Annotated in this window: 820 protein-coding genes, 8 tRNA genes, 6 rRNA genes, 9 pseudogenes and 3 riboswitches (2 of these 846 running past the window's edge); of the genes and pseudogenes, 495 read left to right on the forward strand and 348 right to left on the reverse strand. The window is 72.4% G+C overall.

Annotated elements, in window-relative coordinates; all coding sequences use genetic code 11:
* The 5 genes in view from NI25_RS30140 to amaP are tightly spaced (at most 49 nt apart) and all read left to right on the forward strand, a layout consistent with a single transcriptional unit that may run on beyond the window.
* Positions 1-26, forward strand: the end of a protein-coding gene (locus NI25_RS30140) for an Asp23/Gls24 family envelope stress response protein (protein ID WP_061447160.1). The gene continues 457 nt to the left of window position 1, outside the view; the window shows 26 of its 483 coding nt (coding positions 458-483); the start codon falls outside the window, past its left edge; it ends in the stop codon at positions 24-26.
* A 49-nt stretch (positions 27-75) separates the two neighbouring features.
* A complete protein-coding gene (locus NI25_RS30145) occupies positions 76-261 on the forward strand; it encodes a hypothetical protein (protein WP_061445473.1) in 186 nt (61 codons plus the stop codon).
* Positions 258-641, forward strand: a complete 384-nt coding sequence (locus NI25_RS30150; RefSeq protein WP_061445474.1) for a hypothetical protein — start codon at positions 258-260, stop codon at positions 639-641. Before NI25_RS30145 ends, NI25_RS30150 begins: the two co-directional genes overlap by 4 nt.
* Positions 638-1,312, forward strand: a complete 675-nt coding sequence (locus NI25_RS30155; RefSeq protein ID WP_061445475.1) for a DUF6286 domain-containing protein — start codon at positions 638-640, stop codon at positions 1,310-1,312. Before NI25_RS30150 ends, NI25_RS30155 begins: the two co-directional genes overlap by 4 nt.
* On the forward strand, positions 1,309-1,896 hold the full coding sequence (gene amaP / locus NI25_RS30160; protein ID WP_061445476.1) for an alkaline shock response membrane anchor protein AmaP: 588 nt from the start codon (positions 1,309-1,311) through the stop codon (positions 1,894-1,896). Before NI25_RS30155 ends, amaP begins: the two co-directional genes overlap by 4 nt.
* Before the next feature lie 194 nt (positions 1,897-2,090).
* Here amaP and NI25_RS30165 read toward each other — a convergent pair whose 3' ends face one another.
* The 8 genes from NI25_RS30165 to NI25_RS30200 all read right to left on the reverse strand — a co-directional run bounded on the left by NI25_RS30165 (position 2,091) and on the right by NI25_RS30200 (position 10,132).
* Positions 2,091-2,846, reverse strand: coding sequence for an SDR family oxidoreductase (locus NI25_RS30165; RefSeq protein ID WP_061445477.1), 756 nt, complete (start codon positions 2,844-2,846; stop codon positions 2,091-2,093).
* A 4-nt stretch (positions 2,847-2,850) separates the two neighbouring features.
* Complete coding sequence (locus tag NI25_RS30170; RefSeq protein ID WP_061445478.1) at positions 2,851-4,638, reverse strand: glycoside hydrolase family 15 protein; 1,788 nt, start codon at positions 4,636-4,638, stop codon at positions 2,851-2,853.
* Between the two features lie 81 nt (positions 4,639-4,719).
* Positions 4,720-5,511, reverse strand: a complete 792-nt coding sequence (locus NI25_RS30175) for an SURF1 family protein (RefSeq protein WP_061445479.1) — start codon at positions 5,509-5,511, stop codon at positions 4,720-4,722.
* Positions 5,512-5,655: 144 nt separating this feature from the next.
* Positions 5,656-5,889, reverse strand: coding sequence for a hypothetical protein (locus NI25_RS30180; RefSeq protein WP_003976994.1), 234 nt, complete (start codon positions 5,887-5,889; stop codon positions 5,656-5,658).
* Between the two features lie 98 nt (positions 5,890-5,987).
* A complete protein-coding gene (locus tag NI25_RS30185; protein ID WP_061445480.1) occupies positions 5,988-6,980 on the reverse strand; it encodes a DEDDh family exonuclease in 993 nt (330 codons plus the stop codon).
* A 104-nt stretch (positions 6,981-7,084) separates the two neighbouring features.
* Positions 7,085-8,092, reverse strand: a complete 1,008-nt coding sequence (locus tag NI25_RS30190) for a CopD family protein (protein WP_061445481.1) — start codon at positions 8,090-8,092, stop codon at positions 7,085-7,087.
* Between the two features lie 44 nt (positions 8,093-8,136).
* Positions 8,137-8,445 (reverse strand): hypothetical protein, encoded by a 309-nt coding sequence (locus NI25_RS30195; protein WP_233520789.1) that lies wholly within the window; start codon positions 8,443-8,445, stop codon positions 8,137-8,139.
* A 148-nt stretch (positions 8,446-8,593) separates the two neighbouring features.
* Positions 8,594-10,132 carry a S8 family serine peptidase gene (locus NI25_RS30200; protein WP_061445482.1) on the reverse strand — a complete coding sequence of 513 codons (1,539 nt, stop codon included), beginning with the start codon at positions 10,130-10,132 and terminating at the stop codon, positions 8,594-8,596.
* Positions 10,133-10,474: 342 nt separating this feature from the next.
* Between NI25_RS30200 and NI25_RS30205 the strand changes: the two genes are divergently transcribed.
* From NI25_RS30205 to moaA, 3 genes are all read left to right on the forward strand, one after another.
* A complete protein-coding gene (locus NI25_RS30205) occupies positions 10,475-10,849 on the forward strand; it encodes a DUF485 domain-containing protein (protein ID WP_061445483.1) in 375 nt (124 codons plus the stop codon).
* Positions 10,846-12,480 (forward strand): cation acetate symporter, encoded by a 1,635-nt coding sequence (locus NI25_RS30210; protein WP_061445484.1) that lies wholly within the window; start codon positions 10,846-10,848, stop codon positions 12,478-12,480. The genes NI25_RS30205 and NI25_RS30210 overlap by 4 nt, the downstream gene beginning before the upstream one ends.
* Before the next feature lie 165 nt (positions 12,481-12,645).
* Positions 12,646-13,635: a GTP 3',8-cyclase MoaA gene (gene moaA / locus NI25_RS30215; protein ID WP_061445485.1), complete on the forward strand. Its 990-nt coding sequence runs from the start codon at positions 12,646-12,648 to the stop codon at positions 13,633-13,635.
* A 172-nt stretch (positions 13,636-13,807) separates the two neighbouring features.
* Here the strand turns inward: moaA and NI25_RS30220 are convergent, their stop codons facing one another.
* Complete coding sequence (locus tag NI25_RS30220; RefSeq protein WP_061445486.1) at positions 13,808-14,056, reverse strand: hypothetical protein; 249 nt, start codon at positions 14,054-14,056, stop codon at positions 13,808-13,810.
* A gap of 223 nt (positions 14,057-14,279) precedes the next feature.
* Positions 14,280-14,663 carry a DUF3099 domain-containing protein gene (locus NI25_RS30225; RefSeq protein WP_199561047.1) on the reverse strand — a complete coding sequence of 128 codons (384 nt, stop codon included), beginning with the start codon at positions 14,661-14,663 and terminating at the stop codon, positions 14,280-14,282.
* A gap of 262 nt (positions 14,664-14,925) precedes the next feature.
* On the opposite strand from NI25_RS30225, the gene NI25_RS30230 reads away from it, so the two are divergent.
* A complete protein-coding gene (locus NI25_RS30230; protein WP_061445488.1) occupies positions 14,926-15,207 on the forward strand; it encodes a GlsB/YeaQ/YmgE family stress response membrane protein in 282 nt (93 codons plus the stop codon).
* A gap of 79 nt (positions 15,208-15,286) precedes the next feature.
* Here the strand turns inward: NI25_RS30230 and tyrS are convergent, their stop codons facing one another.
* The 3 genes from tyrS to NI25_RS30245 form a co-directional block, all read right to left on the reverse strand.
* Positions 15,287-16,555, reverse strand: a complete 1,269-nt coding sequence (gene tyrS, locus NI25_RS30235; RefSeq protein WP_061445489.1) for a tyrosine--tRNA ligase — start codon at positions 16,553-16,555, stop codon at positions 15,287-15,289.
* 69 nt (positions 16,556-16,624) lie between these two features.
* Positions 16,625-18,022: a metallopeptidase TldD-related protein gene (locus tag NI25_RS30240; RefSeq protein ID WP_061445490.1), complete on the reverse strand. Its 1,398-nt coding sequence runs from the start codon at positions 18,020-18,022 to the stop codon at positions 16,625-16,627.
* Positions 18,019-19,542, reverse strand: coding sequence for a TldD/PmbA family protein (locus tag NI25_RS30245; protein ID WP_061445491.1), 1,524 nt, complete (start codon positions 19,540-19,542; stop codon positions 18,019-18,021). Before NI25_RS30245 ends, NI25_RS30240 begins: the two co-directional genes overlap by 4 nt.
* Positions 19,543-19,817: 275 nt before the next feature.
* On the opposite strand from NI25_RS30245, the gene fabG (NI25_RS30250) reads away from it, so the two are divergent.
* Together fabG (NI25_RS30250) and fabI are read left to right on the forward strand one after the other, a co-directional pair.
* Positions 19,818-20,522, forward strand: a complete 705-nt coding sequence (fabG, locus tag NI25_RS30250) for a 3-oxoacyl-[acyl-carrier-protein] reductase (RefSeq protein ID WP_061445492.1) — start codon at positions 19,818-19,820, stop codon at positions 20,520-20,522.
* A 5-nt stretch (positions 20,523-20,527) separates the two neighbouring features.
* Positions 20,528-21,295, forward strand: a complete 768-nt coding sequence (gene fabI, locus NI25_RS30255; RefSeq protein WP_031047682.1) for an enoyl-ACP reductase FabI — start codon at positions 20,528-20,530, stop codon at positions 21,293-21,295.
* A gap of 152 nt (positions 21,296-21,447) precedes the next feature.
* On the opposite strand, the gene NI25_RS30260 is transcribed toward fabI, so the two are convergent.
* On the reverse strand, positions 21,448-22,140 hold the full coding sequence (locus NI25_RS30260) for a FadR/GntR family transcriptional regulator (RefSeq protein WP_061445493.1): 693 nt from the start codon (positions 22,138-22,140) through the stop codon (positions 21,448-21,450).
* Between the two features lie 70 nt (positions 22,141-22,210).
* On the opposite strand from NI25_RS30260, the gene NI25_RS30265 reads away from it, so the two are divergent.
* The 4 genes from NI25_RS30265 (at position 22,211) to NI25_RS30280 (ending at position 24,769) form a co-directional block, all read left to right on the forward strand.
* Positions 22,211-23,554, forward strand: coding sequence for a CynX/NimT family MFS transporter (locus NI25_RS30265; protein ID WP_420710789.1), 1,344 nt, complete (start codon positions 22,211-22,213; stop codon positions 23,552-23,554).
* Positions 23,555-23,651: 97 nt separating this feature from the next.
* The gene (locus NI25_RS40555; RefSeq protein WP_037836969.1) at positions 23,652-23,768 is read left to right on the forward strand and encodes an SGM_5486 family transporter-associated protein; all 117 of its coding nucleotides are present in this window, start codon (positions 23,652-23,654) and stop codon (positions 23,766-23,768) included.
* Between the two features lie 183 nt (positions 23,769-23,951).
* A complete protein-coding gene (locus NI25_RS30275; RefSeq protein WP_061445495.1) occupies positions 23,952-24,158 on the forward strand; it encodes a hypothetical protein in 207 nt (68 codons plus the stop codon).
* A 92-nt stretch (positions 24,159-24,250) separates the two neighbouring features.
* The gene (locus NI25_RS30280; RefSeq protein ID WP_061445496.1) at positions 24,251-24,769 is read left to right on the forward strand and encodes a SixA phosphatase family protein; all 519 of its coding nucleotides are present in this window, start codon (positions 24,251-24,253) and stop codon (positions 24,767-24,769) included.
* A gap of 94 nt (positions 24,770-24,863) precedes the next feature.
* Here the strand turns inward: NI25_RS30280 and serB are convergent, their stop codons facing one another.
* Both serB and NI25_RS30290 read right to left on the reverse strand, forming a co-directional pair.
* Positions 24,864-26,108: a phosphoserine phosphatase SerB gene (gene serB, locus NI25_RS30285; protein WP_061445497.1), complete on the reverse strand. Its 1,245-nt coding sequence runs from the start codon at positions 26,106-26,108 to the stop codon at positions 24,864-24,866.
* Positions 26,109-26,377: 269 nt separating this feature from the next.
* Positions 26,378-28,492, reverse strand: a complete 2,115-nt coding sequence (locus NI25_RS30290) for a streptophobe family protein (RefSeq protein ID WP_061447161.1) — start codon at positions 28,490-28,492, stop codon at positions 26,378-26,380.
* A gap of 240 nt (positions 28,493-28,732) precedes the next feature.
* Between NI25_RS30290 and NI25_RS30295 the strand changes: the two genes are divergently transcribed.
* Positions 28,733-31,282, forward strand: a complete 2,550-nt coding sequence (locus tag NI25_RS30295) for an FHA domain-containing protein (protein ID WP_199561049.1) — start codon at positions 28,733-28,735, stop codon at positions 31,280-31,282.
* Positions 31,283-31,407: 125 nt separating this feature from the next.
* Here the strand turns inward: NI25_RS30295 and NI25_RS30300 are convergent, their stop codons facing one another.
* From NI25_RS30300 to NI25_RS30310, 3 genes are all read right to left on the reverse strand, one after another.
* Positions 31,408-32,127, reverse strand: coding sequence for a transglycosylase SLT domain-containing protein (locus NI25_RS30300; RefSeq protein ID WP_061445499.1), 720 nt, complete (start codon positions 32,125-32,127; stop codon positions 31,408-31,410).
* Positions 32,128-32,480: 353 nt separating this feature from the next.
* Positions 32,481-33,665 carry an S-adenosylmethionine:tRNA ribosyltransferase-isomerase gene (locus NI25_RS30305; RefSeq protein ID WP_061445500.1) on the reverse strand — a complete coding sequence of 395 codons (1,185 nt, stop codon included), beginning with the start codon at positions 33,663-33,665 and terminating at the stop codon, positions 32,481-32,483.
* A complete protein-coding gene (locus NI25_RS30310) occupies positions 33,665-34,360 on the reverse strand; it encodes an SDR family NAD(P)-dependent oxidoreductase (RefSeq protein ID WP_061445501.1) in 696 nt (231 codons plus the stop codon). The genes NI25_RS30305 and NI25_RS30310 overlap by 1 nt, the downstream gene beginning before the upstream one ends.
* A gap of 217 nt (positions 34,361-34,577) precedes the next feature.
* Here NI25_RS30310 and NI25_RS30315 point away from each other — a divergent pair, with 217 nt between their 5' ends.
* From NI25_RS30315 to chpE, 3 genes are all read left to right on the forward strand, one after another.
* Positions 34,578-35,723, forward strand: a complete 1,146-nt coding sequence (locus NI25_RS30315) for a GAF domain-containing sensor histidine kinase (RefSeq protein WP_061445502.1) — start codon at positions 34,578-34,580, stop codon at positions 35,721-35,723.
* Positions 35,716-36,357, forward strand: a complete 642-nt coding sequence (locus NI25_RS30320) for a response regulator (RefSeq protein WP_061445503.1) — start codon at positions 35,716-35,718, stop codon at positions 36,355-36,357. Before NI25_RS30315 ends, NI25_RS30320 begins: the two co-directional genes overlap by 8 nt.
* 184 nt (positions 36,358-36,541) lie before the next feature.
* Complete coding sequence (gene chpE, locus NI25_RS30325; protein WP_003977022.1) at positions 36,542-36,790, forward strand: chaplin ChpE; 249 nt, start codon at positions 36,542-36,544, stop codon at positions 36,788-36,790.
* Between the two features lie 183 nt (positions 36,791-36,973).
* Here chpE and NI25_RS30330 read toward each other — a convergent pair whose 3' ends face one another.
* A complete protein-coding gene (locus NI25_RS30330; RefSeq protein WP_061445504.1) occupies positions 36,974-37,759 on the reverse strand; it encodes a hypothetical protein in 786 nt (261 codons plus the stop codon).
* Between the two features lie 153 nt (positions 37,760-37,912).
* On the opposite strand from NI25_RS30330, the pseudogene NI25_RS30335 reads away from it, so the two are divergent.
* From NI25_RS30335 to NI25_RS30345, 3 genes and pseudogenes are all read left to right on the forward strand, one after another.
* Positions 37,913-38,443, forward strand: a pseudogene (locus NI25_RS30335) (ABC transporter ATP-binding protein); the annotation flags it as partial.
* Between the two features lie 321 nt (positions 38,444-38,764).
* Entirely contained in the window at positions 38,765-39,196 is a 432-nt protein-coding gene (locus NI25_RS30340) for an NfeD family protein (protein WP_061445506.1), read from the forward strand.
* A gap of 177 nt (positions 39,197-39,373) precedes the next feature.
* The gene (locus NI25_RS30345; RefSeq protein WP_061445507.1) at positions 39,374-40,333 is read left to right on the forward strand and encodes an SPFH domain-containing protein; all 960 of its coding nucleotides are present in this window, start codon (positions 39,374-39,376) and stop codon (positions 40,331-40,333) included.
* Positions 40,334-40,445: 112 nt separating this feature from the next.
* On the opposite strand, the gene NI25_RS30350 is transcribed toward NI25_RS30345, so the two are convergent.
* The 3 genes from NI25_RS30350 to NI25_RS30360 all read right to left on the reverse strand — a co-directional run bounded on the left by NI25_RS30350 (position 40,446) and on the right by NI25_RS30360 (position 42,538).
* On the reverse strand, positions 40,446-40,952 hold the full coding sequence (locus NI25_RS30350; protein WP_007388340.1) for an HNH endonuclease: 507 nt from the start codon (positions 40,950-40,952) through the stop codon (positions 40,446-40,448).
* A gap of 199 nt (positions 40,953-41,151) precedes the next feature.
* Entirely contained in the window at positions 41,152-41,691 is a 540-nt protein-coding gene (locus NI25_RS30355) for a YbhB/YbcL family Raf kinase inhibitor-like protein (protein WP_061445508.1), read from the reverse strand.
* A 64-nt stretch (positions 41,692-41,755) separates the two neighbouring features.
* Positions 41,756-42,538 carry a sporulation protein gene (locus NI25_RS30360; protein ID WP_061445509.1) on the reverse strand — a complete coding sequence of 261 codons (783 nt, stop codon included), beginning with the start codon at positions 42,536-42,538 and terminating at the stop codon, positions 41,756-41,758.
* A 147-nt stretch (positions 42,539-42,685) separates the two neighbouring features.
* On the opposite strand from NI25_RS30360, the gene NI25_RS30365 reads away from it, so the two are divergent.
* The 4 genes from NI25_RS30365 to rrf (NI25_RS30380) all read left to right on the forward strand — a co-directional run bounded on the left by NI25_RS30365 (position 42,686) and on the right by rrf (NI25_RS30380) (position 49,034).
* The gene (locus NI25_RS30365; protein WP_061445510.1) at positions 42,686-43,327 is read left to right on the forward strand and encodes a DNA-3-methyladenine glycosylase; all 642 of its coding nucleotides are present in this window, start codon (positions 42,686-42,688) and stop codon (positions 43,325-43,327) included.
* Between the two features lie 520 nt (positions 43,328-43,847).
* Positions 43,848-45,374: ribosomal RNA gene (locus tag NI25_RS30370) — 16S ribosomal RNA — on the forward strand.
* Positions 45,375-45,689: 315 nt separating this feature from the next.
* Positions 45,690-48,813: ribosomal RNA gene (locus tag NI25_RS30375) — 23S ribosomal RNA — on the forward strand.
* A gap of 104 nt (positions 48,814-48,917) precedes the next feature.
* Positions 48,918-49,034 (forward strand): 5S ribosomal RNA (gene rrf / locus NI25_RS30380).
* Together the 16S, 23S and 5S rRNA genes form the textbook arrangement of a ribosomal RNA operon.
* 120 nt (positions 49,035-49,154) lie before the next feature.
* Here the strand turns inward: rrf (NI25_RS30380) and NI25_RS39170 are convergent.
* Positions 49,155-50,198 (reverse strand): hypothetical protein, encoded by a 1,044-nt coding sequence (locus NI25_RS39170; protein WP_199561146.1) that lies wholly within the window; start codon positions 50,196-50,198, stop codon positions 49,155-49,157.
* Between the two features lie 108 nt (positions 50,199-50,306).
* Between NI25_RS39170 and NI25_RS39175 the strand changes: the two genes are divergently transcribed.
* Entirely contained in the window at positions 50,307-51,017 is a 711-nt protein-coding gene (locus NI25_RS39175; protein ID WP_228956519.1) for a tetratricopeptide repeat protein, read from the forward strand.
* A 66-nt stretch (positions 51,018-51,083) separates the two neighbouring features.
* On the opposite strand, the gene NI25_RS30395 is transcribed toward NI25_RS39175, so the two are convergent.
* On the reverse strand, positions 51,084-52,376 hold the full coding sequence (locus NI25_RS30395; RefSeq protein WP_061445512.1) for a DUF1015 domain-containing protein: 1,293 nt from the start codon (positions 52,374-52,376) through the stop codon (positions 51,084-51,086).
* 72 nt (positions 52,377-52,448) lie between these two features.
* On the opposite strand from NI25_RS30395, the gene NI25_RS30400 reads away from it, so the two are divergent.
* From NI25_RS30400 to NI25_RS30415, 4 genes are all read left to right on the forward strand, one after another.
* Positions 52,449-53,480 (forward strand): HAD hydrolase-like protein, encoded by a 1,032-nt coding sequence (locus NI25_RS30400; RefSeq protein ID WP_061445513.1) that lies wholly within the window; start codon positions 52,449-52,451, stop codon positions 53,478-53,480.
* Between the two features lie 121 nt (positions 53,481-53,601).
* Complete coding sequence (locus tag NI25_RS30405; RefSeq protein ID WP_061445514.1) at positions 53,602-54,648, forward strand: FecCD family ABC transporter permease; 1,047 nt, start codon at positions 53,602-53,604, stop codon at positions 54,646-54,648.
* Between the two features lie 32 nt (positions 54,649-54,680).
* Positions 54,681-55,718 (forward strand): FecCD family ABC transporter permease, encoded by a 1,038-nt coding sequence (locus NI25_RS30410; RefSeq protein ID WP_061447163.1) that lies wholly within the window; start codon positions 54,681-54,683, stop codon positions 55,716-55,718.
* On the forward strand, positions 55,715-56,590 hold the full coding sequence (locus NI25_RS30415; protein ID WP_107071899.1) for an ABC transporter ATP-binding protein: 876 nt from the start codon (positions 55,715-55,717) through the stop codon (positions 56,588-56,590). The genes NI25_RS30410 and NI25_RS30415 overlap by 4 nt, the downstream gene beginning before the upstream one ends.
* On the opposite strand, the gene NI25_RS30420 is transcribed toward NI25_RS30415, so the two are convergent.
* The gene (locus NI25_RS30420) at positions 56,574-56,921 is read right to left on the reverse strand and encodes an SCP2 sterol-binding domain-containing protein (RefSeq protein WP_061445516.1); all 348 of its coding nucleotides are present in this window, start codon (positions 56,919-56,921) and stop codon (positions 56,574-56,576) included. The two genes, NI25_RS30415 and NI25_RS30420, sit on opposite strands and share 17 nt — an antisense overlap.
* Positions 56,922-56,963: 42 nt before the next feature.
* Here NI25_RS30420 and NI25_RS30425 point away from each other — a divergent pair, with 42 nt between their 5' ends.
* The 5 genes from NI25_RS30425 (at position 56,964) to NI25_RS30445 (ending at position 62,562) form a co-directional block, all read left to right on the forward strand.
* Positions 56,964-57,287, forward strand: a complete 324-nt coding sequence (locus NI25_RS30425) for a hypothetical protein (RefSeq protein WP_061445517.1) — start codon at positions 56,964-56,966, stop codon at positions 57,285-57,287.
* Between the two features lie 7 nt (positions 57,288-57,294).
* On the forward strand, positions 57,295-58,110 hold the full coding sequence (locus NI25_RS30430; RefSeq protein WP_061445518.1) for a hemolysin: 816 nt from the start codon (positions 57,295-57,297) through the stop codon (positions 58,108-58,110).
* A complete protein-coding gene (locus NI25_RS30435) occupies positions 58,107-59,012 on the forward strand; it encodes an NAD kinase (RefSeq protein WP_061445519.1) in 906 nt (301 codons plus the stop codon). The genes NI25_RS30430 and NI25_RS30435 overlap by 4 nt, the downstream gene beginning before the upstream one ends.
* Before the next feature lie 351 nt (positions 59,013-59,363).
* A complete protein-coding gene (gene recN, locus NI25_RS30440) occupies positions 59,364-61,106 on the forward strand; it encodes a DNA repair protein RecN (RefSeq protein ID WP_199561050.1) in 1,743 nt (580 codons plus the stop codon).
* A gap of 307 nt (positions 61,107-61,413) precedes the next feature.
* Positions 61,414-62,562 (forward strand): glycosyltransferase family 4 protein, encoded by a 1,149-nt coding sequence (locus NI25_RS30445; protein ID WP_061445520.1) that lies wholly within the window; start codon positions 61,414-61,416, stop codon positions 62,560-62,562.
* Positions 62,563-62,584: 22 nt separating this feature from the next.
* On the opposite strand, the gene NI25_RS30450 is transcribed toward NI25_RS30445, so the two are convergent.
* Positions 62,585-64,231 (reverse strand): PucR family transcriptional regulator, encoded by a 1,647-nt coding sequence (locus NI25_RS30450; RefSeq protein WP_061445521.1) that lies wholly within the window; start codon positions 64,229-64,231, stop codon positions 62,585-62,587.
* A 79-nt stretch (positions 64,232-64,310) separates the two neighbouring features.
* Positions 64,311-66,113, reverse strand: a complete 1,803-nt coding sequence (locus NI25_RS30455; protein ID WP_078884776.1) for a glycoside hydrolase family 15 protein — start codon at positions 66,111-66,113, stop codon at positions 64,311-64,313.
* Between the two features lie 584 nt (positions 66,114-66,697).
* On the opposite strand from NI25_RS30455, the gene NI25_RS30460 reads away from it, so the two are divergent.
* The 12 genes from NI25_RS30460 (at position 66,698) to NI25_RS30515 (ending at position 80,734) form a co-directional block, all read left to right on the forward strand.
* The gene (locus tag NI25_RS30460; RefSeq protein ID WP_061445523.1) at positions 66,698-68,347 is read left to right on the forward strand and encodes a CTP synthase; all 1,650 of its coding nucleotides are present in this window, start codon (positions 66,698-66,700) and stop codon (positions 68,345-68,347) included.
* An 86-nt stretch (positions 68,348-68,433) separates the two neighbouring features.
* On the forward strand, positions 68,434-69,069 hold the full coding sequence (locus NI25_RS30465) for an NUDIX domain-containing protein (protein ID WP_061445524.1): 636 nt from the start codon (positions 68,434-68,436) through the stop codon (positions 69,067-69,069).
* Positions 69,070-69,516: 447 nt separating this feature from the next.
* The gene (locus tag NI25_RS30470; protein WP_061445525.1) at positions 69,517-71,544 is read left to right on the forward strand and encodes a tetratricopeptide repeat protein; all 2,028 of its coding nucleotides are present in this window, start codon (positions 69,517-69,519) and stop codon (positions 71,542-71,544) included.
* Positions 71,545-71,677: 133 nt separating this feature from the next.
* Entirely contained in the window at positions 71,678-72,802 is a 1,125-nt protein-coding gene (ald, locus tag NI25_RS30475) for an alanine dehydrogenase (protein WP_199561051.1), read from the forward strand.
* Positions 72,803-73,189: 387 nt separating this feature from the next.
* Positions 73,190-74,320, forward strand: a complete 1,131-nt coding sequence (locus tag NI25_RS30480; RefSeq protein WP_078884777.1) for a ParA family protein — start codon at positions 73,190-73,192, stop codon at positions 74,318-74,320.
* Positions 74,321-74,361: 41 nt separating this feature from the next.
* Positions 74,362-74,883 (forward strand): hypothetical protein, encoded by a 522-nt coding sequence (locus NI25_RS30485; protein ID WP_228955617.1) that lies wholly within the window; start codon positions 74,362-74,364, stop codon positions 74,881-74,883.
* 252 nt (positions 74,884-75,135) lie between these two features.
* A complete protein-coding gene (locus NI25_RS39830; RefSeq protein ID WP_324610077.1) occupies positions 75,136-76,377 on the forward strand; it encodes a segregation and condensation protein A in 1,242 nt (413 codons plus the stop codon).
* Positions 76,374-77,030, forward strand: coding sequence for an SMC-Scp complex subunit ScpB (gene scpB / locus NI25_RS30495; RefSeq protein WP_061445529.1), 657 nt, complete (start codon positions 76,374-76,376; stop codon positions 77,028-77,030). Before NI25_RS39830 ends, scpB begins: the two co-directional genes overlap by 4 nt.
* Positions 77,030-78,145 (forward strand): pseudouridine synthase, encoded by a 1,116-nt coding sequence (locus NI25_RS30500; protein WP_061445530.1) that lies wholly within the window; start codon positions 77,030-77,032, stop codon positions 78,143-78,145. Before scpB ends, NI25_RS30500 begins: the two co-directional genes overlap by 1 nt.
* A 93-nt stretch (positions 78,146-78,238) precedes the next feature.
* Positions 78,239-78,958, forward strand: coding sequence for an NUDIX hydrolase (locus NI25_RS30505; protein WP_061445531.1), 720 nt, complete (start codon positions 78,239-78,241; stop codon positions 78,956-78,958).
* Complete coding sequence (locus NI25_RS30510) at positions 78,955-79,977, forward strand: ADP-ribosylglycohydrolase family protein (RefSeq protein ID WP_061445532.1); 1,023 nt, start codon at positions 78,955-78,957, stop codon at positions 79,975-79,977. The genes NI25_RS30505 and NI25_RS30510 overlap by 4 nt, the downstream gene beginning before the upstream one ends.
* A gap of 4 nt (positions 79,978-79,981) precedes the next feature.
* Complete coding sequence (locus NI25_RS30515) at positions 79,982-80,734, forward strand: DNA polymerase beta superfamily protein (RefSeq protein WP_061445533.1); 753 nt, start codon at positions 79,982-79,984, stop codon at positions 80,732-80,734.
* Here NI25_RS30515 and NI25_RS30520 read toward each other — a convergent pair.
* Complete coding sequence (locus NI25_RS30520; protein ID WP_061445534.1) at positions 80,660-81,421, reverse strand: DNA polymerase beta superfamily protein; 762 nt, start codon at positions 81,419-81,421, stop codon at positions 80,660-80,662. The genes NI25_RS30515 and NI25_RS30520 overlap by 75 nt on opposite strands.
* A 22-nt stretch (positions 81,422-81,443) precedes the next feature.
* Positions 81,444-81,839, reverse strand: a complete 396-nt coding sequence (locus tag NI25_RS30525) for a Rieske (2Fe-2S) protein (protein WP_061445535.1) — start codon at positions 81,837-81,839, stop codon at positions 81,444-81,446.
* A 164-nt stretch (positions 81,840-82,003) separates the two neighbouring features.
* Here NI25_RS30525 and aroH point away from each other — a divergent pair, with 164 nt between their 5' ends.
* The 5 genes from aroH to der all read left to right on the forward strand — a co-directional run bounded on the left by aroH (position 82,004) and on the right by der (position 86,469).
* Complete coding sequence (gene aroH / locus NI25_RS30530; protein WP_061445536.1) at positions 82,004-82,366, forward strand: chorismate mutase; 363 nt, start codon at positions 82,004-82,006, stop codon at positions 82,364-82,366.
* The gene (locus NI25_RS30535; protein ID WP_061445537.1) at positions 82,363-83,448 is read left to right on the forward strand and encodes a prephenate dehydrogenase; all 1,086 of its coding nucleotides are present in this window, start codon (positions 82,363-82,365) and stop codon (positions 83,446-83,448) included. The genes aroH and NI25_RS30535 overlap by 4 nt, the downstream gene beginning before the upstream one ends.
* A 113-nt stretch (positions 83,449-83,561) precedes the next feature.
* On the forward strand, positions 83,562-84,257 hold the full coding sequence (gene cmk, locus NI25_RS30540) for a (d)CMP kinase (RefSeq protein ID WP_061445538.1): 696 nt from the start codon (positions 83,562-83,564) through the stop codon (positions 84,255-84,257).
* The gene (locus NI25_RS30545; protein ID WP_107071902.1) at positions 84,254-84,916 is read left to right on the forward strand and encodes a lysophospholipid acyltransferase family protein; all 663 of its coding nucleotides are present in this window, start codon (positions 84,254-84,256) and stop codon (positions 84,914-84,916) included. Before cmk ends, NI25_RS30545 begins: the two co-directional genes overlap by 4 nt.
* 74 nt (positions 84,917-84,990) lie before the next feature.
* A complete protein-coding gene (gene der / locus NI25_RS30550; protein WP_061445539.1) occupies positions 84,991-86,469 on the forward strand; it encodes a ribosome biogenesis GTPase Der in 1,479 nt (492 codons plus the stop codon).
* Between the two features lie 98 nt (positions 86,470-86,567).
* Here der and NI25_RS30555 read toward each other — a convergent pair whose 3' ends face one another.
* Both NI25_RS30555 and NI25_RS30560 read right to left on the reverse strand, forming a co-directional pair.
* Positions 86,568-86,861, reverse strand: a complete 294-nt coding sequence (locus NI25_RS30555) for a hypothetical protein (RefSeq protein ID WP_061445540.1) — start codon at positions 86,859-86,861, stop codon at positions 86,568-86,570.
* A gap of 73 nt (positions 86,862-86,934) precedes the next feature.
* On the reverse strand, positions 86,935-87,732 hold the full coding sequence (locus NI25_RS30560) for a hypothetical protein (RefSeq protein ID WP_061445541.1): 798 nt from the start codon (positions 87,730-87,732) through the stop codon (positions 86,935-86,937).
* Positions 87,733-88,139: 407 nt separating this feature from the next.
* Here NI25_RS30560 and NI25_RS30565 point away from each other — a divergent pair, with 407 nt between their 5' ends.
* Together NI25_RS30565 and NI25_RS30570 are read left to right on the forward strand one after the other, a co-directional pair.
* Positions 88,140-88,985, forward strand: coding sequence for a hypothetical protein (locus NI25_RS30565; protein WP_061445542.1), 846 nt, complete (start codon positions 88,140-88,142; stop codon positions 88,983-88,985).
* A 387-nt stretch (positions 88,986-89,372) separates the two neighbouring features.
* Positions 89,373-89,588 (forward strand): I78 family peptidase inhibitor, encoded by a 216-nt coding sequence (locus NI25_RS30570; protein ID WP_054103246.1) that lies wholly within the window; start codon positions 89,373-89,375, stop codon positions 89,586-89,588.
* Between the two features lie 29 nt (positions 89,589-89,617).
* Here NI25_RS30570 and NI25_RS30575 read toward each other — a convergent pair whose 3' ends face one another.
* Positions 89,618-90,637 carry a phosphatase PAP2 family protein gene (locus NI25_RS30575; RefSeq protein ID WP_061445543.1) on the reverse strand — a complete coding sequence of 340 codons (1,020 nt, stop codon included), beginning with the start codon at positions 90,635-90,637 and terminating at the stop codon, positions 89,618-89,620.
* A gap of 283 nt (positions 90,638-90,920) precedes the next feature.
* Positions 90,921-92,102 (reverse strand): mannosyltransferase family protein, encoded by a 1,182-nt coding sequence (locus NI25_RS30580; protein WP_061445544.1) that lies wholly within the window; start codon positions 92,100-92,102, stop codon positions 90,921-90,923.
* 257 nt (positions 92,103-92,359) lie between these two features.
* Here NI25_RS30580 and NI25_RS30585 point away from each other — a divergent pair, with 257 nt between their 5' ends.
* Entirely contained in the window at positions 92,360-93,964 is a 1,605-nt protein-coding gene (locus NI25_RS30585; RefSeq protein ID WP_061445545.1) for an MFS transporter, read from the forward strand.
* 150 nt (positions 93,965-94,114) lie between these two features.
* On the forward strand, positions 94,115-95,308 hold the full coding sequence (locus tag NI25_RS30590) for an acyl-CoA dehydrogenase family protein (protein WP_061445546.1): 1,194 nt from the start codon (positions 94,115-94,117) through the stop codon (positions 95,306-95,308).
* 59 nt (positions 95,309-95,367) lie between these two features.
* Here NI25_RS30590 and NI25_RS30595 read toward each other — a convergent pair whose 3' ends face one another.
* Positions 95,368-95,805, reverse strand: a complete 438-nt coding sequence (locus NI25_RS30595) for a cell division protein SepF (protein WP_061445547.1) — start codon at positions 95,803-95,805, stop codon at positions 95,368-95,370.
* 289 nt (positions 95,806-96,094) lie between these two features.
* Between NI25_RS30595 and NI25_RS30600 the strand changes: the two genes are divergently transcribed.
* From NI25_RS30600 to NI25_RS30610, 3 genes are all read left to right on the forward strand, one after another.
* Positions 96,095-97,294 carry a DUF5685 family protein gene (locus NI25_RS30600; protein WP_199561052.1) on the forward strand — a complete coding sequence of 400 codons (1,200 nt, stop codon included), beginning with the start codon at positions 96,095-96,097 and terminating at the stop codon, positions 97,292-97,294.
* A 320-nt stretch (positions 97,295-97,614) separates the two neighbouring features.
* Positions 97,615-98,523 (forward strand): S1 family peptidase, encoded by a 909-nt coding sequence (locus tag NI25_RS30605; RefSeq protein WP_061445549.1) that lies wholly within the window; start codon positions 97,615-97,617, stop codon positions 98,521-98,523.
* Positions 98,524-99,038: 515 nt separating this feature from the next.
* On the forward strand, positions 99,039-100,121 hold the full coding sequence (locus NI25_RS30610; protein WP_061445550.1) for a S1 family peptidase: 1,083 nt from the start codon (positions 99,039-99,041) through the stop codon (positions 100,119-100,121).
* Between the two features lie 89 nt (positions 100,122-100,210).
* On the opposite strand, the gene NI25_RS30615 is transcribed toward NI25_RS30610, so the two are convergent.
* Positions 100,211-101,290, reverse strand: a complete 1,080-nt coding sequence (locus NI25_RS30615) for a DUF3533 domain-containing protein (protein ID WP_061445551.1) — start codon at positions 101,288-101,290, stop codon at positions 100,211-100,213.
* Positions 101,291-101,463: 173 nt separating this feature from the next.
* On the opposite strand from NI25_RS30615, the gene NI25_RS30620 reads away from it, so the two are divergent.
* Positions 101,464-105,024 (forward strand): DNA polymerase III subunit alpha, encoded by a 3,561-nt coding sequence (locus NI25_RS30620; RefSeq protein WP_061445552.1) that lies wholly within the window; start codon positions 101,464-101,466, stop codon positions 105,022-105,024.
* On the forward strand, positions 105,021-105,989 hold the full coding sequence (locus tag NI25_RS30625) for a DNA polymerase Y family protein (RefSeq protein WP_061445553.1): 969 nt from the start codon (positions 105,021-105,023) through the stop codon (positions 105,987-105,989). The genes NI25_RS30620 and NI25_RS30625 overlap by 4 nt, the downstream gene beginning before the upstream one ends.
* Before the next feature lie 17 nt (positions 105,990-106,006).
* Here NI25_RS30625 and NI25_RS30630 read toward each other — a convergent pair whose 3' ends face one another.
* Positions 106,007-106,381 (reverse strand): cupin domain-containing protein, encoded by a 375-nt coding sequence (locus tag NI25_RS30630; RefSeq protein WP_061445554.1) that lies wholly within the window; start codon positions 106,379-106,381, stop codon positions 106,007-106,009.
* A gap of 100 nt (positions 106,382-106,481) precedes the next feature.
* Here NI25_RS30630 and NI25_RS30635 point away from each other — a divergent pair, with 100 nt between their 5' ends.
* The gene (locus NI25_RS30635) at positions 106,482-106,928 is read left to right on the forward strand and encodes a MarR family winged helix-turn-helix transcriptional regulator (RefSeq protein WP_061445555.1); all 447 of its coding nucleotides are present in this window, start codon (positions 106,482-106,484) and stop codon (positions 106,926-106,928) included.
* A 177-nt stretch (positions 106,929-107,105) separates the two neighbouring features.
* Positions 107,106-107,978, forward strand: a complete 873-nt coding sequence (locus NI25_RS30640) for an esterase/lipase family protein (protein WP_061445556.1) — start codon at positions 107,106-107,108, stop codon at positions 107,976-107,978.
* A gap of 87 nt (positions 107,979-108,065) precedes the next feature.
* On the opposite strand, the gene NI25_RS30645 is transcribed toward NI25_RS30640, so the two are convergent.
* Positions 108,066-109,103 (reverse strand): lytic polysaccharide monooxygenase auxiliary activity family 9 protein, encoded by a 1,038-nt coding sequence (locus tag NI25_RS30645; protein ID WP_061445557.1) that lies wholly within the window; start codon positions 109,101-109,103, stop codon positions 108,066-108,068.
* 178 nt (positions 109,104-109,281) lie between these two features.
* Here NI25_RS30645 and NI25_RS30650 point away from each other — a divergent pair, with 178 nt between their 5' ends.
* On the forward strand, positions 109,282-109,740 hold the full coding sequence (locus NI25_RS30650; RefSeq protein WP_061445558.1) for a GNAT family N-acetyltransferase: 459 nt from the start codon (positions 109,282-109,284) through the stop codon (positions 109,738-109,740).
* Between the two features lie 26 nt (positions 109,741-109,766).
* Here the strand turns inward: NI25_RS30650 and NI25_RS40560 are convergent, their stop codons facing one another.
* Positions 109,767-109,901, reverse strand: a complete 135-nt coding sequence (locus NI25_RS40560) for a hypothetical protein (RefSeq protein ID WP_061445559.1) — start codon at positions 109,899-109,901, stop codon at positions 109,767-109,769.
* Positions 109,902-110,052: 151 nt separating this feature from the next.
* Here NI25_RS40560 and NI25_RS30660 point away from each other — a divergent pair, with 151 nt between their 5' ends.
* On the forward strand, positions 110,053-110,670 hold the full coding sequence (locus NI25_RS30660) for a class I SAM-dependent methyltransferase (RefSeq protein WP_061445560.1): 618 nt from the start codon (positions 110,053-110,055) through the stop codon (positions 110,668-110,670).
* Between the two features lie 27 nt (positions 110,671-110,697).
* Here NI25_RS30660 and NI25_RS30665 read toward each other — a convergent pair whose 3' ends face one another.
* Entirely contained in the window at positions 110,698-111,198 is a 501-nt protein-coding gene (locus NI25_RS30665) for a DUF402 domain-containing protein (protein ID WP_061445561.1), read from the reverse strand.
* A complete protein-coding gene (locus NI25_RS30670) occupies positions 111,179-112,105 on the reverse strand; it encodes a GNAT family N-acetyltransferase (protein WP_061445562.1) in 927 nt (308 codons plus the stop codon). Before NI25_RS30670 ends, NI25_RS30665 begins: the two co-directional genes overlap by 20 nt.
* Before the next feature lie 71 nt (positions 112,106-112,176).
* Here NI25_RS30670 and NI25_RS30675 point away from each other — a divergent pair, with 71 nt between their 5' ends.
* Positions 112,177-112,542 carry a GntR family transcriptional regulator gene (locus tag NI25_RS30675; protein WP_061445563.1) on the forward strand — a complete coding sequence of 122 codons (366 nt, stop codon included), beginning with the start codon at positions 112,177-112,179 and terminating at the stop codon, positions 112,540-112,542.
* 78 nt (positions 112,543-112,620) lie between these two features.
* Here the strand turns inward: NI25_RS30675 and NI25_RS30680 are convergent, their stop codons facing one another.
* Together NI25_RS30680 and NI25_RS30685 are read right to left on the reverse strand one after the other, a co-directional pair.
* Positions 112,621-113,391, reverse strand: coding sequence for a DUF72 domain-containing protein (locus NI25_RS30680; protein WP_061445564.1), 771 nt, complete (start codon positions 113,389-113,391; stop codon positions 112,621-112,623).
* Positions 113,392-113,411: 20 nt separating this feature from the next.
* A complete protein-coding gene (locus NI25_RS30685; RefSeq protein ID WP_061445565.1) occupies positions 113,412-114,506 on the reverse strand; it encodes a DUF5925 domain-containing protein in 1,095 nt (364 codons plus the stop codon).
* A 216-nt stretch (positions 114,507-114,722) separates the two neighbouring features.
* Between NI25_RS30685 and NI25_RS30690 the strand changes: the two genes are divergently transcribed.
* The 4 genes from NI25_RS30690 (at position 114,723) to NI25_RS30705 (ending at position 117,477) form a co-directional block, all read left to right on the forward strand.
* Complete coding sequence (locus NI25_RS30690) at positions 114,723-115,529, forward strand: SGNH family lipase (protein WP_061445566.1); 807 nt, start codon at positions 114,723-114,725, stop codon at positions 115,527-115,529.
* 205 nt (positions 115,530-115,734) lie between these two features.
* Positions 115,735-116,277, forward strand: a complete 543-nt coding sequence (locus NI25_RS30695) for a sigma-70 family RNA polymerase sigma factor (RefSeq protein WP_061445567.1) — start codon at positions 115,735-115,737, stop codon at positions 116,275-116,277.
* Positions 116,274-117,092 (forward strand): anti-sigma factor, encoded by an 819-nt coding sequence (locus tag NI25_RS30700; protein ID WP_061445568.1) that lies wholly within the window; start codon positions 116,274-116,276, stop codon positions 117,090-117,092. The genes NI25_RS30695 and NI25_RS30700 overlap by 4 nt, the downstream gene beginning before the upstream one ends.
* A gap of 115 nt (positions 117,093-117,207) precedes the next feature.
* Complete coding sequence (locus NI25_RS30705; RefSeq protein WP_061445569.1) at positions 117,208-117,477, forward strand: hypothetical protein; 270 nt, start codon at positions 117,208-117,210, stop codon at positions 117,475-117,477.
* A gap of 213 nt (positions 117,478-117,690) precedes the next feature.
* Here the strand turns inward: NI25_RS30705 and NI25_RS30710 are convergent, their stop codons facing one another.
* Positions 117,691-118,530, reverse strand: coding sequence for an ABC transporter permease (locus NI25_RS30710; protein ID WP_061445570.1), 840 nt, complete (start codon positions 118,528-118,530; stop codon positions 117,691-117,693).
* Complete coding sequence (locus tag NI25_RS30715) at positions 118,527-119,540, reverse strand: ATP-binding cassette domain-containing protein (RefSeq protein WP_061445571.1); 1,014 nt, start codon at positions 119,538-119,540, stop codon at positions 118,527-118,529. Before NI25_RS30715 ends, NI25_RS30710 begins: the two co-directional genes overlap by 4 nt.
* 63 nt (positions 119,541-119,603) lie before the next feature.
* Here NI25_RS30715 and NI25_RS30720 point away from each other — a divergent pair, with 63 nt between their 5' ends.
* Positions 119,604-120,308, forward strand: coding sequence for a TetR/AcrR family transcriptional regulator (locus NI25_RS30720; protein WP_061445572.1), 705 nt, complete (start codon positions 119,604-119,606; stop codon positions 120,306-120,308).
* Positions 120,309-120,342: 34 nt separating this feature from the next.
* Here the strand turns inward: NI25_RS30720 and NI25_RS30725 are convergent, their stop codons facing one another.
* The 3 genes from NI25_RS30725 to hmgA are packed head-to-tail and all read right to left on the reverse strand — an operon-like array spanning position 120,343 to position 123,627.
* Positions 120,343-121,503, reverse strand: a complete 1,161-nt coding sequence (locus NI25_RS30725; protein ID WP_061445573.1) for a type ISP restriction/modification enzyme — start codon at positions 121,501-121,503, stop codon at positions 120,343-120,345.
* 22 nt (positions 121,504-121,525) lie between these two features.
* The gene (locus tag NI25_RS30730) at positions 121,526-122,275 is read right to left on the reverse strand and encodes a GntR family transcriptional regulator (RefSeq protein WP_061445574.1); all 750 of its coding nucleotides are present in this window, start codon (positions 122,273-122,275) and stop codon (positions 121,526-121,528) included.
* Positions 122,276-122,301: 26 nt separating this feature from the next.
* Positions 122,302-123,627 (reverse strand): homogentisate 1,2-dioxygenase, encoded by a 1,326-nt coding sequence (hmgA, locus tag NI25_RS30735; RefSeq protein ID WP_061445575.1) that lies wholly within the window; start codon positions 123,625-123,627, stop codon positions 122,302-122,304.
* A 193-nt stretch (positions 123,628-123,820) separates the two neighbouring features.
* On the opposite strand from hmgA, the gene NI25_RS30740 reads away from it, so the two are divergent.
* The 9 genes from NI25_RS30740 (at position 123,821) to NI25_RS30780 (ending at position 134,763) form a co-directional block, all read left to right on the forward strand.
* On the forward strand, positions 123,821-124,390 hold the full coding sequence (locus NI25_RS30740; protein ID WP_061445576.1) for a hypothetical protein: 570 nt from the start codon (positions 123,821-123,823) through the stop codon (positions 124,388-124,390).
* A 76-nt stretch (positions 124,391-124,466) separates the two neighbouring features.
* Complete coding sequence (locus tag NI25_RS30745) at positions 124,467-125,084, forward strand: TetR/AcrR family transcriptional regulator (protein ID WP_061445577.1); 618 nt, start codon at positions 124,467-124,469, stop codon at positions 125,082-125,084.
* 111 nt (positions 125,085-125,195) lie between these two features.
* Positions 125,196-127,439, forward strand: coding sequence for a molybdopterin-dependent oxidoreductase (locus NI25_RS30750; RefSeq protein WP_061445578.1), 2,244 nt, complete (start codon positions 125,196-125,198; stop codon positions 127,437-127,439).
* Positions 127,440-127,561: 122 nt separating this feature from the next.
* Positions 127,562-129,022, forward strand: a complete 1,461-nt coding sequence (locus tag NI25_RS30755) for a CitMHS family transporter (RefSeq protein ID WP_061445579.1) — start codon at positions 127,562-127,564, stop codon at positions 129,020-129,022.
* Positions 129,023-129,089: 67 nt separating this feature from the next.
* Positions 129,090-130,343: an MFS transporter gene (locus NI25_RS30760; RefSeq protein ID WP_061445580.1), complete on the forward strand. Its 1,254-nt coding sequence runs from the start codon at positions 129,090-129,092 to the stop codon at positions 130,341-130,343.
* Positions 130,340-130,549 carry a hypothetical protein gene (locus NI25_RS30765; protein WP_061445581.1) on the forward strand — a complete coding sequence of 70 codons (210 nt, stop codon included), beginning with the start codon at positions 130,340-130,342 and terminating at the stop codon, positions 130,547-130,549. The genes NI25_RS30760 and NI25_RS30765 overlap by 4 nt, the downstream gene beginning before the upstream one ends.
* 235 nt (positions 130,550-130,784) lie before the next feature.
* Positions 130,785-132,122: an ABC transporter ATP-binding protein gene (locus tag NI25_RS30770; RefSeq protein ID WP_061445582.1), complete on the forward strand. Its 1,338-nt coding sequence runs from the start codon at positions 130,785-130,787 to the stop codon at positions 132,120-132,122.
* A gap of 121 nt (positions 132,123-132,243) precedes the next feature.
* Positions 132,244-133,632, forward strand: coding sequence for an aldehyde dehydrogenase family protein (locus tag NI25_RS30775; RefSeq protein ID WP_061445583.1), 1,389 nt, complete (start codon positions 132,244-132,246; stop codon positions 133,630-133,632).
* A 33-nt stretch (positions 133,633-133,665) separates the two neighbouring features.
* A complete protein-coding gene (locus NI25_RS30780) occupies positions 133,666-134,763 on the forward strand; it encodes a zinc-binding dehydrogenase (protein ID WP_061445584.1) in 1,098 nt (365 codons plus the stop codon).
* A gap of 91 nt (positions 134,764-134,854) precedes the next feature.
* Here the strand turns inward: NI25_RS30780 and NI25_RS30785 are convergent, their stop codons facing one another.
* The 3 genes from NI25_RS30785 to NI25_RS30795 form a co-directional block, all read right to left on the reverse strand.
* A complete protein-coding gene (locus NI25_RS30785) occupies positions 134,855-135,829 on the reverse strand; it encodes a DMT family transporter (RefSeq protein WP_061445585.1) in 975 nt (324 codons plus the stop codon).
* A 163-nt stretch (positions 135,830-135,992) separates the two neighbouring features.
* Positions 135,993-136,712: an ArsR/SmtB family transcription factor gene (locus NI25_RS30790; protein ID WP_061445586.1), complete on the reverse strand. Its 720-nt coding sequence runs from the start codon at positions 136,710-136,712 to the stop codon at positions 135,993-135,995.
* Positions 136,713-136,758: 46 nt separating this feature from the next.
* A complete protein-coding gene (locus tag NI25_RS30795; protein WP_061445587.1) occupies positions 136,759-137,400 on the reverse strand; it encodes a TetR/AcrR family transcriptional regulator in 642 nt (213 codons plus the stop codon).
* A gap of 103 nt (positions 137,401-137,503) precedes the next feature.
* Between NI25_RS30795 and NI25_RS30800 the strand changes: the two genes are divergently transcribed.
* The 3 genes from NI25_RS30800 (at position 137,504) to NI25_RS30810 (ending at position 139,736) form a co-directional block, all read left to right on the forward strand.
* Positions 137,504-138,655 carry an acyl-CoA dehydrogenase family protein gene (locus tag NI25_RS30800; protein WP_061445588.1) on the forward strand — a complete coding sequence of 384 codons (1,152 nt, stop codon included), beginning with the start codon at positions 137,504-137,506 and terminating at the stop codon, positions 138,653-138,655.
* Positions 138,656-138,716: 61 nt separating this feature from the next.
* The gene (locus NI25_RS30805) at positions 138,717-139,031 is read left to right on the forward strand and encodes a YiaA/YiaB family inner membrane protein (RefSeq protein WP_061445589.1); all 315 of its coding nucleotides are present in this window, start codon (positions 138,717-138,719) and stop codon (positions 139,029-139,031) included.
* A 60-nt stretch (positions 139,032-139,091) separates the two neighbouring features.
* Positions 139,092-139,736, forward strand: coding sequence for a TetR/AcrR family transcriptional regulator (locus NI25_RS30810; protein ID WP_061445590.1), 645 nt, complete (start codon positions 139,092-139,094; stop codon positions 139,734-139,736).
* Here the strand turns inward: NI25_RS30810 and NI25_RS30815 are convergent.
* Positions 139,727-140,188, reverse strand: a complete 462-nt coding sequence (locus NI25_RS30815; RefSeq protein WP_061445591.1) for a MaoC family dehydratase — start codon at positions 140,186-140,188, stop codon at positions 139,727-139,729. The two genes, NI25_RS30810 and NI25_RS30815, sit on opposite strands and share 10 nt — an antisense overlap.
* A gap of 131 nt (positions 140,189-140,319) precedes the next feature.
* On the opposite strand from NI25_RS30815, the gene soxR reads away from it, so the two are divergent.
* Positions 140,320-140,847, forward strand: a complete 528-nt coding sequence (gene soxR / locus NI25_RS30820; RefSeq protein WP_061445592.1) for a redox-sensitive transcriptional activator SoxR — start codon at positions 140,320-140,322, stop codon at positions 140,845-140,847.
* Between the two features lie 28 nt (positions 140,848-140,875).
* Here the strand turns inward: soxR and NI25_RS30825 are convergent, their stop codons facing one another.
* Together NI25_RS30825 and NI25_RS30830 are read right to left on the reverse strand one after the other, a co-directional pair.
* Positions 140,876-141,637 carry a 3-keto-5-aminohexanoate cleavage protein gene (locus NI25_RS30825; protein ID WP_061445593.1) on the reverse strand — a complete coding sequence of 254 codons (762 nt, stop codon included), beginning with the start codon at positions 141,635-141,637 and terminating at the stop codon, positions 140,876-140,878.
* Positions 141,638-141,812: 175 nt separating this feature from the next.
* On the reverse strand, positions 141,813-142,415 hold the full coding sequence (locus tag NI25_RS30830) for a hypothetical protein (RefSeq protein ID WP_061445594.1): 603 nt from the start codon (positions 142,413-142,415) through the stop codon (positions 141,813-141,815).
* Positions 142,416-142,637: 222 nt separating this feature from the next.
* On the opposite strand from NI25_RS30830, the gene NI25_RS30835 reads away from it, so the two are divergent.
* Positions 142,638-145,445, forward strand: a complete 2,808-nt coding sequence (locus NI25_RS30835) for a penicillin acylase family protein (protein WP_061445595.1) — start codon at positions 142,638-142,640, stop codon at positions 145,443-145,445.
* Positions 145,446-145,665: 220 nt separating this feature from the next.
* Here NI25_RS30835 and NI25_RS30840 read toward each other — a convergent pair whose 3' ends face one another.
* Complete coding sequence (locus tag NI25_RS30840; protein ID WP_199561053.1) at positions 145,666-146,928, reverse strand: exo-beta-N-acetylmuramidase NamZ domain-containing protein; 1,263 nt, start codon at positions 146,926-146,928, stop codon at positions 145,666-145,668.
* Between the two features lie 178 nt (positions 146,929-147,106).
* Here NI25_RS30840 and NI25_RS30845 point away from each other — a divergent pair, with 178 nt between their 5' ends.
* Positions 147,107-147,877, forward strand: a complete 771-nt coding sequence (locus NI25_RS30845; protein WP_061445597.1) for an SDR family oxidoreductase — start codon at positions 147,107-147,109, stop codon at positions 147,875-147,877.
* A gap of 149 nt (positions 147,878-148,026) precedes the next feature.
* Entirely contained in the window at positions 148,027-148,620 is a 594-nt protein-coding gene (locus tag NI25_RS30850; protein ID WP_061445598.1) for a TetR/AcrR family transcriptional regulator, read from the forward strand.
* Here NI25_RS30850 and NI25_RS30855 read toward each other — a convergent pair.
* The 7 genes from NI25_RS30855 to NI25_RS30885 all read right to left on the reverse strand — a co-directional run bounded on the left by NI25_RS30855 (position 148,559) and on the right by NI25_RS30885 (position 154,305).
* Positions 148,559-149,491 (reverse strand): LysR family transcriptional regulator, encoded by a 933-nt coding sequence (locus tag NI25_RS30855; protein ID WP_061445599.1) that lies wholly within the window; start codon positions 149,489-149,491, stop codon positions 148,559-148,561. The genes NI25_RS30850 and NI25_RS30855 overlap by 62 nt on opposite strands.
* Positions 149,492-149,701: 210 nt before the next feature.
* Entirely contained in the window at positions 149,702-150,916 is a 1,215-nt protein-coding gene (locus tag NI25_RS30860) for an acyl-CoA dehydrogenase (protein ID WP_061445600.1), read from the reverse strand.
* A 5-nt stretch (positions 150,917-150,921) separates the two neighbouring features.
* On the reverse strand, positions 150,922-151,947 hold the full coding sequence (locus NI25_RS30865; RefSeq protein ID WP_061445601.1) for a phosphotransferase family protein: 1,026 nt from the start codon (positions 151,945-151,947) through the stop codon (positions 150,922-150,924).
* A 114-nt stretch (positions 151,948-152,061) separates the two neighbouring features.
* Positions 152,062-152,391, reverse strand: a complete 330-nt coding sequence (locus tag NI25_RS30870; protein ID WP_061445602.1) for a DUF202 domain-containing protein — start codon at positions 152,389-152,391, stop codon at positions 152,062-152,064.
* 2 nt (positions 152,392-152,393) lie between these two features.
* Positions 152,394-152,786: a YidH family protein gene (locus NI25_RS30875; protein WP_061445603.1), complete on the reverse strand. Its 393-nt coding sequence runs from the start codon at positions 152,784-152,786 to the stop codon at positions 152,394-152,396.
* Between the two features lie 32 nt (positions 152,787-152,818).
* A complete protein-coding gene (locus NI25_RS30880; RefSeq protein ID WP_061445604.1) occupies positions 152,819-153,334 on the reverse strand; it encodes an NUDIX hydrolase in 516 nt (171 codons plus the stop codon).
* Positions 153,335-153,399: 65 nt separating this feature from the next.
* Positions 153,400-154,305: a DMT family transporter gene (locus NI25_RS30885; RefSeq protein ID WP_061447167.1), complete on the reverse strand. Its 906-nt coding sequence runs from the start codon at positions 154,303-154,305 to the stop codon at positions 153,400-153,402.
* A 308-nt stretch (positions 154,306-154,613) separates the two neighbouring features.
* Here NI25_RS30885 and NI25_RS30890 point away from each other — a divergent pair, with 308 nt between their 5' ends.
* Together NI25_RS30890 and NI25_RS30895 are read left to right on the forward strand one after the other, a co-directional pair.
* Entirely contained in the window at positions 154,614-155,561 is a 948-nt protein-coding gene (locus NI25_RS30890) for a hypothetical protein (RefSeq protein WP_061445605.1), read from the forward strand.
* A 59-nt stretch (positions 155,562-155,620) separates the two neighbouring features.
* The gene (locus NI25_RS30895) at positions 155,621-157,159 is read left to right on the forward strand and encodes an APC family permease (protein ID WP_061445606.1); all 1,539 of its coding nucleotides are present in this window, start codon (positions 155,621-155,623) and stop codon (positions 157,157-157,159) included.
* A 104-nt stretch (positions 157,160-157,263) separates the two neighbouring features.
* On the opposite strand, the gene NI25_RS30900 is transcribed toward NI25_RS30895, so the two are convergent.
* The 4 genes from NI25_RS30900 to NI25_RS30915 all read right to left on the reverse strand — a co-directional run bounded on the left by NI25_RS30900 (position 157,264) and on the right by NI25_RS30915 (position 161,141).
* Complete coding sequence (locus NI25_RS30900) at positions 157,264-158,325, reverse strand: L-idonate 5-dehydrogenase (protein ID WP_061445607.1); 1,062 nt, start codon at positions 158,323-158,325, stop codon at positions 157,264-157,266.
* Positions 158,322-159,083, reverse strand: coding sequence for an SDR family oxidoreductase (locus NI25_RS30905; RefSeq protein ID WP_061445608.1), 762 nt, complete (start codon positions 159,081-159,083; stop codon positions 158,322-158,324). Before NI25_RS30905 ends, NI25_RS30900 begins: the two co-directional genes overlap by 4 nt.
* Before the next feature lie 39 nt (positions 159,084-159,122).
* Entirely contained in the window at positions 159,123-160,520 is a 1,398-nt protein-coding gene (locus NI25_RS30910) for a GntP family permease (protein ID WP_061445609.1), read from the reverse strand.
* A gap of 93 nt (positions 160,521-160,613) precedes the next feature.
* Positions 160,614-161,141 (reverse strand): gluconokinase, encoded by a 528-nt coding sequence (locus tag NI25_RS30915; RefSeq protein WP_104634654.1) that lies wholly within the window; start codon positions 161,139-161,141, stop codon positions 160,614-160,616.
* Between the two features lie 137 nt (positions 161,142-161,278).
* Here NI25_RS30915 and NI25_RS30920 point away from each other — a divergent pair, with 137 nt between their 5' ends.
* A complete protein-coding gene (locus tag NI25_RS30920; RefSeq protein ID WP_061445610.1) occupies positions 161,279-161,980 on the forward strand; it encodes a FadR/GntR family transcriptional regulator in 702 nt (233 codons plus the stop codon).
* Positions 161,981-162,008: 28 nt separating this feature from the next.
* On the opposite strand, the gene NI25_RS30925 is transcribed toward NI25_RS30920, so the two are convergent.
* Both NI25_RS30925 and NI25_RS30930 read right to left on the reverse strand, forming a co-directional pair.
* Positions 162,009-162,383 (reverse strand): YchJ family protein, encoded by a 375-nt coding sequence (locus tag NI25_RS30925; RefSeq protein WP_061445611.1) that lies wholly within the window; start codon positions 162,381-162,383, stop codon positions 162,009-162,011.
* 71 nt (positions 162,384-162,454) lie between these two features.
* A tRNA-Leu gene (locus NI25_RS30930) sits at positions 162,455-162,542 on the reverse strand.
* 149 nt (positions 162,543-162,691) lie between these two features.
* Here NI25_RS30930 and NI25_RS30935 point away from each other — a divergent pair.
* The 3 genes from NI25_RS30935 to NI25_RS40665 all read left to right on the forward strand — a co-directional run bounded on the left by NI25_RS30935 (position 162,692) and on the right by NI25_RS40665 (position 165,344).
* Complete coding sequence (locus tag NI25_RS30935) at positions 162,692-164,023, forward strand: M20/M25/M40 family metallo-hydrolase (protein WP_061445612.1); 1,332 nt, start codon at positions 162,692-162,694, stop codon at positions 164,021-164,023.
* A gap of 131 nt (positions 164,024-164,154) precedes the next feature.
* A complete protein-coding gene (gene chpH / locus NI25_RS30940) occupies positions 164,155-164,388 on the forward strand; it encodes a chaplin ChpH (RefSeq protein ID WP_019325258.1) in 234 nt (77 codons plus the stop codon).
* A 176-nt stretch (positions 164,389-164,564) separates the two neighbouring features.
* Positions 164,565-165,344 carry a chaplin gene (locus NI25_RS40665; RefSeq protein WP_061445613.1) on the forward strand — a complete coding sequence of 260 codons (780 nt, stop codon included), beginning with the start codon at positions 164,565-164,567 and terminating at the stop codon, positions 165,342-165,344.
* A gap of 96 nt (positions 165,345-165,440) precedes the next feature.
* Here the strand turns inward: NI25_RS40665 and NI25_RS30950 are convergent, their stop codons facing one another.
* Complete coding sequence (locus NI25_RS30950; RefSeq protein WP_003977152.1) at positions 165,441-165,629, reverse strand: DUF5703 family protein; 189 nt, start codon at positions 165,627-165,629, stop codon at positions 165,441-165,443.
* Positions 165,630-165,676: 47 nt separating this feature from the next.
* Here NI25_RS30950 and NI25_RS30955 point away from each other — a divergent pair, with 47 nt between their 5' ends.
* Positions 165,677-166,426: a hypothetical protein gene (locus NI25_RS30955; protein ID WP_061445614.1), complete on the forward strand. Its 750-nt coding sequence runs from the start codon at positions 165,677-165,679 to the stop codon at positions 166,424-166,426.
* Positions 166,427-166,594: 168 nt separating this feature from the next.
* On the opposite strand, the gene NI25_RS30960 is transcribed toward NI25_RS30955, so the two are convergent.
* Both NI25_RS30960 and NI25_RS30965 read right to left on the reverse strand, forming a co-directional pair.
* Complete coding sequence (locus tag NI25_RS30960; RefSeq protein ID WP_061445615.1) at positions 166,595-168,982, reverse strand: helix-hairpin-helix domain-containing protein; 2,388 nt, start codon at positions 168,980-168,982, stop codon at positions 166,595-166,597.
* A complete protein-coding gene (locus tag NI25_RS30965) occupies positions 168,979-169,965 on the reverse strand; it encodes an aldo/keto reductase (RefSeq protein WP_061445616.1) in 987 nt (328 codons plus the stop codon). The genes NI25_RS30960 and NI25_RS30965 overlap by 4 nt, the downstream gene beginning before the upstream one ends.
* 113 nt (positions 169,966-170,078) lie before the next feature.
* Between NI25_RS30965 and NI25_RS30970 the strand changes: the two genes are divergently transcribed.
* Positions 170,079-171,134: an LLM class F420-dependent oxidoreductase gene (locus tag NI25_RS30970; protein ID WP_061445617.1), complete on the forward strand. Its 1,056-nt coding sequence runs from the start codon at positions 170,079-170,081 to the stop codon at positions 171,132-171,134.
* A 236-nt stretch (positions 171,135-171,370) separates the two neighbouring features.
* Positions 171,371-172,159, forward strand: coding sequence for a hypothetical protein (locus tag NI25_RS30975; protein ID WP_061445618.1), 789 nt, complete (start codon positions 171,371-171,373; stop codon positions 172,157-172,159).
* Positions 172,160-172,176: 17 nt separating this feature from the next.
* Here NI25_RS30975 and corA read toward each other — a convergent pair whose 3' ends face one another.
* Positions 172,177-173,172 carry a magnesium/cobalt transporter CorA gene (gene corA, locus NI25_RS30980; RefSeq protein ID WP_061447168.1) on the reverse strand — a complete coding sequence of 332 codons (996 nt, stop codon included), beginning with the start codon at positions 173,170-173,172 and terminating at the stop codon, positions 172,177-172,179.
* A 60-nt stretch (positions 173,173-173,232) separates the two neighbouring features.
* Here corA and NI25_RS30985 point away from each other — a divergent pair, with 60 nt between their 5' ends.
* From NI25_RS30985 to mshC, 4 genes are all read left to right on the forward strand, one after another.
* Entirely contained in the window at positions 173,233-173,919 is a 687-nt protein-coding gene (locus tag NI25_RS30985) for a histidine phosphatase family protein (protein WP_061445619.1), read from the forward strand.
* A gap of 82 nt (positions 173,920-174,001) precedes the next feature.
* A complete protein-coding gene (locus tag NI25_RS30990) occupies positions 174,002-174,592 on the forward strand; it encodes a DUF3090 domain-containing protein (protein ID WP_061445620.1) in 591 nt (196 codons plus the stop codon).
* A complete protein-coding gene (locus NI25_RS30995) occupies positions 174,556-175,386 on the forward strand; it encodes an SCO1664 family protein (protein ID WP_061445621.1) in 831 nt (276 codons plus the stop codon). The genes NI25_RS30990 and NI25_RS30995 overlap by 37 nt, the downstream gene beginning before the upstream one ends.
* 102 nt (positions 175,387-175,488) lie before the next feature.
* Entirely contained in the window at positions 175,489-176,718 is a 1,230-nt protein-coding gene (mshC, locus tag NI25_RS31000; RefSeq protein WP_061445622.1) for a cysteine--1-D-myo-inosityl 2-amino-2-deoxy-alpha-D-glucopyranoside ligase, read from the forward strand.
* Between the two features lie 272 nt (positions 176,719-176,990).
* On the opposite strand, the gene parJ is transcribed toward mshC, so the two are convergent.
* From parJ to NI25_RS31025, 5 genes are all read right to left on the reverse strand, one after another.
* A complete protein-coding gene (parJ, locus tag NI25_RS31005) occupies positions 176,991-177,989 on the reverse strand; it encodes a filament polymerization regulator ParJ (protein ID WP_061445623.1) in 999 nt (332 codons plus the stop codon).
* A gap of 150 nt (positions 177,990-178,139) precedes the next feature.
* On the reverse strand, positions 178,140-179,756 hold the full coding sequence (locus NI25_RS31010) for a glycerol-3-phosphate dehydrogenase/oxidase (RefSeq protein ID WP_061445624.1): 1,617 nt from the start codon (positions 179,754-179,756) through the stop codon (positions 178,140-178,142).
* Between the two features lie 8 nt (positions 179,757-179,764).
* Entirely contained in the window at positions 179,765-181,324 is a 1,560-nt protein-coding gene (gene glpK, locus NI25_RS31015; protein WP_061445625.1) for a glycerol kinase GlpK, read from the reverse strand.
* 90 nt (positions 181,325-181,414) lie between these two features.
* A complete protein-coding gene (locus tag NI25_RS31020) occupies positions 181,415-182,209 on the reverse strand; it encodes an MIP/aquaporin family protein (protein WP_061445626.1) in 795 nt (264 codons plus the stop codon).
* A gap of 316 nt (positions 182,210-182,525) precedes the next feature.
* Positions 182,526-183,290: an IclR family transcriptional regulator gene (locus NI25_RS31025; protein WP_061445627.1), complete on the reverse strand. Its 765-nt coding sequence runs from the start codon at positions 183,288-183,290 to the stop codon at positions 182,526-182,528.
* A gap of 389 nt (positions 183,291-183,679) precedes the next feature.
* On the opposite strand from NI25_RS31025, the gene metH reads away from it, so the two are divergent.
* The 3 genes from metH (at position 183,680) to NI25_RS31040 (ending at position 190,069) form a co-directional block, all read left to right on the forward strand.
* A complete protein-coding gene (metH, locus tag NI25_RS31030) occupies positions 183,680-187,192 on the forward strand; it encodes a methionine synthase (RefSeq protein ID WP_061445628.1) in 3,513 nt (1,170 codons plus the stop codon).
* Between the two features lie 127 nt (positions 187,193-187,319).
* The gene (locus tag NI25_RS31035) at positions 187,320-188,021 is read left to right on the forward strand and encodes an HAD family hydrolase (RefSeq protein ID WP_061445629.1); all 702 of its coding nucleotides are present in this window, start codon (positions 187,320-187,322) and stop codon (positions 188,019-188,021) included.
* Positions 188,022-188,464: 443 nt separating this feature from the next.
* Positions 188,465-190,069, forward strand: coding sequence for an ABC transporter substrate-binding protein (locus NI25_RS31040; protein ID WP_061445630.1), 1,605 nt, complete (start codon positions 188,465-188,467; stop codon positions 190,067-190,069).
* A gap of 101 nt (positions 190,070-190,170) precedes the next feature.
* Here NI25_RS31040 and NI25_RS31045 read toward each other — a convergent pair whose 3' ends face one another.
* The gene (locus NI25_RS31045) at positions 190,171-190,842 is read right to left on the reverse strand and encodes a response regulator (RefSeq protein ID WP_003977171.1); all 672 of its coding nucleotides are present in this window, start codon (positions 190,840-190,842) and stop codon (positions 190,171-190,173) included.
* A gap of 26 nt (positions 190,843-190,868) precedes the next feature.
* Positions 190,869-191,867 (reverse strand): RecB family exonuclease, encoded by a 999-nt coding sequence (locus NI25_RS31050; RefSeq protein WP_061445631.1) that lies wholly within the window; start codon positions 191,865-191,867, stop codon positions 190,869-190,871.
* Between the two features lie 171 nt (positions 191,868-192,038).
* On the opposite strand from NI25_RS31050, the gene NI25_RS39835 reads away from it, so the two are divergent.
* From NI25_RS39835 to NI25_RS31065, 3 genes are all read left to right on the forward strand, one after another.
* Positions 192,039-193,976, forward strand: coding sequence for a site-2 protease family protein (locus tag NI25_RS39835; RefSeq protein WP_078884779.1), 1,938 nt, complete (start codon positions 192,039-192,041; stop codon positions 193,974-193,976).
* Between the two features lie 110 nt (positions 193,977-194,086).
* Positions 194,087-194,989 (forward strand): tRNA (adenine-N1)-methyltransferase, encoded by a 903-nt coding sequence (locus NI25_RS31060; protein WP_007447851.1) that lies wholly within the window; start codon positions 194,087-194,089, stop codon positions 194,987-194,989.
* A 221-nt stretch (positions 194,990-195,210) separates the two neighbouring features.
* Positions 195,211-195,801 (forward strand): hypothetical protein, encoded by a 591-nt coding sequence (locus tag NI25_RS31065; RefSeq protein WP_061445632.1) that lies wholly within the window; start codon positions 195,211-195,213, stop codon positions 195,799-195,801.
* Between the two features lie 73 nt (positions 195,802-195,874).
* On the opposite strand, the gene NI25_RS31070 is transcribed toward NI25_RS31065, so the two are convergent.
* Entirely contained in the window at positions 195,875-196,180 is a 306-nt protein-coding gene (locus NI25_RS31070) for a ferredoxin (RefSeq protein WP_061445633.1), read from the reverse strand.
* Between the two features lie 245 nt (positions 196,181-196,425).
* Between NI25_RS31070 and arc the strand changes: the two genes are divergently transcribed.
* The 6 genes from arc to prcA all read left to right on the forward strand — a co-directional run bounded on the left by arc (position 196,426) and on the right by prcA (position 202,627).
* Positions 196,426-198,192 carry a proteasome ATPase gene (arc, locus tag NI25_RS31075; RefSeq protein WP_061445634.1) on the forward strand — a complete coding sequence of 589 codons (1,767 nt, stop codon included), beginning with the start codon at positions 196,426-196,428 and terminating at the stop codon, positions 198,190-198,192.
* A gap of 232 nt (positions 198,193-198,424) precedes the next feature.
* Positions 198,425-199,936 (forward strand): depupylase/deamidase Dop, encoded by a 1,512-nt coding sequence (dop, locus tag NI25_RS31080; protein WP_346656427.1) that lies wholly within the window; start codon positions 198,425-198,427, stop codon positions 199,934-199,936.
* Between the two features lie 178 nt (positions 199,937-200,114).
* Positions 200,115-200,333, forward strand: a complete 219-nt coding sequence (locus NI25_RS31085; protein ID WP_053128307.1) for a ubiquitin-like protein Pup — start codon at positions 200,115-200,117, stop codon at positions 200,331-200,333.
* Positions 200,334-200,384: 51 nt separating this feature from the next.
* On the forward strand, positions 200,385-200,990 hold the full coding sequence (locus NI25_RS31090) for an endonuclease VII domain-containing protein (protein ID WP_061447170.1): 606 nt from the start codon (positions 200,385-200,387) through the stop codon (positions 200,988-200,990).
* Positions 200,942-201,787 carry a proteasome subunit beta gene (gene prcB / locus NI25_RS31095; protein ID WP_061445636.1) on the forward strand — a complete coding sequence of 282 codons (846 nt, stop codon included), beginning with the start codon at positions 200,942-200,944 and terminating at the stop codon, positions 201,785-201,787. Before NI25_RS31090 ends, prcB begins: the two co-directional genes overlap by 49 nt.
* Before the next feature lie 63 nt (positions 201,788-201,850).
* Entirely contained in the window at positions 201,851-202,627 is a 777-nt protein-coding gene (gene prcA / locus NI25_RS31100; protein WP_061445637.1) for a proteasome subunit alpha, read from the forward strand.
* Positions 202,628-202,636: 9 nt separating this feature from the next.
* On the opposite strand, the gene NI25_RS31105 is transcribed toward prcA, so the two are convergent.
* Entirely contained in the window at positions 202,637-203,647 is a 1,011-nt protein-coding gene (locus NI25_RS31105; RefSeq protein WP_061445638.1) for a LacI family DNA-binding transcriptional regulator, read from the reverse strand.
* Positions 203,648-203,752: 105 nt separating this feature from the next.
* Here NI25_RS31105 and NI25_RS31110 point away from each other — a divergent pair, with 105 nt between their 5' ends.
* From NI25_RS31110 to NI25_RS31185, 16 genes are all read left to right on the forward strand, one after another.
* Positions 203,753-205,012, forward strand: coding sequence for an MFS transporter (locus NI25_RS31110; RefSeq protein ID WP_061445639.1), 1,260 nt, complete (start codon positions 203,753-203,755; stop codon positions 205,010-205,012).
* A gap of 9 nt (positions 205,013-205,021) precedes the next feature.
* Positions 205,022-206,383: a Pup--protein ligase gene (gene pafA, locus NI25_RS31115; protein WP_061445640.1), complete on the forward strand. Its 1,362-nt coding sequence runs from the start codon at positions 205,022-205,024 to the stop codon at positions 206,381-206,383.
* 152 nt (positions 206,384-206,535) lie between these two features.
* Positions 206,536-207,534: an FKBP-type peptidyl-prolyl cis-trans isomerase gene (locus NI25_RS31120; protein ID WP_061445641.1), complete on the forward strand. Its 999-nt coding sequence runs from the start codon at positions 206,536-206,538 to the stop codon at positions 207,532-207,534.
* 58 nt (positions 207,535-207,592) lie between these two features.
* Positions 207,593-207,964 carry an FKBP-type peptidyl-prolyl cis-trans isomerase gene (locus tag NI25_RS31125; protein WP_061445642.1) on the forward strand — a complete coding sequence of 124 codons (372 nt, stop codon included), beginning with the start codon at positions 207,593-207,595 and terminating at the stop codon, positions 207,962-207,964.
* Between the two features lie 137 nt (positions 207,965-208,101).
* Complete coding sequence (locus NI25_RS31130) at positions 208,102-209,055, forward strand: helix-turn-helix transcriptional regulator (protein ID WP_061445643.1); 954 nt, start codon at positions 208,102-208,104, stop codon at positions 209,053-209,055.
* Positions 209,056-209,073: 18 nt separating this feature from the next.
* Positions 209,074-210,162 (forward strand): helix-turn-helix transcriptional regulator, encoded by a 1,089-nt coding sequence (locus NI25_RS31135; protein WP_078884781.1) that lies wholly within the window; start codon positions 209,074-209,076, stop codon positions 210,160-210,162.
* On the forward strand, positions 210,159-210,479 hold the full coding sequence (locus NI25_RS31140) for a hypothetical protein (protein WP_078884782.1): 321 nt from the start codon (positions 210,159-210,161) through the stop codon (positions 210,477-210,479). The genes NI25_RS31135 and NI25_RS31140 overlap by 4 nt, the downstream gene beginning before the upstream one ends.
* Positions 210,480-210,489: 10 nt before the next feature.
* Positions 210,490-210,684, forward strand: a complete 195-nt coding sequence (locus tag NI25_RS31145; protein ID WP_052837748.1) for a hypothetical protein — start codon at positions 210,490-210,492, stop codon at positions 210,682-210,684.
* Between the two features lie 278 nt (positions 210,685-210,962).
* A complete protein-coding gene (gene tatA, locus NI25_RS31150) occupies positions 210,963-211,250 on the forward strand; it encodes a Sec-independent protein translocase subunit TatA (protein ID WP_061445646.1) in 288 nt (95 codons plus the stop codon).
* A 47-nt stretch (positions 211,251-211,297) separates the two neighbouring features.
* Positions 211,298-212,248, forward strand: a complete 951-nt coding sequence (gene tatC / locus NI25_RS31155) for a twin-arginine translocase subunit TatC (protein ID WP_061445647.1) — start codon at positions 211,298-211,300, stop codon at positions 212,246-212,248.
* Between the two features lie 99 nt (positions 212,249-212,347).
* On the forward strand, positions 212,348-215,200 hold the full coding sequence (locus NI25_RS31160; RefSeq protein WP_061445648.1) for a DEAD/DEAH box helicase: 2,853 nt from the start codon (positions 212,348-212,350) through the stop codon (positions 215,198-215,200).
* A gap of 370 nt (positions 215,201-215,570) precedes the next feature.
* On the forward strand, positions 215,571-217,196 hold the full coding sequence (locus NI25_RS31165; RefSeq protein WP_061445649.1) for an ATP-binding protein: 1,626 nt from the start codon (positions 215,571-215,573) through the stop codon (positions 217,194-217,196).
* Positions 217,197-217,222: 26 nt separating this feature from the next.
* The gene (locus NI25_RS31170) at positions 217,223-217,600 is read left to right on the forward strand and encodes a roadblock/LC7 domain-containing protein (protein ID WP_167308645.1); all 378 of its coding nucleotides are present in this window, start codon (positions 217,223-217,225) and stop codon (positions 217,598-217,600) included.
* Complete coding sequence (locus NI25_RS31175) at positions 217,597-218,013, forward strand: DUF742 domain-containing protein (RefSeq protein ID WP_061445650.1); 417 nt, start codon at positions 217,597-217,599, stop codon at positions 218,011-218,013. The genes NI25_RS31170 and NI25_RS31175 overlap by 4 nt, the downstream gene beginning before the upstream one ends.
* The gene (locus NI25_RS31180) at positions 217,994-218,614 is read left to right on the forward strand and encodes a GTP-binding protein (protein WP_061445651.1); all 621 of its coding nucleotides are present in this window, start codon (positions 217,994-217,996) and stop codon (positions 218,612-218,614) included. The genes NI25_RS31175 and NI25_RS31180 overlap by 20 nt, the downstream gene beginning before the upstream one ends.
* Positions 218,615-218,682: 68 nt before the next feature.
* On the forward strand, positions 218,683-220,179 hold the full coding sequence (locus NI25_RS31185) for a cytochrome P450 (protein WP_061445652.1): 1,497 nt from the start codon (positions 218,683-218,685) through the stop codon (positions 220,177-220,179).
* Here the strand turns inward: NI25_RS31185 and NI25_RS31190 are convergent.
* Complete coding sequence (locus NI25_RS31190) at positions 220,173-221,147, reverse strand: RluA family pseudouridine synthase (protein ID WP_061445653.1); 975 nt, start codon at positions 221,145-221,147, stop codon at positions 220,173-220,175. The genes NI25_RS31185 and NI25_RS31190 overlap by 7 nt on opposite strands.
* Before the next feature lie 107 nt (positions 221,148-221,254).
* On the opposite strand from NI25_RS31190, the gene NI25_RS31195 reads away from it, so the two are divergent.
* Positions 221,255-221,836 carry a GNAT family N-acetyltransferase gene (locus NI25_RS31195; protein ID WP_061445654.1) on the forward strand — a complete coding sequence of 194 codons (582 nt, stop codon included), beginning with the start codon at positions 221,255-221,257 and terminating at the stop codon, positions 221,834-221,836.
* Between the two features lie 31 nt (positions 221,837-221,867).
* On the opposite strand, the gene NI25_RS31200 is transcribed toward NI25_RS31195, so the two are convergent.
* Complete coding sequence (locus NI25_RS31200; RefSeq protein WP_061445655.1) at positions 221,868-222,710, reverse strand: siderophore-interacting protein; 843 nt, start codon at positions 222,708-222,710, stop codon at positions 221,868-221,870.
* 106 nt (positions 222,711-222,816) lie between these two features.
* Positions 222,817-223,722, reverse strand: coding sequence for a 5'-3' exonuclease (locus NI25_RS31205; protein WP_107072138.1), 906 nt, complete (start codon positions 223,720-223,722; stop codon positions 222,817-222,819).
* Positions 223,723-223,917: 195 nt separating this feature from the next.
* Here NI25_RS31205 and NI25_RS31210 point away from each other — a divergent pair, with 195 nt between their 5' ends.
* From NI25_RS31210 to NI25_RS31225, 4 genes are all read left to right on the forward strand, one after another.
* The gene (locus NI25_RS31210) at positions 223,918-225,048 is read left to right on the forward strand and encodes a quaternary amine ABC transporter ATP-binding protein (protein WP_061445657.1); all 1,131 of its coding nucleotides are present in this window, start codon (positions 223,918-223,920) and stop codon (positions 225,046-225,048) included.
* On the forward strand, positions 225,041-227,656 hold the full coding sequence (locus NI25_RS31215; RefSeq protein ID WP_061445658.1) for an ABC transporter permease/substrate binding protein: 2,616 nt from the start codon (positions 225,041-225,043) through the stop codon (positions 227,654-227,656). The genes NI25_RS31210 and NI25_RS31215 overlap by 8 nt, the downstream gene beginning before the upstream one ends.
* Positions 227,657-228,057: 401 nt before the next feature.
* Entirely contained in the window at positions 228,058-228,627 is a 570-nt protein-coding gene (locus tag NI25_RS31220) for a helix-turn-helix domain-containing protein (protein WP_061445659.1), read from the forward strand.
* A 10-nt stretch (positions 228,628-228,637) separates the two neighbouring features.
* Positions 228,638-229,357 carry a helical backbone metal receptor gene (locus tag NI25_RS31225; RefSeq protein WP_061447171.1) on the forward strand — a complete coding sequence of 240 codons (720 nt, stop codon included), beginning with the start codon at positions 228,638-228,640 and terminating at the stop codon, positions 229,355-229,357.
* Here the strand turns inward: NI25_RS31225 and NI25_RS31230 are convergent.
* Positions 229,284-230,456, reverse strand: coding sequence for a TDT family transporter (locus NI25_RS31230; RefSeq protein WP_061445660.1), 1,173 nt, complete (start codon positions 230,454-230,456; stop codon positions 229,284-229,286). The genes NI25_RS31225 and NI25_RS31230 overlap by 74 nt on opposite strands.
* 70 nt (positions 230,457-230,526) lie before the next feature.
* On the opposite strand from NI25_RS31230, the gene NI25_RS31235 reads away from it, so the two are divergent.
* Positions 230,527-231,501 (forward strand): LysR family transcriptional regulator, encoded by a 975-nt coding sequence (locus NI25_RS31235; RefSeq protein WP_061445661.1) that lies wholly within the window; start codon positions 230,527-230,529, stop codon positions 231,499-231,501.
* A gap of 46 nt (positions 231,502-231,547) precedes the next feature.
* Here NI25_RS31235 and NI25_RS31240 read toward each other — a convergent pair whose 3' ends face one another.
* The gene (locus NI25_RS31240) at positions 231,548-232,240 is read right to left on the reverse strand and encodes a gamma-glutamyl-gamma-aminobutyrate hydrolase family protein (protein ID WP_061445662.1); all 693 of its coding nucleotides are present in this window, start codon (positions 232,238-232,240) and stop codon (positions 231,548-231,550) included.
* A gap of 91 nt (positions 232,241-232,331) precedes the next feature.
* Entirely contained in the window at positions 232,332-233,042 is a 711-nt protein-coding gene (locus NI25_RS31245) for a FadR/GntR family transcriptional regulator (protein WP_061445663.1), read from the reverse strand.
* 107 nt (positions 233,043-233,149) lie between these two features.
* Between NI25_RS31245 and glnA4 the strand changes: the two genes are divergently transcribed.
* From glnA4 to NI25_RS31265, 4 genes are read left to right on the forward strand one after another with little or no spacing between them, the layout of a single operon-like run.
* Positions 233,150-234,508, forward strand: coding sequence for a gamma-glutamylethanolamide synthetase GlnA4 (gene glnA4 / locus NI25_RS31250; protein WP_061445664.1), 1,359 nt, complete (start codon positions 233,150-233,152; stop codon positions 234,506-234,508).
* A gap of 8 nt (positions 234,509-234,516) precedes the next feature.
* Positions 234,517-235,920, forward strand: coding sequence for an aldehyde dehydrogenase family protein (locus NI25_RS31255; RefSeq protein WP_061445665.1), 1,404 nt, complete (start codon positions 234,517-234,519; stop codon positions 235,918-235,920).
* Positions 235,917-236,699, forward strand: coding sequence for a 3-oxoacyl-ACP reductase (locus tag NI25_RS31260; RefSeq protein WP_061445666.1), 783 nt, complete (start codon positions 235,917-235,919; stop codon positions 236,697-236,699). The genes NI25_RS31255 and NI25_RS31260 overlap by 4 nt, the downstream gene beginning before the upstream one ends.
* Before the next feature lie 37 nt (positions 236,700-236,736).
* Entirely contained in the window at positions 236,737-237,807 is a 1,071-nt protein-coding gene (locus tag NI25_RS31265; protein WP_061445667.1) for a DUF2510 domain-containing protein, read from the forward strand.
* Positions 237,808-237,834: 27 nt separating this feature from the next.
* Here the strand turns inward: NI25_RS31265 and NI25_RS31270 are convergent, their stop codons facing one another.
* Positions 237,835-239,043 (reverse strand): amino acid deaminase/aldolase, encoded by a 1,209-nt coding sequence (locus tag NI25_RS31270; RefSeq protein ID WP_061445668.1) that lies wholly within the window; start codon positions 239,041-239,043, stop codon positions 237,835-237,837.
* 732 nt (positions 239,044-239,775) lie between these two features.
* On the opposite strand from NI25_RS31270, the gene NI25_RS40380 reads away from it, so the two are divergent.
* Together NI25_RS40380 and mycP are read left to right on the forward strand one after the other, a co-directional pair.
* Complete coding sequence (locus NI25_RS40380; RefSeq protein WP_233520790.1) at positions 239,776-241,041, forward strand: hypothetical protein; 1,266 nt, start codon at positions 239,776-239,778, stop codon at positions 241,039-241,041.
* Positions 241,038-242,219: a type VII secretion-associated serine protease mycosin gene (gene mycP / locus NI25_RS31280; protein ID WP_061445669.1), complete on the forward strand. Its 1,182-nt coding sequence runs from the start codon at positions 241,038-241,040 to the stop codon at positions 242,217-242,219. The genes NI25_RS40380 and mycP overlap by 4 nt, the downstream gene beginning before the upstream one ends.
* Before the next feature lie 76 nt (positions 242,220-242,295).
* On the opposite strand, the gene NI25_RS31285 is transcribed toward mycP, so the two are convergent.
* Positions 242,296-243,255 carry a serine hydrolase gene (locus NI25_RS31285; protein WP_061445670.1) on the reverse strand — a complete coding sequence of 320 codons (960 nt, stop codon included), beginning with the start codon at positions 243,253-243,255 and terminating at the stop codon, positions 242,296-242,298.
* A 130-nt stretch (positions 243,256-243,385) separates the two neighbouring features.
* Here NI25_RS31285 and NI25_RS31290 point away from each other — a divergent pair, with 130 nt between their 5' ends.
* Positions 243,386-244,117, forward strand: coding sequence for an SseB family protein (locus tag NI25_RS31290; RefSeq protein ID WP_061445671.1), 732 nt, complete (start codon positions 243,386-243,388; stop codon positions 244,115-244,117).
* Between the two features lie 21 nt (positions 244,118-244,138).
* On the opposite strand, the gene NI25_RS31295 is transcribed toward NI25_RS31290, so the two are convergent.
* Positions 244,139-244,504 (reverse strand): DUF1844 domain-containing protein, encoded by a 366-nt coding sequence (locus NI25_RS31295; RefSeq protein WP_061445672.1) that lies wholly within the window; start codon positions 244,502-244,504, stop codon positions 244,139-244,141.
* A 384-nt stretch (positions 244,505-244,888) separates the two neighbouring features.
* On the opposite strand from NI25_RS31295, the gene infC reads away from it, so the two are divergent.
* The 9 genes from infC to NI25_RS31340 all read left to right on the forward strand — a co-directional run bounded on the left by infC (position 244,889) and on the right by NI25_RS31340 (position 254,826).
* Positions 244,889-245,533, forward strand: coding sequence for a translation initiation factor IF-3 (gene infC / locus NI25_RS31300; protein ID WP_107072140.1), 645 nt, complete (start codon positions 244,889-244,891; stop codon positions 245,531-245,533).
* Between the two features lie 113 nt (positions 245,534-245,646).
* Positions 245,647-245,841 carry a 50S ribosomal protein L35 gene (gene rpmI / locus NI25_RS31305; RefSeq protein WP_003977225.1) on the forward strand — a complete coding sequence of 65 codons (195 nt, stop codon included), beginning with the start codon at positions 245,647-245,649 and terminating at the stop codon, positions 245,839-245,841.
* A gap of 97 nt (positions 245,842-245,938) precedes the next feature.
* Positions 245,939-246,322: a 50S ribosomal protein L20 gene (gene rplT / locus NI25_RS31310; protein ID WP_003977226.1), complete on the forward strand. Its 384-nt coding sequence runs from the start codon at positions 245,939-245,941 to the stop codon at positions 246,320-246,322.
* A gap of 202 nt (positions 246,323-246,524) precedes the next feature.
* Entirely contained in the window at positions 246,525-247,373 is an 849-nt protein-coding gene (locus NI25_RS31315) for a TrmH family RNA methyltransferase (protein WP_061447174.1), read from the forward strand.
* A 50-nt stretch (positions 247,374-247,423) separates the two neighbouring features.
* Positions 247,424-248,572, forward strand: coding sequence for a sensor histidine kinase (locus NI25_RS31320; protein WP_061445673.1), 1,149 nt, complete (start codon positions 247,424-247,426; stop codon positions 248,570-248,572).
* A gap of 181 nt (positions 248,573-248,753) precedes the next feature.
* On the forward strand, positions 248,754-249,875 hold the full coding sequence (gene pheS / locus NI25_RS31325; protein ID WP_061445674.1) for a phenylalanine--tRNA ligase subunit alpha: 1,122 nt from the start codon (positions 248,754-248,756) through the stop codon (positions 249,873-249,875).
* The gene (pheT, locus tag NI25_RS31330) at positions 249,875-252,388 is read left to right on the forward strand and encodes a phenylalanine--tRNA ligase subunit beta (RefSeq protein ID WP_061445675.1); all 2,514 of its coding nucleotides are present in this window, start codon (positions 249,875-249,877) and stop codon (positions 252,386-252,388) included. Before pheS ends, pheT begins: the two co-directional genes overlap by 1 nt.
* A 446-nt stretch (positions 252,389-252,834) precedes the next feature.
* Positions 252,835-254,175, forward strand: coding sequence for a hypothetical protein (locus tag NI25_RS31335; RefSeq protein WP_061445676.1), 1,341 nt, complete (start codon positions 252,835-252,837; stop codon positions 254,173-254,175).
* Positions 254,176-254,283: 108 nt separating this feature from the next.
* Complete coding sequence (locus NI25_RS31340; RefSeq protein ID WP_061445677.1) at positions 254,284-254,826, forward strand: NUDIX domain-containing protein; 543 nt, start codon at positions 254,284-254,286, stop codon at positions 254,824-254,826.
* On the opposite strand, the gene NI25_RS31345 is transcribed toward NI25_RS31340, so the two are convergent.
* Positions 254,817-255,728, reverse strand: a complete 912-nt coding sequence (locus NI25_RS31345) for a 3-hydroxybutyryl-CoA dehydrogenase (protein WP_107071912.1) — start codon at positions 255,726-255,728, stop codon at positions 254,817-254,819. The genes NI25_RS31340 and NI25_RS31345 overlap by 10 nt on opposite strands.
* A gap of 137 nt (positions 255,729-255,865) precedes the next feature.
* On the opposite strand from NI25_RS31345, the gene NI25_RS31350 reads away from it, so the two are divergent.
* A complete protein-coding gene (locus NI25_RS31350) occupies positions 255,866-257,110 on the forward strand; it encodes a glycoside hydrolase family 10 protein (RefSeq protein ID WP_061445678.1) in 1,245 nt (414 codons plus the stop codon).
* Positions 257,111-257,141: 31 nt separating this feature from the next.
* Here the strand turns inward: NI25_RS31350 and NI25_RS31355 are convergent, their stop codons facing one another.
* Together NI25_RS31355 and NI25_RS31360 are read right to left on the reverse strand one after the other, a co-directional pair.
* Entirely contained in the window at positions 257,142-257,336 is a 195-nt protein-coding gene (locus tag NI25_RS31355; RefSeq protein WP_061445679.1) for a DUF1918 domain-containing protein, read from the reverse strand.
* 37 nt (positions 257,337-257,373) lie between these two features.
* Positions 257,374-258,300 carry a DMT family transporter gene (locus NI25_RS31360; protein WP_061445680.1) on the reverse strand — a complete coding sequence of 309 codons (927 nt, stop codon included), beginning with the start codon at positions 258,298-258,300 and terminating at the stop codon, positions 257,374-257,376.
* Between NI25_RS31360 and NI25_RS31365 the strand changes: the two genes are divergently transcribed.
* Complete coding sequence (locus tag NI25_RS31365) at positions 258,299-259,768, forward strand: PLP-dependent aminotransferase family protein (protein WP_061445681.1); 1,470 nt, start codon at positions 258,299-258,301, stop codon at positions 259,766-259,768. The genes NI25_RS31360 and NI25_RS31365 overlap by 2 nt on opposite strands.
* Positions 259,769-259,888: 120 nt before the next feature.
* Entirely contained in the window at positions 259,889-260,509 is a 621-nt protein-coding gene (locus NI25_RS31370) for a histidine phosphatase family protein (protein ID WP_061445682.1), read from the forward strand.
* Here NI25_RS31370 and NI25_RS31375 read toward each other — a convergent pair.
* On the reverse strand, positions 260,403-260,924 hold the full coding sequence (locus NI25_RS31375) for a DUF6314 family protein (RefSeq protein ID WP_233520791.1): 522 nt from the start codon (positions 260,922-260,924) through the stop codon (positions 260,403-260,405). The genes NI25_RS31370 and NI25_RS31375 overlap by 107 nt on opposite strands.
* 156 nt (positions 260,925-261,080) lie before the next feature.
* Between NI25_RS31375 and NI25_RS31380 the strand changes: the two genes are divergently transcribed.
* Both NI25_RS31380 and NI25_RS31385 read left to right on the forward strand, forming a co-directional pair.
* Positions 261,081-263,555, forward strand: coding sequence for an alpha-L-arabinofuranosidase C-terminal domain-containing protein (locus NI25_RS31380; RefSeq protein ID WP_061445683.1), 2,475 nt, complete (start codon positions 261,081-261,083; stop codon positions 263,553-263,555).
* A 260-nt stretch (positions 263,556-263,815) separates the two neighbouring features.
* Positions 263,816-264,340, forward strand: a complete 525-nt coding sequence (locus NI25_RS31385; protein ID WP_061445684.1) for an AAA family ATPase — start codon at positions 263,816-263,818, stop codon at positions 264,338-264,340.
* Between the two features lie 70 nt (positions 264,341-264,410).
* Here the strand turns inward: NI25_RS31385 and NI25_RS31390 are convergent, their stop codons facing one another.
* Complete coding sequence (locus NI25_RS31390) at positions 264,411-265,196, reverse strand: helix-turn-helix transcriptional regulator (protein WP_061445685.1); 786 nt, start codon at positions 265,194-265,196, stop codon at positions 264,411-264,413.
* Positions 265,197-265,227: 31 nt separating this feature from the next.
* Positions 265,228-266,931: an amidohydrolase gene (locus tag NI25_RS31395; protein WP_061445686.1), complete on the reverse strand. Its 1,704-nt coding sequence runs from the start codon at positions 266,929-266,931 to the stop codon at positions 265,228-265,230.
* A 178-nt stretch (positions 266,932-267,109) separates the two neighbouring features.
* On the opposite strand from NI25_RS31395, the gene argC reads away from it, so the two are divergent.
* The 5 genes from argC to NI25_RS31420 are packed head-to-tail and all read left to right on the forward strand — an operon-like array spanning position 267,110 to position 271,955.
* The gene (gene argC / locus NI25_RS31400) at positions 267,110-268,138 is read left to right on the forward strand and encodes an N-acetyl-gamma-glutamyl-phosphate reductase (protein ID WP_061445687.1); all 1,029 of its coding nucleotides are present in this window, start codon (positions 267,110-267,112) and stop codon (positions 268,136-268,138) included.
* On the forward strand, positions 268,135-269,286 hold the full coding sequence (gene argJ, locus NI25_RS31405) for a bifunctional glutamate N-acetyltransferase/amino-acid acetyltransferase ArgJ (protein ID WP_061445688.1): 1,152 nt from the start codon (positions 268,135-268,137) through the stop codon (positions 269,284-269,286). Before argC ends, argJ begins: the two co-directional genes overlap by 4 nt.
* Positions 269,283-270,203 carry an acetylglutamate kinase gene (gene argB, locus NI25_RS31410; RefSeq protein WP_061445689.1) on the forward strand — a complete coding sequence of 307 codons (921 nt, stop codon included), beginning with the start codon at positions 269,283-269,285 and terminating at the stop codon, positions 270,201-270,203. Before argJ ends, argB begins: the two co-directional genes overlap by 4 nt.
* Complete coding sequence (locus tag NI25_RS31415) at positions 270,200-271,408, forward strand: acetylornithine transaminase (RefSeq protein WP_061445690.1); 1,209 nt, start codon at positions 270,200-270,202, stop codon at positions 271,406-271,408. Before argB ends, NI25_RS31415 begins: the two co-directional genes overlap by 4 nt.
* A 7-nt stretch (positions 271,409-271,415) precedes the next feature.
* Positions 271,416-271,955: an arginine repressor gene (locus tag NI25_RS31420; RefSeq protein ID WP_061445691.1), complete on the forward strand. Its 540-nt coding sequence runs from the start codon at positions 271,416-271,418 to the stop codon at positions 271,953-271,955.
* A 139-nt stretch (positions 271,956-272,094) separates the two neighbouring features.
* Here NI25_RS31420 and NI25_RS31425 read toward each other — a convergent pair whose 3' ends face one another.
* The 5 genes from NI25_RS31425 to NI25_RS31445 all read right to left on the reverse strand — a co-directional run bounded on the left by NI25_RS31425 (position 272,095) and on the right by NI25_RS31445 (position 276,532).
* Positions 272,095-272,838, reverse strand: coding sequence for an FAD:protein FMN transferase (locus NI25_RS31425; RefSeq protein WP_061447176.1), 744 nt, complete (start codon positions 272,836-272,838; stop codon positions 272,095-272,097).
* A gap of 97 nt (positions 272,839-272,935) precedes the next feature.
* Complete coding sequence (locus NI25_RS31430) at positions 272,936-273,730, reverse strand: FMN-binding protein (protein WP_061445692.1); 795 nt, start codon at positions 273,728-273,730, stop codon at positions 272,936-272,938.
* A gap of 27 nt (positions 273,731-273,757) precedes the next feature.
* On the reverse strand, positions 273,758-275,140 hold the full coding sequence (locus tag NI25_RS31435; RefSeq protein WP_061445693.1) for a ferric reductase-like transmembrane domain-containing protein: 1,383 nt from the start codon (positions 275,138-275,140) through the stop codon (positions 273,758-273,760).
* An 87-nt stretch (positions 275,141-275,227) separates the two neighbouring features.
* Positions 275,228-275,941 carry a L,D-transpeptidase family protein gene (locus tag NI25_RS31440; RefSeq protein WP_061445694.1) on the reverse strand — a complete coding sequence of 238 codons (714 nt, stop codon included), beginning with the start codon at positions 275,939-275,941 and terminating at the stop codon, positions 275,228-275,230.
* Between the two features lie 3 nt (positions 275,942-275,944).
* Entirely contained in the window at positions 275,945-276,532 is a 588-nt protein-coding gene (locus NI25_RS31445) for a pyridoxamine 5'-phosphate oxidase family protein (RefSeq protein ID WP_061445695.1), read from the reverse strand.
* Between the two features lie 118 nt (positions 276,533-276,650).
* Between NI25_RS31445 and argH the strand changes: the two genes are divergently transcribed.
* From argH to NI25_RS31465, 4 genes are all read left to right on the forward strand, one after another.
* Positions 276,651-278,078, forward strand: coding sequence for an argininosuccinate lyase (gene argH / locus NI25_RS31450; RefSeq protein ID WP_061445696.1), 1,428 nt, complete (start codon positions 276,651-276,653; stop codon positions 278,076-278,078).
* A gap of 119 nt (positions 278,079-278,197) precedes the next feature.
* Positions 278,198-279,169 (forward strand): aldo/keto reductase, encoded by a 972-nt coding sequence (locus NI25_RS31455; RefSeq protein ID WP_061445697.1) that lies wholly within the window; start codon positions 278,198-278,200, stop codon positions 279,167-279,169.
* A 97-nt stretch (positions 279,170-279,266) separates the two neighbouring features.
* The gene (locus NI25_RS31460) at positions 279,267-279,818 is read left to right on the forward strand and encodes a TetR/AcrR family transcriptional regulator (RefSeq protein WP_199561054.1); all 552 of its coding nucleotides are present in this window, start codon (positions 279,267-279,269) and stop codon (positions 279,816-279,818) included.
* Positions 279,815-281,347 carry an MFS transporter gene (locus tag NI25_RS31465; protein WP_061445699.1) on the forward strand — a complete coding sequence of 511 codons (1,533 nt, stop codon included), beginning with the start codon at positions 279,815-279,817 and terminating at the stop codon, positions 281,345-281,347. Before NI25_RS31460 ends, NI25_RS31465 begins: the two co-directional genes overlap by 4 nt.
* A 79-nt stretch (positions 281,348-281,426) precedes the next feature.
* Here the strand turns inward: NI25_RS31465 and NI25_RS31470 are convergent.
* Positions 281,427-282,171 (reverse strand): annotated as a pseudogene (locus NI25_RS31470) (lysophospholipid acyltransferase family protein).
* A gap of 441 nt (positions 282,172-282,612) precedes the next feature.
* Here NI25_RS31470 and NI25_RS31475 point away from each other — a divergent pair.
* The 3 genes from NI25_RS31475 to NI25_RS31485 all read left to right on the forward strand — a co-directional run bounded on the left by NI25_RS31475 (position 282,613) and on the right by NI25_RS31485 (position 284,922).
* Positions 282,613-283,791, forward strand: a complete 1,179-nt coding sequence (locus NI25_RS31475) for a glycerophosphodiester phosphodiesterase (protein WP_061445701.1) — start codon at positions 282,613-282,615, stop codon at positions 283,789-283,791.
* 75 nt (positions 283,792-283,866) lie between these two features.
* Entirely contained in the window at positions 283,867-284,367 is a 501-nt protein-coding gene (locus NI25_RS31480) for a sigma-70 family RNA polymerase sigma factor (protein ID WP_061445702.1), read from the forward strand.
* Positions 284,368-284,424: 57 nt separating this feature from the next.
* On the forward strand, positions 284,425-284,922 hold the full coding sequence (locus tag NI25_RS31485; RefSeq protein ID WP_061445703.1) for a GNAT family N-acetyltransferase: 498 nt from the start codon (positions 284,425-284,427) through the stop codon (positions 284,920-284,922).
* Positions 284,923-285,199: 277 nt separating this feature from the next.
* On the opposite strand, the gene NI25_RS31490 is transcribed toward NI25_RS31485, so the two are convergent.
* Together NI25_RS31490 and NI25_RS31495 are read right to left on the reverse strand one after the other, a co-directional pair.
* Entirely contained in the window at positions 285,200-285,616 is a 417-nt protein-coding gene (locus NI25_RS31490; RefSeq protein ID WP_061445704.1) for a hypothetical protein, read from the reverse strand.
* A gap of 1 nt (position 285,617) precedes the next feature.
* Positions 285,618-285,977, reverse strand: a complete 360-nt coding sequence (locus NI25_RS31495; protein WP_061445705.1) for a hypothetical protein — start codon at positions 285,975-285,977, stop codon at positions 285,618-285,620.
* Between the two features lie 60 nt (positions 285,978-286,037).
* On the opposite strand from NI25_RS31495, the gene NI25_RS31500 reads away from it, so the two are divergent.
* The 9 genes from NI25_RS31500 to NI25_RS31540 all read left to right on the forward strand — a co-directional run bounded on the left by NI25_RS31500 (position 286,038) and on the right by NI25_RS31540 (position 298,289).
* Positions 286,038-286,688, forward strand: coding sequence for an HAD family hydrolase (locus NI25_RS31500; RefSeq protein WP_061445706.1), 651 nt, complete (start codon positions 286,038-286,040; stop codon positions 286,686-286,688).
* Positions 286,689-287,112: 424 nt separating this feature from the next.
* On the forward strand, positions 287,113-288,168 hold the full coding sequence (locus NI25_RS31505) for a methionine ABC transporter ATP-binding protein (RefSeq protein WP_061445707.1): 1,056 nt from the start codon (positions 287,113-287,115) through the stop codon (positions 288,166-288,168).
* Positions 288,165-288,902, forward strand: a complete 738-nt coding sequence (locus NI25_RS31510; RefSeq protein WP_061445708.1) for a methionine ABC transporter permease — start codon at positions 288,165-288,167, stop codon at positions 288,900-288,902. The genes NI25_RS31505 and NI25_RS31510 overlap by 4 nt, the downstream gene beginning before the upstream one ends.
* A gap of 71 nt (positions 288,903-288,973) precedes the next feature.
* Positions 288,974-289,801 (forward strand): MetQ/NlpA family ABC transporter substrate-binding protein, encoded by an 828-nt coding sequence (locus NI25_RS31515; protein ID WP_061445709.1) that lies wholly within the window; start codon positions 288,974-288,976, stop codon positions 289,799-289,801.
* A 159-nt stretch (positions 289,802-289,960) separates the two neighbouring features.
* Positions 289,961-290,599, forward strand: coding sequence for a GNAT family N-acetyltransferase (locus NI25_RS31520; protein ID WP_061445710.1), 639 nt, complete (start codon positions 289,961-289,963; stop codon positions 290,597-290,599).
* 112 nt (positions 290,600-290,711) lie between these two features.
* Positions 290,712-291,938, forward strand: coding sequence for a precorrin-6y C5,15-methyltransferase (decarboxylating) subunit CbiE (gene cbiE, locus NI25_RS31525; protein ID WP_061445711.1), 1,227 nt, complete (start codon positions 290,712-290,714; stop codon positions 291,936-291,938).
* 373 nt (positions 291,939-292,311) lie between these two features.
* Positions 292,312-296,046 carry a nicotinate-nucleotide--dimethylbenzimidazole phosphoribosyltransferase gene (cobT, locus tag NI25_RS31530; RefSeq protein ID WP_061445712.1) on the forward strand — a complete coding sequence of 1,245 codons (3,735 nt, stop codon included), beginning with the start codon at positions 292,312-292,314 and terminating at the stop codon, positions 296,044-296,046.
* Between the two features lie 190 nt (positions 296,047-296,236).
* A complete protein-coding gene (gene cobA, locus NI25_RS31535) occupies positions 296,237-297,469 on the forward strand; it encodes a uroporphyrinogen-III C-methyltransferase (RefSeq protein ID WP_061445713.1) in 1,233 nt (410 codons plus the stop codon).
* A 1-nt stretch (position 297,470) separates the two neighbouring features.
* A complete protein-coding gene (locus NI25_RS31540) occupies positions 297,471-298,289 on the forward strand; it encodes a TrmH family RNA methyltransferase (RefSeq protein ID WP_061445714.1) in 819 nt (272 codons plus the stop codon).
* 55 nt (positions 298,290-298,344) lie between these two features.
* On the opposite strand, the gene NI25_RS31545 is transcribed toward NI25_RS31540, so the two are convergent.
* Complete coding sequence (locus NI25_RS31545; protein WP_061445715.1) at positions 298,345-299,775, reverse strand: serine/threonine-protein kinase; 1,431 nt, start codon at positions 299,773-299,775, stop codon at positions 298,345-298,347.
* A 642-nt stretch (positions 299,776-300,417) separates the two neighbouring features.
* Between NI25_RS31545 and NI25_RS31550 the strand changes: the two genes are divergently transcribed.
* The 3 genes from NI25_RS31550 (at position 300,418) to NI25_RS31560 (ending at position 302,112) form a co-directional block, all read left to right on the forward strand.
* Positions 300,418-300,600, forward strand: coding sequence for a hypothetical protein (locus tag NI25_RS31550; RefSeq protein WP_061445716.1), 183 nt, complete (start codon positions 300,418-300,420; stop codon positions 300,598-300,600).
* A gap of 190 nt (positions 300,601-300,790) precedes the next feature.
* The gene (locus NI25_RS31555) at positions 300,791-301,726 is read left to right on the forward strand and encodes a phosphotransferase (protein ID WP_061447177.1); all 936 of its coding nucleotides are present in this window, start codon (positions 300,791-300,793) and stop codon (positions 301,724-301,726) included.
* A gap of 101 nt (positions 301,727-301,827) precedes the next feature.
* Positions 301,828-302,112 carry a zf-TFIIB domain-containing protein gene (locus NI25_RS31560; RefSeq protein ID WP_061445717.1) on the forward strand — a complete coding sequence of 95 codons (285 nt, stop codon included), beginning with the start codon at positions 301,828-301,830 and terminating at the stop codon, positions 302,110-302,112.
* Between the two features lie 112 nt (positions 302,113-302,224).
* Here NI25_RS31560 and NI25_RS31565 read toward each other — a convergent pair.
* From NI25_RS31565 to NI25_RS31585, 5 genes are all read right to left on the reverse strand, one after another.
* Positions 302,225-302,296 (reverse strand) — tRNA-Val (locus NI25_RS31565).
* A 25-nt stretch (positions 302,297-302,321) separates the two neighbouring features.
* A tRNA-Val gene (locus tag NI25_RS31570) sits at positions 302,322-302,393 on the reverse strand.
* Positions 302,394-302,429: 36 nt separating this feature from the next.
* Positions 302,430-302,501, reverse strand: a tRNA-Val gene (locus NI25_RS31575).
* 1 nt (position 302,502) lies between these two features.
* Positions 302,503-302,576, reverse strand: a tRNA-Cys gene (locus NI25_RS31580).
* A 38-nt stretch (positions 302,577-302,614) separates the two neighbouring features.
* Positions 302,615-302,687: transfer RNA gene (locus NI25_RS31585), tRNA-Gly, on the reverse strand.
* Positions 302,688-302,864: 177 nt separating this feature from the next.
* On the opposite strand from NI25_RS31585, the gene NI25_RS31590 reads away from it, so the two are divergent.
* The 3 genes from NI25_RS31590 to NI25_RS31600 are packed head-to-tail and all read left to right on the forward strand — an operon-like array spanning position 302,865 to position 305,623.
* Complete coding sequence (locus NI25_RS31590) at positions 302,865-303,929, forward strand: chorismate-binding protein (protein WP_061445718.1); 1,065 nt, start codon at positions 302,865-302,867, stop codon at positions 303,927-303,929.
* A complete protein-coding gene (locus NI25_RS31595) occupies positions 303,926-304,747 on the forward strand; it encodes an aminotransferase class IV (protein WP_061445719.1) in 822 nt (273 codons plus the stop codon). The genes NI25_RS31590 and NI25_RS31595 overlap by 4 nt, the downstream gene beginning before the upstream one ends.
* 51 nt (positions 304,748-304,798) lie before the next feature.
* A complete protein-coding gene (locus NI25_RS31600) occupies positions 304,799-305,623 on the forward strand; it encodes a GNAT family N-acetyltransferase (protein ID WP_061445720.1) in 825 nt (274 codons plus the stop codon).
* A gap of 81 nt (positions 305,624-305,704) precedes the next feature.
* Here the strand turns inward: NI25_RS31600 and NI25_RS31605 are convergent, their stop codons facing one another.
* Positions 305,705-306,229: a DsbA family protein gene (locus NI25_RS31605; protein ID WP_061445721.1), complete on the reverse strand. Its 525-nt coding sequence runs from the start codon at positions 306,227-306,229 to the stop codon at positions 305,705-305,707.
* A gap of 190 nt (positions 306,230-306,419) precedes the next feature.
* Between NI25_RS31605 and NI25_RS31610 the strand changes: the two genes are divergently transcribed.
* Together NI25_RS31610 and NI25_RS31615 are read left to right on the forward strand one after the other, a co-directional pair.
* Entirely contained in the window at positions 306,420-306,875 is a 456-nt protein-coding gene (locus NI25_RS31610; RefSeq protein WP_061445722.1) for a hypothetical protein, read from the forward strand.
* Between the two features lie 214 nt (positions 306,876-307,089).
* Entirely contained in the window at positions 307,090-307,269 is a 180-nt protein-coding gene (locus tag NI25_RS31615; protein ID WP_061445723.1) for a hypothetical protein, read from the forward strand.
* 85 nt (positions 307,270-307,354) lie between these two features.
* Here NI25_RS31615 and NI25_RS31620 read toward each other — a convergent pair whose 3' ends face one another.
* The gene (locus tag NI25_RS31620; protein ID WP_061445724.1) at positions 307,355-307,915 is read right to left on the reverse strand and encodes a CGNR zinc finger domain-containing protein; all 561 of its coding nucleotides are present in this window, start codon (positions 307,913-307,915) and stop codon (positions 307,355-307,357) included.
* Between the two features lie 289 nt (positions 307,916-308,204).
* Positions 308,205-308,618 carry an SsgA family sporulation/cell division regulator gene (locus tag NI25_RS31625; RefSeq protein WP_004002642.1) on the reverse strand — a complete coding sequence of 138 codons (414 nt, stop codon included), beginning with the start codon at positions 308,616-308,618 and terminating at the stop codon, positions 308,205-308,207.
* A 191-nt stretch (positions 308,619-308,809) separates the two neighbouring features.
* Here NI25_RS31625 and NI25_RS31630 point away from each other — a divergent pair, with 191 nt between their 5' ends.
* The 9 genes from NI25_RS31630 (at position 308,810) to NI25_RS31670 (ending at position 317,146) form a co-directional block, all read left to right on the forward strand.
* On the forward strand, positions 308,810-309,262 hold the full coding sequence (locus tag NI25_RS31630) for a TIGR02611 family protein (protein ID WP_061445725.1): 453 nt from the start codon (positions 308,810-308,812) through the stop codon (positions 309,260-309,262).
* A gap of 78 nt (positions 309,263-309,340) precedes the next feature.
* Positions 309,341-309,412 (forward strand) — tRNA-Val (locus NI25_RS31635).
* 448 nt (positions 309,413-309,860) lie between these two features.
* Entirely contained in the window at positions 309,861-311,162 is a 1,302-nt protein-coding gene (locus NI25_RS31640) for an ABC transporter substrate-binding protein (protein ID WP_061445726.1), read from the forward strand.
* Positions 311,162-312,160 (forward strand): carbohydrate ABC transporter permease, encoded by a 999-nt coding sequence (locus tag NI25_RS31645; RefSeq protein WP_061445727.1) that lies wholly within the window; start codon positions 311,162-311,164, stop codon positions 312,158-312,160. Before NI25_RS31640 ends, NI25_RS31645 begins: the two co-directional genes overlap by 1 nt.
* Positions 312,157-313,068 (forward strand): carbohydrate ABC transporter permease, encoded by a 912-nt coding sequence (locus NI25_RS31650; RefSeq protein WP_061445728.1) that lies wholly within the window; start codon positions 312,157-312,159, stop codon positions 313,066-313,068. The genes NI25_RS31645 and NI25_RS31650 overlap by 4 nt, the downstream gene beginning before the upstream one ends.
* A 12-nt stretch (positions 313,069-313,080) precedes the next feature.
* Entirely contained in the window at positions 313,081-313,680 is a 600-nt protein-coding gene (locus NI25_RS31655) for a hypothetical protein (protein ID WP_061445729.1), read from the forward strand.
* A 119-nt stretch (positions 313,681-313,799) separates the two neighbouring features.
* Positions 313,800-316,538, forward strand: a complete 2,739-nt coding sequence (locus NI25_RS31660) for a hypothetical protein (RefSeq protein ID WP_061445730.1) — start codon at positions 313,800-313,802, stop codon at positions 316,536-316,538.
* 38 nt (positions 316,539-316,576) lie between these two features.
* Entirely contained in the window at positions 316,577-317,035 is a 459-nt protein-coding gene (locus NI25_RS31665; protein ID WP_061445731.1) for an SRPBCC family protein, read from the forward strand.
* Positions 317,036-317,074: 39 nt separating this feature from the next.
* Positions 317,075-317,146, forward strand: a tRNA-Val gene (locus NI25_RS31670).
* Between the two features lie 142 nt (positions 317,147-317,288).
* Here NI25_RS31670 and NI25_RS31675 read toward each other — a convergent pair.
* Complete coding sequence (locus NI25_RS31675) at positions 317,289-318,014, reverse strand: 3'-5' exonuclease (protein WP_061445732.1); 726 nt, start codon at positions 318,012-318,014, stop codon at positions 317,289-317,291.
* A 171-nt stretch (positions 318,015-318,185) separates the two neighbouring features.
* Between NI25_RS31675 and NI25_RS31680 the strand changes: the two genes are divergently transcribed.
* The 4 genes from NI25_RS31680 (at position 318,186) to NI25_RS31695 (ending at position 322,729) form a co-directional block, all read left to right on the forward strand.
* On the forward strand, positions 318,186-318,752 hold the full coding sequence (locus tag NI25_RS31680) for a DUF4365 domain-containing protein (protein ID WP_061445733.1): 567 nt from the start codon (positions 318,186-318,188) through the stop codon (positions 318,750-318,752).
* Positions 318,749-320,023: a hypothetical protein gene (locus NI25_RS31685; RefSeq protein ID WP_061445734.1), complete on the forward strand. Its 1,275-nt coding sequence runs from the start codon at positions 318,749-318,751 to the stop codon at positions 320,021-320,023. The genes NI25_RS31680 and NI25_RS31685 overlap by 4 nt, the downstream gene beginning before the upstream one ends.
* Positions 320,024-320,115: 92 nt before the next feature.
* Positions 320,116-322,092 (forward strand): threonine--tRNA ligase, encoded by a 1,977-nt coding sequence (gene thrS / locus NI25_RS31690; RefSeq protein WP_061445735.1) that lies wholly within the window; start codon positions 320,116-320,118, stop codon positions 322,090-322,092.
* Positions 322,093-322,180: 88 nt separating this feature from the next.
* Entirely contained in the window at positions 322,181-322,729 is a 549-nt protein-coding gene (locus NI25_RS31695) for an HIT family protein (RefSeq protein ID WP_061445736.1), read from the forward strand.
* 129 nt (positions 322,730-322,858) lie between these two features.
* Here the strand turns inward: NI25_RS31695 and NI25_RS31700 are convergent, their stop codons facing one another.
* Together NI25_RS31700 and NI25_RS31705 are read right to left on the reverse strand one after the other, a co-directional pair.
* Positions 322,859-324,514, reverse strand: a complete 1,656-nt coding sequence (locus NI25_RS31700) for a hypothetical protein (RefSeq protein ID WP_061445737.1) — start codon at positions 324,512-324,514, stop codon at positions 322,859-322,861.
* A 321-nt stretch (positions 324,515-324,835) separates the two neighbouring features.
* Positions 324,836-327,034: an elongation factor G-like protein EF-G2 gene (locus NI25_RS31705; protein ID WP_061445738.1), complete on the reverse strand. Its 2,199-nt coding sequence runs from the start codon at positions 327,032-327,034 to the stop codon at positions 324,836-324,838.
* A 272-nt stretch (positions 327,035-327,306) separates the two neighbouring features.
* Here NI25_RS31705 and pgsA point away from each other — a divergent pair, with 272 nt between their 5' ends.
* The 15 genes from pgsA (at position 327,307) to relA (ending at position 342,568) form a co-directional block, all read left to right on the forward strand.
* Entirely contained in the window at positions 327,307-327,975 is a 669-nt protein-coding gene (pgsA, locus tag NI25_RS31710; RefSeq protein WP_061445739.1) for a phosphatidylinositol phosphate synthase, read from the forward strand.
* Positions 327,972-328,901: a phosphatidylinositol mannoside acyltransferase gene (locus NI25_RS31715; protein WP_061445740.1), complete on the forward strand. Its 930-nt coding sequence runs from the start codon at positions 327,972-327,974 to the stop codon at positions 328,899-328,901. Before pgsA ends, NI25_RS31715 begins: the two co-directional genes overlap by 4 nt.
* A complete protein-coding gene (locus tag NI25_RS31720; RefSeq protein ID WP_061445741.1) occupies positions 328,898-330,061 on the forward strand; it encodes a glycosyltransferase family 4 protein in 1,164 nt (387 codons plus the stop codon). The genes NI25_RS31715 and NI25_RS31720 overlap by 4 nt, the downstream gene beginning before the upstream one ends.
* 40 nt (positions 330,062-330,101) lie before the next feature.
* Complete coding sequence (locus NI25_RS31725; protein WP_061445742.1) at positions 330,102-330,644, forward strand: hypothetical protein; 543 nt, start codon at positions 330,102-330,104, stop codon at positions 330,642-330,644.
* A 149-nt stretch (positions 330,645-330,793) separates the two neighbouring features.
* Positions 330,794-331,705 carry a pyridoxal 5'-phosphate synthase lyase subunit PdxS gene (pdxS, locus tag NI25_RS31730; protein WP_061445743.1) on the forward strand — a complete coding sequence of 304 codons (912 nt, stop codon included), beginning with the start codon at positions 330,794-330,796 and terminating at the stop codon, positions 331,703-331,705.
* A gap of 12 nt (positions 331,706-331,717) precedes the next feature.
* The gene (gene pdxT / locus NI25_RS31735; RefSeq protein WP_061445744.1) at positions 331,718-332,326 is read left to right on the forward strand and encodes a pyridoxal 5'-phosphate synthase glutaminase subunit PdxT; all 609 of its coding nucleotides are present in this window, start codon (positions 331,718-331,720) and stop codon (positions 332,324-332,326) included.
* A 47-nt stretch (positions 332,327-332,373) separates the two neighbouring features.
* Complete coding sequence (locus NI25_RS31740; protein WP_061445745.1) at positions 332,374-333,126, forward strand: YebC/PmpR family DNA-binding transcriptional regulator; 753 nt, start codon at positions 332,374-332,376, stop codon at positions 333,124-333,126.
* Between the two features lie 108 nt (positions 333,127-333,234).
* Positions 333,235-333,801, forward strand: coding sequence for a crossover junction endodeoxyribonuclease RuvC (gene ruvC / locus NI25_RS31745; RefSeq protein ID WP_061445746.1), 567 nt, complete (start codon positions 333,235-333,237; stop codon positions 333,799-333,801).
* Positions 333,798-334,403, forward strand: coding sequence for a Holliday junction branch migration protein RuvA (gene ruvA / locus NI25_RS31750; RefSeq protein WP_061445747.1), 606 nt, complete (start codon positions 333,798-333,800; stop codon positions 334,401-334,403). The genes ruvC and ruvA overlap by 4 nt, the downstream gene beginning before the upstream one ends.
* 47 nt (positions 334,404-334,450) lie before the next feature.
* Positions 334,451-335,524, forward strand: coding sequence for a Holliday junction branch migration DNA helicase RuvB (gene ruvB, locus NI25_RS31755; RefSeq protein ID WP_061445748.1), 1,074 nt, complete (start codon positions 334,451-334,453; stop codon positions 335,522-335,524).
* Positions 335,525-335,699: 175 nt separating this feature from the next.
* Positions 335,700-336,212 (forward strand): preprotein translocase subunit YajC, encoded by a 513-nt coding sequence (gene yajC / locus NI25_RS31760; RefSeq protein ID WP_061445749.1) that lies wholly within the window; start codon positions 335,700-335,702, stop codon positions 336,210-336,212.
* 135 nt (positions 336,213-336,347) lie between these two features.
* A complete protein-coding gene (gene secD / locus NI25_RS31765) occupies positions 336,348-338,162 on the forward strand; it encodes a protein translocase subunit SecD (protein WP_061445750.1) in 1,815 nt (604 codons plus the stop codon).
* A 3-nt stretch (positions 338,163-338,165) separates the two neighbouring features.
* Positions 338,166-339,287 carry a protein translocase subunit SecF gene (secF, locus tag NI25_RS31770; protein WP_061445751.1) on the forward strand — a complete coding sequence of 374 codons (1,122 nt, stop codon included), beginning with the start codon at positions 338,166-338,168 and terminating at the stop codon, positions 339,285-339,287.
* Positions 339,284-339,832: an adenine phosphoribosyltransferase gene (locus tag NI25_RS31775; RefSeq protein WP_061445752.1), complete on the forward strand. Its 549-nt coding sequence runs from the start codon at positions 339,284-339,286 to the stop codon at positions 339,830-339,832. Before secF ends, NI25_RS31775 begins: the two co-directional genes overlap by 4 nt.
* A 192-nt stretch (positions 339,833-340,024) precedes the next feature.
* Positions 340,025-342,568: a GTP pyrophosphokinase gene (relA, locus tag NI25_RS31780; RefSeq protein ID WP_061445753.1), complete on the forward strand. Its 2,544-nt coding sequence runs from the start codon at positions 340,025-340,027 to the stop codon at positions 342,566-342,568.
* A gap of 79 nt (positions 342,569-342,647) precedes the next feature.
* Here relA and NI25_RS31785 read toward each other — a convergent pair whose 3' ends face one another.
* Together NI25_RS31785 and NI25_RS31790 are read right to left on the reverse strand one after the other, a co-directional pair.
* Positions 342,648-343,877, reverse strand: coding sequence for a DUF349 domain-containing protein (locus NI25_RS31785; RefSeq protein ID WP_061445754.1), 1,230 nt, complete (start codon positions 343,875-343,877; stop codon positions 342,648-342,650).
* 135 nt (positions 343,878-344,012) lie between these two features.
* Positions 344,013-344,846 carry a peptidylprolyl isomerase gene (locus tag NI25_RS31790; protein WP_061445755.1) on the reverse strand — a complete coding sequence of 278 codons (834 nt, stop codon included), beginning with the start codon at positions 344,844-344,846 and terminating at the stop codon, positions 344,013-344,015.
* Positions 344,847-345,029: 183 nt separating this feature from the next.
* Here NI25_RS31790 and NI25_RS31795 point away from each other — a divergent pair, with 183 nt between their 5' ends.
* The 5 genes from NI25_RS31795 (at position 345,030) to rpsD (ending at position 350,187) form a co-directional block, all read left to right on the forward strand.
* On the forward strand, positions 345,030-345,746 hold the full coding sequence (locus tag NI25_RS31795; protein ID WP_061445756.1) for an MBL fold metallo-hydrolase: 717 nt from the start codon (positions 345,030-345,032) through the stop codon (positions 345,744-345,746).
* Positions 345,747-345,757: 11 nt separating this feature from the next.
* On the forward strand, positions 345,758-347,020 hold the full coding sequence (gene hisS / locus NI25_RS31800; protein WP_061445757.1) for a histidine--tRNA ligase: 1,263 nt from the start codon (positions 345,758-345,760) through the stop codon (positions 347,018-347,020).
* Between the two features lie 193 nt (positions 347,021-347,213).
* Positions 347,214-347,876, forward strand: coding sequence for a vitamin K epoxide reductase family protein (locus NI25_RS31805; protein WP_061445758.1), 663 nt, complete (start codon positions 347,214-347,216; stop codon positions 347,874-347,876).
* Between the two features lie 44 nt (positions 347,877-347,920).
* The gene (locus NI25_RS31810; protein WP_061445759.1) at positions 347,921-349,276 is read left to right on the forward strand and encodes a replication-associated recombination protein A; all 1,356 of its coding nucleotides are present in this window, start codon (positions 347,921-347,923) and stop codon (positions 349,274-349,276) included.
* Between the two features lie 296 nt (positions 349,277-349,572).
* Positions 349,573-350,187 (forward strand): 30S ribosomal protein S4, encoded by a 615-nt coding sequence (gene rpsD, locus NI25_RS31815; protein WP_030185023.1) that lies wholly within the window; start codon positions 349,573-349,575, stop codon positions 350,185-350,187.
* A 31-nt stretch (positions 350,188-350,218) separates the two neighbouring features.
* On the opposite strand, the gene NI25_RS31820 is transcribed toward rpsD, so the two are convergent.
* Positions 350,219-352,414 (reverse strand): ATP-binding protein, encoded by a 2,196-nt coding sequence (locus NI25_RS31820; protein ID WP_061445760.1) that lies wholly within the window; start codon positions 352,412-352,414, stop codon positions 350,219-350,221.
* A gap of 166 nt (positions 352,415-352,580) precedes the next feature.
* On the opposite strand from NI25_RS31820, the gene NI25_RS31825 reads away from it, so the two are divergent.
* The 14 genes from NI25_RS31825 (at position 352,581) to nusB (ending at position 366,074) form a co-directional block, all read left to right on the forward strand.
* Positions 352,581-353,030 (forward strand): DUF948 domain-containing protein, encoded by a 450-nt coding sequence (locus NI25_RS31825; RefSeq protein ID WP_102930884.1) that lies wholly within the window; start codon positions 352,581-352,583, stop codon positions 353,028-353,030.
* 7 nt (positions 353,031-353,037) lie between these two features.
* Positions 353,038-353,400, forward strand: a complete 363-nt coding sequence (locus NI25_RS31830) for a hypothetical protein (protein WP_061445762.1) — start codon at positions 353,038-353,040, stop codon at positions 353,398-353,400.
* The gene (gene alaS / locus NI25_RS31835; protein ID WP_061445763.1) at positions 353,400-356,072 is read left to right on the forward strand and encodes an alanine--tRNA ligase; all 2,673 of its coding nucleotides are present in this window, start codon (positions 353,400-353,402) and stop codon (positions 356,070-356,072) included. The genes NI25_RS31830 and alaS overlap by 1 nt, the downstream gene beginning before the upstream one ends.
* A 35-nt stretch (positions 356,073-356,107) precedes the next feature.
* Positions 356,108-356,572 carry a Holliday junction resolvase RuvX gene (ruvX, locus tag NI25_RS31840; protein ID WP_061447178.1) on the forward strand — a complete coding sequence of 155 codons (465 nt, stop codon included), beginning with the start codon at positions 356,108-356,110 and terminating at the stop codon, positions 356,570-356,572.
* 128 nt (positions 356,573-356,700) lie between these two features.
* Positions 356,701-358,437, forward strand: coding sequence for an endolytic transglycosylase MltG (gene mltG, locus NI25_RS31845; protein ID WP_061445764.1), 1,737 nt, complete (start codon positions 356,701-356,703; stop codon positions 358,435-358,437).
* Positions 358,418-359,257 carry a shikimate dehydrogenase gene (locus tag NI25_RS31850; RefSeq protein WP_061445765.1) on the forward strand — a complete coding sequence of 280 codons (840 nt, stop codon included), beginning with the start codon at positions 358,418-358,420 and terminating at the stop codon, positions 359,255-359,257. The genes mltG (NI25_RS31845) and NI25_RS31850 overlap by 20 nt, the downstream gene beginning before the upstream one ends.
* 48 nt (positions 359,258-359,305) lie before the next feature.
* A complete protein-coding gene (locus NI25_RS31855) occupies positions 359,306-359,680 on the forward strand; it encodes a hypothetical protein (protein ID WP_061445766.1) in 375 nt (124 codons plus the stop codon).
* Positions 359,681-359,853: 173 nt separating this feature from the next.
* Entirely contained in the window at positions 359,854-361,038 is a 1,185-nt protein-coding gene (gene aroC, locus NI25_RS31860) for a chorismate synthase (protein ID WP_061445767.1), read from the forward strand.
* Positions 361,035-361,550, forward strand: a complete 516-nt coding sequence (locus tag NI25_RS31865) for a shikimate kinase (RefSeq protein ID WP_107071920.1) — start codon at positions 361,035-361,037, stop codon at positions 361,548-361,550. Before aroC ends, NI25_RS31865 begins: the two co-directional genes overlap by 4 nt.
* The gene (aroB, locus tag NI25_RS31870; RefSeq protein WP_061445768.1) at positions 361,547-362,638 is read left to right on the forward strand and encodes a 3-dehydroquinate synthase; all 1,092 of its coding nucleotides are present in this window, start codon (positions 361,547-361,549) and stop codon (positions 362,636-362,638) included. The genes NI25_RS31865 and aroB overlap by 4 nt, the downstream gene beginning before the upstream one ends.
* A 171-nt stretch (positions 362,639-362,809) precedes the next feature.
* Entirely contained in the window at positions 362,810-363,700 is an 891-nt protein-coding gene (locus tag NI25_RS31875) for a Pro-rich N-terminal domain-containing protein (RefSeq protein ID WP_061445769.1), read from the forward strand.
* A gap of 205 nt (positions 363,701-363,905) precedes the next feature.
* Entirely contained in the window at positions 363,906-365,012 is a 1,107-nt protein-coding gene (locus NI25_RS31880) for an aminopeptidase P family protein (RefSeq protein WP_061445770.1), read from the forward strand.
* A 64-nt stretch (positions 365,013-365,076) separates the two neighbouring features.
* Positions 365,077-365,643, forward strand: coding sequence for an elongation factor P (efp, locus tag NI25_RS31885; RefSeq protein WP_061445771.1), 567 nt, complete (start codon positions 365,077-365,079; stop codon positions 365,641-365,643).
* Between the two features lie 2 nt (positions 365,644-365,645).
* On the forward strand, positions 365,646-366,074 hold the full coding sequence (gene nusB / locus NI25_RS31890) for a transcription antitermination factor NusB (protein ID WP_061445772.1): 429 nt from the start codon (positions 365,646-365,648) through the stop codon (positions 366,072-366,074).
* Positions 366,075-366,178: 104 nt separating this feature from the next.
* Here the strand turns inward: nusB and bldD are convergent, their stop codons facing one another.
* Positions 366,179-366,682: a transcriptional regulator BldD gene (gene bldD / locus NI25_RS31895; protein ID WP_007447547.1), complete on the reverse strand. Its 504-nt coding sequence runs from the start codon at positions 366,680-366,682 to the stop codon at positions 366,179-366,181.
* A gap of 297 nt (positions 366,683-366,979) precedes the next feature.
* On the opposite strand from bldD, the gene pyrR reads away from it, so the two are divergent.
* The 14 genes from pyrR to NI25_RS31965 all read left to right on the forward strand — a co-directional run bounded on the left by pyrR (position 366,980) and on the right by NI25_RS31965 (position 383,582).
* Positions 366,980-367,561: a bifunctional pyr operon transcriptional regulator/uracil phosphoribosyltransferase PyrR gene (gene pyrR, locus NI25_RS31900; RefSeq protein ID WP_061445773.1), complete on the forward strand. Its 582-nt coding sequence runs from the start codon at positions 366,980-366,982 to the stop codon at positions 367,559-367,561.
* Between the two features lie 112 nt (positions 367,562-367,673).
* Entirely contained in the window at positions 367,674-368,654 is a 981-nt protein-coding gene (locus NI25_RS31905; protein ID WP_061445774.1) for an aspartate carbamoyltransferase catalytic subunit, read from the forward strand.
* 4 nt (positions 368,655-368,658) lie between these two features.
* Positions 368,659-369,945, forward strand: coding sequence for a dihydroorotase (locus NI25_RS31910; protein ID WP_061445775.1), 1,287 nt, complete (start codon positions 368,659-368,661; stop codon positions 369,943-369,945).
* Positions 369,942-370,517: a hypothetical protein gene (locus NI25_RS31915; protein ID WP_061445776.1), complete on the forward strand. Its 576-nt coding sequence runs from the start codon at positions 369,942-369,944 to the stop codon at positions 370,515-370,517. The genes NI25_RS31910 and NI25_RS31915 overlap by 4 nt, the downstream gene beginning before the upstream one ends.
* On the forward strand, positions 370,514-371,656 hold the full coding sequence (gene carA / locus NI25_RS31920) for a glutamine-hydrolyzing carbamoyl-phosphate synthase small subunit (protein ID WP_061445777.1): 1,143 nt from the start codon (positions 370,514-370,516) through the stop codon (positions 371,654-371,656). Before NI25_RS31915 ends, carA begins: the two co-directional genes overlap by 4 nt.
* A complete protein-coding gene (gene carB / locus NI25_RS31925; RefSeq protein ID WP_061445778.1) occupies positions 371,649-374,957 on the forward strand; it encodes a carbamoyl-phosphate synthase large subunit in 3,309 nt (1,102 codons plus the stop codon). Before carA ends, carB begins: the two co-directional genes overlap by 8 nt.
* Before the next feature lie 51 nt (positions 374,958-375,008).
* On the forward strand, positions 375,009-376,115 hold the full coding sequence (locus NI25_RS31930; protein ID WP_061445779.1) for a quinone-dependent dihydroorotate dehydrogenase: 1,107 nt from the start codon (positions 375,009-375,011) through the stop codon (positions 376,113-376,115).
* Positions 376,112-376,957 carry an orotidine-5'-phosphate decarboxylase gene (gene pyrF / locus NI25_RS31935; RefSeq protein WP_061445780.1) on the forward strand — a complete coding sequence of 282 codons (846 nt, stop codon included), beginning with the start codon at positions 376,112-376,114 and terminating at the stop codon, positions 376,955-376,957. Before NI25_RS31930 ends, pyrF begins: the two co-directional genes overlap by 4 nt.
* Before the next feature lie 223 nt (positions 376,958-377,180).
* Positions 377,181-377,504, forward strand: a complete 324-nt coding sequence (locus NI25_RS31940; RefSeq protein ID WP_003977346.1) for an integration host factor — start codon at positions 377,181-377,183, stop codon at positions 377,502-377,504.
* A 37-nt stretch (positions 377,505-377,541) separates the two neighbouring features.
* Positions 377,542-378,135, forward strand: coding sequence for a guanylate kinase (gmk, locus tag NI25_RS31945; protein WP_061445781.1), 594 nt, complete (start codon positions 377,542-377,544; stop codon positions 378,133-378,135).
* Positions 378,136-378,197: 62 nt separating this feature from the next.
* Complete coding sequence (gene rpoZ / locus NI25_RS31950) at positions 378,198-378,470, forward strand: DNA-directed RNA polymerase subunit omega (protein WP_003977348.1); 273 nt, start codon at positions 378,198-378,200, stop codon at positions 378,468-378,470.
* A 168-nt stretch (positions 378,471-378,638) separates the two neighbouring features.
* Positions 378,639-379,841 (forward strand): bifunctional phosphopantothenoylcysteine decarboxylase/phosphopantothenate--cysteine ligase CoaBC, encoded by a 1,203-nt coding sequence (coaBC, locus tag NI25_RS31955; protein WP_061445782.1) that lies wholly within the window; start codon positions 378,639-378,641, stop codon positions 379,839-379,841.
* 239 nt (positions 379,842-380,080) lie between these two features.
* On the forward strand, positions 380,081-381,289 hold the full coding sequence (gene metK, locus NI25_RS31960) for a methionine adenosyltransferase (RefSeq protein WP_059299511.1): 1,209 nt from the start codon (positions 380,081-380,083) through the stop codon (positions 381,287-381,289).
* Positions 381,290-381,431: 142 nt separating this feature from the next.
* The gene (locus tag NI25_RS31965) at positions 381,432-383,582 is read left to right on the forward strand and encodes a primosomal protein N' (RefSeq protein ID WP_061445783.1); all 2,151 of its coding nucleotides are present in this window, start codon (positions 381,432-381,434) and stop codon (positions 383,580-383,582) included.
* A 151-nt stretch (positions 383,583-383,733) separates the two neighbouring features.
* Here the strand turns inward: NI25_RS31965 and NI25_RS31970 are convergent, their stop codons facing one another.
* Complete coding sequence (locus tag NI25_RS31970; RefSeq protein WP_061445784.1) at positions 383,734-384,288, reverse strand: hypothetical protein; 555 nt, start codon at positions 384,286-384,288, stop codon at positions 383,734-383,736.
* Between the two features lie 304 nt (positions 384,289-384,592).
* Here NI25_RS31970 and fmt point away from each other — a divergent pair, with 304 nt between their 5' ends.
* Both fmt and NI25_RS31980 read left to right on the forward strand, forming a co-directional pair.
* Positions 384,593-385,525, forward strand: coding sequence for a methionyl-tRNA formyltransferase (gene fmt, locus NI25_RS31975; RefSeq protein ID WP_061445785.1), 933 nt, complete (start codon positions 384,593-384,595; stop codon positions 385,523-385,525).
* Positions 385,526-385,605: 80 nt separating this feature from the next.
* A complete protein-coding gene (locus NI25_RS31980) occupies positions 385,606-387,033 on the forward strand; it encodes an RsmB/NOP family class I SAM-dependent RNA methyltransferase (protein ID WP_061445786.1) in 1,428 nt (475 codons plus the stop codon).
* An 86-nt stretch (positions 387,034-387,119) separates the two neighbouring features.
* On the opposite strand, the gene NI25_RS31985 is transcribed toward NI25_RS31980, so the two are convergent.
* On the reverse strand, positions 387,120-387,416 hold the full coding sequence (locus tag NI25_RS31985) for a trypco2 family protein (RefSeq protein WP_199561056.1): 297 nt from the start codon (positions 387,414-387,416) through the stop codon (positions 387,120-387,122).
* A gap of 75 nt (positions 387,417-387,491) precedes the next feature.
* Here NI25_RS31985 and NI25_RS31990 point away from each other — a divergent pair, with 75 nt between their 5' ends.
* The 13 genes from NI25_RS31990 to NI25_RS32050 all read left to right on the forward strand — a co-directional run bounded on the left by NI25_RS31990 (position 387,492) and on the right by NI25_RS32050 (position 403,652).
* Positions 387,492-389,309, forward strand: coding sequence for a S1 family peptidase (locus NI25_RS31990; RefSeq protein ID WP_078884785.1), 1,818 nt, complete (start codon positions 387,492-387,494; stop codon positions 389,307-389,309).
* A gap of 49 nt (positions 389,310-389,358) precedes the next feature.
* Positions 389,359-391,902 (forward strand): tetratricopeptide repeat protein, encoded by a 2,544-nt coding sequence (locus NI25_RS31995; RefSeq protein ID WP_061447180.1) that lies wholly within the window; start codon positions 389,359-389,361, stop codon positions 391,900-391,902.
* 71 nt (positions 391,903-391,973) lie between these two features.
* Complete coding sequence (locus tag NI25_RS32000) at positions 391,974-393,455, forward strand: VWA domain-containing protein (RefSeq protein WP_061445788.1); 1,482 nt, start codon at positions 391,974-391,976, stop codon at positions 393,453-393,455.
* Complete coding sequence (locus tag NI25_RS32005) at positions 393,452-394,390, forward strand: hypothetical protein (protein WP_061445789.1); 939 nt, start codon at positions 393,452-393,454, stop codon at positions 394,388-394,390. The genes NI25_RS32000 and NI25_RS32005 overlap by 4 nt, the downstream gene beginning before the upstream one ends.
* Positions 394,387-395,595, forward strand: a complete 1,209-nt coding sequence (locus NI25_RS32010; RefSeq protein ID WP_061445790.1) for an ABC transporter substrate-binding protein — start codon at positions 394,387-394,389, stop codon at positions 395,593-395,595. The genes NI25_RS32005 and NI25_RS32010 overlap by 4 nt, the downstream gene beginning before the upstream one ends.
* 184 nt (positions 395,596-395,779) lie before the next feature.
* Positions 395,780-396,466 (forward strand): ribulose-phosphate 3-epimerase, encoded by a 687-nt coding sequence (gene rpe / locus NI25_RS32015; RefSeq protein WP_061445791.1) that lies wholly within the window; start codon positions 395,780-395,782, stop codon positions 396,464-396,466.
* A 77-nt stretch (positions 396,467-396,543) separates the two neighbouring features.
* Positions 396,544-397,587, forward strand: coding sequence for a sugar-binding transcriptional regulator (locus NI25_RS32020; protein ID WP_061445792.1), 1,044 nt, complete (start codon positions 396,544-396,546; stop codon positions 397,585-397,587).
* 40 nt (positions 397,588-397,627) lie between these two features.
* Positions 397,628-397,981: a barstar family protein gene (locus tag NI25_RS32025; protein ID WP_061445793.1), complete on the forward strand. Its 354-nt coding sequence runs from the start codon at positions 397,628-397,630 to the stop codon at positions 397,979-397,981.
* A 108-nt stretch (positions 397,982-398,089) separates the two neighbouring features.
* Positions 398,090-399,532: a GuaB1 family IMP dehydrogenase-related protein gene (locus tag NI25_RS32030; protein WP_061447181.1), complete on the forward strand. Its 1,443-nt coding sequence runs from the start codon at positions 398,090-398,092 to the stop codon at positions 399,530-399,532.
* A gap of 76 nt (positions 399,533-399,608) precedes the next feature.
* On the forward strand, positions 399,609-400,004 hold the full coding sequence (locus tag NI25_RS32035; RefSeq protein WP_061445794.1) for a hypothetical protein: 396 nt from the start codon (positions 399,609-399,611) through the stop codon (positions 400,002-400,004).
* 296 nt (positions 400,005-400,300) lie between these two features.
* Positions 400,301-401,788 carry an amino acid permease gene (locus tag NI25_RS32040; protein ID WP_061445795.1) on the forward strand — a complete coding sequence of 496 codons (1,488 nt, stop codon included), beginning with the start codon at positions 400,301-400,303 and terminating at the stop codon, positions 401,786-401,788.
* Positions 401,789-401,803: 15 nt separating this feature from the next.
* Complete coding sequence (locus NI25_RS32045; RefSeq protein WP_003977367.1) at positions 401,804-402,256, forward strand: Lrp/AsnC family transcriptional regulator; 453 nt, start codon at positions 401,804-401,806, stop codon at positions 402,254-402,256.
* Between the two features lie 142 nt (positions 402,257-402,398).
* Positions 402,399-403,652, forward strand: coding sequence for an MFS transporter (locus NI25_RS32050; RefSeq protein WP_061445796.1), 1,254 nt, complete (start codon positions 402,399-402,401; stop codon positions 403,650-403,652).
* On the opposite strand, the pseudogene NI25_RS40845 reads toward NI25_RS32050, so the two are convergent.
* Positions 403,603-404,235, reverse strand: a pseudogene (locus NI25_RS40845) (hypothetical protein); the annotation flags it as partial. The gene NI25_RS32050 and the pseudogene NI25_RS40845 sit on opposite strands and share 50 nt — an antisense overlap.
* A gap of 309 nt (positions 404,236-404,544) precedes the next feature.
* On the opposite strand from NI25_RS40845, the gene NI25_RS32060 reads away from it, so the two are divergent.
* Both NI25_RS32060 and NI25_RS32065 read left to right on the forward strand, forming a co-directional pair.
* Positions 404,545-405,333: a carbon-nitrogen hydrolase family protein gene (locus tag NI25_RS32060; RefSeq protein ID WP_061445797.1), complete on the forward strand. Its 789-nt coding sequence runs from the start codon at positions 404,545-404,547 to the stop codon at positions 405,331-405,333.
* A gap of 55 nt (positions 405,334-405,388) precedes the next feature.
* Entirely contained in the window at positions 405,389-407,086 is a 1,698-nt protein-coding gene (locus NI25_RS32065; RefSeq protein ID WP_061445798.1) for a flavin monoamine oxidase family protein, read from the forward strand.
* Positions 407,087-407,105: 19 nt separating this feature from the next.
* Here the strand turns inward: NI25_RS32065 and NI25_RS32070 are convergent, their stop codons facing one another.
* Complete coding sequence (locus tag NI25_RS32070) at positions 407,106-408,038, reverse strand: LLM class F420-dependent oxidoreductase (RefSeq protein ID WP_061445799.1); 933 nt, start codon at positions 408,036-408,038, stop codon at positions 407,106-407,108.
* A 127-nt stretch (positions 408,039-408,165) separates the two neighbouring features.
* Positions 408,166-408,861: a DUF5995 family protein gene (locus NI25_RS32075; RefSeq protein ID WP_061445800.1), complete on the reverse strand. Its 696-nt coding sequence runs from the start codon at positions 408,859-408,861 to the stop codon at positions 408,166-408,168.
* Between the two features lie 173 nt (positions 408,862-409,034).
* Between NI25_RS32075 and NI25_RS32080 the strand changes: the two genes are divergently transcribed.
* Entirely contained in the window at positions 409,035-410,168 is a 1,134-nt protein-coding gene (locus NI25_RS32080) for a glycoside hydrolase family 6 protein (RefSeq protein WP_061445801.1), read from the forward strand.
* Here NI25_RS32080 and NI25_RS32085 read toward each other — a convergent pair.
* Positions 410,150-411,574, reverse strand: coding sequence for a uracil-xanthine permease family protein (locus NI25_RS32085; RefSeq protein WP_061445802.1), 1,425 nt, complete (start codon positions 411,572-411,574; stop codon positions 410,150-410,152). The genes NI25_RS32080 and NI25_RS32085 overlap by 19 nt on opposite strands.
* A gap of 177 nt (positions 411,575-411,751) precedes the next feature.
* Between NI25_RS32085 and NI25_RS32090 the strand changes: the two genes are divergently transcribed.
* On the forward strand, positions 411,752-412,219 hold the full coding sequence (locus NI25_RS32090; protein WP_061445803.1) for an acyl-CoA thioesterase: 468 nt from the start codon (positions 411,752-411,754) through the stop codon (positions 412,217-412,219).
* On the opposite strand, the gene NI25_RS32095 is transcribed toward NI25_RS32090, so the two are convergent.
* Complete coding sequence (locus tag NI25_RS32095; RefSeq protein WP_061445804.1) at positions 412,179-413,390, reverse strand: MFS transporter; 1,212 nt, start codon at positions 413,388-413,390, stop codon at positions 412,179-412,181. The genes NI25_RS32090 and NI25_RS32095 overlap by 41 nt on opposite strands.
* A gap of 132 nt (positions 413,391-413,522) precedes the next feature.
* Between NI25_RS32095 and NI25_RS32100 the strand changes: the two genes are divergently transcribed.
* The gene (locus tag NI25_RS32100) at positions 413,523-414,722 is read left to right on the forward strand and encodes an ROK family transcriptional regulator (protein WP_061445805.1); all 1,200 of its coding nucleotides are present in this window, start codon (positions 413,523-413,525) and stop codon (positions 414,720-414,722) included.
* A gap of 74 nt (positions 414,723-414,796) precedes the next feature.
* Here NI25_RS32100 and NI25_RS32105 read toward each other — a convergent pair whose 3' ends face one another.
* The 3 genes from NI25_RS32105 to NI25_RS32115 form a co-directional block, all read right to left on the reverse strand.
* Entirely contained in the window at positions 414,797-415,231 is a 435-nt protein-coding gene (locus tag NI25_RS32105; RefSeq protein ID WP_228956095.1) for a hypothetical protein, read from the reverse strand.
* Positions 415,228-415,992, reverse strand: coding sequence for an SDR family oxidoreductase (locus NI25_RS32110; protein WP_061445806.1), 765 nt, complete (start codon positions 415,990-415,992; stop codon positions 415,228-415,230). Before NI25_RS32110 ends, NI25_RS32105 begins: the two co-directional genes overlap by 4 nt.
* Positions 415,993-416,155: 163 nt before the next feature.
* A complete protein-coding gene (locus NI25_RS32115) occupies positions 416,156-418,525 on the reverse strand; it encodes a chitinase C-terminal domain-containing protein (RefSeq protein ID WP_061445807.1) in 2,370 nt (789 codons plus the stop codon).
* A gap of 204 nt (positions 418,526-418,729) precedes the next feature.
* Positions 418,730-418,860: riboswitch (FMN riboswitch) on the forward strand.
* 155 nt (positions 418,861-419,015) lie between these two features.
* Here NI25_RS32115 and NI25_RS32120 point away from each other — a divergent pair.
* The 9 genes from NI25_RS32120 to NI25_RS32160 all read left to right on the forward strand — a co-directional run bounded on the left by NI25_RS32120 (position 419,016) and on the right by NI25_RS32160 (position 426,349).
* Complete coding sequence (locus NI25_RS32120) at positions 419,016-419,618, forward strand: riboflavin synthase (RefSeq protein ID WP_061445808.1); 603 nt, start codon at positions 419,016-419,018, stop codon at positions 419,616-419,618.
* Positions 419,615-420,259, forward strand: coding sequence for a nicotinamide mononucleotide transporter family protein (locus NI25_RS32125; RefSeq protein ID WP_061445809.1), 645 nt, complete (start codon positions 419,615-419,617; stop codon positions 420,257-420,259). Before NI25_RS32120 ends, NI25_RS32125 begins: the two co-directional genes overlap by 4 nt.
* A complete protein-coding gene (locus tag NI25_RS32130; protein WP_061445810.1) occupies positions 420,256-421,545 on the forward strand; it encodes a bifunctional 3,4-dihydroxy-2-butanone-4-phosphate synthase/GTP cyclohydrolase II in 1,290 nt (429 codons plus the stop codon). Before NI25_RS32125 ends, NI25_RS32130 begins: the two co-directional genes overlap by 4 nt.
* 21 nt (positions 421,546-421,566) lie before the next feature.
* The gene (ribH, locus tag NI25_RS32135; protein WP_052837924.1) at positions 421,567-422,052 is read left to right on the forward strand and encodes a 6,7-dimethyl-8-ribityllumazine synthase; all 486 of its coding nucleotides are present in this window, start codon (positions 421,567-421,569) and stop codon (positions 422,050-422,052) included.
* A gap of 33 nt (positions 422,053-422,085) precedes the next feature.
* Positions 422,086-422,358, forward strand: coding sequence for a phosphoribosyl-ATP diphosphatase (locus tag NI25_RS32140; protein WP_061445811.1), 273 nt, complete (start codon positions 422,086-422,088; stop codon positions 422,356-422,358).
* A 48-nt stretch (positions 422,359-422,406) separates the two neighbouring features.
* Positions 422,407-423,264, forward strand: a complete 858-nt coding sequence (gene hisG, locus NI25_RS32145) for an ATP phosphoribosyltransferase (protein ID WP_061445812.1) — start codon at positions 422,407-422,409, stop codon at positions 423,262-423,264.
* 39 nt (positions 423,265-423,303) lie between these two features.
* On the forward strand, positions 423,304-423,774 hold the full coding sequence (locus NI25_RS32150) for a PH domain-containing protein (protein ID WP_061445813.1): 471 nt from the start codon (positions 423,304-423,306) through the stop codon (positions 423,772-423,774).
* Positions 423,775-423,977: 203 nt separating this feature from the next.
* Positions 423,978-425,309, forward strand: a complete 1,332-nt coding sequence (locus NI25_RS32155; protein ID WP_061445814.1) for a hemolysin family protein — start codon at positions 423,978-423,980, stop codon at positions 425,307-425,309.
* Positions 425,306-426,349: a hemolysin family protein gene (locus tag NI25_RS32160; protein ID WP_061445815.1), complete on the forward strand. Its 1,044-nt coding sequence runs from the start codon at positions 425,306-425,308 to the stop codon at positions 426,347-426,349. The genes NI25_RS32155 and NI25_RS32160 overlap by 4 nt, the downstream gene beginning before the upstream one ends.
* Before the next feature lie 151 nt (positions 426,350-426,500).
* On the opposite strand, the gene NI25_RS32165 is transcribed toward NI25_RS32160, so the two are convergent.
* A complete protein-coding gene (locus tag NI25_RS32165; RefSeq protein WP_061445816.1) occupies positions 426,501-428,357 on the reverse strand; it encodes an AAA family ATPase in 1,857 nt (618 codons plus the stop codon).
* A 456-nt stretch (positions 428,358-428,813) separates the two neighbouring features.
* Positions 428,814-429,443: a uridine kinase family protein gene (locus NI25_RS32170; protein ID WP_233520792.1), complete on the reverse strand. Its 630-nt coding sequence runs from the start codon at positions 429,441-429,443 to the stop codon at positions 428,814-428,816.
* A gap of 196 nt (positions 429,444-429,639) precedes the next feature.
* On the opposite strand from NI25_RS32170, the gene NI25_RS32175 reads away from it, so the two are divergent.
* The 3 genes from NI25_RS32175 to NI25_RS32180 all read left to right on the forward strand — a co-directional run bounded on the left by NI25_RS32175 (position 429,640) and on the right by NI25_RS32180 (position 432,052).
* Positions 429,640-431,031, forward strand: a complete 1,392-nt coding sequence (locus NI25_RS32175) for a peptidase C39 family protein (RefSeq protein WP_061445817.1) — start codon at positions 429,640-429,642, stop codon at positions 431,029-431,031.
* A gap of 112 nt (positions 431,032-431,143) precedes the next feature.
* Positions 431,144-431,284 carry an SCO1431 family membrane protein gene (locus NI25_RS38950; RefSeq protein WP_107071923.1) on the forward strand — a complete coding sequence of 47 codons (141 nt, stop codon included), beginning with the start codon at positions 431,144-431,146 and terminating at the stop codon, positions 431,282-431,284.
* Positions 431,285-431,389: 105 nt separating this feature from the next.
* Positions 431,390-432,052, forward strand: coding sequence for a TetR/AcrR family transcriptional regulator (locus NI25_RS32180; RefSeq protein WP_061445818.1), 663 nt, complete (start codon positions 431,390-431,392; stop codon positions 432,050-432,052).
* Positions 432,053-432,137: 85 nt separating this feature from the next.
* Here the strand turns inward: NI25_RS32180 and NI25_RS32185 are convergent, their stop codons facing one another.
* Positions 432,138-433,382, reverse strand: a complete 1,245-nt coding sequence (locus tag NI25_RS32185; protein WP_061445819.1) for a glycoside hydrolase family 18 protein — start codon at positions 433,380-433,382, stop codon at positions 432,138-432,140.
* A gap of 368 nt (positions 433,383-433,750) precedes the next feature.
* Between NI25_RS32185 and NI25_RS32190 the strand changes: the two genes are divergently transcribed.
* Positions 433,751-434,923: an acyl-CoA dehydrogenase family protein gene (locus tag NI25_RS32190; protein WP_061445820.1), complete on the forward strand. Its 1,173-nt coding sequence runs from the start codon at positions 433,751-433,753 to the stop codon at positions 434,921-434,923.
* Here the strand turns inward: NI25_RS32190 and NI25_RS32195 are convergent.
* Positions 434,886-435,203 (reverse strand): hypothetical protein, encoded by a 318-nt coding sequence (locus NI25_RS32195; RefSeq protein WP_061445821.1) that lies wholly within the window; start codon positions 435,201-435,203, stop codon positions 434,886-434,888. The two genes, NI25_RS32190 and NI25_RS32195, sit on opposite strands and share 38 nt — an antisense overlap.
* Positions 435,204-435,372: 169 nt before the next feature.
* Positions 435,373-435,810 (reverse strand): hypothetical protein, encoded by a 438-nt coding sequence (locus tag NI25_RS32200; protein ID WP_061445822.1) that lies wholly within the window; start codon positions 435,808-435,810, stop codon positions 435,373-435,375.
* 266 nt (positions 435,811-436,076) lie between these two features.
* Between NI25_RS32200 and NI25_RS32205 the strand changes: the two genes are divergently transcribed.
* The 4 genes from NI25_RS32205 (at position 436,077) to fxsA (ending at position 440,257) form a co-directional block, all read left to right on the forward strand.
* Positions 436,077-436,517 (forward strand): Lrp/AsnC family transcriptional regulator, encoded by a 441-nt coding sequence (locus NI25_RS32205; protein ID WP_019983923.1) that lies wholly within the window; start codon positions 436,077-436,079, stop codon positions 436,515-436,517.
* Between the two features lie 89 nt (positions 436,518-436,606).
* Positions 436,607-438,211, forward strand: a complete 1,605-nt coding sequence (locus NI25_RS32210; RefSeq protein ID WP_061447183.1) for an amidohydrolase — start codon at positions 436,607-436,609, stop codon at positions 438,209-438,211.
* A 524-nt stretch (positions 438,212-438,735) separates the two neighbouring features.
* Entirely contained in the window at positions 438,736-439,614 is an 879-nt protein-coding gene (locus NI25_RS32215; RefSeq protein ID WP_061447184.1) for a polyprenol monophosphomannose synthase, read from the forward strand.
* A 67-nt stretch (positions 439,615-439,681) separates the two neighbouring features.
* Positions 439,682-440,257: an FxsA family membrane protein gene (gene fxsA / locus NI25_RS32220; RefSeq protein ID WP_061445823.1), complete on the forward strand. Its 576-nt coding sequence runs from the start codon at positions 439,682-439,684 to the stop codon at positions 440,255-440,257.
* A gap of 139 nt (positions 440,258-440,396) precedes the next feature.
* On the opposite strand, the gene NI25_RS32225 is transcribed toward fxsA, so the two are convergent.
* The 4 genes from NI25_RS32225 to NI25_RS32240 all read right to left on the reverse strand — a co-directional run bounded on the left by NI25_RS32225 (position 440,397) and on the right by NI25_RS32240 (position 443,911).
* Complete coding sequence (locus NI25_RS32225) at positions 440,397-440,771, reverse strand: RNA polymerase-binding protein RbpA (protein ID WP_003977404.1); 375 nt, start codon at positions 440,769-440,771, stop codon at positions 440,397-440,399.
* A 277-nt stretch (positions 440,772-441,048) separates the two neighbouring features.
* On the reverse strand, positions 441,049-442,404 hold the full coding sequence (locus NI25_RS32230; RefSeq protein WP_061445824.1) for an MFS transporter: 1,356 nt from the start codon (positions 442,402-442,404) through the stop codon (positions 441,049-441,051).
* 53 nt (positions 442,405-442,457) lie between these two features.
* Entirely contained in the window at positions 442,458-443,225 is a 768-nt protein-coding gene (locus NI25_RS32235; protein ID WP_061445825.1) for a glycerophosphodiester phosphodiesterase, read from the reverse strand.
* Positions 443,222-443,911: a YczE/YyaS/YitT family protein gene (locus tag NI25_RS32240; RefSeq protein ID WP_061445826.1), complete on the reverse strand. Its 690-nt coding sequence runs from the start codon at positions 443,909-443,911 to the stop codon at positions 443,222-443,224. The genes NI25_RS32235 and NI25_RS32240 overlap by 4 nt, the downstream gene beginning before the upstream one ends.
* 101 nt (positions 443,912-444,012) lie before the next feature.
* On the opposite strand from NI25_RS32240, the gene NI25_RS32245 reads away from it, so the two are divergent.
* A complete protein-coding gene (locus NI25_RS32245) occupies positions 444,013-445,515 on the forward strand; it encodes a PLP-dependent aminotransferase family protein (RefSeq protein ID WP_061445827.1) in 1,503 nt (500 codons plus the stop codon).
* A 110-nt stretch (positions 445,516-445,625) separates the two neighbouring features.
* Here NI25_RS32245 and NI25_RS32250 read toward each other — a convergent pair.
* Both NI25_RS32250 and NI25_RS32255 read right to left on the reverse strand, forming a co-directional pair.
* Positions 445,626-447,355, reverse strand: a pseudogene (locus tag NI25_RS32250) (hypothetical protein).
* A gap of 53 nt (positions 447,356-447,408) precedes the next feature.
* A complete protein-coding gene (locus NI25_RS32255; RefSeq protein ID WP_007447353.1) occupies positions 447,409-447,603 on the reverse strand; it encodes a hypothetical protein in 195 nt (64 codons plus the stop codon).
* A gap of 283 nt (positions 447,604-447,886) precedes the next feature.
* On the opposite strand from NI25_RS32255, the gene NI25_RS32260 reads away from it, so the two are divergent.
* Complete coding sequence (locus tag NI25_RS32260; protein ID WP_061445828.1) at positions 447,887-448,279, forward strand: ankyrin repeat domain-containing protein; 393 nt, start codon at positions 447,887-447,889, stop codon at positions 448,277-448,279.
* Between the two features lie 334 nt (positions 448,280-448,613).
* A complete protein-coding gene (locus tag NI25_RS32265; protein WP_061445829.1) occupies positions 448,614-450,032 on the forward strand; it encodes a hypothetical protein in 1,419 nt (472 codons plus the stop codon).
* A gap of 301 nt (positions 450,033-450,333) precedes the next feature.
* Here NI25_RS32265 and NI25_RS32270 read toward each other — a convergent pair whose 3' ends face one another.
* Positions 450,334-451,167, reverse strand: coding sequence for a putative hydro-lyase (locus NI25_RS32270; RefSeq protein ID WP_061445830.1), 834 nt, complete (start codon positions 451,165-451,167; stop codon positions 450,334-450,336).
* A complete protein-coding gene (locus NI25_RS32275) occupies positions 451,164-452,486 on the reverse strand; it encodes an MFS transporter (protein WP_061445831.1) in 1,323 nt (440 codons plus the stop codon). The genes NI25_RS32270 and NI25_RS32275 overlap by 4 nt, the downstream gene beginning before the upstream one ends.
* 140 nt (positions 452,487-452,626) lie before the next feature.
* On the opposite strand from NI25_RS32275, the gene NI25_RS32280 reads away from it, so the two are divergent.
* From NI25_RS32280 to NI25_RS32310, 7 genes are all read left to right on the forward strand, one after another.
* Positions 452,627-453,322, forward strand: coding sequence for a GntR family transcriptional regulator (locus NI25_RS32280; RefSeq protein WP_061445832.1), 696 nt, complete (start codon positions 452,627-452,629; stop codon positions 453,320-453,322).
* 92 nt (positions 453,323-453,414) lie between these two features.
* Positions 453,415-454,941, forward strand: a complete 1,527-nt coding sequence (locus tag NI25_RS32285; RefSeq protein WP_061445833.1) for a hypothetical protein — start codon at positions 453,415-453,417, stop codon at positions 454,939-454,941.
* Positions 454,942-455,029: 88 nt separating this feature from the next.
* Complete coding sequence (locus NI25_RS32290; RefSeq protein WP_061445834.1) at positions 455,030-455,911, forward strand: hypothetical protein; 882 nt, start codon at positions 455,030-455,032, stop codon at positions 455,909-455,911.
* Between the two features lie 80 nt (positions 455,912-455,991).
* Entirely contained in the window at positions 455,992-460,656 is a 4,665-nt protein-coding gene (locus tag NI25_RS32295; RefSeq protein ID WP_061445835.1) for a hypothetical protein, read from the forward strand.
* Between the two features lie 131 nt (positions 460,657-460,787).
* Entirely contained in the window at positions 460,788-461,774 is a 987-nt protein-coding gene (locus tag NI25_RS32300) for a hypothetical protein (RefSeq protein ID WP_061445836.1), read from the forward strand.
* A gap of 195 nt (positions 461,775-461,969) precedes the next feature.
* Positions 461,970-463,817, forward strand: a complete 1,848-nt coding sequence (locus NI25_RS32305; protein WP_061445837.1) for an HSP90 family protein — start codon at positions 461,970-461,972, stop codon at positions 463,815-463,817.
* Positions 463,818-463,819: 2 nt separating this feature from the next.
* Positions 463,820-466,909 carry a hypothetical protein gene (locus tag NI25_RS32310; protein WP_061445838.1) on the forward strand — a complete coding sequence of 1,030 codons (3,090 nt, stop codon included), beginning with the start codon at positions 463,820-463,822 and terminating at the stop codon, positions 466,907-466,909.
* Positions 466,910-466,965: 56 nt separating this feature from the next.
* On the opposite strand, the gene NI25_RS32315 is transcribed toward NI25_RS32310, so the two are convergent.
* On the reverse strand, positions 466,966-467,418 hold the full coding sequence (locus tag NI25_RS32315) for a hypothetical protein (RefSeq protein ID WP_383518601.1): 453 nt from the start codon (positions 467,416-467,418) through the stop codon (positions 466,966-466,968).
* 426 nt (positions 467,419-467,844) lie between these two features.
* On the opposite strand from NI25_RS32315, the gene NI25_RS32320 reads away from it, so the two are divergent.
* The 6 genes from NI25_RS32320 to NI25_RS32345 are packed head-to-tail and all read left to right on the forward strand — an operon-like array spanning position 467,845 to position 473,545.
* On the forward strand, positions 467,845-470,604 hold the full coding sequence (locus tag NI25_RS32320; protein WP_061445840.1) for a nitrate- and nitrite sensing domain-containing protein: 2,760 nt from the start codon (positions 467,845-467,847) through the stop codon (positions 470,602-470,604).
* Positions 470,601-471,035 carry a roadblock/LC7 domain-containing protein gene (locus NI25_RS32325; RefSeq protein WP_061445841.1) on the forward strand — a complete coding sequence of 145 codons (435 nt, stop codon included), beginning with the start codon at positions 470,601-470,603 and terminating at the stop codon, positions 471,033-471,035. The genes NI25_RS32320 and NI25_RS32325 overlap by 4 nt, the downstream gene beginning before the upstream one ends.
* A gap of 10 nt (positions 471,036-471,045) precedes the next feature.
* Positions 471,046-471,441: a DUF742 domain-containing protein gene (locus NI25_RS32330; protein ID WP_061445842.1), complete on the forward strand. Its 396-nt coding sequence runs from the start codon at positions 471,046-471,048 to the stop codon at positions 471,439-471,441.
* 49 nt (positions 471,442-471,490) lie between these two features.
* The gene (locus NI25_RS32335) at positions 471,491-472,096 is read left to right on the forward strand and encodes a GTP-binding protein (protein WP_061445843.1); all 606 of its coding nucleotides are present in this window, start codon (positions 471,491-471,493) and stop codon (positions 472,094-472,096) included.
* A 52-nt stretch (positions 472,097-472,148) separates the two neighbouring features.
* Positions 472,149-472,958 carry a M15 family metallopeptidase gene (locus tag NI25_RS32340; protein ID WP_061445844.1) on the forward strand — a complete coding sequence of 270 codons (810 nt, stop codon included), beginning with the start codon at positions 472,149-472,151 and terminating at the stop codon, positions 472,956-472,958.
* A 50-nt stretch (positions 472,959-473,008) separates the two neighbouring features.
* The gene (locus NI25_RS32345; RefSeq protein WP_061445845.1) at positions 473,009-473,545 is read left to right on the forward strand and encodes an NUDIX domain-containing protein; all 537 of its coding nucleotides are present in this window, start codon (positions 473,009-473,011) and stop codon (positions 473,543-473,545) included.
* On the opposite strand, the gene NI25_RS32350 is transcribed toward NI25_RS32345, so the two are convergent.
* Positions 473,536-475,914: a glycoside hydrolase family 31 protein gene (locus tag NI25_RS32350; RefSeq protein ID WP_061447185.1), complete on the reverse strand. Its 2,379-nt coding sequence runs from the start codon at positions 475,912-475,914 to the stop codon at positions 473,536-473,538. The two genes, NI25_RS32345 and NI25_RS32350, sit on opposite strands and share 10 nt — an antisense overlap.
* A 213-nt stretch (positions 475,915-476,127) precedes the next feature.
* Here NI25_RS32350 and NI25_RS32355 point away from each other — a divergent pair, with 213 nt between their 5' ends.
* Both NI25_RS32355 and NI25_RS32360 read left to right on the forward strand, forming a co-directional pair.
* Entirely contained in the window at positions 476,128-478,104 is a 1,977-nt protein-coding gene (locus tag NI25_RS32355) for an acetoacetate--CoA ligase (protein WP_061445846.1), read from the forward strand.
* 117 nt (positions 478,105-478,221) lie between these two features.
* Positions 478,222-479,124 (forward strand): hypothetical protein, encoded by a 903-nt coding sequence (locus NI25_RS32360; RefSeq protein WP_061445847.1) that lies wholly within the window; start codon positions 478,222-478,224, stop codon positions 479,122-479,124.
* 72 nt (positions 479,125-479,196) lie between these two features.
* Here NI25_RS32360 and ptsP read toward each other — a convergent pair whose 3' ends face one another.
* Positions 479,197-480,867 (reverse strand): phosphoenolpyruvate--protein phosphotransferase, encoded by a 1,671-nt coding sequence (gene ptsP / locus NI25_RS32365; RefSeq protein WP_061445848.1) that lies wholly within the window; start codon positions 480,865-480,867, stop codon positions 479,197-479,199.
* A gap of 86 nt (positions 480,868-480,953) precedes the next feature.
* Positions 480,954-481,403: a PTS sugar transporter subunit IIA gene (locus tag NI25_RS32370; protein WP_061445849.1), complete on the reverse strand. Its 450-nt coding sequence runs from the start codon at positions 481,401-481,403 to the stop codon at positions 480,954-480,956.
* Positions 481,404-481,955: 552 nt separating this feature from the next.
* Here NI25_RS32370 and NI25_RS32375 point away from each other — a divergent pair.
* The 13 genes from NI25_RS32375 (at position 481,956) to NI25_RS32435 (ending at position 497,379) form a co-directional block, all read left to right on the forward strand.
* A 16S ribosomal RNA gene (locus NI25_RS32375) occupies positions 481,956-483,482 on the forward strand.
* Positions 483,483-483,780: 298 nt separating this feature from the next.
* Positions 483,781-486,903 (forward strand): 23S ribosomal RNA (locus NI25_RS32380).
* 85 nt (positions 486,904-486,988) lie between these two features.
* Positions 486,989-487,105: ribosomal RNA gene (rrf, locus tag NI25_RS32385) — 5S ribosomal RNA — on the forward strand.
* Between the two features lie 109 nt (positions 487,106-487,214).
* Positions 487,215-487,823, forward strand: coding sequence for a CDP-alcohol phosphatidyltransferase family protein (locus tag NI25_RS32390; RefSeq protein WP_061445850.1), 609 nt, complete (start codon positions 487,215-487,217; stop codon positions 487,821-487,823).
* 112 nt (positions 487,824-487,935) lie between these two features.
* A complete protein-coding gene (locus tag NI25_RS32395; RefSeq protein ID WP_061445851.1) occupies positions 487,936-490,431 on the forward strand; it encodes a mannose-1-phosphate guanyltransferase in 2,496 nt (831 codons plus the stop codon).
* A gap of 111 nt (positions 490,432-490,542) precedes the next feature.
* Positions 490,543-491,448 carry a DUF881 domain-containing protein gene (locus tag NI25_RS32400; protein ID WP_107071925.1) on the forward strand — a complete coding sequence of 302 codons (906 nt, stop codon included), beginning with the start codon at positions 490,543-490,545 and terminating at the stop codon, positions 491,446-491,448.
* Complete coding sequence (locus NI25_RS32405) at positions 491,445-491,777, forward strand: small basic family protein (RefSeq protein ID WP_003977440.1); 333 nt, start codon at positions 491,445-491,447, stop codon at positions 491,775-491,777. The genes NI25_RS32400 and NI25_RS32405 overlap by 4 nt, the downstream gene beginning before the upstream one ends.
* Before the next feature lie 5 nt (positions 491,778-491,782).
* Entirely contained in the window at positions 491,783-492,640 is an 858-nt protein-coding gene (locus tag NI25_RS32410) for a DUF881 domain-containing protein (protein WP_061445853.1), read from the forward strand.
* A gap of 190 nt (positions 492,641-492,830) precedes the next feature.
* Complete coding sequence (locus NI25_RS32415; protein WP_107071926.1) at positions 492,831-493,640, forward strand: FHA domain-containing protein; 810 nt, start codon at positions 492,831-492,833, stop codon at positions 493,638-493,640.
* A 43-nt stretch (positions 493,641-493,683) separates the two neighbouring features.
* A complete protein-coding gene (locus NI25_RS32420) occupies positions 493,684-494,424 on the forward strand; it encodes a MerR family transcriptional regulator (RefSeq protein ID WP_061445855.1) in 741 nt (246 codons plus the stop codon).
* Between the two features lie 130 nt (positions 494,425-494,554).
* Positions 494,555-495,028, forward strand: a complete 474-nt coding sequence (locus NI25_RS32425) for a bifunctional nuclease family protein (protein ID WP_061445856.1) — start codon at positions 494,555-494,557, stop codon at positions 495,026-495,028.
* A 186-nt stretch (positions 495,029-495,214) separates the two neighbouring features.
* The gene (locus NI25_RS32430; RefSeq protein WP_199561057.1) at positions 495,215-495,901 is read left to right on the forward strand and encodes a MerR family transcriptional regulator; all 687 of its coding nucleotides are present in this window, start codon (positions 495,215-495,217) and stop codon (positions 495,899-495,901) included.
* Between the two features lie 71 nt (positions 495,902-495,972).
* The gene (locus tag NI25_RS32435; protein WP_061445858.1) at positions 495,973-497,379 is read left to right on the forward strand and encodes a DNA polymerase IV; all 1,407 of its coding nucleotides are present in this window, start codon (positions 495,973-495,975) and stop codon (positions 497,377-497,379) included.
* Positions 497,380-497,407: 28 nt separating this feature from the next.
* Here NI25_RS32435 and NI25_RS32440 read toward each other — a convergent pair whose 3' ends face one another.
* Entirely contained in the window at positions 497,408-497,785 is a 378-nt protein-coding gene (locus NI25_RS32440; protein WP_199561058.1) for a PRC-barrel domain-containing protein, read from the reverse strand.
* A 150-nt stretch (positions 497,786-497,935) separates the two neighbouring features.
* Positions 497,936-498,031: riboswitch (glycine riboswitch) on the forward strand.
* Positions 498,032-498,208: 177 nt separating this feature from the next.
* Here NI25_RS32440 and gcvP point away from each other — a divergent pair.
* Complete coding sequence (gcvP, locus tag NI25_RS32445; protein ID WP_061445860.1) at positions 498,209-501,094, forward strand: aminomethyl-transferring glycine dehydrogenase; 2,886 nt, start codon at positions 498,209-498,211, stop codon at positions 501,092-501,094.
* Between the two features lie 66 nt (positions 501,095-501,160).
* Here the strand turns inward: gcvP and NI25_RS32450 are convergent, their stop codons facing one another.
* The 5 genes from NI25_RS32450 to NI25_RS32470 form a co-directional block, all read right to left on the reverse strand.
* The gene (locus tag NI25_RS32450; protein ID WP_061445861.1) at positions 501,161-501,580 is read right to left on the reverse strand and encodes a TOBE domain-containing protein; all 420 of its coding nucleotides are present in this window, start codon (positions 501,578-501,580) and stop codon (positions 501,161-501,163) included.
* Between the two features lie 26 nt (positions 501,581-501,606).
* Entirely contained in the window at positions 501,607-502,710 is a 1,104-nt protein-coding gene (locus NI25_RS32455; protein WP_061445862.1) for an ABC transporter ATP-binding protein, read from the reverse strand.
* Entirely contained in the window at positions 502,707-503,480 is a 774-nt protein-coding gene (locus NI25_RS32460; protein WP_107072149.1) for an ABC transporter permease, read from the reverse strand. The genes NI25_RS32455 and NI25_RS32460 overlap by 4 nt, the downstream gene beginning before the upstream one ends.
* A gap of 83 nt (positions 503,481-503,563) precedes the next feature.
* On the reverse strand, positions 503,564-504,400 hold the full coding sequence (gene modA, locus NI25_RS32465; RefSeq protein WP_061445864.1) for a molybdate ABC transporter substrate-binding protein: 837 nt from the start codon (positions 504,398-504,400) through the stop codon (positions 503,564-503,566).
* 213 nt (positions 504,401-504,613) lie between these two features.
* Positions 504,614-505,009: a TOBE domain-containing protein gene (locus NI25_RS32470; protein WP_061445865.1), complete on the reverse strand. Its 396-nt coding sequence runs from the start codon at positions 505,007-505,009 to the stop codon at positions 504,614-504,616.
* Positions 505,010-505,169: 160 nt separating this feature from the next.
* Between NI25_RS32470 and NI25_RS32475 the strand changes: the two genes are divergently transcribed.
* Positions 505,170-505,736, forward strand: a complete 567-nt coding sequence (locus tag NI25_RS32475) for a DUF1707 SHOCT-like domain-containing protein (RefSeq protein WP_233520794.1) — start codon at positions 505,170-505,172, stop codon at positions 505,734-505,736.
* 9 nt (positions 505,737-505,745) lie between these two features.
* Here NI25_RS32475 and NI25_RS32480 read toward each other — a convergent pair whose 3' ends face one another.
* The 3 genes from NI25_RS32480 to NI25_RS32490 form a co-directional block, all read right to left on the reverse strand.
* Positions 505,746-506,810 (reverse strand): LacI family DNA-binding transcriptional regulator, encoded by a 1,065-nt coding sequence (locus NI25_RS32480; RefSeq protein WP_061447186.1) that lies wholly within the window; start codon positions 506,808-506,810, stop codon positions 505,746-505,748.
* Between the two features lie 232 nt (positions 506,811-507,042).
* A complete protein-coding gene (locus NI25_RS32485) occupies positions 507,043-507,249 on the reverse strand; it encodes a DUF5999 family protein (protein WP_061445867.1) in 207 nt (68 codons plus the stop codon).
* A 358-nt stretch (positions 507,250-507,607) separates the two neighbouring features.
* Positions 507,608-508,192, reverse strand: a complete 585-nt coding sequence (locus NI25_RS32490; RefSeq protein ID WP_061445868.1) for a hypothetical protein — start codon at positions 508,190-508,192, stop codon at positions 507,608-507,610.
* A 560-nt stretch (positions 508,193-508,752) separates the two neighbouring features.
* Between NI25_RS32490 and NI25_RS32495 the strand changes: the two genes are divergently transcribed.
* Together NI25_RS32495 and NI25_RS32500 are read left to right on the forward strand one after the other, a co-directional pair.
* Entirely contained in the window at positions 508,753-510,270 is a 1,518-nt protein-coding gene (locus tag NI25_RS32495) for a glutamate-cysteine ligase family protein (RefSeq protein ID WP_061445869.1), read from the forward strand.
* Between the two features lie 81 nt (positions 510,271-510,351).
* Positions 510,352-511,179, forward strand: a complete 828-nt coding sequence (locus NI25_RS32500) for a CPBP family intramembrane glutamic endopeptidase (RefSeq protein ID WP_061445870.1) — start codon at positions 510,352-510,354, stop codon at positions 511,177-511,179.
* Positions 511,180-511,203: 24 nt separating this feature from the next.
* On the opposite strand, the gene NI25_RS32505 is transcribed toward NI25_RS32500, so the two are convergent.
* From NI25_RS32505 to NI25_RS32515, 3 genes are all read right to left on the reverse strand, one after another.
* The gene (locus tag NI25_RS32505) at positions 511,204-512,013 is read right to left on the reverse strand and encodes a PhzF family phenazine biosynthesis protein (RefSeq protein WP_061445871.1); all 810 of its coding nucleotides are present in this window, start codon (positions 512,011-512,013) and stop codon (positions 511,204-511,206) included.
* 94 nt (positions 512,014-512,107) lie between these two features.
* On the reverse strand, positions 512,108-512,743 hold the full coding sequence (locus NI25_RS32510; RefSeq protein WP_061445872.1) for a response regulator: 636 nt from the start codon (positions 512,741-512,743) through the stop codon (positions 512,108-512,110).
* Positions 512,740-513,954 (reverse strand): sensor histidine kinase, encoded by a 1,215-nt coding sequence (locus NI25_RS32515; protein WP_061445873.1) that lies wholly within the window; start codon positions 513,952-513,954, stop codon positions 512,740-512,742. Before NI25_RS32515 ends, NI25_RS32510 begins: the two co-directional genes overlap by 4 nt.
* A 172-nt stretch (positions 513,955-514,126) precedes the next feature.
* Here NI25_RS32515 and NI25_RS32520 point away from each other — a divergent pair, with 172 nt between their 5' ends.
* The 3 genes from NI25_RS32520 to NI25_RS38070 all read left to right on the forward strand — a co-directional run bounded on the left by NI25_RS32520 (position 514,127) and on the right by NI25_RS38070 (position 516,707).
* Positions 514,127-515,218 carry an ABC transporter permease gene (locus tag NI25_RS32520; protein WP_061447187.1) on the forward strand — a complete coding sequence of 364 codons (1,092 nt, stop codon included), beginning with the start codon at positions 514,127-514,129 and terminating at the stop codon, positions 515,216-515,218.
* Positions 515,215-515,898, forward strand: a complete 684-nt coding sequence (locus tag NI25_RS32525) for an ABC transporter ATP-binding protein (protein WP_061445874.1) — start codon at positions 515,215-515,217, stop codon at positions 515,896-515,898. Before NI25_RS32520 ends, NI25_RS32525 begins: the two co-directional genes overlap by 4 nt.
* A gap of 137 nt (positions 515,899-516,035) precedes the next feature.
* Positions 516,036-516,707, forward strand: a complete 672-nt coding sequence (locus NI25_RS38070) for a PadR family transcriptional regulator (protein ID WP_078884918.1) — start codon at positions 516,036-516,038, stop codon at positions 516,705-516,707.
* A gap of 193 nt (positions 516,708-516,900) precedes the next feature.
* Here the strand turns inward: NI25_RS38070 and NI25_RS38955 are convergent, their stop codons facing one another.
* Positions 516,901-517,089 (reverse strand): hypothetical protein, encoded by a 189-nt coding sequence (locus tag NI25_RS38955; protein ID WP_162467732.1) that lies wholly within the window; start codon positions 517,087-517,089, stop codon positions 516,901-516,903.
* A gap of 199 nt (positions 517,090-517,288) precedes the next feature.
* On the opposite strand from NI25_RS38955, the gene NI25_RS32540 reads away from it, so the two are divergent.
* The 3 genes from NI25_RS32540 to NI25_RS32550 all read left to right on the forward strand — a co-directional run bounded on the left by NI25_RS32540 (position 517,289) and on the right by NI25_RS32550 (position 520,434).
* A complete protein-coding gene (locus NI25_RS32540) occupies positions 517,289-517,828 on the forward strand; it encodes a Clp protease N-terminal domain-containing protein (RefSeq protein WP_061447188.1) in 540 nt (179 codons plus the stop codon).
* 463 nt (positions 517,829-518,291) lie between these two features.
* Positions 518,292-519,296 (forward strand): EamA family transporter, encoded by a 1,005-nt coding sequence (locus tag NI25_RS32545; protein ID WP_061445876.1) that lies wholly within the window; start codon positions 518,292-518,294, stop codon positions 519,294-519,296.
* 187 nt (positions 519,297-519,483) lie between these two features.
* Entirely contained in the window at positions 519,484-520,434 is a 951-nt protein-coding gene (locus tag NI25_RS32550) for a DMT family transporter (RefSeq protein WP_061445877.1), read from the forward strand.
* Between the two features lie 46 nt (positions 520,435-520,480).
* Here the strand turns inward: NI25_RS32550 and NI25_RS32555 are convergent, their stop codons facing one another.
* Positions 520,481-521,167, reverse strand: a complete 687-nt coding sequence (locus NI25_RS32555; protein ID WP_061445878.1) for a pyridoxamine 5'-phosphate oxidase family protein — start codon at positions 521,165-521,167, stop codon at positions 520,481-520,483.
* A gap of 35 nt (positions 521,168-521,202) precedes the next feature.
* Here NI25_RS32555 and NI25_RS32560 point away from each other — a divergent pair, with 35 nt between their 5' ends.
* Positions 521,203-522,540, forward strand: coding sequence for an aminotransferase class I/II-fold pyridoxal phosphate-dependent enzyme (locus NI25_RS32560; RefSeq protein WP_061445879.1), 1,338 nt, complete (start codon positions 521,203-521,205; stop codon positions 522,538-522,540).
* Positions 522,541-522,553: 13 nt separating this feature from the next.
* On the opposite strand, the gene NI25_RS32565 is transcribed toward NI25_RS32560, so the two are convergent.
* A complete protein-coding gene (locus tag NI25_RS32565) occupies positions 522,554-523,558 on the reverse strand; it encodes a DMT family transporter (protein ID WP_061445880.1) in 1,005 nt (334 codons plus the stop codon).
* A gap of 74 nt (positions 523,559-523,632) precedes the next feature.
* On the opposite strand from NI25_RS32565, the gene NI25_RS32570 reads away from it, so the two are divergent.
* Entirely contained in the window at positions 523,633-524,544 is a 912-nt protein-coding gene (locus NI25_RS32570) for a LysR family transcriptional regulator (protein WP_061445881.1), read from the forward strand.
* Positions 524,545-524,572: 28 nt separating this feature from the next.
* On the opposite strand, the gene NI25_RS32575 is transcribed toward NI25_RS32570, so the two are convergent.
* Entirely contained in the window at positions 524,573-525,040 is a 468-nt protein-coding gene (locus NI25_RS32575; RefSeq protein WP_061445882.1) for a pyridoxamine 5'-phosphate oxidase family protein, read from the reverse strand.
* Positions 525,037-525,534: a Rieske (2Fe-2S) protein gene (locus tag NI25_RS32580; protein ID WP_061445883.1), complete on the reverse strand. Its 498-nt coding sequence runs from the start codon at positions 525,532-525,534 to the stop codon at positions 525,037-525,039. The genes NI25_RS32575 and NI25_RS32580 overlap by 4 nt, the downstream gene beginning before the upstream one ends.
* Positions 525,535-525,749: 215 nt before the next feature.
* Between NI25_RS32580 and NI25_RS32585 the strand changes: the two genes are divergently transcribed.
* Entirely contained in the window at positions 525,750-526,496 is a 747-nt protein-coding gene (locus NI25_RS32585) for a HipA family kinase (RefSeq protein ID WP_061445884.1), read from the forward strand.
* Between the two features lie 14 nt (positions 526,497-526,510).
* Complete coding sequence (locus NI25_RS32590) at positions 526,511-526,894, forward strand: DUF3037 domain-containing protein (protein WP_061445885.1); 384 nt, start codon at positions 526,511-526,513, stop codon at positions 526,892-526,894.
* A 54-nt stretch (positions 526,895-526,948) separates the two neighbouring features.
* On the opposite strand, the gene NI25_RS32595 is transcribed toward NI25_RS32590, so the two are convergent.
* The gene (locus NI25_RS32595; RefSeq protein WP_061445886.1) at positions 526,949-527,737 is read right to left on the reverse strand and encodes a hypothetical protein; all 789 of its coding nucleotides are present in this window, start codon (positions 527,735-527,737) and stop codon (positions 526,949-526,951) included.
* Positions 527,738-528,003: 266 nt separating this feature from the next.
* On the opposite strand from NI25_RS32595, the gene fabG (NI25_RS32600) reads away from it, so the two are divergent.
* The 3 genes from fabG (NI25_RS32600) to NI25_RS32610 all read left to right on the forward strand — a co-directional run bounded on the left by fabG (NI25_RS32600) (position 528,004) and on the right by NI25_RS32610 (position 531,365).
* Positions 528,004-528,765: a 3-oxoacyl-ACP reductase FabG gene (gene fabG / locus NI25_RS32600; RefSeq protein ID WP_061445887.1), complete on the forward strand. Its 762-nt coding sequence runs from the start codon at positions 528,004-528,006 to the stop codon at positions 528,763-528,765.
* Positions 528,766-528,808: 43 nt separating this feature from the next.
* On the forward strand, positions 528,809-529,570 hold the full coding sequence (locus NI25_RS32605) for an SDR family oxidoreductase (protein ID WP_061445888.1): 762 nt from the start codon (positions 528,809-528,811) through the stop codon (positions 529,568-529,570).
* A gap of 208 nt (positions 529,571-529,778) precedes the next feature.
* Positions 529,779-531,365 carry an ABC transporter substrate-binding protein gene (locus NI25_RS32610; protein WP_061445889.1) on the forward strand — a complete coding sequence of 529 codons (1,587 nt, stop codon included), beginning with the start codon at positions 529,779-529,781 and terminating at the stop codon, positions 531,363-531,365.
* Here the strand turns inward: NI25_RS32610 and NI25_RS32615 are convergent.
* Entirely contained in the window at positions 531,325-531,834 is a 510-nt protein-coding gene (locus tag NI25_RS32615; protein WP_061445890.1) for a nuclear transport factor 2 family protein, read from the reverse strand. The genes NI25_RS32610 and NI25_RS32615 overlap by 41 nt on opposite strands.
* Before the next feature lie 131 nt (positions 531,835-531,965).
* Between NI25_RS32615 and ung the strand changes: the two genes are divergently transcribed.
* Together ung and NI25_RS32625 are read left to right on the forward strand one after the other, a co-directional pair.
* Entirely contained in the window at positions 531,966-532,649 is a 684-nt protein-coding gene (gene ung / locus NI25_RS32620) for a uracil-DNA glycosylase (protein WP_061445891.1), read from the forward strand.
* A gap of 121 nt (positions 532,650-532,770) precedes the next feature.
* The gene (locus NI25_RS32625) at positions 532,771-533,328 is read left to right on the forward strand and encodes a hypothetical protein (RefSeq protein WP_061445892.1); all 558 of its coding nucleotides are present in this window, start codon (positions 532,771-532,773) and stop codon (positions 533,326-533,328) included.
* A 34-nt stretch (positions 533,329-533,362) separates the two neighbouring features.
* Here the strand turns inward: NI25_RS32625 and NI25_RS32630 are convergent, their stop codons facing one another.
* The 3 genes from NI25_RS32630 to NI25_RS32640 form a co-directional block, all read right to left on the reverse strand.
* Entirely contained in the window at positions 533,363-533,857 is a 495-nt protein-coding gene (locus tag NI25_RS32630; RefSeq protein ID WP_308189349.1) for a hypothetical protein, read from the reverse strand.
* A 112-nt stretch (positions 533,858-533,969) separates the two neighbouring features.
* Entirely contained in the window at positions 533,970-534,482 is a 513-nt protein-coding gene (locus NI25_RS32635; protein ID WP_061445894.1) for a DinB family protein, read from the reverse strand.
* Positions 534,483-534,524: 42 nt separating this feature from the next.
* On the reverse strand, positions 534,525-535,178 hold the full coding sequence (locus NI25_RS32640) for a TetR/AcrR family transcriptional regulator (protein ID WP_061447189.1): 654 nt from the start codon (positions 535,176-535,178) through the stop codon (positions 534,525-534,527).
* Between the two features lie 113 nt (positions 535,179-535,291).
* Between NI25_RS32640 and NI25_RS32645 the strand changes: the two genes are divergently transcribed.
* On the forward strand, positions 535,292-536,482 hold the full coding sequence (locus tag NI25_RS32645; protein WP_061445895.1) for an FAD-dependent monooxygenase: 1,191 nt from the start codon (positions 535,292-535,294) through the stop codon (positions 536,480-536,482).
* A gap of 13 nt (positions 536,483-536,495) precedes the next feature.
* Positions 536,496-537,401 carry a Gfo/Idh/MocA family protein gene (locus NI25_RS32650; RefSeq protein WP_061445896.1) on the forward strand — a complete coding sequence of 302 codons (906 nt, stop codon included), beginning with the start codon at positions 536,496-536,498 and terminating at the stop codon, positions 537,399-537,401.
* Here NI25_RS32650 and lnt (NI25_RS32655) read toward each other — a convergent pair.
* Positions 537,325-538,899, reverse strand: a complete 1,575-nt coding sequence (lnt, locus tag NI25_RS32655) for an apolipoprotein N-acyltransferase (RefSeq protein WP_061445897.1) — start codon at positions 538,897-538,899, stop codon at positions 537,325-537,327. The two genes, NI25_RS32650 and lnt (NI25_RS32655), sit on opposite strands and share 77 nt — an antisense overlap.
* 167 nt (positions 538,900-539,066) lie before the next feature.
* Here lnt (NI25_RS32655) and NI25_RS32660 point away from each other — a divergent pair, with 167 nt between their 5' ends.
* On the forward strand, positions 539,067-539,807 hold the full coding sequence (locus NI25_RS32660) for an SDR family oxidoreductase (RefSeq protein WP_061445898.1): 741 nt from the start codon (positions 539,067-539,069) through the stop codon (positions 539,805-539,807).
* Positions 539,808-539,837: 30 nt separating this feature from the next.
* Here NI25_RS32660 and NI25_RS32665 read toward each other — a convergent pair whose 3' ends face one another.
* On the reverse strand, positions 539,838-540,017 hold the full coding sequence (locus NI25_RS32665; protein WP_061445899.1) for a hypothetical protein: 180 nt from the start codon (positions 540,015-540,017) through the stop codon (positions 539,838-539,840).
* A gap of 204 nt (positions 540,018-540,221) precedes the next feature.
* Positions 540,222-541,082 (reverse strand): enoyl-CoA hydratase/isomerase family protein, encoded by an 861-nt coding sequence (locus NI25_RS32670; protein WP_061445900.1) that lies wholly within the window; start codon positions 541,080-541,082, stop codon positions 540,222-540,224.
* Between the two features lie 153 nt (positions 541,083-541,235).
* Between NI25_RS32670 and NI25_RS32675 the strand changes: the two genes are divergently transcribed.
* Positions 541,236-541,853: a TetR/AcrR family transcriptional regulator gene (locus tag NI25_RS32675; RefSeq protein ID WP_061445901.1), complete on the forward strand. Its 618-nt coding sequence runs from the start codon at positions 541,236-541,238 to the stop codon at positions 541,851-541,853.
* A gap of 104 nt (positions 541,854-541,957) precedes the next feature.
* Here NI25_RS32675 and NI25_RS32680 read toward each other — a convergent pair whose 3' ends face one another.
* The 5 genes from NI25_RS32680 to NI25_RS32700 all read right to left on the reverse strand — a co-directional run bounded on the left by NI25_RS32680 (position 541,958) and on the right by NI25_RS32700 (position 547,485).
* Positions 541,958-542,653 (reverse strand): response regulator transcription factor, encoded by a 696-nt coding sequence (locus NI25_RS32680; RefSeq protein WP_061445902.1) that lies wholly within the window; start codon positions 542,651-542,653, stop codon positions 541,958-541,960.
* Complete coding sequence (locus NI25_RS32685) at positions 542,650-543,903, reverse strand: sensor histidine kinase (RefSeq protein WP_061445903.1); 1,254 nt, start codon at positions 543,901-543,903, stop codon at positions 542,650-542,652. Before NI25_RS32685 ends, NI25_RS32680 begins: the two co-directional genes overlap by 4 nt.
* A gap of 95 nt (positions 543,904-543,998) precedes the next feature.
* Positions 543,999-546,248, reverse strand: coding sequence for an MMPL family transporter (locus NI25_RS32690; protein WP_061447190.1), 2,250 nt, complete (start codon positions 546,246-546,248; stop codon positions 543,999-544,001).
* Between the two features lie 231 nt (positions 546,249-546,479).
* Entirely contained in the window at positions 546,480-546,671 is a 192-nt protein-coding gene (locus tag NI25_RS32695) for a hypothetical protein (protein ID WP_061445904.1), read from the reverse strand.
* Between the two features lie 88 nt (positions 546,672-546,759).
* Positions 546,760-547,485, reverse strand: a complete 726-nt coding sequence (locus NI25_RS32700) for an SDR family NAD(P)-dependent oxidoreductase (protein WP_061445905.1) — start codon at positions 547,483-547,485, stop codon at positions 546,760-546,762.
* 141 nt (positions 547,486-547,626) lie between these two features.
* Here NI25_RS32700 and NI25_RS32705 point away from each other — a divergent pair, with 141 nt between their 5' ends.
* Positions 547,627-548,604 carry a helix-turn-helix domain-containing protein gene (locus NI25_RS32705; RefSeq protein ID WP_061445906.1) on the forward strand — a complete coding sequence of 326 codons (978 nt, stop codon included), beginning with the start codon at positions 547,627-547,629 and terminating at the stop codon, positions 548,602-548,604.
* A gap of 207 nt (positions 548,605-548,811) precedes the next feature.
* On the opposite strand, the gene NI25_RS32710 is transcribed toward NI25_RS32705, so the two are convergent.
* A complete protein-coding gene (locus tag NI25_RS32710; protein ID WP_061445907.1) occupies positions 548,812-549,687 on the reverse strand; it encodes an undecaprenyl-diphosphate phosphatase in 876 nt (291 codons plus the stop codon).
* A gap of 200 nt (positions 549,688-549,887) precedes the next feature.
* Positions 549,888-550,664: a TVP38/TMEM64 family protein gene (locus tag NI25_RS32715; RefSeq protein WP_061445908.1), complete on the reverse strand. Its 777-nt coding sequence runs from the start codon at positions 550,662-550,664 to the stop codon at positions 549,888-549,890.
* 49 nt (positions 550,665-550,713) lie between these two features.
* Here NI25_RS32715 and NI25_RS32720 point away from each other — a divergent pair, with 49 nt between their 5' ends.
* The 3 genes from NI25_RS32720 (at position 550,714) to NI25_RS32730 (ending at position 553,771) form a co-directional block, all read left to right on the forward strand.
* The gene (locus tag NI25_RS32720; RefSeq protein ID WP_061447191.1) at positions 550,714-551,436 is read left to right on the forward strand and encodes a DNA alkylation repair protein; all 723 of its coding nucleotides are present in this window, start codon (positions 550,714-550,716) and stop codon (positions 551,434-551,436) included.
* A gap of 273 nt (positions 551,437-551,709) precedes the next feature.
* A complete protein-coding gene (gene tuf / locus NI25_RS32725; protein WP_061445909.1) occupies positions 551,710-552,894 on the forward strand; it encodes an elongation factor Tu in 1,185 nt (394 codons plus the stop codon).
* A 31-nt stretch (positions 552,895-552,925) separates the two neighbouring features.
* On the forward strand, positions 552,926-553,771 hold the full coding sequence (locus NI25_RS32730; RefSeq protein WP_061445910.1) for a spermidine synthase: 846 nt from the start codon (positions 552,926-552,928) through the stop codon (positions 553,769-553,771).
* Between the two features lie 24 nt (positions 553,772-553,795).
* Here NI25_RS32730 and NI25_RS32735 read toward each other — a convergent pair whose 3' ends face one another.
* Together NI25_RS32735 and NI25_RS32740 are read right to left on the reverse strand one after the other, a co-directional pair.
* Positions 553,796-554,824 carry a hypothetical protein gene (locus NI25_RS32735; RefSeq protein ID WP_061445911.1) on the reverse strand — a complete coding sequence of 343 codons (1,029 nt, stop codon included), beginning with the start codon at positions 554,822-554,824 and terminating at the stop codon, positions 553,796-553,798.
* Positions 554,825-554,902: 78 nt separating this feature from the next.
* The gene (locus NI25_RS32740) at positions 554,903-555,868 is read right to left on the reverse strand and encodes a hypothetical protein (RefSeq protein ID WP_061445912.1); all 966 of its coding nucleotides are present in this window, start codon (positions 555,866-555,868) and stop codon (positions 554,903-554,905) included.
* An 84-nt stretch (positions 555,869-555,952) separates the two neighbouring features.
* Between NI25_RS32740 and NI25_RS32745 the strand changes: the two genes are divergently transcribed.
* Both NI25_RS32745 and NI25_RS32750 read left to right on the forward strand, forming a co-directional pair.
* Entirely contained in the window at positions 555,953-556,390 is a 438-nt protein-coding gene (locus tag NI25_RS32745; protein ID WP_061445913.1) for a DUF4442 domain-containing protein, read from the forward strand.
* A gap of 79 nt (positions 556,391-556,469) precedes the next feature.
* Positions 556,470-557,105: a DedA family protein gene (locus tag NI25_RS32750; protein ID WP_061445914.1), complete on the forward strand. Its 636-nt coding sequence runs from the start codon at positions 556,470-556,472 to the stop codon at positions 557,103-557,105.
* Between the two features lie 88 nt (positions 557,106-557,193).
* Here the strand turns inward: NI25_RS32750 and NI25_RS40575 are convergent, their stop codons facing one another.
* A complete protein-coding gene (locus NI25_RS40575; RefSeq protein WP_061445915.1) occupies positions 557,194-557,730 on the reverse strand; it encodes a gamma carbonic anhydrase family protein in 537 nt (178 codons plus the stop codon).
* 107 nt (positions 557,731-557,837) lie between these two features.
* On the opposite strand from NI25_RS40575, the gene NI25_RS32760 reads away from it, so the two are divergent.
* From NI25_RS32760 to NI25_RS32770, 3 genes are all read left to right on the forward strand, one after another.
* Positions 557,838-558,641 carry an acyltransferase gene (locus tag NI25_RS32760; protein ID WP_061445916.1) on the forward strand — a complete coding sequence of 268 codons (804 nt, stop codon included), beginning with the start codon at positions 557,838-557,840 and terminating at the stop codon, positions 558,639-558,641.
* A 132-nt stretch (positions 558,642-558,773) separates the two neighbouring features.
* Entirely contained in the window at positions 558,774-559,346 is a 573-nt protein-coding gene (locus NI25_RS32765) for a helix-turn-helix domain-containing protein (protein ID WP_061445917.1), read from the forward strand.
* A 43-nt stretch (positions 559,347-559,389) separates the two neighbouring features.
* Positions 559,390-559,947: a YbaK/EbsC family protein gene (locus tag NI25_RS32770; protein ID WP_061445918.1), complete on the forward strand. Its 558-nt coding sequence runs from the start codon at positions 559,390-559,392 to the stop codon at positions 559,945-559,947.
* 3 nt (positions 559,948-559,950) lie between these two features.
* Here the strand turns inward: NI25_RS32770 and NI25_RS32775 are convergent, their stop codons facing one another.
* The gene (locus tag NI25_RS32775) at positions 559,951-560,988 is read right to left on the reverse strand and encodes a cation diffusion facilitator family transporter (RefSeq protein ID WP_061445919.1); all 1,038 of its coding nucleotides are present in this window, start codon (positions 560,986-560,988) and stop codon (positions 559,951-559,953) included.
* A gap of 105 nt (positions 560,989-561,093) precedes the next feature.
* Between NI25_RS32775 and NI25_RS32780 the strand changes: the two genes are divergently transcribed.
* Positions 561,094-561,453 carry an ArsR/SmtB family transcription factor gene (locus NI25_RS32780; RefSeq protein WP_061445920.1) on the forward strand — a complete coding sequence of 120 codons (360 nt, stop codon included), beginning with the start codon at positions 561,094-561,096 and terminating at the stop codon, positions 561,451-561,453.
* A gap of 41 nt (positions 561,454-561,494) precedes the next feature.
* On the opposite strand, the gene NI25_RS32785 is transcribed toward NI25_RS32780, so the two are convergent.
* Positions 561,495-561,902: a CoA-binding protein gene (locus NI25_RS32785; RefSeq protein WP_061445921.1), complete on the reverse strand. Its 408-nt coding sequence runs from the start codon at positions 561,900-561,902 to the stop codon at positions 561,495-561,497.
* Between the two features lie 152 nt (positions 561,903-562,054).
* Here NI25_RS32785 and NI25_RS32790 point away from each other — a divergent pair, with 152 nt between their 5' ends.
* The gene (locus tag NI25_RS32790; RefSeq protein WP_061445922.1) at positions 562,055-562,777 is read left to right on the forward strand and encodes a hypothetical protein; all 723 of its coding nucleotides are present in this window, start codon (positions 562,055-562,057) and stop codon (positions 562,775-562,777) included.
* A 67-nt stretch (positions 562,778-562,844) separates the two neighbouring features.
* Positions 562,845-563,471: a YigZ family protein gene (locus tag NI25_RS32795; protein ID WP_061445923.1), complete on the forward strand. Its 627-nt coding sequence runs from the start codon at positions 562,845-562,847 to the stop codon at positions 563,469-563,471.
* A gap of 125 nt (positions 563,472-563,596) precedes the next feature.
* Here NI25_RS32795 and NI25_RS39550 read toward each other — a convergent pair whose 3' ends face one another.
* The 3 genes from NI25_RS39550 to NI25_RS32810 form a co-directional block, all read right to left on the reverse strand.
* Positions 563,597-568,600 carry an ATP-binding protein gene (locus tag NI25_RS39550; protein ID WP_061445924.1) on the reverse strand — a complete coding sequence of 1,668 codons (5,004 nt, stop codon included), beginning with the start codon at positions 568,598-568,600 and terminating at the stop codon, positions 563,597-563,599.
* A 185-nt stretch (positions 568,601-568,785) separates the two neighbouring features.
* Positions 568,786-569,721, reverse strand: a complete 936-nt coding sequence (locus NI25_RS32805) for an S-4TM family putative pore-forming effector (protein ID WP_061445925.1) — start codon at positions 569,719-569,721, stop codon at positions 568,786-568,788.
* A 129-nt stretch (positions 569,722-569,850) separates the two neighbouring features.
* Complete coding sequence (locus NI25_RS32810) at positions 569,851-570,780, reverse strand: MBL fold metallo-hydrolase (protein ID WP_233520795.1); 930 nt, start codon at positions 570,778-570,780, stop codon at positions 569,851-569,853.
* A gap of 209 nt (positions 570,781-570,989) precedes the next feature.
* Here NI25_RS32810 and NI25_RS32815 point away from each other — a divergent pair, with 209 nt between their 5' ends.
* From NI25_RS32815 to NI25_RS32835, 5 genes are all read left to right on the forward strand, one after another.
* Positions 570,990-571,196, forward strand: a complete 207-nt coding sequence (locus NI25_RS32815; protein WP_061445927.1) for a hypothetical protein — start codon at positions 570,990-570,992, stop codon at positions 571,194-571,196.
* Positions 571,183-572,574, forward strand: coding sequence for an Asp-tRNA(Asn)/Glu-tRNA(Gln) amidotransferase GatCAB subunit A (locus NI25_RS32820; RefSeq protein ID WP_061445928.1), 1,392 nt, complete (start codon positions 571,183-571,185; stop codon positions 572,572-572,574). The genes NI25_RS32815 and NI25_RS32820 overlap by 14 nt, the downstream gene beginning before the upstream one ends.
* Before the next feature lie 65 nt (positions 572,575-572,639).
* Positions 572,640-573,227, forward strand: a complete 588-nt coding sequence (locus NI25_RS32825) for a TetR/AcrR family transcriptional regulator (RefSeq protein WP_061445929.1) — start codon at positions 572,640-572,642, stop codon at positions 573,225-573,227.
* 90 nt (positions 573,228-573,317) lie between these two features.
* Positions 573,318-574,481 (forward strand): exonuclease SbcCD subunit D, encoded by a 1,164-nt coding sequence (locus NI25_RS32830; RefSeq protein WP_061445930.1) that lies wholly within the window; start codon positions 573,318-573,320, stop codon positions 574,479-574,481.
* The gene (locus tag NI25_RS32835; RefSeq protein ID WP_061445931.1) at positions 574,478-577,477 is read left to right on the forward strand and encodes an AAA family ATPase; all 3,000 of its coding nucleotides are present in this window, start codon (positions 574,478-574,480) and stop codon (positions 577,475-577,477) included. Before NI25_RS32830 ends, NI25_RS32835 begins: the two co-directional genes overlap by 4 nt.
* A gap of 30 nt (positions 577,478-577,507) precedes the next feature.
* Here the strand turns inward: NI25_RS32835 and NI25_RS32840 are convergent, their stop codons facing one another.
* On the reverse strand, positions 577,508-577,954 hold the full coding sequence (locus NI25_RS32840; protein ID WP_061445932.1) for an Lrp/AsnC family transcriptional regulator: 447 nt from the start codon (positions 577,952-577,954) through the stop codon (positions 577,508-577,510).
* Between the two features lie 194 nt (positions 577,955-578,148).
* Here NI25_RS32840 and NI25_RS32845 point away from each other — a divergent pair, with 194 nt between their 5' ends.
* From NI25_RS32845 to NI25_RS32855, 3 genes and pseudogenes are all read left to right on the forward strand, one after another.
* A complete protein-coding gene (locus NI25_RS32845) occupies positions 578,149-578,646 on the forward strand; it encodes a rhodanese-like domain-containing protein (RefSeq protein ID WP_061445933.1) in 498 nt (165 codons plus the stop codon).
* Positions 578,647-578,667: 21 nt separating this feature from the next.
* Positions 578,668-579,186 (forward strand): immunity 21 family protein, encoded by a 519-nt coding sequence (locus NI25_RS32850; protein ID WP_061445934.1) that lies wholly within the window; start codon positions 578,668-578,670, stop codon positions 579,184-579,186.
* A gap of 250 nt (positions 579,187-579,436) precedes the next feature.
* Positions 579,437-580,281: pseudogene (locus NI25_RS32855) on the forward strand (SDR family oxidoreductase).
* Between the two features lie 19 nt (positions 580,282-580,300).
* On the opposite strand, the gene NI25_RS32860 reads toward NI25_RS32855, so the two are convergent.
* Complete coding sequence (locus tag NI25_RS32860; protein WP_061445935.1) at positions 580,301-581,989, reverse strand: DUF885 domain-containing protein; 1,689 nt, start codon at positions 581,987-581,989, stop codon at positions 580,301-580,303.
* 78 nt (positions 581,990-582,067) lie between these two features.
* Positions 582,068-582,565, reverse strand: coding sequence for an Lrp/AsnC family transcriptional regulator (locus NI25_RS32865; RefSeq protein ID WP_061445936.1), 498 nt, complete (start codon positions 582,563-582,565; stop codon positions 582,068-582,070).
* 59 nt (positions 582,566-582,624) lie between these two features.
* Between NI25_RS32865 and NI25_RS32870 the strand changes: the two genes are divergently transcribed.
* Complete coding sequence (locus NI25_RS32870) at positions 582,625-583,848, forward strand: trans-sulfuration enzyme family protein (RefSeq protein ID WP_061445937.1); 1,224 nt, start codon at positions 582,625-582,627, stop codon at positions 583,846-583,848.
* 16 nt (positions 583,849-583,864) lie between these two features.
* On the opposite strand, the gene NI25_RS32875 is transcribed toward NI25_RS32870, so the two are convergent.
* The 5 genes from NI25_RS32875 to NI25_RS32895 all read right to left on the reverse strand — a co-directional run bounded on the left by NI25_RS32875 (position 583,865) and on the right by NI25_RS32895 (position 592,776).
* On the reverse strand, positions 583,865-585,178 hold the full coding sequence (locus NI25_RS32875) for a GNAT family N-acetyltransferase (RefSeq protein WP_061445938.1): 1,314 nt from the start codon (positions 585,176-585,178) through the stop codon (positions 583,865-583,867).
* A gap of 115 nt (positions 585,179-585,293) precedes the next feature.
* Positions 585,294-588,056, reverse strand: a complete 2,763-nt coding sequence (locus NI25_RS32880) for a DUF6493 family protein (protein WP_078884788.1) — start codon at positions 588,054-588,056, stop codon at positions 585,294-585,296.
* A complete protein-coding gene (locus tag NI25_RS32885; RefSeq protein ID WP_061445939.1) occupies positions 588,053-589,456 on the reverse strand; it encodes an SWIM zinc finger family protein in 1,404 nt (467 codons plus the stop codon). The genes NI25_RS32880 and NI25_RS32885 overlap by 4 nt, the downstream gene beginning before the upstream one ends.
* A 155-nt stretch (positions 589,457-589,611) precedes the next feature.
* Positions 589,612-591,198: an alkaline phosphatase D family protein gene (locus NI25_RS32890; RefSeq protein ID WP_061445940.1), complete on the reverse strand. Its 1,587-nt coding sequence runs from the start codon at positions 591,196-591,198 to the stop codon at positions 589,612-589,614.
* A 180-nt stretch (positions 591,199-591,378) separates the two neighbouring features.
* On the reverse strand, positions 591,379-592,776 hold the full coding sequence (locus tag NI25_RS32895) for a PLP-dependent aminotransferase family protein (protein WP_199561059.1): 1,398 nt from the start codon (positions 592,774-592,776) through the stop codon (positions 591,379-591,381).
* A gap of 148 nt (positions 592,777-592,924) precedes the next feature.
* On the opposite strand from NI25_RS32895, the gene NI25_RS32900 reads away from it, so the two are divergent.
* The 9 genes from NI25_RS32900 to NI25_RS32940 all read left to right on the forward strand — a co-directional run bounded on the left by NI25_RS32900 (position 592,925) and on the right by NI25_RS32940 (position 602,319).
* Positions 592,925-593,449, forward strand: coding sequence for a hypothetical protein (locus tag NI25_RS32900; protein WP_061445942.1), 525 nt, complete (start codon positions 592,925-592,927; stop codon positions 593,447-593,449).
* Positions 593,433-594,395 (forward strand): bifunctional lysylphosphatidylglycerol flippase/synthetase MprF, encoded by a 963-nt coding sequence (locus tag NI25_RS32905; protein ID WP_061445943.1) that lies wholly within the window; start codon positions 593,433-593,435, stop codon positions 594,393-594,395. The genes NI25_RS32900 and NI25_RS32905 overlap by 17 nt, the downstream gene beginning before the upstream one ends.
* An 82-nt stretch (positions 594,396-594,477) precedes the next feature.
* A complete protein-coding gene (locus tag NI25_RS32910) occupies positions 594,478-595,611 on the forward strand; it encodes an acyl-CoA dehydrogenase family protein (protein ID WP_061445944.1) in 1,134 nt (377 codons plus the stop codon).
* 339 nt (positions 595,612-595,950) lie between these two features.
* Positions 595,951-597,078, forward strand: a complete 1,128-nt coding sequence (locus NI25_RS32915) for an SDR family oxidoreductase (protein ID WP_061445945.1) — start codon at positions 595,951-595,953, stop codon at positions 597,076-597,078.
* A complete protein-coding gene (locus NI25_RS32920) occupies positions 597,078-598,607 on the forward strand; it encodes an aspartate aminotransferase family protein (protein ID WP_233520796.1) in 1,530 nt (509 codons plus the stop codon). The genes NI25_RS32915 and NI25_RS32920 overlap by 1 nt, the downstream gene beginning before the upstream one ends.
* 50 nt (positions 598,608-598,657) lie before the next feature.
* A complete protein-coding gene (locus NI25_RS32925; protein WP_061445946.1) occupies positions 598,658-599,125 on the forward strand; it encodes an aromatase/cyclase in 468 nt (155 codons plus the stop codon).
* Complete coding sequence (locus tag NI25_RS32930) at positions 599,097-599,699, forward strand: flavin reductase family protein (RefSeq protein ID WP_199561060.1); 603 nt, start codon at positions 599,097-599,099, stop codon at positions 599,697-599,699. The genes NI25_RS32925 and NI25_RS32930 overlap by 29 nt, the downstream gene beginning before the upstream one ends.
* On the forward strand, positions 599,696-601,018 hold the full coding sequence (locus NI25_RS32935; RefSeq protein WP_061445947.1) for an NAD(P)/FAD-dependent oxidoreductase: 1,323 nt from the start codon (positions 599,696-599,698) through the stop codon (positions 601,016-601,018). Before NI25_RS32930 ends, NI25_RS32935 begins: the two co-directional genes overlap by 4 nt.
* A gap of 56 nt (positions 601,019-601,074) precedes the next feature.
* Entirely contained in the window at positions 601,075-602,319 is a 1,245-nt protein-coding gene (locus NI25_RS32940; protein ID WP_061445948.1) for a wax ester/triacylglycerol synthase domain-containing protein, read from the forward strand.
* A gap of 66 nt (positions 602,320-602,385) precedes the next feature.
* On the opposite strand, the gene NI25_RS32945 is transcribed toward NI25_RS32940, so the two are convergent.
* The 6 genes from NI25_RS32945 to NI25_RS32970 form a co-directional block, all read right to left on the reverse strand.
* Entirely contained in the window at positions 602,386-603,282 is an 897-nt protein-coding gene (locus NI25_RS32945) for an SAM-dependent methyltransferase (RefSeq protein WP_061445949.1), read from the reverse strand.
* A 75-nt stretch (positions 603,283-603,357) separates the two neighbouring features.
* Positions 603,358-604,911 (reverse strand): ABC1 kinase family protein, encoded by a 1,554-nt coding sequence (locus NI25_RS32950; RefSeq protein ID WP_061445950.1) that lies wholly within the window; start codon positions 604,909-604,911, stop codon positions 603,358-603,360.
* A gap of 88 nt (positions 604,912-604,999) precedes the next feature.
* Positions 605,000-605,683, reverse strand: coding sequence for a hypothetical protein (locus NI25_RS32955; protein ID WP_061445951.1), 684 nt, complete (start codon positions 605,681-605,683; stop codon positions 605,000-605,002).
* A gap of 52 nt (positions 605,684-605,735) precedes the next feature.
* Positions 605,736-606,260 (reverse strand): RNA polymerase sigma factor, encoded by a 525-nt coding sequence (locus NI25_RS32960; RefSeq protein WP_267485732.1) that lies wholly within the window; start codon positions 606,258-606,260, stop codon positions 605,736-605,738.
* Positions 606,261-606,410: 150 nt separating this feature from the next.
* Positions 606,411-608,168: an NAD(P)/FAD-dependent oxidoreductase gene (locus tag NI25_RS32965; protein WP_061445953.1), complete on the reverse strand. Its 1,758-nt coding sequence runs from the start codon at positions 608,166-608,168 to the stop codon at positions 606,411-606,413.
* A 49-nt stretch (positions 608,169-608,217) separates the two neighbouring features.
* The gene (locus tag NI25_RS32970; protein ID WP_061445954.1) at positions 608,218-608,877 is read right to left on the reverse strand and encodes an HD domain-containing protein; all 660 of its coding nucleotides are present in this window, start codon (positions 608,875-608,877) and stop codon (positions 608,218-608,220) included.
* A gap of 252 nt (positions 608,878-609,129) precedes the next feature.
* On the opposite strand from NI25_RS32970, the gene NI25_RS32975 reads away from it, so the two are divergent.
* A complete protein-coding gene (locus NI25_RS32975; RefSeq protein ID WP_061445955.1) occupies positions 609,130-609,999 on the forward strand; it encodes an alpha/beta fold hydrolase in 870 nt (289 codons plus the stop codon).
* On the opposite strand, the gene NI25_RS32980 is transcribed toward NI25_RS32975, so the two are convergent.
* Complete coding sequence (locus NI25_RS32980) at positions 609,951-610,832, reverse strand: alpha/beta fold hydrolase (RefSeq protein WP_061445956.1); 882 nt, start codon at positions 610,830-610,832, stop codon at positions 609,951-609,953. The two genes, NI25_RS32975 and NI25_RS32980, sit on opposite strands and share 49 nt — an antisense overlap.
* Before the next feature lie 329 nt (positions 610,833-611,161).
* On the opposite strand from NI25_RS32980, the gene NI25_RS32985 reads away from it, so the two are divergent.
* The 4 genes from NI25_RS32985 to NI25_RS33005 are packed head-to-tail and all read left to right on the forward strand — an operon-like array spanning position 611,162 to position 618,040.
* Positions 611,162-611,914 (forward strand): TnsA-like heteromeric transposase endonuclease subunit, encoded by a 753-nt coding sequence (locus NI25_RS32985; protein ID WP_199561061.1) that lies wholly within the window; start codon positions 611,162-611,164, stop codon positions 611,912-611,914.
* Entirely contained in the window at positions 611,911-613,962 is a 2,052-nt protein-coding gene (locus NI25_RS32990) for a Mu transposase C-terminal domain-containing protein (protein ID WP_061445958.1), read from the forward strand. Before NI25_RS32985 ends, NI25_RS32990 begins: the two co-directional genes overlap by 4 nt.
* Positions 613,959-615,044, forward strand: a complete 1,086-nt coding sequence (locus tag NI25_RS32995; protein WP_061445959.1) for an ATP-binding protein — start codon at positions 613,959-613,961, stop codon at positions 615,042-615,044. The genes NI25_RS32990 and NI25_RS32995 overlap by 4 nt, the downstream gene beginning before the upstream one ends.
* Positions 615,041-618,040, forward strand: a complete 3,000-nt coding sequence (locus tag NI25_RS33005) for a TniQ family protein (RefSeq protein ID WP_078884790.1) — start codon at positions 615,041-615,043, stop codon at positions 618,038-618,040. Before NI25_RS32995 ends, NI25_RS33005 begins: the two co-directional genes overlap by 4 nt.
* Positions 618,041-618,758: 718 nt before the next feature.
* On the opposite strand, the gene NI25_RS33015 is transcribed toward NI25_RS33005, so the two are convergent.
* The 4 genes from NI25_RS33015 to NI25_RS33030 form a co-directional block, all read right to left on the reverse strand.
* Positions 618,759-619,853, reverse strand: a complete 1,095-nt coding sequence (locus NI25_RS33015) for a hypothetical protein (RefSeq protein ID WP_061445962.1) — start codon at positions 619,851-619,853, stop codon at positions 618,759-618,761.
* 114 nt (positions 619,854-619,967) lie between these two features.
* Positions 619,968-620,465 (reverse strand): DUF6420 family protein, encoded by a 498-nt coding sequence (locus NI25_RS33020; protein ID WP_061447195.1) that lies wholly within the window; start codon positions 620,463-620,465, stop codon positions 619,968-619,970.
* A gap of 44 nt (positions 620,466-620,509) precedes the next feature.
* Positions 620,510-621,334: a hypothetical protein gene (locus NI25_RS33025; RefSeq protein WP_061445963.1), complete on the reverse strand. Its 825-nt coding sequence runs from the start codon at positions 621,332-621,334 to the stop codon at positions 620,510-620,512.
* A gap of 554 nt (positions 621,335-621,888) precedes the next feature.
* Entirely contained in the window at positions 621,889-622,206 is a 318-nt protein-coding gene (locus NI25_RS33030) for a transposase (RefSeq protein ID WP_078884791.1), read from the reverse strand.
* Between the two features lie 182 nt (positions 622,207-622,388).
* Here NI25_RS33030 and NI25_RS38075 point away from each other — a divergent pair, with 182 nt between their 5' ends.
* From NI25_RS38075 to drmC, 7 genes are all read left to right on the forward strand, one after another.
* Positions 622,389-622,622 (forward strand): helix-turn-helix domain-containing protein, encoded by a 234-nt coding sequence (locus tag NI25_RS38075; protein ID WP_078884921.1) that lies wholly within the window; start codon positions 622,389-622,391, stop codon positions 622,620-622,622.
* Between the two features lie 444 nt (positions 622,623-623,066).
* On the forward strand, positions 623,067-623,564 hold the full coding sequence (locus NI25_RS33040) for a hypothetical protein (RefSeq protein ID WP_061445966.1): 498 nt from the start codon (positions 623,067-623,069) through the stop codon (positions 623,562-623,564).
* A gap of 343 nt (positions 623,565-623,907) precedes the next feature.
* Positions 623,908-627,201, forward strand: coding sequence for a DISARM system SNF2-like helicase DrmD (drmD, locus tag NI25_RS33045; RefSeq protein WP_233520862.1), 3,294 nt, complete (start codon positions 623,908-623,910; stop codon positions 627,199-627,201).
* Positions 627,201-631,277 carry an Eco57I restriction-modification methylase domain-containing protein gene (locus tag NI25_RS33050; protein WP_061445967.1) on the forward strand — a complete coding sequence of 1,359 codons (4,077 nt, stop codon included), beginning with the start codon at positions 627,201-627,203 and terminating at the stop codon, positions 631,275-631,277. The genes drmD and NI25_RS33050 overlap by 1 nt, the downstream gene beginning before the upstream one ends.
* A 67-nt stretch (positions 631,278-631,344) precedes the next feature.
* Positions 631,345-634,872, forward strand: coding sequence for a DISARM system helicase DrmA (drmA, locus tag NI25_RS33055; RefSeq protein ID WP_199561062.1), 3,528 nt, complete (start codon positions 631,345-631,347; stop codon positions 634,870-634,872).
* Entirely contained in the window at positions 634,869-636,740 is a 1,872-nt protein-coding gene (gene drmB, locus NI25_RS33060; protein WP_061445969.1) for a DUF1998 domain-containing protein, read from the forward strand. Before drmA ends, drmB begins: the two co-directional genes overlap by 4 nt.
* A complete protein-coding gene (gene drmC / locus NI25_RS33065; RefSeq protein ID WP_061445970.1) occupies positions 636,737-637,615 on the forward strand; it encodes a DISARM system phospholipase D-like protein DrmC in 879 nt (292 codons plus the stop codon). Before drmB ends, drmC begins: the two co-directional genes overlap by 4 nt.
* Positions 637,616-638,324: 709 nt before the next feature.
* On the opposite strand, the gene NI25_RS33070 is transcribed toward drmC, so the two are convergent.
* Together NI25_RS33070 and NI25_RS39325 are read right to left on the reverse strand one after the other, a co-directional pair.
* On the reverse strand, positions 638,325-638,696 hold the full coding sequence (locus NI25_RS33070) for a hypothetical protein (protein WP_061445971.1): 372 nt from the start codon (positions 638,694-638,696) through the stop codon (positions 638,325-638,327).
* 304 nt (positions 638,697-639,000) lie between these two features.
* Positions 639,001-639,249 (reverse strand): hypothetical protein, encoded by a 249-nt coding sequence (locus NI25_RS39325; RefSeq protein ID WP_148315170.1) that lies wholly within the window; start codon positions 639,247-639,249, stop codon positions 639,001-639,003.
* A gap of 183 nt (positions 639,250-639,432) precedes the next feature.
* Here NI25_RS39325 and NI25_RS33080 point away from each other — a divergent pair, with 183 nt between their 5' ends.
* Both NI25_RS33080 and NI25_RS33085 read left to right on the forward strand, forming a co-directional pair.
* Complete coding sequence (locus tag NI25_RS33080; RefSeq protein WP_061445973.1) at positions 639,433-640,329, forward strand: RNA polymerase sigma-70 factor; 897 nt, start codon at positions 639,433-639,435, stop codon at positions 640,327-640,329.
* A 178-nt stretch (positions 640,330-640,507) separates the two neighbouring features.
* On the forward strand, positions 640,508-641,269 hold the full coding sequence (locus NI25_RS33085) for a GntR family transcriptional regulator (protein ID WP_061445974.1): 762 nt from the start codon (positions 640,508-640,510) through the stop codon (positions 641,267-641,269).
* A 334-nt stretch (positions 641,270-641,603) separates the two neighbouring features.
* Here the strand turns inward: NI25_RS33085 and NI25_RS33090 are convergent, their stop codons facing one another.
* The 3 genes from NI25_RS33090 to NI25_RS33100 form a co-directional block, all read right to left on the reverse strand.
* Positions 641,604-642,758 (reverse strand): ROK family protein, encoded by a 1,155-nt coding sequence (locus tag NI25_RS33090; protein ID WP_061445975.1) that lies wholly within the window; start codon positions 642,756-642,758, stop codon positions 641,604-641,606.
* Between the two features lie 100 nt (positions 642,759-642,858).
* Positions 642,859-643,521 carry a response regulator transcription factor gene (locus tag NI25_RS33095; RefSeq protein ID WP_061445976.1) on the reverse strand — a complete coding sequence of 221 codons (663 nt, stop codon included), beginning with the start codon at positions 643,519-643,521 and terminating at the stop codon, positions 642,859-642,861.
* Between the two features lie 14 nt (positions 643,522-643,535).
* Positions 643,536-644,693 carry a sensor histidine kinase gene (locus NI25_RS33100; RefSeq protein ID WP_061445977.1) on the reverse strand — a complete coding sequence of 386 codons (1,158 nt, stop codon included), beginning with the start codon at positions 644,691-644,693 and terminating at the stop codon, positions 643,536-643,538.
* Positions 644,694-644,801: 108 nt separating this feature from the next.
* On the opposite strand from NI25_RS33100, the gene NI25_RS33105 reads away from it, so the two are divergent.
* The 3 genes from NI25_RS33105 (at position 644,802) to NI25_RS33115 (ending at position 646,960) form a co-directional block, all read left to right on the forward strand.
* Positions 644,802-645,722: an ABC transporter ATP-binding protein gene (locus tag NI25_RS33105; RefSeq protein ID WP_061445978.1), complete on the forward strand. Its 921-nt coding sequence runs from the start codon at positions 644,802-644,804 to the stop codon at positions 645,720-645,722.
* 2 nt (positions 645,723-645,724) lie between these two features.
* Positions 645,725-646,450, forward strand: coding sequence for an ABC transporter permease subunit (locus tag NI25_RS33110; protein ID WP_061445979.1), 726 nt, complete (start codon positions 645,725-645,727; stop codon positions 646,448-646,450).
* A gap of 69 nt (positions 646,451-646,519) precedes the next feature.
* Positions 646,520-646,960 carry a hypothetical protein gene (locus tag NI25_RS33115; protein ID WP_061445980.1) on the forward strand — a complete coding sequence of 147 codons (441 nt, stop codon included), beginning with the start codon at positions 646,520-646,522 and terminating at the stop codon, positions 646,958-646,960.
* A 9-nt stretch (positions 646,961-646,969) separates the two neighbouring features.
* Here the strand turns inward: NI25_RS33115 and mug are convergent, their stop codons facing one another.
* The 7 genes from mug to NI25_RS33150 all read right to left on the reverse strand — a co-directional run bounded on the left by mug (position 646,970) and on the right by NI25_RS33150 (position 653,801).
* Positions 646,970-647,527 (reverse strand): G/U mismatch-specific DNA glycosylase, encoded by a 558-nt coding sequence (gene mug, locus NI25_RS33120; protein ID WP_078884923.1) that lies wholly within the window; start codon positions 647,525-647,527, stop codon positions 646,970-646,972.
* Positions 647,524-648,966: an adenylosuccinate lyase gene (gene purB / locus NI25_RS33125; protein ID WP_061445982.1), complete on the reverse strand. Its 1,443-nt coding sequence runs from the start codon at positions 648,964-648,966 to the stop codon at positions 647,524-647,526. The genes mug and purB overlap by 4 nt, the downstream gene beginning before the upstream one ends.
* 86 nt (positions 648,967-649,052) lie before the next feature.
* A complete protein-coding gene (locus NI25_RS33130; protein ID WP_061445983.1) occupies positions 649,053-649,835 on the reverse strand; it encodes an SGNH/GDSL hydrolase family protein in 783 nt (260 codons plus the stop codon).
* A gap of 82 nt (positions 649,836-649,917) precedes the next feature.
* Positions 649,918-650,931, reverse strand: coding sequence for a hemolysin family protein (locus tag NI25_RS33135; RefSeq protein WP_061445984.1), 1,014 nt, complete (start codon positions 650,929-650,931; stop codon positions 649,918-649,920).
* The gene (locus tag NI25_RS33140; protein ID WP_061445985.1) at positions 650,928-652,322 is read right to left on the reverse strand and encodes a hemolysin family protein; all 1,395 of its coding nucleotides are present in this window, start codon (positions 652,320-652,322) and stop codon (positions 650,928-650,930) included. The genes NI25_RS33135 and NI25_RS33140 overlap by 4 nt, the downstream gene beginning before the upstream one ends.
* An 80-nt stretch (positions 652,323-652,402) precedes the next feature.
* Positions 652,403-652,828, reverse strand: coding sequence for a GNAT family N-acetyltransferase (locus NI25_RS33145; RefSeq protein ID WP_061445986.1), 426 nt, complete (start codon positions 652,826-652,828; stop codon positions 652,403-652,405).
* Between the two features lie 82 nt (positions 652,829-652,910).
* Complete coding sequence (locus NI25_RS33150) at positions 652,911-653,801, reverse strand: LLM class F420-dependent oxidoreductase (protein ID WP_061445987.1); 891 nt, start codon at positions 653,799-653,801, stop codon at positions 652,911-652,913.
* A gap of 138 nt (positions 653,802-653,939) precedes the next feature.
* Between NI25_RS33150 and NI25_RS33155 the strand changes: the two genes are divergently transcribed.
* Together NI25_RS33155 and NI25_RS33160 are read left to right on the forward strand one after the other, a co-directional pair.
* On the forward strand, positions 653,940-654,167 hold the full coding sequence (locus NI25_RS33155) for a toxin-antitoxin system, antitoxin component (protein ID WP_061445988.1): 228 nt from the start codon (positions 653,940-653,942) through the stop codon (positions 654,165-654,167).
* Positions 654,168-654,184: 17 nt separating this feature from the next.
* Positions 654,185-654,559, forward strand: coding sequence for a hypothetical protein (locus NI25_RS33160; protein WP_061445989.1), 375 nt, complete (start codon positions 654,185-654,187; stop codon positions 654,557-654,559).
* Here NI25_RS33160 and NI25_RS38080 read toward each other — a convergent pair.
* From NI25_RS38080 to bioB, 5 genes and pseudogenes are all read right to left on the reverse strand, one after another.
* A pseudogene (locus NI25_RS38080) lies at positions 654,498-654,743 on the reverse strand (PadR family transcriptional regulator); the annotation flags it as partial. The gene NI25_RS33160 and the pseudogene NI25_RS38080 overlap by 62 nt on opposite strands.
* Positions 654,744-654,755: 12 nt before the next feature.
* Positions 654,756-655,433, reverse strand: a complete 678-nt coding sequence (locus NI25_RS33165; protein WP_061445990.1) for a class I SAM-dependent methyltransferase — start codon at positions 655,431-655,433, stop codon at positions 654,756-654,758.
* A gap of 494 nt (positions 655,434-655,927) precedes the next feature.
* Complete coding sequence (gene bioD / locus NI25_RS33170; protein ID WP_061445991.1) at positions 655,928-656,644, reverse strand: dethiobiotin synthase; 717 nt, start codon at positions 656,642-656,644, stop codon at positions 655,928-655,930.
* Position 656,645: 1 nt separating this feature from the next.
* On the reverse strand, positions 656,646-657,932 hold the full coding sequence (locus NI25_RS33175) for an adenosylmethionine--8-amino-7-oxononanoate transaminase (protein WP_061445992.1): 1,287 nt from the start codon (positions 657,930-657,932) through the stop codon (positions 656,646-656,648).
* A complete protein-coding gene (gene bioB / locus NI25_RS33180) occupies positions 657,925-659,160 on the reverse strand; it encodes a biotin synthase BioB (protein ID WP_061445993.1) in 1,236 nt (411 codons plus the stop codon). Before bioB ends, NI25_RS33175 begins: the two co-directional genes overlap by 8 nt.
* 149 nt (positions 659,161-659,309) lie before the next feature.
* On the opposite strand from bioB, the gene NI25_RS33185 reads away from it, so the two are divergent.
* Complete coding sequence (locus tag NI25_RS33185; protein ID WP_061445994.1) at positions 659,310-660,437, forward strand: 8-amino-7-oxononanoate synthase; 1,128 nt, start codon at positions 659,310-659,312, stop codon at positions 660,435-660,437.
* 40 nt (positions 660,438-660,477) lie between these two features.
* Here the strand turns inward: NI25_RS33185 and NI25_RS33190 are convergent, their stop codons facing one another.
* Positions 660,478-660,705, reverse strand: a complete 228-nt coding sequence (locus NI25_RS33190) for a DUF397 domain-containing protein (protein WP_061447197.1) — start codon at positions 660,703-660,705, stop codon at positions 660,478-660,480.
* Positions 660,706-660,726: 21 nt separating this feature from the next.
* Positions 660,727-661,587: a helix-turn-helix domain-containing protein gene (locus tag NI25_RS33195; RefSeq protein WP_061445995.1), complete on the reverse strand. Its 861-nt coding sequence runs from the start codon at positions 661,585-661,587 to the stop codon at positions 660,727-660,729.
* A gap of 216 nt (positions 661,588-661,803) precedes the next feature.
* Between NI25_RS33195 and NI25_RS33200 the strand changes: the two genes are divergently transcribed.
* Positions 661,804-662,313 (forward strand): ATP-binding protein, encoded by a 510-nt coding sequence (locus NI25_RS33200; RefSeq protein WP_061445996.1) that lies wholly within the window; start codon positions 661,804-661,806, stop codon positions 662,311-662,313.
* Here the strand turns inward: NI25_RS33200 and NI25_RS33205 are convergent.
* Complete coding sequence (locus NI25_RS33205) at positions 662,284-662,757, reverse strand: C40 family peptidase (protein ID WP_061445997.1); 474 nt, start codon at positions 662,755-662,757, stop codon at positions 662,284-662,286. The genes NI25_RS33200 and NI25_RS33205 overlap by 30 nt on opposite strands.
* 3 nt (positions 662,758-662,760) lie before the next feature.
* Positions 662,761-662,983: riboswitch (cyclic di-AMP (ydaO/yuaA leader) on the reverse strand.
* Between the two features lie 563 nt (positions 662,984-663,546).
* On the opposite strand from NI25_RS33205, the gene NI25_RS33210 reads away from it, so the two are divergent.
* From NI25_RS33210 to NI25_RS33240, 7 genes are all read left to right on the forward strand, one after another.
* The gene (locus tag NI25_RS33210; protein ID WP_061445998.1) at positions 663,547-663,849 is read left to right on the forward strand and encodes an urease subunit gamma; all 303 of its coding nucleotides are present in this window, start codon (positions 663,547-663,549) and stop codon (positions 663,847-663,849) included.
* A 14-nt stretch (positions 663,850-663,863) separates the two neighbouring features.
* Positions 663,864-664,175: an urease subunit beta gene (locus NI25_RS33215; protein WP_061445999.1), complete on the forward strand. Its 312-nt coding sequence runs from the start codon at positions 663,864-663,866 to the stop codon at positions 664,173-664,175.
* Positions 664,168-665,889, forward strand: coding sequence for an urease subunit alpha (locus tag NI25_RS33220; RefSeq protein WP_061446000.1), 1,722 nt, complete (start codon positions 664,168-664,170; stop codon positions 665,887-665,889). Before NI25_RS33215 ends, NI25_RS33220 begins: the two co-directional genes overlap by 8 nt.
* Before the next feature lie 8 nt (positions 665,890-665,897).
* On the forward strand, positions 665,898-666,572 hold the full coding sequence (locus NI25_RS33225; RefSeq protein WP_061446001.1) for an urease accessory protein UreF: 675 nt from the start codon (positions 665,898-665,900) through the stop codon (positions 666,570-666,572).
* 167 nt (positions 666,573-666,739) lie between these two features.
* The gene (gene ureG, locus NI25_RS33230) at positions 666,740-667,417 is read left to right on the forward strand and encodes an urease accessory protein UreG (protein ID WP_061446002.1); all 678 of its coding nucleotides are present in this window, start codon (positions 666,740-666,742) and stop codon (positions 667,415-667,417) included.
* The gene (locus NI25_RS33235; protein ID WP_061447198.1) at positions 667,414-668,178 is read left to right on the forward strand and encodes an urease accessory protein UreD; all 765 of its coding nucleotides are present in this window, start codon (positions 667,414-667,416) and stop codon (positions 668,176-668,178) included. The genes ureG and NI25_RS33235 overlap by 4 nt, the downstream gene beginning before the upstream one ends.
* A gap of 141 nt (positions 668,179-668,319) precedes the next feature.
* The gene (locus NI25_RS33240; protein ID WP_061446003.1) at positions 668,320-669,939 is read left to right on the forward strand and encodes an alpha/beta hydrolase; all 1,620 of its coding nucleotides are present in this window, start codon (positions 668,320-668,322) and stop codon (positions 669,937-669,939) included.
* 62 nt (positions 669,940-670,001) lie between these two features.
* Here NI25_RS33240 and NI25_RS33245 read toward each other — a convergent pair whose 3' ends face one another.
* A complete protein-coding gene (locus NI25_RS33245; protein WP_107071930.1) occupies positions 670,002-671,027 on the reverse strand; it encodes an NAD-dependent epimerase/dehydratase family protein in 1,026 nt (341 codons plus the stop codon).
* Between the two features lie 81 nt (positions 671,028-671,108).
* The gene (locus tag NI25_RS33250; RefSeq protein ID WP_061446004.1) at positions 671,109-671,831 is read right to left on the reverse strand and encodes a lysophospholipid acyltransferase family protein; all 723 of its coding nucleotides are present in this window, start codon (positions 671,829-671,831) and stop codon (positions 671,109-671,111) included.
* 215 nt (positions 671,832-672,046) lie between these two features.
* Between NI25_RS33250 and NI25_RS33255 the strand changes: the two genes are divergently transcribed.
* Together NI25_RS33255 and NI25_RS33260 are read left to right on the forward strand one after the other, a co-directional pair.
* A complete protein-coding gene (locus tag NI25_RS33255) occupies positions 672,047-673,468 on the forward strand; it encodes a helix-turn-helix domain-containing protein (RefSeq protein ID WP_061446005.1) in 1,422 nt (473 codons plus the stop codon).
* 260 nt (positions 673,469-673,728) lie between these two features.
* Entirely contained in the window at positions 673,729-676,929 is a 3,201-nt protein-coding gene (locus NI25_RS33260; protein ID WP_061446006.1) for a M28 family peptidase, read from the forward strand.
* Between the two features lie 103 nt (positions 676,930-677,032).
* Here NI25_RS33260 and proP read toward each other — a convergent pair whose 3' ends face one another.
* Positions 677,033-678,547 (reverse strand): glycine betaine/L-proline transporter ProP, encoded by a 1,515-nt coding sequence (gene proP / locus NI25_RS33265; RefSeq protein ID WP_061447200.1) that lies wholly within the window; start codon positions 678,545-678,547, stop codon positions 677,033-677,035.
* A 141-nt stretch (positions 678,548-678,688) separates the two neighbouring features.
* Between proP and NI25_RS33270 the strand changes: the two genes are divergently transcribed.
* Positions 678,689-679,147 (forward strand): RpiB/LacA/LacB family sugar-phosphate isomerase, encoded by a 459-nt coding sequence (locus NI25_RS33270; protein WP_061446007.1) that lies wholly within the window; start codon positions 678,689-678,691, stop codon positions 679,145-679,147.
* A 15-nt stretch (positions 679,148-679,162) separates the two neighbouring features.
* On the opposite strand, the gene rocD is transcribed toward NI25_RS33270, so the two are convergent.
* The 3 genes from rocD to NI25_RS33285 form a co-directional block, all read right to left on the reverse strand.
* Positions 679,163-680,389, reverse strand: coding sequence for an ornithine--oxo-acid transaminase (rocD, locus tag NI25_RS33275; RefSeq protein ID WP_061446008.1), 1,227 nt, complete (start codon positions 680,387-680,389; stop codon positions 679,163-679,165).
* A complete protein-coding gene (gene ddaH, locus NI25_RS33280; RefSeq protein ID WP_061446009.1) occupies positions 680,386-681,234 on the reverse strand; it encodes a dimethylargininase in 849 nt (282 codons plus the stop codon). The genes rocD and ddaH overlap by 4 nt, the downstream gene beginning before the upstream one ends.
* A gap of 125 nt (positions 681,235-681,359) precedes the next feature.
* The gene (locus NI25_RS33285; protein WP_061446010.1) at positions 681,360-681,863 is read right to left on the reverse strand and encodes an Lrp/AsnC family transcriptional regulator; all 504 of its coding nucleotides are present in this window, start codon (positions 681,861-681,863) and stop codon (positions 681,360-681,362) included.
* A 77-nt stretch (positions 681,864-681,940) separates the two neighbouring features.
* Here NI25_RS33285 and NI25_RS33290 point away from each other — a divergent pair, with 77 nt between their 5' ends.
* Genes NI25_RS33290 through NI25_RS33305 form a run of 4 tightly spaced genes read left to right on the forward strand, consistent with a single transcriptional unit; the run spans position 681,941 to position 686,147 of the window.
* Positions 681,941-682,702 (forward strand): LytR/AlgR family response regulator transcription factor, encoded by a 762-nt coding sequence (locus NI25_RS33290; RefSeq protein WP_061447201.1) that lies wholly within the window; start codon positions 681,941-681,943, stop codon positions 682,700-682,702.
* A gap of 3 nt (positions 682,703-682,705) precedes the next feature.
* Positions 682,706-683,101 (forward strand): hypothetical protein, encoded by a 396-nt coding sequence (locus NI25_RS33295; RefSeq protein WP_061446011.1) that lies wholly within the window; start codon positions 682,706-682,708, stop codon positions 683,099-683,101.
* Positions 683,098-684,933 carry a cation acetate symporter gene (locus NI25_RS33300; protein WP_061446012.1) on the forward strand — a complete coding sequence of 612 codons (1,836 nt, stop codon included), beginning with the start codon at positions 683,098-683,100 and terminating at the stop codon, positions 684,931-684,933. Before NI25_RS33295 ends, NI25_RS33300 begins: the two co-directional genes overlap by 4 nt.
* Positions 684,934-684,941: 8 nt before the next feature.
* The gene (locus NI25_RS33305) at positions 684,942-686,147 is read left to right on the forward strand and encodes a sensor histidine kinase (protein ID WP_061447202.1); all 1,206 of its coding nucleotides are present in this window, start codon (positions 684,942-684,944) and stop codon (positions 686,145-686,147) included.
* 22 nt (positions 686,148-686,169) lie between these two features.
* Here the strand turns inward: NI25_RS33305 and NI25_RS38965 are convergent, their stop codons facing one another.
* The 5 genes from NI25_RS38965 to NI25_RS33325 form a co-directional block, all read right to left on the reverse strand.
* Positions 686,170-686,340 (reverse strand): hypothetical protein, encoded by a 171-nt coding sequence (locus NI25_RS38965; protein WP_164713058.1) that lies wholly within the window; start codon positions 686,338-686,340, stop codon positions 686,170-686,172.
* Positions 686,341-686,383: 43 nt separating this feature from the next.
* Positions 686,384-687,334 carry a cytochrome c oxidase assembly protein gene (locus tag NI25_RS33310; RefSeq protein ID WP_061446013.1) on the reverse strand — a complete coding sequence of 317 codons (951 nt, stop codon included), beginning with the start codon at positions 687,332-687,334 and terminating at the stop codon, positions 686,384-686,386.
* Positions 687,335-687,560: 226 nt separating this feature from the next.
* The gene (locus tag NI25_RS33315; protein WP_061446014.1) at positions 687,561-688,586 is read right to left on the reverse strand and encodes a 6-phosphofructokinase; all 1,026 of its coding nucleotides are present in this window, start codon (positions 688,584-688,586) and stop codon (positions 687,561-687,563) included.
* Between the two features lie 167 nt (positions 688,587-688,753).
* Positions 688,754-689,482, reverse strand: a complete 729-nt coding sequence (locus NI25_RS33320; RefSeq protein ID WP_061446015.1) for a type 1 glutamine amidotransferase — start codon at positions 689,480-689,482, stop codon at positions 688,754-688,756.
* A 23-nt stretch (positions 689,483-689,505) separates the two neighbouring features.
* Positions 689,506-690,744: a Mur ligase family protein gene (locus tag NI25_RS33325; protein WP_061446016.1), complete on the reverse strand. Its 1,239-nt coding sequence runs from the start codon at positions 690,742-690,744 to the stop codon at positions 689,506-689,508.
* Between the two features lie 179 nt (positions 690,745-690,923).
* Between NI25_RS33325 and def the strand changes: the two genes are divergently transcribed.
* The gene (def, locus tag NI25_RS33330; RefSeq protein ID WP_061446017.1) at positions 690,924-691,463 is read left to right on the forward strand and encodes a peptide deformylase; all 540 of its coding nucleotides are present in this window, start codon (positions 690,924-690,926) and stop codon (positions 691,461-691,463) included.
* Positions 691,464-691,506: 43 nt separating this feature from the next.
* Here def and NI25_RS33335 read toward each other — a convergent pair whose 3' ends face one another.
* A complete protein-coding gene (locus tag NI25_RS33335) occupies positions 691,507-692,163 on the reverse strand; it encodes a TetR family transcriptional regulator (RefSeq protein WP_061446018.1) in 657 nt (218 codons plus the stop codon).
* Positions 692,164-692,333: 170 nt separating this feature from the next.
* Between NI25_RS33335 and NI25_RS33340 the strand changes: the two genes are divergently transcribed.
* Entirely contained in the window at positions 692,334-693,560 is a 1,227-nt protein-coding gene (locus NI25_RS33340; protein WP_061446019.1) for an acyl-CoA dehydrogenase family protein, read from the forward strand.
* Here NI25_RS33340 and NI25_RS33345 read toward each other — a convergent pair.
* The 8 genes from NI25_RS33345 to NI25_RS33380 all read right to left on the reverse strand — a co-directional run bounded on the left by NI25_RS33345 (position 693,557) and on the right by NI25_RS33380 (position 701,439).
* Positions 693,557-694,090 carry a cupin domain-containing protein gene (locus NI25_RS33345; RefSeq protein WP_061446020.1) on the reverse strand — a complete coding sequence of 178 codons (534 nt, stop codon included), beginning with the start codon at positions 694,088-694,090 and terminating at the stop codon, positions 693,557-693,559. The genes NI25_RS33340 and NI25_RS33345 overlap by 4 nt on opposite strands.
* Complete coding sequence (locus NI25_RS33350) at positions 694,087-695,301, reverse strand: cytochrome P450 (RefSeq protein ID WP_061446021.1); 1,215 nt, start codon at positions 695,299-695,301, stop codon at positions 694,087-694,089. The genes NI25_RS33345 and NI25_RS33350 overlap by 4 nt, the downstream gene beginning before the upstream one ends.
* Entirely contained in the window at positions 695,298-696,422 is a 1,125-nt protein-coding gene (locus NI25_RS33355; RefSeq protein WP_061446022.1) for a 1,3,6,8-tetrahydroxynaphthalene synthase, read from the reverse strand. Before NI25_RS33355 ends, NI25_RS33350 begins: the two co-directional genes overlap by 4 nt.
* A gap of 164 nt (positions 696,423-696,586) precedes the next feature.
* Complete coding sequence (locus NI25_RS33360) at positions 696,587-696,823, reverse strand: DUF6213 family protein (protein WP_061446023.1); 237 nt, start codon at positions 696,821-696,823, stop codon at positions 696,587-696,589.
* 25 nt (positions 696,824-696,848) lie between these two features.
* Positions 696,849-698,234 (reverse strand): NADP-dependent succinic semialdehyde dehydrogenase, encoded by a 1,386-nt coding sequence (locus NI25_RS33365; RefSeq protein ID WP_061446024.1) that lies wholly within the window; start codon positions 698,232-698,234, stop codon positions 696,849-696,851.
* A gap of 107 nt (positions 698,235-698,341) precedes the next feature.
* Entirely contained in the window at positions 698,342-698,803 is a 462-nt protein-coding gene (locus tag NI25_RS33370) for an NUDIX domain-containing protein (protein ID WP_061446025.1), read from the reverse strand.
* Positions 698,800-700,338 carry an ATP-dependent DNA ligase gene (locus tag NI25_RS33375; RefSeq protein WP_061446026.1) on the reverse strand — a complete coding sequence of 513 codons (1,539 nt, stop codon included), beginning with the start codon at positions 700,336-700,338 and terminating at the stop codon, positions 698,800-698,802. Before NI25_RS33375 ends, NI25_RS33370 begins: the two co-directional genes overlap by 4 nt.
* 135 nt (positions 700,339-700,473) lie before the next feature.
* Positions 700,474-701,439, reverse strand: coding sequence for an NAD(P)/FAD-dependent oxidoreductase (locus NI25_RS33380; protein ID WP_061447203.1), 966 nt, complete (start codon positions 701,437-701,439; stop codon positions 700,474-700,476).
* A gap of 76 nt (positions 701,440-701,515) precedes the next feature.
* On the opposite strand from NI25_RS33380, the gene NI25_RS33385 reads away from it, so the two are divergent.
* From NI25_RS33385 to NI25_RS33410, 6 genes are all read left to right on the forward strand, one after another.
* Complete coding sequence (locus NI25_RS33385) at positions 701,516-702,091, forward strand: helix-turn-helix domain-containing protein (RefSeq protein ID WP_061446027.1); 576 nt, start codon at positions 701,516-701,518, stop codon at positions 702,089-702,091.
* A gap of 103 nt (positions 702,092-702,194) precedes the next feature.
* Entirely contained in the window at positions 702,195-703,157 is a 963-nt protein-coding gene (locus NI25_RS33390; RefSeq protein ID WP_061446028.1) for an NADPH:quinone oxidoreductase family protein, read from the forward strand.
* Between the two features lie 46 nt (positions 703,158-703,203).
* A complete protein-coding gene (locus NI25_RS33395) occupies positions 703,204-704,388 on the forward strand; it encodes an acyl-CoA dehydrogenase family protein (protein ID WP_061446029.1) in 1,185 nt (394 codons plus the stop codon).
* Positions 704,385-705,473 (forward strand): acyl-CoA dehydrogenase family protein, encoded by a 1,089-nt coding sequence (locus tag NI25_RS33400; RefSeq protein ID WP_061446030.1) that lies wholly within the window; start codon positions 704,385-704,387, stop codon positions 705,471-705,473. The genes NI25_RS33395 and NI25_RS33400 overlap by 4 nt, the downstream gene beginning before the upstream one ends.
* A gap of 166 nt (positions 705,474-705,639) precedes the next feature.
* A complete protein-coding gene (locus NI25_RS33405) occupies positions 705,640-706,503 on the forward strand; it encodes a phosphatidylinositol-specific phospholipase C/glycerophosphodiester phosphodiesterase family protein (RefSeq protein ID WP_061446031.1) in 864 nt (287 codons plus the stop codon).
* Positions 706,504-706,619: 116 nt separating this feature from the next.
* Positions 706,620-706,814: a hypothetical protein gene (locus NI25_RS33410; protein ID WP_061446032.1), complete on the forward strand. Its 195-nt coding sequence runs from the start codon at positions 706,620-706,622 to the stop codon at positions 706,812-706,814.
* Between the two features lie 22 nt (positions 706,815-706,836).
* On the opposite strand, the gene NI25_RS33415 is transcribed toward NI25_RS33410, so the two are convergent.
* The 6 genes from NI25_RS33415 to NI25_RS33440 form a co-directional block, all read right to left on the reverse strand.
* Positions 706,837-707,205, reverse strand: coding sequence for a DUF779 domain-containing protein (locus tag NI25_RS33415; RefSeq protein WP_061446033.1), 369 nt, complete (start codon positions 707,203-707,205; stop codon positions 706,837-706,839).
* Between the two features lie 181 nt (positions 707,206-707,386).
* Complete coding sequence (locus NI25_RS33420) at positions 707,387-707,803, reverse strand: luciferase family protein (RefSeq protein WP_061446034.1); 417 nt, start codon at positions 707,801-707,803, stop codon at positions 707,387-707,389.
* A gap of 143 nt (positions 707,804-707,946) precedes the next feature.
* On the reverse strand, positions 707,947-709,038 hold the full coding sequence (locus tag NI25_RS33425) for a lytic polysaccharide monooxygenase (RefSeq protein WP_061446035.1): 1,092 nt from the start codon (positions 709,036-709,038) through the stop codon (positions 707,947-707,949).
* A 148-nt stretch (positions 709,039-709,186) separates the two neighbouring features.
* Complete coding sequence (locus NI25_RS33430; RefSeq protein ID WP_061446036.1) at positions 709,187-710,356, reverse strand: GH12 family glycosyl hydrolase domain-containing protein; 1,170 nt, start codon at positions 710,354-710,356, stop codon at positions 709,187-709,189.
* A 214-nt stretch (positions 710,357-710,570) separates the two neighbouring features.
* Entirely contained in the window at positions 710,571-711,596 is a 1,026-nt protein-coding gene (locus NI25_RS33435; RefSeq protein WP_061446037.1) for a LacI family DNA-binding transcriptional regulator, read from the reverse strand.
* Positions 711,597-711,870: 274 nt separating this feature from the next.
* Complete coding sequence (locus NI25_RS33440) at positions 711,871-712,959, reverse strand: MerR family transcriptional regulator (RefSeq protein WP_061446038.1); 1,089 nt, start codon at positions 712,957-712,959, stop codon at positions 711,871-711,873.
* Between the two features lie 122 nt (positions 712,960-713,081).
* On the opposite strand from NI25_RS33440, the gene NI25_RS33445 reads away from it, so the two are divergent.
* Together NI25_RS33445 and NI25_RS33450 are read left to right on the forward strand one after the other, a co-directional pair.
* On the forward strand, positions 713,082-713,840 hold the full coding sequence (locus NI25_RS33445) for a YqjF family protein (protein ID WP_061446039.1): 759 nt from the start codon (positions 713,082-713,084) through the stop codon (positions 713,838-713,840).
* Between the two features lie 34 nt (positions 713,841-713,874).
* Positions 713,875-714,288: an SgcJ/EcaC family oxidoreductase gene (locus NI25_RS33450; protein ID WP_061446040.1), complete on the forward strand. Its 414-nt coding sequence runs from the start codon at positions 713,875-713,877 to the stop codon at positions 714,286-714,288.
* 36 nt (positions 714,289-714,324) lie between these two features.
* Here the strand turns inward: NI25_RS33450 and NI25_RS33455 are convergent, their stop codons facing one another.
* Positions 714,325-714,720, reverse strand: a complete 396-nt coding sequence (locus tag NI25_RS33455; protein ID WP_061446041.1) for a RidA family protein — start codon at positions 714,718-714,720, stop codon at positions 714,325-714,327.
* A gap of 144 nt (positions 714,721-714,864) precedes the next feature.
* On the opposite strand from NI25_RS33455, the gene NI25_RS33460 reads away from it, so the two are divergent.
* Entirely contained in the window at positions 714,865-715,839 is a 975-nt protein-coding gene (locus NI25_RS33460; RefSeq protein WP_061446042.1) for a helix-turn-helix transcriptional regulator, read from the forward strand.
* Positions 715,840-716,150: 311 nt separating this feature from the next.
* On the opposite strand, the gene NI25_RS33465 is transcribed toward NI25_RS33460, so the two are convergent.
* The 6 genes from NI25_RS33465 to xylB form a co-directional block, all read right to left on the reverse strand.
* Complete coding sequence (locus NI25_RS33465; RefSeq protein WP_199561063.1) at positions 716,151-717,005, reverse strand: FG-GAP repeat domain-containing protein; 855 nt, start codon at positions 717,003-717,005, stop codon at positions 716,151-716,153.
* 226 nt (positions 717,006-717,231) lie between these two features.
* Positions 717,232-718,755 (reverse strand): aldehyde dehydrogenase family protein, encoded by a 1,524-nt coding sequence (locus NI25_RS33470; protein ID WP_061446043.1) that lies wholly within the window; start codon positions 718,753-718,755, stop codon positions 717,232-717,234.
* Between the two features lie 138 nt (positions 718,756-718,893).
* Positions 718,894-720,189, reverse strand: coding sequence for a GAF domain-containing protein (locus tag NI25_RS33475; RefSeq protein ID WP_233520799.1), 1,296 nt, complete (start codon positions 720,187-720,189; stop codon positions 718,894-718,896).
* A 94-nt stretch (positions 720,190-720,283) separates the two neighbouring features.
* Positions 720,284-720,889 carry an N-acetylmuramoyl-L-alanine amidase gene (locus NI25_RS33480; RefSeq protein ID WP_061446045.1) on the reverse strand — a complete coding sequence of 202 codons (606 nt, stop codon included), beginning with the start codon at positions 720,887-720,889 and terminating at the stop codon, positions 720,284-720,286.
* 411 nt (positions 720,890-721,300) lie between these two features.
* On the reverse strand, positions 721,301-722,509 hold the full coding sequence (locus NI25_RS33485; RefSeq protein WP_061446046.1) for an ROK family transcriptional regulator: 1,209 nt from the start codon (positions 722,507-722,509) through the stop codon (positions 721,301-721,303).
* A gap of 258 nt (positions 722,510-722,767) precedes the next feature.
* On the reverse strand, positions 722,768-724,213 hold the full coding sequence (gene xylB / locus NI25_RS33490; RefSeq protein WP_061446047.1) for a xylulokinase: 1,446 nt from the start codon (positions 724,211-724,213) through the stop codon (positions 722,768-722,770).
* A 154-nt stretch (positions 724,214-724,367) separates the two neighbouring features.
* Here xylB and xylA point away from each other — a divergent pair, with 154 nt between their 5' ends.
* Complete coding sequence (gene xylA / locus NI25_RS33495; protein WP_061446048.1) at positions 724,368-725,531, forward strand: xylose isomerase; 1,164 nt, start codon at positions 724,368-724,370, stop codon at positions 725,529-725,531.
* A 162-nt stretch (positions 725,532-725,693) separates the two neighbouring features.
* Here the strand turns inward: xylA and NI25_RS33500 are convergent, their stop codons facing one another.
* Both NI25_RS33500 and NI25_RS33505 read right to left on the reverse strand, forming a co-directional pair.
* Positions 725,694-726,959 (reverse strand): hypothetical protein, encoded by a 1,266-nt coding sequence (locus NI25_RS33500; RefSeq protein ID WP_061446049.1) that lies wholly within the window; start codon positions 726,957-726,959, stop codon positions 725,694-725,696.
* Positions 726,956-729,919 carry a DEAD/DEAH box helicase gene (locus NI25_RS33505; protein WP_420710795.1) on the reverse strand — a complete coding sequence of 988 codons (2,964 nt, stop codon included), beginning with the start codon at positions 729,917-729,919 and terminating at the stop codon, positions 726,956-726,958. Before NI25_RS33505 ends, NI25_RS33500 begins: the two co-directional genes overlap by 4 nt.
* 173 nt (positions 729,920-730,092) lie before the next feature.
* Here NI25_RS33505 and NI25_RS33510 point away from each other — a divergent pair, with 173 nt between their 5' ends.
* A complete protein-coding gene (locus NI25_RS33510) occupies positions 730,093-730,275 on the forward strand; it encodes a hypothetical protein (RefSeq protein ID WP_061446050.1) in 183 nt (60 codons plus the stop codon).
* A gap of 66 nt (positions 730,276-730,341) precedes the next feature.
* On the opposite strand, the gene NI25_RS33515 is transcribed toward NI25_RS33510, so the two are convergent.
* Entirely contained in the window at positions 730,342-731,259 is a 918-nt protein-coding gene (locus tag NI25_RS33515) for a hypothetical protein (protein WP_061446051.1), read from the reverse strand.
* Positions 731,260-731,400: 141 nt separating this feature from the next.
* Entirely contained in the window at positions 731,401-731,709 is a 309-nt protein-coding gene (locus NI25_RS33520; protein ID WP_199561064.1) for a hypothetical protein, read from the reverse strand.
* A 93-nt stretch (positions 731,710-731,802) separates the two neighbouring features.
* Between NI25_RS33520 and NI25_RS33525 the strand changes: the two genes are divergently transcribed.
* Positions 731,803-732,702 carry an oxygenase MpaB family protein gene (locus tag NI25_RS33525; RefSeq protein ID WP_061446053.1) on the forward strand — a complete coding sequence of 300 codons (900 nt, stop codon included), beginning with the start codon at positions 731,803-731,805 and terminating at the stop codon, positions 732,700-732,702.
* Between the two features lie 109 nt (positions 732,703-732,811).
* Here the strand turns inward: NI25_RS33525 and NI25_RS33530 are convergent, their stop codons facing one another.
* Positions 732,812-733,411: a class I SAM-dependent methyltransferase gene (locus NI25_RS33530; protein WP_061446054.1), complete on the reverse strand. Its 600-nt coding sequence runs from the start codon at positions 733,409-733,411 to the stop codon at positions 732,812-732,814.
* Positions 733,412-733,914: 503 nt separating this feature from the next.
* On the opposite strand from NI25_RS33530, the pseudogene NI25_RS33535 reads away from it, so the two are divergent.
* A pseudogene (locus NI25_RS33535) lies at positions 733,915-734,319 on the forward strand (roadblock/LC7 domain-containing protein); the annotation flags it as partial.
* 125 nt (positions 734,320-734,444) lie between these two features.
* Entirely contained in the window at positions 734,445-734,795 is a 351-nt protein-coding gene (locus NI25_RS33540; protein ID WP_061446055.1) for a hypothetical protein, read from the forward strand.
* Positions 734,796-734,822: 27 nt separating this feature from the next.
* Here NI25_RS33540 and NI25_RS33545 read toward each other — a convergent pair whose 3' ends face one another.
* A complete protein-coding gene (locus NI25_RS33545; protein ID WP_061446056.1) occupies positions 734,823-735,251 on the reverse strand; it encodes a PPOX class F420-dependent oxidoreductase in 429 nt (142 codons plus the stop codon).
* A gap of 108 nt (positions 735,252-735,359) precedes the next feature.
* Between NI25_RS33545 and NI25_RS33550 the strand changes: the two genes are divergently transcribed.
* Positions 735,360-735,773 carry a roadblock/LC7 domain-containing protein gene (locus tag NI25_RS33550; protein WP_061446057.1) on the forward strand — a complete coding sequence of 138 codons (414 nt, stop codon included), beginning with the start codon at positions 735,360-735,362 and terminating at the stop codon, positions 735,771-735,773.
* Positions 735,774-735,909: 136 nt separating this feature from the next.
* Positions 735,910-736,932, forward strand: coding sequence for a DUF6397 family protein (locus NI25_RS33555; protein ID WP_061446058.1), 1,023 nt, complete (start codon positions 735,910-735,912; stop codon positions 736,930-736,932).
* 1 nt (position 736,933) lies between these two features.
* Here NI25_RS33555 and NI25_RS33560 read toward each other — a convergent pair whose 3' ends face one another.
* Positions 736,934-737,800 carry an acyl-CoA thioesterase gene (locus tag NI25_RS33560; RefSeq protein ID WP_061446059.1) on the reverse strand — a complete coding sequence of 289 codons (867 nt, stop codon included), beginning with the start codon at positions 737,798-737,800 and terminating at the stop codon, positions 736,934-736,936.
* A gap of 19 nt (positions 737,801-737,819) precedes the next feature.
* Positions 737,820-740,333: a DEAD/DEAH box helicase gene (locus NI25_RS33565; RefSeq protein ID WP_061446060.1), complete on the reverse strand. Its 2,514-nt coding sequence runs from the start codon at positions 740,331-740,333 to the stop codon at positions 737,820-737,822.
* A gap of 145 nt (positions 740,334-740,478) precedes the next feature.
* Here NI25_RS33565 and NI25_RS33570 point away from each other — a divergent pair, with 145 nt between their 5' ends.
* Positions 740,479-741,273, forward strand: a complete 795-nt coding sequence (locus tag NI25_RS33570; RefSeq protein ID WP_061446061.1) for a metal-dependent hydrolase — start codon at positions 740,479-740,481, stop codon at positions 741,271-741,273.
* A 20-nt stretch (positions 741,274-741,293) separates the two neighbouring features.
* Here the strand turns inward: NI25_RS33570 and NI25_RS33575 are convergent, their stop codons facing one another.
* From NI25_RS33575 to NI25_RS33590, 4 genes are all read right to left on the reverse strand, one after another.
* Positions 741,294-741,566 carry a type B 50S ribosomal protein L31 gene (locus tag NI25_RS33575; protein ID WP_061446062.1) on the reverse strand — a complete coding sequence of 91 codons (273 nt, stop codon included), beginning with the start codon at positions 741,564-741,566 and terminating at the stop codon, positions 741,294-741,296.
* A 63-nt stretch (positions 741,567-741,629) separates the two neighbouring features.
* Entirely contained in the window at positions 741,630-742,100 is a 471-nt protein-coding gene (locus tag NI25_RS33580) for a DUF5709 domain-containing protein (RefSeq protein WP_061446063.1), read from the reverse strand.
* 459 nt (positions 742,101-742,559) lie between these two features.
* Positions 742,560-744,341 carry an ABC transporter ATP-binding protein gene (locus NI25_RS33585; RefSeq protein ID WP_061446064.1) on the reverse strand — a complete coding sequence of 594 codons (1,782 nt, stop codon included), beginning with the start codon at positions 744,339-744,341 and terminating at the stop codon, positions 742,560-742,562.
* Positions 744,338-746,254: an ABC transporter transmembrane domain-containing protein gene (locus tag NI25_RS33590; RefSeq protein ID WP_061446065.1), complete on the reverse strand. Its 1,917-nt coding sequence runs from the start codon at positions 746,252-746,254 to the stop codon at positions 744,338-744,340. The genes NI25_RS33585 and NI25_RS33590 overlap by 4 nt, the downstream gene beginning before the upstream one ends.
* A gap of 251 nt (positions 746,255-746,505) precedes the next feature.
* Here NI25_RS33590 and NI25_RS33595 point away from each other — a divergent pair, with 251 nt between their 5' ends.
* Complete coding sequence (locus NI25_RS33595; RefSeq protein WP_061446066.1) at positions 746,506-747,264, forward strand: hypothetical protein; 759 nt, start codon at positions 746,506-746,508, stop codon at positions 747,262-747,264.
* Between the two features lie 23 nt (positions 747,265-747,287).
* Here NI25_RS33595 and NI25_RS33600 read toward each other — a convergent pair whose 3' ends face one another.
* Positions 747,288-747,752 (reverse strand): MarR family winged helix-turn-helix transcriptional regulator, encoded by a 465-nt coding sequence (locus tag NI25_RS33600; RefSeq protein WP_061446067.1) that lies wholly within the window; start codon positions 747,750-747,752, stop codon positions 747,288-747,290.
* Positions 747,753-747,902: 150 nt separating this feature from the next.
* Here NI25_RS33600 and NI25_RS33605 point away from each other — a divergent pair, with 150 nt between their 5' ends.
* Both NI25_RS33605 and mltG (NI25_RS33610) read left to right on the forward strand, forming a co-directional pair.
* Positions 747,903-749,705: an ABC transporter ATP-binding protein gene (locus tag NI25_RS33605; protein ID WP_061446068.1), complete on the forward strand. Its 1,803-nt coding sequence runs from the start codon at positions 747,903-747,905 to the stop codon at positions 749,703-749,705.
* Between the two features lie 223 nt (positions 749,706-749,928).
* Positions 749,929-750,684 carry an endolytic transglycosylase MltG gene (gene mltG, locus NI25_RS33610; RefSeq protein WP_061447205.1) on the forward strand — a complete coding sequence of 252 codons (756 nt, stop codon included), beginning with the start codon at positions 749,929-749,931 and terminating at the stop codon, positions 750,682-750,684.
* A gap of 12 nt (positions 750,685-750,696) precedes the next feature.
* On the opposite strand, the gene NI25_RS33615 is transcribed toward mltG (NI25_RS33610), so the two are convergent.
* Positions 750,697-751,776, reverse strand: a complete 1,080-nt coding sequence (locus tag NI25_RS33615) for an NAD(P)-binding domain-containing protein (RefSeq protein ID WP_061446069.1) — start codon at positions 751,774-751,776, stop codon at positions 750,697-750,699.
* 55 nt (positions 751,777-751,831) lie between these two features.
* On the opposite strand from NI25_RS33615, the gene NI25_RS33620 reads away from it, so the two are divergent.
* Entirely contained in the window at positions 751,832-752,254 is a 423-nt protein-coding gene (locus NI25_RS33620; RefSeq protein ID WP_030398716.1) for a secondary thiamine-phosphate synthase enzyme YjbQ, read from the forward strand.
* A gap of 28 nt (positions 752,255-752,282) precedes the next feature.
* On the opposite strand, the gene NI25_RS33625 is transcribed toward NI25_RS33620, so the two are convergent.
* From NI25_RS33625 to NI25_RS33640, 4 genes are read right to left on the reverse strand one after another with little or no spacing between them, the layout of a single operon-like run.
* Positions 752,283-752,606, reverse strand: coding sequence for a putative quinol monooxygenase (locus tag NI25_RS33625; protein ID WP_061446070.1), 324 nt, complete (start codon positions 752,604-752,606; stop codon positions 752,283-752,285).
* Between the two features lie 49 nt (positions 752,607-752,655).
* Positions 752,656-753,693 carry an NAD(P)-dependent alcohol dehydrogenase gene (locus NI25_RS33630; RefSeq protein ID WP_061446071.1) on the reverse strand — a complete coding sequence of 346 codons (1,038 nt, stop codon included), beginning with the start codon at positions 753,691-753,693 and terminating at the stop codon, positions 752,656-752,658.
* Entirely contained in the window at positions 753,690-754,490 is an 801-nt protein-coding gene (locus NI25_RS33635) for an iron-sulfur cluster assembly protein (protein WP_233520801.1), read from the reverse strand. Before NI25_RS33635 ends, NI25_RS33630 begins: the two co-directional genes overlap by 4 nt.
* A gap of 1 nt (position 754,491) precedes the next feature.
* On the reverse strand, positions 754,492-755,493 hold the full coding sequence (locus NI25_RS33640) for an amidohydrolase family protein (RefSeq protein WP_061446072.1): 1,002 nt from the start codon (positions 755,491-755,493) through the stop codon (positions 754,492-754,494).
* A gap of 169 nt (positions 755,494-755,662) precedes the next feature.
* Between NI25_RS33640 and NI25_RS33645 the strand changes: the two genes are divergently transcribed.
* Positions 755,663-757,159, forward strand: a complete 1,497-nt coding sequence (locus tag NI25_RS33645) for a GAF domain-containing protein (protein ID WP_061446073.1) — start codon at positions 755,663-755,665, stop codon at positions 757,157-757,159.
* Positions 757,160-757,191: 32 nt separating this feature from the next.
* Here the strand turns inward: NI25_RS33645 and NI25_RS33650 are convergent, their stop codons facing one another.
* The 3 genes from NI25_RS33650 to NI25_RS33660 are packed head-to-tail and all read right to left on the reverse strand — an operon-like array spanning position 757,192 to position 760,221.
* Complete coding sequence (locus NI25_RS33650) at positions 757,192-758,691, reverse strand: tripartite tricarboxylate transporter permease (RefSeq protein ID WP_061446074.1); 1,500 nt, start codon at positions 758,689-758,691, stop codon at positions 757,192-757,194.
* A 1-nt stretch (position 758,692) separates the two neighbouring features.
* The gene (locus NI25_RS33655; protein WP_061446075.1) at positions 758,693-759,238 is read right to left on the reverse strand and encodes a tripartite tricarboxylate transporter TctB family protein; all 546 of its coding nucleotides are present in this window, start codon (positions 759,236-759,238) and stop codon (positions 758,693-758,695) included.
* Positions 759,235-760,221 carry a Bug family tripartite tricarboxylate transporter substrate binding protein gene (locus NI25_RS33660; protein ID WP_061446076.1) on the reverse strand — a complete coding sequence of 329 codons (987 nt, stop codon included), beginning with the start codon at positions 760,219-760,221 and terminating at the stop codon, positions 759,235-759,237. The genes NI25_RS33655 and NI25_RS33660 overlap by 4 nt, the downstream gene beginning before the upstream one ends.
* Before the next feature lie 341 nt (positions 760,222-760,562).
* Here NI25_RS33660 and NI25_RS33665 point away from each other — a divergent pair, with 341 nt between their 5' ends.
* Together NI25_RS33665 and NI25_RS33670 are read left to right on the forward strand one after the other, a co-directional pair.
* Positions 760,563-762,209, forward strand: coding sequence for a sensor histidine kinase (locus NI25_RS33665; RefSeq protein ID WP_061446077.1), 1,647 nt, complete (start codon positions 760,563-760,565; stop codon positions 762,207-762,209).
* Positions 762,206-763,060 carry a response regulator gene (locus tag NI25_RS33670; RefSeq protein WP_078884794.1) on the forward strand — a complete coding sequence of 285 codons (855 nt, stop codon included), beginning with the start codon at positions 762,206-762,208 and terminating at the stop codon, positions 763,058-763,060. Before NI25_RS33665 ends, NI25_RS33670 begins: the two co-directional genes overlap by 4 nt.
* Here NI25_RS33670 and NI25_RS33675 read toward each other — a convergent pair.
* On the reverse strand, positions 763,023-763,613 hold the full coding sequence (locus NI25_RS33675; RefSeq protein WP_061446078.1) for a TetR/AcrR family transcriptional regulator: 591 nt from the start codon (positions 763,611-763,613) through the stop codon (positions 763,023-763,025). The two genes, NI25_RS33670 and NI25_RS33675, sit on opposite strands and share 38 nt — an antisense overlap.
* A 229-nt stretch (positions 763,614-763,842) precedes the next feature.
* On the opposite strand from NI25_RS33675, the gene NI25_RS33680 reads away from it, so the two are divergent.
* From NI25_RS33680 to NI25_RS33695, 4 genes are read left to right on the forward strand one after another with little or no spacing between them, the layout of a single operon-like run.
* Complete coding sequence (locus tag NI25_RS33680; RefSeq protein WP_061446079.1) at positions 763,843-764,448, forward strand: 2Fe-2S iron-sulfur cluster-binding protein; 606 nt, start codon at positions 763,843-763,845, stop codon at positions 764,446-764,448.
* Positions 764,445-765,437 carry an FAD binding domain-containing protein gene (locus NI25_RS33685; RefSeq protein ID WP_061446080.1) on the forward strand — a complete coding sequence of 331 codons (993 nt, stop codon included), beginning with the start codon at positions 764,445-764,447 and terminating at the stop codon, positions 765,435-765,437. The genes NI25_RS33680 and NI25_RS33685 overlap by 4 nt, the downstream gene beginning before the upstream one ends.
* Complete coding sequence (locus NI25_RS33690) at positions 765,434-767,584, forward strand: xanthine dehydrogenase family protein molybdopterin-binding subunit (RefSeq protein ID WP_061446081.1); 2,151 nt, start codon at positions 765,434-765,436, stop codon at positions 767,582-767,584. The genes NI25_RS33685 and NI25_RS33690 overlap by 4 nt, the downstream gene beginning before the upstream one ends.
* Positions 767,577-768,707, forward strand: coding sequence for an XdhC family protein (locus NI25_RS33695; protein WP_061446082.1), 1,131 nt, complete (start codon positions 767,577-767,579; stop codon positions 768,705-768,707). Before NI25_RS33690 ends, NI25_RS33695 begins: the two co-directional genes overlap by 8 nt.
* A 297-nt stretch (positions 768,708-769,004) precedes the next feature.
* Here NI25_RS33695 and NI25_RS33700 read toward each other — a convergent pair whose 3' ends face one another.
* The 4 genes from NI25_RS33700 to NI25_RS33715 all read right to left on the reverse strand — a co-directional run bounded on the left by NI25_RS33700 (position 769,005) and on the right by NI25_RS33715 (position 773,575).
* A complete protein-coding gene (locus NI25_RS33700) occupies positions 769,005-770,783 on the reverse strand; it encodes a glycoside hydrolase family 15 protein (RefSeq protein ID WP_061446083.1) in 1,779 nt (592 codons plus the stop codon).
* Between the two features lie 10 nt (positions 770,784-770,793).
* Positions 770,794-771,630 (reverse strand): polysaccharide deacetylase family protein, encoded by an 837-nt coding sequence (locus NI25_RS33705; RefSeq protein ID WP_061446084.1) that lies wholly within the window; start codon positions 771,628-771,630, stop codon positions 770,794-770,796.
* Between the two features lie 168 nt (positions 771,631-771,798).
* Positions 771,799-772,704: a DMT family transporter gene (locus tag NI25_RS33710; RefSeq protein ID WP_061446085.1), complete on the reverse strand. Its 906-nt coding sequence runs from the start codon at positions 772,702-772,704 to the stop codon at positions 771,799-771,801.
* A 16-nt stretch (positions 772,705-772,720) separates the two neighbouring features.
* The gene (locus NI25_RS33715; RefSeq protein WP_061446086.1) at positions 772,721-773,575 is read right to left on the reverse strand and encodes an SDR family NAD(P)-dependent oxidoreductase; all 855 of its coding nucleotides are present in this window, start codon (positions 773,573-773,575) and stop codon (positions 772,721-772,723) included.
* A 261-nt stretch (positions 773,576-773,836) separates the two neighbouring features.
* Here NI25_RS33715 and NI25_RS33720 point away from each other — a divergent pair, with 261 nt between their 5' ends.
* From NI25_RS33720 to NI25_RS33730, 3 genes are all read left to right on the forward strand, one after another.
* On the forward strand, positions 773,837-774,928 hold the full coding sequence (locus NI25_RS33720; protein ID WP_061447207.1) for an MGDG synthase family glycosyltransferase: 1,092 nt from the start codon (positions 773,837-773,839) through the stop codon (positions 774,926-774,928).
* Positions 774,929-775,022: 94 nt separating this feature from the next.
* Positions 775,023-775,436 carry a DUF2267 domain-containing protein gene (locus NI25_RS33725; protein ID WP_061446087.1) on the forward strand — a complete coding sequence of 138 codons (414 nt, stop codon included), beginning with the start codon at positions 775,023-775,025 and terminating at the stop codon, positions 775,434-775,436.
* 66 nt (positions 775,437-775,502) lie between these two features.
* Positions 775,503-775,997 (forward strand): DUF1360 domain-containing protein, encoded by a 495-nt coding sequence (locus NI25_RS33730; RefSeq protein WP_061446088.1) that lies wholly within the window; start codon positions 775,503-775,505, stop codon positions 775,995-775,997.
* Between the two features lie 130 nt (positions 775,998-776,127).
* On the opposite strand, the gene NI25_RS33735 is transcribed toward NI25_RS33730, so the two are convergent.
* Positions 776,128-776,526, reverse strand: coding sequence for a DUF5997 family protein (locus tag NI25_RS33735; RefSeq protein WP_061446089.1), 399 nt, complete (start codon positions 776,524-776,526; stop codon positions 776,128-776,130).
* A 58-nt stretch (positions 776,527-776,584) separates the two neighbouring features.
* On the opposite strand from NI25_RS33735, the gene NI25_RS33740 reads away from it, so the two are divergent.
* Positions 776,585-777,412 carry a LysR substrate-binding domain-containing protein gene (locus NI25_RS33740; RefSeq protein WP_061446090.1) on the forward strand — a complete coding sequence of 276 codons (828 nt, stop codon included), beginning with the start codon at positions 776,585-776,587 and terminating at the stop codon, positions 777,410-777,412.
* Positions 777,413-777,432: 20 nt separating this feature from the next.
* Here the strand turns inward: NI25_RS33740 and NI25_RS33745 are convergent, their stop codons facing one another.
* From NI25_RS33745 to NI25_RS33755, 3 genes are all read right to left on the reverse strand, one after another.
* Entirely contained in the window at positions 777,433-778,173 is a 741-nt protein-coding gene (locus NI25_RS33745) for a DUF4142 domain-containing protein (protein WP_061446091.1), read from the reverse strand.
* Between the two features lie 83 nt (positions 778,174-778,256).
* Positions 778,257-778,964, reverse strand: a complete 708-nt coding sequence (locus NI25_RS33750; RefSeq protein ID WP_061446092.1) for an HAD family hydrolase — start codon at positions 778,962-778,964, stop codon at positions 778,257-778,259.
* Positions 778,965-778,993: 29 nt separating this feature from the next.
* On the reverse strand, positions 778,994-779,470 hold the full coding sequence (locus NI25_RS33755) for an Lrp/AsnC family transcriptional regulator (RefSeq protein WP_061446093.1): 477 nt from the start codon (positions 779,468-779,470) through the stop codon (positions 778,994-778,996).
* 226 nt (positions 779,471-779,696) lie between these two features.
* Between NI25_RS33755 and NI25_RS33760 the strand changes: the two genes are divergently transcribed.
* Positions 779,697-781,187, forward strand: a complete 1,491-nt coding sequence (locus NI25_RS33760; RefSeq protein ID WP_061446094.1) for an FUSC family protein — start codon at positions 779,697-779,699, stop codon at positions 781,185-781,187.
* Positions 781,188-781,399: 212 nt separating this feature from the next.
* Positions 781,400-782,437 (forward strand): lactonase family protein, encoded by a 1,038-nt coding sequence (locus NI25_RS33765; RefSeq protein WP_061446095.1) that lies wholly within the window; start codon positions 781,400-781,402, stop codon positions 782,435-782,437.
* 299 nt (positions 782,438-782,736) lie between these two features.
* Here the strand turns inward: NI25_RS33765 and NI25_RS33770 are convergent, their stop codons facing one another.
* The 5 genes from NI25_RS33770 to NI25_RS33790 all read right to left on the reverse strand — a co-directional run bounded on the left by NI25_RS33770 (position 782,737) and on the right by NI25_RS33790 (position 788,480).
* A complete protein-coding gene (locus NI25_RS33770) occupies positions 782,737-783,663 on the reverse strand; it encodes a sirohydrochlorin chelatase (protein WP_061446096.1) in 927 nt (308 codons plus the stop codon).
* Between the two features lie 138 nt (positions 783,664-783,801).
* Positions 783,802-784,794, reverse strand: a complete 993-nt coding sequence (locus NI25_RS33775; protein ID WP_061446097.1) for an N-acetylglucosamine kinase — start codon at positions 784,792-784,794, stop codon at positions 783,802-783,804.
* Positions 784,791-785,468, reverse strand: coding sequence for a uracil-DNA glycosylase (locus tag NI25_RS33780; RefSeq protein WP_061446098.1), 678 nt, complete (start codon positions 785,466-785,468; stop codon positions 784,791-784,793). Before NI25_RS33780 ends, NI25_RS33775 begins: the two co-directional genes overlap by 4 nt.
* Before the next feature lie 70 nt (positions 785,469-785,538).
* Positions 785,539-786,624: a WD40/YVTN/BNR-like repeat-containing protein gene (locus NI25_RS33785; RefSeq protein WP_061447208.1), complete on the reverse strand. Its 1,086-nt coding sequence runs from the start codon at positions 786,622-786,624 to the stop codon at positions 785,539-785,541.
* A 152-nt stretch (positions 786,625-786,776) separates the two neighbouring features.
* The gene (locus tag NI25_RS33790) at positions 786,777-788,480 is read right to left on the reverse strand and encodes a DNA alkylation response protein (protein ID WP_061446099.1); all 1,704 of its coding nucleotides are present in this window, start codon (positions 788,478-788,480) and stop codon (positions 786,777-786,779) included.
* A gap of 103 nt (positions 788,481-788,583) precedes the next feature.
* On the opposite strand from NI25_RS33790, the gene NI25_RS33795 reads away from it, so the two are divergent.
* Complete coding sequence (locus tag NI25_RS33795) at positions 788,584-789,336, forward strand: PaaX family transcriptional regulator C-terminal domain-containing protein (RefSeq protein ID WP_061446100.1); 753 nt, start codon at positions 788,584-788,586, stop codon at positions 789,334-789,336.
* Between the two features lie 4 nt (positions 789,337-789,340).
* On the opposite strand, the gene NI25_RS33800 is transcribed toward NI25_RS33795, so the two are convergent.
* Entirely contained in the window at positions 789,341-790,141 is an 801-nt protein-coding gene (locus NI25_RS33800; protein WP_061446101.1) for a pectate lyase, read from the reverse strand.
* 211 nt (positions 790,142-790,352) lie between these two features.
* Positions 790,353-791,432 (reverse strand): NADH:flavin oxidoreductase/NADH oxidase, encoded by a 1,080-nt coding sequence (locus NI25_RS33805; RefSeq protein ID WP_061446102.1) that lies wholly within the window; start codon positions 791,430-791,432, stop codon positions 790,353-790,355.
* Positions 791,433-791,576: 144 nt separating this feature from the next.
* Between NI25_RS33805 and NI25_RS33810 the strand changes: the two genes are divergently transcribed.
* Both NI25_RS33810 and NI25_RS33815 read left to right on the forward strand, forming a co-directional pair.
* Entirely contained in the window at positions 791,577-791,939 is a 363-nt protein-coding gene (locus tag NI25_RS33810) for an ArsR/SmtB family transcription factor (protein ID WP_061446103.1), read from the forward strand.
* 172 nt (positions 791,940-792,111) lie between these two features.
* Positions 792,112-792,567 carry a DUF6214 family protein gene (locus NI25_RS33815; protein WP_061446104.1) on the forward strand — a complete coding sequence of 152 codons (456 nt, stop codon included), beginning with the start codon at positions 792,112-792,114 and terminating at the stop codon, positions 792,565-792,567.
* Positions 792,568-792,723: 156 nt separating this feature from the next.
* On the opposite strand, the gene NI25_RS33820 is transcribed toward NI25_RS33815, so the two are convergent.
* From NI25_RS33820 to NI25_RS33840, 5 genes are all read right to left on the reverse strand, one after another.
* The gene (locus NI25_RS33820; protein ID WP_061446105.1) at positions 792,724-793,461 is read right to left on the reverse strand and encodes a TetR/AcrR family transcriptional regulator; all 738 of its coding nucleotides are present in this window, start codon (positions 793,459-793,461) and stop codon (positions 792,724-792,726) included.
* Positions 793,462-793,606: 145 nt separating this feature from the next.
* On the reverse strand, positions 793,607-794,296 hold the full coding sequence (locus NI25_RS33825; protein ID WP_061446106.1) for an HAD family hydrolase: 690 nt from the start codon (positions 794,294-794,296) through the stop codon (positions 793,607-793,609).
* Between the two features lie 84 nt (positions 794,297-794,380).
* Positions 794,381-795,055, reverse strand: a complete 675-nt coding sequence (locus NI25_RS33830) for a phosphatase PAP2 family protein (protein ID WP_061446107.1) — start codon at positions 795,053-795,055, stop codon at positions 794,381-794,383.
* 45 nt (positions 795,056-795,100) lie between these two features.
* On the reverse strand, positions 795,101-796,036 hold the full coding sequence (locus NI25_RS33835; RefSeq protein ID WP_061446108.1) for a M56 family metallopeptidase: 936 nt from the start codon (positions 796,034-796,036) through the stop codon (positions 795,101-795,103).
* Positions 796,037-796,555: 519 nt separating this feature from the next.
* Positions 796,556-797,158: a DUF5134 domain-containing protein gene (locus tag NI25_RS33840; RefSeq protein WP_061446109.1), complete on the reverse strand. Its 603-nt coding sequence runs from the start codon at positions 797,156-797,158 to the stop codon at positions 796,556-796,558.
* Positions 797,159-797,358: 200 nt separating this feature from the next.
* On the opposite strand from NI25_RS33840, the gene NI25_RS33845 reads away from it, so the two are divergent.
* A complete protein-coding gene (locus tag NI25_RS33845) occupies positions 797,359-799,047 on the forward strand; it encodes an FUSC family protein (RefSeq protein WP_061446110.1) in 1,689 nt (562 codons plus the stop codon).
* The gene (locus tag NI25_RS33850; RefSeq protein ID WP_061446111.1) at positions 799,044-799,607 is read left to right on the forward strand and encodes a MarR family winged helix-turn-helix transcriptional regulator; all 564 of its coding nucleotides are present in this window, start codon (positions 799,044-799,046) and stop codon (positions 799,605-799,607) included. The genes NI25_RS33845 and NI25_RS33850 overlap by 4 nt, the downstream gene beginning before the upstream one ends.
* A gap of 41 nt (positions 799,608-799,648) precedes the next feature.
* On the opposite strand, the gene NI25_RS33855 is transcribed toward NI25_RS33850, so the two are convergent.
* Together NI25_RS33855 and NI25_RS33860 are read right to left on the reverse strand one after the other, a co-directional pair.
* Entirely contained in the window at positions 799,649-800,413 is a 765-nt protein-coding gene (locus NI25_RS33855) for a VOC family protein (RefSeq protein WP_061446112.1), read from the reverse strand.
* A 120-nt stretch (positions 800,414-800,533) separates the two neighbouring features.
* A complete protein-coding gene (locus NI25_RS33860; protein WP_061446113.1) occupies positions 800,534-800,926 on the reverse strand; it encodes a VOC family protein in 393 nt (130 codons plus the stop codon).
* A gap of 86 nt (positions 800,927-801,012) precedes the next feature.
* Here NI25_RS33860 and NI25_RS33865 point away from each other — a divergent pair, with 86 nt between their 5' ends.
* Positions 801,013-801,552 (forward strand): GNAT family N-acetyltransferase, encoded by a 540-nt coding sequence (locus tag NI25_RS33865; protein ID WP_061447209.1) that lies wholly within the window; start codon positions 801,013-801,015, stop codon positions 801,550-801,552.
* A gap of 33 nt (positions 801,553-801,585) precedes the next feature.
* Here the strand turns inward: NI25_RS33865 and NI25_RS33870 are convergent, their stop codons facing one another.
* A complete protein-coding gene (locus NI25_RS33870) occupies positions 801,586-802,269 on the reverse strand; it encodes a glycerophosphodiester phosphodiesterase (protein WP_061446114.1) in 684 nt (227 codons plus the stop codon).
* Between the two features lie 226 nt (positions 802,270-802,495).
* Between NI25_RS33870 and NI25_RS33875 the strand changes: the two genes are divergently transcribed.
* The 4 genes from NI25_RS33875 (at position 802,496) to NI25_RS33890 (ending at position 806,450) form a co-directional block, all read left to right on the forward strand.
* Positions 802,496-803,899 carry a DUF6421 family protein gene (locus tag NI25_RS33875; RefSeq protein WP_061446115.1) on the forward strand — a complete coding sequence of 468 codons (1,404 nt, stop codon included), beginning with the start codon at positions 802,496-802,498 and terminating at the stop codon, positions 803,897-803,899.
* A gap of 68 nt (positions 803,900-803,967) precedes the next feature.
* The gene (locus NI25_RS33880; RefSeq protein WP_061446116.1) at positions 803,968-804,714 is read left to right on the forward strand and encodes an SDR family NAD(P)-dependent oxidoreductase; all 747 of its coding nucleotides are present in this window, start codon (positions 803,968-803,970) and stop codon (positions 804,712-804,714) included.
* On the forward strand, positions 804,711-805,781 hold the full coding sequence (locus NI25_RS33885; RefSeq protein ID WP_061446117.1) for a threonine aldolase family protein: 1,071 nt from the start codon (positions 804,711-804,713) through the stop codon (positions 805,779-805,781). Before NI25_RS33880 ends, NI25_RS33885 begins: the two co-directional genes overlap by 4 nt.
* Positions 805,782-805,877: 96 nt before the next feature.
* Positions 805,878-806,450: a transglutaminase domain-containing protein gene (locus NI25_RS33890; RefSeq protein WP_061446118.1), complete on the forward strand. Its 573-nt coding sequence runs from the start codon at positions 805,878-805,880 to the stop codon at positions 806,448-806,450.
* 10 nt (positions 806,451-806,460) lie between these two features.
* Here the strand turns inward: NI25_RS33890 and NI25_RS33895 are convergent, their stop codons facing one another.
* Positions 806,461-807,189, reverse strand: coding sequence for a lysophospholipid acyltransferase family protein (locus NI25_RS33895; protein ID WP_061446119.1), 729 nt, complete (start codon positions 807,187-807,189; stop codon positions 806,461-806,463).
* A gap of 295 nt (positions 807,190-807,484) precedes the next feature.
* Here NI25_RS33895 and NI25_RS33900 point away from each other — a divergent pair, with 295 nt between their 5' ends.
* From NI25_RS33900 to NI25_RS33920, 5 genes are all read left to right on the forward strand, one after another.
* Positions 807,485-807,832, forward strand: coding sequence for a TlpA family protein disulfide reductase (locus NI25_RS33900; protein ID WP_061446120.1), 348 nt, complete (start codon positions 807,485-807,487; stop codon positions 807,830-807,832).
* A gap of 145 nt (positions 807,833-807,977) precedes the next feature.
* Positions 807,978-808,487 (forward strand): flavin reductase family protein, encoded by a 510-nt coding sequence (locus NI25_RS33905; protein ID WP_061446121.1) that lies wholly within the window; start codon positions 807,978-807,980, stop codon positions 808,485-808,487.
* 221 nt (positions 808,488-808,708) lie between these two features.
* Positions 808,709-809,497, forward strand: coding sequence for an electron transfer flavoprotein subunit beta/FixA family protein (locus tag NI25_RS33910; RefSeq protein ID WP_061446122.1), 789 nt, complete (start codon positions 808,709-808,711; stop codon positions 809,495-809,497).
* Positions 809,498-809,551: 54 nt separating this feature from the next.
* Positions 809,552-810,514 carry an electron transfer flavoprotein subunit alpha/FixB family protein gene (locus NI25_RS33915; protein WP_061446123.1) on the forward strand — a complete coding sequence of 321 codons (963 nt, stop codon included), beginning with the start codon at positions 809,552-809,554 and terminating at the stop codon, positions 810,512-810,514.
* Positions 810,515-810,680: 166 nt separating this feature from the next.
* Positions 810,681-811,979 carry a DUF6986 family protein gene (locus NI25_RS33920; protein ID WP_061446124.1) on the forward strand — a complete coding sequence of 433 codons (1,299 nt, stop codon included), beginning with the start codon at positions 810,681-810,683 and terminating at the stop codon, positions 811,977-811,979.
* Here NI25_RS33920 and NI25_RS33925 read toward each other — a convergent pair.
* Positions 811,960-812,835 carry a hypothetical protein gene (locus tag NI25_RS33925; protein WP_061446125.1) on the reverse strand — a complete coding sequence of 292 codons (876 nt, stop codon included), beginning with the start codon at positions 812,833-812,835 and terminating at the stop codon, positions 811,960-811,962. The two genes, NI25_RS33920 and NI25_RS33925, sit on opposite strands and share 20 nt — an antisense overlap.
* A 105-nt stretch (positions 812,836-812,940) precedes the next feature.
* Positions 812,941-814,017: a LacI family DNA-binding transcriptional regulator gene (locus NI25_RS33930; protein ID WP_061446126.1), complete on the reverse strand. Its 1,077-nt coding sequence runs from the start codon at positions 814,015-814,017 to the stop codon at positions 812,941-812,943.
* Positions 814,018-814,231: 214 nt separating this feature from the next.
* Here NI25_RS33930 and NI25_RS33935 point away from each other — a divergent pair, with 214 nt between their 5' ends.
* From NI25_RS33935 to NI25_RS33945, 3 genes are all read left to right on the forward strand, one after another.
* The gene (locus NI25_RS33935) at positions 814,232-815,185 is read left to right on the forward strand and encodes an ROK family protein (RefSeq protein ID WP_061446127.1); all 954 of its coding nucleotides are present in this window, start codon (positions 814,232-814,234) and stop codon (positions 815,183-815,185) included.
* Positions 815,186-815,779: 594 nt separating this feature from the next.
* On the forward strand, positions 815,780-815,974 hold the full coding sequence (locus NI25_RS33940; protein ID WP_061446128.1) for a hypothetical protein: 195 nt from the start codon (positions 815,780-815,782) through the stop codon (positions 815,972-815,974).
* 167 nt (positions 815,975-816,141) lie between these two features.
* Positions 816,142-817,185, forward strand: a complete 1,044-nt coding sequence (locus NI25_RS33945; RefSeq protein WP_061446129.1) for an NUDIX hydrolase — start codon at positions 816,142-816,144, stop codon at positions 817,183-817,185.
* Between the two features lie 67 nt (positions 817,186-817,252).
* On the opposite strand, the gene NI25_RS33950 is transcribed toward NI25_RS33945, so the two are convergent.
* On the reverse strand, positions 817,253-818,608 hold the full coding sequence (locus NI25_RS33950) for a dipeptidase (RefSeq protein WP_061446130.1): 1,356 nt from the start codon (positions 818,606-818,608) through the stop codon (positions 817,253-817,255).
* Between the two features lie 144 nt (positions 818,609-818,752).
* Between NI25_RS33950 and NI25_RS33955 the strand changes: the two genes are divergently transcribed.
* The 3 genes from NI25_RS33955 to NI25_RS33965 all read left to right on the forward strand — a co-directional run bounded on the left by NI25_RS33955 (position 818,753) and on the right by NI25_RS33965 (position 822,129).
* Entirely contained in the window at positions 818,753-820,048 is a 1,296-nt protein-coding gene (locus NI25_RS33955; protein WP_061446131.1) for a geranylgeranyl reductase family protein, read from the forward strand.
* A 171-nt stretch (positions 820,049-820,219) separates the two neighbouring features.
* Entirely contained in the window at positions 820,220-821,467 is a 1,248-nt protein-coding gene (locus tag NI25_RS33960) for a sensor histidine kinase (RefSeq protein ID WP_107071942.1), read from the forward strand.
* Positions 821,464-822,129 carry a response regulator transcription factor gene (locus NI25_RS33965; protein ID WP_061446133.1) on the forward strand — a complete coding sequence of 222 codons (666 nt, stop codon included), beginning with the start codon at positions 821,464-821,466 and terminating at the stop codon, positions 822,127-822,129. Before NI25_RS33960 ends, NI25_RS33965 begins: the two co-directional genes overlap by 4 nt.
* On the opposite strand, the gene NI25_RS33970 is transcribed toward NI25_RS33965, so the two are convergent.
* The gene (locus NI25_RS33970; protein ID WP_061446134.1) at positions 822,090-822,374 is read right to left on the reverse strand and encodes a DUF6332 family protein; all 285 of its coding nucleotides are present in this window, start codon (positions 822,372-822,374) and stop codon (positions 822,090-822,092) included. The two genes, NI25_RS33965 and NI25_RS33970, sit on opposite strands and share 40 nt — an antisense overlap.
* A 76-nt stretch (positions 822,375-822,450) precedes the next feature.
* On the opposite strand from NI25_RS33970, the gene NI25_RS33975 reads away from it, so the two are divergent.
* Complete coding sequence (locus tag NI25_RS33975) at positions 822,451-822,849, forward strand: MarR family winged helix-turn-helix transcriptional regulator (RefSeq protein ID WP_061446135.1); 399 nt, start codon at positions 822,451-822,453, stop codon at positions 822,847-822,849.
* A gap of 21 nt (positions 822,850-822,870) precedes the next feature.
* Here NI25_RS33975 and NI25_RS33980 read toward each other — a convergent pair whose 3' ends face one another.
* The 3 genes from NI25_RS33980 to NI25_RS33990 all read right to left on the reverse strand — a co-directional run bounded on the left by NI25_RS33980 (position 822,871) and on the right by NI25_RS33990 (position 825,951).
* Positions 822,871-823,611, reverse strand: coding sequence for a maleylpyruvate isomerase family mycothiol-dependent enzyme (locus NI25_RS33980; protein ID WP_061446136.1), 741 nt, complete (start codon positions 823,609-823,611; stop codon positions 822,871-822,873).
* Between the two features lie 64 nt (positions 823,612-823,675).
* Positions 823,676-824,848 (reverse strand): MFS transporter, encoded by a 1,173-nt coding sequence (locus NI25_RS33985; RefSeq protein WP_061446137.1) that lies wholly within the window; start codon positions 824,846-824,848, stop codon positions 823,676-823,678.
* An 80-nt stretch (positions 824,849-824,928) separates the two neighbouring features.
* The gene (locus tag NI25_RS33990; protein ID WP_061446138.1) at positions 824,929-825,951 is read right to left on the reverse strand and encodes a LacI family DNA-binding transcriptional regulator; all 1,023 of its coding nucleotides are present in this window, start codon (positions 825,949-825,951) and stop codon (positions 824,929-824,931) included.
* 276 nt (positions 825,952-826,227) lie between these two features.
* Here NI25_RS33990 and NI25_RS33995 point away from each other — a divergent pair, with 276 nt between their 5' ends.
* The 5 genes from NI25_RS33995 (at position 826,228) to NI25_RS40580 (ending at position 833,356) form a co-directional block, all read left to right on the forward strand.
* The gene (locus tag NI25_RS33995; protein ID WP_061446139.1) at positions 826,228-827,589 is read left to right on the forward strand and encodes an ABC transporter substrate-binding protein; all 1,362 of its coding nucleotides are present in this window, start codon (positions 826,228-826,230) and stop codon (positions 827,587-827,589) included.
* Positions 827,586-828,518, forward strand: a complete 933-nt coding sequence (locus NI25_RS34000; RefSeq protein ID WP_061446140.1) for a carbohydrate ABC transporter permease — start codon at positions 827,586-827,588, stop codon at positions 828,516-828,518. Before NI25_RS33995 ends, NI25_RS34000 begins: the two co-directional genes overlap by 4 nt.
* Positions 828,519-828,520: 2 nt before the next feature.
* Complete coding sequence (locus NI25_RS34005; RefSeq protein WP_199561065.1) at positions 828,521-829,402, forward strand: carbohydrate ABC transporter permease; 882 nt, start codon at positions 828,521-828,523, stop codon at positions 829,400-829,402.
* Positions 829,403-829,462: 60 nt separating this feature from the next.
* Positions 829,463-831,544 carry a glycoside hydrolase family 2 protein gene (locus NI25_RS34010; protein ID WP_061446142.1) on the forward strand — a complete coding sequence of 694 codons (2,082 nt, stop codon included), beginning with the start codon at positions 829,463-829,465 and terminating at the stop codon, positions 831,542-831,544.
* A 144-nt stretch (positions 831,545-831,688) separates the two neighbouring features.
* Complete coding sequence (locus tag NI25_RS40580) at positions 831,689-833,356, forward strand: sialidase family protein (RefSeq protein ID WP_061446143.1); 1,668 nt, start codon at positions 831,689-831,691, stop codon at positions 833,354-833,356.
* 59 nt (positions 833,357-833,415) lie between these two features.
* On the opposite strand, the gene NI25_RS34020 is transcribed toward NI25_RS40580, so the two are convergent.
* From NI25_RS34020 to NI25_RS34035, 4 genes are read right to left on the reverse strand one after another with little or no spacing between them, the layout of a single operon-like run.
* Positions 833,416-834,795, reverse strand: coding sequence for a GH1 family beta-glucosidase (locus NI25_RS34020; protein ID WP_061446144.1), 1,380 nt, complete (start codon positions 834,793-834,795; stop codon positions 833,416-833,418).
* Between the two features lie 39 nt (positions 834,796-834,834).
* Positions 834,835-835,662: a carbohydrate ABC transporter permease gene (locus tag NI25_RS34025; protein ID WP_061446145.1), complete on the reverse strand. Its 828-nt coding sequence runs from the start codon at positions 835,660-835,662 to the stop codon at positions 834,835-834,837.
* 5 nt (positions 835,663-835,667) lie between these two features.
* Positions 835,668-836,624 (reverse strand): carbohydrate ABC transporter permease, encoded by a 957-nt coding sequence (locus NI25_RS34030; protein ID WP_061447210.1) that lies wholly within the window; start codon positions 836,622-836,624, stop codon positions 835,668-835,670.
* A gap of 23 nt (positions 836,625-836,647) precedes the next feature.
* The gene (locus tag NI25_RS34035) at positions 836,648-837,934 is read right to left on the reverse strand and encodes an ABC transporter substrate-binding protein (RefSeq protein WP_061446146.1); all 1,287 of its coding nucleotides are present in this window, start codon (positions 837,932-837,934) and stop codon (positions 836,648-836,650) included.
* Between the two features lie 284 nt (positions 837,935-838,218).
* On the opposite strand from NI25_RS34035, the gene yicI reads away from it, so the two are divergent.
* On the forward strand, positions 838,219-840,489 hold the full coding sequence (gene yicI, locus NI25_RS34040) for an alpha-xylosidase (RefSeq protein ID WP_061446147.1): 2,271 nt from the start codon (positions 838,219-838,221) through the stop codon (positions 840,487-840,489).
* A gap of 10 nt (positions 840,490-840,499) precedes the next feature.
* On the opposite strand, the gene NI25_RS34045 is transcribed toward yicI, so the two are convergent.
* The 3 genes from NI25_RS34045 to NI25_RS34055 all read right to left on the reverse strand — a co-directional run bounded on the left by NI25_RS34045 (position 840,500) and on the right by NI25_RS34055 (position 843,494).
* The gene (locus NI25_RS34045; protein ID WP_061446148.1) at positions 840,500-841,702 is read right to left on the reverse strand and encodes a cysteine desulfurase-like protein; all 1,203 of its coding nucleotides are present in this window, start codon (positions 841,700-841,702) and stop codon (positions 840,500-840,502) included.
* Between the two features lie 116 nt (positions 841,703-841,818).
* Positions 841,819-842,880 carry a hypothetical protein gene (locus NI25_RS34050; protein ID WP_061446149.1) on the reverse strand — a complete coding sequence of 354 codons (1,062 nt, stop codon included), beginning with the start codon at positions 842,878-842,880 and terminating at the stop codon, positions 841,819-841,821.
* Positions 842,881-842,891: 11 nt separating this feature from the next.
* On the reverse strand, positions 842,892-843,494 hold the full coding sequence (locus NI25_RS34055) for a Dps family protein (RefSeq protein ID WP_061446150.1): 603 nt from the start codon (positions 843,492-843,494) through the stop codon (positions 842,892-842,894).
* Between the two features lie 224 nt (positions 843,495-843,718).
* Here NI25_RS34055 and NI25_RS34060 point away from each other — a divergent pair, with 224 nt between their 5' ends.
* Positions 843,719-844,834, forward strand: coding sequence for a Gfo/Idh/MocA family protein (locus NI25_RS34060; RefSeq protein ID WP_061446151.1), 1,116 nt, complete (start codon positions 843,719-843,721; stop codon positions 844,832-844,834).
* 127 nt (positions 844,835-844,961) lie between these two features.
* On the forward strand, positions 844,962-845,414 hold the full coding sequence (locus NI25_RS34065) for a phospholipase (protein WP_061446152.1): 453 nt from the start codon (positions 844,962-844,964) through the stop codon (positions 845,412-845,414).
* On the opposite strand, the gene NI25_RS34070 is transcribed toward NI25_RS34065, so the two are convergent.
* The 3 genes from NI25_RS34070 to NI25_RS34080 all read right to left on the reverse strand — a co-directional run bounded on the left by NI25_RS34070 (position 845,387) and on the right by NI25_RS34080 (position 848,853).
* A complete protein-coding gene (locus NI25_RS34070; RefSeq protein WP_061446153.1) occupies positions 845,387-846,031 on the reverse strand; it encodes a phosphatase PAP2 family protein in 645 nt (214 codons plus the stop codon). The genes NI25_RS34065 and NI25_RS34070 overlap by 28 nt on opposite strands.
* A 236-nt stretch (positions 846,032-846,267) precedes the next feature.
* Positions 846,268-848,532 carry a heavy metal translocating P-type ATPase gene (locus tag NI25_RS34075; RefSeq protein ID WP_061446154.1) on the reverse strand — a complete coding sequence of 755 codons (2,265 nt, stop codon included), beginning with the start codon at positions 848,530-848,532 and terminating at the stop codon, positions 846,268-846,270.
* Positions 848,533-848,619: 87 nt separating this feature from the next.
* The gene (locus NI25_RS34080) at positions 848,620-848,853 is read right to left on the reverse strand and encodes a heavy-metal-associated domain-containing protein (RefSeq protein WP_061446155.1); all 234 of its coding nucleotides are present in this window, start codon (positions 848,851-848,853) and stop codon (positions 848,620-848,622) included.
* Between the two features lie 189 nt (positions 848,854-849,042).
* On the opposite strand from NI25_RS34080, the gene NI25_RS34085 reads away from it, so the two are divergent.
* Positions 849,043-850,011 (forward strand): hypothetical protein, encoded by a 969-nt coding sequence (locus tag NI25_RS34085; protein ID WP_061446156.1) that lies wholly within the window; start codon positions 849,043-849,045, stop codon positions 850,009-850,011.
* Between the two features lie 26 nt (positions 850,012-850,037).
* Here the strand turns inward: NI25_RS34085 and NI25_RS34090 are convergent, their stop codons facing one another.
* The gene (locus NI25_RS34090; protein WP_061446157.1) at positions 850,038-850,817 is read right to left on the reverse strand and encodes a DeoR/GlpR family DNA-binding transcription regulator; all 780 of its coding nucleotides are present in this window, start codon (positions 850,815-850,817) and stop codon (positions 850,038-850,040) included.
* A 127-nt stretch (positions 850,818-850,944) separates the two neighbouring features.
* Here NI25_RS34090 and NI25_RS34095 point away from each other — a divergent pair, with 127 nt between their 5' ends.
* Together NI25_RS34095 and NI25_RS34100 are read left to right on the forward strand one after the other, a co-directional pair.
* A complete protein-coding gene (locus NI25_RS34095; RefSeq protein WP_061446158.1) occupies positions 850,945-851,826 on the forward strand; it encodes an SIS domain-containing protein in 882 nt (293 codons plus the stop codon).
* A gap of 33 nt (positions 851,827-851,859) precedes the next feature.
* Positions 851,860-852,744, forward strand: a complete 885-nt coding sequence (locus NI25_RS34100; protein WP_061446159.1) for a class II fructose-bisphosphate aldolase — start codon at positions 851,860-851,862, stop codon at positions 852,742-852,744.
* Here the strand turns inward: NI25_RS34100 and NI25_RS34105 are convergent.
* A complete protein-coding gene (locus NI25_RS34105) occupies positions 852,734-853,870 on the reverse strand; it encodes a methyltransferase (protein ID WP_061447211.1) in 1,137 nt (378 codons plus the stop codon). The two genes, NI25_RS34100 and NI25_RS34105, sit on opposite strands and share 11 nt — an antisense overlap.
* 187 nt (positions 853,871-854,057) lie before the next feature.
* On the opposite strand from NI25_RS34105, the gene NI25_RS34110 reads away from it, so the two are divergent.
* Together NI25_RS34110 and NI25_RS34115 are read left to right on the forward strand one after the other, a co-directional pair.
* The gene (locus NI25_RS34110; protein ID WP_061447212.1) at positions 854,058-854,708 is read left to right on the forward strand and encodes an alpha-ketoglutarate-dependent dioxygenase AlkB family protein; all 651 of its coding nucleotides are present in this window, start codon (positions 854,058-854,060) and stop codon (positions 854,706-854,708) included.
* 37 nt (positions 854,709-854,745) lie between these two features.
* Positions 854,746-855,984 (forward strand): ROK family protein, encoded by a 1,239-nt coding sequence (locus tag NI25_RS34115; RefSeq protein WP_061446160.1) that lies wholly within the window; start codon positions 854,746-854,748, stop codon positions 855,982-855,984.
* 13 nt (positions 855,985-855,997) lie between these two features.
* Here the strand turns inward: NI25_RS34115 and NI25_RS34120 are convergent, their stop codons facing one another.
* From NI25_RS34120 to NI25_RS34140, 5 genes are read right to left on the reverse strand one after another with little or no spacing between them, the layout of a single operon-like run.
* The gene (locus tag NI25_RS34120; RefSeq protein WP_061446161.1) at positions 855,998-856,396 is read right to left on the reverse strand and encodes a VOC family protein; all 399 of its coding nucleotides are present in this window, start codon (positions 856,394-856,396) and stop codon (positions 855,998-856,000) included.
* Entirely contained in the window at positions 856,390-856,788 is a 399-nt protein-coding gene (locus tag NI25_RS34125; protein WP_061446162.1) for a tautomerase family protein, read from the reverse strand. The genes NI25_RS34120 and NI25_RS34125 overlap by 7 nt, the downstream gene beginning before the upstream one ends.
* Before the next feature lie 50 nt (positions 856,789-856,838).
* Complete coding sequence (locus NI25_RS34130) at positions 856,839-857,747, reverse strand: phosphotriesterase family protein (RefSeq protein ID WP_061447213.1); 909 nt, start codon at positions 857,745-857,747, stop codon at positions 856,839-856,841.
* A complete protein-coding gene (locus NI25_RS34135; protein ID WP_061446163.1) occupies positions 857,744-858,331 on the reverse strand; it encodes a DUF4865 family protein in 588 nt (195 codons plus the stop codon). The genes NI25_RS34130 and NI25_RS34135 overlap by 4 nt, the downstream gene beginning before the upstream one ends.
* Positions 858,332-858,375: 44 nt before the next feature.
* Entirely contained in the window at positions 858,376-858,948 is a 573-nt protein-coding gene (locus NI25_RS34140; protein ID WP_233520802.1) for a TetR/AcrR family transcriptional regulator, read from the reverse strand.
* A gap of 203 nt (positions 858,949-859,151) precedes the next feature.
* Between NI25_RS34140 and NI25_RS34145 the strand changes: the two genes are divergently transcribed.
* The 3 genes and pseudogenes from NI25_RS34145 to NI25_RS34155 all read left to right on the forward strand — a co-directional run bounded on the left by NI25_RS34145 (position 859,152) and on the right by NI25_RS34155 (position 862,739).
* Complete coding sequence (locus NI25_RS34145) at positions 859,152-859,436, forward strand: SHOCT domain-containing protein (protein ID WP_061446165.1); 285 nt, start codon at positions 859,152-859,154, stop codon at positions 859,434-859,436.
* The gene (locus tag NI25_RS34150; protein ID WP_061446166.1) at positions 859,433-860,182 is read left to right on the forward strand and encodes an ABC transporter ATP-binding protein; all 750 of its coding nucleotides are present in this window, start codon (positions 859,433-859,435) and stop codon (positions 860,180-860,182) included. The genes NI25_RS34145 and NI25_RS34150 overlap by 4 nt, the downstream gene beginning before the upstream one ends.
* Positions 860,179-862,739 (forward strand): annotated as a pseudogene (locus NI25_RS34155) (ABC transporter permease). The gene NI25_RS34150 and the pseudogene NI25_RS34155 overlap by 4 nt, the downstream one beginning before the upstream one ends.
* A 351-nt stretch (positions 862,740-863,090) precedes the next feature.
* On the opposite strand, the gene NI25_RS34160 reads toward NI25_RS34155, so the two are convergent.
* Both NI25_RS34160 and NI25_RS34165 read right to left on the reverse strand, forming a co-directional pair.
* Positions 863,091-863,639 (reverse strand): ATP-binding protein, encoded by a 549-nt coding sequence (locus tag NI25_RS34160; protein WP_199561066.1) that lies wholly within the window; start codon positions 863,637-863,639, stop codon positions 863,091-863,093.
* 185 nt (positions 863,640-863,824) lie between these two features.
* On the reverse strand, positions 863,825-864,148 hold the full coding sequence (locus tag NI25_RS34165; RefSeq protein ID WP_007446867.1) for a hypothetical protein: 324 nt from the start codon (positions 864,146-864,148) through the stop codon (positions 863,825-863,827).
* Positions 864,149-864,506: 358 nt separating this feature from the next.
* Here NI25_RS34165 and NI25_RS34170 point away from each other — a divergent pair, with 358 nt between their 5' ends.
* The gene (locus NI25_RS34170) at positions 864,507-865,631 is read left to right on the forward strand and encodes a PLP-dependent cysteine synthase family protein (protein WP_061446168.1); all 1,125 of its coding nucleotides are present in this window, start codon (positions 864,507-864,509) and stop codon (positions 865,629-865,631) included.
* A 20-nt stretch (positions 865,632-865,651) separates the two neighbouring features.
* Here NI25_RS34170 and NI25_RS34175 read toward each other — a convergent pair whose 3' ends face one another.
* Entirely contained in the window at positions 865,652-866,125 is a 474-nt protein-coding gene (locus NI25_RS34175; RefSeq protein ID WP_061446169.1) for an SRPBCC family protein, read from the reverse strand.
* A gap of 230 nt (positions 866,126-866,355) precedes the next feature.
* Entirely contained in the window at positions 866,356-867,180 is an 825-nt protein-coding gene (locus NI25_RS34180) for a DeoR/GlpR family DNA-binding transcription regulator (RefSeq protein WP_061446170.1), read from the reverse strand.
* Between the two features lie 255 nt (positions 867,181-867,435).
* On the opposite strand from NI25_RS34180, the gene NI25_RS34185 reads away from it, so the two are divergent.
* A complete protein-coding gene (locus NI25_RS34185; protein ID WP_061446171.1) occupies positions 867,436-869,793 on the forward strand; it encodes a hypothetical protein in 2,358 nt (785 codons plus the stop codon).
* A 28-nt stretch (positions 869,794-869,821) separates the two neighbouring features.
* On the opposite strand, the gene NI25_RS34190 is transcribed toward NI25_RS34185, so the two are convergent.
* The 4 genes and pseudogenes from NI25_RS34190 to NI25_RS34200 all read right to left on the reverse strand — a co-directional run bounded on the left by NI25_RS34190 (position 869,822) and on the right by NI25_RS34200 (position 874,085).
* On the reverse strand, positions 869,822-872,263 hold the full coding sequence (locus NI25_RS34190) for a right-handed parallel beta-helix repeat-containing protein (protein ID WP_061446172.1): 2,442 nt from the start codon (positions 872,261-872,263) through the stop codon (positions 869,822-869,824).
* 108 nt (positions 872,264-872,371) lie between these two features.
* Positions 872,372-872,977, reverse strand: a complete 606-nt coding sequence (locus tag NI25_RS34195; RefSeq protein ID WP_061447214.1) for a hypothetical protein — start codon at positions 872,975-872,977, stop codon at positions 872,372-872,374.
* 388 nt (positions 872,978-873,365) lie between these two features.
* Positions 873,366-873,584, reverse strand: a pseudogene (locus tag NI25_RS38975) (MOSC domain-containing protein); the annotation flags it as partial.
* Positions 873,585-873,641: 57 nt separating this feature from the next.
* Positions 873,642-874,085, reverse strand: coding sequence for a DUF6643 family protein (locus NI25_RS34200; protein ID WP_061447215.1), 444 nt, complete (start codon positions 874,083-874,085; stop codon positions 873,642-873,644).
* A gap of 295 nt (positions 874,086-874,380) precedes the next feature.
* Between NI25_RS34200 and NI25_RS34205 the strand changes: the two genes are divergently transcribed.
* Positions 874,381-875,658, forward strand: a complete 1,278-nt coding sequence (locus NI25_RS34205) for a TerD family protein (protein WP_061446173.1) — start codon at positions 874,381-874,383, stop codon at positions 875,656-875,658.
* Positions 875,659-875,677: 19 nt separating this feature from the next.
* Here NI25_RS34205 and NI25_RS34210 read toward each other — a convergent pair whose 3' ends face one another.
* The gene (locus NI25_RS34210) at positions 875,678-876,913 is read right to left on the reverse strand and encodes a glycosyltransferase (protein ID WP_061446174.1); all 1,236 of its coding nucleotides are present in this window, start codon (positions 876,911-876,913) and stop codon (positions 875,678-875,680) included.
* Between the two features lie 39 nt (positions 876,914-876,952).
* On the opposite strand from NI25_RS34210, the gene NI25_RS34215 reads away from it, so the two are divergent.
* From NI25_RS34215 to NI25_RS34230, 4 genes are all read left to right on the forward strand, one after another.
* Positions 876,953-877,738, forward strand: coding sequence for a glutamate racemase (locus NI25_RS34215; RefSeq protein ID WP_061447216.1), 786 nt, complete (start codon positions 876,953-876,955; stop codon positions 877,736-877,738).
* 79 nt (positions 877,739-877,817) lie between these two features.
* Entirely contained in the window at positions 877,818-878,360 is a 543-nt protein-coding gene (locus NI25_RS34220) for a hypothetical protein (RefSeq protein WP_061446175.1), read from the forward strand.
* A 119-nt stretch (positions 878,361-878,479) separates the two neighbouring features.
* The gene (gene lnt / locus NI25_RS34225; RefSeq protein ID WP_061446176.1) at positions 878,480-880,093 is read left to right on the forward strand and encodes an apolipoprotein N-acyltransferase; all 1,614 of its coding nucleotides are present in this window, start codon (positions 878,480-878,482) and stop codon (positions 880,091-880,093) included.
* 69 nt (positions 880,094-880,162) lie between these two features.
* On the forward strand, positions 880,163-880,642 hold the full coding sequence (locus tag NI25_RS34230; protein WP_061446177.1) for an NUDIX hydrolase: 480 nt from the start codon (positions 880,163-880,165) through the stop codon (positions 880,640-880,642).
* 56 nt (positions 880,643-880,698) lie between these two features.
* Here the strand turns inward: NI25_RS34230 and NI25_RS34235 are convergent, their stop codons facing one another.
* The gene (locus NI25_RS34235) at positions 880,699-882,747 is read right to left on the reverse strand and encodes an NPCBM/NEW2 domain-containing protein (protein ID WP_061446178.1); all 2,049 of its coding nucleotides are present in this window, start codon (positions 882,745-882,747) and stop codon (positions 880,699-880,701) included.
* 251 nt (positions 882,748-882,998) lie between these two features.
* Between NI25_RS34235 and NI25_RS39190 the strand changes: the two genes are divergently transcribed.
* A complete protein-coding gene (locus NI25_RS39190) occupies positions 882,999-883,496 on the forward strand; it encodes a hypothetical protein (protein WP_061446179.1) in 498 nt (165 codons plus the stop codon).
* Complete coding sequence (locus NI25_RS34245; RefSeq protein ID WP_061446180.1) at positions 883,493-885,988, forward strand: M4 family metallopeptidase; 2,496 nt, start codon at positions 883,493-883,495, stop codon at positions 885,986-885,988. The genes NI25_RS39190 and NI25_RS34245 overlap by 4 nt, the downstream gene beginning before the upstream one ends.
* 283 nt (positions 885,989-886,271) lie before the next feature.
* Here the strand turns inward: NI25_RS34245 and NI25_RS34255 are convergent, their stop codons facing one another.
* Positions 886,272-887,189, reverse strand: coding sequence for a LysR family transcriptional regulator (locus tag NI25_RS34255; RefSeq protein WP_061446182.1), 918 nt, complete (start codon positions 887,187-887,189; stop codon positions 886,272-886,274).
* 71 nt (positions 887,190-887,260) lie between these two features.
* Between NI25_RS34255 and NI25_RS34260 the strand changes: the two genes are divergently transcribed.
* Positions 887,261-887,686, forward strand: coding sequence for a tautomerase family protein (locus tag NI25_RS34260; RefSeq protein WP_061446183.1), 426 nt, complete (start codon positions 887,261-887,263; stop codon positions 887,684-887,686).
* 21 nt (positions 887,687-887,707) lie between these two features.
* Here NI25_RS34260 and NI25_RS34265 read toward each other — a convergent pair whose 3' ends face one another.
* Positions 887,708-888,757 carry a LacI family DNA-binding transcriptional regulator gene (locus tag NI25_RS34265; RefSeq protein ID WP_199561067.1) on the reverse strand — a complete coding sequence of 350 codons (1,050 nt, stop codon included), beginning with the start codon at positions 888,755-888,757 and terminating at the stop codon, positions 887,708-887,710.
* Between the two features lie 138 nt (positions 888,758-888,895).
* Between NI25_RS34265 and NI25_RS34270 the strand changes: the two genes are divergently transcribed.
* The 4 genes from NI25_RS34270 to NI25_RS34285 are packed head-to-tail and all read left to right on the forward strand — an operon-like array spanning position 888,896 to position 894,360.
* Positions 888,896-890,200 (forward strand): ABC transporter substrate-binding protein, encoded by a 1,305-nt coding sequence (locus tag NI25_RS34270; protein WP_061446184.1) that lies wholly within the window; start codon positions 888,896-888,898, stop codon positions 890,198-890,200.
* Positions 890,201-890,210: 10 nt separating this feature from the next.
* Complete coding sequence (locus tag NI25_RS34275) at positions 890,211-891,167, forward strand: carbohydrate ABC transporter permease (protein WP_061446185.1); 957 nt, start codon at positions 890,211-890,213, stop codon at positions 891,165-891,167.
* Complete coding sequence (locus NI25_RS34280) at positions 891,164-891,982, forward strand: carbohydrate ABC transporter permease (RefSeq protein ID WP_061446186.1); 819 nt, start codon at positions 891,164-891,166, stop codon at positions 891,980-891,982. Before NI25_RS34275 ends, NI25_RS34280 begins: the two co-directional genes overlap by 4 nt.
* Positions 891,979-894,360 carry a glycoside hydrolase family 3 N-terminal domain-containing protein gene (locus tag NI25_RS34285; RefSeq protein ID WP_078884797.1) on the forward strand — a complete coding sequence of 794 codons (2,382 nt, stop codon included), beginning with the start codon at positions 891,979-891,981 and terminating at the stop codon, positions 894,358-894,360. Before NI25_RS34280 ends, NI25_RS34285 begins: the two co-directional genes overlap by 4 nt.
* 50 nt (positions 894,361-894,410) lie before the next feature.
* On the opposite strand, the gene NI25_RS34290 is transcribed toward NI25_RS34285, so the two are convergent.
* Together NI25_RS34290 and NI25_RS34295 are read right to left on the reverse strand one after the other, a co-directional pair.
* On the reverse strand, positions 894,411-894,983 hold the full coding sequence (locus tag NI25_RS34290) for a dihydrofolate reductase family protein (RefSeq protein WP_061446187.1): 573 nt from the start codon (positions 894,981-894,983) through the stop codon (positions 894,411-894,413).
* A gap of 64 nt (positions 894,984-895,047) precedes the next feature.
* A complete protein-coding gene (locus tag NI25_RS34295; RefSeq protein WP_061446188.1) occupies positions 895,048-896,706 on the reverse strand; it encodes a PucR family transcriptional regulator in 1,659 nt (552 codons plus the stop codon).
* 151 nt (positions 896,707-896,857) lie between these two features.
* On the opposite strand from NI25_RS34295, the gene NI25_RS34300 reads away from it, so the two are divergent.
* The 4 genes from NI25_RS34300 to NI25_RS34315 all read left to right on the forward strand — a co-directional run bounded on the left by NI25_RS34300 (position 896,858) and on the right by NI25_RS34315 (position 904,912).
* A complete protein-coding gene (locus tag NI25_RS34300; protein WP_061446189.1) occupies positions 896,858-898,126 on the forward strand; it encodes an aspartate aminotransferase family protein in 1,269 nt (422 codons plus the stop codon).
* Between the two features lie 67 nt (positions 898,127-898,193).
* Entirely contained in the window at positions 898,194-899,633 is a 1,440-nt protein-coding gene (locus tag NI25_RS34305) for an NAD-dependent succinate-semialdehyde dehydrogenase (RefSeq protein WP_061446190.1), read from the forward strand.
* A 58-nt stretch (positions 899,634-899,691) separates the two neighbouring features.
* Entirely contained in the window at positions 899,692-901,137 is a 1,446-nt protein-coding gene (gene argG, locus NI25_RS34310; protein ID WP_061446191.1) for an argininosuccinate synthase, read from the forward strand.
* A gap of 379 nt (positions 901,138-901,516) precedes the next feature.
* Positions 901,517-904,912, forward strand: a complete 3,396-nt coding sequence (locus NI25_RS34315; RefSeq protein ID WP_061446192.1) for a CARDB domain-containing protein — start codon at positions 901,517-901,519, stop codon at positions 904,910-904,912.
* Between the two features lie 21 nt (positions 904,913-904,933).
* On the opposite strand, the gene NI25_RS34320 is transcribed toward NI25_RS34315, so the two are convergent.
* The 5 genes from NI25_RS34320 to NI25_RS34340 form a co-directional block, all read right to left on the reverse strand.
* Positions 904,934-907,219, reverse strand: coding sequence for a PI-PLC domain-containing protein (locus tag NI25_RS34320; protein ID WP_061446193.1), 2,286 nt, complete (start codon positions 907,217-907,219; stop codon positions 904,934-904,936).
* A 96-nt stretch (positions 907,220-907,315) separates the two neighbouring features.
* On the reverse strand, positions 907,316-908,335 hold the full coding sequence (locus NI25_RS39845; protein ID WP_061446194.1) for an oligopeptide/dipeptide ABC transporter ATP-binding protein: 1,020 nt from the start codon (positions 908,333-908,335) through the stop codon (positions 907,316-907,318).
* Entirely contained in the window at positions 908,332-910,326 is a 1,995-nt protein-coding gene (locus NI25_RS34330; RefSeq protein WP_061446195.1) for a dipeptide/oligopeptide/nickel ABC transporter permease/ATP-binding protein, read from the reverse strand. The genes NI25_RS39845 and NI25_RS34330 overlap by 4 nt, the downstream gene beginning before the upstream one ends.
* Positions 910,326-911,276 carry an ABC transporter permease gene (locus NI25_RS34335; protein WP_061446196.1) on the reverse strand — a complete coding sequence of 317 codons (951 nt, stop codon included), beginning with the start codon at positions 911,274-911,276 and terminating at the stop codon, positions 910,326-910,328. Before NI25_RS34335 ends, NI25_RS34330 begins: the two co-directional genes overlap by 1 nt.
* Before the next feature lie 76 nt (positions 911,277-911,352).
* On the reverse strand, positions 911,353-912,906 hold the full coding sequence (locus NI25_RS34340; protein WP_061447219.1) for an ABC transporter substrate-binding protein: 1,554 nt from the start codon (positions 912,904-912,906) through the stop codon (positions 911,353-911,355).
* A 184-nt stretch (positions 912,907-913,090) separates the two neighbouring features.
* On the opposite strand from NI25_RS34340, the gene NI25_RS34345 reads away from it, so the two are divergent.
* A protein-coding gene (locus tag NI25_RS34345; protein WP_061446197.1) for a FadR/GntR family transcriptional regulator crosses the window boundary here: on the forward strand, positions 913,091-913,793 show its 5' portion. 50 nt of this gene lie beyond the right edge of the window; the window shows 703 of its 753 coding nt (coding positions 1-703); its start codon is at positions 913,091-913,093; its stop codon lies beyond the right edge, outside the window.

The following is a 913,793-nucleotide window of genomic DNA, read 5'->3' on the forward strand; positions in this document are numbered from 1 at the left end:
AGGAACCGGAGCCCCGGATCAAGTGAGGGGGACGCCGAGGGAAGAGGACCGAGCGGTGAGTGAGGGGAGCGCACCATGAGCATGGCCGTGGTCGGCATGATCGCCGGCATGGCACTGGGCTTCGCCGGCTACTTCGGCGGATTCGGCGCCTTCCTGCTGGTGGCGGCCCTGGGGGCCGTCGGGTTCGTCGCCGGCCGTCTCCTGGAGGGGGACATGGACCTCGGTGACTTCTTCCGCAGCCGCGACGACCGGCGGCGGTGACCGGCGTGAGCGACGGGGCCGGCGAGCTCCTGCAACCCCTGGCCCGCGTGGCGCCCGGCGAGCGCGGTGCCACCCGGATCGCCGACCGGGTCGTCGCCAAGGTCGCCGCCCGGGCGGCACGCGAGGCGATCGGCCCGCTGCACCCGGACGCGGCGCGCCCGTACGCCACCGTCGTCGTCCACCACGACACCGCCCGTGTCAGCGTCCACCTGGAACTCGACTATCCGTGCGACATCGGCGCCCGCTGCGCCCGGGTGCGTCACCAAGTCGTCCAGCGGGTACGCGCGTTCGTGGGCATGGCGGTGCCGGAGGTCGCCGTCCGGGTGGAACGGCTGCACCTGGCGGCGGAGTACGGCGCGAGGCACGGGAGGACGCGATGAGCGAGCCCCAGGGGGCCGGGACGGGAGAGGGCAGCACCCAGCGCCTGCCCGTCGTGGAACGCGGCGCGGGGACGGACACGGAACCGGGCCCGTACGAGTCCGGCGTCACGGACGCCCCCGCCAGCGGCCGGGCCGGCCGCTTCTGGTCCGCGCGCCGTGTCCCCGCCGGCATCGTCGCCCTCCTGCTCCTGTTCCTCACCGGGGCCTTCCTCTACGACGTCGCCGCCGTGCGCGCCGGCCGGTCCGCCCTCGGCTGGCGCCGGGACCTGGCCCGGCAGCTCGCCGAACGGCCCGTCGACGACACGTGGGTGCTGGTCGGCGCGGGAGTCGCCGCCGCCCTCGGGCTCTGGCTGCTCGTGCTGGCCCTCACCCCCGGGCTGCGCCGGCTGCTGCCGATGCGGCGCACCCACCCCGGCGTACGCGCCGGGCTGCACCGGAACGCCGCCGCCACCGTGCTGCGCGACCGGGCCATGGAGGTGTCCGGGGTGCAGTCGGCGCGGGTGCGGATGCGCCGCCGCAGGGCCCGCGTACGGGCGCTGTCGCACTTCCGGGAACTGGACGACGTACGGGCCGACCTGGACGGTGTGCTCGACGGCGCGGTGCGCGGCCTCGGCCTGGCCCGGCCGCCCGCCGTGTCGCTGCGGGTGAAGCGCCCCGGACGGAAGGGGTGAGCGCGGTGCTCAGGACGGTGAACCGGGTACTGACCGGACTGGCGGGCCTGGTCCTGCTCGTGCTCGGCGGCGCGGTGCTGGCCGTGGGGTTCGACGCGCCCGCGCCCTCCTGGTGGGTCCACCAGGGGCCGCACGACGTGCTGCTCAGCGACGCCGAACGCACCCGGTGGCGGGACGCCGGCTGGTGGTGGCCGGTCGTCATCGCCGCACTCGCCGTCCTGCTGCTGTTCGCCCTGTGGTGGCTGGTCGCGGTGGTACGCCGCCGCAGGCTCACCGAGGTTCTCGTCGACACCGGGGACGGCGAGGGCGCCACCCTGCGCGGCAAGGCGCTGGAGGAGGTCCTCGCCGGTGAGGCGGAGCGCGTGGACGGCGTAGAACGGGCCGGCGTGCGGCTCACCGGCCGCCGCGACGCCCCGGCGGCCCGGGTCCGGCTGCTCCTCGCCCCCCACGTGGACCCCGGCACCGCCCTGCACGACCTCACCACCCGGGCCCTGACCCACGCCCGCGACTCGGCGCACCTGCCGTCCCTCCCGGCCGAGGTCCAGCTCCGGGGCGTCAAGCACGGGGCCGAGCGGGTGAGCTGAGAACACCGGCGTCCGGAGCCCGGGGGCCACGACGCATCCGGCGCCCGAGAGGCCCCGCCGGGGGCGGGCGTTTGCGGCGGGTTCGCCGTCCGGTCCGGGACCCGAACCGGAGGGGACCGGAACCGGAGGGGGACCGGGCCGAGAGTGGCGCACCCCCGGCACCAGCCCCGGACCGGACAGGCTCCCCGTCCGCCCTAGAACCCGTGCCGCACGCCGCCGTCCACCGGGAGCATGACGCCCGTGACGTACGACGCCGCGGGGGAGAGCAGGAACGCGCACACGCGGCCGAACTCCTCCGGGGCGCCGTAGCGGCGCAGCGGGATACGGGACTCGGCGGCCGCCCTGGTCGCCTCCGGGTCGGCGGACAGCCCGTCCAGCTCGCGCACCCGGTCGGTGTCGACGCGCCCCGGCAGCAGGCCGACGACGCGGATGCCGCGCGGGCCCAGCTCGTCGGCGAGGGACTTGGCGAAGCCCGCGAGCCCGGGGCGCAGGCCGTTGGAGATGGTCAGGCCCGGGATCGGCTCGTGCACCGAGCCCGACAGCACGAACCCGATCACCCCGCCCTCCGCGAGCTCGGCCGCCGCCGTCCGGGCCAGCCGCGCCGCACCCAGGAACACCGACTCGAACGCCGCCTGCCACTGCTCGTCCGTGATGTCGGCGACGAACCCCGGCGGCGGCCCGCCCACACTGATCAGTACGCCGTCGAAACGGCCGAAGCGCTCACGGGCGGTCGCGATCAGCCGCCCGGCGGCCTCCGGGTCGGCGTTGTCGGCGGCCACCCCGACCGCGTCCGGCCCCAGTGCCGAGGCCGCCTCCGCGACGCTCTTCTCGTCCCGGCCCGTCACGACCACCTTCGCCCCGTCGGCGACCAGCTCGTGCGCGGCTGCGTTGCCCAGGCCCCGGGTGGCTCCCGTGACGACGTACACCCGGTCCTTCAGTCCAAGATCCATGGCCCTATCCTGCCTTCTCCTCCCCGAACAGGGCGAGGGCCGTGTTCACCAGGCCGACGTGGCTGAAGGCCTGCGGGAAGTTGCCGAGCTGACGTCCGGCCACCGGGTCGTACTCCTCGGCCAGCAGTCCCACGTCGTTGGCGAGCCCCACCAGACGCTCGAACAGCTCCCGCGCCTCCTTCGTCCGGCCGGTCGCGTGCAGGGCGTCCGCGTACCAGAACGAGCACACCAGGAACGTCCCCTCGCCGCCCGGCAGCCCGTCGACCCGGCGGCCCTCGGTGCTGTAGCGGCGCACCAGGCCGTCCCGGGTCAGCTCGGCGCCGATCGCGTCGACCGTGCCGACCACACGCGGGTCGTCCGGCGGCAGGAAGCCCACGCGCGGCACGAGCAGCAGCGAGGCGTCCAGCTCCCGCGAGCCGTAGTACTGGGTGAACGTGTTGCGCACGGGGTCGTAGCCCTTCTCGCACACCTCGCGGTGCACCTCGTCGCGCAGCGCCCGCCACCCGTCGAGGTCACCGCCGCCCAGTTCGGGATGGTTCTCCAGGGTGCGCACCGCCCGGTCCAGCGCCACCCACGTCATCACCTTCGAGTGCACGAACTGCCGGCGCCCGCCCCGCACCTCCCACAGTCCCTCGTCGGGCTCCCGCCACGCCGTGGCCAGGAACTCCATCAGCGCGCACTGCAGTTCCCACATCTGCGGCTGCGGCTGCATCCCCGCCAGCCGGGCCAGCGACAGGGAGTCCATGACCTCGCCGTACACGTCAAGCTGGAGCTGGTTCACCGCGTCGTTGCCGATGCGGACGGGCGTGGACTCGGCGAAGCCGGACAGCCACGGCAGCTCGAACTCGGGCAGCCGCCGCTCGCCCGCGACGCCGTACATGATCTGCAGGTCGGCAGGGTTGCCCGCGACCGCGCGCAGCAGCCAGTCGCGCCAGTCCTCGGCCTCCTCCAGGTATCCGGCCGACAGCAGGGCACCCAGGGTGAGCGTGGAGTCGCGCAGCCAGCAGAAGCGGTAGTCCCAGTTGCGCACCCCGCCCGGCTCCTCGGGCAGCGAGGTGCTGGGCGCGGCCACGATGCCGCCCGTGGGCTTGTAGGTGAGCGCCTTCAGCGTGATCAGGGAGCGGACCACGGCGTCCCGGTGCGGACCCTCGTAGCGGCAGCGCGCCGCCCACGCGCGCCAGTCCTCGACGCTGTGCTCCAGCGACACGTACGGGTCGATCAGCGGCGGGCGCGGTTCGTGCGAGGGGTGCCAGGTCAGCACGAACGCGACCTTCTCGCCCGCGGCCACGGTGAACTCCGCGTGCGTCCCGAGGTCCTCGCCCCAGGTGTGCACCTCCGGCTCGCTGCGCAGCCACGCCGAGTCCGGTCCGGCGACGGCCACCCGGTGCCCGTCGTCCCTGCGCACCCACGGGACGATCGAGCCGTAGTCGAAGCGCAGCCGCAGCACACTGCGCACGGTGACTTCGCCGCTCAGGCCCTCGACGATGCGCACGAGGTCGGGGGCGCGGTCGCGCTGGGGCATCAGGTCGGTGACGCGGACCGCACCGTCCTCGGTCTCCCACTCGGTGTCCAGGACGAGGGTGTCCGGCCGGTAGGCACGCCGCGTGCAGCGCTCGGCGCCCTTGGGGGCGATGCGCCAGTGGCCGTTGTCCTCGTCGCCGAGCAGCTTGGCGAAGCAGGCGGCCGAGTCGAAGCGGGGCAGGCAGAGCCAGTCCACGGAGCCGTCCGTGCCGACCAGGGCCGCGGTCTGCTGGTCGCCGATGAGCGCGTAGTCCTCGATGTCGGGGTGCACGGGTTGACCTCTTCCCGGCCGGAGCCGGAGCAATCGGATCCGCCCGCACGCTCCTTCCGCCCGCACGCTCCCTCCGCGCGGCTACACCGTCGCGGGTTCGGCCTCCGCCTCCCGCGCGTCCTCGCCGGCCTCCCGCTCGCGCTTCTCGCGGCGGACCAGGAACCACCAGCCGACGGGTACGGCCGCGGCGAACAGCCACCACTGGATCGCGTAGGCGTAGTTCAGCGCGGCGTTCTCGTTGCCGGGCCTGCCGATCGGCTTCGGGGAGTCGTCCTTCGGCTCCGGCGTCTTCAGGACGACGTAGCCGCCGAGCACCCGGGCGTCCAGGCGCTCGGCCTGCTGCTCGCTGTTGATGAGCATGATCTGCCGGTCCGGCAGGCCCTCAAGATCCTTGATCCCGCTCGCCTCGGTCGTCTCGTCGGGCATCAGCCGCCCGGTGACGGTGACCTCCCCCCGGGGCGGGGCGGGAATCTCGGGGAACTCCGTCTGGCTCGGGCCGTCCGCGGGGATCCAGCCCCGGTTCACGAGCATGACCTTGCCGTCGTCCAGCACGAACGGGGTCAGCACGTGGTAGCCGATGTTGTCGTCGCCGTCGGTGCGGCGGCGGACGACGACCTCGCGGTCCGTGTCGAAGCGGCCCTTCGCCGTGACGGTGCGGTACCGCTCACGCGTGGTGATCTTCTTGCCGGGCGCGGTCAGCGACTCCACGGGCACCGGCGACGCCTCGAGCGCACGCGCGACCAGGTCGTTCCGGGCGGTGCGCTCCTCGTAGCGGTGCATCTGCCAGAAGCCCAGCCGGATCATCGTGGGGATGAGCAGCACGGCGACCAGCGTGAGGATCACCCACTGGCGGGACAACAGGAAGCGGTACACGCATCGACGGTACCTTGACCGGGATCGGCCCTCGCGGGGAGGTCCCCGCGAGGGCCGCGGTCCCGCGTCGGCGGGGAGCACGTCCGGCTCCGAAGCCGCGGCGCGAGTGCGGCGACGGCTTCGCCCGGCGGTCACGCGAAGGGCTCACACCTTGTCGACGATCCCCGCCCTCCCCTCCGCGCGGGCGCAGTGGGCGCCGCAGAACCAGTGGCCGTCGACCTCGACGCCCTGGCCGATGATCTGCACCCGGCAGTGCTCGCAGATGGGCGCCATCCGGTGGATCGCGCAGGAGAAGCAGTCGAAGACGTGCACCGCGCCCTGGGCGTGGACCTCGAAGGTCATTCCGTAGTTGTTGCCGCAGACTTCACATGTCGCCATGCGCCACAGGGTGGGCCGTCCCCGCGGAGACGGGCGGGCGGGCGCCGGGCGAGTCGCCCGGAATCACCCGTCCGTACGGCTCCGCGGGACCGCGCGCCTCAGGACCCGGCGTCCGCGGGCTCGACGTCGGCGAGCAGCTGCCCGAACGCCGCCTCGTCCACCACCGGCGTGCCGAACTGCCGGGCCTTGACCACCTTCGAGGTGCCGGAGTCCGGGTCGTTGGTGACGAGCAGGCTGGTCAGCCGGGACAGGCTGGTCGCGACGTGCAGCCCCGCCTCGACGGCACGGTCCTCCAGCAGGTCCCGCTCGACGGAGGTGTCGCCCGAGAAGGCGACCCGCATGCCCTGCTTGAGCCTTTTGCCCTCTTCGTAACGGCCCGGGTTGGGATAGGGGCATGCGGGCCTTTTGCGCGACGGGCGCCAACTGCTCGGCCGGTAGCTTCCGTAGCTCGCCTGCTGTCCGATCCGGGGCGTGGGACGGTCCGACCACTCGGTCAGCGGCCGGCACTCATGCAGCGGCAGTCGCACGCCCCCCGCCGCCGCGGCCAGCAGGCTCGGCCGGAACGCCTCCGCCAGCACCCGCGCGTCGTCCAGCGCGTGGTGCGCCCGCTGCTGCACGACGCCGAAGTGCGCGGCCAGCGACTCCAGCTTGTGGTTGGGCAGCGGCAGGTCGAGCGCCTTGGACAGGGCGATGGTGCACAGCCGTTGCCGCACCGGTGCCTCGCGCTTCGCGCGCGCGTACTCGCGGGCGATCATCTGCCAGTCGAAGACGGCGTTGTGCGCGACGAGGACCCGGCCGTCCAGCCGGGCCGCGAACTCCTCCGCGACGTCGGGGAAGAGCGGCGCGTCACGGAGTACGTCGTCCGTCAGACCGTGTATCCACACCGGCCCCGGATCGCGCTGCGGATTGACCAGGGTGTACCAGTGGTCCTCGACCTCGCCGCGGGCGTCCAGCCGGTAGACGGCCGCCGAGATGATGCGGTCGTCGCGGGCCAGGCCGGTGGTCTCCACGTCGACGACCGCGTACCCCTGCGGATACGCGGCCGGCCACGCCGTGGCGGACGGCGCTGCGGTCGTGCGGTCTTCGAGCATGGTCAATGAGGATACGGGCCGGGACCGACACTCCGGTCCGGCAGGTGCCCCGTGCCGTCAAGTTCCGGACGCAGGGGAAGTGTTGCGGCATTCCTCGGGCGCACTCACCAGCGGATCGGCACCGGAAGCGCCGTCAGGAGCCCCGACACCGCGACCACCACGCCCAGCGCGACGACCTCCGCGCGCGCGGGGGAGCAGGCGGCCAGCGGGTCGGCGGCACGGCCCAGCCGGACCCTGGCCCACAGTGCGAGGGCGGCGACGGCGGCCACCAGCACCACCTTGGCGAGCAGGACGCGCCCGTACGCGGTCTCCGTGAGCTGGTCCAGGATCGTGCCGGCCGGCATCCGGCGCAGCGAACTGCACACGCCGGTCGCCGTGAGGGCCGCCAGCAGAACGGCGGCCACGCGCGCGTAGAGCCCCAGCAGGGCGGGCCCCGCCTCGGCGTCCCGCCAACGCCGCAGCACCCGCAGCGCGTAGAGCAGACCGCCCGCCCACAGTGAGGCGCACGTCAGATGGACGAGGGTCAGACCGGAGCCGAGCAGCGGGCTGTACTCGGTCGTGGGGTGCGCGCGCAGCGCGTCCGCGACGATCACGGCGGCCAGCGGCCATACCTGCAGCCCGGGCCGGCGGGAGGTCGCGCACAGCCAGGCCGCGAGGAACCCGTTGACCTCCACGAGCGCCAGCTTGCCGTCGCGGGAGGAGTAGAGGCCGCCGACGTCGATGTCGGCCGCGGAGCCCGGCACCAGGTTGCCCGTGGCCACGACCGATGCCAGCCCCAGGGCGGCGACGAAACCGGCGGCGGCCGCGTACGGCGCCCAGCTGCGCGGCCGGTCCGGGGGCGCGCCGGGCAGGGACCCGGCCAGCCGGTTGACGAAGAGTTCGCCGAGCGGCACGCTCAGCGCGGCGAAGAGCACCGTGCGCAGCAGGGCGATGCCGCCGGTGCCGGGCGCCTCGGCCTCCCCGGTGCCGTGCAGCGCGGGGGACGGGCCGAGCACGGGTATCAGCGCGCCGAGGACCACCAGCACGAGTACGGCCACGGCCCGGCCGGTTCCGGAGGGCCGCGAGTGCCGTCCGGTGCCGCTGATCGGGGACGGGGGTCGTATCGAGGTCACCCCAGGATCTTCACCAAGTCGTCAGATCCGGGCAAGTTCCGCCTTCACGAGCCGGGCGCCACGTCGGCCTCGGTCGCGTCCTGCGGGCGGGAAGCGGCCGACCACCACAGCCGCACCTCTTTGCCCGCGTCCTTGGGCCGCAGCTCCCACCCCTGAGCGAGGGCGACTTCGGCGACGTGCCGTCCGCCCACGCCGCGGCGGTCACGCAGCGGTGTCCCGCACCCCGCGGGCGGCCGCGCCTTCTTCGGTTCGCGTGGGACGGAGGCCCGCTCGGTCCACTCGCCCACCGCCTTCTCGACCCGTGCCCGGTAGTAGGCGGTGTCCCCCTCGTGCCGCAGCGCGGGCCACGTCACACCACGAACCCCACCTGGCGATGCCGCCGGGGACGGGGTCGGCGCACTTCAGGCAGCCGCGTTCGAAGCTCTCACCGACTGCCGCACGAGTGGGGCGGCGGACCGGTTCCACCCGGTCCGCCGCCCCCGCGTCACGCGCGCGTACCGGTTACCGGGTCACCGCGTCCAGTGCGTCGGCCATGCCCCAGCCGTAGAAGCCGTTGCGGTTCTTCGGGCCCTCGCACACCGCGTCGACCTTGCCGTCGCCGTCGATGTCGTACGGCTTGGTGCACGCCGTGGCGTCGGCCTGGGCGTACAGCAGGGCCTTGACCATCGCCGGGGAGGCGTGCGGGTGCGTCGACTTGATGAGGGCGGCGACACCCGCGACGTGCGGGGAGGCCATCGACGTACCGGCCATGTAGCCCCACTTGCCGCCGGGCAGCGTGCCCAGGATCAGTCCGCTGGTGGCGGGCGGCTCGGGCGTCTGGTAGGCCGTCGAGTCGCCGCCGGGCGCGGCGATGTCGATGACGCCCCGGCCGTAGTTGGAGAAGGACGACTTGAGGCCCTTCGCGCCGGTCGACGCGACCGTCACGACACCCGGCAGCTGGGTCGGGATGTCCAGGCACTTCGACGGGTCGACCGTCCGGTCACCGGGCGTGGTGTCGTTCGGCGAGGACGGGTCGGTGATCTCGTCGGAGGCCAGGTCGTAGTTCTCGTTGCCGGCCGCGGCGACGTTGACCGCGCCCTTCTTCTCCGCGTACCGCGCGGCCCGCGAGACGGCCTCGACGAGCGCCTTCTGGTCCGGGTCGTCCTTGCAGTTGAAGTACCACGGGTCGGTGTAATAGCTGTTGTTGGTCACGTCGGCGCCGTGCTCGGCGGCCCACATGAAGCCGCAGACCACGGCCTCGGTGTAGAAGAAGCCGTCGGGGTTGCCGACCTTGATGCCGGCCACCTTGACGCCGGGTGCCACGCCGGTCATGCCGACGCCGTTCTTGGCGGCGGCTATCTCCCCGGCCACGTGGGTGCCGTGCGGGCTCTCCGACGCGCTCGGACGCCAGGCGCCGTCGGTGGTGTCCGGCTTGCCCGCCACGCAGTTGACGGACGCCTGCCGGTCGAAGTTCGGGGCGATGTCCGGGTGGGTGTCGTCGACACCGGTGTCCAGGACGGCCACGGTCACCCTGCTGCTGCCCAGCGACTTCTCGTGCGCCTTGTCCGCCTTGATGGCGGGCAGGTCCCACTGCAGCGACTCCAGCGGGTCCTGGCCCTCGGCCTTCGCCGAGGTGGCCTTGGCGGCGGCCAGCTCCGCGCCGCTCAGCACCTGCGGCGCGCCCGTGTCGGTCGTGGCGGCCGAGGGCAGCGGCGCGGTGCGGGTGGCACCGGCCGACTGCACGCCGCGCACCTTGCGCACGCTCTTGGCGAAGTCCGGGTTGGCGGAGTGGACGACGATCACGCCGATCCGGTCGTACGACGCGACGATCGTGCCGCCCGCCCCGGCTATCGCGCGCCGCACGGTGGCCGAAGGGCGGTGCCCCGGGGAGACGTTGACGACGTAACTGAGCGAGGTCCCGTCGGTCGCCGCCGAGGGGGCGGACTCCACCGCGGGGGCGGCGGTGGCCGGGGTGCCCGGCAGGAACGCCAGCGACGCGGCCACGGCCAGGCCGGCCGGGATCGCGAGGGCGCGACGGTGACGCGGGTGGGGTGCGGTCATGCGTGGTGTCTCCAGTCCGTCGGGAAAGCTCGGAAAACGCGTGCGGAGCGCGGGCCCCCCGGGAAACGCGGATGATCCATGGGGTCTCCACATCATCGGCAAACGGCACCTGCCCGAGACACGGGTACGGCTCGGGCAGGTACATGACGTAGTGGTGCAGGGCGAAGTTATCCCCCGAAGCCGCTGGCCAGCAATGACCCGCTCAGAGTGACTTCGGAAAGTGCGGCGGGTGTTGAACCGGTCCCCACGGGGCGCCGTGTCGTTGGTCAGGGAGCCCGAGCACGATCAGGCCCCTGAGAACACCGAGGTCCAGCCGTCATGTCCGTCGTACGAGGAGACTCCGTGGCCACCGACGCACCGCCCCCCTCGAAAGAGGAGCCCCCCTCGCAAGAGGAACACCGACTCCCCTCCGCCGAGGAGTTCTCCGAAGTGCAGCAGAGCGCTGAGTTCGCCGAACTGCGCCGCTCCTTCCGCTCCTTCGCGTTCCCGCTGACCATCGCCTTCGTCGCCTGGTACCTGCTCTACGTGCTGCTGTCGAACTACGCCGGCGGCTTCATGGGCACCAAGCTCTTCGGCAACATCAACGTCGCGTTCGTCTTCGGCATCGCCCAGTTCGTCACCACGTTCCTCATCGCCTGGTGGTACTCGCGGCACGCCGCCGCGAAGCTCGACCCCAAGGCCGAGGCCATCAAGTCCCGGATGGAGGGCGGCGCATGAGCCCCGCACAGTCCGTTTTCGCCGCCGAGCTGGCCGCCAACGAGGCGAGCGAGCACCGGCCGCTCATCATCACGCTCTTCGCGGTCTTCGTCCTCGCCACGCTCGGCATCACCGTCTGGGCCGGCCGCCAGACCAAGGACGCGGCCGACTTCTACGCGGGCGGCCGCCAGTTCAGCGCCTTCCAGAACGGCCTCGCCGTCTCCGGCGACTACATGTCGGCGGCGTCCTTCCTCGGCATCGCCGGCGCCATCGCCCTCTTCGGCTACGACGGCTTCCTCTACTCCATCGGCTTCCTGGTCGCCTGGCTGGTCGCCCTGCTCCTGGTCGCCGAGCCGCTCAGGAACTCCGGCCGCTACACGATGGGCGACGTCCTCGCGTACCGCATGCGCCAGCGTCCGGTGCGCACCGCGGCCGGCACCTCCACGATCGTCGTCTCGATCTTCTACCTGCTGGCCCAGATGGCGGGCGCGGGCGTCCTCGTCTCGCTGCTGCTCGGCATCACCTCCGACGCGGGCAAGATCCTCATCGTCGCCCTCGTCGGCGTCCTGATGATCGTGTACGTCACCATCGGCGGCATGAAGGGCACCACCTGGGTCCAGATGGTCAAGGCCGTGCTGCTGATCGGCGGCACCATCCTGATCACCTTCCTGGTGCTGCTGAAGTTCGACTTCAACATCTCCGACCTGCTCGGCAAGGCCGCGGAGAACAGCGGGGCGGGCTCCGCCTTCCTGGAGCCCGGCCTCCAGTACGGCGCGACGGGCACCACCAAGCTCGACTTCATCTCCCTGGGCATCGCCCTGGTGCTCGGCACCGCCGGTCTGCCGCACATCCTGATCCGCTTCTACACGGTGCCCAACGCCAAGGCCGCCCGTAAGTCCGTGAACTGGGCGATCGGCATCATCGGTGCCTTCTACCTGATGACCATCGCCCTCGGCTTCGGCGCGGCGGCGCTCGTCGGCAAGGACGAGATCATCGCGTCCAACCCGTCCGGCAACACGGCGGCGCCCCTGCTCGCGCTGCACGTCGGCGGCGTCGACTCGGCCTGGGGCGCGATCCTGCTCGCCACGATCTCGGCGGTGGCCTTCGCCACCATCCTCGCCGTCGTCGCCGGCCTCACCCTCGCCTCGTCCTCGTCCTTCGCGCACGACATCTACGCCAACGTCATCCGCAAGGGCCAGGCCACCGAGAAGGAGGAGATGCGGGCGGCCCGCTGGGCGACCGTCTTCATCGGCATCGTCTCCATCGCGCTCGGCGCCCTCGCCCGCGACCTGAACGTGGCCGGCCTGGTCGCGCTGGCCTTCGCGGTCGCCGCGTCCGCCAACCTGCCGACGATCCTCTACAGCCTGTTCTGGAAGCGCTTCACCACCCAGGGCGCCCTGTGGTCGATCTACGGCGGTCTGATCGTCGCCGTCGGCCTGGTGCTGTTCTCGCCCGTCGTCTCCGGCGACCCGAAGGCGATGTTCCCCGACGTGGACTTCGCCTGGTTCCCGCTGAAGAACCCGGGCATCATCTCCATCCCGTTCGGCTTCCTGATGGGCTGGCTCGGCACGGTCCTGTCGAAGGAGGAGCCCGACAAGGCGAAGTACGCGGAGCTCGAGGTCCGGTCCCTGACCGGCACCGGAGCCCACTGACACCCCGCCCGACCGGCGACGACGCGGCCGCTCGTAGATCCCTACGACGCGGCCGCGTCCCGCGTCGTGGGTTCGGGCGGCTGTCGATGTCGGACCGGTCACGTAGGCTCGACGGTGTCGGCGGAGAGAAACGCTCCACCGATCCGCGTCGAGGGAGGGGGCCACGTGCTCATCGACACCTACGGCCGAGTGGCCACCGACCTGAGGGTCTCGCTCACCGACCGCTGCAATCTGCGCTGCACCTACTGCATGCCCGAAGAGGGCCTCCAGTGGCTCGCCAAGCCCGACCTGCTCACGGACGACGAGATCGTCCGCCTCATCGACATCGCGGTCACCTCCCTCGGCATCGAGGAGGTCCGCTTCACCGGCGGGGAACCGCTGCTCCGCCCCGGCCTGGTCGGCATCGTCGAGCGCGTCGCCGCCCTCACCCCGCGCCCCCAGATGTCGCTGACCACCAACGGCATCGGGCTCAAGCGCACGGCCGCGGCCCTGAAGGCGGCGGGCCTGGACCGGGTCAACGTCTCCCTGGACACCCTGCGCCCGGACGTCTTCAAGACCCTCACCCGGCGCAACCGCCACCAGGACGTCCTGGACGGCCTGGAAGCCGCCCGCGAAGCCGGACTCGCCCCGGTCAAGGTCAACAGCATCCTGATGCCGGGACTCAACGACGACGAGGCCCCCGACCTGCTCGCCTGGGCCGTCGAGCACGACTACGAACTGCGCTTCATCGAGCAGATGCCCCTGGACGCCCAGCACGGCTGGAAGCGCGAGGGCATGATCACCGCCGGTGACATCCTGACCTCCCTGCGCACCCGCTTCGAGCTGACCGCGGAGGGCGCGGGGGAACGCGGCTCGGCCCCCGCCGAACGCTGGCTGGTGGACGGCGGCCCGCACCGCGTCGGCGTCATCGCCTCCGTCACCCGCCCGTTCTGCTCGGCCTGCGACCGCACCCGGCTGACCGCCGACGGCCAGGTGCGCACCTGCCTGTTCGCCACCGAGGAGACCGACCTCCGCGCCGCCCTGCGCTCCGACGCCCCCGACGAGGAGATCGCCCGCATCTGGCGCCTGGCCATGTGGGGCAAGAAGGCGGGCGCGGGCCTGGACGACCCGACGTTCGTGCAGCCGGACCGCCCGATGTCGGCGATCGGGGGTTAGGGCCTGTCCGGCGGATCAGGTCGCAGCACCTCGTCGACGCTGGTGAGCGGGGTCTGGTGCGTGCAGCCGCAAGGCGGAGGAGGGCGTCGACGCGGAGCGTCGGCGACCGACGACAACGCCCCGGACGCGCGTGCCGGGCCCCGCGTCCGGGGCATGATCCGCCGGACAGGCCCTAGGCGGGACCTGCCCCGCCGGACCCGCCGGAGACCTCCCGGGTCTCCCACTCGGCGAGCGGGACGACGTCCTTCAGGAAGCCCCGCACCCCGAGGAACTGGGACAGGCTCTCCCGGTGCTCGTCGCACGCGATCCACGTCTTGCGGCGCTCCGGGGTGTGGAGCTTCGGGTTGTTCCAGGCCAGCACCCACAGGGCGGCGGTGCGGCAGCCCTTGGCGGAGCAGATCGGGGTGGTTTCGTCACTCACGGTTTCTTCTCACAGGTCCCCACACATGGCGACGCCGAGCAGCCACGGGGGGAGCTGCCCGGCGTCGGTCCGTCGCTCCGACGGGGGATGCGGAGCGCGTACGAAGTATGTCACGGCTCATCCTTCCCCGGGCCCGGAACAACACGAATTCATCTGAGCATTTCTTCGGCCTGGCGTGGAATCGACGCCGCCGAAGGAGGCGCCGCGGTCACGGTCGGCCGCGTTACTCACCGGCCGCGCGCGGCCCCGGATCGGCCGTGGCGCGCTCCGCGACGGATTCCGCCGTGCCGTTCCCGGCCCGTGGCGGCATGATCATCGGCGGGGTCGGCGCCGTCACGAACGTCGACGGCAAGGATGGCGCGTTCTCACGCCCCGCGTTGGCGATCACGACCGCGATGTACGGCAGCGCCGCCCCGAGGATCAGGGCCGCGATCGCGACGTGCCGTTCCACGTTCCACAGGCAGACCGCGAGGATCACCGACAGGGTACGGATCGACATCGAGATGACGTACCGGCGCTGCCGCCCGCGCACGTCCTCCTGGAGGCCCGTCCGGGCCCCGGTGATCCGGAACACCTCGGCATTGCCGCCGGCACTCTGCTTCCGCATCTGGTTCCACCATCCGCCCGCATCGGACTCTCCCCGCCCCGCTCTCGTCCGCGGCCGCTCGGGGACGCCGGTCCCGGACAACTCACCACGTTACGCCGCGTCCGCGCCGCCCACGAGACCGGGGCACCCCGGTCGGACCGCACCGCGTGCGCCGCCCCGCGCAGGCGCCGGTACCCCGTTCGGCCGTACGCGGCATGCGCCGTACGCGGTACGCCCCGACACTGGTGGCAATGCTCGCGTAGGGCCGGACGAGGAGGCAGCCATGGGCTGGTTGTGGGCGATCATCGTGGGATTCGTGCTCGGCTTGATCGCCAAGGCGATCATCCCCGGCAAGCAGCACATGCCGCTGTGGCTCACCACCATCTGCGGCATGATCGGCGCGATCATCGGCAACGCGATCGCCCGCGCGGCCGGCGTCGAGGCCACGGCCGGCATCGACTGGTGGCGGCACCTGTTCCAGCTGGTGGCGGCCATCATCGTGGTCGGCCTCGGCGACGCCGCCTACACGGCGGTACGCGGCAGCCGGCGACGCGAACGGGCCTGACCCCTCCGGTCCCCGTACGCCGAAGGGGCGGCCCCGGCAGCCATCGACCGCCGGGACCGCCCCTCACGCGTGCACCCGCTCAGGCGCCGGTGACCTCCACCGCGGCCAGGTTCTTCTTGCCGCGGCGCAGCACCAGCCAGCGCCCGTGCAGCAGGTCCTCCTTGGCGGGGACGGCGTCCTCGCCGGTGACCTTGGCGTTGTTCACGTAGGCGCCGCCCTCCTTCACCGTGCGGCGCGCGGCGGACTTGCTGGCCACCAGACCGACCTCGGCGAACAGGTCCACGACCGGGGCCGGCTCGGCGACCTGGACGTGCGGCAGCTCGGACAGGGCCGCCGCCAGCGTCCGCTCGTCCAGCTCGGCCAGGTCCCCCTGGCCGAAGAGGGCCTTGGAAGCGGCGATCACGGCGGCCGTCTGGCCGGCGCCGTGCACCAGCGTCGTCAGCTCCTCGGCCAGCGCGCGCTGCGCGGCACGCGCCTGCGGACGCTCCTCGGTCTGCCGCTCCAGCTCCTCCAGCTCCTCACGGGAGCGGAAGGACAGGATGCGCATGTACCTCGAGATGTCCCGGTCGTCCACGTTCAGCCAGAACTGGTAGAACGCGTACGGCGTCGTCATCTCCGGGTCCAGCCAGACGGCGCCGCCCTCGGTCTTGCCGAACTTGGTGCCGTCCGCCTTGGTCATCAGCGGCGTCGCGTAGGCGTGGACCGACGCGTCCGGCTCCAGCCGGTGCAGCAGGTCGAGGCCGGCCGTGAGGTTGCCCCACTGGTCGCTGCCGCCCTGCTGCATCGTGCAGCCGTACCTCCGGTAGAGCTGGAGGAAGTCCATCGCCTGGAGCAACTGGTAGCTGAACTCCGTGTAACTGATGCCCTCGGAGGACTCCAGCCGCCGGGCCACGGAGTCCTTGGTCAGCATCTTGTTGACCCGGAAGTGCTTGCCGATGTCCCGCAGGAACTCGATCGCCGACAGGCCCTCGGTCCAGTCCAGGTTGTTGACCATCACCGCGGCGTTCTCGCCCTCGAAGGACAGGAACGGCTCGATCTGGCCCCGCAGCCGCCGCACCCAGCCCGCGACGGTCTCCGGCGAGTTCAGCGTGCGCTCCGCGGTCGGGCGCGGGTCGCCGATCTGACCCGTGGCCCCGCCGACCAGCGCCAGCGGCCGGTGCCCGGCCTGCTGGAGCCGGCGCACGGTGAGCACCTGCACCAGGTGCCCCACGTGCAGGGACGGCGCGGTCGGGTCGAAACCGCAATAGAACGTGACGGGACCGTCCGCGAGCGCCTTGCGCAAAGCGTCCTCGTCGGTGGACTGGGCGAACAGCCCGCGCCACTTCAGCTCGTCGACGATGTCCGTCACGGTTCTCGTGTCTCCTACGTGCTCATGCGTGATGATCTTCAGGCAGTCGGGTGACGGCCGACTACGAGGTTATACGCCCTGACTGACAGAGCTCATGTTGAAATCGGGGACCCGCAGCGCGGGCATCGCGGCCCGGGTGAACCAGTCGCCCCACTCCCTGGGCAGCGTCTTCTCCGTGCGCCCCGCATCCGAGGCCCGCCCCAGCAGGTCCACCGGCGACTCGTTGAACCGGAAGTTGTTCACCTCGCCGACGACCTCGCCGTGCTCGACGAGGTAGACGCCGTCCCGGGTCAGCCCGGTCAGCAGCAGCGTCGCCGGATCCACCTCGCGGATGTACCAGAGGCAGGTCAGCAGCAGGCCGCGCTCCGTGCCCGCGACCATCTCGTCCAGGGACCGGTCCGGGTCGCCGCCGTCCAGGATCAGGTTGCCGATCGCGGGCGCCACCGGCAGCCCGGTCAGACCCGCGCTGTGCCGGGTGGTCGTCAGCCGGTGCAGCTCGCCGTCCCGGATCCAGTCGGTCGCCGCCACCGGCAGCCCGTTGTCGAACACCGACTGGTCGCCGCCCGAGGAGTGCGCGACCACGAACGGCGCGCTCTCCAGACCCGGCTCGTGCGGATCGCTGCGCAGCGTCAGCGGCAGCGCACCGAGCCGCTCGCCGACCCGGGTGCCGCCGCCCGGCTTGGAGAACACCGTGCGCCCCTCGACCGCGTCCCGTCCGGAGGCCGACCAGTACTGATAGATCAGCAGGTCCGCGACCGCGGTGGGCGGCAGCAGCGTCTCGTACCGCCCGGCGGGCAGCTCCACCCGCCGCCCGGCCCAGCCGAGCCGTACGGCCAGGTCGGCGTCGAGGGCCGCCGGGTCGACGTCCTTGAAGTCCCGCGTGGCCCGCCCCGCCCACGCCGACCGGGTACGGTCCGGCGACTTGGCGTTCAGCTCCAGCGTCCCGTTCGGCTGGTCGTGCCGCAGCCTGAGCCCCGTCGACGTACCGACGTACGTCGAGGTCATCTCGTGGTTCGCGAACCCGTACAGCTCCCGGCCGCCCGCACGCGCGCGTGCGAACGCCTCCCCGAGGGCCGGCGCGAAGTCGGCGAACACCGCCGAGGAGGTCTCGGCGGGCGCGTCGGTGAAGTCCGGCGACCCCGGCCCGCCCGGGACCAGCGGCTGCGCGTCCTCGGCCGGACCGGCACCCCGCGCGGCGGCCTCCGCTGCGCGCACCAGGGGCTCCAGCTCGTCCACGGTCACGGCCGACCGCGACACCACCCCGGACGCCGTGCCCTGCTGCCCGTCGACGGTGGCGACGACCGTCAGCGTGCGCCCGCGCGTGACGCCGTTGGTGGTGAGCGCGTTGCCCGCCCAGCGCAGGTTGGCGGTGGACTCCTCGTCGGCGATGACGACGCACCCGTCGGCCCGGGACAGCTCCAGCGCCCGCTCGACGATCTCGTGCGGCTTGTTGGTCGCGGCGCTCATCGACCCGCCTCCTGGGTGGTGTTCAGAATGTTGACTCCCTTGAAGAGGGCGGACGGGCAGCCGTGCGAGACGGCCGCGACCTGCCCCGGCTGGGCCTTGCCGCAGTTGAAGGCACCGCCCAGGACGTACGTCTGCGGGCCGCCGACGGCGGCCATGGACCCCCAGAAGTCGGTGGTCGTCGCCTGGTACGCCACGTCCCGCAGCTGGCCGGCGAGCCGCCCGTTCTCGATCCGGAAGAAGCGCTGACCGGTGAACTGGAAGTTGTAGCGCTGCATGTCGATGGACCAGGACCGGTCCCCGACGACGTAGATCCCGCGGTCGACGCCCCCGATCAGATCCTCCGTCGACAGCCCGCCCGGATCCGGCCGCAGCGACACGTTGGCCATGCGCTGCACCGGCACGTGCGCGGGGGAGTCGGCGTAGGCGCACCCGTTGGACCGCTCGAAACCGGTGAGCCTCGCGATCCGCCGGTCGAGCTGGTAGCCCACCAGCGTGCCGTCCTTCACCAGGTCCCAGGACTGGCCCGCGACGCCCTCGTCGTCGTACCCGACGGTCGCCAGGCCGTGCTCGGCGGTGCGGTCGCCGGTGACGTTCATCAGCTCGGAGCCGTAGCGCAGCTTGCCGAGCTGGTCGAAGGTGGCGAAGGAGGTGCCGGCGTAGGCCGCCTCGCAGCCGAGGGCACGGTCCAGCTCGGTGGCGTGCCCGATGGACTCGTGGATGGTCAGCCACAGGTTCGACGGGTCGACCACCAGGTCGTACAGCCCCGCCTCGACGCTCGGCGCGCGCATCTTCTCGGCCAGCAGCTCGGGCATCTCGGCCAGCTCGGCCTCCCAGTCCCAACCGGTCCCGGTCAGGTACTCCCAGCCCCGCCCGGCCGGCGGCGCCAGCGTGCGCATGGAGTCGAACTCGCCGCTGGAGTCGTCCACCGACACCGCGGTGAGCACCGGGTGCAGCCGCACCCGCTGCTGCGTCGTCACGGTCCCGGCGGTGTCGGCGTAGAACTTGTTCTCGTGCACGGTGAGCAGCGAGGCGTCCACGTGATCCACCCCGTCGGCCGCCAGCAGCCGCGCGCTCCAGTCGGCCAGCAGCGCCGCCTTCTCCGCGTCGGGCACACCGAAGGGGTCGATCTCGTACGCCGAGACCCAGGTCTTGTCGGCGTGCACGGGTTCGTCGGCCAGCTCGACCCTCTCGTCCGACCCGGCCGCCCTGATCACCTGCGCCGACAGCTTCGCCATCGCCACCGCCTGCGAGGCGACCCTGGCGGCGGCGTCCAGCGTGAGATCCACGCCGGACGCGAAGCCCCACGTGCCGCCGTGCACCACCCGCACCGCGTACCCGAGGTCGGTGGTGTCCGAGGATCCGGCGGGCCTGGCGTCCCTGAGCCGCCACGACGCGTTGCGCACCCGCTCCAGCCGGAAGTCGGCGTGCTCCGCGCCGAGGGCACGCGCACGGGCGAGCGCGGCGTCGGCGAGGGCGCGTAGGGGGAGTGCCGTGAAGGCTTCGTCGATGCTGTGAGGCACCTGCGTCTCTTTCTGTCGACGTGACCGGTCGTCTGCCGCGACACCGGGGGCTGCGCCGCATCATGTCGCGTCCGCGGTCCGGCGACCACACCTTTCCCGTCGTACCCGGGACCGGTTCTGTAGGGACCCGACAGACAGCCCCGTAAGCCACTGTGGGTGCCCGAGTCTTTGGGGGAGGCCGGGGACCGATAGATTTCCGAGGAAGCCGCCTGCCGTCGCCGTCCGCCGTACGGGTGACCGGACGGGTGGACGACCGCTAGGGAAAGGGTGATCCGTTGAGCCGCTCGGTTCTCGTCACCGGAGGAAACCGGGGCATCGGCCTCGCCATCGCCCGCGCCTTCGCCGACGCAGGCGACAAGGTCGCGATCACATACCGCTCGGGTGAGCCCCCGGAGGGCTTCCTGGCCGTCAAGTGCGACATCACCGACACCGAGCAGGTGGAGCAGGCCTACAAGGAGATCGAGGAGACGCACGGTCCCGTCGAGGTCCTGATCGCCAACGCCGGCGTCACCAAGGACCAGCTCCTGATGCGCATGTCGGAGGAGGACTTCACCTCCGTCCTCGAGACCAACCTCACCGGCACCTTCCGCGTCGTCAAGCGCGCCAACCGCGCCATGCTGCGTGCCAAGAAGGGCCGCGTCGTCCTCATCTCGTCGGTGGTCGGGCTCCTCGGCTCCGCCGGGCAGGCGAACTACGCCGCCTCCAAGGCCGGCCTGGTCGGCTTCGCGCGCTCCCTCGCCCGCGAGCTGGGGTCGCGCAACATCACCTTCAACGTCGTCGCGCCCGGCTTCGTCGACACCGACATGACCAAGGTGCTCACCGACGAGCAGCGGGCCAACATCGTGTCGCAGGTGCCGCTGGGGCGGTACGCGCGGCCGGAGGAGATCGCCGCGACGGTGCGGTTCCTCGCCTCGGACGACGCCTCGTACATCACTGGAGCCGTCATCCCCGTTGACGGCGGACTGGGAATGGGTCACTGATCACCATGAGCGGAATTCTCGAGGGCAAGCGCGTCCTGATCACCGGTGTGCTGATGGAGTCCTCCATCGCCTTCCACGCCGCGAAGCTGGCCCAGGAGCAGGGTGCCGAGATCATCCTGACCGCGTTCCCGCGGCCCACGCTGACCGAGCGCATCGCCAAGAAGCTGCCCAAGCCCACCAAGGTCATCGAGCTGGACGTCACCAACGACGAGCACCTCGCCCGGCTCGCGGACGTCGTCGGCGAGGAGCTGGGCGGTCTCGACGGCGTCGTGCACTCCATCGGCTTCGCCCCCCAGGACGCGCTCGGCGGCAACTTCCTGAACACGCCGTTCGAGTCGGTGGCCACCGCCATGCACGTCTCGGCGTACTCCCTGAAGTCGCTGACCATGGCCTGCCTGCCGCTGATGCAGAACGGCGGCTCGGTCGTCGGCCTCACCTTCGACGCGCAGTACGCCTGGCCGCAGTACGACTGGATGGGCCCGGCGAAGGCCGCGCTGGAGGCCACCAGCCGCTACATGGCCCGTGACCTCGGCAAGCAGAACATCCGCTGCAACCTGGTCTCGGCGGGCCCGATCGGCTCCATGGCCGCCAAGTCCATCCCGGGCTTCGCGGACCTCGCCTCCGTGTGGGACAGCCGTTCCCCGCTGGAGTGGGACCTGAAGGACCCGGAGCCGGCCGGCCGCGGCATCGTCGCCCTGCTGAGCGACTGGTTCCCCAAGACGACGGGCGAGATCGTCCACGTCGACGGCGGTCTGCACGCCATCGGCGCCTGACCGGCCGCCTCGCCGAGGGCCCGCGTCCCGTGTACGGGGTGCGGGCCCTCGCCCGTTCGCCGTTTCTTCCCCGTCCCCCGTCGCCGTCGCCGTCGCCGTCGCCGTCGCCCTCGCCGGAGCGGCGCCCGTGCCGCCCCCGGCCGGGGCGCGAGTCAGTCGTCCGAGGGCGGGCCGAACAGCCCCGGACGGCACACGAACGGATAGGCCGCCGCCTCCTCCGCCGCCGTCGCCGCGTCGCCCGCGCGGATCGCGTCCACCAGCCGGCCGTGGTCCATGTGTGACGCCGGTGTCATGCCCTCGCCCACGTCGCCCCGCAGCCAGTCCCGCAGCACCTCGCTGAGGTCCGCGTACATCGCGGTCAGCACGTCGTTGTGCGAGGCGGCCACGACCGCCAGGTGGAACGTGGCGTCCGCCGCCACGAACGCCTCCGCCTCGCCCGAGTCCCAGGCCTCCTCCCGGCGCAGCAGCAGGGCGTCGATCTGCTTCAGGTCCTTTTCCGTACGCCGCTCGGCGGCCAGGCGCGCGGCGGCCGACTCCAGCGTGGAACGCAGCTCGGCGATGTGCCGGGGTTCCGCGCCCGCGAAGCGGCGCTGCATGACGCCGGCCAGCTCGCTGGTCGCCACGACGTACGTGCCCGAGCCCTGGCGGATGTCCAGCAGCCCGTTGTGCGCGAGCGCGCGGACCGCCTCACGGACCGTGTTCCGGGCGACGCCGAGCTGCTCGACCAGTTCGGGTTCCGTGGGGATGCGGGAGCCGACCGGCCACTCGCCCGAGGCGATCTGCTGCCGCAGCGCGGCGATGACCTGCTCGGACAGGGCCGAACGGCGGGGATGGCTCAGTGGCATGGCTCACCTTCGCACACGAGCGGACGAGCGTGTGGACAACCAATCATCCCATGATTCTATGATGGGTCTCATGGCTAGTGACGAAACCCGGACCGAGACGCGTACGGAGGCGAGTACGGACGTGTGCGCCGAGACGCGCGCCGAGAGCAGGAAGCACGAGGTACCCGGCGAGGCGCCCGCCACGCGCGCGTGGACGACCCGGCTGCTCATCCTCGGTATCGTCCTGGCCGCGCTGAACCTGCGCCCCGCCATCACCAGCCTGGGCGCGCTCCTGGAAGAGGTCCGCGACGGACTCGGCATGAGCGGCAGCGTCGCCGGACTGCTCACGTCAGTGCCTCCGCTGTGCTTCGCCGTCTTCGGGGTCACCGCCCCCCGGCTGGCCCGGCGCTTCGGGCCCGGAGCGGTGGTCTGCGCCGGCATGGTCGCCATCACCGCCGGCCTGCTGATACGCCCGTACGCCGGGGGCACGGGCGGCTTCCTGGCCGCCACCGCCCTGGCACTGATGGGCATCGCGGTCAGCAACGTCCTGATGCCGGTCATCGTCAAGCGCTACTTCCCCGACCGCGTCGGTTCCATGACCGGCCTGTACTCGATGGCGCTCGCGTTCGGCACCTCCGTCGCCGCCGCGGCGACCGTGCCCGTGACGAACGCGCTGGGCGGCCACTGGCAGCCCGGTCTCGCGGTCTGGGCCGTGCTGCCGGCGCTGGCCGTCGTGCCGTGGCTCCCCTTCGTACGGAACCGGAAGACGCCGGCGGCCGACGGATCGTCCACGTCGCAGCCGCGGCGGGAGAGCGTGCGGCCCGCCGGCAAGCCGGTGGAACAGCCGCCGCTGAAGATCACCCGCAGCCGTACGGCCTGGGCGCTCGCCGTCTTCTTCGGCCTCCAGGCCACCGCCGCCTACATCACGATGGGATGGATGGCGCAGATCTTCCGTGACTCCGGCGTGTCCGCCGGCACCGCCGGGCTGCTGCTCGCCGTCATCATGGTGATGGGCGTGCCGCTCGCCTTCGTCATCCCGCGCGTGGCGACCCGCCTGCCCCACCAGGGCCCGATCGTGCTGGTCCTGGGCCTGTGCGGGCTCGCCGGATACGCCGGTCTGTACTTCGCCCCGGTCGGCGGCGCCTGGGCCTGGGCCCTGCTGCTCGGCGTCTCCAACTGCGCCTTCCCGCTCGCGCTGACCATGGTCGGCATGCGGGCCAGGACGGGAGCGGGCGTGGCCCAGCTGTCCGCCTTCGCGCAGAGCACCGGCTACCTGATCTCCATCCCGGGTCCCCTCCTGGTGGGCGTCCTCTACCAGCACAGCGGCGGCTGGGGACTGCCGATCGCGCTGATGAGCGCGCTGATGGTGCCGCAGATCGTGGTGGGCGTCCTGGCGGGGCGCGACCGCACGGTGGAGGACGAGGCGGGCCGCTGAGCCCGGCGGGCGGTGCCCCGCTCCCGGTGGCCGGTCCGCCGGGCCGGGCCGGTGGGTCGCCGGGAGCCGTCCACGCGGGGGATGCGAGACTTGCCGTATGCCAGTCCTCGATCCGAACCCCCAGCACGGCCAGAAGAAGATGCTGATCGTCTTCGGCTCCTTCCTCGCGATCTTCGTGATCATCGGCGTCATCGCGACCATCGCCTCTCCGTGACGCCGCCCTCACCGAGTGGAGGGTGGGGTTAACCCCCCGTCCCCTAGGGGGTGAGGGTCAGGGTCAAGTGGGTGGACCTCCGGATGGGTTGGGCCCCGCGGAGTCCGTAACTTCGAGATGTGCCCGCGACACGCGGGCCGCGGAGCACGGACCAGGGACGCCCGAAGACCAGCGGAGGCACTCATGTCGGCCCCTATTCAGACCCGGCCTCCCCAGGCGACCCGGGGCGGTGTCGACATCCGGCTGCCCTGGTGGGCCGTGGCCCTGCCCGTGCTGGCCTTCGTCTCGCTGCTCCTGCTCATCCTCAATCCCGCCGACGCCCACGCGGCCGCCGATCAGCCCGCGATAGCCCACCTGCTGGAGCGGGTGGAGCAGCTGACCGGACACTGAGCGCCGACCGCCGTCCGTCACGGGCCCAGCGTGGCGAATCCGCATGTCAACTACCAGAGCCCCGTGGCCTGTTTCATGCGAAGCTGGATGACATGAGCGTCGCAGAACCCCGCAGGATTGTTCTCTTCCGGCATGCGAAAGCCGACTGGCCACAGGTGAGCGACCACGAGCGGCCGCTCGCCGACCGGGGCCGCATGGACGCCGCGGAGGCCGGGCGTCGGCTCGCGGACACCGGAGTCCCCTTCGACCAGGCCCTGTGCTCCACCGCGGTGCGGACCCGGGAGACCTGGAAGCTCGCCGTCCAGGAGTTCCCGCACCGGCCGAAAACCGTCTATGAGGAGCGGATCTACGAGGCCTCGCCCGGCGAGCTGATCGCCGTGCTCAACGAGACCCCCGACGACCTGTCGAACGTGCTGATGATCGGCCACAACCCGGGCATGGAGGCACTGACCGAGATCCTGGCCGGCTCCGCCGAGGACGCGGTCCGCGAGCGGATCGACCGCCGGGGCTTCCCGACCGCCGCCTTCGCCGTCCTGACCTTCACGGGCTCCTGGAAGGACGTGGAGCCCGGCACGGCCACCCTGGTCGACTACTGGGCGCCGACCGACTGACCGCATCCGCGGCACGGGGCCCGGCACCCTGGCGGTCCGGGCCCTCGTCGCGCCGGGCGTCCGCCCGTGCCGCCGCCGTCCGGGCTCCCGGCCGTCAGAGCCGCTCGGGGGAGAGACCGAGGCCGTCGCCGAGCCCCTCGTCCAGCGTGTCCGCGGCTTCGACCTCCTCGCGGGTGATGCCCAGCAGATACAGCACCGTGTCCAGGAAGGGCACGTTCACCGCGGTGTGCGCGGCCTCGCGCACCACCGGCTTGGCGTTGAAGGCGACGCCGAGCCCGGCCGCGTTCAGCATGTCCAGGTCGTTGGCGCCGTCACCGATCGCCACGGTCTGCGACAGCGGTACCCCGGCCTCGGCGGCGAACCGGCGCAGCAGCCGCGCCTTGCCCGCCCGGTCCACGATCTCCCCGGTGACCCGGCCGGTCAGCCTGCCGTCGACGATCTCCAGCGTGTTGGCCTGGGCGAAGTCCAGCCCCAGCTGCTCCCGCAAGGCGTCGGTGACCTGGGTGAAACCGCCGGAGACGACACCCACCTGGTAGCCGAGCCGCTTCAGGGTGCGGATCAGGGTGCGGGCGCCCGGCGTCAGCCGCACCTCGGCGCGCACCTTGTCCACCACCGAGGCGTCAAGGCCCGCCAGCAGGGCCACGCGCGCGTGCAGCGACTGCTCGAAGTCCAGCTCCCCGCGCATCGCGGCCGCGGTCACCTCGGCGACCTTGTCCTCGCAGCCGGCGTGGGCGGCGAACAGCTCGATGACCTCGTCCTGGATCAGCGTCGAGTCCACGTCCATCACGACCAGGCGCTGCGCCCTCCGGTGCAGCCCCGCCGCGACCACCGCGATGTCCACGCCGAGTGCCGCGGCCTCGGTGGCCAGGGCCGTGCGCAGCGGTTCGGTCTCCACGCCGGAGACCGCGAACTCGACGGCGGTCACCGGGTACTTGGCGAGCCGGAAGATCCGGTCGATGTTGCTGCCGGACTCGGTGATCCGGGCCGCTATGGCGGCGGTCGCCTCCGCGGTGAGCGGGTGCCCCAGCACCGTGACCAGGGAGCGGCCGAAACCGCGCGGCCGGTTGTCGCCGATGCCGGAGATGATCTCCGCCTGCAGCTTCAGCGACTCCGCCCAGCTGTGGACGGTCGCCCGGAGGTCACCCTCCAGGCCGCGGGGCGGCTCGGTCACGAGCGCGCACAGCACGATCCGGCCACGGGTGACGACCTGCTCGATGTCGACGACGTCGACGGAGTAGGCGGCGAGGGTGTCGAACAGGCCGGCGGTGATGCCCGGCCGGTCCTTGCCGAAGATCTTGACGAGAAGCGTGGGAACGTCAGAGGTCTGCGTAGCGCTCATGGTGTTCCCACCGTATCCGGCACTGGGTGCCGCCCGCTCCCGAGGTCCGCCTGGCGGACAGCCGGCACGGGGAGGCGCGCGGTGCACACGGCAGGGGCGGCAGCGGGCTGCGGTCCCGCCGCCCCGGAGCCCCGATGCCCACTGCGCACCGTAGGGACGCCGAGGGCGCCGTGCGACCCGGCCTCCCGCGTTCTGCCCAGGTGGGCGGGGGCAGGTGCTCCGCGCTCCGGACGGTGCGGTGCGGCACGATGATTGCCGGCGGCCGCCCTTCACCGTCCGTCCCCGGGCCGTCCCGGCGGGACGGGAGGAGGAGGCGGTGGGGGCGGAGGACGCTCGCCCCAGGGCCGGGACGGGGGGCGTTCACCCGGCCTCGGCGGCCGTCGCGGCGTTCCCGGCGGCGGGGCGAGCGGCCCGGCCACCGTGGGAGCTCCGTACACGTCGTCGTCGGCCTGCCGATCCGCCCCGTCGTCCTCCTGCTGGTCGGCCTCACCGCGCTCCTGGCCCGCCCAATGGCCCCTCCGGTCGGCCGTGGCGGTCTCGTGCCCGGTCCACGGGTCTCTCCGGTCCGTCGTGGCGGTCTCGTGCCTGGTCCACGGGTCTCTCCGGTCCGTCGTGGCGGTCTCGCGCCCCGCCCAGGAGTCCTCCCCGCCCGTCGCGTCGGCCCCGCGCGCCGCCTCGTCGTCGTACGGCCCGGGACCGCAGACCCGACCGCCGACGCCGGGCGGCGGTGTCCCGGGCTGCGTATGGCCCGGCCCCGGCAACCGCCCCGCGTCAGGCGGGCGCGCGTCTTCGGGCTCCCACCCTCCCGGTGCCGTGCCGGGGCCAGCTCCCGCCTCCGCTCGGGACCAGACGTGGGGATGCGTGCCCGGGCCGGGCCGCCGGTACGGGGCACCCGACCGGTACGGCTCCGAGGGCGCCGCCACGGACGTCACACCGCCCCCACCACCCGCACCGCGACCCTCCGTCACCACTCCGGCACCGAGTGCCAACCCCGACGCCCGGGTCCCCGCCGCCCCGCTCACCCGCGCCAGCAGCGCCCCGAGGGACCCCGCGCCCGCACCCCACACGGCGCCCAGCAGCAGCGCCGCCCCGAGATGTCCGCGCAGGTCGATGCCCGCGCCGAAGGCGTCGATCCCGAGCACGGACAGGGAGGCGTCCACGGACACCTCCGTGAGCCACGACAGCAGCGGCAGCGTCAGCGCGCCGGTGACGCCCAGCCGCAGCGCACAGCGCCGAGCGAAGGCGAGGGACCGTGCCTCACCGTGACCCACCGGTGTCCGGACCGCCGTCAGCACCCCGGCCAGCAGCATCGTCAGCGCCGCGGCCACCCCGAGCAGCCACACCCGCCCGTCCAGTTCCGCCAGCCGCCCCAGCGTGACCGGCTCCCCGGTGCCGGACCCGAGCAGGTCGTCCAGGGGAGCCGGGAGGACGTCGACCAGCGCGCCGGTGGCCCGCCCGTCCCAGGGCACGAACAGGCCGACGGGAAGACCGAGCCAGGCCCCGTTCGGCGCACCCAGCAGTGCGGCCCCCGCGATCCGCCGAGGGTGGTCGTCGCCGATCGCCGCCCAGACCGCCGCCGCGCAACCGGCCGCCACCGCCGTCAGCGCCACCGTGACCACGGCGGACACGGCCGGCCGCACCACCCGGTGCACCGCCTCGCACCCGCGCGGCAGCGGAGTGCGGCGCGATGCCAGCAACGCGATCAGCAGCACTCCCGCGGACCAGACGAGACCGCCCAGCAGCGTCGGCGCGGTGTCGACGGTGAACCCGACGGCGGCCCGGGCGCCGACGAGGTCGCCGATCCGGTCGGGCAGCAGCCCGCCGATGTCGCCGCCCACGTCACCGAGCCCGGGAATCTCCGGCCCACCGTCACCGCCGTCACCCCCGCCGGGCAGGTCGTCGAGCCCGATCGAGGCGCCGTCGATCGTGATGACGTCGTGACCCGCCCAGGCCAGTCCGCCCGTCATCGCCACGAACAGCGCGACCACCGCGCCCGCGCGGGCGAGGAGTTCGGCGAGGGAGACGACGATCCCGGCCGCCCGCAGGGACCGCAGGAAGAAGAACGACAGGAACAGCGCGCCGACCAGGCTCACTCCCAGTGGCGTGATCTCGATGGCCGTGTGCGCCTCGGCCCCTTTCAGTCCGAACACGGACACATCACCGTCCGGGGTGACCGACCCACCCGCCCCGAGCGCCACGACCGCCGCGGTCATCGGCCCCAGCGAGCCCGCGGCGTCCGCGTCCAGCAGCCGCAGACCGAGCACCGCCGTGCCCGCCATGCCGATCAACGCCCAGCTCACGGAGGCGATCGCGGACAGCAGGACGTCGCCCCACGGCACACGGATGCCGTACCCCTCGGTTCCGACGCTCGTGGACGCGCTCATGGCAGACCCCCCGATCCGCTGCGCGGTCAGGTTGCCGCGCATGTCCCCCTCGCGTGGAATACCACTCTCCGGGCAGGTTTCAACCCCGTCAACGGGAACGGCCGATGGGTGCCTACGCAGTTTTCACAAGGCCCGACTTTCGGTCAGGGGGGCGAGCCTGAAATAGTTCCCCCCGATGTTCGACATCCCTAGACTCCCCGCGACGGGAGCACATCGGGGGACAACTCAGTGGGGCATGGAGTGCCGGAACTCGTACTGGAATCCAATGGACGGACCTGGACGCTCGATCCGTCCCGGTCATACGCGCTAGGACGCGATCCGCAGGGGGAGCTTGTTTTCGACGATGCCAGGGTTTCCTGGCGGCATGCCACGATCAGTTTCAACGGCCGCAGTTGGGTGGTCGAGGATCACGGCAGCACCAACGGCACGTTCGTACACGGACAGCGCGTCCAGCAGATGGAACTCGGCGCCGGCACGGTGCTGAACCTGGGCAACGCGACCGACGGGCCGCGCGTGAGCCTGAGCGGCGCGCAGGCCCCGGCCGGCACCCCGCAGTCCCAGCCGCAGCAGCAGCCTTACGCCGCGCAGGGCGCCAACGCGGGCTGGGCCCAGCAGGCGCCGCCGCAGCAGGTGCCGCAGCACGGGCACCCGCACCAGGCCCAGCAGGCCGGCTGGCAGCAGCCGCAGCAACCGCCGCAGCAGGCCGCGCCGCACTTCCCCCAGCAGCAGGGCTCCGGCGGCGCGGCGGGGGCGTCACCGGTCCACGGCGACCGCAGCCCGACCACGTTCCACCAGTTCTCGCTCGGTCGCGTGATGCGCATCGGACGTGCCCTGGAGAACGAGCTGGTCGTCTCCGACCTTCAGGTCAGCCGCCACCACGCGGAGTTCCACTCGACGCCCGACGGGCGCATGGAGATCCGCGACCTGGGCTCGCACAACGGCACGTACGTCAACGGTCTGCCGATCGCCAAGGGCGGCTCCCAGCTGCTCGGCCCGACCGACATCGTGGGCGTCGGCCACTCGACGTTCCGGATCGTCGGCGACCGGCTCGAGGAGTTCGTCGACACCGGTGAGGTGTCCTTCTCCGCCCGGCACCTGACCGTCACGGTCGACGGCGGCAAGCAGATCCTCAAGGACGTCTCCTTCGGCGTACCCGAGAAGTCGCTGATCGCGGTCATCGGTCCGTCGGGATCCGGCAAGTCGACCCTGCTCAAGGCGCTCACCGGCTACCGGCCGGCCGACCAGGGCGAGGTCCTGTACGACAACCGGAACCTGTACAAGCAGTTCGCCGAACTGCGCCAGCGCATCGGTCTGGTCCCGCAGGACGACATCCTGCACAAGGAGCTGACCGTCAAGAAGGCCCTCAAGTACGCGGCGAAGCTGCGCTTCCCGGCCGACACCACGGCCGCCGAACGCGACGCCCGCATAGACGAGGTGCTGCGCGAGCTCAAGCTGGACATCCACAAGGACAAGAAGGTCACGTCCCTGTCCGGCGGCCAGCGCAAGCGCGTGTCCGTCGCCCTGGAACTGCTCACCAAGCCGTCACTGATCTTCCTGGACGAGCCGACCTCCGGCCTCGACCCGGGCATGGACCGCGACGTCATGCAGCTGCTGCGCGGCCTCGCCGACGACGGCCGCACCGTCCTCGTCGTCACCCACTCGGTGGCCGAGCTGGCGACCTGCGACAAGCTGCTGGTGATGGCGCCGGGCGGCTCGGTGGCGTACTTCGGCCCGCCCGAGGAAGCGCTGAACTTCTTCGGCTACGACACCTGGGCCGACGTCTTCTCCGCCTTCGAGAACTACCGCGACTACGACTGGGCCGGCCGCTGGAAGGGCTCGCAGCACTACCAGATGTACGCCGCGGACCTGGACGCCGTCGCGCCGCAGTCCGTACAGGTGCCGTCGATGCAGGCGATGAAGCCGCCGAAGCCACAGGGCTGGATGTCCCAGTTCGTGACGCTGGTGCGGCGCTACGTCTCGGTGATCGCCTCCGACAAGGGCTTCCTGGCCCTGATGGTGATCCTGCCGGCCGTGCTGGGCGCGGTGAGCCTGCTCATCGACGCGGACAAGGGCCTGCTGCCCAACCCGGCGAACCCGCAGACCGGTCGGATCATCCCCAACGGCACCGCCACCACGGTCCTGCTGATCCTCGCGGTCGGCGCCTGTTTCGCCGGCGCCGCGAACTCGGTCCGTGAGCTGATCAAGGAACGCGTGATCTACGAGCGGGAGCGCGCGACCGGGCTGTCCCGGTCCGCGTACCTGATGTCCAAGGTCTTCGTGCTCGGTCTGATCACCGTGGGACAGGGCCTGCTGGTCGGCGTGATCGGCTTCGCCTCCCGCGAGATCCCCGAGGAGGGGTTGATCCTGGGCGGCGCGACACTCGTCGAGCTGTCCCTGCCGATCATGGCGCTGGGCTTCACCTCGATGATGTTCGGCCTGATCATCTCCTCGCTGGTGAAGACCGCCGAGAAGACCATGCCGCTGCTGGTGATGTTCGCGATCATCCAGGTCGTCTTCACCGGCTGCCTCTTCGCCCTGAACGGCGCGGTCGGCGTCAACCAGTTCTCCTATCTGATGCCCTCGCGCTGGGCGGTCGCCGCCGCCGGTGCCACGCTGGACTTCAACAAGATCAGCCCGCCCGAGAAGGGGGCCGAGGCCGACCCGCTGTGGGAGCACACCGTCGGCGCCTGGGGACTGGACATGGCCGCGCTGATCGCCCTCGGCGTGATCTGCGGCTTCTTCGTCGCCCGCTTCCTGCGCCGGCACGAGCCCGAGGTCATGCGCAAGTAGCCCGAAATCCGGCGGCGGGCCCGAAGGCCCCCGCACGCCCCGAAGGGCGGCACCCCGTCAGGAGGGTGCCGCCCTTCGGCGTACGGTGCGGCGTCGGCGACGTCGTGAAGAGGTCCGCGCCGACCTCAGTACGCGCTGTCGACGTTGTCCATGGTGCCGTACTTGTCCGCGGCGTAGTTGCACGCGGCGGCGATGTTGGCGACCGGGTCGTAGATGTTCCAGGAGGTACCGGGCACGTGGTACGCCTTGAACGTCGGCGGGATGACCTGGAGCAGGCCCTTCGACGGGATGCCGTTGATGGCGTTGATGTCCCAGTCGTTGATGGCCTTCGGGTTGCCGGAGGACTCCCGCATGATGTTGCGGTGGATGCCCTCGTAGGTACCGGGGATGTCGTGCTTGGCCATGATGGCCCGGGCCTCGCGGATCCAGCCGTCGAGGTTGTTCGGGTAGGACTTGGGCGCGGCCTTCTTGACCTCGGTTCGCTGGGCGGAGCGGCTGGTGGACTCCTTGGCCGCACGCTTGGCGGCGGCCTTCTCGGCGGCGGCCTTCTTCTCGGCGGTCGCCTTCTTCGCGGCCGCCTCCTGCTTGGCCTCGATCGCGGCGACCTTCTGGCTGGCGCCGGCGAGCTGGCCGGTGACGCCGGCGTGCACGTCCTGGATCTGCTTGGTGCTGTACGCCACCTTGGCCGTCGGAGCGGCCTCGCTCGTGGTCGTCGTCTGACCGCTGGCCGGGACGGCGGTGAGGGCGACGGCGGCGGCGCCCAGCGCGCCGACACCGGCGATCGCGGCCTTCTGGTTGCGGTTCAGGGAACGACTGCGACCACGGGGGAGGATGTTCTTGAGCATGGCGGGATAGACCTCTTCGAATAGCGCGGAGGTCGCTCTCGTCCGGTGGGGACAGTTGGTGCTTCCGGCACAAACGCCGCGGGGGAGAACCCACGGCGCTGAGCGACGAGAGCAATTCTTAGCGGCCGCAAAATCCGGAGGCAAAGGTGTGACGTACGATCCGGGATAGTGGATCAGGGAACGGCAAAGCGGGGCAGATTGGACCATCTGCCCCGCTCAAAACGGACGAGTCGTTCTCCTACTCCTCTTCGTACGTGACGTGCGCCCTATGCCCGGGCTCACATCGGCCCCCCACCTTTCTCACTTTTGGTTGCTGAAGCAATGCAATGTGTAAGGGGGTGTGCGACGCCCCGCTACGGCAGGAGGAGATGGACGTCCCCGAACTCGTGCCACAGGTACCGACCCCGCACCGCCGCCTCGTACCCGCGGTCGATCGCCGCCCGCCCCGCCACCGCTTCCAGCATCAGCAGATGCGAGGCCTCGGGCTCGTGCAGGCCCGTCAGCAGTCCCTCCACCACCCGCACCCCGCGCTCCGGAGTCACCACCAGATCGGTCCACCCCGCACGGGCCCGCACCACCCCGTCGGCGCCGGCCGCCGACTCCACCGCCCGCACGGCCGTCGTCCCCACGGCCACCACCCGCCCGTCACCGGCGCGCACGGCGTTGATCAGCCGCGCCGACGCCTCCGGCACGGCGAACCGCTCCGGATACGGGGGCTCGTGCGACTCCGCCGACGCCACCCCCGTGTGCAGCGTCACCGGCGCGAACTGCACCCCGCGGCTCACCAGCTCCGCCACCAGCCGCGCCGTGAAGGGCCGCGCCGCGCTCGGCATCTCCGCACTGCCCGTCCCGTCCGTGGCCGGCAGCGCGAACACCGTCTGGTAGACGGACAGCGGCTGGTCCCGGTCCGTATAGGAGTAGCGGATGGGCCGCCCGTGCTCCCGCAGCAGCGCGGGCACCGCCACCCCCGACACCCGCGCCCACCACAACCGCTCCCCGCGCGCACTCAGCGGTTCCTCCAGCACCAGCCGGGCCCCGCCCGGCAGCCGCACCTTCGTCCCCGCCAGACCACCGCACCCGCGCCCCTCCACTCCATGCGCACGCGCAGGGGAGACGCCTGTCGCCGCCCCGTGCGCCCGCGGGCCGCCCGTCGCGTCCGCACGTGCGCCGTCCGTTCCCTCCGCACGCGCGCGTGCGAGGCCCGCTACCTCCGCACGCGGACGCGTGGTGCCCCTCCCGTCCGGTTCCCGCAGCTCCACCGCCCAGCGGCCGTCGTCCCCGCGCGTGGAGAAGTGCACCACCACGCGCGCGTGCCCGACCCGGCCGTCCACGGCGGCGGCCAGCGTGGGCGAGGTGTTGACCACCAGCAGATCACCGGCCCGCAGCAGTCCCGGCAGCTCCCCGAACGCGTGGTGGGACACCTCGGTGCCGTGCGACACCAGCATCCGAACGCCGTCCCGGTCCAGGCCCGGCCCCCGCTGCTCCACCGGCACCCGGGCCGACAACTCCTCCGGGACCCTCACCGCCGGCGACGACATCACCGCGCCTCCAGCAGCGCCGGAGCCCCGTAGCGCCCACTCGCCGGCCGCTCGTCCAGCAGCCGCAGCAACGCCGGCACGACGCTCGCCGGATCCGGCCGCGGATCGTCGTCGTCCGGTACCGCCGCGGCGTACAGATCCGTGGCCATGTCCCCCGGATCGACCGCCCACACCCGCAGCCCCGGCTCCTCGGCACCGAGCACCGCCGCCAGCTGGTCCAGGGCCGCCTTCGACGCCCCGTAGCCGCCCCACGTCTCGTACGCCTCGGCGGCCGCGTCCGAGCTGACCGTCACCACCGCGCCCGCCGGAGCCGCCCGCAGCAGCGGCAGCGCCTCCCGGACCAGGCCCAGCGCGGCCACGACGTTCACCTCCAGGGCCCGCCGCAGGCCCTCCAGCGGCAGCTCCTCCAGCCGCACCAGCGGCTCGGCGCCCAGCGCGCTCGCATTGCTGACCAGCAGATCCACGCCGCCCAGCCGCCGGGCCTCGGCCACCAGCCCCGCCCGGTGCCAGGAGTCGGTGACGTCACCGGGCAACGCCGCCACGCGCGTGCCGTACGCCTCCAGCGCCGTCGCCGCCTCCTTGAGCACCTCGGGATTCCTGGCGTCCAGCACCAGGTCCCACCCCCGTGCCGCCAAGGCTTCGGCAAGCGCCCGGCCCAGTCCCTTCGACGCCCCCGTGATGATCGCAACCGGCATGGCACACGTCCCCTTCGTCGTCCCCGCCGCCCGTTCGGCCGGCGTGAGCCCAACGTAGGAACCCGGCGCCACCGGTCACCTCGGGCACGGGTCCCGGCCGGGGCGGGCCCTTCGCCCTAGGCCCGGCGGGCGGGACCCGGGACCTAGTCCCACCGCCCTAGGCGACGCCCGCCACCGGGCCGATCCGGCCCCCACCCCCCGCGGGTACCGTGAGGACATGAGCCACGGCCCCCGGTCCGGCCTCACCGCGGTGAGTTCCGCGCTGCTGGCCATGAGCAGGCACCTCGAGGTGCGCGACGTCCTCAAGACGATCGTCGCCTCGGCCCGCGAGCTGCTCGACGCGCAGTACGCCGCCCTCGGCGTCCCCGACGACCACGGCGGCTTCGCCCAGTTCGTGGTCGACGGCGTCAGCGACGAGCAGTGGAAGGCCATCGGCCCCCTGCCGCGCCAGCACGGCATCCTCGCCGCGATGCTCCACGAGGCCACCCCCGAGCGCCTCGGCGACGTCCGCAAGGACCCCCGCTTCGGGGGCTGGCCCTCCGCCCACCCGGACCTGGTCGACTTCCTCGGCCTGCCGATCCGCGACGGCGACGAGGTCATCGGTGCCCTCTTCCTGGCCAACAAGAACTGTCCCAAACCCACGGGCACCTGCGGCTTCACACAGGACGACGAGGAACTGCTCGGCATCCTCGCCCAGCACGCCGCGATCGCCCTCACCAACGCGCGTCTGTACGAGCGCAGCCGCGAGCTGACCATCGCCGAGGAGCGCTCCCGCCTCGCCCACGAACTGCACGACGCGGTCAGCCAGAAGCTGTTCTCACTGCGCCTGACCGCCCAGGCCGCCACCGCCCTGGTCGACCGGAACCCCGCGCGGGCCAAGGACGAGCTGCACCAGGTCGCCACGCTCGCCGCGGAGGCCGCCGACGAACTGCGCGCCGCCGTCGTCGAGCTGCGCCCCGCCGCCCTGGAGGAGGACGGCCTCGTCGCCACCCTGCGCACCCAGATCCAGGTCCTCGACCGTGCCCACTCCGCCCGCGTCACCTTCACCGGCCGCGGCGTCAAGGCCCTGCCCGCCGCCCAGGAGGAGGCGATGCTGCGCGTGGCCCAGGAGGCCCTGCACAACGCCCTGCGCCACTCCGGAGCGGAACACGTCGACGTGACCCTGCACCGGCGGGGCACAGGAACCGTCCTGCGCGTCACCGACGACGGCGGCGGCTTCGACCCCCGCACGGTGCGCCGCGCCGGACGCCACCTGGGCCTGGTCTCCATGCGGGACCGGGCGAACGGCACCGGCGGCCGGCTGACCGTGCGGTCCGCGCCCGGCGAGGGCACCACGATCGAGATGGAGGTTCCCGGTGGCTGACGCGATCAAGGTCCTGCTCGTCGACGACCACCAGGTGGTCCGCCGGGGACTGCGCACCTTCCTGGAGGTGCAGGACGACATCGAAGTGGTCGGCGAGGCCGCCGACGGCGCCGAGGGCGTCGACCGCGCCCAGGAGCTGAAACCCGACGTGATCCTCATGGACGTCAAGATGCCGGGCATGGACGGCGTCGACGCCCTGCGCAGACTCCGGGAACTGGACAACCACGCGCGCGTGCTGGTCGTCACCAGCTTCACCGAGCAGCGCACCGTCGTCCCCGCCCTGCGCGCGGGCGCCGCCGGATACGTCTACAAGGACGTCGACCCCGACGCGCTGGCCGGTGCCATCCGCTCCGTCCACGCCGGGCACATCCTGCTCCAGCCCGAGGTCGCGGGCGCCCTGCTGAGCCAGGAGGAGACCAGCTCCGGGCCGGGCCGAGCGGGTTCCCTCACGGAGCGGGAGCGCGAGGTGCTGGGCCTGATCGCGGACGGCCGCTCCAACCGGGAGATCGCGCGTGCGCTGATCCTCTCCGAGAAGACCGTGAAGACCCACGTCTCGAACATCCTCATGAAACTCGACCTCGCGGACCGCACCCAGGCGGCCCTGTGGGCCGTGCGCCACGGCGTGACCGGCTGAGCGACCGCCGACTGCCGTGACCGGGCCGCTCCTGTACGCGGCGGGGCGGCGGAGGGTTCCCCTCCGGTCGGAGATTCATACCGTCGTGGGAATGTCCCCCATATGGCGCATCCTTCGAGGGGTCCGGCCGTTCTTCAGGGCGCACCACGGCGACTGCCGCGGTGATCGCAAGGAGGGCTTGTAAGTGAAGAACCTGAAGAAGGCAGCGGCCGTGACGATGGTGGCCGGCGGGCTGATCGCCGCCGGCGCGGGCATGGCTTCCGCCACCGACGGCGGCGCCCACGCCCACGGCAAGGCCGTCGGCTCCCCGGGCGTCGCCTCCGGCAACCTGGTGCAGGCGCCGATCCACATCCCGGTCAACGCCGTCGGCAACAGCGTCAACGTCATCGGCGTCCTGAACCCGGCCTTCGGCAACCTGGGCGTCAACCACTGACGCAGGCCACCCCTCCCACCCGTGCCACCCCGCCAGCGGGCAGTCGCGTGCCGCCCGAGCAGCGGGCAGTCGTGCCGCTGGGGCGGCACGGGTGGGCGCTGCGGCACCTCGCCGGCGCCGAGCAGCGCATCCCCCCGCCCCACGCCCCCACTCACGCCGGGCCGCCGCCAAGACACGGCACCGTCACTCGGGCCGCTCCACCACAACGGAGTTGTACGCCGCGACCTGCGCCCGCCGAGCCACCCGCTCCACCGGCCTGAGCGCATCCCCCCGCGCGGCCATCTCGGACGCGCTCACCGCACCCCCGTGCCCGTTCTCGGACGCCAGCGACACCAGCATCCCCACCCGCTGCGCCAACTCCAGCACCCGCACCGCCCGCGGCGGGTACCCCGGCGCCAGCACCTCCCGCCCAGAGGACCGCTCCGCCCGCGCCCGGTACGCCGCGACCGCGGCCTCCGCCACCGGCCCCGACCCGGCGACGTCCAGCCGCGTCAGCACCTCCGTCGCGTCCCGCAGCGCCTCCGCCAGCTCCCGCTCCGCCTCCCCGAGCGAGGGCACGTCCGCCGGCGGCGCCTCCCGCACCGGCAGGCAGTGCCACACCACCTCGACGTGCACGTCACCCTCGGGCCCCGCCTCGTACACCTCCGGCACCAGCCCCAGCGCCGCCCCCTCGCAGATCACCGCCTCCTCGGCCTCCAGGGCCCGCGCGTTGAACTCCGGCGGCCCGCTCAGCCCCAGCGGATGCCCCGGCGCGGGCAGCGCGACCCGTAGCCCACTCGCCCCGAGCGCGCGAAGCCGCCCCAGTGCGAGCGTGAGACCGACCGGCGCGTCCTCACCCGGCAGCCCCTCCACCCGGTGCACGGCGTCGTCGCCCACGATCGCGACCGCGGCGTCGTCCGGCGAGACCATGTGGGCAATAAGGGCATTTCCCCAGGCGGCAAGGCGCCCTGCGCGTGGTTCCGAGAGCATGCCCCCACCCTAAGGAGCGGACCGATGGAACAGTGAAGCCGACCGGTGGCGTAGATTTCGTGGAGGGGCCTGCGCCCACCGGCGCCGCGGCCCGAGCCACAGGTGTACGCGACAGCCGAGACCGGCCACAATGCAAGGGGAGACAACGCGCTCATGAGCGATGTTCTGGAGCTTCAGGACGTATCCGTGGTCCGCGAGGGCCGGGCTCTGGTGGACCAGGTCTCCTGGTCGGTCAAGGAGGGCGAGCGCTGGGTCATCCTCGGCCCCAACGGCGCCGGCAAGACCACCCTCCTCAATGTCGCGTCCAGCTACCTCTACCCGAGCAACGGCACCGCCACCATCCTCGGCGAGACGCTCGGCAAGCCCGGCACCGACGTCTTCGAGCTGCGTCCGCGCATCGGCGTCGCCGGCATCGCCATGGCCGACAAGCTGCCCAAGCGCCAGACCGTCCTGCAGACCGTCCTGACCGCCGCGTACGGCATGACGGCCGGCTGGCAGGAGGAGTACGAGGACATCGACGAGCAGCGCGCCCGTGCCTTCCTCGACCGCCTCGGCATGACCGAGTACCTGGACCGCAGGTTCGGCACCCTCTCCGAGGGCGAGCGCAAGCGCACCCTGATCGCCCGCGCCCTGATGACCGACCCCGAACTGCTCCTCCTCGACGAGCCCGCCGCCGGCCTCGACCTCGGCGGCCGCGAAGACCTCGTCCGCCGCCTCGGACGGCTCGCCCGCGACCCCATCGCACCCTCCATGATCATGGTGACCCACCACGTCGAGGAGATCGCCCCCGGCTTCACCCACGTCCTGATGATCCGTCAGGGCAGGGTCCTGGCCGCCGGCCCCCTGGAGCTCGAACTCACCTCCCGCAACCTGTCCCACTGCTTCGGACTCCCGCTCATCGTCGAGCAGGCCGGGGACCGTTGGACCGCGAAGGGGCTCCCGCTGTCCTGACCCGCCCCCCGTGCGCCCTGTCCCCGACGTCCCCAACGGACCTACCATGACAGCGTGAACGACATCGACGCATGGGTGTGGTGGCTCGTCGCCGCGGCAGCGCTCGGAATCCCGCTCGTGGTGACCGCGATGCCGGAGTTCGGGATGTTCGCCGTCGGCGCGGTCGCCGCCGCCGTCACCTCAGGGCTGGGCGCGGACCTGGTCGTCCAGGTCCTCGTCTTCGTCATCGTCTCGGTCGCCCTCATCGCCGTCGTACGGCCCGTCGCCGCCCGGCACCGCGCCCAACAGCCCCAACTGGCCTCCGGCGTGGCCGCGCTGAAGGGCAGACAGGCCGTCGTCACCGAGCGCGTCGACGGCGCCGGCGGGCGCATCAAACTCGCCGGAGAGATCTGGTCGGCACGCGCCCTCGACACCGGGCGCGTCTTCGAGCCCGGCGAGGAAGTGGACGTGGTGGAGATCGACGGAGCCACGGCCGTCGTCATGTGACCCCGCCGTGCCACAAGTGGCCCGAACGACCCCCGAGGCGTGCGACGGTCTGTCAGACTCGACCAGCAAGATCCTCAACAGCCGTAAGATCAGCACTAGTCAGAGCCGGACAGCGGTCCGGTCGCCGATAGGATCTGCCGGAGCGCCGAGGCGGAGAAGGGGACGGGGACAACCACGATGGAACCGATCATCATCGTCCTGATCATCCTGGTGGTGTTGGTCTTCATCGCCCTGATCAAAACCATCCAGGTCATCCCACAGGCCAGCGCCGCCATCGTCGAGCGCTTCGGCCGCTACACGCGGACCCTCAACGCGGGCCTCAACATCGTGGTCCCGTTCATCGACACCATCCGCAACCGCATCGACCTGCGCGAACAGGTCGTCCCCTTCCCACCGCAGCCGGTCATCACCCAGGACAACCTGGTCGTCAACATCGACACCGTCATCTACTACCAGGTGACCGACGCCCGCGCCGCCACCTACGAGGTCGCCAGCTACATCCAGGCGATCGAGCAGCTCACCGTCACCACTCTGCGGAACATCATCGGCGGCATGGACCTGGAGCGGACCCTGACCTCCCGCGAGGAGATCAACGCGGCCCTGCGCGGGGTCCTCGACGAGGCCACCGGCAAGTGGGGCATCCGCGTCAACCGCGTCGAGCTCAAGGCCATCGAACCGCCCACCTCCATCCAGGACTCCATGGAGAAGCAGATGCGCGCCGACCGCGACAAGCGCGCCGCGATCCTCCAGGCCGAAGGTGTCCGGCAGTCCGAGATCCTGCGCGCCGAGGGTGAGAAGCAGTCCCAGATCCTGCGCGCCGAAGGTGAGGCCAAGGCCGCGGCCCTGCGCGCCGAGGGCGAGGCCCAGGCCGTCCGCACCGTCTTCGAGGCCATCCACGCCGGAGACCCGGACCAGAAGCTGCTCTCGTACCAGTACCTCCAGATGCTCCCGAAGATCGCCGAGGGCGACGCCAACAAGCTCTGGATCGTCCCCAGCGAAATCGGCGACGCCCTCAAGGGTCTCTCCGGCGCCATGGGCAACATCGGCGGCCTGGGCGGCGGTTCGGGCAGCGGAGGCGGCAACGGCGGCGCGAGCGTCCCCGCCCAGGAACGCCGCGAGAAGCCGTCGATCGACTGACGGTACTTCTGAGCGCCGGGCAATCCCCGCGTCCCGAGGGGGCGCGGGGGACTGCGCGACAAGCCACGACGAACCCGCAGTCAGCGACGCACAGCACCCCCACGGTGGGCACTCACGCCGCGTCCAGCACCAACCACTCCGGCAGCGCGGCGAAGTCGTCCCGGGCCAGCGCCAGCAACATCGCGTCCGCGGGAGTCGGCTCGAACGGCTCCCGGAGCAACGGCATCCCCGCCTGCTCCGGAGTCCGGTTCGCCTTCCGGTGATTGTCCTCCGCGCACGAGGCCACCGTGTTCAGCCACGTGTCCTGCCCGCCGTGCGACCGCGGCACCACGTGGTCGACGGTCGTCGCCCGCCGCCCGCAGTACGCGCACCGGTGCCGGTCCCGGACCAGCACGCCCCGCCTCGACCACGGAGCGCGTCTTCGGAACGGCACCCGTACGTATTGGCACAGCCTGATCACCCGCGGCGCGGGTATGTCGAGCGCGGCTCCGCGCATGCGCAGCGAGGGGTGGGCCTGTTCGACGACGGCCTTGTCCTGGAGCACCAGAACGACGGCTCGATTCAACGTCACCGTCGACAACGGCTCGAAGCTCGCGTTCAGCACCAGCGTGTCCCGCATACCAGCCCACCTCCCGTGCGCACCGGCCCACCCCCTGGCGGGCTGGGAACAACTCTGGCCGGGCACGCCGGGATGGACAACGCAATATCTGCTGCTCCGACGAGGGATACCCCCTCGCCACCCCCGGCAACAAAAATGCCCGCCCCTGATCCATTCCAAGACCGGGAGCGGGCAAACGTTCCATGAACGCTCGGAACACTCAGCTGTCCGCGGGCACCTCGTACTCCCCGATCAGCTGGGCACGCGCGATCGTGTGGAACCGCAGGTTGAAGCCGACGAAGGCGGGGGTGCCGTCCGCGTCCGGCCCGAGCTTCTCCTGGTCCACGGCGTACACCGTGAACACATACCGGTGCGGTCCGTCCCCGGCCGGCGGCGCGGCACCGCCGAACTCCTTGCTGCCGTAGTCGTTGCGCGCCTGTACGGCCCCCGCGGGCAGTCCCTCGAACGCGCCGCTGCCCGCGCCCGCCGGCAGCTCGGTCACCGAGGCCGGGAGGTCGAACACCACCCAGTGCCAGAATCCGCTGCCCGTCGGGGCGTCCGGGTCGTAGCAGGTCACGGCGAAGCTCTTGGTCTCGGCAGGGAAGCCCTCCCACCGCAGATGCGGCGAGGTGTTCCCGGCCGCGTAGACCTGAGCGTCCTTGAGCGTCCCGCCCTCCTGAACGTCCTCACTCGTGACGGTGAACGACGGCACGGGCGGGTGGAAGTCATGGGGGAGCGGACGCCGCTTCAGCTCGGTCACCTCGGTACCTCCTGATGTTCTGGTGCAGAGACGACCGAGCCTACGGGCTTCTCCCCTGGATCCCTCAGAACCAGTTGCGCTTGCTGCCGACCTCCGACAGCCACTGGTTGAGGTACGCCGTCCAGTCGGTGCCCTGGTAGTCGTTCAGCCCGACCTTGAAGGAACGGAACGTGTCGCTGCCCTCGCTGAACAGCCCGGGCTTCTTGTCCATCTCCAGCACGACGTCCATCGCCTGCGCGTCGGCGACGAAGCTCAGCTCGACCTGGTTCAGCCCGCGGTACTGCTGCGGCGGGAAGAACTCGATCTCCTGGTAGAAGGGGAGCTGCTGCCGCGTACCCCGGATGTGACCGCGCTCCATGTCCGCGCTCTTGAAACGGAAGCCCAGGCCGATGAACGCGTCCAGGATCGCCTTCTGCGCCGGCAGCGGGTGCACGTTGATCGGGTCCAGGTCACCGGAGTCCACGGCGCGCGCGATCTCCAGCTCCGTGGTGACGCCGATGTTCATCCCGCGCAGCGCCTGCCCGTCGATCATGGTGATCGGCGTCTCCCACGGAATCTCGAGGCCGAACGGCACCGCGTGCACCGCACCGGCCTTCAGCGCGAAGGCACCGCCGAGCCGCACCTTGGTGAACTCGATGTCCTGCTTGTACTCCTGGTCGCCGCTCTCCACCTCGACCTTGGCCTGGAGCCCGACCGACAGCCCCTCGATCTCCTGGTCGACGGACCCTCCCTGGATCCGCACCTCGCCCTGGACGACACCCCCCGGAACGACGTTGACCTCGCTCAGCACGGTCTCGACCGAAGCCCCGCCGGCCCCCAGGCTCGCGAGCAGCTTCTTGAACGCCATGTCTCTCCCTCTCCAGGCTTACGTGTGGATCCTCGATCCATACAAACGCGATCCGGCTGTGGCCGGTTCCGCGCCCCACACCCTGGCAAGGCGGACGCTCCGTGACCACCCCCGCGCACGGTCCCGGCTGCGTTACGCTCGGACGGCATGATCGCGAGCCCCGACCGTACGCCCCTGCCCAGGGACTTCTTCGACCGCCCCGTTCTCGAGGTGGCACCCGACCTCCTGGGCCGCATCCTGCTGCGCAACACCCCGGACGGTCCGATCGCCCTCCGCCTGACGGAGGTGGAGGCCTACGACGGTCAGAACGACCCCGGTTCCCACGCCTACCGAGGCCGCACCCCCCGCAACGAAGTGATGTTCGGCCCGCCCGGCCACGTGTACGTCTACTTCACCTACGGCATGTGGTTCTGCATGAACCTGGTGTGCGGTCCCGAGGGCCGGTCGAGCGCGGTTCTGCTCCGGGCCGGCGAGATCATCGAGGGCGCCGAGCTGGCCCGGGCCCGCCGACTCTCGGCCCGCAACGACAAGGAACTGGCCAAAGGCCCGGCCCGCCTCGCCACCGCCCTGGGCGTGGACCGCGCGCTGAACGGCACGGACGCGTGCACCTCCGAGGACACCCCGCTGCGCATCCTGACGGGCGCTGCCGTCCCCGGTGACCAGGTACGCAACGGTCCCCGGACGGGTGTGGCCGGCGAAGGCGGCGTCCATCCCTGGCGCTACTGGGTCGCCGACGACCCGACGGTCAGCCCGTACCGGGCACATGTCCCGAGGAAGCGCCGAAGTTGACTCTCCTTTGGGAGACGCGTAACGTAGCCCGAGCCGCTTGACCCGGGTACGGCAATCGCCTGCAGCCGGAAGCGGCCAACCCACTACCTACGACTTCCCTCAGCGGGAGCGAATTCGGCATGTCCGCATGCTCGAATTCGAACTCGCAGGACTCGATTATGAGTCCCCGGAGAAATCGGCTAACGTAGTGAATGTCGAAAGGCCGACGGGCGAAAGCCGGAAGCCGACGACAAAACCCGCCGACAGGGAATCGGATCGGAAAAGATCTGATAGAGTCGGAAACGTAAGACCGAAGGGAAGCGCCCGGAGGAAAGCCCGAGAGGGTGAGTACAAAGGAAGCGTCCGTTCCTTGAGAACTCAACAGCGTGCCAAAAGTCAACGCCAGATATGTTGATACCCCGACCTGATCGGTTCGATCGGGTTGAGGTTCCTTTGAAATACACAGCGAGGACGCTGTGAACGTCGGGATTATTCCTCCCGATGTTCCGCTCTCGTGGTGTCACCCGATTACGGGTAAACATTCACGGAGAGTTTGATCCTGGCTCAGGACGAACGCTGGCGGCGTGCTTAACACATGCAAGTCGAACGATGAACCACCTTCGGGTGGGGATTAGTGGCGAACGGGTGAGTAACACGTGGGCAATCTGCCCTGCACTCTGGGACAAGCCCTGGAAACGGGGTCTAATACCGGATACTGACCTGCCAAGGCATCTTGGCGGGTCGAAAGCTCCGGCGGTGCAGGATGAGCCCGCGGCCTATCAGCTTGTTGGTGAGGTAATGGCTCACCAAGGCGACGACGGGTAGCCGGCCTGAGAGGGCGACCGGCCACACTGGGACTGAGACACGGCCCAGACTCCTACGGGAGGCAGCAGTGGGGAATATTGCACAATGGGCGCAAGCCTGATGCAGCGACGCCGCGTGAGGGATGACGGCCTTCGGGTTGTAAACCTCTTTCAGCAGGGAAGAAGCGAAAGTGACGGTACCTGCAGAAGAAGCGCCGGCTAACTACGTGCCAGCAGCCGCGGTAATACGTAGGGCGCAAGCGTTGTCCGGAATTATTGGGCGTAAAGAGCTCGTAGGCGGCTTGTCGCGTCGGTTGTGAAAGCCCGGGGCTTAACCCCGGGTCTGCAGTCGATACGGGCAGGCTAGAGTTCGGTAGGGGAGATCGGAATTCCTGGTGTAGCGGTGAAATGCGCAGATATCAGGAGGAACACCGGTGGCGAAGGCGGATCTCTGGGCCGATACTGACGCTGAGGAGCGAAAGCGTGGGGAGCGAACAGGATTAGATACCCTGGTAGTCCACGCCGTAAACGGTGGGCACTAGGTGTGGGCAACATTCCACGTTGTCCGTGCCGCAGCTAACGCATTAAGTGCCCCGCCTGGGGAGTACGGCCGCAAGGCTAAAACTCAAAGGAATTGACGGGGGCCCGCACAAGCGGCGGAGCATGTGGCTTAATTCGACGCAACGCGAAGAACCTTACCAAGGCTTGACATACACCGGAAAGCATCAGAGATGGTGCCCCCCTTGTGGTCGGTGTACAGGTGGTGCATGGCTGTCGTCAGCTCGTGTCGTGAGATGTTGGGTTAAGTCCCGCAACGAGCGCAACCCTTGTCCCGTGTTGCCAGCAACTCTTCGGAGGTTGGGGACTCACGGGAGACCGCCGGGGTCAACTCGGAGGAAGGTGGGGACGACGTCAAGTCATCATGCCCCTTATGTCTTGGGCTGCACACGTGCTACAATGGCCGGTACAATGAGCTGCGATACCGCAAGGTGGAGCGAATCTCAAAAAGCCGGTCTCAGTTCGGATTGGGGTCTGCAACTCGACCCCATGAAGTCGGAGTCGCTAGTAATCGCAGATCAGCATTGCTGCGGTGAATACGTTCCCGGGCCTTGTACACACCGCCCGTCACGTCACGAAAGTCGGTAACACCCGAAGCCGGTGGCCCAACCCCTTGTGGGAGGGAGCTGTCGAAGGTGGGACTGGCGATTGGGACGAAGTCGTAACAAGGTAGCCGTACCGGAAGGTGCGGCTGGATCACCTCCTTTCTAAGGAGCACTTCTTACCGGTCTTCGGACTGGTCAGAGGCCAGGATGCGAGCGAACGTCTCGCACTGGTTGCTCATGGGTGGAACGTTGACTACTCGGTCGGGACCACGGGTCGGTGGCTGCTAGTACTGCTCTTCGGAGCGTGGAACGCACGATCACCGGACGGGTTACGGTCGGGCACGCTGTTGGGTGTCTGAGGGCACGGCCGTGAGGCTGGGTCTTCGGTTGCCGGCCCCAGTGCACTCGGGAGTTTTTCCCGGGGTGATGGGTGGTTGGTCGTTGTTTGAGAACTGCACAGTGGACGCGAGCATCTGTGGCCAAGTTTTTAAGGGCGCACGGTGGATGCCTTGGCACCAGGAACCGATGAAGGACGTGGGAGGCCACGATAGGCCCCGGGGAGTCGTCAACCAGGCTTTGATCCGGGGGTGTCCGAATGGGGAAACCCGGCAGTCGTCATGGGCTGTCACCCGCTGCTGAACACATAGGCAGTGTGGAGGGAACGCGGGGAAGTGAAACATCTCAGTACCCGCAGGAAGAGAAAACAACCGTGATTCCGGGAGTAGTGGCGAGCGAAACCGGATGAGGCTAAACCGTTCACGTGTGAGACCCGGCAGGGGTTGCGTGTGCGGGGTTGTGGGATCTCACTTCTGTTGTCTGCCGGCAACAGGGCGAGTCAGAAACCGTTGATGTAGGCGAAGGACATGCGAAAGGTCCGGCGTAGAGGGTAAGACCCCCGTAGTCGAAATGTCAGCGGCTTGCTTGTGAGACACCCAAGTAGCACGGGGCCCGAGAAATCCCGTGTGAATCTGGCGGGACCACCCGCTAAGCCTAAATATTCCCTGGTGACCGATAGCGGATAGTACCGTGAGGGAATGGTGAAAAGTACCGCGGGAGCGGAGTGAAATAGTACCTGAAACCGTGTGCCTACAAGCCGTGGGAGCGTCGGATACGTGCTTGCACGTGTCTCGTGACTGCGTGCCTTTTGAAGAATGAGCCTGCGAGTTTGCGGTGTGTTGCGAGGTTAACCCGGGTGGGGAAGCCGTAGCGAAAGCGAGTCCGAATAGGGCGTTTCAGTAGCACGCTCAAGACCCGAAGCGGAGTGATCTAGCCATGGGCAGGTTGAAGCGGCTGTAAGAGGTCGTGGAGGACCGAACCCACCAGGGTTGAAAACCTGGGGGATGACCTGTGGTTAGGGGTGAAAGGCCAATCAAACTCCGTGATAGCTGGTTCTCCCCGAAATGCATTTAGGTGCAGCGTCGTGTGTTTCTTGCCGGAGGTAGAGCACTGGATAGGCGATGGGCCCTACCGGGTTACTGACCTTAGCCAAACTCCGAATGCCGGTAAGTGAGAGCGCGGCAGTGAGACTGTGGGGGATAAGCTCCATGGTCGAGAGGGAAACAGCCCAGAGCATCGACTAAGGCCCCTAAGCGTACGCTAAGTGGGAAAGGATGTGGAGTCGCACAGACAACCAGGAGGTTGGCTTAGAAGCAGCCACCCTTGAAAGAGTGCGTAATAGCTCACTGGTCTAGTGATTCCGCGCCGACAATGTAGCGGGGCTCAAGCGTACCGCCGAAGTCGTGTCATTGCGATATGTACCCCCAACGGGGATCGTGATGGGTAGGGGAGCGTTGTCTGCCGGGTGAAGCAGCACCGGAAGGTAGTTGTGGACGGTTGACGAGTGAGAATGCAGGCATGAGTAGCGATACAAACGTGAGAAACGTTTGCGCCGATTGACTAAGGGTTCCTGGGTCAAGCTGATCTGCCCAGGGTAAGTCGGGACCTAAGGCGAGGCCGACAGGCGTAGTCGATGGATAACCGGTTGATATTCCGGTACCCGCTGTGAAGCGTCAAACATCGAGCATCGTGATGCTAAGGCCGTGAAACCGTCCGCTGCCGGCTTTGCCGTCAGTGGGAGTGGTGGAGCCGCCGACCCAAGCGGTTAGTAGGTGAGTGATGGGGTGACGCAGGAAGGTAGTCCATCCCGGGCGGTGGTTGTCCCGGGGTAAGGGTGTAGGCCGGTGTGTAGGTAAATCCGCACACCTTGTGGCTGAGACCTGATGCCGAGCCGATTGTGGTGAAGTGGATGATCCTATGCTGTCGAGAAAAGCCTCTAGCGAGTTTCATGGCGGCCCGTACCCTAAACCGACTCAGGTGGTCAGGTAGAGAATACCGAGGCGTTCGGGTGAACTATGGTTAAGGAACTCGGCAAAATGCCCCCGTAACTTCGGGAGAAGGGGGGCCACGCCTGGTGACGGAGTTTTCCTCCTGAGCTGGGGGTGGCCGCAGAGACCAGCGAGAAGCGACTGTTTACTAAAAACACAGGTCCGTGCGAAGCCGTAAGGCGATGTATACGGACTGACGCCTGCCCGGTGCTGGAACGTTAAGGGGACCGGTTAGCTCCATTTCGGTGGGGCGAAGCTGAGAACTTAAGCGCCAGTAAACGGCGGTGGTAACTATAACCATCCTAAGGTAGCGAAATTCCTTGTCGGGTAAGTTCCGACCTGCACGAATGGCGTAACGACTTCTCGACTGTCTCAACCATAGGCCCGGTGAAATTGCACTACGAGTAAAGATGCTCGTTTCGCGCAGCAGGACGGAAAGACCCCGGGACCTTTACTACAGTTTGATATTGGTGTTCGGTTCGGCTTGTGTAGGATAGCTGGGAGACTGTGAAGCTCGCACGCCAGTGTGGGTGGAGTCGTCGTTGAAATACCAGTCTGGTCGTGCTGGATGTCTAACCTGGGTCCGTGATCCGGATCAGGGACAGTGTCTGATGGGTAGTTTAACTGGGGCGGTTGCCTCCTAAAGAGTAACGGAGGCGCCCAAAGGTTCCCTCAGCCTGGTTGGCAATCAGGTGTTGAGTGTAAGTGCACAAGGGAGCTTGACTGTGAGACCGACGGGTCGAGCAGGGACGAAAGTCGGGACTAGTGATCCGGCGGTGGCTTGTGGAAGCGCCGTCGCTCAACGGATAAAAGGTACCCCGGGGATAACAGGCTGATCTTCCCCAAGAGTCCATATCGACGGGATGGTTTGGCACCTCGATGTCGGCTCGTCGCATCCTGGGGCTGGAGTCGGTCCCAAGGGTTGGGCTGTTCGCCCATTAAAGCGGTACGCGAGCTGGGTTTAGAACGTCGTGAGACAGTTCGGTCCCTATCCGCTGTGCGCGTAGGAGTCTTGAGAAGGGCTGTCCCTAGTACGAGAGGACCGGGACGGACGAACCTCTGGTGTGCCAGTTGTTCTGCCAAGGGCATGGCTGGTTGGCTACGTTCGGGAGGGATAACCGCTGAAAGCATCTAAGCGGGAAGCCTGCTTCGAGATGAGGACTCCCACCCACTTGATGGGGTAAGGCTCCCAGTAGACGACTGGGTTGATAGGCCGGATCTGGAAGCACCGTGAGGTGTGGAGGTGACCGGTACTAATAGGCCGAGGGCTTGTCCTCAGTTGCTCGCGTCCACTGTGTTAGTTCTGAGGCAACGACCGTTGCCGGCTTTGAGTAGAGCACACAATTAAAGAGTGTGCTTGTTCGCTCGAAACCATTAGGGTTTCGGTGGTCATAGCGTAGGGGAAACGCCCGGTTACATTTCGAACCCGGAAGCTAAGCCTTACAGCGCCGATGGTACTGCAGGGGGGACCCTGTGGGAGAGTAGGACGCCGCCGAACAATCTTTGGAAAGGACCCCTGGTCCCCAGCGTTCAGCTGGGACCAGGGGTCCTTTCGTTTTTCCAGGGCGCACCGGGTACCCGGCTGCGCGAGAATGACTTGCGGTACCGAAGACAGGAGTCACCGATGTCCACCAACTCTCCCGACGACCGACCGGAGCGCGACCAGCGGCGACGGGACAGTGGTGACCGCGGTGACCGTAGGGGTCAGCGCGGAGACCGGGGCGGGTTCCGTCGCGACGACCGTCGAGGTGATGACCGCGGTGGTCAGCGCGGCGGGTTCCGCCGGGACGACCGTGACCGTGGACCGCGTCGGGACGATCGCGATCGTGGTGGTGACCGGGGCTTCCGTCGTGACGACCGGGGTGGTGACCGTCCGTCCTTCCGGCGTGACGATCGCGGTGACCGCGGTGACCGTCCGTCCTTCCGCCGGGACGACCGTGACGACCGCCGGGACCGCCCCTCGTACCGCCGTGACGACCGCCGCGATGACCGGCGTGACGACCGCCGTGACGACCGGGGTGGCTTCGGCCGTCGTGACGACAGCCGGCGGGACGACGGCCGGCGTGACGACCGCGGTGGGCAGCGTGGCGGTTTCCGGCGCGACGACCGGCGCGACGACAACCGCGGTGGCGGTTACGGGCGTCGGGATGACCGCGATCGTGGTGGTGACCGGGGCTTCCGTCGTGACGACCGGGGTGGTGACCGTCCGTCCTTCCGGCGTGACGATCGCGGTGACCGGGGTGACCGTCCGTCCTTCCGCCGGGACGACCGTGACGACCGCCGGGACCGCGGCGACCGCCCCTCGTACCGCCGCGACGACCGGCGTGACGACCGCCGTGACGACCGGCGTGACGACCGGCGTGACGACCGGCGTGACGACCGGCGTGACGACCGGCGTGACGACCGGCGTGACGACCGGCGTGACGGTCGTCCCCCCTTCCGGCGCGACGACCGAGGTGACCGTGGTGACCGCGGTGGCTTCCGTCGGGACGACAACCGTGGTGACCGTGGCGGCTTCGGCCGCCGGGAGGACCGCCGCGACGACGGCCGTGGCGGCGACCGTGGTGGCTTCCGCGGGCGTGACGACCGCGGAGGACGTGGGCCCCGGCGCGACGACCGCGGTGGGCGGCCCGGCGGTTACCGGGGACGCGACGACCGGCACGGCGGCGGTGGGCGCTTCCGTGAGGAGCGGGACCGCGACCGGGACCGCGAGCCGATCAAGCGCCTGCCGATCCCCGAGGAGGTCACGGGCGACGAGATCGACAAGGACGTGCGTCAGGAGCTGCAGAGCCTGCCCAAGACGCTCGCCGAGGACGTCGCCAGGAACCTGGTGATGGTCGCGCGGCTGCTCGACGAGGACCCGGAGGCCGCGTACGGCTACTCCAGGGTGGCCCTGCGTCTGGCGTCCCGCGTGGCCGCCGTACGCGAGGCGGCCGGGTTCGCGGCGTACGCCAACCAGAAGTACGGCGAGGCGCTGGCGGAGTTCCGGGCGGCGCGGCGGATGACGGGGTCCGTGGAGCTGTGGCCGGTCATGGCGGACTGCGAGCGCGGGCTCGGGAGGCCGGAGAAGGCGCTGGACATGGCCGGTGCCCCCGAAGTGCACAAGCTGGACAAGGCCGGCCAGGTCGAGATGCGCCTCGTGGCGGCCGGTGCCCGGCGTGACATGGGGCAGCTGGACGCGGCCATCGTGACGCTGCAGAGCCCCGAGCTGGCCTCCCACTCCGTGCAGTCCTGGACCGCGAGGCTGCGGTACGCCTACGCCGACGCGCTGCTGGCCGCGGGCCGGGAGCGGGAGGCGCGGGAGTGGTTCGCGAAGGCGGTCGAGTCCGACCGGGACGGCAGCACGGACGCCTCCGACCGGCTCGCCGAGCTGGACGGCGTGGAGTTCATGGACGCCCTGAACGAGGACGAGGACCAGGGCGAGACCGACTCCGGCAGCGGCGTGGAGCGTGCTTCCGCCGAGGACGGCGACGAGGACTGACGCTCCGTAGACGAGAGGGGGCGGGCCCGTGCACGGGCCCGCCCCCTCTCCGCGTCGTGGGCCGGGTCAGGCGTCGAGCGTGCGGAGCACCAGGCCGGAGGCCGGTTTCGGCCCGAAGGACGTCGACTTGCGGGGCATGGTGACGCCCTGTCGGGCCAGCTCGCGGACGACGTCCTCGCGGACGGGGTGCATCAGCACCGCCGTACCGCCGTCGCGTTCGGCCTTCTCGACGGTGGCCGCCGTGTCGTGGATGTAGGAGATGTGGGCCGCCGAGTCGTCGGGGACGTGCCAGACGTGGGCGAGGAGCGTGGCGTGCAGGACGGTGGCGTCCAGGGTGCGCCAGGCCTCGGGCCGGTCGGTGGGAACCGTGCGGGCCAGCAGGCCCGGGTCCGGCCGGTCGACGAGGTGGAAGGTGCCGTCGCCGGCGAGGAGGAAGGCGTTGCCCGTGGCGGCGGCCTCCGCCAGGCTGTCCAGGGAGGCGTCCAGCGGTGTGTCCAGGCGGCGGACGCGGAAGTGCCCGTCCAGGGCGGCCACGGCGTCGGACACCGGGAGGCCGTGCAGCAGGCGGTGGATGGCGCGGACACGGAGCGGGTAGCGGGCCGTGTCGACCAGGAGGACGAGTCCGTGGTCCCAGGGGCCGGGGGAGGGGTGTTCCGCGCGGAGGGTGCGGTAGGTCGCCCAGCGGTGGTGGCCGTCGGCGATGAGCGCCTGGCGGTGGGACAGCTCGGTCCGGACCCGGGCCACGGTGTCCGGGTCGGTGACCGACCACAGGCGGTGGCAGAAGCCGTCCTCCGTGGTCGTGGCGAGGAGCGGCGGTTGTTCGGCCGTGTGCTCCACGAGGGCGGTGGTGGCCGGCGTTTCGCCGTCGCCGCGGTAGGTCAGCAGGAGCGGTTCGAGGTTGGCCCGGGTGGCCCGCATGAGCGCCGCGCGGTCGGCGACGACGTGGGGCATGACGTCCTCGTGCGGCAGGACCACCTGCTCCGCGGGGTCCGACACGCGCAGGGCGCCGATGATGCCGCGCTGCAGCATGCCTTCGTCGTCGCGCTGTTCGTAGACGTACAGGCCCGGTTCGGGGTCGGTGGTCAGGACGCCCTCCGCGGTCCAGCGCCGCAGGGTGCGGGCGGCCTGCTCGTTGCGTGCCGCGGGCGTGGCGGCCTGGGGGAGGATCAGCCGGACGATGTTGTACGGGTCGGCCGACTCGAGGTGGAGCAGGCCGTCGGGGCGGACCACCACGTCGTAGGGAGGGGAGGTCACGGCGGCCAGGCTGCCGACCCGGTCGGGGTCGTAGCGGAGGCCTCGGAACGGGGTGAGTTCCAGGCCCCGGCGCGCCGTTGCTTCCGGGTGACCTGCAGAGTTCATCCCGGCATCGTACGTGTGTCAGTGGCATGGGGGATGATCGGGGGAAAGGCGACCAACGAGGAGCGATGTGCGATGAGCCGGAGCGTCAGGACGAGGCCCGAGGGCAGTGGGCGGGGCCTGAACGAGGCCTATGACACGGCGCTGCTCGACCTGGACGGTGTGGTGTACGCCGGGGGGAACGCGATCGCGCACGCCGTGGAGTCCCTCGGTACCGCCCGGGACGCCGGCATGCGCCTGGCGTACGTCACCAACAACGCGCTCCGGACGCCCGACACGGTGGCCGCGCACCTGACGGAGCTGGGCATGGCGACGGACGCCGGCGACGTCATCACCTCGGCGCAGGCGGTGGCCCGGCTGATCTCCGAGCAGGTGCCCTCGGGGGCGCGGGTGCTGGTGATCGGCGGTGAGGGGCTGCGGGTGGCGCTGCGCGAGCGCGGTCTCGAGCCGGTGGAGTCGGCCGAGGACGATCCGGCGGCCGTCGTGCAGGGGTTCGGCGGCCCGGAGCTGCCGTGGGGCCGGTTCGCCGAGGCGTGCTACGCGATCGCGCGCGGTGTCCCCTGGTACGCCTCCAACACCGACCTGACCATTCCGAGCGCCCGGGGGATCGCCCCGGGCAACGGCGCGGCGGTGGAGGTCGTGCGGATCGCGACCGGCGCCGAGCCGCAGGTCGCTGGGAAGCCGTTGCCCCCCATGCACCGGGAGACGATCCTGCGGACCGGCGCCCGGCGCCCGTTGGTGGTGGGGGACCGGCTGGACACGGACATCGAGGGGGCGTTCAACGGGGAGGTCGACTCGCTGCTCGTCCTGACCGGCGTGACCGACGGGGCGCAGCTGCTGGCGGCGCCGCCGCAGCACCGGCCGACGTACGTCGACGCCGACCTGCGCGGGCTGCTCACCGGCCAGCCGGAGGTCACCGGCGGTGCGGACGACGGCTTCCGGTGCGGAGGCTGGACGGCGACGGCCGGCGAGGAGCGGCTGGAGCTGGCGGGCGACGGCTCCCCGCTGGACGGGCTGCGGGCACTGTGCGCGGCGGCCTGGACGGCGGGCGGTGAGCAGGGCTGCGCGCTGGACTCGGGGAAGGCGCTGGCGCGATTGGGGTTGTGAGCCGGAGTATCGGGGCAGGCGCCCGTTCGCGGGCCGGGGCGTGTCGCGTGCGGGTGGTCACGGCCGGGCCTCGCACGGCTCGGGATCGTGATCGATTAGCAGGGTAGGCTAACCTAACTGCGTGTTGGTCGACAGTCCCCCCGAACAGCGCGCGGAGACCGCTCCCGCGCCGCCCTCCAAGCGCCGCGTCCTGCGTGCAGCGGGGTTGCCCGTCTCCGTCGCGGTCCTGGTGTGCGTCGCGATGGCGAGCATCGCGATCGGCGCCAAGGACCTGTCCCTGGCGCAGGTCTGGCACGGCCTCTTCCACGACTCGGGCACGTACGGCGACGTCGTCGTCGGCGAGCGGCTGTCGCGGACCGTGCTCGGCCTGCTGGCCGGCGCCGCCCTGGGCCTGGCGGGAGCCGTGCTGCAGGCCCTCACCCGCAATCCGCTGGCCGACCCCGGGCTGCTCGGCATCAACGCCGGCGCCTCGGCGGCCGTCGTCACGGGCATCACCTTCTTCGGCGTCACCTCGCTGACCGGGTATGTGTGGTTCGCCTTCGCGGGTGCGGCGGGAGTCGGCGCCCTGGTCTGGTTCCTGGGCGGCAGCCGCGGCGCCACGCCGGTGCGGCTGGTGCTGGCCGGCACCGCGATCAGCGCCGCGCTCTTCGGCTACCTCCAGGCCGTGATGATCATGGACGACGCGGCGCTGGGCCGGATGCGCTTCTGGACGGTCGGTTCGCTCGCCTCGGCGACGACCGGCACCATCCGGGAAGTGCTGCCCTTCTTCGTGGTGGGCACCGTCCTCGCCCTCGCGCTCGCCCGGCCGCTCAACGCCATGGAGATGGGCGACGACACCGCCAAGGCCCTCGGCGCCAACCTGAACCGGACCCGGGCGCTGTCCATGCTCGCGGCGACCGTGCTGTGCGGCGCCGCGACCGCCGCCTGCGGACCGATCGTGTTCGTCGGGCTGATGATCCCGCACATCGTCCGCTCCTTCACCGGACCCGACATGCGCTGGATCCTGCCGTACGCGGCGATCCTGTCGCCGGTGCTGCTGCTCGGCGCGGACGTCCTCGGCCGGATCGTCGCACGGCCCTCGGAGCTCCAGGTCGGCATCGTCACGGCCGTCCTCGGCGGGCCGGTCTTCATCCTGCTCGTACGACGGCGGAGGACGGCCCAGCTGTGAAGAACGGGAACAAGAGGACCAACGGGAAGACCGTGAAGACCAGCCGCGCCGTGCGCAGCCCGGGCGGGCTGTCCTTCCGCCTGGACGTGCGGGCCACCGCCGTGGTCGCCCTGCTGCTGCTCCTCGCCCTCACCGCGAGCGTGCTGCTGATCGGCACCGGCGACTTCGACATACCGCCCGCCGACGTACTGAAGACCCTGGTCGGCCAGGGCAACGCCGGACAGGAGTTCATCGTCAACGAACTGCGGCTGCCACGGGTCCTGGTGGGGCTGCTGGTCGGCGGCGCCCTCGGTGTCGGCGGCGCGCTCTTCCAGGCCATCTCCCGCAACCCGCTCGGCAGCCCGGACGTACTGGGCCTCGGGCAGGGCGCGACGGCCGGCGCGCTCATCATGATCGTCCTGTTCTCCGGCAGTTCGGCCCAGGTCACCGTCGGCGCCCTCGTCGGCGGCCTGGCGACCGGTCTCGCCATCTACCTGCTCGCCTGGAAGCGGGGAGTGCACGGATACCGGCTGGTCCTGGTCGGCATCGGCGTCTCCGCGATCGTCACGGCGGTCAACGGCTACCTGATGACCCGGGCCGACATCGTCGACGCCTCCCGCGCCGTGGTCTGGATGACCGGCTCCCTCAACGGCCGCGACTGGGACCAGGTCTGGCCCCTGCTGGTTCTGTGCGCCGTGCTCGTCCCGCTCGTGCTCACCAACGGACGGGCGCTGCGGATGATGGAGATGGGCGACGACGTCTCGTACGCCCTGGGCGTGCGCGTGGAGCGGGTGCGGGCCCTGCTGATGGTGGCCGCCGTCCTGCTCACCGCCGCGGCCACCGCCGCCGCCGGACCGGTCAGCTTCGTCGCGCTCACCGCCCCGCAGCTCGCCCGGCGCCTGACCCGCTCGCCCGGCCCCAACCTGGTGCCGTCCCTGTGCATGGGCGCCGCCCTGCTGGTCGGCGCGGACTTCGTCTCGCAGCGGGCCTTCGGCGCCGACCAGCTGCCCGTGGGCGTCGTCACCGGCGTACTCGGCGGCGTCTACCTGCTGTGGCTGCTGGTCACCGAGCGCAAGGCGGGCCGGATATGAGCGCCGGCAGCGGCGACAGCAGCGGGACGAACAACCGAAGGAGCAACGTGAACCGTCTGACCGCCGAGAACGTCACCCTCGCCTACGACCAGCGGGTCATCGCGGAGAAGCTGTCGGTGGAGATACCCGACAACTCCTTCACGGTGATCGTCGGCCCCAACGCGTGCGGCAAGTCCACCCTGCTGCGGGCCCTGTCGCGGATGCTCAAGCCGAGCGACGGCCGGGTGCTGCTCGACGGGTCGGTCATCCAGTCGATGCCCGCCAAGCAGGTCGCGCGGACGCTCGGCCTGCTGCCGCAGTCGTCCATCGCGCCCGACGGCATCACCGTCGGCGACCTCGTCGGCCGCGGCCGCTACCCCCACCAGGGCATCCTGCGCCAGTGGTCGACCGAGGACGAGCGGGTCGTCCAGGAGTCGATGGCGCAGACCGGCATCGCCGAACTGGCCGACCGCTACGTCGACGAGCTCTCCGGCGGCCAGCGCCAGCGCGTGTGGATCGCCATGGCGCTCGCCCAGCAGACCCCGCTGCTGCTCCTGGACGAGCCGACGACCTACCTGGACATCCAGCACCAGATCGACGTCCTCGACCTGTGCGCGGAGCTGCACGAGGAGCAGGGCCGCACCCTCGTGGCCGTGCTGCACGACCTCAACCACGCCGCCCGCTACGCCACCCACCTCATCGCCCTGCGCGGCGGGGAGGTCATCGCCGAGGGAGCGCCGAAGGACATCGTCACCGCCGACCTGGTCGAGCGGGTCTTCGGGCTGCGCTGCCAGATCATCGACGACCCGGAGACGGGCACGCCGCTGGTCGTGCCGGCCGCGCGCAAGGGGCGTACGGCCCGGGAGAAGGCGGCCGTTACAGGAGCTTCCTGAGCCGGAACAGGTCGCGCAGGCCCGCTTCCAGCTTCACCCGGCCCGAGCCCCAGGCCCGGGCGAAGTTCAGTTCGCCCGCCACCAGGGCCACCAGGTCGTCGCCGGTCATCGCCAGCCTGATCTCGGCCTTCTCGCGCGGTGGCCCCTCGACGGTCTCGCGCACGTCGATGCGGCCGTCCGCCATGCGTCCGGCGAAGGTGACGTCCAGGTCGGTGATGTGGCAGCTCACCGAGCGGTCCAGCTCCGTGGCCGCCCGCACGTCCCCTTCGGCGCCGCGCATGTTGTCCGAAAGCTTGTCGAGTGCGGCACGGCACTCCTCAGTCGTCGCCATCGGGACCGACCGTACCCCAGCGCCGCGCGGTAGCGTCGGGGCATGAGCGACGCAGTACCGGAGCCGGACTCCGAGTCCGAGGAGGCGGAGCCCGCGGCGCACACCGACCCCGGGTACGAGCCGGCCGCCCCCGCCCCGCTGGACGTCCCCCGCGCCCCCACCGGGAACGCCGAGGTCGACGCCCGGCTGGCGCGGCTGGCCGACGCCGACCACCTGGCCACCGACGGACACGTCGAGGTGTACGAGGATGTACACCGGGGGCTGCGCGACGCGCTCACCGCGCTCGACGCCCGCCCGGGACCTCCGGAACCCCCGGGGCGCCCGGGACCCCCGTCGCCGTCATCACCGTACGACCGCAGGAGCTGAACCGAACGTGGCAGGAGCCGCACGCCGCCGTCTCGACGCGGAGCTGGTGCGCCGCAAGCTGGCGCGCTCGCGCGAGCACGCGAGCCAGCTGATCGCCGCCGGACGGGTCACCGTCGGCAAGACCGTCGCGACGAAGTCCGCCACGCAGGTCGAGACCGCCGCCGCGATCGTGGTGAGGGCCGACGACAGCGACCCCGACTACGTCTCGCGCGGCGGGCACAAGCTCGCCGGCGCCCTCGCGGCCTTCCTGCCGCAGGGCCTCGTCGTCGAGGGACGGCGGGCGCTGGACGCCGGCGCCTCCACCGGCGGCTTCACCGACGTACTGCTCCGGGCGGGCGCCGCGCACGTCGTCGCCGTCGACGTCGGATACGGACAACTCGCGTGGAGTCTCCGGCAGGATGAACGCGTCACCGTCAAGGACCGTACGAACGTACGCGAGTTGACGCCGGAAGCGATCGATGGGGAGCCCGTGGACCTTGTCGTGGGGGATCTGTCCTTCATCCCGCTCGGGCTGGTACTGCCCGCCCTGGTGCGGTGCACCCGGCCGGACGCCGACCTGGTGATGATGGTGAAGCCGCAGTTCGAGGTGGGCAAGGAGCGGCTGGGCAGCGGGGGAGTGGTACGCAGCGCGCAGCTGCGGGCCGAGGCGGTGCGGGGCGTCGCGCAGCGGGCCTGGGAGCTGGGGCTCGGGGCGAAGGGGGTCACCGCCAGTCCGCTGCCCGGTCCCTCCGGGAACGTCGAGTACTTTCTGTGGCTGCGGGCCGGAGCAGGGGAACTGGACCCGGCCGATGTTGACCGTGCAGTGGCGGAGGGGCCGCGTTGACACAGAACCGAGCGCGAACTGTTTTCCTGCTCGCCCACACCGGGCGCCCCGCTGCCGTACGCAGCGCGGAACTGGTGGTCAAAGGGCTGCTGCGGGCCGGGATCGGCGTCCGCGTCCTGGAGGCCGAGGCGCGCGACCTGCCGCTGCCGGGCGAGGTGGACCTGGTCGGCGAGGCCACTCCCCAGTGCCTGGACGGCTGTGAGCTGCTGATCGTGCTGGGCGGCGACGGCACGCTGCTGCGCGGAGCCGAGTTCGCCCGTGCGTCCGGGGTGCCGATGCTCGGCGTCAACCTCGGGCGGGTCGGCTTCCTCGCGGAGGCCGAACGGGACGACCTCGACAAGGTCGTCGACCGGGTGGTGAACCGGGCCTACGAGGTCGAGGAGCGGATGACCGTCGACGTCGTCGTGCACCGCAACGGCGACATCGTGCACACCGACTGGGCGCTGAACGAGGCGGCCGTGCAGAAGGCGGGCGCCGAGAAGCTGCTGGAAGTCGTGCTGGAGATCGACGGGCGGCCGGTGACCGGGTTCGGCTGCGACGGCATCGTGCTGTCGACGCCGACCGGGTCGACGGCGTACGCCTTCTCCGCCGGGGGGCCTGTGGTGTGGCCCGAGGTGGAAGCCCTGCTGATGGTGCCGATCAGCGCGCACGCGCTGTTCGCGAAGCCGCTGGTGACCTCGCCGGACTCGGTGCTCGCCGTCGAGGTGCTGCCGCACGTCCCTCCGGGGGTGCTGTGGTGCGACGGGCGGCGGACGGTGGAGCTGCCGCCCGGGGCGCGGGTGGAGGTGCGGCGGGGCGCGGTGCCGGTGCGGCTGGCTCGGTTGCACCACGCTTCGTTCACGGATCGGTTGGTCGCGAAGTTCGCGCTGCCGGTGTCCGGGTGGCGCGGGGCGCCGCACTAGGGTCTGTCCGGCGGATCACGCCCCGGACGCGGGGCCCGGCACGCGCGTCCGCGGCGTTGTCGTCGGTTGCCGACGCTCCGCGTCGACGCCCTCCTCCGCCTTGCGGCTGCACGCACCAGACCCCGCTCACCGGCGTCGACGAGGTGCCGTGCCTGTCCTGCGACCTGATCCGCCGGACAGGCCCCAGCGGTCTCGAAGGGGTGGTTCCGTTGTGGCCCGGCCGCGGGCAGTCCGTGGCCGGTCGCGCCCCGCGGCGCGGCCGCCGTCAGCACTGCCCCGCGCCCCTGGGCGGCATGCGCCGTCCCAGCGTGGCAAGGGCGGCCTGTGTGCGCTTACCGCCCTCGACCTCGTATGGTCGTGTCCGTGCTTGAGGAGATGCGGATACGGTCGCTCGGGGTCATCGACGACGCCGTGGTCGAGCTGTCGCCCGGGTTCACCGCTGTCACCGGTGAGACGGGTGCCGGCAAGACGATGGTGGTCACCAGCCTGGGCCTGCTGCTGGGCGGACGCGCGGACGCGGCGCTCGTGCGGATCGGGGCGAAGAGCGCGGTCGTCGAGGGGCGCATCGCCGTGCCCGACGACGCCGCTGCCGCCGTCCGGGCCGAGGAGGCCGGGGCCGAGCTGGACGACGGGGCGCTGCTGATCAGCCGTACCGTGTCCGCCGAGGGGCGCTCGCGGGCGCACCTGGGCGGACGGTCGGTGCCGGTGGGGATGCTCGCCGAGCTGGCCGACGAGCTGGTGGCCGTGCACGGGCAGACCGACCAGCAGGGGCTGCTCAAGCTGTCCCGGCAGCGGCAGGCGCTCGACCGGTACGCGGGCGACGCGGTCGCCGGGCCGCTCGCCAAGTACGCCGAGGCGTACCGGCGGCTGCGGGCCGTCGTCACGGAGCTGGACGAGATCACCACGCGTGCGCGGGAACGTGCCCAGGAGGCCGACCTGCTGCGCTACGGCCTCGACGAGATCGCCGCGGTCGAGCCGCGCGCCGGTGAGGACGTGGAGCTGGCGGGGGAGGCGGAGCGGCTCGGACACGCCGAGGCGCTCGCGTCGGCCGCCACGGCCGCTCACGCCGCCCTCGCGGGCAATCCGGAGGACCCCGAGGGCGTGGACGCCGCGACGCTGGTCGCGGGCGCGCAGCGGGCCCTGGACGCCGTACGGTCGCACGACCCGGCGCTGGCCGCGCTCGCCGAGCGGATCGGCGAGGTGGGCATCCTGCTGCGCGACGTGGCCGGGGAACTCGCCGGGTACGCCGACGACCTGGACGCCGACCCGCTGCGGTTGGCGGCGGTCGAGGAGCGGCGGGCCGCGCTCACCGCGCTGACCCGGAAGTACGGCGAGGACATCGCCGCCGTGCTCGGCTGGGCCGAGCAGGGCGCCGCGCGGCTCACCGAACTGGACGGCGACGACGAGCGGATCGGCGAGCTGACCGCCGAGCGGGACGCGCTGCGGGCGGAACTGGGCGGGCTCGCCCAGGCGCTGACCGACGCGCGGACCGAGGCCGCCGAGCGGTTCGCCGCCGCCGTGACCGCCGAGCTGGCCTCGCTCGCCATGCCCCACGCGCGCGTGTCGTTCGAGATCCGGCAGACCGAGGACCCGGAGGGCGTCGAGGTCGGCGGGCGCACGGTGGCCTACGGGCCGTCGGGCGCCGACGAGGTCGAGCTGCTGCTCGCCCCGCACCCCGGCGCGCCGCCGCGGCCCATCGCCAAGGGCGCGTCCGGCGGTGAGCTGTCGCGCGTGATGCTGGCCGTGGAGGTCGTCTTCGCGGGCACCGACCCGGTGCCGACGTACCTCTTCGACGAGGTCGACGCCGGGGTGGGCGGCAAGGCGGCGGTGGAGATCGGCCGGCGGCTGGCGCGGCTGGCGAAGAGCGCGCAGGTCGTGGTCGTCACGCACCTGCCGCAGGTGGCCGCGTTCGCCGACCGGCAGCTGCTCGTGGAGAAGACCAACGACGGCTCGGTGACGCGCTCCGGCGTGAAGGTCCTCGAGGGCGAGGAGCGGGTCCGGGAACTGTCCCGGATGCTCGCCGGCCAGGAGGACTCCGAGACGGCCCGCGCCCACGCGGAGGAACTGCTGGAGACGGCCCGGGCGGACCGGTAGGAGGACCGGGCGCCCGGCAGGGGCCGCCGGCGATCTGCCGGGACGACCCACGCTTCGCCGGGCGCCGGGACGTACGCCCCGCGGCGGGCCGGGGCGTACGCGTCGCCTTCACTCGTACGGCTGAAGCGGTTCCCCGTCGTTGTCCCCCCGTCGGTCCGGCCGCGACGGTCGTCGTTCCCGGAACACCCGTACGGCCTGGCATCCTTGACGCAGCGGCGCACCCGGATCCGCGCGGCGCGCCCCGTCCGCACCGTCCTTCTGTACGTTCTTCGTGACCGTCCCCCGCCGAACCAGGAGCCCCGGCCAGGTGACCCCCGTGAGCAGCCACTCACCGCACGGCCAGTCGGCGCTGCGCACCGTGCAGGTGCTGGGCGGCGGCAACGCCGGCAGCAGCACGCACGTGCGCTCGCTGGCCGCGGGGCTCGTCGCACGGGGCGTGAAAGTGACGGTGTGCGCCCCCTCTGATGCCGAGTACACCTACGACTTCACGGGCGCGGGAGCCGACCACGTGCCCGTGCCGCGCAGCAGCGACCCGGTCTCCGTGGCCGCGCTGCGGACGGTGTGCGCGGACGCCGACGTCGTGCACGCCCACGGACTGCACGCCTCCTTCCGGGCCGCGCTTGCCCTCGGCGGGCGGCGCGTGCGCACCCCGCTCGTCGTCACCTGGCACGACCGGGTGCATGCCGAGGGGGCCCGCGCCCAGCTGCTGCGCGTGCTGGAGCGGCGGGTGATGAAGGCCGCCACCGTGGTGCTCGGCGCCACCTCGGAGCTGGTCGACGGGGCCCGGCGCAGCGGCGCGCGGGACGCCCGGCTCGGCCCCGTCGCGCTTCCCGCCCGGCCGGACCCGCCGGCCGGAGCCGAGGACCCCGACCGGCAGCGCCCCAAGGTCCGGGCCGAACTCGGTGTCGTCGACCGCCCGTTGCTGGTCGCGGTCGGCTCCCTCGACCGGCACCGGGGGTACGACGTCCTGCTCGACGCCGCCCGTGTGTGGCGCCGCCTCGATCCGGCGCCGCTGGTCGTCGTCGCCGGGGAGGGGCCGCTGCGCGGGGAGTTGCAGGCGCGGATCGAGGGCGAAAGGCTGCCGGTGATGCTCGCCGGCAGCCGCGACGACGTGCCCGAACTGCTGGCGGCGGCCGACCTCGCGCTGCTGCCGAGCCGCCGGGAGCCGGGGCGTTCCGTTCTCGCCCAGGAGGCCCTTCACGCGCGCGTGCCGCTCGTCGCCAGTGACGTCGGCGGCATCCCCGAGCTGGTCGGCGACGCCGCCGAACGCGTGCCGCCGGGCGACGCGGTGGCGCTCGCCGATGCCGTGGTCCGCCTGCTCGCCGACCCCGAGCGGCGGGACGAGCTGCGGGAGCGGGGCGTCCGGCAGGCGGCCACCTGGCCCACCGAGGACGAGACCGTCGCCCAGGTCCTGAGCATCTACGACGAGTTGACGCAGCCCACGCCGTTGCTCTAGGGCCTGTCCCGGTGCCCCGCCGCTACGGGACGTGCCGGCGGGCGCGCAGGGCCAGGCTCAACGCCAGTACGGTCTGCGGGTCGTCGAGGTCCGTGCCCAGCAACTCCCCGATCCGCGCGAGCCGGTTGTAGAGGGTCTGCCGGTTGAGGTGGAGCTCGCGCGCCGTCTCCGCCTTGCGGCCGGCGTGCGCCAAGTAGGTCTGGAGGGTGGGCAGCAGGGGCGGTTTCGAACGGTCGTCGTGGTCACGCAGCGGGCCGATCGCCCGGTCCACGAACGCCGCGAGGTCCGGATGGTCGCGCAGCCGCCACAGCAGCAGATCGATGTCCAGGCGCCGGGCGTCGTACCAGGGCCGGTCAGTGAGGCCCTGCGCCGCCGTCGCCGTCTCCGCAGCGTGCCTCAGGCCCGCCGAGGCCGCCGCCCAGCCGCCGGACACACCGACCACCACGACCGGCGGCTGCGCCCCCGGCCGCCGCATCCCGGCCCGCTCCACGCCCGCCCGCAGCGCCGCCGCGACCCGGTCCGCGATCGTCACCCGCTCCGACTCCGAGCGCAGCCCCAGCAGCAGCGGGACCCGGCCCTCCACCGGCCGTACGCCCAGCAGCACCGGAACCCCCACGGACGCCAGCTCCTCGGCGACCGCGCGCGCCAGCACCGCCCAGCCGCCGCCCGCCGGGGACAGGGCGTCGCCGAGCCGCATCACCACCGGGAGCAGCGGTCCGGTGCCCGGTTTGAAGCCCAGGACGCGGGCCTGCGCCGGGGCGTCCGCCGCCGTGATCCGGCCCTCCGCGAGGTCGGTGAGGAAGTCGCCCCGCCCGCGCGCCGCCAGCTCCTCCTCCTGCCGCGCCTGCATCAGCACCACGGCGAGGATGCCGGCCGCCCGCTCCGCCGCCATCCGGTGCACCGGCGCCAGCGGTGACCGTACCGGCAGCAGCACGAGGCGGGCCCGCACCGACCCGGTGCCCGGCCCGCCGCCCGGCACGTCCACGAGGACCGAACCCGCCGGCGGCGGCGCGTCCTTGTGCGGCCCCCGCAGCCCTTCCCAGACCTGGAGAGGGTCGGCGCCCTCGGGGCCGGAACCGGCGGCGTACAGCAGGCGGCCGTCCGGGGTCTCCAGGAACACGGGGTTGCCGGCGAAGTCGGCCAGGATGCCGAGGACCTGGGGCACCCCACCGCCGCCCAGCAGGGCCTCGGTGCAGCGGCGGTGCACCTCCTCGGCCCGCTGGAGCAGCGCGTAGTGGCCGTTGACGATCTCGGTGTGGATCTCCTCGGTGACCGTCACGAACGGCACCTCGCGGTGCAGCTGCACCAGCGGCAGCCCGGCCGCGCGGGCGGTGTCCACGAGGGCCGCGGGCAGGCGGGCGAAGCGCGGGCCCAGCTCCACGACGAGGGCCGCGATGCCGCGCTCGGCCAGCGTGCGCACGAACGCCCGCTGCTCGGCGGGGCGGGTGCCCAGGCCGTACCCCGTGGTCAGCAGCAGTTCCCCGCCCTTGAGGAGCGAGGCGATGTTGGGCACCTCACCGGCGTGCACCCAGCGCACCGTGCGGTGCAGCCGGTCGGCGCCCGCGAGAACCTCCGGCAGACCACTGCGCAGCCCGGGCAGCTCCAGTGCCCGCCGCACCGTGATCCCGGCGCCCTGGGTGTCGAATCCGCTGTTCATGCCGCTGTCCATGAGCCGGACGCTACCCGGCGCGGCTCCCGCCGGGACATCCGTGTGCCCGCCCCGCGACCGGCGGCCGGTGCCCGCCCCCTCAGCCGCCGTACGCCCCGCTCGCCGTCAGCCTGAGCGCGGTGTCGATCAGCGGCACGTGGCTGAAGGCCTGCGGGAAGTTGCCGACCTGGCGCTGCAGGCGCGGGTCCCACTCCTCGGCCAGGAGACCGAGGTCGTTGCGCAGGGACAGCAGCTTCTCGAAGAGCTTCCTGGCCTCGTCCACCCGGCCGATCATCGCCAGGTCGTCCGCCATCCAGAACGAGCAGGCCAGGAAGGCGCCCTCGTCGCCGGGCAGGCCGTCGACGCCCTCGTCCTCGCCGTCCGTCGGGTAGCGCAGGATGAAGCCGTCCGAGGTGGACAGCTCGCGCTGGATGGCCTCGATGGTGCCGATGACCCGCTTGTCGTCCGGCGGCAGGAAGCCCATCTGCGGGATGAGCAGCAGGGAGGCGTCCAGCGCCTGGGAGCCGTAGGACTGTGTGAACGTGTTGCGTTCCTTGTCGTAGCCCTTCTCGCACACGTCCCGGTGGATGTCGTCGCGCAGCTGCTTCCAGCGCTCCAGGGGGCCGTCCGCGTCGCCGGACTCGATCAGCTTGATGGTGCGGTCGACCGCGACCCAGGCCATCACCTTGGAGTGCACGAAGTGGCGGCGCGGGCCGCGCACCTCCCAGATGCCCTCGTCCGGCTCGTTCCAGTGGTCCTCCAGGTAGCGGATCAGCTTGAGCTGGAGCACCGAGGCGTAGTCGTTGCGGGCCAGGCCGGTCATGTGGCCCAGGTGCAGGGCCTCGGTCACCTCGCCGTACACGTCGAGCTGGAGCTGGTGGGCCGCGCCGTTGCCGACCCGGACGGGGGTGGAGTTCTCGTAGCCCGGCAGCCAGTCCAGCTCCGCCTCGCCCAGCTCCCGCTCACCGGCGATGCCGTACATGATCTGCAGGTTCTCGGGGTCGCCCGCGACCGCGCGCAGCAGCCACTCGCGCCAGGCCCGGGCCTCCTCGCGGTAGCCGGTGCGCAGCAGCGACGACAGCGTGATCGCGGCGTCGCGCAGCCACGTGTAGCGGTAGTCCCAGTTGCGGACGCCGCCGATGTCCTCCGGCAGGGAGGTGGTGGGCGCGGCGACGATGCCGCCGGTGGGGGCGTACGTCAGAGCCTTCAGTGTGATCAGGGAGCGGACCACGGCCTCCCGGTAGGGGCCGTGGTACGTGCAGTGCTCGACCCAGTCCCGCCAGAAGTCCTCCGTGGCCACCAGCGACTGCTCGGGCTCCGGCAGCGCCGGCGGCTCCTTGTGCGAGGGCTCCCACGAGATGGTGAACGCGATCCGGTCACCCGGCGCCACCGTGAAGTCCGCGTACGTGGTCAGCGCCTTGCCGTAGGTCTCCGCCTCCGTGTCGAACCACACCGAGTCCGGGCCCGCGACGGCCACCGTGCGGCCCTCCTGCTTGCGCACCCAGGGCACCACCCGGCCGTAGCTGAACCGCATCCGCAGCTCCGAGCGCATCGGCACCCGGCCGGACACGCCCTCCACGATCCGGATCAGCTGCGGCGCACCGTCGCGCGGCGGCATGAAATCGATCACTCGGACGGTGCCGCGCGGGGTGTCCCACTCGGACTCCAGGATCAGCGAGTCGCCGCGGTAGGTCCGCCGGGCCGCGGTGGGCGGTTCGGCGCCGGGGGCGTAGGCGGGGCCGAGCCGCCAGAAGCCGTGCTCCCCGGTGCCCAGCAGGCCGGCGAAGATGGCATGCGAGTCGAAGCGGGGCAGGCACAGCCAGTCGACTGTGCCGTCCCGGCAGACCAGGGCAGCGGTCTGCATGTCTCCGATGAGTGCGTAGTCTTCGATGCGCCCGGCCACGTGCAACTCCAGTCGAACGGCCACGTCACCCCGCGTGGGGGCGGTCGCTAGTGCGGTCAGCGGTCAAGGGTGGGGTCAGGAATCGGGTCAGGGAATGTGGGTCGGGGATGTGTGCCCCGCGTGTCATGCCTCGTTGAGCCATGAAGCAAAGCAGCCGTTCGGCCGTGAAGCCAAACGTGGTGCCCCGGGGGACAATTGTTGCTCAACGAACGGACGAGCTCTCGTTGTTCCGGTGGTGACGGGCGAGGGGTGGTGCCGTGTCGCCGGGCTGGCTCGGCAGCGAACGTCCGAGCAGGATACGACGCACGTAGATGATCTGTGTGCCGCTCCGGGCAAGCCGGGTCCGCCGAACGGGTGACCGCGGGGTGAGGAAACGGTGACGTTCCCACCTGCGTGTCCGGACGTGCGCGGAGGGTGGCCGGAAGCCATCGCCCCGAGGCGCTGTTACGCTGGTAGCCCGTGGACCGGTGGGAGAAGAACCCCGGAACCGCAGCGACGGCGCCGCCGACGACTCCCGGTACGACCGGGGCGGAGGACGAACGCACCGCACCCCAGACCGCGACCACGGGAGCCCCCTCTTGGCCATGCCGCCCAAATCTTCGACGACCAAGCACATCTTCGTCACCGGGGGTGTCGCCTCCTCGCTGGGCAAGGGGCTGACCGCCTCCAGCCTCGGCATGCTGCTCAAGGCCCGGGGCCTGCGCGTCGTGATGCAGAAGCTCGACCCGTACCTGAACGTCGACCCCGGCACGATGAACCCCTTCCAGCACGGTGAGGTCTTCGTCACCAACGACGGCGCCGAGACCGACCTGGACATCGGGCACTACGAGCGCTTCCTCGACCGCGACCTGGACGGCACCGCCAACGTGACCACGGGCCAGGTGTACTCGGCCGTGATCGCCAAGGAGCGGCGCGGCGAGTACCTGGGCGACACCGTGCAGGTCATCCCGCACATCACCAACGAGATCAAGCACCGCATCCGCCGCATGGCGACGGACGAGGTCGACGTCGTGATCACCGAGGTCGGCGGCACCGTCGGCGACATCGAGTCGCTGCCGTTCCTGGAGACCGTCCGCCAGGTCCGGCACGAGGTCGGCCGCGACAACGTCTTCGTCGTCCACATCTCGCTCCTGCCCTACATCGGCCCGTCGGGCGAGCTGAAGACCAAGCCGACCCAGCACAGCGTCGCCGCCCTGCGCAACATCGGTATCCAGCCGGACGCGATCGTGCTGCGCTGCGACCGCGAGGTGCCGACCGCGATCAAGCGCAAGATCTCGCTGATGTGCGACGTCGACGAGGCGGCCGTGGTGGCCTGCCCCGACGCCCGCTCCATCTACGACATCCCCAAGGTCGTCCACGCCGAGGGCCTGGACGCCTACGTCGTCCGCAAGCTGGACCTGCCGTTCCGCGACGTGGACTGGACGACCTGGGACGACCTGCTCGACCGCGTGCACCAGCCCGAGCACGAGATCGTCATGGCCCTGGTCGGCAAGTACATCGACCTGCCCGACGCCTACCTCTCGGTCACCGAGGCCCTGCGCGCCGGCGGCTTCGCCAACCGGGCCCGCGTGAAGATCAAGTGGGTCACCTCCGACGACTGCAAGACCCCGGCCGGCGCCAAGGCGCAGCTCGGCGACGTCGACGCGATCTGCATCCCCGGCGGCTTCGGCGAGCGCGGCGTGACCGGCAAGGTCGGCGCGATCAAGTACGCCCGCGAGAACAAGATCCCGCTGCTCGGCCTCTGCCTGGGCCTGCAGTGCATCGTCGTGGAGGCCGCGCGCAACCTGGCCGACATCGCGGACGCCAACTCCACCGAGTTCGACCCGGCCACCGCCCACCCGGTCATCTCCACCATGGCCGAGCAGCTGGACATCGTGGCCGGCGAGGGCGACCTCGGCGGCACGATGCGGCTCGGCATGTACCCGGCCAAGCTGGCCGAGGGCTCCATCGTGCGCGAGGTCTACGACGGCAAGGAGTACGTCGAGGAGCGCCACCGCCACCGCTACGAGGTGAACAACGCCTACCGCGCGGAGCTGGAGAAGAAGGCCGGCATCGTCTTCTCGGGCACCTCCCCGGACGGGAAGCTCGTCGAGTACGTCGAGTACCCGCGCGACGTCCACCCCTACCTGGTCGCCACGCAGGCCCACCCGGAGCTGCGCTCGCGCCCGACCCGCCCGCACCCGCTCTTCGCCGGGCTGGTCAAGGCCGCGGTCGAGCGGAAGACGTCGAAGTAACACACCAGTTGTACGGTGGCCGGGGCGCGCGCACTCAGCGGCGCGGGCCCCGGCTTTCGCGTACGTCTGGAAGGGCAGGTCAGGCAATGACGGGCAGCACGATCAAGGACACTCCCGAAGAGTGGGAGATCCGGGGCAGCCAGACCCCCTTCCGGGGCAAGAAGACCTCGGTGCGCACGGACGACGTGGTCATGCCCGACGGCTCCGTGGTCTCCCGCGACTACCAGGTCCACCCCGGCTCGGTCGCGGTCCTCGCCCTGGACGAGGAGGGCCGGGTGCTGGTCATCAGGCAGTACCGGCACCCCGTGCGCGAGAGGCTGTGGGAGATCCCGGCCGGGCTGCTCGACGTCCCCGGCGAGAACCCGCTGCACGCCGCCCAGCGCGAACTGTACGAAGAGGCGCACGTCAAGGCCGAGGACTGGCGGGTGCTGACCGACGTCTACACCACGCCGGGCGGCTGCGACGAGGCCGTACGGATCTTCCTCGCCCGGGGGCTGTCCGAGGCCGTCGGCGAGCGCTTCGAGGTCGAGGACGAAGAGGCCGACATGGAGCTGACGCGGGTGCCCGTGGCGGACCTGGTCCGGGGCGTGCTCGCCGGGGAGCTGCACAACAACTGCCTGGTCGTGGGCGTGCTCTCGCTGGTCGCGGCGGAGCGGGGCGACGGCCTCGACGCGCTCCGTCCGGCCGAGGCGCCCTGGCCGGCGCGGCCCTTCGAGGCGTAAGCCCGTCCTGCGGGTCTGGTCGCGGGGAACCGCGGGCCCGTCGTCGCCGGTGAACGGAGGCGACGGGGCCCTTCCCGCGGGGGAGGCCGGACATGAGGGAGTCGGCGACCGAGGACGGCACCGCCGGAGAGGGGTGCCTCCCACGCCTTCGATGCGGTGGGGGAGAGGGCGCCGCCCCCGGCCGTCCGGCTTGCCGGGAGCCGGGGACGGCCGGTTCCGTCGCCCTGGCCGGAAGGGCGCCGGGGGGCGAGCCGTTCCCCGCCCCGACGCCGGGCACGGGCCCGCCCGCACTCCGGCCCCGGCCGATGTGACGATCGGTTGATCCGATCGGGGGATGTGCCCGCCGCGCTCCGCCGGGAACGTCGCAGAGCGTGAACTAGGCTCGGGAAACGCCCGAACCGGGCTTCCGGCGGGCACCGGCGTGCGGTGGGATCGGGAGTGTGGCCCGTGACGGATCAGGCGGTGGACACGGACGGCGCACGGCTGTCCCAGGACCCTGCTGAGGACAGCGGGTTCCTCGGCCGCACCCGGGAGCTGAAGGAACTGCGCGCCGACATCGAGCGCGCCGGCCTCGACACCCTCTCCGGCCGCAAGGCCCCCCGCGCGCGCGTGCTGCTCATCGCGGGCCGCCCCGGCTCGGGGCGCACCGCACTCGCCGAGGAACTGGCCGCACAGGTCGTGGACGCCTACCCCGACGGCGTCCTGCGGGCCAGGCTGAGCGAGCCGGACGGCACCCGCGTCCCCGTCGGGCGCCTCGCCCGGGACCTGCTCACCGAGCTGGACCGCACCGCCCCGCCCGGCGCCGACGAGGACGACCTCACCGAGGCCCTGCGCGCCGCGCTCGCCGATCGCAGGGTCCTGCTGCTGCTGGACGCCGTCGCCGATGCCGAGCAGGTCGACGCGCTGCTGCCGGACACCCCGGACTGCCTGGCCGTCGCCGTGGCCGAGGGTCCGCTCACCGGCATCGCGGACGTCCGGCCGTGCACGCTGGGCGGCCTGGACACCAAGTCGGCCGTGGAGCTGCTGTCCCGCCACACCGGCTCGGTCCGCATCACCGTCGACCCCCGGGCCGCCGAACAGCTGGTCGAGCTCTGCCAGGCCCAGCCCGCCGCCCTGACCCTGGCCGGCGGCTGGCTCGCGGCCCGTCCCCAGGCGGCCGTCGCCGACCTGGCCAAGCACCTCCACGCGGAGGCCGAGGAAGGCAGCGCGCTCGACCGCGTCTTCCGCCTCGTCCACGCCTCCCTGCCCGGCACCGCCGCCCGGATGCTGCGCCTGCTCTCCCTCGCCCCGGCCGGCCTGGTCGACCCGCACACCGCCTCCGCGCTCGCCGGCTGCTCGGTGAGCGGCGCCCGCACCACCCTGGACGACTTCGTCGCCCTCGGTCTGCTGCGCGCCGCCGACTCGCCGCTGCCCGAGTACGAGGTCCCCGGGTGCCTGCACGCGCGGCTGGCGCGCCTCGCCCGTAAGCACGAGCGGCCCGCCGAGCTGCAGCTGGCCCGCGCCCGCATGCTCGAGCGGACCGTGCGCCTGCTCCAGTCCTGCCGGGCGGTCACCGAGACCGACAGCCCGCAGGCCCGCGAGAAGCTCCTCGCCACACCGCGCGACCTGCGCTTCCCGCACCCCAGGGCCGCCGCCGACTGGCTGCGCGCCCGGCGCCCCGCCCTGCTGGCGGCGGCCCGCCTCGCGGTCGCCGACGGCGAGCTGGACACCCTCGCCCGCAGGCTCATGTCCCAGCTGGTGCGGGCCATGGTCGCGCACTTCGGCACCCAGGCGGCCGCCCCCGACCTGTACGGCGTCCACCGTCTCGTCCTCGACGTGGCCGAGCGCCGCGAGCTGCCCCGGGAGAAGGCGGCGGCCCTGCTGAACCTGGCCGACCTGGACGCCCGTACCGGCCGTACCGCCGAGGCTCTGGTGCGCTACCGGGCCGCGCTGGACGCCGGCCGCGAGGCGAACGACCCCTACGCCACCGGCCGCGCGATGGAATCCGTGGGCGGCGCCCACCTGGAGCTCGGGGACTACGACCGCGCCGCCGACTGGTTCGGCCGGGCCCTCGCACAGCGCCTCGCCCGGGACGAGCGCGCCGACGCCGCCCGGGTCTACGGCCGCATCGCCACCGCCCACACCTACGCCGGACGCTACGGCGAGGCGGTGCGGTCCTGGCGGGCCGCCATCGCCGGGTACCGCAGGACCGGCGACGTGGCCGCGCACGCGCGGGCGCTGTCCGAGCTGGCCCGGGTCCAGGAGTACGCCGGGCGCCCCGAGGAATCGCTGCGCACGTGTCAGGAGGCCGTCGACTGGGCCCGCCGGGCCGAGGACGACCGGCTCCAGGCCGCGCTGCACCTGCGGCTCGCCGACACCCTCGACCGGCTCGGCGACCCCACCGCGGCCGGGCTGCAGCGGAGCGCGGCCGAGCGCATGTTGAGGGAAGATCCCGCAGACGCCTGCGAAATCCGTAGCGCAGAGTCTGAAGATTAATGCTTTGAAAGGCTAGACAGAGGGAACACCTTCATTAGACTGGCTCTGCCGCACGTTCTCCTGCGGTCTCTCCCGGTGTGCCCGCGCTTGAGCGGGTATGCCTTGTAATAACCCATCCTCTGAGCCAAGGACCGTGATCGACGTGAAGGTCGGCATCCCCCGCGAGGTCAAGAACAACGAGTTCCGGGTGGCCATCACCCCCGCCGGCGTGCACGAGCTGGTGCGCCACGGTCACCAGGTCGTCGTCGAGCGCGACGCCGGCGTCGGCTCCTCCATTCCCGACGAGGAGTACGTGGCGGCCGGTGCGCGCATACTCGACACCGCCGACGAGGTCTGGGCCACCGCGGACCTGCTCCTGAAGGTCAAGGAGCCGATCGCGGAGGAGTACCACCGCCTGCGCAAGGACCAGACGCTCTTCACCTACCTCCACCTGGCCGCCTCCAAGGAGTGCACGGACGCGCTCGTCGAGTCCGGCACCACCGCCATCGCCTACGAGACGGTCGAGCTGCCCAACCGCGCGCTGCCGCTGCTGGCCCCGATGTCCGAGGTCGCGGGCCGGATCGCCCCGCAGGTCGGCGCCTACCACCTGATGGCCCCCAACGGCGGGCGCGGCGTGCTGCCCGGCGGCGTGCCCGGCGTGACCCCCGCCAAGGCCGTCGTCATCGGCGGTGGCGTCTCCGGCTGGAACGCCACCCAGATCGCCGTCGGCATGGGCTTCGACGTGACCCTGCTCGACCGCGACATCAACAAGCTGCGCGAGGCCGACAAGATCTTCGGCACCAAGGTCAAGGCCGTCATGTCCAACTCCTTCGAGCTGGAGAAGGCCGTCCTCGACGCCGACCTCGTCATCGGCGCCGTGCTCATCCCGGGCGCCAAGGCCCCGAAGCTGGTCACCAACGAGCTGGTCTCCCGCATGAAGCCGGGCAGTGTCCTTGTCGACATCGCGATCGACCAGGGCGGCTGCTTCGAGGACTCGCACCCGACCACGCACGCCGAGCCGACCTTCAAGGTCCACAACTCGGTCTTCTACTGCGTCGCCAACATGCCGGGTGCGGTGCCCAACACCTCCACCAACGCGCTGACCAACGCCACGCTGCCCTACATCGTCGAGCTGGCCGACCGCGGATGGGTCGAGGCGCTGCGCCGCGACCCCGCGCTGGCCAAGGGCCTCAACACGCATGACGGCAAGGTGGTTTACCGCGAGGTCGCCGAGGCGCACGGTCTGGAGTATGTCGACCCGGCGACTCTGCTCGCCTAAGTCATCAAACGGCAAAGGCGATACGTCAACAGGCGTCGTCAACCCCGCGCACCCGGCCGGACCTTGCCCGACAAGGTCCGGCCGGGTGTGTGTATGGTCACTTTGCGATTCTCGGTCAACTCGCCTCGAACGTAACGCTTCAACCGATTCGCGCACCGGTGAAACCTGCTGTGCGACGGCCGTACGCCCTTGACAGAGGGATGTTTCATTGCCGACACATCGGGCCGGGTCCGGCGGATTGTGTTGCTGCGGACGGCCGACACGCCATAGAGTCGCCGAACGTCGGCATGGTGCCACGCTGACCTGTCTAGAAGTTCCCTGGTCACCAAGGAGGTAAGACGACTTGTGAATGAGTCGACATTTACTCCCGGGGGTGGTCAACCAGGAATGCCGGCACGGACCAGCGGTCCCGGGCGTCTCGAGGCTGTCGGCTCCGTGGCTGTACGCACCTCCGCAGCCGACCACCACAGTCCGCAGGCAACTCGGACAGCACACATGAGTATGGATGGCCAACACGTGAACGCCATGGCCGGCGACGGAAGTGGCGCGCCACGCAACCACTTCGCCGACTACGACGAACTGCCCGAGGGGCACTTCTACGACCCGGACGCGGAGTACGAGCCGGATCCCGAGTACGCCGCCACGCTCGCGCCCGACGCGGCCCGGCAGCGCCGCGAGCGCATCGGCCCGACCGGGCGCCCGCTGCCGTACTTCCCGATCCCGGGTCCGCTGACCGAGCACGGTCCCGCCAAGATCATCGCGATGTGCAACCAGAAGGGCGGCGTGGGCAAGACCACGTCGACCATCAACCTGGGCGCCGCGCTCGCCGAGTACGGGCGCCGGGTGCTGCTCGTCGACTTCGACCCGCAGGGCGCGCTGTCGGTCGGCCTCGGCGTCAACCCGATGGAGCTCGACCTCACCGTCTACAACCTGCTCATGGAGCGGGGCATGGCGGCCGACGAGGTGCTGCTGAAGACCGCGGTCCCCAACATGGACCTGCTGCCCAGCAACATCGACCTGTCGGCGGCCGAGGTGCAGCTGGTGAGCGAGGTCGCGCGCGAGTCCACCCTCCAGCGGGCGCTCAAGCCGCTGATGGACGACTACGACTACATCGTCATCGACTGCCAGCCCTCGCTCGGCCTGCTCACGGTCAACGCGCTGACCGCCGCGCACAAGGTGATCGTGCCGCTGGAGTGCGAGTTCTTCGCGCTGCGCGGTGTCGCGCTGCTGACCGAGACGATCGAGAAGGTCCAGGAGCGGCTCAACCCCGACCTGGAGCTCGACGGCATCCTCGCCACGATGTACGACTCGCGCACGGTGCACAGCCGTGAGGTGCTCGCGCGGGTCGTCGAGGCGTTCGACGACCACGTCTACCACACGGTCATCGGGCGCACGGTCCGCTTCCCGGAGACCACGGTCGCCGGCGAGCCGATCACCACGTACGCGTCCAACTCCGTCGGTGCCGCCGCCTACCGCCAGCTCGCCAGGGAGGTGCTCGCCCGGTGTCACGCCGAGTGAGTCTGCCGGGGGCCGACGAACTCTTCCGTACGACAGGGGGAATGGCGCTTCAGGCGTCCACCCCGCGGCGACCGGCGGGCGGCGAGGCCCGGGTGCCGGCCCCGGCGGGGGAGAGCGACCAGGCCGCCGCCGAGGACGCACCGCAGTCGGTGCCCGCCCAGGGCGGTGACGGCGAGGGCGCGGAGCACGCCGCGGCGGACGCGGAGCCGGGCCCGGCGGGCGAGTCGCGCACCCGGGGCACGGAGCGCTCCGCGCGGGGCTCCGGACCGGGCGCGGGCGCGCAGGAAGGTTCTGCCTCCGCCGGCGCCGACCGGCCCCGCAAGCGCGGCCGGGCCGCCGCACGGCGCCCCAGCGGGCGTGAGCGCCACGACGAGAAGATCACCGTGTACGTCTCCGCCGAGGAGCTGATGGACCTGGAGCACGCCCGCCTGGTGCTCCGGGGCGAGCACGGCCTGGCCGTGGACCGTGGCCGCATCGTCCGCGAGGCGGTCGCCGTGGTCCTCGCCGACCTGGAGACCCGCGGGGACGCCAGCATCCTCGTACGACGGCTGCGCGGGCGGTAGCGGTAGCCTGCGGGGGCCATGACCTCGAACGACGCCCCCCACCCCGGCCGCACCCCGCGCGCCGGCCGCCGACGTGCGCTGGGCAGGGGGCCGGGGGAGCCGGCGGCTCCGCCGGTGACCGACGGGACGCCTACCGGTACCGGCACCTCGGGTGCGGACCCGGCCGAGCAGGACCCTTTGCCCGGGCCGGCCCCCGCGCCCTCCCGGGCACCGGGTGCGGAGGAGCGGGAACCCGGGACTTCGGGCCCAGGGGTGCACGGAACGCCCGGGGCGTCGTCCGGCCCGGGGGACTTCCCCCCGGACGGCGGTGAGGAGGCCTCCGGCGGGCGGGGCGAGGACGGCGGTGCAACGGCGGACGGGCCGGCCGGCGCGACCGGTGACGGCGAGGCGACCGGTGACGGCGGCGTGGCCGGTGACGGCGGTGTGGCTGGTGACGGCGGGGCGGCCGGTGACGGCGGCGTGGCTGGTGGCGGCGGGGCGGCCGGCGTCGGCGGCGTGGCTGGTGGCGGCGGCGCAGCCGGTGGCGGCGGGGCGGCCGGTGACGGCGGTGTGGCTGGTGGCGGCGGGGCGGCCGGTGACGGCGGTGTGGCTGGTGGCGGCGAGGCGGCCGGCGACGGCGGTGTGGCTGGTGGCGGCGGGGCGGCCGGTGACGGCGGTGTGGCTGGTGGCGGCGGGGCGGCCGGTGACGGTGTCTTCAAGGTGCGGCTCGCCAACTTCGAGGGGCCGTTCGACCTGCTCCTCCAGTTGATCTCCAAGCACAAGATGGACGTCACCGAGGTCGCCCTGTCGAAGGTGACCGACGAGTTCATGGCGCACATCCGGGCGATGGGGCCGGACTGGGACCTCGACCAGACCACCGAGTTCCTGGTGGTCGCGGCGACGCTGCTCGACCTCAAGGCGGCCCGCCTGCTGCCCGCCGCCGAGGTCGAGGACGAGGCCGACCTGGCCCTCCTCGAAGCCCGCGACCTGCTCTTCGCCCGCCTGCTCCAGTACCGCGCGTACAAGCAGATCGCGGAGATCTTCAACGACCGGCTGGCCGCCGAGGCCCGCCGCTACCCCCGTACCGTGGGCCTGGAAGCCCACCACGCCGAGCTGCTGCCCGAGGTCGTCATCAGCATCGGCCCCGAGGGGTTCGCCAGGCTCGCCGTGAAGGCGATGCAGCCCAAGCCCAAGCCGCAGGTGTACGTCGAGCACATCCACGCGCCCCTGGTCAGCGTGCAGGAGCAGGCCGGGATCGTCGTCGCGCGGCTGAGGGAACTGGGCGAAGCGAGCTTCCGCGTGCTGGTCCAGGACACCGAGGACACCCTGACCGTGGTCGCCCGCTTCCTGGCCCTCCTGGAGCTGTACCGGGAGAAGGCCGTCGAGCTGGACCAGGAAACCGCCCTCGGCGACCTGCTGGTGCGCTGGACCGGCGGCGACGGGGAGACGCAGCCGGTGGTGACCGACGAGTTCGACCGGCCGCCCGAGGCGCCGAAGGAGGAGCAGAAGGCGTGAGTGAAGCAACCACCGAGGCTCCGGACCAGCCGGACGGCGTCGCCGCCCTCGACCTCAAGCCCGCGCTGGAGGCCGTCCTCATGGTCGTCGACGAGCCCGCGACCGAGGAACAGCTGGCGAAGATACTGCGGCGGCCCCGGCGGCTGATCGCGGACGCGCTGCGCGAGCTGGCCGACGAGTACGCCGTCCAGGGCCGCGGCTTCGAGCTGCGCCTGGTCGCGGGCGGCTGGCGCTTCTACAGCCGGCCCGAGTACGCCGCCGCCGTCGAGGGCTTCGTCCTGGACGGCCAGCACGCCCGCCTCACCCAGGCCGCGCTCGAGACCCTCGCCGTCGTCGCCTACCGCCAGCCGGTCAGCCGCAGCCGCGTCTCCGCGGTGCGCGGCGTGAACTGCGACGGCGTGATGCGCACCCTCCTCCAGCGGGGCCTGGTCGAGGAGGCGGGCACGGAACCCGAAACAGGTGCGATCCTGTACGTGACGACGAACTACTTCCTGGAGCGGATGGGCCTGCGCGGCCTGGACGAGCTCCCGGAGCTCGCGCCCTTCCTCCCGGAGGCGGAGGCGATCGAGGCCGACACGCTGGAAGGGGTCCCGTCGTTCGATCCGGACGCCCCGGATTCTTCCGGGGACGCAGACGACAAGACGGAATTTTGATGCGAAGCAGCAGCGGCAGGAACAGCAGCGGAAACAACGGCGGGAGCCGTGGTGGCAACAGCGGCGGCCGCGGCGGGAGCAGCGGGGGCCGCGGCAACTACCGCGGCGCCGGCAACAACCGCGACGACAAGCAGGGCGGCCGTCCCAGGAAGCCGCGCCCGGAGGAGCGGCGCTACGACGTGGGCCCCGGCGCCACGAAGGACGGCCCCAAGTCCGGCCGGGGCAGCGCGGCCCGCGGCGGTGCCAAGGGCGGCCCGAAGCGGCCCCAGCAGCGCGGCCGCAGCGCGCCCGCCACGTCCCGCGAGTACGAGACGCGGGCCGAGGAGCGCAACCGCGAGCGGTACGCGGGCAAGAAGGACGTGAAGCTGCCCAAGACCTTCCCGGGCGCCGAGCAGGAGGGCGAGCGGCTGCAGAAGGTCCTCGCGCGCGCGGGCTACGGCTCCCGGCGCGCCTGCGAGGAGCTGATCGAGCAGGCCCGGGTCGAGATCAACGGCGAGATCGTGCTGGAACAGGGCCGCCGCGTGGACCCGGAGAAGGACGAGGTCAAGGTCGACGGACTGACCGTCGCCACGCAGTCGTACCAGTTCTTCTCGCTCAACAAGCCCGCCGGCGTCGTCTCCACCATGGAGGACCCCGAGGGCCGCCAGTGCCTCGGCGACTACGTCACCAACCGCGAGACCCGCCTCTTCCACGTCGGCCGGCTCGACACCGAGACCGAGGGCGTCATCCTGCTCACCAACCACGGCGAGCTGGCCCACCGCCTGACCCACCCCCGCTACGGCGTGAAGAAGACCTACCTCGCGCACATCGTGGGCCCGATCCCGCGCGACCTCGGCAAGCGCCTCAAGGACGGCATCCAGCTGGAGGACGGATACGCGCGCGCGGACCACTTCCGGGTCGTCGAGCAGACCGGCAAGAACTACCTGGTCGAGGTGACCCTGCACGAGGGCCGCAAGCACATCGTGCGCCGGATGCTGGCGGAGGCGGGCTTCCCCGTCGACAAGCTGGTGCGCACCGCCTTCGGCCCGATCACGCTGGGCGACCAGAAGTCGGGCTGGCTGCGCCGCCTGTCCAACACGGAGGTCGGAATGCTGATGCAGGAGGTCGACCTCTAAACCGCCCTCCGGGCCACCCCGGCCCGCACGAGGCTTGTGCCGACCGGCCACCCCCTTTTATAGTCGCAATGACTATTAAGGGGGTGGCCGGTCGTGCACGGCTACGACAAGCACGCTTTCGAACCCTTCGCCGTCACCGTCGACCTCGCCGTCCTCACGCTGCGCGCGGGCGCGCTGCACGTGCTGCTCGTCGAGCGGGGCCAGGAGCCGTACGCGGGCCGCTGGGCGCTGCCGGGCGGCTTCCTGCTGCCCGCGGAGTCGGCGGAGACGGCGGCCCGCCGCGAGCTGGCCGAGGAGACCGGCCTGGCGGACGTGACCGGGCTGCACCTGGAGCAGCTGCGGACCTACAGCGAGCCCGACCGCGACCCCCGCATGCGGGTCGTGTCCGTGGCCTTCGCCGCCCTGCTGCCGGACCCGCCCGAGCCGCACGGCGGCGGTGACGCGGCCGAGGCCCGCTGGGTGCCGTACGACGAGGCCCGCGGCCTCGCCTTCGACCACGACCGGATCCTGGCCGACGCCCGGGACCGGGTCGGCGCCAAGCTGGAGTACACCTGCCTGGCCACCGCCTTCTGCCCGGCCGAATTCACCCTCGGCGAGCTGCAGCAGGTCTACGAGACGGTGTGGGGCACGGCCCTGGACCGGCCCAACTTCCGTCGCAAGGTCCTCGCCACCCCCGGATTCGTCGAGCCCGTCCCGGGCGCCGCCCGCCTCACCGGAGGCCGCGGCAAGCCCGCCGCCGTGTACCGCGCAGGGGCGGCCGCCACCCTGCACCCACCGCTGCTCCGCACCCCTCGGGAAGGACGCCCCGCATGACCACGACCCCCGGCACCAAACGCGCCGCCACCGGAGCGCTCATCGGCCTCGCCCTCGGCGACGCGCTGGGCTTCCCCACCGAGTTCAACGACGTGCCGTCGATCCTCGCCAAGTGCGGCCCCTGGCGGGAGATGGAGCTGCCCCGGCCGGCCATCGTGACCGACGACACGCAGATGACGCTGGCGCTGGGGAAGGGCATGCGGACGGCGATGGACCGAGGGCTGCTCGGCCCGAAGCGCATGGAACGGCCGGTGCGCGAGGAGTTCGTCGACTGGTACCAGTCGCCGGAGAACAACCGGGCGCCGGGCAACACCTGCCTCAAGGCCTGTGCCCTTCTCAAGACCCCGGACCGCCCCTGGCAGGACGCCAGCCAGATCCACTCCAAGGGCTGCGGCGCCAACATGCGCGTCGCCCCCGTCGGCCTCGTCCCCGGCCTCAGCGACGAACAGCGGGCGGGCGCCGCCCAGTTGCAGTCCGCGCTCACCCACGGGCACCCCACCGCGCTCGCCGCCTCCGACCTCACCGCACACGCCGTACGACTGCTGGCGGAGGGCGCCGAGCCGACCGGCCTGGTCGGGCTGCTGCGCTCGTACGCCTACGACAACCGCACCCGGTACCACGAGCGCTGGCTCGGCGACCTGTGGAGCCGTGCCCAGGACCCGACGCCCGAGCACTTCATCGCACGCGGCTGGGACGAGTGCCTGGCGATACTCGACCGGCTCCAGGAGGCGGTACGCACCGTCTCGCCGGAGACCGACCCCTGCCTGGCCGTCGGCGAGGGCTGGATCGCCGAGGAGGCCATGGCGGCCGGGCTGCTCTGCTTCCTGCTCTTCGTCGACGAGCCGCTCACCGCCCTGCGGCGCGGCGCCTGCACCTCCGGCGACTCCGACTCCATCGCCTGCCTCGCGGGCGCCTTCGCGGGCGCGCACCTGGGCGCCGACGCCTGGCCCGCCGACTGGGCGGACCGCATCGAGTACCGGGGCGACCTGCTGGCCCTGGGAGCGCTCTGGGACGCTTGAGCCCATGATCGACGCCCCCGACATCGACCTGGCCCCGGTGGTGGCCGAACAGCCCTTCCCGGTGCTGTTCGCCACCGTCTCAGGTGCCCACCTCTACGGCTTCCCCTCCCGCGACTCCGACGTGGACCTGCGCGGCGTGCACCTGCTGCCCGCCGCCGACCTGGTCGGACTGCGCGAGCCGGAGGAGACGCGGTCGCGGATGTGGGACCGGGACGGCGTCGAGATGGACCTGGTCACGCACGACCTGCGCAAGTTCGTCCGGCTGATGCTCCGCCGCAACGGGTACGTGCTGGAGCAGCTGCTCTCCCCGCTGGTCGTGCACACCACCGAGGCTCACCGGGAACTGGCCGCCCTCGCGCCGGGCGTCCTCACCAGTCATCACGCCCACCACTACCGGGGATTCGCGGGCACCCAGTGGCGGCTGTTCGAGAAGACCGGCCGGCTGAAGCCGCTCCTGTACACCTTCCGGGTGCTGCTCACCGGCATCCACCTGATGCGCACCGGCGAGGTGCAGCCCCACCTGCCCACCCTCGTCGAGGAGATCGACACCGCTCCGGGGTACCTGCCCGAGCTGGTCGAGGCCAAGGCGGCGCGCGAGCATGGGGAGGCCCGCGTCGACCACGCGCGCGTGCGGGCCGACGTGGAGCGGCTGCACGCCGTGCTGGACGAGGCCCGGGCCGCCTCAGCGCTCCCCGACGCCCCGACCGGGTACGACGCCCTGCACGACCTCGTCGTACGGGTCCGGCTGGAGCGCTGAGGCTCGGCGGGCGCGGATCAGGAAGTCCTCCACGCGGCGCCGGTCCGGCTCCTCGGGGAGCGGGCTGTGCCGGGCCGCCTCCTCGCCCTCCCGCACCAGGCGGTTCATCCGCGCCTCCACCTCCGGCCACGGCACCTCGCCGCGCTTCACGGCGAGCAGCGACTCCCGCGCCTCGCCGACGTCGATCGTCAGGACGCCCGTGCGCAGCAGGTCGCGGGCGCTGGTCAGCAGCCTGAGCAGGTGCATCGCGTGCTTCCAGCGCGGGGCGCCGTGGGTGCGCACGTCGGCGTCCAGCTTGCGGCGCTGGCCGTGCGCGTAGCGCGTGAACGTCTCGTAGGCCCGGCGGGAGAGGAACGCCTCGCGGAGGGAGAGGAGTTCGCGGCCCGTGTCGTCCACCGACTCCACCAGCGGCGAGTGCAGGCACTCCAGGACGTTCGGGTTCGCGCGCAGGGCCAGTTCGCAAAAGCGCTCCAGCTCCCAGCTGAACTGCTCCTCCCCGGGGCCCTCCACATGTGTCGGCGGCTTCTCGAAGCGCCAGTACAGCGCGGTCGGCGCGAGGAAGACGCCCCGGCGGTCCGTGTCGCTGCCCTCCGTCGCCAGACCGAAGGCGCGCGAGCCCATGACACAGGAGTAGACCGTGTGGTCGCGGACCAGGGTCTCGGGGGTCTCGGAGGTCTCGGGGTGCATGGCCGGAGCGTACGCGGGCGGCTCACGCCAGGCGGATCGAATTTCCCTCCACCGTGATCCGCTTCCCGGGCAGCGGCTTGGTCGCCGGGCCCCGCACGACCGAGCCGTCGGCGACGGCGAACCTGCTGCCGTGGCACGCGCAGTCGATGGTGCCGTCGCGTACGTCCGACACGATGCAGCCCTGGTGGGTGCAGACCGCCGAGAACGCCTTGAACTCGCCCTTCTTCGGCTGGGTCACCACGATCTTCTCGTCGGCCAGGACCTTGCCGCCGGCGATCGGGACGTCGCCCGCCCGCGCCAGTTCCCGCCCCGGCGAGGAGGTCGAGGAGTCGTCGTCGCCTCCGCAGCCCGCGCAGAGCGCCGCCGCGCCCGCGCCCGTGCAGAGGAGGACCGTACGGCGGCTCGGGGTGTGGGTCATGTCGCGACTCCGGGGGAGAGGGTTTCCGGGCGGTGGGGCCAGCGTCTCAGGGGACGGGCGCCGCGGGCCGGTACGCGGCGGGCTGACTAGGCTGGACGGACCAAGAACCGATACACGCGTCAGCGGCATCGGCAGCGTCAGCAACGTCAGCAAGGAGCATCGCCGTGGCGGTACGAGCGGTCCGGGGCGCCGTCCAACTGGAACGGGACGAGGCCGGGCACATGGACGAGCAGGTCGCGGCCCTGCTGACCGCCCTCATGGAGCGCAACGGCCTGACGGTCGACGACCTGATCAGTCTGTGGTTCACCGCCACCCCCGACCTCCACAGCGACTTCCCGGCCGCCGCGGCCCGCGGGCTCGGCATCACCGACGTGCCGCTGATCTGCGCCCAGGAGCTGGACGTCGAGGGCGCCATGCCGCGCGTCGTGCGTGTCCTCGCCCACATCGAGTCCGACCGGCCCCGCGCCGAGATCGCCCACGTCTACCTCGGCGCCGCCGCGGCCCTGCGCAAGGACATCGCCCAGTGAGAACCGCACTCGTCATCGGCACCGGCCTGATCGGCACCTCGGCCGCCCTCGCCCTCACCGCGCGGGGCGTCACCGTCCACCTCGCCGACCACGACGCCGAGCAGGCCCGCACCGCCGCCGCGCTCGGCGCCGGCACCGACGAGACCCCGGACGGACCGGTCGACCTCGCGATCGTCGCCGCGCCGCCCGCCCTGGTGGCCGGCGTGCTCGCCGACGCCATGACCCGCGGCGTGGCCCGGGGCTACCTCGACGTCGCCAGCGTCAAGGGCGGACCCCGGCGGGAGCTGGAGGCACGCGGGCTCGACCTGTCGGCGTACCTCGGCACCCACCCCATGTCCGGCCGGGAGAAGTCCGGCCCGCTGGCCGCCACCGCCGACCTCTTCGAGGGGCGCCCCTGGGTGCTCACCCCGACCCGGGACACCGACACCGAGGTGCTGAACCTCGCCCTGGAGCTGGTCTCGCACTGCCGCGCGGTGCCGGTCGTGATGGACGCGGACGCCCACGACCGCGCCGTGGCCCTCGTCTCGCACATGCCCCACCTGGTCTCCAGCATGGTCGCCGCGCGCCTGGAGCACGCCGAGGAGGCCGCCGTACGGCTGTGCGGGCAGGGCATCCGCGACGTGACCCGGATCGCCGCCTCCGACCCCCGGATGTGGATCGACATCCTCTCCGCCAACCCGGGGCCGGTCGCCGACCTGCTCACCGACGTCGCCGCCGACCTGGAGGAGACGGTACGGGCCCTGCGCGCCCTGGAGTCCTCCGACGAGGACAAGCGCCGCGAGGGCGGCACCGGCATCGCCGAGGTGCTGCGGCGCGGCAACGCCGGACAGGTCCGGGTCCCCGGCAAGCACGGGTCGGCGCCGCGGGCCTACGAGACGGTGGCCGTCCTCATCGACGACCAGCCCGGCCAGCTGGCCCGCATCTTCGCGGACGCGGAACGGGCCGGGGTCAACGTCGAGGACGTACGCATCGAGCACGCGACCGGGCAGCAGGCGGGCCTGGTGCAGCTCATGGTGGAGCTGAAGGCGGCCGCCGTCCTCACGGCGGCCCTGAAGGAGCGGGGCTGGGCGATCCGGCAGTGAGCACGGGGCGCCGGACGCCTGTCGGAGGGGCCTCCCGCGCCCGGTAACCTTGTCCGGGACGCGCTCGCGTCCCGCACACCACCCACCGCACCGCACCAGGAAGGTGTCCCCTCGTGGAAAACGGCGCCGCCCCGACCGCCCCGGCCGTGATTGTCGCCATCGACGGCCCCTCCGGCACGGGCAAGTCGAGCACGTCGAAGGCCGTCGCCGCCCAGCTCGGCCTCAGCTACCTGGACACCGGTGCCCAGTACCGGGCGATCACCTGGTGGATGGTGAGCAACGGGATCGACACCGACGACCCGCACGCCGTCGCCGCCGCGGCCGGCAAGCCCGAGATCGTCTCCGGCACCGACCCGGCCGGCCCGACCATCACGGTCGACGGCGTGGACGTGGCCGGCCCGATCCGCACCCAGGAGGTCACCTCCAAGGTCAGCGCGGTCAGCGCCGTACCGGAGGTCCGCGCCCGGATCACCGAGCTGCAGCGCTCCATCGCCGCCTCCGCTCCGCTCGGCATCGTCGTCGAGGGCCGCGACATCGGCACCACCGTGCTCCCCGACGCCGACCTCAAGATCTTCCTCACCGCCTCGGCCGAGGCCCGCGCCGCCCGCCGCAGCGGCGAGCTGAAGGGCGCCGACGTCAACGCCACCCGCGAGGCCCTGATCAAGCGGGACGCGGCCGACTCCAGCCGCAAGACCTCCCCGCTGGCCAAGGCCGGCGACGCGGTCGAGGTGGACACCACCGCCCTCACCCTGCCGCAGGTCATCGAGTGCGTCGTCACCCTCGTCGAGGAGAAGCGGGCGGGGAAGTGACCGCGTCCCCCACAGCGCCCGTCCCCTCGGAGAAGGGCGCCGAGGTCGGCCGGCGCATCGGCGTCGGCCTGATGTACGGGCTGTGGAAGCCGCGCGTGCTCGGCGCCTGGCGGGTGCCCGCCACCGGCCCGGTGATCTACGCCGTCAACCACTCGCACAACATCGACGGCCCGATGGTCATGGGCGTGGCGCCCCGGCCGACGCACTTCCTGATCAAGAAGGAGGCGTTCGTCGGCCCGCTCGGACGCTTCCTGACCGGCATCGGCCAGCTGAAGGTGGACCGGCACTCCACCGACCGCACGGCCATAGGGCAGGCGCTCGGCGTACTGGCCGACGGCGGCGTGCTCGGTATCTTCCCGGAGGGCACCCGGGGCGAGGGCGACTTCGCCTCGCTGCGTGCCGGGCTCGCCTACTTCGCGGTGCGCAGCGGCGCCCCGATCGTCCCGGTCGCGGTGCTGGGAAGCACGGACCGTCCCGGACGGTTGATAAAGGCGCTGCCCCCGCTGCGTTCGCGGGTCGACGTCGTCTTCGGCGATCCCTTCGAAGCGGGCGACGGCAGCGGGCGGCGCACCCGCAAGGCGCTGGACGAGGCCACCGAGCGCATCCAGAAGCAGCTCACCGCGCACCTGGAAAACGCCAGGCGCCTCACCGGGCGCTGAGTGACACTTGAGTAGTGGATCACCCGGTACAGGGGTGTTCCACCGATCACCACGATGAACGAGGTACGGACTTCATGAACGACCACATCCACCCCGAGGGCTCGGGCGAGGAGCACGACCACGGGGCGCTCGGCGACGCCGAGTACGCGCAGTTCATGGAGCTGGCCGCCGAAGAGGGCTTCGACATCGAGGACGTGGAGGGCGCGATCGAGGAGGCCGGGCACGGCCCGCTGCCCGTCCTCGCCGTCGTCGGCCGTCCCAACGTCGGCAAGTCGACCCTCGTGAACCGCATCATCGGCCGCCGCGAGGCCGTCGTCGAGGACAAGCCCGGCGTCACCCGCGACCGCGTCACCTACGAGGCCGAGTGGGCGGGCCGCCGCTTCAAGGTCGTCGACACCGGCGGCTGGGAGCAGGACGTCCTCGGCATCGACGCCTCCGTGGCCGCCCAGGCCGAGTACGCCATCGAGGCCGCCGACGCGGTCGTCTTCGTCGTGGACGCCAAGGTCGGCGCCACCGACACCGACGAGGCGGTCGTCCGGCTGCTGCGCAAGGCCGGCAAGCCCGTCGTGCTGTGCGCCAACAAGGTCGACGGCCCCAGCGGCGAGGCCGACGCCTCCTACCTGTGGTCGCTGGGCCTGGGCGAGCCCCACCCGGTCTCCGCGCTGCACGGCCGCGGCACCGGCGACATGCTGGACCGGGTCCTGGAGGCCCTGCCCGAGGCCCCGGCGCAGACCTTCGGCACCGCCGTCGGCGGCCCGCGCCGCATCGCCCTGATCGGCCGCCCCAACGTCGGCAAGTCCTCGCTGCTGAACAAGGTGGCCGGCGAGGAGCGCGTCGTCGTCAACGAACTCGCCGGCACCACCCGCGACCCGGTGGACGAGCTGATCGAGCTGGGCGGTGTCACCTGGAAGTTCGTCGACACGGCCGGCATCCGCAAGCGCGTCCACCTCCAGCAGGGCGCCGACTACTACGCCTCGCTGCGCACCGCCGCCGCCGTCGAGAAGGCCGAGGTCGCCGTCGTCCTCATCGACGCCTCCGAGTCGATCTCGGTTCAGGACCAGCGGATCGTCACCATGGCCGTCGAGGCGGGCCGCGCGATCGTCGTCGCCTACAACAAGTGGGACACCCTCGACGAGGAGCGCCGCTACTACCTGGAGCGGGAGATCGAGACCGAGCTGGGCCAGGTGGCGTGGGCGCCGCGGGTCAACGTCTCGGCGCAGACCGGCCGGCACATGGAGAAGCTGGTCCCCGCGATCGAGACCGCCCTGGCGGGCTGGGAGACCCGGGTCCCGACGGGCCGGCTCAACGCCTTCCTCGGCGAGCTGGTCGCCGCCCACCCGCACCCGGTGCGGGGCGGCAAGCAGCCGCGCATCCTCTTCGGCACCCAGGCGGGCACCAAGCCCCCGCGGTTCGTGCTCTTCGCCTCCGGCTTCATCGAGGCGGGCTACCGGCGCTTCATCGAGCGCCGGCTGCGCGAGGAGTTCGGCTTCGAGGGGACGCCGATCCACATCTCCGTGCGGGTGCGCGAGAAGCGCGGCGCGAAGAAGAAGTAGCGCGTACGACTACGGCTGGAAGCAGCGCGTACGACCAAGGGAGAGGGCGCCCCGGCCGGGGCGCCCTCTCCCTTGGTCGTACGGCAGCTGTACGGCGGTCAGGTGCCGGACCGCGGGGCCGGTGGCAGTGCCGCCGGGACGTGGTGCGTGCCGCCGACGCGCTGCCACACCGACTGCTGGCCGACGCGGGCGCTCTGGGCCCCCGCGCTGTAGGCGCTGTAGGCGCCTCTGCCGCGCGGGATGCTCCGGAAGGCCGTGAATCCCAGTTCCTCCTCACCGCTGCGATCGCCAGGCAGGGATCGGAAGGACCGGACGTACTCGGCGTAGAGCGCGTCGTAGATCGGCGTGGCCGAGGGGCCGCCGTGGCGGTGGAAGGCGTCGTATGCGTACACGTATGTCCAAACGACCTCGCGCGGGAAGGGATGCGGCCCACGTGAGGGCCGTTCGGCGGCCGCGCGGCGAGGCTCAGGTTCCCGCCAGCGGCAGCGCGGCCGCGACCAGCTGTCCGTTCGCCGCCGCCTTGTCCAGCGCGTCCCGCAGCAGGTCCTCGCGCGGCTGCCGGCCGATCGACCCGACGGGCGCCGCGAACATCAGCACCTGCTGGTGCTTGTTGGCCGCCGTGCGCCAGCCCTCGGTGACCTGGAGCGGCTGGTGCGCCTGCCACCAGGCGACCGGCCGGCCGCCGTTCGTCCCGGGCTGGAGCACCGCGTGCAGCTGGCCCATCGCGAGCAGGACCGACCAGCCGTGCAGCACGGCCGGCGCGGTCGACAGCTCGGTGACCGGCATGAAGCCCTGCTCGATCAGCAGCGGCAGGAAGTCGTCGCCGGAGCCCACCGTGCCGGGCCGGGCGATGGGCGCGGTCGGCTCCACCACGAGGGCCGGGTGCAGCTCCCCGGCGATGAGGATCAGCCCGCTGGTCACCCCGAGCACGGCCTGCTCGGGCGCGGCCTTCTCGGGCGCGGCGGGAGCGGCCCCGGAGCGGGCCTGGTCGGCGCTGATGGACCGCACGGCCCCCTGCAGCTGCTCCTCGGTGACCTTGACGACCTGCGAGGGCAGGCAGCCGGCGTGGGCGAAGGCGAGCACGGCGGTCTCGTCCCCGATGAACAGGACGGTGCTGGTGCGCTCCTGCTCACAGTCGCCGGGAGTGCGGCAGGACGTGCAGTCGTAGCTGCCCGGGGCGGACTCCCCGGCCAGCAGGCGGTCGGCTTCTTCGTCGCCGATCTCGGCGCGTACGTCGTCGCTGACGTCGAGCATGCGCGGCACGGGTGGCTCCCTCGGGATGCGGTCGTGGCCGGACCGGGTGGCTCCCGGGCCGTGATCCGGGCGGGTCCCGGCTCATGCAAAGACAACGGGCGATCCGTGGCGGGAGTCACGCCCCGTGGCCGACGGAATCGAACCATGCGACCCGCACGATCCTCCGGGCGTCGCGACCGCAGCCGTGCCTCCAAGTGGGCTGCTGTGAGCACGGGTTGAGCCGACAGGACAGCTCTCGCCGACCTGCTCGTGAGTCGACAAATCATGAAATCAGCGAATGAACAGGGTGACTGGAAATGGTCGTTGCCGAGCGGTCGCCCCGGTCGTGACCACATCGCAATCGGACACGGACAACCAGAAGGCGGGGTTCCGGGTCTAACCGGACGACGACAAGCCCATGGGAGGAACCGCACCGCATGACGCCGCCGGCCCCGCCGGCCGCCCCGCTGCGCGCCGACTGCATCGGCGACTCCGCGGGCGGTCTGACCTTCGACGTCGCCGCGCGCGGAAACTCCGGGGCGGCCCTGCTCATCCTGCGCCGCCGCGGCGCCGACGACACCGTCGACGCCGCCGGGGACACGGTGAGCCTGCCGCTGGCCCCGGCGGCCGAGGGCCGGCTGCGTGCCGCGCTGCCCAGCAGCGTGTCCCTTCCCGAGGGCCGCTGGGACGCGTACGCCCGCCTCTCCGACGGCGAGCCGCGCCGCCTGGTGCCCGGCGTCACCGACCTGCGCTCCCTCGCCGACCGCACTCCCAGCGGGCTGCTCGGTCACGTCGCGGTCCGCATCCCGTACGCCACCCGGCAGGGCAACCTCACCGTCCGCAGCTGGCTGCGCGCCCCGCACGCCGAGGCGGTGGACCTGCACCTCGCCGGCGACGGCCTGACCGTACGCGGGCGGGTGTACGGCACCCAGCTCGTGCCCGGGGCCGACGCGGAGCTGCGCGCCCGGCCCGGCGACGGGGAAAGCGGCCGGGACGGCGGCGGCGTGCGCCGGGTGGAGGTCGTCGCCGAGCGGACCGAGTTCGCCTTCACGGTGCCCTACGACGGCCTGGCGCCGGGCGTATGGGACCTGTGGCTGCGGCCCGCCGGTGACCACGGCCCGGCGGTGCGCCTCGCGCGGCTGCTGGACGACGTCGCCGACAAGAACCCCGTCTTCACCTTCCCCCGGGCACGCGTACGGACGCCGTACGGCCCCGTGGAGGCCGGGCCGTACTACACCCGGGACAACGACCTGTCGCTGGCCGTCGCCGCGCTGGACGCCTGACACCGCCGGAAGCCGGACCGCGCGGGATGCGCGGGATGCGCGGGACGGGACCGTCCGCGTGTCCGATGTTCGATTCGTGTAAGCGATCCGCGAGCCCTTCCGCAGGGCGCGCGGAAGTGTGTTCGGGAGTGTTCGGGCGCGAAATGCGGAGTGCCGCCGCCCCGGCCGGTGCGCCTTTTCCGTTCGCCTATTCGACGGAGTGCGGCGACGCCCGAGAATTCACCTCGGTGGTCTGCGGTACTCGGGTAAAACCGTCCGTCCGTGTGAACGCGTTCCAACAAAACGCGCATCATGATCCTGTGACAGAAATGTGACCGTAGGTGCACCCGTGACCCGTGTTACCGGCGTGGGCTTCCCCGCTCCCGGGGCAGGGCATAGCGTGGCGGCATGGCACCGATTCCGACACCCCCGGCCGAACCCCAGGACAGTCCGGACACCTACGTGGGCCTCGATTCCGGCGCGGCCGAACGGCTGGCGCGGGAGCGGGGCTGGTCGACGGTGAGGTCCCTGGCGCCGGGCACGGTGATCACCATGGAGTACCGCGTGGGCCGCCTCAACTTCGAGGTGAAGGACGGCCGGGTCTCCCGGGCCTGGAAGGGCTGAGACCCGCCCCACGGGCCACGGCGGTACGCTCAGCCGCCCGACAGGGGGCGGGCTGCCGGGGCCGAGCTGCGCGGATGGCGGTCGGCGTGCGGCGGCCGACGGCTGCCGGCCGGGGTCACCGGCGAACGGTCCGAGCGGGCCGTGTGCGGGCCCGGCGCCAGGTGGGCCGGCGTGCGGGCGGTGCGCGGCGCGCCGACCGGCTCACGGGCCGGTGTCTCCGCCCGGCCGGAGCCCGGCGGCGTGACGGCCACGGGCGGGCCGACCGGCCGCCGTGCCGCCTTCTGCCGGCCGCGGCGGGCGTACCAGCGGTCGCGCAGGCCGAGGATCCACGCCTCGGCGCGCGTGATCAGCGGCTCGAACCACGGGAGCGCCAGCAGGATCAGCAGCCCGGCCGCCCAGCCCAGGAGCACGTCGCTGAGCCAGTGCGTGCCGAGGTAGACGGTGGACATGCCCACTCCGAGCGAGGTGACCGCGGACAGCGCGGACAGCCAGCGCCGGGCACGGTGCGTCGAGGCCAGGTAGGCGAGGATGCCCCAGGTCACGACGGCGTTCGCGGTGTGACCGCTCGGAAATATATCGCCGCCGAGCCACATCTCGTTGGCGCCGATCGTGGTCGCGTAGTGGGGTCCGAGGCGGCCCATGCCGTACTTGGCGGCGCCGACCGTGACGTTCAGCAGAAGCAGGGAGACCCCGAGGGCCAGCAGCGGGCGCAGGGTGTGCTGCCGCCAGGAGCGCCAGCCGAGCCAGGCCGCGACCATCACGGCGGTGGGTCCGCGCTGGCCGAGCACCACGTAGTAGTCGACGAACGCGTGGATCTCGGGCCACTGCTGGTAGGGCCGGAAGAACATGACCTGCCAGTCGAGCCGGACCAGCCACGAGGTGATCACCACGGCCCACACGATCGCGATGTAGAACGCGAGGGTTCCGGCGAACAGCGCGAACCTGTGCCGGGACATCTCCGGCGCGTCCAGGAGCTCCGGTCGTTCCGGCTCCCGGTCCAGTCTCGCGAACACCCGGTCCAGACGGGTGGGCTTCCGTTCGGTACGCACCCAATCGACGTTACAGCGAGTGAGGAGTGATCCCTGACGAATCAACGGCTTTGTGATGACGATGTGATGTGGGATTCCTCTCAGCGGGTGCCTTATTTCCGGGTAATCCGCAATCCGGTTCGGCTGCGGACTTCAATTCCTTTGATCTGCCCGGTCGGCGGTTTTATCGTGCTTATGAATGAGTTCACCGAATGCTGGTACGGAATTGTCCCGGCGGTCACCGGCGGCACCCCCGCCCGGCCGGGGCGGCCCCGTGCGCCGGTCAAGGGGGGCGGAGCGCCGGTCAGGGCGGGCCGGAGCCGTTCAGCCAGAACGCCCCGTACACGGCGGACACCGCCGCGACACCGCACACGACCGCCGCCGACCTGGCGGTGCACAGCCGGGCCAGGGCCACGGCCGGGGGGAACAGCAGCGGGAACGCGGGCAGCAGCAGCCGGGGCTTCGAGCCGAAGTAGCTCGACGCGCACAGGGCGAGCACGGTGACGATCCCCGCGTACACCAGCAGCGGGAGCGGCTGGCGCTGTCGTACGCACACCACGCACAGCCAGGCCAGCAGCGCGACCGCGACGATCAGCCCGGCGCCCGCCAGGGCCGCCGGGAACGACGTGAACTTCCCGGCGACGAAACGGGCGAAGGCCGCGCCCCCGTCGAAGCCGTTGCGCCAGCCGGCCTGCACGTCGAGATAGCCGAACGGGCCCTTGCCGGTGCGGTGGCCGACCCACAGGACGTAACCGGCGGCGCCCAGGGGCGCGAACAGCATGCCCAGCGCACGCCGGACGCCGAGCCCTGCGCCCGTACCGTCCTCGCGCCGGTCGCGCACGTACGCCGTGATCGCGGCCGCCCACACCGCCGCCGCCACCGCGAGCCCGACCGGGCGGGTCAGCCCGGCCAGCGCGGCCAGCGTCCCCGCCGTCACCCAGCGCCCCGTCAGCACCGCGTACAGCGACCAGGCGGCCAGTGCCGTGAACAGGGACTCGCTGTACGCCATCGACTGCACGATCCCGACCGGCAGCACGGCCCACAGCAGCACCGCGCAGACGCCGGCGCGGGGGCCGTACACGTGGTCCGCCACCGCGAAGATGCCCCAGGCCGCGGCGAGCGAGGCGAGCAGGCTCACGACGAAGCCCGCGTCCGCGTACGACAGCGGGGTGACGGCGGCGCCCAACCGCTCCAGCCAGGGCAGCAGTGGGAAGAACGCCAGGTTGGAGTGGACGTCGCCGTTCGGCAGCCGCACCTCGTAGCCGTATCCCAGCTCGGCGACCCCGGTGTACCAGAGGGAGTCCCAGCGGGCCGTCAGCAGCGTGTACGCGCTCTTGTCGCGCGCGGCGCTCCACAGGGCCAGGGCGAGCAGGCCCAGGGCGCGTACGGCCGCGTAGCCGAGGAGCGCCGGGGCGGCCCGGCGCAGGGCACCGGACGGGCCCGGGGCGCCGAGGCGGCCCGCGGTGCGCGTTTCAAGATCGGTCACGGACTCGATTATCTGCCGGGCGCGACGGTCGCCGTTCCGCCGGGCGGGCGGGACGGCGGCCGCAGTGGCGCACGCCACACGGGTGAGGCGGGATGTGTGAGGCCTGCCACGTGTGCACCGCACGGTCTGGCGTACTCTGGCGAATCACTCGCGTTCCGTTGCACGGCCCGGAGCCCCCGCTCCCCTCCGGCCGAGCCGCAGGGGAGTCCCCACCCCGCGGCCCGCCGGACGCGAGGGAACATCTTGGAGGTACGTACATGTCCGGGACGACCACGGCTGCCGCAGCGCCGCGCCGTCGGGCGGCCGGGGCCGGTGCCAACCGCTGGGTGGTCCTGGTCGTCCTCTGCGTCAGCCTGCTGCTCGTCGCCGTCGACGCGACCGTGCTGCACGTGGCGGTCCCCGCCGTCACCGAGGACCTCAGGCCCGGCGCCATCGAACTGCTCTGGATCGTCGACGTCTATCCGCTCGTCTGCGCCTCGCTGCTGATCCTCTTCGGCACGCTGGGCGACCGGGTGGGCCGCAGACGGGTCCTGCTGCTCGGCTACGCCCTCTTCGGCGTCGCCTCCGCGCTCGCGGCCCTCGCCGAGAGCGCCCAGGTGCTGATCGCGGCCCGTGCGCTGCTCGGCGTCGGCGGCGCCATGATCATGCCGGCGACGCTGTCGATCCTGCGGCAGGTCTTCCCCGACCGGCGGGAGCGGGCGCTGGCCATCGGCATCTGGAGCGCCGTGGCCGCGGTCGGCGCGGCGGTCGGACCGCTGCTCGGCGGCTTCCTGCTCGAGCACTTCTGGTGGGGCTCGGTCTTCCTCGTCAACATCCCGCTGATGCTGGTCAGCCTGCCGGTGGGGCGGCTGCTGCTGCCCGAGTCGAAGGGCGACGGCCGCGGGCCCTGGGACGTGGTCGGCGCGCTGATGGCGGCGGGCGGTCTGTTCGGCGTCGTCCTGGGGGTGAAGCGGCTGGGCGGCGGGGAGCCGGTGGCCAGTCTGCTCACCCTGCTGCCGCTGGTGGCGGGCGCGGCGCTGCTGGCGGGCTTCGTACGGCGGCAGCGACGGCGCACGCATCCGCTGGTGGACCTCGCGATGTTCCGGCGGCCCGCGTTCAGTACGTCGGTCGGGTGCATCGTGCTGGCCATGCTGGCCCTGGTGGGGCTCGAGCTGATCGCGGCGCAGTACCTGCAGCTGGTGCTCGGTCTTTCCCCGCTGGAGACCGGGCTGCGACTGCTGCCGCTGACCTTCGCGGCGATGGCGGCGGGGCTGGCGGGCGCCCGGTTGCTGCGGCGGTTCGGGCCGCGGCGGATGGTGTGCGCGGGATTCTGTCTGACCGCCTTCGCGGTGCTGCTGCTGACGGCGATGGGCCGCGCCGACAACTGCGCGCTGCTGCTGACCGGGTTCGTGCTGCTCGGCTTCGGTCTGGAGACGACGCTGTTCGGGGCGTACGAGTCGATGCTGAGCGAGGCGCCGCAGGAGCAGTCGGGAGGCGCGGCGGCGATCGGGGAGACCTCGTACCAGCTGGGCGCCGGGATCGGCATCGCCCTGCTGGGCAGCGTGATGAACGCGGCGTACGCGCCCGGGCTGACGGGAGGCGTGCAGGGCGTGCCGTCGTCGGCGTCGGTGGCGGCGGGGCATTCGCTGGGGGAGGCGTACGAGGTTGCCGCGCAGCTCGGGGGGCCGGCGGGGGTTGCGCTGCGGCGGGCCGCGGGGGACGCGTTCGTGCACGGGCTGCACGTGACGTTGGTGGTGAGTGCGGGGCTGTTGCTGCTCGGGGCGGTGATGGCGTTGCGGTTGCCGCGGGTGATGCAGTGCGAGGAGGTTTCGGTGCCGGCGCCTCGGGGGGCCGTGGAGTCCCAGTCCCGTGTCTCGGTGTGACCCCGTGGTCTCCCCGCCGGGTCATGGGCCGGGTTCCCCCCTCCTCGCCCGGGAGACGGGCATGGTGGACGTGCGGAGCGCCGCATCGTAACGTCGGCGACGACAGCCGTGACTAGCGGCGCTAGTTTTAACAGTTCCGGAGGGTGTCCCATGGCCGCGTCCCCCAAGTTGCCCGCGTTCGACCCCGCCGATCCCCTCGGCATCGACGACCTGCTCGAGCCGGAGGACCTGGCGATCCGGGACACCGTACGGGGCTGGGCGACCGACCGCGTGCTGCCGCACGTCGCGGACTGGTACGAGAAGGGCGAGCTGCCCGGGATCAGGGAGCTGGCGCGCGAGCTCGGCTCCATCGGCGCGCTCGGGATGTCCCTGGAGGGGTACGGCTGCGCCGGGGCCAGCGCCGTCCAGTACGGGCTGGCCTGTCTGGAGCTGGAGGCGGCCGACTCCGGCATCCGCTCCCTCGTCTCCGTGCAGGGCTCCCTCGCCATGTACGCCGTCCACCGTTTCGGCAGCGAGGAGCAGAAGCGGCAGTGGCTGCCGCGCATGGCCGCCGGTGAGGTCATCGGGTGCTTCGGGCTGACCGAGCCCGACCACGGGTCCGACCCGGCCGCCATGCGCACCCACGCCAAGCGGGACGCCGGTGGCGACTGGGTGCTCAACGGGCGCAAGATGTGGATCACCAACGGCTCGGTGGCCGGCGTCGCCGTCGTCTGGGCGCAGACCGAGGAGGGCGTCCGCGGCTTCGTCGTCCCGACCGACAGCGCCGGTTTCTCCGCGCCCGAGATCAAGCACAAGTGGTCCCTGCGGGCCAGCGTCACCAGCGAGCTGGTCATGGACGACGTACGGTTGCCCGCCGACGCGGTGCTGCCGGAGGTGACCGGGCTGCGCGGGCCGCTGAGCTGTCTGTCGCACGCCCGTTACGGGATCGTCTGGGGCTCGATGGGGGCGGCGCGCAGTTCCTTCGAGGCGGCCCTGGAGTACGCGAAGTCGCGGGAGCAGTTCGGGCGGGCCATCGGCGGGTTCCAGCTGACCCAGGCCAAGCTCGCCGACATGGCGGTCGAACTGCACAAGGGGATCCTGCTCGCCCACCATCTCGGGCGGCGCATGGACGCCGGTCGCCTGCGTCCCGAGCAGGTCAGCTTCGGCAAGCTCAACAACGTCCGCGAGGCCATCGACATCTGCCGTACGGCGCGTACGATCCTCGGCGCCAACGGGATCTCTCTCGAATACCCCGTGATGCGGCACGCGACGAACCTGGAATCGGTGCTCACCTACGAGGGCACCGTCGAGATGCACCAGCTGGTGCTGGGCAAGGCGCTCACCGGACTCGACGCCTTCCGGTAGGAAGCCGTACCGGTGGGAGCCCGGCGGGGTGGGGCGGGGCCGTGGTGCGCGGCCCCGCCTCAGCTCTGGTTGAAGAAACCGTCGGAACGGTGCGCGGCGGGCTCGCCGCTGATCACCTGGGTGTCGGCCGGGCTCAGCAGGAACACCCGGGTGGACACCCGCTCGATCGAACCGCGCAGGCCGAAGATGAGTCCGGCCGCGAAGTCGACGACGCGCTTGGCGTCCGTGCCCTCCATGGCCGTCAGGTTGACGATGACCGGGACGCCGTCCCGGAACAGCTCGCCGATGGCCCGTGCGTCCCGGAAACTGTCCGGGGTGACCGTCGCGATGCGGCGGCCCTTCTCCTCGGCCACGTCCGAGGCCACCTTGACCCGCGGGTCCGTGACCCAGGCGTCGCCGGTCTCGTTGCCCTCGGAGTAGTCGTCGTCGTAGTAGCGCTCGTCATCGTTGTCGTCGACGAGGCCGAGCCACGCACTCGCCTTGCGTACCGATCCCATGGACGCCTCCTCTCACAGCGGTCTTTCGTGCTTCCGCATCCCTATGGTCATCCATGATGCGGACGTCGCGCCAAGTGGATAGACGCCGCGCGGGGGGTTTGTGACGGTACTGGTGCACAGCGGATCCGTCGAGAGTCCTTGTGTCCCAAGGGTCGTTTCCCAAACGGATGCTGACTGTGAGTGAAATATGATTCTTCACGGCACACGGGTGAGGACGGGTGCGTACGGGTGATGGCGGGGGTCGGTACGATGCCGCAGCTCAGCGTCGTACCAACCACGGGGGAGCGTCGTGTTCGGAATCGTCAGGCCGTGCAGGCACCGGCTCGGGGAGAGCCTCGCGAGCCAGTGGATGGCTCATTTGTGCGGGTTGTGCCTCGCACTGCGCAAGGACCACGGACAGTTCGCACGGATCGTGACGAACTATGACGGGCTGCTCATATCGGTTTTGACGGAGGCTCAGGCGGAGCGCGGCGGTGCGGGTGCCGGGCGGCGCACCGCCGGACCCTGCCCGCTGCGCGGGATGCGCACCGCGTCCGTCGCGCACGGTGAGGGTGCCCGGCTCGCGGCGGCCGTCTCTCTCGTACTGGCCTCGGCCAAGGTGCGCGACCATGTCGCCGACGGCGACGGTCTGCTGGCCCGCCGGCCGGTGGCCCTCGCCGCCCGCCGGATCGCCGGCGGCTGGGACGCGGCCGGGGCTCGCGGCGGCAGCGCCGTCGGGTTCGACACCGCCGTGCTGGTCGACGCCGTGGACCGGCAGGGCGGCATCGAGGCGCTCGCCGGTCCCGGTACGCCGCTGCTCACCGTCACCGAGCCGACCGAGACCGCGACCGCCGCCGCCTTCGCGCACACCGCGCACCTCGCCGGACGGCCGGACAACGCCGCGCCGCTCGCCGAGGCCGGCCGGCTCTTCGGGAGGCTCGCCCACCTGCTGGACGCCGTGGAGGACCGGGAGGCCGACGCCGCGTCCGGTGCCTGGAACCCGCTCACCGCCACCGGGACGCCGCTCACCGAGGCCCGGCGGCTCGCCGACGACGCCGTGCACGGGGTGCGGCTGGCCCTGCGGGAGGCCGAGTTCACCGACGGGCGGCTGGTGCACCGGCTGCTCGTGCACGAGCTGGGCACCTCCGTGGACCGCGCGTTCGGTACCGTCTCGTGCGCCCATGGCAGCCATCCGTACGCCCCTCCCGGCAGTGCGCCGGGAGCCCCCGGTGCGCCCGGCGGCCCCGGTGGTCCGATGCCCCCGGAGCCGCCCCGCCGCGACCGGCGCGGGCTGCTCGCGGGCTGCGCCGTGTGGCTCGGGCTGGCCTGCACGTGCCAGATGTGCTGCGGCACGTACCACGACCCGTGGAGCGGTCAGCGCAAGGAAGGGGTCTGCTCCAACTGCGACTGCGGAAACTGCTGCGACTGCTGTGACTGCTGCAGCAACTGCTGCGGCGACGACGGGTGCGACTGCGGCTGTGACGGCTGCGACTGCGGTTGCAGCTGCTGAGGTCCCGTCAGTCACGTCGGCCCGGTGGGGGAAGGCCCGGCGCCATCCGGAGGGGCGACTTCCGGACACCCCCGCCGAGACGGCGGAAGATGAACCGCAGCGCAGGTCAACGGTTGGTGACGGAGGGTCGGGTAAAGGTCGTTCAAATCTTGACGGCCGAAAGGCACTCTTGCGCCGACCGGTCGTTCGGCCGAATACTCCAACCTCAGCGCTTGTCAGGGGCACGACGCTTCCGGAACCCGGAGGTCCGTCCCTGGCTGCGCCTCACGGGCCCCCAACCCCACAAGAGGGGCCCCCGACTTCCCCTGTGGAGGAACGAAGTGAGGATCAAGCGCACCAACCCCCGCAGCGGCATCACGAGACGGACTCGGCTGATCGCCGTATCCACCGGCCTCGTGGCCGCCGCCGCCATCGCGATCCCCAGCGCGAACGCGGCACCCACCCCGGCCACCTTCAGCGCCGCCGAACTGAACAGCGCCAGTGGCGCGGTGCTCAAGGCCGACGTCCCCGGCACCGCCTGGGCCGTCGACAGCAAGTCCGGCCGGGTGCTGCTCACCGTCGACAGCACCGTCTCCCAGGCCGAGATCGCGAAGATCAAGGAGCAGGCCGGCGACAAGGCCGGCGCGCTCACGATCAAGCGCACCCCCGGCACGTTCAACAAGCTCATCCAGGGCGGCGACGCCATCTACGCGAGCAGCTGGCGCTGCTCCCTCGGCTTCAACGTGCGCACCAGCAGCGGCGCCGAGTACTTCCTGACCGCCGGTCACTGCACCGACGGCGCCGGCACCTGGTGGTCCAACTCCGGGCACTCCACCGTTCTCGGCTCGACGGCCGGGTCCAGCTTCCCGGGCAACGACTACGGCATCGTCCGGTACACCAACACCTCGGTCAGCAAGCCCGGCACCGCGGGCGGCGTGGACATCACCCGCGCGGCCACGCCGAGCGTGGGCACCACCGTCATCCGTGACGGCTCCACCACCGGCACCCACAGCGGCCGGGTCACCGCCCTGAACGCCACCGTCAACTACGGCGGCGGCGACATCGTCGGCGGTCTGATCCAGACCACGGTCTGCGCCGAGCCCGGCGACTCCGGCGGTCCGCTCTACGGCAGCAACGGCACCGCGTACGGTCTGACCTCCGGCGGCAGCGGCAACTGCTCCTCCGGCGGTACGACGTTCTTCCAGCCGGTGACGGAGGCCCTGAACGCCTACGGCGTCAGCGTCTACTAGACCGCCCGGCGGCGTGACCCGGCCTGTCGCGGGTCACGCCCGAGCGCGGCCGGCCACGGCGAGCCCCCGTACACCGGAGCGACGGTGTGCGGGGGCTCAGTCCGTGCTGCCGGGGAGGACGACGCCGTTCTCGCAGGCGAACACCACGGCCAGGCGTGGTCCGGCGCGCGTCGGGCCGGACGGCCGTGACCGGCGGGTCCCCGGCAGCGCGTGAAGAAGTCATGTCCGAAGCCTCCGGGCGCGGTGATCTCCCCGTCGTCCGCCCACGGTCGAAACCCGGGCTCCCGCCGTGGGCGGAGGCCGCCGCCGCGCGCCCTCACCGGCGCACGCGCCGGGGCCCGCTCGCGACAGAGAGGTGAAGGCCTTGTGACCACACTGGAGTTGTCGTGCGCACGTCCTGAAGTCGACCTTGTGTACGGCCTGCGGGATCGGGAGAGTTAACGCTCGTCAACCAGCCTTCCGGTTCACGGGGTCCCCACAACCTCGTGGACCGACCCCCCACAGGAGGACGTGAGTTGAAGCACCGACGCATACCCAGGCGGCGGGTCGCCGTGGTAGGTGCGGGCATCACCGCACTGGTCGCGGCCGGGGTCACCTTCCAGACCGCGAACGCCAGCGAGGCCCCCACGGCCGCGGCGCCCGAGACCCTGTCGGTCACGGCGGCCGGAAAGCTCGCTTCCACGCTGCTCAGTGACCTCGGCACCGACGCGGCGGGCACGTACTACGACGCGCAGGCCAAGAGCCTGGTCGTCAACGTGCTCGACGAGAGCGCCGCGCAGACCGTCGAGGAGGCCGGCGCCAAGGCGAGAGTCGTCGAGAACTCGCTCGCCGACCTGAAGAGCGCGCGCACCACCCTCACCGAGGACGCGAGCATCCCGGGCACGTCCTGGGCGACCGACCCGACGACCAACAAGGTCGTCGTCACCGCCGACCGCACGGTCTCCGAGGCCGAACTGGCCAAGCTGACCAAGGTGGTCGACGGACTGGGCGCCAAGGCCGAGCTCAAGCGGACCAAGGGCGAGTACAAGCCCTTCGTCTCGGGCGGCGACGCCATCACCGGAGGCGGCGGGCGCTGCTCGCTCGGCTTCAACGTGACCAAGGGCGGCGAGCCGTACTTCATCACCGCGGGGCACTGCACCGAGTCCATCTCGACCTGGTCGGACTCCTCCGGGAACGTCATCGGCGAGAACGCGGCGTCCAGCTTCCCGGACAACGACTACGGCCTGGTCAAGTACACCGCCGACGTGGCCCACCCGAGCGAGGTGAACCTCTACAACGGCTCCTCGCAGGCCATCTCGGGCGCCGCCGAGGCCACCGTCGGCATGCAGGTGACCCGCAGCGGCTCCACCACCCAGGTGCACGACGGCACGGTCACCGGCCTGGACGCCACCGTGAACTACGGCAACGGCGACATCGTCAACGGCCTGATCCAGACCGACGTCTGCGCCGAGCCCGGCGACAGCGGCGGCTCGCTCTTCTCGGGCGACAAGGCCGTCGGTCTCACCTCCGGCGGCAGCGGCGACTGCACCTCGGGCGGCGAGACCTTCTTCCAGCCGGTGACGGAGGCCCTGTCGGCCACCGGTACGCAGATCGGCTGAGCCGCACCCGCACACCTGTGAAGTCCCGCCCCGCGCGCGAGGGGCGGGACTTCCGCGCGTGCGCCCGGGGCTCCGTGCCCGTACGGCGGTCAGCCGGCCGGCGCGGCCGACGTGGGCGGCAGTTCCTCCTCCGCCTGCCGTCCCCGGCGCGGCAGCACGGCCGCCAGCATCGTGATCACCGTCCCCAGGACCGCCCACGCCCACAGCACCAGGAGGGCGGCGGTCGTGTCGTTCCCCTTGAAGTAGGCGATCGAACGGGCCGCCCAGGTGCCCGCGCCCGGCGGCAGCGCCGGGCCGATCGCCCTCCAGAACGGCGGCAGCAGCGGCAGCGGGAAGGCGCCGCCCGCGCTCGGGTTGCCCGCGATCACCACCAGCAGGATCGCCAGACCGATGCCGACGATCCCGAAGACGCCCTGGAGGGCGAGCGTGGCGGCGCCCACCGCGAAGATGATCAGCGCGCCGAGCCCCCACAGGTCCAGCACACCGCCGGGCAGCGCGCCCAGGATCGGCCCGACGATCACCGCGCCGCCGAGCCCGCCGACGATCGCGACCAGCGCCATCACGATCAGCCGGATCGCCGCCCGGCGTGGGTTGGACGGCCGGGCGCCGGTGCTGATCGCCAGGATCGAGGCGCACAGATAGCCGCCGACGCACCAGCCCACGACCAGGTAGAAGGACGACAGCCCGTTGAAGTCGTGGGGCGAGGCCGGGGCCACGTCGACCACCCGGACCGTGCGCCCCTCGGCCTTCTCCACCTTGCCGACGATGTCCTCGACGGTGGTGGCGAGGACGGTCCCGCCGCCGGAGGCGACCAGCAGGGTGTCCCGTCCGCCCTCGGGGTTCACGATCAGGGCGCCGTCGATCTCCCGGTTCATGATCTGCCGCCGGGCGTCCGCCTCGTCGGGCACCGTGCGCGGGTCCAGCGGGGAGCCGGGCAGCCGCTCCAGCCGGTCGACCGCCTGTCCGGCGGCCGCGCCGGGCGCGGCCACCCCGAAGGGCACGTCCTTCGGTTTCGGGTCGTGCAGCGCCCCCACGTAGGAGGTGATGAACAGCAGCTGGAGCGCGATCACGCCGAGCACGAGCAGGGTGGCCCGCAGGGTGACGGCATCCTTCACCTCACCGAGGAAGGAGCCGCTGCGCGTGCGGGAGCCCGCCGGTGTGTGTGACATGTCCCCACAGTCCGGGTCGGGGGGTGTTTGCGCAGGTGGGACGCGGCCGAACGGGTGTCGTACACACATTCGAAGATGGGGGTATGGTGGGTGGAGTAGCTGGGAACAGACGTTCGATAATGGCGTTCGGGCCTACGTGGTCATGCGTCGGTTCATGAGTCGGGAGGTGCGTGATGCCGGGTTTCACGCATCTGCACACCGTCTCCGGGTTCTCCGCCCGCTACGGCGCCTCCCACCCGGAGCGGCTGGCCGAGCGCGCCTTCGAACGGGGCATGGACGCCCTCGCCCTCACCGACCGCGACACCCTCGCGGGCACGGTCCGCTTCGCCAAGGCCTGCGCGAGGTCGGGCGTCCGTCCGCTGTTCGGCGCGGAGCTGGCGGTCGGCGCCCCCGAGTCCGCGGCCGCCGACCGCACGGAGACCTCCGTACGCCGGGACCGGCGCCGCGCCCCCGTACGCGGCGGAGCCTTCGTCGACGAGTCGGCCCCCCGGGTGACCTTCCTCGCCCGCGACGGCGCCCGCGGCTGGGCCGACCTGTGCCGCCTCGTCTCCGCCGCCCACACGGCCGAGGGCACCCCGCTGCTGTCCTGGCCCGACAACCACGCCGACGGCCTGACCGTCCTGCTCGGCCCGGACTCCGACGTCGGCCGCGCCCTCGCCGCCGGCCGCCCCGACCGTGCGGCCAGGCTCCTCACCCCCTGGCGCGAGGTCTACGGCGACGCCCTGCGCCTGGAGGCCGTCTGGCACGGCCGCAAGGGCACCGGCCCCGGCTCCCTGCGGCTGGCCTCCCGCACCGTCGGCTTCGCCGCCGAGCAGGGCATCCGGCCGGTGCTCTCCAACGCCGTCCGCTACGCCGACCCCGGCCAGGGCGAGGTCGCCGACGTCCTGGACGCCGCGCGCCGCCTGGTCCCGATCGACGCCACCAGGGAACTGGACTCCGGCGAGGCCTGGCTCAAGGACGCCGGTGCCATGCGGGACGCCGCCGAGCGGATCGTCGAGTCCGCGGGCTTCCGCCGGGACACCGCCCACCGCCTGCTGGAGCAGACCCGGGCCACGGCCGCCGAGTGCCTGGTCGACCCCGAGGACGACCTCGGCATGGGCGCCGTCCACTTCCCCGAACCGCACCTGGTCGGTGCCGGCCGGCGCACCGCCCAGCGGGCGCTCGCCTCCCGGGCGGCGGCGGGCATGGTGCGGCGCGGCTACGACCGGCGCCGGGACCACCGGGAGTACTGGGAGCGGATGCACCACGAGCTGGACATCATCGCCCACCACGGCTTCGCCTCGTACTTCCTCACCGTCGCCCAGGTCGTGGACGACGTACGGCACATGGGCATCCGGGTCGCCGCGCGCGGCTCCGGCGCGGGTTCGCTCGTCAACCACCTCCTCGGCATCGCGCACGCCGACCCGGTCGAGCACGGGCTGCTGATGGAGCGGTTCCTGTCCAAGGAGCGGGTGGTCCTGCCCGACATCGACATCGACGTGGAGTCCGCGCGCCGGCTCGAGGTCTACCGCGCGATCATCGGCCGGTTCGGCACCGAGCGGGTCGCCACCGTCGCCATGCCGGAGACGTACCGGGTGCGCCACGCCATCCGCGACGTGGGCGCAGCCCTGTCCATGGACCCGGCCGAGATCGACCGGGTCGCCAAGTCCTTCCCGCACATCCGCGCCCGCGACGCCCGCGCGGCGCTGGACGAGCTGCCCGAGCTGCGGGAACTGGCGGGGGAGCGGGAGCGGTACGGCAAGCTCTGGGAGCTGGTCGAGGGCCTGGACGCCCTCCCGCGCGGTGTCGCCATGCACCCCTGCGGCGTCCTCCTCTCCGACGCCTCCCTGCTCTCCCGTACACCGGTCATGCCGACCAGCGGCGAGGGCTTCCCGATGGCCCAGTTCGACAAGGACGACGTGGAGGACCTCGGGCTGCTCAAGCTGGACGTGCTCGGTGTGCGGATGCAGTCGGCGATGGCGCACGCGGTCGCCGAGGTGGCGCGGGCGACGGGGGAGCGGGTCGACCTGGACGGCGTGCCGGAGGGCGACCCGGCGACGTACCGGATGATCCGCTCCGCCGAGACGCTGGGCTGTTTCCAGATCGAGTCGCCGGGCCAGCGGGACCTGGTGGGGCGGCTCCAGCCCTCGACCTTCCACGACCTCGTGGTCGACATCTCGCTCTTCAGGCCGGGACCGGTCGCCGCCGACATGGTGCGGCCGTTCATCGAGGCCCGGCACGGGCGGGCGCCGGTGCGCTACCCGCACGAGGACCTGGCGGAGCCGCTGGCGGGGACGTACGGGGTCGTCGTCTTCCACGAGCAGATCATCGACATCGTCGACATCATGACCGGCTGCGGACGCGGCGAGGCCGACCGGGTGCGGCGCGGTCTCTCCGACCCGGAGTCGCAGGGGCGGATCAGGGTGTGGTTCGCCCAGCACGCGACGGCGAACGGCTACGACGCGGAAACGATCCAGCGGACCTGGGAGATCGTCGAGGCCTTCGGCAGCTACGGCTTCTGCAAGGCGCACGCGGTCGCCTTCGCCGTGCCGACCTACCAGTCGGCATGGCTGAAGGCCCATCACCCGGCCGCCTTCTACGCGGGACTGCTCACCCACGACCCCGGCATGTACCCGAAGCGGCTGCTGCTGGCGGACGCGCGGCGGCGCGGGGTGCCGATCCTGCCGTTGGACGTGAACAAGTCCGGGGTCGCACACAGGATCGAACTGGTGTCTGAATCACGTTCGCGTACACGCGGGGCGAAGACCTGGGGCCTGCGCCTCGCCCTCTCCGACGTGCACGGCATCAGCGAGGCCGAGGCGGAACGCATCGCCGCCGGGCAGCCCTACGCCTCCCTGCTCGACTTCTGGGAACGGGCCCGTCCCAGCAGACCACTGGCCGGACGGCTCGCCCAGGTCGGCGCGCTGGACGCGTTCGGCGCCAACCGCCGCGACCTGCAACTGCACCTGACCGAACTGCACCGCGGCGCCCGGGGCGGTCGCGGCGACCAACTGCCCCTGGCCGGCGGCCGGAAGACCGCCTCCGCCGGGCTGCCCGACCTCACCTCGGCGGAGAAGCTCAGCGCCGAACTCGGCGTGCTCTCCATGGACGCCTCGCGCAACCTGATGGACGACCACCGCGCCTTCCTGCGCGAGCTGGGCGTGGTGTCGGCCAAGCGGCTGCGCGAGGCACGGCACGGGGAGACGGTGCTGGTCGCGGGCGCCAAGGCGGCCACCCAGACCCCGCCGATCCGCTCCGGCCGCCGCGTCATCTTCTCCACCCTGGACGACGGCTCGGGACTGGTAGACCTCGCCTTCTTCGACGACTCGCACGACGCCTGCGCGCACACCGTCTTCCACTCCTGGCTGCTGCTGGTGCGCGGGGTGGTGCAGCGGCGCGGCCCGCGCAGCCTCAGCGTCGTCGGCTCCGCCGCCTGGAACCTCGCCGACCTGCTGGAGGTGCGCCGGGAGGAGGGCCTGGAGGGCGTCGCCGCCCGGCTGGCCGGAACGGCGGGCGGGACTCGAGGAGCGGACGGGGGCGACGACCCCGAGGGCGGTCCGGCGCGCCGCCGTCTCGCCGGTTCGGACGGGCGGCCCGCGCCGGCCGGCTCGGCGGCCCAGGACCCGATGGAGCAGCGGACGATCCGCATGTCCACCGGGTACGAGATGCACCCCTGGGCCGATCTGCGCCCCGCGGGCGAAGGGCCCGCGGTCGGAAGGAAGTTGTGGCACCAGAGTCCGGGGAGTGCGGGATGACGATCCTCTGCGTACGTTTCCAGCTGCCGCCGATGTACGAGGCGGCCCTGCCCGAACTGCTCGGGCTCCTGGAGGAGTTCACGCCGGTAGTCGAGGCGTTGCCGCCCGACGGCGCGCTGGCCGACCTGCGCGGCGCCGAGCGGTACTTCGGGCGCGACGCCGTGGAACTGGCCTCGGTGATCCGGGTCCGCGCCCTCGCGCTGTACGGCGTCGACTGCGTGATCGGCGCCGGACCCGGCCCGATGCTGGCCCGCATGGCGCTGCGCGACGCCCGGCCGGGACTCACCCGCGCGGTGCCCGCCGGCGAGGAACGGGACTTCCTCGCCGGCAAGCCCGTCGTCGCGCTGCCCGGCGTCGGCACCGCGACCGCCCGCACGCTGTGCGAGTACGGCCTCGACACCCTCGGCCGGGTCGCCGCCGCGCCGCTGTCCACGCTCCAGCGCCTGGTCGGCGCGAAGGCCGGCCGCGAGCTGCACGAGAAGGCCCAGGGCGTCGACCGCGGCCGGGTCGTCCCCAACGGCGTCTCCCGGTCCCTGGCCGCCGACCGCCCCTTCGACCGCGACGAACTCGACCCCGACCGGCACCGCCGTGCCCTGCTCTCGGCCGCCGGGGAACTGGGTGCCCGGCTGCGCGCCGTGGGCAAGGTCTGCCGCACCCTCACCCTCACCGTCCGCTACGCAGACCGGTCGGCCACCACCCGCAGCCGCACCCTGTCCGAACCGACCGCGCACTCGGCGGCCCTGACCCGGACCGCGTACGACCTGTACGAGGCGCTCGGCCTCCAGCGCGCCCGGGTCCGCTCGGTCGCCCTGCGCGCGGAGAGCCTCACGGCGGCCGAACACGCCTCCCACCAGCTCACCTTCGACCCCGTGGACGAGAAGGTCCGCCGGATCGAGGAGGTCGCGGACCGGGCGCGGGCGAAGTTCGGGCCGCGGGCGGTGATGCCGGGGTCGCTGGCGGCGTGACCCCCTTCGCCCGCGGGTCAGTTGGCCCACGGGGGAGCGAGGCGGGTGCCGTCGGCCATCTCCGCCGTCAGGCCGACGGTGGTGGTGACCCAGGAGGTCGCGGTCCGGTCGGCGGGGTTCTCGACGGCGAAGGTCGCCCCGGCATTGACGATCACCGTGTCGCCCGCGGTGACGCGCTCGGTACGGCCGTCGAGGGTGATCAGCAGCTCGCCGGTGAGCAGGTGGAAGACCTCCTCCCGGCTGACGGTGTGCGCGGGCGCCTTCGTCCCCGCCGGGATCTCGCCCCGCCAGGCGCGCAGCTCCCTGCTGCCGGTGCGTGAGTTGGCGTACGAGACGAAACGGGCGCCGTGGATCTCGTGAGTGGTGCCATCGGACGAGCGGACGACGGGCATGACGGGCTCCTCTGGATAACTAGTCAAGTAGGTTGACCATCTCGGCGGCTTCTATGGTCAAGCTGCTTGACCAATACGTCAAGGGTGTTTCAATGCCCTCGTGCAGAACTCCGACGCCATGGCCCTGACCGCCGCCCTGCTCGCCGCAGCCGGCGAGCTCACGCAGCGCATCCATGAGGGGGTCGTCGCCCGTGGCTTCGAGGGTGTGCGGCCCGCGCACGGGTTCGCCTTCACCCGGCTGGCCCCGGACGGTGCGACCGTCACCGACCTGGCCGTGCACCTCGGGATGACCAAGCAGGCCGCCAGTCAGCTCGTGGAGGACCTGGTCCGCAGGGGGTACGTCGAGCGCCGGCCGCATCCCGGCGACGCGCGCGCCCGGCTGGTCGTGCTGACCGAGGCGGGATGGGCCTGTACGCGGGCCGCGGAGGAGGCGGCCGCCGAGGTCGTCGGCGCGTGGGCCGACGCGCTCGGCGAGGACGGGGTGCGGGTGCTGCGTGACGGCCTGCTGCGGGTGGCGCCGGGCGGGCCGATCCGGCCCGCCTGGTGAACCCGGCCCCCTCACCTGCGGCGTCGACGGCAGCGGTTACCACTGGAAGTTTTTACTGACGCGTAACTTCACACTTGCACTACTCGCCCGTAACTTGACGAGTGAACAGCATCCCGTGATCCGGATCACAGGGCGTCCTGCCGTCGCAACTCCCCACATCCGCAAGGAGTTCACCCGATGCTGCCCTGGAGCCGACTGCTCAGACCGCTGACCGCGCTGCTGCTGACCGCCGCGGTCGCCCTGTTCCCCGCCGTCACCGCCACCGCCGCTCCCGCCGCGGACGCGCGCCCCAGCTCCGGCTGGAACGACTTCACCTGCAAGCCCTCCGCCGCCCACCCCCGCCCCGTCGTCCTGGTCCACGGCACCTTCGGGAACTCGGTCGACAACTGGCTGGGTCTCGCGCCCTACCTGACGAACCGCGGCTACTGCGTCTTCTCCCTCGACTACGGCCAACTGCCCGGCGTCCCGCTCTTCCACGGACTCGGCCCGGTCGAGAAGTCGGCGGAGCAACTGGCCGCCTACGTCGACAAGGTGCTCACCGCGACCGGCGCCGCCGAGACCGACCTCGTCGGCCACTCGCAGGGCGGCATGATGCCCCGCTACTACCTCAGGTTCCTCGGCGGGGCGGACAAGGTGAACGCCCTGGTCGGCATCGCGCCCAGCAACCACGGCACCACGCTGTCCGGCCTCACTCGGCTGCTGCCCCACTTCCCCGGCGTCGAGGACCTGCTCAACGAGCACACCCCCGCCCTCGCCGACCAGGTCGTCGGCTCCGACGTCCTCACCGAGCTCAACGCGGGCGGCGACACCGTGCCCGGCGTGCGCTACACCGTCCTCGCCACGAAGTACGACGAGGTGGTCACGCCGTACCGCAGCCAGTTCCTCGACGGTCCCGGGGTGCGCAACGTCCTGCTGCAGGACCTGTGTCCGCTCGACCTCTCCGAGCACCTGGCGATCGGGCTGTTCGACCGGATCGCCTTCCACGAGGTGACCAACGCCCTGGACCCGGCGCACGCCACGCCCACCACCTGCGCCTCGGTATTCGGCTGACGGGCGCCCAGCGCCCCGGCGCACGTCACGCGGGGTCCGCCCGGCCTGAGCCGCCGGACGGACCCCGCGTTCCCCCGTGCTCCGGGTTCAGCGGCCGTGCCGGCCCCCGGTCGCGGCGCGTCGGCGGACCGACGCGAACAGGGTGGCCGCGCCGAGCGCCAGGGCGGCCGCGCCGCCGACGGCGAGGTACGGCGTGGTGCCGTCCCCGCCGGTCTCGGCGAGGTTCTCGGTACCCCCGCCGGCGGCCTTCACCCGGTTGGGTTCGGCGGCGGCGGCCTCCGGAGCCTCCTCCGGCGCGTCGGGGGTGGCCGCCGCCGGATCCGCCGGGTCCGTGGTGGTCTCCGCGTCCTGGTCGCCGTGACCGTGGTGCTCGATCGTCGACTTGTCGGCCGCCGCCGCGATCTGCTCCTCGGACGGCGCGGAGGCCTCGGGTGCCGGAGCGGCACCACCGGCCGTGTCGCCGTCGCTGCCGCCCTCGACGCCCCCGAACGTGACGTCCGAGCAGGAGTAGAACGCCTCGGGGCTGTCCGAGCGCTGCCACACCGCGTACAGCAGGTGCTTGCCGGACCGCTCGGGCAGCGTGCCGGAGAAGGTGTAGAAGCCGCCCGAGGCGACCGGGTCGGTGGCGGTCGCCACCGGGGCGGACAGGTCCAGGTCGCCCCAGCCGAGCGGCTGCGAGGGGTCGTAGCCGGGCTTGGTGACGTACACCTTGAAGGTGCCCTTGTGCGGGGCGGTCACACGGTACTTGAAGGTGTACGAGCCGCTGCTCACGCTGGTCGCGGGCCAGTCGGCGCGGGCCAGGTCCAGGCCCTTGAACGCCGGGTCGCCCGCGCTGCACAGCTTGCCGTCCGGGATCAACTCCCGGTGCTTGCCGGCGGCGTTGCCGATACGGACGCCGTTCCAGTCGTAGAGCGCCTGCGTGCCGCCCGCCGCGACCGCCGCCCTGCACGCGGCCGACTCGGGGTTCTCGGGCCCCTCGGCGTGGCACTGCGACACCCTGCTGACCGGGTCGCCCATCGAACCGTGCGCCGACGCGGGGGCGGCGGCCAGCGTGGTCAGGGCGAGCGGGGCGAGACCGGCGGCGGCGACGGCGGCGGCCCTGCGGGACGCGGACGGTGCGGGCATGCGGAACTCCTCGAAACGGTCACGGGGGACTGGGGAACTCGGGCCGGAACCCGTGGGGTTGATCAGCAAGCTAGCCCCAGGACACCGTGAAATCGCCTGCTGGAGGCGGGTGACGGAGATCCTTATGGTCGCGTTAAGGGAGTGCTCAGGCTGGCCTGAGGTAGTTACCGTTCCCGGCATGGAACGACAGCGAATCCGGCCGGCGGTCGCCTCGGACGTGCCGGCGGTCAAGACGGTGACCGACGCCGCCTACCGCCCCTACGTGGAGCGCATCGGGGTGGTGCCGCAGCCCATGGAGGCGGACCACGCGGCGAACGTGGCGGCGGGGAAGGTGTTCGTCACGGGCGGGCCGGGCGAGGACGTCGCGGGTCTCGTCGTCGTCGAGGCGCGGGCGGACCACCTCTTCCTCGACAGCATCGCCGTCCACCCCGACGCGCACGGCAGGGGCGTGGGGCGGCGACTGCTGCGGTTCGTGGACGCGCACGCGCGTGCGCTGGGCCTGCCCGAGGTCAGGCTCTACACGAACGCCATGATGTGGGAGAACCAGCAGATCTATCCGAAGTACGGCTACGAAGTCGTGGAGCGCCGCGTGGACGGGCCCTACGACCGCGTCCACTACCGCAAGCGGCTGCTCTGAGGCGTCTCATGGCACACCCTGCCCGGTCAGCTCTCCGGCCACCAGGTGCGCGCGATGTCCTTGCGGACCTCCGGGCGCCCGGAGGGGCGCTCGTCGGCCTCCTCGCGGACTCGGCGGGCGTCGGTCTTCTTCAGGGGCTTCTGCACGGTCAGACGGCGCATGGCTGCCTCCTTACGGATCCACCGGGTTCCGCGTTCTCACGGAGGTAGACCCTTTCCCCGAGACTCACTCATCGATGCATCCCTGTCAGTGGCGGTTGTCACGTTCCCGCGCCCCGACTCCGCTGTCAGTGGCGGGTGTCACCCTGGGCACATGAGCGAGAACAGTGACGAGGCGACCGCACCCCGTGTCGACTGGGACGCGCTGGCCGCCTCCTTCGACGACGAGCCGGACCACGGTCTGCGCGACGCGGGCGTACGACGGGCCTGGGCCGCCCGGCTGGCCTCCTGGCTGCCGGAGCGGCCCGGCGACGTGCTCGACCTGGGCTGCGGCACCGGCAGCCTGTCACTGCTCGCGGCCGAACGGGGGCACCGCGTCACCGGCGTCGACCTCTCCCCGGCCATGGTGGAGCGGGCCAGGGCCAAACTCGCCGGTCGTGACGCGGTGTTCCTGACCGGTGACGCGGCGGCACCGCCCGTGGGCGAGCAGCGCTTCGACGCCGTGCTCGTGCGGCACGTGCTGTGGACCCTGCCCGACCCCGGCCGGGCACTGCGGCACTGGCGGCAGTTGCTGCGCCCCGGTGGGCGGCTGGTCCTGGTCGAGGGCGTGTGGGGAAGCGTCGCCCCGGTCGGCATACCCGCCGGCCGGCTCACCGCCCTGCTCGCCCCGCTCGCCGGGCAGGCCCGCGTGGAGCGGCTCTCGGACGACCCGTCGCTGTGGGGCAGGGAGGTCACGGACGAGCGGTACGCGGTGGTGGCGACATACGGATGAGCCGGGTGCCGCGCTGTGCGAGATGCGCTATGCCAGGAGGCGGGTGAAGCCGTCCCCGCGGGCCAGTCGCTCCAGTTCGTCGAGTGCGGCCACGGCGGCGCCGGCGGCCCGGGGGTCCCGGTCCGCCAGCCCGCTCCCGGCGAACTCGTCCTCGTCGAGCCGCCGTACGTCCGTGCCGTCGGCGGAGCGCCACAGGTCCAGGTCGAGGTCCTCGACGACCAGCTCGGTGCCGGTCACCTCGGCGGGGCGGGTGACGTCGCAGTACCAGCCCTTCAGCGCACCGGCCGCCGTGCGGACCTCCTTGACCGAGTACCACCGGTCGCGCCAGTAGTACTCGGTGAAGACGTCGCCGGCCTCGAAGCGCACGAAGCCGAAGTCGCGCACGCCGTCACCGGCCCAGGGGGCGCGGACGGCGACGCGGATGCCGTCGTCGTGCAGCAGCGTCGCCGCGTACCGGATCCTCGTGCGGCCCGCCTTGACCAGTACGACGCTCACCTCGGCCGACGGCTCAGCCGAGTTCGCGGACATGACGCACCTCCGTCGCGCAGATCTCGTACCCGAGCCACTTGTTGATGGCGAGCATCGGGCCGTTGTCGGTGTCGTTGCCGGTGAGCGCCTCCGTGTACCCGGCCGCGCGGGCCCGGTGCAGCGAATCCGTCTTGGCGAGCTTGGCCAGGCCCCGGCCGCGCCGGTCGCGGACCGTGCCCGTCATCGCCGTCGAGTACCGGGTGCCGTCGGTGTAGGCGACGCTGAAGGCGGCCGGCCGGCCGTCCACGACCGCGACGGTGGTCAGTTCACGGTTGAGCAGCGGATGCCGCCAGGTCTCCGCCAGCCAGGTCTCGTAGTCCGTGAACGCGATGTCGACGTCGCCCGGTTCGTCCGCGACCGTCTCCGCGTCCAGTTCGAACATGGGCCGGGGGTCGTCCGCGAAGTCGGCCGCGGTGCGCAGTTCGACGCCCGGGGGAGGGGACCACAGCGGTGGCAGCACGGCCTTCGACAGGTCCAGCCGGAGGAAGTGCGCGGCACGCCGCCGTTCGTAGCCGTGGCGCTCGGCGAAGGCCAGGTTGGCGGGCCCGTCCAGCGCCCAGGCGTACAGCTTGGTCGCGCCCTCGCCGGTCAGGTACTCCTCGGACGTACGCACCAGCAGACCGCCGGCACCGCGCCGCTCCCGCTCCGGGTGGACGTAGATGTTCAGGAAGGCCTGACCGGGCACCGGACTGTCGTGCACCAGCCCGATCTGGGCCGTGCCGATCACCTCCCCGTCCTCCTCCGCGACCAGGGAGCGGCTCCGGGCGTCCGGGTGGGTGTGGACGAGCCGGTGGACGACGGCTTCGGGCGTCCACAGGATGAACGGCAGGGCGCGATGGCGGACATGGGTGAAGGCCGCGAGGTCGGCCGGGTCGTCGGGACGCAGATCGCGTACGAGAACGGTCATGAGGGCGCACGCTACGGCGGCCGGGCGGTCCGGTGCCTCTGATTTTCCCGGGGGTACGGGACAATCGGAGGGTGACCTTGAAGATCCGTATCGACGACGGCACGCCGCCCTACGAGCAGGTGCGCGCGCAGATCTCCGAACAGGCGCGGTCGGGCGCCCTGCCGGTCGGTTACCGGCTGCCCACCGTCCGCGGACTGGCCGAGACCCTCGGGCTCGCCGCGAACACGGTCGCCAAGGCGTACCGGGCGCTGGAGGCGGACGGGGTGATCGAGACGCGGGGGCGCAACGGAACGTTCGTCGCTGCGGCGGGCTCTGCGGCGGAGCGGGAGGTTGCCGAGGCGGCGCGCGGGTATGCCGAGCGGGCCCGGCGGCTCGGGGTGTCGGAGGAGGAGGCGCTCGGGGCCGTGCGGGACGCCCTGCGGGCGGTTTACGGGTGAGCGCCGCCCGGGTGTGTCGCTTTCCGGCTGCGGGGTCGTCGTGGCTGGTCGCGCCCACGCGGCGGAGCCGCACATGTCTCAGCCCCGCGCCCCTTCGGGGGGCGTCCGGGTGACCGTCAGGCTTGACGCGCGCGCCGATTGTGCGAACGTCGCGGCGTCCTGTACGGCCGCCGCGTTCGGGTCGTTGTTGAAGTAGGCGTAGACGTCGCTCGTGCCCGGCCAGGTCGACGTGATGCGGGTGAGCCACGTCGACAGTGACCGGCGGCCGTAGTGCGGCCATGCCGCGGCCCGGCCCTCGTGGAAGCGGACGTAGCCCCAGTCGGTGGTGCGCCAGAGGGGCGTGGCCGGGCGGGCTCGGACGTCCGCCCAGCACAGGGCAGCGTGCCGGGAGACCAGGACCTCGTGGACCTCGGGTGTCCACCACGACGCGTGCCGGGGTTCCACCGCGACCCGGGTGCCGGGCGGGAAACAGGCGAGGCAGGTGTCCAGGAGTGCCGGGTCGGCGCGCAGGGTCGGCGGCAGTTGCAGCAGGACGGGGCCGAGGCGGTCGCCCAGACCGGCCGCGTGGGTCATCAGGCGGTCGACCGGTTCCGCCGGGTCGCGCAGGCGTTTGATGTGCGTCAGATAGCGGCTCGCCTTGACCGCGACCGTGAAGTCCGGCGGCAGCCGCTCGCGCCACGCCGCGAAGGTCTCCCGGGCGGGCAGGCGGTAGAAGGCGTTGTTGATCTCGACCGTCGCGAAGGCGGCCGCGTAGTGGTCCAGCCAGCGCCGGACCGGCAGACCGGGCGGGTAGAAGGCGTCCCGCCAGTCCCGGTACTGCCAGCCCGACGTGCCGACGAACAGGGGCATGCCCCCATCAAAGCACCGCGTTACAGATACAGCCCGGCGTCCGCTCCCGCGCGCGGCTCCGGCAGCGCGGTCGGCGAGGTGCCCCGCCGCAGCGCGAACAGCTCCGCCAGCGTCGCGCCCTCGCGCCCGACGCCTTCCTCGGTGCCGAGCCAGTCCACCGCCTCCCGGCGGGTGAGCGGACCGACCTCGATACGGGCCAGGCAGCGGCCGGGGCGGACGACGGCGGGGTGCAGGCGCTCGAGGTCCTCGTTGGTCGTGACGCCCACCAGGACGTTGCGGCCCTGGCCGAGGAGCCCGTCGGTGAGGTTCAGCAGCCGGGAGAGTGCCTGGCCCGCCGTGTGCTTGGCCTCGCCGCGGATCAGTTCGTCGCAGTCCTCCAGCAACAGCAGCCGCCAGCGGCCCTTGCCCGCCGCGTCCTCCTCGCCGATGGCGATGTCCATCAGATAGCCGACGTCGGAGAAGAGCCGCTCCGGGTCGAGGACGCAGTCCACCTGGCACCAGTCCCGCCAGGAGCGGGCCAGTGTGCGCAGCGCGGAGGTCTTGCCGGTGCCCGGCGGGCCGTGCAGGAGCAGCAGCCGGCCCGCGATGTCCTCGGGCGTCGTCTTCATCAGACCGTCCATCGCCTCCGCGACCGGCGCCGTGTAGTTGGCCCGGACCTCGTCCCAGGTGCCCGCGGCGATCTGACGGGTGGTGCGGTGCGGGCCGCGCCGCGGGGATACGTACCAGAAGCCCATCGTCACGTTCTCCGGCTGCGGTTCGGGCTCGTCCGCCGCCCCGTCCGTCGCCTGGCCCAGTACCTTCTCGGCGAGGTCGGCGCTGGTCGCCGTCACCGTGACGTCTGCGCCGCGGTTCCAGCGCGAGACGAGCAGGGTCCAGCCCTCGCCCTCCGCCAGGGTGGCGCTGCGGTCGTCGTCGCGGGCGATCCGCAGGACGCGTGCGCCGGGCGGCAGCAGCGTGGCACCGGACCGTACGCGGTCGATGTTCGCCGCGTGCGAGTACGGCTGCTCACCCGTGGCGAAACGGCCGAGGAACAGCGCGTCGACGACGTCGGACGGGGAGTCGCTGTCGTCCACGTTGAGCCGGATCGGCAGGACTTCGTGCGGGTTCACGGACATGCCGCCATGATCCGGCACCCGGCCCCCGCCCGCACCCGCTTTCCCGGGCATGCGCGTCGCCCCGGCCTCGACGTGCCGCCCCCGGTCTCCACTCTCACCCCCTCTGATTTCGTCCGAAGTTGAACGAGTGTCAGCCAATTTTTGGCATGGACACTTCCTATCAACGCGCGTAGCCGCTACCACGGTTGTGGCAGCAATCCTGCTAAGGGAGGTTCCATGAGACGTTCCCGACTTGTCGGCTTCCTGAGTTCACTCCTCCTCGCCGCCGGCGCCGCCCTCACCGGGGCCGCGACCGCCCAGGCGGCCCAACCCGCCGCAGCCGACGGCTATGTGGCCCTCGGCGACTCCTACTCCTCCGGGGTCGGAGCGGGCAGCTACATCGGCTCCAGCGGCGACTGCAAGCGCAGTACGAAGTCCCACCCGTACCTGTGGGCGGCCGCCCACTCACCCTCCACGTTCGACTTCACCGCCTGCTCCGGCGCCCGTACGGGTGATGTTCTCGCCGGACAGCTCGGACCGCTCAGCTCCGCCACCGGCCTCGTCTCCATCAGTATCGGCGGCAACGACGCGGGCTTCGCCGACGTCATGACGACGTGTGTGCTCCAGTCCGAGAGCTCCTGTCTGTCGAGGATCGCCACCGCCGAGGCCTACGTCGACTCGACGCTGCCCGGCAAGCTCGACGGCGTCTACTCGGCGATCGGCGACAAGGCCCCGAACGCCCACGTCGTCGTCATCGGCTACCCGCGCTTCTACAAGCTCGGCACCAGCTGCATCGGCCTGTCCGAGACCAAGCGGAAGGCGATCAACGACGCCTCCGACCACCTCAACACCGTCATCGCCCAGCGCGTCGCCGCCCACGGCTTCACCTTCGGCGACGTCCGCACCACCTTCACCGGCCACGAGCTGTGTTCCGGCAGCCCCTGGCTGCACAGCGTCAACTGGCTGAACATCGGCGAGTCGTACCACCCCACCGCGGCCGGCCAGTCCGGTGGCTACCTGCCGGTCCTCAACGGCGCCGCCTGACCGGAGCGGAAGGAGAAGGAGAAGCGGAGCCGGAGTTCCCCGCTCGCGGGGTCTCCGGCTCTGCCGCACCCTCCGACGGAACCAATCCGGCCCGGTGACTGGCGTTTTCGGGCCGCCGGTCCGTAACCCCTGCCGAGGGCGCGCGCGACGCGTGCCCGCGACGACGTCGGCGGACCGGGGGCGAGGTCCGCGGAAAGGGGGACCGGTGGAGGCGGACGAGCTGCTGACGCTCGTGGCGGACGGCGACCAGAAGGCCTTCGAGGAGCTGTACGGACTGGTGTCGGGTCCGGTGTTCGGACTCGTGCGGCGGGTGGTGCGCGACCCCTCCCAGTCGGAGGAGGTCACGCAGGAGGTGCTGCTCGAACTGTGGCGGTCCGCCGCGCGGTTCGACCCGGACCGGGGAAGCGCGCTGTCGTGGATCCTCACCGTCGCCCACCGCCGCGCCGTCGACCGGGTGCGCAGCGCCCGCGCGGCCGGCGAACGCGACCGGCGCGAGGCGCGCCGCGCCCACCACCCCGCCTACGACCAGGTCTCGGAAGAGGTCGAGGCCGGACTCGAACGCGAGTGGGTGCGCCGCTGCCTGGACCGGCTGACCGCCCTGCAGCGCCAGTCGGTCACCCTCGCCTACTACGACGGCTACACCTACCGGGAGGTGGCCGAGCGCCTCCGCCTCCCGCTGGGCACGGTGAAGACGAGAATGAGAGACGGGCTGGGCCGTCTGCGCGACTGCCTGGGCGGTGCCGCGTGAGTCCCGCCCGCCGACTGCCGTGCCGCCGCCGCGGCGCCCTCCACTCGCTCGCGGCCCCCTACGCCCTGGACGCCCTGGACGGCGCCGAACGGGTCCGTTTCGAACGGCACCTGGAGGGCTGCGAGCGCTGCGCCGCCGAGGTGCGGGCACTGTCCGAGGACGCCGTCCGGCTGGCCTGGTCCACGGCCGCCCCCGCGCCGCCCGCCCTGCGCGAACGGGTCCTGGCCGCCGTACGCACCGCCGCGCAGGAGCCCGCGCCCTCGGCCGGGCCCGCCCTGCGGCTGCCCGCCCACGTGTGGGGCGGCCGGCCGCGGGCCGGGCGCTCCCGCCGGTCCGGGGCGCGCCCGCTGCTCGTGCCGTTCACCACGGCGACGGCCGCCGCCGCGCTCGTGGTCGCCTCCCTCTTCGCCGTCCAGGCGGACCGCACCCAGGGCGAGCTGGACTCCGCACGGGAGAGGGCGCGTGACATCGCCCACGTTCTCGCGGCCCCGGACGCCCGCGCCACCAGGGGAGCGGACGAGAGGGGCCGCGGTGTCGCGGTGGTGGCCTCCGCTTCCGAGGGGCGCGCGGTGGTCACCCTGAGCGGGTACGGCGAGCCGCCGGGCGACCGCGTGCGCCAGCTGTGGCTGATGCGCCCCGGCGCCGAGCCGCGCTCCCTCGGGCTCCTCGACGGCGACACGCCCCTGGTGGCGTCCGGCCTGAGCCGCTCGGCCACGTCACTCGCGGTGACGGTCGAACCCGCCAGGGGGTCGGCCAGGCCGACGAGTGAGCCGGTTGTCCAACTCGCCCTGGAATCTGTCGGATTCGGAGAGTAATCGTCAACCCCCTTACGGGGAAGGTGAATCCTGTGACCGCGATACACGCATGCCGTACCGGGGCGATAGGGTTACCCTGCCCGGGCCGGGTGGACTCGTACGGGTGGGGAGTGACATGGAACAGATAACAGTGCGCAGCAGGGCAAGGGTCCCTGCGATCACCTGCGGCAGCAGCGCGAGCAGTTCGCGCCTCGACCGTCATCTCGCGGTACTCGGAGGGCCCGCCCTCCCGCCCCGGGAGACCGTGGAGGCGACGTCGCTGATGCGTGAGCTGACCGCGCGTGAGCCCGCGCACAAGCCCAGCAACAGGGGCGCCCGGGTACGCCGCGTCTCGCTGTTCGCGCCGCTGCGCCGACTGCGCCGTTCGCTGTTCGGCGGCAACTGAGGCCCGCGCGCCGGTGGTCACACCTCCCGGCGCGGCGCCGCCGCACTCGTCCGTCATCCCCACGGCACGCAGCGGCGCCCCGGTGTGCTCCCCGAGCGCGGACCGTCCCCGATGGACCCGACCCCCTGCGTCCGTCCCGTACGCCTTCTCGCCCTCCCGTGCCGCGTCCGCGTCCCGCCGTCTCCCCACCGGCGGTGACGCGCCCCGGCTCGTTCAGCGGCCCCCGTGCGCGTACCGGCGCACGGCCAGCGGGACGAACACCGCGAGCAGCACCGCGCACCAGGCCAGCGACCCGGCCACGGGATGTGACACCGGCCAGGCGGCCCCGTCCGGCACGGGCGCGTTGCCGAACAGGTCCCGCAGCGCCGTGGTCACCGCGCTGATCGGGTTCCACTCCGCCGCCGTGCGCAGCCAGCCCGGCAGTCCGTCGGTCGGGATGTAGGCGTTGGACAGCAGCGGAAGGATGAAGGTGGCGCCGCCCAGTTGACCGGCGGCCTCCTCGTTGCGGGTGAGCAGCCCCAGGAAGATCCCGATCCACGTCGTCGCGAACCGGAACAGCATCAGCAGCCCCACCGCGCCCACCGCGCCGAGCGCACCGCCCTCCACCCGCCAGCCCACCGCGAGCCCGACCAGCAGCACGGGCACCGTCCCGGCGGCCGTGACCAGCACGTCGGCGACCGACTGTCCGAGCGGCACGGCGGCCCGGCTCACCGGCAGCGTGCGCAGACGGTCCGTCACGCCCCGGTGGGTGTCCTGGGCGGCCTGGAACATCCCGGTCATGATCCCGTTCGCGGCCGTGGCGACCAGCAGGCCCGGCACCAGGAACGCCCGGTACTCCTCGCCCGGCATCGCCAGCGCGCTGCCGAAGACGTAGCCGAAGAAGAGCAGCATCGTGATCGGCATGGTCTGGGTCAGGATCAGCAGCCCCGGGTTGTTCCGTACCCGCCGCAACTGACGGCCCAGCATGGCCGCCCCGTCGTACGCCAGACCGTACGCCGAGCCGTGAACCGAGCCGTGAGCCGAGTCGTACGGCCCCGTCGTCAGCGTGCTCATGCCACCAGCTCCTCGCCGTCGTTGTCGCCATTGCCATTGCCATTGCCATTGCCATTGCCATGGCCGTTGCCGCTGCTGCCGCCGCCGTCGGTCAGGCGGAGGAAGACGTCGTCGAGGGTCGGCGGCCGCAGGCTCGCGTCCACCAGGGGCACGCCCGCCGCGTCGAGTTCGCGCACCAGGCGGGGGAGGGTCAGCGTCGGATCGGCGCTGACGGCGCCGGCGGTGCGCCGCTCGCGGTCCAGCACCGGCTCGGCACCGGTGAGCCGGTCCAGGACCGCGGCCGCCTGTGCCAGCGCGTCCGCGTCCGCGACGACGGCCTCCGCGTACGCGCCCACCAGTGCCTTGAGTTCGGCAGGTGATCCGGTGTGTGCGACCCGGCCCCGGTCCACGAGCGCGATGTCGTCCGCCAGGCGGTCGGCCTCGTCCAGGTACTGCGTGGTCAGCAGCACGGTGGTGCCGTCCGCCTTCAGGGCGCGTACGGCGTCCCAGATCCGGTTGCGGCTGGCCGGGTCGAGACCGGTCGTCGGCTCGTCCAGGAACAGCACGTCGGGCCGGCGCACCAGGCTCGCGGCCAGGTCGAGACGGCGCCGCATGCCGCCGGACAGGGTGGCGGCGGGCCGGTCGGCGGCCTCGGCCAGGCCGAAGCGGTCCAGCAGTTCGTCGGCGCGCGCCGACGCGTCCCGCACCCGGTGCAGCCGGGCGAACAGCCGCAGGTTCTGGCGTCCGGTGAGGTCGCCGTCCACCGACGCGTACTGCCCGGTCACCCCGATCCGGCGACGCACCGCCGACGCCTCGCGCACCAGGTCGCAACCGGCGACCCTGGCCGACCCCGCGTCCGGTAGCAGCAGGGTCGTCAGCAGCCGGACCGCCGTGGTCTTGCCCGCCCCGTTCGGTCCGAGCAGCCCGCACACGGTGCCCTCGGGCACCGCGAGGTCCAGGCCCCGTAGCGCGTGCACGGTGCCGAAGCGCTTCTCCAGACCCTCACTAAGTACAGCGTACGTAGTAGTCATGCGTCGACCATAGCGCACTACGTACGCTGTACGTAACTAGGATGGTGTCCGAGGTGATGCACGATGGCGGGCCGAGCGGCCGTACCCGAAGTGATCTGGTCGCGCCCCGAGCGCACCGGCCGGGGGCCCAGACCGGCGTACTCCCGCGCCGACATCGCCGCCGCCGCGGTGAAGATCGCCGACGCCGAGGGCCTGGACGCGGTCTCGATGCGCCGCGTCGCGGGCGAGCTGGGCTGCGGCACCATGTCGCTCTACAACTACGTCCCCCGCAAGGAGGACCTGTACGAGCTGATGATGGACGCGGTCAGCGGCGAGCACGAGTTGTGGGAGCCCAGCGGCGACTGGCGCGCGGACATGATCCGGGTGGCCCACCAGACCCGCGAGCTGATGCACCGCCACACCTGGCTGCCCCGGCTGATGTCACCCGTCTACGGCTTCAGCCCCAACGCGCTGCGCTACCTGGAGCACTGCCTGGCCTGCCTCGACCCCTTCGAGGGGCCCTACGGCACCAAGATGGAGCTGGTGGCGATGGTGAACGGCGTGGTGACGACCTGCGTCGGCAACGAGATCGCCACCGCCGAGCGCACCCGCTCGCTGCCCTGGTCCGAGGAGCAGGAGAACGCGGCACGCATCGCCTACCTCGGCCGGCAGGTCGCGAGCGGCGCCTATCCGCGGCTGGCGGCGTCCTTCGCGGAGGACGCGGGGCCGATCGACCTGGAGGGCGTCTTCGAGCGGGCGCTGACGCGGGTGCTGGACGGGTTCGCCTGACCCGGGGCGACCCGGGCCCCGACTCCGCCGGGGGTCACAGCAGCGCCAGCTGCCCCTCCGGCCCCTCCTCCCGTTCGTCCAGGACCGAGGCCGGCCGACGGGCCGCCGCGGGAACCGGCAGTACGCCCGCCTCGCGCAGCTCGGTGGCGCTGATCCCGTCCGTGACCGTCAACTCCCGGCACATGTCCCGCACTTCGGCCGACAGTGCGAGCACCGTGATCAGCTCCAGCAGCTCGGAGGTCCAGGTCTGCGGCCAGCCGGCCGGGCGGATCGCGGTGAGCGTGCCGGGCTCGCCCTCCGCCGTGCGGGCCGCGAACCACTGCTCGAGCACCCGGACCCCGCCCACCTCGAAGTCCCAGGCACCGGGCGGCACCGGGGAGATGCGGCCCTCGTCCAGGAAGAGGGCCTCCTCGTCCCGGTCGTAGCGCAGGGTCAGCGGGCGCGGTGGCAGCGGGGCGCGGACGTAGGGGCGGCGGCCGCCGGGCAGCTTGGGGCGCTCTCCGTCGCGACGCATCAGCCACAGGGCGCGCCGGCCCAGTTCGACACCGCGCTCCCACAGCTCCGGGTCCGTGGTGAGCGGGACGGCCGAACCCGGCCGCACGGCCGCCACCGACCAGGCGAGCACGTCCAGCGGGCCGGGGCGCAGGCCGAGGCGGGCGGCCAGATGGCCGAGGAGGCCCGGGGCGAGGTTGGGCTCCGCGCCGCCGGGACGGCGGTACAGCGGCCGGATCCGGGCGGGCCCGAACAGCGGCGGCAGCGAGGTCGCGAGCAGCATCGGCGGTCCGGCGGCCTCGGGGATCTCCACGACGAACACCTGCCGTTCGTCCGCCACCCGCCACAACTCCAAACGGGCCGCGTCGATCAGCCGGTGGTCGGGGATCAGCCACTGCTCGTCGAACGGCGCCCGCAGCACCCGGACCGGCTCGGGACAGGGCCCCGAGGCGCGCGCCAGCCGCTCGGTGCCCCCGGCGCCGCCCGGCAGCCGCCCCACCGCCGAGTACGGCGTGCGCGAGCGGGTCGGCTCGAACAGGGTCGCGCGGTCGGGTCCCCCGGCCTTCAGCAGGGTGTCCCAACGGGCCTTCAGGGACCCCGCGTCGGGAGCCGCCGGCCACCCCCGGCCGAGCCGCGGCGGTGCGACGGACCACGGCATGAGGTCCGCCAGCGGCGGAGCGTCGTCGTGCGTCACGCCCGGCATCGTACGACGGGGTGCCGCGGCCTCACGTGGCGTCCAGGGTGACCGTGAAGGAGAAGCGGTCGCCCCGGTAGTGGATGACCGCCACGTCGAGGACCCGGCCGTCGGTGTCGTAGGTGATGCCCGTGTAGTGCAGGATCGGGCTGAGCAGCGGGACTTCGAGCAGCCGCGCCGTCTCCGGGTCCGCGAGCCGGGCCTCCACGGTGTCCGTGATCCGGCTGATGTCCGTGCCCACCACGTCCCGCAGCACCTTGGTCATCGGCCACCGGGCGAGGTCGTCCAGGTCGATGCGGCCCGCCAGTTCGGGACGGACGTAGTTGCGGGCGTGGTTGGTCGGCTCGCCCGTCTTCTCGTCGCAGCGCAGCCGGTGGTACGTCGCCACCTCCGCAAGCTCGGGGAAGAACTCGGCGAGTTCGGGGGGCACGGCGGCGGTGCCGTGGTCCAGCAGTTCGGCCTTCATGCCGGACTGCTGGGCCACGATCGCGTCCACCGAGCCGAGCAGCCGCACCGGGGCGCCCCGGCGGGCGTGCGGCTCGATGAACGTGCCCCGCCGCCGGTGCCGGGTGATCAGCCCCTCGTCCTCCAGCTCCTTCAGCGCCTGCCGCATGGTCAGCACGCTCACCCCGTAGTGCCCGGCCAGCTGCTCCTCGGTGGGCAGGCGCAGCGGGTCCCGGGGCGAGCGGCCGAGTATCGAGGCGCGCAGCGACTGCGACACCTGGTACCAGAGCGGCAGCTTGCGGTTCAGGACGATGGAGTCCGGGGCGAAGGAGGTCACGGGCCATCCGTACCGGTAGGGAATGCTCAGTGCAAGGGGCGGAAGTGCCGCTCCAGGCCCTGCCAGACGTCGTCGTAGCGGGGCTGCAGGTGCTCGGCGCGGGCCGCGTGCGGGGTGAGGGTCACCGGCCACCGGGTCTCGAACATGAACGCCAGCCCGTCGTCGATCCGCTGCGGCTTAAGCTCGGCCGCGCTCGCCCGGTCGAAGGTCTCCCGGTCCGGGCCGTGCGCCGACATCATGTTGTGCAGCGAACCGCCGCCCGGCACGAAGCCCTCCGCCTTCGCGTCGTAGGCGCCCTCGATCAGGCCCATGTACTCGCTCATCACGTTCCGGTGGAAGTACGGCGGCCGGAAGGTGTCCTCGCCCACCAGCCAGCGCGGCGCGAAGACGACGAAGTCCACGCCGGCCAGGCCCGGGGTGTCCGACGGGGAGGTGAGCACCGTGAAGATCGACGGGTCCGGGTGGTCGTACGAGATGGTGCCGAGGACGTTGAAGCGGCGCAGGTCGTAGACGTACGGCACGTGGTTGCCGTGCCAGGCGACGACGTCGAGCGGGGAGTGGTCGTACTCGGCGGTCCAGAGGTTGCCGCAGAACTTGTTGACCACCTCCACCGGGCCGGAGGCGCTCTCGTCGTCCTCGTACGCCGCGACCGGCGCCCGGAAGTCCCGGGCGTTGGCCAGGCCGTTGGCGCCGATCGGACCGAGGTCGGGGAGCCGGAACGGGGCGCCGTAGTTCTCGCAGACGTACCCGCGGGCGTCCCCGTCCAGCAGCTCCACGCGGAAGCGGACCCCGCGCGGGATCAGCGCGACGTGGCCCGGCTCGGCGTGCAGCAGCCCGAACTCGGTGCGCAGCAGCAGGCCGCCGCGCTCCGGGACGATCAGCAGCTCGCCGTCGGCGTCGCTGAACACGCGCTCCATGGAGGCCGTCGCGTGGTACAGGTGCACGGCCATGCCGGTGCGCTGGGTCGCGTCGCCGTTGCCGCCGAGCGTCCACAGCCCCGCGACGAAGTCCGTGGCGGGTCCGGGCGCCGGCAGCGGGTTCCACCGCAGGCGGTTCGGGTCCGGCACCGCCTGGTTGAAGGGCGCCGTGCGGATCGTTCCGTTGCCGGAACGGGTGAACGCCGGGTGCGCGGCCGACGGGCGGATCCGGTACAGCCACGAGCGCCGGTTGTGCGCCCTCGGCTCCGTGAACGCCGTGCCGCTCAGCTGCTCCGCGTACAGGCCCAGCGGCGCCCGCTGCGGCGAGTTCCGGCCCTCGGGCAGTGCGCCCGCCACGGCCTCCGAGCTGTGCTCGTTGCCGAAACCGGACAGATAGGCCAGCCCCTCCGCGGTCTTCCGCGCGTCCCCGCTCATCGCTCGCTCCCTCGCAACCCGAATCCTCGCGACCCGATTCCTATGGCACACCGTAGGATTGCGGTTTCCCGCGCGCAAGAGGGCGCAAGAGGACTACCCCGCTCCGTTCCTCCCCGGCCGTCCGCCGTGAGGATGACCGGAACCAGACCCCCGGGGGATCCGGAGTGTCGGACCCGTGTTCTAGTCTCCCGTCATGTCGTGGACGCGGGGAGTGCTCGCCGTGCTCGCGGTCTGTGTCCTGCTGTTGACGGGATCGGCGGGCTGCGGCGCCGGTGACGAGGGTGAACCGGAGGCCGGGGATTCGGCCACGCCGGTGGGCAGGCTGCTCGACACCACCGACGAGGAGGGCCGGCGCTACCGCGAGGTGGACGCCGAGCAAGCCCCCGAGGCCGGGATCGAGGTGCAGCCCGAGGCCGACGCCAGCTGGGACGTGCGGCTGACCGTCCGCGACTTCCGGTTCTCGCCGGAGGGCACGGAGGCCAAGGCGGTGGCCGGCCGCGGCGTCGCCCGTCTCTTCCTCGACGGCGACCACCTCACCAGCCTGCGCGGACCCCGCTACCGGCTCGCCGCCGACCTGGTGCCGCGCGGCACGCACCAGCTCACCGTCCGCCTGTACGCCGACGACGACACCGTCTGGGCCGTCGACGGCGAGCCCGTGGAGAGCACGGCGGACATCACGGCCTCGGAGGCGGAGCCGACCGGGGCGACGCAGCCGGAGGACATCGAGGGCCGGACGGTCACCGAACCGGCGACGGACCGGTGAGTGCCGCCCGCGCCCGGCACGGCTCCCCCCGCTGTGGCGGAGGCCGCGGTTCACCCGACCGGTCCCGCAGGGCATCATGAGGACCGTGTCCCACGCGACCCCGCTCCGCCGCGCCCCCGTGCAGCGGCGCAGCGCCGAACGGCTGACCCGGATCCTCGACGCCTGCGCCGACCTCCTAGACGAGGTCGGGTACGACGCCCTCAGCACCCGGGCCGTGGCGCTGCGCGCGGACGTCCCCATCGGCTCGGTCTACCGCTTCTTCGGCAACAAGCGGCAGATGGCCGACGCCCTGGCCCAGCGCAACCTGGAGCGCTACGCGGAGCGCGTGACCGAACGGCTGACCGAGACGGAGGACGACGGCTGGCGCGGCGCGCTGGACGCGGTGCTCGACGAGTACCTGGCGATGAAGCGGACCGCGCCCGGCTTCTCCCTGATCGACTTCGGCAACCAGATCCCCGTCGGCGACCGCCACGCCGTGCCCAACCACCGCGTCGCCGAGCGGCTCACCGAACTGCTCTCCGGCTACCTGGGCCGCCGGCCCGACGACGACCTGCGCCGCGTCTTCCTGGTCGCCGTGGAAACCGCCGACGCCCTCGTCCAGCTCGCCTTCCGGGTCGCACCGGACGGGGACGAGAAGATCATCGAGGAGGCCCGGGAACTGCTGCGGGCGTATCTCGGGCGCGTGCTCGACTGACGGGAGGCGGCGCCCGGCGGCGTCCGTGCGTCCGGTCGGCCCCTCCCCAACATGCCTACCGGTCGGTATGCTCACCCGGGACGAGCGCCACCGCCCCCTACGGGAGGACCCGTGTCCCGCACCGCCCTGCGTATCTGCCCCCTGTGCGAGGCCACCTGCGGCCTGGCCCTCACCGTCGACGGGAGCACGGTCACCGCGGCCCGAGGCGACCGCGACGACGTGTTCAGCCGGGGCTTCATCTGCCCCAAGGGTGCCTCCTTCGGGGCCGTCGACTCCGACCCCGACCGGCTGCGCACCCCCCTGGTCCGCAGGGACGGGGTCCTGCGCGAGGCCACCTGGGAGGAGGCGTTCGACGCGGTGGCCGCCGGCGTCCGGCCGGTCGTCGAGCGGTACGGACCGCACGCCGTCGGCGTGGTCCTCGGCAACCCGAACGTCCACACCATGGCCGGCGCGCTCTATCCGAACGTCCTGCTGGGCGCTCTCGGGACCCGCAGCCTCTTCACCGCGTCCACGCTCGACCAGATGCCCAAGCACGTCTCCAGCGGGCTGCTCTTCGGCGACGCCAACGCCATCCCCGTGCCCGACCTCGACCGCACCGACCACCTCCTGCTGATCGGCGCCAACCCGCTGGAGTCCAACGGCAGCCTGTGCACCGCCCCCGACTTCCCCGGCCGCCTCAAGGCGCTCAGGGCCCGCGGCGGCACCCTCACCGTCGTCGACCCCCGCCGCACCCGCACCGCGAAGCTCGCCGACCGGCACGTGGCGATCCGCCCCGGCACGGACGCACTGCTGCTGGCCGCGATGGCCCACGTGCTGTACGAGGAGGACCTGGTCGACCTCGGCGCGCTCACCCCGCACGTCACGGGCATCGGCGAAGTCCGCGACGCCGTACGGGACTTCACCCCCGAGTCCGTCGCCGCCGTCTGCGACGTGGACGCCGACGTGACGCGCGCCCTCGCCCGCGAACTCGCCGCCGCCCCCACCGCCGCCGTGTACGGCCGCATCGGCAGCTGCACCGTCCCGCACGGCACCCTCGCCAGCTGGCTCGTGGACGTCCTCAACATCCTCACCGGCAACCTCGACCGGCCCGGCGGCGCCCTCTTCCCGCAGGCCGCCACCGACCGGACCCCGCGCCCGGCCGGACCCGGCCGCGGGTTCGCGCTCGGCCGCTGGCACTCCCGGGTGAGCGGACATCCCGAGGCCAAGGGCGAACTGCCCCTGTCCGCCCTCGCCGAGGAGATCGACACCGCCACCGACGCGGGCGAACCCGTCCGCGCGCTGCTCACGATCGCCGCCAACCCCGTGCTCTCCGCGCCCGACGGCGACCGTCTCGACAAGGCGCTGGACTCCCTCGACTTCATGGTGAGCGTCGACCCCTACCTCAACGAGACCTCCCGCCACGCCCATGTCGTCCTGCCGCCGCCCCCGCCCGCCCAGAGCCCGCACCACGACTTCGCCTTCAACACCCTCGCCGTGCGCAACCAGGTCCGCTACACCCGCCCCGCGGTCCCGCTGGAGCCCGGCAGGATGGCCGAGACGGAGATCCTCGCCCGCCTGACCCTGGCCGTCACCGGCGCGCACGGCGCCGACCCCGCCGCCGTCGACGCCACGGTGATCGAGCAGACCCTCGCCAAGGCCGTGCGCGAGCCGCACTCACCGGTGCACGGCCGCGACCCCGGCGACCTCACCGCCCTGCTCACCGGCGAGAACGGCCCCGAGCGGCGCCTCGACCTGATGCTCCGCCTCGGCCCCTACGGCGACGGCTTCGGCGCCCGGCCGGACGGACTGACCCTCGCCCGCCTCCTCGCCCACCCCCACGGCATCGACCTCGGCCCGCTGCGCCCGCGCCTGCCCCAGCCGCTGAAGACCCGCAGCGGCAAGATCGAGCTGCTGCCGGAGCCGATCGCCGCCGACCTGCCGCGCCTCGTGCGGGCCCGCGCCGAACGGCCCGCCGGGCTCGTCCTCGTCGGCCGCCGCCACCTGCGCTCCAACAACAGCTGGATGCACAACATCCCGGCGCTCACCGGCGGTTCCAACCGCTGCACCCTGCACCTCCACCCCGAGGACGCCGCACGGCTCGGCGTGCGCTCCGGGCAGCCGGTACGCGTGAAGGGCGCGGGGGGAGCGGTGACCGCGCCCGCCGAGGTCACCGACACCGTGCGCCCCGGCGTGGTCAGCCTCCCGCACGGCTGGGGCCACGACCGGCCCGGCACCCGCCAGACCCACGCCGCCGGCGATCCCGGCGTCAACGTCAACCAGCTCCTCGACGGCGGCACGCTCGACCCGCTCTCGGGCAACGCCGTCCTCAACGGCGTACCCGTCGAGCTGACCCCGCTGACCGGTGCACGGCTGTGACCTGGAGTTTTGCGCTTATTGCTCGCATGTCAACGTCTTGTTAACGCTCCGGCGCGCCACCTAACGTCGCTCGCACCGCCTGCCCGGTGGGATGTTCAAGGGCGAACGTTAGGTACTCACTCATGCTGACCATCCTCGGCTTCGCCATGATCGCGACCTTCCTGGTCCTGATCATGATGAAGAAGATGTCGCCGATCGCGGCGCTCGTGCTGATACCCGCGCTGTTCTGCGTGTTCGTCGGCAAGGGCGCCCATCTGGGCGACTACGTCATCGACGGCGTGTCCAGCCTCGCCCCCACCGCGGCGATGCTCATGTTCGCGATCGTCTACTTCGGTGTGATGATCGACGTCGGGCTCTTCGACCCGATCGTCCGGGCCATCCTGAAGTTCTGCAAGGCCGACCCGATGCGCATCGTCGTCGGCACGGCGCTGCTCGCCGCGATCGTCTCCCTGGACGGCGACGGCTCCACCACCTTCATGATCACGGTCTCGGCGATGTATCCGCTGTACAAGCGGCTCAAGATGAGCCTGGTCGTGATGACCGGCGTCGCCGCCATGGCCAACGGCGTGATGAACACGCTGCCCTGGGGCGGCCCCACCGCGCGCGCCGCCACCGCGCTGAAGGTGGACGCCACCGACATCTTCGTCCCGATGATCCCGGCCCTGGCCGTCGGACTGGTCGCGGTGGTCGTCCTGGCGTACGTGCTGGGTCTGCGTGAGCGCAGGCGGATCGGCACGCTGTCGCTGGACGAGGCACTGGTGCGGGAGCGGGAGCAGGAGAGCGAGACGGTGCTGGTCGGTGCGGGTGCGGCCGCCGGGGCGTCCGGTGCGCGTGCCGGTGGCGGCGCCGGCGGGACTCGCGGTGCGGCGGGCGGCTCCGGCGCGGCGGCCGACCGGGGCGCCGAGTCCGCCGCCGAGTCCGCCGCCGAGTCCGGCGACGACTTCAAGGGCCTCGACCCGAACCGGCCCACCCTGCGCCCCAAGCTGTACTGGTTCAACGCGCTGCTCACGGTCGCGCTGCTCACCGCCATGATCACGGAGCTGCTGCCGATCCCCGTGCTCTTCCTGATCGGTGCCGCGCTCGCGCTCACGGTCAACTTCCCGCACATCCCCGACCAGAAGGCCCGCATCGCCGCCCACGCCGACAACGTCCTCAACGTCTCCGGCATGGTCTTCGCCGCCGCCGTCTTCACCGGTGTCCTCACCGGCACCGGCATGGTCGACCACATGGCCAACTGGCTCGTGGACACCATCCCCGACGGCATGGGCCCGCAGATGGGCCTGGTCACCGGCCTGCTGAGCCTGCCGCTCACCTACTTCATGTCGAACGACGGCTTCTACTTCGGCGTCCTGCCGGTGCTCGCCGAGGCCGGCCAGGCGCACGGCGTGTCGTCGCTGGAGATCGCCCGCGCCTCGATCGTCGGCCAGCCGCTGCACATGTCCAGCCCGCTCGTCCCGGCCGTGTACGTCCTGGTCGGCATGGCCAAGGTCGAGTTCGGCGACCACACCCGGTTCGTGGTGAAGTGGGCCGTCCTGACGAGCCTGGTGATTCTCGCGGCGGGCATTCTGTTCGGCATCATCTGACCGTCGGTGATCACGGGACGGCGAGGATTCACCCGACCGTCCGGGATCATCGGGAAGGGACACGATCATGGCGCCCGGTGGGAACCGCGGCTGGCTGCTCCGCCTCGTCATCGCCTTCGGCTTCGCGCAGGGGGCGGTGTCGATGGCCCGGCCCGCCGTCTCCTACCGGGCCCTCGCGCTGGGCGCCGACGAACGGGCCGTCGGCGTCATCGCCGGTGTGTACGCGCTGCTGCCGCTGTTCGCCGCCGTTCCGCTGGGCCGGCGCACCGACCACGGCCGCTGCGCGCCCCTGCTGCCCGTCGGGGTGGTGCTCATCGCCGGGGGCTGTGCGCTGAGCGGCGTCGCCGGGTCGCTGTGGGCGATGGCCCTGTGGAGCGGCGTCATGGGCCTCGGGCACCTCTGCTTCGTCATCGGCGCCCAGTCCCTCGTCGCCCGCCAGTCCGCGCCGCACGAACAGGACCGCAACTTCGGCCACTTCACCATCGGCGCCTCGCTCGGCCAGCTGATCGGCCCGATCGCCGCGGGCGCGCTGATCGGCGGCCCCGACATGGCCGGCAGCAGCGCGCTCGCCCTCGTGGTGGCGGGCGCGGGCGCGGCGGTCGCCGTCACGTCCCTGTGGCGCATAGAGCACCCGACGGCGGGCACCTCGCGCAAGGCGCCCGGCCCGCGCGTTCCCGTGGGGAGCATCCTGCGGGCCCGCGGTGTGCCCGCGGGCATCCTGATCAGCCTCTCCGTGCTTTCCGCGACCGACATCCTCACCGCGTACCTGCCGGTGGTCGGCGAGCACCGGGGCATCTCCCCGGCCGTGATCGGCGTACTGCTCAGCCTGCGGGCCGCCGCCACGATCGCCTGCCGGCTCGTGCTGACGCCCCTGCTGCGGCTGCTCGGCCGCACGGTGCTGCTCACGACGACGTGCCTGCTGGCCGCGCTGCTGTGCGCCGGGGTCGCGCTGCCGGTGCCGGTGTGGGCGCTCGCGCTGATGCTGGTCGTCCTCGGCTTCTGTCTGGGCGTCGGTCAGCCGCTGTCCATGACGACGGTCGTGCAGGCGGCCCCCGACGAGGCGCGCTCCACGGCTCTCGCGCTGCGGCTGACCGGCAACCGCCTCGGCCAGGTCGCCGCACCCGCCGCCGCGGGTCTGATCGCGGGCGTCGCGGGCGTGGCCGCGCCGTTCGTGATGCTGGGCGCCCTGCTCCTGCTCTCCTCGGGCGTCGCCCTGCGGGCCCCTTCGGTGGACACGGCCGGCCAGCGCTCCCCGGCGGTCGGGCATGATGTCCCGGACCGGGCCGCCGACGGCCGCCCGTGCCGGCAAACGAAGGGATGAACGTGGTCCTGATCATTCTGTCCGTCCTCCTGCTCCTCGTCGTCGGCGGCTGCGCCTGCGTCGCGTGGGCCGCCCGCGGCGGCCCACCGTGGACGCGCGCGGTGGCGACGGCGACCCTGGCGGCCGGCGAACTGGTGCGCGCCTCCGGCCGGTCCGGCGGCAACCGCGGCCGGGGCGGCGACCCGGACGGCTCGTCGGACGGCTGATCCGGGGGCCGAACCGGCAGCCGACCCGCTGTGATCACCCCGTGAGACGCCCCGAGCCCTGAATCCGGTCGTCCGCTTTCTCACCAGATGGACGTTCGCGCCGAGTTGTGGTCCGGTGTCTTCCCCCGGCCGGGCACGGTCCGTTAACTTCCGTGACTCACACGCCCCGTACGACCCGCACGTGGGCGTCCGACCGCGGAGCACCAGCGCTCAGTGAGCCCCCGGGGGCACCTCCATGACACGCGCCATCTCCCTGCACGACGTGAGCAAGGCCTACGCGCGAGGCGTCCGCGTGGTGGACCGGCTGTCGCTGGACATCGCGCCGGGCGAGTTCCTCGTCCTGCTCGGTCCCTCCGGCTGCGGCAAGTCGACCGTGCTGCGCATGATCGCCGGGCTCGAGGAGATCACCGAGGGACGGCTGACGCTGGACGGCGCCTACGCCAACGACCTGCTCCCGGCCGAACGGCGCATGGCGATGGTCTTCCAGAACTTCGCCCTGTACCCCAACATGACCACCCGCGGGAACATCGGCTTCCCGCTGCGCGTCGAGGACCCGCAGACCGACCACACCCCGCGCGTGGACGCCACCGCCCGGATGCTGGGCATCGAGGACCTGCTCGACCGCTTCCCCGCCCAGCTCTCCGGCGGCGAACGCCAGCGGGTCGCCATGGGACGGGCCATCTCCCGCCACCCCACCGTCTTCCTGATGGACGAGCCGCTGTCCAACCTCGACGCCAAGCTCCGCAACCACCTGCGCGCCGAGATCACCCGGCTGACCCGGGAGCTGGGCGTCACCACGGTCTACGTCACCCACGACCAGTCCGAGGCCATGTCGCTGGGCGACCGGGTCGCCGTCCTGCGCGGCGGCGTCCTCCAGCAGGTGGACACCCCGCGCGCCGTTTACGCCCTGCCCCGCAACGTCTTCGTGGCCGCCTTCATCGGCATCCCGCGCATCAACCTCCTGCGCGGCCTCGTGCGCGCCCCGCTGGACGGGGCGATGACCATCAGCCTGGGCAAGCAGTTCCTGCGCCTGCCCGAACCGCTCTCCCTGGACCACCAGTTGCTCCGCGTCCAGCAGGGCCGCGAGGTGATCGTGGGTCTGCGCTCGGAGGCCGTCCGGATCGCGAAGCCCTCGTCCGCCCGCCCCGGCGAGGTACTGCTCACCGGGCTCGTGGAGCACGTCGAGTTCCAGGGCCACGAGGTCCTGGTGCACTTCAACACGGGTTCGCAGCCGGCCGTCGTGCCCGACCTGGAGGCCCCGCGCCTCGCGAGCCGCCCGGTCAGGCGCCGCCGCCGCGACGGCACGGTCCTGGACCGGCTGCGGGAGCGGGCGGGTGCCCTGCGCGCCGGGCCGGTGGTCGTCATGGACGAACCGGAGGAGCCCGAACCCGCGGTCGCCGCCCCCGACGGCCGTCTGCCCGGCGACCTGATCGTCCGGACCACCCCCGACATCGACCTGCGCCACGGCATGCAGGTGCCCCTCCTCGTCGACCTCGCCCACCTGTTCGTCTTCGACCAGCACGGCGACCGCATCTGCCCGGCCCCGGCACGACTTCCCGAACTGGAAGAGTGACCCCGCCCCGGCCGCGCAGTCCCGGAGGGTGAGCCGCGCCACCATCGTGGGAGCCTCTGGTGCCGTAAAACTATCGGCGCTAGTTTGGGGCTGACGACGAGGCCCGCCCGGAAGGAACGCGATGAAGGCACACGACGGCATGTACATCGACGGAGCCTGGCGTCCCGCCGACGGCCGGGACACGATCGACGTCGTGAACCCGGCCGACGAGCAGGTGATCGGCCGCGTCCCCGCGGGCAACGCCCTGGACGTCGACACCGCCGTACGGGCCGCCCGCGCCGCCCTGCCCGGCTGGGCCGCCACCCCGCCCGCCGAACGCGCCGCACGTCTGGGCGCCCTGCGGGACGTCCTGGTGGAGCGCAAGGACGAGATCGCCGAGACGGTCACCGCCGAACTGGGCTCCCCGCCGAAGCTCTCGCAGGCGGTGCACGCCGCCGTCCCCGTCGCGGTCGCCGGTTCCTACGCCGAGCTGGCGGCGACGTACGCCTTCGAGGAGAAGGTCGGCACGTCCGTCGTCCACCACGAGCCGGTCGGCGTGGTCGGCGCCATCACCCCCTGGAACTACCCGCTCCACCAGATCGTCGCGAAGGTCGCCCCCGCGCTCGCGGCCGGCTGCACGATCGTGCTCAAGCCCGCCGAGGACACACCGCTCACCGCCCAGCTCTTCGCCGAGGCGGTGCACGAGGCGGGCGTCCCGGCCGGTGTCTTCAACCTGGTCACCGGACTCGGTCCGGTCGCGGGCCAGGCGCTCGCCGAACACCCCGGCGTCGACCTGGTCTCCTTCACCGGCTCCACCGCCGTCGGCCGCCGCATCGGCGCCACCGCGGGCGCCGCCGTCAAGCGGGTCGCCCTCGAACTGGGCGGCAAGTCCGCCAACGTCATCCTCCCGAGCGCCGACCTCGCCAAGGCCGTCAGCGTCGGCGTCGCCAACGTCATGTCCAACTCCGGCCAGACGTGCAGCGCCTGGACCCGCATGCTCGTCCACCGCGACCAGTACGACGAGGCCGTCTCGCTCGCCGCCGAGGCCGCCGCGAAGTACGGCGACCGGATCGGCCCCCTCGTCAACGCCAAGCAGCGGGAGCGGGTGCGCGGTTACATCGAGAAGGGCGTCGCCGAGGGTGCGCGCCTGGTCGCGGGCGGCCCCGAAGCCCCGCGCGAGCAGGGGTACTTCGTCAGCCCGACGGTCTTCGCCGATGTGACCGAGGAGATGACCATCGCCCAGGAGGAGATCTTCGGACCGGTCCTGACCATCCTCCGCTACGAGGACGAGGACGACGCCCTGCGCATCGCCAACGGCACGGTCTACGGCCTCGCCGGCGCCGTCTGGGCCGGGGACGAGGCCGAGGCGGTCGCCTTCGCCCGGCGGATGGACACCGGGCAGGTCGACATCAACGGCGGCCGGTTCAACCCGCTGGCCCCCTTCGGCGGCTACAAGCAGTCGGGCGTGGGCCGCGAACTGGGCGCCCACGGCCTCACCGAGTACCTCCAGACCAAGTCCCTCCAGTTCTAGCCCGCTTCCAGCCCGCAGGAGAGTCCTCACCTCATGGCCGTCCGTACCGCAGTCCGTGCCGCCGTCGTACCCGCCGTAGGCGCCCCGCTGGAGGTCACCGGGATCGAGCTGCCCGAGCCCGGCCCGGGGCAGGTCCGGGTGAAGCTGGCCGCCGCCGGCGTCTGCCACTCCGACCTGTCCCTGTCCAACGGCACCATGCGGGTGCCGCTGCCCGCCGTCCTCGGTCACGAGGGCGCCGGCACCGTCGTGGCGGTCGGTGAGGACGTCACCCACGTGGCCCCCGGCGACGACGTGGTCCTCAACTGGGCCCCGTCCTGCGGCGCCTGCCACGCCTGCTTGCTGGGCGAGGTGTGGCTGTGCGCCAACGCCCTGGCCGGCGCCGCCGACGTACACGCCCACCGCGCCGACGACGGCACCGACCTGCACCCCGGACTGAACGTCGCCGCGTTCGCCGAGGAGACGGTCGTGTCCGCGTCCTGCCTCCTGCCCGCCCCCGAGGGCATCCCCCTCACCGAGGCCGCGCTGCTCGGCTGCGCGGTCCTCACCGGCTACGGCGCCGTCCACCATTCGGCGAAGGTCCGCGAGGGCGAGACGGTCGCGGTCTTCGGCGTCGGGGGAGTCGGCCTCGCCACCCTCCAGGCGGCCAGGATCGCGGGCGCCTCGAAGATCGTCGCCGTCGACGTGTCCCCGGAGAAGGAGGAGCTGGCCCGCACCGCCGGCGCCACCGACTACCTCCTCGCCTCCGACACCACCGCCCGCGAGATCCGCGCCCTCACCGGCAAGCAGGGCGTCGACGTCGCCGTGGAGTGCGTGGGCCGCGCGACCACCATCCGCACCGCGTGGGAGTCCACCCGGCGCGGCGGTCGCACCACGGTCGTCGGCATCGGCGGCAAGGATCAGCAGGTCACCTTCAACGCCCTGGAGATCTTCCACTGGGGCCGCACCCTCTCCGGCTGCGTCTACGGCAACGCCGACCCCGCCCGCGACCTCCCGGTCCTCGCCGCGCACGCCCGCGCCGGCCGCCTGGACCTCGGCGCCCTGGTCACCGAGCGCATCGCCCTCGACGGCATCCCGGCAGCCTTCGAGAACATGCTCGCGGGCAAGGGCGGACGAGCGCTGGTGGTCTTCTGACCCGTCTTCTGCCCCCTGCCGAGAAGGCGGGGGCGTGGCGCGGGACGCACGACGCGGCGCGGACGCACGACGCGGCGCGGGCGGGCGGGTGCTACGCCCGCCCCGCGTCCTCGCGCCGCGGTTCCGTCGCGGGCTCGGCACGTTCCGCGGCCGCGGCCGGGCGCCTGCGCGAGCGGGACACCGCCACGCCCGCCAGGCACAGCGCGCCGCCCGCCAGCGTGAGCAGCCCCGGCACCTCGCCCAGCGCCAGCCACGACATCAGCACGACCAGGGCGGGCACGGCGTACGTGGTCGCGCCCATGCGGCCGGCGGTCGTACGGGCCAGCGCGTACGCCCACGTGGTGAACGCCAGCGCCGTCGGGAACACGCCCAGGTAGACCATGTTGAGCGTCGCGGAGACGGGCGCGTCGGCCGCCTCCGCCACCAACTGTCCCGTGAACGGCAGGCAGAGCACCGCCCCGACCAGGCAGCCGAACGTCGTCACCTGAAGGGCGCTCGCGCGGGCCAGCGCGGGCTTCTGCGCGACCACCCCGCCCGCGTACGCCACCGCGGCCAGCAGGCACAGCACCACCCCGAGCAGCGAGGAACCTCCCTCGCCCGACATGGACAGGCCCACGGTCACCGCACCGGCGAACGACACCGCCATCCCGGTCAGCAGCCGCGGCGGCAGCGCGTCGCCCAGCAGCCGGGCGCCGAGCAGCGCGATGAGGATCGGCCCGACGTTCACGACCAGGGCGGCCGTACCGGCGTCCACCTGCTGCTCGCCCCAGTTCAGGGCGACCATGTAGAAGCCGAACCACAGCAGGCCCGATATCGCGATCCCGCGCCAGGCCGAGCGCGGCGGCAGTCCCTCGCGGCGCACGAGGCAGATCGCTCCGAGCGTCAAGGCGCCCGCCAGCAGCCGGCCGAGTGCCAGCGCGCCGGGTGAGTACGCCTCGCCCGCGCTGCGGATGGAGACGAAGGCGGAGGCCCACAGCACGACGGTGACGGTGGCCGCGCCGGCCGCGAGCAGTTCGGGGCGACGGTGCCAGGGGGCGGGAGAAGACGTGCGGGTGGTGCTCATCATGCTCCTGAGGCTAGGCAGCGGGAGTCGCTCCCGCTGGCGGATTTCGGACCGTGAGCCGGTGCGTACGTGCCGGCTCACGGTCCGGGCGGTGCCGACGCCGGTCTGATGCGACGGGCCGGCGTGGGGTCTGGTGCGCGTGGTCGCGTCGGACGGGGGGCCGCGCTCAGCGCAGCGCCCCCGCGTCGATGCCCAGCAGTTCGGACAGCGCCCGCTCACCCTCCGGTGTCACCTTCACCGCCCGTTCCGAGCCGATGCGCAGGCACCAGCCCGTGTCCAGGGCGTGCCGGCACAGGGCCGCGCCCGCCACGCCCGCGAGGTGCGGACGGCGTTCCGTCCAGTCGAGGCAGGCCCGGGCCAGCGGCCGGCGACCGGTGGGCCGCAGCGGGATTCCGGCGGCCTCGAACCAGCCGAGCCCCGCGTCCGTGAGCGCGAACCCCGTGTCCTGGCGCAGCAGCCCGCGCCCGGTCAGCGCGTCGGTCACCGCGATGCCCAGCCGCCCCGCGAGATGGTCGTAGCAGGTGCGCCCCCGGGCCATCGCGGACCCGGCGCTCGACGCCCTGAGGGTGCGCGGGCGCCGGGCGGCGGCCTCGGGCGCGACCTGGGCCGCCAGGTCCTCCACGAGCTGCGCGATCCGGTCGTCGGCCAGCCGCACGTACCGGTGCCGCCCCTGCCGTTCCTCGGCGAGCAGGCCGCCCGCCACGAGCTTGCCCAGGTGCTCGCTGACCGTCGACGCGGCGACCCCGGCGTGCCGGGCCAGCTCACCGGCGGTCCACGCCCGCCCGTCCAGCAGGGCCAGCAGACAGGCGGCCCGCGTCTCGTCGGCGATCAGCCCGGCCAGCCGGGCGAGGCCGGGTGCCTCGGTGTTCCTGTCCCTCGCGGTCATGCGTCCAGGATGCGTCACGCACGTTTCGGCGAGCGCCGAACCGTCCTCAGGCGTCCTGCGCGACCTGCGCGTACTGCTGCGCCAGCCCGTCCAGCAGCGCCGTCAGGCCGGTTTCGAAGGCCCGCTCGTCGATCTTCTCCTGCTGCTCGGCCAGGAGGTGGGCCTGCTGGAGGTGCGGGTAGTCGGCGGGGTCGTAGGCACCGGCGTCGGTCACGAAGCCGCCGGCGAAGGAACCGAGCGCCGAGCCCATGATGAAGTACCGCATCAGCGCGCCGATGGACGTGGCCTGCGCCGGGGGCCAGCCCGCGCGGACCATCGCGCCGTAGACGGCGTCCGCGAGGTGCAGCGCGGCCGGGCGGCGGCCGGGCCCGTGGGCCAGCACCGGGACGATGTTGGGGTGGTCGCGCAGGGCCGATCGGTAGGAGACGGCCCAGTCGTGCAGCGCGGTCCGCCACTCCCGCCCGTCCTCGAACATCGACAGGTCGACCTGCGCGCTCACGGAGTCGGCGACGGCCTCGAGGATCTCGTCCTTGGTGCGGAAGTGGTTGTAGAGCGAGGGCCCGCTGACGCCCAGTTCCGCGGCGAGCCGGCGCGTGGAGACGGCCGCGAGGCCCTCCGCGTCCACCAGCGCGCGGGCCGTCTCGACGATCCGGTCGGAGCTGAGCAGGGGCTTGCGCGGTCGGGCCATGGCGCACATAGTAGGGCTGCGAACAGAAACTAGCAGTGCTAATTTAAATGTACGGCTTTCAATGTACCGCTTCCAAGATCTCTTTCCTGTGGGGTGACTCGGCATGAACCTGGAGCTCAGCGAGGAGCAGAGCGCCGTACGGCGGCTCGCCCGGGACTTCGTGGCGCGGGAGATCACCCCCCATGTCGTCGCGTGGGACCGCGCCGAGGAGGTGGACCGGGGCATCGTGAAGAAGCTCGGAGAGGTCGGCTTCCTCGGCCTCACCATCGACGAGGAGTACGGCGGCAGCGGCGGCGACCACCTCTCCTACTGCCTGGTCACGGAGGAGCTGGGGCGCGGCGACAGCTCCGTGCGCGGGATCGTCTCTGTCTCTCTCGGCCTGGTCGCCAAGACTGTCGCGGCCTGGGGCAGCGAGGAGCAGAAGCGGCGCTGGCTGCCCGGCCTCACCTCCGGCGAGTACGTCGGCTGCTTCGGCCTGACCGAGCCCGGCACCGGGTCGGACGCCGGTAACCTCACCACCCGCGCGGTGCGCGACGGCGACGGCTACGTCATCAACGGCACCAAGACGTTCATCACCAACGGCACCTGGGCCGACGTGGTCCTGCTCTTCGCCCGCTCCACGGACGCCCCCGGCCACAAGGGCGTCTCCGCCTTCCTCGTCCCTGCCGACACGCCCGGCCTGACCCGCCGCACCATCCACGGCAAGCTCGGGCTGCGTGGCCAGGCGACCGCCGAACTGGTCCTGGAGGACGTCCGCGTCCCCGCCTCCGCGATGCTCGCCCCCGAGGGCAAGGGCTTCTCGGTCGCCATGTCGGCCCTCGCCAAGGGGCGGATGTCGGTCGCGGCCGGCTGTGTCGGCATAGCCCAGGCCGCGCTGGACGCGGCCGTGAAGTACGCGGGGGAGCGCGAGCAGTTCGGCAGGACCATCGCCCACCACCAGCTGGTGCAGGAGCTGATCAGCGACATCGCCCTCGACGTGGACGCGGCCCGGCTGCTGACCTGGCGGGTCGCCGACCTGATCGACCGGGGGCAGCCCTTCACCGTCGAGTCCTCCAAGGCGAAGCTCTTCGCCTCCGAGGCCGCCGTCCGTGCCGCCAACAACGCCCTGCAGGTCTTCGGCGGCTACGGCTACATCGACGAGTACCCGGCCGGCAAACTGCTGCGCGACGCCCGTGTGATGACCCTCTACGAGGGCACCAGCCAGATCCAGAAGCTCGTCATCGGGCGTGCGCTGACCGGGGTCTCGGCGTTCTGAGTACCCGACCTGAGTATCCCGGCGGATGTGGCCGGTGCCACGTCCGCCGACCCTTGTCCCCATGAATGACACACCGGTCAAGCAGCAGAGCACGGCGGCCTTCTACGGGCAGGCCGTCGCCTCGTTCGCGGTGGCCATGGCCGCCACCGCCATCGGCATCTACCAGCTCCAGGCCGACGCCTGGGTGCGGGCCTTCCTCGCCATCGCCGTCCTGTACCTGGTCACCTCCGCCTTCACACTGGCCAAGATCATCCGGGACCGGCAGGAGGTCGGCCAGATCGTCAGCCGGGTGGACCAGGCACGGCTCGACAAGATCCTCGTCGAGCACGACCCCTTCCAGAAGCCGGGCGGCACCCCCGCGGGCCAGCGCCCCTAAGCGGCCGCTCACCTTCGGCGGTATGGTGGTGCTCCTGTCACCGAGAGGGGCGAACACGCGATGAGTACGGCGGCCGAGACGACGGGCGGCGACATCGAGCCGTGGGAAGAGGTCACGCCTGACGCGGCCCGGCGGCTCCTGGTCGCCGCCGTGGAGGCGTTCGCCGAACGCGGGTACCACGCGACCACGACCCGCGACATCGCCGGACGGGCCGGTATGAGCCCGGCCGCGCTCTACATCCACTACAAGACCAAGGAAGAGCTGCTCCACCGCATCAGCCGCATCGGTCACACCCGGGCGGTGGCCATCCTGCGCTCCGCGGCCCAGGGCGAGGGCGGCGCGGCCGAACGGCTCGCCGACGCCGTGAGCTCCTTCGTCCGCTGGCACGCCGGACGGCGTACGACCGCGCGGGTCGTGCAGTACGAGCTGGACGCGCTCGGTCCCGAGGCCCGGGAGGAGATCCTCACGCTGCGCCGCCAGTGCGACGCCGCGGTGCGCGGGATCATCGACGACGGCGTGGCGACGGGCGAGTTCGACGTGCCGGACGTCAAGGGCACCACGCTGGCCGTGCTGTCGCTCTGCATCGACGTGGCCCGCTGGTTCAACGTGAACGGCCCCCGGACACCCGACGAGGTCGGCGCGCTCTACGCCGACCTCGTGCTGCGGATGGTGGGGGCCGAACCTGCGGGGGCGGCTCAGAGGTAGTAGCGGGAGACCGACTCGGCGACGCACACCGGCTTGTCGCCGCCCTCGCGCTCCACGGTGAAGGCGACGCTCACCTGGACTCCGCCCGTGACGTCCTCGACACCGGTGATCGTGGCCGTGGCGCGCAGCCGCGAGCCGACCGGCACGGGGGAGGGGAAGCGGACCTTGTTGGTGCCGTAGTTGACGCCCATCTTCACGCCCTCGACCCGGATCAGCTGCGGTCCGAAGAGCGGGAGCAGCGACAGGGTCAGATAGCCGTGCGCGATCGTGCTGCCGAACGGCCCCGCGGCCGCCTTCTCCGGGTCCACGTGGATCCACTGGTGGTCCCCGGTCGCCTCGGCGAACAGGTCGATCCGCTTCTGGTCGACCTCCACCCAGTCGGTGTACCCGAGTTGCTCGCCCACCGCCGCCCTCACCTCGTCGGCGGACGCGAAGATCCTCGGCTCTGCCATGTCCCGGCCTCCCAAGTCGTACTGGTCCCAGCGAGTCTGTGTCAGTCTAAGCGACTGCTTAGCATGGTGGTCCTCGCAGTCCGTGTCAACGAGCCCGCCGGACGAGTGGCCGGGTCGGTAGGGTTCGAGGGGTGCCCCAGATTCCAGAGAAGCTCCAAGAGCTCACGGTCGGCCAGCTCGCCGCACGCAGTGGTGCCGCCGTCTCCGCCCTGCACTTCTACGAGTCCAAGGGCTTGATCCACAGCCGGCGCACCTCGGGCAACCAGCGCCGTTTCAGCCGTGACACGCTGCGCCGGGTGGCCTTCGTCCGCGCGGCGCAGCGGGTCGGCATCCCGCTGGCCACGATCCGCGAGGCGCTCGCCGAACTGCCGGAGGGGCGCACGCCCACCGCGGACGACTGGGCCCGGCTCTCCGAGTCCTGGCGCTCCGAGCTGGACGAGCGCATCAAACAGCTCAACCGGCTGCGGGACCACCTCACCGACTGCATCGGCTGCGGCTGCCTGTCCCTGGAGACCTGCGTCCTGTCCAACCCCGACGACGCCTTCGGCGAACGCCGCGCCGGCTCCCGGCTGCTCGTGGAGCGGCGCGGTTCCGCCGCCAAGGGCGGCCGGCGGCCGAGCGGCGCCCGGGAGCCGGAAGTGCCGTGCTGCGGCGACTGACCGCGCGGTGACCCGGCCCGGCCTGCCGTCAGCCGCCGTCGCGGCCGGAGGTGCACTCCGCGTCGCGGCGGGCCGAGGTCCACTCCCTCAGCGCCGCGGTGACCAGTTCGGCGTTCGAGGCGGCCCGGCTGCCGTCCGGCAGGAACAGGGTGTCCTCCAGACCGATCCGGGTCGCCAGGCCCAGCCGGCCGGCCAGCCGCAGCACCGGCCACGCCCCGCCGTCCTCGCCGTGGAGCAGGACGGGGCGGCCGTGAGCCGTGCCGAGCCCGGTCAGCAGGGCCCGCGCCGAGCCGCGCGCGGTCGCCGGGTCGTTGTCCGTGACCTCCGCGAGGACCCGCAGCACCTTCGGCGCGAGCGGTGAGCGCAGGAACCGGTCCGCCCCGTCCGTGCCGGACCAGACGCCCGCCTCCACGGCCACCCCGCGTTCGAGCAGCGCGGCGGCCGTCTCCTCGGCGCCCGGCTCGTGCCAGTTGACCGACGCATGGTCGGGCAGCACCGTCCAGCTTCGGATCCGCGCCACCCGGGCCGCCGGATCGGGTTCGGCCCAGGCGCCCGTCGTGACCCCGACCGGCACACGGGCCGGCAGCCGCGCCCGAACCGCCTCCAGCGTCGCCGCGAGCACACGCGGCGACAACGTGTCCCGCCCGCACGGTGTCTTCGGGTGGACATGGACGTCCGTGGCCCCGGCGGCGACCGCTTCGGCCGCCGAGTCCGCGACCGCCTCCGGCGACAGCGGCACCACCGCGCCGTCGGCGCTGCCCCGCGCCCCGTTCGCACACAACTGCACCATTCCCCCATGTTGCCGGGCGCCACTGACAACGCCGTCGGGGCTGCCTCCCGCGCCCATCGGGCAGTGGGGGAGTGCCCGCCGGGCCCCGCGGCGCGGGCGCCATGGGCCGAACGACGCCCCCGGGTGCCGTACGGCCACCGGGAGTGCGGCATCCCCGGCGCACTCCCGCGGCCGGCTACGCCGACATCAGCAACCGGCCCCGGCGGGCGGCCGCCCGCGCGTCCGGAGTGAGGACGGGACGCGGCACGAGGATGCCGCAGTCCGTGCAGACCGGACCCGTCGAGGGCTCGTGGTCCAGGCCGTACTTCCACACGAGGCGCTCCCCGTCGCACACCGGGCACACCGACCCCGGCTCACGCTCCAGCGCGGAGATCAGCCGGCGCAGCACCTCCGCCAGCGGCCCGTCGGGGTGGACCCGGGGGTCGTCGCACCAGGCCACCCCGAACCCGCCCCAGGTCAGCCGGTGCCAGTCGTCCACGCTGCCCGGCCTGCGCAGCCCGTCGTGCTTCTCCTTCCTGCGCCGCTCCGCGAACCCGACCTCGTAGGCCAGCCACACCGAGCGCGCCTCCTCCAGCTCCTCCAGTGCGGCCACGAGCCGCGCTGGGTCGGGGGAGCGGTCCTCGGGACCGAACCCGGCCCGGGAGCAGAGATGGTCCCAGGTCGCCCTGTGCCCATAAGGGGCAAAACGTTCAAGGCACTTGCGCAGCGAATAGCGCCGCAGCGCCAGGTCGCACCGTGGATCGCGGACCTGTCTCGCCAGACTTCGGAAACCGGCCATCGCCCTGCACCTCCGTCACACCTGCACCTGTACTTCGCTCACTTCGGCGTCGTCGTACGGACGTCGCCGAATAGACGTATCGACAACCGATTCGGCTCCATCCGATTTCCGATGCCCCCCATAAGCCGATCCACCCGCTCCAAAAAAGTGACGCATGTTCACCTTCCCAGTCGGGGATACCGGCGGTAACGTCCCGCCACACCCCCGTCGGGAGGAGCTGCCATGCCACGGCGCACCCCACGCAACGCCCTCGACAGACTGAGAACTCCCCGCGGCCTCCACGGGTTCCTGAAGACCGCATCCGTATGCGCCCTCATTGCCGGAGCTTTGTCACCGCTTTCCCCGGCGATGGCCGCCGGGACCGGATCCACCGAGGTCACGGCCGTCGAGGCCGCCGCCAACGACCACTGCGGCGGCCAGTGTTCCGACATCCTGCCGCCCGGCCAGAACGGCAACGCCACCCTCGCCCAGATCCTCCTCAACCAGGCGTTCGGCACCCAGCCCGCGCATGCCGAGGACCAGCTCGGCCCCTACGCCGGCCTCGCCACCGGCTACCGGGGCCTCACCAACGACAAGATCAACACCTTCTTCAACGACGCCTCCTTCGGCGTCCCGGACGGCCAGGTCGCCTCCACCGTCCGCCCCGCCGGACGCGACGACGTGACCATCGTCCGCGACAAGAAGACCGGCGTGCCGCACATCACCGGCACCACCCGCTACGGCACCGAGTTCGGCGCCGGCTACGCGGCAGCACAGGACCGGCTGTGGCTCATGGACCTCTTCCGGCACGTCGGACGCGGCCAGTTGACCCCCTTCGCCGGCGGCGCCCCCGCCAACCAGGGCCTGGAGCAGCAGTTCTGGCGCAGCGCCCCCTACACCGAGGCCGACCTGGAGGCGCAGATCGAGAGCGCCGCCGCCAAGGCCGGAGAGCGCGGCGAACGCGCGCTGGCCGACGTCGACGCCTACGTCGCCGGGGTCAACGCCTACATCGACGCCTCCGACAAGGGCCGCTACTTCCCCGGCGAGTACGTCCTGACCGGCCACAAGGACGCCATCACCAACGCCGGCACCATCGAGCACTTCAAGCGCACCGACCTGATCGCGCTGGCCTCCGTCATCGGCTCCCTCTTCGGCGCCGGCGGCGGCGGCGAGGTCAACAACGCGCTCTCGCTCCTCGCCGCCCAGGAGAAGTACGGCGTCGCCGAGGGCACGAAGGTCTGGGAGTCCTTCCGCCAGCGCAACGACCCCGAGGCCGTCCTCACCCAGCACGACGGCAGCTTCCCGTACCTGCCCGCCCCGGACGACCCGCAGGGCCGCGCCCTGCCCGACGCCGGGTCGGTCGAGGCGGAACCGCTGGTGTACGACCGTACGGGCAGCGCCGGCGCGGCGAGTGCGACCGGAGCCTCCGCCAAGGCGGCGGACACCGCCGTGACCTCGGCGCGGCGGGGCATGTCCAACGCCCTCGTCGTCAGCGGCGAGCACACCGCGAGCGGCCACCCCGTCGCCGTCTTCGGACCGCAGACCGGCTACTTCGCCCCGCAACTGCTCATGCTCCAGGAGATCCAGGGTCCCGGCATCAGCGCCCGCGGCGCCTCCTTCGCGGGCCTGAGCATGTACGTCGAACTCGGCCGCGGCCAGGACTACGCCTGGAGCGCGACCACCTCCGGCCAGGACATCATCGACACCTACGCGGTCGAGCTGTGCCAGGACGACTACCACTACCTCTACCGCGGCACCTGCACGCCCATGGAGAAGGTCGAGCGGCACAACGCCTGGAAACCGACCGTCGCCGACTCCACCGCGGCCGGTTCCTACACGATGCGCGTCTGGCGCACCAAGTACGGCCCCGTCGAGTCCCGCGCCACGGTGGACGGCAAGAAGGTCGCCTACACCACCCTGCGCTCCTCCTACCTCCACGAGGCCGACTCCATCATCGGCTTCCAGATGCTGAACGACCCGGACTACCTCGACAGCCCCGAGCGATTCCAGAGCGCCGTCCAGCACATCAACTACACGTTCAACTGGTTCTACGCCGACTCCGAGCACACCGCGTACTACAACAGCGGCGACAACCCGGTGCGCGCGGACGGCGTCGACGCCGAGTTCCCGGTGTGGGCCCGGCAGGCGTACGAGTGGCGGGGCTGGGACCCGGCCGCCAACACCGCCCGGTACACCGGCGCGTCCGCCCACCCGCAGTCGGTCGACCAGGACTACTACATCTCCTGGAACAACAAGCAGGCCGAGGACTACCCGGCCGCCTCCTGGGGCAACGGCTCCGTCCACCGCGGCGACCTTCTCGACGACCGCGTGAAGAAGCTGGTCGCCGAAGGCGGCGTCACCCGCACCGCGCTGGTCAAGGCCATGGCCGAGGCGGCCCTGGCCGACCTGCGCGCCGAGGACGTCCTGCCCGACCTGCTGAAGGTGGTCGAGTCCGCGCCGGTGACCGACCCGGCGGCGAAGACGGCCGTGGACCGGCTCAAGGCGTGGCTGTCCGCAGGCGGCCTGCGCACGGAGAGCTCGGCGGGCTCCAAGAAGTACGCGCACGCCGACGCGATCCGCACCCTGGACGCCTGGTGGCCGCTGCTGGTGAAGGCCGAGTTCGAACCCGGCCTGGGCGCCGAGCTCTACACCGCCTTCACCCGCAACCTGCCCGTCGACGAGTCCCCGTCCGCCGCACACGGCCCGACCGGCGCCCACGCCGGCAGCGCCTTCCAGTACGGCTGGTGGAGCTATGTCGACAAGGACATCCGGGCCGTGCTCGGCGAGTCCGTCGAGGGCCCGCTCGCGCACACGTACTGCGGGGGCGGCGACCTCGCCGCCTGCCGGGACACCCTGGTCTCCACCCTGAAGGAGGCGGCGGGCCGCACGGCCGCCCAGGTCTATCCCGGCGACGACAACTGCTCGGCCGGAGACCAGTGGTGCGCCGACTCGGTGATCCACCGCACCCTCGGCGGCATCAAGCACGGCGGCATCGGCTGGCAGAACCGGCCGACCTACCAGCAGGTCGTGGAGTTCAACAGTCACCGGTAGCGACGGGGTGACCCCACCCGGCCGGACAGGGGTTGCGCGTCGCGAGAGCCAAGCACGCGCGACCCCCATGGCCCACCGGCAACCGGGCGGGTTCCGTCCCGGCTGGTGCTGAGAGCGTCAGTCTCCATCACTCGCAGAGTGGCTGAGCCGCTTGGGCCGGGAATCCCTCACTGCGGCGCGGGAGGGTTCAAGTCCCGCCGGTGACCGGCCTGCCCGGCGCCTACTTGTAGAGCAGGTACTGGCGGCGGGTCCTGCGGAACGCCGCCAGTTCCCTCTCCCAGCCGTCCACCACCTCGTCGGTGTCCGCGCCCGCGTCGATCATCGTGCGCACCCGCGTGGACCCGGTGAGCTTGTCGATCCAGTTGTCCGACCGCCAGGCGAAGCCCTCCCAGGTCCGCTTGGCGGTCACCAGGAGGGCGATGCCGGTGCGCACCGGGTCGAAGGCGGCCCGGTCGTGCACATGGAGCTGCACGCCACCGACGGTCTTGCCCGCGAACTTGGAGAAGGTGGGCGCGAAGTACGCCTCCCTGAACCGCACACCCGGCAGACCGGCCTCGTTCGCGGCGGCGGCCCAGCGCCCGTCGATCCCCTCGGCGCCCAGCAGTTCGAACGGGCGGGTCGTGCCGCGTCCCTCGGAGAGGTTCGTCCCCTCGAACAGACAGGTCCCCGAGTACACCAGCGCGCACTCCGGCGTCGGCATGTTCGGGCTCGGCGGCACCCAGGGCAGCCCGGAGGCGTCGTAGAACTCCGAGCGTTTCCAGCCGGTCATCGTCACCGTCTCCAGCGGCACCGGCGACTTGAGGAACTCGCCGTTGAACAGCAGCGCCAGCTCGGCGACCGTCATGCCGTGCGCCTGCGCGATCGGCTGCCGCCCGACGAAGGTGGCGAACTCCTTGTGCAGGACGGGCCCGAGGGCCGCCCGCCCGGTCACCGGGTTCGGCCGGTCCAGGACCACGAACCGCTTCCCCGCGAGCGAGGCAGCCTCCATGCAGTCGAACAGCGTCCAGATGTACGTGTAGAAGCGCGCACCCACGTCCTGGATGTCGAAGACGACGGTGTCCACGCCGGACGCCGTGAACACGTCCGCGAGCGGCTGCCCGCTCTTGAGGTACGTGTCGTAGACCGGCAGCCCGGTCGCGGGGTCGTCGTAGCGGCCCTCGGAGCCGCCCGCCTGCGCCGTGCCGCGGAAGCCGTGCTCGGGGCCGAAGACGGCGGTCAGGTTCACGCGGTCGTCGGCGTGCATGACGTCGACGATGTGGCGCACGTCCCGGGTGATGCCGGTCGGGTTGGTGACGATGCCGACCCTCTGCCCGTCGAGCGGGGCGTAACCGCCGTCCACGAGGCGCTCGAAGCCGGTGCGCAGGGGGCGGCCCCCGTGCCCCGCGGGTGCCGCGTGTGCCGTGCCCGCCGACACGGCGGCGGTGGTGGTGCCGGCCGCGACGGCGGCCGTCGTGGCGAGCAGGTTGCGTCTGGACAGCGTCATGCGGTGACCTCCGTGATCGCGGCGGGTGTCATGCGCACGCACGCTAACCCGCGCTCGGGCCGCAGGGAATGGAGTAGACCGCGGTTCGCCTCTTCCGCCGTACATACCGACTGGTTAGTCTGTCGCTGCAAGAGGGAGCGAGCAGTGCCCGAGCCGTGTCGCGTGTCGAAGGAGACCGATGGTGGAAGCCGTGCAGGATGCCGGAGTCGTCGTCACCGGGGCGGGAGGCGGCATCGGGGCCGCGCTGGCCCGCCGCTTCGCCGCCGAGGGGGCCCGGGTCGTCGTCAACGACCTGGACGCCGACCGGGCGAAGGCCGTCGCCGACGAGATCGGCGGCGTCGCGGTCCCCGGCGACGCCTCCGCGATCGTCACCGAGGCCCGCGACGCGCTGGGCGGCACGGTCGACGTGTACTGCGCCAACGCGGGCGTCGGATGCGGCGGTTCGGAGGCGGCGGAGGAGTCCGTCTGGGCACTCGCCTGGGACGTCAACGTCATGGCCCACGTCCGCGCGGCCCACGCCCTGCTCCCCGACTGGCTGGAGCGCGGCAGCGGCCGCTTCGTCTCCACCGTCTCCGCCGCCGGACTGCTCACCATGATCGGCGCCGCCCCGTACAGCGTCACCAAGCACGGCGCCTACGCCTTCGCCGAGTGGCTGTCCCTGACCTACCGCCACCGCGGGATCAAGGTCCACGCCATCTGCCCGCAGGGCGTGCGCACCGACATGCTGGCCGCCACCGGCAGCGCCGGCGACCTGGTGCTCCGGCCCACCGCGATCGAACCGCGGGACGTCGCCGACGCCCTGTTCCAGGGCATCGAGGAGGACCGCTTCCTGATCCTGCCGCACCCCGAGGTCGCCGGGTACTACCAGGCGCGGGCCGCCGACCCCGACCGCTGGATGCGCGGCATGAACCGGGTCCAGCGGCAGTGGGAGGAAGCGACGGCCGGGTGACGGCCCGCCCTGCGCCCGCCCCGTGCCGGGCGCCCTGCCCGACGTGCCGAAGCCGGAAAGTGGGAAGATCCTCCGTCGGGAACCGCGTTCCCCTACGCGGCAGGACCCGACAGTGAACGGACAGTGAAACGGAAAGGCAGGTGACGGCAGTGCCCAGGACCACGGACGGGGACGGCACTCCGGTGCCGCAGCGGCTCCTGGCCGCCGCCACCCGGCTCTTCGCCGAGCAGGGCTACGACCGCACCTCGGTACAGGAGATCGTCGAGGCGGCAGGCGTCACCAAGGGGGCGCTGTACCACTACTTCGGCTCCAAGGACGACCTCCTGCACGAGGTGTACGCGCGCGTGCTGCGCCTCCAGCAGGAACGCCTGGACGCCTTCGCGGACGCCGACGAGCCGGTCGAGAAGCGGGTGCGGGACGCGGCGGCCGACGTCGTCGTCACCACCATCGAGAACCTCGACGACGCGTCGATCTTCTTCCGCTCCATGCACCAGCTGAGCCCGGAGAAGAACAAGCAGGTGCGCGCCGAGCGCCGGCGCTACCACGAGCGCTTCCGGGCGCTCATCGAGGAGGGGCAGCGGACCGGCGTCTTCACCAAGGAGGCCCCGGCCGACCTGGTGGTGGACTACCACTTCGGCTCCATCCACCACCTGTCCACCTGGTACCGCCCCGACGGCCCGCTCAGCCCGCAGGAGGTCGCCGACCATCTGGCGGACCTGCTGCTGCGGGCGCTGCGTCCGTGAGGCGCCCGGTGAGGTGATCGGCCAGGGCCGCGGCCGCGGGATTGCGCGGCCGCGGCCCGCGCCCGGCCAGCACCACGGTCCGGCCCGGCTCCGGCTGCCGGATCTCCACACACGGCAGCCCGGCGCGCTCACCGATCCGGCGCGGCACGAACGCCACGCCGGTCCCGGCCCGCACCAGGTCGACCAGCAGCCCGATCTGGGTCACGTCACAGGTGATGCGGCGCTCCAGACCGCAGTGGGCCGCGAGCCGCCGTACGGCCGTCTCCAGGCCGGTGCCCGCGCGGAAGTCGACGAACGGCTCCCCGGCGAGGTCCCTGACCAGCGTCCGCCCCGCCGCGGCGAGGGGATGGCCCACAGCGGTGATGAGCACCAGCTCCTCCTCCCAGGACGCGTACGGGGTGAGCCCCTCGGCCAACGCGCCCGCGTCCGGCACGAGATACGCGAGATCCAGCTCCCCCGCGCGCAGCGCGTCGGACAGCTCACCGACCGGCGCGTCCCGCACCGACACCTGGACGCCGGGGAACCGGCGGTGGAACGTGGCCAGTTCGGCGGGCAGGTCGACGCAGGTGAGCGTCTGAATGGTGCCGATGGCCACCCGTCCGGTGGCCAGCCCCGTCACCGCCGCGACGGCCTGCCGGGCGTCCTCGGCGCCGGCCAGCAGCGCACGGGCCCGCGGCAGCAGGGCGCGGCCCGCCTCGGTCAGCACGACCCGGCGGCCGGTGCGGTCGAACAGGTCGGCGCCCAGTTCCCGTTCCAGGTTGCGGACCGAGGTGCTGAGCGCCGACTGCACGATCAGTTCGCGGCGCGCGGCGGCGGTGAAGCCGCCTTCGGTGACGACCGCCATGAAGTGGCGGAGCTGACGGATCTCCATCCGCCCACTCTAGGAAGAGCCGATCGATTCTGGAGATGGGTCCCAGCGAAACCATCTGTTGGACCGCTGCCCGGTCCGCGAGCCAGCCTGAGGGCATGACTCGCAGACCCTCGCCCTGGCCCCGTCTCGTCGCCTTCCTCCGTGCCCTCGCGCGCGCCGACCACCACTACTCGGGCGGCTATTGACGGCTGCCGACCGGTCCGCCAGGGGTCAGAGGTACTTCTTGATCTCCCGGCGGGCCAGCGAACGCTGGTGCACCTCGTCCGGGCCGTCGGCGATCATCAGCGTCCGCGCACCCGCGTACAGCTCGGCCAGCGGGAAGTCCTGGCTCACGCCGCCCGCACCGTGCAACTGGATCGCCCGGTCGATGATGTCGACCACCGCGCGGGGCGTGGCGATCTTGATGGCCTGGATCTCGGTGTGCGCACCCCGGTTGCCGACGGTGTCCATCAGCCAGGCGGTCTTCAGCACCAGCAGCCGCAACTGCTCGACGGTGACCCGGGCGTCCGCGATCCAGTTGTGGACCACGCCCTGCTGGGCCAGCGCCTTGCCGAAGGCCTCGCGGGACACCGCGCGGCGGCACATCAGCTCGATCGCCCGCTCCGCCATGCCGATCAACCGCATGCAGTGGTGGATCCGGCCGGGGCCGAGCCGGGCCTGGGCGATGGCGAAGCCGCCGCCCTCCTCGCCGATCAGGTTGGACACCGGCACGCGCGCGTGGTCGAAGGTCACCTCGGCGTGGCCGCCGTGGTAGTGGTCCTCGTAGCCGAAGACCTGCATCGCCCGGTTGACCGTCACCCCGGGCGTGTCGCGCGGGACCAGCACCATCGACTGCTGGCGGCGGATGTCCTCGCCGTCGGGGTCGGTCTTGCCCATCACGATGAAGATCCTGCAGTCGGGGTTCATCGCCCCCGAGATGTACCACTTGCGGCCCGTGACGACGTACTCGTCGCCGTCCCGCTCGATGTGCGTGGTGATGTTCGTGGCGTCGGAGGAGGCCACGTCCGGCTCGGTCATCGCGAACGCCGAGCGGATCTCTCCATCGAGCAGCGGCTGAAGCCACTGCTTCTTCTGCGCCTCGTCGGCGAACTGGGCCAGTACCTCCATGTTCCCGGTGTCCGGCGCGGCGCAGTTCGTCGCGGTCGGCGCCAGCTGCGGGCTGCGGCCGGTGATCTCGGCGAGCGGGGCGTACTGCAGATTGGTGAGGCCGGCGCCGTGCTCGGCGTCGGGGAGGAACAGGTTCCACAGCCCCTGGCGGCGGGCCTCGGCCTTGAGGTCCTCCACGACCTGCGGGGTCTCCCACGGGGAGGCGAGCCGGGCGCGCTGCTCGTGGGCGACCTGCTCGGCCGGGTAGACGTACTCGTCCATGAAGGCGAGCAGCCTGGCGCGGAGTTCCTCGGTGCGTGCGTCGTACGCGAAGTCCATGGGGGTCAGCCCTTCTGAAGGGTGGTCAGGCCGTGCTCGATGAAGACGGGGACGAGGTCGCCGATGCGGTCGAAGCCGCGGCCGACCGTCTGGCCCAGCGTGTAGCGGTAGTGGATGCCCTCCAGGATCACGGCGAGCTTGAACCACGCGAACGCCGTGTACCAGGCGACCGTGGTGACGTCGCGGCCCGAGCGGGCGGCATACCGCTCGATCAGTTCGGCGGGCGCGGGGTGGCCGGCGGCCTGGGCGGTGGTGGAGACGGGGGAGTCGGGCATGCCGAGCGGGCTGCTGTACATCACCAGCAGGCCGAGGTCGGTCAGCGGGTCGCCGAGCGTGGACATCTCCCAGTCGAGGACGGCCCGGATCTCGTCGCCCTCGCCGCCGATCAGGACGTTGTCGAGGCGGTAGTCGCCGTGCACGACCGTGGGGGCGGGGGAGCGGGGCAGCTCCCGGCCGAGGGTGGCGTGCAGTTCGTCGATGCCGGCCAGGTCGCGGTTGCGGGAGGCGTCGAGCTGCTTGGCCCAGCGGCGCAGCTGGCGGTCCAGGAAGCCCTCGGGGCGCCCGAAGTCCGCGAGGCCCACCTCGGCGGGGTCCACCGCGTGCAGCCCGACCAGCGTGTCGACCAGGTTCAGCACCGCGGCGCGGGTGCGCTCCGGGCCGAGGGGCGCGAGCTGCTCGGCGGTGCGGTACGGGGTGCCGTCCACGAACTCCATCACGTAGAACGGCGCCCCCAGCACCTCGTCGTCCTCGCACAGCAGCACCGGGCGCGGCACGGGCACGTCCGTCGGGTGCAGTGCGCTGATGACGCGGTGCTCGCGCCGCATGTCGTGTGCGGTGGCCAGGACGTGGCCGAGCGGAGGGCGTCGTACGACCCAGCGGGCGGTACCGTCCGACACGGCGTAGGTGAGGTTCGACCGTCCGCCCTCGATCAGTCGGCCGGACAGCGGCCCGGTCACCAGGCCGGGCCGCTCGCGGTCGAGCAGGACGCGCAACCGGTCGAGATCGAGTCCGGGCGGGTGGTCGGGGCTCATCGGCTCTCCCTGGGGCAGGTGAACGGTACCACCACATGATGCCGACCGGTCGGTATGTCGTCCAGTGGGCGGACGGAACGTGATCGGCGTTACGGGCGGGTCGGGCGCGGCTCCTCAGAGGACCAGGACCGCCCCGCAGGCGGCGAGGGCGAGCGTGCACAGAGCTGCGGCGGCGGCATGCGGCGCGGTGAGCGTACGGGGTCGGTTCGCAGCGGCCAGGGTGCGGATACGGCCGTGGGCGATGCGGAGGAAGGCCAGCCAGAGAGCGCAGCACAGGCCGGCGGCCAGCACCGAGGAGCCCGTCGCGCCTCCGTGCAGCGCGGCCTTCACGGCGAGTACGGCGACGACCGTGCCGGACAGGGTGGTGCGCCGCCAGGCGAGCCGGGTGCGTTCGGGCTGGAGTCCGGGGTCGCGGTCCGCGGGGTCCGCGTCGGCGCCGCTCACCCTCAGCCCTCCCAGCCGACGAGGACCACGACGACCATGACGACCGCGACCACGGCCACGACCAGGCTGAGCAGCGCCGGGAAGCGGGAGACGGGGAGGTCCTCGCCATGGCGCATGGCGCGTTCGCAGCGAGCCCAGTGGTTCACGGCCCGCAGTGAGCACAGCACCCCGGCGGCGAGCAGCGCGAGCGCGAGCCCGACCCGCCAGCCCCACCGCAGGTCGGGCAGGAACTGGTCCACCGCGAACCCGCCGCCGATCAGTGCGAGGGCGGTACGCAGCCAGGCCAGGAACGTACGCTCGTTGGCCAGCGAGAACCGGTAGTCGGGGGTCTTCCCTTCCCGCCGCACCTCCCCGGGCACGAACCACAACCGAACACTCCGCACGAAATCACTCACCAGGGGACCCTATCCGCCGGCCCCCGGACCACTCACCCCCGCCGAGCCCGCAGCCGCGCATACGCCGCCATCCCGTCGGGCACGAACTCCCACACCCCTTTCCCGACCCGCTCCTCCAACTCCTCCTCGGAGAGGAACCCGTACCACGCCACCTCCTCCACCTGAGGAGACACCGGCCCCGCCACCCGCACCTCGTACACCGCCGACCACCACGACCGTCCCGCCCCGTCGTCGTACAGGAACTTGAACAGGAACTGCGGCCGCGGCAGCCCGCTCACCCCCAGTTCCTCCTCCGCCTCCCGCAGCGCCGCGTCGTCGTAGGGCTCGCCCGCGCCCACCACCCCGCCGACGAACATGTCGTACAGCGCGGGGAACACCAGCTTCGAAGCCGTCCGGCGGTGGACGAACACCCGTCCCTCGGGGTCGCGCGCCCACACGAACACGCACCGGTGCCGCAGCCCCCGGTCGTACACGTCGCCCCGCCGGGCCCGTCCGACCACGCGGTCGTTCTCGTCGACGACGTCGAGGATCTCGTCAGCAGAATTCATCCGCCCATCCAAACAGCCCGCCCGTCCAAGGAGCCCGCCCGGCCCCCGCCGTGCCGCCGTGCCCCTCAGCCGCGATCCAGCGCCGGTTCCCGCCCGCTCTCGCCCGTCCCCGCGCCCGTCCCCTGAGGCATCGCCGGGTGCAGGCCCAGCAGGACGATGCCCGCCACGATCGCCGCGAGGCCGCCCGCCTCCCACGCGAGCGCCCCGGCATCGGTGTGCAGCCGGTCGCCGAGGAACCCGACCCCGCAGGCGATCCCGGCGAGCGGCTGGGCCGCCGTCAGCGCGGGCAGCGACCGACGCAGGGGCGCCGTCTCGAAGGCGCTCTGAACCAGGAGCAGGCCGGTGATGCCGAGCACCACCACGGCGTACGGCTGCCAGCCCGTCAGCAGTTCCGCCAGACCCCCCGAGGTGAAGCGCCGGCCGCTGACCCTGGTCAACGCGTCCTGCACCCCGTACACCAGGCCGGCGGCCAGCGCCAGCAGCGCGGGACCCCAGGTCAGCCGCAGGCGGCCGGCGCACAGCGTGAGCACGAGGGCCAGAGCCAGCATGACGCCGACGATCAGCCAGTGCCGTACCGGGTCGGTCACCGCACTGCCGCCGCGCGGCTCGCCCGCGAGGATGAACGCGCTCACCCCGCCCGCGAGCAGGGCGAGGCCGGCCCAGCCCTGGCGCCCCAGCGGCTGCCGGGTCTGGGCGCGGGACAGCGCGAGGGCGAAAAGGAGATTCGTGGCCAGGAGCGGTTCGACGAGGGTCAGTTCCCCGCCGCCCAGCGCGATCGCGCCGAGGACGAGACCGGCCACCATCAGTGCCGTGCCGGCCAGCCAGCGCGGCACCCGCACGAGGTCGAGCAGGAGGCGGGGCGAGAGGAAGTCGCCCAGCGGAGCGCGCTCGGCCGCGTTCTGCTGGAGGACGAAACCGAGACCCAGACAGCACGCGGCGCACACGGCGAGGACCAGAACCAGAACCGACACGCTGCGTACCTCGATCGTCAGTCGGGTCACGGGGGCGTCGGGGACGACTCTAGTGCGGGTGGCCGCCGGGTGCCGGACGGGCGGCGCATTCGGGGTGCGGCCCGGCGGCGGGCCCCGGGAGCGCGGAGGCGGCGGGTGCCGCCGCACAAGTTCCCCTCCAGTCACGCGAGTTGACGCGTGTAACGCCACGATTCCTCTTGACGTCAAGCCTTGGCTGCCGGTTTGCTGTGCGTGATCAGTCCATGGCAGTCCGGTCATGGCAGCCCGGCTACGACGACCTACCGCGTCGCGTGAGGAAGTTTCCCGCGGTGTCCCCACCTCCGCCTCCCCTCGGCCGCGGCCGCAAACGCGCGGCCCAGGCCTTCGACGAGGCTCTCGACGACACCGAACTCATCACCGCGCGGGCGGCGTTGGCCCAGGGGCGCTGGCAGTCCGTCCGCTCCCTGCTGGTCCACACGGGTGACGACTGGGACCGCCGGGGGCACCGGGTTTCCGTCCTGGCCCAGGAGCCCCACTGCGCCTCCTGGTCCCGCGAGTGGCTGCTCGCCGACCCCGGCTCCGCCGACGCCTCGGTGCTGCTCGCCCACGCCCTGGTCCACCGTGCCCTGCGGGGCAAGGAGAAGCCCGCGCGGGTCCGCGAGGCGTGCCGGGACGCCGCAGCCCTCGTGCCGGCCGACCCCACGCCCTGGCTCGGGCTGCTCGTGCTGGAGCGCTCGCTGGGCGCCGACGAGGACGTCGTCCGCGCCTTCGACGAGGTGCGCGGGCGGTACGCCGACCACCACCACGCCCACCACCTGATGGCGGCCCGGCTCGCCGAGCGCGGCGGCGACGGTCCGGACCCGCTGCACGAGGTGTACGACTTCGCCAACTGGGCCGCCGAGCAGGCACCCGCCGACTCCCCGCTGGCCATCCTCCCGGTCGTCGCGCATGCCGAGCGCTACCGCGTGCTGGCCGCCGCCGGACACGAGTCCCCCGACCCGGCGGCCTCGGGCCACTGGGTCGGCCGGCGCGCCCGGCTGGTGATGAAGGCGGCCTTCGACTGGTGGCTGGAGTGGGAGCAGGACGGCCACCCGCGCCGGCTGATCGACCTCAACTTCCTCGCCCACGCCAAGTCCTGCGAGGGCCGCGGGGCCGAGGCCGCCGCCCTGTTCCACCGCATCGGCGAGCACGCCACGCCGGCCCCGTGGTCGTACCCGGACCGCGACCCGCTCTCCGCCTTCCGCGCCGCCCGTGCCGGCGCGCTCGGCACGACCTGATCGCCCGACGAACCCGAAGCACACCACCCACGAGAAACACGAGAGAAGGACGTCCTGCGATGACCACGGGCAGTTCGAGCACGAGCAGATCCGCGAGCGGTGGCGCCATCAGCACCTTCAAGGGCGAGGAGCGCGCCCTGCGTGCCGACCGGCTGGGCACGGGAGGGCTGCTCCTGTCCGTGCTCGCCGCCACCGCCCCGCTGATGGTGGTCGCGGGCGTCATGCCCACCACCTTCGCGGTCATGGGCATCGTCGGACAGCCACTCCTCTTCGTGGTGCTCGGCGTGGTGCTGATCCTCTTCAGCCTCGGCTACGCCGAGATGAGCCGGCACGTCCACAACGCGGGCGCCTTCTACGCCTACATCTCCCGGGGCCTGGGCGGCACCGCCGGCGCGGGCGCCGCCCTGGTCGCGCTGGTCGCCTACAACGCCCTCCAGGTCGGCATCTACGGCATCTTCGGCTTCGAGGTCTCCGGACTGCTGTCCACGTACGCCGACCTCGACGTGGCCTGGTGGATCCCGGCCCTTCTGGCGGTCCTCGCGGTCGGCACGCTGGGCTGGCTGAAGATCGACGTCAACGCGCGCGTGCTGGGCGTCCTGCTGCTCATCGAGGTCGTCCTGGTGGTGGTGTTCGACATCGCCGCCGTCGCCGACCCGGGGGCCCAGGGCCTGTCGCTGTACGCCTTCAACCCCGACACCCTGACCGGCGCCGGGGTCGGCACCGCCCTCTGCTTCTGCATCGCGGCCTTCCTCGGCTTCGAGCAGGCGCCGGTGTACGCCGAGGAGACCAGCCGCCCGCACGTGCTCGTTCCGCGTGTCATGTTCCTGGCGGTCGCGGGGGTCGCCGTCTTCTTCGCGCTCAGCAGCTGGGCCCTGACCGTGGCCACCGGACCCGACGACATCGTCGGCACCGCGCAGGAACAGAGCGCCGGACTGCTGTTCTTCCTGACCGAGTCGCGGCTCGGCGACACCTTCACCGACGTGCTCCACGTCCTGTTCGTCACCGGCATGTTCGCCGCGCTGCTCAGCTTCCACAACGTCGTCGCCCGGTACGCCTTCGCCATGGGCCGCGAGGGTCTGCTGCCCGCCGCCTTCGGACGCACCAGCGGCACCAGCGGCGCGCCCGGCACCGGCTCGCTGCTCCAGACCGCCGTCTCCGCGGTCGTCGTCGTCGGCTTCGCGGTCGCCGACGACAAGCCCAACGGCGACCCGACCGAGCCCGTGCTCCACCTGTTCACCTGGGGCGGCAACATCGGTGCCCTCGGCGTGATCGTGCTGATGGCAGCCGCCTCGTTCTCCGTGGTGGCCTTCTTCGTCCGGCGCGGCGCCGCCGGGGCGCAGGGCGTACGCCTGGTCACCTCCACCGTCGCGGGCCTGGCCCTGCTGGTGATCGCCGGTTACACCGTCAAGGACTTCGACGTCCTCGTCGGCGCGGGACCCGACTCCGCCCTGAGCTGGGTGCTGCCCGGCATCATCGGCCTCGCCGCCGTCGCCGGAGTGGTCCAGGGCCTGATCCTGCGCTCCCGCGCCCCCGAACGGCACGCCCGCATCGGCCAGGGCAACGAGGCCTTCCAGCTGGACAAGGCCGCGTCCTCCTGACTGCGGGAGGACCCTGGAACAGACAGCGGGACGGCTCCTGACCATGCCTCGGGCCCCGGCGGCTCAGCCGGCCGGGGCCCGGGGCACGCGGGGGTACGTCCGGCTCAGCCGGCCGGGTCCGCGCCGAAGTCCAGCAGCACCTTGCAGGACCGGCTCCGGTCCGCCGCCAGCTCGAACGCCGACGCCGCGTCCCGTACCGGCACCACCGCGCTGACCAGCGCGTCGAACGCGGGCTCGGCCGCGAGCAGGCGCAGCGCGTCGTCGAACTCGCCGTCGAAGCGGAACGCTCCGCGCAGCTCGATCTCCCGGCTCACCACCAGGTTCCCCGCGAAGGGACTGTGCCCCGGCGGCAGCATGCCGAGCTGCACGACCACGCCGCCGCGCCGCACCAGCCGCAGACAGGTGTCGAGACCCGCGGCAACCCCGGATGCCTCGATCGCCGTGTCCACTTCCGCCGGCCATCCGGAGTCGCCGGGGTCGTCGGCCCGCACGAGGGTGTCGGCGCCGGCGGCCCGCGCGTACTCCAGGGCCGCGGGCAGCAGGTCCGTCACCGTCACGCGGGCCGCGCCCGCCGCCTTCGCCGCCGCCACCACCAGGGCGCCGATCGGCCCGGCGCCGGTGACCAGCACATGCCGCCCGGCCACTTCCCCGGCCCGGCGCACGGCGTGCAGGGCCACGGACAGCGGCTCGGCGAGCGCGCCCCGGCGCGGGTCCAGGCCGGCCGGGAGGGGGCGCAACTGCTCGGCGGGGACCACGATCCGCGCCGCGAAGCCGCCCTGGACGTGCGGGAAGCGGGCCGCGCTGCCCAGGTACCGGGTGTCCCGGCAGACGTTGCGCCGCCCGTCCGCGCACTCCGGGCACACCCCGCAGGGAGTCGCCGGGTGCACGGCGACGGACGCACCGGTCGCCGGCCCCGCCGTGTCCGGGGAGCCGTACGCCACGACCGTCCCGACCACCTCGTGCCCGAGCAGCATCGGCTCCCGCAGACGGAAGTCGCCGACGCCGCCGTGCCGCCAGTAGTGCAGGTCGGAGCCGCAGACACCGCCGTAGCGCACGGCGACCAGCGCCTCGCCCCGACCGGGCCGGGGAACGGGCACGTCCTCGACCCGCAGGTCGCCCGCACCGTGGATCACACAGCCCGGCGCGGAGGCCTCTCCGGCGCTCACAGGACGCTCGTCATTCCGCCGTCGACGTACAGGATCTGCCCGCCGACGAAGTCCGCGGCGGGCGAGGCGAGGAACAGCAGCCCGCCCACCAGGTCCTCCGTGCGCCCCCACCGGCCGGCCGGAGTGCGCCCGCGCACCCAGGCGCTGAACTTCTCGTCCTCGACCAGCGGCCGGGTCAGCTCGGTCTCGATGTAGCCGGGGCCGAGCCCGTTGACCTGGACGCCGTACGGGCCCCAGTCGGCGCACATGCCCTTGGTGAGCATCTTGAGCGCGCCCTTGGTGGCGGCGTAGGGCGCGATGCCCGGGCGGACCACCTCGCTCTGCAGCGAGCAGATGTTGACGATCTTGCCGTGGCCGCGCTCCGTCATCCGGCGCGCCGCCTCCCGGCCCACCAGGAAGGCGCTGGTGAGATTGGTGTCCAGGACGCGGTGCCAGTCGGCGTCCGCGAACTCCAGCAGAGGCGCTCGCAACTGCATCCCGGCGTTGTTGACCAGGATGTCGAGCGGGCCCACCCGCTCCTCGACCTCCGCGATCCCGGCGGTGACGGACGGTCCGTCGGTCACGTCGAACACCGCCGTGTGGACCTCGCCGGGGAGCCCGGCGGCGGCCTTCGCGAGGCGGTCGCCGTCGCGTCCGTTGAGGACCACCCGGCAGCCGGCCTCCGCGAGGCCCCGGGCCAGCGCCAGCCCGATGCCCCGGCTGGAGCCGGTCACCAGGGCGGTGCGCCCGCCGATGTCGAAGAGGGGGTGAGCCGTCATCGTCGTACTCCTGATCCTTCCGGTTGGTGCGGGGTGCGGCTATATGACCAGGGACAACAGCAGCACCAGGGCACCGGCGACCACGGAGATGATCGTCTCCATGACGGACCAGGTCTTGATGGTCTGGCCGACGTTCAGCCCGAAGTACTCCTTCACCAGCCAGAAGCCGGCGTCGTTGACGTGGCTGAAGAACAGCGAGCCGGCGCCGATGGCCAGGACCAGCAGGGCGGCGTGCGTGGTCGACATGTCGGCCGCGAGCGGAGCGACCAGACCGGCCGCCGAGACGGTCGCCACCGTCGCCGAACCGGTCGCGAGCCGGATCGCCACCGCGATCAGCCAGGCCAGCAGCAGCGCCGGGATGGACCAGTCCTTGGAGATCTCCAGGATCATCTGGCCCACGCCGGAGTCGATCAGCGTCTGCTTGAAGCCGCCGCCCGCGCCGACGATCAGGAGGATGCCGGCGATGGGGGCGAGACCCTTCTCGACCAGGCCGGAGAGACGGTCCTTGCCGAACCCGGCGGGACGCAGCAGGGTGAAGATGCCGACGATCACGGAGACCAGGAGGGCGATCAGCGGGTTGCCGATGACGTCGAAGGTGCGCTGCACCACGTTCTCCGGGTCGTCCACGATGATGTCGACGAGCGCCTTCAGCAGCATCAGCACGACCGGCAGCAGGATCGTGGACAGCGTGGCACCGAAACCGGGACGCTTGTCCAGCGTCTCGGAGGCGCGCTGCGGGATCATGCGGTCGGGGGCCGGGACGTCCACCCAGCGGGCCGCGTACTTCGAGAAGACCGGACCGGCGATGATCACCGTCGGGATCGCGATCAGCACGCCCAGCGCCAGGGTCACACCGAGATTGGCGTCCACCGCGTCGATGGCGACCAGCGGGCCGGGGTGCGGCGGGACCAGACCGTGCATCACGGACAGACCGGCCAGGGCCGGGATGCCGATCCTCATCAGCGAGTAGTTGCCGCGCTTGGCGACCATCAGGACGACCGGGATCAGCAGGACGATGCCGACCTCGAAGAACAGCGGCAGTCCGATGACCGAGGCGATCAGCACCATCGTCCACGGCATCGAACGGGGCGTGGCCTTGGCGAGGATGGTGTCCACGATCTGGTCGGCGCCGCCGGAGTCGGCGAGCATCTTGCCGAGGATCGCACCGAGGGCGATCAGGACGCCGACGCCCGCGACGGTGGAGCCGAGTCCGGCGGTGAAGCTGGTGATGACCTTGTCCAGCGGCGCGCCGGCGAACGCGCCGAGCGCCAGCGACCCGATGGTCAGCGACAGGAAGGCGTGCAGCTTGAACTTGGTGATGAGCAGGACGATGACGGCGATGCCCAGGAGCACGGCGATGCCCAGCTGGGCGTGGCCCGCCGAGGTGATCGGCTCGACGGGGTCCGCTGCCAGCATCTCGACGCTGAGTCTGGTCACGGTGGTTCCCTTGCGGTGATGGGGACTGGGGGGAGTTCGGGGCCGTGCGCGCCGAGGGCGGCAGGACCCCGGGGGAAGTGGGGGGTGCGGGGGTTACCGGACCGGCTCGGGGAGGTCCTTCAGGGCGTCGACCGCCCGTTCGGTGATCTCCTCGGGGGTGCCGGCGACGTCCACCGCGACTCCCGCCTCGTCCGGCTGCAGCGGCTGGAGCGTGGCGAACTGGGAGTCGAGCAGGGCCGTCGGCATGAAGTGGCCCTGCCGGTGCGACATCCGGTCCTCGATCAGCTCACGGCTGCCCGTGAGATGCACGAAGACGACACCGGGAGCGGCGGCCCGCAGCCGGTCGCGGTACGACCGCTTCAGCGCCGAACTGCTCACCACCCCACCGAGCCCGGCACGCCCGTGCGCCCAGCCGCCGATGGCGTCCAGCCAGGGCCAGCGGTCCTCGTCGGTGAGCGGGGTGCCGGCCGTCATCTTGGCGATGTTGGCCGGTGGGTGGAAGTCGTCGCCCTCGGCGTAGGGAACGCCGAGGCGGGCCGCGAGCAGGGGACCGATGGTGGTCTTCCCGGTGCCCGCGACGCCCATGACCACGACCACGTGGGGGGTGTGCAGTTGCTGCATCGCACTCTCGCTGTCTGCTGTCTTCGTCGACACCTGATGTTCGACGCAACTGAAACTCATTAGTACGACAACTTCAAGAGTCTGTGACATATAAGTCTGACTTTTTGTTCCCGTGACCTGCCCCGTACGCTGAGTGCATGAGCACACCGGGCCGGGGGCTGCACGGCCGCGTACTGGACACCCTCGGCCCCGCGATCACAGCGGGCGAATACCCCGCGGGCAGCGTGTTGCGCACGGACGAACTCGCCCAGCGTTTCGAGGTGTCGCGCTCCGTGATGCGGGAGGCGGTGCGGGTGCTGGAGTCCATGCACCTCGTCGAGTCGCGCCGCCGCGTGGGCGTCACCGTCCTCGCCGAGTGCGAGTGGAACGTCTACGACCCGCAGGTCATCCGCTGGCGCCTGGCCGGCTCCGAGCGCCCCCGGCAGCTGCGCTCCCTGACCGTGCTCAGATCGGCCGTCGAACCGGTCGCGGCGGGGCTGGCGGCCCGGCTCGCCACGCCGGAGCAGTGCGCCGAGCTGACCGAGTGCGCGCTCGGCATGGTCGCCAACTCACGCGGTCACCGGCTGGAGGAGTATCTCTTCCACGACGTGGCCTTCCACCGCGTCATCCTCACCGCCTCGGGCAACGAGATGTTCGCCCGCCTCGGCGGCGTCGTCGCCGAGGTCCTGGCCGGCCGCACGCACCACGACGTGATGTTCGAGGACCCCGACCCCGCCGCCGTCACCCTGCACGTCCAGGTCGCCGAGGCGGTCCGCGCCCGTGACGCCGAGCGCGCGGAGCGGCTGACCCGGGAGATCACCGAGGGCGCGCTGCAGGAGCTGGACATCCTGGCGCCCTGAGCGCCGCCGGTGCCGGGAGGAGGTGTCCTCAGTCGAGGAACTCCCCGTCCGCGTACACCCACGCCCCGTCCACCCGCTCGAACCGGCTCCGCTCGTGCAGCGAGCCGCCGCGGTAGGACGCCCGGAACGTCACGGTGCCGGTGGCGTGGAAGGCGGAGCCGTCGACCGTCTCCAGGATCTCCAGACCGGTCCACCGCATACCCGGGTCCAGGTCCAGCCGCGCGGGCCGGGTCCGCGGGTGCCAGGTGCGCAGCAGATAGCCCGCGTCGCCCTTCACGAAGGCGCTGTAGCGGGAGCGCATCAGGGCCTCGGCGGTCGGGGCGGCGGCGGTCCCGGCGTGGAAACGGCCGCAGCACTTCTCGTACGGCTGGGACCGCCCGCAGGGGCAGGCGGGGGTGGTCATGGCGACAACTCCAGGTGGTCGCGGCGACTGTCGGGAAAAGCAGAAAACCCCTGCTCGGCAGGGGTTTCAGCTGGTGTCCGAGGGGGGACTTGAACCCCCACGCCCGATAAAGGGCACTAGCACCTCAAGCTAGCGCGTCTGCCATTCCGCCACCCGGACAAGGTGTCTGTCGCGCGGGGAGTTCCCCCTGGCGACGACGTAAACATTACCAGGCTTTCCGGGGTGGCCGATCACCCCCTCCTTGGGCCCGGACGGCTCAGGGAGGAGGATGAGGGGGACCCACCAGCAGTGACAGCGGGAGGAACCACGTGAGCGACTCGGGCACGGGCACGGCCAGGAGCGTCACCGGCGAGGACGAGGTCGTCGACCTCTGCCGCGAGCTGATCCGGATCGACACCAGCAACTACGGCGACCACTCGGGGCCGGGCGAGCGCAAGGCCGCCGAGTACGTCGCCGAGAAGCTCGCCGAGGTGGGACTCGAACCGAAGATCTTCGAGTCCCACCCCGGCCGCGCCTCCACGGTGGCCCGGATCGAGGGCGAGGACCCGTCCCGGCCGGCGCTGCTCATCCACGGCCACACCGACGTCGTCCCGGCCAACGCGGACGACTGGACCCACCACCCCTTCTCCGGGGAGGTCGCCGACGGGTGCGTGTGGGGGCGCGGCGCCGTCGACATGAAGGACATGGACGCGATGACCCTCGCGGTCGTCCGCGACCGGCTCCGCAGTGGCCGCAAGCCCCCGCGGGACATCGTGCTGGCGTTCCTCGCCGACGAGGAGGCCGGCGGCACGTACGGCGCCCGGCACCTCGTCGACCACCACCCCGATCTCTTCGAGGGCGTCACCGAGGCGATCAGCGAGGTCGGCGGCTTCTCCTTCACCGTGAACGAGCAGCGCCGCCTGTACCTGATCCAGACGGCCGAGAAGGGCATCCACTGGATGAAGCTGACGGTGGCCGGCACCGCGGGGCACGGATCGATGATCCACCGCGACAACGCCATCACCGAGCTGTCCGAGGCCGTCGCGCGCCTGGGCCGGCACAAGTTCCCCGTCCGCGTCACCAAGACGACCCGGGCCTTCCTCGACGAACTGGGCGACGCGCTCGGCATCGAGCTGGACCCGGAGGACATGGACGGGACGATCGCCAGGCTCGGCGGCATCGCCAAGCTCATCGGCGCGACCCTGAGCAACACCGCCAACCCGACCCAGCTGGGCGCGGGCTACAAGGTCAACGTCATCCCCGGCGAGGCCACCGCGCACATCGACGGGCGCTATCTGCCCGGGTACGAGGAGGAGTTCCTCGCCGACCTCGACCGCATCCTCGGGCCGCACGTGCGGCGCGAGGACGTGCACGCCAACAAGGCCGTCGAGACCACCTTCGACGGAGCGCTGGTCGACGCGATGCAGTCCGCGCTGGTGGCCGAGGACCCGGCCGCCAAGGCGATCCCGTACATGCTCTCCGGCGGCACGGACGCCAAGTCCTTCGACGACCTGGGCATCCGGGGCTTCGGCTTCGCGCCGCTCAAGCTGCCGCCGGAGCTGGACTTCGCGGGCATGTTCCACGGCGTCGACGAGCGGGTGCCGGTGGAGGGGCTCCAGTTCGGAGTGCGGGTGCTCGACCGCTTCATCGACGCGTCCTGAATCGCCCGTGTGTACGGGGGGCGACCGGGACGAGTGAATGCGCTCATAAGCTCGTAGCCTCATTACTCCCTCCTCGTTACAGGTGATGCGATCGGCAATTTTGGGATCGCGTTTGCCAACTAGGAGGAACAATGCTCAAGAAGGTCGTCGCCGCTGCGGCTGCCACCGGTGGTCTGGTTCTCGCGGGCGCGGGCATGGCCGTCGCCGACTCCGGTGCCCAGGGTGCCGCCGTGCACTCGCCCGGCGTCCTTTCCGGCAACGTCGTTCAGGTTCCCGTGCACGTCCCGGTGAACGTCTGCGGCAACACGATCTCCGTGATCGGTCTGCTGAACCCCGCCTTCGGCAACGTCTGCGTCAACAAGTGACGTTGCGCCTCGCCCCGTGAGGATCTGATTCCGCCGGCCCCGGAGTGCACGCCATGCGCTCCGGGGCCGACGGCCTTTCGGGGGACATTCGAGGCGAGGGGACGACGACAGCGCCGGAATTCCGGCACGCTCGCATTCTCGGTACCACGGGACCAGACAAGGCAGGGATTCAGGAAATGCGACAGGTCACCCGCAAGGGCCTGATGACGATGGCGGCGGCCACCGGCGTGATCGCCGCCGCGGGCGGCAGCGCCCACGCGGACTCGGGCGCGCACGGCTCGAGTTCGGGCTCGCCCGGCGTACTCTCCGGCAACACGGTGCAGGCCCCGGTGCACGTGCCGGTGAACGTCTGCGGCAACACGGTGGACGTGGTCGGCGTCCTCAACCCGGCGATGGGCAACTCGTGCGCCAACAAGGGCGGCGGTGCCCACGGCGGACACGGCGACTCCGACTCCGGCGGATACGGCGACTCCGGGAGCCATCACGGGTCGCACGGCGGCTCGCACGACGGCGGGGGCTCTCACGCCGGCGGCCACGCCACGGACTCGCCGGGCGTCGGCTCCGGCAACCACGTCGAAGTGCCGATCGACGTGCCGGTGAACGTGTGCGGCAACAGCATCGACGTGATCGGCGCCCTCAACCCGGCCTTCGGCAACGACTGCGACAACGGGGGCGGAGGCGGGGACCACTCGACGCCGCCCGGCGACCACGAGACGCCTCCCGAGAAGCCGGACAACCCCGACACCCCGGACAACCCCTCAGGTTCGGACGGCGATACGCCGGGCGACTCCACGGACGACAACCAGCCGGGCACCCAGACCGTCGCCCAGCCGGGAGGCGACGCGGCGCTCGCCGAGACCGGCAGCGACCTGCCGCTGGGCCTCGCCCTGCCGGTGGGCGCCGGCGCGCTGCTCGCGGGCACCGTGCTCTACCGCAAGGCACGCGCCTCGGCGTGAGACGGGCACACCGGCACACGCAGCGGGCTCCGCACCGGCGGGGCCCGCTCCGTGTCCGCCTCCGTCACTCGCGCCCGGCCGGGCCGGAACCCGGGATCACCAGGTGGCACGCACCTGGCGGATGATCCGCCGCCGCAACCGCACCTTGCGGCTGCCGTCACGCAGCAGGGTCAGGCGGTACAACTCCCAGTGTCCGTACTCGGCATGGTCCGTCAGCTGACGTGCAGCCTCCTTGCGGGTCACCCCGCGCGGCAGGTACACATCGACAAATTCGTATTCCGGCATCGAATCTATTGTGCGGGCTGGGGCCCGGTACGGATAGCGTCTGCACTATGTCTGATGCTGCGCAGCCCACCGCTGCCGAGGTACGCGCCGCCGCCGAGGCGGTCAAGACCGCGCTCGACCGCCACCTGGCCGCGGTCGAACGCCGGTCGGGAGAGGAAGACCCGGCCGTCTACGACGCGTTCAACGAGCTGGCCGCGGCCGCGGAGGCGTACGACGAACTGCTCTACGACCGGTACGACGAGGTCACGCCCTTCGAGATCCCCGGCGAGGACACGCTGCCGTCGTACACGGGGCCCGAGGAACCCAGCGCCCTGAGCGTCCTGATCCGCCGGGACTACGCCGTCGCCGAGCCGCAGCGCCTGATGGCCCAGGCCCGACGGGTCGAGGCGGCGGACGAGGAGGGGTCGGGCGCGGAGACCGCGGACACGGTGCACGGGGCGCTCGGCCTCCTGTTCGGCGAGTTCGAGCCGGACGAGATCGCGTCCCGGCACAAGGAGTTCGGGCTGGAGGAGGGCGACTCCACGCTCTGGGTGACGGCCGCGGACGAAACCGCCGAACCGGGGGAGTGGCTGGAGGCCCCCTTCGAACAGGTCGATCCCCAGCGCGTGGTCTGCCGCTTCGACGTCAGCGCGGTCTTCGACGAGGAGTTCGACGACGACCTCGACGACGGCGACGAGGGCGAAGGCGACGGCGATCTGCCGGAGCTGGACGAGGATCTCGACACGGACCTGGACACGGACCTGGACACGGACCTGGACGAGGACGGTGAACCGGCACGCCTGGAGGCGGACCGCTGAGTTCCGGGGCCATGGCCCGGAGCCGGGGCTCCGTGCCATGGCCCGAAGCCGTCCCGGGCCACGTGCCGTGCCCTGGGACGGCCCTGGCCACGGCCGCGGGCCGTGGCCGTCCGGCTCCGTGCGGCGACCGGGCGGGTGACAGGAAACGGTGCCCGCGGCCGGGCGTGGTCAGCCGGCGACCGGGACCTGGGGTGTGAGCAGGACCGGCAGCCTGGTCGTGCGGGGTTTGGCCGGGACCTCCGCCACGGCACGGGGGAGGGCCTGCTCCACGCCGTGCACCACGGACAGGTGCCGGGCGGCACGGCCGAACGCCGTGTAGATCCAGGGGCGGCTGAGGGCCTGCACGGCGTCGCCGGGCAGGACCACGACCACGGCGGGCCAGCGGCCGCCCAGCGCCTGGTGTGCGGTCAGCGCCCAGCCGTGCCGCACGGACCCTTCCACCCGGTCCCTGGGCACGACCACGGTCTCGCCCGCGCACGACAGGTGCAGCCCGTCGGCGTCGGCCTTCACCACCCGGCCCGGCAGCACCCGGCCCGGCGCGGGGGAGTGGACGACCCGGTCACCGGGGTCGAATCCGCCGAAGCGGCCGGGGCCGGGGTTGAGGCGCTCCTTGAGCGCGGCGTTGAGCGCGCGCGTGCCCGCCGCGCCACCGTGGCCCGGCGTGATCACCTGGGTCTCCTCGGCCGGAACGCCGATCGCGCGCGGCACCGAGTCCGCGACGAGCTGGACGGTCCGGTGGACGGCCTCGCCCGCGTCCCGCACCGGCACGATCACGATCTCCTTGCCGGGCGCCTCCACCTGGCCCAGCTCGCCGATGCCGACGCCGGAGACCAGTTCGCCGAGCGGCCCGGGGTCCGGGAGCCGCGAGGCGACCTGGGGACAGACGCGGGCCGCCAGCAGGTCCGCGAAGACCCGCCCGGGGCCCACGGACCAGAGCGCCGCCGGGTCACCGGCCAGCACCAGCCGGGCCCCGTCCGGCAGCGACTCCGCGAGCAGGGCGCCCGCCTCCACGTCGAGCTGGGGTGCGTCGGGGACGACGAGCAGATCGAGGTCCAGCGCCCCGTCGGCGTCCCGCCCCGGCCCCTCGGCGCCGGTCAGCAGTCCGGTCACGGTGACGACGGCCGGAGGGGCCGCCCCCGGGGAGCCCGAGTCGGCCGACGGGGCGCCCAGCAGGGCGGCGAAGCGGTCGCGGCCGAGCGGGCCGGGCGCGGCGGCCCAGGCCCGCAGGCCCAGCGCGTGCGCCGCGCGCAGCAGGGCGGCGGGCTCGGCCAGGGACGCCTCGCCGCCGGTGTGCAGGACCAGCCCGTGGCCCGCGACGGCACGGATCAGATCGGCGGCGGAGCCCTGCGCGGAGGCGGCGGCCTGCTCCCAGTCCGCGGCGGAGCCGTCCTGCTTGGGCGCCGAGTTGACCAGCCGGGCCAGACCGTCGGCGAGGCTCTCCTCGGCGAGCGCGTACCGCTCGAGGCCGATCAGCACCCGGACGGGACGCTCCTCGCCCTCCTCGCTTTCCCCGCCCTCCGCGTCCGTGCCCTCCGCACCGCTCGCCGTGCGCCGGGGTCGGGCGCCGGGCTCCTCCAGCGCGTCCTGGAAGGCGAGCGCCTCGCCCTCTGCGAGCGTGCTCTGCACGGCCGCGTCGGGGTCCGGAACGCCCCGCTGGGCCAGCGTGGCGGTGAGCCGCGGCAGCTCCAGCGCGGTGTGCCCGGCCAGGGCCGCCTGCTCCAGCAGCCACACCGTGACGGCACGGCCGCGCCGTTCGTCGTCCGGACCGCAGTCCGCGCCGAGCAGGGCCCGGGCGAACCCGTCGGCCTGCTCCGGCCGCACTCCGCCGACCCGGAGCAACAGCCAGGGGTCGGCGCGCAGCGCGTCCTGCGCGCCCTCGCCGAGAAGCGCGGCGGTCTGCGGCGCCAGCGCCTCGGGGGCGCCGCCCTCGGCCAGCACACGACGCACCGACTGCACCGTCTCCGGAGCCGGACCCGTGGGCCCGGCATGTGCGGCGGGCGGCTCGGCGGGCTCAGGACGGGCCCGTCGTACCGGCTCCGGGGCGGGGCGGCGCGCGGGCTCGGGGGCGCCGAAGACCGTGGCCGCCGGCTTCTCGCCGCTCTCCACGGCGCGTACGGCGGCGAGCAGATCGGCCGCCGTGCCGCTCAGCTTGCCCCCGGCGTCGATCGGCCCCTGCTTCTCCGCCTTCCGCCGCTCGATCCGCTCCCGCTCGGCCCGCTGCGCGGCCAGCTCGGCCTCGGCCTCGGACACCTGCGCGGCCGCCTCGGCCCCGTCCGCGGCATCGGGCCCTTGCCCGGCGGGCTCGTCCGGCCGCACCGCGAGGGCGGCCCCCGCATCGGCCGCGGTGTCCGGATCGGCGGCGTCCGGCGCCGACACCTCCGCCGTGCCGGCGGCGTCCGGCGCGGGCGCCTCCGCCGTGCCGGTGCCGTCCGACGTGGGCGCCTCCGCCGTGCCGGTGCCGTCCGGCGTGGGCGCCTCCGCCGTGCCCGGGGACTCCGGCCCGGTGTCCACGGCGTCCGTGGCGTCCTTCGAGGCGGGCTCGGGCTCCGTGCTCACAGCGTGCTCCAGTCGTGATCGGGATAGCGGTGCACGGGCGCCGACACGTCGTCGAGCGCCCGGCAGATCTCGTCAGGAAGACTAAGGGTCTCCACTGACAGCGCCGCCGTGAGCTGCTGCGCGGTGCGCGGGCCGATGATCGGCGCGACCACCCCGGGCCGGTCGCGCACCCAGGCGAGCGCGACCTGGAGCGGGGTCACCGCGAGCCCGTCCGCGGCCGTCGCCACCGCGTCGACGATGTGCCCGGCCGTCTCGTCGAGGTAGGGCTCGACGAACGGGGCCATGTGGTCCGAGGCGCCCCGCGAGTCCGGGGGAGTGGCGTCCTTGCGGTACTTGCCCGTGAGCACCCCCCGGCCCAGCGGGGACGAGGGGAGCAGGCCGATGCCCAGGTCCAGGGCGGCCGGCAGCACCTCCCGCTCGACGCCCCGCTGGAGCAGCGAGTACTCCATCTGGGTGCTCGCCACCCGGTTGCGCACCCCCGGCGCCGCCAGCTGCCAGGTCGCCGCCTTGGCCAGCTGCCAGCCGCAGAAGTTCGAGACCCCCGCGTACCGCGCCCGGCCGCTGCTCACCGCCACGTCCAGGGCGTGCAGCGTCTCCTCCAGCGGCGTGTGCGGGTCGAAGGCGTGCAGGTGCCACACGTCGACGTGGTCCGTGCCCAGGCGGGCCAGCGAGGCGTCCAGCGCGGAGAGCAGATGGGCGCGCGAACCGTCGAACCGGCGGTCGGGATCCGGAACGCTGCCCGCCTTGGTCGAGATCACCAGGTCCCGGCGCGGTACCAGGCCCTCCATCAGACGCCCGAGCAGGTACTCGGACTCCCCGTCGCCGTACACGTCGGCCGTGTCGACGAGCGTCCCGCCCGCTTCCCAGAAGGTCTTCAAGAGGTCCGCGGCGTCATGCTCGTCCGTGTCCCGGCCCCAGGTCAGGGTGCCGAGACCGATGCGGGACACGCGCAGGCCGGTGCGGCCGAGATGCCTCTGCTCCATGAACGCCGACACTACTGGCCGCGGCATGCCCTGTGGGGGCCTGTGGACAACCGATTTCCGCGCGCTAAGGTCGGGGCACCAGCCACGTTACTGATCGGTAAGGGGAATCGGCCATGCAGCTCGGGATCAACCTCGGCTACTGGGGTGCCGGAATGGACGCGGACAACCTGGCCGTCGCCCAGGAGGCCGACCGGCTCGGATACGCCGTGTGCTGGGCCGCCGAGGCCTACGGCTCCGACGCGGCCACCGTGCTCACCTGGGTCGCCGCCCAGACCGAACGCATCGACGTGGGCTCGGCCATCTTCCAGATCCCCGCCCGCCAGCCCGCCATGACCGCGATGACCGCCGCCACCCTGGACTCGCTGTCCAAGGGCCGCTTCCGCCTCGGCCTCGGCGTGTCGGGACCGCAGGTCTCCGAGGGCTGGTACGGCGTCAAGTTCGACAAGCCGCTCGCCCGCACCCGTGAGTACGTCGAGATCGTGCGCAAGGCGATGACCCGGGAACGGCTGTCCTACGAGGGACGGCACTGGACGCTGCCGCTGCCCGGCGGCCCCGGCAAGCCGATCAAGCTGACCGTGCACCCGCAGCGCGAGCACATCCCGCTCTACATCGCCGCCATCGGCCCGAAGAACCTGGAGCAGACCGGCGAGATCGCCGACGGCGCCCTGCTCATCTTCCCCTCCGCCGACCACCTGGAGGAGACCGCCGTCAGGCACCTGCGCGCCGGACGCGAGAGGGCCGGCAAGACCCTCGACGGGTTCGACGTCTGCCCGACCCTGCCGCTCGCCCTCGGCGACGACGAGGACGTGCCCGCCCTCGCCGACACTTTCCGCCCGTACACCGCGCTCTACGTCGGCGGCATGGGCAGCCGCAAGCAGAACTTCTACAACCAGCTCGCCCAGCGCATGGGCTACGAGCGGGAGGCCGCCGAGATCCAGGACAAGTACCTGTCCGGCGACAAGCAGGGCGCCGCCGAAGCCGTACCCCACGAGCTGATCGACCAGACGACCCTGCTCGGCTCCGTCGACCGCATCGCCGACCGCATGAAGGCCTACGCCGCGGCCGGCGTCACCACCCTGACCCTCGCCCCCGCGGGCTTCACCCTGGACGAGCGGATCGCCGCCCTGCGCGCCGGCACCGAGGCCCTGGAGCGCGCCGGACTGGCGTAACGGAGCGGGAAAGATTCTGCGGCCGTGGTGGGGGCTCGGGGGTCTTCCCCGCCACGGCCGTCACGAGGAACAACGCGCCCACGCGCGCGGGGTTACGCCTCCGCGCTTGCCCGGTCGTCCTTCTTTCGGCGCAGTTGCGCGCCGCACCTGTTGCCGTGTCCCCTCGCCCGCACTTGACTCGGCTTCGCGGAGTGTGCGGAACCTGCGGACCACGCAGCGGCAGAGAGGTGCCCCCGATGCTTTCGGCCAAGAGCCTTTTCCAGGAGATCCTCGACAACGACGAGGCGTTTCGCCTCTTCTGCTCCATCGCGGCCAGCGGCGAGTCCCAGGGCGGCTGGGAGAACGCGCGCATCGCGGCGCTGGTGCCGGAGAGCGAACGCGCCCTCGCCCCCAAGATCACCCGGCACGGCGCGGACGAGGACAAGCACGGCCGGATCTTCAACGCCCTGCTGAAGAAGCGCGGCCTCGAGCCCGTCGACGTACCGCCCGAGACGGACTACACGATGCTCCTGGAGCGGCACGGCATCGGCCTCGCCCACGAGAAGCTCAAGGCCGACCAGCCCCTCACCGTGCGGGACGTCATCACCTACCTCGCCCACAGCAGGGTCACCGAGCAGCGTGCCGCCGAACAGATGGCGATGCTCCTCAAGTACTTCGCCGACCATCCCGACCTGGGCCGGGCGGTCCGGATGATCTCCGCCGACGAGGACAACCACCTCGCCTACTCCCACGAGGAACTGCTCCGCTACGCCGCCGCGGGGCACGGCCCGTACATCCGGCGCACCCTGCGCGAGTGCGCGCACGCCGAGATCCGCGTCCACCGCGACGTCAGCCTCGCCGTGATGGCCCGCATGGGGCGCATCCTCGGCTGGTCGCGCGCCAGGTCGGCGCTGCTCGCGGCGGGCATCCACGCCATGTACGTCGCCGAGCGGGCGGCCGGCTGGCGGCGCATGGTGAGCCTGCGGGCGCCCGAACGACGCGACGCGCTCGGCGGACCCGCCACCGCGGCCCCCGAGGTCGCCTGACCGGCACAGGCCGGGCCCTACAGCCAGCCCCGGCGTTTGAACTGCCGGTACAGCAGCACCTCCAGGACCGCCATCAGCGCGATCACCGCCGGGTAGCCCCACAGCCAGTGCAGCTCCGGCATGTGGTCGAAGTTCATGCCGTAGATCCCCGCGAGCATCGTGGGGACCGCCGCCATGGCCGCCCACGCGGAGATCTTCCGCATGTCGTCGTTCTGCCGGACACTCGTCTGCGCCAGGTGTGCCGACAGGATGTCCGACACCAGCCGGTCCAGGCTCTCCACCGACTCGTTCACGCGCGTGAGGTGGTCGCTCACGTCCCGGAAGAAGGGCCGCGCCTTGTCGTTCACGAACGGCACCGTGCCGCCGTAGGCGCCCGTGCCGGCCAGCCGGGCCAGCGGCGGCGCGAGCGGGCCCGTCGCCCGGCGGAACTCCAGCACCTGCCGCTTGAAGGTGTAGATCCGCGACGCGGTGTGCCGGGAACCGCCGCCCTCCGGCGAGAAGACCTCCGCCTCCAGCTCCTCCAGGTCGGTCTGCAGCTCGACCGCCACGTCCAGGTAATGGTCGACGGTGGCGTCCGCTATCGCGTACAGCACCGCGGTGGGTCCCTTGCCGAGCAGTTCCGGTTCGTGCTCAAGCCGCTGCCGCACGGCCTTCAGCGGGGAGCCCCCGCCGTGCCGGACGACCACCGCGAACGCGTCGCCCAGGAAGATCATGAGCTCGCCGGTGGAGACGGCGTCGCTGTCCGGCTCGTACACCACCGGCTTCAGGACGGCGAAGAGCGAGTCGTCGTACACCTCCAGCTTGGGCCGCTGATGCGCCTTGAGCGCGTCCTCCACCGCCAGCGGATGGAGCGCGAACTCCTGGCTGACCAGGTCGAACTCCTCCTCCGTCGGCTCGTGCAGCCCGATCCACACGAAACCGCCCGCCCCCCGCGCCGCACCGAGCGCGTCGGAGAGGTCCTCGGGCCCGTCCGTGCGGTGCCCGTCCCGGTAGATGGCACAGTCGACGATCACCGAACCCATTCTCCCCTCGCCCGGGCGCACCGCGCCGCGCCGTACGCCTACCCTGGCCGCATGCCCACGCTGATCCTGGTTAGGCACGGACGCTCCACCGCCAACACCGAGGGGCTGCTCGCCGGCTGGACGCCCGGCGTCGCCCTCGACGAACGCGGTGCCGCGCAGGCCGCCGCGCTCCCCGGGCGGCTCGCCGGCCTGCCGCTCTCCGAAATCGTCACCAGCCCCCTGCAACGCTGCCGGGAGACCCTCCGGCCACTGCTCGACGCCCGGCCCGAACTGCGGGCGCACACCGACGAACGGATCGGGGAGTGCCACTACGGCGACTGGTCCGGCCGCAAGCTCGCCGAGCTCAAGGACGAGCCCCTGATGGAGGTCGTCCAGGCGCACCCCTCCGCTGCGGCCTTCCCCGGCGGCGAGTCGATGCGCGCCATGCAGACCCGCGCCGCCGAGGCCGTACGCGAGTGGAACGCGCGCGTGGAGCGCGACCACGGACCCGACGCCGTCTACCTCATGTGCTCCCACGGCGACATCATCAAGTCCCTCGTCGCCGAGGCCCTCGGGCTCCACCTCGACCTCTTCCAGCGGATCTCCGTCGAGCCCTGCTCCGTCACCGCGATCCGCTACACCCGGCTGCGCCCGTTCCTCGTCCGTCTCGGCGACACCGGCGACTTCGCCTCACTCGCCCCGCGCGAGCAGCCGTCCGGTGACGAAGCGCCGGTCGGGGGTGGTGCGGGCGCACCGTGATCGTCCGCCGCAGTAGGGTGAACCGGTCGCGGCAGCACTGCCCCCGATCTTCCGCTTTCCCCGACTCCCATGGAGACAGGACGTGTCCCGTCAGGTGTTCCTCTACGACCAACCGGAACGTTTCGTGGCCGGCACGGTCGGGCTGCCCGGGCGCCGTACGTTCTTCCTCCAGGCCTCCGCCGGCTCCCGGGTGACCAGCGTGGCCCTGGAGAAGACCCAGGTCGCCGCCCTCGCCGAGCGCATGGACGAGCTTCTGGACGAAGTCGTACGGCGCAGCGGCGGCAGCACCGCCGTTCCCGCCACCGCACCCGCCGGGCCCGCCGACACCGCCCCCCTCGACACCCCCGTCGAGGAGGAGTTCCGCGTCGGCACCATGGCGCTGGCCTGGGACGGCGAGGACCAGCGCATGATCGTCGAGGCGCAGGCCCTCGTGGAGCTGGACGCCGAGTCCGAGGAGGACCTGGCGGAGGCCGAGGAACGGCTCCTCCAGGACGAGGAGAACGGCCCGCCGATGCTGCGGGTCCGCCTCACCGGCGCGCAGGCCAGGGCCTTCGCCAAGCGCGCCCTCGACGTCGTCAACGCCGGGCGGCCGCCGTGCCCGCTGTGCAGCCTCCCGCTCGACCCGGAAGGACACGTATGTCCGCGCCAGAACGGATACCGCCGCGGAGCGTGACCACCGACGCGGCGGCGGCCGAACTGCTCGCCCTGGGCGAACTGACCGTACGCGGACGCATCCGTGACGCGTCCAACGCGGCGCTGTACTGCACGGTGACGCACGAGGGACGCGAGGCGGCCTGCGTCTACAAACCGGTCGCCGGGGAGCGCCCGCTGTGGGACTTCCCCGACGGCACCCTCGCCCAGCGCGAGGTCGCCGCCTACGAGGTCTCCGAGGCCACCGGCTGGGGCCTGGTCCCGCCCACCGTGCTGCGCGACGGCCCGTACGGCGAGGGCATGGTCCAGCTGTGGATCGAGGCCGTCCCGGACGCGGAACTGCTCGCCCTGGTCGACGAGGAGGAACCGGGACCCGGCTGGAAGGGCATCGCCCTGGCCGAGGTCGGCGAGGGCCGCACCGCCCTGCTCGTCCACGCCGACGACGAACGGCTGCGCCGGCTCGCCGTACTCGACGCCGTGATCAACAACGCCGACCGCAAGGGCGGCCACCTGCTGCCCGCGGCGGGGGAGCGGCTGTACGGCATCGACCACGGGGTCACCTTCAACGCCGAGAACAAGCTGCGCACCCTCCTGTGGGGCTGGGCGGGCGACCCGCTCACCGCGGAGGCCCTGGCGGTCCTCGACGCCCTCAGGGAGGCGCTGAAGGACGGCGGCACCCTGGCGACCCGGCTCGCCCCGCTCATCACCGGCGCCGAACTCCACGCCACGCGCGCGCGGGTCGACGCCCTGCTGGCGTCCGGGAAGCACCCGGAACCCAGCGGCGAGTGGCCGGCCATCCCGTGGCCGCCGGTGTAGCCACCCGATGCCACGCCGGCCGGTGATGCGCAAGAGCGCCTCACCGGCCATCCGGCCCGGTCCGGTTCGTGTACGGAACATCCGTCCGGTTAGGCTCATGACATGCATGCCTGGCCCGCTTCCGAGGTCCCCGCCCTGCCTGGTCAGGGCCGCGACCTGAGGATCCACGACACCGCGACCGGCGGCCTGGTCACCCTCGACCCCGGTCCCGTCGCCCGTATCTACGTCTGCGGCATCACGCCGTACGACGCCACCCACATGGGGCACGCGGCGACCTACAACGCGTTCGACCTCGTGCAGCGCGTGTGGCTCGACACCAAGCGGCAGGTCCACTACGTCCAGAACGTCACCGACGTGGACGATCCGCTCCTGGAGCGGGCCGTGCGCGACGGGGTCGACTGGACCGCCCTCGCCGAGCAGGAGACCGCCCTCTTCCGCGAGGACATGACGGCGCTGCGGATGCTCCCGCCCCGGCACTACATAGGCGCCGTCGAGGCCATACCCGGCATCGTCCCGCTCGTCGAGCGGCTGCGCGACGCGGGAGCGGCCTACGAGCTCGAGGGCGACATCTACTTCTCCGTGGAGGCGGACCCGCACTTCGGCGGCGTCTCCCACCTCGACGCCTCCGCGATGCGGCTGCTCTCCGCCGAGCGCGGCGGCGACCCCGACCGGCCCGGCAAGAAGAACCCGCTCGACCCGATGCTGTGGATGGCGGCGCGTGAGGGCGAGCCCAGCTGGGACGGCGGCACGCTCGGCCGCGGACGCCCCGGCTGGCACATCGAGTGCGTCGCCATCGCCCTCGACCACCTCGGCATGGGCTTCGACGTCCAGGGCGGCGGCTCCGACCTCGCCTTCCCGCACCACGAGATGGGCGCCTCGCACGCCCAGGCCCTCACCGGCGAGTTCCCGATGGCCAAGGCGTATGTGCACGCCGGCATGGTCGGTCTCGACGGCGAGAAGATGTCCAAGTCGAAGGGCAATCTGGTCTTCGTCTCCCAGCTGCGTCGCGAGGGCGTCGACCCGGCCGCCATCAGGCTCGCGCTCCTCGCCCACCACTACCGCTCCGACTGGGAGTGGACCGACCAGGTGCTCCAGGACGCCCTCGCCCGCCTGGACCGCTGGCGCGCCGCCGTCTCCCGCCCCGACGGCCCGCCCGCCGAGGCCCTGGTGGAGGAGATCCGCGAGGCCCTCGCCAACGACCTGGACTCCCCGGCCGCCCTGGAAGCGGTCGACCGCTGGGCAGCCCTCCAGCAGGAGACGGGCGGCACGGACATCGGCGCCCCGGGCGTGGTCTCCCGAGCGGTGGACGCCCTGCTGGGCGTAGCGCTGTAGAACTGAACCCCGGACAACCGCCACGCGCCCGCCCCAGCCCCGGACAGCCGCCATGCGCCCGCCCCGGCTGCGGGCAGTCGCCGTGCCGCCCGGCTGCGGGCAGTCGTGCCGCTGGGGCGGCACGGGTGGGCGCTGGGGGTACCTCCCAGGCCGTTCAGGCACTGGGGGAGGCGCCCGGCAAGTGCCGGCCCACATCTCCCGCGGTAACCCGCACCGAAACGACTGGAGGGGCGCTCCCACCAGGGAAGCGCCCCTCAGCAATGCACCAGGGCTCAGTCCTCCGACGACTCCTCGTCGTCCCCACTCGGCTTCGGCGGCCGAGACGGCCGGTTCCGCCCACTCGGGTTGTCCCGCAGGAACGGCGTACCGGCCGGGCCCTCGCCCCCGTCCGCCGTGGCGTGCCCGCCAGGACCCCCGGGCCCCGTCCCGGACCCGTCCCTGCGCCGCAGATACCGCTCGAACTCCCGCGCGATCGCCTCGCCCGACGCCTCCGGCAGCTCCGCCGTGTCCCGGGCCTCCTCCAGCGACTGCACGTACTCGGCGACCTCGGTGTCCTCGGCGGCCAGCTGATCCACGCCCACCTGCCAGGCACGCGCGTCCTCGGGCAGCTCCCCCAGCGGGACCCGCACGCCGATCAGGTCCTCCAGCCGGTTCAGCAGCGCCAGCGTGGCCTTCGGGTTCGGCGGCTGCGACACGTAGTGCGGCACCGCCGCCCACAGCGACACGGCCGGCACGCCCGCGTGCGTGCACGCCTCCTGGAGGATGCCGACGATGCCCGTGGGCCCCTCGTACTTCGTCTCCTCCAGGTCCATGCGCCGGGCCAGGTCCGCGTCCGACGTGGTGCCGCTGATCGGGACCGGTCGGGTGTGCGGGGTGTCGCCCAGCAGGGCGCCCAGCACGACCACCATCTCGACACCCAGCTCGTGGGCGAAGCCCAGCAGCTCGTTGCAGAACGAGCGCCAGCGCATGGACGGCTCGATGCCCCGCACGAGCACGAGGTCGCGCGGTTTGTCACCGCCGACCCGGACCACCGAAAGCCTCGTCGTCGGCCAGGTGACCTTGCGGACACCGTCCTCGATGAACACCGTGGGACGGTTGACCTGGAAGTCGTAGTAGTCCTCGGCGTCCAGCGCCGCGAACACCTCGCCCTTCCACTCCCTGTCGAGATGCGCGACCGCGGTGGAGGCGGCGTCACCGGCATCGTTCCAGCCCTCGAACGCGGCCACCATGACCGGGTCGACCAGCTCGGGAACCCCCTCGAGCTCGATCACCCAGCGCCTCCTTCCGACGTGCCCTCGCGTACCCCCCAACCTTACGGCGTGCCGAGGGGCCGCCCGCAGCCCCTTTGCACGGGGCAGTGAACCGATCACTGCCCCGTACCCGGCGGGCGGACACCCCCCGTCGGTCGTTGAAAGGGGTCCCTACTTCTTGTCGAGCACGTCCTGGACCTGCGCGCGGACCTCGTCCGTGGCCAGGCCGCGGATCGTCAGCGTCGTTCGGCGGCGCAGCACGTCGTCCGCCGTCTCGGCCCACTCGTTGTCCCGGGCCCACACGACCTGCGCCCAGATCTCCGGGGCGTCCGGGTGGACACGCTGCGCCAGCTCCGGGCTCTCGTTGGCGAGCCGGGCGATGTCGAAGGCGAGCGAACCGTAGTGCGTGGCCAGGTGCCTGGCGGTGTCGGCGGCCATGCGCGGGCCGGGCGCCGAACCGTCCACCAGCAGCCGGTGGGCCACCGCCCGCGGGTTGGCGACGCCGGGCAGCGGCAGCTTCTTCGGCAGCGACGCGATCGGCTCGAAGTCGTCGCCCAGCGGGTGGCCCGGCAGCGCCTCCAGCTTCTTCATCACCGTACGGCCGATGTGGCGGAAGGTGGTCCACTTGCCGCCCGCGACGGACAGCATGCCGCCCCGGCCCTCGGTCACGACCGTCTCCCGCTTGGCCTTCGCCGTGTCACCGGGGCCGCCCGGCAGCACGCGCAGGCCCGCGAAGGAGTACGTGATGAGGTCCCGGTCGAGCTGCTGGTCGCGGATGGAGAACGCGGCCTCGTCGAGTATCTGGGCCACGTCCTTGTCGTTGACCGCGACATCCGCCGGGTCGCCCTCGAACTCCTCGTCGGTCGTGCCGAGCAGCAGCATGTCCTCCCAGGGGAGGGCGAAGGTGATCCGGTACTTGTCGATCGGAGTGGCCAGGGCCGCCCGCCACGGCGCGGTGCGCTTGAGCACCAGGTGCGCGCCCTTGGACAGGCGGATGGACGGCGCCGCGTTCGGGTCCTCCATGCGGCGCAGGTGGTCCACCCACGGGCCGGTCGCGTTGAGCACCAGGCGGGCGTTCACCCCGAACTCGTCGCCGGACAGCCGGTCCTTCAGCTCGGCGCCCGTCACCCGGCCGTTGGTGAAGCGCAGCCCCGTCACCTCGGCGTGGTTGAGGACCACCGCGCCGGACTCGACCGCCGCGCGGACGGTCATCAGCGCCATCCGGGCGTCGTTCATCTGGTCGTCGCCGTACACGGCCACGGCCTTCAGGTTGTCGGTGCGCAGCTCGGGCACGTCCTGCGCGGCCTTGGCCGGGGAGAGCAGGTGGCCGACGCCGTCGCCGAAGGCGGACAGCGCCGAGTACGCGAAGACACCGGCCCCGAGCTTCGCCGCGCCGTGCGGCCCGCCCTTGTACACGGGGAGGTAGAAGGTGAGCGGGTTCGCCAGGTGGGGGGCCACCTGGCGGGAGACCGCACGACGCTCGAAGTGGTTCTCCGCCACCAGCTTCACCGCGCCGGTCTGCAGGTAGCGCAGACCGCCGTGGAGCAGCTTGGAGGAGGCGGAGGAGGTGGCGCCGGCGAAGTCGCCGGCGTCGACCACGGCCACCCTGAGGCCGGACTGCGCGGCGTGCCAGGCGGTGGAGATGCCCAGGATGCCGCCGCCGATCACGAGAAGGTCGTACGACGCCTTGGAAAGCTGCTCCCGGGTCTCGGCCCGGCTCGGGTTCGAGCCGGAGGCCGGGTGCGTACCCAGGGCAGGCACGGACTGCAGGGTGGACTGCGTGGTCATGGTGGTTCTTACTCCTCGTCCTCGAGCCAGCCCATGGTCCGCTCGACGGCCTTGAGCCAGCTCTTGTACTCACGGTCGCGGGTGTCCGCGTCCATGCGGGGGGTCCACTCGGCGGCCCGCCGCCAGTTGGCGCGCAGGTCGTCGGTGCTGTTCCAGAAGCCGACGGCGAGACCGGCGGCGTAGGCGGCGCCGAGGCAGGTGGTCTCGGCGACCATCGGGCGCACCACAGGGGCGTCCACGAAGTCGGCGAGGGTCTGCATCAGCAGGTTGTTGGAGGTCATGCCGCCGTCGACCTTGAGGGCGGTCAGCTCCACCCCGGAGTCCTTCGTCATGGCGTCCGCGATCTCCCGCGTCTGCCAGGCGGTGGCCTCCAGGACGGCGCGCGCGAGGTGCGCCTTGGTGACGTACCGGGTGAGGCCCGCGATCACACCGCGGGCGTCGGAGCGCCAGTACGGGGCGAACAGGCCGGAGAAGGCCGGCACGAAGTAGGCGCCGCCGTTGTCCTCGACCGTCAGGGCGAGGGTCTCGATCTCGGCGGCGGTGGAGATCAGGCCCATCTGGTCGCGCATCCACTGCACCAGCGAACCGGTGACGGCGATCGAGCCCTCCAGGGCGTAGACCGTGTCCTGGTCGCCGATCTTGTAGCCGACGGTGGTGAGCAGGCCCGAGTAGGAGTTGATCAGCTTGTCACCGGTGTTCATCACCATGAAGGTGCCGGTGCCGTACGTCGACTTGGTCTCGCCCTCGGAGAAACAGGTCTGGCCGAACAGGGCCGCCTGCTGGTCGCCGAGCGCCGAGGCCACCGGGATGCCGCCGAGCAGCTCGCCGAGGCGGCCGCCGGTGATCTCGCCGTACACCTCGGCGGAGGAACGGATCTCCGGGAGCATCTGCATCGGCACGCCGATCGACTCGGCGATCCTCTCGTCCCACGCCATGGTGTGCAGGTTCATCAGCATGGTGCGCGAGGCGTTGGTGACGTCGGTGACGTGCTTGCCGCCGTTCACCCCGCCGGTCAGGTTCCAGATGACCCAGGTGTCCATGGTGCCGAAGAGCAGGTCGCCCGCCTCGGCGCGCTCGCGCAGACCGTCGACGTTGTCGAGCAGCCAGCGGGCCTTGGGACCGGCGAAGTAGGAGGCCAGGGGAAGGCCGGTCTCGCGGCGGAAGCGGTCCTGGCCGACGTTGCGGCCGAGCTCCTTGCACAGGGCGTCGGTGCGGGTGTCCTGCCAGACGATGGCGTTGTGGACCGGCTCACCGGTGTTCTTGTCCCAGACGAGGGTGGTCTCGCGCTGGTTGGTGATGCCGATGGCCTTGATGTCGTCACGGGTGATGCCGGCCTTCTCGACCGCTCCGGCGACGACCTCCTGGACGTTGGTCCAGATCTCGGCGGCGTCGTGCTCGACCCAGCCGGGCTTGGGGAAGATCTGCTCGTGCTCCTTCTGGTCGACGGCGACGATGCGCCCGTCGCGGTCGAAGACGATGCAGCGCGAGGAGGTCGTGCCCTGGTCGATCGCGGCGATGAACGGCCCGTGGCCGTGCGAGGCGATTCCGGCGGTGTGGGCGTCGGTCACTGTGTGCTCCTGGGGTTCCGTGGTGGATGGCGGTGGCCGGTGCGTACGGCGCGTGGTCTGCGGCTCGATGATCGCCGAGCGGGGGCCCGCTCAGGCGAACGCGACGTTGTAGACACCTCCGGCGATCGCACCGCCGATCAGCGGACCGACGACCGGGATCCAGGCGTAGGACCAGTCGGAGCCGCCCTTGTTGGGCAGGGGCAGCAGTGCGTGGACGATGCGCGGGCCGAGGTCGCGGACCGGGTTGATCGCGTATCCCGTGGGGCCGCCGAGCGACAGACCGATCGAGACGACCACGAACCCGGTGATCAGGGCGCCCAGGATGCCGAGGCCGTTGCCCTCGTCGTTCAGGCCCTGGGTGAGGATGGCGAGCAGCAGCACGAAGGTGCCGATGATCTCGGTGGCGAGGTTCTGGACCGTGTGCCGGATCTCGGGGCCGGTGGAGAAGATGCCCAGGACGGGGCCGGCGCCCTTCTCCTGCGCCTCGACGGACTTGGCCGTCGTGTCCTGTGCGCCGGGACCGCCGACGATCTCCCGGTCGGTGAGGTGGGCCTGGAACTGGCCGTAGTAGGCGATCCAGACCAGGACCGCGCCGATCATCGCGCCGAGGAGCTGGCCCGCGAAGTAGGTCGGCGTGTTGCTCCAGTCACCGTCCTTGATCGCGATGCCGACCGTCACGGCCGGGTTGAGGTGCGCGCCGGAGAGCGGACCCGATATGTACGCGGCCGTCATGACGGCGAAGCCCCACCCGAAGGCGATGGCGAGCCAGCCGGCGTTGCGTGCCTTGGAGGCCTTGAGCGTCACGGCGGCACACACGCCGCCGCCGAGCAGGATGAGCAGGGCGGTACCGATGGTCTCGCCGATGAAGATGTCGGAGCTGGACACCCGCGACTCCTTTGTCCTTCGTCCAGGGGAAGCCGAACCCCCGGGTCCCTCCGGGTGTTCCGGCGCCCTCGGTGTGAGAGCGATGGCGGCCCTTGGCACTGTGCACACTCTAACGCGTATTGCCGGTAGGTGTTCGACAATGCCGACCGATGGACGCGAGTCTCGTTCGACGTCAGGCGTGCGTCAAGAGCTGTGTTATCGAAAGCACGATCGTTATTGATCGTCGTGTGCTATCGATCTCCGGACGGCCGGTCCTGCGGACACGCAAAGGGCCGGAACACCCTCGGTGTCCCGGCCCGCCCCGCCCGTGTGCGTCCTAGAACCGCCCGGCGCCCAGGTCCCGTGAGACCGCGCGGGCGCAGTCCCGTACCGCCGCTACCAGCTCGGGCCGCAGCTCGCCCTCCCGGCACAGCCGCTCCACGGCCCCCGTGATGCCGACCGCGCCGACCGGCATCCGCCTGCGGTCGTGGATGGGGGCGGCGATGGACGCGATGCCCTCCCAGGTCTCCTCCACGTCGGCCGCGTAGCCACGCGCGCGCGTGATGTCCAGGACGTGCTCGAAGCGGTCCGGCTCGCAGATGGTGCGGTCCGTGAACGCCTTGCGGTCGGCCTCCAGCGCCTCGCTGTGCGCCACCGGGTCGTACGCCGACAGCACCTTGCCCAGCGCCGTCGAGTGCAGGGGCTGCATGGCCCCGATCTCCAGGACCTGCCGGCTGTCGTCGGGCCGGAAGACGTGGTGCACGATCAGGACGCCCTGCTGGTGCAGGACGCCGAGGTGGACGCTCTCGCCGCTGGAGCGGGCCAGGTCGTCGGTCCACACCAGGGCGCGGGCCCGCAGCTCGTGCACGTCCAGATAGGTCGTGCCCAGACGCAGCAGCTCGGCGCCCAGCTGGTAGCGCCCGGAGGCGTCGTCCTGCTCGACGAAGCCCTCCTGCTGGAGGGTGCGCAGGATGCCGTGCGCGGTGCCTTTGGCCAGACCCAGCGACGAGGCGATGTCCGACAGGCCGAGCCGCCGCTCGCCGCCCGCGAGCAGGCGCAGCATCGCGGCCGCCCGCTCGAGCGACTGGATGTTCCGTGCCATCGACGTACTGCCTCCGTCCCCTTCGACTGCCGACCTCGGCGTCGCTGACGTCGTTCGGCAATGCCGAACACTACCGGTCCATGCCGACCTCCCGCTAATGGTCGGCGGGCAACTGTTGCACTCCGGCCACCCGCCGATGGCCGCGGCCGCCCTCCGGCAAGCGCGTGCACCGGACGCGCGCCGCCGCCGTCGCAGCCCCCCGGGCGACGGCGGACTCGTCCGTTCGGCCGGTATTCGCCCCGCCATCCTCGTCCGTCTCGTGGACGCCCTGACCATCCGCCCCCGGACCCGGCTACCCTGGCGGCGTGCGTACTCCCCGGGGACGTCCACGACGGACGGGACCGGGCAGACGCAAAGCCGACAGCCGTCGCATCCTAGGGAGCCCTTTCATGGCCTCGTCGCCATCCACCCCGCCCGCCGACACCCGCACCCGCGTGTCCGCCCTCCGAGAGGCCCTCGCCACCCGTGTGGTGGTCGCCGACGGCGCCATGGGCACCATGCTCCAGGCCCAGAACCCCACGCTGGACGACTTCCAGCAGCTGGAGGGGTGCAACGAGGTCCTGAACGTGACCCGGCCGGACATCGTGCGCTCGGTGCACGAGGAGTACTTCGCGGCCGGCGTCGACTGCGTCGGCACGAACACCTTCGGCGCCAACCACTCCGCCCTCGGCGAGTACGACATCCCCGAGCGCGTCCAGGAACTGTCCGAGGCCGGCGCCCGCGTCGCCCGCGAGGTCGCGGACGAATTCGCGGCCAGGGACGGACGGCAGCGCTGGGTCCTGGGCTCCATCGGGCCCGGCACCAAGCTCCCCACCCTGGGCCACGCCCCCTACACCGTGCTGCGCGACGCCTATCAGCGCAACGCCGAGGGCCTGGTCGCCGGCGGCGCCGACGCCCTGCTCGTGGAGACCACCCAGGACCTGCTGCAGACCAAGGCCTCCGTGCTCGGCGCCCGGCGCGCCCTCGACGCCCTCGGCCTCGACCTGCCCGTCATCGTCTCCGTCACCGTCGAGACCACCGGCACCATGCTCCTCGGCTCCGAGATCGGCGCCGCGCTCACCGCGCTGGAGCCGCTCGGCATCGACATGATCGGCATGAACTGCGCGACCGGCCCGGCGGAGATGAGCGAGCACCTGCGCTACCTCGCCCGTCACGCCCGGATCCCGCTGACCTGCATGCCCAACGCCGGTCTGCCCGTCCTCGGCAAGGACGGCGCCCACTACCCGCTGACCGCGCCCGAGCTGGCCGACGCCCACGAGACCTTCGTCCGCGAATACGGCCTGTCGCTGGTCGGCGGCTGCTGCGGCACCACCCCCGAGCACCTGCGCCAGGTCGTCGAGCGGGTCCGCGGCAGCGAACCCACCGAGCGCCACCCGCGCCCGGAGCCCGGCGCCGCCTCCCTCTACCAGACCGTGCCCTTCCGCCAGGACACCTCGTACCTGGCCATCGGGGAGCGCACGAACGCCAACGGCTCCAAGAAGTTCCGCGAGGCCATGCTGGAGGGCCGCTGGGACGACTGTGTGGAGATGGCCCGGGACCAGATCCGCGAGGGCGCGCACATGCTCGACCTGTGCGTGGACTACGTCGGCCGGGACGGCGTCGCCGACATGGAGGAGCTGGCCGGCCGGTTCGCCACCGCCTCGACGCTGCCGATCGTGCTGGACTCCACCGAGGTCGACGTGATCCGGGCGGGTCTGGAGAAGCTCGGCGGCCGCGCGGTGATCAACTCCGTGAACTACGAGGACGGTGCCGGACCCGAGTCCCGCTTCGCCCGCGTCACCCGGCTGGCCCGGGAGCACGGGGCCGCGCTGATCGCGCTGACCATCGACGAGGAGGGCCAGGCCCGCACCGCCGAGAAGAAGGTCGAGATCGCCGAACGGCTCATCGACGACCTCACCGGCAACTGGGGCATCCGTGAGTCCGACATCCTCGTCGACTGCCTGACCTTCACGATCTGCACCGGTCAGGAGGAGTCCCGCAAGGACGGCCTGGCCACCATCGAGGGCATCCGGGAGCTGAAGAAGCGCCACCCGGACGTGCAGACCACGCTCGGCCTGTCGAACATCTCCTTCGGCCTCAACCCGGCCGCCCGCATCCTGCTGAACTCCGTCTTCCTCGACGAGTGCGTGAAGGCGGGCCTGGACTCGGCGATCGTGCACGCGTCGAAGATCCTTCCGATCGCCCGTTTCGACGAGGAGCAGGTCACCACCGCCCTCGACCTCATCTACGACCGCCGCCGCGAGGGCTACGACCCGCTCCAGAAGCTCATGCAGCTCTTCGAGGGCGCCACGGCCAAGTCCCTGAAGGCGTCCAAGGCCGAGGAACTGGCCGCCCTCCCGCTGGAGGAGCGCCTCAAGCGCCGCATCATCGACGGCGAGAAGAACGGCCTCGAACAGGACCTGGACGACGCCCTCCGGGAGCGTCCGGCGCTCGACATCGTCAACGACACGCTGCTCGACGGCATGAAGGTCGTCGGCGAACTGTTCGGCTCCGGCCAGATGCAGCTGCCGTTCGTGCTCCAGTCCGCCGAGGTCATGAAGACCGCGGTGGCCCACCTGGAGCCGCACATGGAGAAGACCGACGACGACGGCAAGGGCACCATCGTGCTGGCCACGGTCCGCGGCGACGTCCACGACATCGGCAAGAACCTCGTCGACATCATCCTGTCCAACAACGGCTACACCGTCGTCAACCTCGGCATCAAGCAGCCCGTGTCCGCGATCCTGGAGGCGGCCGACGAGCACAAGGCCGACGTCATCGGCATGTCCGGCCTCCTGGTCAAGTCCACGGTGATCATGAAGGAGAACCTGGAGGAGCTCAACCAGCGGGGGCTGGCCGCCGACTACCCGGTCATCCTCGGCGGCGCCGCCCTCACCAGGGCCTACGTCGAACAGGACCTGCACGAGGTCTACGACGGCGAGGTCCGCTACGCCCGCGACGCCTTCGAGGGCCTGCGCCTGATGGACGCCCTGATCGGCATCAAGCGCGGCGTTCCCGGCGCCAAGCTGCCCGAGCTGAAGCAGCGCCGGGTGCGGGCGGCCACGGTCGAGATCGAGGACCGTCCGGAAGAGGGCAGCGTCCGCTCCGACGTCGCCACCGACAACCCCGTGCCCGAGCCGCCGTTCCGCGGCACCCGCGTGGTCAAGGGCATCCAGCTCAAGGAGTACGCGTCCTGGCTCGACGAGGGCGCGCTCTTCAAGGGCCAGTGGGGTCTCAAGCAGGCCCGCACCGGCGAGGGGCCCTCCTACGAGGAACTCGTCGAGAGCGAGGGCCGGCCCCGGCTGCGGGGGCTGCTGGACCGGCTCCAGACGGAGAACCTGCTGGAGGCGGCCGTGGTCTACGGCTACTTCCCCTGCGTGTCCAAGGACGACGACCTGATCGTCCTGGACGACGACGGCAACGAGCGCACCCGCTTCACCTTCCCGCGCCAGCGCCGCGGCCGGCGCCTGTGCCTGGCCGACTTCTTCCGCCCGGAGGAGTCCGGCGAGGTCGACGTGGTCGGTTTCCAGGTCGTCACCGTCGGCTCCCGCATCGGCGAGGAGACGGCCCGGATGTTCGAGGCCAACGCCTACCGGGACTACCTCGAGCTGCACGGACTGTCCGTCCAGCTCGCCGAGGCCCTCGCCGAGTACTGGCACGCACGCGTGCGCTCCGAACTGGGCTTCGCCGGGGAGGACCCGGCCGACATGGAGGACATGTTCGCCCTGAAGTACCGGGGGGCCCGCTTCTCCCTCGGCTACGGCGCCTGCCCCGACCTGGAGGACCGCGCCAAGATCGCCGCCCTCCTCGAGCCCGAGCGCATCGGCGTCCACCTCTCCGAGGAGTTCCAGCTCCACCCCGAGCAGTCCACCGACGCCATCGTCATCCACCACCCGGAGGCGAAGTACTTCAACGCCCGCTAGGCGCTCCGCACCCGCCCCGTCGGCCACACCGGGCGTTCGCGTCCCGCACGACGTACACTGGTCGGTCCACTGCAGGCCGGCTCCCTTCGTGGGAGCCGGCCTGATCGTCCCTCAAGGAGGTACGTGGATGACCAGTACGGTCCCCGCGCTCGGAACCCGTACGGCCGAAGGGTCCGCCCTGCAAGCCGTGCTCCTCGACATGGACGGCACCCTGGTGGACACCGAGGGCTTCTGGTGGGACGTCGAGACGGAGGTCTTCGCCTCCCTGGGCCACACCCTGGACGACTCCTGGCGCCACGTCGTGGTCGGCGGCCCCATGACCCGCAGCGCGGGGTTCCTGATCGAGGCCACCGGCGCCGACATCACCCTGGCCGAACTCAGCGTCCTGCTCAACGACGGGTTCGAGGAGCGCATCGGCCGTGACCTGCCGCTCATGCCCGGCGCCGCCCGGCTGCTCGCCGAGCTCTCCGCGCACGAGATCCCCACGGCCCTGGTCTCCGCCTCGCACCGGCGCATCATCGACCGCGTCCTGAAATCCCTCGGCCCCCACCACTTCGACCTCACCGTCGCCGGCGACGAGGTGCCGCGCACCAAGCCCCACCCCGACCCCTACCTGGCCGCCGCGGCCGGACTCGGCGCCGACCCGGCCCGCTGCGCCGTCGTCGAGGACACCGCGACCGGGGTCGCCGCCGCGGAGGCCGCCGGCTGCCACGTCGTGGCCGTGCCCTCGGTCGCTCCCATCACCCCGGCCGCCCGGCGCACCGTGGTCGCCTCCCTGGAAGAGGTCGATCTGACATTTCTGCGCGGCCTGATGACACAAATGCGCTAGCCCTTCACCGAGCGTGCAGCGGCGTTAAGCGGCCATTTCCGAGAAGGCCCGCCCCGGGCGGTCCCACCGCTGTTCCCGGGCTATTTCCCCCGCCTCGGATGGCCGAATTCCGGCACCGGCGACCGAAGACCAACTGTGACGTTCGCCACGCCGACAGGGGTCGACAGGCGTGCGCAGGTGTGCCACGTCCGGCTTGGCGAACGTTGTCGGGGAGCCTTTGTGTCCTGATTGGTGAAACCCTGCACTAATCCTTCCACTGTCGGGTTTTCGGTGTGTCCACACCCGGTTTCGCTCCGTGATGAGCCCTCAACTCCGGTGGCTGCGAACCCCCGTGCGGGCGCGGACTAATCTCGTCGCCAGAACATCGGCCACTACCCCCGTGATCCGCCGCGACACCCCTGCATGCCGGATACACGGACCGACAGCTCTGGAGAAACTCGAGCATGAACCGCAAGACTTTGGTGCTGCCGGCCGTCGTCGGCCTGCTCGCGCCGGTGCTCGCCGCCTGCGGAGGATCGGACAGCGGCAGCGGCGACGGGGACGCGATCGTCGTCGGCACCACGGACGGGTTCAGCGTCTCGAAGGAGATCACCGCGCCCTTCGACCCGGCGTACGCCTACGACGTCGGCGCCTGGAACATCATGCGCCAGACCTCGCAGACGCTGATGGTGCTGCCCCGTGGTGACGGCGAACCCGTGCCCGAGGCTGCCCAGCAGTGCGGATTCACCGACACCGGCAACGAGCGCTACGCCTGCACCCTGCGAGACGGCCTGGAGTTCGCCAACGGTGACCCGGTCACCGCCGAGGACGTGAAGTACTCCATCGAGCGAGTCCGCAAGATCAACGCCGACACCGAGGTGGCCTCCCTCCTCTCCACGGTCGACACCGTCGAGACGAAGGGCGACCGCGAGGTCATCTTCCACCTCAACACCGCCGACGCCACCTTCCCGTTCAAGCTGTCGACACCGGTCGCCGGCATCGTCAACCCGAAGGACTACCAGAAGGACAAGCTGCGCGACGGCTTCGAGCTGACCGGCTCGGGCCCGTACACGATGAAGGCCGAGGTCAAGGGCGACCAGATGACCAAGGCGGTGTTCACCAAGAACCCCAACTACAAGGGGAGCCTCAAGGTGAACAACGACAAGGTCGAACTCGTGTCCTTCGCCGACGCCGACGCCATGGGCGACGCCATCGACAAGGGGGACATCGACGTGATGACCCGCGCGATGACGCCGGAACAGATCCAGAGCCTGTCCAAGGCCACGGACGGCGACGTCGACCTGGTCGAGGTGGCCGGTCTCGAGATCCGCTACCTCGCCTTCAACACGGACGCCGCCACGGTCAAGGACAAGGCCGTCCGCACCGCCATGGCCCAGCTCATCAACCGCAGCGAACTCGTCTCCGCGGTCTACGGGTCCCAGGCCGAACCGCTGTACTCGATGGTTCCGGCCGGCATCACCGGCCACTCCAACTCGTTCTTCAACAAGTACGGCGACCCCAGCGTCGCCAAGGCGAAGGCGATGCTGGAGGACGCGGACATCACCACGCCGGTCAAGCTGACGCTGCACTACACGACGGACCACTACGGCGCGGCGACCAAGCCGGAGTTCGAGCACCTCCAGAAGCAGCTGAACGACAGCGGTCTGTTCGACGTCGACATCAAGGGCACGCCCTGGGAGAAGTTCCACAAGGCGGAGCGCAACCGGGAGTACGACGTCTTCGGCATGGGCTGGTTCCCCGACTTCCCGGACGCCGACAGCTTTGTCGCGCCGTTCCTCGACAAGGGCAACACCCTCAACATCCCGTACTCCAACTCGCAGATCATCAACGACCTGATCCCCGCCTCCCGCGGCGAGGCCGACCGGCTCTCCGCGGTGGACGACCTCACCGAGATCCAGGACATCACCGCCAAGGACGTCCCGCTGATCCCGCTCTGGCAGGGCAAGCAGTACGTCGCCACCCGCGACGACGTCACCGGCACGGCCTACGTCCTCAACTCCTCCTCCTCCCTCCAGCTCTGGGAGCTGGGGCGGGGCGTGAGCGGCTGACGCCGGCACACACAAGCCCGAAGGGCGCCCTCCTCCGATCGGAGGAGGGCGCCCTTCGGGCTTGTTCACGTGCCTCGCCAGAGGCTGTGCGGCGGGTCCGCCTACTGCGCGCCGGGACGGACCAGACCGCTCTCGTACGCGTACACCGCGGCCTGCACCCGGTCCCGCAGACCCAGCTTGGTCAGCACATGGCCCACGTGCGTCTTGACGGTCGTCTCACTGACGAACAGGTCCGCGGCGATCTCCGCGTTCGACAGCCCGCGCGCCACCAGCTTCAGCACCTCGACCTCACGGTCCGTCAGCGTGTGCAGGGTGTCCGGCACCGGCTCGTCACCGGACGGCAGATGCGTGGCGTACTTGTCGAGCAGCCGACGGGTGATGCTCGGCGCGAGCATCGCCTCGCCGTTCGCCACCACACGGATCGCCTGCACCAGCTCGTTGGCCGGGGCGTCCTTCAGCAGGAAGCCGCTGGCGCCCGCCTTCAGCGCCTCCACCACGTACTCGTCCAGGTCGAATGTCGTCAGCACCAGCACCTTCGCCGGGCCGTCCCGCTCGGGCCCGGTGATCTGCCGGGTCGCCTCCACACCGTCCATCCGCGGCATGCGGATGTCCATCAGGACCACGTCGGGCTGCAGCGCCCGCACCTGGTCGAGGGCCTGGAGGCCGTCTCCGGCCTCGCCGACGACCGCGAGATCCTGCTCCGCCTCCAGAATCATCCGGAAGCCCGTGCGCAGCAGCGGCTGGTCGTCGACCAGTAGGACGCGGATGGCCACGTAAGTCTCCTTCGGTGGGACAGGCCCTAGTCCGGCCCCATTCTGCCCTGCTCGGCCCCGCCGGAGTCGGCCGCCCTCACCGGCAGCGGGTAGGGCGGGGGAGTGCCGCCGAACTCCGGGCAGTGCGCCTGGTGGTCGCACCAGCCGCACAGCTTCGTGGGCCGCGGCCGCCAGTCGCCCGTCTCGGTCGCCAGCCGGATCGCCTCCCACAGCGCCAGCAGCTTGCGCTCGACCCGCTCCAGGTCGGCCGGGACCGGGTCGTACGTGAGCACGTCACCACTGCCGAGATACACCAGCTGCAGGCGCCGCGGGACGACCTTCTTCAGCCGCCACACCACCAGCGCGTAGAACTTCATCTGGAACAGCGCGCCCTCCGCGTACTGCGGACGGGGCGCCTTGCCCGTCTTGTAGTCGACGATCCGCACCTCGCCGGTGGGGGCCACGTCGACCCGGTCGATGATGCCGCGCAGCCGCAGCCCCGAGTCCAGCTCGGCCTCCACGAACAGCTCGCGCTCGGCGGGCTCCAGCCGGCTCGGATCCTCCAGGGTGAACCAGCGCTCGACGAGCCGCTCCGCCTCCGACAGCCACTGCGCCAGCCGTTCACCCTCCGGATCGTCCGCGAACAGCTCACCGACCTCCGGCCTGCTCTCCCGCAGCCGGTCCCACTGGCCCGGCACCAGCGCCTTGGCCCGCGGCGCCGTCCGCTCGGCCGCCGGCGCGTCGAAGAGCCGCTCCAGCACCGCGTGCACCAGGGTGCCCCTGGTCGCCGCCTCGCTGGGCTTCTCCGGCAGCCGGTCGATGACCCGGAACCGGTACAGCAGCGGGCACTGCATGAAGTCACCGGCCCGCGAGGGCGAGAGCGAGGCGGGCGGTATCGCCACCGGCGCGGGCGGGACGTCGTCGGCCGGCGCGCCCGACGCCACGGCCGCCGGCTCCACCATCACGCCCGGCTGATCCGCCACTGCCGCCGCCGGCCGGGCGGATCCGCCGGCGTCCTCCGCGACATCCTCGGTACTCGTCTCCATGCCCACAGACCTTACGGCCGGACACTGACAGCGACCCAGCCCGGCGCCGTGACCCGTGGGACGGAAGGCAAGCACAGGGGTGCCGGGGCTGAACGGGCCGGGACGGACGCATACCATCGAGACGAGACCCTCCCGTCCGCAGGCGGGAGACGCTTCGAACGAGGGGACATCGTGGACGTGAGCGGCGGGAGCGGGCAGCCGCGGTCCGGCAACGACGAGTCGGCCGAGCCCCGGGCACATCCCACGGCCCCGGCCGCCGACCCCCCCGACACCACACGGCCGGAACCCACGGACGCCACGGTCACCGGCCCCACAGCCACGGACCCCGGCGCACCGGACCACAAGACGTCGGAAGCCGGAACACCGCGCCCCGGCTCACCGGGCCCCGGCGCACCGACGCCCACCGAACGGGGAGAGACCCCCGGCGGACCCGGGGAGACCTCCGCCGCCCCGGGACAGACCCACGCCCACCCGGCGCGCACCCCCGCCGAAGCCTCCACCCCGCGCGACCAGCCCGACGGGAACACCCCGGACACCGCGCCCGGAGCCCCGGACCCCGGAGCCCGCTCCACCGAGGGCACCGACCCGGCCGCCCCCCACACCGAGGACACGCCCCCCGGCGCCGCCCCGACCCCCCAGCGCCCGACCCGCCCGGACAGCCCCGGCGAGTCAGCCCCGGCCGCCGGACACGGCACGGCAGAGGAACCGCCGGAGCCGCCGGCCTCCGGCGACGACGCGGCCGCCCGCCCTCCGGCAGGCGCGTCCGCCGGTGGCGAGAGCGGCGCCGGTGCCCGGTCGAAACGGCCCTCGGACCACGGCCACACCCCCGATCCCTCGCCCGAGCCCGCCGCCCCGGCCGCGGACCACCGGCGCCCCCCGCACGGCACCGGCACCCCCCACCACCGCACCGAAGCACACACCCCCGGCGCGGGCGGGCCCGGGCGGCCGCCGCAGCGCCGACCGGAACCCGGAGGCGGACTGCTCATGGGCCGGCCCTTCGGCGTGCCCGTGTACGTCGCCCCGAGCTGGTTCCTGGTCGCCGCCCTGATCACCTGGGTGTTCGGCGGCCAGCTCGACCGCGTGCTGCCCGAGCTCGGCGCCGCCCGCTACCTCGTCTCCCTCTTCTTCGCCGTCGCCTTCTACGCCTCCGTACTCGTCCACGAACTCGCCCACACCGTCGCCGCCCTCCGCTTCAAGCTCCCCGTGCGCCGCATCCAGCTCCAGTTCTTCGGCGGCGTCTCCGAGATCGAGAAGGAAGCCGAAACCCCCGGCCGCGAGTTCATGCTGGCCTTCGTCGGCCCCCTGCTCTCCCTCGTCCTGTCCGGCGTCTTCTACGCCGCCCTCCTGCCCGTCGAACCCGACAGCGTCCCCGGCGTCCTCCTGGCCGGACTGATGGCCTCCAACCTCATCGTCGCCGTCTTCAACCTGCTGCCCGGCCTCCCCCTCGACGGCGGCCGCATGCTCCGCGCCGTCGTCTGGAAGATCACCGGCAAGCCGATGAGCGGCACCGTCGCCGCCGCCTGGGTCGGCCGCGCCCTCGCCATCGCCGTACTGATCGGCCTGCCGCTGGCCACCCAGTCCCTCGGCAGCAACGCCGCCGACGACGTGGGCATGGACACCGTCCTGGACGCCCTGCTCGCCGCCATCCTCGCCGCCATCATCTGGACCGGCGCCGGAAACAGCCTCCGCATGGCCCGCCTGCGCGAACACCTCCCCGAACTGCGCGCCCGCGCCCTCACCCGGCGCGCCGTCCCCGTCCAGGCCGGCACCCCCCTCTCCGAGGCCCTGCGCCGCGCCAACGCCTCGGGCGCCCGCGCCCTGGTCGTCGTCGACGCCGACGGCACCCCCGCCGCACTGGTCCGCGAGGCCGCCATCGTCGGCGTACCCGAGCACCGCCGCCCCTGGGTGGCCGTCAGCACCCTCGCCCAGGACCTCACCGACGGCATGCGCGTCTCCGCCGAACTGTCCGGTGAAGAACTCCTCGACGCCCTGCGCGCCAACCCCGCCACCGAGTACCTCGTAGTCGAGGAGACCGGCGAAATCTACGGCGTCCTGTCCGCCGCCGACGTGGAACGCGCCTTCGTCAAGGCCATGGCAAGGCCCAGCTGAGCCCGCCCGAAGCGGCACGGGCAGCGGCACGAGGAACCCGCCGCGGCCCGCACGACCACCCGCACCCTCCGCCGGTAAAGCCACCGGCAGGAAACCGGTAGGCTGGTCACATGTCCGAACCGACCGGTGCCGCCCGCAGGCGCGGGCCCTTCAAGGTCGGGGACCAGGTTCAGCTGACCGACCCCAAGGGCCGCCACTACACGTTCACGCTCGAGGCCGGGAAGAACTTCCACACCCACAAGGGTTCCTTCCCCCACGACGAACTGATCGGTGCTCCCGAGGGCAGCGTTGTCCGCACCACCGGGAACGTCGCCTACCTCGCGCTGCGCCCCCTGCTCCCCGACTACGTCCTGTCCATGCCCCGCGGGGCAGCCGTCGTCTACCCGAAGGACGCGGGGCAGATCCTCGCCTTCGCCGACATCTTCCCCGGCGCACGCGTCGTCGAAGCGGGCGTGGGCTCCGGCTCCCTCAGCAGCTTCCTGCTGCGCGCCATCGGCGACCAGGGCATGCTGCACTCCTACGAGCGCCGCGAGGACTTCGCCGAGATCGCCCAGCAGAACGTGCAGCGCTACTTCGGCGGCCCGCACCCCGCCTGGCAGCTCACCGTCGGCGACCTCCAGGACAACCTGTCCGACACCGACGTCGACCGCGTCATCCTCGACATGCTCGCCCCCTGGGAGTGCCTGGACGTCGTCAAGAAGGCGCTCGTGCCCGGCGGCATCCTGTGCTGCTACGTCGCCACCACCACCCAGCTCGCCCGGACCGTGGAGTCCATCCGCGAGATCGGCTGCTTCAACGAGCCGACCTCCTGGGAGACCATGATCCGCAACTGGCACGTCGAGGGCCTCGCCGTCCGCCCCGACCACCGCATGATCGGCCACACCGGCTTCCTCCTCACCGCCCGCCGGCTCGCCGACGGCGTCGAGCCGCCCATGCGCCGCCGCCGCCCCGCCAAGGGCGCCTACGGCGAGGACTACGACGGCCCCAACGCCGGCGGAGGCTCCGGCCGCTGAACCGGCCCCGCGCCGCACACAACGAACCGACGCCGTGGTGGAGTTCCGGCAGTGTCCCGGAACTCCACCACGGCGTCGCCGCGTTGGCCGTCACCGCCCGACGCGGGCAGCGACCCGGCGGAAAACGGAACCAGTACCCACCCCGCCGTTCCCCCGCACTGTGACGTGTGGCACGATGCTGGCCACCCCCACCGGCACAGCCCTCACAGGAGACACTCCTCGTGCAGCACCCCGCCGTTCCGGATCTCTCGCACACGCACACCCGGCCGATCCACTGGGTCGCCACCGCCACGGCCGTCGCCGGCGTGGTCGCCCTGTCCTCGGTCCTCCAGCCCGACGCCGCAACAGCGGCCCAGCCCGGCGGCCACACCGCCGCGGCCGGATCCGAGAGCGCGCCCGCGCACATCGCCCCGCCCGACCCCGCCACCGTGACCTTCCCCCTGGAATGCGGCCCCGTCGAAGCCGTCGTGCGGAAGAAGGCCACCGGCGACCTCGACGGCGACGGCCGGCCCGAGACCGTGGCCTCCGTGCACTGCGACGCCCCCATGGGCACCCCGCCCGACGGCGTGTACGTCATCACGCGGAACGCCGACGGCGGCAAGCCCCGCGTCGTCGCCACCCTCGTCGACCCCAAGGACCGCCACACGGCCACCGAACTCTCGGTGCGCGACGGGGCCGTCCGCGCCACGCTCCTCGGCTACTCCTCGCCCGACGTGCCCAGTTGCTGCCCCGACGTCACCGACCACGTGAAGTGGCAGTGGAAGAACGGCGCGTTCGTCAGCGACACGCCCTCACAGGCACGCACCGTCTGACCGGTGCCCCCGGACGGACGGTGTGACACACCAGACAGCGGTCACGGAACGTGCGCGCCAAGTCACAATTCGGTCACTCTGTGTCCGGGCCGTAGACCTCGGCCCTGTCCGAAACGCGACGCACGTGAATGCACTCGCCCGGACACTCCTTCGCCGAGTCCACCACGTCCGTGAGAAGCGGCAGCGGCACGGGCGTTGCCGCCCCGGGAGCCTGCAGCAGCTCGTCGTCGGCGCCCTTCACGTAGGCCAGACCGTCGATGTCCAGCTCGAACACCTCGGGCGCGTACTGGGCGCAGATACCGTCACCGGTACACAGGTCCTGGTCGATCCAGACTTCCAGGGCCTCACCGTCGACAACGGCCTCCTGCTGCACGCTCATCTCTCCTGCCGTTTCCTGTGCCCAGCCGTTCGGGAATCCGGCCAGCTCTGACGGGTGTTGAACACTTCGACCCTACCTCCGCCGGGGTTCCCCCCACGTTCCGTGGGTATTCCCCTGGCGTGAGGGAGAGCGCAAGGGTGAAGATCGGACACACCCCTACCGTCTTTGTGATCTAGGGGTTTCAATCGACACCCACCCAGGTAGGGTCTGGAAGCGTCCAGCTCCCCTTGGAGGAGGTGAGGACCGTGGCAGCCCACGACGACGACATGAACCGCGGCATCCGCCCGGGACGCGGGTCCGAGGACCCGGCCGGGCAGGTGGCCTACCTTGAGCAGGAGATCGCCGTCCTGCGACGCAAGCTCGCCGAATCTCCGCGACACACGAGAATTCTCGAAGAGCGGATCGTCGAACTGCAGACCAATCTGGCCGGCGTGTCCGCACAGAACGAGCGACTCGCCGGCACCCTCCGCGAGGCCCGCGACCAGATCGTGGCCCTCAAGGAGGAAGTCGACCGGCTGGCCCAGCCGCCGGCCGGCTTCGGCGTCTTCTTGCAGGCCAACGAGGACGGCACCGCCGACATCTTCACCGGCGGCCGCAAACTCAGGGTGAACGTCAGCCCGAGCGTCGAGCTCGACGAGCTCCGACGCGGCCAGGAAGTGATGCTCAACGAAGCACTCAACGTGGTCGAGGCCATGGAGTACGAGAGCGTCGGAGACATCGTCACCCTCAAGGAGATCCTCGAGGACGGCGAGCGCGCCCTGGTACTCGGCCACACCGACGAGGAGAGGGTCGTACGGCTCGCCGAGCCCCTGCTCGGCCTGACCATCCGCCCCGGCGACGCCCTCCTGCTCGAACCCCGCTCCGGCTACGTCTACGAGGTCGTCCCCAAGAGCGAGGTCGAGGAACTCGTCCTCGAAGAGGTCCCCGACATCGGCTACGAGCAGATCGGTGGCCTCGGAGGACAGATCGAGATGATCCGCGACGCGGTCGAGCTCCCCTATCTCTACCCCGACCTGTTCAAGGAGCACGAGCTGCGTCCCCCCAAGGGCGTCCTGCTCTACGGACCCCCCGGATGCGGCAAGACGCTCATCGCCAAGGCCGTCGCCAACTCGCTGGCCAAGAAGGTCGCCGAGGTCACCGGCCAGGCCGCCGGCAAGAGCTTCTTCCTCAACATCAAGGGCCCCGAGCTCCTCAACAAATACGTCGGCGAGACCGAGCGGCAAATCCGCCTCGTCTTCCAGCGAGCCCGCGAGAAGGCCAGCGAGGGCACCCCCGTCATCGTCTTCTTCGACGAGATGGAATCCCTCTTCCGCACCCGCGGCTCCGGCGTGAGCTCGGACGTGGAGAACACCATCGTCCCCCAGCTCCTCGCCGAGATCGACGGCGTGGAAGGCCTGCAGAACGTGGTCGTCATCGGCGCCTCCAACCGCGAGGACATGATCGACCCCGCCATCCTGCGGCCAGGCCGCCTCGACGTGAAAATCAAGATCGAACGTCCGGACGCGGAAGCGGCCAAGGACATCTTCGGCAAGTACCTCACCGAACGCCTCCCCCTCCACGCCGACGACCTCGCGGAACACGAGAAGGACAAGGCGGCCACCGTCCAGAGCATGATCCAGACGGCGGTGGAACAGATGTACGCCGAATCCGAGGAGAACCGCTTCCTGGAAGTCACCTACGCCAACGGCGACAAGGAAGTCCTCTACTTCAAGGACTTCAATTCCGGCGCCATGATCGAGAACATCGTGGGCCGCGCCAAGAAAATGGCGATCAAGGACTTCCTCGACAAGAACCAGAAGGGTCTCCGCGTCTCCCACCTCCTCCAGGCCTGCGTGGACGAGTTCAAGGAGAACGAGGACCTGCCCAACACCACCAACCCCGATGACTGGGCCCGCATCTCCGGAAAGAAGGGCGAACGGATCGTGTACATCCGTACGCTCGTCACCGGAAAGCAGGGCGCGGACACCGGACGCTCCATCGACACGGTGGCGAACACCGGTCAGTACCTGTAAAAGGCGGGGCGGCTGCGGGTCCCCACAGTGGGTACCCGCAGCCGACTCTTTTCCGGAGCCCCGGCTGGAGCAAGGCAATGACGCAAATGATCTCCCCGCCAGCGCAAAGGCGTTCTAGGCTCTTCACTACCGCCGAGTCGCGCAGTGCGGGGACGGGCACCGCACACGCATCGGAGCGCCAGCGGTACTTGAGCGGCGCCCACTACGGGCGCCGCCGGGCAAGGAGGGCCGCATGACCGTACGGCGAGTAATGGGCATCGAGACGGAGTACGGAATCTCCGTCCCCGGCCACCCGAACGCCAATGCCATGCTCACCTCGTCCCAGATCGTCAACGCCTACGCGGCGGCGATGCACCGGGCCCGCCGGGCCCGCTGGGACTTCGAGGAGGAGAACCCGCTGCGGGACGCGCGAGGCTTCGACCTCGCCCGCGAGGCCGCCGACTCCAGCCAGCTCACCGACGAGGACATCGGCCTCGCCAACGTCATCCTCACCAACGGAGCACGGCTCTACGTCGACCACGCCCACCCCGAATACAGCGCTCCGGAAGTCACCAACCCCCGCGACGCGGTCCTCTGGGACAAGGCCGGCGAACGGATCATGGCCGAAGCCGCCGAGCGCGCCGCGGCACTGCCCGGTGCCCAGCCCATCCACCTCTACAAGAACAACACCGACAACAAGGGCGCCTCCTACGGCACGCACGAGAACTACCTGATGAAGCGGGAAACCGCCTTCTCGGACATCGTGCGCCACCTGACGCCCTTCTTCGTCTCCCGCCAGGTCTTCACCGGCGCCGGCCGCGTCGGCATCGGCCAGGACGGCCACGAACACGGCTTCCAGCTCAGCCAGCGCGCCGACTACTTCGAGGTCGAGGTCGGCCTGGAGACGACACTCAAGCGGCCCATCATCAACACCCGCGACGAACCGCACGCCGACGCCGAGAAATGGCGCCGCCTGCACGTGATCATCGGCGACGCGAACCTGTCGGAGATCTCGACCTACCTCAAACTGGGCACGACGGCTCTGGTCCTCTCCATGATCGAGGACGGCTTCATCGCCGTCGACCTCGCCGTCGACCAGCCCGTACGCACCCTCCACCAGGTCTCGCACGACCCGACCCTCAAGCACCTCGTCACGCTGCGCAGCGGCCGCACACTCACCGCCGTACAGCTCCAGATGGAGTACTACGAGCTGGCGCGCAAATACGTCGAGGAACGGTACGGCGCGGACGCCGACGACCAGACCAAGGACGTCCTCGGCCGCTGGGAGGACACCCTCAACCGGCTCGAGAACGACCCCATGAGCCTCGCCGGCGAGCTGGACTGGGTCGCCAAGCGAGAACTCATGGAGGGCTACCGCCGCCGCGACAACGTCGACTGGGACGCCGCCCGGCTGCACCTCGTCGACCTCCAGTACGCCGACGTACGGCCCGACAAGGGCCTCTACAACCGTCTGGTGGACCGCGGCCGCATCAAGCGCCTGCTGGACGAGAACGAGGTCGAGCGGGCCCGCACGAAGCCCCCGGAGGACACCCGCGCCTACTTCCGCGGACGCTGCCTGGAGCAGTACGCGGACGACGTGGCGGCGGCCTCCTGGGACTCCGTGATCTTCGATCTGCCGGGCCGCGACTCGCTCCAGCGGGTTCCAACCCTGGAACCGCTTCGCGGAACGCGTAATCACGTCAAGGAGCTCCTGGACCGCTGCCGCACCGCGGACGACCTGGTCAGGGTCCTGTCCGGCGGGTGAGCGGACCGAGCGGGCACCGGGGAGTAGACGGCCGGACAGGGTGGAATACCCAAGGTCCGGGAACCATGGAGATGGTCCCCGTACGTTGAGGAAAGTGCGGGGCCGATGTCGGACCGGGCTTGTAGGGTCTGATCTTGACCGAGCAACTGTGTCGGGCGAACCGAGCGGGGTGAGGGTTATGGCGACCAAGGACACCGGCGGCGGGCAGCAGAAGGCCACGCGGTCCACCGAGGAGGTCGAGGAGCAGGCGCAGGACGCGCAGGCCTCCGAGGACCTCAAGGAACGCCAGGAAAAGCTGAACGACGACGTGGACTCCGTCCTGGACGAAATCGACGACGTACTCGAGGAGAACGCCGAGGATTTCGTGCGCTCCTTTGTGCAAAAGGGCGGTCAGTGAAGGCTTAGTGGCCGCTTTCCCTTCGAAGTGAAGGTGACGGGGGAGTTCGGGGTGGTTGGGTCAGCGGGCGGGAAACAGTGCACGGGATGCAAGCGAAATCTGCCCGTGTCCGAGTTCGCCCGGGACAAGAACCGTGGTGACGGGCTTCAGGTGCGGTGTCGGGAGTGTGTGGCGGAGTACAGCGCCGCGCACTACCGGCGCCGCCGCGAGGCCATGGGGCTTGCTGTCCGCGAGAAAGTCGACGTTCCAGCGGGGCACAAGCTCTGTCGGGCCTGCGGCGACGTCAAGCCGCACAGTGAGTGGCACCGCAACGGGTCCGCTTCCGACGGCCTGGTGACCCGCTGCAAGGCATGCCGCGCCATCCAAGGGCGGGCGGGCCGCCTGAAGCGGCACTACGGCCTCTCCGAAGCCGAGCGCGATCGGTTGATCGCCGACCAGGGCGGCGTCTGCTGCATATGTCTTGCCGCTCCCGCCGCACATGTGGATCACTGCCACGAGACGGGTAGGGTCCGTGGCGTACTGTGCTTCAGCTGCAACGCTGCGCTGGGGCAGTTCAAGGATCGGCCCGATGCCATAAGGCGGGCTGCCGCTTACGTGGAAGGAATCGCGTGGAAGCCAACACTCGTAGCACCGGGCGTCTACCAGCTGCCTTCCTGACGCCCGGGTCCTCCTCCTTCATGGACTTCCTCGGTGAGCACCAGCCGGAGATGCTCCCGGGCAACCGGCAGCTCCCGCCGGTGCAGGGCGTCGTCGAGGCACCGCACGGCACCACGATCGTGGCGGTGACGTTCCCCGGCGGTGTCGTCCTCGCCGGTGACCGGCGGGCCACCATGGGCAACGTGATCGCCCAGCGGGACATCGAGAAGGTCTTCCCGGCCGACGAGTACTCCGCGGTCGGCATCGCCGGCACGGCCGGCCTGGCCGTGGAGATGGTGAAGCTGTTCCAGCTCGAGCTGGAGCACTTCGAGAAGGTCGAGGGCGCGCAGCTGTCCCTGGAGGGCAAGGCGAACCGCCTGTCGACGATGATCCGGTCCAACCTGGGCATGGCGATGCAGGGGCTGGCCGTGGTGCCGCTGTTCGCCGGGTACGACGTGGACCGGGGCCGGGGCCGCATCTTCTCGTACGACGTGACGGGCGGCCGGTCCGAGGAGCGGAACTACGCGACGACGGGTTCGGGCTCGGTCTTCGCGCGCGGTGCGATGAAGAAGCTGTTCCGTGACGACCTGACCGAGGAGCAGGCCACGACGCTCGTGGTGCAGGCGCTGTACGACGCGGCTGACGACGACTCGGCGACCGGTGGTCCCGATGTCGCCCGCCGGATCTATCCGATCATCACTGTGATCACCGAGGACGGTTTCCGCCGGCTCGGCGAGGACGAGTCCGCGGAGCTGGCCCGTTCGGTGCTCGAGCGGCGGCTCGAGCAGCCCGACGGGCCGCGGGCCGCGCTGCTGTAGCGGGAGCGGATCCTCGTGTTGTCAGGTGGTCCAGTGATTTCGACAGGAAGGGACGGATAACCGGTGTCGACGCCGTTCTATGTATCTCCTCAGCAGGCGATGGCCGACCGGGCGGAGTACGCCCGCAAGGGCATCGCGCGTGGCCGCAGCCTGGTGGTGCTGCAGTACGCCGACGGCATCGTGTTCGTCGGTGAGAATCCGTCCCGTGCGCTGCACAAGTTCAGCGAGATCTACGACCGGATCGGCTTCGCGGCCGCCGGCAAGTACAACGAGTACGAGAACCTGCGGATCGGCGGTGTGCGCTACGCCGACCTGCGTGGTTACACCTATGACCGTGACGACGTGACGGCACGCGGTCTGGCCAACGTGTACGCCCAGACGCTGGGCACGATCTTCTCCAGCCAGGCCGAGAAGCCGTACGAGGTGGAGCTGGTCGTCGCGGAGGTCGGGGACAGTCCGGAGAACGACCAGATCTACCGGTTGCCGCACGACGGTTCGATCGTGGACGAGCACGGCTCGGTGGCGGTCGGGGGCAACGCGGAGCAGATCAGCGGGTATCTGGACCAGCGGCACCGGGACGGCATGACGCTGGCCGAGGCGCTGAAGCTGGCGGTGCAGGCGCTGTCCCGCGACACCAACGGGACCGAGCGGGAGATTCCGGCGGAGCGGCTGGAGGTCGCGGTGCTGGACCGGACGCGTCCGCAGCAGCGCAAGTTCAAGCGTCTCGTGGGTGGCCAGTTGTCGCGGCTGCTGGAGTCCGGCGCGGGTGCGGGTGAAGCGTCGGCGCGGAGCGGGTCCGAGACCGCCACCGACTCCGAGTCGGGGGCGGGGGAGGAGTAGTCGCCCGCTTCACCGCGGCGGGGCCGTTGATCCCCGTACCACCAGGCTGACCGGCAGGTCCCCCTCCTCGGGGGGCCTGCCTTCCAGTACCGCCAGCAGGGCTCGCATGCCTCGTTCGCCGAAGGCTTCCGCGTCGAGGCGGACGGTGGTGAGTTCGGGGTCGATGGCGGTGGCGAGGCCGAGGTCGTCGAGGCCGGTGACGGAGAGGTCGTCGGGGACGCGGAGTCCGGCGCGGCGGATGGCCTTGTAGGCGCCGGCCGCCAGTTTGTCGTCGTCGCAGACGAGTGCCGTGGGCCGGGGCCCGGGTGCGGCGAGGGCGGCTTCCGTGGCTCTCAGGGCGCCCTCGATCGAGATGGGCGCCCTGATCGTGCGCAGTTGGGTGCCGGGGGCGGCGTCGAGCCGCGAGGCCAGTTCGCGGGCGCGTACCTCGAAGGTCCAGGAGGGGATGTCGGCCGCGAGGTGGAGGAAGCTGCGGTGGCCCAGGGCCAGCAGGTGCTCGGTGACCTGGCGGATGCCGTCGGCGATGTCGAGGTTGACCGTGGCGGCGCCGAGGCTGCCCTCGGGGTCGCTGTCGAGCATGACCAGGGGGAGCTGGTCGCCGCGGATGGCGGTGAGGGCGTCGGCGGCCATGGAGGAGGCGATGACGCCGTCGAGTGCGGCCTGTGCGGAGGCGAAGGGGTCGCGGGCGGGGCCGACGCCTTCGGGTGAGGGGTAGAGGACGACACCGAAGCCGTGTTGGGCGGCGACGCGTGCGGCGCCCGTGTAGACCTCGGCGAAGAACTCCGTGGTGAGGGCGGGGACGACGAGCAGGACGGTGCGGGTGCGGCCGAGGCGGAGGTTGCGGGCGGCGAGGTTGGGGCGGTAGCCCAGTTCCGAGGCGGCCGCGCGCACTCGTTGGGCCGTCGGTTCGGAGACCCGGCCGCGCCATTTGTCGCCGAGGACCAGGGAGACGGCTGCCTGGGAGACGCCGGCGGCCTGGGCGACGTCCCGGCTCGTGGGGCGGGTGCTGCCTCGTGCCACCGTTCGCCTGCGCTTTCGTCTGGACTGCTGAACAGGCGACATGGTACGTATGGCAGCGGAAGTTATACGTAAAACGTCTCTGACCGAGGATGGGTGAGGTGCGTCGTGGTCGCCGGGTATCTGGACATTCTCCGGGCGCGGCATGCCGTACGGCTGCTGGCCGGCACGCTGGTCGGACGGTTGCCCAACGCGACCGCGGCGATCGCGATCGTGCTGTTCGTGCGGGCCGAGGGTGGTTCGTACAGCCTGGCGGGGGCGCTGGCGGCGGTGTACGGCGTCGCGAACGCCGTGGGGCAGCCGGTGCTGGGGCGGCTGGTGGACCTGCACGGGCAGCCGCGGGTGCAGTTGCCGGCCGCGGTGCTCTCGGCGCTGGCGATGGCCGTGTTCGCCTTCGCGGGCACCGGGGCGGCCGTGCTCGCGTATGCGGCCGTGGGGGCGGCGGGGCTGTTCACGCCGCCGCTGGAGGGCGGGCTGCGGGCGTTGTGGCCGAGTGTGCTGGGTGAGGAGGACCAGGTGCACACGGCGTACGCGATGGACGCCGTGGCGCAGGAGGTCATGTTCACCGTCGGGCCGCTGCTGGTGACGGTGTGCGTGTCGCTGTGGTCGCCGCAGGCGGCCCTGCTGGTGCTGAACGGCCTCGGTGTGCTGGGCGCGCTGTCTGTGGTCGTGTCGCCGCCTTCGCGGGCGTGGCGGTCGGCGCCGCGCGAGGCGCACTGGCTGGGCGCGTTGCGTTCGGGCGGGTTGCTGGCACTGCTGGGGGCCTTCCTGTTCATCGGGATGGCGCTCGGGTCGATCACGGTGGCTTCGGTGCCGTACGCCGACGAGCACGGTGGCGACGCCGTGTACGGGTGGCTGATGGCCGCGCTGGGGCTGGGTGCGCTGGTCGGCGGTGTGGTGTACGGGGCGCGGCGGTGGGCGGGTGAGCCGGCGCGGCGGTTGCGGGTGCTGGTGGCCCTGCTGGCGGTCTGTTATCTGCCGTTGATGCTGATGCCGGGCGCGGTGGCCATGGTGCTGCTGACGGTCGTGGCGGGGGTGTTCCTGGCGCCGTGCATCGCGTGTGCGTTCGTCCTCGTGGATGTGCACGCGCCGCGGGGGACGGTGACGGAGGCGTTCTCGTGGCTGGTGACGACGTTCACGGTGGGTGCCTCGGTGGGTACGGGTCTGGCGGGGCCGGTCGTGGAGTACGGCGGGGCGCTGTGGGGTTTCGCGGTGCCGGGGGCGGCGGGGTGTGTCTCGCTGCTGGTGCTGGCCTGCACCGGGCGGGTCCTCGCAGCTCCGGTGCGGGGAGCGGTGGTTGCGGCTTCATCGGAAAATGATCCAAACCGTGCCGTCGAACCCCGTTTCAGTTCGGGTCATCAGGCGTAATGTTCAGTCATGGACCGCCGCATTTTCGGGCTGGAGAACGAGTACGGCGTCACGTGCACGTTCAGGGGACAGCGCCGCCTGTCGCCTGACGAGGTGGCGCGGTACCTCTTCCGCCGTGTCGTGTCATGGGGCCGCAGCAGCAACGTCTTTCTGCGCAATGGCGCCCGCCTGTATCTCGACGTGGGATCACATCCGGAATACGCGACACCCGAGTGTGACAACGTGACCGAACTCGTCACCCACGACAAGGCGGGCGAGCGCATTCTCGAAGGACTCCTGGTGGACGCCGAACGACGCCTGCACGAGGAGGGAATCGCGGGCGACGTCTACCTCTTCAAGAACAACACCGACTCCGCGGGCAACTCGTACGGTTGTCACGAGAATTATCTCGTGGCCCGGCACGGGGAGTTTTCGCGGCTGGCGGACATCCTGATTCCGTTCCTGGTGACGAGGCAGCTGCTCTGCGGTGCCGGCAAGGTGCTGCAGACGCCGCGCGGTGCGGTGTACTGCGTCAGCCAGCGGGCGGAGCACATCTGGGAGGGTGTCTCCTCGGCGACGACCCGGTCCCGGCCGATCATCAACACGCGTGACGAGCCGCACGCCGACGCGGAGCGCTACCGGCGGCTGCACGTCATCGTGGGCGACTCGAACATGTCCGAGACGACGATGCTGCTCAAGGTCGGTGCGACCGACCTGGTGCTGCGCATGATCGAGGCGGGCACGGTGATGCGGGACCTGACCCTGGAGAACCCGATCCGGGCGATCCGCGAGGTCAGCCACGACATCACCGGGCGGCGCAAGGTGCGCCTGGCCAGTGGCCGGGAGGCGTCCGCGCTGGAGGTGCAGCGGGAGTACTACGAGAAGGCCGTCGACTTCGTCGACCGCCGCGGTATCCGGACCGGCACGGTGGAGCGGGTGCTGGAGCTGTGGGGCCGCACGCTGGAGGCGATCGAGGCGGAGGACCTGGACCGTATCGACACCGAGATCGACTGGGTCATGAAGTACAAGCTCCTGGAGCGGTACCGGGCCAAGCACAACATGACCATGTCGCATCCGCGGGTCGCGCAGATAGACCTCGCCTACCACGACATCCACCGTCGTCGTGGTCTGTACTACCTGCTCGAGAAGAAGGGCCAGGCCGCCCGGGTCGCCAACGACTTGAAGATCTTCGAGGGCAAGTCCGTCCCGCCGCAGACCACTCGGGCCCGGCTGCGCGGGGACTTCATCCGGCGGGCTCAGGAGCAGCGCCGGGACTTCACGGTCGACTGGGTCCATCTCAAGCTCAACGACCAGGCGCAGCGCACCGTGTTGTGCAAGGACCCGTTCCGTTCGGTGGACGACCGGGTGGAGAAGCTGATCGCCGGGATGTGACCCGGACGGGGTGAGAGTCCCGGCTTTCCGCGCGAAAGGGCGGAACGCCACACGGGCACCGTACGTTAGCCGTACGGTGCCCTTCTCACGCCGTAGAGTTGCGCGCACGCCAGCCATCAGGACCGACCCGACACCGATACGAGGCCCCCACCGTGCGCCGACGCTCCCTTCTCATCGCCGTCCCCGCGGGACTGGTCACGCTCGCCGCCTGCGGTGACGACTCCGGCTCATCGAGCGACGCGAGTGACAGCGCCTCGCCGCAGGCCTCGGCCACCTCCGCGCCGCCGCCGAAGATCGTCGACGGTCCGCTGCCGGCGATCACCGCGGGGACGAAGTTCGGCGAGAAGCCGACCGTGGCCAAGGGCAGCGGCGAGCCCTCCAAGGACCTCGCGGTCAAGACGGTCGTCGCGGGCGGCGGCAAGGCCGTCGCGGAGAACGACTTCATCGCGGCGGACTACCTGGGCCAGATCTGGCAGAGCGCGAAGGTCTTCGACAACTCCTACGACCGCAAGACCCCGCTCATCATCCAGCTCGCCCAGGGCAGCATCATCGACGGCTGGCGGTACGCGCTCACCGGCAAGAAGACCGGCAGCCGCGTCGAGTTCTCCGTGCCGCCCACCTGGGGTTACGGGGAGCAGGGCAATGAGCAGGCGGGCATCAAGGGCGACGACACGCTGGTGTTCGTGGTCGACGTCAAGGACACCTTCAACGCCAGGAGCAGCGCCCGTGGCAAGAAGGTCCCGCAGGACGACGCGGCACTGCCGAAGGTCGGTACGAACACCGACGGCAAGGCGCCCTCCATCGAGGTGCCGAAGGCCGACGCGCCGAAGAAGCTCGTGGCGGAGTACGTCCTGGAGGGGGACGGCGCCGAGGTCGGTGCCCAGGACAGTGTGCTCGTGCAGTACAAGGGCGTGCTGTGGGACGGCGGCAAGGAGTTCGACTCCACGTACGCCCGCAAGCAGCTGACGTCGTTCTCGCTGCAGCAGGTCGTCAAGGGCTGGGCGCAGGGGCTCACCGGCAAGAAGGTCGGCAGCCGCGTCCTCATCGTCATCCCGCCGGACCTGGGCTACGGGGACAACCCGCCGGAGGGCAGCGGCATCGAGAAGGACTCCACGCTCGTCTTCTCCGTGGACATCCTCGCGAAGATGTGACGTCCGGGGATGTAAGACTTGGATGTTGCCTTTCCGCAGACAAGCAGGAGCTGAACACGTGAGCATCGACAAGCCCGAGGTCGACTTCCCGGGCGGCGAGCCCCCGGCGGACCTCGAGATCAAGGACATCTGGGAGGGTGACGGCCCGGTTGCCGAGGCCGGTCAGACCGTGACCGTCCACTACGTGGGCGTGACCTTCAGCACGGGCGAGGAGTTCGACGCCAGCTGGAACCGCGGTACGCCGTTCCGCTTCCCGCTCGGTGGCGGCCGCGTCATCAAGGGCTGGGACCAGGGCGTGCAGGGCATGAAGGTCGGCGGCCGCCGCCAGCTGACCATCCCGGCGCACCTCGCCTACGGCGACCAGAGCCCCACCCCGGCGATCCCGCCCGGCTCGACGCTGATCTTCGTGGTCGATCTGCTCGGAGTCTGATCGAAGTCCGAGCGGACGGCGATCAGAGCCGGTCACCTGGGGTCCATGCCTGTCCGGGCATGGGCCCTCGGCTTTTGCCGCGCCGCCGCGGGGCGGTACGGTCATCCGTCGTAAGCACCATAGGGAGAAGGGCGTCGATGGCCATTGCCAAGGCCGAGCGGCTGATGAACCTGGCGCTGTGTCTGCTCGGGACACGGAGGCCACTCAGCAAGCGCGAGCTGCGCGAGTCCGTCGAGGCCTATCTCGAAGCGGGCTCCGACGACTCCTTCAACCGCATGTTCGAGCGCGACAAGGACGATCTGCGCGAACTCGGACTGGTCATCGAGACCGTGGAGAGCCTCGACGGCGAGATCGGCTACCTGGCCCGCCGGGACAGCAACCGGCTGCCGCCCATCACCCTGGACGCCGAGGAGGCCGCCGCCCTCGGGCTGGCCGCGAAGGTGTGGCAGCAGGCCCGGCTCGCCGGTGCCGCGAGCGGCGCGCTGCAGAAGCTGCGGGCGGCCGGGCTGCCCGAGGACGTCGACCCGTACGAGGCGCACGGTGCGCTGGAGCCCCGTATTCCGGTGCACGAGGCGGCCTTCGAGCCGTTGATGCTGGCCTGCCGCGACCGCCGGCCGGTCGTCTTCGACTACCGCAAGGCGAACGCCGCCCAGCCCGAGTCCCGGCACGTGGAGCCGTGGGCGCTGGAGTGCTGGCGCGGCCACTGGTACCTGGCGGGTTTCGACCGCGACCGGGGTGCCGAGCGGGTGTTCCGGTTGTCGCGGATCACGGGGAAGGTGCGCTCGCGCGGCGCCCGGTTCACCGCACCGGTGCCGGACGTCGTCACCGTACGGGAGACGGTCGCGAGCTGGGCGGGGGAGACCGCCGACCGTTCCGCGCTGATCCGGCTGCGCACGGGCGCGGGCTACCCCCTTCGGGCGAAGGCCACCGGGGTGCGGGAACTCGGTGACGGCTGGGACGAGTTGGAGATTCCGTACGGGCACGGCCTGGACGCCTGGCTGGTGGAGTTCGGGCCGGACGTGGTGGTGCTGGAGCCGGCGGAGTTGCGTGCGGACGTGGTGGACCGGCTGCGTGCCGTCGCCAAGGGCTGAGGGGGAGCGGACAACACAGTGGCAGGCAAACCGGTCAGGCCCGTGAACGCCATCGACCAGACACGTCGGATGCTGTCCCTGGTGACGTATCTGCGCGAGCGCCCCGGGGCCCGCATCGAGGACGTGGCGCGGGCGTTCGGCATCACCGAGGACGAGCTGGTCTCCGACCTCGACGTGCTGCCCATGTGCGGCACCAGCTTCCGCGGCGGCGACCTCCTCGACATCGACACCGACGGCGAGCGCATCTGGTGGCACAATCCCGCCGCGCTCGGCGCGGACGCGGCCGAGCCGCTGCGGCTGGCCGCCGACGAGGCCACCGCGCTGCTGGTCGCCGCCCGGGCCGTCGCGACCCTGCCCGGGCTGCGCGAGAGCGACCGGCAGGCGCTGCTGCGGGCGACCGCCAAGGTGGAGACCTCGGCCGGCGAGGCCGCCGGTGCCAGCTCGCGCCTGTCCGTCACCTTCGAGTCCGAGGGCGGTGTCTTCGCCGACGTCGACCGGGCCATCTCGGAGCGCCGCCGGCTGTGGATCCGCTACTACTCGCCGGCCCGCGACGAGGTCACCGAGCGGGAGATCGACCCCATCCGGCTGGTCAGCGTCGGGCACACCTACGTGGAGGCGTGGTGCCGCCGCTCGGAGGCCCGGCGCACCTTCCGGCTGGACCGGGTGGCCGAGATCCGCATCCTGGACGAGCCGTCCGCGCCGCCGGAGGTGGAACTGCGGGACCTGTCGGAGGGGCTGGTGCAGCCGGCCGCCGAGGATCCCGAGGTGGTCGTGGAGGTCGGCCCGGGCGGGCGCTGGGTGGCCGAGTACTACCCGCACGACAGCGCGGATGAACTTCCCGACGGCGGCCTGCGTATCACCCTGCGCACCCCCGACCCGGCCTCCCTGCGGAGGCTGGCGCTGCGGCTCGGACGCGACGGGCGGATCGTCTCCCCGTCCGCGCTCGCCGACAGCGCCCGGCAGGCCGCCCGCGAGGCGCTGGCCGCGTACGACGGCGTGGAGGCGGCCGGGGAACACGGCGACGCCGGGACGGTCACCGGGGCCGGTGCGCGCGGGGGCGCCGGCGCGGTCGACGGGCGGCACGACAGGCAGGAGCGAGCACTGTGAGCGACCCCCTGGGACCGACGGGACCAGCAGGGCCGTCCGGACAGTCCGGGCCGGGCATGACGGCGGCGACCGCGTTCGCCGGCATGAGACGCGTGTCACCGGTCGTCTTCAAGGCCGGCTGCCCGGAGTGCCGGGGCCGGTTCGAACTCGCCGCGAGCGCCCTGCGCCTGGCCATCGGCGCCACGAGCCGCACCACGTTCTACTCGTTCACCTGCCCCGACTGCGGGTCGGCCGTGCGCAAGCCGGCGGGGGAGCGGGTCGTGGAGCTGCTCACCGGCGGCGGGGTCAGGACGCTGCGGCTGCACTCCACCGTCTAGTCTCGACCTCATGTTCTGGCCGATGTTCGCGGTTGCCGTGGGTTTCCTGGGTCTTGCCGTCCTCGCGGTGTTCGCCGTGAAGGTGTTCGTGGAGGCCGAGCGCCTCGGCCGGCAGGTGACGGACTCCGCCCGCCGCATCAGCCGTGCCGCGGAGGACCTGGAGCGGGCGACCGAGAGCGCCGCCCGTGCCGTGGACGCCTTGTGACCGTGTGAACTCGACCGCGGGCCGGAGCCGGTGCCGCGACGGGCGGGTGTGAGTTATGTTTTGGGACACTTCGCCCTGTCACCTCACGGGTTTCGGACGGTACGCTGCTGGTCGCGGCCAGGAAAACGAGGCCCGGCCGCGGACGGGAGTACGCACGGGGATTGCCTCGCGTTCACCCCTGAGCGTTACGATCGCTGCACAACACGATCGATCGGACACCTGTCCGACCGGTCGGACAGCACCCCCACCCAGCCGCCTCGGTGAGAAGGTAAAGACTTATGTTCGGAAGGCTCGGCGCCCCCGAGATCATTCTCATCCTCGTCGTCATCATCCTGCTGTTCGGCGCGAAGAAGCTTCCGGACATGGCGCGGTCGCTCGGCAAGTCGGCGCGCATCCTCAAGAGCGAGGCCAAGGCGATGAAGAGCGAGGGCAAGTCCGACGAGGCCGCCCCCGCCGACCCGCCGAACCCGGAGCAGTCCGCGGCGCAGCGCACCATCCAGGCCGCCCCCGGCGACGTGACCAGCTCCCGGCCGGTCTCCGAGCCGACGGACACGACCAAGCGCTGACGCAGGGCCGGTGACCTCCGGCCCGCCGCACGAGATGGGAACGTGGGTTGCTGAAGTCTGCCCGCAACAAGGAGAAGGATCCCGAGGGGCGGATGCCGCTCGCGGAGCACCTTCGTGAGCTCCGCAACCGGCTCGCGAAGGCGCTGCTGGCCATCGTCGTCGTCACCGTGGCCGCCGCCTTCTTCTATCAGGAGATCATCAACCTCCTCACCGAGCCGATCCTCGAGTCGATCGGCTGTGACAAGTCGTTCGCGGAGCTGGCCCGGTCGGAGGCCGGCTCGGAGCCGTGCGCGCAGATCACCATCAACGGTCTGCTCGGCCCCTTCACCCTGGCGCTGAAGGTGTCCCTGACGGCCGGTGTCGTGCTGGCCTCGCCGGTCTGGCTCTACCAGCTGTGGGCGTTCGTCGCCCCCGGCCTGCACCGGAACGAGAAGAAGTACGCCTACGCGTTCGTCGCCACCGGCGCTCCGCTGTTCCTCATCGGCGCCTACTTCGCCTACGCGGTGCTGCCCACCTCGGCGAAGGTGCTGATCGAGTTCACCCCGAGCGACGTCGACAACCTGCTGCCGCTGGACGAGCTGCTCGACCTCGTCACGCGCATGGTGCTCGTCTTCGGTCTCTCCTTCGAGCTGCCGCTGCTGCTGGTGATGCTCAACTTCACCGGCGTCCTGACCGGCCGACGGATGCTGGGCTGGTGGCGCGCGATGATCATGGGGATCACGCTCTTCGCGGCCATCGCCACGCCCAGCACGGATCCCCTGACCATGCTCATGCTGGCCGGACCGATCTGGGTGCTGTACTTCGGCGCGGTCGTCGTCGCGCTGCTGAACGACCGCCGCAAGGCCCGTCGCGAGGCCCTGGAGCCCGACGACGACGAGGCGTCCGAGCTGGACCTGACGCCCGAGGACATCGGCGAGGTCGAGGCCGTGACCACCGCCCGCGCCCTGCCCGAGCAGGCCACGACGGACCGGGTCAACGGGTACGACGACGTGACCTGAGGGACGCCGGGGCGGTGACGGCAGGCTTCGCCGCCCCACGACGCCTCCCACGGGCCCCCACCGCGGCCCCGCAGTCCCCCCACACGGCCGATCCGGATAATGATCGTCCTGTTGTCAGTGCGGCCCGGTACGCTCGAAAGCACGATGACAGAGGATCTCTCACCGGCCGAGCGGTACGCGGCAGCCCGTCAGCGCGCTGTCGAGCAGGCCACCGCGCTCGCCACCTTCCGCGAGATGTACGACTTCGGCCTCGACCCCTTCCAGATCGAGGCCTGTCAGGCGCTCGAGGCGGGCAAGGGCGTGCTGGTGGCCGCGCCCACCGGCTCCGGCAAGACGATCGTCGGCGAGTTCGCCGTCCACCTCGCCCTCCAGCAGGGCCGCAAGTGCTTCTACACGACGCCCATCAAGGCGCTGTCCAACCAGAAGTACGCCGACCTGTGCCGCCGCTACGGCGCGGACAAGGTGGGGCTGCTCACCGGCGACAACAGCGTGAACTCGGAGGCACCGGTGGTCGTCATGACCACCGAGGTCCTGCGGAACATGCTGTACGCGGGCTCGCAGACCCTTCTCGGCCTCGGGTACGTGGTCATGGACGAGGTGCACTACCTCTCCGACCGCTTCCGCGGAGCCGTGTGGGAGGAGGTGATCATCCACCTGCCCGAGTCCGTGACCCTGGTGTCACTGTCGGCGACCGTGTCCAACGCGGAGGAGTTCGGCGACTGGCTCGACACCGTGCGCGGCGACACCCAGGTGATCGTCTCGGAGCACCGGCCCGTGCCGCTGTTCCAGCACGTGCTGGCCGGCCGCCGCATGTACGACCTGTTCGAGGAGGCCGAGGGCCACAAGAAGGCCGTCAACCCCGACCTGACGCGCATGGCGCGCCTGGAGGCGAGCCGCCCGTCCTACCAGGACCGCAGGCGCGGCCGCGCCATGAAGGAGGCCGACCGGGAGCGGGAGCGCAGACAGCGCTCGCGCGTCTGGACGCCGAGCCGGCCCGAGGTCATCGAGCGGCTGGACTCCGAAGGGCTGCTGCCCGCGATCACGTTCATCTTCAGCCGGGCCGGCTGCGAGGCCGCCGTCCAGCAGTGCCTGTACGCGGGCCTGAGGCTCAACGACGAGGGCGCCCGGGAGCAGGTCCGGGCCCTGGTCCAGGAGCGCACCGCCTCCATCCCGCGCGAGGACCTGCACGTCCTGGGCTACTACGAGTGGCTGGAAGGACTGGAGCGCGGCATCGCCGCCCACCACGCGGGCATGCTGCCGACCTTCAAGGAGGTCGTCGAGGAGCTGTTCGTCCGCGGTCTGGTCAAGGCCGTCTTCGCGACCGAGACCCTCGCCCTCGGCATCAACATGCCCGCCCGCTCGGTCGTCCTCGAGAAGCTCGTCAAGTGGAACGGCGAGCAGCACGCCGACATCACCCCCGGGGAGTTCACCCAGCTCACCGGCCGGGCCGGCCGGCGCGGCATCGATGTCGAGGGGCACGCCGTGGTGCTGTGGCAGCGCGGCATGAACCCCGAACACCTCGCGGGACTGGCCGGCACACGCACGTACCCGCTGCGCTCCAGCTTCAAGCCGTCGTACAACATGGCGGTCAACCTGGTCGAGCAGTTCGGCCGGCACCGCTCGCGGGAGCTGCTGGAGACGTCCTTCGCGCAGTTCCAGGCCGACAAGTCGGTCGTCGGCATCTCCCGTCAGGTGCAGCGCAACGAGGAGGGCCTGGAGGGCTACAAGGCCTCCATGACCTGCCACCTCGGCGACTTCGACGAGTACGCCCGGCTGCGCCGCGAGCTGAAGGACCGCGAGCAGGAGCTGGCCCGGCAGGGCGCCAACCAGCGGCGTGCCGAGGCCGCCGTGGCGCTGGAGAAGCTCAAGCCGGGCGACGTCATCCACGTCCCCACGGGCAAGTACGCGGGCCTCGCCCTCGTCCTCGACCCGGGGCTGCCGGCCGGGCGCTCCAACGGTCACCGCGGCTTCGACCACCACGACGGGCCCCGCCCGCTGGTGCTGACCGCCGAGCGGCAGGTCAAGCGCCTGGCCTCGATCGACTTCCCGGTGCCCGTCGAGGCGCTGGACCGGATGCGGATCCCGAAGACCTTCAACGCGCGCTCGCCGCAGTCCCGCCGAGACCTCGCCTCCGCGCTGCGCACCAAGGCCGGGCACATCCCGCCGGAGCGGGCCCGCAAGAAGCGCTCCCAGGCGGCCGACGACCGGGAGATCGCCCGGCTGCGCAAGGCGATCCGCGCGCACCCCTGCCACGGGTGCCAGGACCGCGAGGACCACGCCCGCTGGGCCGAGCGCTACCACCGGCTGCTGCGCGACACCTCGCAGCTGGAGCGCCGGATCGAGGGCCGGACCAACACCATCGCCCGCACCTTCGACCGGATCGTCGCCCTGCTGACCGAGCTGGACTACCTGCGCGGCGACGAGGTCACCGAGCACGGCAAGCGCCTCGCGCGGCTCTACGGCGAGCTGGACCTGCTCGCCAGCGAGTGCCTGCGCGAGGGCGTCTGGGAGGGGCTGTCCCCGGCCGAGCTGGCCGCCTGCGTCTCCGCGCTGGTCTACGAGTCCCGGGCCGCCGACGAGGCGATGGCGCCGAAGGTGCCCTCGGGCAAGGCGAAGGCCGCGCTCGGCGAGACGGTCCGGATCTGGGGCCGGCTCGACGCCTTGGAGGAGGACTTCCGGATCAGCCAGACCGAAGGCGTGGGCCAGCGCGAGCCCGACCTCGGCTTCGCCTGGGCGGCGTACATGTGGGCGTCCGGCAAGGGGCTCGACGAGGTGCTGCGCGAGGCGGAGATGCCGGCCGGTGACTTCGTGCGCTGGTGCAAGCAGGTCATCGACGTCCTCGGCCAGATCGCGGCCGCCGCGCCCGGCGCGGGCTCCACCGTCCCGAAGAACGCGCGCAAGGCCGTCGACGAGCTGCTGCGCGGAGTGGTCGCCTACTCGTCCGTGGGCTGACCCCGGCCCCGGCACCTCACAGGCCCGGCGGGAGACCCCGCCGGGCCCGCGTGCGTTCCGGGGCGTCCGGCGCGTCGCTCTCCCTCATCACGGTGAGTAGTTTTCGTACACCCTGAAGCCGCCACTCCGTGTGTTCGAACGATTCCCCGGCGTGCAAATGGGTCCGACCATACTCCAGTCCCCATGCCCGTTTCAGGTGCTTGCCGAATATGACACGGCGATGATCCGACCGGACTAAGCTCGCCCGCAGCGCACCGAGTTGGGGTGTAATCGCGCGCTTGTTCCCAATGCGCCGAAGATCCCGACAACTCCCAGACATACCCCGCCGCAAGCATCCCCATCCCCGCCTATTCGTTTTCAGAGGGCCTACATGGTGAGTGTTGATTCCCCTCCAGGTCACCGCGAACTTCCCTACGCGCGCGTGCTGTTGCTGCCGGTCATACTGATGGCCGCGGCCACCGGGGCCGCCGTCGCCCTCGTGACGGAACGGGCCCGGCCCGCCGTCGGCCTGTGCGGCGGCCTCGCCGTCCTCCTGGTGCTCGCCGCGGCCGCCGAAGCCGTACGCCGCGGCCGGATGCTGCGGACCCAGCAGGCCGAACACGCCCGTCACACCGCGTATCTGGAACACCGCGCCGCGGGCCACCACGAGGAGATGGTCCGGCTCGGCGCCGAAGTCATTCCGAACGTCCTGCACTTCATGCGCCGGGGTGCCACACCCCGCGAGGTGATGAACCGCCTCGGCGAGATCGACCCCTCCTACCCCGAACTCGGCGAGCCCCAGCGCGAGCTGATCCGCATGGTCTGCGAGATCGTCGACCACGAGGACTCCATGCGCGAGTCCGCCGAGCGTTCCTTCGTCGACATCGCCCGCCGCGTCCAGGCGATCGTCCACCAGCAGCAGAAGGAGCTGCGCGAGATGGAGGAGGACCACGGGCGCAACCCCGAGGTCTTCGACGACCTCCTGCGCATCGACCACGGCACCTCCCTGATCGGCCGCCTCGCCGACTCCATCTCCGTCATCGGCGGCGGCCGGCCCGGACGCCAGTGGCCCGAGCCGGTCGCCCTCTACAGCGTGCTGCGCGGTGCCATGTCCCGGATCCTGGAGTACCGCAGGATCAACCTGGCCTCCATCGCCAAGGTGAACATCAAGGGCACCGCGGTCGAACCGGTCATCCACGCCGCGGCCGAGCTCCTCGACAACGCCACCCGCTACTCGCCGCCCGCCGCCAAGGTGCACGTCACCGCGACCGAGGTGCAGAGCGGTGTGTGCATCGAGATCGAGGACGCCGGCGTCAGCCTCAGCGAGGAGTCCCGCGCCCGCATCGAGGGCCTGCTCGAACAGGCCAAACGCGGCACCGACGTGCAGGACCTCGCCCAGCACCCGCGCCTGGGCCTGTCGGTGGTCGGACGGCTGTGCACGCAGTTCGGCATGGACGTCTCGCTGCGCGCCTCCGCGTACGGCGGCGTCCGCGCCATCCTCATCGTGCCCAGCAAGATGATGACCACCGAGCCGGGCGTCGGCCTCGCCCACGGCATCGGTGCCACCTCCATCCCCACACCCGGCCCCGACGCCCTGCCCGGACCGCAGCGCAAGCCCAAGAAGCGCCGCCCCACCAGCCCGCGCATCCCCGCCACCGTCTCCCTGGAGGACGACGTCCCCGAGGTGACCGAGTGGACGGCGGGCGGCCTGCCGCAGCGCCGCAGCCGGGTCAAGATGCCGCTCAGCCAGCGCCTCGCCGAACAGGCGGCCTGGGAGCGGGAGGACGCCGAACGCGAGGCCCGCCAGGCGGCGGAGCGCGCCCGCAAGGGCATCCCGGCGCCCGCGGAGCCGGAGTCCGAGCAGGACAAGGACCAGGGCGGCCTCCCGCCGGGCCACTTCATCGGCGCCTTCTGGGAGGGCCTCAAGCAGCACCCGGGCACCACCCGGGCGCACCAGCAGTCCAGCAGCAGCGAGCCGGCCCACGCCCCGGCAGACGACGAGGGGAACCTCAAGTGATCGAGCAGCAAGGCAAGTTCGACTGGATGCTCCGGGATCTCTACGACGGCGTCCCGGGCATCGAGATGATCGTGGTGCTCTCCGCCGACGGCCTGCGCATCGCCCGCTACTCCGGCGACCCCGACGCCGCCGACCGCGTCGCCGCAGCCTGCGCCGGACTCCAGAGCCTCGCGAGCGCCGTCAGCCAGGAGATCCCCACCAGCGACGGCGACATGAAGATGGTGCTCATCGAGATGAACGGCGGCTACTTCTACCTGATGGCCGCAGGCCCCAACGCCTACCTCGCCGTGCTCTCCGACGTCCGCTGCGAACCCGGCCGGATGGGCCTGAGCATGGCCGACCTGGTCGCCCGGATCGGCCCCCACCTCACCAGTCCCGCACGGCGCAACGGGCAGACCGTATGACTCCTCCCCAGCGCCAGAGGCGATCCCCCGGGCCGGACCGGCCCGCCGCGCCCGCCCCCGGCGGTGCACCGGCCAAGGACGGCGAACTGCGCAACCCCGAGCGGCTCTTCGTCATCGGCGGCGAAGGGGGCGGCGAACGTGCCGACATCGACCTCGTCACCCTGATCGTGGCCCGCGCCGACCCCCCGGTGTCCGCCACACCCGAACAGGCCGCCCTGCTGCGGCTGTGCGCGGCCCCCCTGTCCACGGCCGAGCTGTCGGCCTACCTGAGCCTGCCGTTCAGCGTGGTGACCGTGCTGCTCACCGACCTGCTGGCGAAGGAGCTGGTGCAGGCCCGCGCCCCGATCGTCCGCCAGAAGGTCGCCGACCGAAACCTCCTCGAAGCGGTGATGCATGGACTTCAAAAGCTCTGACACGATCCCGGGCCCGCGCACCGAGGACCGGCTGCCCCACACCGCCGAGGCCGCCGTGAAGATCGTCATCGTGGGCGGCTTCGGGGTCGGCAAGACCACCATGGTCGGCTCGGTCAGCGAGATCAGACCGCTGACCACCGAGGAGACGATGACCCAGGCCGGCATCGGCGTCGACGACAACTACGGCTCGGCCTCCAAGACGGCCACCACCGTCGCCATGGACTTCGGCCGGATCAGCATCACCGACGAACTGGTGCTGTACCTCTTCGGCACACCCGGCCAGGAACGCTTCTGGTTCCTGTGGAACGGCCTCTTCGAAGGCGCACTCGGCGCGGTCGTCCTCGTCGACACCCGCCGCCTGGAGGTCAGCTTCGACGTCATGGGACGCCTGGAGGAGCGCGGCGTGCCCTTCGTGGTCGCCGTCAACACCTTCCCCGACGCGCCCCGTTACCCCATGGCGGAGCTGCGCACCGCGCTCGACCTGCCCGAGGAGATCCCCATCCTCGACTGCGACGTGCGGCGCCGGGCCTCCAGCCGGGACGTCCTGATGACCCTGATGCGCTTCCTGCACGCCCTCGCCATGAAGGGCGCGCTGACCTGACCCGCGCGCCCCGCCGACCCCCTCCACTCATTCGACGTGATCCACACCTTCTGCTGCGGAGCGAGACTGTGACGCCTGAACGCCACGCCCCGACCGGAACGGGCGAACCCCTGCTCGAACCCCCGCCCGGCTGCCCCGCGCACGGCCTCGGGCCGGGCGGACTGCACCGGCTGCACGAGGCCGACGACCTGCAGGAGCTCTACGAGAAGCTGCGCGAGCAGCACGGGCCGGTGGCGCCCGCGCTGCTCCACGACGACGTACCCATGTGGGTGGTCCTCGGGCACGCCGAGAACCTGCACATGGTCAGCACCCCCTCCCAGTTCTGCCGCGACAGCCGGATCTGGACCCCGCTCAACGAGGGCATGGTCAAGCCCGACCACCCGCTGATGCCGCACATCGCCTGGCAGCCCATCTGCTCCCACGCCGAGGGCGAGGAGCACAAGCGGCTGCGCGGCGCGGTCACCAGCGCCATGTCCGACCTCGACTTCCGGGAGCTGCGCCGGCACATCAAGCGCTACACCCAGCGCGTCGTCAACCGGTTCTGCGAGGAGGGCCGGGCCGACCTGGTCGGCCAGTTCGCCGAACACCTGCCGATGGGCGTGATGTGCCATCTCCTGGGCATGCCCGAGGAGTACAGCGACCGGCTGGTGGAGGCCGCCCGCGACACCCTCAAGGGCACCGAGACGGCGATCGCCAGCCACGCCTACGTCATGGAGGCGCTGGGCCGGCTCACCGCCGCCCGCCGGGCCGCCCCGGCCGACGACATCGCCGGGCGCCTCGTCACCCACCCGGCAGGACTCACCGACGACGAGGTCCGCGAACACCTGCGGGTGGTCCTGCTGGCCGCCTACGAGGCGACCGTCAACCTGATCTCGAACGTGCTGCGCGTGGTCCTCACCGATCCCGGCTTCCGTGCCCAGCTCAGCGGCGGGCAGATGACGGTGCCCCAGGCGGTCGAGCAGTCGCTGTGGGACGAGCCGCCGTTCAGCACCGTCTTCGCCTACTTCGCCAAGCAGGAGACGGAACTCGGCGGCCAGCGCATCCGCGCCGGCGACGGCCTGCTGCTCGGCATCGCGCCGGGCAACGTCGATCCGCGCATCCGCCCGGACCTGAGCGCGGACATGATGGGCAACCGCGCCCACCTCGCCTTCGGCGGCGGTCCGCACGAGTGCCCCGGGCAGGACATCGGGCGGGCCATCGCCGACGCCGGCATCGACGCGCTGCTGATGCGGCTGCCCGACGTCCGGCTCGACTGCGACGAGGACGAATTGCGGTGGCGGTCCTCCATCGCGTCGCGGCACCTGGTGGAACTGCCGGTGCGGTTCGAACCCAGGGCACAGCAGGACATCAGGCAGCAGCCGAGCCACGCACCCGTCCCGGAACGGCGCGCCCCCTGGCACGTCGGCATGCCGAAGCCGGAACAGCGCCCGCAGCCGCCGCTGCCGTCGCACCCGCCGCAGCCCGTGTCGGTGACGGCCGCCGAGCCCCAGCGGGTACCGACCGCGGAACAGCAGCCTCCCCGCGGCGCCTGGCAGCGTTTCCTGCGGTGGTGGCGCGGCTACTGACGGCCGTCCCGGTCCCCGTACGCCGCCCAGTCCTCGTACGCCGTCCAGGCGCCGAGCGACCGGCCGCTGCGGAAGCGGTGCTCGCGCCCCGTGACCGGATCGGTGAACGCCAGTTCCCGCGCGAGCAGTTGCAGCGGGCGCCGGAAGTCACCGGCCGGCACGGGGGCGGCCACCTCGGGGTAGAGGGGGTCGCCGAGAATCGGCAGGCCGAGCGCGCTCATGTGCACGCGCAGTTGGTGGGTCTGACCGGTGCCGGGCACCAGCCGGTAGCGGGCGAGCCCCCGTTCCGGCCGGCGGCCGAGCAGCTCGACGCGGGTCACGGCGTTCGGCTCGCCGTCCGCCTCCCGGGCGGCGAGCACCCCGCGCTCCTTGAGGATCCGGCTGCGGACCGTCCGGGGGAGGGCGAGCGAGGGGTCGTACGGGGCGACGGCCTCGTACTCCTTGCCCACCCGCCGGTCGGCGAACAGCCTCTGGTAGGCGCCGCGTTCCTCCGGGCGCACGGTGAACAGCACCAGCCCCGCCGTGAGCCGGTCCAGGCGGTGCGCGGCGCCGAGTTCCGGAACGCCCAGCTCCCGGCGCAGCCGGGCCAGCGCGGTCTGCGTGACGTGGCCGCCGCGCGGTGTGGTGGCCAGGAAGTGCGGCTTGTCCGCGACGACGACGTGCTCGTCGCGGTACACGATCTCCAGCGGGAAGGGCACCGGCACCTCGGCGGGCGGCTCGCGGTGGAACCACACGAACATGCCGGGCTCGTACGGCGTGTCGCCCGCCACGGGGCGCCCGTCCGCGCCGACGAACGCCCCGGCGTCGAACATGCCCTCGACCACGCCGGCGCCCGCGCCCGACAGCCGCTCGACGAGGTGGTCCCGCACCGTGGACCACGTCCCGTCCGCGGGCAGGCGCACCCGCACCGCGTCGATGCCGTCGCGCTGCGGCAGGGGCGAGGGCGGGGGAGGGGTACGGCGTCTCATCACCGTCAGCGTACGGGGCGGTGACCTGCGGCGGCGGGTCGAGGCGGAAGTCATGGTCCGGGAAAACCGCTGGGCCTGGGTCCGCCGCTGTTGGCAGGATGCCGCCCATGCCCTACCTGACCCGCCCGGTCCTCCCCGCCGGCACCCTGTCCCGCACCCCGCAGCCCACGATCCCCACCGGCGACGGGCTGCTGCTGCGCCCGTGGCGCGCCGAGGACGCGCCCGCCGTGCACGCGGCCTTCCAGGACCCGGTGATGCACCAGTGGCACATCCGCGCCGCCGACTCCGAGGAGGAGGTACGGGGCTGGATCGCCGAGTGGCGGCAGGCCTGGCAGCGGGAGCGCGACATCCAGTGGGCGGTCGCCGACGCGGCCGACGACCGGCTGCTCGGCCGGGTCGCGCTGCGGCAGGTGCTGCTCGGCGACGGAGTGGCGGAGGTCGCCTACTGGACGACGGCGGGCGCCCGCGGCCGGGGCGTCGCCGCGCGGGCCACCCGCACCCTCGCCCGCTGGGCCCTGGACGAGATCGGCTTCCAGCGCCTGGAGCTCTCCCACGCGGTGGCCAACGAGGCCTCGTGCCGCGTGGCGCAGAAGGCCGGCTTCGCCCTGGAGGGCACCAAGCGCAGCGCACTGCTCCACCCCGACGGCTGGCACGACATGCACCTGCACGCACGCGTGCGCGGCGATTGAGGGCACGAGCGCGGAGGGAGGAGAGGGGACGTTACGCCGCTTCCCGGCCCTCCTGTTCCGCCTCGATCCGGGCGTTCCACTCACGCTTGGAGGCCTGCCAGCCGTCCTCGTTGTGGCCGAGCCGCCAGTAGCCGGAGATGGACAGGTCCTCTCGGGGGATCTCGCGCTCCACCCGCAGGTACCGGCGCAGTTCCTTCACGCAGGCCGCCTCGCCGTGGACGAAGGCGTGCAGGCGGCCCTCCGGGAACTCCAGCGCGCGTACCGCCTCGACCAGGGCCTGCCCGACCGGACGCCCCGCGCGGTGCAGCCAGACGACCTCCACGTCGGAGTCGATCTTCTGCTCCTCCTCCGGCCCCTCGACCTCCACGAAGGCGAACGCGCGGGTGCCGTCCGGCAGCGCCTCCAGGGAGCGGGCGATCGCGGGCAGCGCGCTCTCGTCACCGGCGAGCAGGTGCCAGTCGGCGGCCGGGTCCGGGGCGTAGGCACCGCCCGGGCCCATGAAGTGGATCCGCTCGCCCGGCCGCGCCCGCTTGGCCCAGGGCCCGGCGAGACCCTCGTCGCCGTGGACGACGAAGTCCAGCGTCATCTCGCGGTGCTCGGCGTCCCAGTGGCGCACGGTGTACGTCCGGGTCACCGGCCACTGCTCACGCGGGAACTCCTCGCGGATCCGCTCCATGTCGAAGGGCTCCGGGTACGTCGCGCCCCCGGAGGGGAACAGCAGCTTCACGTAGTGGTCGGTACAGGTGTCCGCCGAGAACTCGGCCAGTCCCTCGCCGCCGAGCACCACGCGCTGCATGTGCGGGGTCAGCCGCTCGGTGCGGACGACCTGCGCCGTGTGCGGCTTGCGCGGTTTGCGTGCCGGACGGTCTGCCATGACGGCCTCCCAGTTCCCTGCAGTGCGATTGGCTGAGTTAGGTATGCCTAAGCTAGCATCCCGGCCCGGTTCGTCGCTCGGGAAACGGGTGCCCACCGGGCCCGGTTCAGGCGGTGAGCGTGGTCAGCAGCCGCTGCAGTGACCCGCCGAGCCCCCAGCGGGCGGCCAGCGCGTCCAGCGCCTCGGCGTCGCGCGGGCCGTGCGGCAGCGCCGTGCCGGTGTCCGGCAGCGGCACGTCGTCCGCCACCCGTACGACCTTCGGGGCGACGTCGAGGTACGGCCCGGCCTCGGTGAGCCGCTTGCGCTGCGTGGGCGTGAGCTTCGCCTTGGGGTCGTCGACGGCGGCCCGGATCCCGGCCAGGTCCCCGAACTCGGCCAGCAGTTTGGCCGCCGTCTTCTCCCCGACGCCGGGCACACCGGGCAGGCCGTCGCTCGGGTCGCCCCGCAGCAGCGCCAGGTCGGCGTAGCCGCTGCCGTCGACGCCGTACTTCTCGCGCAGCGCGGCCTCGTCGACGAGGTTGAGCGTTCCGACGCCCTTGACCGGGTAGAGCACGCGCACGCCGCGGGCGTCGTCGACGAGCTGGTAGAGGTCGCGGTCGCCGGTGACGATGTCGACCGGACCCGTGGCCCGGGCCGTGTAGGTGCCGATGACGTCGTCCGCCTCGTACCCGGCCACGCCGACGCGGGCGATGCCGAGCGCGTCCAGGACGGCTTCGATGACCGGCACCTGCGGGGACAGGGTGTCGGGCACCTCCTCCTCGTCGGGGCCCGCCGGGCGCTCCTGGGCCACCCGGTGCGCCTTGTAGGAGGGGATCAGCTCCACCCGCCAGTGCGGGCGCCAGTCGGCGTCCATGCAGGCGACCAGGTGGTCGGGGCGGTGGTCCTTCACCAGGCGGTCGATGAAGTCCAGCAGCCCGCGCACGGCGTTCACCGGCGTGCCGTCGGGCGCCTTCACCGAGTCCGGCACGCCGAAGTAGGCGCGGAAGTAGAGGGAGGCGGTGTCGAGAAGCATCAGTCGTCCGGTCACGCCTCGCAATCATGCCGCAGGCCGTATGGGCGGACCGGGGAGGGCGTGTGAACTGGCTCACTTAAATGTTTGGCGCATAAGCATCGGGGCAGGCGCGCACCCGGGCCGAAGCTGGTTGATGCATTCAACTGTTAGGGGAGCTTTGGGCCCCTGCCCCTGCCCCCGAGCCAAGAGGTAAGCGTGTCAGCCAGACTAGAGGCCGAGAACCTGTACAAGGTCTTCGGCAGGAAACCGGACCAGGCCGTCGAGCGACTGCGCCAGGGGGACGTCCGGAAGGACCAGGGAGACGCCCGCAAGGACCAGGGAGACGTCCGGGAGGAGCTGCGCGCCGACGGCACCACCGCCGCCGTCATCGACGCGTCCTTCACGGTGGAGCCCGGCGAGATCTTCGTGGTCATGGGTCTGTCCGGATCGGGCAAGTCCACGCTGCTGCGCATGCTCAACGGTCTGTCGGAGCCGACCGCCGGGCACGTCCGCTTCGGGGGCCAGGACCTCACCGAGCTCAGCGACCGCGAGCTGCGCGAGGTCCGTTCCAAGAAGATCAGCATGGTCTTCCAGCACTTCGCGCTCTTCCCCCACCGCAGCGTCCGTGACAACGCTGCCTACGGTCTTGAAGTGCAGGGCGTGCCCCGCGCCGAGCGCGAACGCCGCGCCGACGAGGCGCTCGCCCTGTGCGGCCTGGCCGGCTGGGAGAAGTCCTGGCCGGACGAGCTGTCGGGAGGCATGCAGCAGCGCGTCGGCCTGGCCCGCGCGCTGGCCACCGACGCCGACCTGCTGCTGATGGACGAGTCCTTCAGCGCCCTCGACCCGCTGATCCGCCGCGACATGCAGGACCAGCTGCTCGACCTGCAGAAGACGCTGAAGAAGACCATCGTCTTCATCACCCACGACCTCAACGAGGCCATGCGCCTGGGCGACCGCATCGCCGTCATGCGGGACGGCCGGATCGTGCAGATAGGCAGCGCGCAGGACATCCTGATACGTCCCGCCAACGACTACGTCGCCTCCTTCACCAAGGACGTCGACCGCTCCCGCGTCCTGACCGCCGCCGCCGTCATGGAGACCGACGTGCGCGGCGACGAGGCCGACTGCGACTGCGAGACCGCCACGCCCGACACGCCGTTCTCGGAGCTGTGCGCCATCAGCGCCCGCGTGCCCCACTCGGTGGCCGTCGTCGACGGCGACCGCCGGCTCGTCGGCGTCGTCCCGGCCCAGCGCCTCATCGGCTTCCTCGGCGACGAGGACGTCGAACCCGGCGTCTGCCAGTCCCCGCGGGACAAGGGCGGCAAGAAGGTGATCAGCCGTGCCTAGGATCCCCCTCGGCGACTGGGTCAACAGCAGCGTCGACTGGCTGCTCGACAACGTCTCCTGGCTCTTCACCTTCCTCAAGGACATCTTCACCGGCGCCTACGACGGCATCAACGCCGTCCTCCAGGCCCCCGAGCCGCTGCTGCTCGCCGGTATCTTCGCCGTGATCGCCTTCTGGCTGCGCGGCACCTTCGCGGGCATCCTCTCCTTCGCCGGGTTCGCCTTCATCGACTCCCTCGAACTGTGGGAGAACGCGATGGTCACCCTGGCGCTCCTGCTGGTCGCCACGATCATCGCCCTGGTCGTGGCGGTGCCGGTGGGTATCTGGGCGGCCCGCTCGGACCGCGTGAGCGCGTTCGTGCGGCCGATCCTGGACTTCATGCAGACGCTGCCCGCGATGATCTACCTGATCCCCGCGATCCTGTTCTTCGGGACCGGTTCCGCCCCGGGCATCGTGGCCACCCTGATCTTCGCGCTCGCCCCCGGCGTCCGCATGACCGAGCTCGGCATCCGCCAGGTCGACAAGGAACTGGTCGAGGCCGCCGAGGCGTTCGGCACCACGCCCCGCAACACCCTGCTGCGCGTCCAGCTCCCGCTGGCGCTGCCCACGGTGATGGCGGGCGTCAACCAGGTCATCATGCTCGGCCTGTCCATGGCCGCGATCGCCGGCATGGTCGGCACCGGCGGCCTCGGCGGCGACGTCATGGAGTCCATCGGCCAGCTCAACGTCGGCCTCGGCGCCGAGGCCGGTCTCGCCATCGTCATCCTGGCGATCTACCTGGACCGCATGACCAGCGCGCTGGGCACGCACGTCTCCCCGCTGGGCCGCCGTGCCGCCGCCAAGGCACGCGCCGCCAAGGGCCTGAAGATCTGGTCCTACCGCCCCCAGCCGCAGGTCGCCGTGATCGGCATCGTCGTCCTCGGCCTGGTGGCCGGCGGCATGGGCCTGTTCGGCGGCACCACCGACGACACCGCCACCGCCGCCGGGGGCAAGAAGGTCGGGGAGGGCAAGAAGGTCTCCATCGGCTACATCCCCTGGGACGAGGGCGTCGCCTCCACCTACCTGTGGAAGGAGATCCTGGAGCAGCGCGGCTTCGAGGTCGAGGCCAAGCAGTTCGAGGCCGGCCCGCTCTACACCGCGCTGGCCCAGGGCAACATCGACTTCCAGACCGACTCGTGGCTGCCCACGACCCACGAGCAGTACTGGAAGAAGTACGGCAAGCAGCTCGAGGACCTCGGCTCCTGGTACGACCAGACCTCGCTGGAACTGACCGTCCCGTCGTACATGAAGGACATCAACTCCCTCGAGGACCTCAAGGGCAAGGCCGACCTCTTCGGCGGCAAGATCACCGGCATCGAGCCCAGCGCCGGCGAGATGAACCTGCTCAAGAGCAAGATCCTCAAGGAGTACGGTCTCGACGGCCAGTACAAGGTCGTCGACAGCTCCACGCCGGCGATGCTGGCCGAGCTGAAGCGGGCCTACAGCAAGAAGGAACCGATCGTCGTCACCCTGTGGTCCCCGCACTGGGCGTACAACGACTACGACCTGAAGAAGCTGAAGGACCCCAAGGGCGCCTGGGGCAAGGGCGACGGCGTGCACTCGCTGTCCCGCAAGGGCTTCTCGGACGACAACCCCGTCGTGGCCAAGTGGCTGAAGGACTTCTCCATGACGGAGAAGCAGCTCACCAGCCTCGAGGCCGAGATCAACAAGGCCGGCAAGGGGCAGCAGCAGGAGGCCGTCCGCACCTGGCTCAAGGCCAACCCGGGCATCGTCGACAAGCTCGCCCCGGTCGAGAACGGCTCCGGCGGCACCCCCGCCGAGGCCAAGCAGCCGCTCGACGTGGCCTGGTTCCCGTGGGAGGAGGACGTCGCCGTCACCTACCTGTGGAAGAACGTCCTCGAGCGCCGCGGCTACAAGATGAACCTGAAGCAGATGGACGTCGGCCCGGTCTACACCGGCCTGGCCTCCGGCGGCATCGACCTCAACTTCGACGCCTGGCTGCCGCACGCCCAGAGCAACTACTGGAACAAGCACAAGGACAACCTCGTCGACCTGGGCACCTGGTACGAGCCGACCTCCCTGGAGATCGCCGTCCCCTCGTACGTGAAGGACGTCAAGTCCCTCGCGGACCTCAAGGGCAAGGCCGACCTCTTCGACGGGAAGATCATCGGCATCGAGCCCGGCACCGGACAGATGCAGCTGGTCAAGAATGACGTCATGCCGGCCTACGGCCTGGAGGACGAGTACAAGGTCGTCGACGGCTCCACGCCGGCCATGCTGGCCGAGCTCAAGCGCGCCCTCGCCAAGAAGGAGCCGGTCGCGGTCACCCTGTGGTCGCCGCACTGGGCCTACAGCGACTACGACCTGACCAAGCTGAAGGACCCCAAGAAGGCCTTCGGCGAGGGCAACACGATCCGCACCATCTCCAGCAAGAAGTTCCCCGAGCAGTACCCGCAGCTCACGAAGTGGATCAAGAACTTCAAGATGAGCGAGGACGAGCTGGGCAGCCTGGAGGCCGAGATCAAGGACCGCGGTCAGGGCCACGAGGAGGAAGCCGTCGCGGCCTGGCTGAAGGAGCACCCGGACATGGTCGGCCGGATGACCCCGTAGCGGCGTCACTCCGTGTCGGTCACCCCGAGGGGCGGGCCCGGCGGCGTCTCCCGCGAGGCGCACCGCCGGACCCGCCCCTCGGGTCGTTCGCGGTCCGGACACGGTAGGGATTCGGCCAACCACGGAGCGCCAAGCCCCGGCCTGAGCAGGGCCGCGCCGGGACGGGAGGGGCAGGCGGGAACACGAAAGGCCGCCCACGCCTTGAACCGGTAGGGTGCGCGGACCGGTCCGCGGGTGGCGAGAACTGTGAGGTCGCGGCCACCGCACCGTGACATCGATGTGACGGCCGCATGAAACGGTTTGCCGAACATGCGTAGGGTGCAGAGAACCCATCAGGGGAACGGCACCCCGCGCGGGGCACGTCGACGGCACGAGGACGGGTGAAGGAGGGAGCCGGAGCGATGGGCGACCACAAAGATCAGCACCTCCGGGTGGGCGCGGCCGTACGGCGGCGGCGCCGTGACCTCGAACTCACCCTCGCCGTGGTGTCCGAGCGCAGCGGCCTGTCCGTGCCCTTCCTGAGCCAGATCGAGAACGACCGGGCGCGGCCCAGCCAGACGTCACTGGAGAAGGTGGCCGACGCCCTGCGCACCACCGCCGTGGAACTGCTCGCCGCGGCGGACCCCGCGTGCAGCGTCGACGTGGTCCGCGCCGAGGACCCCGACCCCGACCTGGCACCCAAGGTCCGCTCGCTGGTGCGCGGACACCACCAGATGCACGCCTCCGAGTACACCGGCGACCACGACGCCGGCCGGGAACTGCAGTACCGCAACGACCAGTTGATGTTCGTCGCCGAGGGTGCCGTGGAGATCGAGGCCGAGGGGCGCGCCTACCGGCTCGGACGGGGCGACACGCTGTACCTCACCGGCGGGGTGCGGCACCGCTGGCGGGCCACGGTGCCCGACACCCGGCTGATCGTCGTAGCCGTCGCCGAGCACATCGAGGCGGTCCGGGAAGGCCCCCGCAGGTGAGGGCGTGCGCGTGAGGGTCGTCTCCCTGGTGCCCTCGCTGACCGAGGCGGTGGCCCGCACCGTCCCCGGGGCGCTGGTGGGCGCCACCGACTGGTGCACGCACCCGGCCGGCCTGGACGTCGCACGCGTCGGCGGCACCAAGAACCCGAAGACCGACCGGATCCTCTCCCTCGCCCCCGACCTGGTGATCGCCAACGAGGAGGAGAACCGCGCCCCCGACGTCGACGCCCTGCGCGCCGGAGGCGTCGAGGTGCTGGTGACCGAGGTGCGCACCGTCCCGCAGGCCTTCACCGAACTGGAGCGGACGCTCACCGCCTGCGGGGCGCCCTCCCGGCCCCGCTGGCTCGACGAGGCGGAGGCCGCCTGGGCGGACCCATCCGTCGCCGAGCGGCGTGCCACGGCCGTCGTACCGATCTGGCGCAGGCCCTGGATGGTGCTGGGCCGCGACACCTTCGCCGGGGACGTCCTGGCCCGCCTGGGCGTCGACCACCTGTACGCCACGCACGCCGAGCGCTACCCGAAGGTTCCGGTGGACGAACTGCGGGCGGCCCGCCCGGACGTCGTGGTCCTGCCGGACGAGCCGTACCGCTTCACCGCCGACGACGGACCGGAGGCCTTCCCCGGCCTGCCCTGCGCCCTCGTCGACGGGCGGTACCTCACGTGGTACGGGCCGTCACTGGCCGAGGCGCCCCGGGCCCTGGCCGCGGCCCTGCGAGCAGCGCACCGCTGAGCAGGCCCCGCGCGGTGTGCACGGCGGCCACGGCCCAGGCGGCCACGAGGAGGACGTACAGGGCGAGGGTGAGACCGTCGTAGACGACCAGACGCGTCTCCCGGGCCAGTGCCTCGGCGCCGGTGACGCAGGTGCCCACCGGGAAGGTGAACGACCACCACGTCATCGAGAAGCCCATGCCCGCCCGGCGGGCCCGGACGACGTGCGCGGCGGCGAGGGCCAGCCACATCACCGCGAAGCCCATCACGGGCACCCCGTACAGCACGGCGAAGACCGGGAAGCCCTCGGCGTACGGTCCCGGCACGACGCCCGGCGCCACGTCCGCGAACTTTCCGACGGCGGTCGTCGACTGGCCGAGCGGCCCCAGGACCAGAAACAGCGACGGGGTGAGCGCGAGCGACAGCGGTCCGCCGGTGAGGAGCCGGCCGAAGACCACCGGCAGCGTCACCAGCGTCGCGAACAGGCTCACCCCGAACATCGCGACACAGGCGAGCAGCAGCGTCTCGCGGGGCTGTCCCGGCGGCAGGTGCGGCACCAGCAGCGGTCCGACGGCCGCGGACACCATCGGCGCCACCAGCGGCAGCAGCCACACCGGGCTGGCCTGCCCCGGCTCGATCCGGTGGCGCACGGCCATCAGGTACGGCACGGCGACCGCCGCCGCGAGCCCGATCGCCGTGCCGGCGGCGAACAGCACGGTGTCCAGGGCGACCGCGGCCGCGAGGCCGATCCAGTCGCGGCCGAGCGTCAGGGTGCCGCCGCCGACCGCCAGCAGGGCCATCGACAGGCAGCCGTAGAACGGGGCCGCGGCCGGGTCGAGGAGATGGGCGCGGGCCTGGTCGCGGTGGTGGAGCCAGTGCAGGGACCGGGCGGCCAGCAGTACCACCAGCAGGACGAGGGACAGGGCCCAGATGGCGGTGCACAGCGAACGCAGGCCGGGCACGTCACCGGGCAGCGCGGCTCCCGCCGTGCCGACGATGGAGGTGCCCATGACGCAGGCGTACCAGTTGGGCCCGAGATGCCGGACGGCCGGGACCCGCCGCACGGCCGGGCCGACGGCGGGCGAGGGGGAGGGGGAGCGGGGCTGGGCTGCGGTGACCATGGCTCCACCGTCCCGGCCGGCGAAAGCCCTGACCAGGGACCATGTCTCTATGAGGGCATAAGCTGGGGTTATGAGCAGGGGTGCGGACAGTGGTGCGGGCGGCGGCACGGGTGGCGCCGGGGACGGGCAGGGCGGCCGGGGGCGGTCCGCGGCGGGCTCGCTGGCGCACCGGGTGCCGGACCTCGGGGCGCTGGAGCTGTTGCTGGCGGTGGCCCGCCTGGGCAGCCTCGGCGGGGCCGCGCGCGAACTGGGCATCACCCAGCCGGCCGCGAGCAGCCGCATCCGCTCGATGGAACGGCAGTTGGGCGTCGCCCTGGTGGACCGCTCGCCACGCGGTTCCCGGCTCACCGACGCGGGTGCCCTGGTCACGGACTGGGCGCGGCGGATCGTCGAGGCCGCGGAGGCGTTCGACGCGGGTGCGCAGGCGCTGCGGGACCGGCGGGACTCGCGGCTGCGGGTCGCGGCGAGCATGACGATCGCCGAGTACCTGCTGCCGGGCTGGCTGGTCGCGCTGCGCGCCCAGTTGCCGGACACCGCGGTGTCGCTGCTCGCGGGCAACTCGGCGGCGGTCGCCGAGCGTCTGCTGGCCGACGACGCCGACCTCGGCTTCGTGGAGGGGGTGAGCGTGCCGACGGGCCTCGACTCCGCGGTCATCGGTCACGACCGGCTCATCGTCGTGACCGCGCCGGGCCACCCCTGGGCCCGCCGCAGGCGCCCACTGGCGGCCGCGGAGCTGGCGTCGACCCCCCTGATCCTGCGGGAGAAGGGCTCGGGCACCCGGCAGGTCCTGGACGCGGCGCTGGGCGGTCTGGCCCGCCCCCTGATCGAGCTGTCGTCGACCACGGCGGTGAAGGCGGCCGCGGTCGGCGGCGCCGGACCCTCCGTCCTCAGCGAACTCGCCGTCGGCGAGGAGCTGACCACCCGGCGCCTGGTGAGCGTCCCCGTGGCGGACGTCGTCCTGGCCCGCGACCTGCGAGCGGTCTGGCCCACGGGCCACCGCCCCACGGGCCCGGCCCGCCGACTCCTCTCCCTGACCCGGGCGTAGACGCGCCGCTCCGCCCGGTGCGCCGGGCATGCCGGCGCGAGCCGCCTCAGCCCGCCCGTGCCGCGTCCACGAGGGCTCTCATGACGCGGTCGTCGTCGCCCATCTCGGGGTGCCACTGGACGCCGAGGACCCAGCCGGGGGCGGCCGGCAGTTCCAGGGCCTCCACGGTGCCGTCCGCGGCGTGGGCCGAGGCGAGCAGGCCCGTGCCGAGCCGGTCGACCGCCTGGTGGTGATACGTGGGGACGAACGTCTCCTCGGGCACCACACCCGCGTACAGCGTTCCCGGCACCGGCTTGACCGGATGGCCGCCGAACACGCCCACCACTTCGGCGTGCCCCTCGATGTGCTGGACCAGGGTGCCGCCCAGGGCGACGTTGAGCAGCTGCATGCCCCGGCAGACGCCCAGCAGCGGGACGTGTGCGGCCAGGGCCGCCTCGATGAGAGCCAGCTCCCAGGTGTCCCTGGCCCGGGCGGGAGGGCCGGTGCGCGGGCCGGGCTCGGCTCCGTAGCGGACCGGCTCCACGTCCGGGCCGCCCGCGATCACCAGGCCGTCGACGCGGGCGACGGCCGCGGCGGCGTGCTCGGGCTCGTCGGGCGGGAGCATCGCGGCCAGACCGCCCGCCCGCCGCACCAGCCGCGGGTACCCGGCGGGCAACAGCGCCGCCTCCAGCTCCCACACGCCCCAGCGCGCCCCGGACTCCAGATACGTGCTGACACCGATCAGCGGCCTGTCCGCCATCCACCCTCCAGAAGATCGGACCAGGTAATGGGCTGCGTCCACACCTTTGACGTCCACACCTTTGCCGCAGCGCGCCGCCACGGCAAGGCGTTCACGTCAGAAACCCGCGCAGCAGCGCCGCCGTCCCCGCACAGTGCTCCCGGGCGATCTCCCGCGCCCCGTCCGCGTCCCCGTCGAGCACCGCCTCCACCAGCGCGCCGTGCTGACGCTGGGAGTGCTCCAGGTTGCGCACCAGCAGCGGGATGCAGTCCAGCAGGTCGTTGAGGGTGGCGCGGACCGCCGCGTACTGCGCCGCCAGGGCAGGTGAGCCGCACAGCTCCGCGAGGGTGAGGTGCAGCATCGTGTCCAGCCGCCGGTACTGCGCAAGCGGTGCCTCGCGCGTCCCGGCCAGCGCCTCCCGCAACCGGTCCGCCTGCGCGTCCGTCAGCCCGTGCGCCGCGCACAGCCCGGCCGCGCCCACCTCCAGCACCTCCCGGAACCGCAGCACGTCCTCGATGTCCACCCCGGTCACCCGGCGCCGCAGCTCGTCCTCGCCGGCCGCGTCCGCCCGCGGCAGCACGAACGTTCCGCCGTAGCGCCCCCGCCGTGCCTCCACCAGCCCCTGGTCCTGGAGCACCCGCAGCACCTCGCGCAGCGTCACCCGGCTGACCCCCAGCCGCTCCGCCAGCTCCCGCTCGGCCGGCAGCCGCTCGCCCCCCGCCACCAGGCCCAGCCGCACGACCTGGAGGATCTGCTCCAGCGCCTCCTCGAAGCCGTTCCCGGCCCGCACCGGCCGCAGCACCGGCGCCAGCCGGTCCGTCACGCTCCCGCCCCTCCCGCCGGATTCCTCCCGCACGCGGCCGCGCCCCCTTCCCAACCAAAGGTTCCCGGCAATACCTTATGGCTCCCGGCCAGAAGGAGGCTCTCCCCGTGGCAGACCGCACACCCCCGCTCGGGGTCGAGGAACTGCACGCCCTCGTCGCCGCCGGTGACATCGACACCGTCGTCCTGGCCTTCCCCGACATGCAGGGCCGCCTCCAGGGCAAGCGGTTCGCCGCCCGCTTCTTCCTCGACGAGGTCCTGGCCCACGGCACCGAGGGCTGCAACTACCTCCTCGCCGTCGACGCCGACATGAACACCGTCGACGGCTACGCCATGTCCTCCTGGGACCGCGGCTACGGCGACTTCGCCATGCACGCCGACCCCGCCACCCTGCGCCGGCTGCCCTGGAACGAGGGCACCGCGATGGCCGTCGCCGACCTCGCCTGGGAGGACGGCTCCCCGGTGCTCGCCGCGCCCCGCCAGATCCTGCGCCGCCAGCTGGAACGGCTCGCGGAACACGGATACACCGCACAGGTCGGCACCGAGCTGGAGTTCATCGTCTTCCGGGACACCTACGAACACGCCTGGGACGCGAACTACCGCGGCCTGACCCCGGCCAACCAGTACAACGTCGACTACTCCGTCCTCGGCACCGGCCGCGTCGAACCCCTGCTGCGCCGCATCCGCAACGAGATGGCCGGCGCCGGCCTCACCGTCGAGTCCGCCAAGGGCGAGTGCAACCCCGGCCAGCACGAGATCGCCTTCCGCTACGACGAGGCCCTGGTCACCTGCGACCAGCACGCCGTCTACAAGACCGGCGCCAAGGAGATCGCCGCCCAGGAGGGCATGTCCCTCACCTTCATGGCCAAGTACAACGAGCGCGAGGGCAACTCCTGCCACATCCACCTCTCGCTCGCCGACGCCGACGGCCGCAACGCGATGGCCGACGGATCCGGCATGTCCGAGGTCATGCGGCACTTCCTCGCCGGGCAACTGGTGGCGCTGCGCGAGTTCTCCCTGCTCTACGCCCCGCACATCAACTCCTACAAGCGCTTCCAGCCCGGCTCCTTCGCCCCCACCGCCGTCGCCTGGGGCCACGACAACCGCACCTGCGCCCTGCGCGTCGTCGGCCACGGCCGCTCGCTGCGCTTCGAGAACCGCCTGCCCGGCGGCGACGTCAACCCGTACCTCGCGGTGGCCGGCATGGTCGCGGCGGGACTGCACGGCATCGAACAGGGGCTGGAACCGCCCGAGCCCTGCCCCGGCAACGCCTACGCCGCCGACTTCGCACACGTCCCCACCACCCTGCGCGAGGCCGCCGAACTCTGGGAGAACAGCACCCTCGCCAAGGCCGCCTTCGGGGACGAGGTCGTCGCCCACTACCGCAACATGGCGCGCGTCGAACTGGACGCGTTCGACGCCGCCGTCACCGACTGGGAACTGCGCCGCTCCTTCGAACGCATGTGAGGCACCGGTTGTCCGAGGAACTCCCCGACGAACTGCGGGTACTGAACCCCGCCACCGAAGAGGTCGTCGCCACCGTCCCCGCCGCCACCGCGGCCGACGTGGACGCCGCCGTCACCCGCGCCGCCCGGGCCCAGACCGCCTGGGCCGCCCTCGCCCCCGGCGGCCGGGCCCGGCTGCTGCGCCGCTTCGCCGCCGGCGTCGACGCGCACCTGGAGGAGCTGGCCCGCCTGGAGGTCCGCGAGGCCGGGCACCTCCTCGGCAACGCCCGTTGGGAGGCCGGCAACGTCCGCGACCTGCTCGACTACGCCGCCGGGGGAGTGGAGCGGCTCACCGGACGCCAGATCCCGGTCGCCGGCGGCCTGGACGTCACGCTCCTCGAACCACTCGGCGTCGTCGGCGTCATCGCCCCCTGGAACTTCCCGATGCCGATCGCGGCCTGGGCCACGGCACCGGCGCTCGCGGCGGGCAACGCCGTCCTCCTCAAGCCGGCCGAGACGACCCCGCTCACCGCGCTGCGCCTGGCCGAGATCGCCCTGGCGGCGGGCCTTCCCGAGGGTCTGTTCCAGGTGCTGCCCGGGCACGGGCCGGTCGCGGGCGACGCGCTCGTCGAGCACCCGGGCGTCGCCAAGATCGTCTTCACCGGGTCCACGGCCGTGGGCCGGCGGGTGGCCGCCAAGGGCGCCGCCCTCCTCAAGCCCGTCACCCTCGAACTCGGCGGCAAGAGCCCCAACATCGTCTTCGCCGACGCCGACATCGAGGCCGCCGCGGCCGCCACACCCATGTCCTTCCTGGACAACGCGGGCCAGGACTGCTGCGCCCGCACCCGCATCCTCGTCCAGCGGTCCGTGTACGACCGCTTCCTCGCCCTGCTCGCCCCCGCGATCGAGGCCGTCCGCGTCGGCGACCCGGCCGACGAGACCACAGAGATGGGCCCGCTGATCTCCCGCGCCCAGCTCGACCGCGTCCGCTCCCACGTCCCCGAGGGCGCCGACGGCATCCGCGGCAAGGCACCCGAGGGCGGCCCCGGCTTCTGGTTCCCGCCGACCGTCCTCACCGGAGTCGACGCGCAGGCGCGCGTGGCCGTCGAGGAGGTCTTCGGGCCCGTCGCCGTCGTCCTGCCCTTCGAGGACGAGGCCGACGCGATCCGCCTGGCCAACGCCACCGACTACGGCCTGTCCGGCTCGCTGTGGACCCGGGACGTCGGCCGCGCCCTGCGCGTGTCGGGCGCGGTGCGCGCCGGGAACCTGTCCGTCAACTCCCACGCCAGCGTCCGCTACTGGACGCCCTTCGGCGGCTTCAAGCAGTCCGGTCTCGGCCGCGAGCTGGGCCCGGACGCGCTGACCGCGTTCACCGAGACCAAGAACGTCTTCATCAGCACCACCTCGTCGAGCACGGAGGACCCCGCACAGTGAGCGAAGACATCGTCTGCCGCAGGCTCGTCGGCCGTACCGCCGTCGTCACCGGAGCCGGCAGCGGCATCGGCCTCGCCTCCGCCCGCAGGCTCGCCTCCGAGGGGGCCCGCGTCGTCTGCGGCGACGTGGACGAGACCCGGGGCAAGGCCGCGGCCGAGGACACCGGCGGCATCTTCGTCAAGGCCGACGTCACCGATCCCGAGCAGGTCGAGGCGCTGTTCGCGGCGGCGTACGACACCTACGGCAGCGTCGACGTCGCGTTCAACAACGCCGGTATCTCGCCGCCCGACGACGACTCCATCCTGGAGACCGGCCTGGAGGCGTGGAAGCGCGTCCAGGAGGTCAACCTCACCTCCGTCTACCTGTGCTGCAAGGCCGCCATCCCCTACATGCGGCGCCAGGGCCGGGGGTCCGTCATCAACACCGCGTCCTTCGTGGCCCGGATGGGGGCGGCCACCTCGCAGATCTCGTACACCGCCTCCAAGGGCGGTGTCCTCGCCATGTCCCGGGAGCTGGGCGTGCAGTTCGCCCGGGAGGGCATCCGCGTCAACGCGCTGTGCCCGGGACCCGTCAACACCCCGCTCCTCCAGGAGCTGTTCGCCAAGGACCCGGAACGGGCCGCCCGCCGCCTCGTCCACATCCCCCTCGGCCGGTTCGCCGAGGCCGAGGAGATCGCCGCCGCCGTAGCCTTCCTGGCCAGCGACGACTCCTCCTTCGTCAACGCCACCGACTTCCTGGTGGACGGCGGGATCTCGGGGGCGTACGTCACACCGCTGTAGAACCCCGCGCATGGCGTCCTACAGTGCCGGGATGAGCATGACGCCGCCGCCCGGCTGGTACCGCGACCCGTCGGCCCCGCACCTGGAGCGCTGGTGGGACGGCACGGCCTGGACGGAGCACCGCCGCGTCCCCGAACCCGCCGGCTACGGGCCGGCGGCGGGCGGGGCCCCGGGGCCGGAGCGGCAGTCCGCGCCGATGCATCACCAGGCACAGTACGGCCAGGCACAGTACGGCCAGGCACAGTACGGCCAGGCAGAGCCCGGCCGGGAGACGAACGTACCGCTGTCCGCCGGCGCCGGACCGGACGGGGGCGGACCGGGGGCGGGCACCGGCGGTCGTGGGAAGGCCGTCGCCGTGACCGCCGCCGCGGCCGTCCTGGTCGCGGCGATCGTCACCGGCGTGTTCGTCCTGGGAGAGGACGACGGCGGCACCCCGCGGCCCCAGACCCCGCCGGCCACGGCTTCGGTCACCGGTCCCTCCCCGGTGAACGACCCGCCCTCCCCCTCACCGACCGCCTCCGGACCCGCCGCCGACGACCCTGCCGTGGTCGAGGACCAGCTCAACGGCGTGACCTTCCCGCTGCCGGAGGGCTGGGTGCGGCCGCAGCACATCGCCGAGGACGACGTCATGATGACCACGGACGGCACCTACGACTGCCCGGCCGACGGCAGCGTGTGCCGGCACGGCCTCGTCATCTCCCGCACCGTCACGGCCAACGCCGAGTCCTCGCCGAAGGTCCTCGCGCGGCAGGACATCGAGGACGCGGCCGACGACGCGTACGACCGCGACCTGATCGGCAACAAGCCCTTCGGCGGCATCGAGTCCCACGAGGAGGTGGCGTCCGGACCCGTCGCGGTCGCCGGACGCGCCGGGTACTACGTGCGCTGGCGGGTGACGACCGCCAAGGGGCCCGGCGGCTACGTGCAGTCGATGGTGTTCCCCTCCACCGTCGGCACCGAGTCCCCGGTCCTCGTCCGCTACGTCTTCGACGCCGGCGAGGACGGGCCGCCCCTGGCCGTCATGGACGAGATCACCAAGGGCATCCGGCCCGTCGGCGACGCGGACACCGGCGGCGGCGTGGGCAGCGGCCTGGGCCCGACGGACTGACCCCGCACCGGGGAGCACGCCGGAGGATCAGAGAAAGGTGTGCCCCTCGCCCCGGTACGTCGGCACCGTCGCCGTCACCGTGTCCCCCTCCACCAGGTGCAGCGCGTCGAACCGCTCGCACAGCTCCCCCGCCTTGGCGTGCCGGAACCACACCTTGTCGCCGATGAGCAGGTCGTCGGCGGGCGAGCCCAGCAGCGGCGTCTGGACCTCGCCGGCGCCCTCCTGGGGGTCGTAGCGCAGCCCCTCGGGCAGATACGGCACCGGCAGCCGGTCGGCGCCGGCCGCGCCGGAGGCCGGATATCCGCCCCCGAGCACGGTCACGGCCCCGACGCCGGGCCGCCGTACGACGGGCTGCGCGAACAGCGCCGCGGGACGGCCGCGGAACGACGTGTAGTTGTCGAACAGCCGCGGCACGTACAGGCCGGACCCGGCGGCGATCTCGGTGACCGCGTCCTCCGCGGCGGTGTGCTGCACGCTGCCCGTGCCGCCGCCGTTGACGAACTCCAGGCCGGGCACCACGGCCCGGACCGCCCGCACCACCGCGGCCCGGCGCTCGGCGAGTTCCCGCCGCGCGGCGGCCTGCATCAGCCGCACGGCACGCGACCGGAACGGATGCCCCGCGACCGCGTCCCCGACGCCGGCCACATGACCCTCGTACGCCATGATGCCGACGACCTCGAACCCGGGCCGACGGGCCACCGCGCGGGCCAGGCCGGCGACCTCGGAGGGGGAGTGCAGCGGCGAGCGCCGCGCCCCCACCCGCACCCGGCCCCCGAACAGCCGCAGCGAGGTGTCCAACTCCAGGCACACCCGCACGACTTCCCGGCCGCCGTCGCCGTCGCGCGCGGCGTCGACGAGGTCCAGCTGCGCCGAGTCGTCGATCATCACGGTCACGGCGGAGGCGAGCTTCGGGTCGGCGGTCAGCTCCGCGTACCCGGCGCGGTCCGCCGACGGATAGGCGAGCAGGACGTCCTCGAAACCGGAGCGCGCCAGCCACAGGGACTCGGCCAGCGTGAACGACATGACGCCCGCGAAACCGTCCCTGGCCAGGGCCCGTTCCAGCAGCGCACGACAGCGTACGGACTTGCTCGCGACCCGGATCGGCTTGCCGCCGGCGCGGCGGACCAGGTCCTCCGCGTTGGCGTCGAAGGCCTCCAGGTCCACGATCGCCACGGGGGCGTCCAGATGGGCGGTGGCCCGGTCGTAGCGGGCCCGGTCGGCGGCGCGTGCGGTCATGGACGCAGCCTGCCAGACAGGATTACCGCAGGGTAGGGGGACGATCCGGGCCAATGCCACGGGCGCGTGGACTGGTTCCCCCTCCGGCCGGGTCACGCCGTAGAGTGACGCGCACGCACGACGGGCCCGGACCCGGCGGCAGGGCGCCGCAGCCCGTGCCGGGATGGCGGCCCTGCCGTGCGGGTATGCGTGCCCGGGACGGATCGGTTCCGCACCGGGCCGGGGCAGGAGACCACACCACCGGCCCGCGTCGGAGAAACGGCCCGGGCCCGAGGAAACGGGGGGTGCATGAGCACGGAAGCGCGCCGCGCCTCCCTCCCCCCGCACCCCGACACCCCACCCCGCCCTGCCACCCCGCCGCCTCCCGGAACGCCTCCCCGCCCTCAGACGCCGCCGAGCCCGGAGCCTCCACCCCGCCCTGCCACCCCGCCGCGCACCGAGACACCGGCCGGCCCCGGGGTCCCGTCGCGCGCCGAGACGCCGTCGCGTCCCGACACGCCGCCGTCTCCCGAGCCCCGCCCCCGGCCCGGGACGCCGCCCCGCCCCGGTGCGCGGCCGGGGGCGGGCCCCGCGGCGGTGGCCGGTGCCTGCGTCCCTCCCGCCGTCCCGTCCAGCCCGCAGACACCGCCGGGCGCGGGCCCCGCGCCGCGCCCGGGGGAGCGCGGCGGCGGGTCCGCTGCCGCGCGGGGGGAGTCGCGAGGGCCCGGCGGAGCGTCCTCCTCCGCCACTCCGATGCAGCGCACGGATGGTTCCGACGGGGCCGTCCCCCCGGACGACGGACGGGCCGGGATCCCCGGCGACTCCGAGGGCTCCGGTGCCCGGACCCGCTACCCGCGCTTCCGGCTCGGTGCCTCCCGGTCCGGTGACTCCCGGACGGAGGACCCCGCGCCACCCCGAGCCTCCGCCCGCTTCCCCGACACCGCGCCGACCGTCGGCCGTGAGGTCCCGCGCGGCGGCGGGGTACCGCAGACGCCGCCCCACCGTCCCGGTGCCCCCGCCGAGACACCGAACGAGACCACCGCCCGCCTGCGCCCGATCCCCGCGGACCCGGCGGAGGACGCGACACCGGAACCGGCGGCCGGGACACCGCTCCCCGCCCCACGACCGGCCCCCGCCACCCCCGACCCCGCCCTTTCCTGGAGCACCCCGGACGCCCCGGCGTTCCCGAACGGCGCGCGCCCCCGGATCTCCTTCGGCGTGCCCGAGGGATACGACGGACCGGCCCGGCCCCGTCCGCTCGGCGGTCGCCCGAGGCCGCAGGCCCTCGCCGCCGCCGTCTGCCTCGTGCTCGGCGTGGGACTGCTCACCGGAGCCGTCACCGGCAGCTGGCTCGCCGGGGACTCCGGTGACGACGGCGCGCGCAGCGCGTACGCCGAGGCCGGGGAGCTGTGGCACAGCGTGCCCGTAGACCAGCTTTTCCCGCCCACAGTCCAGGGCAAGGGCGCGGGCCCCGGCGGAGCCGACCGCACCTGGACCCGGGTCGCCGTGGCTCCGGACGGCGACTGCGCCGGCGCCTTCGACCGGCTCCTCGCCAAGGTGCTCGACCCGGTCGGCTGCTCCCGCCTGCTGCGCGCCACGTACACCGACGCCACCCAGAGCTACGTCACCACCGTCGGCCTGCTCTTCACCAAGGCCGACGCCGCCGCCATGACCTCGCTGGCGGGCCGCTTCGAGAAGGAGGGCCTCGGCCGCCGGACCGACCTCATGCCCCTGCCGTACGCGGCGAAGGACACGGTCGCCGAGGGCTTCGGCCCCCCGCAGCGGGCCTCATGGACCGTTTCCGTGCTCACCGACGCCCCCGTCGTCGTCTACGCCGTCTCCGGCTGGGCCGACGACCGCACCGTCGACGAACCCGAACCCGCCGAGGAGGCCATCGAGTCGGGTGCCACGTCGGCCCCCGCCCAGGCCGGCCTCGGCCACGAGGCGCAGGGCCTCGCCGACCGCGTCGAACGCGCCCTGCGCAAGAACGTCGGCGCCCCCACGGAGCACCCGTCGTGACCCCCGCAGACATCCGCCGCGGGAGCGGGGCGCTGAGCCTCCTCCTCGCCGCCGCGCTCGCCCTCGTCCCGGCGTCCCCCGCGCACGCCGACGGCATCCGCGCCCAGCAGTGGGCCCTGGGTGCCCTCCACACCCAGGAGGCGTGGCGCACCACCAAGGGCGCGGGCATCACCGTCGCCGTCCTGGACACCGGCGTCGAGGCCGACCATCCGGACCTGGCCGGCAACGTGCTCACCGGCAAGGACCTGGTCGGCTTCGGGGCGAGCGAGGGCGACCGCTCCTGGGCCCGGCACGGCACCGCCATGGCCGGGATCATCGCCGGTCACGGGCACGGCCCCGGCAACGCCGAGGGCGTCATGGGCATCGCCCCCGAGGCCAAGATCCTGCCCGTGCGCGTGATCCTGGAGGACGGCGACCCCTCCCGCGCCAAGGCCCGCAAGACCCGCGGCAACGCCCTGGCCGAGGGCATCCGCTGGGCCGCCGACCACGGCGCCGACATCATCAACCTCTCCCTCGGCGACGACTCCGCCTCCGCCCACCCCGAGCCCGCCGAGGACGAGGCCATCCAGTACGCCCTGAAGAAGGGCGTGGTCGTCGTCGCCTCGGCGGGCAACGGCGGCGAGCTGGGCGACCACGTCTCCTACCCGGCCGCCTATCCGGGCGTGATCGCCGCGACCGCCGTCGACCGCTACGGCACCCGGGCCTCCTTCTCCACCCGCCGCTGGTACGCCACGGTCAGCGCCCCCGGCGTCGACGTGATCATCGCCGACCCCGACCACCGCTACTACGAGGGCTGGGGCACCAGTGCCGCCTCCGCCTTCGTCTCCGGGGCGGCCGCCCTGGTGAAGGCGGCCCACCCCGACCTCACCCCGGCCCAGGTCAAGTCCCTCCTGGAGGACACCGCCCGCAACGCCCCGGCCGAGGGACGCGACGACTCCCGCGGTTTCGGCTTCGTCGACCCGGTCGCCGCCATGAAGGCCGCCGGACGGCTGAAGCCCGAGGGTCTCAGGGCGGCGGCGTACGGCGACGAGTACTTCGGCCCGGGACCCGACGCCCCCGACTCCGACGACGACACCTCGGCCTGGGCCGCCCCGCTGGCCGGCGGCGCGGGCGGCGTCCTGGTGGTGGCGGCCGTGGTCCTGTGGCGAGGCCGCCGCGAACACCCCGACGACCTCTGATCACCCGGAGCCGCCACCCAGGGGTCCTCACCCGGAGCGCCCACGAGGGATGTTCACCCTCACCCCGGAGCAGCCACTAGGGGCCCTCGGAGCTCTCGTCCGTGAACACGCCCACCGCCGCCCGCGCCGCCGCCTCGGTCAGCGCGATCCCCTCCGCCTGCGTGCCGCTGCCCCGCGACACCACCGCCACCAGGTAGCCGTGGCCACCGGACTCGACCCGCCCGATGCTGTTGACCACCCACAGCCCGGTGGTGCTGCGGCGCAGCCAGCCGTTCTTCAGCGCCCACCCGCTACCGCCCGTCCCGCCGGACCCGTCGGCCGCCGCCGACACGCCCCACCGCTGACCGGCGGCGATCCGCTCCATCAGCTCCCGTACGTAAGCCCGTGAGGCCGCGGTCAGCTCCGAGCCGTCGGCGACGAACACCTGGCGCAACAGCGTGACCTGGTCGGCCGCCGTGGTCCGCGTCAGTCCCCACAGCGGGCCGTCGCCGCCCGTCGTCCCCGTCAGGCCGAAGCGCGCGTTCGCGGCGTCGAGTCCGCCGGCCGTCCCGATCGCCCGCCACAGCGCCGACGCCGACTCGTTGTCGCTGTTCTCGATCATCGCGGCGGCGTACGTCTTCTCCGCGGCCGTCAGAGAGCGCCCCGCGTCCTGGGCCTGGAGCAGCAACGCCGCCAGAATGTCGACCTTCACGATGCTCGCCGTGTCGTAGGCGCCCGTGCCGTACGCGGCGCTCCCGCCGGAGTCCGGGTCCAGCACCGCCACCGACACCTCTGCGCCGTCCGCCACCGTCACCGACGCCATGGCGGCCGCCAGCCGCGCGTCACCGTCCTCCGCCGGCCCGGCCGTCTCCACCGCTTCCTCCCCGCCCGAGGGTGCCGAGGACGCCGACGATACGGCGCCGCCCGCGCCCGGGCGTGCGTGGCCCTGCCAGTACACCGCGCCGGCGGCCGTGGCGCCGACGACGGCGCACGCGATCAGGGCGGGCCGTGTCCGGGAGGGCCGCCGCCGTGCCCGCCGGGCTCTGGAGGATGCCATGGCGGCGATCGTCCAGGCGGTTGCTGTGCGGAGCGTGGGCCGGAGGTGAAAACCGGGTCAGAGATGAGTCAGAGATCCCTGAGAGGCCGGTGGGAAGCGCCGTGCCCGCGCCCCGATAGGGTCGGGAACCGTGGCGAACAAGAACATCCCCGACTCCGCCTTCTCCGACGACGACGGCACCGCCGACCCCCGGCTGAGCGCCGCGCTCGCCGCCTGGGCCGAGGACCGCACCGCCGTGGCGCCGGTCCTCGAGGCGCTCAAGGGCGCCCGGCTGCTGGTACCCGTCGTCGCCGTACTCGGTGAGGTGGAGGAGGACGAGAACGGGCTGCGCCGGGAGAAGACCAGCGACATGGCCGTACCGACCCTGAAGGCCGGCGACCGCACCGCGCTCCCCGCGTTCACGTCCACCGCGTCGCTCGCCCGCTGGGACCCCGCCGCCCGCCCCGTCGCCGTACCCGTGCACCAGGCACTGGAGGCCGCCGCGCACGAGAAGGCGGACACCGTCGTCCTGGACCTGGCGGGGCCGGTGGCGTTCGAGCTGACCGGGCAGGTCCTGCTGGCGCTGGCCGAGGGGCGTACGACGACCGACCCGCTCGCCGACCCTGCCGTGGCCGGGGCCGTGCGCGCCGCCCTCGCCGACGAGCCCGCCGTGCTCCGCGCCCACCTCGGGCCGGGACGGGCCGACGGCACCCTGGCGCTGGTCCTCGACCCGGACGCCGACGCGGCGAAGGCGGCCCGCGCGGTCGCCGAGCGGCTGGCCGCCGACGACACACTGAGGGCCCGCCTGGTGCGCGGCCTCGACCTGGCACTGCTGCCGGCCGGGGCGACGCCGCCGGGCGAGCCCTTGTACGTGCGGGGGTAGCCGCGGGTCAGCGGGCGGCGGTCAGCCGTAGACCGCGCCCGTGTACTTCTCGCCCGGGCCCTGGCCCGGCTCGTCCGGGACGAGCGAGGCCTCGCGGAAGGCCAGCTGGAGCGACTTGAGGCCGTCGCGCAGCGGGGCCGCGTGGAACGAGCTGATCTCGGTCGCGGTCGCGTCCAGCAGGCCGGCCAGTGCGTGGACCAGCTTGCGGGCCTCGTCCAGGTCCTTGTGGTCCTCGCCCTCCTCGGTCAGGCCCAGCTTCACGGCGGCGGCGCTCATCAGGTTGACGGCGACCGTCACGATCACCTCGACCGCCGGGACCTCGGCGATGTCGCGGGTCATGGCGTCGAAGTCGGGATTCGCCGAGGATTCGGGAGGGGTCTCACTCATGCCGCACACGATAGGCGCAGCGGGGGAGCGGGCCCCACCCGGACTCGGTTAGCCCTTCCCCCGCCGAGCTGCTAACCTTGTGTAACGACCGGTCGGACACGTACGCCCACGGCGGCGAATCCGGCCCACAAGTGGAGGCTTCGAACTCCCACCTGGCCGTCCTCAGGACGGCGGGTCACCGGTCAGGCGGTCCCGTCCCAGCGGCGGTGACCAGCCCGAAATCGCGCCCCGCGGTCATCGCGGCGGTGCTCCGGTAGCAGTTCGAGGAGCTCCGCCTGTGATCGTCCGGGGCATTTTTTGTGCGCCGGCGCGGTTAGGTCTATCGAACACAGACGTTACGCGGCTGTCCGCCAGACCGTCGCGTGGTGCTACCGAGGAGGATCCATCAGCGCCGAGCCCCGCATCAACGACCGGATTCGCGTTCCCGAGGTGCGACTTGTCGGTCCCAGCGGCGAGCAGGTCGGGATTGTCCCGCTTGCCAAGGCCCTGGAGCTTGCGCAGGAGTACGACCTCGACCTCGTCGAGGTCGCGGCGAACGCCCGTCCGCCCGTGTGCAAGCTCATGGACTACGGGAAGTTCAAGTACGAGTCGGCCATGAAGGCCCGTGAGGCGCGCAAGAACCAGGCGCACACGGTCATCAAGGAGATGAAGCTCCGGCCGAAGATCGACCCGCACGACTATGACACCAAGAAGGGTCACGTCGTCCGGTTCCTCAAGCAGGGCGACAAGGTCAAGATCACGATCATGTTCCGTGGTCGCGAGCAGTCCCGGCCGGAGCTCGGCTACCGACTGCTGCAGCGTCTCGCGGAGGACGTCCAGGACCTCGGCTTCGTGGAGTCGAACCCGAAGCAGGACGGCCGGAACATGATCATGGTCCTCGGTCCGCACAAGAAGAAGACCGAGGCGATGGCCGAGGCCCGCCAGGCGCAGGAAGCGCGCAAGGCGGACGCGAAGGCGAACCCCGGCAAGTCGCAGAACGCCGCGGAGGCCGAAGCCGAGGCCCCGGCCGAGGCGCCCGCCGAAGCGTGACCCCGGGGGGCCGCCAGTCCCCAGGACACAACCGATACAAGAGCGACGCTCCACACCGTGCCCGGTTTCACGACCGGGCACCGGAGCGCCACCGACGAGGAGAGAACGGCGCTATGCCGAAGAACAAGTCGCACAGCGGTGCCAGCAAGCGCTTCAAGATCACCGGCTCCGGCAAGGTGCTCCGTGAGCGCGCCGGCAAGCGCCACCTGCTCGAGCACAAGTCGTCCCGCGTGACGCGTCGCCTCACCGGCAACGCCGAGATGGCCCCGGGCGACGCCGCGAAGATCAAGAAGCTTCTCGGCAAGTGACGTACGGGCGCCACTGAGCGCCGTACGGCAGGACCGGGACCCAATCGATACCGGGCCGCGTGAGGACCACCGCGGCCCCGCTACAAGGAGTTAACAAGTGGCACGCGTCAAGCGGGCAGTCAACGCCCACAAGAAGCGCCGGGCGATCCTCGAGCAGGCCTCCGGCTACCGCGGTCAGCGTTCGCGCCTGTACCGCAAGGCCAAGGAGCAGGTCACCCACTCGCTGGTCTACAACTACAACGACCGCAAGAAGCGCAAGGGTGACTTCCGCCAGCTGTGGATCCAGCGCATCAACGCCGCTGCCCGCGCCAACGGCATCACGTACAACCGCTTCATCCAGGGCCTGAAGGCCGCCAACGTCGAGGTCGACCGCAAGATCCTCGCCGAGCTGGCCGTCAACGACCCGAACGCCTTCGCCGCGCTCGTCGAGGTCGCGCAGAAGGCGCTGCCGAGCGATGTGAACGCGCCGAAGGCGGCGTGACGCTGCGCCGGCTTGAGCCGTAGTTGAAGGGACCCGCAGGCTGTGAGCCTGCGGGTCCCTTCGGTTGCCGCCCGGTACTGTCCGTTCCCGGCTGCGGGTTCGTGGTGGCTGGTCGCGCAGTTCCCGGCGCCCCTGGGGCGTTGCTCTTTGCGGCGAGACAGCCGCACCCCGCGTTGAGACATTTGTGAAGGTGATGGAACACATGGCGCCCGCCGCCCCCGAGCTGATCTCCCCCCGTTCCCCCCGTGTCGCCGCCGCGCGGCGGCTCGGGAAGCGGAACTTCCGGGGGAAGGAGCGGTTGTTCCTGGCCGAGGGGCCGCAGGCCGTGCGGGAGGCCGCCGGGTACGGGGAGACGCTGGTCGAGCTGTTCGCCACCGTCGAGGCCGCCGAGCGGTACGCCGACATCGTCGGGGCCGCCCGTGAGGTGGGCGCGCGGGTGCATCTCGCCGACGACGCGGTGATCCAGGACATCTCCACCACCGTCACGCCGCAGGGTCTGGTCGGGGTCTGCCGGTTCCTGGACACGCCGTTCGAGGAGATCCTCGCCGCGCGGCCCAAGCTGGTCGCCGTCCTCGCGCACGTCCGGGACCCCGGCAACGCCGGGACCGTGCTGCGCTGTGCCGACGCCGCCGGCGCCGAGGCGGTCGTGCTCACCGACGCCTCCGTCGACCTGTACAACCCCAAGGCCGTACGCGCCTCCGTCGGCTCCCTGTTCCACCTGCCGGTCGCCGTCGGCGTACCGGTCGAGCGGGCCGTCGCCGGGCTGCGGGACGCCGGGGTCCGGGTCCTGGCCGCCGACGGTGCGGGCGAGCACGACCTCGACGCCGAGCTGGACGCCGGCACCATGGGCGGGCCCACCGCCTGGGTGTTCGGCAACGAGGCCTGGGGGCTCCCGGAGGAGACCCGCGCCCTCACCGACGCCGTGCTGCGCGTCCCGATCCACGGGAAGGCCGAGAGTCTGAACCTGGCGACCGCCGCCGCCGTATGTCTCTACGCGTCGGCGCGTGCACAGCGCGCCGCCGGAGGGTGCCGCTCCGTCACCACGAGCTAGTAGGGTGACCAGCTCAGGGCCCCTGCGCGGTTGAGAGGTGGGGTACGGGGATGAGCGTCGGCACGAGCAGCGCACCGGGAGCAGGGGGCGCGCCGCGTCCGCCCGCGCCCCGTGCTCCCGGCGATCTCGCCGCTCCCGCCGGCCTCGGCGTCGATCCGGACCAGCTGCCCGACGGACTGGTCGTCGCGGACGAGCACGGGCGGGTGGTCTGCTTCAACGCCGCCGCCGCCCGTATTACCGCCACCCCGGCCGCCGAAGCCCTCGGACGGCCCTTGGAGAGCGCGCTGCCCCTGGAGGACCTGGAGGGGCGGCGCTGGTGGCAGCTCACCGACCCCTACGGCGGCCTCGCCATCCGCGTCCGCCAGCCCGAGCGCAACCTCCTGCTCCCCGGTGGCCGCGAGGTCCTGGTCACCGCCCGCTACGTGCGCACCGAGCCCCTCGGCCCCGTCCACCGCGTCGTCGTCACCCTGCGCGACACCGAGGCCCGCCGCCGTACCGAGCGCAGCCATGCCGAGCTGATCGCCACCGTCGCCCACGAACTGCGCTCCCCCCTCACCTCCGTCAAGGGCTTCACGGCCACGCTGCTGGCCAAGTGGGAGAGGTTCACCGACGACCAGAAGCGGCTGATGCTGGAGACCGTCGACGCCGACGCCGACCGGGTCACCCGGCTCATCGCCGAACTGCTCGACATCTCACGCATCGACTCCGGCCGGCTCGAGGTGCGCCGCCAGCCCGTCGACATCGGTGCCGCCGTGGGCCGGCACATCCAGGCGTACGTCGCCGCGGGCCAGGAGGCCGACCGTTTCCTGCTCCGGCTCGCGCAGCCGCTGCCCGACCTGTGGGCCGACCCCGACAAGGTCGACCAGGTGCTCAGCAACCTGCTGGAAAATGCGGTGCGGCACGGCGAGGGAACCGTCACCATTGACATCACGCCCACGGCGTCGCCCCGCGAGGGGGAGGACACCGGCACGTCGGTCACGGTGAGCGACGAGGGGGCGGGCATCCCGGAGGAGTCCATGAACCGCGTCTTCACCCGCTTCTGGCGGGGCAGCAAGCGCGGCGGCACCGGCCTCGGGCTGTACATCGTCAAGGGCATCGTCGAGGCCCACGGCGGCACCATCACGGTCGGCCGCGCCCCCGGCGGCGGCGCCGAGTTCCGATTTACGCTGCCCGTGGCGGCACCGGCGTACCTCAGCTGACAAGCACCTGAGACGGCCGACGGCCCCCACGGGCGTCATCAGCGTTCCACAGCCCCGTTAGACTCGGTCTTTGGCACCTTTGCGTCCAGATCCGCAGACGAAGCGTCGACGAAGCGTCTCCGCGCCGTCTGGGGACCGTAGACGGGGCGTCCCAGCCAGCCAATCGGAAGCACGGGAAGAGATGTCGGCACCGAATAAGTCGTACGACCCTGTCGAGGTCGAGGCGTTGAAACCGGAAGAGATCGAGCGCATGCGGGACGAGGCGCTCGCCGCCTTCGCCGCCGCGGACTCCCTCGACGCGCTCCAGGAGGCCAAGGTCGCCCACACCGGCGGCACCTCCCCGCTGGCACTGGCCAACCGCGAGATCGGCGCCCTGCCCCCGCAGGCCAAGGCCGAGGCCGGCAAGCGCGTCGGCATGGCCCGCGGCGCCGTGAACAAGGCGCTGGCCGCCCGCCAGGCCGAGCTGGAGGCCGAGCGCGACGCACGTGTCCTGGTCGAGGAGGCCGTGGACGTCACGCTGCCCTACGACCGCGTACCGGCCGGCGCCCGCCACCCGCTCACCACGCTCTCCGAGCGCATCGAGGACATCTTCGTCGCCATGGGCTACGAGGTCGCCGAGGGCCCCGAGGTCGAGACCGAGTGGTTCAACTTCGACGCCCTCAACATCGGACCGGACCACCCGGCCCGCGGCGAGGCCGACACCTTCTTCGTGGCCGGTCCCGAGGGCGGCTCCGAGTCCGGCGTCGTGCTGCGCACCCACACCTCGCCCGTGCAGATCCGCTCCGCGCTCTCGCGCGAGCTGCCGGTCTACGTGATCTGCCCCGGCCGCGTGTACCGCACCGACGAGCTGGACGCCACGCACACCCCCGTCTTCCACCAGGTCGAGCTGCTCGCCATCGACGAGGGCCTGACCATGGCGGACCTCAAGGGCACCCTGGACCACATGGTCCAGTCGCTGTTCGGCGCGGAGATGAAGACCCGGCTCAGGCCGAACTTCTTCCCCTTCACCGAGCCGTCCGCCGAGATGGACATGCTCTGCTACGTCTGCAAGGGCGCGTCCGTCGGCAACCCCGACCGGCCCTGCCGCACCTGCTCCAGCGAGGGCTGGATCGAGCTCGGCGGCTGCGGCATGGTCAACCCGCGGGTGCTCACCGCCTGCGGCGTCGACCCCGAGAAGTACAGCGGCTTCGCCTTCGGGTTCGGCATCGAGCGGATGCTGATGTTCCGCCACAACGTCGAGGACATGCGAGACATGGTCGAGGGTGACGTCCGGTTCACTCGGCCGTTCGGGATGGAGATCTGATGCGGGTCCCGCTTTCCTGGCTGCGGGAGTACGTCGACCTGCCGGCCACCGAGACCGGCCGCGACGTGCAGGCCAAGCTGATTTCGGCCGGCCTCGAGGTCGAGACCGTCGAGCACCTGGGTGCCGACCTCAAGGGCCCCCTCGTCGTCGGCCAGGTGCTGACCATCGAGGAGCTGGAGGGCTTCAAGAAGCCGATCCGGTTCTGCACCGTGGACGTCGGCCGGGCCAACGGCACCGGTGAGCCGCAGGAGATCGTCTGCGGCGCCCGCAACTTCGCCGTCGGCGACAAGGTCGTCGTGGTCCTGCCCGGCGCCACCCTGCCCGGCGGCTTCTCGATCAGCGCCCGCAAGACCTACGGCAAGGTCTCCCACGGCATGATCTGCTCCAGCGACGAGCTGGGCATGGGCGACGACGGCACCCACGGCATCATCGTGCTGCCGCCGGAGACCGAGGTCGGCAAGGACGCCATCGACCTGCTCGAGCTGGTCGACGAGGTGCTGGACATCGCCGTCACCGCCAACCGCGGCGACTGCCTGTCCATCCGCGGCGTCGCCCGCGAGGCCGCCATCGCCTACGGCCTGCCGCTGCGCGACCCGGCGCTGCTCGACGTGCCCGCGCCGAACGCCTACGGCTACCCGGTGAAGGTCGCCGACCCCACCGGCTGCGACCGCTTCACCGCCCGCACCGTGACCGGCCTCAGCCCCGAGGCCCGCTCCCCGATCTGGCTCCAGCGCCGGCTCCAGAAGGTCGGCATGCGCCCGATCTCGCTCGCCGTCGACGTCACCAACTACGTGATGATGGAGCTGGGCCAGCCCCTGCACGCCTACGACCGCTCACTGGTCCAGGGCACCATCGGCGTGCGCCGGGCCGAGGAGGGCGAGAAGATCGTCACCCTCGACGGAGTCGAGCGGAAGCTGCACGCCGAGGACCTGGTCATCACCGACGACCGCGGCCCCATCGGCCTCGCGGGCGTCATGGGCGGCGCCGACACGGAGATCGCCGACCACGGCGACGCCGAGAAGGCGACGAGCGACGTGGTCATCGAGGCCGCCCACTTCGACCAGGTGGCCATCGCGCGCACCGCCCGCCGCCACAAGCTGTCCTCGGAGGCGTCCCGCCGCTTCGAGCGCGGCGTCGACCCGCAGGCCGCCGCCGCTGCCGCGCAGCGCACCGTCGACCTCCTCGTGCTGCTCGCGGGCGGCACCGCCGAGTCCGGCGTCACCGAGATCAGCGCGCCGCCCGTGCCGCACACGATCACCGTGGCGGCCGACCACCCGGACAAGGTCGCGGGCGTGACCTACGGCCGCGAGACCGTCGTACGCCGCCTCCAGGAGGTCGGCTGCGACGTGTACGGGCAGGACGAGCTGATCGTCACGGTCCCGTCCTGGCGGCCCGACCTCGACGACATCAACGACCTGGCCGAAGAGGTCATCCGCCTGGAGGGCTACGAGAACCTGCCCTCCACGCTGCCCCGGCCCCCGGCCGGCCGCGGCCTGACCGCCCGCCAGCGGCTGCACCGCCGCGTCGGGCGGGCCCTGGCCGGTGCCGGGTACGTCGAGGCGCTGAACTACCCGTTCGTCGGCGAGCAGGTCTTCGACCAGCTCGGCCTGGAGGCCGACGACCCGGCCCGCCGTGTCGTCAAGCTGGTCAACCCGCTCAGCGACGAGGAGCCCGCGCTGCGGACCACGCTGCTGCCCGGCCTGCTGGGCGCGCTGCGCCGCAACGACGGCCGGGGCGCGCACGACCTGGCGCTCTTCGAGACCGGCCTGGTCTTCCACCCGCGCGACGAGCAGCGCATCGCCGCCAACCTGCCGGTGGACCGGCGCCCGAGCGCGGACGACCTCGCCGCGCTGGACGCCGCGCTGCCCGACCAGCCCCGGCACGTCGCCGTGGTCCTGGCCGGTGCCCGCGAGCAGGCCGGCTGGTGGGGCAAGGGCCGCCCGGCCGACTGGGCCGACGCCGTGGAGGCCGCCCGCACGGTCGCCCGCGAGGCCGGCGCCGAACTGGGCGTCCGCAAGGGCCAGTACGGGCCGTGGCACCCGGGCCGCTGCGCCGAGCTGTCCGTCACCGTGGACGGCGAGGAGCGCGTGATCGGGCATGCGGGCGAACTGCACCCGCGGGTGCTCAAGGCGCTCGGTCTGCCCGCGCGGACCTGTGCGATGGAGCTGGACCTCGACGCGGTGGAGCGGGTCGGCGACGACACCCCGCAGGCGCCGGGCATCTCGACCTTCCCGGTCGCGACGCAGGATGTCGCCCTGGTCGTCGAGGAGTTCGTCCCGGCGTCCGAGGTCGAGGCCGCGCTGCGCGAGGGCGCGGGAGAACTGCTGGAGTCCATCCGGCTGTTCGACGTGTACGACAACGCGGAGCAGCTGGGCGAGGGGCGCAAGTCGCTGGCGTACGCGCTGCGCTTCCGCGCCGGGGACCGGACGCTGACGGTCGACGAGGCGTCGGCCGCCCGCGACGCGGCGGTCGCCCTCGCGGGCGAGCGGGTCGGAGCGGTACTGCGTAGTTAGGGTTCGCCCGAGGGGCGCGGGGTTACTGCCGGTTCGGCGGCTGCGGGTGCGTCGTCGCTCGCGCGGTTCCCCGCGCCCCTCGAGGGACGTCAGCGCGACGCGCCTTGCTTTTTCAGGGGCGCGGGGGACCTGCGCGCCCCGCCGCATCGCAGCCGCCGACGCACCCGCACACCGAACGGCGATTGGCCGCAGCGTGAAGCCGGCGGAGCCGTCCGCCCCGCCACGGAGTGTCGGGCAGGCAGCCGGGCGGACGGCGTGGATACGGGCCGCCGCACTGTACGAGGGGGAGCCGGCGGCCCGGCCGGCCTCTTTCGAGGCCCTTCAGTCAACCGGTCCGGAACTCTGCGCGACAGCGTGCACACGCTGCGGATGCGCGCACTCCGTTCACACCCCGTGTGAAGACCGACGCACTACGCTGTCGGGACCGATGCACCGGGGGGCCACCCATGCAGCCCAACACCCTGCTAGACGCGATCCTCGACGAGGCCGGGATCTCCCACGCGGGACTGGCCGCACACGTCAACCAGGCGGGGCGGGCGCGCGGGCTCGCACTGAGGTACGAACACACCGCCGTCGCACGGTGGTTGAAGGGCCAGCGGCCACGCGGCCAGGTGCCCGACCTGATCTGCGAGGTCCTCGCGGCCCGGCTGCACCGCCCCGTCACCCTCGACGACATCGGCCTCGGCGTGCCCGGCGAACCCGCCGCCCCGCACACCGGCTCGCTGTCCGGGTTCGTGGAGCGCGCCACCGCCCTGTGGCGCTCCGACCAGCAGCAGCGCCCGCACATCCTCGGTGCCCCGGCCCTCACCGGCACGCCGGCCGTGATGCCGGTGTGGGAGTGGGAGAACCCGCCCGAGGACACCGACGTCTCCCGCGGCGGACGGCACCGGGTCACCGCGGCCGACCTGGAAATGGTGCGCTGCGCCCGCACACACTACGAGCAGATGTACCGCAAGGCCGGCGGCATCGCGACCCGCGCCCGCATCGTCGGCTTCCTCAACTCCGAGGCCGCGCCCTTGCTGCGCGGAAGCTACACCGACGCCACGGGACGGCAGTTGCACCGGGCCACCGGAGGGCTGGTGGCCGTCGCCGGGATCTGCGCGTACGACTCCGACGCGCACGGCCTCGCACAGCGCTACTTCCACCAGGCGCTCCGGCTCGCCAAAGCCAGCGGCGACCGGGGGCTCGGCGCCTACGTCATCGCGCTGCTGGTCAACCAGGCGCTGTTCATGCGGGAGTACCGGCAGGCCGTCGCCTTCGCCGAGGCCGCGCTGCGCGCCGCCGGCCGGCACATCACCCCGGCGCTCGCCTCCGACCTGTACGCGATGCAGGCGAAGGCGTACGCGCACCTGGGTGACGGCAGCGGCGCGCTGTCCTGCATCCGCCGGGCCGAGCAGGCCGCCGAGCGCATCCGGCGCGGGTACGAGCCCGACGAGACCGGCTACGTCCAGCCCGGCCTGGTCAACGTCCAGGTGGCCGAGGCGCTGCTGAGCCTCGGCGAACTCGCGGCGGCCGGAGAGCACGCGGCGGCGGCCGTCGACACCCCGGCGCACGACCGGGGACGCGTGCACCGGCTCGCCATGCTCAGCACGATCGAGCTGCGCCAGGGGCACGCCGACAAGGCGGTGGCCACCGCCGTACGGATGGCGGAACAGGCCCGGGGCATGGAGTCCCAGCGGCTGCGCGACCGGCTGCGGGCCGTGCGCGAGCACCTGGTGAACAGCGGGTGCGCGGGCACGGCCGAGGCCGCCGAACTCATCGACGGGGCGCTGCGCGTCCCGCTGTGACCACCTGCCCTGCGCCCGCCCCTGCGCCGTGAGCGGCCGTCGTACGCCTGCTGCCGGAACGCCGGCTGCTGCGATATTGCCACCTACTCAAAGAAAGGTGGCAGAACCGTGCAGTGGACGAAAGAGAGCGAACAGAATGTGTACTCGAATCGCTGGTTCAGCGTGAATCTGGCCGACGTCGCGCTCCCGGACGGCCGGCACCTCGACCACTTCCTGATCCGGATGCGCCCCGTCGCCGCGGCCACCGTCGTGAACGAGGCGGACGAGGTCCTGCTGCTGTGGCGGCACCGATTCATCACCGACAGCTGGGGCTGGGAACTCGCGGCCGGCGTCGTCGAGGACGGCGAGGATCTCGCGGCGGCCGCGGCCAGGGAACTGGAGGAGGAGACCGGCTGGCGGCCCGGACCGCTGCACCGCCTGATGAGCGTGGAGCCCTCCAACGGCCTCACCGACGCCCGGCACCACATCTACTGGACCGACGAGGGCACGTACGTCGGACCCCCCGTGGACGACTTCGAGTCGGAGCGCCGGGAGTGGGTGCCCCTCAAGCTCGTACCCGACCTCGTCGCCCGCGGGGAGGTCCCGGCCGCCGGCATGGCGGCCGCGTTACTCCTGCTGCACCACCTCAGGCTCGGGCGCGATCAGCCGTAGGCGTAGAAGCCCGAGCCGCTCTTGCGGCCGAGGCGGCCCGCGTCGACCATGCGCTGGAGCAGCGGGGGAGCGGCGTACAACGGCTCCTTGTACTCCTCGTACATCGAGTACGCCACCGAGGCGACCGTGTCCAGGCCGATCAGGTCGGCCAGCTTCAGCGGGCCCATCGGGTGGGCGCAGCCCATCTCCATGCCGTTGTCGATGTCCTCGCGGCTGGCGATGCCCGACTCGAACATCCGGATCGCGGAGAGCAGGTACGGGATCAGCAGCGCGTTGACCACGAAGCCGGAGCGGTCCTGGGCGCGGATCGCGTGCTTGCCCAGCACCTTCTCGGTGAACAGCTGGGCCCGGCTGAGCGTGCCCTCGGAGGTGGTGAGCGCCGGGATCAGCTCGACGAGCTGCTGCACCGGGGCCGGGTTGAAGAAGTGGATGCCGATGACGTGGTCGGGCCGCGAGGTGGCGACCGCCAGTTTCACCAGCGGGATCGAGGAGGTGTTGGAGGCCAGGATCGCGTCCGGCCGGGTCACGACCTGATCGAGCACCTGGAAGATCTCGGTCTTGACCTGCTCGTTCTCGACGACGGCCTCGATCACCAGATCACGGTCGGCGAACTCGCCGAGGTCGGTGGTGAAGCTGAGGCGCGCCTGCGTCGCGTCCCGCTCCTCCTCGGTGATCTTGCCGCGCTCGGCCGCCTTGGACAGCGAGTTGTACAGCCGCGTGCGGCCGATCTCCAGAGCCTCGCCGGTGGTCTCGGCGACCACCACCTCCAGACCGGAGCGGGCGCACACCTCGGCGATGCCCGCCCCCATCTGACCGCAGCCCACCACGCCGACGCGTGCGATATCTCCCGAGATGCCGGTCACATCGTCCCTTTCGCTGACTCCACGGCTGGCAGCAGGCATGCCGGGGTCCCCGTCGCCTGCTCCGATCGAGCACGTTACCCCCGAATGGTCACGGATCCGTCTCCCGGGTCGGGCATGCTGAGGCCCCGTACACGATCCGTGACGACGCGGATCCACAGCGTTCAGGAGGTTGACCCATGGGCGGTGTCTCGCGCCGTGCCTTCACGGTGGCGGCGTTGTCGGCGTTCACACTGGCGCCGGGGCCGTCGGCCGCGGCCTCGGCGCCGGCGAAGCCGGAGCCCTCGCGCAGCGCCGCCGCCGGGATGCGGGGGATGTGGCTGGCCACCGTGGCCAACCACGACTGGCCCACGCGCGCGGGGCTGCGCGCCGCCGAGCAGCGCGCGGAGCTGATCGCGCACCTCGACAACGCGGTACGGCACCGCCTCAACACCGTGATGTTCCAGGTGCGGCCGGCGGCCGACGCGCTGTGGCCCTCGCCGTACGAGCCGTGGTCGCAGTACCTGTCCGGCAGCCAGGGCCGCGACCCCGGCTGGGACCCGCTGGGCACGGCCGTGAAGGAGGCCCACGCCCGCGGCCTGCAACTGCACGCCTGGTTCAACCCGTACCGCGTCGCCGTCCACGACGACCCCGCCCGGCTCGTCTCCTCCCACCCCGCACGCAAGAACCCCGGCTGGGTGGTGCCGTACGGCGGGCAGCTCTACTACAACCCCGGGCTGCCCGAGGTCCGGGCCTTCGTGCAGGACGCCATGATGGACGCGGTGGCGAGGTACGAGGTCGACGGGGTCCACTTCGACGACTACTTCTACCCCTATCCGGTGGCGGGCCGGAGCTTCGCCGACGACGGGGCCTTCAGCACCTTCGGCGCCGGCTTCGCCACGAAGGCCGACTGGCGGCGGGACAACATCGACCGCCTGGTGCGCGAGACGGCGGCCCGCGTCAAACAGATCCGGCCGGCCGCCCGCTTCGGCGTCAGCCCCTTCGGCGTGTGGCGCAACGCCGCCACCGACGAGCGCGGCTCGGACACCCGGGCGGGCGTGCAGACGTACGACGACCTGTACGCGGACACCCGCAAGTGGGTGCGCGAGGGCTGGCTCGACTACGTGGTGCCGCAGCTGTACTGGCACATCGGCATGGACGGCGCCGACTACGCGAAGCTGCTTCCCTGGTGGGCCGGAGTGGCCAAGGACAGCCGCACCCAGCTGTACGTGGGCGAGGCGCTGTACAAGTCCGGGGACCCGTCCCAGCCCGCCGCCTGGCGGGACCCGGCCGAACTCTCCCGCCACCTCACGCTGGCCGCGCGGTACCCAGAGGTCCGCGGGCACGTCTACTTCTCCGCGAAGGACGTCGCCGACGACCCCGGCGGCGCGATGGCGCGGCTCGCCGCCGACCACTACACGCGTCCGGCCGCCGTCCCGCGCTGAGTCGCCGCCGAGCGGACCGCGCTCACAGGCCTCAGAGCTGGACCTCCCTGTGCCGGATCTCCGAGTCGGGACCGGGCGAGCACACGGCCTCGTGCCCGTCCTCGAACCGGACCCGGTACGGGGGACTGCCGTCCCGGCCCATGACTTCGACGATCTCCGCGACCTTGTCGTGCTCACCGACCACCCGGCCGTGCTGGACCAACCGGTCGCCCTTGACTGCATGCATCCGTGAGGCCTCCTCACCTGTGCCGCCGGGCAGGGCCCTAACCCCGGGCCCGCTGGGTGACCGCGATGCACACCAGTACGGCCGCGGCCGTCAGCGGAGCGGCCACCGGCAGGTGCTCGCCCAGGAGAAGTACCGACCACACCAGTGTGAGCAGCGGCTGAGCCAGCTGCAACTGGCTGGCCTTCGGGATGCCGATCGCCGCCATGCCCCGGTACCAGACGACCAGACCGAGGAACTGCGACCCGATCGCCACCCACAGCAGCCCGGTCACACTGTGCGCCGTCAGATGCACCGGCTCGTACGACAGCGCCACCGCCGCCATCGGCGCCGCCAGCGGCAGGCACAGCACCAGCGCCCAGCCGATGACCTGCCAGCCCGGCATCACCCGGGCCAGCCGGCCGCCCTCCGTGTAACCGGCGGCGCACACCAGCAGCGCCGCGAAGAGGTAGGCGTCGGCCGAGGTCAACGCGCCGCCGCTCTGCTGCACCGTGAAGGCGATCACGGCCGCCGCACCCGCCAGGGCCGCGACCCAGAAGGTGCGCGAGGGACGCGTGCCGACGCGCAGGGCGGAGAACAGGGCGGTGGTGAGCGGGAGCAGACCCACCACGACGGCGGCGTGCGCGGTGGTCGAGGTCTGCAACGCGAGGGTGGTCAGCAGGGGGAAGCCCAGCACGACCCCGGCACCCACCACCGCGAGGCCGAGCCAGTGCCGCCGCTCGGGCGGTGCCACCCTCAGGACCAGCAGACAGGCCCCGGCGACCGCGGCGGCCAGGATGCTGCGCACGGCGATCAGGGACCAGGGGCCGAAGCCCTCCAGACCCCAGGCGGTGGCGGGGAAGGTGAGGGAGAAGGCGACGACACCGAGGGCGGCCTGGACGGTGCCGAGGGACCCGCCGCCGGTGTCCCCGCTCGTGACGCCGACTGCTATCCGGGATGACGTGATAGCGCTACTCTGTGCTCTCATGCAAGAGCGTAGCAGCGTCGCTGAGCTGGTGACCGTGTTGCGGCGGGAGCTCGACCGCTACTCGCCCGGAGGAAAGCTCCCGTCCAGCCGGGCCCTCGTGGACCGGTTCCGGGTGAGCCCGGTGACGGTCTCCCGCGCCCTGGCCCAGTTGGCCGCCGAGGGCCTGGTGGTCACCCGGCCCGGCGCGGGTGCCTTCCGGGCCCGGCCGCGCCCCTCGGCCGCACCCGCCGGGGACACCTCCTGGCAGGAGGTCGCACTCAGCGCCGACGGTGCCGCCGACCTGGTACCGCGCTCCGTGGACGCCTCCGGGGTGCTGGTCTCGCTGGCCGCGCCACCGCCCGGTGTCGTGGAGTTCAACGGCGGCTACCTGCACCCGTCGCTGCAGCCGGAGCGGGCGATGGCGGCGGCGCTGGCGCGGGCCGGACGGCGGCCCGGCGCCTGGGGACGGCCGCCCGTGGAAGGGCTGCCGGAGCTGCGGGAGTGGTTCGCGCGGGGCATCGGCGGGGCCATCACGGCGGCCGAGGTGCTGATCACCGCGGGCGGCCAGTCCGCGCTGGCCACCGCCCTGCGCGCCCTCGCCCCGCCGGGCACCCCCGTCCTCGTCGAGTCCCCGACCTACCCCGGCATGCTGGCCATCGCACGGGCGGCCGGCCTGCGTCCGGTACCCGTCCCCGTGGACGCCGACGGTGTACGGCCCGCCCTGCTCGCCGACGCCTTCCGCGCCACCGGCGCCCGCGTCTTCGTCTGCCAGCCCCTGTTCCAGAATCCGACCGGCGCCGTGCTCGCCCCCGAGCGGCGCGGCGAGGTGCTGCGCATCGCGCGGGCGGCCGGCGCCTTCGTCGTGGAGGACGACTTCGTACGGCGGCTCGTGCACGAGGACGCGGGCCCGCTGCCCGCCCCGCTGGCCGCCGACGACCCGGACGGCGTCGTCGTCCACGTCTGCTCGCTCACCAAGGCGACCTCGCCCAGCTTCCGGGTCAGTGCCCTGGCCGCACACGGCCCGGTCCTGGACCGGCTGCGCGCCATCCAGGTAGTCGACACCTTCTTCGTGCCCCGGCCCCTCCAGGAGGCGGCGCTGGAACTCGTCGGCTCGCCCGCCTGGCCGCGTCATCTGCGGGCCGTGTCCGCCGAGTTGAAGGCCCGGCGGGACGCGCTGACCTCCGCGCTGCGGCTGCGGCTCCCCGAGATCTCCCTGGCCCACGTCCCCTCCGGCGGCTACCACCTGTGGACCCGGCTGCCCGAGGGCGTTGGGGGCACCTCCCAGGCTTTCGGCTCCGGGGGAGAGGCCGCCCTGACCGCGGCCGCCCTGCGCGCGGGCGTCGCGATCACCCCCGGCCGCCCGTACTTCAGCGCCGAACCCCCGGCCGCCCATGTCCGGCTGAGCTTCGCCGCGGTCGCGAACGTCGGGGAGATCGCGGAAGGGGTACGCCGCCTGCGCACGGCCTGGCTGGAGGTGCGGGGCCGCTGACGCGCAGGCGCACCAGGGTGCCGCGCCGCCGGGCGAGCAGCCGGTGAGCCGGGGCGCACCCAGGGTGACCCACAGGTAACACCCCTTGACCTGGGCACCCTCGCGCTCCACCATCACCGCATGGCGCTTCGGGTCACGTTCGTCGCGGCCGCACGCAGCTCACCGCTGCTCGCGGAACGCTTCGACGACGACCGGCCGCTCGACCAGGCCGGATGGGACGAGGTGCTGCGCGCGGCGGGCGACCTCCGGCCGCTCGCCGCGGCCGAGTTGCGCTACTGCTCGCCCACGCCCCGCAGTCGCGCCACCGGTGACGCCCTCGGCTGTGCGCCGCTGCTCCAACTGGCCCTGCGCGACTGCGACATGGGCCGGTGGCGCGGTCTGACGCTCGGTGAGGCCATGGCCCGCGAGCCGGCGGCCGTGGACGCCTGGCTCGCCGACCCGCGCTCGGCCCCGCACGGCGGGGAGTCGCTGCTGGGCTTCATCACCCGGGTCGGCGGCTGGCTCGACACCCGTCCCGGCGAGGACGGCGACCGCATCGTGGCCGTCGCCGAACCCTCCGTGATCCGCGCGGCGCTGGTCTACGCGCTGAAGGCGCCGCCCGGAACGTACTGGAACCTGGACGTGCGTCCGCTCTCTACGACCACCGTGACGGGCCGCGCGGGCCGCTGGAACCTCCGCTTCGAGGGCGCACCGGACCAGGGCGCTGTCCGCCCGGTGTTTCGCGAAGGTAATCCGTCGTGAGCAGCAGGTCCTTGGCCGGGCCGCCCACCCGCCACACCGTTTGCCAGCGGTCCGGGTCCCGGACGGTGAACTCGCCGCGGTAGAGGTCGGCGGCGCACGGGTGGTCGGCCACGTGGTGTCCCGAGGTCAGGTCCAGGCCGTGGAAGGGGCGGCCGTCCGCGAAGCGCACGTCCGCACGGGCCGGTCCGTCCCCCGGCTCGTAGCGCAGCGTCCGCTCGGCGGGCCGGGACACGCCCTGCCAGGTGAAGACGCCCGACTCGCGGCTGATCAGCCCGCCGGCGTCGAGCGCGTCGAAGGACGTGACCCCCTCGAACCGGCCCTCCAGGCCGTTCGCCAGGTCCCGCACCGACCGCTCGGTGCGCCAGCGCCCCGCGAGAAACGCCAGTACGTCGGGCACCGGCCACAACTCGCCCATTTCCCCTCGCCTTCCCGCTCCGGCCCACTGGTTGCCGCGCGACCCATTGACGCGCACGGCCCCCCTCCCTATCTTGCCGTTCGAAGTGCTGACCAACGTCCGATATTTCGAACAACCTGAACGGTCCGAACGATTCATTCGAGCCGCGGAGTATCCATGTCACGCACCCGCTGGAGACTCGGTCTCAGCGTCACCGCCCTCCTGACGGCATCCGCCCTGCTGCCGTCCCCGGCACACGCGGAGGCCGCCGCCGACTACACCATCACCGTCGACCCGGCCGACCGGGGCCCCGCGATCGACGACACGATGTACGGCGTCTTCTACGAGGACATCAACCGGGCCGCCGACGGCGGCCTGTACGCCGAACTCGTGCAGAACCGCTCCTTCGAGTACTCCACCGCCGACAACGCCTCCTACACCCCGCTCACCGCCTGGACCGCCGACGGCACCGCCCGGGTCGTGGACGACGACGGCCGCCTCAACGAGCGCAACCGCAACTACCTCTCGCTGGGCGCCGGTTCAGCCGTCACCAACGCGGGCTACAACACCGGCATCCGCGTCGAGAAGGGCAAGAAGTACGACTTCTCGCTCTGGGCCCGCGCCGGGAGCGGGACCACCCTCACCGTCACCCTCCGGGACGCCGCGGGCACCCTCGCGAAGGTGCGCGAGGTGGCCGCCGAGGGGAAGTGGCGCAAGTACACCGCCACCTTCACCGCGACCCGCACCAGCAACCGCGGCCGCCTCGCCGTCGCCACCACCGCCCCCGCCGCCCTCGACATGGTGTCCCTCTTCCCCCGCGACACCTACAAGCACCAGCCGAACGGCCTGCGCAAGGACCTCGCCGAGAAGATCGAGGCCCTCGAGCCCGGATTCCTGCGCTTCCCCGGCGGCTGCCTGGTCAACACCGGCTCCATGGAGGACTACAGCGCGGACTCCGGCTGGCAGCGCCAGCGCTCCTACCAGTGGAAGGACACCGTCGGGCCCGTCGAGGAACGCGCCACCAACGCCAACTTCTGGGGCTACAACCAGAGCTACGGCCTCGGCTACTACGAGTACTTCCGCTTCGCCGAGGACATCGGCGCCATGCCGCTGCCCGTCGTCCCCGCCCTGGTCACCGGCTGCGGTCAGAACAAGGCCGTCGACGACGACGCGCTGCTGAAGCGGCACATCCAGGACACCCTGGACCTCATCGAGTTCGCCAACGGCCCCCGCACCAGCGAATGGGGCAAGAAGCGCGCCGAGATGGGCCACCCCGAGCCCTTCCACCTCACCCACCTCGAAGTCGGCAACGAGGAGAACCTCCCCAAGGAGTTCTTCGCCCGCTTCGAGCGGTTCCGCGCCGCCATCGAGGCCGCGTACCCCGACGTCACCGTCGTCTCCAACTCCGGCCCCGACGACTCCGGCACCACCTTCGACACCGCCTGGCAGCTCAACCGCGACGCCGGCGTCGACATGGTCGACGAGCACTACTACAACAGCCCGCAGTGGTTCCTGCAGAACAACGACCGCTACGACTCCTACGACAGGAACGGCCCCAAGGTCTTCCTCGGCGAGTACGCCTCCCAGGGCAACGCCTGGAAGAACGCCCTCGCCGAGGCCGCGTTCATGACCGGCCTGGAACGCAACGCCGACGTCGTCAAGCTCGCCTCCTACGCCCCGCTGCTCGCCAACGAGGACTACGTGCAGTGGAACCCGGACCTGATCTGGTTCAACAACCACGCGTCCTGGGGCTCGGCCAACTACGAGGTCCAGAAGCTGTTCATGAACAACACCGGCGACCGCGTCGTCCCCTCCGAGGCGACCGGCACGCCCGCCGTCAGCGGCCCAGTCACCGGTGCCGTCGGCCTGTCGACCTGGGCCACCAGCGCGGTGTACGACGACGTGAAGGTGACCTCGGCCGACGGCAGGACGCTCCTGTCCGACGACTTCTCCGGCGACGCCTCGCAGTGGACCCACTCGGGTGCCGGCAGCTGGACCGTGCAGGACGGCCAGTACGTCCAGACGGACACGGCCGCCGAGAACACCATGGTCACGGCGGGCGACCCGGCCTGGCACGACTACGACCTGCACGTGAAGGCCACCAAGAAGTCCGGCAAGGAGGGCTTCCTCGTCGCCTTCGGCGTCAAGGACACCGGCAACTACTACTGGTGGAACCTGGGCGGCTGGAACAACACCCAGTCCGCCGTGGAGCAGGCCTCCGACGGCGGCAAGTCGACGCTCCTGTCCAAGGCCGGATCGATCGAGACGGGCCGCGCCTACGACATCGACGTCAAGGTCCGGGGCCGCCAGGTCACCCTGTACCTCGACGGTGAGGAGTGGGGCAGCTTCACCGACGACAAGCCGGCCGAGCCCTTCCGCCAGATCGTCACGCGCGACGACCGCACCGGCGAGCTGATCGTCAAGGTCGTCAACGCCCAGGACACGGCCGCCCGCACCGCCGTCGACCTCGGCGGCGCCAAGGTCGCGCCCAGGGCCCGCGTCACCACGCTGGCCGCCGACCAGGACGCGGTCAACACCGAGACGGACGCGCCGGTGACCCCGGTGACCTCGACCTTCTCGGGGGTGGCGAGCGAGTTCACGTACACGTTCCCGGCGAACTCGGTGACGTTCCTGCGGATCAGACAGCGTTAGGGCCGGTCCGGCGGATCAGGTCGCAGGACAGGCACGGCACCTCGTCGACGCTGGTGAGCGGGGTCTGGTGCGTGCAGCCGCAAGGCGGAGGAGGGCGTCGACGCGGAGCGTCGGCAACCGACGACAACGCCGCGGGCGCGCGTGCCGGGCCCCGCGTCCGGGGCATGATCCGCCGGACAGGCCCCAGCCCGGCAGCGCCCGCCCCGGACCGGCGACGAAACCGCCCCACGGCGTCGCCGGTCCGGTTAGCGTGGGGACGCATGATCGTATGGCTCAACGGCACCCACGGTGCGGGCAAGACGACGACCGCCGTGCTCGTGCAGCGGCTGCTCCCGGACTCCCGGGTGTTCGACGCCGAGAAGATCGGCGAGGCACTCATGGACATCACGCCGGGGCTGCCCGAGACGGACAACTTCCAGCACTGGCCGCCGTGGCGGCCACTCGTCGTCGAGACCGCCCGCCGGGTGCTCGACTACGCCGGCGGCACCCTGGTGATGCCGATGACGGTGCTGGTCGAGGAGTACTGGCGGGAGATCGCGGGCGGCCTCGCCGCGCACGGGATCCCCGTGCGGCACTTCGTCCTCCACGCCGACCGGGAGACCCTGCGCGGGCGCATCGCGGGTGACACCGTACTGGGGCCCGACTCGCCGTTCCGGCTCCGGTACCTCGAGCCGTACGCCGAGGCCGCCCGCACCTGGCTGCACGCCGAAGCCGAGGTCGTCGACACCGCACACCTCACACCCGACCAGGCCGCGCTGCGCGTCGCGGAGGCCGTCAAGGGCTGAGACCGCGCAAGCGTGACCCCGCCCGGGCGTGCCCGGGCGGGGCGCTTGCGCCGGAGGGCCGGGGCCGGCGTCAGGCGGAGGGGCCGATTCCCAGGGCGGCGGCCCGGGCGGCGGCCGCCGCCCGGTTGGGGAGGTCCAGCTTGGCGAGGATGTGCTCGACGTGCGTCCCCACGGTGCGCGGTGTGATGTACAGCCGCTCGGCGATCTCCCGGTTGGTGCGGCCCGCCGCCACTTCCGCCAGCACCTGGGCCTCCCGGGGCGAGAGCTTGCCGGACCGCGCGTCCGGGCTGTGGCCCCGTCCGGCACGCGCGGCCGGGACGGCGGGCCCGGGCGGGGAGCCCGCGCCGGAGCCGACGGCCGCGGCGAGCGCCTCGGTGAGCAGGACGACCACGGCGCGCACCGGGTCGGGCGCGCGCCGCGGCCGGCGGGTGCTGACGTTCAGCATGCCCACGTACCGCCCGTCGGGGCCGAACAGGCACTGGGCCACACCGCCCTCGATGCCCAGGGGGGACAGCACCTCCCGGAAACCCGGGGAGGCCGCCAGGAGCTGCCGGGGCACGTCCGTGAGCCAGAGCCCTCCCCGGGCCGGGCCGTGCAGCACGGGAAACACCGGATCGTCGTGGAGGCGGGTCTCGATGTACGCGGTGGCGTCGTCCGGGTAGCTCCCGGCGAGGGTGGTGTGGCGCCGGCGCACCGGGTCCCACCGGGTCAGGGAGGCGTGGTCGTACTCCATGACCTCCGACAAGGCCGTCAGGACCGCGTCCGGCCCGGCCGCGCCGCGCGTGACGCTGTTGGCGGCCGCACGGACGTGGACGGCCGCGTCCAGGACGTCCGCCGTGCTCCGCTCCGCTGCCATCCTCCCAGCATGATCATGTGCCGGGGCGGGGTCAATCGCGGAGGGCGTCGTGGACGACCCGCCCGTCCACGACGGTGAGCAGGACGGGCATCTCCGGTATGTCGTGGGGGTCGGCGGTGAGCAGATCCCCGTCGAGCACGCAGAGGTCGGCGACCTTGCCGGGCTCCAGCGAGCCCTTCCAGTCGTCGGCGAAGTCCTGCCACGCCGCGTCGATCGTGTACGTGCGGATGGCCTCCGCCAGGCCGATGCGCTGCTCGGGTCCGCTGACCCGGCCGGCGGCCTTCGACTCCCGCAGCACCATGGTGGCGACGCCCTGACGCCAGTCCGGGAACGTGACGGGTGCGTCGGATCCGCTGGCGACCCTCACCCCGGCGTCGAGGGCGGCGCGGTACGGCCACGCGTACGCGGCTCTTCCGGGGCCGACGAAGGCCTCCTCCATGTCCGCGACGGTCCACTTGATGGTGGGGTTCATGTTCACCCCGAAACCGTGCGCGGCCAGCACCTCCATGCTGTGCGCGGTGAGGAAGTCGCCGTGGATGACGTAGTGGCGGGGGTCGGGCCGCGGATGCCCGGCCACGGCCGCGGCGAAGGAGTCGGCGACGGTGTCGATGGCCCGGTCGCCGGTCACGTGCACGCCCAGCTGGTGCCCGGCGGCGTGGGCGTGCCGGATCATGGCACCGATCTCGGCGACCCGCTCGGCGTCGGTCTCGCCGCCGACGCACAGCGAGCCGCAGCCGCCGCCGACGTAGGGCTCGTGCATCCACGCCGTCCGGTTGGGGACGATGCCGTCGGCGAAGATCTTGACCCCGAGGATCGCGAGGCGGCGCGGATCGGTGCCGCGGGACTCGTCGAGGGCGTCGAGGGCCCGGGCGAACTCCTCGGCGGTGCTCGCCATTCCGGTGGGCAGGAGCAGAACGCCGACACGGGCGGTCAGCTCGCCGTCGGCCAGCAGCCGGCGGTAGACGTCGAGGGTCTCGGCGCCGAGCGCGCCGCGCATGATGCCGGCGCCGCCGGGGCCGAGCCCGGGTTCGGTGTAGCTGGTCACGCCGAGCCGGGCGAGCGTGGCCAGGGTCGACCTGACGGCGTCGGTCCGCTCCCGCCGGCCGAGCGGCGGCAGCGCGTTCTGGACGAGGGCCTGGGCTCCCTCCTGGAGCAGCCCGGTCGGCTCCCCGGCCCCGTCCACGACGACGGCCCCGCCCGGCGGCGCGACGGTGCGGCGGTCGATGCCGACGAGCTCCAGGGCTTTGGAGTTGACCCAGGTCGCGTGCCCGGAGAAGGAGTACAGGGCGACGGGGCGGTCCGGGCTCACGGCGTCGAGGTCGTGGCGCGAGGGCAGCCTCGACGGATCGCGGACGCACTCGTCGAGGTAGCCGGTGTCCCAGCCGTGCCCGGTGATCCACTCGCCCTCCGGGGTCCGCCCGACGGCCTCCCGCACCGCCGCGGCCACGTCCGCCAGGGACGAGACGGCGGGATGGCCGACGTCGAGGGAGAGCGGCGGCGTCGCCATGCCGAAGGCGCAGCCGTGCAGGTGGGAGTCGTTGATGCCGGGAAGGAGGGTCGCCCCGCGCAGATCGACCACGCGCGTGCCGGGCCCGGCCAGCGGCGCCACGTCGTCCCTCGATCCGACGGCGCTGATGATCCCTCCGGTCACCGCCAGGGCCGAGGCGACGGAGAACTCCGCGTCGACCGTCACCACTCGCCCGCCGACGAACACCAGATCCGCGTACGCGTCCACAGAAGGTCCTTTCACCACCGGGCGCGCCAGGACGCCCGGAAACGATCTCCCGAGGACTATGGCCGCGCCGTCGGCCCCGGCACATCGGTCATCCCACCGATACGCGCACGCGCCGGGGCGGGATTGCATAAACGTGCAAGGAAACGTATAGTCATGCCATCCAGGAGGAGGGTTTCCCATGGCGGTACGTGCGGCGGTGGCCGGAGCGAGCGGGTATGCGGGCGGTGAGCTGCTGCGCCTGCTCCTGACCCACCCCGAGGTGGAGATCGGCGCCCTGACCGGCAACTCCAACGCGGGTCAGCGGCTCGGCGCGCTGCAGCCGCACCTGCTGCCGCTGGCCGACCGGGTGCTGGAGCCGACCACGGCGGACGTCCTCGCGGGGCACGACGTCGTCTTCCTCGCGCTGCCGCACGGGCAGTCCGCCGCCGTCGCCGAGCAGCTCGGCCCGGAGGTCCTCGTCGTCGACATGGGCGCCGACTTCCGGCTCAAGGACGCGGCCGACTGGGAGACGTTCTACGGCTCCCCGCACGCCGGCACCTGGCCCTACGGCCTCCCCGAACTTCCGGGCGCCCGCGCCGCGCTGGAGGGGTCCAAGCGCATCGCGGTGCCCGGTTGCTACCCCACGGCCGTCTCCCTGGCCCTCTTCCCCGCCTACGCCGCCTCACTGGCCGAGCCCGAAGCGGTGATCGTCGCCGCCTCCGGGACGTCCGGCGCGGGCAAGGCGGCCAAGCCGCACCTGCTGGGCAGCGAGGTCATGGGCTCCATGTCGCCGTACGGCGTCGGCGGCGGCCACCGGCACACCCCCGAGATGATCCAGAACCTCGGCGCGGTCGCCGGCGAGCCGGTCACCGTCTCCTTCACGCCGACCCTCGCGCCGATGCCGCGCGGCATCCTCGCCACCTGCACCGCGAAGGCCAAGCCCGGCGTCACCGCCGAGTCGGTCCGGGCCGCCTACGAGAAGGCCTTCGCCGACGAGCCCTTCGTGCACCTGCTGCCCGAGGGACAGTGGCCCGCGACCGCCTCCGTGTACGGCTCCAACGCCGTCCAGGTGCAGGTCGCGTACGACGCCGCCGCGGGCCGGATCATCGCCATCGGCGCCATCGACAACCTGGCCAAGGGCACCGCGGGCGGTGCCGTCCAGAGCATGAACATCGCCCTCGGTCTCGACGAGACCACCGGACTGACGACGATCGGAGTTGCGCCGTGAGTGTGACGGCAGCAAAGGGATTCACGGCGGCGGGCATCGCCGCCGGGATCAAGGAGAGTGGCAACCCCGACCTGGCCCTCGTGGTCAACACCGGCCCCCGACGCTCCGCCGCGGGCGTCTTCACCTCCAACCGCGTCAAGGCCGCGCCGGTCCTGTGGTCGGAGCAGGTCCTCAAGAGCGGTGAGCTGACCGCCGTCGTGCTCAACTCCGGCGGCGCCAACGCCTGCACCGGGCCCAAGGGCTTCCAGGACACCCACGCCACCGCCGAGAAGGCCGCCGACGTGCTCGGGACGGGCGCGGGCGAGGTCGCCGTCTGCTCCACCGGGCTCATCGGCGTACTGCTCCCCATGGACAAGCTGCTCCCGGGCGTGGAGACGGCCGCCGGTCAGCTCTCCGAGCACGGCGGCGAGAAGGCCGCCATCGCCATCAAGACCACCGACACCGTGCACAAGACGTCCGTCGTGACGAAGGACGGCTGGACCGTCGGCGGCATGGCCAAGGGCGCGGGCATGCTCGCCCCCGGGCTCGCCACCATGCTCGTCGTGATCACCACCGACGCCGACCTGGAGACCGAGGCACTGGACCGCGCCCTGCGCGCCGCCACCCGGGTCACCTTCGACCGGGTCGACTCCGACGGCTGCATGTCCACCAACGACACCGTGCTGCTGCTCGCCTCCGGCGCCTCCGGCGTCACCCCCGAGTACGACGCCTTCGCCGAGGCCGTCCGCGCCGTCTGCGACGACCTCGGACAGCAGCTGATCCGCGACGCCGAGGGCGCCAGCAAGGACATCAGGATCGAGGTCGTGAACGCCGCGACCGAGGACGAGGCCGTCCAGGTGGGCCGCACCATCGCCCGCAACAACCTGCTCAAGTGCGCCATCCACGGCGAGGACCCCAACTGGGGCCGCGTGCTCTCCGCCATCGGCACCACGTCCGCCGCATTCGAGCCCGACCGGCTCAACGTGGCCATCAACGGCGTCTGGGTCTGCAAGAACGGCGGCGTCGGCGAGGACCGCGACCTGGTCGACATGCGCTACCGCGAGGTGCACATCGTCGCCGACCTCGCCGCGGGCGACGCCACCGCCACCATCTGGACCAACGACCTCACCGCCGACTACGTCCACGAGAACAGCGCGTACTCCTCATGAGCAACGGAACGAGCAACGCACCCACGCGGAAGCACACCGCGCTCCCCAAGGCCCAGATCCTCATCGAGGCGCTGCCCTGGCTCACCCGGCACCACGGCAGGACCGTCGTCATCAAGTTCGGCGGCAACGCCATGATCGACGAGGACCTCAAGGCCGCCTTCGCCCAGGACGTCGTCTTCCTGCGGCACGCCGGCCTCAAGCCCGTCGTCGTGCACGGCGGCGGTCCGCAGATCAGCGCCGCCCTCGACAAGCACGGCATCGTCAGCGAGTTCAAGGCCGGACTGCGCGTCACCACCGAGGACGCCATGGACGTCGTACGGATGGTGCTCGCCGGACAGGTGCAGCGCGAGCTGGTCGGGCTGCTCAACCAGCACGGACCGCTCGCCGTCGGCCTCACCGGCGAGGACGCCCACACCCTCACCGCCACCAAGCACCAGCCCGAGATCGACGGCGAGCTCGTCGACATCGGCCGGGTCGGCGAGATCACCGAGATCGACACCGGTGCCATCGAGGCACTCCTGGCCGACGGCCGCATCCCGGTCGTCTCGTCGATCGCCCGTTCCCAGGACGACCACCATGTCTACAACGTCAATGCTGATACGGCGGCTGCGGCACTCGCTGCGGCGCTCGGCGCCGAGACTCTCATGGTCCTCACCGACGTCGAGGGCCTCTACGAGGACTGGCCGGACTCCGACGAGGTGATCAGCCGTCTCACCGCGTCCGAGCTGGAAAAACTGCTGCCCGACCTGTCCAGCGGCATGGTGCCGAAGATGGAGGGCTGCCTGCACGCCGTGCGCAACGGCGTCACCACCGCCCGCGTCATCGACGGCCGGGTCCAGCACTCGATCCTGCTGGAGATCTTCACCGACGAGGGGATCGGCACGATGGTCGTGCCGGACGAAGAGGGGGAGTCGTGAGCAACGCGGAGCTGACCGAGCGGTGGCAGGGCACGCTCATGAACAACTACGGCACGCCGCGCCTGCCGCTGGTGCGCGGTGAGGGTGCCCGGCTGTGGGACGCCGACGGCACGGAGTACCTCGACTTCGTCGGCGGCATCGCGGTCAACGCGCTCGGCCACGCCCACCCCGCGGTGGTCGACGCCGTGAGCCGGCAGATCGCCTCCCTCGGCCACGTCTCCAACCTCTTCATCGCCGAACCGCCCGTCGCCCTCGCCGAACGGCTCCTCCAGCACTTCGGCCGCGACGGCAAGGTCTACTTCTGCAACTCCGGGGCCGAGGCCAACGAGGGCGCCTTCAAGATCGGGCGGCTGACCGGGCGGCCGCACATGGTCGCCACCGAGGGCGGATTCCACGGCCGCACCATGGGCGCCCTGGCGCTGACCGGCCAGCCCGGCAAGCAGGAACCGTTCCTGCCGCTGCCCGGCGACGTCACGCACGTGCCGTACGGCGACCCGCAGGCGCTGGCCGCCGCGGTCACCGAGGAGACGGCGCTGGTGGTCATCGAGCCGATCCAGGGCGAGAACGGCGTCGTCGTCCCGCCCCCCGGCTACCTGAAGGCGGCCCGCGCCATCACCGCCGCCACCGGTGCGCTGCTCGTCCTCGACGAGGTGCAGACCGGCATCGGCCGGACCGGACACTGGTTCGAGTACCAGGCCCACGAGGGCGTCCTGCCGGACGTCGTCACCCTCGCCAAGGGCCTCGGCGGCGGGCTGCCGCTCGGCGCGACGGTCGCCTTCGGCCGCGCCGCCGACCTGCTCCAGCCCGGCCACCACGGCACGACCTTCGGCGGCAACCCGGTCGCCTGCGCCGCCGGACTCGCCGTCCTCGACACCATCGCCGGCGAGGGACTGCTGGACAACGTCAAGCGGCAGAGCGAGAAACTCCGGGGCGGCGTCGAAGCCCTCGGCCACCGGCTGGTCGCCCATGTCCGGGGCGCCGGACTCCTCCTGGGTATCGTGCTCACCGAGCCGCTCGCCGCCCGGGTGCAGCAGGCGGCTCAGGACGCCGGAATCCTGGTGAACGCGCCCGCCCCCGATGTCGTACGGCTGATGCCCGCGCTGAACCTCGGCGACGACGTGGTGGACGCGTTCCTCGGGGCGCTGCCCGGCATTCTTGACCAGGCCGCCGAGACGGCCCACGGGGACGGACGATCCGGAGAATGAGACGACGATGAGTCACGCGCAGGAGCACGAGCAGACGGCCGGGCCCGCCCTGCCGCAGACCCGCACCGCACGCCACCGCCGGATCGTGGACATCCTCAACCGGCAGGCGGTCCGCTCGCAGAGCCAGCTGGCGAAGCTGCTCGCTGACGACGGGCTCACCGTCACCCAGGCGACGCTCTCCCGGGACCTGGACGAGCTGAACGCGGTCAAGATCCGCAACACCGACGGCGACCTCATCTACGCGGTGCCCAGCGAGGGCGGTTTCCGCACCCCGCGGGCGCCGCTCGGGGAGTCGGCCAAGGAGGAGCGGATGCGGCGGCTCTCCGCGGAGCTGCTGATCTCCGCGGAGGCGTCCGCGAACCTCGTGGTCCTGCGCACCCCTCCGGGGGCGGCGCAGTTCCTCGCCTCGGCCATCGACCAGGCGGAACTGCACGACATCCTGGGGACGATCGCGGGTGACGACACGCTGATGCTGATCAGCCGGGACCCGACGGGCGGGCAGGCCCTGGCGGACCACTTGCTGCGCCTGGCCCAGAACGGGGGCTGAGCTCCGCCGACTGCGGGTGGTCGGTGGCCGGCCGCGCAGTTCCCCACGCCCCCGCGGCCGAGGACAGTCGTGCCGCTGGGGCGGCACGGGTGGGCGCGGGCGGCACCCCGCGGACGCGGGCCAGTGCCACGCCGGTACCTCAGCCCAAACGAGCCGCCAGCCCTCCCGTGCACCGCACCTCGTCTCCCGCCGTGATCAGCAGCCCCTCGACGCCGGGCAGTGACTCCAGCCACCGCAACCCGTCCCGCGCCCCCATCGCGAAGGCCGCCGTCGCCCAGCAGTCCGCCCACGTCAGCCGGGGCGCCACCACCGTCACGGACAGCAGGTCGGTCACCGCCGAGCGTCCGGTGCGGGGATCGACGACGTGCGCGCCCCGCTCGGCGGAGCCGGACGTCGCCACGGCCAGCTCCGCCGTCCCCGCCGCCGAGACGACCGCCGCGAGGCCGCCCGGCCGCAGCGGGTCCGACACCCCGACCCGCCACGGACGTGCCGCACCCGGCGTCCCGAGCAGCTGCACGTCCCCGCCCCCGTTGACGCTGACACCGCTCGCACCGGGGACCAGCGCCGCGATCCGCCGCGCCGCACGCTCCACGGCCCAGCCCTTGACGATGCCGGTCGGATCGAGCCGGCCCCCGTACCGCGTGCTGAACCAGCCGTCGCTCACCCGCTCCGCCTCCGCCGCCAGCTCCAGCACCTCGGCGACCTCCGGCGCACAGGCCCCGACGGTCAGTTCGCCGCGCGCCAGCCGCGAGATCTCGCTGCCGTCCCGGTACGTGCTGAACACCTCGTCGGCCCGGTGCAGTCCGGCGACCGCCTCGTCCAGCGCCGCCCGTACCGACGCGGGTTTCCCGCCGCGGACGTCGAAGGAGAAGACGGTCCCCATCGCCTCCTCCACGTGACGCACCACGGCGGGAGCCTGTGCGGACCCGGACTCGGACCCGGCCCCGGCCCCGGACTCCGGCTCGGCCTCGGTCACGGCGTCAGCCACCGGCCCGGTCCAGTGCCGACTGGAGGGACTGTTTGTACCCCGCGCTGGTGTAGGTGGCCCCCGACACCGCGTCGATGTCGGCGCTGCCCGCGGCGACGGCGGCCCGGTCGAGCTTCGGTACGGCGTCGGCCGTAATGCGGTCGCTGCGGCCGCCCTTGGGCGCCTGGAGGGTCTCGACGTCGGTGATCTTCCCGCCGCTGACCGTCACCCGGACCTGCACGGGGCCGTACTGGGTCTGCGCCGCGTCACCGGTGAGCACCTGCGTGCCCTGCCCGGCTCCGGCGCCCTCTTCGGCGGCTCCGGCTCCGGCTCCCGCTCCGGCTTCGGCGCCGGACCCGGCCGCCGCGGCCGCCTTGTCGAGGGCCGACTGGAGGGACTTCACGTACCCGGCGCTGGTGTAGGTGGCTCCCGAGACCGCGTCGATGTCGGCGCTGCCGGCCGCGACCGCCGCCCGGTTCAGCCTGGGCACCGCGTCCGCGGTGACCCGGTCGCTCTGCCCGCCCTTGGGCGCCTGAACGGCCTCGGCCTTCGTGATCTTCCCGTCGCTCACGGTGAGCCGGACCTGCACGGGACCGTACTGCGTAGCGGCCGCGTCACCCGTGACGGTGCCGGCCCCGGCGCCCCGGCCGCCCTGCGGCGACTGTGCGGCCGCGGGCGGCGCCGCGCCGCCCGCCGCCGAGGCGGAGCCCGGATCGGACGCCGGTTTCAGTGACAGCAGCAGCACGATCCCGGACACGGTGGCGGCCCCGGCGAGCACGGCACGCCGAACGGGGTGGCTTTTCCTCATGGGTCCTGGACTCCTGATGACCGTCGCTCACATCTCGAACGACTCGTGGTGGATACGGCGGGCGGGGACCCCCGCGCCGCGCAGTGCCTCGTACACCGACTGGGCGAAGCCGGGCGGCCCGCACAGGAAGACGTCGTGGCGCTCGACGTCCGGGATCTTCCGGGCCAGGGTCTCCGCGGAGATGTCCGGGCGTTCCCCGTCCGGGCTGTTGACCGCGTACATCAGCCGGGCACCGCGCTCGTCGGCGATGCCGGCCAGTTCGTCCCAGAGCGCCAGGTCCTGGGTGCTGTTGGCCCGGTAGAGCAGCGTGATGTCGCCGGAGGCACCGGGCAGCGTCTCGAACAGCGCCCGCATCGGCGTGATCCCCACCCCGCCCGCCACCAGCAGCACCTTGCCGCGGCTGCGGCGCTGTGCGGTCAGGGCGCCGTACGGCCCCTCCGCCCACACCCGGGTGCCCGGCTCCAGCTCGCGCAGCCGGGCGCTGTGGTCGCCGATCGCCTTCACGGTGATCCGGAGCAGGTCCGGGCGCGGCGCCGCCGACAGCGAGTACGGGTGGGAGCTGAACCGCATCCCCGGCGCGAGGAACCGCCAGCGGAAGAACTGCCCGGCCTGCGCACCCATCCGGTGCAGGCGGCGCCCGCCGATCAGCACCGACACGATGCCGGGCGTCTCCTCGATCACCGCCTCTACCCGCATCCGGTGCCGCAGATTGAGGCGCAGGGGGGTCAGCACCCGGTACCAGAGCACCAGGGCGGTCACCGAGCCGTACAGCGCGTACCAGACGGTGCCGGCGAGCGGCTCGACGGCGAAGTCGTTGCCGGTGGTCAACTGGTGCCAGAAGGTCAGGAACACCGCCGCGTAGGTGAGCAGGTGCACGTGGTACCAGGCGTCGTACGGGATGCGGCGGCGCACGGGGCCGACGGACAGCAGCCCGATGACGACCAGCAGGCCGGTGCCGACGGCGGCCTTGCCCATGTCCGGAAGCCGGTTCACGGAGTCGACCGTCTGCGTGACGATGTCGCCGAGGCCCTTGCCGGCCTGCGCCGCGTAGCCCCACATGATCAGGAAGACGTGGGCGAGGACCAGGCAGAGGGTGTAGCGGCCGGTCATGGCGTGCCAGCGGGCGACCCGGTCGGACCCGACCCGCCGCTCCAGCGCCGGCACCCGGGCCATCTGCAGCACCACCAGCGCCATCAGGTACCCGGCGAGCAGACCGGTGATCCGGCCCGCGCCGAGGATCCTGCCGGTGTCGTCGGAGATGGCGGGCGTGTTGCGCCACCACAGCCACAACACGCCCGCCGCGCCCGCCCACACGGCGAGCAGCAGGGGGACGGCGGGGGAGCGGCGCGGACGGATGCGCCGCATCGTCTGACGGCGGGCGGCACGGCCGCCGGCGAGCGTGGTGGTCACGGTTCCTCCGTGGGGACTTGACCCTTGGCCCACAGATACGCGCCGTGCCGGTCGAGCGTTCAGCCGTGCCGGCCGTGCCCTCCGGATTCAGTAGCGGGTGATCGCCGTCGCCCCGCCCGAGGTCCCGATCGCGAGGTGCGGCCGCTGCGCCGGCCGTGCCCACCGAAGGATCCGCCGCATGGCGTCCTCGGGCACCGACACGCAGCCCGCCGTCGCCCCGCGCCCGTCGACGTGCAGGAAGATGCCCGCGCCGCGGCCGCGCACGGGGCGGTCGTAGTTGAAGCCGACGACCAGGGCGTACGCGTACTGGGTGCGGTACGCGATCAGGTGCTCGGCCTCGGCGGCGCGGCAGTCGGCGGGGCGCGGCTCGGTCCAGCGGTTGTAGGAGCGGGAGGCGTTGTCCTGGCACCACCAGGAGTCCTGCCGGACCGGGCGGTACCGGTACGCCGTCCCGCGCGGTGCCGCCTCGATGCCGAAGGCGTACGGCAGGCCGTACAGCCCGGTCGGCGTGGTGTTCGTTCCCTGGACGCGCGTGGCCCCTTCGGTGAGTCCGCCGGAGCCGAAGCGGGCGGGCGCGGAACCGGCCGCCACCCAGCGGCCGTCGCCGCCGCGGTCCCACCAGGTGACGGTGCCCGTGGTCGATCCGGTGTCCGGCGCGACCGCGGTGATCAGCTGGGTGCCGCCGCCGGTGTCCGCCATCCGGGCCGGCAGCGGCCGGGAGGCGGACCCGTCGGCGGGGCCGGCACCGGGGGTGAGGAGGGAGGCGGAGACGAGGACGGCGACGAGGACACCGGGGCGCATGGCTCAGACGCTAGACGGGGGCAGGGGAAGCGGCAGCCCGGGGAGACCGTCAATGCTGTGGGCGATGTGCTCCTTCTTGGTGAAGTACGCGCTGAGCGAGGCGTCGTCCTCACGGGCGAACCGTTTGCCGTGCAGGTCCCGGTCGCTCTCGTAGGCCATGAAGGGGACGGCGTAGCCGCAGGTGTCGCGGATCAGCTCGGCGTGCACGACGATGACGGCGCGCAGACCGTGCACGGTGGTGTCGATGTCCGGGAAGTGGGTGAGCAGTTCCGGGAAGCGGGGGTCGTCGCGGAAGACCGGCTCGCCGCGGCCGTGGACCCGCACGATGTTCGGGGGGCCCTGGAAGGCGCACCACATCAGGGTGATGCGCCCGTTCTCCCGCAGGTGTGCGATGGTCTCCGCGTTGGAACCCGCGAAGTCGAGGTAGGCCACGGTGAGTTCGTCGAGCACCGCGAAGCAGCCGGTGAGGCCCTTGGGGGACAGGTTGACCGTGCCGTCGCCGGCCAGGGGAGCGGTGGCGGTGAAGAAGAGAGGCTGCGCCTCGATGAAGGTGCGGAGTCTGCCGTCTATGCGCTCGTAAGTCTTTCCCATGTCTAACGATTATGGGGTGCGGGGCGGGGCGGGCGCCGCCGAGCCGCGAGATTGACGAATCATGCATGGTTCTGCATACTCATGCAGGACAGTGATCGTACGGTGAGGAGCGACCCAAGTGAGCAGCAACAGCGGTGACGTCCGGCTCTGGGGCGGCCGTTTCGCCGACGGTCCCGCCGAGGCCCTGGCCAAGCTGTCCGCGTCCGTCCACTTCGACTGGCGGCTCGCGCCCTACGACATCGCCGGTTCGCGTGCCCACGCGCGCGTGCTGCACAAGGCGGGGCTGCTCACCGAGGACGAGCTGACCCGGATGATCGCCGGGCTGGACCGGCTGGAGGCGGACGTCGCCGACGGCTCCTTCACCGGCACCATCGCCGACGAGGACGTCCACACCGCCCTGGAGCGGGGCCTGCTGGAGCGCCTCGGCCCCGACCTCGGCGGCAAGCTGCGCGCCGGCCGCTCCCGCAACGACCAGGTGGCGACCCTCTTCCGGATGTACCTGCGGGACCACGCCCGTACCGTCGGCGGTCTGATCGCCGATCTCCAGGACGCGCTGATCGGCCTCGCCGAGGCCCACCCGGACGTGGCCATGCCCGGCCGCACGCACCTCCAGCACGCCCAGCCGGTGCTCTTCGCCCACCACGTCCTCGCCCACGCCCAGGCGCTCGGCCGGGACGCGGAGCGGCTGCGCCAGTGGGACGAGCGCACGGCCGTCTCCCCGTACGGCTCGGGCGCGCTCGCGGGCAGCAGCCTCGGCCTGGACCCGGAGGCCGTCGCCCGTGACCTCGGTTTCCAGCACGGCAGCGCCGGCAACTCCATCGACGGCACCGCCTCCCGGGACTTCGTCGCCGAGTTCGCCTTCATCACCGCGATGATCGGCGTCAACGTCTCCCGCATCGCCGAGGAGATCATCATCTGGAACACGAAGGAGTTCTCCTTCGTCACCCTCCACGACGCCTTCTCCACCGGCTCCTCGATCATGCCGCAGAAGAAGAATCCCGACATCGCCGAGCTGGCCCGCGGCAAGTCCGGGCGGCTCATCGGCAACCTGACCGGCCTGATGGCGACCCTCAAGGCCCTCCCGCTCGCCTACAACCGCGACCTCCAGGAGGACAAGGAGCCGGTCTTCGACTCCATCGACCAGCTGGAGATCCTGCTCCCCGCCTTCACCGGCATGATGGCCACCCTCACCGTGCACCGCGAGCGGATGGAGGAGCTGGCCCCGGCCGGGTTCTCGCTCGCCACCGACATCGCCGAGTGGCTGGTCAAGCAGGGCGTGCCGTTCCGCGTCGCGCACGAGGTGGCCGGCGAGTGCGTCAAGGTCGCCGAGGCCGACGGCAAGGAGCTGGACGAGCTGACCGACGAGCAGTTCGCCAAGATCTCCGAGCACCTCACCCCCGAGGTGCGCACCGTCCTGAACGTCCCCGGCGCCCTCGCCTCCCGCAGCGGGCGCGGCGGTACGGCGCCCAGCGCGGTCGCCGTGCAGCTCGCCGAGGTGAAGGCGGACGTGGCGGCCCAGCACGCCTGGGCGGACGCCGAGAAGTAGCAGCACCGCAGCATCAGCCGGTGTGCCCGGAGGGCATCGCGGTTACGTTGGTCAACAGCTCGGCAGCCCAGCCGCCGAGCGGCGCAACAGCTTCAGCAGCCGACCGAACGGAGCCCGCGATGCCCTTCGCCCGCCTGGCCGCGGCGACCACCCCCACCTGCCACATCGGACTGGGTCTCGCCGCCGTCGGCCGTCCCGGCTACATCAACCTCGGCCGCGACCGGGACCTGCCGGCCGACCGCACGGTCGAGGCGCTGCGCGAACGCACCCACGACCTCCTCGACGCCGCCTACGCGCAGGGCGTGCGCTACTTCGACGCGGCCCGCTCCTACGGACGCTCCGAGGAGTTCCTCGCCGACTGGCTCCGGGACCGTCCCGACGTCGACGACGTCGTCGTCGGCAGCAAGTGGGGGTACACCTACACCGCCGACTGGTCGACCGACGCCGAGAAGCACGAGGTCAAGGACCACGGTGTCGCCACGTACGACCGCCAGCGCGCCGAGACCGACGCCCTGCTCGGCGACCGGCTCGACCTCTACCAGATCCACTCGCTCACCCCGGACAGCCCGGCCCTCACCGACAAGGACCTGCACGCCAGGCTCGCCGAGGCCGCCGCGCAGGGCAGCACCATCGGCTTCTCCACCAGCGGCCCCGCCCAGGCCGACGCCATCCGCGCCGCGCTCGCCGTGACCGTCGACGGCGAGCCCCTCTTCCGTACCGTCCAGTCGACGTACAACGCGCTGGAGACCTCCGCGGGTCCCGCGCTGGCGGAGGCGCACGAGGCCGGGCTCACCGTGATCGTCAAGGAGGGCATGGCCAACGGCCGCCTCGCGGACCAGTACGCGCCCTCCGTCCTCAAGGCCGTCGCGGAGGAGACGGCGCTGGGCTGCGACGCGGTCGCCCTCGCCCTGATCCTGCGCCAGCCCTGGGCCGGCGTCGTGCTGTCCGGCGCCGCGACCGTGAACCAGCTGGGCTCCAACCTGCACGCCGCCGTGGTCGACCTGGACGGCGACCAGGTGGCACGCCTCGGCACCCTCGTCGAGCCCCCGGACGCCTACTGGGAGCGCCGCGGACAGCTGCCCTGGCACTGAGACCGCCGGCCTCTCCGTATGCGTGACCGACCGCCAGTGGTGAGTCACGCATGCCCTGTGTGAGACAAAGGTGTCTCATGTGGGTTATCGTTGTCTCATGGCCGTCGATCGTGAACAGGTACTGCGCAGCGCCGCGGCCCTGCTGACCCGGAAATCCACCGCGACCATGGACGAGGTCGCCAGGGCCGCCGGGATCAGCCGGGCCACGCTGCACCGGCACTTCGCCGGGCGCGACGCCCTCGTGCGGGCGCTCGAGTCGCTGGGCATCGCCGAGTGCGAGGCCGCCCTGGAGGCGGCCCGCACCGACGAGGGACCGGCGGCCGACGCGGTGCGCCGGCTGGTGCGCGCGATGGAACCCTCCACCGCCCTGCTCGCCTTCCTCTACACGGAGAACCAGCTCTTCGAGGGCGACGAGCAGAACGAGGGCTGGGCCCGCATCGACGCCGGGCTCACCGAGCTGTTCCGCAGAGGCCAGGAGAGCGGCGAGTTCCGCATCGACCTCACGCCCGCCTGGCTCACCGAGGCGCTGTACGGCCTGCTGGCCTCCGGCGCCTGGGCCGTGGCCGAGGGCCGCGTGGCCCGCAACGACTTCACCCACATGATCGTCGAGCTGCTGCTCGGCGGCGCGCTCCGGAGAGAGGAACCATGAACCGCACCCTGCAGCCGGCCCACCCGGCCGAGGCGGTGAAGCGCCCCGGCCGCTGGCTGGCGCTGTCCGTCCTGGTGCTGGCCGTGCTGCTGGTGGCCGTCGACGCGACCGTCCTCGGTCTCGCGACCCCCTACATCAGCGAGGACCTCGCGCCCTCCGGCACCCAGCTGCTCTGGATCGGCGACGTCTACTCCTTCGTCATCGCCGGTCTGCTCGTCTCCATGGGCAGCCTCGGCGACCGCGTCGGACGCAAACGGATCCTGCTCGTCGGCGCCACCGCGTTCGGCGCGATCTCCGTCCTCAACGCCTACGCGCACACGCCCGAGGTGATGATCCTCGCCCGGGCCCTGCTCGGCGTCGCGGGCGCGACCCTGATGCCCGCCACCCTCGCCCTGATCCGCAACCTGTTCCACGACCCGCGCGAACGCAGCCTCGCCGTCGGCATCTGGGGCGCGGCCGCGTCCGCCGGAGCGGCGGTCGGCCCGGTCGTCGGCGGGTTCCTGCTGGAGCACTTCTGGTGGGGCTCCGTCTTCCTGATCAACCTGCCCGTGATGGCCGTCCTGGTCGTCGTCGGCGTGAAACTGCTGCCCGAGTCCCGCAACCCGAACCCGGGCCCCTGGGACCTGGCCAGCGTCGCCCTGTCGCTGATCGGGATGGTCGGCGTCGTGTACGCGGTCAAGGAGACCGCCGCCCACGGGTTCGCCTGGGCCACGCTCGCCGCGGGTCTGCTGGGCGCCGCCGCGCTCTACGGCTTCGTCCGCCGCCAGCTGACCATGCCGGTCCCGCTGCTCGACATGCGGCTGTTCCGCAACCGCGGCTTCAGCGGCGCGGTCCTGGCCGACCTGCTGACCATCCTGGGCCTGTCGGGGCTGGTGTTCTTCCTCTCCCAGTACCTGCAACTCGTCCAGGGCAGGCGGCCCTTCGAGGCGGGCCTGGCCGAACTGCCCGCCGCCGTCGGCGCGGTGGTCGCGGGCCTGATCGCCGGCCGTGCGGCGCGGCGCTTCTCCGTCCGTGCCGTGGTCTCCGGCGGACTCGCCGCCGTCGGCCTGGCGCTCGCCGCGCTGACCGTCATCGGACAGCACACCGGCTACCCGCTGCTCGGCACTGCCCTGCTGGTCGTCGGCCTCGGCGCGGGCTTCGCGTTCACCGTCACCGCCGACGTGATCCTCTCCAGCGTCCCCGGGGAACAGGCGGGCGCCGCCTCCGCGGTCTCCGAGACGGCGTACGAACTCGGCGCCGCCCTCGGCATCGCGGTGCTCGGCTCCATCGTGACCGGTGTCTACCGCGACTTCACCGGCCCCGCGGGCACCCCGGACGCGGCCCACGAGTCGCTGGGCGGCGCGGTGGAGGCGGCGGCCCGGCTCCCCGCCCCCACCGCCGAGACGCTGCTCGACTCCGCCCGCCAGGCCTTCGTCGACGGCCTGACCCTCGCGGCGGGCGTCGGTGCGGCGGTGCTCCTGGCCGCCGCCGCGGCGGCCTGGTTCCTGCTGCGGGGCCAGCGCCTGGAGGACGGGGCGGAACACCCGTAACGGCAGCACCGCGCACCAACGCGATACGGCGGACCGCTCACCGAGCGGTCCGCCGTATCGCGTACGCGGTTTCGCGGAACTACGCCGCCTTCGCCTTGCTCGCGTACATGTCCACGTACTCCTGACCGGACAGCCGCATGACCTCGGCCATCACCGAGTCGGTCACCGCCCGCAGGACGTAGCGGTCGCGGTCCATGCCCTCGTAGCGGGAGAACTCCATCGCCTCGCCGAAGCGGACCGTGACCCTGCCCGGCCGGGGCAGGCCCGCGCCGCCCGGCTGGAGCTTGTCGGTGCCGATGACGGCGAACGGGACGACCGGGGCGCCCGTCATCAGCGTCAGCCGGGCGATGCCGGTGCGACCGCGGTAGAGGCGGCCGTCGGGGGAGCGGGTGCCCTCCGGGTAGATGCCGAAGACGTGGCCCTCCTCCAGGATGCGGCGGCCGGTCATCAGCGCCGCCACCCCGCCCCGGCCACCGTCCCGGTCGACCGGGACCATGCCGACCCCGGTGAAGAACCAGGCCATCAGCCGCCCCTTGAGGCCCTTGCCGGTGACGTACTCGTCCTTGCCGATGAAGAAGACCTGCCGGTCGCAGGTCAGCGGCATGATCACCGAGTCGATGAAGGTGAGGTGGTTGCCGGCCAGGATCACCGGACCGTCGCCGGGGATGTTCTCCACACCCTCCACCCGTGTGCGGAACATCAGGCGCATGATCGGACCGAGCACTGCCTTGATGAACACGAAGCGGGACAACGGGTCCTCCGGTGTCGGGGATGCGGTATGAGTCTGTGCAGGTGAGGACATTACTCGCGGTCCGGGGGGTCACGCACCTCGGGTTGTCCGGGGGCCGCGCGGGGTTGACGCGCGTTCACCTGCGGAGCCGGGGCGTCGCGCGCGGCCGCGACCCCGCCCGGATGTGAGGCAGGTCGCGCCCGCGAAGAGCCCGGGCGAGGTTCCGTGGTGCGGACACGGCCCGGATCCAAGCACACGCGACGCGCACACCGCGTGAGGCGCGCCGCCCGGGCGAAACCACCGGACGTGTGCTTCCCGGCCACCGGGCCTGTGCTTCCCGGCCACCGGGACGTGGTGCTTCCCGCCTACCCCGGCACGCCGGCGGCACACCGGCCGTCCGTCCCCGCTACGGCATCGCCCGCACCCGCGACACGACACCTCCGCGCACCCGCGTGTTCCGGCCGCGGTCTCCCGCTCGTCATGTACGCGCCCCTACGATCGGCCCGCACGGGACGGTCGACGACAGGAGGGCCCCATGGGAACGCAGAGGTCGGACGAGCAGGCGGGCGGCACCACCGGACGGCGGGCGCTCCTCGGCGCGGCGGTGCTCGGCGCGGGCGGGGCCGTCCTCGGGCTGCCCGGCGCGGCGAGAGCCGCCGACGCCCGGCACGGCGGGGGACGCGGCGGCGGGCTTAAGAGCCTGCCCGTACCCACGGTCATCGGCCACCGCGGCGCCAGCGGCTACCGCCCCGAGCACACCTTCGGCTCCTACGAGCTGGCCCTCGACCTGGGCGCCGACATCGTCGAGGCCGGCGACCTGGTCCCCACCAAGGACGGTCACCTCGTCTGCCGGCACGAGCCGGAGATCGGCGGCACCACCGACGTCGCCGACCACCCCGAATTCGCCGACCGCAAGCGCACCAAGTCGCTCGACGGCGTCCCGGTCACCGGCTGGTTCACCGAGGACTTCACGCTCGCCGAACTCAAGACGCTCCGCGCCACCGAGCGCGTCCCGGCCAACCGGCCGCACAACACGCTGTACGACGGGCGCTGGGAGATCCCCACCTTCGAGGAGGTGCTGCGCTGGCAGGACGAGCAGACCCGCAAGCGCGGCAAGCAGGTGTGGATCTACCCCGAGCTCAAGCACCCCACCTACTTCCGCAAGCTGGGCCTGGGCACGGAGGAGCGCCTGGCGCGGCTGCTGCGCGCGTACGGCAAGGACCGGAAGAACTCGCCCGTCATCATCCAGTCCTTCGAACCCACCAGCATCCAGCGGATGAACAAGCTGGTCCGCAACCCCCTCGCCGTCCTGCTGTCCGGCGCGGACAGCCGTCCCTGGGACTTCGTCGAGACCGGCGACCCGCGCACCACCGCCGACCTCATCACGCCCGAGGGCCTGAAGGAGATCGCCTCCTACGCCCAGGGCATCGGCCCCACCCTCGACCTGGTCATCCCCAAGGACTCCGCGGGCCGTCTCACCGAGCCGACGACGCTCGTCCGCGACGCGCACCGGGCGGGTCTGATCCTGCACCCGTACACCATGCGCAACGAGAATCCCTTCCTGCCCGCGGAGTTCCGCAAGGGCGGCGACCCCGACGCCTACGGCGACGTCTTCGGCGCCTTCCGGACCTACTTCGCCACCGGCATCGACGGCGTCTTCACGGACAACCCGGACACGGGGGTGCTGGCCCGCGAGGACTTCGTCAACGGCTGAGCGGGCGACCCCGGTTGGGGTGAAGCTCCGGCCGCCCGGGCAACCCGCGGCCCGGGCGGCCGCGTCGACGTGCATATGACGCACGACCTGGTCACCTCCCTGCGCCCCCTCCTCACCGCCGAGGCCTCGGCCGAGGCATATGCCTCCGGGGCCGAACCCGGCGACCTGGAACAGGCGGTCTGGCTGCGCCTGCTCGAACGCCTGGAGTCCGAGGGGCCGCCCTCGGACCCGCACCGCTGGCTGCGCAGTGCCGTGCGCACCGAGGCCCGCCGCACCCGCCGCAGGGTCCGCAACGAGCGGCCGTACGGGACCGAACCCGCCGGTGTCGCCGAGGACGCCCACGAGCCCGAGCGGCTCGCGCTCACCGCGGCCCGGCACCGAGCGCTGCGGGACGCCGTGCGCCGGCTGCCGGGCCGCTGTCCCCGGCTGATGGAGGCCCTGTTGTCGCCCAAGGACCTCACATACCGGGAGATCGCGGGGGAGTTGGGTATCTCACAGGGCAGTCTTGGTCCGGAACGCTCCCGATGTCTGGGATGTCTGCGGCGATTGCTGACGCCGGAGGTTGCGGCGGGCTGAGGACGGGGATAGGAGTGGGGGACCACAGGTGATCAGGTGAGCGGGAGGCATGCGCACATGGGCATGAGCGTGACCATCTCGGCGGCGACCGAACAGGATGCCGAGCAGATCTTCCGGCTGCAGTACCTCTGCTTCCAGAGCGAGGCGGCGCTGTACGCCAACTACCGCATCGACCCGCTCGTCCAGACCCTGGACTCCGTGCGCGAGGAGGTCGCCGCCGACTGCGTCTTCGTGGCGCGGCTCGGCGACGAGGTCGTCGGCTCGGTACGGGGGCGGGTGACCGAGGGCGGGGCGGCGTCCATCGGCAAACTCTGCGTCCACCCCCGTCTCCAGGGGCACGGCATCGGGGCCCGGCTGCTGCGGGCCGCGGAGTCCGCCCTGGCCGAGGAGCGCGGCGCCAAGCGCTTCCGGCTGCACACCGGGCACCGCAGCGAGAGCAATCTGCGGCTGTACCGCAGGGTCGGTTACGAGACGGTGGGGACCGCCGAGGGCGCCGACGGCGTACCCATGATCGTCCTGGAGAAGCCGGCGGAGACGTACGCGACCACGGCCTGAGCGACCGCCGGTGCCCCGACGACCGTCGGGCCCGTCCGGCGGAACATGCCGCAGACGCGGGGTCCGGCACGCTCTCCCGCACTGCCCGCAGGGCGTGGGAGTGCCCCAGCGGCGTCGTCGTCGGTTGTCAACTCCCCCTCGCTCGGCGCCGCTCGCGCGAGGGGACCCCACCGCGTCGCCGCCCTCCTCCGCCTTGCGGCTGCGCGCACCAGACCCCGGCACACCGGCGCCGCCGAGGTACCGCGTCCTACCTGCGGCCTGAACCGCCGGACAGGCCCTACGCGGTGCGGGCCCGGCGCAGCCAGTACAGGGCCGACAGCGGCAGCAGCACCGGAATGAAGAGGTACCCCATCCCGTAGTCCGACCACACGGTCGCGTCCGGGAAGGCGGACGGTTCCACCAGCGTCCAGGTGCCGACCGTCAGCACGCCCACCAGCTCGGCGGCGCAGCACACCAGCGCCGCCCTGCGGGCCGTCTCGCCGCCGCGCACCAGGGTGTACGTGATGAACCCGTAGACGACGCCCGCGACGGCCGACAGCGAGTAGGCGAGCGGCGCCCGGTCCAGCTCGGTGGCGATCTGGTACACCGACCGCGACACCGCGCCGACGACCATCACGCCGTACAGCCACACCAGCAGGATGCCGGGCCCGCTGATCAGGCGCCGACCGGTCTGCCTCTCCTCCGTGGCCACCACGTCAGCCTCCCCAGATGTCATACAGCCGGACCTCGAGGACGGCGAGGACGACACCGCCGGCGGCCACCGTCACCGAACCCCAGCGGGTGCGCTCGGCCAGCGACATGAACCCCGCCGCCGGTACGCAGGCGAAGGCGCCGAGCAGATACGCCACGAAAATCGTCGTGCCCTGCTCCGGTTCCTCGCCGCGCGCCAGCTGCACGACCCCGACCACCAGCTGGACCAGCGCCAGCGCCGAGACCACGGCCATGCCGATGAAGTGCCAGTCCTTCGTCGGCTGGTCACGGTAGGCGGCCCAGCCGCACCAGGCGGCGAGCAGCAGGGCGGCGACGCCGGTCACCAGCGTCAGGACGTCAAGCATGGCAGCGAGCCTATTACGGCCGAAACGGGCCGAGGTCCCCGGCCCCGTAGGGTCGGGGGCATGAAGCTCCACGCACAGGCCCTCCTGTTCGACAACGACGGCACCCTCGTCTCCACCCTGGACTCGGTGCGCCGCTGCTGGACGCGCTGGGCCGTCGAGTACGGGATCACCGCCGAGCGGTTCGGGCAGGTGGAACTGCACGGGCGGCCGGCCGCCGAGATAGCCGCCGACCTGCTGCCCACCGCGAGGGTCGCCGAGGCCGTCGCACGGATCGAACAACTGGAGGTCGAGGACGTGCCGGGCGGGGGCGTGCACCTGCTGCCCGGTACCCGCGAGTTCCTCGACGCGCTCCCGGCCGACCGCTGGGCCGTCGTCACCTCCGCCACCCGGCGCCTCGCCGAGGCCCGCCTCGACGCCGTCGGCATCCTCCCCAAGACTCTCGTGGCGGCCGACGACATCACCCGCGGCAAGCCCGACCCCGAGCCCTACCTGCTCGGCGCCCGCGCCCTGGGCGTCGACCCGGCCGCCTGCGTGGTCTTCGAGGACGCCCCCGCCGGACTGCGGGCGGGCCGCGCGGCCGGCATGCGGACCGTGGCGTTGGCCACAACCCACCCGGCCGGCGAACTCGACGCCGACCTGGTCGTCGAGGACCTCTCGGCCCTGTCCGCACTGGTCACCGACGCGGGAATCGAGATCTCCGTACGGGACTGAACCGCGCCCTGGCGACCGGCTAGCGTCCACCGCTGTCCACCATGCGGACAGCGGTGTCCGCTCACAGGAGCCGGTCTGCTTTACTGATCGGCATGAGCACCACGAGCGACCGCACCCCTGCGACCGAGGCGACCACGACGCCCGGTGCTCGTTGTATGTGCCTGCGAATGTGCGCCTTCTAGAGGGCCCCCGCACCACCTGAGCCTCGCGCCCCGAAGCGAGCGCCCGCTCCCGTCCGCCCGCGCCCCGAGCGCACGCGGCCGAGCCACGCCCCGCGCACACGTTTCTCCCCGGTCCCACCGCCATGGCGCACCGCCACCGCGAGAACCGTGCCGCGTTCCGAGGGCTCCGAGAACCCGAAGAACAACGCCCCGTGCCCGGCGCACACCACCGCGCCGCGCACTCGACAGTGACGGAAACCCACGTGATCACCACATCGGGCCTCACCAAGGTCTATCGTTCACGCGGCCGTGAGGTCACCGCCCTGGACGGCGTCGACCTGCACGTCCGCGAGGGCGAGGTGTACGGCGTCATCGGCCAGTCCGGCGCCGGCAAGTCCTCGCTCATCCGCTGCGTCAACCTCCTGGAGCGCCCCACCGCCGGCACGGTCACCGTCGCCGGCCAGGACCTCACGGCGCTGGCCGGGCGCGGCCCCCGCGCGGGCCGGGAACTGCGGCAGGCGCGCAGCCGTATCGGCATGGTCTTCCAGCACTTCAACCTGCTCTCCTCACGGACCGTCCAGGACAACGTCGAACTGCCGCTGGAGATCCTCGGCAAGTCCGGGAAGGAACGTTCCCGCAAGGCGCTGGAACTGCTCGACCTCGTCGGACTCGCCGACAAGGCCAAGGCCTACCCCGCCCAGCTCTCCGGCGGCCAGAAGCAGCGCGTCGGCATCGCCCGCGCCCTGGCCGGCGACCCCAAGGTCCTGCTCTCCGACGAGGCCACCAGCGCCCTCGACCCGGAGACCACCCGCTCCATCCTCCAGCTGCTGCGCGACCTGAACCGGCAGCTCGGACTGACCGTCCTGCTCATCACGCACGAGATGGACGTCGTCAAGAGCGTCTGCGACTCGGCCGCCCTCATGGACCGGGGCCGCATCGTCGAGTCCGGCACGGTCGGCGAACTCCTCGCCACCCCGGGCTCCGAACTGGCCGCCGCGCTCTTCCCGGTCGGCGGCGAGGCCTCCGGCGACGACCGCACCGTGCTCGACGTCACCTTCCACGGCGAGGCCGCCACCCAGCCGGTCATCTCCCAGCTCTCGCGCACCTACAACATCGACATATCGATCCTCGGTGCCGCCATCGACACCGTCGGCGGCCTCCAGGTCGGCCGGATGCGCATCGAACTGCCCGGCCGCTACGAGGACAACGTCGTGCCCGTCGGCTTCCTGCGCGAACAGGGCCTGCAGATCGACGTGGTGGACGAGAGGCCCGACGAACCGGCCGCTTTGGCCCCGCTGGTGAAGGAAGGTGCCAAGTGACCTGGTCGCAGATGCAGCCGCTGCTGGAACAGGCCTCCTGGGAGACCCTGATCATGGTCGGCTGGTCCACCCTGATCGCCGTCGTCCTCGGGCTCCCGCTCGGCGTGCTCCTCGTCCTCACCGACCGCGGCGGACTGCTGCAGAACGTCCTGGTGAACAAGGTCATCGGGCAGGTCGTGAACATCGGCCGCTCGATGCCGTTCATCATCCTCATGGTCGCGCTGATGAGCTTCACCCGCTGGGTCACCGGCACCACCATCGGCAGCGAGGCCGCGATCGTGCCGCTCGCCATCGGCGGCATCCCGTTCTTCGCGCGGCTCGTCGAGACCGCCGTGCGCGAGGTCGACGGAGGGCTCGTCGAGGCCGTCCAGTCCATGGGCGGCAACACCTGGACCGTCGTACGCAAGGTGCTGGTCCCGGAGGCGCTCCCCTCTCTGATCGCCTCCACCACGACCACGGTCATCGCCCTCATCGGCTACTCCGCCATGGCCGGCACCGTCGGCGGCGGAGGCCTCGGCGACCTCGCCGTCCGCTACGGCTACCAGCGCTTCGAGCCCGGCTTCATGTGGATCACCGTCGCCCTCCTCGCCGTCGCGATCTCGCTGATCCAGTTCGCCGGCGACTACGCGGCCCGCACCCTGCACCGCCGCGGCGGACGCGGCGGCGCGGGGCCCAGGCTCCGGCTCCTCAAGACCAAGGAGCCCGCGGCGGCCGACGTGAGCAAGGTCGCGTAGCCCGAATCCCCTCAAGACTCCCCGTCCGCCACCCGGAACGGGGTCGCACCACCTCAGGAAAGGCACTTTTCGTGCGTAACACCGCCAAGATCACCACCGCCGTCCTCGCCGCCGGAGCCCTCACCCTCGGCCTCAGCGCCTGCGGCTCCGACAAGGACTCCGCCTCCGACACCTCCGGCCCGCTGGTCGTCGCCGCGAGCCCCACCCCGCACGCCGAGATCCTCGACTACGTCAAGGACAACCTGGCGAAGAAGGCGGGCCTCGACCTCGAGGTCAAGGAGTTCACCGACTACGTCACGCCGAACACGGCGACGGAGGACGGCTCCGTGGGGGCCAACTACTTCCAGACCCAGCCCTACCTCGACGACTTCAACAAGAAGAACGGCACCCACATCGTGTCCGTCGTCGACGTGCACCTGGAACCCCTGGGCCTCTACTCCCACAAGGTGAAGAAGGCCGACGACCTGAAGAGCGGTGCGACCGTCGCCGTCCCCAACGACACCGTCAACGAGGGCCGCGCCCTGCAGTTGCTCGCCGCCAACGGGATCATCACCCTCAAGGACGGCGTCGGGACCGCGGCGACTCCCGCGGACATCACCAAGAACCCGAAGAACCTCGAGTTCAAGGAGCTGGAGGCGGCCCAGACCCCGCGCTCCCTGGACGACGTGGACGCGGCGGTCGTCAACGGCAACTACGCCATCGAGGCCGACCTGAAGCCGGCCGAGGACGCCCTCGTCCTGGAGAGCGCCAAGGGCAACCCGAACAGCAACCTCCTCGCCGTGAAGGAGGGCCACGAGGACGACCCGCGCGTCAAGAAGCTCGCGAAGCTCCTCAACTCGCCCGAGGTGAAGAAGTTCATCGAGGACACGTACGACGGCGCTGTCCTGCCCTCGTTCTGACCCCGCTCCCGGCCCGCTCCCCGGGCCGGAACCCCGCGTCACCCACCGGGTCCGCTCCGTGCCTACGGGGCGGACCCGGTGGTGTGGTTGAGTGCTTTCATGCTGCATGCTGGGCAGTTCGAGCAGGCCCTGACGGTTACACAGGTTACGGAGCGGCGCATGACGAGCACCTTCCCCAACATCTCCATCAGCACGGAGCGGTTGGTGCTGCGCCCCCTCGACGAGGACGACGTCCCCGCGCTGGCCGCGATGATGAACGACGAGCAGGTCGCCGCCTGGACCCACGCCCCCCAGCCCTTCACCGAGGACAACGCCGCCACCTGGATCGGCGAGTACGCCCCCGCCGAGCGCACCGCGGGCCGGGGGCTCGACCTCGCCGTCACCGAGTTCCTCACCCAGCGACTGGTCGGCGTCATCCGGCTGACCAAGACCAACTGGCACGTACGGGCCACCGAACTCTCGTACATAATCGCCCCCTGGGCCCGGGGTGAGGGGTACGCGTCCGAGGCGGCGCTCGCCACCGCACAGTGGCTGTTCGGCGACCAGAAGTTCGAACGCGTCGAGCTGCGCACCGCGGCCGACAACACCGCTTCCCAGCAGGTCGCCCAGAAGATCGGCTGCATCAGCGAGGGTGTCCTGCGCGGCGCCTGCATAGCACGGGTGCGCACCGACGACGGCGTCTGGACGGACGTCCGCACCGACTTCATCGTGTGGAGCCTGCTGCCGGAGGACCTGGAGGGCACCACCGGACAGCTGACCGACACCGACGGTTTCACCACCTTCACGGACTGGAACTGATACACGGGGCCCCGCGCCACCTCCGAGCCCGGGCCGCATTGGGTAACCTCTCGGGGCGCGCCCGCGACGGCTCCGCGACCACCACCTGCGAAAACCCTGGAGACTGACGACGATGGCCGACCGGGTCACGGTGATCGGCTGGGACGGTTCGCCGCTGACCGCCGCGGCACGCTCCGCACTGGGTGCCGCCACGCTGGTGGCCGGCGCTCCGCACCACCTGGCACTTCCCGAGGTACCGCCCACCGCCGAACGCATCCGCCTCGGCAGCGTCGCCCTCGCCGCCCGCCGCCTCGCCGCCCATCGCGGTACGACCGTCGTACTGGCAGACGGCGACCCCGGCTTCTTCGGCGTCGTACGCACCCTGCGGGCCCCCGAGTTCGGCCTGGAGGTCGAGGTCGTCCCTGCCGTCTCCTCCGTGGCCGCCGCCTTCGCGCGCGCCGGGATGCCCTGGGACGACGCCCACGTGGTCGTCGCCCACCCCCGCACCCTGCGCCGCGCGGTGAACGTGTGCCGTGCCCACACCAAGGTCGCCGTCCTCACCTCACCGGGCGCTGGGCCGGCCGAACTCGGGCTGCTGATGGAGGGCGTCCACCGCACCTTCGTCATCTGCGAGGAACTCGGCACCACCCGCGAACGGGTCACCGTCGTCACCTCCGACAAGGCCGCCGACCACACCTGGCGCGACCCGAACGTGGTCATCGTGGCCGGCGGAAGCACCGGCCCCGCCACCGCGGGCGACGGCGCCGGCTGGATCGCCGGCCGCGACCCCGCCACCGGACCGCGCGGCTGGTCCCTGCCGGCCGCGGCGTACGGCGGCGACCTGGGCGAGGGCGAGACCGACCTGCTCCGCACCGCCCAACTCGCCCGCCTCGGACCGCGTCTGGGCGACCTCGTGTGGGACATCGGCTGCGGCAGCGGCGCCTTCGCCACCGAGGCCGCCCGCGCCGGCGCCGCCGTCATCGCCGTCGACCGGGACCGGGACGCCTGCGCCCGCACCGAGGCCACCGCACGGAGCTTCGGCGTCCAGCTCCAGACCGTGCACGGCAACGCCCCGCACATCCTGGAGAACCTCCCCGAACCGGACGTCGTCCGGGTCGGCGGCGGGGGAGCGGCCGTGGTCTCCGCGGTCGCCGACCGCCGCCCGCAGCGCATCGTCGCGCACGCCGCGACCCGTGACGCGGCCGAACTCGTCGGCAGGGACCTGACGGAGCACGGCTATCGCGTCGAGTGCGCCCTGGTGCAGTCCGTCGGACTCGACACCCGGGCCTGGACGGAGACCGAGCGGAGCGTCGCGTTCCTGCTCAGCGGAGAGATCGTGCGGCGCGAATCACCCCGCTGAGGACCGGCGGCGACCGCGCCCCGTGATCGGTTGTTCATACTGCGCGGGGTAGGCTGGCGGATTGTTGTACCGCGTGCGGACACCCGGCAGTTCGTCGGGCGATGTCCGTAAAAACCCGTACCTTCGGGGGTGGGTGTGGTACGGCAGAACCGGAGGACGCGCAACGTGGCGCAGTCCACAGCGGGCCGTCGCGGATCAAGCTGTCGTGGCGGGGGAACGACCGCGACAATGCCACTGAATGGCTTTGTCGTCTTTTCCGGCGGGTCGTTCGTGCCGCTGGGCACGCACGCTCGTTCTTCACTACGGGGCGGTCGGTGCGCCGTCCCGGGTGAGCTGGTCGTAGAAGCACTAACCGATGGGCGAGGGGTTACGCATGACCGACACCGGCCAGATCCCGGGCGAGGGGCTGCCGGAGAACGCAGGCATGGTGGAGCAGCCGGGCGTCCCCGCACCCGGCGCGTACACCTACCTCTCCGAGGCCACCGCCGAGGACGAGGACCTGTTGTTGCTGCCGGGAGCCCAGAGTGCCTGGGGCAACGAGGTCGCGCCGCCGGCGCCGGAGCCGGTCGTCGAGACCGTGCACCAGCCCGGCCCGCACGAGATGTCCGGCCGAGACAGCGGCTCGGTCGACCTCGGCGGAGTCCGCCTGCCCGAACCGGCCCAGGACACCGCGTCCGCCCCCGCCCCACCGCGCAGGCCCCTGCACCTCGGTCCGCCGATCCCGGACACCTCCGCCAGCCCGGTCCGCTCACTCGCCGACCGGGGGCCCGCCGACGCGCCGGTACGGCATCCCGGACCGCCGACCGCGGGGCCCGAGTACCTCGATGTCCCGCAGGCCGCCGTGGCGACCCCGCAGGCGGCGGCGCCCTGGGGGGCACAGCAGGTGCCGCAGGCTCCGGAGACGCCGGTGGACACCGGGGCGGGGCATGCGGAAACGGTTGTTCCGGTACCGGAGCAGCAGCCGGCCGAGCCGGTGGGCGCCGCCCAGGCGCTCGTGACCCGCGTGGCGACGGAGGCCGTGGCGGCGACCGGCGGGACGCGCGCAGACGCCGGGGAGCCCGGCGAAGCACAGGAGGCACCGGCGACGGAGACGGCACCCAACGACGCGGCCCAGCCGACCGGTTCCGCGGAGGAAGCGGTACAGGTCCCCGAAGCGGCTCAAGGGACAGCCACCGCAGAGCCCGTGACCGAGCCCGCCCAGGCGGCTCCGGACACCGCGGGCGGGCAGGAGGCGGCTGCGGTTCAGGAGCCCCGAGAGGCGGCTGCGGTCCAGGAGATCCAGGATGCCGCCGCGGTTCAGGGGGCGCCGGAGACGCCCGCTGTTCAGGAAGTCCCGGAGGCCCCCGCGCAGTCGGCTCCGGAAGAAGCGTCGGCGGAGGGCGCGGCGGAGGCACCGGCCGAAGTGCGGGACGAGGCACCGGCCGAAGCGCCGGCACCGGCCCCGGCAGGAGCACCGCAGGCACTCGGCGAACAGCCGGTGGCACACGCCCCCGTGGCCGATGCCCCATCCGCCGACACCCCGCAGGCCGCCGCGCCGCAGGATTCCTCGACCGCCGAGGTGCCCGAGCCCGGACGCGGCGACGCCCAGGCACCCGACGCGCCCATGGCCGTCGCGGAGCCCGAGGCGTCCGCGCCCGAAGCGTCCGCGCCCGAGGCCGCCGACCCCGAGCCGTCTCCGGCCCCCGAGCAGCCCGCCCCGGTCCAGCCGGAGCCCGCGCAGCCGGTGCAGCCGGAGGCACAGGGCGCCCCGGGTGAAGCGCCGCGGCCGCAGCCGGACGTCCACCCCGAGCCGCAGGTCGCCGCCCCGCACCCGTCCCCGGGAACCGATCCGGAACCGCAGCCCGCCGAGACCCCCGCGCCGCAGGCGGTCCAGGGCCCGCAGTCCCTCATGGACGCCGACGTGCCGCAGGAGCAGGAGCAGGAAGCCGTCCCGGCCGACGGCGCGGCGGAGCCCGCTGAGGCCGACGCGCCCGCCACCGGCTCCACCGCCGCGCAGCAGCCCGTGCCCGCACCGGTCCCCGACGCCCAGGAACCGCACCTCGCCCAGCCCGTGGGCCAATTCGTCCCCGTCGACGGCGGCCAGGTGCCCACGACCCCGCACCTCGCGCCCACACCGCCCGAGGCGGTCCTGGTCCCGCCGGAGGCGGCCCCGGCGCCGGAGCCCGTCGCCGCGGTCCCGGCGGCCGAGGACGCCCCGGCGGCGGTACCGGCGCCCCGCGAGGCCGACCCCGAACTCGTCGCCCAGAGCGTCGACGACCTGGACACCCGCGACGCCGGCGAGGACGACCACGCGGCGGAAGCGGCCGAAGCGACCGCCGAGCCGGCCGAGGCGACCGCGGCGCCCGACGCGGCGGCGGAAGCACGGCAGCCCGCCGGCCCGGCGGCCCCCGCCTACGACGACGCCGAGCGCGAGGCCGTACTGAAGGTCATGCGCGAGCGCCGCGACATCCGCAACGGCTTCCGCAGCGACCCCATCCCGCACGAGGTCCTGCTCCGGGTCCTGGAGGCCGCGCACACCGCGCCCTCCGTCGGCCACTCGCAGCCCTGGGACTTCGTCGTCATCCGCTCCGCCGACACCCGCCGCGCCATGCACGAACTGGCGATGCGTCAGCGCGACGCGTACGCCAAGTCGCTGCCCAAGGGCCGGGCCAAGCAGTTCAAGGAACTGAAGATCGAGGCGATCCTCGACACCCCGGTCAACATCGTCGTCACCGCCGACCCGACCCGCGGCGGCCGCCACACCCTCGGCCGGCACACGCAGCCGCAGATGGCGCCGTACTCCTCCGCGCTCGCCGTCGAGAACCTCTGGCTCGCCGCCCGGGCCGAGGGCCTCGGTGTCGGCTGGGTCAGCTTCTTCGACGAGCGCGAGATGGTCCGGGCCCTCGGTCTGCCCGAGCATCTGGACATCGTCGCGTACCTGTGCGTCGGCTACGTCGACGAGTTCCCGGACGAGCCCGAGCTGATGCAGGCCGGCTGGTCCAAGCGCCGGCCGCTGTCCTGGGTGGTCCACGAGGAGACGTACGGCCGTCGCGCCCTGCCCGGCGAGGCGCCGCACGACCTGCTCGCCGAGACCGTCGCGCAGATCCGCCCGCTGGACGCCAAGGCACTCGGCGAGGCCTGGGAGCGGCAGAAGCGGATGACCAAGCCGGCCGGCGCGCTCGGCATGCTGGAGATCATCTCCGCGCAGCTGTCCGGACTGTCCCGGCAGTGCCCGCCGCCCATCCCGGAGCCCGCGGCCGTCGCGGTCTTCGCCGGTGACCACGGCGTGCACGCCCAGGGCGTCACCCCCTGGCCGCAGGAGGTCACGGCCCAGATGGTGGCCAACTTCCTGGGCGGGGGGGCCGTCTGCAACGCCTTCGCCACCCAGGTCGGCGCCGAGGTGTGCGTCGTGGACGTCGGTGTCGCCACCGACCTGCCCGCCACGCCGGGCCTGCTGCCGCGCAAGGTGCGCGCGGGCACGTCCGACATGACCACCGGCGCCGCGATGACCCGCGAGGAGGCCAAGCAGGCCATCGAGGTCGGCATCGAGACCGCCCGCGACCTGGTGGCGGCCGGCAACAAGGCGCTGCTGACCGGCGAGATGGGCATCGCGAACACCACCGCGTCCGCCGCGCTCATCTCCGTGTTCACGGGCGCCGACCCGGCCGAGGTCACCGGCCGCGGCACCGGCATCAACGACGAGACGCTGGTCCGCAAGACCGAGGTCGTCCGCCGTGCCCTCGAACTCCACCAGCCGGACCCGGCCGACCCGATCGGCGTGCTCGCGGCGATCGGCGGCTTCGAGCACGCGGCCATGGTCGGCCTGCTGCTCGGCGGCGCCTCCCTGCGCACCCCGGTGATCCTGGACGGCGTCAGCGCCGGTGCCGCCGCCCTGGTGGCCCGCGCGATCGCCCCGGAGGTGCTCGCCGCCTGCATCGCCGGTCACCGCAGCGCCGAGCCCGGCCACGTCGCCGCGCTCAACAAGCTGGGCCTGCGCCCGCTGGTCGACCTTGACCTCCGGCTCGGCGAGGGCACCGGCGCACTGCTCGCCCTCCCGATGGTGCAGAGCACCGCGCGGGCCATGCACGAGGTGGCGACGTTCGACTCGGCGGGCGTCACCGAAAAGTAGCGGCCGCACGACGCGGGGTCCGGGAGCACGGTGCCGGGCCCCGCGGAGGCTCCCGTGCCCGCAGTCCCGTCCGCCGGCCGTCCAGCCACCGGACCAGCGGTCCACCCACCGGACCAACCGAGCCCCCACGGGCCGCCCCGCCGTAAAATCCGCACGTCAGCGCCACCGCCGCAAGAGGAGCCGTCCCCTCATGGCCGAACACCCCGCCTACCCCGTAGGCCTCCGCCTCACCGGCCGTCGCGTGGTCGTCCTCGGCGGCGGGCAGGTCGCCCAGCGCCGCCTGCCCGCCCTCATCGCCGCCGGCGCCGACATCCGCCTCGTCTCCCCGGAGGCGACCCCGTCCGTCGAAGCCATGGCGGACGCGGGGGAGATCACCTGGGAGCGGCGCCCCTACGCGGAAGGGGACCTCGCGGACGCCTGGTACGCCCTGATCGCCACCAGCGACACCGGGGCCAACAACGCGGCCTCCGCCGAGGCCGAGCGGCACCGCGTCTGGTGCGTCCGCTCCGACGACGCGGACCTGGCCACGGCCTGGACCCCGGCGACCGGACACAGCGAGGGCGTCACCGTCGCCGTACTCACCACCGACGCACGCCACCGCGACCCCCGCCACACCGCCGCCATCCGCGACGCCGTGGTGGAGGGCCTGCGCGACGGCACCCTCGTCGCCCCGCACCGGCGCACCCGCACGCCCGGCGTCGCCCTGGTCGGCGGCGGTCCCGGCGACCCGGACCTGATCACCGTCCGCGGCCGCCGCCTGCTCGCCGAGGCCGACGTCGTCATCGCCGACCGGCTCGGCCCCCGCGACCTCCTCGCCGAACTGCCGCCGCACGTCGAGGTCATCGACGCCGCCAAGATCCCGTACGGCCGCTACATGGCCCAGGAGGCCATCAACAACGCGCTGATCGAACACGCCAAGCAGGGCAAGTCGGTCGTACGGCTCAAGGGCGGCGACCCGTTCGTCTTCGGCCGGGGCATGGAGGAGGCGCAGGCGCTGGCCGAGGCGGGCATCGCGTGCACCGTCGTCCCCGGCATCTCCAGCACCATCTCGGTCCCCGGCGCGGCCGGCATCCCGGTCACCCACCGGGGCGTCGCCCACGAGTTCACCGTGGTCAGCGGACACGTCGCCCCCGACGACGAGCGCTCCCTGGTCGACTGGCCGTCCCTGGCCAAGCTCACCGGCACGCTCGTGATCCTCATGGGCGTGGACAAGATCGGCAGGATCGCCGAGACCCTCGTCGCGCACGGCAAGTCCCCCGGCACCCCGGTCGCCCTCGTCCAGGAGGGCACCACGGCCGCCCAGCGCCGGGTGGACGCGACCCTCGCCACCGTCGCCGAGGTGGCCGTCGCCGAGGAGGTCAGGCCGCCCGCCGTCATCGTCGTCGGCGAGGTCGTCGCCGTCGGCCCGCACGGGACGGTCTGACGTGGCCGAACTCATCACGATCGACGACCCCGACGACCCGCGGCTGCACGACTACACGGGCCTGACCGACGTCGAGCTGCGCCGCCGCCGCGAGCCCGCCGAGGGCCTGTTCATCGCCGAGGGCGAGAAGGTCATCAGGAGGGCCGGCGAGGCGGGCTACACGATGCGCTCCATGCTGCTGTCCGCCAAGTGGGTCGACACCATGCGCGACATCATCGACGAGGCCCCGGCCCCGGTGTACGTCGTCGACCCCGCGCTCGCCGAACGGGTCACCGGGTACCACGTGCACCGCGGCGCGCTCGCCTCGATGCAGCGCAAGGCGCTGCCCACGGCCGCCGGTCTCCTGACCACCGCCCGGCGCGTCGTCGTCATGGAGTCCGTCAACGACCACACCAACATCGGCGCGATCTTCCGGTCCGCCGCCGCCCTCGGCATGGACGCGGTCCTGCTCTCCCCGGACTGCGCGGACCCGCTGTACCGGCGCAGCGTCAAGGTCTCGATGGGCGCGGTCTTCTCCGTGCCGTACGCCCGTCTCGACGTCTGGCCGGCCGGGCTGGCGGAGGTCCGCGAGGCGGGCTTCACGCTCCTCGCCCTCACCCCCGACGAGCAGGCCGAGTCCCTCGACGCGGTCGCCCCGCACCGGATGGACCGGGTGGCCCTGATGCTGGGTGCCGAGGGCAGCGGCCTGTCCCGGCGGGCCCTCGCGGGGTCCGACACGTGGGTCCGCATCCCGATGTCCCACGGCGTCGACTCCCTGAACGTGGGCGCGGCGGCCGCGGTCGCCTTCTACGCGGTGACGGCGGGACGCCCCTCGGCGTAGACCGCCCGCGGCGCCCGGTGTCGGCGCCCGGAGCCGGCGTCTCAGACGGGGCGTCTCAGACTCGGGGTGCCCGCCGCCCCGACAGGTCGCCGGGCGGATCCACCCGCTCCTGCTGGGCGGCCCGCACACCGCCCCGGTCGTCGCCGAGCCCGCGCGAGGGCCCCTGGCAGCCCTGAGCCGCGGCGATGCCCAGCGCGACCAGCAGCGTCACCACCACGAACACGAACAGGCGCTGCCGCAGCAGCCGCGGATTGGCGGGCCGCCGCCAGCCGGTCCCCGTCGTCCGGGGCGCCGTGCGGCCGGCACCGCTGCGGGGTGCGGTCCGGCCACCGTCGTTGCGGGAGGCGTTCCGGCCGGTGGTGTCGCGGGACGGCGTGGGCCTGGACCCGGACCGCGCCCCCGTGCCGCCGCCCCGCGACGGCGTGCCGCCGCGCGAGGCGCCTCCGCCGCGCACGGGCGTTCCACCCCGCGAGGGAACGGGACCTCGGGGCGCGGACCCCCGCGATCCCGACGCGCCGCGCGGCGCGGGAGTGCCCGGCGCGCCCGCCCGGCCCTGAGGACGCCGCTGGGCACGCTCCGGATAGGTGTCGGCGAGCCGGCCCGTGGGCACGTCGGCCTCACCGCTGCGCGGTGCGAGCGGCCGTACGTCGGCCACGCCCTGGGCCTCCCGGGCAGCGATCTCCTTGAGCCGCAGCGACAGCTCCAGGGTGCTGGGGCGCTCCTCGGGGTCCTTGGCCAGGCACGCCCGCACCAGCGGTCCGAGCGCGTCCGGGACCCCGTGCAGCTGGGCCTCCTCGTGCACCACGCGGTACAGCATCACCTCGGAACTGCCGTGCCCGAAGGGCGAGTCGCCCATCGACGCGTACGCCAGCGTCGCACCGAGCGAGAACACGTCCGTCGCCGGCGTGACCGCGGCCCCGCGCACCTGCTCCGGCGCGAGGAAGCCGGGGGAGCCGACCGCGGTGCCGACGTGCGTGAGCGTGGAGGCACCGGTGGCCCAGGCGATGCCGAAGTCGATGATCCGCGGCCCCTTCGGGGACAGCAGGATGTTGGACGGCTTCAGGTCGCGGTGCACCACACCGGCCTCGTGCACGGCGACCAGGCCCTCGGACAGCGCCGCGCCCACGGCCGCGACGTCGGCCGCGCCGAGCGGGCCGCCGTCGACGACCTTGTCGTGCAGGGAGGGGCCGGGCACGTACTGCGTGGCGAACCAGGGACGGTCCGCCTCCAGGTCCGCGGCGACCAGCCGGGCGGTGCAGCCGCCCCGGATGCGCCGGGCCGCCGAGACCTCACGCGCGAACCGCGACCGGAACTCCTGGTCCTCGGCCAGGTCCGGCCGGATGACCTTCAGCGCGACCCGCTGCCCCTTCTTGTCGGAGCCCAGGTAGACCACGCCCATTCCACCCGCGCCGAGCCGCCTGTGAAGCCTGAACGAGCCGACGACGCGCGGGTCCTCGCGCCTCAGGCGCATCATCGCCATGTTCATCCCCGCTGCCCGGTCCCTGTGACGTGCCACAGCTTACGTTTCCACGGCCGCCCGTGCGCAGAGGCCGCGCCCTCTCGGGACAACGGATTGTCAGTGCCCCGCGCGAGAGTTGAGGCCCGGTCAGCGCTCGCGCGGACGGAACGGCCGCGCCGCGTCCATGATCCCAACCGGCTGCGGGGACGGGGGGATTGGACCGGGCGACGGCGTCCGGGCGGGCGCGGCGGAGGCGGGCGGCGAGACGCCGCGCGCCCGTGCCGGGGCGGCCGGCGGAGCGGGACCCGGGGCGGGGACGGAGGTGTGCCGGGAGGCGGTCGAAGTGAGCGAAGTCACCGGGCGGCCCGGAGATACCCGGACACGACGGACACCCCGTCCGGGAAGACCCCGAGACCCGGAAGCCGGTCTCCACCCAGGGGAGTACGCGGCAGGTCGTGGCTCATCCTCCGGGAGGCCCGGCAATCGGTACGAGGGCATGACGTCGGACGATCGCCCGACGCATAGATTTGAGGTCAAGCGGCGGGTGCAGCACTCGTCCCCCGAGGTCAGACACCCGCCGCTGCGGCGAGAAGCACACGTGACAAGGAAATCGCGAGAAGCGGATCGCGACGACGACATCGCGACAACGAAACGGTCAGGAGAGGGACCATGGCCCAGACGGCTCCGCGGACACTGGTCCGCACCCGGGAAAGCCGCCGTCACGGCCGTCGCCACCCCGCGGTGGCGACGCTCATGGCCCTTCCCCTGGCGGTCCTGCTCCTCCTCGTCTTCGACGGGTGGGAGACAGTGGCCACACAGGCGTCGTCCGTGGGTGTGGTGCTGGGGCGCTGAGCGGCGACCCCAGGCCCGGAAGAGCGGTCCGGGCGGGGACACCCATCCATGAAACCCCGTGGGGACGGGGGTGCGGCGGACGGCAAAATGCCGGCGCAGCTGGGGAGCTGCGCCGGCATTGCTTTTCCGCCCCCGCCTCGCACCGGGCGGGAAGCACGGCGGCACACTCCTCCTGCGTACCCTCACCCACGTGACCACGGACGCCCCCGCCCTCCTCCCCGCACTCGAGGCCCGCGCCAGGGCAACGGCCCACGCCCGCACCCCGGCCTGTCCCTGCGGCGCGGCCACCCTCGCCGACCGCCCCGACGCCACCGTCGTCCGGCACGCCGGCACCGTCGCCAAGGCCCACGCCGCGGACGCCGACCCCGCCGAGCTGGCCCTCCGTGTCACGGCCGCCGCCCGCCTCCCCGGCGTACTCCTGCCCCCGCTCGCCCCGGCCCCCGTCGTCCTGCACGGGCGGCCCGTCACGTACTGGCCCTACGGCGCACCCGTGGACCCGGACGACCCGGACGCGGCGCCGTGGGAGGCCGCGGCCACCCTCCTCGCCCGCCTCCACCGCACCGCGGCCCCCCTCGCCGTACCGCCCATGCGCGGACCCGCGAAGGCGGCCCTGGCCGTGGCCCGCCTCCGGGACACCGCCCCCGGCCACCCCGCCACCGCGCCCGTACGGGCGGCCTGGGCGGCGCTCCCCGCCTGGGCGCGCGGCGCGGCCGCCATGCCGGACACCACCACCCTCTGCCACGGCGACCTCCACCTCGGCCAGCTCGTACGCCACCCCGCCCCCGACGGCCCCTGGCTGCTGATCGACATCGACGACCTCGGCACCGGCGTCCCGGCCTGGGACCTGGCCCGCCCCGCCGCCTGGTACGCCTGCGGGCTGCTCCCGCCCGAGGAGTGGCACCGTTTCCTGACCGCCTACCGCGCCCGCGGCGGACCGGCCGTCCCGGCCGACGGCGACCCCTGGCCCGCCCTGGACGTCCCGGCCCGCGCCCTCACCGCCCAGACCGCCGCCAGGGCCGTCACCAAGGCGGTCCTGGCGGACCGGCCCCTGGACGAGGTGGAGTGCGCCCTCGTCGACGCCTGCGCGCGCATGGCGCCGGCCCGGTCCGACGCCTCGTACGGCTGAGGCGAAGTTCCGGGCAGTAGGGTGCAACCGACCCGCGGCGGGACAGAGTCTGTCCTGGCGATACGCGAAGCAGGACCGACCGGCGAGGAGTTGAGCCGAGCATGCAGTGCCCCAAGTGCCATGCACCGATGCACACCTACAACCGCAACGGCGTTCAGATCGAGCAGTGCAGCGGCTGCCGCGGCATCTTCCTCGACTACGGCGAGCTGGAGTCGCTGACCCGCCTGGAGGCCCAGTGGTCCCAGCCCGCGCCGCCGGCACCGCCCGCCGCACCGCAGGCCTACCCGGCGGCCCAGGCGCCCGCCTGGGGCGCCCCGCACGGCGGCCACGGTCACTACGGCCACCACCGTCAGAAGAGCTTCGGACGCATGCTCTTCTCCAGCTGATCCTCCGGCCGATCCGCCGAGCGCGGGCCCGTGCGGACGGGCCCGCACCGGAGGCACCCGGCTACGCCGAAGCCCCCGGCCGTTCGTGACGGCCGGGGGCTTCGTTTCCGTGTGGACGATACTGGGATTGAACCAGTGACCTCTTCCGTGTCAGGGAAGCGCTCTCCCGCTGAGCTAATCGTCCTGGAAGCACCAGGTGCGGTACTGCGTGCGCGATACTGGGATTGAACCAGTGACCTCTTCCGTGTCAGGGAAGCGCTCTCCCGCTGAGCTAATCGCGCGGGGATCCTTGCGGACCGGTGATCCTTGCGGATCAGTGGACGATACTGGGATTGAACCAGTGACCTCTTCCGTGTCAGGGAAGCGCTCTCCCGCTGAGCTAATCGTCCTTGGAGGTGGAGACGGGATTTGAACCCGTGTAGACGGCTTTGCAGGCCGTTGCCTCGCCTCTCGGCCACTCCACCAGGAGTGTAGGAGGCCCGGGAGGCCCCCTGTTCCTGCGAGCGGACGACGAGGCTCGAACTCGCGACCTCAACCTTGGCAAGGTTGCGCTCTACCAACTGAGCTACGTCCGCCTGTCGGTTCGGTCCGCTTGCGCGTCCCGGCGACGTGATGAACTCTAGCGGATTCCGGGGCCAGCACAAAAACGCGTTTGTGCAGCGTGCTGCGGTGCGTCCGCTCGCGGACCTGGTCAGGGCACCCGGAAGGACACGTTCGGGTCACCTCGGGGCCACCCGCCTAGACTCGACAGCGTGCTCGACCTCCCTCCCCTCGCCCGCTTCGGGGACCGTCTCGCGACCGGTCTCCTCGACGTCACGAGCGATCCCGCCGCCCTCGGCTCCGAGGGATTCTGGGCCGTCTGCGCCGACTTCGAAGGCCGCCTGACCTGCGCGCGCTTCGCGGACGTACGCGAGGAGCCGGTGCCCGCGCCCACGCCGGGAGCGTGGCGGGGCCCCGCCGCCGGCGACTGGACGTCCTCCCTCGACCGCGCCGCGTACACGGCGGCCGTACGGCGCATCCGCGCGCACATAGCCGCCGGCGAGGTCTACCAGGCCAACCTCTGCCGGGTACTGACGGCGCCGATCGGCCCCGACGCCGACGTGGACGCGCTCACCGCCTTGCTGGCCCGCGGGAACCCGGCGCCGTACGCCGGAACGATCCGGCTGCCGGAGCACGGCGTCGAGACGGCCACCGCGTCGCCCGAGCTGTTCCTGCGCCGGGACGGCCGGACGGTCGAGTCCGGCCCGATCAAGGGCACCGGGCGGACCGAGGCCGACCTGCTGGAGAAGGACTACGCCGAGAACGTCATGATCGTGGACCTGGTCCGCAACGACCTGGGGCGGGTCTGCGCCACGGGCACGGTCTCGGTGCCCGACCTGTGCGTCCTGGAGAAGCACCCGGGACTGGTCCACCTGGTGTCCACGGTGCGCGGCGAGCTGCGCGCGGATGCCGGCTGGCCCGAGCTGCTCGACGCCGCCTTCCCACCCGGTTCCGTCACCGGCGCGCCCAAGGCGAGCGCCCTGCGGATCATCGAAGCGCTGGAGACCGTGCCCCGGGGTCCGTACTGCGGCGGTATCGGCTGGGTCGACGCCGACCGGGGCACCGGCGAGCTGGCCGTCGGCATCCGCACCTTCTGGATCGACCGGGCCGCCGGCGCTCCCGCCGCGCGGCTGTGCTTCGGCACCGGCGCCGGCATCACCTGGGGATCCGACCCGGAGGGCGAGTGGCGGGAGACCGAACTGAAGGCGTCCCGGCTGCTCGCGGTAGCGTCTGGGGCGTACGAGGTGAACGTGAGTGGAGAGGCGCTGGCGACGTGAAGATCTGGCTCGACGGCGGGTTGCAGGACATCGACACCGCCCGTGTCTCCGTGTTCGACCACGGGCTGACCGTGGGCGACGGCATCTTCGAGACGGTCAAGGCGGTGGACGGCAGGCCGTTCGCGCTGACCCGGCACCTGGACCGGCTGACCCGGTCGGCCCGGGGCCTCGGCCTGCCCGACCCCGACCTCGACGAGGTGCGCCGCGCCTGCGCGGCCGTCGTCGAGGCCAACCCCATGCCGCTCGGCCGGCTGCGCATCACCTACACCGGCGGCCACGGCCCCCTCGGCTCGGACCGCGGCGAGCACGGCACGACGCTCGTCGTCGCCCTCGGCGAGACCGGCCGCCGGCCGGACTCCACCGCCGTGGTCACGGTGCCCTGGACCCGTAATGAACGCGGCGCGCTCACCGGCCTGAAGACCACCTCGTACGCCGAGAACGTCGTCGCCCTCGCCCGGGCCCGCGAACGGGGCGCCACCGAGGCGCTGTTCGGCAACACGGTGGGACAGCTCTGCGAGGGCACCGGGTCCAACGTCTTCGTCGTGCTCGACGGCGAGATCCACACCCCGCCGCTCGCCTCCGGCTGCCTCGCCGGGATCACCCGGGCCCTGACGGTCGAGTGGACGGGTGCCCGCGAGACCGACCTCCCGCTGGACGTCCTGGACCGCGCCGACGAGGTGTTCCTCACCTCCACGCTGCGGGACGTACAGGCCGTGCACCGCGTCGACGACCGCGAACTGCCGGGCGCCCCGGGGCCGGTGACCGCCAAGGCCATGCGCGTCTTCGAGGAGCGGTCCGGGGACGACCTGGACCCGTAGGGCCGCGAAATCCGGCTGCCGTTCCCGTCCCCGGTGGGTAGAACTGCCGTGATGACAACGACCCTGCGGCCGACCGAGCCGCTCCAGCGCGCCGCCGACGGGACCCGTTCGCGCCACTACCAGGTGTGTGTGAACAGCCGCCCCGTCGGTGAGCTGCACCTCGGCACCTCACGCGACCTCGGCGACTCGGTGGCCGTGATCCGCAAGCTGCGCGTCGACGAACCGGACCGCCGGCGCGGCCGCGGCACGGTGGCCGCGCTCGCGGCGGAGGAGGTGGCACGCGGCTGGGGCTGCCGGCTGATGGAGGCGAGCGTCGCCGGTGACGCCGAGGCGGGCACGCGGCTCGCGGACGCGCTCGGCTACGTCCTGCGCAACCGCACGATGACCAAGCCGCTCGGCGACACGCCGCCCGGCCTGCCCGAGGGCAGCCGGGCCCGGCCCATGACACCGGAGGACTTCACCGTCTGGCAGGCGTACGAAGCGGAGCAGTACGCCCGGACCTGGATGGAGCGGGGCGTGCCCGAGGCCGCCGCGCACGCGAAGGCCCGCCGCGACCACGAAGTGCTGCTGCCGCGCGGGCTGGACACCGAGAACATGCTGTTCAGCGTGTTGGAGCACGAGGGCGAGCGGGTCGGGATCCTGTGGCTGGCACTCCGGGAGGACCGCGCCTTCGTCTTCGACGTCGAGGCCGAGTCGGCCCACCGCGGCCGGGGACACGGCCGTACCCTGATGCTGCTGGCCGAGGCCCAGGCGATCGCCGCCGGCCGCCCGCTGATCGGCCTCAACGTCTTCGCGGGGAACACCCCGGCCGAGCGGCTCTACGAGTCGCTCGGCTATCGGACCACGCGGTACAGCTACAGCAAACCGCTGCTGTGACGGGGGCGGCCGGTCCCGGCCGCTCCCGCCCCGTCCTCAGGCCCGCTGCCGGAAGTTCCCGGCCCGCCGTCCGGAACCTTCTCAGCTCCGCTGCTCGGCCAGGAGCCGGTCGGCGATCTCCTCGACACGTTCGCGCAGCCCTTCCTGGCTTTTGCCGCCGTCGAGGCGCTCGCCGCCGATCACGTACGTGGGGGTGCCCGTCACGCCGATCGCCTTGCCCTCGGCCTGGTCGGCGTCGACGATCAGGATGTGCCGGCCGTCGACGAGCGCCGTGTCGAACTCCTCCGCGTCCAGTCCCAGTTCCCGCGCCACCTCGACCAGGAGGGGTTCTCCCTTGCGGTCCAGCTCCGCGACCCGGCCCAGGACGGCTTCGGCGTACTGCCATCCCATGCCCTGGGCGACGGCCTCCTCGGCGGCCTGCGCGGCGGCGAAGGCGTGCTTGTGCTTCTCCAGCGGGAAGTGCCGCAGCCGCACCTCCAGACGGTCGCCGTAGCGGGCGCGCAGGGCACGGAGGTCGTCCAGGGCGGTGTGGCAGTCCGGGCACTGGAGCTCGCACCAGACGTCGAGGACGGGCGCGGCGGGACGGTCGGGGGAGGAGTCGCTCATGCCCCCATCCTCCCAGTCCGCGGCGCGCCGCCCCAACCGGCGTCGTACGGCGCCCACCGGCACCTGCGGAGGAGCCGACCCCGAGATCTCCCTGATCTCGGGCGCACGGCATGGCCCCACGGCGGTCGGACGGTGCAGGATGGAAGGGACGAAGTACTCATGCCCGACCGAGCCCAGCCTGGAGGACCGGATGATTGCCGAGACCGTCTGCTCCGCGGTGTCCGCGGCGGGCCTGGGCATCGCGGCGGTCACCGCGTACCGCAGGCGTTTCCTCACCGCCGCCCGTGTCGCCGCCTACTCGCTGGTCCCGATCGGCCTGGTGATGACCGGAGTCGTCCAGTGGCTGGCCGACACGGCCTTCAGCCCGGTGGCCTGGGCCGGCTTCGGAGTGCTGGGCGTGGCCTGGGTGCTCTTCATGACGACACGCGCCGTGGAGCGCCGCCGCGGCGGCACCCGCAAGGAGCGCAAGGCGGCCCGGGCCGCCGCACAGCGCGACGCGGTGGCCCCGGGGGCCTCCGCTCCTTCGCTCGGCTCGGGCGGCTCCCGTCCGGCCGCCGAGCCCGCGCCCCGGCCCGCGAAGGCGTCCCGGGGAGGTGACGACGACTTCAGCGACATCGAGGCCATCCTCAAGAAGCACGGGATATGACCGCGAGATCCGCGAGGCCCTGGACGGGGACGTCCGGCGCCCGGGACGCGTCGTCCCGCGCCCGAGGCTGAGGCGGTACAGCGGTCCGAGGCCGACAGCGCGTGCTCCGGAATGATCACGATGCGACCGGAGATCGCGACATTCAACGAACTCCCGGTCTCGGCGGGCGTGTTGATCGCGTGGACGGCGCCCGCTGCGTCATCATCGCGGCGAGATGCCGGACACCACTCAGCTGGATTCCCAGCTGGACACGAGACAGAGCGAAACCGCGCGGACGCAGGACGAACCACGCGGCTGCCTCTTCGCCCTTTCCCAGCCACCGCTCATGATCTTCCTAGCGGTGATCGGGTGTCTGCTGCTCATGGCTTCGTTGCACGATCTGCTGTTGCTGTGAGCCGTACCCGCGCTCCCCGGCGCCACCCGCCGGGGGCCGCGTCGCCGTCCGCGCATCCGCGGCCGCGGAAGTCCCGAGGCCGGCGTCAGCCCGCCGCCTCCTTGCGCCGGGCCCGGTACGCGGCCACGTGCAAGCGGTTTCCGCAGGTGCGGCTGTCGCAGTACCGCCGCGAGCGGTTCCGGGAGAGGTCGACGAAGGCGCGCCGGCAGTCCGGGGCCTCGCAGCGCCGCAGCCGCTCCTGCTCCCCGGCGACCACGAAGAACGCCAGCGCCATCCCGCAGTCCGCGGTCAGATGGTCCGCTACGGAGGCGCCGGGCGCGAAGTAGTGGATGTGCCAGTCGTAGCCGTCGTGGTCGGTCAGGCGCGGTGTGGTGCCGGCGGCCGCGACCAGGTCGTTGATCAGTCCGGCCGCCGTCCGCGCGTCGGGGGCGGCGAAGACCGCCGCGAACCGTGCGCGGATCCTGCGCACCGCCGTGAGGTCGACGTCCGAGAGCACGCCGACGTCGCTGATTTCGTGCGTTCCCACGAATTCCTGGAGGGACGCGACGTCCGGCAGTCCGTCCGGGGCCGACTCGTCCTCCGGCACGGTGTTCACCAGATCCACCACGGTGTCGAGCGCGCACCGGGTGTCGTGGGTGATCAGCACGTTTCGCTCCCTGGCCTGGGGGTCGGGCGGGCGCCCGCCGATGCTGGCCGATGGTAGTGGCTCGCGCGGCGGGCCAACCGGTCACGATCCGGTCCCGGCCGCCGATTGCCCCGAAGACTGCCCCTACAACGACGGCCGGTCCGCCTTCGTTCCCGGCGCCGCGCACGCGACGGCGCCGCCCCCGCGGTGGTCCGCGGCGGCGACGCCGGTGTGTGCCGTATGCGGTTGTCCGGGCCCGTGCCGTCACCCCGAGTCGACGGCGACGGGCGGCTTCACGCGGGGCCCCGCCCTAGCTTTCCGCCAGGATGTGCGAGAGCTCCTGATCGAGATCGAAGTGCCGGTGTTCCGTGCCGGGGGGCACGGCGGCGTCTGTGCGCTTCAGGAAGGACTCCAGGGCCCGCGCCGGGGCCTCGAGCAGTGCCTCGCCCTCCGGGGAGCTGAGAGCGATGCACACGACGCCCTGGCCGTGACTGCGCGACGGCCAGACGCGGACGTCGCCGGTCCCGGTGGGACGGTGGAGACCTTCGGCGAGGAGGTCGCGGGCGAACACCCACTCGACGGTCTCCTCGGCTCCGGTGTGGAAGGTGGCGTGCACGGCGTAGGGGTCGGCCGTGTCGTACCGCAGGCCTGCGGGGACAGGCAGGGAGGACTCGCTCGACACAACGAGGCGCAGGTGCAGCTCGCAGCTGACCGTGGTGTTCATAAGCGCCAGGGCCTTTCGCTCAGTGTGCGCTCGGGGATTCGCACGTCGGCGAAATCGACATGCCACCTACGGTGCCGTTGTAAACCCCTCTGAGTGTTTTGCGTGCGTTTACGTAACTCTTCCGGCCGAGAGATCGTTCGGGTCGTGCGCCCATTCCGGTGACAGGTTTCGCTCCGGTAGTGTTTGGCCGTATGAACACGGGGAGTGACAAGCCCGGCGAGGCTGTCGTGGCGGAAGACCGTACGGGGACGGACGAGGCCGGGGTGCAGCGCGCGCTCGGCTCGCGTGCGCCGGAATTCGTCAAGGCGCGCCGTGCGCTGCACCTGAGCTGGCAGGTCGGCGTCTTCATCGTCGGCCTCGCGGTCGTGGTGGCCGGCGTCGCCATGCTGGTGCTGCCCGGACCGGGCTGGGTCGTGATCTTCGGCGGCATGGCGATCTGGGCGACCGAGTTCGTCTGGGCCCAGCTGGTGCTGCGCTGGACCAAGCGCAAGGTCACCGAGGCGGCGCAGCGTGCCCTCGATCCGAAGGTGCGGCGCCGGAACATCATCCTGACCGCGACGGGTGTGGTGATCATCGCCGTGCTGGCCGGGGTCTACCTGTGGAAGTTCGGCCTCGAGATGCCCTGGAACATCAAGGACCAGTGATCGCCCGCGGGGGTGCGCCGTCGTGGCCCCCGCTGGTCACGGGCGCCTCTGACATGGGGTAATGTTCTTCCTGCGTCCGGGCGATTAGCTCAGTGGGAGAGCGCTTCGTTCACACCGAAGAGGTCACTGGTTCGAACCCAGTATCGCCCACCGGATCATCAGGCGGCCCCGTTCACGAAGGTGAGCGGGGCCGCCTTCGTGTGCCGTACCTACGGGCGCGTGGGCCGGTGAGCGGGTGCCCGCCTCAGGGGCCGTGCGTCCTGGTGCGGCGACGCGCGGAGGTGTGTCCCGCCCGGGCGGTACGGTCCCGGCCCCGGGCCTTCCGCTTCCGCCCGCCTTCATCCAACCGTGACCTTCCGCGCCGCCCGCCCCGGCGGGCCCGCGGGCGTTCGGCCCGTCGGCCGCACCGCGCCGACCTGGCTGTTCTCACGGCCGTCGGCCGGGAGGCCGCGAGCGGGCGCCGTCGCCGACGCGCGGCGGTGCCCGTGAATTCCTGTCCGAATCATTGACGCGCCCCCGGGCCCTCCGTACCTTGTGCCAGCAAGCGCTTACTTGAAACGATTCATGAGGCGGACGCGACGTCGCGAGGAGGCTCGTCATGCAGCAGAGCGGGAATGCGGAGCGGCAGGCCGGGAGGCGGACGATCCTCAAAGCGGCGGGAGCCTCGCTGGCCGTCGCGGGACTGGGCGCCACGGCCACCGCGTGCGGCGGCGGCAGCGGTTCGGGGGACGGAACGGTGACGATCCGTTACTCCTGGTGGGGTGCCGAGGACCGGGCCGAACGCATCAACAAGACCATCGCGCTCTTCGAGAAGAAGTATCCGAAGATCAAGGTCAAGACCGACTTCCAGCCGTACACCGACTTCTGGAAGAAGTTCAACACCCAGGCCTCCGGGGGCAATCCGCCGGACGTCTTCCAGAATGCCATCGGATTTCTGCGCAAATACGATGCCAAGAATGTGCTGCTCGACCTGAGCGGACAGGTCGAGGCGGGCAACCTCTCCATGGACGGATTCCGCGCGGGCCTGGAGAAGTTCGGCGAAATCGACGGCAAACTCCTCGGTGTGCCCGTCGGTTCCAACTCGATGGCCCTGGTCATCGACAAGCCCGTCTACACCCGGGCCGGTATCAAGCCCGAACAGGGCTGGACGTGGGACGACTTCGACGAGGCGATGACGAAGGTCCGCGACAGGACCGGACGGGCCGGCGACAGCGGCATGTACGGCGTCATGTACCTCTACGACCTGTACCTGCGTCAGAACGGCAAGGCCTTCTTCACCGAGGACGGACTCGGCTTCACCGAGGCCGACCTGACCACCTGGTGGACCAGGGCGGAGAAGGGCGTGAAGTCCGGACTGTTCGCCGACCCCAAGAAGGTCGCCCAGATCAAGCCCAAGTCGGCGCTCTCCGCCGAACTCGCCGGCAGCGAGTTCACGTGGGACAACTTCACCGTCCGCTACACCTCCGAGGGCAAGAGCGAGTACGGCCTCGCGCCGATCCCGACCACCGACGGCAAGCGGACCGGCCAGTACCTGGGCTCCCTGATGCTCAGCGCCTACAAGCGCACGCAGCACCCGAAGGAGGTCGCCCGGTTCATCGACTTCATGGTCCACGATCCCGAGGTCGCCAAGATCATGGGCTACGACCGCGGCGTCCCGACGACGCAGACCCAGTACGACGCCTACCGGCCGACCGACCCCGTCAACAAGGCCATCGCCGCCTACGAGGAGTCGCTCGTCGAGGCCGGCGTCCTGGAGCGGATCACCCCGCACCCGAACGGCGCCGACATCTGTGAGGCCGCGTTCCTGCGCATCGCCGAGGAGATGGCGCTCGGCTCGCGGTCCGTCGAGGAGGCCGTCAAGCAGTTCTTCACCGAGTCGAAGACGGCTCTCGCCGGCTGATGGGAAGCGCCGTGACACACGCCCCCGCGACGGAGGCCCGGACGGACACCGGGCCGCGCCACGGTCCGGAGAAGGCCCCTCGCCCCGCCGGGCCGAAGCAGCGGGGCCGCCGGGAGAACCTGGCCGGATACCTCTTCATGTCCCCGTGGATCGCCGGCTTCCTGCTGCTGACCGCCGGACCGATGGCCGCCTCGCTCTACTTCGCGTTCACCGACTACAACCTGTTCGACGCGCCCCGGTGGATCGGCCTGGACAACTTCTCCGAGATGTTCGGCGACCCGCGCTGGCGCCACTCGGTCAGGATCACGCTCTGGTACGTCGTCGTCGGCACGCCGATCAAGCTGATCGCGGCGCTCGGCGTCGCCCTGCTGCTGGCCCAGAAACGGCGCGGCCAGGCCTTCTACCGGGCCGCGTTCTACGCCCCGTCGCTGATCGGCGCGAGCGTGTCCGTCGCCATCGTGTGGAAGGCGATCTTCTCGGACGACGCGGTCGTCGACCGCACCCAGCAGCTCTTCGGGATCGACGCCGGCGGCTGGACCGGCGACCCGGAGCTGATCATCTACAGCCTGGTGGCGCTCACCGTCTGGCAGTTCGGCGCCCCGATGGTCATCTTCCTGGCCGGTCTGAAGCAGGTCCCGCGCGAGCTGTACGAGGCGGCCGACGTGGACGGCGCGGGGAAGCTGCGGCAGTTCTGGAACATCACCCTGCCGATGATTTCCCCGGTCCTCTTCTTCAACGTCCTGCTGGAGACCATCCACTCCTTCCAGATCTTCAGCTCGGCCTACATCGTCGGCGGCGGCGCCGGAGGCAACGCCTGCGGCCCGGCCGACGGCACGATGGTCTACACCTGCTACCTGTACGTCCAGGGCTTCGAGAACAGCCGCATGGGCCTGGCCTCCGCCATGGCGTGGATGCTGCTGGTCGCGGTCGCCCTGGTCACCGCGGTGCTGTTCTGGTCCCAGAAGCGCTGGGTGCACTACGAGGAGGGCGGCCGATGAGCGCGCAGGCCACCGACGTCACACCCGTCACCGACGCCCCACCGCCCCGGTCCACCAGGGCGGCCGTGCTCCGGCGCGGGCTGCCCGGGTCGCTCGCCTGGCACCTCGGCTCGCTGGCGATCCTCGCCGTGATCCTCTACCCGGTGCTCTGGGTGATCGGCGGCTCGTTCAAGGAGAGCGGCGACATCGTCGGCAGCCTGGACCTCTTCCCGGGCGACCCGATCACGGACAACTACACGAGTCTCGCCGACGGCATCGCGGACATCTCGATCTCCACGTTCTTCGTCAACTCGCTCTTCCTCGCCGTCGGCTCCGTGATCGGGATCGTGGTCTCCTGCTCGCTGACCGCCTACGCCTTCGCGAAGATCAGGTTCGCCGGCCGCAACCTGCTCTTCACCCTGATGATCGGCACGCTGCTGCTGCCGTACCACGTGCTGCTCATCCCGCAGTACGTGCTGTTCCGCAACCTGGACATGATCAACACGTACACCCCGCTCCTGCTGGGGAAGTACCTGGCCACCGAGGCGTTCTTCGTGTTCCTGATGGTGCAGTTCATGCGGAACCTGCCCAGAGAGCTGGACGAGGCCGCCCGGCTCGACGGCTGCGGGCACTTCCGCATCTACTGGTCGATCGTGCTTCCGCTGTGCCGGCCGGCGCTGATCACCAGTGCGATCTTCACCTTCATCAACTCCTGGAACGACTTCATGGGCCCGCTGATCTACCTCAACGAGCCCGGCAAGTACACGATCTCCCTCGGTCTGAAGATGTTCGTGGACCAGGAGGGCCTGGCGAACTACGGCGGCATGATCGCCATGTCGCTCGTCGCCCTGCTGCCCGTCCTCGCCTTCTTCCTGGCCTTCCAGCGCTATCTGATCGACGGCATGGCGACGTCCGGCCTGAAGGGCTGAGGTGGGGCTGCCATGACCGAAGCGCGTGCCAAGGCCCGTACCCGGCCGGGGGAGTCCCGGTTCGCCCAGGGCTTCGCCCTGTTCGCCGAATGCCTGCTCACCGGCGTGTGGATCGCGGTGGCCGCGCTGCCGCTGGTCACCTACCCCGCCGCCTTCGCGGCCGGCGCCCGGCACCTCGGGCGCCGGATGGCCCACGAGCGGGGCGGCTGGCGGGAGTTCGCCGCCGACTTCCGGGCGGCGGTGCGCCGCGGCTGGCTCGTCGGGGTCGCCGGGTGGGCCGCCCTCGCGGTGGTCTGGATCGACGTACGCGCCGTACGGGACGGCCTGCCCGGCGGACCGCTGGTCGGCGCCGTCGGCGTCCTCGCCCTCATCGGCGCGGCCGTCGCGGGACTGCGTGCGGCGGCGGACTGGCGGCCGGGTGCCTCGTGGCGGTCGCTGCTCGCCCGCGCGGGGCGGCGCACCGTGCTCGACCCGGCCGGTTCCTTCCTCCTCGTCGGCGGACTGGCCGTCGTGGTCTGCTCCGCCTGGTTCAGCGCTCCGCTGGCGGTCGCCGTCCTGGGCGCCGTCGCCGCGGCGGCCCTCGCGGTGGAGGAACGCCACCGCCGCCGCTGATCCCGGGGCGGTCACGTGCCGAAGCGGCCGCCCCTCCCCACCAGGGCCGGTGCTCGGGCGCCGCTCCTCGGGCTGTCATGCCCTTGACACCCTGCACACCCGCACGGAAAGGAAAGGCCATGTCCCCCATCCCCCGCAGGTCCCTCCTCAAGGCAGCCGCCGTCGCAGGCGCCGCCGCCCAGTTCAGCTGGGCGTTGGGCGCGAAGAGCGCGCAGGCCGCGCCCGCCGCCGCACCGGTCGCCGACGACGGCCCCGTCGCCCTGAGCTGGCTGGAGGACGGCGGCCTCGGCGCCGCCCCCGGCTCCACCGTCGGCGTCCCCTGGCCCAGGGGGACCTTCCGGGAGGACCAGGCGTTCGCCGTCACGGACGCGGACGGCAAGGCCGTACCCGTGCAGTCCTGGCCGCTCGCGTACTGGCCCGACGGCTCCCTCAAGTGGACCGCCCACGCCGTCGGTTCCGGAAACGGCGACCTCACCCTGACCGCCGGCACCCCCGCCGCCCCCGCCGAGAAGGTCACCGTCGACCGGCACGGCGGCACCATCGACATATCGACCGGCGTCATCACCGCGAGAATCGGGACGTCCGGCTCGACCCTGATCAAGTCGGTCACCCGCGGCTCCACCGAGATCGCCAGGAACGGCCGCCTGGTTCTGCTCCGCCAGCCCGAGATCGAGGACGGCGACCAGGGCACGGTGAAGTACGAACGCTTCGACGGCGCCGTCGACGAGGTGAAGGTCGAACAGGAGGGCCCCGTCCGCGCCGTCGTCCGCATCGACGGCACGCACCGCAAGGGCCGCCGCGGCCGGCTCCCCTTCTCCATCCGCCTCTACTTCTACGCGGGCGCCGACTCCTTCCGCATGGTGCACACCATCACGTTCGACGGGCAGCAGGAGCCGGGCAGGGCGAGCGGCGACTTCGTCCGCGGCCTCGGCGTCCGCTTCACCGTCCCGATGCGCGACGAGGCCTACGACCGCCACATCCGCGTCGGCGGCGAGGGCACCGGCCTGCTCCGCGAGGCGGTCAAGGGCATCACCGGACTGCGCCGCGACCCGGGGGCCGCGGTCCAGGCGGCCCAGTTCGCCGGCGAGAAGCTGCCCGACCCCGCCACGTGGGACCAGCGCGTCACCACCCGGCTGCAGTACATCCCGGAGTGGGGCGACTACACCCTCTCCCAGCTCTCCGCCGACGGCTTCACCCTGCGCAAGCGCACCAAGAAGGGCCACGGCTGGATCGGCGCCGGCGGCGGACGGCGCGCCTCCGGCTTCGGCTACGTCGGCGGTGCGAGCGGCGGCCTCTCCTTCGGCCTGCGCGACTTCTGGGAGAAGTACCCCGCCCAGCTCGACATCCGCGACGCCCAGACCGACGAGGCCGAGGTCACCCTCTGGCTCTGGTCGCCCGAGGCCCAGCCCATGGACCTGCGCTTCTACCACGACGGCATGGGCCAGGACACCTTCCCCGAACAGCTCGAAGGCCTCAACATCACCTACGAGGACTACGAACCCGGCTTCGGCACCCCCTACGGAATCGCCCGCACCTCGGAACTCCTCTTCTGGGCCAACGCCGCCACCCCGAGCGCCGAGAAGCTCGCCGAACAGGTCGAGGCGGTCCGCGTCCTGCCGCAACTGGCGGCCCCGCCGAAGCAGCTCATCAAGGCCAAGGTCTTCGGCCCCGGCCTCTACTCCGAGCCCGACCGCTCCACCCCCGCCAAGGCCAGGATCGAGGACCACCTCGACTTCCTCTTCACCTACTACAAGGACCAGGTGGAGCAGCGCCGCTGGTACGGCTTCTGGGACTACGGCGACATCATGCACACCTACGACGCCGCCCGGCACACCTGGCGGTACGACATCGGCGGCTACGCCTGGGACAACTCCGAACTCTCCCCGGACCTCTGGCTCTGGTACGCCTACCTGCGCTCCGGCCGCGCCGACATCTTCCGCTTCGCCGAGGCCATGACCCGGCACACCGGCGAGGTCGACGTCTACCACCTCGGCGAATGGGCCGGCCTGGGCACCCGCCACGGCGTCCAGCACTACGCCGACAGCGCCAAGCAGCAGCGCATCGCCAACACCACCTACCGGCGCTTCTACTACTTCCTCACCGCCGACGAACGCGTCGGCGACCTCATGCGCGCCAACGTCGACTCCGACGAGACCTTCCTCGCCCTCGACCCGCTCCGCAAGATCCGCACCGAGCCCTACACCCCCGACCGCAACGCCCTCTCGATCGGCTTCGGCACCGACTGGAGCGGCCTGGTCTCGGCCTGGCTCACCGAGTGGGAGCGCAAGGGCCCGCAGTGGGAGAAGGCCCGCGACCGCGTCCTGTCCACCATGGAGACGATCGCCGCCCAGCCCAACGGCTTCGTCCAGGGCAGCGGCCTGTACGACCTGGACACCGGGAAGTTCGCCGTCGCCGACACCCCGAAGGTCGAGGTCTCCCACCTGTCGGCCGTCTTCGGCCTGAACGAACTGTGCGCCGAACTGATCGACCTCGTCGACATGCCGGAGTTCGAGGAGGCGTACTACGACTACTGCCGCTACTTCAACGCGAGCAAGACCGAACAGGCCGAGCGCTACGGCTCCCACTTCGGCAGCCTCATCCTCTTCCAGGGCCACTCGCGCCTCGACGCCTACGCCGCCGTGCGGACCGGCGACGACAAGCTCGCCACGCGCGCGTGGCAGAAGTTCTACGACTCCGACGGCTACAAGGAGTCGGCGCCCTGGAAGACGGAGAAGCTGAGCGGTCCCGCCGCCCTGGTCCCGGGCAGCGAGGCGAACTGGGTCTCCACCAACGACACCGCGCTCTACGGCCTCGCCGCCATCGAGAACCTCGCACTCCTGGGGGACCGGATGCCGTAGCCGGCCCCTGACCGGCGCGGGCGCGGCACACTGCACGGGTGGACTGGAACCATTACCGCTTCCGCAGCCGGTGGGCCCTGCCGGCGCCCGCCCCCGACGTCTACCGGGCCCTGGAACGGATCGAGGACTACCCCCGCTGGTGGCCACAGGTGCGCGAGGTCACCCGGCGCGACGACACCAGCGGCGTCCTGCGGGTCCGCTCCCTCCTCCCGTACGACCTGACGACGGTGCTGCGGGAGGGGCGGCGGGACCCCGCCGCGGGGGTGCTGGAGGTCGCAATGAGCGGCGACATGGAGGGCTGGGCACGCTGGACCGTGGCTTCGCGCGGCTACGGCACCGTCGTCCGCTACGACCAGGAGGTCGTCGTCGGCAAGCCCCTGCTGCGCCGCCTCGCGGTGCCGGGAAGGCCCCTGTTCCGGGTCAACCACCGCCTCATGATGCGGGCCGGACGGCGGGGCCTCGCCGCCCACCTTTCAGGGGGCCGGCAAGCGGTTTGATGGAAACGCCGAGCGCACTGTATTGTTCAGTGCGTTCCCGGGCGATTAGCTCAGTGGGAGAGCGCTTCGTTCACACCGAAGAGGTCACTGGTTCGAACCCAGTATCGCCCACGCTCGCGAGAGCGACGTGTGTCCGCAGATTACGCGGACCACGTCGCTCTCTTCGTTTCTGCGCGGCTTCGCCGCGCGTTGTGGTGGCTCCGCCCCCCCCGCACCCCCGTCGCAGCGTCGTCCCGGGCCGGAGAGGAAAAGGTCACGCAGCCGCCGGCAGCTCCGGTCGCAGCGGCCAGGCCGGGTCCACCGCCTCCTCCGTGCCGTTGAGCGCGAACCACGCCTGCAGCCCGCGCGCCTGACCTGCGTGCCACACCGCCTGAAGGGTGTGCAGCTCGGCGGGGGACAGGCGCTCGAGCCGCGCCTGGAAACGGCGCCCCACAGCCCGTACGACCTCCAGTGCCGCCTGCGCGTCGGCCGCCGCGTCGTGCGCGCCCTGCAACTCCACGCCGTAGTGCGCGCACAGGTCGGTGAGGGTGCGGCGGCCCTTGCGGTAACGGTCCAGGTGCTTGTCCAGCACCCGTGGGTCCAGCACGTGCAGCGACGTCCGCTCCAGCCAGCGGCCGAGCGACGAGGCGCGGTGCCGGCGCAACTCCCGGTCCAGCAGGGTGAGGTCGAACGGCGCGTTCATCACCACCAGCGGCCGCCCGGCGCGGGCCTGTTCGGTCAGCGCCTCGGCTATCTCGTACATCACCGGCGCCGGCCACCGCCCGTGCCGCTCCACATGCTCCTGGGTCAGTCCGTGCACCGCCGTCGCCGCCTCGGGCACCGGCACACCCGGGTTCACCAGCCACCGGGTCACCCGCGGCCGCAGTCCCGGCGCGTCCTGGACGACGAGGGCCGCCGACACGATCCGGTCGGTCTCGGTGTCCACACCCGTGGTCTCCGTGTCGAAGGCGGCCAGCGGCCCCTCGAACCAGCTCGTCATAGGGCACTCAACTCCTCGTCCCGGCACGGCAGCTGACGCGCCGTCCCTTGTCCCGGTTCGGTGATACCCGGGCTGTTTGCGACGTACGCCGGAAGGACACAACAGGAGTACGGGTCTTTGCAGTTCACAGACCCGCAGCGGGGATTCACCAGTTCTGGAAGGCTGTTGGTCATGGCCATTGCGCAGCCCGAACGGGGCGGGCTGCTTCCGGAGCGCACTGCGCCCCCACGCGGCTCCCTCGCCACCACCGCCTGCATGGAGACCCTGCAGGTCGGCTACCTCCACGCCGTCGCCGCCGCCGCGGGCTGCTCGCTCTCCCAGCCCTTCCCGGACAACGGCATCGACTGGCACGTCAGCCACAGCGCTCCCGGGCACACCGTCGACGACGAGGTCACCATCAAGGTGCAGCTCAAGGCGACCTACCAGCTCCCGCCGGACCCTCCCGGCCGCTTCTTCTCCTTCACCCTGGACAACGACCACCTGGCCAAGCTCGCCCGCACCCCGGTGTCGGTGCACAAGATCCTGGTCGTGATGATCGTCCCCCGCTCCCGGGACCAGTGGCTGCGCGCCGGCCACGACCGGCTCGACCTCAGGCACTGCTGCTATTGGACCAACCTCGCCGGCCATCCGGTCACCGGACGGCGGCGCACCACCGTGCGGATACCGACCGCGCGGATCTTCGACGACCGAGCGCTGTGCGAGATCATGACGCGGGTCGGGACGGGAGGGAAACCATGACGCACCGCCCGGCCGGCGAACCCCCGCGGTCCGTCCAGCCCCTGCGTTCGGTACGGCCGCACCCGGCCGACACCCCCGACGACGTCACCCCGGACGGTCTCCCGTCCCAGCCCGGCATCGTCGACCCGACCGTGCTGACCGCCCTGCTCCACCGGCACGGCTGGCGGCGCCGCGGCGGCGCCCCGGGCCGCTACGGCCGCTGGACCCCGCCCGGCCCGGCCGCCGGCGCCACCAGCCTCCTGGTACCGGTCAGCCGCGCCTTCCCCGACAGCGACGACCTCCTCGCCGAGGCGCTGCACGCCCTGTCCCGCAGCGGCACGCCCTCCGCCCGCGAGATCCTTCTCTCCCTCGCCGTCCCCAGCGACGAGATCCGCTGGGAACGCGACATCCCGACCGGGCCCGCCGACACCGCCTCCTGGACCGCGGAGGAACAGCTGCGCTCCGCCGCCCGGCGGATGCTCCTCGCGGGCGCGCTCGCCACGCGCGCCCGTGCGGGCTACTACGGCGCCCGGCACCGGCACGCCGCGGACGCGGCCCTGGAGAACGTCCTGGTGGGACCCGCCCCCGGTGGCCGCCTGCTCACGGCCTTCCTCCCCGTCGACACCGGCCGCCCCCTCGCCGCACGCCTCCACCAGGCCCTGTACGCCGCGCGTGAGGCCGTCGACTACCGGCGGGCCACCGGTGGCACCGAGGCCTTCGACTCGGCCGTCGCGGCGGGAGTCAGCCACGAACTGACCGAGTCGCTCGTCGCCCTGGTCCGGGGCACCGAGGGCGCCCGGATAGCGGTCGGCTGGGCACCGGCCGCGGGCGTCCCCGAGGGCTGCGGCGCCCACGCCGAACCCGTCGAGTTCTCGCCCGGCGACCTGCCCGCCCTGCGCGAGGCCGCCGCCCGCTATCTGCGCGCGGAGCCCTCCGTCCCGGTGCGGATCACCGGCACCGTCGTCCGCATGCGCCGGCCCGGACCACGCGGGCCGGGCACCGTACGGCTGCGGGTGCTGGCCGGGGCCGAGGTGCCGCACGTGCGCGTCGCGCTCGACGAGGAGGCCTACCGGATCGCCGGGCACGCCCACCTCGTCGGGCTGCCGGTGCGGGTGCTCGGCCGGCTGGAGAGCCGGGGCGGGTTCCGCCGGCTCACCGGAGCCTGCGAGATCACGCCCGTACAGGTCGACGAGGCGGAGCGGGACCGGCTGCTCAAGGCCGTGCAGGAGCACGTGGAGGTCGCGGCCTTCCTCGAGGAGGCCTGCGGCGACGGAGGCGAGAGCCGGTACTGATTTCGCGGTGGGCGGGCCCGGGTCGGTACGATCGCCCTCATGCGTGCGCTCCGGTATGGCGCCGCAGCCCCGCCTTCAGTCAGGAGAGACCGGTGTCAGACGTCCGTGTGATCATCCAACGCGATTCGGAGCAGGAAGAACGCGTGGTGACGACGGGCACTACGGCCGCCGAGCTCTTCGCCGGCCAGCGCTCGATCATCGCGGCGCGGGTGGCCGGCGAGCTCAAGGACCTCGCCTACGAGGTCAAGGACGGCGAGACCGTCGAGGGCGTCGAGATCTCCTCCGAGGACGGCCTGAACATCCTGCGCCACTCCACCGCGCACGTCATGGCCCAGGCCGTGCAGGAGCTGTTCCCGGAGGCCAAGCTGGGCATCGGGCCGCCCGTCAAGGACGGCTTCTACTACGACTTCGACGTGGAGAAGCCCTTCCACCCCGATGACCTCAAGGCCATCGAGAAGAAGATGCAGGAGATCCAGAAGCGCGGTCAGCGCTTCTCCCGTCGCGTGGTCACCGACGACGCCGCCCGCGAAGAGCTCGCCGACGAGCCGTACAAGCTGGAGCTCATCGGCCTCAAGGGCTCCGCGTCCCACGACGACGGGGCGGACGTCGAGGTCGGTTCCGGCGAGCTGACGATCTACGACAACCTGGACGCCAAGACCGGCGAGCTGTGCTGGAAGGACCTCTGCCGAGGCCCCCACCTGCCCACCACCCGCAACATCCCGGCGTTCAAGCTCATGCGCAACGCCGCCGCCTACTGGCGCGGCAGCGAGAAGAACCCGATGCTCCAGCGCATCTACGGCACCGCCTGGCCCACCAAGGAGGAGCTGAAGGCGCACCTGGAGTTCCTCGCCGAGGCCGAGAAGCGCGACCACCGCAAGCTCGGCAGCGAGCTGGACCTGTTCTCCATCCCGGAGCAGATCGGTTCGGGACTGGCCGTCTTCCACCCCAAGGGCGGCATCGTCCGCCGGGTCATGGAGGACTACTCGCGGCGCCGCCACGAGGAGGAGGGCTACGAGTTCGTCTACACCCCGCACGCGACGAAGGGGAAGCTCTTCGAGACCTCGGGCCACCTGGACTGGTACGCCGACGGCATGTACCCGCCCATGCAGCTCGACGAGGGCGTGGACTACTACCTCAAGCCCATGAACTGCCCGATGCACAACCTGATCTTCGACGCGCGGGGACGGTCCTACCGTGAACTGCCCCTGCGCCTGTTCGAGTTCGGCACCGTGTACCGGTACGAGAAGTCGGGCGTCGTGCACGGCCTGACCCGGGCCCGGGGCTTCACCCAGGACGACGCGCACATCTACTGCACCCGCGAGCAGATGTCGGAGGAGCTGGACAAGACCCTCACCTTCGTCCTCAACCTGCTGCGCGACTACGGCCTCACCGACTTCTACCTGGAGCTGTCCACCAAGGACCCGGAGAAGTTCGTCGGCACCGACGAGGCCTGGGAAGAGGCCACCGAGACGCTGCGCCAGGTCGCCGAGAAGCAGAACCTGGAGCTGGTGGCCGACCCGGGCGGCGCCGCCTTCTACGGCCCGAAGATCTCCGTCCAGGCCAAGGACGCCATCGGCCGAACCTGGCAGATGTCGACCATCCAGCTCGACTTCAACCTGCCGGAGCGCTTCGACCTGGAATACACGGCCGCGGACGGCACCAAGACCCGCCCGGTCATGATCCACCGCGCGCTGTTCGGCTCCATCGAGCGGTTCTTCGCGGTGCTCCTGGAGCACTACGCGGGTGCCTTCCCGGCGTGGCTGGCGCCGGTGCAGGCGGTCGGTATCCCGATCGGCGACGCCCACGTCGAGTACCTGGAGAAGTTCGCCGCCGCCGCCAGGAGGAAGGGGCTGCGTGTCGAGGTCGACTCCTCCTCCGACCGGATGCAGAAGAAGATCCGCAACGCCCAGAAGCAGAAGGTGCCCTTCATGGTCATCGCGGGCGACGAGGACATGGCGAACGGCGCGGTCTCCTTCCGGTACCGCGACGGCTCCCAGGAGAACGGCATCCCCGTGGACGAGGCCATCGCGAAGATCGCGAAGGTCGTCGAGGAGCGGGTGCAGGTCTGACCGCCCGGTCCGCCGGCGTGCGACGGGCCCCCGGGGAGATCCCGGGGGCCTTTCCCGGCCGCCACGGGCGACGCCATATGCTGCACGCATGACGAGTGAGCCGGAGCAGCAGCTGGGAGTGGGGACGCCGGACGCTTTCCAGCGTCTGTGGACGCCCCACCGGATGGCCTACATCCAGGGCGAGAACAAGCCGAGCGGCCCCGGAGCCGACGACGGCTGCCCCTTCTGCTCGATCCCGGCCAAGTCCGACGAGGACGGTCTGATCATCCGGCGCGGCGAGCACGTGTACGCGGTGTTGAACCTCTACCCGTACAACGGCGGCCACCTGATGACCGTGCCCTACCGCCACGTCGCCGACTACACCGAGCTGAACGCCGTGGAGACCGCGGAGCTGGCCGAGCTGACCAAGCAGGCGATGACGGCCCTGCGCACCGCGTCGGGCGCCCACGGCTTCAACATCGGCATGAACCAGGGCACCGTGGCCGGCGCGGGCATCGCCGCCCACCTCCACCAGCACGTCGTCCCTCGCTGGGGCGGCGACACGAACTTCATGCCGGTGGTGGGCCACACGAAGGTGCTGCCGCAGCTCTTGGGGGACACCCGCAAGATGCTGGCGGAGGCCTGGCCGACGGCTTAGCGCTCGGCCGGGGGGCGGACCAACCAGCCCGTCCGGCGTTTGAGGACGAGGCCGTTCAGGCCGAAGCGGGGTCTGGGGGCGCAGCCCCCAGGGACGCCCGCTCCGAACCCCGGCCCAACCGCCGGAGGCCTACGCGTCGTAGACGTCCGCCTTCTTGGGCACCGCCTCCTGCACCGCCCCGCTCAGGCCGCCCGCGCGGGCACCGAACTTCTCCGTGTCCACGCCGTTCTCCTTCAGCACCTTGATCGCCGCCGAGTGCACCGCACGCAGCACCGGTGTGGCCGCGCGCAGCGCGTCGTCGGCCATGAAGCGGTGCCGCCACGGCCGGTCCGCCCAGGCGTGCCGCACGCCGAAGGGCTCCGGCAGCGTGAGCTTGCCGCCCAGCCAGTACAGCAGCGGGGGATACCAGGTCAGCGGGGCCCGCGCGGCCAGCCGTACCACCTCGTCGGTGTCGACCAGCGGCAGCTTGACCGTGCGGGTCTCCCAGAACTTGACCGACTTCTGGACCGTCTTCTCCTTGGCGGCGGGCTTGCTGGTGAACAGGGAGTGCACCGGCCCCAGGGCATGCCCGGTGACCTCGATGCGCAGCGTCTCGTGCAGCACCGTCACGGTGATCAGCATGGAGATGACCAGCTGGCCGTCCCACAGGGTCCACTGCACGCCCAGGTAGTGCCGGTCGCCCGCGCCGAACTGCTGCTTGTCGCAGATCTCCTGTATGGCGTGCTGCTTGACCTGGTACGCATCGACGTCCGTGCCCTCGGGCCGGGACACCGCGTCGGCGTTCTCACCGATCGGGGTCACGATCCAGTGGCGTACGGTCGGCTTGGGGAAGCCGCCGGTGTGCAGCGGGCCGCGCTCCAGCATGCGCAGCCGGTCGTGGATGGCCTTGATGACGTCCCAGCTGCGGAACGGGTTGATCTCCCGGTCCGGGTCGGCGGGGACCAGCTCCTCGGCGAGCTGCCAGTTGCCCCAGCGGGTGCCCATGCCGAGGATGCCCTTGGGCCCGGCGTAGAAGACGGAGTTGGACTGCTGCTCGGCGCTGAGCCGGGCCAGGGACTGCCGTAGTTCCTCGGCGGCCGTCTCGCCGGGGCTGCTCGGCACCGCCTCGGGGACTTTGGCGCCCACCCCGGCACCGGACAGGAGGCCGCTCCAGCGTTCCCGGAGGTCGCGCGCCGTGCGCTCGCAGATGCGCTTGGCCCAGAACCAGCCGATCACCGGGGCGACGACACAGGCGCGCGCGTACCAGGCCCAGAAGCCGCCGAAGGGCATCTTGAGCAGGAAGAGCACGGCGAGGACGGCCATCGCGAGCAGGACCGTGGTGGCGAGCGCGCCGGCCCGCTTGTCCTCGCGCCGGGCGACGGTGGTGCGGATCTGGAAGACCAGGAGCCAGACCAGCAGTCCGGGCAGGAACAGCAGTCCGCACAGCACCATGACGGCGCTCAGCCAGTTGTCCCGGTCCCTGCGTATGCGGTGCGCCGCGAGGCTGTGCTCCACGACCACCTGGGGCTGGGTGCCGAAGGACTGGATGAGCGGGGCCCGCTTGGGGCCCAGCATCCGGTCGATGATGGCGCGGGAGTAGGCCTCGCCGAGATTGGGCCGGAACAGCTTGATGCGTGGCTTGCTCACGGACGACTTGTGCCACTCGCTGTTGGCCTTGAGTATCTCCTCGGCCTCGCTGTCCCGGTAGGCGGCCGAGGCCAGCGCGAACGTGGCCGTCTGGCCGCCGTCGTCCGTGCGCGGCACCTGCGGTCCGAAGAAGTCCGCGTAACCGCCGTCAACGGTCATTCCCGCCCCCGATCGCCACCACTGTCGCTCCTGCGGCCTTCCCGACTTCCCTGCCCCGCACACCTGTTGATCTGGTCATCAGCGTATCCGCCGGCGGCGTCGTGCGTCACGGGACGGCCAAAGGAGCCCCCACACGCGCGGGTTGACCGCCGGGCGCGCGGTCGCGCGCCGGGGGGTCTCCGGAGCGGGGGAGCCCGGGCCTCCGGTGCGGGGGAGCCCGGGCCTCCGGTGCGGGGGAGCCCGGGCCTCCGGTGCGGCGGAACTCCACCGAGGGCCCGGGCTCCGCACCCGCCGGGGCGCCGCGCCGGAGGACCGGGTTCGCTAGGACGCCGCCCGCACCTCCTCGCGCAGCCGCTCCGCGACCTGGGCCGGCATCGGTTCGTGCCGGGCGTAGCGGCGGTCGAAGCGGGCGGTGCCGTGCGAGAGGGAGCGCAGGTCCACGGCGTAGCGGCCGATCTCGATCTCGGGCACCTCGGCCCTGATCAGGGTCCGGCCGCCGCTGGTCTGCTCGGTGCCGAGCACCCTGCCGCGCCGCCCGGACAGGTCGCTCATCACCGCGCCCACGTAGTCGTCGCCGACCAGCACGCTCACCTCGGCGACCGGCTCCAGCAGGTGGATCTTCGCATCGGCCGCGGCCTCCCGGAGCGCCAGCGCGCCCGCGGTCTGGAACGCGGCGTCGGAGGAGTCCACCGAGTGCGCCTTGCCGTCCAGCAGTGTGACCCGCACGTCGATCAGCGGGTGGCCCGCGGCGACGCCCTTGGCGGCCTGCGCGCGTACGCCCTTCTCGACGGACGGGATGAACTGCCGGGGCACGGCGCCGCCGACGACCTTGTCCACGAACTCGATGCCCGAGCCGCCCGGCAGCGGCTCCACCTCGATCTCGCAGACGGCGTACTGCCCGTGCCCGCCGGACTGCTTGACGTGCCGCCCGCGCCCGGCCGCCCGGCCGCCGAACGTCTCGCGCAGGGCGACCCGGTGGGGTACGACGTCGACCTGGACGCCGTAGCGGCTGCGCAGCCGTTCCAGCGCCACGTCGGCATGGGCCTCGCCCAGGCACCACAGGACCACCTGGTGGGTGTCCCGGTTGTGTTCCAGGCGCATCGTCGGGTCCTCGGCGACCAGCCGGGCCAGCCCCTGGGAGAGCTTGTCCTCGTCGGGTTTGCTGTGCGCCTGGATGGCGAGCGGCAGCAGCGGGTCCGGCATCTCCCAGGGCGCCATCAGCAGCGGGTCGTCCTTGTCCGAGAGCGTGTCCCCGGTCTCCGCGCGGGACAGCTTGGCCACGCAGGCGAGGTCGCCCGCGATCACGTGCGTGACCGGCCGCTGCTGCTTGCCGAACGGGGTCGACAGGGCACCGATCCGTTCGTCGACGTCGTGGTCCTCGTGCCCGCGGTCGGTCATCCCGTGTCCGGACACGTGCACCGTCTGGTCGGCGCGCAGGGTGCCGGAGAAGACGCGGACCATCGAGATCCGGCCGACGTACGGGTCCGAGGACGTCTTGACGACCTCCGCGACCAGCGACTCCCCGGGATCGCACATCCGCAGTTCACGCCCCGCGCCCTCGGGCGTCGTGACCCGGGGCGCCGCGCGTTCCAGGGGTGTCGGGAAGCCGCGTGTGATCAGTTCCAGGAGCTCGACCGTGCCCAGTCCCTGCCGGGCGCCGTCGGCGGCGGGTGCGGCGGCCAGCACGGGGAAGAACACTCCGCGTGCGACGGCGCGCTCCAAATCCTCGACGAGCGTCTTGACGTCGACCTGTTCGCCGCCGAGATAGCGCTCCATGAGCGTCTCGTCCTCGCTCTCCGAGATGATCCCCTCGATCAGGAGGGAACGGGCCTCGTCGAGCTGCGGCAGCTCCGCCTCACCCGGCTCCGACGCCACACGCTCGCCCGACGCGTAGTCGAAGAGCTTGCGCGACAGCAGGCCCACGAGCCCCGTCACGGGCGCGTGCCCGTCGGGGGCGGGCGGGCCGTGCAGCGGCAGGTACAGCGGCAGTACGGCGTCGGGGTCGTCGCCGCCGAAGGCCTCCGCGCAGGTCCGCGTCATCTCCTCGAAGTCCGCGCGGGCGGCCTCCAGGTGCGTGATCACGATGGCGCGCGGCATGCCGACGGCGGCGCACTCCTCCCAGACCATGCGGGTCGCGCCGTCCACGCCGTCGGAGGCCGAGACGACGAACAGGGCCGCGTCCGCCGCGCGCAGACCGGCCCTCAGCTCACCGACGAAGTCGGCGTACCCGGGAGTGTCCAGGAGGTTGATCTTGATGCCGTCCCATTCGACCGGCACCAGGGAGAGCTGCACGGAGCGCTGCCGGCGGTGCTCCATGTCGTCGTAGTCCGAGACGCAGCCGCCGTCCTCCACGCGGCCGGCCCGGTTCACCGCTCCCGTCGTCAGCGCGAGAGCTTCCACCAAAGTCGTCTTGCCCGATCCGGAGTGGCCGACCAGCACCACGTTCCGTACGGACGCGGGGTGGTCGGCCGCCGTTGCCCTTCCGGCGGCTCCGGGATGGGTGTGTGCCTTGTCGCCCATGTCCTTGCCTCCCGTGCACGGTGAGGTCACTGTGGGCGCGGACACGCGGGACCGCGTGCACTGGCGGCTCCGGCGACGCCCGCGGTCCTTCGAGCTTTCCACTCCCGTCACGCCCCGTCCATACGAAGGGCCCGATCCCGGAGCCGGCCGGCTGCTCACCGGCGGCTCCGGGCGCCCGGCCACCGCCCACGCGCGCGCGTGACTACGATGGGCCAGCCGGCGGCCAGCAGGGGCCGCGGCGCCACACCGACCGTCGGGAAGGCCAGAAGGCCATGCTGAACAAGTACGCGCGTGCATTTTTCACGCGTGTCCTCACACCGTTCGCCGCGTTTCTCATCCGCCGGGGCGTCAGCCCGGACACGGTCACGCTGATCGGCACCGCCGGTGTGGTCGCGGGTGCGCTGGTCTTCTACCCCAGGGGCGAGTTCTTCTGGGGCACGGTGGTGATCACGCTCTTCGTCTTCTCCGACCTCGTCGACGGCAACATGGCCCGCCAGCTGGGCCGCTCCAGCCGCTGGGGCGCCTTCCTGGACTCCACCCTCGACCGGGTCGCCGACGGCGCGATCTTCGGCGGCCTCGCCCTCTGGTACGCGGGGTCGGGTGACGACAACGTGCTCTGCGCGGTGTCGATCTTCTGCCTGGCCAGCGGCCAGGTGGTGTCGTACACCAAGGCGCGCGGCGAGGCGATCGGCCTGCCGGTGGCCGTCAACGGACTGGTCGAGCGCGCCGAGCGCCTCGTCGTCTCGCTGGTCGCCGCCGGATTCGCCGGGCTGCACAAGTTCGGTGTGCCCGGCATCCAGTACCTGCTGCCGATCGCCCTGTGGATCGTCGCCGTCGGCAGCCTCGTCACGCTGGTCCAGCGCGTCGTCACGGTGCGCCGGGAGGCCGCCGAGGCGGACGCCGCCGCGCAGGAGAGCCAGGGCACCGAGGCGGCCAAGTGAGCGCTCGGGACCGGCTGACCGACGGTCTGTACGGCGCCGGCTGGAGCACCGTGAAGAAGCTCCCCGAGCCCGCCGCCGTGCGCCTCGGACGCACCATCGGCGACCTCGCCTGGAAACAGCGCGGCACGGGAGTGCGCCGTCTGGAGAGCAACTACGCGCGCGTGGTGCCCGGCGCGAGCCCCGAGCGGCTCGCCGCGCTCTCGCGCGCGGGCATGCGCTCGTACCTGCGCTACTGGATGGAGTCCTTCCGGCTTCCCGCGTGGAGCACCGAGCGGATCAAGGGCGGCTTCGCGCCCAAGGACCTGCACCACCTCACCGACGGCATGGCCGCCGGCAAGGGCGTGATACTCGCCCTGCCCCACCTGGCCAACTGGGACCTGGCGGGCGCCTGGGTCACCACGAAGCTCGGCATCCCGTTCACCACCGTCGCCGAGCGCCTCAAGCCGGAGACGCTGTACGACCGCTTCGTCGCCTACCGCGAGGGTCTCGGCATGGAGGTCCTGCCGCACAGCGGCGGCAGCGCCTTCGGCACGCTGGCCCGGCGGCTGCGCGACGGCGGCCTGGTCTGCCTCGTCGCCGACCGCGACCTGTCCGCCTCCGGCGTGGAGGTCGACTTCTTCGGCGAGACGGCCCGGATGCCCGCCGGCCCCGCCCTGCTCGCCCAGCAGACGGGCGCGCTGCTGCTGCCGGTGACGCTCTGGTACGACGACTCACCCGTGATGCGGGGCCGGGTGCACCCGCCGGTCGAGGTGCCCGGGTCAGGCACCCGGGCCGAAAAGACGTCTGTCATGACACAGGCGCTGGCCGACGCCTTCGCCACGGGGATCGCCGACCACCCGGAGGACTGGCACATGTTGCAGCGTTTGTGGCTCAAGGATCTCGACCCGGCCAAGGCGCCCGGGGCCCGCGAGCGGGGCGACCGGTGAGGATCGGCATCGTCTGCCCGTACTCCTGGGACGTGCCGGGCGGCGTCCAGTTCCACATCCGGGACCTCGCCGAGTACTTCATCCGGCTCGGCCACGAGGTGTCCGTCCTCGCCCCGGCCGACGACGACACGCCGCTGCCCCCGTACGTCGTCTCCGCGGGCCGCGCGGTGCCGGTGCCGTACAACGGCTCGGTGGCCCGGCTGAACTTCGGGTTCCTGTCGGCGGCGCGGGTGCGGCGCTGGCTGCACGAGGGCGCCTTCGACGTCATCCACATCCACGAGCCGACCTCGCCCTCGCTGGGCCTGCTGACCTGCTGGGCGGCGCAGGGCCCGATCGTGGCCACCTTCCACACCTCCAACCCGCGCTCCCGCGCGATGATCGCCGCGTACGCGATCCTCCAGGCCGCCCTGGAGAAGATCAGCGCGCGGATCGCCGTGAGCGAGTACGCCCGGCGCACGCTCGTCGAGCACCTGGGCGGCGACGCGGTCGTCATCCCCAACGGCGTCGACGTCGACTTCTTCGCCGACGCCGAGCCCAGGCCCGAGTGGCAGGGCGACACCATCGGCTTCATAGGGCGCATCGACGAGCCCCGCAAGGGTCTGCCCGTGCTCATGCGGGCGCTGCCCGCGATTCTCGCCGCCCGCCCGCAGACCCGGCTCCTGGTCGCGGGCCGCGGGGACGAGGAGGAGGCCGTCGAGAGCCTGCCGAAGGAACTGCGCTCCCGCGTGGAGTTCCTCGGCATGATCAGCGACGAGGACAAGGCCCGCTTCCTGCGCAGCGTCGACCTGTACGTGGCACCCAACACCGGCGGCGAGAGCTTCGGCATCATCCTCGTCGAGGCCATGTCGGCCGGCGCCCCCGTCCTCGCCTCCGACCTGGACGCCTTTGCCCAGGTCCTCGATCAGGGCGCGGCCGGCGAGCTCTTCCCCAACGAGGACGCCGACGCCCTGGCCGAGGCGGCCGTACGCCTGCTGGGCGACCCGGAGCGGCGTGCCGCCCTGCGGGAGCGGGGCAGCGCCCACGTACGGCGCTTCGACTGGTCCACCGTCGGCGCGGACATCCTGTCCGTCTACGAGACGGTCACCGCGGGAGCGGCGGCGGTGGCGACGGACGACCGGGCGACGGGTCTGCGGGCCCGCTTCGGCCTGGCGAGGGACTGAACCGCCGGGGCCGTCCCGCCCACGGATAGGCTTGCGGCCCGTGACCGCAACCCTCATCTGGATCCTGGTCGTCCTCGTCGCCGTCGGCCTGTACCTGAGCTGGACGGCGGGCCGCCTGGACCGGCTGCACGCCCGGATCGACGCCGCCCGGGCCGCCCTGGACGCGCAGTTGCTGCGCAGGGCGTCCGTGGCCCAGGAACTCGCCACCTCCGGCGTGCTCGACCCGGCCGCCTCCATGGTCCTCTACGAGGCCGCGCACGCCGCCCGGCAGGCCGAGGAGGAGCTGCGGGAGGTCGCCGAGAGCGAGCTGAGCCAGGCCCTGCGCGCCGTGTTCGCCGACGCGCAGCAGGTGGACGCGCTGCGTGAGGCGCCCGGGGGAGAGGCGGCCGCCCACGAACTGGCCGAGTCCGTGCGGCGGGTGCCGATGGCCCGGCGTTTCCACAACGACGCGGTGGGGGCCGCCCGCAGGCTGCGCGAGCACCGCAAGGTCCGCTGGTTCCGTCTCGCCGGGCACGCGCCCTTCCCGCTGGCCTTCGAGATGGACGACGAGCCGCCGGCCGCCCTGGTCGAGCGGGCGGCGTAGTACGGGGTCCACCGGGAAGCGCTGGGAAGCACTGGGAAGCGCCGGGAAGGGAAAACGATCCACCGCCTTCCCATTGGCCCTTGCTGTGGCCTGCTCGCCTCACGTTTCCTCGTTGCTGCAGAAACCCCCTTCCCCTCAGCGAGGTACCCGTGTCCAGCACGCTCTCCGAAAACCAGGCACCCGAGACCGGCACCGCCCGCGTGAAGCGCGGCATGGCCGAGCAGCTCAAGGGCGGCGTCATCATGGACGTCGTCACGCCGGAGCAGGCGAAGATCGCCGAGGACGCGGGCGCCGTGGCCGTCATGGCGCTGGAGCGGGTCCCGGCCGACATCCGCAAGGACGGCGGCGTGGCCCGGATGTCCGACCCGGACATGATCGAGGGCATCATCAACGCCGTCTCCATCCCGGTGATGGCCAAGTCCCGCATCGGCCACTTCGTGGAGGCCCAGGTCCTGCAGTCCCTCGGCGTCGACTACATCGACGAGTCCGAGGTCCTCACCCCGGCCGACGAGGTCAACCACAGCGACAAGTTCGCCTTCACCACCCCCTTCGTCTGCGGCGCCACCAACCTCGGCGAGGCCCTGCGCCGGATCGCCGAGGGCGCCGCGATGATCCGCTCCAAGGGCGAGGCCGGCACCGGCAACGTCGTCGAGGCCGTCCGGCACCTGCGCCAGATCAAGAACGAGATCGCCCGCCTGCGCGGCTGTGACAACAACGAGCTGTACGCCGCCGCCAAGGAGCTGCGCGCCCCGTACGAGCTGGTGAAGGAGGTCTCCGAGCTGGGCAGGCTGCCCGTCGTCCTCTTCTCCGCCGGCGGTGTCGCCACCCCGGCCGACGCCGCGCTCATGCGCCAGCTCGGCGCCGAGGGCGTCTTCGTCGGCTCCGGCATCTTCAAGTCCGGCGACCCGGCCAAGCGCGCCGCCGCGATCGTGAAGGCCACCACCTTCTACGACGACCCGAAGATCATCGCGGACGCGTCCCGCAACCTCGGCGAGGCCATGGTCGGCATCAACTGCGACACCCTCCCCGAGACCGAGCGCTACGCCAACCGCGGCTGGTAAGGCACCCGATCCATGAGTGACACCCCCGTCATCGGCGTCCTGGCCCTCCAGGGCGACGTACGGGAGCACCTCGTCGCCCTGGCCGTGGCCGACGCCGTGGCCAGGCCGGTGAGGCGCCCCGAAGAACTCGCCGAGGTGGACGGCCTCGTCCTCCCCGGCGGAGAGTCCACCACCATCTCCAAGCTCGCCGTCCTCTTCGGCGTGATGGAGCCCCTCCGCGCGCGCGTGCGGGACGGCATGCCCGTCTACGGCACCTGCGCCGGCATGATCATGCTGGCCGACAAGATCCTCGACCCGCGCTCCGGACAGGAGACGGTCGGCGGCATCGACATGATCGTGCGCCGCAACGCCTTCGGCCGGCAGAACGAGTCCTTCGAGGCCGCCGTCGACGTCAAGGGCGTCGAGGGCGATCCCGTGGAGGGCGTCTTCATCCGCGCCCCCTGGGTCGAGTCCGTGGGCGCGGCCGCCGAGGTGCTCGCCGAGCACGACGGCCACATCGTCGCCGTCCGCCAGGGCAACGCGCTGGCCACGTCGTTCCATCCGGAGCTGACCGGCGACCACCGCGTGCACCGGTTCTTCGCCGACATGGTGCGCGCGAACCGGGCGGCGGAGTCCTTGTAGGATTCCTCCGTTCGCACAAAGACGGGTTACGCGAAGGAGACAGGCAGATGTCCGGCCACTCTAAATGGGCCACGACGAAGCACAAGAAGGCCGTCATCGATGCCAAGCGCGGCAAGCTCTTCGCGAAGCTGATCAAGAACATCGAGGTCGCGGCCCGCATGGGTGGTGCCGACGTCGACGGCAACCCGACGCTGTACGACGCCATCCAGAAGGCGAAGAAGCAGTCGGTCCCGAACAAGAACATCGACTCCGCGGTCAAGCGCGGTGCGGGCCTCGAGGCCGGCGGCGCCGACTACGAGACGATCATGTACGAGGGCTACGGCCCCAACGGCGTCGCGGTCCTCATCGAGTGCCTCACCGACAACCGCAACCGTGCCGCCTCCGACGTCCGCGTCGCCATGACCCGCAACGGCGGCTCCATGGCCGACCCGGGCTCGGTGTCGTACCTGTTCAACCGCAAGGGCGTCGTGATCGTGCCCAAGGGCGAGCTGAGCGAGGACGACGTCCTCGGCGCCGTCCTGGACGCGGGTGCGGAGGAGGTCAACGACCTCGGCGAGTCCTTCGAGGTGCTCAGCGAGGCCACCGACCTGGTCGCGGTCCGCACCGCCCTCCAGGAGGCCGGCATCGACTACGAGTCCGCCGACGCCAACTTCGTCCCGACCATGCAGGTCGAGCTGGACGAGGAGGGCGCCCGGAAGATCTTCCGGCTCATCGACGCCCTCGAGGACAGCGACGACGTGCAGAACGTCTTCGCCAACTTCGACGTGAGCGACGAGGTCATGGAGAAGGTCGACGCGTAAGGCGTCCCCTGCTCAGCGGGCCGACGGGGACACACCCCGTCGGCCCGTCGCCTTGTCGGTGGCACCCGATAGCCTGCACAAACAGGTGATCGACGAGAGGGGCCCGCGTTGCGCGTGCTGGGGGTGGACCCGGGGCTGACCCGTTGCGGGGTCGGTGTCGTGGAGGGCGTCGCGGGCCGGCCGCTCACCATGGTCGGCGTCGGCGTCGTCCGCACGCCCGCGGACGCCGACCTCGGTCACCGCCTCGTCGCCGTCGAGCAGGGCATCGAGCGGTGGCTGGACGAGCACCGGCCGGAGTTCGTCGCCGTGGAGCGCGTCTTCAGCCAGCACAACGTCCGCACCGTCATGGGCACCGCCCAGGCCAGCGCCGTCGCGATCCTGTGCGCCTCCCGGCGCGGCATCCCCGTAGCCCTGCACACGCCCAGCGAGGTCAAGGCCGCCGTCACCGGCAGCGGCCGCGCCGACAAGGCCCAGGTCGGTGCCATGGTCACCCGCCTGCTCCGGCTCGCCGCCCCGCCCAAGCCCGCCGACGCCGCCGACGCCCTCGCGCTCGCCATCTGCCACATCTGGCGCGCCCCCGCGCAGAACCGGCTCCAGCAGGCCGTGGCCCTGCACACCGCCCAGGGCGTCCGCCGCCCGCAGACCCCCCACCCGTCGAAAGGCCGCCCCGCATGATCGCCTTCGTCAGCGGCACCGTCGCCGCCCTCGCCCCCGACGCCGCGGTGGTCGAGGTCGGCGGCGTCGGCATGGCCGTCCAGTGCACGCCGAACACGCTGTCCACCCTGCGGCTCGGCAAGCCCGCCAAGCTCGCCACCTCGCTCGTCGTGCGCGAGGACTCGCTCACCCTCTACGGCTTCGCCGACGACGACGAGCGCCAGGTCTTCGAGCTGCTCCAGACGGCCAGCGGCGTCGGCCCCCGCCTCGCGCAGGCCATGCTCGCCGTGCACCAGCCCGACGCCCTGCGCAGAGCGGTCTCCACCGGCGACGAGAAGGCGCTCACCGCCGTCCCCGGCATCGGCAAGAAGGGTGCCCAGAAGCTGCTCCTCGAGCTGAAGGACCGGCTCGGCGAACCGATCGGCGCCCCCGCCGTCGGCGCACCGGTCAGCACCGGCTGGCGCGACCAGCTGCACGCCGCCCTGATCGGCCTCGGGTACGCCACCCGCGAAGCCGACGAGGCCGTCGCCGCCGTCGCGCCGCAGGCGGAGTCCGCCGAGGGCACCCCGCAGGTGGGCGTGCTGCTGAAGGCCGCCCTGCAGACGCTGAACCGCGCCCGCTGACCACGCCCGCCACCACCGACCCGGTGCGCCACGGCAAGGAGAACGAAGTGAACTGGGACGACACGACCGACGCGGAGGCCGCCGCCGAGCGGCTGGTGGGCGCTGTCGCCGACGGCGAGGACCAGGCCGTGGAGGCCGCCCTGCGCCCCAAGGACCTGGGCGAGTTCATCGGCCAGGAGAAGGTGCGCGAACAGCTCGACCTGGTGCTGCGCGCCGCACGCGCGCGGGGGGCCACCGCCGACCACGTGCTGCTCTCCGGCGCCCCCGGCCTCGGCAAGACCACCCTCTCGATGATCATCGCGGCCGAGATGGAAGCCCCCATCCGCATCACCTCGGGCCCCGCCATCCAGCACGCCGGCGACCTCGCGGCGATCCTCTCCTCCCTCCAGGAGGGCGAGGTCCTCTTCCTCGACGAGATCCACCGCATGTCGCGGCCCGCCGAAGAGATGCTCTACATGGCGATGGAGGACTTCCGCGTCGACGTCGTCGTCGGCAAGGGCCCCGGCGCCACCGCCATCCCCCTGGAGCTGCCGCCGTTCACCCTGGTCGGCGCCACCACGCGCGCGGGCCTGCTGCCGCCCCCGCTGCGCGACCGCTTCGGCTTCACCGCCCACATGGAGTTCTACGGGCCGGCCGAACTGGAACGCGTGATCCACCGCTCGGCCGGCCTGCTCGACGTCGAGATCGACCCCACCGGCGCCGCCGAGATCGCCGGCCGCTCCCGCGGCACCCCCCGCATCGCCAACCGCCTGCTGCGCCGGGTCCGCGACTACGCCCAGGTCAAGGCCGACGGCCTGATCACCCAGGAGATCGCCGCGGCCGCCCTCGCCGTCTACGAGGTCGACGCCCGGGGCCTGGACCGCCTCGACCGGGGCGTGCTGGAGGCCCTCCTCAAGCTGTTCGGCGGCGGCCCGGTCGGCCTGTCCACGCTGGCCGTCGCCGTGGGGGAGGAGCGTGAGACAGTGGAAGAGGTCGCCGAACCCTTCCTCGTACGGGAGGGACTGCTCGCCCGCACCCCTCGCGGGCGGGTGGCCACTCCGGCCGCATGGGCACATCTCGGCCTCACCCCGCCGCGTTCACAGAGTTCAGGAAACGGACAACAGGACTTGTTCGGGGCGTGACGACCCGCTCACGCGAGGCACATTCGCCGGAGCAGGAACCCCGGTGCCATGCTGGGCGTTGTTCCATGCGCGCGGACTCGCCTAGACTCCGCCGATGCCGCCCTTGTCGGCGGTGTACACACCCCCAACCATCAGGCCGCTCACCATCGCGGTCGTGTGAAGGAAGTACCGACCCGTGAGTCTCGTGACCCTCCTCCCGTTCATCGTGCTCATCGGGGCCATGTTCCTGATGACGCGGTCGGCGAAGAAGAAGCAGCAGCAGGCCGCCGACATGCGGAACCAGATGCAGCCCGGTTCCGGCGTCCGCACCATCGGGGGCATGTACGCCACGGTCAAGGAGGTCAACGACGACACGGTCCTCCTCGACGCCGGCCCCGGAGTCGAGCTGCTCTTCGCGAAGAACAGCATCGGCGCCGTCCTCACCGACGACGAGTACAACCGCATCGTCCACGGCATCGAGCACGACCTGAAGTCCGACGCGGACGTCGTCCCCGACGACGCCTCCTCCCTCACCGAGACCGACGCCCCCGCCGACGCCTCCTCCGACGAGAAGTCCGTCGACCTCGGCAAGAAGGCCGAAGAGCCTGCCGACGAGACGGCCGACGAGCCGACGGCCGACGCCGCGCCCGCCGAGGCGAAGACGGACGAGAAGGCGAAGAAGTCCGACGGCGGTTCCGAGGCGAAGTAAGCCGTGCCCCGGGGTGCGCGGGACGGGTTCCCGCGCACCCCGCGTGACGCGCGGCTCGCACGGATCCGGACACCATGTGATGGCCGCCGGTGACGCCTTCTGGGCGCCAAGCGGCCCGAGAGGGAGTACACAAAGGTGGTAGCACCTAAAAAGGGAAAGAATGCGAGCGCTCAGAGTAAGCCCGGGCGCTCGCTGGCCCTGATCCTGATCGCCATCGTGGCGCTCACCGGGGGCATGTTCGCCTCCGGACACACGACTCCGCGTCTCGGCATCGACCTGGCAGGCGGCACGAGCATCACGCTCCGGGCCGTCCCGGAGGCCGGCCAGGAGTCCGCGATCAACAAGACCAACATGGACACCGCGGTCGAGATCATGAACCGCCGTGTCAACGGTCTGGGCGTTTCCGAAGCCGAGGTCCAGACCCAGGGCGACCGGAACATCATCGTCAACATCCCCAAGGGGACGAACTCGAAGGAAGCCCGGGAGCAGGTCGGCACCACCGCCAAGCTGTACTTCCGTCCGGTCGTCGCCACTGAGCTCTCCGGCGCCAACGCGACCGGCAGCCCCTCGCCGAGCGAGACCGGCGGCGCCTCGGACAAGGCGACCGACAAGGCCACGGACAAGGCGACCGAGAAGGCCACCGACGGCGACAAGGCCACCGACGGCGACAAGCCCGCCAGCGGCACGCCGTCCGACCCCGCGTCGGCCAGCGCCACCACCCAGGGCCGCGCCGCGAGCGACGCCCTCAAGGCCGACCCCAGCCCGTCCGCGAAGAGCTCCGACGGCGCTTCCCCGTCCCCGAGCGCCAGCGCCTCCGGCGACGACGCGGCCGCCAAGGTGCAGCAGCAGTACGCGGCCCTGGACTGCACCGACGCCAACGCCCGCGCCAAGGCCGGCAAGGGCGCCAAGCCGGGCGACTCGACGGTGGCCTGCGGCCAGAACGCGCAGGGCCAGTGGCAGAAGTACATCCTCGGCCCCGCCGCGGTCGACGGCACCGAGGTCGACAAGGCCGACGCCGTCTACAACACGCAGACCGCCGCCGGCTGGACCGTGACGATGAAGTTCACGGACAAGGGCAGCAAGAAGTTCGCGGACATCACCGGTCAGCTTGCCCAGAAGCAGTCCCCGCAGAACCAGTTCGCCATCGTCCTGGACAACGAGGTCGTCTCCGACCCGTACGTCAGCCAGAGGCTCACCGGCGGCAACGCGGAGATCTCCGGCAGCTTCGACCAGGAGGAGGCCCAGAGCCTCGCCAACATGCTGTCCTACGGCGCGCTGCCGCTGACCTTCAAGGAGGACAGCGTCACCACCGTGACCGCCGCGCTCGGCGGCGAGCAGCTCCAGGCCGGTCTGATCGCGGGCGCGATCGGCCTCGCCCTGGTCATCCTCTACCTGCTGTTCTACTACCGCGGTCTGTCGTTCATCGCCGTCGCCTCGCTGATGGTCTCGGCGGGCCTCACCTACGTGATCATGTCGCTGCTCGGCCCGACCATCGGCTTCGCGCTGAACCTGCCGGCCGTGTGCGGTGCCATCGTCGCCATCGGCATCACGGCGGACTCGTTCATCGTGTACTTCGAACGCGTCCGCGACGAGATCCGGGAAGGCCGCACGCTGCGTCCCGCGGTCGAGCGGGCCTGGCCCCGCGCCCGGCGCACCATCCTCGTCTCGGACTTCGTGTCCTTCCTCGCCGCCGCGGTGCTCTTCATCGTCACCGTCGGCAAGGTGCAGGGCTTCGCGTTCACGCTCGGTCTGACGACCCTGCTCGACGTGGTCGTGGTGTTCCTCTTCACCAAGCCGCTGCTGACGCTGATGGCCCGGCGCAGGTTCTTCTCGAGCGGTCACAAGTGGTCCGGCCTCGACCCGAAGGCCCTGGGTGCCAAGCCCCCGCTGCGCCGCACCCGCCGTCCGTCCCGTCCTGCCGCCGGCCCTGTCGACCCGAAGGAGGCGTGAGAGATGTCGAAGCTCGGCACACTCGGCGCCCGACTGCACCACGGCGAGGTCGGCTACGACTTCGTCAAGAACCGCAAGATCTGGTACGGCATCTCGATCCTCATCACCATCACGGCCATCGTCGGCCTGGCGGTGCGCGGACTGCACATGGGCATCGAGTTCCAGGGCGGCGCGGTCTTCACCACCCCGAAGAACATGAGCGCCTCGGTCGCCCAGACCGAGACCTGGGCGGAGGACGCCTCCGGCCACGACGCCATCGTGCAGAAGCTCGGTGACGGCAGCCTCCGCATCCAGATCGCGGGCACCGACACCCGGCAGTCGGACCAGATCAAGGAAGACCTCTCCGGGAAGCTGGACGTCCCGGCGGAGAAGATCAACGCCGACCTGGTCGGTCCCAGCTGGGGCGACCAGATCGCGAACAAGGCCTGGCAGGGCCTCGGGATCTTCATGGTCCTCGTGGTGATCTACCTGGCGATCGCGTTCGAGTGGCGGATGGCACTGGCCGCCTTCGTCGCCCTGATCCACGACATCACCATCACGGTCGGCATCTACGCCCTCGTGGGCTTCGAGGTCACACCGGGCACGGTGATCGGTCTGCTGACGATCCTCGGTTACTCGCTCTACGACACGGTCGTCGTCTTCGACAGCCTCAAGGAGCAGACGAAGGACATCACGAAGCAGACCCGCTGGACCTACGCGGAGATCGCCAACCGCTCGATCAACAGCACCCTGGTCCGCTCCATCAACACCACGGTGGTCGCGCTGCTGCCGGTGGCGGGCCTGCTGTTCATCGGCGGCGGTGTCCTCGGCGCCGGCATGCTCAACGACATCTCGCTGTCGCTGTTCGTCGGCCTCGCCGCGGGCGCCTACTCGTCGATCTTCATCGCCACGCCGCTCGTCGCCGACCTCAAGGAGGCCGAGCCGCAGATGAAGGCCCTCAAGAAGCGGGTCCTCGCCAAGCGTGCCCAAGGGGCGGCCAAGGGCGAGCAGGCACCGGCCGCCGCGGACGAGGCACCGTACGCGGACGACGAGAGCGACGACACGGCACCCGCGGTCGTCGGCCCCCGCAACCAGCCCACCTCCCGCGGCAGGGGACGCGGCCGGCCCTCGGGGAAGCGCCGATGACCGGGACGACCGGCCTCACGGAGCTGCTGCTCAGCCGCATCCGGGACGTGGCCGACTACCCGGAGCCGGGTGTGGTGTTCAAGGACATCACCCCGCTGCTGGCGGACCCGGCGGCCTTCACCGCCCTGACCGACGCCCTCGCCGGGGTCGCCGGGGAGACCGGTGCCACCAAGGTCGTCGGCCTGGAGGCCCGCGGCTTCATCCTGGGCGCGCCGGTGGCCCTGCGGGCGGGACTCGGCTTCATCCCCGTACGCAAGGCGGGCAAGCTCCCCGGAGCCACGCTCAGCCAGGCCTACGACCTGGAGTACGGCTCCGCCGAGATCGAGGTGCACGCCGAGGACCTGAGCGCGGGCGACCGCGTGCTGGTCGTCGACGACGTCCTCGCCACCGGCGGCACCGCCGAGGCCTCGCTGGAGCTGATCCGCCGGGCCGGTGCCGAGGTCGCGGGCCTCGCCGTCCTGATGGAGCTGGGCTTCCTCGGCGGACGGGCCCGGCTGGAGCCGGCCCTGGCCGGGGCACCGCTGAAGGCGCTGCTCACGGTCTGAACCGCGCACACCGCACGTCGGAGGCGGGCCCGGAGGAATCCGGCGCCCGCCTCAGGCGTTGCAGACACTGACGGCCCTCACAGACGTCACAGGCCCTCACATCGGCCAGAAGGCGATCCCCGAGGGCAGGATCGCTACCATGGGGTATCCGGAGCCTGACCGGGGGACCCGGATCGCGCACGAGGAGTCCTCTTGCCAGACGAGGCCCAGCCACTGACCGCCGCAAAGCCCGAGTCCGCCTCGGCGTCCGCGGCGAAGCCCGCGCCGAGCGCGCCCCAGGCGAAGAACGACACGCGCGGGCCGATCCAGCACGCCGCGTCCGCGCCGGTCGACAAGCCCGCGGAGCAGCAGCCGCGCCCCAAGCCGCTGCCGTCCGAGCGCCCGCAGAACGCGCCCGTGGTCCGCACCCCCGCCGGGCAGCCCACCCGCTCCGGCTCCTCCAACCGCGTCCGCGCCCGCCTCGCCCGCCTCGGCGTGCAGCGCGCCAACCCGTACAACCCGGTCCTGGAGCCGCTGCTGCGCATAGTGCGCGGCAACGACCCCAAGATCGAGACGGCGACCCTGCGCCAGATCGAGCGCGCCTACCAGGTCGCCGAACGCTGGCACCGCGGCCAGAAGCGCAAGAGCGGCGACCCGTACATCACGCACCCGCTCGCCGTCACCACCATCCTCGCCGAGCTCGGCATGGACCCGGCCACGCTGATGGCCGGGCTGCTGCACGACACCGTCGAGGACACCGAGTACGGCCTGGAGGACCTGCGCCGCGACTTCGGCGACGTGGTCACCCTGCTCGTCGACGGCGTCACCAAGCTGGACAAGGTCAAGTTCGGCGAGGCCGCGCAGGCCGAGACCGTGCGCAAGATGGTCGTCGCCATGGCCAAGGACCCGCGCGTCCTGGTCATCAAGCTCGCCGACCGCCTGCACAACATGCGCACCATGCGGTACCTCAAGCGCGAGAAGCAGGAGAAGAAGGCGCGCGAGACCCTGGAGATCTACGCGCCGCTCGCCCACCGGCTGGGCATGAACACCATCAAGTGGGAGCTGGAGGACCTGGCCTTCGCGATCCTCTACCCCAAGATGTACGACGAGATCGTCCGCCTGGTCGCCGAGCGCGCCCCCAAGCGCGACGAGTACCTCGCCGTCGTCACCGACGAGGTCCAGCAGGACCTGCGTTCGGCCCGCATCAAGGCGACCGTCACCGGCCGACCCAAGCACTACTACAGCGTCTACCAGAAGATGATCGTCCGCGGCCGGGACTTCGCGGAGATCTACGACCTGGTGGGCATCCGCGTCCTGGTGGACACCGTCCGCGACTGCTACGCGGCGCTCGGCACGGTCCACGCCCGCTGGAACCCGGTTCCGGGGCGGTTCAAGGACTACATCGCGATGCCCAAGTTCAACATGTACCAGTCGCTGCACACGACGGTCATCGGGCCCGGCGGCAAGCCGGTCGAGCTGCAGATCCGCACCTTCGACATGCACCGCCGCGCGGAGTACGGCATCGCCGCGCACTGGAAGTACAAGCAGGAGGCCGTCGCCGGTGCCTCCAAGGTGCGCACCGACGCACCCAAGGCGTCCGGCAAGAGCAAGGACGACCACCTCAACGACATGGCGTGGCTGCGCCAGTTGCTCGACTGGCAGAAGGAGACGGAGGACCCCGGCGAGTTCCTGGAGTCCCTGCGCTTCGACCTGTCCCGCAACGAGGTCTTCGTCTTCACCCCCAAGGGCGACGTCATAGCGCTCCCCGCCGGCGCCACCCCCGTGGACTTCGCCTACGCCGTCCACACCGAGGTCGGCCACCGCACCATAGGGGCGCGGGTCAACGGACGGCTGGTGCCGCTGGAGTCCACCCTGGACAACGGCGACCTGGTGGAGGTCTTCACCTCCAAGGCGGCCGGCGCGGGACCCTCCCGCGACTGGCTGGGCTTCGTGAAGTCGCCGCGCGCCCGCAACAAGATCCGCGCCTGGTTCTCCAAGGAGCGCCGGGACGAGGCGATCGAGCAGGGCAAGGACGCCATCGTCCGCGCGATGCGCAAGCAGAACCTGCCGATCCAGCGCATCCTCACCGGCGACTCGCTGGTCACGCTCGCGCACGAGATGCGCTACTCGGACATCTCCGCGCTCTACGCGGCGATCGGCGAGGGCCATGTCTCCGCGCCGAACATCGTGCAGAAGCTCGTCCAGGCGCTCGGCGGCGAGGAGGCCGCCACCGAGGAGATCGACGAGTCGGTTCCGCCGTCCCGGGGCCGTGGCCGCAAGCGCCGGGCGAACGCCGACCCGGGCGTGGTCGTCAAGGGCGTCGAGGACGTGTGGGTCAAGCTGGCCCGCTGCTGCACGCCCGTCCCCGGCGACCCGATCATCGGCTTCGTCACCCGCGGCAGCGGCGTCTCCGTCCACCGCAGCGACTGCGTGAACGTCGACTCGCTGTCCCGGGAACCCGAGCGCATCCTCGAGGTCGAGTGGGCGCCCACGCAGTCCTCGGTCTTCCTGGTCGCCATCCAGGTGGAGGCCCTGGACCGCTCCCGGCTCCTGTCGGACGTCACCCGGGTGCTGTCCGACCAGCACGTCAACATCCTCTCGGCGGCCGTCCAGACCTCCCGCGACCGGGTCGCCACCTCCCGGTTCACCTTCGAGATGGGCGACCCGAAGCACCTGGGCCACGTCCTGAAGGCCGTACGCGGCGTCGAGGGCGTCTACGACGTGTACCGGGTGACTTCGGCGCGCAGGCCGTCGTAGCGGGCCGCGCAGGCGCACACACGAGAGGGGCTTCCGTACGCACCGTACGGAAGCCCCTCTCGTATGTGGTCCGCGGCCGTCAGCCGCCGAACTCGTGCAGCCCCTTGAGCGCCTGGTCGAGGAGTGCCTGGCGGCCCTCCAGCTCGCGGGCGAGCTTGTCGGCCTTGGCGTCGTTGCCCTGGCTGCGCGCCTGCTCGATCTGGGAGCGCAGCTTGTCCACGGCGGCCTGGAGCTGACCGGTCAGGCCCTCGGCACGCGCGCGTGCCTCCGGGTTGGTCCGGCGCCACTCGGCCTCCTCGGCCTCCTGGAGCGCCCGCTCGACCGCGTGCATCCGCCCCTCGACCTTGGGCCGGGCGTCGCGCGGCACGTGGCCGATGGCCTCCCAGCGCTCGTTCACCGAACGGAAAGCGGCGCGGGCCGCCTTCAGATCGGTGACCGGGACGAGCTTCTCGGCCTCCTCGGCCAGCTCCTCCTTGAGCTTCAGGTTCTCCGCCTGCTCGGCGTCCCGCTCGGCGAAGACCGAGCTGCGGGCCGCGAAGAACACGTCCTGGGCGCCGCGGAAGCGATTCCACAGGTCGTCCTCGTGCTCGCGCTGGGCGCGGCCGGCGGCCTTCCACTCGGACATCAGGTCGCGGTAGCGCGCGGCCGTCGGACCCCAGTCCGTCGAGTTCGACAGGGCCTCGGCCTCGGAGACCAGCCGCTCCTTGGTCCGGCGGGCCTCCTCGCGCTGCGCGTCGAGCTGCGCGAAGTGCTGCTTGCGGCGCTTGGAGAACGCCGAGCGCGCGTGCGAGAAGCGGTGCCACAGCTCGTCGTCGGACTTGCGGTCCAGGCGCGGCAGGCCCTTCCAGGTGTCCACCAGCGACCGCAGCCGCTCACCGGCGGCCCGCCACTGGTCCGAGCGCGCCAGTTCCTCCGCCTCGGCGACCAGGGCCTCCTTGGCGCTGCGCGCCTCGTCGGACTGCTTGGCCCGCTGGGCCTTGCGCTCCTCGCGGCGGGTCTCCACGAGCGCGACGAGCTTGTCCAGCCGGGCCCGCAGCGCGTCCAGGTCGCCGACCGCGTGGTGCGCGTCCACCTGCTCGCGCAGGTGGTCGACGGCGGTCTGGGCGTCCTTGGCCGACAGGTCGGTGGTCTTCACGCGCTTCTCGAGGAGGCCGATCTCGACAACCAGGCCTTCGTACTTGCGTTCGAAGTAGGCCAGCGCCTCCTCGGGGGAGCCTGCCTGCCAGGATCCGACGACCTTTTCGCCGTCGGCCGTACGCACGTACACGGTCCCCGTCTCGTCGACGCGGCCCCACGGGTCGCTGCTCACAGCGCCTCCTCCACATGATGCCTGCGGAGGGCTTCGCTACCCCCGGGCATCGTCCACAGTTTCGTCACGGCCAACATAGGCGACCGGCGGGGGGCCTGTCCGCATCCCGCACGACCGAACTTTCGCTGATGAGCGTCAGGATGTGGTGACCGTGGCCTTGTCGATCACGACCGTCGCGTTGGGGGCGGTGTTGCCCGTCGTCGGGTCCGCGGGCTGGGCTCCGGCGGAGGCGATCTTCTTCAGGACCGCCATGCCCTCCTTCGAGACGGTGCCGAACGGCGTGTAGCTCGGAGGCAGCTGGCTGTCCTGGTACACGAGGAAGAACTGGCTGCCGCCGGAGTCCGGCTGCCCGGTGTTGGCCATCGCCACCGTGCCCGCCGGGTACGTGTTGTCCTTGAGGCTCTCGTCCTTCAGGTTCTCGTCCGGGATGTTGTAGCCGGGACCGCCGTTGCCCTTGGCGGTGGGGTCGCCGCACTGGAGGACGTAGATGCCCTCGGTGGTGAGCCGGTGGCACTTGGTGTGGTCGAAGTAGCCCTTGCCCGCCAGGAAGTCGAACGAGTTGACGGTGTGCGGTGCCGCCTTCGCCTTCAGTGCGATGTCTATGTCACCGCACGTGGTCTCCAGCTTCATCGTGTACTTCGCCGACTTGTCGATGGTCAGCGCAGGTTCCTTCTTCCAGGTCTGCGTCTTGACCTTGCCCTCGGCCGGCTTGTCGCACGGGTCCGGAGCCTTGCTGGTCGCCGAGGCGCTCGGAGTGACCTCCGCGCTCGCGTTCGTCTTGCTGTCGTCGTCCCCCAGGACCACGCCGGTCGTGTACAGCGCGACGCTGCCGATCAGGATCACGCCCAGCACGGACGCGATCGCGGCGTTGCGCATGCGCGCCTTGCGTCGCGCGGACGTACGTCGCTGCTGCTGCCGCAAGAACTTCTCCCGGGCGAGCTGACGCCGCCGCTGCTCCTGGCTGACCACCGGGTTCTCTCCTCATGCGTCTTCGTGTGCCGACCGGTACGCGTGGGTGCGATGAGCCGACCGTGGGCGTGTAGCCCCGTACCGTATATGGGTTCGCTGAGGAATCGGCACCGCCGGTAGGCTCTGACCATGGGCGCGACCGGTTCGCAAGCCCACCCGTACCGACCCAAACGAAGGACGATCGTGCTCATTGCCGGGTTCCCCGCCGGTGCCTGGGGAACGAACTGTTACCTCGTCGCCCCCGCCGCCGGTGAGGAGTGCGTGATCATCGACCCGGGCCACCAGGCGGCCCCCGGAGTCGAGGACGCGATCCGCAAGCATCGGCTCAAGCCCGTCGCCGTCGTCCTCACCCACGGCCACATCGACCACGTCGCCTCGGTCGTCCCGGTGTGCGGCGCCCACGACGTGCCGGCCTGGATCCACCCCGAGGACCGCTACATGATGAGCGACCCCGAGAAGGGCATCGGCCGCACCATCGGCATGCCGCTCATGGGCGAGCTGACCGTCGGGGAGCCGGACGACGTCAAGGAGCTGACCGACGGCGCGCAGCTCGAGCTGGCGGGTCTGAAGCTGTCGGTCGCGCACGCGCCGGGCCATACCAAGGGGTCGGTGACCTTTGGCCTGCCCGAGTCGGCGGACATCCCGCCGGTGATGTTCTCGGGCGACCTGCTGTTCGCCGGCTCCATCGGACGCACCGACTTCCCCGGTGGCTCCATGGACGACATGCTCGAGTCCCTGGCACGCGTGTGCCTGCCGCTCGACGACTCGACCGTGGTGCTGTCCGGACACGGCCCCCAGACGACCATCGGCCAGGAGCGCGCCACCAACCCGTACTTGCGGCAAGTGGCCGCAGGCCGCCAAGGGAACAGCGCTCCGAACGCGCCCCGACGAGGAATGTGACGAGACCTTCCGTGAGCACCTTCAAGGCCCCCAAGGGCACGTACGACCTGCTGCCGCCCGACTCCGCCAAGTTCCTGGCCGTCCGCGAGGCGATCGCCGCCCCGCTGCGCAACTCCGGCTACGGCTACATCGAGACGCCCGGCTTCGAGAACGTCGAGCTGTTCGCCCGCGGCGTCGGCGAGTCGACCGACATCGTGACCAAGGAGATGTACGTCTTCGAGACCAAGGGCGGCGACCGCCTCGCCCTGCGCCCGGAGACCACCGCCCCCGTACTGCGCGCGGTCCTGGAGGCCAACCTGCACAAGGCGGGCAACCTGCCGGTGAAGGTCTGGTACTCGGGCTCGCAGTACCGCTACGAGCGCCCCCAGAAGGGCCGTTACCGCCACTTCTCCCAGGTCGGCGCCGAGGCGATCGGTGCCGAGGACCCGGCCCTGGACGCCGAACTGATCATCCTGGCCGACCAGTCGTACCGCGCCCTCGGCCTGCAGAACTTCCGCATCCTGCTCAACTCCCTGGGCGACAAGGAGTGCCGTCCCGTCTACCGGGCCGCGCTCCAGGACTTCCTGCGCGGTCTCGACCTGGACGAGGAGACGCTGCGCCGCGCCGAGATCAACCCGCTGCGCGTCCTGGACGACAAGCGCCCGGACGTGCAGAAGCAGCTCACCGACGCCCCGCTGCTGCGCGACTACCTGTGCGACGCCTGCAAGGCGTACCACGAGGAGGTGCGCGAGCTGATCACGGCGGCGGGCGTGGTCTTCGAGGACGACCCGAAGCTGGTGCGCGGCCTGGACTACTACACGCGCACGACCTTCGAGTTCGTCCACGACGGCCTGGGCTCCCAGTCCGCGGTGGGCGGCGGCGGCCGCTACGACGGACTGTCCGAGATGATCGGCGGCCCCTCCCTGCCCTCGGTCGGCTGGGCCCTCGGCGTCGACCGCACCGTCCTCGCCCTGGAGGCGGAGGGCATCGAACTGGACATCCCGTCCGCCACCTCCGTCTTCGCCGTCCCGCTCGGCGAGGAGGCCCGCCGGGTCCTGTTCGCCAAGGTCACCGAGCTGCGCAAGAACGGCGTCGCCGCCGACTTCTCCTACGGCGGCAAGGGCCTCAAGGCCGCGATGAAGGCGGCCAACCGCTCGGGCGCCCGCTACGCCCTGGTGCTGGGCGAGCGCGACCTGGCCGAGGGCGTCGTCCAGCTCAAGGACATGGAGTCCGGCGAGCAGACCGCGATCGGCGTCAACGAGATCGTGGCGGAGCTGGAGTCGAGGCTCGGCTGACCCGCGCCACCCTTCCGGGGCACGCGTTTTCGCTCGCGCGTGCCCCTGGGGAACGGAGGGTGGCCAAAACGCGCCGCTCCGGAGTGATCGCCGATCCGTTCATAGGCTCATCGAACGGTGCCCCTACAGGGTCGTGCGGCACAATGGCCCCTGCCCGAAGCAGGTCCCACTCCCCAGTGACGGAATCGGCGTGATGAGCAAGACGACAGTGAAGGACGTCTCCACCGTGGCAGAGTCCGCGCCGGACGGCAGCACCCGCACCCCGCGCACCGAGGGCGGCAGCCGCGCCCTCGCCCTGCTGCTGGTGATCACGGGCGCGGCCGGACTGCTCGCCGCCTGGGTCATCACGATCGACAAGCAGAAGATCCTCGAGGCCAAGGTCGCCGGCACCACCTTCACGCCCGGCTGCAGCCTCAACCCGGTCGTCTCCTGCGGCAACATCATGGAGAGCGACCAGGCCTCCGCCTTCGGCTTCCCCAACCCGATGCTCGGCCTCGTCGCCTACGGCATCGTCATCTGCGTCGGCATGAGCCTGCTCGCCCGCGCCACCTTCCCGCGCTGGTACTGGCTCACCTTCAACGCCGGCTGTCTGTTCGGCGTCGGTTTCGTCTCCTGGCTGCAGTTCGAGTCCCTGTACCGGATCAACTCGCTGTGCCTGTGGTGCTGCCTGGCCTGGGTCGCCACGATCCTGATGTTCTGGTACGTGACCTCCTTCAACGTCCGCAAGGGCTTCCTGCCCGCGCCGAACTGGCTGCGCGGCTTCTTCGGCGAGTTCACCTGGGTCCTGCCGGTGCTGCACATCGGCATCATCGGCATGATGATCCTCACCCGCTGGTGGGACTTCTGGACCAGCTGACAGCCCCCGTCGCGTTGTCAGTCCGTTGATTTAGGGTTCAAGGCGTGGAGCCCGATCTGTTCACCGCCGCAGCCGAAGAACGCCAGGAGAAGGACCCGACCGGCAGCCCCCTCGCCGTGCGGATGCGCCCGCGCACCCTCGACGAGGTCGTCGGCCAGCAGCACCTGCTCAAGCCCGGATCCCCCCTGCGCCGCCTGGTCGGCGAGGGCGCGTCCGGCCCGGCGGGGCCGTCCTCGGTCATCCTCTGGGGCCCGCCGGGCACCGGCAAGACCACCCTGGCGTACGTCGTCTCCAAGGCCACCAACAAGCGGTTCGTGGAGCTGTCGGCGATCACCGCGGGCGTCAAGGAGGTCCGCGCGGTCATCGACGGCGCCCGCCGCGCCGTCGGCGGGTACGGCAAGGAGACCGTCCTCTTCCTCGACGAGATCCACCGCTTCAGCAAGGCCCAGCAGGACTCCCTGCTCCCGGCCGTCGAGAACCGCTGGGTCACCCTGATCGCCGCCACCACCGAGAACCCGTACTTCTCGGTGATCTCCCCCCTGCTCTCCCGCTCCCTCCTGCTCACCCTCGAACCCCTCACCGACGACGACGTCCGGGGCCTGCTGCGCCGCGCCCTGACCGACGAGCGGGGCCTCAAGGGCGCCCTCACCCTCCCCGGGGACACCGAGGAGCACCTGCTGCGCATCGCCGGCGGGGACGCCCGGCGCGCGCTGACCGCGCTCGAGGCCGCCGCCGGGGCCGCGCTCGACAAGGGCGAGGCGGAGATCGGCCTGACCACGCTGGAGGAGACGGTCGACCGGGCCGCGGTGAAGTACGACCGCGACGGCGACCAGCACTACGACGTCGCCAGCGCCCTGATCAAGTCCATCCGCGGCTCCGACGTCGACGCCGCCCTGCACTACCTGGCCCGGATGATCGAGGCCGGCGAGGACCCCCGCTTCATCGCCCGGCGCCTGATGATCTCCGCCAGCGAGGACATCGGCCTCGCCGATCCGAACGCGCTGCAGATCGCCGTCGCCGCCGCCCAGGCCGTCGCGATGATCGGCTTCCCGGAGGCCTCCCTCACCCTCAGCCACGCCACCATCGCCCTGGCCCTGGCCCCCAAGTCCAACGCGGCGACCACCGCCATCGGCGCCGCCCTGGACGACGTGCGCAAGGGCCACGCCGGGCCGGTCCCCGCCCACCTGCGCGACAGCCACTACAAGGGCGCCGGCAAGCTGGGGCACGGGCAGGGGTACGTGTACCCGCACGACCTGCCCGAGGGCATCGCCGCCCAGCAGTACGCCCCGGACGGGCTCAAGGACCGCACGTACTACACGCCGACCCGGCACGGCGCCGAGGCCCGGTACGCGGACGCCGTGGAGTGGACCCGCGGGCACCTCGGTCGCAAGCCGTCCTGAGCAGCCTGTAGAATCGCCCGGAGTGCCGAGTCCCGTGCCGTCAGAACGGGACAACCGGCCGGAACCCTCCGGGGTTCCAGGAGCGTCGCGCACCGTCGATCGGTGTCGCGGGCAGCCCACCACCACCCGGTTTCCGGGAGCGGTCGGTGGGCCACTCGCGTGCTGCACGTATGTGCCCAGACCAGGGGAGCGGCTGCCCGACAGGTCCGTCAGCGGACCCGGCGGGTTTCCCCGGCTGCGGATTGCGACCTCCCACAACCCTGACAAGCCGGAAATCTAGAGAAGAGACACACACAGTGGCGAACCAGTCCCGCCCCAAGGTCAAGAAGTCGCGTGCCCTCGGCATCGCGCTGACCCCGAAGGCCGTCAAGTACTTCGAGGCCCGCCCCTACCCGCCGGGCGAGCACGGCCGCGGCCGCAAGCAGAACTCGGACTACAAGGTCCGTCTGCTCGAGAAGCAGCGTCTGCGCGCGCAGTACGACCTCAGCGAGCGCCAGCTCGTCCGCGCCTACGAGCGTGCCTCCAAGACCAACATGAAGACCGGCGAGGCCCTGGTCATCGAGCTCGAGCGCCGTCTCGACGCGCTGGTCCTGCGTTCGGGCATCGCCCGCACGATCTACCAGGCCCGCCAGATGGTCGTCCACGGCCACATCCAGGTCAACGGCCAGAAGGTCGACAAGCCGTCCTTCCGCGTCCGCCCGGACGACGTGGTGCAGGTGCGCGAGCGCTCCAAGGAGAAGACGCTCTTCACCATCGCCCGCGAGGGTGGCTTCGCCCCCGACGGCGAGACCCCGCGCTACCTCCAGGTGAACCTCAAGGCCCTGGCGTTCCGCCTGGACCGCGAGCCGAACCGCAAGGAGATCCCGGTGATCTGCGACGAGCAGCTCGTCGTCGAGTACTACGCCCGCTGATCCCAGCCCCGGCGCAGTACACCCGCGGTACTCAGCCCGCCGTCTCCCCGCCCTTCCCGGTGGGCGAGGCGGCGGGCTTCGCCGTCCCCGCCCGGGCACCCGCCGCGGACCGGCCGTCGGCGGCCGTGCGCGGCGCCGGCAGCGAGGCCGGCACCCCGGGACGGCGCAGCGCCCGCGCCACCGCCTCCCGGCGGCCGAGCCGTGCCCCGTGCCGTACGCACTGCTCGTACCGTTCGTCGCCCAGCTGTTCCCGGGCCGCCGCCTCGCACAGCTCGTGCGGCGCGTTGTAGTGCGCCGACCCGAACAGCGGGAGCCCCACCGACGGCCACATCCGCCCCGCCGCGCCCTGCAGCACCGCCGCCTCCGCCGCGTCGCCCTCCGCCACCGTGACCAGGGCGAGGAGCTCCACCGCCAGCACCGAGCCCAGCTGGTCGCGGAAGCGGTGCGCCCCGCCCAGACAGTCGGCCAGCAGTTCGCGGGCGCGCAACGGGTCGCCGTCGCTCCAGGCCGCGTAGGCCAGGACGTACAAGGCGTAGCCACGGGCCCAGCGCTCGCCGTGGTCCTCGCACACCTGGCGCACGTCCTCGCACAGGCGCACCGCGTCCGGCAGATCGCCCCGGAACGCCCGGGCCATCGCCAGCTCCACCTGGCCCATCAGCACGTTGCTGTTCAGCTCGCCGATCTCCCGGTAGCGGTGCAGCGCGGAGCGCAGCAGCGTCTCCGCGCGCGGAAGGTCGTCCCGCACCAGTGCCAGGCAGCCGGTGCGGTGCTCCGCGTACGCCACCGCGGTCGGGTTCCCCGAGCGCTCCGCCTCCTCGCGGCACTCCTGGAGCGCCCCGATCGCGCGCACGGTGTCGCCCTGGAGGATCGCCACGTACGCGAGCACCCACAGCGCCTTCAGCCGGGACTGCTCGCCCGCCGTCGGCTCCGCGTCCAGCCGCACCGCCTGCTCCAGCCAGTGCCGCCCCTCCGACAGCCGCCCGCAGCCGACCCAGTGGAACCACAGGGCCCCCGCCAGATACTGACCCAGGTGCGCGCCGTCCGGCTCGCCCAGGCAGTGCTCCAGGGCGCTGCGCAGATTCGGCAGCTCGGTGTCCACCCGCGCGGCGACCTCGGCCTGGCGCGGCGAGAACCACTCCAGCTCGCACCAGGTCGCCAGGCCCACGTACCAGTCCCGGTGCCGCCGCCGCAGCCGGTCCGCGTCACCGGCCGCCGCCAGCCAGTCGGCGCCGTAGGCCCGCACCGTGTCGAGCATCCGGTAGCGCACCCCGGCCGGGGACTCCTCGCGGGTCAGCACGGACTGGGCGAGCAGCGCGGACAGCACGTCGAGCACCTCGTCGGCAGGCAGTCCGTCCCCGCTGCACACGTACTCGGCGGCCTCCAGGTCGAACGGCCCGGCGAACACCGACAGCCGCGCCCACAGCAGTCGTTCCGGCGGCGTGCACAGCTCGTGGCTCCAGCCGATCGCCGTACGCAGCGTGCGGTGCCGGGGCAGCGCGGTGCGGTCCCCGCCCGCCAGCAGCCGGAACCGGTCGTCGAGCCGGCGCAGCACCTGCCCCGGCGACAGCGCGCCCAGGCGCCCCGCCGCCAGCTCGATCGCCAGCGGAATCCCGTCCAGACGCCGGCACAGCTCGCGCACCTCCCGCTGGTCCGCGTCCGGGTCGGCGTCGTAGCCGCAGGTGACGTGGAGCTGCCCGGCCCGGACCGTCAGCAGCTCCACGGCCTCCTCCGTGCCCAGCGGCGCCAGCGGCACCAGCCGCTCCCCGGCCGCGTCCAGGGGTCTGCGCCCCACGGCCAGCACCTGGAGCCCCGGAGCGCGGCCCAGCAGGTCGGTCACCAGCGACGCGCAGGCGTCCACCAGGTGCTCGACCCCGTCGAGGATCAACAGCAGTTCCCGCTCGGCCAGGTGCGCCAGCAGAGTCTCGCGCGGCAGCCGGGTCGTGTGATCGGTCAGGCCCAGCGCCTCCACGACCGCGTAGTCGACGAACTCCTCGTCGCGCACCGGCGCCAGCTCCACCCGCCACACCCCGTCCCGGGGCGAGCGACGCGCGGCCGCCCGTGCGGCCAGCCGGGACTTGCCGACACCGCCGGTCCCGGTGACCGTCACCAGCCGGGCCGAGTCCAGGGCCCCGGCCAGTTCCGCGAGTTCGGTCGCTCTGCCCACGAAGGTGTCGAGCTCCAGCGGTAGATTGCCGTGCGGGATGCCGTCGCGCCGAAGGTCTCGCATGAAACACGGAGCGTACTGAACCGTATTCACTCCGTACAATCGCTTCGCGCGACTCGGCCGGACCGCGCCGCGCGCGACGGGGAATCGGGTACGGAGCCCCGCGCCCGGCGCGATAGGCTCGGTGCACGACTTTCCCGATGTTCAAGGCACGTCTTTCAGGGAGCGGGTGCACACAGTGTCCGGTGGCGAGGTGGCCGGGATCCTGGTGGCCGTCTTCTGGGCGATCCTGGTCTCCTTCCTCGCCGTGGCACTGGCGAGGCTGGCCCAGACGCTCAGGACGACCACCAAACTCGTGGCGGACGTGACCGACCAGGCCGTCCCGCTGCTGGCCGACGCCTCGGCGGCGGTGCGCAGTGCGCAGACCCAGATCGACCGGGTCGACGCGATCGCCTCCGACGTCCAGGAGGTCACCTCGAACGCCTCCGCGCTGTCCACCACCGTGGCCTCCACCTTCGGCGGCCCGCTGGTCAAGGTCGCGGCGTTCGGGTACGGCGTCCGCCGGGCACTCGGCGGTCGCAAGGAGGACATGTCCGCCCCGGCCGACCGGGCGCGGCGCACCGTGATCGTGGGACGCACGCTCCCGGCCGCGCGGCGGACGAAGCGGAAGAAGGGCTGACCGAGGGATGTTCCGCCGTACGTTCTGGTTCGGCACCGGCGTGGCCGCCGGTGTGTGGGCCACCACCAAGGTCAACCGGAAGCTCAAGCAGCTCACCCCCGACAGCCTCGCCGCCACCGCGGCGAACAAGGCGCTCGACGTGGGCGTCCGGGTCAGGGACCGCGCGGTGGGCTTCGCGCTCGACGTCCGCGACAACATGGCCCAGCGGGAGGCCGAACTGGACGACGCGCTGGGCCTGAACGCCCCCGTCGAACCGGAACTCCCCGCCCCCCGGCGTCGCTACGCCATCGAGAACAGCAACGGCAGCAACCCGAAGTACGTCGTCGACGACAGGACGACCTACTCGTACAACCGGAATGAGGACCACTGATGGAGTCGGCCGAGATTCGTCGCCGCTGGTTGAGCTTCTTCGAGGAGCGCGGTCACACCGTCGTCCCTTCGGCGTCGCTCATCGCGGACGACCCGACTCTGCTCCTCGTCCCGGCCGGCATGGTGCCCTTCAAGCCCTACTTCCTGGGTGAGGTCAAGCCGCCCTTCGACCGCGCCACCAGCGTGCAGAAGTGCGTGCGCACGCCGGACATCGAAGAGGTCGGCAAGACCACCCGGCACGGCACGTTCTTCCAGATGTGCGGCAACTTCTCCTTCGGCGACTACTTCAAGGAAGGCGCCATCAAGTACGCCTGGGAGCTGCTCACCAGCGCCCAGGACAAGGGCGGTTACGGCCTCGACCCCGAGCGTCTGTGGATCACCGTCTACCAGGACGACGACGAGGCCGAGCGCATCTGGCACGACGTCGTGGGCGTCCCCTCCGAGCGCATCCAGCGCCTCGGCAAGAAGGACAACTACTGGTCCATGGGCGTCCCCGGCCCCTGCGGCCCCTGCTCCGAGATCAACTACGACCGCGGCCCCGAGTTCGGCGCCGAGGGCGGCCCCGCCGTCAACGACGAGCGGTACGTGGAGATCTGGAACCTCGTCTTCATGCAGTACGAGCGGGGCGAGGGCATCGGCAAGGAGGAGTTCGAGATCCTCGGCGAGCTGCCGAGCAAGAACATCGACACCGGCCTGGGCCTGGAGCGTCTCGCCATGATTCTGCAGGGCGTGCAGAACATGTACGAGATCGACACCTCCATGGCCGTCATCAAGAAGGCCACCGAACTGACCGGTGTGGCCTACGGCGACGCCCAGGCCTCGGACGTCTCCCTGCGCGTGGTCACCGACCACATGCGCACCTCCGTGATGCTCATCGGCGACGGCGTCACCCCCGGCAACGAGGGCCGCGGCTACGTGCTGCGCCGCATCATGCGCCGCGCCATCCGCAACATGCGCCTCCTCGGCGCCACCGGTCCGGTCGTCAAGGACCTGATCGACGTCGTGATCGGCATGATGGGGCAGCAGTACCCCGAGCTGATCACCGACCGCGAGCGGATCGAGAAGGTCGCCCTCGCCGAGGAGAACGCCTTCCTCAAGACGCTGAAGGCCGGCACCAACATCCTCGACACCGCCGTGAGCGACACCAAGGCCGCCGGCGGCACCGTGCTCGCCGGTGACAAGGCGTTCCTGCTCCACGACACCTGGGGCTTCCCGATCGACCTCACCCTGGAGATGGCCGCCGAGCAGGGGCTGTCCGTGGACGAGGACGGCTTCCGCCGCCTGATGAAGGAACAGCGGGAGCGCGCCAAGGCCGACGCCCAGGCCAAGAAGACCGGCCACGCCGGTGCCGGTGCCTACCGGGAGATCGCCGACAAGGCCGGCGCCACCGACTTCGTCGGCTACACCGACACCGAGAGCGAGTCCACGATCGTCGGCATCCTCGTCGACGGCGCCTCCTCCCCGGCCGCCACCGAGGGCGACGAGGTCGAGATCGTGCTGGACCGCACCCCGTTCTACGCCGAGGGCGGCGGCCAGATCGGCGACACCGGCAGGATCCGGGTCGACACCGGCGCCGTGATCGAGGTCCGCGACTGCCAGAAGCCGGTGCCGGGCGTCTACGTCCACAAGGGCGTCGTCCAGGTCGGCGAGGTCACCGTCGGTGCCAAGGCCCAGGCCTCCATCGACGACCGCCGCCGCAAGGCCATCGCCCGTGCCCACTCGGCCACCCACCTCACCCACCAGGCCCTGCGCGACGCCCTCGGCCCGACGGCCGCGCAGGCCGGCTCCGAGAACCAGCCCGGCCGCTTCCGCTTCGACTTCGGCTCTCCGTCCGCCGTGCCGACGGCCGTGATGACCGACGTCGAGCAGAAGATCAACGAGGTGCTCGCCCGCGACCTCGACGTGCGCGCCGACGTCATGGGCATCGACGAGGCCAAGAAGCAGGGCGCCATCGCCGAGTTCGGCGAGAAGTACGGCGAGCGCGTGCGCGTGGTGACCATCGGCGACTTCTCCAAGGAGCTGTGCGGCGGCACCCACGTGCACAACACCGCCCAGCTCGGACTGGTCAAGCTGCTCGGCGAGTCCTCCATCGGCTCCGGCGTGCGCCGCATCGAGGCCCTGGTCGGCGTCGACGCCTACAACTTCCTCGCCCGCGAGCACACGGTCGTCGCCCAGCTCCAGGAGCTGATCAAGGGCCGCCCGGAGGAGCTGCCGGAGAAGGTCTCCGCGATGCTCGGCAAGCTGAAGGACGCCGAGAAGGAGATCGAGAAGTTCCGCGCCGAGAAGGTCCTCCAGGCGGCCGGCTCGCTCGCCGACTCCGCCAAGGACGTGCGCGGCGTGGCCCTCGTGACCGGCCAGGTCCCCGACGGCACCACCGCCGACGACCTGCGCAAGCTCGTCCTCGACGTGCGCGGCCGCATCCAGGGCGGCCGGGCCGCGGTCGTGGCCCTGTTCACCACGGTGAACGGCAAGCCCCTCACGGTCATCGCCACCAACGAGGCCGCCCGCGAACGCGGCCTCAAGGCCGGTGACCTGGTGCGCACCGCCGCCAAGACCCTCGGCGGCGGCGGTGGCGGCAAGCCGGACGTCGCCCAGGGCGGCGGCCAGAACCCGGCCGCCATCGGCGACGCCGTCGACGCCGTCGAGCGCCTCGTGGCGGACTCGGCCAAGTGAGCACCCCCGAGAACGACCAGGCGGACGGCCCGGCGATGCGCAGGGGCCGCCGCCTGGCGATCGACGTCGGCGACGCCCGTATCGGGGTCGCGTCCTGCGACCCCGACGGCATCCTCGCCACCCCGGTGGAGACCGTCCCCGGCCGCGACGTTCCGGCGGCACACCGGCGCCTGCGGCAGCTGGTCGGGGAGTACGAGCCCATCGAGGTCGTCGTCGGCCTCCCTCGCTCCCTCAAGGGGGGCGAGGGCCCGGCCGCGGCCAAGGTCAGGCGGTTCACGCAGGAGCTGGCCAAGGGCATCGCGCCCGTCCCGGTCCGGCTGGTGGACGAACGCATGACGACGGTCACCGCCGGTCAGGGGCTGCGCGCCTCGGGGGTGAAGTCCAAGAAGGGCCGGTCGGTCATCGACCAGGCCGCCGCTGTGATCATCCTCCAGCAGGCACTCGAATCCGAACGGGTGTCAGGCAGGCCACCCGGCGAGGGCGTCGAAGTGGTCATCTGATCGCGATACGGTAACGTTCCGCGCGATGCGGAGGCATTCGAACAGCCACCGCACAGCAAGAGGCGGAACGGAAGCGGGCCCTTCGGCACAGGCCACGTCCCCCGTCGCCTCGCGGCTCTAGGGGATCGATGACTGAGTATGGCCGGGGCCCAGGCTCCGAACCGTGGCATCCCGAGGACCCGTTGTACGGGGACGGTGGATGGGGCGGACAGCAGGCCCACGCGGGTCAGCAGTCCCCCTACGGCGGCCAGCCGCAGCAGTATCCGGAGCAGCAGGCGCAGCAGGGCTACGGCGACTGGGGCAACGCCGGCCAGCCGTCGTACGGCGGCGGACAGCACTCGTACGACCAGTACGGCCACCAGCACCCCGAGCCGCAGTACGACCAGTACGGCCACCAGTACGACCAGCACCAGTACGGTCAGCAGCAGTACGACCAGCAGTACGCGCCCCAGGCCCAGCCGCAGCAGGGCTACGACGACGGCGGCTGGGGCGGCGGAGCGCAGCCCCAGGCGCACTACCCGGCCGACCCGTCCGACCCCTACGGACAGCAGGCCGGCGCCTACGGTGCCGAACAGCCCGACCTGTACGTCACCCCCGAGGCCTACCCGCCGCCGGAGCCGCCCACCCGCCGGCGCGCCGAGCCCGAGCCGCAGCGCACCGACTGGGACCCCGGGCCGGACGAGGGGGAGCACGCCTTCTTCGCGGGCGGCGACGGCGACGACGAGGCGGACGACGGCCGCGAAGACCCCCGGGACCGCAGGAGCCGGGGCGGCGGCAAGCCGAAGAAGCGCCGCAGCGGGTGCGCCTGCCTCGTGGTCTGCCTGGTGCTCGGCGGCGGCGTGGCCGGTATCGGGTATTTCGGCTACCAGTTTTACCAGGATCGTTTCGGCGCGGCCCCGGACTTCGCGGGCGACGGCAACGGCGAGCAGGTCACCGTCACCATTCCCAAGGGCGCGGGCGGCTCCACGATCGGCCAGGAGCTCAAACGGCAGGGCGTGGTGAAGAGCGTCGACGCCTTCATCGCCGCCCAGCAGAGCAACCCCCGCGGCAAGAGCATCCAGGACGGCGTGTACACGCTGCAGAAGGAGATGTCGGCCGAGAGCGCGGTCGAACTCCTGCTCAGTCCGAAGAGCCGCAGCAACCTGATCATCGCCGAGGGCAAGCGCAACGCCGCCGTCTACGAACTCATCGACAAGCGCCTCGGAGTGAAGGCGGGCACCACCGCCCAGGTGGCCAAGTCCGAGTACAAGAACCTCGGCCTGCCCGAGTGGGCGCTGAACCACAAGGACGTCAAGGACCCCCTGGAGGGCTTCCTCTACCCGTCCAGCTACTCGGCCGCCAAGGGGCAGAAGCCCGAGGACGTGCTGAAGCAGATGGTGGCACGGGCCAACGAGCAGTACGAGAAGATCGGCCTGGAGGAGAAGGCGGAGGGCCTCGGTCTCAAGGGCCCGTGGGAGCTGCTCACCACCGCGAGCCTGGTGCAGGCGGAGGGCAAGACGCACGAGGACTTCCGCAAGATGGCCGAGGTCATCTACAACCGGCTCAAGGAGTCCAACACCGAGACGAACCAGAAGCTCCAGTTCGACTCGACGTTCAACTACCTGATGAAGCAGAGCAAGATCCACATCAGCGAGTCCGAGATCAACAGCAACCCGGACCCGTACAACACGTACTACCACCGCGGCCTGCCGCCCGGCCCCATCGGCAACCCCGGCGCGGAGGCCCTGCAGGCGGCGCTCAACCCCACCGACGACGGCTGGATCTACTTCGTGGCCACCGACGGTGTGGAGAAGACCGAGTTCGCCAAGACCCACGACGAGTTCCTGAAGCTGAAGGACAAATTCGATGCCGCCTCGGGCAACTGACCGGCGCCGGGCCGCCGTTCTCGGCTCTCCGATCGCCCACTCCCTCTCCCCGGTGCTGCACCGTGCCGCCTACGCGGAGCTGGGCCTCGCGGACTGGACGTACGACCGCTTCGACGTCGACGAGGCCGCCCTGCCCGGCTTCTTCGCGGAGCTGGGCCCCGAGTGGGCGGGGCTGTCGCTGACCATGCCGCTCAAACGGGCGGTGATCCCGCTGCTCGACACGATCAGCGAGACCGCGGCCTCCGTCGACGCGGTGAACACCGTCGTGTTCGGCGAGGACGGCCGGAAGACCGGTGACAACACCGACATCCCCGGCATCGTCGCCGCCCTGCGCGAGCACGGCATCGAGAAGGTCGAGACCGCCGCGATCCTCGGTGCCGGCGCCACCGCGTCCTCCGCCCTGGCCGCGCTCGCCCGCGTCTGCACCGGTGAGATCTCCGTCTACGTCCGCAGTGAGGCGCGCGCCGCCGAGATGCGGGGCTGGGCTCAGCGGCTCGACGTCGACGTACGCCTCGCCGACTGGTCGGACGCCGAGGAGGCACTGCGTGCCCCGCTGGTCGTGGCCACCACCCCGGCCGGCGCCACCGACGCGCTCGCCGCCGCCGTCCCCGAGATGCCGGCCACCCTCTTCGACGTGCTCTACGACCCCTGGCCCACCGCGCTCGCGGCCCGGTGGTCGGCGTACGGCGGTGCCGTCGTCAGCGGCCTCGACCTGCTGCTCCACCAGGCGGTGCTCCAGGTGGAGCAGATGACCGGCCGTGCTCCGGCGCCGCTGGCCGCCATGCGAAAGGCGGGGGAGCAGGCGCTCGCGGACCGCTAGTATCCGTCCGGTTGCGCAGGGGGCGGAACCGGAGGGGGAAGACGATCCATGTACACAGGCGTGCCGCTGGCCTCCGCCAAGAGTCAGGTGTTCGAGGCCGTCCTGGGTTTCCTGCCCGACTGGGTGCAGATCACGGTGCTCGCCCTGATCGTGCTCGCCGTCGTCGCGAGCTGGGTGGTCAAGGCGAAGCGCGGGATCGCCCGGCGGCGCGCGCGGCGCGCGGCACAGGCACTGCCCGGGACGGATCCGTACGGCGGCCAGGGCACCGGCGCCGACCACCTGGGACCCTACGCGCCGCCCCGCCCGGAGGCGCGCGGCGCCGACTTCCTCGGCCCCTACGCTCCGGCGCGGCGGCAGGAGAGCGGCGCGGACTTCCTCGGCTCCTACGCTCCCTCGCCCCAGCACGGCAACCCTCCCGCCTGACGCCGCCGGAGTCCGCCCGTCCGTCCGGCAAATGGACCGGCGACCTGGTCCTGCGCCCGGACGTGGGAGGATCGGAGGCGGCGGACCGGGGCCGCGCACCCGGTCGGACCGTCGCGTACGCGAAGCAGACGTGTACGCGGGGCATACCGGGGCGCGAGCACTGAGGAGCACCGTTGAGCAGGTTGCGCTGGCTGACCGCGGGGGAGTCCCACGGTCCCGCACTCGTCGCGACGCTGGAGGGACTGCCCGCCGGCGTGCCGATCACGACCGGCATGGTGGCGGACCACCTGGCGAGGCGGCGGCTCGGCCACGGTCGCGGTGCGCGGATGAAGTTCGAGCGCGACGAGGTCACCTTCCTCGGCGGCGTCCGGCACGGTCTGACGATGGGTTCTCCGGTCGCGGTCATGGTGGGCAACACCGAGTGGCCCAAGTGGGAACAGGTGATGGCGGCCGACCCGGTCGATCCGGAGGTGCTGGCCGGCCTTGCGCGCAACGCCCCGCTGACCCGTCCGCGCCCCGGCCACGCGGACCTCGCCGGGATGCAGAAGTACGGCTTCGACGAGGCCCGTCCGGTTCTGGAGCGTGCCTCGGCGCGTGAGACGGCGGCCCGGGTGGCGCTGGGCGCGGTGGCCCGGTCGTACCTGAAGGAGACGACGGGGGTCGAGATCGTCAGCCACGTCGTCGAGCTGGCGTCGGCGAAGGCGCCGCAGGGTGTGTACCCGACGCCGGACGACGTCGAGCGGCTGGACGCCGACCCGGTGCGCTGCCTGGACGCGGAGGCGTCGGAGGCGATGGTCGCCGAGATCGACCAGGCCCACAAGGACGGCGACACCCTCGGCGGCGTCGTCGAGGTCCTGGCCTACGGCGTGCCGGTCGGTCTCGGTTCGCACGTCCACTGGGACCGCAAGCTCGACGCGCGGCTCGCGGGTGCCCTCATGGGCATCCAGGCGATCAAGGGCGTCGAGATCGGCGACGGTTTCGAGCTGGCCCGCGTGCCCGGTTCCCGGGCGCACGACGAGATCGTGAGCACGCCTGAGGGTGTCCGGCGGGTCTCCGGCCGTTCCGGTGGTACCGAGGGCGGCCTCACCACCGGTGAGCTGCTGCGGGTGCGTGCCGCGATGAAGCCGATCGCGACCGTGCCGCGCGCTCTGCAGACCGTGGACGTGAGTACCGGGGAGGCCGCGCAGGCGCATCACCAGCGTTCCGACGTGTCCGCGGTGCCGGCCGCCGGGATCGTGGCCGAGGCGATGGTGGCGCTGGTCCTCGCCGACGCGGTGGCGGAGAAGTTCGGCGGCGACAGCGTGACCGAGACCCGCCGCAACGTCCAGTCGTACCTCGACAACCTGGCCATCCGGTGAGCGCCCCGCTGATCGTCCTGGCCGGACCGATGGGAGTCGGCAAGTCCACCGTCGGGCAACTGCTCGCCGAGCGGCTCGGCACGGGCTTCCGGGACACGGACGAGGACATCGTCACCGCTCAGGGACGGGCCATCGCCGAGATCTTCGTCGACGAGGGCGAGGCCGCCTTCCGGGCCCTGGAGAAGGACGCCGTGCGCCGTGCGCTCGCCGAGCACGACGGCGTGCTCGCCCTCGGCGGCGGCGCGGTCCTCGATGCCGGCACGCGGGCGCTGCTCGCCGGACAGCGGGTCGTCTACCTCTCGATGGACGTCGAGGAGGCCGTCAAGCGCACCGGCCTGAACGCGGCGCGCCCGCTGCTCGCGGTCAACCCGCGCAAGCAGTGGCGCGAGCTGATGGAGGCCCGTCGGCACCTCTACGAGGAGGTCGCCACGGTCGTCGTGGCCACGGACGGCCGCACCCCCGAAGAAGTCGCGGAAGCCGCCCTGGATGCACTGGAGTTGAAGGAAGCATGAGCGAGGAAGTCACCCGGATCCAGGTCGGCGGCACCGCGGGTTCCGATCCGTACGAGGTCCTGGTGGGCCGTCGGCTCCTGGGGGAGCTGGGCGGTCTGATCGGTGCCGGGGCGAAGCGGGTCGCGGTGATCCATCCCGAGGCGCTCGCCGAGACCGGTGACGCGCTGCGCGCCGATCTCGCCGGGCAGGGCTACGAGGCGATCGCCATCCAGGTGCCCAACGCGGAGGAGGCCAAGACGGCCGAGGTCGCCGCGTACTGCTGGAAGGCGCTGGGCCAGTCCGGCTTCACCCGTACCGATGTCGTGGTCGGCGTCGGCGGCGGGGCCAGTACCGACCTGGCCGGATTCGTGGCCGCCACCTGGCTGCGCGGGGTGCGCTGGATCGCCGTGCCCACCACCGTGCTGGCCATGGTGGACGCCGCGGTGGGCGGCAAGACCGGTATCAACACCGCCGAGGGCAAGAACCTCGTCGGCGCCTTCCACCCGCCCGCCGGTGTCCTGTGCGACCTGGCCGCCCTGGACTCCCTCCCGGTCAACGACTACGTCTCCGGCCTCGCCGAGGTCATCAAGGCGGGCTTCATCGCCGACCCGGCGATCCTGGACCTGATCGAGTCCGACCCGCAGGCCGCGCGCACCCCCGCCGGAGTGCACACCGCCGAGCTGATCGTGCGTTCCATCAGGGTCAAGGCCGAGGTCGTCTCGTCCGACCTCAAGGAGGCGGGCCTGCGGGAGATCCTCAACTACGGCCACACCCTCGGCCACGCCATCGAGAAGAACGAGCGCTACAAGTGGCGTCACGGCGCCGCCGTCTCCGTGGGCATGCACTTCGCCGCCGAACTGGGCCGCCTCGCGGGCCGGCTGGACGACGCCACCGCCGACCGCCACCGCACCATCCTCGAGGCCGTCGGCCTGCCGCTGCACTACCGCTACGACCAGTGGCCCAAGCTGGTCGAGAACATGAAGGTCGACAAGAAGTCCCGCGGCGACCTGCTGCGCTTCATCGTCCTGGACGGTCTCGCCAAGCCCACCGTGCTGGAGGGTCCCGACCCCGCCGTCCTCCTCGCCGCCTACGGCGAGGTGGGTGAGTAGTACCCGCGTGTGCCCTTCCGTCCGATTCGCCCTGCCGGACGGGCACTTCGCGCCGCCCCCGGCCGTTCACCAAACGACGGCCGGGGGCGGTACCGTTCGGTAGCAGGACGGCGGACCCCCTTCCCGCCGCCAGCGCCCATCGCCTGCCTGTACGAGACGGAGTGGCACCGGATGCAGCACCCAGTGGGTTCTCCGCTGCCGCCGCCCCACCAGCCGGGGCACGGACCCGCCCTCGGCTGGTCCCCGGCCGCACACCACCCTGGCTCCCCCCAGGGACCCGCCCCCATACCGCCCCAGGCGCCGGGATACCCCGTGGCACCGCGCCAGGCCCCGCACCCGGCTCCCGGCCCGGCCCCGCACCAGCCGGCCCCCGGCTCGGGACCGCACCCGTCGGCTCCCGCCCCGCCCGCGCCGGAGACCACCGGACATGTGTCGCTGCCCCCCGGCGGCCCGGTGGCCGTGCCCAGCGTGCCGCCCGCCACGGCCGCCGCGCCCGACCCCACCACGACCACCCTCGCGGTGCTGCTCATCGGCCCGGCGGGCGCGGGCAAGACCAGCGTGGCCAAGTACTGGGCCGACCACCGCAGGGTCCCGACCGCGCACATCAGCCTCGACGACGTCCGCGAATGGGTCCGCTCCGGTTTCGCCGACCCCCAGACCGGGTGGAACGAACACTCGGAGGCGCAGTACCGCCTCGCCCGCCGCACCTGCGGCTTCTCCGCGCGAAACTTCCTCGCCAACGGCATCTCCTGCATCCTCGACGACGCGGTCTTCCCGGACCGCCCGGTCGTCGGCCTCGGCGGCTGGAAGCGCCACGTCGGACCCGGCCTGCTCCCGGTCGTCCTCCTGCCCGGCCTGGACATCGTCCTGGAGCGCAACGCCGAACGCAGCGGCAACCGGCGCCTCACCGACGAGGAGGTCGCCCGCATCCACGGCCGCATGGCCGGCTGGTACGGCTCCGGCCTCCCCATCATCGACAACTCCCAACTCGACATCCCGGAAACCGCCCACCTCCTCGACGAGGTCCTCTCCCGCTCCATAGCGAGCCCCCCGAACTGGTAGACACCCGCAGAGGGAAGCGCCCCTCAAGGGGCGCGGCGCCGTATCGACATGCGGCTCCGCCGCAGGGGCGCGACCAGCCCCCACCGGCGGCAGGCCGCCACACGGCCAAAGGCCCCGTCCCTCCAGGCGCACCCCGCGTCCCCGGCCCCCGCCCACTCGGCCCACCCAAGCGGCACACCCACCGGCGGAGCCATACGCTCGGCTCATGTCAGAGGTCTACGCGGCCCGCCGGACGCGCCTACGGGAACGCTGCAACGCGGGCGGCAGCGCGGCGGCGCTCGTCTCCCGGCCCGCCAACGTGCGCTATCTCGCGGGCGCGGCCCCGCACGGCGCCGTACTGCTGCTCGGCAGGACCGAGGACCTGCTGGTCTGCTCGGGCCCGCCGGACGACCGGCCGGCCGTGGGCCGGCCCGACGAGTCGCTCCAGGTCCGTGCCCTGCCCGGCCCGGGCGGTGATCCGGCCGTCACGGCCACCGGCCTCGCAGCGGACCAGGGTGCCGAGTCCCTCGCCACGGAGGAGCACCACCTCACCGTGGTCCGGCACCGGGCCATGTCCTCCGTCGCCCCCGGCCTGCGCCTGACGGACCTCGGCCAGGCCGTGGAGCAGCTCCGGGTCGTCAAGGACGAGGAGGAGATCTCCTGCCTGCGCATCGGCGCGGAGATCGCCGACCAGGCCCTCGGCGAGCTCCTGGAGTCCATCCTGGTCGGCCGCACCGAGCGGCACCTCGCCCTGGAACTGGAACGCCGCCTCGTCGACCACGGCGCCGACGGCCCCGCCTTCCCCACCTCCGTGGGCACCGGCCCCAACTCGGGGCGCCGCGGTCACCGTCCCACCGACCGGAGGGTCGAGGAGGGCGACTTCCTCTCCGTCTGCCTCGGCGCGACGTACCGCGGATACCGCTGCGAGATCGGCCGTACGTTCGTCATCGGCACCTCGCCGGCCGACTGGCAGATCGAGTTGTACGACCTCGTCTTCTCCGCGCAGCGGGCCGGACGTGAGGCCCTCGTACCCGGTGCGGCCTGCCGTGATGTGGACCGCGCCGCCCGCCAGGCACTGGACTCGGCGGGCTACGCGGAGAACCTCCCGGCACTCACCGGTCACGGTGTCGGACTCGAAATCGACGAGGACCCGCAGTTGGCCCCCGCGGCCATGGGTAAACTGGACGCTTGTGTGCCGGTCACCGTCGAACCGGGGGTCCACCTCCCGGGCCGGGGCGGGGTCCGGATCGATGACACGCTCGTCGTGCGCCCCGAGGCGGACGGCGGACCCGAGCTACTCACCATCACGACCAAGGAGCTGCTCGCGCTCTAGCCTCGCGCTGTGCGCGCAACCCCGAGGTCGTCCACGTCAGTCCAGTCCAGGAGATTCCCAAACCGTGGCTTCCACGAACGACCTCAAGAACGGCCTGGTGCTCAAGCTCGAAGGCGGCCAGCTCTGGTCCGTCGTCGAGTTCCAGCACGTCAAGCCCGGCAAGGGCCCGGCCTTCGTGCGCACCAAGCTCAAGAACGTGCTCTCCGGCAAGACCGTCGACAAGACCTTCAACGCCGGGGTCAAGGTCGAGACGGCCACCGTCGACAAGCGTGACATGCAGTTCTCGTACATGGACGGCGAGTACTTCGTCTTCATGGACATGCAGACGTACGACCAGCTGCACATCGACAAGAAGGTCGTAGGCGACGCCGCCAACTTCCTCGTCGAGGGCTTCGAGGCCACCGTGGCGCAGCACGAGGGCGAGGTGCTCTTCGTCGAGCTGCCGGCCGCCGTCGAGCTGACCATCCAGGAGACCGAGCCGGGCGTCCAGGGCGACCGCTCGACCGGCGGCACCAAGCCGGCCATCCTGGAGACCGGTCACCAGATCAACGTCCCGCTCTTCATCACCACCGGTGAGAAGATCAAGGTCGACACCCGTACGAGCGACTACCTCGGCCGGGTGAACAGCTAACCGTGGCTGCTCGCAACACGGCCCGCAAGCGCGCCTTCCAGATCCTCTTCGAGGGCGATCAGCGCGGCGCCGACGTCCTGACGGTGCTCGCCGACTGGGTCCGGCACTCCCGGTCCGACACCCGGCAGCCGCCGGTGAGCGAGTACACGATGGAGCTGGTCGAGGGCTACGCCGAGCGCGCGCAGCGCATCGACGAGCTGATCGCCCAGTACTCGGTCGACTGGACGCTCGACCGGATGCCGGTCGTCGACCGCAACATCCTGCGCCTGGGCGCGTACGAGCTGATCTGGGTCGACGAGACTCCGGACGCCGTCGTCCTGGACGAGATGGTGCAGCTGGCGAAGGAGTTCTCCACGGACGACTCGCCCGCGTTCGTCAACGGCCTGCTCGGCCGGCTGAAGGACCTGAAGTCCTCGCTGCGCCGGGACTAGCTTCGCGCGTGTCGCCCGTACCCCATGCAAGAAACCGCCGGGGTGGCCGGAACCGAATGGTTCCGGCCACCCCGGCGGCACGTTTCTGCTGAGACGGGCGAGAGTCAGAGTTCCTCGTGGGACGCCACCGCGCGACGCGCGTCCGCGTCCAGGACGCCCCAGCTGATCAGCTGCTCGGTGAGGACCGAGGGCGACTGGTCGTAGATGACGGCGAGCGTGCGCAGGTCGTCCTGGCGGATCGAGAGCACCTTGCCGTTGTAGTCACCGCGCTGCGACTGGATCGTCGCCGCGTAGCGCTGGAGCGGGCCCGCCTTCTCGGCCGGCACGGTGGCCAGCCGCTCCAGGTCCAGGACCAGCTTCGGCGGCGGCTCGGCGGCACCGCCGGGGGTGGTGCCCGGCAGCAGCTCCTGAACGGGAACGCCGTAGAAATCCGCCAGCTCGGCGAGGCGCTGCACGGTCACGGCACGGTCGCCGCGCTCGTACGAGCCGACCACCACGGCCTTCCAGCGGCCCTGGGACTTCTCCTCGACACCGTGGAGGGAAAGGCCCTGCTGGGTGCGGATGGCCCGGAGCTTGGCCCCGAGCTGTTTGGCGTATTCGCTGGACATATGGCTCCCCGGACAAGGTGTCGACGCGGCAGGCTCTGTTGTCGGCCGCGCGGCTGGTAACTCACTGTGAGGTTACGCAGCGTTACTCTGCCGCGTCAAGCCGAATGGTCCGCACCGACTCTTCCGTGGTATTCGCCTTCCGTTGCTCCGAACGGGTGGCCCGAGTGCGGCAGAAGGGTGACGGGGGAGTGTCAGGGGGGCCGTCGGGCCGGTTCTGTGGGCCTGGTACCGTAGGTGGCGCAATTCCGACGTCCTTTAAGGTCCGTCCCGTGAGGCGGAGAAGGGGGTCCGTTTCGTATGGACAAGCAGCAGGATCAGCGGTCCGAGGCCCGGCCCGTTCTGGAGGGGCCCGACATCGCGCGGGTGCTCACCCGCATCGCCCACGAGATCGTCGAACGCGCCAAGGGCGCCGACGACGTGGTGCTCCTCGGCATCCCGACCCGCGGCGTCTTCCTCGCCCGGCGGCTCGCCGACAAGCTGGAGCAGATCACCGAGCGCAAGATGCCGGTCGGCTCGCTCGACATCACCATGTACCGCGACGACCTGCGCATGCATCCGCCGCGCGCCCTGGCCCGCACCGAGATCCCCGGTGACGGCATCGACGGCCGCCTCGTCGTCCTCGTCGACGACGTGCTCTTCTCCGGCCGCACCATCCGCGCCGCCCTCGACGCGCTGAACGACATCGGCCGCCCGCGCGCGGTGCAGCTCGCCGTCCTCGTCGACCGCGGCCACCGGGAACTGCCCATCCGCGCCGACTACGTCGGCAAGAACCTCCCGACGTCGCTGCGGGAGACGGTCAAGGTCCAGCTCGCCGAGGAGGACGGTCGCGACACCGTGCTGCTCGGTGCCAAGCCGGACACCCCGGGCGCCCACCCGTAACACCCCGCGTACGCGCCCGCCCGTGCCGTGCGCCCGCTCGGCGCGCCCTCGCGCGCCCGGCCGCCCGAATTATCCCGCTCTTCCGCATGAATCGCCCTACGGAGCCTGACAGATGCAGCGTCATCTCATCTCGGCCGCCGACCTCACCCGCGACGACGCCGTCCTGATCCTCGACACCGCCGAGGAGATGGCCCGGGTCGCGGACCGGCCGATCAAGAAACTGCCCACCCTGCGCGGCCGTACCGTCGTCAACCTCTTCTTCGAGGACTCCACCCGGACCCGGATCTCCTTCGAGGCCGCCGAGAAGCGCCTGTCCGCGGACGTCATCAACTTCACCGCCAAGGGCTCCAGCGTCTCCAAGGGCGAGTCCCTCAAGGACACCGCCCAGACCCTGGAGGCCATGGGCGTCGACGCCGTCGTCATCCGGCACGGCGCCTCCGGCGCCCCGTACCGCCTGGCCACCTCCGGCTGGATCGACGCCCACGTCATCAACGCCGGCGACGGCACCCACCAGCACCCCACCCAGGCCCTCCTGGACGCCTTCACCATGCGCCGCCGCCTGGTCGGCCCCGACGCCGGCCTCGGCAAGGACCTCGACGGCCGCCGCGTCACCCTCGTCGGCGACATCCTGCACAGCCGCGTCGCCCGCTCCAACGTCGACCTGCTGCACACCCTCGGCGCCGAGGTCACCCTCGTCGCCCCGCCCACCCTGCTCCCGGTCGGCGTCGAGACCTGGCCCTGCGAGGTCTCCTACGACCTCGACTCGACGCTGACCAAGTCCGACGCGGTGATGCTGCTGCGCGTGCAGCGCGAGCGCATGAACGCCGCGTTCTTCCCCACCGAGCGCGAGTACTCCCGCCGCTACGGTCTCGACGGCGACCGCATGGCGAAGATGCCCGACCACGCCATCGTGATGCACCCCGGCCCGATGGTCCGCGGCATGGAGATCACCGCCGAGGTCGCCGACTCCGGCCGCTGCACCGTCGTCGAGCAGGTCACCAACGGCGTCTCCGTCCGGATGGCCGTCCTCTACCTGCTGCTCGGCGGCGCCGAGCCCGCCGTCACCCACGCCCGACCCACCGAGGAGAAGTAAGACGATGAGCAAGACCCTGATCCGCGGTGCGAAGGTGCTCGGCGGCGAGCCGCAGGACGTGCTGATCGACGGTACGACGATCGCCGAGGTGGGCACCGGACTGTCCGCCGAGGGAGCCGAGGTGGTCGAGGCCGGCGGCAAGGTGCTGCTGCCCGGCCTGGTCGACCTCCACACCCACCTGCGCGAGCCCGGCCGCGAGGACTCCGAGACGGTCCTGACCGGCACCCGCGCGGCGGCGAGCGGCGGCTACACCAACGTCTTCGCCATGGCCAACACCTTCCCGGTCGCCGACACCGCCGGCGTCGTCGAGCAGGTCTGGCGGCTCGGCCAGGAGTCCGGCTACTGCGACGTGCAGCCCATCGGCGCCGTCACGGTCGGCCTGGAGGGCGCCAAGCTCGCCGAGCTGGGCGCGATGCACGAGTCCGCGGCCGGCGTCACCGTCTTCTCCGACGACGGCAAGTGCGTCCACGACGCCGTGATCATGCGCCGTGCCCTGGAGTACGTGAAGGCCTTCGACGGCGTCGTCGCCCAGCACGCCCAGGAGCCCCGGCTCACCGAGGGCGCCCAGATGAACGAGGGCGTGGTCTCCGCCGAGCTGGGTCTCGGCGGCTGGCCCGCCGTCGCCGAGGAGTCGATCATCGCCCGGGACGTGCTGCTGGCCGAGCACGTCGGCTCCCGCGTCCACATCTGCCACCTGTCGACCGCCGGATCCGTCGAGATCGTCCGCTGGGCCAAGTCCCGCGGCATCGACGTCACCGCCGAGGTCACCCCGCACCACCTCCTCCTCACCGACGAGCTGGTCCGGTCCTACGACCCGGTCTACAAGGTCAACCCGCCGCTGCGCACCGAGCGTGACGTCCTGGCCCTGCGCGAGGCGCTCGCCGACGGCACGATCGACATCGTCGCCACCGACCACGCCCCGCACCCGCACGAGGACAAGGACTGCGAGTGGGCCGCCGCCGCCATGGGCATGGTGGGCCTGGAGACCGCGCTGTCGGTGGTGCAGGAGACCATGGTGGACACGGGCCTGCTGGACTGGGCCGGCGTCGCCGAGCGCATGTCCTTCAAGCCCGCCAAGATCGGACAGGCCACCGGACACGGCCGTCCCGTCTCGGCTGGTGAGCCCGCCAACCTCACCCTGGTCGACACGGAATACCGTGGCCGGGTGGACCCCGCGGGCTTCGCCTCGCGCAGCCGCAACACCCCCTACGAGGGCCGTGAGCTGCCGGGCCGTGTGACGCACACGTGGCTGCGGGGCAAGGCCACGCTCGTCGACGGGAAGCTCACGTGACATCTGTAGCACCGGTAATCCTGCTGGCCGCCGAGAAGGAATCGGCGGAAGTGACCGACTGGGCCGCCCGCGTCGGCTGGGTCGTCGGCCTCGGCCTGTTCGTCGCGCTCGTCTACTGGCTGATGCGCGAGGGCTGGAAGTGGCGCGGCACGCTCCAGAGCGACCTCCCGGAGCTGCCCGGCGCGCCGGACGACCCGGGCGCGGCGAAACTGGTGCTGAGCGGCCGCTACCACGGCTCCACCACCGCCGGGCAGTGGCTCGACCGCATCGTGGCGCACGGCCTGGGCACCCGCAGCCGGGTCGAGCTCACGCTGACGGACGCGGGACTGGACGTCGTACGGCCCGGCGCCGCGGACTTCTTCGTCCCCGTCGCCGCGCTGCGCGAGGCCCGGCTCGACAAGGGCATCGCCGGCAAGGTCCTCACCGAGGGCGGCCTGCTGGTCGTCACCTGGGCCCACGGCGGCAAACTGATCGACTCCGGCTTCCGCTCCGACCACGCGGCCGAGCACAACGAGTGGGTCGACACCCTGAACGACATGATCAACAAGACGGAAACGGAAGGCGCACGATGACGACCTCCACCAGGGGAGCCCACCGGACTCCCGCCGTACTCGTCCTGGAGGACGGCCGGGTCTTCCGCGGCCGCGCCTACGGGGCCGTGGGGGCGACCTTCGGCGAAGCCGTGTTCTCCACCGGCATGACCGGCTACCAGGAGACCCTCACCGACCCGTCGTACCACCGCCAGGTCGTCGTGATGACCGCCCCGCACATCGGGAACACCGGCATCAACGACGAGGACATGGAGTCCAAGAAGATCTGGGTCTCCGGGTACGTGGTGCGCGACCCCGCGCGCGTGCCCTCCAACTGGCGCTCGACGCGCACCCTCGACGAGGAGCTGGCCGCCCAGGGCGTCGTCGGCATCTCCGGCATCGACACCCGCGCCCTCACCCGCCACCTGCGCGAACGCGGCGCCATGCGCGTCGGCATCTTCTCCGGCAACGCGCTGCCCGACGAGGGCACCATGCTCGCCGAGGTCCGCCAGGCCCCCGAGATGAGCGGCGCCGACCTCTCCGCCGAGGTCGCCACCACCGAGGCGTACGTCGTCCCGGCGATCGGCGAGAAGAAGTTCACCGTCGCCGCCGTCGACCTCGGCATCAAGGGCATGACCCCGCACCGCATGGCCGAGCGCGGCATCGAGGTGCACGTCCTGCCCGCCACGGCCACCGTCGAGGACGTCTACGCCGTCAACCCGGACGGCGTGTTCTTCTCCAACGGCCCCGGCGACCCGTCCACCGCCGACCACCCCGTCTCGGTCATGCGGGGCGTCCTGGAGCGCGGCACCCCGCTCTTCGGCATCTGCTTCGGCAACCAGATCCTGGGCCGCGCCCTCGGCTTCGGCACCTTCAAGCTGAAGTACGGCCACCGCGGCATCAACCAGCCCGTGCAGGACCGCACGACCGGCAAGGTCGAGGTCACCGCGCACAACCACGGATTCGCCGTCGACGCCCCGCTCGACCAGGTCTCCGACACCCCCTACGGCCGCGCCGAGGTCTCCCACGTCTGCCTCAACGACAACGTGGTGGAGGGCCTCCAGCTCCTCGACCGGCCGGCCTTCAGCGTCCAGTACCACCCCGAAGCGGCCGCCGGCCCGCACGACGCCGCCTACCTGTTCGACCGCTTCGTTTCCCTGATGGAGGGCCAGCGTGCCTAAGCGCACCGATATCCAGTCCGTCCTGGTCATCGGCTCCGGCCCGATCGTCATCGGCCAGGCCGCGGAGTTCGACTACTCCGGCACCCAGGCGTGCCGGGTCCTGAAGTCCGAGGGCCTCAGGGTCATCCTCGTGAACTCCAACCCTGCGACGATCATGACCGACCCGGAGATCGCCGACGCCACCTACGTCGAGCCGATCACCCCCGAGTTCGTCGAGAAGATCATCGCCAAGGAGCGCCCCGACGCCCTCCTGCCCACCCTGGGCGGCCAGACGGCCCTGAACACGGCCATCTCGCTGCACGGCAACGGCGTCCTGGAGAAGTACGGCGTCGAGCTGATCGGCGCCAACGTCGAGGCCATCAACAAGGGCGAGGACCGCGACCTGTTCAAGGAGGTCGTCGAGGAGGTCCGCAGGAAGATCGGCCACGGCGAGTCCGCCCGGTCCTACATCTGCCACTCCATGGACGACGTCATGAAGGGCGTCGAGGAGCTCGGCGGCTACCCCGTCGTCGTCCGCCCCTCCTTCACCATGGGCGGCGCCGGCTCCGGCTTCGCCCACGACGAGGAGGAGCTGCGCCGCATCGCCGGCCAGGGCCTCACCCTCTCGCCGACCACCGAGGTGCTCCTGGAGGAGTCCATCCTCGGCTGGAAGGAGTACGAGCTGGAGCTGATGCGCGACAAGAACGACAACGTCGTGGTCGTCTGCTCCATCGAGAACTTCGACCCCATGGGCGTGCACACCGGCGACTCGATCACCGTCGCGCCCGCGATGACGCTGACCGACCGCGAGTACCAGGTGCTGCGCGACGTCGGCATCGCCATCATCCGCGAGGTCGGCGTCGACACCGGCGGCTGCAACATCCAGTTCGCGGTGAACCCCGAGGACGGCCGGGTCATCGTCATCGAGATGAACCCGCGCGTGTCGCGCTCCTCGGCGCTCGCCTCCAAGGCGACCGGCTTCCCCATCGCCAAGATCGCCGCCAAGCTCGCCGTCGGCTACACCCTCGACGAGATCCCGAACGACATCACGCAGGAGACCCCGGCCTCCTTCGAGCCGACCCTCGACTACGTGGTCGTCAAGGCCCCGCGCTTCGCCTTCGAGAAGTTCCCGAGCGCCGACTCCACGCTGACCACGACCATGAAGTCGGTCGGCGAGGCCATGGCCATCGGCCGCAACTTCACCGAGGCCTTCCAGAAGGCGCTGCGCTCGCTGGAGAAGAAGGGCAGCCAGTTCACCTTCGTCGGCGAGCCCGGCGACAAGGACGAGCTGCTGCGCGAGGCCGTGCGGCCCACCGACGGCCGCATCAACGCCGTCATGCAGGCCATCCGCGCGGGCGCCACCCCGGAGGAGGTCTTCGACGCCACGAAGATCGACCCCTGGTTCGTCGACCAGCTCTTCCTCATCAAGGAGATCGCCGACGAGATCGCCGAGGCCCGCGAGCTCACCGCCGACCTGCTCACCGAGGCCAAGCGGCACGGCTTCTCCGACCAGCAGATCGCCGAGATCAGCGGCCTGGGCGAGGACGTCGTCCGCCAGGTGCGGCACGCGCTCGGCGTCCGCCCGGTCTACAAGACGGTCGACACCTGCGCCGCCGAGTTCGCCGCGCGGACCCCGTACTTCTACTCCTCCTACGACGAGGAGAGCGAGGTCGCCCCCCGCGAGAAGCCCGCGGTGATCATCCTGGGCTCCGGTCCCAACCGCATCGGCCAGGGCATCGAGTTCGACTACTCCTGCGTCCACGCCTCCTTCGCGCTGTCCGACGCCGGGTACGAGACCGTGATGGTCAACTGCAACCCGGAGACCGTCTCCACCGACTACGACACCTCCGACCGGCTCTACTTCGAGCCGCTCACCCTGGAGGACGTCCTGGAGATCGTCCACGCCGAGCAGCAGGCCGGACCGGTCGCCGGCGTCGTCGTCCAGCTCGGCGGCCAGACCCCGCTCGGCCTGTCGCAGGCGCTGAAGGACAACGGCGTGCCGATCGTCGGCACCTCCCCGGAGGCCATCCACGCCGCCGAGGACCGCGGCGCCTTCGGCCGGGTCCTCGCCGAGGCCGGGCTCCCGGCCCCCAAGCACGGCACCGCCACCACCTTCGGCGAGGCCAAGGCCATCGCCGACGAGATCGGCTACCCGGTCCTGGTGCGTCCCTCCTACGTCCTCGGCGGACGCGGCATGGAGATCGTCTACGACGAGACCCGCCTCGAGGCCTACATCGCCGAGTCCACCGAGATCAGCCCGTCCCGGCCGGTCCTGGTCGACCGCTTCCTGGACGACGCCATCGAGATCGACGTCGACGCCCTGTACGACGGCGATGAGCTGTACCTCGGCGGCGTCATGGAGCACATCGAGGAGGCCGGCATCCACTCCGGCGACTCGGCGTGCGCCCTGCCGCCGATCACGCTCGGCGGCTTCGACATCAAGCGGCTGCGCGCCTCCACCGAGGGCATCGCCAAGGGCGTCGGCGTGCGCGGTCTGATCAACATCCAGTTCGCGCTGGCCGGGGACATCCTCTACGTCCTGGAGGCGAACCCGCGCGCCTCCCGCACCGTCCCCTTCACCTCGAAGGCGACCGCGGTGCCGCTGGCCAAGGCCGCCGCCCGCATCTCGCTGGGCGCGACCATCGCCGAGCTGCGCGCCGAGGGCCTGCTCCCGGCGAACGGCGACGGCGGCACCCTGCCGCTGGACGCTCCGATCTCCGTGAAGGAGGCCGTGATGCCGTGGTCCCGGTTCCGGGACATCCACGGCCGCGGCGTCGACACGGTCCTCGGCCCGGAGATGCGCTCCACCGGCGAGGTCATGGGCATCGACTCCGTCTTCGGCACGGCCTACGCCAAGTCGCAGGCGGGGGCGTACGGGCCGCTGCCGACCAAGGGCCGCGCCTTCATCTCGGTCGCCAACCGCGACAAGCGCTCGATGATCTTCCCGGCCCGTGAGCTGGTCGCCCACGGCTTCGAGCTGATGGCCACCTCCGGCACCGCCGAGGTCCTCAAGCGCAACGGCATCAACGCCACCGTCGTGCGCAAGCAGTCCGAGGGCACCGGCCCGAACGGCGAGAAGACCATCGTCCAGCTCATCCACGACGGCGAGGTCGACCTCATCGTCAACACCCCGTACGGCACCGGCGGCCGCCTCGACGGCTACGACATCCGTACGGCGGCCGTGGCCCGTTCCGTGCCCTGCCTGACGACGGTCCAGGCGCTGGCGGCCGCGGTGCAGGGCATCGACGCCCTCAACCACGGAGACGTGGGAGTGCGTTCACTCCAGGAACACGCCGAATTCCTGACCGCGGCCCGCGACTAGCAGCCCCGAGGGGGACACCGGAAACGGTGTCCCCCTCTTCATGAGGACACCATGTACAAGATCTTCTTTTCTCTCGTCTTCAAGCGGATGGACCCGGAGGCGGCCCACCACCTCGCCTTCCGCTGGATCCGCCTGGCCGTGCGCGTCCCCGTCCTGCGCACCTTCGTCGCCGCGGCACTCGCGCCCCGGTACGAGGAGCTGCGCACCGAGGCGCTGGGCCTGCGCATGCACGGGCCCTTCGGGCTCGCCGCCGGCTTCGACAAGAACGCGGTCGCGATCGACGGCATGGCGATGCTCGGTTTCGACCACGTCGAGATCGGCACGGTCACGGGCGAGCCGCAGCCCGGCAACCCCAAGAAGCGGCTGTTCCGCCTGGTGGGCGACCGGGCGCTGATCAACCGCATGGGCTTCAACAACGACGGCTCGCTGGCCGTCGCGGCCCGCCTGGCCTCCCGCACGCCCGTCTTCCGGACCGTCGTCGGCGTCAACATCGGCAAGACCAAGGTCGTCCCCGAGGCGGAGGCCGTCGGTGACTACGTGAAGTCCGCCGAGCGGCTGGCCCCGCACGCCGACTACCTCGTCGTCAACGTCTCCTCGCCCAACACGCCCGGCCTGCGCAACCTCCAGGCCACCGAGGCCCTGCGCCCGCTGCTGAGCGCGGTCCGCGAGGCCGCCGACCGCGCGGTGACCGCCCGGCGCGTCCCGCTGCTGGTCAAGATCGCCCCGGACCTCGCAGACGAGGACGTGGACGCGGTCGCCGACCTGGCCGTTGAGCTGGGCCTGGACGGCATCATCGCCACCAACACCACCATCGCGCGCGAGGGCCTCGGCCTGACCTCCTCGCCCGCACTGGTCGCGGAGACCGGAGGACTCTCCGGGGCCCCGCTGAAGGCACGCTCCCTGGAGGTGCTGCGCCGTCTGTACGCACGCGTGGGCGACCGGATCACCCTGGTGGGCGTCGGCGGCGTCGAGACGGCCGAGGACGCCTGGGAGCGCATCCTGGCCGGTGCCACGCTGGTCCAGGGCTACAGCGCGTTCATCTATCAGGGGCCCTTCTGGGGCCGGGCCATCCACAAGGGGCTCGCCGCGCGCCTGCGGCAGAGCCCGTACGCCACCCTCGCCGACGCGGTCGGCGCCGACGTGAGGACGAAGGCATGACGCTACTGGAACCCTTCGGCGCCCGGCTGCGCCGCGCCATGGACGAGCGCGGTCCGCTCTGCGTGGGCATCGACCCGCACGCCTCCCTGCTCGCCGAGTGGGGCCTGAACGACGACGTGGCCGGCCTCGAGCGCTTCAGCCGCACCGTCGTGGAGGCGGTGGCCGACCGGGTCGCCGTGCTCAAGCCGCAGAGCGCCTTCTTCGAGCGGTTCGGCTCGCGCGGCGTGGCCGTGCTGGAGAAGTCGGTCCAGGAGGCGCGGGCGGCCGGCGCGCTGGTCGTGACGGACGCCAAGCGCGGCGACATCGGCTCGACCATGGCCGCCTACGCCGAGTCGTTCCTGCACAAGGACGCCCCGCTGTTCTCCGACGCGCTGACCGTCTCGCCCTACCTCGGCTACGGCTCCCTGAAGCCGGCCGTCGACCTGGCGCGCGAGAGCGGCGCGGGCCTGTTCGTGCTGGCGCTGACCTCCAACCCGGAGGGCGGCGAGGTCCAGCACGCGGTGCGGGACGACGGGCGCAGCGTCGGGGCGACGATGCTGGCGCACCTGGCCGCCGAGAACGCGGGGGAGGAGCCCCTGGGGTCCTTCGGCGCGGTGGTCGGCGCCACGCTGGGCGACCTGTCCTCGTACGACCTGGGCATCAACGGTCCGCTGCTGGCCCCGGGCATCGGCGCCCAGGGGGCCACGCCGGCGGATCTGCCGCACGTGTTCGGTGCCGCGGTGCGCAACGTGGTGCCGAGCGTGAGCCGGGGTGTCCTTCGTCACGGTCCCGACGTGGGCGCCTTGCGGACGGCCGCCGACCGTTTCGCGGCGGAGATCCGGACCGCGGTCACGGCCTCCTGACTCTGGATACATCCTCAAATCAGAGGGAGTATGTCCTAAATGTCCGGCCTGACGGAGGCTGACCAGGACTTTTCCGCTGTTCTCGCTGACTCTGGCGGACTTGACCGCTAGTCTCCGTCGAGAGTCAACGGGCGAGCGTGTTGCTCGTGGCTCACCAGGTGAGGGGCGACTAGGTTCCTCACCGGTCCGTATCCGACAGTTCGACATCCGAGGTGACGTAGGCGTGGCTCTTCCGCCCCTTACCCCTGAACAGCGCGCAGCCGCGCTCGAAAAGGCCGCCGCGGCTCGCCGGGAGCGGGCCGAGGTCAAGAATCGACTCAAGCACTCCGGCGCCTCCCTCCACGAGGTCATCAAGCAGGGTCAGGAGAACGACGTCATCGGCAAGATGAAGGTCTCCGCCCTCCTCGAGTCCCTGCCGGGCGTGGGCAAAGTCCGCGCCAAGCAGATCATGGAGCGACTGGGCATCTCCGAGAGCCGCCGCGTGCGCGGCCTCGGGTCCAACCAGATCGCGTCCCTGGAGCGCGAGTTCGGCAGCACCGGCAGCTGAGTCCCGACCACTCCGCGATTGCTGGAATAATCGCTGCATGGCTGCAACACCCCGGGGGACGTCCCCCGTACCCCCGGACGCACGTCCGCGGCTGACCGTGCTCTCCGGCCCCTCGGGGGTCGGCAAGAGCACGGTCGTCGCCCATATGCGCAAGGAACACCCCGAGGTTTGGCTGTCGGTCTCGGCGACGACCCGCAAGCCCCGCCCCGGCGAGCAGCACGGCGTCCACTACTTCTTCGTCAGCGACGAGGAGATGGACAAGCTGATCGCCAACGGCGAGCTGCTGGAGTGGGCCGAGTTCGCCGGCAACCGCTACGGCACGCCGCGTACGGCCGTGCTGGAGCGCCTGGAGTCCGGTGAGCCGGTGCTCCTGGAGATCGACCTCCAGGGAGCGCGGCAGGTCCGCGAGTCCATGCCCGAGGCCCGGCTGGTGTTCCTGGCCCCGCCCTCCTGGGACGAGCTGGTGCGCAGGCTCACCGGCCGGGGCACCGAACCGCCGGAGGTGATCGAGCGCCGCCTCGCCGCGGCCAAGGTCGAGCTGGCGGCCGAGCCGGAGTTCGACCAGACTCTGGTGAACACCTCCGTCGAGGACGTGGCGCGCGAGCTGCTAGCCTTGACGAACGTCGTGTGATCGCCACAGGTCGTCCTGTGATCGTCCCGGCAGAATCTTTCCCATCCATCGGAAGGTAGAGCGTGTCCTCTTCCATCTCCGCGCCCGAGGGCATCATCAACCCGCCGATCGACGAGCTCCTCGAGGCCACGGACTCGAAGTACAGCCTCGTGATCTACGCGGCCAAGCGGGCCCGCCAGATCAACGCGTACTACTCGCAGCTCGGCGAGGGCCTCCTCGAGTACGTCGGTCCGCTCGTCGACACCCACGTCCACGAGAAGCCGCTCTCGATCGCCCTGCGCGAGATCAACGCGGGGCTGCTGACGTCCGAGGCCATCGAGGGCCCGGCGCAGTAGCACCAGAAGTATCGGCGATCAGCAGTATCGGCGGTCATATCTTCAGCCTTACGCTGACTTGTCCACAGGCCCGGCAGTCCGACTGTCGGGCCTGTGGTGTGTGATGGGACGTACGCGCTGTCAGAGCGGCGCGTGGTCCGAGCGCGGTATCCGAACCGGGGAGAGACGGTGGACAAGCCCAAGGTCGTTCTGGGGGTCAGCGGCGGCATCGCCGCCTACAAGGCCTGTGAGCTGCTGCGCAGACTCACCGAGTCCGGGCACGACGTCCGGGTCGTCCCCACCGCCTCCGCACTGCACTTCGTGGGCGCCGCCACCTGGTCCGCCCTGTCCGGCAACCCGGTCTCCACCGAGGTCTGGGACGACGTCCACGAGGTCCCGCACGTGCGCATCGGCCAGCACGCCGACCTGGTCGTCGTCGCCCCGGCCACCGCCGACATGCTCGCCAAGGCGGCCCACGGACTGGCCGACGACCTGCTCACCAACACCCTGCTCACGGCCCGCTGCCCGGTCGTCTTCGCCCCCGCCATGCACACCGAGATGTGGGAGCACCCGGCCACCCAGGAGAACGTGGCGACGCTGCGCCGCCGCGGCGCCGTCGTGATCGAACCCGCCGTCGGCCGCCTCACCGGCGTCGACACCGGCAAGGGCCGGCTGCCCGACCCGGCCGAGATCTTCGAGGTCTGCCGCCGGGTCCTGGCCCGCGGGGTGCGCGAGCCCGACCTCGCCGGACGGCACGTGGTCGTCAGCGCCGGCGGCACCCGGGAGCCCCTCGACCCGGTCCGCTTCCTCGGCAACCGCTCCTCCGGCAAGCAGGGCTACGCCCTCGCCCGTACCGCCGCCGCCCGCGGCGCCCGCGTCACGCTCGTCGCGGCGAACGCGTCGATGCCCGACCCGGCCGGCGTGGACGTGGTGCCGGTCGGCACGGCGGTGGAGCTGCGCGAGGCGATGCTGCGCGCAGCGGCGGACGCCGACGCGGTGGTCATGGCCGCGGCGGTGGCGGACTTCCGGCCCGCGACGTACGCCACCGGGAAGATCAAGAAGAAGGACGGCCAGGAACCCGCGCCGATCGCCCTCGTGCGTAATCCGGACATCCTCGCGGAGGTCTCCGCGACCCGGGCCCGCCCCGGGCAGGTGGTCGTCGGCTTCGCCGCCGAGACCGACGACGTCCTGGCCAACGGCCGGGCCAAGCTGAAACGGAAGGGCTGCGACCTCCTCGTGGTGAACGAGGTGGGGGAGCGCAAGACCTTCGGTTCCGAGGAGAACGAGGCGGTGATCCTGGGTGCCGACGGCAGCGAGACGCCGGTCGCCCACGGCCCGAAGGAAGCGCTGGCCGACGCGGTCTGGGACCTCGTCGCCCGGCGACTGGCATGACTGGCCCATTCGCTCGAAGCAGCCTCGAAGACGACGCATTCCAGCGTGGCGCCCCTGGCCAAGGATGCTTCCTTCTGGGCAGAATGCCCGTGCCGCAGGTCACAGCCCTCCCGAGAGCTGAGACGGGTGGGCCCGCGGCGGAGTGCGACCGATAAACTGTTCTCGGACGTCGCCGGGTGCAGCTCCCCGTGCCGTCCACCAATGATCAGCCAGCAGCCGCTGCAACCCCAGGGAGCGTTGTGTCCCGTCGCCTGTTCACCTCGGAGTCCGTGACCGAAGGTCACCCCGACAAGATCGCTGACCAGATCAGCGACACGATTCTCGACGCGCTTCTGCGTGAGGACCCGACCTCTCGGGTCGCCGTCGAAACCCTGATCACCACCGGTCTGGTGCACGTGGCCGGAGAGGTGACCACCAAGGCCTACGCGGACATCGCCAACCTGGTCCGCGGCAAGATCCTCGAGATCGGCTACGACTCCTCCAAGAAGGGCTTCGACGGAGCCTCCTGCGGCGTGTCGGTCTCCATCGGCGCCCAGTCCCCGGACATCGCGCAGGGTGTCGACACGGCGTACGAGAACCGTGTGGAGGGCGACGAGGACGAGCTGGACCGCCAGGGTGCCGGCGACCAGGGCCTGATGTTCGGCTACGCCTCCGACGAGACGCCCACGCTGATGCCGCTGCCCGTCTTCCTGGCGCACCGCCTGTCCAAGCGCCTGTCCGAGGTCCGCAAGAACGGCACGATCCCCTACCTGCGCCCGGACGGGAAGACCCAGGTCACCATCGAGTACGACGGCGACAAGGCGGTCCGGCTGGACACCGTCGTCGTCTCCTCGCAGCACGCGAGCGACATCGACCTGGAGTCGCTGCTGGCCCCGGACATCAAGGAGTTCGTCGTCGAGCCGGAGCTGAAGGCGCTCCTGGAGGACGGCATCAAGATCGACACGGAGAACTACCGTCTCCTGGTCAACCCGACGGGCCGCTTCGAGATCGGCGGTCCGATGGGTGACGCCGGCCTGACCGGCCGCAAGATCATCATCGACACCTACGGCGGCATGGCCCGTCACGGCGGTGGCGCCTTCTCCGGCAAGGACCCGTCGAAGGTCGACCGCTCCGCGGCGTACGCCATGCGCTGGGTCGCGAAGAACGTCGTGGCCGCCGGCCTCGCCGCCCGCTGCGAGGTCCAGGTCGCCTACGCGATCGGCAAGGCCGAGCCGGTCGGCCTGTTCGTGGAGACCTTCGGTACCGCCAAGGTCGAGCCCGAGAAGATCGAGAAGGCGATCGACGAGGTCTTCGACCTGCGCCCGGCCGCCATCATCCGCGATCTCGACCTGCTCCGCCCGATCTACGCCCAGACCGCGGCGTACGGCCACTTCGGCCGCGAGCTGCCCGACTTCACCTGGGAGCGCACCGACCGGGTGGACGCGCTGCGCGAGGCCGCGGGCCTGTAAGCCAGGCTCCGGGCGCGGTCGCGCCCCACGGCACGTGAGGAGGCCCGGCGTCCCCGAAGGGGGCGCCGGGCCTCGTCGCACGGTGCCGGCCCCGGTGCCGGCGCTTCCATGGCCTGTCAGTGGTCTTTGCGAGAATGCAGGCGTGAGCAGCGAGAACGGACCGGATCAGGGCGGCGCGCAGGACGCGCCGCCCGAGCAGCTCGCGCTCATCCGGGAGACCGTGCGCAAGGCGAAGACCCCGCGGGCCAAGCCGCGCACCTGGCGCGGGGCCGCGCTCGCCAAGGAGCTGCCCGTCGCCAGGGTCCTCGTCGACAAGGGCGTCCTCCATCTCGACCGGTACTTCGACTACGCCGTGCCCGAGGAACTGGACGCCGACGCCCAGCCCGGGGTGCGGGTACGGGTGCGCTTCGGAGCCGGTCGGCACCGGGTGCGGGACGGGCGGCGCGAGGGAGGCGGGCTCATCGACGGCTTCCTCGTCGAGCGGCTCGCCGAGTCCGACTACGCGGGGCCGCTGGCCGCGCTGGCCCAGGTGGTCTCCCCCGAGCGGATCCTCGACGAGGAACTGCTCGGCCTCGTCCGCGCGGTCGCCGACCGGTACGCGGGCAGCGTCGCCGACGTCCTCCAGCTCGCCGTACCCCCGCGCAACGCGCGGGCCGAGAAGCGGGCCTCACCGCAGCCGCTGCCCGCGCCGCCGGTGCCCGGACCGGGGCCGTGGGCGCGGTACGAGCAGGGTGCCGCGTTCGTGGCGGCCCTCGCCTCCGGCGGTGCGCCGCGCGCGGTGTGGAACGCGTTGCCCGGCCCGCGGTGGCCCGAGGAACTCGCGCGGGCCGTGGCGGCCACGCTGGCCTCCGGCCGGGGCGCCCTCGCCGTCCTGCCCGACGGACGGGCCGTCGCCCGCGCCGACGCCGCGCTCACCGCGCTGCTCGGCGAGGGACGGCACGCGGTGCTCACCGCCGACGCCGGGCCCGAGAAGCGGTACGCGCAGTGGCTCGCGGTGCGCCGGGGCGCCGTACGGGCCGTGATCGGGACCAGGGCCGCCATGTTCGCGCCGGTGCGGGACCTCGGTCTGGTCGCCCTGTGGGACGACGGAGACGACAGCCACAGCGAGCCGCACGCCCCGCAGCCGCACGCACGCGAGGTCCTGCTGCTGCGCGCCGCCCAGGACCGGTGCGCCTTCCTGCTGGGCGGCTGGAGCTGCACCGTGGAGGCGGCCCAGCTCGTGGAGACCGGCTGGGCCCGGCCCCTGGTCGCCACGCGGGAGCAGGTCCGGGACGCCGCGCCGCTGGTGCGGACCGTGGGGGACCACGACCTGGCCCGCGACGAGGCCGCCCGGGCCGCGCGCCTGCCCACCCTCGCCTGGCAGGCCGTCAGGGAGGGACTGCGGCACGGGCCGGTGCTGGTGCAGGTGCCCCGGCGGGGTTACGTACCCAGGATGGCCTGCGCGGCGTGCCGGACGCCCGCGCGGTGCCGGCACTGCTCGGGGCCGTTGGAGGGGCAGGAGTCCGCCTCCGCCCTGCGGTGCGGCTGGTGCGGGCGCGAGGAGGGCGCCTGGCACTGTCCGGAGTGCGGGGCCTTCCGGCTGCGCGCGCAGATCGTGGGGGCCCGGCGCACCGCGGAGGAGCTGGGGCGGGCCTTCCCGGCCGTGCCCGTGCGCACCTCCGGACGTGAGCATGTGCTGGACACCGTGTCCGAGGCCCCCGCGCTGGTCGTGAGCACCCCGGGGGCCGAACCCGTCGCCGAGGGCGGCTACGCGGCGGCGCTGCTGCTCGACGGCTGGGCGATGCTCGGCCGGCCCGACCTGCGCGCCGGCGAGGACGCGCTGCGGCGCTGGCTGGCCGCGGCCGCCCTGGTGCGCCCGCACAGCGCCGGGGGCACCGTCGTCGCGGTCGCCGAGCCGACACTGCGGCCGGTGCAGGCGCTGGTGCGCTGGGACCCGGTCGGCCACGCGCTGCGTGAGCTGGCCGAACGGGCCGAGCTGGGCTTCCCGCCCGTGTCGCGGATGGCGGCCGTGTCGGGACCCCCGGAGGCGGTGACCGGTTTCCTCGGCGCCGTCGAACTGCCGCCGGAGGCGGAGGTGCTCGGACCGGTGCCCCTGCCGGTCACGGCGGCGGGGCGGCCGCGGCGGGTGGGCGCGCCCCCGCCCGGGGAGCACTGGGATCGTGCGCTGGTTCGGGTGCCGCCGGGGCGCGGGGCGGCGCTGGCCGGTGCGCTGAAGGCCGCTCAGGCGGCGCGGACGGCACGGGGAGGCGACACGGCCGTGTGGGTGCGGATCGATCCGCCCGACATCGGGTGAGACGGGCCGGCGCGTGTCGGTGCCGGGCCGACATGCCGCGGCCCTCCGTCTCCGGGGTCGGGGAGGGCGGAGGGCCGGTGCGATATCGCGGCTCGGCCGGTGCGGGCGGCCGGTGCGGGCGGCCGGTGTGCGGGTCGGTCGTTGCGGGGGGTCAGCCGTTGCGCGGGCCGGGGAAGGCGGTGGGACGGACCTCGTCGCGCAGGGACGGGCTGCCCGAGGTCGGCTGGGTCGGCATGGAGCGGGCCGCCGGAACCGTGGGTACCCCAGGGAGTCCGGAGCCCACGTTGACCGGGCGGGTGCCCGTCGGCTCCGGGGTGTGCTCGGTGGCCTCGGCGGCGGACGCCGCCGGCTGGGCCGCGGCGCGCCGGGAGCCGTAGCGCCGGTGCACCGCCTGCTTGGTCACGCCGAGCGCGGAGCCCACCGCGTCCCAGGAGAAGCCGAGCGAACGGTCGAAGTCCACGGCGGCCGTGACCAGGGTCTCGACACTGTCCCGCAGTTCCTGCGCGAGACGGACCGTCGGGGCGGGGGCGCGTCCGTAGACGACGAAGCCCGTGGAGGGGCCGGAGCGGCGCGGGCGGTAGACGTTGCCCAACTGGGCGGTGAGGGTGCGCAGTGCGTCCACCTGCCGGCGGACCCGCTCGATGTCCCGCACCAGCAAGTGCAGGCTGGCCCGAGCCTGGGCGTCGTGGGTTGCATGGTCGGCCATGAACAAGCCTCTCGAACCGGCGTTGAAAGGAATCGGGCCGCGCGGGCGGCCCGGCGTGTCAACTCTTTCTTGACCAACGTGCGGGTGCGGGGTTGGTCACGGGGTGGGGGCGTGGGGGTTTGTTCGTGCGCCCCCTCGGCCTTCGGCCCCGGGGTCCCCGTCCGCGCACCACCCGTTCGCCGTCGGCCGAGCCGTGAGCCTCTGCCGTCGTGGTGGTGCGCCGTCGGCGGCTTTCCGCGGCCTTCGGGCTCGTAGACTGGTGCGTCGCCCGCCAACGTTCCCGCCCGAGAGGCCCGTCCCACCCATGAAGCTCGTCTTCGCCGGCACCCCCGAGGTCGCCGTTCCCGCCCTGGACGCCCTGATCGCCTCCGGGCGTCACGAGGTGGCCGCCGTCGTCACGCGGCCCGACGCTCCGGCCGGGCGCGGGCGCCGGCTGGTCGCCTCGCCCGTGGCCGAGCGGGCCGAGGAGGCGGGCATCGAGGTGCTCAAGCCCGCGAAGCCGCGCGACCCCGAGTTCCTGGACCGGCTGCGCGAGATCGCGCCCGACTGCTGCCCCGTCGTCGCCTACGGCGCCCTGCTGCCCCGCGTCGCCCTCGACGTGCCCGCCCGGGGCTGGGTCAACCTGCACTTCTCGCTGCTGCCCGCCTGGCGCGGCGCCGCCCCCGTGCAGCACGCGCTGATGGCGGGCGACGAGATCACCGGCGCGTCCACCTTCCTGATCGAGGAGGGCCTGGACTCCGGCCCCGTGTACGGGACCGTCACCGAGACCGTCCGCCCCACCGACACCAGCGGCGACCTGCTGACCCGGCTGGCCTTCGCCGGTGCGGGCCTGCTCGCGGCCACCATGGACGGCATCGAGGACGGCAGCCTGAAGGCCGTACCGCAGCCGAGCGAGGGCGTCACGCTCGCACCGAAGATCACCGTCGAGGACGCGCGGGTCGACTGGACCGCCCCGGCCCTGCGGGTGGACCGTGTGGTGCGCGGCTGCACCCCGGCCCCCGGCGCCTGGACCACCTTCCGCGGCGAGCGGCTCAAGCTCGTTCAGGCCGTGCCCCTGCCCGACCGGACCGACCTCGCCCCGGGGCAGCTCGCCGCCGGGAAGAACAACGTGTACGTCGGCACCGGCTCGCACGCCGTCGAGCTGCTGTGGGTGCAGGCGCAGGGCAAGAAGCCGATGCGGGCCGCGGACTGGGCGCGCGGGGCCCGGATCACCGAGGGCGAGCTGCTCGGCGGCTGAGCTGCGCCTGAGCGGCAACGCTCACCCGCGCGGCGTACGCTGGTGAGCGCACTTCACCCCACACCCGGAGCACCTTTTTCGTGAGCGAGCAGCCCCGCCGTCCCCGCAAGCCCGGCAAGCCGTACCGCAGGCCCCAGAAGGACCCCGTCCGCATCCTCGCCTTCGAGGCGCTCCGGGCCGTGGACGAGCGGGACGCGTACGCCAACCTCGTCCTGCCGCCGCTGCTGCGCAAGGCCCGCGAGAAGGAGGGGCCCGAGAAGTTCGACGCGCGGGACGCCGCCCTCGCGACCGAGCTGGTGTACGGGACGCTGCGCCGGCAGGGGACCTACGACGCGATCATCGCGGACTGCGTGGACCGGCCGCTGCGCGAGGTCGACCCGCCGGTGCTCGACGTGCTCAGCCTCGGGGTGCACCAGCTGCTCGGGACGCGGATCCCGAGCCACGCCGCCGTCTCCGCCTCCGTCGAGCTGGCCCGGGTCGTGCTCGGCGACGGCCGGGCCAAGTTCGTCAACGCCGTGCTGCGCAAGGTGGCCCGGGACGATCTCGACGGCTGGCTGGAGCGCGTCGCCCCGCCCTACGACGAGGACCCCGAGGACCACCTCGCCGTCGTGCACTCCCACCCGCGCTGGGTCGTCTCCGCGCTCTGGGACTCGCTGGGCGGCGGCCGCACCGGCATCGAGGAACTGCTGGCCGCCGACAACGAACGCCCCGAGGTCACCCTGGTCGCGCGGCCGGGCCGGGCCACCCCCGACGAACTGCTCGGCGAGGAGGCCGCCGTACCGGGACGCTGGTCGCCCTACGCCGTGCGGCTGAGCGAGGGCGGCGAACCCGGGGCCGTCGAGGCCGTGCGGGAGGGCCGCGCCGGCGTGCAGGACGAGGGCAGCCAGCTGGTCGCCCTTGCCCTCGCCAACGCGCCGCTGGACGGGCCGGACCGGCGCTGGCTGGACGGGTGCGCCGGACCCGGCGGCAAGGCGGCGCTCCTCGGTGCGCTCGCCGCGGAACGGGGAGCCTTCCTGCTCGCCTCCGAGAAGCAGCCGCACCGCGCCGGGCTCGTGGCCAGGGCGCTGGACGGCAACCCGGGGCCCTACCAGGTGATCGCCGCCGACGGGACCCGCCCCGCGTGGCGCCCGGGGAGCTTCGACCGCGTCCTGGTCGACGTGCCGTGCACGGGGCTCGGCGCCCTGCGGCGCCGCCCCGAGGCGCGCTGGCGGCGCCGCCCCGAGGACCTGGACGGCTTCGCCCCGCTCCAGCGCGGGCTGCTGCGCAGTGCCCTGGAGGCCGTACGGGTCGGCGGCGTCGTCGCCTACGCGACCTGCTCGCCCCACCTCGCCGAGACCCGCGCCGTCGTCGCGGACGTCCTCAAGCAGCACCCCGGCACCGAGCTGATCGACGCACGGCCGCTGCTGCCCGGCGTCCCTGACCTCGGCGAGGGACCCGACGTCCAGCTGTGGCCGCACCTGCACGGCACGGACGCCATGTACCTGGCCCTCGTGCGCCGGACCTCGTGACCGACCCGTCCCGTCCGTCGGGGCGTCCAGGACCTGTCTGACGATTCCCTTCAGCCGCGCGACGCGATGCACGCACTCTCGCGGCGCTAGCGCCGGTTGACCTTCACCCGTGTCCCGTCCGTCAGCTCGGGTTTCAGGTCCACCTGGACCTGATGGGTGGTCTGGTGGTCGACGGAGCCGCCCAGTTCGGCCGTCACCACGCCGATCCGGACCCCTCCCCGGCCGGTGCCCGCCCGGTGGACCTGCACGGTGAAGGTCAGGCTCACCTTCTCCACCGCGAAGCCCAGGTCGTGGCCCGTCGCCTCGGCGCGGGCCTCCTCCAGTTCGCCCCGGATCCGGCCGATCACCTCGGCCAGCCCCACGAAACCCGGTTCGTTCGTCAACTCGCCTCCGTACAAAGCTCGTTCACTGTTGTCGCAGCAGTATGCGCCAGGTGCACGCGCCCGTATAGTTCGCATATGGCTGCTGGCGGGGGAGATCCGGCCGCCTCGCCCATGAAGACACCGAGCTGGGCGGTGCGGATCCGGGGAGCGGACGGGGAGATCGCGGGGGCCGGCATACTGCTGACCCCCGATCAGGTGCTCACCTGCGCGCACGTGGTGGACCGCGCGGCGGCCCGGCTCACCGCGGAGTTCGTCGGCGCCGCCGACCACAGCGTGCCCGCGGTTCCCGCCCGGGTGGACGGCACCAACTACGTGCCGGAAACGCTGGACGCCGACGGCGACCCCAGCGGGGACGTGGCCCTGCTGCGGCTGGAGCGGCCCCGGCCGGTGGAGGAAACGGTACGGCTGCACCGGCTGTCCGCACCCGGCCGCGAAGTGCGCATGTACGGCTTCCCCTACGCCCACAACGGCGGCATCTGGTTCCGCTCCACCGTCGTCGGCGGCTGCGGGCGCGACGGACAGGTGCAGCTGAGCCCGATCAGCCCCGGCGAACTGGCCAGCCCGGGATGCAGCGGCGCGGGCGTCGCCGACAGCCGGACCGGCGAGGTCATCGGCATGGTGCTCAGCGGTCAGCTCGACCAGCACGGCAACCGGTTCTCCTTCATGAGTCCCGCCGAGACCATCGCCCGGCACCTGCCCGGGCTCAAACCGCACATCGTGGGCCCCACGGCCGTGGACGAGCGGCTGCTCCCCACCGACGACGGCCCCTCCCCGGACCTGCTCGACGAGCCGTTCGCCCAGCGCCTCGCCGCCTGGCTGCGCGACGACGGCAGCCCGGTGAAGATCAGCGTCGTCGGGCCCGGCGACGCCGCCCGCGCGGCCACGCTGCGCCGCGCCATCACCCTCGCCGACCGGGAGTTACGCACCGCGGTCTCGATCGACCGCGCGTCCCTCGACCCGCCCGGCACCGTTCCGTCGGCCGGCGGCCACGACCTCGCCGTGGACGCGAGCGGGGTGACCGCCGCCGAGATCGCCGAGCGGATCGCCGAACGCATGGGCCTGTGGCAGCACCCGGAGGATCCTCCGCTCGACCGCATCCGCGCCTCCAGGGCAACCCTCAACCTGGTCGTCGTCGGAGTCGACGAGGCGATCGACCCGCTGCCCCTGCTGGATCTCCTGGAGGTGCTGCGCGCCGGGGGCAGCCGTCTGCTGCTGGTGTTCCGCACGCCTGGCGACTGTCACCGCCTCGCCCGCGACCGACTGCTCACCCGGCCCGCGCGGGAGCGTCGCGCCCGGCTCGTCGAGCGGTTGCGGGACCTCACCGGACCGCTCGCCGAGGATCTGCGCGAACGCCTCGCGGCGGTGGTCCCGCACGGCGTACGCCCCCTCGACTCGGACCTGGTGGCCGCGCACGCCGCCCTGGCCGACCTGCTGCGCGCGGACGATGACGACGGGGAGCGCGGTGGGGCCGGGGAGCCCGACCTCGACCGGGACCCCGGCCGGGACCGGGATCCGGACCGGAACGCCGACCGGCATCCGGGGCACGGTCATGACCGGGATGCCGACCGTGCCCCCGGGCGCCCCGCCGGACCCGCGCCCGACCTCGACCGGTACGAGCGGCTGGCCGATCGGGTGGCCGGCCGCCTGGCGGCGGGCGTCGCCGAACTCGACCGGCTTCGCGACCGGCGCGACGAACTCGCCGGACGCCTGCGCGGCTACCACGTCCTGCACCAGCACTCCCTGCAGGGCGAGGAGGACCCGGCCGTGGACGACCTCTACCTCCGGGCCCACGCCCTGCTCCGGGCAAGACCCTGCGACGTGCGTGCGGCGGAGGCGGCGGTGGACGCCTACACCCGGCGCGTCGACGACCACGGCGGAGGTGACGCGCGATGACGGCGAGAAGTCCCCGGCCCGCCCCACGGACGCACCGGGAGCCCCCGGCATGAGCGACAGAGCCTGCGTCAGAGCCGACTGCCGGGGCGGCCGGATCATGGTCACCGGGTACTGCGACACCTGCTTCCGCCGCCCCCTCGACCCCGAACCGCCTTCGGCGGAGCCGGCCCCCGCCCCGGACGGCTCCGTCGCACCGGCGGAGCCGGGGTCGCAGAGCCCCGCCGCCCCGAGCTCCGGCGAGCTGGACCGCGACGGGCTCCTGGTCCTGCCGGCCCTGCCCTCCCCGGACCCCTCCGAGGCCGCCGACACCGTCGCCCGGCCCCCGACCGGCGGCCGGCGCTGCGGCGTCGACAACTGCGCCGGCACCATCGGGGTCTCCTACGACGGCGGTCCCGCGCCCGACCACGGGTTCTGCCCGGAGTGCGGCACGGAGTACTCGTTCCGGCCGAAGCTGCGCCCCGGCGACCGGGTCGGCGGGCACTACAAGGTGCTCGGCTATCTCGCGGTCGGCGGGCACGGCTGGGTCTACCTGGCCGAGGACACCAGGGTGCCCGGCCTGTACGTCGTCCTCAAAGGGCTGATCAACACCGGCGACGCCGTGGCCCGCCGGGCCGCGGTCGAGGAGCGCCGCTCGCTCACCAGCCTCCACCACCGCGACATCGTCCGCATCGTCACCCACGTCCAGCACCTGGCGCCCGGCGACGCCGAACCGACCGGCTACATCGTGATGGAGTACGTCGGCGGCCGGTCCCTCGCCTGGATCCGGTTCGCCCCCGAGGAGGAGCTGGCGCGGCTGTTCGGCACCGGCGGCTTCGAGTTCGGGCACGTCATCACGTACGGCTGCAAGATCCTCGGCGCCCTCGAGTACCTGCACGACCAGGGCCTGCTCTACTGCGACATGAAACCCGAGAACGTCATCCACTACGGGCGCGAGATCAAGGTCATAGACCTGGGCGCCGTCCGCCGGATCGACGACCGTTCCTCCGGGCTCGTCCACACCCACGGCTACGCCCCGCCGAAGCGCGAACGCGACCGGCGAGGCCTCGACGTCGACAGCGACCTGTACACCGTCGGCCGGACCCTGAAGGTGCTCGCCGAGCGGGCCACGCGGCCCGCCGGACTGGCCGCCCGCTCCTTCGATGCGCTGATCCGCCGGGCCACCCACCCCGAGCCCGCGGCCCGGTTCCGTTCCGCGGCCGAGATGTCCCGCCAGCTGTGGGAGGTGCTCCGCGAGGACCAGGCGCTCGGCGGGCGGGAGCCGTACCCCGAGCGCTCCACCCGGTTCGAGCCGACCGCGGCGGTCTTCGGCGCCGCGCTCGGCACGGCACCGGCGCTCCGGTGGTGGACGCGGCGCCCCGGCGGCAGGCCACCCGAGCTGCCCGCAGGTGCCCCCGAGCCCCGGACGGCGGCCCGCGCGCTGCCGGTCCCCCTGCCCGACGCCTCGGACCCGGCGACCGTACTGCTCGGCGGCCTCGCCGCCGACACCCCCGACCGCATCGCCGAACGGGCCGAGGGCGACCCGGCGCTGCGCACCGTGGAGACGGCGCTGTGGCTGTGCCGCGCCTACCTGGACGCCGGGAACGCCGAGCGGGCCGAGGAGTGGGTGGACCGGGCCAAGGGCTGGAGCGGCGACTACGACTGGCGGATCTTCTGGCACCGGGGCCTGGTCCACCTCACGCGCGGCGCGGTGGGCAAGGCGGAGGACGAGTTCGCCGCCACCTACGCCGCGCTGCCCGGCGAGGCGGCACCCAAGCTGGCGCTCGGCTACTGCGCCGAGTACCTGGCGGAGCAGCTTCGGGAGACCGGCGTACGGGAGCCGGACCTGCCCGATCAGGACGTCCGGGCGCCGGACGGACCGGCACCGGGCACACCGGGACGAGACGGACGGGCACCGGACAGACGGGCACCCGGCGGCCGGGGTCCGGAGGTACGGGATCCGAACGTACGAGGCTCCGACGCGGGCGGGCCGGACGCGACGCGGCTCGACCCGCGGGCGCGCCCGGCGGACCCGCAGGCGGCCGAGCGGGCGCGGGCCCGCGAGACGCAGGCCGAGGAGTTCTACGAAGCGGTGCTGCGGCGCGACCCCACGCAGGGCAGCGCCGCCTTCGGGCTGGCCCGCGTCCGGCTGCGCCGCGACGGGCGCCGCCGGGCCGTCGAGGTGCTGGACGGCGTGCCGACCACCTCCCGGCACTACGACGCCGCCCGCGTCGCGGCGGTGCGGATCCTGGCAGGCCGGCTGCCGGGCGGGCTCGGGCCGCTCCCCGCCGACCTGCGCGAGGCCGCCGAACGGCTGGCGGGGCTGCACCTGGACGGCAGTGACTCCCGGGACCGGCTGGTGACCGAACTGCGCGAACAGGCGCTCGCCTGCCGCCCGCCCGAAGGCTGGGGGAGCGGCTTCCTCGCCGGGGAGCTGCTCGGCCCGCAGGACACCGAGGAGGCGCTGCGCAAGCAGCTGACCAAGTCGCTCAAGCGGCTCGCCGACCAGGCGGGCAGCGCCGACGAGCGCGGGGACCTGCTGGACGCCGCCTACGCGGTGCGCCCGGCACCGGCCGGGCTGCGCGAGCTGGTGCGGGGGCGGCGGCGTACGGAGTGAGCACGTTGAAGAGGCGAGGCGCGACGACCTGGGCGTGACGGCGACGACGTGGGCGAGGGGGCACGGACACTGTGGAGACGGGAACGCCCGGGACGGGCGGAGCGGCCGGGACGGGTGGAGCGGCCGGGCAGGCGGCCGCCGGGCTGGAGATCAGCCAGTGGAAGTACCTGTCCAGTGAGGTGGGCGACCCGCAGATGCACGCCATCCTCAGCGTGCGCGTGGACGGCACCGGGGGCGCCGGCCGCCGGGGCGGCCCGGTGCTCGCGCAGGTTCTGGCCGTGGACTGCTCCAGCTCGATGACCTGGCCGGTGGAGAAGCTGCACGCGGCTCAGCGGGCGGCGGTCGCGGCGATCCGCAAGCTGCCCGACGGCACCCCGTTCGCGGTGGTGCGGGGCAGCGAGCAGGCGGCCGTGGTGTACCCGGACACCCCGCGCATGGCCCGCGCCTCCGACTTCACCCGGGCGCGCGCGGAGCGTGCCGTGCGCGAGATGGTCGCGGGCGGCGGCACCTGCATCGGCGCCTGGCTGGACCTGAGCCGCCGCCTGCTCGCGAAGCAGGGGGCGCCCATCGGTCACGTCCTGCTGCTCACCGACGGCAAGAACCAGCACGACGAGCACATGCCGCTCGCCCGGGTGCTGGACGAGTGCGCGGGCCAGTTCGTCTGCGACGCCTGGGGCATCGGGGACGGGTGGGACGGCCGGGAACTGCTGCGGATCACCCGCCGGCTGCACGGCAGCGCCTCCTCGGTGCGTGAGGAGGCGGCGCTGCCGGCGGAGTACGAGCAGCTGATGAACCGGCTGGTCACCAAGACCGTCCCCGAGCTGGTGATCTCCGTGACCGCGATGCCCGGGTGCACCGTGCGCTACCTCAAACAGGTCTTCCCCACCGAGGCCGAGCTGACCGCCGAGGACGGCACCGGACGGTTCGTCACCCGCGCCTGGGGCGACGAGACGCGCCGCTACCAGCTGTGCCTGGCCGCCGACCCGGCCGGCCGCCCGCGCCGGGAGGACCTGCAGATCGCCGTGGTCGCCGTCGACGTGCCCGGCGGCGACGAGGTCCGGCTGCCGCCGCCACAGCCCTGCCTGGTGCACTGGACCGACGACCCGGCCCTGTCCCGGCACACCGACGTCCAGGTCGAGCACTTCGAGCAGCACCAGCGGCTCGGCGAGGCGGTCGCAGCGGCCACCGACGCACACCGCCGGGGGCAGCGCGACCTGGCCGAGCACCAGCTGGGCCGAGCCGTCCGGATCGCCCACGCCATGGGCGCCGACGAGCAGCTGGCGCGGCTGGCCCGGCTGGTGCGGATCGAGGACGCGCAGGGCGGCCGGGTCGCGCTGCGCCCGGACGTGACGGCCGTCGACTTCCAGCACCTGATCACCGCGAGCAGCCACAGCACCTACGGCCCCGCGTCCGGCACCGGGCCCGGCTCCGGCACGTCGGGCACCGCACCGGGCGGCGGCGCCGCGGTGACCTGCCCGGCCTGCTCGCGCAAGGCTCCGGCGGCCGCCCGGTTCTGCCCGTCCTGCGGCCACGGCTTCGAGGCACGGCCGTGAGCACCACCGGCCGGGACCTGATCCGCAGGCTGAGGCTGCTGCTGGCCCTGGCGGCCGCGACCACCCTCGCGCTGTTCTTCGCCTACCGCGGCGTGCACGACGACACCGTGCCCCTGTCCACCGAGAGCACGCCCGGCATCCGCGCCGTCGACACCGCGCAGAGCGCCCTGCGGCAGGCGCACGAGGTGGTCCGCGACACCGGTGCCGAGGGCGACACCAGCGGGGAGTTCCTCACCCAGATCTCCGTCGCCCAGCAGAGCCTCGCCCTGGCCGCCTCGGAGAACGTCACCGGCCTGGCGGGCCGCCACGACGTCCAGACCGTCACCGGGCTGATAGCCGTCTACTCGGGCTGGGTGGAACGCGGGGGCCGGGAGCCGGACGGTTCACCGCTGCGCGCCGCCTTCCTCCACTACGCCGAGAAGGTCCTCGGCCTGCGGGCCGAGGCCGGAACCGAGGGCGACATCATGAGCCGCCTCGACGCCCTGCGCGGCGAACAGCTCGCCGAGGCCCGGCGGCAGGCCGCCTTCCCCTGGCAGTTGTGGGTCGGCTGGTGCACGGTCGCGGTGCTGTACGCGGCCCTGTGCGGGGCGCTGCTGGAGACCCAGCGGTTCCTGCGGCGGCGCTTCCGGCGGCCCGTGCGGCTGCGGTTGCTCGCCGCCACCGTGCTGTGCGCCGGCGGCGTGCCGTTGCTGGCCTGGCAGACCTTCGACACGCACCGCGCGATGACCGACTCCGTGGCCGAGGTGCGGATGCCGCCGGCCGGTCCGGACGCCATCCCCGAGGTGGCCGACGAGGTGCAGGGCGCGCTCGCGGACGCCGGGTTCTGGGCCTCGTTGTCCGACTGGATACTGCTGGGAGGGGCTGTGGTGATGGCGCTGACGCTGTGGGTTCTGTGGCCGCGGATCGCCACGTACCGGTTCCGGGGGCAGCGATGAGACGCCCGGGCACCCGCACCCTGGGCATCGTCTGCGTCTGCCTGGTCCTGCTCGGCGCCGGCGTCTGGGCCGGGGTCCGCTGGGCACGGGACTGGGAGGGCTCCGTCACCCTGCTCGCCAACTGGAGCGGCGCCGAGCGCGAGCAGTTCGAGGAGCACGTCATCGAGCCCTTCGAGGAGAAGTACCGGATCGACGTCGTCTACCAGGGCAGCTCCGCACTCAGCCAGGTGCTCGCCGCCGACATGGCGGCCGGCAACCCGCCCGACGTGGCGGTGCTGCCCGGCCCCGGCGAACTGCTCGCCTACGCCGTCGACGGCCGGCTCCACCCGCTGGACGGCCTCTTCGACGCCGGGGACTACGACCGGTTCTGGGCGCCCCGGGTGACGGTGCCGGGAGAGGGCGGCGCCCACACGTACTGGCTGCCCGTGAAGACGGGCCTGAAGAGCATGGTGTGGTACGCGGGACCGGCGCCGACGGCGGAGACGGCCGGCCCTCCCGCACGGTGGTGCCTCGGCATGGAGTCCGGCGCGACCTCCGGCTGGCCCGGCACCGACTGGGTGGAGGACATCCTCCTCCAGCAGGCCGGGCCACGGGTGTACGCGGACTGGGCCAACGGCAGGCTGCCCTGGACCGACGACGCCGTACGCAAGGCCTGGACGACCTGGTCCGACCTGGTGGGCGCGGGCGACGCCTCCCGTGTCGAGCAGGTGCTGACCACCGCGTTCGACGCCGACTGCGGGGCGGGCCGCCTGGAGCACCAGGGTTCCTTCCGCGCCGGGCACTGGCGGCAGAAGGGCGGCGACCACGTCCACTCCTCCGAGGTCGTGCCCGCGGCCGGCGCGGACGCCGGCGCCTGGGAGGTCTCCGGCGACCTCGCCGCCATGCTGAACCCGACCCCGCAGGCCAGGAAACTGATCGGCTACCTCGCCGACCCGGACACCGCGCTGCCGGAGTACACCGCGAACAGGTCGGCCGCGGCGGACACCGAGCAGGACGCCGCCGAACGGGAGATCGGCACCCTCCTGCGCGAACCCGGCCGCACCCGCTGCTGGGACGCCTCCGACGCCATGCCCCGCACCACGCGCGACGCCTTCCACCAGGCGGTACTCCGTTACTTCGCCGACCCGACCGACCTGGACACCCGCCTGAAGGAACTCGACCGCCTCCGCACACCCCAGAACCTCCCGGTCTGCGGCACGGGCTGAACCCAGGCGCTTCCCGCACCCCGCGCCCAGCGGGCGCGCCCCGAAGGGGCGCGGGGCTGTGACACTCTGCGGCTCCGCCGCGCGGGCGCCGGCAACCCGCCACCGGGCCCGCGGCCAACGATCAACCCTGCCCACTGCGGACCCCTCCCGGCCCACCCCCGGAGGGCATGGCACGCTTAGGAACATGGCCGCGCAGATCAACCCCAGCATCCTGTCCGCCGACTTCGCCCGCCTCGCGGACGAGGCCAAGGCGGTCGAGGGAGCCGACTGGCTCCACGTCGACGTCATGGACAACCACTTCGTCCCGAACCTCACGCTCGGCGTGCCGGTGGTCGAGTCCCTGGCCCGCGCCACGGACACCCCGCTGGACTGTCACCTCATGATCGAGGCCCCGGACCGCTGGGCCCCCCAGTACGTGGAGGCGGGCGCCGGTTCCGTCACCTTCCACGCCGAGGCCGCCGCCGCACCGGTGCGGCTGGCCCGGGAGATCCGGGCCAAGGGAGCCCGCGCGTCCATGGCGCTCAAGCCCGCGACGCCGGTCGAGCCGTACGAGGACCTGCTCCCCGAACTCGACATGCTGCTGATCATGACGGTTGAACCCGGCTTCGGCGGGCAGGCGTTCCTCGACATCATGCTTCCCAAGATCCGCCGTACCCGTGAGCTGATCAGGAAGCACGGTCTGGAGCTCTGGCTCCAGGTCGACGGCGGTGTCTCGGCGTCCACGATCGAGCGGTGCGCCGACGCCGGCGCCGACGTCTTCGTCGCGGGTTCCGCGGTGTACGGGGCGTCCGACCCGGCCGAGGCGGTACGCGCGCTGCGCACGCAGGCAGATGCGGGCACCGCCAAGGCATCCTGGTTCTGCGACCACTGAGGAACAGAAAGTGAACGGCTCCCATCAGGGCTGATCAAGTGCGCCGAATCTGCAAGGATGAACGGCGTATCCAGAGTGTGAACAGCAGTGAGGAGATCGCCGTGTCGGGTATGTCGGCGGGCCGTTCAGCCATGCGGATGGGACCCGCTGAGCTGGTCCAGGCGGCGGCCATGGCCCGCCGCTTCTACCTCGAGGGCAAGTCCAAGATCCAGATCGCGGAGGAGTTCGGCGTCAGCCGCTTCAAGGTGGCCAGGGTTCTCGAGACCGCCCTCGAGCGGGACCTTGTACGCATCGAGATCCGGGTGCCGGCCGAGTTGGACGCTGAGCGTTCGGACGCCCTGCGCGCCCGTTACGGGCTGCGGCACGCCGTCGTGGTGGAGTCCCCGGCCGACGCCGAGGAGACGCCCGACCCGGAGAACCTGGGGGAGGTGGCCGCCGACCTGCTCGGCGAGCTGGTCAACGAGGGCGACGTGCTGGGTCTGGCCTGGGGCCGGTCCACCATCCACATGGCGGCGGCCCTCGACCGGCTGCCGCCGTGCACCGTGGTGCAGCTGACGGGCGTGTACGACGCCGGGACCGCCGAGCGCGGCTCGGTGGAGGCCGTGCGCCGCGCCGCCCAGGTGTCGGGCGGCGATGCCCACCCCATCTACGCGCCGATGCTGCTGCCGGACGCGGCCACCGCGCAGGCGCTGCGGCACCAGACCGGGATCGCCCGGGCCTTCGAGTACTTCGACAAGGTCACGGTCGCCTGCGTCTCCATCGGCTCCTGGGAGCCCGGCATCTCGACGGTGCACGACATGCTCAGCGACGAGGAGCGCGCGCACTACGCCTCGCTCGGGGTCGCCGCCGAGATGTCCGCGCACCTCTTCGACGCCGACGGGCGGCGCGTCGGGCGGGACCTGGGGGAGCGGTGCATCACCGTCAAGGCCGACCAGCTCCGTCGTATCCCCGAGGTCGTCGCGATCGCGGGCGGGCAGCGCAAGGCGGCGGCCATCGACGCGGTGCTGCGCTCCGGTCTCGTCACCAGCCTGGTGACGGACACGTCGGCCGCGGACTACCTGATGACGGCGGGCTCGGCACCGAAGTCGACGCTCAACCGGGCGGACCCGGACGGGATCTGACGGCCGGTCGGCAGCGGGAGAACGGGAAGAAGGGCGCGACATGACCGAGGACTCCGCGGGGCGGCTCGTGGTCACGCTGGACCTCGGCGGGGTCACGGACAAGGCGGGCCTGATGGACCGCTGCGCCCGTGACCTGGCGCTGCCCGACTGGTTCGGCCGCAACTGGGACGCGCTCGCCGACTCCCTCTCCGACCCCTCCGTGTGGCCCGAGGGCGCGGCGGACCGGGGGCTGGTGCTCGTCGTGGAGGGCTGGCGGGCGTACGCCGAGGCGCGGCCGGACGAGTGGGCGGTCGCCGAGGAGGTCTTCGCCGAGGCCACCGACCGCGGCCCGGGGCTCTTCGTCACCCTCGGCCCTGGAGGTTCCTCCAAGCAGGCCGCTGACCAGCCTGGATGATCTGCCCGGGGATTATCGGCCACCCGTCATGGGAGAATGAAGTACGTGCTCTTTCCCCCTGGCTGACCTGTCCGGGGGCCACCTCTGATCGACTGGGATGTGCAGCACGTGCGTTTCCTCAATGACATCCAGCCCTCGTACGACCTGACGTACGACGACGTGTTCATGGTGCCGAGCCGCTCCGCGGTGGGCTCCCGGCAGGGCGTGGACCTCGGTTCCCCGGACGGCACGGGCACCACGATCCCGCTGGTCGTCGCCAACATGACCGCCATCGCGGGCCGCCGGATGGCCGAGACGGTGGCCCGGCGCGGCGGGCTCGTGGTCATCCCGCAGGACATCCCGATCGAGGTCGTCACCGACGTCGTCTCCTGGGTGAAGAGCCGCCACCTCGTCCTGGACACCCCCATCGTGCTGGCCCCGCACCAGACGGTCGCCGACGCGCTGTCCCTGCTGCCCAAGCGCGCGCACAACGCCGGGGTCGTCGTGGACGGGGACCACAAGCCCGTCGGCGTGGTCACCGACGCCGACCTGTCCGGCGTGGACCGCTTCACCCAGCTCGAGGAGGTCATGTCCAAGGACCTGATCCTCCTCGACGCGGACCTGGACCCGCGCGAGGCCTTCAACACCCTCGACGCCGCCAACCGGCGCTACGCGCCCGCCGTCGACAAGGACGGCCGCCTCGCCGGCATCCTCACCCGCAAGGGCGCGCTGCGCGCCACGCTGTACACCCCGGCCGTCGACGCGAACGGCAGGCTCCGCATCGCCGCCGCCGTCGGCATCAACGGCGACGTGGCCGGCAAGGCCAAGCAGCTGCTCGACGCGGGTGTGGACACCCTCGTCATCGACACCGCGCACGGCCACCAGGAGTCGATGATCAACGCGGTGAAGGTGGTGCGCGAGCTGGACCCGCAGGTTCCGATCGTCGCGGGCAACATCGTCTCCGCCGAGGGCGTGCGCGACCTGATCGAGGCGGGCGCCGACATCATCAAGGTCGGCGTCGGCCCCGGCGCCATGTGCACGACCCGGATGATGACCGGCGTGGGCCGCCCGCAGTTCTCCGCCGTCCTGGAGTGCGCCGCCGAGGCCAGGAAGTACGGCAAGCACGTGTGGGCCGACGGGGGCGTCCGCCACCCGCGCGACGTGGCCATGGCCCTCGCGGCCGGTGCGTCCAACGTGATGGTCGGCTCCTGGTTCGCCGGGACCTACGAGTCCCCGGGCGACCTCCAGCACGACGCCAACGGCCGGGCCTACAAGGAGTCCTTCGGCATGGCCTCCGCCCGCGCGGTGCGCAACCGCACCTCGGAGGAGTCGGCGTACGACCGGGCCCGCAAGGCGCTGTTCGAGGAGGGCATCTCCACCTCGCGGATGTTCCTCGACCCGGCCCGCCCCGGCGTCGAGGACCTGATCGACTCGATCATCGCGGGCGTCCGCTCGTCCTGCACCTACGCCGGAGCCGGCTCCCTGGAGGAGTTCGCCGAGAAGGCCATCGTCGGCATCCAGAGCGCCGCCGGTTACGCCGAGGGCAAGCCGCTGCACGCCAGCTGGAGCTGACCCGGACCGCCCGATTCCGGATTCCGTCCCGTCAGGCCTGCTTGACGTCAGGCAGACCTGACGGGACGCTGGGCGCATGACGACACCGCAGAGCATCGAACCGGAACACACCCTGCTGACCGCCGTGGCCCGTCTCGACGAACTGCGTGCCCGCGAGTCCCTCGCCGGGTTCGGCGGCGACGGCGAGGCCCTGGACCGCCCCCAGCTCCTCGAACTGCTCGCCCTGAGCGAGGTGGTCGCCCGCAAGGCCGCCTACGGGCGCCAGCTCACCGTCCGCGCCGCCCGCGAGGCCGGTGCCTCCTGGTCGCAGATCGGGGCCGCCCTCGGCACCAGCAAGCAGGCCGCCTGGGAGGCGCACACACGCTGGATCGACGCCCAGGAGGCGGCCCGCGGCCGGCCCGGCGAGATCGGCTTCGACGCGGCGGACGCGGCCGAGGCACGCGCCGTCGCGGGCCAACCGGACGAGCACTGACCTGGCCCGATCCACCGATCGCCGCCCGGCACGCAACGCCGTGCGCCCCGCGCGCAACGAACACCCGCCCCGCCCCGTCGAACGCAACGATCGTGCCCGAATGCGCAAGGTTGCTGCATTACCGGGGCACCGCCCCCCTCGTAGTGTTCTGCGCTGTACGTGGCGTGGCGGGGACCCCGCTCGGTGGGTTCCCGTTCTGCACGAGCGCGCCCGCCGGTCCCCGCCGCTCCCCAGGCCCGCCCGGAGCCCGTCCGCTCACCCGGCGGAGCCACCGGCAGCGACAAAGGAGTCACCGCGTGATCGACCAAGGCGCACCCCCGCACCACGACGCATCGGCAGCCCCGTCCCCGGGCTTCGCCGCGCGCCTCATGCGCCGCAAGCCCGTGGAACGCCTGGTCGCCGAGGGCGGCCAGGGCGAGGGCGGCAGCCTCCGCCGCTCCCTCGGCCTCTGGCAGCTCACGATGATCAGCATCGGCGCCACCCTCGGCACCGGCATCTTCGTCGTCCTCGGCGAGGCCGTACCCAAGGCCGGTCCGGCCGTCACGCTCTCCTTCGTCATCGCCGGCCTCACCGCGCTCTTCTCGGCCCTGTCCTACGCCGAGCTGGCCGGCACCATCCCGGTCTCCGGGTCCTCGTACTCGTACGCCTACGCCACCATGGGCGAGCTGATCGCCTGGGTCTGCGGCTGGTGCCTGATCCTCGAGTACGGCGTGTCCGTGGCCGCCGTCGCCGTCGGCTGGGGCGAGTACCTGAACGAGCTGCTCGACGGCACCGTCGGCGTCACCCTCCCCGCGGCCCTGTCGGCGCCGCCCGGTGACGGCGGCATCTTCAACCTGCCCGCGCTGATCGTCGTCCTGCTCGCCATGACCTTCCTGCTCGGCGGCGCCCGCGAGTCCGCCCGCGCCAACACGATCATGGTGGTCGTCAAGATTGCGGCGCTGGTGCTCTTCTGCACGATCGGTGTGCAGGGCTTCCGCTCCGGCAACTACGAGCACTTCATGCCGCTCGGCATGGCCGGGGTCAGCGCGGCCGGTGCGACGCTCTTCTTCTCGTACATCGGCTTCGACGCCGCCTCCACCGCGGGCGAGGAGGCCAAGAACGCCCAGCGCGACCTGCCGCGCGCCATCATGCTGTCCCTCGTCATCGTCACGGTGCTCTACGTCCTGGTCGCCGCCGTCGCCGTCGGGGCCAGGCCCTGGCGGACCTTCACCGACTCCGAGGCCTCCCTCGCGCAGATCATGACCGACGTGACCGGGCAGAGCTTCTGGGGCACCCTGCTGGCCTTCTGCGCCGTCGTCGCCATCGCCAGCGTCGTGCTGACCGTCCTCTACGGCCAGACCCGCGTCCTGTTCGCCATGTCCCGCGACGGACTGGTGCCCAAGGTCTTCTCCAAGGTCCACCCGAAGACCGGCGCGCCCCGCGCCAACACGCTGATCGTCTCGCTGTTCTGCGGCGTTCTCGCCGCCGCCGTCCCGCTCGGCCGGCTCGCCGACGCCACCAGCATCGGCACCCTCTTCGCCTTCGCCCTGGTCAACGTGGCCGTCGTGGTGCTGCGCCGGACCCGTCCCGACATGCGCCGCACCTTCCGGGTCCCGCTGTCGCCGGTCCTGCCCGCCCTCGGCTTCGGCTTCTGCGTCTGGATGATGGGCAGCCTGTCCACCGTCACCTGGGTGGTCTTCGGTGTCTGGATGGCCGTCGGGCTCGTGTTCTACTTCGTGTACGGCCAACGCCGCTCCCGACTCGCCACACCGGACCCCTCCCAGGTCCGGACGCACCAGAAGTGAAGTGAACGACCCGCAGTGCTGAACGATCTCGACGAACGCATCGTGCACGCCCTCGCCGAGGACGCCCGCCGCTCCTACGCGGACATCGGGCAGTCGGTCGGCCTGTCCGCGCCCGCCGTCAAACGGCGCGTGGACCGGCTGCGCGCCACCGGAGCCATCACCGGCTTCACCGTCCGCGTCGACCCCGCCGCGCTCGGCTGGGAGACCGAGGGGTTCGTCGAGATCTTCTGCCGCCGCAACACCTCGCCCGAGACCATCCAGCGGGGCCTGGAGCGCTACCAGGAGGTCGTGGCCGCGTCCACCGTCACCGGGGACGCGGACGCGGTCGCCCAGGTCTTCGCCTCCGACATGCGGCACTTCGAGCGGGTCCTGGAGCGGATCGCCGGGGAGCCGTTCGTGGAGCGCACCAAGTCCGTCCTGGTGCTCTCGCCGCTGCTGCGGCGCTTCTCGTCGGGCTCGCCCACGTAAACCGATGGGCAGGGCGCGGCGTGCCGTCTAGCATCGGTGCCATGACCTGGCGACATTGATCCACCACCTGTGGCGCCTCCTCCCGAGGGCCGCCCCGGACGCCGTACCTCCGGTGTCCGATCCGCCCCCTCGGGAAGGCCTCATGACCGTCTCACCTCCGCCCTCGCCCTCGGCCGAGCGTGCCGCCACCGCGCCCGCCGGCACCCGCCGGCTCGTGCGCACGCTGTACGCCTCCGCGTTCTGCGACGAGTTCGTCCTGCTCTACCCGGTGTACGCGCTGCTGTTCAGCGACACCGGCCTGTCCGTCTGGCAGACGACCTCGCTGTTCGCCCTGTGGTCGCTGACCGGCGTCCTGCTCGAGGTGCCCTCCGGCGCCTGGGCCGACGCCGTCTCCCGGCGGCTGCTGCTGATCCTGGGCCCGCTGCTCACCGCCGCCGGCTTCGCCCTGTGGGTGCTCGTGCCGTCCTACGGCGCCTTCGCGCTCGGCTTCGTGCTGTGGGGCGCCGGCGGCGCGCTGGGCTCGGGCGCACTGGAGGCACTGGTCTACGACGAACTGGACCGGGCCGGTGCCGCCGACCGGTACGCCCACGTCATGGGCCGGGCCCGCGCCATCGGCATCGCCGCGACCATGGCCGCCATGGGCCTGGCCGGTCCCGTGTTCGCCTGGGGCGGCTACGACGCGGTGGGCGCGGCGAGCGTGCTGGCCTGTCTGGCCGCGGCGGCGATCGCGACCCGGTTCACCGAGCACCGAACGCCCTCCGGCACCGGCGAGCGTTGGTCCGCGACCCTGCGCACCGGACTCGCCGACGCCCGCGCCGACCGGTCCGTGCGCGGCGCGCTGCTCCTCGTACCGGTCGTCACGGCGGTGTGGGGCGCGCTCGACGAGTACACGCCGCTGCTCGCCCGGGACACGGGTGTGGCCGCCGAGAGCGTGCCCTGGCTGCTGCTGGTGATCTGGACGGGTGCCACGGCCGGCAGCCTGCTGGCCGGTCCCGCGGAACGCCTGACCGGCAACGGTTTCGCCGCGCTGCTCACCGGTTCCGCGCTCGCCCTGGCCGCGGGCGCCCTGGCGGGCACACCCGTTGCCCTGGTCCTGGTCGCGGTCGCCTTCGGAGGCTTCCAGCTGGCGACCGTCCTGGCCGACGTCCGCCTTCAGCGGCGTATCGACGACACCGGGCGGGCCACCCTGACCTCGGTCGCGGGTCTCGGCAGCGAGCTGGGCACCCTCGCCACCTACGCCGCCTACGGGGCGGCGGCCACGGCATGGGGCCACGGCACCGCGTTCGCGCTCTCCGCTGTGCCGTACCTCCTGACGGCGCTGGTCCTGGCCGGTGCCGTCCGGACCGCAGCCGCGGCTGCCAGGGCTCGACGTCGAAGTCGCCGGTCCCCTTCCTGACCTTCTCGAACGGCGCCGTCCCCACGCACCGGGGCAGCTCCCCGCCCTCCGCGCTGCTGCCCGTCGCCGCCCGGCTGTAGGGCGTGTCGTTTGGATCATGCCGGTGGCGGCCACAAGCGCCGTCGCCTGGAACCGACCTGCTCCAAACGACGCCCCCTAGACGAGCCGGTGGTGGCGGCCCAGGTCGTGGACGGTGCTGCCGACCCGCTTCCCCTCGGCACCGGGAAGGTCGGAGTCGGTGACGACGCCGGAGACGGCGGCCACGTCACCGCCGGTCAGGAGACGGTCCACGGTGGCCTCGGCCCGGGCGCCCTTGCCGTTCAGGCAGTGGCTGAACGCGAAGGACCGGTGGCATCGAGGGGGCCGGCCCCGTCCTCGGCCGCCGGATGGGCGTCGAGGGTGAAGGTGATGTCGTCCCCCGCCGACCGGTACAGCTTGGCCGTGCCGGTCAGCGCGGCGGCCTCCCTCGGGGAGGGCCGTCGTGCGGGCCCCCGCGGGGGCCGTCGGCGACGGCCGCGCCGGTGGTGGCGGCGGTGAGCAGCAGGGCGGCGCAGAGCACGGCGGTCGCGGTACGGCGCTTCATGGCGGGTCGTCTCCCGTGAGGTCGAAGCCGGTGAACCGAACGGTCACCACTGTCCCGGCGCCGCGTCCGCACCACATCGGGCTCAGGGTGGGGCACCACCTCCGCCGCGCGGCGGGGAGGGACGGGCCCGCTCTGCTTCCCGGGGAGGACGGGAGCGCCCGCCGGGGGCGCAACGAATCGCCGACTGGTGCCGGGTGCACGCAACGAACCGCTCACCGGCGCGCAACGGGTCCGTCTTGTCCGGCCGAGTCCGCCGACCGTACCGTCTATCTGGCCCCCCGAACCCCCTCCGACCGATGAGGATCACGCATGCGCACCGCCCTGCTCCAGAGCTCCGGCCGCCCCGGTTCCACCGTCGAGAACCTCAAGGTCCTCGACGAGGCCGCGGGCCGCGCCGCCGCCGCGGGAGCCGCGCTGCTCGTCACCTCCGAGCTGTTCCTGACCGGATACGCCGTCGGCGACGACATCGGCGTCCTCGCCGAGCCCGCCGACGGCGACTCGGCCGACGCCGTCGCGGAGATCGCCGGGCGCCACGGCCTGGCCGTCGCCTACGGCTACCCCGAGCGGGACGGAGAGCGGGTCTTCAACTCCGTCCAGCTCGTCGCCGCCGACGGCACCCGCCCGGCGAACTACCGCAAGACCCACCTCTTCGGCTGCTTCGAGCGCGACCACTTCCACCCCGGCGAGCAGCCCGTCGTCCAGGCCCGGCTGGACGGCCTCACCGTCGGCCTGATGATCTGCTACGACGTGGAGTTCCCGGAGAACGTCCGCGCCCACGCCCTGGCCGGCACCGACCTGCTGCTCGTCCCGACCGCGCAGATGCACCCCTTCCAGTTCGTCGCCGAGTCCGTCGTGCCGGTGCGGGCCTTCGAGAACCAGATGTACGTCGCGTACGTCAACCGCGTCGGCCCCGAGGGCGAGTTCGAGTTCGTCGGCCTGTCCACCCTCGCGGGCCCCGACGGCATCGCCCGCGCCCGGGCCGGGCGCGCCGAGGAGCTGGTCCTCGCCGACGCGGACCCCGCCTTCCTGGCCGCGTCCCGCGAGGCCAACCCGTACCTGAGGGACCGCCGCCCCGGCCTCTACGGCGCCCTCGCCTGAGTCCCGCACCGCGCGTCCCGCCCCCCGTTCCACCCCTGCAAGGAGTCCGTACCCCATGACGTCCACCGTGCCCAACGCGATCGAGCACGCAGACGAGCAGCAGCCGCCGATCACCATGTTCGGGCCGGACTTCCCGTACGCGTACGACGACTTCCTCGCCCACCCCGCCGGACTGGGCCAGATACCCGCCACCGAGCACGGCACCGAGGTCGCCGTCATCGGCGGCGGCCTGTCCGGCATCGTGGCCGCCTACGAGCTGATGAAGATGGGCCTCAAGCCCGTCGTCTACGAGGCCGACCGGATCGGCGGCCGGCTGCGCACCGTCGGCTTCGAGGGCTGCGACCCGTCGCTCACCGCCGAGATGGGCGCGATGCGCTTCCCGCCGTCCTCCACCGCCCTCCAGCACTACATCGACCTGGTGGGCCTGGAGACCCGGGCCTTTCCCAACCCGCTGGCCGAGGCGACCCCCTCGACCGTCGTCGACCTCAAGGGCGAGTCGCACTACGCCGAAACCCTCGACGACCTGCCGCAGGTCTACCGGGACGTGGCCGACGCCTGGGCGAAGTGCCTCGAAGAGGGCGCCGACTTCTCCGACATGAACCGCGCCCTGCGCGAGCGCGACGTCCCCCGCATCCGCGAGATCTGGGCGAAGCTGGTCGAGAAGCTCGACAACCAGACCTTCTACGGCTTCCTCTGCGACTCCGAGGCCTTCAAGTCCTTCCGGCACCGCGAGATCTTCGGCCAGGTCGGCTTCGGCACCGGCGGCTGGGACACCGACTTCCCCAACTCCATCCTGGAGATCCTCCGCGTCGTCTACACCGAGGCCGACGACCACCACCGGGGCATCGTCGGCGGCTCCCAGCAGCTGCCGCTCAGGCTCTGGGAGCGCGAGCCGGACAAGATCGTCCACTGGCCGCACGGCACCTCGCTGAAGTCCCTCCACGTGGACGGCGAGCCCCGCCCGGCCGTGACCCGGCTGAACCGCACCGCCGGCAACCACATCACCGTGACCGACGCCGACGGCGACATCCGCACGTACCGGGCGGCGATCTTCACCGCCCAGTCCTGGATGCTGCTGTCGAAGATCGCCTGCGACGACTCCCTCTTCCCGATCGACCACTGGACCGCGATCGAGCGGACCCACTACATGGAGAGCTCCAAGCTCTTCGTGCCGGTCGACCGGCCCTTCTGGCTCGACAAGGACGAGGAGACCGGCCGGGACGTCATGTCGATGACGCTCACCGACCGCATGACCCGCGGCACCTACCTGCTCGACGACGGCCCGGACAAGCCCGCCGTCATCTGCCTCTCCTACACCTGGTGCGACGACAGCCTGAAGTGGCTGCCCCTGTCCGCGAACGAGCGGATGGAGGTCATGCTGAAGTCGCTCGGCGAGATCTACCCGAAGGTCGACATCAGGAAGCACGTCATCGGCAACCCGGTGACCGTCTCCTGGGAGAACGAGCCGTACTTCATGGGCGCGTTCAAGGCCAACCTGCCCGGCCACTACCGCTACCAGCGGCGTCTGTTCACCCACTTCATGCAGGAGGAGCTGCCCGAGGACAAGCGGGGCATCTTCCTCGCCGGCGACGACATCTCCTGGACGGCCGGCTGGGCCGAGGGCGCCGTCCAGACCGCGCTGAACGCGGTCTGGGGCGTCATGCACCACTTCGGCGGGGAGACCGACGCGACCAACCCCGGCCCGGGCGACCTCTACGAGGAGATCGCGCCGGTCGAGCTCCCCGAGGACTAGGAGGTCTTTCCCCCCGGCCTCAGATTCCGGCCGCCCGGGCCTTCTCGTAGATCCGGGCGGCGACGTCCTTGAGCTCCTCGGCGTCGCGCGCGGTGCTCTGCACGTCGATGAGGATCTCGTCCAGGCCGATCTCGGCGTGCGCGGCCAGGTCCTCGACGATCTGGTCGACGCCGCCCTGGAAGGGGCGCCGGTCGGAGCCCTCGTGGTTCGTCGCGCTGTAGCGGGTGTTGACCCGCAGCACCGTCCGGATCGGCCGTGTGCGACCCCGCTCGGCGGCCAGGTCCCGCAGCTCCCGCAGCTGCGCGGCGACGGTCTCGGCGCCGATGCCGGTCGGCAGCCACCCGTCGGCGTGGTCGACCAGGCGGCGCCGGGCCCGGCCGCTGCCGCCCGCCGCCAGCAGGATCGGGATCGGCCGGGCCGGTTTGGGACCGACCACGGCGGACGCGATCTTCGTGACCTCGCCGTCGTACACCACCGGGTCCGGGCCCCACACCGCGCGGCACACCCCGATCAGCTCGTCCAGGGCCGCACCGCGTTCGGCGAACGGCCGCACGGAGGCGGCCGCGTACTCGTCGTGGGACCAGCCGGTGCCGAAGCCCGCCAGCACCCGGCCGCCGCTCGCCGCGTCCAGCGAGGCCAGCGCCTTGGCCAGCTGGAAGGGGACGTGCAGCGGGGCGACCAGCACGCTCGTGCCCAGCAGCGCCCGTTCGGTGGCCGCGGCGGCCAGGGCGAGGGTGACCAGCGGCTCCGCCACACTCCGGTACGTGTCCGGCCAGGGCAGCCCCTCGACGCCGTACAGCCCCTGGGTCGCGGGCTCGGGGAACAGGGCGCGCTCGAACACCCACAGGCTCTCGAAGCCCATCTCCTCCGCCGCGCGCGCCACGTCGGGGACGTCCTTGCCGATGTCGTACTGCCGCATCTGCGGGAGGCCGAGTCCGAGCCGGGTCGTCATGCCGGGTGCTCCTTCGCATTCGGGGGTGCGATGCCGGCCGTGGACCGCACGGTGCGCACGGCCACCGGTTTCAACGTACAACGATCGCGGGGGAGTTCCGGAGGCGCACATACCGGAACCGGCCGGATCAGTCCCGCAGCGGGGTGAGCAGCATGCGGCCCGCGAAGCCCACGGCGGCGTCCAGCCCTTCGGTGAACTCCCCGGCGACGTCCGGCAGCCGGCGCAGCGCCCACAGCGCGCGGGCCGCCGCCCAGGCGGCCTCGCGGGCGCGCTCCAGGCTCCAGGAGCCCAGCAGATGGGTCAGCGGGTCGGCGATCTGGAGCAGGTCGGGACCCGGCATCAGCTCGTCGCGGACGCGTTCCTCCAGCGAGACGAGGAGGTCACCCACGCGGTCGAACTCGTCCTCCAGGTCGGCGGGTTCGCAGCCGAGCGTACGACAGGTGTCCACCACGGCCAGCGCGAGATCGTGGCCGATGTGCGCGTTGATGCCCGCCAGCGCGAACTGCAGCGGCCGTACCCCGGGATGGCGGCGGAACTGGAACAGGGGGCGCCAGCAGGCGGGCGGACGGCGGTCCTCCGCCGCCGCGTCCACGGCGGCCAGATAGCGCTCCGCGAACCGCACGTCCAGCGCGGTCGCGGCTCCGGGGTCCGCGAACCGGCCGCCGTCGATGTGCCGGTCCACGGCCTCCGTGACGGCGAGGTAGACGCGGTTGAAGACCGCGAGACCGTCCCCGGCCGGCAGCGCCGCGTCGAGGGCGCGCATCCGGGACAGCACGTCGTCCACGGTCGGGGCAGCCGTCGGGACTTGCTCGCAGTGCGCCATGGCGGCAGCGTCGCAGCTTTAGGCTGACGGCGGTGCCGGCGGGCCCGACGCTTCCCCAGAACGGGGGAACGCGCCCGTCGCGCGGGGGAGGGGGACCGTACGTGTCAGGCCTTCGTGCCCGGCGGCAGACCGTCCGCAGGGCCGGGCGCAGGCGTGCCGCGGGCCGCGGCGCGATGGTCGCGGTGGCGTCCGTCGTGGTGGCGGTCGGTACCGCCACCGGCATGCTGACCGCGCTCGGCGACGACGGCGGCGGGCATGACGCGGCCGCGGCGCGGCCGCGGGAGACGACGTCGCCGCGGTGGGACGCGCCGCCCGGCACCCCGCCCCCGGCACCCCCGCCGTCGCCCTCCGCCTCGCCGACGGAGCCGAAGGCGAGTCCCTCCGTGCCGCCGAGAAGGACGTCCGCGAGCCCCGCCGAGCAGAGGCCGCGGCCCACGGCCACCGCCGCGCGCCTCTACCGGCACCCCGACTCGCAGGTCCTCGACTGGGTCCGGGCGCACCCCGGCGATCCGCGCCACGACGTGATCGCCGCCCGGATCGCCGACCGTCCGGCCGCCGTCTGGTTCGCCGACCACACCCCGGCCACCATCACCTCCCGGGTCCGCGCCGTGACCGCCGCGGGCGCCGCCCAGGGACGGGTTCCGGTCCTCGTGCCCTACGCGATCCCCGACCGCGACTGCGGCGGCCACTCCGAGGGCGGCGCGCCCGACCTCGACGCCTACGACGCCTGGATCGACCGCTTCGCCGCCGGGCTCGGCTCCGGCGAGGTGATCGTCGTGCTGGAACCCGACTCCGTGGCCCAGTCCGCGTGCCTGTCCGCCGGTGAGCGCGCCGACCGCTTCGCCTCCCTGGCCCGGGCGGGGCGGGTGATGAAGGACGCCAACCCCCGTGCCCGGGTCTACTACGACGCCGGCCACTCCGGCTGGCACGCGCCCGCCGAGCAGGCCGGCCGGCTCAGGCAGGCCGGTGCCGCCTCGGCCGACTCCTCCGACGGGGTCTTCAGCAACGTCTCCAACTTCCACGCCACCGCCGACGAGATCGCCTACGACCGCGCCGTCCTCGACGCCCTCGGCGGTCCGGCGAGCCTCGGCGCCGTCATCGACACCAGCCGCAACGGCAACGGCGCCCCGCCCGACGGCGAGTGGTGCGACCCGGCCGGCCGCAGGATCGGCCGCGCACCGACCCTGAGCACCGGCATGGGACGCGTCGACGCCTACCTGTGGGTCAAGCTGCCCGGCGAGTCCGACGGCTGCAAGGGCGAGCCGGGCACGTTCACCCCCTCCTACGCCTACGACCTGGCGCGCTGAGCCCCGCCGTCGTCGCCGTCGCCGCCGGAACCGGTCTTCGCGTCGTAGGACGACGTGCCCTCGTCCAGCAGCGGCTGCTGCGTCTTGAGGTGGGCCGGGGCGAAGGCGCGCAGCGCGTGGTAGCCGGTGATGACGACCAGGGTGCCGAGCGCGATGCCGCTGAGGGAGAACGTGTCGGTGAACTCCATGCTGACGTTGCCGACGCCGATGATGATGCCCGCGGCGGCCGGCACCAGGTTCAGCGGGTTGCGCAGATCCACCTTGGCGTTGATCCAGATCTGCGCGCCGAGCAGCCCGATCATGCCGTACAGGATGACGGTGATGCCGCCGAGCACGCCGCCCGGGATCGCCGCCACGACCGCGCCGAACTTCGGGCAGAGGCCGAAGAGCAGGGCGAAGCCCGCCGCGGCCCAGTAGGCGGCGGTCGAGTAGACGCGGGTCGCCGCCATCACGCCGATGTTCTCGGAGTACGTGGTGTTGGGCGGGCCCCCGACCGCGGTGGAGAGCACCGAGCCGATGCCGTCGGCCGAGATCGCCGTGCCCAGCTTGTCGTCCAGGTTGTCGCCGGTCATCTCGCCGACCGCCTTGACGTGCCCGGCGTTCTCCGCGATCAGGGCGATGACGACGGGGAGGGCGACCAGGATCGCCGACCACTCGAAGCTCGGCCCGTGGAACGACGGCAGCCCGATCCAGTCGGCCCGGCCCACGGCGGAGAAGTCGAGGCGCCAGTGGTCGGTGAGCTTGCCGCTGCCGTCCACCGAGTGGATCTTCCCGAAGATCCGGTCGAGCGCCCAGGACAGGACGTACCCGAAGACCAGCCCCAGGAAGATCGCGATCCGGGACCAGAAGCCGCGCAGGCACACCACGGCCAGGCCGGTGAACAGCATCACCAGCAGCGCCGTCCACTGGTCCTGCGGCCAGTAGGTGGAGGCGGTGACCGGGGCCAGGTTGAAGCCGATCAGCATCACCACCGCGCCGGTGACGACCGGCGGCATCGCGGCGTGGATGATCCGCGCCCCGAACCGCTGCACGGCGAGCCCCACCAGGAACAGCGCGAGGCCGACCACCAGGACCGCGCCGGTCACCGTGGCGCTGGTGCCGCCCTGCGCCCGGATCACCGCGGCGACGCCGACGAAGGAGAGCGAGCAGCCGAGGTAGCTGGGCACCCGGCCGCGGGTGGCGAGCAGGAAGATGACGGTTGCCACGCCCGACATCATGATCGCGAGGTTGGGGTCGAGGCCCATCAGGACCGGAGCCACGAAGGACGCCCCGAACATGGCCACCACGTGCTGGGCGCCGAGCCCGGCCGTGCGGGGCCACGAGAGCCGTTCGTCGGGGCGGACCACCGCTCCGGGGGCGGGTACCTTCCCGTCCCCGTGCAGCTTCCAGCGCACGCCGAGGTCCATGGTGAGGTTTCGCTTTCTCTGTACGTGAGGACTGTCCGGACCATTGTCGGGGGTGCCCGGTCGTGCGGTTGACCTGCACCCTTCCCCGAGGGGCGTCCTGAGCGTCCGCTTAGGATGGTCCCGGTCCCCCGTACGACGACGCCGCGCGTACCACCACGCACCACCCAGGAGCCCCCCGTGACCGCCGAAGCGCCCGCCGCCCCCGTCCCGTCCGCCCTGCCGTACGGCCGGCTCGTCCCCGTCACCGTCCACTTCGACGACCTGGACGCCCTCGGGCTGCTGCACAACGCCCGCTACCCCGTGCTGGTCGAGCGGGCCTGGACCGAGCTGTGGGCCGGGCACGGCGTCCGGTTCGAGGGCGACTGGGACGCGGCCGGCGACGCCTGCAACGCGGTCAGGGAACTGACGATCGGCTACGAGGCGCCGGTCACCCGGCCGGGCACGTACGCCGTCCACCTGTGGCTGGACCGGCTCGGCACCACCGGGCTGACCTACGGCTTCCGGTTCTGCTCGGCGGACGGCGCCGCCACCTACGCCCGCGGCGCCCGGGTGCTGGTGCGGCTGGACTCCCGGACGCTGCGTCCGGCGCCGTGGAGCGAGGCGTTCAGGACCGCCGGCCGGGCACTTCTGCGGCCGACGGACTGATCGTCGGCCGGTTCCGGTCCCCGGCCCGCAGCACCCGTGCGAACACCACGAGGCAGCAGGCCAGCACGGTCACCAGGCCGAAGGACACCACCAGGCTGGTCGCCTGGGCCAGACCGCCGATCGCGCTCGGCGCCACCAGGCCCGAGGTGTACGTGATGGTGGCGACGCCCGCGATGGCCAGGCTGGGGTTGGAGCCGGCGCGGCCGGCCGCGGCGAAGCAGAGCGGGACGACCACGGCGATGCCGAGCCCCATCAGTGCGAAGCCGGTCATCGCCACCGCCGGATGGCCTCCGACCACGACCAGCAGCCCGCCGAGGGTGGCCAGCACCCCGCTCACCCGGACCGTGCGCACCGCGCCGAACCTGTCCACCACCTTGTCGCCGACGAGCCGGCTCAGCGCCATGGTCAGTGTGAAGCCCGTCGTGCACGCCGCCGCGAGACCGGCCGAGGTCTCCAGCTCGTCCCGCAGGTAGACCGCCGACCAGTCCAGGCTCGCGCCCTCGGCGAAGACCGCGCAGAAGCCCACCGCGCCGATCAGCAGCGCCGACCTCGGGGGGAGCGCGAACCGGGGCGGCGGGTCCTCGTCCTCGGCGGGCTGCAGGTCCAGCACCCACGCGCAGGCGACCAGGCCCGTCACGGTCAGCACGGCGGCGGCGAGGACGTGATGCGTGCGGGCGTCCGTGCCCAGGTGGGCGGCGAGCGTGCCGGCCGCCGATCCGATCAGCGCGCCCGCGCTCCACATGCCGTGCAGCCCGGACATGATCGACTTGTCGAGGCGGTTCTCGATCTCGACGCCGAGCGCGTTCATCGCCACGTCCGACATGCCCGCCGCGGCCCCGTAGACGAACAGGGCGAGGCACAGCGCGACCAGGTTCGGGGCGAGGGAGGGCAGCACCAGCGCCAGCGTCCACAGCGCCAGCAGGAAGCGCAGGGCGGTCCGGGCACCGAAACGGTGCGTGACCCGGCCGGCCAGCGGCATGGCGAGGGAGGCGCCGAGCGCGGGGAAGGCGAGCGCCAGCCCCAACTGGCCCGCGCTCACGTCGGCGTGGTCCTGGATCCACGGCACGCGGGTCGCGAAGGAGCCGGTGACGGAGCCGTGCACGGCGAACACGGCCGCCACCGCGTACCGGGCGCGCTTCACCTCGCCTCGCCCGTAGGTCCCTGTGCTCATGGTCCACCCCTCCGTGTCCTCGGTGCGCGGCAGCGTGTGGCAGCGCGCGGCGTAAACTATCAGGGAGCCTGCCTGATAGATAGTGCATTACCGGCGTGAGCCTCCGCGCCACCGATCTGGAAGGATCCCGGCATGCCCGCATCCCCGAGCACCGCCCGGGCCATCAACGACCGGCTCGCCCTCCATCTGCTCCAGCAGGAGGGCCCGTTGACGGCAGGCCAGTTGAAGAGGCTGACCGGCCTGTCCCGGCCCACCGTCGCCGACCTCGTCGAACGCCTCACCGCGTCCGGACTGATCGAGGTGGCCGGGGAGTCCGGCGAGCAGCGCCGCGGGCCCAACGCCAAGCTGTACGGCATCGTCGCCGAGCGCGCGTACCTCGCCGCCCTCGACGTGCGCACCGAGGGCGTCGCCGTGCTCGTCTCCGACCTGCTCGGCCGGGTCCTCGCCGAGGGCTCCGTGCCCATCGACGACCACTCCGGCACCGGTCCCGCGGTGGAGCAGGCGGTGAGCCTGGTCGAGCGCGCGGTGAAGGAGGCCGGCGCCGACCGGCTGCACACCGTCGGCATCGGCGCGCCCGGCCTGATCGACCCCGTCGGCGGCGAACTGCGCGACTCCTCCGGGCTGCCCGAGTGGCACCGCCGGCTGATGGCCGCGCTCCAGGAGAAGTTCCCCGAGGCCCGGGTCGGCGTCGAGAACGAGACCAACCTCGCCGCCCTGGCCGAACAGCGCGACGGCGCGGCCCGGGACCGCGACACCTTCGTCCTGCTGTGGCTGGGCCTCGGCATCGGCGCCGCCGTCGTCCTCGACGGCACCCTGCGCCGGGGTGTCTCCGGGGGAGCGGGCGAGATCGGCTTCATGCCGGTGCCGGGCACCGCGGGCCTGCCGTCCGCCACCGACTGCGACGGCGGCTTCCACTCCGTGGCGGGGGCGGCGGCGGTGACCGTTCTGGCGGCGGAGCACGGGCTGACGGCACCGCCCACCGGGCCCGAGCCGGACGCCGCCGCCCTGGTCAGGGAGGCGGTACGCCGTTCGGCCTCCGGCGCCGATCCGGCCGCCGAACGGTTCCTCGACGCCCTCGCCGACCGCGTCGTCCTGGGTGCCGCCGCCGTCGTCTCCGTCCTCGACCCCGGCTGCCTGGTCCTCGCCGGCGAGATCGGCCGGGCCGGCGCCGACGCCCTCGCCGACCGGGTCCAGCACCGCCTCGCCCGGATGTCGCCGCTGGCCACGGAGGTACGGCCCAGCACCCTGGGCGGCGGCGCGGTCCTGCGCGGCGCCCTGCTGACCGCCCGCGACCGGGCCCAGGACGACCTCTTCGCCCCACCGGAGCGGTAACCCGCGGCGCTTCGGGCGGACGCGGTGGTGCGCCCGGGGTGCGCCGCCGTTGCGCCGGTGGCGCACCGGTGTCCTCAGGGCGCCGACTGCCGCCCCGCCGGGTCCGGCTCCCGGAACGCCGTGCCGTCCGCCGCCGACCACACCAGGGCCGCCGGGAGCAGGACCGCCGCGCCCAGCAGGCTCATGAAGCCCGCGGCGCTCGCCGCCGACAGGGGCCCCAGGTGCGAGGCGTGGAACAGGAGGTGGGCGACGGAGGAGACCAGGTAGGCGGTCAGCGCCGTGAGCACCAGGCGGCGTTCCATCGTCGCCGCCGCCGCGCACAGCACCACGGCGAGCGCGAGGGACGCGCCGCCGAAGTCCCGGAGCAGGTGCTCGTTGTAGGGCGGCAGGTGCGACACCCAGGGCCACTTCCAGAACAGCTCCGGCAGCAGCAGGACCCACAGCCCCAGCAGCACCTGGCTGCCCGCGAGCACTCCCAGCCCCGCCCGCAGCCACGCCCGTCTGCTCATCCGCGCCGCCCGCCCTCCCCGCCGCCGAACCGCCCCGTCAGATACTCCTCGAACGTGCGCCTGCCGACCGCGTGCCCGGGCGCGAGATGCCCGCCCGCGCGGAAGGCGTGGTAAGTCTTCCCCGCCAGCGGCACGTTCACCACGGCCCGCCGGCGTCCCGTCGCGCCCAGGTAGGCGCGGGCCAGCGACTCGACGGTGCGCACCTCGGGGCCTCCCATGTCCGCCACCCGGCCCGCGGGTCCGCCCCGGGCCAGTTCCGCGAGCCGGTCCGCGACCTCCGCCGCTTCCACCGGCTGGTCGGAGGCATGGGCGGGCAGCACCACGACCGGCAGCCCGGCCAGGGCCCCGAGCACCCGCACCACCAGGTCGTGGAACTGGGTCGCCCGCAGCACCGTCCACCCGAGGCCCGACTCCTCCACCAGCTTCTCGACCGCGAGCTTGGTCCGGTAGTAGCCGAGCGGCACCCGGTCGACGCCGACGATCGAGATGAAGACCAGGTGGGTCACCCCGGCCCGCCGCGCCGCCGCGACCAGGTTCGCGGCCGACCGCTCGTCCCCGCCGCGCTGCGTGGTCGCACAGTGCACGACCGTGTCGACCCCGGCGAGTGCCGTCTCCAGGCCGTCGCCGCCCTCGCGGAGGTCGACGGCGTACGGCTCGCTGTGCCGGCTGAGCACCCGCACGTCGTGCCCGTCGGCACGCAGCCGTTGCGTCACGAGCCGGCCGAGCGTGCCGGTGCCGCCGGTCACCAGGATCGTGGTCATGCGATGTAGCCCCCTGCCGGACGTGGGCGTGTCGTTCGCCCATCACACCGTGGCGCAGCCCGAAGGGCAACGCACCCCGCCCATGCCCGGCAGGGCGCGTTGGGGGGACCCGGCGGCGGGCAAGGGCCTTCGTCACCGCCGCCGGGTCCGTTTCGGGTGGGGGTCAGCAGGCGCCGAGGTCCTGCCAGACACCCCATTCACCGGTGGTTCCGGGCTCCTCGCCCTTCGTCCACCACTTGGACTTCCACGTGTGCCCGTGGTGCGACACGGTGGTGCCACCGCCGTACGACGCGGCCGCGTCCCAGGCCGGGGCCGCGCACTGCCCGGTGCCGTCCGTCGGGCTGGGGCCGGGGGTCGGGGACTGGGTGTCGGTGGGTGTGGGCGTCGGCGACTGCGTGCCCGGGTCCACCACCGTCGTGCCCCGGGCGAGGTCGCCGGCCAGGGCGTACGTCGTGCCGTCGATCGTCACCGTCCAGTTCGACGGGGTCGACACGGGCAGGTAGTAGTTGAACGCCAGGTCGACGGTCGCGCCCGGCGCGAGCGACTGCCACGCCGGCAGCTTCGTCGACACTCGGTGGAAGTCACCCTTCAGACCGCCGGCGTTGCCGCCCGTGTGGTCGCTGCTGATGACCTTGGTCCCGAAACCGGACTGGTCGGAGGCGTTCCCCGGGGCCGAGGTCCCGTAGTCGAACTGGAACTCCGTGCCGCCCGGCAGCGCGGTCTTGGTGCGGTTCGTGATCCGCAGCTTGGGCGTGATCGGGTAGTTGGAGTCGCCCAGCTTGAAGTCCGTGAACTCCACGTCCACGTTCACGGCTTCCGCCGGCAGGTCCGCGTTCGACTTCTTCGCGCCGTACGGAGCGGCCGACTTGAACGTGTCGTACATCAGCGAGGTGAGGGTGTCGCCCATCTCGTACTGGCCCTTGGCGGCGTTCCAGCCGTAGTCGCCGGCCAGCTCCCAGATCATCGCGCCGCCGATGCCGCGGTCCGCCACGTAGTCGGCCTTGGCCCCGACCGACTGCTCGTCCTCGGTGGACAGGAAGACCTTCTTCTCGGCGTTCCACAGCCAGGGCGCGACCAGCGTCGCGTCGTACTTGCGGGCGTAGGTGCCCGTCAGCTTCGTGTCCGCCGGGAAGCCGTAGTCGGTGACGTAGTCGCCGACGATGCCCTTCTCCAGGTTCTTGGCGTGCCACATCGGGTTGGAGCCCGCCGGGGACTCCTTGCCGTTGGTGTCGAGGTCGTGCCAGAGGTTGTCGATGCCGACGGCGCCGTCCCCGCACTTGGTCAGGCCGGAGCCCGCCGGGCAGGCGGACGCGGCGGCCTTGCCCCACAGGCCGTCGGTGCCGCCCTGGACGTTCTTGTGGCCGCGGGTGTAGTACGGCAGCCCGATGTTGATGCGGCCGGCCGGCATCGAGCCCCGGAAGTAGTGGTAGGCCCAGTCGGTGTTGAGGTAGCCGATGCCGCCGTACTGGGCGCTGCCGTAGACGCCCGCAGCGGCCAGTTCGGCGTCCTTGCCGTCGTCGAAGAGCGAGGCGTTCGGGCCGACGTACTCGTTCCAGGCGCCGTGCAGGTCGTACGACATGATGTTGACGTAGTCCAGGTACTTCTGGACCTGGAAGGTCTCCATGCCGCGCAGCAGGTACCCCGAGGACGGCGCGGCCACGGACAGCAGATAGTGCCGGCCGTCCGCGGCGCCCGCGCGGTCGAGCTTCTCGCGCAGCGTCTTCATCAGCGCCGCGTAGCCCTTGACCAGCCCGGCCCGGCGGCCGTTCGCGAAGGACCAGTCGAGCGGGTTGCCCGCGTCCTTCATCGTCGTCGGGTACTCGTAGTCGATGTCGACGCCGTTGAAGCCGTACTTCCGGACGAAGTCGACCGCCGAGTCGGCGAAGGTGTCGATGCCGGCCTGGTTGACCGAGCCGTCGGCGTTGGTGGCCATCGAGTAGAAGCCGCCGGAGTCCACACGCGAGCCGTCGTCGGCGAAGTAGCCGCCCGTCTCGGCCCAGCCGCCCACCGAGATCATCGTCTTGACGTCCGGGTGCTGCTTCTTGAACTTGTTGAGCAGGTTGAAGTGGCCCTTGTAGGGCAGGTCCGGGTCCATCTCGGCGCCCGCGACCCCGGGCCAGGTCATGCCGGTGGCCGCGTTCTTCTCGCCGTCCGAGCCGACGGAGAGCCTGTTGCCGCCGTCGACGTGGGCGAAGGCGTAGTTGATGTGGGTGATCTTGTCCCACGGGATGTCCGAGGCGAGGTAGGCCGGCTTGCCGTCCTTGCCCGTGCGCCAGCCGGTGAAGTAGCCGATCACCCGGCGCGGGTGGTCGGCGCCCATCTTCTCCCGGCCCGCGGAGTCGTAGACCGAGCAGTAGGGGACGTCGGCACCGGGCGTTTGGTACAGGCCGTCGGGGCGGCAGGACTCCTGGCCGGCGGCCTGGGAGGCGGTCGCCGGGAGGCCGGCGAGCAGCAGGCCGGCGACGGCGGCCGCCGCCGCGAACAGGGCCGGCCCGGCTCTGTGGCGGGATCTGGAGCGTGAGGGGGAAGGCACAGTCGGTTCCTCTCCACGGAAGTTGCGCAGACAGTAGAGAGGACTAGACCAGTGAGTCAATAGGTATGGACCAATCTCAAGGCGACGGCGCGGCCGCCCAGTTGGCGCCATCCCAGACCGGCGATGACCACCCTGTGAGCCACTCCACACACTCCGTTCGCATGAAGGCGGATCAGGCGTGGCACACTGGCCCTGTACCAGAAGCAGCGCACTCCGGGGTCGGTGAAAGTCCGAACCGGCGGTTACAGTCCGCGACCCGGTCGCCTCCAGCGACCGGTTGACCAGGTGAAATTCCTGGACCGACGGTTAAAGTCCGGATGGGAGGCAGTGCGCGGCGGGCGAGCACACGTGCGCGCCGCCGATCTCTGGGGCACGTCCGTCACGGGCGGGCCCCGTCCGGCGTCGTCGCTCCCGGTGTTCCCGCCCGTCCCTTCTGTCGTTCGTCGACAGCCCCGGAGTCCGTGCCCGAAGAGGCAGGAGGACCCGGGAAGTGTTCACCGGAATCGTCGAAGAGCTGGGCGAGATCACCGCCGTCGAGACCCTCGACGACGCCTGTCGCTTCCGCCTGCGCGGCCCCGCGGTCACCGAAGGAGCCCGCCACGGCGACTCCATCGCCGTCAACGGCGTCTGCCTCACCGTCGTCGACCACGAGGGCGACGAGTTCACCGCCGACGTGATGGCCGAGACGCTGAACCGCTCCAGCCTCGGCGTCCTCGCCGTCGGCTCCCGCGTCAACCTGGAGCGCCCCACCGCCGTCGGCGCCCGGCTCGGCGGTCACATCGTGCAGGGCCACGTCGACGGCACCGGCGAGATCCTGGAGCGCAAGCCCTCCGAGCACTGGGAGATCGTCAAGATCTCCCTGCCCGCCGACCTCGCCCGCTACGTCGTGGAGAAGGGCTCCATCACCGTCGACGGCATCAGCCTCACCGTCGTCGACGCGGGACCCGACTTCTTCACCGTGAGCCTCATCCCGACCACCCTCGCGCTGACCACGCTCGGCATCAAGCAGCCCGGCGACCCGGTCAACCTCGAGGTCGACGTCATCGCCAAGTACGTCGAGCGGCTGCTCGGCACCCAGGGGGGCACCCGGTGAACTGGCTCAACTCCGAGGCGTTCACGCTCTTCGACCAGCACATCAAGTGGTCGGACATGATCGGCAACGTGATCGGTCTGCTCGGCCTCGCCCTCGGCTGGCGACGCTCGATCTGGACCTGGCCCGTGCAGTTCGTCTCCGGGCTCGTCCTCTTCGCGGCCTTCGCCACCGCCCACCTCTCCGGCAGCGCCGGCAAGCAGATCGTCGTCATGGTCGTCGCCGCCTGGGGCTTCTGGCAGTGGAACCGCGGCCGGCGGCAGACCCAGGACGGCTCCGTCGCCGTACGGTTCGCCACCTGGCGCGAACGCGGCGCCCTCGTCGCCGCGGCCGCCGTCGGCACCCTCGCGGTGGGCGCCCTGTTCACCGCCTACCCCACCCTGTCCTGGGACCCCTGGCCGGACGCGTACATCTTCGTCGGCACCGTCGTCGCCATGTACGCCCAGGCGCGCGGCATGGTCGAGTTCTGGTTCGCCTGGCTGCTGGTCGACCTCGTCGGCGTCCCGCTGAACTTCGCCAACGGCTTCGCCTTCTCCGGCTTCGTCTACGTCCTCTACGGCGCGCTCGTCCTGTGGGGCCTGCGCGACTGGTGGCTGCGCTCGCGCAACGCGGCCCGCCCCCTCCCGGAAGGAGCGCCCGCATGAGCACGGCACCCATCCTCTACAGCCCGGACGGCATCGACGACCTCTCCCTCGACCCGGTCGAGCGGGCGGTCGCGGACATCGCCGCCGGCCGGCCCGTGGTGGTCGTCGACGACGAGAACCGCGAGAACGAGGGCGACCTCGTCATCGCCGCCGAGAAGGCGACCGAGGAGATCGTCGCCTTCATGATGAGCGAGTGCCGCGGCCTGATCTGCGCGCCGATGGAGGGCGAGGAACTGGACCGGCTGCGCTTGCCGCAGATGGTCGCCGACAACACCGAGTCGATGAAGACCGCCTTCACCGTCTCCGTGGACGCCACCGCCGCCCACGGCGTCAGCACCGGCATCTCCGCCGCCGACCGCGCCACCACCCTCCGGCTCCTGGCCGGCGGCACCGCCGAGCCGACCGATCTGGTCCGCCCCGGTCACGTCTTCCCGCTGCGCGCCCGGCCCGGCGGTGTCCTCGTCCGCAACGGCCACACCGAGGCCGCCGTCGACCTCGCCCGCCTCGCGGGCCTGCGCCCGGCCGGCGCCATCGTGGAGATCGCCGGAGAGGACGGGCGCATGCTGCGGCTGCCCGAGCTGATCCCCTTCGCCCGCAAGCACGGCCTGACGATCATCTCCATCGAGGACCTGATCGCCTACCGGCGCAGCGAGGAACCCACGGTCCGCCGCGAGGCCGAGGTCCGGCTGCCCACGAAGCACGGCGAGTTCACGGCGTACGGCTACCGCTCCACCGTCGACGGCGTCGAGCACATCGCCCTCGTGCACGGCGAGATCGGCGACGGGAAGGACGTCCTGGTCCGCCTCCACTCCGAGTGCCTCACCGGCGACGTCTTCGGATCCCAGCGCTGCGACTGCGGCCCCCAGCTCGACGCCTCCCTGGACCGCATCCAGGCCGAGGGCAGGGGAGTGGTCGTCTACCTGCGCGGTCACGAGGGACGCGGCATCGGCCTGATGTCCAAGCTGCGCGCCTACGAACTCCAGGAGCGCGGCCGCGACACCCTCGACGCCAACCTGGAACTCGGCCTGCCCGCCGACGCCCGCGACTACGGCGCCGGGGCCCGGATCCTCGCCGACCTCGGCGTGCGCGCGGTCCGCCTCATGACCAACAACCCGGACAAGAGCGACGCCCTCGAACGGCACGGCGTCACGGTCACCGGCCGCGAACCGATGCCCGTCCAGGCGGGCGAGCACAACCTCCGCTACCTGCGCACCAAGCGGGACCGGATGGGACACGACCTGCCCTGGCTGGACACGACCCCCGTGTCCACCTGCGGCAACCAGTAAGCAAGCGAGACGAGGAGACACGTGAGCGGCAAGGGTGCACCGGAACTGTCCGTACGCAACGTCGGGGACCTCAGGGTCGCCGTGATCGCGTCGCAGTGGCACGACAAGGTGATGGACGGACTGGTGGACGGCGCCCTGCGCGCCCTGCGCGAGCTGGGGATCGACGAGCCGACCCTGCTCAGGGTCCCCGGCAGCTTCGAGCTCCCGGTGGTCGCCAAGGTCCTCGCGGGCCGCGGCTACGACGCGATCGTCGCCCTCGGCGTCGTCATCCGGGGCGGCACCCCCCACTTCGACTACGTGTGCCAGGGCGTGACCCAGGGCCTGGTCCAGGTCTCCGTCGAGACCGGCGTCCCCGTCGGCTTCGGCGTCCTCACCTGCGACACGGAGGAGCAGGCCCTGGACCGGGCCGGCATCGAGGGCTCCAGCGAGGACAAGGGGCACGAGGCGGTGACCGCGGCCGTCGCCACGGCGGCCACGCTCCGCTCAGTATCCGAACCGTGGCGCTAGGCCCGCCGGGGCACGCGTAAAGTGGGGGCCATCATGTCCAAGAAGACGTTCGAGGAGCTGTTCACCGAGCTCCAGCACAAGGCAGCCCACGGCGACCCCGCCACCTCCCGCACCGCCGAACTGGTCGACAAGGGCGTCCACGCCATCGGCAAGAAGGTCGTCGAGGAGGCCGCGGAGGTCTGGATGGCCGCCGAGCACGAGGGCAAGGACGCCGCCGCCGAGGAGATCTCGCAGCTGCTGTACCACGTCCAGGTCATGATGGTCGCCCGCGGCATCACCCTGGACGACGTCTACGCCCACCTGTAAGCCCCAGCACGCCTTCTCATTCCCCTTCACGCAAAGGAAGCCGACCTCATGCTGCGCATCGCCGTCCCCAACAAGGGTTCCCTGTCAGGCCCCGCGGGGGAGATGCTGCATGAGGCCGGCTACCAGCAGCGCCGCGAGTCCAAGGAACTGAGGATCGTCGACCCGGTCAACGAGGTCGAGTTCTTCTACCTCCGCCCCCGCGACATCGCGATCTACGTCTCCTCCGGCAAGCTCGACATCGGCATCACGGGCCGCGACCTCCTGGTCGACTCCGGCGCCCACGCCGAGGAGATCCTCCCGCTCGGCTTCGCCCGCTCCACCTTCCGCTTCGCCGGCAAGCCCGGCACCGCCACCGGCATCGACGACCTCAAGGGCCGCACCGTCGCCACCTCCTACGAGGGCATCGTCGCCGCCCACCTGGCCGACCGGGGCATCGACGCCTCCGTCGTCCACCTGGACGGTGCCGTCGAGACCGCCATCGAGCTCGGCGTCGCCGAGGTCATCGCGGACGTCGTCGAGACCGGCACCTCCCTGCGCAACGCGGGCCTTGAGGTCTTCGGCGAGCCCATCATGAAGTCCGAGGCCGTCGTCGTCCGCCGCTCGGGCGCCGAGCCCGACGAGACCACCGAGCCCAAGGTCCAGCAGTTCCTGCGCCGCCTCCAGGGCGTCCTGGTGGCCCGGACGTACGTGATGATGGACTACGACTGCCGGGTGGAGCAGCTGGAGAAGGCCGTCGCCCTCACCCCCGGTCTGGAGTCCCCGACGGTGTCCCCGCTGCACAACGAGGGCTGGGTCGCCGTCCGTGCGATGGTCCCCACCGGGGAGGCCCAGCGGATCATGGACGACCTCTACGAGATCGGTGCCCGGGCCATCCTGACCACGGCCATCCACGCCTGCCGGCTCTGATCCCCCTCCCCGTCTCGGAGCACGACCCGGAGACATGCCATGCCCGACACCACGCCGGACCACCTGCCGGCCCTGCCCGTCACCTTCCGCCCGGGCCGCACCCGTGCCGTCCTGATCGTCCTCGCGGCCGTCACCTTCGTGACCGTCACGACGCTCGGGATGCTACTGGCCGGCCTCGGCCCCGGCGAGCGCCTCAGCTTCGTGCTGACCGCCCTCCTCCTGGCGGGCGTGCTGCTCCTGCTGGCCCGGCCCCGGGTCGTCGCCGACGAGACGGGCGTCACCGTCGTCAACCTGACCGCCAGGCGCAACCTCGCCTGGCCCGAGATCCTCCGGGTCAACCTCCGCCAGGGCGACCCCTGGGTCTTCCTCGACCTCAGCGACGGCACCAGCCTGCCCGCGCTCGGCATCCAGCCGGGCATCGCCAGGCAGCGCGCCCTCGCCGACGCACGCGCCCTGCGCGACCTCGTGGAGGCCCGTTCCGGTGCCCTTCCCGAGGCCCCGCGTGACTGACGCGGCGCCGCCGACCCTGCCGCGGGCACCCTTTTCGTGATTAATCTGGGAACGAGGACGCGGGCGTCGCGTCCTCGCCCCCGTCGCTCCGCCCGGTGCGCGGGGTTCCTGCTACCCGAGGAGTGACTCCCTCCGGCGATGGACGGACCGTCCTGCAGTACCTGCGTCGCCCCCTGTTGTGACACCCCACAGGCGGCGGCCTCATGACCACCCCCCTGCTGCTCCTGGCAGCCGCGTTCCTGCTGATTCTCGCCAACGGCTTCTTCGTCGCGGCCGAGTTCGGCCTGGTGACCGTAGAACGTCCCGACGCCGAACAGGCCGCCGCGGCCGGTGACCGGCGCGCCCACCGGGTCGTCGAGTCCCTGAAGGAGCTGTCCTTCCAGCTCTCCGGCACCCAGCTCGGGATCACCATCACCTCCCTCGTCGTCGGCATGCTCGCCGAACCGGCGCTCGCCCAGCTGCTCGACGGCCCCTTCACGGCGATCGGCGTCCCCGACGGCGCCGTGTCCGGTGTGTCGGTCGTCGTCGGCATGCTGCTGGCCTCGGCGGTCCAGATGGTCATCGGCGAGCTGGTGCCCAAGAACTGGGCGGTGTCCAAGCCGCTGCAGGTCGCGCGCTTCGTCGCCGGGCCCCAGCACGCCTTCGCCCGCCTCTTCCACCCGGTGATCTCCGCGCTCAACACCGTGGCCAACCGCCTGGTCCGCACGCTGGGCATCGAGCCCGCGGAGGAACTTGCCTCCGCCCGCACCCCCGGCGAACTGGTCTCCCTGGCCCGGCACTCCGCCCGGGCAGGCGCCCTGGAGCAGGACACCGCCGACCTCTTCGTACGTACCCTCTCCCTCGGCGAACTGACGGCCCAGCACGTCATGACCCCCCGCGTGAAGGTCAGCGCCCTGCACTCCTCGGCCACCGCCGAGGACGTGGTCAACCTGACCCGCGCCACCGGTCTGTCCCGCTTCCCGGTCTACCGGGAGAAGATCGACGAAATCGTCGGCATGGTCCACCTCAAGGACGCCCTCGCGGTACCCGTGCACGACCGGTTGCGCACTCCGGCCGGCCGGATCGCCCGCCCGGCGCTGCTGGTCCCCGAGACCCTGCCCGTACGACCGCTGCTCACCCGGCTGCGCAGCGAGCAGCCCATCGCGGTCGTCGTCGACGAGTACGGCGGCACCGCCGGCGTCGTCACCCTGGAGGACATCGTCGAGGAGATCGTCGGCGAGGTCCGCGACGAGCACGACGGCCTCGACGTGCCCGAACTGGCCCCCGCCCCGCCCGAGGACGGCCGGCCCGCCTGGGACGTCGACGGCAGCTGCCGCGTGGACGCCCTGCGCCGCGTCGGCCTGGACGCCCCCGAGGGACCGTACGAGACCGTGGCCGGACTCGTCGCCGACCTGCTCGGCCGCATCCCGGCCGTCGGCGACCGCGCCGAGCTGCCCGGCTGGCGGCTCTCGGTGCGCCAGGTCGGCCACTACCGCGCCGAACGGATACGCCTGGTGCGCACCGCGCCGGTCTCCGTCCTGGAGGCCGCCCGATGAGCATCCTGCAACTCCTCTTCGCCGCCCTGCTCGTGCTCGCCAACGGCTTCTTCGTCGGCGCCGAGTTCGCGCTCGTCTCCGTGCGCCGCAGCCAGATCGAACCGCTCGGCACCGCCCGCGCCCGGCAGGTGCTGTACGGCCTGGAGCGGCTGCCGCAGATGATGGCCGCCGCCCAGTTCGGCATCACCGTCTGCTCGCTGACCCTCGGCGCGGTCGCCGAGCCGACCGTCGCCCACCTGCTGGAGCCGGTCTTCGAGTGGGTCCACCTGCCGCACGGCATGATCCACCCGCTCGGCTACGTCATCGCGCTGGCCGCCGTGGTCTTCTGCCACCTGGTCATCGGCGAGATGGTCCCGAAGAACCTCGCCATGGCCGCCCCCGAGAAGGCCGCGCTGTGGCTCAGCCCCGGCCTCGTGGCGTTCGCCCGGCTGTGCAGGCCCATCACCGTGGCGCTCGGCGCCTGCGCGCAGGGCATCCTGCGGCTCTTCCGCGTCGAGCCCAAGGACGAGGTCGAGGCCGTCTTCACCAGCGAGCAGCTCAACCGCCTGGTGGAGGACGCCGGCCAGGCGGGTCTCCTCGACCCGGAGGAACAGGAACGCCTCGAGGACGCCCTGGAACTGGGCTCCCGCCCGGTGACCGACGTGCTCCTCCCGCGTGAGTCCCTGGTCACGGTCAGCCCCTCGGTCACACCGGGGGAGATCGTCGGGCTCACCGCCCGCACCGGGTACTCGCGCTTCCCGATCGCGGCGGAACAGGGTGCCTTCATGGGCTATCTGCACGTCAAGGACGTACTCGACCTGGAGGAGTCCGACCGCGCGGTTCCCCAGCACCTGTGGCGCCCGATGACCACGCTCCGGCCCGAACTCCCCCTGGACGACGCCCTCACGGTGATGCGCCGAGCGGCCACCCACCTGGCCCAGGTCACGGACGCGTCGGGCAAGGTCCTGGGCCTGGTCGCCCTGGAGGACGTCCTGGAACTCCTGGTCGGCGAGGTGAGAGACCCGGCCCACAGGGACAGAGAGGTAACCCTGGCCACGTAGCACCGCCGTTGCCGCCGCTGCGGGCAGTCGTGCCTCCGCCACCCGGTGCCTGAAGGCCTGGGAGGTGCCTCCAGGGCGGCACGGGTGGGCGCAGCGGCGCCCCGCCACGCCGGGCCGCGCACCCACCCGCCCCCGCACCGAGGCGCGGCTCCTACACGGCCGACGGCCCCCCTGGGCCCCGCCCCGACAACACTTCCCCGTACGCCTGCATCAGATCCGGCAGCCGCAACGTCGCCAGATCGTCCCGGCTCAACACCCCCGGACACACGGACAACCGCAGATCCCGGTACGCACAGCTCTTCTCGTACAGCGTCCGCAGGAACCGCCCGTTCCCCAACTCGTCGATCCACCCCTGATCCACCACGTGCCCGGCGATCGACCGCAGCTCGTCCAGGGCCTCCTCGTCCCACACGTCCCCGTTCTCCGCCGCGAGCACCTCCCCGATCGAGGTCAGTTCCAGCGGCCGGTACGAGGGAAAGTCCACTCGCGTCGTGAAGCGTGACGACAGACCGGGATTGGCACCCAGCAACCGGTCCATGCCCTCCGGATAGCCGGCCAGGATCACCACCAGGTGGTCCCGGTTGTCCTCCGCCCGCTTCAGCAGCACCTGCAGCGCCTCGTCGCCGTACGCGTCGCCCTTGCCGTACCCGGAGTTGGACAGCGAGTACGCCTCGTCCACGAAGAGCACGCCGCCGAGCGCGGAGTCGATCAGCTCGTTGGCCTTCACCGCGGTCTGGCCCAGGTACTCGCCGACCAGATCGGCCCGCTGTGCCTCCACGAGGTGGTCGCCGCCGAGCAGTCCGAGAGCGTAGAAGACGCGGCCCAGGATGCGGGCCACGGTGGTCTTCCCGGTGCCGGAGGGGCCGGAGAAGACGAAGTGACGTTTGGGCGGCTGCACGGGCAGGCCCTGCCCGGCCCGCAGCCGTGCCATGTTCAACTGCGCGGACAACGCCTTGACCTGCCGTTTCACCGGTTCGAGGCCCACCATTCGCTCCAGCTCCGCGAGCGCCTCCTCCAGCAGTGCGGGATCGGTGGGTCCGGTGGGCAGGGACGGGTCCGGCCCACCCGCCCTCTCGCGGACCGACGCTCCGCCGAGTGGCGGCAGCGGGGCGGACAGCGGGGGCTCGGGGGCGGAGAGCTTCACGCCGCGCTCCTCGGTGCCGAAGAGGGGGTCGAGTCCGTCCAGGCCGTCCGTTCCCGCACCGGCCTGCGCGAGCCCCGCGAGGTCGGTCGGATCGTCGTAGTCGTCGCCCTCGGCGATCGCGGCCAGCCGGGCCGAGGTGTCCATGAAGGCGGGGTCGACGCGGTGCACCGCCCGGTACAGCGGGAGCGCGGCGGCGCTGCGCCCGGTGCCCTCGTGGGCCCGCGCCAGCCAGTAGCGCAGCTCCTTGCGCTGCGGCTGCTCGCTGCGGCACCGCATCAGGGCCGCCGACAGCAGCGGCTCGGCCTGCCCGAACATCTCCAGGCGGACCCGGGCCATGCCGCTGAACAGACCGGCCTCGATGCCCAGTAACGGGTCGCCGAGCAGCGGGTCGGTGTGCCGGACGAGCTGTTCCCAGTCCTTGACGAGATACGCACGGCAGGCGTGCAGGAAGCGGACCTGGGGGTCGGAGTCCACCGGCGGCAGCCCGGCCAGCGCCCGGTCCAGCTCCGGGACGTGCCGGCCGTCCAGCCAGTGCGAGGCGTGCGCCAGCAGCAGATCGCGCGGGTTCTCCAGCACCGGCTGCACCCACCAGCCCAGCCAGTACCAGGAGTTGAGCATCCGGCGATGACGGGCCCGCTGCTCGCCGAAGCGGTCGCGGTTGCGGAACATTCGCAGGAGCGCGTTCGTGGTGTCGACGCGCAACGCGTGCAGTCCCAGCCAGCCGTCGGCCATCGTGGGATCGATCCGCACCGCCGTCCGGAACTCCTCCTCCGCCTGCGGGTAGGCCCCCATGGTGTAGGCGTCCACGCCGCGCAGCCAGGCGAGTTCGGCCGGGGCCTGTGGGCCCTGCGTGCCGAAGTCCATCACGTCCCCCACCTACCGTGCCCCCGTCGGTAAGCCGCCGAGCCGTCGCCCGTCGGCCGCCTCGGTCAACGGCTTTGCCGTGGACCGGAGTTGCAGGTGCGTGCGGCAATCTCCGGTAGCTCGCACCGAGGGCATCGTACCCGCGGCGGTCTTTCCTCCGAAGGGTGCGGGAGGGGCCGTTCCACGAGGTCGGAGGGGTGGGAGCACACGGCCCGTCGGTCACCGAGGGTGAGCGTTCGGCGTCGCGGAGGAGCCGGAGAACGCGCTCAGGGCAGAACGAAGCCCCCGATCACGGGGGAACAACCGGGGGCTTCGCGTCTGCCGGCGGCTTCGAACTGCCGCACATTCAGAACGTAAGACCTGTACGGCCCCCGGGTCAAGCGAAGTTGGGGCACGTCGGCGGGTTGCGGGGGCGTGATCTTCACGGGTTCAACACATCGCGGATGGCCCGTCACTTTAAGTGAGGAAGTGGGCTCCGGTGGAGGTTCCCGCAGGCCCCGGCAGCACCTCGTACCCCTGTTCGCGCTGTCGCACCAGAAGGTGCGCGAAGGGGCGTGAGGGGTCCTCGGCGAAGTGCCGGCGCTCGGCCGGGATCCATCCCTCCCAGAACGTCCGCTGCTCCGCTCCGTCGCGCGCCCGTCCGCGCTCCCACGCCCGCTCGCGGGGTACGTCCATCCAGAGCAGCCCGGCCAGGTGCGGCCGCAGTGCCGCCCGGCCCGCTCCGACACCCTCGACGAGGATCACCGGAGCGGGGGGCAGCGGGCGTGGCGCCCCGAAACGCCGGGTCCGCCAGTCGTACGGCGTGTAGTGCGCCGTCTCACCGTGTCGCAGGGGCTCGATCACCTGGCGGAGCAGTCGCCCGGTCCAGTCGAACAGCTCGTCGTGACTGGCGATGTCGTCGAGGTGCAGCACCGGCGCGCCGCCCAGCCCGGCCGCCAGCCGTCCGGCGAACGTGGACTTCCCGGACCCGGCGTGTCCGTCGACGCCGATCAGGCGCACGGGCCCGCAGGAGGGGGGAAGCCGGCGGAGCCGGGCTGCTAGATCGAGGATGGCGGATCCCGTGGACAGGAGGGCGGAGGCGGTCACCCGCACTCTAACCACCCCACGCCCCCGGCCCCCGCGCCCAGATGCCGCGCCCCCCGCCCCGCCACTGGTCGACACCAATATTGGTGGCGTGGCGTGCGTGGAAGTGCTGGCAGGACCGGGCGCCTGCGGCCATAGTTGGCGCACGAACGTGCAACGACGGACCCGCCCGACCCGGACACCTGGGGGTCTCCCGCCCATGAGCAGAGTCGAACAGCCGTCCCGCAGGACCCTCCTGGCCGCGGCCGTCGCGGCGGCCGCCGTGGCGGGCGGCGCGATCCCGGCCACCGCCCAGGCCGCGCCCGCCGCGGGCACCGGCGGAGGCGCCACGGGCCCCGGCCGGGCCGCCTCCCGGCGACCGGTCGACTACCACGCCTGGACCACGTTCCGGGACTGGCGGCAAGGGAGCGCCCGGGGGGTCCGCCCCGTCGCGGGCACCCGCCCAGGCGTCGTGATCGGCGCCCCGGCCGGCACCACCGACTACACGGACCCGCACACCGGCACCACCGCCGCCTGGGAGTACGCGACCTGGACCTCGCCCGTCCACCGGCTCGCGGTGCCCTCGACGGAGGTCATCGCCTCCTGGAACGCGCACACGCCGAGCGGCACCTGGATCCAGGTCGAGCTGAAGGGCACCTACTCCGACGGCACGGACACGCCCTGGTACGTGATGGGCCGCTGGACGGCCGGCGACGGCGAGCAGGACATCAGGCGGACCTCGGTAGACGACCAGAGCGACGGCAGAAGCAGCATCTGGACCGACACGTTCTCGATCGACGACGCCTCCACCGGCCTGCGTCTTGCCTCCTACCGGCTCCGGCTCACCCTCCACCGCCGTCCCGGCACGCACAGCACGCCCACCGTCTGGCGGCTCGGCGCGATGGGCTCCGACATCCCCGACCGCTTCACCGTCCCGGCCTCCACCCCGCGCCACGCCGGGGAACTGCGCGTCCCGCGCTACTCGCAGGAGATCCACAAGGGCCAGTACCCCGAGTACGACAACGGCGGCGAGGCCTGGTGCAGCCCCACCTCCTCGCAGATGATCATCGAGTACTGGGGCGGCCGTCTCACCGAGGAACAGCTCGCCTGGGTCGACCCCTCCTACCCCGACCCGCAGGTCTGCCACGCCGCCCGGTACACGTACGACAACCAGTACGAGGGCTGCGGCAACTGGCCCTTCAACGCCGCCTACGCCGCCACGTTCAAGGGCCTCCAGGGCGTGGTCACCCGCCTCGGCTCCCTCGCCGACCTGGAGACGCTGATCGCGGCCGGCATCCCGGCCATCACGTCCCAGTCGTTCCTGGAGGAGGAGCTGACCGGGTCGGGCTACGGCACCTCGGGCCACCTGATGACCGTGATCGGCTTCACCGCCGACGGCGACGTGATCGCCAACGACCCGGCCTCGGACGACAACGACGCCGTGCGCCGCGTCTACAAGCGGCGCGAGTGGGAGAACATCTGGCTCAGGACCAAGCGGTACAACGCCAGTGGCAAGGTCGTCTCCGGCACCGGCGGCGTCTGCTACCTGTACTTCCCGGCCCACCCGAGCCCGCGTCAGCGCAAGGCCCTCGCGGCGGTGGGCGTGCGCTGACCGGCCCCGCTGTGACCAAGCTCTCGGCCGCAAAAGCCGCTCACGGTGGCAAGGTGGACACCGTGAGCGGGGGGACTCCGCCCAACCCGAAGCCCGAGACCAGCGAGAAGCCATGACCGCACACACCGCAGCCGCCACCCGTGTCCGTACCGGCGGCCCCAAGGAAGACGGCCCGAAGATCCTCGAACACGTCATGGGCTGGACCCTCGTCGTAGTGGTCGCGATGCTCGTCGTTCAGCTGGGCCTTCTGTGACGTGACCCGCGGACCGTCTGCGACGTGACCCGGGTGTGACCTGCCCCACGACCCGACCTGCCATACTGCGGATGTCCCGCCGCCCGTAGGAGACCAGGGTCGAAATTGAATATCAGTCAACAACGTGCCGACGCCCGTCCCCGGGCGCGCGGCACCGAGCGCTCGGCTGCGCGCCGCGCCGAACTCATCGCCATCGGGCGGAGGTTGTTCGCCGACACGTCGTACGACGCGCTCTCGATGGACGACATCGCCCGTCAGGCGCATGTCGCCAAGGGGCTGATCTACTACTACTTCCAGTCCAAGCGGGGCTACTACCTGGCGATCGTCCAGGACTCCGTCGCCGACCTCGTCACCACCGCGGCACGCGGCACCGAACTGCCGCAGGTGGACCGCGTCCAGCGCACCATCGACGGCTATCTGCGCTACGCCGAACACAACCAGGCCGCCTACCGCACCATCGTCAGCGGCGGCGTCGGCTTCGACGCCGAGGTGCACGCCATCCGGGACGGGGTGCGCGAGGCGATCGTCGTCACCATCGCCGAAGGGGCGTACGGGCGCTCGGACATCGGGCCGCTCGCCCGCATGGGCCTGCTCGCCTGGGTGTGCAGCGTCGAGGGCGCCACCCTGGACTGGATCGGCCGGCCGGAACTGCCCCGCGAGACCATGCGCGAGCTGCTGGTGAAGTCGCTGGGCGGCACGCTGCGCGCCATCGAGGAACTGGACCCCGCCTACCCGGCCCCGGCGCCGGCCCGCCGCGACGAATCCTGACGCCGACGCCCGGACGACGCGTGACGGAGGGGTGGAGACCCGAGCCGGTCTCCGCCCCTCCGCCCCCCGTTGCGTGCCGGGTGGTTCAGTCGATCGCCTTGATCAGCTCACCGTTGGCGGTGTCGCCGCTCAGCTCCCAGAAGAACGTGCCGCCGAGGCCCTGTTCGTTCTTGTAGGCCATCTTGGTCGCGATGGTCTGCGGGGTGTCGTAACTCCACCAGTCGTCACCGCACTTGGCGTACGCGGTGCCGCCCACGGTTCCGGTCGCCGGGCAGCTGGTCTTGAGCACCTTGTAGTCCTCGATGCCGTTCTCGTACGTGCCCTTCGCCGGGCCGGTCGCGGTGCCGCCCGGTTCCGTCTGGGTGACGCCCGTCCAGCCGCGCCCGTAGAAGCCGAGCCCGAGCAGGAGCTTCGACGACGGGATACCGAGCCCCTTGAGCTTCGCGATCGTCGCCGAGGTGTGGAAACCCTCCTTCGGGATGCCGGAGTACGAGGTCAGCGGCGAGTGCGGGGCGGTCGGCCCGGTGGCGTCCCACGCGCCGAAGAAGTCGTACGTCATCGGGTTGTACCAGTCGACGTACTGGGCGGCGCCCGCGTAGTCCGCCGCGTCGATCTTGCCGCCGGAGGTGGCGTCGGCCGTGATCGCCGCCGTGACCAGGTAGTCCTGGCCGAACTTGGCGCGCAGGGCGCCCATCAGCTTCGGGAAGGCCTCGCGTCCGCTGGTGTCGCAGGTCAGGCCGCATGCGTTCGGGTACTCCCAGTCGATGTCGATGCCGTCGAAGACGTCGGCCCACTGGGAGTTCTCGACCAGGTCGTAGCAGGACTGGGCGAACGCCTCCGGGTTCTGCGCGGCCTGCGCGAAGCCGCCGGACCAGGTCCAGCCGCCGAAGGACCACAGGATCTTGAGGTCGGGGTGCTTCTTCTTCAGCTTGAGCAGCTGGTTGAAGTTGCCGCGCAGCGGCTGGTCCCAGGTGTCGGCGACGCCGTCGACGGACTCGGCCGCGGTGTAGGCCCGGTCGGTCGCCGCGTAGGCGTCGCCCATGGCGCACTTTCCGCCGGTGACGTTGCCGAACGAGTAGTTGATGTGGGTGAGTTCGCCGGCGGAGCCCGACGACTCGATGTTCTTGACGTGGTAGTCGCGGTCGTAGACGCCCCATTCGGTGAAGTAGCCGACGACCTTGGACCCGGCCGCGGCCTGGGCGGCGGGTGCCCCGGCGGTCGCCGTGGCCGGACCGGCGCCGGCCAGCAGCCCGGCGCCCAGGGCGGCGGTGCACAGGGCGGAGAGCAGCGTCCGGAGGGGGCGGACGCGGGGGAGGTGCGGGACGTGCATCGGGTGTCTCCTCGTGGGGGGAAGAGGGAACGCGCGCCGATTGGCATGAACGCGGTAAGGCGTTCGGTTCGTCACCGTAGGAGGACTAGACCAGTACGGTCAATGGTTCGGACCATTCTCGACGCCGGAAGCCGGAAATCCCGGCCCTCCGGGCGCGGCGCGGGCCATTCTCCGAATTCTTCGAGTAAGCGGTCGTTAACTGGTGACTCCGTGCCTCCGATCGGGCATACTCACAGCGCACAGCCGCTGGTCAGCCGCTTCCGCGACCCGGGAGTGCGAGCATCGGCCAGGCCCGAACGACCCGGCGGAGCCGCCTCCACCCAAGGCGCACGTCCGCCGATGTGCCCGACAGGGAGGAGAGCGTCGCCATGCCCGACCGCGCCCCGCAGCAGGTGGACCGGCAACTGCCCACGGACGAGGCACGGGATCTGATCTCGCTCGTCCGCGACATCGCGCAGCGTGAGATCGCCCCGAGCGCGGCCGAGGGGGAGGACGCCGGACGCTTCCCGCGCGAGGTCTTCACCCTCCTGTCCGAATCCGGCCTTCTCGGACTGCCCTACGACGCCGAGTTCGGCGGCGGCGAGCAGCCCTACGAGGTCTACCTCCAGGTCCTCGAGGAACTCGCCGCGGCCCGGCTCACCGTCGGCCTCGGAGCCAGCGTGCACACGCTCGCCTCCTACGCGCTCGCGACCTACGGCACCAAGGAGCAGCAGACCGAGCACCTGCCCGCCATGCTGGGCGGCGGCCTGCTCGGCGCCTACTGCCTCTCCGAACCCGCCTCCGGCTCCGACGCCGCCTCGCTGCGCACCAGGGCCGTGCGCGACGGCGACGACTGGGTGATCACCGGCACCAAGGCGTGGATCACGCACGGCGGCGTCGCCGACTTCTACACCGTGATGGCGCGCACGGGCGAGGAGGGACCGCGCGGCATCACCGCCTTCCTGGTGCCCGGTGACGCCGAGGGCCTGAGCGCCGCGGTGCCCGAGAAGAAGATGGGACTCAAGGGCTCGCCCACGGCGCAGGTCCACCTGGACGGGGTGCGGGTCCCCGACGCCCGGCGCATCGGCGAGGAGGGGCAGGGCTTCGCGATCGCCCTGTCCGCGCTCGAATCCGGCCGGCTCGGCATCGCCGCCTGTGCGATCGGTGTGGCCCAGGCGGCGCTGGACGAGGCGGTGTCCTACGCGGCCGAGCGGCGGCAGTTCGGCAAGCCGATCGCCGACTTCCAGGGGCTGCGCTTCATGCTCGCCGACATGGCGACGCAGATCGAGGCCGGCCGTGCGCTGTACCTGACCGCGGCCCGGCTGCGCGACGCCGGACGTCCGTTCGCCAAGCAGGCCGCCATGGCCAAGCTGCACTGCACCGACACGGCGATGCGGGTCACCACCGACGCCGTGCAGATCCTCGGCGGGTACGGCTACACCGCCGACTTCCCGGCGGAGCGGTACATGCGCGAGGCCAAGGTGCTGCAGATCGTCGAGGGCACCAACCAGATCCAGCGGATGGTCATCGCCCGTCACCTCGCGGGTCCCGAGGAGCGGTGAGGCCGGCGGCGACGGTGAAGTCGCCGCCGACCCGGAAGTCGCCGGTGGTGAAGAAGTCACCCGTGGCGAAGAAGTCGCCGAGCCCGCGCGGGGGTTCCGCGAGCCTCACCCACTCCGGGTCGTGGCGCCCCGGCAGGGTGCGGCCGCCGTCGGCCCAGGCCCGCATCAGCTCGCGGTAGATCGGCGGGTCCGGGATCTGCGGGGCCGGGGGAACCGGTCCCGCGGGCACCGGTACGAACACGCGGCGCCGACTCCCGGTCGACGAGTACGTGGGGGTCATACCCGGGCAACGCGTCGCAGTGCGGACAGGTCACCGGCGGGCGTATTCGAGCGTGAGTTCGCGGGCGTCCACGGGCATGTGCCGCTTTCCGCCACGGTCCTGACGCCCCGTCGGCCGCCCCTGCGATCAGGGGGTCGGGCCACGGTCCCGAACGGGGCGTCCGGACGCCTCAGGCCGCTTCGCGCCGCATCGTCGGCATCCGCATCGGGCGCGAGCCCGGACCGCCGACGTGGGAGAAGGGCTGGGTCCGCCAGTCGAGGCCCCGGGGGAGCGTCAACAGCAGGGCGGTGTCCTGCTCGTGCGGCTGGAACGACTCGTCCGCCGGGCGCGCCTCGGTGGCCCGGCGGCCGGTGCCGGCGCAGACCGTGAGCCCGAACGGGTTCCACGGCGAGGCGCACAGCGCGTGCTCCGGCAGCGTCTCCTCGTCCGCCAGCAGTGCGATGGGCTGCGCGCAGTCCGGGCAGATCACCCGGTACATCTCGAAGGTGTCGTAGGCGTCGAGTTCCTCGTCCTCGAAGGCGTCCGGTTCGACGCCCTCCGATACGGGCTCGACGACCGGCTGCTGCCGCTTGGACGCGGTACGACCAGGGCGCTTAAGACTCTGCATGGGATCTCCCCCTCGGGCTGGGCCGTGACGGCACTGCGGCCTCGACCACAGCAAGCACTTCCCGTCCCCCCTCCGGGGTAATCACGAGAACATTACGGAGAACGTTCAACCAGTGTGGTCTTCGTCACATGCCGCTCGCAGATGCCCCCTGCGGCGGGTTTGTCCCCGCTCGGCTCGCGTCCGGCGCCCCGTCGGATCACGAACGGGGCATGACCTGGGCCGCTCGGCTATCCGAGGAGATCAACCGCACTGTAGGTTCTTGCGCCATGGAGGAGCTGGACCGACAGATCGTGCAGCTGCTCGTCAAGGACGGGCGGATGAGCTACACCGACCTGGGCAAGGCCACGGGCCTGTCCACGTCGGCCGTGCACCAGCGGGTGCGGCGGCTGGAACAGCGTGGCGTCATCCGCGGTTACGCCGCGGTCGTCGACCCGGAGGCCGTCGGGCTGCCGATGACCGCCTTCATCTCGGTGAAACCGTTCGACCCCAGCGCCCCCGACGACATCGCGGACCGCCTCGCCGGCGTCCCCGAGATCGAGGCCTGCCACAGCGTCGCGGGCGACGAGAACTACATCCTCAAGGTCCGGGTGGCCACCCCGCACGAGCTGGAGGAACTGCTCGCGCGCGTCCGCTCCCTCGCCGGTGTCTCCACCCGCACCACCGTCGTCCTCTCGACCCCCTACGAGTCACGGCCGCCGCGGATCTGACCGGCCCCGCGAGACGGCGCCGGGCGACGCCGGCCACCCGCGCCGCCCCGGCTGCCGGGCGGCGTCCGTGAGGGGCGAGACTGGTGTCCATGAGTGAGTCCACCACCCCGTCCTCGACCGTCCTGCTGCGCCGCGGCGAGGTCCACAGTCCCGCCGACCCCTTCGCCACGGCCATGGTCGTCGAACGCGGCCAGGTCGCCTGGGTCGGCTCGGAGGGCGCCGCGGACGCCTTCGCGGACGGGGTCGACGAGGTGATCGACCTGGACGGCGCCCTCGTCACCCCGGCGTTCACCGACGCACACGTGCACACCACCGCCACGGGCCTCGCGCTCACCGGCCTGGACCTGTCCGGCGCCCCGACCCGCGAGGCGGCCCTCGCCCTCGTACGGGACTTCGCCGCCGCCCGCCCGGACGACCGGGTGCTCCTCGGGCACGGCTGGGACGCCGCCCGCTGGCCCGACGGGCAGCCCCCGACGCGTGCCGAACTGGACGCGGCCACCGGCGGCCGCCCCCTCTACCTCAGCCGTATCGACGTCCACTCGGCCGTCGTCACCACCGCGCTGCTGGACCTGGCGCCCGGTGGCCTCGCCCGCGGCGACGGCCCGCTCACCGGCGACGACCACCACGCCGTACGCGCCGCCGCCCTCGGGGCCGTCACCCCGGCCCAGCGCGCCGGCGCCCAGCGCGCCGCCCTCGCGCACGCCGCCTCCCTCGGCATCGGAACCGTTCACGAATGCGCAGGCCCGGAGATCTCCTCCGAAGACGACCTGACCGGCCTGCTGCGCCTCTCGGCCGAGGAGCCCGGGCCGCGGGTCATCGGCTACTGGGCCGAGCAGGACGTCGACAAGGCGCGGGAACTGGGCGCCGTCGGCGCCGCCGGCGACCTCTTCGTCGACGGCTCCCTCGGCTCGCACACCGCCTGCCTGCACCAGCCCTACGCCGACGCCGGACACACCGGCACCGCCCACCTGGACGCCTCCGCAGTGGCCGCGCACGTCGTCGCCTGCACCGAGGCGGGCCTCCAGGCGGGCTTCCACGCCATCGGCGACGCCGCCGTGACCGCCGTCGTGGAGGGAGTGCGCGCCGCCGCCGACAAGGTGGGCCTCGCCCGCGTCCGCGCCGCCCGCCACCGGATCGAGCATGCCGAGATGCTCACCCCGGAGACCGTCGCGGCCTTCGCCGAACTGGGCCTGACCGCCTCGGTCCAGCCCGCCTTCGACGCGCTCTGGGGCGGCGAGGACGGCATGTACGCACAGCGCCTGGGCACCGAGCGGGCCCGCACGCTCAACCCCTACGCGGCCCTGCTGCGCGCCGGCGTGCCGCTCGCCTTCGGCTCCGACAGCCCCGTCACACCCCTCGACCCGTGGGGCACGGTCCGGGCCGCCGCCTTCCACCGCACTCCGGAGCACCGGGTCTCCGTCCGCGCCGCGTTCACGGCGCACACGCGCGGCGGCTGGCGGGCGATCGGCCGCGACGACGCGGGCGTCCTGGTGCCGGGCGTGCCCGCGGACTACGCCGTGTGGCGTACCGGCGACCTCGTGGTCCAGGCCCCCGACGACCGGGTCGCGCGCTGGTCGACCGACCCGCGCTCGGGCACGCCCGGCCTGCCCGACCTCACCCCCGGCCGGGACCTGCCCGTCTGCCTGCGTACCGTGGTCGGCGGCCGGACCGTCTTCGTACAGCCGGGCGAGTGATCTCCACGGCCGACGGGGCGATGATCTTCGCAGGGCCACGACCTGCTTCGCCGCCGGGCTGACCTGCGCATTGATGGAAAAGGCGCAGGTCGAACGACTGTTGACAGGCGGCGGCGGGGGGCCGGTAGGTTCGGCGGAGTCCACCACCGGACGCCCGACCGGGGAATCTTCCGCATACGCGTCGCGGCGCCGCTGAGTCAGGGACGGTGTGCCGCACCGGGGTACCGTCACTGGGAGCCAGGCTCAGTGCCCGCACCGCGACGAGGGAACGTTCCGGCCGGTCGGGAGGTGTGACCCGGGTGGGGCCCGGGCGCTCAGTAGACAACGACCCAGGTCGACCCGCAGCCGGCGGGTCCCGGGCCGGCCCGAAGGGCGCCGGGCCCCCATCCGTCGCACAACGTCCCGAAACGGCTATCGCTACCCCGCTTTCCGGGAACCGACACCACCGTAGGACCGTCCTGTCACGTTGACGCAGGCCGCGGCGATTATGGTGGTCCTCTGCGTACGGACACGAAGGGGCAGTGGTGAACGACGGCGACGGGACGCCCGCGGCTGCGGGGCGTGAGAGGCGGTTCGGCCCGCTGGGCACGGCCCTGGTGATCATTCCGACCTACAACGAGGCGGAGAACATCAAGGCGATCGTCACGCGCGTGCGCGAGGCCGTCCCCGAGGCACACGTGCTCGTGGCCGACGACAACAGCCCCGACGGCACCGGCAGGCTCGCCGACGAACTGGCGGCCGCGGACGACCACGTCCAGGTCATGCACCGCAAGGGCAAGGAAGGGCTGGGCGCCGCCTACCTCGCGGGCTTCCGCTGGGGCCTGGAGCACGGCTACGGCGTGCTGATCGAAATGGACGCCGACGGCTCCCACCAGCCCGAGGAACTGCCCCGTCTGCTGACCGCCCTCAAGGGCGCCGACCTGGTGCTCGGCTCCCGCTGGGTGCCGGGCGGGCGCGTGGTGAACTGGCCCAAGTCCCGCGAGTTCATCTCGCGCGGCGGCAGCATGTACTCGCGGATCGCGCTCGATCTGCCCCTGCGCGACATCACCGGCGGCTACCGCGCCTTCCGCCGCGAGACCCTGGAAGGTCTCGGCCTCGAGGAGGTCGCCTCGCAGGGGTACTGCTTCCAGGTAGACCTCGCCCGCCGGGCGATCAAGGCCGGATACCACGTGGTCGAGGTGCCGATCACGTTCGTCGAGCGCGAACTCGGCGACTCCAAGATGAGCCGCGACATCCTCGTCGAGGCCCTGTGGCGGGTCACCACCTGGGGTGTGGGGGAGAGGGTCGGCAAGGTCCTGGGGCGCGACAAGCGGTCCGACGCGGTGCCCGGCGGGCCGGAGGCGCACGGCGGCAAGCCGACGAAGCCTGCGGAGCCGACGAAGGTGCCCGACGGCAACGCCTGACCGGCTCCCTATGCCGCCCGACCGGCCCCTTATGCCGCACTGAGCCGGGGCCAGGCACACTGGGAGTATGACGACTGGCGCTCAGACCCCCAGGTCCCCCGCCCGGCCTCCGCGCTCCCGGCTGCGCACCTTCTTGCCGCTGGGCGTCGCCGCGTGGCTCGTGCTGGAGATCTGGCTGCTCGTCATGGTCGCGGGGGCGTCCAGCGGCTTCGTGGTCTTCCTGCTCCTGGTCGCCGGCGTCGTCCTCGGGTCCGTGGTCATCAAGGCGGCCGGCCGCCGGGCCTTCCGCAACCTCACGGAGACGCTCAACCAGCAGCAGTCGGGCACCCCGCCCGAGGCCGCCCGCCCGAACAGCGAGGGCAACGGCCTGATGATGCTGGGCGGGCTGCTGCTGATCCTGCCGGGCTTGATCTCGGACGCGCTCGGCCTGCTCATGCTGCTGCCCCCGGTGCAGAAGGCCGTGAGCCGTTACGCCCAGCGGACGGTCGAGCGCAAGCTCCGCGACGCCGGCCCGGGCACCCTGGGCGACGCCTTCCGCCAGGCCCGGATGCACCGTCCGGACGGCAAGGTGGTCCAGGGTGAGGTCGTACGGGACGACCCGGACGACTTCCCCCAGGACCCCCGGCCGCCGTTGACGCGCTGACCTGCGGCTCCGTCCCACGTCCCGGACCCGCCACGGCCTGGACCCGGCACGCGACGGACACGACAAAACCGCGGGTGCCGTACATGAAGCTCATGTACGGCACCCGCGGTTGTGCTGTCGTGTCGCCTACGGTTTCCCGCTACGCACTCTTGCGGCTGTCACGCGGATGGACCGCGATGTTCATCGCGCCGGAGCGCAGAACGGCCAGCCGCTCCTCGAGGACCTCTTCGAGCTCCTCGCGGGTGCGTCGCTCCATCAGCATGTCCCAGTGCGTACGCGCGGGCTTGGCCTTCTTCTCCTCAGGGCCGTCGCCGTCCACCAGAAGTGCCTGGGCCCCGCAGACCTTGCACTCCCACTCCGGCGGGATCTCCGCCTCGACCGAGAAGGGCATCTCGAATCGATGCCCCTTCTCGCATGCGTACTCCACGGCCTGGCGCGGGGCCAGGTCGATGCCGCGGTCCGTCTCGTAGCTGGTCACCACGAGGCGCGTGCCGCGAAGAGCTCGCTCACTCATGAATCGTGCCTCCCGGGCTTGTCGCCCACAGGACAGGTGTCGCTGTCGTCGTCATCCGGTCAACGTCCGGGCGGCGGTAAAGATTCCCGTCCCGACTCCCGATCCGGGCCCTGCGTCGCCGTCGCAGCCGCAGCCTTGCAACCAGTGCAGTACCCGCCGACGTCCGGTTTGTCACCTCTGCTGACAGATGTGACATAGCGATTCGGCACCTTTGACGCGCAGTAACGGTACGCCTGGCAGGCCAAACGCGTACACTACAGCCCTTTCGCGCCGAGTGCTAAATCCTTTCGGGCACCGGATTGCCCGCGTCGCCGATCGCCCGCCGTACGGGCACCCGCGCGAGCAGCACGAAACCGATCACGAAGAAGGCGACCAGGGAGATGATCGCGTCGCGGTAGCTCCCGGTCAGCTGGTAGGTGAGCCCGAAGAGCAGCGGCCCGAGCCAGCTCATTCCGCGGTCGCTCAGCTCGTACGCCGAGAAGTACTCGGCCTCCTTGCCCGGCGGGACCAGGTGGGAGAACAGGGAGCGGGACAGTGCCTGGCTGCCGCCCAGGACGAGCCCGATCCCCGCGGCCAGCACGAAGAACCACGCGGGCGCGCCGGCCGGCAGGAAGTACCCCGCGGCGAGGGTCACCGTCCAGGCGACCAGCGATCCGAGGATGGTGCGCTTGGCCCCGTACCTCCGGGCCAGCCGGCCCAGTGCCAGCGCGCCCGCCACCGCCAGCACCTGGACGAGCAGCACCGCCACGATGAGCGTGGACTGCCCGAGGTCCAGTTCCTCGGAGCCGTAGACCGAGGCCTGGGAGATCACCGTCTGGATGCCGTCGTTGTAGACGAGGTACGCGAGCAGGAACGCCAGCGTCAGTGGACGGCGGCGCATGTCGCGGACGGTCGCCGCGAGCTGCCGGAAGCCGGGCAGCGCGGCCTCCCGGGCCACCGCGCGCCGGTCGCGCAGCCGCCGGAGCGGAATGAGCGCGAAGGCGCCCCACCACAGACCGGCCGATGCCAGGCAGATGCGGACCGCCGCGCTCTCGCTCAGCCCGAAGGAGTCGTGGCCGGTGTAGAGGACCAGGTTGACGACCAGGACGAGGGAGCCGGCCGCGTAGCCGAAGGCCCAGCCGCGGGAGGAGACCGCGTCGCGCTCCTCGGGCGGGGCGATCTGGGGCAGGTAGGAGTTGTAGAGCATCATCGCGACCGACTGCGCCGCGTTGGCGACGACCAGCAGCACGCCGCCCAGGAGATACCGGTCGCCGTCGAGGAAGAACATGCCGGTCGTGGCCGCCGCCCCGGTGTACGCGGCGGCGGCCAGCAGCGGCTTCTTGCGGCCCGAGCGGTCGGCGGCGGCACCCACCAGGGGCATCACCAGCACCGCGACGATCACCGACAGCGACACCGAGTACGCGAAGAACGACCCGGCGCGCACCGGTATGCCCAGCGGGTGGACGTACCCGTCCGGGTCTGCCGCGGACTCGGCCACCGAGGTCAGATAGGGGCCCAGGAACACGGTGAGCACGCTCGTCGAGTAGACGGAGCACGCCCAGTCGTAGAAGTACCAGCCGCGCTGCTCGCGCCGCCGCTCGGCCGCCCCGTCGGCCCCGTCGGCCGCGTCCGTCCGCAGGGTGTCGGTGCCCACCCGTGCCCTCGCTTCCCCGTGCACGCGCACCGTCCCCGGGGCGCGGCCGGGCCTCATGCCCAGACGCCGCGGTCCTCCATGACCTTGCGCAGTGTGTCGATGTGATCGGTCATGATGCCATCCACTCCCAGGTCGAGGAGCCGGTGCATCCGGTCCGGATCGTTCACCGTCCAGACGTGCACCTGCAGCCCGCGCGCGTGGGCCGCGCGCACGAAGCGGTGGTCCACCACCCGGACGCCCGACTGGACCTCGGGAACCTGCGCGGCCACCGCCGAGCGGCGCAGTGCGGCCGGCAGGCCCCAGGAGCGCAGCCGCAGGCCGAGGACGCCACGGGTGCCGTACGAGGTGGCCAGGCGCTCACCGGCCAGCCGCTGGGCGCGGACCACACGGGCCTCGGAGAACGAGCCGACGCAGACCCGGTCCCAGGCGTTGTGCCGCCGGATCAGCTCCAGGAGGGGCTCCAGCGCCGGCTCCGCCTTCACGTCGATGTTCCAGCGCACCTCGGGGAAGGTCTCCAGAAGCTCCTCGAACAGCGGCACGGGTTCCGCGCCCGCCACGCGCGCGTGCCGCACCTTCTCCCACGGCAGGTCCGCGATCCGCCCCGCTGCGTCCGTCACCCGGTCCAGGGTCGCGTCGTGGAAGGCGACGAGCTTCCCGTCCAGGGTGGCGTGCACGTCGGTCTCGATGTACCGGTAGCCCGCCTCCACCGCGCGGCGGAACTGCCGCAGCGTGTTCTCCAGGCCGTCCGCCGCCCCGCCCCGGTGGGCGAACGCGAGCGGGCCGGGACGGTCGAGGTAGGGATGGCGTATCGGGGTGGTCACCGACGCAGTATCGCGCGCCGGGGCCGGCCGGCGGCAACCACCGTGCTGCCGTACGGTGTCGACGGCACGGCGAACACGCGCAGGAACACCTGGGCGAGCGGGCCGATCGACACGGCGTAGAGCAGGGTGCCGACGCCGACCGTGCCGCCGAGGGCGAAGCCCGTCACCACGACGGTGATCTCGACGGCGGTCCGCACCAGCCGCACCGAGAGCCCGGTGCGCTGGTTCAGCCCCGTCATCAGGCCGTCACGCGGGCCCGGGCCGAACCGTGCGGCGATGTACAGCCCGGTCGCCGCGCCGTTCAGGACGATGCCCGCCACCATCGCGGTGATCCGCGGCGTCCAGCCGTGGGCGTCCGGGACGACGCTCAGCGTGGCGTCCATCGCGGCGCCGATCACCAGCACGTTGGAGACCGTGCCGAGGCCCGGCCGCTGGCGCAGCGGTATCCACAGCAGCAGGACCACCGCTCCCACGACGGTCAGCACCAGGCCCATCGACAGCCCGGTGTGCTCCGCGAGGCCCTGGTGCAGCACGTTCCACGGCTCGAGGCCGAGCCCGGACCTGACCAGCAGCGCGGAACTCGCGCCGTACAGGACGAGACCGCCGTAGAGCTGGATCAGCCGCCGCGCGAGGTGGCCCTGCCTGAGCTGCCTGGGCTGCCCGGGCTGCCTGGGTTTCCTGGTCAAGAGATGCCCCCTGGGTGGTCGTGGTGGCCTGCCGCATGACACCCTGTGGCTTGATAGGGAGAGTCAACCATGGCCAATTCGGGGAAGGTGGACTGATTTCCATGGCGCAGTGGACCTCGGCCGTGGGGGCGGGGCAGCTTGCCCGGCTGCTCGGCTCGCAGCAGGACCGCCCGGCCGGGCCCGGCACCCGCCGCCCACCGGCCTACCGCGCGCTCGCGGACGGCATCCGGCTGCTCGTGCTGGAGGGCCGTGTCCCGGTCGCCGCCCGGCTTCCCGCCGAACGCGAACTGGCCCTCGCCCTGACCGTCAGCCGCACCACCGTCGCCGCCGCCTACGAGGCGCTGCGGGCCGAGGGCTTCCTGGAGTCCCGGCGGGGTGCGGGCAGCTGGACCGCCGTCCCGGCCGGAAACCCGCTGCCCGCGCGAGGGCTGGAGCCGCTGCCGCCCGAGGCCCTCGGCTCCGTCATCGACCTGGGCTGCGCGGCGCTGCCCGCGCCCGAGCCCTGGCTCACCCGCGCGGTGCAGGGTGCCCTCGAGGAGCTGCCGCCGTACGCGCACACCCACGGCGACTACCCGGCCGGACTGCCCGCGCTGCGCGCGATGATCGCCGAGCGCTACACCGCGCGGGGCATCCCCACCATGCCCGAGCAGATCATGGTGACCACCGGGGCGATGGGTGCGATCGACGCCATCTGCCACCTCTTCGGGGGGCGCGGCGAGCGCATCGCCGTGGAGTCCCCCTCCTACGCCAACATCCTCCAGCTCATGCGCGAGGCCGGTGCCCGGCTGGTGCCCGTCGCGATGGCCGAGGGGCTCACCGGCTGGGACGTGGAGCGCTGGCGCCAGGTGCTGCGCGACGCCGCGCCCCGCATCGCCTACGTCGTCGCCGACTTCCACAACCCCACCGGCGCCCTCGCCGACGACGACCAGCGACGGCGCCTGGTGGACGCCGCCCGCTCGGCCGGGACGGTGCTCGTCGCCGACGAGACCATGAGCGAGCTGTGGCTGGACGACGACGTCGAGATGCCGCGCCCCGTGTGCGCCTTCGACCCGGCCGGGTCCACCGTGATCACCGTCGGCTCGGCGAGCAAGGCCTTCTGGGCCGGGATGCGCATCGGCTGGGTCCGCGCCGCCCCCGACGTGATCCGCAGCCTGGTCGCCGCGCGCGCCTACGCCGACCTGGGCACCCCGGTGCTGGAGCAGCTCGCCGTGAACTGGCTGTTCAGCACCGGCGGCTGGGAACAGGCCGTGACCGTGCGCCGTGAACAGGCCCGGCAGAACCGGGACGAGCTGGTGGCGGCGGTACGGCGGGAGCTGCCCGCCTGGGAGTTCGAGGTGCCCCGCGGCGGGCTCACCCTCTGGGTACGGACCGGGGGCCTGTCGGGCTCCCGGCTCGCCGAGGCGGGGGAGCGGGTGGGCGTCCGTGTTCCCTCGGGGCCGCGCTTCGGGGTCGACGGCGCCTTCGAGGGGTACGTCCGGCTGCCGTTCACGGTCGGCGGCGCCGTGGCCGAGGAGGCGGCGGTGCGACTGGCCGCGGCGGCCCGGCTGGTGGAGAACGGCGGCGGCGTCGGCGGCGGCGAGGCGCCACGGACGTTCGTGGCGTAGCTGTGCCGTCCCGGCGGTTTGGCGGCGCGGCTGACCGGTGGGCGGTAGCCGGGTGCGGCGGGGCCGGGGCGGCGCGGTGGGTCGCGCCGGCCCCGGCCCCGCCGTAGGGATCAGGAGGTTTCCGCCGCGACCGCCTCGGCCGGGACCGGCTCGGCGGAGCCCGGCTCCGCCGCTGCCGCGGTGACCGGCTCCGTGTCCGCCGCGGCCTCCTCCGGCTCGCTCGCGGCCGCGGGGTCCGGGGCGTCCTCCTTCTCCATGGAGACGGCCTTCGACTCCGCGTCGGCCTCCGCCTTCGCCTCCGGGGGAAGGGGCGCCTGCTCCCCGTCCGCCGGCGTCGTGCGCGGGGGAGCAGATCGAGCACCGCCTGCCGGTGTGTCTCGCTCGTCGCGTCGTCGTAGGGGTCCGGGGTGGCCGGAACCTGGAGGCGGTGCACCGGTCCGGTGCCGAGGCGGGCGTATCCCCGGCCGGGCGGGACCTGGTCGACGGGTGTCGTGTGCGGGGGAGCGCCCAGCGCGGTCGTCAGCTCGTCCGCCGTGGCCGGGCCGAGCACGACACGCGCGCGTGTGTGCTGCCGTACGGCGTCGGTCAGGCCGTCCAGGGCGTCCAGCTGGTCGGCGACGACCACGGTCACGTTCGCGGCCCGGCCGTGCCGCAGCGGGATCTGGAGCAGGGTCTGCGGGTCCCGGCGGCCGTCCGTGTCGGCGAGGTGCGTGAACGCGGTCGGACGGTCCAGGAAGACCCACAGGGGCCGCCGGGTGTCCTCCGGCGCCGCCAGACCCTGCTGACGGGCCCGGTTGACGGAGATCAGACGCCGTTCCGTCTCGGCGGCGGCCCACTCCAGGCTGGTCAGTGCGCCGGTGAGGCCGCACTCCACGGCCAGGACACCGTCCCGGCCGACCAGGCAGGTGTACTCACCGGTGCCGCCGCCGTCGACGATCAGCAGGTCGCCGTGGTGCAGCGCCTGGAGGGCGACCGAGCGCAGCAGGGTGGAGGTGCCGGTCCCGGGCTGCCCGAGGACCAGCAGGTGGGGCTCGGTCGAGCGGATGCCGGTGCGCCAGACGACCGGCGGTACGTCCCGCTGCTCCGCGCCGTGGGTGAGCGGGAGCGTGCGCTGGACCCCGGTGGGGTCGGTGAAGCCGAGGACGGTCTCGCCGGGTGCCGTCACGAAGCGCTGGGCGGCGATGTCGGTGGGGAGCGCGGGGAGCACGTCCACCGAGAGGTGGTTGGCCTCCTCGTCCCACGTGAAGCGGTACTCACGGCCCCGGCCGGCCTTCGCGGTGAGCAGGTGCTCGATCCGGGCCCGGGACTCCGCCTCGCCGTCGGTGAAGTAGGCGGGGTAGCGGATCACCAGGTGGGCGACGCGGCCGTCGTCGTCGAAGTCGTGGGCCGGGAAGGCCTTCTCCCACCCACCGCCGTGGGTGTACAGGGGGGCGGGGTCCTCGGCGATCGAGAAGTACGGGACCAGCGCCTCGTAGAGGGACTGCAGACGCAGGTTCCGGGAGTCGTCGGTCCCCTCGGGCACGGGCGGGGTGCGGTCCCTGCCCTGCCAGGCTGCCGCCGCCATCAGGACGATGACGGCGAGCAGCGGGCCGTACGGCACGAGCGCCACGACCAGGACCACTGAAGCCACCAGGAACAGGAGCGCGCCGCGCCGGTCCTTGGGGGTCTCGGCCCATCTGCGCCGCGCGGCCGCGGCCAGTCGGCGCAGACCGCGGGCGATCGTGATCAGCGGCTGGAGGACGTCGGTGGCGCTGTCGGCCGCCGTCCGGGCCAGCTCCCGGCTCCGGGCGAGCTGCGCGCCGCCGTTGCTCAGAATGCGGGGGAGGGGCCGCCGGGCCACTGCTGCCTCCTGGAGGTGCGTACGTGCGGGTGTCGGGCGGGGGAGCGGGCCGGTCAGAACTTGATGCCGCCGAGCAGGCCCGCCAGGCTCTCGCCGCCCGCCTTGATGCTCGGGGCGATGGCCGTACTCGCGAGATAGAACCCGAAGAGCACGGCGACCAGCAGGTGCGAGGCCTTGAGGCCGTCCTTGCGGAAGAAGATGAAGACGACGACGCCGAGCAGGACGACGCCTGAGATCGAGAGGATCATGTGAGTTCTCCTGGTTCACGGGGACAGTCACCATGAGTACTTCCAGGCTCACAGCATGTATCCATACGATAAAAGGTGCAAATGGGGGAAATTCGCGAGAATTGCCCCAGGTGGCGGAGAGGTCCTTGATCCGCTCGGGTGCCCCGCGAGCCAGTACCCTGGCGATTCACTCGCACGGCCACACCGCTCGTGGCCGTGCGCACACGTTGTCCCCGGCGTTCGTCAGCCTTCCCCGACGGGCGTCACGTTCGCAGTGATTGCGCAGTGAGAGGTGGTCCGGCCGATGAGTGAAGCCCCCGACCCCGAGGTCGTGGAGCTGGCGACCAAGATCTTCGACCTGGCCCGGCAGGGGCGGACCGAGGAACTGGTGGCTTACGTGGACGCCGGTGTCCCGGCCGACCTCACCAACGACCGCGGCGACTCCCTCGTCATGCTCGCCGCCTACCACGGCCACGCCGACGCGGTGCGTGCGCTGCTCGCCCGTGGCGCCGACGCCGACCGTGTCAACGACCGGGGTCAGACCCCGCTCGCCGGAGCCGCCTTCAAGGGTGAGACGGAAGTGACCAAGGCGCTTCTGGAGGCCGGCGCGGACCCGTCGGCGGGCACTCCGTCGGCCGTCGACACGGCGCGGATGTTCGCCCGGACGGATCTGCTGGAGCTGTTCGGCGCCTCGTGACGGGACGGCGGAAGGGGCCCCGACCGGGTCCACTCCACACTTTCTGACCAGGGAAAACACTGAAAACGGGGGAGGCGGTACAGGGCCGCCGAAATTTCGGTCGCGGCAGATGTGACCGCCGGGTCATCATGACGACGTGGTTCACGGACGTGATGGCTGGGCAGGTGTTGCCGCACCGCGCGGGCCGTGACACGGCCCGCAAGGGCCACCGACGAGAGGCAGAGGAACATGGTCTTCAGCAAGCAAGAGACGGCGGGCGCTCCGACGTGTTGGCGCACGGCCAGGTAACGCGTGCTCCCCGGTTGCGTCGACGCTTGATGTGAGGCTGTTTCCCATGTTCGATCCGGTCATAGCGCCCAGCGGTACGCTGCTCGGCCTGCTTCAGCGGGGTCGCGGCGACGGCACGCTGCACGCGCTCACCGCTCCGCGCGCCGAGGCGCTCGCGGCGCTGAACCACTGTGTGCTCCACGACCCCCGCCACGACTGGCAGGTCGAGAACCGCTCCCTCTACTACGCCCGCCTCTACCTCGACCTGAACGGCGAGCTGGACGCGATCGAGGCCCACCTCTTCGACCCCGAGGACGTCCTGGACGCCGACGAGTCGCGCACCGGGCTGGCCCTCGCGGTCCTCGGTCACCTCGCCTCCTACGGCAGGCCGGACGCGCTCCGGCTGCTGCGCCGGTACGCCGCCCACGGCGTCAACTGGGCGTGGGCCCTGGACGAGCTGGCGCTGCGCGACGACGACGCCGGTCTGCGGGCCCTCGCCGCGCCCGTGCTGGCCCGCTTCCCGCGCGACGCGGAGGGCGAGGCCGAGCTGGCCGCCGCCGTGCGGGACGCCTTCGAACCCCGGCCCTGGCGGCTGTGGGCCGACGATCCCCGCGAATCGATCGCCACGCGCGTGCGTGCCGCGCAGGAGACGGGCTGTTTCGATCGCTGGCAGCGCCAGATGAACTCCACCGGCCCGCGTCCCGGCTGGAGCGTGCGAGCCGTGTTCGAGTGGGCCGACCAGGGCGTCGAGCGCGGCACCCCGCTCCATGTGCCGGCCGCCCGCTGCCTCACGGCCGTCGCCGGCCCCGAGGACCGCCCCGAGATCCTCGAGGCCGCGCGGTCCGGCACCGAGGGCGCCCGCTGCACCGCCCTGCGCTATCTCGCCGACGGCAACGACCCGGACGTCCTCGACCTGATCGAGGGTGCCGTGGCCACCGGCGCCACCCCGGTCGTGGAGGCCGCCGTCGCCGCCTACGAGCGGATGCGCAGCCTCGCCGCCGTCGACCGGGCCCGCGGCTGGGTGCACCGACCCGACGCCCTGGGCGCCGCCGCCGGACGCGTGCTGGCCTGCCGGGGTGCCGCCCAGGACCGCGATCTCGTCCTCGCCGCGCTGCGGGAGGCGGTACGCGGGGAAGGCCCCGACGCGCCGACCCTGTGGACCCTCGTCGACGGCGCCGGACGGCTCGGCATCGCCTGCGCCGCCCCCGTACTGCGCCACGTCTACCGTGAGACCGCCTCCTCCCACCTGCGTGGCCGGGCCGCCCGCGCGCTGGCCGCCACCGATCCGTCCTTCGCGGCGGGCTTCGCCGTCGAGTGCCTGTGGGACTGCGAGGAGACCACCCGCGAACTCGCCGCCCGCCATGCCGAGACCGGCGACAACCGCGTCGTCGAACGACTCCGCAGACTCGCCGCCGACCCGGCCGAGGAGGACGAGGTCCAGACGGCGGTACGCAGCCGCTTCGGCCCGGACACGCCTGCCGTGTGACCGCCGTGGAGCGCGGGGCGCCGGTGGGCGGGCCACCGAGGCGGCCCCCGGCCCCGGTGTCCCGCAGGGGGTGCGCCGCCGACGCGTGGCCGCCGGGCAGGCGGGTGGCCCGCTTCTGCGGCCACGGCGCCGGCGATGCGGCCCCGGGCGTCGGTGTGCCGTCGGACCGGCCGCTGTCCTCGGCCACGGAACGCACCGGTGTCCCCGGCACCGTGCCCTCACGGCGCACGAGGCGGACGCCGTGCCGCCTCCGGTGCGAGCCCGGCGCGGGCGCTACGGCGACGCGTCCCGGCATCCTGGATCAGCCCACGCGGTACTGCTCGTCACGGGCGTCGGTGAGGAACATCTGCCCCGGTGCGTGGGTGAGTGCGAAAGGCGGCCGCGAGGCCATGACCGCCGCCTGCGGAGTCACGCCGCAGGCCCAGAACACGGGGATGTCGTCCGGCTCGCGCTCCACCGCGTCGCCGAAGTCGGGCCGGTCCAGGTCCGCGATGCCGAGCGCCGACGGGTCCCCGCAGTGCACGGGGCTGCCGTGCACCGCCGGGAGCAGGCCGCTCTCGCGAATCGCCGCCGACAGGTGAGCGGGCGGCACCGGACGCATCGACACCACCATCGGCCCGCGCAGCCGCCCGGCCGGACGGCACCGGCGCGAGGTGACGTACATCGGGACGTTGCGGCCCTGCTCGACGTGCCGGATCGGGACGCCCGCCGCGGCCAGCGCCCACTCGAAGGTGAAGCTGCAGCCGATCAGGAACGACACCAGGTCCTCCCGCCAGTACGCGCGCACGTCCGTCGGCTCGTCCACCAGCTCGCCGTCCCGCCACACCCGGTAGCGCGGCAGATCGGTGCGCAGGTCCGCGCCGTCGGCCAGCACGGTGGTCCAGGCCCCGGCATCCGTGACGTCCAGCACCGGACACGGCTGCGGGTTGCGGGTGCAGAACAGCAGCATGTCGTACGCCCAGTCGGCGGGCACGGAGATGAGGTTGGCCTGGGTGTGGCCGGCGGCGACCCCGGCCGTGGGGCCGGTCAGCCCTTCCCGGAAGCGGGCGCGGGCCGTTTTCGGGCTCCACGCGTGCGCGTGCTCGTCGACGAGGGCGAGCGGCCGGTCCCCGGTCGCGGGGTGCGGCTGGTTCATGCCAGTTCCCTTCCGCGTGTCTCCGGCAGCCCCAGCAGGGCCAGGGCCGCGATGCCGTAGCCGATGGCGCCGAAGACCAGCGCGCCGCCCACGCCCCAGCTGTCGGCGAGGAACCCGACCGTGGTGGGGAAGACGGCGCCCACGGCGCGTCCGGTGTTGTACGTGAAGCCCTGGCCCGCGCCCCGCACCGCCGTCGGATACAGCTCGCTGAGATACGAGCCGAACCCGCTGAAGATGGCCGACATGCAGAAGCCGAGCGGGAAACCCAGCACCAGGAGCAGGGTGTTGGCGCCGCTGGGGATGTTCGCGTACGCCAGGATGCAGACCGCCGACAGCAGCGCGAAGAGCCAGATGTTGCGCCTGCGGCCCAGCACGTCGGTCAGGTGGCCGCCGGTGAGGTAGCCGATGAAGGCACCCGAGATGAGGAACGTCAGGTAGCCGCCGGTGCCGACGACCGACAGGTCGCGCTCGTCCTTCAGGTACGTCGGCACCCAGGTGGCGAGGGTGTAGTAGCCGCCCTGGACCCCGGTGGAGAGCAGGCTCGCGAAGAGCGTGACGCGCAGCAGGCCCGGTGAGCCCGTCGTGCCCGGCTTGAAGATCGCCGCGAACGAACCCTTGCCCGCTCCCTTCTCGCGCACCTCGGCGGCCCTGGGCGCGTCGTGGACGCTGCGTCGCACCCACACCACGAGGAGGGCGGGGAGCGCGCCGGTCCAGAACATGACCCGCCAGGCCAGGTCGTCCCCGGCCAGTGAGAACACCAGCGTGTACACGACCACCGCGAGCGCCCAGCCGACGGCCCAGGAGCTCTGCACCGCGCCGAGCGTGCGCCCCCGGTGCCTGGTGCTCGCGTACTCGGCCACCAGGACGGCGCCGACCGCCCACTCGCCGCCGAAGCCGAGGCCCTGGAGGGCGCGGAAGACGAGCAGCGTCTCGTAGGTGGGCGCGAAGCCGCAGGCGACCGTGAACACGGCGTAGGTGATCACGGTGATCAGCAGCGCCCTGACCCGGCCGACGCGGTCCGCCAGCACACCCGCGAGCGCGCCGCCGACCGCCGAGACGACCAGGGTGACCGTCGTCAGCAGCCCGGTCTGGCCGCTGTCCAGACCGAAGTACGCGGCCAGCGCGACCATGGTCAGCGGCAGCGTGAAGTAGTCGTACGAATCGAGGGCGTAACCGCCGAACGCGCCGCCGAAGGCGCGACGGCCCCGCGGTCCGAGGGCGCGCAGCCAGCCGAACGGGCCGTCGTCGACGGCGCGTTCGGCCGTGCCGGGAGGACGGGTGCCGGCGGGCGGTGCCTGGGGTGGAGGGGGTGTGCTCATGGTGCACCTCGCAAGGGGAGGACGGAGGGTGCTGGTCGAGCGGTACATCGAGCGGTACTGGGTGGCACCGTAGGGGATCGTTCAACGATCCCTCAATACCCCTGTTGTTTCGTTCTGACATCTGCGATTGAATTCCGGGCATGGCAGAGCAGTTGACCGGGCTGGCCGACGACCGTGCCCTCCTCGGGCGGACCAGCACCGCCGAGCGGGTCTCGGACATCCTCAGGAGCCGGATAGCCGAGGGCTACTTCCCGCCGGGAACACGGTTGTCGGAGGACAGCATCGGCGGCGCCCTCGGCGTCTCCCGCAACACCCTGCGCGAGTCGTTCCGCCTGCTCACGCACGAACGCCTGCTGGTCCACGAGCTGAACCGCGGCGTCTTCGTCCGGGTCCTCACGGTCGAGGACGTCGAGGACATCTACCGCACCCGCTCCCTCGTCGAGTGCGCCGTGGTCCGCGGCCTGGGGGAGCCGCCGTATCCGCTGGACGGGCTCGCCGAGGCCGTCGAGGAGGGGCGCCGGTCGGCCCGTGAAGGTGACTGGAAAGGTGTGGGTACGGCCAACATCCACTTCCACCGGGAGCTGGTCGCCCTCGCCGGCAGCGAACGCACCGACGAACTGATGCGCAGCGTCTTCGCCGAACTGCGCCTCGCCTTCCACGTCGTGGACGACCCGCGGCGTCTGCACGAGCCCTACATCGCCAGGAACGCGGAGCTCCTGGAGACCCTGCAGGAGGGGGAGCGGGAGAAGGCGGCGCGACTGCTCGCGGTCTACCTCGAGAACTCGCTCAAGCGTGTCGTGGAGGTCTACCAGCGGCGGGTCGGGGACGACGCGTAGGGCAGGGCGCAGGGCGTCCCCCGCCCCGGCCGGCAAGGGGCCCGTCTGCGTCGTTTGGGCCGATGTCGGACCGAGGACCTAGTCTGTGCACCGTGACTTCGCCTGCACCGACGGACAGCGTTCCGCCCCAGCTCAGCGCGGGGCCGCGCCCCGCCCCGGGCCCGGCCGCCGACGAGGGGCTGGCGCGGCGGCTGCGCGCGCTCGCCTGCACGGCGCCGCTGCACGACCTCGACGCGCGCAAGGCCAACCTCGCCGGCGAGTACTCGGTGTACGGCATGGCGGAGGTCGCCCTCGCCGCCATCGACCTCGTCACGCTGAACATGGACTTCGACACCGGTGCCGACCACGACCAGATAGTGGCCAGGCTGATCCCGCGCGTCGCCGCCCAGGCCCCGCACCGCCCCGCCGCCGAGCACGAACGGGTGGCCCGCTGGGTCCTGGAGAACCTGATCAACGTCGGCAGCGTCGACCGCGGCTTCCGCGCCGTGTACGGGACCTTCGGCCCCGACGGCACCTACGTCCGCCGCGACTACGACTTCAAGCTGCTCGAAGAGGTCCCGGGACCCGGCGGCACGGTCTACCTGCGCACCACCGACGAGGCGGTCAACGTCCTCGTCGGCGCCCTGGACACCGACGTCACGAGCGCCCAGATCGCCGCCGAGGTCAAGCTCGAGGTGCTGATCAGCCGCGGCCGCCTCGCCGACGCCCAGCTCGCCGCCGAACAGGCCCGGTACCGGACCGTGCAGTACTCCGAGACCCTGCGCAGGGCCCTGGACGCCACCCGGCGCAACGTCCGCGCGGTGGACTGGCTCAGCGCCGTCCCCGACATGATCGCCGAGGCCCTGGACCACGTCGCCGACCGGTACCGGCACGAGAACGCGATCCTCACCAACATCCGCAAGGCCCGCGACGAGACCGAGGACGCCGAGCACAAGCGCCGCGCCGCCGAGCTGGTGGACATCGTCAAGGACTGCATCCGCCGGCACACCCAGCTCCAGTCCCGCCTCCTGGAGGCCGGCCCGCTCTTCCGCGCCGAACAGGACCGGCAGGCCTTCGCCACCCCCCTGACCACCTCAGGCCTCGACCTGTACGGCCACCTCGTCGCCCCCGTGCTGCCGTTGCCCGTGGAGAGCGCGCTGCGCGTCACCGACGCCTTCTTCGCCCGGGGCACCGGCCTGCGCACGCCCGTCTCCGTCCGGGTCGGCGACCTCGTCGACATACTCCTCACCCCGCCGGTGGAGCGGGAGCACCTGGGCGCCGAGATGCCGGAGCCCGACCTGATCGCCACGCCGGACGACAGCCGCTTCAGCGAGGAGCAGCTCGCCGCCGCCATGGAGCTGCTCGACCTGCCGCACGACGCCCCGCGCCGGCTCTCGGGGCTGCTGGCGGACGCCCGCGGCCGGGACCCGGAGCTGCCGTACCTCGTCGCCCTGCTCGCGGTCCACGCCGCCAGTCCGCCGGTCGGCACCGCCTACCGCCAGGGCGAGCCGAAGCTGTTGTTCGCCGTGGACGACGGCACCGAGCTGGACGACCCCGAGTTCGGGGGCGCCGATCTCATCGTCGGCACGGCGCTGCTGGACGCGGCCAGCATGGCCGCGGACCGCACGGAGGCGGCATGACCGGCCCGCGCCGCCCCGACCACCGTCCCACCCACCGCCCGGCCCGACACCGAGACGCAGAGCGGCAGCAGAGCAAGGAGTACCGACCGTGACCGAGCACGTCGACCGGAGCGAGCCGGCGGCGGGTGCCGCGCCGGCCACCGCGGCCGTCACGCCCGCCGACGCGGCCGACGCGGCGCGGCTCGTCGCCTTCGGCCTCCAGCCCAAGCTGCTGCCCGCCCGCGACCAGGAGTACGCCGACCTGCTGCGCCGCTACCGCGAGGACCCGCCCTTCGCGCGGCTCGCCGACGCCGTGGCGGCAGGCCTGGGGCTGGTCGTCCTGGAGGTGTCCCCGCGCGCCGGGATGGCCGTCACCGCCGCCGAGGACTCGGTGTTCGCCGTCCGCATGGGCGACTACGCGCGCCGCGCCGCCACCGACTCCGGCGACCGCTTCCTGCACGGCCTCGCCCACCTCGCCGTGGCCGCCATGGCCTACCCGCGCCCCGAAGACCTCGCCGACGACGGCTACATCGGCCGCGTCACGGTCAACGGCGTGGACGCGTTCGTCCGCCAGGCCTGCCGCAGACTCGAGGAGCGGTCGGAGCAGCGGGGCGAGAACACCGACCCGGCCACCGACGCCCCCGGCCTGGAGGCCGCCTGGCGGATCTGGGCCAGGCGCAGCGCCACCGGCGCCACCAAGGACGCGCGCAGACTTCCGGGCTCCACCACCGGCATCGTCGGAAAGGCCGCCGCCTTCCTCACCGAGTCCGGCTTCCTCCAGCGCACCGGCGACGACCACGGCGGCACCTACCGCACGACGGCCCGCTACCAGCTCCAGGTGCGCGACATGGCGGGCAGCGCCGCCATGGCCGAGCTCCTCGACCTGGGCGTCGTCCCGGTGACCGACGGCACCGCGACACTGCTGCCCGCCGAGGAGACGGACGACCTGGAGCTGGTCGCCGACGCCGGACTGCCCTTCCACTCCTCCTGACCGCCCGGCCCTGTCAGAAGGCCGCTCCACTCTGCTCCATCCGAACGTCCCCGACTTCCGAAGACTTACGAGAGTCCGCCATGTACGAGCTGTCCCGGGTCCGCCTCTACTCCATCGGACCCGCCGGTGCGCGCTACGCCGACACCGTGCTTGACCTGCGCGGTGTGGGCGAGCCCGTGCCCGACCCCGCGCCCGCGCAGGCGGAGTTCTTCGAGGAGGAGCCGGTCGGCCCGCCGCGCCGGCCCGCGCCCGCGGGTGTGCTCTTCCTGGAGAACGGCGGCGGCAAGTCCGTGCTCCTCAAACTGATCTTCTCGGTGATGCTGCCGGGCCACCGCAACACCCTGGGCGGCGCCAGCTCCGGCGTGCTGCGCAAGTTCCTGCTCGCCGACGACTGCGGACACGTGGCGCTGGAGTGGCAGCACGTGCAGACCGGCGAGTGCGTCGTCGTCGGCAAGGTCAGCGAGTGGCGCGGACGGCAGGTCTCGGGCGACCCGCGGAAGTTCGCCGAAGCCTGGTACTCCTTCCGGCCCGGCCCCGGACTGACCCTGGACAACCTGCCGGTCGCCGAGGCCACCGCCGTGCGCCCGCCCGTCGAGGGCGCCTCCGGCGCGCAGGGCAGGCGGCGCACCATGAAGGGCTTCCGCGACGCGCTCACCGAGGCCGGCAAGGCCTACCCGCACCTGGAGGTGCACTGGGAGGAGATCCACGACCGCTGGATCGAGCACCTCGGCGACCTCGGACTCGACCCCGAACTCTTCCGCTACCAGCGCGAGATGAATGCCGACGAGGGCGAGGCCGCCGGTCTCTTCGCGGTCAAGAAGGACTCCGACTTCACCGACCTGCTGCTGCGGGCCGTCACCGACACCCGCGACACCGACGGCCTCGCCGACCTGGTCGGCGGCTTCGGCAACAAGCTGGGCCGGCGTGCCGAGCTGATCGCCGAACGCGACTTCACCGCCGGGTCCGTCGACCTCCTGGGCCGGATCGTCGAGGCCGCCGAGGCGCGCACCCGCGCCCGCGACATCCACACCGCCGCCGAACGCCGCACCAGGAACCTGGCCCGCCGGCTCTCCGCCCGCGGTGCCCGTGAGCGGGTCCGGGCGGGAGACCTCGCCCAGCGGGTCACGGCCGCGGCGTACGCCGTCACGCATGCCGAGTCCGCCCGGGACCGCAGCGGTCTCGTCGCCGCCGAACTCGCCTACCGGCACGCCTCGCTGGCCCTGGCCGGCGCCGAGAAGTCCGCCGCCGCGCAGAAACGCGAACTGGCCGACGCCCGCACCCTGCACTCCGCCTGGCAGGCTGCCGAGGCCGTGCTGCGCCACCGGGCCGCCGCCGACCGCGTCGCCCGCGTGTCCGCCGCCATCCAGGAGGCCGAGCGGGACGCGGCCCCGGCCCTCGCCGCCCGTACCAAGGCCGCTGTCGACCTCGTCCGCGCCCTGCACGCGGCGGCCGGCAAGGCCGAGGACCACGCCAACGAGGAGGAGGCGAGGTCCGCCGCCCTCCAGGAGGTCAGCGACGCCGCCCACCGGGACTCCACCACCGCCGCCACCGAGGCCCAGCGCGCCCGCAGCGAGGCCGGGCACCTGCGCCAGCGCCTCACCGAGGTGGAGCAGGAGACCGCCGAGGCAGTCCGGGCCGGCTGGCTGGACGACAGCACGCCCGACGCCGATCCGGCCCGCGCCGCTCTCGCGGCCAGCGACGCGGAGAAGACGACCGTCGCCGCCTGGGACGCCGCCCGCGAGGCAGCCCGCCGGGCCACCGAGCACGCCCGTGAGGCCGCCGCCGCGGAGAGCCGCGCCGAACTGACCGCGGCCCGCGCGGCGGACGCGGCCGCCGCGGCCGAGCGCGCCCTCGAGGGCGAGCGGCGCACCGCCGAGGCACTGGCCGCGGAGGAACGGCTCGCGGAGCTGCTCGGCCTCGTCGCCGAGTCCCGCCCCGGCATCCCCCAGCCCCGCCGGGACACGGACCGGGACGACCGGGCCGCAGCCCCGAGGGGGTCCGACGGCGCGCTGACCCCCGAGGAACTCGACCGCTTCGCCGACGAACTGCGCGAACTGCTCGACGACACCGTCACCTCCGCCGAGCGCCAGCTGTTCGAGCTGCGCACCGCCGCCGCCGACGACTCCCGCATCCTCGGCGCGCTCGGCGACGGCGGGCTCCTGCCGCCCGGCCCCGACGTGCTGGCCACCGTCGAGTTCCTGGGCGAGCACGGCATCCCCGCCCTGCCCGGCTGGCGCTATCTCGCCCAGGCCGTCGACCCCGCCGACCACGCGCGCGTGCTGGCCGCCCGGCCCGAGCTGGTCGACGGCGTGATCATCACCGACCCGGACTCGCACACCCGCGCCCGCGAGGTCCTCGGCGACGCGGCCCTGCTGCCGCGCTCCGCCGTCGCCGTCGGCACGGCCGCCGCCCTCCTCGCGCCGACCCCGGCCCCCGAGTCCGGCACCGGGGACGTCTTCCTCGTACCGCCGAACCCGGCCATGCACGACGAGCAGGCCGCCGACGAGGAGCGGCACGCGCTGCGCGCCCGGGCCGGCGAGCGGGACGAGGAGATCCGCACGCTCGCCGCCCGCCTCGGCAAGGACCGTGAGCTGGCGGCCCGGCTCGCCTCCTGGCGCACCGGCTGCCCCGCCGGACGCCTCGCGGAGCTGGCCCGCACCGCCGAGGAGGCCCGCGCCTTCGCCGAGGAGGCCGAGGCCGAGCTGACCGAGGCCCGCACCCTGCGGGCCGAGGCCGACGAGAGCGCCGCGGAGGCCCTCCACCTGCGGGACGAGCGGCAGGAAGCCGCGCAGAAGGCCCGCCGCGCCGCCGACGCCCTCGCCGGCCTCGCCTTCCGCCTGCGCGAACGCGCCGGCTGGCAGGCCAAGGTGCGTGAGCTCGCCGACGAGGGAGCCGAGGCCGAGGCCCGCGCCCAGGCCTGCCTGGAGCGGGCCCGCGCCGCCGACGAGGACCGGCGCGCCGCCCAGCGGGCCGCCGACGACGCCCGCCGCACCGCCCGCGCCCTGCGCGCCGAGCGCTCCGAGATCGCCGGCGCCCCCGCCGACGTACCGGAGGAGGCACCGGGAGACGGCGCCGAGGCGTCGAAGGCGTCCCTGCCCGACCTCCGCGAGGCCTACCGCGCCGCCTCCCAGGTGTACGAGAAGGTCGGCGTCGGCGCCGACCTGCGCGCCGAGCAGGCCCGCGCGGAGAGCGACGAGAGTGCGGCCCGCGCGGAGCTGGACCGGCTCAGCAACAAGGTCCGCACCCGCGCCGGACAGCTCCTGGAGTCGCCCGACGGCTCCGACGGGCCCTCCCGGCAGGCCGCCGCCGCCCGCGCCGAGGAACTGGTGCAGCTCCTGGAGACCCGCATGTCCAGCGCGAGCGAACAGCTCGGCCGGCTGCGCGGCGAGGCCGAACGGCACGCACCCGAGGACGGCGACACCCACACCGACCTGCCCGAGGAGCTCCAGCCGCGCGACACCGAGCACGCCCAGACCCTGCTGCGCACGGCGACGGCCGAACTCGCCTCCCGCACCGAGGCGCTGGCCCAGGCCCGCGAGGCCCACGCCGAGCTGCTCGGCGCGCACCGCGCCGCCGAGGACGCGGCGGGCGGGTTCGACGAGATCGCCGCCATGCTCCGCGACCTGCTGCGCGACCACGCGCCCGAGGAGGAGCAGGACGAGCCCGAGCCCTACGCCGGCGACCTGGAGGAGGCCCGCAGGGGCGCCGCCGAGGCCCGCCGTTCGCTGCGCGCCTGCGCCGCCGACCTGTCCGCCGCCGAGGCCGCCGTACGCGAGGCGAGCGATGTCCTCGTCCGGCACGCCAACTCCACCCGCTACGAGCAGGTCCGCACCCCCGCCCGTCAGCAGATCCGCGAACTGCCCGCCGCCGCGCTGCCCGAGCACGCCGCCAAGTGGGCGGACGCCTTCGCGCCCCGGCTGCGCGTCCTCACCGACGAGCTGTCCCAGCTCGAGCGCAACCGCGACTCGATCGTGGACCGGCTGCGCGGACTGGTGGAGTCCGCTCTCGCCACCCTCCGCTCCGCCCAGCGCCTGTCCCGGCTGCCGGAGGGCCTCGGCGAGTGGTCCGGACAGGAGTTCCTGCGCATCCGCTTCGAGGAACCCGACCAGGCCACCCTCACCGAGCGGCTCGGCGAAGTCGTCGACGAGGCCACCCGCGCCGCCGTGAAGAAGAACTCCGACCTGCGCCGCGACGGCATGTCCCTGCTGCTGCGGGGCGTCGCCGCCGCCCTGCAGCCCAAGGGCGTCGCCGTCGAGATCCTCAAGCCCGACGCCGTACTGCGCGCCGAGCGCGTCCCCGTCGGTCAGATGGGCGACGTCTTCTCCGGCGGCCAGCTGCTCACCGCCGCCATCGCCCTGTACTGCACGATGGCCGCACTGCGCAGCAACGACCGCGGTCGCGACCGGCACCGCCACGCCGGCACCCTGTTCCTCGACAACCCCATCGGCCGCGCCAACGCCACCTATCTGCTGGAGCTCCAGCGGGCCGTGTCCGACGCGCTCGGCGTCCAGCTCCTGTACACCACCGGCCTGTTCGACACGACCGCGCTGGCGGAGTTCCCGCTGGTCATCCGGCTGCGCAACGACGCCGACCTCAGGGCGGGCCTGAAGTACATCAGCGTGGAGGAACACCTGAGGCCCGGCCTGCCCCAGCCGGCCCCCGCCGCCGAGGGAGAGGGCGAGGCGGTGCACAGCGAGATCACGGCGACCCGCATGTTCAAGCGCCCCGCGCAGTCGCCCGCGTAACCGCGGTCCGCGCCCACCGTCACCCGCCCCGCTCAGGACGTGAAGCCGGTGTGGAAATGAAGTGGAGGCGATGTCAGAGGTCCCCCTTATGCTGCTCCAGTTGATCAAGCGGCACCTGGGGAGGGCGCGACATGTTCGGCAAGCTGTTCGGCAGGGCGGGGGAGAGACCGGCGGCGGATCCGCACGCCCTCCGCGTCCTGCCCGGGCGCAGGAACGGGACGTACATGGTCCGCGCCCTGGGCGACACGCGGGTGCTGGCGCTGGTGGAAGCGGCCGACGCGGGGGACTGGGACGGGGTGAAGGCGGCGCTGAGCCCGTTCGACCTCGGCCGGGACCACCAGGTGCTCGGTGAACTGGCCGACCTGGACGGGGTGCAGGACTGGATCGGCGGGGCCGTCCAGCACGACGCGGAGCACCGGGCGACCGCGCTGCTCATATCCGGGGCGCGCCACATCGCCTGGGGCTGGGAGGCACGGACCGCCGATCTCGCCGTGAACGTCACGCAGGAGCAGTGGCGCGTCTTCCACGAGCGGCTCGAGATCGCCGAGGAACAGCTGCTGCTCGCCGCCGAGCTGCGGCCGGACTGGATCACCCCCTGGTGCCGCCTCCTCACCTCCGCCCGTGGCATGTCGCTGCCGGACGAGGTCAAACTCACCCGGTACGAGGCCGCGCTGCGCCGCGACCCGCTGGACCTGGAAGCCCATGTCGAGCGGGTCTCCCAGCTCCAGCCCCGTTGGGGCGGCGAACCGGGGGAGGCAATGAGGTACGCCCGCGAGGCGTTCACCCGCGCACCCGAGGGGCACCGCCTCGGCTGTGTGGTGGCCATGGCCCACATCGAGGACTGGGTGGAGTCGGACAGCCCCAGCTGCCTGGACCTGCCGTACATCCAGAAGGAGCTGCGGGAGGCGGCGCGGCACAGCATCCTCCACCCCGCCTATGAGCGGCGCCCGGGCTGGCAGCAGGACTTCAACATGTTCGCCATGGCCCTGTCGCTGGCCTCGGAGAGCGTCGTCGCCCCGCGGGTCTTCCACGAGCTGGGCGGCGCCTGCACGCCGTGGCCCTGGCGCTACATGGCACAGCCCGAGAAGGCCTACGCCCGCTTCCGCCGTCACGCCTGAACCGGCCGGGCCGCAACGCCCGAACCGGCGGGCCGCATCCCGGCCGCCGTCACGCGTGAGCCGGTCGGGTCCTGCTCCGGCCGCTGCGACGCCGACCCGGCCGGACCGTACTCCGGCCTCCGGCACGCCCGGTCCGGCGCCCCTCGCGCCCCATGATCCCCTCACTACTCCACCACGCCACCCCGGGACTGCCCGATGACTCTGTCCGACGCTCCTTCGAACCCGGCCGGCGCCGACCGCACCTTCCAGGTGGATCTGCGCGGCCTCGTCGACCTCCTCTCCCACCACCTCTACTCCAGCCCCCGCGTCTACCTGCGCGAACTCCTGCAGAACGCGGTGGACGCGCTGACCGCCCGGCACAGCCTGGAACCGGCCGCCCCGGCGGGCGCCTTCGGCATCCGGCTGTACGCCGACGGATCGGTCGTACGGGTCGAGGACGACGGTGTCGGCCTCACCGAGGCCGACGTGCACACCTTCCTCGCCACCATCGGCCGCAGCAGCAAGCGTGCCGAGCAGGTCGCCGAACAACGCGGCGACTTCATCGGCCAGTTCGGCATCGGACTGCTCTCCTGCTTCCTGGTCGCCGACGAGATCCACGTCGTGAGCCGCTCCGCCCGCACCCCCGACGCACCCGCCGTGGAGTGGCGCGGACGCGGCGACGGCAGTTACACCGTCCGCACCCTGCGCGCCTCCGCCCGGCCCCGGCCCGGCACCACCGTCACCCTGACGCCCCGCGCCGACGCCGGCGAGTGGACCCGGCCGGCGCGGGTGCAGGCGCTGGCCCGGCACTTCGGCTCCCTGCTGCGGCATCCCGTGACCTTCGACGACGGCACGGGCGGTACGGGCGCCCCCGTGAACCCCGAGCCCGCGCCCTGGGCCCGTACGTATCCCACCCCGGGGGCCCGTTCCCGAGCCCTGGCCGCGTACGGCGAGGAGGTCTTCGGGTTCACGCCGCTGGACACGATCGAGCTGGACCTGCCGGCCGTGGGCCTGAAGGGCATCGCCTGCGTGCTGCCGCAGGCGGTACCGGCCGGACGCCGTCACGGCCACCGCGTCCACGTCAAGGGCATGCTGCTGTCCGAACAGGCCGAGGAGATCCTGCCCGAGTGGGCGTTCTTCGTCCGCTGCGTCGTCGACGCCGAGAGCCTGCGCCCGACGGCCTCCCGCGAGTCCCTTTACGAGGACGACACCCTCGCCGCGGTTCGCGACGCCCTCGCCGAGCGACTGCGCGCCTGGATCGCCCGGGCCGCCGCCAGCGACCCCGACCTGCTCGCCCGCTTCCTCCACGCCCACCACCTGGCCGTGAAGTCGCTCGCCGTGCACGACGACGAGATCCTGCGGATGCTGCTGCCCTGGCTGCCGTTCGAGACCACCGACGGGCACACCACCCTCGACGAGTTCGCCCGCACCCACCGCACCGTGCTCGTGACGTCGAGCGTGGAGGAGTTCCGGCAGGTCGCCGCGATCGCCTCGGCCGCCGGGCTCGGCGTCGTCAACGGCGGCTACACCTACGACCGCGAACTGGTCCACCGGCTGCCCGAGATCCGGCCGGAAACCAGCGTCGCCGACCTCGACCCGGCGACCCTCACCGCCCACCTCGACCCGGTCGACCGGGAGACGGAACTCGCGGCGGCGGCCTACCTCGCCCGGGCCCGCGAGGCCCTGGCCGTCTTCGACTGCGACGTCGCGCTGCGCACCTTCCAGCCCGCCTCCGCCCCCGCCCTCCTCGTCGACAGCCGAGAGGCCCGGCACGAGCGCACCCGCTCCCAGCTCGCCCGCGAGCAGGAGGGCGGCCTGTGGGGCGACATCCTCGGCGCCCTGCGCCAGGAGGCCCCGCGCGCCCAGCTCATCCTCAACCAGCTCAACCCGCTGGTCCGCACCGCCGTCGCCATCGACGAGCCCGAACTGGCCCGCACCAGCGCAGAAGCCCTCTACGGGCAGGCCGCGCTGCTGTCCCGGCGCCCGCTCAGGCCCGCCGAGTCGAGCCTCATCAACCGCTCCTTCCTCGACCTCCTCGCCCACGCCCTCCGCAAGGACAACTGACGATGCCCACCGCACCCCATCCCCAGAGCATCGACGAGCTGTACGAGGCGCTCCGCGCCAACCAGCAACGCCCCTACGGCCGTTCGCGCACCGTCACCGCCGAGGAACTCGTCGACGCCGCCGAGCAGTTCGATGAGCCCCTGCCGCTCGTCCGCGCGCTGCTCGAACTCCACGAGGCGTACACGTACGGTTCCGAGCCCCGCAAGTCGCCCGTGGCCTTCGCCCGGCTGCTCACCCTCTTCGACGAGCAGCCCGACGTCTTCGACGAGAACCTGCGCCACCTGCTGTTCTGGCGGTTCAAGTGGGTGGCGGCCGCCCTGCGCGCCCTGCCGGAGATACCGCTGGCCAGCCTGCGCCAGTGGCTGACCGAGATGCGCGAGAGGTACGAGAAGGCCGGTCACGGCCTCCAGCCCTACTACGGGCAGGCCTACCGGCTCGCCGCCCACGTCGGCGAGGACGAGGCGCCCGCGTTCGAACTGTGGGCGGGCCGTGCGCGCACCCGGCTCAGCGACTGCGAGGCCTGCGAGATCTGCGAACGGGCCCTGTACCACCTCGCGTCGGGCGACGACGAGCGGGCGCTGCGCACCTGGGAGCCCGTCCTGGCCGGCAAGGAGTCGTGCCAGGAGGAACCCGCCCGCTCCATGGCCTACGCCCTGCTGCCCCTGCTGCGCACCGGCCGCACCGACCGGGCACGGGAGCTGCACCTCGTCGGATACCGAGGCTGCCGCCGCAACCCCTCGATGTCCGGAGAGGTCGGCCGGCACCTGGAGTTCTGCGCGCTGACCGGCAACGAGGCCCGCGGCCTCGAACTGCTCGCCGAGAACCGCGCTCTGTTCACCGAGGTCGACTCGCCACTGGAACTCCTCGACTTCCTCACCGGCGTCGAGGTCCTCCTCCAGCGCGTCGAACAGCTGGGCCACGGCGAACTGCCCGCCGCCGGTCACCCGGGCCGCACCTGGACGGTGACCGGGCTGCGCGCCGAGGTGCGCGACCGCGCCGGCGATCTCGCCGCTCGCTTCGACGCCCGCAACGGCACCACGACCCACACGGAACGCCGCGCGGCCCGCCTCGGCCGCGCCCCGCTCCTTCAGTCGCTGGAACTGACCCTGCGCACCCGCCGGCTCGACGACGTCGCCCCGGCCGCCGCCCCGGTCGCCGCTCCCGTCCCCGCCACCACCCCCGCCGCCTCCGAATCACTGCCCGAACTCGTCGCCCGGGCACGGGAGCTGGACGAACGGGGACACCCGGACGCGCGGTCCTGCTGGGCGGCGCTGCGCACCCGGGTCACCGCCCGTGACTACACGCACCCCGACGACCCCGCCGTGGGCCCGCTCGAGCGGCTGCGCGCCGACCTGCTGGCCGACGAGGCGAGCCGGCTGGGCGAGAAGGACGACTTCACCGAGGCGGCCGCCCTCTACGAGGAGGCCGCGGCCCTCTACGACGACGCCGGAACGCCGGCCCACGCGGCACTCGCCCGCGCCCACGCCCTCCTCGCCACCGCCGAGGCCCCGCCCCCAAGCCCCGCTGCCGCCGGGGAGACCGCCGCCGCACCGCCGAGGCAAGCGGCGGCTGCGATGTCCGCCGAGGCTGTCGCGGCTGCGCCGGCCGGGGAGTCCGCGCCACCCGGGGCCGTGCCCGCGGCGCCGTTCCAGCCCCCGGCCGACGGCGCCGATGCCACCCCGGCCAAGATCGCCGCGCTGACCGCCGCCCACGCGGCCATGGTCCGCCTGTACGAGGAGACTCCCGGCCTGGCCCCGTACCAGGAGGCCCGCCTGCTGCGGCTCAGGGCCACCGCGCTGGGCCTGCGCCTGCAAGCGTCCGGGAGCGACGGGCACGTCACCGCGGTCCTCGACGAGGTCGAGCTGCTGCACGCCTTCGCCACCCGGCACGACGTCCCCGGGCAGATCGCCGGCGCCCTGATGCTGCGGGCCAGCACCTACGCCATCTCCGGCGACCTGCCCGCCGCCCTCGCCGAGACCGACGCGCTCCTGGACCGGCTGAAGGCGCACGGCCCCGCCTGGCACCTGCCCCGGGCGCTGGGCCTGCGCGCCCGGCTCCGACTCGGGCTCCGGGACGCGCAGGCCGCCCACGCGGACCTGGGCGAGGCGCTGCGACTGGCCGCCGACTGGCCGGCCGACGCCGTCGACACCGCCCGCCTCCACGGCGACCTCGCCGAAGCCTGCATGCACCTGGGCCGCCCCGACGAGGCGCTGCGGCACCTGACCCGCTCCGCGGAGCTGAACCTGAGGCGCGGCGACCGCTTCGACGCATACTGCACCTACAGCAACGCCGCCACGCTCAGCCTGGACCTCGGCCGCGTCGAGGACTGCATCGCGCTGCTCGACTCCCTGCTGGCCGAACCGGACGTCGCCGACGGAGAGCTGGACGACCGGCTGGTCGCCCAACTGCGCCTGACCCGCGCCCGGGCGCTGCACACGGGGGAGGACCTCAGGGCGGCCACGGCCGAGTTCCTCGCCCTCGCGGCCGAGTCCGCCGGCTGGGACGACGACCCGGGAAGCCACGCCATGATCGCCTCGGAGACCGCCGTACTCCTCGCCGAGGCCGGTGAGTTCGGCCGGGCCCGCGAGGCGGCCGACCAGGCGCTGGCGGCCCACGCCCGCGACCCGCGCCACGAGGCGCTGAGCAACTGCCTGCGCGAACTGGCCCGCCTCCAGGCCCAGCAGCGGGGCTCCGACGGCCTGGCCGAGGCGCTCGCTTTCCTCGCCGACGCGGGCCGGGTCGCCGACGGAGCCCGCGCCGCCGGGTACGAGGCCCACGGGCGTCCCCTGGACTCCGCGCTGGCCTACGAGTACGGACGGGTTCACGCCTACGCCGGCGCCTACGAGGACGCCCTGACCGCCCTGGAGAAGGCCCTCGCCCTGGTCGGTGAGCCAGGACCGGACAACGACCGGGCCGGCGAGTGGGCCGAGTGCGTCCGCTTCGCGGCCGCCATGGAGGGCGTCTATCTGAAACGCCCCGCGCCCGCCCTGGTCCGCCTGGACGCGGCCGTCTCCCACTTGACCGCCCTGGGGCACACCGAGGAGACGGAGCCGCTGACGTCACTGGCCGCCCGGCTGCGCGACGAGGACTGAGGGGGCGTCAGGGGGCGGCGGATCCAGGAGCGGCCGGGCGTACGGCACCCGGCCGCTCAGGGATGCGAGAGCTGTCCCGCACCGCCCCGCCGGCCTATCCGCTCCTGGCCCCGCTCGGCGGCCCGGGCCTGGCGCCGCGCCCGGCGACGCTCACGGCGCACGGCCCGCGCGGTGCTGCTCGGCACCGACACCACACCGTGCCGCTGGTTCCACACCTGCCGGGTCACCCACACGTCCAGCACGCCCCAGGTGGCGACCACCGTGCCCGCGACACTCGCGAGCACCATCGGGAACGCCAGCCAGGACTCCGCCAGCGTGCACAGGAAGGCCACCATCGCCAGTATCAGCGTCACGGCGACGACCAGCACCGCGCGCACGGCCGCCGTACGCACCGGATCCGGCATCCGTCGGCGCCGCGCGGGCTCCTCGATCCACAACGGCCGGTATCCCGGCCGTCGTTCACCCGCACTCGTGTCCGCCGGCGCCCCGCGCCGCTCCGCCGTGCTCATCGACATGTCACTCCCCACCGCCGGCAGACAGCTCGCCCGTGTCCCGGGACACGGCTCCCCTCTGGCTGCCCGGCTTGCGCCGCTTTACGCCACCCGGGGGCAGGATGCGGCTCCTGTGGCCGAATCCGCCTCCATTTCCCGTAGTGAAGGACGAACGACGGGTACCCAAGATTCCCGGAAATCCTGCCCGGTCGAAAAAATTCGGCCAATCCGCCCGTCACGACGGAACGACGGCCTCCCTGCCGTCACCCGAATCCGGGGACGCAATCTCCCGCAATGACCGGACAACTGACCATCGGCGACGCCGGGTACGGAGGTTCGGCCTCCGGATGAGTCTTCGAGTTACCTGTGGGTCAGTAGTAGGCTCGCGCCGTTTGTTGACGCACATGTGTACCCCCACCGTTGGGGGCCGAGCTGGGGGAGGCCATGCGCTTTCGCGGGAAGTCGATCCGCCGGAAGATCGTGGCGCTGCTCCTCGTGCCGCTGGTGTCCCTGACCGCGATCTGGGCCTTCGCGACGGTACTGACGGGACGTGAGGCGGCGCAGCTGTTCAGCGTCTCGACCGTCGTCGAGGAGATCGGCTACCCGATCGAGGACACCGTCCGCGTCCTGCAGCAGGAACGCCGCCAGACCCTCGTCCATCTCGCCGACCCGCGGGCCTCCGACGGACTCGCCGCCCTGCAGCGCAGCCGCACCGCCACCGACGAGGCCGTCGCCGAGATCCGACGCAACGCCGCCGACGCCGACGTACGGGACGACCTCGGCCGGGCCGGGGAGGAACGGCTCACCGCGGTGCTGGACGCGTTCGACGGCATCGGCTCACTGCGCCGCAGCGTCGAGGACGGCACCGTCAACCGCGCGCAGGCCCTCGGCCTCTACAACCGCCTGGTCGACCCCTGCCACGACCTGCTCGCCAACCTCGACGTCGTCGACGACGTGGGCCTCGACAAGCAGTACCGCGCGCTCGTCAACGTCTCCCGCGCCCGCGAACTGCTCTCCCGTGAGGACGCCCTCCTCGGTTCCGCCCTGGTCACCGGACGGCTCACCCGCACGGAGATACGTGACGTCTCCGACCTCGTGGCACAGCGCACCATGATGTACGACATCAACCTGCCGCTGCTGCCCGCCACCGAACGCGGCCGGTACCAGCGCTTCTGGAAGAACGCGTCCTCCGCCCCCCTCCGGGTCGCCGAGCAGGCCGCCGTCTCCGCAGACAGCGGCACACCGCACGGCGTCACCGCCCAGAGCTGGGACGCCGCCGCCGGGAGCGTCCTCAAGGAACTCGGCGAACTCGACGACGACGCCGCCGACCGCTACCAGGACCGTGTCGACCCCGTCGCCACCAACACCATCGCCAAGGTCGTCATCGCCGGAGCGCTCGGCCTGATCGCCCTGCTGTACTCCCTCTTCCTGTCGGTGCGCGTCGGCCGCTCCCTCATCCGCGACCTGAAGCAGCTGCGTCTGGAGGCGCACGAGGCCTCCGGCGTCCGCCTGCCCAGCGTGATGCGCCGTCTGTCGGCGGGCGAGGAGGTCGACGTCGAGACCGAGGTGCCGCGTCTGGAGTACGACAAGAACGAGATGGGCGAGGTCGGGCAGGCCCTCAACACCCTGCAGCGGGCCGCCGTGGAAGCCGCCGTCAAGCAGGCCGAACTCCGCGCGGGCGTCTCCGAGGTCTTCGTCAACCTCGCGCGCCGCAGCCAGGTGCTCCTGCACAAGCAGCTCACCCTGCTCGACACCATGGAGCGCAGGACCGAGGACACCGAGGAACTCGCCGACCTGTTCCGTCTCGACCACCTGACCACCCGCATGCGCCGGCACGCCGAGGGCCTGGTCATCCTCTCCGGCGCCGCGCCCTCCCGGCAGTGGCGCAAGCCCGTCCAGCTCATGGACGTGGTGCGGGCCGCCGTCGCCGAGGTCGAGGACTACGAGCGCATCGAGGTGCGCAGGCTGCCGCGCGTCGCCGTCACCGGCCCCGCGGTCGCCGACCTCACCCACCTGGTGGCCGAACTGCTGGAGAACGCCACGGTGTTCTCGCCCCCGCACACCGCCGTCCAGGTGCTCGGCGAGCGCGTCGCCAACGGCTTCACCCTGGAGATCCACGACCGGGGCCTCGGCATGGCCGCCGACGCCCTCCTCGACGCCAACCTCCGGCTGGCCGAGACACCCGAGTTCGAGCTGTCCGACACCGACCGGCTCGGCCTGTTCGTCGTCAGCAGGCTCGCCCAGCGCCAGAACGTCCGGGTGTCCCTCCAGCCCTCGCCGTACGGCGGCACCACCGCGGTCGTCTTCGTCCCCGACGCACTGCTCACCGACGACGCCCCGGACACCAACGGCGTCGGCTTCCGCCTCGACCGCCCCCAGCCCGCCAAGACGAAGGGGCGTGAGGAGAGCCGCCGTTCCGCCCTCTCCCACGTGCCCGCCCGGCTCCCCGAGCGGCCGGCCGTGATGCTGGACGGCCCGGTCGAACTGGAGGCGCCCGTCGACCTCGACGCCCTCGACCTGCCGGGCGTCCTCGACGACCAGGACAGCGAACGCGGCGGCCTGTTCCGCCCGCGCCGCCCGCTGGCCGCGGCCGACGACGACCAGGCCCGCCGACCCGGACGGCGGCGCCCCGAGCCCCGGCACGGCGACGAACCGACCGAGGACGGGACCGGTGCGAACGAACCGGTCGCGCTGCCGCGCCGTCGAACCCCCAAGCTGGTCAGCTCGCACGGGCGTCCCGTCCCCGAACGGCCCGCCCGGGACACCGCCGACGAGCCGTCCGCGACCGGCACGGACCGGACCGAGCGTCCTGCCGCACCCGGGACCCGGACGGACGGCCTCCCGGCCCTGCCCGCCCGCCGCCGCGGCGACCGCGCGGGAGACCGTGCCGAGGGCCGCGACGGCGGCGTGCCCCCCGCGCCGCCCGCGCGCGAGGGCACTGCGTCCGCCGGCGCCGAGCCCGGCGCGCTGCCCAGGCGCGTGCGGCAGGCCAGCCTGGCCCCTCAGCTCCGGCAGAGCCCCGAACCGCCCGCCGAGGACGGCCCCGACCCCGCCGACCGCGACGCCGACGAGGTGCGCAGCCGTATGGCCTCGCTCCAGCGCGGCTGGCAGCGCGGCCGCAAGGAGAACGCCGCGACCGGGGACCCGTCCGGCGGCACAGCACCATCCGCACCACGAGGAACGACTAAGGGGGACGGTCGATGACCGCACCGAAGACGACCGGCCACACCGCGACCAAGTCCGGGGAGCTGAACTGGCTCCTCGACGACCTGGTGGACCGGGTCGCGAGCATCAGCAAAGCCGTCGTCCTGTCCGGCGACGGGCTGGCGACGGGCGTGTCCAAGGACCTCACCAGGGAGGACAGCGAGCACCTGGCGGCCGTCGCGTCCGGATTCCACAGCCTCGCCAAGGGCGTGGGCCGGCACTTCGAGGCGGGCAGCGTCCGGCAGACGGTCGTCGAACTCGACGAAGCCTTCCTCTTCGTCACGGCCGCCGGCGACGGGAGCTGCCTGGCCGTGCTGTCCGACGCCGACTCGGACGTCGGCCAGGTCGCCTACGAGATGACCCTGCTGGTCAAACGGGTCGGCGTGCACCTGGGCACCGCTCCGCGCACCGATCTGTCCTCCGGCGGGTAAGTGGGATGACATGAGCGCAGACGGTCAGGGAACACACCACTGGTTCGACGACGAGGCCGGCCCCGTCGTCCGTCCGTACGCCATGACACGCGGCCGCACCACCAGCGCGGCCCAGCACCGCCTCGACCTGATCGCGGTGGTCGTCACGGAACCCCACGCGGACGAGGCGGAGGCGGACGTCACCCTCTCCCCGGAGCACGTGGACATCGTCGGGCTGTGCCGCGAAACCCCGCAGTCGGTCGCCGAACTCGCCGCCGAACTCGACCTTCCCGTCGGAGTGGTGCGGGTGCTGGTCGGCGACCTCGTGGACAGCGAACTCGTCCACGTGAACCGGCCCGTGCCCCCGGCCGAACTGCCCGACGAGAACATCCTGCGCGACGTGATCAACGGCTTGAGGGCACTGTGAGCCGTCCCCCGGGCACGTCGGGCGGCGGCAGGTTAAGGAGAAGAAACCGATGATCTTCGGGCGTTCCCAGCGCGGCAAGCCGCCGGTCGAGCCCGTCACGCTCAAGATCCTGGTGGCCGGCGGGTTCGGCGTGGGCAAGACCACCCTCGTCGGCGCGGTCAGCGAGATCAGGCCGCTGCGCACCGAGGAACTGCTCACCGAGGCCGGCCGGCCCGTCGACGACGTCAGCGGCGTGGAGGGCAAGCACACCACCACCGTGGCCATGGACTTCGGGCGGATCACCCTGCGCGAGGACCTGGTGCTGTACCTCTTCGGCACGCCCGGCCAGGAGCGGTTCTGGTTCATGTGGGACGAGTTGTCCGAGGGCGCGCTCGGCGCCGTCGTGCTGGCCGACACCCGGCGCCTGGAGGACTGCTTCGCCGCCGTCGACTACTTCGAGCGGCGCGCCATCCCGTTCGTGATCGGCGTCAACTGCTTCGAGGGATCGGCGCGCTACCCGGCCGAAACCGTCCGCCAGGCGCTCGACCTCGACGCGGACGTGCCCCTGGTGATGTGCGACGCGCGCGACCGGGAGTCCGTCAAGGAGGTCCTCATCGGCGTCGTCCAGCACGCGATGGCCCAGGCCTCGGACCGCCGCCGGGCCGTCACGACCTGAACGCGCCCGGCCACTTCCCCCGTCCGCCCCACCCCTGATAGATGCAGGGAACATGACACGACTCTCCACCACCCTCCGCGGTCTGGTCACCGCCCTCGCCGCCGTGCTCGCCGTCACGGCCGTCCCCGCCACCGCACAGGCACGGCCCGAACCGAGGGCCCCGGAGGACTTCGTGGCGCTGCGCAGCGTCGACCCGACGATCATCGAGGAGATGCGCTACGTCACCGCGCACAACTTCGTCGGCGAGCGTGTCGACGGCTACCGGCAGTCCCTGTGTATCCTCACCCGCCCCGCGGCCGAAGCCCTCCACCGCGCCCAGACCCGGCTGCTGCGCCAGGGCTACTCCCTCAAGGTGTACGACTGCTACCGGCCGCAGCGCGCCGTCGACCACTTCGTCCGCTGGGCCGAGGACCTCGACGACCAGAGGATGAAGGCCGAGTTCTACCCGGAGGTCGACAAGACCCGTCTGTTCGCCGACGGCTACATCGCGGAGAAGTCGGGCCACAGCCGTGGCTCGACCATGGACCTCACCCTCGTGCGGCTCCCCGCGAAGCCCACCCGCCCGTACCACCCCGGACAGACCCTGGTGCCCTGTTTCGCGCCGCAGGACGAGCGCTTCCCCGACAACTCCGTCGACATGGGCACCGGCTACGACTGCTTCGACACCCGCTCGCACACCCTCGACCCCCGCATCCAGGGCGCCCAGCACGCCAACCGGATGCTGCTCAAGAACACCCTGGAGGACGTCGGCCTGGTGAACCTGCCCGAGGAGTGGTGGCACTTCACGTACAAGCCCGAGCCCTACCCCGACACCTACTTCGACTTCCCGGTCTCCGCGAAGTCGCTCGCCGGCCGTCGCTGACCGGCGGCCTGCCGGAGCCGCCACCTCCGGGATCGGATACAGTCCGCCGCGTGTCCGAAACTGAAACCTCCGTTCCCAACTCCGCGCCCGGCTCACACTGTTCGAGCTGCGGATCGCCCTACGGAGAGGGCGTCTCCGGCTGGCCCCGCACCTGCCCCGCGTGCGGCACCGTGGCCTACCGCAACCCGCTGCCGGTCGCGGTGGCCCTCCAGCCCGTGTACGACACGCAGGGCACCGCCCTGGTCGTCATCACCCGCACCGTGACCCCCGCGCGCGGGGGCGTCGCCCTGCCCGGCGGCTACATCGACGACCGGGAGGACTGGCGGCAGGCCGTCGTCCGCGAACTCAAGGAGGAGACGGGAATCGACGCCGCGAGCCGCGACGTACGCCTCGCCGACGCCATGAGCTCGCCCGACGGCCACCTGCTGCTCTTCGGGCTGCTGCCCGAGCGGCCCGCCGAGAACCTGCCGCCCTCCGCCGCCACGGACGAGACCGAGGGATGGCACCTCCTGCGCCGGCCGGAAGAGCTCGCCTTTCCGCTCCACACCCGGGCCGTGCAAGCGTTCTTCGAGGGCCGCTACATCTGAGCCGGCCGCTCCGCGAGCCCACGGACGCGGACCGGGCAGGACGGCTCACTCACGCCGTCCTCGCCCGACCGCTCCACGACCACCCGCCGCCCCTCCCAGCGGGACACGTACCGTTCGATCTCCGGTTCCACCCAGCCGTCGCCCGCGTCCGGCACGACCAGCCCGCCGCCGGTCCGCCCCCGCGCGGGCGCCCACACCTCCAGCTCCGTCCCGCCGTCCTCGCCGCGCACCGGAACCACCGCCCCCGCGCGCGCGAACACCGGGATCCGGGCCAACGGGGCGTCGACGACCACCCGCGCGGGCCCCTCGTACGCCCGCTCCGTCACCACGTCGTACCAGCGCCCTCGCGGCAACCGCACCGCCCGCCGGTCCGCACCCGGACCGAGCACCGGGGCCACCAGCAGACAGTCACCCAGCAGAAAGGCGTCCTCGCAGTCCCGCAACGCCCGGTCCTCCGGCGCCGACCACCACAGGGGACGCACATAGGGAGCCCCCGTACGCCGGGCCAGATGGGCCAGCGTCACGAAGTACGGCAGCAGCCGCCGCCGCTCGACGAGCACCACGCGCGCGTGCTCGAGGACCTCGGCCCCCAACTCCCACGGCTCCCCGCACCCCGCCCCGTGTCCGGTGCGCGTGCGCAACAGCGGCAGGTGGGCGGCCAGCTGGAGCCACCGCAGATACAGCTCCGGCGACGGAGGCCCCTCTGAGCCACCCACATCGGTCCCCGAATACGGCACCCCGCACAGCCCGAGCCCCATCACCCGCGCCAGCGACGACCGCAGCCCCGCCCAGCCCGCCCCCACCTCCCCGGACCACGTGCCGCCGTAGCGCTGCAGGCCGGCCCAGCCGGAACGGGAGAGGACGAACGGACGCTCGCCCGGCCTCAGAGTCCGCAGCCCCTCGTACGCGCTCCGCGCCATGCCCAGCGCGTAGACGTTGTGCGCCTCCCTGTGGTCGCCGCGCCCGCCCTCCAGCGCGTGCCGGGCCGACCGCGGCAGCGTCGGCTCCCCGAAGGCGGCGAAGGACGTGGGCTCGTCCAGGTCGTGCCAGAACCCGGTGAACCTCTGCCCGAGCCGTTCCTCGTAGAGCCCGCCCCACCACGCACGCACCCGCGCGTGCGTGAAGTCCGGGAAGACCACGTCCCCGGCCGGCCCCACACCCTGGACCACCGTCCCCGCGGCGTCCCGCACGAACACGTCGCCGCGCGTCCCCGCGTCGTACACGGCGCTGCCGGGCACGGCCACCACCGCCGGCTCGACCGCCGACACGAGCCGTACCCCCTCCCTGCGCAGCTCCTCCGCGAGCACGGGCAGCTTCGGGAACCGCTCCTCGTCTACGGTGAACGCCTGCCGGCCCTCGGCGTGCCCGACACCCAGATGCACCGCGTCCAGCGGCAGGCCGCGCTCCTGGTGACCGGCCACCACCCGCCGCACGTCCTGCTCGTCGCCGTACCCGGACCGCACGTGATGGTGCCCGAGCGCCCACGCCGGCGGCAGCGCGGGCGCGCCCGTCAGCGACGCCCAGGCCAGCAGCACACGCGCGGGGGTCCCCACCATCACCCAGCACCGCAGCGGACCGCCGTCCATCCGCAGCACACTCCGCCCCGGCCGGTCGTGCCCGGACCCGGCCCCCTCCGCACCCTCCCGCAACGCCACCGTGCCGTCCCACGTGCTGTCGTGGAACACCAGGTGCGTCCCCGCGTCCGCCACCACCATCTGCACCGGCATCGTGACGGACGCCGCGTCCTCACGGGCCGCGCGGGGCCGACCGGAACCGGCATTCCACAGGCGGTACACACCGTCGCGCAGCCGCGGACCCACGGACCGCCCACCGAGCCCGAAGAACCGGGCGTCGGCCGCCACCTCCGAGCGCTGCGTCCAGCGCGCCGGCCCGCCGTCGACCGGCTCCCACCAGCGGGGCGGCAGCTCACGACGCAGGACCACACCCCCGGGCGTGCGGACCTCGACCGCCCCGTTCCGGGACACCGCCACCGTCGCCCGCTCCGCCACCACCCGCCAACCGCCGTCCTTGTCCGGCTCCAGCACCGCCCGCGGATCCGGCTCCGGACAGCGGCCCGCCAACGCGTAGGAGGACTCCGGCCCCGTCCCGTCCCAGCCCCAGAACACGGCGCCGTTCACCGCGACGAGGATCCGCAACTCCGACCGCCCGAACCGGACCACACCGCCTCCCGGCCCGGACTCCACCTCCCGCATCGCCCCCGGCACCCGCGCCCGCTCCGCGCCCCGCGGCGGCAGCGCCGCGGCGTCGGCACGCCGTCTGCGCCACGCCCCCCGCACCGAACGCCACCCGTGCGCCACCCCCGCGGAACCCACCGTCTTCATCGAACGCACCAGGTCACGACCGTCCATGCCGATCACCCTGCCATCCACCACCGCGCGCGTGGGCGTCGTTCAACTGCCGTTCACCCGTGGCCGGACCACATCTTCATGTCACCGACTGTGTGGAGCGCACCCTGGTGCGGAAGTCGATCACATGGCATCGTCCCTGTCAGCCGCGTCACGCGCACACCCCAGCCCGTGCGCGCAGGACGCACACGACGCGCACAGTCCGGGAGCCGCCCCATGCCGACCGAGAACCCCCAGCCGCTCTGGCAGCCGGATGCACCACGCATCGCCCAGGCACGCATCACCAGGTTCCAGACCTGGGCGGCCGAGCACCACGGAGCCCCCGCCGACGGCGGGTACGCCGCCCTGCACCGCTGGTCCGTCGACGAGCTGGACACCTTCTGGAAAGCCGTCACGGAGTGGTTCGACGTCCGCTTCTCGACCCCCTACGCGCGCGTGCTGGGCGACCGGACGATGCCCGGCGCCCAGTGGTTCCCCGGTGCCCGGCTGAACTACGCCGAACACGCCCTGCGCGCGGCCGCCACCCGCGCGGACGAACCGGCCCTCCTGTACGTCGACGAGACCCACGATCCGACCCCCGTCACCTGGACCGAACTGCGTCGCCAGGTCGGCTCCCTCGCCGCCGGACTGCGCTCCCTCGGCGTACGCCCCGGCGACCGCGTCAGCGGCTACCTCCCCAACATCCCCCAGGCCGTGGTCGCCCTCCTGGCCACGGCCGCCGTGGGCGGCGTCTGGACCTCCTGCGCGCCAGACTTCGGCGCCCGCAGCGTCCTGGACCGCTTCCAGCAGGTCGAACCCGTCGTCCTGTTCACCGTCGACGGCTACCGCTACGGGGGCAAGGAACACGACCGCCGCGACACCGTCGCCGAACTCCGCCGGGAACTGCCCACCCTGCGCGCGGTGATCCACATCCCGCTCCTCGGCACCGAGGCCCCCGACGGCGCGCTGGACTGGCAGACCCTGACCGCCGCGGACACGGAACCCGAGTTCGAGCAGGTGCCCTTCGACCATCCCCTGTGGGTGCTCTACTCCTCCGGCACCACCGGCCTGCCCAAGGCCATCGTCCAGTCCCAGGGCGGCATCCTGGTCGAGCACCTCAAACAGCTCGGCCTGCACTGCGACCTCGGCCCCGAGGACCGCTTCTTCTGGTACACCTCGACGGGCTGGATGATGTGGAACTTCCTCGTCTCCGGCCTGCTCACCGGCACCACGATCGTCCTCTACGACGGCAGCCCCGGCTTCCCCGCCACGGACGCCCAGTGGCGCATCGCGGAACGCACCGGCGCCACCCTCTTCGGCACCTCAGCCGCCTACGTCATGGCCTGCCGCAAGGCCGACGTCCACCCGGCCCGCGACCTGGACCTCTCCGCGATCCAGTGCGTCGCCACCACCGGCTCCCCGCTCCCGCCCGACGGCTTCCGCTGGCTGCACGACGAATTCGCCGCGAACGGCTCCGACCTGTGGATCGCCTCCGTCAGCGGCGGTACCGACGTGTGCTCGTGCTTCGCCGGCGCCGTCCCCACCCTCCCCGTCCACATCGGCGAACTCCAGGCCCCGGGTCTCGGCACCGACCTCCAGTCCTGGGACCCGAACGGCAACCCCCTCACCGACGAGGTGGGCGAGCTGGTCGTCGCCAACCCCATGCCCTCGATGCCGATCCGGTTCTGGAACGACCCCGACGGCAGCCGTTACCACGACAGCTACTTCGACACCTACCCCGGCGTCTGGCGGCACGGCGACTGGATCACCCTCACCTCCCGAGGCTCCGTCGTCATCCACGGCCGCTCGGACTCCACCCTCAACCGCCAAGGCGTCCGCATGGGCTCCGCCGACATCTACGAAGCCGTCGAGCGACTCCCCGAGATCAAGGAATCCCTCGTCATCGGCATCGAACAGCCCGACGGCGGCTACTGGATGCCCCTGTTCGTACACCTGGCGCCCGGAGCCGCCCTCGACGACGCCCTCCTGGACCGCATCAAGCAGACCATCCGCGCCAACCTCTCCCCGCGACACGTCCCCGACGAGGTCATCGAGGTTCCCGGCATCCCGCACACCCTCACCGGCAAACGCATCGAGGTCCCGGTCAAGCGCCTCCTCCAGGGCACCCCGCTCGACAAGGCCGTCAACCCCGGCTCCATCGACAACCTCGACCTGCTCCACTTCTACGAGGACCTCGCCCGCAAGCGCTCCTGACCAGCACACCCACGAGCCGGCCGCCCCGCCCGGCGGCCGGCTCCCCGCGCCCGCCCCGTTGTCAGTGCCGCCGATTACTGTGAGTGAGCATTGATCGACCGTGCACAGGGGGAAGAAATGGCGCACACCGACCAGAGCGATCACACCATGCGACGCGTCCTGCGCCGCGAGATCGCGGGCACCATCGGCCTGCTCACCGACGAACACGACTTCCGCGCCATGCGGCGCTACCGCAGCTTCACCTTCCACGACCACGCCGCCTACCTGCGCCAGGTGGAAGCCATCCTCCGGACACGGGCGGCACAAGGCACCCACACCACGATCGCGCTCTTCGACCCGGAGGAGTACGCCGACTTCTGCACGGCCGCGGGCCTCGAACCCGACGCCTCCGCCAGCCGTGCCCGGTTCACCGCCGAACTGGCCGCCCACGGCCCCACCGTGCCGTACGAGGGCCAGTCCCTCACCGACCTGCTCCCGGCCCTCGTCGACGAAGCCGTCCGCCAGGCGACCTGGGAGTACACCTCGACCCTCCTCGCCACCCTCGGCAGCTGCGCCACCTGCGGCGAGGACCTCGGACGAGCCGCCTTCACCCGCGCCCACCGCCTCCTGCACCGGGTCCTGGAATCGGCGCCTCCGGGCAACCGGCACCTGGTCTGCAGCGTCAAGGGCCACCCGGCGGAGACCCTCCTCGCCGTCCTGCTCGTCGAGGAGGAGAGCGACGGCACCCCGCACATCGACGAGGCCGAGGCCCTGGAGTTCACCAGCGTCCTCGCCCTCGGCCTGGCAACCCACAGCCCCGGCGGACTCGTCATGCGCATCAGCCCGCCGAACGGCCCCGACCGCATCCACGGCTGGCGCCTGCGCGGCTACGGCCTCGAACCCCTCACCGCCGCGGAGGTCTTCGACGCCTACTGCACGGACGTCGAGTCCGGCGACCTCATCTCCCCGGAATCCAACGTCGACTACTGCGCACCGCCCGACCTCGGAGACGACCGCCTGCCACCGGGACACCACCACTGAACGCGGGCGGGGCGCCCCACCCGAAGGCGGAACGCCCCGCACCACAGTCACGGCGACAACGACACCCGGCCCCTACTCGCCGGACAGCACCGCCTGCGCGGCGTTCCGCGCCTCCTCGGCACTGTCCGCGGCCCGGGCGGCAGCCGCGGCACGCTCGCACTGGGCCAGCGTGAACTTGGCCAGCGTCGCCCGCACGTACGGCAGCGACGCCGCGCCCATCGACAGGGAGGTGACACCGAGACCGGTCAGCACACACGCCAGCAGCGGGTCCGAAGCGGCCTCGCCGCAGACACCGCAGCTCTTGCCCTCGGCCTTCGCCGCCTCGGCCGACAGCGCGACCAGGTCGAGCAGCGCGGGCTGCCACGGGTCCTGCAACCGGGACACCGCGCCCACCTGGCGGTCGGCGGCGAAGGTGTACTGCGCGAGGTCGTTCGTCCCCAGCGACAGGAACTCGACCTCCTGCAGCACCGAGCGGGCCCGCAGCGCGGCCGACGGGATCTCCACCATGGCGCCGAACTTCGCGCGCAGCCCGGCCTCGCGGCAGGCATCCGCGAACGCCTTGGCATCGGCCCGGTCCGCCACCATGGGAGCCATGACCTCGAGGTAGACCGGCAGCCCCTCGGCCGCCTTGGCCAGCGCGGTCAGCTGCGTACGCAGGACGTCGGGGTGGTCGAGCAGGGTCCGCAGGCCCCGCACGCCGAGCGCGGGGTTCGGCTCGTCGCCCGGGGTGAGGAAGTCCAGCGGCTTGTCGGCGCCGGCGTCGAGCACGCGCACGACGACCCGGCCCTCCGGGAACGCCTCCAGCACCTGGCGGTAGGCGGTGACCTGCTTCTCCTCCGACGGCGCGTTCTCGCTGTCGTCGAGGAACAGGAACTCGGTCCGGAACAGACCGACGCCCTCCGCGCCGGCCTCGACCGCCGCCGGCACGTCCGCGGGACCACCGATGTTCGCCAGCAGCGGCACCTTGTGACCGTCCGAGGTCGCCCCCGGTCCCGTCGCCGCGGCGAGTGCGGCCTTGCGCTCGGCGGCCTCGGCCGCCAGCCGTGCCTTCTTCTCCTCGCCCGGGTTCACGAAGATCTCACCGGTGCTGCCGTCGACGGCGACGACGGTGCCCTCGGGAAGCTCACCGGCGCCCGGCAGGGCCACCACGGCAGGCACGCCGAGTGCCCGCGCGAGGATCGCGCTGTGACTGGTCGGCCCACCCTCCTCGGTGACAAAGCCCAGGACGAGTGTCGGGTCGAGCAGCGCGGTGTCGGCCGGCGCCAGATCCCGCGCGATGAGCACGTACGGCTCGTCGCTGTCCGGGACGCCCGGCATCGGCACCCCGAGCAGACGGGCGACGATACGATTCCGCACGTCGTCGAGGTCCGCCACGCGACCGGCCAGGTACTCACCGGCACCGGCCAGCAGAGCGCGGTACGCAGCGAAGGCGTCGTACACGGCACGCTCGGCCGTGCTCCCGACGGTGATCCGCCGCTCGACGTCGGCCATCAGCTCGGGGTCCTGGGCCATCATGGCCTGCGCCTCGAGCACGGCCTGGGCCTCGCCCCCCGCCAGATTGCCGCGCGCCATCAGATCGGCCGCCACAGCTTCCACGGCCTTGCGGGCGCGTCCCTGCTCACGCTCCGCGTCCTCGGCCGGAATCTGCTTCGCCGGCGGCTCCAGGACCGCCGTCCCCATGTGCCGAACCTCGCCGATCGCCACACCGTGGCTCACGCCGACGCCTCGCAGCGTTGTCTCCATCTCACCCGTCCCGATCGTGCGGCGGGTCCCGCCGCCGCGGTGGTTGTCCTACCAGCCGTCGATGCCGCCGCGCGACGGCGTCGACGTCACTTCCAGAGGAAGAGGCTTTCGCCGGCCTTCACGTCGCCGTCCTCACGGAGTTCGGTGAGCGCCTCGGCCGTGGCCTCCAGGGCCACGATCGGGCAGACCGGCGACTTTCCCGCGGCCTCGACCGAGGCCGGGTCCCAGCGGACCACGCCCTGACCGCGCACCACGGTGTCGCCCTTGTTCACCAGCAGCTCGAAACCCTCCCCGTTGAGCTGCACGGTGTCGATGCCGAGATGGGTCAGCACACCGTGCCCGCTGTCGTCGACGACGACGAAGGCGTGCGGGTGCAGAGAAACGATGACGCCGTCCACGGGGGCGACCGCCTCGGAGGGCTCCCGCACGGGGTCGATGGCGGTGCCCGGGCCGACCATGGCCCCGGAGAAGACGGGATCGGGCACAGCGGCCAGGCCGATGGCGCGTCCTGCGAGCGGGGACGAGACGGTGGTCATGGGAAGCCTCCCAGGGCGGAGATCTGTACGGGCCGTCACTGCTTGTCCCGGACGGCACACTGAGCAGCAGGGTATGTCATAGGAAGTACCGGTTCCGCATGAGTCTTACCAATAGAGGTCTAGACCACACTCGTCGCGGATTTGCACCCGTTCGGCGGCCCCGTGTACAGTCGTTACTCCTGCCTGAGGGTTGAGCGGTGCGAGCAACGCATCCTGGCCCTGGCAGTACCCAACTCATCAGATCCTATCTCTGGATCGCCTTCTGCATGTCCGCAGGACGGTGGTCAGAGGGACCGGAAAAGCCTGATAGTGTTGGAAACACCGAAGGGAAGCGCCCGGAGGAAAGCCCGAGAGGGTGAGTACAAAGGAAGCGTCCGTTCCTTGAGAACTCAACAGCGTGCCAAAAGTCAACGCCAGATATATTGATACCCCGACCTGATCGGTTTGATCGGGTTGAGGTTCCTTTGAAACACACAGCGAGGACGCTGTGAACGTCGGGATTATTCCTCCCGATGTTCCGCTCTCGTGGTGTCACCCGATTACGGGTAAACATTCACGGAGAGTTTGATCCTGGCTCAGGACGAACGCTGGCGGCGTGCTTAACACATGCAAGTCGAACGATGAACCACCTTCGGGTGGGGATTAGTGGCGAACGGGTGAGTAACACGTGGGCAATCTGCCCTGCACTCTGGGACAAGCCCTGGAAACGGGGTCTAATACCGGATACTGACCTGCCAAGGCATCTTGGCGGGTCGAAAGCTCCGGCGGTGCAGGATGAGCCCGCGGCCTATCAGCTTGTTGGTGAGGTAATGGCTCACCAAGGCGACGACGGGTAGCCGGCCTGAGAGGGCGACCGGCCACACTGGGACTGAGACACGGCCCAGACTCCTACGGGAGGCAGCAGTGGGGAATATTGCACAATGGGCGCAAGCCTGATGCAGCGACGCCGCGTGAGGGATGACGGCCTTCGGGTTGTAAACCTCTTTCAGCAGGGAAGAAGCGAAAGTGACGGTACCTGCAGAAGAAGCGCCGGCTAACTACGTGCCAGCAGCCGCGGTAATACGTAGGGCGCAAGCGTTGTCCGGAATTATTGGGCGTAAAGAGCTCGTAGGCGGCTTGTCGCGTCGGTTGTGAAAGCCCGGGGCTTAACCCCGGGTCTGCAGTCGATACGGGCAGGCTAGAGTTCGGTAGGGGAGATCGGAATTCCTGGTGTAGCGGTGAAATGCGCAGATATCAGGAGGAACACCGGTGGCGAAGGCGGATCTCTGGGCCGATACTGACGCTGAGGAGCGAAAGCGTGGGGAGCGAACAGGATTAGATACCCTGGTAGTCCACGCCGTAAACGGTGGGCACTAGGTGTGGGCAACATTCCACGTTGTCCGTGCCGCAGCTAACGCATTAAGTGCCCCGCCTGGGGAGTACGGCCGCAAGGCTAAAACTCAAAGGAATTGACGGGGGCCCGCACAAGCGGCGGAGCATGTGGCTTAATTCGACGCAACGCGAAGAACCTTACCAAGGCTTGACATACACCGGAAAGCATCAGAGATGGTGCCCCCCTTGTGGTCGGTGTACAGGTGGTGCATGGCTGTCGTCAGCTCGTGTCGTGAGATGTTGGGTTAAGTCCCGCAACGAGCGCAACCCTTGTCCCGTGTTGCCAGCAACTCTTCGGAGGTTGGGGACTCACGGGAGACCGCCGGGGTCAACTCGGAGGAAGGTGGGGACGACGTCAAGTCATCATGCCCCTTATGTCTTGGGCTGCACACGTGCTACAATGGCCGGTACAATGAGCTGCGATACCGCAAGGTGGAGCGAATCTCAAAAAGCCGGTCTCAGTTCGGATTGGGGTCTGCAACTCGACCCCATGAAGTCGGAGTCGCTAGTAATCGCAGATCAGCATTGCTGCGGTGAATACGTTCCCGGGCCTTGTACACACCGCCCGTCACGTCACGAAAGTCGGTAACACCCGAAGCCGGTGGCCCAACCCCTTGTGGGAGGGAGCTGTCGAAGGTGGGACTGGCGATTGGGACGAAGTCGTAACAAGGTAGCCGTACCGGAAGGTGCGGCTGGATCACCTCCTTTCTAAGGAGCACTTCTTACCGGTCTTCGGGCTGGTCAGAGGCCAGCATGCGAGCGAACGTCTCGCACTGGTTGCTCATGGGTGGAACGTTGACTACTCGGCACGGTTTCCTTTGATGGATCACTAGTACTGCTTCGGCGTGGAACGTGAGTCCGGACGGGGACCGGGTCGGGCACGCTGTTGGGTGTCTGAGGGAATGAATTTCCTTCAGTTGCCGGCCCCAGTGCACTCGGGAGTTTTTCCGGGGTGATGGGTGGTTGGTCGTTGTTTGAGAACTGCACAGTGGACGCGAGCATCTGTGGCCAAGTTTTTAAGGGCGCACGGTGGATGCCTTGGCACCAGGAACCGATGAAGGACGTGGGAGGCCACGATAGGCCCCGGGGAGTCGTCAACCAGGCTTTGATCCGGGGGTGTCCGAATGGGGAAACCCGGCAGTCGTCATGGGCTGTCACCCGCTGCTGAACACATAGGCAGTGTGGAGGGAACGCGGGGAAGTGAAACATCTCAGTACCCGCAGGAAGAGAAAACAACCGTGATTCCGGGAGTAGTGGCGAGCGAAACCGGATGAGGCTAAACCGTTCACGTGTGAGACCCGGCAGGGGTTGCGTGTGCGGGGTTGTGGGATCTCACTTCTGTTGTCTGCCGGCAACAGGGCGAGTCAGAAACCGTTGATGTAGGCGAAGGACATGCGAAAGGTCCGGCGTAGAGGGTAAGACCCCCGTAGTCGAAATGTCAGCGGCTTGCTTGTGAGACACCCAAGTAGCACGGGGCCCGAGAAATCCCGTGTGAATCTGGCGGGACCACCCGCTAAGCCTAAATATTCCCTGGTGACCGATAGCGGATAGTACCGTGAGGGAATGGTGAAAAGTACCGCGGGAGCGGAGTGAAATAGTACCTGAAACCGTGTGCCTACAAGCCGTGGGAGCGTCGGAACAAGGCTTGCCTTGTTCTCGTGACTGCGTGCCTTTTGAAGAATGAGCCTGCGAGTTTGCGGTGTGTTGCGAGGTTAACCCGGGTGGGGAAGCCGTAGCGAAAGCGAGTCCGAATAGGGCGTTTCAGTAGCACGCTCAAGACCCGAAGCGGAGTGATCTAGCCATGGGCAGGTTGAAGCGGCTGTAAGAGGTCGTGGAGGACCGAACCCACCAGGGTTGAAAACCTGGGGGATGACCTGTGGTTAGGGGTGAAAGGCCAATCAAACTCCGTGATAGCTGGTTCTCCCCGAAATGCATTTAGGTGCAGCGTCGTGTGTTTCTTGCCGGAGGTAGAGCACTGGATAGGCGATGGGCCCTACCGGGTTACTGACCTTAGCCAAACTCCGAATGCCGGTAAGTGAGAGCGCGGCAGTGAGACTGTGGGGGATAAGCTCCATGGTCGAGAGGGAAACAGCCCAGAGCATCGACTAAGGCCCCTAAGCGTACGCTAAGTGGGAAAGGATGTGGAGTCGCACAGACAACCAGGAGGTTGGCTTAGAAGCAGCCACCCTTGAAAGAGTGCGTAATAGCTCACTGGTCTAGTGATTCCGCGCCGACAATGTAGCGGGGCTCAAGCGTACCGCCGAAGTCGTGTCATTGCGATATGTACCCCCAACGGGGATCGTGATGGGTAGGGGAGCGTCGTCTGCCGGGTGAAGCAGCACCGGAAGGTAGTTGTGGACGGTTGACGAGTGAGAATGCAGGCATGAGTAGCGATACAAACGTGAGAAACGTTTGCGCCGATTGACTAAGGGTTCCTGGGTCAAGCTGATCTGCCCAGGGTAAGTCGGGACCTAAGGCGAGGCCGACAGGCGTAGTCGATGGATAACCGGTTGATATTCCGGTACCCGCTGTGAAGCGTCAAACATCGAGCATCGTGATGCTAAGGCCGTGAAACCGTCCGCTGCCGGCTTTGCCGTCAGTGGGAGTGGTGGAGCCGCCGACCCAAGCGGTTAGTAGGTGAGTGATGGGGTGACGCAGGAAGGTAGTCCATCCCGGGCGATGGTTGTCCCGGGGTAAGGGTGTAGGCCGGTGTGTAGGTAAATCCGCACACCTTGTGGCTGAGACCTGATGCCGAGCCGATTGTGGTGAAGTGGATGATCCTATGCTGTCGAGAAAAGCCTCTAGCGAGTTTCATGGCGGCCCGTACCCTAAACCGACTCAGGTGGTCAGGTAGAGAATACCGAGGCGTTCGGGTGAACTATGGTTAAGGAACTCGGCAAAATGCCCCCGTAACTTCGGGAGAAGGGGGGCCACGCCTGGTGATGAGTCTTGCACTCTGAGCTGGGGGTGGCCGCAGAGACCAGCGAGAAGCGACTGTTTACTAAAAACACAGGTCCGTGCGAAGCCGTAAGGCGATGTATACGGACTGACGCCTGCCCGGTGCTGGAACGTTAAGGGGACCGGTTAGCTCAGATTCGTCTGGGCGAAGCTGAGAACTTAAGCGCCAGTAAACGGCGGTGGTAACTATAACCATCCTAAGGTAGCGAAATTCCTTGTCGGGTAAGTTCCGACCTGCACGAATGGCGTAACGACTTCTCGACTGTCTCAACCATAGGCCCGGTGAAATTGCACTACGAGTAAAGATGCTCGTTTCGCGCAGCAGGACGGAAAGACCCCGGGACCTTTACTACAGTTTGATATTGGTGTTCGGTTCGGCTTGTGTAGGATAGCTGGGAGACTGTGAAGCTCGCACGCCAGTGTGGGTGGAGTCGTCGTTGAAATACCAGTCTGGTCGTGCTGGATGTCTAACCTGGGTCCGTGATCCGGATCAGGGACAGTGTCTGATGGGTAGTTTAACTGGGGCGGTTGCCTCCTAAAGAGTAACGGAGGCGCCCAAAGGTTCCCTCAGCCTGGTTGGCAATCAGGTGTTGAGTGTAAGTGCACAAGGGAGCTTGACTGTGAGACCGACGGGTCGAGCAGGGACGAAAGTCGGGACTAGTGATCCGGCGGTGGCTTGTGGAAGCGCCGTCGCTCAACGGATAAAAGGTACCCCGGGGATAACAGGCTGATCTTCCCCAAGAGTCCATATCGACGGGATGGTTTGGCACCTCGATGTCGGCTCGTCGCATCCTGGGGCTGGAGTCGGTCCCAAGGGTTGGGCTGTTCGCCCATTAAAGCGGTACGCGAGCTGGGTTTAGAACGTCGTGAGACAGTTCGGTCCCTATCCGCTGTGCGCGTAGAGTCTTGAGAAGGGCTGTCCCTAGTACGAGAGGACCGGGACGGACGAACCTCTGGTGTGCCAGTTGTTCTGCCAAGGGCATGGCTGGTTGGCTACGTTCGGGAGGGATAACCGCTGAAAGCATCTAAGCGGGAAGCCTGCTTCGAGATGAGGACTCCCACCCACTTGATGGGGTAAGGCTCCCAGTAGACGACTGGGTTGATAGGCCGGATCTGGAAGCACCGTGAGGTGTGGAGGTGACCGGTACTAATAGGCCGAGGGCTTGTCCTCAGTTGCTCGCGTCCACTGTGTTGGTTCTGAAACCACGAACAATCAGACCGTGTTGGTTACCGGTTGGTTGTCTGTTTCATAGTGTTTCGGTGGTCATAGCGTAGGGGAAACGCCCGGTTACATTCCGAACCCGGAAGCTAAGCCTTACAGCGCCGATGGTACTGCAGGGGGGACCCTGTGGGAGAGTAGGACGCCGCCGAACTCCTTTTAGAGCTCTGGCTCTTGGGCATACAGCCCGAGAGCCAGAGCTTTTTTGCGTTGAGGTAAGGTCAGTGAGCATCATTGGCTCGTTTACCCCAGGAGGCCCCCGCGTGGAGGTCCAGGAGACCCGCGTGCAGACCGACCGGGTCCTCACCATCCCGAACATCCTCAGCATGGCGCGCCTGGTCGGCGTACCCGTGTTCCTGTGGCTCATCCTGCGTCCCGAGTTCGGCGGCCCGCAGAGCGACGGCTGGGCGCTGTTGGTGCTGGCTCTCAGCGGGGTCAGTGACTACCTGGACGGCAAACTCGCGCGGCGTTGGAATCAGATCAGCAGCCTCGGCCGGCTCCTGGATCCTGCGGCCGACCGGCTCTATATCCTCTCCACGCTGGTGGGTCTCACCTGGCGCGAGATTCTCCCGCTCTGGCTGACCCTCGTACTGCTGGCCCGGGAAGCGATGCTGCTGGTGATGGTGGGTATCCTCCGGCGCCACGGCTATCCGCCGCCGCAGGTGAACTTCCTGGGCAAGGCCGCCACCTTCAACCTCATGTACGCCTTCCCCCTGCTTCTGCTGAGTGACGGAAGCGGATGGATCGCGTCACTGGCCGCAGTTTTCGGATGGGCGTTCGCCGGATGGGGTACAACCCTGTATTGGTGGGCAGGTGTTCTCTACGTGGTGCAGGTCCGCCGCCTGGTTCGTGCGGACATCGCAGCCGATTGAACTCGCTGATTGAGTGGTCCCGGTGGCCGGATGGCCCCCGCTGGAAAAGTGCGGGACCCTGGACGGGTGAAGTCGGCTAAACCGTCGTCTCTCAGAGGAGGACGCTTCCGACATGAAGGCCGTCGTGATGGCTGGAGGCGAAGGCACGCGCCTTCGTCCCATGACCTCGAGCATGCCCAAGCCGCTCCTGCCGGTGGTCAACCGGCCGATCATGGAGCATGTGCTCAGGTTGCTCAAAAGGCATGGGCTCAACGAGACCGTCGTCACCGTCCAGTTCCTGGCCTCGCTGGTCAAGAACTACTTCGGTGACGGCGAGGAGCTCGGAATGGAGCTCACCTATGCCAACGAGGAGAAGCCACTCGGTACCGCCGGAAGCGTCAAAAACGCCGAGGAGGCGTTGAAGGACGATGCCTTCCTCGTCATCTCCGGCGATGCCCTGACCGACTTCGACCTCACCGACCTGATCAATTTCCACAAGGAAAAGGGATCGCTCGTCACCGTGTGCCTGACGCGGGTCCCCAACCCGCTGGAATTCGGCATCACCATCGTCGACGAAGAGGGCAAGGTCGAACGCTTCCTGGAGAAGCCGACCTGGGGCCAGGTCTTCTCGGACACCGTGAACACCGGGATCTACGTCATGGAGCCGGAGGTCTTCGACTACGTCGACCCCGATGTGCCCGTGGACTGGTCCGGTGATGTCTTCCCGCAGCTGATGAAGGAAGGCAAGCCCATCTACGGCTATGTCGCCGAGGGCTACTGGGAGGACGTCGGTACCCACGAGAGCTATGTGAAGGCCCAGGCCGACGTGCTGGAAGGCAAGGTCGACGTCGACATCGACGGCTTCGAGATCTCGCCCGGAGTGTGGGTCGCCGAAGGCGCGGAGGTACATCCCGACGCCGTGCTGCGCGGGCCCCTGTACGTCGGCGACTACGCCAAGATCGAGGCCGGCGCCGAGCTCCGCGAGCACACGGTCGTCGGGTCCAACGTCGTCGTCAAGAGCGGTGCCTTCCTGCACAAGGCCGTGGTGGCGGACAACGTGTACGTCGGACCGCAGAGCAATCTGCGGGGCTGTGTGGTCGGCAAGAACACCGACATCATGCGTGCCGCCCGGATCGAGGACGGCGCGGTCATCGGCGACGAGTGCCTGGTCGGTGAAGAATCGATCATCCAGGGGAACGTGCGGGTCTACCCGTTCAAGACCATCGAGGCCGGTGCCTTCGTCAACACCTCGGTGATCTGGGAATCCCGCGGACAGGCCCATCTCTTCGGTGCCCGCGGGGTCTCCGGCATCCTGAACGTCGAGATCACTCCGGAGCTCGCCGTGCGGCTGGCCGGTGCGTACGCGACCACCCTGAAGAAGGGGTCCACCGTCACCACGGCCCGCGACCACTCCCGTGGTGCCCGTGCGCTGAAGCGAGCGGTGATCTCCGCGCTGCAGGCCAGCGCCATCGACGTACGCGACCTGGAGAACGTCCCGCTGCCCGTGGCGCGGCAGCAGACCGCGCGGGGAAGTGCCGGCGGGATCATGATCCGGACCACCCTCGGCGTGCCGGACTCCGTCGACATCATGTTCTTCGACGGGCAGGGTGCCGACCTGTCGCAGGGCAGCCAGCGGAAGCTGGACCGGGTGTTCGCGCGGCAGGAGTACCGCCGGGCGTTCCCGGGGGAGATCGGGGACCTGCACTTCCCGTCCAGCGTGTTCGACTCCTACACCGGATCGCTCCTACGCAACGTCGACATCACCGGCATCGCCGAGTCCGGGCTCAAGGTGGTCGTCGACGCCTCCAACGGCAGCGCGGGGCTGGTGCTGCCCAGCCTGCTCGGGAAGCTCGGAGTGGACTCCCTGACCATCAACCCCGGGCTCGACGAGGCCCGGCCCACGGAGTCCGCCGACATGCGACGGTCCGGGCTGGTGCGTCTCGGAGAGATCGTGGCGTCGTCGCGGGCCGCGTTCGGCGTGCGGTTCGACCCGGTCGGTGAGCGGCTGTCGCTCGTCGACGAGAAGGGCCGCATCATCGAGGACGACCGGGCGCTGCTGGTGATGCTGGACCTGATCGCCGCCGAGCGGCGCAGCGGGCGGGTCGCGCTGCCGGTGACGACGACCAGGATCGCCGAGCAGGTCGCCGCGTACCACGGCACGCAGGTCGAGTGGACGACCACCTCGCCGGACGATCTGACGCGGGTCGGGGGCGAAGAGGGCGCGATCTTCGGCGGCGACGGCAAGGGCGGCTTCATCGTCCCCGAGTTCAGCAGCGTCTACGACGGCACGGCGGCCTTCGTGCGACTGATCGGCTTGGTCGCGCGTACCCAGCTCACGCTGAGCCAGATCGACGCGCGGATCCCGCGGGCCCACGTGCTCAAGCGTGATCTGGCCACCCCGTGGGCCGTGAAGGGCCTGGTGATGCGGCGGGTCGTGGAGGCGGCCGGCGACCGGTTCGTGGACACCACGGACGGGGTGCGGGTGGTCGAGACCGACGGGCGCTGGGTGATGGTGCTGCCCGACCCGGCGGAGGCGGTCACCCATCTGTGGGCCGAGGGCCCCGACGACGCCTCCGCGCAGGCACTCCTGGACGAGTGGGCCGCGGTGGTGGACAGCGCGGGGCGGTAGAACGCACCGCTGAAACGCACCGCACGCGCGCGTGCCGGACAAGTGTCCCCAAGGGGGCCTGTCCGGCACGCCGGTGGGGCCATTCGGAGGTAGCGGCGGTGGCGTGCGACGATGTGCGGCATGCCGCAGCCACCCCCCGTTCGGAGCACATCCACGCGGCCCGCCCGTCCGGACGCGTCCATGTCGTTGCTCACCAACGTCATGGATCACAGCCTCGACGACGGCTACGCCGAGGCCGCCGCACGGAAGAAGGCCGACGGCAGCGGCGGACTGCCCAAGACACTCCGCGCCAAGCTGGGCCTGGCGGTCGGCCTCGTGCTCGCGGCCCTGGTCGTGACGGTCGGGGCGGCCCAGGCGCGGGTGGCCGCACCCGTCGTGGCCAAGGAGCGTGAAGAACTCGTCGACCGCATAGAGGGGGAGACCTCGGCGGCCGACAAGCTGGAGAAGAGCGTCGACGAACTGCGCGACGACGTGAACGCGCGCCGTCGCGAGGCGCTGGAGAAGAGCGGCGAGGGCGACCGGTCCGACCTGGTCGGAGTCCTGGCGGGCGCGGTCGAGGTGCACGGCCCGGGTGTGAAGCTCGTGGTCGACGACGCCAAGGACGCGGGCACCGGCGCCGACGGGAAGACGCGCGGCACCTCGGGCTTCTCCGACACGGGCCGGGTACGCGACCGCGACATGCAGCGCGTGGTCAACGGGCTCTGGGAGTCGGGCGCCGAGGCGATCTCCGTCAACGGGCAGCGTCTGACGGCGCTGTCGGCGATCAGGGCCGCGGGTGACGCGATACTGGTCGACAACAGGCCGCTGGTGCCGCCGTACACGGTGCTCGCGGTGGGGGACGGCGAGCGGCTGAGCGCCGCCTTCCAGGACAGCGCCGACGGGCTCTACCTGCACGCCCTGCAGGAGAGCTACGGCATCCGGACCGCCATCTCCGTCGCGGACGACCTCGACCTGCCGGCCGCACCGAGTCTGATCGTACGTACAGCACAGCCGATAACCGAGAAGGGCACATCGTGATCGCCGTACTGGGCCTCGTCGTGGGAGTCGTGGCCGGATTGCTGGTCCGGCCCGAGGTGCCGGCGGCCGTGGAGCCGTATCTGCCGATCGCCGTCGTGGCGGCGCTGGACGCCGTCTTCGGCGGTCTGCGGGCCATGCTCGACGGGATCTTCGACGACAAGGTCTTCGTGGTGTCGTTCCTGTCGAACGTCGTCGTCGCCGCGCTGATCGTGTTCCTGGGCGACAAGCTGGGCGTCGGCGCCCAGCTGTCCACCGGTGTCGTGGTGGTCCTCGGCATCCGCATCTTCTCCAACGCCGCGGCGATCCGCCGCCACGTCTTCCGGGCGTGAGGCCGATGAGCGAGCACGACGAGCAGAGCGCCAACCGGCTGCGCAGGGAGCTGCCCGACGAGGTGCCGCCCGCGGAGCAGCCTGGCGCGGACGACCCGGCGGGCGCCCCGCCGCAGGACGCGCAGGGGCAGCGGAACGGGCTGACCGGCCGGCAGCGGCTCCTGAAGGGGCTGTGGCCGCCGCGTCTGACCCGGGCCCAACTCATCGTCGCCCTGCTCCTGTTCGGGCTCGGCTTCGGCCTCGCGGTCCAGGTGGCGTCCAACAGTGACAGCGACAGCGCGCTGCGGGGCGCCCGCCAGGAGGATCTGGTCCGCATCCTCGATGAACTGGACGACCGGACTCAGCGTCTTGAAGACGAGAAGCAGGGCCTCGAGAAGCAGCGCGACGAGTTGGAGAACAGCTCCGACCAGGCGGAAGAGGCCCGCAAGCAGACGCTCGAGAAGGAACGGCAATTGGGCATTCTCGCGGGCACCGTGGCCGCGCAGGGGCCCGGCATCACGGTGACCATCGAGGACACGAAGGGGACGGTCGAGGCGGACATGCTGCTCGACGCGATCCAGGAGCTGCGCGCCGCGGGTGCGGAGGCGATCCAGGTGAACGGCGTGCGGGTCGTCGCCGGCACATACTTCGCCGAGGCCGACGACTCCGTCAGCGTCGACGGGAACAAGATCAACGCGCCCTATCGTTTCCAGGTCATCGGCAAGCCGCAGGACCTCGAACCGGCTCTCAACATTCCTGGAGGAGTGGTGCAGACTCTGGAGAAGGAACAGGCCACCGTTACCGTTGAGCGGTCGAGCAAGATCGTCGTGGACGCCTTGCGAGCGGCGAAGCGGCCTGACTACGCTCGGTCGTCCTCCCAGTGAACCGGCGGTGCATGGGGGGTGTCCGGCGAGGGCATGAGGTTGCGGGGGGTCGGCGCACCGATTGGGTGGTGCGTGGTGGAAACTGTCTGGTGGAGACGGACGTTGTGAAGGTGTCCGGGTCGGTCAGTGCGTTCAGCAAGGGTTCGTCCTGCCCCACGGGCGGGTCTGTTTCGGTCAAGGGGAATCGCCCGTGAAGTTGTTTGCGAAGTTGTTCGGCAAGAGCGCGCGAGAGGGCGGCGGCGAGAACGCGACCGCCCGCCATCGCGCACAGCCCGACGCGGAGGGCTCGCGCCCGATGTTCCGGGACCAGGTGGGTGGTTCCGGCGCGCCGTCTGTTGACCCTGCTCAGTCCGGCGGCATAGGTTTCGGCCAGCCCTCGGCCCCGGGTGCGGGTGGAGGCTTCCACCCCGACCCGTACGCGTCGAACGCCCCGGCGGGGCAGGCGCGGCAGGAGGATCCGTCCATGTCGGCCCTGGTGTGTACGAGGTGCGGCAACCGCAACGCGGAGAACAGCCGCTTCTGTTCCAACTGCGGCGCTCCACTGCGACCCGGCGCGGTCCCGGAGCGCGCGTCCGAGACGACCTCCACGATCTCCATCTCCGGTCTGGAGGCCTACGACGCCGAGGCCACCGGCCAGACGGCGATGCCCGCGCTGTCTCCCGAGGCGCAGGCGGCCGTGGACGCGCTGCCGCTGGGCTCCGCGCTTCTGGTCGTGCGCCGGGGGCCGAACTCGGGCAGCCGTTTCCTGCTGGACGGCGAGCTGACCACCGCCGGGCGCCATCCGCAGAGCGACATCTTCCTGGACGACGTGACGGTCTCGCGTCGGCACGTGGAGTTCCGCCGCAGCCCGGACGGTTCGTTCACGGTCGCCGACGTCGGCAGTCTGAACGGCACGTACGTCAACCGGGAGCGCATCGACCAGGTCGCCCTGTCCAACGGTGACGAGGTGCAGATCGGCAAGTACCGGCTGGTGTTCTACGCGAGCCAGCGGGGTTACTGACCGCCCCCGGGCCGCTCGCCCGGGGAACCTCCAGGGAAGGTCCATGTTTCAAACACCGAGCGGCGGCGCCGGGCAAGGCGCCGTCGCCACGGACAGTGGGCTGATGAGCATCGGCGCAGTGCTGAACGCGCTGCGTGACGAGTTCCCCGACATCACCATCTCCAAGATCCGGTTCCTGGAGTCGGAGGGGCTCGTCGAGCCGCGACGGACCCCGGCCGGGTATCGCAAGTTCAGCGCGCACGACGTCGAGCGCCTCGGCGAGGTGCTGCGCATGCAGCGGGACCACTATCTGCCGCTCAAGGTGATCCGCGAGCATCTGGACGCCGTGGAGCGCGGCGAGGCGGTGTCCCTGCCGCGGGTCGGCCGTCAGCGGGAGGGCGAGGCGGCCGCACCGGAGCCCGCCGAAGGTCCGACGGTGGCCAGGATCGGCCGTGACGAGCTGCTCGCCACGGCCGGGATCGGTGACCGGGAGCTGGCGGAGTGGGAGTCGTACGGACTCCTCGCCCCGCTGGCCGACGGTGCGTACGACGCCGAGGCGGTCACCGTGGCGTCGCTGGTGGTGCAGCTTGGGCGGTTCGGGATCGAGCCGCGGCACCTGCGGGTGATGAAGGCCGCCGCCGACCGGGAGGCCGGGCTGGTGGAGCAGGTCGTGGCTCCGCTGAAACGGCATCGCAACCCGCAGACCAGGGCGCATGCGGAGGACCGCACCAAGGAGCTGGCGGGTCTCGCGGTGAAGCTGCACGCGGCACTGGTGCAGACCGCCCTGGGCGTGCGGCTGCCCTGAAACGGGCGGGCCGGGGACCCGGGTGCCCGCCCGCTCCGGACGCGGATCGGGAGCCCGAACCAGACCCGGATCGCCCACCCGGGCCCGGCCCGACTACCCAAACATCCCGGACACGGCCTAGGGTTGCTGTGTGAACGAGCTCGATGTCGTAGGTGTCAGGGTCGAGATGCCCTCCAACCAGCCGATCGTGCTGCTGCGCGAGGTGGGCGGCGACCGTTACCTTCCCATCTGGATCGGACCCGGGGAGGCGACGGCGATCGCCTTCGCCCAGCAGGGCATGGCTCCCGCACGTCCGCTGACCCACGACCTGTTCAAGGACGTGCTGGAGGCGGTCGGTCAGGAGCTCACGGAAGTGCGCATCACCGACCTGCGGGACAACGTCTTCTACGCCGAGCTGGTCTTCGCGAGCGGGGTCGAGGTCAGTGCCAGGCCGTCCGACGCCATAGCGCTGGCCCTGCGCACGGGTACGCCGATCTACGGCAGCGAGACGCTCCTGGACGACGCCGGCATCTCGATCCCGGACGAGCAGGAGGACGAGGTGGAGAAGTTCCGCGAGTTCCTCGACCAGATCTCGCCCGAGGACTTCGGAACCAGCAACCAGTGAGGAGCGAGTGCCGGTCCGGGGCCATGCGCGGCCCTGTCCGGGCACATCCGACTAGCCTTTCCCGGAACCGGGCACGGGAAACCACTCGTAAGGTGATTATCACTCGGCGTGCCGAGTGTGGCGATCGTTGACGCACCCTTGGTGACTGCCTACCTTCGAGGAGGCAGGTCAAGGACGGAGGTCGGCGTGAGAACCAGCGGCGACGGTACGGTTGGGGGTGGCCCCGGGCACAGCCTCGGGGCGGGCGGTCCGTACCCTCCCCCGGGCTCCCGGCTTCGCGCAGGCGCGGGCCACGCCCGGCACGGTGGAGCGGCGGATCCCGGTCCGCAGCGACCGGCAGCGGTGCCGACCAGCGGAGGGGCGACGTCCATGGCGTCCGAGCAGATCGGCTATCGCGGGCCGACGGCCTGCGCGGCCGCGGGCATCACCTACCGGCAACTCGACTACTGGGCCCGCACGAGCCTCGTCGAGCCCAGTGTGCGGCCCGCGCACGGATCCGGAACGCAGCGGCTGTACAGCTTCCGCGACGTGGTCGTGCTGAAGATCGTCAAGCGCTTCCTCGACACCGGGGTGTCGCTGCAGAACATCCGCACCGCCGTCCAGCACCTCAGGGAGCGCGGCTTCCGCGACCTGGAGCGGATGACGCTGATGAGCGACGGCGCCACCGTCTACGAGTGCACCTCCCCCGACGAGGTGCACGCACTGCTCCAAGGCGGCCAGGGCATCTTCGGGATCGCCGTCGGCGTGGTGTGGCGGGACGTGGAGAGCGCGCTGTCCCAGCTGCACGGGGAGCGGATCGACACCGGCGAGACCCTGGTCGGGCACAATCCGGCCGACGAACTGGCCCGGCGGCGCAACAACCGGGCGGTATGAACGCCGCGGCGCTCCCGGTTCTCCTCCCGCGAGCGGCCGCATTGTCAGTGGCGTAGGGCAGCATCGGAGATGTGAGAACCGCGCCCACGATCCTGCATCTCGACATGGATGCCTTCTTCGCCTCGGTGGAGCAGGCGTCCAAGCCGAGCCTGCGCGGGAAGGCGGTCGTCGTGGGCGGCCTCGGACCACGCGGCGTGGTCGCCACCTGCTCGTACGAGGCGCGGGTGTTCGGCGTGCACTCCGCGATGCCCATGGGCCAGGCACGCCGGCTCGCGCCCCACGCCGCCTATCTCGTTCCGCGCTTCGAGCTCTACCGGTCGATCAGCGAGCAGGTCATGCGGCTGCTGCGGGAGCTGTCGCCTCTCGTGGAGCCGCTGAGCCTGGACGAGGCCTTCGTGGACCTGGAGGCCGGCCGGACGGCGTGGGACGCGGCGTCGGCACGGCTCGCCGGGGCGAAACTGCGCGCGGACATCCGGGCCGTCACCGGTCTCACCGGCTCCGTCGGGCTCGCCGCCTCCAAGATGCTCGCCAAGATCGCGTCGGAGGAGGCCAAGCCCGACGGACTCGTCCTCATCCCGCCGGGGACGGAGCGGGCCATGCTGGAGCCGATGACCGTGCGGACGCTCCCCGGGGTGGGGCCGGCCACGGGGGACCACCTGCGCCGGGCGGGGATCACCACGGTCGGCGAGATCGCCGAGGCGGGCGAGGACGAGCTGGTGCGGCTGCTGGGCAAGGCACACGGCCACGCGCTGTACGCCATGGCACTGGCGCGGGACGAGCGGCCGGTGGTGGCCGAGCGGGAGACCAAGTCGGTGTCGGTCGAGGACACCTACGACGTGGACATCCACGACCGGGTGCGGGTCGGCGTGGAGGTGGGACGGCTGGCGGACCGCTGTGTGCGGCGGCTGCGCGCCTCCGGACTGTCCGGGCGGACGATCGTGCTCAAGGTCCGCAGATACGACTTCTCGACGCTGACGCGCTCCGAGACGCTGCGCGGGCCCACCGACGACCCGGCGGTGGTCCGGGAGGCCGCCGCCAGACTGCTGGACTCGGTGGACACCACGGGCGGCGTGCGGCTGCTCGGGGTGGGCGTGAGCGGCCTCGCCGACTACACGCAGGAGGACCTGTTCGCCCAGGCGGCGGGGGACCGTCCCGAGGAACCGGCCGAGGAGCCCGAGACCGCGCCCGTCGAGCAGCACAGTCCCTCGCCCGCGGAGCGCCGGTGGCCCGCCGGGCACGACGTACGGCACGCGGAGCTCGGCCACGGGTGGGTGCAGGGCAGCGGACTCGGGCGGGTCACCGTCCGGTTCGAGACGCCGTACTCCGAGGTCGGCCGGGTGCGGACCTTCCCGGTGGACGACCCCGACCTGGTCCCGGCAGACCCTCTGCCGCTGGTCGCCCCCGTGATGCGGGGACCGGGCGGAGAGCCCGCCCGTCGGCCCGGTGGGTACGGGGCCGGAAGACGGGTGGCCGGGTAGAGGTGACGGGATGGCGCGGGGCGGTGGGTCAGCCCTCGTCCTTGCCCTTGCCGGCCAGCTTTCCGAAGTCGTGGTCGGGCGGCGGGGGAGAGGCGGCCACGTCCAGGCCGTAGTGGTGGTAGAGCTGGAGTTCCTGTTCCGGCGAGAGGTGACGGCCGACGCCGAAGTCGGGCGCCTCCTTGATCAGGGAACGGTCGAAGGGCACGCGCAGGGCGCCGTCGACCAGCTCGCTGGGCTCCAGGGGGACGAAGGCGTCCCTGCTGAAGAGGCCGGTCCGTATCGCCGCCCATTCGGGAACGCCGGTGGCATCGTCGAGGTACACCTCGTCCACGGTGCCGATCCTCGTGCCGTCGCGGTCGAACGCCTTGCGGCCGATCAGGTTCCGCGGATCGATGTCAGTACGCACGGGGCCCTCCACTTGATCGCACCACTGGGCCGCACTGGGGTCGCACACCAGCCGCCTAATCATCCGTAAGTACTACAAAAGAGCACAAGTGGCCGGTCGGCCACTCGAGGGTCGCGCGGGTGCCTCGCTGGTACGCTGGCAAACGGCCGCTGACCCCGCGCGGGAGAGTCCTCCGGACACCACCGGAGGCGCCGAAGGAGCAAATCCTCCCCGGAATCTCTCAGGCTCACGTACCGCACGGACGAGGTCACTCTGGAAAGCAGGGCGGGTGTCGACGGCTTCCGCTCTCACCGACGGTGAAAGCCGGGAGAGCCCCAGGGCTCGCCCGGTGAAGCTCTCAGGTTGAGATGACAGAGGGGGAGGCCGTCCGGGTACCCGCGCCGTGGTGCCCCTCGAAGGTCGTCAGACCAGGAGGCCTCCGCAATGACCGCCCATCGCACTCCGCTCTCCGAGCTCGAACGGACCATGCCCTTCGAGCAGCGCCACATCGGCCCCGACCACGAGGCCCGGGCCAAGATGCTCGCGCAGGTCGGTTACGGTTCGCTCGACGAACTGACGGCCGCCGCCGTGCCGGATGTGATCAAGAACGCCGACCGGCTCGACCTGCCGGGCGCGCGCTCCGAGGCCGAGGTGCTGGCCGAGCTGCGCTCCCTGGCCGACCGCAACCAGGTCCTCGACTCCATGATCGGCCTCGGCTACTACGGGACCTTCACGCCGCCGGTCATCCTGCGCAACGTCATGGAGAACCCCTCCTGGTACACGGCGTACACCCCGTACCAGCCCGAGATCTCCCAGGGCCGGCTCGAGGCCCTGCTGAACTTCCAGACCATGGTCGCCGAGCTGACCGGCCTGCCCACCTCCGGCGCCTCGCTGCTCGACGAGGGCACCGCCGCCGCCGAGGCGATGGCGCTCTCCCGACGCATGGGCAAGAACAAGAAGGGCCTCTTCCTCGTCGACGCGGACGCCCTCCCGCAGACCGTCGCCGTGATACAGACCCGTGCCGAGCCGACCGGCGTCGAGGTCGTCGTCGCCGACCTGAGCGAGGGCATCCCGGCCGAGGTCGCCGAGCGCGAGATCAACGGCGTCCTCATCCAGTACCCGGGCGCCTCCGGTGCCGTCCGCGACATCAAGCCGGTGATCGACCGGGCGCACGAGCTCGGTGCGCTCGTCACCGTCGCCGCCGACCTGCTCGCCCTCACCCTGCTCACCTCGCCCGGCGAACTGGGCGCGGACATCGCCGTGGGCACCACCCAGCGCTTCGGTGTGCCGATGGGCTTCGGCGGACCGCACGCCGGCTACATGGCGGTGCACGAGAAGTTCGCCCGCAGCCTGCCCGGCCGCCTGGTCGGCGTCTCCGTGGACGCCGACGGCAACAAGGCCTACCGCCTGGCCCTGCAGACCCGCGAACAGCACATCCGCCGCGAGAAGGCCACCAGCAACATCTGCACCGCGCAGGTGCTGCTCGCCGTCATGGCCGGCATGTACGCCGTCTACCACGGCCCCGAGGGCCTGCGGGCGATCGCCCGGCGCACCCACCGGTACGCCACGATCACCGCGGCCGGTCTCGCCGCCGGCGGCGTCGAGATCGTGCACGGCTCCTACTTCGACACCGTCACCGCGCGGGTGCCCGGCCGGGCCGACGCGATCGTGCACGCCGCCCGCGAGAACGGCATCAACCTGCGGCTCGTCGACGCCGACCACGTCTCCTTCGCCTGCGACGAGACCACCACGCGGGCCCAGGTGAGCGGCGTGTGGAACGCGTTCGGCGTCGAGGGCGACGTCGAGGCGCTGGACGCTGAGGCCGGGGACACGCTGCCCGAGGCGCTGCTGCGCACCGACGACTTCCTGGCCCACCCCGTCTTCCACCAGCACCGCTCCGAGACCGCGATGCTGCGCTACCTGCGCCGCCTCGCCGACCGGGACTACGCGCTGGACCGCGGCATGATCCCGCTGGGCTCCTGCACCATGAAGCTCAACGCGACCACCGAGATGGAGCCGGTCACCTGGCCCGAGTTCGGCGCGCTGCACCCCTTCGCGCCCGCCGGGCAGGCCCAGGGCTATCTGACCCTCATCCGCGAGCTGGAGGAGCGGCTCGCCGAGGTCACCGGGTACGACAAGGTCTCGCTCCAGCCCAACGCCGGCTCGCAGGGCGAGTTCGCGGGCCTGCTCGCCGTACGCGGTTACCACCGGGCCAACGGCGACGAGCAGCGCACGGTCTGCCTCATCCCGTCCTCCGCGCACGGCACCAACGCCGCCAGCGCCGTGATGGCGGGCATGAAGGTCGTCGTCGTCAAGACCGCCGAGGACGGCGAGATCGACGTCGAGGACCTGCGCGCCAAGATCGAGAAGCACCGCGACGAGCTGGCCGTGCTGATGATCACGTACCCCTCCACGCACGGCGTGTTCGAGGAGCACGTCGCCGACATCTGCGCGCAGGTGCACGACGCGGGCGGCCAGGTCTACGTGGACGGCGCCAACCTCAACGCCCTGGTGGGCCTCGCCAAGCCCGGTCACTTCGGCGGCGACGTCTCCCACCTGAACCTGCACAAGACCTTCTGCATCCCGCACGGCGGCGGCGGTCCCGGCGTGGGCCCCGTGGGCGTACGGTCGCACCTGGCGCCGTACCTGCCCAACCACCCGCTGCAGCCCGCGGCCGGTCCGCAGACCGGTGTCGGGCCGATCTCGGCGGCGCCGTGGGGCTCGGCCGGCATCCTGCCGATCTCCTGGTCCTACGTCCGCCTGATGGGCGGCGAGGGCCTCAAGCGGGCCACGCAGGTGGCCGTGCTGTCCGCCAACTACATCGCCAAGCGCCTGGAACCGCACTTCCCCGTGCTGTACACCGGCCCGGGCGGTCTGGTCGCGCACGAGTGCATCATCGACCTGCGTCCGCTGACCAAGGCGACCGGCGTGAGCGTCGACGACGTCGCCAAGCGGCTGATCGACTACGGCTTCCACGCGCCGACGATGTCCTTCCCGGTGGCCGGCACGCTGATGATCGAGCCGACCGAGTCCGAGGACCTGGCCGAGCTGGACCGGTTCTGCGAGGCCATGATCGCCATCCGCGCGGAGATCGAGAAGGTCGGCTCCGGCGCCTGGCCCGCCGACGACAACCCGCTGCGCGGCGCCCCGCACACCGCCGGCGCGCTCGGCGGGGACTGGGACCACGCCTACACCCGCGAGGAGGCCGTGTTCCCGGCCGGTGTCTCCGCAGCCGACAAGTACTGGCCGCCGGTGCGCCGCATCGACCAGGCCTACGGCGACCGCAACCTCGTCTGCTCCTGCCCGCCGCTGGACGCCTACGAGGACTGAGTCCCGCCGTAGCAGAGTGAGAGGCCCCGTCCGGACGCCCGTGTCCGGACGGGGCCTCTCGGTGTCTCACACCGTGGCGAGGGACACCTCCGTCGACTTGATCAGCGCGACGACGGGGACGCCCACGGCCAGACCCAGGTCGTCGGCGGCCCGCCGGGTGACGGCGGCGGTCAGCTCGGCGCCCTCGACGGCGACCGCCACCGAGGCCATCGCGGCGCCGGTGGTGAGGGCGGTGACGGTGCCCGGGAGCCGGTTGCGGATGGACAGGCCCTCGACGCGTCCGGTGGCCAGGGCCACCTCCGTCGATTTCACGAGGGCCCGTACGGCGGTGCCGGGGGAGAGGGCGAGGTCCTCGGCGGACTCCCGGGTGATCGCGGCGGTGAGGTCCTGGCCGCCGGAGAGACGGACCCGGACCGTCGCCATGGCCTCGCCCGGCGTGACGGCGGTGACGGTGCCGGGGAGCTGGTTGCGGATGCTCAGGCTCATGGGGGCACCGTAGCCCGGCGCAGACCTTACGCCGGGTATGCGTGGGTCTGCGTCGCCTTGACCGCTGCCCACACCCGGGCACCCGGATGGAGGCCCAGCTCGGCCGCGGCGACCGTGGTGAGGTCGGCGGCGAGCGGGAGTTCGCCGGTGAGGTCCACGCGGATCTGGTCCCCGTGACTCTCCAGGCCGGCGACCTCGCACCGCCAGAGGTTGCGGGCGCTGGAACCGGCGGGACGCTCGTCGTACAGCGTCACGGCGCTCGGCGGGAAGGCCACGAAGACGGGACCGGAGAGATCCTCCGTCGTGGTGATGCCGGGGCCGGCGTCGAGCCGCACGATGTGGCCCTCGGCCCGCCCCCGGTAGAGGTTCAGGCCGACCAGCCGGGCGATGTAGTCCGTGCGGGGCCGGCGGGCGATGTCGGCGGGGCCGCCCTCCTGGACCACCGCGCCGTCCTCGACCACCACCAGCCGGTCGGCCAGCACCATGGCGTCCAGCGGGTCGTGCGTGACCAGTACGGCGACGGCCTCGAACTCGGCGAGATGGCGGCGGAGCTGCGCGCGCACCTCCAGCCGGGTCCGGGCGTCGAGGGCGGCGAGCGGCTCGTCCAGCAGGAGCAGCCGGGGGCCGGTGGCCAGGGCGCGGGCGAGGGCGACGCGCTGGGCCTGGCCGCCGGAGAGGCGGCGCGGCTTGGCCCCGGCGTGCGCGGCCAGGCCCATCCGGTCCAGCCACGCGGCGGCCCGCGCCCGGGCCTCCGCCCTGCCCGCACCTCGGCAGCGCGGCCCGAACGCGACGTTGTCGAGGGCGGTCAGATGCGGGAAGAGCAGATAGTCCTGGAAGACCACCCCGACCGGGCGGGACTCCGGCGGCGTACGGTCCAGCGCGGCGCCGTCGAGGCGCAGGTGACCGTCGGTGAGCGGGACCAGACCGGCGAGCGCGCGCAGGGCGGTGGTCTTGCCCGCGCCGTTGGGGCCCAGCAGGGCCACGACCTCGCCGGGCGCGGCGGTGAGGGCGACGTCCAGGCGGAAGGCGCCGCGTTCCACGACGAGCCGGGCGTCGAGGCCCTCCCCGGACCGGTGGCCGTCAGGGGCGGGGGACTCCATGGCGGCCTTCCGTTCACCGGTGTCGGTCATGAGGCATTCATCCAGCGGTCCCGCAGCCCGGCCAGTACGGCGATGGAGACGGCCAGCAGCACCAGGCTGAGGGCGATGGCGGCCGCCGGGTCGTTCTGCAGGGCGAGGTAGACGGCCAGCGGCATGGTCTGGGTCCGGCCGGGGAAGTTGCCCGCGAAGGTGATCGTCGCCCCGAACTCGCCGAGCGCCCGCGCCCAGGCCAGCACGGCGCCCGCCGCGATGCCCGGCGCGATCAGCGGGAGGGTCACCCGCCGGAACGCGGTGAAGCGGGAGGCGCCCAGGGTCGTGGCGGCCTCCTCGTAGCGCGGGTCGGCGGCACGCAGGGTGCCCTCCACGCTGATGACCAGGAACGGCATCGCCACGAACGTCTCCGCGAGGACCACGCCCGTCGTCGTGAACGGCAGCGTGATCCCGAACCACGCGTCCAGCCACTGTCCGACGACCCCGTTGCGCCCGAACGCCAGCAGGAGCGCGACGCCGCCCACCACCGGCGGCAGCACCAGCGGCAGCGTCACCAGGGCGCGGACGACGCCCCGGCCGGGGAAGTCGGTACGGGCCAGCAGCCAGGCCAGGGGCACGCCGACGAGCAGGCTAAGCACGGTCGCCGACGTCGCGCACAGCAGCGACAGCCGCAGCGCCTGCCACACCTCGGGGCTGGTCAGCTGCTGGGGCAGTCCGCTCCACGGGGCGCGGATCACCAGGGCGAGCAGCGGCAGCAGCAGGAAGGCCAGGCCGATCAGGGCGGGCACCAGCAGCGGCACCGGCACCATGCGTCCCCGGTGACGGGGGCGGCGCGGCGCGGCGGCCGCCAGGTCGGTGCCGGGGGGCGTGGGCGTCGTTCCGGCGGATTCGGTCATGGCGTGCGGAACCCGGCCCCGGTGAGCACCCGCTGCCCCTCGGCGGACTTCACCAGCTCGATGAACGCCTTGGCCGCGCCGGGGTTCGGGGCGTTCTCGAGGACGGTGATCGGGTAGTCGTTCACCGCCTCGGCCGACTCCGGGAAGTCCACGCCCGTCACCTTGTCACCGGCCGCCTTCACATCCGTCTTGTAGACGACGGCGGCGTCGGCCTCCTTCAGCTCGACCTTGGTGAGGGCGGCCTTGACGTCCTGCTCGTACGAGACCGGGGTGAGCTCGAGACCGCTGGCCTCCAGCGCCTTCCGGGCCGCGGCGCCGCACGGCACCGTCTTGTCGCACAGGACGACCTTGAGGCCGGACCCGGTGAGGTCCTTCAGGGAGGAGATGCGGTCGGGGTTGCCGGGCAGCGTGGCGATTTCCAGCCGGTTGCGCACGAAGGTGACCGGGGTGCCGGCCGCGGCCCCGGCGTCCGTGACGGTGGCCATCGTCTTCGGGCTGGCGGAGGCGAACACGTCCGCCGGGGCGCCGCCGGTGATGCTGGCGGCGAGGGTGTCGCTGCCGGCGAAGCTGAACGTGACCTCGGTGCCCGGGTGCTGCTTCTCGAAGGTCTCGCCGAGCGTCGTGAAGCTCTCCTTGAGCGAGGCCGCCGCAAACACGGTGACCTGGCCGGACACCTTCGCCGAGGAGGACGACGAGGCGCCGGCGGAGTCCGAGTCCGTACCCGTGTCCGAGGAGGACGAGCAGGCGCTCAGGGCCAGCAGCGCGGCGGCCCCCGCACCGCCCGCACGCGCGGTACGGCGGACGCGGTGGTTCCTGCGCACGGAACGGGTCATCACGGGCACTCCCTCGGCGTCTCCGGGCGGGGGCCGACGGGCTCGGCGACCGTGCGTGCGGCGACCGATTGCGGGCGACTCCCCTTGCGCCGATCATACTTCCGCATCTGCGAGGTGTAAGTCTGCTGTCGCATCGCATGAGCAAGCTCGGCCGAGGGAAAGCCTTGCATGTGCGTTCGCACGGTTGCCCGGGTGGCGGGGGTGGTCGGGCGGTCAGGTTCTGTCGACATGGACATTCGTCGACTTCACCCGGGCCGTGGCCTCCACGCCGACCTCCAGGCCGAGTTCCTCCACCGCCTCCCGGGTCAGCAGCGAGACGAGCCGGTGCGGACCGGCCTGGATCTCGACCTGGGCCGCTACGTCGCCGAGCTTGATCGCGGTGACGATCCCGGGGAACGCGTTGCGGACCGAGGTGTGCGGGGTCTCCTCGTCGGCGCCGCCGGAGCGGGCGAGCTCGACCGAGAACGCGGCCAGGTCGCGCCCGTCGACGACGCGCCGCCCGCCCTCGTCGCGACGGGTGGTGATCCGGCCCGCGTCGGCCCAGCGGCGCGCGGTGTCCGGACTGACGCCGAGCAGCCGCGCCGCCTGGCCGATCGTGTAGGACTGCATGCCGGTCACGATAGGCCGCGGGAGGGGGACGGCGGACGCGGGGTTGGCCGTTGGGTATGACGCGATATAGCGTTAGTGGACCGCAGTGGCGGGGCGTTCGCGGGACGCCCGGGGAGAACGGGGTGGAGCCATGTCGGTGCAGCCTTCACAGGACGGTGCGGTGCCCGCACTCCGGGCCTCGCACGGGGACCGGGACCGGGCCGTGGACCTGCTGAGTGCCGCCGCAGGCGACGGCAGGCTGACCGCCGAGGAGCTGGACGAGCGGGTGGGGGCGGCACTCGTCGCGCGCACCCAGGGGGAGCTGGCCGCTCTGACCGCCGACCTGCCGCCCGCGGCGGACGGCGCCCCGGCGCTCGCGCCCGAGGACGTCGTCCGCATCGAGCAGGAGGGCGCGTCCACCCGGCGGGGCGAGGGCTGGACGGTGCCGCGGCGGATGGAGATCCGGTCGGCGTGGGGTGAGGTGACGCTCGACCTCGCCCGCGCGCTGATCACGCACGACACGCTCCACATCGACCTCGACATGCGGGCCGGGGCGCTCAGGATCGTGACCCGGCCCGGCATCGTGGTCGACACCGACGCGCTCGCGACGAGCTATGCCGAGGTGAAGACCCCGAGGACCGTCGACCGCGGGGCGCCCGTGGAGCTGAGGGTGGAGATCGCGGGCGAGATCAGCTGGGGGCAGGTCGTGGTGCGTGCGCCGCGCCGCAGGTTCGGGCGCGGAGCGTAGCGGGAGGGATCAACCGCACGGCGCCGCGCGACGGGGCGGGGGCGCCGTGCTGGAGCGGACGACCAGCTCCGTCCCCAGTTCGACCCGTGGCGGGTCAGGCCGTTCGTCGCGGGCCGGGCGGAGCACCGTGCGCGCGGCCACCTTGCCCATCTCGGCGAGCGGCTGGCGCACGGTCGTCAGCGGCGGCGCCGACCAGCGGACCTCCGGAAGGTCGTCGAAGCCGACGACGCTCATGTCCTGCGGCACCCGCAGGCCACGTCTGCGCAGCGCCTCGATCGCACCGAGCGCCATCTGATCACTGGCCGCGAAGACGGCCGTCGGCGGTTCGGGCAGGCCCAGCAGGGCGGCGCAGGCCGTGAAGCCGGACTCGTGGCGGAAGTCGCCGGGGACGACGAGGGAGTCGTCCACGGCGACGCCGGCGCCGTGGAGAGCGGCGCGGTAGCCGTCGTGGCGGGCCCGCGAGCACAGCAGCCTCGGCGGCCCGGCGATCAGGCCGATCCGGCGGTGCCCCAGCGCCAGCAGGTGTTCCGTGGCCGCTCTGCCACCCGCCTGGTTGGCCGCGCCGACGGTGGGCACGTCCAGGGCGGGGGAGCCCGCCGGATCGACCACGACCAGGGGCACGCCGAGGACCCGCAACTCCTGGTGGAGCACGGGATCCAGAGCCGAAGTGACGAGGACGACGCCGTCCGAGGCCCGCGCCCGCAGATTGCGCATCCACTGGCGGGCGCCGCCCGAGCGTCCGTGGACCGCGGAGACCACGGTGGCGACCCCGGCCGCGTGGGCCACCTCCTCGACGCCACGGATGATCTCCACGGCCCAGGGGCTGTCCAGGTCGTTGAAGACCAGATCGATCAGGGCCGACCGGCGGCCGGGCGCGGCGGCGCGCTTGCGGTACCCGTGCCGGCGCAGCAGTTCCTCCACCCGCGCCCTGGTCCCGGGGGAGACGTCCGACCGGCCGTTCACGACCCGGGACACGGTCGGCACCGAGACTCCCGCGCGGCGGGCGATGTCCGTGATCGTGACCCTGCCCCGGCCGCCGGAAGATGTCCCCGCCCGGGCCCCGTCCACCGCCACTTCCCGCACCTCCACCGACACCGACCACGAGTTATCCCCGGAGTCTTCCGGAAATCCGGCGCTCCGGGGAAGGCGTACCGGCCGTGGAGAGCGGGCCGTCACCGCACCGCTGCGGGCGACTTACGGAGAGTGACCGGCCCCGGACACGCGCGAGGGCCGGTGCGCAGCCGTGGCTGCGGGCCGGCCCCGTGAGGTGCCGGGCACGGTGGCGTCACACGGGCCCGGCTCGCGGTCAGGCGGCGGTCGTCAGCCCCGCACCGAGGGGGCGGTGGGGGGCGACCGCCGCCTGACCGTCCGGCAGTAGCTCACCGGTGTCCTCGAAGAGGACGACACCGTTGCACAGCAGGCTCCACCCCTGCTCCGGGTGGTGCGCCGCGAGACGGGCGGACTCCCGGTCGGCGGATACGGCTGACGGGCACGGTGGCTGGTGCTGGCACATGGGTGGGGTCTCTCGGTCTGTGATGACGGGTGAGTTCGCTGACTCTGCTGACGTGTCTGTACCGCGGCGTGAAGCCTCGTTCATGGCCGCCCCCCGTTGTTCGAGTCGGTCCGGACCCAGTGTTGCCCCCTGGGCGTCGATCCGCAGGTATTTCGCGGCACCGCTTCTCACAGGTTGAGGACGCGTCACCCGCGCGGACGGTTCAGCCCAACTGCACTGTCCTTTCGGGTGGTTCGGCATGGCCGATCGGGACTAGTCCGCGCGGGTGGCCGGTGGAACGGGTGAACAGGGGCGGGTCGGCGCGCCGGACTGCGGGGACGACGGGGCGAGGTGACGTCCCGGCGGGGCGCCGGCCGGATCAGGCCGGAGACCCCAGCAGCCGTGTCGGCGTCATCCGGTGTGTGAGGACCGGCAGCAGTTCGGCGACGCGGTGCGGCAGATGGGCCGCGATCCCGGGCGGCGCCGGCGCCAGCGGCACCAGCAGGTCGGTGGCCGCGGGATGCCCGGCTGCCGGGTCCGCGGCGCGGTCGCCGTGCAGCCACAGCGTGAGCATGTACAGCTCGGGAACCGACAGCAGGCGCGGCTGGTACGACTGGGGCAGCGACTCGGCCTGCCGCAACGCGCGCTCGGTCGAGGCGACGTAGGGGCCCTCGAAGAAGTGCGAGAAGGCCCAGCCGTCGGCGGTCAGCATCGTCTCCGCGGCCGCCACCACCACGTCCGCGCACCGGATGTGGAACCGCCACCCGGTCAGCCGCGTCGCCGGCACGCCCTCCGCCGTGACCCGGTCGAGGACGTGCACGGGCAGCGGCAGGTCCGGTGTGGCGGGTCCCTGGGCGCCGAGCAGGGCCGGGGTCCGGGCCTCGCGGACCGCGGTGGGCGAGGAGAGGGCGGTGAGGACGGAGCGCAGGGCGGGCGCGGGGGCCTGGGGAACACGCAGGGACATGATGGGTCGCCTCTCATTCGAAGGCACGGTGGCGCGAGGGCGGAGCGGGGCGGACGACACTGTCGGCTCACAGGGCTGGAAGAGGCAGGGGCCGGGTCCGGGAAAACGAGAAGCGGGACAGGCCTGCCGCGCATCAGCTCGACGGCAGGATCCTTCGGCCCTGGGAGCCGGTCCACTGCCTGTCCGCGGAGTTTATACGACATGTGTTCAGACTGTGTTTCGGCTAGCCGATTCCGGTAAGTCGTACAAGGTTGAACTCGGCCGTCGATTTGCGGGAAACATCCGGATTTCGATCCGGGTGTAAGGCGATGACCTCGGGGAATGTTCACCGAGCGGTCGGCCAATTGTCGTCGGCGTTTTTCACGAGTTGCCGGCCCGGGAAACTGCTCGCCGTGCCATGCCCGATGAATGTGCCAGCGGTCACATCGGCACAGCGTAGCGGCTGCCGGGCCGCCGAGGGGACGTTATCGATCGCTTGGGCTGGGCATCATCCCACCTGACCGGCGGCCGGACACAGGCGGCCGGATCTTCCACACATCGCTCCGAGAAGGGACTCTTCCATGGGGGAGAAGGTCGTGGCAGGTCAGTTCGACCTGTCCGATCGCCAGCGCTACCGCGAGAAGCTCCAGCGGTGCCTGACGGGCCTGGAGCGACTTCTGGCGGAGAAGCGGTTCGACCGTCCCAAGAACCTGATGGGGCTGGAGATCGAATTGAATCTCGTCGGTGCCGACGGGATGCCGAAAATGTTGAATGCGCAAGTCCTCGAGCGCATCGCGAGCCGCGACTTCCAGACCGAACTGGCCATGTTCAACCTGGAGGTCAACATAGCTCCGCACCGCCTGGGCGGCCGGGTATTCGACCGGCTCGCGGAGGAGATCCGCACGTCTTTGGCATATGCGGACCGCAAGGCCGGCGAGGTCGACGCGGGAATCGCGATGATCGGTATTCTGCCGACGCTGGACCGGGACGACCTGGTCTCGTCCAATCTCTCCGCCGTCGACCGCTACGCGCTGCTCAACGAACAGATCGTGGCCGCCCGCGGCGAGGACTTCACCCTCGACATCGAGGGCGTCGAGCGGCTGACCTGCACCTCGAAGTCCATCGCCCCCGAGGCCGCCTGCACGTCCGTGCAACTGCACCTCCAGGTCACCCCGGACCGCTTCGCGGACGTGTGGAACGCGGCCCAGGCCGTCACCGCCGCGCAGATCGCCCTCGGCGCCAACGCGCCCTTCCTCTTCGGCCGCGAACTGTGGCGGGAGTCGCGGCCCCCGCTGTTCCAGCAGTCCACCGACACCCGCCCGCCCGAACTCCAGGCCCAGGGCGTGCGGCCGCGCACCTGGTTCGGGGAGCGGTGGGTGACCTCGGCGTACGACCTCTTCGAGGAGAACCGGCGCTACTTCCCGGCGCTGCTGCCGATCTGCGACGAGGAGGACCCGCTGGAGGTCCTGGACGCGGGCGGAGTGCCCTCGCTCTCCGAACTCGTCCTGCACAACGGCACCGTCTACCGCTGGAACCGCCCCGTCTACGACATCGCCGACGGCGTCCCCCACCTGCGCGTGGAGAACCGGGTCCTGCCCGCGGGCCCCACCGTCACCGACGTCATCGCCAACGCGGCCTTCTACTACGGGGTCGTCCGCGCGCTCGCCGAGGAGCCCCGGCCGGTGTGGACCCGGCTGCCGTTCGAGGCCGCCGCCGCCAACTTCGAGGCCGCGTGCCGCCACGGCATCGACGCCCGCTTCGAGTGGCCCCGGCGCGGTCGTCTCGGCGGCACCACCGAGGTCGACGCCGCCGTCCTCGTACGCGACGAACTGCTGCCGCTGGCCGAGGCGGGCCTCGACGCCTGGGGTGTGGAGCCCGCCGACCGGGACCTCTACCTCGGCGTGATCGACGAGCGGTGCCGGCGCCGGGTCAACGGCGCCTCCTGGCAGGCCGCCACGTTCCACCGGGCGCTGGAGGCGGGCCTGTCCCGGGAGGCCGCGCTGGCCGCCACGACCCGCCGCTACGTCGAGTTGATGCGCGAGGGCGACCCCGTGCACCTGTGGCCGGTGGGGCTGCCGGAGCCGGTGCCGCTGAGCTGACCGCCGCCGGGCCCGCCCCCGCCGCGCGCCGCCCCATACTGATCGGGCAAGCTGTGACGTCCCAGCTGGAGGCAGGTGTGCATGGCGGAGGCGGGCCCGGTGGACGATGCGTTCCCTCAGAAGCGACTCGACGAGCGGTCATGGAACGGCGAGCGCCTCTCGCGGCGGATCCTGCGGGACGAGACGCTGCTCGTCCTCGCGCTCTCGCTCGGCGCGAGCGGCGTGTCCGCCCTCATCAGCTTCATCGGCTCGGTCACCCGGCCCGGCGGGCTCAAGGACCAGGCGGCCACCCTCAACGCCTCGGCGGCGCCGGGCCGTCCCTGGCTCGACCTGGCCTGGCAGCTCTTCGGGATCACCACGGCCCTCGTCCCGGTCGCCCTCGTCGCGCACTTCCTGCTGCGTGAGGGGCGCAGCCTGCGCACCCTCGGCTTCGACCGCAGCCGCCCGTGGCCGGACCTCGGCCGGGGGGCCGCCGTCGCCGCCGTCATCGGCAGCACCGGCATCGCCTTCTACCTCGCCGCCCGCGGCCTCGGCTTCAACCTCACCGTGGTGCCCGAGGCCCTGCCCGACGTGTGGTGGAAGTACCCCGTCCTGATCCTCTCGGCGGTGCAGAACTCCGTCCTGGAGGAGGTCATCGTCGTCGGCTACCTGCTGCGCCGGCTCGACCAGCTCGGCTGGGGCACGGGTGCCTCGCTGGCGGCCAGTTCGGTACTGCGCGGGTCGTACCACCTCTACCAGGGGATCGGCGGATTCGTCGGCAACATGGTGATGGGCGTCGTCTTCGTCTACCTCTACCGCCGCTGGGGGCGGGTGGGTCCGCTGGTGGTGGCGCACTCGTTGCTCGACATCGGGGCCTTCGTCGGTTACGGGCTGCTCGCCGGGAAGGTGGACTGGCTGCCGACGGCGTGACCGCCGGCGCCCGTCCGTGCGCGGTCAGGCCAGCAGCTCGCCGTCGACGACCGTCACCGCGTGCCCGCTCAGCAGGGTGCGCCCGCCGCGCAGTTCCGTGCGCACCCGGCCGGAGCGGGCGGACGCCTGGAGACCGGTGAGGTCCGGGCGGCCCAGACGCCCGGACCAGAAGGGGGCCAGTGCCGTGTGCGCGCTGCCGGTGACCGGGTCCTCGTCGATGCCGACGTTGGGGAAGAAACAGCGGGAGACGTAGTCGTAGCCACGGGCGGGATCCTCCGCGAGCGCGGTCGCGATGACACCGCGCTCGGAGTGGGCGGCCAGCGCCACGAGGTCCGGCGTCAGAGCGCGGACCGTCTTCTCGTCGGCGACCTCGACCAGCAGGTCGCCGATGTCCGGCCCGGTGTCCAGGACGGTGAGCGGTTCGGCGCCCAGGGCCTCGCCGACGCCGGCCGGCGCCTCGGCCGGGGTGAGCGGCGCGGTCGGGAAGTCCAGGGTGATCGAGCCGTCCTCGCGGGGTGCCGCGGTCAGGACACCGCTGCGGGTCGCGAACCGCACCGGTCCCGGGTGGGCGCCGGTGGTGTGCAGGACGTGGGCCGTGGCGAGCGTGGCGTGGCCGCACATCGCGACCTCGGTGGCCGGCGTGAACCAGCGCAGGGCCCAGTCGGCCTCGCCGCCCGCGGGCAGCCGGTGGGCGAACGCCGTCTCGGAGTGGTTGACCTCGAGGGCGACCCGCTGGAGCCGGTCGTCGTCGGGGAAGGAGTCGAGGAGCAGGACTCCGGCGGGGTTGCCGGCGAAGGGCCGGTCGGTGAAGGCGTCGACGATTCGGATGCGCATGCCCCGACGCTAGGACCGTCCGGAGCCCCCGTACCAAGGCCAATCCGGCTCTGCTGGACCGTTTTCGGCGGCGGCCCGGGGCTCTCGTGCCCGGTCAGCGGCGGATCAGCCCGAGGGACGTCGCGGTGGCGACGGCGGCGGTGCGCGAGTCGACGTCGAGCTTGGCGTAGATGCGGGCCAGGTGTGACTTGACGGTGCCCTCGGTGAGGTGGAGCCGGTGCCCGATGGCCTGGTTGGACAGGCCGCCGGCCACGAGCGCCAGGACCTCGGTCTCGCGCCGGGTCAGGGTCGTGCCCGGGGTGCGCAGCCGGTTCATGAGCCGGTCGGCGACGGCGGGGGCGAGGGCGGTGCGCCCGGCGGCGGCGGTGCGCACGGCGTCGGCCAGGTCCTCGGGCGGCGCGTCCTTGAGCAGGTAGCCGGTGGCGCCGGCTTCGATGGCGGGCAGGGTGTCGGCGTCGGAGTCGTACGTCGTGACGATCAGTACGCGCGGTGCCCCGGTGCGGGCGGCGATGGCGGCGGTGGCCTCGGCGCCGTTCATGCCCTTGCCGAACTGGAGGTCCATGAGCACGACGTCGATGTCGCCGCCCGCGGCACGTGCGACGGCCTCCTCGGCCGTGGCGGCCTCGGCCACCACCACGATGCCCGGCTCGGTCTCCAGTACGGCGCGCAGACCGGCCCGCACCACGGGGTGGTCGTCGGCCAGGAGCAGGCGGATGGGGGTGTCGGTCACGGGCGGGCCTCGGGTTCGGTGGGCGGGGTGAGGGGCAACCGGGCGGCCAGGGCGGTGCCGTGGCCCGGCGCGGACTCGATGGTCAGGGTGCCGCCGAGGGCGTCCAGCCGGGCCCGCATGGCGGCCAGCCCGAAGCCGCCCGCCTCGGGGTCGGCAGGGGGCGGCTCGTCCGGATCGAAACCGACGCCGTCGTCGACGACGTCGAGGGCGACCTGGTCGCCGAGGTGGCTCAGGGTGACCTCGGCCGTGCCGGCGTCTGCGTGGCGGACGGTGTTGGCGAGGGCCGACTGGGCGATGCGCAGGAGGGCGACCTCGTGGGCGGTCGGCAGCGGGGCCGGGGCACCGGTGAGGTGGAAGCGGGCGGTGAGCCGGTGCCGGGCCGACGTCGTGGCGCACAGGCGTTCCAGGGCGCCGGCCAGGGTCGTGCCCTCCAGGGTGGGCGGGGTCAGGGCGGCGACGAAACGGCGGGCCTCGGCGAGGTTGTCCACGGCGGCCTGCCGGGCCGCCACGACGTGTCCGGCGGCGGCGTCCGGCCGCCCGGGCAGGGCGCGCTCGGCGGCGCGCAGCAGCAACTGGATGCTGGACAGGCCCTGGGCGAGGGTGTCGTGGATCTCGCGGGCCAGCCGCTCGCGCTCGGCGAGCACCCCCGCGGTGTGCTGGGCGCGGGCGAGGTCGGCGCGGGTGGCGGTGAGCTCCTCGATCAGCCGCCTGCGCTGCTCGCTCTCGCGGTACAGGGCCTGGTAACCCCACACCACCGCGACGGCCACGGCGGCGCCGAGCGTGGGACCGATCACCATGGCCGGGCCGAAGGAGCCGGTGTGGGCGGCGTACCCGGCGACGGCCGCCGCTGCGGTGAGGCTCACGGCGGCAAGCCCGGCCCGGCGCGACAGCAGATGGAGCTGGAGGAAGTACAGAGGGAACGCCACCCACACCGCCTCGGGGGACAGCGCCAGCAGCACCAGCCATACGGCGCCCACGGCGGCCAGCCACCAGGCGGCGGCCCGCCGGACCAGACGGACGCGGGGCGACAGCGGCCCGGCCGCGTACACCAGGCCGCACGCCGCCGCGACGGCGACGACCGCCCCGGCGTGGGACCGGCCGTCCGTCACGGCCCGGGCTGCGACCAGGACGAGCAGACCGACGACCAGCAGGTGCAGGCACCAGGCCAGGGCGCGGGTGGTCGGGGTCAGGACGGGGGCGGAAGCGTTCACAGTGCGTCCCAGGCTACGAAAGCGGGGGCCCGGCGGCCTCCGTCGAAAGTTACAACCCGCGTTCCGCCTTCCGGCCCGCGAAGTGCCGTCCTGCGCCGGACGCGCGGGAGGGGGCTCGGCGGCGACGGTGGGGCCGTACCGCTCACACCGCCGGAAGGGACAGGCCCAGACCGTGTTCGTCGCCTGGAGAGACCTCAAGTTCGCCAAGGGGCGCTTCGCCCTGATGGGGACCGTCATCGTGCTGATCACCCTGCTGGTGGGGCTGCTGTCCGGACTGACGGCGGGACTCGGCCGGCAGAACACCTCCGCGATCACGGGACTTCCGGCCGACCGGATCGCCTTCCAGGCGCCCCGCGGCGGCGGCGACCTGTCGTACGCCGACTCCACGGTCACCGAACGGCAGTGGCGGCGGTGGGCAGCGGCCCCCGGTGTCGAGGGCGCCGAACCGCTGGGCATCACCACCACCAAGGCCACCGCGGGCGACCGCAGCGGCGGTGTCTCCGCCTTCGGCGTGCGGCCCGGCTCCCGGCTGGCCCCCGGGGGCGCGAACATCGACGACCACGCGGCGGTGCTGTCCGCCACGGCCGCCGACGACCTCGGGGTGCGGACCGGAGACTCCTTCGCCCTGGCCGGGCAGCGGCTGAGGGTGGCCGCCGTGGCGGGAGACGCCTTCTTCAGCCACACCCCCGTCGTCTGGACCAGCCTGGACGTGTGGCGGAAGGCCGCGCCTCCCGCCGCCGGCGGCGCGGACGGACCCACCGCCACCGTGATCGCCCTGAACACCACCCCGGAGGCCGACGTGACGGCCCTCGACGAGCAGGCCGGAACCAGGACCGTCGCCACCGACGACTCCCTGTCCGCGATCGGCTCGTACACCTCGGAGAACGGCTCCCTGCAACTGATGCGCGGCTTCCTGTTCGCCATTTCCGCCCTCGTCATCGGCGCGTTCTTCACCGTGTGGACGATCCAGCGCAGCGGTGACGTCGCCGTCCTCAAGGCGCTCGGTGCCTCTACGGCCGGCCTGCTCAAGGACGCCCTCGGCCAGGCCCTCGTCCTGCTGGTCGGCGGCACCGTGATCGGTACCGGCGTCGCCGCGGCCCTGGGAGCGCTCGTCGCGGGCTCGGCCGTGCCGTTCCTGCTCACCCCCGCCACCGTCCTCCTCCCGGCCGCCGTGATGGTCCTCCTCGGCGCCCTCGGAGCCGCCCTGTCCATCCGCCGGATCACCTCCGTCGACCCGCTGACCGCCCTGGGGAGCGCCCGATGAGCCTGAACCTGACCGACGTCACCCTCACCTACGCCGACGGCGAGGACCGCCTGACGGCGCTCGACCGGGTCGGCCTGGAGGTCCCCAGGGGCAGCCTGACCGCCGTGGTCGGCCCCTCCGGATCCGGCAAGTCGAGCCTGCTGGCCGTCGCCGCCACCCTCATCACCCCCGACGCCGGGACCGTCACCGTCGACGGCATCCCCACCACCGGCCTCAGCCGCGGCGAACTGACCGCACTGCGCCGGGACCGGATCGGCATCGTCTTCCAGCAGCCCAACCTGCTGCCGTCCCTCACCGCCGTCGAACAGTTGCAGGTCATGGCGCAGATCGACGGCCGCAAGGCCCGTACCGCCCGGGGCCGGGCGATGGAGCTCCTCGACGCCGTCGGGCTGGCCGGCCAGGCGGGCCGCCGCCCCCACCAGCTCTCCGGCGGCCAGCGTCAGCGCGTCGCGCTCGCGCGCGCCCTGATGAACGACCCCACCGTCCTCCTGGTCGACGAACCCACCAGCGCCCTCGACCACGAACGCGGCGCCGCCGTCATCGGCCTGATCACCCGCCTCACCCACCAGCGGGCGAGCGCGACCGTGCTGGTCACCCACGACCGCACCCACCTCACGGCCGTCGACCGGATCGCCGAGGTGCACGACGGCCGGCTGCGTGTGGCGGCGTCGGCCCGCTGACGCGGCGGGCGCGGGCGGTGCGGCACCGGGTTCGCCTGCAGAGAGCCGTAGACGTCCGGCAGGGGCTTGCCGTTCGATACGTTCCGATATATCGTTGAGGCATCGCGACAGATCAACGACTGAATGGAGTGATGGCGATGCACAGCCACGGATACGAGCGCGGACACGGCGGACACGGTGGGCACGGCCCCGGCCGTGGAGAGGGCGGCCCCTTCGGGGCGTTCGGCCGCGGAGGTTTCGACGGCCGGCGTGCGGCGTTCGGCCCGTTCGGGCCTGGCGGCCCCGGCGGCGGCCCCGGCGGTCCCTTCGGACCGGGCTTCGGCCACGGGGGCCCCTGGGGCGGCCGAGGACGCGGCGGACCCAGGGGAAGGGCACGGCGAGGCGACGTACGGGCGTCGATCCTGGCCCTCCTGAAGGACCGGCCGATGCACGGCTACGAGATGATCCAGGAGATCGCCGAGCGCAGCGGCGGGGCGTGGAAGCCCAGCCCCGGCTCGGTGTACCCCACCCTCCAACTGCTGGAGGACGAGGGGCTGATCGCCAGCGAGAGCGAGGGCGGCAAGAAGCTCTTCGCGCTCACCGAGGCGGGCCGCACCGCGGCCGAGGAAGGCCCGGAGGCACCCTGGGAAGAGGCTTCGCGGGGCGTCGACTGGGAGGCTCTCAACGACATCCGCCAGGCCGGCTTCGGGCTGATGGAGGCCTTCGGCCAGGTCTGGAAGACCGGCAGCAAGGAGCAGCGGGAGAAGGCGCTCGCCGTCATCGGCGACGCCCGCAAGAAGCTGTACCTGATCCTCGCCGACGAGGACTGACGCCGGACGTGACGAAGGGGCCCTGCGGATTCCGTCCGCCGGGCCCCTTCGTGTGCGGTGGAGTGCCCGTGCGGTGGAGTGCCCACGCGACGTGTGCGGTCGAAGGGCCGTGCGGCGTGTGCGGTCGAAGGATCGTGCGGCGTGTGCGGTCGAAGGGTCGTGTGGCGTTTTCGGTGGAATGGCCGTGGTGCGTTCAGTCGACCCGCCGTATCACCGCCGCGTCGAAGACGTCCCACGCGCGCGGGAACGCGCTCTCGTCGTGGCAGTGCCACGCCTCCCAGAACAGGTCGGCGAGCAGTGCCTCCGCCGGGGCGTCCACCCGGTACACGTACTGCCTGCCGTCCACGGCGGGCAGCGCCACCAGCCAGCACCTGCTCCTCATGTCCCTGTCCGACCCGCGACGGCACGTTTGGGTTGCCCCGGGGGGCGTGTGGCAACACGGCGCGCGCCCGGACCGCCGAAACGGCCTGATCTCATCCCCAAGGAGGAGATTCCGGCAGGGCGGGTCCACTCCCCGTGGGACGACGAAATGCTTCCCCTCGGGGATGACCGGGCCCGGAGGGACTGGTGTGCTGGGAGGCGTGCAACCCCGTATCCCCCGGCAGTCGGCCGGCGAGCAAGGCGGCCGGTGCCCGGACGGCACCGACCTCGACGACCGGTTCAGCGCGGAACTGGCCTCGGCGGTCTCCGGTGCCCGCCGCCGGGCGGTGCGGGACGGGGACCGGCAGATCGACACCGCCCATCTGCTGCACTCGCTGCTGGAGTGCGACGCCGAGGCCCGTGCGCTCCTCGGGGACGGGGCCCGGGTCGCCCGCGTCCTCGGATACCTGGTGCAGCGCAGCATCGGCTACGGCCTGCGCTGGCAGAGCGCCGTCGAGGACTCCGGCGCCGTGCCCGTCATGACCGGCGTCGCCGGCTTCTCCCCGCCGGCCGCGGCGGCCATGGAGGACGCGTGCGCCCGTGCGGTCCGGCGCGGGGCGGTCCGGGCCGGTGGCGCGGACCTGCTCGCCGCCCTGGTCGCCGACCCGCGCACGCGCGCCGTCGAGGTGCTGGCCCGCGCCGCCGTCGAGCCGCACGCCGTGCTCGCCCGGGTGGAGAGCCACTTCGAGTCGGCTCCCTGAGCGGGCCCCGCGCCGCTGCCCGCGACCTCTCCCCGGGCCGGTCCCGCGTCGCTGTTGGCGAGGGAGTCCTGGGCCGGTCCCGTGTCGCCACCGGCGACCGTCCCGTGAGCGGGCCCCGCGCCGCTGCCCGCGACCTCTCCCCGGGCCGGTCCCGCGTCGCTGTTGGCGAGGGGTCTTGGGTCGGTCCCGTGTCGCCACCGGCGACCGTCCCGTGAGCGGGCCCCGCGCCGCTGCCCGCGACCTCTCCCCGGGCCGGTCCCGCGTCGCTGTTGGCGAGGGGTCTTGGGTCGGTCCCGTGTCGCCACCGGCGACCGCCCCCTGAGCCGGCCCCGCGCCGCTGCCCGCGACGCCCCCAGGCCGTCCCGGGCGGACCCGCTCGCGCCCCGACGGGTGCCGCGCCGCCCGTCCAGTCGGTGAGACAGGTGTCATTGGGGGTGACGGTCATGTCGACCCCTGTCATCATGTGCCGGTGCATACGTCTGACAGCGCCCGCGGCAGCCGCGGCAAGGGCACCGGACTCGGCCTGGCACTCGCCTCCGCCGTCGCCTTCGGCGGCTCCGGAGTCGCGGCCAAACCGCTGATCGAGGCCGGACTCGACCCGCTCCACGTGGTCTGGCTGCGGGTGGCCGGCGCGGCCCTGGTGATGCTGCCGCTCGCCGTGCGCCACCGCGCGCTGCTGCGCCGCCGCCCCGCACTGGTCGCCGGGTACGGCCTGCTCGCCGTGGCCGGTGTGCAGGCCTGCTACTTCGCCGCCATCTCCCGCATCCCCGTGGGCGTCGCGCTGCTCGTCGAGTACCTGGCCCCCGCCCTGGTCCTCGGCTGGGTGCGGTTCGTGCAGCGGCGGCCGGTCACACGGGCCGCCGCGCTCGGCGTGGTCCTGGCGGTCGGCGGGCTCGCCTGCGTGGTCGAGGTCTGGTCGGGACTGGGCTTCGACGCCCTCGGACTGCTGCTCGCGCTCGGCGCCGCCTGCTGCCAGGTCGGCTACTTCGTCCTGTCCGACCAGGGCAGCGACGCCGGTGACGAGGCGCCCGACCCGCTCGGCGTCATCGCCTACGGCCTGCTCGTCGGGGCGGCGGTGCTCACCGTCGTCGCCCGGCCCTGGTCGATGGACTGGTCCGTCCTCGCCGGCACCGCCTCCATGGACGGCACCTCCGTCGCCGCGGCCCTGCTGCTGGCCTGGATCGTGCTCATCGCCACGGTGCTCGCCTACGTCACCGGGATCGTCGCCGTGCGCCGGCTGTCGCCGCAGGTCGCCGGAGTCGTGGCCTGCCTCGAAGCGGTCATCGCGACCGTCCTTGCCTGGGTGCTGCTCGGCGAGCACCTCTCCGCCCCGCAGATCGTCGGCGGCGTCGTGGTGCTGGCCGGTGCCCTCATCGCCCAGTCCTCGACCCCGTCGAAGGGCTCGGCGACCCCGGTGGCCGGCGGGGGACCCGAGCGGGAGTTGTCGAGCCGCGGAACGGCGACATAGGCTGGCGATCATGCATTCCGACGCACTCGTCCTCCCGCCTCCGGCCGCCTGAGGCGGGCCCCTGTGACGAGCCCGGCGCACTGTCGCCGGGCCGGACGGTGCTGCCCGCAGACGAGAGTCCCCGCGTCCCGTTGATTCCGGGCCGCCTCGTACTTCCGCGCCTCGTGCGCGTCTGCGGAGAGAACTCGTGTCGAATGCCGTCTCCGGCCTGCCCGTCGGGCGTGGCCTCCTCTATCTGATCGTCGCCGGTGTCGCCTGGGGCACCGCCGGTGCCGCCGCCTCGCTGGTCTACCGCGCCAGCGACATGGGCCCCGTCGCCCTGTCGTTCTGGCGCTGCGCGGCGGGGCTCGTCCTGCTGCTCGCCGCACGTCCGCTGCGCCCGCGGGTGCGCCCGGCCGTCCGTGAGCCCTTTGGGCGCAAGGCGCTGCGGGCCGTCGTCACCGGTCTCGGACTCGCCGTGTTCCAGACCGCCTACTTCGCCGCCGTGCAGTCCACCGGGCTCGCCGTGGCCACGGTCGTCACCCTCGGCGCGGGGCCGGTGCTGATCGCCCTCGGCGCGCGCCTGACCCTCGGCGAACACCTGGGGCTCGGCGGCGCCGCGGCCGTCGTCGGTGCGCTCGCCGGGCTCGCGGTGCTCGTCCTCGGCGGCGGGACCGCGACCGTACGACTGCCGGGCGTGCTCCTCGCCCTGCTGTCCGCCGCCGGATACTCGGTGATGACGCTGCTCACCCGCCGCTGGGGGAGGGACGGCGGGGCGGACGCCGCCAGTACGTCCGTCGGGGCGTTCGCCGTCACGAGCCTGTGCCTGCTGCCGCTCGCCCTGGCCGAGGGCCTGGTGCCGCACACCGCCGAACCGGCCCGGCTCCTGTGGCTCCTCGCGTACGTCGCGGCCGTTCCGACCGCCCTCGCCTACGGGCTCTACTTCGCCGGCGCGGCCGTGGTGCGGTCCGCGACCGTCTCGGTGATCATGCTCCTCGAGCCGGTCAGCGCGGCGGCGCTCGCCGTCCTGCTGCTCGGCGAGCACCTCACGGCGGCCACCCTGGCCGGCACGCTGCTGATGCTCGGCTCGGTCGCCGGGCTCGCGGTGGCGGAGACCCGGGCGGCGCGGGAGGCGCGGACACGGCCGACGCCGGCCTGACGGCGGGGACGGTGAGGGGCCCCGCGCCCGCCGTGCGGGTGCGGGGTCAGCGGGCCGGCAGATAGTCCGGCAGCGCGGTGGCGGGGTCCAGGGCCGGATCGGCGACCGGGGCCTCGTACCCCTTGCGCAACGGGACGAGACCGGCCCAGTGCGGGAGGCCGAGGTCCTCCGGTTCGTCGTTCACCCCGCCGGTGCGGAGCTTGGCGGAGACCTCGTTCAGGTCGAGGCGGATCACGGCGGTGGCGGCCAGCTCCTTCTTGCTGGCCGGGCGGGAGTCGTGGGAGCGGCCCGGGACGACGTGGTCGACCAGGGCGTCCAGGGCCGTGCGCCGCTCCTCGGGGTCCGTCACCTCGTACGCCGTGCCGTGCACCACCACCGACCGGTAGTTGATCGAGTGGTGGAAGGCGGAGCGGGCCAGCACCAGCGCGTCCACGTGCGTCACCGTCAGGCACACCGGCAGCCCCGGGTTCGCCGCGCCCGTCATCCGCAGCGGTCGCGAGCCCGTCGAGCCGTGCACGTAGAGCCGCTCGCCCACCCGGCCGTACAGGGTCGGCAGGACCACCGGGGCGCCGTCCCGGACGAAGCCGAGATGGCAGACGTAACCCTCGTCGAGTATCGAGTGCACCAGCTCCTTGTCGTACGCGGCCCGCTCGGGGGAGCGGGTGGGGACGGTGCGGTCGGTGGGCGGGTAGGTGCCGGTGGGCTGCGACGGCGTCCCCGTGGTCCCCTGCATGGCGTTCTCCATTGCACTAGTGCATAATTGGCTTTGTGCTAGGAGAATATCGGATCACAGGGCGCGGCGCAGCGGAGATTTCCGCGAGCGTCGAGCGCGCGGTGGGCTCGGGAGAGCTGGAGCCGGGACAACCCCTGCCGCCGATGCGGGAGTTGGCGCAGCGGCTCGGAGTGAATCCGAACACCGTCGCCGCCGCCTACCGCACCCTGCGCGAGCGCGGGGTCATCGAGACGGCCGGGCGGCGGGGCAGCCGGGTGCGGGCGAAGCCGGCCACCACCGGACGGGACCTCGTCCGCGTCGAGGTGCCCGAGGGCGTGCGCGACGTCTCCGACGGCAACCCGGACCCGGCGCTGCTGCCCGCGCTCGGCCCGGTGTTCGCCGCGGCGGCGGAGCAGGGCGACCGCGAACCGGTGCTGTACGGGCACGAGCCCGTCGATCCGGAACTGGCCCGCGCCGCCCGGACCGGACTGGACGCCGACGGAGTGCCGGACGGGCCCGTGGCGGTGACGTCCGGCTCGCTGGACGCGATGGAGCGGGTACTCGCCTCCCATCTCAAGCCCGGGGACGCCGTCGCCGTCGAGGACCCGGGCTGGGGCAGCCTCCTCGACCTGGTGCCCGCGCTCGGGCTGCGCACAGTTCCCGTCGGAGTCGACGACCAGGGGCCGCTGCCCGAGGACGTGCGCCGGATCCTCGCGGCCGGCGCCCGCGCTCTGGTGGTCACGGACCGCGCGCAGAACCCGACGGGCGCGGCGGTGGGCGCGGCACGCGCGCGTGCCCTGCGGTCCGTGCTGCGCGAGCACCCCGGCACCCTGCTCATCGAGGACGACCACGGCCACGGCATCGTCGACCTGCCGCTGCATCCCCTCGCCGGTACGACCGGCGCCTGGGCCTTCGTCCGCTCCGCCGCCAAGGCCTGCGGCCCCGACCTGCGGCTCGCCGTGCTCACCGGCGACCCCGTCACGCTCGACCGCGTCCGGGGGCGGCAGCGGCTCGGCCCCGGCTGGGTCAGCCGCATCACCCAGCGGGCCGTCGCCCGGCTGTGGACGGACGGCGCGGTGGACACCCGCGCGGTCGCGGGGGTGTACGGACGACGCCGGGACGCGCTCCTCGGCGCCCTAGCGGAACACGGGGTCACCGGGTACGGGCGCAGCGGCATGAACGTGTGGATCCCGGTGCCGGACGAGACCGGCGCCGTCGCCCGGCTCCTGCACGCCGGCTGGGCGGTGGCTCCCGGCGCCCGCTTCCGAGTGAGCGCCCCGCCCGGCATCAGGATCACCGTCTCGACGCTGGAAGAGGGCGACTTCGCGCCGTTGGCGGCGGCGGTCGCGGCAGCGGTGGGGCCGGGATCGGGGCCGCCGCGGAGCTACGCCTGAGCGGCCCCGCTCCTCAGCCCGGCGTCCCCTGCCGTACCGGCGCGGAGCCCCGGGGCGCGGGTGCGGGCGCTGCCTCCCCCCGGCCGGCCCTGGGCCGGGACTGGGTCAGTGCCGCGCCGGCGAGGACGATCACCGCGCCGACCGGTGTCGACCAGGACAGCGACTCGCCGAGGAGCGCGACGCCCGCGGCCGTGGCGATGACCGGGGTGAAGTACGTGACCATCTGGGCCGTCGTCGGGCCGACCTCGGCGACCAGGTCGTACTGGATGAGGAAGGCCACCCCGGTGCCGAGGACGCCGAGGGCCGCGACCGCCAGCAGCGGGAGCACCGGGAAGCTGGTCGGCACCGAGGTGAACAGCGGTGTCACGACGGCCAGTTGCAGCGTCGCCAGGCCCAGCTGGGCGCCGGTCAGCGAGAGGTGGGAGTGGCGGGAGCCGGCCAGCGTGCGGCGGACGTAGATCCAGCCGACCGGGTAGCTGAACGAGGCCAGCAGGGCCAGCGCCGTGCCCGTGACGTCGAGGCCGTGGAAGCCCTGCCAGACGCCCAGCACCGTCAGGACGCCGAGGAAGCCGATGCCGAGACCGGCCACCCGGCGGCGCGTCGGCCGGTCCTCGGACAGCGCGACCAGGGACAGGGCCATGCCCCACAGCGGTGAGGTCGCGTTGCAGATGCCCGCGAGCGACGACGGGATCGTCAGCTCCGAGAAGGCGAACAGGGAGAACGGCAGCGCGTTGAGCAGGAACCCGGCGACCGCCAGATGCACCCACGTCCACGCCCCGCGCGGGAGCCGCTGCCGCTTCACCGCCATCGCCGCCGCGACCACCGCCGTACCGAACGCCAGCCGCCCGAGCGTCACCTGGAACGGGGCGAAACTCTCGGTGCCCACCTTCATGAAGAGGAAGCTGAAACCCCACACGAGGGAGAGGAGCCCGAAGCGCAGCCGCCAGTCCACGACGCGGCGGGGTGTGGAGCGAACGGAGGCGGGGGAGGCGGAGGAGGCCGGAACACTGCTGCTCATGCAGCCAACGATGAGCCAACCGTCCTCGTAGCACAATCGAGATTTCGCACTGAGTATCTCGTAGTATCGCTTACATGTTGAACCTGGAGCGCCTGCGGACCCTCGACGCCCTCGCCCGGCACGGTTCGGTCAGCGGCGCCGCCGCCGGCCTGCACATCACCACCTCGGCCGTCTCCCAGCAGATGGCCAAGCTGGAGCGCGAAGCCGGTCAGCGGCTCCTCGCCAAGAACGGACGCGGCGTTCGCCTCACGGACGCGGGCCGCCTGCTCGCCGAGCACGCGGCCCGCATCCTCTCCCAGGTCGAGCTGGCCCAGGCCGACCTGGAGGCGCAGCGCGGACAGGTGGCGGGCGAGCTGAGGCTGTCGGCGTTCCCCACGGCCGCCCGCGGACTCTTCCCCGCCGCGCTGGCCACCCTGCGCGCCGAGCACCCCGCGCTGCGCCTGCGCTCCTCGGAGCTGGAGCCGGAGCGCGGCATCAGCGGCGTGGTGCGCGGGGACCTGGACCTCGCCGTCGTGCTCGACTGGTACAACAAGCCGATCCCGCTGCCCGACGGCCTGGTCAAGGCACCCCTCCTCGACGACCCCGCCGACGTCGCCATGCCGGCGGGCCACCGGCTCGCGGGCCGGGACGAGGTGGACCTCGCCGAGTTCGCCGAGGACGAGTGGATCACCTGGGGCGAGGGCGAGTTCTGCCACGAGTGGCTGATGTTCACGCTGCGTTCGAAGGGGATCGAGCCGATCGTCGGGCACCGCGCCGCCGAGACCCACACCCAGCTCGGGCTGGTCGCCGCGGGGCTCGGCGTGTGCATCGCTCCGCTGCTCGGCCGCCATCCGATGCCCCCGGAGGTCGTCACCGTGCCGCTGAAGCAGCGGGTGCGCCGGCACGTCTACGTCGTCTGGCGCGCCGACGCCGACCGCCGCCCGTCGATCCGGGCGGCGGTGGACGCGCTGCGGGCGACGGCGCGGGAGGTGGGGCAGGCGGAGTGAGCCGGACCCCGCCCCCGGGCGCGCGCGCCTAAGGAGACGCCAGCTTGCGGAAGTCCCAGGAGACGACCTTCTCCGGTGTCAGCCGCAGCCAGGCGTGCCGGCCGTCGTGCGGCATCTCCCGCAGACCGAAGTTCTTGCGGGCGAACAGCGTCTCGGGAAGGTCGAGTTCCGCGCACAGCTCGCCGATGCGCGGTGCCTCGCCCACGAACTCCGCCCGGCCGGTGAGCTCCACGCCCCGCAACTCGTCGTACTCCTCGCCGGTGTCGACGACGATCGCCACCCGCGGATCGCGCCGCAGGTGCGCCCAGCGCCGGCTGCGCACCACCGAGTACAGCCACATCGACGCGCCGTCCCAGACGAACCAGAGCGTGCTCACGTGCGGGGCCCCGCCGGCCGAGACGGTGGCGACCCGGCAGGTGCGCTGGGTGGTGAGGAAAGCCTCCAGCTCGCCGGACGTCATCATGATCCGGCGCCCCCGGCGCTGCGTCACGGTCATCCGGCCAGCCGGATCGAATCCCCGCTGACCGTGATCTGCACGGCGGGCAGCGGCTTGGGCGCGGGGCCGCCCTGCACACTGCCGTCGGTGATCGAGAAGTTGCTGTTGTGGCAGGGGCAGTTGATGACCCCGTCGGCCACGCTCTTCACGGCGCAGCCCTGATGGGTGCAGGTGGCGGAGAACGCCTTGAACTCGCCCGCCGCGGGCTGGGTGACCACCACCTTCTGGTCGGGGAACACCTTCCCGCCGCCCTCGGGGATGTCGGCGGTCGCCGCGAGGGCCGGTCCCGCCCCCGCGTTCTCGCCGCCGCCCGAGCCGCTGCTGCCGGCCTCCTGGGAGGCGGAACCGGAGGGGGCGGTGCCCGTGTCGCTCGAAGCGTCGTCGCCCGAGTCCGAGCAGGCGGCCAGCACGGCGGTGAGCCCCGCCGCTCCGGCCGCCGCCACGACGGTACGACGGGCCGGTCCCGCTGCGGGATGAAACGGTGCGCTGGTCATGCTGGGGTTCCCTTCCGGGGTGGGGGCGTGATGATCTGCCGAGAGGTACGGCCCCGTGGCACGTGCTGTTCAGACCGTGCCGAGATGCTGTCGCGTCGGCGGTCTGGCGGGCGTAAAACACGGCTGTCGATTCGCTGTCGGCCGCACACCGGCCAGGCACCGACCACGTACCGGTCACGCGCCGTGCACCCGCGCCACGCCGGTAACCTGGGGCGATGCTCAAGGAAGTCATCGCGACCCGCTACATCACGCCGTTGCGTGAGGGCGGCTCGCTGCCGGGACTCGTCGAGGGGGACGACCTCGGGACCTACGTCCTGAAGTTCACCGGCGCGGGACAGGGCCGCAAGACGCTCGTCGCCGAGGTGGTCTGCGGCGAACTCGCCCGCCGGCTGGGCTTCCGGGTGCCTCGGCTGGTGACCGTCGACGTCGATCCGGTGCTCGGTCTCGGCGAACCCGACCCGCAGGTGCAGGAACTGCTCAAGTCGAGCGGCGGCACCAACCTCGGCATGGAGTTCCTCTCCGGGGCGCTCGGGTTCGACCCGCTCGCCTTCGAGGTGAGCGCCGAGGAGGCCGGACGGATCGTCTGGTTCGACGCGCTGGTCAACAACGTCGACCGTTCCTGGCGCAACCCCAACCTGCTGCGCCTGCACGGCGAGACCTGGCTCATCGACCACGGTGCCACCATGATCTGGCACCACAACTGGCCCGGCGCCGAGGCCTCCGCCGCCCGCCCCTACGACGCCGCCGACCACGCGCTCGCCCGCTTCGCGCCGGACGTCCGCTCGGCCGCCGCCGACCTCGCGCCGCTGGTCACCGAGGAACTCCTCGCCGAGGTCACCGCCGAGATCCCGGACGTCTGGCTGCGCGACGAACCCGGCTTCGCCACACCCGACGACCTCCGCAGGGCCTACGCCGGGCCCCTGCTCGCGCGGGCCGCCACGATCCACGAACGCGTCAAGTGAGCCAAGGGGGAGCGGTGAGCGACCGCCACGTCTTCGAGTACGCGCTGCTGCGCGTCGTGCCCCGCGTCGAACGCGGGGAGTGCGTCAACGCCGGCGTACTCGTCTACTGCCGGGCCAGGTCCTACGTCGGTGCCCGCACCCACCTCGACGAGGGCAGGCTGCTGGCCCTGGACCCGCGGGTGGACCTGCCCGGGGTGCGGGCGGCGCTGCGTGCCGTGGAGGGGGTGTGCGCCGGAGGGGACGCGGCGGGCCAGGCGGCCGAGGACGATCCCGGCCGCCGGTTCCGCTGGCTGATCGCCCCCCGCTCGACCATCGTCCAGCCGGGCCCCGTCCACACCGGCCTCACCGCCGACCCGGCCGCCGAGACGGAACGGCTCCTCGACCTGCTGGTGCGGTAGGCCCCGGCGCCGACGAGGTACCGCGTCCTTCCTCCGGGCCGGCCCGCCGGACACTCAGGCGCGTCGGCGGCGCCGGACCACCCAGCCCGTCGCGAGCGCGGCGGCGGTCACGAAGCTCAGGCCGATGCCGATGTCCCAGCCGCCGGGACCGGTGCCCGAGGCGCCGCCCAGGCCGCCCTGCGTGCCGAGCGTCGGCGTCACGGCGGGAGAGACCGCGGGCGCGGGCGTGGTGACGACCGGGGCCGGCGTCGTGGGGGCCGGACGCGGCAGTGAGGTGGCGGAGATCGTCGGGAGCTGGTCCCCGCGCGGATGCGCGGCGCCGCCGTCCCGGATCTCACGGATGCCGCCCTGGTCGAACGAGTCCAGGCCGTCGGAGTGCGACGTCCCGGGACGGTTCTGGTTCTGGTCGGGGCGGCCCTCGTCGAGTCGGCCGTCTCCCGGCCGACCGGGAGCGAGGCCGCCTCCGCCGGGGGCGTTCCCTTCCGGCCGGACCTGGCCCGGTCCGCCTCCCTCGGGCAGACCCTCGTCCAGTCGCCCGTCGTCGAGTCCACCCCCGTCCAGCCGCCCGTCGTCGGCTCCGCCCCCGTCGAGGCGGCCGTCGTCGGGCGTTCCCTCGCCCAACGACGCGTCGCCGGAGGGGTCTTCGTACAGCGCGTCCGGGCACAGCGGGGCCGGGTCGCCCGGATCCTCGTTCAGCCCGATCGGTACCGCTTCCTGGTAGGTGGAGCTCCGGCAGTCCTGTTCCAGGCTCGAGTAGAGGTCCTGGGCGGGTGCGGGGTCGGCCAGCGGCACGATCGCGGCGATCGCGACGGCTATGCCTGCTGCACCGGTACGACGGCGCATGGACGCCTCCTTTCCGGCCACGAGTGGCTCGCGCTTCGACGCTAGGGGCCCGGCAGCGCGGCGGCCCGCAGCGCTGGGCCGATCGGGCGACCGGGGAGGGCCGGCGCGCCCGGAAGAGCGGGTAATGGATCACACCGGCCCGGTGTCCCGTTGACACCGGGTGCCAGGGCTTCTAGCGTCACGTCTGCGGAAGGTACTAAGCGGTCGCTCACCCGAGGGCGCACGCTCCGCACGGGCCGCATCCCCAGGACGAGGAGAAGCAGCGAATGTCCACCACTGAGCAGCGGGTCGCCGTAGTCACCGGAGCCGCGCGCGGCATCGGCGCCGCCACCGCCGTACGACTGGCCGCCGAGGGCCGTGCCGTCGCCGTCATCGACCTCGACGAGGCCGCCTGCAAGGACACCGTGGAGAAGATCACCGCGGCCGGCGGCAGGGCCATCGCGGTCGGCTGCGACGTCTCCGACGAGGCGCAGGTCGAGGCGGCCGTCGCGCGGATCGCCGAGGAGCTGGGCGCGCCGACGATCCTCGTCAACAACGCGGGCGTGCTGCGCGACAACCTGCTGTTCAAGATGAGCGTCTCCGACTGGGACACCGTCATGAACGTGCACCTGCGCGGTGCCTTCCTGATGTCGAAGGCCTGCCAGAAGCACATGGTGGACGCCAAGTTCGGCCGCATCGTCAACCTGTCCTCCTCCTCCGCGCTCGGCAACCGCGGCCAGGTCAACTACTCCGCCGCCAAGGCCGGCCTGCAGGGCTTCACCAAGACCCTCGCCAAGGAGCTGGGCAAGTTCGGCGTCACCGCCAACGCCGTCGCCCCCGGTTTCATCGCCACCGAGATGACCAAGGCCACCGCCGACCGCGTCGGCATGGGTTTCGAGGACTTCAAGGCCGCCGCCGCCACCCAGATCCCGGTCGCGCGCGTCGGTGAGCCCGACGACATCGCCAACGCCATCGCCTTCTTCACCGGCGAGGCCGCCGGCTTCGTCTCGGGCCAGGTGCTGTACGTGGCCGGCGGACCGCTCGACTAGGGCGCGCGGAGACTAGGGAACACTGGGATTAGGGACCACTGACATGACTGAACTCCCCGCCCTCTCCGGCAAGGTCGCGCTCGTCACGGGCGCCAGCCGCGGCATCGGCTACGGCGTCGCCGAGGCGCTCGTCGCACGCGGTGACCGGGTCTGCATCACCGGCCGCAACGAGGACGCCCTGAAGGACGCCGTCGAAAAGCTCGGCGCCGACCGGGTCATCGGCGTCGCCGGCAAGGCGCACGACGAGGCCCACCAGGCGGTCGCCGTCGAGCGCGTGATGGAGGCCTTCGGGCGCGTCGACTTCCTGGTCAACAACGCCGGCACCAACCCGGTGTTCGGGCCGATCGCCGACCTCGACCTGAACGTCGCGCGCAAGGTCTTCGAGACCAACGTGATCTCGGCACTCGGCTTCGCCCAGCGCACCTGGCACGCCTGGCAGAAGGACAACGGCGGCGCGATCGTCAACATCGCCTCGGTCGCGGGCCTTTCGCCCTCGCCCTTCATCGCCGCGTACGGCGTGAGCAAGGCCGCGCTGATCAACCTGACAGCGCAGCTGGCGCACGAGTTCGCACCCAAGGTGCGGGTCAACGCGATCGCCCCGGCGGTCGTGAAGACCAAGTTCGCCGCAGCGCTGTACGAGGGGCGCGAGGAGGAGGCCGCCTCGGGCTACCCGCTGGGCCGGCTCGGCGTGCCCTCCGACATCGGCGGCGCCGCGGCGTTCCTCACCTCGGAGCAGTCCGCCTGGGTCACCGGTCAGACGCTCGTCGTCGACGGCGGCATCTTCCTGAACGCCGGCGTGGCCTGATCTCGCCCACGAGGACCCTCAAGATCGATCCCCGACACGGGCGCCGTCGACGAGAACGGCGCCCGTGTCCGCGTATCGGAACCCGGTGCACGATGACAACGTAGTCATCGCCAAATGATCAAAACCCCTGTTCAGAAGGGGGTTCAGGGGGCGTGGTGCTGCGGTATGGTCTGCCGACCCTTGGTACGGCGGATCGAGGAGCGTGCGCGTGTTCAACCGGAAGCGGGGCCTGCGGCGGGTCGCGGTCATCGTGTCCATATCGTCACTGGTCACCGGGTGCGGCATCCTGTCGTCCGACAGTTCGCAGGACGAGGAGCCGATCGTCGTGGGGACGACCAGTGCCCCCAGCACCCTCGATCCGGCCGCTTCGTGGGACGGCTCCTGGGAGTTGTTCCGGAACATCTACCAGACGCTGCTCAGCTACCCCAGTGGTGCCACCGCGCCCCAGCCCGACGCCGCGGAGCAGTGCGCGTTCACCGACACCACGAACCAGGTGTACCGCTGCGAGCTGCGCGAGGGCCTGACCTTCTCCAACGGCGACGCCCTCGACGCCCAGGCCGTCAAGTACTCGATCGACCGCATCAAGGACATCAACGTCAACGGTGGTCCGGCCGGTCTGCTCGGCAGTCTCGAACGCGTCCAGGCCCCCAGCGAGCGCGAGGTGGTCTTCCACCTCAACAAGCCCGACGCCACCTTCCCGTTCGTGCTCGCCACGCCCGCCATGTCGATCGTCGCCCCCGACGACTACCCCGCGGACGCCCTGCGCGAAGGCAGCAGTGTCGTGGGATCGGGCCCGTACACGCTCCAGTCGTACGAGGACGGGGAACGCGCCGAACTCGTGCGCAACGACCGCTACAAGGGCTTCGCCGAACGGCAGAACAAGGCGGTGACCATCCGCTACTTCACGGACTCCGCCGGCATGGTGAAGGCCCTGCGCGACGGCGACATCCAGGTGACCTACCGAGGCCTTGCCGCCGACGACGTCATCACGCTCCAGGGCAAGGCGGGCAAGGAGGAGAACCTCCAACTGGTCGAGGGCAGCGGTACGGAGATCAGCTACCTCGTCTTCAACCCCGAGGACCCGTGGGCGGGACGCAGGGAAGTGCGCCAGGCCGTCGCCCAGGTGATCGACCGGGCGGCGATCGCCCACAAGATCTACCAGGACACCGTCGATCCGCTGTACTCGATGGTCCCCAAGGGCCTCACCGGTCACACCACGGGCTTCTTCGACGACTACGGCGACCCCAGCGTCCCCAAGGCCCGTGAGCTGCTCGAGGACGCCGGCATCACCGACCCGGTCCCGCTGACCCTCTGGTACACCACCGACCGCTACGGCTCCGAGACGGCCAAGGAGTTCAAGGAGATCAAGCGGCAGCTGGACGCCTCGGGCCTGTTCGAGGTCACCCTCAAGAGCCGCCCCTGGAAGACGTACGTCGCCGGCTACCAGAAGGGCGAGTACCCGGTGTTCGGCCGCGGCTGGTCGCCGGACTTCCCCGACGCGGAGAACTTCATCGCCCCCTTCGTCGGCGAGCAGAACGCGCTCGGCACGCCCTACCTCACCCCGGAGATCACCGGCGAACTGCTGCCGCGCTCCCGCCGCCAGAGCGACCGGGGCAACGTGGAGCGGGACTTCGAGCGGGCGCAGCAGATCATGGTGAACGACGCGCGGCTGCTTCCGCTGTGGCAGGGCAAGCAGTACGTCGCCGCCAGTACGGACATCTCGGGCGCGGAGCAGGCCCTGGACCCGTCGACGATCATGATGATGTGGCGGCTCCACCGGAAGACGAGCTGGTAGCGGCCACCGGGGCGGGCAGCCGCTCCGTGGCACCGCCGAAGGCGAGGTACAGGGTCCGCGCGGCGAGCAGCCACTCGCCGCCGACCTTGCGGAAGGTGTCCTCGTAGTGGCCGACGTTGGCCGGGAGCCGCGGCGCGACCATCCCCTCGACGTGCCCGTCGACACGGTAGGTCGTCAGGTAGGACGTCGCGGTCGCCGTCGTCGCGGAGTCCACGGTGACGAGGATGTTCGTCATCAGGCGGCGCGACAACCGGTCCGCCGGCCGGGATCCGAAGTACGTCCGCAGCGCCTCCCGGCCCTCGACACGGCGGTCGCCGCCGGGCCATTCCCACACCCCGTCCACCGTGAACAGGTCGGCCGCCGATCCGGGGTCGCCGAGGTCGAGACGGTGGACCAGGTCCACGATCAGACGTTCGCAGGCCCGCTCCGCGAGCAGGCGTTCCGTGGGACTCATCGCTTCGGCGGTCATCGCCCCTTCCTATCAGCGCGGCTCCGTCGCGGGACAGCGCTTTTCCGGGTGCCTGCCGGCGCACCCGTTGTCAGTGGGCGCCGGTAGGTTCTACGGGACTGGAAGCGACCGCACAGCGTAAGGAAGTTGACGTGACCGACATCGCCATGCTGCCCGAGTCCTGGCGCGAGGTGCTGGGCGGCGAACTGCAAGAGCCCTACTTCAAGGAGCTGATGGAGTTCGTCGAGGAGGAGCGGGCGAACGGCCCCGTCTACCCGCCGCGCGAGGAGGTCTTCGCCGCGCTGGAGGCCACGCCCTTCGACCGGGTGAAGGTACTGGTCCTCGGCCAGGACCCCTACCACGGCGAGGGCCAGGGGCACGGGCTGTGCTTCTCGGTGCGGCCCGGCGTGAAGGTCCCGCCGTCCCTGCGCAACATCTACAAGGAGATGCACGCGGAACTGGACACCCCGATCCCGGACAACGGCTATCTGATGCCGTGGGCGAAGCAGGGCGTCCTGCTGCTCAACGCGGTCCTCACGGTCCGTGCCGGCGAAGCGAACTCGCACAAGGCACGCGGCTGGGAGCTGTTCACCGACGCGGTGATCCGCGCGGTGGCCGGCCGGACCGACCCGGCGGTCTTCGTGCTGTGGGGGAACTACGCGCAGAAGAAGCTGCCGCTGATCGACGACTCGCGGCACGTCGTGGTCAAGGGCGCCCACCCCTCGCCGCTGTCCGCGAAGAAGTTCTTCGGGTCCCGGCCGTTCACGCAGATCAACGAGGCGGTCGCCGCGCAGGGCCACGAGCCGATCGACTGGACCATCCCGAACCTGGGCTGACCCCGGCGCCCGGGCCGGCCGGTCGCGGACCGGCCCGGGCACGCCCGGTGCCGCCTGACCGGGAATGCGCGCGCGTGCGGTTAGCGTCGTCGGGACACCCGACACGGGCACGGAGGACGCGGTGGCGAAGGGACAGGAGCAGGCGGCGCCGGACGCCGTGCCGACGCGGATCGGCCAGGTGGTCATGCTGCATCACGCGGGGGACCGGGAGGAGGCCCGGCACCGCTTCCTCGCCCTGTGGGCGGAGATCGGCGAGCGCGGCGACCCCCTGCACCGCTGCACGCTGGCCCACTACCTCGCCGACACCCAGGACGACCCGGCCGAGGAGCTGGCCTGGGACCTGAGGGCGCTGTCGGCCGCCGAGGAACTGACGGAGGACCGTCTCGCCGGCCGGCACGAGGCCACGTCCGCCGCCCGCGCCCTGTACCCCTCGCTCCACCTGAACCTGGCCGCGGACTACGACCGGCTCGGTCATCGCGAGGCGGCCCGTCTCCACCTGCGGCGCGCCCGCACCGCCGCCGAGTCCCTCGCCCCCGGCCGCTACGGAGCGGGCGTACGCGCCTCGATCGACCGGCTGGAGCTGCGCCTTGACGGCCTTGACGGCCTCGACGGGCGGGACGGGCGGGACGGGTTCGACGGGACCGAGGGGTGGGGCCGGCCGCCGCGCCCGCGGCCGTAGCACTCGGGCCCGGCCCGACGGGCGTCGGCCGGTCTCAGCGGCCGTAGGCCTGCTCGCAAATGCGGGCCTCGGGGCTGCCCGGCCGCCAACCGCCGTACTGCTTCCCCAGGGAGCACACGTCCGCCTTCCCGCCGGCACCGGCGCCGGGCCTGCCGGGCAGGTCGGGCACCCGGGGCCGGGGTGTCGCGGGGGCGCGGGTGGGCTCGGGTGCCGCCGGGCGGGCGGACCGTCCGGGGGCACGGGCGGCCGGCGGATCGTGCGGCGCGGACCGCGGCGCCGGCGGCTTCGCAGGACGCGGCTCCCCGGTGGCCCGCTCCGGGCCGGGGGAGGGGCCGATCATCTCCAGCGCCTCGCGGGCCGGCGCCTGGACGACCCGTGGCTCGGCCGGGCCGTCCGGGCGGGGCGCGGTCGAGCGGGCGCGGGCCCCGGAGGAGTCGTCCACGGCCGGGCCCTCGACCGTCGTACAGCCGGTCAGGGCCGAGACAGCCACGGTCAGCAGAAGCGTTGCGGTGGTCGTCGTTCGATGCACCCGCGACACTCTGCTGCTTCGGGCCCGTCAACCGGAGCCGGACAAGCGGAGGTTGCCCCACACGGGTGATCTCCGGCCCCGTACGGAGGCCCGTGGGCGACGGGAGGTGACGTCAGTCTCCCGTGGCTCCGTCCAGGCGCTCTCGGATCAGGTCCGCGTGCCCGTTGTGACGCGCGTACTCCTCGATCATGTGGGTGTGGATCCAGCGCAGGGTGTAGCGCTCACCGGTGCGCAGGTGCTTGCCGCGGGTGGGCTCGTCCAGGGGGACGCCGGCCGTGTTGCGCCGGGCCGCCTCGATCTCCGCCTGCCAGGTGGCGTGCGCCTCGGCGAACGTGTCCGCCCCGGTGAGCCGGAACTCGCCCTCCGGGTCCTCGTCGGAGTAGTAGATCGGACCGGCGTCCTCGGCCGCCAGCACCCTGCGGTACCAGCTGCGCTCCACCTCCGCCATGTGCCGGACCAGTCCCATCAGGGACAGCGTCGACGGTGCCACGGCGGCCGTCCTCAGCTGCTCGTCGGTCAGCCCCTCGCACTTCCAGGCGAGGGTCTGCCGGTGATACTCGACCCAGCCCTCCAGCATGGCGCGTTCGTCGGCGTCGACGGGGGGTTCACGGCGTTCAATCGTCATGGCGGCATCCTCGCCCGGACCGGCCCGTCCCACCAGGGGATTTCAGCCCCCGCACGGACCCTCGCGCAGGCCGCGGCACCCGTCGTCCAGCATGCCGTCCAGGAGCTCGCGCAGCCCCGACCGCACGTCCTGGAGGCTCGGCACCTCGGCGTGGAAGGTCCCGGCCACGCAGCTGAACATCAGGCCGTCCGCCCAGGCGACCAGGGAGAGCACGTGCCGGGCCGGGTCGGCCGAGCCCATCGCCGTGACCAGGGTGCCCAGTTGCTCGCGGAAGCGGGCGCCCGCAGCGTCGAAGTGCGCCCGCAGTTCCGGACGGCGCGTGGCCTCCAGGGCCAGTTCGTAGCGGGCCAGCGTCAGCGCGCGGTTGCGGGTCAGGGCACGGTGGGTCGCCAGCGCCAGTGCGTCGGCCAGGGCCTCGAGACCGGCGCGCGGATCCGGCATCTCGTGCAGGGCCAGCACCCGCGCCTCCCGGTCGGCCAGGCGGCGCACCGCCAGTTCCAGCAGTGCCTGCCGGGTCCGCGCGACATTGGACGTGGAGCCCTGGGGGAGCCCGGCCAGCCCGTCGACCGCACGGTGCGTGAGCCCGCGCATGCCGCGCTCGGCGAGCAGCGCCAGGGCGGCGTCGGCGACGAGGTCGGCGCGGGAGGCGCCGGACGCGGCCCCGGAGGGCCCGGACGAGGCGGCAGGAGCGGACATGGAGATCAATCTACCGGCTTCACTACGGCTGTAGTACAGTCGGCGGTGTCTGCTACTACAGGTGTAGTGAGTCCGCGCCGGACACAGCGCGGAGCAGAGCGTCGAGGAGAGTCATGACAAGCACGAAGACGGCCGTCGTGATCGGCGGCGGCATCGGCGGCCTGACCGCGGCGGCGGCCCTGCACCAGAGCGGTCTGCGAGTCACCGTGCTGGAGCGCGCCCCCTCGCTCCGGCCGGTCGGCGCGGCCATCTCGCTGTCGCCCAACGCCCTGCGCGCCCTGGACGTGATCGGCCTCGGCGACGAGATCCGCGACCTCGCCGCCTGGCAGGGCGACGGCGGACTGCGCACCCCCGGCGGGCGCTGGCTCTCCCGGTCCAGCGCCGAGGCCGCCGAGGCGCGATTCGGCGGTCCGCTGGTGCTGCTGCACCGCTCCACCCTCGCCGACCGCCTGTCGGCGCTGCTGCCGCCGGACGCCGTCCGCACCGGCGCCGACGCGCAGCTCGCCGACCCGGGCGACGACGACCGTCCGGCCAGGGTGCGCACGCCGGACGGCGAGCTGGAGGCCGACCTGGTCGTCGGGGCCGACGGCATCCACTCCGCCGTACGCCGCGCGCTGTTCCCGCGCCACCCCGGCACCGTGTACTCGGGCTTCACCACCTGGCGGATCGTGATCCCGGTCCCCGGCGTGGAGTTCGCCTCCCACGAGACCTGGGGCCGGGGCCGCATCTGGGGCACGCACCCGCTCAAGGACGGCCGGGTCTACGCCTACGCCGCCGCCGTCACCCCGGCCGGCGGTCACGCGGCCGACGAGCGGGCCGAACTGCTGCACCGTTACGGCGACTGGCACGACCCGATCCCCGCCGTCCTCGCCGCCGCCCGCCCCGAGGACGTGCTGCGCCACGACGTGCACCACGTCGCCGAGCCGCTGCCCGCCTATCACCGCGGCCGGGTCGTCCTCCTCGGGGACGCCGCGCACGCCATGCCGCCCAACCTCGGCCAGGGCGGCAACCAGGCCATCGAGGACGCGATCGTGCTCGCCCACCACCGCCGGGACCTCGCCGCCTACACGGCCGCCCGGCTGCCCCGCACGACCGCGATCGCCCGCCAGGCCGTCAAGGTGGCCCGCCTCAACCTGATGGGCAACCGTGCCGGGATCGCCGTCCGGGACGCCGTGATCGCCGCCCTGTCCAAGGCCGGACCCGCCCTGTTCCTGCGCGGCTTCGACGGCATCGCCGACTGGCGGCCCCCGCAGCCCCCGTATGCTTCCCGGCGGACCCAGGTCGGCGAGCACCACGAGCGTTAGAGGAGCACACCCCGTGAAGGTCGGCTGCATCGGACTCGGCGACATCGCGCAGAAGGCCTACCTGCCGGTGCTCGCCGCCCTCCCCGGCATCGAACTGCACCTGCAGACCCGCACCCCGGCCACCCTCACCCGCGTCGCCGGCAAACTGCGCATCCCGCCCGCGCAGCGCCACGCCGGCCTCGACGCGCTCCTCGCCGAAGGGCTCGACGCCGCCTTCGTGCACGCGCCGACCGCCGCCCACCCCGAGATCGTGACCCGGCTGCTGGAAGCCGGCGTCCCGACCTACGTCGACAAGCCCCTCGCCTACGAACTCGCCGACTCCGAGCGCTTGGTCACCCTCGCCGAGGAGCGCGGCACCAGCCTCGCCGTCGGCTTCAACCGGCGCCACGCGCCCGGGTACGCGCAGTGCGCCGAGCACCCGCGCGAGCTGATCCTCATGCAGAAGAACCGCACCGGCCTGCCCGAGGACCCGCGCACGATGATCCTCGACGACTTCATCCACGTCGTCGACACCCTCAGGTTCCTGGTGCCGGGGCCGGTCGACGACGTGACCGTGCGCGCCCGCGCCGAGGACGGCCTGCTCCACCACGTCGTGCTCCAGCTCGCCGGGGACGGCTTCACCGCGCTCGGCGTGATGAACCGGCTCAGCGGTTCGGCCGAGGAGATCCTGGAGGTCTCGGGCCAGGACACCAAGCGCCAGGTGGTCAACCTCGCCGAGGTGATCGACCACAAGGGCCAGCCCACCGTGCGCCGGCGCGGCGACTGGGTCCCGGTGGCCCGGCAGCGCGGCATCGAGCAGGCGGTGCTGGCCTTCCTCGACGCGGTGCGCTCCGGCGAGGTGCTCAGCGCCCGGGACGCGCTGGAGACCCATGAGCTGTGCGAGCGGGTGGTCCGGGCCGTGCTGGACGGCCCGGCCTGAGCCGCACCGTCCGTACGCCCACGGCGGCGCCCCAGGCCGCGAGGGTCCCCAGCGCCGCGTACACCGTCCAGTCGCCGTAGCGGACGTACGGCGTGGTGCCGTGGGTGACGGGGACCTCGTACACCCGTGACGCGCTCGCGTCGGTGCCGAGCCACGAGCCGATCCGGGCGCCGTTCGCGTCGTAGACGGCGGAGACTCCGGTCAGCGTCGCGTGCACCATCGGCCGACCGGTCTCGGCGGCGCGCAGCGCGGCGAGGGAGGCGTGCTGCCCGGGGGCCCAGGTGTGCTGGAAGGTCGAGGTCGAGGACTGGGCGACCAGCACCTCCGCACCGTCGGCGGCGAGGCTGCGGCTCATGTCGGGGAACGCGCTCTCGAAGCAGACCATCGGACCGATCCGCAGCCCGTCGCCGACGTCCATCACCACCTGCTCGGTGCCCCGCCTGCGGTCCTCGCCGGCCGCCTTGCCGACGGAGGTGGCCCAGCCGAGCAGCGAGCGGAACGGCACGTACTCCCCGAAGGGGACCAGCCGCATCTTGTCGTACCGGTCGCCGGTCGGGCCGTCGGGGCCGACGAGCACCGAACTCTTGTAGATGCCGGGCTTGTCCGAGCGCCGTGCGTCCACGTTGACCAGGATGTCCGCGCCGGTCTCGCGGGACAGCGCGGCGAGCCGCCGGGAGAGGTCCGGCCGGTCGTCCAGGTCGAAGCCGACGCTGCTCTCGCCCCAGACGATCAGGTCGAGGTCCCGGTCCGCGAGCCGCCGGGTGAGCTGCTCCTCGCGGTCGAACCGGCGGTCGGCGCTGTCCGCCCCGGCGACGACGCCCGGCTGCACCACGGCGATCGCCGCCCGCTCGCCGGGGTCCGGACGCGGTGACCAGACCCAGGCCGCCGAGGTGGCCGCGGCCGTGGCGACCAGCCCGGCCAGGGCCGGCACCCTCGCCCGGCGCACGGCGACCAGGACGGCGACGGCGACGTTGACGGCCACCACCAGGAAGCTGAGCAGCCACACCCCGCCCACCGAGGCGAGCCGCAGCGCCGGGGCCACCTGCCACTGACTGGCACCGAGCATCCCCCAGGGGCCGCCGAGCCCCTGCCAGGAGCGGACCAGTTCCGCCAGCAGCCAGCCCGAGGGCAGCACCAGGAGGGCCGCGGCGACCCGGCCGCCGGACGGTGCCCCGCCCAGCGTCCTGCGCACCAGCCAGCCCCACGGGGCCCAGAGCACGCCCAGCAGCGCGGCGATGACGAACGTGAACACGTGCAGGTTCGGCAGCAGCCAGTGGTGCATGGCCAGCACGAACCCGAACCCGCCGCACCACCCGTCGTACGCCGCCCGCTTCCCGCCCGGCGCGGTACGGGCCAGCAGGACCCAGGGGACCAGCGCGAACCAGGCCCACCACCACTGGGCGGGGCCCGGGAAGGCGAGGACGGGCAGGGCTCCGGCGAGCACGGCGAGGACCGAGCGCCGCCACGGGGAGGCGAGCCAGTGGTCGGACTTCTGCATGGGCGCCTCCTTACCGAATGGTGCTTACCCGGTGATCCGCACAGTGTGCGCCCGCGACGACGGCGAATTCAGTTGATCACACAGAGGTTCGTCCAGCACGGGAGACTTTGCCCACCCTTCCCCTAGGATGATCGATGATCGATCAAACGAGACGCGTGGAGGTATCGATGACGCGACCCATCACGGTGGTCACCGGCGGCAGCCGGGGGATCGGCGCTGCGACCTGTCTGCGCCTCGCGGCGGACGGGCACGACGTCGTCGTGGGCTACGCACGCGACTCGGCGGCCGCGGAAGCGGTCGTGGCGGGGGTGCGCGAGGCCGGAGGCCGGGGGATCCCGGTGCGGGCGGACACGTCCGTCGAGGCCGACGTCGAGCGCCTCTTCGACGTGGCCGAGGAAGAGCTGGGCCCCGTGTCGGGGCTGGTGAACAACGCGGCCGTGACCGGCCCGCTGGGGCGGCTCGCCGACAGCGACACCGCGGATCTGCGCCGGGTCCTCGACGTCAACCTGCTGGGCGTGCTGCTGTGCGCCCGGCGGGCGGCGCGGCTGATGACGCCGCGGGGGAGCGGCGCGATCGTGAACGTGTCGTCGGGCGCCGCGACCCTCGGCAGCCCGGGGGAGTACGTGCACTACGCCGCGAGCAAGGCGGGCGTCGACGCGCTGACGCTGGGCCTGGCCAAGGAACTCGGCCCGGACGGCATCCGGGTCAACGCCGTCGCGCCCGGGGTGATCGACACCGAGATGCACGCGGCGGCGGGCGATGCCGGGCGCGTGGCCCGGATCGGGGCGGCGGTGCCGATGGGTCGCGCGGGCCGGGCGGAGGAGATCGCCGCGGCGATCGCGTGGCTGCTGTCGCCCGAGGCGTCGTACGCGACGGGAACGGTGCTCCGGGTGGCGGGCGGACGCTGACGGCCGCCCGGGGAGCCGGCCCCGGCCGGCTCAGGCCGCTTCGACGACCTCGCCGCGGATCGCGGTCGCCCACTCGACCACCAGCAGCTCGTACTCCACGCGCTCCTGCGCGGACAGGGTCCCGCCCGCGCGGCGCCACAGCGCGCGGATCTCATCGTTCAGTTCCGCGGCGGACCGCACGGAACCAGGCGTCACGTAATCGGGGGACATGCCGCCAAGCCTAGGGGCAAGCACTGACACTGCGCTACCGGACGGCTACACAAACAGTTCGCCTCGGCCGGCGGACTAGACGGCGTGCGGACCGAGGGCCCCCGTCGTAGAGACCGTCCACGCCGGCGGCCTCGTGACCCATGCGGGTCCTGACCGGACCCTTCCCGGGGAGCCCCTGCGTACCGACGGCGCGAGCCCGGGTGTTCAGATGCTGTTGGCGATGCGCTCGTGGTCCCGCTCGCCCTCACGGGTCTGGATCCCGGCGGCGAGCAGCTTGTGGGCGAGTTCGGTGACGTCGTCGCCGAACGCCGCGTACAGGCCTTCGTTCTCCACGGTGTATGCCGTGCGGGGAATCGGAGGAGCGATCGCGTCGACCGCGGCCTTGGTGATCGAGACGACCTCCGGTCGCAGGCCGGCGATCCGCCGGGCCAGGGTGCTCACGAACGCGTCGAGTTCCTCGGCGGGCAGTGCACGGTTGATCAGGCCGTAGCGTTCCGCCAGTTCCGCGCCCACGAGTTCGGCGCCGAGGATGAGTTCCAGTGCGCGGGCTCGGCCTGTCAGGCGCGTCATGTTCACCGTGCCGCCGCCTCCGGGGAGGATCCCCATCAAGGACTCCGGCTGTCCCTGCCCCGACTTGCCGATCGCCGCGAAGCGCATGTCCAGGTACATGAAGAACTCGTTGCCCGCACCGCGCGCGAAACCCGCGAGCTTGCCGATGGTGAGCTGGGGCAGCGAGCGGACCTCCTCGCTCAGCGCCTGGAGGATGTTCAGCCCCTCGGGAAGGGGCGTGTCCGGTGCGGCCGCGATCGCGGCGCGGGTGGCTGCGGGCAGCGCGTCCGGATCGGTGAGGTAGGCCATGTCGCCGTGTGCGATGAAGAACTCCGGGTCGGCGCTCTCGAAGACGATGACACGGACCTCGGCGTCGTCACGCACCCGCGCGACGAACGCCCGCAGGGACGGCAGCAGGACCGCGTCCATCAGATTCAGGGGCGGGTGATCGATGGTCACCGTCGCGACCCCGTCCGAGACGTTGATCGTCAGGGCGGAGAGGTCGTCGTAGCTCATGGGGTGGCTCCACTTCGTATGAGGGCCGCGGCGCGACCGTGCCGCGCGGCGGACTGGAGTGGGTGAGTCTCGGCTTCATGCCTGACACTGAGTATCACGTTATGAATCGAGTGCCAGAAAAGCAAACGTGTGTGGCGGAGTACACTTGGCTTCATGAGTGCAGCACCCGTCGGTACCCGTGAGATCGGCCGTCACGCGGTACGGGCAGAGCTGGCCCGCGTGGCGTTCAACCGGTTCTGCCTCACCGGTTTCAACCAGGTCACCTTCGCCGACCTCGCCGAGGCGGCCGGAGTGTCGCGGAGCACCTTCCTGCGCTACTTCGGAACCAAGGAGGACGTGGTCCTGTTCGTCTTCGACCCCGTCGGTGACGTCATCGCCGACGCGCTCGACGCCGAGCGGGCCGACGAGGACGACTGGAGCAGGCTGCGCGGCGCCCTGGAATCGGCCGCGACCTTCCTCGTGCGCGATGTCCAGCACCTTGCGACGATCCTCGACCTCGTCGACCAGACCCCGGCCCTGTGCGCACGGCTCCGCGAGAAGCAGACCGAATGGCGACCCAAGATCGTCGCCCGGCTGCAGGAGACGGCCTCCCCGGCCGACGGATCAGCGGTCGTCGCCGACGTGCGCGCCGCAGCAGCACTCGAATGCCTGTGGATCGTCCTCGGGCACTGGAGCGCGAGCGGCGGCCGAGAAGACCTCGGCGACCTGCTGGACACCGCGTTCGCCGCCTTCTCCACCCCCGCACGCGCCCAGACGGGTGCCCCGTTGTAAAGGGGCGAGCGGACGGTGTCCAGGCCCGGCCGCTGGCCGCCGAACCCGGGTGCGAGGCCGCAGCGGGGGCAGGGACGCTGCGGCGGGCCGATGGGGCCCGGCTCCTATGCCTCGGCAGGTGCCCCGTTGTCCCTTCCCGCCTGCACCAGGCCCGTCTGGTACGCGATGACGACGAGCTGTGCCCGGTCGCGGGCGTCGAGTTTCGTCATCGCGCGGTGAATGTGCGTCCGTACCGTCAGCGGGCTGACCACCAGCAGCTCGGCGATCTCCGCGTTGGACCTGCCCTCGGCCGCCAGGGCCATCACTTCCCGTTCCCGGCCGGTGAGGTCTGCGAGCCGTTCCGGGGGCGCCAGGCAGGTGCCGGGGGCCGGGGAGGTGAGGAAGCGGGTGATCAGGGTGCGGGTGGCGCCGGGGGACAGCAGCGCCTCTCCGGAGGCCACCGTGCGAATGCCGGCCAGCAGGGCGTCCGCGGTGACGTCCTTGCCGAGGAAGCCGCTGGCCCCGGCCCGCAGCGCCTGAGCGACGTAGTCCTCGGTCTCGAAGGTGGTCAGGATCAGCACCCGGGTGCTCGCCAGCTCTGGATCGGCGCAGATCCCAGCGGTGCCGGACAGGCCGTCCGTCCCGGGCATGCGGATGTCCATGAGCACCACATCGGGGTGGTGGGTTCGGGCCAGCTCCAGTGCTTCCGCCCCGTTGGACGCCTCCCCGACGACCTCCATGTCCGAGCAGGAGTCGATCAGGATGCGGAACGTGGCCCTGAGCAGGGCCTGGTCGTCCGCGAGCAGCACCTTCACGGTCATGGAGACTCTCCTTCGACGGCGGCGGACGGTTGCAGCGGCAGCGCGGTGGTGACCTCGAAACCGCCCTCCGGGCGGGGCCCCGCGCACAGGTCGCCGCCGATGGACTGGGCGCGCTCCCGCATGCCCAGCAACCCGAAACCGCCGGACGTCCCGTTGACGGCGGTGGCGGTGGCGGTGGCGGTGGCCGGGCCGTCATTGCTGACGGTGATGAGCAGCCGGGAGTCGGCGTAGGTGAAGCCGACATGGGCGGCGCGTTCGGGGGCGTGCTTGGCGACGTTGGTGAGGGCTTCCTGCACGATCCGGTACGCGGTCAGGTCCACGCCCGGCGTCAGCGGACGGCGCACGCCCTGCTGGTGGACGACGACTTCCAGGCCCGCCGAGCGGTAGGAGTCGATCAGCTCGGGAAGGCGGGCGAGTCCCGGCGCCGGGTCCAGGCCCTCGCCCTTGGGCCGGTCGTCCTGGCGCAGCAGGCCCAGGGTGGCCTTGAGCTCGCGCAGCGCCGCGGAGGTGGTGCCGGTGAGGTCGTCGAGGATCTTCCGGCTCTGCTCGGGGTTGCTGCGGGAGAGGTGGGCGGCGGTGCCGGCCTGGGCGTTGGCGAGGGCCAGGTGGTGGGCCACGACGTCGTGCAGCTCGCGGGCGATGCGCATGCGTTCCTCGGTGACCCGCAGCCGGGCCTCCTCCTCCCGGGTGCGTTCGGCGTGCTCGGCTCGGGCCTTGACCGCTTCCAGGTAGTCGCCGCGCAGCCGGGCCAGGCTGCCGCCGACGAGCGGCAGGGCCATCCAGAACACCGGGCCGATCACGGTCAGGACCGGGGAAAGGTCGCGCATGCCGTCGGAGAACAGGTTCACGGTCAGCAGGGCCACCGTGGTGACGAGCGCGTACAGGCGAACGGTCCGGCGGTCGCACAGGACGGCCAGCCAGTACATCGCGGCGAGCAGCGGGGCCAGCAGCATCGGGGTGAGCAGATAGCCGCGCGCGATCGCGGCGATGGTGACGCCGGCGACCACGACCACGACCGTGCGGGTGTGGGTGCGGTACTTCAGCAGGACGAAGCAGGACGCGCCGAGCATGACCTCCAGCGACTTCCCCGTGTCCGGGCGGTCGACGCCGGGGAGGCTGAGCTGGGTGCCGAAGAAGGCGCAGCCGATGAGGGCCAGCACCATCGTCACGTCCAGGAAGCGGGGGAAGCGCGAGAAGCGCGACGCGTACTGCTCCACGCGCTCGGTGTAGCGCTCGAGGCTGCTGCTCATGGTCGGTTCTCTCGGTGAGGGACTGGCATCCATGGTGGACGATGCGAAGCCGCCCGGATCGCCGGGGCGACCCCGGGCGGCTTCCGCGCATCCGGTCAGGCGCGGGTCAGGTCCTTCTCGACCGGTCGCGCCTCGGGCTCGGCCGGGCGGGCCAGGGCTTCGCCCTCCACGTCGACCCGGGGCAGGATCCGGTCCAGCCACTTCGGCAGCCACCAGGCCCGCTCGCCGAGCAGGGCGAGGACCGCCGGGACGATCGCCATCCGGACCACAAAGGCGTCGAGCAGGACGGCCGAGGCGAGGCCGAAGCCGATCATCTTGATCATGGCGTCGCTGTCCCCGATGAACCCGGAGAACACCGCGATCATGATCAGCGCGGCGGCCACGACGACCCGGGCGCTGTGCTCGAACCCGGAGGTCACAGCCTGGGCGGGCCGCTCGCCGCGGACGTACGCCTCGCGCATCCGCGAGACCAGGAAGACCTCGTAGTCCATCGCGAGGCCGAAGACGATGCCCACCAGGAAGATCGGCATCAGGCTCATGATGGGACCGGTGGTCTCCACGCCCAGCAGGTCGGCGCCGTGGCCCTGCTGGAAGACCACGACGACCGCGCCGAGCGAGGCGAGCACCGAGAGCAGGAAGCCGACGGCCGCCTTCAGCGGAACCAGGACCGAGCGGAAGACCACCAGCAGCAGGATCACGGCGAGCCCGACCACCACGAGCAGGTACGGCACCAGCGCGGACTGCACCTTCTCGGAGACGTCGATGTTCATCGCGGTAGTCCCGGTGACCTCGAAGGTCGCCCCGGCCGCGGACTCGATGCCGGGCCGGTCACCGCGGATGGTGTTGACCAGGTCCTTGGTCTCCTGGCCGGTCGGCGCGGTGGCGGGGACGACGGAGAAGACGGCCGTGTCGCCGGATTCGTTGAACTGGGCCGGGGACACCGACACCACGCCCTCGGTGCCGCCGATCCGCTCGGAGACGGTCTCGGCCGCGGCCTTCGGGTCGTCGGCGTCCTTGGCGTCCACGACCACGGTCAAGGGTCCGTTGAAGCCGGGGCCGAAGCCCTCGGCGAGCGCGTCGTAGGCCCGCCGCTGGGTGGTCTCGGTGGACTTGGCCTCGTCGCCGGGCATACCGAGCTGAAGGTCGGTCATCGGCAGCGCCAGGGCGCCGAGGCCCGCGACGGCCGCGAGCAGCACGGGCAGGGGGCGGCGCAGTACGAAGCTCGCCCAGCGGGTGCCGCCGTTGACCTTGCGCGTCTCCCGCGGCGTACCGCCCGCTCGGCGGCCCTTGCGGCCCTTGCGGCCCTTGCGGTCCTTGCGGTCCTTGCGGTCCTTGCGGGGCAGTATGGCGTCGGGCCAGAAGCCGAGGAAGGCCGGGACCAGGGTCAGCGCGATGAGGACGCCGACGACGACCGCGCCCGCCGCGCCCAGGCCCATCTCCGTCAGCATCGGGATGCCGACGACGGAGAGACCGGCGAGTGCGATGACCACGGTGAGCCCGGCGAAGACCACCGCGGAGCCCGCGGTGCCGGTGGCGAGGGCGACGGCCTCCTCGGGCGTCCGCCCCTTGGCACGCTCCTCGCGGTAGCGGGAGACGATGAACAGCGCGTAGTCGATGCCGACGGCCAGGCCCAGCATGATCGCCACGGTGCTGGTGGTGTCGGCCAGGCCCAGCGGACCGGCCAGGGCCGTGATGGCGAACAGGCTGATGCCGACGCCGATGAGCGCGGTGAGCAGCGGAAGTCCGGCGGCGGCCAGTGAGCCGAAGGTGATCAGCAGGACGACGGCGGCGACGGAGATGCCGATGGCCTCGGCGGTGCCGCTGGGTCCGCCCATGTCCTCCATGGCGTCGCCGCCTGCCTCGACGGTGAGCCCCGAGTCACGGGCGTGCTCGAGCGACTCGTCCAGGTGGCTGCGGCTGGCGTCGGTGAGGCCTGCGGCGTCGACCTTGTAGGTCACGGTCGTGTACGCGGTGGAGCCGTCCTCGCTGACCGCGCCGGACTCGTACGGATCGACGGTGCTCGCGACCTGGGTGCCGTCCTGGAGTTCGGCTATCGCGGCCTCGACGGCCTCCTTGTTCTCGGCGGCGGTGACCTTCTCGCCGTTCGGCGAGACGAAGACGACGCGGGCGGTGGCGCCGTCGGCGGCGGCGCCGGGGAACCGCTCCTCCATCAGGTCGAAGGCTTCCTGCGACTCGATCCCCGGCATGGAGAAGGGTTCCTCCTCCGCCTCCGGCGCGGTCATGCCGGCGAGTCCTACGGCGGCCAGCACGGCGGCCCAGAAAAGGGCGACGGTCAAGCGTCGCCTGAAGGCCAAGCGGCCCATTCGATACAGGAAAGCAGCCACGGGGAGGGTCTCCACATCCGGGTCTCGAAGGTGCCTCCAGACTGCTGAAGAGGGGCGTGTCCTGTCGTCGTCCGGCTGCCGACACTGCGCGGTACTGAATACGCAGTACTACGCGTTGTGCGGGTCCCACCCGGGGACGACAGCGGGTCGGCCTCAGGTCGCGGGGCGGGCCCGCGGGCCGCACCGCTCGGAGGAGTCGGGATACCTGCGCCGATGCTGCGCCGCGGCCGGTCAGGGGGCGGGGGCCAGTGCGGCCGCCCACCGCGTGAAGATCTCGGCGTACCGGGCCGGGTCGGACTGGTGCATCATGTGTGACGCCTCCGGCACCGACTCGTAGTCGGCCTTCACCCCTGCCGCTTCCATCAACCGCCACGCCTGCGCGGCCTGTTCGTCGGAGAGCGCCCCGAGCGGATTCCCGGTCACCGTTCCGGCCGGTCACGCCACTGCCGCCGTGGACGGCCGGAACGGCACACCGCCCTCCGCCCGGCCCGGCCGTGCAGCCGCCGGCGAATCAGGGCTCGACGAACTTGTCCGCCACACCCCGTTCCAGGTAGTCGTCCGGCAGATCCCGGATGACCAGCTCGGCTTCGGTGCGGCCGGTGTGCAGCCGCCAGTAGGCGTCGGCGATCGTCTGCGGCTGGGAGTCGTGGCCCCCTTGGCCGATGAAGGCGGCGATCGCCACGTGTGCGGCGTAGACGCCGGTGCCGGCGAGCGCCGCGTGGAGGTTGAGGATCCAGTTGCGCATCCCGCCGGTGGCGATCTGGGCGTTCGCCACGTGCGGGGCGATCACCGGCCCCGACCCCGCCCCGCTGCTGATCAGAATCGTCCCCGTGCCGCGCTCCAGCATGCCGGGCAGGACGTGCTGCACCGCCGCCACGCCCCCGAGCAGATAGAGGTCCAGCTGGGCCAGAACCGAGTCGACGGTGACCTTCGTGGCCTCGACCAGCGGCGCCCGGCGCAGATCGGCCGGGGACGGCGCGGGAGAGTACTCGAGTATGCCGATCGGTCCCAGCCGCTCCTCGGCGGCGGTGAGCGCCGCGTGCAGCGCGGGACGGTCGGTCACGTCGGCGGGAAACGCCTCGGCCCGCACGCCCATGTCGGACAGGTCGTCGGCCACCGCCTGCAGCGTCGTACGGCTGCGGGCGATCAGTGCCACGTCGACCCCCTCGGCGGCGAACCGTCGGCCGATCGCGCGCCCCAGTTGCGGGCCCGCGCCCACGATCGCGAGCGTACTCAAATCCCCACCTCGTTATCCTTGAATCGACTTCCGGACCGCGGACGTCGGATCTTCGATGCAATGCCGGAACAACGGTAGGAAGCGTGTGGTCCCGGCGCCTCGGACCGGCGCGTCAGCCCGAACGGGAGATTCGCGACAACGATGAGCGGCACTTTCTCGGCAGACGTGAGCGGCGCGAACGCCTTCAGCGACTTCGCACACGAGTGGCGGAGCCGGATGGGCGAGACCTTCGCGCTGGCGCCCTTCCGCCGGACCACCGTGTCCGGCTTCTCGGCGCGGTCCCGCGGGTTCCGGGTGCGGGACATGATGTTCAACCGCTTCGAGACCGCGGCCGCCCTGCGGACGGCGGGCCGACGGGTCGGGGCCGACGATCACGTACGCCTCTGGATCGTCCACCGGGGGACCTGGCGGTTCGAGGAACCGGGAGGCGCCGAGCACACGGCACAGGCCGGTCGCCTGCTGGTACAGACGGGGACGCTGTCCCACTTCTCCGCGACGCCACGCACCGTCGTGCAGGTACTCGTCCTGCCCGCCGCAGAGGTGCGGTCCGGGCGGCGCGGGCCGGCCTCCGGTCCGGGCGACACCGCCGAGGTGCGGCTGCTGACGGCGCACGCCGCCATGGTGGGCCGGATGCTGGACCGTCTCGGGCCGGCCGGGGTCGACGGCGCCCGCAGCACTCTGGCCGAGTTGGCCCGGGCCGCCGCCTGGGGCGGCCTGGACGACGTCGAGCCCCTGTTGTCGCCGGCCCTGGCCCAAGCCGCGCGGGACCTGGCCGACCGCCGGCTCACCGACCCCGCGCTGTCCCCCTCGGCTCTCGCCCGGGAGCTGAACGTCTCCCCGCGCACCCTCCAACGGGCCTTCGCCAGGGAAGGCCGACCGCTGAGCACCTACATACGGTGCCGTCGCCTCGAGGAGGCATGCCGCGCACTCGTCGCACCGCACCGGCGGATGACCGTCACGGAGATAGCCGCCCGCTGGCAGTTCGCCGACAGCGGCCACTTCGCCCGCGCCTTCCGCAGGTACTACGGCCGGACCCCGACCGACTACGCAGCGACCGCTGCTCGTGAGTCGGTTGCCACGCAGCCGTGCGGGGCCGGTGCCGCCACCCGCCCACGGTAGGGACGCCCGGGCCGGCCCGGGCACACCACCGGCAGACCGAGCGGCGGCGACGACGGCTCCGCCGCGGGTGGTGTGTTGAGCGGCTGGTGCCCGACGAGTTGTCGGAGCTGTGCCGGCGGGGTGTGCCGGGGGGGGGGCGCCGTCGCGCGGCCGGAAGGTGGCGGCCGGCGACGGCACGGCGACCGGGAAGAGCCGGCGGGCCCCGGTTCAGCCGCCGGATTCGCCTGCGTGCGGGCTCAGCACACCCATGCTGACCAGCGCAATCACCACCACGCCGAGCGCGATGCGGTACCAGACGAACGGCATGAAGCTCTTGGTGGAGATGAACTTCATGAACCAGGCGATGACCACGTATCCGGTCGCGAAGGCGATGACGGTCGCGAAAAGTGTCGGTCCCCAGGAGACGTGGTCGCTCTCCATCGCGTCCTTCAGCTCGAACACGCCCGAGGCGAGCACCGCCGGGATCGCGAGGAGGAACGAGTACCGGGCGGCCGCCTCGCGCCGGTAACCCATGAAGAGGCCGCCGCTGATGGTCGCGCCGGAGCGGGAGACCCCGGGAATCAGGGCCGCCGCCTGGCACAGGCCGTAGATCAGGCCGTCCCGCACGCCCAGGTCCTTCAGCTCCTTGCGCTGCTGCGGCGCACGGTGCCGGCCGCCCTTCTCGTCGCGGGCCGCCATCCGGTCGGCGATGCCGATGATCACGCCGACGACGATCAGCATCGTCGCGGTGATCCGCAGGTCGCGGAAGGGGCCCTCGATCTGGTCCTTCAGCGTCAGGCCGAGCACGCCGATCGGGATCGAGCCGACGATCACCAGCCAGCCCATGCGCGCGTCGGGGTCGTGACGCATCGACTTGTCGGTGAGCGAGCGCGTCCACGCCGCGATGATCCGCCCGATGTCCTTGCGGAAGTAGATGAGCACCGCGGCCTCGGTGCCGATCTGCGTGATCGCGGTGAAGGCCGCGCCCGGGTCGTGCCAGCCGGAGAACGCCGCGGTCAGCCGCAGGTGAGCGCTGGAGGACACGGGGAGGAACTCGGTCAGCCCCTGGACGAGTCCGAGGACGAGGGATTCAAACCAAGACATGAAGTTGCGTCAGTCCAAGTGGCGATCGAGAAACGGTCGGCGGACACGCCGAACCTTCGTGTGCGGTGACCGGGACCTGGCGCGCCGAGGGGCAGCGTAGCGCCCCAAAATGAACCCCGGCCGACGGGGGGTGAGCAGCGCGCGGACGGTGCGTCCCGCCACGGGCGCGCGTCCCGCCGGACGACGGCGTCGGCGCCCCGTCAGGTCCCGCGCAGCCGGTGCCGCTTGCGCCAGGCCACCACCGCCCCGGCGAGGCCCGGCAGGGCGATGCAGGCCAGCGCGATCAGAAAAGCCGGGGAGGTGGGCGTCGAGGCGCGGGCGCCGGCGACGACGTAGGCGGCGGTGTTGGGGATCGAACCGAGGCCCGTCGCCAGCAGGAAGGGCATGAGGCCCATGCGCGAGACGGCCGCGCAGTAGTTGGACGCCGCGAAGGGCACTCCCGGGAACAGCCGCATCGCCAGCATGGTCCGGAAACCGTGCCGGCTCAGCTGCCCGTCCGCGGCCTTCAGCCACTTGCCCCGCAGCAGCGGACGCAACGCCTCCTGGCCGAGGACCCGGCCGAGGCAGAAGGCGATCCCGGAGCCGAGAACCGTCCCCGCCAGCGCGGAGGCCAGGCCCAGCTGCGAGCCGAACAGAGCACCGGCCGCCAGGTTGAGCAGCGGACGCGGCACGAAGGCGACCGTGCACAACCCGTACGCCACCGCGTAGGCGAGGGCCGCGGCGGCACCCCCGAGCTGCGGCGGCCAGCCGTTGGTCAGCAACTGCTGCGGCTGGAACAGCACCACCGTCGTCGCGGCCGAGGCCAGCAGGGCGACGAGGAGGGAGAGCCGCGACCACGGGGACAGCAGCACTCTGGTCACACGGGCGAGACCGGTCGGCGAGACCGGTCCTGCGGTGGTGGCGACGGCGAGTTCCGTGGCGGCGGTCCGGGGAGTGACCGTGGCGGTGCCCCCAGAGCGGGTGGTGGCATCGAGCATCCGGTGACACTAACCGACAAATGTGTGTGATCGCCGTATGCTGCGTCTCATGAGCGTCACAGCCCGGCCGGTTCCGGACGCGCCGCACAGCGCTCTCGCCGACACGGTACTCGAGCGGCTCACCGCCGAGTACCCCACCGCGGCCGACCCCGAGCGGGCGGTCGGGCAGCGGGCGTACATGAAGGACGTGGCTCCGTTCCTGGGCATGACCTCGCCCGTTCGCCGCTCCCTGTCCCGCACCGTCCTGGCGGGCCTGCCCCGCCCGGACGAGCCGGACTGCGCGGCGGTCGCGCTGCGCTGCTGGCGCCTGCCCGAGCGCGAGTACCACTACTTCGCCGTCGACTACCTGCGCCGGCATGTGACGCGCTGCTCGTCCGGTTTCCTGCCCGTGGTCCGCCACCTGCTCACCACGGTGCCCTGGTGGGACACCGTCGACCTGCTCGCCGCGCACGTCGTCGGGGGCCTCGTCGCCGCCGACCGGGACCTCACGGCCGTCATGGACGCCTGGATCGGGGACGAGGACCTCTGGCTGGTCCGCACGGCCCTCCTCCACCAGCTGCGCTACAAGGAACGCACCGACACCGACCGCCTCTTCGGCTACTGCGCGCGGCAGTCCGGCCACGGCGACTTCTTCGTCCGCAAGGCCGTCGGCTGGTGCCTGCGCGAGTACGCCAAGACCGACCCGGACGCCGTGCGCGCCTTCGTGGCCGAGCACCGGACCCGGCTGGCACCCCTGTCCGTGCGGGAGGCACTGCGGACCGTCGGACCGTAGCCCCGCGGTCGGAGGTCTCGAACTCCCGTTCCTTCAAAAACCATTCGACGTGGGACGAGGCGTCGGCGATGATCGGCGTCATGTTCCGGTACGCCTTCCACCTCGCAGCATCCGCGGTCGCGGATGCCCCGAAGGCTGCCGTCGCCCACTTCACCGCCGCAGTCGACGGCGCCCGAAGCTGACCCTCCCCGGATCGTCCGGCGGACCCCGCAGGGGGAGGGTCGGCCGGCCCCAGGGGTCCCCACCACCGCCACGAGGCTTCGAGGTACCGCCATGTCCAAGACGGCGTACGTCCGCACCAAACCGCATCTGAACATCGGCACGATGGGCCATGTCGACCACGGCAAGACCACCCTGACCGCCGCCATCACCAAGGTCCTCGCCGAGCGCGGGGCCGGCACGTTCGTGCCGTTCGACCGCATCGACCGCGCCCCGGAGGAGGCGGCGCGCGGCATCACCATCAACATCGCGCACGTCGAGTACGAGACCGACACCCGGCACTACGCCCACGTCGACATGCCCGGCCACGCCGACTACGTCAAGAACATGGTCACCGGCGCCGCCCAGCTCGACGGGGCCATCCTCGTCGTCTCCGCGCTGGACGGGATCATGCCGCAGACCGCCGAACACGTGCTGCTCGCCCGGCAGGTGGGCGTCGACCACGTCGTGGTCGCGCTCAACAAGGCCGACGCGGGTGACGAGGAGCTGACCGACCTGGTGGAACTGGAGGTACGGGAACTGCTCACCGCGCACGGCTACGGCGGCGACGCCGTGCCCGTCGTACGGGTCTCGGGGCTGAAGGCGCTGGAGGGCGACCCGCGGTGGACGGCGTCCGTCGAGGCGCTGCTCGACGCCGTGGACACCTACGTGCCCATGCCCGAGCGGTACCTGGACGCGCCGTTCCTGCTGCCGGTGGAGAACGTGCTCACCATCACCGGCCGCGGCACCGTCGTCACTGGCGCCGTCGAGCGCGGCACCGTGCGCGTCGGGGACCGGGTCGAGGTGCTCGGGGCGTCCGTGGAGACGGTCGTCACCGGCCTGGAGACCTTCGGCAAGCCGATGGAGGAGGCCCAGGCCGGGGACAACGTGGCGCTGCTGCTGCGCGGAGTCGCCCGCGACACGGTGCGCCGGGGGCACGTGGTCGCCGCACCCGGCAGCGTCGTGCCCGCGCGGCGCTTCACCGCTCAGGTGTACGTGCTGTCGGCGCGCGAGGGCGGCCGCTCGACGCCGCTGACCACCGGCTACCGGCCGCAGTTCTACATCCGGACCGCGGACGTGGTCGGCGACGTGGACCTCGGCGAGGCGGCCGTCGCCCGGCCCGGGGACACCGTCACCATGACGGTCGAACTGGGGCGGGACGTGCCGCTGGAGACGGGGCTCGGCTTCGCGATCCGCGAGGGCGGCCGGACCGTGGGGGCGGGCACCGTGACCGAGGTGGGGGTGACCGCGGTGGCGTGAGCGCCCCGCAGGACACCGGCACAATGGGCGGGTGAACGAAGCCATACCCGTCAGCCGGGTCACCGACCACGGCACCGCCAAGCTCATGCCCGACGTCGACCGGGAACGGGCCTGGCTGCTCACCGTGGACGGGGCGCCGCAGTCGTACGTCGACCTGGACGAGCCGGCGCACCTGGAGTTCGAGTACACGCGGCGGCTCGGCCACGTCCTGGACACGGTCGCCGAGCCGGGGCGCGCGCTGGACGTCCTGCACCTGGGCGGTGGCGCGTTCACCCTGCCCCGGTACGTGGCCGCGACCCGCCCCGGCTCGCGGCAGGACGTGGTGGAGGCCGACCGGGGGCTGCTGGACCTGGTCGCCGAGCACCTGCCCCTGCCACCGGGCGCGGGCATCGCCCCCCACGGGGCCGACGCCCGCGCCTGGCTGGAAGCCGCCCCCGCGGACTCGGCCGACGTACTCGTCGCCGACGTCTTCGGGGGCTCACGCGTGCCCGCGCACCTGACCTCGGTCGGCTACGTGCGTGAGGCGGCCCGGGTGCTGCGCGCCGACGGCGTGTACGTGGCCAACCTGGCCGACGGGGCGCCGTTCGGCTTCCTGCGCGGCCAGCTGGCGGGATTCGCCCTGTACTTCGAGGAGCTGGCGCTGATCGCCGAACCGGGCGTGCTGCGCGGGCGCCGCTTCGGCAACGCGGTGCTCGTCGCCGCGCACCGCCCGCTGGACACCGCGGCGCTGGCCCGGCGCACCGCCGCCGACGCCTTCCCGGCCAGGGTCGAGCACGGGCCCGCCCTGCGGGAGTTCACCGGCGACGCCCGTCCGGTGCGCGACGAGGAGGCCGTACCCTCGCCCGAGCCGCCCGCCGGGGCGTTCGGCATCGGCTGAGCGAGGCCACCGGGCCCGCCGGGCCTACGACTCGGTCGGCGGTTCCTCGGTGAGGCGCACGGTGCTGAGGATCTTCTGGACCGTCGCCTCCGGGACCTCGTCCTTGACGCCCTTGGCGCCGTACAGGTTCCAGGTGACGAAGTCGCCGGCGCCGTTCTTGAACGCGAAGGTGATCGCCTTGCCCTCGCTGTCGCACTTGCCCTTCTGGGGCGTGCCCTCGGAGTGCGCGGTGATGACGCTGCCCTTGATGCCGGACGCGGTCGTGTACGCCTTCGGCTTGCCGTACTTCACGCTCTTCTTGTCGGGCTGCGTGTAACCGCCGTAGATCCACCACGGCACGCGCGTCTCGGCCGCCTGGTCGGTGTCCTTGGCGCCGCTCTCACCACGGGTGCCGGCGGTGGCGAGCGCGGTGCTCTCCTTGCGGCCGTCCTTGTTCTCGTCGGTCGTGCACCACTCGGACTTGAGGTAGGCCGGGGCGGTCACGCTGGTGCGGTCGGTCTTGCCGTCCTCTTCCCACTCGAAGCCGACGCTGGTGTCGGTGCTCTCGATCTCCCAGTCCGCGGGCACGTCGAACATGGTGCCGAAGCGCGGGTTGGCGACGACCTTCCACCCGTCGATGGTGGCCTTCGCCCCCTCGCCGCCGCGCGGATTGTCGTCGGAGCCGGACGTGCTCGGGTCGGCGGTGGGGGACTCGGACTTCTCCACGGTCGGGCTCGCGGACGTCTGCGTCTCCTTGCCGTCGTCCGCCTGGTCGTCCTTGTCACCGCCCAGCACCAGGAACCCGGTGACGCCGGCGGCCACCACCACGGCGAGGGACGCGATGATCGCGACGAGCTTCGTCCGGTTGCCGCCTCCGCCACCGCCGCCCGGCCCCGGCTCCACGACGGTGGCCGGCTGCGGCGTGCTCCACTGCTGCTGCCCGTACGCACCGGGCTGCTGCTGGTAGCCGGGCTGCTGATAGGGATTCGGCTGCTGATACCCCGGCTGCTGGTACGGATTGTTCTGGTTCTGCGGGTTCTGCTCGCCCCCGGGCGGCTGCTGTCCTGGCCACATGAGCAGTCACCCTAATGCCGCCGAGGACACGATTCGGTCACCGGCCCTTGTCAGGGACGTACCGAAACCCGGGGCGGCCTAGGACTCCGACGGCGTGTACTCCCTGACGGTGGCCAGAATCTTGCGCACGGTGGCGTCGGGCACCTCGTCGGCGACACCCGCCGCCCCGAAGAACGACCACGAGACCAAGGAGCCGTCGGCCGACTTGAAGGCGAAGGTGGTCGCCTTGCCGTTCACGTCGCACTTGCCCTTCTTCGCCACCCCGGACGACCGGGAGGTGGCGAGGCTGCCCTTGATGCCGGAGGCGGTGGTGAAGGACGTCACCGGTCCCGTGGCGACCTTGTCGTGGTCCGGCTGGGTGAAGCCGCCGTAGACCCAGGCCGCGGAGTCGTTCCGGGCGATCTCCTCGGTGCTCCGCGCGCCGTTGTTGCCACGGGTGCCCGCACTGGCCAGGGGCGTGTAGTCCACCGAGCCGTCCCGGTCGCCGTCCGACCCGCACCACTTCTCCTTCAGGACGGCGGGGGCCTTCATCCCGACCAGGGGCTTCTCCTTGGGGTCGTCGTCCTCGGCGACGTAGGTGACCCAGTCGCGCGACTGCGGCACCCAGGAGGCCGGTACGTCGAAGGCGAGGCCGTGATCGGGGTTGGCCACGACCGTCCAGCCCTCGACGGTGGTCTTCGGCGCGCCGTCACCGCCGCGCGGGTCGTCGGCGGCGGACGCGGACGGGGAAGAGGCCGACGCGGAGGAGGCGGTCGGGCCGGGCCGGGCCTCGTCGTCCCCACCGCCGCCCAGGAGCACGGTCCCGGTCACGGCGGCGGCGACCACCACGACCGCGGCGGCGACGATCGCCACCACCTTCGTACGGCCGTTGCCGGGCCCTCGCCCATCCGGTCCGCCGGACGTGACGGTGGGGGCGTCCCAGGGGGCGGGGCCGGCCTGCCGCTGTCCCGCGTACGGCGACGGCTGCTGGTAGCCGGGCCGCAGGTACGGGTTGGGCTGTCGCGGATCCGGTCCGCCGGTCGGTGACTGCTCTCCTGGCCGCATGGGCACTCAGCATACGGCGATCTTCACGGGTGCCTGGCCCTGGTTGCTACTGGCGGGTAACCTGCCGTCATGAGCGCAGATCAGATGTCGATCGGCGAGTTGCTCGCCGCCACGGTGCCGATGGTCCGGACCCTGAACCTGGAGTACCTGGAGACCACACCGGAGAAGGCCGTCCTCGCCCTCCCGGACCAGAGCGAGTACCGCAACCACGTCGGCGGGCCGCACGCCGGAGCCATGTTCACGCTGGGCGAGTCGGCCAGCGGCGCGATCGTGCTCGCCGCCTTCGGCGACCAGCTCTCCCGGGCGGTGCCGCTGCCGGTGACCGCGGAGATCGCCTTCAAGAAGATCGCCCTCGGCCCGGTGACCGCCACCGCGACCCTCGGCCGTCCGGCCGCGGAAGTCGTCGCCGAACTGGACGCCGGCAACCGCCCCGAATTCCCGGTGAGCGTCGCCATCCGGCGCGAGGACGGTGCCGTCACCGGTGAGATGACCGTCATATGGACCCTGCGCCCCAACAGCTGACCCCCGCCGACCCGGTACGCTTCCCGGTGCGCCTCGTTCGAGGCGCACCGGGAACTGCTCCGAAGCGGAGGGTGGGGCGTTGCACGTCCAGGAATGGCTCGACACGGTGCCCGCGGCGGCCGTCTACGCCGTCGTCGCGCTCGTCATCGGTCTGGAGAGCCTGGGCATCCCGTTGCCCGGCGAGATCATCCTGGTGTCGGCGGCCCTGCTGTCGTCGCAGCACGGCGGAATCGACCCGCTGGTCCTCGGCGTCTGCGCCAGCGCGGGGGCGGTGATCGGGGACTCCGTCGGATACGCCATCGGCCGCAAGGGCGGCCGGCCGCTGCTGGCCTGGCTGGGCGGGAAGTTCCCCAAGCACTTCAGCGAGGGGCACATCGCCACCGCCGAGCGTTCCTTCCAGAAGTGGGGCATGTGGGCCGTGTTCTTCGGCCGCTTCGTCGCCCTGCTGCGGATCTTCGCGGGCCCGCTGGCCGGTGTGCTGCGGATGCCGTACTGGAAGTTCCTGATCGCCAACCTGCTGGGCGGCATCGTCTGGGCGGGCGGCACCACCGCCGTCATCTACTACGTCGGCGTCGTCGCGGAGGACTGGCTCAAGCGCTTCTCCTGGCTGGGCCTGGTGGTGGCCGTCGCCATCGGCGTCGCCTCGATGCTGATCGTCAAGCGCAGGGCGGGCAGGGCCCGGCCGGAGCCCGAGCCGGTCACCGCCGGGGAGTGAAACGCGCCCCGACGGGGGCACGGACCGTGCCGGTGTGCGGCTTCGCCGCGTGGGCGCGAGCAGCCACGACGAAGCCGCAGACGGCCGATTACAGAGCCTCACCCACCGCATCCCGGTGCTGCCCGGCCAGCGCCGCGTACATCGTGCCGTTCAGCGTGACCCCCTGACGCTCCTCCTCCGTCAGTTCCCGCTTCACCTTCGCCGGCACCCCGGCGACCAGCGACCCCGGCGGCACCCGCATCCCCTGCGGGACCAGGGCCTGGGCGGCGACCAGTGAACCGGCGCCGATCACCGCACCGTTGAGGACCGTGGCGCCCATGCCGATCAGGCAGTCGTCCTCGACGGTGGCGCCGTGCACCACGGCGTTGTGCCCGATGGAGACGCGCTCGCCGACGGCGACCGGGAAACCGGGGTCGGCGTGGAGCGTGCAGTTGTCCTGGACGTTGCTGCTCGCGCCCACGGAGATCCGCTCGACGTCGCCGCGCAGCACGGCGCCGTACCAGACACTGGCCCCGGCGTGCAGCGTCACGTCCCCGACGACCGAGGCCGTCGGCGCCACGAAGGCCTCGGCGTCCACCTTCGGGTCCTTGCCACCGATGCCCGTGATCAGCGCCTTCTGCGTCATTTTCGCCTCCTGCTCGGGTGATGTACGGCACCGTACGCCACCCGGTGGGGTGAAGATCACAGCCCTCCCGCGGCATGGCCGCAGGGCACGCGGACTACCGTGGGCGGGTGCCGAAGCGCAAGAACACGTTCTCGTCCTGGCGGAGCCGCCTCGCGCAGCGGGCCGTCCACGCGGGCTGGGCCTGGGTGCAGCGCACCGGCTCCGTCACCGCGGCGCACCCCGGGCGCTTCCGCTTCGGCGCGCTGGGCACGGGCACCCGGCTCGCCTTCCCGCTCGGCACGGTCTTCGGCGAGCCCTGGATCCACGTCGGCGCCCACTGCATCATCGGCGAGCAGGTCACGCTGACCGCCGGACTCATGCCCGACCTCGACCTCGGTCCGGAGCCGATCCTGCGCATCGGCGACGGAGTCGTCCTCGGCCGCGGCAGCCACGTCATCGCGGACACCACCGTCACCATCGGCAGCGACTGCTACTTCGGCCCGTACGTCTACGTCACCTCCACCAACCACTCCTACGACGACCCGCACCAGCCCATCGGCAAGCAGTGGCCGCGGATGGACCCGGTGGAGATCGGCCCCGGCTGCTGGATCGGCACCGGCGCGGTGATCCTGCCGGGCGCCCGGATCGGACGGAACGTGGTCGTGGCCGCCGGTGCCGTGGTCCGGGGCACGGTCCCCGACCACGCCGTGGTGGCCGGCGCCCCCGCCCGCGTCGTACGGCGCTGGACCCCCGCCGAGGGCTGGCAACCGCCGCTCAGGACCCCGGCACCGGTGCCGATCCCCGACGGGATCACGCCGGGACAGCTGCGGGAGCTGTCCAAGCTGGACGACGAGGCGGTGGCCCGGCTCGCCGAGCTGGACGGTTCGGGGGACGTGGGCGGCAGGCTCGCCGAACCGGCCGCGGAGAGCTGAGCGGGAGGCGGGGGCGCACGGCGCCGTCACAGCGGCTCGCAGTACAGTTCGTGGATCTTCGGGTGCGGCGGACCAGCATGCGGTGAGGCGCACCCCGTGAGGCACAGTGATGCTCAAGTCCCTGGACGGAACGTGGCGGACCTCGACCTGCTGACCCAGTCCCTCGCGCGCAACGTCAAACGCTGGCGCACCGAGCGCGGCTTCACCCTGGAGGCGCTGGCGGCGCGTGCCGGGGTCAGCCGCGGCATGCTCATCCAGATCGAGCAGGCCCGCACCAACCCCAGTCTCGGCACCGTCGTGAAGATCGGCGACGCGCTGGGCGTCAGCATCACCACCCTGCTGGACTACGAGCAGGGTCCCGCGGTCCGCGTCGTCCCCGCCGAGCAGGCCGTACGCCTCTGGCACACCGACGCCGGCAGCTTCAGCCGGCTCCTCGCCGGAGCGGAGGCACCCGGCCCGCTGGAGATGTGGGAGTGGCGGCTGATGCCGGGCGAGAGCAGTCTCTCCGACCCGCACCCCACCGGCACGGTCGAGTTGGTGCACGTGACCACGGGGGAACTGACGCTCACCGTCGACGGAGCGGCCCACCGCGTCCCGACGGGCGCGAGCGCATCCTTCCCGTCCGACACCCCGCACACGTACGGCAACGAGGGCGACGCGCCGATGGAGATGATCATGGCGGTCTCGGTGCCGCCCGTCCGCTGAGACGGCCGTTCACGGTGGCGCCCGACGTTGTTAGCGTGCGGCCATGCACGCACCCATCGGGAACTTCGACAGCGCCACCCCCGCCCCGGAATGCCTCGACGAGCTGACCCGCCCGGTCGCCGACGCCGTACGCCACTGGAGCGGAACCGTCCCCGCCGACCAGATCCTGTACGTCGACACCGAACCGGAATGGGCCGACACCGCCACCTTCGTCGAGCACTACGGCCGTGAGCTGCTCGAACAGTCCGCCAACTGCGTCGTGGTCACCGGCAAGCGCGGTGGCGGAACGACGCTGGCCGCCTGCGTCGTGCTCTCGACCACCCGCGTCGACGTCAACGGCGTCGTACGCCGTCACCTCGGGGCGCGCAAGGCCTCCTTCGCCCCGATGGACACCGCCACCGGCGAGACCGGCATGGAGTACGGCGGCATCACGCCGGTCGGCCTGCCCGGCGACTGGCCCGTGCTGGTGGACTCGGCCGTCGCCGACCTGCCGTACGTCCTGGTCGGCAGCGGACGCCGGCGCGGCAAGCTGCTGGTGCCGGGCAAGGCCTTCGCGGAGCTGCCCGGCGCGGAGGTCCTGGAGGGGCTCGGCGTCGCCTGACCGTCACGCGGAGGCGTGGTGGGCGATCGCCAGATGCGGATCCGCCTCGCCCGGGGACGGCGCCGGGTCGGCGTGGACCAGGGCGGCGGTGAGCCGCGGTACGGCGTGCAGCAGGGCGTGCTCGGCCGCCACGGCGATGCGGTGCGCCTCGCGCACGGTCGCCTCGCCGTCCACCACCAGCGCGACCTCCGCGCGCAGCCGGTGCCCGATCCAGCGCAGCCGCAGCTCGCCCACCCCGCGCACGCCCGGGATCTCACCCAGGACCCGCTCGGCCCGGTCCACCAGCGCCGGGTCGACGGCGTCCATCAGCCGCCGGAACACCTCGCGCGCCGCGTCCCGCAGCACCAGGACGATCGCGGCCGTGATCGCCAACCCCACGACCGGGTCGGCGAATTGCCAGCCGAGCGCCGCGCCCCCGGCGCCCAGCAGCACGGCCAGCGAGGTGTAGCCGTCGGTGCGGGCGTGCAGCCCGTCGGCGACCAGCGCGGCGGAGCCGATCTCCCGGCCCACGCGGATCCGGTGGCGGGCCACCCACTCGTTGCCGGCGAAGCCGACGAGGGCGGCCACGGCGACCGCCGGAACGTGCGTGACCGGGCGCGGGTCGAGCAGCCGGTCCAGGGCCGTCCACGCCGCGAGGACCGCGGACGCGGTGATCGTCAGGACGATCACGACGCCGGCCAGGTCCTCCGCCCGCCCGTAGCCGTATGTGAAGCGCCGGGTGGCCGCGCGCCGGCCCAGGAGGAAGGCGACGCCCAGGGGCACGGCGGTCAGCGCGTCCGCGGTGTTGTGCACCGTGTCGCCGAGCAGCGCCACCGACCCGGAGAGCACCACGACGGCCGCCTGCGCGAGCGCCGTCGCGCCCAGGACCGCCAGCGACACCCACAGCGCGCGCAGTCCGCGCGCCGAGGACTCCAGGGCGGGGTCCAGCTTGTCGGCGCTCTCGTGCGCGTGGGGGGTGAGCAGGTGCGCGAGCCGGTGCCTGAGGCGGCGCCACCGGCCGGAACGCTCGTCGTGGTGGCGATGCCGGTGCGGGTCGCTCATGGGTGCCCCTTCCGGTGTTTCGGTCATTCCGGCGTCCCGGTGACCGGCGGTGCGGTGCCGGTGCGACGGGTGGACGTGCGTGGTCCACGCCGTCATTATGTGCGTATGAGCGCACGCATGCACCTGTCACCTGCGGACGATGCGCACCCGCACACCCCGGGCGAGGAGCAGTTCGCCCTCGCGGCGGAGGTTCTCGCCCTGCTCGGCGACCGCACCCGGCTGACCCTGTTGCACGCCCTGGCCGGCGGCGAGGCCGACGTCACCACCCTCACCGAGGTGTGCGGGGCGGCCCGGCCCGCGGTGAGCCAGCATCTGGCCCGGCTGCGGCTCGCGGGGCTGGTCGGCACCCGCAAGGAGGGACGCCGGGTCGTGTACTCACTGCGCGACGGGCACCTGCGCCGCCTGGTCGACGAGGCGCTCAACGTGGCCGACCACCGGCTCGGCGACCGGCCGCTCCACGACTGAGCGGGTGTGGGGGAGGGAACCGGGTGCGGGCAGGCGATCCGTTACCGCAGGGCGGGCAGTTCGATCGCCGGGCAGCGGTCCATCACCATCTCCAGGCCCGCGGCCCGGGTCCGCTCGTACGCCGCCTCGTCGACCACGCCGAGCTGGAACCAGACCGCCTTGGCGCCCTTGGCGACCGCCTCGTCGGCAACCGGGCCGGCCAGGTCGCTGTTGACGAAGACGTCGACGACGTCCACGTCGAACGGGATGTCCGCGAGCGAGGCGTACCCCTGCTCGCCGTGCACCGGCTCCGCCTTGGGGTGTACCGGCACCACGCGCTTGCCGAAGCGCCGCAGCACCTCGGCCACGCCGTACGCGGCACGCTGCCGGTTGTTCGACAGGCCCACCACGGCCCAGGTGTCGCCCGACTCGGTGAGGATCTTGCGAACGGTTGCCTCGTCGCCGTACACCGGCGGCCTCCTCGTGCTCTCGGGGCGGCCCGCGGGTCGCGCCACCCGATCGCCACAACGGACGGCGGGGTGCCTCGATTCCCGCCGCGGCGGGAGCGACCACCCGAGCGCGCCCCTGTGCGCCGTCGAGCCGCCCCGCCTACGCTCGCCTCGTGCTGCGCATCATCGACGCCCGGACCGGAGAACCCGCTCCCGCCGCCCCGACCCGACGGGCGCCGACCCGCGTCGAGGCGCACGCGCCGGGGCGGGACGCCACCGCCCTGCGCGTCATGCTCGTCGCGGACCTTCTGGCGCGCGCCCTGGAACTCGACGGCACCCCGGTGTGGGCCGTGCTCACCGGCGCGCAGGAGGGGGAGCGGCTGCGGAAGGACGCCGCCGCCCTCGGCATCCGGCCCTTCGAGGACGGCGACACCGCCGGCCACGGACCGGGCACCGGGCAGACCGTCCGCGTCGTGGGCGAGAGCGGGGCCGGGCGCGCCCCGGACGTGGTCACGGTCGCCGTCGGCCCCGCGCACCCGGCCGAGCCCGGCCTCGCCGAGCCCGACGCCGTGCGCCTCGCCCTGCTGGAACGGCGCCATCACGCGCGCGCTGAACTCGACGCGCCCGCGCTCGACGAGGCCCGGGACACCCTCGCCCGGTGGCGCCGGGCGGTCGCCGACTGGGCCCGGCGCCCCTCGCGACCGGTTCCGGGCGAGGTGCGCGACCGGCTGCGGGCCGCCTGGGAGGACGACCTGGACGCCCCCGGAGTGCTGCGGGTGCTGCGTCAGGTGGAGACCGACCCGGACCTCCCGGACGGAGCCCGGTTCGAGATCTGCGCGTACGCCGACCGGTTCCTCGGCCTCCATCTCACCCGTGACGTCGGCACCTCGTACTGACCGTGCGCCCCGCCCGCCGGGACGACCGGGGAGAGGGCCCGCCACGGCGAGCGCATAGGCTGGCCGGATGCAGGACGAGTACCGAACGGTCGCCCGCGCGGGTGTGCACGAAACCGAGATCAACCGCTCGCGCTTCCTGTGCTCCCTCGCCCCGGCGGCCACCGAACAGGACGCCCAGGCGTTCATCGCGGGCGTGCGCAAGGAGCACGCGGACGCCACCCACAACTGCTGGGCATACGTCATCGGCGCCGACGCCGCCGTCCAGAAGGCGAGCGACGACGGCGAGCCGGGCGGCACCGCCGGCGTCCCGATGCTCCAGATGCTGCTGCGCCGCGACATGCGGTACGTCGTCGCCGTCGTCACCCGTTACTACGGCGGCGTCAAACTCGGCGCGGGCGGCCTCATCCGCGCCTACGGCGGTGCGGTCGGCGAAGCCCTGGACGACCTCGGCACCCTCACCCGCCGCCGGTTCCGTCTGGCGACGGTCACCGTCGACCACCAGCGGGCCGGCAAGCTCCAGAACGACCTGCGCACCGCGGGCCGCGCAATACACGACGTACGGTACGGCGAGGCCGTCACCATCGAGGTCGGCCTGCCGGAGGCCGACGTGGAGGCCTTCCGCTCCTGGCTCGCGGACGCCACCGCGGGATCGGCCGGGTTCGAACTGGGCGGAGAGGCGTACGGAGACGCCTAGACACGCCCGAGGCGGCGGCGCCGCACCCCGCCTGCCACGGCGTGGGACGCCGGGGCGAGCCGCACAGTTCCCGTCTCGCCCCGTCCGGCGCACTCCGCCCGCCGAAGTGCTCGCCGAGGCCCGGGTCAGCGGGTGTGGTCGGCGGGATCGAGGGGCGGGAGCCAGCGCCGGGGACTGCGCTCGGTGCGCAGGAGGGTGCCCACGCGGACCGTCTCCCGGACCACGTCGGGCCAGGGGCTGGTGTCGGCGATCGCCAGCAGATGCGCCCCCGGGTCGTCGGGGCGCTTGCGGATACCGGCCCGGATCAGCACGCGCAGGATCTCCTTGGGGCCCTCCCAGGACCCCGCGAGGAGTTCCTCCCACTGACGGGGCGTGGCGCGTTCGGCCAGCCGGGACAGCGGGCGGTACCAGCGCTGGGCCAGCGACATCGCCTTTCCCCTGGGCAGACCGCGCAGCGTGCCGCAGGCCGCCCCGACCAGGTCGACGGCGTCCTCGGGCGACACGTCGGCGAGCCGCTCGACGAGCCACCCGAGCACCTTGACCTCGTCCACCTCGGTGGCCCTCGCCAGGTGCGCCCGCGCGCTCGCACACGCCGTGGCGACACGCCCGGGCGTGTCCAGGGGGTGGTGCCGGCACACCAGGCCGGTGAGGCAGCGGCGGGCCACCGACAGCGTGTCCTCGTGCCGGCCTGCTCCGCCCCGCCCGTCCGTGGCGGCGGGGCGGACGAAGTCGCGCAGGACGACTTCCAGCCGCCGCCAGTCAGCCGTGTCCAGTGATCCGCTGGGACTGTGCTCGATGACGGTCGCGACCAGGAACAGCGCCGCCCTGACGTGATGCGGATGGCCACCCCGGGCGAGGATCTCACCGAGACGCGCCGCGGCCGGGGAAGGCAGGACACCCCGGACGACGAGTTTGGCCCGCAGATGGAGGGAACTCTTGGCGTTCGCCGAGCCGTAGTCGCCGGTCCAGGTGAGATCGCACAGCCGCTCCAGGGTGTCCGCGTGCCGGAGCAGCGCGGCGGTCAGCCGCCGGTCCCCGTCCGCCCCGGCGCGCCGCAGGGCCTCGTTCAGCCAGCCGGGGTCGAGCCGCGGGTCGAGGGTGCCTCCCGCGAGCAACTCGTCGAGCAGTTCGGGGTGCTCGGGAACCAGCCGCTGCAGATTGATCCCGATCTTCTGGTCCTCCTGCGTCACCCCCTGATTCCGGGTGTGGCCCGTGACATGCCCCTTCGCCGCCCGGTCGGCGCGCCACAGCCGCAGGGCCCGCCGGGCGTCCGGGTGTCCGGCCGCGACGGCGGCCACCAGCAGGTGGACGGCGCTCTGTTCGGAGAGCCAGATCCGGCGGAGCCGCGCCTCGTCCCGTTCCTCGTCCCGCGGTTCGGCGCGGCCGTAGCCCGGACCGGTGTCGTCGTGCGGCCAGGCCTCGTCTACCAGCCGGGCCGTGGTGGCCACGTCGAGGCCGCGGCTCCACGTGTGCTCCGCCAGGGCGCGGGCGAAGTCGGCGGGGGCCGGATCCTCCAGTGCGCGAAGGCTGCGGGCCAGCCAGGTGCGGACCGTGCCGGTGGCCACGGGCTCGGCTCCGGGGGTCCGGCTCGACGGTGTGTCGCCCCCGATCGTGTCGGAGGTGCCCGGCGTGGCGGTGAGGAGGGGCAGCAGCAACTGATCGGTGAGCAGGGTCATCGCCGCGGGGCCCGCGCTGCGCGCCACGGTGTCGAGCAGGTGGCGTACCTCGTCCGACGACGCCCGGACCGCCATCTCGCCGACGGCCCGCACCTGCGGGTACGACATCGGCTCCTCCGGGTGCCGGACCGCCGCCGTCAGGACGGCCTCCAGGGAGGGCTGCTCCTCGCGGGCCGCCCAGGCGGCGGCCGTCAACCGGCCGAGCGCGACCTGGAGTTCGAAACCCTCCTTGTTGCGGGGGCGTTCCCGGCCCCAGCGGTGCCTGACGACCGGCCGGACGGCCGGGTAGGGGCGCTCCGGCCAGTCCTGCCGCCGTGCCGCGAGCCGCAGACAGCGGGCCATCGGGACCAGGTCGCTGTGCGGATCCGTCATCAGCGTGCGCAGCCGGGGCCACACCCAGTCGGGCCGCTTGGGCGCCAACGCCTCCAGCACGGCGAGGAACTTGAAGACCTCGGACTTCTCCCGGGTCAGCAACCAGGCCCACAGGCACTGACGGGGCGCACACTCGGTGCCGCGGCAGCCGCCCTCGCGCCCCGAGGACGGGCAGGCCCTGTCGATGACGTCGATCACGCTCTCGGGCAGAGACTCCGCCAGCCAGCTCAGGGCGACGATCAGAGGTTGTCTCAGTTCCTCGTGTCCGCCCCGCCAGATGCCGAGCAGGTCCTCGACGATCCGGGCCTGGTCCTGATGGCAGACCGTCGGCAGCGCCTCCAGGTAGACCCGCCCGAGGATCGGAGGCAGCGCGGCCACGGCGGGACCGAAGTGTCGGCGCAGGCCGGGGTCGGGTGCGGGCAGCCGTGCGTAGACGCGCATCTGCATGGCCCGCAGGCCGTGCAGTTCGGGCGGCCCCTGACCGGTCTCGGCGAGGAGGCCGGTCAGCAGGGCGGTGCCCGCCTCGGCCGCCCGGCCGCCGGCCCGACCGGCCTGGACGAGTGCCTGCTCGGCGACGGCCAGGCGGAACTGGTCGTCCGGGTGCTCCTTGAGCCAGTCGAGCAGCAGTCCCAGATGGGACGGCCTGCCGGGCGAGGCCGTCCGGGCGAGCCGGCGGCCGGCGGCGTACTCGAACAGGGTCTGGTGGAAGTAGGAGTACCGCTCGGTGGCGTTCACGCCCTGGCGTTCGACCACCCCGCGGGCCACGAGCCCCTGGAGGCCGTCGACCAGGCCGGGGCTCCGGGAGCCGCCCGGACGATGCGCATCCACCTCCTTGGCCGTCAGGTCCAGCCGGCCCTCCTCGAGCATCAGCCGGGCCACCTCCTCACCGGCGTCGGAAAGGTCGGGTGGCGGCGTCGCGCCGGACGGGGCGGCGTCTCCCGCCCGCCGGTCCCGGCCGACACGGTGCTCCCAGTAGAGGTCGTAGAGCGTGGTGGCGTCGATCTCCTCCACCAGCGGCACCTTGGGCGCGAACGTCTCGAACAGCATGCGCAGGGTGAGCGGGGCCCGGCACACCTCCCGCATCGGCAGGCCCCGCACCGCCGCGTGGGAGACCGTACGGCAGACTTCGTCCACGGAGACCTCGGCCAGGCCCTCGTAGAAGTAGCGGGCGTGGGAGCGGATGGCCGCCTCCTGCTCGCGCGGGCCGTACGGGCCGAGCATCTTCCCTTCGAGGGCGAAGTCGCCGACGTACGGCCGCAGGGCGCGGGCCTCCTCCTTGCGGCACGTCATCAGGACGGGTACGGAGTGCTCGGCGGCGACGGTGAGCAGTTCGTGCAGCAGGACGAGCCCCGACGTGTCGGAGACCAGCAGGTCGGCGGTGTCGAGCAGGAAGACCGCAGGGCCCGGCAGAGCGCCGCATGCCGCGCGTACGGTCTCCAGGGTGAGTCCGGCGCCGGGCGAGGCGTTCCACAGGTCGCCGGAACGCAGGAAGTACGGCCTCGGTCCGCCGGGATCCCGGGACAGTTCGCCGTGCAGCCTCCACAACAGGGTGGTCTTGCCGGTGCCGGGTTCACCGGTCACACACACCGAACGGCCCTCGCCCAGCAGCCCCAGCAACGACCGCTCCAGATCCCTGGGAACGGCCAGCGCGGCCAGGTCCAAGGGCTGAGCCCCAGGGCCGGAAGCGCCCTGATGCCCGGCGGCGACGACGGCGGTACGGCTGTAGGTCTCGAGACGGAGGAGTGCGGTGGGCGGGGCCGTGGGGGAGGCGGGCGCGGTGGGGCGAGCCCCGGGCCGCGCTGCCGCCGTGGGGTGCGGGCCGGGCCGCGGGGGCCGTTCGGGTCGAGGTTCGCGTACGGCGGGGCCGGCCGGAGGCGGCGCCTCGACCGGGAGCCCGGCGGGGCTCGGGCCTTCCTCGTGCCGCCCGAGCAGTTCACCGCCGGCGTGGGCAGCGAGCCGGAAGTACCACCAGCGTCCGGCGTCCCCCAGGTTGGCGTACGTGCTGAAGCGCAGTCCCGTGGCGACGAGGGAGAGCAGGAACTGGGCGTTCCACAGGTCGTACATGCCACCCTCGGCGGCCTGCGCGCAGACTTCGCGCACCGCCCGCACCAGACGGCTCGTCGCGGGCGGGATCCGGTCGGAGAGGTCCTCGTGCGGGCGGACGAGATACCGGAGCAGGGTGTCGTCCCCCCTGGCCGCCTCCGCCGGAACCTCCGGGGCAAGGGCGGACAGGAGCAGCGTCGCGACGTCGCGGGAGAGCGGGGCGTCCTCCGCGAAGGTCGCCATGTCGATGAGCCGGAAGTCCTCGTACCGGGGGCGGCCTTCCCGGTGCGGCACCATGATGTTGTGCGGGTGGAGGTCGCCGTGGGCCCGTCCGCGCGCGAGGTGGAGGGCGGGGTCGGGCAGCCGGGGGTGGCCGGTGGCCAGGGCGAGGGGGTTCGGCAGGTCCCGGCCGTCGATCCGGAGGCGGGCCGTGTCCGGCTCCAGGCCCTCGATCCGTGCGCCGTACAGCAGCACCGAGCCACCGTTCGCGACGAGCGCGCCGAGTTCGCCGCGCAGGAGTGCCGAGAGGCTCGTCGGCGTGGTCTGCCGGACGTGGAGCCCGTCGTTCCAGCCGGTCAGCAGCCACCGGGTCACGAAGGCCGCGGCGTCCGGCAGTTCACGGCCGCTCAGGGACGCCAGCGTGCTCACGTCGTACAGGCTTTCGCCGGCCGGGGACTGGAACGTCAGCATGCGGCCGTCGCCCACCGGCCAGGTCCACCGCAGCGGGACGATGCGGTCCGGTGCCGTGAGCTGGGCGCGCGCGTGGGCGTGCCCCTCCCCGGCCTGGTCGGCGGTGGACACCTTGACCACCACGGCACCGGGGCGCGGCATGACCAGCACCGCCGTCAGCAGGGCCCCGCTGGCGCTCGCTCCGGACGGCCGCCAGGGCGGCACGAGCGGCCGGACGGTGCCGCCGTGCCCTCCGTGGCGGGCCCATTGGACCAGGGCGTCGGAGACCGCCTTCTCGTCGAACAGTGCTCCCAGGTCCCGCAGATCCTTCGATGCCTGCGGGTCTCCGAGGTCGTCCTCGTACTCCACCGGGTCTTCCCCCGTCCAGGGACCGCCTCCGCCCGTCGCCGCGCACCGCGTCGATCGGCCTCGCGGGTGTCCGGACGTGGGGTCCACGTGAGCAGACGCCGACGGTACCTCACCCCGCGGGACCGGCGGTACGGAAACCACGTGGTCTCGCCGGTCCGCCCCGCGGTGCCGAACCGGGCCCGGTTTCAGCCCGGTTGGGGTGCGACCCGGGCGACGACGGTCTGCAGGTCGCGCATCGCCGCCTGGAAATCGGCCCGGTCCGCGCTCTTGAAGCGGCGGAAGAACCAGCCGGGCACCCGGGTGTGCCGCTGCCGGGACTGGAAGATCACGTCCTGGACCTGACGGGCGAAGACCAGCAGGGCGGCCGTGTCACCCCCGGCGGCGACCCTGGACTCCAGCAACTCCAGCACACGCTCCCGCTCCCTGATCACCTCCCACTGTGTACGGCACACCTCCACGCCCATCATCACCGCGCCGAGGGAGGGCACGTACCACAGCAGCAGCAGGTCGAGCACGCTCGTACCGGCCGAGAGACCGACGACGAGCCCCGTCCCCAGCCACGCCAGCAGGGAGGCGAGCACGGTCCGGGCGTAGCGGCGGCGGACCCGGGCGCCCCACCCGAGGTTCTGCTGCTGGCAGGCCAGCACGTCGTAGGGGTGCGGCAGTTCGGGAATCTCGTAGTAGTCGCGCAGCTCGGCCTCGTCGCCCGTGAAACGCCGGCTGAGACTGCTGACCGACTGCGGGGAGGGTGGGGATCCCGCCATCGCGCCGTTCCACTCCAGACGGAACAGCCGTACGTCGAACGACTCCTGCAGCAGCGCCGCGCGCCGCGACTCGCTGCTCTCCCACGAGGTGAGGCCCACCGAATGCGCCACGGCCCAGACTCCGCCCAGCACGGTCACCGCCACGGTGAGTCCGGGCAGGAAGACGGTGAGGAGTCCGGCGGCCGCAAGCAGTACCGAGACTCCCATGCGGGCGCTGGCGAGCCGCTGGGCCCGCCGATGCGACACCGTCATCGCGCGCAACCGCTGCCGGGCGGCCTCCCCGTTCTGTTCCGACAGGATGCGGGAGCCCGCGGCCGGCTCGCTGCCCATGACGTCCCCCTCGTCCTCGGCACCCACTCCCCTCCACTGTGCCCGCGGGCCCGCCCGGTGTACACACGGCGTCGGACGTGGCCTCGCCGGCGGCCGCCGGCGAGGCGGGAGGCTTCGCCCCGTGGGCGGGGAGCAGGGCCGACGGCTGCCTTCGCGTCACCCGCGCGTGCCCCGCGGGGCGACCGGAACCAGCCGGTATCCGCCGCCCTCGCGCCGCACGTGTCCCGCGGTCGGTGCCGGGAAGTGGCTCCCCAGCAGGAGCGTCGACGTGCCGGCCAGCGAGTCGAGCAGCCGGTTCCGGGTCCTGGCCGCGAGTCCGGGGGCGACGTCCACGCAGCTGCACAGCTCCGGGTGTGCCATCTGGACCGGGTGGTGGATGCTGTCGCCGGTGATCAGGGCGGTCTCGCCGAGGCTGCTCAGTGCCACCGCCACCTGCCCGGGTGTGTGGCCGGGGGCGGGCAGCAGACGGACGCCCGGCGCGACGTCCGCGCCCCCGTCGGCGACATCGACGAGGTCGAGCAGTCCCGCGTCCCGGACGGGGTGGACCGAGTCCCGGAACATCTGCCGACGCGCCTCCTCCATGTCCGCGTCCGCCCAGTAGTCCCACTCGGCGCGTGAGGTGAGATAGCGCGCGTTCGGGAAGGTGGGGACCCATGCGTCGCCCTCGGCACGCGTGTTCCACCCCACGTGGTCGGCGTGGAGGTGGGTCAGGACCACGACGTCGACGCTCTCGGGTGCGAAGCCCGCCGCCCGCAGCCGTGCTTCGTAGTCGCTGTTCAGGTCGTGCCAGGCCGGATTGGCACGCGGCTTCCCGTTTCCGATGCCGGTGTCCACCAGCACCCGCATGCCGTCCACCTCGACGGCGAAGCTGTGACTCGCCAGGCGCAGGACGCCTTGCCCGTCGGCGAACGCGGGGCTCAGCCAGGGGGACCGGCCCACGAGCCCGGGGGTCGCCCCGGGCAGCAGCCATGGACCGGTCCGGGCGGGCAGGGCCACTTCGTCGATGCGTCGCACGGTGTGGTCGCCCACTGCCCACGAAGGGGCGGGGGGAGTGGGGGACTTGGTCGTCTGCGCCGAGGCGGACACGGAGATCTCCTTCACCTGTGATGAGTCTGTGGTGAGTGGCGAGGAGGACCCTCCTCGCGCTAAAGCGAATGGTTTGCTTTAAGTCACGGTAGGTCTTACGATCGACTAACGCAAACGATTCGCTTTTAAGGCGGCGACGGCGACGGCGACCGTGGCCGAAGGCTCTGTCCAGCCGGGCCCGTCGCGCCGCACAGATCCGGAAGGAAGCCATGACCGGCGAACTCACCCCCCAAGCGGCAGCCCGAGGGGCGCTGCGGGCCGGACTCCCCCTCGAGGACGGCCGGCACGAGGCAGTGGCCATGACGGCCGACTACATCCACTCCGTGATCAGCACCTTGCGCGAGCTCGATTTCGGCGAGACCCCTCCCGCGTCCTCCTTCCGAGCCGGACAGGGGAACACCGATGCAACCGTTTGAGCTGTCGCTGACCGAAGCCGCGCGTGCGGTGCGCGCACGGGAGCTGTCCCCCGTCGAACTCACCGAGTCGGTGCTCGCCCGTGTCGCCGCCGTCGAAGGGCGGCTGGGCGCCTACGCCGCCGTCGTCGCCGACGCGGCCCTGGCCGCTGCGGTCCGCGCCGAACGGGAGATTTCCGACGGCGGTCCGCGCGGGCCGCTGCACGGTATCCCCATGGCGCTCAAGGACCTGATCGACGCGGAAGGACTGCCCACCACGGCGAGCTCGCACGTCCGCGCGGGGCACGTGGCGGAGCGCGACAGCGCCGTGGCCGAACGGCTCCGCGCCGCCGGGGCCGTGCTCCTGGGCAAGACGCACACGCACGAGTTCGCCTACGGCCTGATCACACCGCAGACCAACAACGCCTGGGACCACAGCCGGGTCGCGGGCGGGTCGAGCGGCGGCTCGGCGGTCGCCGTCGCCGCCGGCGGGGCGACGTTCGCCATGGGCACGGACACGGGCGGCTCCATACGGGTCCCCGCGGCCCTGAACGGTGTGGTGGGCCTCAAGCCGACCTACGGCCTGGTCCCCCGCACAGGCGTGACCCCGCTGTCCTGGTCCCTGGACCATGTGGGCCCGCTCACCCGCACCGTCCGGGACGCCGCGCTGGTGCTGTCGGCGACCGCCGGCCACGACCCGCGCGACCCGGCGAGCGTTCCCGGCCCCGTGCCGGACCGCTTCCCGGGAGGCGACCTGCGAGGACTGAGGGTCGGTGTACCGCGGAACTACTACTTCGACCGGGTCGTGCCCGAGGTCGAGGCGTCCGTGCGCGGCGCGATCGAGCGGCTGGCGGACCTGGGCGCGGAGCTCGTGGACGTCGAGATCCCGATGGCGCGCCACATCCAGGCCGTGCAGTGGGGGCTGATGGTCCCCGAGGCCACCGCCTACCACGAGCGTTCGCTGCGGTCCACGCCCGACCTGTACACGGCGGACGTTCGCATCCTGCTGGAGGCCGGCGCGCTCACCTCGGCGGGCGACTACCTTCGCGCCCAGCGGGCCCGCACCATGATGCGGGAGGCCTGGGGGCGCATGTTCGAAGGAGTCGACGTCCTCGCCGCGCCGACGGTGCCGATGACCGCCGTCGAGGCGGGGCGGGAAACCGTCGAGTGGGCCGACGGCACGACCGAGGCCGTGTCGGACGGCTACGTGCGCTTGTGTGCCCCCGCCAACATCACCGGCGTCCCGGCCCTCACGCTGCCGGTCGGTCACGACCGCGCCGGACTGCCGATCGGCATGCAGCTGATGGCGCGCCCCTTCCGCGACGCCACGGTGCTCCGGGTGGGCCGGGCCTATGAGGAATCGGTGGCCGGCGTGCGGCGGCTCGCCCCCCTCGCCGCCTGAGGAAGGCGGACGTCCCGGCCGTCGTCACCGCCTAGAAGCGACACACTCGCATTAAGGTGGTTCGCATGAGTCCCAAGCCCATGGTCCGTCCCGGCGGGCGCAGCGCACGCGTACAGAAGTCCGTTCACGCGGCGGTACGCGAACTCGTGGGGGAGGTGGGCCGCGACGCGCTCACGGTCCCGATGGTGGCCACTCGGGCGGGCGTGACCCCCTCCACGGTCTACCGCCGCTGGGGCGACCTGCAGGAGCTTCTGTCCGACGTGGCCGTCGAACGGCTGCGCCCTGAGACGGAGCCGGCCGATCTGGGAAGCCTGCGGGCGGATCTCGACGCGTGGGCGGAACAGTTCCTCGACGAGATGGCCTCGCCGCCCGGGCGCGCCTACATCCGGGACGCCCTGCTCGGCGACCCGGACGGCACCCACGCCGGTCAGTGCTCGGCGTACGCCGCGGAGCAGATCGACATCGTGCTGGCCCGTGCGGTGCGGCGGGGTGAGCCGGTGCCCGAGACGGAACTGCTGATCGACCGTGTCGTGGCGCCGATCATGTACCGCATCCTCTTCCGCCCCGGCCGGCTGGACGCCGCGTACGCGCGCGAGCTCGTGACGAACGCGGTCAGTGCGGTCGGTGGTGAACCGGGTACCGGCAGGCGCTAGCGTGGTGGGCGCCTGCCCGGGTCTCCCGTGCCGGTCTGTGCCGGCTCTTTGGAGCGTCACCGAGAGAAACATGCGGGTCAGGGTCATCTCATGAGATTGCTGCACACGTCCGACTGGCACCTGGGCCGGGCGTTCCACCGGGTGAACATGCTCGGGGCGCAGGCCGGGTTCATCGGCCACCTCGTCGATACCGTGCGCGAGCACGCCGTCGACGCCGTGGTGGTGTCGGGAGACGTGTACGACCGGGCGGTGCCGCCGCTCGCCGCCGTCGAGCTGTTCGACGACGCCCTGCACCGCCTCGCCGGCCTCGGTGTGCCGACGATGATGATTTCCGGCAACCACGACTCGGCCCGCCGTCTCGGCGTCGGCGCCGGGCTCATCGACCGGGCCGGCATCCACCTGCGCACCGATCCGGCGGGCTGCGGCACCCCGGTGGTGCTGACCGACGCCCACGGGGACGTCGCCTTCTACGGGCTGCCGTATCTCGAACCGGCTCTGGTCAAGGCCGAGTTCGGCGTGGAGAAGGCGGGGCACGAGGCCGTGCTCGGCGCCGCCATGGACCGGGTGCGCGCCGACCTCGCCACGCGTGCACGCGGCACCCGTTCCGTCGTCCTCGCGCACGCCTTCGTCACCGGAGGCGAGCAGAGCGACAGCGAGCGGGACATCACCGTCGGCGGGGTCGCCGCCGTGCCCTCCGGTGTCTTCGACGGCGTCGACTACGTGGCGCTCGGGCACCTGCACGGCTGCCAGACCCTCACCGAGCGCGTCCGCTACTCCGGCTCCCCGCTGCCGTACTCCTTCTCCGAGCACCGGCACCGCAAGAGCATGTGGCTCGTCGATCTGGACGCGACGGGAGCGGTGAGCGCCGAGCGGGTCGACTGCCCGGTCCCGAGGGCCCTGGCCCGGCTGCGCGGCACGCTGGCGGACCTGCTCGCCGACCCGGAGCTGACCCCGCACGAGGACGCGTGGGTCGAGGCGACCCTCACCGACCCGGTCCGGCCGGACGAGCCCATGGCCCGGCTCACCGAGCGGTTCCCGCACACGCTCAGCCTCGTCTTCGATCCGGAGCGCGCCCCCGAGGCGCCGGGCGTGTCCTACGCCCGGCGCCTCGCCGACCGCAGCGACCAGGAGATCGCGGAGGACTTCGTGGCGCATGTGCGCGGCGCCGGGCCCGACTCCCACGAACAGGGCGTACTGCGGGACGCCTTCGACGCGGTGCGCGCGGACGACACCGTGCGGGAGGTGGCCCGGTGAGGCTGCACCGGCTGGACATCACCGCCTTCGGCCCCTTCGGCGCCACCCACAGCGTCGACTTCGACGACCTCTCGGCCGCCGGCCTGTTCCTGCTGCACGGCCCCACCGGCGCCGGCAAGACCTCCGTCCTCGACGCCGTCTGCTACGCGCTGTACGGCTCCGTCCCGGGCGCCCGGCAGAGCAGCAGCGGTCAGGGCATCACGCTGCGCAGCGACCACGCGGCGGCCGGCACCCGGACCGAGGTGTGCCTCGAACTGACCGTCGCCGGGCGCCGGCTGGAGATCACCCGGCAGCCGCCCTGGGAACGGCCGAAGCTGCGCGGCAAGGGCACGACCGTCGACAAGGCCCAGACCTGGCTGCGCGAGTACGACGTCACGGCCGGCGCCTGGAAGGACCTCAGCCGCTCCCACCAGGAGATCGGCGAGGAGATCACGCAACTGCTCGGTATGAGCCGCGAGCAGTTCTGCCAGGTCGTGCTGCTGCCCCAGGGCGACTTCGCCCGCTTCCTGCGCGCCGACGCCGAGGCGCGCGGCAAGCTGCTCGGCCGGCTCTTCGACACCCGGCGCTTCGCCGAGGTCGAGAAGCACCTCGCCGAACGGCGCCGGACGACCGAGGCCCGGGTGCGCGAAGGGGACGCCGCCCTGCTGGCCGACGCGCACCGGATGCAGCAGGCCGCGGGCAGCGCCATGGAACTGCCCGAGCTGGCGCCGGGCGAGCCGGGCCTGGCCGAGGCGGTGCTGGAGGCCGCCGCCATCGCCCGCGGCACCGCCCGGGAACTGCTGGCGGTCGCCGACGGCCGGCTCACGGCCACCGAGTCCGCCCAGGCCGCGGCGGAACGCCACCTGGCCGACACCCGTGAACTCGACCGGCTGCAAAGCCGGTTCGCCGAGGCCCGGGAGCGTGCCGCACGGCTGGCGGAGCGGGCCGACGCCCACCGTGCCGCGCAACAGCGCATGGAGCGGGGCCGCAAGGCCGAGGCGGTGGCCCCCGCGCTGGAGCTGCGGGACGCCGCCGAGACGGAACACCGTGCGGCGGCGGCCGCGGAAGCACGGGCGCGGGTCCGGCTGCCGCAAGCCCTCGCCGACGCCGGTGCCCCCGGGCTCGCCGCCGCCGCACGCCGGGCCGCCGAGGAACTGGGGGGCCTGGAGTCGGCCCGGCGCGCCGAACGACGCCTCACCGAACTGGTCGAGGAACGGGCCGCCCTCGACCGCCAGGAACGCGCCGACGACGACGCCCGGCAGGAGGCGGAGACCTGGCTCGCCGACTGGGAAGCCACCCGCGCCGGACTCCAGGGCCGCGTCGACGCCGCGCAGGAGGCCGCGACCCGCGCCGAACAGCTCGCCGTACAGCGGGATCCGGCACGGCGGCGGCTCGACGCCGCCCGGCAGCGGGACCGGCTCGCCGACGACGTGGAAGAGGCGCGACGGCAGGCGCTCGCCTCGGCCGAAGAAGCGGTCGAGACCCGTGACCACTGGCTGGATCTCAAGGAACAGCGGCTGCAGGGCATCGCCGCCGAACTCGCCGCGAACCTCACCGACGGCGCACCCTGCGCGGTGTGCGGTGCCACCGAACACCCCGCGCCCGCCCGCAAGAGCGCCGGCCACGTCGACCGCGAGGCCGAGGAGCGCGCCCTCGCCGCCCACCAGGCCGCCGACGAGCGGCGCGCGCAGGCCGAACGGCACCTGGGCACCGTACGGGAGGCACTCGCCGCCGCCACCGCGGAGGCCGGCGACGCGCCCACGGCCCGGCTGGCCGAGGAGGCCAAGGAACTCGAACGGGAGTACACGCGGGCGCGGGCGGTCGCCTCGGGACTGCACACGGCACAGGAGGAGCTGCGGCGGGCCGAGAGCGAGCGCGAGGAGCGCGTCGCCGCCCGGCAGCAGGCCGCCGTCCGGTCCGCCTCCCGGGTCGCGGGGCGTGAGCGGCTGGAGCGCGAACAGGCCGCGCTGGAGGAAGAGCTGACGCGGGCGCGCGGCATCGCCGAGAGCGTGGAGGCGCGGGCGGCGCAGCTGGAGCGACAGGCCGCACTGCTCACGGAGGCCGCCGACACCGCCCGCGTCGCCGAGGACACCGCCCAGCGGCTCAAGGACGCCGACGCCCGGCTCGCCGACGCCGCCTTCCGGGCCGGCTTCGACACCCCGGCGGACGCCGCCGACGCCCTGCTCGACGACACCGCCCACCGCGAGCTGCAACACCGGCTGGACGCCTGGCAGTCGGAGGACGCCGCCGTCCGCGCGGTCCTCGCCGAGGCCGACACGGCCGACGCCGCCCGGCGACCGCCCGCCGACCTCGCCGCGGCGGAACGGGCGGCGGCCGACGCGGGCCGACGCCTGCGCGAGGCCTCCTCGGCCCGCGACGCCGCCGCCCGGTGCTGCGCCGAACTGGACCGGCTGTCCGCGCAGGCCACCGCCTCGGTGCGCCGGCTCGCCCCGCTGCGCGAGGAGCACGCCCGGGTCGCCCGCCTGGCCTCCCTCGCCGCCGGCACCTCGGCGGACAACGAACGCCGGATGCGCCTGGAGTCGTACGTCCTCGCGGCCCGCCTCGAACAGGTCGCCGCCGCGGCCTCCGCCCGGCTGCTGCGCATGTCCTCCGGCCGCTACACCCTCGTCCACTCCGACGACCGCACCGGGCGCGGCCGCAGCGGCCTCGGCCTGCACGTCGTCGACGCCTGGACCGGCCGCGAACGCGACACGGCCACTCTGTCCGGCGGCGAGACGTTCTTCGCGTCGCTCGCTCTGGCACTCGGTCTCGCCGACGTCGTCACCGACGAGGCGGGGGGCGTCCGCCTCGACACCCTCTTCATCGACGAGGGCTTCGGCAGCCTCGACGACCAGACCCTCGACGAGGTCCTCGACGTCCTCGACGCCCTGCGGGAGCGGGACCGCAGCGTCGGCATCGTCAGCCACGTCGCCGACCTGCGGCGCCGTATCCACGCCCAACTCGAGGTCGTGAAGGGGCGGTCCGGGTCGGCCCTGCGGCAGCGGGGCGCCGGCTGAGCGTCCCCCGTCCCGTCGGCCGCACCGGATTCAGCGGCCCAGGGGACGGCGGGGGAGCGGTGAGGAGTAGACGACGCTCGTGGTGACCGAGCCGAGGGCGCTGATCCGGCCGGACACCTCCTCCAGGTGTCGCATCGAGCGCGCCGCGACCTTGACGACGAAGCAGTCGTCGCCCGTGACGTGGTGCGCCTCCAGGATCTCCGGCATGACCGCGACCAGGTCGTGGAACGGCTTGTAGTTGGCGACCGGGTAGCGCAGCCGCACGAACGCCAGGATCAGCAGCCCCAGCCGCTCGGGGTCGACGACCGCCGTGTACCCCTGGATGATCCCGGCCTCCTCCAGCCGCCGTACCCGCTCCGTCACCGCGCTCGCGGACATCGAGACGGCGCGGGCCAGCTCGGCGAAACTGGCCCGCCCGTCCCGCTGGAGGGCGTCCAGGATGAGCCAGTCGACACTGTCCGGGGAATACTCGGTCATCCGGGATGGATAGCAGGGAATCGCCGGTGAAACAAGGAGTGGGCCGGGGAAACGCCCTTCAGGCGGGGCGATGCGAACCGTAGATTCCTGAGCGAAAGAGTCCTGAGCGGAAGCTCCCTGAGCGGAAGATCCCTGAGCCACCGATTCCCGGCGCACGTCCCCGACCGGCAGATCCACCGAGGAGAGCTCGGCCCATGAGCACCAGCACCACCACCCACGCCGTCCCGCACGCGAACCCCGTCCTGCGCGTCGCCCCCGCACCGGTCGCCGAGGCCGCCGCGTACTTCCGTGCGAGCCTCGCCTTCCACACGGATGTCTCCGACGTCGCCGCCGCGCTCACGGCCGGCGGCGACCCCGGTTTCGTGCTCGTCGACTGCCGGTCCACCGAATCCTGGGACCAGGGGCACGTCCCCGGTGCCGTCCACCTGCCGACCGCGCTCGTCGCCGAACGGCACGGCCGGCTCCTCGACCCGGCCGTGCCGGTGGTCACCTACTGCTGGGGCCCCGCCTGCAACGGTGCTGCGCGCGCCGCCCTGGCCCTCGCCGAACTCGGGTACCCGGTCAAGGAGATGCTCGGCGGCTTCGAGTACTGGGTGCGCGAGGGCCTCGAGTTCGAGTCGTGGCGGGGTGTGGAGCACCCCGCCGCCGACCCCTTGACCGTTCCGGTGGACGCGGCCGACTGCGGTTGCTGAACGGCGTGTAGGTTCTGCCGCATGGTGCGATACGCGGAGCCGGGCCGGGTGGAGTGGGTCGAGTCGGGCGGAGGACCGCTGATCGCGGTCCCGGAGACGGTCCTGCCGTTCTGGACCGGCGCCGACGGCGAGGAGACGGACTCCGACTACGACCGGGCCTGCGAGGTCGACGGCCACGTCGGGCTGCTTCCCGTCGGCGACTCCACCGCGCTGGTACTCGGCGACGAACCCGCCGCCACCGCCTATCTGCCCGACCACGGCACCTTCGTGCGCTGGTGTGCCGCGGACACGGAGGACGAGGTGCTGGCGGGCGTCCCCGCCGCGCTCGCCGCGGCCGAGTGGGAGTCCGAGGTGTCCTGGCACGTGCCCGGGCCCGTGCTCCTGTTCGACGCCGCCTGGCCCGGCGCCGCATCGGACCGCGCCGGCCGGGCACGGGTCGCGCTGCGGTCCGGCCGGTACGCGGTGCGCGCGGCGGAGGTGCGCCCGGGACCGGAGACCTGGCTGAGCCTCGTACACCTGCGGCGGCTCGCCGACCGGTAGCCGGGACGGCAGTGACGTGCGGGCCGCTCGCGGGTCTGTCGGCTGACGGCCGGGGAGGACGGTGAGGTGCTGGTCACCTGGGGGGGCTCGTCGGCCGACGGCGGGGGACGACCGCGGTGCGGGCCGCTCGCTGGGCTCGCCGGCCGCCGCCGGGTGCCGAGGTGCGGACCACCAGCGGCGGCTCGCCGGGCGGCGGCCGGTAACGATATTGACGTGCGGGACGGTCGCGGCCCGCCCATCATGGGTGACCGTGCCACGACTTCCCCAGCCTGCCCCCGAAGACCTGCGCCGCGACCCGCTGCCGCTGCGCGGCCGCACCGCCCTCGTCACCGGAGCCAGCCGGCGCGGCGGCATCGGCCACGCCGTGGCCCGGCGGCTCGCCGCCTACGGAGCGAGCGTCTACCTCCACCACCACGTCCCGCACGACGCCGCCATGCCCTGGGGCGCCGACCGCCCCGAGGACGTGGCCGCCTCCGTACGCGCGGCGCTCGGCGACCCCGACGCCGCCGTGCACGCGGGCCCCGGCGACCTCACCCGCCCCGAAGCTCCCGGCGAACTCGTCGACACCGCCGCCGAAGCACTCGGCGGACGACTGGACATCCTCGTCGCCAACCACGCGCTCAGCGGCTCCGACGGCACCCTCGACACCATCGACGCCGCCATGCTCGACGCGCACTGGCAGGTCGACACCCGCTCGGTGCTGCTGCTGATCCAGGCCTACGCCCGCCGCCGTGCCGCACTGCCGCCGCGCACCCCCGGCGGACGCGTCGTGATGATGACCTCCGGTCAGGACATCGCGGGCGGCATGCCCGGGGAGATCGCCTACGCGCTGCAGAAGGGCGCGCTGGCGTCGGTCACGCGCTCCCTGTCCACCGCCCTCGCCGAGCACGCCGTCACCGTGAACGCGGTCAACCCCGGCCCCGTGGACACCGACTACCTCACCGGCGAGGACTACACGCGGTCGCCGCGCTCTTCCCCGCCGGCCGGTGGGGCATGCCCGACGACCCCGCCCGCCTCATCGCGTGGCTGGCCACGGACGAGGCGGAGTGGGTCACGGGTCAGGTCGTCGACTCGGAGGGCGGCTTCCGGCGCTGAGCGCCGACCTGAACGGGCCTCACAGCCGCGACAGTTCGTCCACCAGGTCGTCCAGGCCCAGCGAGCCCTGCGAGAGGGCCGCCATGTGCCACGCCTTCAGGTCGAAGGAGTCGCCGTGCCGCTCGCGGGCCTTCTCCCGGCCGAGGAGCCAGGCCCGCTCGCCGAGCTTGTAGCCGATCGCCTGGCCCGGGATGGTCAGGTACCGGGTCAGCTCGCTCTCCACGAAGTCCGCCGGGCGGCTGCTGTGCGCGCCGAAGAACTCCTGCGCCAGCTTCGGCGTCCAGCGCTCACCCGGGTGGAAGGGCGAGTCCGCCGGGATCTCCAGCTCCAGGTGCATGCCGATGTCCACGATGACGCGGGCGGCCCGCATCATCTGCGCGTCCAGGTAGCCGAGGCGCTGCTCGGCGTCGGTGAGGTAGCCCAGCTCGTCCATCAGCCGCTCCGCGTACAGCGCCCAGCCCTCTGCGTTGGCGCTGACCATGCCCACGGACGCCTGGTAGCGGGAGAGGTCGTCCGCGACGTGGGTCCACTGCGCCAGCTGGAGGTGGTGGCCCGGGACGCCCTCGTGGTACCAGGTGGAGACCAGGTCGTACACGGGGAAGCGGGTCTGGCCCATCGTCGGCAGCCAGGTGCGGCCGGGGCGGGAGAAGTCCTCCGACGGGGACGTGTAGTACGGCGCCGCCGCGCTGCCGGGCGGGGCGATGCGCGACTCCACCCTCCGCACCCGCTCCGCGAGTTCGAAGTGGGTGCCGTCCAGCTGCTCGATGGCCTGGTCCATCAGGCCCTGCAGCCAGTCGCGGACCTCGTCGACGCCCTCGATGTGCCTGCCGTGCTCGTCCAGGTGCGCCAGCGCCACCCACGGCGTCTCGGCGCCCGGCAGGATCTTCTCGGCCTCCGCCTTCATCTCGGCCAGCAGGCGGTGGTACTCCTCCCAGCCGTACGCGTAGGCCTCGTCCAGGTCCAGGTCCGTGCCGTTGTAGTAGCGCGACCAGCGGGCGTAGCGCTCGCGGCCCACCGTGTTCGGGGCGCCCTCGATCGCCGGGGCGTACACGTCGCGCATCCAGTCCCGCAGCTCGACCACGGCAGCGGTCGCGGCCCGCGCGGCCTCGTCCAGCTCCGTGCGCAGCGCCTCGGGGCCGTCGGCGGCGAAGTCCTCGAACCAGCCACGTCCCTCACCCGTGTCCGCCCACTCGCCGAGCTGCTCGACGAACGTGGCGGTCGGACGCGGTGCCGCGTACAGCTCGCGCTCCAGGCCCAGTGACAGGGACTCGCGGTAGCCCGCGAACGCCGCCGGCACCGCGCGCAGCCGCTCGGCGATCCGGGCCCAGTCCTCCTCGGTCCGGGTCGGGGTGAGGGTGAAGACCTCGCGCACCGAGTGGGCGGCGGTGCCCATGTTGCCGACCGAGCGCAGGCCTTCGTCGGCCTCGTGCACCGCGAGTTCGGCCGTCAGACGCTCGCGCAGCAGCCGCGCGCAGCGCCGCTCCACGTCGCTGTCGCCACCCGGCCGGCGCTCCGCCTCGGCCAGCCGGGCCAGGGTGGTGCGGGCCAGTTCCGCGAGGGCCTCCTGCCCCGCGGGCGAGAAGTCGGGCAGACGGCTGGAACTCTCCGCGACACCGAGATAGGTACCGGTGACCGGGTCGAGGGCGATGAGCTCGTCGACGTAGGCGTCGGCGACCTCGCGGGGCAGCGGGCTGTTCGTCTCTGACATGCGGACATCCTCATACGGATACCGGTGCCGCGTCAGCCCTGCGGGGCGGGCCCGACGGCCCGGGCGGCCGGATTTCGCTCAGGGCGTGGCCCCGGGAGCCGACGCGGCCGACGGCAGCAGGGGTCCGCACTCCCACTGCTGGAAGATCAGCCGGGTCTCGACCCGGGCCACCTCACGCCGCGACGTGAACTCGTCCAGGACCAGCCGCTGCAGATCCGTCATGTCCGCGACCGCGACATGCACGAGGTAGTCGTCCGGCCCGGTGAGGTGGAAGACGGTGCGTGACTCGGGCAGGGCCCGGATCCGGTCGACGAACGGGCCGACCAGCTCCCGCCGGTGCGGGCGCACCTGCACCAGCAGCAGTGCCTGGAGGCCGCGGCCCAGCTTCGCCGGGTCCAGTTCGAGCCGATGGCCGAGGATCACCCCGGCCCGCCGCAGCCGGGCCACCCGGTCCAGACACGTCGACGGGGCGACACCGACCTGGGCGGCGAGATCGCGGTAGGTGGCCCGGGCGTCGTTCTGCAGCAGCCGCAGCAGATGAAGATCGACCGGATCCAGTACGACGGATTCGCCCATGTCCCGAACGTAGCACGGTAGGGCGTCCCATCAGGCCGGTCGGTGTTCACTCTTCGGCCATGGACTCAGCGCGCACGCACGCGTCACCACCCGACGACGTACGCACCACCGCACCCACCGGGCGGGCACTGGCCACCGAGGCCGTGCACGCCGGCCGCGACGACCTCGCCGGCCAGGGACTGCACGCCCCGCCCATCGACCTGTCCACGACCTACCCGTCGTACGACAGCCGGGGCGAGGCCGCCCGCATCGACGCCTTCGCCACGACCGGCGCCGAGCCGGACGGGCCGCCGGTCTACGGCCGACTGGGCAACCCGACCGTCGCCCGCTTCGAGACGGCGCTGGCCCGGCTGGAGGGGACCGAGGCCGCCGTCGCCTTCGCCAGCGGCATGGCCGCGCTGAGCGCGGTCCTGCTGGTCCGCGGCTCGATGGGGCTGCGGCACGTCGTCGCCGTACGGCCCCTGTACGGCTGCAGCGACCACCTGCTGACCGCCGGGCTGCTCGGGTCCGAGGTCACCTGGACCGACCCGGCGGGCGTCGCGGACGCGCTGCGCCCGGACACGGGCCTGGTGCTCGTGGAGTCGCCGGCCAACCCGACCCTGGCCGAGGTCGACCTCCGGGCCGTCGCCCACGCCTGCGGATCGGTGCCGCTGCTCGTGGACAACACCTTCGCCACGCCCGTGCTCCAGCGTCCGGCCGAGCACGGCGCCCGGCTGGTGCTGCACAGCGCCACCAAGTACCTCGGCGGGCACGGGGACGTGCTGGCCGGAGTGGTCGCCTGCGACGAGGAGTTCGCAGGGCGGTTGCGGCAGGTCCGCTTCGCCACCGGTGGAGTGCTGCACCCGCTGGCCGGCTACCTGCTGCTGCGGGGACTGTCCACCCTGCCCGTCCGGGTGCGCGCCGCTTCCGCCAACGCCGCCGAGCTGGCCGGTCGGCTGGCCGCCGACCCGCGGGTGGCCCGCGTCCACTACCCGCGCATCGGCGGCGCGATGGTCTCCTTCGAGGTCCACGGCGACCCGCACGAGGTCATCGGCGGTGTCCGGCTGATCACCCCGGCCGTGAGCCTCGGCAGCGTGGACACGCTCATCCAGCACCCGGCGTCCATCAGTCACCGGATCGTGGACGCGGACGACCGCCGGGATGCCGGAGTCGGCGACCGGCTGCTGCGGATGTCGGTCGGCCTCGAGGACGTCGACGACCTGTGGGCCGACCTGGACCGGGCGCTGGGGGAGCGGCCGGCCGGCGCGATTCCGCTGCGACAGGCGCTGTCACGGGCCGAGTGACCGCGCCTGTCGGCACTCACTCCCGGCCGACCGGGTCACCCTGCGGCAGGTGTGCCGCGGACCGGGCGGAGGGGTCCAGGCGGGCCGTGACGACCAGGGTCCCCTCCTCGATCTGGTAGTCGAGGGGGAGACCCAGGCCGCGCATCGCGGCGACCATGCCGGTGTTGGACGCCTGCGTCACCGCGTACACGCTCTCGCACCCCGTCTCCGCCGCCATCGCGACGAGCCGGCCCAGGAGTTCGCCACCGATGCCGCGACGCTGCCACGCGTCCTCGACGAGCAGTGCGACCTCCGTCTCGTCCCCGTCCCACAGCAGGTGTCCGAGCCCCACGATCCGCCCGGAGGCGGTCTGCACGGCGAGGGTGCGGCCGAAGCGCGGGCTCAGCAGGTGGCCGAGATACCGGTCGGCGTCCCGGACCGGGCCGTGATAGCGCAGCCCGAGTGTCCGTGCCGAGCAGCGCTCGTGCATCGCCTTGGCGGCCGGGACGTCACGCGTGTCGGCCCGGCGGACCGTGATGTCGCTCCCCTCGGGAAGCGTCAGCACGTCGCGGCCGCGCGGGATCCGCGGACCGAGCCGGGCGTCCAGCTCGACCAGGGCCCGCGCCCGCGCGAACTCGGCCGGGGTGAACGGCAGATGGGGACGCTCCACGCTGATGGCCCCGCCCTCCGGGGCGCGCAGGCGCAGCACGGTGTCCTCCAGCGCGCCCTCCGGAGGCACGGTCTCGGCGACCTCGGCCCCGGCGGTGGCGGGCAGGGACCGGATGGTGCACCTGCCCAGCAACTGCCTCAACGCCAGCGGCAGCTCGGCGGCGTCCAAGGCCGTGCGGGTGGCCAGGCCCAGCACCCGGGTCGGCGCGTCCACCAGGTCGTGGGCGTCCGCACGCTCCGTCCAGGTCCGCGCACCGCCCGCCGCCGTCACCACGTCGACCAGCTCGGTCCCGCTCAGCTCACCCGGGGCGCGGAGCAGGAACTCGTCCACCGTGCCCTCGGCCAGTGGGTGCGTCTGCAGACTCAGGATGTCGATCCGCCCCTCGGCGAGGGCCGCGCACAGCACGGCCAGCGATCCCGGCTCGTCCCGCACCGTCGTCCGCATCCGCCACAACGCGCTCCCGCCGCCCTCCCGTTCGGTCCGCCCGGGCCCGGCCGGCCGCTCGTCGGTCGGCGGCCGGGCGCCGGTATCGTCCGCGGGCGGCGCGTGCCCGTGGCGTCGTGACCACCGGGTGCGGAGGCCCGCCGTGACGATCAGTGCCGCCACCGAGGCCAGCACCATGGCGGGCACCGCGGTGCCGTGTTCGGCGAGGTGTGCCACGGCATCCGTCACATCAGACATGTCTCGACTCATGCACTCACTGTGAGGGAACGGTGTTGCGTGATCGCGAACGCTCTGTGACCGCTGGGTAAAGAAGGCTTCTGGGCCGTTTTCCACCCTTTCGGGCAGGCCGGGGTCAGGCCGCCGCGGGCGCCGCCAGCGCCTCCCGCAGTCGCCGCGCCTGCGTCACCAGCCGTGACGTGCCGCGCCGGTCCGCCACCCCCGGCAGGTGGGGCAGCTCCCCCTGCGCGCCCGTCCGTTCCGCACACTCGGCCGCCACGGTCAGCAGGTCACCGAGCCCACGGGCCGAGGACGTCGTCGTGCCGCCGGTGGCGAGGTCGGCGAGCAGCACGGGCAGCACCCGCCGCAGGACCGCCCACACCGTGGCCTGCGCACCCGTCGCCGCGGCGGTGCGCACCGCGTCGGCGAGCCGCACCGGCTTCACCGCACCGCGCCGCACCAACTGCCCGAGGTCCGCGCCCAGCCGGTCCGGGTCCAGCCGGCCGCGCGCCGCCAGCATCAGCAGTGCGTCCACGGCGGCGAGCCGGTCCTCGGAGTGCCGCGCACCCAGCCCGTACGCCACGCACAGGTGCACGGATTCGCCCGCCTCGCCGTCCGCGTCGGCGAGATGGGGCAGTACCGCCGCGGCGGCGCCCCGCTGGTCGTCCACGGCCACCTGGGACACGTCGCGCAGCAGCCGGGCGGCCACCAGCTCCGGCCGCTCGGGCAGCAGGGCGAGCCAGTGCCGCCGTATCGCGTCGCTCCAGTGGCTGCAGTACCAGCGGTCCGCGGAGGGGCTCGCCGGGCGGCCCAGCAGCCGGAGGGCGTAGGGAAACTCCTCCGCCCGCAGTTCGGGCACCTCGCCGACTTCCACCAGGATGCGGGCGTCCGCCGTCCGCCGGGTCGTGGCAGGGGCGGTCCGCTCGGCGGTCAGCAGGCGTGCGAGCCGCTCGCCTTCCTCGGTCCCGAGGGCTGCCGCCCGTTCCGCCGCCGCCACCGCCGCCGCCCGGTCGTCCCGGCGCACCCGCAGGAGTGCCTGGCCGAAGTCGACCACGGCGACCCAGACGCCCGCGCGCCGGCAGGCGTCCAGACGGTCCACCAGGTCGTCCGGTTCGAGCAGACCCGTGCCCCAGGTGGGGGTGGCCAGCAGGAAGGGCAGCGGATCCGTGCGCAGCCGGTACGCCACCTCCCACATCCTGGCCTCGAAGGCGCGGGCGAGCGAGTTGTGCACACAGCCGGAGTTCGGCACCCCGTCCCGGACTGCCCGGTGCAAGGTGTCCGTCCTCACCTTCCCGTACAGGGTCGCGAGGAGGAGGTCGAGGGCGCGCTCACCGTCGAAGAGTTCGTGACGCCGAGCGAAGAAGTCGTCCGACGGGTGGCCGAGCCGCCGTTCCCGCTCGGCCCACCAGCGGCGGGCGACGACCGGTTCGAGGGCGTCCAGCAGGGCCTTGCGGTCCCGGTGCGCGTGCCGGACCAGCCCGTCCAGGGCACGCTCGAAGTCGGCCACGTCACCTCCCGAGGCCAGCAGCGCGCCGGTCTCCTCGGCGACCTCGACCGCCGTAGTGGGAGCGGGAGCCAGCCGCACCCGCTCCGGGACGGCGGGCAGCACCTCCTCGTGAGCCACGGGCCGGGCGTCGGCCGGGGCCGCTCCCAGCGTGCGGACCGCCCGTGACCGCAGGGCGGGAATCAACTGCTCCGCCGCCTCGGCCAGTTCCCTGCGGACCTCCTGGTCGGTGACCCTGCCGACGTGCCGCTCGACCAGCTTCAGGGCCCGGTCCTGCACGTCGGAGTCCTCGTGCCCGAACGCCTGGGCGGCGGCCGGCAGCAGCACGGTCGCCGCGGCGCCGTCCCGGGCCAGTACCTTTCCCAGCAGCACGAGCTGCGCCCGCACGAGCTTCTTCTCCGTGCGGAACAGCACCGCTTCGGTCACCTCCGCCAACTGCCGCGGCGGCAGCTCTCCGGCCAGGGCCAGGGCGCCCAGCACCGACTGGGCGTGGGAGGCCACCGCCGGCACCGCGTCCGAGGCGAGCGCCGTCCAGTCGGCCGTCCGCCGCCGCTCCTCGTCGCGGGTGAGCGAGAGGGCGTGCAACAGGCGCAGGAACACCCGCGGTTCGGCCGGCACGCCACCGCGCAGCAGTCGGGCCACGCACGCGTCGACCATCGACCGCCGGTCGAGCGCGCCCTCGGCGGTCAGCTCGGCCAGCGCGCTGGTCCAGCCGTCCGGTCCGTCGCCGGACAGCCACCCCAACCGCGCGCCGACGCCTTCGGTGCGGAAGACGGCGGCCACCATCTCCGCCAGGTGCGGGTCCCGGCGCAGGCGGTCGCGGAGCGTGCCACCGCGTTGCCGACCGCCACCGATGTGGAGCAACCAGCCATGGACGTACGCCTCCGTCGTCGGCACCGGGCAGCCGGACAACCGCACGAGGCCGGCCATCAGCTCGTACGACACGTTGGACGCCGCCGGGCGCCGGGCGAGCCGGTGCACCACGTCGGCCAGCCACCCGGCGTCCCGGTCGCCCAGTACGTGCAGCAGGACCGCCGGTGACGCCTGCGACCAGCGCATGTCGACGGCCGCGAGCCAGTTCGCCACGGCCGCCGCACCGGTCTGGCAGGCGGCCCCGGCGGCGTGCAGGGCCGGGAGGGCCCGGCGGGACTCCGCGGACCAGCGCTCCGTCCTCAGCTCCTGGCGGAGAGCCTTCAACCGGGGGAAGCAAGCGCGCCGCTCGGTGTCGGTCATGCCGTCGAGCAACGACACGACCTCGGCGGTCCGCCCCGCTCGCACCGCCGCCACCAGCAGCCCCGCCGTGTCCGTGTCTGCGGCCACAGTCGCTGTCGCCGTCGCCGTCGCCGTCGCCGTCGCCGTCGCAACCGCACTCGCAGCCGTCACCGTCGTCGTCATCGCGAGCCCCCGTCGATCCGAACCGTCCCCTGCGCCCCGTCGGCTCCCCGCCGTACCATCCGCACCGCCAGCGCGTGCTTGCACGGACCGCGTCCGCCCCGGTACTTGGCCCACCACAGGCAGCTGCACGAGAGCACCCCCGCCTCCTCGCGCACCCGGTGCACATGACCGTCGTCGGCCGTGACCGCCGCGACCGGGCCGTCCAGAGCGACCGCGCCCGCCGCCACCAGGGCGCGGGCCGAACGCAGCCGGGGATTGTGGCGCTCCACGCGCTCCGCGTCGTACGGCAGCTCCCGGTGGAAGTAGGCCGCCTCCGCCGTGTCGTACCCGACGCGCCCGGACGTGCCCAGGCGGACCAGCGCCGCGCGCACCCGCTCCGCGGTCAGTCCCGAGGCGGCGGCCAGGTCGGCGATGTCGATCCGCGGCTCCCAGGCGAGGAGCACCGAGACCAGTTCCGCGTCCGCCGCGGCCTCGTCGGTGGCGAGCGCGTCCAGGACACCGCCCTCGCCGGAGAACCCGCGTGCGGCGTCGGGGGACAGGGTGAGGGTGAGGCGCATGCCCGGCATGAGAACCTCCCAGGCGGAGGCCGTGGCGGCGGCGCCCGAGGCGACCGCGGGCCCGTAGACCCGCAGCGCCGTGGCGTGCCGCAGCACGCGGCGCAGGGCGGCCAACCGCTCCGGACCGGGCAGGCACACCGCGCCGGGCACCGCACGCGTCGTCGGCCGCAGCGAACGCCCGGAGGGCACCACCCACCGGAGTCCGGCCGCCCCGCTCCTGCCGCCGCGGGGCAGCGCCCGCAGGAAACGCACCGCCTCGGCCGCGTCCATTTCGGCCCGCAGGTCGAAGCCGGCCGCTATGACCTGGGCCTCGGCGAATCCGCGCAGCCACCGGTCGGGCAGCGGCACCTTCTTCTCCACCACCGGACCGTCCAGCGTGGTCACGGCCAGCTCCTCGGGGCCCACCCGCAGGTGCAGCGGATCGTCGGCGCCGATCCGCGACAGGGCTTCGCGCAACGGGTCGTTGACGTCGACGTTCGTCGTGCCGTGCCCGACCTCGCCGCCGTCGAGGCCCGCCTCCAGCACGTCCAGACGGGCGTAAACCCCGCCGCAGCCGGAGAAGGACTCGAAACGGAGCCGGTCGCCGCTGCCCGTCACCACCGGGTCGAGAGAGGCGCGCAACTGCGGCTGGTAGTACCGGGCGGCCGCCACGTCGGCCACCGCGAGCAGGCCCGCGGACGCCTTCCGGGGCGATGTCAGAAACCCCGCGAAGAACCGCGGATGGTCCACGGCACCGGCGGGCGTCGCCCCCTGGGAGGTCTCCAGTCCCAGGCACTGTCCGCCCGCCGCGGATTCCAGTACGGAGGGTCGTCGATAGGCCACGGCCTGCAAAGATCGCGTCATGGAAAAACCGTAGAGGCGCCCACTGACAATCGCTCCGGCCTGCGGAAACGGCCGCGAAGGCGGGGAAGTCGAATCGCGCGTCGCGCGAGGGGGCAGGGCGGGCCGCGCACCGGGGGATGACGCCGGTGCGCGGCCCACCGACAGGCTATACGGGACTACTGGCCGACCCGGCCCGGCCGCAGCACCTTCGTGAACAGCACCGTGCCGTCCTGCTCGCGCAGCCGCACCGTCATCTCGGCGCTGTCGCCGTCGATGTCGACCTCGCCGAAGAACTGGTATCCGCCCGCGGGCGAGACGTTCGACGCCGTCGGCGCCTTCACGAAGACCCGTTCGGGACCGAAGGTTCCGTCCAGCTCGCTGGCCGGGAACGCGCCCGCGTTGAGCGGCCCGGACACGAACTCCCAGAACGGTTCGAAGTCGTCGAACGCGGCCCGCGACGGCTGGTAGTGCTGGGCCGAGGTGTGGTGCACGTCGGCCGTCAGCCACACCGTGCCGGTGATCCGGCGGTGCTTGACGAAGCGCAGCAGCTCGGCGATCTGGAGCTCGCGCCCCAGAGGTGCGCCGGGATCCCCCTGTGCGATCGCCTCGATGTTGGGTGCGCCCTCGGTCGCGTCCGGCACGACGAGCCCGATGGGCATGTCCGCCGCGATCACCTTCCACACCGCGCGGGACCGGGCCAGCTCCCGCTTGAGCCACTCCAACTGCTCGCGGCCCAGGATGCCCTGCGGGTCCACGGTCTGGCCGCCGGGGGAGTTGGCGTTGCGGTACGTCCGCATGTCCAGCACGAACACGTCGAGGAGCGGGCCCTGGCGCAGCACCCGGTGCACACGCCCCTCGCGCGCGCCGGGGCGCAGGGTGGAGACCGGGAAGTACTCGGCGAACGCGCGCCGGGCGCGGGCGGCCAGGACGTCGACGCTCTTCTCGGTGTAGCGGTCGTCCGTGGCCGCGATCACCTGCCCCGGGTACCAGTTGTTGCGGACCTCGTGGTCGTCCCACTGGACGATCGACGGAACCCGGGCGTTGAAGCGCCGCAGGTTCTCGTCGAGCAGGTTGTAGCGGAAGTTGCCCCGGAACTCGGCGAGCGTCTCGGCGACCTTGGACTTCTCCTCGGTCGTGATGTTCCGCCAGGTGCCGCCGTCGGGCAGGGCGGCCGTCTCCGGGATGGGGCCGTCGGCGTAGATGTTGTCCCCGCTGCACAGGAAGAAGTCGGGGTCCAGGGCGCCCATGGCGTCGTAGATGCGGTAGCCGCCGAGGTCGGGGTTGATGCCCCAGCCCTGGCCCGCGAGATCGCCGGACCACACGAACCGCACGCCGTCGCGCCGGCGGACCGGCACGGTGCGGAAGGTGCCGGTGACCGGCTCGCCGGTGCGGCGCGGATCGTCCGGGTCGGCCAGGAGCACCCGGTAGTGGATCTGCTCGCCCGGCGGCAGCCCGCGCAGCCGGGTGGTGCCGGTGAAGTCGGTGTCGCCTCCGAGCAGCGGGCCGTGCCACCGGTGCGGGCGGCGGAACGACTCGGTCGCGGACGTCTCGACGATCATCCGGGCCGGCCGGTCGGACCGCACCCACACCAGACCGGAGTGGGAGGTCACGTCTCCCGTCTGCACGCCCCAGCCCGCCCCCGGCCGCCCCGAACGGGCGAACGCCGGCGCCGCCCCGAGGGCGGTGGGCAGGGTCAGGGCCGCCGACGCGGCGAGCGAACCGCGCAGCACGCTGCGGCGGCCGGGCAACGGACGTGGTGACATGGAGGCGCCTCCAGGGGACGGGATCCGGCCCGTTGCCGGGGTGCGTTCGGGCCAATGGTGCAGAGCCAGACCTACTGGCACGGCGCGGCGCCCACGGAAATTCCGGGTGAACAACCCGGACGAGCGAGCGACGCACGTCCCGTGGGCCTGTGCACCCGCGCGCGAGGCTGGCGCGCCGCGTCACACGGCCTGCGCCATCCTCGCCACCCCCGCCCGGATCCGTCCCGGGGTCACATGCGCGTAGCCGAGAACCAGCCGCACCTCCCTCGCAGGCGCTGCGGCCGCCCCGCCGTGCCCGTAGGCCGTCAGCGGGCGCACCGCGACGCCCGCCTCCCTCACGCGCGCGAGGAAGCGCTCCTCGGGACCGTGCCGCCCGGGAAGCGTGGCGATCGCGTGCAGGCCGGCCGCGATGCCGGTGACCCGCGCGCCGGGGAAGTGCTCGGCCAGCGCCGCGACCAGGGTGTCGCGGCGCTCCCGGTAGGCGCGCTGGCAGACGCGGAGCTGGCGGTCGTAGTCGCCGTGCTCGACGAAGCGGGCGAAGAGCGCCTGGTCGAGGGCGGGGTGTCCCAGGTCGGTGGTGCGCTTGCGCTCGACGACGTCGTCCGCCAGCCAGTCCGGCACCAGCAGCCAGCCCAGCCGCAGCCCCGGGGCGAGGGACTTGCTCACCGAGCCTGTGTACGCGACGCGTTCCGGATCGAGCCCCTGGAGCGCGCCCACGGGGGCACGGTCGTAGCGGAAGTCGCCGTCGTAGTCGTCCTCCAGGACGAGGCCGTCCACGGACCGTGCCCAGGTGAGCAGTTCGGCACGGCGCCGGGCCGAGTAGGCGATCCCGGTGGGGAACTGGTGGGCCGGTGTCGTCACCACGACGCGTACGCCCGAGGCGCGCAGCGGGCCCAGGGCGAGTCCCTCGCCGTCCAGGGGCAGGGGCACGGTGCCGACACCCGCCGAGGCGTACAGCGCGCTGTGCTGAGGGCTGCCCGGGTCCTCGACACCCGCGGTGTGCATCCCGCGCGCGTGGAGCACGCCCGCCAGCAGCGCGGTCGCCTGCGCCACCCCGGAGACGACCACGATCCGCTCGGGGTCCGCCACCACGCCCCGGCGCCGCGCGAGCAGCTCGGCCAGGGCGCTCCGCAGCCGGGGCAGCCCCCGCGGATCGGGATAACCGAGACTCTCGTGCGGCAGGTCCGTCAGCACGCTCCGCTGCGCCGCGGCCCACGCCGAGCGGGGGAACAGCGACAGGTCCGGCGTCCCGGGCACGAAGTCCGCAAGGTCGCCGGAGGAGCGCGGCGCGAGATCACGCGCGCGTGGACGTGGGGCTCGCACCGCGTCGCCCACCCAAGTGCCGGCGCCCCGCCCACTGCGCAGATAGCCCTCGGCCGTCAGCTGCTCGTACGCATCCGTGACCAGTCCTCGCGACACGCCGAGGTCGGCCGCGAGGTCCCGGCTCGACGGCAGGCGCGTGCCGGCGGTGAGCCGGCCCGAGCGGACCGCGTCCCGCAGCGCCTCCTGCAGTGCGCGCCCACGCGCGCGTGCCGGTGCCGACGCGGCGGGCAGCAGCAACTCCCACGCTGACGTCATGTAATGAGCCCCCCGAGGATCACACGTCCCAATCGCCCCCATTTTACGAGGGGTTGGACGTGCTGGTGCGTAAACCGGAGTGACAGACCACAGCGAGGGGGCAGGCTGATGCCGGGCCCCGGATCGTACGCGCAATTCAGGAGCGCCCGTGGACGCGAAGAACCGTTTCGAGACGAAGGTCACCTTCGCTCTCTCCCGACTCGAATGGCTGGGCTTTCTCGCCGTATCGCTCGTGCTCGCGGTCCAGCACCGTACGGAAATCCGCTGGGGCGTTTTCGTGCTGCTGTTCACCCTGATCGACGCCATCGGATACGTTCCCGGGGCGATCGCCTGCCGACGGCGCCCGGACCGGCCGGTTCCGCGTGGCTACTACGTGGCCTACAACACGATGCACAGCCTGGTCACGGCCGGTGTCCTGGCCGGAGCGTGGGCGCTGTTCGTCCGGCCGGAGTGGGCACTGCTGGCCCTTCCGATCCACCTCATGGGCGACCGGGCGCTGTTCGGGAACTCCCTGAAACCCTTCGGTGTCGCCTTCGAACCGCAAACCAACCCGGCGTTCCGGTTGTTCGAGCAGAAGTATGAGCCCGGGCGGGATCGTCGCGGCCCCCGTGTGCCCGGTGCGAGGGGTGCGGCACGGAATTCCGTGGAGGGTACCGATGCCGTCCGTACTTGACACGCTCACCGCGCACAGTGACAACCCCAGTTCCTTTCTCGCCCTCAACAGCGGAAACTCGTACTTCCAGGACGACCGGTTCGACGGCGCCTGCGCCTACCGCACTTCGGGCCGCTACGTCCTCCAATTCGGCGGCCCCTTCACCGCACCCGAGCACCGCGCGCGGCTGCTGGAGGCCTTCGCCGCCCACGCCGGACGCCGCCTGGTCGCCGTACAGCTGCAACGGGCGGACGCCGAGCTGTACGCGGCACACGGCTTCACGGTCAACCAGATCGGCGCCTCGTACGCCGTGGACCTGAGCCGCTTCACGCTGCGCGGCTCGCGGTTCGTGCGTCTGCGGAACAAGATCTCGCGCGCCCGGCGGGCCGGTCTGGAAGTCGAGGAGGTGCGGGACGGCGACGACTGCGCCGAACTCGACCGCATCGACCGGCGCTGGCTGCGGGACAAGGGGCGGCACGTCAAGGAGCTGCGGTTCCTGGTCGGCCAGCGGACCGGCAGCCTGCAACGGCACCGGCGTCTGTTCGCCGGCCGGATCGACGGCGAGGTGGTCGGGTACGTGAACTACTCGCCGGTCTACGGCAGCCGCCCCGGCATGCTGCACGACCTCAGCCGTCGCCGCCCCGACGCGCCGCCCGGCGTGATGGAGGCGCTCAACGCCACCGTCATGGAACGGCTCACCGCCGAAGGGGCCGGCTGGCTGCACTTCGGGTTCACCCCGTTCACCGGACTCGACCCGAGCCACGAACTGCCGGGCGCCAGCAGCCTCTTCAGCCGCTTCGCCCGCCTGCTCGCCGAGCACGGCGAGGCGATCTACCCGGCGGCCTCCCAGCTCGAGTACAAGCAGAAGTGGGCTCCGCACGCGGTGCTCCCGGAGTACATCGCCTTCCGCGGCCGGCCCCGCCCCGGCGCCGTCTGGCAACTGCTGCGCGCCACCAACGCCGTGTGAGGACGGCCGCGCCGACCGGCGTGCCCGTGCACGCCCCGCCCGCACCGCAGAGCCCTCATCCACCCAGGAGGATCGCACGCCCATGAGATTCCTCGAGCGTGAACGCAACACCCTCACCAAGCTGCTGCCCGGCCTGGACCCCGCCCTGCGCGAGATCCCCCTCATGGAACTGGAGCGGCCGGGCAGCCCGGGGATCCGCCTCTTCCGGGACAGCGGCGGTCCCGGACTGCTCGTCCCCGAGTCCCACCAGGGTCGCGGCGCCACCGCGCTGGACGCGCTGCGCGTGCAGCGGGCCATCGGCAGCCGCTCGCCGTCCCTGGCCGTGGCCACCACCATGCACCACTTCTCCATGGCCACCCTGGTCGGTCTCGGCGGCCTCGGCGACGGCCTGGAATGGATGCTGATCGAGGGCGTGGCGGCCGGCAACCGCGTCATCGCCTCCGGGTTCGCGGAGGGCCGCCCCGGTGCCGGCATCCTGGACCCGTCGATGAGCGCCACCGTCACCGCCGACGGCATCCGGATCAACGGCGTCAAACGGCCGTGCAGCCTGGCCCACTCGATGGACGTGCTCACCGCCGGCGTGGTGATCCCGCGCGAGGACGGGCAGGGCGACGAACTCGCCGTCGCCCTCGTGCCCGCCGACAGCGAGGGATTGAGCGTCAGCGGCTTCTGGTCCAGCGCCTTCCTGGCCGGCGCCGAGAGCGAACAGGTCACGCTCACCGACGTCCTCGTCCCGCCGGAACTGGTTCTGCGCACCGCGAGCACCTCCGGCGACCGCCTCGACGAGCTCCAGACCGCCGGCCTGATCTGGTTCCAGGTGCTGATGACGGGCAGTTACCTCGGCGCCGCGTCCGCACTGGTGGAACGCGTGCTGCTGAACGAGCGGGTCCCCGAGCACGAACGCGTGCGCCTCTTCGTCGAGACCGAGGCCGCCATGGCCACGGCGGAGAGCGTCGCCCGGCGGGTGGACGCCGGGGAGCTGGACGAGTCGGCCCTCGCCCAGTCGCTGTGCGTGCGCTACGGCGTCCAGGACGCCCTCGCCCGTATCGTCCCCCGCGCGGTCGAACTGCTCGGCGGGCTGAACTTCATGACCTCCGACGAGGTGGGCCACCTGGCCGCGTGCGCCAACGGGCTGTCCCTGCACCCGCCGTCGCGCTCGCGCATGACGGGCCCGCTCGCGGCGTACCTGGCCGACGGCCCGCTCGCCATCGCCTGACCGCACGGGTGCCGCCGGGCGCCGTCGGCCGTCCGACGACCGGGGCCAGGGGGCCACGGGGCGCCCGCGACAGCGGCCATCGTGGCCGGCGGGCCCGTGACCCGCCGTCGCTCCCCGCCCCGAGCCCGGCCCGGCCCACCCGGGCAGCCCGACCGCCGTCCCGTCCGCCCCAGGTCCGCCGTCGTCCCGTCCGGCCCGGGCCGGACGCCGGACCGGCTCGTCCTGCCTCCCGTTCCTGTAACTGTTCCGCCGCCGTTCCGCCCGGCCCGGCCCAGCACCGGCCGCCGTCCACCGCCCCCAGGTTCCACGGCAGTCGAAACCCGTTGAGGGGAGCCCACCATGCCGCGAAACGCCACCCGTCCCACCGCCCTGCCCACACCCCACCGCGCCACCGTGCGCGAACGTCCCACCCTGCTGCTGACCGGCGGTTCCGGAGTCCTCGGACGGGCCCTGATCGACGAACTGGCACCCGACTACGACCTGCTCTGCCTGCGCCGCAGCAGGCCCCTGCACGATCCGCGGGTGCGTGAGCTCGAGGGCGACCTCCTCGCCCCGCGCCTCGGGCTCAGCCCCGGCGCCTGGTACGAACTGGCCCTGCGCGTCGACGTGGTGCTGCACTCCGCGGCCCAGACCAACTGGCGCACCCCGCCCGAGGAGATCGTGCGCACCAACACCCTCGGCGCGGAGACGATGATCGACCTCGCCGCCCGTGCGGACGCCCCGTTCTACCTGGTCAGCACCGCGTTCGTCGCCAACACGCCGAGCGAGGAGGACAGGGAGCGCTTCCCGGGCGCCGCCGCCTACCTCGACTCCAAGAGCCGGGCCGAGCAGCTGACGCGCGAGGCGGGGCTGCCCGGTGCCATCGTGCGGCCCTCCGTCGTCATGGGCCACTCCGCCACCGGGCGCATCGCCGGACAGCAGGGCCTCACCAAGACGATCGGCGCGATGGTCCTCGGCCAGGTGCCGGTGCTGCCCGGCGCCCCCGACGCCCGCGTCGACATGATCCCCCAGGACTACGTCACCCGGGCCGTCGGCGCCCTGATCCGCGCAGGCGTCGGCAGCGGGGAGTACTGGCTCACCGCGGGAAGTCAGGCGCCCGCCCTGAGCGAGATCGCCGACACCTGCGCGGAGTTCGCCGTCCGTCACGGCCTGCCCCGGCCACTGCGGCCCCGGCTCATCCCCGTCGAGGCCGTCCACCGGCTGCTGCTGCCCATGCTGGAGGGCACCTCACTGCCCGCCTCGGTCCGGCGGCGGTTCCGGCACTATGCCGAACTCCTCCTGGTCTTCCAGCGCGAGCTGCCGTTCGACACCTCCCTCGGCACGCCGCACTGCGGCACCCGCGTCACTCACGCCGACATCCGCGCCGCGCTGGTACGCAACCTGGAGAGCTGGGCGGCGGACCGGGCCGACCTGCCCGGACGACGCCGTGAGCCCGCGGCCGCGGTGGCCGGCACGGAGGTGGCGTGATGACCGTGTCGCCCACCTCCGCGGAAGCCGCCGCGCCCGGGGGAGCCCCGGCCCCCGCCGACGCCGCCGGCCTCGCCGAAGCGACCGGGACAGCCGACACCGCCAAACCCGCCAAGCCCGCCGAGCCGGCCCGGCCCGCCAAGCCCACCAAGCCCGCCGAGCCGCCCGAGGCCATCGAACCCGCCGAGCCGGCCCGGCCCGCCGAGCCGGCCCGGCCCGCCGAGCCGGGCAAGCCCGCCGAGCCGCCCGAGGCCATCGAACCCGCCGAGCCGGCCCGGCCCGCCAAGCCCGCTGCGCGGAGCGACGTCGTCGACCTCTACCTCCAGCACATCGGCTCCGGCCGAGCCGTCATGGGCCGGGTCATGGGCGGGATGGCCGAGGTCCGCTCCGAGGGCGCCTGGATCCACGCCGACGACGGACGCCGTTTCCTGGACTTCGGCGGTTACGGCGTCTTCATCCTCGGCCACCGCCACCCGGCCGTCGTCGCGGCGGTGCACCGGCAGATCGACACCCACCCGCTGGCCAGCCGCGTCTTCCTCGAACCCGTCGCCGCCCGCGCCGCCCAGGCCCTCGCCGCCCACACCCCGCCCGGCGTCGACTACGTCCACTTCGTCAACTCCGGCGCCGAGGCCACCGAGGCCGCCCTGAAACTCGCCCGCGCCCACGGACGCACCTCGGTGATCACCACCCGACGCGGCTTCCACGGCAAGACCCTCGGCGCGCTGAGCGTCACCGCCAACGCCACTTACCAGACGCCCTTCCAGCCGCTCCTCCCCGACGTCACCCAGGTCGACTACGACGACCCGGCCGGCCTCGAACAGGCGCTGGCGGCCCGGCGCGACCGCGCCTGCGTCATCGTCGAGCCCGTCCAGGGCGAGGGCGGCGTCCGCATCCCCCGCCCCGGCTATCTGAGCCAGGTGCGCGCGCTGTGCAGCGCCTACGGCGCGCTTCTGGTCGTCGACGAGATCCAGACCGGCATGGGGCGCCTCGGCACCTGGTGGGGCGTCGACGCCGAGGGAGTGCGCCCGGACGTGCTGCTGGCCGGCAAGGGGCTCAGCGGCGGCGTCGTACCCATCGCCGCCATGGCCGCCACCGCGGAGGCCTACGGGCCGTTCAGCCGCGACCCCTACCTGCACACCTCCACCTTCGGCGCCTCCCCGATCGCCTGCGCCGCCGCGCTGGCCACCGTACGGGCGATGGAGGCGGAGAACACCGTGGCCCGGGCCGCGGCGCTCGGCCCGCGGATCCTCGCCGCCGTACGGGAGGTGTGCGCGCCGCACGAGGGCGGCCTGGTCCGCGAGGTGCGGGGCCGCGGACTGCTGATCGGCATCGAGTTCGCCGAGGAACGAGCCGTCGGTGAACTGCTGCTGGAGCTGATCGCCCGCGGCGTCCTCGTCAACCACTCCCTCAACTCCACCCGGGTGCTGCGGCTGACGCCGCCGGCCGTGGTCGAGGACGACGAGCTGGGCCTGTTCCTGACCACCCTCGCCGAGGCCCTGCACGGCACGGCCGGCCGCATGTCCCGCTGACCGGCCGGCACCCCCGTCCGCCAACCGTCCGGAAAGGAACCGAACGCCCCATGCGCCACGTGGTCCTGCACGCCCTCGCCGAGGGCCTGGCACCCGCCGACGTCTACCGCCGCATCAGCGACTTCGGCCGCTACCCCGAGTACAGCGACGTCTTCCGCGAGGTGCGCGTCGAACCGCCGCTGCCCGACGGCTCCACCGTCTCGGACTGGACCGTCGAGTTCCGCGGCGGCCTGATGCGCTGGCGGGAGCGCGACACATACTCGCCCGAGACCCACTCCCTCGCCTTCGAGCAGCTCAGCGGCGACTTCCAGACCTTCGAGGGAGGCTGGCGGTGCGAGCCGCGGGGCGACGGCACCCTCGTCGTCTTCACCGCCGCCTTCGACCTGGGCATCCCCTCGCTGGCCGAGATCCTCGACCCCGTGGCCGAGTCGACCGTGCGCACCAACATCGCCCGCGTGCTGCGCGGCCTCGCGGACGCGGAGGTGATCGATGAGCACGCGGCTGCGGCTCGTGGCTGACCGGGCGGCGGCGACCGCCCATCTCCCGTCCCCTCCCACCGGACCGCCGCACGGGGAGCCCCTGCACGAGGAACCCGGGCCGGGCGCCGCCCGCTGCCTCGGCCTCTACGCCAAGCTGGCCGCCGGGGTGACCGTCGTGACGGCCCGCGGCGAGGACGGCCCGCTCGGCATGACCGTCTCCGCCGTCACCTCCCTCTCCGCCCGGCCGCCTCTGCTCCTGGCCTGTCTGCGGGACGGCTCCCGCACCCTCGCCGCCGTACGCTCCCGCCGGACCTTCGCCGTGCACCTGCTGCGGGAGGAACAGCAGGAGCTGGCCGGCCGGTTCGCGTCCCCCACGACGACCGCCGCCGAGCGGTTCGCGGGAACGGACACCCGGCAGGTGCTGGGCGTCCCCGTGCTGGCCGGGTCGCTCGCCTGGTCGGTGTGTCTCACCGAGGACGTCCGCCGCTACGGCGACCACCACCTCGTCGTCGGCCGGGTGGCCGCCGTGCACGTCGGCGCCGGCCGCCCGCTGCTGTGGCACGACCGCAGGTTCGGCACCCTGACCGAGCCGGTGCCGGAAGCCGCCGGATGAGCGGGCAGCCGGCCGGAACGCCGTGCTGGGAGCGGGCGGAACTGCCGCCGCAGCCCCAACTGCACGGCGTGGTCACCGCGGACGTGGCCGTCGTCGGGGCCGGTCTGGCCGGGCTGTCCTGCGCCTACCACCTCGCCGAACGCGCCCCGGGGCTCGACATCGCCGTGATCGACGCACAGCACCCGGCCGCCGGGGCCAGCGGCCGGGGCACCGGCCTCCTCGGCCCCCGGGCCGGACCCGCCCTGGACCGCGCGGTGCGCCGCTTCGGCGCGCGGACGGCCCGCCGGATGCACCGGGCCAGTCAGCAGGCGGTACGGGACGTGCTCGACCTGTGCTCGCGGCTCGACGTGCCCTGCGGACTGCGGACCGGCGAGCAGCTCATGGCGACCCGCTCGCCCGCGGGCCTGGTGGCACTCGTCCGCCAGGCCCGCGCCTGCCGCGAACTGGGACTGGACGTACCCGTCCTCTCCCCGGCCGGCATCCGCGAACGCGTCGGGGTGTCCTACCGCGCCGCGCTCCTGCACCGCCCGGCCGCCACCCTCGACCCGGCCGCCCTGACCTGCGCGCTCGCTCGTGCCTGCGCGGACAAGGGCGTACGGTTCTACGGCCGCAGCCCGCTCCTCGCCCTGCGCCCCGGCGACCTGGTCGGACCCGAACTGGTCCTCCCGCACGGGCGCCTGTACGCCGGGCAGGCGGTGCTGGCCGTCAACTCCGCGGCCCAGGCACTGGATCTGCCGGTCGGCACGATCCTCCCGCTCGAGGTGTACGCCGTCGCGACCGAGCCGCTGAGTCCCGCCGCCTACGAGCTGCTGGGCGGGCGCGCCGGACCCGCCGTGGTCGACGCCGTGCCGCTGGCACCGTACTTCCGGCTGCTCCCGGACGGGGGCCTGATCGCGGGCGGCGGCACCGCCGCGGTCCCGTCCGGGCTCGCCGCCTCCCGTCTCCAGGCCCTGCGGGAGCGCGCCTGGGCCCGGCTGGAGCGCTGGCTGCGGGCCCTGCACCCCGACCTGGCCCGGGTGCGGGTCACCCACCGCTGGTCCGGCCGGATCGGCATGACCGGCGACGACCTGCCGGTGGTCGGGCCGGTGCCCGGCCACGCCGACGTCTGGTACATCGGCGGCTGCGGCGGCCACGGGCTCGCGCTCTCCGTGGCGCACGGCGCGCATGTGGCGGGGGCCCTGCTCGGCGAGCCGGACCCGGGCGAACCACTGCCCTGGCACCGTTCGCGCGCCCCCCGTCTGCCCCTGCGCGGCCCCGTGCGCCCCCTGCTCCGCGCCTGTGTGGACGCACACGGGTGGGCCGTGCGGCGTGTCTGCTGACGGCCCGCGTGCGGTGGTGTCCCATTCCAGTTCCTGAAACCGTCCGGGAGGATCTCATGCTGCGACTTGGCCTCGGCAGGGACGGCCGCCTGCCGCCGTCCGTGACCATGGGCACCGTCGACGTCGCCTTTGACCTGGCCGCGCGGGGCAGGCCGCTCCCCGTCGTCTTCGCGTTCGCGTTCGACGGCGGGGCGCCGACGCTGGACTCCGTGCGGGCGAGGGTCGCCGAACGCGCCCACCGGATCCCGGCGTTGCACTACCGCATCGCACGCGAGAGCCGGACGTTCCGGCGGGTGGACCGGATCGCGGTGGACCGGCATGTGCACGAGGCCTGGCTGCCCGAAGACACCGACGGCTCGGCGACCGGCCGGCTGATGCTCTCCCGTCCTCCGACGGCCGACGGCGGACCGACCTGGGACGTGTGGCTGGTGCACGGTCCGGCCGGGCGCCACACCCTGTGCTACCGCACCGACCACGCCTTCCAGGACGGGGTGGGCGCCGCCTACACCGCCCGTGCCCTGCTCGGCGACGACCCCGGGGGCGGACCGGCCCCCAGACCCCGCCGTCTTCCCACCGCGGCGGGCATCGCGGGCACCTTGCGAGACGTGGCGGGTGCCTTCGGGGCGGCCGTCCCCAAACCGGCCTTCGACGGGGTGTGCACCGGGCGCGTCGACGTGTGCCACGCCGACACCTCGCTCGGCCGGCTCCGCGCCGTCGGCCGCATGTACGGGGCCACGGTGACCGACGTCTACCTGGCCGCCCTGGCCCGTGCCGTCCGCACCTGGCACCTGAAGGAGACCGGCGCGGTCCACCCGCCGCTGCCCGTGGCGATCCCGATGTCCGTCCGCGCGCCGGGCGAGGAACAGGCGCCCGGCAACCGCATGGTCACCGCACGCATCCTCCTGCCCTGCGACGAGGAGTCGCCGCAGCGGGCGCTGGCCCGGGTGGTGGCCGCGATGAACGGGCTGCGGGCCGGCCGGCGCCGCGACTCGATGCGCGCGCTCCTGGCGGCCACCCCGCGGTCGGCCGGCGCCCGGGTCGGCGTGCGCCTCGTCCACGGCAGGCTCGTCGCGGGGCCGGTGAGCAGTGTGAACTTCGGTACGGCGCTGGTCCACCAGGGACTCACGGCCAGGCGGGCGGCCGTCTACACCAGCGTCGCGTCCGGCATCCGCAGCGTGGTGACGCTGACCAGCCAGCACGACACCGCCTGCCTGACCGTCGTGCACGACGAGGCGCTCCGCACCGCCGACGAACTCCCCGACCTGTGGCTCGCGGCGCTGCTGGAGCTGGAACGCCGGTGAGTGCGGCTCGCCGTACCGTACGAAGCCCCGGGCGGAGACCCGGGGCTTCGTACGTGGCGCGAGCACTCAGCGGGTGCCGCGCAGCGTTCCGGTCGTGAGGAAGGCGCACTTGGCGGCGGCCTCGCCGACCAGCGGCAGATAGAGGGCCAGCCGTTCCATCGCGTACGGCAGGGTGAACAGATCGGCGACCCGGGCGTCCCAGCCGTGCTCCGCCCACCACTCCTCCGGCTCGGCGAGCTGCCAGTTCCAGGCCGCTCCGATCGTGGCGAGGGCGTTGAGGAAGGGCGCCACGAGGGGCGAGTCCACCGCACGGGCGTTCACACACTCGGCACCGAAGGTGCTGCGGTCGGCGGACAGTCCGGTCATCGTGGCGACGACCGCCGTCACCTGGTCGGGGCGGAGGAAGTACAGCGGGGCCTCGCAGAGCCAGGCGGTCGGCCTGCCCGGATCGAACCCTGCCGCGACGAGTTCCCCGCCCCACGCTCCCGTGACGTCGGCCCCGACGGCGGTGCGGCGTCCGCAGGTGACCGGGCTGCCGTCCAGCACGCGGTCCTTGAAGGCCAGGACGGAGGGGACCTCGACCTCGAAGAGGTGCACGCCGGTCGGCCAGTCGAGCCGGAAGGCGCGGGTGTCCAGGCCTGCTCCGAGGACGACCACCTGACGGCAGCCCGAACGGGCCGCGGTGAGCAGGTAGTCGTCGAAGAAGCGGGACCGGACCACCTGCCAGTCGGGCAGCAGGCGCTGCATCGCTCCCTCACCGGGCGGGCCCCCTTGGAACCGGGCCGCGTACAGGAAGTCGGCGGCCCACGGGTCGAGGACGAACGGCGCGGGCCGCAGGGCCTCCGCCGCGTGCGCGGCGGCCGTCCAGAGCGCCGCGTGCGAGAGGCCCTCCGGGGCTCGGGCGGCCGGCCCGGACGGGGACCGCGGCCCGGTGAGCGACTGCGGTCGGGTGGATTCCGGCATGGGACCTCCTGGAAACGGACGGAGTGTGACGGAGAGGAGTCCGTGGAACGGACCGGCGGCGGTGCGGGGCCGGTGTCAGCCCGAGCGGCGGCGGCCCAGCAGGAAGGCCGCGGCACCCAGCGCGAGCATCCCCTTGGAGGGGCGGGCGGGCCGCTGGCCGCCCATCGCGGGGGGAGTGCGCGGCTCGTGGATGTTCAGCGCGAACTGGCGGTTGGCCACGTCGGACAGGACACCCCGGACCTGGTCGGGACCGGTGACCGCGGCCAGCAGCAGCTCCATGGAGTTCCGGGCGAACTGGTTGCGGCCCAGGAACTCGCGGCCGAGGGCGAACAGGATCTTCGGCACCTCCCCCTGGAACACCTCCGGAAGGGTGATCTCGGGGGCCAGGCAGCGCACCGAGCCGTCCAGGTTCGCGAAGGACTTGCCGAGCAGCGACACCGCCGGCGGCGAACCGATGCCCCGCTTGGTCGCCTTGGCCAGCACGGTGGTGAGCGAGACGCCGAAGTTCATGTCCTCCAGAGCCAGGTGGGAGACCTTGGGCACGAAGGCGGCCATGTCGGCGGCGAACGCGGGCATGTTGGCCCACGGCGTCATCCGGCCCATCTCGGCCCAGTGCTGGGCCAGGCCCGCGCCGTCGTTCTGGGCCAGCGTCATGAACAGCGGCAGCAGTTGCAGGCTGGTGCGCCGGTCCAGCCGGCCGACCATGCCCCAGTCGATCAGCGTCGCCGGGCCCCCGGGGGCGGCGAAGACGTTGCCCGCGTGCGGGTCGGCGTGGAAGAAGCGGTGCACGAAGTACCCGTGGTACATGAAGCGCAGCAGGTCCTTGCCGATCTCCACGCGCTCGCCGTCCGTGAAGTGGGCGCGGTCGACGTGCCGCACCGACTTCCCGTCCGCCAGCGACTGGACGAGGACCCGCGGACTGGCGTGCAGCACCCGGGGCACCTCGAGGGAACGGAAGGACCGGACGTGTTCGCGGGCCTCGTCCATGTTGCGGGCCTCGCCGGTGAAGTCCAGTTCCGGTTCCATGGCGTCGAAGACCGAGCCGAGCATCGCCTCGATGTCGATGACCTCGTTGAACCGCGGAGCGACCCGGGCCACGATCCGCGACGCCCGGCGCATCAGGGCCATGTCGGCGAGTACGCCCTCGCGGATGCCGGGCCGCTGGATCTTCACCACGGCGGCTCGTCCGCCGGGCAGCGTCACCCGGTAGACCTGGGCCAGGGACGCCGCGCCCAGCGGGGCGGCGGTCTCGACGTCGTCGAAGCGCAGTTTCCAGTCCGGCCCCAGGTCCCGGGCCAGCACCGGCTCGAACTCCGAGAAAGGCTGGACGTCGACCTCGTCGTGCAGGTTCTGGAGTTCGTCACGGATGGACTCGGGGACCATGTCGGGTCTGGTGGACAGGATCTGACCGAGCTTCACGTAGAAGGGGCCGAGGCTTTCCAGCGCCTGCCGCACCGCCTTGGCACGGCGCTGGTCGGACCCGGCGGAGGCATCGGCGTCCTCCGCCGGGGACCGGGAGTCCCGCTTCGTACGCCCCCGCAGCCGGGTGGTCAGTCCGACCTCGTCGGCCACGAGGCTGCCAAGGACCTTGACCACGAGACGCAGTCGATCGCCGACGACAGACGCCATCGCGTGTGATCCTCCTCAGGTGGGGTGCGCGTACGGACGTCGGCCGGCGTACCGCGTGGGGCCGGCCGGCGGGACGGCGGGACGACGGTCAGCTCGAGGCCGAGGACTGACCGCCGTGGGGCTTGTCGCCCCCCTGCTGACCCGTCAGACCGCCCAGCTGTCCCGTCAGTCCCTGTAGCGCGGCCATGCCCTGCTGTCCGGCCTGGGCCGGCACATTGGCCATGTTCTGCAGGCCCTGCACCGCCTCGACGAGCTTGGGGAGTACCTGGGTGAGCTGGGTGAGCTGGGTCGGGAGCGACATCAGGTCACCCGCGCCGCTCGCCGCGTGTCCGAGGCCTCCGGCCAACTGGCCGAGCCCGCCGAGCGCACCGGCGGCGCCGCCGACCGCGGCGAGCGGGTTGGCCGCACCGCCCATCGCGGCCAGGGGGTTGCCGGCCCCGCCGAGCGCGGCCGCGAGCGGGTTGCCGCCGCCCGCCGCACCGGTGAGCGCGGCGAGTGGGTTGACGGCGCCGCCGAGCCCGCCGAGCCCGCCGAGGGCGGCCAGCGGGTTGGCGGCCCCCGCGAGCGCGGTCGCCGGATTGAGGGCCCCGGCCAGTGCGCCCAACGCGTTCGGGGGCAGCCCGGCCAGGGTGTTGACGGCGCTGCCGGATCCGCTCGGCGAACCCGAGTCGTCGTCGCGGTTCAGGAGGTCGTCGAAGGCCTCTTTCCAGGCGTCGGTCATATCACCGACCAAGTCCTTGATGATGTCCTGGATGTTCTTGCTGTTGCCCATGAGTGTGGCCCCTTCTGTTTCTCTGCGATGGGAGAGGTGAGGCTTCCGGCCGTTATCCGGGGAAACCTTCCAAGGATTTCGCGCAGGCGCTTTTCAATCGGGCGCGACCCCTGGTGAAAGCGGCCTCGGCCGCCTTGACGGAAATGTTGTGCATGCGAGCGAATTCCGCAGTGGAAATTCCTTTTGCGCGGGCGAGTATGACCTCCTGTTCCCGTCCCCGCAGGTGTTGCACCTGGTTCAGCAGCCATCGGCCGAAGTCCTGGTCGCAGACGTCGTCCTCGGTCGTGCCGAAGGTGTCCACGAACACTGCGCGCTGCAGAAGTCTGCTGCGTCGCTCCATGTCGCGGTAGAAGTCGATGCAGAGGCGGAGCGCCACGGACGTCAGAAAGGAACCGAGCCGGTTCCTGTCCAACGAGGCGTGAGCGGCTGCGCGTGCCATGGTTTCCTGAACGCAGTCCTCCGCGTCCTGGAAACTCGGCAGTCGTCGTCGAACCAATCGCATGAGGCGGTCCTGATGCTGGAAGATGTCTTCCCAGGAGCATTCAGCGGGCGATTGGCAGGTGGAATGTCGCACCATGGTGGATTGCAGCCCGTTGTCTCTCGGATTGGGCAGGGAGAACCGCGGCCGACTTTCGAATTGTCGGCCATGTGGTTTTCCTACCCGAGCCTCTGGAGCGGCAAACCGGAATGTATGCTTCCGCGAGTCGGCCGAAATGTTTTTTCGCGCTCATTTCCGAGGAGCGGGCCGGCGTGCCCAGTCGCGGTTCCAGTTGAGCCACATGTCCCGCACGGTCTGGTGGACCAGCGAGCTGCCGGCGCGCAGTTCGCTGGTGTACGCCTGGACGGCCTCCTTGCCCACCAGCCGCGCGCCCCCGGTGAAGTAGGAGCCCCGCACGTGCCGGGGCGAGCGGTACTTGCCCCACAGCAGGATCTTCATCAGCGGCCAGAGCGTGAACACCCCGGACGGGCAGCGGTTGCCGGGGTCCAGCGTCCCCCAGACCGACGGGACGAGGCCGCTCTCGCCCAGCACCTCGTAGATGCGGGCGATCGTCTTCTCCTTCGTCAACTCGCCCGCCCGGTAGGCGAGCACGGCGTCGCGCGACTGGTCGAACATCCGCTCCACCCAGGGATTGTCCATCCCCCGGAGACCCCGGTACGGCGGCATCTCCAGGATGTCGAAGCATGCCGGGTCGTGCGTCTTCTCGTACGTCACGGCGGCCTGGTTCTGCGCGTTCGTGCCGTAGAGGGTGGTGAGGGTCCACACCCGGTTCCAGGCGTTCCACAGGTCGAAGTCGTCGAACGCGATGTAGCTGCAGGACACCAGGTCGTCGTAGAACCGGAACATGCGCTTGGTCCAGTGGTCCAGGTACGCGAACCGGGCGGTGTCGAAGTCGTCCTGGCGCACGGCGTCGATGAGCCGGTGCCCCAGTGCGTTGAGCGCCATCACCGTGACCGCGAGGCCGCTGGAGAAGAGGGGGTCGATGAAGTCACTGGCGTGCGGCAGCAGGCACCATCGGTCGCCGACCACCTTCTGCGAGGCGAACTGGGTCCGGTCGGTGGACACGTACGGCCGGACCGCCCGCGCCCGCTCGAACTGCCGCGCCACGCTGGGGAACCGGCGCACGTGCCGCCAGAACTCCTCCTCGGCCGAGACGTCGTCCGGGCGCGGGTACCGGTCGAGATCGAGATTGAGCCCGACGCTGCACAACTCGCTCGTGCTGGTCGACTGGTTGTCGAACGGGATCACCCAGAGCCAGCCGCCCTGGAACATGTGATGGAGCGTCCCCTGGCTGAAGGGGCTCGGCATACGGTGCTGTTCGCGCGGCGGCGACACCGCGTCGAAGGGACGCACGCCCACCATGTGCGTGAAGATGGTGCGTGAGCGGGTGCGGTACGGCGGCTCCTGCCGCAGCCCGAGCCGCTCGGGAAGCATGGCCCGCATCCCGCCGGCGTCGACCACGTACGACGCCCGGAAGCTGCCGCGGTCGCGGGTGACGAGAGTGGCACCGTCCTCCTCGAACTTCACGTCGTCGACCATGGTGTGGGTGTAGGCGGTGACGCCGTACGACACGGCGACGTGGAACATGTACGCGTCCACGTCCTGCCGGAAGTAGTGCGAGTCGGGGCCGAGCGGCGGGCCCCAGGTGGGGTACTGCGTGCACTCGTCGGGGCGGGTCGGCTCGCCCTCCCGGTGGTAGACGAAACCGAAGTTCCGCTTGACCCCGCAGTTCGACGACACGTGGCGGCGCAGGGCCGCGTTGGTCGCCAGGTGCTCGATCTCCGGGACGTCGTAGCGGCGGGCCAGGACGCGCAGCCCGAAGGTGGTCTCGGGGACGGTGGACTCTCCGATGGCGAACCGGGGATGGCCGCTGCCCTCCAGCAGCAGCACGCGCACGCCGTGGCGGGCGAGGACGGTCCCCAGCATCGTCCCGCCGATGCCGCCTCCGACGATGGCGACATCGAAAACACGCTGGTCTTCTTGCATGTTGGCGGTTCCTTTCGCAACGGGAAGGACGAGTTGCCGGTCCGGCCGGTCACCGGGGGGCGACGGGAGAACGCGGCAGCACCCGGCGCAGCCCGCAGGCCGCCACCCGGGCCAAGAAGGACACGGCGAACCAGGGAGTGGGCGCCAGATCGGCCAACCGCTCGCGGTCGCCCGGCACGTGCCGCTCCCCGCGCCCGGTGACGTCCAGCCACGCACCGAAGTGCAGCAGCCGCGCCTCGGGCCCGGCGTCGCGCGCGGGAAACGGCCGCATGTGCTCGCGCACCGCACGCGTCAGGGCGGTGCGCCGCCCCAGGCCCACTTCGTGCCGGGCCAGGAACGCGTCGAGCAACTGGGCGGAACGGCCCGGGAATCCGCCGCGGCCGAGCCCCGAGCGCCCCACCAGTCCGGCGTCGTGGAACGCCGCGGCGGCCAGCAGACCGACCCGGTCGTACGCCGTCCCGTGGCTGCGCGCGCAGGCGTCGGCCAGCAGGAACGTCCGCAGGGAGTGCACGGCGAGGCGCGGTGGCAGTAGCCGGCGCATCTCCGTCAGAGCGGCGCCCGCCAGTGGATGCCCGAGCAGCTCCGCCAGGGCGGGCCGGTCGAGCAGGGGCTGCCATGCCGCGGGCAGCCCCTTCGGCGGGACGAAACGCGAACCGGCATCACCCGCACCGGAATCCGATGCCTCCGGACCCCCGGGACCTGCGGCCATGACCCAACCCCCTTGCGCTGCTGCCCCATTGGCAGTGTCCGTCTCATCTGTCTTTACGCTCGGACAGCACCTCGACCCCCGTTTCAGAACGCGTTCCGACCCCTCTTTTCAAGAGATTCGAAAAAATGAACCCTATTTACTCCATGGAGTGAATTCTTTCCCCCGGGCGAGGGATCGTTGCGGGATTTGATGGACGTGAGACTGAGAAGTCCGATCCGCCACAGCCTCATTCTCGAGGAAAGGGAGAACTCCATGAGCTTCCTCAACCCCCGCCTCCCCGGCGTCAACTCGGACGACGTCGTCACCGACGTCACCGAGGCACCGCACCGCCTGGGCGCGATCGCCCAGGCCGGGGGAGCGCAGGTCATCGCCACCGTCGACGTCCAGGCGGGAGAAGACGACTGGAACGCGCCGCCGAGCGAGGAACATCCACGTCCGGTGGTGCTCGTGCACGGCACCTTCGGCAACCGCGGTTACACCTGGAGCACCGCGACCCCCCTGTTGCGCGAGCACGGGCACCGGGTCTTCCGGCTCGACTACGGCCAGCACGGCAATCCGGTGATCTTCGGCCTCGGCGACATCAAGCGTTCCGCGCGGCAGCTCGCGGAATTCGTAGACGAGGTGCTCCGCCGCACGGGCGCCCAGCAGGTCGACCTCGTCGGCTTCTCCCAGGGCGGCATGATGCCGCGCTACTTCCTCAACGCGCTCGGCGGCGGGCCCAAGGTGCACAATTTCGTCGGCATCTCACCCAGCAACCACGGCGTCACCGCCCAGGGCCTGATGAACCTGGCCCGCCAGATCCCGGGGGCGGTGGAACTGCTCGAACAGGGTGCCGTCGGAGAGGTCGTGCCGGCCTGGCCCCAGCTGCAGCACGACCACCCCTTCCAGCGGGAGCTGGCCGATCTCGGCGAGACGACGGAGGGGGTCCGCCACACCGTCATCGCCACCCGGTACGACGACGTGGTCACCCCGTACACCTCATGCGCCCTGGAACAGACGGAGGGGCGCTACGTCAAGAACGTCGTCCTGCAGGACATCGACCCGGACGACCACACGCCGCACGTGAGCATGCCCTACAACGCGACCGTGCTGAAAGAGGTCCTCGCCGCGCTCGCCTCCTGAGCGCGGCTGCCGTCCAGCACGACGCGGGCCACCAGCGCCGGGTCGTCGTTCATGGGGACGTGGCCGCAGCCGGGCAGCCGTACCAGGCGGGCGTGCGGGATGGTGCGCTTGGCGCGTATGCCCTGGCGGGGCAGGAGCAGCCGGTCCCGGTTGCCCCACGCCACGGTGACGGGGACGCCCGGCACGTCGTCGGTGAACAGTACGCTCCGGCCGGCCCGCAGCGTCTCGGCGAACCCCTCCGCATGCGCGAGCGCGAGGGTCTCGGCGACCACGGCCTCGGGAGAGCGCCGGCCGGGGCGCGCGTAGATCGTGCTGGTCAGGGCGGTGCGGCCGAGGGCCGTCCGGGACAGTCGCTCGACCAGGGGGAGCGGCAGCCCCCGCGCCGTGCGGCGCATGCCCGTCAGGACAGCGAAGGCGTAGCGCCGCTCGGCCTGGGACCAGAAGCCGGCCGGGGACAGCGCGGTCACCGACCGCACCAGGTTCTCCCGGCCGAGCTCGAGCGCCAGCAGGCCGCCCAGCGAGTTGCCCGCCACGTGCGGGCGGTCGAGGCCCAGCGCGGCACAGAAGGCGCCGAGTACCGCGTTCGTCGTCGGCAGGTCGTGCGGGAGGCCGTGCGGCAGCGCCGCCGACTCCCCGAATCCCGGAAGGTCCACGGCGATCACCTCGCGCTCGGTGGCCAGGATGTCGACCACCGGGTCCCAGGCCTGCCGGTGATGACCGATGCCGTGCAGGAGGAGCAGCGGCTCGCCGGCGCCCACGCGCGCGTAGGCGAGGGTGATGTCCTGCGGGCCGTGCCCGGTGGGGGCCGTGAAGGAGAGCGTTGCGGACGACATGGGACTCCTTGTCGGGAACACGTAATGGATCGACATGGGGTAGACAGCTTGTCAGTAAGTACTACTGGTGGGTAGCCCCGGTGTCGGGCGGGCCGATTCCGCCTGGACACCGCGGGTGTAGGTTCCGATTAGAGATGTCGTTGTCCAAGTGATGTGTCATCAACTTGTCGTCTAGAGACCCATCGTCCAGGGGCGGCCGTACGCGAACGACCTACGTCATCTCGGTTCAAGAACCACGCTTTCGGTTGGTTTATCGCGCGCTTTCAGCAAGTTTGCGCTGGCAGCCCGCCATTGTCCCCGTGTCGGTATCACCTGCACAGGGAGTTGCCGTGGCACGCGTGCCCAGCTGGGAGAGTGCGACAGAAGGTCGGACGGTTTCGGTCCGCTATCGGCAGGCAGACGGTCGACTGGTTGAGACCGACCTGGACCGCCTCGTTGTCGGCGAGGTGAGCGGTGGTGTGCCGGTGCGGGATTTCCGCTGGTACAAGGGCCGTCGCCACTACTCGGGCTGGTACTACGCCGCCACGGTGCAGCGGCTGGTGGCCTACGAGAGCTTGCTGGAACTAGCTCGAATCTTGCTGGCCGACTTCGACCACAGTGTGGTGGAGATCGCATCCCAACCCTTCCATCTGGCCGGCCGTGACGGCGACCGGCTTCGACACCACGTCCCTGATCTGCTGCTTGTCCATGCCGACGGCCTGGTGACCGTCGTCGATGTCAAAGCCCCCTCACGCATGAAGGACCCGAAAGTGACCGCACAGTTCACGTGGACGCGACGCGTGTGCGCTCGACGCGGGTGGGCCTATGAGACCTGGTCGGGCGGCGATGCCACCGTGGTGGAGAACGTCCGGTTCCTCGCAGGCTTCCGGCGCCCTCAGTTGCTGGAGATGGACTGGGTGCCGACGGTGCTTGCGGCGGCACGAGGCCAGTCGACCGTCGGCGGAATCGAAGCGGCCCTGGCCGGTCGGCTTCCAGTAGAGGTGATGCGTCCGCTGGTGCTGCACCTGATCTGGTCCGGAGCGCTGGTCGCGGACCTGCGCCGTCCCCTGGCGTCGACGACCACGGTCAAGGTGGCGTTGTGAACGGGCAGGCAGTGACCGTCTTCCCCGGAGTGCGACTGCTCTACTGTGGCGACGTGGTGGAGGTTGTCGAGCTGGAGGGTCTCGCCGCCACGCTGCGCAACGAGCGGACAGGCGAGTTCAGCACGCTGCCTCTGGGGCGGCTGGCCGCCGGTGCCCGGTCTCTGGAAGAGAGGCATGAGCCAGAAGTGCAGGGGGCGTCTGTTCTGCTGGCGAACCTGTCGGCCTCCCAGCGCGCGAAACTACACGAGCGCGCGGGGCACGTCCGGGAGGTGCTGACCGGCTACCGGTCCGGAGATGTGGGCCGGGCCCTGAGCGACGAGCCGCGTGAGCAGTTCAATCCCGATTTGCCGCTCGGTGAGCGCACCGCGGCCAAGGCGGCGGAGCTGGAGGTCTCGCCCCGGACCATCGACCGGTGGGTGGCGGCCTACCGGGAGGTCGGCGAGGCCGGACTCGTGGACGCTCGGGCCCTCATGGGCCGGGGTTCGCGGGTGGATCCGCGGTGGGACGAGGCCCTGCGCCGGGTGCTGGCGGAGTTGGTGAACGCCTCCACGCCGACCCGCTCAGCAGTGCTGCGCCGCATTGAGGACCAGCTGACTGAGGAGTTCGGCCGTGGAACGGTCCCTCTGCCGTCCCGCAGCACCGCCTACAACCGCCTGGCCCGGCTGGCGAAAGGTACGAACGCTGTCTCTGGCAGCGCCAAGGCCCGTCGTTCGATTGCGGATCGCCCCCGCGGCACCTACGGACGGCTGCGGGCGACACGGCCGGGCGAGTACGTGGTGCTCGATACGCAGGATTTGGACATCTACGCGATGGAGCCGGTCACCTGCCGGTGGGTGCCCGTGCAGGTCACGGTCGCCCAGGACCTGTTCTCCCGCTGCATCGTGGGGTTGCGGGTGACGGCGTGCTCGACCAAGGCGGTGGATGTCGCCAGCGTGCTGTTCGAGGCGGTCTGCCCGCCGATGGAGGACGCCCGTTCTGAGCTGGCTCCGTATCACGGGCTATGGGACCAGGTGGTTTTCACCGAGGAGGGCCTGGTCCCCGGCAGGGGGCTGTGTCCACCGGAGACGCTGATCATCGACCATGGTCGCGCGTTCATGTCCGCGCATGTCATCAGCGTCTGCACGCGGTTGGGCATGTCGATCCAGCCGGCCCAGCCGAAGAAGCCGACGGACAAGCCGACCGTCGAGCGGTTCTTCCGCACTTTGCGGGAGGGGCTGATCCAGCATCTGCCCGCCTACAAGGGCCCGGACGTTCACAGCCGGGGAGAGCGGATCGAGGATCAGGCGTTCTTCTACCTCCACGAGGTCGAGGAGATCATCCGCGAGTGGGTCAGCGAGGTGTTCCATCGCCGCGCGCATGAGGGACTCGTCGTCCCGCAGTGGCCCAAGCTGGAGCTGTCCCCACTGGAGATGCTACGCATCGGACTGCACCGGGCCGGACGGCTGCGGATGCCCGCCACGGCTGAGCTGGCATTCGAGTTTCTGCAGATCAAGCCCCGCACCATCCAGCACTACGGCGTCGATGTCGACGGCATGCGTTACAACGGGCCCGCACTGGACGGCCGCCGGGGAACGACCAGCCCCTACGGCGGGCGGCTGGCCGGACGGTGGCCCATCCGGGTCAATCCCGACGACGTGCGGTTCGTCTACTTCCAGGACCCCGACGACGGCTCCTGGCATGCCCTGCAGTGGGAACATGCACCCGCGCTGAGCATGGCCTTCAGCGCCGAGGCCGCCGCCTATGCCCGGCGGCTGGCCGCCCGCACCGGACGGCACATCGACGCCTCCGAGACCCTGGGCGAACTGCTGGCCCGCTGGGACCAGGGGCTGGTCACGGATCGGCGTGAACGCCGCATGGCCGTGCGGTTGTCGGCCGAACGGGCCGCGCTGTCCCTGCCCACCCTTCCTGACCAGACCACGGCCACCGCCCGGCCCGAGCTGACGGTGGTACCAGATCCGCCAGCTGGGGACAGCGACGACGAGGAGGAGATCTTCGATGCACCGGAGGACGAGGACTACTACGCGGACGCCTTCGAGGTGATCGAATGAGGCAGCCCAACCTGTTCAGCCTCTCCCGCAAGGAGGGCTGGCGCCGCTTCGTCGACGAGGCACCACGCAAGCGGCCCGAGATCCTTACTCGGCGTCAGCTGGAGGCCCTGAGCGAGGAAGCGGCCGAGGACTACAACGACGCCCGGCACGACTGGCACGCCAACTTCGGCATCGTCCAGACTCCTCAACTTGCCGCTGTTCATAATGCGTTGGACGAGATCGTTGCGGCCAACCGGCAAGACGGTGACCGCATCCGTTCCGCGGCCGTCATCGATGCCCTGCCCGGCCTGGGTAAGACCACCGTCGCCAACCTCTTCGGCCGCACCTTCGACCGCCAGCAGATGCGCCGCCTGGGCCCGGTCACCGACGCCGGGCACGAACGCGTCCCTGCCTTCCGCGTCGGACTGACCTCCAACACCACGCTGCGGACCCTGAACCGGATGATCTGCGAGTTCTACGGCCACCCGGCCACCGACCGCGCCAACGCAGCCACCCTGGCCAGCCATGCCCTGGACTGCGTACTGTCCTGCGAGACCCAGCTGGGCATCATCGACGACATCCACTTCATCGACCTGGACCGCCGCGACGGCCTGGCGGTCTCCAACCACCTCAAGTGGCTCGCCAACGAGCTGCCGGTCACGTTCATCTACGTCGGCGTGGGCCTGGCCGAACGGCGCTTCTTCGCCGACGGCCTGAGCGGCAAGAACGTCGCCCTGGCCCAGACCGCTCGGCGCTGGACACGACTTGAGGTCGCCCCCTTCTGCCTCAGCACCGACCACGGCCGGCGCCACTGGCGGAGCCTGCTCAAAGCCACCGAACGCCAGCTCACCCTTGCCGATCACCGCCCCGGGATGCTCGGTCGCAACGCCGACTACCTCTTCGAACGCACCAGCGGGCACATTGGGTCGTACTTCACGCTGGTCATGCGGGGCTGCTACCGCGCGATCCGCACCGGCACCGAAGCTCTCACTCGCGACCTGCTTGATGAAGTCCGCCTCGATGAAGCCTCCGAGCAGGCTCGGCAGCAGTTGGCCGCCGCCCTCACCCACGGCACCCTCACCGGCACCCAGGCGGCCTCATGACGGCGCCGCGAGTACTGCCCTTGCGAGTCGCCCCGCTGCCCGGGGAAAGCCTGGACAGCTGGCTGGAAGCCCTTGGCCGCCGCAGCGGCCTGTCGCTACCTGCCCTGATGGACATCCTGCGTCTGCCGCGAGTGCTCACCACTCGCCTCCTGGTCACCGGCCTGGAGCCGGACGTTCTGCGGAATCTCGAACGTGTCACCGACCTTCCCGAAGGACGCCTGGATGCACTGGTGCTGGACCCCAACTTGCCCTGGGGCCCGCAGCGGCAGCCCCGATGTTGCTTCTGTCCCAAGTGTCTGAAGGAACGCGAGGGCCACTGGCTGCTGCGCTGGTGGCTGCCCTGGGTGTTCGCCTGCACCACCCACCAGGTGCTGCTGCATGACCTCTGCCCGCGCTGCCACACCGCACCGCGACGCCATCTTCCCCGCGGGAACCACCTCCACCCGCCGGCCACCTGCTTGCGCAGGATCCGCAGTGGACCCGTCTGCGGCACCGACCTGACCACCGCACCCTCTACCGTGCTCCCGGCCGGCCACGCTCTGCTCCAAGCCCAGCACTGGATCGACGATCTGCTGGACCGGCACGACCTCGCCGAGGCCCACACGGTCTTCTCGGACTTGAACGCCTGCACGTCCTGGCTGCAACGCGCGATCCGCACCACGGATCTTGAGGATCTGGGCACCGCGGTCGTCGAGGGCTGGATGCGGCAGCCGCCTCCGAGCCTCCAGACCCGTCTTCAAGCGCTCTCACCAGCGGTCCGAGGCATCATCGCCCACATCGTGCGTCCCGTCCTCGCAGGCACCGACGCCGAGGCCATCGACGCCATCCGCCGACTACGGCAGCAGCAACCCACGGCATCTCCGGCACCGCGGGGGATGGACTTCCACCAGTGGCGTCGGCTATCCGCACCCGCCCACCGGCGGTTCCTGCGGGCCGCCGACTCAGACATGCGCTCTCTGGACCGGCTCCGCCTGCGGTCGGCCACCCCTCACGCCGGACACCCCGCGGTCAGCTCCCCCCTGTCAACAGACCGCCTCCGGCATGTTCCCCAGGTGCTCTGGCCGGGCTGGACCGTCCGTCTCATGCCGCACGCAGGTATCGACGAGGATTACTTCCGGGCCATGGCCTGCGCACTGCTTCTGCTGCCCCGCGAACCACAGCGCACTCCGCGCGAGGTCACCGACCGGCTCCACCCCTACCTGTCGGGCACCATGGCAGTCGTGCTGCGGCGGATCACCCGCATGCACCCCGACGTGCTGATCGCGCTCTGCCGGCTCGCCGACCATCTCGACGAGCACCAAGGCGCCATCGACTACCAACGACGCCGCGACCTCGTCCCTCCCGAGCCCATCAGCTACGAGGCGTGGAAACAGTTGTGCTTCGCCACCGGTACGCAGCCCGGTGAATCGCTCAGCCAGTCCGCCCAGACCCCTCGAATCGTCCAGGCACAGCGCTACCTCCACCACCTGCTGACCGGATCGGACCTCGCCGACCCCGCTCACCCACTGGCCTGGCAGTCAGCCCGTGACCGCAGCCGCTACCTCGCCTTCCTTCCCACCCTCACCCTCGACCAACGACATGCCCTGCACACCCACGCCCGCGCTCTCCTCGACCGGCTCGGCATCGCCGAGGCCCTCACCTGGGAGCCACCCGAACAGTGCGCCGCCGGTCTGTCGCTGCCCGGCCGCCCGCTCACCGACATCAACTTGGACGCCCTGAAGCACATCGTGTTCGCCGAACAGCGCACCCCTCGTGAGGCGGCACGAGAGCTGGGAACAACCATCACCCACGTCCGTTTCGGCCTCGAACGCATCGGCGCCGAGCCCCAGGAATGGACCAGCCGGCACTCGCCACTGGCCTCCTGGCGCCTGCGGAAGCGGGCGCAGACGATCCTCACCGCCGAGTTCTTCGAGCGGGAATACACCCAGCAGGGGAAGGCCCTGGCCCAGATCGCAAAAGAGGTCGACCTGCCCCGGGGCATCGTTCTCGAACAGGCCAACGCAGTCGGGCTGACGATCTACTACTCCAGGCGTCCCGTCCCGATCGACGAGAACTGGCTGCGCGAGCAATACCTCACCCGCAAACGCTCCACCTACGACATCGCCCAGGAGATCGGAACTGAGGACGAGACCGTTCGGCGCCGACTCCGGCGGCTCGGCGTTCCCCTGCGCCCGCAGGGTGTTCACAGCCGGACCGTCATAACCGCCAAACTCGACCGCTCCGTCCCCCGTGACGTCCGTGCTGCTGTCGAAGCAACGCTGCACGGCTGGCTCCGGCTGCACCGCTTCCAGATCGCCATGGCCTTCCCGAACCTGGCCACCGCCAGCGCCTACCTCGCATGCGAACGAAAGGCCCTGACCACACAGTTCAAGCGACTGGAGACCGACATCGGCCACACCCTCTACTACCGATCCGTCCAGACCAGACCCCACCGCCCCACCCTGCGCGGCCACTCACTGCTGCAGGCCCTCGCCCGACCCCAGATCCAGAAGCTGATGAACGACGCCCTTACCCCCGACCAGATCCGCCCCCAACCTGACGCCGCGTCCCTCGCCGAAGCTAAAGCCGCCGCCCGCCGCAGGCGGCCACGCGGCCCGCTGGCGCCCTTCGACGGCATCGCCGTCGAACGCATCCGCATCCATCAGGAAACCCTCACGCTCCTCAACGATCTTCTCTCCCACGCCGACGAGGAGAGCTACGGAGCACAGATCCACGCCCGAACCGGTCTCTCCCAGGGAACTGTCTCCGACCAGCTCAGACGCCTCCAGCGCGCGGGATGGCTGACCAGCCGCCCCGAGGACGATGTCTCCTGGCGCACCCGGGCACCAGCCACACGCGGCCCAGGCCGCCGCCGCACATACCACGCGCTCACACCCGAAGGGCGCCGAGCCGCGGAGCACGAACTCCAGCAACGTTCGACGCAACTCACATCGCTGCCGGCCGCAGCGGCAGGGAGCGAAATCAGTGGAATGCCTCACAGTGCCCCTATCGGTTAGAGAACACCTCCGTTGGCACGGATGTTCTGGCCCGTCAACCACCACCCGTCTGGCCAGGCGAGGAAGGCGACGACGTCCGCCACGACGGTGCCTGGACCGGCTACTGTCGTCGCTCATCCCGGAGCGCTACGGGGTGTACGCCACGATCCCCTCGGCCGGCGTGGTCGGCGCGCTCGACGACCTGGTTCGGTCCCTGACCCCGGCCGCCCGGGCGTGTGTCATCGAGCGGCTTGCCGGCAGGGGTGGCGTCACCGCCGATGAGCAGACGCTGCTGTACGCGGCCCCCACGTCCTGGTGCACGACCGGGCCGCCGTCCCGCTGGTGTGGGAGCGGGGCACCCCCGTCCCGGGTCACGCCAGTGTGATCGACAGCGGTGGCTGCAGGAGCGCCACTTCCATGCCGTACAACGCCTGTTCGCGTCCGAAGCGGCGGGCGGCCCTGGAGCACTCACGCTGACCCGGCACTCGGTGCCTCCCTACACCATGGCGCGGGGTGGGGACATCGGACTGCGCGCATTCCTGGGTGGTGGCCCGACGGGTGGGCCGTTGGCCCCCGCCGCCCGTCACGATCTGCGGCTGCTTTGGACCGAAGTGCCACTGGAACTCGCAGAAGTCTTGGCCGCTGAACGACAGTCCGGTGATCGCGCTGGTAGTCCTGGAATCCTGAATGCCGCAGCCGCGTGGGGCAAGTATGGTTCTCGTGCTTTCTGACTGTCGGGTCAGGATGGCTGCAGGCGGAATCGCCAAAGGCGGAGGACGCGCTCCTGCCCCTGGTCCCAGTAGTCGTTGGGGACAAGCTGAGTCATCAATGCCGGGCTGGGTTCCCGGCGGAGAGCGGTGATGTCACCGTTCTCGGTGGTCGTGGACATAAGAAAACGCCGTGTGTAGAGGCTACTGAGCGCTCCAAAGAAGGCGAAACCCTGCCGGGTGTAGGCAGCGAAGGCTTCCTCATCGCCGTCAGGGGCAAGGTTGTAGTCCAGTCTGACGATGCGGCCGTCACCGTCGGTGTGGGTTGCTTCTTCTGGCACCCATCCGGCGTATTGGGCGAGAAACCAAGCCAGTTTTTGCTCCACGGGATCGGTGATGACCTGTCCCTCGATAGTCAACTCGAGGCCGGTGACCGCGACCTGACGCTCACCCTCCTGCGCGTCTGGTCCGGTCGCCGGCTGCTCCTGCTCGGGGTCGAAGAGTACGGAGATGGTCAGTGGCCACCGCCCCGCGAGCGTCGCGTCACCGAGGAGGGCCATCTCGTTGCCCCTCATGGCAGATGAGATTGAAAGGCGCCGCTGCGCTCCCGCCTTCTCGAACCTGGAGGGATCGACAAGGGTCCACAGCTTGGGCCTGGCCCAGAAGTGGGCGTAGAGCAGGCGCCCGCCCGTCATACGGGCGTAGGCCTGTGCGGCGACCATGTCATCGGCCCGTACTTTGACCTTCCCCTCCATGCCAGGCGCTACCGTCTTGACCTCGACCAAGAGCACAGAGCCGTCACGCAGTACGATCCTGAAGTCGGGCGGCAGCAGCTTGCCCTGGGCATCATCGAAGTAGTACAGGCCCACATCCTCGGTCTTGATGAGGCGGATCGCACCCAGCGCCACAGTCACCGCCTCAAAGGCGTACTGCGTCTGGTGCCCCTGCAGCCGGGAAATGTTGTCCAGCGACTCACGCAGTGCGCGGCTGATAGCCGCGATGGTCTCCGGGTGCCGGTCCCGCAGGAGTGCAGATGTCTGGCCGTCCGGTGGTTCACCCAAGGCCAGCTCGATCAAGGGCAGAACCTCGATCCCCAGCTCACCTTTCCTGCCCCGTTTCAGCACCATGATTCCCCTCCAGATCGCTACGCTGGTCGCAGGTGCGGCGCTTCCCCCCGTGGCGCCGCACCTCCCGCTTTCATGGGCCCGCCGGTACCGCTGCGGCAGGCGGACATCGGGCGTCTAGCCGCCGCTGACCTGCTCCCCCTCACCCTCCCGGCGGACAGGCCCGGCCAGCGCTTCGGCCTCCTGCACGAGTCGGTCCGCAAGGGTGAAGTCCCCCAGCTCGACCGCAAGCGCGGCGCGCACGAACGTGGCGAGTGCGATGCTCTCGTTGCGCACCTCGAAGATGCGGAACACCCCGTCCGCGTACGCGGCGCTGTGTCGGCACCGGGCCTGCACGCAGTAGCCCTCGGCGGCCAGGGCGAGCCGTTTGAAGGCGGCATTCTTCTCGTCGGTGAACTGCGCGGGACAGCCCAGGTGGTCCAGCGTGATCCGGACGTGGGCGCGCATCTCGGCCGGGCGGATGGTGAGCCGTCCGCCGCCGGGCGTGAGGTAGCGGCCCGGCGTCACCGGGCCGTACGGATGGATCAGCGGCAGATCCTTGTCCACCACGTGCTGGGCGGGCAGTCCGTCGTACTCGAAGTAGGGGCCTGCACTGCCGTTGTGCTCGATTGCCATGCGGTCCTCGTTTTCGGTCGCGGAGCGGGCACCGGGCCGCCTCATCACGCGCTGGTGACGGGCACGTTCCGCAGCAGTGCGGCGGTCATCGCCAGGAGCGTCTCCGCCTCGGCCCGGTTGTACTTGAACGTCTTGGTGACCACGTCGTTGTGCAGGGCGCCGCAGGTCTGGCTGTACAGGGCGTCCTGGATCCGCCACCATCGCTCGCTCTGGTTGCACTGGTTGCCGAGCTTCTTCGACCCGGGGTTGTCCCAGGTGACGTTCTCCCGGACCCACTCCAGCGCCCGCCTGACCTGCAAGATGGACGCCAGGACCTCGCCGATGGTCAGCAGCCGCTGCGCCTCCCGCAGTGTGCGGCCGACCTCGTCGCGCTCCGGGTCGCCGAGCGGGTACGGCACGGCCATCTCGAACGCCGCGGACGGCCCCAGCTGCGCGAGCTGCTGTTCCCACCGGCTCTTGGCGATGGTGATGTGCGCCGTGTCCTGGGCACTCCCCGGGTAGCCGGACGCCTGCGGCAAGGTCGCATTGAGGTCGATCTCGAACCGTACGTCGCCAGCGCGGCCCTCCTCGATCGCGTGGACCTGAAGCGACGTCAGCGAAAACGACAGGTTCACGCGGTGGACGATCACCGTCGGGGTGTAGGCCAGGTTCGCCGTGGTCCGGGTGAGCCGGGAGCGCTGGCCCGTCGCCTCAAAACCGAACAGGTCCGCCTCCAGATCGAGGATCTTCCCTGCATCGGTGAAGGGCGACACCCCGACGGCGACCTGGACGCTCAACTCGTGGGCTCCCAGTGCGCGCTTCAGCCATGTCTGGTCGCTGCTGACCTCTGCGGTGAACCGGATGTCGTCGTCGAAGCGGAGTTCCTGCATTGCTCCCCCAAAGGGCGTGTCGATCACCTGATTCTGCCGGGTCGGCTGCCGCATCACCGCGGTTTTCCCCGGCGTCGCCCAGCTCCGCGCCGAAGGACACGAGTCCGCGACAAGGGCATCGTCCGACTCTCCGTAAGGAGCGGCGCATCCGCCGTCGTGGGGCGGGTCGTTGTGTTTGCCGCCCCGGCCGGCGGGGGCGGGATACAGAGAGGGAGCTGGGATGGGTGTGAGGGACCCGTACGACGAGATGAGGCACCATGCGCGAGGCCAGGAAACGCTTCGCCGCCGATCGTGAGGATGCGACGATGACCGTACTCAAGGATGACGGGGTCTACCGGCACTTGCGCCTTCACTTCCCCAAGGCGTCCTGGGGCTGGTGCGAGATCGTCACCTGGCCCGAGATGCTCATCCTGCGGGGCCCCTACTGGTCCTTCAGTCGTGTGGAGGACATGTTCGACTTCACATCTGTCCTGTGGCCTCCATGCACTCGGCGGCGGCGCGCGCTTCGGCCCGGCGGTAGGACAGCCCGGCCTGACCGTGGAAGCCCGGAATCATCAGCGGGTCTGGGCAAGCTCCAGCTCTGAGGCGAACATCAGCGTGGCGGCCCTAAGAACTGCATTGGCACGGCGCAGGTCCCGGATTTCGCGCTCCAGCTCGCGCAGCCGATCGTCCCCTGGAACCTGGGCCGTGGGCTCACGACGGCTCGCCTCGGCCTTCTTGACCCAATGCCGCAGTACCTCAGGGTGAATCTTCATGAGATCGCCGACGGCACCGACCACGCCAACACGGTCCGGGTCCTGTGCGCGGATGTCGAGCACCATGCGCACCGCACGTTCCATGACCTCGGGCGGATACCTGCGCTGAGCGGGCACGTCGTTACCTCCAAGCCGTTCGGCACGGCCGGACTTCTGCCACGGACTGCAGCCTACTGATCTGTCTCCACACGCTACTGGAAGAATTATGCACAGCTGTTCATGGTGGTCAAAGAGGCGCGAGTGATCAAGTCGGTGTCGTGTCTCCGTCTCTGCCCGACCCTGTGCTCCACGCGTTCGGAATGCACCTCCGGCGCATTCGCGAGGATCGCGGCATGACCTTGGAGGAGCTGGCAGCTCATAGCGACCTGAGCTTCCGCGGAGTGGTCTATATCGAGCACGGCCAGCGCAATCCAAGCTTGACGACCCTGATCAATCTTGCTCGCGGCCTGCACGTCCAACCTTCTCGTCTACTGGCCGTCTTCGATGTCGAGCAAGGGACATTCCCGGAGGCTGGAAGCCCGGCGCAAGATTGAGGCCAAAGACTCAAAAATTCCCGGCGGTAGCAGCGTGCCGGCGGCCCCAGGCATTGCGAAGGTCCCGGCCGTCTCGATCGGGGCCCCGCGATGTGCTGTCCTGCTACTGGATACCGAGGTCGTGCCCGCCCACGGCACCATGCCTCAGCCGATCGTCACGGTGACACTGGCACCGCTGCCAATCACGACCAGTGCCAACGTGATGGCGCCCACCACCACAAGGATGCTGATCAGGCGGTAGTCCGGCACTCCTCCATGATGGCGTACCGGACGGTCCGCCACCACTCCTTTCCCAGCTTCATGCTCCTCACCTCCTTTGTTTTGAAGCTGAGTTGAGCATCCCAGCGGCGAGGGACCAGACTTCCAAGTCACTACGCTGTACTCCAAGAATGCACAGCGCGCTACAAGACGCTTTGGGGACAGGTCCACTGGCCGGCCGGACCAGTGCTCGACTACCTGACGTGGCTGCACAAGCTCTACGAGGAAGCAGGCAAGCCGGGATCGGCGAAACTGGGCCGTGCCATCGGGTGCGCGCACACCACAGTCCTCAGTCTGCTCAAAGGGCCTCCGCCGGAGGACGACACGTACGCGTACCGCCTCATCGGGTACCTGGCGGAGAACCCGACGCAGAACTCCGAAGAGGAGTGGGACGGCGGCTGCCGTCACTGGCCCGGGAGCGTCACGTGGCGATTCGGTGCGGAGTACCGGGGCCGCCTGGCCTGCGACGCGTACCGCCGTGATGATCCACCGGTAACGGCCACGCCCAGGGGGATCGAACCGCGGCCGCAGAGGCTCGCTAGGTCCGCGCTGTCGTCGACGCCGCGGAATTGGTGCGCCACCCGGAACACCGGGCCCAACCACCGTTGGATCCTGCGGAGCGGCGACACCGTGATCGGCTCCATGGAGTCGATCTACAGCGACGGCCTCCCGCTCCGGGCGTAACGGCTGGACCGGCTACCTCGGCACCCACCCCGGCCCGCGCTGCAGGACCCGTGAGCAGGCACCAGCGGACCTGGCGGCGCGCTGGGTCCGGTTGGTCACCGCCGCACCGAGGCGCACCATCACCAGCGACTCCTGACCACCGTCAACGACCGGGGGACTACCTGGGCACCTTGTAGGCCGCTTTGTCCATGCACGCAGGTTTCTGCTGCTCAAGATCATGGGAAACCGCTTGGCTTTCCGAGCTGTTGCTGTTCACCGTCTCCCAGGATCTGGGGCAGCCCTCAGACTCGTGGCAGGATGCACTAGGGGCGGTAGGTGATCCAGGAGTGGAGAGTTGGCGCGGGTGGGTGTCGAAGAGCGTGACGAAGCGGACGTGTTCACGCACGATGCTGCGGTGCCGGCCGTAGGGCAGCTGGTCACCGTACGCAACCGTCAATGGGTGGCCACGGCGGTGGAACGTTCCTCGATCGCAGTCGAGCAGCCGGGCAGCCCACTACTCGCCGAAGCCCAGCACCTGGTCTCTCTGGTGTCCGTGGATGGTGACGCCGGCGACGAGGAGCTTCGCGTCCTGTGGGAGCTGGAGCCCGGTGCCACGGCTCGTGAGCAGCACGCCCTGCCCTCTCCGGCTGCAGGGTTCGACGATCCGGCGAAGCTGGACGCCTTTCTGGACGCGGTGCACTGGGGTGCGGTGGCGACGGCGGACAAGACGCTGTTGCAGGCGCCCTTTCGTTCCGGGGTCAAGCCGGAGGACTACCAGCTCGACCCAGTGGTGCGGGCGCTGCAGATGCCGCGTACGAACTTGCTGATCGCGGACGACGTCGGCCTTGGCAAGACCATCGAAGCCGGTCTGGTGATGCAGGAGTTGAAGCTGCGACACCGGGCCCGGACGATGCTGATCGTGTGCCCTGCGTCACTCACCCTGCAATGGCGCGATGAGATGCGGGACAAGTTCGGTCTCGCCTTCAAGATCGTGGACGCGGAACTGCTGAAGGAGCTGCGAAGGTCACGCGGCCTGTACGCGAACCCGTGGACGCACTATCCGCGCTTGATCGTCTCGATCGACTGGCTCAAGCGCGAGCGGCCGCTGGCGCTGCTGCGCTCGATTCTGCCGCCGGTGCCCCAGTACCCGCGAACCTTTGATCTGCTCGTGGTCGACGAGGTGCACACCTGCGCGCCCTCGGGCTCGGGGAGGTACGCGGTCGACTCTCAGCGCACGAACGCGATCAAGACTCTGGCCCCGCACACCGAGCACCGGCTGTTCCTCTCAGCCACCCCGCACAACGGCTACCTGGAATCCTTCACTGCACTGCTGGCACTGCTCGACAGCCACCGCTTCGCCCGCACGCTCAAGCCCTCGGAGGAGGCCAAGGCCCAGGTGATGGTGCGCAGGCTGAAGCGGGACCTGCCGCCGAAGTGGGACGGCAGCCCGCGTTTCCCGGAGCGCGACCTCGACCATCCCCTGGAAGTCGCCTACGACGCCGCCACCCGCGATGCCTACGCGAAGCTCGATCAGTACGCGCAGTCCCGTCGAGAGGCGGTCAACGGGCAGTTGGCGCTGGCAGGCATAGCTCCGAGCCGCGCCGCAGACTTTGTCGTTACGCTCCTCAAGCGCCGCTTCCTATCCAGCCCAAAGGCCTTCGCCAACACGGTGGAGGCCCATCTGCAGACGATGCTGGCCCGGGAGCGGCAGGACGAGCCCGAGCGGGATGGTGACTCCGGCGCGCACACGACGTCGGAGAAGATCCTGGTCAAGATGATCGAGCAGCTGGACGAGACGGCGGAGGACGACACCGCCTTCGAGGAGGCCGCGCGGGAGGCCCTCACCACCGCCCGCCGGTTCGTCCCGCCGCTGTCCCCTGCTGAGAAGACCCTCCTGGAGGAGCTGCGCGACTGGGGGCTGCGCAACTCGGACAAGGCCGACGGCAAGTTCACCGCGTTCCTCGGCTGGCTGCGCAAGAACGTGCAGCGGAACGAGACGGGTGCCGATGGTGTGAAGGGCCGCTGGGACGGCGAGCGGGTCATCGTGTTCACCGAGTACCGCGACACGCAGCGCTGGCTGTACGAACGGCTGATCAGCGCCGGGATCCCCCACGAGGCCATCGCCCAGCTCTACGGCGGCCAGGACCTTGACGAACGCGAGCGCGTCAAGAACGTCTTCCAGGACGACCTGGATGTCGACCCGGTGCGCATCCTGCTCGCTACCGACTCTGCGAGCGAGGGCATAAACCTGCAGAACCACTGCCATCGCGTACTGCACTGGGAAATCCCGTGGAACCCCAACCGCCTCGAGCAGCGCAACGGCCGAGTGGACCGGCACGGACAGACCGCCGCGAAGGTCGAGATCGTGCACTTCGTCCCCCAGGGCTGGGATCGGCAGCGCGAGGAGGACACCGGATTCACCGAAGGCACCCTGGAGGACGCGATGGCGTTCCTCGGCGTCGCGGTCCGCAAGGTCGAACAGATCCGCACCGACCTCGGCAGCGCCGGAGACGTGATCGCCAGCCAGGTCGAGCAGAAGATGCTCGGCAGGCGCTCCAGCTGGCAGACCACCGACCGGGAGATCCAACGCCGAGCCGGCAAGGCCGTACTGAAGATCGAACGGAATCTGGCGCACGACCTGCAGCAGGCCCAGGACCAGCTTACCCGGACCCGCACCGAGCTGAACCTGAGCCCGCAGACGATCGAGCGGGTAGTGCGCACCGCGCTGCGGCTGGCCCACAACAAGGACTTGATCGACATGCCGTCGCCCAAGAAGGTTGCCGCGCGCTGCTTCAGACTCCCCGAACTCAAGGGAGATTGGGCGCAGGCCCGCAACAACGGCCTGCGGCACCCGGTGAGCGGCAAGGAGCGCCCGGTAACCTTCGACCAGGACTACGCTGGCCGCACCGACGTCGTGCTGCTGCACCTGAACCATCCCCTGGTCGACCTGTGCCTGCGCCTGCTGCGCGCCGAACTGTGGTCCCAGGGCGAGCACGGCGACCACCTGACCCGGGTCACCGCCCGCGTCGTCCCCAGTGACCTGCTGCGCAGCCCGGCGGTGATCGCACACGGCCGTGTCGTGATCACCGGAGACCGCGGCGTGCGCCTGCACGAGCAGATCGCCCTGGCCGGTGGACTGATCGAGCACGGCAAGCTGGCCGTGGAGAAGGACTCCGACGTCCTGGAGCGCTGGCTCGCCGCCGCGTCGCAGGACGCACCGCCGCCCGAGCTCCTCGACCGGCTCGCCGGACTGTGGGGGGCGCTGGAGGCACCGCTCGGCAAGGCACTGGCGGTCGAGTCCAACAAGATCGTACGCAAACAGCGCAAGGTCCTGGCCAAGCGCTGCGAAGAAGACGTCAAGGCAATGCAGACGGTGCTGACCGAACTGGAACGCAACATCCGCGAATCCCTGGACTCCAGCCCGCAGTGGCAGCAGATCTCTCTACTCACCGCCGACCCGGAACGCGAGCAACTCAAGAAGGACCACACGGAACTGGAGGCACGCCGCGCGGCCATCCCCGCACAGCGCGACTCGGAGGCCGCTGCCCTGCGCCACCGCTACGCCGACCCGGTCGCCCGCCGCTTCCCCGTCGCGGTCACCTTCCTCGTCCCCGCTTCCTTGACCGTAAGCGCTACCGCACACCAGGCAGGCCGCTGATGCCAGCACGCACCCCGAAACTCAAGCAGCAGACCCCGATCGAGCAGCACGGCGAGTGGCTCAACCTACTGCGTGCGGACGGCCCCTTCATCAGCGCGAAGATCCTCGCCGAGGCATTCCCGCAGGGCCTCGGCGTCGTCGAAACCGCGCTCCGGGCCCGCCTCCGGCAGGCGTGGGCCGAGCTCCAAGCCGCGCCGGAAACCCTGTGCTCCGCCTGGCAGAACCTCGTCCTGGAGGAACTGCTCGACTACCGCGGGCAAGCGCTGCGCCAGGGCTCGATGCTGCCACGCGAACTCGCCGAAGGCTCCGGCACCCTCCCCGACGCGCTACTGATGGGCCCGGCCGACCCGACCAGTGGCCTGCCCGGCGCAGCCGAACGCGCCCTGATCTACCGCCGTCCCTGGGGCGAATCCCTCACCCGCGCCCGAAAGGGCCTGCCGTCACTGGTTGAGCAGGCTGCCGAACTGTGCCGACGGCGTGCCGTCCCCCTCGCGCTGCTCACCAACGGGCGCCTGTGGGCCCTGGTCCATGCACGACCCTCGACGCCGACGTCCGTCGCCGTCTTCGACGCCGACCTCTGGTCCGAAGAGCCATTGCTGCTTCGCGCCTTCGTCTCCCTGTTGGGAGCCCGCTGCGCCGCGATCGCTCCGAAGGACCGCGACGGCAAGGACACAGACTCCCTGGGCGCCCTGTTCACCCGCACCGCCCAGGACACCACTGCCGTCACCAAGACTCTCGGCCGGCAGGTCCGCGCGGCCGTGGAACTCCTCATTGCCGAGCTCTCCCGCCGCGACCGCGAGGCCGGCGGCAGGGCGCTGGCGGACGTCGCCCCCCGCACCGTCTACCGTGCCGCCCTGACAGTCATGATGCGCGTCGTCTTCCTCCTCTACGCAGAGGAGCAGGCGCTGCTGCCCGCCGACGATGAGTTGTACGCGGAGTCCTACTCGGTCACCAAGCTCTACGAGCGCCTCGACCAGGACGACGCCACCATTGCGGACCGTGAGTGGGCCGCCTGGCCCACCCTGCTCGCCACCTTCCGGGCCATCCACGGCGGCGCCCGCCACCCGGACATGTGGATCCCCGCGTACGGCGGATCACTGTTCGACCCGAGCAGGTTCCCGTGGCTGGAACGGCTGAAGGTCAGCGACCGCGTCGTCTTCGCCATGCTCGAAGCGCTGATCATGCTCAAGCGCACCACCACGACCGGCAAGAGCGCGCCACCGGAGCGCCTCTCCTACAAGGGCCTCGACGTCGAACAGATCGGCCATGTCTACGAAGGCCTCCTCGAATACTCCGCCGTCCGCCTCGACGAGACACACCTCGGACTCAAGGGCAAGTCCGGTAGCACCGCCAAGCTCGCCGACCTCGAAACCTGGCACGCCACCAGACGCCTCCAGGCTGAGGTAACCAAGCTCGCCGGACTGACAGACAAGCAGTTCACCACCGCACTGGCCACCGAACCGACCGGGGAAGAGATCGGCCAGCTCGACGCGGCCTGCGACAATGACCCCGAACTCGCCGCCCGCGTCAGGCCGTTCTTCGGCCTGCTGCGCCGCGACCTGCGTGACGAGCCGGTCGTCCACCCCGTCGGGACGGTCATCGTCACCCAGGTCGGCGACCGGCGCGACTCCGGCACGCACTACACCCCGCGAGCCCTCGCCGAAGAGATCGTGCTCCATACCCTCGACCCGCTCTGCTTCTCACCCGGCTCTCCAGACGGCATCCCGCGCCCTGCCGACGGCATCCAACCGGCCGAGTGGCGAGTACGGCCGGCCTCGGAACTCCTGGCGCTCAAGATCCTCGACCCCGCGATGGGCTCCGGAGCGTTCCTGGTTTCGGCGTGCCGGTACCTGTCCGAACGCGTCGTCGAAGCATGGGACCGCGACGGAGTGCCGGAAACGGTTGCCGCACGCCTAGGCGAACAGCTCGAGGACCGCGACGCCCTGCTCCTCGAAGCCCGCCGCATGGTCGCCGACCGCTGCCTGTACGGCGTCGACAAAGACGAGATGGCGGTGGAACTCGCCAAGCTCTCGCTGTGGCTGGTCACCCTCGCCAAGGGCCGACCCTTCAACTTCGTCGACCACGCCCTGCGCTGCGGCGACTCCCTCATCGGCTGCCTCACGGTGGACCAGATCGAGGCCTTCCACCTCATGCCCAGCGAAGGCCGGATGAAGATCCGCCTCACCGACGAGATCGACAAGGTCATCGGCCCGCTACTGTCGAGGGCCGCGGAACTGCGCCGCGACATCGAGGAACACGAGGTCTTCGACATCCGCGATGCGCGGGACAAGGCGGCGAAGCTCGCCGAGGCTGAGTCGTTGACCGAACGGCTGCGGCTCGCGGCGGACGCCGTGGTGGCAGCGAAGCTGTCAACCGCGATGACCAAGTCCGACGACGCCTACGGCGACCGCCTCGCCTCTATTGCAGACCTTGTTGAGCGGGCACTGCTGGACGACAGTGACGCGGAGGCCGAGGCCCGTGCCATTGTCGACGGCTGGCTCCTCGGTCCCGCTGGCGGACCGCGCACCGCACCCCTGCGTCCGCTGCATTGGCCGCTTGAATTTCCCGAGATCATCGCTGACCCGCTTCGAGGCGACCACTGGTTCGATGCAGTAGTGGGGAACCCGCCATTCATCGGCGGTACCGAGATCAGTAGCCGCATCGGAAAGGACAGCCTCAGCTACATCGGCCAGGTCATCTCTGACGGCTTTACTGCTGGCGGCCGCGCCGACTTGTGTACGTACTTCCTGTTGCGTAACTTGCAACTGGCCTTGAACCGGCGCACTGGGCTCATCGTCGTGAATACGATCGCGCAAGGCGATTCGCGGCAGGTTGGCCTCGTCAGGGCAATCACCTATGACAGGAAAATCTTCCGTGCAGTCAAATCCCGGCGCTGGCCTGGCGAGGCGAGCGTTTTCGTCTCACTAATTTGGCTCGGCAATACTGGCGGTGGCGAACAGGCCATACTCGATGGTGCTCAAACACAAGGAATTAGTTCAAGTTTGACTAAGCCATCACGAGTATCTGGGGCACCTCGCCCACTAGCCGCCCACGCTGGCCAAGCTCCCAATGGATACCAGGTTCGCTCGTCATTTGTAATCGATAAAGCGCAAGCTCAGGCCCTGTTTGCCGCCGACGATAGAAACAGGAAGGTAGTATTTCCTTATCTCATCAACGATGAGGTGAACAGTGATCCCAGATATCGCGCATCCAAATGGGCAATCGACTTCGATGGCATGACTATCGATGAAGCTCGGACCTTCCGAGAAGTGTTCGAACTGTTGGAGGGTCGTGTTCGTCCGGTGCATTCATCCGGAGCGGCCAATGCTCCACGCTGGTGGCAGCACCATCGGCGGCGCCCGGAGCTGCGTGCGGCGATCGCTAACTTCCCTGTGGTGCTCGTGATCGGTCGTCATAGTAAGTATGGAATGCCATGCTTGGTCCCCAACAAACAGGTCTATTCCGACTCGCTGGTTGTCTTCTGTGATGCTGACCAGCACGGGCAGCTCGCGCTCCTGACCAGCACCTGGCATTTCAACTGGTGGACCGTCAAGGGCGAGTCGACGCTGGAGACGCGGCTTCGCTACACCCCCTCCGATGGATTCGACACTTTTCCCCAGCCGAAGCTCACTCAGCGAATCCGTGCCGCAGGTGAGGAGCTGGACACCTACCGTCGCCATGTCCAGCTGTCGCGGACGCCGCAGCTCGGCATGACCGATCTCTACAACGAGGTCCATAACCCGGCCAACCACGACACCGACATCCAGCGGCTACGCGAGATCCACGTCGAGATCGACGAAGCCGTGGCCGAGTCCTACCTCGCGCACCCTTTCGCCGCACAGTTCGGCTGGACGCCGCTCGCGCTGAACCACGACTTCCACGAGACTGTCCACGGCCTGCGCTGGACTGTCGATCCTGATGTTCAGATCGAAATGAACGACCGCCTGCTCGAACTCAACCATGCCCTCTACGAGGACGAGGTCCGCCGCGGCCTCCACAGCAAGAAGGGTTCGGCCAAACCCAGGAAGGCCGCGGCCCGCAAACCGCCCCATGCTCCCGGGGACGTGCTCTGGTAGCGGAGCCACCTGCTGCTTGGCAGCGATCCGTCTGCCTTGTCAGCGTCGCGCCCTATCGTGGTGACCCATGAGCGACATGTTGCCGACGACGCCGCCGAGCGGTCCGATCCTGGCTGTCCCGTCCCCTGGTGAGATCCGGGACGAGCTGGCCGAGCTGGTGGTGCGGGACCTACTCGGGCCGGTGGGCAGCGAGATGGAGGAGGTCGCGGACGCTCCGACGGATTGGTATGTGCTCGGGCGGCTCGCACCGAACGGCACCACGATCTTTCCGGAGGAGCTGGACGCCCCACTCGGCGACAGCAGGCTGGCCGGCGCGGACGAGGGGGCACCAGACGCGGATGCGCCGAACGTGCCGAGCCTGAGCCCGTCTTCGATCGGGTTCACCGCGCGGGTACGCGGTGACGCGGACCGCTTGGAGGTGACCGGTGAATGGGCACGCTATGTCCGCGCGCGCTCGACGGATCCGAGCGTCGAGAAGCTGATCTGGCGGCGTGAGCCGCACACCGGCAGCGTCCCGGTCAAGCTGGTCGAGGGTGCCGTGGAGCCGCTCGTTCTCGACAGCGAGGACGAGAAGATGGTGTTGCGTGGACGGGTACGTCGCTTCGAGGACGACTGGCTGGTAACGCTGTTCCTAGTCAACACAACCGAGACCGATTCCAACTCCGCGCTGCACTGGGCCTTCCAGGCCGAACTCTCGGCGACCGGGGCTGAGGGCGCGGCGGTATTCCTTCCCCGGCACGAGCCCGGCTCCGGCGGCGACAGCGCCGACCGAGCCGAGCAGCGACGTCTGGCGATGGCGTACCGGTTCAGTCCGGAATTCGCGGTGGGACACGCCACCGGCGTACGCGCGACGGCAAGTGACACCGATCCGATGACGGCGGTCGCGATTCGAACGAAGGCCGCACCGCAGTATGACATCGCGCAGACCGACGCCCCGTCAGCACACAGTGACCCGGACTTGCCGGAGTTGGCCGATCTGCTGGTCGACATGAAGGTGCTGGCCACGTGCGAAAGACAAAAGCTGCGCGCGGGACTGATGCCGCTGGTGGCCGGCTACCGGGCATGGATCGGGCGGTCCGAAGGGCGGGTCGGGCAGGAGGGCCAGCACCTTGACGAGTACCGGACCCAGGCAGGTGAGGCGCTGAGAGACGCGAAACGTGCAGCGGATCGGATCGAAGCGGGGATCGAGCTGGTGCTCGAGAACGACGACGCTTTGACCGCGTTCCGGTTCGCCAACAGTGCGATGCACCTGCAGCGCATCCACACCCGGGTCGCCGCGGCCCGGCGCCGTGACCCATCCCGCGATGTCGAGGGGGTGTTCCTCCAGGAGGACCAGCCGGTCCACCGGTCTTGGCGCCCGTTCCAGCTCGCGTTCCTGCTGCTGAACCTGCCTGCGCTGACGGATCCGGCGCACCCGGAGCGTGCCACGGGGGCCGAGGCGGTGGCGGACCTGCTGTGGTTCCCCACCGGTGGCGGCAAGACCGAGGCATACCTCGGCCTGACTGCCTACACTCTGGCCATCCGCAGGCTTCGACCGGATCTTGGCGGTCTCGACGCGCGTCACGGGGTCGCGGTCCTCATGCGCTACACCCTTCGGCTGCTGACGATCCAGCAGTTCCAGCGCGCCACGGCGCTGATCTGCGCTTGCGAGGTCCTGCGCCGGGCGGACGAGACGCGGTGGGGCACGGAGCCGTTTCGGATCGGGTTGTGGGTCGGCGGAAAGGTCTCTCCGAACACGACCGACCATGCCGATAAATGGGTCAAGGACGTACGGAAGGCAAGTGGGCGGCCCAATCGGGACTCGGGCTCGCCCTACCAGCTCACCAGCTGCCCGTGGTGCGGCACGAAGATCGAGAAGGGACGCGACGTCGAGGTCGACATGACTCTTCGCCGCACCTACCTGCGCTGTCCGGAGCTGTTCTCCTGCCCGTTCGGCGGCTGGGACCCGAACGGGGAGGGCCTACCGGTCGTCGTGGTCGACGAGGAGATCTACCGGGTCCTGCCGAGCCTGGTCATTGCGACCGTCGACAAGTTCGCGCAGCTGGCCTGGAACGGGCGCACCCAGGCCTTGTTCGGGCGGGCGTCACGACACTGCTCACGCCACGGGTATGTCACGGCACAGATAGCGGAGGAGAGCTGGGAGGCCGGCAGCCACATCGCGGAGGGCCGCTACCGGGCCGCGGCGCTCACCGCAGCCGCACAGGTGCGTCCGCCGGATCTCATCGTCCAGGACGAGTTGCACCTGATTTCAGGCCCCCTGGGATCACTGACCGGCCTGTACGAGGCCGCCGTGGACCGGTTGGCCACCTGGGAGTACGCACCGGGCAAGACGGTGCGACCCAAGGTGATCGCCTCGACGGCCACAGTCCGCCGCGCGGAGCGGCAGATCCACGCCCTGTTCGACCGGCGCACCGAGGTCTTCCCGCCACAGGGCCTGGAGATCGGCGACAGCTTCTTCGCCCGTCAGCGGCCTGCCGACTCGCATCCAGGACGCCGCTACATCGGGATCTGCGCGCAGGGGGTGCGCACAAAGTCCACGATGATCCGCGTGTACGTCGCCGTGCTCGCCGCCGCTCAGACCGTGCACAAGAAGTACGGAAGCAACCCGGTGACCGATCCGTACATGACGCTGGTCGGCTACTTCAACAGCCTGCGCGACCTGGGCGGCATGCGTCTCTCCGTGGAGGATGATGTCTCCACCCGACTGGAACGCGTCAACGAGCGCGGCCTGTCCCGGCGCTACGACTTGCGACTCGAGGAACTCACCTCACGTCTGACCTCGGAGAAGATCAAGGACATCCTCGATCAACTGGAGTACACCTTCCCCAAGGTGAACAAGCTGACGCCCATCGACGTGCTCCTGGCCACCAGCATGATCGCCGTCGGCGTCGATGTCTCCCGCCTCGGCGTCATGGTCGTGGCCAACCAACCCAAGTCCACCGCCGAGTACATCCAGGCGACCAGCCGCGTCGGCCGTGCCACCCCGGGCCTCGTCTTCACCGTGTTCAACTGGGCCCGCCCACGCGACCTGTCCCACTACGAGACCTTCGAGCACTTCCACGCCACCGTGTACCGGCACGTCGAGGCCCTCTCGGTAACCCCGTTCGCCGAGCGCGCCATAGACCGCGGCCTGGCCGGTGTACTGGTGGCGCTGGCCCGCAACCTGGACGCCGGCGACAACGGCAACCTCGGCGCACAGACCTTCGACACGCACAGCAGCAAGGCCGACCACATCGTCCGCTACCTCGAACGCCGCGCGGGCGAGATCTCCACCGATCGCACCGTTGCAGCTCGGGTACGTGAAGAACTCGACAGCATCCTGGATCTGTGGGCGCGCGAGCAGCGACGCCCGGCGACCCGGCTTGCTTTCGACGCCAAAGGCAAGGCCGACGACATCGTGGGACTGCTCCGCAGCCCGGACGCCGGCCCTTGGGGTCCGACAACCTGCCCGACCTCGTTGCGCGAGGTCGAGCCGGGTATCCGTCTGGTCCTGCGAGCTGCACCGGGCAGTATCGACGACCATGAGAAACACCCCTTCCTCCCACGTACGACCCCGGACATTGATGGCGTCAGGCAGCAAGGGGACCTCTCATGACCAGCACCGCGAGCGGATCACGACCGGCGGACGACCTGCGGGTCGGGGAGTTGCGGCCCAGCCAGCTGCTGCACACCTATGGAGTGGGCGCGGTCGCGGACCTGCCGAACCTCTCGGTGATGATCCTTGGACTCGACGAGTGGGCGTTGGAGCAGGCCGCGATCGTTCCCGAGGAACGGCTACTCGCGGCGGTGCGCAGCAAGCTCGGCAACCAGGTCCAGAACCTGCGGATGCCGCCGTACACGCCGGAGGACCCGAACGACTTCAGCGGCGCCTGGTCGCGGATCGGCGTTCCGGTCGCGGTGTTCCCGGGCTGGCTGCGGTGCACCGACAATCGCTGCAACCGGCTCGCACCGGCTGACTCCGGGCTCTTCCATCTGCTGCCGAACAGCTTCGCTCCCGACCAGACCCGCTACGTCCACTCCTGCCGCGAGAGCGGACGCAGGCGGCCTACCGCGGTACCGGCCAGGTTCGTCTCGGCCTGCCCGGCCGGGCATCTCGACGACTTCCCGTGGATGTACTTCGTCCACCGCGGCGCGCCGCACGGGTCGGATCACACGCTGAAGCTGGTCGAGCGCGGCACCACCGGTGAGGCGGCGAACATCTTCGTCGAATGCTCCTGTGAGGTGAAGGCCCGCTCCATGGCCGAGGCCATTGGTACCCGCAGCGAGCTCGTCCTGCCGGCCTGCCGGGGCCGGCACCCGCACCTGGGGACCTTCGAGCCCTGTACCGAGCAGACCCGGACCATGGCGCTGGGCGCCACGAACGGCTGGTTCGCGATGCAGCTGCGGGTCTTCTCCCTGCCGCACGCCGAGAACCCGGTGGACAGCGCGGTCGCCGAACACTGGCCTGGGCTGCAGGTGGTGGCGGACCTGCCACGCGAGACCGCCCGCCTGGTCCTGCCCACCCAGGTGATGTGGCCGCAACTCGAGCGCTTCGGCGCGGACGAGGTACTGAACGCGATCGCCCGCCACCGCGACGAAATGCAGTCCGGCGCCGTCGAGGACGTGGACGCACTGGACATTGCCGGCCCGGAATGGCTCGCCTTCACCGGCCGTCCCCAGAGCCACCCCGATTTCAGCGTCAGCGACGAACCCGTACCGCCCACCCACCGCAATTGGCTCAGCCAGGTGCGGCTCGTCAAGCGGCTCCGAGAGGTATCCGCCCTGTACGGGTTCAGCCGGATCGACGCACCGGAATGGGGATCCGCGACCAGTGGCGGACCGGTGCAGGAGGAGAACCGCGCACCGCTGACCAGCTCCGCGCCGAGCTGGGTGCCATGTGCGGAGACCCGCGGCGAGGGGATATTCCTTCGCTTCGACGAACAACGGGTCGCCACCTGGGAACAGAACCCGGACGTCATCCGACGCGCCGGCATCCTGAGAGCCGCACACCGGAAGTGGTGCGCCCAGCGCCGGACCGCCGCGGAGTGGCCGGGCATCCGCTACCTGCTGCTGCACACCTTCGCCCACGTCCTGATCCGCGAGTTCGCCCTGGAGTGCGGCTACGGCGCCTCCGGCATCGGCGAACGTATCTACGCACGCTCCGGCAACGACCCGATGGCCGGGATCCTGCTCTACACTGCGGCCCCCGACAGCGAGGGCACCCTCGGAGGCCTGGTCACCCTCGGCGGGCAGCGCCGACTCGGCGCTCTGATCGACCAAGCGCTCGAGGCCGCGCGGCTGTGCGGCTCGGACCCCTTGTGTGCCGACCACAACCCGGTCGCCCACGGCCGCCTGCACGGCGCAGCCTGCCACGCCTGCCTGTTCGCCGCGGAAACGTCCTGCGAACGAGGCAACCATTTCCTGGACCGCGAACTGCTCGTCGAGACGTTCAGCGGCCGGCCAGGCGGGTTCTTCACGCCATGACCGGCCACGATGCCGGCCAGGCCGCGTCCTCCCTTCCCGAAGTGATTTCCGGGCTCGTCGCCAGCCTCCCCAAGACCCATCTCGCAGCCTGGATTGGGGTCTTGCGCACCATCGCCGTTCCCGACGATCAGACAGAGTCCCGTCTCATCGCCGCGCATCCCGGCGCGGGACTCGGGTCGCGCGCCGCTCTGTTGCTGTCCGCCTGGAGATCCACCGATCCGCAACTGCCGGGGCCCGCTCTGGCCCTGGCCCTCGAAGCTGCCATCTGCCGCTACGAGCAGGACCTCGCCTCCCACCATGTCGACATCGTCGTCTCCGGCCCGCTGAGCGGTACCGTGCCGCTCAGGCTCACCGCATCCGCGGCAGTCGAGGTCATACGGGCGGCGACCCGCACGCTCCTGGTTACCAGCTACGCCGCATTCGGCATACAGGAGATCGTCAACGAGATCACAGAGGCCGCAGACCGTGGCGTCAGCGTGAACCTGGTCCTGGAGACCGCGCGCTCCGCTGGCGGCAGGCTGCACGGAGAGACCGACGGGCGTATCGCATTCCATGCACTGCGCTTCCACCCGGACGTGCACTTATGGCAATGGGCGAACGCCGAGCGGCGCGGCTCTGGCGGCCGACGCGGCAGCATGCACGCCAAGGTCATCGCCGCTGACCGAAGCACCGTCCTGCTCGGCAGCGCGAACCTCACCGACAACGCGTACAACGACAACCTGGAGGTCGGTGCCGTCATCCGCGACCCGATCGCCGTCGGCAAGCTCGTCGATCACTTCACCACCCTGATGCACTCAGAAAGCAGCTCGCTTGTCCGATTGCCGTGGATACCCTCCCAAGGAAACGGAGTAGACGAGAGCGTCGGACGTACCTGAACCACGATCAGGTGCCCTACGGCTCACGCGCCCACCTCTGCCCGGTCCGGGCCTGACGCTGGTGGAAGGAGACCACCGGGCTGACCTTCGAGGAAGTGCGACCTTGGGGAACATCGATACAGCGGTTCTCGGTGAGATCGATCTTGGATGACAGTGAGGCCGGCGGGGGCCCGTGCGGGCCCCCGCCGGGGCCGTCGCTTTCAAAGACGGCGCTGAGCCCAAAAGATGATTAGACTCACGCACCCCGACCCGGCGCCATAGGCAGCTCCGAGCAAGAATCGCCTGCTCATGACCTTGATCTGGCGGCGCTGCCACTTGATCGTCCGCTGCCAGCGTCCCGGGGGTTCGACATCCCCATGAGACATGGGATTAGCATGCACTGTGGTTCTCCAATCCGTTGCAGAGCGGCAAAGGGAATCGACAGAGGGCCCCCTCGGCACGGTTTCTCAGGCCATGTGCCGGAGGGGTCCTTTGTTTGCCTGTCATCAGGGACTCCTGGGGGCTCAGGCAGGGGACTTCCCCACGAGGAGCGATCAGTGCCCTGCTTAGGGAAGTTGACGACCCGTCATGCGTCAACCTTGACGAGCTCCCACCAACTTGACGACCCGCGATTTTCTGATCTCGTTTTGATAACGAGACTCCCGAGGAATCCGCCGCCGCAGCGTGCAACGCACGGCCCTGGTTAGTGCCGTGCGGCACCCAGCGCGGCTCAGTGGCGGATGGTCTGCAACCGGCTGCCGGTCTCCGCGATGATCCAAAACGACCAGCCGTTCCGGCTCGCACTCACCTTGGGGTTCTGCGCGCGCAGCACCGCAGCGGCTGCGCCACTCGGGGACTTGTACCGCCCCTGTGCCGGCCCGTTCGTCACGGTCACACTTTCCGTCGCCGGATCGTACAGCCCCTCGATCCGCACCCCTTCGTACAGGGCGTAAACATCGATCATCCCCCTCTGATCGCTCTTCTTGGGAGTGGAAGAGCGCTGGAAGTGCTCCACCAGCCTCTGCACTGCCTCGCTCTCAGAGACCCCCCAGGCCAGCGCCAGCAGTGCCACCTGGTTGTGCGTGGTCTCCGTGATCTCCATGCACACATTTCTTCTGGTACTCACGGCCGCGATCATACGCTCTAGACAGCTATGCCCGCAGCTGTTTCTTAGAGCCGAAGAGGCGGTCGCCGCCGGTTCTGCAAATGACCAGTTGAGAGACGTCCTGAGTGCTGCACGACCGACGCGTTGGCCCAGGTTGCCCGTCGCAGAAGGCCTCTCAGGACCGGCTGGTTCTGCGAGGGAGATCTGAGAGGCGACTGACCGCCGTAAGGACGTTGTCGTTGACGGGATGCGCGGGGCTGACTGCAGGCCCTGACCGGTTTCCAGCCGCGCCCGTCGAACTTCACCAGGCCCCTGGGCGACGGCTAGGTGCTTCCCTGTCCGGCCGGGCCACGCGTATGGAGGGGACGGTGCCGAGCCAGGGCGGGCAGAACCGGTCGCTGAACCAGATCGAGGCGGTGCCGTCGGCCCGCATCTTCTCGGCGCGGGCGGTAATGCCTGCGCCCGTGATCGGCGCGAGCTGGGCTTCCAGCGCCGTCCCGGGGCGTGGGGAAATCGGCGGCACGGTTTGGGAAACGATCTTCGGGAGCACCGGCGTAGCTCCTGACCAGCGGCTTCCGTCGGTGTCCCGGTACGCCTGAGGAATCTGACAGATCGGCTGGACGAATCCACCGACAAACCGCCTGGACAGTCACACGAAGGCGCAGGTCAGTGCGACGCCCGACGACATCTCAGATCGGAACCTACAGCGGGACGCGTCCGCTGGGATGGAGTGGTGAGCACCGACACCGCGACCGACGTCTTCGAAGAGCACCGGCCCGTCCTCCTGGGCGTCGCCTACCGCATGCTGGGTCGCCTGGCGGACGCGGAGGACGTGGTCCAGGAGGCGTGGCTGCGCTGGTCCGGCGCCGACCGGGCCGCCGTGCGCGAACCCCGCGGCTACCTGGTGCGCATCACCACCCGACTCGCCATCGACCGGCTGCGGCAGGTCAAGTCGCGCGGCGAGACCTACGTCGGCCCGTGGCTGCCGGAGCCCTGTGTCACCGACTTCGGGGACGCCGTGCCGGACGCCGCCGAGCGGGCCGTCCTCGCCGACTCGGTCTCCCTCGCCGTCCTCGTCGTCCTCGAGTCCCTGTCCCCGCTGGAGCGGGCGGTGTTCGTCCTCAGGGAGGCGTTCGGTTACCCGTACGCGGAGATCGCCGCCATGCTGGAGCGCGGCGAGGCCGCGGTGCGCCAGCTCGCCGGACGCGCCCGCAAGCACGTCGACGAGCGGCGGCCCCGCTACGACGTGGACCCGGTCCAGCGCCGAGACCTCACCGAGCGCTTCCTCGCCGCCGCGGCCGACGGCGACCTGGACGGCCTGCTGGCCACGCTCGCGCCGGACGTCCGGCTGGTGGGCGACAGCGGGGGCCGGGCCAAGGCGCCGCTGCGCGTGCTGGAGAGTTCCGACAAGGTGGGTCGCTTCCTGCTCGGTGTCGCGCGGCAGGGCGTACCCGACGCGTCCTTCGACTTCCTGGAGCTCAACGGCGGCCCCGCCGTTCTGGTCCGCTCCGGCGGCAAGCCCGACTCCGTCGTCCAGGTGGACGTCGCCGACGGGCGCATCCAGGCGGTGTACATCATCCGCAACCCGGACAAACTGGTGTCCTTGGCCGACGTCGTCCGACCTGCGTAGCCCCTCCGCCCCCTCGCGGCCCCGGCCCCGTTCTCCGACGGGAGCCGGGGCCGTCCGGTTCGCGGGATTGGTCTTGACCAAGGGGGTGGGGCGTTTTATGGTCGCAGAGAACTGCAACAACCTTTAATAAACAAGGGCGTCAAAACGCCGCCGGACCACGGCGATTGCGGAGGACAGGGTGGGGACCACGCAGTTGGAATCGGTGCCGGAGCCCAAGTACTGGCACCTCAGGACCGTGCTCAGCGAGGCCCTGGACTCGGAGTTCGAGGTGGGTGAGATCCTGCCGAACGAACGCGATCTCGCCGCCCGCTTCGGCGTCGCCCGCGCGACCCTGCGCCAGGCCCTGGAGCAGCTCGAGCTGGAGGGCAGGCTCCAGCGCCGGCGCGGCGTCGGTACGACCGTGGCCCCGCCGCGCGTCGGCGTGGCCGTCGGCACCCGGGAGCACGCCTGGCCCGGCACGGCCGACGACGCCTGGCAACCGGCCGACTGCGCCCTCGCGGCACCTCCCGCGGCCGTGGCCGACGCTTTGGAGACGGGCCGCGACGAGCCCGTGCACATCGTCCGCCGCTCCCGCGTCAGCCACGGCAGGCCCGTCGCCGCCGAACTGCTGTACGTCCCGGCGTCCTCGGTGCCCGGTCTGCCCGCCATCGACGCCCCCTCGGGCGCCGCACGCGCGCGTGCCGTGCTGCGCGAACTGCAGCGCGGGGCACTGGAGGGACGGGAGAGCGCCGTCGAGCTGGGCTCGGCCGGCGCGGACGACGCGAAGGAGCTGGACCGCCTCCCGGGCGCGCCCGTCCTCTTGGTCACCACCCGCTACCTCGCCGAGGGCCGCACCGCCGCGCTCTCCGTCGCCACCTACCGCGCGGACACCTGCCGGCTGACGTTCGGCGACTCCGGCGACGTGGAAATCCACCACAGCCCCCAGACCCAGGCCTCCTGACCACCGCGCCCCACGGCCTGCCGCCGCGGGCCTCGCCCCGAGCGGGCCGGGGTGTGCGCGTGCCGGGTGCGGTGCTCACCGGCTGACGGCGTCGGCGCTCCGGCGCGTGTGTTCGCGCCGGCCGGTGTGAGCGGGCCCTGACGGGCCACCGCCCGTGGCCGGTGCCGGGCGGCTGCCGGCGCGTGTCACCACATCTCCCGGGCTCACGCCCACCGGGCCCGTCCCCGACGGCGGCCGCACGGGTGCCCGCGCCTCGCCGGGTGTGGTGGCCCGGGACGGCCGGGGCGGGCCCCGACCGCCCCGGGGCCACCAGGCCGTACGACCGTCGCCGGGGTCAGCGGCGGGCCGTCGCGCCCTCGACCGCGAAGAGTTGCTCCTCCACATGGTCGAGGGCCAGCCGCAGCGCGCCCGTGGCCACGGCGGCCTCGCCGAGCAGCGACAGGGCCACCCGGGGCGGGCGCAGGCAGTAGCGGGCCAGCTCCCGGCGCAACGGCTCCAGCACGCCGTCCAGCCCGGCCGCCCAGCCGCCGATGACGACCATCTCGGGATCGAGCGCCAGCGCCAGCGCCGCCACGTCGTGCACCAGCCGCTGGATGAAACGCTCGACGGCCGCGCGGGCCCGCTCGTCGCCCTCCCGCGCCTGCGCGAAGACCTTGGCGACGGCCTGCTCGTCCAGCGGGTGCAGCGGCTGGTCCGTGGTCGACAGCAGCGTCTCCGGCGTCACGTCCCGGCCCAGCAGGTGCAACGCGCCGATCTCCCCGGCCGCCCCGCCGTACCCCCGGTGCAACCGCCCGCCGATCAGCGCACCGGCCCCCGGACTGAGCCCGGCCAGCACGAACACCATGTCCTCGCACTCGGTGGCGGAGCCCTTCCAGTGCTCGGCGACCGCCGCCGCGTTCGCGTCGTTCTCGACCAGCACCGGGCACTTGAAGGAACGGCTCAGCCGCTCACCCAGCCCGAGACCCGTCCACCCGGGCAGCGCCGTGCCCAGGCGCACCGTGCCGTCCGCCTCGACGATGCCGGGCGTGGCCGCGCCGACCGCTCGCAGCGAACCGCGCGCCACACCGGCCCGGCGCAGCAGCTCCGCGACGGCCGTGCGCAGCCGCTCCAGGCGCTCGTCGGCCGACGCGTTCTCGTCCACGTCCTTCGCCTGGGCGCCGATCACCCGGCCGTCCAGGTCGGACAGGAGCGCGGCGACGCGGTGCGGACCGATCTCCAGGCCCAGCAGATGCCCGGCCTCCGCCCGGAACCGGAACCGCCGCGCGGGACGGCCCTGTCGCCGGGCCGTGCTCCCGTCGGCGGCGGCCTCGACGACGAGGCCGGCCTCGATGAGCCCCTCCACGACGCCTTCGACGGTCGGCCGGGAGAGTCCCGTCACCCGGGTGATCTCGGTCAGCGTCGCGGAGTCCGTCGCACGCAACGCGTGCAGTACCACGGCGGAGTTGATCCGCCGCAACAGCGACGGATCCCCGCCGGTCAGGCCTGCCAAGGTCCGTCCTCCCAGCTAGTGCGCGTGTTGGCCGGATGGTACTCGGCCCGCCGACCCCCGGCGAGCTCCGGTCCGCCGCTTCCCGGCCCGCGACGGTTCCTCAACCCGGTGCCACGAACCCCGACTCGTACGCCGTGATCACCGCCTGGGTGCGGTCCCGCGCCCCCAGCTTCGCCAGTACGGCGCTCACATGCGACTTCACCGTCTCGGTGCCGACGACCAGCCGCGCGGCGATCTCGGCGTTCGACAGCCCCCGCGTCATCAGGCGCAGCACCTCGCCCTCCCGCTCGGTCAGCCGGGCCCGCTCCAACGCCGCGCGGGCCGCCCGGTTGCCGCCCCCGTCGCCGTACTCGGCGGCCAGCTGCCGCACCGAGGCGGGGAACAGCAGGGACTCGCCTTCGGCGATCAGCCGCACCGCGTGCACGATCTCGGCCGGGCGGGCGCGCTTGAGCAGGAACCCGTCGGCGCCCGCGCGCAGCGCCTCGTACACGTACTCGTCGTTCTCGAAGGTCGTCACCACGAGGATCTTCGGCGGCCGGGCCACCGTCCGCAGCAGCGCGCGCGTGGCCTCGATGCCGTCCAGCAACGGCATCCGGACGTCCATGGCGACCACGTCCGGCCGTACCTGCCGCACCAGCGGAATGACCGCCGCACCGTCGGCCGCCTCCCCGACCACCTCGATGTCCGGCTGCGCCTCCAGCACGGCCCGCAGACCGGCGCGCACCAGGGGTTCGTCATCGACGAGGAGCACTCTGACCGGCATCCGGCCAGCCTAGATCAGCCCGGCGGCAGCTCTACGCGCACCGTCCAGTCACCGGCGCCGTCCGGCCCCGTGTGCGCCCGGCCGCCCAGCAGCGCGGCCCGTTCGCGTATGCCCCGCAGTCCGCCCCCGTGTCCCGGCGCGGCTCCCGCGTCCGGCAGCGGATTGCGCACGTCCAGGGTGAGCGCGCCGTCCGCCACCTCGATGCGCACGCGCGCGGGCACGGCCCCCGCGTGCCGCAGCACATTGGTCAGCGCCTCCTGCAGGATGCGGTAGCCCTCACGGGAGACGTGGCCCGGCAGCGTCTCCAGCGGGCCCGCGACCTCGGCGTCGACCTTGGCCCCCGAGGCCCGCGCGGACTCCAGCAGCCGGTCGGCGTCCGCGAGAGTCGGTCTGCTGCTCGCCGGCCGCTCCGACTCCCGCAGTACGCCGAGCACCCGCTCGAGATCCTCCAGCGCCGCCCTGCCCGTCTCCTCGATGGCGGTCAGGGCACGGTCGGTGAACTCCGCGCTGTTCGCCGCGCGCGCGGCCCCCGCCTGGAGGACGGCGACGGTCAGCGCGTGGCCGATGGAGTCGTGCAGCTCGCGTGCGATGCGATTGCGTTCCAGGAGTTGCTCGGTGCGTTCCTCCAGGGCGGAGAGCCGTTCGGCGGCGGACGGGCCGAGCAGCGCACGGGCCCCGGCCGTGGCCAGGGAACCGAGGGCGACCACGGAGCCGTACAGGGCGAGGAGGGGGAGCGGGGTGAGGAGAACGTACGCCCAGTGCGGCGCCGCGTCCCGCAGGAACGGTATGTCGTCCACCCGGTGGCCCAGGGCGTGCCGGACCAGCTCGACGGCGAGAATCGGCAGCCAGACACAGACGCCGGTGGTCAGGGCGCCCAGGAGCATGCGCACCTGCAGCCACACCACTGTGCGCAGCCGGTCCCGCCAGTTCGCCGAGGGCGCCACCGAGAAGGCGGAGTCCTCGTGGCCGGGCGTGAGGAGCAGACGGGCCTGCACCCCCTCGCCGGTCCGCACGGCCGGTACGAACCCGATCGGGACCAGCACCGCCGCCGGCACCCACAGTGTCGTGTCGTCGACGAGCGCCCACACACTGACCACGAGCATGGGCACCCACAGGTGCAGCAGCCGTGTGTAGGTCGTCCCCCGGCACAGCGGACGCAGAAGGCGGATCATCCCGTCATCGTGCCAGCCGCCACCGACACCGGACCTCCCCCGCCAGGGGGAGACGATCTCCACCGGCGGGGGAGGCCCCGCCCGCGCACCGACCGGCACGCTGCTGCCATGACCAGCATCGACGTCCAGAACCTCACCAAGGAGTACGGCACCCGACGAGCCGTCGACGACCTCACCTTCACCGTGCGCCCCGGCCGCGTCACCGGCTTTCTCGGCCCCAACGGCGCCGGCAAGTCCACCACCATGCGGCTCGTGCTGGGCCTGGACCGGCCCACCTCCGGGAGCGCGACCGTCGGCGGACGCGCCTACACCACCCTGTACGAGCCGCTGCGGCACGTGGGCGCCCTGCTCGACGCGGACGCCGCCCACGGCTCGCGCACCGCCCGGAACCACCTGCGGGTCCTGGCGGCGAGCAACCGCGTCCCCCACCGACGGGTCGACGAGGTGATGGAGGAGACGGGCATCGCGTCCGTGGCCGGCCGCCGGGTGAGGACGTACTCCCTGGGCATGCGCCAGCGGCTGGGCATCGCCGCCGCGCTGCTGGGCGATCCCGAAGTGGTGCTGCTGGACGAGCCGTCCAACGGGCTGGACCCCGAGGGCATCGTCTGGATCCGGGAACTGCTGCGCCGGCTGGCGGCCGAGGGGCGCACGGTCCTGGTCTCCAGTCACCTGATGAACGAGACCGCGTCCTTCGCCGACCACCTGGTCGTCCTCGGCCGGGGCCGCCTGCTGGCCGACACACCGATGCGGGAGTTCATCGACGCGCGCGTGCGGCCACGGGTCCGCGTCCGGACCTCGGACGCGACCGCGCTGAAAGCCGCACTCGCCGGGCACGGCCACGCCGCCGTGGAACACGGCGACGGGTACTGGACCGTGTCCGACGCGCGCGTGGAGGACATCGGCCGGATCGTGTCCGGCGCGGGTGTGCCCGTCCTCGAACTGACCGCGGACCAGGGCACGCTGGAGCAGGCCTACCTCGACCTGACCGCCGCCGAGACCGAGTTCGCCGCACAGCCCCAGGAGGCCTGACCATGAACCTCACGCCCGTCCTCCGCGCGGAAGCGCTCAAGGTGCTCACCCTGCGCTCGCTGTGCGGCACCCTGCTGGCCCTGTTCGCCGCCACCACGGCGTTCTCCGCGCTGGCGGGGGTGTCCGACACCTCCGACCCGGACTTCGACCCGCTGTTCATGGCGCTGTCCGGGGTCATGCCGGGCCAGATCGCGGCCATCGCCTTCGGAGCCGTCGTCGTCTCCAGCGAGTACCAGGGCAACGGCATCCGGCTCACCCTGGCCGCGGTCCCGCAGCGGGGCCGGTGGTTCGCGGCGAAGCTGGTGGTCGTCGCCGTACCGGCCCTCGCGGTCGGGCTGGTCACCGCACTCGCCGCCCTCTTCGCCGCTCGTGCCGGCCTCGGCGGGGCGGCGGACGGACTCACCGCCGGTCAGCAGGTCCGTGGCGTCGTGGGCTGTGGGATCTACCTCATGCTCATGGCCCTGTTCGCGGCCGGACTCACCACCCTCTTCCGCAGTGGCGTGGCCACCCTGTCCACCCTGATTCCGTTCATCCTCATCGTCTCCTTCGTGATCGGGGACGCGGCGGGCACCATCGCCGACTTCCTGCCGGACAAGGCGGGGCAGATCGTCCTCCGCCAGACGTACGACGGGACGCTGGGCCCCTGGACCGGGCTCGCGATGACCGCGCTGTGGGCGGCCGCCGCCCTCCTGGCCGGGTTCTGGCGACTGCGCCGCCGGGACGCCTGAGCACGCGCGGCCGGCCAGGGCCCGTCTGACGCCCCGCCAATTGTCAGTGGGGGCGGGTTTACTGGACACATGGACATCGCACGGCACCTCGCCCTCATCGACGAGCTGTGCTTCCGGCCCTTCCCGGCGGAGCACGGCCCGTCGGCCGAGGGCGCCGCGGGTCCCGGGTGCTTCTGGGCGGTGCTGAAGAGCAGTCACGGTCTCGGCGGCCGAGACCCGGCGGAGCGGGCGGTGACGGTGGAGCAGTACGAGAAGGAGCGGGACGCGCTCTGCGAACGGCTCGCACCGCGCTGGGGTTCGACGGCCCCCTGGAACCTGCAGACGGTCCTGCTGCGGACCGAGCGGGAGGAGATACCCGAGCCGTGGGCCGCCCTGAGCGCCCACGCCCGCGTGGCGTACCTCTGGGAGGTGGAGGGCACCGGCCGCTGGGCCGCCGTGGCCGTCGCCGACCGCGACGGGGCGGACGAGGTGCGGCTGCTGGCGGTGGTCACGGAGGAGGCACCACCGTGACCGTCCCGCCTACGTCTCCGGCCGTGCCTCCGCCGCGACCCGCAGCCGGGCGAACTCCTCCGCCATCGTCTGCGCAGTCCAGTGCGCGTTCAGCCCGCTCGGGTTGGGCAGCACCCACACCCGGGTACTCCCGAACATCCGCTCCTGCGGCCCGACCTGCGCCCTCCGCTCGTCGAACGCGGTCCGGTACGCGGTGACGCCGACCACGGCCAGCCAGCGGGGACGCAGCCGCGCCACCTTCGCGACCAGCAGCCGTCCGCCCTCCCGGTACTCCTCGGCGGTCAGCTCGTCCGCCCGCGCACTGGCACGCGCCACGACGTTCGTGATGCCGAGCCCGAACGACGGCAACTGGTCCTGCTCCGACGGCTTCAGCAGCCGGGGCGTGAACCCGGACAGATGCAGGACCGGCCAGAAGCGGTTGCCGGGACGCGCGAAGTGGTGGCCCGTCACCGCCGTCATCAGGCCGGGGTTGATGCCGCAGAACAGCACACGGAGACCGTCCGCGACGACGTCCGGTACGAGACGGTCGCGGGCGGCCTCCAGCTCGGCCCGGGTGAAGCGGGTCAGAGGATGGCTCCGGGGGTGTATCCGGCGGCCTCCGGGTGGCGCTTGACGATCTCCTCGATCCGGCCGACGACGACACCGACCTGGCCGGCGGCGGCGCCGGTGAAGGAGAGCTTGTCGGCCATCAGGGCGTCCAGAGCGGCCCGGTCCAGCGGGATGCGGTCGTCGGCGGCCAGCTTGTCCAGCAGCTCGTTGCGCTCGGCGCCCTGCTCGCGCATGGCCAGCGCGGAGGCGACCGCGTTCTCCTTGATCGCCTCGTGCGCGACCTCGCGGCCCACGCCGGCCCGCACCGCGCCCATCAGCACCTTGGTGGTGGCCAGGAACGGCAGGTAGCGGTCCAGCTCCCGGGCCACCACGGCCGGGAAGGCACCGAACTCGTCGAGGACGGTCAGGAACGTCTCCAGCAGGCCGTCCAGCGCGAAGAACGCGTCGGGGAGCGCCACCCGGCGCACCACCGAGCAGGACACGTCGCCCTCGTTCCACTGGTCGCCCGCCAGTTCGCCGGTCATCGAGGCGTACCCGCGCAGGATCACCATCAGGCCGTTGACGCGCTCGCAGGAGCGGGTGTTCATCTTGTGCGGCATCGCCGAGGAACCGACCTGGCCGGGCTTGAAGCCCTCGGTGACCAGCTCGTGCCCGGCCATCAGCCGGATGGTCTTGGCCAGCGACGACGGCGCCGCCGCCAGCTGCACCAGCGCGGTGACGACCTCGTAGTCCAAGGAGCGCGGGTAGACCTGGCCGACCGAGGTGAACGCCTGCGAGAAGCCGAGGTGCCCGGCGATCCGCTGCTCCAGCTCGGCGAGCTTGCCGGCGTCGCCGCCGAGCAGGTCCAGCATGTCCTGGGCGGTGCCGACCGGGCCCTTGATGCCGCGCAGCGGGTAGCGGCCGAGCAGCTCCTCCACCCGGCCGTACGCGACGAGCAGCTCGTCGGCGGCGGTGGCGAACCGCTTGCCCAGCGTCGTGGCCTGGGCGGCGACGTTGTGGGAGCGGCCGGCCATGACCAGCTCGCCGTACTCGCCGGCCAGCTTGCCGAGACGGGCCAGGACGGCCACCGCACGGTCCCGGATCAGCTCCAGCGACAGCCGGATCTGCAGCTGCTCCACGTTCTCCGTGAGGTCGCGCGAGGTCATGCCCTTGTGCACGTGCTCGTGCCCGGCGAGGTCGTTGAACTCCTCGATCCGCGCCTTCACGTCGTGCCGGGTGACCTTCTCGCGCTCGGCGATCGAGGCCAGGTCGACCTGGTCCAGGACGCGCTCGTAGTCGGCGATCGCGGCGTCGGGCACCTCGATGCCCAGGTCCTTCTGGGCCCGCAGCACGGCGAGCCAGAGCTGCCGCTCCAGCTTCACCTTCTGCTCGGGCGACCAGAGCGTGGCGAGCTCGGCGGAGGCGTAGCGTCCGGCGAGGACGTTCGGGATGCGGGGCTTGGCGGGAGCGGAAGTCACGTGGACGGATTCTACTGGCGATTCGTGCAGGTCGGCGCCGCGGGGCCGTTCGTCGGAACCTACGAACGACCCGAGGCGCCGGGGGATCACCGCGCGGGGCCTTCGTAGGGGAGCAGGTCCGGGCGCTTGGGCGGCAGGCCGTCGCCGGACGAGCGGCCGGTCAGCCTGCGGCCTATCCAGGGCAGCAGGTGCTGCCGGGCGAACCGGACGTCGGCGGTCCTGCGCGCCGCCCAGCCCGGGGGCGGGGTCGGCGGGATCGGCGCGTGCCAGTCGGGGTCCTCGGCCTCGTGACCGAGGGACTGCCACACGGCCTCCGCGACCCGGCGGTGGCCCTCGGCGGTCAGGTGCAGCCGGTCCACGTCCCACAGCCGCGGGTCGGCCAGCGAGCGGGCCGAGTAGAGGTCGACGACGACGGCACCGTGCTGTCCGGCGAGGTCGTCGATGACGGCGAACAGCGCCTCCATGCGCGGCCGGAACCGTTCCAGGACCGGGCCCTGACGGCCCGGGCTGCGCATCAGCACGAGCTGCTTGCAGTTCGGGGCGAGCCGTTCCACGGCCTGGGTCAGCAGGTCCCGCACCCGGGCCATGTCGCACTTGGGCCGCAACGTGTCGTTGAGCCCGCCGACCAGCGTGATCACGTCGGCGCCCATGGCCGCGGCCACGTCCACCTGCTCGTCGACGATCTGCCCGATCAGCTTCCCGCGCACCGCGAGGTTGGCGTACCGGAAGCCGGGGGAGCGGGCAGCCATCCGCGCGGCGAGGAGGTCGGCCCAGCCCCGGTAGGAGCCGTCGGGCAGCAGGTCCGACATGCCTTCGGTGAAGGAGTCGCCGACGGCGACGAGACTGGTGTACGTGGGGTTCGTCTGCATGGCGACGGAAATGGTATCCCCTGCACATACCCGCCGGTCGGTCGCCCTCCGGGCCTGCCACCCGGGTCCGCGCGGACACCGCTCACGTCCGTTGCCCGAACAGCTCCCGCAGCACGTCCTCCATGGTCACCAGTCCCGCGAGCCGCCCGTCCGAGCCGAGCACCGCCGCCAGGTGGGTGCGGCTGCGCCGCATGGCGGTGAGCACGTCGTCGAGCGGGGTGCGCTCGCGCACCCGGGCGATGGGACGCATGTCCCGCAGCCGGAACGGCACGTCCCGCGGCGAGGCGTCCAGGGCGTCCTTCACGTGCAGATAGCCGACGATCCGCCGCCCCTCGTCCACCACCGGGAAACGGGAGAACCCGGACTGCGCCGAGAGCCGCTCCAGCTGCTCCGGGGTGATGCCCACGCGCGCGTGGACGACGCGCTCCAGCGGCAGCACCACGTCCCGCACCGGCCGGCGGCCCAGCTCCAGGGCGTCGTGCAGCCGCTCCCTGGCCCGGTCGTCGATCAGCCCGGCCTCGCCGGCGTCCTTGACGATCTCCGCCAGTTCCGCGTCCGTGAACGTCGCCGCCACCTCGTTCTTCGCCTCGACCCTGAGCAGCTTGAGCAGCCCGTTCGCGAAGGCGTTGACCGTGAAGATCACCGGGCGCAGTGCCCGGGACAGCGCCACCAGCGGGGGCCCGAGGAGCAGCGCGCTGCGGACGGGCTCGGCCAGCGCGATGTTCTTCGGCACCATTTCGCCGAGCAGCATGTGCAGATACGTCGCCAGCGTCAGGGCGATCACGAAGGACACGGCGTGCCCCGCGCCCGACGGCACACCCACCGCGTGGAACACCGGCTCCAGCAGGTGCGCGATCGCCGGTTCCGCGACGATGCCGAGGACCAGCGTGCACAGGGTGATGCCGAGCTGCGCCGCGGCCAGCAGCGCGGACACGTGCTCCAGCCCCCACAGCACGCGCTTGGCACGCGCGTCGCCTTCTTCGGCGTACGGCTCCACCTGGCTGCGGCGCACGGAGATCAGCGCGAACTCGGCGCCCACGAAGAACGCGTTGACGACCAGCGTCGCCAGACCGATCAGCAGCTGTACGGCGGTCATCGGCCGGCCTCCCCTTCATCCTCCCCGCCGGAGCCGGAGCCGGAGCCGGAGCCGGAGCCGGAGTCCGAGCCCGGGCCGGCCGCGTCGTCCAGGGGAGCGTGCATCAGCACCCGGGCCGCCCGGCGCCCCGTGGCGTCCACGACGTCCAGCCGCCAGCCGACGACGTCCAGACGGTCGCCGACGGCGGGGATGCGCCCGAGTCCGGCCGCGATCAGCCCCGCGACCGTCTCGTACGGCCCCTCGGGCACCCGCAGCCCGAGCCGTTCCAGCCGGTCCACGCGTGCCGAACCGTCGGCCCAGTACAGCGCGTGCCCCTCCTCGTCCGTGCCGGCCGGGTCGAGGTCGGGCGTCTCGTGCGGGTCGTGCTCGTCCCGCACCTGGCCGACGACCTCCTCGACGATGTCCTCCAGCGTGGCCACCCCCGCCGTACCGCCGTACTCGTCGATCACCACGGCCATCGTGCGCCGCCCGGACAGCCGGTCCAGGAGCCGGTCCACGGTCAGTGACTCGGGCACGAGCAACGGCTCGCGCATCAGGTCGGCCACCGGCATTGCGGGCCGCCGCTCGGCGGGCACCGCCAGGACGTCCTTGACGTGCGCCGTGCCGACCACGGCGTCGAGGGTCTCCCGGTAGACGGGGAACCGGGACAACCCCGTCGCCCGCGTCGCGTTCGCCACGTCCTGGCAGGACGCCCGCGCCTCCAGGGCCACGACCTGGACCCGCGGGGTCATGACCTGCTGCGCCGTCAGGTCGGCCAGGTTCAGCGTGCGCACGAACAACTCGGCGGTGTCGGGCTCCAGCGCGCCCTCCTTCGCCGAGTGCCGGGCGAGCGCCGCCAGCTCCTGCGGCCCGCGCGCCGACGCCAGTTCCTCGGCGGGCTCCACCCCGAAGCGGCGCACGACGCGGTTGGCGGTGTTGTTCAGGTGGGTGATGAAGGGCCGGAAGGCGGTGCTGAACCAGCGCTGCGGGCCGCCCACCCGCTTGGCCACGGCCAGCGGCGAGGAGATCGCCCAGTTCTTCGGCACCAGCTCGCCGACGATCATCAGGAAGACCGTGGACAGGGCCGTGCCGAGCACCAGCGCCAGCGAGGAGGCCGCCGAACGGGAGATGCCCAGGTCCTCCAGCGGCCCGGAGATCAGCGCCGCGACCGACGGCTCGGCCAGCATGCCGACGACCAGGTTGGTGACCGTGATGCCGAGCTGCGCGCCGGAGAGCTGGAAGGTCAGGTTCCGTACGCCCTTGAGGGCGCTCGCCGCGCCCCGCTCACCCCGCGCCGCGGCCCGCTCCAGCTCGCCCCGTTCCACGGTGGTCAGGGAGAACTCGGCCGCCACGAAGGCGCCGCACGCGAGCGAGAGCAGGATCGCCACCAGCAGCAGGAGCACTTCGGTCATCGGGTCACCTCGGATCCATGATCGACCAGGAACCGGAGGTTCGCCCGATGTTCAAGCCTTCAACCTTTCGTCCGGGGCGCTCAGCCGGTGAGAGGCTTCACCCAGCGCCGCCACTGCTCCTGCGGCTCGTACCCGGCCGCCCGCCAGGCATGCTGGGCCCGCTCGTTGCCCACCAGCACCATCGCGTCCCCGCGGCGCCCGCCCAGCCGGACGAACCGCTCGCCGGCCGCGGTGAGCAGGGCCGAGCCGATGCCCCGGCGCCGCTGGTCCGGGTGCACCGCCAGCCGGTACAGGTGACAGCGCCAGCCGTCGAAGCCCGCGATCACCGTGCCCACCAGCTCCCCGCCGCGCTCGGCCAGGATCAGCGCCTCCGGGTCGCGCGTCACCAGGCGCTCCACGCCGTCCCGGTCGTCGCTGATGCTCGTCCCCTCGGCGGCCGTCTTCCAGAAGGCCAGCACGGTGTCCAGGTCCTCGGGCCCGGCGGGCCGTATGCGCAGATCACTCATGGCCGCGATCCCACCACGCGCGCCGGACCCCCGTGCGGCATTTCCGGCATGCGGACCGGCGCGGTGCTCGAGCCCGCGGTGGTCAGTCCTCTCGCAGGGCCCCCAGCACCGGGGCGAAGGCCTCCATGTACGGCTCCAGCACGGTCAGGTAGGTGAAGCCGTACCGCTCCCGCTGCGCCCGCACCTGCGCGGTGATCTGCTCCAGGGTCCCGGCCAGGAAGATGGGCAGCTCCAGCGCCTGTCCGGGCGTGAGGTGGGGCAGGTACTCCAGGTAGGGGCGGACGGCGGCGGCACGGTCCTCGGTGACGACGACCATCTGGATGAGCAGGTTCAGCTCCGCCGGTTCCTCGCGGCCCACCGCCAGCTCCCGGTAGCGGGCGACCCGCTCGTCGAGCTCCTCGGCGGTGAGGGGCGCCAGCTGTCCCGTCGCGCTGCCCCGCACGGTCCGCCCGCCGGTGAACGCGGCGACGGCGGCGTGCCGGGCGGTCAGCTCCAGCATCCGGTCGCCGTTCGCGCCGATCAGCAGCGGCACCCCGGGCCGCTGCACGGGCCGGGGCAGGTGCTCCTCGTCGCCCAGCAGCCGCTCCAGTTCCTCGACGGTGCGCCGGAGGTGGTCCACCCGCTCGCCCGGCGAACCGAAGGCCAGGCCGGCGGTGTCGTGCTCCGCGCGCACGTAGCCGGTGCCGAGCCCGAGTTCCAGGCGCCCGCCCGTCAGGGCGTCCGTGGTCGCGACCTCCCGGGCGAGCAGCGCCGGGTTCCAGAAGCCCGTGTTGAGCACGAACGTGCCGAGCCGGGGCCGCTCGGTGGCCCGGGCCGCGGCGATCAGCGCGGGGAAGGGCGCCGGCATGCCGAGGTGGTCCGGCACCAGGATCACGTCGTACCCGAGTTCCTCGGCCCGCCGGCACTTGGCGTCCCACTCGTCTGCCGGGGCGGCGCTCATGAGATTGACGCCGAAGCGGAACGGACGCGGCATGAACTCTCCTCACACACGGGTGACTTCGGGTCACGAGGAGTCAATCACCTCCGTGTGCCGGGCAGGAAGCCCCCGCCGGCCCGCCGGCCCGCCGGGCAGGCCTTGCCGTTGCTAGCGTTTCGGCGCTAGCTTCTGGGTATGGCGAAGACCCGGAAGGCCCAGCTGAACGTGCGGGTGGACGAGGGCACCGCCCGGGCGGCCCGCGAGAAGGCCCTGGCCCGGGGGATGAGCGTCAACCGCTACATCGAGGAACTGGTCCGGCAGGACACCGGGGAGGCCGGCCACACCTTCGTGGAGGCCGCCGCCGACTTCATGCGGCAGTACGAGAAGGTCTTCGCCGAGGAGGTCGGCGAGGGCCGTCGCTGAGCCCTCACGCACCCCGGATGAACGACCTCAGCATCGATCTCGCCTGGCTGCTGATGCTCGCCGAGCAGCGCACTCCCGGTGATCCCCAGGTCACCGACTGGGGCGCGCTCGTCGCGGCCGTGGCCCGCCACCGCGCCGAGATATTCGGCACCCCGGTCTACACCACCCCGCACGCCCGCGCCGCGGCCCTGCTCCAGCTGCTGATCCACGTCCCGGCGCTGGAGCGCTCCAACGCCCTGTTCGCCTCCGCGGTCGCCTACGCCTACCTGGTCGCGAGCGGGGTCAAGGTCGCCCCCGAGGCCGAGCAGGTACGGGACCTCGCGCTGCTGGTCAAGAGGGGCGAGGCGTCGGTCGAGGAGATCGCGGACGAACTGCGCCGGTGGAGCGCGTGACCTGTTGAGCGGTCCCCTCCGCGGCGGAACCCCTCGGGTCCCGCCCCGCCCGCTCGCTCTCGATGAGCTCGTTCAGCCAGCGCATCTCGCGCTCCACGGACTCCATTCCGTGGCGCTGGAGCTCAAGCGTGTAGTCGTCGAGTCGCTCCCGGGTGCGGGCCAGGGAGGCCCGCATCTTCTCCAGGCCGGCGGCGGCTCAGGACGGCCGCCAGGCCGTGCCCAGCACGCAGTACGAACTCGGCAGCGCCGGTCCGTTCTCCGGCATCATCAAGCGCCGGTAGGGACCGAGAGCGAACCCCGCGTCCCGCAGCGCCGCGACCGGTTCGCGGGACAGGTGGCAGCCACCGGACAGGGGCGGCCACAGCGTCCGGTCCAGCGCGCGCTGGGTGAAGGTCATCACCCGCCCGCCGCCCCGGCCGTGCTCGAAGAACCGCACCTGTCCGCCGGGGCGCAGGACCCGCCGCAGCTCCGCGAGCGCTCGCGGCACGTCCCGGACGCTGCAGAGCACCAACGACACCACGGCCGCGTCGAAGGCCTCGCTCTTGACCGGCAGCGCCTCCGCCGTGCCGGGTGCCACGTCCACCGGAACCTGCGCGTGCTGCGCCGCGTCCACCGCCAGGCGCCGCAGCACACGCTCCGGCTCGATGGCGACGACCTCGGAGACGGTGCCCGGGTAGTGCGAGAAGTTCAGCCCGTTGCCCGCGCCCACCTCGATCACCCGCCCGGACAGCCCGGCGAGCAGCCGCTCGCGCACGTGTGCCATGCCCATCCGGGTCTCGGCGCCCACACTCATCCGGGCGTACCAACGGGCGAACAGCGGATGGTGCACGGCATCCCGCGGCAGCCCGCGGGCCCGGACGGATGGCAGCGGCATGGGACCTCCCTCACGAGGTGACGCCTTACCGCGATTCTCCCCCGCCCGGGCCCCGCGCACCCACCGCGCCGACGACTCTCTCGGAGCCACCCCGCCGAGGCCGGGGGCCACCCGGGACTCGCACGGTTCCGGGGCCCCAGCCTCGTCGCGGACGGTGAACTCTGGTCACAAGCACCGCCGTCCCGAACGCACCGCCGTCCCGAACGCACCGCCGGTCACGGACGCCCCGCTGCCCCGGACGCACCGCCGTCCCGAACGCACCGCCGGTCACGGACGCCCCGCTGCCCCGGACGCCCCGCTGCCCCGGACGCGCCGCCGCCCCGGACACGCCGCTGCCCCGGACGCGCTGCCGCCCCGGACGCGCCGCCGGTCACGGGGCCCGCCATCGTCACGGCCGCACCGCCGGATACGGCGCGCCGCCGCCGGTCACAAGGCACCGCCGCGCGAACGCGCCGCCCGTCCGGGACATACCGCCGTCCCGAAGGCACCCCCGGTCAGGGGCCGTGCACCTCGGCGAACGCGTCCGCGTCCCACGTGCCGTCCAGCGGCGGAGCCAGCCAGTGCCGTGCCGTCGCCCGGAAGTCGGCCGGGGACAGGGACCCCGCCCCGGCCGGGACCGCGCCGACGAGGGGAGCGCCGGAGACGTCCGGGAGGTCCGCGAGGTTGCAGCGGGCGGCGAGGTCCGGGGACCCGGGCCAGCTGCCGATCACCAGCCCCGGCAGCTCCAGGCCCCGGGACCGCAGTTCGCGCGCGGTCAGCTCGGTCGTGTTCAGCGTGCCCAGGCCGGCCGACGTCACCACCAGCACCGGCGCGTCCAGCAGCCCGGCCACGTCCGCCAATGTCCCGCCGTCCGCGTCGAAGCGTACGAGGAGCCCGCCCGCGCCCTCGACCAGGACCAGATCGTGCTCGGTGGCCAGCTTGGCCGCGGCCTCCGCCACCTGCGGCGGGTGCACCGGTGCCCGCCCGGCCCGGCGCGCGGCCGTGCCCGGCGCCAACGGCTCGGGATACCGGGCCACTTCGGCGACCGTCACGTCACCCGCGAGCCGGGCCACCTCCTGGGCGTCCCCGGCCTCCTCCGGGCCCACGCCCGTCTGCGCGGCCTTCAGCACGGCCACCGACCGGCCGCCCGCCACCGCCGCCGCGGCGACGGCGGCGGTCACGACCGTCTTGCCGACCTCCGTGCCCGTACCCGTGATCACCAGTACCGGCATGTCATCCCTCCCGAGCCACCGCGCACACCGCGCGGGCGATCCGTGCCACGTCCGCGTCACCCGTGACGTACGGCGGCATGGTGTAGACCAGGTCGCGGAACGGGCGCAGCCACACGCCCTCCCGCACGGCGGCCGCCGTCGCCGCCCGCATGTCGACGTCGTGGTCCAGCTGCACCACCCCGATCGCGCCGAGCACGCGTACGTCGCGCACGCCCGGCAGCTCGGCGGCGGGCGCGAGTCCTTCGCCCAGGCCCGCCTCGATCCGCTTCACCTCGGCGAGCCAGTCCTGCCCGAGCAGCAGCCCGATCGACGCGCACGCCACGGCCGCCGCCAGCGGGTTGGCCATGAAGGTCGGCCCGTGAGCCAGCACCGGCACCTCGCCGCGCGAGATGCCCTCGGCCACCCGCGACGTGCACAGCGTGGCCGCCATGGTCAGATAACCGCCGGTCAGCGCCTTGCCCACGCACATCACGTCCGGCGTCACCGCCGCGTGCTCCGCCGCGAACAGCGCGCCCGTCCGGCCGAACCCCGTCGCGATCTCGTCGAACACCAGCAGTACGTCGTGCGCGTCGCACGCCTCCCGCAGCACCCGCAGGTACGCGGGGGAGTGGAACCGCATCCCGCCCGCGCCCTGCACCACCGGCTCCACGATCACCGCGGCCAGTTCGCCGGCGTGCCGTTCGATCAGCGACCGCAGGTGGTCGGCGTACGTCTCCTCGTACTCCGCCGGGGGCGCGTCGGCGAAGACCTGGCGCGGCAGGACGCCGGACCAGAGCTCGTGCATGCCCCCCTCCGGGTCGCACACCGACATGGGCTGCCAGGTGTCGCCGTGGTAGCCGCCGCGCCAGGTGAGCAGGCGCTGCTTGCCGGGGCGGCCGAGCGAACGCCAGTACTGCAGGCACATCTTGACGGCGACCTCGACCGACACCGACCCGGAGTCGGCGAGGAACACATGCTCCAGGCCTTCGGGTGACATGTCGACAAGGAGCTTCGCCAGCCGCACGGCGGGCTCGTGGGTGAGCCCGCCGAACATCACGTGGCTCATCCGCTCCAACTGCTCCCGTGCGGCCTCGTTCAGCACCGGGTGGTTGTAGCCGTGGATCGCCGACCACCAGGACGACATCCCGTCGACCAGTTCTCCGGAGCCGTCGGCGGGCCGCAACCGCACCCCGCTCGCCGACTCCACGACGAGCGGATCCTGCCGGCCGGGCATGGGCCCGTACGGGTGCCATACGTGCCGCCGGTCCAGCGCCAGCAACTCGGCGACGTTCAACGCGGGCTCAGGCATTGGGCGCGAGGTCCGTCCCGGCGCCGCGGCGGCGTACCGCCACCAGGTCCGTGCGGGGCTCCTCGGTGGCGCGGGCCGGCGCGGGCGTGGACGCTGACGCCGGGGCGCACACCCCACCGCCCGCGTGCGAGCCGCAGCCCCCGGCGCCCGCGCCGCCGGCGTCCGCGTGCGACCCGCATCCGCCGCCGTCCGTGTGCGAGCCGCAGCCGCCGCTCCGCGCCGAGGCCCGGTGTTCCGGCAGCGTGACCTCGCCGGTGCCCTCCACCTCGAAGCCGGCGTCCGCGATCATCTCCAGGTCCTTGTGGCCGGCCTGGCCCTCACTGGTGAGGTAGTCGCCGAGGAAGATCGAGTTGGCCAGGTGCAGGGCGAGCGGCTGCATCGTGCGCAGATGGACCTCGCGCCCGCCCGCGATGCGCACCTCGACGTCCGGGCAGACGAACCGCGTCATCGCCAGGATGCGCAGGCACCGCTGCGGGGTGAGGTGCCACTCCTTGGCCAGCGGCGTGCCCTCCATCGGGATCAGGAAGTTGACCGGCACCGAGTCCGGGTCCAGCTCGCGCAGCGAGAAGACCACGTCGACGAGGTCCTCGTCGCTCTCTCCCATGCCCGCGATGAGACCGGAACAGGCGGACAGGCCGGCCGCGTGCGCCTTGTTCACCGTGTCCACCCGGTCGGCGTACGTGTGCGTGGTGGTGATGTCGCCGTACGTCGCCTCGGAGGTGTTGAGGTTGTGGTTGTAGGCGTCGGCACCGGCCTCCCGCAGCCGCTCCGCCTGCCCGTCCGAGAGCAGCCCCAGGCAGGCGCACACCTCGACCGACTCGTTCTGCTCCTTGATGGCCTTGATGGTCTCCGAGACCCGGTCCACGTCCCGGTCGGTGGGGCCGCGGCCGCTGGCCACCAGGCACACCCGCTTGGCGCCCCCGGACACCCCCGCCGCGGCGGCCGCGGAGGCCTGGTCGGGCTTGAGCCAGGTGTACTTGAGGATCTCCGCCTTGGAGCCCAGCCGCTGGGAGCAGTACGAGCAGTCCTCGGGACACAGGCCCGACTTGAGGTTGACGAGGTAGTTGAGTTTCACCCGTCGGCCGAACCAGTGGCGGCGCACCTTTCCGGCCGCGGCCACCACGTCGAGCACGTCGTCGTCGGAAGTGGCGAGGACGGCGAGCGCCTCCTCGCGGGTCGGCGACTCGCGCCGAAGCCCCTTGTCCACCAGCGTGTTCAGCAGGTCCATGGGAGCCGATCCTGTCCTAAGGGGCCGTCCGCGGCCAAGGAGACTTTGCACAACACTGACAGATCGACGTGTGGGTATTGCCACACCTCGCGGGGGTGGCCGGACCGCTAATGTCTGTTCATTGCCTACAAAACCCCGGAGGACCGCCCATGGCGTTCGGCTGGATCGACGAGCAGGACCGCTCGCGACGCGAGGCGGGCCTCGTACGGGTGCTGCGGCCCCGCCCGGCAGCCTCGCCGCTGCTGGATCTGGCGAGCAACGACTACCTGGGACTGACCAGGCACCCCGAGGTCGTCGAAGGGGCGGTCCGGGCCGCGCGGACCTGGGGCGGCGGCGCGACCGGCTCGCGGCTCGTGACCGGCACGACCCGGCTGCACACCGAGCTCGAGCGCGAACTGGCCGAGTTCTGCGGGTTCGAGGCCGCGCTCGTCCTCTCCTCCGGCTACGCGGCCAACCTCGCCGCGGTCACCGCACTGGCACCGCACGGCAGTCTCGTCGTCTCCGACGCCGGCAACCACGCCTCGCTGATCGACGGTTGCCGGCTCGCCGGAGGCACCACCCAGGTCGTAGGGCACGCCGACCCGGACGCCGTGCGCAAGGCGCTGGCGACGCACGACGGACCCGCCGTCGTCGTCTCCGACACGGTCTTCTCGGTCGACGGCGACGCCGCGCCCCTGGACGCGCTCGCCGAGGCCTGCCGGGAGCACGGCGCCGGACTGGTCGTCGACGACGCCCACGGCCTCGGCGTGCTCGGCGACGGCGGCCGGGGTGCCCCGCAGGGGGCGGGACTCGCGGGCCGCGGCGACGTGGTCGCGACCGTCACGCTGTCCAAGTCGCTCGGCGCCCAGGGCGGCGCCGTACTGGGCCCGGCCCGGGTGATCGAGCACCTGGTCAACGTCGCCCGCACGTTCATCTTCGACACCGGACTCGCCCCCGCCGCGGCCGGGGCGGCCCTGGCGGCTCTCAGGCTGCTCGGCCGCGAGCCGGAGCGCGCGGCGCGGGCCCGTGCCGTAGCCGCCGAACTGCACGCACGCCTGACCGCCGCGGGTCTGGACGCGGTACGTCCGGACGCCGCGGTGGTCTCGGTGCGCGCGCCCTCCCCGGAGGGGGCCGTGCGATGGGCGGCCGACTGCCGTGCGGCCGGCCTGTCCGTGGGCTGCTTCCGCCCCCCTTCCGTGCCCGACGGGATCTCACGGCTCAGGCTGACCGCTCGCGGGGACCTCTCCGGGGATCAGATCGAACGCGCTGTACGGGTGATCGGCGAAACGCGGCCATGAGTCGGCGTGACACGGCCGTGCGTCGTCCGGTGCCCGCGGATCAGGCGCGGACGCCCGCGGTGAAGGCCGTCCAGCTCCCCGGGGAGAAGAGCAGGGCGGGCCCGGCCGGGTTCTTGGAGTCGCGCACGGCGAGCAGTCCGGCCCGGGGGCCGGCCGACGGACGGGCCGTCTCCACACAGTTGTTCGCCCCGGTGCTGTAGCTGCTGCGCAACCACCGCACGCCGGGCAGATCGGTGCTGACAGGGATGTTCCGGGGACGTTCGGACATGAAGCCTGACATGGTGCCTCCTTACGCGCCTGCCGCGGTCGCGGCGATGAAGTCCAACGAGTCCTCGGGCGAAAGGGCATGGATCAGAAGGGCGTTGAAGGCCTCGGTATAGGCCTCTAGGTCTTCTTTCCGTTCGAGGTGCAGGCTACTCGTCAAGTGGTCGAGAACAACCACGTCGAGATCAGAAGTGCTCGAAAATGAGAAGATTACGAAAGGGCCGGTGACACCGATGTGCGCCCCGGCGGCAAACGGCAGGACCTGGAGCCGGACATGGGGGAGCCGCGCGGCCTCGACCAGCCGGTCCAGCTGACGGGCCATCACCTCGGGCCCGCCCACCTCCCGGCGCAGCACCGCCTCGTCCAGGACCGCGATCAGCTCCAACGGCGGCTGGGCCCGCAGCACGTCCTGCCGGGCCAGTCGGACCTCCACCAGCGTGTCCAGCCGTTCCTCCGGCAGTCCGTCCACCGCGGCCCGCGTGACCGCGCGGGCGTACTCCGGCGTCTGGAGCAGCCCGGGCACCACCGTGGTCTCCAGCGTGCGCATCGCGCTGGCCTGCGACTCCAGGCTGATGAAGTCGCGGTAGGTCGGGGGCAGCACACCGCGATAGGCGTGCCACCAGTGGTTGCGGCCCCCCGCGTCCTCGGAGCGTGCCAGCATCACCAGCAGCCCCCGCAACTGCTCGTCGTCCACGCCGTACGCGTCCAGCAGTAACCGCACGTCGGCCGGTTTCGCCCCGCTCGTCCCGGTCTCGATCCGGCTGACCTTCGACTGGTGCCAGCCCACGAGCCGGGCCGCCTCGCCGCTGGTGATGCCCGCCGAAGTGCGCAGGGCGCGCAGTTCCGCGCCCAGCTTCCGACGGCGCACCACGGGACCGTGCTGCATGGGACAACTCCCCTACTCCCTATGAGCCGCCCGAATACGCTCTGCCGTCGCAGAGTTCACCGCTTCGAGCGACAGATATATGCATATCTTGGTGGATCGCCGCCCTTCGCGGGCCTGGTAATGGCAGTCTGGCGGCGAAGCACCAGTCCGGGACCGTACTCGAACCGTCCGCTCCGTGTCGGGCCCGCGGTGCCGTGAGAAAGGGACGACGTCGCCATGGCAGACCATCTGGAAGCATCCGTCACTCTGCCGAGCGATCCGGCCTCGGTGGCCGCCGCGCGGACCTATGCGGTCGGCACGCTGGCGGAATGGGGGCTGCCCGCCGACGCCGACCTGTCCGAGACCGTCCGGCTCATCGTCTCCGAACTGGCGACCAACGCGGTCCAGCACACACTGGGGCAGTCGCCCACCTTCACGGTGGACCTCGTTCTCGACCGCGACGAGCGGCTGCGCATCGGGGTCACCGACAGCCACCCGCGCTTCCCCAAGCGCCTGCCCGCCGCCGTCCAGCAGGACAACGGGCGGGGCATGGTGATCATCCGCTGGCTGACCGCCGAGTGCGGCGGCAGGCTGAGGGTCCGGCCCACGCGCGAGGGAGGCAAGACCGTCTCGATCGAACTGCCCTGGACACCGGGCCGGCCGAGCGCACCCGCGGGGGTGACGACGGGGGAGAGCGCCGTCACCCCCGCGGGCGGGCTACTTGACCCGGCCGTACCAGACGCTTGACGTCCAGATCTTCTGCAGGCGCACCACGTCCCCGGTCTTCGGGGCGTGCCAGAGCTTGCCCTTCCCCGCGTAGATGCCGACGTGGTACACGCTGCGGCCCGAGTGGAAGAACACCAGGTCTCCCGCCCTGCGGTTCTTGGCGGAGACGTGGCGGGTCTTGTTGTACTGCTGGGCCGCGGTACGCGGCAGCTTCTTGCCGGCCTTCTTGAACGAGTACAGCGTCAGGCCGGAACAGTCGAACCGGTGGGGGCCGGTGGCGCCCCAGCGGTACGGGGCACCCTTCTTCGAGGCCGCGACCTTGAGGGCCTTCGCCGCATGGCTCGCCGCGGACGCCTCCGAGGCGACACCGGGAACCACGACGGAGCCGCCCACGGCGGCGAGGGTGAGGGCCGAGGCCGTACCGGCACGGGCCATCAGGGACGGGACACGATTGAGCGCGGACATGCGCAACCCTTCGTCAGCCGCCTGTGAAGGATGACCTGTCGGATTCGGGCTGGCGAAGTTGCCCGGCCGCACGCGTGCGGCTTCACCCCAAGGACCGCTCGGCCCGGCTCCTCTCGCGAGGACGGCCGTGCCGGCGACCCGTCGTGCTCGGGTCCTCCACTCCTGCCGATCCACTTCCCTTGCGACCGGTCGTCCGGACGGTGGCAGGACTCGGCGTCCGCCCGGACCGCCCCGCCGCCGCGGCGGGGGCTTGTCGTCAGTCACGGATCTTGTCCCGCCCCAGGGGAAATTCCCAACGGAACGTGCTCCTTGTGTTGTTACGTGCCGCTCACCCGTTCGGGTTGACGCCCCGGGATCCGGGGAGCCGGCGAGTGCGGTGGCGGCGCCGGGACCAGCGGCGAAGTGGTGCGTCCCACAGGTCGGCAGCGCCGGTGCCGCAACTTCGACCGGTGACGAATCGGACGTGTTCCTACGCCGATAGGGGGTACGCCTTTTGGTCCGTTTCGGATCGGTTCGTCGCGAGCCGGGATCGTCGAAGCGGACATGCGGGACGTATCCCGCCGAAAGTGGGCACGCTGGAAACCGCCGACGGCATCGGTAATCACTCGGTCAAAACCGGGTGACGTGGCCGTAACACTCTAGCCCTAGTCTGCACCCCGATCCACCTGCGGTTTTCCGCGCACCGGTAGGTGAATTCCGATCTGTTCGTGTGTGTTACATCTAGAGCCGTCGCGGCAGCCGCGACAGCCGGACCGTCCGGTCCTGGCGTCATGCCCTGTGAGGTGGTAAATGCAACTGACCCCGCACGAGCAGGAGAGACTGCTCATCCATGTGGCCGCCGACGTGGCGGAGAAGCGCCGCGTACGAGGCGTGAAGCTCAACCATCCCGAGGTCGTCGCGCTGATCACCGCGCACGTCCTCGAAGGCGCCCGGGACGGGCGCAGCGTCGGTGAACTCATGTCCTCCGGACGCAAGCTCGTCCAGCGCGACGAGGTCATGGAGGGTGTCCCCGAGATGATCCACGACGTGCAGGTCGAGGCCACCTTCCCCGACGGCACCAAGCTGGTCACCGTCCACGAACCGATCATCTGACGGGGGCCGCAGTCGTGATCCCCGGAGAGATCCTGTTCGCGGACGAGCCGGTCGCTTTCAACGAAGGCCGCGAAGTCACCCGCCTGACCGTGCTCAACACCGCCGACCGGCCCGTCCAGGTCGGCTCCCACTACCATTTCGCCGAGGTCAACCCCGGTCTCGAGTTCGACCGCGGCGCGGCGCACGGCAGGCGGCTGGACATCGCCGCCGGCACCGCCGTCCGGTTCGAGCCGGGCATCCCCGTCGACGTACGGCTGATCCCCCTTGCGGGGGCCCGTGTCGTCGTCGGTCTGCGCGGCGCGACCGGAGGTGCCCTCGATGCCTGAGCTGTCCCGCCCCGCCTACGCCGACCTGTTCGGCCCGACCACCGGCGACCGCATCCGCCTCGCCGACACCGACCTCCTCGTCGAGATCGAGGAGGACCGCTCGGGCGGTCCCGGCCGCTCCGGCGACGAGGCCGTCTTCGGCGGCGGCAAGGTACTGCGCGAGTCCATGGGGCAGGCGCGCACCACCCGGGCCGAAGGCGCTCCCGACACGGTGATCACCGGAGCCGTGATCATCGACCACTGGGGGATCGTCAAGGCCGACATCGGCATCCGCGACGGCCGGATCACCGGCATCGGCAAGTCCGGCAACCCGGACACCATGGACGGTGTCCACCCCGACCTGGTCATCGGCCCCGAGACCGAGATCGTCGCGGGCAACGGCAAGATCGTCACCGCGGGCGGCATCGACACCCACGTCCACTTCATCGCGCCGAACGCCGTCGACGAGGCACTGGCGTCCGGCATCACCACGCTCATCGGCGGTGGCACGGGCCCGGCCGAGGGCAGCAAGGCGACCACCGTCACGCCCGGCGCCCGGCATCTCGCGTGGATGTTCGCCGCCCTGGAGTCCAGCCCCGTCAACATCGGCTTCCTCGGCAAGGGCAGCACCATGTCGAAGGAGTCCATGCGCGACCAACTGCGCGCCGGCGTCCTCGGCTTCAAGATCCACGAGGACTGGGGCGCGACCCCCGCCGTCATCTCCGCCTGCCTGGACGTGTGCGAGGAGTCCGGCGTCCAGCTGGCCGTCCACTCCGACACCCTGAACGAGGCAGGCTTCGTCGGCGACACCTTCGACGCGGTCGCGGGCCGCACCCTGCACGCCTTCCACGTCGAGGGCGCCGGCGGCGGCCACGCGCCTGACATGATCACGGCGGTGTCACTGCCCAACATGCTGCCGGCGTCCACCAACCCGACCCGGCCGCACACCGTCAACACCATCGAGGAACACCTCGACATGCTGATGGTCTGCCACCACCTGAACCCCGCCGTCCCCGAGGACCTGGCCTTCGCCGAGTCCCGGATCCGGCCCAGCACCATCGCGGCCGAGGACATCCTGCACGACATGGGGGCGATCTCCATCATGTCGTCCGACGCCCAGGCCATGGGGCGCATCGGCGAGGTGATCCTGCGGACCTGGCAGACCGCGCACGTGATGAAGCGCAGGCGCGGCCTCCTGCCCGGCGACACCCGTGCGGACAACCTCCGCGCCCGTCGCTATGTCGCCAAGTACACCATCAACCCCGCCGTCGCCCAGGGCATCGAGCACGAGGTCGGCTCCGTCGAGACCGGCAAGCTCGCCGACCTGGTGCTCTGGGACCCCCGCTTCTTCGGTGTGAAGCCGCAGCTCGTCATCAAGGGCGGCCAGATCGCGTACGCGCAGATGGGCGACGCGAACGCCTCCATCCCCACGCCGCAGCCCGTGCTGCCGCGCCCGATGTACGGGGCGATGGGGACCGCTCCCGCCGGCAACTCGGTGAACTTCGTCTCCGAGCAGGCCGTCGAGGACGGGCTGGCGGAGCGGCTCGGGCTCGGGCGGGCGTTCGTGCCCATCCGGTCGACGCGCGGCCGGACCAAGGCGGACATGCGGGAGAACGACGCGCTGCCCCGTGTGGAGGTCGCCGCGGACTCGTTCGCGGTGACCATCGACGGCGAACTCGTCGAGCCCGCTCCCGTCGCCGAGCTGCCGCTGGCCCAGCGGTACTTCCTCTTCTGAGCGCCGGGATGAGCCGCGCAGCACTGCTCGTCCTCGCGGACGGCCGCTTCCCCGCCGGAGGGCACGCCCACTCCGGCGGGGCGGAGGCCGCCGTCCGGGCGGGACGCGTCACCGACGCCGCGAGCCTGGAGGCCTTCTGCCGGGGGCGGTTGCACACGAGCGGGGTCGTCGCGGCGTGCGTCGCGGCGGCCGCCGCCCTCGGGGCCGATCCCGGGGACCTCGACCGCGCCGTCGACGCCCGCACCCCGTCGCCCGCCCTGCGGGCGGCCGGGCGCAGGCTGGGGCGGCAGCTGATGCGGGCCGCCCGGGCGACCTGGCCGAGCCCCGAACTCGACGCCGTGGCCTCGCTGTTCCCCAAGGGCGCCCATCAGCCCGTCGTGCTGGGGGCGGCCGCCCGCGCGGCCGGTCTCGGGGCACTCGACGCCGCGTACTGCTCCCTCTACGAGGGGGTGAGCGGGCCGGCGACCGCCGTCGTGCGGCTGCTCGGTCTCGATCCGTTCGACGCGACGGGGGTGCTGGCCCGGCTCGCGGACGACATGGACCGGGTGGCGCGGGACGCGGTGGAGACGGCCGAGCGGGTCGTCTCCGACGGGGTCGGGGTGCTGCCGGCGCGGTCCGCGCCGTTGCTGGAGATCGGGGCGGAGGCGCATGCCGCCCGGGCCGTGCGGTTGTTCGCCTCGTAGGTGGGGATTCGCCCCGGCCGCCCCTTGCCTTCCCGACCCCAGGGGCTCTGCCCCTTCCACACCGCCAGGGGGCTCTGCCCCCTGGCCCCCTTTCGGCCTGAACGGCCTCGTCCTCAAACGCCGGACGGGGCTGAGGAGGCCGGTCCAAGATTTCATAGGAGCTGTTCGTGCATCTTGATCATCACCTCGAATCTCCCGCAGCCGTCTCCGCCGACGCCCGGCGGCCCGACGGGAGCCGTCGTGCGCTGCGCATCGGGCTCGGCGGGCCCGTCGGGTCCGGGAAGACCGCCACCGTCGCCGCGCTGTGCCGGGCGCTGCGGGAGGAGTTGTCCCTCGCCGTGGTGACCAACGACATCTACACCCGGGAGGACGCCGAGTTCCTGCTCCGCGAGGCCGTGCTGCCGCCCGAGCGGATCACCGCCGTGGAGACCGGCGCCTGCCCGCACACCGCGATCCGGGACGACATCTCCGCCAACCTGGAGGCCGTCGAGGACCTGGAGGACGAGGTCGGGCCGCTCGACCTGGTCCTGGTGGAGTCCGGCGGGGACAACCTCACCGCCACCTTCTCCAGGGGTCTCGTCGACGCGCAGGTGTTCGTGATCGACGTGGCGGGCGGCGACGACATCCCGCGCAAGGGCGGGCCCGGAGTCGCCACCGCCGACCTGCTGATCGTCAACAAGACCGACCTCGCGCCCTACGTCGGTTCCGACCTCGGGCGGATGGCCGCGGACGCCAAGACGGTGCGCGGTGAACTGCCCGTCGTGCTCCAGTCGTTGCGGAGCGAGGACGGGGTGCGCGAGGTCGCCGACTGGGTGCGGGAGCGGATCGCCGCGTGGACCGCGTGACCACCGCGCCGGGCGGCGTCCGGGCGAGCGCACGCGTCCTCGCCCGCTGCGACGGGCGCGGCGGCACCGTGCTGCCGGTGCTGGAGGGCGAAGGTCCCCTCGCCGTGCGCCGGACCCGGGGGAGCGGAGCCGAGGCCCGGGTGATGCTGGTCGGCGCGATGAGCGGACCGCTGGGCGGCGACCACTTCACGGTGGGGGTCCACGCGGAGCGCGGCGCCCGCCTGCGCGTGGGCTCGGCCGCCGCCACGCTCGCGCTGCCCGGCCAGGACGAGGCCGGGGCCCGCTACGACGTCCGGCTCACCGTCGACGACGATGCCGAGCTGTGCTGGGTGCCGGAGCAGTTGATCTCCGGCGGCGGCAGCGATCTGCACGTCACCACGTCCGTCGACCTCGCCGCCGGGGCACGGCTGCTGCTGCGCGAGGAGCAGGTGCTGGGGCGGGCCGGAGAGGAACCCGGCCGCCTCACCAGCCGTCTGACCGTGCGGATCGACGGAAGCTGTGTCCTCGACCAGGAACTGGCCTGCGGTCCCGGCGCGCCGGGCGGCTGGGACGGACCGGCGGGCCTGGCGGGACACCGTGCCGTCGGCCAGCTGGTCGTCGTACGGCCTCAGTTCGGCGACGAACCGCCGGCGGCGCGGGTGTTCGAGGAGGGCGCGGCCGTCATGCCGCTCGGCGGGTCCGCCGCCCTGGTGACCGCGGTGGCACCGGACGGGCTGCGGCTGCGACGGCTGCTGGACGCAGCCCTGGCCACGCTGGACTGAGGACCGCGTCGGCGAGTCCGTCGATCGAACGCGATTCTCCGTTTATCGGATTGGCAAAAAAGTAGTACTGACTCTGTCCTTGGGAATCCCACAGCCGGGAGGATCCCCGTACTTGTCGCGAACACGTACGGGGAGGGCCACTTGAGCAAGAGCAGCATACGGCGGAGGGCGACCGCGTTCGGCTCGGCCGGAGCGCTGGTCACCGCCACGCTGATGGCGGGCGCCGTCTCGGCGCCCGCCGCGAGCGCCGCCCCGGCCGACGGCCGTGGGCACCCGCACGCACGAGGCTGGGACAAGGAGGCGCGCGGTGTCACCATCGCCGCCGCCCGCGCCGCCCGGGCCGGCGTCGACTGGGAGGACTGCGACGCCGGCTGGAACCTGCCGAAGCCCATCCAGTGCGGCTACGTCACGGTGCCGCTGGACTACGCCAAGCCGTTCGGCAAGCAGATCAAGCTGGCCGTCGACCGCATCGGCAACACCGGGGGCAGGAGCGAGCGCCAGGGCGCGCTCATCTACAACCCCGGCGGGCCCGGCGGATCCGGTCTGCGGTTCCCGGCACGCGTGACCGGCAAGAGCGCGGTGTGGGCGAACGCCGCCAAGGCCTACGACTTCGTCGGCTTCGACCCCCGCGGCGTCGGCCACTCCGCGCCCATCTCCTGTGCCGACCCGCAGGAGTTCGTCAAGGCGCCCAAGGCCGACCCCGTGCCCGGGTCCGAGGCGGACAAGCTCGCCCAGCGCAAGCTCGCCCGCGAGTACGCCGAGGGCTGCTTCGAGCGCAGCGGCGAGATGCTGCCGCACATGACCACGCCGAACACCGCGCGCGACCTCGACGTCATCCGCGCCGCGCTCGGCGAGAAGAAGCTCAACTACCTCGGCGTCTCCTACGGCACCTACCTCGGCGCCGTCTACGGCACGCTCTTCCCGGACCACGTCCGCCGCATGGTCGTCGACAGCGTCGTCAACCCCTCCCGCGACAAGATCTGGTACCAGGCCAACCTGGACCAGGACGTCGCCTTCGAGGGCCGCTGGAAGGAGTGGCAGGACTGGGTCGCCGCGAACGACGCCACCTACCACCTCGGCGACACCCGCGCCGAGGTCCAGGACCAGTGGCTGAAGCTGCGCGCCACCGCGGCGAAGGAGCCGCTGGGCGGCGTCGTCGGACCGGCCGAGCTGATCTCCTTCTTCCAGAGCGCCCCGTACTACGACTCCGCCTGGGCACCGATCGCCGCGACCTTCAGCAAGTACGTCGCCGGTGACACCCAGGCCCTCGTCGACGCGGCCGCCCCCGACCTGTCCGACACCGCGGGCAACGCCTCCGCGGAGAACGGCAACGCCGTCTACACGGCAGTCGAGTGCACCGACGCCAAGTGGCCCACCGACTGGAACACCTGGGACCGGGACAACACCCGACTGCACCGCGACCACCCGTTCATGACCTGGGCCAACGCATGGATGAACCTGCCGTGCGCCACCTGGCCGGTCAAGCAGCAGACCCCGCTGAACGTCAAGACCGGCAAGGGACTTCCGCCGGTGCTGATCGTCCAGTCCGAGCGGGACGCGGCCACTCCGTACGAGGGCGCCGTCGAACTGCACCGGCGGTTCGAGGGCTCTCGCCTGATCACCGAGCGGGACGCCGGCTCGCACGGCGTCACCGGGCTGGTCAACCCGTGCGTCAACGACCGTGTGGACACCTACCTGCTCACCGGCAAGGTGGACGCCCGCGACGTGACCTGCGCGCCGCACGCCACGCCCAAGCCGTAGACCGGCCGGCGGACATGGGGGAGGCGGCGACCGGTCGGACCGGTCGCCGCCTCCCCCTTCCGCTACCGTCGCTCGGCCCAGGCGTCCTCCGCCGCGTAGTCGAAGAGGTCGCCGTACGCCGCGAACATCTTCGGGTAGGCCTCCCGCCAGTCCCGGCCGGCCAGTCGCTCCTCGATGAAGGCCACCGTCTCCGGCAGGGTGTCCGCGTAGCGGACCACCGGGCGGTAGCCCAACTGCTCCCGGGCCGCGCTCATGTCGCACACCACCGGCGAGGGCACGCTCCACGGGGTGTCGCCCACGCCGTCCACCGGCGGGCCGTCCAGCAGCACGTCCTCGGTCTCGACGCCCATCACCGCGTCGATCGCCGCCGCGATCTCCGCAACCGTCGGGGCGTCGGGGTCCACCGCGTTCAGGACGCGCGTACCCGGCCGCGCGGCGGCCAGCCGGATCAGCTCGGCGATGTTGCGCACACTCGCCGGGTGGAAGCGGCTCGCGCCGCTGTACGCCAGCACGCGCCGGTGCCTGCCGTCGAGGTTGCGCTTGACGACGTACAGCTCGCGGGGCGTCCCGCAGTACGGGCCGTGGACCGCGCCGGCCCGCAGCAGCGTCACCGGCAACCGGTCGCCCCCCGCGAGCAGTTCCCGCTCCAGGGCCGCCTTGCGGGTGCTGTACGAGGCGTCGCCCGGGCGGATCGTGCGCTGTGCCTCGGTGACCGGCACCGGGTACCGGGGGAAGCCGCCGGGCTCGGTCTGCGTGTCGAAACCGCGGCCCTGGTCGTCCTCGTAGACCGACACGCTGGAGATCACCACCGCCGAGCCGACCCGACCGGCGAGCGAGAGCAACTGCCGTGCGTGCCCGTCACCGTACGCCACCACGTCCACCAGGACGTCGCAGCCCTCGCCCACCGCCGCCGACAGCGCCGCGTCGTCCTCCCGGTCGGCCCGTGCCACCCTCACGTCCCCCGGCCACCGCGCGTCCCGGTCGCCGCCGCGCGAGACGGCCGTCACCTCCCAGCCGTCCCGGGCCAGCGTGTCCACCGCCGCCCGTCCGATCTGTCCCGTCGCCCCGACCACCACCGCACGTGTCATACGGCGACCGTAGGCGTCCCGTCGCCGGCCGGCCACGCCCTTCTGCCGACGGCAGACGACGGAAACCCGCAAGGCCCCCGGCTAACGGCGCGGCAGCCTGGGGAACTTCCGCCCCTCGGCCGCCTTCCGGGCCTCCTCCGCCTTCACGTCCGCCGCGTACCGGTCCACGTACTCCTGGCCGGACAGGGACAGGATGGCGTAGACGATCTCGTCGGTGACGGCGCGCAGCACGGCCTTCTCGCCCTCCATGCCGGCGTACCGGGAGAAGTCGAGGGGCTCGCCGAATCGGATCACCACCGGGTGCAGCCTCGGGATCTTCCGGCCCGGCGGCTGCGCCTCGAAGGTGCCGATCATCGCGCAGGGGACGACGGGCACCCCGGCCCTGAGCGCCATCACCGCGACGCCGACCTTGCCCTTGTAGAGCCGGCCGTCGTGCGAGCGGGTGCCCTCCGGGTAGATGCCGAGCAACTCGCCCCGGCCCAGCACACCGAGCCCCTCGCGGATCGCGGCCTGCCCCGCCTCCTTGCCGGAGCGGTCCACGGGGATCTGCCCGGCGCTGCGGAAGAAGAACGCCGTCAGCCGGCCCTTGAGGCCCGGCCCCGTGAAGTACTCGGCCTTGGCGAGGAAGGTGATGCGGCGCTTGAGCACCGCGGGCATCAGGAAGTGGTCCGAGAAGGAGAGGTGGTTGCCCGCGACGATGGCCGCACCCGACCCCGGCACATGGTCCAGGCCCTCGATCCGGGGTCGGAAGACGATCCTCAGCAGCGGGCCCAGCAGGACGTACTTGAGCACGTAGTAGAACACGGTGGGTCTCCAGTTCTCCGGGCTCCCGGCCGGTCGTCCGCGACCGGTGATCGATCGTAGCCCGACCGGGCCGAAACCGGCCGGGAGCGGTTCGGTCGCTCTTCGGTCAACTCGATTGACGCGGCACACACCGTCCTCTGTGCTGTCGGGAGGCGGCATGCGCGAAGCCCGGGCGGCGCACGGCCCGCGGCGGGGGCGCGACCGGGGGAGGGCGGATGACCGGTGGATCGGCACGGGCGGCCGGGGCTTCCTGGGCGGAGTTCGGGCGGCGGTTGCGTTCCCTGCGCAGGGCGGCCGGGCTCACCCAGCTGCAACTCGGCCTGCGGGTCGGCTACCACCACTCGGCCGTGAGCAAGCTCGAGGCCGGCCTGCGTGAGCCGCCCGTGGGACTGGTGCGCCGGCTCGACACGGTGCTGCAGACGGGCGGAGAGCTGGCCGCGATCGTCGCCGCGCCGCGCGAGGTGCCGCGCCGACCTGGCCGGTCCCCGGCCGACCCGGCGCTGTTCGCACCGCTGCCCGGTGCGGACGCCCCCGTGGGGCGAGGAGCGCCGGACGCCCAAATGTGGCCCGCGCGGCTGCCCGCCGAGGGACTGGTGTGCCCGCTGCACGGCACCGCCGGGTGCGCGGTGCCCGATCCGGGCGAGTTGCCGGCGCTGCTCGACGGGCCGGGCCCGGTCGGCGGCCCGGCACCCGGGTGGGCCGGCGCCGGAGCAGCCGTCGCCGAGCCGGAGCTGCTGCACGGCCTCACCGCCGTCCTGGCCTGCCTGATCCGCGAGGCGTTCCGGCACGAGGGCCGGGTGACGGCCGTAGAGGGACTCCTGCGGGCCCTGGCCCGCTGGGCCGACGAGGTCAACTCCGGGGGCCGGCTGCCCTACGGGCAGTTGCGGCTCGCTGCGCAGTACGCCCAGGTCGCCGGCCGGCTGCGCATGGAGCGCGGGCAGATCGGCGTCGCGATGGCCTGGTTCGGCCACGGACTGCGCTGGGCGGACGCCGTCCACGACGCCCCCGCCCGCGCGACGCTGCTCAGCGACATGTGCACCCTGGTCCGGCTCGACGGAGACCCCTCGCTGATGCTCGGCTACGCGCAGGGCATCGCCGCGGTGGACGGTCGGCGCCGGTGGACGGCCACCCTGTCGCACCTCTACCAGGCGCGCGGCCACGCCCTGGCGGGTGACGCCGCGGAGTGCCGACGTCACATCGCCCTGGCCCGGCGGGGCTTCGCCCGCCTCGGCCGGCGGGACCACCTGGAGGCGCCGTGGTTGGCCGGGGCCGAGGGCGCGATGCGGGTCGACTCGGCGATCGGCGGAGCCCTGCGCGACCTCGCGGTGGCGACCGGGGACCGTACGGCGGCCCGGCGCGCGGTCGACGCCACCGCACGCTCGCGCGCGCAGGTGCCGCCCCAGATGCGGGGCGCCCGGCTGCTGCTCACCCTCCGCCTGGCGGACAGCTGGGCCTGCGCCGGCGACCCCGGGGCCGCCGTCGCCCTCGCCTCGGAGGTCCTGCCGGAGGCAGTGCGCTCACGCGAGTCGATGGTCACCGCCGAGCTGCGCGGACTGCACAGCCGGCTCACCGGGGAGTGGGCCGACCTGCCGGAGGTCCGGGAGTACCGGGAGCGGCTGCTGGACGCGGGGGAGTGAGGGGCAGGGCTTCGGTTCCGGGAGGGCGGGGTCTCTCCCGCACGCACCCGTACTTGCCGGAATTTGCCAGGTCTGGACCAAGCTCGCGGAGCCGTTGATTCCGGTGCGGCGGGGTGTGAGGGTTCCGCCAGCCCGCGACATGACATGCAACTGACACTCGCACCTCCGACGGACGCGTCTCCGCACCCCAGGCTGCGCGTCCGGCATGTCCTGGCCCGGGCCGGCCCGCAAGGAGCCCCCCACTCTCACAAGGAGCCACGATGCTCAGACAGACCGCGGTGGCCGGGACAGTCCTGGCCATGACACTCGCAGGGGTGGTGGTACCGACCTCCCTCGCCTCGGCCTCGGAGCGGTCCGCGCCCTCCGCGGCGGAACCCAGCCCCGTCGAGAGGGCCGTCGCCGCGGCCGACCAGGCCGTCCGCAGCGGCCTGGACGCCCTGGTCGCCGGCGGCCCCGACGAGCAGTACGACCGCCATCGGGTCACCCCCTGGGACGACAACCTCTTCTCGGTCGCCTACGAGCGCACCTACCACGGTCTGCCGGTGGTCGGCGGCGACGCCGTCGTCCTCGCCGACGGCAAGGGCCGCGTCCGCGCCGTCCAGTCCGCGAGCGAGGGCGCGATAGCCGTGCCCACCGAGGCCGGGATCAAGGCCGAGCAGGCGGTGAGGACCAGCCGCGAGCGGCTCGCGAACGTCGACGAGGTCGACTCCAGGCGCCTGGTGGTCCGCGTCAAGGACGACGTCCAGACCCTCGCCTGGGAGACCGTGCTCGTCGGCACCACCAAGGACGACGTGCCCAGCAGGCTGCACGTCTTCGTGGACGCCCGCACCGGCAAGGTCGTCGACAGCTACGACGACGTGAAGGCCGGCACCGGGCACAGCGAGTGGAACGGCCCGAACCCGCTGACCATCGACACCTCCCGCTCCGGCAGTCAGTACGCCCTGCGCGACACCACCCGCCCCGGCCTGCAGTGCTCGGACTACAACGGCGGCCTGTTCACCGGACCGGACGACGACTGGGGCACCGGCAACGCCTCCAGCCGCGAGACCGGCTGCGTCGACGTCATGTACGCGGCGCAGAAGGAGTCGGACATGCTCCGCGACTGGCTCGGCCGCAACGGACACAACGGCAACGGCGGCAGCTGGCCGGTCCTCGTCGGCCTCAACCAGCTCAACGCCTACTGGGACGGCTCACGGGTCACCATCGGCCACAACAGCGCCGGCAAGTGGATCGCCGGCATGGACGTGGTGGGCCACGAGTTCGGCCACGGCCTGGACAGCTACACCCCTGGCGGCGCCAACCACGAGAGCGGCCTGGGCGAGGCCACCGGCGACATCATGGGCGCCCTCACCGAGGCCTATGCCAACCAGCCCTCCGGGTACGACACCCCCGACTACACCGTCGGCGAGGAGATCGACCTCCAGGGCCGCGGCCCGATCCGCAACATGTACAACCCCCAGCTCGTCAACAACGACCCCAACTGCTACTCCTCCGCCATCCCGCGCACCGAGGAGCACGCGGCGGCCGGGCCCATGAACCACTGGTTCTACCTCCTCGCCGAGGGCTCCGACCCCGGCGGCGGCAAGCCCTCCAGCCCGACCTGCGACGGCAGCCGGGTCACCGGCATCGGCATCCAGAACGCCGGCAAGATCTTCTACGGCGGCATGCTGCTCAAGACCAGCGGCATGACCTACAAGCGCTACCGCACCGCCACCCTCACCGCGGCCAAGAACCTGGACGCGTCCTGCGACCTGTTCGACGCGACCAAGGCGGCCTGGAACGCGATCGACATCCCGGCCCAGCCCGGTGACCCGACCTGCGCCCGGCAGGAGACCGACTTCTCGCTGGCCCTCAGCCCGGCGAGCGGCAACGTCGAGGCCGGCTCCGCCGTCAACGCCACGGTCAGCACCAGCACCGTCACCGGCAGCGCCCAGCAGGTGTCCCTGACCGCCACCGGCACCCCGCCCGGCGTGAGCGTCACCTTCAGCCCGTCGACGGTCACCTCCGGGTCCAGCTCGACGATGCGCGTCTCCACCACCTCCGGCACGGCCGCCGGAACGTACTCGATCACCGTCAGGGGCACGGCGGGCAGCAAGAGCCACACCGCCCAGTACACCCTCACCGTCGGCGGCGGCAGCCAGCCGGGCACGCCGCCCGACGTCGACGTCGCCCAGGTGCAGGCCCACCTCGCGCAGTTCGGCTCGATCGCCGCGCAGAACGGCGGCAACCGCCGCTCGACCGGCTCCGGATACGACGCCTCCCTCGCATATGTGAAGGGCAGGCTGCAGGCGGCCGGCTACACCGTCACCGAGCAGACCTGCACCTCCGGCTGCTCCGCCGGCGCGGGCAACAACCTGATCGCCGAGTGGCCGAAGGGCGACGCGAGCAGCGTCTACATGTTCGGCGCCCACCTGGACGGCGTCTCGGCCGGCCCCGGCATCAACGACAACGGCTCCGGTTCCGCCGCGCTCCTTCAGACGGCGCTCACCCTCGCCGAGCAGAACCCGGCCATGAAGAACCGCGTCCGCTTCGCCTGGTGGACCGACGAGGAACAGGGCCTGAACGGCTCCGACTTCTACGCCCGCACGCTCAGCTCGACCGAGCGCTCGCGAATCAAGGCGTACTACAACTTCGACATGGTCGCCTCCGTCAACGGCGGCTACTTCATCAACAACCTGACCTCCTCGGCCTCCGCCCCGATGCGGGAGTACTGGACCTCCCTCGGCCTCGCCCCGCAGGAGAACGTCGAGGGCCAGGGCCGCTCCGACGACTACTCGTTCCAGCGGGTCGGCATCCCCACCTCCGGCTACGCCACCGGCGCCTCCGCCGTGAAGTCGTCCACGGAGGCCGCCAAGTGGGGCGGCACCGCGGGCCGGTCCTACGACCCGTGCTACCACTCCGCATGCGACACCACCTCCAACATCAACGCCACCGCGCTGAACCGCAGCGTCGACGGCATCGCGTACACGATCTGGAAGACCGCCGTCGGGGACGCGCCCGACCCGCAGGACGACTTCTCGATCTCCGCGAACCCGTCCTCGGGCACGGTCGAGCCGGGCGGCTCCGCGTCCGTCACCGTGAACACCGCCACGACCAGCGGTGACGCGCAGAACGTCCGGTTGTCGGCGTCCGGCGCGCCGACCGGCGTGAGCGTGACCTTCACGCCGGACTCGGTCACCTCCGGCCAGTCCTCGACCGCCACCGTCCAGGTCGCCGCGGGCACGGCCGCCGGCACGTACACCCTGACCCTCACGGGCACGGGCACCGTCACCCACACCACGACGTACACCCTCACCGTCTCCGGCGACGGAGGCGGTGAGACCACCTGGCGGCTGGGAGCCACCTACGCGGCCGGCGACGTGGTCACCTACGACGGCGTCGGCTACCGGTGCATCCAGGGCCACACCGCCTACCCCGGCTGGGAGCCGCCGAACGTTCCCGCGCTCTGGCAGCGCCTCTGACACCCGTCTGAGGAGCGACGGACACGCCTGACACGCCGAAAGGGGCGGTGGGGTTCGCACGGAACCCCACCGCCCCTTCCGGCGCGTGCTCACGCCTCCGGCGTCAGAACTTCGGCGTCGGCGCCTGCGCCTCGACGATCTCCGCGGCCTCCTCCTCGGTCCCCACCGACGGCGGCGAGCCCGCCAGCGGCTTCTGGGCCGTCTCCCGCATGCAGGCCACGGCCACGACACCGATCAGGGCCGCCGCCATCGAGTAGTAGGCCGGCATCATCTCGGAGCCGGTCACGCTGATCAGGGCGGTGATCACCAGCGGCGTGGTGCCGCCGAACAAGGACGCCGACAGGTTGTAGCCGACCGACAGGGATCCGTAGCGGACGTTGGTCGGGAACATCGCCGGGAGCGCCGCCGACATCGTGCCCAGCAGACAGACCAGCGACAGGCCGAGCATCAGCATGCCGCCCGAGACCGCGAGCAGACTGCCCTCCCGCACCAGCACGAAGGCGGGGGCCGACAGCACGAAGAACCCGATCATGCCGGTCATCAGGACGGGCTTGCGGCCGAAGCGGTCCGACAGCCGGCCCACCTGGTTGATGATCAGCATCAGCAGCACCATCGTCGCCACCAGGATCATCAGCCCGTGGCTCTCGCTGTAGTCCAGCTCGTCCGACAGGTATGTCGGCATGTACGACAGCAGCATGTAGTCGGTGATGTTGTAGGCGCCGACCAGCGCGATGCACAGCACCAGCGACCGCCAGTGCGTGCGGAAGATCTTGGCGAGGTCGCCCCGCGCGGTGGTCTCCACCGCGTTCGCCGCCTCGGACACGTGGACGTTGGCGTCCTCCAGCTTCAGGAACGCGGGAGTGTCGTCCAGCTTCAGCCGCAGATAGATACCCACGATGCCGAGCGGCGCCGCGACCAGGAAGGGGATCCGCCAGCCCCACGCGTCCATGGTGTCGCTGCCCAGCCCCGCCGTCAGGGCGGTCACGAGGCTCGCGGCACCGGTGTAACCGGCCAGCGTGCCCAGCTCCAGGAAGCTGCCGAAGAAACCGCGCCGCTTGTCCGGGGCGTACTCCGCGATGAAGGTGGACGCGCCGCCGTACTCACCGCCCGTGGAGAAGCCCTGGAGCAGGCGGAAGAGGATCAGCAGCAGCGGTGACCAGAAGCCGATCGCGTCGTAGCTGGGGATGAGCCCGATGGCGGCGGTGCCGATCGCCATGAGGATCATCGTGAGCGCGAGCACCTTCTTGCGGCCGATCTTGTCGCCCATCGGTCCGAAGACCATGCCGCCGATCGGACGCACCAGGAACGCCACGGCGAACGTGGCGAACGAGGAGAGCAGCTGCGCCGTGTCGCTCCCGGACGGGAAGAACACGCGGCCGATGGTGCCCGCGAGATAGGCGTAGATGCCGAAGTCGAACCACTCCATGGCATTGCCCAGAGAGGCCGCCTTGACGGCACGCTTGACCGCGGCCTCGTCCGTGACGGTGATGTCGGACCGGCGCAGTCGGGGGTTCTTCCGCCGCTTGATCGCCCGGAACAGGGCGGGGTGGCGGCGCACCGCGGCGACGTCGGTCTCTGGGCCGTTCTCGGTGGGGGACGTGGCGGCCTCCCTTTCCACGCGCAGCCACTCCGGGCGGAGCACTGCTCGGTCGTACGTGTCTCAGCTCGTACCCGTTCCCCCGATCATGCTGGGTATGGTCGTGACTTCGGTCATGTGACTGGGCCGATGAGGTGAGCGGCCGGTGAGTACGCTTCGCGCATGCGTATATCCGTCTCCTCCGACATGGACGAACCCGTCGCCCGGCTCCTCGTCGAGGAGCTGCGCGGACGCGGCCACGACGTGCACGCGTACGGCGCGCTGAGCCCCGGCGCGGACGCGCGGTGGGCCGTCTGCTCCGAGCAGGCGGCGCGCGAGGTCGCCGAGGATCGGGCCGACCAGGCCGTGGTGTGCTGCTGGACCGGCACCGGCGCGTCCATCGCCGCCAACAAGGTCCCGGGCGTCCGCGCGGCCCTGTGCACCGACGGGTACACCGCGGACGGGGCGCGCCGCTGGAACGACGCCAACGTGCTCGCCCTGAGCCTGCGGCTGACGTCCGGGCCGTTGCTGCGGGAGATCCTGGACGCCTGGTTCGCGGCCGGGCGGAGCGAGGACGCCGAGGACCGTGACAACGTCACGCGGGTGGAGCGGCTCGACGAGGGACGCCGAGCCGCTCGGTGAGGTCCGGCGGGCCGGTCAGGAGGAGGCCAGGACCTTCTCCAGCGTCCCGAGCGCGCCCGCCAGCTCGTCGGCCGTGACGGTCAGCGGCGGGGCCAGCCGGATCGTCGAGCCGTGGGTGTCCTTGACCAGGACGCCCTCGCGCATCAGCCGCTCGCTGACCTCGCGCCCGGTGCCCAGCGCCGGGTCCACGTCGACGCCCGCCCACAGGCCCCGTGCCCGGAAACCGACGACGCCCTTGCCGACCAGGGCGGCCAGACCCTCGCGCAGCACCGCGCCCAGCTCGGCCGCCCGGCGCTGGAACTCGCCGGTCTCCAGCAGCTCCACCACCGCCGTGCCCACCGCGGCGGCCAGCGGATTGCCGCCGAACGTCGAACCGTGCTCGCCCGGGTGCAGCACCCCCAGCACGTCGCGCCGGCCCACGACCGCCGACACCGGGACGATGCCGCCGCCCAGCGCCTTGCCGAGCAGCACCACGTCCGGCACCACCGACTCGTGCTCGACGGCCAGGGTGTGCCCCGTGCGGCCCAGACCCGACTGGATCTCGTCCGCGACGAACAGGCAGCCCTTGCGGCGGGTCAGCTCCCGCACGCCCGCCAGATAGCCGTCGTCCGGAATCAGCACGCCCGCCTCGCCCTGGATCGGCTCGATCAGCACGGCCGCCGTCGTCTCGTCGACCGCCGCCTCCATCGCGGCCAGGTCGTTGTACGGCACGATCCGGAAACCGGGGGTGAACGGGCCGAAGCCCGAGCGGGCCGTCTCGTCGGTGGAGAAGCTGACGATCGTCGTCGTCCGGCCGTGGAAGTTGTCCGCGGCGACCACGATCGTCGCCCGGTCGGCCGGGACGCCCTTGACGTCGTAGGCCCACTTGCGGGCCACCTTGATGCCGCTCTCCACCGCCTCCGCGCCGGTGTTCATCGGCAGCACCATGTCCGTGCCGGTCAGCGCGGCCAGCCGCTCGGCGAAGCCCGCGAGCCGGTCGTTGTGGAAGGCGCGGGAGGTGAGGGTGAGCCGGTCCAGCTGCCGGTGGGCGGCCTCGATCAGGGCCGGATGGCGGTGGCCGAAGTTGAGCGCGGAGTAGCCGGCCAGCATGTCCAGGTAGCGGCGGCCCTCCACGTCCTCCACCCAGGCGCCCTCCGCGCGGGCGACCACGACGGGCAGCGGGTGGTAGTTGTGCGCGAGGACGGGCTCCTCGGCGCGGATCAGTTCCTCGGAGCCGCGGTCGGCGCGGGCGGGTGCGGTCATGAGTGGGTCTCCCGGATCTCCTGGGTGCAGCACTTGATGCCGCCACCGGCCTTGTGGAACTCGGACAGGTCGACGGGCACGGGCACGTAGCCGCGACCGGCGAGCCGGTCGGCCAGTTCCCGGGCCTCGGGGGCGATGAACACGTGCCGTCCGTCGGACACGGAGTTGAGCCCGAACGCCATCGCGTCCTCGCGGGTGGCGATCACCGCGTCCGGGTAGAGCCGCTCCAGCACCTCGCGGCTGCCGGGCGAGAAGGCACCCGGGTAGTAGGCGATGTTCCCGCCGTCGCCCCCGCTCTCCGCTGTTCCGTCGTCGAGTACGAACAGTGCCGTGTCCAGGTGGTAGAAGTACGGGTCCACCAACGTCAGCGAGATCACCGGCACGCCGAAGAACTCCTGCACCTCACGGTGCGCGTCCCGGGTCGTACGGAACCCGGTGCCGGCCAGGATCCAGCGGCCGGCCGGAACCAGGTCGCCCTCGCCCTCGCAGACCGATTCGGGGTGGTGGACCTCGAAGCCCTCCGTCTTGAACCACGATTCGAAGGGAACGGACTCGGGACGCCGCTCGGGCGCGTGGAAGAGGGAGCCGAAGACCCGGCCCTCGACCACCACCGCGCAGTTGGCGGCGAAGACCATGTCGGGCAGACCGGGGACCGGAGCGACGGTGTCCACGGTGTGGCCGTGGGCCCGGTAGGTGTCGACCAGCGCCTGCCACTGGTCGAGGGCGCGGATGACGTCGACGGGTCGGTCGGTGCTCATCCACGGGTTGATCGCGTACTGCACGGCGAAGTGTCTGGGTTCGCAGACGAGGAAGCGCCGCCGGCGCGGCACACGGGACTCGGTCACAGAGGGGTACCTCCGCTTTTCACGGTGTGTGACGGGGTGTTGACACCACGGTAGGAAGTGGCGCCCGAGCCCGACAAGCGATGAAAGCTGCGTGTTTGTGCAGGATCGCTGCGTTCTCCGCCCGGTCAGCGCACGTCTGCTGCGCCGTCCGGAGCGAGCAGGGCCGCTCCCGCCTCCGGACTGTCCGGGATCAGGTGGGACAGCACCATCACACTGATCGTCTTGCGGATGAACGGCTCCGCACGAATCCGCTCCAGCACCTCCTCGAAGTGCTCCACGTCCCGCGCCCGCACGTGCAGCAGCGCGTCCGCGCCGCCGGTCACCGTCATCGCCGCGGTGATCTCCGGATAGCCCCGCACGACCTCCGCGAGCCGCCGCGGCGGCGCCGCCCCCTCGCAGTACACCTCCACGTAGGCCTCCGTGCGCCACCCCAGCGCGGAGGGCCGCACCGTCGCCGTGAACCCGGTGATCACGTCCGTCTCGCGCAGCCGGTCCACCCGGCGCTTGACCGCCGTCGAGGACAGGCCGATCTCCGCGCCGATCTCGGCGAAGGACGTCCTGGCGTTCTCCATCAGGGCGGTGACGATCTTCCGGTCGAGTTCGTCGAAGGAAGCGGGCCTGCTGTTCATGCGGGCACTGTATCCAGCGGATACGGCCACGTCGCAGGCGTGTGCAGGCGCTCGGATCGCCCCTACACTCCACCTTCATGCTGCGCGCCCTTGCTGTCGACGACGAACGCCCCACCCTCGAGGAACTCGTGTACCTGCTGAACGCCGACCCCCGCATCGGCACCGCGGAGGGTGCGAGCGACGCGACCGAGGCGCTGCGCCGCATCAACCGGGCCCTGGAGTCCGGCCCCGACGGGCCCGACGCCATCGACGTCGTCTTCCTCGACATCCAGATGCCCGGCCTCGACGGACTGGACCTCGCCCGGCTGCTCACCGGGTTCGCCCGGCCGCCGCTGGTCGTGTTCGTGACCGCGCACGAGGACTTCGCCGTCCAGGCCTTCGACCTCAAGGCCGTGGACTACGTGCTCAAACCGGTGCGCAGGGAGCGACTGGCGGAAGCGGTCCGCCGGGCCGCCGAACGGCGCGGCACCGCCGCCGTGCCCACCCCGCGCATCCCCGTGCACGAACCCGACCCCGACCACATCACCGTCGAACTCGGCGGCGTCACCCGCTTCGTCCCCGTCGACGAGATCACCCACGTGGAGGCCCAGGGCGACTACGCCCGCCTCCACACCGACCGGGGCAGCCACCTCGTCCGCATCCCCCTGTCCACGCTGGAGGAGCGCTGGCGCGCCCGCGGCTTCGTCCGCATCCACCGCCGCCACCTCGTCGCCCTGCGCCACATCGGCGAACTGCGCCTGGACGCGGGCAGCGTCAGCGTCCTGGTCGGCGCCGAGGAACTGCAGGTCAGCCGGCGCCACGCCCGCGAGCTGCGGGACCTGCTCATGCGGAGGCCGTGAGCCGTGCCCCAGGACCCCACCGAACGCCGCGTCACCGTCACCGGCCCGCCCAGGCGCACCGTCCCCAGCGCACGGAACCGCCCGCGCGGGCGGCACCCACAGGGCTCCGGCTCCTACCGCCCGCGCACCGAGATCGACGAGCAGACCACCCTCGGCCACACCTACGTCCGCTCCCTGATGCGCAGCCAGCTGCGCGCCGGGCTCACCGCCCTAGCGGTCCTCGGCCTCCTCGTCGGTCCGCTCCCGCTGCTGTTCGCGGCGCTGCCCGACGCCCGCCACCTGGAGTGGGCCGTCCTCGGCTTCGGCCTGTACGCCCCGCTGGTCCTGCTCGCCCGCTGGTACGTGCGCCGCGCCGAGCGCAACGAACGCGACTTCGTACGCCTCGTCGAGGACCGATGAACTCCGGCTACGCCATACCCGCCGTCGCCCTCGTGGTCGTGGCCACCGTCCTCGTCGGCGCCTTCGGCCTGCGCATCTCCCGGACCACCTCCGACTTCTACGTCGCCTCCCGCACCGTCGGCCCCCGTCTGAACGCCGCCGCCATCAGCGGCGAGTACCTCTCCGCCGCGTCCTTCCTCGGCATCGCGGGACTGGTCCTCGTCCAGGGCCCCGACATGCTCTGGTACCCGGTCGGCTACACCGCCGGGTACCTGGTCCTGCTTCTCTTCGTCGCCGCTCCGCTGCGCCGCTCGGGCGCCTACACGCTGCCCGACTTCGCCGAGGCCCGGCTCGCCTCCCAGGGGGTACGCCGGCTCGCGGGAGCCTTCGTCGTCGGGGTCGGCTGGCTCTACCTGCTGCCCCAGCTCCAGGGCGCCGGGCTGACCCTGACCGTGCTCAGCGGGGCGCCCGACTGGCTGGGCGGAGTGATCGTCGCCGTCGTCGTCACCGCCATCGTCGCCGCCGGCGGCATGCGCAGCATCACCTTCGTCCAGGCCTTCCAGTTCTGGCTCAAACTCACCGCCCTGCTCGTCCCCGCCCTCTTCCTGGTGCTGGCCTGGCAGGGCGACGGCGCCCCCGGCCGCCCCTTCGAGGAGCCCGCCACCTTCCGCGAGCAGCGCTCCGTCCGTGTCGACGACACCCTCACCCTCAAGCTCGAGGAGCCGCTGACGGTCACCGTCGACGGCACCGTGGACGGCCGCACCCGAGACGGTGCTCGCGTGGCCCTGCCCGCCGGCAGCCACCGCATCGAGGCGGGCACCCGCCTCACCTTCGACGCGGACACCCGCGTTCCGGCCGCCGGGCGCGGCGCCGACGACGCCCTGTCGCCCTCCCGGGCCGAGAGCCGCGCGGAACGGCCGCTGTACGCCACGTACGGCCTGATCCTGGCCACGTTCCTGGGCACCATGGGCCTGCCGCACGTGGTGGTCCGCTTCTACACCAGCCCGACCGGCGTCGCCGCCCGCCGCACCACCGTCGCCGTCCTCGGCCTGATCGGCGCCTTCTACCTGCTGCCGCCCCTCTACGGCGCCCTCGGCCGCCTGTACGCCCCCGAGCTGACCCTGACCGGGAAGGCCGACGCCGCGGTTCTGCTGCTGCCGGACCGGGTGATCGGGGGCGTCGGCGGCGACCTGCTCGGCGCGCTGGTCGCGGGCGGCGCCTTCGCCGCGTTCCTGTCCACCGCGTCGGGGCTCACCATGGCCGTCGCGGGCGTGCTCACCCAGGACGTGCTGCCGTCCCGTGCCGTGTCCCACTTCCGGCTCGGCACCCTGCTCGCCATGGCGGTGCCGCTGGCGGCGAGCGCGCTGGTCGGCGGTCTGCCCGTCGCCGACGCGGTCGGCCTCGCCTTCGCCGTGTCCGCCTCCTCCTTCTGCCCCCTGCTCGTCCTCGGCATCTGGTGGCGGCGGCTGACCCCGCCCGGCGCGGCCGCCGGGATGCTGGTGGGCGGCGGCTCCGCCCTGCTCGCCGTCGCCGCCACCATGGGGGGCTTCCCGGGCGACGGGGCGCTGCACGCGCTGCTGGCCTGGCCCGCGCTGTGGTCGGTGCCGCTGGGCTTCCTCACGATGGTGCTGGTCTCCCTGGCCACCCCCGGCAGGGTCCCGGCCGGGACGGCGGCGATCCTGGCCCGCTTCCACCTGCCGGAGGAGCTGGGCACGGAGGAACTGCGCACGGAAGGACCGCGCACGGACGAACTCCGTGCCGGAACACTGAGCACGGACGACCTGCGTGCGGCGAAGCCGGGCACGGACGATCAGCGGACGGCGGCCGACCGGCGCGAGGAGAGGACGCGGTGAGCGGCTCCCTGGGCGGATTCCTGGCGGGACTGGCCGTCGCCCTGCTGCCGCTGCTGGCCGCCGGCTTCTGGCTGGGCCGGCGCACGGCCCGCCCTCAGCACCTCGGCGGCCTCGGCACCCCGGTCGAGCACGCCACCTTCCAGACCCTGCACACCGCCTCGCTGGCGACGCCCCCGCTGCGGGCGGGACTGACCGAGGAGACCGCCGGAAAGTCGGCCCGCAAGCTGCGCTCCCTGCTGGGCACGGACGCGCTGTGCCTGACCGACCTCGAAAAGGTCCTGGTCTGGGACGGCGTGGGCACCCACCACCGCACCGAGATCATGGAACGCCTCGCGGGACCGCTGGCCACCGGCCGCGGCGAGGCGTTCCGCCTGACCTGCGACACCCCGGACTGCACGGTGCGCTGGGCCGTCGTCGCCCCGCTCACCGTCGACGACCGGGTGCACGGCGCCCTCGTCGCCTGCGCGCCCCGCGAGTCCGCCGTCCTGGTCCGTGCGGCCGGCGAGGTGGCCCGCTGGGTCTCGGTCCAGCTGGAACTCGCCGACCTCGACCAGTCCCGCACCCGCCTCATCGAGGCCGAGATCAAGGCCCTGCGCGCGCAGATCTCCCCGCACTTCATCTTCAACTCGCTCGCGGTGATCGCGTCCTTCGTGCGCACCGACCCCGAACGCGCCCGCGAGCTGCTCCTGGAGTTCGCCGACTTCACCCGCTACTCGTTCCGCCGGCACGGCGACTTCACCACCCTCGCCGACGAACTGCACGCCATCGACCACTACCTGGCGCTGGTACGGGCCCGCTTCGGCGACCGCCTCGCCGTCACCCTCCAGGTCGCCCCGGAGGTGCTGCCGGTCGCGCTGCCCTTCCTCTGCCTCCAGCCGCTCGTCGAGAACGCCGTCAAGCACGGTCTGGAGGGCAAGTCCGACCGGTGCCGCATCCAGATCACCGCGCAGGACGCGGGCGCCGAGGCCCTGGTCGTCATCGAGGACGACGGCGCCGGCATGGACCCGGAGCTGCTGCGCCGCATCCTCGCGCGCGAGGTGAGCCCGTCGGGCGGCATCGGGCTGTCCAACGTCGACGACCGTCTCCGCCAGGTCTACGGGGACGACCACGGCCTCGTCATCGAGACGGCCGTCGGCGCGGGCATGAAGATCACGGTCCGGCTGCCGAAGTACCAGCCGGGCGTGCACTCGGCGGCCCGGCTCGGCCGCGAGTGAGCCGGGGTGCCCCGGGCGGGGCTCAGGCGCGGCGGCCGGCCACCAGCCCCAGAGTGATCAGACCGAGTACGACCCAGCCGAACCACAACCAGCCGTTGCTTCCGAGCGCCACCGTGTAGGCCGTCACCGCGACCAGACCGCCGATGGTGAGCGCCCCCATCGTCTTCGTCGAACTGTCCGTGGAACCGGGCATCGCAACACCCTCCTCGTGTCCGTTGCCCTCCATGGTGCCCCGTTCAGCCGCCGCGTGTGTTCAGTGAGGCCAGATAGGCGTTGTACGCCGCGAGCTCCTTGTCGCCGTCGCGCTCGGCGGCCCGGTCGCTGCGCCGCGCCTGCCGCTCCTCGGAGGCGTACCACTGGAACAGCAGCGCGAGCAGCACCAGCACGGACGGGACCTCGCTGAACGCCCAGGCGATGCCGCCGGCCGCGTTCTGGTCGGAGAGGGCGTCGATGCCGAGAGAGGCGGGCGGGTTCTCGAACGTCTCGACCATCGGGGAGGAGGCCATCATCAGCGCGATGCCGAAGAACGCGTGGAACGGCATGCCCGCGAACAGCTCCAGCATCCGCATCAGGTAGCCCGGCCGGTGCGGGCCCGGGTCCACGCCCATGATCGGCCAGAAGAACACCAGGCCGACCGCCAGGAAGTGCACCATCATCCCGATGTGCCCGGCCTGCGAGCCCATCAGCGTGTCGAAGAGGGGGGTGAAGTACAGCGCGTACAGGCTCGCGATGAACAGCGGGATGGTGAACGCCGGATGCGTGATGATCCGCATGTACCGGCTGTGCAGCAGCATCAGCAGCACCTCGCGGGGCCCCTTGCGGCCGCGTCCCGCCGGGGGCAGCGCGCGCAGCGCCAGCGTGATCGGCGCGCCGAGCAGCAGCAGGATCGGCGACACCATGCTGATCACCATGTGCTGCACCATGTGCACGCTGAACATGACCATGCCGTAGTCGTTCAGCTTGGTGCACATCATCAGGGCGACGCTCAGCACCCCGGCCACGAAGGCCACGGTCCGGCCGACCGGCCACTTGTCACCGCGGCGCACCAGACGGACGACGCCCCAGCCGTACAGCGCCAGCCCCAGGAGGCAGGCGATCAGGAAGAAGGGGTCCGCCGACCAGGCGAGGCCCCGCCCCAGCGTGAACGGCGGCAGATCCATCGTCATGCCGTGCCCGCTGTGATCCATCCGCCCGCTCCTGTTTCATGGGGGTTGAGCGCGGTTGAACACCGCTTGTCCGAAGGCAAGCGTAGAACCGCCCCCGGCCACATCCGCGACCGGGGGCGGTGAAACGCGCCCGAAGGGGCGCGGGACTTCATCGGTCTGCGGCTCCGCCGCGTGGGCGCGGTCAACCACAGCGAACCCGCGGTCCGCGAAGAACCAGTGGACCCGAGCTCTCAGCGGCCCCGAAAGATCAGAGCACGCACTCCGCCTCCGCGTACCGCGCGTCCGGCACCGTCTTCAACGACTCCACCGCGTCGCCGAGCGACACCATCTCGATGTCCGTCCCGCGCAGCGCAGTCATCATCCCGAACTCCCCGCGATGCACCGCCTCCACCGCGTGCCACCCGAACCGCGTCGCCAGCACCCGGTCGTACGCCGTCGGCGTCCCGCCGCGCTGGACGTGCCCGAGTATCACCGGCCGGGCCTCCTTGCCGAGCCGCTCCTCCAGCTCGATGGAGAGCTGACGGGCGATGCCGGCGAACCGCTCGTGGCCGTAGACGTCCTTGCCGCCCTCGTCGAAGTCCATGGTGCCGGCCTTCGGCTTGGCACCCTCCGCGGCCACCACGATCGCGAACCGCTTGCCCGCCGAGAAACGCTCGCCGACCTTCGCGGTCAGCTCGTCGATGTCGAAGGGCCGCTCCGGGACGACGACGGCGTGCGCGCCGGCCGCCATGCCCGAGTGCAGCGCGATCCAGCCGGTGTGCCGGCCCATGACCTCGACGATCAGCACCCGCTGGTGGGACTCGGCGGTGGTCTTCAGCCGGTCCAGAGCCTCGGTGGCGACGGTGACCGCGGTGTCGAAGCCGAAGGTGACGTCGGTGACCGCTATGTCGTTGTCGATGGTCTTCGGCACGCCCACGATCGGCAGGCCGTTGTCGGACAGCAGCCTGGCCGCCTTCAGCGTGCCCTCGCCGCCGATCGGGATGATCGCGTCGAGGCCGAGTTCCTCCACGTGGCCGCGGGCCCGCTCGACGCCGTCGCGCAGATGCTCGGGCCGGACCCGGGAGGAACCGAGGATGGTGCCGCCGCGGGCCAGGATGCCGCCGACCGCGTCGAGGTCGAGCTTGAGGTAGTCGCACTCCAGGAGGCCCTTCCAGCCGTCCCGGAAACCGATGACCTCGTCGCCGTGGTCGACGACGGCACGGTGCACGACGGACCGGATGACGGCGTTCAGGCCGGGGCAGTCGCCGCCGGACGTGAGGACACCAATGCGCATAGCCCGAAATACCTTCTCAACGTGGCACGGGTCCGGACCGCGCTGTCCGGTTCGATTCCCCGCCACCCTAGCGGCATCGGGAGGCGGGGCCGAACCGTGCGTCCGCCTACTGGACGCACCCGCTCACCTGTGCGGATGCCCCATCAGACGGGCCCCCGGCGAGGGGGTCAGGCGGGCTGCTGCGCCGCCGCGATGCGCTCGTTGCGCAGCGCCTCGTACCAGCGGTCGTCGGTCGGCGGCAGCGCGTTCACGTCGAGGGCCAGCTTGAGCAGCAGGTCCGCGATCTGCGGGTTGCGCGCCAGCACCGGGCCGTGCATGTAGGTGCCGAAGACCGTGTCGTTGTACGCGCCCTCGGTGCCGTCGCCCGTGCCGTTGCCGTTGCCGAAGCGGACCTGGGCGAGTGGCCGGGCGCCCGGCCCGAGGTGGGTGACGCCCTGGTGGTTCTCGAAGCCGGTCAGCGGGGGCAGGCCGAGGCGCGGGTCGATGTCGCCGAGGACGTCGCCGACGCACCGGGCGCCCTCGCCGCGCGTCGAGACCACGTCGAGCAGCCCGAGGCCGGGCTCGCGCTGGCCGAGGTCGTTGATGAACTCGTGGCCCAGGATCTGATAGCCGGCGCAGACGGAGAAGACGATCGCGCCGTTCTCCACCGCCCGGTGCAGGCCGCCGTCGCGGCGCAGCCGCTCGGCCGCGAGCCGCTGCGGCCGGTCCTCGCCGCCGCCGATCAGGTAGATGTCGCCGGAGGTCGGGATCGGCTGGTCGCTGCGCACGTCGAGGCGGGCCACGTCCAGGCCGCGCTGGCGGGCACGGCGTTCCACCACGAGGGCGTTGCCCTGGTCGCCGTAGGTGCTGAGCAGGTCCGGGTAGATCCAGACGATCCGCAGTTGGTTGTCGCTCACGAAAATCCCCTGAAGTCTCGCGGTCAGTTGCCCACGCGGCGGCGCAGGTCCTGGAAGGCGGTGTAGTTCGCGATGACCTCGATGCGTCCCGGCGGGCACAGCTGCACCGCCTGGTCGAGGTCCTCGCACACCTGGAACTGCTGGTTCGCGACCTCCAGGCGCACCGCGAGGTCCAGCTTCCGGTCACCGATCACGCAGATCGGGTGGCCGGACAGCCGGGTGTAGTCCACGTCCCACAGCCAGGAGGTGTCGGTGCCGTCCGCGCCGCGCGCGTTCACCGAGAGGATCACCGGAGCCGGCGGCGGGTCGATCAGGGAGAAGGTCTCCAGCCAGCCCGCCGGGTTCTTGGCGAGCAGGAGGCGCAGGTCGCGGCCCTGGAACTGGACGACGTCGTAGCGGCCGGCGACCGCCTGCACCTGGTACATGCGCTCCAGGGCGACCTGCGGCGGCACCCCGAAGACGGCGGCGACGGCGGCCGAGGACGCGGCGTTCGCCTTGTTGGCGCGGCCCGGCAGCTGGAGGTGGATCGGCCAGGCGGAGCCGTGCGGGTCGAGGACGTGGTCGCCGGACAGTGCCCAGCTCGGCGTGGGACGGCGGAAGCCGCACTCGCCGCAGAACCAGTCGTCGCCGGGGCGCTGCATCACACCGCCGCAGGACGGGCAGGACCAGGCGTCGTCCTTCCACATCTGGCCCGCGGCGACCCAGATCACGTTGGGGGAGGAGGAGGCGGCCCACACCACGAGCGGGTCGTCGGCGTTGGCGACGACCACGGCCTTCGAGCCGGCCAGGCCCTCGCGCCAGGCCTCGGCGAGCATCCGGGTCTCGGCGGCGCGGTCCAGCTGGTCGCGGGAGAGGTTGAGCAGCGCGATGCACTTCGGGTCGGTGGCCTGGGCCACGCCGACGAGATACTTCTCGTCGACCTCGATGACCCCGTAGCGGGAGTCCGCGCCGCCCGCGAGCGCCGAGGTGATACCGGCCGGCATGTTGGCGCCGAGCGCGTTGGAGACGACCGGACCGGCCGCCTTGAGCGCCTCGGCGATGAGCCGGGTGGTGGTGGTCTTGCCGTTGGTCGCCGAGACCAGGGTCACGTCCAGGTGCTGGGCGAGACGGTGGAGGAGATCCGGGTCGAGTTTCAGCGCGACCCGGCCGCCGATCACCGAACCGCTGCCGCGCCCCGCGGCGCGCGATGCCGCCGCGACCGCCTTGCCCGCGGTCACGGCGATCTTGGCCCGCGGCGTGAGCGGGTCCGAGTTGCCTGCCATCAGTTCTCGATCCTCCTTGCCGTACGCGCCGCGCCTGAAGCCTGTGAAGCCTGACGGCCACGTGGTGTGGACCTCAGCCTATCGAGATCCATTCGCACTCCCGAATCGCGGCACCGGCCACCGGGTTCCGGCGGTGGGCGCGTGCCGCCGGGGGACACAGGGACCTTACTCTGACCGACATGCGACAAGGCTCCATCCCGGGCGCCCACGGGCGCGTCCGCCCCCTCGGCCTCCTCGGCGACCCCGTCCTGCACGCCCCCTGCGCTCAGGTGACGGACTTCGGCCCGGAACTCGCGGTGCTCGTGGAGGACTTGTTCGCGACCATGTACGCCGCCCACGGGGTGGGACTGGCCGCGAACCAGGTGGGCGAGGCGCTGCGGGTCTTCGTGTACGACTGCCCGGACGACGAGGACGAGCGCCACCTCGGGCACGTGGTGAACCCCCGGCTGGTGGAGACGGGCGGGGTGGTGGTGCGCGGTCCGGAGGGCTGTCTGTCGCTGCCGGGCCTGGAAGCGGGGACCGAGCGGTACGACGAGGCGGTCGTGACGGGCTTCACGGTGGCCGGGGAGCCGGTCACCGTACGAGGCACGGGGTTCTTCGCCCGGTGCCTCCAGCACGAGTGCGACCATCTGGAGGGGCGGATCTACGCCGATCGCCTGACGGGCCGGCGCCACCGGAAGCTGATGCGCCAGGTGGCCCGGGCGTCCTGGCACCGCTGAGCGTCCGCGCCGAGGGCGACCCTGGGGTGCGGCGACCGGGCGGTCAGAACCCCGGCCCGCCCGCCTTGTCGCCGGCCTCGGCGAGGCGGCCCCACAGCAGGTCGGCCAGGCTGCGGACCAATTCCTCCCGGGGGCAGGGCCGTTCCCCCAGCCACCAGTCCCCGGCGGCGTGCATCATGCCGACGATCCCGTGCCCCCAGACCCGGGCCAGTTGCTGCGTGCCCGGTCCGACGTCGAGGCGTTCCTCGATGACCTGGGCCAGTTCCTCGCCCATGCGGCGCAGCAGCGGCGCCGAGTGCCTGCCCACGTCGAAGCCCGGTTCGGACGGGTCCCCCGGGGCGCCGGCGCTCTCCGCCGGATGCATCAGGAATCGGTACACCTGCGGGCGGGCCTCGATGGCCGCCAGATAGGTGTCCAGGGTGGCCTCGACGCGCTGCCGCCGCTCCGCCGGGGCGTCCAGGGCGGCCCGCAGCGAGGCGAGGAGCGCGTCCGTGTGCCGGACGGCGAGGGCGGCGTAGAGTCCGCCCTTGTCGCCGAAGTGGCGGTAGAGGATCGGCTTGGTGATGCCGGCCTCGGCGGCGATGGCGTTCATCGAGGCGTGCGGACCGTCGCGCAGCACCACCCGGTCGGCGGCCTCGAGCAGCTCGCGCCGTCTGCGGTCGGCGGACGTCTGCTGATCGGCCCGCTGCGTGGTGTTCATGTGCTCTCCCCACCCGTGCTGTTTCGGTGACGCCTGCGCAAACTAACACCCACAGGGCACGTGACATCGAACGGGAGGGCGAGGGCCTCCGGGGAGTTGACTTTTCCTACCCGCCGGTAACAGACTCGGGGTTACCGCAAGTAACATGCACGGGCGTCACTGGAGGGGACATGGCCGAGTTCACCATGGAGCTGAGCGACGAACAGAAGGAGGTCCGGGACTGGCTGCACGGCTTCGCCGCCGACGTCATCCGTCCCGCGGCCGCCGAATGGGACGAGCGCGAGGAGACCCCCTGGCCGGTGATCCAGGAGGCCGCCAAGGTCGGCATCTACTCCCTGGACTTCTACGCCCAGCAGTACTTCGACCCCACCGGCCTCGGCATCCCCATGGCGATGGAGGAGCTGTTCTGGGGCGACGCGGGCATCGCCCTGTCGATCGTCGGCACCGGCCTCGCCGCCGTCGGCGTCCTCGCCAACGGCACCGAGGAGCAGATCGGCACCTGGATCCCGCAGATGTACGGCGACGCCGACGACGTCAAGGTCGCCGCCTTCTGTTCCTCCGAGCCCGACGCCGGCTCCGACGTGGCCTCCATGCGCACCCGTGCCGTGTACGACGAGGCCAAGGACGAGTGGGTGCTCAACGGCACCAAGACCTGGGCGACCAACGGCGGCATCGCCAACGTCCACGTGGTCGTCGCGGTCGTCGACCCGGAGCTGGGCTCCAAGGGGCACGCCTCCTTCATCGTCCCGCCGAACACGCCGGGGCTGTCCCAGGGCCAGAAGTTCAAGAAGCACGGCATCCGCGCCTCGCACACCGCCGAGGTCGTCCTCGACAACGTGCGCGTTCCCGGCTCCTGCCTGCTCGGCGGCAAGGAGAAGCTGGACGCCCGCCTCGCCCGCGCCCGGGAGAAGGCCAAGAAGGGCGGCGAGCGAGTGAAGAACGCCGCGATGGCCACCTTCGAGGCGTCCCGTCCGGCGGTCGGCGCGATGGCGGTCGGCACGGCCCGGGCCGCGTACGAGGTGGCGCTGGAGTACGCGCAGACCCGTCAGCAGTTCGGGCGCCCGATCATCGACAACCAGGGCGTCGCCTTCCAGCTCGCCGACATGCGCACCTCCATCGACGCGGCCCGGCTGCTGGTGTGGCGCGCCTCCTGGATGGCCATCAACGGCAAGCCCTTCACGGCGGCCGAGGGCTCGATGTCCAAGCTGTTCGCGAGTGAGACCGCGAAGAAGGTGACCGCCCAGGCGGTCCAGATCCTGGGCGGCAACGGCTACACGCGGGAGTACCCGGTGGAGCGGATGCACCGCGACTCCGCGATCTACACGATCTTCGAGGGCACGAGTGAGATCCAGCGTCTGGTGATCGCGCGGACGCTCGCGGGGATGCCGATTCGCTAAGCGTGCCGCAGCGGTGTGAGCTGCTCGATGTCGTACTTGGCCCGCAGCGCCTCGATGGCCTCGTGGTCCGGGGGGCCTCCGCCGCCGAGGATCTCCAGCAGTTCCTCGAAGTAGCGCTCGTGGTCCGGGGGCGGGCTGGCCTGGAAGAACATCTTGGCCGGCTCGCCCGTCGGGTTGGCGAAGGCGTGCGGACAGCCGGGGGGTACGACGATGACCGTGCCCGGGGTGGCGCGCACCACCCGGTTGCCGGAACTCGACTCCCAGTTCCGCCAACTGTCCGGCGTACGGATCCTCGGCTCGAAGGCGAGCACGTCCAGCTCGCCCTCCAGCACGTAGAACAGCTCCTCGCTGCGGGTGTGCACGTGGGCGCCGACGTCGAACCCGGGCGGCACGATCACCTCGAAGGTGGACGCCATGCGCGAGTGCGAGCCGGTCACCTTGAAGGTCACGTGCTGGGCCGGCGCCTGCACCACCCGGCCCTGGCCCGGCGGCACCAACAGGCCCTCGGTCGCCGCGGCGAGCCCGCTCACCAGGTCACCGGGAGGGCCTCGGGCCCGCGGATCAGCGCGCCCTTCTTGAAGGGCACGTCCTCGGGCGCCACCGCGAGCTTCAGTCCCGGCACCCGGTCCAGGATCGTGTCGACGAGCAGCTCCGACTCCAGCCGGGCCAGCATGCCGCCGGGGCAGTAGTGCGGGCCGAAACCGAAGGACACGTGCGGGTTGGGGCTGCGCTCGAAGTCGATCGTGTCCGGGTCGGGGAAGACCTCCGGGTCGCGGTTGGCCGCCAGGTACGACACGTAGACCGCGTCGCCCGCGCGGATCCGCACGCCCTTGATCTCCACGTCCTCCAGGGCGATCCGGGAGAGCCCGACGGCGTTGCGGTGGGGGATCCAGCGCAGCAGTTCGTCGATGGCGCGGGGACGGATCTCCGGTTCGGAGCGCAGGCGTTCGGCGAGTTCGGGCCGGCTCAGCAGCAGGTGGAACATCTGCCCGCTGTTGTTGGTGACCGCCTCGCCGCCGATCTGCAGCAGGACCGCGAGCCCCACCGCCTCCGCCAGGGTGATCTCGCCGCGCCCCACGGCGGCACCCAGCAGCGAGGTGACGTCCTCGCCGGTGCTGTCCGCACGCAGCCCGATGAGATCCGAGAAGTAGGTGTTCATGTCGTTCTTGGCCCGCTCGCTGACCTCGGCGCCGTGCGAGGAGGAAAGGATCAGCTGGGTCCAGGTGTGCATGGCGTGCCGGTCGGTGGCCGGCACCCCCATCAGCTCGCAGATCACCGCGATGGGGAAGGGGCTCAGCACGGCTTCGGTGAGGTCGGCGGGCGGGCCGGCCTTCAGCATGGCGTCGACCAGTCCGTCGAGCATGCCGCGGGACCGCTCGCGCACGCGCTCCACGCCGCGTGCGGTGAAGGCCGCGGCCACCGAGCGGCGCAGCCGGGTGTGGTCCGGCGGGTCGAGGAAGCCGACCGCGCCGCGCTCCGGGATGAAGTGCGGGGCCAGCCGGGTGACCTGCCGGTCCATGACGGCCTCGCGCCCGAACCGGGGGTCGTTGGTGACCAGTCGGACGTCGTCGTGGCGGGTGACCAGCCAGGCCCAGCCCTCGCCGTTGGGGAGCGAGATGCGGGTGACGGGGCCCTCGCGCATCAATTCGGTCAGCACCGGGTCGAAGTCGCTGCCGGGCAGGTCGACGGCCGGCCAGTCCCGGACGGGCGGCACGGTCTGAGAGATCGTTTCTTCGTTCACGGCTGCCTCACACTCCGCGTCACGTCCCGGGACGCGTCCCGCGTCACGGCCTGCCGCACGCTCTGCCGCACATCCGCCGTCTGCCAGCAGCCCAGGGACATCTCCGCGGTGATGCCCGGACCGAAGCCGGCCAGCAGCCCGCGTGCCCCCTCCTCGACGCCGCCTTCGTCGAAGAGTCTGCGCAGCGCGTCCAGGACGACGGCGCTGGCGATGTTGCCGTACTCGGTGAGCGTGGCCCGGCTGAAGCGGAACGCGTGCGGGTCGACCTGCAGGAACTTGCTGAGGTCGTCGAGGATCCGGGGGCCGCCCGCGTGCACGATGTAGAAGTCCAGGTCGGCGGCGTCCCAACCGTGCTCGCCCGCCAGGCTCTTGAGCGCCGGCGCGAGCGGCTCCATGGTGGCCGGCACCCGCTTGTCCAGCAGGAAGTGGAAACCGGTCGCCTTCACGTCGTACATGATCCACTCTTCGGTCTTGGGGATCAGGTACGAGCCGTTGCGCTCCAGGCGCACTCCGGTGCCGCCCCGGCCGCGGACCACCGCGGCGGCGATGCCGTCGCCGAAGAGGCCGTTGGAGAGCAGGGAGCCCACGCCGATGTCGGTGGGCTGGTAGCACAGCGAGCAGAACTCGCAGGCCACGATGAGCGCGTTGGCCTCCGGGTAGGCGGTGCAGAAGTCGTGGGCGCGGTTGATCGCCGCTCCTCCGGCCGCACAGCCCAGCTGGGCGATGGGTATCTGCCGCGTGGTGCTGTCGAAGCCCATCTCGTTGATCAGCCACGCCGTGAGCGAGGGCATCATGAAGCCCGTGCACGAGACGTAGATGATCACGTCGATGTCGGTGGTGAGCAGCTCGGCGTCGTCCAGGGCCCGCTGGATCACGGCCGGGACGCGGGACTTCGCCTCCCGCTCGTAGACCTTGTTGCGGTCCTCGAAACCGGGGTGTTCCAGCGTTTGCTCGATGGGCTGCACGATGTGCCGGGTGCGGACCCCGGTGTTCTCTATCAGCCGGAGCGCGAGCGGCAGTTGGGGATGGTCGGTGTGGCGCCGGCGCGCCAGCTCCAGCGTCTCCTCCATCGTGATCACGTGCTCCGGGACGGACACCGAGGGTCTGCACAAAGTCGCCATGAACCGTGCCTGCTTTCGCCTCGCGGAAGGCCTGCGCCCCCCGGCCGGAAAGTGCTGCACCTTCTCAGGGGTGCCCGTCCACGATCACTCAGCGGGGCGGTGATCTCTCGCCGGGTTACTCCGTCCCGGGGAAGGCGCCGTCGCGGGGAGGCGTGCGGGAGGCGTCAGGAGGAGCGGCCGCTGCTGTGGGCGATGCACGCCACGTCGATCCGGTCGGCCAGCTTGGCGAGCTCGATGGTGAGGGCCGCGACGGTGTCCTCGTCCAGCCTCTCCTCGCCGTTCTCCACCAGCCGCAGCCACCGTCCGCCGACCGTGCGCAGCAGCTTGCTCACGTCGGACGCGGCGACCTGGAGCGTGCCGCGGTCGTCGACGATCAGAGGCAGGGTCACTTCGCGGTTCACAAAGGGGATCGTAGTCGCGGAACGCTCACGCTCCGTGCCATACGGTGGTGATGTTGCAGAACTCGCGGATTCCGTGCCCGGACAGCTCACGCCCGTAGCCCGACCGCTTGACCCCGCCGAACGGGAACGCCGGGTGGGACGCCGTCATGCCGTTGACGTACACGCCGCCCGCCTCCAGGTCCCGGACGAACCGGTCCACGTCGGCGTCGTCGCGCGTCCACACGTTGGAACTGAGCCCGAAGTCCGTGTCGTTGGCGATCAGCACCGCCTCGTCCAGGTCGGCCGCCCGGTAGAGCGTGGCGACCGGTCCGAAGGCCTCCTCGCGGTGGATGCGCATCTCGCGGGTGACACCCGCCAGGACCGTCGGCGGGTAGTACCAGCCCGGCCCGTCCGGGCGTTCGCCTCCGCACAGCACGCTCGCACCGCCGCGCACCGCGTCGTCGACCAGCTCGACCAGGTCGTTCACGCCCTGCTCGCTGGAGAGCGGGCCGACCTCGGTCTCCTCGTCCATCGGGTCGCCGACCCTGAGCGCCCTCATGCCCTCGGTGAAGCGCTCGGCGAAGGCGTCGTACACGTCCGTGTGCACGATGAACCGCTTGGCGGCGATGCACGACTGCCCGGCGTTCTGCGTGCGCGCGGTCACCGCCACCGCGGCGGCCCGCTCGACGTCCGCGGACGGCATGACGACGAACGGGTCGCTGCCGCCCAGCTCGAGAACCGTCTTCTTGATCATCTCGCCGGCGGTGGACGCCACCGCGCGGCCCGCCGGCTCGCTGCCGGTGAGGGTGGCGGCCCGCACCCGCTCGTCGCGCAGGACGTCGTCGACCTGGGCGGAGCCGATGAGCAGGGTCTGGAAGCAGCCTTCGGGGAAGCCCGCCCGGTGGAACAGGTCCTCCAGGTACAGGGCGGTCTGCGGCACGTTCGAGGCGTGCTTGAGCAGACCCACGTTGCCCGCCATCAGCGCGGGCGCGGCGAAGCGGATCACCTGCCAGAGCGGGAAGTTCCACGGCATCACCGCGAGCACCGGGCCGAGCGGGCGGTAGCGGACCAGGGCCCGGGAGGCGCCGGAGTCCTTCACGTCGGCGTCGTCCGGCTCCTCGTCGGCCAGCAGCTCGGCCGCGTGGTCGGCGTACCAGCGCATCGCCTTGGCACACTTGGCCGCCTCCGCGCGGGCCTGCTTGACCGGCTTGCCCATCTCCGTGGTGATGACCCTGCCGATCTCCTTCTGATCCGCCTCCAGGAGGTCGGCGGCCCGGCGCATCAGCCCGGCCCGCTCGTAGAACCCCGTAGTGCGGTAGGTGCGGAAGGTGGCCTCCGCGAGCTCGATCCGGCGCTCGATCTCCTCCTCGCCCATGGCCTCGTACGTCCTGAGCGTCTCGCCGTTCGCCGGGTTCACCGTCGCGATGGGCATGGCCGACCTCCCTGGGTGCGCAATCGTGCTTCGACCTTGGCGCGCGGCGCGGGGTGCCGCAACGCGGACGGGTCGCGTCGTCAGTCGTGGTTCCTGGTGGTGTCTCGTCAGTGCGAGTGCTCCGTCAGACGGTCGAGAAACGCGGACTGAGCCTTCACGATCACCTCGCGCGCCCGGTCCAGCGGGAACCACGCCACGCGGTCCAGCTCGGGGAACTCCTCGGTCCGCCCCGACCTCGGCGGCCACTCCATGCGGAAGGTGCCGGGGACGACCGTCGCCGGATCGAGGTCGGCCTCCAGGGCCCAGACCGTGACGAGCTTCCCGCCCGCCTGCCGCACCTCGCCGAGCGGCAGGGCCTCGCCCTCGGGCGGCGGCAGCCCCAGCTCCTCCTCGAACTCGCGCCGGGCCGCCTCCCACGCCGGTTCCCCGGGGCCGTACTCGCCCTTGGGGACGGTCCACGCCCCGGCGTCGCGGCGGGTGTAGAAGGGGCCGCCCATGTGCCCGAGCAGCACCTCGAGCTCTCCGCCGGGTGCGCGCCGGTGCAGCAGCAGGCCCGCGCTCCGTCTCACGGGGCCGCCCCGGGGTGTGCGGCGAGCAGGGTCTCCACGGTGTCCGCGTCCTCGGGGCGCTTGTCCTCGCGGTAGCGGACCACGCGGGCGAAGCGGAGGGTGACGCCGGCCGGGTAGCGGGTGGAGCGCTGGAGGCCGTCGTAGGCGATCTCGACGACGAGTTCGGGCCGTACGGTCACGCCCCAGCCGTGCTCCTCGACGGCCAGCTCCTGCAGGCGCTCGGTCTGCCAGGCCAGCAGCGCGTCGGTCATGCCCTTGAAGGTCTTGCCGAGCATGGCGAAGGAGCCGTCGGGTGCGCGGGCGCCGAGATGGAGGTTGGAGAGCTTGCCGGTGCGGCGGCCGTGGCCCCACTCGGCGGCCAGCACCACCAGGTCGAGCGTGTGGACGGGCTTGACCTTCAGCCAGGACGCGCCGCGCCGGCCCGCGCTGTACGCGGCGTCGAGCCCCTTGACGACGACGCCCTCGTGCCCGCGTGTCAGTGCCTCGGCCAGGAACTCCTCCGCGGCGCCGGTCTCCTCCGGCCCGCGCACCAGTGTGCGCCGCACCCGCAGTGGCTCGGGCACCAGCCGGGCCAGCTCCGCGTGCCGCTCGGTTAGCGGCAGGTCGAGCAGGTCGCGGCCGTCGACGGACAGCACGTCGAAGAAGACCGCGGAGACGGGAACCGCCCGCGCCGCCGTGGCCACGTCGGTGCGCGAGCCGACCCGGCCGGCGGTCTCCTGGAACGAGCGGGGGCGCCCGCTCGCGTCGAGGGAGATCGCCTCGCCGTCCAGGACGAACCGCCCGGCGGGCAGTGCCAGGGCCGCCTCGGTGACCTCGGGGAGCCGGTCGGTGATGTCGTCCAGGGTGCGGGTGTAGATCCGTACGGTGCCGCCGTCGCGGTGCACCTGCACGCGGATGCCGTCCAGTTTCTCCTCGACGGCGGCGGTGCCCAGCTTGGCGACCGCCTCGCCGACCGAGGACGCGCTGTGCGCCAGCATCGGCAGCACCGGCCGGCCGACGGTGAGCCGGAAGCCCTCCAGGGCGCCGGGACCGTCGGCCAGCAGGGCCTCGGCCACCGTCTGGAGCGACCCCGCGAGCATCACCGCGCGCCGTACGTCCGCAGGGGGCGCGCCGGTCGCCGCGGCCAGGCCCTCGACGGCGGCCGCGTCCAGGGCGCCCTGGCGGACCTCCCCGGTGAGCAGCCCGATCAGGAAGCGCTGCTCCTCCTCGGTGGCGGAACCCATCAGCTCGCCGACCAGCCGGGCCCGCTCGGCCTGCGATCCGGCCCCGGACACCGCGCCGAGCCGGGTGAGCCGGGCGTCCACGTCGCGCACCGTCAGGGTCGGTGCGTCGGCCGGCGGCACCCGGCGGCTCAGCACCTTCCAGCCGACGCCGATCCGGCCCTGCGGGAGCCGCCCCGCCAGATACGGGATGACGACCGGCACGTCCGCCGCCTCCGCCTCGCGGAACAGCTCCGCGAGCAGGGCGGTCTTCCGGGACCGCGCCGACGTGGCGGCGACCTCCCGGGACACCTGGGCCAACCGGGCAAGCAGCATGCAGTCATGGTGCACCGGAGAGGGCCGGTGTACACCCGCGACTGCCGCACGCCCCGACGGGCGCGTGCCGCGTGCCGGCGTACGCGTACTCCGCCCACTCCGCGTACTCCGCGTACTCCGGGTGCCCGGGCACCCTCAGTCCGCGAGGGCCGCGTCCAGGCCCGACATGATCAGGTCGCCGACGATCGCCGCCGCCGCGCGGTAGCCGCCGCTGGCCGCGTGGACGACCTGCTCGGCGAAGCCGAGGGCGTTTCCGGCGGTCCACACGCCCGGCACGGTCGTCCGGCCCGTCGGGTCCACCACGGGATAGGCGCCGAACGGCGTCTCCTGCAGCTCCGCCCCCAGCCGCTCCATCAGACCGGTCTGCGGGACCGCCTTCGGGGCCACGAACACCACCGTGCGGTCGTGCGCCGTGCCGTCGGCCAGCCGGACCCCGGTGAGCCGGTCGTCCTCGACCCGCAGGCCCGCGACCTCCCCGGGGACCACCTTGACCCCGGCCGCCGCGAGCCGCCGCAGGTCGTCGTCGGACAGTTCGCTCTCGGCGACCGTGTGCAGGAAGAGCGTCACGTCGTCCGACCAGCCGGACACCATCAGTGCCTGGTGCACGCTGAGCGGGCTGGTGGCCAGGACGCCGAAGCGCTCGTCCCGCACCTCCCATCCGTGGCAGAACGGGCAGTGCAGTACGTCCCGGCCGAACCGCTCGGCGACCCCTTCGACGGCCGGCAGCTCGTCCCTGAGTCCGGTGGTGACGATCAGCCGGCGGGCGTGCACGGTGTCCCCGCCGGCCAGCCGTACCGCGAAGTCCTCGCCGCGGGAGACGTCCACGGCGCGGTCGCGGACCAGCTCCACCCCGTAGCGCGCGATCTCCTCCCGGCCGAGGGCCAGGAACTCGGCCGGGGACATGCCGTCCCGGGTCAGGTAGCCCTGCATGTGGTCCGAGGGCGCGTTGCGCGGCTCGCTGGCGTCGACGACCAGGGTGCGCAGGCGCGAGCGGCCCAGGACGAGCGCGGCGGAGAGCCCGGCCGCGCCGCCACCGACGACGACCACGTCGTACCGCCCGGTCGGGTCCTTCTTCTCGGTCGTGGTGCTGTTCTGGGTCATGGTGACCACCTCCACGTAGAAGGTCGCTCGCAGCCTCGGGATTGACAAACCCATTTGCCGGTTCTGCAATAAACGCATGACGACTGCAGACGACGTTCTCGCCGGTGTCGGGCCCAGGCTCCGCCGGCTTCGCAAGGAGCGGGAGGTGACGCTGGCGGCCCTGTCCGAGACCACGGGCATCTCGGTGAGCACCCTGTCGCGGCTGGAATCGGGCCTGCGCAAGCCGAGCCTGGAACTGCTGCTGCCGATCGCCCAGGCCCACCGGGTGCCGCTGGACGAACTGGTCGGCGCCCCGCCGGTCGGAGACCCCCGGGTGCGGGCCGAGCCGATCGTGCGCCACGGCCGCACCCACTGGCCGCTCACCCGCCAGGCCGGCGGCCTCCAGGCGTTCAAGGTGCTGGAACCCCGGCGCAGGGAGGAGCCGGACCCGCGCACCCACGAGGGGTACGAATGGCTCTACATCCTCTCCGGGAGGCTGCGGCTCGTGCTCGGCGAGCACGACGTGGTGCTGTCGGCAGGGGAGGCCGCCGAGTTCGACACCCGGGTGCCGCACTGGTTCGGATCGACGGGGGAGGGGCCGGTCGAGTTCCTCAGCCTCTTCGGTCCGCAGGGGGAGCGGATGCACGTACGGGCGAGGCCCGCGCGGGCGTGAGCCCGGCCTGTCGCCCGATGGGCCCCAGCCTGTTCCCTGATGGGCAAGCGACCGCTTAGTATGCGGAGGACCGGTCGGACGACGCAGTCGGTGGAGGTCCCGCATGCAGGCATGGCAGGTGCACGAGAACGGCGAGCCGGGCGAGGTGATGCGCCTCGCGGACGTGCCGCCGCCGGTGCCCGGTGAGGGCCAGGTCCTGTTGAAGGTGCGCGCCGCCAACATCAACTTCCCGGACGCCCTGATGTGCCGGGGCCAGTACCAGGTCCGGCCGCCGCTGCCGTTCACGCCGGGCGTGGAGATCTGCGGCGAGACCGAGGACGGCCGCCGCGTCCTGGCCAACCCGGCGCTGCCGCACGGCGGCTTCGCCGAGTACGCCCTCGCCGACGCCCGCGCCCTGCTGCCCGCGCCGGACGCCCTGGACGACGCCGAGGCCGCCGCCCTGCACATCGGCTACCAGACCGGCTGGTTCGGCCTGCACCGCCGGGCCCGCATCCAGGCCGGCGAGACCCTGCTCGTCCACGCCGCCGCGGGAGGTGTCGGAAGCGCCGCCGTACAGCTCGGCAAGGCGGCCGGCGCCACCGTCGTCGGCGTCGTCGGCGGACCGGAGAAGGCGGCCGTCGCCCGGGAGCTGGGCTGCGACGTGGTCGTCGACCGGCGCGGTGAGGACGTCGTCGCGGCCGTGAAGGAGGCCACCGGCGGCCGGGGCGCCGACGTGATCTACGACCCGGTGGGCGGCGCGGCGTACACCCAGTCCACCAAGGTCGTCGCCTTCGAGGGGCGGATCGTCGTCGTCGGCTTCGCGAGCGGCACGATTCCCAGCCCGGCCCTGAACCACGCGCTGGTGAAGAACTACACGATCCTCGGCCTGCACTGGGGCCTGTACAACACCAAGAACCCCCAGCTGGTCCGGCACTGCCACGAGCAGCTCACCGAGCTGGCCGCGCGGGGCGCGATCGAGCCGCTGGTGAGCGAGCGGGTCCCGCTCGACGGTGCGGCGGACGCCGTGCAGCGCGTCGCCGACGGCAGGACGACCGGCCGGGTGGCCGTCGTACCGGAGAAGTCATGACCGGACGAGGCCGGACCGGAGAGAAGCTGGAGAAGGGAACCGTCGTATGACCGACGCAGCGGAACTGCGCCGCCGTACCCGTGAGTTGCTGACCGCGCACCCGCCGGCCACCACGGACCGCCTGGACTTCCTGCGGGCCCGCTTCGACGCCGGCCTCGCCTGGGTGCACTACCCGGAAGGGCTCGGCGGACTCGGCGCCCCGCGCTCCCTCCAGGCCGTCGTGGACGCCGAACTGGCGGCCGAGGGCGCCCCCGACAACGACCCGCGGCGCATCGGCATCGGCCTCGGCATGGCCGCCCCGACCATCCTCCAGTACGGCACCGACGAGCAGAAGCGCCGGCTGCTGCGCCCGCTGTGGACCGGCGAGGAGGTCTGGTGCCAGCTCTTCAGCGAGCCGGGCGCCGGGTCCGACCTGGCCGCCCTCGGCACGCGCGCGGTGCGGGACGACGGGGGAGACTGGATCGTCAACGGGCAGAAGGTGTGGACCTCCAGCGCGCACCTCGCCCGCTGGGCCATCCTCATCGCCCGCACCGACCCGGACGTGCCCAAGCACCGGGGCATCACCTACTTCGTGTGCGACATGACCGACCCCGGCGTCGAGGTACGGCCGCTGCGCCAGATCACCGGCGAGGCCGAGTTCAACGAGGTCTTCCTCACCGACGTCCGCATCCCCGACTCCCGGCGCCTCGGCGACGTCGGCGACGGCTGGCGGGTCGCGCAGACCACGCTCAACAACGAGCGCGTCGCCATCGGCGGCACCCCGATCCCCCGCGAGGGCGGCATGATCGGCAAGATCGCCGCGACCTGGCGGGAGCGCCCCGAACTGCGCACCCACGACCTGCACCAGCGGCTGCTCGGCCTGTGGGTCGAGGCCGAGGTCGCCCGCCTCACCGGCGTACGCCTGCGCCAGCAACTGGTGGCGGGCCAGCCCGGCCCCGAGGGCGCCGGCATGAAGCTGAACTTCGCCCGCCTCAACCAGGAGATCAGCGGCCTCGAGGTGGAACTCCTCGGCGAGGAGGGCCTGCTCTACGACGACTGGACCATGCGCCGCCCCGAGCTGGTCGACTTCACCGGACGCGACGCCGGGTACCGCTACCTGCGGTCCAAGGGCAACAGCATCGAGGGCGGGACCAGCGAGGTCCTGCTGAACATCGTCGCCGAGCGCGTCCTGGGCCTGCCCGCCGAGCCGCGCACCGACAAGGACGTCGCATGGAAGGACCTCGCCCGATGAGCGCACAGCCCGAACCCGCTCTCCTCTACTCGGAGGAGGAAGAGGCGCTGCGCGCCGCCGTCCGGGACCTGCTCACAGACCACTGCGACCCGGCGGACGTCGTCACCCGCACCGAGTCGGCAGCCCCGCACGACGTGCCGCTGTGGAAGTCCCTCGCCGGTTCGATGGGCCTCGCGGGCCTGCTGATCCCCGAGGAACTGGGCGGACAGGGCGCCACGCACCGGGAAGCCGCCGTGGTCCTGGAGGAGCTGGGACGCGCGGTCGCGCCGGTGCCGTACCTGACGAGCTCCGTCGTCGCCACCGAGGCGCTGCTGGCCTGCGGGGTCGAGGACCTGCTCGGTGAGCTTGCGGCCGCCACGACCGTCGCCGTGCTCGCCGTCGGGCTGCACGTCGCGCCGGGCGGTGCCGTCGCGAGCGTGCGCCTGGACAGCGGTCTTCTGCACGGGGAGCTGACGGGCATCGCGGACGCCTCCGTCGCCGACGTGCTGCTGGTCCCGGCCGACGACGGTGGCCTGTACGCGGTCGGGGCCGCCGACGCGACGGTGACGCCACAGGTCTCGCTCGACTCCACCAGGCCGCCGGCGCGAGTGACCCTCGACGGTGTGTCCGGGCGCCGGCTCGGCGACGCGGAGCCCGCCGTGCGCCGGGCGCTGCGGGCCGGTGCCGGTCTGCTCGCCTCCGAGCAACTGGGCCTCGCCGACTGGCTGCTGACCGAGACGGTCCGCTACCTCAAGGAACGCAAGCAGTTCAACCGTCCGGTCGGCGGGTTCCAGGCGCTCAAGCACCGGCTCGCCCGGCTGTGGCTGGAGATCGCTGGCCTGCGCGCCGCCGCCCGCAACGCCGCCGACGCCCTGGCGACCGGAGCGGACACCGACGTGGCGGTCGCCGTGGCCCAGGCGTACGCGGCGCGGGTCGCCGTCCACGCCGCCGAGGAGGCGCTGCAACTGCACGGCGGCATCGGCATGACGTGGGAACACCCGGTCCACCTGTACCTCAAGCGGGCCAAGGCCGACTCGATCGCCTACGGAGCCGCCGGCACCCACCGGGCGGCGCTGGCCGAACTCGTCGACCTGCGGGCACCCTGACGCCCTGTCCCGGCACCGCGTCGGCGGCATGAACCACCGGAGGTGAACGGCCGGAGGTGAACGGCCGGAGGCAGTCCGGCCAACTCCCCGCAGGGCTCTGCTCCCCGAGGCCCCCGGGACCCCATACTCACTGGGGTCCCGTACGGCACTTCCAGGGAGGCAGAGCATGGCCCTCACCACCCGACGCAGAGCCCTCACCACCCTCGGCGCCGCCCTCGCGGGCGCGGTCGCCCTGCCCGCCGGCACCGCGTCGGCGTCCGAAGGCAGGCGCTGGCCGCGCCCGTTGTGGCGCGCGCACGCCCACAACGACTACGAGCACCCCCGTCCCCTCCTCGACGCCCTCGACCACCGCTTCGGCAGTGTCGAGGCCGACATCTACCTGGTCGACGGCCAACTCCTCGTCGCCCACGACCCGGAGGACCTGGACCCGTCCCGCACGCTGGAGTCGCTCTACCTCGACCCGCTCGCCGCCCGCGTCCGCGCGCACCACGGCCGCGTGTACCGCCGGGACCGCGGGGCACTCCAGCTCCTGATCGACATCAAGACCGAGGGCGAGTCGACGTACCTCGAACTCGACCGCCGTCTGCGCCGCTACCCGCACCTGTTCACCTCCTACGCCCACGGCCGCGTGTTCCCGGGCGCGGTCACCGCGGTGGTCTCCGGCGACCGGGCGGCCCGCGCGCCCATGGAGGCCCAGCGCACCCGCCGGGCCTTCTACGACGGCCGGCTCACCGACCTCGGCACCGCCGCACCGGCCTCCTTCGTACCGCTGATCAGCGACAACTGGACGCTGAACTTCACCTGGCAGGGCGTGGGCGCCTTCCCGGCGGCCGAGCGGCGCAAGCTCCGCGAAATCGTGGGCGCGGCCCATGCCCGCGGGCAGCGGGTGCGCTTCTGGGCCACGCCCGACGCGGCGGGGCCCGCACGGGACGCCGTGTGGGCCGAACTCGTCGCCGCCGGCGTCGACCACCTCAACACCGACGACCTCGCCGGTCTGGAGGCCTTCCTCGACGCCCGCCGCGAGCGATAGGGGCGGCATCGGAACACCACTCGTTCGGAGGACAGGTCAGCCGCCCGGACGAACCCTCCGCTACGCCACACTTGCGGCCGAACGCCGCGAAGTGGACGTGGCGGAGGAGGTTGACGATGGCCGTTTCCATCTCTGTGGTGCTCTTGCTGTTCATCCTGGCGGTGCTCTTCCTGCGCAACGGCGGGCTGAAGGTCTCGCACGCACTGGTGTGCCTGCTGCTCGGCTTCTACCTGGCGAGCACGAGCATCGCCCCGACCATCAGCAGCGGGCTGACCGCGACCGCGGAGATCGTGAGCAGCCTCAGACCGTAGAACCCCGAGGTGGCGGCGGGGCTCAGGCGTCCACGACCCGGGAGCGGATGAGGAAGCGCACCCCCTCGGGTGCCTCCAGGGAGAAGCCGCTGCCCCGGCCGGGGACGACGTCCACGGTCAGCCGGGTGTGGGCCCACACCTCGTACTGGCTGCGCGACATCCAGAACTCCACGGGCTCCTCGACGCCGGCGACCGCCAGTTCGGCGAGCAGGACGTCCGAGGCGCCGGTGCGGAACTCGCCGGCCGGGTAGCACATGGGGGCGCTGCCGTCGCAGCATCCCCCGGACTGGTGGAACATCAGCGGGCCGTGCGCCTCGCGGAGCCGCCGCAGCAGTGCGGACGCCTCGGCGGTCAGCGCGACGCGCGGGGTCTCCTCGTATGTGTCGCCCATGCCGCCATGTCAGCAAAGGGAACGTTGCGAGGGGGTTGCGCGCGTGGCGTCGGTGGCGGTTGACCGTCCGGTGGGCCGCCCGGGACGGGCGTGCCCCCGGTCGTGGCCGGCGGTCTCCGGGAGGCCGCGGACGCCGTGGCGACGGGCGTGGCACTCGTCTGCGGCGACGTGCCGGCCGGGCTCAGGCCCCCTCGGCCGCGGCGCGCGGAAGCACCGTGACCCGGTGGTAGTTGCACCCCGCCGGCCCCGAGGGTCCGGAGGGGCCCGCGCCGAGGTCGGTCGGGGGCCGGGACTGGTGGGCCTTGAGCGCGATGCTCGTCAGGCTCAGCAGCAGGTCCACGTCCGCGTCGCAGTCCAGGTGCACGGTCACCCAACGGGAGCCCGGCACCAGCCGGATGGCGGTGGAGCCGCCGAGGTCGTACTGGAAGCGCTGGATGGCCCGGTGGGTGAGGTGGAGGTCCACGTCCCGGTCCGAGTGGAAGTGGACGATCTCGTCGCGGACGGAGCGCAGCGCCCGTCCGGTTCGGCAACTGGCCGGACCCGCGGAGAGGTCGGGCCAGGCGTGCAGCCGCTCAAAGGCGCGCTGGGCCAGAGTCATGGCCCTATCGTCGCCCGATCACCGCTTCGCAACCAGAGGTTGAGCGATTTGTAACCGGCGCGTGAGGTCGGCGGGGAACCCTGGGGGACCCCGCCGACCGTGTCCCGGACCGCGCCGGGAGCGTCACGGAATCTCGGGCTGTGTCAGGAGGTGACGCAGCCGATCGAGTCGACCGGGAAGTCGTTGCCCGTCGACGTGGCGGTGAAGCCGAAGGTCACGCTCCCGTCCGGTGGTACGACGCGGTTGTGGTCCACGTTCCGGACCGTGACCGTGCCGTCGGCGTCGCTGGACAGCGAACCGTTCCACACCCCGCCGAGCGTGGTCCCGCTGCCCGGCTTCCACTGCACGGCCCAGCCGTTCAGCGGCTCGGTGCCGTGGTTCATCACCTCGACCGAGCCCTGGAAACCGCCGCTCCAGGAGTTCTCCACGGAGTACACGGCCATGCAGGAACCGGTGTGCGTGGGCGGGTCCGTGGGGTCGGTCGGATCCGTCGGGTCCGGGTCCGGAGTGGTGCCGGAGCCGCGGATGCCGGTGACCTCGCCGTTGCCGCCGTCGAAGACGACGTCCGAGCAGGAGAAGAAGTTCTCCTGGCTGTCCGAACGCACCCACTGCATGAAGATCAGCGCGTCGCCCGAGCGGCCCGAGGGCAGCGCGAGGTCCCAGTAGTAGTGGCCGCCGTCGGTCCCGGGCGAGCCCTGCTGGGGCGGGTTGGTCACCGTCTGGATCAGCTCCAGGTCGTCCCAGCCCAGCTCGGACGTGGGGGACCAGCCCGGCTTGGTCAGGTACACCCGGAAGTCACCCGGGTGGGCGGCCCAGTTGCTGTACTGCACCGGGATCGTCGCCCCCGACGTCAGATGCGTGCGGGGCCAGTCGCCGCGCGGGGCGTTGTAGGCGGAGAAGTCGTACGGGGAACGGTCGCCCGCGCTGCACAGGGTGCCGTCCGGTACGTAACCGGCACCGCGGCCGCCCGCGTTGGAGTCGAGTACGGCGAACCAGTTGTACAGCGCGGTCGCCCCGCTCTGGTCGAGCGCGGCCTGACAGGCCGGATTCGTCGGGTCGAGGGCACCGGTGCCGGTCTTGGCGTCCAGCTGGCACAGATAGGTGCGGGAGCCGGGCATCATCGCCACGCCGTGCGCCTCGGCCCGGCCCTGCCCGAGCAGGAAGGTCATACCGAGCGCGCTGAGCAGGGTGGCCAGTACCGCCGTCAAGGACAGGAGTCTGCTGCGTCGAGCCATAGGGGGGTCTCCCATTGGTCCCATTGATGGGTTCGATGATTTCCATGGATGATCAGGTCATGACAAGCGCGGGGGTCGTGGTGGAACCCCCGCCCGTCCGGGGCGGGCGCTTCGACCGGACGGGCGGGGAGACAGGGGGCGGCGCCCGCTAGTCCGCGGTGCAGGTGGTTCCGTTCAGGCGGAAGCCGGCCGGATCGGAGAACGCGCCGCTGTAGGTGCCCTGGAATCCGAACGACAGGCTGCCGCCGGGTGCGATCCGGGCGTTGTGGCTCACGCCGGTCGCCGTGACGCTGCCCGTGGCCGGCGTGACGGAGGCGTTCCAGGCGTTGCTGATCCGCTGACCGGAGGGCAGGGTGAAGGCGAGCTGCCAGCCGTCGACGGGATCCGTGCCGGTGTTGGTGACGGTGACGTCGGCGGTGAACCCGTCCTGCCACACGTTCGTGCGGTACGACACCTCGCACGCCGGCGCGTCACCCGGATCGCCGGGGTCCGGATCGGGGTCCGTGCCGCCCGGGGCGCCGCCGGTCTCGACGGTGGAGGAGAAGGAGTTCACGGCCAGTCCGGCGCCGTTCTGCCAGGGCTCGAACCCGGCCTGCACACTCGTCAGGTACCAGTCCTCCTCGGCGAGTCCGCGCGCGACGGTCGCCCGGACGAAGTCCATGACGTCGAAGCTCCAGCCGCTGATCGCCGACGGCGCCACGAACGACAGCACGTCGTTGGAGCCGTTGCCGCCGCTCCAGACCTCCCAGGTCCGTCCGCCGACGGTCGCCGTGCCCACCGGTGAGCCGATGGGCTGGATCGGGCCCACCCTGTTGAACCAGATCATGATCTCGGTCCGGTTGACCCCGTCGGTCCGGGCGGTCGGGTCCAGCCATATGTCGTACGAGGCGTTGTAGACGGCGTTGCCGACGAAGCCGTAGGAGATGCTGGACGGTGCCCGGGAGACGGTGTCGAGCCGGGCCGGGAGGTTGGTGCCCGGCGAACAGTTCGTGTAGTGGCAGCCGTTGAAGACCGACGGGTAGGACTTCGGTGCCCCGCTGGTCGGCACCGAGCCGTCGGCCTGCGTGACCCGGAAGCCGGTGTCGGTGGCGGTGACGCACTGGGTGGCGCTGGAACCCCAGCGGTTGTTCTGGACGACGTACCGTCCCTGGATCGTCGTCGTTGCGAAGGGTTCGCAGAGGGTGGTGTCCGCCTGGGCCGGCGCCGCCGCGGTGACCAGCGACGCGGCGAGGGCGAAGGTCGCCAAGGTCGCGCTCAGGACGCCCAAGAGGCCACGCGGGGCGCGGACTCGGGGCCGTAACGGCCGTAACGTTCGCATGGGGCCTCTCCGGGGGTGCGGGGGGAAGGAGGGGCCGGTGCGGGAGCGCTCCCAACTCCCCACTGATGGGAGCGCTCCCACTTACCGGTTGATTGAGGACTGTAGGAGCGGTTCATGTTCCTGACAAGACTGTGCGCGCCCGAGTTGTCGAACAAATCTCGAAGTCCCAGGTGGAAGGCGCCTGCGCCGGGAGCGCTCCCGGCGCTCGGGGCGGTCAGGCGGAGTCCCGGACCACCAGTTCCGTACGGAGGATGACGTGCCGCCAGGCGGCGGAGGAGTCCTCCATCGCCTCCTGCAGCAGCCGCACCATCGTGCGGCCGATCTCCTCCAGCGGCTGGCGGACCGTCGTCAGCGGCGGGTCCGTGGGCCGGGCCGGATGGAAGTCGTCGAAGCCGATCACCGCGACGTCCTGCGGCACCCGGCGGCCCGCGGCCCGCAGCGCGCTGAGCGCCCCGGCGGCCAGTGTGTCCGAGGCGGCGAACACCGCGTCGATTTCCGGGTGCCGGGCGAGCAGGTCGGTCGTCGCCCGGTGCCCGCTCTCCTCCGTGAAGTCGCTCCCCTCGACGACCAGCGACGCCTCGGCCGCCACGCCGGCCGACTCCAGCGCCTCCCGGTACCCGCGCAGGCGGCACTGGGCGACGTACATGTCGAGCGGTCCGCTGACGGCCCCGATCGTGCTCCGTCCGGAGTCCAGCAGATACGCGACCGCGCCGCGCGCACCGCCCGCGTTGTCGGCGTCGACATAGGTGACGCTCTCCTCGCCGGAACGCCGGCCCAGCATGACGGTGGGCAGCCCCGCCTTGGCGAGCATGTCCGGCAGCGGGTCCTCGGCGTGCACGGACATGAGCAGCACTCCGTCGACCCGGCCACCGCGCGCGTACTCCACGAACCGTTGCCGCTCGGTGTCCGTGCGGACCAGGGTGAGCAGCAGTTGCACCGGCGTGTCGGTCAGGGCGTCGCCGACCGCGTGGACGATCTCGGTGAAGAAGGGCTCCCCGAACAGCCGCCAGTCCGGCTCCGTCATCACCAGCGCGACCGCGTCGGCACGGTGCCCCGCCAGGGAACGGGCCGCGAGATTGGGGACGTACCCCAGTTCAGCGATGGCCCGCTGCACGGCGCGGCGCGTCGAATCCCGCACGCCCGCCGCGTTGTTGACGACCCTCGAGACGGTGCCTCGGCCCACGCCGGCGAGGGCGGCCACCTCCTCCAGTGTCGGCGTACCGGGACGCTGCCTGCCCATGTCCGCCCGCCTTCCCCCACGAGATCATCCGATACTACGGTGACCCGCCCCCTCCCGGTGGGGCGATCGTGAGGGCGGGGTCGGCCGAGCACCGGTCCCGTGGCCGCCGCCGGGACCGGGCCGGTGGGTCGCCGCGCGGTCAGGCAGGGGGCCGGTCACCGGTTCCCTCCTGTCCGCCGTGTACGTGCTGTCCGAGCCGGCGAGGCCCCTGGCAACGCCCTGAGCGCGGGGGCGGGGGACGAGGACGGGCCGTGGGGAGGTGGCCGGCCGGCCGTCAGTCGTCCAGGCGGACCGGCATGAGCAGCGAGAACGTCCCCTCGTCGTCCGTGCGGCGGACCGCCAGCGGTGCCGTGGGCGCGGCGCCGAACTCGAGGACGAGGCGGTCCCGGTCCGCGGCGGCGAGCGCGTCCAGCAGGAACCCGCGGTCGACGCCGACGTTGCTCCCGTCCTCGTCGCCGTCACCGCAGACGGTCACCGTGCCGTCGTCAGCCGTCGCCAGCACACTGACGTCGCGCGCGGACCGGCCGGGCTCGCTCCACCCCGCCACGCGAACGGGGCCGATCTCCAACGCCTCCCGGAGCGCGGGCACATCGACGACGACCCGCCGCCCGGCCGGGAGCCGGACGAGACGACGGTAGTCGGGGAAGTCGTGGGTCAGGCACTGCCCCGACACCTGACGCTCCCCCGCCTCCAGCGTCACACGGTCGGCCTCCACAGTGAAACGGACGGGTTCGTCGTCAAGCAGCAGCGCGCGCATCGCGTCGACGAGCGGGGTGGGCACGACGACCTGTGCACGCCCTCCACCGTCTCCGGCGCAGGTGCTGCGCGCGACGGCCATCCGGTAGCGGTCGGTGGCCACGAGGCGGAGCCCGTCGCCCTCGACGTCGAACAGGACCCCGCCGAGCATCGGCAGTTCGGGGTCCTCGCCGACGGCGAACCGCACCGCGTCGAGCGCGCCCGCCAGTCGGGGAGCGGAAAGGGACAGCCGGACGGTGCCGGTACGCGGCGAAGCGGTCATGGGGTTCTCCCTGTGATCGAGTAGGGCTCGGAGCGTGGAGAACTCGCTGCGTGCCTCGGCCAGCCCCCGTTCGAGACGGCGCACGTGCGCCCAGAGCAGCCTGCGCACGAGGCCGGCGTCCGCGCCGGACCAGCCGGCCAGGGCCAGCCGGATGTCCGCCAAGGGCATGCCGGCCCGTCGCAGCCGGGCGAGCACCCTCGCCTCCTCCAGCTGCTCCGGGGCGTACCAGCGGTAGCCGCTCACCGGATCGACCCAGGCGGGCACCAGCACACCGGCACGGTCGTAGAACCGCAGGGCGCTCACGCCCAGTCCGCTGTCGCGGGCCATCTCCCCAATGCTGCGCATCGCGTTCTCCACGTCCGGAACCCTGGGCCCTTCACCAGGTCGAGGGTCAATCGCGGGGCGTTCCCGCAGTGGCCGGGCAGCCGGCCGGCCCGCGCGACCCGTGCGCCTGTCATTCTTGCGTCGTGCACGATCCCAGCGCCGTCACCCCGGACGCCCCCATGGCGATACGGACGCCGCTCCTCACCCAGGAGTGGCTCGACCTCGCTTTCCTCCACTGGGCCGTCGAGCCCTCCGTCGTGGCGGGACTGATGCCGGACGGCACGGTTCCCGACACCCACGACGGGCTCACGTACGTCGGGCTCGTCGCGTTCCGGATGCACCGGGTCGGCTGGCTCCGCCTGCCCGGGATCCCCTACTTCGGGTCGTTTCCGGAGACGAACGTGCGTCTGTACAGCGTGGACGGGCACGGGCGGCGCGGCGTGGTCTTCCGGTCGATGGACGCCGCGCGGCTGCTGCCGGTGGTGATGGGACGCGTCGGCTTCCGGCTGCCCTACCTGTGGTCCCGCATGACCGTCCGCTCGGCGGACGGCACCGTGACCTACACCAGTACCCGCCGCTGGCCCGGCCCGCGCGGCGCCTACAGCCGCATCACCGTACGGCCCGGGGAGCGCATCCACGAGCCCACGGCCCTGGAGCACTTCCTCACCGCCCGCTTGGGCATGCACAACACGTTCTTCGGCGGGGCCGCGTACCTGCCCAACCACCACCCCCGCTGGCCCCTGCACCGGGCCCGACTCGTCTCGTGCGACGAGGACCTGGTCGCGAGCGCCGGAATACCCACCCCGACGGACCCCCCGGTCAGCGTCCTCTACTCTCCGGGGGTACCGGTCCGCCTCGGCCGCCCGGCCCGGCCGGCGGGCCCCCGGCCACTCGCCGCTTGACCTCAAGCGCGGTCGAGGCAGGACAGTGACCGGCATGAACCCGAAGGCCGTACCCACCGAAGCGGAAAGCGCCGACATCAGGGCCATCGAAAGCGTGGTGGCCACCGTCGAACGCACCCAGCGCGCCAAGGACGCCGAGGGCTTCCTCACCCTCTTCCATCCCGACGCGCTCTGGACCACCGCCCACGGCAAGGTGCTGCTCGGCCTGGACGCGATCGCCGCGTTCACCCGCGCGGTACTGCCCGACGCCGTCTGGGACGGCGACGTCACCTACGAGGTGGCCCACACGCGGTTCCTGCGCCCCGACGTGGCGGCGGTCAAGGTCCGGCAGGTCTACCGGTCGGCCGAGGGCGACACGGAGGGCACACCGCTGTACGTCATGACCAAGCAGGCCGACGGCCGCTGGCTGCTGCACGCCGGCCAGAACACCGAAGTCCGCCGGGAGTGAGGTGCGGTAGCCCGCCTCGGCGGACCCGTCGTCGCGTCAGGAGACGGCGGTCCCCTCGAGTTCGACCAGCTGACCCGGGACGGCCAGGCGTGTCACACCCAGCATGGTGGTGGCCGGCGCGACGCCGGCGGCGCCCAGCCGGCCCGCCAGCACACCGTAGTGCCGGAAGAGCAGGTCGACGTCGGTCGTGTAGACGTTCAGCCGGACGAGGTTCGACAAGGACATGCCTGCCCCGGCGAGCACCGCCTCGACGTTGTCGATGCTCAGCGCGAGCTGCGCCGCCATGTCACCCTCATGCTCGGGCCTGCCCTCCTTGCTCATCGACGTCTGGCCCGAGACGAACAGGGTCCGCGAGTGCCCGGAGACCAACTCGCCCTGGTTGAAGCCCATGTCCACCGACCACGACACCGGGTTGACCGCGCTGCGTTCCATCGCCGCACCTGCTTCCTTCGGTTCACCGACACTGACACTGACCACGCCCACCGCGTCGGCATCCGCCCCGCCGTGACGTCGTGTTGACGACCCTCCCAACAAAACATGACAACCTTGGTCATGTATTTTCGCTAGGCTCATCACATGCGGGCCGATCGGTTGGTTTCCCTGGTGCTCCTGCTGCGTCAGCGGGGCCGGATGACCGCGGACGCCCTCGCCCGTGAGCTGGAGGTGTCCACAAGGACGGTGCTCCGCGACATGGACGCCCTGTCCGCGGCGGGGGTCCCGGTGTACGCGGAGCGCGGTCGCCACGGCGGGTTCGCCTTGTTGCCGGACTTCCAGACGGCGCTCACCGGCCTGAACCACGACGAGGCTCTGGCCCTGCTGGTCGCCGGTTCCCGGCGCGGAGCACAGCTGTTCGGCCTCGGATCGGCGCTCGCCTCGGCCATGCTCAAAGTGGTCGACGCCCTGCCCGATGGACTGCGGGACACCGCGGCCGGAGCGGCGCAGCGCTTGCTCGTCGACCCGGAGACCGACCTGCTCTCGCGTCGAGTGGCCCCCGAGGAGGTCTCCGAATCCATCGTCGCCGAGGTACGACGGGCGGTGTTCGCCGGGCACAGGCTGCGCATTCACTACGAGGCCGTGGGCCGGCCCCCGAAGTGGCGCACGGTGGACCCGATCGGCCTGGTCACCGTCAGGGACCAGGGCTACCTCCTGGCCAAGCGCGGCGCCGAGGACCGCACCTACCGGTTGTGCCGGGTCCTGGCCGCCGAGGAACTCGACGAAGCCGCGCAGCGCCCGGACACGGTCGACCTCGACCGCGCCTGGCGCGAACGCAACGTGCGGTTCCGCACGGGCGGCGACAGAAGCGCCGTGCTGATACGGGTGGACCCCGCCCGCCGGGAGCAGGTGGTCGGCACCGTCGTCGCCGTCTGCGCCGAGGAGGCCGACGCGGACGGCTGGCTCCGGCTGAACGTCGAATTCCAGGATGCGCGGCACGCCGAATGGGCGGTGTGGCAGCACGCCATGTACACGGAGGTCCTGGCCCCGCAGTGGCTGCGCACTTCCCTGCACGACCGGGCAGCGATGATCGCGTCGCGCTACGGAACGCCGGCCTGAGCGTGCGTTCGCACCTGACACGTTGTTGCAGCCGAACGACTCGCCTCAGCGCACTGCTTCGACGTACGACGCCGGATCGGCCGGTGACTGGGCGAAGCCGGCCTCGTGATCGTCGGGAACATCCGGAACCCGCCTCCGGGCCGGGGTCCCCACCGCTCGACTCGCCCGTGCGTGCCGTCCGGCGGCAGCCGGGCCTCGAGCGACTCCCGGTCGAGGAGAGCGCCGTAGACAGCCGCCGGTGGTGCCGCGATCACCGGCTGGCGCGGACCTACGCCCACTTCATGCCGCCGGCCGGCCCCGCGTCGTACCCGTCACCCTCGCCCCGCTCCCGATGTGGGCGTGACGTCCAAGGGCTCCCTCCGGACCGACGGCGTGCCCTCGGGGCTGGTGTACACGCAGGCACCGAAGTCGCTCCACCCGGGCTGGAGCGCATCCCAGTCACCATGGCCGTAGTAGCCGGTGCCGGCTTCGGTCAGGGTCACGCCGCCGTCCTCCTGTCGGCCGATGTACTCCGCGTATCCTCCGTCTCCGGCAGACTGGAACACGTGCAGCTCGGCGCGCCCGTCCTGGTCCTCGTCGGTCGCACGCACCGCGGCGACGAAGAACGAGACCTGAACGCGGACGGTGCCGCTCCGGCTGCCGCTCAGGTCCCGGGCGAGCGGTCCGTAGCGCACTTCGTGCACGAGCAGGTTGGAGCGGGGGCTGTCCCCGATGTCCTCCTGACTGCGGAACAACGCCAGATCGAGATAGCCGTCGCCGTCGAAGTCGCCGAACGTGCCCCTGGTCTCCAGGTCCGACGTCAGCAGGCCACGGGCCTTCTGCCATGTGCCGAGAGCCTCGCCGACACCGACCTCGACACGGCCGTCGGCCCGGCTGAAGAGGACGGACGCCTTTCCCGAGCGGTCGGGGTCGTGTATCTCGTCCAGCCGGCCGTCCGCGTCCACGTCGGCGGTCAGGCTGGTGTTGTCGGTGTCGGAGCACACCACGGTCGGTGCGTGATCACCGGGCTCGGGACCGGAACAGAGGGCGAGCGTAGTGGCGACCGCGGCCAGGGCGGCTCCCGTGCCGATGACGAGCCGCCTTCGCCCGCGTGAGTACGGCCGTCTTGGCGGGGCGACGAACGCGCCGCCGGCACCGCCCTGTTGTGGACTCACGGGTTCCGACATGGCGGGATCCTAGTGTCCTGTGCCCGAAGCTGATCGTCAGCGTTCTCCGGGCCCTCGGCAGCCGCTTCAACCGCGGTGGCGAGCGGCGGGCGAATGCCGTGCCGCATCCCGGACTCCATGCGGCGGTGGGACGAGCGCGGGGCGATGCTGCCGCCCGGCTCCGGGTGCGTGCGAGAAGGATGCCCGACCAGGCAAACCGCCTGGCCGGGCGCACCTTGTCGGCTCCTTAGAAGAAGCCCAGCTTCTTCGCGGAGTACGACACCAGAAGATTCTTGGTCTGCTGGTAGTGCTCCAGCATCATCTTGTGGTTCTCCCTGCCGATGCCCGACTGCTTGTAGCCGCCGAAGGCGGCATGCGCCGGGTAGGCGTGGTAGCAGTTCGTCCACACGCGTCCCGCCTGGATGGCACGGCCCGCGCGGTAGGCGGTGTTCATGTCGCGGGTCCACACGCCGGCGCCGAGGCCGTACAGGGTGTCGTTGGCGGTCTTGATCGCGTCGTCGAAGTCGTCGAAGGAGGTGACCGACACGACCGGGCCGAAGATCTCCTCTTGGAAGATCCGCATGCGGTTGTGGCCCTCGAAGATCGTCGGCTGGACGTAGTAGCCGCCCTTCAACTCGCCGTCGTGCTCGATCCGTTCGCCGCCGGTGAGTACCTTGGCGCCTTCCTGCCGGCCGATGTCCAGGTAGGAGAGGATCTTCTCCAGCTGGTCGTTGGAGGCCTGAGCGCCGATCATCGTGTCGGTGTCCAGGGGGTGGCCCGGCTTGATCAGCTCGGTCCGGGCGACGGCCGCCTCCATGAACTCGGCGTAGTTGCCGCGCTGGACGAGCGCACGGGACGGACAGGTGCAGACCTCGCCCTGGTTGAGCGCGAACATGGTGAAGCCCTCGAGGGCCTTGTCGCGGAAGTCGTCGTCCTGCGCCCAGACGTCGTCGAAGAAGATGTTCGGCGATTTGCCGCCCAGCTCCAGCGTGACCGGCTTGATGTTCTCGGAGGCGTACTGCATGATCAGCCGCCCGGTGGTGGTCTCCCCGGTGAACGCCACCTTCGCCACCCGCGGGCTCGACGCCAGCGGTTTGCCCGCCTCCGCGCCGAAGCCGTTGACGACGTTCAGGACGCCGGGCGGCAGCAGGTCTGCCACCAGGCTCAGCCAGTAGTGGATCGAGGCGGGGGTCTGCTCCGCCGGCTTCAGGACCACGGCGTTTCCGGCGGCGAGGGCGGGGGCGAGCTTCCAGGCCGCCATCAGGATCGGGAAGTTCCAGGGGATGATCTGCGCCACCACCCCCAGCGGCTCGTGGAAGTGGTACGCCACGGTGTCGTCGTCGACCTCGCCGAGCGACCCCTCCTGGGCCCGGATCGCGCCCGCGAAGTAGCGGAAGTGGTCGATGGCGAGCGGGATGTCCGCCGCCAGCGTCTCGCGCACCGGCTTGCCGTTCTCCCAGCTCTCGGCGACCGCCAGGCGCTCCAGGTTCGCCTCCATGCGGTCGGCGATCTTCAGCAGGATGCCGGAGCGCTCGGTCACCGAGGTACGGCCCCAGCCCGGAGCGGCCTCGTGCGCGGCGTCGAGCGCCCGCTCGACGTCGTCCGCGGTGCCGCGCGCGATCTCGGTGAACGGCAGGCCGTTCACCGGGGACGGGTTCTCGAAGTACTGCCCGCGCGCGGGCGGCACGTACTCTCCGCCGATGAAGTGGTCGTAGCGCGACTGGTAGGAGACGATCGCGCCCTCGGTGCCGGGCGCCGCGTAACGGGTCATCCTGAGTGCCTCCCTCGACGAGCGCTGCCCGCCGTTGGACAGCTCTGCGCGTGAGGCTAGGAAGCGGGACGTTGCAGTGACGTTGCGTGCGCCGTCGTCACCGTCCGGCCTCCCGGCCCGCCGCTCGCAAGCGGACACTCACCGAGGGTCCGCCGCCGTCAGCTCGGACTCCAGCGCGGCGAGCCGGGAGCCGGTCGCGGCCGTGGGCCGGACCGCGGCGAGGGCGCGCCACACGTCGAGATCGTCCTCCCCCCACGGTGCGTGTGCCCAGTCGGCCAGCAGGTCGGGATCACCACAGGAGATCAGCGCCGCCCGCAGACCGTCGGCGAGCCGGCGCCTGAGCCGTGTCACCGCCGGAGCCTGGGACCCCGGCAGCAGGGGACCCCCGTACGCCGTGGCGGCCGAAGTGACCGCACCGGCCCGCAGACGGCGTTCGACGACAGCGGCGTCGGACTCGACGGGCATCGTGAGCCGGTAGGGCCGGGAGGCCAGCCGGCCTGGTCCCAGGATGCCGCGCAGGCGGGCCATTTCGGCCCGCAGGGTCACCGGCGTCACCGTCTCGTCCTCGTACAGCGCACACAGCAACTCGTCGCCGCTGAGGCCCTCCGGATGGTGCGCCAGCAGCACGACGATCTCACTGTGCCGCCGGCTCAGCCGGATCCGGCGGCCCTCCGCGCTCAGCAGGGCCTCGTCACGGCCCAGCACGGTCAGCTCGGCAGACTCGGTCCCCGCCCGCTCAGGGGTGAGCAGCGCCAACTGAGACTCCGCGGCACGTGCCACGGCCTGTACGAAACCCAGGCTGTGCGGATGGGCCAGACCGTCCCCGCCGGTGATGTCCACGGCGCCGAGCACCCGCCCGGTGCGGGGGTCGTGCACCGGAGCGGCGGCGCAGGTCCAGGGCTGGACCCGGCGTATGAAGTGCTCGGCGCTGAACACCTGCACCGGTCGGCCGACGGCCACGGCCGTCCCCGGTGCGTTCGTGCCGACGGCCGACTCCGCCCAACGGGCCCCGGGTACGAAGTTCATCCGCCCAGCCCGGCGCCGGGTGGCCGGATGACCCTCCACCCACAACAGCCTGCCGTGCGCGTCGCACACCGCGAGGAGGTGCTCGCCGTCGGAGGCGAACGTTCCCAGCAGCTCCCGGACCAGCGGCATCACCCGCGCCAGCGGGTGTTCGGACCGGTAGGCGCCGAGGTCGCCGTCCGTCAGCTCCACACTCGCGGTGCCGTCCGGGCCGACACCCGCCCGGACGGACCGTCGCCACGAATCCGCCACCACGGCCCGCACGGGTCGCGGCACCGTCCCCGCCTCGGTGAACGTGTCGTGGGCCCGACGCAGTGTGCGCGCACGCTCCACGGGATCGGCCCCCGGTTCCAGAGCCAGCCATGAATCGGTCAACTCGGCCTCCCCGGACGGTGTTGCGGTTTGGGACATCGTCACTCCGCGGCTACGCGCGGACAACCACTTCGGCCGACCGGATCACCCGAACGCGGCGTTCCGGGCGCACGGGACGAAGGGCGGTGAGCGGTCAGGCGAAGTTGACCAGTCTGATGTAGCGGGTCCAGTCCCAGAAGGGACCCGGATCCGTGTGGTCGCTGCCGGGCACCTCGTGGTGCGCGATGATGTGCGTGCGGTCCTTGGGAATGGCGTACGCGGTGCAGATCGCCGCGGTGAGCCGGGCCGACTGCTCGTACAGGGCGTCGGTGAAGTACTCGGGCCGGTCCACCCACCCCTCGTGTTCAATACCGATGCTGCGGGTGTTGTAGTCCCAGTTGCCCGCGTGCCAGGCGATGTCCGCCTCCCGGACACACTGCGCCACGTGTCCGTCGGAGGACCGGACCACATAGTGCGCGGACACCTGCCTCTCCGGATCACGGAAGATCGACAGGGTGTCGGCGTACGTCTCCTGTGTCACGTGGATGACCACGTAGTCGACGGGATAGGTCGTGGGGCGGCTCGAGCGGCTGTAGTTGGACGCGCTCGCCGGCTGCCACTCGGCGGAGGGATAGTCGGCGGCACGGTCCCGCGCGGCGGCCCGGGTGCCGGAGAGCAGGGTGTACGGGACCGTGGCCAGCGCGGCGCCCTTCAGGAGCCGCCGCCTGGTAGGAACGGGTGCTGTCCTTTCCCTGTCCATGGGGATTGCCCTTTCTTCGGTGGGCTCTGGGCCCGGTGGGGGGAGTGGGGTGGGTGCTCAGCCGTTCGACACGACGGAGCGGCATGACTGCGGAGCAGAACGCCGGCGCGGACGTCCGAACGCCCCCAGGGCGAGGTGCGTCCGCGTGAATCACCGTACGGGGAGCGGGGGTTGCGCAGTAGAGCGCCGCGCCGTTCCGTGGACAGCCACCGCCTTGTGGATACCGCGCTCACTCGATCGAGTGAACGGGGTGGGCAGGCCGGGCCCCGCCCGAGCGCCTGACCGCCGGGCACGTCGGGGATCCACGGGGTTGGTCAGTCGCCGCCACAGCGGTCGCCGCTGCGCACGGCGGGAGCGCGGTGTGGTGCCCGCGGCCGCTCCGTGGTCGCCGGCGGCGGGGCGTGATCGGTGTCAGGCCCGCTCGGCCACCGCGCCCGGGTCGTCCAGAACGGCCCGCACCACCGAATGTGCGGCACCGAGCAGCGGTCCCTGCGGTCCCAGTTCCGACACGGCGACCGGGCAGGCCGGGCCGGCCGTGCGCCCGGCGAGTTCGTCGCGCAGCGACGGCACCAGCCAGGGGGCGAGTGCGGCGAGGGCGCCACCCAGCACCACTCCCTCGGGGTCCAGCAGGTTGACCGCACCGGTCAGAGCGATGCCGAGCGCCGTGCCCGCCTCGCGCAGGGCACGGCGTACCTCCTCGTCGCCCTCCGTGGCACGCTGGGCGAGCAACCCGACCCGGTCCTCCCCGGGCTCCATTCCCGCCGCGCGCAGTACCGCCTTCTCACCCGCGTACTGCTCCAGGCACCCTCGCCCGCCGCACGGGCACTCCGGCCCGTCGGGACGGACCGGCACATGGCCGAGCTCACCGGCGAACCCGCGGGTACCCCGCAGCAGCCGGCCGTCGAACACCACGGCCGCACCGATGCCGATCTCGGCCGAGACGTGCAGGAAGTCCCGGGGAGTGCCGTCACCGAGCCAGAGTTCGGCGAGCGCACCGAAGTTGGCCTCGTTGTCCACGGTCAGCGGCAGGTCCGCGGGCAGCAGCGCGCCGAGGTCCGCGTCGTGCCAGTCCAGGTTCGGGGCGCGTACGACGGTCCGGCCGTCCCGCGCCACGAGACCCGGCACGGCGACGGCGAGTCCCGCCGGCCACAGGCCCTCGGTCTCCGCATCCGAGACGACCCGCTCCACCAGGCCGGTGAGCTGCTCGAGCACCGGCTCCGGGGAACGGCCCCGGTTGCTCCCGTACCGCACGGCACGCGCGCGTACCCGTCCGCGCAGGTCGACCGCGCAGACGGCGAGGTGGTCGACGCCGACCTCCGCCCCGATGCCGGCCGGGCCCTGCCCGCGGACGGCGAGTGCGGACCCGGGCCGTCCCACGCGGCCGGGCCGCTCGGGGCCCAGCTCCTCCAGCAGGCCCGAGCGAATGAGTTCGTCCACGAGGGTGGAGACCGCGGCTCGCGTCAGACCGATCCGTGAGGCGACGGCGGCCCGGGACAGCGGGCCCTCGGCGCTGACGGTGTGCATCACCCGCGCGAGATTGCGGCGGCGCATTCCCTGCTGGGTGTCCGGCAGCGCGCGCCCGGGGCGGGCCGGGTGGGCTTCGTGCGGCGGTGCGGTCATGCCTCCGTCAATCCTCGGTCTGTCGTCGCTCGGTCCGGTCCCGGACCGCGGCCCTGCCGGAGCGGGGCGCGGCCGACGCCCGGAACGGAACCTCGCCGGTGACCACTGGTCGTGTCCCGCGTGCGGGCCGGCCGACGGCGGGAAGCGCCGGTCGCGGTGCCGCCGCGTTCCCGTTCCGGGCGCGCCCCCTTCCCGCGGTGCTTCGCGAGGAACGGTTCACGCTGCCGGACGGCGGCCCCGCCCGGCGCGAGCGCGCCCTCAGCGAGAGGCCGCGTCCCGTTCCAGCAGTGGTGCCGCGTCGGAGAGTACCCCGGTGATCCTGTTCAGCGTCGCCTCGTCCCGTTCCACCGCATCGAGCACCGGCCCGGCGGCCGTGTTCCAGCGTCGGGCGACCGCGGCCGCGTCCTCGCCGGTCAGCAGACCGGCCGCCTGTGCCGCGGCACCGAGCGCGACCAGTTCTTTCGCCTCGGGGATCTGGACCGGGCGCCCCGACAGCCGGCGTACCGTCTGCTGCCAGGCCGACCCCCGGGCGCCGCCGCCGATCAGCAGCAGCGGTGCGGACGGGTCCGCGTCGGCGTCGAGGACCAGGTCGAGCGCGCCGAGCAGCGAGTGGACGGCGCCGTCGTACGCGGCCTGGAGCAACTGGCCGGCGGTCGTGTCGTGGCGCAGTCCGTGCAGAAGGCCGGACGAGTGCGGGAAGTTCGGTGTGCGCTCGCCGTCCAGGAAGGGCAGGAACGTGGCGCCGGTGCCCGGCTCGACGGCTTCCCGGTCCAGGTTCAGCAGGGCCGCCACGCGGTCGACGGCGAGCGTGCAGTTCAGGGTGCAGGCCAGCGGCAGCCAGTCGCCGCGCGCGTCGGCGAAGCCCGCCACGGTCCCGGTCGGGTCGGCGGGGCGGCGCTGCGAGACGGCGTACACCGTCCCCGACGTGCCGAGGCTCATCACCGGTACGCCGGGGCGCAGCCCGAGCCCCAGTGCGGCGGCCGCGTTGTCCCCGGTGCCGGCGGCGACCAGGGTTCCCTTGGAGAACGGCAGGCCGTGGCCGTCGCGCACCGTCCCGGCCACTTCGCCGGGCCGTACCACCCGGGGCAGCAACGCCGGATCGAGCCCCACGCGCGCGAGGATCTCCTCGTCGTACTCCTCCGGGCCCGATGCCCACCACCCGGTGCCGGACACGTCACCGCGGTCGGTGGTCCCCTCACCGGTGAGGCGCTCGGTGAGGTAGTCGTGGGGGAGGCGCACGGCCTTGGCCGCACGCGCCGCGTCCGGCTCGTGCTCGGCCAGCCAGGCCCACTTGGTGACCGTGAAGGAGGCGCTGGGCACACTCCCCGTGCGCTCCGCCCAGGCCTTGGCCCCGCCCAGCTCGTCGATCAGGCGGCGGGCCTGCGGGGCCGAGCGCACGTCGTTCCACAACAGGGCGGGGCGCACCGGCTCGCCCTGGGCGTCCAGCGTGACCAGCCCGTGCTGCTGCCCGCCGATGGACACCGCGGCGGCCTCGTGGGCGGCCTCGCCGCACTGGCTCAGGGCCTCGCCCAGCGCGTTCCACCACTCGCGAGGATCGCTTTCACGGCCCGCTCCGGAGGACACGGTGTGGGGCGCCTGGCCGCTCGCGACGACCCGGCCGGTGGCCGCGTCGACGACCAGGGCCTTGGTGGACTGGGTGGACGTGTCCACGCCGACGACGAGCGGACCCTCGGCTGCTGACATCGGGCTTCTCCCTCTTCCGCGGGTGCTCGGACCCGGACTCACTCCTTCGGGGACACCTTGTCCCTTCCCAGGACCGTGTGTGCATACTAATTTGTAAAGCGCCATGACGAAATAGTCGGCAGCGATTGATCGGCAGCGAGTGAGGAGCCCCGGAATGAACTACCAGCCCACTCCCGAGGACAGGTTCACGTTCGGTTTGTGGACGGTCGGCTGGCAGGGCCGTGACCCGTTCGGTGACGCCACCCGGCAGGCCCTGGACCCCGCCGAGTCGGTGCGGCGTCTGTCCGAGCTGGGCGCGTACGGCGTCACGTTCCACGACGACGACCTGATCCCCTTCGGGTCGAGCGACACGGAGCGGGAGTCGCACATCAAGCGGTTCCGGCAGGCGCTGGACGCGACCGGCATGAAGGTGCCGATGGCGACGACGAACCTGTTCACGCACCCGGTCTTCAAGGACGGCGCCTTCACGGCCAACGACCGGGACGTGCGCCGCTACGCGCTGCGCAAGACGATCCGCAACATCGACCTCGCGGTCGAGCTGGGCGCGAGCGTGTACGTGGCCTGGGGCGGCCGGGAGGGCGCGGAGTCCGGCGCGGCCAAGGACGTGCGGGACGCGCTCGACCGGATGAAGGAGGCCTTCGACCTGCTGGGCGAGTACGTCACCGAGCAGGGCTACGACCTCAAGTTCGCGATCGAGCCGAAGCCGAACGAGCCGCGCGGTGACATCCTGCTCCCCACGGTGGGTCACGCCCTGGCGTTCATCGAGCGCCTCGAACGGCCGGAGCTGTACGGCGTGAACCCGGAGGTCGGCCACGAGCAGATGGCCGGTCTCAACTTCCCCCACGGGATCGCCCAGGCGCTGTGGGCGGGCAAGCTCTTCCACATCGACCTCAACGGCCAGTCGGGCATCAAGTACGACCAGGACCTGAGGTTCGGCGCGGGTGACCTGCGGGCCGCGTTCTGGCTCGTCGACCTGCTGGAGCGGGCCGGGTACGCGGGTCCGCGGCACTTCGACTTCAAGCCGCCGCGGACCGAGGACCCCGACGGCGTGTGGGCGTCCGCGGCCGGCTGCATGCGCAACTACCTGATCCTCAAGGACAGGGCAGCCGCTTTCCGCGCCGACCCGCAGGTGCAGGAGGCCCTGGCCGCGTCCCGGCTGGACGAACTGGCCCGCCCGACCGCCGAGGACGGCCTCGCCGCCCTGCTGGCGGACCGGACCGCGTACGACACCTTCGACGTGGACGCGGCCGCCGCACGCGGCATGGCCTTCGAGCGCCTCGACCAGCTCGCCATGGACCACCTGCTCGGCGCTCGCTGACCGCCGGTTCCGGCGTGCACGCTCCGGCCCCCTCCCGCGCGGACGGGGCCGGAGCCGATGCGGGGCGTCAACAGCCTTCCGGTCCGGGCCCGTCGGACGGACCGGAAGGAGAAGAAAAAGCCAAGGCGAGGCAGGGCGGGACGGTACGGGCCGGGACAGGCCTCAGGGCTCGTCCCCCGTGGCGAGGGCCGTGGCGAGGGCCGTGGCCGGGTCCTGGGCCGCCCCGCCGACGGGGACCCACCGGCCGCGCTCCCTGCGGTACGGCCACCAGCGCCCCTCCCGGTCCAGGCGGAGCTGGTGCGGTGCGCCGACGACGGTCCACCGGTTGGCCCGCGCCCGCAACGAGGGCCGCTCGTCCTCCTCCCAGGCCGACTCCAGTGCCGCACGCGCGCGTGCGAGCGTGTCGCCCGCCACCGCCCACTCTTCCTCGAGCACGTACAGAGCGGCCGCGCCGCCGAGGCGCCACGCGTGTACGGCCGCGGCCAGCTCCTCCCGTGTGCGCCCCGACCCCTCACCGAGGCGGTCCAGCGCGTCCGGCCCGGGATCTCCCGCGGCCAGGCGCACCGCGTCCTGCGCCACGGCCGGCTCCGGGTCCACGGACTGCCCGTCGTGCCCGTTCCGCAGGGCTTCGGCAAGCAGGCGGTGCGCCTCCGCCGCCGTCCGGGAGGCCAGAAAAGCCAGGGCGGACGGGTCGATGCCGGGCGGGGCCGCCACCTCGGTCTCCAGGGACGGTGGGGCTCCCGGGCCCTCCCGGAGGCCGGGCGGCGCGGGCAACGGAGGCAGCAACTGGCCCGCCGCGTACGCTTCGGCGGCGTCCACGCCCTCCGTCCGGGAAGGGACCTCCTCCGCGGCTGCGGAGCCGTGTGTCTGGAGGGCGTCGAGAACGGCGCTCTCCGCCCGCCCCCGCATCAACAGCAGCACGAAGGGGTCCTGGTCCAGCAGCCTGGCGACCTGGTAGCAGAGCGCGGCGGTGTGACCGCAGTGGTCCCAGGCGCCGCAGTCGCACTCCGGTTCCAGATCGCCCATGCCCGGCAGCAGGTCGATGCCCGCGGCCGCGGCGTCCTCCACCAGATGCGGCGGCATGTCCCGGTCCAGCAGCGCCGCGACATGCCCGGACCGCTCGATCGCCATGTCGACGAAGCGATCCCACTGTGCGTCGGAGAGCCGTTCCAGCAGCACGTCTGCCCGATGCGCCGTACGGTCCCGGTCCTGGACGACCGCGGTGATGCGCCCCGGCCGCACCGAAACCGCGCCGACCGCTCCCGCGCGGGCGAGGCGGCGGCCCGCCTTCACCTGAGCCGTGTCCATCGCGGCGTCCTCCAGTGCCTTCAGCCAGGCGCGGCCCCACCAGGTCTGCGCGAAGCCGCGTCCCTGCGCGGGCGGCAGTGCGACGAACGTTCGTTCCGCGTCGTTGTCGTACCGGGTCATCGCGTACCCCCTCGCAGCTCGACCAGGTCGGCCAGTTCCGCGTCCGTCAGTTCCGTGAGCGCCGCCTCACCCGTGCCCAGAACGGCGTCGGCGAGTTCCTTCTTGCGGTTCAGCAGCGCGGCGATGCGGTCCTCGACGGTCCCCTCGGTGACCAACCGGTGCACCTGCACGGGGCGGGTCTGCCCGATGCGGTGGGCACGGTCGGTGGCCTGTGCCTCGACGGCCGGGTTCCACCAGCGGTCGTAGTGCACGACGTGCTCCGCGCGCGTGAGGTTCAGTCCGGTGCCCGCCGCCTTCAGGGACAGCAGGAAGACCGGGACCTCACCGTCCTGGAACCGCCGCACCAGCGATTCCCGCGCGGTGACGGACGTGCCGCCGTGCAGGAACAGCGACGGCACGCCGCGCGCGGCCAGATGCCGCTCGAGGAGCCGCGCCATCTGCACGTACTGAGTGAAGACCAGCACGCTCGCCTCCTCGGCGAGGATCGTGTCGAGCAGTTCGTCCAGCAGCTCGAGCTTTCCGGACCGGCCGGTGATCTTCGGCCGGTCTTCCTTGAGGAACTGCGCCGGGTGGTTGCAGATCTGCTTGAGGCTCGTCAGCAGTTTCACGATCATGCCGCGTCGTGCCATGTGGTCGGCCCCGGTGATCTCCGCGAGCGCCTCGCGCACCACCGCCTCGTACAGGCCCGTCTGCTCCGGGGTCAGCGAGACGGGATGGTCGGTCTCGGTCTTGGGCGGCAGCTCCGGCGCGATTCCGGGGTCGGACTTGCGGCGCCGCAGCAGGAAGGGCCGTACGAGCCGGGCCAGTCGCTCAGCCGCGGCGGGGTCCTGTCCGCCCTCGACGGCCTGGGCGTAGTGCCGGCGGAAGGCGCCGAGGCGGCCCAGCAGCCCCGGGGTGGCCCAGTCGAGGACGGCCCACAGTTCCGAGAGGTTGTTCTCGACGGGTGTGCCGGTGAGCGCCACGCGCGCGCGGGCGCCGATGGAGCGCAGTTGCCGCGCGGTTTCCGAGTAGGGGTTCTTCACGTGCTGCGCCTCGTCGGCCACGACCATGCCCCACGGCACGGTGGAGAGCCGGTCGGCGTCCAGACGCATGGTGCCGTAGGTGGTCAGCACGAACTCGCCGTCCGCCAGGTCGTCGAGGTCGCGGCGGGCGCCGTGGAAGCGGCGTACCGGCGTGCCGGGCGCGAACCGCTCGATCTCCCGCTGCCAGTTGCCCATCAGGGAGGTCGGGCAGACCACCAGGGTGGGACCGGCGGCGTCCGTGTCCCCCTGCCGGTGCAGATGCAGGGCGATCAGTGTGATGGTCTTTCCCAGACCCATGTCGTCGGCGAGACAGCAGCCGAGTCCCAAGGAGGTCATGCGCACCAGCCAGCCGAGGCCCCGAAGCTGGTAGTCGCGCAGCGTGGCGTCCAGGGCGGCGGGCTGCGCCACGGCCTCCTGCGCCTCTGGGTCGGCGAGGCGCTCCCGCACGGCTGCCAGCCATCCCGTGGGACGCACCTCCACGCGCCGTCCGTCGACCTCCGTCGAGCCGGTCAGGGCCGCGGCGAGCGCGTCGACCGGCGTGACCTTGTGGTCCCGCCGGGCACGGGCGCGGTGGGCCTCCTCGGGGTCGACGAGCACCCACTGGTCGCGCAGGCGCACGACGGGGCGACCGGCCTCGGCGAGCAGGTCCAGTTCCTCGCGGGTGAGCCCCCTCCCGCCCAGGGCGAACGTCCAGTCGAAGGCGAGGAGCGCGTCGGCCGACAGGAACGAGCGGCCGGCTGCGGACGCGGCCGTATGCGACGCCGGGCCGTCGTCGAGCGGCCCGACCTCGGCACGCTCCGTCAGGCCGCGGGCCAGTTCCCGCGGCCAGTGCACGTCGACCCCCGCGCCGGCGAGCGCCCGGGAACCGGCTCCGAGAAGCTCGGTGACCTCTTCGTCGGTGAGCTCGACGGCGTCCGGTACGGCCGCCGACAGCAGGGGGGAGAGGGAGGGCCAGGCCCGTGCCGCCCGGCGCAGGGACAGCAGGGCGTCCATCCGCGCGCGCGTGCCGAACGCGTCGCCCACGGTGCCGGCCCACACCTGGGCGGTGTCCGCGACGAGGGCGGGATCGCTGACGCTGTGCACCTGGGGCACCACCCGGAACGTCGGCCGGGCGTCCGCGGCAGCCGGCGCCGACAGTCCTCGCACCTCGATGCGCAGCGACAGCCGCACGCCGGTGTCGTGTCCGGCGGACACGTCCGTGGCCCATTCGCGGAACCCGGGCGACCGCCGGGGCTCCCACGAGGAGTAGGCGGGCCCGCCCGTCAGGAGTGCGGCGGCGGGGGAGCGGGGCAGTGTGTCCGCGACGGCGTCCAGGAAGGACCGCACCAGGTGTTCCGGGTCGGGCAGTCGCAGCGGATGCGTGCGGTCCACCGGGACCGCGTGCGCCTCGGGCGGCATGGCGGCGGCGAGATGGCGGACGCGCTCGGTCGTCTCCGCGTCCAGCGGGCCCGCGCGCCACACGTCGTGGTCGGCCTCCGACAGGCCGGCGAGCAACAGGCCGCGCGCCACGATGTGCAGGGCCTCGACGGCGACCGCACCCCAGAAGACCGAGGCCCGGTGGCCGTCGGCGGCGGCCCGCGCGCGTGTGAGCACCGGCAGGGCGGCCCGTACCGGCAACAGCACCGCCGGCACGCTCACCCCGTCCACGCCGTCGCCGTCGGGCAGTACGACCGTCAGGCTTTCCGAGGTCCCCGACGGGAGGATGCCGGGCGCTCCGCCGTCGGACCGCCAGAAGGCCACCGTGCCGGTGCGGCCCGGGTCGCCGGGCAGGAAGACAGCACAGCAGTCGGCGAGTGTGGTGATCTCGGAGCGGGTGGGGAGGGCGTTCAGTGCAGCGATGACGTATTCCTCAAATTTGACTAGCTGGGGACGCGGCGGCCGATAGTACCCGATCGCTGAAGTCGTCGGCTGTGACCAGGGTGTGGCATGGGTCACCATTCAGGAGGGGAGAGGTTCCTCCGGGACACCTCCGGACCGGGACGGCGACGAGCTCTCAGGGGTGTGTAGGGGTCGTTCCTCAGGGGGTTGTCAGGGTCGCGGTTCGGAACCGCCGGGAGCGCGAGCCCGTTCTCAGGACAGAGAGCGGCAGTGGCCGAGAAGGAGGCGACACCATGTCGAACAACGCGAAGGTGGCAGCGGGGGGTGTGGCGGCGGGGCTCATTCTGCTCATTTGGCTGCCCTGGTGGGCTGCCCTGCTGATCGTGCTGGGAGTTCCGGCCGCCGCGTACCTCGCCCTGGATCCCTCGCAGCGGCGCCGGCTGCGCCGTGTCTCACGCAAGGAGATCGGCCGTTGAGGCGCTGACGCCGCGGCGCGCCCGGCCCGGTCGGAGCACAGGGGCAAGCGCGTCGTCGCCCGCGGTTCAGCTCGGCCGTACGGCCATCTTGTCGAGTGCGGTCAGGAGTCCGGGCAGCGCCGGCCCCCGCCCCACCGGCAGCACCTCGCCGGGCTCCTCGTCGAGCAGAATGAACGCGATGTCGTCGGTCCTGGCGACGAGCGACCAGCCGGGGCCGTCCGCCCGCAGTGTCCGCGCGTCCCCCGGTGCGAAGGACGACCGGACCCGGCCGAGCGGCGGCGGCGTGTCGACATAGGCACGGGCTTCTGCGAGAACTCGCCGGACGCCGTCGTGCCCGGGGGCCCCCACGCCGGTCCGGTCGTCCGCGGCTGCGGTCGCGTCCTCAGCGTCGGCCGGCGCTCCCTCGCCGGCGCTCGCAGCGCCTTCGCCGCCACCGTCGGAGGCGTCGGCCGTCGAATCGGTACCGGCGGCCGGGTCCGGGAACTCCGCGTCGTCGATCTGTGCCCGCCACTGTCCCCACTGCAGGGCGATCTCGTCGGCCCCCAGGCGTCGCTGAGCCGGGCCCCAGACCGTGGTGTCCGGCGGGCGCAGCGCGGGCAGGTCGGCGGACTCGGGGCCCGGGTCGTGCGGTGCGGGCACGCCGGGTGCCGCCACCGCGACCGCGAGAGGCCAGCCGGGCAGCGCGGTGACGACCGTCCGCTCGTCCGGAGACAGGTCGTACTCCATGCCGCAGTCCCAGGACGCCACGGCCACCGCGACCAGTGAGACGTCGTCGACGACGACCGTCCAGCGGGCGCCGTCACCGTCCTGACCGAGCACGAGGCCGTAGCCGTCGGCCAGCGGTGGGAGACCGAGCGCGGCGCACGCCTCCGGGTAGTCGTCGCCCAGCACACTCGGGAACTTCGCCGGCGTCAGCAGCACCGCCGTGAGCACATAGAGCGCATCGTCCGCGGCGGCGACGGTGTCCTCGTCCGTCCCGGCCATCCCAGCCTCCCCATCGGTTCGTCCAATGGCGGGCACCCTAGTGTGCCCGGGAAGCCCTTGTCACGACTCCCAGACGCACCCGAGCTGCAGCTTTCCGGTTGGACGGGGGCGAATCGACCACACTGCCCCGCTGAGCGGCACTCAGCTCCCGGGCAGCCCCAGGAGCGCGCGAGCCACGTCCTGCGGAGGCTCGTCCCGTTCCCGCGCGAGCGCGATCACGGCCCGGCACGCCAGTTCGTTGACCCCGAAGGACAGGGCCTCCGGCGACACCCGGCCCGCCGCCTCGTCCATCCGGTCCTGATCATCGTCCACACACGCCGAGACGTAGGCGGCTGCGGCCTCGAACAGATTGTGCGAACGCGACCCGCCTCCCGCGTCCCCGTCCCTGTCCGCTGCCGTACGCCGAGCGGTGCGGGATCTGTCCCAGGCCTCGCGCATCCTGTCGAACAAGTGGACCACCCTCCCCTTGCGATCACCTGTCTGAGACCACATGTCCCGCTGCCCAACGTAGAGTTGAAGCCCCGACTGCAGAAGGGGGCGGCCATGGCGCGGCGCTATGAACTACTGGCACGGATCAGGCGCATGGATCCCTACGAGAACGCCTCGGAGATCTACCGGCTGTCCTCGGCCTACGAGTTCCCCTGGGACTTCGCCCGCGCGCTGGAGCTGGCGCTCTACCGCACCTACGCCGTGCCGAGCATCGGTCGCCTGCTGGCCGAAACGGCCGAGTTCACCGACCGGCCCCAGAAGCGGTACGACGACACGGCGCTGCTGCTCGACGCCGTCGTCGAGCACGGTTTCGACAGCGAGCAGGGCCGCACGGCGATCCGGCGCATCAACGGGATGCACCGCAGCTACGACATCACCAACGACGACATGCGGTACGTCCTGTGCACGTTCGTCGTGATCCCCAAGCGCTGGATCGACGCCTACGGCTGGCGCCGGATGTCGCGCCACGAGACCGTCGCCTCAGCCGTCCACTACCGCACGCTGGGCCGGTACATGGGCATCAAGGACATCCCCGGTTCCTACGAGGAGTTCGAAGCCTGTCTCGACGCCTACGAGAAGGCCCATTTCGCCTGGGACGAGGGCGGGCGTCGCGTCTCCGACGCCACACTCGACCTCATGGCCTCCTGGTATCCGCGCCCCCTGGCGCCGCTCCTGCGCGCCGGGACTCTCGCATTGCTCGACGAACCCCTCCTGCGGGCCTTCGACTACGCGCCGCCGAGCCCCGTCACCCGCGCGGTCGTGCGTCGCGCCGTCAGGCTGCGCGGGCGCGTGGTCCGTCTGCTGCCGCCGAGGCGTGCCCCGCACCATGCCCGTCAGAACAGGGAGATCAAGGGATATCCGAACGGCTACCGGCTGGCAGAACTGGGCACCCGCCCGGTCCCCGGTGTCCGGGGCTGCCCAGTCCGCCACATCGACACCTCAGTCGCCGAGTGAAGCGATCGTCTCGCGAAGCGATCGTCTCGCGCGACCGGCCGAGTCCGGCCCGGGGCACGGCCCGTGCGGCGGTAGGTACGGTCCCGTCGACGGCGGCCGGGAGGGGGACTCAGCCCGCGCGGACCGCCAGGGCCAGGAAGCGGGCCTCCTCGTCGATGTACGACGTCGTGTTCCACCCGGAACCGGCCAGCAGCGGACGCAGGTTGGGCTCGGCACGCAAGTCGTCCGGAGTGAGCTGCCGACCCTGCCGGGCCGCGAGCGCCGCACGACCGACCGGGTGAAAGAGCGCCAGCACACCACCGGGGCGCACGACGCGCGCCAACTCCCGCAGATTCCCGGCAGGATCGGGCAGGTGGGCGATGAGGCCCGCCGCGAACACCGCGTCGAGCGACTGCGAACGCAACGGCAGCGCGGCCACGTCGGTCAGCAGCAGGCGCCCGTCACGATCCCTCCCGGCCCGCACGGCGGCCTGGAGCATGGCAGGGGTGAGGTCGGCGCCGACGACCAGCCCGGACCGCCCCACGGCCGCACGCAAAGGGGGCAGGGCGCGCCCGGTGCCGCATCCCGCGTCGAGCACACGGTCACCCGGCCGAAGCCCCAATTCGGCGACCGCGGCCGCGTAGGCCGGTCCGTCGTCGGGAAACCGGCGGTCCCAGTCGGCGGCCCGGGAGCCGAAGAATTCCTGGACGTGCGCGTGGTCGTCGTTCATGCTTCCCATGATCCCGCACGGTCCGAGACGCTGTTCGACTGCGACCGGCTCCGCCTGTCCTCGTCAGCCGGCTCGCCGCCCGGCAGGACATCGGGGTGCACCTCAAGACCGCCCCCTACGGCGGAACAACGGCGGTCGTCCTGCTGCCCACCGCGCTGCTGGACAGCGCAACGGCCGAAGCTCTCCCCAGAGCCGCACATGAGGCGGCCCGGCCCGAGGAGCTTGCGCACACGCGCGTGTCCGACGGCATGGGACGGCAGGAGCCCGTTCCCGCCCCCGTCGGCCGGCCCGCGTTGACAGCCGGCGTACCGGGTGCCACACGCACCACTGCGACGGGTGGGCCTCCGGGAGCCCCCGCCCTGCGGCTGTACCGGCCCGACGCTCCCGGCCCCGCCGGCGCATCCGCGGTCAGGGACGACCCTCACCCGCCGCAGCCGACGGCCGGGGAACCGGGCGACCCGCCCCGGCGTGTACGGCAGGCCGGCCTCGCCACGGAGACCACCCGGCGGACCCGCGAACGCGACCGGCTTCTCGACGACCTGGCCGGACGCGTCCCCGAGGTGCGGCACGCCGTGGTGCTGTCGAACGGCGGACTCGCCGTGGGGGCGTCGAGCGACTCGACCGCGAGGACGCCGAACACCTCGCCGCCGTCGCCTCGGGCTTCCACGGCCTGGCCAAGGGAGCGGGCCGGCACTTCGGTGCCGGCGGCGTGCACCGGACCATGGTCGAAATGGACGACGGGTTCCTGTTCGTGGCCGCCGCGGGGGACGGCTCCTGCATCGCCGTCCTCACCGGCGTGACCGCCGATCGGTCTCGTGGCCCATGAGATGGCACGGCTGGTCGGACGCGTCGGCGAGCACTTCAGCACCGCACCTCGTGCAGCCACCCGGCCGCCCTACGGCGGATGACCACCTGCGCGGGCGGCACGGGACGGCTGACGGTCACACACCCCAGTTCCACCATGTCGCCCACGAGCACCCTGACGACGCCGACCGCACACGCACACGACCGCCCGCACCTAGAGAAGTGATCGATGGTCTCCGGACGCTCCGACGCCATGGACGGCGACACGCCCGCGCTGGCGTTGAAGATTCTGGTCGCCGGAGGGTGCGGCGTGGCCAAGACCACTCTGGTGGGCGCGGTCAGCGAGGTCAGGCCCCTGCGCACGGAAGAAGTGCTCAGCGAGGCCGGCCGACTGGTGGACGACACCGACGGCATCGACCGGGAGGTCACCACGACCGTCGCCATGGCCTTCGGCCGCAGCACCGTCCGGTCCGGCCTCTCCCTGGCCCGGGACCGGGAATGGGGCAAGGAGGTGCTGATCCGGCTCGCCGAGGACGCCGGGCGGATGCACGCCGCCCGGCTCCTCGACTCCGTCCGCTGACCCGGCCGGCGTCCCGACGGGCGGCTCTCAGTCCGCCACCGACTTCTGGGCCAGAACCTTGTCCACGGTGACACGGACCAGGAGTTCGCCCGGGACGCCGTTGCGCGCCCCGAACTCCTCGGCTCGTTCCTCACCCATGTACCGGGCGGCGATGCGGGCGGCCCAGTGCCGCAGCTCGCCGGGGTCCTCCGAGATCCGCGCGCGGCCCTGCAGCACGACGAAGTCGAAGGGCGGGCGGTCGTCGTCCACACACAGGGCGATGCGGCCGTCACGGACCAGATTGCGCCCCTTCACGGTGTCCTTGCCGGTGTTGAACACCAAGTCGTCCCCGTCCAGCAGGAACCAGATGGGGGCCACGTGCGGGCTGCCGTCGGCCCGAACGGTCGAGAGCTTTCCGGTGCGGGTGCCGTTCGAGACGAACGCCCGCCATTCCTCATCGGTCATCTTCTGTGCCATGCCCCCATCCTCCTTGCCCGCAGCACGGGCGTGGTGAAGGCTGGCGGAGGGGTTCCCCCGGCCAGGGGGAGACAACGCGTACGGGAAGACACGGGGAGATATCGGACCATGGTGCAGAACCAGGGGCTCGGCTGGCTGCTTGACGACCTGACGGCGCGCGTCGAACACGTACGGCACGCGCTGGTGCTGTCCAACGACGGGTTGGTGACCGGGTCGAGCACGGGCCTGCGACGCGAGGACGCCGAGCATCTCGCCGCCGTCTCGTCCGGACTGCACAGCCTGGCCAAGGGCTCGGGCCGCCACTTCGGCGCCGGCCGGGTACGGCAGACGATGGTCGAGTTCGACGACGCCGTGCTGTTCGTCACCGCGGCGGGTACGGGCAGCTGCCTGTGCGTGCTCAGCGGGGCGGAGGCCGACATCGGACAGATCGCGTACGAGATGACGCTGCTCGTCAACCGGGTGGGCGAGCACCTCGACGTGGATGCGCGGCAGCCGGGAGGAATATCGCCAACCGAGCTCTGACCTGCGTTTTCGGTCGCCGCTGGGATTGGCCGCAGGGTTTTCCACAGGCCTGCCACCGGAGTTCGGGTTGCGGCTACGGTTTTGTGTCAGCGGGTGCGGAGCGCTCCTGCGACACACTCCACGGGGGAGACGAACCATGTCCGGCAACACCGTCACGTACCAGACCGCCCTGGCCGCCGAGCGGAGCGGCCCCACTCGAGACGCCGCTGTCGCGCCGAGCCGCGCGGCTCGGGAACTGGGCCTCAAGCGGAGCGAGTTCGACCTAGCGGTGCGCCTCGGCCGTATCCGCACGGTTCCCCACGACGGAGGCGGCGGACGGCGCGTCCCGCGCGACGAGATCGACCGGGTCCGGGCGGCGGACGGTTTCCCCGAGGGACTTCGCGCCGGTGTCCGGACCGTCGGCACCACGGAGGGCGCGGCGCTCATGGACGTGACCAAAGCCCGGTTCACCCGTCTGGCACGGCTGGGGCTGCTGGTGCCCGTGAGGTTCTACGTCAACCGTTACCGCGCCGTCGTCTGGCTGTATCTGGCCGAGGAGCTACGGCGGTTCACGGCCGACGAGCGCAACGCCGCGCTACTGGAGGGCCGCACGCCCGCAGCCCTCCGTGACCAACTGGGGGAGGGGCTGGACCTGCGGCCCCGCAACTGGCGGGGACGGCACCTGGGCTTCCTGCTCCGCCAAGCGGCCGACGGCCCGTGGGCCCGGGCTGCGGCCGTGGCGTCGCTGCTCGATCCCGCCGAGGTCTCGGACGTCGTCACCGACCCCTGCGAGCGCTCTCATCTGCGCAGGTTCTGGCCCGCACCGGCGGCGCACGGCTCGCCGGGCTCCCCGGCCGCACAGCTCGCCGAGGAGATCGCGACGGCCGCCGACCGGGACGAGATCGACTGGCTCCGCTCGGACCTGGCGGACGCGGTGGAAGCGGCACGCCGGCGGTGTCCCGTCCCGCGCCCGGTCCCGCACGCCGTGCCGGCCCCGGCCGGCCCAGGGGCGGCGCCGCGTGAGACGGCGGCTCCGCCGCCGCGCGCAACAGGGGGACGCGTGCCACGCGAGACGAAGAGCCGGGAGCCACACCGAGCGGAGGACCGAAAGCCGCGCGAAACGGAGCAACCCGGAGGGCTGATCAGCCTGTTCGGCCGGTTGTGGCGCAGAGACTCCTGACCTACAGGGACCGGAAGAGCCCTTCCTGGACGACCGACACCAGCATCCGTCCTTCCCTGTCGTAGATCCGCCCACGGGCCAGACCGCGCCCGCCGGTCGCGATCGGCGACTCCTGGTCGTACAGGAACCACTCGTCCGCCCGGAACGGCCGGTGGAACCACATGGCGTGGTCCAGCGAGGCCATGTCGAACCCCCGCGGACCCCACAGCGGCTCCACCGGGATGCGCACGGCGTCCAGCAGGGTCATGTCGCTGGCGTAGGTCAGGGCGCAGGTGTGCACGAGCGGGTCGTCGCCGAGCGGCCCGACCGCGCGCATCCACACGGCGCTGCGGGGCTCGGCACCCTGGACCTCCTCGGCGCTCCAGCGCAGCCGGTCGACGTACCGGATGTCGAACGGCTGGCGGCGTGCCATCCGCTCCAGTTGCTCCGGCAACGCGCCCAGGTGCTCCCGCACCTCTTCGGCGACCGTCGGCAAGGACTCGGGGTCCGGGACCTTCCGGGCCGGCGGCAACTGATGCTCGAAACTTCCCTGCTCAGGCTTGTGAAAGGAGGCGGTGAGCGTGAAAATCGTGCGGCCCTGCTGCACGGCGGTGACCCTGCGGGTCGTGAACGACCGCCCGTCCCGGTCCCGTTCGACCTGGTACACGATCGGCACACCCGGGCGACCGGGGCGCAGGAAATACGCGTGCAGCGAGTGCACCGGGCGGTCGCCGTCGGTGGTGCGGCCCGCGGCAACCAGCGCCTGGCCCGCCACCTGGCCGCCGAAGACCCGCTGCAGCGACTCCTCGGGGCTGCGGCCACGGAAGATGTTGACCTCGATCTGCTCCAGGTCGAGCAGGGCGACGAGGCTCTCGGCCGGATTCGTCATCGGTGGGGTTCTCCTGTGCTCACAGCTGGCCGACATCGGTGACGCGGACGACGGCACGGCCTTCCGCGTCGGAGGCGGTGAGGTCCACCTCCGCACTGATGCCCCAGTCGTGGTCGTCGTTCGGGTCGTCGAAGATCTGCCGCACGCGCCACAGCCCGTTCTGCGGCTCCTCCTCGATGACCAGCAGCTTCGGACCGCGGGCGTCGGGGCCGGTGCCGAGGTCGTCGTACTCGTCCCAGTACGCGTCCATGGCCTCGCCCCACGCGTCGGCGTCCCAGCCGGCGTCGGCGTCCATCTCGCCCAGCTCGCCGACCTGGTCGAGGGCGGCGAGTTCGACACGGCGGAACATGGCGTTGCGGACCAGGACACGGAAGGCGCGCGCGTTGGCGGTGACCGGCCGTACCTGGTCGGCCTTCTCCTGAGCCTCCTCGGCGGTCATCTCCTCCGGGTTGGCGAGCTGCTCCCACTCGTCGAGGAGGCTGGAGTCGACCTGACGCACCATCTCGCCCAGCCACTCGATCAGGTCCTGCAGATCCTCGGACTTCAGGTCGTCCGGGACGGTGTGGTCGAGGGCCTTGTAGGCGCTGGCCAGGTAGCGCAGCACGATGCCCTCGGTGCGGGCGAGCTCGTAGTGGGAGACCAGCTCGGTGAAGGTGAGTGCCCGCTCGTACATGTCGCGGATGACCGACTTCGGGGACAGCGGGTGGTCGCCGACCCAGGGGTGGCTCCGGCGGTACGTGTCGTAGGCGTGGAAGAGCAGCTCCTCCAAGGGCTTCGGGTACGTGATGTCCTGGAGGCGCTCCATGCGCTCCTCGTACTCGACACCGTCCGCCTTCATCGCGGCCACGGCCTCACCGCGCGCCTTGTTCTGCTGGGCGGCGAGGATCTGCCGCGGATCGTCCAGAGTGGACTCCACGACCGACACCATGTCCAGGGCGTACGACGGCGACTCGGGGTCCAGCAACTCGAAGGCGGCCAGCGCGAACGTGGACAGCGGCTGGTTCAGCGCGAAGTCCTGCTGCAGGTCCACCGTGAGACGCACGATGCGTCCCTCGGCATCCGGCTCGTCGAGCTTCTCCACGATGCCGCCGTCCAGCAGCGAGCGGTAGATGGCGATCGCCCGCCGGATGTGCCTGAGCTGCTGCCGGCGCGGCTCGTGGTTGTCCTCCAGCAGGTGGCGCATCGCGGAGAAGGCGTCACCGGGGCGGGCGATCACCGACAGCAGCATGGTGTGCGTGACGCGGAAACGGGATGTCAGCGGCTCCGGCTCGGAGCCGATGAGCTTGTCGAACGTGCTCTCCGACCAGGCCACGAAGCCCTCGGGAGCCTTCTTCCGGACGACCTTCCGCCGTTTCTTCGGGTCGTCCCCGGCCTTGGCGAGCGCCTTCTCGTTCTCGACGACGTGCTCGGGTGCCTGCGCGACGACGAAGCCCTCCGTGTCGAACCCGGCGCGCCCGGCCCGGCCGGCGATCTGGTGGAACTCACGGGCCCTCAGCGTCCGCACCCGGGTGCCGTCGTACTTCGTCAGCGCCGTGAACAGCACGGTACGGATGGGGACGTTGACGCCCACGCCGAGCGTGTCCGTTCCGCAGATCACCTTCAGCAGGCCGGCCTGCGCGAGTTTCTCCACCAGCCGCCGGTACTTGGGCAGCATGCCGGCGTGGTGGACCCCGATGCCGTGCCGCACGTAGCGGGAGAGATTGCGGCCGAACTTCGTGGTGAAGCGGAAGTTGCCGATCAGCTCGGCGATCCGCTCCTTCTCCTCCCGCGTACACATGTTGATGCTCATCAGCGCCTGCGCCCGCTCCACGGCCTGCGCCTGGGTGAAGTGCACGATGTACACGGGGGCCTGCCGGGCGGACAGCAGATCGGTGAGGGTCTCGGTGAGCGGGGTGTAGCGGAACTCGTAGGACAGCGGCACGGGGCGGGTGGCCGAGCGGACCACCGCGGTGGGCCGACCCGTGCGGCGCGTGAGGTCCTTCTCGAAGAAGGAGACGTCACCGAGGGTCGCCGACATCAGGACGAACTGGGCCTGTGGGAGCTCCAGCAGGGGGATCTGCCACGCCCAGCCGCGGTCCGGCTCCGCGTAGAAGTGGAACTCATCCATGACCACCTGGCCGATGTCCGCGTGCTTGCCGTCGCGCAGCGCGATCGACGCCAGCACCTCGGCGGTGCAGCAGATGACGGGGGCGTCGGAGTTCACCGAGGCGTCGCCGGTGAGCATGCCCACGTTCTCGGTGCCGAAGATCTTGCACAGCTCGAAGAACTTCTCCGACACCAGCGCCTTGATCGGAGCCGTGTAGAAGGTGACCTCGTCCCGGGCCAGGGCGGCGAAGTGCGCGCCCGCCGCGATCATGCTCTTGCCGGAGCCGGTGGGCGTCGACACGATCACGTTCGCGCCGGAGACCACCTCGATCAGCGCCTCCTCCTGATGGGGGTAGAGCGTGAGACCGCGTTCCCGGGCCCACGCCTCGAAGGCTTCGTACAAGGCATCGGGGTCGGCGGTCCGCGGCAGCTGATCGATGAGGGTCACGCCCCCATCTTGCCTGTCCCGGGCCGCGATGGGGGAATCGGCTGTCCGCGTGAAGATCACGAACGCTACGCTGGGTCGCCGACGCGTCAACAGCGGACCCGGACAACTGCACAGCGGCACACGAGGAATGGGGCGGGCAACGGCGATGATGGGACCAGCACACTCACTGTCGGGCGCCGCGGCGTGGCTCGGAGTCGGAGCGGCGACCGCCGCCGCGGGACACCCGATGCCCTGGCCCGTGCTGCTGGCCGGAGCCCTGATCTGTGCCGGAGCGGCGCTCGCCCCCGACCTCGACCACAAGGCGGCCACCATCTCCCGGGCCTTCGGACCGGTCTCACGGGGGCTGTGCGAGATCGTCGACAAGCTCTCCGCCGCCGTCTACAAGGCCACCAGGAAGCGGGGCGACCCGCGCCGCTCCGGCGGACACCGCACGCTGACGCACACCTGGCTGTGGGCGGTCCTGATCGGCGGAGGCACGTCGACGCTGGCGATCGTGGGCGGCCGGTGGGCGGTCCTGGCGATCCTCTTCGTGCACATGGTGCTGGCCATCGAGGGCCTGCTCTGGCGGGCCACCCGCGGTTCGAGCAGCGACGTTCTGGTCTGGCTGCTGGCCGGGACCAGTGCGTGGATCCTCGCCGGAATCCTGGACAAGCCGGACGGCGGTGCGGACTGGCTCTTCACCGCGCCGGGCCAGGAGTACCTGTGGCTGGGGCTGCCGATCGTGCTCGGGGCTCTGGTGCACGACATCGGGGACGCTCTGACCGTCTCCGGCTGCCCGATACTCTGGCCGATACCGGTGGGACGCAAGCGCTGGTACCCCATCGGCCCGCCGAAGGCCATGCGGTTCCGGGCGGGCAGCTGGGTGGAGCTGAAGGTGCTGATGCCGGCGTTCATGCTGCTCGGGGGAGTGGGCGGCGCCGCCGCGCTCAACTACATCTGAGTGACGCGGGCCGGGCCGGCTCAGCCGGTTCCCCCGGCGTCCTGCCCCTCGCCCGCGCCGTAACGCCGCTCGAAGCGTGCGACGCGCCCCTCCGAGTCCACCGTTCGTGCCTTGCCCGTGTAGAAGGGGTGGCTCTCCGAGGAGATCTCCACGTCCACCACCGGGTAGGTCTCGCCGTCGTCCCACTCGATCGTCCGGTCGCTGGTCGCGGTGGACCGGGTCAGGAAGGCGTACCCGGCACTGCGGTCACGGAAGACGACGGGCCGGTAGTCGGGGTGCTTGTCCTGCTGCATGGCTGCTCCTCGTACGGCAGGGATCATCGGTATGACGGCACGGGTCCGCCGTCGCCGGTGGCGTCAGCCCGGCAGGGAGTCCTCGTCGACCACGTGCATCGCGGCCTCTTCGGCGGAGGCGGCCGCGCCGTCGATGCCCACGTCCATGGCGACCAGCGCCGGCTCCTCGTCCTCGTGCGCCCCCTCGTCGGGGGCCACGAGCCGGCCGGAACGGTCCGCGCCGACCTCGTTGTCCAGCAGCTCACCGTCGGTGCCGTCGGAGTCGCCCAGCCCGTCACCGTCGGGGGCGAGCTCGTCCGGCCGCTCCTCGGCGAGCCGCTGGTCCAGCGTTTCGCCGCGGCGGCGTTCGGCGGCCGTCACTCCGGTGTGCTCCACCGCCCAGGGACGCTCGGGCGGGGACCAGCCACGGTCGAGCGGATCGTCGACACCGTCCTCCTCGAGGGTGTCCTCGCCGTCGAGCAGGCCGGTGTCCTCCCTCTGATCGGATCCGTCGGGCTGGTAGACGTCATCTCCCCATCCGTCGACGCTGTTCACGGGTACCTCCAGGGGGTGGGGACCGGCCCCTTCTCACCGTGCACCGCGGCGGGCTGCCGCTGCACGGGGCACAGGCGTCACCCCTCGCGGAACCGCGCGGTTCCGGGGCCTGCCTCGAGCCGGTGCCTGTTCCCAGCCTTCCACTCCCGTTCGGGACCGCGCAACGGCACGGACTCCGCCGGGGGACCCCCAGGGCCTGCCCCTCCGGGTGCACCGGCCGGGCCGGCCCGGGCGGACGGACCCGGCACCGGCGGCCCGCCGGCCCCCTGCCCACGGCCCGGTCCTGCACCGGGCCACCGCCCGCCCCGTCCGGCGGCACCGCGTCTCGCCGGGGCCGGCACCGACCGGGTGGTGGCCCCGAGGCGACCCGCACGCGACCGGCCCCGGCCGTCGCCCGCAGGCCCGGCCCCGGTCGTCCGGCCCGGAACCGTTCCGCCGGCGAAGGGAGGCGCTGCACCGCTATCCGTGCCAGGACCGCCACAGCGCCGCGTAGGCGCCGTCCGCCGCGACGAGTTCGTCGTGACTGCCCAGCTCACTGATCCGGCCGTTCTCGACCACGGCGATGACGTCGGCGTCGTGGGCCGTGTGCAGGCGATGGGCGATCGCGATCACTGTGCGGCCTTCCAGGACCCGGGACAGGGACCGTTCGAGATGGCGCGCGGCCCGCGGATCGAGCAGCGACGTCGCCTCGTCCAGCACCAGTGTGTGCGGGTCGGCCAGCACCAGGCGGGCCAGCGCGATCTGCTGGGCCTGCGCCGGGGTGAGCGCGAAGCCGCCCGACCCGACCTCGGTGTCCAGGCCCTCGTCCAGCCCCCGGGCCCAGTCGTCCGCGTCGACCGCGCCCAGCGCCGCCCACAGCTCGGCGTCGGTGGCGCCGGTCCTGGCGAGCCGGAGATTGTCGCGCAGCGAGCCCACGAACACGTGATGCTCCTGGTTGACCAGGGCGACGTGCGAACGTACCCGTTCCGCGGACATCCGGGACAGTTCCGCGCCGCCCAGGGTGATCCGGCCCTCGCGGGGACCGTAGATGCCGGCGAGCAGCCTGCCCAGAGTGGACTTGCCGGCCCCCGAGGGGCCGACCAGGGCGAGCCTGGTGCCGGGGGCGACCTCCAGCGACACCTTGCGCAGGACGTCCACCCCCTCGAGGTAGCCGAAGTGCACCCGGTCGGCGTGCACGTGCCGTCCGTCGGGGGACAACGTGCCGTCACCGGCGTCCGGCTCGATGTCCCGCACTCCCACCAGCCGGGCCAGCGACACCTGCGCCACCTGCAGCTCGTCGTACCAGCGCAGGATGATGCCGACCGGGTCGACGAGCATCTGCGCGATCAGCGCCGCCGTGGTCAGCTGACCGACCCCGATCCAGCCCTGGAGGACGAACACACCGCCGATGAGCAGGACGGAAGCGAGCACGGTCACATGGGTGATGTTGATGACCGGGAACAGCACCGACCGCAGCCAGAGGGTGTAGCGCTCCCAGGCCGTCCACTCCCTGATCCGGCGCTCCGACAGTTCGATGCGGCGGGTGTCGAGCCGGTGGGACTCGACCGTGCGCCCGGCGTCCACCGTCTCGGCGAGCGCGGCGGCCACCGCGGCGTACCCGGCGGCTTCCGAACGGTAGGCCGCGGGCGCCCTGCGGAAGTACCAGCGGCAGCCGATCACCAGGAGCGGTACCGCGATCAGCACGGCGGGCGCCAGGGGCGGTGCCGTGACCACCAGGCCGCCCAGCAGCAGCACCACCCACACGGCACCGATGGCGAGCTGGGGCACGGCCTCGCGCATGGCGTTGGCGAGCCGGTCGATGTCCGTGGTGATCCGGGACAGCAGGTCGCCCGTGCCGGCCCGCTCGAGCACCCCGGGCGGCAGTCCGACCGACCGGACGAGGAAGTCCTCGCGCAGATCGGCCAGCATCCGCTCGCCGAGCACGGCCCCGCGCAGCCGTACCTCGCGGACGAACACGGCCTGCACGAGGAGGGCGAGCACGAAGAGTGCGGCCGTCAGGCCGAGACGCAACTCGCGGGTGTCGTCCGAGACCCGCTCCACGAGCCCGCCCAGCAGGTAGGGGCCCGCCATGGAGGCGATGACGGCGACGGTGTTGACGGTGACGAGGAAGAGGAACGCGCGACGGTGCCGACGCAGCAGTTCTCCCACGTAGGCACGCACGGTCGGGCGGGCGCCGACGGGCAGGGTGCTCGCCGTCGTGGGAGCCGCCGGGTCGTAGGAGGGGGGCGCGACGCCGATCATGCCGTTTCCTCGATCTCTTCCAGTCGGTGCAGTACGTCGTCGTCGCTCAGGGCGCCGTCGCTCAGGGCGTCGGCACGGTCGTCACCGAAGCCCTCGCCACGGTCGACACCGCGGTCGTCGTCGGTGCGGGACTTCGCCGGCCTTCCCGCGGCCGGCACGCCGTCGCGGAGCGTTGCGGTCTCCTCGTCGGTTTCTCGGGTCACCACCGCCCGGTACCTGGGCTCGGTGCGCAGCAGTTCCCGGTGGGTGCCGACCGCCGCGACCTCGCCGTCGTGGAGGAACACGATCCGGTCCGCGCGGTCCAGCAGCAGCGGGGACGAGGTGAACACCACCGTGGTCCGCCCCGCGCGCAGCGTGCGCACACCCTGCGCGATCCGTGCCTCGGTGTGCGAGTCCACGGCCGAGGTCGGTTCGTCCAGGACCAGCACCTCCGGGTCCGTGATCAGGGACCGGGCCAGCGCCAGCCGCTGGCGCTGGCCGCCCGACAGCGACCGGCCCCGTTCGGTGATGCGGGCGTCCATCGGGTCGTCGGCGCCGAGCGAGCCCTGCGCGAGCGCCGTCAGCACATCACCGCACTGCGCGGCGGCCAGCGCGTCCTCGGCACCCACGGCACCCGACGCGGGCACGTCGAGCAGTTCCCGGAGCGTGCCGGAGAGCAGCACCGGATCCTTGTCCTGGACCAGCACGGCGGTGCGCGCGGACTTCAGGGGCAGCTCGTCCAGTGGCACCCCGCCCAGCAGAGCCGACGTGCCCTCCTCCGGGGGGTGTCCGCCGAGCCGTTCCGCCAGCCGTCCGGCGGCGTCCGGGTCACCGCACACCACGGCGGTGAACCGGCCCGCGGGAGCCAGGAGACCGGTGGCCGGGTCGTACAGGTCCCCGCCGGGGGTCTCGGCGGCACGTGAACCCGTGGTGTCCGTGGCGCGTTCCAGGGCCAGCACCCGCGCGGCCCGCTTGGCCGAGGGCCGGGAGAAGGAGTACGCCATGGCGATCTCCTCGAAGTGCCGCAGGGGGTAGGTGAGGATCATGACGGAGCTGTAGACGGCGACGAGTTCACCGACCTCGATGCGGCCCTCGCGGGCCAGGTGGACGCCGCGCCAGACCACCGCGATCAGCAGCAGGCCGGGCAGCAGCACCTGGATCGCGGAGATCAGGGCCCACATGCGGGCGCTGCGTACGGCCGCGTGGCGCACCTCCTGGGAGGCGCCGCGGTAGCGCTCGAGGAAGAGTTCCTCGCCGCCGATGCCGCGCAGCACGCGCAGTCCGGCGACGGTGTCCGAGGCGAGTTCGGTGGCCCGGCCGGCCTTGTCCCGCTGGACGTCGGCCCGCCGGGTGGCGCGGGGCAGCAGGGGCAGGACCGCGAGGGCCAGCACCGGCAGGCCCACGACCACGACGACGCCGAGCGCCGGCTGGTAGACGACCAGGGCCGCACAGACCAGCACGACGGTGAGCGCGGCCGCGGTGAAGCGCGAGACGGCCTCCACGAACCAGCCGATCTTCTCGACGTCGCCGGTGGACACGGCCACGACCTCACCGGCCGCGACGCGGCGGGTCAGCGCCGAGCCCAGCAGGGCCGTCTTGCGGGCCAGGAGTTGCTGGACGCGGGCCGCGGCGGTGATCCAGTTGGTGACGGCGGCGCGGTGCAGGAAGGTGTCGCCGATCGCGTTGCCGGCGCAGCACAGCACCATGAGACCGCCTGCGACGGCGAGCCCGGTGCCGGAGCGGTCGACGACCGCCTGGATGGCGAGACCGACGCAGAACGGCAAAGCGGAGACGGAGGCGAAGTGCAGCAGGCCCCAGGCCAGTGACTTGAGCTGGCCACCGAGCTGGTTGCGGAACAGCCACCACAGGAATCGGGGGCCCGAGCGTGCGTCCGGCACACCCGGGTCGGGATACGGAAGGTCTTGGATCTGCATGACGTCCCAGTGGCTCGTGTCAGGAGGTGCCGTTGCCAGGCGGCATCGAGAGGCTGCAAACCGTGACAGGTTCGCGTCGCCGCGTGCCCAAAATCAAGCGGTTTTCCGCAGTGGGGCACGCATCCGGCTGCGGCCCGCGGCACATCGTCCGCCCGCGTCCGCGGCGCCCCCATGCCCGCCCGGGACATCCCACCCGCGCCCACCCGCCGCAGTCCTGACGGCAGGCCCGAAGCGAGTGCGAGGATGGACGGATGGCGAGTGGTGGCGGACGGCGTGCGGCGGTCGCGATGGCGGCCCTGGGCTCCCTGGTGACGATGACGGCGCTGTCGGCGTGCGGCGGCCCGTCGGGGCACGGAGCGGACACCGGGGCGAGCGCGCCCCCCGGCGGAGCCGGCCGGAGCGGTGCGACGGCCGGCCCCGCCACGATCCCCGGCGTCGGCGACCGGCTCCAGCGGCGCATCCCCGCCGACTCGCGCCAGGTCGTCGCGGTGTACGGAGACGGCAGAAACTCCGCCGACGCCACGGCCGTGCTCTACACGAAGCACGGCTCCGCCTGGCACCGTGCCCGCAGTTGGGCGGCGCACAACGGCACCAAGGGATGGACGACCGACCACCACGAGAACGACAAGCGCAGTCCCGTCGGCGTGTTCACGCTCAGCGACGCGGGCGGCGTGCTTCCGGACCCGGATCCGGCCCCCGGCACAGGCCTGCCGTACAGCCGGTCCGCGAGCTTCGCCGCGCCGCGCTGGTGGGCGAAGTCGTACTGGCACGACTTCGACTACGTCATCGCCATCGACTACAACCGCGTCAAGGGGACACCGCCGAACGACCCGACCCGTCCCGAGGGTTCGGAGAAGGGCGGTTCGATCTGGCTCCACATGGACCACGGCAGCGGTACGTCGGCCTGCGTCAGTCTGCCCAAGTCGGCGATGGAGTACCTGCTGCGCACGCTCGACCCGGACCTGCACCCCGTGGTGGTCATGGGGGACAGGGCGAACCTGAAGGCCTGAGCGCGGACGTCACGGCACCCGGGTCAGGCCGTGTGCCGGTGCCCCCGGTCGCCGTCGGGGCCGTCGATCAGCGTGTCCAGCAGCACGCCCAGCACCGCGCGCTGTTCGTCGGTCAGCGGGGCGAGGATCTCCTCGGCGGCGGACCGGCGTGCGGTGCGCAGTTCCCTGAGGGCCGCACGCCCGTCCTCGGTCAGCTCGATCCGGATGACGCGGCGGTTGGCGGGGTCCGGGACGCGGCGCACCTTTCCGGCCGTCTCCAGCCCGTCGACCAGGGTCGTCACCGCCCGTGGCACGACCTCAAGGCGCTCGGCGAGGTCGGCCATGCGCGGGGGCGAGCCGTAGTGCGCCAGCGTGCGCAGCAGCCGGGACTGGGCCGGAGTGATGCCGAGGCCGCGGTGCTCGAGATGGCGCTTCTGGATGCGGTGCACCCGGCGGGTGAGCCGCAGCAACTGCTCGGCGAGCAGGCCGTCGGGATCGGGGGCGGTCATACGGGAACAATATCAGGATGACGTTCATTGTGAGTATAGGTAACAATGACCTGTGATCCGTAAGGTCCGCGCCCCGCCCGTGGCAGTACCCGAGGGACTGCCGTCCGGACGGTTTCGCGGACCTCCCGTCGCCGCCTCTCGTAGGAGCCCATGCACCCCGACCGCGAATCCGCCTGGACCGCACCCGCCGACGCCAAGGAACAGCCCCGGCAGGTGCGCCGCATCCTCAAGCTGTTCCGCCCCTACCGCGGCCGCCTCGCGGTCGTCGGCCTGCTGGTCGGCGCGGCGTCCCTGGTGTCGGTCGCCACGCCCTTCCTGCTCAAGGAGATCCTGGACGTCGCGATCCCCGAGGGCCGCACGGGCCTGCTGAGCCTGCTCGCCCTCGGCATGATCTTCGGCGCCGTCCTCACCAGCGTCTTCGGCGTGCTGCAGACCCTGATCTCCACCACCGTGGGCCAGCGCGTCATGCACGATCTGCGCACCGCCGTCTACGGCCGGCTGCAGCAGATGTCCCTCGCCTTCTTCACCCGCACCCGCACCGGCGAGGTCCAGTCCCGCATCGCCAACGACATCGGCGGCATGCAGGCCACCGTCACCTCCACGGCCACCTCCCTGGTCTCCAACCTCACCAGCGTGGTCGCCACGATCGTCGCCATGGTCGTCCTCGACTGGCGCCTGACCGTCGTCTCACTGCTCCTCCTCCCGGTGTTCGTGTGGATCAGCCGCCGCGTCGGCAGGGAACGCAGGAAGATCACCACCCGGCGCCAGAAACAGATGGCCGCGATGGCCGCCACGGTCACCGAGTCGCTCTCCGTCAGCGGCATCCTGCTCGGCCGCACCATGGGCCGCTCCGACTCGCTCACCCGCGCCTTCGCGGACGAGTCCGAGAGCCTGGTCGACCTGGAAGTCAGGTCGAACATGGCGGGCCGCTGGCGGATGGCCGTCATCACGATCGTCATGGCCGCCATGCCGGCCGTCATCTACTGGACCGCGGGCATCGCCCTGCAACTCGGCGGCCCCGACGTCTCCCTCGGCACGATCGTCGCCTTCGTCTCGCTCCAGCAGGGGCTGTTCCGCCCGACCGTGAGCCTGCTGTCGACGGGCGTCCAGATCCAGACCTCGCTCGCGCTGTTCCAGCGCATCTTCGAGTACCTCGACCTGCCGATCGACATCACCGAGCGGCAGGATCCCGTCCACCTCGACCACGTCAAGGGCGAGGTCCGCTTCGAGAACGTCCGGTTCGGATACGACGGCAAGGGCGGCCCGGTGCTCGACGGCATCGACATCACCGTCCCCGCCGGCAGCAGCCTCGCCGTCGTCGGTCCCACCGGCGCAGGCAAGTCCACGCTCGGCCACCTCGTGCCGCGGCTCTACGACGTGACGGGCGGCCGGGTCACCCTCGACGGGATCGACGTGCGCGACCTCGACTTCGACACCCTCGCCCGCGCGGTCGGCGTCGTCTCGCAGGAGACGTACCTCTTCCACGCCTCCGTCGCCGAGAACCTGCGCTTCGCCAAACCGGACGCCACGGATGCGGAGCTGGAGGCGGCGGCGAGGGCGGCCCAGATCCACGACCACATCGCCGCCCTGCCCGACGGCTACGACACCGTGGTCGGCGAGCGCGGCCACCGGTTCTCCGGCGGCGAGAAGCAGCGCCTGGCCATCGCCCGCACCATCCTGCGCGACCCGCCCGTCCTCGTCCTGGACGAGGCGACCAGTGCCCTGGACACCCGTACCGAGGCCGCCGTGCAGGGGGCCATCGACGCCCTGTCCGCCAACCGCACCACGATCACCATCGCCCACCGTCTGTCCACCGTCCGGGACGCCGACCGGATCGTGGTCCTCGACTCCGGACGCCTGGCCGAACAGGGCACGCACGAGGAGCTGCTCGCGCAGGACGGGAGGTATGCCGCGCTGGTCCGCCGGGACGCCCGACTGGAGCCGACAAGATGAAGATATGCCGGGTTTATCTGCATATGGGGGTTACCGTGCCCGCATGCAGATGAACACTCCACCACGGAGCGCGAGAAGCGCGGGGAGCGCCAGAGGCCCCAGGAGGAGCCTCCGGAACCCCAGAGGTGTCAGAGGTCCCAGGAGCCCGAGGAGAGCGATCCGGCTGACGCGCCGGGGCCGTGTCGCACTGATCGCGGTCGGCGCCGTCGTGGCCGGTACCGCGGTGGCCGTGCCGCTGCTGACGACGGACGACGAGGGCGAGTCCAGGCCCACGTCCCTCGTGATCCCGGAGGGCTGGCGCGCGACCCAGGTCTACGGGGCCGTCGACAAGGTCCTCGCATTGCCCGCGGGTACCACCAAGAAGTCCCTGGCCAAGGCCAACCTCAAGCTGCCGGACGACGCCGAGGGCAACCCCGAGGGCTACCTCTTCCCCGCGACCTATCCGCTCGGTGAGAACCCCACCCCGGAGAAGCTGCTGACGGCCATGGTCGAGAAGGCCAACAAGAGGTTCACCGGCGCGCCGGTCGCCGCGGGCGCCCAGCGCAACGCGCTGAACGTCTATCAGGCGGTCACCATCGCCAGCATCGTGCAGGCGGAGGCCGCCACCGAGGAGGACATGGGCAAGGTGGCCCGGGTCGTCTTCAACCGGCTGGAACGCGGCATGCCGCTGCAGATGGACTCCACCATCAACTACGCCCTGGGCCGTTCCACCCTGAGGACCACGGCCGAGGACACGAAGATCGACAGTCCTTACAACTCGTACCAGCGCATGGGACTGCCGCCCACCCCCATCGCCAATCCGGGCGACGAGGCGATGAGCGCGGCGATCAACCCGACCCCGGGTGACTGGCTGTACTTCGTCACGGTCAAGCCGGGCGACACCCGCTTCACCGCCGACTACGCCGAACACCAGCGCAATGTGGACGAGTTCAACCGCCTGCAGCAGAGCGCCTCGAAGCAGGCCGAGGCCGCCAAGTGACCGGTCGGGGCGTCACGCGGCCACCGGCTCCCCCTCGGCCAGCAGCCGCCTGATGTCCCGCACGGCCGCACGCCCCGCCCGGTTGGCGCCGATGGTGCTGGCGGACGGACCGTAGCCGACGAGATGGATCCGCGGGTCGGCGACCGCACGCGTCCCCTCCACCCGGATGCCGCCGCCCGCCTCCCGCAGCCGCAGCGGCCTCAGATGGTCGATGGCGGGGCGGAACCCGGTCGCCCACAGGATGACGTCCGCGGCCGCCCGCCGCCCGTCGCCCCACTCCACCCCCTCGGGCGTGACCCGGTCGAACATGGGCTGCCGGTCCAGCACGCCCGACTCCAGCCCGGCCCGGATCGCGTCGTTCAGCGGCAGCCCCGTCACCGACACGACACTCCTCGGCGGCAGCCCCTGCCGCACCCGCTCCTCCACGAGTGCCACCGCCGCCCGGCCCGCCTCCTCGTCGAAGGGCCCCTCGCGGAAGACCGGGGGTCTCCTGGTCACCCACGTGGTGGCCGCGGCGTACGGCGCGATCTCCAGCAGGTGCTGCGTCCCCGAGGCACCGCCGCCCACCACGATCACGCGCTGCCCGGCGAACTCCTCGGGCCCGGCGTACCGCGCGGTGTGCAGTTGCCGTCCCCGGAAGGTCTCCTGACCCGGGTAGCGCGGCCAGAAGGGGCGGTCCCAGGTGCCGGTCGCGTTGATCAGCGCGCGCGTCGACCAGGTCCCGGCCGAGCTCTCGACGAGCAGCCGCCCGTCCGTCCCCTCGCGCACGGCGCGCACGTCGACCGGCCGCAGCACCCGCAGGCCGAAGGTCCGCTCGTACTGCGCGAAGTATCCGCTCACCACCTCGGCGGACGGCCGCGCCGGATCCGCGCCGGTCAGCTCCATGCCCGGCAGGGCGTGCATGCCGTGCACCTTGCCGTACGTCAGCGACGGCCAGCGGAACTGCCAGGCGCCGCCCGGCCCGGGGGAGTGGTCGAGCACCACGAAGTCGCGCTCCGGCTCGAACCCCGTGCGCCGCAGATGGTAGGCGGCGGCGAGTCCGGCCTGACCGGCACCGATGACGACGACCTCGACCTCGCGCAAGTTGTTCACGCTTCTACCAACGGCGCCGGAGGCCCTGATCTTCCCCCGGTGTCAGGATGGGTCCATGCCAGATGCCTTCACCACCCGAGTCCTCAACCTCGCCACCGGCTCGGCGGAGCGGGTCGCCGACATCACCGGTGACTGCGAGTCCTTCCTGCGCGAGGCGGCGGCCGGCCGCGACGGCCTCCTCAACGTCTTCGTCCCGCACGCCACCGCCGGCATCGCGATCATCGAGACCGGTGCCGGCAGCGACGACGACCTGCTCTCCGCCCTGCACACCCTGCTCCCGGCCGACGACCGCTGGCAGCACCGCCACGGCAGCCCCGGACACGGCCGCGACCACGTCCTGCCCGCCTTCGTACCGCCGCACGCGACGCTGCCGGTGATCGGCGGCCGCCTGGAGCTCGGGACCTGGCAGTCGGTGTGCCTCGTGGACACCAACCGGGACAACCCCGACCGCCGGGTCCGGCTGAGCTTCCTCGGCTGACGTCGGCCGTCCGCGGGGCTCCGGCGTCCTACTTCACCGCCATCTCGCCCAGCTCCGACCAGCCCTCCTGGTCGACCGTCGTGTTCACGATGCGCGGCGTGCGGGCGAGGTGGCGCGGCAGCTTCTCCTGTGCGGCGCGGAAGTGGGCGGACTGGACGTGGGCGGCGCCCGCCTCGTCGTCGCGGAACGCCTCGACCAGGACGTACTCCGTCGGGTCGTCGACGCTGCGCGACCAGTCGAACCAGAGGCAGCCGGGTTCCGCCCGGGTGGCCCGGGTGAACTCGCCGGCGATCTCCGGCCACTGGTCCGCGTGTTCGGGGAGGACCTGGAACTTCGCGGTGATGAAGATCATGGATTCGGTTCGCTTTCTGTGAGGGCGCGACCGTGACCGGACGTTCCGGTCACGGCACGAGGACGGCGCGTCCGCGGACCCGGCCCGCGTCCAGATCGGCCAGGGCGTCCTGGAAGCGGTCGAGCGGATACGTCGCCGTGTGCAGCCTTACCCGGCCCTGGGCGGCGAGCACCATCAGCTCGCACAGGTCGGTGTAGCTGCCAACGAGGTTACCGATGAAGTTGATCTCGGACGAAATGACGTCGATCGTGGGGATGTCGATGTTCTCGCCGTACCCGACGACGTGGTAATCGCCGGCCCGGCGCAGCATCTGGACGCCGTCACGCGTGGCGCCGCCCTCGCCGACGAAGTCGACGACGACCTCGGCACCGTGGCCGCCGGTCAGCTCCAGTACGCGCTCGACCTGGTCGCCGTCGGCGACGACACCGTGATCGGCACCGATGGACCCGGCCAGTTTCACCGCCTCCGGGTTGCGGTCGACGACGACGAGTTCGGCCGCGGTGAGCGCCTTCAGCACCTGGACGCCGATGTGGCCGAGGCCGCCCGCGCCGACGATCACGCACCGGTCGCCGGGCCTGAGCCGCCGCGCCGCCTTGGCCGCCGCGTGGTAGGCGGTCAGCCCCGCGTCCGCGAGGGCCGCGACGTCGGCCGGTTCGAGGGAGTCGTCGAGGCGGACGACGCTGCGGGCGGACGTCCTGAGGTACTCGGCGTAGCCGCCGGCCGTGTCGATTCCGGGGAACCGCGACTGCTCGCAGTGGACGTCGTCGCCCGCCCGGCAGGCCCGGCACAGCCCGCAGGTCATCAGCGGATGGACGATGACCTTGTCGCCCTCGGCGACGCCCGTGACGGCGCTGCCCACGGCGTGCACCCAGCCGGCGTTCTCGTGACCGATGGTGTACGGCAGCACGACGCCGGACTTCTCGGCCCACTGCCCTTCCAGGATGTGCAGGTCGGTCCGGCACACCCCCGCGCCGCCGATCCGCACGATCACGTCGTGCGGGCCGGACACCTCGGGGGCGGGTACCTCCGCCATGCGGATGTTGTCGAGCGGGTGGTCGCCGTACCCGACGACCTGGACTGCCTTCATGCGAGGGTCTCCTTGGTGGTCGCTCGGTTCCCGGCGGGTGCCCTGCCGTGGCCGGCGGGGGCGGCGTCCACCGGGTTCCCGTCGTCGCAGGATCGAGGCGCCTGGTCGGCGGCGGAGTCGGGATAGCGGGTGCGCAGCAGCCCCCGGCAGAAGTGGGCGTTGCCGTCGATGGAGATCCGCACGGAGCGGGCGAACCGCAGGCGCAGCGGGATCTCCCCGGGCGGGAAGGGCCGGCCCTCGTCGTCCACGAGGGCCGGGTCGGTGGGCGCGGTGCCGAGCCCGAGGGCGGCGCGGCGGCGCAGCAGCGCCCGGGTTGCGGCCGTGTCCGGCAGGTCGCCCAGCACCACCTCGCCGAGCCGTTCCCCGGCCAGGCCGGGCCGGGCGCGCAGCAGGGCGGTGAGCGCCCTTTCCATGGCGGCCGTGTGGGCCTTGCGCCGGAAGACGTCCCGCAGTTGCTCCAGGTCCCGCTCGGCCTCGTGGCCGAAGGTGCCGCGGTACCCGGCGTCGGCGGCCAGACCCCGGTTGATCAGGTCGGAGTCGTGGTGGTCGTCGAGCAGGACGGTCACCTCACGGGCGCCGGGCAGCGCGCTCAGCGCGTCCTTGGCGTCCGAGGCCATGAGGTAGGCGAAGTTGGGCGAGCAGAACGACGTCGGAAGCCGCAGGTGCACGGTGATCCGGCCGTCGTCGGCGGTGAGGGAGCGGACGAAGCCGAGGTCGGTGATCGGTTCGTCCAGCTCGGGGTCGTACACGGTGCCGAGCGCGGCGCGTGCCGCCGCCGGAAGGTGCGCGGCCCGCATGTCAGGCCACCGCCGCTTCGGACAGCCGGCCCTCGGCGGGTACCTCGATCCCGTACATGGCGGCCGCGTTCAGGCCGAGGATCTTCTTCTTCTGCGCGACGGTGAGCTGTGGGTACTCGTCCGTCATGTCCTCGGGGATCCGGAAGTCCACGAACCGCTCGACCAGCCACTTCGGCGTCCACAGCGCGTAGTCGCTGGAGAACTGGACGCGGTCCTCGCCCAGCCAGTACAGCAACTCGCCGATGATCTGCGCGAAGTAGCGGGGCCGGGTGTGCATGAACGGGATCGCGACCGCGAGCCCCGCGTGCACGTTGGGTTCCTGGGTGGCGATCCAGCAGAAGTCCTCCAGCCGGGGCAGGCCGCAGTGCTCGACCACGAAGTTCAGGTCGGTGAAGTCGGTGGCCGCCTTGTCGACGTCGGCCACGTCGAAGGCGTCCCGGTCCAGGGGCCGGATCGTGGGGCCCTTGTGGATGTGGATGTTCCGGATGCCCAGCTCCCGGCAGGCCTCCAGATAGCGGTAGGTCCACGGGTCGTCGAGCTTGTAGCCGCGCGAGTCGCCCTTCCACTCGGCCGTGTAGAGCTTGACGCCCTTCAGGCCGAAGCGGGCGGCGTCCTCGCGGAGCCGCCTGAGGCCCGCCTCCTCGAAGCGCGGGTCGAAGTAGTGGTTGTAGGTGAGCTTGCCCGGGTGCTTGCGGGTGAGCGCGAAGGCCTCCTCGGTCTGCCCGAAACCGGTCCGGTAGAAGGCGCCCAGCCGGGCCGGCTGGAAGATCGCGTGGTCGACGTGGCCGTCGACGAACAGGTCCTTCATCAGCCGCTCGCCGCCGTAGTAGAGGTAGTCCTCGTACGGCCACAGCTCCGACTCGGGGCTGAGGTTGCGGTGGTAGTCGTAGAAGCAGTCGATGAACTGCTTCCCGTGGATGTTGCGCTGGTTCCCGGGTCGCGCGTCCCAGAGAGCGACGTGCGCGTCCACGATGAAGTAGCTCTCGCCGTCCTTGCGGTACATGGCGTCCCTTCCGTCTCGCGGGCAGCTTGTGGAGCACCGTAGGAAGCGGGGCGACGGCGGCGGCAGCCGTCGGGTGTCTCACTTTGAGACACCCGGACCGGCGAGATCCGGACCGTCGGCCAGTAGCGTGGGCGGGGTCGGCGCAACGACGCGTCCCGCGGAGGTCGAAGTGGACAACGCGCACCCGGACGTCACCCTCGGGCAAGGCGGCGCGGCCGTCGGACTCCCCACCCGCCTGCGGGCGTCGTGGCGGCGCAGCGAGACGTACGGCCTGACGCCGGAGGAGATGCGACCGGTCTTCACCGGTTCCGTCGACACCGGCTCCCTGCTGTACGAATGCGGTCACGAGGTGCTGCGGGGACTGCGCAGCACCCTGGCGAACGAACCGGTGAGTCTCATGATCACCGACCACGAGGGCCTGGTGCTGTGCCGGCTCAGCGAGGACGCGTCCATCGACCGCTCCCTGGACCGGGTGCACCTCGCCCCCGGCTTCTACTTCGCCGAGTCCAACGCCGGCACCAACGGACTCGGCCTCGCCCTCGCCGACCGGACCCCGTCGCTCGTGCGGGCCGAGGAGCATTTCTGCGCCGGACTGCGCGGCTACACCTGTGCCGCGGCCCCGGTCCTCGACCCGGTCAGCGGCGACGTCGCCGGCACCGTGAACCTCACCACCTGGTCGGACTCCTCCTCCCAGCTCCTGCTCGCCCTGGCGCAGGCCACCGCGGGGAGCACCACGGCCCTGATGCTGGCCCGCGGCTCCGGCCGCCGCGTCCGCCCGCTGCCGCGCGGCGAGGTGTTCCGGGTGTACACCGACGGCCCCGGCCAGGACGACGACGCAGAAGGCCCCCTGTCCGCGGCGTGGAGCCAGCGCGTGGCCGCGGCCCGCTCGGCGCTCGCCGAGGGACGGGTGATCGCGGTCGTCGGCGAACCCGGAGCGGGCCGGACGGCGCTGATCTCGGCGGCGCGCAGAGCGACCGCGCCGCGCGAGCGGGTACTGGCGGCACGCCCACCGGCGCCCGAGGACATGCGGGCGTGGCTGACGCTGTGGACGCCCGAACTGGCCAAGGACGACACCTGCGTCATCGTCTCCCGCGTGGACGCCCTGCCCGGGTGGGCCGCCGCCGAGCTGGCCGCGCTGTTCGCCGCGGCCCGCCGCACGGGCGACGGCACGGGCTCCCGCCTGCAGCCCTTCGCGCTGACCGCGTCGGACTGGTCCGCGATCCCGCCCGAGCTGGCCCCGCTCGTCGACACCGTCATCGAGGTGCCGCCGCTGCGCGCCCGCCCGGACGACGTGATGCCGCTCGCCCACCGCTTCGCGCGCCGCCACCGGGGCCACGGGGTGACGTTCACACCGGGGGCCGTACGGGCCCTGACCGCGTACGAATGGCCCGAGAACGTGCGTCAGCTGAGGACGGTGGTGCGGGCGGCGGCGTCCCGGGCGGACGTGGTCGACGCACGGCACCTGCCGGCGGAGGTGTTCACCGGCGCCCGCTGCCGGCTGAGCCGCCTGCAGGAACTGGAGCGCGACGAGATCGTGCGCTGCCTCACCGAGCCCGGCACGACCATGGCGCAGGCCGCGCAGCGGCTCGGCATGAGCCGCGCCACGCTCTACCGCAAGACGGCCCGGTACGGGATCGACGTACCGGGCCGCTCACACCGCTCCTGAGCACGCGGACGCGCCGCCGGACCGGCTCGGGATCAGGCGTTCGCCCGCGCCCGCCCGCGGCTGAACAGCCGCTTCACCAGCGGCCAGGCCAGCAGCAGCACGATCACCGCGTAGACCGTCACCGAGAACGGCGTGTTGACCAGGCCCGACACGCTGCCGTCGCTGATCTGCAGGGCGCGGCGCAGCTGCTGCTCGGCGTTCGGGCCGAGGATGACGCCGATCACGGCGGGCAGGACGGGCAGCCCGTAGCGTCGCATGCCGAACCCGATCAGACCGATGACCAGCAGGATCACCAGGTCGATCACCTCACCGCCGACCGCGTAGGCGCCGACCGCCGCGAAGAACATGATCCCCGCGTACAGGTACGGCCGCGGGATGCGCAGCAGCTTCGCCCACACCGGCGCCAGCGGCAGGTTCAGGGCGAGCAGCAGCACCATGCCGACGAAGAGCGAGGCGATCAGACCCCACACCAGCTCGGGCTCGCGTTCGAAGAGCAGCGGGCCCGGCTGGATGCCGTACTGCTGGAAGGCGGCCAGCATGACCGCGGCGACCGCGGTGGTCGGCAGGCCCAGCGTCAGCATGGACACCAGCGTGCCCGCCGCCGAGGCCGACGCCGCCGACTCGGGCCCCGCCACCCCCTCGATGGCGCCCTTGCCCCACTCGTCCTTGTGCTTCGACAGCCGCTTCTCCGTGACGTACGACAAAAACGTCGGTATTTCCGCGCCGCCCGCGGGGATCGCGCCGAACGGGAAGCCGATGAACGGGCCGCGCAGCCAGGACTTCCAGGTCCGCTTCACGTCGCCGCGGCCGAGCCACGGACGGCCCACCGGAATCGGCTCGGCCCCGCCGCGCCGCAGGTGCGCGGCCACCCACAGCGCCTCGCCGATCGCGAACAGGCCGACCGCCACGATCACCACGTCCACACCGTCGGCCAGTTGCAGCGAACCGAAGGTCAGCCGCTGCTGCCCCGTCATCTGGTCGAGGCCCACCAGGCCGATGGTCAGACCGATCAGCAGCGAGGCCAGGCCCCTGATCCGCGAGGAGCCCAGCACCGACGTGACGGCGATGAACGCCAGCACCATGATGGCGAAGTAGTCCGGCGCGCCGATGTCCACGGCCAGGTCGGCGACCGTCGGGGCCAGCGCCACCAGCAGGATGGTGCCGATCATGCCGCCCGCGAAGTGACCGATGGCCGCGGCGGCCAGGGCCTGCGCGCCCCGCCCCGCCTTGGCCATGGGATTGCCCTCCATCGCCGCGACCACGGCGGCACTCTCACCGGGGGTGTTGAGCAGGATGGAGGTGGTCGAACCGCCGAACATCGCGCCGTAGTAGATGCCGGCGAACATGATGAACGCGGCGACCGGGTCCAGCCCGTACGTCACCGGCAGCAGCAGGGCCACTGCCATCGCCGGGCCGATGCCGGGCAGGACGCCGATGGCCGTGCCGAGCAGCACGCCGAGGGCGGCCCACAGCAGGTTGAGCGGGGTGAGGGCCGTACCGAACCCGTCCATCAGGGAGTTGAGGGCGTTCATGTCAGAGCACTCCCATCAGCGGACCGCCGGGCAGCGGCACTCCGAGCAGCTTGTCGAAGACGACGTAGGTGATCAGGGACAGCACCGCGGCGATCAGCGGATCGCGGTCCACGCGGCGGCTGCCGAGGGCGAAGGCGGCGCCCCAGAAGAGCAGCGCACCCGCCACCGGGAAGCCGGCCGGCTCGATCAGGGCCGCGGCGCCCAGGAAGATGCCGGACAGCAGCAGCACCGTGCGCCAGTCCGCCGGTTCGGACAGGTCGATGTCCTCGCCGCCCTCGGCCTCGCCCCGGCCGCCGCGCAGCACGTCGACGGCGAGCAGCGCCGCGATCACCAGCAGGCCGACGCCGACCACGACCGGCACGGTCTTGGGGCCCACCGGTCCGCGCTGGGTGATGTCGACGTCCATGGTGAGCGCGTCGGTCAGGACGAGCACACCGAGCGCCAGCAGCAGGGCGCACACGCCGAGTTCGGAGTGCTCGCGCAGCCACGAGCGCCGGCCGGCGGCCGTCTTCTCCCGGTCCTCGGGGAGTTCGGTCCGCGTCGTCACAGTCCCAGCTCCTTCAGTACCGACACCACGCGCTCGTCCTGGGCGTCCAGGAAGTCGCCGAACTTCTCGCCGGTCAGGAAGGCGTCGTCCCAGCCGTTGTGGTCCATGGACTTCTTCCACTCGGGCGAGTCGTGCAGTTCCTCGAACAGGCGGGTGAGCTTGTTGCGCTGTGCCTCGGACAGGCCCGGCGGGGCGACGATGCCCCGCCAGTTGGTGAAGTTCACGTCGTAGCCGGACTCCTTGAGCGTGGGCGCGTCCTTCAGGTCGTCCACCCGCTCGGGACCGGTCACCGCGAGCACCCGAAGCTCCCCGGCCTTGATCTGGTCCAGGTACTCGCCGACGCCGGAGACCCCGAAGCCGACCTTGTTGCCGAGGATCGAGGCGAGCAGCTCGCCGCCGCCGTCGAAGGGGATGTAGTTGACCGACTTCGGCTTGATCCCGGCGGCCTGCGCCATGAGCATCGGCGCGAGGTGGTCGGGCCCGCCCGGTGAAGAACCGCCGCCGACGGGGATCTTGCCCGGGTCCTTCTTCCAGGCGTCGATCAGTTCGTCGATCGTCTTGTACGGCGAGTCCTTGGCGACCACGACGACGTCCTGCTCCTCGGTGAGCCGCGCGATCGGCGTGGCGTCGGCGAGGGTCTTGGGGGCGTGGTTGGAGCGGACGGCGCCCACGACGCCGAGGCCCATGGACATGGCGAGCTTGCCGTTGCCGTGCTCGCTCACCAGTCGGCTCAGGCCCACGGTGCCGCCCGCGCCGGGCAGGTTGAACACCTCGATGTTGTGCGTGAGCCCGGCGTCCTCGGCGTTCTTCGCGGCCGTGCGGGCGGTGATGTCGTAGCCGCCGCCGGGCGTGTTGGGAACCATGAAGCGCAGGCCCGGGATCTGGGTGCCGGAGTCCGAGTCGTCGCCGGAGGAGAGCAACGGCGGTCCGGCCAGCACGAGCACGGCGGCCCCGAGCAGGGCAAGGGGGGTGCGCAGGCGCACGTATGACACCACCTGTCGGTTGGGTAGAGCGGTACGGGGGAGCCCTGTGGGGGAGGGTGACGTGGGCCACATGGTGCCCGCGGGCCTGCCTCATGTCTTCCTTGCGGAACCAAGGGAGGTTGTGTTCATTGCGGTCGCCACAACCCCGTGACCGGTTCGCGGCGTCACATCGCTGTCGGATCGCCGGTTCATTGCGAAGCAGGCACATCGGAGGCGCGGCCCTTTCCCTCGCCGCAGGTGGGCGCCATGATGGCGACCCGGCACACCGTCCGGCCGCCCCGCCGGTCACCGCATCCCCGACCCCGCCCCAGCCCCCTCCGTGAGCCGAGAACGAGTCCGCCGTGGCCCCCACCTTCCGACGTCAGACCCTCGCGGGCGAGATGCTGGTCCTCCAGCTCGCCATCGTCGTGGTCGTCCTGCTCGCGGTCGCCGCCGTCTCGCTCGCCCAGTCCAGGGCCACCTTCAACCGCGTCGAGGGCCGCCGGGTCACCGCCCTCGCCGAACAACTGGCCGCCACGCCGCTCGTCCGCAGTCAGCTCCTGCGTCCCGTGCCGCAGGAGGCCCTCGCCCCGCTGGTCAACTCCACACAGACGCAGTCCGGGGTCACCTCCGTCACCGTGGCCGACGCCGACGGCCGCGTCGTCAGTTCCACCGACCCGACACTGATCGGTGCCCGGCTGCCGCGCGATGAGGGCGCCGGTGCCGGGAGTGGCTGGTCGGGGCCGCTGACCGTGCAGGGCAGCCGGGAGCTCGTCGCCCAGGTCCCGGTGCTCGGCGCGACCAGGGGGACCCTCGGCCGGCACCTCGGCACGGTGATGGTCGGCGAGGCCGACCCGACCGTGTGGCAGCGCCTCAGCGGAGCCTCCTCGTACCTCCTCGCCTACCTCGGCATCGCCAGCGGCCTCGGCGTGGCAGGCTCCTGGCTGCTGGCCCGGCGCGTCAAACGTCAGACCCTCGGTCTGGAGCCGCGCGAGATCGCGGGCCTCGCCGAACACCGGGAGGCCATGCTCTACGGCATCGCCGAGGGCGTCGTCGCGCTCGACCCGCAGCACCGGCTCACCCTGGTCAACGAGATGGGCCGGCGCCTGCTCGACCTTCCCGCCGACTGCGTGGGCCAGAGCCTGGACGGGCTCGGCATCGACGGACGGCTGCGCGACGTCCTCGCCGGTGCCACGCCCGAAGCCGCCGGGCCGCGCGACGAGGTCGTCGTCCGCAACGGCCGGGTCCTGGTCATGAACCGCATGACCGTCACCAAGCACGGCCGCCCGCTCGGCTCGGTCACCACCCTGCGCGACCGCACCGAACTGGCCCGCCTGGAGCGCGAGATCGGCTCCTTCCGCAGCACCTCGGAGCTGCTGCGCGCCCAGGCCCACGAGTTCGCCAACCAGCTGCACACCATCTCCGGGCTCATCCAGATCGGCGAGCAGGAGGAGGTGGTGCGCTACATCCGCGGCCTCAACCAGCGCCGCCAGTCCCTGGACGTCACCCTCAGCCGCCGGGTCAGGGACACCGCCGTGGCCGCGCTGATCACCGCGAAGTCCTCCCTCGCGGCCGAGCGCCGGGTCGCCCTGCGGGTCTCGGACCGCACGGCGCTGGACCGGCTGGAGCCGGCGGACGCCGCCGACGTGGCGACCGTGGTCGGCAACCTCGTCGACAACGCCGTGGACGCCGCCGCGGCCCCGGGCGACGCACACGAGGCGTGGGTCGAGGTCGAGCTGCGGCAGGACGCCGCCAGCGTCGAGATCGTGGTCCGCGACTCCGGGCCCGGGGTCGCGCCCGAACTGGCCCGGGAGGTCTTCTCCCACGGCTTCACCACCAAGGCCGCCCGGCAGGGCGAGCGCGGCATCGGCCTGGCGCTGACCCGGCTGGTCTGCGAACGTCACGGCGGTGAGATCTCGGTGACCAACACCCCCGAGGGGGCCATGTTCACCGCACGCATGACCGTCAGCCACCTCACCGACGCGGTGGCGGAAGGAGCAGCACCATGACGGCTACGAGCGGCACGTCCGACGCGACCGCCCCGGCCGGCACGTTCGCCGCGGCCGGTACCGCCGGCGCCACCCACCCGGCCGGTCCGACCGCCGCGACCGCCGAGAACCCGGAGGGACCCCGTGCCGCCGCCCCGATCGGCGTCCTCGTCGTCGACGACGACTTCATGGTCGCCCGCGTGCACCGCGCGTTCGTCGAACGGGTCGAGCCCTTCCGGGTCCTCGGTGTCGCCGGCACGGGGGAACAGGCGCTCACCGCCGTCGGCGAGCTGCGCCCCGACCTGGTCCTGCTCGACCTGTACCTGCCGGACGTCTTCGGCCTCGACGTCATCCCGCGGCTGCGCGCCGCGGGCCACGACTGCGACGTCATGGTCATCAGCGCGGCCCGCGAGGCGGACGCGGTACGCGGCGCCGTACGGCAGGGCGTCGTCGACTACCTGCTCAAACCGTTCGAGTTCGAGGACCTGCGGGTCCGGCTCGAGCGCTACGCCGTCCAGCGGGGCCGGCTGCTCGGCACGGTCGTGCGCAGCCAGGCCGACGTCGACCGCGTCTTGGCCGGGGCCACGGCGCAGACGGCCACGGCCCCCGCGCTGCCCAAGGGCATGAGCGTGGAGACCGCCGAACTGGTCGAGCGCACCCTGCGGGAGGCGGACGGCACCCTGTCGGCCAGTGAGTGCGCGGCGCTGACCGGCATCTCCCGGGTGAGTGCCCGCAGGTACCTGGAGTACTTCCACACCGTGGGCGGCGCGGAGGTCTCACTGCGCTACGGCGTGGCGGGCCGCCCCGAGCGCCGCTACCGCTACCGGGGCGCGGTCACCGGCCCGGCGCTCCCGCGCGCAGGGCGTCCATGACGAAGTCCAGGAACCGGGTGGTCCGCTGCTGCCAGTCCTCGCCGGGACCGATCAGCCACAGACCGCCGAGGACGAGGAAGAAGTCGTCCCCGGTCACTCCGGGCCGGATCGTACCGGCCTCGTGGTTGGCACGGAGCAGCAGCTCGGCCGCTTCCTCCAGCGGGGTGGGGCGCGGCTTCTCCGGCGCCCCGGGTGCGCTGGTGACCAGCCGGATGGCGTCCGCCAGGCCCGCCTTGGTCATGGCGAACTCGGCGAGGCGGTCCATCCACTCGCGCAGGGCCAGGTCGGGTTCCCGGGTGGCCAGCATCTCGGGTGCGGCCTGGGCCACCTGCTGCATCCCGTAGCGGTAGATCTCCAGGACGAGCGCCTCGCGGTTCGGGAAATTGCGGTAGAAGGTGCCCTGCCCGACCCCCGCCTTCTTGGCGATGGCGCTCAGCGGCGCGTTCGCGCAGTGCGTCAGCTCCTCGGTGGCCACGGCCAGGATGCGCTCGCGGTTGCGCTGGGCGTCCGAGCGCAAGGGAGTGTCCGGCGTGTCCTTCTTGGGCAGCGGCACTCGTCCCCCTTTCGGGTTGTGGCCGAATCCCGACCTTGCTAAGCGGACAGCTGTCCGTTACGTTTTCAGCAGCGGACAGTTGTCCGGTTACCCGCCCAGTCTAGCGGCGGACGCGGCCGCGTGACCCCGGCCGGTGGTCGACCGGCCGCGAATGCCCCCCACTGCCTACAGCCCGTTTCTCCCTGTCAACAGACACCCCGCTGTCACCGGACACCAAAGAAGGCTGACCATGGCCCCAACGCCCTCGTCGACGTCCAGCGCCGTCACCCTGAACATCAACGGCGAGAAGCACCAGCTGACCGTCGACCACCGCACCACCCTGCTCGACGCCCTGCGCGAGCGACTGGATCTGACCGGTACCAAGAAGGGCTGTGACCAGGGCCAGTGCGGAGCCTGCACCGTCCTGGTCGACGGACGCCGCGCCGTCTCCTGCCTGAACCTCGCCGTCGCCGCCGAGGGACGCGAGATCACCACCATTGAGGGCATGGCCGACGGCGACCGGCTGCACCCGGTCCAACAGGCCTTCCTCGACCTCGACGGATACCAGTGCGGCTACTGCACACCCGGACAGATCTGCTCCGCGATCGCCGTCATCGAGGAGCACGCGGCCGGCTGGCCCAGCGCCGCCACCGAGGACGTACGCCCCGAGGCCGGGCCCCCGCCCCTGACACCGGACGAGATCCGCGAACGGATGAGCGGCAACCTGTGCCGCTGCGGCGCCTACGTCTCCATCGTCCAGGCGGTCACCCGCGCGGCCGAGGCCCACGAGGCCGCTGCCGTGCGGGACGGCGACGGCGGCCTGTCCGCCGAGACGGTGAAGGAGACCGCGGCATGAGGGAGTTCGGATACCAGCGCGCCGACGACGTCTCCGGCGCCGTGGCCCTGCTCGCCGCCGACCCGGACGCCCGCTTCCTCGGCGGCGGCACCAACCTGGTCGACCTGATGAAGACGGGCGTCGAACGCCCCGCCCGGCTCGTCGACGTCCGCGAACTCCCCCTGGACGGCATCGAGGAGACCCCTGACGGCGGCCTGCGCATCGGCGCCACCGTCACCAACAGCGACCTCGCCGCCCACCCCGAAGTACGCCGCCGCTACCCGGCCCTCGCCCAGGCGGTCCTGGCCGGTGCCTCCGGCCAGCTGCGCAACATGGCCACCGTCGGCGGCAACCTCCTCCAGCGCACCCGCTGCGGCTACTTCACCGACCTCAGCAAGCCCTGCAACAAGCGCGCCCCCGGCAGCGGTTGCCCCGCGATCACCGGCGAGCACCACAACCACGCCGTCTTGGGCGCCTCCGACCACTGCGTGGCCGTCCACCCCTCCGACATGGGCGTGGCCCTCGCCGCCTTCGACGCCGTCGTCGGCTACGAAACCCTCGAAGGCCCCGGCCGGTTGCCGCTGGCCGACTTCTACCTCCCCGTCGGGGACACCCCGCACCGGGAGACCGCCCTGCCGCCCGGCGCACTGATCACCGGCGTCACCCTGCCGCCAGCCCCGGTCGCCGCCCGCTCCCGCTACCGCAAGGTGCGCGAGCGTGCCTCCTACGCCTTCGCGATCGGTTCGGTCGCCGCCGCGCTCGACATCGAGGACGGTGTCGTGCGCGAGGCCCGGCTGGCCTTCGGCGCCGTCGCCTCGCGACCCTGGCGGGCCCGCGCGGCCGAGGCCGTGCTCACCGGAGCACCGGCCGACGGCGAGACCTTCGCCGCCGCCGCGGACGCCGAACTCGCGGCCGTCAGGCCGCTGCCCGACAACGGATACAAGGTGACCCTCATGCGCAACCTCGTCGTGGCCGTCCTGACCGAACTCGCCGGGGAGGCCGCCCGATGACCACCGCCACGACCGGCCGCACGACGGCCCGGGGCGCCGTCGGCACCGCCCACACCCGCGTCGAGGGGCGCGACAAGGTCACCGGAGCCGCCCGCTACGCCGGCGAAATCCCCTTCGCCGACCTCGCACACGGCTGGCTGGTGCTGTCCACCGTGGCCCGCGGCCGCGTCCGCGCGATCGACACCGAGCCCGTCCTCGCCATGCCCGGCGTGCTCGCCGTCCTGCACCACGGCAACGCCCCGCGCGTGGAGACCGACTACGTCGGCCTGCTCGGCATGGCACCGGACCCGACCGCCGCCGTCTTCCAGCAGGACCGCGTGCCGCACGCGGGCTGGCCGGTCGCCCTCGTCGTCGCCGAGACGCCCGAGCAGGCCCGGGAGGCCGCCGAGGCCCTCGTCGTCGCCTACGACGAGGAACCGCACGACACCGAACTCACCACCGGCCACCCGGGCGCCCACCCGGCCGGCGGCGTCATGCCCGGCGAGACCGCCAAGGGCGACCTGACGGCCGGCCTCGCCGCGTCCGCCGTCGTGGTGGACGAGGAGTACACCACGCCCGAAGAGCACCACAGCATGATGGAGCCGCACGCCGCCACGGCCCGGTGGGACGGCGGCCGGCTGGAGGTCGTCGACTCCAACCAGGGCACCACCTGGATCCAGAGCGAACTGGCCAGCATGTTCTCGCTGGACGCGTCCGCGGTGCGGGTGCGCTCCGAGCACATCGGCGGCGGCTTCGGCAGCAAGGGCCTGCGCGCCCACCAGGTCGCCGCCGTGATGGCCGCGACCCAACTGCAGCGGCCGGTGCGCGTGGTGATGACGCGGCGCCAGATGTTCTCGCTGGCCGGCTACCGCAGCCCCACCGTCCAGCGCGTACGGCTGGGCGCCGACGCCGACGGCCGGCTGCGCGCCCTGGAACACCGCTCGCTGAACCAGACGTCCACCGTCTACGAGTTCGTCGAGCCCAGCGCGGGCGTGGCCCGGGTGATGTACGACGCCGCCGCGCACCACACGGCCAACGAGGTCACGCCACTCGACGTGCCGTCACCGACGTTCATGCGCGCGCCGGGCGAGGCGCCGGGCTCCTTCGCCATCGAGTCGGCCCTCGACGAACTGGCCGAGCGCTGCGGCGTCGACCCCATCGAGCTGCGCCTGCGCAACGAGCCCGAGGTGGGCCCGGTGTCGGGGCTGCCGTTCAGCAGCCGCAACCTGGAGGCGTGCTTCCGCGAGGGCGCCCGGCGGTTCGGCTGGGCCGGGCGCGACCCGCGCCCCGGCGTGCGCCGCGACGGACGCTGGCTGCTGGGCACGGGCACCGCCGCCGCCTCCTTCCACTCGGGCGCCGGCCCCTCCACGGCCCTGGTGACCGCGGAGGCGGACGGGACCTTCACCGTGCGGATCGCCGCCGCCGACATCGGCACCGGCGCCCGCACGGCGCTCACCCTGGTCGCGGCCGACGCGCTGGAGGTCGCGCCCGAGCGGGTCCGGGTCCGCATCGGTGACAGCGACTTCGGACCGGCGATGATCGCGGGAGGCTCGATGGGCACCCGCTCCTGGGCCTGGGCGATCACGGCCGCGGCCGCCGAACTGCGCGAGCGCCTCGCCCTGGGCGCCGACATCCCGGCCGAGGGCATCACCGTGCGGTCCGACACCACCGAGGCCCTCGGCCGCCTCGCACAGAAGGAACGGCACTCCTTCGGGGCGCAGTTCGCCGAGGTCGCCGTAGACCCCGCCACCGGCGAGGTACGGGTGCGCCGCATGCTCGGCATCTTCGCGGCGGGCCGGATCGTCAACCCGCTCACCGCCCGCAACCAACTCGTCGGCGGGATGGTCTGGGGCATCTCCATGGCCCTGCACGAGGAGGCGGTACGGGACCGGGCCAGCGGTGCCCTCTACGCCCCCGACCTCGCCGGCTACCACGTCGCCACCAACGCCGACGTGGGCGACGTCCAGGCGGACTGGGTCGACGACCCCGACCCGGACGATCCGGTGGGCATCAAGGGCGTCGGCGAGATCGGGGTCGTGGGCGCCGCGGCGGCCGTCGCCAACGCGGTGCGCCACGCGACCGGCGTCCGCCACCGCAACCTGCCGATCCGGCCCGACCGCGTGCTGGCGGCGGGAGTGCCCGCGACCGGGGGCGGCACGGATGCTTGACATCGCCGACGAGCTGAACCGCTGGCTCGCCGAGGGCCGGGAGTTCGCCGTCGCCACCGTCGTATCCGTCGGCGGCAGCGCACCGCGCGGGCCCGGCGCCGCCCTCGCCGTCGACAGCGAGGGCACGGCGATCGGCTCGGTCTCCGGCGGCTGCGTGGAGGGCGCGGTGTACGAGCTGTGCACCGACGCCCTGCGCAGCGGCGAGACGGTCCGCGAACGCTTCGGCTACAGCGACGAGGACGCCTTCGCGGTCGGGCTGACCTGCGGCGGGATCGTCGACGTCCTGGTCACGCCGGTCGGCGCCGACGCACCGGCGCGGGAGGTGTTCCGGTCGGCGCTGGCCACCGCCGCCGGGGGCGGGACCACGGCCCTCGCCCGGATCGTGCGGGGCCCGTCCGACCTGTTGGGCCGGGCGCTGCTGGTCCGCGCCGACGGAACCCACGAGGGCGGTCTCGGCGGCCACCCCGACCTGGACCGCACAGCGGCCGCCGAGGCCGCTGCCCTGCTGGACGCCGGCCGGACCGGCACGGTCGGGCTCTCGGAGGACGGGTCGCACTGCCCCGGCGGTCTCACCCTGCTCGTCGAGTCCAGCGTGCCGCCGCCGCGCATGATCGTCTTCGGGGCCGTCGACTTCGCGGCGGCGCTGGTGCGGGCGGGGAAGTTCCTCGGACACCACGTCACCGTGTGCGACGCCCGGCCCGTCTTCGCCACGCGGGCCCGCTTCCCCGAGGCCGACGAAGTCGTCGTCGACTGGCCGCACCGCTACCTGCGCAGCACCCCGACCGACGGGCGCACGATGCTGTGCGTGCTCACCCACGACGCCAAGTTCGACGTGCCGCTGCTCACGGAGGCACTGCGGATGCCGGTCGCGTTCGTCGGCGCGATGGGCTCGCGCCGCACTCACGAGGACCGCGCCCGACGGCTGCGCGAGGCGGGCCTGACCGAGGACGAGCTCGCGCGGCTCCGCTCACCGATCGGCCTCGACCTGGGCGCCCGCACCCCCGAGGAGACGGCCCTGTCCATCGCGGCGGAGATCGTCGCCCTCCGCCGCGGCGGCACGGGAGCCCCCCTGACGGGCGGGGCCACACCGATCCACCGGGAGGTGACGGGGGCTGCCGCTTGAGGAAAGGGGGCGGTGAGCCGGCGGACGGCCGTTGGCGCACACCCGTCCCGGTCATGCGACCGCGGGCCGATCGCTACCGGCCCGCCGGGGGGCATCTGCCGGGCTCGCCGCCCCAGCCGGACGCCCCCCAGAAGAGACCCGGAAAAGACCCAGAAAAAGAGGGCGCCAGGCGAGTCGTGACCCCGTTCGACCGGCCCGTCGCGTGTCCGCCGGGGGCCGACGCGACGGGCGGCGTGCCGGAACCCTGCGTGCGACCCGCACGCAGGGGCGGGCGGGCCGGCGCCGCACGCCCGAAAGTCAGGGCAGCGTCGACTCGCCGGCCAGGCGCACCGCGCACTCCAGCATCACGGCGTGCACGAAGGCCTGCGGCAGATTGCCGCGGAGCTGGCGCTGGCGCACGTCGTACTCCTCGGCGAACAGCCCGGGCGGTCCGCAGGCCGCCCGGGTGCGCTCGAACCAGCGGAACGCGCCGACCCGGTCGCCGACGCGGTGCGTGGCGAGCGCCATCGTGAAACCGCAGAGCAGGAACGCGCCCTCGGCCTCCCCGAGCGACATTCCGGCGTGTTCGAAGCGGTACAGGTACCCGTCCTCGGTCAGGCGGGACTCGATGTACGCCCGGGTGGCCGCGTCGCAGTCGCCGTCCCCGAAGGTGCAGCCGCGGGCCATCGGCACCAGCAGCGCGGCCTCGGGTCCGTCGTCGTCCTCGGCCCGCCGCCAGCGGCCGTCGGGGAGCAGGCACCGGCGCCGGGTCTCCCGCAGCACCGTGTCGGCGAGGTCGGCGCACCGGCGTCCGTCCTTCCCGGGCAGCACTTCGGCCATCCGCCGCAGCCCGCACACCACGCTCAGTCTGGAGTGGGTCCACCACCGGTCCTCCAACTCCCAGAGACCGGCGTCCGGCTTCAGCCACTGCCGCTCGACGACGTCCACCGAGAGGATCGCGGCCCGCCGCGCCTCCTCGGTCAGCCGGTCGTGCGCGGCCGCCGCGGCGAACAGTTGCAGCGCCTCGCCGAAGGTGTCCAGCTGGAACTGGGCTCCCGCGTCATTGCCGACGAGGTCGTTGCCGCCGGGGTAGCCGGACAGCCGCAGGGAGCGCTCGTGCCCGACCGGCCGGCCGTCGACCGTGTACGCGGGGCGCACCCCGTCGCCGTCGGCGAGGATGCGCTCGGCGACGAAGCGTACGGCGTCGTCGGCCAACGGGTGCGGCCCGTGCGCGGCGACCGCGAGACCGGCGTAGCACTGGTCGCGCAGCCAGGCGTAGCGGTAGTCGTAGTTGCGCCCGCTGTTGGCCCGCTCCGGCAGGGACGTGGTGGCCGCCGCGACCATCCCCCCGGAGACACTGGTCAGTCCGCGCAGCACGGCGTACGCGTGCCTGGCGTCGCGGGGCGCCACCAGCCGCGAGCAGTCCGGGACCGCCTGCCGCCACTCACGTTCCGTGGCCCGCCACAACGCGTCGGCGTCGAGCCGCTCGGTCTCCCGTCCCGCGGACAGTTCCAGTACGAGGTCGTGCGTCTCGCCCTCGCGCAGCCGGAAAACGCCGCACAGTCCGGCCGCGTCCCGCCACACCGCGTCCGGCGCCCCGGCGAGCCGCATCCGCAGACCCTCCGCCTCGGCCGTCCACACGTCTCCCTCCCGCCGGGGCTCGCGCATCCGGACCTCACCGAAGCGGGGCCGCGGGTCCAGGCCCAGGTTCAGCCGGGCCTCACCCCGCTCCACCCGCATGCGGCGCAGCAGCACGAGCCGGTCCGTACGGGACGGCAGGGCCAGGGCCTCACGGCACTCGATCACGCAGCCGGAGGTCACCCACCGGCTCACCCGGATCAGCGTGCCCTCCTCGTAGGAGCCGCCCCAGACGTGCCAGGGGTCCGCGGGTTCCACGGTGAAGTGACCGGCCCCGCCGATCAGCGTGGAGAACACCGCGTCGTCGTGCCACCGCGGGGCGCACAGCCACACGATCCGGCCCCGGGGGTCCAGGACCGCCCCCCGTTCACCATCGGCCAGTACGGCGTACTCGCGCAGCGCCCAGGGCGGGCACGACGTGTCCGGTTGCGTCGCGCGCGCATCGTCGCTGTCCTTCATGCCGCTACGGCTATCCCGGCGCCGGTGACCGAAACGGTGCGGGCCGCTCGGTCCGCCCGCTCCGCCCAGCACCCGCCGGCACCGAGTCCCCATCCGCCTCGTCCGTCCCGCCGAGCCCCGTCCCGTGCTCGCACAGCGGCCCCACGGTCAGGCCCGCCTCGCGGCAGTCGCGCACGAGGTCCGGCAGCGCGCCGAGTGTGGCACGCCAGCTGCCCGGAGCCGAGGCGTGATCGGTGTCGTGGAGAAGGATCGTGCCGCCGCCGCGCAGGTCCGCCGCGACGGTCGCGCGTACCGAGGCGGGCGTGGCGTCGTGCCGCCAGTCCTTGCCCCAGGCCGTCCACAGCACGGGCCGCAGCCCGGCCCGGCGGGCGGCCGCCCAGCGTCCGGAGGTGAGGATGCCGTACGGCGGCCGGTACCAGTGGGGAGCCCGGTCGGCCACCTCGCCCACCACCCGGGCGGTACGCAGCAGCTCACGCGCGTCCCGGGCCGGCGACGGCCACCAGGGGCGGTCGTGCGTCCAGCCGTGGACGGCGAGTTCGTGTCCGCGCCGGACCAGTTCGCGGGCCACCTCTGGGTGCCGCACGACGTTCTCGCCCAGGACGAAGAACGTCGCCCGTACGCCGAGCACGTCCAGTGCGTCGAGGAAGAGCGGTGTGGAGCCGGGGTCCGGGCCGTCGTCGAAGGTGAGCGCCACGTGACTCGGGCTGCCCTGCCCGGCGAGCCCGGGGAACCGGCGCCGGCGCAGCCCCGGCAGCCAGGTCGCGGCCGGTCCGACGTGGGCCAGGGCGGCGGCGACGACCGGTGCGGTGGCGCACACCACCCGTCCGGCGGGAAACCTCTGACGCATCCTGGTGCCTCCGGGCCGTTGTGTTCGCCGATGTTTCGCTGATCTCGGTTCGTCGATTTCGGAGTGTTGGTCTCGCTTCGTCGATCTCGGTTCGTCGACCTCAGCGCGTCGATCTCCGTTCGTGGACCTCGGTTCGTGGACCTCGGTTCGCCCCTCCCGGGTCGCTCATCACTTCACCGCCCGCCCCGGTCCGTCCCGCGCCGCCGGGGCAGTGTCCCAGGCGCCGTGGACCGACGGAGCCCGGGCCAGTCCGACGCTGCCGAGGCCGATCAGCGCCACGCCGATCAGCTCGGGCAGCACCCGCACGCCGAGCAGGATCTCCTCGCCGAACAGCGCCCAGCCCAGCGCGACGCTGGTCAGCGCGTCGCCGAGAGTCAGCGCCGGCTGCGAGGCGGCGAGGGTCCCGGCCCGCAGGGCGCTCTGCAACAGCAGGAAGCTGACCACGCCGACCACCGCTGTGGCGTAGGGCGGCCACTGGGTCAGCACCTCGCCCACGCCCTGGGGGAGCCGCCCGGTGAGTTCCTTGAGCAGCGCCGCCGTACCGCCGAACCCCACGGCGGACGCCGATCCGAACAGAGCGGCGCGGGGCGCGCCGTGCACCAGGCTGCCGACCGAGGCGAGGACCGTGATCAGGACGAACAGCGCCAGCCCCGCCCAGATCCACCGGCCCTGGGTGGCGGTGTCGTGGCCGGCCGACGGAGCGGCGGAGCCGAGGAACAGCGCCAGCCCCACGGCCAGGGCCGCGAACGCCAGCCAGGTGCGTGAGTCCGGACGCCGGTGGAAGACCGCACTGCCCACCACCAGCGTGAACAGCAGTTCGGTGGCCATCAGTGGCTGGACGACGGCCAGACTGCCCACCGCCAGCGCGGACGCCTGCAACACCGTCGTCAGCGCGAGCAGCGCCGCCCCGCCGATCCAGTACCGGTCGCGCACCATGCGCAGCAGAGAACGCAGCACCGTGTGCCGGGCTCCCGCCCGGTCCTCGTCCTGGGCCGCGGCCCGGCGCTGCAGTACGGACGCCGCCGCGTTGGACAGCGCCGCGAACAGGGCGAGGACGACGGTGAGGACGCTCACCGCGACGGGCTCCCGGTCATCCGAATCGTGCGGCCAGCCGCCGGTAGAGTCCCGGAGCCGCACCCCGCACCCGGCACGGCAGACGCAGCCACGAGGGCACGTATACCTCGTCCCGGTCCCGCAGCACCGCGTTCCGCACCGCGTCGGCCACCTGCTCGGGAGGCACCGGGCGCGGCCTGGACCGTCGGTAGGGGGTGCCCCGGCGCTCGAAGAACGGAGTGTCGACGACACCGGGCACCACATGGGTGACCCCCACGCCGGTGCCCCGCAACTCGTAGCGCAGCGAGTCGGCGAAGGCGCCGATCGCGGCCTTGGCGGCGGAGTACACGGCCTCGTCGCGCACCGCGACACTGCCCGCCAGTGAGCCGATGAGCACCACCCGCCCCGAGCCCGCCGCCACCATCCCGGGCAGCAGCAGCCGCACCAGGCGCAACGTGGCCAGCACGTTGATGTCGAAGACCTCGTCGATACGGTGCGGGGGCATGTCCAGGAACTCCCCGGCCCAGCCCGCACCGGCTCCGGCGACCAGCAGGTCCACCGGGCCCGACGTGGCCGTCGTGAAGTCGGTGAGCTGCCGGTCGGCACCGGGGAGGGTGAGATCCGCCGCGAAGGCGGTCGCCGAGGTGTCGTCGGCCACCTGACGCAGCCGCACCGGGTCACGTCCCGTGAGCACCAGCCGCCAGCCGTCCTCGCCGCCGAACCGACGGGCCACGGCCGCGCCGATGCCGGAGGACGCCCCGGTCACCAGAGCCGTACGGGTCCGCGGGTCCCGGGTCCCGACGGGCCGTCGCCGGGGCCTCGCGTCGTCCGCGTCGGGGGCGACGACCTGCGGTCCGGGGACGGAGCGGGGACGGGAGAACGCATGGACCATGAGGACCACCTTGGCTCGGGGCGGGCACCGCGAAGCGACCGACCGGGTGGTCGGGCTCCGCCGTCCGGCCGGACGGGCGGTCACGGAGTATCCCTGGCGGCGCGTCCGAAACGCCCTTATGCGGATATATGGCGTGGTTTGGAACCCGCGGTGTCGGCAACCTGGTCCGCTGTGCATCCTCGCAGCTCGTCAGAGTCCCGCCCCTTCGGTCTCCCGCGCGGCCCGCGGGACGGCAGACGCCTGCTGGTGATCAGCGCGAGCATGGGCGCCGGTCACGACACGGTCGCCGCCGAACTGGTCCGCCGGGCGCGCGAGCGCGGCGACGCCGCCCGGATCGTCGACGTCCTCGCCCTGCTGCCGTACGGCCTGGGAACGCTGCTCAGGTGCTTCTACCGCGGATCGGTACGGCACTTCCCCTGGGCGTACGCCGCCGTGTACCGCCTCTTCCTGCGGCCCGGCGCCGGACGCCGCCCCAGCGGGACGCCCCTGGCCCGGCTCGCCGGGAGCAGACTGCGCGAGCTGGCCGAGCGCACGGGGGCGGACGTCGTCGTGCCCGTCTTCCACCTGGGCGCCCAGCTGACCGGTCACCTGAGGGAGCGCGGGCTGCTGCCCGTGCCCGCCGTCGTCCTGGTGATCGACTTCGAGCTGCACCGGCAGTGGCTGCATCCCGGCAACGACCACTGCCTGTGCCTCACCGAGGACGCCGCGCGCCGGGTGCGGGCGAGTACCGGCACGCCTGCGGGTGTGTGCGGTCCCGTCGTGGCGCCGGAGTTCTCCCCAGGCCCTGCCGACGCGCCGGGTGCCGCCCAGTGGCGGGACATGTTCGACCGGCTGGGCCCCGGCCGGCCCGCCGTGGTGCTGTCCGCCGGTGCCTGGGGCGTCGGCTCGCACCTGGACGCCACGGTCCGGCTCCTGACGGACCACGGCTTCCTCCCGGTCGTGCTCTGCGGCGACAACCAGCGGCTGCGGCACAGGCTGTCCGGCACACCGGGCGTCCTCGCCCTGGGCTGGGTGACGGACATGCCCGGCCTGCTCCACGCCGCCCGGGCGCTCGTCGACAACGCGGCCGGACAGACCGCCGTACAGGCGCTCGCGGCCGGACTGCCGGTCGTGGGCCACCGCCCGATCCCCGGCCACGGCGCCGACGGCGTCCGGCGGATGGCCGCGCTCGGCGTGTCCGAGGTCGCCGAGGACGAGACCGCGCTGCTGGACGCGTTGCGGCGGCTCACCGCACCGGGCCCGGCCCGGAAGCAGCGGATCGCCGCCGGACGCGCGCTGTTCACCCGGAACGCGGACGCCCTGACCCTGGTGACCGACGTCGCCGACGCCGCCCGTGCGCGCACACCACGCTGAGAGCGCGCTTACGACGGGGCCGCACGCGCCCGTTTCCCCCTCCGGCCCCGGGGCACCCGCCCCGGAGCGCGAACCGGCACAAGGAGGCGACGCCGTGCGGCTCGACGAGTTCCTGACCCGGGTCCGCGACCGCGGCGAGTTCCACGGCGACGACGAGGCCGAGCAGGTCACCACGGCCGTCCTGTGGGTGATCGCGTCCCGCGTCGCTCCGGAGGAGGCCGCCGCTCTGGCCGCCGAGCTGCCCGCACCGCTGGACGACGCGCTCCGCCTGGAGCGGGGGCGCCCCGAGTCCTTCGGCCGTGAGGAGTTCCTGCGGCGGGTGGCCCAGCAGACCGGCGCCCGGCCGCGCACCGCCGAGTGGGACGCGGGCGCCGTGCTGGCCACCCTCGCCGAAGCGGTGCCGCGCGAACGGGTCGACCGTCTGCTGGCCCGCCTGCCCGCGGACTGTGCCGACCTCTTCGGCGGCCCGGTGCCCCACGGAGAGCGGCCCGACCGAGCCCCCCACTGAGACCGGGGAAGACCCACGAGGACCGACGAAGACCGAGAAAGACCGAGAAAGACCGAGGAGACACCCATGACGGACGACGTCGAGCGGCGCTACGCCGACGAGGAGGAGACGCCCCTGGCCGGGTACGCGACGCTCGCGGCGACCTTCGCGGCGAGCGCCGGTGTGTTCGCGGTCACGGCCTGGCGCCGCGGGGTCCGCCTGCCCGACACCGTCCCCGCCTGGGACGTGGCCCTGCTCGGAACGGCGACGTTCAAGGCCTCCCGGCTGCTGACCAAGGACAAGGTCACCAGCTTCCTGCGAGCGCCCTTCACCAGCCGGGAGGGCGAGGGCAACGCCAACGAGGTGATGGACGCCGGGCGCGGCACCGGTCTGCGCCGTGCGGTCGGGGACCTGGTCTCCTGCCCGTTCTGCACCTCTGCCTGGGTGGCCGGCGGACTCGTCGGCACCTACGCCGTCGCGCCCCGCGCGGGGCGGCTGCTGAGCGCGGGTCTGAGCGCGGTCGTGGTGTCGGACTGGTTGCAGTACGCGTGGAGCCTGACGGCACAGAAGGCGGAAGGCTGAGCGGTGGCCGAATGAGCGATGCCCGCGGCCCGGCGGCCGAGAGGCACTCGGCCGGCCGAGACGCACTCGGCGCGACCGCCGGGCCGGGCGGGCCGAGGAGCTGCGGGCCGTCGCCGCGCCGGGCGGTCGCTCAGTCGTGCTGGGCGCGCTCGGCACGCTCCGCGTGCAGCTTCTTCACGCGTGCCGCCTCCTTGCGCACGTCCGCCTGGACGGCCTGCTCCCGCTCCAGCCACTCCGGGCGCTCCTGCTTCAGCGCGTCGATCTGCGCCGTGGTGAGCGGCTCGGCGACCCCGCCCCGGTGCAGGCCCGCGATGGAGACGCCCAGCTTGGCCGCGACCACGGGCCGCGGGTGCGGACCGTCGCGCCGCAGCTCGCGCAGCCACGCGGGCGGGTCGGCCTGAAGCGCGTTCAGCTCGGCACGCGTGACGACGCCCTCCCGGAACTCGGCGGGTGTGGCTTCGAGGTACACACCCAGCTTCTTCGCCGCGGTCGCGGGCTTCATGGTCTGGGTGTTCTGGTGCGACGTCATGCCGTCAAGGGTATCGATCGTGTGAGTGGCTCCCGACCACGCCCGGTAACCTGGCCGGGTGACAGGTTCGGAAGCTCCCCCCTCGTTCCGGCTCGCGTACGTCCCGGGGGTGACGCCCGACAAATGGGTGCGCATCTGGAACGAGCGGCTGCCGGACGTCCCTCTCGCCCTGGCTCAGGTCCCGGCCGCCGGGGCGAGCCGCGTGCTGCTGGACGGTGACGCCGACGCCGGACTGGTGCGGCTGCCCGTCGACCGGACCCTGCTCAGCGCCATCCCCCTCTACACCGAGACGACGGTCGTGCTGATCCCCAGGGACCACCTCGTCACCGCGGCCGACGAGGTGACCGTCGAGGACCTCGCCGACGAGATCGTGCTGCACCCCCTGGACGACGTCCTCGGCTGGGACCGGCCGCCGGGCAGGCCCGCGCTGGAGCGTCCGGCCACCACCGCGGACGCCGTGGAGCTCGTGGCGGCCGGGATCGGCGTCCTGCTCGTGCCCCTGTCGCTGGCCCGGCTGCACCACCGCAAGGACCTCACGTACCGCACGGTCACGGACGCCCCGGAGTCGAGCGTGGCCCTGTCCTGGCCCGAGTCCGCGCACACGGACCGGGTCGAGGACTTCATCGGCATCGTCCGGGGCCGGACCGTCAACAGCACCCGGGGCCGGCAGCCCGGACCGGCGCGCTCGAAGGACGGGCGCGGGGAAGCGGCCGGCTCCGTGCGCCGCAAGGCGGCAGGAGGCGGGACGGGCGGCGGGTCGGGCGGGAAGGCCGGCGGAAAGCAGACCGGCGGCGTCGCCCGGCGCGGTACCGGCGGCAACCGCCGGACCGGAAGCGCGGGCAAGGGCAGGGGCGGGGGGCGCGGCGGCCGGCCCCGGCACCGCTGACCCCGTCGGCGGGCGCACCGTCAGCGCACGGTCGGACTCGGCGTCGGCGCCGACGTGTTGACCTCGAGGCCGGGCGGAGCGGTGAGCGAGAGCACCGGCTCGCCCGGCTGCGGCGCCGGGGGAGTGAGCTGCACCTTGGGCAGGTTCGGCGGGGCGGTCTGCTGGAAGTTGACCTGGTCGAAATTGACCAGTCCGGTCTTCTCCAGCACGGTGATGTGGTCGAGCACGGTGTCGTTGGCCTGGTCGGCGAGCTGCCGCACCAGGGAGTTCTTGGTGTTGGCGCGGATCTTGGCGATGACCGGGAAGATCTGGCCGTGCGTGATCCGCATGATGTTGACCGCCGTGGTGTCGAACTGCTTGCCCGTCGTCCCGTCCACGGTCGACACGAACTGCTGCTGCTGCGGCGAGGCCAGATTGGGCAGGGTGATGCCCAGCTCCGGCGCGATCCTGCGGCAGGTGGCGTCCAGCCGGGAGTGGCCGACGACCAAGTGCTCGCCGGCCTCCCTCATCTCCGGTGTCGTCCCCCGTTCCATGGCCATCAGCCCCAGCGGGTGCTCCCAGAGCCCCGCGGCACGCACCTTCACCACGAAGTCCCGGTCCTGCTCGGTGAGCGGCCCGTACCGCGTGTTGGTGACGACCCGGGCCTGGTCGCTCCCCGCGTTCTGCACCCCGAGCATGGCCGGGTAGGCGAGGGCGGAGAGAGTGAGGATCAGGGCACCGGCCACGAAGGCGGTCCCTGCCGTGGCGCGCGTGACGCGCATCGTGCCTCCCGGGACGAAGACAGGCTCGGACGCCAGGAGGTACGGATACGAGCGGCGTTCTGATCACCGTTTCGGGCAGTAGCTCAGTTCTTTTCCCGCCGCATCGTCTCCGGGCGCACCAGCCAGTCGTACGCCAGCCGCGCGGTGAACTCCTCCTGCCCGCCGCGTAGCAGCAGGTCCGCGGTGGCGAACTCCGGGGCGTCGGCCTGGTCCGCGACGTACGGGATCGCGATGCAGCGCATCCCGGCCGCATGCGCCGCGGCGGCCCCCGGGGCGGCGTCCTCCAGGACCACGCAGCGGGCCGGTCGTGCCCCCAGGCGGCGGGCCGCCTCCAGGAACACGTCGGGGGCGGGCTTGCCCCGCGCCACCTCGTCGGCCGAGACGACCGTGCGCAGGTGCGCGTCCAGGCCGGTGCGGGCGAGGATCGCCCCGATCGCCTCGGGCGACGAGCCCGACGCCACCGCCATCGGCACGCCCTCGTCCGCCAGCAGCTCGACGAACTTCCGCATCTCGGGGTACGCGCGGGCCGAGGTGCGGGCGAGCTCCAGGTAGTGGCGGTTCTTGACGGCGAGCAGTTCCTCGACCGTGGCCCGCAGCCCGTACCGCCGCTTCCAGTCGGCGACCGTCTCCCGGGTGCTGATGCCCACGTACGCCTCGTGGTCGGCCCAGGTGAAGTCCGCGACGCCGTACGCGGCGAGGGTGCGCCGGCCCGCTTCGTAGTAGTTCGGCTCGCTGTCCACGAGCGTTCCGTCGAGATCGAAGACGACCGAGATGCCGCCAAGTGCGCCCATGCTGCTCATGGGGTCCAGGATGCCAAGGATCACCTGCGGGCCGAGCGCCCGATCGACTCCACGAGCGGCAGCAGCCGGTGCGGCACCCGCTCGCGCAGCGCCACCTCGCTGCGGGTGCGGACCACGCCGGGCAGGCTGATCAGCTTCTGCACCACGTCCTCCAGATGCGCGTTGTCGCGGGCCACGACGCGGGTCAGCAGGTCCCCGCCGCCCGTGATCGAGAAGGCCTCGACGATCTCCGGCACCGCCGACAGCGCCTCGCCCACCTCGTCCAGATGACCCTGGGTGACCTCGATGTGCACGAACGCGAGCACCGGGTGGCCCAGGGCGGCGGGGGACAGGGAGGGGGCGGTGCCGGTGATCACGCCGTCGCGCTCCAGGCGGTCCAGCCGGGCCTGGAGCGTGCCCCGGGCGATCCCGAGGATCCGGGCGTACTCGCGCACGCTGGTGCGCGGCTGCTCCAGCAGCAGCCGCAGGATGCGGGTGTCGAGTTCGTCGACGGCCATCGCGGATCCGGCCCCCTTCGGTCGGCAAGTCGGCCATTGGCCCGTCCGTGGCTGCGGAAAAGGCGTGATCACTGTACCAATGGACCACCTGGTCAGCAGCCTGTTGAGCCACTGGCGGTGGAGATGCTCCTATAGACGTGTCGATGGCGCTGCGGACTCCGCGGCGCCTTTTGCGTGCGACGACTTCCGGGCCAGTGGGCGTGAGTGAGCGAGGGGGCGGTAATCAGTGCTGAAGAAGGTGTTCGTGAGCCCGGACCCGGGACGGTCCCGGCTGCGGTTCGCCGCCCGGGCCGTCCTCGGCATCGGGCTGGCCGTCGTGGTGTGCGGGCTGGCCGGTACCTCCCTGGTGGGCGCGATCATCGGCGGCCTCGCCGCCCTGCTCGCGCTGTTCACCGTCACCGACGCCACCGTGCGCGGCCAGGCCCTCACCACCGCACTGCTGCCGGTGGCCGGACTGCCCGTGCTCACCGCCGCCGCGGCGCTGCACGACCTCCCCGTGGCACGGGACCTCACGTTCCTCGCCGTCGTCGGCGCGGGCGTGTACGCGCGCCGCTGGGGGCCGCGCGGGCACAGCCTGGGCGTGTTCGCCTTCATGACCTTCTTCATCGCCCAGTTCCTGCACGCGACCACGGACCGGCTGCCCGAGATGTACGCCGCCGTCCTGCTGTCCGTGGCCACCGCGGCGGCGGTGCGGTTCGGCCTGTGGTGCTACGAGCGCCGCCGGCCCGCGCCCGCCGTCCCCGCGCCGCCCGCCGGCACCGGTCTGGCCCGCATCACCACCCGCCAGGCCGTGCAGGCCACCGCGGGCGCCGGCTTCGCCCTGGTCGTCGGCCAGCTGGTGTCGGGCGACCGCTGGTACTGGGCCGTCGGCGCCACCTGGTGGGTGTTCGTCAACACCACCTCGCGCGGAGAGACGCTGGTGCGCGGCTTCCGCCGGGTCCTCGGCACGGTCGTCGGCATCGGCCTGGGCTTCCTGATCGCCGTGCCGGTGGCCGGTTCGCCGGTGCCCACCGCCGTCCTCGCCGCGGCCTGCGTGTTCGGCATCTTCTACACCGCCGCGGTCTCCTACACCTGGATGATGCTCTGCGTGACCCTGCTCGCCGAGCTGCTCTACGGCCTCCTGGGCGTCCTCAGCCCCGGCCTGCTGGCGCTGCGGATCGCCGAGACCGGCGTGGGCGCGCTCGGCGCCGCGCTCGCCGTGCTCTTCGTCCTGCCCGTCACCACGCACGCCGTCACCGACGTCTGGATCCAGCGTGCGCTGCGCTGCGTGCACGCCTGCACCGCGGAGGCCGCCGCACGCCTCGCCGGGACCGAGGGCGCCGACCCGGCGCCGCGCGTGGCCGAACTGGAGCAGCTGCTCGGCCGGGTACGGCTGTCGGTCGCCCCGCTCGTGCACCCGCTGAGCCCGATGTACGGCCGCAGGCGGCGGGCCCGCCGGGTCCTCGACCTGCTCGACGACTGCGCCCGGGAGATCCGCGGCCTGGTCGCCGTCGCCGCCGACCCCGAGGCCTCGCACGACGCCCGGCTGGCCGCCGCCTGCTGGCGTGTCGAGGCCGCGGTCGAGGCACTCACCGGCGGTGGCTCCGTCCCCGCCCACGAGAGCGGGCCCCGCGCCGCCGAACCCGCGTTGGCCCACCTCCACGGCCTGGAGCACGCCCTCGCCGAACTCGCCGCGCCCCTGCGCAGCCCGTCCGGTTCGCGACTGGCCGGCACCTGACGCGGCCCCACCGCCTCCCCACCGACGACACCCGTTTGGTCTAGACCGCACCTGATCGACTGCTACCGTCGCTCCCGGCGGCGATCAGCCGGCTCGGTCGAGCCGGTCGACCGGGTCGGCCGACCGGGTCGGCACCGGACGCGACGACCGGGTCGGCACCGGACGCGACGCACAGCGCAGCGGGCAGAGGAAGCGGGACGAGAGGGGCAGCGGTGGAGGACGGCGGCACGCGGCAGCGGCGGGCATACATCGGATCGTTCACGGCGGCCGGCGGGCCCGGAATCCTGACGGCGACCGTCGCCCCCGACACCGGCGCCCTCACGGTCGTGAGCGGCACGGACGGCCTGGCCGATCCCTCCTACCTGGCCCTGGCTCCCGACGGGAACACGCTCTACGCCGTCAGCGAGACGGCCGAGGGCGCGGTGGCGGCCTTCCGCGTGAGCGGAGGGAGGCCCGAGCCCGCCGGGCGCCCGGTGCCCGTCGAGGGCGATGGACCGACCCATCTGAGTCTGTACGCCGGGCACCTGCTGACAGCCAACTACGGCTCCGGCACCGTCACCGCCGTGCCGGTCCGCGCCGACGGCACCCTCGCCCGGTCCGCGTCCGGCGTCCTGCGGCACACCGGCTCCGGCCCGCACGCCCAGCGGCAGCAGGGGGCGCACGCCCACCAGGTACGGCCCGACCCCAGCGGGCGGTGGGCCGTCAGCGTGGACCTGGGCACCGACTCGGTGCGGGTCTGCACCCTCGTGGACGGTGTCCCCGCAGTGCACCGGGAGATCGCGCTCCGGCCGGGTTCGGGACCGCGGCACCTGGCCTTCCACCCGGACGGCACCCACGTCTACGTCGTCAACGAACTGGCGCCCACCGTCACCGTCTGCCACTGGGACGCCGCCGACGGCACCGTCAAGCCCCTCACCGAGGTGCCGGTGCTGCCGGGCGCCCCGGCGGGCGACGCCTACCCGTCCGGCATCGCCGTCTCGACCGACGGGCGCTTCGTGTGGACGGCGACTCGCGGGGAGGACCTCCTGTCCGTGTTCGTCGTGGAGCCGGACGGGCTGCGCCTGTCGGCCACCGTGCCCTGCGGCGGCCACTGGCCTCGCGACATCTCCGTGTCCGACGGCTTTCTGTACGCGGCCAACGAACGCTCCGGAGACGTGACCTGGTTCGCCCTGGACCCCGCCACAGGCATCCCCCGCCGCACAGGCTCCCTCGCCGTCCCGGCAGCCTCCTGCGTAATCCTCACCCCCTGAACCCCGGACAGCCGCGGCGTCGCCGTAGCTGGGGGCAGCCGCCACCCCGCCCCGCTCCGGCTGCGGGCGGCAATCGTGCCGCTGGGGCGTGGCACGGGTGGGCGCTGGGGGTGTGCCTCCCAGGCCGTTCAGGCACTGGGGGAGGCACCCCGCCGGCGCCGGGCGCGCGACCCACCCTCCCGGCCCGCCGGCACGCAGGGCGCGTCCACGACCGACGGCCCCGCAACGCCGAAGGGGGTCGCTCCTCCACTGGAGCGGCCCCCTTCACACACGCCTGGAAACCCAAGCGCACGCGTCTGTCACCGAACCGGCGCCCCCTGCACCTGCTGCGGCGAGATCCCGAGCGCCGACGTGTACTTGGCCAGCGCCAGCTTGCCGATCGCCGGGTACGGACCGAGCGGCTCGGCGGTGGAGCAGCCCGCCTCCTTGGCGGCCTCCTCCAGTACGGACGCCTCGATCTCCGGCCCGATCAGATACGGCGCGAGCGCCAGCTGCTGGGAGCCCGAGGAACGTAGCTGCTCGGCCACGGACGCGATCGAGCCCTCCTCGTCCAGCGCCGCCGCGATCACCGGCACGGCGAGGCGCGCCGCGAGCAGCATGCCGGTGATCCCGGCCGCCTGCACGGCCTCGTCACCGCCGACGGAAGCCAGGATGATGCCGTCCGCCGCGGTCGCCACCGTGAACAGGCGGGCACGGTCGGCACGGGCGAGACCGGCCTCGGAGAGCCGCACGTGCAGCGCCTCGGCGAGCAGCGGATGCGGGCCGAGCACATCGGTCAGCTCGGCCGCGATCTTGCTGTCCATGACGGCCTGCCGGATCCGGCGCAGCAGCGCGTTGTCCGGCCCGGCGAGCAGCGGCACGACGACCGCGACGGGACCCTCGGGCTCCTTCACGTCCAGGCCGGCCGCGCGGGCCTGCTCGAAGCGGGCGGTGCGCTCCTCGGCGGCGCGCACGAGCACGCTGCTCAGGGAGGGGAACTCGGCGTCGTCGTCCCCGTCGAGGTGACCGACCCGGGCGTCGAGTCCGGGCAGCTCGGAACGGGCGATGCTGATGACCTCGTCGGCGAGGCTACGGGTGGCGCTGCTGGGCGTCCCCGGCACCGCGAGGACGAGCGCCGGCGCGCCCTCGGGAGCCACCAGGGGTTCGGGACGGCGGTGCCGTCCGGGCTGGCGGGGGCGCGGCATTCGTACTGGCAGGCCGGACGCGGGCCCAGTGGGGGAGCTCATGGCGCCGCATGTTACTGGTTTCCGGGGTTTCCCTGTTCGGGGAGGGTGCAGGTGAGCGGTATCCGTCCGGTTTTGTCTGATGAGTGATGTACGGATCGGCCGACATCGGCACGATTCACCTCGTCGGCCGACCACTTCTCAGCCGCTCGGCACGCTCGTCACCCACAGCATCCTCTCGTCACTCGGAAGGGCGAGCGAGCCGGCCGCCAGGTCGGTCGCGATCCGGACCGAGCCGTCGAGCGGATCACCCGCCGCGGAAATCCACCGCGCCTGCGGCAGCCGCTCGGCCAGTTCCTCTTCCAGGGGCACGAGGAGCGGATCGCCCATCCGCGTCAGTCCGCCGGTGACCGCGACCCGGGGCTCACCGACGGCCGGGCAGACCGCCGCGGCCGAGTCGGCCATGTGCCGCGCGGCGGCACGCAGGATTCCCGCGGCGACGGGGTCGTCGGCCGCGCACACGGCCACCTCGGGCGCGAAGGAGGCGAGCACGGCGGGACGGTCGGGGCGCGGATACACCCGCCCCGGCAGGCCCGCCGCCGGACCGAAGCACTCCTCGGCCCGGGCCAGCAGCGGCGGCGAGCCGCCCTCCCGCCCGTCGTGGGCGCGCAGCGCCGCCTCGAGGCCGGCCCGCCCGATCCAGGCGCCGCTGCCGCAGTCGCCCAGCAGATGTCCCCAGCCGTCAGCCCGGCGCCAGCGGGACAGATCGGTGCCGACGGCGATCAGCCCGGTGCCGGCGGCCACCACCGCCCCGGTCCGCGGACCCAGGGCGCCCACGTACGCGGTGACGGCGTCGGCGGCCAGCGCGACCGTCCGCGCGCCCAGCTCCCGGGCCAGCGCGCCCGGCAGTTCGGCGCGCAGCGCGTCGCCGAGCGTGGCCAGCCCGGCGGCCCCGACGACGACGGTGTCGAGCCGGGTCACTCCGGTCTCTTCGGCCAGCGCCCTGGCCATGGGCAGGAGTTGCCCCACGAGATGTTCGGGATCGATCCCGCGCGGGCCGGTGCGGACGGGTTCCCCCGAGACACGCCGGCCTCGCGGGCCGGGCGGACCGGATCCGTCGCCGACGGCGGTGCCGACGACGACGCGCAGCCCCGAGCCGCCGGAATCCACGGCCAGGAAGCCGACGCCGCTCACGGCAGACGCCAGTCGACCGGCTGACCTCCCAGACGCATCAGCAGGTCGTTGGCCCGGCTGAACGGACGGGAGCCGAAGAAGCCCCGGTCGGCCGACATCGGCGACGGGTGCGCGGACTCCACGGCCGGCAGGTCGCCGAGCAGCGGCCGCAGATTGCGGGCGTCGCGGCCCCAGAGGATGGACACCATCGGCTTGCCGCGCGCCGCCAGCGCCCGTATCGCCTGCTCGGTGACCTCTTCCCAGCCCTTGCCGCGGTGGGCCGCGGGCTTGCGCGGGGCCGTGGTGAGCGCCCTGTTGAGCAGCAGAACGCCCTGCCGGGTCCAGGGTGTCAGGTCCCCGTTGGAGGGGTGCGGCAGGTTCAGGTCGGTGTTGAGCTCCCGGAAGATGTTGACCAGGCTGCCCGGCAGCGGGCGTACCTCGGGCGCGACGGAGAACGACAGCCCCACCGCGTGCCCCGGGGTGGGATACGGGTCCTGTCCGACGATCAGGACCCGTACGTCGTCGAAGGGCTGCTGGAAGGCCCGCAGGACGTTCGCCCCGGCCGGGAGGTAGGTGCGTCCGGCGGCGATCTCCGCGCGCAGGAACTCACCCATCGCGGTGATCCGTCCGGCGACGGGCTCCAGGGCCTTCGCCCAGCCCGCTTCGACGATTTCATTCAAGGGTCGTGGTGCCACGGGCGTCACCCTACTGCCGTACGGGTGACGCCGATCAACCGGTGGCCAAGGCCGTTCCCCCCGGTCCGGTTCACGCGACGACCGCGGCCCGCACGCACAGCACGTCCGGCAGGTGGGAGGCCAACTGCCGCCAGCTGTCGCCGTCGTCGGCCGACGCGAACACCTCGCCGTTGCGGTTGCCGAAGTACACGCCCGCCTGGTCCGCGTCGTCCGTGGACAGCGCGTCGCGCAGCACCGTGCCGTAGTGGTCCTCCTGGGGCAGGCCCGCCGAGAGCGGCTCCCAGCTCTTGCCCGCGTCCGCGGTGCGGAAGACCCGGCACCGGTGGTCCGCGGGCACCCGGTCGGCGTCGGCGTTGATCGGGAACACGTACGCCGTGTCGCCGCGGTGCGGGTGGGCGGCCACCGCGAAACCGAACGTGGAGGGCAGGCCCTCTCCGATGTCCGTCCAGTGCGCGCCGGCGTCGTCGCTGCGGTAGACCCCCCAGTGGTTCTGCAGGTACAGGCGGTCCGGGTTGGCCGCGTCCCGGGCGACCTTGTGCACGCACTGGCCGAACTCCGGGTCGGGGTCCGGCAGGAAGACGGCGGAGACGCCGGAGTTCGACGGCGCCCAGCTCGCGCCGCCGTCGGCCGTGCGGAACACGCCAGCGGTGGAGACGGCGACCGTGACGGACCCGGGATCGCGGGCGTCGGTGAGGACCGTGTGCAGCCCCTCGCCGCCACCGCCCGGCACCCACTTCGACCTCGTCGGGTGCTCCCACAGCGGGCGGACCAGCTCGAAGCTCTCACCGCGGTCCTCCGAGCGGTACAGCGCCGCCGGTTCCGTCCCCGCGTACACCACGTCCGGCTCGGCGGCCGCCGGGTGCAACTGCCACACCCGCTCCAGTGAGGCGCCGGTCTCCTTGGGGAACTTGACGGCCGGCGCGGCCGGTTCGGTCCAGGTGCGGCCCAGGTCGTCGGAGTGGAACACCGACGGCCCCCAGTGCGCGCTGTCGCCGCCGGCCAGCAGCCGCGGGGTGTCGCCGCGGGTGTCGAGGGCGACCGAGTAGACCGCCTGCGCGTTGAAGTAGGGACTCTCGTCGAACTCCCAGGTGCCACCCCGCCGGCGCCCGATGAACAGGCCCTTGCGGGTGCCCACGGCGAGCAGTACCTCGGTCATGCCGATCACCTCCGCGGCGTCCTCGTCGACGCCTTAGTCTCGGACACGGGCCAGTCTGCACCCAGCCACTGACAGTCACCCCTGGAAAGGGTGTCGCCGCAGGTCAGGCGGTGGTGTCGGGTCCGATGAGGTGTCCTGGCAGGGGTGCTCGGTCAGCCTTCCTCCGGCAGGGCCCGCGCCAGGATGCCGTCGAGGTCGGCCGAGTCCGGCAGGGTGCCGAACGCGTGCCCCCAGTCGCCGCCGAGCCGGGTCGCGCAGAAGGCGTCGGCGACGGCGGGCGGGGCGTGCCGGACCAGGAGGGAGCCCTGGAGGGCGAGCGCCATCAGCTCGACCAGCCGGCGGGCACCGGTCTCGGACGCCGCGCCGAGCCCCGTCTCCAGCCGGGCCACCGCCGCGTCCAGCCGGGCGTCCGACCCGCGCGCGAGGGCGAGTTCGCCGAAGAGGGCGTGCGCGGTGGCGGGGGAGCGGCGCAGCGCCCGCAGCACGTCGAGGGCGTTGACGTTGCCCGAGCCCTCCCAGATCGACAGCAGCGGCGCCTCGCGGTAGTGGCGGGGCATGCCCGACTCCTCCACGTAGCCGTTGCCGCCCAGGCACTCCAGGGCCTCCGCGGTGAACGCCGGCCCGCGCTTGGTCACCCAGTACTTGCCGACGGCGGTGGCGATCCGCCGGAACGCCGCCTCATCCTCGTCCCCGCGTACGGCACGGTCGGCCGCGCCGGCCAGTCGCAGGGTGAGCGTCGTCGCGGCCTCGGACTCCAGCGCGAGGTCGGCCAGGACGTTGCGCATCAACGGCTGGTCGACCAGCCGGGCGCCGAAGGCGCTGCGGTGCCGTACGTGATGGCCGGCCTCGACGAGGGTCTTGCGCATCAGCGTCGCCGAGGACATCACGCAGTCCAGCCGGGTGCAGTTGACCATCTCGATGATCGTCTTGACGCCCTGCCCCTCGGGCCCGACCAGCCAGGCCACCGTCCCGTCGAACTCGGGCTCCGAGGAGGCGTTGGACCGGTTGCCGAGCTTGTCCTTGAGGCGCTGGATGCGGAAGGTGTTGCGGGTGCCGTCGGGCAGCACGCGCGGCACCAGGAAGCAGGAGAGCCCGCCGGCCGCCTGGGCCAGCACCAGGAACACGTCGCACATCGGCGCCGACGTGAACCACTTGTGCCCGCGCAGCGTGTACACGCCGGGCTCGGCGGTCGCCGTGGCCGTCGTGGCGTTCGTACGGACGTCGGAGCCGCCCTGTTTCTCGGTCATCCCCATGCCGGCCAGCAGACCGCGCTTCTCGGTGGGCCGGCGCAGCCCCGGCTCGTACTCCCTGGAGGTCAGCAGCGGCTCGTAGACCTTCGCCAGTCCGGGCTGGGCGCGCAGGGCCGGGACGGCCGCGTACGTCATCGAGGTCGGACACCCGTGCCCCGCCTCCGTGTGCCCCCAGACGAGTCCGCCGGCGGTCCGTGCCACGTGGGCGCCCGGCCGGCCGTCGGCCCAGGCCGACCCGGCCAGGCCCTCGCCGACCGCCACCCGCATCAGGTGGTGCCAGCTCGGGTGGTACTCGACCTCGTCGACCCGGTTGCCGTACCGGTCGTGCGTGCGCAGCACGGGCTCGTGCCGGTTCGCGAGGTCGCCCCACTCCTGCGCCTCCGCGCTCCCCGCCCGGCGGCCGAGCCGCCGCAGCCCGTCCTCGGCCCAGCCGGCGCCCTCCCGCCGGAGACCCTCCAGCAGTGCGGTGTCCTCGGACGCGTCGTAGGGCGTCAGGGGAGGGGGCTGATTGGTGACGTCGTGCGTCGCGTACCCCTCCGGGACGCCCCCGGACTCCCCGAATGGCTCGTGGGACTCGTACGGCGGCTCCTGCGCGAGTGTCGTCATGACCCGAGTGTTGCACTTTCCGTGCGGCCGCAGCAATAGTGCAACGCGATGGAGCGCACGTACAGTACGTGCCCATGTGGACGAACGACACGGGCCCGCGCGGATGAACGGTTCCGGGGCCTCCGACGGGCTCGCACTGCGTCCGCTGTCCGCGCGGTCGGTGGTCCTGAGCCTGCTGCTCGGCACCCACCCGCCGGAGCTGCCGGCCCGGGAGCTGGTGCGACTGGTGGAACGGTTCGACGTAGGTGCCTCCACCGCGCGCGCGGCGCTCAGCCGGATGGCCGCCGCCGGGGACCTGCGCCGTACGGAAGCCGGCTACCGGCTCAGCGAGCGGCTGCTGGAGCGCCAGCGGCGCCAGGACGAGGCGCTCGGACCGCACACGCGCGCGTGGGACGGCGACTGGGAGACGCTCGTGATCACCGCGACGGGGCGCGGCCCCGCCGCCCGTGCCGAGCTGCGGTCCCGGCTGACGGCCCTGCGCCTGGCCGAACTCCGCGAGGGTGTCTGGCTGCGCCCCGCCAACCTCGACCGCCCGCTGCCCGCGGATCTCGACCGGGTGGCCGAGTGCCTCGTCTCGCGCCCCGGCTCCCCGGCCGCCGAACTCGCGGCGCGCCTGTGGCCGCTGGACGACTGGGCGGACACGGCGCGGGCGCTGCTCGCCCACGTCGACCTCGCCCGGCGTCCGGCCGGCCGTCTCACGGCCTTCGCGGCCGTCGTGCGGCACCTGCTCGCCGACCCGGTGCTGCCCGCGGAGCTGCTCCCGCCGCACTGGCCGGGGGCGGCCCTGCGGGACGCCTACGCGCGCTACCAGCGGGAGCAGTCCGCTCAGGTCCGGGCGCACGGCACCCGGACCTGACGCCTCACTTGTAGGTGATGTCGGACGAGGAGTACTTGCAGTACGTGCCGTCGGCCCCCGAGCCGTTCGAGTCCGGCTCGTCGCCGTCGTCGTTGCCGATGTACTTCTGGCACGGGACGATCTTCTTGTTGCTGTCCCCGACGATGGTGATGTCGCGCAGGGTCGCGCTGTCGCCGTAGTTGGTGTTGATGCCGGCGATCCGGCCGCCCTTCCAGTTGACCTCGATGCCGCTGAGGTTGATGGTCCGCTTGTACTGGGTCAAACAGTTGCCGCAGGACCGGACGAAGGTGCCGAAGTTCTTGACGGCGAAGCCGGAGATGTTCAGCGTGCCGGCGCCGTTGAACTGGAACACCTTGTCGCCGGCCTCCTTGGCGCCGCCGCCGGAGACCGTGTAGACGTTCGACGACGAGGAGCCCCGGAAGGTCGCCGCGTCCTCGCCGACGTCCTCCCACCAGACGTTCTGGAGCGTGCAGCTGCCCTTGCAGTGGACGCCGTCCGCGGCGGGGGCGCCGATGATCACGTTCTTGAGGACGGCGCCCGGAGCGAGTTCCAGGATTGGACCCTGGTCCTCGTCCTGGCCGCCGGTGCCCAGGTCGCCGGTGCCGTACAGGCGCTTCATCCCGTAGTCCTTGGTGCCGGAGACCGAGATGGTGGAGGAGACGCCTTCGCTGCCGTTGGGGGTCGGCCAGGTGGCGGCCTGTGCCGAGGGAGCCCCGGAGGTCATGAGCATGCCAACCGAGAGTCCGAGTGCGCCCAGCGCGCCGGTCGCGGCCCGCAGTGCGCGCGGGCGTGTCACAGGGGTCATGTTCTGGTCCCTTCCATAGGGAGTGGGGGTGGAACGGAACATGTACGTGAACCATGTGCATCAGCATGACCCTGAGCGTGAGCACGAGACTGCGGCTGCGTGGAGGAGTGCAGCCGCAGTGCTCGTTTGGGTCATGCTGATGAACGGACCGTAGAGGGTAAGCGCTTTCTGGTCAACGCCTCGCGCGAAACCCCGCCCCCGTCCGCCCGCCCTACACGGCCCAGCCGTACTGGTCGGGCACCCGTACGGTCGCGCCGAGCTCCCGCGCCGCCTGCTGGGCCCAGGACGGGTTGCGCAGCAGCTCGCGGCCCAGCAGCACCGCGTCGGCCTCGCCGTTGGCCAGGATCTTCTCGGCCTGCTCGACGTCGGTGATCAGGCCGACGGCGGCGACCGGCAGGGTGGTCTCCGCCTTCACGCGCGCGGCGAACGGGACCTGGTAGCCGGGCCCGGTCGGGATCCGGACCCGAGGGACGTTGCCGCCGGTGGACGCGTCGAGCAGGTCGATGCCGTGGGCCTGGAGGTCGCGGGCGAAGCGGACGGTGTCGTCCGCGCTCCAGCCGCCCTCCTCCAGCCAGTCGGTCGCCGAGACGCGGAAGAACAGCGGCTTGTCGTCGGGCCAGACCTCCCGGACCGCGTCGACGACCTCCAGCGCGAACCGGGTGCGGTTCTCGTAGGAGCCGCCGTAGGCGTCGGTGCGGTGGTTGGAGTGCGGCGACAGGAACTCGTGGATCAGGTAGCCGTGGGCGCCGTGGATCTCGGCGATCTCGAAACCGGCGGCCAGCGCCCGGCGCGCGGCGTCCGCGAACCGGCCGACGACCTCATGGATCTGCGCGACCGTCAGCTCGGTCGGCACCGGGTGCCGCTCGTCGAACGGCAGCGCGCTCGGGGCCAGCGGCTGCCAGCCGTACGCGTCCGGTCCGACCGGCGCCCCGCCCTTCCAGGGCTGCGCGGTCGACGCCTTGCGGCCCGCGTGGGCCAGCTGGACCCCGGGCACCGTGCCCTGGGAACGCAGGAACCCCGTGAGCCGGCGGAACGCCTCGACCTGTGTGTCGTTCCACAGCCCGAGGTCCTGGGGGGAGATGCGGCCCTCGGGCGACACGCCGGTGGCCTCCACGACGATCAGGCCCGTGCCGCCCGCCGCCCGGGCTCCGTAGTGCGCGAAGTGCCAGTCGCCGGGCGCGCCCGCCGACGGGCCGTCCGGGGCGGCCGAGTACTGGCACATCGGCGACATCCAGACCCGGTTGGGGATCGTGGTGTCACGGAGCCGGAGGGGCTGGAAGAGGGCACTCATGGCGGGCTGCTCCCTGGGTCGAGGCGGGACGGACGGCTCATACGGTAGCTCTCGTAGTACGTCGAATGTCAAACTACGGCGTTCCTCGTACAATGAGACACCCTCCCGACCGGTGAGGCCCCCGACGAACGAACTGGAGTCGCCGTGACCCCCGCCGCCACTGCCGCCGGCACCCGCGAGCTGCCCCACCCGACGCGGGCGGAGATCCGGCTCGAAGGGGTGCTGCACGCGCTGTCCGATCCGGTGCGGCTGAGCATCGTGCGGGACCTCGCCGCCGACAGCGAGGCGCTCTTCGCGTGCTCGCACTTCGACCTGCCGGTCACGAAATCCACGACCACCCACCACTTCCGGGTGCTGCGGGAGAGCGGGGTGGTGCGGCAGACCTACCGGGGCACGGCCAAGATGAACGGCCTGCGCAGGGACGATCTGGACGCCCTCTTCCCCGGGCTGCTCGACGCCCTGCTGGCCGCGGCCGCCCGCCAGGCCGCGGCCGTGCGGAGCGGCTGACTCCGGCCGGAGCCGCGCGGGCCCGCTCCGCTGACGGGGTGCCGCTTCCGGTGAACGAAGCGTGTTCCGTTCGTATTGAATGTGATCATTCGGTTACGTTGCGTATGTGCTCGAAGCATCCTTCGTTGATCGTTCTCTTCAGCTTTCCGACCGCTGTCCGGACGACGGTGAGATGTCCGTGCGGCATGCGTGGGTGGTGAGCGAGGGCTCCACCACGACCTCGTGGTTCGACGTCCGGCTGGCCTTCGCCGACGGCGCCCGGGTGGACGCGCTCGCCGTGCTGTGCGGTGAGGACGTGCGGGTCGAGGACGTAAGGGCCCGGCCGCCGCTGTCCCTCGACGACCTGGCGGTGCTGGCCGAGTGGCTGGAGGAGCCGCTCTTCGAGGCCTGTGTGCCCGCCCCCGCCCGTGGTGTGCCGGTCGCCTCGCGGCGGGCGCGGCCCGCGTGGCCGCGCGGGCGGGAGGGGTGCAGGCTCGTCGCCCAGGAGTACCGGGCGGCCCGGGAGGAGGGCGGTGACCCGGTCCTCGCGGTGATGCGCGCGACCGGGCACAGCAGGCGCAAGTCGCTCAGGCTGATCGGCCAGGCACGCGACGAGGGTTTCCTGACGCCCCGTCGCGCGCGTCGCTGAGCCGTCCCGAGGGCTCGGCCCGGCAGGGAACCGCCGCTCCGTCACGGCGTCGCGCGCATCCGGCAAGAGGTTTTTCGTCCTCGAACTCGGCGACCCGCGCACCGGCCCGGCGGAGCGGGTTCACCTGCGGGAGTCCACCACGCGGACGCGGCCGGACTACTTCGGCTGAGCGGTTCGGCCCGCCGGATCCGCCCGGTCCGAGCGGCCGGTCTCGTCGGTCCGGGCCGGCCGGTCCGGTACGCCGGTCGCGAAGAACCGCGACAGGTCGGGGTCGCACGTCGTCCCGCCGGGCTCCTCGGCGTCCGGCGGGACACCCAGCTTCCAGTCCAGCCGGTAGCGTTCGAACAACTCGGCGCGCAGCTCCGGCACCGGCATCGGCACCCCGGGCACGAGCGCCGCGAAGACGGCGCCCATCAGCTGGGCGCGCAGCATCGGATAGTCGCGGTCGACGTCCCGCGAGCCGTGCCGGGCCACCGTGTCCCGGAGCAGCTCCGCCAGCCGCCGCTGCTCCGGGCAGGGCACGAAACCCACCTCGGCCTGGAGCAGTCCCGCCATGTGCTGGCGCATGAGCACCGGACGGTCCCGGGCGAGCCCGAGGATCGCGTCGATGGCCCGCGCCAGCCGCTCGCGCCCCTCGGTGGTGCGAGGCTCGCGCTCCAGGGCCTCCTCCAGCGTGCGGTGCATCAGCCGGTGCACGGCGGACTGCACCAGCTGTCGCTTGCCGGGGAAGTAGTACGAGACCAGTCCGCGAGCCGAACCCGCCCGGTCCGCGATGTCGCCCAGCGTGGTCGCGTCATACCCGCGCTCGCCCACGAGCTCCACGGCGGCCTGCAGGAGACGCTCCTTCGAGCGCCGCCGCAATTCTTCATTGACCGAGGCGCTGCGCGGGGACATCCTGTACTCCTGCGTTGACTGGCTGCCAGCCAACTATACTCGGCGCAGACGGAGCGGCCTCCGGGGCTGCTCCGGCTACCGTCTGCCTCGGGCGACACGGGGGATCGTCCGAGGCGGACGGCACCCCTAGGTTGGTTGCCTCGGGCTACGGGACCAGGTCCAGCACCGGTCGCAGACCCGCCGGACGCTCGGCCACCGGCAGGTGGTCCACGAAGTGCACCCCGCAGCCCAGTGCCGTCGCGCCGCCGTCCGCACGCCGGTCGTCCCCGACCATCAGCGTCCGTCCCGGCTCCACGCCCAGCGCCGCGCAGGCGACGCCGAACAGCCTCGGATCGGGCTTGCGGATGCCGTGCTCGTACGACAGGACATAGGTGTCCACGTACCGGTCGAGGCCGTGCGCCCGGAAGACCGGCCGCAGGTCCCAGCCGATGTTGCTGACCACCCCCACGGCGATTCCCCGCCCGCGCAAGGCGCCCAGCACCTCGGCGGCGTCGGGGTAGGCACTCCACGCGCCCGGTGTCATGTGGCGCTCGTACAGCGCGTCGTGCAGGCCGGGGTCCGGCAGCGGCACCTGCCGGGACAGTCCGGTGTACGCGGCCCGGTGCCGCTCCGAACTGTCGTCGCGTGTCTCCCACGCCTCCGCGAGCTCTTCCGGCACCCGCAGCGGGGGTGCCCCGCCGGGCAGTGCTCCCGCCCGCTGGAGCGCCTCGGCCGTCCTGGCCAACTCCGGCGCCGGCAGCCGCAGGCCGGCACCGTCGAGCGTCGCGCGCAGCCAGGACTCGGTGGATTCGACACGGAACAGCGTGCCCGAGAAGTCGAACAGAACGGCGGTCATGGACCGGATCCTAGGCAGGTGGTGGGGGCCGCAGGGGGTGATGCGGCGATCCGGACGGAGGCCGGCCCGGTGGACCGCTCCCCGTTACGAACGCCATCGCCGGTGCACCAGCGCCGCGAGTGCCACGACCAGGGCGCCCAGGAGCCAGCCGCCGACGACGTCCGTGGCCCAGTGGACGCCGAGCCACACCCGCGTCACGCCGACCCCGGCCACACAGACCACGGCCACGGCGAGACCGGCCCGGCGCAGCTCGCGGTCGGCGCCGTAGTGGTGCAGCAGCCAGACGAGCAGGCCGCACACGAACGTCGCGGTCATGGCGTGCCCGGAGGGGAACGCGGCGTAGTGCGCGGAGTCCACCGGGTCGGGCCAGACCGGGCGGGGGCGGTCCACCGCAGCCTTGAGGGCCTGTTGCAGGAGGCTGCCCAGCAGACACGTCGTCCCCAGCCACACGGCCGTCCACCGGTCCGCCCGGCGCCACCACAGCCACAGCACCACCACCGCGCACAGCAGACGCATCGTCCAGGTGTCCCACACCCAGTCGGTGAGGATCCGCATGGCGTGGGTGACGCCGCCTTCGTCGACGGCCCAGCGGTGGGTGGTGACGGCGATGTCGTCGTCCAGCCGCACCAACGGGCCCCAGTCGACGGCCACCAGGGCGAGCAGGAGCGCGGAGCACGCACTCAGCACCCAGGCGACGCGGAGGGCGGTGCGCGGCGGCTGCGGCGGGGCGGGCGGGGAGTCGACCGGCGGCGTCTGCATGCTGCGATCCTCGCCGAACCGGTGGTTCCGGGGCCAGTTCCCCGGTCAGCCGAGTGCGCTCAGCCCCGGCGCGAAGGCCACCAGGACCGGGATCACCGGCACCAGCGCGGCGGCGGCCGTCAGCCGCAGTCTCCGGCCCGCCGTCAGCCGGTTCGGCGGGGTGAGCAGGCGGTGGACCCGCTGCGGGACGTGGGCCTCGCCGGCCGGGCACGGGCCGAAGACGCCGCGGTCCTCGTTGAGTTCGACCAGCGCCAGGGCGGTCGTCAGCCGGCCGAAGCGGCGGGAGGCCACGTCGTCGGCGGCGAGTTCGACCAGGCGGTGCATCTCGTCGCGGAATGCCGCGAAGACCGGAACCTGCGGGAAACCGTCCGCCAGCGCGGTGGAGCAGTTCAGCAGCCAGTCGTGCCGTGCCTGCGCGTGGCCCTTCTCGTGGGCTAGTACCGCGTCCAACTGGCGGCCCTCGAGGCGGCGCAGCGCCGCGGTGGTGGCCACCAGCTGCGGGGGAGTGCCGGGCAGCCACCAGGCGTCCGGCCGCTCGCCCTCCAGGACGACGAGCCGGCTCTGGCCGGGCTCCTCGCCGGGCAGCAGCGGCGCGCGGTGCCTCAGCTCGGCCCGGCGCAGCCGACGCCGGGAACGGGCCCGCACGACCTCCCGGGTCAGCATGGTGACGCTCCACAAGCCGCCGCAGGCCAGGGCGACGGCGGTCGTGTCCGCCCAGAGGCCGGAGGTGCCCAGCGCGTAGGCCTCGACCACCGGTCCGGGAGCGGTCGCGAAGACGGGCCCGCCCACCGCGTGCCAGGCCGCCGCCGCGCTGAACGTCATCGACAGCGCGCAGCACACGATCACCGCCGCCACCACGCACTGCCAGACCCACAGCGCGACCACCGGTTCACGGTCCGGCCAGTCGGCCCGGGCGAGCAGCCTGGGGGCGAGCACGGCGGTCAGCGCGCCGAGCAGCAGCAGTGCCGCGGGGAGAAGCATGGGGGCAGCCTATGAGCGGGGCGCCGTCAGCAGTACGGCCGCGGGCGCAATAGTGACGCAGGCAACGATTGCCCACGACGAACCCGGGTCAGGCTGGACCCGGGGCGGACCAGGGCGGCAGTGGGGTCCTGGGCGGACCGCGGACTCCGGGGGACCCGGAGGTCCCGGGCGCGCCCCGGGTCCCTGCAGGCCATGGGCCCTGGGCGGCCTGTGCGCCCCGGGTGGACAGTGTGCCCCTGGGTGAGCCGCGGGCCTCGGGGTGGACCCCGGGTCCCGGATAGACGCTGGCCCCGGGCGGGCTGTGTGCCCTGGGCGGACCGTGTGCCCCGGGTGGACTGCGGCCCCGGGGACTGCGGCCCCGGGGACTACGGCCCCCGTGCGGGCCGCGGCGCCTGGGCGGGCCGCGGCGCCTGGGCGGACCGTGGGCCCCAGGGCAGCCCCGTGGCCTTGGGCAACCCCGTGGCTTCCGGACGGGCCCCGAGCCGCGGGCGGACTCGTGGGCCCGAGTCCCCGCCGGTGTCACAGGGGCAGCAGCATGGCCAGCATCCCGATCGCCATGGAGAGCCGGCAGGCGCGCGCCAACTCCGGCCGGTCGCCCCACCCGTCCGCCGCGGGTCCGTCGGCCCGCGGCCCCTGCCCGGGCAGGGGCACGGGCGGTGCCCCCGCGCCGCTCCCGGCTGCTGCCACGACGGGTATCAGACGTACGCCGGTCAGCAGGACGTATCCCGTGAAGTAGAGCAGCAGCGCCCCGGTCAGCACCGGCGTGCCGGACGTGCCGTGGGCGTGCGCGTGGGCCGGGGAGCCGGCCATCACGACCGCCATGTAGACCATCGCCGCGGCGCCCACCAGATGGTGCAGATGATGACGCCCGGACCGGGCCGCCCACAGCGCCCGCAGCCCCGCCGCGCCGAACACCACCGCGTAGCCGGGCCAGACCCAGGCCGGCGGCGTGAACACCGCCGCGGGCACGGCCATGGCCGCCATGCCGAACCCCATGAGGGCCTCACCGCCCGCGGCGCTGCGCTGTTCCTCGACACTGCTGCGCATCCGCAGCAGACAGTAGGCGCCGGTCGCCGCGCACAGCGCTACCAGCAGCCATCCGGACGACGCCGGTCCGTGCACACGCACCTCCCCGTTCCGCGGTCCACGGTCTGTCAAGGACTGCCCGGGCCATGCGGCGCGCACGCGAGCGCAAGGGGGTACGCGGGGGCATCAGGGGGAGCGTGCGCGCCTGCCGCAGTGGATCGACGCTGGTCGGTCGGGCAGGCCGGCCCGCACATCGCATTTGATTTACAGGTAAAACACTTGTTAACCTCATCGTCATGAGCAGTGCGACCCCCACCTCCGGCACCTCACCGGCCCGACGTCTGTCCCTGGCCGGCGTGCTGCGCCTGCGCCGTCCCTCCGAGATCTGGTTCAAACCCGCCCTGAGCTCGGTCGCCGCCGTCGCCCCTCCCAATCTCCTCCTGCTGGCGTTCGGCCGGCTCGACCTGGCGATGTACACGATGGCCGGATCCCTGTGCGCGCTCTACGCCCACAACCGCCCCTACGCCGCCCGTGCCCGCACCCTGGCTTGGGTCGTGCTCGGCATGATCGGCGGTCTCGCCGTCGCGCTGCTCACCGCCTCACTCACCCGGGACGCCGTCGTTCTCGTCACCGTCGGCGCGCTGCTCGCCGCCGTGCAGAAGGCGCTGTGCGACGCCACCCGCGTCGGCCCGCCGGGCAACGTGGTCCTGACCTTCATCAGCTCCGCGGCCCTCTTCGTCCCGCAGACCCTCGCCCAGGTGCCCGGGCACCTGGCGCTGGCCGCCGCCGCGGGCGTCTGGGCCTGGCTCGTCGGTATGGCACCCGCCCTGGTCCGCCCGCACGGCCCGGAACGCCGCGCCACCGCCCAGGCGCTGAACGCCGCCGCCGCGTACGCCGCCACCCGCGGCACCGGCGACGGCCACGCCCCGCTGCGCGCCGCCGGGTACGCCGCCGTACAGGCCGCGTGGCAGACGCTGCTGTCCCTGCCCGCGACGGGCGCCCGCGCCTCCACCCGGCGTGCCCTGGAAGGCCTCGTCGTCCGAGCCGAGGTCGCCCTGGCCGCACCGGCCGACACCGACCCCGAGCGGCTGCGCGCCTGGGCCCACGCGCTGCGCGGCGGCGGCCGGATCCCCCGTACCGGCGACGCACAGGCCGACGCCGACGAACTCCTCGGCGCGGACGCCGAACTCGCCGCCCGCCCGGCGCCCCTGTGGCACCGGCTCGGTCCGCTGACCCCGATCGCCGTCCGCACCGCCCTCGGCTGTGCACTGGCCGGCTACGCCTCCCTCGCCCTCGGCATCGGCCGCCCCTACTGGGCCCTGGTCACCGCCGCCGCGCTCTACCAGGCCAACATCACCCTGACCTGGAGCCGGGCCGTGCAGCGCGTCGTCGGCAACCTCGCGGGCGTGCTGTTCTTCGCCGCCATAGCCCCGCTCGCCCACCTCGGGCAGGTGCTGCTCGTCCTGTGCTGCCTCGCCCTCAACTTCGGCGCCGAGGCCCTCATCACCCGCAACTACTGGCTGGGCAGCGTCTGTGTGACGCCGATGGCCCTGCTCGTCACCGAGTTCGCCGGGTACCAGGCCCCCGGGGAGCTGATGACCGAGCGGGCCGTGGACACCCTCGTCGGGGCCCTGGTCGGGTTCCTGGCCGCCGTGGTCGTCACCAACCGGCGTGCCGGCGGTCGCGTCGAGCAGGCGGTGACCGCGGCCGACCGCGCCCGGGAGCGCACCGCGCGCCTGCTCGCGGAGCCCGCCCCCGCTCCCGGCGCCCTGGAGGCCGCCCGCCGCGGCCTGGCCGCCGCGCTGACCGACCTGCGGGCCACCGCCGACGGGGCGGCCGGCGAATGGTGGGGACGCGCACTGCCCCAGGAGAGGGTCGTGCTCGCCGAGCAGTCCGGACACCGTACGCTCGCCGAGGCGGTGCGACGCCAGGCAGCGCGTCCGGACCGGGACACGGGCACGAGAACGGAGGACGTACGGCCATGACCGCAACCGACGGGGGAGCCCACGACGGGCAGGCCGGTGACGGCGGGACGGGACCGGGCGGGGACACCGTGGCCGCCGTCGTCCGCCAGTGGCGTGCCGTCCGCCCGGATCTCGACACCGGGCCGATGGAGATCATCGGCCGGATCAACCGCTGCGCCGCCCTCCTCCAGCAGGCCGAGGACGCGCCGCTGCGCCGGGCGGGCCTCAGCCGCGCCGAGTTCGACCTCCTCGGCGCCCTGCGCCGCACGGGCCACGAGCTGACTCCGGGCGAGCTGGCCCGGGAGACCTTCTCGTCCGGCGCGGCGGTCACCAAGCGCCTCAAGCAGCTCACCGAGCGCGGCCTCGTCGAGCGGCGCGGCGACACGCGCGACCGCCGGGTCGCCCACCTCCGCCTCACGGACGCCGGGCGCGACCTCGTGGACGGCATCCTGCCGGAACAGCTCGCCTACGAGTCCGCCGTCCTGTCCGGCGTGGACGGGCCCCGGCAGGACGAGCTGGCGGCGCTCCTCGGCGGGCTCCTCGGCCAGCTGGAGGGCCGCCTGGACGCGCTGCGGGCCTGAACGCATCCCGCACGGCGCCGGCCTCCCGCGCGCCGGGCGGATCAGCGCTCGGCGCCCGCCCGGTACACGCCGAACATCGCGCCCTGCGGGTCCCGCAGCACCGCGATGCGCGGCTGGTCGGGCACCGAGGTCGGCTCCATGAGCACGCTGCCGCCGCCGTCGGTCGTGTCGACCGCGGCGGTGTCCACGTCCGCCACCGCGAAGTACGGCAGCCAGTGCGCCGGCACCTCGTGCGGGAACTTGTCGTCCATCGTCACCATGCCGCCGAAGTCCGCCCCGTCGATGCCCCACTGCGGATAGCGCCGCGAGGCGGTCACGCTCCATCCGAACACCGTCTCGTAGAAGTCGGCTGCCCGGTCGGGCTCCCGGGTCAGCAGCTCCACCCAGCCCAGCGAACCGGGCGCGTTGAACAGCCCGGCCCCGGGGAACGAGCGGCCCTGCCACAGCTGGAAGACCGCCCCGGCGGGATCGGCGGCCACCGCGAACCGGCCCGCGTCGAAGACGTCCGTGGGCCCCTGCAGCGCCGCCCCGCCGGCCGCCGTCACCGCTCGTACGGCCGCGTCCGCGTCGCGCACGGCGAAGGACACGTTCCACGCGACCGGCTGGCCCGGCTGGTACAGCGGTGTCAGGGCGGCGACCGCCGCGTCGTCGATCCGGGCGATCGTGTAGCCGCCCGCCTGCTGCCGCTGGTCCGTCTCCGGGTACCAGCCGAACAGCTTGGTGTAGAACCTCTTGGCGGCTTCCAGGTCGGTGGTCCCCAGCTCCGCCCAGCAGGGCCCGCCGGTCACCGGTTCGTGGAGCTTCATCGTGGTGGCGTCCTTCCGCCGGGGCCGCGGACCGTCCGTCCCCCTCTGCACGCTAAGGCCGGGCCGGGGCCGCGGCCATCCGACGGCTGCGCACACCGGTCGCCGCAGGTCCCGGGCGGCTCAGATCCCCGGCCGGTAGCGCAGCGGATGCTCGGCGGGAACTTCCACCAGCACGATCCGGGTGCCGTCCGGGTCCGCGATCCACATCTCCACCAGGCCCCACGGCTCCTCGACCGGCGGGCGCACGATCTCGACCCCCCTGGCACGCAGTTCCTCGTGGGCCGCCGTCACGTCCTCGACCTGGAGCCACAGGGCGAGCGCGGGGGTGACGGAGGCTTCGGAACGCCCGGAGACCTCCAGGAAGCCGCCGCCGAGGAAGTAGACGGTGCCCCGCTCCGGGCCCGTGCCGAACTCCCGGTGGACGGCGAGGCCGAGCTGTTCGCCGTAGAAGGCGCGCGAGCGGTCGGGGTCGGTGGGGCGGAGCAGGGTCCGGCTGCTGAGTACGTGCACCATGCGTCCCGAGCGTAGTGGCGGGCGCCGGCGGCGTTACGCTCATCGGTGCCCGCGACGCGCCCGAGAACGAACCGGAGACGCCCCCCATGGACACCGCGCCCAGCCGACTGACCTACCGCGACGCCACCGCCGCCGACGTGGACGCTCTCGTGGCGCTCATAGAGTCCGCTTACCGGGGCGAGGCCAGCCGGGCAGGCTGGACCACCGAGGCGGACATCCTCCAGGGGCAGCGCACCGACCCGCAGGGTGTGCTGGAGGTCGTCAAGGCGCCGGACAGCCGCCTGCTGACGGTCGAGCGGGAGGGCGGGATCGTGGCCTGCTGCCAGCTCGAGCACCGCGGGACGCACGCCTACTTCGGGATGTTCGCGGTGAGCCCGCCGCTCCAGGGCGAGGGACTGGGCAAGGAGATCATCGCGGAGGCGGAACGGCAGGCCCGGGAGACGTGGGGCGTCACGGAGATGCACATGACCGTGATCTCCGTGCGCGAGGACCTCATCGCCTGGTACGAGCGCCGCGGCTACCGCCGTACGGGAGAGACGACCCCCTTCCCGTACGGCGACGAGCGCTTCGGCATCCCGCAGCGCGACGACCTCCGGTTCGAGCTGCTGGTCAAGCCGCTGGCGTGACGCACACGCGGCCGACCGGCCGCCTCCGGCCGCTCAGGCCGTGAAACGGCCGGTGCGCTTGATCTCCGGGTAGTCGGTCGTGGCGCCGTCCAGGCCCAGGGCGCGCACCAGCCGCAGGTGGTCCTGGGTGTTCACGGTCCAGGAGAAGACGCGCAGCCCCGCCTTGCGGGCCTTCCGCACGATCTCCAGCGTGACCCGGTTGATGTCCAGACACAGGGTCCGCGCCCCGGCCTCAACCGCGCGGTCCACGACCTCGGGGCCGTAGTACTGCGCGACCAGGGCGGTCCGCACGCCCGGCACCAGCCGGGCGATCTCGACGATGGCCTCGTCGTGGAACGAGATCACCTCCACCCGGTCCACCAGGTCCCGGCGGAGCATCACCTCGGCGAGGACGCGCGCGGCCGCCGCGTCCTTGATCTCGGCCTGCAACGGCAGCGACACGGCGTCCAGTGCCTCCTCGAAGACCGGGATCCGCTCACCGCGTCCGGCGTCCAGGGCGCGCAGCTCCTCCAGCGTCTTGTCGGCGATCGCGCCGGTGCCGTCGGTGGTGCGGTCCACGTCGGCGTCGTGCATGACGACGAGCGCGCCGTCCTTGCTCAGGTGCAGGTCCAGTTCGACGACGTCGAGGCCGGCCCGCTCGGCGGCGACGAAGGAGCGCAGGGTGTTCTCGGGTTCGACACCCATCGCTCCGCGGTGACCGATGGTGAGGAAGTTCAAGGCTCGACTCGCTTCCGTCGACGTCGGCGTGGGCAGGGCGCAGCCTAACGGCCCTGCCGGACCGTTTCCCCCGTGCCGCGCCGGGTATACGAACCCGGCGCTCGGCAGGAAAAAATGCGGCGAAGGCCGGGGTGAGGCAGGATAATTTACGGAGCCTCCCCTTGATTGGAGAAACGTCGTATGTCTACGGTGTCGTGACGCTAGCTTCTCCCGTGGAGGATGGGACATGACGGAAATTCTTGTGCAGGTGGGTGCGGAGGAAAGCATTCCTCCGGCGAGCAGGGTGGTTGAGCACCCGGCGTGGCCCGTGCTCAAGGATGCCGTGGAGCAGATCCGGCCATGGCAGTCCGCGGACGGGTCGATCGACTTCGACGCCGAGGGCGCCCCGGCCCCGACCACCGCCGCGGACGCCGTACGCCGGGTCACCGAGGCCGTGCGCGAGCTGTCCCCGCTGCTGCCGCACGACCGCGCCTACCACGAGGCCCTGGTGAGCGACCTCGGCCGCTGGGCCGACGGCGGCTTCCAGGTCCCCGACTTCCTCGACTCGCTGCTGGCCTTCCAGCCCGCCGCGAACCGCGCGGACGGGCTCCAGCACCTGGTCGTCTTCCCGATGTACACGCAGAACGGCAACCCGGACCGCAACCTCGAAGCGGTCGTGCTGCGCATGGTCTGGCCCGACTGGCTGGCCGACCTGGAGCGTACCCGTTACGACAACCCGCTGTTCTGCGGCATCACCTTCGAGGACTTCACGGCCGGCTACGACACCAACTCGGCCGTCCTCTTCCCGGAGACCATCGCCGTGCGCGAGGCCCCCGAACGCTTCTCCTGGGGCGGCATCTTCTGCGACCGCGAGGCCGCCCGCTTCCGCCGCGTCACCGAGGCCGCCGTGGAGCTGCTGGGCCTGGAGCTGCCCGAGGACGTGGCCGCGATGGTCCACGACCAGAAGCGCTGCGAAGAGGCGTTCGTGCTGTGGGACATGGTCCACGACCGCACCCACAGCCACGGTGACCTGCCCTTCGACCCGTTCATGATCAAGCAGCGCCAGCCGTTCTGGATGTACGGCCTGGAGGAGCTGCGCTGCGACCTCACCGCCTTCAAGGAGGCCGTGAAGCTGGCGGACGAGGGCGTCCCGCAGGCCCGCGACGTGCAGTACGCGGTGCTCTTCGACCGCATGTTCCGCTTCCCGGTCACCGGCGAGCGGGTGCGCAACTACGACGGCCTCGGCGGCCAGCTCCTCTTCGCCTACCTGCACAAGCACGACGTCGTCCGCTGGACGGACAACAAGCTCTTCATCGACTGGCAGCGCGCTCCGCAGGTCACCAACCAGCTCTGCGGAGAGATCGAGAAGCTCTACCGCGACGGCATCGACCGTCCGAAGATCGTCCACTGGTTCGCCGGCTACGAGCTGGTCTCCACCTACCTCGCCCCCCACCCCGGCTCCAAGTGGGCCAAGGGCCCCGACGCCCTGGACCTGACCCTCCCGCCGCGCAAACTCGTCGACGACGTGCTTCCCGACGAGTTTCCGCTGAGCATGTTCTACGAGGCCCTGTCCAAGAAGCTCAAGAAGGTGATCGCCTCCACCCGGGGCATCACCGCGGCCGCGGACGGCGCCGAGCGGGCCGCCGCGTGAGCGACGGCGGCAACGGGCAGGAACAGGCACGGCAGACACAGGCTCAGCAGGCTCGGGAGGCGAGGACCATGGGGAACGGGGCGCTCGACGGCGCGGTGATCGCGGTGGCGGGGGCGGGCGGACCGGCCGGAAGGGCCGCGCTGCTGCGGCTCGCCGAGGCGGGTGCGACCGTCGTCGGCGCGGACAACGACCCGCAGCGGCTGGCCGAGGCCGTGGACGCGGCGCGCTACGCGCACGGCGGCGCCACCGTCACGGGCGAGACCGTCGACCTGCTCGACCTGGACTCCACCCGGGCCTGGGCCGACCGCACCGAGAAGGAGTTCGGCCGGATCGACGGCATGGTCCACCTCGTGGGCGGCTGGCGCGGCAGCAAGTCCTTCACCAAGACCGAACTCGGTGACTGGGACCTGCTGGAGAAGCTGCTCGTCCGCACCGTGCAGCACACCTCCCTCGCCTTCCACGAGGCGCTCCAGCGCAGCGACCGCGGCCGCTACGTCCTGATCAGCGCCGCCGGCGCGTCCAGCCCCACCGCGGGCAACGCCGCTTACTCCGCCGCCAAGGCAGCCGCCGAGGCGTGGACGCTGGCCATGGCGGACTACTTCCGCAAGGCGGGGGGCGAGCAGGGGCCGACGTCGGCGGCTGCGATCCTGGTGGTCAAGGCGTTGGTGCACGACGCGATGCGCGCCGAGCGCCCCAACGCGAAGTTCGCGGGCTTCACGGACGTGAGTGACCTCGCCGAGGCCGTCGCCGGAGTCTGGGAGAAGCCCGCCGCGGAAGTGAACGGAAACCGTCTGTGGCTGACCGAGAAGCCGTGAACCCCCCGAAGACCGACGCGCGTCGCCATCACGACCCGGAGGTCCGCGGTTTCGCCAGTGACAACTACGCCGGGGCCCACCCGGAGGTGCTCGCCGCCCTGGCACTGGCTAACGGCGGGCACCAGGTCGCGTACGGCGAGGACGACTACACCGAGAACCTCCAGCGCGTGATCCGCAGCCACTTCGGATCCGGTGCCGAGGCGTTCCCGGTCTTCAACGGCACCGGCGCCAACGTCGTCGCGCTCCAGGCGGTCACCGACCGCTGGGGCGCGGTGATCTGCGCCGAGAGCGCGCACATCAACGTCGACGAGGGCGGCGCCCCCGAGCGCATGGGCGGTCTCAAACTGCTCACCGTCCCGACCCCCGACGGCAAGCTCACCCCCGACCTGATCGACCGGCAGGCGTACGGCTGGGACGACGAGCACCGCGCGATGCCGCAGGTCGTCTCGATCACCCAGAGCACCGAGCTGGGCACCCTCTACACGCCCGACGAGATCCGCGCCATCTGCGAGCACGCCCACGCGCACGGCATGAAGGTGCACCTGGACGGCTCCCGGATAGCCAACGCCGCCGCCTCGCTGAACGTGCCCATGCGCACGTTCACCAACGCGGTCGGCGTCGACCTCCTCTCCCTCGGCGGCACCAAGAACGGCGCCCTGTTCGGCGAGGCGGTCGTGGTGCTGAACCAGGACGCGGTGCGGCACATGAAGCACCTCCGCAAGCTGTCCATGCAGCTCGCCTCCAAGATGCGCTTCGTGTCGGTCCAGTTGGAGGCGCTCCTGGCCAAGGACCTGTGGCTGCGCAACGCCCGGCACTCCAACGAGATGGCCCAGCGTCTGGCCGAGGGCGTGCGCGCCGTGCACGGTGTGGAGATCCTCTACCCGGTGCAGGCCAACGCGGTCTTCGCCCGCCTGCCGCACGAGGTGAGCGAGCGCCTGCAGAAGCGCTTCCGCTTCTACTTCTGGGACGAGGCCGCCGGGGACGTGCGCTGGATGTGCGCCTTCGACACCACCGAGGGCGACGTCGACGCGTTCGTGGCCGCCGTCAAGGAGGAGATGGCGCGCTGACGAGACCCGCTCGGGTTACCACTCGCTTTGCATAGATATGCGGTCTCCTGAAAAGTCATTGACTGACGGGTGATCGCATTTCTATGCTCTGCGGGCATGGAGCTGATCCAGAAGACCTCTGACCTGTCCGCCTATCTCGCCGCCGACGAGGCCATCAACCACGAGCACCCGTATGTGCGCGAGGTGGCCGGCCGGCTCGCCAGGGAGGCGGAGGACTCGTATGCCTATGCGCGGCTGGCGTTCGAGTTCGTGCGCGACACCATCCCGCACTCGCAGGACTCGGGGGACCCGCGCGTCACCTGGCGGGCCTCCGACGTCCTGGAGCAGCGCACCGGCATCTGCTACGCCAAGGCCCACGCGCTGGCCGCGCTCCTGCGGGCCGAGGACATCCCCACGGCGCTGTGCTACCAGCGGCTCGACGTGGTGCACGGGCTGGTCGCCGTGCGCCTGGACGGCGCCTGGCACCGGCAGGATCCGCGCGGGAACAAGCCCGGCGTGAACGCGCGGTTCTCCCTGGGGACGGAGCGGCTGGCCTTCGCGCCGGACCGCGCGGCGGGCGAGGCGGACCTTCCGGAGCTGTACGCGGCACCGCATCCGAAGGTGCTGGACGTCCTCAAGGCGGCCGCCGACCGCCCGCACCTGTGGGAGAGCCTCCCCGCCGCCCTGTGAAACGCCCGGCTCAGTGCGCCTGCGCCGTGCGCAGCTGCTCGGGTGTCGGCGCCGTGCCGCCGAGGTGGGCCGGCATCCACCAGGTGTCGTCAGCCCCCTTGGGGCGCACCGGGTAGGCGCGCTGGGCCGCCTCCAGCAGTTCCTGCACCCGCTCGCGCAGCCGCCGGGTGATGGCGCCCGCGTACTGCTCCCGCGAGGCCTCCATCGCCTCGCCGACCCGGATGGTGATGGGGGTGTGGCTGCGCTTGAAGTTGCGCGGGTGGCCCTTGGTCCACAGCCGCTGAGTACCCCACAGTGCCATGGGGACCAGCGGCACGCCCGCTTCCTGCGCGAGCCGCGCGGCTCCCGACTTGAAGCTCTTCAGGGTGAACGACTCGGAGATCGTCGCCTCCGGGAAGACCCCGACGATCTCGCCGGACTTGAGGGAGTCGAGGGCGTGGGCGTACGCCGCCTCGCCCTGTTTGCGGTCCACCGGGATGTGCCTCATCCCGCGCATCAGCGGGCCGGAGATGCGGTGCCGGAAGACCGACTCCTTCGCCATGAAGCGCACCAGCCGCTTCTGCGGCAGCGCGGCCAGGCCGTCGAAGATGAAGTCCAGGTAGCTGATGTGGTTGCTCACCAGTACGGCGCCGCCCGTGCGCGGGATGTTCTCCGACCCACGGCAGTCGATCTTGAGGTCCCACACCTTGAACATGGTGCGGGCGAGACCGATGACCGGACGGTAGACGAGTTCTGCCATGGGCGGGTCGGACCCTTCCTTGTCAGCCTGGGAAGGGGGCTCCCAGTCGAAAGTTACGCAGCCGTAGGTTTACGGCTTGTCGCCGATCGTGCCCCAAGAACGGCCGGTGTACCAGCCTTGGTGCCCGGGTGCGGCGAGATCCTCATCACTCACCCGGCCGTTTCGTGGCCGAAATGCGACGGTGGGCGGGAATCCGGGCCGCTTCGGCGGCGCTGACTTCGACGGGACGGGATCGGCGGCACGCGGGGTACGCGTGCCCACGGCGGCCGCTGTGGCGGCGGAACGGAGTGCGCTGGTGCGCGAGCAGGACGACGGCGGGCGGCCGGAGGCCGTCGCCCCGCGGCTGGACGCGGCCGACCTGGGCGCCGAACTCGGAGCCCGCGCCACGCTCGTGCAGTTCTCCAGCGCCTTCTGCGCGCCCTGCCGGGCCACCCGGCGCGTGCTCGGCGAGGTGGCCGGCATGGTCCCCGGTGTCGCCCACGTCGAGATCGACGCCGAGGGCCACCTGGAACTGGTCCGCGCTCTCGACGTCCTCAAGACCCCCACCGTGCTGGTGCTCGACGCCGACGGCCGTGTCGTACGGCGTGCCGTCGGGCAGCCGCGCACGGCGGACGTGATCGCCGCGCTGGGCGAGGCGGTGTGACGAGTGCCACCTCGGTGGTGAGGTCTTCTCCACAGCTTCGAGATCCGGGACGTAATTGACTGTGTGTGCCATCCGTCGTCAGCCCGCCCCCGTGCCCCGCTCCGGGCTCCCGGGGCCGAGGCGCACCACAGAAGGACCAGCCCCAATGACGGCCACACCGGACCTCGCCGCGCCACGGCCCGCCACCGACGACCTGCTGCGGTCCGTCTTCCGGCGGCACGCGGCGGGCGTCGCCGTGATCACCGCGCGGGGGTCCGGCGGTCCGGCCGGTTTCACGGCCACGTCCCTCACCTCCGTCTCCGCCCGCCCGCCGCTGCTCTCCTTCGGCATCGGCACCGGCTCCTCCTGCTGGCCCGCGGTGTCCGAGGCGGAGTACGTCGGCGTCCACGTGCTCGGCGAGCACCAGGAGGAGCTGGCGGCCACCTTCGCCCGCAGCGGCGCCGACCGCTTCGCGGCGCCCACCGCCTGGCGGGAGGGACCCGAGGGCGTTCCCGTGCTGGACGGCGTACTCGCCTGGCTCCTGTGCCGTGTGGTGGGCCGGGTGCCCGCGGGGGACCACCGGATCGTGCTGGCGGAGGTCCTGCTCGGCGACGCCACCGGTGCCGGCGAGCCGCTGCTGTATCACCAGGGGCGTTACCGGGGCCTGCGCGACTGACCGGCCAGCGGGACGCCTTCTGCGAAGGCGTCGAGTTCCGGTTACGCTGCGTTGCGAAGGTCACAGTTCAAAGCGCTTGCTTAGCGGGCAGGAACTGGGTGTACTGACGAGTAATATTCCGGGCGGAGCGCGGGTCGCCCCGACCGGGATCGGCCGCTTGGGGCGCCTATGCTGCCTGCAAGAGGCAGCACTGGAAATGTCGACGCAGTAGGAGAGCCGGCGTGAGCTTGAGGATCGTTGTCACTGTGAAGTACGTGCCCGACGCCACTGGCGACCGGCACTTCGCCGATGACCTGACCGTCGACCGGGACGACGTGGACGGTCTGCTCTCCGAGCTGGACGAGTACGCGGTCGAGCAGGCGCTGCAGATCTCCGAGAATTCCGACGACGACGTCGAGGTCACCGTCCTGACCGTGGGCCCCGAGGACGCCAAGGACGCCCTGCGCAAGGCGCTGTCCATGGGTGCCGACAAGGCGATCCACGTCGAGGACGACGACCTGCACGGCACCGACGCCATCGGCACCTCCCTGGTCCTGGCCAAGGCCGTCGAGAAGGCCGGCTACGACCTGGTCGTCTCCGGCATGGCCTCCACCGACGGCACCATGGGCGTCGTCCCCGCGCTGCTCGCCGAGCGCCTGGGCGTGCCGCAGGTGACGCTGCTGTCCGAGGTCTCGGTCGAGGGCGGCACGGTCAAGGGGCGCCGGGACGGCGACTCGGCCACGGAGCAGCTTCAGGCCTCCCTGCCGGCGGTCGTGTCGGTCACCGACCAGTCGGGCGAGGCGCGTTACCCGTCCTTCAAGGGCATCATGGCGGCCAAGAAGAAGCCGGTGGAGTCCTGGGACCTGTCCGACCTCGACATCGACGAGGACGAGGTCGGCCTGGAGAACGCCTACACGGTCGTCGAGTCGGCCGCCGAGCGTCCGGCGCGCACCGCGGGCACGATCGTCAAGGACGAGGGCGAGGGCGGCAAGCAGCTCGCCGAGTTCCTGGCGGGCCAGAAGTTCATCTGAGCCCCGCCCCGCTGACCGCCCCTCATCTTTCGCAAGCAGGAGAGAAGAAGTCCCATGGCTGAAGTTCTCGTCTACGTCGATCACGTGGACGGTGCCGTCCGCAAGCCGACCCTGGAGCTGCTGACGCTCGCCCGCCGCGTCGGCGAGCCCGTCGCCGTCGCGCTGGGCGCCGGTGCCGGTGACACCGCCGCCGCGCTCGCCGAGCACGGTGCGGTGAAGGTCCTCACCCACGAGGCCGCCGAGTACGCCGACTACCTGGTGGTGCCGAAGGTCGACGCCCTCCAGGCCGCCGTCGAGGCCGTCTCCCCGGCCGCCGTGCTGGTCCCGTCCTCCGCCGAGGGCAAGGAGATCGCCGCGCGCCTGGCGCTGCGCCTGGGCTCGGGCATCATCACCGACGCCGTCGACCTGGAGTCCGGCGACGAGGGCCCGGTGGCCACCCAGTCGGTGTTCGCCGCCGCCTTCACCACCAAGTCCCGCGTCTCCAAGGGCACCCCGGTCATCACGGTCAAGCCGAACTCGGCCGCCGTGGAGCCCGCCCCGGCCGCCGGCGCCGTCGAGGCCCTGTCGGTCACCTTCTCCGCCGCCGCGACCGGCACCAAGGTCACCTCGCGCACGCCGCGCGAGTCGACCGGCCGTCCGGAGCTGACCGAGGCCGCGATCGTCGTCTCCGGCGGCCGCGGTGTCAACGGCGCGGAGAACTTCGCGATCATCGAGGCCCTCGCCGACTCGCTCGGTGCGGCCGTCGGCGCCTCGCGCGCCGCGGTGGACGCGGGCTGGTACCCGCACACCAACCAGGTGGGCCAGACCGGCAAGTCGGTCTCCCCGCAGCTGTACATCGCCTCCGGCATCTCCGGCGCGATCCAGCACCGGGCCGGCATGCAGACCTCGAAGACGATCGTGGCGATCAACAAGGACGCCGAGGCCCCGATCTTCGAGCTGGTCGACTACGGCGTCGTCGGCGACCTCTTCGACGTCGTCCCGCAGCTCACCGAGGAAGTGAAGTCCCGCAAGGGCTGACCCTCCCGGCGCAACGCCGTGCCGAGGCCCCCGCGACCGTCCATGGTCGCGGGGGCCTCGGCGTCTGCGCAGGATGGGTGTTGACCGGCGGGAGACCGACAGATAACTTCGCACTACGGATAACTGATTCCGTTCAGCGGAAAAATGAACATCAGGAGGGTGTCGGATGGGTCAGCAGGAGAAGGTGGCGACGAGCCTCGCGGGCGCCGTCGGCGAGGAGATCAGTGCCTCCCTCGCGCCGGTCGACGCGGAGCTGGAGCGCCGCTACCCCGGAGACCCGGGCACCCGCCAGCCCGTCCACACCGTCTACGTCCCCGGTGACGTCTTCGCCGCCGGCACCATCCGCTCCTGGGGCGACCAGGCCCTCGCCGCGCTCGACGAACACGCCCCGGACGCCGCCTCCTTCGCCGCCGTCCTCGGCCTCGCCGACGACCTCGCCGAGCCCGTGTACACCCGCGTGCGCGCCAAGCTGGAGCGCGAGCCGATCGAGGACCTGCGCGTCGACTTCGAGGACGGCTACGGCAACCGTACGGACGCCGAGGAGGACGAGGCGGCCGCCCGCGCCGCCCGGCTGGTCGCCGAGGCGTACGAGCAGGGCACGGCGGCCCCGTACATGGGCATCCGCATGAAGTGCATGGAGGCTCCGGTGCGCGCCCGGGGCATCCGCACCCTGGACGTCTTCCTCAGCGGCCTGATGGAGGCCGGCGGCCTGCCCGACGGCCTCGTCCTCACCCTGCCCAAGGTGACCTACCCCGAGCAGGTCACCGCCATGGTGCGGCTCCTGGAGGCGTTCGAGAAGGCGCGCGGCCTCACGCCCGGCCGGATCGGCTTCGAGATCCAGATCGAGACCAGCCAGTCCATCCTCGCCGCCGACGGCACCGCCACCGTCGCCCGCATGATCCAGGCCGCCGAGGGCCGTGCCACCGGCCTGCACTACGGCACCTTCGACTACAGCGCCTGCCTCGGCGTCTCCGCCGCCCACCAGGCCAGCGACCACCCGGCCGCCGACCACGCCAAGGCGGTCATGCAGGTCGCCGCCGCCGGCACCGGCGTACGCGTCTCGGACGGCTCGACCAACGTCCTGCCGGTCGGACCCACCGCCCAGGTCCACGACGCCTGGCGCCTGCACTACGGCCTCACCCGCCGCGCCCTGGCCCGCGCGTACTACCAGGGCTGGGACATGCACCCCGGCCACATCCCCACCCGGTACGCGGCCGTCTTCGCCTTCTACCGCGAGGGGTTCGAGCAGGCCGCCGCCCGTCTCGCCCGCTACGCCAACCGCACCGGCGGCGACGTCATGGACGAGCCCGCCACCGCCAAGGCCCTCAGCGGCTACCTGCTGCGCGGTCTGGACTGCGGCGCCCTCGACATCGGCGAGGTCGCCCGCCTGACCGGCCTGACCCGCGCCGACCTGGAGGGCTTCTCGGGCCCGCGGCGCGGCGACCTCACGGCATCGGCGCAGTAGGGTCCGCCGACGGCGTCCGGCCCCCGGCGAAGGGCTCCCCGGGCACCGCGCCCGCGTACCGCTCCAGGCCGGACGCCGTCACCCGCCCCTCCTCGGCGAACAGCCGCGTCCCCCGGTCGCACAGCCGCCGGTCCGCGCGTGCCCGCGCACAGAACTCCTCCGGCGTCCTGCCGAACAGCTTCCGCAGCCGGGCCGACCCGTGCAGCAACTCGGTGATCAGGGGCCGCTGCTCGCCCGGGTGCCGGCGGGGCGCGCCGGTGCCGTCGTGCAGGACGCCGTGGCGGTTGACGTACGCGTACACGCCGGCCAGTACCGAGCCGTCCCCCGGTTCGACGCGGACGTCCGGCGCGGGCAGCCGGACGCGGTCGAAGTTGCCGCCCGCCATCGGCACGCCCTCGCTGGCGTCGATCACCGCGAGCTGCTCGGCGTCGAGCCACAGGACGAACAGCTCCCGTACGACGCCGGGGGCGCCCACCGGTGAGGCGGACACGTAGCCCATGCGGCTCACGTGCGCGGAGACGCCGATGTCCAGCCCGGTGACCCGCGACCGGACCATCGGGACCGGAGAGTCGATCCCGAACTCGGCCATCTTGTGCCGCAGTTGGGCCGGGCTCGCGTTGGAGCCGATCGCCAGCACCGGGATCCGGCCGTCCTCCCCCTCCCACTCCTCGCGCGCCGGTTGGTCCAGCGGCAGCAGCCGGTCCCCGACCAGCAGCCCGGACTCGCGGGGCCACGCGCCCGGATACAGCAGCGGCTCCTCGCGCGGCACCCCGTCCAGCCCGAGCGCCCGCAGCGTGCGGTCCTCGCCGGGCGGCACCGCCGCGGGTGAGCGGCCTTCGCTCGGTGGTGGGGACACGGTGTGCTTCCTCCCGACGGTGGGGGTGGGACGGGGCGTCGGCCGCCCGTGCCCGGGCCGGGTCCTGGCGGCCCACGCCGGTGCGGTCGTCCGCCGTTCGCCGGCTCAGTCGGCCGGCGGCAGCTCGCCCGAGCCCCGGGTGACCAGCCTGGTCGGCAGCTCGATGCGGTCGGGGGCGAGGAGAGTGCCGTCCAGCTGACGGAAGAGCCGCTCGGCGGCGGTGCGGCCGAGGGCGGCGGCGTCCTGCGCGACCACGGTGACGCCCGGCCGGAGCAGGTCGGCCAGCTCGATGTCGTCGAAGCCGACCAGGGCCACCCCCCGGGTGTGCTCGGCCAGGACCCGGATCACGGTGACCGTCACCCGGTTGTTGCCCGTGAAGATCGCGGTCACCGGGTGCGGGTCGGCGAGCATCTCCTCGGCCGCCCGCCGCACCCGCACGGGGTCGGTGACACCCAGGGACATCCAGGAGTCCTTGACCGGTATGCCCGCGTCCTCCATCGCGGCCCGGTAGCCGCGCAGCCGCTCGGCGGCCGTGTGGATGCGGGGCATGTCGCCGATGAAGCCGATCCTGCGGTGCCCGTGCGCGATCAGGTGGGCCACGCCGTCGCGGGCACCGCCGAAGTTGTCGGAGACCACCACGTCCGCGTCGATCTGCCCCGCCGGGCGGTCCACGAACACCGTGGCGACGCCCGCCTTCAGCTCGGGCTCCAGATACCGGTGGTCGTCCCCGGCGGGGATCACGACCAGCCCGTCCACGCGGCGTGCGCACAGCGCCAGCACCAGCTCCTGCTCGCGGTCCGGGTCCTCCGCGCTCGACCCGTTGATCAGCAGGGCGCCGTGGGCGCGGGCCACCTCCTCGACGGCGCGGCTGAGCGGCCCGTAGAACGGGTCGGCCAGATCCTCCAGGACCAGGCCGATGCTCGCGGTGCGGCCCTTGCGCAGGACCCGTGCGCTGTCGTTGCGGCGGAAGCCCAGCGCGTCGATGGCCTCCTGGACGCGGCGCTCGGTCTCCGGGGTGACGCCGGGCTCCCCGTTGACCACCCGGGAGACGGTCTTGAGGCCGACACCCGCCCGGGCGGCGACGTCCTTCATCGTCGGGCGGTTGCCGTAACGGTTCCCGGGGAGGCGGTCTGCGCGGCGGGTCGTGTCGGGCACGATGCGGTGTCCTGTCCTGTCGTCCACGGGAATGCGTCGGCTCCTGCTGTCCAGGGGGGATGTGTCGGTGATGGGCTTGTATGAGGATGTGGCGTCGAGCATAGAGCCTGGACAACGTTGTCAGATGCGGGAGACACTGTCCATCGCACTCTCCGGCCCTCGTCCCCACCGCGGGGCCGGTCGCCGCGCGCTCTTGTGTACGGCTTTATCGCTTTCGGTCCGACGGGGAGATCCGACTCTGATGCACACCGACCTCGTGGCAGCGCTGGACATCGGCGGCACCAAGATCGCCGGCGCGCTGGTGGACGGCCACGGCCGTATCCAGGCGCGCGCACAGCGTGCGACACCCGCCCGGCAGGACGGTGACACCGTGATGGGGGCCGTCGAAGCCGTCCTCGCGGAGCTGACCGCGTCGCCCCTGTGGGGCAGGGCCACGGCCGTCGGCATCGGCAGCGCGGGCCCGGTGGACGCCTCGGCCGGTACGGTCAGTCCGGTGAACGTGCCCGGCTGGCGCGACTACCCGCTGGTCCGGCGGGTCCGGGACGCCGTGGGCGGTCTGCCCGTGGAGCTGATCGGGGACGGGGTGGCCATCACGGCCGCCGAACACTGGCAGGGCGCCGCCCGAGGGCACGACAACGCGCTGTGCATGGTGGTGTCGACGGGCGTCGGAGGCGGTCTGGTGCTGGGCGGCCGGCTGCACCCCGGACCGACCGGCAACGCCGGCCACATCGGGCACATCAGCGTCGACCTGGACGGCGACCCCTGTCCGTGCGGTGCGCGCGGCTGCGTGGAGCGCATAGCGAGCGGCCCCAACATCGCCCGCCGCGCCCTCGACGCCGGCTGGCTGCCCGGCCCGGACGGCGACACCTCCGCCGCCGCGGTCGCCGCCGCCGCCCGACGGGGCGACCCCGTCGCCGTCGCCTCCTTCGAGCGGGCCGCGCAGGCGCTGGCCGCCGGCATCGCGGCCACCGCGACCCTCGTCGAGATCGACATCGCCGTGGTCGGCGGGGGCGTCGGGAAGGCGGGAGAGGTCCTCTTCGCCCCCCTGCGCAAGGCGCTCACCGACTACGCGACGCTGTCCTTCGTGCAGCGGCTGGTGGTCGTGCCCGCCCAGATGGGCACGGACGCCGGACTGGTCGGCGCGGCCGCGGCGGCCCTGTCACGGACGGCGAGCGCGACGGCCGCGCACGTCTGAGTGCGGGGACGCGGCGGGGACGCGTCCGAGATGAACGGCGGTGCGACGGGCGGGCGTGTCGGAGGGCGGCGGTGTGCCGGGTGCGCGTCCGGTCACGACGCTGTGACGGCCGCGGACGTCTGGGTGCGGGGATGCGGCGGGGGCGCGTGCGAGATGAACGGCGGTGCGACGGGCGGGCGTGTCGGAGGGCGGCGGTGTGCCGGGTGCGCGTCCGGTCACGACGCTGTGACGGCCGCGGACGTCTGGGTGCGGGGATGCGGCGGGGGCGCGTCCGAGATGAACGGCGGTGCGACGGGCGGGCGTGTCGGAGGGTGGCGGTGTGCCGGGTGCGCGTCCGGTCACGACGCTGTGACGGCCGCGCACGTCTGGGCGCGGTGGTGGTGCCGTGGCCCCGGGCACGTCGTAGTGCGGTGGCGTGACGGCCGGACGTGTCCGAGGGGCGTGTGGCGGCGCGCACGCGCGTCCGAACCGGGCGGTGCGGCCCTCACGCGTGCCTGAGCCGGGGAGCCGACGGGAGTCCGCGGGAGCCGGTGTGTTCGCGGGCTTTCCGGGCCGTGCCCGTGACCCCGGCGCGTCGGCGTAGTTGAACGGGGCATGAAGAAGCGCAGCATGCTCGCCCTCGCCTCCCTGGCCACCGGCTTCGTCGTCGCGGCCGTCAGCCCGTCCCACGCCGCCCCGAGCGACCTCCCGCTCAGTCTCGACGTGGACGACACCGTCAGCAGCCTGCAGGACACCGTCGCGACCGACAGCCTGACCCTGGACAAGGACGCCCTGGGACCGCTGGGCTGACGCCCTCGGCCGGGGCGTCCCGCCCTGCCCGGACCTCAAGGCGCCGGTGCCCCGGAGGGGCGCCGGCGCCGTTGTCATATGCCCTTTCGCGCGGCCTCAACTCCGCCTGGTTTCCGTGGCAGGGTGAAGCGGGCAAGCCACAGGGGGCCAACGGAAGAGGGGGACCTGTGACCGTCGTCTGGATCAACGGCGCGTTCGGTGCGGGGAAGACCACCACCGCACGGGAACTGATCGAACTGATCCCGAACAGCACGCTCTTCGACCCCGAGGTCATCGGCGGGGCGCTCGCGCACCTCCTGCCGCCCAAACGCCTGGCCGAGGTGGGCGACTTCCAGGACCTGCCGATCTGGCGCCGACTGGTGATCGACACGGCGGCCGCGCTCCTCGCCGACCTCGGCGGGACGCTCGTGGTGCCGATGACCCTGCTGCGCCAGGAGTACCGGGACGAGATCTTCGGCGGTCTCGCCGCCCGCCGGATCGACGTCCGGCACATCCTGCTGGCCCCGGCCGAAACGATCCTGCGGGACCGAATAGCGAGCCGCGAGACACCCGAGGACCTGCCGGACGGCGAGATGCGGGTACGGCAGTGGTCCTACGACCACATCGAGCCCTACCGCGCGGCCCTCGCCTCCTGGCTCACCGCCGACGCCCATCCCGTCGACACCGGCGCCCTCACCCCGTACGAGGCCGCCGTCCGGGTCGCCGAGGCCGTCGGCACGGGCGCCGTGCCGGTCTGCGAGATCGTGCAGACACCGGAACCCACCGGTGAGACCGTCGCCGCCGGCGTCCTGCTCTTCGACGACCGGGACCGGGTCCTGCTCGTCGACCCCACCTACAAACCCGGCTGGGAGTTCCCCGGCGGCGTGGTCGAACCAGGCGAGGCGCCCGCCCGCGCCGGTATGCGCGAGGTCGCCGAGGAGACCGGCCTCGACCTGCGGGACGTGCCCGCCCTGCTGGTCGTCGACTGGGAACCCCCGGCGCCCCCCGCCCACGGCGGTCTGCGGCTGCTCTTCGACGGCGGCCGGCTCGACTCCGCGGACGCCGACCGGGTCCTGCTGCCCGGCGCCGAGCTGCGCGCCTGGCGCTTCGCCACCGAGGACGAGGCCGCCGCTCTGCTGCCCCCGGCCCGCTACGAGCGCCTGCGCTGGGCGCTGAGGGCACGCGAGCGCGGCGCCGCCCACTACCTGGAGGCGGGCACGCCGGTCGGCTGAGGCCGGCGCGGGGCCCCGCCGTGCGGCGAAGCCCCTGCCGACGGCGGAACGCGCGACGGGCGCGGGCTCAGCTCGCCGCGTAGTTGCGCAGGAAGTGGGCCTCGGCCACCGACAGCCGCTCCAGTTCCTCGGGGGAGACGCTCTCGTTCACGGCATGGATCTGGGCCTCCGGCTCGCTCAGGCCGATCAGCAGGATCTCCGCCTGCGGGTAGAGGGCCGCCAGGGTGTTGCACAGCGGGATGGAGCCGCCCTGACCGGCGTACTGCATCTCCTCACCCGGGTACGCCACCGCCATCGCGTCCGCCATGGCCTGGTACGCCGGGCTCGTGGTGTCGGCGCGGAACGCCTGGCCCTGGCCGATCTGCTCGACGGCGACCCGGGCACCCCACGGCGTGTGCGTCTCCAGGTGGGCCTGGAGCAGCTTGGTGGCCTCGGCCGCGTCCACGCCCGGCGGCACCCGCAGGCTCACCAGCGCCCGGGCGCCCGCCTGCACCGACGGGGTGGCGCCGACGACCGGCGGGCAGTCGATGCCGAGCACCGTGACGGCGGGCCGCGCCCAGATCCGGTCGGCGACCGAACCGGAACCGATCAGCTCCACGCCGTCCAGCACGCGCGCGTCCTTGCGGAACTGCTCCTCGTCGTAGGCCAGCCCCTCCCAGGTGCTGTCCGCCGCCAGACCGTCGACGGTCGTCGAGCCGTCCTCGGCGCGCAGCGAGTCCAGTACGCGGATCAGGGCGGCCAGCGCGTCGGGCGCCGCACCGCCGAACTGACCGGAGTGCAGGTTGCCTTCGAGCGTGTCGACCTTCACGCGCAGCAGCGTCATGCCGCGCAGCGTGGAGGTGACCGTCGGCAGGCCGACGCGGAAGTTGCCCGCGTCGCCGATGACGATGGTGTCGGCGGCCAGCAGCTCCGGGTGCGCCTCGGCGTACCGCTCCAGGCCGCCCGTGCCCTGCTCCTCGGAGCCCTCGGCGATCACCTTCACGTGCACCGGCACGCCGCCGTTCGCCTTCAGCGCGCGCAGCGCCAGCAGGTGCATCAGCACACCGCCCTTGCAGTCCGCGGCGCCGCGCCCGTACCAGCGGCCGTCGCGCTCGGTCAGCTCGAACGGCGGCGTGACCCAGCCCGCCTCGTCCAGCGGCGGCTGCACGTCGTAGTGGGCGTAGAGCAGCACCGTCTTCGCGCCCTCGGGTCCCGGCAGGTACCCGTAGACCGACTGCGTGCCGTCCGGCGTGTCCAGCAGGGCCACGTCCTCGAAGCCCTCGGCGCGCAGGGCCGTCGCTATCCAGTCGGCGGCACCCTCGCTCTCGCTGCGCGGGAACTGGTCGAAGTCGGCCACCGATTTGAAGGCCACCAGCGCGGCGAGTTCCTCCTTCGCGCGGGGCATCAGCGAAGCGACGGTCTCGGCGACCGGATTCGGCGACATGGGCACGCTCCTTGTGGGTGCGACGTTGTACCAAGGAGTACTTGGAATGACGGGCCGATCCTCCCACAGTGGCCTGCGGCGATGCCCGCCGTAGGATGCGGGGGTCAGGTGCGGCATGCGGTTTGATCGGAGCAGTAGACCATCGTGAGCAGCGAGAACTCTTCGGCGGACGACGCGCGTCAGGTCTGGGACGTGGTCGTGGTGGGCGCGGGACCGGCGGGGGCCTCGGCCGCCTACGCGGCGGCGGTCGCGGGGCGGCGCGTCCTGTTGCTGGAGAAGGCCGAGCTGCCCCGCTACAAAACGTGCGGCGGCGGCATCATCGGCCCCTCGCGCGACACCCTCCCGCCCGGCTTCGAGCTGCCCTTCCAGGACCGTGTGCACGCGGTGACCTTCTCGAACAACGGGCGCTTCACCCGGACCCGGCGCTCCCGGCAGATGCTGTTCGGGCTGATCAACCGGCCGGAGTTCGACCTGCAGCTCGTCGAGCACGCCCAGAAGGCGGGCGCCGAACTGCGCACCGGGGCGACGGTGACCCGGGTGGAGCAGCACGGGTCGGCGGTCCCGGACCGGCGCACGGTCGCCGTCGTCCTCCAGGGCGGCGAGACCCTGCTGGCCCGCGCCGTCGTCGGCGCGGACGGCAGTGCCAGCCGGATAGGCGCGCACGTCGGGGTGAAGCTCGACCAGGTCGATCTCGGCCTGGAGGCGGAGATCCCGGTGCCCGAGACGGTCGCCGAGGACTGGAAGGGCCGGGTGCTCATCGACTGGGGCCCCATCCCCGGCAGTTACGGCTGGGTCTTCCCCAAGGGCGACACGCTCACCGTCGGTGTGATCTCGGCGCGCGGCGAGGGCGCGGCGACCAAGCGGTACCTGGAGGACTTCGTCGCCCGGCTCGGGCTGGCCGGATTCGAGCCCAGCATCTCCTCCGGCCACCTGACCCGCTGCCGCGCGGACGACTCGCCGCTCTCGCGCGGCCGGGTCCTGGTGTGCGGGGACGCGGCCGGGCTCCTGGAGCCGTGGACCCGCGAGGGCATCTCCTTCGCACTGCGCTCGGGACGGCTCGCGGGGGAGTGGGCGGTGCGCATCTCCGAGGCGCACGACGCCGTGGACGCCCGCAAGCAGGCCCTGAACTACGCGTTCGCCATCAAGGCCGGTCTCGGCGTGGAGATGGGCGTCGGCAAGCGGATGCTGGCGGTGTTCGAGCGCCGGCCCGGGCTCTTCCACGCGGCCCTGACCGGGTTCCGCCCGGCCTGGAAGGCGTTCAAGGACATCACACAGGGCTCGACCTCGCTGGGCGAGCTGGTCCGCAGCCACCCGCTCGCGCAGCGGGCGCTGGCGGCGATGGACCGGCGCCCCGACCCGGCCGCGCAGCCCGACCCGTCCGCCGCGCCCGCGCCGGCCAAGGCGTCCGACCGGTCCACGGGGGACGCGACCGGCACCTGACCGTCGGCTTCCGGCCGTCGGCGGCGCGTCACCGCCCGGGACCACGGTGTCCGGTGCCGCCTCGGGGTCCAGGGGACTCCGCGGCCGGTGAGACGTACTTCGCCGGGAGTACGTGCGATGACCACGCGCGGGTGACGCCGCCCGGCGTGCCCGGCGTCTAGCGTGGCGGACATGGACGGACAGCACGATCCCGGGGGCCGGGCACCGCGGTGGTGGCGGCACGGGCCCGCGTGGTGGGACCGGCGGGGCGACGAGGAGCGCCACCCCCGGTGGCCCTGGCGCTCCACCGTGCTCATCACGGCGTTCGTGCTGTTCGGCTCGAACTTCGCCGCCCACGCGCAGGCGGGGGAGCGGGCGGCCCTGGACCCCTTCGCGCGCGTGCTGCTGTTCGTGACGGGCGCCGCCCTGCTGTGGCGGCAGCGGTACCCGGTGCCGGTCGTCTTCGGCACGGCGGTCACCACCCTGGTCTATCTGGGGGCCGGATACCCGTACGGCCCGGTGTTCGTCGCCGTCGCCGTGGCCTGCTTCAGCGCCGTCGTCGCCGGGCACCGCAAGGCGGCCTGGGCGGCGATGGGGACGCTGTGGGCCGGGCACGCCCTGGTGGCGCACTGGCTCTACCGGTGGCTGCCGCCGTCCGGGGACTCCGCCGCGTCGTGGGGGCAGGAGCTCGTGATCGCCACCTGGGTGGTGGCCGTCGCGGCCCTGTCGGAACTGGCCCGGGCCCGCCGCGAGCAGTGGGCACGGGAGCGGGCGGAGCGGGCACAGGCGGCACGCCGGCGCGCGGACGAGGAGCGGCTGCGGATCGCCCGCGAGCTGCACGACGTCCTCGCGCACAGCATTTCCGTCATCAACGTGCAGGCCGGTGTCGGACTGGCCCTCCTGGACACCGACCCGGAACAGGCCCGCACCGCGCTCACCACCATCAAGGACCAGAGCAAGGAGGCGCTCGGCGAGGTGCGGCAGGTACTCGACACCCTGCGCAGCCCGGGGGACGCGCCGCGCGCTCCGGCTCCCGGCCTCGGCCGGCTCCCCGAACTGGTCGAGCAGGCGGCGAGCGCGGGCCTCACCGTCGAGGTGGCGGGGAAAGCGCCGCGCCTGTCGCCCGGTACCGACCTGGCCGCGTTCCGCATCGTGCAGGAGGCGCTCACCAACGTCGTACGGCACTCGGGTTCCCGGCGCGCGCACGTCCGCCTCGACCGGGACGGGAGCACGCTGCTGCTGCGCGTCGACGACGACGGCCCCGCGACGGGTGCCGAGGCGGGCGGCAGCGGCAACGGGCTGGCCGGCATGCGGGAGCGCGCGGCGGCCCTCGGTGGCACCATCGATGCGGGCCCGCGTCCCGACGGCGGCTTCCGGGTGCTGGCGGCCCTGCCGATCGACGTGAAGCACACGACACGCGCCAAGGAGGAAGACCGGTGATCCGCGTACTGCTCGCCGACGACCAGTCGTTGGTACGGGCCGGCTTCCGGGCGCTGCTGGACGCGCAGTCGGACATCGAGGTGGTCGGGGAGGCCGCCGACGGCCGGGAGGCGGTGCGCTCGATCCGCGAACTGCGTCCCGACGTCGTCCTCATGGACATCCGCATGCCCCTGCTGGACGGCCTCGCGGCGACCCGCGAGGTCACCGGCGACCCGGGGTTGCGCGACGTGAAGGTGGTCATGCTCACCACCTTCGAACTCGACGAGTACGTCTTCGAGGCGATCCGCTCCGGCGCCTCCGGCTTCCTGGTCAAGGACACCGAACCCGAGGAACTCCTGCGCGCCGTGCGGGCCGTGGTGGACGGCGACGCGCTGCTCTCACCCGGGGTGACCCGCCGGCTGATCGCCGAGTTCGCGGCCCGCTCCAAGGAACCCGCGGCGGCCGCCGGGATGGCCCGGCTGACCGAGCGGGAGCGCGAGGTGATGGCGCTGGTCGGCATCGGACTGTCCAACGAGGAGATCGCCCGCCGGCTGGTCGTCAGCCCGCTGACCGCCAAGACCCACGTCAGCCGCACCATGGTGAAGCTGGGCGCCCGCGACCGGGCCCAACTGGTCGTCCTCGCCTACGAGTCGGGGCTCGTACGCCCGGGCTGGCTCGGCTGACCGCCGCGCGCGAACCGGGCCGGCACGCTCACCACCCGGACGGAGAACACCACGACGGCGAGCACCACGCCCGCCCCGACGAACGCGGTACGCGGCGCGCCCGTCGGGTCGAAGAGATACGCCGGCCCCGCCAGCGCGCCGAACAGCACCGCCGCCGCGAACGCCGCGCTGCACAGCGCGTAGCCGATCTCGATCGTGACGGCGTCCCGTTCACCCTGCGTGCGCCGTCCCCCGTAGGTCTCCACGGTGCCGGGTCTCCCGGAACGGGCGGGGTTCCGTCAGCGCGGTGACCGCCGCGAGGGGCTCTGCTACGGTGCGCGGATGGCGGCGAAGAAGGCCGAACAGGCGCTCGTGACCCGGTGGCGCTCGATCCTGGTCCTCCACGCCCGTGTCCAGTGCGAACTCGACCGCGCGCTGCACGGACACGGTCTGTGCGCGAGCGACTTCGAGGTCCTCGACGTCCTGGCCGGCACCCGGGACGAGGACGGTCCCGGCTCCTTCGGATACCGGGTCCAGGAGATCTCCGAGCGGGTCCACCTCACTCAGAGTGCTCTCTCGCGGCTGGTCGCCCGGCTGGAGAAGGACGGTCTCGTCGAGCGCTCCGTGTGCGCAGAGGACAGGCGGGGGACGCGGGTGGCGCTCACCCCGCAGGGGCGGGCCAGGCACGGCGAGGCGCTCCCGGTGCAGCGGGCGGTGCTGCATCGGATGCTGGCCGGCTGACCGGTCCCTCGGGCGTTCGGCTCACTTCCAGGTGACGCCCGACCGCTCGCGCCACAACGCGGCGAGGGCGCCGTCGCCCTTCACCTCCGGGAAGGGCCGGCGGTTCCACAGCGCCGGATAGAGCTGCGCGGCGGGGCCGGACAGCTCGCAGTCGGCGTCTGCGTCCTCCTCCCGCACGGTCACCGGCGGCTGAGGGGACAGCCGTACGGTCCACACCGCGTCCGGCGTGTCCGTCGCCCGCACCCGCAGCGTGCGGGGTCCCTCGGTGCGCACCGCGCTCTTCGGACGGGCGTGGAAGGCGCACAGCAGCTCGTCGATGCCGTCCACCGCGAAGTCCGCGCCGACGGCGGTGGGTTCGCCGCCGCGGGCGGACTCGGCGTCGATCCGGTGCACGGTCGTCTCGTGCGCCTGCCGCCTGGCCCAGAAGGCCAGCGGCGACGGCGCGGGCAGGAAGTGCCAGCACCGCACGCCGGGCTCGGCGCCGGCGAGGGTGCCGACGAGCCGTTCGTGTCCCTCCCGGAACCAGCTCAGCAGCGGACCGCCGTCTAGGGCGGGCGGGTCGTCGGCCCGCCGGGGACCGGTGTGCCCCTCGGCGACGAACTCCGTCGCCCAGCGGTGCACCATCCCCGTGTGCCGCAGCAGGTCCCGAACCCGCCAGCCCGGGCAGGTCGGCACCTCGGCGTCGGTGCCCGCCGCCTCGGCGGCCGCGGCCAGCAACGCTCCTTCACGGTCCAGGATCTCGACGTACGCGGCGGTCCTCATGGCAGGCAGTCTGCCGCACGGAGCGCACCCGACGGCACGCCGCGCGGCACTTTCGGGGTCCGCCTCAGCCCTGGACTCCCGCGCGGTGCGTCGCCACCGCGACCAGCACGGCCACCGCGGCGAGCGCCGCGACACTGGTGAGGGCGGCCGGCAGCGAGAACCAGTCGGCCATGAAACCGATCGCGGGCGGTCCGAGCAGCATGCCGCCGTAGCCCAGGGTGGACGCGGTCGCGACACCGCTCGGGCCGCCGAGCGCACCGGCCCGCTCGACCGCGACCGGGAAGATGTTGGCCAGTCCGAGGCCGGTGATCGCGAAGCCGAACAGCGCCGCCCACACGGACGGGGCGAGCGACCCGAGCAGCATGCCGGCCACCGCCGTGGTGCCGCCCGCCACCACCGTGGCCGTCCGGCCCAGCCGCTCCAGCAGCGTCGTCCCGGTCAGCCGGCCGACGGTCATGGCGAGCGCGAAACACGAGTAGCCCGCTGCCGCCAGCCCCGGGGAGGCGTCGAGGTCCTGCTCCAGGTGCAGGGCGCCCCAGTCGGCCATCGCGCCCTCGCCGTACGCGGTGCACAGGGCGATCAGGCCGAAGGTGACGACGAGGCGGCGGGTACGACGGTCACGGTGGCGTGGGGCGTCGGCCTCGTCCGGTGTGCGGTCCGGGGGCGCGGCGGGCTCGCAGCGCAGCAGGGCGCGGCCCGCGAACAGGGTGACCAGCAGACCGGTCACGGTGAGGGCGAGCAGGTGCCGCGTCGGCGACAGAGCCCCGGCGACCAGGCCGCCGAGCCCCGCGCCGACCATCCCGCCGAGGCTGAACGCCGCGTGGAAGCTGGGCATGACGGGACGTCCCAGTACGGCGACCAGGTCGACGGCGGCGCTGTTGAAGGCGACGTTGATCCCGCCGTACGCGCTGCCGAAGACCAGCAGCACGGCGCCGAGGGCGAGCGCCGAGTGGGTGAGCGGGGGCAGGGCGATGCTGAGGCAGAGCAGCACCGCGCAGGCGACGGTGACGGGGTGGCTGCCGTAGCGCCGGACCAGCCGTCCGGTGAGCGTCATGGTGACGACGGCGCCCGCCGAGACACCGAGCAGGGCGAGCCCGAGGGCGCTGGCGGAGGCGCCGGTCTGCTCCTTGATGGCGGGGATGCGGACCACCCAGCCGGCGAAGACGAAGCCGTCGAGGGCGAAGAAGGAGGTCAGAGCGATGCGGAGACGGGTGAGATCGGTACGGGAGCCCGGCACGGCGCTGTGCGAACGGGCTTTGTTTATTTGCGGCACAAAAGGAGGCTAGGTGCCGGGCGGGCTCGCGGCAAGGGCGTCCGTCAGTCGGTCCGTGCTCCCGCGGTGCTCTCGCGCACCACCAGCCGGTGCGGCGCCTTGGTCTCCGTCGGTACGGGTGCCGAGCCGTCGATGACGCCGAGCAGCGTGCTGACCGCGGTGCGCGCGATAGCGGCCTTGTCCGGGGCGACGGTGGTCAGCGACGGCGAGCTGTACCGGCCCTCCTGGATGCCGTCCACGCCGACGACGGCGATGTCGTCCGGCACCCGCACCCCCGCGCGGGTCAGGGTGTGCATGGCGCCGATGGCCAGCAGGTCGTTGTAGCAGAAGACCGCGTCGGGCGGTTCCGGCAGGGCGAGCAACCGCTCCATGGCCTGGGCGCCGAGGTGGCGGTGGAAGCGCGGCGTGGGGACGATCAGCTCGTCGTCCACCGTGAGCCCCGCCCGTTCCAGCGCCTGCCGGTATCCGGTGGTCCGCAACTGCGCGGTCTCACCGGTGCTGTAGGGCTGATCGCCGATGGCCGCGATGCGCCGGCGGCCGAGGCCGAGGAGGTGTTCCGTCGCCTCCCGGGCCGCGACGACGTTGTCGATCGCCACGTGGTGGAAGCTGCCGTTGAAGATGTGCTCGCCGAGCAGTACCACCGGCACACGGTTGGTGCGCCGGCGCAGCTCGTCCGCGGAGATGGACAGCGGGCTCAGCAGCAGGCCGTCGAACATCGTGGCACGGGACTCGCGGCCCAGCAGCTCCCGCTCGCGCTCTCCGTCGCCGTCGGTCTGGTCGAGCATGACCACGTAATGGTGGGCGCGGGCCGCGGTGATCACCTCGCGGGCCAGTTCGGCGAAGTACGGCACGTCCAGCTCCGGAACGACCAGCGCGATCATGCCGCTGCGGCCCCGGCGGAGATTGCGGGCCACCAGGTTCGGCCGGTAGTCGAGTTCGTCGAGCGCGGCCTGCACCCGGACCCGCAACTCGTCGGAGACGGGCACCGAACCGTTGACCACGTTGGACACGGTGCGGATCGAGACTCCGGCGCGTCGGGCGACGTCGCGGAGCGTGGAGCCGGCCATCCAGTTCCCCCTCACGGCCCCCGCGGGGCATCGGTCGGCAGCATCTCCTGTTCGCGCCGGTGCGGACCAGCGCTGACGCAGGTTGATGTTACCCAGGTATTGCATCGATGCAAAAGGCGACGCATCATCTCTGCATCGTTGCAAAGCGCACGGCGGTACGGGTCCAGCGCGTACCGCCGCGCCGCCGACGACGCCTGCGCGCGTCCACGTCCACTCCCGCTCAGCGACCCCCTTTTCGCGCACTCCAGCCGCATTTCCGACCGAGGAGCCGTGCTCATGTCCAGATCATTCGTCCCGCGGCGCAGCGTCCTGCGCGGCGCGCTCGGCGCCGGCGCGCTCGCCGCGACCGCCGGTCCCCTCGCGGCGTGCGCCCCCGGTTCCTCCGGGTCCGAGCCGCGCAAGCTCACCGGGACGCCCAGCGCGTCGGCCAAGGGCGAGATCACCATCTGGAACCGCTCGGGCGACCTGTTCAAGGTCTTCGACGCGGCGATCGACGCCTTCCGCAAGGCCTATCCGGACATCAAGGTCCGTCACCAGGCCGTCGACATCGACGCCAAGCTGGCCAACACCCTGATCAGCGGCACCGATCTGCCCGACGGCAGCTTCTGGGACGACGCCAAGATCGGCGGCCAGGCGGAGCACCTGTACGACCTGACGGACCTGATAGCGCCCTACCGCGACAAGACCTCGGCGTACAAGCTCTCGGTCAACACCGTGGGCGGCCGGATCTACGGCGTCCCCTGGGACCTCGACCCCGGGCTGCTCTGGTACCGCGAGGACCTGCTGGAGGACGCCGGAGTCGACCCGGCCGGGCTGAAGACCTACGACGATCTGCTGGCGGCGGCCCGCTCCCTCAAAGAGACGAACCCCAAGGCCCGCCCCCTCCACATGGAGAAGGACCCCTTCCTGGGGCAGCTCTGGCTGGAGATGCTCGCGGGCCAGCAGGGCACCAGCCTCGCCGACGCGGACGGACAGGTGCGGCTGGACTCCAAGGAGTACCGCAACATCCTCAACTGGGTCCGGGACGCCGTCGACGACGACCTGGTCACCCACGCCGAATACCTGAAGCAGGCCGACCTCGCCGCCCTGGAGAACGGGCAGCAGGCCCTGGTCCCGTGGGCGGTGTGGTGGTCCTTCGCACCCCAGCAGCTGCTGAAGAAGGGCAAGGGCAAGTGGCGGGCCGCGCCGCTGCCGGCCTGGACCCCGGGCGGAGCGCGCAGCGGCGCCATGGGCGGCAGCAGCTTCATCATCCCGGCGAAGGCGAAGAACCCCGAACTGGCCTGGCTGCTCTACGAGTTCCTGTGCTTCAAAGAGCCCGGCTACAGCGCCGTGTACGGGCCGGGCGAGGTGTACCCGGACGGACTGACCACCTCCGTGCCCAGCTACGGACCCGCGCGCCGTCCCGACAGGCCGCTGTTCGAACCGGTGGCCGCGCTCGGCGGACAGGACCTCTGGAAGGTCGCCGTGGACGCCGCCGACACCATCCCGTCCGCCGCGCCGATCCCGGCCTGGTGGGCCAAGTCCGTCGACTACCTCGGCAACAACCTCCAGCGGCTCATCGAGGGCGAGATGGCCCCCGACGACGTCATCGACGACTCCACCAAGAAGATCCAGCGCAACCTGGTGGACCGCGCATGACCTCCGGCACCCTCACCCCGCCGCGCAAGGAACGGGCGGCCCCGGCCGCGCCACGCCCCGCGCGCTCCCGCCGCAGGCCCTTCCTCGCGCCGTACCTCTTCGTCGCTCCGTTCTACGTCGTCTTCGCCGCCTTCGGCCTCTACCCCCTCGTCTTCGCACTCCAGTTGAGCTTCACCGACTGGAAGGGCGCCGGCGAGGCGAACTTCATCGGCCTGGAGAACTACACCTACCTGCTCACCAGCGAGGAGTTCTGGTCCTCGCTGGGCAACAGCGCGGTGATGTGGCTGCTGATCGTGCCCCTCCAGATCGTCGGCGGCCTCGCCGCGGCCGTCCTGCTCGCCAACGCGCGGCTGCGGCTGCGCGGCATGTTCCGGGTCGCCTTCATCGCGCCCTTCGTCACCCCCCTGGTGGCGATGGCCCAGGTCTGGATCGTCGCCTTCGACACCGACTACGGGCTGGTCAACCACCTGTTCAACCTGGTCGGTCTGCCGGACGTCGACTGGCTCCAGTCGACCGCCTGGGCCAAACCGACGCTCGCGCTGCTGTTCCTGTGGAAGACCACCGGGTTCGCGATCATCATCCTGCTGGCCGGGCTCCAGGCCGTGCCCGCCGACGTGTACGAGGCGGCATCCCTCGACGGGGCCTCCCGCAAACGGCAGTTCTGGTCGCTGACCCTGCCGCTGATGCGGCGCAGCATCGCCTTCCTCGTCGTGGTGCAGACCCTCGCGGTGTTCCAGATGTTCGCCGAACCGTTCGTCGTCACCCAGGGCGGCCCGTACGGCTCGACCACCACCGGCGGGCTGTACCTCTACAACCACATCCTGGCGTCCGACCTCGGGACCGGCGCCGCGAACTCCTTCCTGCTCGTGCTGCTGGTGTTCGCCCTGTCCCTGCTGTCCGTGCGCCTGCTCCGCTCCAAGGACGAGTGACCATGACCAGCCAGACCAAGAGGACGGGCCGGAGCCTGTCCCAGCCCAGGCCGGGGCCGCTGCAGTACCTGGTGCTCGGCCTGCTCGCCGTCGTGTTCGTCTATCCGATCTGGTGGGCCGTCAGCTCCTCGCTGAAGCCGCCGGCCGACATCGTCCGCGACCCGCTGTCCTTCTCGCTCGGCTCGGCCACGCTCGACAACTACCGGGCGATGTTCGACGACGTGCCCATCGGCACCGGCTTCGTCAACACCGTGCTCGTCGTGGCCGTCAAGGGCGCGATGACCATGTTCTTCTGCCCGCTGGCCGGCTACGCCTTCGCCAAGTACCGCTTCCCCGGCAAGAACCTGCTCTTCGGCGTGCTGATGCTCACGTTGATGCTGCCGACCCTCGTGCTGGTCATTCCACTGCTGCTGGAGATGAGCCAACTGGGCTGGGTCAACACGTACCAGGCGCTGATCCTGCCCGGCAGCATCGACGCCTTCAGCATCTTCTGGATGCGGCAGACCATCGCGGCCGTGCCCGACGAACTCCTCGACGCCGGACGCGTGGACGGGGCGAGCGAGTTCGGCATCTTCGCCCGGATCGTGGTGCCGGTCATCCGGCCGGGCATCGCCGCGCTCGGCGTGCTGACCGCCATGAACATCTACAACGACTTCGTCTGGCCGGTCGTCGCCGTCAACGACGAGAGCCACCAGACGCTCCAGGTGGTGCTCTCCACCCTCGCGCAGAACGTCACCGGCAACCGCGTCGGCGCCGACTTCGCGACCGTCTGGGGCGAACTGCTCGCCGCCGGAAGCATCGCGATGCTGCCCGTGCTCGCCCTGTTCGTCCTGCTGCAACGCCACTTCATCAACGGGATCCTCGCGGGCAGCGTCAAGGGCTGACCTCCCTCCCCGTACCCCGCCGACTCTTCACAGCCGCACCGAATCGGAGCACTCACGCCCATGACCACCCCCCGTCCCGAATACCCCCGGCCCCACTTCGACCGGTCCCACTCCTGGCTCACCCTCAACGGCACCTGGGACTTCCGCGCCGACCCCGGCGAGCGGTACTCCGCCGACGCGCCCGACGGCTACGACCGGGCGATCACCGTGCCCTTCGCCTGGGAGACGCCCGCTTCCGGCATCGCCGAACACTGGCTGCAAACCGCCTGGTACCGGCGCACGTTCACCGTGCCGGCCGACTGGGCCGGACAGCGCGTCGTCCTCCACTTCGGCGCCGTGCACCACGCCGCCACGGTCTGGGTGAACGGCACCGAGGTCGCCCACCACGAGGGCGGCTACACCCCCTTCGCAGCCGACGTCACCGACACCCTCGGCGAGGGCGAACAACTGCTCACCGTGCGGGTGCACGCGCCCGCCGACAAGCTCGACATCGCCCACGGCAAGCAGCGCAGCATGCCCCGCGACGACTACGACGGCGTCTGCTTCACCCCGTCCTCCGGCATCTGGCAGAGCGTCTGGCTCGAGGCCCGCCCCGCCACCCACCTCTCCTCCCTCCGGCTGCGCCCGAACGACGACCTGACCGGCATCACCGTCGAGGCCGTCGTGCACGGCCCCGCGACGGACCGCGCCGAACTCCGGCTGCGCGTACGCGACGAGGACACCGCCGTCACGGCGACCCTGGACCCCGACGGCCGCCTGCGCACCGAGCTCCCCCTCGCCGCACCCAGGCTGTGGTCGCCCGAAGACCCGCACCTCTACCACGTGGACGCCGAACTCACCTCCGCCGACGGCACCGACCGGGTCGCCGCCTACACCGGGCTGCGCACGATCACCGTCGACGGCGAATCCCTGTACCTCAACGGGCGGCGGCTGTTCGTGCGCGGCGTGCTCGACCAGGGCTACTGGCCCGAGACCGGCATCACCGCCCCCGACGACACCGCCCTGCGCCGCGACCTCGAACTCGCGGCCGAGGCCGGCTACAACCTCGTCCGCAAGCACCTCAAGCTGGAGGACCCCCGCTTCGCGCACCACGCCGACACCCTCGGCATGCTCCTGTGGGCCGAACCCGCCTCGCCCGGCCGCTTCTCACCCGCCTCCACCGCCGCCTTCGCCGACCAGATCGAGCCCATGGTCGAGCGCGACGGCAACAGCCCCGCCATCGTCATCTGGGGTCTGTACAACGAGGAGTGGGGCCTGGACTGGGACATTCCCGGGGACCCGGCCAAGCAGCGCGCCACCGCCGACGCCTACGACCGCCTCAAGGCCCTCGACGCCACCCGCCCGGTCGTCGACAACTCCGGCTGGACCCACGTCAAGACCGACCTGCTCGACTGGCACTACTACGACGAGAGCGCCGCCTCCTGGGCCACCACCGTGGCCGGCCTGCTCTCCGGCGAACGCGACGACTTCCCCGTCAAGCTCGGCCCCGACTTCGTCGTCCACAAGAAGCTCGCCGTCCCGGGGCAGCCACTGCGCGGCCTGCCCAACCTCAACAGCGAGTACGGCGGCGGCTTCACCGGCCTGGACCGCGCCTGGCACCTGCGCTGGCAGACCCAGGAACTGCGCCGCCACGACCGGCTCGCCGGGTACGTGTACACGGAGCTGTACGACATCGAGCACGAGAGCGCCGGGCTGCTGGACTTCGGACGCGGCGCGAAGGACCTCGCGGGCGTCGACCCGGCCCACGCCAACGCGCCGACGACCCTCGTCCTGGACGTCACGCCGGTGGCGCCCGGCCGCGACCTGCTCACCGACGACCGCGACTTCACGGTCGACGTCCACGTCTCCCACCACGGCACCGACCCGGTCGCGGGCACCCTGCACACCACCTGGACGCCGGTGTACGCCGGGACGCCCGGCACACCCGGCGACGCCGTCCCCGGCTGCCGTGCCGAAGCCAAGCCGTACGTCCTCGGCGCCCCCGTCACCGTGCCCGCCACGCTGCCCGAGGGCTGGACCAGCGGCCGGCTGCACCTGGCGCTCGTCGTGGACGGCACCGTCACCGCCCGGACCGCGCTGGACGTGGACACACGGACGGCACCCCGCATCGGCGACGACCCGCTGGCGCGCCCCGCCGCCTGACCCCGCCCCGCGGCCGCGCCCGCCGCCCGGGGCGGCGACCGTGCCCGCCCCCCACCGGCCGCGGGCACGGCCGTCCGCCCCGACCACCACCCGCCCACCGGACCCCGCACCATCCCGACCTCCCCACCACCAAGGAGTCGATCCGTGCGCAACCCGTCACCCGCCCGCAGGCGATCACCGGCCCTGCTCGCCGTCCTGGCCCTCGTGACCGCCCTGCTGTCCCTGTGGTCGCAGCCCGCCTCTGCCGCGCCCGCCGGGCAGGTCCTGGCCTCGCCCGACCTCGCGGCCCACCCGCAGGGCGACAACAGTTACCCGCGTGCCGTCCGCCTCGACCACGACGGCTCGGCGGGCCAGACCATGCTGGCCACCTATGCCAAGCGCGAACAGGGCGCCGCCAACACCCTGCCCGTCCACCGCAGCACCGACGGCGGCCGCACCTGGAGCGCCGCCCCGATCTCCACCATCACCTCTCACACCCCGGGCTGGGACATCGAGGCACCGGTCCTCTACGAGGTGCCGCGCACCGCGAACGGCCTCGACCAGGGCGACCTCCTCGCCGCCGGCACCGCCTGGCAGGCCGGCGACTACACCACACAGCGCGTCGAGGTGTTCAAGAGCACCGACCACGGTCTGAGCTGGCAGTACCTCTCCGACTGCACCCGCACCAGCGGCCTGCCCGACACCATCGGGCACGGCATCTGGGAACCCTGGTTCCTGCTCGCCCCCGACAACACACTGGCCTGCTTCATCTCCGACGAGCGGCCCGCGAACAGCCCGACCAACAACCAGGTCATCGGCCACTACACCTCCACCGACGGCGGCCGCACCTGGAGCGGCACCCTCACCGAGGACGTCGCCTTCCCCGCGGACGACCTCGCCCGCCCCGGCATGTCGATCGTCGTCCCGCTGCCCGACGGGCGGTTCATGATGGCGTACGAGATGTGCCGGGACGCCACCGACGCCGACCACGCCTGCGAGGTGTACACCAAGACCAGCCCCGACGGTCTGAACTGGGCGCCCGCCGACAACCCGGGCACCCTCGTGCGGACCGCCGACGGCAGGGAACTGCTGCACACCCCCTACCTCGCCTGGGTACCGGGCGGCGGCCCCGACGGCACGCTGCTGATGTCCGGGCAGCGCGTGGTGAGCGGACCCACCGGGAACAAGACGGTGCTGGCGGAGTCCGGCACCGTGGTCTTCGCCAACACCCGCCTCGGCGCGGGGGAGTGGACCGAGATCGAGGCGCCGGTCCTGACCGGCCCCACCGGCGGCTACAACCCCGGCGAGCCCTCCTGCCCCGGCTACAGCTCACCGATCGTGCCGCGCGCCGACGGCAGCTCCTTCCTCTACCTCACCGCCACCTGGCTCGGCACCGGCAACCAGTGCCAGGTCCGGTTCGGCACCGGCGGCCTCGGCGGACCGGTCGGCCAGGTCACCACGCCGTGGGTCGCGGGCAAGTGTCTGGACGTCGACACCAACACCAGCCGCAACGGCAACGCCGCCCAGCTGTGGGACTGCAACACCGCGACCGGACAGCGCTGGTCCGTTGCCCCCGACGGCACGGTGCGCGCGTTCGGCAAGTGCCTGGACATCGACGGCAACGGCACGGCCAACTTCACCAAGGTCCAGGTGTGGGACTGCGCCCCGGGCGTCGGCGGCCAGCAGTGGCGCCACCAGGCCGACGGCTCGCTGTTCAACCCGCAGTCCGGCCGCTGCCTGGACATCCCGTCCGGCGGCACCGCCAACGGCACCAGGCTGCAGATCTACGACTGCAACGGCCTCGGCACCCAGAAGTGGAACCTGCCGGCCTGACCCCGGGAGCACCGAGGGCGCGCCCCGCCCGATCGTCCGCGGGGCGCGCCCTGCTCACCTCATCCGCGGTTGGCGGCGATCAGCTCCCGGTACCAGCGGTAGCTGTCCTTCGGTGTGCGCTCCTGCGTGTCGTAGTCGACCCGCACGATGCCGAAGCGCTTGTCGTAGCCGTACGCCCACTCGAAGTTGTCCAGCAGCGACCACACGTAGTACCCGCGCACGTCCACGCCCGCGTCGATCGCCGCCCGCAGCGCGGTGAGGTGGTCGCGCAGGTAGGCGACCCGGTCGGTGTCGTGCACCGTGCCGTCGGCGGCGGCCGCGTCGTCCTCCGCCGAGCCGTTTTCCGTGATGTGGACCGGCGGCAGCGCGTCGCCGTACTGCTTCTTCAGAGCGACGAGCAGGTCGGTGAGGCTGTCCGGCACGACCGGCCAGTCCATCGCCGTGTGCCGCACCCCGGGGAGCCGCACCTCCTCGTACCGGTTGTCCGTCGCCACCCGCCGCGCCTGATCGCTCTCGCGGTACGGGGCGTCGGCGACCACGATCGGCCGGTAGTAGTTGACGCCCAGGAAGTCCAGCGGCTGCGAGATCAGCTCCAGGTCGCCGTCCCGCCGGAAGCCCTCGCCGGTGATCAGCCCGCCCCAGGTCTCCTCCTCCGTGGCCGGGTAGCGGCCGGCGAGGATCGGCTCGGTCCACACCAGGTTGTGCTGGGTGTCCGCGCGGACCACCGCCGCCAGGTCGGCGGGGGAGTCGGTGGCGGGCAGGTTGCGGTCCAGGTTGAGCGTGATGCCGACCTCGCGCACCCCGGCCGCCCGCAGCGCCTTCACCGCCAGCCCGTGCCCGACCAGCAGGTGGTGGGCGGCGGCCAGCGCACCCCGGCCCTCCTTGGCGCCGGGCGCGTGCCGGCCGATGGAGTAGCCGAGGAAGGAACTGCACCACGGTTCGTTGAGCGTGATCCAGCGCGGCACCCGGTCGCCCAGGTGCTCCGCGACCACCGCCGTGTACTCGGCGAACCGCTCCGCCGTCTCCCGCACCCGCCAGCCGCCGACGTCTTCGAGGGCCTGCGGCAGGTCCCAGTGGTAGAGGGTGGCGGCCGGCTCGATGCCCGCCGCCAGCAGTTCGTCCACCAGGCGGGAGTAGAAGTCGAGCCCCTTGGGGTTCACCGCGCCCGAGCCGTCCGGCACGACGCGCGGCCAGGCGATCGAGAAGCGGTAGGAGTCCACGCCCAGGTCGCGCAGCAGGGCCACGTCCTCGGGGTAGCGGTGGTAGTGGTCGCAGGCCACGTCACCCGTGTCGCCGTTCACCACCAGACCGGGAGTGTGGCTGTAGGTGTCCCAGATCGACGGACCGCGGCCGTCCTCGGTCGCCGCGCCCTCGATCTGGTACGAGGCGGTCGCGGCGCCGAAGACGAAGCCGGGCGGGAAACCGGGGTACTCACTCATGCTGTGCTGTCATCTCCGTACGTGCGGGGCGTGCGAGGTTCACTTGACGGAACCGCCGGTGATCCCGGCGGCGATGTACTTCTGGGCGAGGACGAGGAGGATCGCGGCGGGCACCGCCGACAGCACCGACGCGGCCATCACCGAGCCCCAGTCGCCGACGTGCGCGCCGATGTACTGGTAGATGCCCAGGGTGATGGGCTTGACGTCGTCGGTCGTGTTCAGGGTGAGCGCGAACATGAAGTCGCTCCACGAGAACAGGAACGCGAACAGGCCCGACGTGATCAGGGAGTTGCGGCTCATCGGCAGCACCACCCGGACGAAGGTGCGCACCGGCCCGGCACCGTCGATCTGCGCGGCCTCGATCACCTCGCCCGGGATCGACACCATGAAGGACCGCATCAGCACGATGGAGAACGGGATGCCCAGCGACGCGTCCGCCAGCATCAGGCCGAAGTAGGAGTTGACCAGGCCCAGGTCGACGTAGGAGTTGTAGAGCGCGTTGGCGATGACGATGCCCGGCACCATCTGGGTGATCAGCGTGCCGAACACGATGGTGCGAGAGCCGCGCAGGCCGAACCGGGCGAGACCGTACGCGGCGGGCGCCGAGATCGCCAGGCAGATGGCGACCGCGCCGAGCGAGACCGCCAGCGAGGTCAGCAGGTGCCCGCCCTGGTCGCTGACCGCCTTGGAGAAGCCGGACAGGTCCAGGCTGCCCGGCACCGGGTCGACCTGGAGCAGCCCCGAGTCGGGCTGGAGCGCGGTGTTGAGCATCCAGTACAGCGGGAACAGCATCACGCACAGGATCAGAACGCCGGCGACGGTGGAACCCCAGCGGCGCCGGGAGGCGGTGGGCGTGTGGGAGGCCATGGACGTCACTTCCCCTCGGTGCGGTTGGCCCGCAGGTAGAACACCGCGAACACGGCGGAGATCAGGATGAGTACGTTGCCGACCACGGCGCCCGCGCCGAAGTCCAGCTGGACGAACGAGTTCTGGTAGGTCAGGGTGCCCAGCGTCTGGGTCGCGTCGGCCGGGCCGCCGTCGGTCAGGGCGAGGATCAGGTCGAGGATCTTCACCGTCGACATGAAGCCCAGCACGAGGACGACCGTGACGACGGGCTTGAGCATCGGCAGGGTGACCGACCGGAAGGTCCGCCAGGCCGAGGCGCCGTCGAGCGCGGCCGCCTCGTGCAGCTCCTTCGGGATCTCCTGGAGACCGCCGTACAGGATGACCATGTTGAACGGGATGCCGATCCAGATGTTGACCAGGATGACCGACAGCAGGGCCATCCCGGGGCTGGTCAGCCAGGGCGTGTGACCACCGAGGCCGAGGGTGTCCAGGAACGAGTTGAGCACGCCGGTGTCCTGGTCGAGGATGCGGCGCCAGACGATGCCGGACACCACCATGGGCACCAGCCAGGGCAGCAGGATCAGCGAGCGCAGCACCCCGTTCAGCGGGAATCGGCGGCTGAAGAAGACGGCGAGCGCCAGGCCGATGCAGAACTGCCCCAGCAACGAGCCCGCCGTGAAGACGAGCGTGTGCCACAGGGCCTTGCCGAACAGGGCGTCCTGGAACACGTTGGACCAGTTGTCGGCGCCGTTGAAGGGCGCCTCGCCGGTGAAGAAGGTCTTCGGCGTGTAGTCCTGGAAGCTCATCACGACGTTGCGCACGAGCGGGTAGCCGAAGAACAGCAGCATGAAGACGACGGCGGGGGCGACGAACCCCCACTGGGCGAGCCTGCGGCGGCGCGCGATCCGGCCGGGGTCGGGCGCGGCGGGCGCCGTGGGCTTCTGCTCCGCGGGCGTCCGCGCGGCGACGGCGGACGTGGGCATGGGCGTGGTCATGGGGGCGTACCTCAGTTCCCGCTCGTGGCCCGCTGCTGGGCGCGCTTCAGGGCGGTCTCGCTGGACTGGCCGGTCAGGGCGGACTGGAAGGCGCTCTGCAGGGCGAGCGACACGCTCGACCAGCCCGCGCCGAGCTTCGCCGTCCGGGACCGGGCGACGGCCACCTGGTCGGCCAGGGAGTCCAGTTCGGGCACCTTCTCGCGCCAGACGGCCGCGGCCCTGGCGTTGGCCGGGACCATCCAGCTGTTGAGCGCGTAGGTCAGCTGCTCCTTCTCGCTCGACAGACAGGCGACGATCTTCCCTGCCGTCTTCTCCCGGGCCTCGTCACCGGTGTTGGGCACGGTGAGAACGGCACCGCCGAGCGGGCCCACCGAGTCGTCGCCCGCCTCGGGCACCGGGATCGGGGCGATGCCCCAGTGCAGCGACTTGTCGCCGTTGAGCGTCTCCACCTGCCACGGACCGTTGATCATCATCGCCGCGTTGCCGGCCATGAACTGGTCGTTGACGTCCGCCTGAGTCCAGTTGACCGTGGCCTTCGAGAGCGAACCGTCCTTCAGCAGGCTCTTCCAGTAGTCCAGGGCCTCGACCACCTCCGGGCCGTCCAGGTCCGTCTCGTCACCGCCGTTGGACCACATGAACGGCGTGAACTGGAAGACGCCGTCCTCCGCGCCGCCCGCGCTGAGCGCCAGGCCGTACCGCTTGCCCTGCGTCAGCCTCTTCGCCGTCTCCCGCAGTTCGGCCCAGGTGGTGGGCACCTTCACGCCCGCCTTGTCGAGGACGTCCTTGTTGTAGAAGAGGGCGAGGGTGTTCACGGAGCGGGCCGCGCCGTAGTACGTGCCCTTGTACGAGCCGAAGTCGACGATCCCGTCGGGGATGCCGTCGGTGCTCAGGCCGAGGGTCCTCAGGTCCACCAGGCCGCCCGCGTCGGCGAAGGTCGGCATCTCGGACGCGTCGAACTGCACGATGTCGGGCAGCGACTTGGACGACGCCATGCGCAGCGCCTTCGTCATCACCTGCGAGGCCGGGACGCTCTGCTGCTCGATGGTGACGCCCAGCTCCTTGCCGCAGCGGGCCATCGCCTCCGCGTCCCAGCGGTGGTACGACTCGTCGGTCGAGGAGTTCATCACGGTGTACGTGTCGGCGTCGCGCTGCTGTCCGCAGCCGGCCAGCGCCGCTCCGGCGACCAGCACGGACACGGCGGTGAACGGGGCGAGGACTCGGCGTGAGCGTCCTCGCCCGCGGCGCGTGGCAGCCGGAGGGTGTGCTGTCAAGGCGAGCGAGGTGAAGCGCTTCGACATGGTGCGGCCCTTGCTGTCGTACCGTCCGGCTTCCTTGCCGGACCGATTTGTTTGGTGTGATGACTAATACGTCACCGACCTGCTTCCGCGCTAGAGCAAAGTGGCCCCTCTCTCTCCGCTCCGTGCGGTGACGAAGTCGTTCTCTGGCGTGATAACTCCTGATCAGAGCGGCGTATGCATGGCAAACGCCTCGGCGCGGGGATTTGTCTTGTGTACGATCGCATCGCTGTGAGACGGCCTCCGTGCTCCCCATCCGACAGCTCCCGCCCCACCCGAGGAAGATCATGAAGTTCACCGACGGCTTCTGGCTCATCCGTGAGGGCGTGCATCTCTCGTACGCCACCGAGGTACGAGATGTACGCTCTGAATCGAAGCGCTTCACCGCCCATGCCGCCGTGAAGAAGGTGACGCGGAGGGGGGACACGCTCAACGCGCCGCTCCTCACGGTCGAATGCTTCTCTCCCGCCGAGGGCGTCATCGGCGTCCGCGTCACCCACCACGCCGGCAAGCGCCGGCCGGGCCCCGACTTCGCACTCACCGAGGCGGAGGACGGCGCCGGCGAGGTGCGCCAGGAGGGGACCGTCACCGAGCTGACCAGCGGCCCGCTCACCCTCCGCCTGGACCGCGAGGGTCCCTGGGGCCTCACCTTCCGCGACGCGGACGGACGCGAACTGACCCGCGCCGACGCCAAGAGCACCGCCTTCGCCACCACCGGCGACGGCGCCCACCACATGCTCGGCCGCCTCGCCCTCGGCGTCGGCGAGCAGATCTACGGCCTCGGCGAGCGCTTCACCCCGTTCGTCAAGAACGGCCAGGTCGTCGACATGTGGCAGGCCGACGGCGGCACCAGCAGCGAACAGGCGTACAAGAACATCCCGTTCTACCTCTCCTCGCGCGGCTACGGCGTCTTCGTCAACCACCCCGGCGCGGTCTCCTTCGAGGTCGGCTCCGAGTCCGTCGGCCAGGTGCAGTTCAGCGTCGAGGACCAGACGCTGGAGTACTACGTCGTCGCCGGGCCCACCCCGAAGGACGTCCTCACCCGCTACACCGCCCTCACCGGCCGCCCCGCCCTGCCGCCGGCCTGGTCCTTCGGCCTGTGGCTCACCACGTCCTTCACCACCTCCTACGACGAGCGGACGGTGACGTCCTTCGTGGACGGCATGGCCGAGCGCGGCATCCCGCTCTCGGTCTTCCACTTCGACTGCTTCTGGATGCGCGAGTACCAGTGGTGCGACTTCCAGTGGGACCCGGACGTCTTCCCGGACCCGGACGGCATGCTCGCCCGGCTCAAGGCCAAGGGACTCAAGGTCAGCGCCTGGATCAACCCCTACATCGCCCAGAAGTCCCCGCTGTTCGACGAGGCCGCCGCCCTCGGCCACCTGGTGCGCAGGCCGGACGGCGACATCTGGCAGTGGGACCTGTGGCAGGCCGGCATGGGCCTGGTCGACTTCACCAGCCCGGCCGCCCGCGACTGGTACGCCGGGAAGCTCAAGCCGCTGCTCGACCAGGGCGTGGACTGCTTCAAGACCGACTTCGGCGAGCGCGTCCCCACCGACGTGGTCTGGCACGACGGCTCCGACCCGGAGCGCATGCACAACTACTACACGCACCTGTTCAACCGCACCGTCTTCGAACTCCTGGAGAAGGAGCGCGGGCAGGGCGAGGCCGTCCTCTTCGCCCGCTCCGCGACCGCGGGCGGCCAGCAGTACCCCGTCCACTGGGGCGGCGACTGCTGGTCGTCCTTCGAGGCGATGGCCGAGTCACTGCGGGGCGGCCTGTCCCTGTCCCTGAGCGGCTTCGGCTTCTGGAGCCACGACATCGGCGGCTTCGAGGGCACGCCCGACCCGGCGGTCTTCAAGCGCTGGCTCGCCTTCGGCCTGCTCTCCTCGCACAGCCGGCTGCACGGCTCCTCGTCGTACCGGGTGCCGTGGGAGTTCGGCGAGGAGGCCGTGGACGTCGCCCGCCGCTTCACCCTCCTCAAGCACCGCCTGATGCCCTACCTGTACGGCGTCGCCGCCGAGGCCCACCGCACCGGCGTGCCCATGATGCGGCCGATGCTCCTGGAGTACCCCCACGACCCGGGCTGCCGGACGCTGGACCGCCAGTACATGCTCGGCTCCGACGTCCTGGTCGCGCCGGTCTTCACCGAGGACGGCGAGGTCGAGGTCTACCTCCCCGAGGGCACCTGGACCCACCTCCTGTCCGGCGAGCGCGTCTCCGGCCCGGCCTGGCGCACCGAACGGCACGGCTACGACAGCCTGCCGCTATACGTCCGCGAGGGCGCCGTCCTGCCGCTGGCCTCCGACGACCGGCGGCCCGACGGCGACTGGCTGGACGCCCCGACGCTGCTGGTCCACCCGAGCGCCGACGCCGGCTACGCGGCCGAGGTCACCGTGCCCGACCTGCTGGGCACCCCGGCCGCGACCTTCCGGGTGCGGCGCGAGGGAGACGTCCTGCGGGTCACCGCCGGCGGCACCGACCGCCCCTTCACCGTCCGGGTCGCGGGCGGCGCGAGCGCGGAGGGCGAAGGGGAGGTGACCGTACCGCTGTCGTGAGGCGGTGGGTTCAGCGGTCGAGGCCGGCCAGCGCGGTCAGGAGGCGGTCCACGTCGTCCGCGCTGGTGTAGGGCGCCAGTCCGACCCGGACGGCGCCCTCGTCGCCCAGGCCCAGGCGGCGCGAGGCCTCCAGGGCGTAGAAGGACCCGGCGGGCGCGTCGACGCCCCGCTCGGCGAGCTGCCGGTACACGTCGGCCGGGCGCAGGCCCGCCACGGTGAACAGCAGCGTCGGGGTGCGCCGGGCGGCCCGCGCGTACACGGTGACGCCGTCGAGACCGGCCAGCCCCTGCTCGATCCGCTCGCGGAGCACGCCCTCGTGGGCCTCCAGCGCGGCGAACGAGGCGACGAGCCGGTCCCTGCGCGTGCCGCGCGCCTCCGGCTCCAGCCCGGCCAGGAAGTCCACCGCGGCTCGCGCGCCGGCCAGCAGCTCGTACGGCAGCGTGCCCAGCTCGAAACGCTCGGGAACGGCGTCGCTGGAGGGCAGCAGCTTGTCCGGACGCAGGCTCTGGAGGAACTCCGGCCGGGCCGCGAGCACCCCCAGGTGCGGACCGAGGAACTTGTACGGCGAGCACACCAGCGTGTCCGCGCCGAGGGCCGACGGGTCGACGACGGCGTGCGAGGCGTAGTGCACCGCGTCGACGTGGCACAGCGCACCCACGCCGTGCGCCAGGCGGGCGATCGCCGGCAGGTCGGGCATGGTGCCGATCAGGTTGGAGGCGGCCGTCACCGCCACCAGCCTGGTGCGCGGGGAGAGCACCGCCTCGACGTGCTCGGGACGCAGTTCACCGGTGGCCGGGTCGAAGTCGGCCCACCGCGCGGTCGCGCCGGCCGCCTCCGCAGCCTGGACCCAGGGCCGGATGTTGGAATCGTGGTCCAGCCGGGTGACGACCACCTCGTCCCCGGGCCCCCACGACTTGGCCAGCGTCCGGGAGAGGTCGTAGGCGAGCTGGGTCGCGCTGCGGCCGAGGACGATCCCCCGCGGTTCGGTGCCCAGCAGGTCGGCCAGCGCGCCGCGGGCGTCCGCGACGATGCCGTCCGCGTTGCGCTCGCCCTCGGTCGTCCGGCCGCGGTTGGCCAGCGGGTTGGACAGTGCCTCGGCGATCGCGTCGATGACGGGCTGCGGGGTCTGGGTGCCGCCCGGCGCGTCGAAGCGGGCGGAGCCGGACTTGAGGGCGGGTATCTGCGCGCGGATCGCGTCGACGTCGAGGGCCATGTGCGCACTCCAAACGAAGGCGGGAGCTCCCGGAAGCAGGGGCTCCCGGACCCGGGGACTTTCGCCTCATGATCGCAGCAGGTCGCCGATCGGGACAGAGGTCCGCGACGGTCCGGTCAGGGCTCCTCCGCCCCCGTCGGATCCTTGTCGCGGCCACCGGGGTGCCGGTGCCGCCAGACCCAGAAGACCGTGCAGGACAGCAGCGCCCACCCGCCCAGCACGAGGAACGGGAACGCGTGCTGGTGACCCTGGAAGTACACCGCGGTGTGCTGCGCGTTGACCGAGCCGCCGGGCGGCAGCCACCGGCCGATCGTCCCCAGCGGGGAGGGCAGCAGGGGCCAGGACACCGCGCCGCCGGAGGAAGGGTTGCCGATGATCACCATCAGGCCCCAGGTGGGCAGCATCGCCCAGCGGCCGAACAGGGTGTTGAACATGGTGAAGACCATGCCGGACACGAACATCGTGAGCGCCAGGATGAGCCACGACTCGGCGAACGGAAGGTTCAGCGCGCCCAGCAGCCAGTCCACCGTGGCGGCGATGACGAACCCGCCGAGCAGCGCGTAGGCCGCCGTGAACAGGATGCGCTCGAACGGCGTGAGCGAGCGCGCGTGCACGCTCAGCTGGATCGCCCCGACGAAACCGATGATCACGGCGGCCAGGGAGATGTAGAAGATCGCCAGTCCGCGCGGGTCGCCCTCCTGCAACGGGTTGACGTCCCGGACGGTGACCCGGACACCGAGCCTCTTCCCCACGGCCGGTGCCGTTTGCGAGAGCAGTTCGGCGACCGACGAGCCCGACGCGCCGGACACGTCGAGAGCGGCGGTCCGCCCGTCGTCGCGCAGCTCGAAGACCGCGAAGACCTCCTGCTGCTCGATCGCCTCGCGGGCCGCGGCGAGGGTCTCGTAGGGATGCACCTTCACCGAGGTGTCCAGCGCCTTCTCCAGGCCGCGAAGATAGGCCTGGGCGCCCGCCTTCTCGTACGAGCCGACCACGGCCGTGGGGATCAGGCGCGGCGTCGGGTTCGCCATCGAGTAGGTGTACGAGCCCGCGAAGAGACCCGCGGCGGCCGCGAGGATCAGCACCAGGACGGTGGCCGGCCAGAACGGCGACCGCCGGAACGCGGACCACCGTCCGCGCTCCGGTGAGCTGTCGTCGGTGTCCTGGGACGTGTGTGCCATGTCCGAGGGCGTCAGGAGTGGACCAGCGGCGTGTCCACGAGGTGTTCCGCCACGAACCACGCCTGGAGTTCGTTGGTGCGCACGACCTCGGAGACCAGGAGGTCGTTGGTGCCGTCGTCCCCGTACTCCTGGGTGCGGGCCGCCGCGTCGTGGCACTCGGTCAGGATCAGCTCGTGCGCCTCCAGCAGCCGGGAGAGCATCGACGGCACCTCCTCCACCCCGTCCGGCGGGCGCGGCACGGTGGTGATCTCGGCGACGTGCCGGGGGTCGCCCACCGCGACACCGCCGAGCGTCTGGACGCGTTCGGCGACGGTGTCGATCAGCTCCAGCTGTTCGCCGGCGTGCTTGTCGAGCAGCAGGTGCAGTTGGTAGAACGTCGCCCCGCGCATCAGCCAGTGGTACTTCTTGTACAGGTCGTGCAGGATCCGGGTGTCGGCCAGGACCTTGTTGAGCCGCTGGCAGGAGTAGAGGCGGGTCTCCATGCTGAGCGCGACGGGGAACTGCTTGACGGTGCCGAACTCCTGAATGGTCCGGCCCTTCTGGTGCAGCCAGGGCTGGCTGCCGTCCGACCGCTGCTCCGCGGACGACGAGGGATTCGGCTTCGGGGAACTCACGCCTGGACTCCTTCCGGAGAGGACTGAAGGGCGGACCGGCGCTGAACGCCGGCCCCGGTCCCCCCGCGACAGTCGACCAGCCGTGCGCCCGGCCCGCAAACGGTGGGGGTTGTCCGGGCCATCGCCGTCCGCCTATGGTCGACCCTGCTTGAAAGCGCTTTCTATCGACGGGGCGCCGCGCGGCACGGTGTGCGCGTGCGCCACGCAGTCCGAGGGAGGACCGCATGTCCCCACGCCCCGCCCGCCGCCGGGTCGCGGTGATCGGTACCGGTGCCATCGTCACCGGCGGCCACCTGCCCGCTCTCGCCGCCCACGCCGACCGCACCGAGCTGGTGGCCGCCGTCGACGTGGACCCCGCGCGGCTCGACGCGTTCCGCGCGCAGGCGCCCGGCGACATCGCCGGGTACGCGTCGACGGGCGCCATGCTGGCCGCCGTACGCCCCGACCTCGTGCTCGTCGGCACTCCGCCGGCCCTGCACCGGGAGCAGACGGTGGCCGCGCTCGAGGCGGGCGCCTGGGTGCTGTGCGAGAAGCCGCTGTGCCTCTCCCTCGCCGAGTACGACGCCGTCGCGGCGGCCGAGAAGGCGTCCGGTGCGTACGCGTCCGTGGTCTTCCAGCACCGGTACGGATCCGGCGCCGCGCACGCCCGCGAGCTGATCGCGAGCGGCGAGCTGGGGGCCCCGCTGGTCGCCCACTGCCAGACGACCTGGCACCGCGACGCCGCCTACTACGCGGTGCCGTGGCGCGGACGCTGGTCCACCGAGGGCGGCGGCCCGACCATGGGCCACGGCATCCACCAGTACGACCTGCTGCTCCATCTGCTGGGCCCCTGGGCCGAGATACGGGCCATGGCGTCGCGCCTGGTGCACGACACCGAGAGCGAGGACGTCTCCACCGCCCTGGTGCGCTTCGAGAGCGGGGCACTCGCGACCGTCGTCAACAGCGTGCTCTCCCCGGACGAGACGAGCCGCATACGCGTCGACTGCGCCGACGCCACGGTCGAGTTGACCCACCTGTACGGGCATCGCAACGACGACTGGGCCTACACCCCGGCCCGGCACGTCGCCCCCGAACGCGCCGCCGCCTGGCGCACTCCGCCCGCCGACGTGCCCAGCTCGCACACGGCCCAGCTCGGCGCCGTACTGGACGCCTGGGACGCCGGCAGCCGGCCGCCCGGCAGCGGCCCGGAGGCCCGCGCCACGCTGGAGTTCGCCGCGGCCCTGTACAAGGCGGCGTTCAGCGGGCGGCCGGTGCGGGCCGGTGAGATCGCTCCCGGCGACCCGTACTACGCCGCCATGCACGGTGAGCACCCCGACTGGGCGCCGGGAGAACGCGCGTAGCGCGCCAAAGCCGTAATGTTCACAGGGAGTTGGGCCATCTGAGGTGTGAACAGGTGACCCCGGTGCGCATCATCTTGACATGAACCTGCGGCCCGAGGGGCGGGCCGCAGCCTCATGGAGGTGTGGGATGCACCGCAGACTCGCCACCGGACTCACCGCCGCCGCGCTGGCCGTGACCACCGTCGTCGCCACCGCCGCGGCCGCCGACGCCGCTCCTTCCGACAAGGCCCAGGTGCTCGCCAGTTGGACGCAGACCAGCGCGTCCAGCTACAACGCCTGGACCGCCGCGCGGGCGGACAAGTCCGCCTGGTCCGCCTACGGGTTCGACTGGACCACCGACTACTGCTCCTCCTCGCCGGACAACCCGTTCGGCTTCCCCTTCAGCACCTCCTGCGCACGGCACGACTTCGGCTACCGCAACTACAAGGACGCGGGCACCTTCGACGCCAACAAGTCCCGCCTCGACAGCGCCTTCTACGAGGACCTCAAGCGGGTCTGCGCCCGCTACGGCGGCGCCACCAAGACCGCCTGCGACAGCACGGCCTGGACGTACTACCAGGCGGTGAAGGTGTTCGGCTGACGGGGCGCCGCCGCCAGCGCGGCCGCCGCGCTGGCGATGCCCAGGACGGCGCCCGCGGCGACGTCACCGGGGTAGTGCACGCCGGTGTGGACCCGGGAGTAGCCGACGGCGCTCGCCAGCGCGCCGAGCGGAACGGCGGCCTCGGGCAGGACGACGCCGACGGCCGTGGCGAACGCGACCGCCGCGGCCGTGTGCCCGGACGGGAACGACGCCGACGCGGGCATGGGCACGTACCGGTCCACCGTCACCCGCGCCGCCTCCCGGTCCGGCCGCGCCCGGTGCACCAGGCGTTTGCCCAGCAGGTTCGTCGAGGCCGAGGCCACGGCGACCGCGCCCACCCCGACGAGGGCAGCCCGCCGGGCCCGGCCCCCGCCCAGCGCGAGCGCGGCCGCGATCCCCAGCGAGACCTTCGAGCGGTCCGCGGCGTGGGACAGGCGCCGCAGGGCGCGGTCGAGCGTGGGCGTGGGCGTGGCGGCCACCGCCGCGTACAGCGCGCCGTCCACGGCACGCAGATCGGCGAGCACGGCCGCGACGGTCCGCCTGCGAGCGGGTCCGGGAGCGGGAGCCGGCGCGAGCGGGCCGCGGGTGTCGCCGTCGGCGTTGGTCGGTTCGGTCATGTGCTTCTGCTCCGCGGGGAGACGGGACCCTGACCATGCTGGCCGCGCCCGGACCCGACGGCGCGTGGGCAGGGCCCGTCCGGGGGACCGGCGGCGGGAGCGGTCCCGGCTGGGCGGTGCGGTCCCGGCCGGGCGGTGCGGTCCGAGCGGGCGGCGCGGTACGACCGGGCGCACGACGCCGAGCCGCCGGCCGACTCCCTGCGGGTCGGCCGGCGGCTCGGCATCGTGGTGGCGGGTCAGTCCCCGGCTCTGAAGCCCCGCAGCCGCAGGCTGTTGCCGACGACGAAGACGGAGGAGAAGGCCATGGCGGCTCCGGCGATCATCGGGTTGAGGAGTCCGGCCGCGGCGAGCGGCAGAGCGGCGACGTTGTAGGCGAAGGCCCAGAACAGGTTGGACTTGATGGTGCCGAGGGTCCTGCGGGCGAGCCGGATGGCGTCGGCGGCCGCGCGCAGGTCGCCGCGTACGAGGGTGAGGTCGCCGGCCTCGATGGCGGCGTCGGTGCCGGTCCCCATGGCGAGCCCCAGGTCGGCCTGGGCGAGCGCGGCGGCGTCGTTGACGCCGTCCCCGACCATCGCCACCGAACGCCCCTCGTCCTGGAGGCGCTTGACGACATCGACCTTGTCCTCGGGCATGACCTCGGCGACGACGTGCTCGGCGTCGATGCCGACCTCGCGGGCGACGGAGCGGGCCACCGCCTCGTTGTCACCGGTCAGCAGGACCGGCGTCAGGCCCAGGGCGCGCAGCCGGGCGATCGCCTCGGCGCTGGTGTCCTTGACCGCGTCGGCGACCTCCAGGACCGCGCGGGTCTCGCCGTCCCAGGCGACGGTGATCGCGGTGCGGCCGGCCGCCTCCGCCTCGGCCTTGGCGCGGGCCAGACCGGCGGGCAGTTCCATGGCCCACTCGGTGAGCAGCTTCTCACGGCCGACCAGGACCGCGTGGCCCTCGACGACGCCCTGGACACCGAGACCGGGGACGTTGGCGAAGTCCTCGGGGGCGGGCAGAGCACCGACCCGTTCGGCGGCCCCCGCGGCCACCGCCCGGGCGATCGGGTGCTCGGAGGCGTGCTCCAGCGCGCCCGCCAGCCGCAGCACTTCGCTCTCCTCGGCGTTGCCGGCGGTGTGCACGGCGAGCAGCGTCATGCGGCCGGTGGTGACGGTGCCGGTCTTGTCGAGGACGACGGTGTCGACCTTGCGGGTGGACTCCAGGACCTCGGGGCCCTTGATGAGGATGCCGAGCTGGGCGCCGCGCCCGGTGCCGACCATCAGCGCGGTCGGGGTGGCGAGCCCCAGGGCGCAGGGGCAGGCGATGATCAGGACGGCCACGGCGGCGGTGAACGCGGCGGTCAGCCCGGAGCCGTTGCCGATCCAGAAGCCCAGGGTCGCCAGTGCCAGGGCGATGACGACGGGGACGAAGACGCCGGAGACGCGGTCGGCGAGCCGCTGGGCGGCGGCCTTGCCGTTCTGCGCGTCCTCGACCAGCCGCGCCATCCGCGCCAGCTGGGTGTCCGCGCCGACCCGCGTCGCCTCGACCACCAGCCGGCCGCCGGCGTTCAGGGTGGCCCCGGTGACACCGTCGCCCACGCCGACCTCGACCGGGACGGACTCGCCGGTGAGCATCGACGCGTCGACGGCCGAGGTGCCCTCGACGACCGTGCCGTCGGTGGCGATCTTCTCGCCGGGACGGACCAGGAAACGGTCCCCGGCCTTCAGCTCGCCGACCGGGATGCGCTCCTCACGCCCGTCCCGCAGCACGGTCACGTCCTTGGCGCCCAGTTCCAGCAGGGCCTTGAGCGCGGCGCCGGCCTTGCGCTTGGAACGGGCCTCGAAGTAGCGGCCGGCCAGGATGAAGGCGGTCACCCCGGCGGCGGCCTCCAGGTAGATGTTCCCGGCGCCGTCACCGCGGGCGATCGTCAGCTCGAAGGGGTGCGTCATGCCGGGTGTGCCCGCGCTGCCGAAGAACAGCGCCCACAGCGACCACAGGAAGGCGGCCGACGTGCCGACCGAGATCAGGGTGTCCATGGTGGCCGCACCGTGCCGGGCGTTGGTGAACGCGGCCTTGTGGAAGGGCCAGGCGGCGTAGGTCACCACCGGCGCCGCGAGGGCCAGCGACAGCCACTGCCAGTACTCGAACTGCAGCGCCGGCACCATCGCCATCGCGATGACCGGAACCGCCAGCACCACGGCCGTGACCAGCCGCTCCCGCAGGGGCCGCAGCTCGTCGGCGGGCTCGGCGCCCTCCGCGCCGGGCGCGGGCTCGGCCCGGACCGGCTCGGGCTCACGGGCCGTGTACCCGGTCGCCTCGACGGTGGCGATCAGCTCCGGGACCGAGACGTCGCCGGCGTAGCTGACCTTGGCCTTCTCCGTCGCGTAGTTGACGGTGGCGGTGACCCCGTCCATCCGGTTGAGCTTCTTCTCGATCCGGGCGGCGCACGAGGCACAGGTCATGCCGCCGATGGCGAGTTCCACCTCGGCTGGTGCGCTGGTCGTACGGGTGGTGGTCATGGCTGCTCCTGATGCGGGGGCCGTCGGCCGGGACCCGGCGTGCGGGTCCCGGCCGTGCGGCGGGTCGACTGGGGAGTGCGGGCCGGGTCAGACGCGGCCGGTCAGCTCGTAGCCGGCCTCGTCGACGACCTCGGCGATCGCGGCGTCGTCCGGCTCGGCGGCGGAGGTCACGGTGACGCGGCCGGTGTCGAGCGCGACGTCGACACCGGTGACACCGTCCAGCTCGCCGATGACCCGGGTGAGCGTCGCGCTGCAGTGACCGCAGGTCATGCCGGCGACGGCGTACGTGGTGGTGGCGGGGGCGGTGGTGTTCGAGGACATGGCTTCCTCCGGTCAAGGGTGATGGATACGGGGCGGGGGTATCTCCCGTCCGGTCTCCATGTATACCCCTGGGGGGTACCGAACGCAAGCTGCTCCATGTCTTGACTAGGTACCCCCTAGGGGTATGGTGAAGTGCATGGAACGGCCTCCGGCTGAGCCGGGGACCCGGAATTCGAGGAGACGACCGCCATGCACACCGGACTGAGGATCACCGCGTTCGCCGCCGCGCTGGCCGCGACCTTCGGCACCGCCTACGGGGTGGGCAGGGGAGTGGACCCGATCGTCGCGCGGAGCGAATCCGCGCCGCACGACGGGCACGGTGAGTCATCGGAGCGACCACAGCAGAGGGAGCGTCACGGAGGGCACGGGGGCACTCCGGCCGGCGGCCTGGAGATCTCCGCGAACGGTTACACCCTCGATCTCGCCACCCCGCGCCTCGCCGCCGGTCGGCACACCGAACTGCGCTTCACGATCCGGGACGCGAGCGGCGCGGCGCTGACCGCGTACCAGCGGGAGCACGACAAGGAACTCCACCTCGTCATCGCCTCGCGCGACCTGGTCACCTACCGCCACCTGCACCCCACCCGCGCCGCCGACGGCACCTGGAGCACCCCCGTCGAACTGCCCGAGGCGGGCGGCTACCGCGTCTTCGCCGACTTCACCCCGGCGGGCGAGGGTGCGCAGAACCTCACCCTGGGCGCGGACCTCGCCGTCTCCGGACCCTACGAGCCCGCTCGGCCGCCGGCCCTCAGCGGCATCGCCCGCACCGACGGCTACCAGGTCGAACTCGCCGGCGCCCTGCGCCCCGGCAAGGCGAGCGAGCTGAAGCTGAAGGTGTCCCGCGCCGGCGAACCCGTCGACGACCTCCAGCCCTACCTGGGCGCATACGGCCACCTGGTCGCCCTGCGCTCCGGCGACCTCGCCTACCTCCACGTCCACCCGAACGGCGAACCCGGCGACGGCACCACCGAGCCCGGTCCGGAGATCTCCTTCACGGCCACCGCGCCCAGCGGCGGCACCTACCGCCTCTTCCTCGACTTCCGGCACGGGGGCGAGGTCCGCACCGCGGCGTTCACCGTGCGCGCCGGATCGACTCCGGGGGCGCGGGAGTCGGCCCCGGCCACCGCGCCGGAGCACTCCGACGGCCACGGGCACTGAGCGGCGGCGCCGTCACCCGGGGGCCCTCAGGCCGTGACGACCCGCACTCCTGCCTCCTCGAACCCCCGCACCAGCTCCGGGTCGGCCGCCCCGTCCGTCACCAGCGTGTCGACCGACTCGGTCGCGCAGATCCGGGCGAACGCCCGTCGGCCCAGCTTGCTGGAGTCGGCGGCCACGACCACCCGCTCGGCGCGCTCGCACAGCAGCCGGTTGATCGCGGCCTCCGCCTCGTCGTGCGCCGCGGCACCGTGCGCGACGTCGAAGGCGACGACGCCCAGCACCGCCACGTCGAGCGTCACCTGGCCCAGCACCCCGTCCGCGAGCGGCCCGATCAGCTCGTACGACTGCGCCCGGGCCACCCCGCCGGTCACCACGATCTTGAACTGCGGCCGGACCGCCAGCTCGTTGGCGATGTTGAGCGCGTTGGTGACCACGGTCAGTGCGGGGGTGCCGGAAGCCAGGTCGGAGCGCACGGCCAGGGCGCGCGCCACCTCGGTGGTGGTGGTGCCCCCGGTCAGCCCCACCGCCTCGCCGGGCGCCACCAGGGCGGCGACCGCCTGCGCGACGCGCTGCTTCTCCGAGGCGCGGCGGGCGGTCTTGTAGCGCAGCGGCAGTTCGTACGACACCCCGTGCACCACCGCGCCCCCGCGCGTGCGCACGAGCATCTGCTGCTCGGCGAGCCGGTCGAAGTCGCGGCGGATCGTCGCGGCCGAGACCTCCAGCTCCGTCGCCGCCTCCTCGACGTCCAGCCGGCCGCGCTCGACGAGCAGCTCCAGCAGCGCCTTCCAGCGGGCGTCGCGCGACATCCGCGCCTCCGTTCCTCGATCTCCGCCGACCCTAGCGCACCGCAGCGTTCCCCGAATTGCTTGATTGTGCTTGAAAGCTCGCTATATCTTGCAGGAACAATCAGTCTGTGTTCCGGGAGTGTGCGACATGACGTACGTCGAGGACGAGCTCAACAGCCAGCCCGAGTGCTGGACGCGCGCCGCCGAGGAGGCGGCACGCCACACGGCGGCGTTGCCAACGGCGGGGGAGCGGGTGGCGATCGTGGGGTGCGGCACCTCGTACTTCATGGCGCAGTCGGCCGCGGCCCTGCGCGAGGACGCGGGCCTCGGCGAGACGGACGCCTTCGCGGCGTCCGAGTTCCCGCGCGGGCGGGCGTACGACCGGGTCGTGGCCCTCACCCGCTCCGGTACCACCACGGAAGTACTGGAACTGCTCTCGGAGCTGAAGGGCCGCACGCGCACCGTCGCGCTCACCGCCGATCCGGGGACGCCCGTCATGAGCGCCGCCGACGACGTGGTCGTACTCGACTTCGCCGACGAACGGTCCGTGGTGCAGACGCGGTTCGCGACGACCGCGCTCACGCTGCTCCGCGCCCACCTCGGCCTGCACACCGACGCGGTCGTCGCCGACGCCCGCGCCGCACTCGCGGCCGGGCTTCCCGAAGGGCTCGTGGAGCGTACCCAGTTCACCTTCCTCGGCCGGGGCTGGACCGTCGGGCTGGCCAACGAGGCCGGGCTCAAGATGCGCGAGGCCTCCCTGTCCTGGACCGAGGCCTACCCGGCGATGGAGTACCGGCACGGCCCCATCAGCATCAGCACCGCGGGCACGGCGACCTGGATGTTCGGCGAGGCGCCGCACGGTCTGGCCGAGCAGGTCCGCGACACCGGCGCGATGTGGGTGCCGGGCGAGCTGGACCCGCTGGCCGAACTGGTCCGCGCCCAGCGGCTGGCCGTCGCCGTCGCCGCCGCCCGGGGGCTCGACCCGGACCGGCCGCGCCACCTGACCCGCTCGGTGATCCTCGCCCCCTGAACCGCCGCCCGACGCCCGGGAAGGAACCAGACCGTGCCCCTCGCCACCACCGGCGACCTGGTCGGCCGTGCCGCGGCCGGCCGCTCGGCCGTCGCCGCCTTCAACGTCATCACCCTGGAGCACATCGAGGCCGTCGTCGCCGGCGCCGAGTCCGTGCGGATGCCCGTCGTCCTCCAGGTCAGCGAGAACGCCGTGAAGTACCGCTACGGCCGCCTGCTGCCCCTGGCCCGCGCGGCCGTCGCCGCCGCCGAGGGCGCCGCCGTGCCCGTCGCCCTGCACCTCGACCACGTTCAGAGCGACGGCCTGCTGCGCCAGGCCCCGGACGCCGGGTTCAGCTCCGTGATGTACGACGCCGCCCGGCTGCCGTACGCCGAGAACCTCGCGGCGACCCGGGCCGCCGCCGACTGGGCGCACGCCCAGGGGCTGTGGATCGAGGCCGAGTTGGGGGAGGTCGGCGGCAAGGACGGCGCCCCGCCGCTCGACGCCCACGCCCCCGGTGCCCGCACCGACCCCGCCGAAGCACACGCCTACGTCGCCGACTCCGGCGTGGACGCCCTGGCCGTCGCCGTCGGCAGCTCGCACGCCATGACCACGCGCACCGCGGCCCTCGACCACGACCTGCTCAAGGAGCTGTCCGGCGCCCTGGACGTGCCGCTCGTGCTGCACGGCTCCTCGGGCGTCCCCGACGGCGAACTCGCCGCGGCCGTCGCGGGCGGCATCGCCAAGGTCAACGTCGGCACCGCGCTCAACATCGCCATGACCGGCGCGATCAGGGAGCACCTCGCCGCCCGTCCCGAGGCGGTCGACTCGCGCGGCTACCTCACCGCGGGGAGGGAGGCCATGGTCCGGACGGTGGCGACGCTCCTCCAGGTGGTGGCCCGGACCGCGGCCGTACCCCTGCCTCCCGCTACTCCTTGACCGCCTTCAGCACCACGAACTTCCGGTCGCCCGCCACCAGCCGGCTGTTGCCGAACAGGCGCCGCAGCTTGACGTGGTAGCCCAGGTGCCGGTTGCCGACCACCCACAGTTCGCCGCCGGGGCGCAGCACCCGCCGCGCCCCGGTGAACATCCGCCACGCCGTCGCGTCGGTCGTCGCCTGGTGGGAATGGAAGGGCGGGTTGTTCAGCACCAGGTCGACACTGCCGTCCGGCACCCCGGCCAGCCCGTCGCCGACCCGGAACTCCGCCTGGCCCGCCACCTCGTTCGCCCGGTACGTCGCTTCGGCCGAGGCCACGGCCTGGAACGACTCGTCGGTGAACAGCACCTCGGCGTCCGGGTCGGCCAGCGCCACCGCCGTACCGACCACGCCGTTGCCGCAGCCGAGGTCCACCACCCGCCCGAAGCCCCCGGGGTCCGGCAGGTGCCGCAGGAAGAAGCGGGTGCCGATGTCGAGGCGGTCGGCGCAGAAGACACCGGCGTGGTTGACGACGGGCCGGCCGGACAGGAGCGGTCCGACGTCGTCGGGGAGCCGGTAGCGGAGCGGCCAGGGGTTGGCCGGCCGCTTCAGCGCCGGATCGGGCTCCGCGAAGATCAGCCGGGCCTTCTTCACGGCAAGGGACGTCCGGGTCGGGCCGACGATCCGCTCGAACAGCCGGAGCGTCGAGGTGTGGATCTCCTTCACCATCCCGGTGCCGACCACGACCGTGCCCTCGTGCAGCGCGGGCGCCAGCCGCAGCAGCTGGTCCTCCAGCAGCGCCAGGCTCTTCGGCACCCGCACCAGCAGCACGTCCACGCGGTCCGGCGGCGGGTCCTGCGTGGTGAGCAGGCCGACCGAGCCCGGCTCGACGCCGCCGCGCTCCAGATTGGCCCGTGTCGCCTCCCGGGCGAGGTGCGAGTCGGTGATCTGCACCGGACGGTGCGCCGCCAGCGCCGTCACCAGGGCTCCCCAGCGGTCGCCGACGACCACGACCGTGCCGTCCAGAGCCACGTCGCGCTCCGCGAGGTGCCCGAGCAGGTACTCGTCGGAGGCGTCCCAGGCACGGAGCCGGTCACGCGCGTCCTCGGGGTAGCGGGACAGCACGTGCTCGCCCCACGGGGTGGTCATACGGTCGCCGCCGTCGCCGCGGTCGTTCGTGCGGCGGTCGTTCGCGCGGTGGTCGTTCGTGCCCGGGCCGTTCGTGCGGCGGTCCTTCGTGCTGCGGTCGTTCATCGTGTGCCCAGGCTAGCCGAGCCCCGGCTCGGCGCCGGTCGCGCCCGGCAGGGCGGCGGGGGCCGGAGGCATGATGGGCGGCATGGACGCCGAGCTGTTTCCCCGGGGCCGTACCGAGACCGCACCCGGCGCCGTGCACGTGCCGGACTGGCTGGCCTCGGAACGGCAGCGCGAGCTGCTGGACGCCTGCCGCGGCTGGGCGCGCCCGCCCGCCGGACTGCGCACGGTGCGCACCCCCGGCGGCGGCACCATGACCGCCCGGCAGGTCTGCCTCGGCCGGCACTGGTACCCGTACGGCTACGCACCCACCGCCGTCGACGGCGACGGTGCCCCCGTCAAGCCGTTCCCGGCATGGCTCGACGGCCTCGCCCGCCGCGCGGTGACCGAGGCGCTCGGCCCCGACGTGCTGTCGCCGGAGCCGTACGACATCGCGCTGATCAACTTCTACGACGCCGACGCCCGCATGGGCATGCACCGCGACGCGGACGAGCGCTCCGGCGCCCCCGTGGTCTCCCTGAGCCTCGGCGACACCTGCGTCTTCCGCTTCGGCAACCCCGAGACCCGTGCCCGCCCCCACGACGACATCGAGCTGCGCAGCGGCGACCTGTTCGTCTTCGGCGGCCCGTCCCGGCTCGCGTACCACGGGGTGCCGAGGGTGCACCCGGGCACCGCGCCGCCCGAGTTGGGGCTCACCGGGCGGCTGAACATCACGCTCCGGGTCAGTGGGCTCTAGGCACCCGCGCGGGACGGATCATGGGAGACTCCCCCTCATGAGCGGCAAGGCGGACCCCCGGGCGGCGGGGGAAGGGACCACCTCGAGGACGCGGCTGGACCGGGGGCGCGGCGCGCTGGGACCCGCGCTGGAGCTCGTGCACACCGGACGCGCCCCCACCCGGGCCGTCCTCACCGCCGAACTGGGCGTGACCCGGGCCACGGCCGGCGCGGTCGCCGCCGAACTGGAGGCGCTCGGCCTGATCCGGGTGGACGCCCGGCCCGGCGCGGCGGCCGGCTCGCAGGGCCGCCCCTCGCACCGCCTCTCGGTCGCCGAGGACGGGCCCGTCGCCCTCGCCGCCCAGATCCACGCCGACGGCTTCCGCGCCGCCCTGGTCGGTCTCGGCGGCCGGATCGTCGCCACCGCGCCCGGCTGCGAGGTCGTCGACGCCGACCCGGCGAAGGTGCTGGGTTCCGTCGTCGAGGCGGGTACGGAGCTCCTGCGGGAGACCGGGCGGCGCTGCGTCGGCGCCGGGCTCGCCGTGCCGTCCGCCGTCGCGGAACCGGAGGGGCTGGCCCTGAACCCGCTGCACCTGGCGTGGCCCGCGGGCGCGCCCGTGCGGGAGATCTTCGCGCAGCAGGTGCGTGCCGCCGGGATCGAGGGACCCGCGTTCGCCGCCAACGACGTCAACCTCGCCGCCCTCGCCGAGCACCGCCACGGCGCCGGACGCGGCGCCCGCGACCTGCTGTGCGTGGCCACCGGCCACCGCGGGGTCGGCGGCGCCCTGGTCCTCGACGGCCGTCTGCACACCGGCAGTTCGGGACTCGCCCTGGAGGTCGGCCACCTCGCCGTCAACCCCGAGGGCCGCCCCTGCCACTGCGGCAGCCGCGGCTGCCTGGACGTCGAGACCGACCCGCTGGCCTTCCTCACGGCGGCCGGGCGCGCACCGGGACCCGAGGTGTCCCTGCTCCAGCAGTCCTACGACCTGATCCGCGAGCACTACGCCGACCCGGCCGTCCGCACCGCCGCCGAGACCCTCATCGACCGCCTGGGCCTGGGCCTCGCGGGTCTGGTGAACATCCTCAACCCGGACCGCATCATCCTCGGCGGACTGCACCGGGCGCTGCTCGACGCCGACCCGGAGCGGCTGCGCGCGGTCGTCGCCGGGCGCAGCCTGTGGGGTCAGAGCGGAGGTGTCCCGATCCTGCCCTGCGGGCTGGACCACAACAGTCTGGTCGGCGCCGCCGAGCTGGCCTGGCAGCCGGTCCTGGACGACCCGCTGGGCGTACCGGCGTAGCACGCCGTGCGCCTCAGGCGGCGGGCCCGTCGCCCCCGCTCGGGGCGTGGCCGAGGTCGACGACGCAGAAGATGTTGTCGTCCGGGTCTGCCAGGACGACGAAGTCGGGATCGGGCGGGTACAGGTCCCACTCGACGGCCCGCGCCCCGAGGCCGATCAGCCGCCGCACCTGCGCCTGCTGCTCCTCGGCCGAGTCCGTGTACAGGTCGAGATGGAGCCGGGGCCGGGGTTCGGGCGGGGAGTCGCTGCGCATCAGACCGAGGGCGTGCCCGGAACCGTCGGCGTACTCCAGCGTGCGCCAGGTCTCGCTGCTCCACTCCTCCGCGGCGACCAGGGGCAGCGCCTGCGTCCAGAAGGCGACGGCGCGGGCGAGGTCGGTGACACCGATGACGGGGATTCCGAGTCTCAGCATGATCCCGACCCTACGTACTGCGCGCGCCCGTTGCCCAGCGACCAGTCGGCTGAGGTGTTCTCGGTCAGCGTGACGAAGACGTTGCCGGGGTCCGTGCCCGCGTACTCCTCGGCGAGCTGGGCGATGCGGCGGTACAGCGCCTGCTTCCGGCCGGTCGTCCGCCCCTCCCGCAGCGCGATCGCCACGAAGACGATGCCCTCGTCCCGGCGCACGCCGAGGTAGCCGTCGTAGCGCAGGGTGCGGCGGGCGGGGTCGTGGGCGGTCAGGACCTGGAAGCGGTCGTCGGGCGGAATGCCGAGCGTCTCGACCAGGGCGTCGTGGACGGCCTGCCCGAGGGCGTCGAGACGGTCGTCGTCGGCGCCGCCGTACGCGTCGATACGGACGAAGGGCATGAACTCTCCTCCTGTCGGGTGGGGCCGGGACGGGGCCGCTAAGGGGGGTGTCAGCGCCACTCGACGGCGAACGCCCGTGCCGGGTTCTCGGTGAGGATCCGCCGCACCAGCTCCTCGCCCACGGCGAGCGCCAGCCGGGGGGCCACACGGCGCAGCAGGTACGGCATCCCCGGACCGCCGTCCACCGAGCGGGCGGCAGCGGTCGTCGTGTCGCCGCCGAGCAGCAGCCGGTCGCCGAACCCCGCCTCGGCGAGTTCCCGCACGGCCTCCGGCATCCGCCAGTCGGTGGCGTGATGCGCCCGCGACGGCCCGTCGAAGGCCAGCCAGCAGCCCGACCCGGCGGCCTGCCGGTGCACCACGGCGTCGGGGGAGCGGTTGAGGTGGCCGAGGACCACCCGGCCGGGCGGCACGCCCCACTCGCCGCACAGCGACTCCAGTACGTCCAGGGCGGCGGTGCCCAGCTCCAGGTGCACCGCGATCGGCGCCCCCGTCGCGTGGTGCGCCTCGGCCGCCGCCGCCAGCGTCCACCGCGCGTGCGCGTCGAGCCCGTGGAAACCGCCGGCCACCTTGATCAGCCCGGCGCGCACGCCCGACGTCCCGATGCCCCGCGTCAGTTCGGCGACGAAGACCCCGGCGGCCCGGCCCCGCAGCGCCGCGAGCGTGTCCTCGTCGTAGTGGACGTCCTGGTGGAGTCCCGTCGCGGCCACCACGTGCACGCCGGTGGCCCGGGACAGGCCCGGCAGATCGGCGGCCCGCCGGCCCAGTCCGTACGGCGTCCACTGCACCACCGCGCCGCCGCCCCGTTCACGGAACGCGGCCAGCTCCGCCCGGGCCGCCGCCGCGTCGTCGAGTTCCTGGCCGGGCAGCCGGGGACTGGCGAAGAACAGATGGTCGTGCGCGTCGCACACGCCCAACTCCTCACCGGGCACGTCCCCGAGGACCGTACGGACGGCGCTCACCACTGGCGCCCCCTCGGCAGCAGGCCCCGCCCGGGCGCGGAGAGGTGCAGCACCCGGAAGACCTCGCCCACGGCCCCGTCCGGCGCCTCGCCCGCGTGGAGCGAGAAGTGCGCCAGCTCCCAGCGCCCGGTGTCCACGACCGCCGCCGCGAGCAGCGCCCCGTCCACGGCCGCCAGCCGCCCGGTCTCCCGCACCGCCCCCGCCGCGACCTCCGACAGCGGCACCCCGTCCGGCACCGGCCGCCGCCGCAGGACCGCCACCCGCGCGGGCGAGCCGGCGGCACCGCCCTCCTCGTACGCCAGGCCCGTCCACTGCCGGACCGAGGGCCGGCCGAAGTCGTCGGTGGGCCGCTGGAAGGCACCTTCCCAGAGGAAGGAGTTCATGCCCTCCACGGTGTGCCACAGGTAGAACGGCGCGTACCGGTTGACCGGCGAGCCGTCCTTCCCGCGCTCGCGGATCAGATACGCCTTGAGGCCGAGCCCTGGCCAGTCGTCCAGCAGGTGCCCGGTACGGGCCACGCGCTCCCTGATGACGTCCATCGAGTAGTCGGCGGGCAGAGTGAAGCCGTACTGCATGGCATGCACGGGTACGTGAATCCTCCGGTCGGATCGGGTGGGCGTGAAGTCCGCTACCGCGTGCGGGTGTGCGACGGCGCGAGCAGCGCGAGCAGTCCCCGGACCCCCGCGTCGAAGGCGGCGGGCGAGCCGGAGGCGCGGGCCAGGACGTAGCCGCCCTGGACGGTCGCGACGACCGCGGCCGCGACCTCCTCGCCGTCCAGCCAGGGCGCGAACTCGCCCTGTTCCCGGCCCTCCTCCACCAGCTGGGCGATCTGCTCGCGGAGCCAGTCGAGGGTCTCGTCCACGGGGGCGCGCAGGGCGTCGTCGGCGATCACGTCCGGGTCCATCGTCAGGCGGCCGACCGGACACCCGCGCAGCACGTCGCGCTCGCGCAGCAGATACGCCTCGATGCGCTCGTACGGCGTGCCCGGCCCGGCGAGCACGGCACCGGCGGCGGCGCGCATCTCCCGGGCCGTGCGCCGGATCGCCGCGAGCGCGAGATCGGGCTTGCCCTTGAAGTGGTGGTACATGCTGCCCTGCCCGGCCCCGGCCCGCTCGAGGATCGCCTTGGGGCTGGTGCCCACGTACCCGCGCTCCCACAGCAGCTCGCGCGTGGACTCGATCAGTCGTTCCGAGGTGCTCATGCACCTACTGTACATACTAGTAGTTACAAATCGAGCGGCCGACGCAACCCGGAGAGGCGAAGCCGGCGGAAGCAGACGCGGACCTCCGGAGTACTCCCCGCGGGGTACGCACACCGCCGCCGGCCGTACGACGACCCGGACCCCCTCCCGGAGCCAGGCTCGGAAGCGACACAAGGGACATCGCGACCGAGGAGTTGGACGACATGGAGACCCTGGCACAGTTCGGCGACGGCGGGCCCGGCCCGTGGATCCTGCTCTTCCCGGTGATCTGGGCACTGGTCATCGGCGGCGGCATCACCCTGCTGCGCCGCACGGTGTGGCGCGGGCGCCGCGGACCCGGACGGCCGGCGACCGTCGCGGAGAACTCGCCCATCACCGTGCTCGGCCACCGCTTCGCCTCCGGCGAGATCGACGAGGACGAGTACTGGCGCCGGCTGTCCGTGCTGGACGAGCAGTTCGGCCGGACGGGCAAGGGCGGTGCGGCATGACCACGACGACCGTCACCCGGGCCGCCGCCCGGGTCGTGGACGCCGTGAAGGTGTACGGCGGTGGCGACACCGCCGTACACGCCCTCGACGGCGTGAGCGTCGACTTCCCGGCCGGCCGCTTCACCGCCATCATGGGACCGTCCGGCTCCGGCAAGTCCACCCTGATGCACTGCGCCGCCGGACTCGACACGCTCACCTCGGGCACCGCCCGCATCGGCGACACCGACCTGAGCACCCTCGACGACCGTCGGCTCACCCTGCTGCGCCGCGACCGCGTCGGCTTCGTGTTCCAGGCGTTCAACCTGGTGCCGACGCTGACCGTCGCCGAGAACATCACCCTCCCCCTCGACCTCGCCGGCCGCCGGGGCGACACCGAGTGGGTCGACGCGCTGATCGACGTGGTCGGACTGCGCGACCGCCTCCACCACCGGCCCGCCGAACTCTCCGGCGGCCAGCAGCAACGCGTCGCCGTGGCCCGGGCCTTCGCCGGGCAGCCGGACGTGGTCTTCGCCGACGAGCCCACCGGCAACCTCGACTCCCGCTCCGGCGGCGAGGTGCTCGGCCTCCTCGGCCGCACCGTGCGGCAGACCCGGCGCACGGTCGTCATGGTCACCCACGACCCCGTCGCCGCCGGCCACGCGGACGAGGTCGTCTTCCTCGCCGACGGACGCCTCGTCGACCGCATGGACGCGCCGACCGCCGACAAGGTCCTGGACCGGATGAAAGCCTTCGAGGTGCCCTCATGAACGCCTCCGTCCGCCTGAGCGTCTCCTCGCTCAGGGCCCACAAACGCCGCTTCGCCGGGACGTTCCTCGCCGTGGTCCTGGGTGTCGCCTTCCTGGCCGGCACCCTGGTCATGGGCGACACGCTCCGCGCGAGTTTCGACACCATGTTCGGCAACGCCGCCGGCGGCACCGACGCCGTGGTGCGCAGCGCCGACGCCATCACCACACCGGGCGAGAGCCAGGGCGTACGGCAGCCCGTCGGCACCGACCTGGTCCGGACGATCGAGCGGGTTCCCGGCGTCGCCGCCGCGGCCCCCAGCATCCAGGGCGCGGGCCAGCTCGTCGGCGCGAACGGTGAGCCGATCGGCGGCCAGGGCCCACCCACCCTGGCCGGCAACTGGATCACCGACCCGGAGCTGAACCCGTACCGCCTCGCCGAGGGTCACGCCCCGCAGAAGTCCGGCGAGGTCGTCGTCAACCGCGGCACCGCCGAGAAGGGCGGCCTGGCGATCGGCGACACCACGACCCTGCGCACCCCCGACCCCGTCCGCGTCACCGTCGTCGGGCTCGCCACCTTCGGCGGCGAGGACGGCATGGCCCAGGTGACCTACACCGGCATGACCCGGGCCGACGCCGAGAAGTACCTCACCGCGCGGCCGGGCAAGGCGGCGAGCATCCAGGTGCGGGCCGGACCGGGCGTCGGCCAGCAGGAACTCGTCGACCGGCTGACCCCCGTACTGCCCAAGGGCGTCGAGGCCATCACCGGCCAGGAGTCGGCCGCGGAGAACACCGACATGATCTCCAGTCAGTTCCTGACCCTGTTCACGACCTTCCTGCTCGTCTTCTCCGGCATCGCCCTGCTGGTCGCGACCTTCTCGATCCACAACACCTTCGCCATCGTGGTCGCCCAGCGCACCCGCGAGAACGCGCTGCTGCGCGCCCTCGGCGCCTCCCGCCGCCAGGTCACCGCCGGCACCCTCGCCGAGGCGGCCGTCGTGGCCGTGACCGCGTCCGCCGCCGGACTCGCGGGCGGCATCGGCATCGCGGCCGGACTCCAGGCCCTGTTCCCGGCGATCGGCTTCCCGTTCCCCGACGGCGCCCTGGTGATCAGCGCCCTGTCGCTGCTGCTCCCGCTCGCCGTCGGCGTGGTGGTCTGCCTCGGCTCCGCCCTGCTGCCCGCGGCCCGGGCCGGCCGCACCGCACCGCTGGCCGCGCTGCGGGAGACGGCCGTGGACACCTCCGGCGCCTCCCGTGCGCGGGCACTCACCGGCACGGCGCTGCTCGCGCTCGCCCTCGCGGTGACGCTCGTGGGGGTCCTGCTCACCCCGTCGGTGTGGCTCGCGGGACTGGGCGCCGTCCTCACCCTGGCCTCCTTCGTGGTGCTCGGCCCGGTCGCCTCCGCCACCGCCGTGCGGATCCTCGGAGCCCCGCTGAGCCGGCTGCGCGGCGTCACCGGCGTCCTCGCCCGGCGCAACGCGCTGCGCAGCCCCAAGCGGACGGCGGCCACCGCCGGGGCGCTGATGATCGGCGTGGCGGTCGTGTCGCTGTTCACGGTGTTCGGCGCCTCGCTCAAGGCGACCATGGACCAGACCGTCTCCCGTTCCTTCGCGGGCGACGTCGCCGTCAGCGCGCCGTCCTTCGGCGCGGGCGGCAGCGGCCTGAGCCCGCGGCTGGCCGGCGCGGTCCAGGAACTGCCCGAGGTGGACACCGCCGTCGGCCTCGGGCGGGGAGTGGCGGAAGTGGACGGCGAGGGACGGGCCTTGACCGTCACCGACCCGGTCGCCCTGGACCGCACCTTCGACCTCGCACCGTCCACGGCTCGCTCGGCGACCTCGGCACCGACGGCATCGCGGTCACCGCGAGCGAGGCGGACAAGCAGGGGCTGACCACCGGCGACACCACGCGACTCACCTTCACCGACGGGCGCAGCGGAACCTTCACCGTCCGCGCGGTCTACGGAGAGTCCGAACTCGCCGGCGACTACGTCATCACCCGCGCGGCCTGGGCCCCGCACCGCACCCAGGACTCCGACACCCTGGTCGCCGTCGCCTTCGAGGACGGCGTGGACGTGGACGCGGGCAAGGCGGCGGTCGAGCAGGTCGCGGGCCGGTTCGGCAACCCCGAGGTGCAGACCCGCGCCGAGTACGCCGAGTCCTCGGCGGGCGGCATCGACATGATGCTGACGCTCGTCTACGCGCTGCTCGCCCTCGCGGTGCTCATCGCGCTGCTCGGCATCGCCAACACCCTCACCCTGGCGGTGCACGAGCGCACCCGCGAACTCGGGCTGCTGCGGGCCGTCGGGCAGACCCGGGCCCAGTTGCGGGCCATGGTCCGCTGGGAGTCCGTCCTGGTCGCCGCCTTCGGCACGGCCGGCGGGCTCGGTCTCGGCGCCTTCCTCGGCTGGGTCCTCGTAGCGGCCTCCGACGGCGCCTCGGACAGCGCGTTCGCCTTCACCGTGCCGCCCGTGCGGCTCGCGGTGGTGGCCCTGGTCGGCCTCGCGGCCGGCGCCCTGGCGGGACTGCGCCCGGCCCGGCGGGCCTCCCGTCTGGACGTACTGCGCGCGGTCGCCGCGGAGTAGCCCGTGCTCGCCCGGTGATCCCCGGGCGAACCCGGCCGCCGGTGCGGCACCCGCCCTTCACCCCACGGCGGGTGCCGCACCGGAGCGGAAGCGTTCCGGACACCACGCCCCTTGCCGGCGGTCCCGCCTTCCACGTCGGCCGCCGGCCCACCCCGTACCGGGCCCGCTGCCGTTGGCCGCCGAGTGTCGTGCCGCCGCTCTCCGCACCGTCCCGCGTCCTCCGGACGGCCGACGCGCCGTCAGGGGCGGTACCGACCCGCCGGTTGCCGACGGCCGGGGACGCGGACCCGCCGTGCGGACGCCGCCGGGACCGCGGTGCACGGTCCGCGGCAGTGGACGGTCACCGCCCGGTCAGCCGACAACGGCCGACCGGGCGGGAGCGGGTTGGGGACTGCCGAGCCCGACCGCGTGCTCGGCCTCGGCGAACGCGGCGGCCGGCACCTCCTCGACCAGACGACGCGGCGGACGGGCCGACACGGGCGGTGCGGCGGGCGGCTGGGCGGTGACGGCCGTCGGGAGTGTGAACCAGACGACCTTGCCCGATTCGCCCTCCGGTCGCGCGCCCCAGCTCTCGCTCATCGCGGCCACCATCGCCAGCCCCCGCCCGCACGTCGCGAGCGGCTCGGCGTCGTCCACGACGGGCAGCCGCGGATCGTGGTCGCGCACGGAAACCGTGAGCCGGTCCAGGAGGAGTTCTATTTCCACGGTGCACGTCTTCTCGGGCCGCGCGTGCAGGTGGACGTTGGTCAGCAACTCCGTCACGCCGAGCACCGCCCGGTCGATCAGGAGATCCATATGCCAGTAGCGCAATTGCGCAGATACGATTCTGCGGACCTGGCCGATCCGCGACGGCAGGGCTTGCAGCTCCACCGTGCAATGTCTGCTTGGGTGAGTGATCACGGCTGCGACTCCCCGACATAGAGGTCCGGAAGAACACGGAGTTCGGATCCAGCGAGGCGCACACGGCGCACGCCGCCCGCTGTCATGCCCGGCGGGCTGGTTCGCAGCGTTATCGCCGGTAAACCCAGAGTGACGTGAGACCAGCGTGACGCAAGGGGTGAGGTACCGCAACTTACGGACATCTCTCAGACGCGGCGTCCGGCCGCCCTGCGCACCGCCTCGATGAAGCGGCGGGCCGCGGGCGGGCCCGGCTCGCCGGGTGCGGGGTCACGCTCGCCGAGGGTCAGCAGATACCGCTTGCCGTTGAGGTCGGCGAGCGCGCGGTCCTCGGGACCGAACCACGGGCGGGAGGCGCGCACCGCCTGAACCGGCGCGCTGTCTATCTCGCTGCCGTAGCTGGTGAGCAACTCGACCCGGCCGCCGCTGATCCGGACCGTCCCGGCCCGGGTGAGTGACCGCAGCCGTTTGCCGATCCGCACCCCCGTGGCCCTGAACTCCGGCTCCGCCATGGCCGTCGCCCCCTCGTGCCCGTCGGTTGCCGGACCGTGCACCGACCGCGGTGCTCCCGGTACCGGCTCGTGTCGTGCTCCAGTGTGCGCCCGCGACGGGAATCCGGTCCCGCCGCTGGCAGTCTGCCCGGACCGCGCCCCGAGCACCAGTACGCGCCGCCCCTTTCCGGAGGAGACCGGAGCACTCGCGCGAATGCGCCCCCTCCACCGCGCCCCCGCCCCTCCGCGGCGCCGCCCCAGGGGGCCTTTGGGGCTCTCAAAGAGGTGTTTATGCAGGTGAGAAGCGTGTGGAAGGTGTTTATGATCGAGCTGTCGGCCGCGCTGTCCGCCGTCGGCGCGCAGCGTAAGGAGCCCAGAAGTGAGCACTGACCGGCAGACCGCACCCGGCGCCACCCTTGACGTCGACCGCAGCGACGCCTCCTACCGCACCTGGCTGAAAGAGGCCGTCCGCAAGGTCCAGGCCGACGCCAACCGCTCGGCCGACACCCACCTTCTTTTGTTTCCGCTCCCGGAGCGCTGGGGCATCGACCTGTACCTGAAGGACGAGTCGACCCACCCGACGGGCAGCCTCAAGCACCGCCTCGCCCGCTCCCTGTTCCTCTACGGCCTGTGCAACGGCTGGATCCGTCCGGACCGACCGGTGATCGAGGCGTCCAGCGGCTCGACGGCCGTCTCCGAGGCGTACTTCGCGAAGCTGATCGGCGTGCCGTTCATCGCCGTCATGCCCCGCACGACGAGCACCGAGAAGATCCGGCTGATCGAGTTCCACGGCGGACGGTGCCACTTCGTGGACGACTCCCGGCGGATGTACGAGGAGTCGGCCCGCCTCGCGGCGGAGACCGGCGGCCACTACATGGACCAGTTCACCTACGCCGAACGCGCCACCGACTGGCGCGGCAACAACAACATCGCCGAGTCGATCTTCCGCCAGCTGCGGCTGGAACGGTATCCCGAGCCGTCCTGGATCGTCGCCACGGCCGGTACCGGCGGCACCTCCGCGACCCTCGCCCGCTACGTCCACTACATGCAGTACGACACCCGTGTCTGCGTCGCCGACCCGGAGAATTCCTGCTTCTTCGAGGGCTGGACCACCGGCGACCCCGACGTCTCCTGCGACCGCGGCTCCCGCATCGAGGGCATCGGCCGGCCCCGGATGGAACCGAGCTTCGTCCCGGGCGCGATCGACCGCATGATGAAGGTGCCGGACGCGGCGAGCGTCGCGGCGGTGCGCGCCCTGGAGCGGGCCGTGGGACGCAAGGCGGGAGGCTCCACGGGCACCGGGCTGTGGAGCGCGCTGAAGATCGTCGCCGAGATGGTGGCCGCGGGGGAGCGGGGCAGCGTCGTGACGCTGCTGTGCGACCCGGGGGACCGGTACCTCGACAAGTACTACTCGGACGACTGGCTCGCCGGACAGGGCCTCGACATCGAGCCGTACACGGAGGCGATCGAGTCGCTGCTGCGCACGGGGGCCTGGCCCCACTGACCGACCACGGCCGTGCCGGGCTACGGACGCCGCAGCCGCCGGTCCAGGGACGTCACCGCGCCCCGGAAGGCCCGTCCCAGTCCGGGACGCGCGCGGTCGAGCACGAAACGGAACAGCGCGGTGCCGTCCGCCGCGAACGTCCACCGCACCCGCGTTCCGGTACCGGCCGGCATCAGCCGCCACTCCTCCAGCATGGCCCGGGCCCCCGGTGTGTTGGTGACGTCGACGCGGTAGGCGTACACCTCGGGACGCTCGGCCGCCAGCACCGTCTCCACGAAGCGCGTACCGCCCCTGAGCCGGATTTCGCGCCCCGCGCCCTCACCGATGGGACGGGCGAAGGTCACCGCGGAGAACCACGCCGTCCAGCCGGGCACGTCCTCGGCCAGGGCGCGGAAGACCGCGTCCGGAGCGGCGGAGACCTCCCGCGCGAAGACCAGGCGTACCGGCGCCGTCTCGACGAAGTCGAGACCCACCGGTCGCAGTCGGCGCGCCATGACCACCACCCCCTTGTGCGAAGCCGCGCGTGCGGACGATCGGCCGGGTGGCGCCACCATAGCCCCGGGCGCGTCGGGTGTCAGTGTGGCGGGCACCACACGGAATGCCTGCGCGGTGCCTCACCGGGCAGCCCGCGCGATGCCGAGCACGGCAGGCGCCCTCGCGCACACCGAAGCCGAAGCCGAGTCCGAAGCCGAAGCTGAATCCGAATCCGGCGCCCACGCCGACGTCAGTCGGCCGCGGGCTCCGGCTCGCCCGCCACGACCAGTCCGAGGTGCTCGGCGACCTCCGCGCGAGCCCCCGCCGAGAGGCCCGAGTCGGTCACCAGCGTGTCCACCTGCTCCAGCGCCGCGAACGAACTCAGGCCCACCACGCCCCACTTGGTGTGGTCCGCCACCACGACGACACGCCGTGCCGACTGGACGAGACGCCGGTTGGTCTCGGCCTCCGCGAGGTTCGGCGTGGACAGGCCGGCCTCGGCCGATATGCCGTGCACACCCAGGAACAGCACGTCGAAGTGGAGCGTCGCGATCGCCTGGTCGGCCACCGGGCCCACCAGCGAGTCGGAGGGCGTGCGCACCCCGCCGGTGAGCACCACTGTCGCCGCGCCCTGCCGCGCTCCCGAGGTGCGCTGCGCCACGTGGAACACGTCGGCCACCCGCACCGAGTTGGTGACCACCGTCAGATCCGGCACGTCCACCAGCCGGTGCGCCAGCGCGTACGTCGTCGTGCCGCCCGACAGGGCGATCGCGGCGCCCGGCGCGACCAGTTCAGCGGCGGCCCGTGCGATGTCCTCCTTGGCGGTCGGCTCCAGACCCGACTTCGCCTCGAACCCGGGCTCGTGGGTGCTCGCCTCGGCCACCGGGACCGCGCCCCCGTGCACCTTCTCCAGGACCCCCTGCCGGGACAGCGCGTCCAGGTCGCGGCGGACCGTCATGTCCGACACGCCGAGCTTGCGGGTCAGCTCGTTGACCCGGACCCCGCCCCGGCGGCGGACCTCGTCGAGGATCAGGGCGCGTCGCTGCTCCGCGAGGAGGTTGGGATTCTCACTCACGTACGCTTCGGTCCTTTCGCCGCAAAACCGTCCGACACGCCGACGCACTCGCTCCGATGAGGACTTCTCCCCGCACCCGTGCGCGGACGTCCCATCCTCGCACGCCCCGCGACGGCCCGCGCCACCGCCCGCCCGGCCGCACCGGTCACACGGTTCGGGGAGATTCCGTGCCGAGGGGTGTAGGACGCCCGCGGAATGGAGATCCTTGTGCCCGCACGGACACAGCCGACGGCGCGTCACGGGGGAGTGCGGACAGTGAAAGAGGCACAGGAAAGGGCCGGGAAGGGCGGGACGGACGGGAGGAGCGGCACCGCCCTGGAACTCCTGGTGCACGGAGTGGGCGGTACGACACCGGCCGAAATGCTGGACGATCCGCGGACCGTGCGGATCACCGGCGACCACGTCGCGGCCGTCTTCCGGCGCACCGAGGACGCCGACGCCGAGTCCCGGCCCGAGGACTACCGCGGCCGCCCGGTGCCCGAGGCCTACGTCTGGTGCAACCTCACCTCCGGCAACGGCAGCCGCGCCCTGTGGCTGCTGCTCCTGCCCTTCATGGTGGTCAACATCGCCCACTGGATGCGGCCCGCCGCCGACGGCCGGATCCGCACGGTCCGCCTCTACGGGCTGCTGCTGCGCCTCACGGGTCTCACCCTGACGGTGCTGCTGGTCGCCGCCGCCTGCGAGGTCGCCCTCGACCTCGTCGCCTGGCAGTGCGCGGGCACGCGCGCGTGCGCCGAGCGGCACTCCTGGCTGGGCTTCCTGTCGCCCGTGATGTCGGACGGCGGCTGGTGGAGCACGCCCGGCCGCAGGCTCGCCCTCGCGGCCGCGGTGCCCGCCGCGCTGACCGGGCTGCTGTGGTACCTGTCGCTGCGCACCTGGCGGGCGTACGAGTCCCAGCAGCCCATGGCCCGCGAGACCGACCCCGAGGAGGACCCCCGCGGCGGAGCGCTGGGCCGGCCCGGGTTCTGGTACGGGCGCCGGCTGGTGGCCCGGCTGCGTGCCGCGCACACCGCCGCCGGGCTGCTGACCGTCGCCGCCGGGGTCGGTGTCCCGGCGGCCCGCTTCGACCGCCGGCCGGGCGGACCCGCGGTGCTCGACACACTGGGATGGGCGCTGCTGGGGGCACTGGTCGCGGGGGCGATGGCCGTGGTCGCGGTGGTGTGCCGCCGGGGCCGCAGCGAGCGGCGCCTCGACCGGGAACTGGACGCCCACCTCGTGCGCAGCCTGCCGCTCGCCGCTCTTCTCCTGTTCGTCCTCGCCCTGCTGTACGGCGGCTGGGCCCGCCCCGGGTGGACGTCGCAGGGCCGGCTCTCCGGGGACCTGGCCTTCGGCACCGTCGCCCTGGTGCAGGGGCTGCTCGTCATCGCCCTGGCCGCGGTCGCCCACCTGCTCCACCGCAGCCGCCCCGACGCCCGGGCCGCAGTCCGGGGCCTGGGCGGTCCCGCCGTGGCCATGCTGGCCTGTGCGCTGGGCGGCGTCATGTCAGGCGGCGTCGCCCAGCGCGTCTCCGACTGGATGGACGGCACCGGCACGTTCCTGGAAGGCCCGCCCGTCCTGCTGACCTGGCAGGCATCCGTCATCCCGCCGCTGCTCCTCGTCGTGCTGCTGATGTGCGCGGTGCTCGCCCGGCACACCCTGCGTCTCGCCCGCGCGGAACGGGACGCGGTGGAACGCGACCACCCGGGCGAGACCGGGGACGCGGGGCGCACCCGGCGCATCGCGCTGACCCGGGCCACGGCCACGCTCACCGACCGGGCGCCCCTCCTCGTCGCCATCACCTCCACCGCGACCCTGCTGCTCGGCGCCGGAGCCCTGGTGGGCGCCCTGACGACCGAGCAGGTGCCCGGCGAGGCCGCGCGCGGCACGTACGCGGTGGTCCAGGGCGCCGCGCAGACCGCACAGGAACTGGGCTCCTGGCTGATCGGCCTCGGCTTCATACTGTTCGTCACCTGGGGCCGGCGTGCCTACAAGGACGCCTCCGCGCGGCGCACCATCGGCATTCTGTGGGACGTCGGCACCTTCTGGCCGCGCGCCGCGCACCCCTTCGCACCGCCCTGCTACGCGGAGCGCGCGGTGCCCGACCTGACCTGGCGCATGGCGACCTGGACCCGCGTCACCGGCGGGCGGCTGGTCATCTCCGGGCATTCCCAGGGCAGCGTCCTCGCCGCCGCCGCGTCCTGGCAGCTCGAGCCGTCCGCCCGCAAGCGGGTGGCCCTGCTCACCTACGGCTCCCCCCTGGAGCGGCTGTACGGCCGCTGGTTCCCGGCCCACTTCGGTCCCGGCGCGCTCGCCTCGCTGCACGAGGAGGTCGACTGCTGGCGCAACCTGTACCGGCGCACCGACCCCATCGGCGGCCCGATGCGGCTGCCGGGCGACGCGGGCCCCGCCGTGGACCGCGCACCCCTCAAGGACCCGCTCACCTACGGCCGCACCGAACTCCACCCGCTGCCGGCGCCGATCCTCGGTCACTCCGACTACCAGGCCGATCCCGCCTTCGCGGAGGAACGCGCGCGGCTGCTGGCCAGGCTGCGCCCGGAGGTCCCGGCGCCGCGCCACACGAGCGGTGCGGCGGCGTCCGTCCCGGCGGCGGACGACGCGACCGGGAACTGCTGAGAGCTGCCGGGTGCCGTTGCCGGTTCCTCTACGGCAGCTCGGGCAGGTCCTCGGGGTACAGCAGCGTCAGGTCGTCCGTGCTCGGGTCGGACAGCTGGGCGACCCGGCTCGCGTGCCGCTCCACCATCGCCTCGAAGGTCTGGCGGGCGGTGCGCCCGTTGCCGAAGGCCGGGCCCTTGGGAATCTCCGTGAAGTACTTCGTCAGCGCCTCCGACGTGCCCGGTCCCAGCCGGTACTCGTGTTCGTCGGCCTGCTGCTCCACGATCCGCAGCAGCTCCCCGGGGCCGTAGTCGCCGAAGGTGATGGTCCGTGAGAACCGGGACGCCACGCCGGGGTTGACGGACAAAAAGCGCTCCATCTCCGCCGTGTACCCCGCGACGATCACCACGACGGCCTCCCGCTGGTCCTCCATCAGCTTGACCAGCGTGTCGATGGCCTCCTTGCCGAAGTCCCGGCCCGCGTCCTCGGGGGAGAGGGCGTACGCCTCGTCGATGAACAGCACACCGCCGTGCGCCCGCTGGAACGCCTCCTGGGTGCGGATCGCCGTCGAGCCGATGTGCTCGCCCACCAGGTCCACGCGCGACACCTCGACCAGGTGGCCCTTGTCCAGGACGCCCAGCGAGGCGAGGATCTCGCCGTACAGCCGGGCGACGGTCGTCTTGCCGGTGCCGGGGGAGCCGGTGAAGACCAGGTGGCGTTTGACCGACGCGGCCTTCAGGCCCGCCCGCTGCCGGCGCCGGCCCACCTCGATCATGTCGGTCAGCGCCCGCACCTCGCGCTTGACGCTGTCCAGGCCCACCAGGGCGTCCAGCTCGCCCAGGACGGCCTTGGAGGTCCGGGCGGGCTCCGGCGGGGCGGTGGCCGCGACCATGGGCTCCTGCTCGGTGGTGCGCTGCCCGGGGATCGAGCCCAGCAGACCGGGGGACTGGGCCGCCGTCTGCACCACCGGCTCGGGCGTCGCGGCGGGCGCCGTCAGACCGGTGCTCTCGTCGCTGGTGCAGTCCTCGACCAGCGGCCCGGAGTCGTACGCCGTGTCCGGGCCGCCCTCGGCGAACTCGAACCCACCGCGCGCGCACCGCTCCGTACGGCACTTCCGCAGCGTCGTGCGGCACCCGTCGATCACGTGGAAGCCGTACCCCGCGCTGCCGGTGACCCGGCAGTTCAGGAAGCTGCCGCGTCCGCCGGCCGACACGTAGACGCCCGCCTCGGAGGGTGAGTCGACCGTGCAGCGCTCGATGGTGGGGTCGGCGCCCTTGGTGACGATCACACCGGTGCGGTTGCCGTCCAGGGTGCAGTTGTTCAGGGTGCCTCCGCTGCCGTGGTCGCGGAACCAGGCGCCGGTGGCGGCGTCCCGGATGCGGCAGTCGTCGAGCTGCGCGGTGGCGCCGTCGCTCACCGAGACGGCGGTGTTGCGCACCTGGGAGAGGTCGCTGTCGACGACGTCCGCGCGCGAGCCCCGGTCCAGGACGAACAGCGCGTCCGGCACGTCGTGCACCCGGCAGGAGTCGAGCACCGCGGTGGCACCGTCGCTGACCCAGACCGCCGGGTAGTCGCCGGTGCTGTCGAAGATCTCGCACTGGTTGGCGTCCACGCGCGTGCCCGGGTCCCACACCGACAGGCCGTTGCGCCCGAACTGCCGCACGCTGGTGCGGGTCAGGGTGAGGACCGAGCGGGACCTGAGGTCGACCGCGTTCTCCGGGATGTCGTGGATGCGGCAGTCGGCGAGGGTGAGCACCGCGTCCGTGTCCAGGGTGACGCCGTCGCCGGTGGTGCGGTGCACGTCGCAGTCGGTCAGGTGGGCCGTGGCCCGGCCGGTCACCTGGACGCCGCTGCCCCGGACCTCGTAGACCTCGCAGCCCACGGCCTCCAGCGCGGAGCCCTCGCCCGTCGCCGTCAGTCCGGAGCCCGCGGCGTGGTGCACCCGGCAGCGCTCCAGCCGAGGACGAGCGCCGGAGCGCACCGCGACGCCCGCCTGCCCGGCCGCGACGACCTCGCACTCCTCGAACACGCCGCCCCCGCCGTCCAGGACGGCGATGCCGGCACCGGCCGGATTGTCGACGGTGCAGCGCCGCACCGTGGGACGCGCGCTGCCGCGCACCTCTATCCCGGAGGCGGAACGCGCGACGACGCGCAGTCCCAGCAGCTCCGGCGTACCGTCCTCGACCAGCACCGCGGGAGCCGCCGCGTCCTGGCCCTCGACGTGCAGGTCCTGGATCACCGCCGAGGCGCGCACGGTCAGCGGGACGCCGTCGGCGGGCGCGATGCGCACCGAGCCCTGGGCGCCCTCGGGCCCGCGCAGGGTCACCGCCCGCTGGACGACGAGGTTCTCCCGGTAGGTCCCGGGGGCGACGGTGAGGACGTCACCGTCGGCCGCTGCCTCCAGGGCGGCGGCGAGCGATGCGTACTCACCCGTGCGGCGCCGCCACCGCGAGGTGCCGGTGTGCGTCACCTGGACCGTGCCCTGTGCCATGGCGTTGCTGTGCCCCCACCTCGTCGTACGCGGGTCGTCGCCGATTCGGTTCGGCCGGTCCACCGTAGCGTGCGCGCAGGTGGTGAGTTGACCGGAGGCGGAAGCCCGTCAACTGCCCGCGCCGGTCCGGCCCCAGTCCGGTCCCGCCCGCTCCCACTCCCGCTCCAGGCGTGCGTACCGGCGGCGGACCATGCGCCAGACCACGATCCGCCGGGCGGCCTCCACGAGGGCCGCGGCCGTCACCGCGGTGCCGAACCCGGCGAGCACGGCGTGGGTGGTCGCGGTGGCGGAGTCCAGCGGGCGGGCCACCTGGCGGCCCCGCGCGTCCGTCCATATCGCGAACCGGTCGCCGCTGCGCGGGTCGTCGAGCCCCACCAGGACGGGAGCCTCGTGCCGTGAGCCGTCCGGCCCCGTCCATCCGGCCAGGACACGGCTGCGCAGGTCTTCCCCCGAGGCGCCCTCCGGATCGACGCTCAGGGGAGAACGCTCCAGGGGACGGACCACGGTGGCGGTCACCCGGTGCCGCGACTCGTGCTGTTCGCGCACCGACCGCTGCAGCGCGTTCTGCGCGGCGCCGCCCGCGAGGGCGCCGATCAGCGGGGCCACGGACAGCATCAGCACCAGCGCCGTCAGAGCCACCCACGCCTCGGCCAGGTCGCTCGTGCGGCACAGGGGGTTGCCTCGCCAGCGCCAGAGACCTCTGATCGCCCGCACGCCCACGCCCCCTTCCCGCTCGCTCCGCCTCCCCCCGCCGAGCCGTTCACGCCGCCCCCGGCCGGGGCCGGACCGCGGGAACGTGATGCCCGCTCGCCGGCCCGGGCCTGACGGTTCTCATGAACCTCTCATCAAGCCCAACGCGCGGACCCCGCAACGGGTTCCCGTCGCCGGGCCGTTCGTCCGGAACGCGGTCCGGTGTCGTCCGCCCGGTGCGAACGGCCGCACGTCACTCGACGATCCGCACGGATCGCCAACCTGACCGTGCCGCCGCCGAGGGGGACCGGGTTCTGCCCGAAGAGCCAGTCTGCCGTCGAAGCGCCGGTGCCGGCAGCGAGTTGAGCGCGTCGAGCGAGGCGCGGCGGCTTCCCACTGCCGTTGACCACCACGGTGCCGTGCCGGGCGCGGACAGCCGTACGCCGCCGCCGGGCGGAAGCTCGGCGGCGGCCAGGGCGGGGCGCGGCTGCGTGCGTTGCGTGACGACCTTTCCCCCGTCGTCGATCAGCATCCGGCGTCGGTCTCCGGCCGGTCCTCAGGGCTCCACGACGGCCTCCTGGAGCGACTGGCTCCGGAAGGCCCTGACCGGATGGACGTGGATCGACTGCAGTCGCGCGTACCCCGTGAAGTCATCGTGCCGGGTGGCACCGACGACCCCGAGGACGGCTCAGTAGCCGCGGTACTGCTGCTGGTTGTACGGGTCCTGGTACGGCGCGGGGGCCGGCCGGGGAGCCGCGGGACGCATCGCCTCGTACCCCGCCGGGCCGGGCGCGGCCGGGCGGGGCTGCTGCGGCTGCTGGGGGCCGGGGTACCCGCGCGGGGCGGTCGCCTGGTGCGGGATGTACGCGGCCGGGGCCTGCTGCAGCGGGGCGGGCTGCGGAGCCTGCTGCGGATATCCGTAGGAGGGCTGCGAGGGGCCCGCCGGGAGGGCGGGCAGGGCGGACGGCAGTGCGGGCAGGTGGCTGCTGCTCGGCATGTCGTACGCGGCGGGGACCCGGATCGGGGCGATCTGCGGTGTGCCCCGTTCGGCCACGAGCGAGTCGTAGATCGGGGTGTCCGGGAAGGAGGCGGAGTAGTAGCCGCCGCCATAAGTGGAGCGGGGGGAGGTCATGGCCATAAGTTAAGCCCACGATGTGCTGGTTGGGGAGACCGATAAGAGGGTTGTTTTCCGTGTCCGCAGTGACCTGGCATCCCCAATGCGAGCGAACTTGGCAAAATGGGGCGTCGTGCCGCGCGTTTTTGCGGTAAAGGCCGAGTTCCGGGCGGGTTACCGGCGGTTGACCGAACCTTCTGCCGCACTCCTCTCCAAGGGCGGGCGGACCGGAGAATAGGTTGGGCGTCGAGAACTCGACGATTCGCCGGGACACGGCCCGGCTCGGTGACACGTGATGGGGGCGGACATGTCAATGTCGAAAGGCTCGAACACCCCGGTGCCGACGACGGCACTGCGGGTCGAACTGGGCTGGCGATCCGGCCCCGGCGTGCCCGACGCCGACGCCTCCGCCCTCCTCCTGGTGGGCGGCAGGGTCCGGTCCGACGCGGACTTCGTCTTCTACAACCAGCCGGCCCACTCCTCCGGCTCGGTCCGCCACGAGGGCAAGCGGGACACCGGCGGCCGGGTGACCGACAGCCTGCTCGTCGACCTCGCGCGCGTGGAGCCCGCGATCGAGACCGTGATCCTCGCCGCCTCCTCGGACGGCGGACCGTTCGGACAGGTACCCGATCTGTACATCGAGGTCCGCGACGCCGCGCGGAACACCGTCGTCGCCCGTTTCGACAACCCGGGTGCGACCGTCGAGACCGCCTTCGTGCTGGGCGAGTTCTACCGTCGCCAGGGCGCCTGGAAGTTCCGCGCCGTGGGCCAGGGGTACGACAGCGGACTCGAGGGCCTGGCCACCGACTACGGCATCTCGGTGGACGAGCCCCAGCACACACCCCCGGCCGCGCCCCCGGCGCCGGCGGCTCCGCCCGCACCTCCCGCGCCGCCCTCGGTACGACCGTCGGCCACCCCGCCCCCGTCCGTCGCGCCGCCCTCCGCCGCGCCGGTCCGCCTGACCAAGGTCACGCTCACCAAGTCGGCGCCCTCCGTCTCGCTGACCAAGCAGGGCGGCACCTCGGGCGCCATGCGCGTCAACCTCAACTGGCAGGTGCGCAAGCAGTTCTCGGGCTGGGGCCGCAAGCTCGGCCGCGCGGTCGCCATGCACGACGACCTCGACCTCGACCTGTGCTGCCTGTACGAACTGAGCGACGGCAGCAAGGGCGTCGTCCAGGCACTCGGCAACGCCTTCGGGGCGCTGCACCAGCCGCCGTTCATCCACCTCGACGGCGACGACCGCACCGGCGCCGTGTCGACCGGCGAGAACCTCACCATCAGCCTCGACCACAAGCAGTACTTCCGGCGCATCCTCGTCTTCGTGACCATCTACGAGGGCGCCCGCTCATTCGCCGACCTGCACGCCACGGTCACCCTCCAGCCGCAGTACGGCGCCCCGGTCGACTTCTCGCTCGACGAGTGCACCGTGCCCTCGACGGTGTGCGCCCTCGCGCTGATCACCAACACCGGAAACGACCTCGTCGTCCAGCGCGAGGCCCGCTACCTGGTGCCCGATCGGGGGGTGAGCCCGCAGCGGACGGTCGACTACGCGTACGGCTGGGGCATGAACTGGACCCCCGGCCGCAAATGACCCGCTGCGGGGCGGGTGCTCAGCCCTCCTCGGGCACGGCACCCGGGCGGGCGTAGGTGCGGCCCTTCCAGGCCGCGCCGCGCCCCCGGTAGTGCTGCACCGCCGAGTCGACCGTCATCAGGAGATAGAGGAACGCGGTGAACGGCAGCAGCGGCGCGAGCCACCGGGGCTGCCGGTAGTAACGGAGCATCGGCAGATACGTCCCCGCCATCACCAGCCAGGCGGCGGCCCCCGGCACGGCCGTCGTGCCCTGCCCCGCCGCCAGGCCGACGCACACCGAAGCCGGCGGCACCAGGTAGACCAGAGCCAGGCCGATGACCGTTCCGGCGAGCACCAGGGGGTTGTGCCGCAGCTGCGCGTAGGCGCTGCGCGAGACCATCCGCCACAGGTCGTGCAGCCGCGGATACGGACGGACGCTGTCCACCCGGTCGGCCAGGCCCAGCCAGACCCGGCCGCCCGTGCCCTTGACCGCGCGGGCGAGGGCCACGTCGTCGATGACGGCCTGCCGGATGGCGTCCGGGATCCGCGCCCGCTCGGCGGCGTCGGTCCGCAGCAGCACACACCCGCCCGCCGCGGCCGCCGTCCGCGTCCCTCCGCTGCCCGCGCGGCCGCCGCCGATCCACCGGAACGGATACAACTGGGCGAAGAAGTAGACGAAGGCCGGCACCACGAGCCGCTCCCAGAGGCTCTCCACCCGCAGCCGGGCCATCTGGGAGACGACGTCGAACCCCCCGGTGCCGGCCGCCGACACCAGTGCGCGCAGACTGTCCGGCGCGTGCGCGATGTCGGCGTCGGTCAGCAGCAGGTACTCGGGTTCACGCGCGCGTGCCAGGTCGATGCCGTGCCGCACCGCCCACAGCTTGCCCGTCCAGCCGGCGGGCGGCTCCCCGGGCGAGGCCACGGTGAGCGGCAGCCCACCGTGCCGCCGGGCCAGCTCGCAGGCCAGCTCACCCGTGCCGTCCGTGCTGCCGTCGTCGATCAGGAAGACCTCGGCCCGCCCCGGATAGTCCTGGGCGAGCAGCGAGGGCAGGCTCGCGGGCAGCACCGCCGCCTCGTCGCGCGCCGGCACGACGACGCACACCGGGGGCCACACGTCGGGCTCCTCCCGGGCCGGGAGTCTGACATCCGTACGCCAGAAGAAGCCCCGGGCGAGCAGCAGCCACAGCCAGGCCGCGAGGGAGAGGGCTGACCCGAAGGTCACGACGGTCACGACGGAAGTCCACGCATCGGCGCTCACGTGCGCAGTCTGCCCCACGGCACCGGCCGGTGGCGTCGCATCGTCTATGGTGGCCGGGTGAAGATCGCGCTCATGGACTCCGGAATCGGTCTGCTGGCGGCCACCGCAGCGGTACGGCGCCTGCGACCGGACGCCGATCTCATCCTCTCCCTGGACCCCGACGGCATGCCCTGGGGCCCGCGCACCCCCGAGGACCTGACCGGACGCGCTCTCGCCGTGGCCGAGGCCGCGGCAGCCCACCGTCCGGACGCCCTGATCGTCGGCTGCAACACCGCCACCGTGCACGCGCTGCCCGCGCTGCGCGCCCGCCTCGAGCCCGAGGTCCCCGTCATCGGCACCGTCCCCGCGATCAAGCCCGCCGCGGCGGGCGGCGGCCCCGTGGCGATCTGGGCGACGCCGGCCACCACCGGCAGCCCCTACCAGCGGGGCCTGATCGAGGAGTTCGCGGGCGGTGCGACGGTCACCGAGGTGCCGTGCCCGGGACTCGCCGACGCCGTCGAGCACGCGGACGAGGCGGCGATCACCGCGGCCGTCGGTGCCGCGGCCGCCCTCACCCCCGACGACGTGACGACCGTCGTCCTCGGCTGCACCCACTACGAACTGGTCGCCGAGCGCATCCGGGCCGCCGTCCAGCGCCCCGGCGCCCCGCGTCTGGTCCTGCACGGCTCCGCCGGGGCCGTGGCCGCCCAGGCGCTGCGCCGCATCGGCGCCCGGCCCGACCCCGGCGCCCCGGCGACGGGCACCCTGACCGTACTGCTCAGCGGACGAGAGGGCACCCTGCCCGCGCCGGCGCTGGCCTACGACGAGGGCAGGCTCCTGCACGCGGTCACGCCGGCCGGGTGACGGGCGCGCCCGCCCGGTCGGCCCAGTCACCCTGCGCGACGAGGTACCCGCGCAGCGAAACATGAGTAACCTCATATCCATGAGGCATCGCCACGGCGAGACCGTCCCCCAGCCGAACGTCTGGACCGGCCGGGCCACCAGCCGGATCCAGTGGTTCCTGGCGCTCATCGGCGCCGCCTGCGTGGCGCTCGGCATCGCCCTGGCCGTCGAATCGGCCTGGGAGTCCGGCGTCGCCCCGCTCGCCATGGCCGTCGTCGGCTGCATCGCGGCGGGACTGCTGGTCCTGTTCGGCACGCTCGCGTTCGTGCACGTCGCGCTGAGAGTCGACGAGGACTGCCTCGAGGTCCGCTGCGGCCACATCGGCGTGCCCCGCCGCCGCATCCCCCTCTCGCACGTCGCCGGCGCCGAGTTCGCGCCGCACGTCACCCCTCGCCACTGGGGCGGCTGGGGCTACCGGTGGCGGCCCGAGCGGGGCACCGCCGTCGTCGTACGGCGCGGGGAGGGGCTGATCCTGCGGATGTGGGACGGCCACAGCTTCACGGTCACCGTGGACGACGCGGAGGCGGCCGTCCAGGTCATCAAGGACCGCCTGCGCCCGAAGACCCCGGGCCCGGCGCACTGAGCCCACCGGACCGCCGGCGCGCGGACGCGGCGGACGACGCGGCACAGGCCGCCCACAGCCCCACGACCTCCTCGGACCGTCCTGTCAGCAGGCCGGGCGACCGCCGTACACTCCGGGGGGTGACAGCCACCGCAACCTCCGTCGGCGAGTCGGACCGTACGCAGCCGCAGACCACGCCCGCCTCCCGGGCCGCCGCGCGGCTCATGCGCCTCCTCCCCGCCGCCGCCGCGGCGCTCTCCGGAGTGCTGCTCTACGTCAGCTTCCCGCCGCGAACCCTGTGGTGGCTCGCGCTGCCCGCCTTCGCCGTCTTCGGCTGGGCGCTGCGCGGACGCGGCTGGAAGGCGGGCCTCGGCCTCGGCTACCTCTTCGGCCTCGGCTTCCTGCTGCCCCTGCTGGTGTGGACCGGTGTGGAGGTCGGCCCCGGCCCCTGGCTCGCCCTGGTCGCGATCGAGGCGCTCTTCGTCGCGGCGGTCGGCGCGGGCGTCGCCGCGGTGTCGAAGCTGCCGGGGTGGCCGGTCTGGGCGGCGGCGCTGTGGATCGCGGGGGAGGCCGCACGCGCGCGCGTGCCCTTCGAGGGCTTCCCCTGGGGCAAGATCGCGTTCGGTCAGGCGGACGGCGTGTTCCTGCCGCTCGCGGCGGTCGGCGGCACCCCGCTGCTCGGCTTCGCGGTCGTCCTGTGCGGCTTCGGCATCTGCGACGCCGTACGCCTGGCCGTCCGGGCCCGCCGGGGCGTCGAGGTGCGCCGCGGTGCCGCGGCGGTGGCGCTGCTCGGCGTGGCCGTCCCCGTCGTGGGCGCCGTGGCCGCCCGTCCGCTGGTCAGCGACAAGGCGGAGGACGGCACCGCGACCGTCGCCGTGGTCCAGGGCAATGTGCCCCGCGCGGGCCTCGGCTTCAACGACCAGCGCCGGGCCGTACTCGACCACCACGTGCGCGAGACCCTGCGCCTTGCCGCCGAGGTGAAGGCGGGCAGGGTGGCCCGCCCCGACTTCGTCCTGTGGCCCGAGAACTCCTCGGACATCGACCCCTTCGCCAACCCGGACGCGCGCGCCGCCATCGACCGGGCCGCCAGGGCCGTCGGGGTGCCCGTCTCGGTCGGCGGGGTCGTGGAACGCGACGGCAAGCTGCTCAACGAGCAGATCCTCTGGGACCCGGACAAGGGCCCCGTCGACACGTACGACAAGCGGCAGATCCAGCCCTTCGGCGAGTACCTGCCCCTGCGCTCGCTCATCGGAGCGATCAACGACACCTGGACCACCATGGTCAGCCGCGACTTCAGCCGGGGCACCGAACCCGGCGTGTTCACCATGGCCGGCACCAAGGTCGGCCTGGTGACCTGCTACGAGGCGGCCTTCGACTGGGCCGTGCGCTCCGAGGTCGCCGACGGCGCCCAGATGATCTCCGTGCCCAGCAACAACGCGACCTTCGACCGCAGCGAGATGACCTACCAGCAGCTCGCCATGTCCCGGATCCGCGCGGTCGAGCACAGCCGCACCGTCACCGTTCCGGTGACCAGCGGCGTCAGTGCGATCATCATGCCGGACGGCAGGATCACCCAGAAGACGGGCATGTTCGTGGCGGACTCCCTGGTCCAGGAGGTGCCCCTGCGCTCCTCCGAGACGCCCGCCACCCGGCTCGGCACCGCCCCCGAGATCGCCCTGGTGCTGGTCGCCGCCGGCGGCCTCGGCTGGGCCGTCGGCGCCGCCGTGCGCGGGCGACGCGCCCGTGACGTGTAGCCGTACGCCCGTCGCACGCCCCCGTGACATCGGCGGGAGCGGCCCGCCCGTCCCGTTAGGGTCGGGCCCATGGCTACTCCCGATTTCATCCGCGACCTGCGCACCTCGGCCGGACACCAGCTTCTGTGGCTCCCCGGAGTCACCGCCGTCGTCTTCGACGACGAGGGCAGAGTGCTGCTCGGCCGGCGGTCCGACAACGGGCGCTGGTCGCTGATCGGGGGCATCCCGGAACCGGGCGAGCAGCCCGCCGCCTGCGCCGTCCGCGAGGTCGAGGAGGAGACCGCCGTCCGGTGCGTCGTCGAACGGCTGGTCCTCGTGCAGGCGCTGAAGCCGGTCACCTACGACAACGGTGACGTCTGCCAGTTCATGGACATCACCTTCCGCTGCCGGGCCGTGGGGGGCGAGGCCCGCGTCAACGACGACGAGTCGCTGGAGGTGGGCTGGTTCGCGGTGGACGCGCTGCCCGACATCAAGGAGTTCGGGCAGACCAGGGTCAAGCAGGCCCTGTCCGACGCGCCCGCGTGGTTCGAACCCGCCGGCTCCGCCTGAAGCACGGGGCGTGCCCACGGGGGCAGCACCCCGCGGGCACGCCCCGTGCCGGTGGCTCAGGCGCAGGTGACCCGCAGGTCCGCCCAGTCCGCGTGGTCGTAGTCCTTGCCGTCCCCGGCGTCCGTGACCACCAGGCGGACGACGTCCGCCCCGGAGACGTCGGCCGAGACCGCGCGGGCCGGATCGGCGTGGGTCACCGTGCCCGTCGACGCGGCCCGGGTCCCGTCGGCCCAGACCTCGAAGGCCACGCTGCCCCGGTCGCCCGTCTCGTCGTCCAGGCCGACCCGCGCGGTCACCGTGGCGCACCGGCCGCCCAGGTAGTACTCCACACTGCTCGGCGCGTGCACGCCGAGCCCCTTGGGAAACGTCTGGCCGCCGATGGTGATCGGCCCGCCGTCGCCGGCGCCGCTCTCGCCCACGCTCCGGTCCCGCTCGACGGGACCCCAGCCGTTCGAGGCGCTCAGCGGATCGGCGTCCGACAGGGCGGACTCGCCCGCGGGCAGGGGAACGCCGACGCGCACCGTGACCGGCACCGCGGTGGTGAGCCGGGCTCCGGACGGCGTGCGGTACCGGACCGTGAGCGTCAGGTCCCGGTCGCCCGCCGAGGTGCCCGCGGGGACGGTGACGTCCCAGTCCGTCGCCAGGGTTCCGCCCGGCTTCAGGGCGCGGGCCGACGTGGCGGATCCCGGGGCGATGCGCCAGCCGTCGGGGCCGGTCAGCGCGACGCTCACCGAGTGGGCCGCGGTGCCGCCCAGGTCGGTGACCTCGGAGGTGATCCGCTCGGTCCGGCCGGCCTCGGTCACCGTGCCGCCGTCGGCGCTCACGTCCACGGCGGGCGGGTGCTGCGCCCACTTCCGGTCGGCCTTCACCCGCACCAGCACGGTGCCGTGCGCGGGCACCGTCGCCGCGATGGTGCCCGTCGTGTGGGTGTCGGCGTGCTTCCACAGGTCCCGCATCGTGTAGCCGCGCGCCTCGGGCAGGCCGACGGCATGCGCGGTGGTCTCGATCCGCTGGGCCCGTGAGCCCTCGTTGAACAGCGCGACCGCCCGGCTGCCGTCGGCCATCTCCTTCGACACGACCCACCGGCCGTCCTCGGACGAGACGACCTCGCCCTGCTTGCCCAGCGGGTCCTGGTCGACGGCGATGACCTCGTCGTTGGTGAGGATCTCGAACGCCGACTCGGGTGCCGAGCGCAGGTCGGTGCCGATCAGCAGCGGGGCAGCCATGACCGACCACATGGAGAAGTGCGTGCGGTACTCGGTGTCCGTCATGCCGCCGTTGCCGACCTCCAGCATGTCGGGGTCGTTCCAGCCGCCGGGCCGGGCGTACGGCGCGAGTTCGAGGTTGGCCTTCATGATCGACGACATCGAGCTCCAGGAGTCGCTGATGTCACCGGTGGTGCGCCAGAGCTGGCCCAGGTCGCCGGCCCACTCCCAGGGCTTGTTCTGCCCCCACTCGCAGATGCTGTAGACGATCGGCCGGCCGGTCGCCGCCAGCGCGTCGCGCATGGTGGTGTAGCGCTGCTTCGCGTCGACGCCCTGGTTGTTGCAGTTGTCGTACTTGAGGTAGTCGACACCCCAGTCGGCGAACTGCCGGGCGTCGCTGTACTCGTGCCCCAGTGCGCCCGGGAACCCGATGCTGCTGCACGTCTTGGTGCCTGCGCTGGTGTAGATGCCGAACTTCAGGCCCTTGGAGTGGACGTAGTCGGCGACGGCCTTGATGCCGTTGGGGAAGCGCTCGGGGTCCGGCACCAACTGTCCGTCGGCGTCGCGCTCCGGCAGCGCCCAGCAGTCGTCGAGGTTGACGTACTCGTAGCCGGCGTCCTTCAGACCGCGCTCGACGAAGAGGTCGGCGATGCCCTTGACCATCGACTCGTTGAACTCGGCGCGGCAGTGCGTGGAGTTCCAGTTGTTGAAGCCCATCGGCGGGGTGAGGGCCAGTCCCTCCTGACCGACCGCCGCCGGAGCGGGAGCCGGAGCCGGTGCCGCCGCCGGGGCGGCGTGCGCGCTCACCCCCAGCCCTCCGGCGGCGATCAGTCCTGCGGTGATCGCGCCCAGGGCTCTGCGCCCGGTGACGCGTGGTGTGCGCAAGGCAAGGTGACGCATCGTTACGTTCCTCCGCGGCTCGTCGGTCTTGGCGGGCGAGGCACATACGCACCGTCAACGCACGCTCACAGTAGGGGTGTTGGTATCTGACGGAAAGAGGGCGGTCATGGGGGAATCTGTGCTCTGCGTCGTGGCGGTCGCGGCCGGCCCGTCCGGCAGCGGGGGCACCGGTTCGGCGCTCGCCCTCGCGGGGTCGGTTACTGTGTCCGCGCGGCCGCGTCCAGGGGGCGGCGTGAACGACACGGAGGTGCATGACGGTGACGGATGCCGAGACCGCCACCGGGCACCGGGCCGACGCCGGCCACCCCCCTCCGCCGGGACCCCGGCAGGGTCCCGCCGACGATCCGCTGCTCACGCTGCTCGGTCTCGGAGCCGACGAGGACGCGGTCTACCACCTCCTGGTCGACCGGGCGGACGGCGAACCGGCCGACCTGGCGGGCCGGCTGGACCCGGAACGGGTCCAACGGGCCCTGGACGCCCTGGTCGAGCGCGGCCTCGCCAGCGTGCACCGCGAGCGCGCCGACGGCCCGCCCCGTTACCGCGCCGCCTCCCCGCTGCTGGCGCTCGGTCCGCTGCTCGAAGCCCGCCGCGCCGCCCTCCACCGGGCCGAGTTCCTGGTCACGGACCTCGCCGAACGGCACCGCATGACACAGGTGCGGGGTTCGGGCGCCCCGGTCGAGGTGCTGTCCGGGTCCACCGCGAGGCGCCGCGGCCGGGTACCCCGGCGCAGGCCGCGCGGGCCCACATGAAGGCGCACCAGGACGTCTACAAGGTCCCCGCGTCGGACCTCAGGACGGTCGGCACCACCGAGGACGGCGACCAGACCGCCGTCCGCTTCGAGCAACGCCACCACGGCGTCCCCGTCTTCGGCGCCCGGTACGCGGTGCAGACCGAGGGCGCCGGGGAGAAGGGCCGCCGCGTCACCTCGGCCACCGGCACGCTGTACACGGTCCTGACCGTCTCCACCACCCCCGAGGTCGACGAGGCGACGGCCCGCAAGCGCCTGTTCACCCTGGACCCCCGGCTGGCGGGCGTCGAGGGGCGCCGCACCGCCGACCACGGCCTCGTCGTGCTGCCCGACGCCCAAGGCGGCCGTCTGGCCTGGCACTTCACCGTCACCGGCGGCCGCCCGGACGGCAGCCCGGTACGCCGGGAGTCCTACGTCGACGCCCACGTCGGCGCGCTGGCCCTGTCGTACGACAACATCGACGCCGCCGACGCGTCCCCGACGACCGCCACCGGCGTCCGGGTCGACGGCAGCGAGGTCACCCTGAACGCCGACCGGCCGGCCGAGGGCACCTACACGCTCGTCGACTCCAGTCGCCCGATGTACGCCGCCGCCGGCGGGCAGATCCGCACCTACGACGCCCGGCGGGCCAACTACGCCGACCTCGCGGGCGGACCGGTCCCGGACTCCGTCCCGCTGGTCACCTCGGCGACCGACCGCTTCGACGGCGACCACACCCGCTCCGGCGCCGTCGACGCCCACGTCAACGCCGCCAAGGTGTACGAGTTCTACAAGGACGAGATCGGCCGCGACGGCATCGACGGCAAGGGCGGGAGCATCCACTCCGTCGTCAACGTCTCCAGCAACGGCAAGGACTACGCCAACGCCTTCTGGGACGGCTCCAAGATGGTCTACGGCCACATGGAGGGCGTACCGCTCTCGGTCGGCCTCGACGTGGTCGGCCACGAGATGACCCACGGCGTCACCGAGCACAGCGCAGGGCTCGTCTACCTGAACCAGCCGGGCGCGCTCAACGAGGCGATATCCGACTACTTCGGCAACGCCATGGAGGTCCGGGACAAGGGCGTCGCGATGGACGACCCGACCTCCGGTCTCGTCGGCGAGTACCTGTGCAACGGCACCAAGCCGCTCGCGGAGTGCGCGCTGCGCGACCTCAACGACGGCCGCGACGCCCAGCGCGACTACGAGCCCATTCCGCTGGACATCGACAACGGCGGCGTGCACTACAACTCGACCATCGTCGGCGGGGCGCTGTGGGACCTGCGCAAGAGCATCGACCCCCAGCTCGCGGACCGGATCGTCTACCGCGCGGCGCAGAACTACCTCACGCCCCTGTCGGGCTTCACCGACATGCGCGACGCCGTCACCCTCGCGGCGAAGTCCCTGAAGGTGTCGCGCGCCGAACTCGCCGCCGTGAACGAGGCGTTCGACGGGCACGGCATCGTCAAGGGCTGGGAGTACAAGGGCGGCACGCACGACGGGACCACCCTCGCCCGCGACGTGCTGCCGGCCTACGAGGTGTACAGCGGCGTGGACGAGCAGGCCGCGCAGATCAACGGCGACGTGTACGCCATCAGCCACGGCGACGCCATCGCCTGGGACCGGGGCTCCGCGGCCTTCGGCATCACCGTGGGCCGGTTCGGCAAGCAGCACGGCCGCGAGGTGGCGCAGGACGACGCCTACCTCCTCGACCCCTCGCTCGACGACGACCGCATGGTCTTCACCCGCGTCAGCGCCGACGGCATCGGCGTCTACCGCACGGGCGCCAAGGGGCAGGGCGCGATCAAGAAGCTGGTCGACGAACCCGACGCCGACGAGACCGAGCCGGTGACGGAGGACGGTGCGCTCGCCTACATCCGCACCACCCCCGACGGCGAACAGGACGTGATGCTCCGCGGAGCGGACGGCCGCACCGTCAACCTGACGCCGGAGTCCGGCACCAAAGCCTCGCGCCTGGCCATGCACGACGGCACGGTGGCCTGGGCCGGCGGCGCCGACGCCACGTACCTGAACGTCTACGACATCGCCACCGGATCCCTCCAGTCGAAGCGGATCGGGGGCTGGCTGCTCTACACCCTCTCGGACATCCAGCTCACCTCCGACCGGGTCTTCTACCGCGTCTCCGGCGGATTCCTCTTCCCGATGACGAACATCGGGTCGGCGCCCGTCTCCGACCTGTCGCGGATGGCGAACCTGAAGTTCCCGACGAACCTGGCCCTGGCCCAGTTCTCCGTCACGGACGACTACCTCGCCTACTCCACCTACGACCTCTGGGGCTCGATGGGTTCCTGGACCGGCCCCGGCAAGGTGCAGGTCGCCAGGACCGGTGACGTCGTGGCCGGCGGCGCGGCCTTCGGCAGGGTCTCCTGCTCGTCCGGTGCCCAGCTCGCGCCCTCCCTCGGCGACGGACAGCGCGTCGCCTGGCTGGACACCTCGGCAGCCGCCACGGACGTGGTGACCCGGCCGGCCTTCGCGGGGAGCTGCGAGGAGTAGCCCACCGCCGACCGGACCCCGTCTCCGCGACGGTGGCCCCCGACCGGAACCTCCGGCCGGGGGCCACCGTCCGCCGGCGCCGCCTGCCAGACGGCGCTGCGGGAACGCCGCGGGGACCCGGCCGTACGGCCCTGTTCGTCGCCGCCGACACCGGGCACCGCTGCGCCGGCACCGTCTTCGGCAGGCACCGGGACGCGGTCACGTCGAGGAAGTGACGCTTCGTCAGGTGGCGCGGTCCTGCCCGGCCCCGGGGCCGAGGACGGCTGCCGCCGCGCGGTCGGCGTCAGCCGGCCAGGTCGGCGGCCCGCCGGCGCAGGGCGTCCACCAGGGCCCCGGACGCCGCCGCGGCCCGGTCCGGCAGTGACACCAGACTGACGCGCCGCACTTCCTCGGCGACACCCGTGACCTCGACGAAGCGCACGCCGGGCGGGACGACGGGCAGCAGCGCCGGCGTGGCCGTGGTGATGCCCGCCCCGGCCGCGACCAGGTGCAGCTTGGTCAGCCAGTCGCGGGCGGTGTGGGCGATGCGCGGCCGGCCGGGCAGCCCCGGCCAGACACCGAGGAGCGGCTCACCCGCGCCCCCCGGACCGGCGATCCAGGGTTCCCCGGCGATGTCTTCGACATCGGCCGTACCGCGGTCGGCGAACCGGCTGTCCGCCGGAACCGCCAGGGCCAGCCGTGTCTCCAGCAGCGGCTCGACACGCAAGGGCGGGGCGTCCGTGTCGGGCGAGCGGTGCGGCGGGCGGGAGGTCAGCAGCGCGAGGTCGAGGGTGCCGCTGCGCAGCGCGCGCACCAGCGCCGGAGTGCTCCCCTCCCGCGTCGTCACCCGCACGCCCGGGCCTTCGCTGCGCAGCGCCGCCAGGGCGTCGGCCACGAGCACCGCTCCGGCGGCGGGGAAGTACCCCAGCCGGATCCGGCTCGTCGTGTCCCGGGCGCCGCGCAGTTCCCGGTCGGCCGCCTCCAGCGCGTCCAGGGCGGCGACGGCGTGGCGCAGCAGGGCGCGGCCCGCACCGGTCGGCCGCACACCGCCGGGGAAGCGGTCGAAGATCCGGGCCCCCGTCGCCTGTTCGAGCGCGGCCACCTGCCGGGAGACCGCCGACTGCGTGTACCCGAGGCCCTGCGCGGCGGCCGTGAAGGTGCCCCGTTCCGCCACCTCGCGCAGCACCCGCAGCCCCACCAGCGTCACATCGGTCATGCCCATGAGCGGGCAGCATATCCGGCATGCGGAACATTCGCTGGGCGCATGCCGACGGGGCTCCTAGCGTGGGGTCCATGCCCCTTGTCACCATCTCCCTGCGTCAGGGAACCACGCCCGATTACCGCCGCCGCGTCTCCGAAGCCCTGCACACGTCCATGGTGGACGTCCTGAAAATCCCCGAGGACGACCAGTTCCACGTCTTCCACGAGGTGCCGGACGACGACTTCGTCATCCAGCCGGTCGTCTTCGGCCTCCCGCGCGGCCGCGGCACCCTGTTCATCCAGTTGTCCTTCAACCGGCGCGGCGCGGAGCAGAAGGCGGAGCTGTTCCGGGCGATCGTCGACAACCTCCGGCGCCACGCGGGCGTGCCCGAGGAGGACGTCCTGCTGGTGGCCTTCGAGACGGCCGCGGAGAACTGGTGGGCCGCGGGCCGCGTCGTCGACCCCGCCACCGGCTACGACGAGCGCATGACCGACGTGCCCGCCGGTCCCGCCCGGTAGGGGGTTCCGCCGGGGACTCCCTCACGCGACCGCGTCACCGGGCGCCGCCGTGGCCCCGCCCGGTGGCGCGGTGCTCTGCCGTACGACGAGATGTGTCGCCAGCTCGATGCGCCGGCCCGCCCGGGCGGGGCCGTCCGGGCGGAAGAGCATGCGGGTGGCCTCCTCGGCCATGTGCCGCAGCGGCTGGTGGACGGTGGTCAGCGGCGGGCTGGACCACTGGGCCAGCGGCACGTCGTCGTAGCCGACGACCGACAGGTCCTGAGGCACCCTCAGGCCGCTGACGCGGGCCGCCTCCAGCACGCCGAGCGCCTGGAGGTCGCTGCCCGCGAAGATCGCCGTGGGCCGGTCGGGCCCCGCGAGCAGGTCCATGCCGTGCGCGAAGCCGCTCTGCACGTCGTAGTCGCCGTAGCGGATCAGGGCCGGGTCGACCGGCAGGCCCGCCATCGTCATCGCCGAGCGGTAGCCGTCGAGCCGGGCCAGCGAGCACAGCATGTCGTCGAACCCCGTGATGATCGCGACGCGTTCGTGTCCGTGGTCGGTGAGGTGGCGGGTGGCCGCCAGGCCCCCGGCCCAGTTGGCGGAGCCCACGGACGGGACGTCCGGGTCGGGATCGCCGGCCGGGTCGACGATGACGAAGGGGATGTTCCACGCGCGCAGCCGCTGCTTGACCTCGGCGGGGAGCGTGGAGAAGACCAGCACGACACCCAGCGGCCTGCGCCTGAGCACGCCGTCGATCCAGTCCGGCGCGGGCGCGTGCCGGGTGCCGCTGCGGGTGAGCACGACCTCGGTCCGGTGGGCCTTGGCGACGTCCTCCACGCCCCGGACCAGCTCCATCGCCCAGACGCTGTCCAGCTCGTGGAAGACGAGCTCGACCAGCGGCGTTCGCGGCCGGCCCGCGTTCCGGCGGCGGTAACCGTGCGCCTCCAGCAGCCGTTCCACCCGGGCCCGCGTGGTGCTGGAGACATCCGAACGACCGTTGAGGACCTTCGAAACTGTCGGCGGGGAGACCCCCGCCTCTTTCGCAATCCCGGCCAGGGTCACCCTGCCGCCCACCTCAACTTCATCGTGCATGCACGCAGGATAGGCCATGCGATCGATAACGTTTTGAGTCGGCAGCCGCACGACCATTGACCGGAAATCGGGTCTCACTTTACTGTCCGACCAGCATGGACTTTCGGTGATGGTGCCGAAACTTTCGAAAGGCGAACGATGAAGACACGTGCGCGCTTGCCCAGACTGGTCGCCACCGGTGCGACGCTCGCCCTGGCGCTGAGCCTGTCGGCCTGCGGTGACGGGAACGGCGGGGCGTCGTCGGACGACGGCAAGATCCATGTCCTGGTCTACGGGGACGCCAGCAACAAGGTCGAACAGCAGATCGTCGACACCTTCAACAAGACGTCCGACGTCAAGGCGGTGCTCGACACCATCCCGGGTGCCGACTACCAGACGAAGCTTCAGACGATCATCAACACCCCCCAGGCCCCGGACGTCTTCTTCAACTGGGGCGGGGGCAGCATCAAGCCGTTCGTCAAGGCGGACCTGCTGCTGCCGCTCGACGACTTCATCAAGAAGAACCCGGACCTGAAGGACAAGTTCCTGCCGTCCGTCTTCGACAGCGCGGCCGTCGACGGCAAGCCGTACGGCATCCCGATGCGCGGCACCCAGCCGGTCCTGCTCTTCCACAACAAGAAGGTCCTCGAGGACGCGGGCGTCCAGCCGCCGAAGACCTGGGACGAGCTGCTCGCCGCGGTGGGCAAGCTCAAGGACGCGGGGGTCACCCCGATCGCGCTCGGCGGCGGCGACATCTGGCCCACCCAGATGTGGTTCCAGTACCTCTACGACCGCATAGCCGGTCCCGAGCTGTTCGCGAAGGCCGTCGGCGGCGACAAGAGCGCCTGGGAGAGCCCGGACAGCAAGAAGGCCCTGGACATGATCAAGGAGCTCGTCGACAGCGGCGCCTTCGGCAAGAACTACGACTCCGTCAAGTACACCAACGGCGGCTCGGTCCAGCTGGTCGCCTCCGGCAAGGCCGGCTTCGAGCTGATGGGCTCCTGGTACTACTCCCAGCAGCTCACGGACCACAAGGAGTTCGCCGAGAAGGACCTCGGCTACACCGCCTTCCCGAGCGTCGAGGGCGGCAAGGGCGACCCGGCCAACGTGGCCGGCAACACGAACAACTACTACTCGGTGATGAAGAAGACCAAGCACCCCGAGGCCGTCGCCGAGTTCCTGAAGCTCATGTACTCCGACGAGTTCGTCAAGGCGCAGCTGGACATCGGCAACCTGCCGACCACGACGAACACCGACAAGTTCATCGACAGCTCGGGCACCCCCGAGTACTCGCGCTTCCAGTACGACCTGGTCTCCGACGCGCCGAACTTCCAGCTGTCCTGGGACCAGGCGTACCCGCAGAAGGCCAGCTCGGACCTGCACAAGGCCATCCAGCAGTTCTTCAACGGAACGCTCGACACGGACGGCTTCATCAAGGCCATGCAGGCCCTCCCGACCGAGTGACGAACGGCTCATGACCACACACCTCACGAGCGCTCGGCCCGCCGCCGGACCCCGCAAGGAGTCCCGGCGGCGGCCGCCCGCCTCGTCCGCGACGACGGTGGGCCGCCCCGGTTTCGGCTGGGCGGTGCCCGCCGCAGTGTTCTTCTTCCTCTTCGCGATCGTCCCGCTGATCATGGTGGCGGTGCTGTCCTTCATGAGCTGGGACGGGATCAACTCGCCCGAGTTCGTCGGCACGGACAACTGGTCGCGCCTCATCGACGACCCCGTGATGCTCAAGAGCATCTGGCTGACCCTCCTGCTGACCGCGCTCGGCGTGGTCCTGCAGACCCCGCTGAGCATCCTGCTCGGCGTCTGGGCCGCCGGTCACCAGCGCAACCGCGCCGTCCTGTCCGTCATCTACTTCATCCCGCTGCTGCTCTCCGCGACGGCCGTCTCCGTGCTGTGGCGGGCGCTGCTCGACCCGAACTTCGGCATCCCGGCGGAGGCGGCCTGGCTCTTCGGCGACGGCAACCTCTTCGGTGAACAGACCACCGCCATCGGCGTGCTGGCCTTCGTCAGCACCTGGCAGTTCACCCCGTTCCACACGCTGATCTACCAGGGCGCCGCCCGCGCGGTCCCGCAAGTGCTGTACCAGGCGGCGGAGATCGACGGGGCGGGCCGCTACCGGCAGTTCTTCCACATCACCCTGCCGCAGCTGCGCACGTCCATGATCACCTCGATGATCCTGATGATCGTCGGCGGCCTGACCACGTTCGAGACCGTCCTCATCCTGACCCAGGGAGGCCCCGGCACCGACACCACCATCAGCGCCTACTACATGTACGACAAGGCCTTCAAGAGCTTCGACTACGGCATCGGCTCAGCGATCGCCCTGGCCCTGGTCGTCGCGGCCACGATCATCTCGCTGATCGTCGTCCGGGTCTCCGGCTACGACAAGATGCGCAGCTCCATGGAGGGTGTGTCATGAGGCGCCGCCCCAACTACCTGGCCGGCGCCGGCTCGCTCGTCTGGCTCCTCCTGGTCGGCCTGCCGCTGTACGTGATGCTGGCCGCGACCCTGCGCACCCGCCAGGACTACGCCGAGAACGGCCCGGTCTCGATCCCGGACAGCTTCACGTTCGACAACTACACCGGCGCCTTCGACTCGGGCTTCGGCCAGTACTTCTTCAACACGCTCGTCGTCACCGCCTGTGTGATCGGCATCGTGCTGCTGCTGGTCCCGCCGCTCGCCTACGCCATCGTCCGCAGCCGCGGCCGGGCCACGTCGGCGATCTTCCGGCTCTTCCTGCTCGGCCTCGCCATCCCGGCCCAGGCCGTGATCGTGCCGATGTTCTACCTGATCAGCGAAGCCGGGCTGTACGACAATCTGCTCGGCGTCATCCTGCCCACGGCCGCGTTCTGCCTGCCGATGTCCGCGCTCATCCTCAGCGGCGCGATGCGGGACATCTCCCCGGAGCTGTACGAGGCCATGGCCATGGACGGCGCGAGCCCGCGGCGCATGTTCTTCCAGCTCGTCGTGCCGCTGTCCCGCGGGGGACTCTCCACGATCGTGGTGTTCTCCGCGCTCCAGGCGTGGAACGGATTCCTGTTCCCGCTGGTGCTGACCCAGTCCGAGTCCACCAAGGTGGTCACCCTGGGCCTGTACAACTTCCAGACCGCGCACGGCATCGACATCCCCGGTCTGCTGGGAGCCGTGGTGCTGTCCATGGTGCCCATCCTGCTCGTCTACCTGTTCGCCCGTCGTGCCCTGGTCCAGGGGCTGATGGGTGTCGGAGGAAAGTGACTGCCGACGTGGCCGTAGAGACCACCCCCGAAATCCCCCTCTGGAACAACCCCGACCACCCCGTGGCCACCCGCGTCGACGCGCTCGTCGCGGCGATGACCCTCGAGGAGAAGATCGCCCAGCTCTACGGAGTGTGGGTGGGCGCCTCCGACGAGGGCGGCGAAGTCGCCCCGCACCAGCACGACATGGAGGAGGCCGTCGACCTCGACGAGCTTCTCCCCACCGGGCTGGGGCAGCTCACCCGCCCGTTCGGCACCGTCCCGGTCGACCCCGCGCTCGGCGCGCTCTCCCTCATGCGCACCCAGGCCCGCATCACCTCGGCGAACCGCTTCGGCATCCCCGCCGTCGCGCACGACGAGTGCCTGGCCGGCTTCGCAGCCTGGGGCGCCACGGCCTACCCGGTGCCGCTGTCCTGGGGCGCGACCTTCGACCCGGACGTGGTGCGCCGGATGGCCGCCGCCATCGGCCGCGACATGCGCTCCGTCGGCATCCACCAGGGCCTCGCACCCGTCCTCGACGTGGTCCGCGACGCCCGCTGGGGCCGGGTGGAGGAGACCATCGGCGAGGACCCGTACCTCGTCGGCACCATAGGCACCGCCTACGTGCGGGGCCTGGAGTCCGCCGGGATCGTCGCCACCCTCAAGCACTTCGTCGGCTACTCCGCCTCACGCGCCGGCCGCAACCTCGCCCCCGCCTCCGTGGGCGCCCGCGAACGGGCGGACGTCCTGCTGCCCCCGTTCGAGATGGCGGTCCGCGAGGGCGGCACCCGCTCCGTCATGCACGCCTACACCGACATCGACGGCGTACCGGCCGCGGCCGACGAGACGCTGCTGACCGGACTGCTGCGCGACACCTGGGGCTTCGAGGGAACGGTCGTCGCCGACTACTTCGGCATCGCCTTCCTCAAGACCCTGCACGGCATCGCCGCCGACTGGGCCGACGCGGCGGGCGCCGCGCTGAAGGCGGGTGTCGACGTCGAACTGCCCACCGTCAAGACCTTCGGGGCGCCGCTCGTCGAGGCGGTCACCGAAGGCCGCGTCCCGGAGTCCCTGATCGATCGGGCGGTGCGCCGCGTCCTCGGCCAGAAGGCGCTGCTGGGCCTGCTCGACCCGGACTGGAGCCCCGTCCCGCCCGCGCTCGACGGTGTGGACCTCGCGGACCCGCAAGCACTGCGCGGCAGCATCGACCTCGACCGGACCGAAAACCGGGAACTGGCCCGCGAGATCGCCGAGAAGGCGGTCGTCCTGCTCACCAACGACGGCACCCTGCCGCTCGCCCGGCCCCGCCGCATCGCCCTGGTCGGCCCCAACGCCACCGAGGCGACCGCCGTACTCGGCTGCTACTCCTTCCCGCGCCACGTCGGAGTGCGGCACCCGGACATCCCGGTCGGCATCGACCTGCCCACCCTGTACGACACCCTGACCGCCGAGTTCCCCGACGCGGACATCACCGTCGCCCGCGGCACCGGCGTCGACGACGGGGAAGTCTCCGGCATCGGCGAGGCGGTGGACGCGGCCCGCGGGGCGGACGTGGTCGTCGCCGTCCTCGGCGACCGGGCGGGCCTGTTCGGCCGCGGCACCAGCGGCGAGGGCTGCGACGCCGAGTCCCTCACCCTGCCCGGCGCCCAGCAGCAGCTTCTCGACGCGCTGCTCGACTCCGGCACCCCGGTGGTCACCGTGCTGCTCGCCGGACGGCCCTACGCACTCGGCCGCGCCACGACCGAGTCGGCCGCGATCGTGCAGTCCTTCTTCCCCGGCGAGGAGGGCACCGCGGCGCTCGCCGGCGTGCTCAGCGGACGCACCAGCCCCACCGGCAGGCTGCCCGTCAGCGTGCCCGGCAGCGCGGGTGCCCAGCCGACCACCTACCTCGGGGCGCGGCTCGCCCAGGCCAGCGAGGTGTCCAACATCGACCCGACACCGGCCTTCGGCTTCGGGCACGGGCTCACCTACACCACGTTCGCGTGGAGCGACCTCGTGACGCACACCAAGGAGGCGCCGACCGACGGTGCGTTCTCGCTGGAACTGACCGTCCGCAACACCGGCGAACGGCACGGCACCGAGGTGGTGCAGCTCTACCTGCACGATCCCGTCGCCTCCGTCGTCCAGCCGGTGCAGCGTCTCGTCGGCTACGCACGGGTGCCGCTGGCCCCCGGCGAGGCCCGCAGGGTGCGCGTCGAGGTGCCGGCCGACCTCGCCTCCTTCACCGGCCGCGACGGCCGCCGCGTCGTCGAACCGGGCGACCTGGAGCTGCGGTTCGCCGCCTCCAGCACCGAGCCGCGGCTCACGGCGACGGTCGCGCTCACCGGAGCGGAGCGGCAGGTCGACCACACACGGCGGCTGCACGCGGTGTTCACGCAGGAGGCCGTCGAAGGCGTCTGAGCTGCCACCGGCGGCGAGCGGCGGGCGTGGCACCACCGCTCGCCGCCGGCTCAGCGGACGACGTCGAAGACGTTCTTCTGGATGCCGTTGGCGTACACCTCGTGCTCGACGAGCCTCAGCTTCTGCGCGTCCTTGTCCGTGTCGCTGAACAGCCGCTTGCCCGCGCCGAGCAGCAGCGGGAAGACCAGCAGGTGGTAGCGGTCGATCAGGCCGGCGTCCGACAGGCTCCGGTTCAGGGCGGCGCTGCCGTGGACGATGACGGGGCCGCCCTCGGTCTCCTTCAGCGCGGCGACCTCGTCGAGCGAGCGCAGGATCGTCGTCTCGCCCCAGTTCGTGACCAGGTCGTCCTCGGCGAGGGTGGTGGAGACGACGTACTTCGGCATCGCCCGGTACCCGGGGAACTCCGCCATGTCCGGCCACACCGGGCTGAACGCCTCGTAGCTGACCCGGCCCAGGAGCAGCGCCGAGGCCTCTTCCTGCTCCCGGCCCTTGATCTCGAACGCCTCGGGGAGGAAGTCCACGAGCTCGACGGTCCAGCCGGAGTTCCGGTAGCCGGGCTCGCCGCCCGGGGCCTCCACGACACCGTCGAGCGAGACGAAGGCGGTGCTGATCAGGGTACGCATGCGGGGTTCCTCAAGGTTTGGCGTGCGGTCGGTCCACCCTGACGACCGGTGGCCGGCGCAGAACTCATCGGTCGCCGCCGCGGTCGCGGTCTCCGGGTTGCCGGCGGGCCCGCAGTGCGTCGACGGCGTGCAGGGCGACATGGAGTTCGGTGCGCTGCTCGCCGGACTCCAGGTCGCGGCCGAGCAACCGCTCGATGGCGCGCAGCCGCTGGTAGACGGTCTCCCGGGACAGACCCGCCGAGCGGGCGGCGACCGTCTTGTTGCCCGCCGCGTCCAGATAGCTCCGCAGGGTCGTCACGAGATCGGTGCCGTGCCGGGCGTCGTGGTCGAGGAGCGGGCCCAACTGCCGCTCCGCGTAGTCCTGGACGCGGAGGTCGTCGCGCAGCGCGAACAGCAGGCCGCGCAGACCGATGTCGGACCGCTCGTGGAAGGAGCGGCCGGAGGGAAGGGGCAGGCCGGGCGCGGTGGCCTCGGCCACCCGGGCCGCCTCGCGGAACGACCGGGTCACGTCGGCGAGTTCGCCGGCCGGTGAGCCCACGCACACCGTCGCGCCCGGGGCCGCGTCCAGGACGGCGCGGCTCAGCCGCTCCACGGCCTCGCGCCACGGCCGGGACGGGCGCAGCGCCAGCAGCACCCCGAGCCGGGTGGGGGAGAGCAGACCGACCAGGACCTGCGCCCCCGTCGCGGTCAGTTCCCCGGACAGCCGCGTCTCGGCCGCCCCGGCGTCCCCCCGGGCGGGCAGGTCGGCCAGGACGGCGACGAAGCGGGTGTGTTCCGCGGGCAGTCCGAGGGCCGCGACCCGGGCCCGCGCGTCCCCGGGGTCGCGGTGCCGCTGCTCGACCAGGTCGCGCAGGACGCCGCGGTGGGCGGTGCGTTCCCAGGGCGTGGGGCGGGTGAGACGGGCGATGGTGAGCGCCATCGCGGTCCGCTCCAGCACCGTGACGTCCTCGGGGCCGAAGCCGCGGTCGGACGGTGCCACGGGCAGCATGACGACCCGGCCCCACCGCTCGCCCTGGTACTCCACGGGAGCCGTGAGCCAGCCCTCGGAGCCCGACACCTCCGCGCGGTCGGTGACCGGAGTGGTGCGTGAGCGCCGTTCCCAGTCCGTGAGCGCGGCCCCGGCCGTGGACCCCGGGGCCTCGCAGACCAGCGCCCGGTGCACCAGGTCCTCCAGCACGACGGTGCGGCCGCTCATCCCGGCCGCGGTGCGCACCACCTCCTCCGGGTCCGCGCCGCGCAGGGTGAGGGCGGTGAACGCCTCGTGGACGCCCTGGGTTCTGCGCATCGCCTCCGCCTGGTGGCCGAGGATCAGCGTGTGGACCACCTGGGTGACCTCCAGGAAGTTGACGTCCCTGGCGAGCGTGACGAGCGGCAGGCCGCGTGCACGGCAGGCCCGGACCAGGGCGTCGGGCGGCCGGTGATAGCGGCGGACCAGCTCGATGACCAGGGCGGCGGCGCCGACGGCGGCGAGTTCGTCGACGTAGCGGCGCACCCCGGCGGGATCCTCGGGCAGGGGCATGCCGGTGGTGAGGACGAGTTCGCCGCCCTTGAGGAAGGAGGCGGGGTCCGTCAGTTCGGTGATGTGCACCCAGCGGACCGGCCGGTCCACGTGCTCCTCGCCGGCGACCACCCGCGGCCCGCCTCCCGCCAGCACGGGCAGCGCCAGCACGTCGGCCACGGTGGGCGACCGGCCCGCCGGGCCAGGCTCCCGGTTCTCGCTCACGGTGCCTCCCTGGGTACTCACGTTACGCCGGATGCCTGACACATCGTCCGGACACGCTGCCCCGGCCGGACAGATCACGCGTTGCCGCGCCCGCCGGGGCGGGAAGGCTCGGGGGACCGCAGGAGACCGACGAGCAGGCCGGGAGACGAGCATGACCGCACTGTCGCCGCACCTTCGCCAGGCCACCCCCGTGGTGGCGGTCCGGGGCGAGGGGGTCCACATCGAGGGCGAGGACGGCCGCCGCTATCTGGACTTCACCGCCGGCATCGGCGTCACCAGCACCGGCCACTGCCACCCCCGGGTCGTGGCCGCCGCCCAGGAGCAGGTCGCCACCCTGGTCCACGGGCAGTACACCACCGTCATGCACCCGCCGCTGCGGCGCCTGGTCGACAAGCTCGGCGAGGTGCTGCCCCAAAGCCTGGACAGTCTCTTCTTCACCAACTCCGGCAGCGAGGCGGTCGAGGCCGCGCTGCGCCTGGCCCGCCAGGCCACCGGCCGGCCCAACGTGCTGGTCTGCCACGGCGGTTTCCACGGCCGTACGGTGGCCGCCGCCTCGATGACCACCTCCGGCACCCGCTTCAGGTCCGGCTTCTCACCGCTGATGAGCGGCGTGGTCGTCACCCCCTTCCCGACCGCCTACCGGTACGGCTGGGACGAGGAGACGGCCACCCGCTTCGCCCTCAGGGAGCTCGACTACACCCTCCAGACGATCTCCTCGCCCGCCGACACCGCCGCCGTCATCGTGGAACCGGTCCTGGGCGAGGGCGGGTACGTGCCCGCGAACCGCGCCTTCGTCGAAGGCCTGCGCGAGCGCGCCGACCGGCACGGCTTCCTGCTGATCCTGGACGAGGTGCAGACCGGCGTGGGCCGCACCGGCCGGTTCTGGGGCCACGAGCACTTCGGCGTCACGCCGGACATCCTGGTCACCGCCAAGGGACTGGCCAGCGGCTTCCCGCTGTCCGGCATCGCCGCCCCCGAGGAGCTGATGCGCAAGGCCTGGGCGGGCTCGCAGGGCGGGACGTACGGCGCCAACGCGGTCGCGTGCGCGGCGGCCTGCGCCACCCTGGACGTCGTACGCGACGAGAAGCTCGTCGAGAACGCCGAGACGATGGGCGCCCGGCTGCGCCACGGCCTGGAGGCGGTGGCGTCGCGGAACCCGGCCGTCGGCGACGTACGGGGCATGGGACTGATGCTGGCCAGCGAGTTCGTCACCGCCGACGGCGAGCCGGACCCGAAGACCGCGGCCCGGGTGCAGCGGGCCGCCGTCGACGAGGGACTGCTCCTGCTGCTGTGCGGGGCGTGGAACCAGGTGGTGCGCATGATCCCGGCCCTGGTGATCGACGAGACGGCCGTCGACGAGGGCCTGCGGGCGTGGGCCGCCGCCGTCGAGGCCGGTACGTCGGGAGCGGCGGGACGATGACGGCCGTCGCGCACCGCTTCACGACCCGCCCCGCGGGGACGACGCACCGGCGCTCAGGAGGGACCCCATGACCGACACTCCCACGCAGCTCTTCCTCGGCGGTGCCTGGGTGGACGCCGCGGACGGAGCCGTCATGCCCGTGGACGATCCCGCGACCGGCGAGATCCTGGCCCACGTCGCCGACGCGGGCCCCGAGGACGCCCGGCTCGCCGAGGAGGCGGCGGTCCAGGCACAGGGGGAGTGGGCCCGTACGGCACCGAGGGCGCGCAGCGAGATCCTGCGCCGCGCCTACGAGATCATCCTGGAGCGCACGGACGCGCTGGCCCGCCTGATGACCTCCGAGATGGGCAAGCCGCTGACCGAGGCCCGCGGCGAGGTGGCCTACGCGGCGGAGTTCTTCCGCTGGTTCTCCGAGGAGGCCGTCCGGATCGACGGCGGCCACGGCGTCCTGCCCGACGGCCGCAACCGCATGCTGCTCTCCCGGCGCCCGGTCGGCCCCTGTCTGCTGATCACCCCGTGGAACTTCCCGCTCGCCATGGGCACCCGCAAGATCGGCCCGGCGATCGCGGCCGGCTGCACCATGGTGCTCAAGCCGGCCCCGCAGACCCCGCTCTCCAGCCTGGCCCTGGCCGCGATCCTCAAGGAGGCGGGACTGCCCGACGGGGTGCTGAACGTCGTCACGACCTCGCGGGCGGGGGAGGTGTGCGAACCGCTCCTGCGCGGCGGGCGCATCCGCAAGCTGTCCTTCACCGGTTCGACGGCCGTGGGGCGGCTGCTCCTGGCCCAGTGCGCGGACACCGTCGTGCGGACCTCGATGGAGCTGGGCGGCAACGCGCCGTTCGTGGTCTTCGACGACGCGGACCTCGACGCGGCCGTGGACGGCGCGATGGTCGCCAAGATGCGCAACATGGGCGAGGCGTGCACCGCCGCCAACCGCTTCTTCGTGCACCGCTCGGTGGCGGGGCAGTTCGCCGACCGGCTGGCCAGTCGGATGGGCGCGCTGGTGGTGGGCCCCGGCACCGGCGACGGCGTCGACGTCGGCCCGCTCATCGACGCCGCCGGGCGGGCCAAGGTCGAGGAACTGGTCGCCGACGCGGTGGAGCGCGGCGCCCGGGTGCTGGTCGGCGGCACCACGCCGGACGGCCCCGGCTGCTTCTACCCGCCCACGGTGCTCACCGACGTCTCCCCGGACAGCCGCCTGATGACGACGGAGATCTTCGGCCCGGTCGCCGCGATCCTGACCTTCGACGACGAGGACGAGGTGGTCCGCCGGGCCAACGACACCCCCTGGGGGCTCGTCGGCTACGTCTTCACCGAGGGCCTGGACCGCGCCCTGCGGGTCAGCGAGCGCCTGGAGGTGGGCATGGTCGGGCTCAACACCGGCCTGGTCTCCAACCCCGCCGCGCCCTTCGGCGGCGTCAAGCAGTCGGGTCTCGGCCGGGAGGGCGGCCGGGTCGGGATCGAGGAGTTCCTGGAGTACCAGTACGTGGCGCTGCCGGCGGGGTGACGCAGACGACGCGGAACGAGGCTTTGCATGGTCATGCGTAATCATGCATACTCTTCCTATGTCCAAGGTCCTCACCTCCCTCCCCACCGGCGAGCGCGTCGGTATCGCCTTCTCGGGCGGCCTCGACACCTCGGTCGCGGTCGCGTGGATGCGTGACAAGGGCGCCGTCCCCTGCACGTACACCGCCGACATCGGCCAGTACGACGAGCCCGACATCGCCTCGGTGCCCGACCGTGCCAAGACGTACGGCGCCGAGGTCGCGCGCCTGGTCGACTGCCGGGCGGCGCTGGTCGAGGAGGGGCTGGCCGCGCTCACCTGCGGCGCGTTCCACATCCGCTCGGGCGGGCGTGCCTACTTCAACACCACGCCGCTGGGCCGTGCCGTCACGGGCACCCTCCTCGTCCGGGCGATGCTCGAGGACGACGTCCAGATCTGGGGCGACGGTTCCACGTTCAAGGGCAACGACATCGAGCGGTTCTACCGGTACGGCCTGCTCGCCAACCCGCAGCTGCGGATCTACAAGCCCTGGCTCGACGCGGACTTCGTGACGGAGCTCGGCGGCCGCAAGGAGATGTCGGAGTGGCTGGTCGCCCACGACCTGCCCTACCGGGACTCCACGGAGAAGGCGTACTCCACCGACGCCAACATCTGGGGCGCCACCCACGAGGCCAAGACGCTGGAGCACCTCGACACCGGCGTGGAGACCGTGGAGCCCATCATGGGCGTGCGGTTCTGGGACCCGTCGGTCGAGATCGCGCCGGAGGACGTGACGATCGGCTTCGACCAGGGCCGCCCGGTGACGATCAACGGCAAGGAGTTCGCCTCCGCCGTCGACCTGGTGATGGAGGCCAACGCCATCGGCGGCCGGCACGGCCTGGGCATGTCCGACCAGATCGAGAACCGGATCATCGAGGCGAAGAGCCGCGGCATCTACGAGGCCCCCGGCATGGCCCTGCTGCACGCCGCCTACGAGCGCCTGGTCAACGCCATTCACAACGAGGACACGCTGGCCCAGTACCACACCGAGGGGCGGCGCCTGGGCCGGCTGATGTACGAGGGCCGCTGGCTCGACCCCCAGTCGCTGATGATCCGGGAGTCGCTGCAGCGCTGGGTCGGCTCGGCGGTCACCGGCGAGGTCACGCTGCGGCTGCGGCGCGGCGAGGACTACTCGATCCTCGACACCACCGGCCCGGCGTTCAGCTACCACCCGGACAAGCTCTCCATGGAGCGCACCGAGGACTCCGCGTTCGGCCCCGTGGACCGGATCGGCCAGCTGACCATGCGCAACCTGGACATCGCCGACTCCCGCGCCAAGCTGGAGCAGTACGCCGGGCTCGGCCTCATCGGCACCGCCAACCCCGCCATCGGCGCCGCCCAGGCCGCCGCGACCGGGCTGATCGGCGCCATGCCCGAGGGCGGCGCCCAGGCCATCGCCTCCCGCGGCGAGGTCTCCGGCGACGACGAGCTGCTGGACCGCGCCGCGATGGAGTCCGGCACGGACTGATCCCTCCGTCCCCGTCCGGGGACCGCACACCGGCAAGGGCCGGCTCGACGCCTCGGGGCGTCGGGCCGGCCCTTCTGTTTTCTCTTCACCGTGCATCACTTGCGGGCGTTGCGAGCTTTCCGTGCCCCTCTCCGCCCGCTCGTAGATCTGATTGCCTGTTCAAGTGCTACGCAATGACATCGCAAGCGACGCAAGCAGTTTGCGTACCAACTTCGGCCTCAACCGCGACCGTTGACAAACAGGTGACGCGCTAGAAACCTGATGACGCACTTTCCGCAAAGAATCGACTGTCCTGCTCAATTGGCGCGCAGAGTCGGTGCTTCCCCCCAACTGCCGGACCGTCGCGCCCTCCCCGACTCCCCACGGAACAGAGGACCCCATGAGACGGAGATCCCTCGGCCGGCGGACGCTCACGGGCGCCGCCGTCGCCGGGCTGATGACGGTCGGGCTGCTGCCACTGCCCCTAGCCGCCACCGCGCAGGCGGCGCCTGCGCCGGTGACGGCCGCCGCCGACGTCAATCTGGCCCTCGGCCGCCCGGCAAAGGCGGGCGGCTCGCACGGCGCCTACCCGGCCGGCAACGCCACCGACGGACAGCAGGCCACCTACTGGGAGGGTCCGGCCGGCACCTTCCCCGAGTGGCTCCAGGTCGATCTCGGCACCGCCCGCGACCTCGACCGGGTGGTCCTCAAACTGCCCGCGGGCTGGGAGAGCCGCACCCAGACGCTCTCCCTGCGGGGCAGCACCGACGGCACCACCTTCCGCACCCTCGACGCCTCGGACGGACGGGCGTTCGGTCCGGCGCAGGCGGGCACCGTCGCCATCGACCTCGACTCACCCGCCGAGGCCCGCTACGTCCGCGTCGACATCACCGGCAACACCGGCTGGAACGCCGCGCAACTGGCCGAACTGGAGGTCTACGGCGACGACGTCGACACCGGCCCGCCGCCCACCGGCACCAACCTCGCCCGCAACAAGCCGGTCGAGGCCACCTCGACGACCCAGAACTACGTCGCCGCCAACGCCACCGACGACTCCACCTCCACGTACTGGGAGGCCGCGGGGAACCCGGCCGACCTCACCGTCGCGCTCGGCGCCGACGCCGACGTCAGCGGCGTCGTCGTCACGCTCAATCCGGACCCGGTCTGGTCCGCCCGCACCCAGAGCATCCAGGTGTTCGGACGGGCCCAGGGGGAGAGCGACTTCACCTCGCTGCGCGACCGCGCCGACTACGCCTTCAGCCCCGGCCAGGACAACACGGTGACCATCCCGGTCAGCGGCCGGGTCTCCGACGTACGGCTCCGGTTCTTCTCCAACACCGGCGCCGGCGGCGGCCAGGTCGCCGAGTTCCAGGTCCTCGGCACCGCGGCACCCGCCCCCGACCTCACCGTCACGAGCCTCGACTGGTCGCCCGCCGCACCGAGCGAGCGCGACGAGGTCACCGTCGACGCCACGGTCCGCAACGCCGGCACCGCGGCCTCGGCCGCGACCACCACCGAGGTCACCGTGGAGGGCCGGGCGGCGGGCAGCGCCGCGGTCCCCGCACTCGACCCCGGCGAGTCCGCCGAGGTCGCCGTCTCCACCGGCACCCACGCGGCCGGCAGCTACGCGGTCGCCGCGGTCGTCGACCCGCGGGACACCGTCGCCGAGCTGGACGACACCAACAACAGCCGCGCCGCCACCGACCGCCTCGTCGTCGACCGGGCGCCCGGACCCGACCTCGAGGTGCGCTCCATCACCACCAACCCGGCCAACCCCGCGGTCGGCGCCGACGTCTCCTTCACCGTCGCCGTGCACAACGGCGGCACCAGCGCCGTCGAGGCGGGCTCGGTGACCCGGGTCCAGGCCGGCTCCACCACCCTGGACGGCACCACCGGACGGGTCGAGGCAGGCGCCACGGTGAACGTGCCGGTCAACGGCACCTGGAAGGCGACGAGCGGCGGGGTCACCCTCACCGCCACCGCCGATGCCACCGCCCGGGTCGCCGAGACCAACGAGAACAACAACGTGTTCGCCAAGTCCCTCGTCGTCGGACGCGGCGCCGCCGTGCCGTACACCGAGTACGAGGCGGAGGACGGCCGGTACGAAGGCACCCTGCTCACCACCGACGCCAAGCGGACCTTCGGGCACACCAACTTCGGCACCGAGTCCTCGGGCCGCAAGTCCGTCCGGCTCGACTCGACCGGCCAGTACGTCGAGTTCACCTCCACCACACCCACCAACTCCATCGTGGTGCGCAACTCCATCCCCGACGCTCCCGGCGGAGGCGGTGCCGAGGCCACCATCAGCCTCTACGCCGACGGCGAGTTCGTGCAGAAGCTCACCCTGTCGTCCAAGCACAGCTGGCTCTACGGCAGCACCGACGACCCCGAAGGGCTCACCAACCGGCCCGGCGGCGACGCCCGGCGCCTCTTCGACGAGTCCCACGCGCTGCTCGACCGGACCTTCCCGCAGGGCACCGAGTTCCGCCTCCAGCGCGACGCGGGCGACTCGGCCGCCTTCTACGTCATCGACCTGATCGACCTGGAGCAGGTCGCGCCCGCCAAGACCAAGCCCGCCGAGTGCACGTCCATCACCGAGTACGGGGCCGTCCCCGGCGACGGGCTCGACGACACCGACGCCATCCAGCGCGCCGTCACCGACGACCAGAACGGCAGGATCGACTGCGTCTGGATCCCCGCCGGACAGTGGCGCCAGGAGCAGAAGATCCTCACCGACGACCCGCTCAACCGCGGCCAGTACAACCAGGTGGGCATCAGCAACGTCACCATCCGCGGCGCCGGCATGTGGCACTCCCAGCTCTACACCCTGACCCCGCCGCACGAGGCCGGCGGCATCAACCACCCGCACGAGGGCAACTTCGGCTTCGACATCGACGGCAACACGAAGATCTCCGACATCGCCATCTTCGGCTCGGGCACCATCCGCGGCGGCGACGGCAACGCGGAGGGCGGCGTCGGGCTCAACGGCCGCTTCGGCAAGGACACCAAGATCAGCAACGTGTGGATCGAGCACGCCAACGTCGGCGTCTGGGTCGGCCGCGACTACTCGAACATCCCCGAGCTGTGGGGCCCCGCCGACGGCCTGGAGTTCACCGGCATGCGCATCCGCGACACCTACGCGGACGGCATCAACTTCTCCAACGGCACCCGCAACTCGTCCGTGTACAACTCCTCCTTCCGCACCACCGGCGACGACTCGCTCGCGGTCTGGGCCAACAAGTACGTGAAGGACACGTCCGTGGACATCGGCCACGACAACCACTTCCGCAACAACACGATCCAGCTGCCGTGGCGGGCCAACGGCATCGCGGTGTACGGCGGCTACGGCAACACCGTCGAGAACAACGTCGTCTCCGACACCATGAACTACCCCGGCATCATGCTCGCCACCGACCACGACCCGCTGCCCTTCTCCGGGCAGACCCTCATCGCGGGCAACGCCCTGCACCGCACGGGCGGCGCGTTCTGGGGCGAGGCGCAGGAGTTCGGCGCCATCACCCTCTTCGCGCAGGGCCAGGACATCCCCGGTGTGACCATCCGGGACACCGAGATCCTCGACTCGACCTACGACGGCATCCAGTTCAAGACGGGAGGCGGGGCGATGCCGGACGTGAAGATCGAAAACGTCCGCATCGACAAGTCGAACAACGGCTCCGGCATCCTCGCGATGGGCGGCGCCCGTGGCAGCGCCACCCTGACCGACGTCACGATCACCAACTCGGCGGAGGAGGACATACGGATCGAGCCGGGCTCCCAGTTCAAGATCAACCGGTAGGAGCCGGCCGGCCGTAGCCGGTCAGCAGGAGACCGCCCGGCGGCGCGGAGCACCACCGCGCCGCCGGGCTTCCGCCACGCCCTCCAGCCGGCCCGGCGAGCGCTCGACGGGAACACGGGGGCCGTCGTCCTCCAGGCGCTCGGCGTTGAGTTCGTTCACCGCGCCGAGCGCGTCGCCGATCGTCGCGTAGTCCACCGCGATGAAGTTGACCGGCCTGCCGCGCTGGCGTTCACAGGTGCGCGCCCGCTCCAGCACCCGCTGCCGGGAGTTGACGACCCCGGCGTCGAGGCGCAGCCCGCCGCCCGCCGTGACGAAGTGGTTGAGCAGGAACAGCCGCTTGTCCGAGCCGCCCCGGTTGGGCAGGCAGGACATCTCGTCCGGGCTGCGGAAGGCGAAGGGCGTCTCCATGGCGTACCGGTAGAGGTTCCGGTACCAGGGTGCGGGTCCGTCCGCCTTCTCCGCGAAGACGACCAGCCGCCGGCCGCTGTCGATCATGTCGCCGAGCTTCGGCCACGGACGGTCCGGATCGCGGTTCGGCTCGTACAGCAGGTCCGACAGGCCGGCCCGGACGAAGGCGTCCTGGGTCGTCACCGCGTCCACGCCGTCCTGCAGGATCAGGGTGACGATCTCCGTGGGGTTGTCGCGCAGCCAGTCACCGATCTGCCGCAGCGTCGGCTCCAGTTCGAGGGCGCCGGCGCCGCACACCGAGTGGCACAGCCACAGGCCGGAGTGGGGCGGGTTCACCCGTTCCAGGATCGCGGTCAGCCGGCGGCGCTCGGCGGGGGAGAAGTCCGAGGTGGCCAGCCGCTCCGCCACCTCCTCGGGCCGCTCCCAGCGGTGGGTGTCGAGGAGCAGGACCCGGGAACCGGCGCCCAGCTGACCGACGATGTCCGGGTCCTGCAGGGGACCGATGAACCGGTCCGCCGTCGTCGCCATCGCGTTGTGCGACGCGAGCTGGGCGATCTCGTCGTAGCGGGCGTCGCACAGCTTCGCGCTGCCCTGGCAGATGCGCGGGGAGGAACCGGTGATCGCCACCGGCGCCAGCATCGTCCCGACGAGGGCGACGGCGGTGACGGTGAAGGTCAGCGCCGGAAGGTGCCGGGGATCGGTGAGGACCGGTACGCTCGGCCGGGTCTGCCAGACCCAGCCGACGGTGATCAGCAGGGCGCCCGCGGCGAGCAGGATCACCGCGACGACGACGGCGGTGGTCAGCAGGCGGTCGAGCGCGGCGGCCTCGACGTCGGCGACCAGACCCGAGGCCGCCGGAGGCCACGACGCCGGGGTGCCGAACAGTGTGTCGCCCAGCGTGAGGCGCAGCAGGAGAACCGTGAGCGCCATCAGCGCGGCCGCGGCGGCCGGCACCCAGCCCAGCGGAATGAGCCGCCGCTTGGCGGGCGACGGGGTCAGGAACCACAGCAGGGTGAGCGCGGCGGCGCACAGCACGGCCGCCGCCGGTTCCACCACGTCCTGGAAGAGCCGGGTGACCGTGCGGGCGCGGTCCAGCGGGGCCAGCGCCTCGGTGCCCGGTTCGACGTCGACGGTGACGACCCACGTGCCCTCTCTGGCCTCCGCCAGCAGCTCCTCGGCGGCGTCCCGGACCTGGTCGGTGAGGGCGACCGGCGCGATCGCGGCCAGGGCCGAGGCCACGTCGCCGCGGTCCAGCGCCGCCAGGACGGTGGATCTGACCCCGTCGCGCGCCGCGCCGTCCGGCACCAGACGCATCAGGGCGTCCGTGGCCGCGGCGGCCTGGCTGTGGGAGAGGGGCAGCGTCGGCAGCTCGTCGAGCGGCGCCTCACCGGCCACCACCCGTGCCACCAGTTCGGACAGGCGCTGCACGAAGGCCTGGAAGTCGGGCTCGGACCGCTTCTGCAGAGCGGCGACGGCGTCACCGAAGTACGCCTGGCTGAGCCGTTCGACGTTGGCGACGACGGGCTCCAGATCGACCCTGATCCTCAGCCGGTCGCGGTCGCCCTCCAGGTAGTGGACCATTTCCGCGATCTGCCCCTCGCCCATGGTCCGCAGCGTCTCGGGCGGGATCACCACCTTGAGGTTCGAGGTGATGGTCGACTGCGGCACGGGCAGCCGCTCCAGCAGGTCGCTGGTCAACGGCGTGCTGCCCGGGTCCACCAGCACCTCGTCGTAGAAGCGCTGGTAGGCCCGTTCGTCCTCCAGTACCTGGTCGTAGAACTCGGGATCGAGCACCGTGCTGCGGACGACGGCCGCCGCGGCCAGGACGGTCAGGCTCAGCACCGCCACGCACCAGACCAGCACCTCGACCCAGGGCGAGCGCCGAACCAGTGCGTTCATGGAACCATTCTCGTATCGGCCGGCCGCCGTGCCGCACGGCGTCCGGCGGGGCAGTGCCCTCACACGCATGCCCCGCCGCGGGCCGGCCGATACCTGTCAGCCTCCGCGCACCACCTCGCCGGGGACCCTGCTCTCCTGGGGGTGGACGCAGTACCACCGATGTCCGCCGGGTCCCTCCGTCGCCGCCGGGAAGGCGGTGGCGCAGGCGTCGTCCGCCTTCCAGCAGCGGGTCCGGAACGGACAGCCGGAGGGCGGGTTGGTGGCCGACGGCACGGGGCCGTGCAGCACGATCCGCTCGGGGCGCTCCAGCAGGCTCGGCGTCGCGGAGAGCAGCGCCTCGGTGTAGGGGTGCCGGGAGGCGCCGGAGACCTCGGCGGCCCCGCCCTGCTCGACCACGCGGCCCAGGTACAGCACCGCGATGCGGTCCGCGAGGTAGCGCACGGTCTGGACGTCGTGCGAGATGAACACCATGCCGAGGCCGAGCCGGGCGCGCAGGTCCACCAGCAGGTTGAGGATCTGGGCGCGCACCGACACGTCCAGGGCGCTGGTGGGCTCGTCCGCGACGATCAGCTCCGGCTCCAGGGCCAGCGCACGGGCGATGGCCACGCGCTGGCGCTGACCGCCGGAGAGCTGGCCCGGCAGGGCGTCCAGCGTGTGACCGGGCAGCCCGACCAGGTCGAGGAGCTCCTCCACCCGGCTCTCGCGCTCGGCCCGGGTACCGCGCTGGTGCACGTCCAGCGGGTCGCGCAGGATCCGGCGCACGGGCAGCCTCGGGTTCAGCGCGGTGGAGGCGTCCTGGAAGACCACGCCGACCGAGGCCCCGAATCCGGTACGCCGCTCGGCGGCGCCCATCGTCCACAGGTCCCGGCCCCGGAAGTAGACGTGTCCCTCGGTGGGGCGCTGAAGTCCGGTGACCACGCGGGCCAGCGTGGACTTGCCGCAGCCCGACTCTCCGACGAGCCCCAGGATCTCGCCGCGCCTGACCTCCAGGGAGGCGTCGGTGAGGGCGTGCACGGCGTCCCGGCGCAGGATGCCGCCGCTGCGGGCCCGGTGCCGTACGTGGATGCGGTCGAGCCGGACGAGTGGGTCCATGGTGCTGTCCTCGGTGGCGGTCATCGGGCACTCTCCAGCGACTTCGCGGAGCCGTTCGCGGCGGCCGGCCGGCGCGCCGACGCCGGGTGGTGGCAGGCGAAGCGGTGGTCGAGGCCCGCCTCGCGGTCGGTGGCGGGCGGCGGGGCGGTGGCGCACAGCTCGGTGGCGGCGGCGCAGCGGGACGCGAACCGGCAGCCGGCGCCGAACGCCTTCGGTGCCGGGACCACACCGCGGATCTGGTGCAGCCGCTCGGCACCCGACTCCAGCGACACGACCGAACCGAGCAGGCCCCGGCTGTAGTGGTGCGCCGGATCGGTCAGCAGCGCGCGGGTGTCACCGGCCTCGGCCACCTGCCCGGCGTACATGACCGCGACCCGGTGGGCGAGGTCGCCGACCAGGGCCAGGTCGTGGGAGACGAGGACCATCGCGAAGCCCAGCTCGTCGCGGAGCCGGACCAGCAGCTCCACGACCTGCGCCTGCACGGTGACGTCGAGCGCGGTGGTCGGCTCGTCGGCGATCAGCAGGCGCGGGCTGCGGGAGAGCGCCATCGCGATCAGGACGCGCTGGCGCTGACCGCCGGACAGCTCGTGCGGGTAGCTGCGCAGGGTGCGCTCGGGGGAGAGGCCGACCAGTTCCAGCAGCTCGGCGGGGGTGCGGGTGCCGCCGCGCGAAGTGAGCCACTTCAGCTGGGTGCCGATCAGCACGGACGGGTTCAGCGACGACATGGCGTCCTGGTACACCATGGCGATCTCCGGGCCCATCAGCGCCCGGCGCTCCTTCGGCGTCAGCTTCAGCAGGTCGCGGCCCCGGTAGAGGATCTCGCCCTCGGCCGCGGCGTTGCGGGCCAGCAGGCCCATGATCGCGAGGCTGGTGACGGACTTGCCGCAGCCCGACTCGCCGACCAGGCCGAGGGTCTCGCCCTCGCGGACGGTGAAGGAGATGCCGTCGACGACGCGGGTGTCGCCGTAGCGGTCGGGGAAGCGGATGGACAGGTCGCGGACGACGAGCAGGTCGGCCGCGTCCTCGGCGAGCGGCCGCACGGCGGGCTCCGTGGCCTCCAGCCGGGCCGCCAGTTCGGCGAGCGCGGCGTCCACCTCGGCCTCGTCGGCCGCCGGCGCGGGCTCGGCGGCGCCGTCGTCGGTGTCGGTGCCGCCGGTGCGGGACCTGTCCGGGGAGGCGGCGGCGTCGGTCATGCCCTCGGAGAGCACGTTCAGCGCGAGCACCGTGACCAGCACGCACAGACCGGGGAAGAGGGTCGCCCACCAGCCGCCGGACAGCAGGATCTGCCGGCCGTAGGCCAGCACGCTGCCCCAGCTCGGGTCGGGGTCCTGCACCCCGGCGCCGATGAAGGACAGGCTCGCCTCGAAGATGATGGAGTCGGCCACCATGACCGTCGCGAACACCAGCACGGGCGCCGCGCAGTTGACGGCGACGTGCCGGGCCACGATGTGGCCGCGGCGGGCGCCGATGACGCGCTCGGCGGCCACGTAGTCCTCGCCGTACTGCTCCAGTACGCCCGCCCGCACCACGCGGGCCAGCGAAGGCGAGTAGACGAAGGCGATGGTGAAGATGATGACCGGGACGCTGGGCCCGAAGACCGCGACGAGCACGGCGGCCAGCGCGATCGGCGGGAAGGACATGACGACGTCGAGCGTGCGCATCACCGACTCGTCGGCGAGCTTGCGCGAGGTGGCCGCCAGCGCACCCAGGGCGGAGCCGAGGACCAGCGCGAGCAGGGTCGCGCCGAGGCCGATGACCAGGGAGTAGCGCGCACCGTGCACGACGCGGGCGAACACGTCGCGGCCGGCCCGGTCGGTGCCGAACCAGTGGTCCGCACCGGGGGCCCGGGCCGGGACGCCGGTGGCGAGCGGGTCCTGGGTGAGCAGCGGCGCGAAGACCGCGCCCAGCACCACCACGAGGAGAATCCCGAGCGCGACCCGGGAGGGCAGGGGCAGCCGGCGCAGGCGGGTGCCGGGCCGGGCGAGGTGCCCGGCGAGGGAGCGTGGAGCGAACATCACACCGTCCTGATGCGCGGGTTGACGAGCAGGTAGAGCAGGTCGACGACGACGTTGACCACGAGGAAGGCGATCGCGATGGTGAGCACGGTGCCCTGCACCAGTCCGACGTCGCCCCCGTTGACGCCCTCGAGGATCAGCTTGCCCATGCCGGGCAGGTCGAAGATCGCCTCGATGACGACGGCACCGCTGAGCATGTAGCCGACCTTGACGCCGAGCACGGTCAGTGGGGTCACCAGCGCGTTGCGCAGCACCGACCGGATGATCAGGAACGGCGGCAGGCCGCTGCCCCTGGCGGTGCGCACGTAGTCGCGGTCGAGCTCGGTGACCATCGAGGTGCGGACGAGGCGGGCCAGCGACGAGGCGACCGGCAGGGCGAGGGAGAGCGCGGGCAGCGTCATGCTCTCGAGCCAGCCGGAGAACGAGTCGGCCGGGTTGACGTAGCCGCCGGTCGGGAAGAGCGGCATGTTCAGCGCGAACTGCTGGATGAGCAGCACACCGATCCAGAAGGAGGGCAGTGCGATGCCGGCCATCGACAGGACCCTGAAGACCTGGTCCGGCCAGCGGTCCCGGTAGACGGCGCTGAGCACACCGAAGACCAGCGCCAGCACCACGGCCAGCGCCAGGCCGAGCAGCGTCAGCTGGAGCGTGAGCGGGAAGGCGGTGGCGATCCGGTCGGTGACGGGCTGACTGGGCGACATCGTGACGCCCAGGTCCCCCCGCAGCAGATCGCCCAGGAAGGCGAAGTAGCGCACGGGCAGGGGGTCGTCGAGTCCGTTGGCCTCGGCGAACGCCGCTCGCGCCTCGGGACTCGCCGACTCGCCCAGCGCGTTGTACGCGGGGTCGGTCGGCGAGAACTGGAGGACCACGAAGACCAGCAGCGCGATGCCGAGGACCATCACCGGCATCATCGCGACGCGGCGCAGCGCGAGCCGGAGAAATGCAACCATCGTGAGGTTCCTAGCGATTGGGGCGGGGGCCGCCGCCCGCGGCGGCGCGGCGGCCCGACGGCGTGGGCGTGCGGGCTCAGCCCCGGCCGACGTCGAGGAAGGACAGCCCGGTGGTGGGCAGCGGCTTGAACCCGGTCAGCGCTCCCTCCCGCCAGGCGGTGGGCAGCTTGCGGTGCAGGATCGGGTACAGGGCGGCCTCGTCGGCGACCAGGTCGGTCACCTGGCCCCACAGCTCCTTGCGCTTGGCGTCGTCGGCCTCGGCCGCGGCCTTGTCGAGCAGCGACCTGGTCCGCTTGTAGGCGTCGCTGCCCTTCCAGCCGTAACGGTTCTCCGGCCAGAAGCCGTAGTAGAACCAGCGCAGCAGCAGGTCCGCGTCGTTGCCGAAGACGGACGGGTCGCCCGGCGCGGCCAGGGCCTCGAAGTTGCCCTGGTCGATCTCGGCGTACTGGGCGGCGGACTGCTGGATGTCCAGCTTGGCGTCGACGCCGACCGCGGCCCAGCTCTCCTTGATCAGCGGCGCGATGTCCTTGACCCAGCCGTTGTCGGTGAGCATCAGCGTGAAGGAGAGCTTGCCCGCGCCCGCCTCGGCGAGCAGTTTCCTGGCCTTGGCCGGGTCGTGCGCGTAGACCGTGGCGGCCTTGTGGTAGTCCGGGTGGGTGGCCGGGACGTACCCGGAGGCCGCCTCGGCGTTGCCCAGCAGCGCGGTGGAGATGATCTTCTCGGTGTCCAGGGCGTAGTGCAGCGCCTGGCGCACCCGCTTGTCCTTGAACCGCGGGTCGGCGCAGTTGAACATCAGGAAGAGCAGCCCGAAGGACTGGACCGACTCCACCTTGTCCTGGCCGGTGAAGCCCTTGACGTCGATGTAGGGCACGTCCTCGATGGCCTGCACGCGGCCCGACTTGAGCGCGCTGACCCGCGCGGACGGGTCGGACATCAGCCGCCAGACCATCTTCTTCGCCTTGGCCGGGTGGGGCCCGTTGTACTTGTCGTACGCCTCCATGACGATCTTGTCCTCGCGGACCGCCGAGACGAACTTGTACGGGCCCGAGCCCACCGGCCTGGCGTCGAAGGACTTGGCGTCGGCGCCCGCGATCTTCTTCGGCACGATCCGCACCACGGATATGCGGGAGGGGAACAGTGCGAAGGGGTACTTCAGCTTGAACTCCACCGTCGACCCGTCGACGGCCGTGACCCGGTCGATGAACGGGACGAACTGCGCCATCAGCGAGGCGTTCGCCTCGTCCAGCACGCGCTCGAAGCTGAACACCACGTCGTCCGCGGTGACCGCCGAGCCGTCGTGGAAGGTCGCCCCCTCGCGCAGGGTGGCCCGGTAGGTCGTCGCGTTGATCTTCTCGGGCATCCCGGTCGCCAGCGTCGGCCGCGCCACCAGCGTGACCGGGTCGAGGTCGACCAGCCCCTCGAAGATGTGCATGTTGGCCGCGTACGGGGTCGCGCCCGAGGTGATCATCGGGTCGAAGCCGGTGGAGAGCGGGTAGGAGATGCCTGCTTCGATGGTGTCGCCGCCACTGCCCGAGCCACCGGTGCCGTCACCGCTGGAGGCCGGGCCCCCGCAGGCCGTCAGGCCCGTGGTGACCGCGGTCGCCACACCGATGGCGCTGGTGTATCTCATGAAGGTGCGGCGATCGACGCCGGCTGCACTGCGCGCGGGCAAGGAGTCCTCCAGGCGGGGAACGAGAGTCGAGCAGGTGGAGGAGGCGAGTGTGGTCGGCGCCTCACCGACAGTGCATCAGACGTCTGATGTCTGATGCTTGATAACGTGGGAACGTAGCCGGGCAAGTGAGAGGGGTCAAGAGGTGGCGGTGGGGCAAAGGGCGATTCGGCAGACGGTGCCGGAGCCCAAGACGGCACGACAACCGTTGCGGCAGGAGGTCGTGGACGGCATCAAGGCCTACATCCTGCGCAACGAACTGCGCCCGGGGGATCCCTTGCCGACCGAGCCCGCCCTGTGCGAGGCGCTCGGCGCGAGCCGCTCCAGCGTGCGGGAGGCGATCAGGATCCTCACCGCGCTCGACATCGTCGAGGTGCGGCACGGGCACGGCACCTACGTCGGCAGGCTGAGCCTGTCCGCCCTGGTGGAGAGCCTCACCTTCCGCGGCCTGCTCAGCCCCGACGACGACTTCCAGGTCATGAGCGACCTCATCGAGGTGCGCGAGCTGTTCGAGCGCGGCATGGCCGAACGGCTGGTCTCCTCCCTGGACGAGGAGCAGATCGCCCGCCTCGACGCCCACGTCGACGAGATGCGCAGAGCCGGCGCGGGGGAGGGGCACGGGTTCGTCGAGGCGGACCGCGCCTTCCACACGCTGCTCCTCGCCCCGCTCGGCAACGACCTCATCGGCCAGCTTTCCGCGGCGTTCTGGGACGTCTACGTCATCGTCGCGCCGCACCTCGACGTGTTCACGCGCGAGCACGAGGCGGCCACCATCGCCAACCACCAGCGCATCGTGGACGCCGTGCGCGAGCGCGACCCGGCCGAGTTCGCGGCGGCCCTCGCCGAGC

It is taken from the genome of Streptomyces sp. CCM_MD2014, assembly GCF_000772045.1.
Classification (GTDB): domain Bacteria; phylum Actinomycetota; class Actinomycetes; order Streptomycetales; family Streptomycetaceae; genus Streptomyces; species Streptomyces salinarius.

Excerpts from the sequence above, each read along its gene's own strand:
- NI25_RS30145 (WP_061445473.1), top strand. The coding sequence starts at position 76 with ATGAGCATGGCCGTGGTCGGCATGATCGCCGGCATGGCACTGGGCTTC.
- NI25_RS30155 (WP_061445475.1), top strand. The coding sequence starts at position 638 with ATGAGCGAGCCCCAGGGGGCCGGGACGGGAGAGGGCAGCACCCAGCGC.
- NI25_RS30165 (WP_061445477.1), bottom strand. The coding sequence starts at position 2,846 with ATGGATCTTGGACTGAAGGACCGGGTGTACGTCGTCACGGGAGCCACC.
- NI25_RS30180 (WP_003976994.1), bottom strand. The coding sequence starts at position 5,889 with ATGGCGACATGTGAAGTCTGCGGCAACAACTACGGAATGACCTTCGAG.
- NI25_RS30185 (WP_061445480.1), bottom strand. The coding sequence starts at position 6,980 with ATGCTCGAAGACCGCACGACCGCAGCGCCGTCCGCCACGGCGTGGCCG.
- NI25_RS30200 (WP_061445482.1), bottom strand. The coding sequence starts at position 10,132 with ATGACCGCACCCCACCCGCGTCACCGTCGCGCCCTCGCGATCCCGGCC.
- NI25_RS30210 (WP_061445484.1), top strand. The coding sequence starts at position 10,846 with ATGAGCCCCGCACAGTCCGTTTTCGCCGCCGAGCTGGCCGCCAACGAG.
- NI25_RS30225 (WP_199561047.1), bottom strand. The coding sequence starts at position 14,663 with ATGCGGAAGCAGAGTGCCGGCGGCAATGCCGAGGTGTTCCGGATCACC.
- NI25_RS30230 (WP_061445488.1), top strand. The coding sequence starts at position 14,926 with ATGGGCTGGTTGTGGGCGATCATCGTGGGATTCGTGCTCGGCTTGATC.
- NI25_RS30240 (WP_061445490.1), bottom strand. The coding sequence starts at position 18,022 with ATGAGCGCCGCGACCAACAAGCCGCACGAGATCGTCGAGCGGGCGCTG.
- fabI (WP_031047682.1), top strand. The coding sequence starts at position 20,528 with ATGAGCGGAATTCTCGAGGGCAAGCGCGTCCTGATCACCGGTGTGCTG.
- NI25_RS30260 (WP_061445493.1), bottom strand. The coding sequence starts at position 22,140 with ATGCCACTGAGCCATCCCCGCCGTTCGGCCCTGTCCGAGCAGGTCATC.
- NI25_RS30265 (WP_420710789.1), top strand. The coding sequence starts at position 22,211 with ATGGCTAGTGACGAAACCCGGACCGAGACGCGTACGGAGGCGAGTACG.
- NI25_RS40555 (WP_037836969.1), top strand. The coding sequence starts at position 23,652 with ATGCCAGTCCTCGATCCGAACCCCCAGCACGGCCAGAAGAAGATGCTG.
- NI25_RS30275 (WP_061445495.1), top strand. The coding sequence starts at position 23,952 with ATGTCGGCCCCTATTCAGACCCGGCCTCCCCAGGCGACCCGGGGCGGT.
- NI25_RS30280 (WP_061445496.1), top strand. The coding sequence starts at position 24,251 with ATGAGCGTCGCAGAACCCCGCAGGATTGTTCTCTTCCGGCATGCGAAA.
- serB (WP_061445497.1), bottom strand. The coding sequence starts at position 26,108 with ATGAGCGCTACGCAGACCTCTGACGTTCCCACGCTTCTCGTCAAGATC.
- NI25_RS30290 (WP_061447161.1), bottom strand. The coding sequence starts at position 28,492 with ATGAGCGCGTCCACGAGCGTCGGAACCGAGGGGTACGGCATCCGTGTG.
- NI25_RS30300 (WP_061445499.1), bottom strand. The coding sequence starts at position 32,127 with ATGCTCAAGAACATCCTCCCCCGTGGTCGCAGTCGTTCCCTGAACCGC.
- NI25_RS30305 (WP_061445500.1), bottom strand. The coding sequence starts at position 33,665 with ATGTCGTCGCCGGCGGTGAGGGTCCCGGAGGAGTTGTCGGCCCGGGTG.
- NI25_RS30310 (WP_061445501.1), bottom strand. The coding sequence starts at position 34,360 with ATGCCGGTTGCGATCATCACGGGGGCGTCGAAGGGACTGGGCCGGGCG.
- NI25_RS30315 (WP_061445502.1), top strand. The coding sequence starts at position 34,578 with ATGAGCCACGGCCCCCGGTCCGGCCTCACCGCGGTGAGTTCCGCGCTG.
- NI25_RS30330 (WP_061445504.1), bottom strand. The coding sequence starts at position 37,759 with ATGCTCTCGGAACCACGCGCAGGGCGCCTTGCCGCCTGGGGAAATGCC.
- NI25_RS30345 (WP_061445507.1), top strand. The coding sequence starts at position 39,374 with ATGGAACCGATCATCATCGTCCTGATCATCCTGGTGGTGTTGGTCTTC.
- NI25_RS30350 (WP_007388340.1), bottom strand. The coding sequence starts at position 40,952 with ATGCGGGACACGCTGGTGCTGAACGCGAGCTTCGAGCCGTTGTCGACG.
- NI25_RS30360 (WP_061445509.1), bottom strand. The coding sequence starts at position 42,538 with ATGGCGTTCAAGAAGCTGCTCGCGAGCCTGGGGGCCGGCGGGGCTTCG.
- NI25_RS30365 (WP_061445510.1), top strand. The coding sequence starts at position 42,686 with ATGATCGCGAGCCCCGACCGTACGCCCCTGCCCAGGGACTTCTTCGAC.
- NI25_RS30395 (WP_061445512.1), bottom strand. The coding sequence starts at position 52,376 with ATGAACTCTGCAGGTCACCCGGAAGCAACGGCGCGCCGGGGCCTGGAA.
- NI25_RS30400 (WP_061445513.1), top strand. The coding sequence starts at position 52,449 with ATGAGCCGGAGCGTCAGGACGAGGCCCGAGGGCAGTGGGCGGGGCCTG.
- NI25_RS30415 (WP_107071899.1), top strand. The coding sequence starts at position 55,715 with ATGAGCGCCGGCAGCGGCGACAGCAGCGGGACGAACAACCGAAGGAGC.
- NI25_RS30420 (WP_061445516.1), bottom strand. The coding sequence starts at position 56,921 with ATGGCGACGACTGAGGAGTGCCGTGCCGCACTCGACAAGCTTTCGGAC.
- NI25_RS30425 (WP_061445517.1), top strand. The coding sequence starts at position 56,964 with ATGAGCGACGCAGTACCGGAGCCGGACTCCGAGTCCGAGGAGGCGGAG.
- recN (WP_199561050.1), top strand. The coding sequence starts at position 59,364 with ATGGTCGTGTCCGTGCTTGAGGAGATGCGGATACGGTCGCTCGGGGTC.
- NI25_RS30450 (WP_061445521.1), bottom strand. The coding sequence starts at position 64,231 with ATGGACAGCGGCATGAACAGCGGATTCGACACCCAGGGCGCCGGGATC.
- NI25_RS30460 (WP_061445523.1), top strand. The coding sequence starts at position 66,698 with ATGCCGCCCAAATCTTCGACGACCAAGCACATCTTCGTCACCGGGGGT.
- NI25_RS30465 (WP_061445524.1), top strand. The coding sequence starts at position 68,434 with ATGACGGGCAGCACGATCAAGGACACTCCCGAAGAGTGGGAGATCCGG.
- NI25_RS30480 (WP_078884777.1), top strand. The coding sequence starts at position 73,190 with ATGCCGGCACGGACCAGCGGTCCCGGGCGTCTCGAGGCTGTCGGCTCC.
- NI25_RS30485 (WP_228955617.1), top strand. The coding sequence starts at position 74,362 with ATGGCGCTTCAGGCGTCCACCCCGCGGCGACCGGCGGGCGGCGAGGCC.
- NI25_RS30500 (WP_061445530.1), top strand. The coding sequence starts at position 77,030 with ATGCGAAGCAGCAGCGGCAGGAACAGCAGCGGAAACAACGGCGGGAGC.
- NI25_RS30510 (WP_061445532.1), top strand. The coding sequence starts at position 78,955 with ATGACCACGACCCCCGGCACCAAACGCGCCGCCACCGGAGCGCTCATC.
- NI25_RS30515 (WP_061445533.1), top strand. The coding sequence starts at position 79,982 with ATGATCGACGCCCCCGACATCGACCTGGCCCCGGTGGTGGCCGAACAG.
- NI25_RS30520 (WP_061445534.1), bottom strand. The coding sequence starts at position 81,421 with ATGCACCCCGAGACCTCCGAGACCCCCGAGACCCTGGTCCGCGACCAC.
- NI25_RS30525 (WP_061445535.1), bottom strand. The coding sequence starts at position 81,839 with ATGACCCACACCCCGAGCCGCCGTACGGTCCTCCTCTGCACGGGCGCG.
- der (WP_061445539.1), top strand. The coding sequence starts at position 84,991 with ATGAACGACCACATCCACCCCGAGGGCTCGGGCGAGGAGCACGACCAC.
- NI25_RS30565 (WP_061445542.1), top strand. The coding sequence starts at position 88,140 with ATGACGCCGCCGGCCCCGCCGGCCGCCCCGCTGCGCGCCGACTGCATC.
- NI25_RS30570 (WP_054103246.1), top strand. The coding sequence starts at position 89,373 with ATGGCACCGATTCCGACACCCCCGGCCGAACCCCAGGACAGTCCGGAC.
- NI25_RS30585 (WP_061445545.1), top strand. The coding sequence starts at position 92,360 with ATGTCCGGGACGACCACGGCTGCCGCAGCGCCGCGCCGTCGGGCGGCC.
- NI25_RS30590 (WP_061445546.1), top strand. The coding sequence starts at position 94,115 with ATGGCCGCGTCCCCCAAGTTGCCCGCGTTCGACCCCGCCGATCCCCTC.
- NI25_RS30595 (WP_061445547.1), bottom strand. The coding sequence starts at position 95,805 with ATGGGATCGGTACGCAAGGCGAGTGCGTGGCTCGGCCTCGTCGACGAC.
- NI25_RS30615 (WP_061445551.1), bottom strand. The coding sequence starts at position 101,290 with ATGTCACACACACCGGCGGGCTCCCGCACGCGCAGCGGCTCCTTCCTC.
- NI25_RS30620 (WP_061445552.1), top strand. The coding sequence starts at position 101,464 with ATGCCGGGTTTCACGCATCTGCACACCGTCTCCGGGTTCTCCGCCCGC.
- NI25_RS30625 (WP_061445553.1), top strand. The coding sequence starts at position 105,021 with ATGACGATCCTCTGCGTACGTTTCCAGCTGCCGCCGATGTACGAGGCG.
- NI25_RS30630 (WP_061445554.1), bottom strand. The coding sequence starts at position 106,381 with ATGCCCGTCGTCCGCTCGTCCGATGGCACCACTCACGAGATCCACGGC.
- NI25_RS30640 (WP_061445556.1), top strand. The coding sequence starts at position 107,106 with ATGCTGCCCTGGAGCCGACTGCTCAGACCGCTGACCGCGCTGCTGCTG.
- NI25_RS30645 (WP_061445557.1), bottom strand. The coding sequence starts at position 109,103 with ATGCCCGCACCGTCCGCGTCCCGCAGGGCCGCCGCCGTCGCCGCCGCC.
- NI25_RS30650 (WP_061445558.1), top strand. The coding sequence starts at position 109,282 with ATGGAACGACAGCGAATCCGGCCGGCGGTCGCCTCGGACGTGCCGGCG.
- NI25_RS40560 (WP_061445559.1), bottom strand. The coding sequence starts at position 109,901 with ATGCGCCGTCTGACCGTGCAGAAGCCCCTGAAGAAGACCGACGCCCGC.
- NI25_RS30660 (WP_061445560.1), top strand. The coding sequence starts at position 110,053 with ATGAGCGAGAACAGTGACGAGGCGACCGCACCCCGTGTCGACTGGGAC.
- NI25_RS30665 (WP_061445561.1), bottom strand. The coding sequence starts at position 111,198 with ATGTCCGCGAACTCGGCTGAGCCGTCGGCCGAGGTGAGCGTCGTACTG.
- NI25_RS30670 (WP_061445562.1), bottom strand. The coding sequence starts at position 112,105 with ATGACCGTTCTCGTACGCGATCTGCGTCCCGACGACCCGGCCGACCTC.
- NI25_RS30680 (WP_061445564.1), bottom strand. The coding sequence starts at position 113,391 with ATGCCCCTGTTCGTCGGCACGTCGGGCTGGCAGTACCGGGACTGGCGG.
- NI25_RS30685 (WP_061445565.1), bottom strand. The coding sequence starts at position 114,506 with ATGTCCGTGAACCCGCACGAAGTCCTGCCGATCCGGCTCAACGTGGAC.
- NI25_RS30690 (WP_061445566.1), top strand. The coding sequence starts at position 114,723 with ATGAGACGTTCCCGACTTGTCGGCTTCCTGAGTTCACTCCTCCTCGCC.
- NI25_RS30705 (WP_061445569.1), top strand. The coding sequence starts at position 117,208 with ATGGAACAGATAACAGTGCGCAGCAGGGCAAGGGTCCCTGCGATCACC.
- NI25_RS30710 (WP_061445570.1), bottom strand. The coding sequence starts at position 118,530 with ATGAGCACGCTGACGACGGGGCCGTACGACTCGGCTCACGGCTCGGTT.
- NI25_RS30715 (WP_061445571.1), bottom strand. The coding sequence starts at position 119,540 with ATGACTACTACGTACGCTGTACTTAGTGAGGGTCTGGAGAAGCGCTTC.
- NI25_RS30720 (WP_061445572.1), top strand. The coding sequence starts at position 119,604 with ATGGCGGGCCGAGCGGCCGTACCCGAAGTGATCTGGTCGCGCCCCGAG.
- NI25_RS30725 (WP_061445573.1), bottom strand. The coding sequence starts at position 121,503 with ATGCCGGGCGTGACGCACGACGACGCTCCGCCGCTGGCGGACCTCATG.
- hmgA (WP_061445575.1), bottom strand. The coding sequence starts at position 123,627 with ATGAGCGGGGACGCGCGGAAGACCGCGGAGGGGCTGGCCTATCTGTCC.
- NI25_RS30740 (WP_061445576.1), top strand. The coding sequence starts at position 123,821 with ATGTCGTGGACGCGGGGAGTGCTCGCCGTGCTCGCGGTCTGTGTCCTG.
- NI25_RS30745 (WP_061445577.1), top strand. The coding sequence starts at position 124,467 with ATGAGGACCGTGTCCCACGCGACCCCGCTCCGCCGCGCCCCCGTGCAG.
- NI25_RS30755 (WP_061445579.1), top strand. The coding sequence starts at position 127,562 with ATGCTGACCATCCTCGGCTTCGCCATGATCGCGACCTTCCTGGTCCTG.
- NI25_RS30760 (WP_061445580.1), top strand. The coding sequence starts at position 129,090 with ATGGCGCCCGGTGGGAACCGCGGCTGGCTGCTCCGCCTCGTCATCGCC.
- NI25_RS30765 (WP_061445581.1), top strand. The coding sequence starts at position 130,340 with ATGAACGTGGTCCTGATCATTCTGTCCGTCCTCCTGCTCCTCGTCGTC.
- NI25_RS30770 (WP_061445582.1), top strand. The coding sequence starts at position 130,785 with ATGACACGCGCCATCTCCCTGCACGACGTGAGCAAGGCCTACGCGCGA.
- NI25_RS30775 (WP_061445583.1), top strand. The coding sequence starts at position 132,244 with ATGAAGGCACACGACGGCATGTACATCGACGGAGCCTGGCGTCCCGCC.
- NI25_RS30780 (WP_061445584.1), top strand. The coding sequence starts at position 133,666 with ATGGCCGTCCGTACCGCAGTCCGTGCCGCCGTCGTACCCGCCGTAGGC.
- NI25_RS30785 (WP_061445585.1), bottom strand. The coding sequence starts at position 135,829 with ATGATGAGCACCACCCGCACGTCTTCTCCCGCCCCCTGGCACCGTCGC.
- NI25_RS30790 (WP_061445586.1), bottom strand. The coding sequence starts at position 136,712 with ATGACCGCGAGGGACAGGAACACCGAGGCACCCGGCCTCGCCCGGCTG.
- NI25_RS30795 (WP_061445587.1), bottom strand. The coding sequence starts at position 137,400 with ATGGCCCGACCGCGCAAGCCCCTGCTCAGCTCCGACCGGATCGTCGAG.
- NI25_RS30800 (WP_061445588.1), top strand. The coding sequence starts at position 137,504 with ATGAACCTGGAGCTCAGCGAGGAGCAGAGCGCCGTACGGCGGCTCGCC.
- NI25_RS30805 (WP_061445589.1), top strand. The coding sequence starts at position 138,717 with ATGAATGACACACCGGTCAAGCAGCAGAGCACGGCGGCCTTCTACGGG.
- NI25_RS30810 (WP_061445590.1), top strand. The coding sequence starts at position 139,092 with ATGAGTACGGCGGCCGAGACGACGGGCGGCGACATCGAGCCGTGGGAA.
- NI25_RS30815 (WP_061445591.1), bottom strand. The coding sequence starts at position 140,188 with ATGGCAGAGCCGAGGATCTTCGCGTCCGCCGACGAGGTGAGGGCGGCG.
- NI25_RS30825 (WP_061445593.1), bottom strand. The coding sequence starts at position 141,637 with ATGGTGCAGTTGTGTGCGAACGGGGCGCGGGGCAGCGCCGACGGCGCG.
- NI25_RS30830 (WP_061445594.1), bottom strand. The coding sequence starts at position 142,415 with ATGGCCGGTTTCCGAAGTCTGGCGAGACAGGTCCGCGATCCACGGTGC.
- NI25_RS30835 (WP_061445595.1), top strand. The coding sequence starts at position 142,638 with ATGCCACGGCGCACCCCACGCAACGCCCTCGACAGACTGAGAACTCCC.
- NI25_RS30840 (WP_199561053.1), bottom strand. The coding sequence starts at position 146,928 with ATGACGCTGTCCAGACGCAACCTGCTCGCCACGACGGCCGCCGTCGCG.
- NI25_RS30845 (WP_061445597.1), top strand. The coding sequence starts at position 147,107 with ATGGTGGAAGCCGTGCAGGATGCCGGAGTCGTCGTCACCGGGGCGGGA.
- NI25_RS30855 (WP_061445599.1), bottom strand. The coding sequence starts at position 149,491 with ATGGAGATCCGTCAGCTCCGCCACTTCATGGCGGTCGTCACCGAAGGC.
- NI25_RS30860 (WP_061445600.1), bottom strand. The coding sequence starts at position 150,916 with ATGGACTTCGCGTACGACGCACGCACCGAGGAACTCCGCGCCAGGCTG.
- NI25_RS30865 (WP_061445601.1), bottom strand. The coding sequence starts at position 151,947 with ATGAGCCCCGACCACCCGCCCGGACTCGATCTCGACCGGTTGCGCGTC.
- NI25_RS30880 (WP_061445604.1), bottom strand. The coding sequence starts at position 153,334 with ATGAATTCTGCTGACGAGATCCTCGACGTCGTCGACGAGAACGACCGC.
- NI25_RS30895 (WP_061445606.1), top strand. The coding sequence starts at position 155,621 with ATGACCACGGGCAGTTCGAGCACGAGCAGATCCGCGAGCGGTGGCGCC.
- NI25_RS30905 (WP_061445608.1), bottom strand. The coding sequence starts at position 159,083 with ATGACGGCTCACCCCCTCTTCGACATCGGCGGGCGCACCGCCCTGGTG.
- NI25_RS30915 (WP_104634654.1), bottom strand. The coding sequence starts at position 161,141 with ATGCAGCAACTGCACACCCCCCACGTGGTCGTGGTCATGGGCGTCGCG.
- NI25_RS30920 (WP_061445610.1), top strand. The coding sequence starts at position 161,279 with ATGAGCACACCGGGCCGGGGGCTGCACGGCCGCGTACTGGACACCCTC.
- NI25_RS30925 (WP_061445611.1), bottom strand. The coding sequence starts at position 162,383 with ATGACCACCCCCGCCTGCCCCTGCGGGCGGTCCCAGCCGTACGAGAAG.
- chpH (WP_019325258.1), top strand. The coding sequence starts at position 164,155 with ATGCTCAAGAAGGTCGTCGCCGCTGCGGCTGCCACCGGTGGTCTGGTT.
- NI25_RS40665 (WP_061445613.1), top strand. The coding sequence starts at position 164,565 with ATGCGACAGGTCACCCGCAAGGGCCTGATGACGATGGCGGCGGCCACC.
- NI25_RS30950 (WP_003977152.1), bottom strand. The coding sequence starts at position 165,629 with ATGCCGGAATACGAATTTGTCGATGTGTACCTGCCGCGCGGGGTGACC.
- NI25_RS30955 (WP_061445614.1), top strand. The coding sequence starts at position 165,677 with ATGTCTGATGCTGCGCAGCCCACCGCTGCCGAGGTACGCGCCGCCGCC.
- NI25_RS30965 (WP_061445616.1), bottom strand. The coding sequence starts at position 169,965 with ATGGAGCAGAGGCATCTCGGCCGCACCGGCCTGCGCGTGTCCCGCATC.
- NI25_RS30970 (WP_061445617.1), top strand. The coding sequence starts at position 170,079 with ATGCAGCTCGGGATCAACCTCGGCTACTGGGGTGCCGGAATGGACGCG.
- NI25_RS30975 (WP_061445618.1), top strand. The coding sequence starts at position 171,371 with ATGCTTTCGGCCAAGAGCCTTTTCCAGGAGATCCTCGACAACGACGAG.
- NI25_RS30985 (WP_061445619.1), top strand. The coding sequence starts at position 173,233 with ATGCCCACGCTGATCCTGGTTAGGCACGGACGCTCCACCGCCAACACC.
- NI25_RS30995 (WP_061445621.1), top strand. The coding sequence starts at position 174,556 with ATGTCCGCGCCAGAACGGATACCGCCGCGGAGCGTGACCACCGACGCG.
- mshC (WP_061445622.1), top strand. The coding sequence starts at position 175,489 with ATGCATGCCTGGCCCGCTTCCGAGGTCCCCGCCCTGCCTGGTCAGGGC.
- NI25_RS31010 (WP_061445624.1), bottom strand. The coding sequence starts at position 179,756 with ATGACCACGCAGTCCACCCTGCAGTCCGTGCCTGCCCTGGGTACGCAC.
- NI25_RS31025 (WP_061445627.1), bottom strand. The coding sequence starts at position 183,290 with ATGGCACGGAACATCCAGTCGCTCGAGCGGGCGGCCGCGATGCTGCGC.
- metH (WP_061445628.1), top strand. The coding sequence starts at position 183,680 with ATGGCCTCGTCGCCATCCACCCCGCCCGCCGACACCCGCACCCGCGTG.
- NI25_RS31035 (WP_061445629.1), top strand. The coding sequence starts at position 187,320 with ATGACCAGTACGGTCCCCGCGCTCGGAACCCGTACGGCCGAAGGGTCC.
- NI25_RS31040 (WP_061445630.1), top strand. The coding sequence starts at position 188,465 with ATGAACCGCAAGACTTTGGTGCTGCCGGCCGTCGTCGGCCTGCTCGCG.
- NI25_RS31050 (WP_061445631.1), bottom strand. The coding sequence starts at position 191,867 with ATGGAGACGAGTACCGAGGATGTCGCGGAGGACGCCGGCGGATCCGCC.
- NI25_RS31060 (WP_007447851.1), top strand. The coding sequence starts at position 194,087 with ATGTCCGAACCGACCGGTGCCGCCCGCAGGCGCGGGCCCTTCAAGGTC.
- NI25_RS31070 (WP_061445633.1), bottom strand. The coding sequence starts at position 196,180 with ATGAGCGTGCAGCAGGAGGCCGTTGTCGACGGTGAGGCCCTGGAAGTC.
- dop (WP_346656427.1), top strand. The coding sequence starts at position 198,425 with ATGACCGTACGGCGAGTAATGGGCATCGAGACGGAGTACGGAATCTCC.
- NI25_RS31085 (WP_053128307.1), top strand. The coding sequence starts at position 200,115 with ATGGCGACCAAGGACACCGGCGGCGGGCAGCAGAAGGCCACGCGGTCC.
- pafA (WP_061445640.1), top strand. The coding sequence starts at position 205,022 with ATGGACCGCCGCATTTTCGGGCTGGAGAACGAGTACGGCGTCACGTGC.
- NI25_RS31130 (WP_061445643.1), top strand. The coding sequence starts at position 208,102 with ATGGCCATTGCCAAGGCCGAGCGGCTGATGAACCTGGCGCTGTGTCTG.
- NI25_RS31145 (WP_052837748.1), top strand. The coding sequence starts at position 210,490 with ATGTTCTGGCCGATGTTCGCGGTTGCCGTGGGTTTCCTGGGTCTTGCC.
- tatA (WP_061445646.1), top strand. The coding sequence starts at position 210,963 with ATGTTCGGAAGGCTCGGCGCCCCCGAGATCATTCTCATCCTCGTCGTC.
- NI25_RS31160 (WP_061445648.1), top strand. The coding sequence starts at position 212,348 with ATGATCGTCCTGTTGTCAGTGCGGCCCGGTACGCTCGAAAGCACGATG.
- NI25_RS31165 (WP_061445649.1), top strand. The coding sequence starts at position 215,571 with ATGGTGAGTGTTGATTCCCCTCCAGGTCACCGCGAACTTCCCTACGCG.
- NI25_RS31170 (WP_167308645.1), top strand. The coding sequence starts at position 217,223 with ATGCTCCGGGATCTCTACGACGGCGTCCCGGGCATCGAGATGATCGTG.
- NI25_RS31175 (WP_061445650.1), top strand. The coding sequence starts at position 217,597 with ATGACTCCTCCCCAGCGCCAGAGGCGATCCCCCGGGCCGGACCGGCCC.
- NI25_RS31180 (WP_061445651.1), top strand. The coding sequence starts at position 217,994 with ATGGACTTCAAAAGCTCTGACACGATCCCGGGCCCGCGCACCGAGGAC.
- NI25_RS31190 (WP_061445653.1), bottom strand. The coding sequence starts at position 221,147 with ATGAGACGCCGTACCCCTCCCCCGCCCTCGCCCCTGCCGCAGCGCGAC.
- NI25_RS31195 (WP_061445654.1), top strand. The coding sequence starts at position 221,255 with ATGCCCTACCTGACCCGCCCGGTCCTCCCCGCCGGCACCCTGTCCCGC.
- NI25_RS31200 (WP_061445655.1), bottom strand. The coding sequence starts at position 222,710 with ATGGCAGACCGTCCGGCACGCAAACCGCGCAAGCCGCACACGGCGCAG.
- NI25_RS31205 (WP_107072138.1), bottom strand. The coding sequence starts at position 223,722 with ATGCTTCTCGACACCGCCTCCCTCTACTTCCGCGCCTACTTCGGCGTG.
- NI25_RS31220 (WP_061445659.1), top strand. The coding sequence starts at position 228,058 with ATGGGCGACCACAAAGATCAGCACCTCCGGGTGGGCGCGGCCGTACGG.
- NI25_RS31230 (WP_061445660.1), bottom strand. The coding sequence starts at position 230,456 with ATGGTCACCGCAGCCCAGCCCCGCTCCCCCTCCCCCTCGCCCGCCGTC.
- NI25_RS31235 (WP_061445661.1), top strand. The coding sequence starts at position 230,527 with ATGAGCAGGGGTGCGGACAGTGGTGCGGGCGGCGGCACGGGTGGCGCC.
- NI25_RS31240 (WP_061445662.1), bottom strand. The coding sequence starts at position 232,240 with ATGGCGGACAGGCCGCTGATCGGTGTCAGCACGTATCTGGAGTCCGGG.
- NI25_RS31265 (WP_061445667.1), top strand. The coding sequence starts at position 236,737 with ATGACGCCGCCGCCCGGCTGGTACCGCGACCCGTCGGCCCCGCACCTG.
- NI25_RS31270 (WP_061445668.1), bottom strand. The coding sequence starts at position 239,043 with ATGACCGCACGCGCCGCCGACCGGGCCCGCTACGACCGGGCCACCGCC.
- NI25_RS40380 (WP_233520790.1), top strand. The coding sequence starts at position 239,776 with ATGCAGCGCACGGATGGTTCCGACGGGGCCGTCCCCCCGGACGACGGA.
- NI25_RS31285 (WP_061445670.1), bottom strand. The coding sequence starts at position 243,255 with ATGGCATCCTCCAGAGCCCGGCGGGCACGGCGGCGGCCCTCCCGGACA.
- NI25_RS31295 (WP_061445672.1), bottom strand. The coding sequence starts at position 244,504 with ATGAGTGAGACCCCTCCCGAATCCTCGGCGAATCCCGACTTCGACGCC.
- rpmI (WP_003977225.1), top strand. The coding sequence starts at position 245,647 with ATGCCGAAGAACAAGTCGCACAGCGGTGCCAGCAAGCGCTTCAAGATC.
- NI25_RS31315 (WP_061447174.1), top strand. The coding sequence starts at position 246,525 with ATGGCGCCCGCCGCCCCCGAGCTGATCTCCCCCCGTTCCCCCCGTGTC.
- NI25_RS31320 (WP_061445673.1), top strand. The coding sequence starts at position 247,424 with ATGAGCGTCGGCACGAGCAGCGCACCGGGAGCAGGGGGCGCGCCGCGT.
- pheS (WP_061445674.1), top strand. The coding sequence starts at position 248,754 with ATGTCGGCACCGAATAAGTCGTACGACCCTGTCGAGGTCGAGGCGTTG.
- pheT (WP_061445675.1), top strand. The coding sequence starts at position 249,875 with ATGCGGGTCCCGCTTTCCTGGCTGCGGGAGTACGTCGACCTGCCGGCC.
- NI25_RS31335 (WP_061445676.1), top strand. The coding sequence starts at position 252,835 with ATGCAGCCCAACACCCTGCTAGACGCGATCCTCGACGAGGCCGGGATC.
- NI25_RS31345 (WP_107071912.1), bottom strand. The coding sequence starts at position 255,728 with ATGCCTGCTGCCAGCCGTGGAGTCAGCGAAAGGGACGATGTGACCGGC.
- NI25_RS31350 (WP_061445678.1), top strand. The coding sequence starts at position 255,866 with ATGGGCGGTGTCTCGCGCCGTGCCTTCACGGTGGCGGCGTTGTCGGCG.
- NI25_RS31355 (WP_061445679.1), bottom strand. The coding sequence starts at position 257,336 with ATGCATGCAGTCAAGGGCGACCGGTTGGTCCAGCACGGCCGGGTGGTC.
- NI25_RS31365 (WP_061445681.1), top strand. The coding sequence starts at position 258,299 with ATGCAAGAGCGTAGCAGCGTCGCTGAGCTGGTGACCGTGTTGCGGCGG.
- NI25_RS31360 (WP_061445680.1), bottom strand. The coding sequence starts at position 258,300 with ATGAGAGCACAGAGTAGCGCTATCACGTCATCCCGGATAGCAGTCGGC.
- NI25_RS31370 (WP_061445682.1), top strand. The coding sequence starts at position 259,889 with ATGGCGCTTCGGGTCACGTTCGTCGCGGCCGCACGCAGCTCACCGCTG.
- NI25_RS31375 (WP_233520791.1), bottom strand. The coding sequence starts at position 260,924 with ATGGGCGAGTTGTGGCCGGTGCCCGACGTACTGGCGTTTCTCGCGGGG.
- NI25_RS31380 (WP_061445683.1), top strand. The coding sequence starts at position 261,081 with ATGTCACGCACCCGCTGGAGACTCGGTCTCAGCGTCACCGCCCTCCTG.
- NI25_RS31385 (WP_061445684.1), top strand. The coding sequence starts at position 263,816 with ATGATCGTATGGCTCAACGGCACCCACGGTGCGGGCAAGACGACGACC.
- NI25_RS31390 (WP_061445685.1), bottom strand. The coding sequence starts at position 265,196 with ATGGCAGCGGAGCGGAGCACGGCGGACGTCCTGGACGCGGCCGTCCAC.
- argC (WP_061445687.1), top strand. The coding sequence starts at position 267,110 with ATGGCGGTACGTGCGGCGGTGGCCGGAGCGAGCGGGTATGCGGGCGGT.
- argB (WP_061445689.1), top strand. The coding sequence starts at position 269,283 with ATGAGCAACGGAACGAGCAACGCACCCACGCGGAAGCACACCGCGCTC.
- NI25_RS31420 (WP_061445691.1), top strand. The coding sequence starts at position 271,416 with ATGAGTCACGCGCAGGAGCACGAGCAGACGGCCGGGCCCGCCCTGCCG.
- NI25_RS31425 (WP_061447176.1), bottom strand. The coding sequence starts at position 272,838 with ATGGGGACCGTCTTCTCCTTCGACGTCCGCGGCGGGAAACCCGCGTCG.
- NI25_RS31430 (WP_061445692.1), bottom strand. The coding sequence starts at position 273,730 with ATGAGGAAAAGCCACCCCGTTCGGCGTGCCGTGCTCGCCGGGGCCGCC.
- NI25_RS31440 (WP_061445694.1), bottom strand. The coding sequence starts at position 275,941 with ATGCGCCCCGGTGTCCTCGTCGCCGTCCTCGTCTCCGCCTCCCTCCTC.
- NI25_RS31445 (WP_061445695.1), bottom strand. The coding sequence starts at position 276,532 with ATGGGAAAGACTTACGAGCGCATAGACGGCAGACTCCGCACCTTCATC.
- NI25_RS31455 (WP_061445697.1), top strand. The coding sequence starts at position 278,198 with ATGCCCTTCGCCCGCCTGGCCGCGGCGACCACCCCCACCTGCCACATC.
- NI25_RS31460 (WP_199561054.1), top strand. The coding sequence starts at position 279,267 with ATGGCCGTCGATCGTGAACAGGTACTGCGCAGCGCCGCGGCCCTGCTG.
- NI25_RS31465 (WP_061445699.1), top strand. The coding sequence starts at position 279,815 with ATGAACCGCACCCTGCAGCCGGCCCACCCGGCCGAGGCGGTGAAGCGC.
- NI25_RS31475 (WP_061445701.1), top strand. The coding sequence starts at position 282,613 with ATGGGAACGCAGAGGTCGGACGAGCAGGCGGGCGGCACCACCGGACGG.
- NI25_RS31480 (WP_061445702.1), top strand. The coding sequence starts at position 283,867 with ATGACGCACGACCTGGTCACCTCCCTGCGCCCCCTCCTCACCGCCGAG.
- NI25_RS31485 (WP_061445703.1), top strand. The coding sequence starts at position 284,425 with ATGGGCATGAGCGTGACCATCTCGGCGGCGACCGAACAGGATGCCGAG.
- NI25_RS31495 (WP_061445705.1), bottom strand. The coding sequence starts at position 285,977 with ATGCTTGACGTCCTGACGCTGGTGACCGGCGTCGCCGCCCTGCTGCTC.
- NI25_RS31500 (WP_061445706.1), top strand. The coding sequence starts at position 286,038 with ATGAAGCTCCACGCACAGGCCCTCCTGTTCGACAACGACGGCACCCTC.
- NI25_RS31520 (WP_061445710.1), top strand. The coding sequence starts at position 289,961 with ATGACGAGCACCTTCCCCAACATCTCCATCAGCACGGAGCGGTTGGTG.
- cbiE (WP_061445711.1), top strand. The coding sequence starts at position 290,712 with ATGGCCGACCGGGTCACGGTGATCGGCTGGGACGGTTCGCCGCTGACC.
- cobT (WP_061445712.1), top strand. The coding sequence starts at position 292,312 with ATGACCGACACCGGCCAGATCCCGGGCGAGGGGCTGCCGGAGAACGCA.
- cobA (WP_061445713.1), top strand. The coding sequence starts at position 296,237 with ATGGCCGAACACCCCGCCTACCCCGTAGGCCTCCGCCTCACCGGCCGT.
- NI25_RS31545 (WP_061445715.1), bottom strand. The coding sequence starts at position 299,775 with ATGAACATGGCGATGATGCGCCTGAGGCGCGAGGACCCGCGCGTCGTC.
- NI25_RS31550 (WP_061445716.1), top strand. The coding sequence starts at position 300,418 with ATGGCCCAGACGGCTCCGCGGACACTGGTCCGCACCCGGGAAAGCCGC.
- NI25_RS31560 (WP_061445717.1), top strand. The coding sequence starts at position 301,828 with ATGCAGTGCCCCAAGTGCCATGCACCGATGCACACCTACAACCGCAAC.
- NI25_RS31600 (WP_061445720.1), top strand. The coding sequence starts at position 304,799 with ATGACAACGACCCTGCGGCCGACCGAGCCGCTCCAGCGCGCCGCCGAC.
- NI25_RS31605 (WP_061445721.1), bottom strand. The coding sequence starts at position 306,229 with ATGAGCGACTCCTCCCCCGACCGTCCCGCCGCGCCCGTCCTCGACGTC.
- NI25_RS31610 (WP_061445722.1), top strand. The coding sequence starts at position 306,420 with ATGATTGCCGAGACCGTCTGCTCCGCGGTGTCCGCGGCGGGCCTGGGC.
- NI25_RS31615 (WP_061445723.1), top strand. The coding sequence starts at position 307,090 with ATGCCGGACACCACTCAGCTGGATTCCCAGCTGGACACGAGACAGAGC.
- NI25_RS31625 (WP_004002642.1), bottom strand. The coding sequence starts at position 308,618 with ATGAACACCACGGTCAGCTGCGAGCTGCACCTGCGCCTCGTTGTGTCG.
- NI25_RS31630 (WP_061445725.1), top strand. The coding sequence starts at position 308,810 with ATGAACACGGGGAGTGACAAGCCCGGCGAGGCTGTCGTGGCGGAAGAC.
- NI25_RS31640 (WP_061445726.1), top strand. The coding sequence starts at position 309,861 with ATGCAGCAGAGCGGGAATGCGGAGCGGCAGGCCGGGAGGCGGACGATC.
- NI25_RS31645 (WP_061445727.1), top strand. The coding sequence starts at position 311,162 with ATGGGAAGCGCCGTGACACACGCCCCCGCGACGGAGGCCCGGACGGAC.
- NI25_RS31650 (WP_061445728.1), top strand. The coding sequence starts at position 312,157 with ATGAGCGCGCAGGCCACCGACGTCACACCCGTCACCGACGCCCCACCG.
- NI25_RS31655 (WP_061445729.1), top strand. The coding sequence starts at position 313,081 with ATGACCGAAGCGCGTGCCAAGGCCCGTACCCGGCCGGGGGAGTCCCGG.
- NI25_RS31660 (WP_061445730.1), top strand. The coding sequence starts at position 313,800 with ATGTCCCCCATCCCCCGCAGGTCCCTCCTCAAGGCAGCCGCCGTCGCA.
- NI25_RS31675 (WP_061445732.1), bottom strand. The coding sequence starts at position 318,014 with ATGACGAGCTGGTTCGAGGGGCCGCTGGCCGCCTTCGACACGGAGACC.
- NI25_RS31680 (WP_061445733.1), top strand. The coding sequence starts at position 318,186 with ATGGCCATTGCGCAGCCCGAACGGGGCGGGCTGCTTCCGGAGCGCACT.
- NI25_RS31685 (WP_061445734.1), top strand. The coding sequence starts at position 318,749 with ATGACGCACCGCCCGGCCGGCGAACCCCCGCGGTCCGTCCAGCCCCTG.
- NI25_RS31695 (WP_061445736.1), top strand. The coding sequence starts at position 322,181 with ATGACGAGTGAGCCGGAGCAGCAGCTGGGAGTGGGGACGCCGGACGCT.
- NI25_RS31700 (WP_061445737.1), bottom strand. The coding sequence starts at position 324,514 with ATGACCGTTGACGGCGGTTACGCGGACTTCTTCGGACCGCAGGTGCCG.
- NI25_RS31705 (WP_061445738.1), bottom strand. The coding sequence starts at position 327,034 with ATGGGCGACAAGGCACACACCCATCCCGGAGCCGCCGGAAGGGCAACG.
- pgsA (WP_061445739.1), top strand. The coding sequence starts at position 327,307 with ATGCTGAACAAGTACGCGCGTGCATTTTTCACGCGTGTCCTCACACCG.
- pdxT (WP_061445744.1), top strand. The coding sequence starts at position 331,718 with ATGAGTGACACCCCCGTCATCGGCGTCCTGGCCCTCCAGGGCGACGTA.
- NI25_RS31740 (WP_061445745.1), top strand. The coding sequence starts at position 332,374 with ATGTCCGGCCACTCTAAATGGGCCACGACGAAGCACAAGAAGGCCGTC.
- ruvA (WP_061445747.1), top strand. The coding sequence starts at position 333,798 with ATGATCGCCTTCGTCAGCGGCACCGTCGCCGCCCTCGCCCCCGACGCC.
- secF (WP_061445751.1), top strand. The coding sequence starts at position 338,166 with ATGTCGAAGCTCGGCACACTCGGCGCCCGACTGCACCACGGCGAGGTC.
- NI25_RS31775 (WP_061445752.1), top strand. The coding sequence starts at position 339,284 with ATGACCGGGACGACCGGCCTCACGGAGCTGCTGCTCAGCCGCATCCGG.
- NI25_RS31805 (WP_061445758.1), top strand. The coding sequence starts at position 347,214 with ATGAGCAAGACGACAGTGAAGGACGTCTCCACCGTGGCAGAGTCCGCG.
- NI25_RS31820 (WP_061445760.1), bottom strand. The coding sequence starts at position 352,414 with ATGCGAGACCTTCGGCGCGACGGCATCCCGCACGGCAATCTACCGCTG.
- NI25_RS31830 (WP_061445762.1), top strand. The coding sequence starts at position 353,038 with ATGTTCCGCCGTACGTTCTGGTTCGGCACCGGCGTGGCCGCCGGTGTG.
- alaS (WP_061445763.1), top strand. The coding sequence starts at position 353,400 with ATGGAGTCGGCCGAGATTCGTCGCCGCTGGTTGAGCTTCTTCGAGGAG.
- ruvX (WP_061447178.1), top strand. The coding sequence starts at position 356,108 with ATGCGCAGGGGCCGCCGCCTGGCGATCGACGTCGGCGACGCCCGTATC.
- mltG (WP_061445764.1), top strand. The coding sequence starts at position 356,701 with ATGACTGAGTATGGCCGGGGCCCAGGCTCCGAACCGTGGCATCCCGAG.
- NI25_RS31850 (WP_061445765.1), top strand. The coding sequence starts at position 358,418 with ATGCCGCCTCGGGCAACTGACCGGCGCCGGGCCGCCGTTCTCGGCTCT.
- NI25_RS31855 (WP_061445766.1), top strand. The coding sequence starts at position 359,306 with ATGTACACAGGCGTGCCGCTGGCCTCCGCCAAGAGTCAGGTGTTCGAG.
- aroB (WP_061445768.1), top strand. The coding sequence starts at position 361,547 with ATGAGCGAGGAAGTCACCCGGATCCAGGTCGGCGGCACCGCGGGTTCC.
- NI25_RS31875 (WP_061445769.1), top strand. The coding sequence starts at position 362,810 with ATGCAGCACCCAGTGGGTTCTCCGCTGCCGCCGCCCCACCAGCCGGGG.
- NI25_RS31880 (WP_061445770.1), top strand. The coding sequence starts at position 363,906 with ATGTCAGAGGTCTACGCGGCCCGCCGGACGCGCCTACGGGAACGCTGC.
- bldD (WP_007447547.1), bottom strand. The coding sequence starts at position 366,682 with ATGTCCAGCGAATACGCCAAACAGCTCGGGGCCAAGCTCCGGGCCATC.
- pyrR (WP_061445773.1), top strand. The coding sequence starts at position 366,980 with ATGGACAAGCAGCAGGATCAGCGGTCCGAGGCCCGGCCCGTTCTGGAG.
- NI25_RS31905 (WP_061445774.1), top strand. The coding sequence starts at position 367,674 with ATGCAGCGTCATCTCATCTCGGCCGCCGACCTCACCCGCGACGACGCC.
- NI25_RS31910 (WP_061445775.1), top strand. The coding sequence starts at position 368,659 with ATGAGCAAGACCCTGATCCGCGGTGCGAAGGTGCTCGGCGGCGAGCCG.
- carA (WP_061445777.1), top strand. The coding sequence starts at position 370,514 with ATGACGACCTCCACCAGGGGAGCCCACCGGACTCCCGCCGTACTCGTC.
- NI25_RS31930 (WP_061445779.1), top strand. The coding sequence starts at position 375,009 with ATGTACAAGATCTTCTTTTCTCTCGTCTTCAAGCGGATGGACCCGGAG.
- pyrF (WP_061445780.1), top strand. The coding sequence starts at position 376,112 with ATGACGCTACTGGAACCCTTCGGCGCCCGGCTGCGCCGCGCCATGGAC.
- gmk (WP_061445781.1), top strand. The coding sequence starts at position 377,542 with ATGGCTGCAACACCCCGGGGGACGTCCCCCGTACCCCCGGACGCACGT.
- NI25_RS31970 (WP_061445784.1), bottom strand. The coding sequence starts at position 384,288 with ATGGCCGACCATGCAACCCACGACGCCCAGGCTCGGGCCAGCCTGCAC.
- fmt (WP_061445785.1), top strand. The coding sequence starts at position 384,593 with ATGAAGCTCGTCTTCGCCGGCACCCCCGAGGTCGCCGTTCCCGCCCTG.
- NI25_RS31990 (WP_078884785.1), top strand. The coding sequence starts at position 387,492 with ATGGCTGCTGGCGGGGGAGATCCGGCCGCCTCGCCCATGAAGACACCG.
- NI25_RS31995 (WP_061447180.1), top strand. The coding sequence starts at position 389,359 with ATGAGCGACAGAGCCTGCGTCAGAGCCGACTGCCGGGGCGGCCGGATC.
- NI25_RS32010 (WP_061445790.1), top strand. The coding sequence starts at position 394,387 with ATGAGACGCCCGGGCACCCGCACCCTGGGCATCGTCTGCGTCTGCCTG.
- rpe (WP_061445791.1), top strand. The coding sequence starts at position 395,780 with ATGGCCGCGCAGATCAACCCCAGCATCCTGTCCGCCGACTTCGCCCGC.
- NI25_RS32025 (WP_061445793.1), top strand. The coding sequence starts at position 397,628 with ATGACCGAGGACTCCGCGGGGCGGCTCGTGGTCACGCTGGACCTCGGC.
- NI25_RS32035 (WP_061445794.1), top strand. The coding sequence starts at position 399,609 with ATGACGACACCGCAGAGCATCGAACCGGAACACACCCTGCTGACCGCC.
- NI25_RS32050 (WP_061445796.1), top strand. The coding sequence starts at position 402,399 with ATGACCGTCTCACCTCCGCCCTCGCCCTCGGCCGAGCGTGCCGCCACC.
- NI25_RS32060 (WP_061445797.1), top strand. The coding sequence starts at position 404,545 with ATGCGCACCGCCCTGCTCCAGAGCTCCGGCCGCCCCGGTTCCACCGTC.
- NI25_RS32065 (WP_061445798.1), top strand. The coding sequence starts at position 405,389 with ATGACGTCCACCGTGCCCAACGCGATCGAGCACGCAGACGAGCAGCAG.
- NI25_RS32070 (WP_061445799.1), bottom strand. The coding sequence starts at position 408,038 with ATGACGACCCGGCTCGGACTCGGCCTCCCGCAGATGCGGCAGTACGAC.
- NI25_RS32075 (WP_061445800.1), bottom strand. The coding sequence starts at position 408,861 with ATGGCGCACTGCGAGCAAGTCCCGACGGCTGCCCCGACCGTGGACGAC.
- NI25_RS32080 (WP_061445801.1), top strand. The coding sequence starts at position 409,035 with ATGGTCGCGGTGGCGTCCGTCGTGGTGGCGGTCGGTACCGCCACCGGC.
- NI25_RS32085 (WP_061445802.1), bottom strand. The coding sequence starts at position 411,574 with ATGGACCTCGGCGTGCGCTGGAAGCTGCACGGGGACGGGAAGGTACCC.
- NI25_RS32095 (WP_061445804.1), bottom strand. The coding sequence starts at position 413,390 with ATGAGCACAGGGACCTACGGGCGAGGCGAGGTGAAGCGCGCCCGGTAC.
- NI25_RS32100 (WP_061445805.1), top strand. The coding sequence starts at position 413,523 with ATGCCCGCATCCCCGAGCACCGCCCGGGCCATCAACGACCGGCTCGCC.
- NI25_RS32105 (WP_228956095.1), bottom strand. The coding sequence starts at position 415,231 with ATGAGCAGACGGGCGTGGCTGCGGGCGGGGCTGGGAGTGCTCGCGGGC.
- NI25_RS32110 (WP_061445806.1), bottom strand. The coding sequence starts at position 415,992 with ATGACCACGATCCTGGTGACCGGCGGCACCGGCACGCTCGGCCGGCTC.
- NI25_RS32130 (WP_061445810.1), top strand. The coding sequence starts at position 420,256 with ATGAGCACGGCACCCATCCTCTACAGCCCGGACGGCATCGACGACCTC.
- NI25_RS32140 (WP_061445811.1), top strand. The coding sequence starts at position 422,086 with ATGTCCAAGAAGACGTTCGAGGAGCTGTTCACCGAGCTCCAGCACAAG.
- hisG (WP_061445812.1), top strand. The coding sequence starts at position 422,407 with ATGCTGCGCATCGCCGTCCCCAACAAGGGTTCCCTGTCAGGCCCCGCG.
- NI25_RS32150 (WP_061445813.1), top strand. The coding sequence starts at position 423,304 with ATGCCCGACACCACGCCGGACCACCTGCCGGCCCTGCCCGTCACCTTC.
- NI25_RS32155 (WP_061445814.1), top strand. The coding sequence starts at position 423,978 with ATGACCACCCCCCTGCTGCTCCTGGCAGCCGCGTTCCTGCTGATTCTC.
- NI25_RS32160 (WP_061445815.1), top strand. The coding sequence starts at position 425,306 with ATGAGCATCCTGCAACTCCTCTTCGCCGCCCTGCTCGTGCTCGCCAAC.
- NI25_RS32165 (WP_061445816.1), bottom strand. The coding sequence starts at position 428,357 with ATGGACTTCGGCACGCAGGGCCCACAGGCCCCGGCCGAACTCGCCTGG.
- NI25_RS32175 (WP_061445817.1), top strand. The coding sequence starts at position 429,640 with ATGAGCAGAGTCGAACAGCCGTCCCGCAGGACCCTCCTGGCCGCGGCC.
- NI25_RS38950 (WP_107071923.1), top strand. The coding sequence starts at position 431,144 with ATGACCGCACACACCGCAGCCGCCACCCGTGTCCGTACCGGCGGCCCC.
- NI25_RS32185 (WP_061445819.1), bottom strand. The coding sequence starts at position 433,382 with ATGCACGTCCCGCACCTCCCCCGCGTCCGCCCCCTCCGGACGCTGCTC.
- NI25_RS32190 (WP_061445820.1), top strand. The coding sequence starts at position 433,751 with ATGCCCGACCGCGCCCCGCAGCAGGTGGACCGGCAACTGCCCACGGAC.
- NI25_RS32195 (WP_061445821.1), bottom strand. The coding sequence starts at position 435,203 with ATGACCCCCACGTACTCGTCGACCGGGAGTCGGCGCCGCGTGTTCGTA.
- NI25_RS32200 (WP_061445822.1), bottom strand. The coding sequence starts at position 435,810 with ATGCAGAGTCTTAAGCGCCCTGGTCGTACCGCGTCCAAGCGGCAGCAG.
- NI25_RS32205 (WP_019983923.1), top strand. The coding sequence starts at position 436,077 with ATGGAGGAGCTGGACCGACAGATCGTGCAGCTGCTCGTCAAGGACGGG.
- NI25_RS32210 (WP_061447183.1), top strand. The coding sequence starts at position 436,607 with ATGAGTGAGTCCACCACCCCGTCCTCGACCGTCCTGCTGCGCCGCGGC.
- fxsA (WP_061445823.1), top strand. The coding sequence starts at position 439,682 with ATGACGACTGGCGCTCAGACCCCCAGGTCCCCCGCCCGGCCTCCGCGC.
- NI25_RS32225 (WP_003977404.1), bottom strand. The coding sequence starts at position 440,771 with ATGAGTGAGCGAGCTCTTCGCGGCACGCGCCTCGTGGTGACCAGCTAC.
- NI25_RS32245 (WP_061445827.1), top strand. The coding sequence starts at position 444,013 with ATGGCGCAGTGGACCTCGGCCGTGGGGGCGGGGCAGCTTGCCCGGCTG.
- NI25_RS32255 (WP_007447353.1), bottom strand. The coding sequence starts at position 447,603 with ATGATCCTCTCGATCTCAGGCGTCGTCCTGCTCGGCGTCGTCGTCTTC.
- NI25_RS32260 (WP_061445828.1), top strand. The coding sequence starts at position 447,887 with ATGAGTGAAGCCCCCGACCCCGAGGTCGTGGAGCTGGCGACCAAGATC.
- NI25_RS32265 (WP_061445829.1), top strand. The coding sequence starts at position 448,614 with ATGTTCGATCCGGTCATAGCGCCCAGCGGTACGCTGCTCGGCCTGCTT.
- NI25_RS32270 (WP_061445830.1), bottom strand. The coding sequence starts at position 451,167 with ATGAACCAGCCGCACCCCGCGACCGGGGACCGGCCGCTCGCCCTCGTC.
- NI25_RS32275 (WP_061445831.1), bottom strand. The coding sequence starts at position 452,486 with ATGAGCACACCCCCTCCACCCCAGGCACCGCCCGCCGGCACCCGTCCT.
- NI25_RS32280 (WP_061445832.1), top strand. The coding sequence starts at position 452,627 with ATGGCAGAGCAGTTGACCGGGCTGGCCGACGACCGTGCCCTCCTCGGG.
- NI25_RS32295 (WP_061445835.1), top strand. The coding sequence starts at position 455,992 with ATGTACGAGCTGTCCCGGGTCCGCCTCTACTCCATCGGACCCGCCGGT.
- NI25_RS32300 (WP_061445836.1), top strand. The coding sequence starts at position 460,788 with ATGTTCGGCAAGCTGTTCGGCAGGGCGGGGGAGAGACCGGCGGCGGAT.
- NI25_RS32305 (WP_061445837.1), top strand. The coding sequence starts at position 461,970 with ATGACTCTGTCCGACGCTCCTTCGAACCCGGCCGGCGCCGACCGCACC.
- NI25_RS32310 (WP_061445838.1), top strand. The coding sequence starts at position 463,820 with ATGCCCACCGCACCCCATCCCCAGAGCATCGACGAGCTGTACGAGGCG.
- NI25_RS32315 (WP_383518601.1), bottom strand. The coding sequence starts at position 467,418 with ATGAGCACGGCGGAGCGGCGCGGGGCGCCGGCGGACACGAGTGCGGGT.
- NI25_RS32320 (WP_061445840.1), top strand. The coding sequence starts at position 467,845 with ATGCGCTTTCGCGGGAAGTCGATCCGCCGGAAGATCGTGGCGCTGCTC.
- NI25_RS32325 (WP_061445841.1), top strand. The coding sequence starts at position 470,601 with ATGACCGCACCGAAGACGACCGGCCACACCGCGACCAAGTCCGGGGAG.
- NI25_RS32330 (WP_061445842.1), top strand. The coding sequence starts at position 471,046 with ATGAGCGCAGACGGTCAGGGAACACACCACTGGTTCGACGACGAGGCC.
- NI25_RS32335 (WP_061445843.1), top strand. The coding sequence starts at position 471,491 with ATGATCTTCGGGCGTTCCCAGCGCGGCAAGCCGCCGGTCGAGCCCGTC.
- NI25_RS32340 (WP_061445844.1), top strand. The coding sequence starts at position 472,149 with ATGACACGACTCTCCACCACCCTCCGCGGTCTGGTCACCGCCCTCGCC.
- NI25_RS32350 (WP_061447185.1), bottom strand. The coding sequence starts at position 475,914 with ATGGACGGTCGTGACCTGGTGCGTTCGATGAAGACGGTGGGTTCCGCG.
- NI25_RS32355 (WP_061445846.1), top strand. The coding sequence starts at position 476,128 with ATGCCGACCGAGAACCCCCAGCCGCTCTGGCAGCCGGATGCACCACGC.
- NI25_RS32360 (WP_061445847.1), top strand. The coding sequence starts at position 478,222 with ATGGCGCACACCGACCAGAGCGATCACACCATGCGACGCGTCCTGCGC.
- ptsP (WP_061445848.1), bottom strand. The coding sequence starts at position 480,867 with ATGGAGACAACGCTGCGAGGCGTCGGCGTGAGCCACGGTGTGGCGATC.
- NI25_RS32370 (WP_061445849.1), bottom strand. The coding sequence starts at position 481,403 with ATGACCACCGTCTCGTCCCCGCTCGCAGGACGCGCCATCGGCCTGGCC.
- NI25_RS32395 (WP_061445851.1), top strand. The coding sequence starts at position 487,936 with ATGAAGGCCGTCGTGATGGCTGGAGGCGAAGGCACGCGCCTTCGTCCC.
- NI25_RS32400 (WP_107071925.1), top strand. The coding sequence starts at position 490,543 with ATGTGCGGCATGCCGCAGCCACCCCCCGTTCGGAGCACATCCACGCGG.
- NI25_RS32410 (WP_061445853.1), top strand. The coding sequence starts at position 491,783 with ATGAGCGAGCACGACGAGCAGAGCGCCAACCGGCTGCGCAGGGAGCTG.
- NI25_RS32420 (WP_061445855.1), top strand. The coding sequence starts at position 493,684 with ATGTTTCAAACACCGAGCGGCGGCGCCGGGCAAGGCGCCGTCGCCACG.
- gcvP (WP_061445860.1), top strand. The coding sequence starts at position 498,209 with ATGACCGCCCATCGCACTCCGCTCTCCGAGCTCGAACGGACCATGCCC.
- NI25_RS32450 (WP_061445861.1), bottom strand. The coding sequence starts at position 501,580 with ATGAGCCTGAGCATCCGCAACCAGCTCCCCGGCACCGTCACCGCCGTC.
- NI25_RS32455 (WP_061445862.1), bottom strand. The coding sequence starts at position 502,710 with ATGACCGACACCGGTGAACGGAAGGCCGCCATGGAGTCCCCCGCCCCT.
- NI25_RS32460 (WP_107072149.1), bottom strand. The coding sequence starts at position 503,480 with ATGGTGCCGGTGCCGCTGCTGGTGCCCGCCCTGATCGGCCTGGCCTTC.
- modA (WP_061445864.1), bottom strand. The coding sequence starts at position 504,400 with ATGACCCGTTCCGTGCGCAGGAACCACCGCGTCCGCCGTACCGCGCGT.
- NI25_RS32470 (WP_061445865.1), bottom strand. The coding sequence starts at position 505,009 with ATGCAGTCCTACACGATCGGCCAGGCGGCGCGGCTGCTCGGCGTCAGT.
- NI25_RS32485 (WP_061445867.1), bottom strand. The coding sequence starts at position 507,249 with ATGTGCCAGCACCAGCCACCGTGCCCGTCAGCCGTATCCGCCGACCGG.
- NI25_RS32490 (WP_061445868.1), bottom strand. The coding sequence starts at position 508,192 with ATGTCCCTGCGTGTTCCCCAGGCCCCCGCGCCCGCCCTGCGCTCCGTC.
- NI25_RS32495 (WP_061445869.1), top strand. The coding sequence starts at position 508,753 with ATGGGGGAGAAGGTCGTGGCAGGTCAGTTCGACCTGTCCGATCGCCAG.
- NI25_RS32500 (WP_061445870.1), top strand. The coding sequence starts at position 510,352 with ATGGCGGAGGCGGGCCCGGTGGACGATGCGTTCCCTCAGAAGCGACTC.
- NI25_RS32505 (WP_061445871.1), bottom strand. The coding sequence starts at position 512,013 with ATGCGCATCCGAATCGTCGACGCCTTCACCGACCGGCCCTTCGCCGGC.
- NI25_RS32525 (WP_061445874.1), top strand. The coding sequence starts at position 515,215 with ATGAGCCTGAACCTGACCGACGTCACCCTCACCTACGCCGACGGCGAG.
- NI25_RS38070 (WP_078884918.1), top strand. The coding sequence starts at position 516,036 with ATGCACAGCCACGGATACGAGCGCGGACACGGCGGACACGGTGGGCAC.
- NI25_RS38955 (WP_162467732.1), bottom strand. The coding sequence starts at position 517,089 with ATGAGGAGCAGGTGCTGGCTGGTGGCGCTGCCCGCCGTGGACGGCAGG.
- NI25_RS32555 (WP_061445878.1), bottom strand. The coding sequence starts at position 521,167 with ATGCAGGGGACCACGGGGACGCCGTCGCAGCCCACCGGCACCTACCCG.
- NI25_RS32565 (WP_061445880.1), bottom strand. The coding sequence starts at position 523,558 with ATGAGCAGCAGTGTTCCGGCCTCCTCCGCCTCCCCCGCCTCCGTTCGC.
- NI25_RS32570 (WP_061445881.1), top strand. The coding sequence starts at position 523,633 with ATGTTGAACCTGGAGCGCCTGCGGACCCTCGACGCCCTCGCCCGGCAC.
- NI25_RS32575 (WP_061445882.1), bottom strand. The coding sequence starts at position 525,040 with ATGACCGTGACGCAGCGCCGGGGGCGCCGGATCATGATGACGTCCGGC.
- NI25_RS32580 (WP_061445883.1), bottom strand. The coding sequence starts at position 525,534 with ATGACCAGCGCACCGTTTCATCCCGCAGCGGGACCGGCCCGTCGTACC.
- NI25_RS32585 (WP_061445884.1), top strand. The coding sequence starts at position 525,750 with ATGCTCAAGGAAGTCATCGCGACCCGCTACATCACGCCGTTGCGTGAG.
- NI25_RS32595 (WP_061445886.1), bottom strand. The coding sequence starts at position 527,737 with ATGCGCCGTCGTACCGGTGCAGCAGGCATAGCCGTCGCGATCGCCGCG.
- fabG (WP_061445887.1), top strand. The coding sequence starts at position 528,004 with ATGTCCACCACTGAGCAGCGGGTCGCCGTAGTCACCGGAGCCGCGCGC.
- NI25_RS32605 (WP_061445888.1), top strand. The coding sequence starts at position 528,809 with ATGACTGAACTCCCCGCCCTCTCCGGCAAGGTCGCGCTCGTCACGGGC.
- NI25_RS32615 (WP_061445890.1), bottom strand. The coding sequence starts at position 531,834 with ATGACCGCCGAAGCGATGAGTCCCACGGAACGCCTGCTCGCGGAGCGG.
- NI25_RS32635 (WP_061445894.1), bottom strand. The coding sequence starts at position 534,482 with ATGACGATTGAACGCCGTGAACCCCCCGTCGACGCCGACGAACGCGCC.
- NI25_RS32640 (WP_061447189.1), bottom strand. The coding sequence starts at position 535,178 with ATGTCCGCTCCTGCCGCCTCGTCCGGGCCCTCCGGGGCCGCGTCCGGC.
- NI25_RS32645 (WP_061445895.1), top strand. The coding sequence starts at position 535,292 with ATGACAAGCACGAAGACGGCCGTCGTGATCGGCGGCGGCATCGGCGGC.
- lnt (WP_061445897.1), bottom strand. The coding sequence starts at position 538,899 with ATGCAGAAGTCCGACCACTGGCTCGCCTCCCCGTGGCGGCGCTCGGTC.
- NI25_RS32660 (WP_061445898.1), top strand. The coding sequence starts at position 539,067 with ATGACGCGACCCATCACGGTGGTCACCGGCGGCAGCCGGGGGATCGGC.
- NI25_RS32665 (WP_061445899.1), bottom strand. The coding sequence starts at position 540,017 with ATGTCCCCCGATTACGTGACGCCTGGTTCCGTGCGGTCCGCCGCGGAA.
- NI25_RS32670 (WP_061445900.1), bottom strand. The coding sequence starts at position 541,082 with ATGAGCTACGACGACCTCTCCGCCCTGACGATCAACGTCTCGGACGGG.
- NI25_RS32675 (WP_061445901.1), top strand. The coding sequence starts at position 541,236 with ATGAGTGCAGCACCCGTCGGTACCCGTGAGATCGGCCGTCACGCGGTA.
- NI25_RS32680 (WP_061445902.1), bottom strand. The coding sequence starts at position 542,653 with ATGACCGTGAAGGTGCTGCTCGCGGACGACCAGGCCCTGCTCAGGGCC.
- NI25_RS32685 (WP_061445903.1), bottom strand. The coding sequence starts at position 543,903 with ATGAGCAGCAGCCTCGAGCGCTACACCGAGCGCGTGGAGCAGTACGCG.
- NI25_RS32705 (WP_061445906.1), top strand. The coding sequence starts at position 547,627 with ATGAGCGGCACTTTCTCGGCAGACGTGAGCGGCGCGAACGCCTTCAGC.
- NI25_RS32710 (WP_061445907.1), bottom strand. The coding sequence starts at position 549,687 with ATGTCTTGGTTTGAATCCCTCGTCCTCGGACTCGTCCAGGGGCTGACC.
- NI25_RS32715 (WP_061445908.1), bottom strand. The coding sequence starts at position 550,664 with ATGCTCGATGCCACCACCCGCTCTGGGGGCACCGCCACGGTCACTCCC.
- NI25_RS32720 (WP_061447191.1), top strand. The coding sequence starts at position 550,714 with ATGAGCGTCACAGCCCGGCCGGTTCCGGACGCGCCGCACAGCGCTCTC.
- tuf (WP_061445909.1), top strand. The coding sequence starts at position 551,710 with ATGTCCAAGACGGCGTACGTCCGCACCAAACCGCATCTGAACATCGGC.
- NI25_RS32735 (WP_061445911.1), bottom strand. The coding sequence starts at position 554,824 with ATGTGGCCAGGACAGCAGCCGCCCGGGGGCGAGCAGAACCCGCAGAAC.
- NI25_RS32740 (WP_061445912.1), bottom strand. The coding sequence starts at position 555,868 with ATGCGGCCAGGAGAGCAGTCACCGACCGGCGGACCGGATCCGCGACAG.
- NI25_RS32745 (WP_061445913.1), top strand. The coding sequence starts at position 555,953 with ATGTCGATCGGCGAGTTGCTCGCCGCCACGGTGCCGATGGTCCGGACC.
- NI25_RS40575 (WP_061445915.1), bottom strand. The coding sequence starts at position 557,730 with ATGACGCAGAAGGCGCTGATCACGGGCATCGGTGGCAAGGACCCGAAG.
- NI25_RS32770 (WP_061445918.1), top strand. The coding sequence starts at position 559,390 with ATGCACGCACCCATCGGGAACTTCGACAGCGCCACCCCCGCCCCGGAA.
- NI25_RS32775 (WP_061445919.1), bottom strand. The coding sequence starts at position 560,988 with ATGAGCGACCCGCACCGGCATCGCCACCACGACGAGCGTTCCGGCCGG.
- NI25_RS32780 (WP_061445920.1), top strand. The coding sequence starts at position 561,094 with ATGAGCGCACGCATGCACCTGTCACCTGCGGACGATGCGCACCCGCAC.
- NI25_RS32795 (WP_061445923.1), top strand. The coding sequence starts at position 562,845 with ATGCAGGACGAGTACCGAACGGTCGCCCGCGCGGGTGTGCACGAAACC.
- NI25_RS32815 (WP_061445927.1), top strand. The coding sequence starts at position 570,990 with ATGACCGGCGAACTCACCCCCCAAGCGGCAGCCCGAGGGGCGCTGCGG.
- NI25_RS32820 (WP_061445928.1), top strand. The coding sequence starts at position 571,183 with ATGCAACCGTTTGAGCTGTCGCTGACCGAAGCCGCGCGTGCGGTGCGC.
- NI25_RS32825 (WP_061445929.1), top strand. The coding sequence starts at position 572,640 with ATGAGTCCCAAGCCCATGGTCCGTCCCGGCGGGCGCAGCGCACGCGTA.
- NI25_RS32830 (WP_061445930.1), top strand. The coding sequence starts at position 573,318 with ATGAGATTGCTGCACACGTCCGACTGGCACCTGGGCCGGGCGTTCCAC.
- NI25_RS32840 (WP_061445932.1), bottom strand. The coding sequence starts at position 577,954 with ATGACCGAGTATTCCCCGGACAGTGTCGACTGGCTCATCCTGGACGCC.
- NI25_RS32845 (WP_061445933.1), top strand. The coding sequence starts at position 578,149 with ATGAGCACCAGCACCACCACCCACGCCGTCCCGCACGCGAACCCCGTC.
- NI25_RS32850 (WP_061445934.1), top strand. The coding sequence starts at position 578,668 with ATGGTGCGATACGCGGAGCCGGGCCGGGTGGAGTGGGTCGAGTCGGGC.
- NI25_RS32860 (WP_061445935.1), bottom strand. The coding sequence starts at position 581,989 with ATGTCAGAGACGAACAGCCCGCTGCCCCGCGAGGTCGCCGACGCCTAC.
- NI25_RS32865 (WP_061445936.1), bottom strand. The coding sequence starts at position 582,565 with ATGGGCGAATCCGTCGTACTGGATCCGGTCGATCTTCATCTGCTGCGG.
- NI25_RS32870 (WP_061445937.1), top strand. The coding sequence starts at position 582,625 with ATGGACTCAGCGCGCACGCACGCGTCACCACCCGACGACGTACGCACC.
- NI25_RS32875 (WP_061445938.1), bottom strand. The coding sequence starts at position 585,178 with ATGTCTGATGTGACGGATGCCGTGGCACACCTCGCCGAACACGGCACC.
- NI25_RS32880 (WP_078884788.1), bottom strand. The coding sequence starts at position 588,056 with ATGACGACGACGGTGACGGCTGCGAGTGCGGTTGCGACGGCGACGGCG.
- NI25_RS32885 (WP_061445939.1), bottom strand. The coding sequence starts at position 589,456 with ATGACGCGATCTTTGCAGGCCGTGGCCTATCGACGACCCTCCGTACTG.
- NI25_RS32890 (WP_061445940.1), bottom strand. The coding sequence starts at position 591,198 with ATGTCACCACGTCCGTTGCCCGGCCGCCGCAGCGTGCTGCGCGGTTCG.
- NI25_RS32895 (WP_199561059.1), bottom strand. The coding sequence starts at position 592,776 with ATGACGTCAGCGTGGGAGTTGCTGCTGCCCGCCGCGTCGGCACCGGCA.
- NI25_RS32905 (WP_061445943.1), top strand. The coding sequence starts at position 593,433 with ATGCCGTCCGTACTTGACACGCTCACCGCGCACAGTGACAACCCCAGT.
- NI25_RS32910 (WP_061445944.1), top strand. The coding sequence starts at position 594,478 with ATGAGATTCCTCGAGCGTGAACGCAACACCCTCACCAAGCTGCTGCCC.
- NI25_RS32915 (WP_061445945.1), top strand. The coding sequence starts at position 595,951 with ATGCCGCGAAACGCCACCCGTCCCACCGCCCTGCCCACACCCCACCGC.
- NI25_RS32920 (WP_233520796.1), top strand. The coding sequence starts at position 597,078 with ATGACCGTGTCGCCCACCTCCGCGGAAGCCGCCGCGCCCGGGGGAGCC.
- NI25_RS32925 (WP_061445946.1), top strand. The coding sequence starts at position 598,658 with ATGCGCCACGTGGTCCTGCACGCCCTCGCCGAGGGCCTGGCACCCGCC.
- NI25_RS32930 (WP_199561060.1), top strand. The coding sequence starts at position 599,097 with ATGAGCACGCGGCTGCGGCTCGTGGCTGACCGGGCGGCGGCGACCGCC.
- NI25_RS32935 (WP_061445947.1), top strand. The coding sequence starts at position 599,696 with ATGAGCGGGCAGCCGGCCGGAACGCCGTGCTGGGAGCGGGCGGAACTG.
- NI25_RS32940 (WP_061445948.1), top strand. The coding sequence starts at position 601,075 with ATGCTGCGACTTGGCCTCGGCAGGGACGGCCGCCTGCCGCCGTCCGTG.
- NI25_RS32945 (WP_061445949.1), bottom strand. The coding sequence starts at position 603,282 with ATGCCGGAATCCACCCGACCGCAGTCGCTCACCGGGCCGCGGTCCCCG.
- NI25_RS32950 (WP_061445950.1), bottom strand. The coding sequence starts at position 604,911 with ATGGCGTCTGTCGTCGGCGATCGACTGCGTCTCGTGGTCAAGGTCCTT.
- NI25_RS32955 (WP_061445951.1), bottom strand. The coding sequence starts at position 605,683 with ATGGGCAACAGCAAGAACATCCAGGACATCATCAAGGACTTGGTCGGT.
- NI25_RS32960 (WP_267485732.1), bottom strand. The coding sequence starts at position 606,260 with ATGGTGCGACATTCCACCTGCCAATCGCCCGCTGAATGCTCCTGGGAA.
- NI25_RS32965 (WP_061445953.1), bottom strand. The coding sequence starts at position 608,168 with ATGCAAGAAGACCAGCGTGTTTTCGATGTCGCCATCGTCGGAGGCGGC.
- NI25_RS32970 (WP_061445954.1), bottom strand. The coding sequence starts at position 608,877 with ATGGCCGCAGGTCCCGGGGGTCCGGAGGCATCGGATTCCGGTGCGGGT.
- NI25_RS32975 (WP_061445955.1), top strand. The coding sequence starts at position 609,130 with ATGAGCTTCCTCAACCCCCGCCTCCCCGGCGTCAACTCGGACGACGTC.
- NI25_RS32980 (WP_061445956.1), bottom strand. The coding sequence starts at position 610,832 with ATGTCGTCCGCAACGCTCTCCTTCACGGCCCCCACCGGGCACGGCCCG.
- NI25_RS32995 (WP_061445959.1), top strand. The coding sequence starts at position 613,959 with ATGAGGCAGCCCAACCTGTTCAGCCTCTCCCGCAAGGAGGGCTGGCGC.
- NI25_RS33005 (WP_078884790.1), top strand. The coding sequence starts at position 615,041 with ATGACGGCGCCGCGAGTACTGCCCTTGCGAGTCGCCCCGCTGCCCGGG.
- NI25_RS33015 (WP_061445962.1), bottom strand. The coding sequence starts at position 619,853 with ATGGTGCTGAAACGGGGCAGGAAAGGTGAGCTGGGGATCGAGGTTCTG.
- NI25_RS33020 (WP_061447195.1), bottom strand. The coding sequence starts at position 620,465 with ATGGCAATCGAGCACAACGGCAGTGCAGGCCCCTACTTCGAGTACGAC.
- NI25_RS33025 (WP_061445963.1), bottom strand. The coding sequence starts at position 621,334 with ATGCAGGAACTCCGCTTCGACGACGACATCCGGTTCACCGCAGAGGTC.
- NI25_RS38075 (WP_078884921.1), top strand. The coding sequence starts at position 622,389 with ATGCACCTCCGGCGCATTCGCGAGGATCGCGGCATGACCTTGGAGGAG.
- NI25_RS33050 (WP_061445967.1), top strand. The coding sequence starts at position 627,201 with ATGCCAGCACGCACCCCGAAACTCAAGCAGCAGACCCCGATCGAGCAG.
- drmA (WP_199561062.1), top strand. The coding sequence starts at position 631,345 with ATGAGCGACATGTTGCCGACGACGCCGCCGAGCGGTCCGATCCTGGCT.
- drmB (WP_061445969.1), top strand. The coding sequence starts at position 634,869 with ATGACCAGCACCGCGAGCGGATCACGACCGGCGGACGACCTGCGGGTC.
- drmC (WP_061445970.1), top strand. The coding sequence starts at position 636,737 with ATGACCGGCCACGATGCCGGCCAGGCCGCGTCCTCCCTTCCCGAAGTG.
- NI25_RS33070 (WP_061445971.1), bottom strand. The coding sequence starts at position 638,696 with ATGGAGATCACGGAGACCACGCACAACCAGGTGGCACTGCTGGCGCTG.
- NI25_RS33095 (WP_061445976.1), bottom strand. The coding sequence starts at position 643,521 with ATGCCGGTCAGAGTGCTCCTCGTCGATGACGAACCCCTGGTGCGCGCC.
- NI25_RS33100 (WP_061445977.1), bottom strand. The coding sequence starts at position 644,693 with ATGATCCGCCTTCTGCGTCCGCTGTGCCGGGGGACGACCTACACACGG.
- NI25_RS33105 (WP_061445978.1), top strand. The coding sequence starts at position 644,802 with ATGACCAGCATCGACGTCCAGAACCTCACCAAGGAGTACGGCACCCGA.
- NI25_RS33110 (WP_061445979.1), top strand. The coding sequence starts at position 645,725 with ATGAACCTCACGCCCGTCCTCCGCGCGGAAGCGCTCAAGGTGCTCACC.
- NI25_RS33115 (WP_061445980.1), top strand. The coding sequence starts at position 646,520 with ATGGACATCGCACGGCACCTCGCCCTCATCGACGAGCTGTGCTTCCGG.
- NI25_RS33130 (WP_061445983.1), bottom strand. The coding sequence starts at position 649,835 with ATGCAGACGAACCCCACGTACACCAGTCTCGTCGCCGTCGGCGACTCC.
- NI25_RS33135 (WP_061445984.1), bottom strand. The coding sequence starts at position 650,931 with ATGACCGCCGTACAGCTGCTGATCGGTCTGGCGACGCTGGTCGTCAAC.
- NI25_RS33140 (WP_061445985.1), bottom strand. The coding sequence starts at position 652,322 with ATGACCGAAGTGCTCCTGCTGCTGGTGGCGATCCTGCTCTCGCTCGCG.
- NI25_RS33145 (WP_061445986.1), bottom strand. The coding sequence starts at position 652,828 with ATGAGTGATCTGCGCATACGGCCCGCCGGGCCCGAGGACCTGGACACC.
- NI25_RS33150 (WP_061445987.1), bottom strand. The coding sequence starts at position 653,801 with ATGCCGCGTCCGTTCCGCTTCGGCGTCAATCTCATGAGCGCCGCCCCG.
- NI25_RS33155 (WP_061445988.1), top strand. The coding sequence starts at position 653,940 with ATGGCGAAGACCCGGAAGGCCCAGCTGAACGTGCGGGTGGACGAGGGC.
- NI25_RS33160 (WP_061445989.1), top strand. The coding sequence starts at position 654,185 with ATGAACGACCTCAGCATCGATCTCGCCTGGCTGCTGATGCTCGCCGAG.
- NI25_RS33165 (WP_061445990.1), bottom strand. The coding sequence starts at position 655,433 with ATGCCGCTGCCATCCGTCCGGGCCCGCGGGCTGCCGCGGGATGCCGTG.
- bioD (WP_061445991.1), bottom strand. The coding sequence starts at position 656,644 with ATGCCGGTACTGGTGATCACGGGTACGGGCACGGAGGTCGGCAAGACG.
- NI25_RS33175 (WP_061445992.1), bottom strand. The coding sequence starts at position 657,932 with ATGCCTGAGCCCGCGTTGAACGTCGCCGAGTTGCTGGCGCTGGACCGG.
- bioB (WP_061445993.1), bottom strand. The coding sequence starts at position 659,160 with ATGGACCTGCTGAACACGCTGGTGGACAAGGGGCTTCGGCGCGAGTCG.
- NI25_RS33185 (WP_061445994.1), top strand. The coding sequence starts at position 659,310 with ATGGCGTTCGGCTGGATCGACGAGCAGGACCGCTCGCGACGCGAGGCG.
- NI25_RS33190 (WP_061447197.1), bottom strand. The coding sequence starts at position 660,705 with ATGTCCGAACGTCCCCGGAACATCCCTGTCAGCACCGATCTGCCCGGC.
- NI25_RS33195 (WP_061445995.1), bottom strand. The coding sequence starts at position 661,587 with ATGCAGCACGGTCCCGTGGTGCGCCGTCGGAAGCTGGGCGCGGAACTG.
- NI25_RS33200 (WP_061445996.1), top strand. The coding sequence starts at position 661,804 with ATGGCAGACCATCTGGAAGCATCCGTCACTCTGCCGAGCGATCCGGCC.
- NI25_RS33205 (WP_061445997.1), bottom strand. The coding sequence starts at position 662,757 with ATGTCCGCGCTCAATCGTGTCCCGTCCCTGATGGCCCGTGCCGGTACG.
- NI25_RS33210 (WP_061445998.1), top strand. The coding sequence starts at position 663,547 with ATGCAACTGACCCCGCACGAGCAGGAGAGACTGCTCATCCATGTGGCC.
- NI25_RS33220 (WP_061446000.1), top strand. The coding sequence starts at position 664,168 with ATGCCTGAGCTGTCCCGCCCCGCCTACGCCGACCTGTTCGGCCCGACC.
- NI25_RS33225 (WP_061446001.1), top strand. The coding sequence starts at position 665,898 with ATGAGCCGCGCAGCACTGCTCGTCCTCGCGGACGGCCGCTTCCCCGCC.
- NI25_RS33245 (WP_107071930.1), bottom strand. The coding sequence starts at position 671,027 with ATGACACGTGCGGTGGTGGTCGGGGCGACGGGACAGATCGGACGGGCG.
- NI25_RS33255 (WP_061446005.1), top strand. The coding sequence starts at position 672,047 with ATGACCGGTGGATCGGCACGGGCGGCCGGGGCTTCCTGGGCGGAGTTC.
- NI25_RS33260 (WP_061446006.1), top strand. The coding sequence starts at position 673,729 with ATGCTCAGACAGACCGCGGTGGCCGGGACAGTCCTGGCCATGACACTC.
- NI25_RS33270 (WP_061446007.1), top strand. The coding sequence starts at position 678,689 with ATGCGTATATCCGTCTCCTCCGACATGGACGAACCCGTCGCCCGGCTC.
- rocD (WP_061446008.1), bottom strand. The coding sequence starts at position 680,389 with ATGACCGCACCCGCCCGCGCCGACCGCGGCTCCGAGGAACTGATCCGC.
- NI25_RS33285 (WP_061446010.1), bottom strand. The coding sequence starts at position 681,863 with ATGAACAGCAGGCCCGCTTCCTTCGACGAACTCGACCGGAAGATCGTC.
- NI25_RS33290 (WP_061447201.1), top strand. The coding sequence starts at position 681,941 with ATGCTGCGCGCCCTTGCTGTCGACGACGAACGCCCCACCCTCGAGGAA.
- NI25_RS33300 (WP_061446012.1), top strand. The coding sequence starts at position 683,098 with ATGAACTCCGGCTACGCCATACCCGCCGTCGCCCTCGTGGTCGTGGCC.
- NI25_RS38965 (WP_164713058.1), bottom strand. The coding sequence starts at position 686,340 with ATGCCCGGTTCCACGGACAGTTCGACGAAGACGATGGGGGCGCTCACC.
- NI25_RS33310 (WP_061446013.1), bottom strand. The coding sequence starts at position 687,334 with ATGGATCACAGCGGGCACGGCATGACGATGGATCTGCCGCCGTTCACG.
- NI25_RS33315 (WP_061446014.1), bottom strand. The coding sequence starts at position 688,586 with ATGCGCATTGGTGTCCTCACGTCCGGCGGCGACTGCCCCGGCCTGAAC.
- NI25_RS33325 (WP_061446016.1), bottom strand. The coding sequence starts at position 690,744 with ATGGCAGGCAACTCGGACCCGCTCACGCCGCGGGCCAAGATCGCCGTG.
- def (WP_061446017.1), top strand. The coding sequence starts at position 690,924 with ATGCGACAAGGCTCCATCCCGGGCGCCCACGGGCGCGTCCGCCCCCTC.
- NI25_RS33335 (WP_061446018.1), bottom strand. The coding sequence starts at position 692,163 with ATGAACACCACGCAGCGGGCCGATCAGCAGACGTCCGCCGACCGCAGA.
- NI25_RS33340 (WP_061446019.1), top strand. The coding sequence starts at position 692,334 with ATGGCCGAGTTCACCATGGAGCTGAGCGACGAACAGAAGGAGGTCCGG.
- NI25_RS33355 (WP_061446022.1), bottom strand. The coding sequence starts at position 696,422 with ATGGCGACTTTGTGCAGACCCTCGGTGTCCGTCCCGGAGCACGTGATC.
- NI25_RS33365 (WP_061446024.1), bottom strand. The coding sequence starts at position 698,234 with ATGCCCATCGCGACGGTGAACCCGGCGAACGGCGAGACGCTCAGGACG.
- NI25_RS33375 (WP_061446026.1), bottom strand. The coding sequence starts at position 700,338 with ATGCTGCTTGCCCGGTTGGCCCAGGTGTCCCGGGAGGTCGCCGCCACG.
- NI25_RS33380 (WP_061447203.1), bottom strand. The coding sequence starts at position 701,439 with ATGACCCAGAACAGCACCACGACCGAGAAGAAGGACCCGACCGGGCGG.
- NI25_RS33385 (WP_061446027.1), top strand. The coding sequence starts at position 701,516 with ATGACGACTGCAGACGACGTTCTCGCCGGTGTCGGGCCCAGGCTCCGC.
- NI25_RS33390 (WP_061446028.1), top strand. The coding sequence starts at position 702,195 with ATGCAGGCATGGCAGGTGCACGAGAACGGCGAGCCGGGCGAGGTGATG.
- NI25_RS33395 (WP_061446029.1), top strand. The coding sequence starts at position 703,204 with ATGACCGACGCAGCGGAACTGCGCCGCCGTACCCGTGAGTTGCTGACC.
- NI25_RS33400 (WP_061446030.1), top strand. The coding sequence starts at position 704,385 with ATGAGCGCACAGCCCGAACCCGCTCTCCTCTACTCGGAGGAGGAAGAG.
- NI25_RS33405 (WP_061446031.1), top strand. The coding sequence starts at position 705,640 with ATGGCCCTCACCACCCGACGCAGAGCCCTCACCACCCTCGGCGCCGCC.
- NI25_RS33410 (WP_061446032.1), top strand. The coding sequence starts at position 706,620 with ATGGCCGTTTCCATCTCTGTGGTGCTCTTGCTGTTCATCCTGGCGGTG.
- NI25_RS33415 (WP_061446033.1), bottom strand. The coding sequence starts at position 707,205 with ATGGGCGACACATACGAGGAGACCCCGCGCGTCGCGCTGACCGCCGAG.
- NI25_RS33420 (WP_061446034.1), bottom strand. The coding sequence starts at position 707,803 with ATGACTCTGGCCCAGCGCGCCTTTGAGCGGCTGCACGCCTGGCCCGAC.
- NI25_RS33425 (WP_061446035.1), bottom strand. The coding sequence starts at position 709,038 with ATGGCTCGACGCAGCAGACTCCTGTCCTTGACGGCGGTACTGGCCACC.
- NI25_RS33430 (WP_061446036.1), bottom strand. The coding sequence starts at position 710,356 with ATGCGAACGTTACGGCCGTTACGGCCCCGAGTCCGCGCCCCGCGTGGC.
- NI25_RS33435 (WP_061446037.1), bottom strand. The coding sequence starts at position 711,596 with ATGGGCAGGCAGCGTCCCGGTACGCCGACACTGGAGGAGGTGGCCGCC.
- NI25_RS33440 (WP_061446038.1), bottom strand. The coding sequence starts at position 712,959 with ATGCGCAGCATTGGGGAGATGGCCCGCGACAGCGGACTGGGCGTGAGC.
- NI25_RS33450 (WP_061446040.1), top strand. The coding sequence starts at position 713,875 with ATGAACCCGAAGGCCGTACCCACCGAAGCGGAAAGCGCCGACATCAGG.
- NI25_RS33455 (WP_061446041.1), bottom strand. The coding sequence starts at position 714,720 with ATGGAACGCAGCGCGGTCAACCCGGTGTCGTGGTCGGTGGACATGGGC.
- NI25_RS33460 (WP_061446042.1), top strand. The coding sequence starts at position 714,865 with ATGCGGGCCGATCGGTTGGTTTCCCTGGTGCTCCTGCTGCGTCAGCGG.
- NI25_RS33465 (WP_199561063.1), bottom strand. The coding sequence starts at position 717,005 with ATGTCGGAACCCGTGAGTCCACAACAGGGCGGTGCCGGCGGCGCGTTC.
- NI25_RS33470 (WP_061446043.1), bottom strand. The coding sequence starts at position 718,755 with ATGACCCGTTACGCGGCGCCCGGCACCGAGGGCGCGATCGTCTCCTAC.
- NI25_RS33475 (WP_233520799.1), bottom strand. The coding sequence starts at position 720,189 with ATGTCCCAAACCGCAACACCGTCCGGGGAGGCCGAGTTGACCGATTCA.
- NI25_RS33480 (WP_061446045.1), bottom strand. The coding sequence starts at position 720,889 with ATGGACAGGGAAAGGACAGCACCCGTTCCTACCAGGCGGCGGCTCCTG.
- NI25_RS33485 (WP_061446046.1), bottom strand. The coding sequence starts at position 722,509 with ATGACCGCACCGCCGCACGAAGCCCACCCGGCCCGCCCCGGGCGCGCG.
- xylB (WP_061446047.1), bottom strand. The coding sequence starts at position 724,213 with ATGTCAGCAGCCGAGGGTCCGCTCGTCGTCGGCGTGGACACGTCCACC.
- xylA (WP_061446048.1), top strand. The coding sequence starts at position 724,368 with ATGAACTACCAGCCCACTCCCGAGGACAGGTTCACGTTCGGTTTGTGG.
- NI25_RS33500 (WP_061446049.1), bottom strand. The coding sequence starts at position 726,959 with ATGACCCGGTACGACAACGACGCGGAACGAACGTTCGTCGCACTGCCG.
- NI25_RS33505 (WP_420710795.1), bottom strand. The coding sequence starts at position 729,919 with ATGGTGACCCATGCCACACCCTGGTCACAGCCGACGACTTCAGCGATC.
- NI25_RS33510 (WP_061446050.1), top strand. The coding sequence starts at position 730,093 with ATGTCGAACAACGCGAAGGTGGCAGCGGGGGGTGTGGCGGCGGGGCTC.
- NI25_RS33515 (WP_061446051.1), bottom strand. The coding sequence starts at position 731,259 with ATGGCCGGGACGGACGAGGACACCGTCGCCGCCGCGGACGATGCGCTC.
- NI25_RS33525 (WP_061446053.1), top strand. The coding sequence starts at position 731,803 with ATGGCGCGGCGCTATGAACTACTGGCACGGATCAGGCGCATGGATCCC.
- NI25_RS33530 (WP_061446054.1), bottom strand. The coding sequence starts at position 733,411 with ATGAACGACGACCACGCGCACGTCCAGGAATTCTTCGGCTCCCGGGCC.
- NI25_RS33540 (WP_061446055.1), top strand. The coding sequence starts at position 734,445 with ATGGTCTCCGGACGCTCCGACGCCATGGACGGCGACACGCCCGCGCTG.
- NI25_RS33545 (WP_061446056.1), bottom strand. The coding sequence starts at position 735,251 with ATGGCACAGAAGATGACCGATGAGGAATGGCGGGCGTTCGTCTCGAAC.
- NI25_RS33550 (WP_061446057.1), top strand. The coding sequence starts at position 735,360 with ATGGTGCAGAACCAGGGGCTCGGCTGGCTGCTTGACGACCTGACGGCG.
- NI25_RS33555 (WP_061446058.1), top strand. The coding sequence starts at position 735,910 with ATGTCCGGCAACACCGTCACGTACCAGACCGCCCTGGCCGCCGAGCGG.
- NI25_RS33560 (WP_061446059.1), bottom strand. The coding sequence starts at position 737,800 with ATGACGAATCCGGCCGAGAGCCTCGTCGCCCTGCTCGACCTGGAGCAG.
- NI25_RS33570 (WP_061446061.1), top strand. The coding sequence starts at position 740,479 with ATGATGGGACCAGCACACTCACTGTCGGGCGCCGCGGCGTGGCTCGGA.
- NI25_RS33575 (WP_061446062.1), bottom strand. The coding sequence starts at position 741,566 with ATGCAGCAGGACAAGCACCCCGACTACCGGCCCGTCGTCTTCCGTGAC.
- NI25_RS33585 (WP_061446064.1), bottom strand. The coding sequence starts at position 744,341 with ATGATCGGCGTCGCGCCCCCCTCCTACGACCCGGCGGCTCCCACGACG.
- NI25_RS33590 (WP_061446065.1), bottom strand. The coding sequence starts at position 746,254 with ATGCAGATCCAAGACCTTCCGTATCCCGACCCGGGTGTGCCGGACGCA.
- NI25_RS33595 (WP_061446066.1), top strand. The coding sequence starts at position 746,506 with ATGGCGAGTGGTGGCGGACGGCGTGCGGCGGTCGCGATGGCGGCCCTG.
- NI25_RS33600 (WP_061446067.1), bottom strand. The coding sequence starts at position 747,752 with ATGACCGCCCCCGATCCCGACGGCCTGCTCGCCGAGCAGTTGCTGCGG.
- NI25_RS33605 (WP_061446068.1), top strand. The coding sequence starts at position 747,903 with ATGCACCCCGACCGCGAATCCGCCTGGACCGCACCCGCCGACGCCAAG.
- NI25_RS33620 (WP_030398716.1), top strand. The coding sequence starts at position 751,832 with ATGCCAGATGCCTTCACCACCCGAGTCCTCAACCTCGCCACCGGCTCG.
- NI25_RS33625 (WP_061446070.1), bottom strand. The coding sequence starts at position 752,606 with ATGATCTTCATCACCGCGAAGTTCCAGGTCCTCCCCGAACACGCGGAC.
- NI25_RS33630 (WP_061446071.1), bottom strand. The coding sequence starts at position 753,693 with ATGAAGGCAGTCCAGGTCGTCGGGTACGGCGACCACCCGCTCGACAAC.
- NI25_RS33635 (WP_233520801.1), bottom strand. The coding sequence starts at position 754,490 with ATGCGGGCCGCGCACCTTCCGGCGGCGGCACGCGCCGCGCTCGGCACC.
- NI25_RS33640 (WP_061446072.1), bottom strand. The coding sequence starts at position 755,493 with ATGTACCGCAAGGACGGCGAGAGCTACTTCATCGTGGACGCGCACGTC.
- NI25_RS33650 (WP_061446074.1), bottom strand. The coding sequence starts at position 758,691 with ATGAACGCCCTCAACTCCCTGATGGACGGGTTCGGTACGGCCCTCACC.
- NI25_RS33670 (WP_078884794.1), top strand. The coding sequence starts at position 762,206 with ATGACGGCTACGAGCGGCACGTCCGACGCGACCGCCCCGGCCGGCACG.
- NI25_RS33680 (WP_061446079.1), top strand. The coding sequence starts at position 763,843 with ATGGCCCCAACGCCCTCGTCGACGTCCAGCGCCGTCACCCTGAACATC.
- NI25_RS33685 (WP_061446080.1), top strand. The coding sequence starts at position 764,445 with ATGAGGGAGTTCGGATACCAGCGCGCCGACGACGTCTCCGGCGCCGTG.
- NI25_RS33690 (WP_061446081.1), top strand. The coding sequence starts at position 765,434 with ATGACCACCGCCACGACCGGCCGCACGACGGCCCGGGGCGCCGTCGGC.
- NI25_RS33695 (WP_061446082.1), top strand. The coding sequence starts at position 767,577 with ATGCTTGACATCGCCGACGAGCTGAACCGCTGGCTCGCCGAGGGCCGG.
- NI25_RS33700 (WP_061446083.1), bottom strand. The coding sequence starts at position 770,783 with ATGAAGGACAGCGACGATGCGCGCGCGACGCAACCGGACACGTCGTGC.
- NI25_RS33705 (WP_061446084.1), bottom strand. The coding sequence starts at position 771,630 with ATGCGTCAGAGGTTTCCCGCCGGACGGGTGGTGTGCGCCACCGCACCG.
- NI25_RS33715 (WP_061446086.1), bottom strand. The coding sequence starts at position 773,575 with ATGGTCCATGCGTTCTCCCGTCCCCGCTCCGTCCCCGGACCGCAGGTC.
- NI25_RS33720 (WP_061447207.1), top strand. The coding sequence starts at position 773,837 with ATGGGCGCCGGTCACGACACGGTCGCCGCCGAACTGGTCCGCCGGGCG.
- NI25_RS33730 (WP_061446088.1), top strand. The coding sequence starts at position 775,503 with ATGACGGACGACGTCGAGCGGCGCTACGCCGACGAGGAGGAGACGCCC.
- NI25_RS33735 (WP_061446089.1), bottom strand. The coding sequence starts at position 776,526 with ATGACGTCGCACCAGAACACCCAGACCATGAAGCCCGCGACCGCGGCG.
- NI25_RS33745 (WP_061446091.1), bottom strand. The coding sequence starts at position 778,173 with ATGCGCGTCACGCGCGCCACGGCAGGGACCGCCTTCGTGGCCGGTGCC.
- NI25_RS33750 (WP_061446092.1), bottom strand. The coding sequence starts at position 778,964 with ATGGGCGCACTTGGCGGCATCTCGGTCGTCTTCGATCTCGACGGAACG.
- NI25_RS33755 (WP_061446093.1), bottom strand. The coding sequence starts at position 779,470 with ATGGCCGTCGACGAACTCGACACCCGCATCCTGCGGCTGCTGCTGGAG.
- NI25_RS33770 (WP_061446096.1), bottom strand. The coding sequence starts at position 783,663 with ATGAGCTCCCCCACTGGGCCCGCGTCCGGCCTGCCAGTACGAATGCCG.
- NI25_RS33785 (WP_061447208.1), bottom strand. The coding sequence starts at position 786,624 with ATGACCGAGGTACTGCTCGCCGTGGGCACCCGCAAGGGCCTGTTCATC.
- NI25_RS33790 (WP_061446099.1), bottom strand. The coding sequence starts at position 788,480 with ATGACGACACTCGCGCAGGAGCCGCCGTACGAGTCCCACGAGCCATTC.
- NI25_RS33795 (WP_061446100.1), top strand. The coding sequence starts at position 788,584 with ATGAACGGTTCCGGGGCCTCCGACGGGCTCGCACTGCGTCCGCTGTCC.
- NI25_RS33800 (WP_061446101.1), bottom strand. The coding sequence starts at position 790,141 with ATGACCCCTGTGACACGCCCGCGCGCACTGCGGGCCGCGACCGGCGCG.
- NI25_RS33805 (WP_061446102.1), bottom strand. The coding sequence starts at position 791,432 with ATGAGTGCCCTCTTCCAGCCCCTCCGGCTCCGTGACACCACGATCCCC.
- NI25_RS33815 (WP_061446104.1), top strand. The coding sequence starts at position 792,112 with ATGTCCGTGCGGCATGCGTGGGTGGTGAGCGAGGGCTCCACCACGACC.
- NI25_RS33820 (WP_061446105.1), bottom strand. The coding sequence starts at position 793,461 with ATGTCCCCGCGCAGCGCCTCGGTCAATGAAGAATTGCGGCGGCGCTCG.
- NI25_RS33825 (WP_061446106.1), bottom strand. The coding sequence starts at position 794,296 with ATGACCGCCGTTCTGTTCGACTTCTCGGGCACGCTGTTCCGTGTCGAA.
- NI25_RS33830 (WP_061446107.1), bottom strand. The coding sequence starts at position 795,055 with ATGCAGACGCCGCCGGTCGACTCCCCGCCCGCCCCGCCGCAGCCGCCG.
- NI25_RS33835 (WP_061446108.1), bottom strand. The coding sequence starts at position 796,036 with ATGCTTCTCCCCGCGGCACTGCTGCTGCTCGGCGCGCTGACCGCCGTG.
- NI25_RS33845 (WP_061446110.1), top strand. The coding sequence starts at position 797,359 with ATGAGCAGTGCGACCCCCACCTCCGGCACCTCACCGGCCCGACGTCTG.
- NI25_RS33850 (WP_061446111.1), top strand. The coding sequence starts at position 799,044 with ATGACCGCAACCGACGGGGGAGCCCACGACGGGCAGGCCGGTGACGGC.
- NI25_RS33855 (WP_061446112.1), bottom strand. The coding sequence starts at position 800,413 with ATGAAGCTCCACGAACCGGTGACCGGCGGGCCCTGCTGGGCGGAGCTG.
- NI25_RS33860 (WP_061446113.1), bottom strand. The coding sequence starts at position 800,926 with ATGGTGCACGTACTCAGCAGCCGGACCCTGCTCCGCCCCACCGACCCC.
- NI25_RS33865 (WP_061447209.1), top strand. The coding sequence starts at position 801,013 with ATGGACACCGCGCCCAGCCGACTGACCTACCGCGACGCCACCGCCGCC.
- NI25_RS33875 (WP_061446115.1), top strand. The coding sequence starts at position 802,496 with ATGACGGAAATTCTTGTGCAGGTGGGTGCGGAGGAAAGCATTCCTCCG.
- NI25_RS33880 (WP_061446116.1), top strand. The coding sequence starts at position 803,968 with ATGGGGAACGGGGCGCTCGACGGCGCGGTGATCGCGGTGGCGGGGGCG.
- NI25_RS33890 (WP_061446118.1), top strand. The coding sequence starts at position 805,878 with ATGGAGCTGATCCAGAAGACCTCTGACCTGTCCGCCTATCTCGCCGCC.
- NI25_RS33895 (WP_061446119.1), bottom strand. The coding sequence starts at position 807,189 with ATGGCAGAACTCGTCTACCGTCCGGTCATCGGTCTCGCCCGCACCATG.
- NI25_RS33905 (WP_061446121.1), top strand. The coding sequence starts at position 807,978 with ATGACGGCCACACCGGACCTCGCCGCGCCACGGCCCGCCACCGACGAC.
- NI25_RS33915 (WP_061446123.1), top strand. The coding sequence starts at position 809,552 with ATGGCTGAAGTTCTCGTCTACGTCGATCACGTGGACGGTGCCGTCCGC.
- NI25_RS33920 (WP_061446124.1), top strand. The coding sequence starts at position 810,681 with ATGGGTCAGCAGGAGAAGGTGGCGACGAGCCTCGCGGGCGCCGTCGGC.
- NI25_RS33935 (WP_061446127.1), top strand. The coding sequence starts at position 814,232 with ATGCACACCGACCTCGTGGCAGCGCTGGACATCGGCGGCACCAAGATC.
- NI25_RS33940 (WP_061446128.1), top strand. The coding sequence starts at position 815,780 with ATGAAGAAGCGCAGCATGCTCGCCCTCGCCTCCCTGGCCACCGGCTTC.
- NI25_RS33950 (WP_061446130.1), bottom strand. The coding sequence starts at position 818,608 with ATGTCGCCGAATCCGGTCGCCGAGACCGTCGCTTCGCTGATGCCCCGC.
- NI25_RS33960 (WP_107071942.1), top strand. The coding sequence starts at position 820,220 with ATGGACGGACAGCACGATCCCGGGGGCCGGGCACCGCGGTGGTGGCGG.
- NI25_RS33975 (WP_061446135.1), top strand. The coding sequence starts at position 822,451 with ATGGCGGCGAAGAAGGCCGAACAGGCGCTCGTGACCCGGTGGCGCTCG.
- NI25_RS33980 (WP_061446136.1), bottom strand. The coding sequence starts at position 823,611 with ATGAGGACCGCCGCGTACGTCGAGATCCTGGACCGTGAAGGAGCGTTG.
- NI25_RS33990 (WP_061446138.1), bottom strand. The coding sequence starts at position 825,951 with ATGGCCGGCTCCACGCTCCGCGACGTCGCCCGACGCGCCGGAGTCTCG.
- NI25_RS33995 (WP_061446139.1), top strand. The coding sequence starts at position 826,228 with ATGTCCAGATCATTCGTCCCGCGGCGCAGCGTCCTGCGCGGCGCGCTC.
- NI25_RS34000 (WP_061446140.1), top strand. The coding sequence starts at position 827,586 with ATGACCTCCGGCACCCTCACCCCGCCGCGCAAGGAACGGGCGGCCCCG.
- NI25_RS34005 (WP_199561065.1), top strand. The coding sequence starts at position 828,521 with ATGACCAGCCAGACCAAGAGGACGGGCCGGAGCCTGTCCCAGCCCAGG.
- NI25_RS34010 (WP_061446142.1), top strand. The coding sequence starts at position 829,463 with ATGACCACCCCCCGTCCCGAATACCCCCGGCCCCACTTCGACCGGTCC.
- NI25_RS34020 (WP_061446144.1), bottom strand. The coding sequence starts at position 834,795 with ATGAGTGAGTACCCCGGTTTCCCGCCCGGCTTCGTCTTCGGCGCCGCG.
- NI25_RS34025 (WP_061446145.1), bottom strand. The coding sequence starts at position 835,662 with ATGGCCTCCCACACGCCCACCGCCTCCCGGCGCCGCTGGGGTTCCACC.
- NI25_RS34030 (WP_061447210.1), bottom strand. The coding sequence starts at position 836,624 with ATGCCCACGTCCGCCGTCGCCGCGCGGACGCCCGCGGAGCAGAAGCCC.
- NI25_RS34035 (WP_061446146.1), bottom strand. The coding sequence starts at position 837,934 with ATGTCGAAGCGCTTCACCTCGCTCGCCTTGACAGCACACCCTCCGGCT.
- yicI (WP_061446147.1), top strand. The coding sequence starts at position 838,219 with ATGAAGTTCACCGACGGCTTCTGGCTCATCCGTGAGGGCGTGCATCTC.
- NI25_RS34045 (WP_061446148.1), bottom strand. The coding sequence starts at position 841,702 with ATGGCCCTCGACGTCGACGCGATCCGCGCGCAGATACCCGCCCTCAAG.
- NI25_RS34050 (WP_061446149.1), bottom strand. The coding sequence starts at position 842,880 with ATGGCACACACGTCCCAGGACACCGACGACAGCTCACCGGAGCGCGGA.
- NI25_RS34060 (WP_061446151.1), top strand. The coding sequence starts at position 843,719 with ATGTCCCCACGCCCCGCCCGCCGCCGGGTCGCGGTGATCGGTACCGGT.
- NI25_RS34065 (WP_061446152.1), top strand. The coding sequence starts at position 844,962 with ATGCACCGCAGACTCGCCACCGGACTCACCGCCGCCGCGCTGGCCGTG.
- NI25_RS34070 (WP_061446153.1), bottom strand. The coding sequence starts at position 846,031 with ATGACCGAACCGACCAACGCCGACGGCGACACCCGCGGCCCGCTCGCG.
- NI25_RS34075 (WP_061446154.1), bottom strand. The coding sequence starts at position 848,532 with ATGACCACCACCCGTACGACCAGCGCACCAGCCGAGGTGGAACTCGCC.
- NI25_RS34080 (WP_061446155.1), bottom strand. The coding sequence starts at position 848,853 with ATGTCCTCGAACACCACCGCCCCCGCCACCACCACGTACGCCGTCGCC.
- NI25_RS34085 (WP_061446156.1), top strand. The coding sequence starts at position 849,043 with ATGCACACCGGACTGAGGATCACCGCGTTCGCCGCCGCGCTGGCCGCG.
- NI25_RS34090 (WP_061446157.1), bottom strand. The coding sequence starts at position 850,817 with ATGTCGCGCGACGCCCGCTGGAAGGCGCTGCTGGAGCTGCTCGTCGAG.
- NI25_RS34095 (WP_061446158.1), top strand. The coding sequence starts at position 850,945 with ATGACGTACGTCGAGGACGAGCTCAACAGCCAGCCCGAGTGCTGGACG.
- NI25_RS34105 (WP_061447211.1), bottom strand. The coding sequence starts at position 853,870 with ATGACCACCCCGTGGGGCGAGCACGTGCTGTCCCGCTACCCCGAGGAC.
- NI25_RS34110 (WP_061447212.1), top strand. The coding sequence starts at position 854,058 with ATGGACGCCGAGCTGTTTCCCCGGGGCCGTACCGAGACCGCACCCGGC.
- NI25_RS34115 (WP_061446160.1), top strand. The coding sequence starts at position 854,746 with ATGAGCGGCAAGGCGGACCCCCGGGCGGCGGGGGAAGGGACCACCTCG.
- NI25_RS34120 (WP_061446161.1), bottom strand. The coding sequence starts at position 856,396 with ATGCTGAGACTCGGAATCCCCGTCATCGGTGTCACCGACCTCGCCCGC.
- NI25_RS34125 (WP_061446162.1), bottom strand. The coding sequence starts at position 856,788 with ATGCCCTTCGTCCGTATCGACGCGTACGGCGGCGCCGACGACGACCGT.
- NI25_RS34140 (WP_233520802.1), bottom strand. The coding sequence starts at position 858,948 with ATGAGCACCTCGGAACGACTGATCGAGTCCACGCGCGAGCTGCTGTGG.
- NI25_RS34145 (WP_061446165.1), top strand. The coding sequence starts at position 859,152 with ATGGAGACCCTGGCACAGTTCGGCGACGGCGGGCCCGGCCCGTGGATC.
- NI25_RS34150 (WP_061446166.1), top strand. The coding sequence starts at position 859,433 with ATGACCACGACGACCGTCACCCGGGCCGCCGCCCGGGTCGTGGACGCC.
- NI25_RS34165 (WP_007446867.1), bottom strand. The coding sequence starts at position 864,148 with ATGGCGGAGCCGGAGTTCAGGGCCACGGGGGTGCGGATCGGCAAACGG.
- NI25_RS34175 (WP_061446169.1), bottom strand. The coding sequence starts at position 866,125 with ATGGCGCGCCGACTGCGACCGGTGGGTCTCGACTTCGTCGAGACGGCG.
- NI25_RS34190 (WP_061446172.1), bottom strand. The coding sequence starts at position 872,263 with ATGGCACAGGGCACGGTCCAGGTGACGCACACCGGCACCTCGCGGTGG.
- NI25_RS34200 (WP_061447215.1), bottom strand. The coding sequence starts at position 874,085 with ATGACCTCCCCCCGCTCCACTTATGGCGGCGGCTACTACTCCGCCTCC.
- NI25_RS34205 (WP_061446173.1), top strand. The coding sequence starts at position 874,381 with ATGTCGAAAGGCTCGAACACCCCGGTGCCGACGACGGCACTGCGGGTC.
- NI25_RS34220 (WP_061446175.1), top strand. The coding sequence starts at position 877,818 with ATGAGGCATCGCCACGGCGAGACCGTCCCCCAGCCGAACGTCTGGACC.
- NI25_RS34230 (WP_061446177.1), top strand. The coding sequence starts at position 880,163 with ATGGCTACTCCCGATTTCATCCGCGACCTGCGCACCTCGGCCGGACAC.
- NI25_RS34235 (WP_061446178.1), bottom strand. The coding sequence starts at position 882,747 with ATGCGTCACCTTGCCTTGCGCACACCACGCGTCACCGGGCGCAGAGCC.
- NI25_RS39190 (WP_061446179.1), top strand. The coding sequence starts at position 882,999 with ATGACGGTGACGGATGCCGAGACCGCCACCGGGCACCGGGCCGACGCC.
- NI25_RS34245 (WP_061446180.1), top strand. The coding sequence starts at position 883,493 with ATGAAGGCGCACCAGGACGTCTACAAGGTCCCCGCGTCGGACCTCAGG.
- NI25_RS34255 (WP_061446182.1), bottom strand. The coding sequence starts at position 887,189 with ATGGGCATGACCGATGTGACGCTGGTGGGGCTGCGGGTGCTGCGCGAG.
- NI25_RS34260 (WP_061446183.1), top strand. The coding sequence starts at position 887,261 with ATGCCCCTTGTCACCATCTCCCTGCGTCAGGGAACCACGCCCGATTAC.
- NI25_RS34265 (WP_199561067.1), bottom strand. The coding sequence starts at position 888,757 with ATGCACGATGAAGTTGAGGTGGGCGGCAGGGTGACCCTGGCCGGGATT.
- NI25_RS34270 (WP_061446184.1), top strand. The coding sequence starts at position 888,896 with ATGAAGACACGTGCGCGCTTGCCCAGACTGGTCGCCACCGGTGCGACG.
- NI25_RS34275 (WP_061446185.1), top strand. The coding sequence starts at position 890,211 with ATGACCACACACCTCACGAGCGCTCGGCCCGCCGCCGGACCCCGCAAG.
- NI25_RS34280 (WP_061446186.1), top strand. The coding sequence starts at position 891,164 with ATGAGGCGCCGCCCCAACTACCTGGCCGGCGCCGGCTCGCTCGTCTGG.
- NI25_RS34290 (WP_061446187.1), bottom strand. The coding sequence starts at position 894,983 with ATGCGTACCCTGATCAGCACCGCCTTCGTCTCGCTCGACGGTGTCGTG.
- NI25_RS34300 (WP_061446189.1), top strand. The coding sequence starts at position 896,858 with ATGACCGCACTGTCGCCGCACCTTCGCCAGGCCACCCCCGTGGTGGCG.
- NI25_RS34305 (WP_061446190.1), top strand. The coding sequence starts at position 898,194 with ATGACCGACACTCCCACGCAGCTCTTCCTCGGCGGTGCCTGGGTGGAC.
- argG (WP_061446191.1), top strand. The coding sequence starts at position 899,692 with ATGTCCAAGGTCCTCACCTCCCTCCCCACCGGCGAGCGCGTCGGTATC.
- NI25_RS34315 (WP_061446192.1), top strand. The coding sequence starts at position 901,517 with ATGAGACGGAGATCCCTCGGCCGGCGGACGCTCACGGGCGCCGCCGTC.
- NI25_RS34320 (WP_061446193.1), bottom strand. The coding sequence starts at position 907,219 with ATGAACGCACTGGTTCGGCGCTCGCCCTGGGTCGAGGTGCTGGTCTGG.
- NI25_RS39845 (WP_061446194.1), bottom strand. The coding sequence starts at position 908,335 with ATGACCGCCACCGAGGACAGCACCATGGACCCACTCGTCCGGCTCGAC.
- NI25_RS34330 (WP_061446195.1), bottom strand. The coding sequence starts at position 910,326 with ATGTTCGCTCCACGCTCCCTCGCCGGGCACCTCGCCCGGCCCGGCACC.
- NI25_RS34335 (WP_061446196.1), bottom strand. The coding sequence starts at position 911,276 with ATGGTTGCATTTCTCCGGCTCGCGCTGCGCCGCGTCGCGATGATGCCG.
- NI25_RS34340 (WP_061447219.1), bottom strand. The coding sequence starts at position 912,906 with ATGAGATACACCAGCGCCATCGGTGTGGCGACCGCGGTCACCACGGGC.